The 922746-nt window shown below is 48.1% G+C and carries 820 protein-coding genes, 5 tRNA genes, 1 other RNA gene, 14 pseudogenes, 5 riboswitches and 3 other annotated features (2 of these 848 cut by a window edge); of the genes and pseudogenes, 598 read left to right on the top strand and 242 right to left on the bottom strand.

Features of this window, described 5'->3' with window-relative positions:
- From AC0VZ8_RS27310 to AC0VZ8_RS27300, 3 genes are all read left to right on the top strand, one after another.
- On the top strand, positions 1-1859 hold the 3' portion of the coding sequence (locus AC0VZ8_RS27310; RefSeq protein ID WP_475485055.1) for an ATP-binding protein. The gene continues 415 nt to the left of window position 1, outside the view; 1859 of the gene's 2274 nt are visible here — the last part of the coding sequence; its start codon lies off the left edge, out of view; its stop codon occupies positions 1857-1859.
- Between the two features lie 1349 nt (positions 1860-3208).
- Positions 3209-4129 carry an AEC family transporter gene (locus tag AC0VZ8_RS27305; RefSeq protein WP_475487773.1) on the top strand — a complete coding sequence of 307 codons (921 nt, stop codon included), beginning with the start codon at positions 3209-3211 and terminating at the stop codon, positions 4127-4129.
- Positions 4130-4245: 116 nt separating this feature from the next.
- Positions 4246-4410 (top strand): hypothetical protein, encoded by a 165-nt coding sequence (locus AC0VZ8_RS27300; protein ID WP_164817510.1) that lies wholly within the window; start codon positions 4246-4248, stop codon positions 4408-4410.
- Between the two features lie 136 nt (positions 4411-4546).
- On the opposite strand, the gene AC0VZ8_RS27295 is transcribed toward AC0VZ8_RS27300, so the two are convergent.
- Positions 4547-5587: an LCP family protein gene (locus AC0VZ8_RS27295; RefSeq protein ID WP_475485054.1), complete on the bottom strand. Its 1041-nt coding sequence runs from the start codon at positions 5585-5587 to the stop codon at positions 4547-4549.
- A gap of 279 nt (positions 5588-5866) precedes the next feature.
- Between AC0VZ8_RS27295 and AC0VZ8_RS27290 the strand changes: the two genes are divergently transcribed.
- Both AC0VZ8_RS27290 and AC0VZ8_RS27285 read left to right on the top strand, forming a co-directional pair.
- Positions 5867-6310: an Rrf2 family transcriptional regulator gene (locus AC0VZ8_RS27290; protein ID WP_475485053.1), complete on the top strand. Its 444-nt coding sequence runs from the start codon at positions 5867-5869 to the stop codon at positions 6308-6310.
- A 219-nt stretch (positions 6311-6529) separates the two neighbouring features.
- Positions 6530-7384: a VOC family protein gene (locus AC0VZ8_RS27285; protein ID WP_475485052.1), complete on the top strand. Its 855-nt coding sequence runs from the start codon at positions 6530-6532 to the stop codon at positions 7382-7384.
- 77 nt (positions 7385-7461) lie between these two features.
- Here AC0VZ8_RS27285 and AC0VZ8_RS27280 read toward each other — a convergent pair whose 3' ends face one another.
- Positions 7462-7974: a hypothetical protein gene (locus AC0VZ8_RS27280; protein ID WP_475485051.1), complete on the bottom strand. Its 513-nt coding sequence runs from the start codon at positions 7972-7974 to the stop codon at positions 7462-7464.
- A gap of 302 nt (positions 7975-8276) precedes the next feature.
- Between AC0VZ8_RS27280 and AC0VZ8_RS27275 the strand changes: the two genes are divergently transcribed.
- Positions 8277-8882, top strand: a complete 606-nt coding sequence (locus tag AC0VZ8_RS27275) for a helix-turn-helix domain-containing protein (protein ID WP_475485050.1) — start codon at positions 8277-8279, stop codon at positions 8880-8882.
- Positions 8883-8906: 24 nt separating this feature from the next.
- The gene (locus tag AC0VZ8_RS27270; RefSeq protein ID WP_475485049.1) at positions 8907-9713 is read left to right on the top strand and encodes an MBL fold metallo-hydrolase; all 807 of its coding nucleotides are present in this window, start codon (positions 8907-8909) and stop codon (positions 9711-9713) included.
- Between the two features lie 96 nt (positions 9714-9809).
- Here AC0VZ8_RS27270 and AC0VZ8_RS27265 read toward each other — a convergent pair whose 3' ends face one another.
- Positions 9810-10064, bottom strand: a complete 255-nt coding sequence (locus tag AC0VZ8_RS27265; protein WP_475487806.1) for a hypothetical protein — start codon at positions 10062-10064, stop codon at positions 9810-9812.
- A gap of 182 nt (positions 10065-10246) precedes the next feature.
- Here AC0VZ8_RS27265 and AC0VZ8_RS27260 point away from each other — a divergent pair, with 182 nt between their 5' ends.
- On the top strand, positions 10247-10828 hold the full coding sequence (locus tag AC0VZ8_RS27260; RefSeq protein ID WP_475485048.1) for a sensor domain-containing protein: 582 nt from the start codon (positions 10247-10249) through the stop codon (positions 10826-10828).
- 55 nt (positions 10829-10883) lie between these two features.
- On the top strand, positions 10884-12719 hold the full coding sequence (locus AC0VZ8_RS27255; protein ID WP_475485047.1) for a response regulator: 1836 nt from the start codon (positions 10884-10886) through the stop codon (positions 12717-12719).
- Between the two features lie 75 nt (positions 12720-12794).
- On the opposite strand, the gene speD is transcribed toward AC0VZ8_RS27255, so the two are convergent.
- The 4 genes from speD to AC0VZ8_RS27235 all read right to left on the bottom strand — a co-directional run bounded on the left by speD (position 12795) and on the right by AC0VZ8_RS27235 (position 15668).
- Positions 12795-13610: an adenosylmethionine decarboxylase gene (gene speD, locus AC0VZ8_RS27250; RefSeq protein WP_260069356.1), complete on the bottom strand. Its 816-nt coding sequence runs from the start codon at positions 13608-13610 to the stop codon at positions 12795-12797.
- A 323-nt stretch (positions 13611-13933) separates the two neighbouring features.
- On the bottom strand, positions 13934-14296 hold the full coding sequence (locus tag AC0VZ8_RS27245; protein WP_475485046.1) for a VOC family protein: 363 nt from the start codon (positions 14294-14296) through the stop codon (positions 13934-13936).
- Between the two features lie 32 nt (positions 14297-14328).
- The gene (locus AC0VZ8_RS27240; protein ID WP_475485045.1) at positions 14329-14790 is read right to left on the bottom strand and encodes an SRPBCC family protein; all 462 of its coding nucleotides are present in this window, start codon (positions 14788-14790) and stop codon (positions 14329-14331) included.
- 104 nt (positions 14791-14894) lie between these two features.
- Positions 14895-15668: an AraC family transcriptional regulator gene (locus AC0VZ8_RS27235; protein ID WP_475485044.1), complete on the bottom strand. Its 774-nt coding sequence runs from the start codon at positions 15666-15668 to the stop codon at positions 14895-14897.
- A 187-nt stretch (positions 15669-15855) separates the two neighbouring features.
- On the opposite strand from AC0VZ8_RS27235, the gene recQ reads away from it, so the two are divergent.
- From recQ to AC0VZ8_RS27220, 3 genes are all read left to right on the top strand, one after another.
- Positions 15856-17739, top strand: a complete 1884-nt coding sequence (gene recQ, locus AC0VZ8_RS27230; protein WP_475485043.1) for a DNA helicase RecQ — start codon at positions 15856-15858, stop codon at positions 17737-17739.
- 104 nt (positions 17740-17843) lie between these two features.
- Entirely contained in the window at positions 17844-19619 is a 1776-nt protein-coding gene (locus AC0VZ8_RS27225) for a B12-binding domain-containing radical SAM protein (RefSeq protein ID WP_475485042.1), read from the top strand.
- Between the two features lie 233 nt (positions 19620-19852).
- The gene (locus tag AC0VZ8_RS27220) at positions 19853-20029 is read left to right on the top strand and encodes a hypothetical protein (protein WP_475485041.1); all 177 of its coding nucleotides are present in this window, start codon (positions 19853-19855) and stop codon (positions 20027-20029) included.
- A 192-nt stretch (positions 20030-20221) separates the two neighbouring features.
- Here the strand turns inward: AC0VZ8_RS27220 and AC0VZ8_RS27215 are convergent, their stop codons facing one another.
- The 4 genes from AC0VZ8_RS27215 to mnmL all read right to left on the bottom strand — a co-directional run bounded on the left by AC0VZ8_RS27215 (position 20222) and on the right by mnmL (position 23833).
- Complete coding sequence (locus AC0VZ8_RS27215) at positions 20222-21190, bottom strand: lysophospholipase (RefSeq protein WP_475485040.1); 969 nt, start codon at positions 21188-21190, stop codon at positions 20222-20224.
- 57 nt (positions 21191-21247) lie between these two features.
- The gene (locus AC0VZ8_RS27210; protein ID WP_194544342.1) at positions 21248-22216 is read right to left on the bottom strand and encodes a type I phosphomannose isomerase catalytic subunit; all 969 of its coding nucleotides are present in this window, start codon (positions 22214-22216) and stop codon (positions 21248-21250) included.
- Positions 22217-22289: 73 nt separating this feature from the next.
- Positions 22290-22880, bottom strand: a complete 591-nt coding sequence (mnmM, locus tag AC0VZ8_RS27205; RefSeq protein WP_475485039.1) for a tRNA 5-(aminomethyl)-2-thiouridylate-methyltransferase MnmM — start codon at positions 22878-22880, stop codon at positions 22290-22292.
- Positions 22880-23833: a tRNA modification radical SAM protein MnmL/YtqA gene (mnmL, locus tag AC0VZ8_RS27200; protein WP_475485038.1), complete on the bottom strand. Its 954-nt coding sequence runs from the start codon at positions 23831-23833 to the stop codon at positions 22880-22882. Before mnmL ends, mnmM begins: the two co-directional genes overlap by 1 nt.
- A 305-nt stretch (positions 23834-24138) precedes the next feature.
- On the opposite strand from mnmL, the gene AC0VZ8_RS27195 reads away from it, so the two are divergent.
- Together AC0VZ8_RS27195 and trmB are read left to right on the top strand one after the other, a co-directional pair.
- Positions 24139-24321 carry a hypothetical protein gene (locus AC0VZ8_RS27195; RefSeq protein ID WP_427494871.1) on the top strand — a complete coding sequence of 61 codons (183 nt, stop codon included), beginning with the start codon at positions 24139-24141 and terminating at the stop codon, positions 24319-24321.
- A gap of 190 nt (positions 24322-24511) precedes the next feature.
- Positions 24512-25225, top strand: a complete 714-nt coding sequence (gene trmB / locus AC0VZ8_RS27190) for a tRNA (guanosine(46)-N7)-methyltransferase TrmB (protein ID WP_194544340.1) — start codon at positions 24512-24514, stop codon at positions 25223-25225.
- 117 nt (positions 25226-25342) lie between these two features.
- On the opposite strand, the gene AC0VZ8_RS27185 is transcribed toward trmB, so the two are convergent.
- A complete protein-coding gene (locus AC0VZ8_RS27185; RefSeq protein ID WP_475485037.1) occupies positions 25343-26470 on the bottom strand; it encodes an MGDG synthase family glycosyltransferase in 1128 nt (375 codons plus the stop codon).
- Positions 26471-27136: 666 nt separating this feature from the next.
- Here AC0VZ8_RS27185 and AC0VZ8_RS27180 point away from each other — a divergent pair.
- The 5 genes from AC0VZ8_RS27180 (at position 27137) to AC0VZ8_RS27160 (ending at position 30318) form a co-directional block, all read left to right on the top strand.
- Complete coding sequence (locus tag AC0VZ8_RS27180; protein WP_475485036.1) at positions 27137-28375, top strand: glycosyltransferase family 2 protein; 1239 nt, start codon at positions 27137-27139, stop codon at positions 28373-28375.
- A 280-nt stretch (positions 28376-28655) separates the two neighbouring features.
- Entirely contained in the window at positions 28656-29150 is a 495-nt protein-coding gene (infC, locus tag AC0VZ8_RS27175) for a translation initiation factor IF-3 (protein ID WP_071222668.1), read from the top strand.
- Between the two features lie 26 nt (positions 29151-29176).
- On the top strand, positions 29177-29377 hold the full coding sequence (gene rpmI, locus AC0VZ8_RS27170) for a 50S ribosomal protein L35 (protein WP_007127239.1): 201 nt from the start codon (positions 29177-29179) through the stop codon (positions 29375-29377).
- A 30-nt stretch (positions 29378-29407) separates the two neighbouring features.
- Positions 29408-29767 carry a 50S ribosomal protein L20 gene (rplT, locus tag AC0VZ8_RS27165; protein WP_071222669.1) on the top strand — a complete coding sequence of 120 codons (360 nt, stop codon included), beginning with the start codon at positions 29408-29410 and terminating at the stop codon, positions 29765-29767.
- 206 nt (positions 29768-29973) lie between these two features.
- Positions 29974-30318: a hypothetical protein gene (locus tag AC0VZ8_RS27160; protein WP_475485035.1), complete on the top strand. Its 345-nt coding sequence runs from the start codon at positions 29974-29976 to the stop codon at positions 30316-30318.
- Here AC0VZ8_RS27160 and AC0VZ8_RS27155 read toward each other — a convergent pair whose 3' ends face one another.
- Positions 30319-30768, bottom strand: coding sequence for a GNAT family N-acetyltransferase (locus AC0VZ8_RS27155; protein WP_475485034.1), 450 nt, complete (start codon positions 30766-30768; stop codon positions 30319-30321).
- 598 nt (positions 30769-31366) lie between these two features.
- On the opposite strand from AC0VZ8_RS27155, the gene ilvB (AC0VZ8_RS27150) reads away from it, so the two are divergent.
- The 4 genes from ilvB (AC0VZ8_RS27150) to AC0VZ8_RS27135 all read left to right on the top strand — a co-directional run bounded on the left by ilvB (AC0VZ8_RS27150) (position 31367) and on the right by AC0VZ8_RS27135 (position 36458).
- Positions 31367-33109 carry a biosynthetic-type acetolactate synthase large subunit gene (gene ilvB / locus AC0VZ8_RS27150; protein ID WP_475485033.1) on the top strand — a complete coding sequence of 581 codons (1743 nt, stop codon included), beginning with the start codon at positions 31367-31369 and terminating at the stop codon, positions 33107-33109.
- 1 nt (position 33110) lies between these two features.
- Positions 33111-33596 (top strand): acetolactate synthase small subunit, encoded by a 486-nt coding sequence (gene ilvN, locus AC0VZ8_RS27145; RefSeq protein WP_071222673.1) that lies wholly within the window; start codon positions 33111-33113, stop codon positions 33594-33596.
- A 164-nt stretch (positions 33597-33760) separates the two neighbouring features.
- Positions 33761-34753 carry a ketol-acid reductoisomerase gene (gene ilvC, locus AC0VZ8_RS27140; protein ID WP_009589347.1) on the top strand — a complete coding sequence of 331 codons (993 nt, stop codon included), beginning with the start codon at positions 33761-33763 and terminating at the stop codon, positions 34751-34753.
- 166 nt (positions 34754-34919) lie between these two features.
- Positions 34920-36458, top strand: coding sequence for a 2-isopropylmalate synthase (locus tag AC0VZ8_RS27135; protein ID WP_194544334.1), 1539 nt, complete (start codon positions 34920-34922; stop codon positions 36456-36458).
- A 248-nt stretch (positions 36459-36706) separates the two neighbouring features.
- Here AC0VZ8_RS27135 and AC0VZ8_RS27130 read toward each other — a convergent pair whose 3' ends face one another.
- The gene (locus AC0VZ8_RS27130) at positions 36707-37687 is read right to left on the bottom strand and encodes an aldo/keto reductase (protein ID WP_475485032.1); all 981 of its coding nucleotides are present in this window, start codon (positions 37685-37687) and stop codon (positions 36707-36709) included.
- A gap of 1025 nt (positions 37688-38712) precedes the next feature.
- Here AC0VZ8_RS27130 and leuB point away from each other — a divergent pair.
- The 12 genes from leuB to AC0VZ8_RS27070 all read left to right on the top strand — a co-directional run bounded on the left by leuB (position 38713) and on the right by AC0VZ8_RS27070 (position 54370).
- Positions 38713-39789, top strand: coding sequence for a 3-isopropylmalate dehydrogenase (gene leuB / locus AC0VZ8_RS27125; RefSeq protein ID WP_475485031.1), 1077 nt, complete (start codon positions 38713-38715; stop codon positions 39787-39789).
- A gap of 174 nt (positions 39790-39963) precedes the next feature.
- A complete protein-coding gene (locus AC0VZ8_RS27120; protein ID WP_009593058.1) occupies positions 39964-40503 on the top strand; it encodes a peroxiredoxin in 540 nt (179 codons plus the stop codon).
- Between the two features lie 290 nt (positions 40504-40793).
- On the top strand, positions 40794-41201 hold the full coding sequence (locus AC0VZ8_RS27115) for a hypothetical protein (RefSeq protein WP_015737147.1): 408 nt from the start codon (positions 40794-40796) through the stop codon (positions 41199-41201).
- Between the two features lie 331 nt (positions 41202-41532).
- Entirely contained in the window at positions 41533-42657 is a 1125-nt protein-coding gene (locus tag AC0VZ8_RS27110; protein ID WP_475485030.1) for an ATP-binding protein, read from the top strand.
- Positions 42658-42741: 84 nt separating this feature from the next.
- A complete protein-coding gene (locus AC0VZ8_RS27105) occupies positions 42742-44256 on the top strand; it encodes a leucyl aminopeptidase (RefSeq protein WP_260069366.1) in 1515 nt (504 codons plus the stop codon).
- A gap of 140 nt (positions 44257-44396) precedes the next feature.
- On the top strand, positions 44397-45359 hold the full coding sequence (locus AC0VZ8_RS27100; protein WP_071222679.1) for an aldolase catalytic domain-containing protein: 963 nt from the start codon (positions 44397-44399) through the stop codon (positions 45357-45359).
- Positions 45360-45536: 177 nt separating this feature from the next.
- Positions 45537-45610: transfer RNA gene (locus AC0VZ8_RS27095), tRNA-Pro, on the top strand.
- 77 nt (positions 45611-45687) lie between these two features.
- Positions 45688-45758, top strand: a tRNA-Gly gene (locus AC0VZ8_RS27090).
- Between the two features lie 604 nt (positions 45759-46362).
- The gene (gene abc-f, locus AC0VZ8_RS27085; protein WP_475487772.1) at positions 46363-48198 is read left to right on the top strand and encodes a ribosomal protection-like ABC-F family protein; all 1836 of its coding nucleotides are present in this window, start codon (positions 46363-46365) and stop codon (positions 48196-48198) included.
- A gap of 108 nt (positions 48199-48306) precedes the next feature.
- Positions 48307-48582, top strand: a binding site (T-box leader).
- Positions 48583-48665: 83 nt separating this feature from the next.
- The gene (pheS, locus tag AC0VZ8_RS27080; protein ID WP_071222682.1) at positions 48666-49700 is read left to right on the top strand and encodes a phenylalanine--tRNA ligase subunit alpha; all 1035 of its coding nucleotides are present in this window, start codon (positions 48666-48668) and stop codon (positions 49698-49700) included.
- A 28-nt stretch (positions 49701-49728) separates the two neighbouring features.
- Positions 49729-52179 (top strand): phenylalanine--tRNA ligase subunit beta, encoded by a 2451-nt coding sequence (gene pheT, locus AC0VZ8_RS27075; protein ID WP_475485029.1) that lies wholly within the window; start codon positions 49729-49731, stop codon positions 52177-52179.
- A gap of 259 nt (positions 52180-52438) precedes the next feature.
- Positions 52439-54370 (top strand): hypothetical protein, encoded by a 1932-nt coding sequence (locus AC0VZ8_RS27070; protein WP_475485028.1) that lies wholly within the window; start codon positions 52439-52441, stop codon positions 54368-54370.
- Positions 54371-54460: 90 nt separating this feature from the next.
- Here the strand turns inward: AC0VZ8_RS27070 and AC0VZ8_RS27065 are convergent, their stop codons facing one another.
- Both AC0VZ8_RS27065 and AC0VZ8_RS27060 read right to left on the bottom strand, forming a co-directional pair.
- Positions 54461-54847 (bottom strand): cupredoxin domain-containing protein, encoded by a 387-nt coding sequence (locus AC0VZ8_RS27065; RefSeq protein ID WP_216530609.1) that lies wholly within the window; start codon positions 54845-54847, stop codon positions 54461-54463.
- Between the two features lie 302 nt (positions 54848-55149).
- Positions 55150-55506: a phage holin family protein gene (locus tag AC0VZ8_RS27060; protein ID WP_071222686.1), complete on the bottom strand. Its 357-nt coding sequence runs from the start codon at positions 55504-55506 to the stop codon at positions 55150-55152.
- A 156-nt stretch (positions 55507-55662) separates the two neighbouring features.
- Between AC0VZ8_RS27060 and AC0VZ8_RS27055 the strand changes: the two genes are divergently transcribed.
- From AC0VZ8_RS27055 to AC0VZ8_RS27040, 4 genes are all read left to right on the top strand, one after another.
- Complete coding sequence (locus tag AC0VZ8_RS27055; RefSeq protein WP_071222687.1) at positions 55663-58032, top strand: endonuclease MutS2; 2370 nt, start codon at positions 55663-55665, stop codon at positions 58030-58032.
- 120 nt (positions 58033-58152) lie between these two features.
- Positions 58153-58572, top strand: coding sequence for a DUF350 domain-containing protein (locus AC0VZ8_RS27050; protein WP_071222688.1), 420 nt, complete (start codon positions 58153-58155; stop codon positions 58570-58572).
- A 160-nt stretch (positions 58573-58732) separates the two neighbouring features.
- A complete protein-coding gene (locus AC0VZ8_RS27045) occupies positions 58733-59290 on the top strand; it encodes a hypothetical protein (RefSeq protein WP_475485027.1) in 558 nt (185 codons plus the stop codon).
- A 144-nt stretch (positions 59291-59434) separates the two neighbouring features.
- Entirely contained in the window at positions 59435-60637 is a 1203-nt protein-coding gene (locus tag AC0VZ8_RS27040; RefSeq protein ID WP_071222690.1) for an MFS transporter, read from the top strand.
- 142 nt (positions 60638-60779) lie between these two features.
- Here AC0VZ8_RS27040 and AC0VZ8_RS27035 read toward each other — a convergent pair whose 3' ends face one another.
- A complete protein-coding gene (locus AC0VZ8_RS27035; protein ID WP_475485026.1) occupies positions 60780-62015 on the bottom strand; it encodes an NAD(P)/FAD-dependent oxidoreductase in 1236 nt (411 codons plus the stop codon).
- Positions 62016-62145: 130 nt separating this feature from the next.
- Here AC0VZ8_RS27035 and AC0VZ8_RS27030 point away from each other — a divergent pair, with 130 nt between their 5' ends.
- From AC0VZ8_RS27030 to AC0VZ8_RS26965, 14 genes are all read left to right on the top strand, one after another.
- On the top strand, positions 62146-62382 hold the full coding sequence (locus AC0VZ8_RS27030) for a hypothetical protein (RefSeq protein WP_071222691.1): 237 nt from the start codon (positions 62146-62148) through the stop codon (positions 62380-62382).
- Positions 62383-62430: 48 nt separating this feature from the next.
- Complete coding sequence (locus AC0VZ8_RS27025; RefSeq protein ID WP_475485025.1) at positions 62431-62826, top strand: spore coat protein; 396 nt, start codon at positions 62431-62433, stop codon at positions 62824-62826.
- 176 nt (positions 62827-63002) lie between these two features.
- Positions 63003-63503 (top strand): Lrp/AsnC family transcriptional regulator, encoded by a 501-nt coding sequence (locus AC0VZ8_RS27020; protein ID WP_071222693.1) that lies wholly within the window; start codon positions 63003-63005, stop codon positions 63501-63503.
- Between the two features lie 14 nt (positions 63504-63517).
- Positions 63518-64723, top strand: a complete 1206-nt coding sequence (locus tag AC0VZ8_RS27015; protein WP_071222694.1) for an aminotransferase class I/II-fold pyridoxal phosphate-dependent enzyme — start codon at positions 63518-63520, stop codon at positions 64721-64723.
- 118 nt (positions 64724-64841) lie between these two features.
- Positions 64842-65105: an aspartyl-phosphate phosphatase Spo0E family protein gene (locus AC0VZ8_RS27010; RefSeq protein WP_009590300.1), complete on the top strand. Its 264-nt coding sequence runs from the start codon at positions 64842-64844 to the stop codon at positions 65103-65105.
- 346 nt (positions 65106-65451) lie between these two features.
- Entirely contained in the window at positions 65452-66012 is a 561-nt protein-coding gene (locus tag AC0VZ8_RS27005; protein WP_071222697.1) for a cob(I)yrinic acid a,c-diamide adenosyltransferase, read from the top strand.
- Between the two features lie 3 nt (positions 66013-66015).
- On the top strand, positions 66016-67023 hold the full coding sequence (locus AC0VZ8_RS27000) for an RluA family pseudouridine synthase (protein WP_475485024.1): 1008 nt from the start codon (positions 66016-66018) through the stop codon (positions 67021-67023).
- A gap of 37 nt (positions 67024-67060) precedes the next feature.
- A complete protein-coding gene (locus AC0VZ8_RS26995; RefSeq protein ID WP_475485023.1) occupies positions 67061-67423 on the top strand; it encodes an arsenate reductase family protein in 363 nt (120 codons plus the stop codon).
- A complete protein-coding gene (locus tag AC0VZ8_RS26990; protein ID WP_475485022.1) occupies positions 67411-67593 on the top strand; it encodes a hypothetical protein in 183 nt (60 codons plus the stop codon). Before AC0VZ8_RS26995 ends, AC0VZ8_RS26990 begins: the two co-directional genes overlap by 13 nt.
- A gap of 205 nt (positions 67594-67798) precedes the next feature.
- Positions 67799-68695 (top strand): 5'-3' exonuclease, encoded by an 897-nt coding sequence (locus tag AC0VZ8_RS26985; protein ID WP_201259430.1) that lies wholly within the window; start codon positions 67799-67801, stop codon positions 68693-68695.
- A 38-nt stretch (positions 68696-68733) separates the two neighbouring features.
- Complete coding sequence (modA, locus tag AC0VZ8_RS26980; protein ID WP_475485021.1) at positions 68734-69540, top strand: molybdate ABC transporter substrate-binding protein; 807 nt, start codon at positions 68734-68736, stop codon at positions 69538-69540.
- On the top strand, positions 69537-70220 hold the full coding sequence (gene modB, locus AC0VZ8_RS26975) for a molybdate ABC transporter permease subunit (protein WP_260068152.1): 684 nt from the start codon (positions 69537-69539) through the stop codon (positions 70218-70220). Before modA ends, modB begins: the two co-directional genes overlap by 4 nt.
- Before the next feature lie 94 nt (positions 70221-70314).
- Positions 70315-71211, top strand: coding sequence for an ROK family protein (locus AC0VZ8_RS26970; protein ID WP_475485020.1), 897 nt, complete (start codon positions 70315-70317; stop codon positions 71209-71211).
- Between the two features lie 184 nt (positions 71212-71395).
- A complete protein-coding gene (locus AC0VZ8_RS26965) occupies positions 71396-72421 on the top strand; it encodes an HRDC domain-containing protein (protein WP_475485019.1) in 1026 nt (341 codons plus the stop codon).
- A 68-nt stretch (positions 72422-72489) separates the two neighbouring features.
- Here AC0VZ8_RS26965 and corA read toward each other — a convergent pair whose 3' ends face one another.
- Entirely contained in the window at positions 72490-73425 is a 936-nt protein-coding gene (gene corA, locus AC0VZ8_RS26960; RefSeq protein ID WP_071222708.1) for a magnesium/cobalt transporter CorA, read from the bottom strand.
- A 440-nt stretch (positions 73426-73865) separates the two neighbouring features.
- Positions 73866-73995, top strand: a riboswitch (SAM riboswitch).
- A gap of 134 nt (positions 73996-74129) precedes the next feature.
- On the opposite strand from corA, the gene metA reads away from it, so the two are divergent.
- From metA to glnA, 22 genes are all read left to right on the top strand, one after another.
- Entirely contained in the window at positions 74130-75047 is a 918-nt protein-coding gene (gene metA / locus AC0VZ8_RS26955) for a homoserine O-acetyltransferase MetA (protein WP_071222710.1), read from the top strand.
- A gap of 24 nt (positions 75048-75071) precedes the next feature.
- Positions 75072-76256, top strand: a complete 1185-nt coding sequence (locus tag AC0VZ8_RS26950) for a PLP-dependent transferase (protein ID WP_475485018.1) — start codon at positions 75072-75074, stop codon at positions 76254-76256.
- On the top strand, positions 76253-77473 hold the full coding sequence (locus tag AC0VZ8_RS26945) for an aminotransferase class I/II-fold pyridoxal phosphate-dependent enzyme (protein ID WP_475485017.1): 1221 nt from the start codon (positions 76253-76255) through the stop codon (positions 77471-77473). The genes AC0VZ8_RS26950 and AC0VZ8_RS26945 overlap by 4 nt, the downstream gene beginning before the upstream one ends.
- A gap of 167 nt (positions 77474-77640) precedes the next feature.
- The gene (mqnC, locus tag AC0VZ8_RS26940; protein ID WP_015737124.1) at positions 77641-78774 is read left to right on the top strand and encodes a cyclic dehypoxanthinyl futalosine synthase; all 1134 of its coding nucleotides are present in this window, start codon (positions 77641-77643) and stop codon (positions 78772-78774) included.
- 210 nt (positions 78775-78984) lie between these two features.
- Positions 78985-79890 carry a putative sporulation protein YtxC gene (locus AC0VZ8_RS26935; protein ID WP_475485016.1) on the top strand — a complete coding sequence of 302 codons (906 nt, stop codon included), beginning with the start codon at positions 78985-78987 and terminating at the stop codon, positions 79888-79890.
- Positions 79891-80354: 464 nt separating this feature from the next.
- A complete protein-coding gene (thrS, locus tag AC0VZ8_RS26930) occupies positions 80355-82292 on the top strand; it encodes a threonine--tRNA ligase (RefSeq protein ID WP_194544311.1) in 1938 nt (645 codons plus the stop codon).
- Positions 82293-82621: 329 nt separating this feature from the next.
- Positions 82622-83143: a 3D domain-containing protein gene (locus AC0VZ8_RS26925; protein WP_374198228.1), complete on the top strand. Its 522-nt coding sequence runs from the start codon at positions 82622-82624 to the stop codon at positions 83141-83143.
- Between the two features lie 131 nt (positions 83144-83274).
- Positions 83275-83475, top strand: a complete 201-nt coding sequence (locus tag AC0VZ8_RS26920; protein ID WP_071222739.1) for a hypothetical protein — start codon at positions 83275-83277, stop codon at positions 83473-83475.
- Positions 83476-83673: 198 nt separating this feature from the next.
- The gene (gene liaF, locus AC0VZ8_RS26915; protein WP_475485014.1) at positions 83674-84789 is read left to right on the top strand and encodes a cell wall-active antibiotics response protein LiaF; all 1116 of its coding nucleotides are present in this window, start codon (positions 83674-83676) and stop codon (positions 84787-84789) included.
- A 5-nt stretch (positions 84790-84794) separates the two neighbouring features.
- Positions 84795-85877, top strand: a complete 1083-nt coding sequence (locus AC0VZ8_RS26910; RefSeq protein ID WP_071217856.1) for a sensor histidine kinase — start codon at positions 84795-84797, stop codon at positions 85875-85877.
- 18 nt (positions 85878-85895) lie between these two features.
- On the top strand, positions 85896-86549 hold the full coding sequence (locus AC0VZ8_RS26905) for a response regulator (protein WP_071217857.1): 654 nt from the start codon (positions 85896-85898) through the stop codon (positions 86547-86549).
- Between the two features lie 160 nt (positions 86550-86709).
- Positions 86710-88344, top strand: coding sequence for a S1C family serine protease (locus AC0VZ8_RS26900; protein WP_475485013.1), 1635 nt, complete (start codon positions 86710-86712; stop codon positions 88342-88344).
- 129 nt (positions 88345-88473) lie between these two features.
- The gene (locus tag AC0VZ8_RS26895; protein WP_475485012.1) at positions 88474-89160 is read left to right on the top strand and encodes a response regulator transcription factor; all 687 of its coding nucleotides are present in this window, start codon (positions 88474-88476) and stop codon (positions 89158-89160) included.
- Between the two features lies 1 nt (position 89161).
- Entirely contained in the window at positions 89162-90616 is a 1455-nt protein-coding gene (locus tag AC0VZ8_RS26890; protein ID WP_475485011.1) for a sensor histidine kinase, read from the top strand.
- Between the two features lie 52 nt (positions 90617-90668).
- Positions 90669-91619: a 4-hydroxy-3-methylbut-2-enyl diphosphate reductase gene (locus AC0VZ8_RS26885; RefSeq protein ID WP_216530872.1), complete on the top strand. Its 951-nt coding sequence runs from the start codon at positions 90669-90671 to the stop codon at positions 91617-91619.
- A gap of 494 nt (positions 91620-92113) precedes the next feature.
- A complete protein-coding gene (locus tag AC0VZ8_RS26880; RefSeq protein WP_475485010.1) occupies positions 92114-93070 on the top strand; it encodes an ABC transporter permease in 957 nt (318 codons plus the stop codon).
- Between the two features lie 31 nt (positions 93071-93101).
- Positions 93102-93998, top strand: coding sequence for a carbohydrate ABC transporter permease (locus AC0VZ8_RS26875; protein WP_475485009.1), 897 nt, complete (start codon positions 93102-93104; stop codon positions 93996-93998).
- 85 nt (positions 93999-94083) lie between these two features.
- Positions 94084-95751 carry an extracellular solute-binding protein gene (locus AC0VZ8_RS26870; protein ID WP_260068142.1) on the top strand — a complete coding sequence of 556 codons (1668 nt, stop codon included), beginning with the start codon at positions 94084-94086 and terminating at the stop codon, positions 95749-95751.
- Positions 95752-95822: 71 nt separating this feature from the next.
- A complete protein-coding gene (locus AC0VZ8_RS26865; protein WP_071217864.1) occupies positions 95823-97397 on the top strand; it encodes a response regulator in 1575 nt (524 codons plus the stop codon).
- 93 nt (positions 97398-97490) lie between these two features.
- Positions 97491-99224, top strand: a complete 1734-nt coding sequence (locus AC0VZ8_RS26860) for a sensor histidine kinase (RefSeq protein ID WP_216530870.1) — start codon at positions 97491-97493, stop codon at positions 99222-99224.
- A gap of 171 nt (positions 99225-99395) precedes the next feature.
- Positions 99396-100451, top strand: a complete 1056-nt coding sequence (gene aroF / locus AC0VZ8_RS26855; RefSeq protein WP_260068141.1) for a 3-deoxy-7-phosphoheptulonate synthase — start codon at positions 99396-99398, stop codon at positions 100449-100451.
- A 293-nt stretch (positions 100452-100744) separates the two neighbouring features.
- A complete protein-coding gene (gene glnA, locus AC0VZ8_RS26850; protein WP_113057606.1) occupies positions 100745-102169 on the top strand; it encodes a type I glutamate--ammonia ligase in 1425 nt (474 codons plus the stop codon).
- Between the two features lie 183 nt (positions 102170-102352).
- Here the strand turns inward: glnA and AC0VZ8_RS26845 are convergent, their stop codons facing one another.
- Positions 102353-103390 carry a LacI family DNA-binding transcriptional regulator gene (locus AC0VZ8_RS26845; protein ID WP_475485008.1) on the bottom strand — a complete coding sequence of 346 codons (1038 nt, stop codon included), beginning with the start codon at positions 103388-103390 and terminating at the stop codon, positions 102353-102355.
- 576 nt (positions 103391-103966) lie between these two features.
- Between AC0VZ8_RS26845 and AC0VZ8_RS26840 the strand changes: the two genes are divergently transcribed.
- The 8 genes from AC0VZ8_RS26840 (at position 103967) to AC0VZ8_RS26805 (ending at position 113095) form a co-directional block, all read left to right on the top strand.
- Entirely contained in the window at positions 103967-105307 is a 1341-nt protein-coding gene (locus tag AC0VZ8_RS26840; RefSeq protein ID WP_475485007.1) for an ABC transporter substrate-binding protein, read from the top strand.
- Between the two features lie 107 nt (positions 105308-105414).
- Complete coding sequence (locus tag AC0VZ8_RS26835) at positions 105415-106308, top strand: carbohydrate ABC transporter permease (protein WP_071217869.1); 894 nt, start codon at positions 105415-105417, stop codon at positions 106306-106308.
- On the top strand, positions 106308-107144 hold the full coding sequence (locus AC0VZ8_RS26830; protein ID WP_475485006.1) for a carbohydrate ABC transporter permease: 837 nt from the start codon (positions 106308-106310) through the stop codon (positions 107142-107144). Before AC0VZ8_RS26835 ends, AC0VZ8_RS26830 begins: the two co-directional genes overlap by 1 nt.
- A 26-nt stretch (positions 107145-107170) precedes the next feature.
- Entirely contained in the window at positions 107171-109897 is a 2727-nt protein-coding gene (locus tag AC0VZ8_RS26825) for a GH36-type glycosyl hydrolase domain-containing protein (protein WP_475485005.1), read from the top strand.
- A 78-nt stretch (positions 109898-109975) separates the two neighbouring features.
- A complete protein-coding gene (locus tag AC0VZ8_RS26820) occupies positions 109976-110860 on the top strand; it encodes a hypothetical protein (protein ID WP_475485004.1) in 885 nt (294 codons plus the stop codon).
- Positions 110861-110961: 101 nt separating this feature from the next.
- On the top strand, positions 110962-112050 hold the full coding sequence (serC, locus tag AC0VZ8_RS26815) for a 3-phosphoserine/phosphohydroxythreonine transaminase (protein ID WP_475485003.1): 1089 nt from the start codon (positions 110962-110964) through the stop codon (positions 112048-112050).
- A 130-nt stretch (positions 112051-112180) separates the two neighbouring features.
- Entirely contained in the window at positions 112181-112645 is a 465-nt protein-coding gene (gene trmL, locus AC0VZ8_RS26810) for a tRNA (uridine(34)/cytosine(34)/5-carboxymethylaminomethyluridine(34)-2'-O)-methyltransferase TrmL (protein WP_113057600.1), read from the top strand.
- Between the two features lie 195 nt (positions 112646-112840).
- Positions 112841-113095 carry an AbrB/MazE/SpoVT family DNA-binding domain-containing protein gene (locus AC0VZ8_RS26805; RefSeq protein WP_009595823.1) on the top strand — a complete coding sequence of 85 codons (255 nt, stop codon included), beginning with the start codon at positions 112841-112843 and terminating at the stop codon, positions 113093-113095.
- Between the two features lie 281 nt (positions 113096-113376).
- On the opposite strand, the gene AC0VZ8_RS26800 is transcribed toward AC0VZ8_RS26805, so the two are convergent.
- Both AC0VZ8_RS26800 and AC0VZ8_RS26795 read right to left on the bottom strand, forming a co-directional pair.
- Positions 113377-114462, bottom strand: a complete 1086-nt coding sequence (locus AC0VZ8_RS26800; protein ID WP_475485002.1) for a phosphodiester glycosidase family protein — start codon at positions 114460-114462, stop codon at positions 113377-113379.
- A complete protein-coding gene (locus tag AC0VZ8_RS26795; RefSeq protein ID WP_071218139.1) occupies positions 114459-114866 on the bottom strand; it encodes a hypothetical protein in 408 nt (135 codons plus the stop codon). Before AC0VZ8_RS26795 ends, AC0VZ8_RS26800 begins: the two co-directional genes overlap by 4 nt.
- A 381-nt stretch (positions 114867-115247) precedes the next feature.
- On the opposite strand from AC0VZ8_RS26795, the gene AC0VZ8_RS26790 reads away from it, so the two are divergent.
- Together AC0VZ8_RS26790 and AC0VZ8_RS26785 are read left to right on the top strand one after the other, a co-directional pair.
- On the top strand, positions 115248-115904 hold the full coding sequence (locus AC0VZ8_RS26790; protein WP_076324451.1) for a DNA-binding response regulator: 657 nt from the start codon (positions 115248-115250) through the stop codon (positions 115902-115904).
- A gap of 109 nt (positions 115905-116013) precedes the next feature.
- The gene (locus AC0VZ8_RS26785; RefSeq protein ID WP_475485001.1) at positions 116014-117228 is read left to right on the top strand and encodes an aminotransferase-like domain-containing protein; all 1215 of its coding nucleotides are present in this window, start codon (positions 116014-116016) and stop codon (positions 117226-117228) included.
- 137 nt (positions 117229-117365) lie between these two features.
- Here the strand turns inward: AC0VZ8_RS26785 and AC0VZ8_RS26780 are convergent, their stop codons facing one another.
- A complete protein-coding gene (locus AC0VZ8_RS26780) occupies positions 117366-118139 on the bottom strand; it encodes a DUF2161 family putative PD-(D/E)XK-type phosphodiesterase (protein WP_475485000.1) in 774 nt (257 codons plus the stop codon).
- 266 nt (positions 118140-118405) lie between these two features.
- Between AC0VZ8_RS26780 and AC0VZ8_RS26775 the strand changes: the two genes are divergently transcribed.
- Both AC0VZ8_RS26775 and AC0VZ8_RS26770 read left to right on the top strand, forming a co-directional pair.
- On the top strand, positions 118406-120301 hold the full coding sequence (locus tag AC0VZ8_RS26775) for a PrkA family serine protein kinase (RefSeq protein ID WP_475484999.1): 1896 nt from the start codon (positions 118406-118408) through the stop codon (positions 120299-120301).
- A 212-nt stretch (positions 120302-120513) separates the two neighbouring features.
- A complete protein-coding gene (locus tag AC0VZ8_RS26770) occupies positions 120514-121575 on the top strand; it encodes a protoglobin domain-containing protein (protein ID WP_475484998.1) in 1062 nt (353 codons plus the stop codon).
- Between the two features lie 125 nt (positions 121576-121700).
- Here AC0VZ8_RS26770 and AC0VZ8_RS26765 read toward each other — a convergent pair whose 3' ends face one another.
- A complete protein-coding gene (locus tag AC0VZ8_RS26765) occupies positions 121701-123092 on the bottom strand; it encodes a SpoVR family protein (protein ID WP_475484997.1) in 1392 nt (463 codons plus the stop codon).
- 272 nt (positions 123093-123364) lie between these two features.
- Between AC0VZ8_RS26765 and AC0VZ8_RS26760 the strand changes: the two genes are divergently transcribed.
- Positions 123365-125161, top strand: a complete 1797-nt coding sequence (locus AC0VZ8_RS26760; protein ID WP_475484996.1) for a S9 family peptidase — start codon at positions 123365-123367, stop codon at positions 125159-125161.
- A gap of 66 nt (positions 125162-125227) precedes the next feature.
- Here AC0VZ8_RS26760 and AC0VZ8_RS26755 read toward each other — a convergent pair whose 3' ends face one another.
- Both AC0VZ8_RS26755 and AC0VZ8_RS26750 read right to left on the bottom strand, forming a co-directional pair.
- A complete protein-coding gene (locus AC0VZ8_RS26755; protein WP_475487771.1) occupies positions 125228-125530 on the bottom strand; it encodes a cation transporter dimerization domain-containing protein in 303 nt (100 codons plus the stop codon).
- 48 nt (positions 125531-125578) lie between these two features.
- Positions 125579-126258, bottom strand: a pseudogene (locus AC0VZ8_RS26750) (cation diffusion facilitator family transporter); the annotation flags it as partial.
- A gap of 270 nt (positions 126259-126528) precedes the next feature.
- On the opposite strand from AC0VZ8_RS26750, the gene AC0VZ8_RS26745 reads away from it, so the two are divergent.
- The 4 genes from AC0VZ8_RS26745 (at position 126529) to glpX (ending at position 129397) form a co-directional block, all read left to right on the top strand.
- Positions 126529-126702: a GapA-binding peptide SR1P gene (locus tag AC0VZ8_RS26745; RefSeq protein ID WP_074961774.1), complete on the top strand. Its 174-nt coding sequence runs from the start codon at positions 126529-126531 to the stop codon at positions 126700-126702.
- A gap of 193 nt (positions 126703-126895) precedes the next feature.
- The gene (locus tag AC0VZ8_RS26740; protein ID WP_009595798.1) at positions 126896-127558 is read left to right on the top strand and encodes a helix-turn-helix transcriptional regulator; all 663 of its coding nucleotides are present in this window, start codon (positions 126896-126898) and stop codon (positions 127556-127558) included.
- Positions 127559-127571: 13 nt separating this feature from the next.
- Positions 127572-128378, top strand: coding sequence for a pyruvate, water dikinase regulatory protein (locus AC0VZ8_RS26735; RefSeq protein WP_100538911.1), 807 nt, complete (start codon positions 127572-127574; stop codon positions 128376-128378).
- 41 nt (positions 128379-128419) lie between these two features.
- On the top strand, positions 128420-129397 hold the full coding sequence (gene glpX, locus AC0VZ8_RS26730) for a class II fructose-bisphosphatase (protein WP_475484995.1): 978 nt from the start codon (positions 128420-128422) through the stop codon (positions 129395-129397).
- A 98-nt stretch (positions 129398-129495) separates the two neighbouring features.
- On the opposite strand, the gene AC0VZ8_RS26725 is transcribed toward glpX, so the two are convergent.
- Positions 129496-129999 carry a hypothetical protein gene (locus AC0VZ8_RS26725; RefSeq protein ID WP_427494932.1) on the bottom strand — a complete coding sequence of 168 codons (504 nt, stop codon included), beginning with the start codon at positions 129997-129999 and terminating at the stop codon, positions 129496-129498.
- 242 nt (positions 130000-130241) lie between these two features.
- The gene (locus tag AC0VZ8_RS26720; protein ID WP_475484994.1) at positions 130242-131099 is read right to left on the bottom strand and encodes a DegV family protein; all 858 of its coding nucleotides are present in this window, start codon (positions 131097-131099) and stop codon (positions 130242-130244) included.
- 172 nt (positions 131100-131271) lie between these two features.
- On the opposite strand from AC0VZ8_RS26720, the gene AC0VZ8_RS26715 reads away from it, so the two are divergent.
- On the top strand, positions 131272-132165 hold the full coding sequence (locus AC0VZ8_RS26715) for a hypothetical protein (RefSeq protein ID WP_475484993.1): 894 nt from the start codon (positions 131272-131274) through the stop codon (positions 132163-132165).
- 81 nt (positions 132166-132246) lie between these two features.
- Here the strand turns inward: AC0VZ8_RS26715 and AC0VZ8_RS26710 are convergent, their stop codons facing one another.
- Complete coding sequence (locus AC0VZ8_RS26710) at positions 132247-133164, bottom strand: J domain-containing protein (protein ID WP_475484992.1); 918 nt, start codon at positions 133162-133164, stop codon at positions 132247-132249.
- A gap of 271 nt (positions 133165-133435) precedes the next feature.
- On the opposite strand from AC0VZ8_RS26710, the gene AC0VZ8_RS26705 reads away from it, so the two are divergent.
- The 5 genes from AC0VZ8_RS26705 to AC0VZ8_RS26685 all read left to right on the top strand — a co-directional run bounded on the left by AC0VZ8_RS26705 (position 133436) and on the right by AC0VZ8_RS26685 (position 138868).
- Positions 133436-134185, top strand: coding sequence for a DeoR/GlpR family DNA-binding transcription regulator (locus tag AC0VZ8_RS26705; protein ID WP_475484991.1), 750 nt, complete (start codon positions 133436-133438; stop codon positions 134183-134185).
- A complete protein-coding gene (pfkB, locus tag AC0VZ8_RS26700) occupies positions 134185-135096 on the top strand; it encodes a 1-phosphofructokinase (RefSeq protein ID WP_475487770.1) in 912 nt (303 codons plus the stop codon). Before AC0VZ8_RS26705 ends, pfkB begins: the two co-directional genes overlap by 1 nt.
- A gap of 76 nt (positions 135097-135172) precedes the next feature.
- Positions 135173-137140 (top strand): PTS fructose transporter subunit IIABC, encoded by a 1968-nt coding sequence (locus AC0VZ8_RS26695; protein WP_475484990.1) that lies wholly within the window; start codon positions 135173-135175, stop codon positions 137138-137140.
- 148 nt (positions 137141-137288) lie between these two features.
- On the top strand, positions 137289-138140 hold the full coding sequence (locus tag AC0VZ8_RS26690; protein ID WP_475484989.1) for an MBL fold metallo-hydrolase: 852 nt from the start codon (positions 137289-137291) through the stop codon (positions 138138-138140).
- Between the two features lie 122 nt (positions 138141-138262).
- Positions 138263-138868, top strand: coding sequence for a YitT family protein (locus AC0VZ8_RS26685; RefSeq protein WP_475484988.1), 606 nt, complete (start codon positions 138263-138265; stop codon positions 138866-138868).
- Positions 138869-138925: 57 nt separating this feature from the next.
- Here AC0VZ8_RS26685 and AC0VZ8_RS26680 read toward each other — a convergent pair whose 3' ends face one another.
- The 3 genes from AC0VZ8_RS26680 to AC0VZ8_RS26670 form a co-directional block, all read right to left on the bottom strand.
- On the bottom strand, positions 138926-139594 hold the full coding sequence (locus AC0VZ8_RS26680) for a bifunctional 2-keto-4-hydroxyglutarate aldolase/2-keto-3-deoxy-6-phosphogluconate aldolase (protein WP_475484987.1): 669 nt from the start codon (positions 139592-139594) through the stop codon (positions 138926-138928).
- Between the two features lie 61 nt (positions 139595-139655).
- Positions 139656-140618 (bottom strand): sugar kinase, encoded by a 963-nt coding sequence (locus AC0VZ8_RS26675; protein WP_475484986.1) that lies wholly within the window; start codon positions 140616-140618, stop codon positions 139656-139658.
- 159 nt (positions 140619-140777) lie between these two features.
- The gene (locus AC0VZ8_RS26670; protein WP_053491912.1) at positions 140778-140984 is read right to left on the bottom strand and encodes a DUF1657 domain-containing protein; all 207 of its coding nucleotides are present in this window, start codon (positions 140982-140984) and stop codon (positions 140778-140780) included.
- A gap of 161 nt (positions 140985-141145) precedes the next feature.
- Between AC0VZ8_RS26670 and AC0VZ8_RS26665 the strand changes: the two genes are divergently transcribed.
- Positions 141146-142006: a DUF421 domain-containing protein gene (locus AC0VZ8_RS26665; RefSeq protein ID WP_475484985.1), complete on the top strand. Its 861-nt coding sequence runs from the start codon at positions 141146-141148 to the stop codon at positions 142004-142006.
- 170 nt (positions 142007-142176) lie between these two features.
- Here AC0VZ8_RS26665 and AC0VZ8_RS26660 read toward each other — a convergent pair whose 3' ends face one another.
- The 5 genes from AC0VZ8_RS26660 to AC0VZ8_RS26640 form a co-directional block, all read right to left on the bottom strand.
- A complete protein-coding gene (locus tag AC0VZ8_RS26660) occupies positions 142177-142233 on the bottom strand; it encodes a hypothetical protein (RefSeq protein WP_411553898.1) in 57 nt (18 codons plus the stop codon).
- Between the two features lie 254 nt (positions 142234-142487).
- Positions 142488-143603 (bottom strand): GerAB/ArcD/ProY family transporter, encoded by a 1116-nt coding sequence (locus tag AC0VZ8_RS26655; RefSeq protein WP_475484984.1) that lies wholly within the window; start codon positions 143601-143603, stop codon positions 142488-142490.
- A 69-nt stretch (positions 143604-143672) separates the two neighbouring features.
- Entirely contained in the window at positions 143673-143876 is a 204-nt protein-coding gene (locus AC0VZ8_RS26650; RefSeq protein ID WP_071217897.1) for a hypothetical protein, read from the bottom strand.
- 12 nt (positions 143877-143888) lie between these two features.
- Positions 143889-145064 (bottom strand): Ger(x)C family spore germination protein, encoded by a 1176-nt coding sequence (locus AC0VZ8_RS26645; protein WP_475484983.1) that lies wholly within the window; start codon positions 145062-145064, stop codon positions 143889-143891.
- Positions 145064-146524, bottom strand: a complete 1461-nt coding sequence (locus tag AC0VZ8_RS26640; RefSeq protein ID WP_260068118.1) for a spore germination protein — start codon at positions 146522-146524, stop codon at positions 145064-145066. The genes AC0VZ8_RS26645 and AC0VZ8_RS26640 overlap by 1 nt, the downstream gene beginning before the upstream one ends.
- Before the next feature lie 267 nt (positions 146525-146791).
- On the opposite strand from AC0VZ8_RS26640, the gene AC0VZ8_RS26635 reads away from it, so the two are divergent.
- A protein-coding gene (locus tag AC0VZ8_RS26635; protein ID WP_475484437.1) for an IS3 family transposase occupies positions 146792-147942 on the top strand; the annotation gives its coding sequence in 2 pieces (ribosomal slippage) (positions 146792-147053 and positions 147053-147942; 1152 coding nt in all).
- A gap of 78 nt (positions 147943-148020) precedes the next feature.
- On the opposite strand, the gene AC0VZ8_RS26630 is transcribed toward AC0VZ8_RS26635, so the two are convergent.
- Positions 148021-148548 (bottom strand): DUF2062 domain-containing protein, encoded by a 528-nt coding sequence (locus AC0VZ8_RS26630; protein ID WP_216530561.1) that lies wholly within the window; start codon positions 148546-148548, stop codon positions 148021-148023.
- Positions 148549-148779: 231 nt separating this feature from the next.
- Here AC0VZ8_RS26630 and AC0VZ8_RS26625 point away from each other — a divergent pair, with 231 nt between their 5' ends.
- The 10 genes and pseudogenes from AC0VZ8_RS26625 to AC0VZ8_RS26580 all read left to right on the top strand — a co-directional run bounded on the left by AC0VZ8_RS26625 (position 148780) and on the right by AC0VZ8_RS26580 (position 157009).
- Positions 148780-149148 carry a PadR family transcriptional regulator gene (locus tag AC0VZ8_RS26625; protein ID WP_071217901.1) on the top strand — a complete coding sequence of 123 codons (369 nt, stop codon included), beginning with the start codon at positions 148780-148782 and terminating at the stop codon, positions 149146-149148.
- Positions 149132-149812, top strand: coding sequence for a permease prefix domain 1-containing protein (locus tag AC0VZ8_RS26620; RefSeq protein WP_071217902.1), 681 nt, complete (start codon positions 149132-149134; stop codon positions 149810-149812). The genes AC0VZ8_RS26625 and AC0VZ8_RS26620 overlap by 17 nt, the downstream gene beginning before the upstream one ends.
- Positions 149809-150381 carry a DUF4825 domain-containing protein gene (locus AC0VZ8_RS26615; protein WP_475484982.1) on the top strand — a complete coding sequence of 191 codons (573 nt, stop codon included), beginning with the start codon at positions 149809-149811 and terminating at the stop codon, positions 150379-150381. Before AC0VZ8_RS26620 ends, AC0VZ8_RS26615 begins: the two co-directional genes overlap by 4 nt.
- A 42-nt stretch (positions 150382-150423) precedes the next feature.
- The gene (locus tag AC0VZ8_RS26610; protein WP_475484981.1) at positions 150424-151746 is read left to right on the top strand and encodes an LLM class flavin-dependent oxidoreductase; all 1323 of its coding nucleotides are present in this window, start codon (positions 150424-150426) and stop codon (positions 151744-151746) included.
- Positions 151747-151912: 166 nt separating this feature from the next.
- A complete protein-coding gene (locus tag AC0VZ8_RS26605) occupies positions 151913-152893 on the top strand; it encodes an aldo/keto reductase (RefSeq protein WP_475484980.1) in 981 nt (326 codons plus the stop codon).
- Positions 152894-152958: 65 nt separating this feature from the next.
- Positions 152959-153213: pseudogene (locus AC0VZ8_RS26600) on the top strand (sulfurtransferase); the annotation flags it as partial.
- 133 nt (positions 153214-153346) lie between these two features.
- Positions 153347-154126, top strand: a complete 780-nt coding sequence (locus AC0VZ8_RS26595) for a helix-turn-helix transcriptional regulator (RefSeq protein ID WP_475487769.1) — start codon at positions 153347-153349, stop codon at positions 154124-154126.
- Positions 154127-154317: 191 nt separating this feature from the next.
- A complete protein-coding gene (locus tag AC0VZ8_RS26590) occupies positions 154318-155187 on the top strand; it encodes a phytanoyl-CoA dioxygenase family protein (protein ID WP_475484979.1) in 870 nt (289 codons plus the stop codon).
- A 200-nt stretch (positions 155188-155387) separates the two neighbouring features.
- On the top strand, positions 155388-156236 hold the full coding sequence (locus AC0VZ8_RS26585) for an AraC family transcriptional regulator (protein WP_475487768.1): 849 nt from the start codon (positions 155388-155390) through the stop codon (positions 156234-156236).
- Between the two features lie 254 nt (positions 156237-156490).
- Positions 156491-157009, top strand: coding sequence for a DinB family protein (locus AC0VZ8_RS26580; RefSeq protein WP_475484978.1), 519 nt, complete (start codon positions 156491-156493; stop codon positions 157007-157009).
- A gap of 83 nt (positions 157010-157092) precedes the next feature.
- Here AC0VZ8_RS26580 and AC0VZ8_RS26575 read toward each other — a convergent pair whose 3' ends face one another.
- Positions 157093-158121, bottom strand: a complete 1029-nt coding sequence (locus tag AC0VZ8_RS26575) for a LacI family DNA-binding transcriptional regulator (protein ID WP_475484977.1) — start codon at positions 158119-158121, stop codon at positions 157093-157095.
- A gap of 325 nt (positions 158122-158446) precedes the next feature.
- On the opposite strand from AC0VZ8_RS26575, the gene AC0VZ8_RS26570 reads away from it, so the two are divergent.
- Positions 158447-159496, top strand: a complete 1050-nt coding sequence (locus AC0VZ8_RS26570) for a 2,3-butanediol dehydrogenase (protein WP_475484976.1) — start codon at positions 158447-158449, stop codon at positions 159494-159496.
- A 219-nt stretch (positions 159497-159715) separates the two neighbouring features.
- On the opposite strand, the gene AC0VZ8_RS26565 is transcribed toward AC0VZ8_RS26570, so the two are convergent.
- A complete protein-coding gene (locus AC0VZ8_RS26565; protein WP_260068097.1) occupies positions 159716-160720 on the bottom strand; it encodes a FecCD family ABC transporter permease in 1005 nt (334 codons plus the stop codon).
- Positions 160721-160722: 2 nt separating this feature from the next.
- Positions 160723-161763, bottom strand: a complete 1041-nt coding sequence (locus AC0VZ8_RS26560) for a FecCD family ABC transporter permease (RefSeq protein WP_475487767.1) — start codon at positions 161761-161763, stop codon at positions 160723-160725.
- A 151-nt stretch (positions 161764-161914) separates the two neighbouring features.
- Between AC0VZ8_RS26560 and AC0VZ8_RS26555 the strand changes: the two genes are divergently transcribed.
- From AC0VZ8_RS26555 to AC0VZ8_RS26545, 3 genes are all read left to right on the top strand, one after another.
- Positions 161915-162931 carry an iron-hydroxamate ABC transporter substrate-binding protein gene (locus AC0VZ8_RS26555; protein WP_475484975.1) on the top strand — a complete coding sequence of 339 codons (1017 nt, stop codon included), beginning with the start codon at positions 161915-161917 and terminating at the stop codon, positions 162929-162931.
- Positions 162932-162987: 56 nt separating this feature from the next.
- On the top strand, positions 162988-163782 hold the full coding sequence (locus AC0VZ8_RS26550; RefSeq protein ID WP_475484974.1) for an RNA polymerase sigma factor: 795 nt from the start codon (positions 162988-162990) through the stop codon (positions 163780-163782).
- 94 nt (positions 163783-163876) lie between these two features.
- Positions 163877-164251: a VOC family protein gene (locus tag AC0VZ8_RS26545; RefSeq protein ID WP_071217928.1), complete on the top strand. Its 375-nt coding sequence runs from the start codon at positions 163877-163879 to the stop codon at positions 164249-164251.
- Positions 164252-164401: 150 nt separating this feature from the next.
- Here the strand turns inward: AC0VZ8_RS26545 and AC0VZ8_RS26540 are convergent, their stop codons facing one another.
- On the bottom strand, positions 164402-164545 hold the full coding sequence (locus tag AC0VZ8_RS26540) for a hypothetical protein (protein WP_009595787.1): 144 nt from the start codon (positions 164543-164545) through the stop codon (positions 164402-164404).
- Positions 164546-164796: 251 nt separating this feature from the next.
- Between AC0VZ8_RS26540 and AC0VZ8_RS26535 the strand changes: the two genes are divergently transcribed.
- A complete protein-coding gene (locus AC0VZ8_RS26535) occupies positions 164797-165561 on the top strand; it encodes an exodeoxyribonuclease III (RefSeq protein ID WP_475484973.1) in 765 nt (254 codons plus the stop codon).
- Between the two features lie 96 nt (positions 165562-165657).
- On the opposite strand, the gene AC0VZ8_RS26530 is transcribed toward AC0VZ8_RS26535, so the two are convergent.
- Entirely contained in the window at positions 165658-166557 is a 900-nt protein-coding gene (locus AC0VZ8_RS26530; RefSeq protein WP_071217930.1) for a LysR family transcriptional regulator, read from the bottom strand.
- A gap of 144 nt (positions 166558-166701) precedes the next feature.
- Between AC0VZ8_RS26530 and AC0VZ8_RS26525 the strand changes: the two genes are divergently transcribed.
- Both AC0VZ8_RS26525 and fabV read left to right on the top strand, forming a co-directional pair.
- Positions 166702-167451 (top strand): SDR family NAD(P)-dependent oxidoreductase, encoded by a 750-nt coding sequence (locus AC0VZ8_RS26525; RefSeq protein WP_071217931.1) that lies wholly within the window; start codon positions 166702-166704, stop codon positions 167449-167451.
- A gap of 224 nt (positions 167452-167675) precedes the next feature.
- Positions 167676-168866 carry an enoyl-ACP reductase FabV gene (gene fabV, locus AC0VZ8_RS26520; RefSeq protein ID WP_475484972.1) on the top strand — a complete coding sequence of 397 codons (1191 nt, stop codon included), beginning with the start codon at positions 167676-167678 and terminating at the stop codon, positions 168864-168866.
- A gap of 118 nt (positions 168867-168984) precedes the next feature.
- Here fabV and AC0VZ8_RS26515 read toward each other — a convergent pair whose 3' ends face one another.
- Positions 168985-169677: an HTH domain-containing protein gene (locus AC0VZ8_RS26515; protein ID WP_475484971.1), complete on the bottom strand. Its 693-nt coding sequence runs from the start codon at positions 169675-169677 to the stop codon at positions 168985-168987.
- 94 nt (positions 169678-169771) lie between these two features.
- On the opposite strand from AC0VZ8_RS26515, the gene AC0VZ8_RS26510 reads away from it, so the two are divergent.
- Complete coding sequence (locus AC0VZ8_RS26510) at positions 169772-170263, top strand: GyrI-like domain-containing protein (protein ID WP_475484970.1); 492 nt, start codon at positions 169772-169774, stop codon at positions 170261-170263.
- A gap of 135 nt (positions 170264-170398) precedes the next feature.
- On the opposite strand, the gene AC0VZ8_RS26505 is transcribed toward AC0VZ8_RS26510, so the two are convergent.
- Positions 170399-171253, bottom strand: a complete 855-nt coding sequence (locus AC0VZ8_RS26505; RefSeq protein ID WP_475484969.1) for an AraC family transcriptional regulator — start codon at positions 171251-171253, stop codon at positions 170399-170401.
- A gap of 152 nt (positions 171254-171405) precedes the next feature.
- Positions 171406-172503: a DUF3626 domain-containing protein gene (locus AC0VZ8_RS26500; RefSeq protein WP_475484968.1), complete on the bottom strand. Its 1098-nt coding sequence runs from the start codon at positions 172501-172503 to the stop codon at positions 171406-171408.
- Between the two features lie 226 nt (positions 172504-172729).
- Between AC0VZ8_RS26500 and AC0VZ8_RS26495 the strand changes: the two genes are divergently transcribed.
- Both AC0VZ8_RS26495 and AC0VZ8_RS26490 read left to right on the top strand, forming a co-directional pair.
- Complete coding sequence (locus tag AC0VZ8_RS26495) at positions 172730-173491, top strand: SDR family NAD(P)-dependent oxidoreductase (RefSeq protein ID WP_071217937.1); 762 nt, start codon at positions 172730-172732, stop codon at positions 173489-173491.
- A gap of 51 nt (positions 173492-173542) precedes the next feature.
- Positions 173543-173992, top strand: a complete 450-nt coding sequence (locus AC0VZ8_RS26490; RefSeq protein WP_475484967.1) for a YdeI/OmpD-associated family protein — start codon at positions 173543-173545, stop codon at positions 173990-173992.
- A gap of 181 nt (positions 173993-174173) precedes the next feature.
- On the opposite strand, the gene AC0VZ8_RS26485 is transcribed toward AC0VZ8_RS26490, so the two are convergent.
- Positions 174174-174905: an MORN repeat-containing protein gene (locus AC0VZ8_RS26485; protein WP_475484966.1), complete on the bottom strand. Its 732-nt coding sequence runs from the start codon at positions 174903-174905 to the stop codon at positions 174174-174176.
- A 173-nt stretch (positions 174906-175078) separates the two neighbouring features.
- On the opposite strand from AC0VZ8_RS26485, the pseudogene AC0VZ8_RS26480 reads away from it, so the two are divergent.
- Positions 175079-176141, top strand: a pseudogene (locus AC0VZ8_RS26480) (suppressor of fused domain protein).
- 150 nt (positions 176142-176291) lie between these two features.
- On the top strand, positions 176292-177275 hold the full coding sequence (locus AC0VZ8_RS26475; protein ID WP_071217940.1) for a diaminopimelate dehydrogenase: 984 nt from the start codon (positions 176292-176294) through the stop codon (positions 177273-177275).
- A 49-nt stretch (positions 177276-177324) separates the two neighbouring features.
- Here the strand turns inward: AC0VZ8_RS26475 and gdhA are convergent, their stop codons facing one another.
- Both gdhA and AC0VZ8_RS26465 read right to left on the bottom strand, forming a co-directional pair.
- Positions 177325-178704, bottom strand: a complete 1380-nt coding sequence (gene gdhA / locus AC0VZ8_RS26470) for an NADP-specific glutamate dehydrogenase (protein WP_071217941.1) — start codon at positions 178702-178704, stop codon at positions 177325-177327.
- A gap of 517 nt (positions 178705-179221) precedes the next feature.
- The gene (locus AC0VZ8_RS26465) at positions 179222-180058 is read right to left on the bottom strand and encodes a YitT family protein (RefSeq protein WP_071217942.1); all 837 of its coding nucleotides are present in this window, start codon (positions 180056-180058) and stop codon (positions 179222-179224) included.
- Between the two features lie 319 nt (positions 180059-180377).
- Between AC0VZ8_RS26465 and AC0VZ8_RS26460 the strand changes: the two genes are divergently transcribed.
- The gene (locus AC0VZ8_RS26460) at positions 180378-181142 is read left to right on the top strand and encodes an SDR family oxidoreductase (protein ID WP_475484965.1); all 765 of its coding nucleotides are present in this window, start codon (positions 180378-180380) and stop codon (positions 181140-181142) included.
- Positions 181143-181277: 135 nt separating this feature from the next.
- Positions 181278-181814 (top strand): SMI1/KNR4 family protein, encoded by a 537-nt coding sequence (locus tag AC0VZ8_RS26455; protein WP_475484964.1) that lies wholly within the window; start codon positions 181278-181280, stop codon positions 181812-181814.
- 173 nt (positions 181815-181987) lie between these two features.
- Here AC0VZ8_RS26455 and AC0VZ8_RS26450 read toward each other — a convergent pair whose 3' ends face one another.
- Positions 181988-182326, bottom strand: coding sequence for a VOC family protein (locus tag AC0VZ8_RS26450; RefSeq protein WP_475484963.1), 339 nt, complete (start codon positions 182324-182326; stop codon positions 181988-181990).
- A gap of 338 nt (positions 182327-182664) precedes the next feature.
- Between AC0VZ8_RS26450 and AC0VZ8_RS26445 the strand changes: the two genes are divergently transcribed.
- Complete coding sequence (locus AC0VZ8_RS26445; protein WP_071217947.1) at positions 182665-183846, top strand: multidrug effflux MFS transporter; 1182 nt, start codon at positions 182665-182667, stop codon at positions 183844-183846.
- A 463-nt stretch (positions 183847-184309) separates the two neighbouring features.
- Positions 184310-184633: a hypothetical protein gene (locus tag AC0VZ8_RS26440; RefSeq protein ID WP_475484962.1), complete on the top strand. Its 324-nt coding sequence runs from the start codon at positions 184310-184312 to the stop codon at positions 184631-184633.
- Positions 184634-184743: 110 nt separating this feature from the next.
- Here AC0VZ8_RS26440 and AC0VZ8_RS26435 read toward each other — a convergent pair whose 3' ends face one another.
- Positions 184744-184884 (bottom strand): hypothetical protein, encoded by a 141-nt coding sequence (locus AC0VZ8_RS26435; protein ID WP_235612957.1) that lies wholly within the window; start codon positions 184882-184884, stop codon positions 184744-184746.
- A gap of 88 nt (positions 184885-184972) precedes the next feature.
- Between AC0VZ8_RS26435 and AC0VZ8_RS26430 the strand changes: the two genes are divergently transcribed.
- Positions 184973-185218, top strand: coding sequence for a hypothetical protein (locus tag AC0VZ8_RS26430; protein WP_475484961.1), 246 nt, complete (start codon positions 184973-184975; stop codon positions 185216-185218).
- Positions 185219-185266: 48 nt separating this feature from the next.
- On the opposite strand, the pseudogene AC0VZ8_RS26425 reads toward AC0VZ8_RS26430, so the two are convergent.
- Positions 185267-185414: pseudogene (locus AC0VZ8_RS26425) on the bottom strand (sulfurtransferase); the annotation flags it as partial.
- Between the two features lie 77 nt (positions 185415-185491).
- Complete coding sequence (locus tag AC0VZ8_RS26420; protein WP_475484960.1) at positions 185492-185845, bottom strand: DoxX family protein; 354 nt, start codon at positions 185843-185845, stop codon at positions 185492-185494.
- Between the two features lie 141 nt (positions 185846-185986).
- On the opposite strand from AC0VZ8_RS26420, the gene AC0VZ8_RS26415 reads away from it, so the two are divergent.
- Complete coding sequence (locus AC0VZ8_RS26415) at positions 185987-186370, top strand: winged helix-turn-helix transcriptional regulator (protein WP_475484959.1); 384 nt, start codon at positions 185987-185989, stop codon at positions 186368-186370.
- A gap of 86 nt (positions 186371-186456) precedes the next feature.
- On the opposite strand, the gene AC0VZ8_RS26410 is transcribed toward AC0VZ8_RS26415, so the two are convergent.
- The 5 genes from AC0VZ8_RS26410 to AC0VZ8_RS26390 all read right to left on the bottom strand — a co-directional run bounded on the left by AC0VZ8_RS26410 (position 186457) and on the right by AC0VZ8_RS26390 (position 191884).
- Entirely contained in the window at positions 186457-187296 is an 840-nt protein-coding gene (locus AC0VZ8_RS26410; RefSeq protein WP_475484958.1) for a sulfurtransferase, read from the bottom strand.
- Positions 187297-187463: 167 nt separating this feature from the next.
- Entirely contained in the window at positions 187464-189677 is a 2214-nt protein-coding gene (locus AC0VZ8_RS26405) for an acyltransferase family protein (RefSeq protein WP_475484957.1), read from the bottom strand.
- Positions 189661-189798: a hypothetical protein gene (locus tag AC0VZ8_RS26400; RefSeq protein WP_201259340.1), complete on the bottom strand. Its 138-nt coding sequence runs from the start codon at positions 189796-189798 to the stop codon at positions 189661-189663. The genes AC0VZ8_RS26405 and AC0VZ8_RS26400 overlap by 17 nt, the downstream gene beginning before the upstream one ends.
- A gap of 336 nt (positions 189799-190134) precedes the next feature.
- Positions 190135-191295 carry a sporulation protein YhbH gene (gene yhbH / locus AC0VZ8_RS26395; protein WP_113057531.1) on the bottom strand — a complete coding sequence of 387 codons (1161 nt, stop codon included), beginning with the start codon at positions 191293-191295 and terminating at the stop codon, positions 190135-190137.
- Positions 191296-191461: 166 nt separating this feature from the next.
- Positions 191462-191884 carry a hypothetical protein gene (locus AC0VZ8_RS26390; protein ID WP_233355059.1) on the bottom strand — a complete coding sequence of 141 codons (423 nt, stop codon included), beginning with the start codon at positions 191882-191884 and terminating at the stop codon, positions 191462-191464.
- Positions 191885-192095: 211 nt separating this feature from the next.
- Between AC0VZ8_RS26390 and AC0VZ8_RS26385 the strand changes: the two genes are divergently transcribed.
- The gene (locus AC0VZ8_RS26385; protein WP_071218021.1) at positions 192096-192476 is read left to right on the top strand and encodes a DUF423 domain-containing protein; all 381 of its coding nucleotides are present in this window, start codon (positions 192096-192098) and stop codon (positions 192474-192476) included.
- A gap of 83 nt (positions 192477-192559) precedes the next feature.
- Here the strand turns inward: AC0VZ8_RS26385 and AC0VZ8_RS26380 are convergent, their stop codons facing one another.
- Positions 192560-193099 (bottom strand): hypothetical protein, encoded by a 540-nt coding sequence (locus AC0VZ8_RS26380; RefSeq protein WP_235612961.1) that lies wholly within the window; start codon positions 193097-193099, stop codon positions 192560-192562.
- Between the two features lie 233 nt (positions 193100-193332).
- On the opposite strand from AC0VZ8_RS26380, the gene AC0VZ8_RS26375 reads away from it, so the two are divergent.
- Positions 193333-193635: a YunC family protein gene (locus AC0VZ8_RS26375; RefSeq protein ID WP_113057527.1), complete on the top strand. Its 303-nt coding sequence runs from the start codon at positions 193333-193335 to the stop codon at positions 193633-193635.
- A 174-nt stretch (positions 193636-193809) separates the two neighbouring features.
- Here the strand turns inward: AC0VZ8_RS26375 and mtnA are convergent, their stop codons facing one another.
- Complete coding sequence (gene mtnA / locus AC0VZ8_RS26370; protein ID WP_220684112.1) at positions 193810-194889, bottom strand: S-methyl-5-thioribose-1-phosphate isomerase; 1080 nt, start codon at positions 194887-194889, stop codon at positions 193810-193812.
- Positions 194886-196109, bottom strand: coding sequence for an S-methyl-5-thioribose kinase (gene mtnK, locus AC0VZ8_RS26365; RefSeq protein ID WP_475484956.1), 1224 nt, complete (start codon positions 196107-196109; stop codon positions 194886-194888). The genes mtnA and mtnK overlap by 4 nt, the downstream gene beginning before the upstream one ends.
- Before the next feature lie 308 nt (positions 196110-196417).
- Here mtnK and AC0VZ8_RS26360 point away from each other — a divergent pair, with 308 nt between their 5' ends.
- The 6 genes from AC0VZ8_RS26360 to sufB all read left to right on the top strand — a co-directional run bounded on the left by AC0VZ8_RS26360 (position 196418) and on the right by sufB (position 202507).
- Entirely contained in the window at positions 196418-196894 is a 477-nt protein-coding gene (locus AC0VZ8_RS26360) for a Dps family protein (protein ID WP_475484955.1), read from the top strand.
- 446 nt (positions 196895-197340) lie between these two features.
- A complete protein-coding gene (sufC, locus tag AC0VZ8_RS26355) occupies positions 197341-198123 on the top strand; it encodes a Fe-S cluster assembly ATPase SufC (RefSeq protein ID WP_216530513.1) in 783 nt (260 codons plus the stop codon).
- A 22-nt stretch (positions 198124-198145) separates the two neighbouring features.
- Positions 198146-199450, top strand: coding sequence for a Fe-S cluster assembly protein SufD (gene sufD, locus AC0VZ8_RS26350; protein WP_071218028.1), 1305 nt, complete (start codon positions 198146-198148; stop codon positions 199448-199450).
- Entirely contained in the window at positions 199447-200667 is a 1221-nt protein-coding gene (locus AC0VZ8_RS26345) for a cysteine desulfurase (RefSeq protein WP_071218029.1), read from the top strand. Before sufD ends, AC0VZ8_RS26345 begins: the two co-directional genes overlap by 4 nt.
- On the top strand, positions 200657-201076 hold the full coding sequence (gene sufU, locus AC0VZ8_RS26340) for a Fe-S cluster assembly sulfur transfer protein SufU (protein ID WP_071218030.1): 420 nt from the start codon (positions 200657-200659) through the stop codon (positions 201074-201076). The genes AC0VZ8_RS26345 and sufU overlap by 11 nt, the downstream gene beginning before the upstream one ends.
- 33 nt (positions 201077-201109) lie before the next feature.
- The gene (sufB, locus tag AC0VZ8_RS26335; RefSeq protein WP_071218031.1) at positions 201110-202507 is read left to right on the top strand and encodes a Fe-S cluster assembly protein SufB; all 1398 of its coding nucleotides are present in this window, start codon (positions 201110-201112) and stop codon (positions 202505-202507) included.
- 272 nt (positions 202508-202779) lie between these two features.
- Here the strand turns inward: sufB and AC0VZ8_RS26330 are convergent, their stop codons facing one another.
- Both AC0VZ8_RS26330 and moaD read right to left on the bottom strand, forming a co-directional pair.
- Complete coding sequence (locus AC0VZ8_RS26330) at positions 202780-203826, bottom strand: HD-GYP domain-containing protein (RefSeq protein ID WP_475484954.1); 1047 nt, start codon at positions 203824-203826, stop codon at positions 202780-202782.
- A gap of 87 nt (positions 203827-203913) precedes the next feature.
- Positions 203914-204651 carry a molybdopterin converting factor subunit 1 gene (gene moaD, locus AC0VZ8_RS26325; protein ID WP_071218033.1) on the bottom strand — a complete coding sequence of 246 codons (738 nt, stop codon included), beginning with the start codon at positions 204649-204651 and terminating at the stop codon, positions 203914-203916.
- A 113-nt stretch (positions 204652-204764) separates the two neighbouring features.
- Between moaD and AC0VZ8_RS26320 the strand changes: the two genes are divergently transcribed.
- The 10 genes from AC0VZ8_RS26320 to AC0VZ8_RS26275 all read left to right on the top strand — a co-directional run bounded on the left by AC0VZ8_RS26320 (position 204765) and on the right by AC0VZ8_RS26275 (position 215596).
- Positions 204765-206198, top strand: coding sequence for a bifunctional metallophosphatase/5'-nucleotidase (locus AC0VZ8_RS26320; RefSeq protein ID WP_475484953.1), 1434 nt, complete (start codon positions 204765-204767; stop codon positions 206196-206198).
- A 69-nt stretch (positions 206199-206267) separates the two neighbouring features.
- Positions 206268-207095: an undecaprenyl-diphosphate phosphatase gene (locus tag AC0VZ8_RS26315; RefSeq protein WP_475484952.1), complete on the top strand. Its 828-nt coding sequence runs from the start codon at positions 206268-206270 to the stop codon at positions 207093-207095.
- Positions 207096-207203: 108 nt separating this feature from the next.
- Positions 207204-208289, top strand: a complete 1086-nt coding sequence (locus AC0VZ8_RS26310) for an HD-GYP domain-containing protein (RefSeq protein WP_475484951.1) — start codon at positions 207204-207206, stop codon at positions 208287-208289.
- Positions 208290-208318: 29 nt separating this feature from the next.
- Positions 208319-210580 (top strand): MMPL family transporter, encoded by a 2262-nt coding sequence (locus AC0VZ8_RS26305; protein ID WP_475484950.1) that lies wholly within the window; start codon positions 208319-208321, stop codon positions 210578-210580.
- Between the two features lie 139 nt (positions 210581-210719).
- Complete coding sequence (gene yfkAB / locus AC0VZ8_RS26300; protein WP_071218038.1) at positions 210720-211859, top strand: radical SAM/CxCxxxxC motif protein YfkAB; 1140 nt, start codon at positions 210720-210722, stop codon at positions 211857-211859.
- A 25-nt stretch (positions 211860-211884) separates the two neighbouring features.
- On the top strand, positions 211885-213210 hold the full coding sequence (locus AC0VZ8_RS26295; RefSeq protein WP_071218039.1) for a hemolysin family protein: 1326 nt from the start codon (positions 211885-211887) through the stop codon (positions 213208-213210).
- Positions 213211-213244: 34 nt separating this feature from the next.
- A complete protein-coding gene (gene ytvI / locus AC0VZ8_RS26290; protein WP_071218040.1) occupies positions 213245-214276 on the top strand; it encodes a sporulation integral membrane protein YtvI in 1032 nt (343 codons plus the stop codon).
- Between the two features lie 150 nt (positions 214277-214426).
- On the top strand, positions 214427-214648 hold the full coding sequence (locus AC0VZ8_RS26285) for a spore coat associated protein CotJA (protein ID WP_074961779.1): 222 nt from the start codon (positions 214427-214429) through the stop codon (positions 214646-214648).
- A 6-nt stretch (positions 214649-214654) separates the two neighbouring features.
- Positions 214655-214930 carry a spore coat protein CotJB gene (locus AC0VZ8_RS26280; protein ID WP_071218041.1) on the top strand — a complete coding sequence of 92 codons (276 nt, stop codon included), beginning with the start codon at positions 214655-214657 and terminating at the stop codon, positions 214928-214930.
- 96 nt (positions 214931-215026) lie between these two features.
- A complete protein-coding gene (locus AC0VZ8_RS26275; RefSeq protein ID WP_071218042.1) occupies positions 215027-215596 on the top strand; it encodes a manganese catalase family protein in 570 nt (189 codons plus the stop codon).
- A 103-nt stretch (positions 215597-215699) separates the two neighbouring features.
- Here the strand turns inward: AC0VZ8_RS26275 and AC0VZ8_RS26270 are convergent, their stop codons facing one another.
- Together AC0VZ8_RS26270 and AC0VZ8_RS26265 are read right to left on the bottom strand one after the other, a co-directional pair.
- The gene (locus AC0VZ8_RS26270; RefSeq protein WP_071218043.1) at positions 215700-217073 is read right to left on the bottom strand and encodes a sensor histidine kinase; all 1374 of its coding nucleotides are present in this window, start codon (positions 217071-217073) and stop codon (positions 215700-215702) included.
- On the bottom strand, positions 217070-217756 hold the full coding sequence (locus AC0VZ8_RS26265) for a response regulator (protein ID WP_216530503.1): 687 nt from the start codon (positions 217754-217756) through the stop codon (positions 217070-217072). Before AC0VZ8_RS26265 ends, AC0VZ8_RS26270 begins: the two co-directional genes overlap by 4 nt.
- Before the next feature lie 181 nt (positions 217757-217937).
- Here AC0VZ8_RS26265 and AC0VZ8_RS26260 point away from each other — a divergent pair, with 181 nt between their 5' ends.
- Together AC0VZ8_RS26260 and AC0VZ8_RS26255 are read left to right on the top strand one after the other, a co-directional pair.
- Complete coding sequence (locus tag AC0VZ8_RS26260; protein ID WP_194544210.1) at positions 217938-218330, top strand: DUF6220 domain-containing protein; 393 nt, start codon at positions 217938-217940, stop codon at positions 218328-218330.
- Positions 218331-218337: 7 nt separating this feature from the next.
- A complete protein-coding gene (locus AC0VZ8_RS26255) occupies positions 218338-218544 on the top strand; it encodes a DUF5957 family protein (protein ID WP_071218045.1) in 207 nt (68 codons plus the stop codon).
- 15 nt (positions 218545-218559) lie between these two features.
- Here AC0VZ8_RS26255 and AC0VZ8_RS26250 read toward each other — a convergent pair whose 3' ends face one another.
- Positions 218560-218838 (bottom strand): hypothetical protein, encoded by a 279-nt coding sequence (locus AC0VZ8_RS26250; RefSeq protein WP_475484949.1) that lies wholly within the window; start codon positions 218836-218838, stop codon positions 218560-218562.
- Between the two features lie 188 nt (positions 218839-219026).
- On the opposite strand from AC0VZ8_RS26250, the gene AC0VZ8_RS26245 reads away from it, so the two are divergent.
- Complete coding sequence (locus AC0VZ8_RS26245) at positions 219027-219713, top strand: HAD family hydrolase (protein ID WP_071218047.1); 687 nt, start codon at positions 219027-219029, stop codon at positions 219711-219713.
- A 107-nt stretch (positions 219714-219820) separates the two neighbouring features.
- Here the strand turns inward: AC0VZ8_RS26245 and AC0VZ8_RS26240 are convergent, their stop codons facing one another.
- From AC0VZ8_RS26240 to AC0VZ8_RS26215, 6 genes are read right to left on the bottom strand one after another with little or no spacing between them, the layout of a single operon-like run.
- Positions 219821-220936 carry a YheC/YheD family endospore coat-associated protein gene (locus AC0VZ8_RS26240; RefSeq protein ID WP_260068069.1) on the bottom strand — a complete coding sequence of 372 codons (1116 nt, stop codon included), beginning with the start codon at positions 220934-220936 and terminating at the stop codon, positions 219821-219823.
- Complete coding sequence (locus AC0VZ8_RS26235) at positions 220918-221457, bottom strand: GNAT family N-acetyltransferase (protein WP_475484948.1); 540 nt, start codon at positions 221455-221457, stop codon at positions 220918-220920. Before AC0VZ8_RS26235 ends, AC0VZ8_RS26240 begins: the two co-directional genes overlap by 19 nt.
- Positions 221458-221510: 53 nt before the next feature.
- A complete protein-coding gene (locus AC0VZ8_RS26230) occupies positions 221511-222617 on the bottom strand; it encodes a YheC/YheD family endospore coat-associated protein (protein WP_071218050.1) in 1107 nt (368 codons plus the stop codon).
- Positions 222614-223987, bottom strand: a complete 1374-nt coding sequence (locus tag AC0VZ8_RS26225; RefSeq protein WP_475484947.1) for a YheC/YheD family endospore coat-associated protein — start codon at positions 223985-223987, stop codon at positions 222614-222616. The genes AC0VZ8_RS26230 and AC0VZ8_RS26225 overlap by 4 nt, the downstream gene beginning before the upstream one ends.
- Complete coding sequence (locus AC0VZ8_RS26220) at positions 223984-225120, bottom strand: YheC/YheD family endospore coat-associated protein (RefSeq protein WP_071218052.1); 1137 nt, start codon at positions 225118-225120, stop codon at positions 223984-223986. Before AC0VZ8_RS26220 ends, AC0VZ8_RS26225 begins: the two co-directional genes overlap by 4 nt.
- Positions 225121-225134: 14 nt before the next feature.
- The gene (locus AC0VZ8_RS26215; protein WP_475484946.1) at positions 225135-226529 is read right to left on the bottom strand and encodes a YheC/YheD family endospore coat-associated protein; all 1395 of its coding nucleotides are present in this window, start codon (positions 226527-226529) and stop codon (positions 225135-225137) included.
- A 137-nt stretch (positions 226530-226666) separates the two neighbouring features.
- Here AC0VZ8_RS26215 and AC0VZ8_RS26210 point away from each other — a divergent pair, with 137 nt between their 5' ends.
- From AC0VZ8_RS26210 to AC0VZ8_RS26195, 4 genes are all read left to right on the top strand, one after another.
- Entirely contained in the window at positions 226667-227833 is a 1167-nt protein-coding gene (locus tag AC0VZ8_RS26210) for a DUF445 domain-containing protein (protein ID WP_475484945.1), read from the top strand.
- Between the two features lie 80 nt (positions 227834-227913).
- A complete protein-coding gene (locus tag AC0VZ8_RS26205) occupies positions 227914-228261 on the top strand; it encodes a YlbF/YmcA family competence regulator (RefSeq protein ID WP_071218055.1) in 348 nt (115 codons plus the stop codon).
- A gap of 137 nt (positions 228262-228398) precedes the next feature.
- Complete coding sequence (locus AC0VZ8_RS26200; protein ID WP_475484944.1) at positions 228399-228686, top strand: hypothetical protein; 288 nt, start codon at positions 228399-228401, stop codon at positions 228684-228686.
- A gap of 177 nt (positions 228687-228863) precedes the next feature.
- A complete protein-coding gene (locus AC0VZ8_RS26195) occupies positions 228864-230198 on the top strand; it encodes a DRTGG domain-containing protein (RefSeq protein ID WP_475484943.1) in 1335 nt (444 codons plus the stop codon).
- Positions 230199-230279: 81 nt separating this feature from the next.
- Here AC0VZ8_RS26195 and AC0VZ8_RS26190 read toward each other — a convergent pair whose 3' ends face one another.
- The 3 genes from AC0VZ8_RS26190 to AC0VZ8_RS26180 form a co-directional block, all read right to left on the bottom strand.
- Complete coding sequence (locus AC0VZ8_RS26190; RefSeq protein ID WP_475484942.1) at positions 230280-230591, bottom strand: YtpI family protein; 312 nt, start codon at positions 230589-230591, stop codon at positions 230280-230282.
- A 148-nt stretch (positions 230592-230739) separates the two neighbouring features.
- Complete coding sequence (locus AC0VZ8_RS26185; protein WP_071218059.1) at positions 230740-231243, bottom strand: sporulation membrane protein YtrI; 504 nt, start codon at positions 231241-231243, stop codon at positions 230740-230742.
- Between the two features lie 3 nt (positions 231244-231246).
- Positions 231247-231573, bottom strand: coding sequence for a YtrH family sporulation protein (locus AC0VZ8_RS26180; protein WP_071218060.1), 327 nt, complete (start codon positions 231571-231573; stop codon positions 231247-231249).
- Between the two features lie 185 nt (positions 231574-231758).
- Between AC0VZ8_RS26180 and AC0VZ8_RS26175 the strand changes: the two genes are divergently transcribed.
- From AC0VZ8_RS26175 to AC0VZ8_RS26140, 8 genes are all read left to right on the top strand, one after another.
- Positions 231759-235487: a DNA polymerase III subunit alpha gene (locus AC0VZ8_RS26175; RefSeq protein ID WP_475484941.1), complete on the top strand. Its 3729-nt coding sequence runs from the start codon at positions 231759-231761 to the stop codon at positions 235485-235487.
- A 146-nt stretch (positions 235488-235633) separates the two neighbouring features.
- Positions 235634-236128, top strand: a complete 495-nt coding sequence (locus AC0VZ8_RS26170; protein ID WP_475484940.1) for a phosphatidylglycerophosphatase A family protein — start codon at positions 235634-235636, stop codon at positions 236126-236128.
- A 156-nt stretch (positions 236129-236284) separates the two neighbouring features.
- On the top strand, positions 236285-236473 hold the full coding sequence (locus AC0VZ8_RS26165) for a hypothetical protein (protein WP_006212044.1): 189 nt from the start codon (positions 236285-236287) through the stop codon (positions 236471-236473).
- Positions 236474-236565: 92 nt separating this feature from the next.
- Positions 236566-237459 carry an acetyl-CoA carboxylase, carboxyltransferase subunit beta gene (gene accD, locus AC0VZ8_RS26160; RefSeq protein WP_071218063.1) on the top strand — a complete coding sequence of 298 codons (894 nt, stop codon included), beginning with the start codon at positions 236566-236568 and terminating at the stop codon, positions 237457-237459.
- Complete coding sequence (locus AC0VZ8_RS26155; RefSeq protein WP_071218064.1) at positions 237459-238442, top strand: acetyl-CoA carboxylase carboxyltransferase subunit alpha; 984 nt, start codon at positions 237459-237461, stop codon at positions 238440-238442. Before accD ends, AC0VZ8_RS26155 begins: the two co-directional genes overlap by 1 nt.
- Positions 238443-238562: 120 nt before the next feature.
- Complete coding sequence (gene pyk / locus AC0VZ8_RS26150) at positions 238563-239990, top strand: pyruvate kinase (protein ID WP_071218065.1); 1428 nt, start codon at positions 238563-238565, stop codon at positions 239988-239990.
- Between the two features lie 103 nt (positions 239991-240093).
- The gene (locus AC0VZ8_RS26145; RefSeq protein WP_339294707.1) at positions 240094-240603 is read left to right on the top strand and encodes an acyl-CoA thioesterase; all 510 of its coding nucleotides are present in this window, start codon (positions 240094-240096) and stop codon (positions 240601-240603) included.
- A 4-nt stretch (positions 240604-240607) separates the two neighbouring features.
- Positions 240608-241000: an FxsA family protein gene (locus tag AC0VZ8_RS26140; RefSeq protein ID WP_071218067.1), complete on the top strand. Its 393-nt coding sequence runs from the start codon at positions 240608-240610 to the stop codon at positions 240998-241000.
- Between the two features lie 165 nt (positions 241001-241165).
- Here AC0VZ8_RS26140 and ytvI (AC0VZ8_RS26135) read toward each other — a convergent pair whose 3' ends face one another.
- Entirely contained in the window at positions 241166-242284 is a 1119-nt protein-coding gene (gene ytvI / locus AC0VZ8_RS26135) for a sporulation integral membrane protein YtvI (protein WP_071218068.1), read from the bottom strand.
- A 376-nt stretch (positions 242285-242660) separates the two neighbouring features.
- Between ytvI (AC0VZ8_RS26135) and citZ the strand changes: the two genes are divergently transcribed.
- The 5 genes from citZ to AC0VZ8_RS26110 all read left to right on the top strand — a co-directional run bounded on the left by citZ (position 242661) and on the right by AC0VZ8_RS26110 (position 247896).
- Positions 242661-243773, top strand: a complete 1113-nt coding sequence (gene citZ, locus AC0VZ8_RS26130; RefSeq protein ID WP_071218069.1) for a citrate synthase — start codon at positions 242661-242663, stop codon at positions 243771-243773.
- Positions 243774-243916: 143 nt separating this feature from the next.
- A complete protein-coding gene (gene icd / locus AC0VZ8_RS26125; protein ID WP_260068059.1) occupies positions 243917-245209 on the top strand; it encodes an NADP-dependent isocitrate dehydrogenase in 1293 nt (430 codons plus the stop codon).
- Positions 245210-245223: 14 nt separating this feature from the next.
- Positions 245224-246165, top strand: a complete 942-nt coding sequence (mdh, locus tag AC0VZ8_RS26120) for a malate dehydrogenase (RefSeq protein WP_113057492.1) — start codon at positions 245224-245226, stop codon at positions 246163-246165.
- A 152-nt stretch (positions 246166-246317) separates the two neighbouring features.
- Positions 246318-246743: a hypothetical protein gene (locus AC0VZ8_RS26115; protein ID WP_009595065.1), complete on the top strand. Its 426-nt coding sequence runs from the start codon at positions 246318-246320 to the stop codon at positions 246741-246743.
- Positions 246744-247029: 286 nt separating this feature from the next.
- Positions 247030-247896: an SDR family oxidoreductase gene (locus tag AC0VZ8_RS26110; protein WP_426199248.1), complete on the top strand. Its 867-nt coding sequence runs from the start codon at positions 247030-247032 to the stop codon at positions 247894-247896.
- A gap of 108 nt (positions 247897-248004) precedes the next feature.
- On the opposite strand, the gene AC0VZ8_RS26105 is transcribed toward AC0VZ8_RS26110, so the two are convergent.
- On the bottom strand, positions 248005-248379 hold the full coding sequence (locus AC0VZ8_RS26105) for a hypothetical protein (RefSeq protein WP_071218073.1): 375 nt from the start codon (positions 248377-248379) through the stop codon (positions 248005-248007).
- Positions 248380-248599: 220 nt separating this feature from the next.
- Here AC0VZ8_RS26105 and AC0VZ8_RS26100 point away from each other — a divergent pair, with 220 nt between their 5' ends.
- From AC0VZ8_RS26100 to AC0VZ8_RS26030, 15 genes are all read left to right on the top strand, one after another.
- Positions 248600-250153, top strand: coding sequence for a fumarate hydratase (locus tag AC0VZ8_RS26100; protein ID WP_475484939.1), 1554 nt, complete (start codon positions 248600-248602; stop codon positions 250151-250153).
- A 163-nt stretch (positions 250154-250316) separates the two neighbouring features.
- Positions 250317-251288: a bile acid:sodium symporter family protein gene (locus AC0VZ8_RS26095; protein WP_475484938.1), complete on the top strand. Its 972-nt coding sequence runs from the start codon at positions 250317-250319 to the stop codon at positions 251286-251288.
- Between the two features lie 25 nt (positions 251289-251313).
- Entirely contained in the window at positions 251314-253128 is a 1815-nt protein-coding gene (gene pnpS / locus AC0VZ8_RS26090; RefSeq protein ID WP_260068056.1) for a two-component system histidine kinase PnpS, read from the top strand.
- Between the two features lie 70 nt (positions 253129-253198).
- Entirely contained in the window at positions 253199-253930 is a 732-nt protein-coding gene (locus AC0VZ8_RS26085) for a response regulator transcription factor (protein ID WP_071218077.1), read from the top strand.
- Between the two features lie 175 nt (positions 253931-254105).
- Positions 254106-255296, top strand: a complete 1191-nt coding sequence (locus tag AC0VZ8_RS26080) for a methyl-accepting chemotaxis protein (protein WP_071218078.1) — start codon at positions 254106-254108, stop codon at positions 255294-255296.
- A 128-nt stretch (positions 255297-255424) separates the two neighbouring features.
- The gene (locus AC0VZ8_RS26075; protein ID WP_071218079.1) at positions 255425-256429 is read left to right on the top strand and encodes a PstS family phosphate ABC transporter substrate-binding protein; all 1005 of its coding nucleotides are present in this window, start codon (positions 255425-255427) and stop codon (positions 256427-256429) included.
- Between the two features lie 59 nt (positions 256430-256488).
- On the top strand, positions 256489-257421 hold the full coding sequence (gene pstC, locus AC0VZ8_RS26070; RefSeq protein WP_071218080.1) for a phosphate ABC transporter permease subunit PstC: 933 nt from the start codon (positions 256489-256491) through the stop codon (positions 257419-257421).
- Positions 257422-258297 (top strand): phosphate ABC transporter permease PstA, encoded by an 876-nt coding sequence (gene pstA, locus AC0VZ8_RS26065; protein WP_071218081.1) that lies wholly within the window; start codon positions 257422-257424, stop codon positions 258295-258297.
- A gap of 49 nt (positions 258298-258346) precedes the next feature.
- Positions 258347-259102, top strand: a complete 756-nt coding sequence (gene pstB, locus AC0VZ8_RS26060; protein ID WP_009594645.1) for a phosphate ABC transporter ATP-binding protein PstB — start codon at positions 258347-258349, stop codon at positions 259100-259102.
- A gap of 53 nt (positions 259103-259155) precedes the next feature.
- Positions 259156-259815: a phosphate signaling complex protein PhoU gene (gene phoU, locus AC0VZ8_RS26055; protein WP_260068054.1), complete on the top strand. Its 660-nt coding sequence runs from the start codon at positions 259156-259158 to the stop codon at positions 259813-259815.
- A gap of 268 nt (positions 259816-260083) precedes the next feature.
- Positions 260084-262744: a DNA polymerase I gene (gene polA / locus AC0VZ8_RS26050; RefSeq protein WP_475484937.1), complete on the top strand. Its 2661-nt coding sequence runs from the start codon at positions 260084-260086 to the stop codon at positions 262742-262744.
- 145 nt (positions 262745-262889) lie between these two features.
- Complete coding sequence (mutM, locus tag AC0VZ8_RS26045) at positions 262890-263723, top strand: DNA-formamidopyrimidine glycosylase (protein WP_475484936.1); 834 nt, start codon at positions 262890-262892, stop codon at positions 263721-263723.
- Between the two features lie 122 nt (positions 263724-263845).
- Complete coding sequence (locus tag AC0VZ8_RS26040) at positions 263846-264586, top strand: MntP/YtaF family protein (RefSeq protein ID WP_475484935.1); 741 nt, start codon at positions 263846-263848, stop codon at positions 264584-264586.
- 9 nt (positions 264587-264595) lie between these two features.
- Positions 264596-265195, top strand: a complete 600-nt coding sequence (gene coaE, locus AC0VZ8_RS26035) for a dephospho-CoA kinase (RefSeq protein ID WP_475484934.1) — start codon at positions 264596-264598, stop codon at positions 265193-265195.
- Positions 265192-265758 (top strand): lytic transglycosylase domain-containing protein, encoded by a 567-nt coding sequence (locus AC0VZ8_RS26030; RefSeq protein ID WP_071218087.1) that lies wholly within the window; start codon positions 265192-265194, stop codon positions 265756-265758. Before coaE ends, AC0VZ8_RS26030 begins: the two co-directional genes overlap by 4 nt.
- 67 nt (positions 265759-265825) lie before the next feature.
- On the opposite strand, the gene AC0VZ8_RS26025 is transcribed toward AC0VZ8_RS26030, so the two are convergent.
- Positions 265826-266053 (bottom strand): alpha/beta-type small acid-soluble spore protein, encoded by a 228-nt coding sequence (locus AC0VZ8_RS26025; protein WP_053492022.1) that lies wholly within the window; start codon positions 266051-266053, stop codon positions 265826-265828.
- A gap of 148 nt (positions 266054-266201) precedes the next feature.
- Here AC0VZ8_RS26025 and nrdR point away from each other — a divergent pair, with 148 nt between their 5' ends.
- From nrdR to AC0VZ8_RS25975, 10 genes are all read left to right on the top strand, one after another.
- Positions 266202-266675, top strand: a complete 474-nt coding sequence (gene nrdR, locus AC0VZ8_RS26020) for a transcriptional regulator NrdR (RefSeq protein WP_071218088.1) — start codon at positions 266202-266204, stop codon at positions 266673-266675.
- Between the two features lie 992 nt (positions 266676-267667).
- Positions 267668-268306, top strand: coding sequence for a hypothetical protein (locus tag AC0VZ8_RS26015; RefSeq protein ID WP_475484933.1), 639 nt, complete (start codon positions 267668-267670; stop codon positions 268304-268306).
- A gap of 148 nt (positions 268307-268454) precedes the next feature.
- A complete protein-coding gene (locus AC0VZ8_RS26010) occupies positions 268455-268637 on the top strand; it encodes a hypothetical protein (RefSeq protein WP_475484932.1) in 183 nt (60 codons plus the stop codon).
- Between the two features lie 44 nt (positions 268638-268681).
- On the top strand, positions 268682-269377 hold the full coding sequence (locus AC0VZ8_RS26005) for a helix-turn-helix domain-containing protein (protein ID WP_475484931.1): 696 nt from the start codon (positions 268682-268684) through the stop codon (positions 269375-269377).
- A gap of 2 nt (positions 269378-269379) precedes the next feature.
- Positions 269380-270285 (top strand): DUF3102 domain-containing protein, encoded by a 906-nt coding sequence (locus tag AC0VZ8_RS26000; protein WP_475484930.1) that lies wholly within the window; start codon positions 269380-269382, stop codon positions 270283-270285.
- A gap of 31 nt (positions 270286-270316) precedes the next feature.
- Positions 270317-271054: a hypothetical protein gene (locus tag AC0VZ8_RS25995; RefSeq protein ID WP_475484929.1), complete on the top strand. Its 738-nt coding sequence runs from the start codon at positions 270317-270319 to the stop codon at positions 271052-271054.
- 89 nt (positions 271055-271143) lie between these two features.
- Positions 271144-271788 (top strand): hypothetical protein, encoded by a 645-nt coding sequence (locus tag AC0VZ8_RS25990; protein ID WP_475484928.1) that lies wholly within the window; start codon positions 271144-271146, stop codon positions 271786-271788.
- 300 nt (positions 271789-272088) lie between these two features.
- Positions 272089-274650, top strand: coding sequence for an RNA dependent RNA polymerase (locus AC0VZ8_RS25985; RefSeq protein ID WP_475484927.1), 2562 nt, complete (start codon positions 272089-272091; stop codon positions 274648-274650).
- Between the two features lie 638 nt (positions 274651-275288).
- On the top strand, positions 275289-275996 hold the full coding sequence (locus tag AC0VZ8_RS25980; RefSeq protein ID WP_475484926.1) for a hypothetical protein: 708 nt from the start codon (positions 275289-275291) through the stop codon (positions 275994-275996).
- 696 nt (positions 275997-276692) lie between these two features.
- Positions 276693-277400 carry an ORF6N domain-containing protein gene (locus tag AC0VZ8_RS25975; RefSeq protein WP_475484925.1) on the top strand — a complete coding sequence of 236 codons (708 nt, stop codon included), beginning with the start codon at positions 276693-276695 and terminating at the stop codon, positions 277398-277400.
- 281 nt (positions 277401-277681) lie between these two features.
- On the opposite strand, the gene AC0VZ8_RS25970 is transcribed toward AC0VZ8_RS25975, so the two are convergent.
- Positions 277682-277939 (bottom strand): helix-turn-helix domain-containing protein, encoded by a 258-nt coding sequence (locus AC0VZ8_RS25970; protein ID WP_475484924.1) that lies wholly within the window; start codon positions 277937-277939, stop codon positions 277682-277684.
- A gap of 192 nt (positions 277940-278131) precedes the next feature.
- On the opposite strand from AC0VZ8_RS25970, the gene AC0VZ8_RS25965 reads away from it, so the two are divergent.
- The 23 genes from AC0VZ8_RS25965 (at position 278132) to AC0VZ8_RS25855 (ending at position 306170) form a co-directional block, all read left to right on the top strand.
- Positions 278132-278560, top strand: a complete 429-nt coding sequence (locus AC0VZ8_RS25965) for a hypothetical protein (protein ID WP_475484923.1) — start codon at positions 278132-278134, stop codon at positions 278558-278560.
- A gap of 83 nt (positions 278561-278643) precedes the next feature.
- Entirely contained in the window at positions 278644-279084 is a 441-nt protein-coding gene (locus AC0VZ8_RS25960) for a hypothetical protein (protein WP_475484922.1), read from the top strand.
- An 11-nt stretch (positions 279085-279095) separates the two neighbouring features.
- Entirely contained in the window at positions 279096-279455 is a 360-nt protein-coding gene (locus AC0VZ8_RS25955; RefSeq protein WP_475484921.1) for a hypothetical protein, read from the top strand.
- 1715 nt (positions 279456-281170) lie between these two features.
- The gene (locus tag AC0VZ8_RS25950) at positions 281171-282397 is read left to right on the top strand and encodes a hypothetical protein (RefSeq protein ID WP_475484920.1); all 1227 of its coding nucleotides are present in this window, start codon (positions 281171-281173) and stop codon (positions 282395-282397) included.
- A 169-nt stretch (positions 282398-282566) separates the two neighbouring features.
- The gene (locus AC0VZ8_RS25945) at positions 282567-283604 is read left to right on the top strand and encodes a hypothetical protein (protein ID WP_475484919.1); all 1038 of its coding nucleotides are present in this window, start codon (positions 282567-282569) and stop codon (positions 283602-283604) included.
- Complete coding sequence (locus tag AC0VZ8_RS25940; protein ID WP_475484918.1) at positions 283601-285421, top strand: terminase; 1821 nt, start codon at positions 283601-283603, stop codon at positions 285419-285421. Before AC0VZ8_RS25945 ends, AC0VZ8_RS25940 begins: the two co-directional genes overlap by 4 nt.
- Before the next feature lie 12 nt (positions 285422-285433).
- On the top strand, positions 285434-286930 hold the full coding sequence (locus tag AC0VZ8_RS25935; RefSeq protein ID WP_475484917.1) for a hypothetical protein: 1497 nt from the start codon (positions 285434-285436) through the stop codon (positions 286928-286930).
- 12 nt (positions 286931-286942) lie between these two features.
- Positions 286943-288496, top strand: coding sequence for a hypothetical protein (locus AC0VZ8_RS25930; protein ID WP_475484916.1), 1554 nt, complete (start codon positions 286943-286945; stop codon positions 288494-288496).
- A 62-nt stretch (positions 288497-288558) separates the two neighbouring features.
- On the top strand, positions 288559-289023 hold the full coding sequence (locus AC0VZ8_RS25925; protein WP_475484915.1) for a hypothetical protein: 465 nt from the start codon (positions 288559-288561) through the stop codon (positions 289021-289023).
- 37 nt (positions 289024-289060) lie between these two features.
- Positions 289061-290044, top strand: coding sequence for a hypothetical protein (locus AC0VZ8_RS25920; protein WP_475484914.1), 984 nt, complete (start codon positions 289061-289063; stop codon positions 290042-290044).
- Between the two features lie 72 nt (positions 290045-290116).
- A complete protein-coding gene (locus AC0VZ8_RS25915) occupies positions 290117-290638 on the top strand; it encodes a hypothetical protein (RefSeq protein WP_475484913.1) in 522 nt (173 codons plus the stop codon).
- A 14-nt stretch (positions 290639-290652) separates the two neighbouring features.
- Positions 290653-291066: a hypothetical protein gene (locus tag AC0VZ8_RS25910; RefSeq protein ID WP_475484912.1), complete on the top strand. Its 414-nt coding sequence runs from the start codon at positions 290653-290655 to the stop codon at positions 291064-291066.
- Positions 291063-292250: an Ig-like domain-containing protein gene (locus tag AC0VZ8_RS25905; RefSeq protein WP_475484911.1), complete on the top strand. Its 1188-nt coding sequence runs from the start codon at positions 291063-291065 to the stop codon at positions 292248-292250. The genes AC0VZ8_RS25910 and AC0VZ8_RS25905 overlap by 4 nt, the downstream gene beginning before the upstream one ends.
- Before the next feature lie 12 nt (positions 292251-292262).
- Complete coding sequence (locus AC0VZ8_RS25900; protein WP_475484910.1) at positions 292263-292736, top strand: hypothetical protein; 474 nt, start codon at positions 292263-292265, stop codon at positions 292734-292736.
- Positions 292737-293468 (top strand): hypothetical protein, encoded by a 732-nt coding sequence (locus tag AC0VZ8_RS25895; RefSeq protein WP_475484909.1) that lies wholly within the window; start codon positions 292737-292739, stop codon positions 293466-293468.
- Between the two features lie 50 nt (positions 293469-293518).
- Positions 293519-294271 carry a hypothetical protein gene (locus tag AC0VZ8_RS25890; protein ID WP_475484908.1) on the top strand — a complete coding sequence of 251 codons (753 nt, stop codon included), beginning with the start codon at positions 293519-293521 and terminating at the stop codon, positions 294269-294271.
- A 129-nt stretch (positions 294272-294400) separates the two neighbouring features.
- On the top strand, positions 294401-294928 hold the full coding sequence (locus AC0VZ8_RS25885) for a hypothetical protein (RefSeq protein WP_475484907.1): 528 nt from the start codon (positions 294401-294403) through the stop codon (positions 294926-294928).
- Complete coding sequence (locus AC0VZ8_RS25880) at positions 294867-295319, top strand: hypothetical protein (RefSeq protein WP_475484906.1); 453 nt, start codon at positions 294867-294869, stop codon at positions 295317-295319. Before AC0VZ8_RS25885 ends, AC0VZ8_RS25880 begins: the two co-directional genes overlap by 62 nt.
- Positions 295320-295343: 24 nt before the next feature.
- Positions 295344-295538 (top strand): hypothetical protein, encoded by a 195-nt coding sequence (locus AC0VZ8_RS25875; protein ID WP_475484905.1) that lies wholly within the window; start codon positions 295344-295346, stop codon positions 295536-295538.
- Between the two features lie 178 nt (positions 295539-295716).
- A complete protein-coding gene (locus AC0VZ8_RS25870; protein ID WP_475484904.1) occupies positions 295717-297372 on the top strand; it encodes a phage tail tape measure protein in 1656 nt (551 codons plus the stop codon).
- Positions 297373-297661: 289 nt separating this feature from the next.
- Entirely contained in the window at positions 297662-302602 is a 4941-nt protein-coding gene (locus tag AC0VZ8_RS25865; RefSeq protein ID WP_475484903.1) for a transglycosylase SLT domain-containing protein, read from the top strand.
- Positions 302603-302643: 41 nt separating this feature from the next.
- Positions 302644-303423, top strand: a complete 780-nt coding sequence (locus AC0VZ8_RS25860) for a hypothetical protein (RefSeq protein WP_475484902.1) — start codon at positions 302644-302646, stop codon at positions 303421-303423.
- Positions 303424-303434: 11 nt separating this feature from the next.
- Complete coding sequence (locus tag AC0VZ8_RS25855; RefSeq protein ID WP_475484901.1) at positions 303435-306170, top strand: phage tail protein; 2736 nt, start codon at positions 303435-303437, stop codon at positions 306168-306170.
- A gap of 12 nt (positions 306171-306182) precedes the next feature.
- Here the strand turns inward: AC0VZ8_RS25855 and AC0VZ8_RS25850 are convergent, their stop codons facing one another.
- Complete coding sequence (locus tag AC0VZ8_RS25850) at positions 306183-306926, bottom strand: stalk domain-containing protein (RefSeq protein ID WP_475484899.1); 744 nt, start codon at positions 306924-306926, stop codon at positions 306183-306185.
- A 40-nt stretch (positions 306927-306966) separates the two neighbouring features.
- Here AC0VZ8_RS25850 and AC0VZ8_RS25845 point away from each other — a divergent pair, with 40 nt between their 5' ends.
- The 13 genes from AC0VZ8_RS25845 to AC0VZ8_RS25785 all read left to right on the top strand — a co-directional run bounded on the left by AC0VZ8_RS25845 (position 306967) and on the right by AC0VZ8_RS25785 (position 318882).
- Positions 306967-307278: a hypothetical protein gene (locus tag AC0VZ8_RS25845; RefSeq protein WP_475484898.1), complete on the top strand. Its 312-nt coding sequence runs from the start codon at positions 306967-306969 to the stop codon at positions 307276-307278.
- 279 nt (positions 307279-307557) lie between these two features.
- Positions 307558-307722, top strand: coding sequence for a hypothetical protein (locus AC0VZ8_RS25840; RefSeq protein WP_475484897.1), 165 nt, complete (start codon positions 307558-307560; stop codon positions 307720-307722).
- 8 nt (positions 307723-307730) lie between these two features.
- Positions 307731-308093 (top strand): type II toxin-antitoxin system PemK/MazF family toxin, encoded by a 363-nt coding sequence (locus tag AC0VZ8_RS25835; protein WP_475484896.1) that lies wholly within the window; start codon positions 307731-307733, stop codon positions 308091-308093.
- A gap of 65 nt (positions 308094-308158) precedes the next feature.
- Entirely contained in the window at positions 308159-312886 is a 4728-nt protein-coding gene (locus tag AC0VZ8_RS25830; protein WP_475484895.1) for a hypothetical protein, read from the top strand.
- 14 nt (positions 312887-312900) lie between these two features.
- Positions 312901-313647 (top strand): S1 family peptidase, encoded by a 747-nt coding sequence (locus tag AC0VZ8_RS25825; protein WP_475484894.1) that lies wholly within the window; start codon positions 312901-312903, stop codon positions 313645-313647.
- A gap of 157 nt (positions 313648-313804) precedes the next feature.
- A complete protein-coding gene (locus AC0VZ8_RS25820) occupies positions 313805-314254 on the top strand; it encodes a phage holin family protein (RefSeq protein ID WP_475484893.1) in 450 nt (149 codons plus the stop codon).
- Between the two features lie 76 nt (positions 314255-314330).
- Complete coding sequence (locus AC0VZ8_RS25815) at positions 314331-315356, top strand: coiled-coil domain-containing protein (protein ID WP_475484892.1); 1026 nt, start codon at positions 314331-314333, stop codon at positions 315354-315356.
- Positions 315357-315386: 30 nt separating this feature from the next.
- The gene (locus AC0VZ8_RS25810) at positions 315387-315779 is read left to right on the top strand and encodes a hypothetical protein (RefSeq protein ID WP_475484891.1); all 393 of its coding nucleotides are present in this window, start codon (positions 315387-315389) and stop codon (positions 315777-315779) included.
- Positions 315780-316029: 250 nt separating this feature from the next.
- Positions 316030-316425: a type II toxin-antitoxin system PemK/MazF family toxin gene (locus AC0VZ8_RS25805; RefSeq protein WP_475484890.1), complete on the top strand. Its 396-nt coding sequence runs from the start codon at positions 316030-316032 to the stop codon at positions 316423-316425.
- Between the two features lie 70 nt (positions 316426-316495).
- Positions 316496-317005, top strand: coding sequence for a hypothetical protein (locus AC0VZ8_RS25800; RefSeq protein WP_475484889.1), 510 nt, complete (start codon positions 316496-316498; stop codon positions 317003-317005).
- A gap of 317 nt (positions 317006-317322) precedes the next feature.
- Complete coding sequence (locus tag AC0VZ8_RS25795) at positions 317323-317715, top strand: hypothetical protein (protein ID WP_475484888.1); 393 nt, start codon at positions 317323-317325, stop codon at positions 317713-317715.
- Complete coding sequence (locus tag AC0VZ8_RS25790; RefSeq protein ID WP_475484887.1) at positions 317712-318074, top strand: hypothetical protein; 363 nt, start codon at positions 317712-317714, stop codon at positions 318072-318074. The genes AC0VZ8_RS25795 and AC0VZ8_RS25790 overlap by 4 nt, the downstream gene beginning before the upstream one ends.
- A gap of 4 nt (positions 318075-318078) precedes the next feature.
- A complete protein-coding gene (locus AC0VZ8_RS25785) occupies positions 318079-318882 on the top strand; it encodes a Rha family transcriptional regulator (RefSeq protein ID WP_475484886.1) in 804 nt (267 codons plus the stop codon).
- Between the two features lie 276 nt (positions 318883-319158).
- Here the strand turns inward: AC0VZ8_RS25785 and AC0VZ8_RS25780 are convergent.
- Positions 319159-319230, bottom strand: a tRNA-Ala gene (locus AC0VZ8_RS25780).
- 125 nt (positions 319231-319355) lie between these two features.
- Here AC0VZ8_RS25780 and AC0VZ8_RS25775 point away from each other — a divergent pair.
- Positions 319356-321038: a recombinase family protein gene (locus AC0VZ8_RS25775; protein WP_475484885.1), complete on the top strand. Its 1683-nt coding sequence runs from the start codon at positions 319356-319358 to the stop codon at positions 321036-321038.
- Positions 321039-321643: 605 nt separating this feature from the next.
- Here the strand turns inward: AC0VZ8_RS25775 and AC0VZ8_RS25770 are convergent.
- Positions 321644-322537 (bottom strand): IS3 family transposase, encoded by an 894-nt coding sequence (locus tag AC0VZ8_RS25770; RefSeq protein WP_475484884.1) that lies wholly within the window; start codon positions 322535-322537, stop codon positions 321644-321646.
- Positions 322474-322818, bottom strand: a complete 345-nt coding sequence (locus tag AC0VZ8_RS25765; RefSeq protein WP_475484883.1) for a transposase — start codon at positions 322816-322818, stop codon at positions 322474-322476. Before AC0VZ8_RS25765 ends, AC0VZ8_RS25770 begins: the two co-directional genes overlap by 64 nt.
- 301 nt (positions 322819-323119) lie before the next feature.
- Between AC0VZ8_RS25765 and AC0VZ8_RS25760 the strand changes: the two genes are divergently transcribed.
- The 3 genes from AC0VZ8_RS25760 (at position 323120) to AC0VZ8_RS25750 (ending at position 326785) form a co-directional block, all read left to right on the top strand.
- Positions 323120-323581, top strand: a complete 462-nt coding sequence (locus tag AC0VZ8_RS25760; protein WP_475484882.1) for a hypothetical protein — start codon at positions 323120-323122, stop codon at positions 323579-323581.
- A 472-nt stretch (positions 323582-324053) separates the two neighbouring features.
- Complete coding sequence (locus AC0VZ8_RS25755) at positions 324054-324332, top strand: hypothetical protein (RefSeq protein WP_475484881.1); 279 nt, start codon at positions 324054-324056, stop codon at positions 324330-324332.
- 1333 nt (positions 324333-325665) lie between these two features.
- Positions 325666-325764: riboswitch (purine riboswitch) on the top strand.
- 64 nt (positions 325765-325828) lie between these two features.
- Positions 325829-326785 (top strand): EamA family transporter, encoded by a 957-nt coding sequence (locus AC0VZ8_RS25750; RefSeq protein ID WP_475484880.1) that lies wholly within the window; start codon positions 325829-325831, stop codon positions 326783-326785.
- A gap of 115 nt (positions 326786-326900) precedes the next feature.
- On the opposite strand, the gene AC0VZ8_RS25745 is transcribed toward AC0VZ8_RS25750, so the two are convergent.
- Together AC0VZ8_RS25745 and AC0VZ8_RS25740 are read right to left on the bottom strand one after the other, a co-directional pair.
- Positions 326901-327653, bottom strand: coding sequence for a response regulator transcription factor (locus AC0VZ8_RS25745; RefSeq protein ID WP_475484879.1), 753 nt, complete (start codon positions 327651-327653; stop codon positions 326901-326903).
- Positions 327650-329389, bottom strand: coding sequence for a cache domain-containing sensor histidine kinase (locus AC0VZ8_RS25740; protein ID WP_475484878.1), 1740 nt, complete (start codon positions 329387-329389; stop codon positions 327650-327652). The genes AC0VZ8_RS25745 and AC0VZ8_RS25740 overlap by 4 nt, the downstream gene beginning before the upstream one ends.
- Before the next feature lie 216 nt (positions 329390-329605).
- Here AC0VZ8_RS25740 and AC0VZ8_RS25735 point away from each other — a divergent pair, with 216 nt between their 5' ends.
- From AC0VZ8_RS25735 to AC0VZ8_RS25685, 11 genes and pseudogenes are all read left to right on the top strand, one after another.
- Complete coding sequence (locus AC0VZ8_RS25735) at positions 329606-330682, top strand: BMP family ABC transporter substrate-binding protein (RefSeq protein ID WP_475484877.1); 1077 nt, start codon at positions 329606-329608, stop codon at positions 330680-330682.
- Between the two features lie 62 nt (positions 330683-330744).
- Entirely contained in the window at positions 330745-331572 is an 828-nt protein-coding gene (locus AC0VZ8_RS25730) for a purine-nucleoside phosphorylase (RefSeq protein WP_475487766.1), read from the top strand.
- Between the two features lie 355 nt (positions 331573-331927).
- A complete protein-coding gene (locus tag AC0VZ8_RS25725) occupies positions 331928-332878 on the top strand; it encodes a BMP family lipoprotein (RefSeq protein ID WP_475487765.1) in 951 nt (316 codons plus the stop codon).
- 42 nt (positions 332879-332920) lie between these two features.
- Positions 332921-334468: an ABC transporter ATP-binding protein gene (locus tag AC0VZ8_RS25720; RefSeq protein ID WP_475484876.1), complete on the top strand. Its 1548-nt coding sequence runs from the start codon at positions 332921-332923 to the stop codon at positions 334466-334468.
- Positions 334465-335541: an ABC transporter permease gene (locus AC0VZ8_RS25715; RefSeq protein WP_475484875.1), complete on the top strand. Its 1077-nt coding sequence runs from the start codon at positions 334465-334467 to the stop codon at positions 335539-335541. The genes AC0VZ8_RS25720 and AC0VZ8_RS25715 overlap by 4 nt, the downstream gene beginning before the upstream one ends.
- 28 nt (positions 335542-335569) lie before the next feature.
- Positions 335570-336502, top strand: coding sequence for an ABC transporter permease (locus tag AC0VZ8_RS25710; RefSeq protein ID WP_475487764.1), 933 nt, complete (start codon positions 335570-335572; stop codon positions 336500-336502).
- Positions 336503-336570: 68 nt separating this feature from the next.
- Complete coding sequence (locus AC0VZ8_RS25705; protein WP_475484874.1) at positions 336571-338358, top strand: alkaline phosphatase; 1788 nt, start codon at positions 336571-336573, stop codon at positions 338356-338358.
- Between the two features lie 142 nt (positions 338359-338500).
- A complete protein-coding gene (locus tag AC0VZ8_RS25700) occupies positions 338501-340366 on the top strand; it encodes a bifunctional metallophosphatase/5'-nucleotidase (protein WP_475487763.1) in 1866 nt (621 codons plus the stop codon).
- A 71-nt stretch (positions 340367-340437) separates the two neighbouring features.
- On the top strand, positions 340438-342609 hold the full coding sequence (locus AC0VZ8_RS25695; protein ID WP_475484873.1) for a bifunctional 2',3'-cyclic-nucleotide 2'-phosphodiesterase/3'-nucleotidase: 2172 nt from the start codon (positions 340438-340440) through the stop codon (positions 342607-342609).
- Positions 342610-342849 carry a hypothetical protein gene (locus tag AC0VZ8_RS25690; protein WP_475484872.1) on the top strand — a complete coding sequence of 80 codons (240 nt, stop codon included), beginning with the start codon at positions 342610-342612 and terminating at the stop codon, positions 342847-342849. It abuts the gene before it with no gap.
- 108 nt (positions 342850-342957) lie between these two features.
- Positions 342958-343152: pseudogene (locus AC0VZ8_RS25685) on the top strand (helix-turn-helix domain-containing protein); the annotation flags it as partial.
- A 959-nt stretch (positions 343153-344111) separates the two neighbouring features.
- Here the strand turns inward: AC0VZ8_RS25685 and AC0VZ8_RS25680 are convergent.
- Positions 344112-345274, bottom strand: a protein-coding gene (locus AC0VZ8_RS25680; RefSeq protein ID WP_475484871.1) for an IS3 family transposase whose coding sequence is annotated in 2 segments (ribosomal slippage) — positions 344112-345010 and positions 345010-345274 — 1164 coding nt in all. Because the reading frame shifts where the segments join, the coding sequence is not laid out codon by codon here.
- 188 nt (positions 345275-345462) lie between these two features.
- On the opposite strand from AC0VZ8_RS25680, the gene AC0VZ8_RS25675 reads away from it, so the two are divergent.
- Positions 345463-346817, top strand: a protein-coding gene (locus tag AC0VZ8_RS25675) for an IS3 family transposase (protein ID WP_475484870.1) whose coding sequence is annotated in 2 segments (ribosomal slippage) — positions 345463-345916 and positions 345916-346817 — 1356 coding nt in all. Because the reading frame shifts where the segments join, the coding sequence is not laid out codon by codon here.
- Between the two features lie 509 nt (positions 346818-347326).
- Here AC0VZ8_RS25675 and AC0VZ8_RS25670 read toward each other — a convergent pair.
- Together AC0VZ8_RS25670 and AC0VZ8_RS25665 are read right to left on the bottom strand one after the other, a co-directional pair.
- Positions 347327-348973 carry an RNA polymerase sigma factor gene (locus AC0VZ8_RS25670; protein WP_475484869.1) on the bottom strand — a complete coding sequence of 549 codons (1647 nt, stop codon included), beginning with the start codon at positions 348971-348973 and terminating at the stop codon, positions 347327-347329.
- Between the two features lie 731 nt (positions 348974-349704).
- A complete protein-coding gene (locus AC0VZ8_RS25665) occupies positions 349705-350280 on the bottom strand; it encodes a TetR/AcrR family transcriptional regulator (protein WP_475484868.1) in 576 nt (191 codons plus the stop codon).
- 135 nt (positions 350281-350415) lie between these two features.
- Here AC0VZ8_RS25665 and AC0VZ8_RS25660 point away from each other — a divergent pair, with 135 nt between their 5' ends.
- The 7 genes from AC0VZ8_RS25660 (at position 350416) to AC0VZ8_RS25630 (ending at position 357118) form a co-directional block, all read left to right on the top strand.
- Entirely contained in the window at positions 350416-351237 is an 822-nt protein-coding gene (locus AC0VZ8_RS25660; protein ID WP_475484867.1) for an SDR family oxidoreductase, read from the top strand.
- Between the two features lie 34 nt (positions 351238-351271).
- Positions 351272-352219, top strand: a complete 948-nt coding sequence (locus tag AC0VZ8_RS25655) for an alpha/beta hydrolase (RefSeq protein ID WP_475484866.1) — start codon at positions 351272-351274, stop codon at positions 352217-352219.
- Between the two features lie 38 nt (positions 352220-352257).
- Positions 352258-353412, top strand: a complete 1155-nt coding sequence (locus AC0VZ8_RS25650) for a YhgE/Pip domain-containing protein (protein ID WP_475484865.1) — start codon at positions 352258-352260, stop codon at positions 353410-353412.
- A 336-nt stretch (positions 353413-353748) separates the two neighbouring features.
- A complete protein-coding gene (locus AC0VZ8_RS25645) occupies positions 353749-354390 on the top strand; it encodes a DEAD/DEAH box helicase family protein (protein WP_036663021.1) in 642 nt (213 codons plus the stop codon).
- 189 nt (positions 354391-354579) lie between these two features.
- Entirely contained in the window at positions 354580-355527 is a 948-nt protein-coding gene (locus AC0VZ8_RS25640; RefSeq protein ID WP_475484864.1) for an aminoglycoside phosphotransferase family protein, read from the top strand.
- Positions 355528-355752: 225 nt separating this feature from the next.
- A complete protein-coding gene (locus AC0VZ8_RS25635) occupies positions 355753-356493 on the top strand; it encodes an AAA family ATPase (RefSeq protein WP_475487762.1) in 741 nt (246 codons plus the stop codon).
- Positions 356494-356548: 55 nt separating this feature from the next.
- The gene (locus AC0VZ8_RS25630; RefSeq protein ID WP_475484863.1) at positions 356549-357118 is read left to right on the top strand and encodes a GNAT family N-acetyltransferase; all 570 of its coding nucleotides are present in this window, start codon (positions 356549-356551) and stop codon (positions 357116-357118) included.
- 210 nt (positions 357119-357328) lie between these two features.
- Here the strand turns inward: AC0VZ8_RS25630 and AC0VZ8_RS25625 are convergent, their stop codons facing one another.
- Positions 357329-358567 carry an RNA polymerase sigma factor gene (locus tag AC0VZ8_RS25625; RefSeq protein WP_475484862.1) on the bottom strand — a complete coding sequence of 413 codons (1239 nt, stop codon included), beginning with the start codon at positions 358565-358567 and terminating at the stop codon, positions 357329-357331.
- 394 nt (positions 358568-358961) lie between these two features.
- Between AC0VZ8_RS25625 and AC0VZ8_RS25620 the strand changes: the two genes are divergently transcribed.
- From AC0VZ8_RS25620 to AC0VZ8_RS25580, 9 genes are all read left to right on the top strand, one after another.
- Entirely contained in the window at positions 358962-359396 is a 435-nt protein-coding gene (locus AC0VZ8_RS25620; RefSeq protein WP_051449297.1) for a GNAT family N-acetyltransferase, read from the top strand.
- Between the two features lie 307 nt (positions 359397-359703).
- Positions 359704-360819, top strand: coding sequence for an aminopeptidase (locus tag AC0VZ8_RS25615; protein WP_475484861.1), 1116 nt, complete (start codon positions 359704-359706; stop codon positions 360817-360819).
- A 677-nt stretch (positions 360820-361496) separates the two neighbouring features.
- Entirely contained in the window at positions 361497-362570 is a 1074-nt protein-coding gene (locus tag AC0VZ8_RS25610; RefSeq protein ID WP_475487761.1) for an undecaprenyldiphospho-muramoylpentapeptide beta-N-acetylglucosaminyltransferase, read from the top strand.
- Positions 362571-362914: 344 nt separating this feature from the next.
- Positions 362915-363469 (top strand): 2'-5' RNA ligase family protein, encoded by a 555-nt coding sequence (locus AC0VZ8_RS25605; protein WP_475484860.1) that lies wholly within the window; start codon positions 362915-362917, stop codon positions 363467-363469.
- 362 nt (positions 363470-363831) lie between these two features.
- Positions 363832-364407 carry a GNAT family N-acetyltransferase gene (locus tag AC0VZ8_RS25600; RefSeq protein WP_475484859.1) on the top strand — a complete coding sequence of 192 codons (576 nt, stop codon included), beginning with the start codon at positions 363832-363834 and terminating at the stop codon, positions 364405-364407.
- A 459-nt stretch (positions 364408-364866) separates the two neighbouring features.
- Positions 364867-365544: a class I SAM-dependent methyltransferase gene (locus AC0VZ8_RS25595; protein WP_475484858.1), complete on the top strand. Its 678-nt coding sequence runs from the start codon at positions 364867-364869 to the stop codon at positions 365542-365544.
- Between the two features lie 316 nt (positions 365545-365860).
- Positions 365861-366880, top strand: coding sequence for a serine hydrolase domain-containing protein (locus tag AC0VZ8_RS25590; RefSeq protein ID WP_475484857.1), 1020 nt, complete (start codon positions 365861-365863; stop codon positions 366878-366880).
- Positions 366881-366919: 39 nt separating this feature from the next.
- Positions 366920-367321, top strand: coding sequence for an HIT family protein (locus tag AC0VZ8_RS25585; protein ID WP_475484856.1), 402 nt, complete (start codon positions 366920-366922; stop codon positions 367319-367321).
- A gap of 199 nt (positions 367322-367520) precedes the next feature.
- Positions 367521-367889: an NUDIX domain-containing protein gene (locus tag AC0VZ8_RS25580; protein WP_475484855.1), complete on the top strand. Its 369-nt coding sequence runs from the start codon at positions 367521-367523 to the stop codon at positions 367887-367889.
- Between the two features lie 192 nt (positions 367890-368081).
- Here the strand turns inward: AC0VZ8_RS25580 and AC0VZ8_RS25575 are convergent, their stop codons facing one another.
- Positions 368082-369203, bottom strand: a complete 1122-nt coding sequence (locus AC0VZ8_RS25575) for a site-specific integrase (RefSeq protein ID WP_475484854.1) — start codon at positions 369201-369203, stop codon at positions 368082-368084.
- A 979-nt stretch (positions 369204-370182) separates the two neighbouring features.
- On the opposite strand from AC0VZ8_RS25575, the gene AC0VZ8_RS25570 reads away from it, so the two are divergent.
- The 15 genes and pseudogenes from AC0VZ8_RS25570 to AC0VZ8_RS25500 all read left to right on the top strand — a co-directional run.
- Entirely contained in the window at positions 370183-370824 is a 642-nt protein-coding gene (locus AC0VZ8_RS25570; RefSeq protein WP_475484853.1) for a dTMP kinase, read from the top strand.
- 42 nt (positions 370825-370866) lie between these two features.
- Positions 370867-372702, top strand: coding sequence for an ABC transporter ATP-binding protein (locus tag AC0VZ8_RS25565; RefSeq protein ID WP_475484852.1), 1836 nt, complete (start codon positions 370867-370869; stop codon positions 372700-372702).
- 29 nt (positions 372703-372731) lie between these two features.
- Positions 372732-374600 (top strand): ABC transporter ATP-binding protein, encoded by a 1869-nt coding sequence (locus tag AC0VZ8_RS25560; protein WP_475484851.1) that lies wholly within the window; start codon positions 372732-372734, stop codon positions 374598-374600.
- 31 nt (positions 374601-374631) lie between these two features.
- Positions 374632-376233, top strand: coding sequence for a nucleotidyltransferase family protein (locus AC0VZ8_RS25555; RefSeq protein WP_475484850.1), 1602 nt, complete (start codon positions 374632-374634; stop codon positions 376231-376233).
- Positions 376234-376395: 162 nt separating this feature from the next.
- Positions 376396-377280, top strand: coding sequence for a hypothetical protein (locus AC0VZ8_RS25550; RefSeq protein WP_475484849.1), 885 nt, complete (start codon positions 376396-376398; stop codon positions 377278-377280).
- A gap of 15 nt (positions 377281-377295) precedes the next feature.
- Positions 377296-378291 (top strand): hypothetical protein, encoded by a 996-nt coding sequence (locus tag AC0VZ8_RS25545; RefSeq protein ID WP_475484848.1) that lies wholly within the window; start codon positions 377296-377298, stop codon positions 378289-378291.
- A 21-nt stretch (positions 378292-378312) separates the two neighbouring features.
- Positions 378313-379110, top strand: coding sequence for an inositol monophosphatase family protein (locus AC0VZ8_RS25540; RefSeq protein WP_475484847.1), 798 nt, complete (start codon positions 378313-378315; stop codon positions 379108-379110).
- Between the two features lie 26 nt (positions 379111-379136).
- Positions 379137-380135: a Gfo/Idh/MocA family protein gene (locus tag AC0VZ8_RS25535; RefSeq protein ID WP_475484846.1), complete on the top strand. Its 999-nt coding sequence runs from the start codon at positions 379137-379139 to the stop codon at positions 380133-380135.
- Positions 380136-380227: 92 nt separating this feature from the next.
- The gene (locus tag AC0VZ8_RS25530; protein ID WP_475484845.1) at positions 380228-381337 is read left to right on the top strand and encodes an inositol-3-phosphate synthase; all 1110 of its coding nucleotides are present in this window, start codon (positions 380228-380230) and stop codon (positions 381335-381337) included.
- 66 nt (positions 381338-381403) lie between these two features.
- Positions 381404-382003: a hypothetical protein gene (locus AC0VZ8_RS25525; protein ID WP_475484844.1), complete on the top strand. Its 600-nt coding sequence runs from the start codon at positions 381404-381406 to the stop codon at positions 382001-382003.
- A 38-nt stretch (positions 382004-382041) separates the two neighbouring features.
- Complete coding sequence (locus AC0VZ8_RS25520; RefSeq protein ID WP_475484843.1) at positions 382042-382617, top strand: DJ-1/PfpI family protein; 576 nt, start codon at positions 382042-382044, stop codon at positions 382615-382617.
- A 30-nt stretch (positions 382618-382647) separates the two neighbouring features.
- Positions 382648-383373 carry an SDR family NAD(P)-dependent oxidoreductase gene (locus AC0VZ8_RS25515; protein WP_475484842.1) on the top strand — a complete coding sequence of 242 codons (726 nt, stop codon included), beginning with the start codon at positions 382648-382650 and terminating at the stop codon, positions 383371-383373.
- Positions 383374-383376: 3 nt separating this feature from the next.
- Positions 383377-383769 (top strand): RidA family protein, encoded by a 393-nt coding sequence (locus AC0VZ8_RS25510; RefSeq protein ID WP_475484841.1) that lies wholly within the window; start codon positions 383377-383379, stop codon positions 383767-383769.
- Positions 383747-384634, top strand: a complete 888-nt coding sequence (locus AC0VZ8_RS25505; protein ID WP_475484840.1) for a carbohydrate kinase family protein — start codon at positions 383747-383749, stop codon at positions 384632-384634. The genes AC0VZ8_RS25510 and AC0VZ8_RS25505 overlap by 23 nt, the downstream gene beginning before the upstream one ends.
- A gap of 57 nt (positions 384635-384691) precedes the next feature.
- Positions 384692-384900, top strand: a pseudogene (locus AC0VZ8_RS25500) (IS256 family transposase); the annotation flags it as partial.
- 561 nt (positions 384901-385461) lie between these two features.
- On the opposite strand, the gene AC0VZ8_RS25495 reads toward AC0VZ8_RS25500, so the two are convergent.
- From AC0VZ8_RS25495 to AC0VZ8_RS25475, 5 genes are all read right to left on the bottom strand, one after another.
- The gene (locus AC0VZ8_RS25495; RefSeq protein ID WP_475484839.1) at positions 385462-385794 is read right to left on the bottom strand and encodes a helix-turn-helix domain-containing protein; all 333 of its coding nucleotides are present in this window, start codon (positions 385792-385794) and stop codon (positions 385462-385464) included.
- A gap of 215 nt (positions 385795-386009) precedes the next feature.
- A complete protein-coding gene (locus AC0VZ8_RS25490; protein ID WP_475484838.1) occupies positions 386010-386942 on the bottom strand; it encodes a tyrosine-type recombinase/integrase in 933 nt (310 codons plus the stop codon).
- A 17-nt stretch (positions 386943-386959) separates the two neighbouring features.
- Positions 386960-388066, bottom strand: a complete 1107-nt coding sequence (locus AC0VZ8_RS25485; protein WP_475484837.1) for a tyrosine-type recombinase/integrase — start codon at positions 388064-388066, stop codon at positions 386960-386962.
- Complete coding sequence (locus tag AC0VZ8_RS25480; RefSeq protein ID WP_475484836.1) at positions 388053-389600, bottom strand: tyrosine-type recombinase/integrase; 1548 nt, start codon at positions 389598-389600, stop codon at positions 388053-388055. The genes AC0VZ8_RS25485 and AC0VZ8_RS25480 overlap by 14 nt, the downstream gene beginning before the upstream one ends.
- Before the next feature lie 131 nt (positions 389601-389731).
- Complete coding sequence (locus tag AC0VZ8_RS25475; RefSeq protein WP_475484835.1) at positions 389732-390541, bottom strand: hypothetical protein; 810 nt, start codon at positions 390539-390541, stop codon at positions 389732-389734.
- A 474-nt stretch (positions 390542-391015) separates the two neighbouring features.
- On the opposite strand from AC0VZ8_RS25475, the gene AC0VZ8_RS25470 reads away from it, so the two are divergent.
- Positions 391016-391192: a helix-turn-helix domain-containing protein gene (locus AC0VZ8_RS25470; RefSeq protein WP_475484834.1), complete on the top strand. Its 177-nt coding sequence runs from the start codon at positions 391016-391018 to the stop codon at positions 391190-391192.
- 556 nt (positions 391193-391748) lie between these two features.
- Here the strand turns inward: AC0VZ8_RS25470 and AC0VZ8_RS25465 are convergent.
- Positions 391749-392075 (bottom strand): helix-turn-helix domain-containing protein, encoded by a 327-nt coding sequence (locus tag AC0VZ8_RS25465; protein WP_475484833.1) that lies wholly within the window; start codon positions 392073-392075, stop codon positions 391749-391751.
- A 160-nt stretch (positions 392076-392235) separates the two neighbouring features.
- Between AC0VZ8_RS25465 and AC0VZ8_RS25460 the strand changes: the two genes are divergently transcribed.
- The 3 genes from AC0VZ8_RS25460 (at position 392236) to AC0VZ8_RS25450 (ending at position 396646) form a co-directional block, all read left to right on the top strand.
- Complete coding sequence (locus tag AC0VZ8_RS25460; RefSeq protein WP_475484832.1) at positions 392236-392559, top strand: hypothetical protein; 324 nt, start codon at positions 392236-392238, stop codon at positions 392557-392559.
- Positions 392560-393470: 911 nt separating this feature from the next.
- Positions 393471-395234 (top strand): ATP-dependent nuclease, encoded by a 1764-nt coding sequence (locus AC0VZ8_RS25455; protein ID WP_475484831.1) that lies wholly within the window; start codon positions 393471-393473, stop codon positions 395232-395234.
- Positions 395234-396646: a UvrD-helicase domain-containing protein gene (locus AC0VZ8_RS25450; protein ID WP_475484830.1), complete on the top strand. Its 1413-nt coding sequence runs from the start codon at positions 395234-395236 to the stop codon at positions 396644-396646. Before AC0VZ8_RS25455 ends, AC0VZ8_RS25450 begins: the two co-directional genes overlap by 1 nt.
- A gap of 714 nt (positions 396647-397360) precedes the next feature.
- Here the strand turns inward: AC0VZ8_RS25450 and AC0VZ8_RS25445 are convergent.
- The 3 genes from AC0VZ8_RS25445 to AC0VZ8_RS25435 form a co-directional block, all read right to left on the bottom strand.
- Positions 397361-398245, bottom strand: a complete 885-nt coding sequence (locus AC0VZ8_RS25445; protein WP_475484829.1) for a YhgE/Pip domain-containing protein — start codon at positions 398243-398245, stop codon at positions 397361-397363.
- A gap of 42 nt (positions 398246-398287) precedes the next feature.
- Positions 398288-398542 carry a YhgE/Pip domain-containing protein gene (locus tag AC0VZ8_RS25440; protein ID WP_475484828.1) on the bottom strand — a complete coding sequence of 85 codons (255 nt, stop codon included), beginning with the start codon at positions 398540-398542 and terminating at the stop codon, positions 398288-398290.
- Positions 398543-398800: 258 nt separating this feature from the next.
- A complete protein-coding gene (locus AC0VZ8_RS25435; protein WP_475484827.1) occupies positions 398801-399580 on the bottom strand; it encodes a nuclear transport factor 2 family protein in 780 nt (259 codons plus the stop codon).
- Between the two features lie 193 nt (positions 399581-399773).
- Here AC0VZ8_RS25435 and AC0VZ8_RS25430 point away from each other — a divergent pair, with 193 nt between their 5' ends.
- The 4 genes from AC0VZ8_RS25430 to AC0VZ8_RS25415 all read left to right on the top strand — a co-directional run bounded on the left by AC0VZ8_RS25430 (position 399774) and on the right by AC0VZ8_RS25415 (position 403301).
- Positions 399774-400379: a TetR/AcrR family transcriptional regulator gene (locus AC0VZ8_RS25430; protein WP_475484826.1), complete on the top strand. Its 606-nt coding sequence runs from the start codon at positions 399774-399776 to the stop codon at positions 400377-400379.
- A gap of 117 nt (positions 400380-400496) precedes the next feature.
- Positions 400497-400778: an ArsR/SmtB family transcription factor gene (locus tag AC0VZ8_RS25425; RefSeq protein ID WP_071218110.1), complete on the top strand. Its 282-nt coding sequence runs from the start codon at positions 400497-400499 to the stop codon at positions 400776-400778.
- Between the two features lie 151 nt (positions 400779-400929).
- Positions 400930-401997, top strand: coding sequence for an LLM class flavin-dependent oxidoreductase (locus AC0VZ8_RS25420; RefSeq protein WP_475484825.1), 1068 nt, complete (start codon positions 400930-400932; stop codon positions 401995-401997).
- A gap of 128 nt (positions 401998-402125) precedes the next feature.
- The gene (locus tag AC0VZ8_RS25415) at positions 402126-403301 is read left to right on the top strand and encodes an MFS transporter (protein WP_475484824.1); all 1176 of its coding nucleotides are present in this window, start codon (positions 402126-402128) and stop codon (positions 403299-403301) included.
- Between the two features lie 352 nt (positions 403302-403653).
- Here the strand turns inward: AC0VZ8_RS25415 and AC0VZ8_RS25410 are convergent.
- The 5 genes and pseudogenes from AC0VZ8_RS25410 to AC0VZ8_RS25390 form a co-directional block, all read right to left on the bottom strand.
- Positions 403654-405151 (bottom strand): annotated as a pseudogene (locus tag AC0VZ8_RS25410) (monooxygenase).
- Positions 405152-405175: 24 nt separating this feature from the next.
- Positions 405176-405577 carry a RidA family protein gene (locus tag AC0VZ8_RS25405; RefSeq protein WP_071218114.1) on the bottom strand — a complete coding sequence of 134 codons (402 nt, stop codon included), beginning with the start codon at positions 405575-405577 and terminating at the stop codon, positions 405176-405178.
- Positions 405578-405808: 231 nt separating this feature from the next.
- Positions 405809-406117, bottom strand: a complete 309-nt coding sequence (locus AC0VZ8_RS25400; protein ID WP_475484823.1) for a hypothetical protein — start codon at positions 406115-406117, stop codon at positions 405809-405811.
- Between the two features lie 49 nt (positions 406118-406166).
- Positions 406167-406388, bottom strand: a complete 222-nt coding sequence (locus AC0VZ8_RS25395; RefSeq protein ID WP_311200692.1) for an SDR family NAD(P)-dependent oxidoreductase — start codon at positions 406386-406388, stop codon at positions 406167-406169.
- Positions 406389-406429: 41 nt separating this feature from the next.
- Positions 406430-406732 carry a Dabb family protein gene (locus tag AC0VZ8_RS25390; RefSeq protein WP_475484822.1) on the bottom strand — a complete coding sequence of 101 codons (303 nt, stop codon included), beginning with the start codon at positions 406730-406732 and terminating at the stop codon, positions 406430-406432.
- Positions 406733-407070: 338 nt separating this feature from the next.
- Between AC0VZ8_RS25390 and AC0VZ8_RS25385 the strand changes: the two genes are divergently transcribed.
- Together AC0VZ8_RS25385 and ilvB (AC0VZ8_RS25380) are read left to right on the top strand one after the other, a co-directional pair.
- The gene (locus AC0VZ8_RS25385) at positions 407071-407949 is read left to right on the top strand and encodes a helix-turn-helix transcriptional regulator (protein WP_475484821.1); all 879 of its coding nucleotides are present in this window, start codon (positions 407071-407073) and stop codon (positions 407947-407949) included.
- Between the two features lie 783 nt (positions 407950-408732).
- Positions 408733-410463: a biosynthetic-type acetolactate synthase large subunit gene (gene ilvB, locus AC0VZ8_RS25380; protein WP_475484820.1), complete on the top strand. Its 1731-nt coding sequence runs from the start codon at positions 408733-408735 to the stop codon at positions 410461-410463.
- 245 nt (positions 410464-410708) lie between these two features.
- Here ilvB (AC0VZ8_RS25380) and AC0VZ8_RS25375 read toward each other — a convergent pair whose 3' ends face one another.
- Positions 410709-411347 carry a TetR/AcrR family transcriptional regulator gene (locus AC0VZ8_RS25375; RefSeq protein ID WP_475484819.1) on the bottom strand — a complete coding sequence of 213 codons (639 nt, stop codon included), beginning with the start codon at positions 411345-411347 and terminating at the stop codon, positions 410709-410711.
- A 182-nt stretch (positions 411348-411529) separates the two neighbouring features.
- Here AC0VZ8_RS25375 and AC0VZ8_RS25370 point away from each other — a divergent pair, with 182 nt between their 5' ends.
- The 7 genes from AC0VZ8_RS25370 to AC0VZ8_RS25340 all read left to right on the top strand — a co-directional run bounded on the left by AC0VZ8_RS25370 (position 411530) and on the right by AC0VZ8_RS25340 (position 419215).
- On the top strand, positions 411530-412288 hold the full coding sequence (locus tag AC0VZ8_RS25370; RefSeq protein ID WP_475484818.1) for an SDR family oxidoreductase: 759 nt from the start codon (positions 411530-411532) through the stop codon (positions 412286-412288).
- A gap of 177 nt (positions 412289-412465) precedes the next feature.
- Entirely contained in the window at positions 412466-413416 is a 951-nt protein-coding gene (locus AC0VZ8_RS25365) for an NADP-dependent oxidoreductase (RefSeq protein WP_475484817.1), read from the top strand.
- A gap of 45 nt (positions 413417-413461) precedes the next feature.
- Positions 413462-414331, top strand: a complete 870-nt coding sequence (locus tag AC0VZ8_RS25360; protein ID WP_475484816.1) for an SDR family NAD(P)-dependent oxidoreductase — start codon at positions 413462-413464, stop codon at positions 414329-414331.
- A 571-nt stretch (positions 414332-414902) separates the two neighbouring features.
- Positions 414903-416126 carry a stalk domain-containing protein gene (locus AC0VZ8_RS25355; protein ID WP_475484815.1) on the top strand — a complete coding sequence of 408 codons (1224 nt, stop codon included), beginning with the start codon at positions 414903-414905 and terminating at the stop codon, positions 416124-416126.
- Between the two features lie 339 nt (positions 416127-416465).
- Complete coding sequence (locus AC0VZ8_RS25350) at positions 416466-418442, top strand: M20/M25/M40 family metallo-hydrolase (protein WP_475484814.1); 1977 nt, start codon at positions 416466-416468, stop codon at positions 418440-418442.
- A 3-nt stretch (positions 418443-418445) separates the two neighbouring features.
- Entirely contained in the window at positions 418446-418727 is a 282-nt protein-coding gene (locus AC0VZ8_RS25345; RefSeq protein ID WP_475484813.1) for a hypothetical protein, read from the top strand.
- Between the two features lie 92 nt (positions 418728-418819).
- Complete coding sequence (locus tag AC0VZ8_RS25340; RefSeq protein WP_475484812.1) at positions 418820-419215, top strand: protein-tyrosine phosphatase family protein; 396 nt, start codon at positions 418820-418822, stop codon at positions 419213-419215.
- 9 nt (positions 419216-419224) lie between these two features.
- Here AC0VZ8_RS25340 and AC0VZ8_RS25335 read toward each other — a convergent pair whose 3' ends face one another.
- Positions 419225-420085: a helix-turn-helix domain-containing protein gene (locus AC0VZ8_RS25335; RefSeq protein WP_475484811.1), complete on the bottom strand. Its 861-nt coding sequence runs from the start codon at positions 420083-420085 to the stop codon at positions 419225-419227.
- A gap of 153 nt (positions 420086-420238) precedes the next feature.
- On the opposite strand from AC0VZ8_RS25335, the gene AC0VZ8_RS25330 reads away from it, so the two are divergent.
- From AC0VZ8_RS25330 to AC0VZ8_RS25300, 7 genes are all read left to right on the top strand, one after another.
- Positions 420239-421069, top strand: a complete 831-nt coding sequence (locus tag AC0VZ8_RS25330; RefSeq protein WP_475484810.1) for an amidohydrolase family protein — start codon at positions 420239-420241, stop codon at positions 421067-421069.
- 89 nt (positions 421070-421158) lie between these two features.
- Positions 421159-422124, top strand: coding sequence for an aldo/keto reductase (locus tag AC0VZ8_RS25325; RefSeq protein WP_475484809.1), 966 nt, complete (start codon positions 421159-421161; stop codon positions 422122-422124).
- Positions 422124-423143 (top strand): zinc-binding alcohol dehydrogenase family protein, encoded by a 1020-nt coding sequence (locus tag AC0VZ8_RS25320; protein ID WP_475484808.1) that lies wholly within the window; start codon positions 422124-422126, stop codon positions 423141-423143. Before AC0VZ8_RS25325 ends, AC0VZ8_RS25320 begins: the two co-directional genes overlap by 1 nt.
- A 30-nt stretch (positions 423144-423173) precedes the next feature.
- The gene (locus AC0VZ8_RS25315) at positions 423174-425444 is read left to right on the top strand and encodes a glycoside hydrolase family 95 protein (RefSeq protein ID WP_475484807.1); all 2271 of its coding nucleotides are present in this window, start codon (positions 423174-423176) and stop codon (positions 425442-425444) included.
- A gap of 422 nt (positions 425445-425866) precedes the next feature.
- Positions 425867-427129, top strand: coding sequence for a M20/M25/M40 family metallo-hydrolase (locus AC0VZ8_RS25310; protein ID WP_475484806.1), 1263 nt, complete (start codon positions 425867-425869; stop codon positions 427127-427129).
- Positions 427130-427153: 24 nt separating this feature from the next.
- On the top strand, positions 427154-427951 hold the full coding sequence (locus AC0VZ8_RS25305; protein ID WP_475484805.1) for a DUF3100 domain-containing protein: 798 nt from the start codon (positions 427154-427156) through the stop codon (positions 427949-427951).
- The gene (locus AC0VZ8_RS25300) at positions 427948-428430 is read left to right on the top strand and encodes a hypothetical protein (protein WP_113057461.1); all 483 of its coding nucleotides are present in this window, start codon (positions 427948-427950) and stop codon (positions 428428-428430) included. Before AC0VZ8_RS25305 ends, AC0VZ8_RS25300 begins: the two co-directional genes overlap by 4 nt.
- A gap of 179 nt (positions 428431-428609) precedes the next feature.
- Here AC0VZ8_RS25300 and AC0VZ8_RS25295 read toward each other — a convergent pair whose 3' ends face one another.
- Positions 428610-429041 (bottom strand): N-acetyltransferase, encoded by a 432-nt coding sequence (locus tag AC0VZ8_RS25295; RefSeq protein ID WP_475484804.1) that lies wholly within the window; start codon positions 429039-429041, stop codon positions 428610-428612.
- A gap of 165 nt (positions 429042-429206) precedes the next feature.
- On the opposite strand from AC0VZ8_RS25295, the gene AC0VZ8_RS25290 reads away from it, so the two are divergent.
- The 18 genes from AC0VZ8_RS25290 (at position 429207) to AC0VZ8_RS25205 (ending at position 451492) form a co-directional block, all read left to right on the top strand.
- Positions 429207-429365 carry a hypothetical protein gene (locus AC0VZ8_RS25290; protein WP_162487664.1) on the top strand — a complete coding sequence of 53 codons (159 nt, stop codon included), beginning with the start codon at positions 429207-429209 and terminating at the stop codon, positions 429363-429365.
- Positions 429328-430077: an ATP-binding cassette domain-containing protein gene (locus tag AC0VZ8_RS25285; protein ID WP_260068672.1), complete on the top strand. Its 750-nt coding sequence runs from the start codon at positions 429328-429330 to the stop codon at positions 430075-430077. Before AC0VZ8_RS25290 ends, AC0VZ8_RS25285 begins: the two co-directional genes overlap by 38 nt.
- On the top strand, positions 430074-431297 hold the full coding sequence (locus AC0VZ8_RS25280; protein ID WP_475484803.1) for a hypothetical protein: 1224 nt from the start codon (positions 430074-430076) through the stop codon (positions 431295-431297). Before AC0VZ8_RS25285 ends, AC0VZ8_RS25280 begins: the two co-directional genes overlap by 4 nt.
- Entirely contained in the window at positions 431290-431670 is a 381-nt protein-coding gene (locus tag AC0VZ8_RS25275) for a DUF2178 domain-containing protein (protein WP_260068674.1), read from the top strand. The genes AC0VZ8_RS25280 and AC0VZ8_RS25275 overlap by 8 nt, the downstream gene beginning before the upstream one ends.
- A 10-nt stretch (positions 431671-431680) precedes the next feature.
- Entirely contained in the window at positions 431681-431881 is a 201-nt protein-coding gene (locus AC0VZ8_RS25270; protein WP_216530440.1) for a helix-turn-helix transcriptional regulator, read from the top strand.
- A gap of 355 nt (positions 431882-432236) precedes the next feature.
- Complete coding sequence (locus tag AC0VZ8_RS25265; protein WP_475484802.1) at positions 432237-433445, top strand: outer membrane protein assembly factor BamB family protein; 1209 nt, start codon at positions 432237-432239, stop codon at positions 433443-433445.
- A 216-nt stretch (positions 433446-433661) separates the two neighbouring features.
- Positions 433662-435233, top strand: coding sequence for a response regulator transcription factor (locus tag AC0VZ8_RS25260; protein ID WP_475484801.1), 1572 nt, complete (start codon positions 433662-433664; stop codon positions 435231-435233).
- Positions 435230-437020 carry a cache domain-containing sensor histidine kinase gene (locus tag AC0VZ8_RS25255; protein ID WP_475484800.1) on the top strand — a complete coding sequence of 597 codons (1791 nt, stop codon included), beginning with the start codon at positions 435230-435232 and terminating at the stop codon, positions 437018-437020. The genes AC0VZ8_RS25260 and AC0VZ8_RS25255 overlap by 4 nt, the downstream gene beginning before the upstream one ends.
- A gap of 186 nt (positions 437021-437206) precedes the next feature.
- Complete coding sequence (locus AC0VZ8_RS25250) at positions 437207-438520, top strand: ABC transporter substrate-binding protein (RefSeq protein ID WP_475484799.1); 1314 nt, start codon at positions 437207-437209, stop codon at positions 438518-438520.
- 241 nt (positions 438521-438761) lie between these two features.
- Positions 438762-439577, top strand: a complete 816-nt coding sequence (locus AC0VZ8_RS25245) for a carbohydrate ABC transporter permease (RefSeq protein ID WP_475487760.1) — start codon at positions 438762-438764, stop codon at positions 439575-439577.
- On the top strand, positions 439574-440395 hold the full coding sequence (locus tag AC0VZ8_RS25240; protein ID WP_071223358.1) for a carbohydrate ABC transporter permease: 822 nt from the start codon (positions 439574-439576) through the stop codon (positions 440393-440395). Before AC0VZ8_RS25245 ends, AC0VZ8_RS25240 begins: the two co-directional genes overlap by 4 nt.
- A gap of 22 nt (positions 440396-440417) precedes the next feature.
- Positions 440418-443531 carry a beta-galactosidase, LacZ type gene (lacZ, locus tag AC0VZ8_RS25235; RefSeq protein ID WP_475484798.1) on the top strand — a complete coding sequence of 1038 codons (3114 nt, stop codon included), beginning with the start codon at positions 440418-440420 and terminating at the stop codon, positions 443529-443531.
- 323 nt (positions 443532-443854) lie between these two features.
- Positions 443855-446644 carry an OmpL47-type beta-barrel domain-containing protein gene (locus tag AC0VZ8_RS25230; protein WP_475484797.1) on the top strand — a complete coding sequence of 930 codons (2790 nt, stop codon included), beginning with the start codon at positions 443855-443857 and terminating at the stop codon, positions 446642-446644.
- 62 nt (positions 446645-446706) lie between these two features.
- Positions 446707-448977, top strand: coding sequence for a dockerin type I domain-containing protein (locus AC0VZ8_RS25225; protein WP_475484796.1), 2271 nt, complete (start codon positions 446707-446709; stop codon positions 448975-448977).
- 299 nt (positions 448978-449276) lie between these two features.
- On the top strand, positions 449277-449660 hold the full coding sequence (locus AC0VZ8_RS25220; protein ID WP_426204717.1) for a GntR family transcriptional regulator: 384 nt from the start codon (positions 449277-449279) through the stop codon (positions 449658-449660).
- Positions 449657-450523 carry an ABC transporter ATP-binding protein gene (locus AC0VZ8_RS25215; protein ID WP_475484795.1) on the top strand — a complete coding sequence of 289 codons (867 nt, stop codon included), beginning with the start codon at positions 449657-449659 and terminating at the stop codon, positions 450521-450523. Before AC0VZ8_RS25220 ends, AC0VZ8_RS25215 begins: the two co-directional genes overlap by 4 nt.
- Positions 450516-451142 (top strand): ABC-2 transporter permease, encoded by a 627-nt coding sequence (locus AC0VZ8_RS25210; RefSeq protein ID WP_475484794.1) that lies wholly within the window; start codon positions 450516-450518, stop codon positions 451140-451142. Before AC0VZ8_RS25215 ends, AC0VZ8_RS25210 begins: the two co-directional genes overlap by 8 nt.
- A 56-nt stretch (positions 451143-451198) precedes the next feature.
- The gene (locus tag AC0VZ8_RS25205) at positions 451199-451492 is read left to right on the top strand and encodes a YfzA family protein (RefSeq protein WP_260068683.1); all 294 of its coding nucleotides are present in this window, start codon (positions 451199-451201) and stop codon (positions 451490-451492) included.
- A 10-nt stretch (positions 451493-451502) separates the two neighbouring features.
- Here the strand turns inward: AC0VZ8_RS25205 and AC0VZ8_RS25200 are convergent.
- Positions 451503-451716 (bottom strand): annotated as a pseudogene (locus AC0VZ8_RS25200) (ABC transporter ATP-binding protein); the annotation flags it as partial.
- Between the two features lie 145 nt (positions 451717-451861).
- On the opposite strand from AC0VZ8_RS25200, the gene AC0VZ8_RS25195 reads away from it, so the two are divergent.
- The 3 genes from AC0VZ8_RS25195 (at position 451862) to AC0VZ8_RS25185 (ending at position 453643) form a co-directional block, all read left to right on the top strand.
- Complete coding sequence (locus AC0VZ8_RS25195; protein WP_475484793.1) at positions 451862-452293, top strand: DnaJ family domain-containing protein; 432 nt, start codon at positions 451862-451864, stop codon at positions 452291-452293.
- Positions 452294-452485: 192 nt separating this feature from the next.
- Positions 452486-453127: a TetR/AcrR family transcriptional regulator gene (locus tag AC0VZ8_RS25190; protein ID WP_475484792.1), complete on the top strand. Its 642-nt coding sequence runs from the start codon at positions 452486-452488 to the stop codon at positions 453125-453127.
- 6 nt (positions 453128-453133) lie between these two features.
- On the top strand, positions 453134-453643 hold the full coding sequence (locus tag AC0VZ8_RS25185) for a DUF4188 domain-containing protein (RefSeq protein ID WP_220684187.1): 510 nt from the start codon (positions 453134-453136) through the stop codon (positions 453641-453643).
- Between the two features lie 54 nt (positions 453644-453697).
- Here the strand turns inward: AC0VZ8_RS25185 and AC0VZ8_RS25180 are convergent, their stop codons facing one another.
- From AC0VZ8_RS25180 to AC0VZ8_RS25145, 8 genes are all read right to left on the bottom strand, one after another.
- On the bottom strand, positions 453698-455218 hold the full coding sequence (locus tag AC0VZ8_RS25180) for an ABC transporter substrate-binding protein (protein ID WP_475484791.1): 1521 nt from the start codon (positions 455216-455218) through the stop codon (positions 453698-453700).
- Between the two features lie 31 nt (positions 455219-455249).
- Positions 455250-455411 carry a helix-turn-helix domain-containing protein gene (locus AC0VZ8_RS25175; RefSeq protein ID WP_475487759.1) on the bottom strand — a complete coding sequence of 54 codons (162 nt, stop codon included), beginning with the start codon at positions 455409-455411 and terminating at the stop codon, positions 455250-455252.
- Positions 455412-455442: 31 nt separating this feature from the next.
- On the bottom strand, positions 455443-456009 hold the full coding sequence (locus AC0VZ8_RS25170; protein ID WP_475484790.1) for a response regulator: 567 nt from the start codon (positions 456007-456009) through the stop codon (positions 455443-455445).
- A complete protein-coding gene (locus AC0VZ8_RS25165; protein WP_475484789.1) occupies positions 455984-457747 on the bottom strand; it encodes a sensor histidine kinase in 1764 nt (587 codons plus the stop codon). The genes AC0VZ8_RS25170 and AC0VZ8_RS25165 overlap by 26 nt, the downstream gene beginning before the upstream one ends.
- Before the next feature lie 139 nt (positions 457748-457886).
- Positions 457887-459383, bottom strand: coding sequence for an ABC transporter substrate-binding protein (locus AC0VZ8_RS25160; RefSeq protein ID WP_475484788.1), 1497 nt, complete (start codon positions 459381-459383; stop codon positions 457887-457889).
- 89 nt (positions 459384-459472) lie between these two features.
- Entirely contained in the window at positions 459473-460402 is a 930-nt protein-coding gene (locus AC0VZ8_RS25155) for a carbohydrate ABC transporter permease (RefSeq protein ID WP_475484787.1), read from the bottom strand.
- Between the two features lie 12 nt (positions 460403-460414).
- Positions 460415-461368, bottom strand: coding sequence for an ABC transporter permease (locus AC0VZ8_RS25150; protein ID WP_426204695.1), 954 nt, complete (start codon positions 461366-461368; stop codon positions 460415-460417).
- A gap of 276 nt (positions 461369-461644) precedes the next feature.
- Entirely contained in the window at positions 461645-462610 is a 966-nt protein-coding gene (locus tag AC0VZ8_RS25145; protein WP_475484786.1) for an SDR family NAD(P)-dependent oxidoreductase, read from the bottom strand.
- Between the two features lie 143 nt (positions 462611-462753).
- On the opposite strand from AC0VZ8_RS25145, the gene AC0VZ8_RS25140 reads away from it, so the two are divergent.
- Positions 462754-463308, top strand: coding sequence for a TetR/AcrR family transcriptional regulator (locus AC0VZ8_RS25140; protein ID WP_475484785.1), 555 nt, complete (start codon positions 462754-462756; stop codon positions 463306-463308).
- A gap of 108 nt (positions 463309-463416) precedes the next feature.
- On the opposite strand, the gene AC0VZ8_RS25135 is transcribed toward AC0VZ8_RS25140, so the two are convergent.
- The gene (locus tag AC0VZ8_RS25135) at positions 463417-463758 is read right to left on the bottom strand and encodes a YolD-like family protein (protein ID WP_127593246.1); all 342 of its coding nucleotides are present in this window, start codon (positions 463756-463758) and stop codon (positions 463417-463419) included.
- Positions 463755-464162, bottom strand: coding sequence for a DinB/UmuC family translesion DNA polymerase (locus tag AC0VZ8_RS25130; RefSeq protein WP_339219146.1), 408 nt, complete (start codon positions 464160-464162; stop codon positions 463755-463757). Before AC0VZ8_RS25130 ends, AC0VZ8_RS25135 begins: the two co-directional genes overlap by 4 nt.
- A gap of 227 nt (positions 464163-464389) precedes the next feature.
- On the opposite strand from AC0VZ8_RS25130, the gene AC0VZ8_RS25125 reads away from it, so the two are divergent.
- The 5 genes from AC0VZ8_RS25125 (at position 464390) to AC0VZ8_RS25105 (ending at position 471163) form a co-directional block, all read left to right on the top strand.
- A complete protein-coding gene (locus AC0VZ8_RS25125) occupies positions 464390-465649 on the top strand; it encodes a site-specific integrase (RefSeq protein ID WP_006212418.1) in 1260 nt (419 codons plus the stop codon).
- Between the two features lie 19 nt (positions 465650-465668).
- Entirely contained in the window at positions 465669-468176 is a 2508-nt protein-coding gene (locus AC0VZ8_RS25120) for a helix-turn-helix domain-containing protein (protein ID WP_063477672.1), read from the top strand.
- Entirely contained in the window at positions 468176-469807 is a 1632-nt protein-coding gene (locus AC0VZ8_RS25115; protein ID WP_063477316.1) for a site-specific integrase, read from the top strand. The genes AC0VZ8_RS25120 and AC0VZ8_RS25115 overlap by 1 nt, the downstream gene beginning before the upstream one ends.
- Complete coding sequence (locus tag AC0VZ8_RS25110; protein ID WP_475484784.1) at positions 469804-470394, top strand: hypothetical protein; 591 nt, start codon at positions 469804-469806, stop codon at positions 470392-470394. Before AC0VZ8_RS25115 ends, AC0VZ8_RS25110 begins: the two co-directional genes overlap by 4 nt.
- Positions 470395-470707: 313 nt before the next feature.
- Positions 470708-471163, top strand: coding sequence for a DUF4367 domain-containing protein (locus AC0VZ8_RS25105; protein WP_036642935.1), 456 nt, complete (start codon positions 470708-470710; stop codon positions 471161-471163).
- Positions 471164-471219: 56 nt separating this feature from the next.
- On the opposite strand, the gene AC0VZ8_RS25100 is transcribed toward AC0VZ8_RS25105, so the two are convergent.
- The 6 genes and pseudogenes from AC0VZ8_RS25100 to AC0VZ8_RS25075 all read right to left on the bottom strand — a co-directional run bounded on the left by AC0VZ8_RS25100 (position 471220) and on the right by AC0VZ8_RS25075 (position 475794).
- On the bottom strand, positions 471220-471741 hold the full coding sequence (locus AC0VZ8_RS25100) for a hypothetical protein (RefSeq protein ID WP_063477318.1): 522 nt from the start codon (positions 471739-471741) through the stop codon (positions 471220-471222).
- Positions 471742-471892: 151 nt separating this feature from the next.
- Entirely contained in the window at positions 471893-472237 is a 345-nt protein-coding gene (locus tag AC0VZ8_RS25095) for a YolD-like family protein (RefSeq protein WP_006212426.1), read from the bottom strand.
- Positions 472234-473505 carry a DNA polymerase IV gene (locus tag AC0VZ8_RS25090; protein WP_475484783.1) on the bottom strand — a complete coding sequence of 424 codons (1272 nt, stop codon included), beginning with the start codon at positions 473503-473505 and terminating at the stop codon, positions 472234-472236. The genes AC0VZ8_RS25095 and AC0VZ8_RS25090 overlap by 4 nt, the downstream gene beginning before the upstream one ends.
- A 210-nt stretch (positions 473506-473715) precedes the next feature.
- A pseudogene (locus tag AC0VZ8_RS25085) lies at positions 473716-474561 on the bottom strand (DNA polymerase IV); the annotation flags it as partial.
- Positions 474562-474581: 20 nt separating this feature from the next.
- Positions 474582-474968 (bottom strand): YhjD family protein, encoded by a 387-nt coding sequence (locus AC0VZ8_RS25080; protein ID WP_475484782.1) that lies wholly within the window; start codon positions 474966-474968, stop codon positions 474582-474584.
- A 97-nt stretch (positions 474969-475065) separates the two neighbouring features.
- Positions 475066-475794, bottom strand: coding sequence for a 2-phosphosulfolactate phosphatase (locus tag AC0VZ8_RS25075; RefSeq protein WP_475484781.1), 729 nt, complete (start codon positions 475792-475794; stop codon positions 475066-475068).
- Positions 475795-475991: 197 nt separating this feature from the next.
- Here AC0VZ8_RS25075 and AC0VZ8_RS25070 point away from each other — a divergent pair, with 197 nt between their 5' ends.
- The 5 genes from AC0VZ8_RS25070 (at position 475992) to AC0VZ8_RS25050 (ending at position 480590) form a co-directional block, all read left to right on the top strand.
- Positions 475992-477302, top strand: a complete 1311-nt coding sequence (locus AC0VZ8_RS25070) for an MFS transporter (RefSeq protein WP_260068694.1) — start codon at positions 475992-475994, stop codon at positions 477300-477302.
- 111 nt (positions 477303-477413) lie between these two features.
- Positions 477414-478280: a phosphosulfolactate synthase gene (gene comA / locus AC0VZ8_RS25065; RefSeq protein ID WP_071223336.1), complete on the top strand. Its 867-nt coding sequence runs from the start codon at positions 477414-477416 to the stop codon at positions 478278-478280.
- Between the two features lie 191 nt (positions 478281-478471).
- On the top strand, positions 478472-479116 hold the full coding sequence (locus tag AC0VZ8_RS25060; protein ID WP_475487758.1) for a YitT family protein: 645 nt from the start codon (positions 478472-478474) through the stop codon (positions 479114-479116).
- A gap of 145 nt (positions 479117-479261) precedes the next feature.
- Positions 479262-479357, top strand: a riboswitch (cyclic di-GMP riboswitch).
- A 148-nt stretch (positions 479358-479505) separates the two neighbouring features.
- Positions 479506-480234 (top strand): helix-turn-helix transcriptional regulator, encoded by a 729-nt coding sequence (locus AC0VZ8_RS25055; protein WP_162487663.1) that lies wholly within the window; start codon positions 479506-479508, stop codon positions 480232-480234.
- A gap of 164 nt (positions 480235-480398) precedes the next feature.
- The gene (locus AC0VZ8_RS25050) at positions 480399-480590 is read left to right on the top strand and encodes a Spo0E family sporulation regulatory protein-aspartic acid phosphatase (RefSeq protein ID WP_071223335.1); all 192 of its coding nucleotides are present in this window, start codon (positions 480399-480401) and stop codon (positions 480588-480590) included.
- Between the two features lie 322 nt (positions 480591-480912).
- Here the strand turns inward: AC0VZ8_RS25050 and AC0VZ8_RS25045 are convergent, their stop codons facing one another.
- The 7 genes from AC0VZ8_RS25045 to AC0VZ8_RS25015 form a co-directional block, all read right to left on the bottom strand.
- Complete coding sequence (locus tag AC0VZ8_RS25045; protein WP_475484780.1) at positions 480913-483294, bottom strand: ABC transporter permease; 2382 nt, start codon at positions 483292-483294, stop codon at positions 480913-480915.
- A gap of 6 nt (positions 483295-483300) precedes the next feature.
- The gene (locus tag AC0VZ8_RS25040; protein ID WP_260068696.1) at positions 483301-484065 is read right to left on the bottom strand and encodes an ABC transporter ATP-binding protein; all 765 of its coding nucleotides are present in this window, start codon (positions 484063-484065) and stop codon (positions 483301-483303) included.
- A 95-nt stretch (positions 484066-484160) separates the two neighbouring features.
- Positions 484161-485606 (bottom strand): HAMP domain-containing sensor histidine kinase, encoded by a 1446-nt coding sequence (locus AC0VZ8_RS25035; RefSeq protein ID WP_475484779.1) that lies wholly within the window; start codon positions 485604-485606, stop codon positions 484161-484163.
- 5 nt (positions 485607-485611) lie between these two features.
- Positions 485612-486319 carry a response regulator transcription factor gene (locus AC0VZ8_RS25030; protein ID WP_071223330.1) on the bottom strand — a complete coding sequence of 236 codons (708 nt, stop codon included), beginning with the start codon at positions 486317-486319 and terminating at the stop codon, positions 485612-485614.
- A 258-nt stretch (positions 486320-486577) separates the two neighbouring features.
- Positions 486578-487531, bottom strand: coding sequence for a DUF4832 domain-containing protein (locus AC0VZ8_RS25025; protein WP_475484778.1), 954 nt, complete (start codon positions 487529-487531; stop codon positions 486578-486580).
- The gene (locus AC0VZ8_RS25020; RefSeq protein ID WP_475484777.1) at positions 487506-488564 is read right to left on the bottom strand and encodes a hypothetical protein; all 1059 of its coding nucleotides are present in this window, start codon (positions 488562-488564) and stop codon (positions 487506-487508) included. The genes AC0VZ8_RS25025 and AC0VZ8_RS25020 overlap by 26 nt, the downstream gene beginning before the upstream one ends.
- Before the next feature lie 215 nt (positions 488565-488779).
- A complete protein-coding gene (locus tag AC0VZ8_RS25015; RefSeq protein WP_475484776.1) occupies positions 488780-489802 on the bottom strand; it encodes a LacI family DNA-binding transcriptional regulator in 1023 nt (340 codons plus the stop codon).
- 356 nt (positions 489803-490158) lie between these two features.
- Between AC0VZ8_RS25015 and AC0VZ8_RS25010 the strand changes: the two genes are divergently transcribed.
- The 31 genes from AC0VZ8_RS25010 (at position 490159) to AC0VZ8_RS24860 (ending at position 531548) form a co-directional block, all read left to right on the top strand.
- Positions 490159-491523, top strand: coding sequence for a DUF4832 domain-containing protein (locus tag AC0VZ8_RS25010; protein ID WP_260068700.1), 1365 nt, complete (start codon positions 490159-490161; stop codon positions 491521-491523).
- Positions 491501-492826 carry an acyltransferase domain-containing protein gene (locus AC0VZ8_RS25005; RefSeq protein ID WP_475484775.1) on the top strand — a complete coding sequence of 442 codons (1326 nt, stop codon included), beginning with the start codon at positions 491501-491503 and terminating at the stop codon, positions 492824-492826. The genes AC0VZ8_RS25010 and AC0VZ8_RS25005 overlap by 23 nt, the downstream gene beginning before the upstream one ends.
- Positions 492807-493898 carry a DUF4832 domain-containing protein gene (locus AC0VZ8_RS25000; RefSeq protein WP_475484774.1) on the top strand — a complete coding sequence of 364 codons (1092 nt, stop codon included), beginning with the start codon at positions 492807-492809 and terminating at the stop codon, positions 493896-493898. The genes AC0VZ8_RS25005 and AC0VZ8_RS25000 overlap by 20 nt, the downstream gene beginning before the upstream one ends.
- A gap of 47 nt (positions 493899-493945) precedes the next feature.
- On the top strand, positions 493946-495211 hold the full coding sequence (locus AC0VZ8_RS24995; protein WP_475484773.1) for a Gfo/Idh/MocA family protein: 1266 nt from the start codon (positions 493946-493948) through the stop codon (positions 495209-495211).
- A gap of 32 nt (positions 495212-495243) precedes the next feature.
- On the top strand, positions 495244-496170 hold the full coding sequence (locus AC0VZ8_RS24990) for an ABC transporter permease (protein WP_113061348.1): 927 nt from the start codon (positions 495244-495246) through the stop codon (positions 496168-496170).
- Positions 496170-497066, top strand: a complete 897-nt coding sequence (locus tag AC0VZ8_RS24985) for a carbohydrate ABC transporter permease (protein WP_071223322.1) — start codon at positions 496170-496172, stop codon at positions 497064-497066. The genes AC0VZ8_RS24990 and AC0VZ8_RS24985 overlap by 1 nt, the downstream gene beginning before the upstream one ends.
- Before the next feature lie 70 nt (positions 497067-497136).
- Positions 497137-498594 carry an ABC transporter substrate-binding protein gene (locus tag AC0VZ8_RS24980; RefSeq protein ID WP_475484772.1) on the top strand — a complete coding sequence of 486 codons (1458 nt, stop codon included), beginning with the start codon at positions 497137-497139 and terminating at the stop codon, positions 498592-498594.
- Between the two features lie 267 nt (positions 498595-498861).
- On the top strand, positions 498862-499830 hold the full coding sequence (locus tag AC0VZ8_RS24975; protein WP_475484771.1) for a LacI family DNA-binding transcriptional regulator: 969 nt from the start codon (positions 498862-498864) through the stop codon (positions 499828-499830).
- Between the two features lie 177 nt (positions 499831-500007).
- On the top strand, positions 500008-500964 hold the full coding sequence (locus tag AC0VZ8_RS24970) for an ABC transporter permease (RefSeq protein WP_036663522.1): 957 nt from the start codon (positions 500008-500010) through the stop codon (positions 500962-500964).
- Between the two features lie 12 nt (positions 500965-500976).
- Positions 500977-501873 (top strand): carbohydrate ABC transporter permease, encoded by an 897-nt coding sequence (locus AC0VZ8_RS24965; protein ID WP_036663520.1) that lies wholly within the window; start codon positions 500977-500979, stop codon positions 501871-501873.
- Between the two features lie 126 nt (positions 501874-501999).
- Positions 502000-503616: an ABC transporter substrate-binding protein gene (locus AC0VZ8_RS24960; RefSeq protein ID WP_475484770.1), complete on the top strand. Its 1617-nt coding sequence runs from the start codon at positions 502000-502002 to the stop codon at positions 503614-503616.
- A gap of 28 nt (positions 503617-503644) precedes the next feature.
- Positions 503645-506110: a PfkB family carbohydrate kinase gene (locus AC0VZ8_RS24955; protein ID WP_475484769.1), complete on the top strand. Its 2466-nt coding sequence runs from the start codon at positions 503645-503647 to the stop codon at positions 506108-506110.
- The gene (locus AC0VZ8_RS24950; protein WP_475484768.1) at positions 506107-508386 is read left to right on the top strand and encodes a GH32 C-terminal domain-containing protein; all 2280 of its coding nucleotides are present in this window, start codon (positions 506107-506109) and stop codon (positions 508384-508386) included. Before AC0VZ8_RS24955 ends, AC0VZ8_RS24950 begins: the two co-directional genes overlap by 4 nt.
- A gap of 81 nt (positions 508387-508467) precedes the next feature.
- Positions 508468-510123, top strand: a complete 1656-nt coding sequence (locus AC0VZ8_RS24945) for a glycoside hydrolase family 172 protein (protein ID WP_475484767.1) — start codon at positions 508468-508470, stop codon at positions 510121-510123.
- A 2-nt stretch (positions 510124-510125) separates the two neighbouring features.
- Complete coding sequence (locus AC0VZ8_RS24940; RefSeq protein ID WP_475484766.1) at positions 510126-511550, top strand: GH32 C-terminal domain-containing protein; 1425 nt, start codon at positions 510126-510128, stop codon at positions 511548-511550.
- A 230-nt stretch (positions 511551-511780) separates the two neighbouring features.
- Positions 511781-512440 carry a TetR/AcrR family transcriptional regulator gene (locus tag AC0VZ8_RS24935; RefSeq protein WP_475484765.1) on the top strand — a complete coding sequence of 220 codons (660 nt, stop codon included), beginning with the start codon at positions 511781-511783 and terminating at the stop codon, positions 512438-512440.
- Positions 512441-512442: 2 nt separating this feature from the next.
- Entirely contained in the window at positions 512443-512811 is a 369-nt protein-coding gene (locus AC0VZ8_RS24930; RefSeq protein ID WP_475484764.1) for a DUF4180 domain-containing protein, read from the top strand.
- 61 nt (positions 512812-512872) lie between these two features.
- A complete protein-coding gene (locus AC0VZ8_RS24925) occupies positions 512873-513523 on the top strand; it encodes a formylglycine-generating enzyme family protein (RefSeq protein WP_475487757.1) in 651 nt (216 codons plus the stop codon).
- A 315-nt stretch (positions 513524-513838) separates the two neighbouring features.
- Positions 513839-514792: a glycoside hydrolase family 43 protein gene (locus AC0VZ8_RS24920; RefSeq protein WP_475484763.1), complete on the top strand. Its 954-nt coding sequence runs from the start codon at positions 513839-513841 to the stop codon at positions 514790-514792.
- A 608-nt stretch (positions 514793-515400) separates the two neighbouring features.
- Positions 515401-517134: an extracellular solute-binding protein gene (locus AC0VZ8_RS24915; RefSeq protein WP_475484762.1), complete on the top strand. Its 1734-nt coding sequence runs from the start codon at positions 515401-515403 to the stop codon at positions 517132-517134.
- 29 nt (positions 517135-517163) lie between these two features.
- A complete protein-coding gene (locus AC0VZ8_RS24910) occupies positions 517164-518135 on the top strand; it encodes an ABC transporter permease (protein ID WP_475484761.1) in 972 nt (323 codons plus the stop codon).
- A 15-nt stretch (positions 518136-518150) separates the two neighbouring features.
- The gene (locus AC0VZ8_RS24905; protein ID WP_475484760.1) at positions 518151-519086 is read left to right on the top strand and encodes a carbohydrate ABC transporter permease; all 936 of its coding nucleotides are present in this window, start codon (positions 518151-518153) and stop codon (positions 519084-519086) included.
- Positions 519087-519135: 49 nt separating this feature from the next.
- Complete coding sequence (locus tag AC0VZ8_RS24900) at positions 519136-520914, top strand: glycoside hydrolase family 2 protein (RefSeq protein WP_475484759.1); 1779 nt, start codon at positions 519136-519138, stop codon at positions 520912-520914.
- Positions 520915-520925: 11 nt separating this feature from the next.
- On the top strand, positions 520926-521930 hold the full coding sequence (locus AC0VZ8_RS24895) for an aldose 1-epimerase (protein ID WP_071223307.1): 1005 nt from the start codon (positions 520926-520928) through the stop codon (positions 521928-521930).
- Positions 521931-521997: 67 nt separating this feature from the next.
- Positions 521998-523740, top strand: a complete 1743-nt coding sequence (locus AC0VZ8_RS24890) for a glycoside hydrolase family 2 protein (protein ID WP_475484758.1) — start codon at positions 521998-522000, stop codon at positions 523738-523740.
- An 89-nt stretch (positions 523741-523829) separates the two neighbouring features.
- Positions 523830-525227: a family 43 glycosylhydrolase gene (locus AC0VZ8_RS24885; protein ID WP_475484757.1), complete on the top strand. Its 1398-nt coding sequence runs from the start codon at positions 523830-523832 to the stop codon at positions 525225-525227.
- A 242-nt stretch (positions 525228-525469) separates the two neighbouring features.
- A complete protein-coding gene (locus AC0VZ8_RS24880; protein ID WP_071223304.1) occupies positions 525470-526417 on the top strand; it encodes an ArsR/SmtB family transcription factor in 948 nt (315 codons plus the stop codon).
- Positions 526418-526713: 296 nt separating this feature from the next.
- Positions 526714-527745 (top strand): tetracycline efflux ABC transporter Tet(58) subunit A, encoded by a 1032-nt coding sequence (gene tetA(58), locus AC0VZ8_RS24875; RefSeq protein WP_475484756.1) that lies wholly within the window; start codon positions 526714-526716, stop codon positions 527743-527745.
- A complete protein-coding gene (tetB(58), locus tag AC0VZ8_RS24870; RefSeq protein ID WP_475484755.1) occupies positions 527742-528557 on the top strand; it encodes a tetracycline efflux ABC transporter Tet(58) subunit B in 816 nt (271 codons plus the stop codon). The genes tetA(58) and tetB(58) overlap by 4 nt, the downstream gene beginning before the upstream one ends.
- A 118-nt stretch (positions 528558-528675) precedes the next feature.
- Positions 528676-528906 (top strand) — a binding site (T-box leader).
- Positions 528907-528996: 90 nt separating this feature from the next.
- Positions 528997-530256 (top strand): tyrosine--tRNA ligase, encoded by a 1260-nt coding sequence (gene tyrS / locus AC0VZ8_RS24865; protein WP_100538678.1) that lies wholly within the window; start codon positions 528997-528999, stop codon positions 530254-530256.
- 206 nt (positions 530257-530462) lie between these two features.
- Positions 530463-531548 carry an NAD(P)H-dependent flavin oxidoreductase gene (locus tag AC0VZ8_RS24860; protein WP_475487756.1) on the top strand — a complete coding sequence of 362 codons (1086 nt, stop codon included), beginning with the start codon at positions 530463-530465 and terminating at the stop codon, positions 531546-531548.
- Between the two features lie 104 nt (positions 531549-531652).
- Here AC0VZ8_RS24860 and AC0VZ8_RS24855 read toward each other — a convergent pair whose 3' ends face one another.
- Together AC0VZ8_RS24855 and AC0VZ8_RS24850 are read right to left on the bottom strand one after the other, a co-directional pair.
- On the bottom strand, positions 531653-532723 hold the full coding sequence (locus AC0VZ8_RS24855; RefSeq protein ID WP_475484754.1) for a hypothetical protein: 1071 nt from the start codon (positions 532721-532723) through the stop codon (positions 531653-531655).
- Positions 532724-532885: 162 nt separating this feature from the next.
- On the bottom strand, positions 532886-533758 hold the full coding sequence (locus tag AC0VZ8_RS24850) for a helix-turn-helix transcriptional regulator (RefSeq protein ID WP_475484753.1): 873 nt from the start codon (positions 533756-533758) through the stop codon (positions 532886-532888).
- Positions 533759-533969: 211 nt separating this feature from the next.
- Here AC0VZ8_RS24850 and AC0VZ8_RS24845 point away from each other — a divergent pair, with 211 nt between their 5' ends.
- The 6 genes from AC0VZ8_RS24845 to AC0VZ8_RS24820 all read left to right on the top strand — a co-directional run bounded on the left by AC0VZ8_RS24845 (position 533970) and on the right by AC0VZ8_RS24820 (position 542045).
- A complete protein-coding gene (locus AC0VZ8_RS24845) occupies positions 533970-536843 on the top strand; it encodes a winged helix-turn-helix domain-containing protein (RefSeq protein WP_475487755.1) in 2874 nt (957 codons plus the stop codon).
- Positions 536844-537008: 165 nt separating this feature from the next.
- Positions 537009-537932, top strand: coding sequence for an NAD(P)-dependent alcohol dehydrogenase (locus AC0VZ8_RS24840; RefSeq protein ID WP_475484752.1), 924 nt, complete (start codon positions 537009-537011; stop codon positions 537930-537932).
- A gap of 297 nt (positions 537933-538229) precedes the next feature.
- Positions 538230-539198, top strand: coding sequence for a helix-turn-helix transcriptional regulator (locus AC0VZ8_RS24835; protein ID WP_475484751.1), 969 nt, complete (start codon positions 538230-538232; stop codon positions 539196-539198).
- An 80-nt stretch (positions 539199-539278) separates the two neighbouring features.
- Entirely contained in the window at positions 539279-539890 is a 612-nt protein-coding gene (locus AC0VZ8_RS24830) for an SRPBCC family protein (protein WP_475484750.1), read from the top strand.
- Between the two features lie 821 nt (positions 539891-540711).
- Positions 540712-541143, top strand: coding sequence for an HTH domain-containing protein (locus tag AC0VZ8_RS24825; protein WP_007127449.1), 432 nt, complete (start codon positions 540712-540714; stop codon positions 541141-541143).
- Positions 541140-542045, top strand: coding sequence for an IS3 family transposase (locus AC0VZ8_RS24820; RefSeq protein WP_341035036.1), 906 nt, complete (start codon positions 541140-541142; stop codon positions 542043-542045). Before AC0VZ8_RS24825 ends, AC0VZ8_RS24820 begins: the two co-directional genes overlap by 4 nt.
- A gap of 816 nt (positions 542046-542861) precedes the next feature.
- Here AC0VZ8_RS24820 and AC0VZ8_RS24815 read toward each other — a convergent pair.
- Positions 542862-543509 carry a transcriptional regulator gene (locus AC0VZ8_RS24815; RefSeq protein ID WP_475484749.1) on the bottom strand — a complete coding sequence of 216 codons (648 nt, stop codon included), beginning with the start codon at positions 543507-543509 and terminating at the stop codon, positions 542862-542864.
- A gap of 440 nt (positions 543510-543949) precedes the next feature.
- Between AC0VZ8_RS24815 and AC0VZ8_RS24810 the strand changes: the two genes are divergently transcribed.
- The 4 genes from AC0VZ8_RS24810 (at position 543950) to AC0VZ8_RS24795 (ending at position 548678) form a co-directional block, all read left to right on the top strand.
- A complete protein-coding gene (locus AC0VZ8_RS24810; RefSeq protein ID WP_260068725.1) occupies positions 543950-544132 on the top strand; it encodes a GapA-binding peptide SR1P in 183 nt (60 codons plus the stop codon).
- Between the two features lie 389 nt (positions 544133-544521).
- Positions 544522-545376 (top strand): NAD-dependent epimerase/dehydratase family protein, encoded by an 855-nt coding sequence (locus AC0VZ8_RS24805; protein ID WP_475484748.1) that lies wholly within the window; start codon positions 544522-544524, stop codon positions 545374-545376.
- A gap of 390 nt (positions 545377-545766) precedes the next feature.
- The gene (locus AC0VZ8_RS24800) at positions 545767-547068 is read left to right on the top strand and encodes a DUF1963 domain-containing protein (protein ID WP_475484747.1); all 1302 of its coding nucleotides are present in this window, start codon (positions 545767-545769) and stop codon (positions 547066-547068) included.
- Positions 547069-547196: 128 nt separating this feature from the next.
- Positions 547197-548678: a stalk domain-containing protein gene (locus AC0VZ8_RS24795; RefSeq protein WP_475484746.1), complete on the top strand. Its 1482-nt coding sequence runs from the start codon at positions 547197-547199 to the stop codon at positions 548676-548678.
- A gap of 182 nt (positions 548679-548860) precedes the next feature.
- On the opposite strand, the gene AC0VZ8_RS24790 is transcribed toward AC0VZ8_RS24795, so the two are convergent.
- Positions 548861-550030 (bottom strand): MFS transporter, encoded by a 1170-nt coding sequence (locus tag AC0VZ8_RS24790; RefSeq protein ID WP_475487754.1) that lies wholly within the window; start codon positions 550028-550030, stop codon positions 548861-548863.
- A 378-nt stretch (positions 550031-550408) separates the two neighbouring features.
- Here AC0VZ8_RS24790 and AC0VZ8_RS24785 point away from each other — a divergent pair, with 378 nt between their 5' ends.
- The 4 genes from AC0VZ8_RS24785 to AC0VZ8_RS24770 all read left to right on the top strand — a co-directional run bounded on the left by AC0VZ8_RS24785 (position 550409) and on the right by AC0VZ8_RS24770 (position 552774).
- Positions 550409-550990 (top strand): TetR/AcrR family transcriptional regulator, encoded by a 582-nt coding sequence (locus AC0VZ8_RS24785; RefSeq protein WP_475484745.1) that lies wholly within the window; start codon positions 550409-550411, stop codon positions 550988-550990.
- Positions 550991-551136: 146 nt separating this feature from the next.
- Positions 551137-551640, top strand: coding sequence for a GNAT family N-acetyltransferase (locus AC0VZ8_RS24780; RefSeq protein ID WP_475484744.1), 504 nt, complete (start codon positions 551137-551139; stop codon positions 551638-551640).
- Positions 551641-551867: 227 nt separating this feature from the next.
- Positions 551868-552152, top strand: a complete 285-nt coding sequence (locus AC0VZ8_RS24775; protein ID WP_015736836.1) for an autorepressor SdpR family transcription factor — start codon at positions 551868-551870, stop codon at positions 552150-552152.
- The gene (locus AC0VZ8_RS24770; RefSeq protein ID WP_475484743.1) at positions 552136-552774 is read left to right on the top strand and encodes an SdpI family protein; all 639 of its coding nucleotides are present in this window, start codon (positions 552136-552138) and stop codon (positions 552772-552774) included. The genes AC0VZ8_RS24775 and AC0VZ8_RS24770 overlap by 17 nt, the downstream gene beginning before the upstream one ends.
- Before the next feature lie 127 nt (positions 552775-552901).
- Here the strand turns inward: AC0VZ8_RS24770 and AC0VZ8_RS24765 are convergent, their stop codons facing one another.
- The 3 genes from AC0VZ8_RS24765 to AC0VZ8_RS24755 form a co-directional block, all read right to left on the bottom strand.
- Positions 552902-553570, bottom strand: a complete 669-nt coding sequence (locus tag AC0VZ8_RS24765) for a hypothetical protein (protein WP_475484742.1) — start codon at positions 553568-553570, stop codon at positions 552902-552904.
- Positions 553571-553812: 242 nt separating this feature from the next.
- On the bottom strand, positions 553813-554796 hold the full coding sequence (locus tag AC0VZ8_RS24760; protein WP_475484741.1) for a glycoside hydrolase family 43 protein: 984 nt from the start codon (positions 554794-554796) through the stop codon (positions 553813-553815).
- Positions 554797-554921: 125 nt separating this feature from the next.
- On the bottom strand, positions 554922-555554 hold the full coding sequence (locus AC0VZ8_RS24755; RefSeq protein WP_475484740.1) for a nitroreductase family protein: 633 nt from the start codon (positions 555552-555554) through the stop codon (positions 554922-554924).
- 178 nt (positions 555555-555732) lie between these two features.
- Here AC0VZ8_RS24755 and AC0VZ8_RS24750 point away from each other — a divergent pair, with 178 nt between their 5' ends.
- Entirely contained in the window at positions 555733-557079 is a 1347-nt protein-coding gene (locus AC0VZ8_RS24750; RefSeq protein ID WP_475484739.1) for an aminotransferase-like domain-containing protein, read from the top strand.
- Between the two features lie 34 nt (positions 557080-557113).
- On the top strand, positions 557114-557488 hold the full coding sequence (locus AC0VZ8_RS24745; RefSeq protein ID WP_475484738.1) for a winged helix-turn-helix transcriptional regulator: 375 nt from the start codon (positions 557114-557116) through the stop codon (positions 557486-557488).
- A gap of 68 nt (positions 557489-557556) precedes the next feature.
- Here the strand turns inward: AC0VZ8_RS24745 and AC0VZ8_RS24740 are convergent, their stop codons facing one another.
- Together AC0VZ8_RS24740 and mgtE are read right to left on the bottom strand one after the other, a co-directional pair.
- Positions 557557-558633, bottom strand: coding sequence for an SDR family oxidoreductase (locus AC0VZ8_RS24740; protein ID WP_475484737.1), 1077 nt, complete (start codon positions 558631-558633; stop codon positions 557557-557559).
- A gap of 267 nt (positions 558634-558900) precedes the next feature.
- On the bottom strand, positions 558901-560256 hold the full coding sequence (gene mgtE / locus AC0VZ8_RS24735) for a magnesium transporter (RefSeq protein WP_475484736.1): 1356 nt from the start codon (positions 560254-560256) through the stop codon (positions 558901-558903).
- Between the two features lie 206 nt (positions 560257-560462).
- On the opposite strand from mgtE, the gene AC0VZ8_RS24730 reads away from it, so the two are divergent.
- The gene (locus AC0VZ8_RS24730; RefSeq protein ID WP_475484735.1) at positions 560463-561383 is read left to right on the top strand and encodes an aldo/keto reductase; all 921 of its coding nucleotides are present in this window, start codon (positions 560463-560465) and stop codon (positions 561381-561383) included.
- Positions 561384-561452: 69 nt separating this feature from the next.
- Here AC0VZ8_RS24730 and AC0VZ8_RS24725 read toward each other — a convergent pair whose 3' ends face one another.
- Positions 561453-562436, bottom strand: a complete 984-nt coding sequence (locus AC0VZ8_RS24725) for an NAD(P)-dependent oxidoreductase (protein ID WP_475484734.1) — start codon at positions 562434-562436, stop codon at positions 561453-561455.
- Positions 562437-562621: 185 nt separating this feature from the next.
- Here AC0VZ8_RS24725 and AC0VZ8_RS24720 point away from each other — a divergent pair, with 185 nt between their 5' ends.
- On the top strand, positions 562622-563578 hold the full coding sequence (locus tag AC0VZ8_RS24720; RefSeq protein WP_071223279.1) for a 3'-5' exoribonuclease YhaM family protein: 957 nt from the start codon (positions 562622-562624) through the stop codon (positions 563576-563578).
- 110 nt (positions 563579-563688) lie between these two features.
- On the opposite strand, the gene AC0VZ8_RS24715 is transcribed toward AC0VZ8_RS24720, so the two are convergent.
- Both AC0VZ8_RS24715 and AC0VZ8_RS24710 read right to left on the bottom strand, forming a co-directional pair.
- Positions 563689-565152 (bottom strand): sensor histidine kinase, encoded by a 1464-nt coding sequence (locus AC0VZ8_RS24715; protein WP_260068740.1) that lies wholly within the window; start codon positions 565150-565152, stop codon positions 563689-563691.
- Positions 565149-565838 carry a response regulator transcription factor gene (locus AC0VZ8_RS24710; protein ID WP_260068741.1) on the bottom strand — a complete coding sequence of 230 codons (690 nt, stop codon included), beginning with the start codon at positions 565836-565838 and terminating at the stop codon, positions 565149-565151. Before AC0VZ8_RS24710 ends, AC0VZ8_RS24715 begins: the two co-directional genes overlap by 4 nt.
- 352 nt (positions 565839-566190) lie before the next feature.
- On the opposite strand from AC0VZ8_RS24710, the gene AC0VZ8_RS24705 reads away from it, so the two are divergent.
- From AC0VZ8_RS24705 to AC0VZ8_RS24690, 4 genes are all read left to right on the top strand, one after another.
- Entirely contained in the window at positions 566191-567399 is a 1209-nt protein-coding gene (locus tag AC0VZ8_RS24705; protein WP_475484733.1) for a DUF418 domain-containing protein, read from the top strand.
- A gap of 428 nt (positions 567400-567827) precedes the next feature.
- The gene (locus tag AC0VZ8_RS24700) at positions 567828-568898 is read left to right on the top strand and encodes a bifunctional 3-deoxy-7-phosphoheptulonate synthase/chorismate mutase (RefSeq protein ID WP_475484732.1); all 1071 of its coding nucleotides are present in this window, start codon (positions 567828-567830) and stop codon (positions 568896-568898) included.
- Positions 568899-568978: 80 nt separating this feature from the next.
- Positions 568979-569210, top strand: a binding site (T-box leader).
- 103 nt (positions 569211-569313) lie between these two features.
- Positions 569314-570876: a 2-isopropylmalate synthase gene (locus tag AC0VZ8_RS24695; protein WP_475484731.1), complete on the top strand. Its 1563-nt coding sequence runs from the start codon at positions 569314-569316 to the stop codon at positions 570874-570876.
- Between the two features lie 448 nt (positions 570877-571324).
- Complete coding sequence (locus tag AC0VZ8_RS24690) at positions 571325-572488, top strand: MFS transporter (protein WP_475484730.1); 1164 nt, start codon at positions 571325-571327, stop codon at positions 572486-572488.
- A gap of 55 nt (positions 572489-572543) precedes the next feature.
- Here AC0VZ8_RS24690 and AC0VZ8_RS24685 read toward each other — a convergent pair whose 3' ends face one another.
- Positions 572544-573356, bottom strand: coding sequence for an SDR family oxidoreductase (locus AC0VZ8_RS24685; RefSeq protein ID WP_475484729.1), 813 nt, complete (start codon positions 573354-573356; stop codon positions 572544-572546).
- Between the two features lie 250 nt (positions 573357-573606).
- Between AC0VZ8_RS24685 and AC0VZ8_RS24680 the strand changes: the two are divergent.
- The 17 genes and pseudogenes from AC0VZ8_RS24680 to AC0VZ8_RS24600 all read left to right on the top strand — a co-directional run bounded on the left by AC0VZ8_RS24680 (position 573607) and on the right by AC0VZ8_RS24600 (position 595218).
- Positions 573607-575179, top strand: a pseudogene (locus AC0VZ8_RS24680) (extracellular solute-binding protein).
- A 29-nt stretch (positions 575180-575208) separates the two neighbouring features.
- Positions 575209-576420, top strand: coding sequence for a glucuronate isomerase (locus tag AC0VZ8_RS24675; protein WP_475484727.1), 1212 nt, complete (start codon positions 575209-575211; stop codon positions 576418-576420).
- 45 nt (positions 576421-576465) lie between these two features.
- A complete protein-coding gene (locus AC0VZ8_RS24670) occupies positions 576466-576768 on the top strand; it encodes an ArsR/SmtB family transcription factor (protein ID WP_071223382.1) in 303 nt (100 codons plus the stop codon).
- A 149-nt stretch (positions 576769-576917) separates the two neighbouring features.
- Positions 576918-578102 (top strand): MFS transporter, encoded by a 1185-nt coding sequence (locus AC0VZ8_RS24665; protein WP_071223269.1) that lies wholly within the window; start codon positions 576918-576920, stop codon positions 578100-578102.
- Positions 578103-578306: 204 nt separating this feature from the next.
- The gene (locus AC0VZ8_RS24660; protein WP_260068749.1) at positions 578307-579350 is read left to right on the top strand and encodes a LacI family DNA-binding transcriptional regulator; all 1044 of its coding nucleotides are present in this window, start codon (positions 578307-578309) and stop codon (positions 579348-579350) included.
- Positions 579351-580070: 720 nt separating this feature from the next.
- Complete coding sequence (locus AC0VZ8_RS24655) at positions 580071-581030, top strand: ABC transporter permease (RefSeq protein ID WP_475484726.1); 960 nt, start codon at positions 580071-580073, stop codon at positions 581028-581030.
- Positions 581031-581049: 19 nt separating this feature from the next.
- The gene (locus AC0VZ8_RS24650) at positions 581050-581934 is read left to right on the top strand and encodes a carbohydrate ABC transporter permease (RefSeq protein WP_071223266.1); all 885 of its coding nucleotides are present in this window, start codon (positions 581050-581052) and stop codon (positions 581932-581934) included.
- Positions 581935-581982: 48 nt separating this feature from the next.
- On the top strand, positions 581983-583605 hold the full coding sequence (locus AC0VZ8_RS24645) for an extracellular solute-binding protein (protein WP_260068750.1): 1623 nt from the start codon (positions 581983-581985) through the stop codon (positions 583603-583605).
- 34 nt (positions 583606-583639) lie between these two features.
- Positions 583640-584911 carry a Gfo/Idh/MocA family protein gene (locus AC0VZ8_RS24640; RefSeq protein ID WP_260068751.1) on the top strand — a complete coding sequence of 424 codons (1272 nt, stop codon included), beginning with the start codon at positions 583640-583642 and terminating at the stop codon, positions 584909-584911.
- 72 nt (positions 584912-584983) lie between these two features.
- Positions 584984-585172, top strand: a complete 189-nt coding sequence (locus AC0VZ8_RS24635; protein WP_260068752.1) for a hypothetical protein — start codon at positions 584984-584986, stop codon at positions 585170-585172.
- 267 nt (positions 585173-585439) lie between these two features.
- The gene (locus tag AC0VZ8_RS24630) at positions 585440-586330 is read left to right on the top strand and encodes a helix-turn-helix transcriptional regulator (RefSeq protein ID WP_260068753.1); all 891 of its coding nucleotides are present in this window, start codon (positions 585440-585442) and stop codon (positions 586328-586330) included.
- A gap of 81 nt (positions 586331-586411) precedes the next feature.
- Entirely contained in the window at positions 586412-587230 is an 819-nt protein-coding gene (locus tag AC0VZ8_RS24625) for an NAD(P)H-binding protein (protein WP_475484725.1), read from the top strand.
- Between the two features lie 60 nt (positions 587231-587290).
- Positions 587291-588241: an ATP-binding cassette domain-containing protein gene (locus tag AC0VZ8_RS24620; RefSeq protein WP_475484724.1), complete on the top strand. Its 951-nt coding sequence runs from the start codon at positions 587291-587293 to the stop codon at positions 588239-588241.
- Complete coding sequence (locus AC0VZ8_RS24615) at positions 588238-589071, top strand: ABC transporter permease (RefSeq protein WP_475484723.1); 834 nt, start codon at positions 588238-588240, stop codon at positions 589069-589071. The genes AC0VZ8_RS24620 and AC0VZ8_RS24615 overlap by 4 nt, the downstream gene beginning before the upstream one ends.
- Positions 589072-589272: 201 nt before the next feature.
- Positions 589273-591330 carry a HelD family protein gene (locus AC0VZ8_RS24610; protein WP_475484722.1) on the top strand — a complete coding sequence of 686 codons (2058 nt, stop codon included), beginning with the start codon at positions 589273-589275 and terminating at the stop codon, positions 591328-591330.
- A gap of 278 nt (positions 591331-591608) precedes the next feature.
- Positions 591609-593384, top strand: a complete 1776-nt coding sequence (locus AC0VZ8_RS24605) for an ABC transporter ATP-binding protein (protein WP_475484721.1) — start codon at positions 591609-591611, stop codon at positions 593382-593384.
- The gene (locus AC0VZ8_RS24600) at positions 593368-595218 is read left to right on the top strand and encodes an ABC transporter ATP-binding protein (protein ID WP_475484720.1); all 1851 of its coding nucleotides are present in this window, start codon (positions 593368-593370) and stop codon (positions 595216-595218) included. The genes AC0VZ8_RS24605 and AC0VZ8_RS24600 overlap by 17 nt, the downstream gene beginning before the upstream one ends.
- A gap of 87 nt (positions 595219-595305) precedes the next feature.
- Here AC0VZ8_RS24600 and AC0VZ8_RS24595 read toward each other — a convergent pair whose 3' ends face one another.
- Positions 595306-596175 (bottom strand): LysR family transcriptional regulator, encoded by an 870-nt coding sequence (locus AC0VZ8_RS24595; RefSeq protein WP_475484719.1) that lies wholly within the window; start codon positions 596173-596175, stop codon positions 595306-595308.
- Between the two features lie 125 nt (positions 596176-596300).
- On the opposite strand from AC0VZ8_RS24595, the gene AC0VZ8_RS24590 reads away from it, so the two are divergent.
- Positions 596301-596987, top strand: coding sequence for an ankyrin repeat domain-containing protein (locus tag AC0VZ8_RS24590; RefSeq protein ID WP_475484718.1), 687 nt, complete (start codon positions 596301-596303; stop codon positions 596985-596987).
- A gap of 32 nt (positions 596988-597019) precedes the next feature.
- Entirely contained in the window at positions 597020-598246 is a 1227-nt protein-coding gene (locus tag AC0VZ8_RS24585; RefSeq protein WP_475484717.1) for an amidohydrolase, read from the top strand.
- Positions 598247-598319: 73 nt separating this feature from the next.
- On the opposite strand, the gene AC0VZ8_RS24580 is transcribed toward AC0VZ8_RS24585, so the two are convergent.
- From AC0VZ8_RS24580 to AC0VZ8_RS24570, 3 genes are all read right to left on the bottom strand, one after another.
- The gene (locus AC0VZ8_RS24580; protein WP_475484716.1) at positions 598320-599207 is read right to left on the bottom strand and encodes a DUF2268 domain-containing putative Zn-dependent protease; all 888 of its coding nucleotides are present in this window, start codon (positions 599205-599207) and stop codon (positions 598320-598322) included.
- Positions 599208-599293: 86 nt separating this feature from the next.
- Positions 599294-599980, bottom strand: a complete 687-nt coding sequence (locus AC0VZ8_RS24575; RefSeq protein ID WP_071223252.1) for a G1 family glutamic endopeptidase — start codon at positions 599978-599980, stop codon at positions 599294-599296.
- Between the two features lie 111 nt (positions 599981-600091).
- The gene (locus AC0VZ8_RS24570) at positions 600092-600952 is read right to left on the bottom strand and encodes an Hsp33 family molecular chaperone HslO (protein ID WP_260066375.1); all 861 of its coding nucleotides are present in this window, start codon (positions 600950-600952) and stop codon (positions 600092-600094) included.
- 146 nt (positions 600953-601098) lie between these two features.
- Between AC0VZ8_RS24570 and AC0VZ8_RS24565 the strand changes: the two genes are divergently transcribed.
- The gene (locus AC0VZ8_RS24565; RefSeq protein ID WP_074961972.1) at positions 601099-601854 is read left to right on the top strand and encodes a MerR family transcriptional regulator; all 756 of its coding nucleotides are present in this window, start codon (positions 601099-601101) and stop codon (positions 601852-601854) included.
- A gap of 199 nt (positions 601855-602053) precedes the next feature.
- Here AC0VZ8_RS24565 and AC0VZ8_RS24560 read toward each other — a convergent pair whose 3' ends face one another.
- Positions 602054-602539: an anthrone oxygenase family protein gene (locus AC0VZ8_RS24560; protein WP_475484715.1), complete on the bottom strand. Its 486-nt coding sequence runs from the start codon at positions 602537-602539 to the stop codon at positions 602054-602056.
- A 323-nt stretch (positions 602540-602862) separates the two neighbouring features.
- Here AC0VZ8_RS24560 and AC0VZ8_RS24555 point away from each other — a divergent pair, with 323 nt between their 5' ends.
- From AC0VZ8_RS24555 to AC0VZ8_RS24545, 3 genes are all read left to right on the top strand, one after another.
- A complete protein-coding gene (locus tag AC0VZ8_RS24555; RefSeq protein ID WP_071223248.1) occupies positions 602863-604263 on the top strand; it encodes an ABC transporter substrate-binding protein in 1401 nt (466 codons plus the stop codon).
- 101 nt (positions 604264-604364) lie between these two features.
- Positions 604365-605255: a carbohydrate ABC transporter permease gene (locus AC0VZ8_RS24550; protein WP_475484714.1), complete on the top strand. Its 891-nt coding sequence runs from the start codon at positions 604365-604367 to the stop codon at positions 605253-605255.
- A gap of 16 nt (positions 605256-605271) precedes the next feature.
- A complete protein-coding gene (locus AC0VZ8_RS24545) occupies positions 605272-606105 on the top strand; it encodes a carbohydrate ABC transporter permease (protein ID WP_475484713.1) in 834 nt (277 codons plus the stop codon).
- Positions 606106-606209: 104 nt separating this feature from the next.
- On the opposite strand, the gene AC0VZ8_RS24540 is transcribed toward AC0VZ8_RS24545, so the two are convergent.
- On the bottom strand, positions 606210-607139 hold the full coding sequence (locus AC0VZ8_RS24540; RefSeq protein ID WP_071223246.1) for an AraC family transcriptional regulator: 930 nt from the start codon (positions 607137-607139) through the stop codon (positions 606210-606212).
- A 199-nt stretch (positions 607140-607338) separates the two neighbouring features.
- Between AC0VZ8_RS24540 and AC0VZ8_RS24535 the strand changes: the two genes are divergently transcribed.
- The 4 genes from AC0VZ8_RS24535 (at position 607339) to AC0VZ8_RS24520 (ending at position 609968) form a co-directional block, all read left to right on the top strand.
- Positions 607339-607602 (top strand): Atu4866 domain-containing protein, encoded by a 264-nt coding sequence (locus AC0VZ8_RS24535; RefSeq protein ID WP_071223245.1) that lies wholly within the window; start codon positions 607339-607341, stop codon positions 607600-607602.
- Positions 607603-607667: 65 nt separating this feature from the next.
- The gene (locus AC0VZ8_RS24530) at positions 607668-608405 is read left to right on the top strand and encodes an SDR family oxidoreductase (protein WP_475484712.1); all 738 of its coding nucleotides are present in this window, start codon (positions 607668-607670) and stop codon (positions 608403-608405) included.
- 260 nt (positions 608406-608665) lie between these two features.
- Complete coding sequence (locus AC0VZ8_RS24525; protein WP_475484711.1) at positions 608666-609025, top strand: VOC family protein; 360 nt, start codon at positions 608666-608668, stop codon at positions 609023-609025.
- Between the two features lie 145 nt (positions 609026-609170).
- Positions 609171-609968 carry a TetR/AcrR family transcriptional regulator gene (locus AC0VZ8_RS24520; RefSeq protein WP_475484710.1) on the top strand — a complete coding sequence of 266 codons (798 nt, stop codon included), beginning with the start codon at positions 609171-609173 and terminating at the stop codon, positions 609966-609968.
- Between the two features lie 246 nt (positions 609969-610214).
- Here AC0VZ8_RS24520 and AC0VZ8_RS24515 read toward each other — a convergent pair whose 3' ends face one another.
- The 3 genes from AC0VZ8_RS24515 to AC0VZ8_RS24505 form a co-directional block, all read right to left on the bottom strand.
- Positions 610215-611003 (bottom strand): ABC transporter permease, encoded by a 789-nt coding sequence (locus AC0VZ8_RS24515; protein WP_475484709.1) that lies wholly within the window; start codon positions 611001-611003, stop codon positions 610215-610217.
- Entirely contained in the window at positions 611003-611887 is an 885-nt protein-coding gene (locus AC0VZ8_RS24510) for an ATP-binding cassette domain-containing protein (RefSeq protein ID WP_071223240.1), read from the bottom strand. Before AC0VZ8_RS24510 ends, AC0VZ8_RS24515 begins: the two co-directional genes overlap by 1 nt.
- A gap of 230 nt (positions 611888-612117) precedes the next feature.
- Complete coding sequence (locus AC0VZ8_RS24505) at positions 612118-613467, bottom strand: alpha-L-fucosidase (RefSeq protein WP_071223239.1); 1350 nt, start codon at positions 613465-613467, stop codon at positions 612118-612120.
- 119 nt (positions 613468-613586) lie between these two features.
- Here AC0VZ8_RS24505 and AC0VZ8_RS24500 point away from each other — a divergent pair, with 119 nt between their 5' ends.
- Positions 613587-614414 carry an AraC family transcriptional regulator gene (locus AC0VZ8_RS24500; RefSeq protein WP_216530313.1) on the top strand — a complete coding sequence of 276 codons (828 nt, stop codon included), beginning with the start codon at positions 613587-613589 and terminating at the stop codon, positions 614412-614414.
- A gap of 63 nt (positions 614415-614477) precedes the next feature.
- Here the strand turns inward: AC0VZ8_RS24500 and AC0VZ8_RS24495 are convergent, their stop codons facing one another.
- From AC0VZ8_RS24495 to AC0VZ8_RS24485, 3 genes are all read right to left on the bottom strand, one after another.
- Positions 614478-614780, bottom strand: a complete 303-nt coding sequence (locus tag AC0VZ8_RS24495) for a putative quinol monooxygenase (RefSeq protein ID WP_071223237.1) — start codon at positions 614778-614780, stop codon at positions 614478-614480.
- 5 nt (positions 614781-614785) lie between these two features.
- Entirely contained in the window at positions 614786-615778 is a 993-nt protein-coding gene (locus AC0VZ8_RS24490) for a helix-turn-helix transcriptional regulator (RefSeq protein ID WP_475484708.1), read from the bottom strand.
- A 65-nt stretch (positions 615779-615843) separates the two neighbouring features.
- The gene (locus AC0VZ8_RS24485; protein ID WP_475484707.1) at positions 615844-616341 is read right to left on the bottom strand and encodes a DinB family protein; all 498 of its coding nucleotides are present in this window, start codon (positions 616339-616341) and stop codon (positions 615844-615846) included.
- Positions 616342-616550: 209 nt separating this feature from the next.
- On the opposite strand from AC0VZ8_RS24485, the gene AC0VZ8_RS24480 reads away from it, so the two are divergent.
- Both AC0VZ8_RS24480 and AC0VZ8_RS24475 read left to right on the top strand, forming a co-directional pair.
- On the top strand, positions 616551-617471 hold the full coding sequence (locus AC0VZ8_RS24480; RefSeq protein WP_475484706.1) for an aminoglycoside phosphotransferase family protein: 921 nt from the start codon (positions 616551-616553) through the stop codon (positions 617469-617471).
- Between the two features lie 87 nt (positions 617472-617558).
- Positions 617559-617930 (top strand): hypothetical protein, encoded by a 372-nt coding sequence (locus AC0VZ8_RS24475; RefSeq protein WP_071223233.1) that lies wholly within the window; start codon positions 617559-617561, stop codon positions 617928-617930.
- A 206-nt stretch (positions 617931-618136) separates the two neighbouring features.
- Here the strand turns inward: AC0VZ8_RS24475 and AC0VZ8_RS24470 are convergent, their stop codons facing one another.
- The 3 genes from AC0VZ8_RS24470 to AC0VZ8_RS24460 all read right to left on the bottom strand — a co-directional run bounded on the left by AC0VZ8_RS24470 (position 618137) and on the right by AC0VZ8_RS24460 (position 622775).
- Positions 618137-619276: a zinc-dependent alcohol dehydrogenase gene (locus AC0VZ8_RS24470; protein WP_071223232.1), complete on the bottom strand. Its 1140-nt coding sequence runs from the start codon at positions 619274-619276 to the stop codon at positions 618137-618139.
- A gap of 1112 nt (positions 619277-620388) precedes the next feature.
- Entirely contained in the window at positions 620389-621750 is a 1362-nt protein-coding gene (locus tag AC0VZ8_RS24465; RefSeq protein WP_475484705.1) for a dipeptidase, read from the bottom strand.
- A gap of 59 nt (positions 621751-621809) precedes the next feature.
- Positions 621810-622775 (bottom strand): LysR family transcriptional regulator, encoded by a 966-nt coding sequence (locus tag AC0VZ8_RS24460; protein WP_475484704.1) that lies wholly within the window; start codon positions 622773-622775, stop codon positions 621810-621812.
- 162 nt (positions 622776-622937) lie between these two features.
- Between AC0VZ8_RS24460 and AC0VZ8_RS24455 the strand changes: the two genes are divergently transcribed.
- The 4 genes from AC0VZ8_RS24455 to AC0VZ8_RS24440 are packed head-to-tail and all read left to right on the top strand — an operon-like array spanning position 622938 to position 627542.
- On the top strand, positions 622938-624062 hold the full coding sequence (locus AC0VZ8_RS24455) for an extracellular solute-binding protein (RefSeq protein ID WP_475484703.1): 1125 nt from the start codon (positions 622938-622940) through the stop codon (positions 624060-624062).
- A 10-nt stretch (positions 624063-624072) separates the two neighbouring features.
- A complete protein-coding gene (locus AC0VZ8_RS24450) occupies positions 624073-625782 on the top strand; it encodes an ABC transporter permease (RefSeq protein ID WP_475484702.1) in 1710 nt (569 codons plus the stop codon).
- A 27-nt stretch (positions 625783-625809) separates the two neighbouring features.
- On the top strand, positions 625810-626892 hold the full coding sequence (locus AC0VZ8_RS24445) for an ABC transporter ATP-binding protein (protein WP_071223228.1): 1083 nt from the start codon (positions 625810-625812) through the stop codon (positions 626890-626892).
- Positions 626889-627542: a metallophosphoesterase gene (locus tag AC0VZ8_RS24440; RefSeq protein WP_071223227.1), complete on the top strand. Its 654-nt coding sequence runs from the start codon at positions 626889-626891 to the stop codon at positions 627540-627542. Before AC0VZ8_RS24445 ends, AC0VZ8_RS24440 begins: the two co-directional genes overlap by 4 nt.
- A 94-nt stretch (positions 627543-627636) precedes the next feature.
- Here AC0VZ8_RS24440 and AC0VZ8_RS24435 read toward each other — a convergent pair whose 3' ends face one another.
- Together AC0VZ8_RS24435 and AC0VZ8_RS24430 are read right to left on the bottom strand one after the other, a co-directional pair.
- Positions 627637-628548 carry a cupin domain-containing protein gene (locus AC0VZ8_RS24435; RefSeq protein ID WP_475484701.1) on the bottom strand — a complete coding sequence of 304 codons (912 nt, stop codon included), beginning with the start codon at positions 628546-628548 and terminating at the stop codon, positions 627637-627639.
- A 157-nt stretch (positions 628549-628705) separates the two neighbouring features.
- A complete protein-coding gene (locus AC0VZ8_RS24430; protein WP_071223379.1) occupies positions 628706-629875 on the bottom strand; it encodes an MFS transporter in 1170 nt (389 codons plus the stop codon).
- 200 nt (positions 629876-630075) lie between these two features.
- Here AC0VZ8_RS24430 and AC0VZ8_RS24425 point away from each other — a divergent pair, with 200 nt between their 5' ends.
- The 5 genes and pseudogenes from AC0VZ8_RS24425 to AC0VZ8_RS24405 all read left to right on the top strand — a co-directional run bounded on the left by AC0VZ8_RS24425 (position 630076) and on the right by AC0VZ8_RS24405 (position 636640).
- Positions 630076-630420, top strand: coding sequence for a winged helix-turn-helix transcriptional regulator (locus AC0VZ8_RS24425; RefSeq protein WP_475484700.1), 345 nt, complete (start codon positions 630076-630078; stop codon positions 630418-630420).
- A 146-nt stretch (positions 630421-630566) separates the two neighbouring features.
- Positions 630567-632840 carry a helix-turn-helix domain-containing protein gene (locus AC0VZ8_RS24420; protein ID WP_475484699.1) on the top strand — a complete coding sequence of 758 codons (2274 nt, stop codon included), beginning with the start codon at positions 630567-630569 and terminating at the stop codon, positions 632838-632840.
- 331 nt (positions 632841-633171) lie between these two features.
- Complete coding sequence (locus tag AC0VZ8_RS24415; RefSeq protein ID WP_475484698.1) at positions 633172-634788, top strand: ABC transporter substrate-binding protein; 1617 nt, start codon at positions 633172-633174, stop codon at positions 634786-634788.
- A gap of 10 nt (positions 634789-634798) precedes the next feature.
- Positions 634799-635710 (top strand): ABC transporter permease, encoded by a 912-nt coding sequence (locus AC0VZ8_RS24410; RefSeq protein WP_475484697.1) that lies wholly within the window; start codon positions 634799-634801, stop codon positions 635708-635710.
- Positions 635710-636640: pseudogene (locus AC0VZ8_RS24405) on the top strand (carbohydrate ABC transporter permease). Before AC0VZ8_RS24410 ends, AC0VZ8_RS24405 begins: the two are co-directional and overlap by 1 nt.
- Before the next feature lie 194 nt (positions 636641-636834).
- Here AC0VZ8_RS24405 and AC0VZ8_RS24400 read toward each other — a convergent pair.
- The gene (locus tag AC0VZ8_RS24400; RefSeq protein ID WP_071223220.1) at positions 636835-637191 is read right to left on the bottom strand and encodes a VOC family protein; all 357 of its coding nucleotides are present in this window, start codon (positions 637189-637191) and stop codon (positions 636835-636837) included.
- A gap of 191 nt (positions 637192-637382) precedes the next feature.
- On the opposite strand from AC0VZ8_RS24400, the gene AC0VZ8_RS24395 reads away from it, so the two are divergent.
- The gene (locus AC0VZ8_RS24395) at positions 637383-637898 is read left to right on the top strand and encodes a TetR/AcrR family transcriptional regulator (RefSeq protein WP_071223219.1); all 516 of its coding nucleotides are present in this window, start codon (positions 637383-637385) and stop codon (positions 637896-637898) included.
- Positions 637899-637953: 55 nt separating this feature from the next.
- Here the strand turns inward: AC0VZ8_RS24395 and AC0VZ8_RS24390 are convergent, their stop codons facing one another.
- Positions 637954-638841 (bottom strand): LysR family transcriptional regulator, encoded by an 888-nt coding sequence (locus AC0VZ8_RS24390; RefSeq protein WP_475484696.1) that lies wholly within the window; start codon positions 638839-638841, stop codon positions 637954-637956.
- A gap of 130 nt (positions 638842-638971) precedes the next feature.
- On the opposite strand from AC0VZ8_RS24390, the gene AC0VZ8_RS24385 reads away from it, so the two are divergent.
- Positions 638972-639652 carry an O-methyltransferase gene (locus tag AC0VZ8_RS24385; protein ID WP_475484695.1) on the top strand — a complete coding sequence of 227 codons (681 nt, stop codon included), beginning with the start codon at positions 638972-638974 and terminating at the stop codon, positions 639650-639652.
- A gap of 163 nt (positions 639653-639815) precedes the next feature.
- Here AC0VZ8_RS24385 and AC0VZ8_RS24380 read toward each other — a convergent pair whose 3' ends face one another.
- The 6 genes from AC0VZ8_RS24380 to AC0VZ8_RS24355 form a co-directional block, all read right to left on the bottom strand.
- A complete protein-coding gene (locus tag AC0VZ8_RS24380; RefSeq protein WP_475484694.1) occupies positions 639816-642950 on the bottom strand; it encodes a hybrid sensor histidine kinase/response regulator in 3135 nt (1044 codons plus the stop codon).
- A gap of 267 nt (positions 642951-643217) precedes the next feature.
- On the bottom strand, positions 643218-646385 hold the full coding sequence (locus AC0VZ8_RS24375) for an MMPL family transporter (RefSeq protein ID WP_475484693.1): 3168 nt from the start codon (positions 646383-646385) through the stop codon (positions 643218-643220).
- A complete protein-coding gene (locus AC0VZ8_RS24370; protein WP_475484692.1) occupies positions 646382-646834 on the bottom strand; it encodes a MarR family winged helix-turn-helix transcriptional regulator in 453 nt (150 codons plus the stop codon). The genes AC0VZ8_RS24375 and AC0VZ8_RS24370 overlap by 4 nt, the downstream gene beginning before the upstream one ends.
- A gap of 187 nt (positions 646835-647021) precedes the next feature.
- Positions 647022-648215: an oxalate decarboxylase family bicupin gene (locus tag AC0VZ8_RS24365; RefSeq protein WP_475484691.1), complete on the bottom strand. Its 1194-nt coding sequence runs from the start codon at positions 648213-648215 to the stop codon at positions 647022-647024.
- A 211-nt stretch (positions 648216-648426) separates the two neighbouring features.
- The gene (locus AC0VZ8_RS24360; protein ID WP_475484690.1) at positions 648427-648981 is read right to left on the bottom strand and encodes an HXXEE domain-containing protein; all 555 of its coding nucleotides are present in this window, start codon (positions 648979-648981) and stop codon (positions 648427-648429) included.
- A 158-nt stretch (positions 648982-649139) separates the two neighbouring features.
- Complete coding sequence (locus tag AC0VZ8_RS24355; RefSeq protein WP_475484689.1) at positions 649140-649739, bottom strand: TetR/AcrR family transcriptional regulator; 600 nt, start codon at positions 649737-649739, stop codon at positions 649140-649142.
- Positions 649740-650057: 318 nt separating this feature from the next.
- Between AC0VZ8_RS24355 and AC0VZ8_RS24350 the strand changes: the two genes are divergently transcribed.
- From AC0VZ8_RS24350 to AC0VZ8_RS24325, 6 genes are all read left to right on the top strand, one after another.
- Positions 650058-650990 (top strand): carbohydrate ABC transporter permease, encoded by a 933-nt coding sequence (locus AC0VZ8_RS24350; protein ID WP_475484688.1) that lies wholly within the window; start codon positions 650058-650060, stop codon positions 650988-650990.
- Positions 650987-651811: a carbohydrate ABC transporter permease gene (locus AC0VZ8_RS24345; RefSeq protein WP_475484687.1), complete on the top strand. Its 825-nt coding sequence runs from the start codon at positions 650987-650989 to the stop codon at positions 651809-651811. Before AC0VZ8_RS24350 ends, AC0VZ8_RS24345 begins: the two co-directional genes overlap by 4 nt.
- Positions 651812-651884: 73 nt before the next feature.
- The gene (locus AC0VZ8_RS24340) at positions 651885-653240 is read left to right on the top strand and encodes an ABC transporter substrate-binding protein (RefSeq protein WP_475484686.1); all 1356 of its coding nucleotides are present in this window, start codon (positions 651885-651887) and stop codon (positions 653238-653240) included.
- A 424-nt stretch (positions 653241-653664) separates the two neighbouring features.
- A complete protein-coding gene (locus AC0VZ8_RS24335) occupies positions 653665-654834 on the top strand; it encodes a sugar diacid recognition domain-containing protein (RefSeq protein ID WP_475484685.1) in 1170 nt (389 codons plus the stop codon).
- A 145-nt stretch (positions 654835-654979) separates the two neighbouring features.
- The gene (locus AC0VZ8_RS24330; RefSeq protein WP_475484684.1) at positions 654980-656248 is read left to right on the top strand and encodes a GntP family permease; all 1269 of its coding nucleotides are present in this window, start codon (positions 654980-654982) and stop codon (positions 656246-656248) included.
- Positions 656249-656308: 60 nt separating this feature from the next.
- Positions 656309-657451 carry a glycerate kinase gene (locus AC0VZ8_RS24325; protein ID WP_475484683.1) on the top strand — a complete coding sequence of 381 codons (1143 nt, stop codon included), beginning with the start codon at positions 656309-656311 and terminating at the stop codon, positions 657449-657451.
- Between the two features lie 446 nt (positions 657452-657897).
- Here AC0VZ8_RS24325 and AC0VZ8_RS24320 read toward each other — a convergent pair whose 3' ends face one another.
- On the bottom strand, positions 657898-658773 hold the full coding sequence (locus tag AC0VZ8_RS24320) for a LysR family transcriptional regulator (protein WP_475484682.1): 876 nt from the start codon (positions 658771-658773) through the stop codon (positions 657898-657900).
- Between the two features lie 132 nt (positions 658774-658905).
- Between AC0VZ8_RS24320 and AC0VZ8_RS24315 the strand changes: the two genes are divergently transcribed.
- The 3 genes from AC0VZ8_RS24315 to AC0VZ8_RS24305 all read left to right on the top strand — a co-directional run bounded on the left by AC0VZ8_RS24315 (position 658906) and on the right by AC0VZ8_RS24305 (position 660952).
- Positions 658906-659826 (top strand): NADP-dependent oxidoreductase, encoded by a 921-nt coding sequence (locus AC0VZ8_RS24315; RefSeq protein ID WP_260066404.1) that lies wholly within the window; start codon positions 658906-658908, stop codon positions 659824-659826.
- Positions 659827-660057: 231 nt separating this feature from the next.
- Positions 660058-660225 (top strand): hypothetical protein, encoded by a 168-nt coding sequence (locus AC0VZ8_RS24310; RefSeq protein WP_475484681.1) that lies wholly within the window; start codon positions 660058-660060, stop codon positions 660223-660225.
- Positions 660167-660952, top strand: a complete 786-nt coding sequence (locus AC0VZ8_RS24305; protein WP_475484680.1) for a DUF4097 family beta strand repeat-containing protein — start codon at positions 660167-660169, stop codon at positions 660950-660952. The genes AC0VZ8_RS24310 and AC0VZ8_RS24305 overlap by 59 nt, the downstream gene beginning before the upstream one ends.
- Positions 660953-661148: 196 nt before the next feature.
- On the opposite strand, the gene AC0VZ8_RS24300 is transcribed toward AC0VZ8_RS24305, so the two are convergent.
- The 3 genes from AC0VZ8_RS24300 to AC0VZ8_RS24290 form a co-directional block, all read right to left on the bottom strand.
- Positions 661149-661850, bottom strand: a complete 702-nt coding sequence (locus AC0VZ8_RS24300) for a MerR family transcriptional regulator (RefSeq protein ID WP_071223195.1) — start codon at positions 661848-661850, stop codon at positions 661149-661151.
- A 123-nt stretch (positions 661851-661973) separates the two neighbouring features.
- On the bottom strand, positions 661974-662846 hold the full coding sequence (locus AC0VZ8_RS24295; protein ID WP_475484679.1) for an alpha/beta fold hydrolase: 873 nt from the start codon (positions 662844-662846) through the stop codon (positions 661974-661976).
- Between the two features lie 206 nt (positions 662847-663052).
- On the bottom strand, positions 663053-663679 hold the full coding sequence (locus AC0VZ8_RS24290) for a CGNR zinc finger domain-containing protein (protein WP_260066316.1): 627 nt from the start codon (positions 663677-663679) through the stop codon (positions 663053-663055).
- Positions 663680-664002: 323 nt separating this feature from the next.
- Here AC0VZ8_RS24290 and uvrA point away from each other — a divergent pair, with 323 nt between their 5' ends.
- From uvrA to AC0VZ8_RS24275, 3 genes are all read left to right on the top strand, one after another.
- The gene (gene uvrA / locus AC0VZ8_RS24285) at positions 664003-666504 is read left to right on the top strand and encodes an excinuclease ABC subunit UvrA (protein WP_475484678.1); all 2502 of its coding nucleotides are present in this window, start codon (positions 664003-664005) and stop codon (positions 666502-666504) included.
- A gap of 29 nt (positions 666505-666533) precedes the next feature.
- The gene (locus tag AC0VZ8_RS24280; RefSeq protein WP_475484677.1) at positions 666534-668300 is read left to right on the top strand and encodes an ABC transporter ATP-binding protein; all 1767 of its coding nucleotides are present in this window, start codon (positions 666534-666536) and stop codon (positions 668298-668300) included.
- A gap of 175 nt (positions 668301-668475) precedes the next feature.
- Positions 668476-668865 (top strand): tautomerase family protein, encoded by a 390-nt coding sequence (locus tag AC0VZ8_RS24275; RefSeq protein WP_475484676.1) that lies wholly within the window; start codon positions 668476-668478, stop codon positions 668863-668865.
- 84 nt (positions 668866-668949) lie between these two features.
- Here the strand turns inward: AC0VZ8_RS24275 and AC0VZ8_RS24270 are convergent, their stop codons facing one another.
- Positions 668950-670485, bottom strand: coding sequence for a methyl-accepting chemotaxis protein (locus tag AC0VZ8_RS24270; protein WP_475484675.1), 1536 nt, complete (start codon positions 670483-670485; stop codon positions 668950-668952).
- 184 nt (positions 670486-670669) lie between these two features.
- Between AC0VZ8_RS24270 and AC0VZ8_RS24265 the strand changes: the two genes are divergently transcribed.
- Complete coding sequence (locus tag AC0VZ8_RS24265; protein ID WP_475484674.1) at positions 670670-671572, top strand: LysR family transcriptional regulator; 903 nt, start codon at positions 670670-670672, stop codon at positions 671570-671572.
- 197 nt (positions 671573-671769) lie between these two features.
- On the opposite strand, the gene AC0VZ8_RS24260 is transcribed toward AC0VZ8_RS24265, so the two are convergent.
- The gene (locus AC0VZ8_RS24260; RefSeq protein WP_071223187.1) at positions 671770-672603 is read right to left on the bottom strand and encodes a helix-turn-helix transcriptional regulator; all 834 of its coding nucleotides are present in this window, start codon (positions 672601-672603) and stop codon (positions 671770-671772) included.
- 198 nt (positions 672604-672801) lie between these two features.
- Here AC0VZ8_RS24260 and AC0VZ8_RS24255 point away from each other — a divergent pair, with 198 nt between their 5' ends.
- The 11 genes from AC0VZ8_RS24255 to AC0VZ8_RS24205 all read left to right on the top strand — a co-directional run bounded on the left by AC0VZ8_RS24255 (position 672802) and on the right by AC0VZ8_RS24205 (position 690922).
- Entirely contained in the window at positions 672802-675306 is a 2505-nt protein-coding gene (locus tag AC0VZ8_RS24255) for a M60 family metallopeptidase (RefSeq protein ID WP_475484673.1), read from the top strand.
- Between the two features lie 171 nt (positions 675307-675477).
- Positions 675478-676668 carry a glycine C-acetyltransferase gene (locus AC0VZ8_RS24250; RefSeq protein ID WP_071223185.1) on the top strand — a complete coding sequence of 397 codons (1191 nt, stop codon included), beginning with the start codon at positions 675478-675480 and terminating at the stop codon, positions 676666-676668.
- Between the two features lie 16 nt (positions 676669-676684).
- On the top strand, positions 676685-677653 hold the full coding sequence (locus AC0VZ8_RS24245; RefSeq protein WP_260066302.1) for an NAD-dependent epimerase/dehydratase family protein: 969 nt from the start codon (positions 676685-676687) through the stop codon (positions 677651-677653).
- A 33-nt stretch (positions 677654-677686) separates the two neighbouring features.
- Positions 677687-678256, top strand: a complete 570-nt coding sequence (locus tag AC0VZ8_RS24240; protein ID WP_036660138.1) for a helix-turn-helix domain-containing protein — start codon at positions 677687-677689, stop codon at positions 678254-678256.
- Positions 678257-678422: 166 nt separating this feature from the next.
- Positions 678423-681797 (top strand): M60 family metallopeptidase, encoded by a 3375-nt coding sequence (locus AC0VZ8_RS24235; RefSeq protein WP_475484672.1) that lies wholly within the window; start codon positions 678423-678425, stop codon positions 681795-681797.
- Between the two features lie 161 nt (positions 681798-681958).
- Positions 681959-683566: an extracellular solute-binding protein gene (locus AC0VZ8_RS24230; protein WP_475484671.1), complete on the top strand. Its 1608-nt coding sequence runs from the start codon at positions 681959-681961 to the stop codon at positions 683564-683566.
- Positions 683567-683650: 84 nt separating this feature from the next.
- Positions 683651-684598: an ABC transporter permease gene (locus AC0VZ8_RS24225; RefSeq protein WP_475484670.1), complete on the top strand. Its 948-nt coding sequence runs from the start codon at positions 683651-683653 to the stop codon at positions 684596-684598.
- Positions 684599-684612: 14 nt separating this feature from the next.
- Complete coding sequence (locus AC0VZ8_RS24220; protein ID WP_475484669.1) at positions 684613-685491, top strand: carbohydrate ABC transporter permease; 879 nt, start codon at positions 684613-684615, stop codon at positions 685489-685491.
- A gap of 10 nt (positions 685492-685501) precedes the next feature.
- Positions 685502-687202 carry an alpha-L-fucosidase gene (locus tag AC0VZ8_RS24215; RefSeq protein ID WP_475484668.1) on the top strand — a complete coding sequence of 567 codons (1701 nt, stop codon included), beginning with the start codon at positions 685502-685504 and terminating at the stop codon, positions 687200-687202.
- 144 nt (positions 687203-687346) lie between these two features.
- Complete coding sequence (locus AC0VZ8_RS24210; protein ID WP_475484667.1) at positions 687347-689716, top strand: helix-turn-helix domain-containing protein; 2370 nt, start codon at positions 687347-687349, stop codon at positions 689714-689716.
- 33 nt (positions 689717-689749) lie between these two features.
- Positions 689750-690922, top strand: coding sequence for a glycoside hydrolase family 88 protein (locus AC0VZ8_RS24205; protein ID WP_475484666.1), 1173 nt, complete (start codon positions 689750-689752; stop codon positions 690920-690922).
- A gap of 194 nt (positions 690923-691116) precedes the next feature.
- On the opposite strand, the gene AC0VZ8_RS24200 is transcribed toward AC0VZ8_RS24205, so the two are convergent.
- From AC0VZ8_RS24200 to AC0VZ8_RS24180, 5 genes are all read right to left on the bottom strand, one after another.
- Entirely contained in the window at positions 691117-692406 is a 1290-nt protein-coding gene (locus tag AC0VZ8_RS24200; protein WP_475484665.1) for an ABC transporter substrate-binding protein, read from the bottom strand.
- Positions 692407-692568: 162 nt separating this feature from the next.
- Entirely contained in the window at positions 692569-694188 is a 1620-nt protein-coding gene (locus AC0VZ8_RS24195; RefSeq protein WP_475484664.1) for a response regulator transcription factor, read from the bottom strand.
- The gene (locus tag AC0VZ8_RS24190; RefSeq protein WP_475484663.1) at positions 694163-695950 is read right to left on the bottom strand and encodes a cache domain-containing sensor histidine kinase; all 1788 of its coding nucleotides are present in this window, start codon (positions 695948-695950) and stop codon (positions 694163-694165) included. The genes AC0VZ8_RS24195 and AC0VZ8_RS24190 overlap by 26 nt, the downstream gene beginning before the upstream one ends.
- A gap of 165 nt (positions 695951-696115) precedes the next feature.
- Positions 696116-696952 carry a carbohydrate ABC transporter permease gene (locus AC0VZ8_RS24185; RefSeq protein WP_260066289.1) on the bottom strand — a complete coding sequence of 279 codons (837 nt, stop codon included), beginning with the start codon at positions 696950-696952 and terminating at the stop codon, positions 696116-696118.
- Positions 696949-697914: a carbohydrate ABC transporter permease gene (locus tag AC0VZ8_RS24180; protein ID WP_475484662.1), complete on the bottom strand. Its 966-nt coding sequence runs from the start codon at positions 697912-697914 to the stop codon at positions 696949-696951. The genes AC0VZ8_RS24185 and AC0VZ8_RS24180 overlap by 4 nt, the downstream gene beginning before the upstream one ends.
- Before the next feature lie 232 nt (positions 697915-698146).
- Between AC0VZ8_RS24180 and AC0VZ8_RS24175 the strand changes: the two genes are divergently transcribed.
- The 11 genes from AC0VZ8_RS24175 to AC0VZ8_RS24125 all read left to right on the top strand — a co-directional run bounded on the left by AC0VZ8_RS24175 (position 698147) and on the right by AC0VZ8_RS24125 (position 714117).
- On the top strand, positions 698147-698914 hold the full coding sequence (locus tag AC0VZ8_RS24175) for a hypothetical protein (protein ID WP_475484661.1): 768 nt from the start codon (positions 698147-698149) through the stop codon (positions 698912-698914).
- 167 nt (positions 698915-699081) lie between these two features.
- Positions 699082-699163, top strand: a riboswitch (ZMP/ZTP riboswitch).
- A gap of 60 nt (positions 699164-699223) precedes the next feature.
- Positions 699224-699835, top strand: a complete 612-nt coding sequence (locus tag AC0VZ8_RS24170; RefSeq protein ID WP_071223170.1) for a DJ-1/PfpI family protein — start codon at positions 699224-699226, stop codon at positions 699833-699835.
- A 315-nt stretch (positions 699836-700150) separates the two neighbouring features.
- Positions 700151-702397, top strand: a complete 2247-nt coding sequence (locus AC0VZ8_RS24165; protein WP_475484660.1) for a helix-turn-helix domain-containing protein — start codon at positions 700151-700153, stop codon at positions 702395-702397.
- Between the two features lie 301 nt (positions 702398-702698).
- Entirely contained in the window at positions 702699-703670 is a 972-nt protein-coding gene (locus AC0VZ8_RS24160) for an ABC transporter permease (RefSeq protein WP_397376679.1), read from the top strand.
- Positions 703671-703680: 10 nt separating this feature from the next.
- Positions 703681-704577: a carbohydrate ABC transporter permease gene (locus AC0VZ8_RS24155; RefSeq protein ID WP_071223167.1), complete on the top strand. Its 897-nt coding sequence runs from the start codon at positions 703681-703683 to the stop codon at positions 704575-704577.
- A gap of 137 nt (positions 704578-704714) precedes the next feature.
- On the top strand, positions 704715-706343 hold the full coding sequence (locus tag AC0VZ8_RS24150) for an ABC transporter substrate-binding protein (protein WP_260066279.1): 1629 nt from the start codon (positions 704715-704717) through the stop codon (positions 706341-706343).
- A 20-nt stretch (positions 706344-706363) separates the two neighbouring features.
- Positions 706364-707791 carry an alpha-L-fucosidase gene (locus AC0VZ8_RS24145; RefSeq protein ID WP_475484659.1) on the top strand — a complete coding sequence of 476 codons (1428 nt, stop codon included), beginning with the start codon at positions 706364-706366 and terminating at the stop codon, positions 707789-707791.
- Between the two features lie 173 nt (positions 707792-707964).
- Positions 707965-709629: a DUF4091 domain-containing protein gene (locus AC0VZ8_RS24140; RefSeq protein WP_475484658.1), complete on the top strand. Its 1665-nt coding sequence runs from the start codon at positions 707965-707967 to the stop codon at positions 709627-709629.
- A 374-nt stretch (positions 709630-710003) separates the two neighbouring features.
- Complete coding sequence (locus tag AC0VZ8_RS24135; protein ID WP_475484657.1) at positions 710004-711458, top strand: aminotransferase-like domain-containing protein; 1455 nt, start codon at positions 710004-710006, stop codon at positions 711456-711458.
- A 529-nt stretch (positions 711459-711987) separates the two neighbouring features.
- Positions 711988-712905, top strand: a complete 918-nt coding sequence (locus AC0VZ8_RS24130; RefSeq protein WP_475484656.1) for a D-alanine--D-alanine ligase — start codon at positions 711988-711990, stop codon at positions 712903-712905.
- Between the two features lie 6 nt (positions 712906-712911).
- Positions 712912-714117 carry an aminotransferase class I/II-fold pyridoxal phosphate-dependent enzyme gene (locus tag AC0VZ8_RS24125; protein WP_071223160.1) on the top strand — a complete coding sequence of 402 codons (1206 nt, stop codon included), beginning with the start codon at positions 712912-712914 and terminating at the stop codon, positions 714115-714117.
- On the opposite strand, the gene AC0VZ8_RS24120 is transcribed toward AC0VZ8_RS24125, so the two are convergent.
- The gene (locus AC0VZ8_RS24120) at positions 714103-715008 is read right to left on the bottom strand and encodes a helix-turn-helix transcriptional regulator (RefSeq protein WP_071223159.1); all 906 of its coding nucleotides are present in this window, start codon (positions 715006-715008) and stop codon (positions 714103-714105) included. The genes AC0VZ8_RS24125 and AC0VZ8_RS24120 overlap by 15 nt on opposite strands.
- 219 nt (positions 715009-715227) lie before the next feature.
- Between AC0VZ8_RS24120 and AC0VZ8_RS24115 the strand changes: the two genes are divergently transcribed.
- Together AC0VZ8_RS24115 and AC0VZ8_RS24110 are read left to right on the top strand one after the other, a co-directional pair.
- Positions 715228-716115, top strand: a complete 888-nt coding sequence (locus tag AC0VZ8_RS24115) for a sugar phosphate isomerase/epimerase family protein (protein WP_260066272.1) — start codon at positions 715228-715230, stop codon at positions 716113-716115.
- Between the two features lie 24 nt (positions 716116-716139).
- Positions 716140-717171 carry a Gfo/Idh/MocA family protein gene (locus AC0VZ8_RS24110; RefSeq protein WP_071223157.1) on the top strand — a complete coding sequence of 344 codons (1032 nt, stop codon included), beginning with the start codon at positions 716140-716142 and terminating at the stop codon, positions 717169-717171.
- A gap of 146 nt (positions 717172-717317) precedes the next feature.
- On the opposite strand, the gene AC0VZ8_RS24105 is transcribed toward AC0VZ8_RS24110, so the two are convergent.
- Genes AC0VZ8_RS24105 through AC0VZ8_RS24095 form a run of 3 tightly spaced genes read right to left on the bottom strand, consistent with a single transcriptional unit; the run spans position 717318 to position 720176 of the window.
- Positions 717318-718214, bottom strand: coding sequence for a sugar phosphate isomerase/epimerase family protein (locus AC0VZ8_RS24105; RefSeq protein WP_194543927.1), 897 nt, complete (start codon positions 718212-718214; stop codon positions 717318-717320).
- 49 nt (positions 718215-718263) lie between these two features.
- On the bottom strand, positions 718264-719121 hold the full coding sequence (locus AC0VZ8_RS24100) for a sugar phosphate isomerase/epimerase family protein (RefSeq protein WP_113060682.1): 858 nt from the start codon (positions 719119-719121) through the stop codon (positions 718264-718266).
- The gene (locus AC0VZ8_RS24095) at positions 719118-720176 is read right to left on the bottom strand and encodes a Gfo/Idh/MocA family protein (RefSeq protein ID WP_071223154.1); all 1059 of its coding nucleotides are present in this window, start codon (positions 720174-720176) and stop codon (positions 719118-719120) included. The genes AC0VZ8_RS24100 and AC0VZ8_RS24095 overlap by 4 nt, the downstream gene beginning before the upstream one ends.
- Positions 720177-720302: 126 nt before the next feature.
- Here AC0VZ8_RS24095 and AC0VZ8_RS24090 point away from each other — a divergent pair, with 126 nt between their 5' ends.
- From AC0VZ8_RS24090 to AC0VZ8_RS24070, 5 genes and pseudogenes are all read left to right on the top strand, one after another.
- On the top strand, positions 720303-721160 hold the full coding sequence (locus tag AC0VZ8_RS24090) for an AraC family transcriptional regulator (RefSeq protein WP_260066266.1): 858 nt from the start codon (positions 720303-720305) through the stop codon (positions 721158-721160).
- A gap of 227 nt (positions 721161-721387) precedes the next feature.
- A pseudogene (locus tag AC0VZ8_RS24085) lies at positions 721388-723152 on the top strand (glycerol-3-phosphate dehydrogenase/oxidase).
- A 333-nt stretch (positions 723153-723485) separates the two neighbouring features.
- The gene (locus AC0VZ8_RS24080; RefSeq protein ID WP_260066263.1) at positions 723486-724298 is read left to right on the top strand and encodes an HAD-IIA family hydrolase; all 813 of its coding nucleotides are present in this window, start codon (positions 723486-723488) and stop codon (positions 724296-724298) included.
- Positions 724299-724365: 67 nt separating this feature from the next.
- On the top strand, positions 724366-724971 hold the full coding sequence (locus tag AC0VZ8_RS24075; RefSeq protein ID WP_071223375.1) for a glycerol-3-phosphate responsive antiterminator: 606 nt from the start codon (positions 724366-724368) through the stop codon (positions 724969-724971).
- Between the two features lie 43 nt (positions 724972-725014).
- Complete coding sequence (locus tag AC0VZ8_RS24070; RefSeq protein WP_071223150.1) at positions 725015-725728, top strand: MgtC/SapB family protein; 714 nt, start codon at positions 725015-725017, stop codon at positions 725726-725728.
- A 232-nt stretch (positions 725729-725960) separates the two neighbouring features.
- Here AC0VZ8_RS24070 and AC0VZ8_RS24065 read toward each other — a convergent pair whose 3' ends face one another.
- Entirely contained in the window at positions 725961-726185 is a 225-nt protein-coding gene (locus AC0VZ8_RS24065) for a hypothetical protein (protein ID WP_071223149.1), read from the bottom strand.
- Between the two features lie 147 nt (positions 726186-726332).
- Between AC0VZ8_RS24065 and AC0VZ8_RS24060 the strand changes: the two genes are divergently transcribed.
- Genes AC0VZ8_RS24060 through AC0VZ8_RS24050 form a run of 3 tightly spaced genes read left to right on the top strand, consistent with a single transcriptional unit; the run spans position 726333 to position 730387 of the window.
- Complete coding sequence (locus tag AC0VZ8_RS24060; protein ID WP_475484655.1) at positions 726333-728015, top strand: spore germination protein; 1683 nt, start codon at positions 726333-726335, stop codon at positions 728013-728015.
- 21 nt (positions 728016-728036) lie between these two features.
- Positions 728037-729251, top strand: a complete 1215-nt coding sequence (locus AC0VZ8_RS24055; RefSeq protein ID WP_260066262.1) for a Ger(x)C family spore germination protein — start codon at positions 728037-728039, stop codon at positions 729249-729251.
- Positions 729252-729265: 14 nt separating this feature from the next.
- A complete protein-coding gene (locus AC0VZ8_RS24050; protein ID WP_475484654.1) occupies positions 729266-730387 on the top strand; it encodes a GerAB/ArcD/ProY family transporter in 1122 nt (373 codons plus the stop codon).
- On the opposite strand, the gene AC0VZ8_RS24045 is transcribed toward AC0VZ8_RS24050, so the two are convergent.
- Entirely contained in the window at positions 730382-730642 is a 261-nt protein-coding gene (locus AC0VZ8_RS24045) for a YczF family membrane protein (RefSeq protein ID WP_071223145.1), read from the bottom strand. The genes AC0VZ8_RS24050 and AC0VZ8_RS24045 overlap by 6 nt on opposite strands.
- 252 nt (positions 730643-730894) lie before the next feature.
- Between AC0VZ8_RS24045 and AC0VZ8_RS24040 the strand changes: the two genes are divergently transcribed.
- From AC0VZ8_RS24040 to AC0VZ8_RS24030, 3 genes are all read left to right on the top strand, one after another.
- Positions 730895-731875: a copper amine oxidase N-terminal domain-containing protein gene (locus AC0VZ8_RS24040; protein ID WP_475484653.1), complete on the top strand. Its 981-nt coding sequence runs from the start codon at positions 730895-730897 to the stop codon at positions 731873-731875.
- A gap of 137 nt (positions 731876-732012) precedes the next feature.
- Positions 732013-732096, top strand: a tRNA-Leu gene (locus tag AC0VZ8_RS24035).
- Positions 732097-732296: 200 nt separating this feature from the next.
- Complete coding sequence (locus AC0VZ8_RS24030; protein WP_475484652.1) at positions 732297-733022, top strand: WD40/YVTN/BNR-like repeat-containing protein; 726 nt, start codon at positions 732297-732299, stop codon at positions 733020-733022.
- Positions 733023-733134: 112 nt separating this feature from the next.
- Here the strand turns inward: AC0VZ8_RS24030 and AC0VZ8_RS24025 are convergent, their stop codons facing one another.
- Both AC0VZ8_RS24025 and AC0VZ8_RS24020 read right to left on the bottom strand, forming a co-directional pair.
- The gene (locus AC0VZ8_RS24025) at positions 733135-733326 is read right to left on the bottom strand and encodes a hypothetical protein (protein ID WP_475484651.1); all 192 of its coding nucleotides are present in this window, start codon (positions 733324-733326) and stop codon (positions 733135-733137) included.
- Between the two features lie 168 nt (positions 733327-733494).
- On the bottom strand, positions 733495-734091 hold the full coding sequence (locus tag AC0VZ8_RS24020) for a helix-turn-helix domain-containing protein (protein WP_071223142.1): 597 nt from the start codon (positions 734089-734091) through the stop codon (positions 733495-733497).
- A 289-nt stretch (positions 734092-734380) separates the two neighbouring features.
- Positions 734381-734480: riboswitch (purine riboswitch) on the top strand.
- 77 nt (positions 734481-734557) lie between these two features.
- On the opposite strand from AC0VZ8_RS24020, the gene AC0VZ8_RS24015 reads away from it, so the two are divergent.
- From AC0VZ8_RS24015 to AC0VZ8_RS23995, 5 genes are all read left to right on the top strand, one after another.
- Complete coding sequence (locus tag AC0VZ8_RS24015) at positions 734558-735994, top strand: NAD(P)/FAD-dependent oxidoreductase (RefSeq protein ID WP_475487753.1); 1437 nt, start codon at positions 734558-734560, stop codon at positions 735992-735994.
- A gap of 196 nt (positions 735995-736190) precedes the next feature.
- Positions 736191-736478 (top strand): Dabb family protein, encoded by a 288-nt coding sequence (locus AC0VZ8_RS24010; protein WP_071223373.1) that lies wholly within the window; start codon positions 736191-736193, stop codon positions 736476-736478.
- A gap of 43 nt (positions 736479-736521) precedes the next feature.
- Positions 736522-736944 (top strand): DUF86 domain-containing protein, encoded by a 423-nt coding sequence (locus AC0VZ8_RS24005; protein ID WP_475484650.1) that lies wholly within the window; start codon positions 736522-736524, stop codon positions 736942-736944.
- 271 nt (positions 736945-737215) lie between these two features.
- A complete protein-coding gene (locus AC0VZ8_RS24000) occupies positions 737216-737668 on the top strand; it encodes a DUF948 domain-containing protein (RefSeq protein WP_260066248.1) in 453 nt (150 codons plus the stop codon).
- A 15-nt stretch (positions 737669-737683) separates the two neighbouring features.
- Positions 737684-738046, top strand: a complete 363-nt coding sequence (locus AC0VZ8_RS23995) for a YtxH domain-containing protein (protein WP_071223138.1) — start codon at positions 737684-737686, stop codon at positions 738044-738046.
- A 117-nt stretch (positions 738047-738163) separates the two neighbouring features.
- On the opposite strand, the gene AC0VZ8_RS23990 is transcribed toward AC0VZ8_RS23995, so the two are convergent.
- The gene (locus AC0VZ8_RS23990; RefSeq protein ID WP_475487752.1) at positions 738164-739231 is read right to left on the bottom strand and encodes a nitric oxide synthase oxygenase; all 1068 of its coding nucleotides are present in this window, start codon (positions 739229-739231) and stop codon (positions 738164-738166) included.
- 261 nt (positions 739232-739492) lie between these two features.
- Here AC0VZ8_RS23990 and racE point away from each other — a divergent pair, with 261 nt between their 5' ends.
- The 9 genes from racE (at position 739493) to AC0VZ8_RS23945 (ending at position 745761) form a co-directional block, all read left to right on the top strand.
- The gene (gene racE, locus AC0VZ8_RS23985; RefSeq protein WP_194543909.1) at positions 739493-740299 is read left to right on the top strand and encodes a glutamate racemase; all 807 of its coding nucleotides are present in this window, start codon (positions 739493-739495) and stop codon (positions 740297-740299) included.
- 230 nt (positions 740300-740529) lie between these two features.
- Positions 740530-741732, top strand: coding sequence for a M14 family metallopeptidase (locus AC0VZ8_RS23980; protein WP_475484649.1), 1203 nt, complete (start codon positions 740530-740532; stop codon positions 741730-741732).
- Between the two features lie 194 nt (positions 741733-741926).
- Positions 741927-742202, top strand: coding sequence for a hypothetical protein (locus tag AC0VZ8_RS23975; protein ID WP_475484648.1), 276 nt, complete (start codon positions 741927-741929; stop codon positions 742200-742202).
- A 104-nt stretch (positions 742203-742306) separates the two neighbouring features.
- The gene (locus tag AC0VZ8_RS23970; RefSeq protein WP_071223134.1) at positions 742307-742609 is read left to right on the top strand and encodes a heme biosynthesis protein HemY; all 303 of its coding nucleotides are present in this window, start codon (positions 742307-742309) and stop codon (positions 742607-742609) included.
- A 30-nt stretch (positions 742610-742639) separates the two neighbouring features.
- Positions 742640-742861, top strand: a complete 222-nt coding sequence (locus tag AC0VZ8_RS23965; protein WP_071223133.1) for a YuzB family protein — start codon at positions 742640-742642, stop codon at positions 742859-742861.
- Between the two features lie 133 nt (positions 742862-742994).
- Entirely contained in the window at positions 742995-743261 is a 267-nt protein-coding gene (locus tag AC0VZ8_RS23960; protein WP_475484647.1) for a hypothetical protein, read from the top strand.
- Between the two features lie 120 nt (positions 743262-743381).
- Entirely contained in the window at positions 743382-743744 is a 363-nt protein-coding gene (locus AC0VZ8_RS23955; protein WP_194543905.1) for a PadR family transcriptional regulator, read from the top strand.
- Positions 743744-744304, top strand: a complete 561-nt coding sequence (locus tag AC0VZ8_RS23950) for a hypothetical protein (RefSeq protein ID WP_475484646.1) — start codon at positions 743744-743746, stop codon at positions 744302-744304. Before AC0VZ8_RS23955 ends, AC0VZ8_RS23950 begins: the two co-directional genes overlap by 1 nt.
- Positions 744301-745761 carry a serine hydrolase domain-containing protein gene (locus AC0VZ8_RS23945; protein ID WP_475484645.1) on the top strand — a complete coding sequence of 487 codons (1461 nt, stop codon included), beginning with the start codon at positions 744301-744303 and terminating at the stop codon, positions 745759-745761. Before AC0VZ8_RS23950 ends, AC0VZ8_RS23945 begins: the two co-directional genes overlap by 4 nt.
- A gap of 178 nt (positions 745762-745939) precedes the next feature.
- Here the strand turns inward: AC0VZ8_RS23945 and AC0VZ8_RS23940 are convergent, their stop codons facing one another.
- Together AC0VZ8_RS23940 and AC0VZ8_RS23935 are read right to left on the bottom strand one after the other, a co-directional pair.
- Positions 745940-747925 (bottom strand): LTA synthase family protein, encoded by a 1986-nt coding sequence (locus AC0VZ8_RS23940; RefSeq protein ID WP_475484644.1) that lies wholly within the window; start codon positions 747923-747925, stop codon positions 745940-745942.
- Between the two features lie 122 nt (positions 747926-748047).
- On the bottom strand, positions 748048-749196 hold the full coding sequence (locus AC0VZ8_RS23935; RefSeq protein WP_475484643.1) for a THUMP domain-containing class I SAM-dependent RNA methyltransferase: 1149 nt from the start codon (positions 749194-749196) through the stop codon (positions 748048-748050).
- A gap of 161 nt (positions 749197-749357) precedes the next feature.
- Here AC0VZ8_RS23935 and AC0VZ8_RS23930 point away from each other — a divergent pair, with 161 nt between their 5' ends.
- Positions 749358-749990 (top strand): O-methyltransferase, encoded by a 633-nt coding sequence (locus AC0VZ8_RS23930; protein WP_475484642.1) that lies wholly within the window; start codon positions 749358-749360, stop codon positions 749988-749990.
- Positions 749991-750109: 119 nt separating this feature from the next.
- Here AC0VZ8_RS23930 and AC0VZ8_RS23925 read toward each other — a convergent pair whose 3' ends face one another.
- Entirely contained in the window at positions 750110-751321 is a 1212-nt protein-coding gene (locus AC0VZ8_RS23925) for an MFS transporter (protein ID WP_098748046.1), read from the bottom strand.
- 237 nt (positions 751322-751558) lie between these two features.
- Here AC0VZ8_RS23925 and hemE point away from each other — a divergent pair, with 237 nt between their 5' ends.
- The 7 genes from hemE to taeA all read left to right on the top strand — a co-directional run bounded on the left by hemE (position 751559) and on the right by taeA (position 759353).
- Entirely contained in the window at positions 751559-752617 is a 1059-nt protein-coding gene (gene hemE / locus AC0VZ8_RS23920) for a uroporphyrinogen decarboxylase (RefSeq protein WP_071223124.1), read from the top strand.
- Positions 752618-752652: 35 nt separating this feature from the next.
- Positions 752653-753594 (top strand): ferrochelatase, encoded by a 942-nt coding sequence (gene hemH, locus AC0VZ8_RS23915; RefSeq protein WP_260066231.1) that lies wholly within the window; start codon positions 752653-752655, stop codon positions 753592-753594.
- Positions 753595-753736: 142 nt separating this feature from the next.
- Positions 753737-755062 carry a CapA family protein gene (locus AC0VZ8_RS23910; RefSeq protein WP_260066229.1) on the top strand — a complete coding sequence of 442 codons (1326 nt, stop codon included), beginning with the start codon at positions 753737-753739 and terminating at the stop codon, positions 755060-755062.
- 33 nt (positions 755063-755095) lie between these two features.
- Positions 755096-755869: a glycerophosphodiester phosphodiesterase gene (locus tag AC0VZ8_RS23905; protein WP_475484641.1), complete on the top strand. Its 774-nt coding sequence runs from the start codon at positions 755096-755098 to the stop codon at positions 755867-755869.
- A 4-nt stretch (positions 755870-755873) separates the two neighbouring features.
- The gene (locus tag AC0VZ8_RS23900) at positions 755874-756497 is read left to right on the top strand and encodes a fumarylacetoacetate hydrolase family protein (RefSeq protein WP_260066227.1); all 624 of its coding nucleotides are present in this window, start codon (positions 755874-755876) and stop codon (positions 756495-756497) included.
- A 36-nt stretch (positions 756498-756533) separates the two neighbouring features.
- A complete protein-coding gene (locus AC0VZ8_RS23895) occupies positions 756534-757340 on the top strand; it encodes a DUF92 domain-containing protein (RefSeq protein WP_260066225.1) in 807 nt (268 codons plus the stop codon).
- Between the two features lie 66 nt (positions 757341-757406).
- Positions 757407-759353: an ABC-F type ribosomal protection protein TaeA gene (gene taeA / locus AC0VZ8_RS23890; protein ID WP_260066223.1), complete on the top strand. Its 1947-nt coding sequence runs from the start codon at positions 757407-757409 to the stop codon at positions 759351-759353.
- Between the two features lie 177 nt (positions 759354-759530).
- Here taeA and AC0VZ8_RS23885 read toward each other — a convergent pair whose 3' ends face one another.
- The 5 genes from AC0VZ8_RS23885 to AC0VZ8_RS23865 all read right to left on the bottom strand — a co-directional run bounded on the left by AC0VZ8_RS23885 (position 759531) and on the right by AC0VZ8_RS23865 (position 763452).
- Positions 759531-760565 carry a M42 family metallopeptidase gene (locus tag AC0VZ8_RS23885; RefSeq protein WP_475484640.1) on the bottom strand — a complete coding sequence of 345 codons (1035 nt, stop codon included), beginning with the start codon at positions 760563-760565 and terminating at the stop codon, positions 759531-759533.
- 39 nt (positions 760566-760604) lie between these two features.
- Positions 760605-760931, bottom strand: a complete 327-nt coding sequence (locus AC0VZ8_RS23880; protein ID WP_071223116.1) for a LapA family protein — start codon at positions 760929-760931, stop codon at positions 760605-760607.
- A gap of 108 nt (positions 760932-761039) precedes the next feature.
- Positions 761040-762830: an oligoendopeptidase F gene (gene pepF / locus AC0VZ8_RS23875; protein ID WP_071223371.1), complete on the bottom strand. Its 1791-nt coding sequence runs from the start codon at positions 762828-762830 to the stop codon at positions 761040-761042.
- Positions 762831-763032: 202 nt separating this feature from the next.
- Complete coding sequence (locus tag AC0VZ8_RS23870; protein WP_071223115.1) at positions 763033-763215, bottom strand: hypothetical protein; 183 nt, start codon at positions 763213-763215, stop codon at positions 763033-763035.
- Between the two features lie 3 nt (positions 763216-763218).
- Complete coding sequence (locus tag AC0VZ8_RS23865; RefSeq protein ID WP_071223114.1) at positions 763219-763452, bottom strand: hypothetical protein; 234 nt, start codon at positions 763450-763452, stop codon at positions 763219-763221.
- A 195-nt stretch (positions 763453-763647) separates the two neighbouring features.
- On the opposite strand from AC0VZ8_RS23865, the gene AC0VZ8_RS23860 reads away from it, so the two are divergent.
- The gene (locus AC0VZ8_RS23860; RefSeq protein ID WP_006211711.1) at positions 763648-763845 is read left to right on the top strand and encodes a cold shock domain-containing protein; all 198 of its coding nucleotides are present in this window, start codon (positions 763648-763650) and stop codon (positions 763843-763845) included.
- A gap of 92 nt (positions 763846-763937) precedes the next feature.
- On the opposite strand, the gene AC0VZ8_RS23855 is transcribed toward AC0VZ8_RS23860, so the two are convergent.
- Positions 763938-765128: an MFS transporter gene (locus AC0VZ8_RS23855; protein WP_475484639.1), complete on the bottom strand. Its 1191-nt coding sequence runs from the start codon at positions 765126-765128 to the stop codon at positions 763938-763940.
- Between the two features lie 243 nt (positions 765129-765371).
- Here AC0VZ8_RS23855 and AC0VZ8_RS23850 point away from each other — a divergent pair, with 243 nt between their 5' ends.
- Entirely contained in the window at positions 765372-766454 is a 1083-nt protein-coding gene (locus AC0VZ8_RS23850; RefSeq protein WP_475484638.1) for a tetraprenyl-beta-curcumene synthase family protein, read from the top strand.
- 21 nt (positions 766455-766475) lie between these two features.
- On the top strand, positions 766476-767447 hold the full coding sequence (pfkA, locus tag AC0VZ8_RS23845) for a 6-phosphofructokinase (protein WP_071223112.1): 972 nt from the start codon (positions 766476-766478) through the stop codon (positions 767445-767447).
- Positions 767448-767601: 154 nt separating this feature from the next.
- On the opposite strand, the gene AC0VZ8_RS23840 is transcribed toward pfkA, so the two are convergent.
- From AC0VZ8_RS23840 to AC0VZ8_RS23825, 4 genes are all read right to left on the bottom strand, one after another.
- Positions 767602-768999, bottom strand: a complete 1398-nt coding sequence (locus AC0VZ8_RS23840; RefSeq protein WP_475484637.1) for an MATE family efflux transporter — start codon at positions 768997-768999, stop codon at positions 767602-767604.
- Between the two features lie 268 nt (positions 769000-769267).
- Complete coding sequence (locus AC0VZ8_RS23835; protein ID WP_216530202.1) at positions 769268-770455, bottom strand: putative glycoside hydrolase; 1188 nt, start codon at positions 770453-770455, stop codon at positions 769268-769270.
- Between the two features lie 379 nt (positions 770456-770834).
- Positions 770835-771029: a hypothetical protein gene (locus tag AC0VZ8_RS23830; protein WP_071223110.1), complete on the bottom strand. Its 195-nt coding sequence runs from the start codon at positions 771027-771029 to the stop codon at positions 770835-770837.
- A 172-nt stretch (positions 771030-771201) separates the two neighbouring features.
- Entirely contained in the window at positions 771202-772023 is an 822-nt protein-coding gene (locus AC0VZ8_RS23825; protein WP_071223109.1) for a YitT family protein, read from the bottom strand.
- A 286-nt stretch (positions 772024-772309) separates the two neighbouring features.
- Between AC0VZ8_RS23825 and cshA the strand changes: the two genes are divergently transcribed.
- Positions 772310-773917 (top strand): degradosome RNA helicase CshA, encoded by a 1608-nt coding sequence (gene cshA, locus AC0VZ8_RS23820; protein WP_475484636.1) that lies wholly within the window; start codon positions 772310-772312, stop codon positions 773915-773917.
- A 190-nt stretch (positions 773918-774107) separates the two neighbouring features.
- Here the strand turns inward: cshA and AC0VZ8_RS23815 are convergent, their stop codons facing one another.
- Positions 774108-774209 (bottom strand): hypothetical protein, encoded by a 102-nt coding sequence (locus AC0VZ8_RS23815; protein WP_015736696.1) that lies wholly within the window; start codon positions 774207-774209, stop codon positions 774108-774110.
- A 188-nt stretch (positions 774210-774397) separates the two neighbouring features.
- Here AC0VZ8_RS23815 and AC0VZ8_RS23810 point away from each other — a divergent pair, with 188 nt between their 5' ends.
- The 3 genes from AC0VZ8_RS23810 (at position 774398) to AC0VZ8_RS23800 (ending at position 775975) form a co-directional block, all read left to right on the top strand.
- Positions 774398-775201 (top strand): YesL family protein, encoded by an 804-nt coding sequence (locus AC0VZ8_RS23810; RefSeq protein ID WP_113060342.1) that lies wholly within the window; start codon positions 774398-774400, stop codon positions 775199-775201.
- Positions 775202-775245: 44 nt separating this feature from the next.
- A non-coding RNA gene (ssrS, locus tag AC0VZ8_RS23805) (6S RNA) lies at positions 775246-775437 on the top strand.
- Positions 775438-775582: 145 nt separating this feature from the next.
- Positions 775583-775975 (top strand): DUF1499 domain-containing protein, encoded by a 393-nt coding sequence (locus tag AC0VZ8_RS23800; protein WP_006211699.1) that lies wholly within the window; start codon positions 775583-775585, stop codon positions 775973-775975.
- 72 nt (positions 775976-776047) lie between these two features.
- On the opposite strand, the gene tpx is transcribed toward AC0VZ8_RS23800, so the two are convergent.
- Positions 776048-776566 (bottom strand): thiol peroxidase, encoded by a 519-nt coding sequence (gene tpx, locus AC0VZ8_RS23795; RefSeq protein ID WP_071223106.1) that lies wholly within the window; start codon positions 776564-776566, stop codon positions 776048-776050.
- Between the two features lie 121 nt (positions 776567-776687).
- Between tpx and AC0VZ8_RS23790 the strand changes: the two genes are divergently transcribed.
- Both AC0VZ8_RS23790 and gltC read left to right on the top strand, forming a co-directional pair.
- Positions 776688-777302 carry a rhomboid family intramembrane serine protease gene (locus AC0VZ8_RS23790; protein ID WP_194543885.1) on the top strand — a complete coding sequence of 205 codons (615 nt, stop codon included), beginning with the start codon at positions 776688-776690 and terminating at the stop codon, positions 777300-777302.
- 90 nt (positions 777303-777392) lie between these two features.
- Positions 777393-778313, top strand: coding sequence for a glutamate biosynthesis transcriptional regulator GltC (gltC, locus tag AC0VZ8_RS23785; protein ID WP_071223104.1), 921 nt, complete (start codon positions 777393-777395; stop codon positions 778311-778313).
- A 126-nt stretch (positions 778314-778439) separates the two neighbouring features.
- Here gltC and AC0VZ8_RS23780 read toward each other — a convergent pair whose 3' ends face one another.
- Both AC0VZ8_RS23780 and AC0VZ8_RS23775 read right to left on the bottom strand, forming a co-directional pair.
- The gene (locus AC0VZ8_RS23780; protein ID WP_009594846.1) at positions 778440-779120 is read right to left on the bottom strand and encodes a zinc metallopeptidase; all 681 of its coding nucleotides are present in this window, start codon (positions 779118-779120) and stop codon (positions 778440-778442) included.
- Positions 779121-779162: 42 nt separating this feature from the next.
- Entirely contained in the window at positions 779163-779612 is a 450-nt protein-coding gene (locus AC0VZ8_RS23775) for a MerR family transcriptional regulator (protein WP_071223103.1), read from the bottom strand.
- 314 nt (positions 779613-779926) lie between these two features.
- On the opposite strand from AC0VZ8_RS23775, the gene AC0VZ8_RS23770 reads away from it, so the two are divergent.
- The 3 genes from AC0VZ8_RS23770 to AC0VZ8_RS23760 are packed head-to-tail and all read left to right on the top strand — an operon-like array spanning position 779927 to position 783231.
- Positions 779927-781366 (top strand): ammonium transporter, encoded by a 1440-nt coding sequence (locus tag AC0VZ8_RS23770; protein ID WP_260066203.1) that lies wholly within the window; start codon positions 779927-779929, stop codon positions 781364-781366.
- Positions 781367-781414: 48 nt separating this feature from the next.
- The gene (locus tag AC0VZ8_RS23765; protein ID WP_475484635.1) at positions 781415-782494 is read left to right on the top strand and encodes a DUF294 nucleotidyltransferase-like domain-containing protein; all 1080 of its coding nucleotides are present in this window, start codon (positions 781415-781417) and stop codon (positions 782492-782494) included.
- The gene (locus tag AC0VZ8_RS23760) at positions 782491-783231 is read left to right on the top strand and encodes an exonuclease domain-containing protein (protein ID WP_475484634.1); all 741 of its coding nucleotides are present in this window, start codon (positions 782491-782493) and stop codon (positions 783229-783231) included. The genes AC0VZ8_RS23765 and AC0VZ8_RS23760 overlap by 4 nt, the downstream gene beginning before the upstream one ends.
- Before the next feature lie 31 nt (positions 783232-783262).
- On the opposite strand, the gene AC0VZ8_RS23755 is transcribed toward AC0VZ8_RS23760, so the two are convergent.
- Positions 783263-783796: a M67 family metallopeptidase gene (locus AC0VZ8_RS23755; protein ID WP_475484633.1), complete on the bottom strand. Its 534-nt coding sequence runs from the start codon at positions 783794-783796 to the stop codon at positions 783263-783265.
- Positions 783797-783903: 107 nt separating this feature from the next.
- Between AC0VZ8_RS23755 and AC0VZ8_RS23750 the strand changes: the two genes are divergently transcribed.
- Positions 783904-784455: a TlpA family protein disulfide reductase gene (locus AC0VZ8_RS23750; protein WP_475484632.1), complete on the top strand. Its 552-nt coding sequence runs from the start codon at positions 783904-783906 to the stop codon at positions 784453-784455.
- Between the two features lie 92 nt (positions 784456-784547).
- On the opposite strand, the gene cimA is transcribed toward AC0VZ8_RS23750, so the two are convergent.
- Positions 784548-786164 carry a citramalate synthase gene (gene cimA, locus AC0VZ8_RS23745; RefSeq protein ID WP_475484631.1) on the bottom strand — a complete coding sequence of 539 codons (1617 nt, stop codon included), beginning with the start codon at positions 786162-786164 and terminating at the stop codon, positions 784548-784550.
- Positions 786165-786494: 330 nt separating this feature from the next.
- Here cimA and AC0VZ8_RS23740 point away from each other — a divergent pair, with 330 nt between their 5' ends.
- From AC0VZ8_RS23740 to AC0VZ8_RS23730, 3 genes are all read left to right on the top strand, one after another.
- Positions 786495-787826 carry a DNA polymerase IV gene (locus tag AC0VZ8_RS23740; protein WP_475484630.1) on the top strand — a complete coding sequence of 444 codons (1332 nt, stop codon included), beginning with the start codon at positions 786495-786497 and terminating at the stop codon, positions 787824-787826.
- A gap of 187 nt (positions 787827-788013) precedes the next feature.
- Positions 788014-788253, top strand: coding sequence for a ferredoxin (locus tag AC0VZ8_RS23735; protein ID WP_009594795.1), 240 nt, complete (start codon positions 788014-788016; stop codon positions 788251-788253).
- Positions 788254-788419: 166 nt separating this feature from the next.
- Complete coding sequence (locus AC0VZ8_RS23730) at positions 788420-789832, top strand: L,D-transpeptidase (RefSeq protein ID WP_475484629.1); 1413 nt, start codon at positions 788420-788422, stop codon at positions 789830-789832.
- Here the strand turns inward: AC0VZ8_RS23730 and AC0VZ8_RS23725 are convergent.
- Positions 789829-789966 (bottom strand): hypothetical protein, encoded by a 138-nt coding sequence (locus AC0VZ8_RS23725; protein WP_475484628.1) that lies wholly within the window; start codon positions 789964-789966, stop codon positions 789829-789831. The genes AC0VZ8_RS23730 and AC0VZ8_RS23725 overlap by 4 nt on opposite strands.
- Positions 789967-790162: 196 nt before the next feature.
- Here AC0VZ8_RS23725 and AC0VZ8_RS23720 point away from each other — a divergent pair, with 196 nt between their 5' ends.
- The 3 genes from AC0VZ8_RS23720 to AC0VZ8_RS23710 are packed head-to-tail and all read left to right on the top strand — an operon-like array spanning position 790163 to position 792528.
- Positions 790163-791257, top strand: a complete 1095-nt coding sequence (locus tag AC0VZ8_RS23720; RefSeq protein ID WP_201259441.1) for a quinone-dependent dihydroorotate dehydrogenase — start codon at positions 790163-790165, stop codon at positions 791255-791257.
- Between the two features lie 25 nt (positions 791258-791282).
- Positions 791283-792095, top strand: a complete 813-nt coding sequence (gene yjbM, locus AC0VZ8_RS23715; protein ID WP_071223094.1) for a GTP diphosphokinase — start codon at positions 791283-791285, stop codon at positions 792093-792095.
- Positions 792085-792528, top strand: a complete 444-nt coding sequence (locus AC0VZ8_RS23710; protein WP_475484627.1) for a DUF309 domain-containing protein — start codon at positions 792085-792087, stop codon at positions 792526-792528. Before yjbM ends, AC0VZ8_RS23710 begins: the two co-directional genes overlap by 11 nt.
- A gap of 135 nt (positions 792529-792663) precedes the next feature.
- Here AC0VZ8_RS23710 and AC0VZ8_RS23705 read toward each other — a convergent pair whose 3' ends face one another.
- Entirely contained in the window at positions 792664-793119 is a 456-nt protein-coding gene (locus tag AC0VZ8_RS23705; protein WP_475484626.1) for a PCYCGC motif-containing (lipo)protein, read from the bottom strand.
- Positions 793116-793643, bottom strand: coding sequence for a thioredoxin family protein (locus AC0VZ8_RS23700; protein ID WP_071223091.1), 528 nt, complete (start codon positions 793641-793643; stop codon positions 793116-793118). The genes AC0VZ8_RS23705 and AC0VZ8_RS23700 overlap by 4 nt, the downstream gene beginning before the upstream one ends.
- A 159-nt stretch (positions 793644-793802) precedes the next feature.
- Here AC0VZ8_RS23700 and AC0VZ8_RS23695 point away from each other — a divergent pair, with 159 nt between their 5' ends.
- From AC0VZ8_RS23695 to AC0VZ8_RS23640, 12 genes are all read left to right on the top strand, one after another.
- Positions 793803-795407: an RsmB/NOP family class I SAM-dependent RNA methyltransferase gene (locus AC0VZ8_RS23695; protein WP_475484625.1), complete on the top strand. Its 1605-nt coding sequence runs from the start codon at positions 793803-793805 to the stop codon at positions 795405-795407.
- Positions 795404-796156, top strand: a complete 753-nt coding sequence (locus AC0VZ8_RS23690) for a pseudouridine synthase (RefSeq protein ID WP_475484624.1) — start codon at positions 795404-795406, stop codon at positions 796154-796156. The genes AC0VZ8_RS23695 and AC0VZ8_RS23690 overlap by 4 nt, the downstream gene beginning before the upstream one ends.
- 38 nt (positions 796157-796194) lie before the next feature.
- On the top strand, positions 796195-796995 hold the full coding sequence (locus AC0VZ8_RS23685) for a Cof-type HAD-IIB family hydrolase (protein ID WP_475484623.1): 801 nt from the start codon (positions 796195-796197) through the stop codon (positions 796993-796995).
- Between the two features lie 261 nt (positions 796996-797256).
- The gene (locus tag AC0VZ8_RS23680) at positions 797257-798471 is read left to right on the top strand and encodes a helix-turn-helix domain-containing protein (RefSeq protein WP_475484622.1); all 1215 of its coding nucleotides are present in this window, start codon (positions 797257-797259) and stop codon (positions 798469-798471) included.
- A gap of 48 nt (positions 798472-798519) precedes the next feature.
- Complete coding sequence (locus AC0VZ8_RS23675; RefSeq protein WP_475484621.1) at positions 798520-799590, top strand: ABC transporter substrate-binding protein; 1071 nt, start codon at positions 798520-798522, stop codon at positions 799588-799590.
- Positions 799591-799603: 13 nt separating this feature from the next.
- Positions 799604-800479: an alpha/beta hydrolase gene (locus AC0VZ8_RS23670; RefSeq protein ID WP_475484620.1), complete on the top strand. Its 876-nt coding sequence runs from the start codon at positions 799604-799606 to the stop codon at positions 800477-800479.
- Complete coding sequence (locus AC0VZ8_RS23665; protein WP_475484619.1) at positions 800460-801245, top strand: 2,3-dihydro-2,3-dihydroxybenzoate dehydrogenase; 786 nt, start codon at positions 800460-800462, stop codon at positions 801243-801245. Before AC0VZ8_RS23670 ends, AC0VZ8_RS23665 begins: the two co-directional genes overlap by 20 nt.
- 69 nt (positions 801246-801314) lie before the next feature.
- Positions 801315-802559: an isochorismate synthase DhbC gene (gene dhbC, locus AC0VZ8_RS23660; protein ID WP_475484618.1), complete on the top strand. Its 1245-nt coding sequence runs from the start codon at positions 801315-801317 to the stop codon at positions 802557-802559.
- A gap of 3 nt (positions 802560-802562) precedes the next feature.
- Positions 802563-804215, top strand: coding sequence for a (2,3-dihydroxybenzoyl)adenylate synthase (locus AC0VZ8_RS23655; protein ID WP_475484617.1), 1653 nt, complete (start codon positions 802563-802565; stop codon positions 804213-804215).
- A 20-nt stretch (positions 804216-804235) separates the two neighbouring features.
- Entirely contained in the window at positions 804236-805213 is a 978-nt protein-coding gene (locus AC0VZ8_RS23650; protein ID WP_475487751.1) for an isochorismatase family protein, read from the top strand.
- Positions 805214-805225: 12 nt separating this feature from the next.
- A complete protein-coding gene (locus AC0VZ8_RS23645; RefSeq protein ID WP_475484616.1) occupies positions 805226-812458 on the top strand; it encodes an amino acid adenylation domain-containing protein in 7233 nt (2410 codons plus the stop codon).
- Positions 812442-812669, top strand: a complete 228-nt coding sequence (locus AC0VZ8_RS23640) for an MbtH family protein (RefSeq protein WP_260066170.1) — start codon at positions 812442-812444, stop codon at positions 812667-812669. The genes AC0VZ8_RS23645 and AC0VZ8_RS23640 overlap by 17 nt, the downstream gene beginning before the upstream one ends.
- A gap of 353 nt (positions 812670-813022) precedes the next feature.
- Here the strand turns inward: AC0VZ8_RS23640 and AC0VZ8_RS23635 are convergent, their stop codons facing one another.
- Positions 813023-814354 (bottom strand): RsmF rRNA methyltransferase first C-terminal domain-containing protein, encoded by a 1332-nt coding sequence (locus AC0VZ8_RS23635; RefSeq protein WP_475484615.1) that lies wholly within the window; start codon positions 814352-814354, stop codon positions 813023-813025.
- A gap of 251 nt (positions 814355-814605) precedes the next feature.
- Complete coding sequence (locus AC0VZ8_RS23630) at positions 814606-815769, bottom strand: GGDEF domain-containing protein (protein ID WP_475484614.1); 1164 nt, start codon at positions 815767-815769, stop codon at positions 814606-814608.
- A 109-nt stretch (positions 815770-815878) separates the two neighbouring features.
- Between AC0VZ8_RS23630 and AC0VZ8_RS23625 the strand changes: the two genes are divergently transcribed.
- Genes AC0VZ8_RS23625 through AC0VZ8_RS23615 form a run of 3 tightly spaced genes read left to right on the top strand, consistent with a single transcriptional unit; the run spans position 815879 to position 821541 of the window.
- Positions 815879-817015, top strand: coding sequence for a glycosyltransferase family 4 protein (locus AC0VZ8_RS23625; protein WP_475484613.1), 1137 nt, complete (start codon positions 815879-815881; stop codon positions 817013-817015).
- Between the two features lie 9 nt (positions 817016-817024).
- Positions 817025-818332 carry a metallophosphoesterase family protein gene (locus tag AC0VZ8_RS23620; protein ID WP_475484612.1) on the top strand — a complete coding sequence of 436 codons (1308 nt, stop codon included), beginning with the start codon at positions 817025-817027 and terminating at the stop codon, positions 818330-818332.
- Positions 818329-821541: an AAA family ATPase gene (locus tag AC0VZ8_RS23615; protein WP_475484611.1), complete on the top strand. Its 3213-nt coding sequence runs from the start codon at positions 818329-818331 to the stop codon at positions 821539-821541. The genes AC0VZ8_RS23620 and AC0VZ8_RS23615 overlap by 4 nt, the downstream gene beginning before the upstream one ends.
- Positions 821542-821589: 48 nt before the next feature.
- Here AC0VZ8_RS23615 and AC0VZ8_RS23610 read toward each other — a convergent pair whose 3' ends face one another.
- Positions 821590-822636, bottom strand: coding sequence for a YkvI family membrane protein (locus tag AC0VZ8_RS23610; protein WP_475484610.1), 1047 nt, complete (start codon positions 822634-822636; stop codon positions 821590-821592).
- Between the two features lie 249 nt (positions 822637-822885).
- Here AC0VZ8_RS23610 and AC0VZ8_RS23605 point away from each other — a divergent pair, with 249 nt between their 5' ends.
- The 4 genes from AC0VZ8_RS23605 (at position 822886) to AC0VZ8_RS23590 (ending at position 824739) form a co-directional block, all read left to right on the top strand.
- Positions 822886-823455, top strand: a complete 570-nt coding sequence (locus tag AC0VZ8_RS23605; RefSeq protein WP_071221737.1) for a xanthine phosphoribosyltransferase — start codon at positions 822886-822888, stop codon at positions 823453-823455.
- A gap of 218 nt (positions 823456-823673) precedes the next feature.
- Entirely contained in the window at positions 823674-824003 is a 330-nt protein-coding gene (locus AC0VZ8_RS23600; protein WP_071221736.1) for a hypothetical protein, read from the top strand.
- Between the two features lie 117 nt (positions 824004-824120).
- On the top strand, positions 824121-824339 hold the full coding sequence (locus AC0VZ8_RS23595; protein WP_071221735.1) for a hypothetical protein: 219 nt from the start codon (positions 824121-824123) through the stop codon (positions 824337-824339).
- Between the two features lie 70 nt (positions 824340-824409).
- Positions 824410-824739 (top strand): carboxymuconolactone decarboxylase family protein, encoded by a 330-nt coding sequence (locus AC0VZ8_RS23590; RefSeq protein ID WP_071221734.1) that lies wholly within the window; start codon positions 824410-824412, stop codon positions 824737-824739.
- 82 nt (positions 824740-824821) lie between these two features.
- Here AC0VZ8_RS23590 and AC0VZ8_RS23585 read toward each other — a convergent pair whose 3' ends face one another.
- Positions 824822-825241, bottom strand: a complete 420-nt coding sequence (locus tag AC0VZ8_RS23585; protein WP_475484609.1) for a YhjD family protein — start codon at positions 825239-825241, stop codon at positions 824822-824824.
- A gap of 181 nt (positions 825242-825422) precedes the next feature.
- Here AC0VZ8_RS23585 and AC0VZ8_RS23580 point away from each other — a divergent pair.
- Both AC0VZ8_RS23580 and AC0VZ8_RS23575 read left to right on the top strand, forming a co-directional pair.
- A tRNA-Leu gene (locus tag AC0VZ8_RS23580) sits at positions 825423-825506 on the top strand.
- 326 nt (positions 825507-825832) lie between these two features.
- Positions 825833-826720, top strand: a complete 888-nt coding sequence (locus tag AC0VZ8_RS23575; RefSeq protein WP_475487750.1) for a divergent polysaccharide deacetylase family protein — start codon at positions 825833-825835, stop codon at positions 826718-826720.
- 221 nt (positions 826721-826941) lie between these two features.
- Here the strand turns inward: AC0VZ8_RS23575 and AC0VZ8_RS23570 are convergent, their stop codons facing one another.
- Both AC0VZ8_RS23570 and AC0VZ8_RS23565 read right to left on the bottom strand, forming a co-directional pair.
- Positions 826942-829182 (bottom strand): methyl-accepting chemotaxis protein, encoded by a 2241-nt coding sequence (locus tag AC0VZ8_RS23570; protein ID WP_475484608.1) that lies wholly within the window; start codon positions 829180-829182, stop codon positions 826942-826944.
- Between the two features lie 202 nt (positions 829183-829384).
- Positions 829385-830188 carry an N-acetylmuramoyl-L-alanine amidase gene (locus tag AC0VZ8_RS23565; RefSeq protein ID WP_475484607.1) on the bottom strand — a complete coding sequence of 268 codons (804 nt, stop codon included), beginning with the start codon at positions 830186-830188 and terminating at the stop codon, positions 829385-829387.
- Positions 830189-830339: 151 nt separating this feature from the next.
- Between AC0VZ8_RS23565 and AC0VZ8_RS23560 the strand changes: the two genes are divergently transcribed.
- Positions 830340-830540, top strand: coding sequence for a YqzE family protein (locus AC0VZ8_RS23560; RefSeq protein ID WP_071221747.1), 201 nt, complete (start codon positions 830340-830342; stop codon positions 830538-830540).
- 201 nt (positions 830541-830741) lie between these two features.
- Here the strand turns inward: AC0VZ8_RS23560 and AC0VZ8_RS23555 are convergent, their stop codons facing one another.
- From AC0VZ8_RS23555 to AC0VZ8_RS23545, 3 genes are all read right to left on the bottom strand, one after another.
- A complete protein-coding gene (locus tag AC0VZ8_RS23555) occupies positions 830742-831878 on the bottom strand; it encodes a hypothetical protein (RefSeq protein WP_475484606.1) in 1137 nt (378 codons plus the stop codon).
- A gap of 144 nt (positions 831879-832022) precedes the next feature.
- Positions 832023-832985: a YqhG family protein gene (locus tag AC0VZ8_RS23550; RefSeq protein ID WP_475484605.1), complete on the bottom strand. Its 963-nt coding sequence runs from the start codon at positions 832983-832985 to the stop codon at positions 832023-832025.
- A gap of 1 nt (position 832986) precedes the next feature.
- Entirely contained in the window at positions 832987-834744 is a 1758-nt protein-coding gene (locus tag AC0VZ8_RS23545) for a DEAD/DEAH box helicase (RefSeq protein ID WP_475484604.1), read from the bottom strand.
- A 421-nt stretch (positions 834745-835165) separates the two neighbouring features.
- Here AC0VZ8_RS23545 and AC0VZ8_RS23540 point away from each other — a divergent pair, with 421 nt between their 5' ends.
- Entirely contained in the window at positions 835166-837811 is a 2646-nt protein-coding gene (locus tag AC0VZ8_RS23540) for an adenosylcobalamin-dependent ribonucleoside-diphosphate reductase (protein ID WP_475487749.1), read from the top strand.
- A gap of 1964 nt (positions 837812-839775) precedes the next feature.
- On the opposite strand, the gene AC0VZ8_RS23535 is transcribed toward AC0VZ8_RS23540, so the two are convergent.
- The 6 genes from AC0VZ8_RS23535 to AC0VZ8_RS23510 form a co-directional block, all read right to left on the bottom strand.
- Positions 839776-840837, bottom strand: coding sequence for a BtaManbiosPhlase (locus tag AC0VZ8_RS23535; protein WP_260066148.1), 1062 nt, complete (start codon positions 840835-840837; stop codon positions 839776-839778).
- Positions 840838-840925: 88 nt separating this feature from the next.
- Positions 840926-841870, bottom strand: a complete 945-nt coding sequence (locus tag AC0VZ8_RS23530) for an MTP-1 family protein (RefSeq protein ID WP_475484603.1) — start codon at positions 841868-841870, stop codon at positions 840926-840928.
- Between the two features lie 42 nt (positions 841871-841912).
- Positions 841913-843553, bottom strand: a complete 1641-nt coding sequence (locus tag AC0VZ8_RS23525; protein ID WP_475484602.1) for an alpha-glucosidase — start codon at positions 843551-843553, stop codon at positions 841913-841915.
- 138 nt (positions 843554-843691) lie between these two features.
- The gene (locus tag AC0VZ8_RS23520; RefSeq protein WP_071221723.1) at positions 843692-844531 is read right to left on the bottom strand and encodes a carbohydrate ABC transporter permease; all 840 of its coding nucleotides are present in this window, start codon (positions 844529-844531) and stop codon (positions 843692-843694) included.
- Complete coding sequence (locus AC0VZ8_RS23515; protein WP_475487748.1) at positions 844518-845396, bottom strand: carbohydrate ABC transporter permease; 879 nt, start codon at positions 845394-845396, stop codon at positions 844518-844520. The genes AC0VZ8_RS23520 and AC0VZ8_RS23515 overlap by 14 nt, the downstream gene beginning before the upstream one ends.
- 2 nt (positions 845397-845398) lie before the next feature.
- Positions 845399-846676: an ABC transporter substrate-binding protein gene (locus AC0VZ8_RS23510; RefSeq protein ID WP_475484601.1), complete on the bottom strand. Its 1278-nt coding sequence runs from the start codon at positions 846674-846676 to the stop codon at positions 845399-845401.
- A gap of 351 nt (positions 846677-847027) precedes the next feature.
- Here AC0VZ8_RS23510 and AC0VZ8_RS23505 point away from each other — a divergent pair, with 351 nt between their 5' ends.
- Together AC0VZ8_RS23505 and AC0VZ8_RS23500 are read left to right on the top strand one after the other, a co-directional pair.
- The gene (locus tag AC0VZ8_RS23505) at positions 847028-848059 is read left to right on the top strand and encodes a LacI family DNA-binding transcriptional regulator (RefSeq protein ID WP_260066143.1); all 1032 of its coding nucleotides are present in this window, start codon (positions 847028-847030) and stop codon (positions 848057-848059) included.
- Between the two features lie 36 nt (positions 848060-848095).
- A complete protein-coding gene (locus AC0VZ8_RS23500) occupies positions 848096-849823 on the top strand; it encodes a phospho-sugar mutase (RefSeq protein WP_475484600.1) in 1728 nt (575 codons plus the stop codon).
- A gap of 205 nt (positions 849824-850028) precedes the next feature.
- Here AC0VZ8_RS23500 and AC0VZ8_RS23495 read toward each other — a convergent pair.
- A pseudogene (locus AC0VZ8_RS23495) lies at positions 850029-850136 on the bottom strand (helix-turn-helix domain-containing protein); the annotation flags it as partial.
- Between the two features lie 1359 nt (positions 850137-851495).
- Here AC0VZ8_RS23495 and AC0VZ8_RS23490 point away from each other — a divergent pair.
- Together AC0VZ8_RS23490 and AC0VZ8_RS23485 are read left to right on the top strand one after the other, a co-directional pair.
- Positions 851496-852023 carry a P-loop nucleotide/nucleoside kinase family protein gene (locus AC0VZ8_RS23490; RefSeq protein ID WP_475484599.1) on the top strand — a complete coding sequence of 176 codons (528 nt, stop codon included), beginning with the start codon at positions 851496-851498 and terminating at the stop codon, positions 852021-852023.
- A gap of 158 nt (positions 852024-852181) precedes the next feature.
- Positions 852182-852799 carry an alpha/beta hydrolase gene (locus tag AC0VZ8_RS23485; RefSeq protein ID WP_475484598.1) on the top strand — a complete coding sequence of 206 codons (618 nt, stop codon included), beginning with the start codon at positions 852182-852184 and terminating at the stop codon, positions 852797-852799.
- A 64-nt stretch (positions 852800-852863) separates the two neighbouring features.
- On the opposite strand, the gene AC0VZ8_RS23480 is transcribed toward AC0VZ8_RS23485, so the two are convergent.
- The 4 genes from AC0VZ8_RS23480 to AC0VZ8_RS23465 are packed head-to-tail and all read right to left on the bottom strand — an operon-like array spanning position 852864 to position 856355.
- A complete protein-coding gene (locus tag AC0VZ8_RS23480) occupies positions 852864-853562 on the bottom strand; it encodes an ABC transporter permease (RefSeq protein WP_071221713.1) in 699 nt (232 codons plus the stop codon).
- Between the two features lie 12 nt (positions 853563-853574).
- On the bottom strand, positions 853575-854477 hold the full coding sequence (locus tag AC0VZ8_RS23475) for a glycine betaine ABC transporter substrate-binding protein (RefSeq protein ID WP_475487747.1): 903 nt from the start codon (positions 854475-854477) through the stop codon (positions 853575-853577).
- A 47-nt stretch (positions 854478-854524) separates the two neighbouring features.
- On the bottom strand, positions 854525-855190 hold the full coding sequence (locus tag AC0VZ8_RS23470) for an ABC transporter permease (protein ID WP_475484597.1): 666 nt from the start codon (positions 855188-855190) through the stop codon (positions 854525-854527).
- 1 nt (position 855191) lies between these two features.
- Complete coding sequence (locus tag AC0VZ8_RS23465) at positions 855192-856355, bottom strand: ABC transporter ATP-binding protein (RefSeq protein ID WP_475484596.1); 1164 nt, start codon at positions 856353-856355, stop codon at positions 855192-855194.
- A gap of 852 nt (positions 856356-857207) precedes the next feature.
- Between AC0VZ8_RS23465 and AC0VZ8_RS23460 the strand changes: the two genes are divergently transcribed.
- The 18 genes from AC0VZ8_RS23460 to AC0VZ8_RS23375 all read left to right on the top strand — a co-directional run bounded on the left by AC0VZ8_RS23460 (position 857208) and on the right by AC0VZ8_RS23375 (position 870007).
- Positions 857208-857759, top strand: coding sequence for a hypothetical protein (locus AC0VZ8_RS23460; protein WP_475484595.1), 552 nt, complete (start codon positions 857208-857210; stop codon positions 857757-857759).
- 103 nt (positions 857760-857862) lie between these two features.
- Positions 857863-858237 carry a VOC family protein gene (locus tag AC0VZ8_RS23455; RefSeq protein WP_475484594.1) on the top strand — a complete coding sequence of 125 codons (375 nt, stop codon included), beginning with the start codon at positions 857863-857865 and terminating at the stop codon, positions 858235-858237.
- Positions 858238-858429: 192 nt separating this feature from the next.
- Positions 858430-859032, top strand: coding sequence for an HAD family hydrolase (locus AC0VZ8_RS23450; RefSeq protein WP_475484593.1), 603 nt, complete (start codon positions 858430-858432; stop codon positions 859030-859032).
- Positions 859033-859092: 60 nt separating this feature from the next.
- Positions 859093-859398, top strand: a complete 306-nt coding sequence (locus AC0VZ8_RS23445; protein WP_475487746.1) for a DUF4275 family protein — start codon at positions 859093-859095, stop codon at positions 859396-859398.
- Positions 859399-859453: 55 nt separating this feature from the next.
- Entirely contained in the window at positions 859454-859924 is a 471-nt protein-coding gene (locus AC0VZ8_RS23440; protein ID WP_475484592.1) for a hypothetical protein, read from the top strand.
- A 282-nt stretch (positions 859925-860206) separates the two neighbouring features.
- Positions 860207-861376 (top strand): alanyl-tRNA editing protein, encoded by a 1170-nt coding sequence (locus tag AC0VZ8_RS23435; RefSeq protein ID WP_475484591.1) that lies wholly within the window; start codon positions 860207-860209, stop codon positions 861374-861376.
- Between the two features lie 270 nt (positions 861377-861646).
- On the top strand, positions 861647-862252 hold the full coding sequence (locus tag AC0VZ8_RS23430) for a hypothetical protein (RefSeq protein WP_475484590.1): 606 nt from the start codon (positions 861647-861649) through the stop codon (positions 862250-862252).
- An 85-nt stretch (positions 862253-862337) separates the two neighbouring features.
- Positions 862338-862859 (top strand): GNAT family N-acetyltransferase, encoded by a 522-nt coding sequence (locus tag AC0VZ8_RS23425; protein WP_162487622.1) that lies wholly within the window; start codon positions 862338-862340, stop codon positions 862857-862859.
- Positions 862860-862875: 16 nt separating this feature from the next.
- Positions 862876-863769 (top strand): carbon-nitrogen hydrolase family protein, encoded by an 894-nt coding sequence (locus AC0VZ8_RS23420; RefSeq protein ID WP_475484589.1) that lies wholly within the window; start codon positions 862876-862878, stop codon positions 863767-863769.
- 61 nt (positions 863770-863830) lie between these two features.
- Positions 863831-864235, top strand: a complete 405-nt coding sequence (locus tag AC0VZ8_RS23415; protein WP_475484588.1) for a GNAT family N-acetyltransferase — start codon at positions 863831-863833, stop codon at positions 864233-864235.
- An 89-nt stretch (positions 864236-864324) separates the two neighbouring features.
- Positions 864325-865140: a GNAT family N-acetyltransferase gene (locus AC0VZ8_RS23410; RefSeq protein ID WP_475484587.1), complete on the top strand. Its 816-nt coding sequence runs from the start codon at positions 864325-864327 to the stop codon at positions 865138-865140.
- 69 nt (positions 865141-865209) lie between these two features.
- Positions 865210-865920 (top strand): alpha/beta fold hydrolase, encoded by a 711-nt coding sequence (locus AC0VZ8_RS23405; RefSeq protein ID WP_475484586.1) that lies wholly within the window; start codon positions 865210-865212, stop codon positions 865918-865920.
- A gap of 164 nt (positions 865921-866084) precedes the next feature.
- Complete coding sequence (locus AC0VZ8_RS23400) at positions 866085-866630, top strand: GrpB family protein (RefSeq protein WP_475484585.1); 546 nt, start codon at positions 866085-866087, stop codon at positions 866628-866630.
- A 51-nt stretch (positions 866631-866681) separates the two neighbouring features.
- Positions 866682-867170 (top strand): GNAT family N-acetyltransferase, encoded by a 489-nt coding sequence (locus AC0VZ8_RS23395; protein WP_475484584.1) that lies wholly within the window; start codon positions 866682-866684, stop codon positions 867168-867170.
- Positions 867171-867411: 241 nt separating this feature from the next.
- Positions 867412-867882, top strand: coding sequence for a GNAT family N-acetyltransferase (locus AC0VZ8_RS23390; RefSeq protein ID WP_071221869.1), 471 nt, complete (start codon positions 867412-867414; stop codon positions 867880-867882).
- Positions 867883-868001: 119 nt separating this feature from the next.
- On the top strand, positions 868002-868460 hold the full coding sequence (locus AC0VZ8_RS23385; RefSeq protein WP_475484583.1) for a GyrI-like domain-containing protein: 459 nt from the start codon (positions 868002-868004) through the stop codon (positions 868458-868460).
- A gap of 277 nt (positions 868461-868737) precedes the next feature.
- Positions 868738-869385, top strand: a complete 648-nt coding sequence (locus AC0VZ8_RS23380; protein ID WP_475484582.1) for a FusB/FusC family EF-G-binding protein — start codon at positions 868738-868740, stop codon at positions 869383-869385.
- A 97-nt stretch (positions 869386-869482) separates the two neighbouring features.
- The gene (locus AC0VZ8_RS23375; protein WP_475484581.1) at positions 869483-870007 is read left to right on the top strand and encodes a GNAT family N-acetyltransferase; all 525 of its coding nucleotides are present in this window, start codon (positions 869483-869485) and stop codon (positions 870005-870007) included.
- Positions 870008-870155: 148 nt separating this feature from the next.
- On the opposite strand, the gene AC0VZ8_RS23370 is transcribed toward AC0VZ8_RS23375, so the two are convergent.
- The 3 genes from AC0VZ8_RS23370 to AC0VZ8_RS23360 all read right to left on the bottom strand — a co-directional run bounded on the left by AC0VZ8_RS23370 (position 870156) and on the right by AC0VZ8_RS23360 (position 872242).
- The gene (locus AC0VZ8_RS23370; RefSeq protein WP_475484579.1) at positions 870156-870914 is read right to left on the bottom strand and encodes a prolipoprotein diacylglyceryl transferase; all 759 of its coding nucleotides are present in this window, start codon (positions 870912-870914) and stop codon (positions 870156-870158) included.
- Between the two features lie 99 nt (positions 870915-871013).
- Positions 871014-871814 carry a M56 family metallopeptidase gene (locus AC0VZ8_RS23365; protein ID WP_475484578.1) on the bottom strand — a complete coding sequence of 267 codons (801 nt, stop codon included), beginning with the start codon at positions 871812-871814 and terminating at the stop codon, positions 871014-871016.
- The gene (locus AC0VZ8_RS23360; RefSeq protein WP_426197999.1) at positions 871811-872242 is read right to left on the bottom strand and encodes a BlaI/MecI/CopY family transcriptional regulator; all 432 of its coding nucleotides are present in this window, start codon (positions 872240-872242) and stop codon (positions 871811-871813) included. Before AC0VZ8_RS23360 ends, AC0VZ8_RS23365 begins: the two co-directional genes overlap by 4 nt.
- A gap of 363 nt (positions 872243-872605) precedes the next feature.
- Here AC0VZ8_RS23360 and AC0VZ8_RS23355 point away from each other — a divergent pair, with 363 nt between their 5' ends.
- From AC0VZ8_RS23355 to AC0VZ8_RS23330, 6 genes are all read left to right on the top strand, one after another.
- The gene (locus AC0VZ8_RS23355) at positions 872606-872887 is read left to right on the top strand and encodes an alpha/beta fold hydrolase (protein WP_475484577.1); all 282 of its coding nucleotides are present in this window, start codon (positions 872606-872608) and stop codon (positions 872885-872887) included.
- Positions 872888-872944: 57 nt separating this feature from the next.
- Complete coding sequence (locus AC0VZ8_RS23350) at positions 872945-873640, top strand: alpha/beta fold hydrolase (protein WP_475484576.1); 696 nt, start codon at positions 872945-872947, stop codon at positions 873638-873640.
- 593 nt (positions 873641-874233) lie between these two features.
- Positions 874234-874782, top strand: a complete 549-nt coding sequence (locus tag AC0VZ8_RS23345; RefSeq protein WP_475484575.1) for an HAD-IIIA family hydrolase — start codon at positions 874234-874236, stop codon at positions 874780-874782.
- A 14-nt stretch (positions 874783-874796) separates the two neighbouring features.
- On the top strand, positions 874797-875099 hold the full coding sequence (locus tag AC0VZ8_RS23340) for a hypothetical protein (RefSeq protein WP_475484574.1): 303 nt from the start codon (positions 874797-874799) through the stop codon (positions 875097-875099).
- On the top strand, positions 875080-875490 hold the full coding sequence (locus AC0VZ8_RS23335) for a DinB family protein (RefSeq protein ID WP_475484573.1): 411 nt from the start codon (positions 875080-875082) through the stop codon (positions 875488-875490). Before AC0VZ8_RS23340 ends, AC0VZ8_RS23335 begins: the two co-directional genes overlap by 20 nt.
- A gap of 45 nt (positions 875491-875535) precedes the next feature.
- Positions 875536-876075 carry a DinB family protein gene (locus AC0VZ8_RS23330; protein WP_475484572.1) on the top strand — a complete coding sequence of 180 codons (540 nt, stop codon included), beginning with the start codon at positions 875536-875538 and terminating at the stop codon, positions 876073-876075.
- 749 nt (positions 876076-876824) lie between these two features.
- On the opposite strand, the gene AC0VZ8_RS23325 is transcribed toward AC0VZ8_RS23330, so the two are convergent.
- Complete coding sequence (locus tag AC0VZ8_RS23325) at positions 876825-877427, bottom strand: TetR/AcrR family transcriptional regulator (protein WP_260066102.1); 603 nt, start codon at positions 877425-877427, stop codon at positions 876825-876827.
- Positions 877428-877622: 195 nt separating this feature from the next.
- Here AC0VZ8_RS23325 and AC0VZ8_RS23320 point away from each other — a divergent pair, with 195 nt between their 5' ends.
- The 3 genes from AC0VZ8_RS23320 to AC0VZ8_RS23310 all read left to right on the top strand — a co-directional run bounded on the left by AC0VZ8_RS23320 (position 877623) and on the right by AC0VZ8_RS23310 (position 880196).
- Positions 877623-878360, top strand: a complete 738-nt coding sequence (locus AC0VZ8_RS23320; RefSeq protein ID WP_260066101.1) for an SDR family NAD(P)-dependent oxidoreductase — start codon at positions 877623-877625, stop codon at positions 878358-878360.
- Between the two features lie 54 nt (positions 878361-878414).
- Positions 878415-879188, top strand: coding sequence for an SDR family NAD(P)-dependent oxidoreductase (locus tag AC0VZ8_RS23315; RefSeq protein ID WP_475484571.1), 774 nt, complete (start codon positions 878415-878417; stop codon positions 879186-879188).
- A gap of 219 nt (positions 879189-879407) precedes the next feature.
- Positions 879408-880196: a TrbC/VirB2 family protein gene (locus AC0VZ8_RS23310; RefSeq protein ID WP_475484570.1), complete on the top strand. Its 789-nt coding sequence runs from the start codon at positions 879408-879410 to the stop codon at positions 880194-880196.
- Between the two features lie 123 nt (positions 880197-880319).
- Here AC0VZ8_RS23310 and AC0VZ8_RS23305 read toward each other — a convergent pair whose 3' ends face one another.
- From AC0VZ8_RS23305 to AC0VZ8_RS23295, 3 genes and pseudogenes are all read right to left on the bottom strand, one after another.
- Entirely contained in the window at positions 880320-881189 is an 870-nt protein-coding gene (locus tag AC0VZ8_RS23305) for a DUF4097 family beta strand repeat-containing protein (protein ID WP_475484569.1), read from the bottom strand.
- Between the two features lie 33 nt (positions 881190-881222).
- Positions 881223-881921, bottom strand: a complete 699-nt coding sequence (locus AC0VZ8_RS23300) for an ABC transporter permease (RefSeq protein WP_475484568.1) — start codon at positions 881919-881921, stop codon at positions 881223-881225.
- Positions 881917-882645: pseudogene (locus AC0VZ8_RS23295) on the bottom strand (ABC transporter ATP-binding protein); the annotation flags it as partial. The gene AC0VZ8_RS23300 and the pseudogene AC0VZ8_RS23295, both read right to left, overlap by 5 nt.
- Before the next feature lie 179 nt (positions 882646-882824).
- On the opposite strand from AC0VZ8_RS23295, the gene AC0VZ8_RS23290 reads away from it, so the two are divergent.
- The 10 genes from AC0VZ8_RS23290 (at position 882825) to AC0VZ8_RS23245 (ending at position 890588) form a co-directional block, all read left to right on the top strand.
- On the top strand, positions 882825-883544 hold the full coding sequence (locus tag AC0VZ8_RS23290; RefSeq protein ID WP_475484567.1) for a response regulator transcription factor: 720 nt from the start codon (positions 882825-882827) through the stop codon (positions 883542-883544).
- Positions 883535-884644 (top strand): sensor histidine kinase, encoded by a 1110-nt coding sequence (locus AC0VZ8_RS23285; RefSeq protein WP_475484566.1) that lies wholly within the window; start codon positions 883535-883537, stop codon positions 884642-884644. The genes AC0VZ8_RS23290 and AC0VZ8_RS23285 overlap by 10 nt, the downstream gene beginning before the upstream one ends.
- Positions 884641-885195, top strand: coding sequence for a GNAT family N-acetyltransferase (locus AC0VZ8_RS23280; protein ID WP_475484565.1), 555 nt, complete (start codon positions 884641-884643; stop codon positions 885193-885195). Before AC0VZ8_RS23285 ends, AC0VZ8_RS23280 begins: the two co-directional genes overlap by 4 nt.
- Before the next feature lie 109 nt (positions 885196-885304).
- Complete coding sequence (locus AC0VZ8_RS23275) at positions 885305-885952, top strand: TetR/AcrR family transcriptional regulator (protein WP_071221812.1); 648 nt, start codon at positions 885305-885307, stop codon at positions 885950-885952.
- Positions 885945-886121 (top strand): hypothetical protein, encoded by a 177-nt coding sequence (locus AC0VZ8_RS23270; protein ID WP_162487620.1) that lies wholly within the window; start codon positions 885945-885947, stop codon positions 886119-886121. The genes AC0VZ8_RS23275 and AC0VZ8_RS23270 overlap by 8 nt, the downstream gene beginning before the upstream one ends.
- A complete protein-coding gene (locus tag AC0VZ8_RS23265) occupies positions 886096-888414 on the top strand; it encodes an ABC transporter permease (RefSeq protein ID WP_475484564.1) in 2319 nt (772 codons plus the stop codon). The genes AC0VZ8_RS23270 and AC0VZ8_RS23265 overlap by 26 nt, the downstream gene beginning before the upstream one ends.
- Positions 888415-888418: 4 nt before the next feature.
- Entirely contained in the window at positions 888419-889177 is a 759-nt protein-coding gene (locus tag AC0VZ8_RS23260) for an ABC transporter ATP-binding protein (protein WP_475484563.1), read from the top strand.
- A gap of 140 nt (positions 889178-889317) precedes the next feature.
- The gene (locus AC0VZ8_RS23255; RefSeq protein ID WP_194543810.1) at positions 889318-889458 is read left to right on the top strand and encodes an NUDIX hydrolase; all 141 of its coding nucleotides are present in this window, start codon (positions 889318-889320) and stop codon (positions 889456-889458) included.
- On the top strand, positions 889442-890008 hold the full coding sequence (locus tag AC0VZ8_RS23250) for a nucleoside-triphosphatase (RefSeq protein ID WP_475484562.1): 567 nt from the start codon (positions 889442-889444) through the stop codon (positions 890006-890008). The genes AC0VZ8_RS23255 and AC0VZ8_RS23250 overlap by 17 nt, the downstream gene beginning before the upstream one ends.
- 1 nt (position 890009) lies before the next feature.
- Complete coding sequence (locus AC0VZ8_RS23245; protein ID WP_475484561.1) at positions 890010-890588, top strand: GNAT family N-acetyltransferase; 579 nt, start codon at positions 890010-890012, stop codon at positions 890586-890588.
- Positions 890589-890674: 86 nt separating this feature from the next.
- On the opposite strand, the gene AC0VZ8_RS23240 is transcribed toward AC0VZ8_RS23245, so the two are convergent.
- Positions 890675-891721, bottom strand: coding sequence for a PocR ligand-binding domain-containing protein (locus AC0VZ8_RS23240; protein ID WP_475484560.1), 1047 nt, complete (start codon positions 891719-891721; stop codon positions 890675-890677).
- 204 nt (positions 891722-891925) lie between these two features.
- Here AC0VZ8_RS23240 and AC0VZ8_RS23235 point away from each other — a divergent pair, with 204 nt between their 5' ends.
- The 4 genes from AC0VZ8_RS23235 (at position 891926) to rarD (ending at position 896169) form a co-directional block, all read left to right on the top strand.
- Positions 891926-893062 (top strand): glycerol dehydrogenase, encoded by a 1137-nt coding sequence (locus AC0VZ8_RS23235; RefSeq protein ID WP_475484559.1) that lies wholly within the window; start codon positions 891926-891928, stop codon positions 893060-893062.
- A gap of 1 nt (position 893063) precedes the next feature.
- Complete coding sequence (gene dhaK, locus AC0VZ8_RS23230; RefSeq protein ID WP_475484558.1) at positions 893064-894824, top strand: dihydroxyacetone kinase subunit DhaK; 1761 nt, start codon at positions 893064-893066, stop codon at positions 894822-894824.
- Between the two features lie 300 nt (positions 894825-895124).
- A complete protein-coding gene (locus AC0VZ8_RS23225) occupies positions 895125-895265 on the top strand; it encodes a DUF2992 family protein (RefSeq protein WP_475487745.1) in 141 nt (46 codons plus the stop codon).
- Between the two features lie 163 nt (positions 895266-895428).
- On the top strand, positions 895429-896169 hold the full coding sequence (rarD, locus tag AC0VZ8_RS23220; RefSeq protein ID WP_475484557.1) for an EamA family transporter RarD: 741 nt from the start codon (positions 895429-895431) through the stop codon (positions 896167-896169).
- Positions 896170-896749: 580 nt separating this feature from the next.
- Here rarD and AC0VZ8_RS23215 read toward each other — a convergent pair.
- A complete protein-coding gene (locus tag AC0VZ8_RS23215; RefSeq protein ID WP_475484556.1) occupies positions 896750-897205 on the bottom strand; it encodes a hypothetical protein in 456 nt (151 codons plus the stop codon).
- 389 nt (positions 897206-897594) lie between these two features.
- Here AC0VZ8_RS23215 and AC0VZ8_RS23210 point away from each other — a divergent pair, with 389 nt between their 5' ends.
- The 6 genes from AC0VZ8_RS23210 to AC0VZ8_RS23185 all read left to right on the top strand — a co-directional run bounded on the left by AC0VZ8_RS23210 (position 897595) and on the right by AC0VZ8_RS23185 (position 904133).
- Positions 897595-898545 carry a LacI family DNA-binding transcriptional regulator gene (locus tag AC0VZ8_RS23210; RefSeq protein ID WP_475484555.1) on the top strand — a complete coding sequence of 317 codons (951 nt, stop codon included), beginning with the start codon at positions 897595-897597 and terminating at the stop codon, positions 898543-898545.
- A 75-nt stretch (positions 898546-898620) separates the two neighbouring features.
- Entirely contained in the window at positions 898621-898929 is a 309-nt protein-coding gene (locus tag AC0VZ8_RS23205; protein ID WP_260066076.1) for a hypothetical protein, read from the top strand.
- 539 nt (positions 898930-899468) lie between these two features.
- Positions 899469-900458 carry an ABC transporter permease gene (locus tag AC0VZ8_RS23200; protein WP_475484554.1) on the top strand — a complete coding sequence of 330 codons (990 nt, stop codon included), beginning with the start codon at positions 899469-899471 and terminating at the stop codon, positions 900456-900458.
- Between the two features lie 16 nt (positions 900459-900474).
- Positions 900475-901386 carry a carbohydrate ABC transporter permease gene (locus AC0VZ8_RS23195; protein WP_475484553.1) on the top strand — a complete coding sequence of 304 codons (912 nt, stop codon included), beginning with the start codon at positions 900475-900477 and terminating at the stop codon, positions 901384-901386.
- A gap of 52 nt (positions 901387-901438) precedes the next feature.
- Positions 901439-903055 carry an extracellular solute-binding protein gene (locus AC0VZ8_RS23190; protein WP_475484552.1) on the top strand — a complete coding sequence of 539 codons (1617 nt, stop codon included), beginning with the start codon at positions 901439-901441 and terminating at the stop codon, positions 903053-903055.
- 61 nt (positions 903056-903116) lie between these two features.
- Entirely contained in the window at positions 903117-904133 is a 1017-nt protein-coding gene (locus AC0VZ8_RS23185) for a glycoside hydrolase family 130 protein (RefSeq protein ID WP_475484551.1), read from the top strand.
- Between the two features lie 68 nt (positions 904134-904201).
- On the opposite strand, the gene AC0VZ8_RS23180 is transcribed toward AC0VZ8_RS23185, so the two are convergent.
- On the bottom strand, positions 904202-906532 hold the full coding sequence (locus AC0VZ8_RS23180; RefSeq protein WP_475484550.1) for a helix-turn-helix domain-containing protein: 2331 nt from the start codon (positions 906530-906532) through the stop codon (positions 904202-904204).
- Positions 906533-906794: 262 nt separating this feature from the next.
- On the opposite strand from AC0VZ8_RS23180, the gene AC0VZ8_RS23175 reads away from it, so the two are divergent.
- The 4 genes from AC0VZ8_RS23175 to AC0VZ8_RS23160 all read left to right on the top strand — a co-directional run bounded on the left by AC0VZ8_RS23175 (position 906795) and on the right by AC0VZ8_RS23160 (position 909583).
- The gene (locus AC0VZ8_RS23175) at positions 906795-907589 is read left to right on the top strand and encodes a hypothetical protein (RefSeq protein ID WP_475484549.1); all 795 of its coding nucleotides are present in this window, start codon (positions 906795-906797) and stop codon (positions 907587-907589) included.
- A 65-nt stretch (positions 907590-907654) separates the two neighbouring features.
- Positions 907655-908644, top strand: a complete 990-nt coding sequence (locus AC0VZ8_RS23170) for a serine hydrolase domain-containing protein (protein WP_475484548.1) — start codon at positions 907655-907657, stop codon at positions 908642-908644.
- Positions 908645-908730: 86 nt separating this feature from the next.
- On the top strand, positions 908731-909132 hold the full coding sequence (locus tag AC0VZ8_RS23165; protein WP_071219835.1) for a zinc ribbon domain-containing protein: 402 nt from the start codon (positions 908731-908733) through the stop codon (positions 909130-909132).
- Between the two features lie 46 nt (positions 909133-909178).
- Positions 909179-909583 carry an NUDIX hydrolase gene (locus tag AC0VZ8_RS23160; RefSeq protein ID WP_260066072.1) on the top strand — a complete coding sequence of 135 codons (405 nt, stop codon included), beginning with the start codon at positions 909179-909181 and terminating at the stop codon, positions 909581-909583.
- Between the two features lie 233 nt (positions 909584-909816).
- Here AC0VZ8_RS23160 and AC0VZ8_RS23155 read toward each other — a convergent pair whose 3' ends face one another.
- A complete protein-coding gene (locus tag AC0VZ8_RS23155) occupies positions 909817-910695 on the bottom strand; it encodes a carbohydrate ABC transporter permease (protein ID WP_119847215.1) in 879 nt (292 codons plus the stop codon).
- 37 nt (positions 910696-910732) lie between these two features.
- Entirely contained in the window at positions 910733-911659 is a 927-nt protein-coding gene (locus AC0VZ8_RS23150) for an ABC transporter permease (RefSeq protein WP_475484547.1), read from the bottom strand.
- 459 nt (positions 911660-912118) lie between these two features.
- Here AC0VZ8_RS23150 and AC0VZ8_RS23145 point away from each other — a divergent pair, with 459 nt between their 5' ends.
- The 7 genes from AC0VZ8_RS23145 to AC0VZ8_RS23115 all read left to right on the top strand — a co-directional run.
- A complete protein-coding gene (locus AC0VZ8_RS23145; protein ID WP_475484546.1) occupies positions 912119-914404 on the top strand; it encodes a helix-turn-helix domain-containing protein in 2286 nt (761 codons plus the stop codon).
- Between the two features lie 125 nt (positions 914405-914529).
- Positions 914530-916047 (top strand): extracellular solute-binding protein, encoded by a 1518-nt coding sequence (locus tag AC0VZ8_RS23140; protein WP_475484545.1) that lies wholly within the window; start codon positions 914530-914532, stop codon positions 916045-916047.
- Between the two features lie 365 nt (positions 916048-916412).
- A complete protein-coding gene (locus tag AC0VZ8_RS23135; protein ID WP_475484544.1) occupies positions 916413-917786 on the top strand; it encodes an alpha-L-fucosidase in 1374 nt (457 codons plus the stop codon).
- A 3-nt stretch (positions 917787-917789) separates the two neighbouring features.
- Complete coding sequence (locus tag AC0VZ8_RS23130) at positions 917790-920906, top strand: glycoside hydrolase 5 family protein (protein WP_475484543.1); 3117 nt, start codon at positions 917790-917792, stop codon at positions 920904-920906.
- A gap of 40 nt (positions 920907-920946) precedes the next feature.
- Entirely contained in the window at positions 920947-921573 is a 627-nt protein-coding gene (locus AC0VZ8_RS23125) for a fibronectin type III-like domain-contianing protein (protein ID WP_475484542.1), read from the top strand.
- Positions 921574-921777: 204 nt separating this feature from the next.
- Positions 921778-922254, top strand: coding sequence for a DinB family protein (locus tag AC0VZ8_RS23120; protein ID WP_475484541.1), 477 nt, complete (start codon positions 921778-921780; stop codon positions 922252-922254).
- 136 nt (positions 922255-922390) lie between these two features.
- Positions 922391-922746 carry the 5' portion of a hypothetical protein gene (locus AC0VZ8_RS23115; RefSeq protein WP_475484540.1) on the top strand. Its footprint extends 70 nt past the window's final position, so only the first 356 of its 426 coding nucleotides appear in the window; the start codon lies at positions 922391-922393; its stop codon lies off the right edge, out of view.

Genomic DNA, 922746 nt, shown 5'->3' with positions numbered 1-922746 from the left:
AGGCAGAGGAGCTGCAGCGGGCAGACAAGAAAAAGGATGAATTTCTGGCAAATACGTCCCATGAACTGCGAAATCCGCTGCATGGCATGATTAATATGGCGCAAACGCTGCTGGAACGCAAAGGGAGTACACTTCAGCAAGAGGATCGCAATCACCTGGAGCTGATTACCGGCATTGGTAAGCGGATGTCGCTGCTGTTGGATGACTTGCTGGATGTTTCGTTATTGAAGGACAAGCGGATCCGGCTGGATGTACAGAGCATCCATCTCGGTTCGGCTGCACAAGGCGCGCTGGATATGCTCCGTCCGATGGCGGAGGGCAAGCGAATCGAGCTCGTATGCGAGATCGAGGATTCCTTTCCCAAGGTATGGGCAGATGAAAGCCGGTTGGTTCAGATTTTATTCAATCTGATTCACAATGCAATCAAATATACGGAGCCAGGCCGAATCGCGGTGACTGCCGATGTTGTTAATGGAAGGGCCTGCGTCCACGTTCTTGATACGGGGATGGGGATGGACGAAGAGACAGTAAGGCGGATATTCCTTCCTTACGAGCAGGGAGACTCCAGCTTTGCCTCAGCGGGAGGCGGCTTGGGGCTTGGACTCAGCATTTGCAAGCAGCTGGTTGAGCTGCATGGCGGGGAACTCTCCGTGTCATCCGCTCCGGCGCAGGGAAGTTCCTTTACGTTTACGCTGAAAGTGGACGATATGATGAGGCAGGAGAATACGGATAAACAGGAGTTTATTGCCGGCTCCTTGGCTACAAATTCAGAGAAAGAGAAGGAGAGGCTATCTAACATGTCAGATAAGCACGAACAGGATGATGCCGAATCCGAGGCTAAGAAGCGTTCTCGTCAAACCGATGGCAGGCTGCTCATCGTAGATGACGATCCGGTTAACCTAAACGTTATCCGTCATTTGCTTGAAAACGAAGGGTATCAGATCGTGACCGTTACCCGGGCTCAGGAAGCCCTTCATTTATTGGAGCAGGGAGAATGGGATCTCATCATATCTGATGTGATGATGCCCCAAATGTCAGGGTATGAATTGTCCAGGACGATTCGGCAGAGGTATATGATATCGGAGCTTCCAATTCTGTTGCTGACTGCAAGAAATCGCCCTGAAGATATTCATATGGGCTTTATTTCCGGAGCTAACGATTATTTGATAAAACCGGTGGATCATCTGGAATTAAAAACAAGGGTACGCGCGCTGCTGGAGCTGAAGCGCTCCATTAAGGAAAGGCTGCATATGGAGGCGGCTTGGCTCCAGGCTCAAATTCAGCCGCATTTTCTGCACAATACTTTAAATTCGATTGCGTCTCTTAGTGAGATTGACCCTTCTCGGATGGTTGCGCTGATTGGAGAATTCAGCCACTATCTGAGAGCCAGCTATGATATCAGCAACTTGGAGCGTTTTATCCCGCTGGAGCAGGAGCTTGGCTTGGTTCGCTCATATCTGTATATCGAAGGGGAGCGGTTTGGGGAACGCCTGCGTGTCCGTTGGCATATTTCCGAGGAAGTCGCTGTTCAGCAGTGGAAGCTTCCCCCTTTGACCATGCAGACGATTGTGGAGAATGCTGTCGTTCACGGGGTATTGGCTCGAACCCAGGGAGGGACCGTAACGATTCGCATCGTAAGTGAAGCTGAATCCGCCAAAGTCATTATTGCGGATGATGGTGCCGGGATGGATCCCGAGAAGCTCCGCTTGATGCTGGGGAGTGGGCAGCGTACCGGCAAAGGAGTCGGCCTTATGAACACGGATCGGCGTTTGAAGCAAGTCTATGGGCAAGGACTCATGATTGACAGCACAAGGGGCAGAGGAACCACGGTGTCGTTTGTCATCAGGAAGATGGCATAATGAGAGCCTAAGCCTATTAAACCTATAGTCTTTGAATCTTGGACGAATGCTTGAGGTATGGGTTAGGATGTAGAGAGAATGATCCAGGTACATTATTTTTAGGGAAGATACGGAGACGAAGTTAGTTGATGGCAAACAATAATGCTGAACGTAACCGAATTCCCGGTCTTGAATCCGGATCACCGCCGCTCTTTGTCACCTATAAATATCGCCATTTTCCCGAAAGAGGGGGAAATGACAATACCGATTCAATAATATAAACATCGGACAATCGATGGGCGATATGCGCTGATGATGTGCAATATGCACGGATGATGGCAATATGTGCTGATGATGTGTAATATGCACGGATGATGTGAGATATGCGCTGATAATGTGCAATATGCACTAATGATGGCGATATGCACGGATGATGTGCAATATGCGCTGAAAGATGTGCGATATGTGCTGATGATGTGTAATATGCACGGATGATGTGAGATATGCGCTGATGATGTGCAATATGCACTAATGATGGCGATATGCACGGATGATGTGCAATATGCACGGATGGCGTGCAATACGCGCTGATGATGTGCAATATGCACGGATGATGTGCGATATGCACTGTTGATGGCAATATGCACTAATGATGGCAGTATGCACTAATGATGGCAATATGCACTAATGATGGCAATAAGCACTAATGATGGCAATGTGCGCTGATGATGTGCAATATGCACGGATGATGTGAGATATGCACTAATGAAGGCAATGTGCGCTGATGATGTGCAATATGCGCGGAGAGATGCGGACAGGAGGTCCGCTATTTGCCAACAATAGTGCCAAATTTAATGCTTTGCGGACACAGAATCCGTTATTCTCGGCTTTTTCCTGTTTTTTTCGGTGATATGCCGGCAATAGCGGAACGAGTGTCCGCTTAATCTTAATTTTAGTACCTTTGTTTGCAAATAGCGGAATCACGGTCCGCACGGAGCCGCACTAATGACTGTACACCGTTCGCGGCGCCCCCTGTGCTCACGCACCGAGCGCGGCGCCCCCTGTGCTCACGCACCGAGCGCGCTGTCCCCTGTGCGCACGGCGTGGTCCGGGGCATGCTTCCGATGCTGTCGTCGACCTTATGACAAAGAAGCCATCACTTGAAGCAACGTAAAGATCAACGTAAAGGTAAAGATCGACGAAAAGGTCGGGTGGATCATCAGATTCTGGCGATTGTAAATCCGTCAGAGGATCGCCAGTTTTCCAAAGTGCTAATAATCGATGATTTATGGCTCAACCAACGGGATATGTTAGTTGAAAAGACAACAGCGGCGGACCAAGAATTTTTACTTTGCATAAAGGTGGACCTCATGATCTCTTCTTTCTTAGCTACGATTTATGGCGTATTCCTACCCATATCGCTGCCCGTCATCGGCGGAGCACTGCTCAAGCGATTCAAGGGCATTGAAACCAAGGGTCTTTCGGCCCTGTCTTTATATGTGCTGAGCCCGGCTCTGATCTTCGAAACGCTGGAGAAGGCTTCGATTACCTCGAATGAGGTCACGGTAACGGTTGCGTTTTGTTTGTTGAATGTGATCGCGCTATGGGCGCTGAGTGCCTTGGCCGGCAAAATGCTGGGCTTGTCCCAGACAGAGAAATCGGGGCTCGCCTTGACCACTATTTTTACCAACAGCGTGAATTACGGGCTTCCCCTCGTCCTGCTTGCCTTCGGGCAAGCAGGGCTGGATAAAGCTTCTGTGTATGTCATTGTGCAGATTATCATTATGAATACATTAGGGGTGTACCTGGCAGCGAGATCTCATTTTTCGGCCGCAAAGGCGATCAAATCGGTGTTTACGCTCCCCTCGGTCTACGCGGCGGCATTCGCCGTGCTCTTCCGGTTGACGGACTTCCAGCTTCCGGAAGGGTTGAATACCGGCGTTACCATGCTGTCCGCGGCTTATGCGCCGCTCGCTCTAGTCATACTGGGAGCCCAGATGGTCGGGGTTCGGGATGGCGGAGCTTCTGCCGTCTCCAAGCGCGGATTCTGGTCGGGCATGGCGATGCGAATGCTGGTGGGCCCATTGGTGGCTTGGGGATTGCTCGTGATTTTATCCATTGAGGGAACCTTGTTTGCGGTCATCCTGATTTTGTCGGCGATGCCAGCAGCCGTGAACGCGGTAATCCTTGCTGAACAATACGATGCCGCGCCCAAGCTGGTATCCAGGTGCATACTGTGGACCACGCTGGCTTCCTTTATCGTTCTGCCTGCCATGATCGGCTTTCTCTAGGCTTGCCATCTCCCGACCTGAAGCTTGGTTCAATCTCCAGACGTGTGTGTAAAGAGTAGTAAGCGTCAAGAAATAACCATCATCTGCAACTAAAGAATCGGATGGAGGTGGAGACTATGAGCAGGCAGCGTGACCGAGACGTGGAGATCGAGACCCGCAATATCGAGGAGCGGAATGACTCCAGCAGGGTAGCATCTACGTTAATTAAGTATGTGGCTTATCTGATTATCTTCTTTGGATTTTTGTATTTCCTTATCAAATACGTATTTCCGATGTTCTAGAAGGAGCAGATGGTATTCGTTAAAAAGCCTCCCTTTCGTGATACGCGAAAGAGAGGTTTTTTTATCATGGATCGGCATTTTTTCATAGCAAGCTTTACCTTAGTCAGGCGATTCATCCATCCTCGTGTGATCAGATTTACTTCGCAGCTGGGATCATCAAATCTTCCAGCTTGGTCTCTTCATCAGACCAGTTGGCAAGCAGTTCTTGAATATACCGGATGTCCGAATCGTCCGGATCATAGAAGTAATCGCCGCGGATCACTAGATCTTTTCCCTTTAGCATGTAATTCTCAAATGTCGGTGGAGAGTCATTAAAAAATAGGTTTTCGGCCAGCTTGAGAATGAAATCGGAGTTTAAGTCCATCGTGAGATTACTGCCTCCGATACGAATCAGCTCCGGGATTTTGGTTATATTTTTCAATTCAAATACCCGATCCATTAAGGAACTGAGGAATATGCGCTGGCGCATGGTGCGGTTGAAATCCGAATCTTCCCGGTACCTGACATAATTTAATGCATCTGTGCCATCGTAAATCGGCTTGTTCGGCTCGATCCGCAATTTGATATGACGGACGCTCTTGTTCTCGATGACTTTATCGATGGGGAGTTTAATCCCATCCAATGCATTGACGATATCCGTTAATCCGTGGAAATTGATGGCTGCATAATAATCGACAGGGTGCTGAAACAAATGCTCAACCGTATCCATGGCCATTTTCGCGCCGCCGTGGGCGTAAGCCGAGTTGATTCGGGAGGTGACTCCCCTGCCGATGACTTCGGTGTAGGTATCTCTCGGAATGGAGACAAGTAATATTTTATTAAGGTCAGGTCGGATGACAGAGAAGATGATGGTATCGGAACGGGCAGGCTCGTCCTCTCGTTGATCAACGCCCAGAAGCAAAACCGAGAATGGCTTCGTTGCCTCCGCAATAGGCTCGGGCGAATCAGAAGGACCAACAGGTTTGTAGGACTTGTCCAGTGTATGTTTGATATCTTTCGCGAAAAAAGCCTGAAACGCTATCCAGGACAATTCTTTTCTGAAAATATAGCCTAGTCCGCCTAAGAGAATCAGTATAGATAAGGATATTCCTATCCATTTTTTGAGTTTGAGACGGCGTTTGGGCTTTCGAGGACGTCTGATAGTATACGTTTCATTTCGATGTTGGCTGGGATCCATGGATTTCCTCCTTGAATGTTTTGGATCATGCAGGGATGCCTGGATTATGTTTGAATAGGTTGATTTTACCAATACGTGTTGTGATAATTATAGTGAAAAGCTCGGGAAAATCAACATAAAATTACATTATATCCCATAAAGATTTGAAATTTGTATATCAAATGCCTGATTTTGGATTAAGAGGCGGCGGCTTCACCGTTGACTTTAAGGGTTAATGTAACTATGATGGTTACATGATATGATAGTCATCTGAAGATTTGGTTCGTCAGGAGGGGTCACATGAACATAAGCAGCCGATTTGCAGTGGCCATTCATATTCTCTCCGTGCTGGAGATGAATAAGGCTGGCGTCAGCACCTCAGATTATATCGCGGAGAGTGTGAACACGAATCCTGTGGTTATCCGGCGTATCGTAGGCATGCTGAGCAAAGCGGGCCTGGTGGAGGTTAAGCCTGGCGTAGCGGGAGCGAAGCTGGCAAAGCATCCGTCCGAGATTACGCTGCTGGATATTTATCATGCCGTACATGTCGTGCAGGAGGATTCCTTGTTTGGCATTCATGAGAATTCGGACAAAAAATGTCCTGTTGGCAAACATATTCAAACGGCGATTGTCCCGGTTTTTTCTGCCGCCCAGAAGGCCATGGAGAACACGCTGCATGAGGTGAATTTGGAAGAGATTGTCCGGAAAATTTATAGCTCTGCGAATGGAACATCAAGTGAATAAGCCAAAATCACACGCTCAATCCTTATGTAGGATGGGCGTTTTCTTTGGTTAACCATTGGTGACTCTTCAATTCGCTTGTAAATTACTGGGTTTGACAACAAGGATGTCCTGTAACTATAATGATTACAAGCAAGATGTAACTGATTTGATTACAAGTTAAACCTGACGTTGACCTGAATATATGGAATGAACGAACAACAACATTCAAGGAGTGAGAATATGACAGCTATTATACATCCATCCACAAAGCTTGGCCCGGTCTCTCTGCGGATCAGTAATCTGGCACAATCTGTACGCTTTTATACAGAAGTCGTCGGGTTGAAAATGCTTCGCCAGCATGGCCGTGTTGCCGAATTGACGGCAGACGGCAAACAGCCGCTGCTGATTATAGAGGAAATTCAAGATCTGGTGAGACCGCAGACCCGGACGGCAGGTCTGTACCATTTTGCAATTCTGGTTCCGAATCGGGAATCGCTCGGGCTTGCGCTTGCCAATCTGATCGCGCATAACATTTCTGTCGGTCAAGGCGATCATCTGGTCAGCGAAGCATTGTACATTAATGATCCGGACGGAAACGGCATCGAGATTTATGCCGACCGACCAAGGGATACCTGGAAGCGTGATGCCAACGGGGAATATGTGATGACTACCGACCCTGTCGATGTAGAAGGACTGCTGGCTCTCTCCAAGGACAAGGAATGGTATGGACTCCCTGAAGAGACGGTTATCGGGCATGTGCATTTCCACGTGTCCAACCTGCATGATGCCCGCGTATTTTATTGCGATGTTCTGGGGTTTGAGCTGACAGCCCATTATGGCGGAGCTGCGTTGTTTATATCTGCGGGAGGGTACCATCACCATATCGGGCTCAATGTGTGGGCAGGAATCGGTGTACCGAACACACCACGGAGCGCCGCGGGGATGGAAGATTATACGATTGAGCTTCCGAGCCATGAGGAGCTTGAAGCGGTAACCGGCCGTATCCGCGAGGCGGGACTGCGCTTGGAGCAGCACGATGGCGTCTGGGCCGTTCAAGATCCTTCGGATATCTGGATCCGGTTGGTTGTTGCTTAATATAATATAAGTTGAAAAGCCTGTCCGCGATGATCGCGGGCAGGCTTTTTTTATGAGAAATCTCGGTTATCTTTAAGTTATATCGGGTCTAATTCTCCCAGCGTACGAAGCATGAACTCCAAGATATTCGGGATATCTCCCATCTGTTCCTCGTTGATCCTACGGGGAAAGCGAAGCTCGATCGTGTTGTGAAGCGGCACCGGATCGCTGTAGGTGTATCGTATCGTTTGCAGCGGAGGAAGCTCCGGATTCCATATCTCCTTTATGATCTGGGCAATAGCCGGACACGCTATGGAAGCATCAGAGATATGTTTATAAAAGCGGAGCTTCAGCTCGCAGGCTGGCTGACCTTCCGGAATTTCCAAGATCTCAGCGGCCAAATCCCGGAGTCCGGTCTCCAGGCAAATTTCGGCTGAAGTTGTGGATGACGCTGCCAGCTCGAACCGGAGGTTGAAGCTTCGGGATAACGTGGCCATATCCAAAAGATCCTTCCGATCGGTAACACGAATGATTTCATCGAGGTTGTCGAGATCATAGACCGCGTTTTCGATACCAACCTTTAAATTTTCAAATATTGTCGGGTCAAACATGAGGCACATCCTTTGAACGTCATAATGTCGTACATACGATTGTGGATAATATATCACAATTCAACTGCTTAAGGGGAGCATGCTAAATGTATAAGACGGGATCTCTGCGTGATTTCCTTCGTTTTATAACAGTATTGCCAAAATGGTATCATCGTTGACTCGCAATCGGCTCCAATCTGGTATAGCCGAAAAATCGTAGGGGCAGCAAGATTGACCTACGGATAAAGATCATGATAGGATGAAACACAAAGTACAGTAAAATAAATTTTACCGGTAAAATGTATGGAGGTGTTAAAGATAAAATGACTGGTGTTTATAGAATTAAAACGCATGAACAGCTCAAAGCGATTGCCGACCCCCTGCGTACCAAAATACTGATGAATCTCGTGAAAGATGCCTACACCGGACAGCAGCTAGCCGAGGTATTGGACATTACGCGGAACAATATTTACTTTCATCTGAAGGAGCTGGAGAAGCACGGCATCATTCACGTGGTCCGGAAGGAAGAGAAGAACGGTATCGTGCAGAAATACTATCGCGCCGTCGCAAGCCGTTTCATACCGGAGGATCATTTGCTGCCGAGCCTGGATTTGGTGGAAACGTCCAGACAGGTATTTATGGAGACACTCGATGTTACCCGGACAAAAATCGAAAGCGCGCCGGCTTCTTCTTTTGCTTTGGACAGCACGAGCGAACACTATCGGAAAAACATTGCAGGGACCTACCGTTTTCATGCAACAAAGGAGAGCTTCCATGCTTTTGTAGATGAGTTCAAGCAGCTCATGAATAAACACTTCACGATGGAGACGGCCGAAACAGGCCATACGCCCGTGTCCACGGAAGAGAAAAATTACTATATGTCGTTGATCGCATTTCAAGATGATCAGGAGGATATCACCATTCGATAATCCTTGATGGGGGAGTCATTACATATGGAGAATTATCAACATAACGTCGTTATCGATGATGCATGGTTTACCGTATCGCAGCTGGATGAGACCACGTTCGCGATCAGTGAATACGGACATTGGGAGAAGGTGCATTCGTTTCTGTTGATCGGAAGTGAGCGTGCCGCACTGATTGATACGGGACTTGGCATCGACAACATGAGGCGGATGACCGATCAGCTGACGGATTTACCTGTTGTGGTGCTAACCACGCATGTTCACGCGGATCATATCGGCAGTCACGGGCAGTACGGAGAGATTTATGTGCACGAGGCTGAGGAGGACTGGCTCGTCAGCGGGATTAAGAAGCTGTCCATTGAACAAATCCGTAAGGACATTTCGCGCGATATCACGAGGCCGGTACCGGCTTCCTTCGATCCGGCAACCTATACCCCTTACCAGGGGCAGCCGACCGGTATTCTAAGGGATCGAGATGTCATCGAGCTTGGCGAGCGGAGTCTGGTTATTTACCACACGCCGGGCCATTCGCCTGGACATATCGCGGTATTTGATGTACACCGGGGGTACTTGTTCACAGGGGATTTATTGTATGATGAGACGCCGGTATATGCTTTTTATCCGACGACAAGTCCGCAGGATCTCGTAAACTCGCTGGAGCGGATCGCGAATCTCGATGGTGTAAAGCGCATTTATGGTTCTCACAATACACTTGGACTGGATCCGGCATGGCTGGTCGTGGTCAAAGAGGCGGTTCAAGAGCTGCGGGAGAAAGACCTTGTCCGATTTGGAACGGGCATTCACCGATTCAACGGATTTTCGGTTCAATTTTAGCACCGTTATCCGGTTACTTCTTTGGCAACACAAGCGCCATGGGAAGAAATGAAAAGCCTTGCACCGAGGGGTGCAGGGCTTTTCCACTTCCCTCATTTATTTCGAGGCTAGCGGAAGGGCGTAGTAGTTAAAAGACTTGTCCAGCAGAGCAGAGGCCTCTTGACGAAGCAGCAACTGCTTGGAACGGAAATGGACGGGGCCCGTCTTTTTGGATACGGGTGTCCGGATCAACGACTCCACTTCCGTGCCGAGGCTCTGGGGATAAGAGGCCCACTTCCCATTATTGTGACAGCCGTTAAAGCTCCCGTCGATACAAGAACCAATGCCGTTCTCAACTTGTGATTGTTCCATTTCATCGATATCATACTCCTTCAGTGAGTGATTAGATAAGGCTCGTCTCCATACTTTATTCTGGCAGTCATTTCTTTGATATGGAGTGTCATATGACATTTTGACACTGTTGCACATGACAACGGGGACAGTAGGATACAGGAATATCAAGGTCATGAAGACCTGAAAGGAGTCTAAAATCTATGAGGAAATGGCTGAGGGAGTACCTGCTGAACTTTTGTTTTTTGATGCTGACTTTTGGAACCGGGGTGTTTTATTTTTGTTACTATCTTGTGGGTCTTTTTTTTGGCTTCGGCATGAGTTTCACCCTGATCGGGATACCGATTCTTACCTTTGTTATGCGAACGTCCCGGACCTTCATGAATTATGATCGGATCCAGACGAAGTTCTATACGGACATAACGATCGAGCCTGTCATGAAGAGAACATCATCCGGCTCCTTCTGGAGTCAGGCTAAGGTGGAACTGGTGGACATCCGAAATTGGAAAGCCGTATCGGTACTCATGCTGAAGTTTATCGTTGGCATCGTTAGTTTGTTCAGTGCCGTTATATTCTTTATCGTTCCCATTCTATGGATATTGGCCCCATGTATCAGTTCTTTTGCGGATATCAACGTAGGGCCTATTCGCATCGATACCTTGCCCAAATCCCTGCTTATGATGGGAGTCGGCGTTCTGTTTACTTATGCAGGGTCATGGGCCGCTAAGGGAGCGGCGAGATGGAGCGGCAGGTACACGCAGTGGATGTTTTCGGTTTGGAGGTAGACACACTGTGGGGGCCGTGTCATATTAGGAAGGAACCGCCAAGGAACTGCAGGGAGTGAAAGCTTTGTTTGATATAGTGAAACAATGGAAGTGGTACGACTGGGCCATGCTCTTTATTCGCATGATGGGCTGCATCTCCCTGATCATAAAGTTTGTGGAGCTCCGGAACCAGTTTACCGTATCGTTATGGCTCGTTGTCATGTGGGAAATGGCAGCTTTCTCGATACCCTGGCTGTGTCTGCTTCTAAACCATAAAGCATATTTGATAACGGAGTTCCTGTTATCGGGGGGAATCGCCGTTTATTTAACTTTCTTATTCCCGGAGGCTTACTTGTCGTTTATCATTCCGGCTTTTCTGATGGCAGCGAACAGCTATGGAACTACATACAGATGGACAGGCCCCCTTGCGGCTATCTTGGTTCCAATGCTGATCAAGCTGTACGCCCCATCAACGGATTTGATGCTGATGATGGAGCATGTCGCTTTTGCGTTTGCGTTAGGATTTGCCTTTCATCTGTTAATGGCCAACTATCGCCAGAACGAAATCATTCGAACACACAATACGATTTTGGAGCAATATTTGTCCCAGGTCGAGCGGGTCACGCTGCTGGAAGAACGGGAACGCGTGTCCAAGGAGCTGCATGATACGATGGGCCATACGTATACGGCGGTCATTATGGGCTTGGAAACGCTGCGTTCCACGGAAACCAATGCGGCAGCTCAGCGTAAGCTGTCCAATCTCCTGGAACTGACACGGAGAAGCCTGGATGAGGTCAGAGGGTATTTGCATGAGCTGGACTCACCGCAAGAACAGCTTCCCCTGGTGCAGTCACTGAGACAGGTAACGGAGGATTTTGAGCGCGACACCGGGGTAAAAGCAGGATTTAGAGTGCTTGGTGAAGAGTATCCGGTATCCCGGCAGGTGAAAATGACCTTCTATCGTTGTCTCCAGGAGTCTTTAACCAACAGTGTTCGTCACGGTAATGCGACGAGGATTGGTGCCGTGCTTCAATTCGAATTGCAGCAAACCCGGCTTGAAATTCTGGATAACGGCAGTGGAACCGTGCAAGTCCAGGAAGGTTTCGGTTTAAGTGCCATGAAGGAAAGGGCCTATCGCCTTCAAGGCCAAGTCACGGTTTATTCAACTCCCGACGAAGGAACCGTTGTGACCTGCAGCTTGCCTAGAATCTTGGAGCCTGCGGATGAAATCATCAGAATTTTATTGGTGGATAATGAACCTTTTATCAGGGAGAGTCTCGGCATCATTCTGGAGTCGGAGAAGGACCTTGAAGTGGTAGGACGTGCGGAACATGGGGAGTTTGCCTTGGACATGTGTGAGAAGCTTAACCCCCATCTGGTGCTGATGGATCTGGAAATGCCCGTGATGGATGGGATTACAGCGACGCGATTGATCAAACAACGTTGGCCGTCAGTGAAGGTTATCATATTCACTTCATTTGAGCAGAGGGCCAAAGCTGCCGAAGCGATGCGAGGCGGAGCGGACGGTTATTTACTGAAGTCGATGGAGCCGCGTGAACTTGCTGAGAACATTCGCACCGTGTATCGAGGCGGAACTTTGATGAATCCGGCGATTTCGGCGAAACTCTTCGATGGGGAAGCGGGCGATTTCATGAAGGAAGAGGGTGGCGCTGCATCCGTAATTGAAGCCGATACGGCGTTGTCTCCAACGCTGAAGTTATACGATCTGACACCAAGGGAGATGGAGATTCTGAAGTATCTCTCCCAAGGCATGCGGTACAAGGCGATTGCGATGAGATTGTATCTCTCAGACGGGACCGTACGGAATTATGCCTCAACCTTGTATGCCAAGCTGGGCGTCCGCAACCGGGACGAAGCGATAGAAATTGCAAATCAGGCCGGGCTCCTATGAGCCCGGCCTGATTTCTGATTTTTGCATATTCCTGCATCAAATCCGTTTGATGGCAGCGTATCGGAGTGCATACCATCAGTAACTGCGGTCCATGTTTTTACCGTAATAAATTTCGTCCATCTCCAGTTTGATGCGCTCGGTGATTTCCTGCTGCTCGGCTTCGGATAGCTTATCCTTCGTGTAACCGAACAGATAGTTGTCCAGATCAAACTGCTTCAGCTTACACTTGGTGTGGAAGATGTTCTCCTTGTATACGTTAACGTCAATCATATCGAACAGCTCCTTGGCCTCGTCCGGAATGTAGTTTTGAATGGAGCTGATCTCATGGTCGATAAACAGCTTGTGCCCGTGAATATCCCGCGTGAAGCCTCGAATTTTATAGTCGATCGTCATAATATCCGTATCAAAGGAGTGGATCAGGTAATTTAGGGCTTTCAGGGGTGAAATCTCCCCGCAGGTTGACACGTCGATATCGGCCCGGAAGGTGCTGATTCCCTCATCGGGATGGAATTCCGGATACGTATGGACGGTAATATGGCTCTTGTCGAGCTGAAGGTTTACATTCTCCGGCAGCGGCCCCGGCGATTCGTCATAGGATTCCTCCGGAACCTCTACGACAGGGCCCTCGGATACAAGCACCGTTACGCTGGCGCCTTGCGGGATATAATCCTGCTTGGCAATGTTCAGGACATGCGCTCCGATGATTTCGGCCACATGGCTTAATATTTTTGTTAGCCGATCCGCGTTATACTGCTCATCAATATATTCAAGGTACGCCTCTCGTTCTTCCCGGGTTTTCGTATAGCAGACATCGTACATATTAAAGCTGAGCGATTTCGTTAGGTTATTGAACCCGTGCAGGGTAACGCGTTGTTCTGGTGTCATATCCATATGAATTTCCCCTTGTGTCGTTAATATATCAGTTCGAGTACCTATTATTTCCGAAACCAGCGATTCCTAATCTGCCCATGCCTCGCCTTCGGAATTAACATTAATATGTTCTTACCCGGATCGGGTTTAACATTAACAGAGGGTCAAGGATGATAGAGACAAGTATCGGCTGCTCCAAACTCAAAACTCAAAAAAGGCCAACCGGTAATCCCCGGCTGACCTCAAGACGAGAAGGACACCTGCTACATGCAGCATATCCTTTGAGCGTGTATATGGACTTCACTTCGTATTGCCGATACCATGGTCCTTCTCAAACGGCATGATTACTCCGTAAATTCCAGCAGTTCAATTACATTCCCAAAAGGGTCCCGGATTGCGCTGTATAGACCGGGAGGGCACGGCTGCGGTGTATCAAAGATGACCTCTACACCCTGCGATTTGTAGTTCGCAATCGCCGCGCTTACATCAGCCGTCTCAAGTCCGATAATAACCTGAGCTTCATGCGGGTAATCGGTTTTCGTACGACGGTCGCATTTTTGCAGAACAAGGGAAACGTCTTCATGTTTCAAACTGATGATCTGATCATTATACACCTTGGAAATTTCGAATCCCAGAATATCACAATAAAATCGCGTCGCTTGATCCATATCACTTACATTAATCGATAGAACACAAAGATTGGGCATAGTTCCTCTTCTCCTCTAATCCATGGGTTGTCTTACTGGCAGCATAGAATGCCTTCACCGGATTCGATGCTGGATTTTAAGCTGGCGAGCATGCCCTTCCATGCATCCACATGCCATTCCCGGGCTTGCAGTGACGCTTCGGTATCCTTCCAGCCCGTATGCTCTAAGGTAATTCTCGTGCCGCCGTCCTGTTCAGGTCTAAAAGACACCTTGACCTGAGTTAATTCCCCCTGATTCATCGTTTCCGCAAAGGGATCGGGTCCTTTCCACTCAAAAACCAGGGTATGCGGCTCATCATATTGCAAAATGGTACAGCCCGCGGTGCACATCGATTCACGATTAGCGGGGTTAAAATAAAGCTCGAATTTCCCGCCCGCCTTCGGTTCAATTTCCGCAGCCGGCGCAAACCACTCGGTTATCCTCGCAGACTCCGTCCATGCTCGCCAGAGGAGCTGCACGTCGGCCTGAATTATGGTTTCTTGAATAATGGTCATGTCTATTCCTCCAAACATATCGTGCTCATTGTTCCGTTAATAACGCTTCCAGCAATTCCATTATAAAGGGACATGCGATTCAAAAATTCTTCTACCTTGCGCTGTTATTTCCGATCCTTCTCGAACAAGAGCAGAGGTAGATTAACAACAATCGGCGGGTCGTAGGGCAGAGGCTCGCGCAAGGTGATGTTTACGGCCAGATCGGTTTCTTCGTCGATATGGACAGGCTCCTCCCGCTTGCCGCGCAAGGATTTGCTCAGCAGAAAATAATCCCGGGGATTGAGGCTCCAGGGAATGCCCGCTGCCAGCACATAATACGTTCCGGTTGGTATGCCGGTTAAAGTACAGGTCCGGTTCTTGAGGTTGACCGCCGTACCGGACACGGGCTTCTGATCAGGCACGGGTCTTGGGAACAGACCAACGTAAATCATGCCGCGGAACGCCTCCGGAGCTTCGATCCGGCAATGAATCCGGGGCAGAGCATGTCTTTCTTCCTCTGCCCAGGTTAATGGCTTGTGCTCATATTGATTCACATAACGATGCAGAGACTCCGTGGTGGTGCGGAACTTTTTTGGAGACAGGCCGACAAATTGCTTAAAGCGGGTATTGAAGGTGCCGGGACTTGCCAAACCGATGCGCATTCCGATTTTTACGAGCAGGGAAGGACTTTGAAGGAGCTCGATTTTGCCGGATTCAACCCGGAGCGCGGACAGGTATTGCCTGAGCGATATGCCGGTTACTCGCTTGAATACTCTGGAGAAATGGTAGGGACTGTATCCCGCAAGATCGGCGAGCTGCTCGGTCGTCATGGGCTCGTCCAGATGCTCCTTCATATATTGAATGGTTTGATTTACGGCTTCCGTATGTGCGTCATTCATTAGGATCACCAACTTCAATTTTTGGGCTCTACATGATAGCATGCCTTTTTCCACATTTATGAAGTTCTCTTCGTCGAATGCAATTTCCTTCTACGATTCGGTTGCCCATTCATGGAAAGGCCGTTAAACTTAAAGGATACAGGCTTTTCGAAACGGAAAACCAAGGAGAATTAAGGAGTTTTTATCCATGAATGTGGAAACAAATGATAGAGAATCGATGAATATGGATACAGCGCGGGATTATCTGCAGAAATATTACGGCTATCCTGATTTTCGGGAGGGCCAGAAAAAAATCGTCGGCAGTCTACTGGCGGGTCAAGATACGCTCGGGATTATGCCGACGGGCGGAGGCAAATCGATCTGTTATCAGATCCCGGCGCTCCTGTGTCCGGGTCTCACGTTGGTTGTATCGCCTTTGATTTCCTTGATGAAGGATCAGGTGGATGCCCTTACGACAGCGGGTGTGGCCGCTGCCTATATCAACAGCACGCTCAGCGGCAAGGAAGTGAACGATCGCATACGTGCGGCCAAGCGCGGAGAATTGAAGCTGTTATATGTCGCCCCGGAACGGCTTGAACTGGATTGGTTCCGGGAGGAGATGGCAGGTCTTGACATTTCGATTGTGGCTGTCGATGAAGCTCACTGCGTATCCCAGTGGGGGCATGATTTCCGGACCAGCTATCTCTCGGTGGCTCCTTTTGTTAAAGGGCTCCCGAACCGTCCGATTGTGGCGGCCTTTACGGCCACGGCCACGCCAGAAGTTATGGAAGACATGCAGCGTCTGCTTCGACTGGAACAGCCGCAGGTGTTCGTGACGGGCCTTGGACGCGACAATCTGGAGATGTCGGTGCTTCGCGGTGAGAACAAGCGGGAGTTCGTTCTGGACTATGCGGCATCGCATACCCACCAGCCAGGAATCATCTATGCCGCCACTCGCAAAGAGGTCGATGATTTATGCCAGCGCCTTCAAGCTAAGGGGCTTCTAGCCGGTCGATACCATGCCGGCATGAGTGACGCGGAGCGAGCGGAGAGCCAAGAGGCCTTCCTCTATGACGATATTCGCGTTATTGTAGCAACGAACGCATTTGGCATGGGGATCGATAAATCCAACGTCCGTTATGTCATTCATTACAATATGCCGAAAAATATGGAGTCCTACGTGCAGGAAGCAGGTCGTGCCGGACGGGATGGCGAGCCCAGCCAGTGTATACTGCTGTTCAGCGCCCAGGACATCATGACCCAGAAATTCCTGATTGAACAGAATCCCCAGGAGGGCGAGCGCAAGCAGAACGACTACCGGAAGCTGCAGCAGATGATCGATTACTGCTACACCACAAGGTGCCTGCGCAGCGCGATGCTGGATTATTTCGGGGAAGAGCATGAGGATAAGCCCTGCGGTACGTGCAGCTCCTGCACGGATGACCGGGAACTTGTCGATATCACGGTGGATGCGCAGAAAATTTTCTCATGCATCCACCGGATGCGCGAACGCTTTGGTGTGTCCACGGTCGCCTCCGTGCTGAAGGGCTCTCGGGCGAAAAAAGTGCTGGAGTACGGCTTTGACCGTCTTCCGACCTATGGCGTGATGTCGAATCGGACCGAGAAGGAGATATCCGAGACGATCAATGTGCTCATCTCGGAAGGGTTCCTGGCGCTGACGGAAGGCCAATACCCTGTCGTGAAACTGCAGAGCGAGGCCGCCGATGTGTTAAAAGGCCAGCGCGAAGTGATGCAGCGCGTTCCGCGTCCTTCCAAAGCCGCAGGCAGCCAGCGAAGCGGCAGCCGCCGCGATTATTCGCCGTCAGCCGTCAACGAGACGGTGTTCGAGCAGCTGCGTTTGATTCGGCGTGAGCTGGCAAGCAAAGAGCATGTGCCGTCCTACATCATTTTTAATGACGCAACCTTGCGCGAAATGAGTGTGGTTTGCCCGCAGAGCGAGGATGAGATGCTGAATGTCAAAGGGGTCGGTGAGGTGAAATTCCGTAAATACGGCCGTCCGTTCCTGGAATTCTTCCTGAATGGTCAGAGTGCGTCGAATGACGGGGACGATCTGTTTGACTATGAAGAATAGGCTTGCATGACAGGCGGAAATCATGGCTTTTTTCCGTTCCATCACTCAGAATAAACCGTTCGGTTAATAAATTTACATTATGTAGAAAGAAAGTGGACCCTATCATGAAAGTCATACTATCAACCTTGAATGCCAAGTACATTCATACCTCCTTGGCCATTCGCTGCCTGAAGGCATACAGCGAGAAGGATTTCGATATCGAACTGACGGAGTACACGATCAAGGACCCTGTGATGAATATCGTCTCCGACCTGTTCCAGCGCAAGCCGGATGTGATCGGATTCTCCTGTTATATATGGAATATTGAAGAAACGATTAAAGTGATCGATATCGTGAAGAAGATTATGCCGGAGGTCACGATCATATTGGGCGGACCTGAAGTATCCTACGATACGGAGTATTGGATGAAACGGCTGCACAATGTCGACTTTATCGTCATGGGTGAAGGCGAGGAGACCTTCCACCATTTGCTGCAAACGATTGAAGGGGACCGGAAGTATCATTTCGTTTATGGCGTGGCTTACCGCAAACAGGACGAAGTCATTGTGAATCCCGGAAGACCGAAGAGCATTCTGGCGGAGCTGCCTTCCCCGCATCGTTTTCCGGAGGATATCCCGCATCTCGGGAAGCGGGTTGTCTATTTTGAGACCAGCCGGGGCTGTCCCTTCAGCTGCCAGTTCTGCCTGTCGAGCATTGAGGTGGGGGTTCGCTACTACGACATTGAACGGACTAAGGCGGATATTCTCTACCTAATCGAGAACGGAGCGAAATTGATCAAGTTCGTAGACCGCACCTTTAACATTAAGAGGGATTACGCGCTTGAAATGTTCGAGTTTCTGATTGAGAACCATGGCGGCTGCGTATTCCAGTTTGAGATCACGGCGGATATTATGCGTCCCGAGGTGCTGGATTATTTGGCGAAAAATGCGCCTCCCGGCATTTTCCGGTTTGAAATCGGGGTGCAGTCGACCAACGATCCGACAAACGAGCTGGTGAAGCGTCGCCAGAATTTCACCAAGCTGTCGCGCACGGTGAACATGATCAAGGACAGCCGCAAAATCGATCAGCATTTGGATTTGATCGCAGGTCTTCCGGAAGAGGATTACGATACATTCCGCAAAACGTTTAACGACGTATTTGCACTTGGACCGGAAGAGTTGCAGTTAGGCTTCCTGAAGATGCTCCGCGGAACCGGGCTGCGGATCGATGCGGACAAGTATAATTACACCTACATGGATCATGCTCCGTATGAGATCCTCGGCAGCGACGTGCTTCCCTTCTCGGATATCGTCCGATTGAAGAGACTGGAGGATGTGCTGGAGAAGTATTGGAATGCGCACCGGATGGATCACACCCTGAATTATTTGATGAAGCATGAGTTTACGTCGCCGTTTGATTTCTTCCAAGAGTTTGGAGACTACTGGGAAGGACAGGGCTGGCAAAAAATCGGCCATCAGCTCGAGGACCTGTTTACGCGTTTAACGGCTTTCCTTGAAGATCGGAAGACCCCGCATATGGACGTTGTCTCCGGTCTCATGAAGTTCGATTATTTCCTGGGCCATAAGTATAAGCCTCGGAAAATATGGTGGGATCATACCCAGGATAAAGCGCAATGGACCGCCAATGTCCGCAAAATCGTAGAGGAGCCTGCGGCCCTGTCCGACGGTTTTGCCGATCTGGGGATCACGGAGCGCGATCTGCAGAAACATGCGATGATCGAGGTGCTGCCATTTAACCTCAGCGATGCCATCCAGGGTGGCACTGGACTCCCGGACAGCTCGGACCATGCAACGATGCTGTTGGTGTTGTATCAGCAGAACGAAACAGGACAGCCGCAGTACTACACGATGCCTGTGGAGTTAGCGAAGCAGGCAAAGTAGAGTTAGCGAAGGACAACTCCTTACCGGAACTTGATGTGAGCGACTTGCCGTTTTGGCGAGATAACTTTCTTCTAAGGATCATGGATCGGTAGGGACTCATAGGGACTGATTGGATTGAAGCTGTGATCACGCCCCCTTTCGTATCATTAATGGACTGTAACCTGGGCGTCCCGGAATAAAACACCCTGAGGATCGGTATTCTAATCGCATCAACCGATGAGGAGGGGATGTTTATGAACGGGAAACAGATGGGGCGGGAACAGCATCCGCAGGATGAGCCCACCATTGCGCCGGGTATGGAAACCAATGATGATCTGCGCGAAGAGGCTACGGAGGATGAAGTAGAGCATGGCGAGTACACCGAGGTCACGCAGCTGATCATCGATCGCACGCCGAACGAGGAAGAGTAAGGGGCTGGGCTTTCTGTTAAGTAGGTTTACTTACTTGACGAATAGCTTGTCGAATTAAAAAGGGTTTACATTTACTAAGGAATTTTATGTTAAGGATGGATATGCACAGCGTCACAACAGATAAGGGGGTGTCCCAAAAGGTCCATTAACCTTTTGGGACACCCCCTTATTAATTCGTCCTGCATCATTCTTTTACATACGCGTTTCGATTCTCGTGGCGTCTCTAGTCCCATGCGATTCCGAGGTGTGCCGTTCTAGCCAGTCGAGAACATGTGCCGCTACTTCATCCCGGTTGATTTCATGCAGCATTTCGTGGCGGCCGCCGGGATACAAACGGTATTCAAGATCCTGGATGCCATGTTTCCGGTACATTTCGATCAACCGCCGTACGCCTTTACCGCGGTGTCCGACCGGATCATCCTCGCCCGAGAAAATGTAGACCGGCTTATCCTTAAGAAGGCATTCCATCAATTGAGGTTTATGGATCTGGGATAGCAGCTTGAAGAAATCACGGAAGAAACGAGCGCTGCATACCTGACCGCAGTAGGGGTCGTTGATATACTTATCCACTTCCGTTTCATCCCGGGATAACCAATCGAATGGAGTGCGAATAGGGCCGAAACCTTTGTTGTAAGGGCCGAACACGATGGCGTTCAGCATCAGACTCCGGTGCGTGTTTCCTTGAAGGCGCATTTGTGCCGCTGCCAGATTCAAACCGAACGCCAGCAGTCCCTGTGGACCATTGGTGCCGGACAGAATGAATCCGTCGAATAATTCGCCGTTCGAACACATGATCTTTTGGGTCAAAAAAGACCCCATGCTGTGACCCATCAAGTAATGTGGAACACTAGCATGGCGCTTTTTAAGCTCGGAAGCAAGAAGCAGCAGGTCTTCAATCATCCCTTCGAATCCGTCTTCCCCGGCATCGCCGAGAAGTGTAAGGCCGGACGTTTGTCCATGACCCCGATGGTCGTTGCAGTACACAGCGTAACCGTGTGCTGTAAGCAACTCGGCAAGCTCCTCGTATCGTATGCCGGTTTCGCACATGCCATGCGCAATTTGCACGATGGCACGAACGGGTTGGTCCGGCTCCGGCAGCCATTGATATACAAAAACATGCATGCCCTGCGTATTCAGCATCGTAAACGTGTCGGTTTGCATTTCAGGCCTAACACCTCCACAAAAACGAATGGTTTATTTCAATACTTTATACCCTGTTTATGGAAGATATGAACGAAGAACCGTAGATTGCCCGTCCAGCGTATATGCACCCAGGTTAGCTGGCAGCAGGAAGCATTGTCCGGACGTATACTCAATGGAGCCGTTATCCCAGCTGAGGGTTCCTTGACCATCGCATACCACGACGATCGTGAAGCTTTCCGCGGAAGTGGACAAGGACCAGGCACCGTTAACAACGCCTTTCTCGACAACAAAATAGGGAGATTTGGCAAGCTCAAGCCATTCTCCAGGCGCGGTTCCTTCCGTGCTCATCGTGGTCGCGCCGGATCCTTCATAGGCCGTCACATTCAAGGAGTCCTCGATATGAAGCTCGCGCGGCTTACCGTCAAGGCCTGGTCGATTATAATCGAAAATCCGGTAGGTTGTATCCGAATTTTGCTGAATTTCCGCCACTACAACGCCAGCACATAGGGCGTGCACCGTACCGGCAGGTATGTAGAACGTGTCTCCGGCTTTTACGGACACTTCTTGCAGCTGGTCCATAACCGTGCCGTTTTCCATGGCCTCTTTCAACGTCTCGCGGCTAACGCCTTCCTTCAGACCGTATATGATTTTGGCGTCCGGCTTCGCATCCAGCACATACCACATTTCTGTCTTGCCCAGCTCGCCTTTCGGAAGCCCCTCATAGTCATCGGTCGGATGCACCTGAACGGAGAGGTTGTCATTGCAGTCAAGCAGCTTGATCAGCAGGGGGAAACGTCCGTTAACCTCGGAGAATCCTTTGCTGCCAAACCACTCCCGTCCAAATTGCTCCCGAACCTGATCCAGGCCGCGACCGGCAAGTTCACCGTTCACAATGCTGGTCGTGCCGTTCGGGTGGTCGGCGATCATCCAGCCTTCTCCGATATGTCCTTCAGGAATATCCAGGCCGAATTGCTCCAGGGCACGGCCACCCCACACACGCTCTTTAAATTCGGGTTGGAACAATAATGGATATGGTTTTGTCATAGTAATCATCTACCTTTCATCATGTTTGGAATATTCTATGGATGTAAGTGCGGGACCTCTCCTAGAACTTATATCATATCGGCTTCTTCCGTTCCAGTGCAATGAGATATGGCGCTTCGGAACGCTGAAGACCACGATACAATATCGTTTGCACTTTGTGCTGGGGCAATTCCGCCGCCCAGGCCTGCACGGCGTCCGCTTCGGCATCGCCGCCTTTATGGCCCGGGTACAGCACGATGGTGATAATGCCGCCGGGACGGAGCAGCTCGATGGCTGCTTCCAGAGCCGTGAGTGTGCTGGCGGTTTCCGTCATGATCCGTTTATCTGATGAATCTGCCGGAAGGTAACCGAGATTGAACATGATCGCACCCATACGGCCATGCTCGCACTCAGGTACGCATTCTCCCATATGGGCATGGCTCTGATGGTGAAGGGTAACCTCCGCAAGGGTGCCGGGCGGTTCCTTGTCCAGCCGATCACGAGTCAGCTGCAGCGCCTGTTCCTGAATATCAAAAGCGTACACCTTGCCCTTTGATCCTGTGCATTTGGCTAGATACAGCGTATCGGCCCCGGTTCCCGCCGTCGCATCCAGCGCAATGTCTCCAGGCCGCAGCCTTTCGGACACCAGCTTGTGAGCAAAACTCAAAACCGAGAGGAAGCCCATCAGGATCCCCCCCACAATTTACCCTGCCATGTATCCCGGCGCTTGAGCTCGGCGTCAATGCCGTTAAGCACTTCCCACTTCTTGAGACTCCACGTCGGCCCGATCAAGAGATCCCGTGGAGCGTCTCCCGTCAGACGGTGGACGATCATTTCGGGAGGTAAAAATTCCAGGCTATCTACGATAAGGCTGATATATTCGTCCTGTTCCAGGAACCGCAGCAGCCCCGCCTCATATTGCTTCACCATCGGCGTCTTGCGCATAAGGTGCAGCAGATGGATCTTGATTCCCTGCACATCCATCTTGGAGACCGCGCGGCCGGTGGCGAGCATCATCTCATGGTCCTCTTGCGGAAGACCATAAATGATGTGTGTGCAGACACGGATGTTATGCTTGCGCAGCTTTTCGACCGCTTCCAGATAACATTCGGTATCATGGGCCCGGTTGATCAGCTCGGAGGTGGAATCATGGATCGTTTGCAGGCCCATTTCCACCCAGAGATAGGTTCGCTCATTCAGCTCGGCCAGGTATTCCACGACGTCGTCAGGCAAGCAATCCGGGCGTGTAGCGATCGATAAACCGACAACGCCCGGCTGCTGCAGAATGACTTCATAGAACTCCCGAAGCTCCTCTACTGGAGCATAAGTGTTGGTATAGGCTTGGAAATAACCGATGTATTTGGCGCTCGGCCACTTCTGGTGCTGCCGGTCCCGGATGGTGTTGAACTGGGTAACAAGATCGTCCCGCCGTCGTCCGGCAAAATCACCGGAGCCGCGGGCGCTGCAGAAGGTGCACCCGCCCTTGGCAATCGTGCCGTCGCGGTTCGGGCACGTAAAGCCCGCATCCAGCATAACCTTGAATACTTTTTCCTGGAATTGGCTGCGCATCTCGTAATTCCATGTATGAAATCGTTTGTCGCCCCATAATGTTGGGGCGGGTCTAAGTGATGTACTCATGTGTGCTCCTTTATAGCCGCATAAGATGAATAGAGACAGGTATAGCCGTGCCTCAAAGTATACATGTTTTACTTAACTTATACTTAAGCAGATATGTCCATTGTAACAAAAAATAAAACTTTGCGTTATATACAGGTCTTCAAGCCTAATTAAGATGTTGTTACTTGAATGAATTGCATATAATTGGTATATTTAAAGTAGAAAAATAAAAATATGATTCAAGCAATTTTGGCATGGGTATATATCGGATAGGATTCATATTTGTGTGACGTCATGGATACAATAATACCGTGAGGTGATTACGAATGAATTCATCGACAGTAAAGAATGACAGTAGAGACAAAATCGCTGTGGAGCTTACCCCGAACGAAGCTTTAGCCCTTACCGGCGTGGAGTTTAACTCCAACCAGGACGTGAAGGCTTCGGCACGCCGCAAGATTCGGGCCGCCTTTGAGAAGACGTTTGATTTTACGTCGAATGAAAGGTAGACTATTCACAGTTTAACCATCGCGGAACCCCAATTCCAAATATAAGAAAGAGGAACCTAAAGCCTTTGCGTTAAGCAGAGTATAGGTTCCTTTTTCTATGGGGCCTTTACTTTTGGGATTAACTTCGTCACAATAAATGCAGTATCGGGTTATCATTCTAAATTTACTTGGAAAGTTTCGGAGGTATGACATGCGTTTACGCGGAAGAAAAGGTATACGGGAAAATCTGGAGCAGCAGGAAGACCTGGTCGTTTTGGACCCCGGTCAATATAGAGGGAAATGGGCTTCATTATTTGGCAATGACCTCCCGATCCATGTCGAATTCGGCATGGGCAAAGGTCAATTTATAAGCCAGATGAGTTACAAACATCAGAATGTGAATTTTATCGGGGTGGACATGTACGACGAGCTGATTCGCCGCGCAAGCGAAAAGGGACGCAATGTCTGGGCTCAGGATGGTGTCGATACCCCGCCGAATTTGAAGCTGGCACTGTTTAATATCGAGAACGTCGAGCAGGTTTTTGAACCCGGCGAGATCGAACGTTTATATTTAAACTTCAGCGATCCGTGGCCAAAATCCAAGCATGCCCGCCGTCGTTTGACGCATCCGCGTTTTTTGGACAAGTATTCCCAAATCCTGAACGAGCGTGGGGAGATTCATTTCAAGACCGATTCGGTTACGCTTTTTGAATTCTCTCTGAATGCATTTGCCGATTATGGTTTGCAAATGACGAATATTTCGCTGGATCTGCATCGGGACGGACTGAACGAAGAACACGTGATGACCGAATACGAGACGAAATTTGTCGGTCAAGGTATGCAGATACATCGCTGCGAGGCCATCGTTGGCAAGGAAGCACTTGCTTCCTACCATAAGAATCGTCTTGAAAAATACGGTAAATAACGTCTATATGGTAGAGTTCCTTCAATGATAGCGCTTGCATCTATTATAATAGTAGGAAAACTATCAATTCGATAACGTGTTTGCGGAAAACCGCGCAAAAAAAGGTGTGCTCCCTCTTTAGGAGTACACCTTTTCGTTTTCGAGCATGTCGATGATGCTGCGTGCGCTTTGCATCGGATGGAATCGCTCGATGTCTCGCAAATTTTGCGCCCGTTGCTGTTGAATCATATCGTATTGATGAAGCAGTTTATTCATCCAGTTGCCAATAACCTCCAGCGAGTGGATAGGCTCGCCCAATCCTTGCGCGGTGAAGTATTGGCAGTTCTCTTCTTCCTGCCCCGGAAGAGGCTGATGAAACAGCATCGGGATTCCTTTGGCCAAGCCTTCGGTGCATGTCATCCCGCCAGGCTTCGTAACGAGCAGATCCGACACCTCCATCAGCTTGTCGATCTCGCGCGTAAAGCCCAAAATCCGGATGTTCGGATGCTGGAACCGGGGGTTGTTCTCCATCTCCTCGCGTCCCTTGTCGTTATTGCCGAGGCAAAATATGATCTGGACTTCGTCGCGCCATCGGGTCAGAAATTCATGCACCACTTCGTCGTTCATAATGCCCCAGCCTCCGCCCATTACAAGCACGGTAGGCATATCGGACAGTTTAAATCGTTCCCTGATTTCCTTTTTGCTCGGATGCGTCCAGAAGTCGGGATGGATCGGAATGCCGGTAACCTGAATTTTAGCTTGGGACACCCCGCGATTGAGCAGCTTTCGCCTCACCTCCGGCGTGGACACGAAATATCGGTCAACCTCTGGACTGATCCATGTATCGTGAGCATCATAATCGGTAATAACGGTACACAGAGGCACATCGATGCCCAGTCGTTTCAAACGCGAGATGACCGCGCTTGGTATAAAATGGGTACACACAATGATGTCGGGTTTGAGCTGTCTAACCACGTTTTTGGTGCTTGTATAGAACATTCGGTGAAGTGCTAAAGCCGTAAAGCGGTTAAAGGACTTTTGATGGCGATACATGTACCCGACCAATCTCGGGCGAGTTGTAATCGTCTTTCTGTAGGCCGAAATGATTAGTGGAGCGATTTTAGGGTTCAAGAAGCTCCCGAGCTCGAGAACTTTGGTCTGAACGCTAGGCGATAACTGGCGCAGGCTGCTGGAGAGTGCATGAGCAGCCTGTGTATGGCCTGCACCGAACCCTTCAGATAACAGCAAGACTCTTTTTTTAGCCACTACTTTTCACCCGTTCTGCAGCGTTATTCTTTAACTTTAACATATCGACTTTGGGAAAAGAAATCAACCATTCTCCACTTGTGTTTCAGGGACTTTGGTCCCGGAAACGGAAACTTTATTCGGCAAGCTTCTCGCTGGCGCCTTGCTACTTAAGGAGTTAGTCAGCTGCGCGCATTTTGTAGAAAATCAGGGTCCGTGGTCTTTTGACTTGAGTATGAGATGCCGCTACAATGATTCAAACGGACATCAAAAAGTTTATTAGAGAAAGAGCATTGAAAAACGAAAACTTTTTGGGTGTCTGTTGCGTTTATTTATTGGCGGACAAGTCGAAAAAGAAAAAATAGGCGGCCAAGAGAAATAAAAAGCAAGGAAACGGATGAAAATAAGAACTAAAGCCGTTTGAAACGAAGCCTGCTGGCAAACGACATTGCAAGCTGAGCTCTTTTACGAAGTTTTTCCGTAAATTAGAGCATTCCACGGTTTTGACAAAAGATTAAAAAGTGTGGAAAATCGTGTATGACGTGCGAAGTTGCCCCGCGGCACCGAGGCTACTAGAAGGACAGACACAAGTCACAGGGTCATAGCAACAACAAAAAAAAGCGAAAAACTTAGAGAGAAAAAAATAACAAACATTCTCGGGTTATAAAAAGGGGGTAACGGAGAATCATGACAGACGCCATCTTTATCGCGCTCCAACTATTCTTGGCCGCGGTGGGTGTGTACCAGTTCGTATTCTCTTTGTTTGGTCTGGTCAAAAGAAAAAAGAAACAACAGTTTGAACCCAATAAATCATTTGCAGTGTTAGTTGCTGCGCACAACGAAGAACAGGTTGTCGGTGCATTAATGGAGAACCTGAAACAGCTTGATTATCCGAAACATCTGTACGACGTATTTGTCATCTGCGACAATTGTACAGATCGTACTGCAGAGATCGTCCGTGCCCACGGGATGAACGCATGCGTGCGTACGAATCAGAATCTGCGGGGCAAAGGTTATGCCATCGAGTGGATGCTGAAAGAGCTCTGGGCAATGCCGCGCCAGTATGATGCGGTTGTCATGTTTGACGCGGATAATCTGGCCGCTCCGAATTTCTTGAACGAAATGAACAATGATCTCTGCTCTGGAGCAAGAGTTATCCAGGGATATATCGATACCAAGAATCCTGAGGATTCCTGGATCACTGCCTCTTACGGGGTGTCTTACTGGTATATCAACCGCTTGTGGCAGCTTTCCCGCAGCAATCTCAACATGGCGAACTTCCTCGGCGGTACAGGAATGTGCTTTGAGACCAATCTCTTGAAGGAGATCGGCTGGGGCGCAACCAGTCTGGTTGAGGACTTGGAGTTCACGATGCGCAGCGTTATGCGCGGCGTGTATCCGAAGTTCAACTATGACGCGAAGGTATTTGACGAAAAGCCGCTTACGTTTAAAGCTTCCGCCAGACAACGTCTGCGCTGGATGCAGGGTCACTTTACGGTTGCCCGCCGTTATTTCTTCCCGCTGCTGTGGCGTGCCATTAAAGAACGCAGCCTCGTGAAGCTGGACTTGGCATTGTACGGAGTCAACGTTTACATCGTACTGCTGACTTTCTTGTTGACGGCCATCATCTGGGTTGACAGCTCATTCTTCGATGGTCCGAATATCGCGAACCTGTACGGTTATTTACCGCTCTGGCTTAGTTTTACAGCGATCGCGGCGAATGTGTTCACGTTCATGATCGCGATGGTTTTGGAGAAGGTGAAATACAAGAAGGTGTATTTGTATCTGGTGCTGTTTCCGATTTACCTGCTGTCGTGGTACCCTATCACGGTATATGCGTTCTTCACGCAGAACAACAAGCAGTGGAGTCATACGGAGCATACCCGGGTTGTACGCCTTGAAGAAGTTCAAAGCAAACAAGGCTAATCCAATATTTATATTCCATCTGTGTTGACAGAAGATAGGATGACCTGTTATACTATCGTAGTCTGTTAAACAGAATATCTGATTGCAAGCAGAAGCGCCGCTTCTCACCTGACCGACATGTGTTGGCTGGTTTGATCACGAAATCAATGAATGGATTTAACTTCATTTGTGAGATGAGTATCAAATAGGGATGTCGGTGATTAACCCGTCATCCCTTTATTTTTTTTGCAAACAGGAACAACAAGTAATTTGGAGGTGGAGGACTATCAGTAAGGAACATATGATCAATGACGAGATTCGGGCCAAGGAAGTACGTTTGGTTGGTGCCGAAGGTGAGCAAATCGGGATCAAGCCGATTCGTGAAGCACTGCAAATGGCAATTGATCTCAATCTGGATCTGGTGAACGTGGCCCCTCAGGCGAAACCGCCGGTATGCCGCATCATGGACTACGGTAAATTCCGCTATGAGCAGCAGAAGAAAGAGAAGGAAGCACGTAAGAACCAGAAAATTGTGGATATCAAAGAAGTATGGTTCCGAGCCAACATTGAGGAGCATGATTATCAAACCAAGCTTCGCAATGTCGTTAAGTTTTTGAAAGACGGCGATAAAGTGAAATGCTCCGTGCGTTTCCGTGGTCGTGAAATCACCCATGCTAACATTGGTCAGAAGATTTTGGAGCGCGTGAAGGTGGAAGTGGCGGATCTCTGCGTCATTGAACGTCAACCGAAATTGGAAGGCCGCAGCATGATTATGATCTTGGCTCCAAAAGCCTAAGAGAAATTAGAGGAGGAAGTACTACAATGCCTAAAATGAAAACACATAGCAGCCTGAAAGGCCGCTTCAAGATTACTGGTACTGGTAAAGTTAAACGTTATAAAGCTTACAAAAACCATTTGCTTTCCCACAAATCCAAGCGTGCGAAGCGCGTATTGTCCAATAGCCCAGTTATGGCGCCTGGAGATGTTAAACGTTTGAAGCAAGGTCTGGCTAACTTGAAATAGTAAACAACAATTATTGGGAGGTCTTTTGATATGGCACGAGTTAAAGGCGGATTTGTCGTTCGTCGTCGACATAAAAAAGTATTGAAGCTTGCGAAAGGTTATTTCGGTTCCAAACACCGCATTTTTAAAACAGCGAACGAGCAGGTAATGAAATCCCTCGTTTATGCATACCGGGATCGTCGTACAACGAAACGTAATTTCCGTAAATTGTGGATCGTTCGTATCAACGCGGCTGCTCGTCAAAACGGTCTGTCTTACAGCAAATTGATGCATGGTCTGAAGCTTGCTGGCGTGGACATTAACCGTAAAATGCTGGCTGATCTGGCTGTTAATGATCTGAACGCGTTCAATTCTTTGGCTACTGTAGCTAAAGAAAAAGTGAACGCTTAATTATACGTGTATGAAGAAACCGCCGTAATATTACGGCGGTTTTTTTAAATTTTCCACTCCTGTCCGTCATACATAAGAATCGTAAGCGCTGAATGCTGAGCAGGACGAGCTTTTTTACCTATCTTTAACGATCGTAAGGGCCATGAAACAAGCAAGGGAACTCCTTCCGGAATAAATTGAATGTATATTACCTGAGGAGGGATCTTATGCACAAGCCTGTCAGCAAGGCAAAAGTGAAATCATATGTGGGCAAACAGATCGTAGCGTATAAGAAGGACGGGACGATGGTGACAGGCAAGCTGGTACGCGTTTCCGGCAACCGCCTTTTTGTAGAACCGGCAACCAAGGGGAAAAAGGTGAGAACCAAGGCGATTCTTCCGCTCGCATTGTTTGACCTTCTTGCCATTGGGACGGCACCTTATGCGTTCGGTGGAGGCTATGGTGGCGGATTCGGTGGATATCCGGGAGGCTACCCAGGGGGATACGGCGGCGGATTCGGACCGGGGTATGGCGCGTTTGGGCCAGGCTTTGGGCCAGGTTTCTTCTGGTAATTAGAGGAACCAAACCTTCTCTAGCTCATAACAGCGGCTCGGTTCGATGATTCTTGTAACCGTGTAGCCGAGCTTTCGGTAAAAGTTAAGGCCGGTCTGGTTTCCAATATCCACCATGACCTTGGCGCGTTTGCATCCGCGGGATACAGCGAAACGTTCGGCATGCTCCATCAATCGGACACCCCACCGTCTTCGCTGTGCGGTGGATGTGACGGCCAGCATATCGATATACAGCAGTTCGCCGTGCATCATAAAATGGATAAAGGCAATGATTTTATCGTTATCCTGAGGCGAAGCAACAAGGGTCACGCCGCGTCGTAATCGAGAGGGAATATCCTTGCGGATGATGTCCAACTCTTTTTTTGTCATATGGGAAAGCGGGACGAGTTGGGACTCAATGAGTTGTAGAATCATCGGATCATCCTGCTCCGGTTTTCGATAGCGGATCATCGTGTTGTTTCCTCCCTTCACCGCTATTAAGGATAGCTCCATTTATCATATGTAGCAGGGTTTAAGAGCGTGTTTTGCATCAAGGGAGCGAGGGGATTGTTCCAATTGTGAATGAAAACCTTTCATCGGAAGTAAAATAAATGTGTTGACTTCTGGAATGAATGAATCATATAATGTTTCTAAACATTTTAACGAATATATCCAATCGGCAATGATGAGGACGAAGTTTAAAGGGCTCTTTTGCTCAGAGAGTGGATGGATCAGCTGAAACCACCACCAAAACCCCTTTTATACGAGCTCACCTCGGAGCTGTTTCCCTGAAAGATGCTACGCTATGACTTTATCGCATTAAGTCGTAACAGCGTTTATTAGGGGGAATCGTCTTAGTCCACGTTACGGACTGCAGATATTGAAGAGCTGTGTTCATTATGTTCTTCATACCTGCTGAGGCTTTACACTGCGAAGTGTAGGGCAAACATGGGTGGTACCACGGAAGCTAAACCTTTCGTCCCTCACACGGAGATACTCCGGGTGTGGCGACGGAAGGTTTTTTTGTTGCTTGAAGGAAGAGTGCCAATATTTGAGAGGAGGATGACTGATGAGCGCGCAAACTCCAGAAGTGCGGTCTACAGAACAATTACGAGAGAAATGGTTGAAGCCTGAAGTGATTACCGGATCGGAAATCTTGCTTCGGAGTCTTCTGCTCGAAGGTGTCGAATGCGTCTTCGGGTATCCGGGCGGAGCGGTCCTGTACATCTACGATGCCATGTATGGTTTTGAGGACTTCAATCACGTCTTGACCCGTCATGAACAAGGCGCCATTCATGCAGCTGACGGTTACGCTCGCGCAAGCGGCAAAGTCGGTGTGTGCATAGCGACTTCAGGACCGGGGGCAACGAACCTTGTGACCGGTATCGCAACAGCTTATATGGATTCCGTTCCACTCGTTGTGATAACCGGTAACGTTGCAACAACCCTGATCGGTACGGACGCTTTCCAGGAAGCGGACATTACGGGCATCACGATGCCGATTACGAAACACAGCTATCTGGTAAGAGATGTAAAGGATCTGCCAAGGGTGATTCACGAAGCCTTCCATATCGCTTCAACCGGCCGGAAAGGTCCGGTACTGATCGATATTCCGAAGGATGTATCCGCCGCAACGACGCTGTTCCAGCCGGAAGAACGAATTCAACTGAGAGGATATAATCCTCGGACGGTACCTAACAAACTTCAGCTGGATAAATTAGCCCGCGCGATTGAGGAAGCCGAGCGTCCTATGATCCTTGCCGGCGGCGGCGTGATTTACTCCGGAGCTCATGAAGGGCTGTACGAATTCGTGAATAAATCCGGGATTCCGATCACGACAACGCTTCTCGGTCTGGGTGCCTTCCCAAGCGGCCATGAGTTGTGGACGGGAATGCCGGGTATGCACGGAACCTACACATCAAACCATGGTATTCAGCAGTCGGACCTGCTGATCAATATCGGGGCAAGATTCGATGACAGGGTTACAGGCAAGCTCGATGGTTTCGCGCCACATGCGAAAATCGTTCATATCGATATCGACCCGGCTGAGATCGGCAAGAACGTGCCAACCGATATCCCGATTGTCGGAGACGTGAAGACCGTGCTTGAGATGCTGAATCCGCTCGTTCCGTACGCAGCGAAAGCAGATGCGTGGAGAGACCAGATCAGCAAATGGAAAGCCGAATACCCATTCCGTTACGTCGATTCAGATACGGTGCTGAAGCCGCAATGGGTTATCGAAATGCTGAACGATACGACAAAGGGTGAAGCGATTGTAACGACTGACGTTGGCCAGCACCAAATGTGGGCCGCTCAGTATTACAAGTTCAACCAGCCGCGTTCCTGGATCACCTCCGGCGGTCTCGGCACGATGGGCTTCGGATTCCCGTCCGCGATTGGTGCCCAGATGGCGCATCCGGATCGCCTGGTCATTTCGATCAACGGGGATGGCGGCATGCAGATGTGTTCGCAAGAACTTGCCATCTGTGCCATCAACAACATTCCGGTAAAAATCGTTGTCATCAACAACCAGGTGCTCGGTATGGTACGTCAATGGCAGGAGCTCATTTACGATAACCGTTACAGCCACATCGATCTGGCAGGCAGCCCTGATTTCGTCAAGCTGGCTGAAGCCTACGGTGTCAAAGGACTTCGTGCTACCACGAAAGAAGAAGCACAGCGTGCTTGGGCCGAAGCGATGGAAACACCGGGACCCGTCCTCGTTGAATTCGTTGTAGAGAAAGGCGAGAACGTGTATCCGATGGTGACGCAAGGGTCGACAATCGATCAAATGCTGATGGGGGATGCGTAAGATGAGTACAAAACATACCATTGCCGTACTAGTGAACGACCAGCCGGGTGTCCTGCAGCGCGTATCCGGGTTATTCGGACGCAGGGGCTTTAACATCGAGAGCATTACCGTGGGGCAGTCGGAGGAATCCGGCTTGTCCCGGATGGTTATCGTAACCACCGGTGATGAAACGACGCTGGAGCAGGTGGAGAAGCAGCTTTACAAGCTGATCGATGTTATTAAAGTCATTAACCTGAGCTCGAAACCGATGGTAGCCAGGGAACTCGCCCTGATCAAAGTAAAAGCCGAGCCATCGGCCAGACCGGAAATTATGGGCGTTGTCGAGACATTCCGCGCATCCGTCGTGGATATCGGCACAGCCAACCTGATGGTTCAGGTGGTTGGCGATACCGTCAAAATCGATGCCATGATCGAGCTGCTTAAGCCGTATGGCATCCAGGAGCTTTCCCGTACCGGGGTTACCGCGATGATTCGCGGTAACGCGTAATGATTTTACGTTTTTCTTTTATCCGGATGACAAAGTTATTGCAATATAAGCGTTAGACACCTGCATGGCATGAGCGGGTGTCTCAGCAGATCGGGAAAGGGACGGTCTATTGAGATACCCGCTCATCATGAAGGGTCTTTAAAATCAAAGGAGGACTTATACAAATGGCAATTACTACTTATTATGAACAAGATGCAGAACTCAGCGTGTTAAAAGACAAAACAATCGCGGTTATCGGTTATGGAAGCCAAGGTCATGCTCAAGCGCAAAACCTGCGCGACAGCGGACTTCAGGTTGTCATTGGTCTTCGTGAAGGCAAGTCGTTCGACAAAGCGAAAAACGATGGTTTCGAAGTGCTTCCTGTAGCCGAAGCTGTTAGCCGTGCAGATGTAGTACAAATCCTGATGCCGGACGAAACGCAAGCAGCGGTGTACAAGAACGATATCGAGCCAAACCTGAAAAAAGGCGCGGCACTGATGTTCTCTCATGGTTTCAACGTTCATTTTGGTCAGATCGTAGCTCCTAAAGACAACGACGTCCTTCTGGTTGCGCCTAAATCCCCAGGACACATGGTTCGCCGTACGTATGTTGAAGGCTTTGGCGTACCTGGATTGATTGCAATCGAGAAAGATGCAACTGGACAAGCCAAGGCGATCGGTCTTGCTTATGCAAAAGGTATCGGTTGTACTCGTGCAGGCGTTATCGAAACTTCCTTCCGCGAAGAAACCGAAACGGACTTGTTCGGTGAGCAAGCGGTATTGTGCGGCGGTGTATCCGCATTGGTTAAAGCCGGTTTCGAAACGTTGACTGAAGCTGGATATGCGCCGGAAATGGCATACTTCGAGTGCCTGCATGAACTGAAACTGATCGTAGACATGATCTATGAAGGTGGTCTTGCAAGCATGCGCGACTCCATCAGTAACACAGCGGAGTACGGCGACTATGTAACAGGCCCTCGTGTGGTAACCGAAGATACGAAGAAAGCAATGAAAGAAGTCCTTTCCGATATTCAACAAGGTAAATTCGCTCGCGACTTTATCCTTGAGAACCAATCGGGCCGTGCTTTCCTGACAGCTACCCGCCGCAACGAGTCCGAGCATCCGATCGAAGTGGTTGGTGCGGAACTTCGCGAAATGATGCATTGGATCAAAAAATAAGAATATATAGAATTCATAAGAATTCTTCCGGGTATGGAGCAGTCAACCATGAGATGATGGTGCTGCTGCATGGGACCCGTTAGATTAAAGCAGCCGGCGGCAGGGGATTAAGTCAACCTGCCGCCGGATGTTTACGTCAAGCGATAAACTTCAAGGAGGTGCCGACATGCGAAAGATTTATATCTTTGATACAACGCTGAGAGATGGAGAGCAGTCTCCTGGCGTGAATTTGAACACTCGGGAAAAGGTGGAAATCGCCCTTCAACTCGAAAAGTTGAAAATCGACCGCATGGAAGCAGGGTTTCCAGCGGCGTCACCTGGTGACCTTGCTGCCGTGAACGCAGTGGCACGAGCGGTTAAAGACGTCACGGTCATTGGATTGTCACGTTCCAGAGAGAGTGATATCGATGCGGTTCGCGAAGCGCTTCAGGGAGCACAGGATCCATGCATACACGTATTCCTGGCGACTTCCCCGATTCACCGCAAGTTCAAGCTGCGGATGGAGAAGCAGCAGGTGCTGGAAACGGCGCAGGCTTCGATCCGTTACGCAAAGAAATACTTTTCCAAAGTGGAGTTTTCCCTGGAGGATGCCGGCCGGACGGAGCTGGATTTTATGGCCGAGGTCGTTGGCATGGCTGTACGGGAAGGCGCCAATGTCGTTAATATTCCGGATACCGTGGGTTATTTGAATCCTTCGGAGTACGGGGCTATATTCAAATACTTGAAGGAAAATGTTCCGGATATCGAGAAGGTGCAGCTGAGCGCGCACTGCCATAACGATCTGGGCATGGCGACGGCCAATACCCTTGCCGCCATTCTGAACGGGGCCGATCAGATCGAAGGAACGATCAACGGAATCGGTGAACGTGCAGGCAATACCGCCATTGAGGAAATTGCGATGGCGCTGGAGACGCGTTCCGAGTTTTTCGGAGCGAAGACGGGGCTGGCACTAACGGAAATCGCCCGCACGAGCCGCCTTGTGAGCAAGCTGACCGGTATGGTCGTGCCAGGCAACAAAGCGATAGTCGGCGCGAACGCGTTCGCTCATGAATCCGGCATTCATCAGGACGGCATGCTGAAAGAGAAGACGACTTACGAAATTATGACGCCGGAGTCTATCGGGCTCAAAGAAAGCAAGCTGGTGTTAGGCAAACACTCTGGCCGTCATGCTTTCCGGGAGAAGCTACTGGATTTGGGCTATGAGCTGAGCGAAGAACAGGTAAATGACGCATTCGCCAAGTTCAAGGTGCTCGCCGACAAGAAGAAGGAAGTATCCGATGAGGATCTGCTGGCTCTGCTGGAAGAGAAACTGATCGATACGCCGGAAGTGTTCAAGCTGGAAACGATCTTTGTTGCTTACGGCAACGAATCCACACCGACGGCGAGGGTTCGTATTGCGACTGCGGAGCAAACGATTGAGGAAGAGGCCGAGGGCAACGGTTCCGTCGACGCGATCTATAACGCGATCGACAAGGTGACCGGCGAAGAGGTTACGCTTGCGGATTATTCCATCAAATCGGTAACGCACGGCAAGGATGCTCAAGGTGAAGTGCATGTCGTGCTGTCGCAAAACGACGTGGCTGCGCAAGGCCGCGGCTTGAGCACCGACATTCTGGAAGCAAGTGCAAGAGCTTACGTGGATGCGGTTAACGTCCTGATCGAGAAACGCAAAACGTTTAGCCGGCGTGAGCGCGCTACGCTGTAATCCATACTTAGAGTACATGGTAGCTCTGATCGCATCGTTTTGGGCTGCATGAGATATCCAAAAGAAAAAGAGGGGCCGCTGTTAAAGCGGCTCCTCTTTTATTTATCTTATGATGCTGTTGGCCGGCCATGAATGCTGGTATCAAAAACTAGCACCGAGCCTTTAACTCTCATGCGAGTGTGCCGATACCGTCTTGATGCAGCTGATCAACGAGATAAGACAGCGTTTCGTTCGGTGTTATCCTTATTTTACCAGGCATAGGCCTGCGGAGCGGCTCCGCCCGGACCCGGGAAAATTTCATCCAGACGCTTCATTACGGATTCATCGAGTTTAATCTCAAGCGAGCGCAGGGAGCTTTCGAATTGCTCCAGCGTGCGCGGTCCGATAATCGGTCCCGTAACCGCCGGGTTCTTAAGCACCCAGGCAAGGGCGACGTTATCCTGCGGTTCGCCGAGCTCCTGGCAGAGTGAGGCGAACTGTTCCAGCTGCGAACGGTGTTTCTCCACGCGCTCCGCATTGCCGCCACTGCGAGAGCCTTCGATTTTCTTAAGCGCATTGCGTCCCAGCAGTCCGCCGTCCAGCGGGCTCCATGGAATGACGCCGAGCCCAAGCTGCTGCGAAGCGGGAAGCACTTCGAGTTCCGGCAATCGGCAGGTCAGGCTGTATTTATGCTGTTCGGAAACGAGGCCGAGGAAATGACGGCTCTGGGCTGCGGCTTGCGCAACCGCAATCTGCCAGCCTGCAAAATTGCTGGATCCGACATACCCGATTTTTCCTTGATGAACCGCAACCTCAAATGCGCCCCACAGCTCGTCCCAGGTGACGGAAGGATCGACGTGATGCATTTGGTACAGCTCGATATGGTCAGTCTGCAGACGCTTTAGCGACGCTTCGAGATGACGGCGAAGTTTATAGCTCGACAGCCCGGCTTCATTGTTGGGACCATCCAGAGGATCGCTCATGGAGCCGTAGAATTTGGTAGCCAAAACGACTTTCTCGCGGCGGCCCCCGCCTTGGCTAAACCAGCGTCCGATAATGGTTTCGGTCAGTCCGGAGTTCTCGCCCCAGCCGTAGACATTGGCCGTGTCGAAGAAATTGACGCCGGCGTCAAGCGCAGCATCCATGATGCGGAAGGCTTCTTTTTCATCCGTAGCAGGACCAAAATTCATCGTCCCCAAACACAGACGACTTACTTTCATACCGGATTTACCTAGAGCAGTGTACTGCATAATCGATGATCACTCCTTGGTCGTTTAGGGTATAAGACAAATTCACCCCTATTGTAGCGTATTGGAAGAAAAATGTAACTAACGGCGTTGGGAAACGTTAATATGGTTGCACTGCTAATCCGTTCGGCTTCAAAGCAGCGGAGAGGACGAATCGATTCCGGAAAAGCGGAGCGTTCGCCTTTGGAGCCGAATTTCAACCGAAACATTACAATCAAAGAAATTCGGCGACAACAGCGATTGGAGGAACGATACGTAGTCGGAGCCTCCCGCATTAAGTCTCCGAAGTCTCGTAAAAGCAGTTCTCGCATAAAGCACCTAATGGCGTGGGGGAACGTTAATTTTAAAGAAGCAAGAAGCAGGGGCAAGGAGTAGGATCAAGGATGAAGGAGTAGGGGGAAGAAGTAAGAAGTGAGTAATAACATGTGTAGGAGCAAAACACACAGCAAAAAGAAAGCCCAGGAGTAACGAAGTCTTTCAAGATGTTACCTTGAAGAGCCGCCCCATGCTTATGCATAGGGCGGCTCTTCAACTCCCACCACCCTTGTGGTCAGGGAGATGAGCTCTTCTACAGTGACCTCCCAATTCATTAGCTTCGAAGCAGCGAAGAGGACGAATCGATTCCAGAAAAGCGAAGCGGTCGCCTTTGGAGCCGAATTTCAACCGCAACATTACAATCAAAGAAATTCGGCGACAACAGCGATTGGAGGAACGATACGTACTCGGAGCCTTCCCTCATTAATTCTTCGAAGTCTCGCAAAAACCGCTCTCGCATAAAGCCGCCCCCGATAAAGCACCCACGAATTAAGCCTCACTCGCTAAGTCGCTCTCGACGATATCACCTCTTCGATGCTTCTGGAAAACTCTTCGGCGCTGCCTTCTCCCTGATCACATTCCCCTTACTTATAGGCAAAACGAATTAAGTTCATAGTTTCTATATCTTGGTCAATCAAGGGGGAAGTATGTTACAACATTAACTAGATGATTAAATACGACCAGTGTATATATAAATGAAGGAGTGACGAAGAATGGCAGAAACGAAGAAAATCGCAGTAATCGCCGGAGACGGCATCGGTCCTGAGGTAGTGGCTGAAGCGGAGAAGATCATTAAACGTACCGAAGAGGTGTTCGGATATTCATTTACGACGGAACATGCATTGTTTGGCGGCATTGCCATTGACGAGAAAGGGACGCCGCTGCCAGAAGAAACGTTGAAAGTATGTAAGAGCGCCGATGCTGTATTGCTTGGTGCGGTAGGCGGACCGAAATGGGACAACAATTCGAAGGAGCTTCGCCCGGAAACCGGATTGCTTGGCATCCGTAAAGAGCTTGGCCTGTTCTCCAACCTGCGTCCGGCTGTCATTTTCGATTGCTTGAAGGATGCGTCCACATTGAAGCCTGAAGTTCTGGAAGGCACTGACTTGATGGTCGTTCGTGAGCTGACAGGAGGCATATACTTCGGCGAGAAATTCAGACGCGAAGGTGCTGGTGGCGAAGAAGCTGTAGATACTTGCGTATACAATACGGCTGAGGTAGAGCGAATCGTCCATCAAGCCTTCGAGATTGCACAGAAGCGCCGGAAGAAGCTGGCTTCCGTCGATAAAGCGAACGTGCTGGAAACGTCCCGCTTGTGGCGCGAAACGGTAAACCGCATCGCTCCTGAATATCCGGACGTGGAGCTGGAGCATGTGCTGGTAGACAATTGCGCGATGCAGCTTCTGCGTCGCCCGTCCAGCTTTGACGTGATCGTAACCGAGAACATGTTCGGCGACATCCTAAGCGATGAAGCAGCCATGCTGACAGGTTCCATCGGCATGCTGGCATCCGCATCCATGGGCGAGGGTGCTTTCGGCCTGTACGAGCCGGTACACGGTTCGGCACCGGACATTGCCGGCCAAGGCTTGGCAAACCCGATCGCAACGATTCTGTCCGTAGCGCTGATGTACCGCCTCACGTTCGGCTACGAGAATGCGGCAGACGCAATTGAACGCGCAGTTGCCGAGGTGCTTGATGCCGGACATCGTACAGCAGACATTGCTGTGGATAAGAGCAAAGCGCTCAGTACGACAGAAATGGGCGATTTGATCGCTGCGGCTATCCGTTAATAGAGGAAGCATTCGTTCAAAGAAAATCCTTATTTATAATAATTATAATAAAGTAACGTCTACAATCTTGACTTTGATTAGCCTCAATGATAACATTTCTATTAAATGTTCATAGGAACATAGCATGTAGGAAATACACGTATTTTCTTACATATGTTAAGGAGGAATTCAATCATGGCAGAACGTTTGGTTGGTAAAGCGGCTCCTGATTTTACAATGGAAACTGTATCAGGAGACGGTAAAGATTTTGGTAAAGTAAGCCTGTCCGACTACCGCGGCAAATGGCTCGTATTCTTCTTCTATCCGCTTGATTTCACTTTTGTATGCCCAACTGAAATCACGGCTCTCAGCGATGCTTATGATCAATTCAAAGCATTGGATACTGAAATTCTGGGTGTAAGTGTTGACTCTATCCACAGCCACAAAGCTTGGATCAACACTGCTAAAGAAGCTAACGGTCTGGGAGCATTGAACTTCCCGCTGGCTTCCGACATCACCAAAAACGTAGCAAGAGACTACGGTGTTCTGATCGAAGAAGAAGGCGTTGCTCTGCGCGGCTTGTACATCATCGATCCAGAAGGCGAATTGAAATATCAAGTTGTTAACCATAACGACGTAGGCCGCAGTGTAGAAGAAACGCTTCGTGTTCTTCAAGCACTTCAATCCGGCGGATTGTGCGCTATGAACTGGAAACCAGGCGACAGCAACCTGTAATTCCATTTCGTTAAAGTTAAGGCAACCCTCATTATCTGACATTATGTGCAGGTAGTGGGGGTTTTTTCACCTCTGATTTTAATGGATGAAATAGGGGAAGACTCTTGTTTAGAGAACCGCTCTTGCGTTGATATATAATTTAAATTTAAATATATAGGCTTACGGACTTATGTTTAGGGAATCGTGCCTAAAATTTTAATCGAGGTTCTTTTCATGAAGGAATTAGCGGGAGTGAAAGCGAATACAATATTTTGAAACGGTTGAGAATCCACAAAAGGAGGGTGAACGATATGAGTTTTTGCTGTGGGGCTAGTATGATGGGTACAAAGGGTACACTGAAGCATTATCGCACTCAAGTACATAATGTTCCCCTGCTGTCTTGTCCGGTCTGCCATCGCGTGGAGGTACATCATCGGGTTGAGAATGAGTATGAAATATTAGCTGAATATGCCCATGGTGACGGAGCATCCCAGGTGGATTTTCAGGATTATGTGATGGAAGATGAGGATGCGATTTTTGAGAATGTTGTCAACCGGGAGTCGGAGGATCCGCTAACGGTGGTTCAGAGTCAGATTGATATGTCGTTAGATCTCCTGGTGGTTGCCAAATGGATGGAGGATGAGAAGTGGCAGGGCGAACTGAAAAGACGGCTTGCCGTGATGAGTCAGCGCAGGCTCCGGCTCCAGAAGCAGCCTTAATCCAGGAATTAATAAAGCCTCGTGAGTACCCGGGGCTTTTTTAATGTTTCAAATCATACAAAAGGGGGTAATGTTTATATTAGTTGTTTGTTGTTTGGAATTAGGTGTTAGATACACTACATAAGCAGAAATACATAAGCACGATGTATGGTATTTTTATGCAATTTCCCATTTTTCGACAGGATTTCTGATTGACGTTTCTTTGTCTCGATGACTATCATGGAAGGAAGCAGATTCGGGCTGCTTCTGATTCAAAGGCGGACAAGCTGATGTTTGCAAGGTTTTTTGTCGGTTTGGTGAGTTCAACTTTTCATGAAAAGGGGGAGCCATCTTGTTGAGTCAAATCCGTGAATCTGAGCTGCAGGCAATTCGTTCATTTCATTCCAGCCAGCTTATTAGGAACAAGTATGAGAACATACTGGAGAATCTCGACAGCGGGATCATCCTCTTTGATAGTGACGGTGTGTTAGCATTTGTTAATGTACAGATGGCAAAATTGTTAGGTGTATCCCGTAAATCGCTGACTGGCTGTACGCTGACCCAACTATTGCGACATCCCCAGCTCTCCAGATTTAAGAAGAGAAAAATACTTCGCATTTTTCGGGAAACGGTATTCCACCGCAAGAGATTTCATGAATTGGTTGATGAATATGGCCGATCGTGGCTGATCACAATGACTTATGGGGACCAGATGGAAGGCGATTTTCTGATCAGCGTGAAGGATGTCTCCGACTTCAAACGAATTGAGCAAACCGCTTATCAGAACGATAAGCTGGCCATGCTGGGAAAAATCTCGGCCTCCATTGCCCATGAGATACGCAACCCGCTCACCTCCATCCGTGGCTTCATCCAACTGCTTCGTCCGCATCTCGTAAGTTTAGGTAAGGACGAGTATGCCAGAATTATACTTACGGAGATCGATCGTGCGAATGATATTATATATGAATTTCTAAATTCCTCCAAACCCTCGGCTCCAGAAACCAAGATTGTGTCCGTATCCTCTTTATTGAAGGAAGTTGTTCTGCTAACTGAAAGTGAAGCCTTAATGAAGGGATGCCAGATTAATCTGCATACCGATAAGACCCCGCCTGCGTTTATATACGTGGATGTGAAGCAGATCAAACAGGTGATTCTGAATATTATTAAAAATGCCCTGGATGCGATTAATGAGCATCACGATGAGAACATCACCGGCGTGATTGATATTTCAGCCCGCGATACGGGGAAACATATCAACATCTGCATATCGGATAACGGCGGCGGCATGGATCAGAATACACTGAACCACCTGTTCAACCCGTTCTTCACAACGAAGGAGAGTGGAACGGGGCTCGGATTATCCGTAAGTTACAGTATCATCAGAAACCATGGCGGTTCGATTGCCGTGGATAGCCAGGTTGGTGCCGGAACGGAGTTTGTGATTACTTTTCCCAAGCTGGACGTTCCGGAAGTCTAAGTTTGTACAATACGTGCCTGAAATGAATACGAGAGCAGCTGTTCCGATGGAATGGCTTTTTCTTTTTTAGGAGGAGATGAACGCATGAAGTGGACATTAAAGGGCAGTTTATCATCCGGGCAAGTGCATACCGATGCCATCATGGTTCCCGTTACGAAAAAACAAGCGGCGGAAGGCGGCATTTCCGAGTCCTGGGATCCACTGCTCAAACAGTTGGTCGAGAATCGGTTATTTGATGGCACTCCGAATCGGTCATTCGTATGGCCCGAGAGCATCGAAGGCGGAGCACGCTTGTTAATATGGCTGGGCCGTCCCGAAGGAATTCTGACATCCGAGCAGCTGCGGCTGCTTGCAGCACAGGCAGTTAAAGCAGCCGGGAGATCGGGTGTACGCAGTGCCGCCATTCAAATTCCAAATACGATGGTTAACTTTACCGCCGAACAGACTCCGCAAGATGCTGCTCAGGCTTTAACTGAAGGGTTTATCCTCGGAAGCTATCGGAAGCCGCATTATAAGCGTGATGCTTCCGAGCCAACGAATTTAGAAGAAATCCTCTATTATATAGAAGGCGATATGGATTCAGAATTTGAAGCAGGGTGGACGAAGGGAATGTCATTAGGCGCAGCGATTGGAGAAGCAACCTGCCTGGCACGAGACCTGACGAATCTGCCCGGCAATATGCTGCTGCCGGAAGACCTGGCCCAGAAGGCGCTTCAGTTGGCGAAACGGTATGGCTTCGAAGCCCAGGTACTGGACGAGGACGCCATAGACGAGAAGGGTATGGGCGGCCTCCTGGCCGTAGGCAAAGGCAGCATCCATCCACCGCGCATGATCGCGATCCGTTATCAGGGACGGGAGACGTGGGAGGATGTTGTCGGACTTGTTGGCAAGGGGGTTACATTTGATACCGGTGGCGTATCGCTGAAGAGGGCATCTGGAATGGAGGATATGATCAGTGATATGGGCGGGGCAGCTACCGTATTGGGCGTTATGGAAGCGTTAGGACGGATTCGCCCCAGAGTAAATGTAGTGATGGTGATTCCGACAGCGGAGAATGTGATGAGCGGTAGTGCCTTTAAACCCGGCGATATCGTCACGACACTGAGCGGTCGCACCATCGAAGTATTGAATACGGATGCCGAGGGCCGTATCGTACTTGCGGACGGAATTACCTATGCCAAGCAGCTTGGAGCTTCGCGTTTGATTGACGTAGCTACATTGACGGGGTCCGTCGTTTCGGCTCTTGGGGATATCGCCACTGGGGCCGTAACCAATGATGAGACTTTTTTGCAGGAGCTTATTGCCTCCTCCCGTAGGGCCGGCGAAAAAATATGGCCGCTGCCATCCTATCCGGAGTTCTGGGATAAATTGAAGAGTGAGGTGGCGGATTTGCGAAATCAAACGGGCCGAGAAGGCGGGACGATAACGGGCGGTCTTTTTGTGGGGACATTTGCAGATGGGCTGCCTTGGGTGCATTTTGACATAGCAGGTACGGCATACCTATCCAAGGAGAGGGGCGTGGATCCCAAAGGGGCAACCGGCGTGCTCGTCCGCACCATCACCGACTGGATACTCAAGCAGGCCCAGGTCGCCAATTGAAGCGTTTGTTATGAATTGAAGAGACAGCGGCCGTCCCGTACCCTTTGAATAACGTCCGTCCTTCGGACGTTTTTGCTTTACTTTTCAACCGGCATTCAAGTATGATGAAGAGAAAAATTGCCGAGAGGAGTTTAGCTTAGATGATTAAGAGTAGTCAGACAAAGATTGTAGACTGTACCATTCGCGATGGCGGACTGGTAAATAACTGGGATTTTAGTGTAGAATTCGTACAAAATTTATATGCGGGCCTAAATGAGGCTGGCGTGGACTATATGGAAATCGGCTATAAAAATTCGCCTAAACTGCTGAAAGGCGCTGATCAGGCGGGCCCTTGGCGTTTTCTGGATGATGAATTCCTCAGAGAAGTCATTCCTCATAAAGGTAAAACCAAACTGTCCGCGCTTGTAGATATCGGCCGTGTGGATGAAGACGATATTTTGCCGCGCGAGGAAAGCTTGCTGGATCTCATCCGTGTCGCTTGCTACATTAAAGACGTGGATAAGGCGCTTGCGCTGGTACAGACCTTCCATGATCGTGGTTACGAGACTACGCTCAACATTATGGCCCTCTCCAACGTAATGGAGAACGAACTGCTGGAAGCTTTTGAGCTGATCAGGGAGAGCGTCGTGGATGTTGTATATATCGTCGATTCTTACGGAAGCCTTGATCATAAAGATATGGAATACCTTGTGAATAAGTTCAAGACACATCTGCCGAACAAACGTCTGGGCGTTCATACCCATAACAACATGCAGCTGGCGTTCTCCAACACGCTGGTCGCTGCAGATCTTGGCGTTGAGCTTCTGGATGCATCCGTATACGGGATGGGACGTGCGGCCGGCAACTGTCCGACCGAGCTTCTGGTTACCCATCTGAAAGGCACCAAGTATGAGCTGCGTCCGGTACTGGATATTATCGAGCGCTACATGATTCCACTTCGTGAAAAAGAAGAGTGGGGTTATATCATGCCTTACATGATTACAGGCACCCTGGATGAACATCCACGCTCCGCCATGGCCCTCCGTGCTTCGGACGATAAAGACAAAATTGTGGATTTTTATGATAAATTGACGACACCGGAAGTGACTTTCGACAAAAAATAGGCAAGGTGCTTTTGTAGCCCTGCTCGTATCAGGTCAAGGTAATCAGCATCTTTCCCTCCTTGGAAGGATGCTGTTTGCTTTTTATATCGCGATTCATTTTCCATAAAATACATGTTGAAATTACGCGTTCGGCATGGTATATTTATTTTTGTCTTCAAAAGACAGCACCTTTATTATCGGGACGTAGCTCAGCTTGGTAGAGCACCTGGTTTGGGACCAGGGGGTCGCATGTTCAAATCGTGTCGTCCCGATTCGCTTAAGATTTAGGACCTCACAGAAGTAATCGGGATATGCACCGAGTCATAGCGTCACTTTTGTAGGTATATATGCGGGTGTAGTTCAATGGTAGAACTCCAGCCTTCCAAGCTGGTAGCGTGGGTTCGATTCCCATCACCCGCTTACGTTAGAACCGGAAACCCTTGGTGACAAGGGTTTTTTTGTTTGCTTTTTTTCGAATTGTAGATGGGACCCGATAAACAGGCGATAGCAGGAATTCGAATATGTAGAAGTTCCGCTAATCAACCCTTTTACTTCTTAAGAATATCTGTTATAATGGCCATAATTTCATTCCAAGAATGCGAGGTAACCTAGTCCAATGAAGTAAGACACCCTTTTCTCTAAAAACAACTGCATGTGGTTTGCAGGCGTTTCTCTACGGCGGTAGAGGGAGAGATTTGGTGTGTCTGAACAATGTGACTGGGGTACCTCTTTTTGCTATGTCGAAAGTGGTACTCTTGTGCAAAACAATCACATATACGGAACGGATTGCAGCTTTCGCTGACAGCGGAGGGTATAGAGCCTAACATCTCCATACCGTCAGGGCTGGCCTGGAATGAACAGCCGAAGGAAGTGTGCTGTGGCGCGCGTTCGTCCCGTTACTCAGATCAGAACAAATCCTCTCTCATGATATCCGCCGCAGGCCATCGCTTGCGGTTTTTTAGTTTTTTCCAAAGAGAGAGGATGAGGCGATATGACCATGATTCTAAAAGCGAAAGATATAAGTATGGAGCTCCAAGGGAGACCGTTGTTTGAAGGTATTCAGCTGGAGGTGGCAGAAGGAGAGCGGATTGCGCTGTACGGGCGCAACGGCACCGGCAAAACCACGCTCCTCTCGATTCTGGCCGGCGAGCTCGAACCTGCCTCAGGCGTTGTGGAGACGATTCTCCCACGAGAGCGTTGGGGCTGGCTCAGGCAGCAGGATGAGCCGGACGAAATCGATCGGAGTGCCATCGATACGGTGCGCAGCCGCAGTAACCCTTCGTTATGGCAGCTGAAGCTTCAGATTGCCGGCGTCGAGAAGCAGATGAATGGCGGCAGCGCTGCTGAGTTGGAATCACTGCTTGAGCAATATGGCAATCTGCTGGAGCGTTACGAGTCCCAGAACGGTTTCCAGTGGGAGACCGAGGTGGAGAAAGCGATGACGATGCTGGGCATCGGTCCGGAGGTATGGCCTGTGTCCTACCGTGAGCTGAGCGGAGGCCAGAAGACGAAGGTCATGCTGTCAGGGCTCCTTGTATCGGCACCGAAATTTTTACTGCTCGACGAACCCACGAACCATCTGGACAGTGAGAGCTTGGTCTGGCTGGAGCAGTGGCTGGTATCATCCTACAAAGGCACCGTGTTGTTTGTATCCCATGACAGGGAGTTCATCGACCGGGTAGCAACCTCTGTATGTGAGCTGACCTCGGAGGAACTCCGGCGTTACCGGGGAGGATATACGGATTACCGCCGCGAAAAGGAACGGGAGCTGCGCGAGCAGGAGACGCTTTACCGGAAGCAGGAGCTGGCCCGCAAAGCGCTGGAGGAATCGATCCGAAGATATGAGGAATGGTTCCATAAAGCGCATAACGCGGCCGGGGACGTGAATGACGTCAAGATCACCGCCAGCTTTTACAAGGCCAAGGCCAAGAAGAACATCTCAAGATATCATGCCAAGGAGAAAGCGCTGGAACGCCTGGAAGCAGAGCGTGTGGATAAACCGCGAAACGGTCCCAAGCTGAACATGGAGCTGGAAGGGGAGGCTTTCGGCGGTCGTACCCTCGTTCAAGTGAAGGATATCTGTTTTGGATATGGAGATCAACCGCTTTTTAATAAGCTCACCTTCTATCTGAACCGCGGCGACCGTTTGGCCGTAAGAGGCCCTAACGGGAGCGGGAAAACGACACTGCTTAAGCTGCTTCTGGGCGAAATCGAACCGCATGAAGGCCGGATTACCCGTAATCCTTCCGTCAAGATTGGTTATTTCTCACAGGAGCTTGAGGGGCTGGAACCCGAAACCACGCTGCTGGACAGTCTGCTTGTCATTCCGGGAATGACGGAGAGCCGTGCGCGTACTTTGCTGGGCTCGTTCCTCTTCAGACGGGACGATGTGTTTAAGAAGATGGGGCAGCTGAGTATGGGAGAGAAGTGCAGAACGGCTTTTCTCAAGCTGTACTTCAGCGGTGCGCATCTGCTTGTGTTGGATGAACCCTCGAATTACCTGGATGTGGATACCCGCGAGGTAATTGAACAAGTGCTCGTGAGTTTTCCGGGTGCGATTGCGCTCGTATCCCATGACCGGTATCTTGTGCGTAAAATCGCGAACCGACTGCTTACGCTGACGCCCAGGGAAGATCCGGTTTGGTTCGAGGGAAGTATGGACGAGGAGGAAGAGCAGGCCTCGCGGACCGGCGTGATCAAGGGAGATACGGAGAAGGACAACCGGCGGATGGGGCTCGAATACCGGATTCAGGAATTACTGGGCTTGTCAGCCGAAGATCTTGAACCCGGGGACGAGGGGAGCTGGCTTGCTGAGATTAGGGAGCTTCGGGCTGAGCTGGCTAGGCTTCAGTCGGAATAAGATCAGGGATCGCGATTAAAATCAGCCGGATGGGGCTAAAATGGGGAAATGAAACTTGCCATATCCCGAAAGGTTGCATATAATAAACCCTATATATTTGCATATGTAACAAATGCGTTGATGGAGAAAAGTAGTCAGTGCCTCTTTACAGGGAAGGGATACCGTAGATTGAGAGTGTCCCTCAAAGAATCAGGCTGGTGAAGTTCGCTCCGGAGCAGTTCCTTGAACACGGCATGCTGCCGGTCAGTAGGGGATAACGGGTCCGATTCGTTACGTCGGTCAAGTGAGCATGATGAGGCATACTCGGGGCTAAGGCTTTTACCGCCTTGGTTAGGGTATGAAACATGTTAACAAGGGTGGTACCACGGTCTCTTCGTCCCTTTTCGGGAGGAGAGGCCTTTTTTGTTTTCAGTCTTTTTTTGTTTTCAGTACGAAGATGGAGTTTACAAAGGGGTGTGCGAATAGCCATGAAGGAAAAATTAGAAGCATTAAAGCAGGAAGCATTGGCTCAATTGCAGGATGTTACCGATCCGCAGCAGCTGAATGATTTGCGGGTGAAATACCTTGGCAAAAAAGGGGCCTTGACGGAAATCCTGCGCGGAATGGGAGCGCTGAGCGCAGAAGAGCGTCCTGTTATCGGCCAGGTGGCCAATGACGTTCGGGGCGCGATTGAGGAAGTCATCTCCGGCAAGCAGGAAGCATTCCTGCAGCAGGAAACCGAAGAGCGCCTGCGTGCAGAGAAGGTGGACGTAACCCTTCCGGGCCGCAAGCTCAGCCAAGGCGCTGTTCATCCATTGAGCAAGGTGATCCAGGATATCGAGGATATTTTTATCGGGATGGGTTACCAGGTAGCAGAAGGACCCGAGGTGGAAACGGACTACTTCAACTTCGAAGCGCTAAATCTGCCGAAGAATCACCCGGCACGTGACATGCAGGATTCCTTCTATTTGACGGAAGATCTGCTGATGCGTACTCAGACATCCCCGGTGCAAGCCCGGACCATGCTGTCGATGCAAGGTAAAGCGCCTGTCAAAATCATCTGCCCGGGACGCGTATTCCGCCGGGATGACGATGACGCGACGCATTCGTTCCAGTTCCACCAAATCGAGGGCCTGGTCATCGGCGAGAACATTCGGATGAGTGATCTGAAAGGAACGCTGCTGCAATTCGTGCAGGAGATGTTTGGCGATAACACGCAGATCCGTCTGCGTCCAAGCTTCTTCCCGTTCACGGAGCCGAGCGCGGAAGTGGACGTATCCTGTGTAAGATGCGGCGGCAGCGGCTGCCGCGTATGCAAGCAAACAGGCTGGCTTGAAATTTTAGGCTGCGGCATGGTTCATCCGAAGGTACTTGAAATGGGCGGTTATGACCCTGAGAAGTACAGCGGTTTTGCTTTCGGTATGGGGGTTGAGCGGATTGCGATGCTGAAATACGGCGTGGATGACATCCGTCACTTCTTCAACAACGATACAGCATTCTTGAATCAGTTCACGCGGATCTAATTTTACGATAAAGGGAAGTGAATAGACAATGAGAGTTTCAACCGATTGGTTGTCCGATTATATTTCGCTCGAAGGCGTAACCTCAGAGGATTTGGCGAGCCGCATTACTTCGGCTGGTATTGAAATCGATGTGATCGAGAAACGGAATCAAGGCATTAATAAAGTGGTCGTCGGCTACGTTAAGAGCAAGGAGAAGCATCCTGATGCAGACAAGCTGAATGTATGTATCGTGGATGCGGGTCAGGAGGAAGATCTCCAGATCGTGTGCGGAGCCAAAAATGTGGATGCGGGCCAGAAGGTGCCGGTGGCGCTTGTGGGCGCGAAGCTCCCTGGCGGTATGGATATCAAGAAGGCCAAGCTGCGCGGCGTGCTCTCCCAAGGCATGATCTGCTCGGCGAAGGAACTGGGCATGAATGACAAACTGCTGCCTAAAGAGCTGCAGGAAGGGATTCTGGTACTTCCGACGGATACGGAAATCGGCAAACCGATTGTGGATGTGCTGGGTCTGAACGATGAAATTTTGGAACTGGATCTGACACCGAACCGCTCCGACTGTCTCAGCATGCTGGGAGCCGCTTACGAAGTGAGCGCCATACTGGGGCGTGAGCTAAGTCTTCCGAATCCGGAAAAGGAAATGCTGGAGGTTCAAGATGCAGCGGCCGATCATATCTCGGTTACGATTGGCGCTGACGAACAGTGCAGCCATTATGCGGCACGCTACATTACCGGTGTAAAGATCGGTCCTTCTCCGCTGTGGATGCAGAACCGCTTGATGGCGGCAGGCGTGCGCCCGATCAGTAATATCGTGGACATTACGAACTATGTGATGCTGGAATATGGCCAGCCGCTGCATGCTTTTGATGCTGATCAGCTGAAGGATGGCGCGGTTCACGTGCGTATGGCTGAAGCTGGCGAAACGATGGTGACGCTGGACGGCACGGAGCGTCGTCTGGAGCCGCATATGCTGGTGATTACAGCTGGCGGCAAGCCAGTGGCCTTGGCTGGCGTTATGGGCGGCCTGGAATCCGAAGTAACGGACAGCACGGTGAATATTTTCTTGGAATCGGCGAAGTTTGATGGCGGAACCGTCCGCAAAACATCCCGTCAGCTCGGACTGCGTTCAGAGGCAAGCTCCCGCTTCGAGAAGGAAGTGGATCCCGCCGCAGTCATTCCTGCACTGAACCGTGCAGCGGCACTGATGGCGAAATATGCCGGCGGCGCTGTTCATCAGGGAATCGTCGAAGCAGGCAGTGCGGACTCCGAGCCTACCGTGATTACTTTATCGCTGGAGAAGCTCAATCGCTATCTGGGAACGGATCTGTCCCTGCTTGAGGTAAAAACGATCTTTGCCCGGTTGCATTTCCCTTGCGGAGATGCGGGCCAAGGATTAGTGGATGTGCAAGTGCCGTCCCGTCGCGGCGATATCGTGCTTGACGTAGACCTCATTGAAGAGGTGGCCCGTCTGTATGGATATGACAATATCCCGACAACGGCCATAGAAGGTCCGACGACACCGGGTTCATTGACGATCGCTCAGGCCATCCGCCGCTCGCTTCGCCATTTGCTGACGCATAGCGGATTCCAGGAGGTTCTGGGTTATTCCTTCATCCATCCGGAGCAAGCCGAAATGTTCACATCCCTGTCGTCAGATGGCACGGCGGTTAAGCTGGCCATGCCAATGAGCGAGGACCGCAGCGTCCTTCGTACCAGCTTGCTCCCACAGCTGCTGGATATCGCGGTGTACAACCATAACCGCAAGCAGCCGGACCTGGCCCTGTTTGAAATAGGGAACCTGTTCCATACACATGAGAAGACGTTGACGAAGCAGCCGCTGGAGCGTCCGGTTCTTGGTTTGTTGCTGTCGGGACGCAAAGGCAGCAAGCAATGGAATGTCCAGCCGGCCAAAGTGGATTTCTTCGATTTGAAGGGTGCGCTCGAAACGGTGCTCGACTATCTTGGAATTCGCGCGGAAGATATCACTTACGAGGCTAACGGACCGGTTGGCTTCCATCCGGGACGTTCCGCTTCCGTGTATGCGGGTCAAGGCGAGAATAAGCAGCTGCTAGGCGTACTTGGACAAATTCATCCGAAGACACAGCAGGAGCTGGATTTGGAAGATACTTATGCCGCTGAGATTCTGCTTGAGCCGCTGTATGATCTGACCAACGCCCGCGTCGTTTACCGCGATTTGCCTAGATTTCCGGGCATGGAACGAGATCTTGCCATCGTCGTGAATGAGGAGGTTGAAGCCGGCTCCCTGATTCAAGTGATCAAGGAGAATGCAGGTGAGCTTCTGCAGCAGATTCAGGTGTTTGACGTCTTCACGGGCAGCAAGCTTGGAGAGGGCAAGAAGAGTGTTGCCATCTCCATGACGTACCGTCATCAGGAACGAACCCTGACCGATGAAGAGGTTGCCGGCGTCACGGAAAAAGCGGTTGCTGCCCTTCAGCAAACTTTTGGCGCAGAATTAAGAAAATAGCAGGAATTGTGAACGCCCGCATCGAATCCATTACATCAGGGATTCGATGCGGGCTTTTTTGCTCTAAATTGAACTGGGATTTGCATCAGGACGCCCGCAGGGTACATAATTATAAGCACAAAACTGTGTTATCATATACCAAACTTCGGTCTGTTTTCTTGAGGTTCGTCTACAGATGTTATCTCATATATAATGAATGTAGAGAATAGACCATTTCAGACATCATAGAATCTACACATAATAGAAGGAGGGCACAATTTTGACTACATCGGACCGTAAAAGCGTTACCGTAGACATCTACGGAACTTCCTATAAACTCGTTGGCAGTAGCAGTGATTATACCAGACAGGTAGCGAATTATGTAGATGACCGCATGCGTACCATATCCAAGGCGCACTCTCGATTGGATACCCCGCGCATTGCCGTCCTAGCTGCAGTACATATGGCTGAAGAAGCTTTGCAGAAGCTGGAGTTTCAGAATGAGGCCAAGCAGATGACGGCCGAGCGGAATGAACTGCGCACGGAGCTTGCCAAGGTGCAAGGACTTCAAATCGAGCAGCAGGAGAGACATCGTCAGCAACTGGAGCAGCTCGAGGGCAAGCTGGCGGAGCAGACAACGCTGGCTGAGGAATACAGGAAGTCCAAGGAGAATCTAACCGCGGAGTCAGAGCGTACGAAGGAATTGCTCCAGAAGGAATCGGACCGCGTGGCGGAACTGCTGAAGGAGAAGCAGCAGCTTGAGGTGCGTCTTAAGGAGCAGCGTGAGAAGCTGGAGAGCGGCCATAAGCAGTCTATTGAAGATATGAAGCGCCGCTATGAAGGGCAAATTTCGCAGCTGACGCTCACTCATAAGCAGGCCATCGAGAAGCTGGAACAGAGTCAACGGACTTCTGCGAAGCAGGCCGAAGAGAAGCTGGCTGAACAATTGAAGAAACAGGAGAGTACCTATAAACAAGAGGCGCTCCTGAAGGAGCAGCAGCACTCGAAGACCGTGCAGGATCTGGAGCAGAAGTATGCGAAAAACGTGCAGGATCTGGAACAAAAGCATACGAGGACCGTCCAGGATCTGGAGAAGCAGCTTGCCGAGCAGCGAACGCGTGGTGGTCAGCTCCAATCACGTTTGTCGTCCGCGGAGAAGGAACTGGGTATTGTAAAAGCGGAATCGGACAAGCTGAAGGAAGCGCTCCAATCGTCCAGGCAGCAAGCCGAAGCCTCTTCGCAGGAATTGCGTTCCTTCCGTACGAAGGTGGAGGGGCTGACGAAGGAGCTCGAAGGACTGAAGCAGGAATCCGCCAAGTCGGAGGAAGAGCGCCGTCGTCTGCAGAAACTTGTGGTGGATGCGAATCAGACCTCCCGCAAGCAGCAGGAAGAGCTGCAGCGTCTAAGCAGCGAGCTTCAATCCTGGCGTACGCTGGCTGATCAGCGCAAAGAGGAAACCGGCGAGCTGGAGATGCGAATTGTCGAGCTTATGGAAGCGAACGAGAGCCTGGAAGAAGGAATGAAGGGACTTCAGGATGAAATCCAGGTCATGAAGGACGAAGCTGACCGGAGCATGTCCGAGCGCCGAAGTGCCCAAGAGGAATTGAAGGAACTGCAGCTTCGCCATGAAGAATTGGAGAAGCTCACGAAGGAAGCGGGAACCCGAGAGGAAGAGACCAGCAAACTGTACGCCATGCTGGAAGAAGAATACGATACGGTGTCGAATCAGCTGGATGAGCTTCGCAAGAAGGCAGCTGCCAGTGAACAGCGCGCACGTGAACTCGCCGAGCAGCTGAGAGATTCGGAGGAACGCGCCGTTCAGTGGCAGGAGCAATACCAGCAATGGATGGCGGAACGGGAGCAGCTTGCCAAGGACAGCGAGAAGCTGGCCGCCGAGCGCGATGAGTGGAAACGAACCAAGCTTGCTCTCGAAGAAGAGCTCCAGACCTGGCAGCAGGAAATCGCATCCGCACGCCAAGCCTGTGAGCGTCTGGAAGACGAGAAGAATGAAGCGGCGCAGCAGTATTCCGATTTAGGTGAACAGTATGAGCTGGTTATGCACCAGTATCGTCTGCTCCAGGCAGAACAGGAATTGAAGGCGGAGCAATCTGCGCAGCTTGAAGAAGAACACCGTAAGCTGAAGGAAGAGTATGCGAAGCTCCAAGTTGAATATAATGAGTGGATCGAGTTGATTGAGCAGGATCAGCGTTAGGCCATGGCGAAGAATTGAACCTGAAAAAACCTCCGGATTAGACAGAGGATACTCTGGCGATCCGGAGGTTTATTTTCGTGAGCAGGTCTACTATTCTTCGACGATAAGTTTGGAGATCATTTTGCTGTGACCCGCTCCACACATAATGGAACACGAAACTTCGAATTCTCCCGCCTCATCCGGCGTAACGACAGTGGAGTTGTTTTTACGGTCCAGCTGCAGGCCAAGTGCAGGAATCATAACGCCGTGGTTGCCGTCTTCGTTCTCGTAAGTGATCTTGACGGGCACCCCTTTCTTGAGACGATATTCCTCTTGGTCGAATTGAAAATTGGTGCCCTTAATGACGAGTTCAGCTTCCGGTGCTACGCCAGTATCCGAGATCCCGGAACCTCCTTGGGACTCTTTCTGGTCTCCGCCGCAGGCAGCCAATACAAAAAGGAGCATACATGAAACAAGTAAAGCTATGCCTTTTTTCACTATAACCTCTCCTGACTATGAAATAATTGTGAAATATAATTTCCAATCTTTATGATAGCGCAGAAAAAGAGTGGATGCACATATGTGTTATGAAAAATTGGTGAACGTGAACGGTTTCAAACGATGATATGGATTTCCTTTATAATATAGGGGAAGATGGAAATAAAAGAATGGAGCTTTACCCAAAATGAAAACCCCCTGCGCAAATTGCAACAGAGGGTTAATGTGGAGTAATGCAGCTGCCGATCGGTTCGTTCAGTTAGAGGGTTCCAGAGGAATCCTCTAACTGAAGCGGGGTGCTTCTATTTGCGGGTTTTGCCTGCTTCAAAAGGGGTGGAAATCGGAATGAACAGATCGATGATCCCGATGACCAATGCAGCAAGCAAGGCGCCCAATACGGAGACGCTAACGCCTCCAACGATGAATTGGGCAAGGTAAATCACGAGTGCGCTCACTAGGAAGCCCACGATGCCACGTCCAAAAGGCGTGACTTTTTTGCCGAAGATGCCCTCAATAGCCCAACCAATCAGGGCGATAACGAGTGCAAGCAACAGGGCGCTTCCGAATCCGCCGACGGTGAATTGGGGGACAATCCATCCGACAACCATAAGAACGAGCGCGGCAACGATAAATCGAACAACGTGCCCGAGAAATTGCATGGTACCTGCCTCCTTAGAATAAGACTGGAATGTTACGCAGAATTTATTTTGTTCAATAGGACCGTCGGTTATGTGTGGAAGGATTTTGGATTCCTTGGCGAATTCCCATCACTTTCGATATAATATATGCATTGATTGAGAGGAGTTGTGAACTTCTTGAATGACAAGATTTTGCAAACTTTAGAATACCGGAAAATTTTAAATACATTAATACAATACACGCAAACCTCTATGGGAAGTGCAAGAGCTGAAAAGTTAATGCCTGAAACCGACCTGGAGGCTGTAAAGGATCTGCTTGCGGCTACCGATCAGGCCTACACCGTAGACAGGCTCAAGGGCAATCCGTCTTTCCGCGGGATTACCGATATCAATGATGCTTTGAAGCGGGCCAGAATCGGAGGGACGCTCAGTCCCCATGAATTGCTGGCTACATCGAATACGATTCATGGATCACGCCGAATCAAGCGGTTTATTGCGGCGATTCATGAGGACGAGAAGATTGAGATCCTCTATAATCTGAGTGATCTTATTTCGGAGCAAAAGCCCCTAGAAGACGCCATTCGGCTGTGTATTGATGATGCTGCTGAGGTCCTTGACTCCGCAAGCGCTGAGCTTTCCCAGATCCGGCGGGAGCTGAGGGGCGGAGAAGTTCGCATTCGCGAGAAACTGGAGTCCATGATTCGATCGCAATCCGTGGCGAAGATGCTGCAGGACCAGTTAATTACGATACGCGGCGACCGTTTTGTCATCCCCGTTAAAGCGGAATATCGCTCGCATTTTGGCGGTATCGTGCACGACCAGTCCGGGTCAGGCGCGACGCTGTTTATTGAGCCGGAATCCATCGTAGCCATGAACAACAAGCTGCGCGAGACGCGAATGCGGGAAGAGCGGGAGATCGAAGTGATTTTGCAGAAGCTGACCGCCCAGGTCGGCGAACAGGCTGAGCTGCTGTCACTTGACTTGGATCTGATCGGCCAGCTCGACTTTATTTTTGCCAAGGCTCGTTTGGCCCATGTCATGAAGGCTTCACTGCCAAGAATGAATGACAGAGGCTATATTAAGCTGCGTAAAGGCCGACATCCGCTGATTCCAGCGGATCAGGTTGTGCCGCTTGATGTGGAATTGGGCAATTCCTATACATCCATCATCGTCACGGGTCCGAATACCGGCGGTAAGACGGTTACGCTCAAAACGATCGGGTTATTAAACCTGATGGCGATGTCAGGACTCTTTATTCCAGCCGAAGAAGGCAGCCAGATGTGCGTGTTTGATGCAATTTACGCGGACATTGGTGATGAGCAAAGCATTGAGCAGAGCCTCAGTACCTTCTCCAGCCATATGACGAACATCATCCGAATATTAAGCCAGATGACGCCGAAGAGTCTGGTGCTGCTTGATGAGGTTGGAGCAGGAACCGACCCTGCGGAGGGTTCAGCCCTGGCGATTTCCATCCTGGAGCATATCCACCGCATGGGCTGCCGCATGATTGCGACGACGCACTATTCTGAATTGAAGGCTTATGCATATGAACGCAAAGGCGTGATCAACGCCAGCATGGAGTTCGATATCAATACCCTAAGCCCGACCTACCGGCTGCTGGTAGGCGTACCTGGACGCAGTAATGCGTTTGCCATTGCAGAACGTTTGGGATTGCCGGTATCCATTCTGGAATTTGCCCGTGGCGAAGTTAAGGAAGAGGATCAACGGGTGGAGCATATGATTGCATCCCTCGAAGAGAACCGTCACACCGCGGAAGTAGAGCGTGAGAAGGCGGAGCAGGTTCGGAAGGAAATGGAGGACCTGCGTCTTCGTCACCAGCATGAGCTTCAGAAGCTGGAAGAGCAGAAGGACAAGCTGGTTGATAAAGCTCGTGCAGAGGCGAGACAGATCGTGGACAAGGCTCGGAATGAGGCCGAGGAAATCATCGCGGATCTGCGTAAGATTGCCCAAGAAGAAGGGGCTTCCGTTAAGGAGCATAAGCTGATTGCTGCCAGAAAGCGTTTGGATGATGCCGAACCGCAGCAAGGCAAGAAGACGGCTGGCCAGCGTACTGCGAAGCAGCAGCGTAGCATTGAGCCTGGAGACGAGGTTCGGGTATACAGCCTGAATCAGAAAGGGCATGTCGTGGAAATGGCCGGCTCGAAGGAGGCGGTTGTTCAGCTCGGTATCATGAAGATGAAGGTATCGCTGGATGATTTGGAGCTGCTGTCGAATCCGGCAGCAAACGCTAAACAGGCGCCGAAACAGCATGCGACTGTCTTGAAACGGACTCGCGATACCAACATCCGGAATGAGCTGGATTTAAGAGGCGCAAATCTGGAAGAAGCGCTGATTGAGGTGGATCGGTTCATTGATGAGGCATTTCTGGGGAACTTGGGTCAGATTTACATCATTCATGGCAAAGGCACCGGGATCTTGCGAACCGGAATTCAGGATTATTTGCGCAAGCACAAGCATGTTAAGAGTCATCGTTTAGGTAATTACGGCGAAGGCGGCAATGGCGTCACCATTGCCGAGCTGAAGTAAGGAAAGTAAGAAATCAGGAACCGTTTTCTCCTTCAATCGTATAACATATCATCATAAGGTTTAGAACGACGGGATGCGAAAGGTGCCGCATCCCGTTTATATCAGGGAGGAAATAAGGTAATGACGGAAGCGATTGATCATTTGCTGACCCATCCACTCGGGGTGCTCGTAGGCTATTTCTCGGTTGCGATACTTGCACTTATTGTTTACTTGTATTGCTTTGAATTGGTTACCAAGTACAATTGCTGGGATGAAATACGCAAAGGAAATGTTGCCGCGGCCATGGCGACCGGCGGGAAGATCTTTGGCATCTGTAACGTGATGCGGTACAGCATAACGGCCAATACGTCCATTTATGGCATGATTAAATGGTCGTTCTTCGGGTTTATACTGCTTTTATTGGCTTATTGGTTGCTTGAGTTCTTGACGCCTGTGTTTTCGGTCGATGAAGAGATTAGCAAGGATAATCGAGCAGTGGGCTTGATCGTACTTCTTATCACCGTATCTTTATCTTACATTATTGGAGCGAGCATCATTTAAGGGCTTCGGGAGGAAAAGGACGATGAAATATTTACCGCGGATATTGTTTGCGGCTGCCTTGATTTTTTTTGTGGCGGGTATTGTATACTTGATGTCTCAATAAAAATAAAGTGAACAGGGCCATCCATGGCCGTTTGAATAAGAAAGGGATGAATGATCGATGGAACCGACGGTTTGCCCATGGTGCCAAAGTGAGATTGTGTGGGATGAAGAGATAGGTCCCGAAGATACTTGTCCTCATTGTGCGAACGAGCTGAAAGGCTACCGCACATTGAATATCGCATTGGATGACGAGGAAACACAAGACGATCCGGAGGAATATGAAGAGGATTATGAGGCTTCCGATGAGGAAGTGGTTGATCTTCAACGTATTTGGGGATCCGACCAGGAATCGCTGTCCTCGCTTCGAACCGTGGATAAGTACGGGGAGGATCACGACCTATTTGCATTTGAGGAGACCGTAGAGGGGATTCTGGACCAGCAAGAGGAAGTTCCCGAGTGCTTGCATTGCCGGGAGTATATGCTTCATGCCGGAACGCAGCACGTGAGCGGGGAAGGCTTCCAGCCGGTTAACGCAGCTTTGATTCAAGGCCCTATCCTTCAGCCGCCATATGATTTGAACGTATATGTGTGCCCTGGATGCTTCCATGTACAGTATAATCTGGCAGAGAATGACCGGCTTCGGATGATCAAGAGCTTTATCCATAAAAAGGAATAGCGTTTACGGAAAGGCGCTGTGTGCCGATCCGTGCGAACTTAAGGAAACAGCTATCGGCGGTTTCCTTTTTTTTGTTCATGAAGTGGGGATGAGAGGGGTAAAATACCTTGGACTTCAAGTGTGAGGGCGAGGGAGGAACTGTATATGAAGTTGACAAAGGACCCCCAGGCTATACTTCTGTTATCCGTTCATGGGTTGTTTATCTTATCGAGTGCATTGTCGGGTACGTTCCTCAACGTATACCTATGGAAAAGCCGCCAGGATTATACGATGCTCGGTTGGTTCACGATTGCTCAGCAGGTGGCATTGGGCTTGACGTTCTGGGCCGCCGGCAAATGGGTGAAGGAGCATAACAAAATGAATGCGCTTCGCCTGGGAATTGCGGTGTCCGGCCTGTTTTATTTATGCGTTCTGTGGGCAGGGCGGGACGCCGTCCATTATATTTGGCCGCTCGGCTTGCTGTTCGGCGTGTCATTAGGATTATTCTGGTTAGCCTTTAATGTGGTCTATTTTGAGGTTTCGAGCGCGGAGAATCGGGACTGGTTTAATGGCTGGATCGGACTCCTGGGCTCCATCACGGGGATTATCGGTCCGTGGCTGGCGGGCTGGATCATCACGATGATGCGTGGGGATCAAGGCTATCGTTTTATTTTTACCGTATCGATGGTCATCTTCGCCGTGACGGTGGTGCTGAGCTTTTTTCTGCGAAAAAGGCCGGTCCAAAGCGGCTATCATTGGCTGGAGGGGTTGAGCCGGCTCAAGGAGGGCGGCGTATGGAAATACGCGGTATTCGGCTTGGCCGTTCAGGGAATCAGGGAAGGTGTATTTTCCTTCCTTATTACGCTCCTTGTTTTTGTGGCAACGGATCAGGAGTCGAAGCTGGGGCAGTTTGCATTGATTACTTCGGCGGTTTCGCTGGTCAGCTACTGGGCCTGCGGGAAGTGGTTCAAGCCCAAATTCCGTAAAACCGGCATGCTGGTAGGTTCCATATTGATGCTGCTGGTCATTTTACCGCTGCTGGTTGCGGTCAACTATACGACGCTGCTGGTGCTGGGAATCGGGACGTCGCTGTTCATTCCGCTGTACATGATGCCGGCTATATCCGCCAGCTTTGATCTTATGGGAGTAAATCAGGAAAACGTGGAGAAGCGGGTGGAACTGGTCGTGCTGCGGGAGCTCAGTTTAACCATAGGCCGAATTACGGGCCTGCTTGTGTTCATTCTTGTCCTGTCATTTAGACAGGACACGTTAACGGTGACGTTGCTGCTGTTGTTCCTGGGGGCATCCCCTATCGGATCGTGGCTGTTTATACGTAAGCTGTTCCCGTCCAAAGGTCAAGTCACCTAAAGCTAATGACATCCCTCGGGTCAAAAGAATTCCGCTAGTTAAACAAACGGTTTGCTGAACGACTGTGAGAGCGCAATCCGTACACACGCAAAGAAGGTATCTCCAAGGTTGCATGGCCTGCTTGGAGATACCTTCTATTATTTTATGACGTCTTAAGGTCCATTGGCCGTGTCAGGGAGAACCATTTCAGTTCTTCGGGCTCACGTCCTGCTATCGTCTCGCCCAGCAGATCCGCAGCGATCATGCTGTATACGGTCCCGTTTCCGCCATACACCTCGATAAAGTAGCTGTGCGGATATTTCGGGTGCCTGCCGATCAGCGGGATGCCGTCTTTGGTTGTGGCAAATACGCCGGCCCAACTGCAAGCGATCTTCAAATCCGTCATATGGGGGAACAACTGATGAATTTCATTTAACAATCTCCGGCTTCTTGGTTCAGCGTACTCCTCTGGTTTGCCAGAAGGAGGCAGCGGCTCATCCAGCCCCCCGGCTATGATTCGCTGATCCGGCGTTGTCCGGAAATAGAGATAAGGGCGATTTGTTTCCCATATGAATGCGCGCTCATACCATGAAGACAGATCGGATACCGGCTCCGTCAGGATGGCATAGGTGTTGAGCAGCTCCGCTTGATAATCAGGCTTCCATTCCTGGGTGCTATACCCGGTGGCCCAGATGATGTTCTTGGCCAGAACGCTTCCTTTATCGGTTAAGACGGTGACATCACTATCGGTATACCGTGTTTCTTTGACTTCGCTATTTTCGTAAACTCGCAGCCCATGCTCGCTGGCATCCTGGAGAAGATTATGCCCGAAACGGTAGGGATCGACTTCGGCATCGCCGCGGGCATAGATGGCCGCTTCTTTTGAGAACGGGAAGTTAGCCTTCACATGCTCGCGGCCCCAGTATTCGACATCGAAGCCCTTCCGTTTGAGCAGGTCATACTCATGCCGAATCATGCCGACATCTTGAGGGGTACTGGCATAGTAGAGGCTGCTTCGCGTGATCAGGCCGGAATCCCTGGACAGATGATTTGCGATTTCGGTGATCCGGCGTACCGCATGTCTGCACATCATGTAGAAGGAGGAAGCCCGTTGTTCACCAAATTGTTGGATCAGATCAGATAGAGGGCAGTCGTTAGAAAATTGCAACAGCCCCGAATTGGCGGATGTGCTGCCTTCGCACACGCGTTTTTTCTCCAGTAGGACGGTGTCCACGCCTTGCATGGTCAGCACGTAGGCCATCAGCGCGCCGCTTATACCGCCGCCGACTATGAGCACATCACAGCTGAGCTGTTCTGATAGACTGGGGTATTTTTTTACAGGTTCAGTGTTTAAATATTTCCAGGGCGTTATTCCGCCGGTCAGTAAAATGTCCCTCACCCCTCATTGTCACATCGTTATTAGTTTGGACGTTCCTTTCGTTTTTAATGACATCTCACGACATAGATTTTTATATAGGTGGCATACTAGCTCCTGTGCAACCTAAATGGAAAGGGGAACAAACACAAAGATGACACCTAATCAGCAATTACAGCCTCTGACCTCAAAAGAACTGGACTATATTGCGGATTGCATCTCCAACGAAACCATGCTGGCCAAGCATTGTGCCGCGACAGCAGCAGCCAGTCAGAATCCAGCCATCCAGCAGGCGCTGCTGGGATTCGTAAAACGCCATGAGCAGCATCTGGACACCTTGGTTAACGCTCTGCAAATTCACAGCAATATCGCGCCGACGCAGCCTCAATAAGAGGAGATGTATAGACCAGGAAGCAAAATTGTTAAGGAGGAACGACTTATGGTAACCCCTAATGGATCTTCATACCTGCCCGAAGAGGATATGCTTAGCCCTATTCTGGGAGAGCTGAAACGTGCCGTTCGAGAGTATACGACAGCCACGACGGAAGCCTCTTGCCCTGAGGTGCGCCAAATGTTTACAGATTTGACTGCGGATACACTGAGACTGCAAGGCGAGTTTTTTAATATGATGAAGCAGCAGAATATGTATACCGCGCCTCGGCATGCATTGAAATACAATGTGGACAAGCAGCATAAGCAAGCGCAGCAGTCGCTGCAAAAAACTCGGGAAACCATTAATCAAAAAACTTCCGGCATGGGCGCGTTCGCGCATCACCCGAATGTAGCGCCGCATGCCACCAATGTAGCGCCTGCTTCTAATAATGTAACCCAATGATCCCATGGTTAACTCAATCTATGAGCCGATGACCCCCGCAGCCATTGCTGCCGGCATGCATCGGTATTTTTTTTTGCACATCCCGTGTAAGTTATTGTAATATAAGTATTAATCTCTGTTCCGATATATCATGCTATAAGAACGGTTATTCGGAATAAGTGCTGGAGGATACGTATATGGAAGAGCTTAGCGAATTGAAACTAAAGGTGCTTGATCTGCTGAAAGAAGACGCGAGAAGATCGCCGGCTCTGCTCTCTACTCTACTCGGTGTAGATGAGGAAGAAGTAAAGACCTCCATTGCTGAGCTTGAACGAGATCACGTCATTGTTAAGTATGCGACCGTAGTCAACTGGGGCAAGGTGGAAGACGAGAAGGTTACGGCGCTGATCGAGGTTCAAATTACACCTGAGCGCGGAAGAGGCTTTGAAGGAATTGCGGAACGGATTTATTTATTCCCGCAGGTGAAGTCGGTCTATCTTATGTCTGGCGCCTACGACTTGCTTGTTGAAGTGGAAGGCGGAAACTTGCGTGAGGTGGCCAACTTTGTTTCGGAGAAACTGTCACCTATCGATTCTGTACTATCGACCAAAACGAATTTTATTTTGAAAAAATATAAACAAGACGGGATTATCTTTGAAGAACGTCAAGAAGACAATCGTCTCCTGATCTCGCCGTAAAGGAAGCGTGTGCTATGATTGTGAACGAACAGCAGCTTGCAGAAAATAACAGGAAATCGATGAGCTCCTATTTGGCGCCCAGGGTCAGGGACATTCAACCCTCTGGAATCCGTAAGTTTTTTGATCTCGTCAGTGGAAATAAAGATATTATCACACTTGGTGTCGGTGAGCCTGATTTCGTAACGCCGTGGCATGTACGAGAAGCCTGCGTATATTCATTGGAGCGCGGGTTTACAGGATATACGTCCAATGCCGGTATGCCGGAACTGCGGGAGGCGATCGCGGAATATTTGAACGACAGTTTCCACGTGACCTATAATCCTGCCAATGAAATGATCGTAACCGTAGGCGGCAGTGAAGCGATTGATCTGGCGCTGCGTGCCTTGATTGTTCCCGGAGATGAAATTTTGATTCCCGAGCCGTGTTACATTTCATACTCGCCGATTGCTTCAATCGGTGGCGGGGTGCCCGTTGGTATTGAAACGACGGCAGAGCATCATTTCAAACTGACGGCCGAGGCGCTCGAAGCGCAAATCACCCCCAAATCAAAGATCCTGATCCTGTGTTACCCAAGCAATCCAACAGGAGCGATCATGACCTATGAGGATTGGCTGCCCATTGCGGAAGTAGTGGAAAAACACGATCTGATTGTGATCTCCGATGAAATCTATGCTGAGCTCACATATGAAGGCAAGCACGTCAGCTTTGCCTCGATGCCAGGCATGATGGACCGCACCATTCTGGTGAGCGGCTTCTCGAAGGCATTTGCTATGACAGGTTGGCGTATGGGGTATGTGTGTGCTCATTCGGATCTGATCGGCGCCATGCTGAAAATCCACCAGTATACGGTTATGTGTGCACCCGCAATGGGGCAAGTCGCCGCGCTCGAAGCATTGCGTAACGGCATGGGGGAAAAGGACCGAATGGTTGAATCCTATAACCAGCGGCGCAGACTCGTGGTTCAAGGGCTGCGCGAGATCGGTTTGGATTGCCACGAGCCACAGGGAGCGTTCTACGCGTTCCCAAGCATCAAGCGAACGGGACTCGGATCGGATGAATTTGCCCAGCGCTTGCTGACCGAGGCGAAAGTGGCTGCCGTACCGGGCACCGCATTCGGTCTTGGCGGGGAAGGATTCATTCGCTGCTCATATGCTACATCCATTGCCCAACTGAATGAGGCCTTGGAGAGAATGGGCAATTTTGTGGAAAAAATAAAGTAGGCAAGGAAATCGTTGAACTTTTTCCTTGAATTAACAAAAAAATTACTTTCCATTGGCAAAATATATGTTATAATTTTATTTTGGGGGCAGAATTTTACTTTCCAAGGAGGGATCACCAGTGTTTTGTGATTATGAATTGTCAAACTACCGTGGTGACTATACGGCTGAAGACAATAATCACGGTAAATGGTCAATTAAATCAGCCAAATCCACTCCTCAGGAAATTACCTTGGAAGACGAAATTCATATGCTTCGCCGAAAGATGGAACAAATTTTTTTGGAAGAGCAGTCCTTCACGTCGGAGATTGTCATCGAGATCAGCAGCTTGCTGGACTTGAAGATTAACGAATATATGAAGGCCCATCCCAAAAAGAAACTATAAAATACGATCTGATTGAATATTACAAGGCTGTTCCTGGGGCTAGATGCCTTACGGATCAGCCTTGTTTGCGTCTAAAGATTCCCTCTGATGAAAAAAAATGTCCCGGAATCATGATGGGCCTGGGCTTATTCCGCCGCAGAGGGACCCTGATCCGAAATTATGCTATAGTGGAGCATAATAAGAAAAACGTCTATCGACGTACTTTCTCAGAAGACAGACCGCGGTTAAAGGAAGTTTTTCTTGCGATTATAGAATTGCTCAGCTTCGCTGAAACTATAAATTCTATAATCTTAAAATATATGGTGTTCATGAATAAGGATCGGACGATGAAATGGAGGATAATGTGATGAAGGTATATACAAGAACGGGAGATGCAGGGGAAACTTCAATTATTGGCGGTCGTGTGCCCAAGGATGACCCGCGCATAGAAGCGTATGGCACAATTGACGAATTGAACAGCTTTGTCGGTCAGGCCGTGTTTTTGGCCAAGGAAGCCGACTTTGAGGAACTGCATCTTCAGCTCGTTCGAATCCAGCATGAACTGTTCGATTGCGGCTCGGATCTGGCCTATGCGAGACCTCGAGAGGATAAACTCAAGGTAAGCGCCGAGCTTGTGGACAATCTGGAGGTATGGCTGGATGCTTTCGAGGAGAAGAACCCTCCGCTTGAGCGTTTCATCTTGCCAGGCGGAAGCGCGTTGTCTTCGCTGCTTCATGTATGTCGGACCGTATGCCGTCGCGCCGAGAGGTTGACCGTTTCGCTGCAGCGAACCACGGAAATCAATCCGGAGGTCCGCCGCTATTTGAACCGTTTGTCCGACTATTTCTTCGTGACTGCACGGGCAGCCAATGTGCACGCCGGGATTCCGGATGTCGAATATGAGCGAAGCGGAAAGGTGTTTCGGTAATTCATGAGTTTGTATTATCCGCCTATCAGTTATGTCGTGTCCCCACAGGAAGACGGCATGCAACTTAAGACCATTTTGCAAAAACGGATGGGGGTATCCCGTAAGTTGCTGTCGCGCCTCAAGTTGACTGAGCAGGGCATCATGCTGAACGGGGCCCGTGTATACATTAGCGTTAACGTGCATGCCGGAGATCTGATCGAAATCCGGATGGAGCAGGAACGATCGGACGATATGCTGCCCCAGCCGATGAACCTTCATATTCTGTACGAGGATGAACATCTGCTTGTCCTGAACAAGCCGGCGGGGATCATTGTCCATCCGACGCACGGGCATTATACGGACACGCTGGCGAACGGCGTCGTTCACTATTGGCAGGAGAAGGGCTGGAAATACCGGTTCAGAGCGGTTCACAGGCTGGACCAGGAGACTTCCGGCGTGTTGGTGATTGCGAAGAATGCATATATTCACCAGCATGTTTCCGAACAAATGATAGCCGGCACGGTTGACAAGAGGTATGTAGCATTTGTTCATGGCAAGCCTGCTTTGCCCTCGGGCGATATTGACGGTCCGATTGATCGGGACCCGTTAGAGCCCCACCGCCGCATCGTAACTCCCGAAGGATATCCTTCGCTAACGCGGTATAAGGTATCCGAAACCTACCCTTACGCATCCTTGGTGGAATTAAAGCTGGAAACGGGCCGTACCCATCAAATTCGGGTGCATATGCTTAGCATCGGTTGTCCATTGATTGGAGATCAGATGTACAGGTATCCGGTTTACAGCGATCGGGAGTTACGATCAGACGGGGCGGATTCGGACTTTGCTGCCGGTCCAGCAGGCCTGGAAGCCGCAACGATCATGAGGCTGGACCACTTTATGGGCCGGCAGGCGCTGCATGCAGCGAGCCTGACGCTAATTCACCCGATTGAGGGGAGCACGATGACATTCACAGCCCCGCTTCCTGAGGATATGAACGCACTGAGAAACATGCTCGCGGATGAGGCGACTTAAGTAGGTTCAAAACAACACAAGAAGGAGAACGTATCGAATGAGCAAACTGAAAGTATATCAATATCCGAAATGCGGGACATGCCGCAACGCGGTCAAATGGCTGCAGAACGAAGGACATGAGCTGGAACTTCAAAATATTTTTGAACAACCGCCACAGAAGGAAGAACTAGCCGACCTTATCGACAAGAGCGGTCTGGAGCTTAAGAAATTTTTCAATACGAGCGGCGAGGTCTACAAGGAAATGAATCTGAAGGACAAGCTGCCTGGGCTCTCCGATGAAGAGAAAATTGAACTGTTGTCGTCCAACGGGAGATTAATTAAGCGTCCGATCGTGACGGACGGCAGTAAAGTGACCGTCGGCTTTAAAGCGGAACAATATCAGGAGTCATGGCAGAAGTAGAATGGATTTTTCGCGGAAGCGACGACAGGCTCAATAGAGGCTGGTTACAAGAGCTGATGCACCCCGATGTTGAAGAAGATGATCCGGCATGTACACATTCTCCTGCTGAAGAAGGTAGAGCATCCCAAGGTCTTTCGACCGCCGGGATGCTCTTTTGTTTAAAGAGATAAGAAAGTATAAACATCCGAGGCTTAGCATCCTCGTAAGAAAAGCTTCCGCTAAATGCGGTCGATAGAATAAACGTTTTCTTATGGACAGCCAAAGATAGGAAATTCAAAGAAATACCTTATGACAAGCCCAAGTCTATATAGGGATATGGTATAATGACAAGGTATATTTAAGGTAATATCAGAGAAGTTAAAGTTAGGAGCGATCATGACTGTGATACCCAATCAACAACCATCCTTAATGCTTGTAGACGGGATGGCTTTATTATTTCGTGCTTATTATGCAACCGCGTCAAGCGGCTATATCCGTCGAACCAAAGCGGGAGTGCCGACCAACGCGATTTACGGCTTCCTGCGGTATATGTGGGATGCTATCGATAAATTTCAGCCTACCCATGTGGCGTGCTGCTGGGATATGGGATCAAAAACATTTCGAACAGAGCAGTTCGCGTCGTATAAAGGCAATCGTCCGGAAGCCCCGGATGATCTGGTTCCGCAGTTTTCGTTGGTGCGCGATGTGACGGAATGTCTGGGAATTCCGAACCTGGGCGTCGTGGGCTATGAGGCCGATGATTGCATCGGCACGCTGGCCAGACGGTACGGGGACAGCATGAATGTAAAGATTCTGTCGGGGGACCACGATCTGCTTCAGCTCGTAAACGATTCGACTTCCGTCATTATTATGAAAAAGGGACACGGCAATTATATGCACTATACCCCGGAAACGTTGTACGCGGAAAAAGGACTTTCTCCAAGACAGGTTATCGATGTGAAAGGCCTGATGGGAGATACGAGCGATAATTATCCGGGCGTTCGCGGGATTGGCGAGAAAACGGCAGTCAAGTTGATTCAGGAGTATGAATCGGTGGAAGGCATTCTTGCGAATCTTGATTCACTGACCAAAGGGGTCCGCACCAAGATCGAGGCGGATCTGGAAATGCTGCATCTGTCCCGGGCTTTGGCCGAAATCCATTGCGAGGTTCCCATGGAGTGCGAATTGGATCTGTGCCGCTTAAGCGTGGATCACGAACGTGCATTAACCAAACTGGAGGAGCTTGAGATGAAGAGCCTCGGTCATCTTTTTGGGGTGGCGGTGGTTTCCTAGTCATGCGGAGACGGTTTAATTTCGGAAGAAAATCAATCTTGACCGGATTACTGCTCGGGGCATTGCTGCTTCTTGTATCGGCATGCGCCTCCGACCAGACTCCTTCAACCGATACCTCTAAACAGCCCTCGGGGGCCGAGAAGAAGGTGGAAGTTATGGTTTCGGCAGCAGCAAGCCTCAAATCCAGTCTGGAAGAGACCGGACGACGATTTGAAGCGGAGTTTCCGAATGTTACGCTGCGTTATAATTTCGGCGGTTCGGGCTCTCTTGGACAACAGCTTGAGCAAGGGGCCCCCGTAGACTTGTTTATATCCGCGGCAACGGAGCCGATGGATCGATTGGTCGAGAAGGGGATCGTGCAATCCGATGCGGTTCAGTTGATGTTTCGAAATGCATTGGTGCTGATTGAGCCTGTCGGCAAACAGAACGTAAAGCAATTACGGGATCTATTAAAACCCGAGATGCGCGTTCTGGCTATCGGGCAGCCGGATACGGTACCGGCCGGAGAATATGCCAAGGAGGCTCTTCAGAATGAAGGCCTTTGGGATGATGTGGAATCCAAGGCGGTGTATGCCAAGGACGTGACGCAGGTTCTGGCTTATGTAGAGTCGGGGAATGCGGACGCCGGTTTTGTGTACAAAACCGATCTGAAGAGTTCCACCAAGGCAATGCTTGCGCTTGAGGTCGATCCGGACAAGCACCAACCAATCGAATATCCTGCAGCGGTTCCCGGTAATGCCAAGCATCCGCAGGAGGCTGAGGCGCTTCTTGAATTTATGCGGAAGCCCGAGATCAGGGATATCTTCGCGGAGGCTGGATTTGAGGTAGCGGAGGCGTCGCCGTGACCACGACCGAAATGTTCTGGATGCCGGTATGGTTGTCGATAAAAACATCACTGCTGTCCAGCATCATAGCATTTATACTGGGATCAGCAGCAGCGCGCTGGATGTCCCGGCGCTCGTTTGTCGGCAAGACGGCGGTAGAAACGCTGCTGATGCTTCCGCTCGTGCTTCCGCCTACGGTGGTTGGCTTTCTTCTGCTTGTCATGCTGGGCAGAAACAGCTGGATAGGTTCAGCTGCTGAATGGCTGTTTGCCAGACCCATCATTTTTAGTTGGGGAGCCGCGGTCATAGCGGCTATTGTGGTCTCGTTTCCGCTTGTGTATCAGAGCATGCGGGTGGGCTTTGAGTCCGTGGACCCGGAGCTTGAGGATTCGGCGCGATCGGCTGGCGCCGGTGAATGGCAGGTCCTTCGCTGGATTACGCTGCCGCTTGTTCGCAGGGCGGGAATTTCGGCGTTCATACTGGCCTTTGCCAGAGGTTTAGGGGAATTTGGGGCAACCTGGATGGTTGCAGGCAATATACCGGGCGTTACGCAAACGCTGCCCACGGCGATTTACGTTGCGGTAAGCAATGGCGAAAGCGGGCTGGCGTGGGCGTGGACGGCGGTCATTATTTTGTTCTCATGGCTGTTACTGGCCGCGTCAGGAACGGGCAGAAGCAGAGAAAGAGGCGGGCAGACTTGACGGGAGCACAATGTTTACATATGCTTCGAATAGAGCTTGTTAGCAACTATATAGAGAACAAGGCACAGCACATCGTGGAGAGGATGGAAGAAGCATGAGTTTACTTGGAGCAATTGAAGCAGGAGGAACCAAGTTCGTTTGCGGCGTGGGTAAGGAGGATGGTACGGTTGTGGAGCGAGTGAGCTTCCCGACAACAACCCCTGAAGAAACCATGGCAAATGTCTTTAACTTTTTTGCTGATAAGGATATAGAGTCGATCGGAGTCGGTTCTTTCGGGCCGATTGATCCGGTGAAGGGCAGCCCGACTTATGGCTGCATTACAACGACACCGAAGCCGCATTGGAGCAATTACAATATTGTCAAAGCTTTGGAAGAGCGTTTTAATGTTCCGATTGGGTTTGATACCGATGTAAACGGAGCAGCTCTTGGAGAATATACATGGGGCGCTGCCCAGGGACTGGATAGCTGTCTGTATATCACCATCGGAACGGGAGTAGGAGCAGGCGCCGTGGTAGCTGGTGAATTGATCCACGGATTGTCTCATCCGGAGATGGGGCATATTTATGTGCGCCGCCATCCGGAAGACCAATATGAAGGGACCTGTCCTTATCATGCAGACTGTCTGGAGGGGCTTGCAGCCGGACCGTCTCTTGGCAAACGTTGGGGAGTTCCCGGTGTGGAATTGACGCCGGATCATCCGGCTTGGGAGATGGAGGCTTATTATCTGGCACAAGCGCTGATGAATTATGTCCTCATTCTGTCCCCTCAGCGAATCGTGATGGGCGGAGGCGTTATGAAGCAGGAGCAGCTGTTCCCGCTGATCCGCACGAAGCTTCAGGAGCTGCTTGCCGGATATGTACAGCATCCAAGCCTTCATGACGGGATTGATCAATTCATCGTTCCGCCGATGCTCGGCGATAATGCGGGTCTCTGCGGTGCATTGGCGTTGGCCAAGCTGGCAGTAAATGAGGCCAAGAGCGTTCAAGCTTAACTTCTATTCTTATATAGAGTGAGCAAAAATGGGTTTCATTCTATTACAGATTATGGTATTATGAATTCAACAGTATAACGTATGGAACGGGAAGCACCTTTCTTTGTCGCTGCGGCGGAGGAGAGGTGCTTTTTTGCGTTGTTCCATCGTTGTGCTGAATGCGTAAACGGGAGGTATTCGAGGGATGCAAATTGTATTCATGAATCAGATGAGCGGAGCGGATGAGTCAGGTCACCTCCGTTCTGCTCAAGTCTGGATCGGTGAGGAAGAGGGAGGATGGCGGCTCGGTTGGCGGAACATGGAACCGGACGGCGAAGTATCCGATGATGAGTGGTATGAAGGAAGTTCGTGGAATGAGTTATTATGCGTGTACCGACATCAATTAGCGAAGAAGCTTGGAGAGGGGTTCCGGCCGCTTGTGGAGGGGGTCTTCCATGAACCGGGAGAGACTGGAGGAAAGAATCTTGGTGTGCAGAAGCTGCAGTGCTACAGTGAGCTGTATGGCTCGGAGGAGCTGTACACGGAGCTGTGTGCCTGGCGCAGAAGAAAGGCGGCCTCCGGAAGAAAAGCACCTTATTTCATTGCCAGCAATCGGGTGCTGCGCATGATTAGCGCCTTCATCCCCCAGAATGAGGAAGAGCTGCTGCAGCTTCCGGGAATCGGGATCAGCAAGTCTTCAGAGCATGGGGCGGAGTGGCTGGAGATCACGACGAAAATCGAGCGAACCACAACCTTTCCACTGGATTGGGTTGATAAGCAGCTGCAGGAAGAGGTGTTCTTGTCCTGGCTGTATAAGCAGAAGGAGCAGCGATACAAGCAAGAGCTGGACCGCTTCCGAATTCGCCGTACGATGCTGCTTGGCATAGCCGAGGGAGCTTCGCTGACCGAGCTGGAAGAACGCACTTCGTTAACTCGTCGAGATTTGGTTGAGGAATTGGAAGGTCTTGAGAAGGAAGGTTATGATACGGAGCAGCTGCTGGAGGTTGAGCTGAATACGATGACGGCTACAGAGCAGGCGACGGTATGGAAGGCTTTTGAGGAGCTGGGCGATACATTTCTTAAACCCGTATTACAACGGGTATATGGAGAAGGACAAGCCCACAATGGAGAGGTAGAAGAGATTGGCGGAACGGAGAAGCTGTATGAGCGGCTGCGCCTGATACGGATTCGCTTCCGGCGAGAAGAACCTGGTAAAGCGAACGCAGGCTAAACCGCACGAACGAAATCAGGACGGATTCCTTAGTGGTAAGGAGTTCCGTCCTGATTCTGTCGGTATTTTTATATCCAGTCTTTCTTACGGAACAGATAAAACATGAGAGCACCGGCAGAAATCATGACGCCTATAACTACATAATAAGAATATTCCCAGTGAAGCTCAGGCATATTGTCAAAGTTCATGCCGTAAATGCCCGTAATCAGCGTCAGTGGAATGAAGATCGTTGTAATGGCGGTAAACACGCGCATGATTTCATTGGCCCGATTAGCGATACTGGATTGGTAAGCCTCTCGAAGGTTCCCCATGAGATCCCGGTAGGTCTCGAAGGTTTCGGAAATTTTCACGGCATTTTCATAGATATCGCTGAAATATTTTTGCAGCTGGTCATCGATCAGCCGGAGATCTTTTTTGTTCAGCGTATTGATAACTTCCTTCTGCGGTCCAAGCACCTTTTTCAACCAAAGAATCTCGCTTCGCAGACCGATGATCTCGCTGAGGTGGGATTTTTTGGTATGCATCAGAATGTCTTCCTCCAGCTTTTCAATCCGCGCCTCGATGCGGTCCCCGACGGAGAAATAGTTGTCCGTCACAAGGTCGATCAAGAGATAGAGGAAGCGGTCAGGCGTGCTGACTTCATCCTCCCAGAGAAGCGGTTTAACGGTGCGAAGCTCGTGGATCTTTTGCTTGGTCACCGTAATAATAAAATGTCTGCCCAGGAAAACATTCAATGCCCGAAGGAAAATCTCTTCGTCGTCAAACCGGATGCTGTTCACGACGATAAAATAGTGGTTCTCGTATATTTCAATTTTGGGACGCTGCTCCTCTTCGCTGAGGCAATCCTCAACCGCAAGATCATGCAGGGAGAAGAGGGGCTGCAGTTCGGCTAAATCATCCACGTCCGCATCCAGCCAGTAGAAGCCGCTGGCCGGAGGTGTCAGCGTCATTTCGATGTCATCAATAGGGGTAAATACGCCCGAATCGACCAACCGGATTTTCATCTGATATCACTCCTTTGTCAAATACAAGCTGCTTGGTTAAGCAGTAAAGGCACAGGATATCAGCCCACCGGTATACGGGCATAATCAAGGAAGGTTAGAATACGATAAAAAGCGCATGAAAAATAACGCCGCCCTCTGCCGGTAAGCTGATCTTAATCCTATGCGGTTGTGCGTCTTGTGCATCCAGTTTCTGGCTCGGGTCACCGTCCATCTTCCATGTCACCTCTTTCATACTCGGTTTTAAACAGCACTTGTCTAGTATAACGCCGGGTGTAGGACCTTTCAAGTTGAAATCCGGTGCAGCCAAGGGCCATGGTACAGGGTATGGAAACCTTCGGTGAAGTGTGACGGACTTTATGAAAAGGTTCTTGACGAAAAATTGGGAATGATTTAAAGTAAGTATCAATTACGAACAATTTAAGACAACTGAATAAAGCGAAATCTTATCAAGAGCAGGTGGAGGGACTAGCCCTATGAAACCCGGCAACCGGCGGCAACATCGCACGGTGCTAATTCTTGCAGGAGATACGACGCTTCTTTGAAGCCGTTGTATAGTCTGACAGATGAGAGAGGCGCATTGTGATACGTATATGATGACCTTTCTCTACTTTGAGAAAGGTCTTCTTGCGTTTATACAGTCTAACGCTCTTTCTCACAGCTTTTTTATGGATGTATCATTTCATATTTCGAAGGAGTGAGCCACGATGCCGATTAAAATTCCGGATGCCTTGCCGGCAAAGGAAGTTCTGGCTGGAGAAAACATTTTTGTCATGGATGAGAGTCACGCATTTCATCAGGATATCCGCCCATTGCGGATCGCTATTCTGAACCTGATGCCAACCAAGGAAACGACGGAGACCCAGCTGCTGCGATTGATCGGTAACTCCCCGCTCCAGGTGGATGTTGTCCTTCTTCACCCGAGTTCGCACGTTTCGAAGAATACGTCGGCTGAGCATCTGAAATCATTTTACAAAACCTTTGAAGAAGTGAAGAACCGTCGTTTTGACGGCATGATCATTACAGGAGCTCCGGTCGAGCAGTTGGAGTTTGAAGAAGTGAATTACTGGGATGAGCTTACTGAAATTTTTGAATGGACCAAGACGCATGTGACCTCCACGCTCCATATCTGCTGGGCATCGCAAGCCGGACTTTATTATCATTACGGCGTGCCGAAATACAGCCTTGAGGAAAAATGCTTCGGCGTATTTCCACATACGATCAATGAAACATGTACCAAGCTGCTCCGCGGATTTGACGAAATGTTCTTTGTTCCGCATTCCCGTCATACGGAAGTTCGGCGCGAAGACATTACAGGCATTGACGATTTGGTCATCCTGTCCGAGTCCGAGGAAGCAGGCATTTATTTGGTATCAAGCCGGGATGGAAAGCAGATTTTTGCCACAGGGCATTCCGAGTATGATGCGGACTCTCTGAAGTGGGAGTATGACCGGGACGTTGCCAAGGGCATGGACATCGAACTGCCGCGCAACTATTACCCGAATAATGATCCCACAAGGACGCCTCCGTCCATATGGCGGGCGCATGCAAACTTATTATTTACTAATTGGCTCAATTACTATGTATATCAGGAAACGCCATACGATATTGGTCCGCAAATATAGCCGTATACGGGAGGAGAGTTTGTGATGGAGAAGAAACCTTTGAATATAGAGAGCCGGCTGGCACAGATCGGCTCGGTGCAAGAACCGGTAACCGGAGCCGTGAATTTTCCGATTTATCAGGCTACCGCATACCGCCATCCCAAATTAGGCCAGAGCACGGGGTTTGACTACGCCCGTACGAAAAATCCGACCCGGTCGGTACTGGAGGACGCCTGCGCCGAGCTGGAATCCGGCGATGCCGGCTTTGCTTGCAGCTCGGGCATGGCTGCCCTTCAGACGATTTTTGCTTTGTTCGGTCAAGGGGACCATCTGATTGTATCGCTGGATCTGTATGGTGGCACGTATAGGCTGCTGGAGCGGATTATGTCCAAGTTCGGCGTTACGGCTACGTACGTGGATACGAATGACCTGGATGCGCTGGAAGGGGCAAGAAGGCCCAACACGAAGGCTGTATTTATCGAAACGCCGACCAATCCGCTGATGATGATTACGGATATCGAAGCCGTCTGTACATGGGCAAGGCACCATCAACTGATCAGCATTGTGGATAATACGCTGCTTACTCCGTATTTCCAAAGACCCATCGAGCTCGGGGCGGATATCGTTATACATAGCGCCACCAAGTATTTGGGAGGACACAACGATGTGCTGGCGGGGATCATCGTAACGAAGGGCAAGGAACTATCGGAGGAGATGGCTTTCCTTCATAACTCCATCGGCGCGGTTTTAAGCCCGACGGATTCCTATCAGCTGATGAGAGGAATGAAGACGCTTGCGCTGCGCATGGATCGGCACGAGACGAATGCAACCGCAGTGGCAACGTTTTTGACAACTCACCCGGCGATCGGCGAGGTGTATTATCCTGCCCTGCCGGACCATCCGGGACATGACATCCAGAATCGTCAATCCAGCGGCAACACGGGCATCTTCTCCTTCAAGGTGAAGGACGCCCGCTATGTGGAGCCCGTGTTGCGGCACATTAAGCTGATTGCGTTCGCAGAAAGCCTGGGGGGCGTCGAGTCCCTGATGACATACCCTGCCGTCCAGACCCATGCGGACATCCCGCTTGAGATTCGGGAAGCGATCGGCGTGGATGACCGCTTGCTCCGGTTCTCGGTCGGCATCGAGCATGCGGATGACCTGATCGCGGATTTGGATGCTGCACTGAACGCAGCCATGGCTGAATTGGAAGGGAGCACGGGAGAATGAGCATCGATAAAGGTCCATCCGGCTTGGAAACGCAAACCAAGCAGTTATCTGCTAAACGGGGACACGAAGAAGAACTCCGTTTCGAGACGAAACTATTGCATTTCGGCGGGGAAATCGACCGGGCAACCGGTGCCTCAAGCGTTCCGATCTATCAAGCCTCGACGTTTCATCATGAAGACATCTTTAACCCGCCGCAACACGATTACAGCCGTTCCGGCAATCCGACGAGGCAGGCGCTGGAGGATTATATCGCCCTCTTGGAGGGAGGCGTACGCGGTTTTGCTTATGCTTCCGGAATGGCAGCGATCTCCAGCTCGTTCATGCTGCTCAGTTCGGGGGATCACATGATCGTGACGGAGGATGTGTACGGCGGAACCTACCGCCTGCTTACCAGCATTTTAAGCCGTATGGGCATCGAGAGCACCTTCGTGGACATGACCGATCTGGATCAGGTGAAGGCCGCCCTCAAACCGAATACGAAAGCCGTCTATATGGAAACCCCTTCGAACCCGACCCTGAAAATTACCGACATTGGTGCGGTGACGGATTGGGCGAAGGAGCATGGCCTGCTTACCCTGCTGGATAATACGTTCATGACGCCGTTTTACCAGCGTCCGATTGAGTTCGGCGTGGATATCGTCATCCATAGCGCGACCAAATTCCTTGGCGGGCATAGCGATGTGCTGGCAGGTCTCGCGGTAGCTAGAACCCAGGAGCTGGGAGATCAACTGAAGCAGCTGCAAAATGGTTTGGGCACGGTGCTTGGGGTCCAGGATTCCTGGCTCCTTATGCGCGGCATGAAAACGCTCAGCACACGTATGGCACACTCCGAGCAAAGTGCAGCCAAGCTGGCGGCCTGGCTGCAAGGGAGAAGCGACATTGAGCAAGTGTACTACCCTGGCCTCTTGAATCATCCGGGACGTGAGGTCCATGAGAAGCAATCGAGCGGTTATGGCGCGGTCATCTCCTTTGACGTCGGCTCAGGCGAACGCGCCAAGCAGGTGCTGAACCATGTGAAGCTGCCGCTGGTAGCGGTCAGCCTCGGAGCCGTGGAGAGCATCCTGTCGTATCCGGCAATGATGTCGCATGCAGCCATGGGCGAGAAGGTACGGCATGAACGCGGAATTACGGATGGCTTGCTCCGTTTTTCGGTCGGACTCGAGGATGTGGACGATCTGATTGCTGATCTGGATCGGGCTTTTGCTGCCAGTTACTAATGGTTTGCGTGAGAGCAAGGAACGTTATTTAAAGATTTGCCAAATCATAGAATTCGGCATCCTGTCACGGACGGGATGTCGTTTTTAATGCCGGATTGTGGTAGGATGAGATAGAAAAAGTTTTGCTGGTGATTTGTTATTTTGCTCTAAGTAGGGAGGCTGCAAGAATGAGTGCGGTAAACCGTATATTGGATAAAGCTTTACGCGGTGAGCGTTTGAACCTGGAAGATACCGTAACGCTTTTTGAAAGTGATGAGATTGAGAAAATTGGTCATGCGGCGGATGTGATGACAAAGCGTCTGCATCCGGATCCTATCACGACATTTGTTATCGGCCGGAATATCAATTACACAAACATATGTGATGTATTCTGCCGTTTTTGCGCTTTTTATCGCAGACCCGGCTCTTCCGAGGGCTATGTACTGCCCGATGAAACAATCTTCCAGAAGATTCAGGAGACCGAGGATGTGAACGGTACTGAGATTCTGATGCAGGGCGGCGTCAATCCGGATTTGCCTTTCAATTATTATACCGACCTGCTACGCAACATTAAGAAGCGGTTTCCTAACATCACGATGCATTCCTTCTCCCCGGCGGAAATTATGAAAATGGTGGAGATCTCCGGGCTTACGCTCGAAGAGGTGATGCGCGAGCTTCACAGCGCGGGTCTGGACTCATTGCCTGGCGGCGGCGCCGAGATTTTGGATGATCGTATCCGCAAAAAGGTCAGTCGTCTGAAAGGCACATGGCGCCAGTGGATGGATGTCATGCAAACGGCCCATAAAGTCGGCATGAACACGACGGCTACCATGGTGATCGGTCTGGGCGAAACGATGGAAGAGCGTGCGTTACATATGCTTCGCGTACGTGATGCGCAGGATGAATGCATTCAGAACGGATATGATTCCAAAGGCTTCCTGGCCTTCATTCCATTTACGTTCCAGCCGGACAATACGAACCTTAAGCGCGAGCGTGAAACGCCGGAGGCGTACTTGAAGACGGTAGCCATCGGTCGCTTGGCGATCGATAACGTTCCGAATCTGCAGTCGTCCTGGGTAACGATGGGACCTGAAATCGGCAAGCTGTCACTCAGCTACGGCTGTAATGACTTTGGCAGCACGATGATGGAGGAGAACGTGGTTTCTTCCGCAGGAGCCGTCTATAAGGTCAATATTGAATCGATTATTCAATTGATCCGGGAGACCGGCAACATTCCGGCTCAACGCAACACCCGGTATGATATTCTGCGCGTGTTCGAAGATAACAGCACCGTTGAGCGCGACTTCGTCATGCAGAACTAATTCTATACTTCATGAAGATCCGCAAGGCGGGCCGAGCAACTCGGTCCGCCTTTTTAATTTACATCAGAGAGATGTGCGTTGATGGTCATATTTAGGATGTGGCCGTTAATCAGATATTTTCCGGACTTGCTTGTTTTTCCAAGCAGGAGTTCCGTATATCCCCGACCGGGTCCCCATATACTGAAAAGGGAACTCGAAAGGAGTGATTCCATGGAACTGTTCAGCATTTCTGTCGGTACACGGACGGAAGACGAGAAAAAGGCGTTTCACCGTATATTGTCAGACAAGCAGAAAGAGCTACATAAACAATGCAAGCAGCTGAAATTCGCATTCAGCGCTTCGGATGACCGCGTGATTTGGACGTGCTCCGGCAAGCTTCCGTTGTCCTCATGGACCGCATCGGCCGACACGCTGCGCCGGCTCACTGCCGAAGCAGTCACTGCTTATATTATGGAAGAGAAAGAGCAGGAGATTGCTGCACGGTTAATGTTCTCGGAATTCGAGTTTGATGATGAGGAAGAAGCGGGGCGGATTCTGCAGTGGTTTTTGATGCTCCTGCAAAAAGAGGAAGGCCCGTCCGGGGACTTCTGGCAGAGCCGCAGACGCAAGCTGTCGGAAGGCATATATCAATGCCTGAACGAGGCACCTGAGCTTAATCTGGATGGTTTTATGACCTTCCGGCTTCAGTCCTATGAACAGGAGCTCCGCGAGATGGCGGAGTATGCTGTGGATGAATTTATGCTCGATCAGCAGTACGAGGAGTTCGTCAGCCTGCTGAAATATTTTGTTTATTTTCAGGAGCCCAAAATGCCGCTGGTTCATGTCATTCATAAGGGGGAGGAAGAGTTCTTGCTGCTGGATGGCAATCTTCGCCCGATTGAACGCCCTCGGGATGAAGGACTCGTTATGGAAAGGCTGGACCAGGATATGGAGATTGAAGATATGGTGGTCAGTACGCTGATTTCGGTATCTCCGGCCCGCATGATTATCCACACGAGGCAGCCTGAGCTTCCCGTCATCGTGACATTGGCCCACATCTTTGATAACCGCGCCGAAGTATGCTGCAGCTGTCCCGAATGCAGCGCGCTTCTCGGTAGCGGACGAATGATGACTTGACGCATCGAAGCGGTCAGGATTATAATTACTGATAAATTCACGTAAAAGCTCTGACAAAGACATGAATCAATTTTGGATTTGACCGCTCAGAGAGAGGAAACCTCGGCTGCAATTTCCTCCGGTTCACCATTGATTTACCCCTTTGTAGCTGTGTCGTCGAACCCGCACGTCATGATGAATGCGGATGAGTAGGCTTCACCGGTTCATGACCGTTACTCAATGCTGATGAAGGATCTTAATCGTTTATGTACCCGGTACATAAGGTGATGGAGAGATCGAATTAGGGTGGAACCACGGGTATAACACTCGTCCCTTCGCGGGACGGGTGTTTTTTGCATGTTCCGGTATCTTTCGTTGAAGTCCAGGCGGCACCTCAGCGGTCCATGCCTGTCTTCGCGGGGAGACTAACGCGTCCTTCATATATGGAAGAAACGTGAAATTCTTTTTCTTGGGAGGAATACAAGGTGGCTATTAGCATTAAATTGCCTGACGGCTCCGTACGGGAGTATGAGGCGGGCAGCAGTATTGAGGATGTGGCTGCTTCAATCAGCAGCGGACTTAGAAAGAATGCGGTCGCGGGAAAAATGGACGGGATCGTCGTGGATCTTTCGACACCGCTTCAGGACGGAGCTTTGATCGAGATCGTAACGCAGGATACGCCCGAAGGGCTTGAAGTGATGCGTCATAGTACAGCTCATTTGCTGGCTCAAGCGACCAAGCGTTTGTATGGAGCGAAAGAAGTAAAGCTGGGCGTGGGTCCGGTCATTGAGGACGGCTTCTACTATGACATGGATCTGGAAGAGCCTTTGAATCCGGAGGACCTGCAAAAGATCGAGAAGGAAATGGAACGCATTATCGGCGAGAATCTTCCGATTGTCCGCAAGGAAGTAAGCCGTGCGGAAGCGCTGCGCATCTTCGGCGAGCTCGGGGATCCGTACAAGCTGGAACTGATCAATGCCCTGCCTGAGGACAGCGTTATTACGATCTATGAGCAAGGCGAGTTCTTTGATCTCTGTCGTGGACCTCATGTCCCTTCAACCGGCAAGATCAAAGTATTCAAGCTCATGAACGTGGCGGGCGCATACTGGCGCGGCGACAGCAAGAACAAAATGCTTCAGCGCGTTTACGGTACGGCGTTTGTGAAAAAAGCGCAGCTCGATGAGCATCTTCATCTGCTGGAAGAAGCCAAGAAGCGTGATCATCGTAAGCTGGGCAAGGAATTGCAAATGTTTACGTTCTCTCAGCTTGTAGGACAAGGCCTGCCGATCTGGCTGCCAAACGGCGCGAAATTGCGCCGTACCCTGGAGCGTTATATCGTGGACATGGAAGAGCGGCTCGGGTACCAGCACGTGTACACGCCTGTGCTCGGAAACGTGGAGCTGTACAAAACCTCCGGTCACTGGGAGCACTATCAGGAAGATATGTTCCCGAAAATGGAGATGGACAACGAAGAGCTTGTTCTTCGTCCGATGAACTGTCCTCACCATATGATGGTTTATAAGAGCGATATGCACAGCTACCGGGATTTGCCGATCCGTATTGCTGAGCTTGGCATGCAGCACCGCTATGAAATGTCCGGTGCACTGACCGGCTTGCATCGGGTGCGCGCGATGACGTTGAACGACTCGCATATTTTCTGCCGTCCGGATCAGATCAAGGAAGAGTTTGCACGTGTCATTCAGCTGATCATGACGGTCTACAAGGACTTTGGCATCCATGATTACCGCTTCCGTCTTTCTTACCGGGATCCGCAGGATACCGAGAAGTATTTCCAGAATGATGAAATGTGGGAAATGTCCCAGCGCATGCTGCGCGAAGTCGTCGAAAGCCTGGATATGCCGTTCTATGAGGCCGAAGGCGAAGCTGCCTTCTACGGTCCGAAGCTCGACGTTCAGATCCGTACGGCTCTAGGCAAGGAAGAGACGCTGTCAACCGTTCAGCTCGACTTCCTGCTGCCTGAGCGCTTTGAACTGGAATATGTCGGCGACGATGGCCAGAAGCATCGTCCGGTCGTGATCCACCGCGGTATTCTGGGCACCATGGAACGCTTCACTGCGTTCTTGCTTGAGAATTTTGCGGGTGCGCTGCCGCTGTGGCTGTCACCGGTGCAGGTGAAAGTCATTCCGGTCTCCAATGCCTTTGAGGATTATGCCAAGGAAGTGGCCGAGAAGCTTCAATTCGCCGGTATCTCCGTAGAGCCGGATCTTCGCAACGAGAAGCTGGGCTACAAGATTCGGGAAGCGCAGCTCGAGAAGATTCCTTACATGTTCATCGTTGGCGAGAACGAGAAAAATGCGGGCGCGGTTTCCGTTCGCAAACGCGGCGAAGGGGATATTGGTGCCCAGCCGCTCGACGAGATCATCCTCAAGCTTCGTGAAGAAATTAACACCCACGTCGTTTAAGTTTAGCTATAAGGTTAAGTAACGTAGGGACATGCAAACCTCTGCCATCACGTATATTCTTTTTGGGAAGTGGGAACCCTCGCTAGTAAGGGGGAGGTACTCACATGATCCAATGGAAAAAATGGCAGAGGTTTTTTGCTGGTTTTATTTTATCAGCCGTCTTGTTCAGTGCAGGTTCTTCAATAGTAGATGCCCATAATCTGATTCTAAGCGAATCCTATGATTCAACAGACTTAAGAAATGTGTATGATCCGTCCGGGGAATTTCAAGGCTCCGATTACGTGGAAATGTCTCGCTTCTATGCGCTTCGAGTAGCAGGTTTTAGCGATATGAATAGATACTTGGATGTTCCGGATACGGGGCCTAAGGCCAGCGTGCCTGGCAAGAAACGCGAATCCATGCCCGTGCTTGCGCCTAGGGAGGACCAGGTGCTGCATACGGTGAAGGTAACCGCTACGGGCTATACGGCAGGTTATGAATCGACCGGGAAGAAACCCGGGCATCCTCAATATGGAATTACCTATTCCGGGGTGAAGGTGAAGCGGGATCGAAATACGCTATCAACGATTGCCGCGGATCCGGATGTATTTCCGCTTGGCAGTATTCTCTATATACCGGGCTATGGTTATGGAATCGTAGCGGATATCGGATCAGCGATCAAAGGGCAAAAAATCGATCTTTATTTCTCCACAACCAAACAAGTGTTTAAGGAGTGGGGGAAGAAGGACGTCGAGGTACAGGTCATTAAAACCGGGAGCGGCAAATGCACGGAGGAAATGCTCAGAACCCTGGATAACGCGATCGAGACCTATCGTTTCCTGCCGGCATCCGTTTTGGAAGAAGCCATTTAGGGTGATTTTGGCGCGTAGATTGGCAGTAAACATTTAAGAATAATGCCTCCCTGTTCATCACATACTACTTTTCGGGGGCCAAACCCCTGAAGAGGATGATGGTATTGCATATGAACAGGGAGGTGAATACTGTGGCTAAAAAGAACAAGGTACAAGAAAACTTTAAAACGCCGAATGAAAAGTTTAACGCTGAGTTTGCTGAAGATACCAGCATAGCCAGCAACCCAAAAGGGAATTCCAAAGTTCAAGAGAACTACAAAAAACCGAACGAGAAGTTTGATGCTGAGTTTGGCGAACTGAACACACCAGGGGACCATTCTGCAAACCGTTAAGGTGTAGATGCCAGCGCCCGTTCGTGCAAAAATAAGACCTCCGCTTTAGCGGGGGTCTTTTATTATGGCTCTCCTCCCATTTTTATCCATGGACTCAGTCTCTAGACCGAGATCAACTTCATTCCACCGCCGCTAACCTGTTCATCGCAATATGTTGTACACTGTAGTTAAGAAAAAATAGAACTGGAAGGCAAGGGGATGACCATGAGTAGAAAAGGATGGAGCCAGCTTAGCAACGGATTGCTGCTCATCGGTATTGGTGTGGTGTTTCTTCTAAATCAGCTTGATATGATACATGTGGACCTTGGTTATATATTCTCGACTTTTTGGCCGGTGTTCATCATCTGGTTCGGGCTGCAAAGCTTAATTTATGCCCGTGGAGGAGCACTATGGGGCTCCGTTGTGCCGATCATTATCGGGTCGTATTTTCTTGGAAGAAACCTGGATTTGATTGACTTCTCGTTTGGCGATCTGATCAAATATGCGATTCCCATTATGCTGATTGGGTTTGGATTGCAGGTCATTTTCAAACCGAAACCTCATACGCCGCCGCCATCACCGCCAAGTCCGGATGACTTCAGCTCGCATCGTAGCGACGATTACGACATTCCCGATCCGCCTGAAGCGCGTCCGCTGGATTCTTCCCTGGATGAAGAATTCGAACGGAGATTTGGCAAGCCAGACAAGGCTGACAAGTCTGAGGATATCCTGCCCGATCACGAACCAGGATCACCGGATTTTCATGAGCAGGGCAAGGGTTACCGCTGGCAGGGACAGCAGCAGGAGCGCCCGCGCCAGGAGCATCAGGATCGCAGCAAGTTCAGAGTTCATGTGGATTTTGACGATAACGGCAAAAGCTACGGCAACGGATCGGATTATAAGGATGAACAGCACCAACATCAACACCACCATCATCAATCTTGGCACAGCCATGATGCGGTGAACAAGTCCTCTTTTATCGGGGACGTGCATATGGGAAAAGATTATTTTCAGCTGAAGCCGACAAATATCTCCCAGTTCATCGGTGATACGGTGCTGGATCTGACCAAAGCTCAAATCCCTTACGGAGAAACGAAAATCAACATCTCGGCGTTTATCGGGGATGTCAAGGTATTTGTTCCTAATGATTCGGATGTCGGCATTCATGTCACGACCAACTCCTTCATTGGCGATATGAAGGTGCTGGAGGAAAGCCGCAGCGGCTTTATGAGCAATGCCGGACTGGAAAGCCCGCATTACAGGGAAGCCGGTAAGAAAATACGCATCACCGTCAGCGTATTTATCGGTGATGTCAAAGTGAATAGGGTAGGGTAACCGTTATGATGGGAATATTGAAAAATACCAAATGGGTGATACTGTTTTACTTTCTGTTGATTGGAGCCGGGGTTGCTGTTTTCCTGTATACAGCAAACCAATCCGGCTACATACATATTGAAGATAACCGGCTGTGGGTGTATTACACGGTCGGTGTACTTCTGTTTACGGGGATTGCGGGATACATCGCGGGGCAGCGCATTCAGCGGCCGCTGGACCTGCTCCATCTGAACATGCTGCAGGTTGCCAAAGGAAATCTGAACGTGCGGCTGCCGGCTATGGAAGACGGTTCTTTTGCCAGAGTATATGATGAGTTTAACGGTATGACGGAAGCGCTGGAGAAGAAGATGAAGCTGCTGCAGCGCCTAGGCGAGCAGGATGTCATTGAGAAAGAGATCGCCGCGGAAGCCGCGGTGCTTGAGGAACGACGCCGGATGGCAAGGGATTTGCATGATACGGTCAGTCAGCAGTTGTTCGCGATTCATATGTCGGCTTCATCGCTTCCGGCGGTTCTGAAGAGAAACCCGGAGCACGGCGATAAAGTGCTCGGTCAGTTGATTGAGATGTCTCATGTGGCACAGAAGCAGATGCGGGCGCTGATTGCACAGCTTCGGCCTGTTGAACTGGAAGGAAGAACCCTGGAGGAGGCACTCGAACGGTGGTTTCCGGATTACTGCCGCCAAAATGGCCTGAAGGGCATGAAGGATGTGGAACTTTACGGCGGGGTATCCGATGCAATTGAGCATCAGCTGTTCCTGATTATCCAGGAAGCCGTAGCCAACATTGTGAAACATGCCGGTGCAAGCCTTGTCAGCATGTCGCTTCGTGAGGATCAGAAACGCGTTATTTTAAGCATCAGCGACGACGGGATTGGGTTTGACGAGGTGGCAGGCAAGCAGGGCTCATACGGGCTGTCCACGATGCGTGAGCGAGCCGAAAAGCTTGGTGGCCAGGTCGATATCATAAGCAAAAAGGGTGCTGGAACAACAGTTCGCGTAAACATTCCGCTATTTGAGGCAGAGGGCAATCAGGGACCGGCTGCGGAAGAGAGCAAGGAACAGGAAGAGCTGGCTGAGCCAGTGGAGTAGAGAGGGGACAACATCATTATGGGTACGATTCGGATATTGCTGGCGGATGATCATGATATGGTTCGTATGGGATTAAAAACGTATTTGTCGTTGGATCCGGGATTTGAAGTGATCGGAGAGGCAGCTAACGGCCAAGAGGTTGTTGATATGTTAAGAAATGGAGATGAGGCAGATCGGCCTGATCTCATTCTTATGGATCTGATGATGCCGGTGATGAACGGGGCAGAGACCACGCGTGCGGTCATGTCCGAGTTCCCGGACCAGAAGATTGTGATTCTGACCAGCTTTCTTGAAGATGAGCTTGTGGTTGAGTGCATTGAGGCGGGGGCTGTCAGTTATGTACTGAAAACCGTTTCGGCTGACGAACTCATCTACGCTCTTCAGGGAGCGTTCAGGGGCATGCCGGTCATGACCAAAGACGTGTCGGAAGCACTTACCCGCGGGATCCGCCGACATATGGTGAACGGCGATGATTCGGGGCTTACCGAGCGCGAGAAGGAAGTGCTGCTGCTCATTGCCGAGGGCAAGAGCAACAAAGAGATCGGCGAAGAGCTGCATATCAGCATTAAAACGGTTAAAACCCATGTCAGCAATCTGCTGATGAAGTGTGAGCTGGAAGACCGCACGCAATTGGCGATTTATGCCCATCGGAAGGGATGGGTCAAAATATAGCGATTCCATTCGAATTTAGATTCCCTTGACGCCGCCCGTCTTTCTTTTTATCTGCCTTTTAATTGTTTTTAAGGTACTATTAAGGTTTATAGTACACAATAAGAACAGTTAATCAATTAAACCACTTGGAAGCAAGTGATTTTAAATAGGAGGTAGACCTATGGACGACCAAAGAAAGCGCTACGGGTATCCGGATGATGAGGGAATGAACAATGAGTCGAATAACAATGAAGCACCGAGACGTGAGGAAGCATCCACGAAGAATTCGTCTTATTACTATTCTTACGGACCGTTTCAGTCCATACCCAATGAACGCGATGATCAGCAGACAGAGCGACCATATCACAGCCGGGAATCGCAGGAAGTGGAGGTTACCGCTCCGCAGCCGGTTAAACCGGTTCCATCCTCCGGTTTCTCACAGTCACATTCCTCCGGAAGTCAAGGGGGCGGCGGCTCTATGGATTCGATGAAAAGAAACAAAGAATGGAATTACAGCCAGAAGCCTAAAAATTCCGTGAAGACGGTGCTGTTGTCCTTCTTGGCTGGAGTCCTTGTTATTTCAAGCCTGATGTTTGCCGCGGACCGAACGAATCTGTTTACGCCGGATGCGGCGTATTCATCGGAGCCAGCCCAAGAAACTTCAGCTAGCGTTGATGATAACGGCGGAGCTACTACGGCATCGGCCATGATTCCTTCGGGTCAAGGAGATGTATCGGCTGTTGTGGATCAGGCGAGTCCAGCCGTCGTGCTGATCGAGACGCTTGTAAACAGCAGCAATCGTCAAAGCACGAATCCGAACATGAATGATCCGTTCTGGTACTTCTTTGGCGGCGGACAATCGAGCCAGGGAGGAAATGGCGGAAACGGTGGAAGCAGTAACAACGGAGGTCAGGAATCCCAGCTTCAGCCTTCAGGCATCGGCTCGGGCTTCATCTTTGAGAAGTCGGGATACATTTTGACGAATGAGCATGTGATCCATGGCGCAGATGTGATCCAAGTGACGGTTCAGGGTACCAAAAAGCCTTATGAAGCGAAGCTGCTCGGTTCCAGCTATGAGCTCGATTTGGCCGTTCTGAAAATCGAAGGGGCCGATTTTCCATCGGTGCAACTAGGGGACTCCAACTCGCTGAAGGTTGGTGAATGGCTTGTTGCCATCGGTAACCCGCACGGTTTTGAGCATACGGTAACCGCAGGCGTACTTAGCTCGAAGGAACGCGAGATCGATATTCAAGGGACGAATGGCGAAGCTGAACGGAATTACGAGCATCTTCTGCAAACCGATGCTTCAATTAATCCGGGTAACTCCGGTGGACCGCTTCTCAATCTGAAGGGCGAGGTTATCGGGATGAACGTAGCCGTCAGCGCGGAAGCGCAAGGGATCGGGTTTGCGATTCCCTCCAGCACGATCAAGGAAGTTGTGGAATACCTGAAGAACAATGAGGAAGTGCCGAAAGAGCCGGTTCCGTTTATCGGGGCAAGCCTTGGAACAGTCACTCCACAAATTGCCCAATCCCTGGGTACCGACGTAACGGAAGGATCTTACGTTGACAGCGTTGTATTCCGTTCGCCGGCTTATGAAGCGGACCTGCGTCAATATGACATCATTGTGGGCGTGGACGGGACGAAATATCCGACCTCGAAGGATTTGACTGAATTCATACAATCGAAGAAAGTCGGAGACAAAATTACGCTGAATGTGGTTCGTAACGGCAAGAAGATTGATTTGCCGCTGACAATCGGGGACCGTAATAAGTTTGATCTATCCCAACAGCAGCAACAACAGCAGCAACCGTAACCCTGGATAGGCGTGACAACAAGCGGAAGGGACCGTTCCCTTCCGCTTGTCTTGTCCTTGAGACGACCGATATAATGGGATTGTAACGTCGTACTAAATTTAACGCTAGAAGATAGAGGAGATGCCGCTATGCGATCCCGGATATTAATTGTAGATGATGATGACAAGATTATTTCGATGCTGCGCAGGGGGCTTGCGTTTGAGGGCTATGACGTCCTGACCGCATCCAACGGAGCGGAAGGTTTAAAAGTAATTTTGAGTGAGGACCCGGACGTTGTCGTTCTGGATGTCATGATGCCTCAGGTCGATGGATTTGAAGCGCTGCGCAGACTCCGGGAAGGCGGAAGCACGACACCGGTGCTGATGCTGACGGCGAAGGATGAAGTGGAGAATCGGGTGAAGGGATTGGATACCGGAGCGGATGATTACTTAGTCAAACCCTTCGCGCTGGAGGAGCTGCTTGCCCGAGTACGGGCCTTGCTGCGCCGCAAAACCGGGGACGATAGCTCTAACCACCGACTGACCTTCGAGGATCTCGTGATGGATACCGATGCGAGGGAAGTCATTCGCAGCGGGCAAAGACTGGAGCTCACCGCCAAGGAATTTGAGCTGCTGCACCTGTTTATGCAAAATCCGAAGCGGGTGCTGTCCCGCGATTTGATCATGGATAAAATATGGGGCTATGACTACAGCGGGGAGTCCAATGTGCTGGAGGTTTACATCGCCATGCTCCGGCAAAAGACCGAGGAACATGGAGGTAAACGGCTGATCCAGACGATCCGCGGAGCCGGCTATATTTTAAGAGGAGATAACTAGCATGTCCATTCGGTTAAGACTGACAGCATGGTATACCGGCATTTTATTTGTGACACTGCTGATTTTCAGCTCGGCGGTGTATGGCTTTGTCCATTTGTATACGTATGAGGAGTTAAAACAGCGGATTGCACAGCAAGCTAATAAAATTGGTTTTACGCAAGGGGCGGTGGAAGTTCTGCCTAATAGATCCTCCGCTATCAGCTTGGAGGAGGCAGATCTCTATGTGCAGACCTATACATTTTACAATGGTAAATTATGGCAGTCCCAGAATATGGCGTTCAGCGGTATCGAATTTGACGTTCCTTCTGTAGAGAAAGCTTTAAATTCAACTAAACATGCGTTTAAGCGTGTTACTGTGAACGGTAATACATTCTTGGTATTCGAAAACCAGGTTGTAGAAACAAACTCAGGGAAATTGTTCGGCTGGATACAAGTCGGAGCAAATACGCGAACCATTGATCAAACCCTGGACCGACTTCAATCCATCCTCATCATGGGGTCCGCAGCAACCCTAGTCATTGCTTCAACTTTAGGCTTGTTCCTCGCCCGGAAATCCATGAAACCGATCGGCAAGGTCACGGAGGCGGCGGAGCAGATCCAGAAGGGAACCGACCTCAGCGTACGAATCGAATACGATGGGCCAGAGGACGAGATCGGGCAATTAATCGGCACGTTTAACGGCATGCTTGAGAGGACGGAGGGCTTTTACAAAGAGCTTGAAGATGCCTATGCGGCCCAGCGCCGGTTTGTATCGGATGCTTCCCATGAACTCCGAACGCCGCTGACCACCATCCGGGGAAATGTGGATCTCCTCCAGAAGATGTGGACGGAAGCCCCTGGTGAGAGAGCGAATATGGACGAAGAAACGATCAAGCAAATCTCGTTTGAAGCTGTGGGAGATATATCCGATGAAGCGAAGCGGATGAGCCGGCTGGTGAACGATATGTTATCTCTGGCACGGGCTGATACCGGCCAGACCTTTGAGCTGGATCCGGTGCCGCTCCAGCCTTTGGTAGAGGAGGTCGCACGGCGCGCTCATTTCCTCGAGAAAACCGCTGAGTGGCATGTCGGAGAGCTGTCTGTCCTAAACGGTGTTTATGTAGAAGGTAATAAGGACTACTTGCAGCAGATGCTGTTCATCTTTATTGAGAATGCATTCAAGTATACGCCGGAGGGTGAAGTCAGCCTGGATGTCGTCCTGTACAAGGGTCAGGTTGGGCTGCGAATTTCGGATACGGGGATCGGCATGGATAAGGATGAGGTTCCGTTTATATTCGAGCGTTTCTATCGCGCGGATCAGTCCAGAGGCATCACGAGCGGGACCGGTCTTGGCTTATCCATCGCCAAATGGATTATTGATGAGCACAAGGGCTCTGTCGAGGTTGTTACCCGAAGAGGAGAAGGCAGCACCTTTATCGTCTGGCTGCCCGTCGTCTTTGCTCCTCCGCTGGAATAGGTTATAATAGACTGGATACTTTACGTATGACAACGGAAAGCAGGTGAGGATCATCGAAGTCTTGAAAATATCACCGAGAGGTTACTGTTACGGTGTCGTTGACGCTATGGTCTTGGCACGTCAGGCGGCCCAGAATCTGGATCTTCCTCGGCCTATTTATATATTGGGCATGATTGTGCATAACAGTCATGTCACGCAATCCTTTGAGGATGAAGGCATCATTACCCTGGACGGTCCGAACCGGATGGAAATCCTGAGCCAGGTGGAGAGCGGGACCGTCATTTTTACCGCACACGGGGTCTCTCCCGAAGTACGCAAGCTTGCGAGAGATAAAGGGTTAACCACGCTCGACGCAACATGTCCGGATGTTACGAAGACCCATGATTTGATCCGGGAGAAGGCAGCGGACGGGTATGAGATCATTTATATCGGGAAGAAGGGACATCCCGAGCCGGAAGGCGCGATCGGGATTGCACCGGATCACGTGCATCTGATCGAGAAGGAAGAAGAGATCGAACAGCTTCAGGTCAATTCGTCCCGAATCATCATTACGAACCAGACGACGATGAGTCAATGGGACATCAAGCATATTATGAAGAGTCTGCTCGATAAATTCCCGGGAGCGGAGATTCATAATGAAATCTGCCTTGCAACACAAGTTCGGCAGGAGGCGGTAGCCGAGCAAGCGGGCCAGGCGGATTTGGTCATCGTGGTCGGGGATCCGCGCAGCAATAACTCAAACCGTCTTGCACAGGTATCCGAAGAGATAGCCGGCGTACCGGCTCACCGCATTGGCGATGTGACGGAGCTTAAACGAGAATGGCTTGAAGGCGTAGGCAAAGTGGCTGTGACATCAGGGGCATCAACACCGACCCCGATTACCAAGGAAGTCATCGCCTATTTGGAACAGTATGAACATGATCAGCCGGAAACCTGGGAGATCAAGCGCACGGTGAATATGAATAAATTGCTTCCGCCTGTACGGGTGAAGAGCAAGTCATAAGAATTTTAATACAACGGTTGCGTTCAATCGCAACCGTTGTATTTTTGTTCATCTCGGTGTGTCCTTAATATGATCCAGTCATCGTCATAGTTGATGGCCATATGCTTGGAATTGTGTATTCTGCCGTTAATAATTGATTAGTATCATTTTTCATGATCGCTCGGCTAAATGTTGATAGAGCTTATGATACTTCCCCTTGTAGTGAATGGTGGAACAACTGTTCATATGAAATGAACTTGACCCTATTGACGCAAGGGGATTTTCTATGTCCGGGATTAAGACGCCAGGATGGAAATAGACTGCCTGCCCCGTTAAAGGAGCTCTTTTGGGGTTTCTCATAACTCCGTAAATATCCCATAAGCTGTAAGCGTTTTAATTTTCGATTGAATAATATCATTTTTCGTTGAATAGGCAAATGTTTATATGGAATAGTTTATTCTACAATGTTAGACATCAGGCAAACTTCATGGCATAGAACACACGGGGGGTTGGACATGGCGCAAATATCCGTAGAACAGGATACTGTTCCAAAACGGAAGAGAGACAATGGATTTATTCGCTTTTTTAAACAGTGGGATATTCAGTTAATGGTACTTCCCGCTCTCGCACTCATTTTTGTTTTCAGTTATATACCGATGTACGGTATTCTGATGTCGTTTCAGGATTTTAATATCTTCAAAGGCATGGGAGACAGCCCTTGGGTTGGGATGAAGCATTTCCGGATGTTCTTTGAGTCTCCAGAGTTTATGAACGTGATGCGAAACACCATCGTTATCAGCTTACTCAAGTTTTTGATCGGCTTTCCAGCTCCGATCCTGCTTGCGCTGATGCTTAATGAAGTCCGCCATATGTTCTTCAAACGATTGGTGCAGACCGTCAGTTATCTGCCCCATTTCTTATCTTGGGTTATCGTATCAGGGTTTGTGGTTTCCATGCTGTCTACCGATAATGGAAGTGTAAACATTCTATTAGAAAAAATGAACTTGATTAAAGAACCTATTAACTTTCTATCCATTCCTGAATACTTCTGGGGGATATTGGTGACCACAGGGCTCTGGAAGGAAATTGGGTTTTCCTCCATCGTTTACTTGGCGGCTGTAGCGGGTGTAGATCCCCATATGTACGAGGCCGCGGATATGGATGGAGCGAGCAAATTCAGACAGATCTTTACGATTACATTACCGTCCATCATGCCTGTCGTTATCATCTTTATGATTCTGGCAATAGGTAACCTGCTCAATGCAGGATTTGAGGATATTTTACTCTTGGCTAAGAACCCTGTTTTAAGAGAGGTATCAGATGTAATTGATACTTATGTTTACCGAATTGGTATTGAAAACTCCCGGTTCTCTTATGCAACGGCTGTAGGCTTGTTCAAAGCGGTAATCAGCGTGATGCTTCTGACCATTGCCAACGTGGTAGCACGCAGATCAGGTAACAGTCTATGGTAAACGAACATGGTGATGAAGGGAGCGGTTAGACTTGGTGCGTTTAGGATTCGGTGATCGTTTCATGATGATCATGATTTATATCTTTCTAACATTTTTGGCCTTTGTGACGTTTTATCCTTTTTGGAACGCTCTTGTGGTTTCTTTTAACTCAGGAGCCGATACATCGCTTGGGGGAGTCACATTTTGGCCGAGGGATTTTACTTTGGAAAACTACGGCATCGTATTTCAGGATAAACGCCTGCTGAATGGCTTCGGAATATCGGTAGCCCGAACGATCGTGGGAACCATAACTTCGATTCTAGTGACCTCCATCTTCGCTTATGGTATGACCAAACGCGAACTGATGGGTCGTAAATATTACATGATTATGTGTGTAGTCACCATGTATTTCGGTGGTGGTTTGATACCAAGCTTCATGCTGATTCGTGGTCTGGGCTTGATGGATTCGTTCTGGGTATTCATTATTCCCGGTTTGGTAAGTGTATGGAACATGATCATTTTCCGTACCTTCTTTGCAGGGTTGCCTAATGGCTTGGAAGAGTCGGCAAAAATTGACGGGGCGGGCAACTGGGGAATATTCTTCAAGATTATCCTGCCGCTATCAGGTCCGGTTATTGCAACATTGTCTTTGTTCACGGCAGTATCACATTGGAATGAATGGTTCTTACCGAGTATTTACATCAATAAAGAAGAACTGCTGCCCATTCAGACCATATTGCGTCAAATACTGAATTCCAACATTATGTCTGAACAGATGAGCAATTTGGACTCGGCATCTCAGGCCGCTTTATCTCGAATGCAGAGTGTGACCACGAAATCTTTGTCCATGGCCACAATGATTGTCGCTACGGTTCCGATCATCATGGTATACCCTTTTGTACAGAAGCATTTTGTTAAGGGAGTACTGGTGGGATCGTTGAAAGAGTAGCACATGTATGGCAAGCAATCCTGTTGTTTGAAGCTTAGCTTTAGACATAAATATCAAGGGGAATTATGAAAGGGGAAATTAGAGAATGAGGCTCAGAAAAAAATCTTTGGCCACATCGGTTACTGCGTTGTTAGCAGCGGCTTTAATGCTGTCAGCATGCAGCGGTGGTACTAAGACAGCTAACCCGACTCCTAGCGACAATGGAACCACAACACCGCCAACAGAAGCAGCATCAGACAAGTTTGTACTGGGTGAGCAACCGCTTGATTTTAGCTTTTATGGTCACTATGACTGGTACACGATGCCAACATGGGGAGAAGATGCCGCAACGAAATGGATTAAAGAGAATAAAAAAGTCGATGTAAAAGCGGTTAACTCCCAAGGTAATGCTCAACAAAAATTCAACACGATGATTGCTTCCGACGAGCTTCCTGATGTGATTTGGTTGGAGCGGGGATCGGATGTTGAAAAATTGAGAGAGAACGGCATGCTCGTACCTTATGATGACTACTTGGATAAATATCCGAACTTGAAGGAATGGTTGGGTGAGGCGGGAATCAACATGCTTCGTTCCCCTGACGGCAAGCTGTATCAATTCCCTAACTGGTACACCAGCCAGCCGAACGGTAATGCTGGTTATGTAGTCAACAGTAAAATTTATAAAGAGCTTGGCGAGCCTAAGCTGGAAACAACGGACGATTTGACTAAATACCTGGAAGCTGTCAAGGCGAAATACGGAAACGCTGTAGTTCCTTATGAACCAGGTATTGAAGGACAAGGGATTGATGTGTTGTACTCTGCTTTCAAAGAGAATGCAATGACACGTTGGATTACCATTCGTGGTGTGCCTAACGGAGATAAATTGACTTCGATCTTTACGGATCCAACATATCGCGAATCGATGCAATATGCAGCGAAGCTGTTCCGTGATAAACTGATTTCTCAAGATGCATTGACTCAAACCGCTGATCAAATCAAGGAAAAAGTAATGACAGGCCGCGTTGCTGTATATGCAGCTTCCAGCCCGACTGAAAATGCAATGAACGCACATGCGGAACTCGTTGCCAAAGATCCGGAAGCCGGTTATTTCATGATCTGGCCGATTCATAAGGAAGGTCTGGACAAGAATAAAATCTTCCCGGGAACCTATACTCAACTGGGTTGGAACGTAAGCGTTATTACGAAAGCTGCAAAAAATCCTGAAGCGATCTTTGCTTTCCTGGACTGGTATACAGGTCCTGAAGGTCAAACACTGTTAATGTGGGGACCGGAAGGCGGATATTGGGATGGATATGAAGAAGATGGTATAACGCCTAAGTTTACTGAGAAATATGTTACGGATGCTGCGGGTCTTGGCAAGTTGCAAGCGGAAACAACAAACCTCCAGTGGAACGGAAACACGGTATTTATTGATACAGCAAAAGCGAAATACGAAAGCACATTGCCAGAAGAAGAGCGTAACTGGTCAACTCGTTGGCAGTATGAAATAACTTGGAAAACTCAAGCAAATGCAACGGAATTCATCAATCTTGATCCGGCCCCAGAAAGCGAAGAAGGTATTATCCGTCAGCGTGTAGAAGATATCTACACAGAAGCTAGAGCGAAGGCGCTGTTTGCGAAGGACGATGCTGAAGTACTGGCTGTTTTGGACAAAGCAGAAGCGGATGCTCAAGCAGCTGGATACGATAAACTTCTTGCATTCAAAACAACGAAATGGCAAGAAAACTTGGCTCAAATGAAGGGTCAAAAGTAGAATAACGTAAACCGAAAGGGTATGCTGCATCTGCAGCATACCCTTATCGAAATTTAGGGGAGAGGATACCCATCTATAAAGTGCTGCTGGCTGACGATGAAATATTGGACCTAGAGGGCATGAGGAGCTTTATTCCATGGGAGAGTCTTGGAATGACCGTGGTTGATTCGGTCAATAACGGATTTGCAGCATGGGAAGTCCTGCAACGAGAGGATATCGACATTCTAGTGACGGATGTACGCATGCCCAATATGACTGGTATTGAATTAGCGCAAAAAGCGCTGAAGATACATGATGAATTGCAGGTTATTTTCGTGAGTGGTTACCAGGATTTCAGTTATGTTAAACAGGCAATCGCATTAAACGCTTGTAATTACGTGCTGAAGCCCATGGAGGACCAAGAGTTGATTGAAGAGTTGACCAAAGTTCGGATTGAGCTGGACAGGCTCCATGACCGCAAGGAAACAGAACGGGCTTATCAACTGATGGTACCGATTCTCAAAAATCAGTACCTGCTGCAAATTCTCCAGAAGCCTTATGACGGTGCCATGCTGGGTATTATTAAGCGGGAATACCAACTTCATGAGATGAACTGGCCCGTGCGAGTAATATTGCTTGAAGTGGATGATGTCAGCTCCTGGCGGAGCAATCATTACGAGGTCGAGAATCCGAGTGGATTAAATGAGCAGTACTTCACGAGTTTGCATAAGCAGCTGGAGAGTTGCGGATTCAGGCATATATGCAAGGTGACAGATCAGCGGATGGCAGTACTCATGGATACGACAAAAGACAAGGAAGAGGTTCAGTCATTACTGACGGCGCTAGGCCAAGAGTATCCCCTTACCGTGACCGTAGGTGAGGGAGGGACTGCGAATCGGCTTGAAGAACTTCATCCGTCCTACGTTATGGCAGAGGGTGCCCTTGACTATAAAATGTTTCGTGGAAAAGGGAAATGGATACTTTATAACGAAGTGCCGACAGAGGACCGGGAGGACGCCAAAAGCCTCGATATCAGGCTGGACTCTTTATTTACCGCTATGACGAATTATGAGATCGTCAAAATCCACGATGAAATCGAAGCCATACAACTGCTAGCATCCAATATCCGCTCCAAATTTACGGTTCGAAATCTTGGAGTATACATTATATTGAAGTTGGACGCGCATTTGCATACGATGCATGAAGACCTGTTTCGGATGCTGGGAATCGAACTGAAAAACCTCGATGTACTCTTGCAATTTGAAACGATGGACGATATTTTCTCGTGGTTAAGAATGAAAGTCTTTGAGATATCGGAGCAATTGAAATTTCGCAAATCGTCCAAGAATGGACGCCTTGTTGAGGAGATTATTGATAATATACGAGAGCGGGTTCACGAGAATATTACGCTCCGGGATATGGCGAACCGTTTTTCCTTTTCTCCAAACTATCTAGGTGTTCTGTTTAAGGAAGAAACCGGTTATAATTTTAGTGATTATGTGATCAAGATTCGTATGGAGCGAGCCAGAGATCTATTAGTCAGCACGAAACTTAAAATATATGAAGTGGCTTCTCAAACAGGTTACCAGTATTTGCCCTATTTTAGTCGTCAATTCAAAGAGATGTATGGAATGACACCATTGGAGTATAGGCGTAAACACTCTTAACATACTACTATACCGCTTGTAATGAGGTTGTGATTAGGTTTGGCGGGGAAATTCGAGCGTATCCGGGTCAAGATACCATTTGGCTTCAAATTAATGATTTCTTACTGTGTATTCATCATAATACCGGTATTGCTTGTAGGAAATATCGCGAACCAGGTATTTATCAAATCGATTAGAGAACAAACGTATAATAACATTCAGGGTACCCTGCACCAAATGAGTGATAATATTTCGTATAAAATGGAAGACATCGTCCGCGTTTCCGATATGCTCTACTTTGATTCGTCCTTTAATAACCGACTGCGTTATTCAGAAAGTACATGGGTAAGTTACGATACGATGGTTAATGTCCTGATTCCGAAGTTGGAAACGGCGATTAACACAGCGAACTCCAAGATTTGGCTGTCTATTTATTTACGGAATGAAGAGTTAAGGGAAATTTATAATAATTATAGTTACTCTGATCCGCTTGAATCCAACACGCGTTTATTTGATATATATCAGTATGAGCGTCTGGTGGATAAGACCTGGTACAAGCTCTACCCCCAAGAGGAAAACTATGGATCGACGCTGGAATGGAAGCAGGTTGAAAATGATGCGGGCAACGGTCGCATTTCACTTTTGCGCAGGCTGATCGACATCAGTTCTATACAGCTGCAGGAGATTGGATTCGTGCGAATCAATGTCAGTCTAGAAGATATGTTCGAAAGCATGGATTATAACAAAATTGGTGATGGGACAGCGTTATATTTGTCGGATTCGCAAGGTAGAGTCATTCTTTCTTCAGGCGGGGTACAGACAACCGTATTTAAGGAGAACGAGCTGCGCAATAATGGAGACTTGCTTATTCGTAAGCCGATTCCCGTGCTCGGCTGGAATCTTATCGCTGTCGTTCCTGCAGAAATCGTGGAGAAAGATACGGTGAAAATCCGGAACCTCACCCTGCTTATTTGCCTCATTTGCATTGCTATATTTTTTATAGTCAGCATCGTGATATCCAAGTACTTCAGCTTACGCGTATCCAAGATCGTCTCTGTTCTGGATTCTTTTCAGGAAGGTGCATTTCATAAACGGGCTCAGTTCAAGGGAAATGATGAGTTTACACATATCGCTTCAGCCCTGAATGATATGGGCAGCAATATCGGCAAGCTGATTAATGAGGTGTATCTGGCCGACCTTCAGAAAAAACAAGCGGAACTGGAGTCGCTGCATGCGCAGATTAATCCGCATTTCCTATACAACACCCTATCCTCCATCAGCCGTCTGGCGCGGTTTGGGATGCTGGATAAGCTGCAGCGCATGGTGATGGACTTAGCGAAGTTTTATCGCCTGTCTCTTAATGATGGCCGGAATATCATCTCTGTGAAGAATGAGTTGGAACAGGCTCAGGCATATGTGGATATTCAAAAGATTAAATACGACGAACGCATGCAGGTTACTTATGATTTTGAGCCGGAAGTGGTCCGGTATGAAACCGTGAAACTGATTTTGCAGCCTTTTATCGAGAATGTGCTGGAGCATGCCTGGACCGGGGATTATATACATGTTCGAATTACCGCCAGAGTGCTGGAAGATGTTCTGGAATTTAAAATTATCGATAATGGCGTCGGGTTCCCGCCCGGCAGAGTTCTGGACAATACAGGCGGACAGGATCTAACCAATGCCGGATACGGCATTCGGAATGTGGATCAACGAATCAAACTTCACTATGGCAGCGAATACGGGGTTACATTATTCAGCCGTGCCGGTATTGGGACGACGGTAAGAATTGTGATCCCCCTCGTGAAGCGAACCGTAGCGGAAGGACGCAGCAAAACATTGATGTAACAGATGATTTATATCTCCCGATCGTTCAGGCTTCAAGAATGGGCTTGACGAGGGGAGATATTTTTTGTATATTTACTTTATCGGTTAAAAGCATAAAAGCTTAAAAGCGAACAAGCGCGAAAGTGACTATCCAACAATAAAATGGAATATATTCAGAAAGAAGGTTTTATTATGATCGTTATTACATCCAATCAAATATCAGAGGAACAAGTTCAGTATATTGTAAGCGAGATTGAGAAGGAAGGACTCCAGGCTCATGTATCCAAGGGAGCGGATCGTACCGTGATCGGGCTGATCGGCAGCGTAAACCCGAAGCTTGCGGAGCATCTTCGCCAAATGAAGGGCGTAGAGAATGTAGTTAAAATCTCCAAGTCCTACAAGCTTGCGAGTCGTGATTTCCATCCGGATGATACCGTCATTGATATTAAAGGCACCAAGATTGGCGGCGGCAATCTGGTCGTTATGGGTGGTCCATGCGCCGTGGAATCGCCGCAGCAGATTGACGAGATTGCACAGCTTGTCAAAGCAGCAGGAGGACAAGTGCTTAGAGGTGGCGCATTTAAGCCTCGTACCGGTCCATACAGCTTCCAGGGTGTCGGAGTGGAAGGCCTGATTATGATGGCCGAAGCCGGGCAAAAACATGGATTGCTGACGATTACGGAGGTTATGACACCCGAATACGTGGATATATGTGCGGAGTATGCCGATATCCTGCAAGTGGGTACCCGCAATATGCAAAATTTCGATCTGCTTCGGAAATTGGGCACCTGCGGCAAGCCGGTTTTGCTGAAAAGAGGTTTCAGTGCAACCTATGATGAATTCCTGAATGCAGCAGAATACATTCTTGCCGGCGGCAATCCGAATGTCATGCTCTGTGAACGTGGAATCCGAACATTCGAAACTTACACCCGCAATACGCTGGATTTATCTGCCATCCCCGTTTTACAAGGGTTGAGTCATCTTCCGGTCATCTCTGATCCGAGTCATGGAACGGGAAGACGCGAGCTAGTGGAACCGATGTCCAAGGCATCCGTGGCGGCGGGGGCAGACGGCCTTATTATTGAGATGCATACAGATCCGGATAATTCCATGACAGGTGACGGGGTTCAATCCCTGTTCCCGGATCAATTCGCCGCACTGCTTAAAGACTTGGAGCAGCTGGCCCCACTGGTAGGCAAAAGCTTTGCGACTGCCAAAGCGCCTGCTTCTGAATTTGCGCGCGTATAGCATTTGATTAGTAACGCTTGCAACCACGGGGATGCGTTAAGAACCTAGTCAAGGTTCACCATTTCTTAAATCTAATTGAGAAGACACCTGCAAAGAGCTTGCAGGTGTCTTTTTTCTGAGTTTACATTAACTGGTTTTCTATGTCATATAAGTTAACATTGTTTTCAAAAATACCTTACATAGGTATTGACGTCAGGTTATCTCCCGGCATATAATGACGAAAAGAAATCGAAAGATTATGAACATTGTTAAGCTGTTTAAGTCTTAATGTTCGGAAATTGGGAGGAAGAGACATGTCGGTAGAGAAAGTATTGCAAACCATTAAAGAGAACAATATTGAGTGGGTCGATTTTCGTTTTGTAGACTTGTCGGGACGGGTTCATCATATTAGCTTGCCGGCTTCAGAAGTAGACGAAGAAACATTCGTGAACGGGGTAGCATTTGATGGATCTTCTATTCCAGGATTCCGCGGCATTGAAGAATCGGATATGGTTATGATGCCTGATCCGGAGTCTTGCTATATCGATCCGTTTACAGCACATCCTACGCTTAACATTATGAGCAACATCTATACTCCGGAAGGGGATGCTTACGAGCGTGACCCGCGCGGGATCGCAGCTCGTGCCGAGCAATACCTTCAGGAGGCAGGTATCGGAACAGCGGCATTCTTTGCACCGGAATCCGAGTTCTTCCTGTTTGATGAAGTTCGCTATGAAAGCTCCATGAACAGCTCCAGCTATTTCGTAGACTCCGAGGAAGCGCATTGGAATACGAACCGTAAGGAAGAAGGCGGCAACCTTGGCTTCAAAGTTGGCGTTAAGGGCGGATATGTTCCAGTAGCGCCTGTGGATACGCAGCAAGACATCCGCAGCGAAATGTGTCGTTTGCTTGATGAAGCAGGACTTCGCGTTGAGCGTCACCACCATGAAGTAGCAACTGCCGGCCAAGCGGAAATCAACTTCCGCTTCGATACATTGAAAAAAACAGCTGACAATTTGTTGATCTATAAATATATCGTGCATAACACAGCGCGCCAATATGGCAAAACCGCTACGTTCATGCCGAAGCCATTGTTTGGGGATAACGGAAGCGGCATGCATGTTCACCAATCCATTTTCGATGGCGACACCCCATTGTTCTACGAGAAAGGCGCTTATGCGAACCTGAGCGAAACAGCGATCCACTATATCGGCGGTATTCTGTACCATGCGCCTGCATTGATCGCTTTGACGAATCCGAGCACCAACTCCTTCAAACGTCTGGTACCAGGCTATGAAGCGCCGGTTAACCTCGTATTCTCGAAGGGCAACCGTTCTGCCGCAGTGCGGATTCCGGTTGCAGCGGTAACACCTAAAGGCTGCCGCATCGAGTTCCGTACACCGGATTCCACGGCGAACCCTTACCTTGCATTCTCCGCTATGCTGATGGCTGGCTTGGACGGTATCAAGCGCAAAATCGATCCAACCGCACTCGGATATGGACCATTCGATAAAAACATCTATGAATTGTCTGACGCCGAGAAGAAAGAAATCCGCAGCGTACCGGGTTCCCTGGATGAAGCTTTGGATGCACTTCAAGCAGACTATGAATTCTTGACAGAAGGCGGCGTATTTACGCAAGAATTCCTCGAGAACTTCATCGAGTTCAAGCGTGCCGAGGCCAAAGCGGTTAATATCCGCGTTCATCCGCACGAGTACTCCTTGTACTACGATCTGTAATAAACAACGTTAAAAAGCCCCGGGCATGATGCCCGGGGCTTTTTTTTGTACACATATAAGTCTCGCTAGGTTTAGGTTTTAGGTGCGGATTACCATGCCAAATGAGATCAAGGGCTATTTTCAAAGGCATGCATTACTAGCGCTGCTCTTAGCTAAAACATACCCGTCACTAAAGCTTTACTCTCAAAAGTAACCATAGTTATGCGTATTGCTTCCGCAAGATTCACGGACGATGAGCTCAGGCTCGACGACGAAGGAGCTCACGGGTGATTGCTTATGGATAAGGTCGTAGAGCATGAGCGCTGCCAGGCGGCCGATTTTCTCTTTATTTTGCCGAATCGTCGTTAGTTTGGGTGTTGTATATTTGCACGCTTCAATATCGTCGCAACCGATGATCGATACATCGTCAGGGACATTCAGGCCATGTTCCTGAAGCGCTTGGATGGCTCCAATCGCGATCTGGTCGGAGGCTGCAAAGATCGCGCGGGGGAGAGAACCCGCTTGAATCAGCCGTGTCATGGCTTTATATCCGCTTGCCTCATGAAAATCTTCACCGTTCAGGAACCATTCCGTACGGGCCGGCAGTCCGAAGCTTTCCATGGCGTTACGATAACCGGCCTCACGCATGTTGGAGATTTCAGACTCCTTGCTGCCTCCGATAAACCCCAAGTCTCTGAGGCCTTGAAGATAGAAATGCTCCACGACCTTCGAGGACATTTTGTAATTATCCGACATGATATGCCCCGACATTTCGCCGAACAGTTCTATATCAACCCCGATACACGGAATGTCGCTCTCATCAAGCTCCTTAATGGAGGGCTCGATTTCCTCGCCGGATATAATGACACAGCCATCCACCTGATAATGACGGCATCGGCCGAGGTAGTCGGCGTCATCCCCTTGGAATTTCTCATTCGAAAAAAACAGCAGATCGTAACCGAGCACCCCCATTTGCTTCTTAAAGGAATTGAGAACTTCAACAAAAAAAGGATGGGTAAAATCGACATTCAGCTTTCCCGCAAATATGATGCCGATTAAATTGGATTTTTTGGTTGCTAATGTTTTCGCGGAGTTCGAAGGGGTGTATCCCGTCTCTTTCATAATTTCCAACACCCGTGCTTTGGTTTCCTCGGACACGTCACTGTAGTTATTGATAATCTTGGAGACGGTGGATACGGATACCCCGGCCATTTTAGCGATTGTTTTAATGTTTAACGCCATGCGAAACGCCCCTTATTCTGTTTATGATGTCACTTCATAATTTTCGTAAGTTTTCGTTAATCATGATTGCCAATGATCTGTATGTGTAAGGTTAAGGAGAGAAAGAGCCGTTCTATACGTGTTTTCTGCTCGAAACATGTTGTTTAAGAACACGATTCTATATGATCCGATGGAGTGATAACGGAAAATATATCGATGGAGCCTACCATTGTGATCAGTATTAACCAATCTGGTTGCAACGTATACAGCACATATCCGAAACTGTTTCGTAAATTAGTGTATCTGCTTTACCTAGGTAAGTCAATGAAGAGAATAGCTGTGATGCTAGTGATAGAAAGGAATTATACTGAAATATGTTCAATAATGAAATATTGCGACAAAGAGAAAAAAAGCTTTGACAAACAAAAAATTATGAGTAATAATAGGCCTTGCGAAACCGCTTTCGGTATATTTCGCTAAATTACGAAAATTCATAATGAATGTTTCGTAACATCAAGATGGTACTGGACGAGAAATAGCGAAAATGATGAATCCGGTTTCATAATGAATTGCACTTTAATTTCAGGGGGTAAAGAAATGATTAAGAAATTATCAGCAATACTTTTGGCGGGTGCTCTGACTTTCTCGCTAGCGGCTTGCGGAAGCAGCGATTCGGCCGATAAAGGCACACCTGCGAAAGGTGATAAAAAGGTCATCAAAATTTTACACTGGAAACAAGATAACATCAATAAAGCGGTTGAAGAGATTAACAAGAAATTTGAAGAGAAATATCCCGAGTATAAGATCGAGTATACCACTACGGGTCCCGATGACGAATACAAGCAGGCGCAAAGAGCGAGAATTACCGCTAATGACGTCGACGTTTTGGCTGATTTATCGGGTATGAGACTCTCCCCGCAGGAATGGACACCGGGTGCGAAAGTGCCTGATTGGCAGCAGTGGATCGATACAGGCTTGATCGCCGATTTGTCCGACCAAGCCTTCGTTAAGAATTATAACGCTAACGATATCGAAAAAGCCGGAACTTATAAAGATAAAGTGTATGCAATCCCAACGGGCAAGGTTGCGATGTCCGGCCTGTTCTACAATAAGGAAATCTTCGAACAGAACGGATTGAGCGTGCCGAAAACATGGTCGGAGTTCATCAAGCTGAACGATGACCTGAAAGCCAAAGGCATTACCCCGATTGTTGTTGCAGGTAAAGACGTATGGCCATTGAAACTTCCTGTTTTCGCCCTGCAAGCTAAAATTCTGGGCGGCGGAGATCAGCAGAAATGGATTGAAGGCGTTTGGAAAGGCGAGACGGCTTACAACGATGAAGAGGCCATCGAAGTATTGGAAAAAATGAAGACGCTTCAAGACAATTACATGATTGACGGATTCATGGGGATTGATTACGCAACAGCGCCTTCCTATTTTGCCACAGGAAAAGCAGCGATGCTGGCTGATGGCTCTTGGGACGCTCCAACCGTCGCAGCAGCGAATCCGGAGCTGAAATTCGGTTACTTCCCGCTTCCGGCTACGGAAGATGCAGCCAAGAATTCCTCCTTTGTCGGCAAGTATGACGTAACCTGGTATGCTGCCGAGAAGGGACCGAACAAGGAAGGGGCTCTAAAATGGCTTGAGTTCTTCTCCGAGCCGGAAAATTACACGACCTTCGTGAAAGCTGCCGGCTTCATCCCGACACAGGATAACATTCAGACGGAGAGCGACTTTATTGACAATGAACTGACTCCATATCTCGGAGAGTTCGAATTGGCGTACGAAATCATGATGATTAACCGTCAAAATATCGGCGAGCATCTGGCTGCAGAAGGCGTTCATACGGAATTCCTGGCACCGGGCGGCCCATACAAAACAGCAAAAGAGCTGGCTGACATTCAACAAAAAGAATGGGAAGCTGCCGCTCCAAAATAAAGCTTCTTCTATTATAAAGAGACCTATATAGAATGAACCATACTGTAGTCGGGGTCTGTGCAGCAGGCCCCGACATTTATTGAAATGGGATTTGCGAGGTGAGAGAGATGTATCCATTTGGAAAAGGGTTTAACCGATTCATCCCCTTATTGCTGCTGCTGATACCGATGGCGCTTTACATCGTGTTTTATTTTGGACCATCGATCCTGACGGTCATCTATTCCTTTACCGATGTCAAGAACCTCCCGGGCAGCACGTACCAATTTGTCGGGCTGGATAATTATAAGGAATTATTTTTCTCGGGGAACTCAGGAGAGCGGTGGCGTTCCATCGTAAACACCCTGATCTTTATGTTCGTTGTTACGATCGTGCAGAACGGGGTCGCTCTGTTTATCGCCGTCATCATTAACCAGCGCCTGAAAGGCGATTACTTCTATCGTGCCGTATTCTTCCTGCCAGTGGTTCTGGGCGTAGCTGTCGTCGCCCTGATCTGGGGAATGATGTTCGATCCGTTAAACGGACCGGTCAATCGCCTCTACGACGCGCTCTTTGGCTATCAGGACATGTTCTTCGGAAGCTTCACTCATGCGTTCGGCTATATTATTTTCGTCCAGATTTGGATGTACATGGGCTATTCCATGCTGATCTTTCTGGCCGGGCTCCAATCGGTCCCTAAAGATTTATACGAGGCGGGGCATATTGACGGCACCAACAAGTGGCAGTCCTTCCGTCATATTACCTTCCCCTTGATCGCACCGTCCTTCACGGTGAACATGCTGTTATCCATCATTGGCGCCATGTCGACCTTTGATATCATTTTGGCGACAACGGACGGTCGCTTCAATACAAGGACGATGGCGTATGACGTGTACAAAGAGACATTCCGGGGAAGTTTGGAAATGGGCCTTCCTTCAGCGTTATCCGTTGTTCAGTTCCTGATTATTCTCCTCTTTGTTGTGGTGGCGGTCAGACAGACGCGTAAGAGAGAGGTGGAGTATTGATGCGAAATTCCAAAACCACGCAAATTCTTTCTTACGCCGTCGTAGGTTTGCTGCTGATTCTATATGTCGTTCCGCTGCTGCTTGTATTCAATGTATCGCTCAAATCCTTCAACGAGTATCTGCTCAACCCGATCGGGATCGTTCAGAACATGGAATGGAGCAATTATACGCAAGCATGGTCTGAAGGCAATTTCGCCGGTTATTTTGCGAACAGCTTGATATATACGGTAGCGGCGACGCTGCTGACCATCATCGTGTCGTTGTTTGCGGCGTTTCCGGTCGCACGCGGATATGTGATGTGGAGCGGATTTATTTATATGTTCTTTTTGCTGTCCCAGTTTCTTCCGAATCCGATGGTTGCCCAGTATAAACTCATGCTGTCCTTCAAGGAGAGCGTTTCGTTCTTCGGCTATGATACCAAGCTTGGTTATATATTGCTGAAAACGACGGGAACGGGCGTTGTGTTCATGATGTTTGTCGGCTACATCAAGTCGATTAGCCGCGATTTGGATGAGGCCGCAGGAATGGATGGTTCCGGTTATGTCCGTTACCTGTTCCAGATCATTCTGCCGCTGATGAAGCCGGTTATCGCAACGGGCGTCATTCTGACCGCGATCGGAATCTGGAATGATTTTGTCGGCCCGATCATGTATCTCCCGAGTCCGTCCAATTATCCCATTACGTTCGGCCTGAAGGAATTCAGGGGGCAATACGGGAATAACTGGCCGCTGCTTGCATGCGGAATTACGATCGTAGCCGCACCGTTGATCATTCTGTACACGTTCATACAGAAATATCTGGTGGACGGGGCGCTGGCGGGAGCCGTCAAATCCTAAAGGCATAGAGGGGAAGAAATCGCGATATGAAATCAACAGGATGGAAGTTTGAGGGGAGCCAGGGTGTCTTTAAGATAAGTCATCCCGAACATCATAATTATTTATATTTTCCTTTAGTGAATGAGGCCGGCATGATGTCGGCCGTCACGCCGAATCTTCACGGTGAAATGACCAGCAGCCATAATACGTTTTTCATGCCGCCCGTTTCGGTGGAGGATCTTCACAATTCCAAGTCCGCGCGTAACTTTTGGGTGCATGTTGACGGGCATGGCGCATGGTCCGTAACCGGCAATTCAGCCAAGCAGAATGCAAGCCGGTTCATGAACGAGGAAGAAGAAAGCCAGTTGGAAGCCGGGTTTTTATGGCATAAGCTGACGCGGATTAACGGAGAGGCCGGACTGCAAGCGGAAGTAACGAGTTTCGTTCCGGTAACGGATGACCCAATCGAATTAATGAAAGTGAAGCTGACCAACGTAGGCGAGCAGACGCTAAAACTAACCCCTACCGCGGCGATTCCGCTGTATGGCCGTTCGGCAGACGACCTGCGGGACCATCGCCACGTGACATCCCTTCTTCACCGGATCTTTGTCCATCGTAAAGGGATTGAAGTACAGCCCGCTCTCTCATTTGACGAGCGGGGTCACCGTATCAATCATGTATCCTACAGTGTGCTGGGTGCGGAAGCGGACGGTGCGGAGCCGATCGGTTATTTTCCGGTGCTTGAAGAATTTATTGGGGAAGGCGGCGCGCTCGATTGGCCAGAGGCGGTCATTGCCAATAAGCAAGCGGTGGCGCAAGCAGGAGACTCCTTGGAGGGTTACGAGGCCGTTGGAGGCCTGCGGTTTGCGGGGGTGCAACTGCAGCCTGGTGAATCGAAGGCTTATGTTATGGCGATGGTCATTTCGGAGGGGCGCGCCGAGATTGGAAGACTTGCCGAAACGTATTTATCGGAGAAACGTTTTGATGAGCTGCTTGCGCAGAATGAAGCCTATTGGAATGATAAACTGAATACCGTATCCTTCCAGACCGGTGACCAGCAGCAGGACCTGTGGATGAAATGGGTAACCTTGCAGCCGATATTGAGGCGTCTATATGGCAATTCATTCCTTCCTTATCATGACTATGGCCGTGGGGGACGTGGATGGCGTGACCTATGGCAGGACTGCCTGGCATTGATGATCATGGAACCGTCCGAGGTACGGTATCTGCTGCTTAATAATTACGCGGGTGTACGGATTGACGGAAGCAATGCAACGATTATCGGGACGAAGCCCGGTGAGTTCATCGCTGACCGGAACAACATACCGCGCGTGTGGATGGATCACGGCGCTTGGCCATTCATGACCACGCTGCTTTATATGGATCAGAGCGGGGATTTGGATTTCCTGATGCAGCCGCAGACCTATTTCCGCGATGTATTCGTGAAACGCTGCCAGAAGAAGGACATCGGATGGCTGCCTGAGCACGGGAATCAACTCTTAACCGTGGACGGTAAGGTATATGAAGGTACGATACTGGAGCATATGCTGCTGCAGAATCTGGTTCCGTTCTTTAATGTAGGGGAGCACAATAACATCAAGCTTGAGGGGGCAGATTGGAATGATGGTCTTGACCTTGCCCCGGACCGAGGCGAGAGCGTAGCCTTTACTGCGTTCTATGCAAGCAATTTGATGCAGCTTGGCGATCTGCTGCTGGCATGGCGGGACAGCGAAGGCGTGGAGTCCATTGAAATAGCAGAGGAAATGGCCGTGCTGCTCGATTCGCTAACGGCTCCCGTCTCATACGATGATGTGCAGCAGAAGCTGGGGCTGCTTGATCAGTATTATGAGTCCGTTAAAGTCTCCGTGACCGGAAACAAACGAAAGTTTAGCGTGGCGGATGTTGTGCAGGACTTGAAACAGAAAGCCGACTGGATCATCCGGCATTTGCGCGACAAAGAATGGATGACGAGCGAAGAAGGATATTCGTGGTTTAACGGTTACTACAATAACGATGGAGAGCGCGTGGAAGGCGACCATCCCCTTGGCGTCCGGATGACGCTCACTGGTCAGGTCTTTGCTATTATGGGCGGAATAGCGGACAATGAACAGGTAGGGCAAATAACGAAGGCGGTTGATCGGTATTTAAAAGATCCGTGCATCGGCTACCGTCTGAATTCGAACTTTGGCGAGATTCAGCAAAACCTCGGGAGGGCTTTCGGGTTCGCTTTCGGCCATAAAGAGAATGGGGCCATGTTCAGTCATATGAGCGTCATGTACGCTAACGCTCTCTATAAGAGAGGTTTTGTCCGAGAGGGATACGAGGTATTGCAATCGATTTACGATTTAAGCAATGACTTTGAACGCAGCCGCATGTATCCGGGTATTCCCGAGTACATCAACGAGAAGGGGAGAGGGATGTATCCCTATCTTACCGGGTCGGCAAGCTGGCTTTTGCTCACCATGCTGACCGAGGTTTTTGGAGTGAAAGGAAATCTGGGACATCTGCTCCTGGAGCCGAAGCTCAGACCTTCGCAATTCGGAGCCGACGGTACTGCTGCTGTGCATACGCGGTTTGCGGGTAAAGTGCTTCAGATTGTATACAGCAATCCGAAGCGGCTGGATTACGGAAGCTATACGATTCAATCGGTTACACTGAACGGCGAGAAGGTCCAGCTGCGCAGTCAGAAGCAGGGGGCTGCCGAATTGGATCGCAGCTTGCTGTCCGCGTTATCCGATGACGAGTGTCAACGGATTCTTGTCGAGCTTGCCTGACACACGAGCATACAATATTTCGGAAGCCCTGGCAGGCAATTCGGCCGGGGCTTCTTCATCATGAATGGAGCGATTGTTTTGGGACATCAATTAGCAAACGGACAATTGGAAGTTGATATTGCGGAAATCGGCCGTTATCAAGGCACGCGTTTTGACCGGACCGGTTTCATTACCCAGGTCAAATTAACCAAGAGCGGTCACACATTCTGCGTACACGAGTTTGCGGAGGGTTTTAACGCTCAGGGCGGGTCTGGATTGTGCAACGAGTTTGGACTGCATGAGGGGATGGGGTATGCAGAGGCCGAAATAGGAGAAGGGTTCCCTAAATTAGGGGTGGGGATTCTTAAACGGGTCAGCGAGGACCCGTATCACTTTCAGTATACGTATCCGGTGGAACCTTTCGATATTGATATGACTTCGGATGACGTAAGTCTCACCTATACGATTCATCCCAGGAACGTCAAGGGGTATGCGGCAAAACTCGTTAAGAAAATCTCGATTCAGGACACGGCCTTAACGATAGACTATGAGCTCTGCAATGAAGGAAGCCAGAGGATCGATACGGAGGAGTATATTCATAATTTCATAGGGATTAACGAGGAGCTGGTAGGACCAGCGTATAAACTGAAGTTACCGGTCCCTGTCCGTTTTACGGAGGTCGAATCGGATTATACATCGGATCTGTTATCCGTTCAGGATTGCGAGATAGGCTGGAACGCCAGACCGAGCAAGCCTTTTTACGGAAGAATACAAGGCTTTAACGGCAGCGAGTTTCCTTATTCATGGGAGCTAACGCACACTGCCAGCAGGGCGGGAGTAAGGGAGATCAGTGATTTTCCGGTCGCGTATATGGCTCTGTGGGGGGTGGGCCATGTCATCTCGCCGGAAGTGTTTATTCAACTGAGCCTGGCTCCCGGAGAAAAGAGAACCTGGAGCAGAAAGTATCAATTCTTCTGTTGGTAGCCGGACAATTTAATGTGAATAATTACACTTGAAGGTCTATGGGATTGTTGCTATGATTAGCGTTAATTAGCATTCATAGTAGAGAAAGGGTGGAGAGTCTTTTGAGCAAGAGAGCATACAATTTTAACGCAGGACCTGCTGCATTGCCGCTTGAAGTATTGGAGCGCGCCCAGGCCGAATTCGTCAATTACGGAGATACCGGCATGTCGATCATGGAAATGTCGCATCGCGGTGCTGTGTATGAAGCTGTGCATAACGAAGCGCAGGAGCGCCTGCTGTCCCTGCTGGGGAATCCATCCGGCTACAAGGTGTTGTTCATCCAGGGCGGTGCAAGCACACAATTTGCGATGATTCCGATGAACTTCCTGGGACAAGGCCAGGTTGCGAACTATGTAATGACGGGAAGCTGGTCTGACAAGGCGATTAAAGAAGCCAAACTGATCGGCGAAACTCATGTGGCGGCCTCTTCCGAGGAGAGCAAGTACATGGCTCTGCCTAGCCTTAAGGACATCCAACTGTCGGATCATGCAGCTTATCTCCACCTTACGTCCAATGAAACGATTGAGGGCACGCAGTTTAAGGAATTCCCGGATACCGGCTCGGTGCCGCTTATCTGTGATATGTCGAGCGATATTCTCAGCCGCCCGTTCGATATGAACCAATTCGCCATGGTTTATGCGGGTGCCCAGAAGAACCTGGGGCCATCCGGCGTTGCGGTTGTGATCGTTAGAGAGGATATGATTACAGATTCTCCTAAACATCTGCCTACTATGCTCCGTTACAATACGTATTTGAAAAATAACTCGCTGTACAATACGCCGCCGTCATTCGGCATCTATATGATCAACGAAGTGCTGAAGTGGATTGAGGAGAAGGGTGGCCTGCAAGGCGTTCAAGAGATGAACCGCAAGAAAGCCGCACTCATCTACGATGCCATCGATCACAGCGAAGGCTTCTACCGCGGCTGCGTGAATGCAGAGGTGCGTTCCGATATGAACATTACCTTCCGTCTTGCCTCCGAAGAGCTGGAGAAGGAATTCGTGAAGGCTTCGGAGCAAGCAGGCTTTGTCGGCTTGAAAGGTCATCGCAGCGTCGGCGGTTTGCGGGCTTCGGTCTATAATGCCGTTCCGTACGAGAGCGCTCAGGCGCTCGTAGAATTCATGCAGCAGTTTAAGAACAGTCACAGCTAATAGCATATAAGATTACACCATGATAACCTTCCGCCGATTTACGTGGAAGGTTATTTCTGGATACCCCGGGAAATCGGGAAGGAATCGGTTATAATAAAAATAAAACAGAAGAAAAGGTGGACTTATCAACATGGCATTACACATCGTACTAGTCGAACCGGAAATTCCAGCCAATACGGGCAATATCGCCAGAACTTGCGCCGCAACCGGCACACATCTGCACCTGGTCCGTCCGCTCGGCTTCAATACAGATGACAAAACCTTGAAACGGGCCGGGCTGGATTACTGGTATGCCGTACATATTGAATATCATGATTCCTTTGAGGAGCTGCAGGCACTTTATCCGGAAGGACGCTATTTCTACGCCACGACGAAGGCAACTAAGCGTTATATGGACATTGATTATCAAGACGGGGATTTTTTGGTGTTTGGCAAAGAAACCAAGGGATTGCCGCCGGAGCTGCTAGCCGCGAATAGCGAGCATTGTATTCGCATGCCGATGACCGATAAGGTGCGTTCTTTGAATTTATCCAACTCTGCAGCCATTATGGTATATGAAGCACTGCGTCAATTGGATTTCCCGGGTATGGAATAATTTTTGATAAACTTTGAGTTTTTTGGGTAATATCATCCAGTATACCTAGATGATATTGAAAAAAACTAAGAAATTCTTAATTTCCAGCAGGATTCGACAACTTTTTATCGAACTATTATACTAGGCCCTTGTTATCAGTTCTGAACTGTGGTGTCAGAAATCACTTGTTGAAAATGAAAGAGGTGTACAATCGTTATGAAACCTGCTGGTGTTGTTCGTAAAGTGGATCAGCTGGGAAGAATCGTTCTGCCTAAGTCTCTACGCAAGAGATATCAAATGAACGAGGGGGATCCCGTAGAAATTCTTGTACAGGGGGACCATATCATATTGGAGCGCTATCGTCCGAAATGCGTCTTCTGTGGTTCTATGGACGGAGTAAGCGAGTTTAAAGAACGCTATATCTGTTCACAATGCATGTCCGAAATGCAGCAGCTTCCGAAACATGCCTAGGACCTTAAAATGAATCACCTTTTGCGCATCGCTAATGAGCGGTGCCTTTTTTGTCCCTCAAAAAATAAAACTCCCCCGATATACGAGGGAGACGCCTTACAGGCCTTTGGTTTTATCATCATTGTATGCCGCGGTCCAAATGCCAACCATGTAAAGGGCGAATACGAGCATGACGATCCAAAATGTTAATGAGAACGACATTCTTGCCACCTCCTGCTAAGCTAACCTTATTATAACCACCTTGAGCCAAAAAATAAACGAGAATATGAGGGCCGATTCTATCATTTGAAAAATAAGAAGTGCGTAGGTACCGGACGCAGACTTCCGTCCGATGGTTTGTTCACGACGCGGCCGTTTAGGATTAGGGATGCGGACCCGCCCCCATCCAGATTATAAGCATCGATCACGCCCAGCTTTTTAAGCTTGTTTTGCAGCTCTTGCAGCGTGGCTCCCGATTTGCCCTTCTCATCATATCCTTCGGTAACCAGGATGAGCAGCTGATCGTCCTTATAGTTGCCGATGACGGTACGCGGTGCCCGGCCGGGGGTCGTTCTCCATTTCTCGGGAATTGTCGTTTTGCTGCCGTTTTGGAGCAGCACGGGGACAAAGGTAGCACCGAACATGGGATCGAGCCGGTCAAGCTCGCTCTGGCTGTAGAACTTGCCACCGATCAGCTTGCCGGATTTGCTCATGCCGACAAAGGCAAGATCCTTGAAGCTCGGTTGAAACCCCGAGACGTATTTGCCATCATAATAGGTCGTGCTCAGTGGATGTCTGCCCCCGTTCCCGTCAGCGTATCCACCGGCATTAATTCCCGCGACCGCACCATGCCGGCTTACGGCGCGCATGGTGGTTTCGACGGACCCGGGTCTGCCGCTTTCGCTGCCAAGCGACATCTTCATCGCGGAAGGATCCTTCAGTTTGACCTTCATCGCATAGCCGTGATAGGTGCCCGGATTGATCTTGTACAACTCGATTCGAATCCGGTCACTGTTGACCGTTTCAATAGGGACACCCAATTTGGTTGTGATCCGTCGATTATAGATTTGCTCCGGGCGCGCGGCTTGTGCTTCCGCTGTTTGCAGAATGGTTCCTACCGTGGCGGTCGTTTGCCGATAGAGCTTGGCCGTTTTTTCAATGGAGGATATCGTCTGTTCCGCATAGACAGCGGCTTGATCCAAATCCTGTTTGATCACGGCGGACTGTTCCGATATGCTGCCGGATGGTATGTACTCGGCGGTGTCGTGCGACAGGCGCGGCGGTTCCGTAATGAACCACATACATAGCAGCATTCCGATAAAAGGTGCAATGGCCAGCATAAACGTACGGTTTAACTGCTTGGGACGGATATACTTCAGTGTTCTCACTTCAGCAGCTCCATCTTGCGTTCCAGCTCTTTCAGCTGTTTCTCAACTTGGCTTAGTTGACTGTACAGCTTGTTGCTGTTGTCCGTTTTGCCGCTAGCCTGATCCTTGGTAAAGGTCAGCAGCTCATTAAACGACTGAACCTTGCTCTGCATCTCGTCCATTTCCTGAACCAGCTCGTTAAACCTTTGGTCGTACTCTGCTTTGAATGACGCCATTTCCTGGCGCGTATCCTGCTGCAGCTGCACCACAACTTGCTCCTTCAAGTGATTGCTATATAGGTAGGCTGCGGTGGTACCCAGCCCGATGAGAACAATCCAAAATACCCAGAACCATTTGGTAGATGGCCCCTTTTGCTGCACTTCCTCACGGGATTTATAGGGGGTATTGTGTTCCTGCTCCAACATTGGCATTTCATCACCCCTCAAAAACTATCATTTTTTCCAAATTTCATTCTAACATGTCAGAATTACTTTCGCAAAGACGAACCAATAGCACTTGTTTTTATGAAAAATAGATTGCCTAGAAAGATAGAGTGGGATACAATCTGTATAGATTTGATTATCAAATAGGATACATATAAGACATTCGCCATGCATACCGTCAAAGGCCCTGCGCCTATAGGATTAATTAACCTAATTTCTATACGTATAACGGCTCTAAATTGCGTCTATCCATATCTGCAAACAACGAAGATTCGCAATACCGGATATGTAAGAAATTGACGGCGCTTACTTAATAGAGATACTAGAGATTCAAGTTTGTTGATACAGGAGGTCTATTAGAAAATGAATCAGGTTTGGCGGGTAGTTATCGTCGGCAGTCAACCTACAAGCATGCTGGGAACAAAATTGATCTTGGAAGAGCAGCAGGATCTGCTCGTTGAGGGAATGACATCCTCGGATTCAGAAGGGCTTCGCATGGTCGGGGATTTGCTTCCTGACTTGGTACTATTGGATTATCATTTGTCGGAACATACCTCGGAAGCCGTATTGGAGCAGATGAAGCAGCTGTCCCCGAAGACCCATGTCGTCATTATGACCGACAATGATGGCCTTCCTTTGCTGCAATCCTTGATCAGCCGCGGGGCAAGCGGCCTATTGTCCAAGCAGGCATCCACATTTCAGCTCATACATATGATTACCGGACTCCGGGAAGGCGTTGCCTCGCTGCCGCTCGATTGGGTAAGGCAAGGCATCTGGCCGTTAACGGCCTCTGCAATGAACGAAGGCGGACTCCAGCTCTCCGAGACGGAGGCTTTTATAATGGAACGGATTGTCCAGGGCATTACATACGACAAAATCGCCATGGAAATTCAGGTGAGCCGCCGCTCGATTGACAATTACCTTCGTAAAATCTATGTGAAACTCGGGGTATCCACCCGTGCACAGGCGATCGAGAAGTATGCGCTGTATACCCGTCAAGGCAGGCAAATATATGCCTAATGCAGGATTAAGGTATAATATATACATATCAGGAATACCTTTTAGAGGTTGTTAAGAGGCTCCTGAATACAAAACCGAGGTTTTGATAACGGTTAGAGGAGGGACTTCCATGCAGTATTCCTTTGCTTCCCGTGCACAGACCCTTTTGTCATCCCCGCTGCGCGATATCAGGGAACTTGCGAAGCGGGATTCTTTTATTTCCTTGGCAGAAGAGCTGCCGGCCGAAGAGTTATTTCCTTTGCATTCACTCGCTGAAGCGGCGACCTCGGTGCTCTCCGAGGACCCGCTCGCCTTGCAGTACGGTGAGGCAGAAGGCTATGGACCGCTGCGCGAGTGGCTGAGCGAGGACTTTTCCCGCCGTAAAGGCCTGAGCGTCCAGCCGCAGCATATTCTGCTGACCACGGGCACGCAGCAGGCCATCGATTTGCTGGTCAGGGTGTATGTGGACCCGGGCGATCCGGTGCTGGTGGAGAACCCCACCTCACCGGGACTGCTCCAGGTGCTGCGTCTTCAAGGTGCGGTCATCGTGCCTGTGGAGGGAGATCAAGACGGGATGCTGCCGGAGCACCTGGAGGCCATGATCCGGCAGCACAAGCCGAAGCTGCTCATGGCTGCGCCCAATTTTACCAATCCGACAGGCGTGATGTGGAGCTTGGAGCGGCGTCAGCAGGTGCTGGAGCTGTGTGTCTCGCATGGACTTCTTATCGTGGAGGATGATTCTTACGGCGATCTTTATTTTGCGGACGCCAAGAATCCGAAGCCCCGAATTCCTTCCATCTTCTCACTTGAAGAGCCGCAGGGAGGACATGTCTTGTATGTGGGCTCGTTCAGTAAAACGGTAGCGCCGGCGCTGCGTACGGGATGGGCTGCCGGGAACCGGCGCTTGATTGAGATGATGACGGCCGTGAAGCAGATGGCCGACTGGCAATCCAGCATGCTGAACCAGCGGATGCTGCACCATCTGCTGGAATCGAAGCATTTCAAGCTGGAGGACCATATCTGCATGCTCAATCGGGAATACGCAACGAGGCTCAAGCTGATGGTGGAGCTGCTGAAACGCAGCGCGTGGAAGGATTCGAAGTATGCGGTGCCTCCCGGGGGGATGTTTCTCTGGGTACAGCTGCCTCCGGGCTTGAATGGGGATGCGCTCTTAAGAGCCGCTCTATTAAAAGGAGCCGCTTTCCTGCCAGGCTCGATGTGCTCGGCGGCAGATCGTACCCGTGAGTGTATCCGGCTGAATTTTACGCATCCGGGGCGGGATGAACTGCTGCTCGGCATGAATCTCATCAGCGAAGCCGTGATGGAATTTACAGCCCGGAATTAGACATGGAAGGCTTCTTTATGCGAATCGTGTATAACATAGCAAAGCTGCTGATTGAACCTGATTTCAGGTTCGGAATAGAATCAGCAGCTTTTTTTCATGGGCGAATATGTACTTGTTCAAGGGTCTGCATCCGGAGTTTATGATTTCAATACGGAAGCATAGTCTGCCAGAGCCTGTACGCCGGCCGGTGTCAGCACGTAGCGTCCGCGGCTCACCCGGCGGAACCAGCCGTAGTAATTGCGCTGCAGAATGTCAGCCGCCGATCCCACGCCGCTCCGATCGCGAACGGCCGCGGGAGAAATACCGGGCAGCACCGCTGGTGTAACTTCTTGAAGCTCATGCCCCTCCTGCAGTTCGCGCGAGCTTCGCTGCTCCACTTCCGCCGCATTCATGGCAGCAGCAACGCGCAGTGTCTTCTCGCGGTAAGCGGTAACCAGCTTCGCTCTCGTCACCCCGCCCGTATTGTAATCGCCGCTGCGCTCACGAAATTCATACAGCAAGCGTTCCTTGCGCCTGATGGCGGTCCGTCCCTTCTGTACGGCTATCTCCGGCTCACAGAGCACCTCGACGAAGGGCGCTTTAGTTTTGTAGAAGGTGACCGTAATGAGTCCTAGTCCCAAACGTCCGCAGAGCCCCGTCAGTTCCGCCCAGCGCTGATTGACGGCTCCTTTCTTCGCCCGGCTCTTCTCGACGGCAAGGTAAACGTACGGAGTTAGCTTCAACCGCTCGATGCCCTGGAGCAGAAGGGCCAGATTGAATGTTTTTTTCAGCTCCACAATCAGCGGTTCATCGGCGCCCTCTTTCATGCCGACAAGGTCACAATTGCGTACTTCACCCTTCACTTCATAACCGTTTAGTTCAAAAAAGGCCTTCAGGGGAGCGTACAGCTCGGCTTCATGCTTTATCGCCATGATGACTCTCCTTTTATTCGAAAGATGCTTTAATGTCAAGTTAATGTAATTTCAGTATAGCATGGGGACGGCTCGCATGGCGTACCCGAGTGTAGAATGGACCGGTGGTTAGATAAATTTGCATGCGCATGACTTCGAAAATAAGGTCAACTATTCCAAGCAAGTCGCATAGGTATGTAATACACTTTTTCGAAAATGGAATGTTTTCTAATGACGCTGTGGAATGGAAGCCAATCCCCATAAACAGACTCATAGGAGGTAGCGAAATGGATATTTTCGAACGCATAGCATCGTATCGGGCAGAAGGCGACCGTTTGGCGTGGAGCGGCACATTCAGGGAATACATTGAAATACTTAAGAAGGATCCCTCTCCAGCCATGACGGCACATGCCCGTGTATATGACATGATCGAATCCTACGGTTTCGAAGAGAGCGGGGGCCAGAAAAAATATAAGTTTTTTGAACAGGAAATCTTCGGTCTCGACCGGGCTGTTGAGAAACTCGTTGAGGAATATTTCCATTCCGCGGCCCGCAGGCTGGATGTGCGCAAACGCATACTGCTGCTTATGGGGCCTGTCAGCGGCGGGAAATCCACGCTGGTCACGCTGCTGAAGCACGGCCTGGAGAAGCATTCCCGTACCGATCGGGGAGCCGTATACGCGATCTCCGGCTGCCCGATGCAGGAAGAGCCGCTGCATCTGATTCCGCTGGAGCTCAGACCGGAAATCGAGAAGGAGCTTGGCGTCCGAATCGAGGGCAACTTGTGCCCGGCCTGCCAGCTTCGCCTCAAGACCGAATACGGCGGAGATATCGAACAGGTGGAAGTCGAGCGGGTATTAATCTCCGAGGAGAACCGCGTCGGCATCGGTACATTCAGTCCGTCCGATCCCAAGTCGCAGGATATTGCCGATTTAACCGGCAGCATCGATTTTTCCACCATTACGGAATACGGCTCGGAATCGGATCCGCGGGCCTATCGTTTTGACGGTGAGTTAAACAAGGCGAACCGCGGTCTGATGGAATTCCAGGAGATGCTGAAATGCGATGAAAAATTTCTGTGGAATTTGCTCTCCCTGACCCAGGAAGGGAACTTTAAGGCGGGCCGGTTCGCGCTGATAAGCGCGGATGAGCTGATCGTGGCTCACACCAACGAATCCGAGTACAAAGCATTTATTGCCAATAAGAAAAACGAGGCGCTGCAATCCCGGATGATTGTCATGCCGATTCCGTATAACCTGCGAGTCAGCGACGAGGAGAAGATCTACTCGAAGCTGATCGGCCAAAGCGATATGAAGCATATCCATATCGCGCCGCACGCGCTTCGTTCTGCCGCGATATTCTCCGTCTTGACGCGTCTGAAGGAAACGAAGAAGCAGGGCATGGATCTGATCAAGAAGATGCGCATGTACGACGGGGTAGAAGTTGAAGGATATAAAGAAGCGGACCTGAAGGAGATGCAGAATGAATATCTGGAAGAAGGCATGTCCGGGATTGATCCGCGGTATGTCATTAACCGGATATCCAGTGCTTTGATTAAGCAGGATCTTCAGTGCATTAACGCGCTGGATATGCTGCGGGCGATCAAGGATGGGCTGGATCAGCATGCCTCGATTGCCAAGGAGGAGCGGGAGCGCTATCTGAATTTTATTGCTGCCGCACGCAAGGAGTATGATGATCTGGCGAAGAAGGAAGTTCAGAAGGCCTTTGTGTATTCCTTTGAGGAGTCTGCCAAGACGCTGTTCGAGAATTATTTGGATAACATCGAAGCATTCTGCAACTGGACGAAAATCCGCGATCCGTTAACCGATGAGGAGATGGATCCGGACGAAAGACTGATGCGTTCGATCGAGGAGCAGATCGGCGTCTCGGAAAACGCAAAGAAGGCTTTCCGGGAGGAGATCATGATTCGCATCTCGGCTTATTCCCGAAAGGGCAAAAAGTTCGAATATCACAATCATGAGCGCCTGCGCGAGGCGATTGAGAAGAAGCTGTTCACCGACCTGAAGGATATCGTCAAGATTACAACCTCGACGAAAACGCCGGATGCCGTGCAGTTAAAACGGATCAACGAGGTGAGCTCCAGACTGATCGAGGAGCATGGGTATTGCCCGGTATGCGCGAACGAGCTGCTGCGTTATGTAGGCAGTCTGTTGAACCGGTAATATCGGATAGAATAACGGAATGTCATGAGAAACCACCTGTAAAGATAGGGTGGTTTCTCATGCTTTGGGATGAAATGGCCGGTTGATCAGTGCAAATATACACACAATTAGGACTTTGGCATTATGTCCGTATGGTAAATATAGTCTATAATGGACCCTAAGTACTTGAACCTGTGATATGGATCACGCTATTTAGGAGTGGAGTTATCGAAATGATTGATGTTTCCCCGAAAAGACGCCAACAGTTGGAGTATATCGGATTGGATGAACAAGGGCTGGAGCTGCTGGCCATTCATCGCGACGTGTTTGCGAAGGTGGTTGAAGAAGTCGTTAACCGGTTTTACGCGCAGATCGGGACGCAGCCGCAGCTGATGCAGATTATCGAGCGCACCTCGACGGTGGAACGGCTTAAGGAGACCCAGCGGGTATACTGGATGTCCCTTGCGGCAGGAAGAGTGGATGAAACTTATATTGCCGAACGGATTAAGATCGGACAAGTTCACTCTAGAATCGGCTTGAAAACGGATTATTACCTTGGAAGCTACATGGTTTATCTGGATATCGCTACCGATTTACTGAAGCAAATCGTACCGGATCAGTGGATCCAAGTGGTGCATGCCCTGAGCAAGATGTTTAATCTGGATTCCCAGCTCGTTCTGGAAGCTTACGAAATGAAAGAGAAAGAGAAAATCAACAATTTGGTATCGGATCAACAAAGAATGTTGGAAGCGATTACAAACGCGGTTCAAGAATTGACGGCCATGATCGTGGAGCTGGATCAAAGCGCGGCGTTAATGGCAGACAATGCGATCAAAACAGCGGAAGCACAGGATAAAGCGCATACGCTGACTTCCGAGCTGGGCGAAGAAATTCTGCATATTGAGCAGATGGGAAGTTTGATCAGGGAAATCTCGGATCAGAGCCACTTGCTCGGTCTGAATGCGGCGATTGAGGCTGCTCATGCCGGGGAATTAGGCAGAGGCTTCGAGGTGGTTGCCGGGGAAGTTCGAAAGCTGGCCACCCATTCCAAGAAGGCGATGGACGAGATTCAGGACAAGGTCAGCGGCATTATCCGCAAGCTGGGGCTTGTGGAGCAGGAATCAGAGAAAACATCCTTGAACGCACGAAATCAGGCGGCAAGCTCGCAGGAATTGGCTGCTTTTGTGAAAATGATGGAAAAGCTGGCCGATGATTTGGAATCACTTCAGCATGAATATGATGTTCAGAAGCACGATGTCCAAGAGGGAGCCATATCCCAGAAGGTAAGTGTATAACAGGGATCCAAGAAGCGAACGGATTAAGGATATCCCTAAACAACAGCAGCACCCGTGCATGGAGGAATCCCCCAGCGCGGGTGCTGCTGCTCTATGGCCCATCATGCCCTTCAAGCGCTGCGTTGTTAAATAAATCGCCGATGGAGCTTCTTGCCGTCGTAGGAGAACAGGATCGGTTTGCCCTCGATCATGCTGTGCAGATGCACGGGTTTGCCCCAGAGCCGGTAAACATAGGGGATGGTGCGCTCCATATACTTCAGGTCAAGCTCTATGCCCTCGTACAGATGCTTGATCATCAGCTCACCGGAGCGAAGATGATCGCCATCGGTTACCACGAGAAACGGCGAGCCGCCGTTTACGCGGGAGACGACCAGCTGGTCGCGGATATTTTCCCACGCCTTATCGGTGATTTTCCACTCCGGTCCTTTTTTCTCGAAGACATAGAGGTCCAGGTCCTCCACGAGTTCCTTCGTTAAATAATTGCGCAGGAAGGAAATATCGGAGTCGTATTCGCGCACATCAAACATCTTCTCCCGATCCCAGCGGCGTTCGATATCCTCGAAGATTTTCAGACCCAGGTAGTAGGGATTCAGGCTGTGGCGCGACGGCTGCACGACCGAGGCGTTGAGCTTGGCGAATTCCACCGTTTCCTCGCTGGTCAGGTCCATCTCCCGCAGAATGCGCTGATGCCAGTACGAAGCCCAGCCCTCGTTCATGATTTTGGTTTCCATCTGCGGCCAGAAGTACAGCATTTCCTCCCGCAGCATACTCATAATGTCCCGCTGCCAATCCTCCAGAATATCGGAGTGCTCCTGAATGAACCACATGATGTCTTTCTCCGGCTCGGGCGGGAAGCGTTTGGGTGCTGCCGGTGATTTATCGGCTTTGTCTTCGCCGTCATCATCCATATCCCACAAATCATCGTACCGGCCAGGAGGCTTTTGCCGTTTGGCTTCCTCCTTACGCTCCAGCACCCGCCGTGCATTGTACCGCTGCTTATCGAGTTTATCCGGTCTTATGATATGCGGATCCACATGCTCTTGAATCGCCAGTACAGCGTCGATAAACTGCTCCACCGCCTCCGTGCCGTGCTCAATCTCGTAACGGGAGATGCGTTCGGCAGTAGCCGACATGCTTTCAACCATATTACGATTGGAGACGGAGAAACGGGCGTTGTTTTTAAAGAAATCGCAGTGTGCAAGGACATGGGCCACAATGAGTTTATTTTGAATCAGGGAGTTGCCATCCAGAAGAAACGCATAACATGGATTGGAGTTGATCACGAGCTCGTAGATTTTGCTAAGGCCGAAGTCGTACTGCATCTTCATTTTATTGAAGGTTTTTCCTAAGCTCCAGTGGCTGAACCGGGTAGGCATGCCGTATGCGCCGAAAGTATATATGATGTCTGCCGGGCAGATCTCATATCGCATAGGGTAAAAATCAAGGCCAAAGCCTGTAGCGATCTCGGTAATCTCTGCAATGGAACGTTCCAGTTCCGCGATCTCGTCTTGGTGCACGAGAATCCCCCCTTCGTTATTAAAAACATGGTTCTTATCATTTATATGGAATCTTGCTGCAGATATGCGGGCTGACGAGGGGATGCCGGGAATATGTACGGGCTTCTGCGAAAAAAGAGTCCCGTCTCGTTCCTCAGACGTAGCGAGCTGCCAGACCACGTAACGATGCTCCTCGGAAAACTTTGCGTTATAATGGGATTAATCCAGCGGTTTGGCAGACTTCTCCATTTATTAACCGCTGGATAATAAGATGAGGTCAGGGAGGCAAATGAATGATCGAATTTCCTAAACCCGATGTGGAGCAATTTTTTCAAACTTATGGCATTCGTACCTTTGGAATTAGCGCAGACGAGTCACGGCTCGTGTTCAGCAGCAGCCTGAACGGAAAGTTCAATTTATGGGCCATGGAGTTAGAAGGGGAGACGTCCTACCCTTATCCGCTTACATACAATGACCAGATCGCAAGCTTTATCAAGCTGGACCCGGAAGGGCGACATATCTTAACGGCGTTTGACCGTGACGGGAATGAGAACTATCAGTTTCATGCGCTTCGCTGGAACGGCGGCGAGCCGATGCCCTTGTTCGAAGGGGCCGATGCGGATGACAAACATTATTTCGTGCATCTGTCGGAGGATGGCAAGCGATTGTATTACGTCACATCGAAGGGGAATCCGTCCTTCCTCAATTCGCGCGTATATCATCTGGACACCAAGGAGGATCATTTGCTGCATGAAGGCGAGGTGACGTCGACCGAAATGTGTGCCGTGAGCCCCGACGAGAAAACTATCGCATATACGAAAATGTATGCCAACACCTACTATGTCAGTTACGTGAAGCGTGAAGGCGGCGAGCCGCTCTGCTTGACACCTTCCCCTGATCAGGTTCACATCTCGGGTGATGTGCTGTTCGCCAGCAATGACCAGGTCATTTTCGCAACGGATTACGAATCGGAATTTTCATATGTAGCCACTTACGACATTCCTCAGCAGAAGTTTGAACCTCTGTGCCGCATCGACCGGGAGAGCATCCAGCTCTTGCGCTACCATAAGGATTCACGGACTCTCTATATCGTCACGGAAAAAGGGGTGGAGGATCGACTGTATGCCTATTCGCTCGACAGCGGGGCGTTAACCGCCATTCCTCTTCCATCGGATATTGTGGAGCAGTTGAACGTGACAAAGTCCGGCAATCTGTACCTGCTTGCCCGCGGCGCCGTGAAGCCGCTTAACATTTACCGGTATGCGGATGGCGCATGGAGCATGATCACGAAGAATGTCCTGACTGGATTAACCGACGAGGACATGGTGACACCGGAGGTTGTGACGTATCCTTCTTTTGACGGCATGGAGATCGAAGCGCTCCTGTTCCGAGCCAAAGACCATGTGGCGAACGGTTATACGGTTTTTTGGCCGCATGGCGGCCCGCAAGCCTCGGAACGCAAGCAGTTCCGTTCCATGTTCCAGTATATTCTGGCCAAAGGTTATCACATCTTCTGTCCGAACTTCCGGGGAAGCACGGGTTACGGCAGCTCCTTCGTGAAATTGGTGGAGCAGGATTGGGGCGAGGGACCGCGAAAGGACTGTTTGGCAGGCATGGATTGGCTGTTTGAGCAAGGCATTTCGAACCGTGAGAAGCTCTTCGTGATGGGTGGAAGCTACGGCGGTTATATGACTCTGCTGCTGGCAGGACGTAATCCGGAGTATTTCAAAGCGGCCATTGATATTGTCGGGGTCAGTAACCTGTTTACCTTCTACAATTCGGTACCCGAACACTGGAAGCCGATTATGGAACGCTGGATAGGCGATCCGGAACGGGATAAAGAACGTTTTATCAAGGATTCGCCGATTGCGTACCTGGATGATATGGTGAACCCGATGCTGATCATCCAAGGGGCTAACGATCCGCGTGTCGTCAAAGAGGAATCTGACCAAATCGTCGAAGCCTTGAGGGCGAAGGGACGTGATGTGGAGTATCTCGTGTTCGAAGACGAGGGGCACGGCATTACGAAGAAGGCCAACGAAAAAATCGCTTATGCGCGGATGGTCGAATTCCTGAAGCGCAATCAGTAAGAGGCCGTATGAAAAAAGAGGCGTACCCAAGGTCCATTCGGACTCTGAGGTACGCCTCTTTCCCTGTTAGTTATCTATAGTCTCGCTCGGATTCCAGAGCTTGATTCCATCGTCCTCCAGGATGCCTAAGGTTACATCCGAAATGTTCGGATCCTGGGTCAGCAGGGCGTTGATTCTCATTTTGGAATGGCCGGCCTCGGCCAGGGTCATCCCTTTCTTCAGTTCAATGTAGGCCTCCACATGATAGTTGCGGCCTTCTTGCAGAATGCGAAGACGATTGATGTCGCGGACATCCGGATCGCCGAGAATGATCTGGGAGATCTTATCTTCCACTTCATTCGGAGCGGCGACCCCGATTAAGCCGACCATATTGTCATATCCGACCTTAAAGGCTACGCCTACCATCAGACAGCCGATCAGGATCGTGGCGATTCCGTCCAGGATGAGGAAATTGAAGAAATGCGCGAACACAATGGCGATCAGCGCGAAGAGGGCGCCAAGCGTAGCCACGATGTCTTCATAGAACACAAGCCGTGTAGGCGGGGCAGCACGGCCGGCATTTTTGAAAGCGGCGGGCAGCAGGGCAAATCCGGATGCTTGAACACGGGTTTCCTTCATAATCTCTTTCATGGCTTTCATCAGGATGGAGCCATCAATGATAACGGCAATGGCCAGCACAATGAAATTAAGCCAGAAATTCGTGGCTTCTTCCGGATGCTTTAACAGCTTGAAGCCTTTCAGTATCGTTTCGTAGGCCATGATGGTAACCACGATCACCGCAACCATGCAGACCAGATTATGACTCTGCCGAATCCGGTGGGGAACTTCTTGGTCGGCTTCCGCTCGGCCAGCACACTGCCTACGAATACAAACCCCTGGTTTACGGCATCGGCCACCGAGTGCATGGCGGATGCAAACATCGTACCGCTGCCGCTAACGGACGCCGCAATCCCCTTGATTATGGCCAATCCCGTGTTGCCCAGTGCTGCAATGGCGGATGAGGTGTTTCCTTTCTTAATGAGCTGCCATGTGTTCTTCAATCCAAACCCTCCGTCATAATGTCGATTTCGATTTAAATCCGAAGTATATATTATCATATGATGCCAAATTAAGGGTATCCCCTATCCTGGCGTGAAGCATGATGTCATACATATTACTTAACATGTTTTTTATTACATTAATCATTATTTACTCATATCTTCATTTCTTACCCAATACATTAAGAATATAGTGGAAAATAAAGGGATGTATGTAGTGAACACGGTTGGTAAGTGGTCTTTAGCAGGATGTGGCGAATCGAGTTACCGCTTGATGACAAAGTGAAAACTGCCTTGCAGCAAAGTGAAAAAACATAAGGAGGAAATGTTATGAAAGCGTTAACAAGTCCAGAGGCAGCGAAAGGCAAGGCGAATGAGGAATGGGGCCTGATTATATGCTCCAGATGTGATGAAATGGTGGACACGATTCCAACCGACGGAGTGAAGATCATTTATGGATATTGCGGAAAAGGGGAATGCAAAGGCACAGACCCTCAAAATTAATGGATAATCGTGAGAGGAATGTAAACAAAGCATGCTTATGGGGAGGAAACTTCCTGAAGCATGCTTTTTTAGTGGATTTATAATCTTTTTTGATAGGGTATAAAAAAATGATTGATACCTAATTATGCCTTTTTGGACGAAAATATGTTGCATATATATTATTTATGACGTATTATATCGGCAAGTAGAGGAAATGCACGCAGGAGGGATCACTATCGAACTGACGACAAGGCAGCAGGATATCGTCGATATCGTAAAAAAACATGCACCCATTACAGGAGATCAGATTGCGGAAATGCTGAATGTCAGCCGAGCCACCCTTCGTACCGATTTATCCAAACTGGTGGTTCTGGATTATATTGATGCCAAGCCAAAGGTGGGGTACTTTCTGGGAAAGCGGGGAACGCGCGACCGGGAGGAGAAGTTCCGCCTTCTCAAAATGAAGGTTGGCGATCTGCACGGCGTTCCGGTTATTGTGCGTGAGACCACGACGATTCATGAAGCCGTTGTATCCTTGTTTCTGGAGAACGTGGGGAATCTGATCGTTACCGATGCCGATGGTCATCTGGCCGGGATTGTGTCCCGCAAGGATCTGCTTAAGGTAACGCTTGGCAACCCGACGGCATCCTCCATGCCGGTAAGCCTGATCATGACCCGCCGGGCTAACGTGACAACCGTGCAGCCGGAAGATACGGTGCTGGATGCCGCCCGGAAAATCATCAACCATCAAATCGATAGCCTGCCGGTTGTCGTTCCGTCCACTACGGGAAATCCGGGGGAACACTGGAAGGTTGTCGGTCGGATCACAAAAACGAATATTATCAAAATGCTGCTCGACATGGTAGCCGAGGAATAATGGGAGGAATCGGATGAATCAGGCATTAACTCATTTCATAGCAATCTGTTCGGACTCCATCGGGGAGACGGCTGAAGCGGTCGTGCAAGCTACCCTGCGCCAATTCGAGCTTCCGAATACAGAGATTAAACGTTATATGAACGTTCGCGACGAGGATGAATTGACCGAATTGATGGAGGAGGTGGCGCGGCGCGGAGGCTTTGTGGCCTACACGCTTGTGCAGCCGGAGCTTCGCGAGGTCATGCGGGAGGAAGCCGTGCGGCTCAACATTCGTACGGTGGATATTATGGGGCCGATGATGCAGGCCTTTGCCGATACGTTCAATGACTACCCTAAACGCCTGCCGGGGCTGCTCCATCGCCTGGACGACAGCTATTTCCGGAGGGTTGATGCGATGGAATTCGCTGTCCAATATGACGATGGCAAGGACGTTAGCGCTATTTTGAAGGCAGACATCATATTGCTGGGCGTATCTCGGATCTCCAAGACGCCGCTATCGATGTTTCTCGCTCATAAAGGCTACAAAACGGTCAATTTCCCGATCGTGCCGGAGATGTCGCCGCCGTCGCAGCTCCGAGAAGTCACGAACGGAACAATCATCGGGCTTACGATCGAGCCGGAGCATCTTCTCAAAATCCGCAGCGAGCGCTTAAAGGTCATGGGACTGCCGCATCAGGTGCAGTATGCAGCCCTTGAGCGGATACAAGAGGAACTGGATTATGCCCTGTCGCTGTATGCGGAGCTTGGATGCCCCGTCATTGATGTTACCGATAAGGCGATTGAGGAATCCGCAGGACTGATTATGAATTATCTGAAATAAGGTGCATCGGTAAGGAAAAAAGCTGAAGGAGGGATTCATTCATGGAGAGTTCATTAGCATTGGAGCTTGTAAGAGTGACGGAGGAAGCGGCGCTGCAATCCGCCCGGTGGACAGGAAGAGGGGACAAGAACAGTGCTGATGAAGCCGCGACGGTTGCCATGCGCAAGCATTTTGATTCCGCAGCGATGGATGGTGTCGTTGTCATAGGGGAAGGCGAGATGGATGAAGCGCCCATGCTGTATATTGGGGAGCGCGTAGGGAACCGCAAAGGTCCGAAGATGGACGTGGCCGTGGATCCGCTCGAAGGAACGGAAACGGTGGCCAGCGGGCTGAACAACGCGTTATCCGTAATCGCCGCAGCTCCCCGAGGCACCCTTCTGCATGCGCCCGATATCTATATGCATAAGCTCGCGGTTGGACCCGAGCTTGCGGGCAAGCTGAGTTTGAATGATCCGATTGAGGTCACCCTTCGAAAAGCATCGGAGATCTTATCCAAGCCGCTGTCGGAGATGACGGTATCCATTCTCGATCGCGAGCGACACAGCGCGATGATCAAAGCTTTGCGAGAGTCCGGGGTAAGAATCAAGCTGCTGAGCCACGGGGATGTCATGGGAGCGATCGAGACCTGCACGGACAGCGAGGTCGATCTCTATGTGGGCTCAGGTGGAGCTCCGGAAGGCGTTCTTGCTGCCGCTGCTTTGAAATGCCTGGGCGGAGAAATCCAGGGACGGCTCATACCGGAGTCACCGGAGGATTTCATCAGATGCCAGGACATGGGGTTGAAGCATCCCGAGCAGCTGCTGACGATGGAGGATATGGTAGGCGGCGAAGGCGTATTATTCGTGGCTACGGGCGTGACGGCTGGCGATTTCCTGCGCGGCGTAAAGTTTATGCCGGGACAGCGGGCCGAAACGCATTCCGTCATGATGTACTCCGGCACTAGAACCGTCCGTTATATCCGGAGCGTTCATCATCTGTTTCAAAGCAGTGAAACTTTAGCTGCCGCTGCATCTTCTTAATGCATAAGCAGGGTATCCATAATATAAAGGCACTCCAAAGGTTAGCTTACCTTCGGAGTGCCTTTATGCGTTGTTAGCGGTTTGGCGCCGCCGGATGCTTAACTGTGTCTCTTCCGTCCGAGCATCAGCCAAGCTCCGCCAAGCACAAGCAGCACGGCGATGACAGGCTGCACGACAGACAGGTAATTCAGTACGGGTCCGATTGAGAATACCACGAAGAACAGCAGCGACAATACGGTCAGAATGTTAATCGGGATGAGCAGCCACTTGTTACGTGATCCGAACCAGTAGAACTCGAACAGTCCTGCCGCAACGGCCAGAATAAAGCCGGGCCACATGGAACCCCAAGAGTCAAACAAGGAAGCGATTTGGCTGACAATACCGGCTGTGAGCAGAATGCCGCCCGGTATCAACAGTCCGATACCCTGTCGTCCAACCAGCGAGAAGTACATCCAGTGAAAAAACAGGCCTAACGGGATCACGAACAGCGTAGGCCAGAATGTGGCGAAGATGGAACCGGCGCCTACTGTTCCGCCTTGGTTTAAGAGCAAGTATGCGCCGAGCAGGATGAGCAGCGGTGCCAAGATTGTACGTTTCGTCATACAAACTTCGTTCCTTTCCATTTGTAGATTGATTAATCCCAGAATACCATGCAATGGATGGGGATGTCCTCGGTCCTACGGGGAATGTTTCACCTAGACTTTAGTCTAGGATGGCATGTTTAGCCAATAGGCAGCCCGTTTAATAAGGTCACAAGCGCCCGGTAGGCAAGCCTGAATAAAGAAAAAACAGTCCTGCAGCAAAAGGGTTTCATAGCAGGACTGTTTTTTCCCATTAAAGGATATTATGAAGGCTTCTTGGTATACATGAGTCCAACGGTTTGAGGACCGCAGTGGCTGCATATGACGCAGCCCGCCGTGGAAATGCTAACCTGCCGTGCGCCTGTTTTCTCCTGCAGTTGCTTCTGCAGGAAGCGGGCTTCCTCCTCGGCCATGGTATGTACAACAACGATCAGATCATTGTCCATCTTATCCACTTGAGCCAGCGCATTCTGGATCATCTGATCCAGTGCCTTCTCTTTTTTGCCGCGTACCTTGTAAGCGGGGATCATGCCGCCGTCCACGACTTTGATAACCGGACGGATTTTCAGCAGGCTGCCGATGATGTTTTGCATGCCCGAACAGCGTCCGCCTTTATACAAGTAATCCAGCGTATCGACAACGAATTCGCATTCCACTTCATTCACGGTGCGGCTTAATAGCTCCACAATTTGCGGTATGAATGAACCTTCATTGGCTGCGTGAACAGCCTTCATGACAAGCAGGCCGATACCGGAGGAAAGATTGCGTGAATCAAACACGGTAACCCGGCCCTCGGGCAGCTCACCTGCGGCGATCAACGCATTTTGATAGGTGGAAGAAAGCTCTGATGAAATGCTAAGGAACAGGATATCCTCGCCTTGCTCAATGGATGGCGTGAAGGCCGCAATAAAGTCGGACGGAGAAGGTGCCGCTGTTTTGGGCAGGCTGCCGATCTGATCAACTTTGGCGTATAGCTGTTCCGGCGTGATGTCGACTCCGTCGCGCAAGGATTGTTCTCCGAATACGACGTAGAGCGGAACGATGCCGATATTATATTCTTCTATCCATGAAGGTGGTAAGTCGCAAGTACTGTCAGCAAAAATTCTAATTTTACCAGACATGAACATCTCCCTTTATCAACTAATTGAATCTTGTATTACTAGAATACCTTGTTTGATGAGAAAAGGGAATGCTCTTGTCGTTTTGGGTCGAGAGCTGAGCATACTCCAAAAAAGGCTGTAATGTTGCAACATATTCCATAAGTTCCCCGTTAATTCTAATGGAGGTGGTTTTATGGCTAAGCGTAAGCATTTAAGCAAAATGATCGCATTAACGACCGCTGCATTGCTGCTGATGGCAATAACGGCATGTGGAGGTGAAAACCCAACTTCTCAGCCGCCGGCTAATCCGAATCCCATAGTGGATGATGATGTCAAAGAACCGGCTGAACCCGTCGAAGAGCCGAAAGTCGAGATCAAGCAGGGAACCGGTACTTATGTAGGTCAAATCGATAACAATTCCGTCGAAATTGAAACAGCAGAGGGCCCTACCGCGTTCCGGCTGGGCGAAGGCATGGACCAAGTCATATCCAAGCTTCAGGGAGATGAGTCCGTCTCGTATGAGTATTGGGAGCAGCCCATTGAGGGCGAAGAAGAATTGAAACAGCTGATCCTCACCAAGCTGACGGTGGAAGAGGGAGGCGGGGGCACGGGTTCAGAGAACGCGCAGCTGCCTGCAACCAAAGATTTTGAACTTGAGCTGGAGGGCATGAAAGAGACCAAAACAGCTAAACTGGCCCAGGGTGACGGCTACGCCCTGTATATTTTTGATATCTTTTCCTTTGATGCAAAGACCAACAAGCTGACCATGAATGTGGATCAAGATTATTATGTTGAGATCACGAAGCTGCCTTCGGATTATAACGAGGATGAACTCAGGCTGGAAGCGAAGAAGGAGCTTGCCGAGGCCGGTAAGGTTCGCGAAGCTGGCGACAATGAGAAGCATAAGGTCATGGAGGATGCATCCGTGTATATGATAGGCGAAGGTGAGAGCCTGACCAAAATGTACATTGTGGATGAGATTGACGGACAGGGTTATATCTTCCGCGTCAATAACCCTCACCGCGAACCTTCCGAAGGATTTGCTACGCATGCTTTTACATCCTTGAGCTCGATTATGAATCAATAATGCTCGCAAAAACAGCCTCTGCTGTTTGGCCATAAGGCTAAGCAGCGAGGCTGTTTTGTTATTCATAGCGGATGGATGCATTCATTGTTGCTTGGAGGTCTCCAAATATTGCTTAATAAAGCGCAGTGCATTTGCGTCACGTTCCGTGCCTTCACGAATGCCCGCAAACATTTCTTTCTTAAGGACAGGCAGTTGTTCGCCGAGCGGGCTGCCCATAATATCCACGGCATACACATGCTCCGAACCGTCCTCCTCATTTTTCCCCTTTACCAGCATCTCCGGCGTGAGCAGTTCCTTCAGCTCGCCTTCAACCTCCGCTTCGAGGGGGCGCACCATCCCTTGATTGCCAACCCAATCAAAGGCGGTCTGATCCATAATGTACAGGTCCGGGCGCTCTGTGGACAGTACAAGCAGTGCCTTTTGCAGCATGGCTGCGTCCTGCGGATTGTTGGAATCCAGAGGCGGTACATAGTTAATGTTAACGGTTACGCGTTTCCAATCGGGGAATTGAGCCAGAATTGCATCCTCGATGGGTTTGAGGTCCTGTCCACCATCCTGATTCATATAGGATCCGAGGAACATGACTTCCAGATCAACCGGGGGCAGATTGGCCAACCGTTCTTTCTCGGCCTGATGGTTGAAAATACTGATCACGATATAAATGAGGACGCCGAGTAGAGCAATACCGCCGAGCACATGAAATTTATAATAACGGAAGAAATGATCGGTTTTCTCCGCTGTCCCGGCAAACCTTTTATATTTGCCGTACCGTTTCTGATTCATCTCTTCCAAAGCTTTACGGTTCTCTTCTTCAAGGATGAATTTATAGGCTTTGGTGATGTCGGCAAACTCGGCTTCGATCTCCTCCGCCCGGTCCGGCTCCCGCCTTTGATGTGAGCGGGTTTGGCGCATGAGCAGCGTGTACCGGTCGTCGAGCTGTTCCTTGGTTGCATCCTCCGGCAGACCCATTCGCTCATAGGCTTCTTTCAATTGGTCCATTCATGTCACCTCTTCTATACTGTGAGAGTTTCCTATTTACCAGTATATAGCGTAGAGGCGGCAGGTTACAAACGTTTATATGATGTTTCGACACTTGCCGGCTTGATAATGGGTAAACTGTCATGAACAAGGAAGAAACGCGAAAATGGATATCAAGGCGATATGGTAAATGATTCATCGTCTGCCTGAATGATTATGAATGATTTTGAAAGTTTTAGATTGTTTTTTGATATGTTTATGTTACTATATGCTTTGAGGGGGAATTCACATTATGCTGACGGAAGAAAGATACCGAATCATTTTAGAGCGCTTGCAAGAGCGGGGCGTCGTGAAGGTGCAGGAATTGGTTGAACTCCTTGAAGCTTCGGAATCAACGGTACGGCGTGATTTGATCGACCTTGAAGAACGTCAATTATTAAAGCGCATTCATGGCGGAGCTGCGTTGCCGAGCCCAAAGATACAGGAACCTGGAATTGAGGAAAAAACGTTCAAAAACATTCAACAGAAAAATACCGTTGCCCGGTTAGCGGCAGCACAGGTAGAGGATGGAGAAAGTATTTACCTCGATGCGGGAACGACCACGCTGGCGATGATACCGTTCATCGACGCGAAGGACGTTACGGTGGTAACGAACGGTTTATCCCATATTGAAGCGCTGGTAAGCAAACGAATCAAAAGTTATCTACTGGGCGGCATGATGAAAATTCATACCAAAGCCGTCATCGGAAGCATAGCGCTTCAAAATATGGACAACTTCCGCTTTGACCGCTGCTTTCTCGGCACGAACGGTGTGGATGTAGAGATGGGCTACACCACGCCCGATCCGGAAGAAGCCTTGATTAAGCGGCGAGCCCACCAGCTGTCCGCCTCGAGTTATGTTCTTGCGGATTCAAGCAAAATAGGTGAGGTGTCCTTTGCCAAATTGCTGGATCTGAACGATGCGACGCTGATTACGGAGTCCTTATCGGAATCCTGGAAGAAGGCTATTTCACAGAAAACCAAAATAATTGAGGGATCATGATGATATATACGGTAACACTGAATCCTTCCATCGATTTCATCGTGGAAGTTGAGCATATCGAACTCGGCGGTTTGAACAGAATGACCCGGGACATGAAGTTTCCGGGCGGTAAAGGAATTAATGTATCGCGGGTGTTGAACCAGCTTGGAGCCGATAATACGGCCATTGGTTTCCTGGGCGGATTCACCGGTCGTTATATAGACGAGATGCTGGGCAAGGAAGGAATCCGCACCGATTTCGTGAATATCGCGGACGATACCCGCATCAACGTCAAGCTCAAGCATGGCGACGAGACCGAGATTAACGGCCTGGGTCCTATCATCCGCGAAGAAGAAACGAATGAATTGCTTCATAAGCTGTCACAGCTTCAAGCAGGGGACATTGTTGTGTTGTCCGGCAGCGTTCCGCCTTCGCTGGGACCTGACTTTTATGGTCTTCTTATCGAAGCGTGCCGGAAGTGCGGCGCCGAATTCGTGATGGACACCACTGGAGAGGCGCTGATGAAGGCTTTGGCCTGGAAGCCGCTCCTCGTAAAGCCGAATCATCACGAACTGGCCGAATTATTCGGCGTTGTTATCAATTCAAGCGAAAAGCTTGTGGAGTACGGCCGAAAGCTGCTCGAGGAAGGGGCGCAGCATGTTCTTATCTCCATGGCCGGCGAAGGGGCGCTGTTCATCACGGCAGATCGGGTATATCACGCCAATGTACCCTCAGGTACAGTTCGTAATTCCGTCGGTGCCGGCGATTCGATGATTGCCGGATTCGTCGGCACGCTTGCGATGGGCAAGGATCCGATCGAGGCATTCCGGACAGGGGTCGCCTCGGGTAGCGCGACGGCGTTCTCGGACGATTTGGCTGTGCGGGAAACGATTGATCGACTTCTTCCGCAGGTTAGGATCACGGAGTGGTAAGCCGCTTTATTACGCGGTTATGATGCGGCCTGCTATGGGCAGTCATCACGAGGATATCAAGGGAGTGTGAACCAGCATGAAAATTACGGATTTAATGATACAAGAAACGATGATCATGGACCTGAAGGCGGTCACGAAGGAAGCAGCCATTGATGAACTGATCGCAAGCCTGACTGCAAGCAGGCGGATCAACGATCCGGTATTGTTCAAAGAGATGATTCTGAAGCGTGAAGCCGAATCCAGTACGGGGATCGGGGGCGGCATCGCGATGCCGCACGCGAAGACGAAAGCGGTTAATGAACCGACCGTCGTGTTTGCCAAGAGCAGTCAGGGCGTGGATTTCGAAGCGCTGGACGGAGAGGCGGCGTATGTGTTTTTTATGATCGCAGCTCCGGAAGGAGCCGGAAATACCCATCTCCGCACGCTTGCCGCGCTATCGCGGCTGCTGATCGATACCGAATTTATCGCACAATTGATGAATACGAAGACGCCCGGGGAAGTAACGGCGTTATTTGATTCGAAACAGGCAGTAGAAGAAGCTGCCAAGGCGGAGAAGGAAGCGGCCAAGAGAAGGGAAGCGGCAAAAAAGGAATCGCAGAAGGCGCCGGAATCCGATGTCACTTCCGAATCTGACCCCATGAAGGTTCCTGACGGAACCTCGGATGCTTTTGTTGTTGCCGTAACGGCGTGTCCAACCGGTATTGCCCATACGTTTATGGCTGAAGATGCCTTGAAGAAGAAAGCCCAGGAAATGGGCGTCGAGATCCGGGTGGAGACCAATGGCTCGGAGGGTGCGCAGAACGTGTTGACGGAAGAGGAAATCCGCAGGGCGGCAGGCGTCATCATTGCCGCCGACAAAAACGTGGAAATGGCCCGCTTTAACGGAAAGCCCGTGCTCCAGCGTCCGGTCAGCGACGGTATCCGCAAATCGGAGGAGCTGATTCGCAAAGCGGTGAACGGTGATGCCCCTATCTACCGGAGCGAAGGCGGCGGTGAGTCGCAGGCGAAGGACGCGGAGAAGGGCAGCATAGGCACGAAAGTGTATAAGGACCTGATGAATGGTATTTCGCATATGCTGCCATTCGTCGTGGGAGGCGGTATTCTTCTGGCCATCTCCTTCCTGATCGAGCAGCTTGCTGGTGACAATCATCCCCTCTTCCAGCTGCTGCAGACGATTGGCGGGGGAGACGGCGCCTTCCACTTCCTCATTCCGGTTCTGGCGGGATTCATTGCGCTGAGCATAGGTGATCGTCCGGCATTGATGCCCGGTATGGTCGGAGGGTTAATGGCCCTGAATTCTAATTCGGGGTTTCTTGGCGGGCTAGCGGCAGGTTTCTTGGCGGGTTATGTGGTGATCCTGCTGCGCAAAGTCTTTGCCGGTCTGCCCAAAGCGCTTGATGGGTTAAAGCCGATTCTGCTGTACCCGGTTGTCGGCCTCCTTGTCACCGGAACGATCATGTTCTACCTGTTTGATCCGTTCTTCAGCTGGATCAATCTCGGCCTGATTGATATTCTGAACAATCTGGGTACTGGAAACGCGGTGATTCTCGGTCTTATTCTGGGCGGGATGATGTCGATCGACATGGGCGGACCCTTCAATAAAGCGGCTTATGCATTTGCGATCGGCGTCTTTACATCCAGCGGCAATACGAACGGAGCCATGATGGCCGCGGTTATGGCCGGCGGTATGGTTCCTCCGCTTGCCATTGCGCTGGCGACGACATTTTTCAAGCATAAGTTTACGGAACAGGAACGAAAGTCCGGCGTAACCAACTACGTGATGGGTCTTTCCTTCATAACGGAGGGGGCGATCCCGTTCGCCGCTGCGGATCCGCTGCGCGTGCTGACATCTTGTATCCTCGGCTCGGCGGTTGCCGGCGGGTTGACGCAGCTGTGGAGCATCAACGTCCCTGCTCCTCACGGGGGGATTTTTGTTGCCGCTCTGGCCAACCATGCGCTTCTGTTCTTGCTGGCCGTTCTGATTGGCGCGGTGATATCAGGCCTGCTGCTTGGTCTGTGGAAGAAGCCGCTTGAGCGTAAATAGATTCATACAGATGAGACAATACGAGTTTGGGGTGGGCGTTTCTGCTTACTTCGGACTCGTTTTTTTCATAGTCGGTTGGATCATTTTCTGCAGATGAACGCATGTTATAATCTAGTCATGATCGAAAATGGAAGGAGAGAGAATAGAGATGATGGAACAGAACAGCAAGGGTCGAGGTCCCGAGGAGCTTATCGAAGAAATCAACCGGACATCTACAGCCGAAGGGATGGCGGCGATATGGTTTCTGGGGCAGGAGAGCGTTGTCCTTAAAGGCGGGGAGGTTGTCATCTATATCGATCCTTATATGTCCGATGATCTGGAACGCAAAGCGGGATTCAAGCGCGCATTTCCTGCACCGCTCAAACCGGAGCATATCACGAATGCAAACATGGTGCTGATTACTCATGAGCATGACGATCATATGGATCTGGGAACGATTGCGGTCATAGCCAAACAGAATCCGGAGACAGTTTTTGTCGCACCGGCTTGCTGTCATGAAGTGATGAGAGAGGCTGGAGTCGAGCCGGAGCGTTTGTACGCGGCGATGTGCGATGAATGGCAGCAGTTTGAGGGCTTCCGATTGATGGCGATTCCGGCTGCCCATGAAACTTTGGATGAGCATGAACAGTTTGGGCACCGATATGTTGGATATTTGGTGGATATCCAGGGTGTGTTGATCTACCATGCGGGAGATACTGTCGTTTATCCAGGTTTGGTTGAAAGGTTACAAGCGCATGCGATTGATATCGGGATGGTGCCGATCAACGGGGGAGATGCCTTCCGCCGGAAAGACGGAATCGTTGGAAATATGGGCTTCCGGGAGGCAGCGGAGCTTGCCGCAGCATCGGGATTCGATCTGACCATTCCCATGCACTATGATATTTTCCCTTGGAATGGAGAGAAGCCGGGGTATTTTGTGGATTATTGTTATGAGAACTATCCCTATATGAAGACTAAGGTGATGGCACGGACCGAGCGTTTGATTTATGTAAAAGATTAATAGCGAAAGGCATCCGAATCGAGCCCGGTGGAATTTTTTTCAAATGCGGGACAGCAAGTCCGCAATTTTTCGAAATGGCAAGCATATAAATGAGACATGCCCTTATAAATGGAGATGGGGAAATGGTGTCATTTCGAAAACATGTCATTATCGTGATCGGCAGTTTTCTGATCGCGATGGGGACCAATTTTTTTCTTGTCCCGCATAAAGTTTTGGATGGTGGAGTTATCGGCATCGCTCTGATAGCTAACTATGTGTTTGATCTACATATCGGATTCGTCATCATTTTGTGCAGCATTCCCATGTTTATCGCAGCCTGGATATTAAATCGCGAAATTTTTTACAATAGTCTGTCAGGCATGCTGATATCTTCATTTATCATCGATTTGCTTTCACCTCTGCAACCGGGTTTTTTGCGGTTTTTTGCCCCAAATGTCATCCTGAGCGCGCCCCTGGGCGGGGCTTTGATCGGAGCCGGACTTGGATTTATGCTAAGACACAATGCAAGCACGGGCGGAACGGATCTGCTGGCGCATTTCCTGGCTAAATATTTGCCGCTAAATGTAGGCGTCATTATTTTGCTGATGGATGCCGTGATCATTGGTTTCGGAGGTATCCTGCTGTCGGGAAGCACCTTCATGTATTCTGTTCTGACGATCGTAGCGGGCGGCTTTACGACAGGAATGTTCACTCAGAAGCGTTGGTTCAAAAAGAGACGGATTAAATAAACAGACAAGCCTATCAAGTCGAATCTTGATAGGCTTGTCTGTTCCGTACAGCATTTTTTATCTTTGCGATTGAGCTTCCTTAAAGGCGTTGATATAAGCGCGTGCCTTTTCTGTAATCAGATTGAAGTCACCGCTCTTCAATGCGTCCTTGGTCAGATCCGATCCGATTCCGACCGCAAATGCGCCGGCCTGGATCCATTCATGCAGATTGTCCAGATTTACGCCGCCGGTTGGCATGATGTTGGCCTGCGGGAGCGGACCCTTCAGAGATGGAATGACGGATGGAGAGTACAGATTCCCCGGGAAGAGCTTAATGACATCGACGCCAAGCTCAAGAGCGGCAACGATATCATGAACGGTTACGGCGCCCGGCATAACCGGGATACGGTAACGATTGCTGAGCATAATGGTATCGCGGTCGAAGCCCGGCGAGACTACAAACTCGGCACCGGCAAGAATGGTGATTCGAGCTGTTTCAGCATCGAGAACCGTGCCAGCGCCAATGATGGCATAGTTATCCGCTTGCGGATCTTTAGAGGAGTACATTTTGGCCAGCGTCGTAATGGCTTCGGTAGCGAACGGTACGGTCATGGTTACTTCGATAACCTTGATACCGCCTTCAATCGCACGTTTGGCAATCTCCACAACCTCTTCGGGGGAATCTCCGCGAAGGACAGCAACGACTCCCGCATGATGAATTTGTTCGATTAGTCTTAGCTTTTTCATGTTACACACTCCTTCTCGTCTATGAATGGATTAGAAAGACGGCTCGTTCAAAGAACAGGGATTAACGCTCGATATGAGCAGCATTTCCGCGCCGCTGTTGTACCTCTTCCCAGGTCGGAAGTGCTTCCCAATCACCGGGCGCTTGGATCACCAGCGAACCGGTTAAGCCGCCCAGCGAGAGAGCCTCTTCGGGTGTCCAGCCCTTGGCGATACCGGCAAGGAAACCAGCACAGAAGCCGTCGCCTGCTCCCACGGTGTCCACCACTTGATCCACCTGTTCAAAGGGAAGGGAATAGGTGTGGCTCTTGTGGACAATGACATTGCTCCCATTGAAACTTTTGATAACGGACATTCCGGGAAGCTGTCGCAGACGATCCAGGATCGCCTGCTCGTCCTCTGTTTCGAACAGCAGCTTGCATTCATCATAACCCGGAAGAAAATAATCACAGGCTTCCGCAAGCTCCAGCAATACAGGGCGAGCTTCCTCGATATTCCATAGCTTTAGCCTCAGGTTAGGGTCAAAGCTGATCAGGACGCCATGCGCTTTGCATACGGAAATGACATGCCGTATCGTCTCCAGGCAGCTGCTGCTTAGAGCTGCGGTGATGCCTGTAAAATGAAGGATGCGGGCATTGGCTATGTATTCGGAGTCTACATGGTCCGGCGTCATTTGACTGGCGGCGGAGCCTTTGCGGTAGTAATAGACGGAGGATTGACCGCGAACGTTTTGTCGCAGCATAAGACCGGTCGGTGCAACATCCGTTTGTCTGGCGGCGGAAATGTCGACGCCTTCTCCTCGAAGCGTTTTCAAAATACCGGTTCCAATCGGATCGTTGCCGAGTTGACCGAACCATCCGCTGCTGCAGCCAAGCCTGGAAAGTCCGATGGCGAGATTGCTTTCGGCACCGCCGAAGGATTGTGCCATGCTTCCTCCTTGTCCTATGCCCCGTGTGCCTTCCGGATATAATAATCCCATCGATTCACCGAACGTGATGACATCGATAGGACGCGTTTCATTCTTCATCGAATCTACCCCCTTGAATTCAGTCGCCATTATTACCACTTTACCCTGATGGGGAGGATAACTCAATAATAAATAACACAATATAAAGTACCTCCTATCAAGGGAAGATAGGAGGTAGGCATGGGCTTACATATGATGGAGCAAACTAAAAACAAATGTTTAGAAACCTTTATACTGAGGCTCTTCCTGTTCAAGCTGCTGAACCCGCTGGGCCACTTGGTCCACGACTTGCTGTGTTTGTTGAGCTGCAGCCGTAAACAAATCCTTGGCATTTTGATCTTGCGTGGACAGTGCAAATTGCTCAAGGCTGGCCTGAGCGCTTTTTAAGGATGAGAGACATGTTTTAACATCGGAAGCTACGGTCATTGGTTTTTATCACTCCTTTCATGCGTAATAATGTACGCATTTTGCAGAAGAACATGCATGGAGCATGCTTTGGGAAATAATGGTGTGATTTCTAAAGGGATATTTGACAATAATCTAAAGTGTGATTATCTAGTCAAGACATTAAATGAGGAGGCTTTATTGTGGCCGAGTGGTTGGAAATTGTACTTAGAACCTTATGTGCTGTGGTTGTGTTGTTTCTGATGACGAAACTGCTGGGTAAGCGGCAGGTTACGCAGCTATCTTTTTTTGAATATTTAACGGGGATTACGATCGGCAGCTTGGCCGCCTACATCTCCTTGGATCTTGATGCGAACTGGTATTTGGGATTAGTAGCGCTGGGCGTATGGGTAGCCTGTTCATTACTTATTGAATTCCTGACAATCAAGAGCAAGAAGGCAAGGGACTTTATCGATTTTAAGTCGACCGTGCTCATTAAAGACGGCAAGATATTAGAAGATAATTTAAAGAAAGAAAAACTGTCTGCCGATGAGTTAATGCAGCAGCTGCGGAAAAGAGACGTGTTTCAGGTCGCTGACGTCGAATTTGCCATTATGGAGTCTAGCGGGGAAATTAATGTTCTGCTGACGCGTGAGAATCTGCCTCTAACTCCTAAAGATCTTGGTGTCCAGGTAGCGCCGGAAAAGCCCGGACAGGTTGTCATCATGGATGGTGAAGTCATGGATGAACCGCTGCGCGTCGCAGGCTTCAATCATGGGTGGTTGGTGGAAGAACTAGACAAGCAGGGTGCTAAGATCAAGGATGTATTTCTTGCCCAGGTAGACACTTATGGACAATTAACCGTCGATTTGTATGATGATCAGATTCAGGTTCCCCAAAATGAGGAGCGGAAACTGCTCTATGCGAATTTGAAAAAGTGTCAGGCGGATTTGGAGTTATTCAGCCTCAGTACAAAGAGTAAGAAGGCAAAAAAAATGTATGAAGAAAGCTCCAAACAAATCGAGAAGATTATAGACGAGGTAAAGCCAATCCTAAATACTTAATTCGGGAGCCACCGAGTCATAATTCCGTAAAAATCGGAATAGGATATTTTTGTGTATTACAAAAGGAGCCGGTTGCCGCCGACTCCCCGCACAGCAGATCATCACCTGCAAGGTGGATATTTGCTTGCAACCAGACGTAAGAAATAGATTCATCTGTACAAGGGACGGGTCTATTTCTTATTATGGAAGGCAAGGATCGAGACGACCAGAGTGGCGAACGATATCATTAAAGCCAAAGCTTCATTCACGCCCATGCCTATCACCTCCTGCTGCCACCCTTGCCAGCTGGTCTACTGTACTATATAATATGCCAATTGCTTACAATAAAAGAACCTTTTTGTAGGAAGCGCTTTCATAAAATGTTGATTTTTTGACGAGATTAATAAGTATAACTTCAAATAGGTTGATCGAGAGGCTAAGAGAGCGGCAAATGCAGCTCTCTTATTTTGTTTTCATTAGGATATCGATACAGTTTCAAGATTCAAGCGGGTTTATGATTGGCTTTAGGTTTTTGTTTACGCTTGGGTTTGCGTTTGCGGAACAGGGAGGCAATCCAATAGAAGAAAGGGATGAACTCCATAAGAATAAAGAACATCGCCATCCCGAAGGAATTGAAGTCCTGGAGAAAGAGGATCGGATTTTGCGAATACTGATATGCAATCACGATAGCCGTTCCCCCAATGATGGCGATCAGCGGCCCATCCATTTGCTTCAGGTGAAGCAATTTGGCAAGACATCTTACACTTACATGGATGAGAAAGGCGCTGTGGAAAAACATCGAACTGCTCCATAATCCAATGATAAGCGGATCAGAATTGCCGAGGAACCCACTGGCTGCACGCATTAATTCAACAAGCGGATATTGCATCTCCCGCCCTAAATAAGGACCGAAATTCAGTAAAGCCGAAGCCCATTGAAGCAATATGCCTATAGTCACCAATATCCCTGCTGTGGCGAGGTTTCGAAACGATTTCCGATTGAATTGGATATAGGGAGCGAGAAAGAGAAAGACGATCCATTCCGCGAAGAATGAAAAACAGAACAGGGCATCCTTAACTGCCGACTCATAATTGTGATGCCTGACCAACGCAATCATCATATCAAAATGGGCTTCCTTGAAGAAAAACATGTTCATGGACACGATCGCAAGGACAATGACGAGAAACAGCCCGTCCGAAATATAAATCATCGTCTCCATGCCCCATCTGGCGGTGATCATAACAACCAGACCCACGATCAGGAGCACGAACCATTGAGGAGACTCCCGCATGTAATTGGTGTCGAAGAATAAGGTGAAGCTTTCGATATCCATTCCTATGTAATTGATCGACCAGAAGAAAACCAAAGCGACGACTGGGATATGAATCCATTTGCTGACAAGTTTACTGCCGAAGTCGATCCAGGGTTTCTGAGTATCCCACAGGGCGAGTTTTACCGTAAACCACAGGAAGATCAAACTTATCGCATAGCCTCCGAGAATCGCAGCCCATCCTAAATAAGCAGAGTTCCACAATAAGGGACTGATCAGAAATCCGGTAGGTATGGCGTTAAGGTAGACAAATCCGAAACGGAACAGCTGCCAGGGAGTATTGCGCATGTTGGGTTCGTACATCCTTTCCGTTATTGATTTTAGCCCTCTGTAAAAGTACGCCGATAGGTGTTTACATTATATGTTTTCAAGCCAACCGAACAGCAGCATAATCAGATGGTTGGGGGTCAGCCGCTCGTAAGAATACAAGGCGAATAAATTCCAGACGGTAAACGCAAGAATTAGAAGGAGAACCGTCCATTTTTCACGAGGTGCTTTTGCCTTTTTCTTCGCGAAATACCATTCCACCAAGGAGTATACGAGGAACAGAAGAGCGAGCATGGGCATGCCTCCTTATTTGGGATTCATTTTAAGCACTGACCCGAAGTTTCGAACTTTGATGTCGGTAACCACCTGAATCTCAACTTCGTTTTTGTAATAATCGGGCCAGTTGGCACTAACCTCGTGCCAATGATCCGGATAGTTCCAATCGACCAGCATGCCAAGCTGCAGGATGTCTGCTCCTGTTTGTTGCGATGTACGAAGAGCCTTCCTTAAATGTCCGGCGATTTGATCATTGAGCTCACGCTCGATGAGCTCTTTCACCTGAAGGGTATCAAGCTGCTTCTGCTTTTGTTTATATATGACATCACCCGTTCCGTATAGTTTTACCGTAAATACCGGATGGCCCGAAACCATGCGAACGGACTTCTTGGAGCTTGATGTGATGATAAACACGCTTGCCTTCTCTCCTTCTTTCCATGAAACGGTATACAGAGGACCCTTTACTTCGTTTACTGCCCAACTGACAGCAAGCGACTCCTTCATCGGGAGTGTGGCCACGAGTTTATGATGAAGGAAAAGCGCCGTGCCCTGAATGCCTGCCCAGGGTTTCAGTTTCTCTTGTTCGGCCACCATAGGCTTCAAGCCTGCTGACAAATAGTTCAAAGCATAACCCTGATTGCCCGATTCGGCGTAGAGGCAGTCCTTTAAGTTTGTTGTGATCATGTTGTGTTGGTCCGCAAAACGGATGAGTACCTCCGAGGGCATCTGCTCAAAGATTGGCGTCAGCTCCGCCACTTTTTTGGCGTCTCCGGGCGCGACCATTAAATAAGTACTCAGGTTGGTTGTCGGCTCTCGCTGCAGCCAGTCCGTAAGCTCCTCTAATCCCGCCTCAGCGTAGCTTTTACCGACGACAACGACCTTGGTGTGACTGAAGTCAAAACGTCTGGAAAGATCCCGTTGAATCAGGTGCAGGGCATCCTGCACGGTACCGGATGACTTGGTTACCATCGCATAAGGGTCGCCACCGCCTTTGCCGCCTGCTTGGCTTCCAGACGTGAGCCGATTTGGCAGGGGAGCACTGATCGTAACTTCTACGGTGTCTTCTTGCTGACCTTTATTCACATACATGGCAAATACAAAGGTTGATTCATTGATTTCAACCTTGGTCATCGTGAAACCGCAACCTGTCAACAGAGTCAGGGGAAGCACTAATTTGAATACGTTAAACAATTTGAGTAGAGGCATTATGGCTTTCTTCTCCTTAAATTGTTGGATGACGCATAGGTCTTAGGCCGTTTCTTCATCAGCATGGATGGCGCTCGCAAGAAGGTATCCTTCCATTCCGATAACACAAGCGGTGCAATGGGCTGTAAATATGGCGTATTAAACGACTTTAGGGAAGCCAAATGGCCATACACAAGGAAGGCAGCCGCAAATACGCCAATGAGACCGAGTGTCCCCCCGAGAATGAGAATGGGGAATCGCAGCAGGCGGAACGCAAGCCCGAGCTCGAAGTGCGGAATGATGTAAGAAGCGATACCGGTTATGGACACCACGATGACCATCGGGTTGGACACCACACCGGCTTCTACTGCTGCCTGACCAATGACGATGGCGCCGATAATGGATATGGTCTGCCCGACGGGCTTCGGGATCCGGGTGCCGGCTTCCCGCAACGCTTCGAAGGTCAGCTCCATGATCAGCGCCTCCATTAAAGCGGAGAACGGAATATTTTCTCGCGATGCCGCAAGGGTGATCAGCAGATCGGTTGGTATAATGGATGGTTGAAACGTGGTGATCGCCACATATAACGAAGGCATTAGTAATGAAATAACCGCGAACACGAACCGGACGATCCGAATCCAGCTGGAGGAGAAGAAGCTGTGATAATAATCCTCGGACGATTGCAGCAGGGAAAATAAAGTGACGGGCACGATAAGTGCCGACGGCGTTCCATCCTGCATGATGCCGACCCTGCCTTCAAGCAAAGAAGCGGCTACGGAATCCGGTCGCTCCGTGTATTGGAACTGTGGAAAAGGGGATTTCACGCCCTCCTTCATTTGTTCGGACAAGGTGCTGATCCCGAAGGTGCCATCGATGGATATGCTATTCAGCCGACTGTCCACTTGAGCGACAACTTCGGGTTTGCATAAGCCGTCGATATACACCATATATACGGCGGTCTTGGAATAGTCACCAATCTGATAACGCACAGTTTTGAGATCCGTATGCTTGATTTTGTGCCGGAGCAGCGATAAATTCGTGCCAATGTCTTCGATAAAGGCTTCCTGCGGCCCGTTCACCACCAGCTCGTTCTGGGATTCCGATACCGCCCGTTTCTGATACAATGCGATGTCGAATAGATAAGCCTCTGCCAACTGCTCCACAACCACTACGGCTGTGCCTTCGACAATCATATTAGCGATATAATCCGCCGAGGAAGAGCGCTGAAATGGAACCGACAGTATATCACCGCGATCCATACGGTCAATGAAGTCGTTAAAATTATGCTGAATCAACGCGGCTTCCTTAATCAGCGGTTTAACGATATGTTCGTGCAGGGTGCTGATATCTACGATGGATTCAATGTAGATAACGCTGCAGGTAGATCCATGAATACGTAAGGATTGATAGATGACGTCCTCGCAATTCGCCAGCCGTTCTTTAACAGGGTCAAGCAGTATGTGCTGCGCCTTCGGTTTCATTTTCGTTCTCTCCCTCCTTTGCCGGTACGTAGTAAAGGCTCATCCTTTTTAGAATGCCGTAATTTTAGCAACTTATACCGGATTTTCCAGAGAAACCGGTCAGGGACTGAAGAAGAGTTGAGATCCGGCAGGGACAGAACAACTTAATTCTGAAAAATAAAAAAGCGCCTGGGATGAGGGTTGGTATTATCCCCTGATGGTAGACAGTGAAAAAAGAGGACATGTTACAATGAACTCAAACACTGGATACCGGAGGGGATTTTTGTTATGCCAGCGAAGAAAGGTCAAACTTTTAATCGATATAGTGAAGAAACGAAGAAAGAGGCCGTTCGTTTGCGAGTGGAAGAAGGTTGGGCGTACAGCCGGATTATGGAGAAGTTTGGAATTAAAAGTGAGAGCCAGATTATCACATGGGTACGTAAAAGCCAGAACGGAGAGAGTTTTGAGGATTACCGGGGACGCTGGACGAAGAAGCATTTTAGCAGTGCAGAAGAAGAAAATGCTTATCTGAAAGCGCAGGTAGAATATCTAAAAAAGCTCAATCCGAACTTACACGGGGAGGGAAGCTGGATTTCGAAGCCCGGTGCCAGTCCATTCAAGAAATAAGCAAATGGGCTCCCGTGGTTTGGCTGTGTAGGATCGCTGAAATTTCACGTGCAGGTTACTACAAATGGAAAAAGAACGCTATCCTTAGAGAGAAACGAGCAGACCGGGATGCGGATCTGAAAGCACACATATTGGGCATTCATCGGCTTCGTCCTTATTTCGGTTACAAACGTATGCGAACTGCTTTAGGAAAAGAAGGCTTGGTGGTGAATCACAAAAAGGTGCGTCGCTTGATGAGAGAACTTCATATTCGCTCCGTGATTCGCAAGAAGCGTCCCTTTGCTGGCCGGAAACCGTCAGTCCTGTTTCGTAATGTCTTGAATCGAGAATTTAGGGCTACGGCTCCTGAGCAGAAGCTGGTGACGGATATTACGTATGTCCGGATTGGACATGAGTTTGCTTATCTCTCGGTGGTGATGGATCTGTATAACAACGAGATTGTGGCCTGGGAACTCTCCGAACGAAATGACTTAAAACTCGTTACAGACACGGTGAAGAAACTGAAATGTGGACCTACCTTGCTCCATTCGGACCAAGGGTTTCAATATACAACACAAAGCTATGCCAAGTTGCTTGAAGAGAAGAAGCTAACAGGAAGCCATTCCAGGCGTGGGAACTGCTATGACAATGCTTGTATTGAGTCGTTCTTCTCCCACTTAAAGACGGAGAAGTTGTATTTGGAGAAGCCTCAGAATCTGGAGCAAGCCAGGAGCCAAATCACGGAGTACATTTTGTTTTACAACAAGGAACGTTTCCAAAACAAACTGGGCGACCTCTCCCCGATTGAGTTTCGGGAGAAAGTCGCCGCTTAATAAAATTTCTCTTTTTTTATTGTCTACTTGACGGGGCTATGACCAGGTTCCAGGCGCTTTTCAATGTGAGTTTTTTAATTAAGACTTCGATTTACCTCTTCGAACGGATTCTTTGATTTTGTGAAGCAAGGGTCTGCGGTAAAAGGAGAGCAAGATGCGCAGTAAAATATAGAGGATCAATGTAGAGAGGATGCTATTGATGAGGGCACCGACAAGAAAGTTGACGCCCATATCGCCTAATCTGCCAAAATGGTTCGTCTCAATCCTATAATCCGTCTCAGGGACAGGTACCGAGAGAGCATCTTCGATTTCAAAGGTTTTGGGAAATGTGGTGAACAGATGCACAAATACTCCGATTCTATAGTTTAAATAGAACAGGATCGGCCACAAGACGGAGCCTGCCGAAGCTGCAAGGAAGGCGGAAGGGATGTTAGCCCGAACCATGCGAGCGAGCAGCGGAGCCAGCAGCAGATCAATGCCGAAGGTTGGATACCAGCAAGGGAAGAAGCCAACGGCAAAACCGAGCGCAATTCGATGATCGCTATTTTGCATGCGGAGAGTCCGGAGAATATAGTATTTCAGTCGTCGAATGTATTTATGAAGCAAAACCGTCTCCTCCTGCACGTACTAAAAACAATAATGAAGCGATTGGAACCCCATATCGAATCGTAGGGATTCTATTTATAGTAGTAAGAACTTTCAAGAATTATATAGCAGTGCTTGTAAAGCGTCAATCGATGAAAGAAGAAAATGATGTGCGTGAAGTATTACTTTGACATGCATAGTAATATGCGTTATATTATTCCCATTCCTATTCTGTTAAGGAGGTCCGGGGATTTGATTGAATCCTTACATAACAGCGATTTGATACGTGGAAATATTGATACCTTTATTTTGCGTGTGTTATCGGACGGAGATAATTACGGTTATCAGATCATTAAAGAAATCTCGCTGCGAAGCGGGAATCGATTTGAGCTGAAGGAGCCTACATTGTATTCCAGTCTGAGAAGGTTAGAGAAACAGGGACTGATCCTATCCTATTGGGGCGAAGAAACCCAGGGCGGAAGGCGCAAATATTACACCCTCAGCCAGGAGGGACAGGGGCGCTTGCGGCACAATCAGGAGGAGTGGAAGGCTGCGCGCGAGATTATTGATGTTCTGATCGGAAACGGAAAGGAGCTGACAGACAATGACCAACAGGCATGACTTAGAGATCTTTGTGGACCGTCTATTTGCGAATCAACGCAAAACCAAGGAAGTGGTAGAGCTGAAGAATGAGGTTCTCAGTAATTTGGAGGCTCGGGTTACGGATTATATGGAGAATGGGATGGAATATCAATCGGCCATCAGTCTGGCCATCGATAACATCGAAGATATTGAAGCCCTCATTGATGATAATCAAAAAGTTTACAGCTACCGTTTCCGCTATGAACTGGTTCAGAGCGCGCTTATTTATTCCTTGCTGGCGTGGATCGTCACGATCCCGGCCCGATTTTTGCCAAGCGGTATAGGGGTGAACACCCTTCTGCTATGTCTCGTTGTCTTATCCGGTGCGGTGTATCTTTCCATGTCACGGCATCTGAAACGGTATGAGAAGCAGACAGCTGTGATCAACGCAGGCAAATTGGCCAAATGGAGCAAAGGGGCATGGTGGCTGTGGTCGATATTTATCGTAGTTGTATCGATGTACTCTTTCCTGATTCAATATGGCAGCGATCTATGGTTTGGGCGAGAATTGCGGATCGATGGGCCCTATTCGTTCTACGTGACCGTCATGCGATATGCCATCCCGATGACGTCGGTCATCATTCCGCTGCTTGTCCAAAAAGCTTGTAAATTAACTCTTCAACTTGAGGTGAATGAACCATGAGCAAAAAAAATGGGCTGATCGTTATACTGCTGCTTATCGGCGTAGTGGGTATGGCTGCACTGGAGGGTTTCATCAAGCCCAAGGCAGACGAACAGGCCGTTCAATATGAAGCGGAGCAGAATGATCCGTTGACGCATGATATCCGGAATTCGTTAAGCTTTGCGAGCCCGTATATGGGGAATGCCGGGAACCTGATCAATTTGAATGCATCGCTTCCCATGCGTGACATCGAACGTACATTTCAGCTGTACCCGGAGGAATTGACGGCCGAGATCCGATTCCAGGCCAGGGCCGGCGATCTGCAAGAGGAAAAGCTGAAGCAGCTGCTGGTCTATAATTCCACTGCTAATTTTGCCATGATTGATAATTTGGAGAAACTGATATTCGCCTTTGAAGACCAAACCTTCACCATCCGGCGGGATGAGGTGGAGTCGTGGTTTGGCAATCAGGTCACACTTGCTTCACTTCGGGATGCCGGGACATGGGAGAAGGAGGTTCAATCCCGTCTTGATGATATGAAGTTTGTCGGTGATTACGTAGAGAACCTGGTTGAGCGTAAGTTTCTGTAGAGGTGAAGCTTTAGAAGAGATAAAGCGAAGGGGAGTATAGAGATGGGTGCGGAGCGACGCCAATTAAGTCTGGGTGCTTTTCTAATGAATTACGGCCATCATATTGCCGCTTGGCGGCATCCTGGTTCGGCGGGGATCGGAGCCGTGGATTACGATTTCTATAGGCGCTGCGCTCAAGCAGCCGAACGCGGGAAATTCGATATGGTATTCCTTGCGGACAACAACTCGATTCCGTTGATCGAGGATTTGCGGACGAATGTCAGCTTTCTTCAGCCTGAAGCGCTGACCATGCTCAGCAGTCTGGCCGGCGTCACGGCGTATGTTGGATTAGCTGGCACGGCATCTACCACATTCAACGAGCCCTACGCATTGGCAAGGCGCCTGTCCACGCTGGATCATATCAGTGGCGGCAGAGCCGCGTGGAATGTGGTGACCTCTACGAAGGATGCCGAGGCGCGCAATTTCGGCTCGGTGGAATTAATGGAGCACGGAAAGCGGTATGAACGGGCGGAGGAGTTTCTGCGGGCTGTGATGGCATGTTGGGACAGCTGGGAGGATGATGCCCTTGTGTTGGATCGGCAGAGAGCTGTTTTTGCGGATACCACCCGGATTCATCGGGTTCATCATGAAGGAGCATTTTTCAGGGTGGAAGGCCCATTGAACATGCCCAGATCTCCGCAAGGCAGGCCCGTTATCATTGAAGCTGGAACCTCGGCAGCGGGAAGGAGGCTGGCCGCTCAAACAGCCGATGTTGTGTTCACGGCCTGTGAGAGTAAAGAAGATGCGATAAGGTATTACCGCGAGTTTAAGGAGTTGCTTAAGGAGTATGGACGGGAAGGGGGAGAGGTGAAGGTTCTCCCGGGATTGCTGATCTTCCTCGGAGAGAGCGAAGCCGAGGCTTTGGCGTATCACCGGGCATTCAGCGAGCTGATCTTGCCAGAAGCAGGGGTAAAATATCTATCTCAATTGCTGAATGCGGATTTGACTGAATATCCGGTAGACGGTCCGCTACCTGATCTGCCGAGGGAAGGGAACAGCAGCCGGGCGATTATGATTATGGATATGGCCGCGAAATCAGGCATGAGCATTCTGGAGCTTGGCAGGCATTACGCGGTCGCCAGAGGTCATATGACGATGATCGGAACCCCGCAGCAGATTGCCGATCGGATCGAGGATTGGTTTCGAAGCGGGGCTTGCGACGGATTCAACATTATGGCCCCATTGCTTCCGAGTGGTCTCGAACAGTTTGTGGATAGCGTAGTGCCGCTGCTCCAGCAGCGCGGACTGTTTCGCGAGGACTATACAGGCAGAACGTTACGGGACCACCTTGGTCTCAACCGGCCGGAAACCCAACATGAAAAATAATTGACGACAAAATTAGACGGTGCAATAATCCTACTTAACATATCGGAAAAAATAGGATTTATGCATATTCTACCGGACAGCCGGAGATGCATCCTTGGATCAACTAGTGATCCGAGGTGTGTCTTCGGCTGTCTTTTTTATGAATCTTATGAGGAGGCTGCAATGTATGAAGTATAGACCACTGGGCAGAGCGGGAGTTCAAGTGTCGGAGGTGAGTCTCGGGACCATGGCTTTCGGGCGTTGGATCGATGAGAGGGCTTCGGCCGCCGTATTGGATGTGGCGCTTGCTTCTGGAATCAATCTGATCGACACGGCTGACGTATACGGCACGGGTATGGATAACGGGAACGTAAATCAGCTTGGGGAGTCGGAAGAAATTTTGGGCAGGCTGCTGAAGGAGCGAAGACAGGACATTCTCCTGGCTACGAAGCTGCATAACCGGATCGGACCCGGCATCAATGACCAAGGCCAAAGCCGCTATCATATTTATCGCGCGCTGGAGAACAGCCTTGTCCGGCTCCAAACGGATTATATCGATCTTTATCAAGTGCACCGGTTTGATGAGTTTACCCCGCTGGAAGAGACGCTGGAGGCGCTCACGGATCTTGTGCGACAAGGCAAAGTCCGCTATATCGGCTGCTCGAACTACGCGGCCTGGCAGCTGGCCAAAGCTCATGGCATCAGTGCGCTCCATGGTCTTCGCAGGTTCGAAAGCGTACAGCCGGAATACAGTCTCATTACAAGAGATATCGAACGTGAATTAATTCCCTTTGCCCAGTCCGAGCGCGTTGGGGTTATCGTGTACAGCCCTCTGGGCCGGGGTATATTGTCCGGGAAGTACCGGGCGGGGGAAGCTCCCCCATCGGACTCGCGCCTGGCTGCAGGCGAACAGAGACTGCAATTGCTGCTGAACCAGAGGCATGCGCTCTCTATTGTAGAAGCGATCCGGCCGCTGGCTGAGCACCGGGGATGGACGCTTCCGCAGTTCGCCCTGAACTGGGTGCTTAGTCGCCCGGGCATCACGTCAGCCATTGTCGGAGCATCCAGGCCGGAGCATATCGCGGATACATTGAAGCATTCGGATGAGCGGCTGACAGAGGAAGAACTGCAGGAAATTGATCGTTTATCGGCTGAAATCCGTGGATAAAGCAGATATAGCGAAATACCTATACGGCACGATAATGATCAATCGTAACCAAGGAGAAGCATTGGGGGGCGGTGCACGCCTATTGGAAGGATGGGGTTGATGAAGACGGGACGCTGAAGGGAGCTGAGCGGCAGCGTGAGCGTTTTGCGGGAATAGATCCAGATCATGAAGTGATTGTGTATTGCGGCTCCGGGCTGTCCGCATGCCCGAACGTGCTGGCTTTGCGAGAAGCGGGATACCGCAATGTGAAGCTGTATGCAGGCAGCTGGAGCGACTGGATCAGCTATAAGGATCATGAGATTGCCGCAGGTGAAGCTTGATCATGCTGAGTTTACCTGATTAAAGGTGCATCTCGCAGATCTCCCTCGACTTGACGTAAGGTTTATCGACGGTATAGTTGAAATCATAATCGTTCGTAAATCAACATGCGGCAAGGGGGAAACACCGACCTTGATGGAATGTAAAAGTTTTATTGGCGCGCATGATGAACATTGGGAAGACGACGGCCTGAGGAGCCATCAGGAACTGGAGATCACGCTGATCATGGAAGGAAGCGGCCGCTTTTGCGCGCACGGCAGGGAAGCGAGAGTAGAGCCCGGGAACGTGGTTCTCATACCGTCCGAAGTGCCCCATTCGTTCCACGCTTTGTCCCCCATACGCTTCGGCGTGCTTTTGGTCGACGGCATTACGCCCGAGGTGAGAGAGCTGTTCGACAGGCTCATTCAGGATGACCGCACTCGTATTATTGCCTTATCCCATCTGGATCGGGACCGTTATGAACGGTTGTTTCGCGAATGGCTGAGGATCCATTCGTCCCCGTTGAAAGACCCGCTTCGGAATTATCTGGTTTGGGTGGAGCTGCTGCTATTATTTCTGAGCGAACACTCCCATTCGGATCATCAAGCGTTGTCCATCTCGTTTATCGGCGACTACATCCGTCAGCATATCCGGGATCCTGTGCATGTCTCTACCCTGGCAGAAATGGCGGGACTGTCCGAGGACGGGTTTCGCAAACAGTTTGCCAAAATATACGGCATGACCCCGAAGCAGTACCAGCAGCAATGCCGGCTTGCGGAAGCGAAGTGGCTCCTAAGCTCCTCCGATAAAGACCTCCAGACGCTTGCTGAATCGGTCGGCTTCTCCCAGCTTCACTCGTTCTCGCTCTGGTTCAAAAAAATGGAGGGCTGCCCCCCATCGGAGTGGAGAAACCGGCAGCGCCTATATCATCACTAACGTGCTTACGATAGGCCACCGCGGATGCAGACGGGTTTTGCGTAAATTTAGTTCGGTTTTCGGTAACGACTTCCTCTTCCGAATCCTCTAGGATAAGGAGACTAGAAGCGTGGATGTTTTCGTTTCAGGTTGATCCTGACGGATTAGAAAGGGGAGGTTCGCTATGAAGGTAACCATCGGAACAAAGGGAATTGGAGTGGGAAGGTAAATACCTCACGGAATTAAGTGACTGCAATGACATTTTGGAGGATACAGAAGCACTGCGAAACCGGCTGCAGGAGGATGGATATCTCCTGATTCGCGGATTCCATAAGCGGGAACAGGTCTTGAACGCAAGAATGGAGTTTTTGCGCAAGCTGGAGGCTATGGGCAGGCTTGATCCCCATGCCTTTGTCGAAGACGGCGTCATCGGATCGGAGAATAAGGGGGGGATGTGGGGCGGCGGCACCGAGCAATTGCAGCCGGATTTCCCCCAGTTTTTGGACGTTGTCAATTCGCCGGCGGTGCTGGACTTTTTTGGACGATTGCTGGGCGGACCCGCGATGACATACGACTACAAGTGGCCGCGCGCCGTCGCCCACGGAGGAAATACCGGCGCTCATTACGATGTTGTGTATATGGGCAGAGGCACGAAAGATCTGTACACCATGTGGACGCCCTTTGGGGACATCCCTCTTGAGATGGGAACGTTGGCGATGTGCCTAGGCTCCCAGCATTTTACGAAAATCAAGCAGACCTACGGGGAAATGGACGTTGATCGCGACAATATCGCTACGGGCTGGTTCTCCGAGGATCCCGTCGAGATTGTGGACCGTTACGGCGGGCAATGGGCGACGACCGCTTTTGAAGCCGGCGACGCCATTATATTCGGAATGTATATGATGCACACTTCGCTGAATAACAGCACCAACCGTTACCGTATCAGCGCGGATACCCGCTATCAGCTTGCATCCGAACCGGTGGATGAGCGATGGATCGGCCGCAAACCCAAAGGGCATTATGCTTGGGGACGCACACCCCAGAAGTCAGTTGCTGAAGCGCGCAAGGAATGGGGAGTATAAGCGATCGAATGGCTTAAACTCGGATTGCGAGTGGAGTACAACGCAAAAAGAACGCAAAGCTCGTCGACCAGATCACTGGAGGCATGGCCATGAAGCCGTGCCTCTTTGTTGTTTTTATGCGGTGAAGGCAGGCGTATCATGCCAGGGTTCCAAGGTAGCAGGAAACATTTTTTGTGAGGGAGGGATATCGTGTGAAGGAAATGGTCTTCGAATATGCCGATATGAAGTACTCCATACCTTCGGATATGGAAAAAGGGGGTGGAATCAGGATTCTGCGTACAGGCCGGAACCGGGTCAAACCCCACTATCTCGTAGGCCCTAAAGTATCCGAAAATTATGCGCTGCATTTTGTTCTGAACGGAATGGTTTCACTGGCTTACGGGGACGAGGAGGTTACGCTGTCGGCAGGGGATGTCTTTTGCCTGTTTCCTCATACGAGGTACAGCTACTGGGAGCCGAACGGCCATCTCGAACCGGCGCTGCGCATGCAGTGGGTCGTTTTGGATGGAGGATTGACCGACATGGCTTTGAGCCGGATCGGGCTGCATGCGTGCAAGCCATATGTGCGTAACGCGATGAAGGGTGAGCTGCAGGCGGTGCTGGATCAAATGAACAGGTGCGTTGACAACGAAACCGTCGGAAACGAGTTTGCACGACAGAAATGGTTATACCGTCTGTTTGAGCTGCTGGCGGGTGCCGCGGTCCAAAAAGGGAGTAAATCGAACTGGCTTGAGCAAAGCGTCTATTATATGGATTCCCATTACATGGAGGGGATCACCGTTACGGATGTGGTCGAGCATGCCGGCGTACACCGGACGCATCTGTACTGTGAATTCATTCGAGTGTACGGCATCAGTCCAAGCCATTATCTCATGAAGCTGCGGATGGAGCGGGCTGCGGTGCTGCTGACCGACACCGATGTATCCGTCACGGAGGCGGCTTTTTCGCTGGGATACTCCAACCTCCACACGTTCTCGAGAGCATTCGCTAAATATCACCGCACGTCGCCTACCTCGTATCGGCTGCAGCATGTGCCAGTTCCGACTTAGGTGAACGCAAAAAAGGCATGCCGATCAAGGCTGTGACAGGGTGTAGCAAGGAACCTGCTGAGGCCTTTTTTTGTTAGAACCATATGATGATTCCAGCTTATTTGGCTGCATTTATGCTAGAATGGGATCAGGTTAAATTCAGGAGGCGTTCGAGATGAAAACAACTATCGTTCACGGGCAAACTTATATGGGGATTAGCGCATAATTGCCCTTAAACTGCGTGCTTCCCCGCCTATGAAAAGGGGAACAACGATTTGAAAACATGGATATTGCAGCAGTATGATTACCACGTATGGGCAAATCGCAAGGTTTGCGAATATTTGCAGGGACTTTCGGAAGACGTATACCGCAAGGAGATTGTCAGCGTCTTTCCATCCATTTATGACACGATGGTGCACATCTATGTCATTGATTCCGGCTGGCTGTCGTTCTTTAACGCGGGCGGAGTTACGGAGATGTCGCCTGCGTACTTGGAGAATCTGAAGGATTCGATCGATCGGCTGGTTGCGGAAACGGAAGGTAAGCGAATCGAAGAATTAGGACAGCTAATGGACGATCTGGCGGCGCGATTCCGGCAGTTCATCGAGCTGCATGAGAATCTGGAAACCGTCTATCCGTCCGGCGACTTCAAAGCCAGCTGCCTGAATTATATTCAGCATATGATCAACCACGGGACATATCACCGGGGGAACGTGACCGCGATGCTCCGGCAAATCGGCCATCCGGGAACGCCCACCGACTACGGCTATTACTTGTATACCTTAAGTCACTAAGCGTCTAATATTCCTATTAAGAGCTGCAAAAAGAGCCTGGAACTTCGCGTTCCAGGCTTTCTTTATGGTCTCGGTTGCTGCTCCTAGTCGGTTGTTGCGTTTCGTATAACGGACACGCTGGATTCCCTGACGATGAGCCTCGGTTCGAATTGGACGCGTTCGTATTGGCCGGACTTTTGCTCGCGAAGCCGCTTGAGCAGCAATTCCGTAGCCAGCCGGGCTACTTCATCGCCCATGATAGACACCGAACTGATCTGAGGCGTCGTGACGGTGGTCCATACATTGTTATCGATGCCGACGACGGCCACGTCAGAGGGGACCCGGACCTTCAGCTCTTTAAAACGGTTGACGATGCCGATGGCAACCATATCGTTTACAGCATAGATGGCGTCAGGCATATGCTTCAGGCCATAAAAATAGTCCGCCGCACGAACCCCCGTTTCAAACGAGAAATCCTCCCCGAAATAGACAAGAGACGGATCGACTTGCGTTAGCGACTGCTCATATGCCCAATACCGCTCTTCGATTTTATCTTTGGGCGCACCCGCGTAGGCAATGCGGGTCCGACCGATTTTCAGCAGATGTTCCATGACAAGCCTGCCCTCCTGGCGTGCCAGGCCGACGATATCAGCTTTATACTCATCTCCCAGCTGTTTCCCGTAATTAATGATTGAGACGGGGAGGCTGGATTTGTTGATCAGGTCGCCCAGCGTTTTCGGATAAGCCAGCGGCATGATAATCAAGCCGTCTACGTGCAGCTTCTTGATATCTCTCACGATTTCAAGCTCGTTTCGGGCATTCCCGGCCGTATTGATCTGAACGACCCGATACCCGTGCTGCTTGGCGGTCTGTTCCACCGACCAGGCGATTTCCGGGATGATCGCATTTCGGATGTCAGGCACGGCCAAGGCGATTTGATTCGTCTGCCGAACCTTCAGGCTTTGAGCCGATGTATCCGGACTAAATCCGATTTCTTCGATCACCTGCATGATCCGTGCTTTCGTTTTCGGACTGATCCCCTTGCTGTCGTTGATGGCTCGGGACACGGTTGCAATGCCAACGCCCGCTTGTTTGGCGACATCTTCAATCGTCACTTTTTTGGGATTCACCATATTCAAAAAGTCCTCTCTATATCGGAAACGTTTCCTGTTATTAATCTGATTCTAAATCCTGATGGAGTAATATCTATATTATAACATTAAGAATACCTTCAATTCATGGAACACCTCGCTAAGAAAAGAGGTGCGGCGGAAGAGGACGCATAAATAGCTGCAACTCCTTAAAAAAGTCGATGAACCCTGATCACCAGTTGTCCATGACTTTTTATACATTCTGGTCCATCGTGTTTGACAGATTGTCAAAACTGTGACATATTTGATTTCGGAAACGTTTCCTATTTTGTATTTATTTTTTCGAACCTATAAGGAGATGAAGACAATGCAAGCATTGCGCTGGCATGGAGTAAAGGATCTGCGTTTGGAGACCATTGCGGAGCCGCAAGTTACGAGTGGAAAAGTGAAAATCAAGGTTGAATGGTGCGGGATTTGTGGTAGCGATCTCCACGAATACGTAGCCGGGCCTATATTTATACCTGAGAATACGCCTCACACCCTTACTGGAGAACAGGCTCCGGTGGTTATGGGCCATGAGTTTTCCGGCCAGGTGGTAGAGGTTGGCGAAGGCGTTACGAAATTCAAGGCTGGTGACCGCGTGGTTGTTGAGCCTGTATTTGCATGCGGAAAATGCGCAGCATGCAAACAAGGAAAATACAATCTGTGCGACGAAATGGGTTTTTTTGGCCTTGCCGGCGGTGGCGGCGGATTCTCCGAATATGTCGCCGCGGATGAGCATATGGTTCATAAAATTCCGGATAGCGTCTCCTATGAACAAGGGGCTTTGGTAGAGCCTTCGGCAGTTGCTTTGTATGCCGTACGCCAAAGCCAGCTGAAGGCAGGGGATCGGGCAGTTGTATTCGGTGCGGGGCCGATCGGTCTGCTCGTTATCGAGGCATTGAAGGCAGCAGGGGCGTCCGAGATTTACGCCGTGGAGCTGTCGGCTGAGCGTAAACAAAAGGCTGAAGAATTGGGTGCCATCGTGATTGATCCGAAGGCTTACGATGTGGTTAAGGAACTTCATCGCCGTACCGGCAGCGGGGTAGATGTTGCATTTGAAGTGACGGGTGTTCCGCCCGTGCTGAATCAAGCGATCAACTCTACGAAGATTGGCGGACAGATTATGATTGTCAGCATATTCGAAACTTCAGCTCCCATCGTGCCAAACGATGTTGTGATGAAGGAACGGAATATTACCGGAATCATCGGTTATCGCGACGTATTCCCGGCTGTCATTAGCCTGATGGAAAAAGGGTTCTTCCCGGCGGATAAGCTGGTCACCCAGCGGATCAAACTGGATGAGGTTATTGAACGGGGCTTTGAGGCTCTCCTCAAAGAGAAGAACCAGGTGAAGATCCTGGTGCGTGCTCACTAATAAAGCCGCTGCGTGACGCAGTTGCACAGCTTATGAAAGACCGCGTAATGCGGTCTTTTTGTTTTGCGGAATAAAAAGGTTGCCTCCGAGCTGAGTCAGAGCAGTGCATAGCACTCGCTGATGTACGCCAATCAATCTTTAGCACATGATACAAAACAACGGCGATTACCTCCGAATGGATTCGGGAGGTGATCGCCGTCTTTTTTTAAACTCATTCAATTAATCCTTGATCAGCAAATAAATAAAGTAGGGAGCTCCGAGGCAGGAGACAACCAATCCAACCGGAATTTCGGAAGGGGCCATCAAGTTCTTGCCGATCATATCGGCCACAAGCAACACCAGCGAGCCCAGCAGCGCGGAGACCGGCAGCATTCCCTGATGACGGGGACCCACAAGCTTACGCGCCAGATGCGGAGCAACCAGTCCAAGAAACGCGATGCCGCCGCCTACGGCCACGCAGGCGCCAGCCAGGGCAACGGAGATGAACAGCAGCGTTCTTCGCTCGCGTTCTACCGTGGCCCCAAGTCCCGCTGCCGTGTGGTCCCCAAGGTTCAGCACATTCAAATGTTGCGATTTATACACCGCCCAGGGAATCAGCAGAAGGATCCACGGAAGGATCGCAACGACATATTCCCAGCTTGCGCCCCAAATGCTTCCGGACAGCCAGATGGTAGCCTGCATGAAATTGTTAGGGTCCATCATGAGCTGGAACACGATAATAAGCGCGCCGAAAGCCGCGTTAATGCCAATCCCCACAAGCACCAGCCGGATCGGCGTTACGCCTTGCTTCCAGGCCAGCGAATAGATGAGAAAGGCGGCAAGAAATGCACCGAATAGGGCGGCAAAAGGCATGATATAGACAGACCATATGCCGGAGCTGAACGAGCTGCCTTGGAAATAAAAGATATACAGCACAACGGCCAGTCCTGCTCCGGAATTAATGCCTAGGATGCCCGGGTCTGCCAGCGCGTTCCGCGAAACACTCTGCAGAATAGCACCGGAGACGGCGATTCCCGCACCGATCAGGATGGCAATGACCATGCGGGGTAAACGAAAGTGCATCAGAACGGTATAATTTTGCTCAGATCCCGTCCCGTTGAATGCTTTGATGACCTCAGCGAGCGGGATTTTCATCGTTCCCATATTCAGGCTGAACAGAAACACGGCTAATATGGCCAGCAGCAGGATCATCGACACGGACATGATTTTTCGCGTTGTATTCATCGCTACAGCCCCCTCCCTTCCCGACGTGCAAGATAGAGGAAGAAAGGAACGCCGATCATGGCCGTAATTGCGCCAACAGGCGTCTCGAACGGAGGGTTGATCATCCGCGCGCCCACATCGGCAAACACCAGCAGAAGTGCTCCCATGACAGCGGAGCAAGGGATGATCAGCCGATAGTCGGGACCTACGATGAAGCGAACAATATGCGGGATGACAAGCCCCACGAATCCGATCGTTCCGCCCACAGCGACCGCTGCGCCCGTGAGGAGCAGCACAACGAGCGTGCCAAGGAACTTCACGGTTCCTGTTTTTTGGCCAATCCCGGTAGCGACCTCTTCGCCCAGGCTCATGACGGTAATGGATCTGCTGAGCGCGAGTGCAATGAGCAGCCCAATGATGGCGACAGGGATCAGAAGCTGCACGTTCACCCACTGCACGCCCGACACGCCTCCGGCATACCAGAAGCTGATATCCTTGGCAACGTTAAAGCGGATGGCAATGGCCGAGGAAATCGAGCTCAGGAGCGCGGTTACGGCAGATCCGGCCAGAGCCAGCTTGACGGGCGTCAGGCCCCGTTTGGATAACGAGCCGATGAGAAGCACGAGTCCGGCCCCAAGGCCCGCACCGGCAAAAGATAGCAGCATGAGCACGGTGTTGGATGGCGACTCCATAAAGGCAAACCCAATCGACATCATGAAAGTGGCACCTGCGGTGACTCCCATAATGGAAGGGGAAGCAAGCGCGTTTCTTGTCATGCCTTGCATGATGGCTCCGGAAACCGCCAGGGAACCGCCGATCAATGCAGCTGCCAGGGCCCTCGGCATGCGCAGTCTCTGGATAATCTGGTGCGAGGTGGAATGGGCATCGAAGCGGACAAACGCTTCCCATATGGTGGACAATTTAATGTTCGAAGCGCCATAGATAATGGAGGATGCCATAGCGGCAGCCAGCAGACCAAGCCCCAGCAGAATGACGGCCGCGGCTGTCTTGGGGCGGTAAATGGATTTTGCGGTTGATTTGTTAATGGGCTGATTTGCTTGCATAGTCACCTAAACCTTCGTGTTGATAAAAAAATAAAAATGAAAGTATTGTAATTGAGAATGAATTTCATTATCATGGTTATTATTATATCACTTCATCCCAAGATTGCTAGTGATCTAAGCAGAAAAAATATACATAAAGGGGACCTGATTAATGAGTCGGTTCAAGAAAAAAATATGGATAATCGCAGGACTCTTGGCAGCTTTCACGCTGCTTGCAGCTTGTGGAAATAGCAAGGACGCAGCCGGGAACGAGCCAACGGAGGCGCAAACGCCAAACGAGCAGAGCGGCGGCACCGAAGCCAAGCCAAGTGAAGGTGGCGCAGAGACCAAGACGGAACGGACACTGAAAGACGCCATGGGCCATGAGGTGAAAATTCCAGCCGAGCCGAAACGGGTCATCGCTTCTTACTTGGAGGATAACCTGGTGGCGCTAGGGATTACCCCGATCGCGCAGTGGTCGGTCAAAGGCGGAAGCGTCCAGGATTATCTGCAGGATTCATTGAAGGATGTGCCTACGATTGAGCATGATCTTCCCTTTGAAGCGGTAGCGAGCTTCCAGCCGGATTTATTGATCATGGACTCGGCTTCCATGGTAGAAGGCAACAAGTACAGTCAATACGAGAAGATTGCTCCAACCTACGTCATCGGCAATGAGGTCAATAACGATTGGCGCGAAGAGCTGAAGAAAGTGGGGGAAATCTTTGGCATGGAAGAGGAAGCGCAAGCGGCGCTCGATCAATACGAGCAGAAGGCAAAGGAGGCCAAGGAGAAAATCCAGCAATCGATCGGCGGTGAATCTGCTGCAGCGATTTGGCTTGTCGGCGGTAAATTGTTCGTCGTTAGCGAGACATTGTCCAGTGGAGCCGTTATGTATGGCGACTTGGGACTTACGGTACCGGACGTGGTGAAGGAAATTTCGGCATCGGCTACAGGCAACTGGTCCTCCATTTCCCTGGAGAAATTGGCCGAGCTCGACGCGGATCATCTGTTCTTTATTAACAGCGACGGCGAAGGGGCTGAAGTGCTCCAAGATCCGCTCTGGGCGAATATTCCGGCCGTTAAGAACGGCAACATCTATGAATATGGAAAAGATACAAGCTGGCTGTATACCGGTACGATAGCCAACGGCCAGATCATTGATAACGTGCTGGAGAGTTTGGTGAAATAAACGCTGTCAGATCGAGCCAATCAGCCGTCTTCCCACATTAGTGGGGAGGCGGTTTTTTGTATGGGTGCGTATATGGAACAGGAACGGCGGAAACATTCAGCAGGAAAACGTGGGCACTCGCAGAACTAGTTAGCGAGGTGGGAATGATGATGCCGAAGTATATGCCGGACTTATCCAATGTGCAGGCGAAGCTGCACCGATACTGTATGCGAATCTCAGGAGATCCATGGGAAGCGGAGGATCTGCTGCAGGATGTCATGATAAAGGTGATGCGAGCCGTTGAAACCGATCCTGGAAAACATCTGTCCAATGCCTATTTATATCGCATCGCAAGCAACGCGTGGAAGGACCGACTGAAGAAGGATAAGCCCGGAATGAGGGTTTCCGAGGATGCGTTAGGAGATAGGGCGGCCGAGGATGACGGCTTGTCCACCAGAGAGCTCTTGGAGGCCTTAGCGGACCGGTTGTCTCCACGGGCGATGGTTATTTTGCTGCTGATGGACGTTTTTGATTTCACGGCCAGGGAGACGGCTGATTTTCTCTTCATGTCGGAAGGGACGGTTCAGGTGTCGCTCGGACGTGCGCGAACCAGGCTGAAGAAGCTGCATCGCTTGCAGCAAACAGGCATGGAACCTAAGCTGCAAGAGAAATCCCGGGCAGGCACAGCGGCAGGACTGGATTTGGATGGGCTTGTGGAGGCCTTTCGGAAAAGGGATCCCAAAGCCATTTGTACCTCGTATCTCCAATTGACGAAGCTGCGAATAAGAATAAGCAAATTGAGCCGGGTTGGCGGAGCCCTTACATTTTATATGGAAGATCCGGATGGAAACGTATGGAAACTTACGGAATAAAACATTATATTTGGACGCTGTTTGGTTTTAGCCCGAAATTTCGTTACTTATGTGTCAGCAGCTATATAAGCAAATCAAAGAGGAGGAAGGTTTTTTGAAAAAATCCCTTTTGTACGGCGTTGGCATCTTTGTACCGGTCAGTGATCTGAAGCGTTCGACGGCGTGGTATACGGATATGCTCGGGTTTGAAGTGATCCATACGGATGAACCGAATGCGGTGGTCATGCGAATGAATGATGAGAAGGTTTCCTTCTGCCTCGTGCGGTCCTATGAAGTGAAGCAGCCGGTTTTTCCCAGAAATGATTATGGCGTGGGGCAATATTTCAACCTGCATACCACGAATGTAAGTGAAATTCATCAACGATTGGTTGCCAAGGGAGCCGACGTGACGGAAATTGAGGATTTTGGCGGGTTCAAGGGCTTCTCCCTGACGGACCCAGACGGCAACCGCTGCGGAGTGACGGAGTAACGACAGCGAGAAGCAGAATGGCTATAACCGACGGGCATCGTGTTTGCCCAGACGATCGATTAGGAAAAACACCCATTCATCGACTTGGCATGGATGGGTGTTTTTGCTGCGGTGATTATCGAATGTGCATCAACAGTCGTATCAAATCCGTTATTCCTGATCCCGACAGTGCTCCTCGGCCGCCGAAGTAAACTCTTCCTCATTCTCGGAAGCAAGTTTATCACCGTATTGGTCCAATCGTTCAGGGCTGCTGGAAGGACCGTCGTTCTTAGGTTTGCTGTTTCTGCCTGTCATGCTGTGTTCCCTCCTTATGTGGGGTTCTCATCGATTGCGAACGTACGAATGATCGTACTTTGCGAACGTTTATGTTGTTCCTGATTTGGCTCGGGATTATGCACGCAGGGTCTCATCTTCCGTTTATGAAGTTATGATGAAAGCGCTCGTAGCTGCTTGTTCGTTTCAGCCGTGAATGATACCATAATAGAATTTAGAAGATTCATAGATTCAACACGCTTAAACGATATGGATACCACGGAGGTTGCGATATGAAGCTAGTGTCATGGAACGTCAATGGATTGCGGGCCTGCGTAACGAAGGGATTTATGGATTATTTTCAGCAGGTGGATGCCGATATATTTTGCGTGCAGGAAACGAAACTGCAAGCGGGGCAGATCGAGCTCGATTTAGGGCCGGAATATCAACAATATTGGAACTATGCGGAGAAGAAGGGGTACTCGGGAACGGCGGTATTTACGAAAATCGCCCCATTGTCCGTTCGCTATGGTCTGGAGGAAGACAGCGAGCCCGAGGGCAGAGTGATCACGCTGGAGTTTGAGGACTTCTATCTCGTAAACGTGTATACGCCGAATGCGAAGCGCGACCTGAGCAGACTGGATTATCGGCTGGAGTGGGAGGAGCGGTTCCGTGCTTACTTGCTTCAGCTTGACGAACGTAAACCCGTGATCGTATGCGGCGACTTGAATGTGGCGCATCAGGAAATCGATTTGAAAAATGCCAAGTCTAATCATGGCAATTCCGGCTTCACCCTGGAGGAGCGCGGCAAAATGACCGATCTGCTGGCAGCGGGCTTCATCGATTCCTTCCGCCACTTCTACCCGGACCGTACGGACGTATACAGCTGGTGGTCTTATATGGCCAAGGTAAGGGAGCGGAATATCGGCTGGCGCATCGATTATTTTCTGGCGTCTGCCCGTTTAACCGAGAAGCTGAAGGATGCCGAGATCGACTGCCATGTGATGGGAAGCGATCATTGCCCGGTGAGTTTGACGCTCAGCGAGTCATTGCGTTAAAATTCAGATTTTAAAAAAAGCCAACCGAAGAGCAGGGGACTGGATAACAGCCTTGCCTACGCCGGTTGGCTTTTATATTGAAAGCAAAGGCTCCGTTCACCCAATCTGATGCTTCAGCTTGTCCAGAAAGATCGAGGCCGGCTTCGACAGATGGTGTGTTCCGGGCTGTACCCATCCGAATGAAGAAGCAGTGTGGCCGGGGGGCATCTCCAGCTCCAGCGTTACGATGTTTCCCGAAGGTACGGGTGTGAAGCTGGAGAAGGACAAATCGACCCCCACCGTGACCGCTACATTTTCTTCGACGACCTTCTGTATGACCCTTGTCTGGTTGGTTGAGAAGAGCAGATCCATTTCCCCGTACTGCTCCTCGAATACATCCATCAGCTTGAACAGACTGTCATCCTTGTAGAGAACCAAGGGATATTTACGCAGTTCTTCGGGCGTGATCGATTGCCGCATGGCAAGTGGAGATTGACGGCTTACCCCCACCACGAATTTGCTCTCCAGCAGCTTGCCGAAGTGAAGTCCGCGGTGTTGATGAATGGTGGAATCATCCACAAAAATCAAACCGATATCCGCATGATTTTGTTTGATATCCTCAATAATATCAAGTGTCGCTTTTTCCGTAATTTCGAGTTTGATCTGGGGGAAGTCCTTTTTGAACTGGATAATGGCATCGATGGACAGCGTTAAGGGGACCGGAACCGTAGCAATCCGCAAAGATCCGCTCAGCAGGTTGGAATATCCTTCGGCTTCTGATTTCAGCTCCTGGAATTGTTCCAAAATGGCATAGGCTTTCTGGAGGATTCGCTGGCCCTCGGCTGTGGGTACGGCACCAAGCCGCGATCGGGTGAACAAGGAGAAGCCGAACTCGGCTTCCAGGCTGGACACTGCTTGGCTGACGGCGGAAAGGGTAACGTTGCAATTCTGGGCTGCTTTGGTTAACGATCCTGTCTTGGCTGTCTCCACGATATATTCCAGTTGTTCAAGATTCATATGACCCCATCCTTAATCTATAGTTAAGTAATATTAATTAGGTTTAAATTTACTTAAATATAACGCAGCGTTACAATGAACACAAGGACATGGACACACAATGTTCAAACAATAACGCTATTATACCCTAGGAGGTCATTGATAATGTCAGAACAACGTGTAGCGGTAATTACCGGCGGAGCGAGCGGAATCGGTCGTCAGGTCTCCCTTAAATTTGCAAGAAAAGGCGATCGTGTCGTCGTTGCCGATTATAATGAGGCAGCTGGTCAAGAGACGGTCGATTTGATCAAAAAAGAAGGCGGCGAAGCCACTTTCGTTCAAGTCGATGTTTCCAAACAAGAAAGCGTCGAGGCGCTTGTGGATAGAGCGGTTGAGCTTTACGGCCGCATCGATGTCATGCACAACAATGCAGGTATTGGCGGGGCTGGACCGGTCCTCGAGCAGAATATGGATCTCTATCATCGCACCATTAACGTGAATCAGCACGGGGTGGCTTACGGTATTATCGCAGCAGGCAGAAAGATGAAAGAGCTTGGCATTAAAGGCGTGATCATCAATACAGCATCCGTATTCGGATTCCTGGCTTCACCGGGAACGTTTGCTTATCACGCTACAAAAGGCGCCGTCATCATGATGAGCAAATCCGCTGCGCTTGAACTGGCACCATATGGCATTCGCGTCGTTGCCGTTGCTCCTGGAGCAGTGGATACACCGATTATCCAAGGTTATAAGGATTCCGGGATGCTGGATTCCATGAGAGCCAAAGTCATGGGCGGTGAATTAACACAGCCTGAGGTTGTTGCGGATACCGTGTATCTCGTGTCACTGGATGAAGCCGCTGCGATTACAGGCAGCGTGGTCATGGCTGACCAAGGTTACGCTTCATTTAAATAATGTAACGGTCACATAATGGATTGCTAATTATCAATATACGCTAATAAAAACCTCTCTTTTGAATGGATGCTGGCTGCAGCCAGCATGATTTGAAGGAGAGGTTTTCTAGGTTTTCCTGTCAAAAGATTTCCTCTCTCCGCAAAAAACAGTTAAAATAGAAAGGAAATTTAAAAGACCATACATATGGTGTCAGACGACGATTACTGGAAGAGAGGTATATAAATATGATCATTAAACCTAGAACACGCGGATTTATTTGCACAACATCCCATCCTGTAGGCTGCGAAGCCCAGGTGCAGGAGCAGATTGATTATGTGTTACAACAGCCTGGCATCGAGGGCCCGCGCAATGTGCTGGTTATCGGCGCTTCCACCGGGTACGGCTTGTCGGCCAGAATTGCTGCCGCATTCGGCTCCCGGGCAAATACGGTAGGCGTGTATCGTCCCAGCCAGGCAACCGAGAAGCGGACTGCTTCGGCAGGCTGGTATAATTCGGTCGCATTCGAGAAGGCAGCGGAGGCTGCAAGCTTAAAATCGTTCAGCGTGACAGGAGATGCTTTCACGCAAGAGACCAAAGCCAAGACGGTTGAGCTTATCCGCAAAGAGCTGGGACAGGTTGATCTCGTGGTGTACAGTGTTGCCTCGGCGCGCCGTACGCTGCCTGACACGGGTGAGACGGTCAGCTCCGTATTGAAGCCGATCGGACCGGCCTATACCAACAAGACGGTAAACTTCCATACGGGTGAAGTGACGGAGGTAACGATTGAGCCGGCCACGGAAGAGGAAGTGAAGAACACCGTAGAGGTGATGGGCGGCGACGATTGGGAATTATGGATGAATGAGCTGGCGGAAGGCGGCGTATTGGCTCCTGATGTGACCACGATTGCGTTCTCCTACATCGGCTCGGAGATTACCAAAGCCATCTACCGGGATGGATCCATTGGACAAGCCAAGGATCACCTGGAGGCAACCGCGCTGAAATTGAACGAGAAGCTTGCTGCCGGAGGCGGGCGAGCTTATGTAACGGTCAGCAAAGCGTTAGTGACCCAATCCAGCTCGGCGATCCCGGTCGTTCCGCTGTACGTATCGGCGCTGTACAAAGTGATGAAGGAGAAGGGGCTTCACGAAGGCTGCATCGAGCAGATCTATCGTCTATTCTCCGACCGCCTCTATAAAGGGCAAGAAACGCCGGTGGATGAGAAGGGTCGCATCCGTATCGACGATTGGGAGCTTCGCGAGGATGTACAGGCCGAGGTAGCCGAATTGTGGAGCAAGGTAACAAGCGAAAATATTGAAGAATTGACTGACCTTGCCGGTTACCGCCGCGAGTTCTTCCAACTGTTCGGCTTTGAAACCGATGGCGTGGATTACGATGCGGATGTTAATCCAGTCGTCGATAATCCGAAAGCCATTTAATAAGTACAAGCGAGAGTCCAGGATCATATCCAGGACTCTCTTTTTTATATCATCAAGGCCGAATTCTTTATTCTCATATTGTTCCGTGACAAATGTGTTTGGGAAGCCTCTGATTCATTCAGGTTATAGGTATGTAGATTTGGGCCTTAGAGGCATGTACCGAGGTTCTCAGCTCCAAGCTGTAGAGCGACGGGTTTGGCGTAAGGGCACGTTGTTTCAACTGCTGGATAACATAGGCATAGGACTGGTCGGTATCCTCCCGGTCGGAATGCCCCTCATGGATGTACATGGCATATTCCTGTGTCGGCAGGGTTAAACCCACCATCCGCTCCGGCGTATCACGAATCGTCGTTACCTCGATTCCGGCTACATAGTGATAGATCTGCTGTCGATTCAAAACAGCGGCAATATACAAGGGCTTCGACGTTTTCTTGCGGATATATGGAATTTCCTCCATACGGTCCTGGAGTTCCTGCCAGAGCTTTGGCTTGAGGGCTTGGGACATATAATAGGCCGTAAAAGGAAGCTTCATCTCCAGACCGACGATCAGCGTTTGCGGTTTGATGATCCGCTGAATAGATTCATTCGTCTGTGCGGATCGTTCTCGCTTTTGCCGCGATGTCAGAATGGAGTAGCCGCCGTTTTTCCCCTCATTGGCGTATAAAGGGACACCTAAACGAGACAGCTCATGAAGATAGCGGAGCATCGTACGGTACGATACCGAGAATTCTTCGGCTAATTCGCCAACAGTGAAGTTTTGCCGTTCATACACCCGCTGCATGACCTTAAGGATGCGTTCGGTTTTGGGCATGTTATCGCTCCTGTGATTTTTTTATACTGTGACAGTTTCTGGCATAGTTCAAGTATATAATGAAACCAAATACAGGATAAAGGAGCATTTACTGATGACAATCGATCAACGAAACGAAGCAGCGGTTACGACTAAGGAAGCTTTTCAGGCGATAGGATTGAAGTGGGAAGGCACATTTGCCGAGGCGGGTGCAGGCGGGATACGTGCAGTGCATCGGTTGATGCAAGAACGGCTCGCGGAGATACCCTATGCCTTGCATACCGACACGCTGCTGGGGCTATCTTATCACGCTCTTCCCGGTGGTGACGGATTTATTCACTACGCGGTCGTGGAAGTGGAACGGATCGACGAAGTGCCGGAGGGGATGGTTACGATATCCGTTCCCGCATTAACCTATGCCACTTGTACTCATCGGAAAGAGCAGCGCATCGATCAGTCCTATAACAATATCTATGCCTGGATCAAAGAACAAGGTTACTCGGAATATAACCCGGACCATTTAACGCATTTCGAAAAATATCCGATGAGTCAGGATCCCTATGCGGATGACCCCGAATTTATCATCATGATTCCTGTTCAAATATGAGAACAGGAAAGTCCTCGAAGGATTGGGGACGCTGGGCTTGTTTCATATAGGCGGGGAAAAATGATGGAGTGCTCACCGCACGATATAGATCTTCGTAGCGGTGAGCAAAAAATACGTCGTTACTGCGGAGTTGTATTAAGCCTTTCTAATCACGGGAATCCATAACTCGTTCTTATACTCGTCCGGAGGAAGATAGCATTCGATGGCGGGAAGCGGCGCGAGATCATAAGTTTGGGATGGTATCCACTCCGTATAAAGACGTTTCCACATCTCTGCAATGCCGCTTGGATCTCCTTCCAGCTCGAATACGGCCCAAGTGGCGGCAGGGAAATGTCGCTGTACCATCGGTTCCTGAGGCGTATCCGTGGATACGACGGACATGATGTAGTCAAAATCCTCATTCTTCCCATAGTCACCGTCTGCACAAACACCGAGTATTCCGCGGATCGGATGGTCCTGCACACGATAGTTCCATAGTTTCTCGAAAATGCCCTTCTCCTGCCCCTCCATCCAGAGGCGGGGAACGTCTTCATAAGCACGCTGCGTGCTTACCTGCTCCTTGAAACCGACAACGGAAAACTCCTTCATTTCTTCGATTCTGTAATTCATTTCGGCAGCCCCTCGCATTGAGAATTGAAAGGAGATGCGGGGATAGGCCTTCAGTTTGGTGCCGGTCTGGCGTGCAGCCGTCGGCGTTGTGCCATGCATGTTCTGGAACGCACGCGCGAACGCCTCCGGGGAATCATAACCATATTTAAGCGCCAGATCAATTACTTTGATATCGCTGTTTTGAAGCTCGTAAGCGGCCAGTGTCAGCCGGCGTCTCCGTATGTATTCGGACAGCGACACATCCGTAATGAACGGAAACATGCGTTGAAAATGATAAACGGAGCAGCATGCGATCTGAGCAGCTTCAGCGTAATCGATCTCCTCGGTTATGTGCTCTTCTATATAGCCTATGGCCTCATTCATCCGCTTTACCCAATCCATCCGGTCATCATCCTTTCTAAGATCAATATATAAGAAGCTGCGTTTGCTAGGCCTAGCCGTTGCTGAACGGATTCCGCTAGCCCGGTTATCTAAATCAAACCATCATTCCAATGCAGCTACTAGGCAAAAAATACAGCTTAGCGGTTTGGCGTCTACGGATACGAATGTCCATACTTTACGAGCACATGCCACAGCTGTTTGAGATGCTGGAAGGTTTCATCATATGTTCCCCAATCGCTCCATTCGCTTGAATCATGGTGCAGTTGGGCAGCCGCTTTGCCGATAATGGCTGCATCCAGCATGCCCAGCGAGCCTCCAAACCGTTGATCGATCCGCTTGGCGAGCGGCGGCATGGCGGGTCCCCGAAAATCATCCGGAACATCCCGTACAGCAAGGCAGAAGCCGGGATGCCAGGACAAGGTGAGGTTATACCGTTCACATAAAGCATGAAGCAAATGTCCAATTGGGGTGTTCCTATAGGAAGGATCGGCTACCAGGGCCTCCACATCGCTGGACAAGTCGATGACGCCATGGATCTGCGCTTCAATATAATCATCCAAGGAACGACCGACAGGCACGGAAGAACCGATATACGATGAAGGCAGATGAAGAAGCCGTTCCAGCATGGATGGAATGTCCACATTCGGGGAACCCAGGGCCGAGCCAGTGGACTCAACTTGATGCAAGAGTGCAGCGAGAATGGAATCCCACCGACGGAGCGTGCCTACATACTCGGGACCTGCATGACTGTCTCCGAACGTGAAGGTACAGCGGTTCAATACGTTAGGGGACAGCACCAACAAACAGGAGCCAAAGCGGGGAGACGCACCATCGGCATAATTCATAAGATTAAGTCCTCCGTATTTCGGCCGCTCGTCGTTACGCACACCGGGCTGCTGGTAGGCTCCGCCAAACAGGAGCCGTTCCCATTGGTCGCGGTCACCGCCCGGATAAGCGGTCTTGCTTCCATTGGTCACGCTCGTGGTGAACTGGTTATGATATATGCCTTCTGCCAAGAGGGATTCGATGACAGCGTGTCCGGCGGGCAGTATCCGATCCGGATGGAAATTCAACGTGACGCGGGCAGATTTTTCGATATGGGTTAACAGTGAGCCGACCGTTACGGAATCTTTTCCATGCTTCCGCAAGATGTGCTCCGTCATTTTCAAGGCGGCCCTTCGCTGGCCCGCCGCTGTTGATTCGACATGAAGAATCGCTTGTTGCTGCGCTTCAGATAACTGTTCGTTCATACTTGGATTTCCTCCATACTCTCCATACTAAACAACGATCGCATTGATCCTCATCATTTCTAGTCCACGGGCTGTGATTCCTCTATTGCTGCTGCAAATGAACGTATTCTTAGTACTTAACGGGATGAATTTATAGAGAAGGGGGACGGGCAAAGATTGCTGCTGACCAGCCATCATGCTTTAATGAAACTAACATGAATGGATATAAGAGATGGAGGTATTATATATGCAGCCTAATTTCAGCATACAGGATAAGATCGCAATTGTGACGGGGGCCAGCAAAGGCATCGGTTATGGACTAGCCCAAGCGTTGGCAGCGGCAGGGGCCAAGGTTGCCGTCATGGCACGAAGCACGGACCTGCTCCATCCATTGGTTGAGGAAATCTCTCAGGCAGGAGGTCAGGCCAAGGCCTATGAGCTGGACGTCCGGAATGTGGAGCAGATCCGATCTGTATTTGGTCAGGTAGCCAAGGATTTCGGCCGGCTCGATATCGTGGTCAATAACGCGGGTCTGGGAGAGGGGGTGCTGGCGGAAGACATCACGGAGGATTATTGGGATGAGATGATGGACGTGAATTTGAAGGGCGTATTTTTCTGCTGTCAGGCCGCTGGCCGTATCATGCTTGAGCAGGGGGTCGGAAAAATCATTAACGTCAGCTCCCAGGTGAGTGTCGTTGGGATTACGGAAGGGGCAGCCTATTGCGCCTCCAAAGGCGGCGTAAATCAGCTGACGAAGGTGCTGGCGCTGGAGTGGTCCAGCCGTGGCGTGAACATTAATGCCGTCGGCCCTACGTTCATCCATACGCCGGGAACAGCCGAGCGTTTGGACTCCCCTGATTTTCGTGACGGCGTCCTGGCACGGATCCCGGCAGGGCGGATCGGCACCATAGGCGATGTGGCCGGAGCCGTTATTTATCTCGCCTCCCCGGCAGCTGATCTCGTTACTGGCACTTTGCTGCTTGTGGATGGCGGCTGGACGGCACAATAAAGCTGCGTTGGTGTAGATGTAACCCATGATTTTTAACTGGAGGATACAGAAATGGAATTTCGAACGAAAATAGTGCTAGGCAGTAAGACGGCAACAGGGTTTCAGGTGCCGGATGAAGTGGTGGAAGGCCTCGGTTCCGGCAAAAAACCCCAAGTTACGGTCACCATCGGCAAGCATACCTATCGCAGTACCATCGCCCCTATGGGAGGCGTATTCATGCTGCCGCTTAGCGCAGAGAACCGGCAAGCAGCGGGAGTTGCGGCGGGTGACGAAGTGACCGTTCAGATTGAGCTTGATACCGAGCCGCGCGAGATCACGGTACCCGATGATTTTTCCGCGACTCTGGATCAAAACCCGGTGGCACGACAATACTTCGATGGTTTGTCCTACAGTAATAAACGCCGCTTGGTGCTGTCGATCGAGGGGGCCAAGACGATGGAAACCCGGCAGCGGCGAATCGATAAGACCATCACGATGCTGAACGAGGGACGCTCACAGTAGAGATATTGCCGAATTAATGGGGGATATCATTCTGGTCGAGATGCCGGATCATTATACGTTGCAGTTTGCCCTCAAGGGTCCTGCGTCATAGATATTCATGATTAATATCCTTTGTTAATAGAAGAACCCGGTCTTGCTATTGGCAAGTTACCGGGTTCTTTGACGGTTGTATGGGGCTGGGTTATTTTAACGGAACCTGCTTGGACAATGCTTCAAATTGTTCCAGGTGAGGATTCACTTTGCTTTGAATGCTCTTGAAATAACGAATCGCGGCGTCATTTTTACGCTGTTCAGCCGCCGAGTTGGCAGGGAAGATCGAAGATTTTTTGTTGATGTTGCCGTTTTTGTAATGAACGCTGAACATCTTTCCGGCGGCCCAGGCTTGCTTCATGTTTTGATTGAAACCCATGATTTCGAGCGCTTCCTTGCCTTTCTTGTAGGTAAAGCTGTAGTCGGGATCCGCGACGGCATGAATGACATCGTATCCGCTTTGGAAGACGCCTGCCTGGAATGTCCCTTTCTGGATCTGATTCCATCGAACGGACCCGTCAGGCAATGTCACCTTATGCGTCAGGATGCCTTCGCCATCCATTTTGTCGTTGTTCCAGCGGCCGGTGTATACCACCTTATGCGATTCACCGTCTTCTTGGTATTCGTTAATGTACTTACCGTTTCCGGTGCGCTTCCCGTTAATGAATTCGCCGGAATATTGTTTGCCATTTCCCCACTTGATCGTTCCGCGACCATTGGGCTGGCCGTTGGCTGCTTCACCGTAATAGGATGTCCGTTCGGAGATCTGTATCCATTCCTTGCCGGAGGCCGCATCGACGGAAACCGGCAGCGAGGCTAATGAAGAGGCCATAAGCGAAGCTGAAAGTGTTAAGGTTACGGATAATGCCGTTATTTTTTTCATGAACATGTAGGCTCCTTTGTTGAGATGGTTCTATTATATACTTCGCTGGTTACTTCTTCATTCCTCTATACGTCCTATATAATGAAGCGGAAGAGGATGGTGACTTGAATGATTGGGCCTACTCGGATATGGTTATATTTTTGGATGCACAGGATAACGGGAGGGAACAGGATATGACACATGAAGAAAACGCCGCAGGCTGGGACGCAATTGACGAGCAGCTGTTGAAGCTGTACGGGGAGCAGGAGCCGAAACATTACGGAGCCCTAATTCCTTATGCTCTTGGAGGACCCGATCCGCTGAATGGAATCAGCGCTTATACGTCGAATGCCCCTTTTCCCCATTGGCATATGGTCACTTATGGCTTTAGCGAGCTGTATGACAAGGAGTCGGACAATCCGGAGGAGAGCGGTTACGGATTCGAATTGACGTTCAGGCTGGCTAAGCGGGAGGACGAGGAAGAGCCGCCGGCGTGGGCGCTAAATCTGCTTCAGAACATGGGGAGATACGTGTTTAACAGCGGGAATGTTTTTCGCTCGGGGGATTATTTGGATGCCAATGGGCCGATCTGCCTGGGAGCCGATACGCAATTGACCGCACTCGCCTTCACCCTGGATCCCGAGCTGCCGGGGATGGATACGCCGAATGGTCGGGTAGAATTCCTGCAGATGGTTGGCATCACACGTGAAGAGCTCGAGGCGATGCAGACATGGAATACGCTTGGCGTATTACAAGCTTGTGCGGAGTATATGCCGCAGTACATAACGGATCTGGATCGGGATTCGCTGCTGAAGGTGCCTTCGATTTTGGAAGCCGTTGATCGGGGGAGAAAACAAGAGGGCTCGAACACCGGATTTCTCTACGTGAGCCAGCTGGCTTTTGAACCGGGGAAGAAGGGCTGGTTAAGTAAAACCCCGGCTACCTTACAAATAGGCGCCAAGCAGGCCGAAATTATCGGGAAGCTGCTGCAGGGCCGAATTCTGAAAGATAACAAACTGAGCCTTGTAGGCTCGGATGTTCGGGTCGTATTTGAGCCGGGGGAAGAGAGCCGCTGGACTGCAGAGGATGGAGATGTTACCCTTGTTTTGGACGATCGGACCGCGGGTGAATTTTCAAGCCGATTGCTGCCGCAGGTCAGCACCTTCGAGCTTTTCTGGCTTGCAAGGAATTCGGATTGAAGTCCTGAAGACGGAAATCAAGGATCAAGAAGGAAATGTTGTACAAGTTATCGGATAGTACGGTGGAAAATAAGAATAACACAGATAGAAACAATTTCCTGTCCATATAAAATAGTTTACAATTTGAGTGATGTCTATATACTTATACTTTAAAGCGGTACATAAACATCTTGCTACAGGAAATGGTTCTGACAAAGGGAGGATTACATTGAAAACATCTATTAAAGTAGGGATCGTAGGTTATGGAAATTTGGGCAAAGGCGTACAGAAAGCCATCGGGCAAAATCCGGATCTGGAGCTGGTAGCCATCTTCACGCGCAGAGACCCGCAGCAAATGCCGGCCAATTCCGGTGCTCGCTTCGAGCATATATCAGCGGCAGAGCAATATATCGGCAAGATTGACGTTATGATTCTGTGCGGCGGTTCGGCTACGGATTTGCCTGAGCAAACACCGCAGCTTGCCAGCATGTTCAATACGGTAGACAGCTTTGACACACACGCGAAAATCCCTGAGTTTTTCGAGGAAGTCAACAAAGCGGCGATGGGCGGAGGCCATGTCAGCGTCATTTCGACAGGCTGGGATCCGGGCTTGTTCTCCATGAATCGTCTGCTTGCCGAAGCGATTTTGCCGGAAGGTAAGGATTATACCTTCTGGGGCAAAGGCGTGAGCCAGGGCCACTCGGATGCCATCCGTCGTGTTCCCGGGGTAAAGGCGGGCGTTCAATACACGGTTCCAGTAGAAGAGGTTATCAACCAAATCCGTTCTGGTGAAACACCGGAGCTTGCCACACGCGAGAAGCACCGGAGAGATTGCTTCGTCGTAGCGGAAGAAGGCGCGGACCAAGAGCAAATCCGTCAAACGATTGTGTCGATGCCTAACTATTTTTCCGATTACGATACAACCGTAACTTTCATTACGCAAGAAGAGCTTGAAGCTGAGCATGCAGGCATGCCTCATGGCGGATTTGTCATTCGCAGCGGCGTAACCGGAAGCGGTAATAAACAAATTGTTGAATTTGGCCTGAAGCTTGACAGCAATCCGGAATTTACGGCCAGTGTGCTGGTATCTTATGCAAGAGCTGCCCATCGTTTGAGCAGAGAGGGACAGCAAGGCGCCAAGACGGTGTTTGATATCCCGCTGGGATACTTATCTCCAAAATCGGCTGAAGAGCTCCGCAGCGAGCTTCTATAAGCTGCAAAAAGCCCTGCCGCATATGCGGCAGGGCTTTTTTTGTTCTTATTTATACGATACCTTGTGCGATCATGGCATCAGCTACTTTAATAAAACCTGCGATGTTGGCACCAGCCACAAGATTGCCGGCTACGCCATATTCTTCTGCAGCATCTACGGCACTGCTGTAGATGTTTTTCATGATCTGATGGAGCTTTGCATCCACCTCTTCAAAGGTCCATGACATTCTCATGCTGTTCTGGCTCATCTCCAGCGCGGATACGGCAACCCCGCCTGCATTGGCGGCTTTAGCCGGTCCGAACAGCACGCCGCTGCTGATGAACTGCTCAATCGCTTCCAGCGTGGAAGGCATATTGGCTCCCTCACCGATGGCTTTTACGCCGTTCATGATGAGTGTCTTCGCTGCTTCTTCATCCAGCTCGTTCTGCGTGGCGCATGGAAGCGCGATGTCGCATGGAATGTTCCAGATGCCCGTGCAGCCTTCGGTATACTCGGCATGCGGGTGAATCTTGACGTATTCGCTGATCCGCAGGCGATCCCGTTCCTTGAGCAGTTTGACGGTCTCGAGGTTAATTCCGTCCGGATCATACAGGTATCCGTTGGAATCACTGCAGGCGATGACGTGCGCACCGAGCTGCTGTGCTTTTTCAATCGCATAGATGGAGACGTTGCCCGAGCCGGACACCACGACGCGGCTGTCTTTGAAGCTAAGGCCCTGCGAAGCCAGCATCTCCTGTACGAAGTAGACGCAGCCGTAACCGGTTGCTTCCGTACGTGCCAGGCTTCCGCCATAGATGACGCCTTTGCCTGTCAGCACGCCGGCCTCATGTCCTCCGCGGATACGCTTGTATTGGCCGAACATATAACCGATCTCGCGAGCGCCGACACCGATATCGCCGGCAGGCACATCGGAATCAGGTCCGATATGGCGGTAGAGCTCGGTCATGAAGCTCTGGGTAAAACGCATGACTTCCTGATCGGATTTGCCTTTTGGATCGAAATCCGAGCCGCCCTTGCCGCCGCCGATGGGCTGGCCTGTGAGCGCATTTTTGAAGATTTGTTCAAAGCCAAGGAATTTGACGATGCCGGCATAAACCGAAGGATGGAACCGGATGCCGCCTTTGTACGGACCCAGCGCGCTGTTAAACTGGACGCGGAACCCGCGGTTTACTTGGGTTTTGCCTTGATCATCCACCCATGGTATACGGAAGGTGATCATTCGTTCAGGCTCGACAAGGCGTTCCAGAATACCGTGTTCCCGATATTTCGGATGCTGGGCTAAAACAGGGACGAGGGAATCGACAAATTCCCGGACGGCTTGATGAAATTCTTTCTCGTGCGGATCCCGGGCCACCACTTGGTTATAGATGGATTCCACATAGTCTTTCGCGGCATTAAGGGGTGAAGAAACAGAAATATTCGTAGTCACTTTTGCGATGCACTCCTTCAAATCGTTAAAGTAGAATTGCGTGATAAATCGTCGGTTTTGCTGGAAAAGAAAGCCTGTCTCGGACAATTTGTACTAAAACATTAAAAGTTTGCACTCAGCATTTTTAAGTTAAAAAGAATTTTATAGAATCTTGCCTCGTATTACCAATAAAATGTTTTTTGCAAACTCATTAAATATTTCTATAAAGTTGTCATTTGGTGTAAGTTAATAAGCCATAACCCCATGTTTCGTGTAGCGAAAATGCAAAAAATGATCCGAATTTGTCATGGAAAAATACAAATAAAAGGAACTTTGCCTTCAATTTTTTCGGCATGTTTCACGTCTGACTATATGGAAAAATTGGAATGTAATTACAGCGATTAAAGGCATGAAAAAGCTTTTTGCAGCGATGTTTATTTTGGCAATAAGTGCCTTGACGGCATAATAAAAAAAGATCGAAACATGCCCAAACGGCTGTTTCGATCTTCTTCTTATTCATATAAGGATAAGTCCGGCTTTATTTCGAAATATCGATAAATCCTTCGCCAAACACGTCGCGTACGTCGTGAATCGTGACAAAGGCATTTTTATCCTCCGCACGGACGATTTTTTTGAGCATGGAAACTTCCTGTTTACTGATGACGATGTAGAGCACATCTTTGGTCTGACCGGTGTAATATCCATAACCCCGAAGTACGGTCACCCCGCGGTCCATAATCTCCGTAACCCGAATCGCGATGCGGTCATGATGAGTCGAGATGATGGTAACGGCCTTTTTGGGATTCAAGCCCTCGATAATGAACTCCATCGCCTTGGTGCCAATATAGAGGATGACCACGGTGAACATCACCTTCTCGATCCCGATTACAAAGACGGACAGTCCGGCCACGATCAGGTCAAAGAACAGCAGGGCATAACTGATATTCCAATCCCAATATTTATTAGCCAGACGGGCCAATATCACCGTACCTGCCGTAGTGCCGCCAACCCGGACGATAAGTCCAATCCCGACGCCGGCAAACAGTCCGGCGAAGATGGCATTGATCACCGGCTCATCTGAAGCGATGTGCCAGTTCTCCGTCAAGTGCAGGAACAGGGAGTGAAAGGCAACAACGATAATGGTATAGACGGTCGTTTTTTTATCCAGAAGCTTATAGCCGACAATCAGCAAAATTCCGTTAATCACTATGCCGACCAGCGCCGGGGACCATTTCAGCACATAAAACAGAATAATCGATATCCCGGTGACGCCGCCTTCGCCAAAATCGTTGGGAATGACGAATAAATTGACGGCCAGCGCAAAAATAAATGCCCCGATAAGCAGCATGATCATATCAAACGCTCTTTTTTTCATACGATATACCTCCATGACTTTCAACAAGCTCACAAAAAAAGCGACTAAAGGAAAAAATCATCCTTTAATCGCTTTATGCAAACACAGGTTGCGCAGCTCTTTTGATACTCTCATTATAATAATCATTACATGGAATGTAAATGATTTTAATTCACTGAGCGTAGGTGACGACGGAAATGCCTGCGTTGTAGCCTCCCCTTGCAGGCGGGGCATTTTTTATGGGGTTTATCGAGAGGAAGGCGAGAATAGGAGCGCAACATTTCGAAATGGGGTCTGTGATAAAACTAAAAGTGAAAGAAGAAGAGGGGATGATGAGAACATGAATACATTGAATGGGAAAGTTGCTATGGTTACGGGCTCCAGCCGAGGCATCGGACGTGCCATCGCGATACGATTGGCGAAGGAAGGAGCGTTGGTAGCCGTTCATTATGGCAAGAACCATGAGGCGGCGGAAGAGGTCGTCAGCGAGATAACACGGGCTGGCGGAGAAGCTTTCTTGGTAGGGGCAGATCTCGCCTCCTCGGATGGAATAAGTGCTCTGTACGCGGCGCTGGATGAGACATTGAAAGCACGAACAGGTAATACGTATTTTGATATTCTGGTTAACAACGCAGGGATCGGCTTAGTGGAAACCATCGAGGAGACCACGGAGGAGAGCTTTGATGAAGTGATGCGAATGAACGTGAAGTCGCCATTCTTCATGATTCAGCAGGCTCTACCACGTCTTCGGGACGATGGGCGCATTATCAATTTATCTTCTGCAGTAACGCGAATTTCCTTGCCCAATATTCCGGCGTATACGATGACGAAGGGTGCCATTAATGCGCTGACCCTCTCTCTGTCGAGCCAGCTGGGTTCCCGCGGAATTACGATCAATGCGATCCAGCCCGGATTCGTTGCTACCGACATGAATGCTGCCATGCTTCAGGACCCGGCCTCATTCCAATTCGGAGCCGGTTATTCGATCTTCGGAAGATGGGGTGAGCCTGGGGATATCGCGGACATAGCTGCGTTTCTGGCATCTCCGGACAGCCGCTGGATCACCGGTCAATGCATCGATGCCAGTGGAGGTTCCCATCTGTGACCTCGGTCTTAGCCGCAAATCCATGAACATGGAAAGAGCCTCATTCCGGCGGCATGATTCCTTTTTCCGGTATTTCCTCTATAATGTTTGAAGAAGTTACAAGGCAGGAAGTACCAGGATGGAGGAAGGCCAAGGATGTGGAATATCGATTTTGAGCAGGCGTACGACAAACGCGTGGGTGCCACCGAAGAACAAATGGCCCGTTTTGTTAAGGAGTGGAATGCGGAGCTGTCTGCGGCAGAAATGGAGGACATCAAGGGAAGACAAGTGAATCCTTTTCACAAAACGTCTCCCTTTTACGACCAATATACGCCGCTCGATCCTGCAGGTTGGAAGCTGCCTCAGCGAAGTTTTCCCGCTAGCTATTTGGACTTGTTGAAGTACTCCAACGGTGGAGAGTTTCAACAGGGAGAACGTCTTTTTCAGTTCTTTGGCACGGATGATCTGAGGGAGATGAACCTGGCTTACGAGCTGCCGGAGTATATGCCGAACGCGGTATCGTTTGCCATGGATGGAAGCGGAAATCATTATATGTTCGATATGAGGGAAGAGCCGACAAACGGTGAATACCCGATTCTGTTCGCGCATTCAGGCAGCTTGGGTTATGAGGAGTGCGAACAGGTTGCGAATTCTTTGCCGGCGTTATGCACGGAGAAGTGGGAGCTGTATTGAGAAGGATAGGAATGCAAGCAGGGAAACCCAGGGTCCAATTGGGGGAAGGAGGAAGCGTAGGATTACTCTTATTGGCAGGGTTAGCATATCTTGAAGGAGAAGGGCCCGCGCGTAATGTGCGGGCTCTTCTATTTTGCGCTCAGCAGTCGTTCACGTACCATGTAACTATGTCATTAGGCCAGTACTTCGACAGTAAAACCGCCCGGAGCTTTAACGTAGAAGGTCCATCCGTGCGCTCTTTGAGGCGCTGTGACATCAAAGCCGTCATCGCTTAGACGCTGATGGATCTCATCTACCTTTGCTTCGCTTTCCTGTATAAAGCCGATATGAAACGTCTTGGGATAGTTGACCTCGGTACCCCGCATTAAGGTCAGCACCATCCCCTGATCGTCAAACAGTGCTGCAAACGACTGGCCACGCTCGCCTCCAATTTTGAGTCCGAAATAGGTTTGCAAAAATTCCTTTGCCGCGGTTACATCGGTGACGGTGAGGTTAAGATGGTTCAGTATCATAGCGTACACACTTCCTTTCCGGAGAATAAGTGATTCTTGATTCAAGCGTAGCACATGAATGCAAGTGGAGGGCTTACGCCGGTTTAGGCCCGGAACGGGTGACAAAACCCGTCACATAAGTTGAATGTTTCAGATAAGACTTCGTACAAGCAAGAATAGGGAAACGTATTTTGACAGTGATTCTGCTATAATAATCGGTAGATATCCCCCCTTATTCAGAAAAAAAGGTGAATTTTCATGCTTTCATTTACTAGACTAACCAAATGCAAACCCCCGATCCCGTAGTTTCTTTGCCAGCCAACTAGAGATTTTTTGAAATGATAAGGGGGATGTTAGCTGTGCAAAGAAAAATCTCAAATCCATCCATATGGCTATTGATTGTCCTTGTGGGTTTCCCGCAAATTAGTGAAACGATATATACACCATCATTACCGGATATTGCCCATCAATTGGGAGCAAGCAATAATGCAATCCAACTGACGCTCAGCATTTACTTTCTGGGCTTTGCCTTCGGCGTGTTTTGCTGGGGAAGGCTTTCGGATTCCATCGGACGTCGCCCTGCTATGCTGTGGGGCATCCTGGTTTATGGAATAGGCAGCTTGGGCTGCTATCTGTCCGGTTCGGCCGAATGGTTATTGGTGTGCCGATTCATTCAGGCCTTTGGTGCCAGCACCGGTTCGGTTGTCACCCAAACCATCTTACGTGAGAGCATCGATGGAGCGAAGCGTCATGCGGTGTTTGCCCAGATATCGGCTGCGCTTGCGTTTACGCCTGCTATTGGGCCGCTCATTGGCGGCTGGGTGGATCAATCTCTTGGCTTCCGAGCGGTGTTCTTGACGCTGGTTTTAATGAGTGCCGCCATTCTGGCGTATACCTGGGCTTCTCTGCCTGAAACCAGAGTAAAGGCTACCTTGAAGATTAATACTCTCTCCGTAGCCAAGCGTCTGGTCACTGACCGCAGAATATGGGGGTTCGGTTTTCTCATTGGAGCCACCAACGGCATATTGTTCAGTTACTATGCGGAGGCCCCGTTTATTTTTATTGATTTTTTTCAGATGAGTCCCGGCGGATTCGGTTTCTTCGGTATCTTTGTTGCGATGTCATCCATCCTGGGTGCGATGCTGTCGAAGAAACTGCTGACCAGGCTCCAGGCTGAGCGCATTATCGTGATTGGCACGATCATTACGATGCTGGGGGCCCTTTCCCATACCGTTCTTGCTGTTAGCGGAATTAACGCCACCCTAATGCATATGGTGTTGATGGTAGCGTGCATTTTTATTCTTCTGCTCGGTATCGGAATGGCGATTCCGAATTGCCTTAGTCTGGCGTTGAACCAATATGGAGATGTGCTCGGAACGGCAGGAGCGATCTTCGGATTGGGTTATTACATTGTCGTCAGCCTGATTACCAGCGGCATGAGCCTTCTTCACAATGGCTCGTTAATCACAATGCCCTTGTATTTTCTTGGGCTTGGGGTTGTCATGGTTTGCGTGAGCAAGAAGTTGCTGGATATACGCTAAGATAGTCCGGTATCTTGTTCAAGTTTCATATAGGATTGAAAAGAAGCTGTCCCCTTCCTAGCAGGAGGGGCAGCTTCTTCTTGTTCCACTGGATTAATAGAGCGGCGGTGGTACGCCTACCGATAAAAGATGCCCCGCAGGAGTGGAATATTTATCCATGGTTTGATGCCATTTTTTATGGGCATAAATCCTGGTGCCTAATTGTCATATGACATTTTGAAGTGACTTGGCATTGTGGGTGACGAAATGACACTTGTTGATATGACAAGCCATTTGCCATACTCGGTTCAGCCAGTTGTTATAAGGCAAATACATTTTGAGGAGAGACCCTGTATGAATAAAAAGATTCGCACCATCGCGGTTCTGTTATTATCCGCTATGGGAACGACCGCTATTATCCCACCTAGCAGCCGGACAGCTGCCGCAACAATGTCCACGACTAATGCACCAGGCTTTGAAAGTCATGAACGGGAAGTCTTCCCATATCTTTGATCCAAAAGGAACGATGACTCAAGGCGAATTCTCAGAAGTGCTGCTTCGCGCCCATGGGTGGCATAAACAGCCTTACATGATTGAACTCAATAAGAAGCAGATGAAAGCCGGACTGCCTAATTATCAGCCTAATTCTCCGATCACTAGACAAATGGCGGCGGTGATGATCCAAAACCTGAAGCAGGTAGAGCCTGGAACGAAGGTTAAACTGAGTGGCACAACGGATGCCTGGGCAGTTGAAGCCATCAAAGCGCTTATTTCTCAAGGGGATCATGGACCCGGATACCAAGGTTAAATCTGATGGCTCCATGAACTTCCGTTCAAAAGAACTTTTGAAACGTCAAGAGGCTAGTGCCTTGTTGGATCAAGCATTTAATTACTATACTTTACCGATTAGTCATTAATTTACCTGACTCGACTATAAACATGCTGAGACTGTCCTCCGTCCGAAACCTGACGAATTTCGATGCCCTGGCGGCATTGGATCACTTGGCCTTCCTCCATTTGTCGCTGCCGAAAGTCGAGCGCCTGTGCGATTTCTCTCATATAAAATCTTCGGCAGCTCGAACTGGATTACATGAAATCCCTGCAGGTGATGGACAACCTGTGGACCGCGGACCGGTTGGAGGTTCTAATGCTGAAGGAGATTCCTACAAGGATCAAGGCAGAAGTATTCGATGGCTTAACAAGAATGGAGTGCCTGCGCCAGATAGACTTCCGGTTTATCGATACCGGCAAAGGCCGAATTGCAGAACTCCGCAAGCGAATGGCGGAAGTAGGCAAAGAGTATCTTCTCTATGAGAATATCCCTGAGAAGAAGCGGATACGCTCGATGGCTCTTGAGCATCTGTCGGAAATTTTGATTAAGGAATGCAGGTGATCAACAAAATAATGGAAAGCCCGCTATGGTAGCGGGCTTTTTGCGATTTCAATCTTTGTATTCCTCTCCGCTCGCCACCCGGTTCTCGTCAAATGAGATCCAATCGCTCCATCTTCCGAAATATAGCTTCACGTTGGTATATCCAGCTTCCTACAGTGCAATCACGTTTGGGCAGGCGAAAGACGCCGGAGCCACATTAGACCATGAGTGCCACGTTCTATGTCCAATCCAATGCAGCCAGGCCGCGAGCATCAGATCGGTCCTTCGGTTCCTTTATAGTCTTCCAATTGCCACGATCAACGCCAGAACAACAAAAAAGATATTCACGCCGATCTCCCGGTACTCTTTTCGCCAAATATGAAACATCATCCCGAGCAGTGCGACCGCAGCCAAAGCCATCGCGGCGATCGGCGTAAGCACCGGAGCTATGTTCAGCGCCCACGGCAAAACAAGGCCCAGCGCTCCGAGTAGTTCTACGATTCCGATCAGAACAACTAGAGTTTTCGGTACATCCTTTACCCAGGACCATGTTTTTTTTGACGATTCGATACGAACGGTTTTCATCCATCCCGAATATACGAAGCCTGCCGCCAATATGATTTGTACGATCCATAACGTCACATTCATCTTTTCTTTTCCCCTCACTTGTTCGATTTCGATATCTGCCTCTATACTAAAGTGAGTAAGCCCAATCAGGAAGTAGGCACTTAAACCTAACCAGGTAACCAAAAGTAAACCCTTGGCATGATCAGAAAGTGAGGAATAAGAATGACGGTGTATTGCAAATTCGGAACCGCGCTGGAAATCCTCACGGGCAAATGGAAATCATTGATTCTTCTACGCCTGCTGAGCAACGGTACAATGCGGTTCAGTGAATTACAAAAAGCCATTCCGGATATTTCGAAAAAGATGCTGGCCCAGCAGTTGAAAGAACTGGAATATCACGATATTGTGCATCGCGAAGTGTATGCGCAAATTCCGCCAAAGGTCGAATACTCGATTACAGAGTACGGACAGCTCATGAAGCCCGTGCTCCAGACAATGAGCGACTGGGGGGCCGGGCATGTGCAGCATATGCAGAAGCTGTACGGCGAAGAAGACGAAGCAGAGGCAAAACCGTCCGACCTTCGGAAAATCGATTCCTTGCGGTAAACGTTTCAGTATTAAGGGCACGCTAAAAAAGCCCGCAAAGATCGCGGGCGTTTCCTTTTTTTAAGTATACAAATAAAAACGAACGCTTAACCCTCTTCCCCTGTAGCTACCGGATTCTCCTCATAGCTGATCCAATCGCTCCAGCTGCCCGCATACAGCTTCACATTGCCATAACCGGCTTCCTCCAGGGCAAGCACGTTCGGACAAGCGGTGACGCCGGAGCCGCAGTATACGATAATCTCGGCATCCTGCGGAATGTCGGAAAAATGCTTGCGAAGCGCGCCTGCATCCTTCCAATGTCCGGAGTCGTCCAGGACGCCCTTCCAGAAGTAGTTCACCGCACCCGGAATATGTCCGGCTTTGGCGTCCAACGGTTCCTCGGCTCCGGCATATCTGCGCGGTTCGCGTGAATCGATGAGGGTTTTGTTACCATGCTGCGAAGCCGCGCGCACCTCATCTACGAGGACGAGTTTATCGGGCTTAAGGTTGATGTCATAGGGTACCGGAATGACGATCGGCTGTTCATCCGTTACCGGATACGAAGCGTTCTTCCAAGCCGTAAAGCCTTCACCCAACACATAAGCCTGTTCATGCCCGGTGTATTTCAGCAGCCACCATAGACGGCTGGCCATGGCTCCGCCCTGGTCGTCGTAGATGACAACACGGCTGCTCTTCTGAATGCCGGACTGGCCGAGACGCTTTGCAAGCTGATCCATGTCCGGTAGAGGATGGCGTCCGCCATGTTGGGTGATAGGGGAGGAGAGGTCCTTCTCCAGGTCGAGGTAAACGGCACGCGGAATATGCGATTCCTCGTAAGCGGCTCGGCCGCTTTCCGGTTTCCCGAGGGCAAAACGGCAGTCGACGATGACCAGATTCGGTTCATAGAGTCTCGCCAGCAGCCATTTCATTGACACGATATTGTTCATATACCAGGACACCGCCTTCTATTAAGAAATAATGAGATTAAGTAACCGAATTATATCATATTGCTGCTTCCGATTACGTATATAACTAAAAAGTCGACCTGTCTCATAGAAGGATGAGATCAGGTCGACGATATGAGAAAATAATGGCAAGAATCAGGATAAACGCTTTATTTCTTGATAGCTTGAAGCAGCATGGATGTGTAAGCCTCGGCGCCTTCCGGCTCCAGATGGACACCGTCAGACCGGAAGTATTCCGGATGATCCTTACTGGCTGAATACCAATCCACCAGCGTAACTTTCGGGTTCTGGGCAGCTGCTTTTGCCAGCATGCCGTTCACATTCTGTTCCCAATCACGCGGAACCCGTGTGTTGATAAGCAGAATTTGCTTAGCTGAATCCAGAGGACGCAGAAGAGAATCCAGATCCTTTTTCGAGAAAGCGCCGTTGGTTCCCAGCCCGATGATGATAATGCCGCCATCTATCCAATTCTGGGTCTTCATGGCAGGGATCAGGTCATCGGCCTGACGCATTTGGCGGCCTATCTCTGCATCGATGTGAATGCCGGGCAGCGATTTCTCGAGATAAGGGGATACCCCGAGCATGACCGAATCCCCAATGGCCGTGACGGTGGACTGGGATACCGGAGGATTTTGAGGCTTATTCGTTGGCTGCGTTTGATTGCTCTTTCCGCCTGTCGTTTCGCTTCCCGAGTCCTTGGATTGATCCGGTTTATCGGCCTTCTCCTCACCAGGTTTACCCGCTTTATCTTCATTCGGTTGATCCGGGATTGTTTTTTCGGAATCAGCCTTATCCGGGTCTTCGCTCCCTGTGTCGGTGTTCTTGTCTTCGTTGTCAGCGTCAGTTCCAGCAGGAGGGTCCGGCTCTTCGTTTCCGACTGTATCTTCATCGCCAGAATGCGTCGCTTCGTTCGGAAGCGGCATTTCATCCGTTTCTTTAGCAGGGTCCGGCTTCTTAATAACACCAGGCTGCTTCGCATCGGTAGGCGGAGGGGAGATGTTCCCGTCGTCAGTGCCTGCAGGAAGCGGCGTTTGTCCTTGCGGTGGCTCCATCGCCCCGGACTCGCCGCCTTGTTTCTGATCCGGCTCCTCCGGGGCAGGATCATCAAGGTTCAGCATGGCAGCGATATCGCCTACCGTTCTCGCAGAAGATACGCTGCTCATCATCCCTGAGCAAAAAATACCGATTAGAATGAGCGAGCTTAGCGACACGACCCAGCCTCTTAATGAAATCGAAGCCGGACGGCGGCGAATGGAGCGGGCTTTAAACCACACTTTCTTCAGTCCGCCATGGCGTATCGGTTCTTCAACATACTTCCAGGATAGGGCGGCCAGCAGAACGCTTGCCGCGATTTGCAGTGCAACCTGAGGCAGACTCAGATTGCCTGTGCCGGATGCAGGTGAGGTCAGGATCATCACCGGGTAATGCCATAAGTAAATGCCATAGGATCGAACGCCAATCCACAGCAGGGGCTTCCAGCTTAACAAGCGGCTGATCGAAGCTGCAGGATGCGCCAACACCGCAACGAGGACGGCGGCGGCCAGAGAGAAGAGGAACATGCCCCCTTGATACAGGAACGAATCGTACCGGTCCACCCGCCACATCATGAACAGTATGATGAGCATTGCCACTGCGCCTGTTAGGTTGAGTCTGCGCCGGGCAGCCCTTGAAACATGGGTGGACAGCTTCCAACTGGGCCATACGATAGCAAGCCCTGCTCCGATGAGCAGACCAAACGCCCGGGTATCCGTTCCATAGTAGACCCGGCTAGGATCATCTCCCGGTTGATAGATCACTGCCATGGCGAGAGCTGAAATCGCGGCTCCGGCAGCAATGAAAGTGAACAGCTGTCCCCTGCGGGGGAATAGCTTGAGTACGGCTAACATGATTAGGGGCCACAGCAAGTAGAACTGTTCTTCCACGGCAAGCGACCAGAAATGCCCCAGTGGAGACGGCGGGCCAAATGATTCGAAATAAGATTGCTGCTGAAAAATAAACTGCCAGTTGCTTATGTATGTAACCGCACCGAGCACCTCACTCCGAAGCGTAGCCAGCCGAGATCGGTCAAATAGCGTAACCCACACCACCAGGATGAACAGCATGAGCAGCATGGCCGGCAGGAGACGTCGGAACCTTCGGATCCAGAAATCTTTCAGATCGATCCGGCGATGATGATGCCATTGCGATGCCAGAATATCCGTAATGAGATAGCCGGACAGTACGAAGAATAAACTGACTCCGAGAAAACCACCGCCTGCAAAACCGAAATTCCAGTGGTATCCCATCACTCCGATCAAAGCGAGGGCCCTCAGCCCATCAAGACCGGGCATGTAGCGTGAATGTGGCTTATCTGATGCCGGCACGGGAGATCACTCCTTTCGAAGGATCTGCGCTTACGCCGCCCTGGAACAGCCGCTGCGATAATATGTAGGACATATTCTCAAACGTCTGGGTGCTGAATAGTGAATGTGTCATTTGGAACATGGTAAACCTTCCCTTTCCTTTATAGGAGGATATCTTAAATTAAGGAGACGCTTATCGAATCCTGTAATATCCTGCAACACGATGTCATAGCTAATACTATCATTCCAGGAAAAACAGAAGGTGACAAAAAAGTGAAGCTACGGCTACATTATGATGTCAATAATAAAACAGATTTTTCATTTGAAAGGATAAGTCTACACATCTCGTTATCCATGATTCGGTAACCAATTGTTAGCTGTATCGCAATAGGCCATAAGAAAGAGGAGGTCCCTGCCTCCTCCAACATCAGGATGATTCGCCATCCATGATTTCCCTTTTATTAATGTAGAATATGGGTCAGATCGCCGCTCCCTGCCGTTTACGAAAAAAGGTTTTGAGTGCCTCGTACACTTCCCCTTTGTCTTTAATGACATGATACATGAATTGGTCCAGCTTGATATTCTTATAAGCCGACATCAGCGTGCTGCTGCGATTGTATTGATTGACCTCGCCATAACCGAACATATTGCTGACCTTCAGCAGTTCGCCGATGAGTTTGACGCAGCGTTCATTGTCGGATGTGAGGTTATCGCCGTCGGAGAAGTGGAAGGGATAAATGTTGTATTTGGAAGGGGGATAACGGTGATGAATGATATCAAGCGCCTTCTGATAAGCGGATGAACATATGGTTCCGCCGCTTTCACCCCGTGTGAAGAACTCTTCTTCGGTCACTTCTTTTGCCTCGGTATGGTGGGCGATAAACACGATTTCGACTTTCTCGTACTGCTTGCGAAGGAAGCGGGTCATCCAGAAGAAAAAGCTGCGCGCGCAGTATTTCTCGAAGGAGCCCATGGATCCGGACGTATCCATCATGGCGATAATGACCGCATTGGATTCCGGGATGACGGTGTCGTCCCAGGTCTTGTAACGCAAGTCGTCCGGACTGATTCCGTGGATGCCGGGTTTGCCGTCTCTTGCATTGCGGCGCAAATTCTCCAAGATGGTGCGTTTCTTGTCAATGTTGGACATGATGCCTTTTTTGCGGATGTCGTTGAAGACGATGGACTCTGTCTCGATCTGCTCTTTATCCTTGGGCTGCAGCAGCGGGAGCTCCAGTTCCTCAAACAGCATATTCTCCAGTTCTTCCAGGCTGACCTCGGTTTCCACGATGTCCTGCCCTGCCTGATCGCCGGCCGATTCTCCCTTACCGGGCTGGGCTGACGAAGGGTCGCGTCCAAGGACGTCCCCAACCTGACTGTCACCGTCGCCCTGACCGACATGCTTTTGCTTTTGATAGTTATAGATGAAACGGTATTCGTCAAGGCTGCGGATCGGAACTTTGATGATCTGCTTTCCGTCGGACAGAATAATGTTTTCCTCGGTAATAAGGTCGGGCAGGTTGCGTTTGATGACTTCACGAATTTTATGCTGATGACGTACCTGATCCTGATAGCCCTTGCGGTGCAGCGACCAGTCTTCACGGGATACGACAAACGACAGGGCGTCTTCATTTTGCATGGACAGTCACCTCCCAAGTATTGCCTTGACACGGTTGCCGTCTTTTTGGCTGTAGTAATTCATTATATTCGGGAGAAAGAGCGATATGTGAGTATCAATCCGGGTTTGTCATGAAAAAGACACTTAACCCGAGATGAATCAGGCAAGTGTCTTGAAGTGGTACTCCTTAAGCATTTAATACGAATAAGAAAAGAGCTCCGATGGTGATGATGACTACGCCGTTCACGATGGTGGCAATCACGGCGACAGCACGCTTGCGTGTTTTGGATAAGCAGCCTACAACGCCAAGCACCAAGCCGGTGATATTGATGATCATCACGATGATGAACACGGCCGCCAGCGTGGTCATCGCTTCCAGCGTTTCCTGAGTCGGCTCAAGGAGCGGTCCGTTCTCCGTCATGTATGGCTCAATCATCGTGGTGCCGAGCGCGCCGAGCAGAATATACCCGAGCAGCGTCACGATCGACAAGATGAATGAGGCGATGCCGAAGCGGGAGTTTTTTCTATCCTCGGGTGGAATAAAGGTGGTTTTGGGTCGCTTAGGTGAACCTTGGTCCTCGGATGGGGAGGCAGGTGATTGTTGATCCATGTACATAATCGCTCCTAACATAAGAATTCATTCTCTAATGGGTTCGTGTGGTCTTCAATAAAAAGACATCCTTATTAATCTTTCACAAAATGGCCCTGAAATCAAGTCCAAAGCGTCTCACATGCCGGTGGAAAAGCTTCCTTGAATCCGTTACACTTAATTTGATTACATAAGGACACGGGTGTCCGCTGAAAAAAGGGGTTGAAGAGGCATGAGTCGTAGATTCATCGCATGGGGTTCGATCCTGATGGCATTATCTGTCGCTATCGGGGCATTCGGCGCCCATATGCTGGAGGATAAGATTACGCCGGACGAACTTGCCATTTATGAGACCGGAGTCCATTATCATATGATTCACGGACTTGCGGTGCTGATTACGGGGATTGTGGCGAAGGTTCTTGGCGAATCCCGGAAGCTGTTCTGGGCAGGGACTTTATTCATTGCGGGAACCGTCATATTTTCCGGAAGTCTCTACGTGTTAAGTTTATCGGGCTTGAAGTGGCTCGGTGCGATTACGCCGATCGGCGGTGTATCCTTTATCGTGGGCTGGCTGATGCTGATGTCTTCGGCGTTGTCCCGAAAAAATGCTTGATATTAAAAAAAACGGCTTCACCGATCCCTTCTTATGGGGCGGCGAAGCCGTTTTTTGATGAATACCGTGGACTTAATACCGACTCAGCTGACGCTGAACTCATCAATTTCATTGAGCTTGAAGGTATACACCTGTTTCTCATCGACATGATAGACGTTGACCAGGAAATTGCTTTCATCATAGTTGAGAATTCGGCAGGGAAGACTTGTCTGCTTACCGTGGCGGTTGGTTGTCAGGCGAACAAGGCGATTGTCCTTACTGTATACTTTTATCCATTCAAAGGGATCACTTCCGGTGAGTGGAGTTTGGACAGGAGGAGCGCTTGCAGCGATCTTTTTTTCCGGCGAGGAAGCCGCAGGTGGCGCAGGTTTCTCTATCTGAGAAGCGGCAGAAGCCATCTTCCCGGAGGCTTTGCTAATAACGGAATCTTTCTTGGCTTGAACCAAGGTGTTGATAATTTCTCCAAGTTCCATTCCGGACTTAACCCGGAAATCGACGACTTCAGCCTTGTCGTTCAGCATTTCCAGCAAATATTGCAAAGCCAGTGCGTTGGAGGAACTCTTGACCAGAATATCAACGTTGAATAAAAAGCCGTTATCGTCGGTGGCAGGAATTGTGTTCATAGCTTTTATTATTCACCAGCTTTCACATTGTTTCTACTGAATCAAATATACCATAATTTTCGAATATTCATAGTCCTAATGTCATGCATATTTCATCTTTATTCTAATGACTTACGAGTCATTCGCACCATTACGTGTGGGCTGGAATGCATAATATGAGAGACATTCGCACCATGTCGGTTCCAAAAGAATAAACATAATTCTAAGCCGACGTGAGGGGAGGTTTGTTGATATTGGTGACTTTACTGCCGATCGATATTGAAGGACATACCGTTATGGGCGTCGAAGTAAAGCTTCCGAAAACAACGCTGCTGGCCGTATACACTTCCCGCGGCTATATTATGTGCGGTGCACTCGATGTGGGCCTTCTTAACGAAAAGCTTGCTGACCGCAAGATTATCGCAGGAAGAGCCGTAGGGGTTCGCACATTGGAGCAGCTGCTGGAGGCGCCGCTGGAATCGGTAACCCTGGAGGCAGAGAAGTGGGGCATTCATCCTGGCTTGGCCGGCAAGGATGCGATCCTGCGCATGTTATGAGTCATGTATGCCTTCTGTTCCAAGAGTGATTCCTGTGCGGATCGCTCTTTTTTTGGAGATAACAAGGTTTAGACTTCAGATGCACTAAAATGCAAACCGTAAAAAAACGGACAATTCGGCTGGGGGCCGGTTGTCCGTTTTATGATGCCATAAAACATTTGGCGGATATAGCGGTTATTCGAACAAGCTTTTTAAGCTCTCATGATAAGGAGCTTGCACGACGCCTTTTTCCGTAATGATGGCTGTCACATATTCATTCGGCGTAATGTCGAAGGCAGGGTTGTACACTTTTACGCCTTGCGGAGCTGTGCGCTTGCCGAAACCTTCCGTGATCTCTTCGGCAGGACGTTCCTCAATCGGAATATCGGCGCCTGTCTTCGTATTCAGATCAATTGTGGACAGCGGGCAAGCTACGTAGAAAGGAATGCCGTGAGCTTTAGCAAGTACCGCTACTCCGTACGTTCCAATCTTGTTTGCGACATCGCCGTTTGCGGCAACGCGATCCGTACCGACGATAACCGCTTGGATCCAGCCTTTGGACATAACCATGGCGGCCATGTTATCCGCCAGCAGTGTAACGTCAATCCCCGCCTGCTGCAGTTCAAAAGCAGTTAAACGCGCGCCTTGCAGGACAGGTCTTGTCTCATCCGCGAACACCTTGATGTTCAGGCCCTGCTCATGAGCCAGATACATCGGCGCCAGGGCGGTACCGTATTTGGCAGTTGCCAATCCGCCCGCGTTGCAGTGGGTGAGCACGCCCATGCCGTCCTGGAAGAACGGCAGCGCGTTTTCACCAATGCGGCGGCATACATCCTCATCCTCGGCACGAATGGCTTCGGCTTCGGCGAGCAGCGCCGCGTTCAGTCCGGCTGTATCGAGATCCGAAGCTGCCAGCTTCTCAGCCGCAAGCTTGATACGGTCCAGCGCCCAGAACAGATTGACGGCTGTCGGTCTGGACGTTGCGAGATAAGCGCAAGTTTTTGCGACTTGTTGCAGCCATCCCTCGTTATCGTCGGCTTCAACCTGCATGCCGCCAAGGACTGCGCCGAATGCTGCCGCGATGCCGATAGCCGGCGCGCCGCGGACTTTCATGGAGTGAATGCCTTCCCAGACTTCCTCCGGTGTGAAGAGCTGAAGATAGACAATCTCTTCCGGGAGCAATCGCTGGTCCAGCAGGACCAGATGGTCTCCCCCCCAATAAACGGAGCTTAGCGGCTCATAGGTGCTGGCATTGCCGGTAGTCATACCGCTCATATCGATACCTCGTTTCCTTTAGTTGCTTGCGTAATCAAAGTTAAAATGTCTTCAAATGACTTGATGCTGCGATGATGTCGCACGAGATTTTTGCCGATGGCCAGCGCTTTGCGCTGCGCAGCTTCTCTGGCTTGATCATCGGCTATGGTGTCGATGTCCGCAACATGGGACAATCCGACGATGCGCCGAATCATTTTGCAGCCCGCGAATCCTGCAGTATCCTTCAAAATCTGTGATACATAGTGGTCCTGATAGCCTGGCGTGCGGGACATCTCGTCCAAGAGATCATCATTCCACAGCGCGCGGAAGTTGTTCTCGAAGTGGGTCCAGACGTCGCTTGCCATCTCGAGGAGTCTGGCTTCCCGGGCAGCCAGCGTATGCTCGTCCCGACTCCAGCCCGGCTGTGACGCATAGTTTAGCAGCAGGTTGCCGATGACCGCACCGATATCGAATCCCATCGGACCGAAATAAGCGAATTCCGGGTCGATTACCTTGGTGGATTCCGGCGTGACGAAGATGCTGCCTGTATGCAGATCCCCGTGCAGAAGAGCCTGTGCGTGAGTCAGAAACTTCTCCCGAAGCAGCGCGACCTCAAAGTGAAGCGGCAGGTCGGCGCGTAGGGCTTCCGCTTCATCAGCTATGCTCTGCGCATAATTGTTATTGGCGGATTCGCGGTATGGATCTTCGAAGATTAAGTCTTCGGTGATTTTGCATAAATCCGGATTGACAAAGCGGCCGGCAAGTTCCTTCTTCTTCTGTTGATTCATCCCGAGATCCGACGTGTAGAACAACGTTCTGGCCAGGAAGCGGCCGATATGCTCTGCGAACTTCGGATAGTCATTGCCCTCAATCAGGCCTTTGCGCATGATGGTATACTCGCTCAGGTCTTCCATTACGGTGTAGGCGAGCTCATCCGAATAACCGTATACTTCGGGCACAAGGTCGGGGCAAATGGAGTACTCCGTCTCCAGCGCCAGTCGTTCGATGCGGGCCCGGTCGAGAGACAGCGGCCAAGATTCGCCTACAACTTTTGCATAAGGAACAGCTTGCTTGATAATGATACTATCAGCCGTATTTTTGGCGGTGACATGAAACACCAGATTGAGATTGCCGTCGCCGATTTCGCGGCATTCGAGCTGGGCATGGTCCGGGAACCGGCCCGGTATACTTTTAGCTAATTGTATAGCTTCTTCCGCGTTCAGCGGATGATATGCAGACATGGATGGTCACCCCCAAATAGAATAGAAGAAAAACAAAGCCAACTTTTTTGCTTGGTATTACCTAGTATAACGTTTTTTCGCGAATTTTGTATAATTTTTTGGCAAGACGAAAGGTTTGCGAAACTGATTCGCTTCGTAGTCCTAAGGGTAAACTACAAATAGACGCCCAAGCACAGGATGTACTCATATATTAATGAAGGATTAGCATTAGCAGATGGTACCAGTTACAATGGGTATACACCGCTCTGCCGAATGTTCCTTTGACGCAGTACAGGGTGCATTTCATATAGAAAAGGAAGGGATTAACCATGGCAAAAACTACATCTGGCAAAGCTGCAGGAAAAACGAAGAACGCAAGTCTGGAGCAATTGTTGAATCAACAGGTTGCGAACTTTAACGTGCTCTATGTCAAACTTCACAATTATCACTGGTATGTAACCGGAGAGCAATTCTACTCCCTTCATGTTAAATTCGAAGAATTGTATGATGAAGTTACGCTTAAAATGGATGAGGTTGCGGAGCGCTTGCTGTCGATTAAAGGCAAACCGGCTGCAACGATGAAAGAATATTTGGAACTTGCGACCGTCCAGGAGGCTTCAGGCAACGAGGATACCCGCGGCATGGTACAAGCCTTGATTGAAGACTTTGCAACCATATCCGAGGAGCTGGCGGAAGGCATCGAAATGGCCGAGGAAGCCGGCGATGCGCCAACAGCGGACATGTTCACCGGATTTAAGGCTGACCTTGAGAAGCACATGTGGATGCTGCGTTCGTTCCTTGGATAAAGCGTGAATACAACAGAATGCTGCCTGTTCTTCCCTTGTATTTGCAAGAGCTGAGGGTGCCGGTTATCGTGCCGTGCGCCCGTAGAGCTCATGATGTTGACCTGGGCACCGTCTGTCAACGCGCGATAACGCCGGTGCCGGATGCCGTAATAGACTCTCGGGAGCAACCGCAAATATGGTGGGGAACAGGGTGAACGAAACAGGCTTGACCGGGCTATCGGTCATGCCTGTTTTTTAATTGTTACGGTTGTCCGAATGTTGTCTGCAAAACGCTTGTCCGGTTGAAATACGTCATATTTTATTATAAAATGGCTTGAGAATCATTGATAATCAGTTTAGAATGATTATAAATAAATAATTATTTTTTGTTTTATGAAATCAGGGCGTCCAATCCTGTTATCATATAGGACAACAATACACTACCTATTCAACGGAGGGAATCTAATATGTCAACCAAGTTTGTCATTGAAGGATTGAAAGCAGCAATCGAAGGCAAGGAGATCCTTAAAGGTATCAACCTTGAGATGAAGGGCGGAGAAGTTCATGCCATCATGGGACCAAACGGTACAGGCAAAAGTACTTTGGCTTCCGCTTTAATGGGTCATCCTAAATATGAAGTTACAGAAGGCAAAGTATTGCTTAACGATGAAGACGTGCTGGAGATGGAAGTTGACGAGCGCGCACGCGCAGGTCTGTTCCTGGCCATGCAATATCCGAGCGAAATCGCCGGCGTTACGAACTCCGACTTCCTGCGCAGTTCCATCAATGCACGCCGCGGTGAAGGCAACGAGATTTCCCTGATCAAGTTCATTCGTCAAATGGAAGGCAAAATGAAGGAGCTCGAGATGAATCCCGAGTTCGCTCACCGTTACCTGAACGAAGGTTTCTCCGGTGGTGAGAAGAAACGTAACGAAATTCTGCAAATGATGATGCTGGACCCGAAACTTGTCGTGCTTGACGAAATCGACTCCGGTCTGGATATCGATGCTTTGAGAATTGTAGCGAACGGTGTAAATGCCATGAAATCCGAAGAACGCGGTTTCTTGATTATTACCCACTATCAACGTTTGCTTAACTATATCACTCCAGATTATGTTCACGTGATGATGCAAGGACGCATCGTAAAATCCGGTGGTCCTGAATTGGCAGAGCGCCTGGAGGCAGAAGGTTATGACTGGATTAAGGAAGAGCTGGGCATTACTGATGAAACTGTAGGTCAAGACGCGTAAATAGACGGGAGGAGGAAACGATATGACTACACAAACCATTCTTCCGGTCAACGCTGAGGCTCTGAAGGCATTGTCCGAAAGTAAACAGGAACCGGCCTGGCTGACAGACAGCCGTCTGGCTTCCCTGGAACTGGCTGGCCAGTTGGAACTGCCCAAGCTGGAGAAACAACGCATCGAGCGCTGGAACATCCAAAGCTATGGTGAATATAAAGAGAGCAATAAACTTGCTTCCCTTGACGAACTGCCTGAACAGGTAGCCAAACTTGTTGAAGGTTCAAGAGAAGGCGGTCTGGTTATCCAACGCAATTCGGGAACCGTATATGTGAGTCTGGCTCCGGAACTGGCTGCCAAAGGCGTCATTTTCACCGATTTGGAAACAGCGGTTAAAGAACACGAGGATTTGGTTAAGCCTTATCTGCACCAAGCGCTTAAGAATGACGGGCATGCGATGGCTGCTCTGCATGCTGCGGTATGGAACGGCGGGGTATTCCTCTATGTTCCTAAAAATGTGGAGGTTGATGTTCCGCTTCAAGCCGTTATGCTGACAGACGATGCCGAAGCGACATTTGCACCGCATGTGCTGGTAGTAGCCGAAGCAAACAGTCAGATCACTTATGTAGACAACTACATTTCGGATTCCCTGGCTGCGCCGGTGACCCATAACGGAGCGGTGGAAGTCTTCGTTAAAAACGGAGCGAAGGTGCGTTATGCTTCCGTTCACCAGTTGGCTGTCGAAGCAACCGATGTTACATTCCGTCGTGCGGTGCTGGACAATGACGCTTCGATTGAGTGGATTGTTGGCGAGATGAACGATGGCGATACAGCTAGCGATACCATGAGTATTCTGAAGGGCAACGGTTCGACATCCGATGCGAAAGTCATCGCGGTCGGCTCCGGCTCCCAGAAGATCAACTACACCACGCAAGCGAAGCATTTCGGCAAGAGCTCGGCGTCCCAGATGATCACCCGTGCAGTCATGCGCGAAGAGGCACAAGCCATCATCAACGGCATTACCAAGATTGAGAAGGGTGCAACGAAGGCGGACGGACAACAGACCGAACGCGTGCTGATGCTTAGCCCGAAAGCCCGCGGCGACGCGAACCCGATTCTGTTGATTGACGAGGATGATGTAACAGCCGGCCACGCAGCATCCGTAGGACAAGTGAATCAGGAGCAAATTTACTACCTGATGTCCCGTGGTATCTCGCGTCCCGTGGCGGAATCCTTGATTATTTACGGCTTCTTGGCTCCGGTTGTCAGCGAAATTCCGCTTGAGGGACTTCGTGACCAACTGCAGGGGCTCGTTGAAAGGAAGCTGGGACAATGATCGCCTCTGTCCGTGAGCAATTTCCCATTCTTCATCAGGAGATCAACGGACATCCGCTGGTATATCTCGACAATGCCGCGACATCACAAAAGCCGCAGGTGGTCATAGATGCTATCAAGCGGTACTACGAGTGGGAGAACTCCAATGTGCACCGCGGGGTTCATACACTCGGCAGCCGTGCTACCGATGCTTATGAAGGAGCCAGGGAGAAGGTTGCCCGTTTCATTAATGCCGAGAGTTCGGAACAGATTATTTTCACCCGTGGTACGACGACGGCCCTAAATCTGGTAGCATCGTCCTACGCGCGCTCCGTTTGCGGTCCCGGGGATGAAATCGTCCTGACGGAAATGGAGCATCACAGTAATCTCATACCGTGGCAGCAGGCGGCTATTGCCGTTGGCGCTACGCTGAAATATATCCCTCTGCAGCCTGACGGCACGATCCGTGTCGAAGATGTCGAGGCACTTGTTACCGAACGGACCAAGGTTGTAGCCATCGCTTACGTATCCAACGTCATGGGCGTTGTGCATCCCGTGAAACAAATTGCGGAAATCGCACACCGCCACGGTGCCGTCATAGTAGTTGACGGTGCGCAAAGCACACCGCATATGAAGGTGGACGTCCAGGACCTGGATTGCGATTTTTACGCTTTGTCCGGCCATAAGATGTGTGCTCCAACAGGTATCGGCGCATTATACGGCAAGAAGGCGCTGCTGGAATCAATGGAGCCGATCGAATTCGGCGGAGAAATGATCAATGATGTTGGATTGTACGAATCAAACTGGAAGGAGCTCCCTTGGAAGTTCGAGGGGGGTACCCCTATCATTGCAGGGGCTGTCGGTTTGGGCGCTGCCATCGATTTCCTGGAGGAAATCGGAATGGACGCCATCGAACAGCATGAGACGCAGCTTGCGGCCTACGCCATGAACCGCATCTCCGAGATCGACGGGATTACCATTTACGGTCCTCGTGAACGTAAAGTGGGCCTTGTTACCTTTAATCTCGGCGACGTTCACCCGCATGACGTGGCAACGGTGCTGGATGCACAGGGGGTTGCGATTCGTGCAGGACATCATTGCTGTCAACCGCTTATGCGTTGGTTAAAAGTATCCTCTACGGCACGCGCGAGCTTTTATCTGTATAATACAGAAGAGGACGTTGATCGATTAGTTAGCGCCTTAATCCAGACAAAGGAGTATTTTGGCGATGCAACTTGACGATTTATACAGACGTGTCATCATGGATCATTATAAGAACCCCCGCAATCGTGGTAAATTTGAAGAAGATGCGGTAACCATCGATTTGAACAATCCGACTTGCGGAGATCGCATTTCCTTGCAGCTTAAGGTAGAGAACGGCGTGGTAGCCGATGCCAAATATACGGGGGAAGGCTGCTCCATCAGCATGTCTTCCGCTTCGATGATGACGGACGCCGTAAAAGGCAGAACGCTGGATGAAGCGATCAGCCTGGCAGACCGCTTCTCCTCCCTTATGAAAGGCGAGGCCGTAGATTTTGAAGAGTACGAGGATATTGAAGCCCTATCCGGTGTCAACAAGTTTCCTGCACGCATTAAATGCGCAACACTTGCGTGGAACGCACTCCGAAAAGGAATAGACGCGAAGTAAGCGAATGAATAGATCGATAGGGAGGTAAGTTAAATGGCTAAAAAAGCACCAGAAATTGAAGAGTATAAATATGGTTTCCGTGACGAGCACAAAGCTATTTTTCAAACCGGCAAAGGTTTGACGCGTGAAGTTGTTATGGAAATTTCCAAAATCAAGAACGAGCCGGAATGGATGCTGGAATTCCGTTTGAAAGCACTGGAGCAGTTCGAGAAAATGCCAATGCCTCGCTGGGGCGGCGATCTCGATGAGTTGGACTTCAACGATATCCAGTACTATGTAAGACCTTCCGACAAGCAAGGCAAGACTTGGGAGGAAGTACCTACCGAGATCAAGGAAACCTTTGATAAATTGGGTATCCCGGAAGCAGAGCAGAAGTTCCTGGCGGGTGTATCCGCACAGTACGAATCCGAAGTTGTATACCATAACATGCAAAAGGATCTTGAGGATCAAGGCGTTATCTTTATGGATACCGATACGGCTCTTAGAGAGCATCCGGAGATCTTGAAAGAGTATTTTGCAACGGTTGTGCCTCCAACGGATAACAAATTCGCTGCGCTGAACAGTGCCGTGTGGTCTGGCGGAAGCTTCATCTATGTTCCAAAAGGCGTGAAATGTGAAATTCCGCTGCAAGCGTATTTCCGTATCAACTCCGAGAACATGGGTCAATTCGAACGTACGCTGATCATTGCGGACGAGGACAGCTTTGTGCACTACGTAGAAGGATGTACGGCTCCGATCTACAGCACGAACTCGCTTCATAGTGCGGTAGTAGAGATCATCTGTAAAAAGAATGCGCGCGTTCGCTATACAACCATTCAGAACTGGGCGCCAAACATCTACAACCTCGTGACCAAGCGTGCCGTTGCTGAAGAGAACGCCACGATGGAATGGGTGGACGGCAACATCGGTTCCAAGCTCACAATGAAGTATCCTGCCGTTATCCTGAAGGGTCGCGGTGCAAAAGGGATGGTATTGTCCATCGCTGTAGCAGGCAAAGGCCAGCATCAGGATGCAGGAGCCAAAATGATTCACTTGGCGCCGGACACGACTTCTACGATCGTATCCAAGTCCATTAGTAAGCATGGCGGTAAAGTAACATACCGTGGACTGGCTTCCTTCGGCCGGAATGCAGAAGGCGCGAAAGCCAACATCCAGTGCGATACACTCATCCTCGATAATGAATCGACGTCTGATACGATTCCTTACAATGAGATCAAGAATGACAACATTACGCTGGAGCATGAAGCGACCGTATCCAAGGTGTCCGAGGAACAATTGTTCTATCTCATGAGTCGTGGCCTTAGCGAGTCTGAAGCTACGCAAATGATCGTTATGGGCTTCATCGAGCCATTCACCAAAGAACTCCCAATGGAATATGCCGTTGAGATGAATCGACTCATCAAATTCGAGATGGAAGGTTCCATCGGCTAAATATTTCTTATGTACAAGGGGGCAAATCACTCGGGCACGAGTGGTTTGCCTCTTTTTTTTAATGCTGGGGATGTCTGGATTGTTTATATTATGTTGATTCAATGTGACTTATATAGTTGCGTGAGCCCGTCTTGAGAGGATCCGCCTTTTATTTTGCCAGAAATCAAGAGTGAGGGGATGTGAGAAATGTCACAAAAGCGCGCGAAAAACCGCCAACATACAGTCTGACGGTTATATGGACTATTTATAAGGGGCCTTAGCCGAAACCCCGGTTACAGAAGAATCTCCTGGATCTCGGTATTATACTCCTTGGAGAGGTCGATGAATCGATCCTCGGTCTTCACAAGCGGACGGAAGTAATCCGAAGGATTGTTCATGACGATGATGCCGGATTCGCCAGTCGTCAGCAGTACCTTCTTACCGATAAAGTTCGGCAGCATCTGCTGGATGAAGGCATGCGTCGGCTTGCCGTTCAGCTTCCCGAAGCTAAGACTATACAGCTCCCGAAGTACGGTTAACAGCTGCTGCTTGGATTGATAGACCCGGTTCGTTGTCATCGCGCTATATACATCTGCTACAGCGCAAATGTGAGAGTATGGATGAATCTGGTCTGCACGGAGCGCTCGTGGATAACCGGAAGCGTCGTCCCGTTCATGATGCTGGAGCGCGACCATAGCGGTGACCTTATCATCCATGGATTCAGAGATCATCTCGTAACCATAAATGGTGTGCAGCTTTACTTCTTTATATTCTTGAGAAGTCAGTTTCCCTGGCTTGTCCAATATATCTCTAGGAATTTTGCTTTTGCCGATATCATGGAGATAGCCGGCTTTGCCGATTTCATAAGCTTCCTTGTCGGAGTAACCCATCCAATCCGCGATGTAGTACGATAACATTCCAACTTGAATGGAGTGTCTGTAGGTATAATCGTCTTTACCATTAAACAGCAATAGCAGGGAGACAACATCCGTATGCTCGTTCAGTGAGTCGACTAAGGGCATGAAAACATCGTCCACAACGGACTCATTGAATTTACCGGATTGTGACGCTTCCGTAAATAAGGTAGAGCACCCGTCAAATGCAAGATTGAAATGAGGTTTAACCTTGTTGTATGAATCTGAAATTTCAGACGAAGAATCGAGGGATACAGACAGTGCGCGTGGCTTTATTTCTATGTAATCGATACCGTGCTGCAGTAGCTTGGATATATCCTCTAAACGAAGGGTAACTCCTTTTTGTAGAACATGAACGCCGTTTGTGTTGTAAGCATCATGCTGCATTTGATCACCGGGTATCAGGTCCGTGACATGTACTCTCAAATCATTGCACCTCTTGCCCTTATATAAGTAAAAAGATCAAAACTATCTTAGCAAGAAAATTATGGTTTTACAATGTGTAATCATGACTTATTGCCTAACGGTTGGGTCCCATGGTCCGGTCTGCGGGCCTCTCCACTCTGAACCATTGTCCCAGATCTCCTTCTTCCAGATTGGAACGGATCGTTTCAGTTGTTCGATGGCATAACGGCTGGCCTCATAACATGCATTCCGATGCGGGGAGGATACAGCGATCACAACACTGGTTTCTCCAATTCCGACCGTACCGATACGGTGGGAAATCGCACATTGCGTACCGGGCCATTGTCGAAAGATGTCCGCGCATATTTGCTGCATTTCTTTAAGTGCCATCGGGATGTATGCTTCATACTCCAGCGTAACCGTTCGCATCTGGCCGGTCATCTCTCGCGTTGTACCTACAAAGGATAGCGTTGCTCCATGATTATCGTCATGAACTTTGGCAATGGTTGCCTCTACGGACAGGGGGTCGTAGGATATCGTGCATTTCCCATCTGCCGAGGACCTGGATCCGGAGTCCTGCGGGGTTGTACCGTCACCACCGGACACAGGCGGAATTAGAGCTACCTCGTCGCCGCTCTGAATAAGCTGTTCCGAGGGCGCATACTCTTGATTGACCGCGACGAAAGCCGTGGAAATCTGAGATTGGGCATCAGGATAAGCCTTACTAAGCAGCAGCTTTAATTCCCCGGCAGTAAGGGGCAAGCCAGGTACGCTGAATGTAAGCGTAGCTGTGCCGATTCGATCAGCTAATCCTGCAAATAGTAATATAGAAATGGTTGTTGACAATCTTCATCACCTCGTAATTCTTATGGGCTACAATATACCATATTCTTCGCTAAAATGTTATGCTTGTAAGACCGGAAATTATCGAATAACGAACTTGGGGAGGGGGCCGCCAAATGGGGTTAGGAAGCAACAAACAGAAGCTGACGATATTGTATACCAACGATATACATAGCCATTTTGAGATGATGAGCAGTGTGGCGGCACTTATTTCCCGGGAAAAGGCGGCTGCCGGTGATGGGGCAATCGTACTGGATATCGGTGATCATATGGACCGGGCATCGGTGGAAACCGAAGGCACTATGGGCCAAGCCAATGTGGATGTCATTAATTTGACAGGATACGACGCCATTACGATTGGCAATAACGAAGGGCTCACCATTTCATATGATGTTCTGGAGAGTGTATACGCCGGACTGCAGTGTCCCGTTGTGTGCTGCAACATTAGTGAGACTAAGAGTGGTAATCCTCCTCGATGGATGAAGCCGCATGTGATCCTGGAACGAGAAGGCATTCGAATCGGGCTTACCGGCGCAACGGCTGCTTTTGCAGGTTTTTATCAATTGTTAGGCTGGGAAGCCGGAGATCCGGTGCAGGCTATTGCTGAGCAAGTGCGAGCGCTTCAGGGCCAGTGTGATATCATAATCGTTTTATCCCATTTAGGACTAACGATTGATAAAAGATTAGCAGAAAGTGTTGAGGGGATTGATGTTATTCTTGGCGGTCACACCCATCATATACTCGAGGAGCCCCTGATGATTGGAAAGACAGCCGTGTGCGGTGCAGGCAAGTTCGGACAATACGTAGGTCGCCTCGTCATGCAGCGCAGTCATGCTGAAGATCGCTTTACCTGTATAGAGGGAAGTTTGCTCCCCGTGGATAAAAACTTGATGGAACCCATCGTAGAGCAGGCGATCATGAGGCACCATGAGCTGGCAAGGGAGAAATTAACGGAGGCCGTTGCCGTTAATGATCGTAGTCTGCCCATTCACTATGAGGAGGAGTCGCCGTTTGCAAACCTGCTGGCTCAGGCGGTGCTGCAGCACACGGATGCGGATTTTGCCATCGTAAACTCGGGACAGCTGCTCGGGCCGCTGCCGGAGGGCGAGATCAGCACAGGTATGCTGCACGGTCTGTGCCCGTCACCGATTAACCCCTGCATCGTGAAGCTGCGCGGAGAACATATCTATCAGGCACTTGAGGAGAGTTTGCTTCAGGAGTTCAGCGGAAAGAAGATAATGGGCTTTGGTTTCCGCGGTTATATATTAGGCGGCCTGGCAGTCGATGGGTTGAAAATTCACTATGACAAGAACGGAGAGCCTTACCGAAAGATCACGCACATCTCCATGAAGGGGCAACCGCTAGAGCCGCAGCGGGAATATAAGGTGGGGACACTCGACATGTTCACTTTTAAAATCGGATACGAGTCGTTGTCACTTGGTAAGGATACGGTATATATGCTGCCGGAGTTTATTAGAGACCTGCTGCGAAGTGAGCTATCGAGGCCCGGTTCGCTTGAAGAGTCCATGATTTCACGCTGGATATCCTGACAATCCCGACTAACTTCCTTTGGCCGAGCATACATATGAGGAGGACAAAGGTAAGGGAGGGGAAGGACCATGGATTTTATCACATCCATTATACTGGGGATCGTGGAAGGACTAACCGAATTCATTCCGGTGTCTTCCACAGGTCATATGATCTTGACGGCCAAGGTGCTCGGTTACGACGATCAAACTCCGATCATGAAGACGTTTGAGGTTGTCATTCAGCTTGGCGCCATTATGGCGATCGCGATCGTTTACTGGAATCGAATTTTGAACCTGCTCGGCTGGAGCCGAAGTGAACCGCTGACCAAGAAAGAGCCTCGAAAAAAAAAATTGAATCTGATTCATATATTTTTGGGAATTGCTCCGGCCCTGCTGGTTGCATTTTTCGCGAGGGATTTTATCAAGAGCCTGTTCCATGCGCAGACAGTGCTGTTTGCACTTGTTGCCGGCGGTATTTTTATGATTTTTGCAGAATGGTACAATAAGCATAAAGTTCAAGTGACATCGCATGATTTGGATGATTTGACATACAAGCAGGCCCTTCAGATTGGCGTCTACCAGATCATATCCGTATTATGGCCGGGCTTTTCCCGCTCGGGCTCCACCATCTCCGGAGGAATGCTTAGCGGGGTGAGCTATAAGGCATCGGCCGATTTCTCGTTCATTATTGCAATTCCCATTATGTGTGCTGCATCCGGATATGAATTGCTGGATTCTTACCGATATTTTACTTTAGATACGATCGGCGTATTTCTTGCCGGATTTATCGTTTCGTTTGTTGTTGCTTATTTTGTCGTCTTGGCCTTCATGAAGCTCATACAGAAGATAAGGCTTACTCATTTTGCGATCTACCGTTTTGTTCTCGCTGCCGTTTTTTGGCTGTTTATCATGCATTAAGCAGGAGTAGACACAAGGAGGAGATCCGGCTTCTTCGTATCGTGATCCACTGAAGACTGGACGCTATATCCCACACAAGTTTGAGAATAGCAGAGGAAGTGACGGATTTTGCGTCTTATACCTATCAACGCGTTGAGGCCGGGAATGGTTCTTGGTAAGAGAATATATAATAGTGACGGTTTAATTCTGCTTGCCGAAGGCGTGGAGCTGACGACAGGACTGATTCGCCGTCTGGGCACGTTGGAAATCGGGTATGTCTATATCGAGGAGCCGATGACAGAGGATATCGTGGTTCCGGAGTTGCTGACCGAGGAGACCCGGCTGCAGGCGATCCAGTCGATACGGACGAGCTTCAAGACCCTGGAGAGCCAGGCTGCTCTGAAGGGAAGCTTCCTTCATTTAGGCAAAACGTTCTCCGGCATGATGGAGTCTATTATGGATGAAATATCGGATCATGACGAGGGCATGGTTCTCCTGACGGATATGAATACGAACGATTACAACCTGTATCGTCATTCGCTTAACGTCTGTCTATATTCAACGGTTCTTGGGGTGTCTTACGGCTATAATCGGGAGGATCTGAAGGTGCTGGGCTTGGGGGCATTGCTTCACGATATCGGCAAGACGAGGATATCCCAGAAGCTGCTGAATCATCCAGGACGGCTGAGCGAAGAAGAATTTCGCGAGGTCCAGAAGCATACCGAGATCGGCTTCAAAATATTGAAAGACGAACCGAACATTCCGTTGTTATCGGCGCATTGCGCCCTGTCGCATCATGAACGCCTGGATGGCAGCGGTTATCCCAGAGCCTTGAAGGGATCTGAGATTCATGAATACGCCAAATGGATCGCGATTACGGATTCTTACGATGCGATGACAACGCAGCGGGTGTACAAGCCTGCCTTATTGCCGCATGAAGCGGTAGAGGTGATGTATGCAGGCTCGGGAACACTATATGAACAGTCATTCCTGGCCATGTTTCGGGATCGGGTAGCGATATATCCTCCAGGGATCACCGTGAAATTGCATACGGGTGAGAGTGGAGTGGTATCCAAAATTCACGCACATGTGCCGCATCGACCTGTTGTCCGCGTATTAACCGATGCCGAAGGCACCCCGCTATCTGCACCTTATGAATTGGATTTGTCTGAAACACTGGCCATTATGATCGCTGGTATCGGGCGAGCACCATAGATCAAACTTACACTTAAGGAGGTAGACTCGTGAGACGTAACAGCCATACAACATTGCTGCATACATGGGGGCGACAGATATACCGCTACCGTAAAGCCATTGTTGTAACCTGGCTTCTTTTGTTTTGCGGGCTGCTTCCGTTTGCATTCAAGCTGCCGTCCATTCTGCAGCACAACGGGTTTACGCCGAAGGATAGTCCGGCCCAGATCGGGATTGAGAAGCTGGAAGAGGGACTAGGATTGTCGGCAGCTTCGCTGGATATTGTCGTAGTGAGCCAGCACGATGAGAATTTGACGGCAGGCACGGCACAGCGGCGAATATTGACGGAGCTTGAGCCTTTGCGAGCCCGTCCCTATGTCAGGGATATTTATATGAATATGGCAGCTCATAAGGCAGGCCAGGATCATATCGTATCCGTGACGGTGCTGCTGGATCTGGATTCCACGGAAGCCTTGAAGCAGTTTGAAGAGATTCGAGACTCGGTTCCGGGCATCACGGGAGCGGATACTTACATAACAGGGAATACCGCCATCTTCGCCGATATGAACCAAGCCGTCAAAAGCGATATCATCCATGCTGAGATGATAGGCATTCCCGCAGCTCTGCTCATTCTGGCGGTCGTATTCGGAACGTTGACTGCCGCGATCCTGCCATTGTTAGCCGGTGTTGCCAGCGTGGTGGTCACGATGGGAATCCTGTATTTCGTTGCTTTGGCCGACGGCTCGATCAGCAATTTCCTACCGAATGTCGTAACGATGCTGGGCCTGGCCGTGGGCATCGATTATGCGTTGCTGGTCGTAAGCCGATTCAAAGAAGAGATGCGGACACGGAGCGGAGATGTGGGCACTGCCCTGGCTGTCACTTGCGCAACCGCCGGCAAAGCGGTGATGTTCTCCGGGGCAGCCGTGTTGATCGGTTTTGTGGCGATGAGTTTCATAGATCTGCCGATCTTCCGTTCCTTCAGCATAGGCGGCATTACCGTGGTGCTGTTATCAGTGTTGGCCGGTAATACGCTTCTTCCCGCATTATTGGGAATATTGGGTCCGCGTATAGAAACGCTTCCTCTATTCCCTGCCGCTTACCGGACGCTTCGGGCACGGCAGACCTCCGGTTTGTGGAGAAGGCTCTCCAAATTTGTCATGGCGCATCCTGTGACCATCTCTATCGCAGCGATCGGTTTACTATTGGTGGCGATTTATCCGGTTCGGGACATGAATATCGCCATCCCCGCAGCCGAAGTGCTTCCCCCCGCCTATGAATCCCGATATGGATACGACCTGCTCACACAGGCTTATGATAAGCGTGAATTGAATTCGATCGTTGTAGCAGTCGAGCTTCCGGCCTCTTATGAGGATTCGCGCAGCATCGAGCTAATGAAGGCATATACGGATGAAATCAGGATGATGCCGGGTGTGAAGCAGGTAGAGAGTTATCTGAGCATCGGCAGAGGTTCGGTGGAGGAAGCCTCGAAATATTTGTCCCGCGAAGATATCCGCCAGCAGCTGGAGCAGCATCGTTTTGTTAGGGGAAATTTCGCAGCCGTCGCCGTGATCCCGGAGTATGGCGAATCCCATGCATTGACTATGCAGCTCGTCCGAGCGTTACGGACGATGGATACGAATGAGCTGACGACCTATGTCACCGGAAGCCCCGCATATAAACTGGACATCATGGAAGCCATCCATCAGAATATCTCCTACGTTCTGGTCTTTGTATTTGTAGTTACCTATGTCATTCTCCTATTGGCGTTTCGATCGGTCGTGCTCCCTTTAAAAGCAAGCATAATGAATATGCTCAGCCTCGGAGCCGGACTCGGTATCGTGGTATGGGTGTTTCAAGAGGGGATTGGCGCGCAGTGGCTGGGTGTATCCTCCACGGGATCCATCTTTGCGCTTTTGCCGATCCTGATATTCTGCGTGGTGTTCGGCATATCGATGGATTATGAAGTCATGATGCTCTCGCGAATCATGGAGAATTACGAACGGACGGGAGATAACGAATTCAGCACAGCCGAAGGCTTGGAGAGTACGGGCGGGCTGATTACAAGCGCAGCCCTGATTCTGGCTGTCGTCGTAGGTGCCTTTGTATTTACGGATAATGAAGTGATGAAAGCGATCGGTTTAGGCCTGACTGCAGCCATTCTGCTGGATGCCACCGTGATTCGGGTGCTGCTTGTGCCTGCGTTTATGAAGATGATGGGCAGAGCGAATTGGTGGAGTCCAAGATGGATGTTTCCGGCCCATAAGCTTACTTCCAAGGAAGGCCCAGACCAACATGGGGACAGTGGATGATTTCCCAGCCGAATCAAACAGAGGCCTTCTGTTCGGGTATGTTATAATCATATAATGGACATTATCAAAACCGTAGAGTACATATAGCGTAAGTTGTACTGAATGAATCGGTAATTCAAAGAAATAAGGTGAGTGAACCATGAGTAATACAGCACAGCCATTTCCATCAGCCGTAAGGCCCATTTCGCCGAGTTATGATCCGTGGGATCCGATAACTTCACTGCGCGAGCATGGTCGTCATGTGCTGACCAGTGTGGAAATGACAGTGACGCATCTTTGTAATATGCGCTGTGAACATTGCGCTGTCGGTGATATGCTTGTCATGAAGGAAGCGCCGATGCTGCCCCTTGATACGATGCTGAAGCGATTGGACGAGGTAGAGCATCTGCAGACGATCAGTCTGACGGGCGGTGAACCGGCATTTCTTGGTAAGACGGTGGATAACGTGATTGTTCCCTTGCTGAAGTATGCCAAGGAAAGGGGCATCCGGACCCAGATTAACTCCAATCTGACGCTCGATATAAGTCGGTATGAGAAAATGCTCCCTTATCTGGACGTTATGCATATCTCATTCAATTATTTGAACGGGGACGACTTCTATGAAGTCGGGTTTGCGAATAGTGCACGTCCCGTCTCCAAGGAAACGGCATACAAAATGTACGATACAATGCTGGTCAATTCGGAGAAACTGAGTGCAGCAGGGATGTACATATCCGCTGAATCGATGATTAACTACCGGACGCATACGAAACTCAGCGGCATCCACAAGCTGATCAAGGATATGGGCTGCAAGCGGCACGAGGTTCACCCGATGTATGCCTCAAACTTTGCTTCCGCTCTGCCCGTATTGTCCTTGGACGACACGAAAGCAGCCATCCACCATTTGCTGGATGTCCGGGATCGGGACATGTGGATGCTGTTCGGAACACTGCCCTTCTATGCCTGCAGCTCCGATGATGATGACCAGGAGATCATTCGCCGCCTGCGGCAAGAACCGAACGTAACGGTCCGGAATGATCCGGATGGCCGTAACCGGGTGAATGTGAATTTATTCTCGGGCGACGTGTATGTAACGGATTTTGCTGATATCCCGGCTTTTGGTAATATTAAGGAACAGAAGCTTGACGATATTTTTAACGAATGGACAACAGGACACCCGTTGAACCAGACGGTTAACTGTCACTGCGATGCAGTGAGCTGCTGTGGGCCGAACCTGTTGGTGGCCGACATGTACTACCGGGGTGTGGATTTCAAGTCAAGGCAAGCAAAGACAAACTAGAACCCTAGAAAGAAGGCGTGTCATCATGGCGGAGGAATTTGAGGTCGGGAAACTGATTTTGAATTTGCTCTTGGTTTTCCTGCTCGTTTTGTTGAACGGCGTGTTTGTAGCGGCAGAATTTTCACTGGTAAAAATGCGTCAATCCCGGTTGACCCAGCTCGTTAGCGAAGGGAACCGGCTGGCAGGCATTGCCCTGAAAGTAAACCAGAAGCTGGATGCCTATTTGTCCGCAACCCAGCTTGGGATTACATTAACTTCCCTGGGTCTTGGCTGGATTGGGGAGCCTGCCATTTCAGATTTGCTGGTGGCCCCTATTATGCATAGCATTGGATTTACGGATGAGCGATTGATCGGCACAATATCGGTGGCGGTGGGCTTCTGTATTATCACTTTCCTGCATATTGTGTTAGGGGAGCTTGCACCGAAATCGTTGGCTATTCAGCGGACGGAGGGCACGGCTTTGATTCTGTCGGCGCCGCTGCTTTGGTTTTACCGTATTTTTCTGCCGGTGATCTGGGTCCTGAATGCTTCCGCTAATCGGATTCTGAAGATGGTTGGCATCGAGCCGGCAAGCGAGGCCGAAGCGGCCCACTCCGAGGAAGAGATTCGGATTCTGATGAACGAGAGCGCAAAGAGCGGTGTCATTGACGAGAACGAGATGAAATTAATGGACAACCTGTTCGATTTTTCTGACTTGAGAGCCAGAGAAATTATGCTGCCAAGGACGGACATGGACGTTCTTTTCACCAATTATACCTTGGAAGAGAATCTTCGGATCGTCAATGAGACGAAGCACTCCCGTTACCCGGTCGCAACGGACAACAAAGATCGCATCATCGGATTTGTCCACATTACCGATCTCTTGCTGGCGGAGCCTGAGAAGCAGCGTGATCTGGCTTCCTTGATGAGACCGATTATGGACGTATCGGAATCAACGGAAATCAGCGAGGTGCTGCGGAAGATGCAGGCAAGACATGAGCAGCTTGCGCTCGTGGTGGACGAATATGGGGGGACGGCAGGCATTCTCACAGCCGAGAAGATTTTGGAGGAGATTGTTGGGGACCTGTACGATGAATTTGAAGATGAGCGGCCTGAAATTGAAGTGTATGATGAGTACTTTTCAGTGGACGGGCGGATGCTCATTGAAGAAGTGAATGATTTGACCGGTTTAATGATTGAAGAGCATAACGTGGATTCCATCGGCGGTTGGTTGTTCAAAGAGCTTGAAGGGAACCCGGTGGTCGGGAAGAAAACCACCTTTGACGGGGTGGTCTTTGAGGTAGAGGAGTCTACACGGTTGCGTGTAACTCGCGTCATGATTCATCAGAAGCTCGAGAGCAGCTTCATTTAGAACTAGCAAGACTCTATTTGTTAGGAAGTGGATTATGTCGATTAAGCAGCTGATCTTTATCGGTCTCAGTCTCCTGTTGCTGTACGGAATGTTTACGGTTGGAGCTCCGTTCTTGCTGGCCATCGTGATTGCTATTGCATTGGAGCCGTTAAATCGGCTCTTAATGAAAAGACTTCGCATGAACCGCATTGCGGCCGCAACGGTGACAAGCACGCTATTCCTCCTGTTGATGCTGCTCCTGGCTTATTTGATCGGTCTGCAGGTGTTTAACCAGCTGGTCGAATATTGGAGCCGGGCTCCGCAATATTTTGAAGGGGCCAACGAATTCCTTCAGCATACGATAATACAAGCGCAAGACATGCTGAACGGCATTTCGCCGGGTCTTGCCGACAGTCTTACCGAATTCATGTCGAATATTTCTTCCTATATACGGTCGCTTGTCAATTCAGTATCATCAACATTTTTGTCCTTTGCCAAAACGCTGCCGAACCTGTTCGTCACGTTCATTGTATTCTGCGTAGCGGTATACTTGTTCGCTTTCAGCCTCGATACGATGCGTGAGAAAGTGTTGTCGCTGTTTGATGAGACATCACAGTCGCAGGTGAACGAGGTGCTGATCAGCCTGAAAAAATCAATTTTCGGCTTTTTGCGGGCACAGCTGATCCTCAGCCTGTTTACGTACGTGATTACGCTGCTCGGCCTACTGGTATTAGGCGTTAACTATCCGCTTGCCATCGCTTTGCTTGTCACCATTGTCGACATTCTGCCGATTCTGGGCGTAGGTTCCGTTTTGATACCATGGTCCATCTACCTGCTCGCGGTAGGCGATATTTTTACAGGAGTCGGCTTGATCTTCATGTTCATTCTGATTACCGTGATCCGCCGCGTGCTGGAACCGAAGGTCATAGGGGATGCTGTCGGCATCGGCGCATTGCCTGCCCTGGTCAGCATGTATATCGGATTTAAACTGGTTGGCGTGATCGGATTTTTTATCGGTCCCCTTGTCGTTATTATCTATTCCGCTATGCGTAAAGCGGGCTTGTTCCAAATCAAAATCAAATTTTGAGGACAACTCCATGAAGACCCTTTTCCCGGAAATATTCCAGGGAAGAGGGTTTTTTTGTCATTTTGGAGTTCATTTTCTGGGCGGAAGACATATGTTAAATACGAAGAGTCCTTGATAACGACGGATCGTAACGATAAGGAGGAAATCCCTTTGAAGGAAAATCCAGAGGTGCGTGTATACCCGGTGTTTCATTCGCCATTTGATCCATGCCCGCCTAAGCTTTACAGATCGTATGTGGTACCTGTTAACCAGTATGTCGTGTTTCAACCGCCGGGTCTGCCCCAGTTTAGCCCTGCTGAGGCGCTAAGGCACGGAACGTTATGGCCATCCTTGTATAGCCCGTATACTTCGCGAAAATTTAAAGGAGAGTGATATGCCGTGAATGAAGCCAGACCCCAGGTTGGAGATCTGAAGTATTACGAAATGCTGGAGCAGCTTCAGGCATTGGATTTTGTCCTGGTGGAGCTGAATCTGTTCTTGGACACTCATCCGAATGATCTCAAGAGCATCGAGCAGTTCAATAAACTGACGCAGGAGAGAACGGTGCTAGCGAAGCAATTTCAAGAGCTGTATGGGCCGCTGCAAAATTTTGGCCGTGCTTATTCCAAGTATCCGTTTGAATGGGCCGAGGGTCCTTGGCCTTGGCAGGTTTAACAATGACGGTATGGCAAGGGGGCTGCGGCTTTTTTTCACCTTATGCATGCAGCCCTCATGAAGAGGAAAAGCGAGAACAAGGAGGCGGAAGAGCCCATGTGGGTATATGAAAAAAAACTTCAGTATCCGGTGCGCGTCAGTAAATGTGATCCGAGAATGGCAAGATTTCTGATGGAGCAGTATGGAGGCGCCGACGGCGAACTGGCTGCTGCACTGCGTTATTTGAACCAGCGGTATACGATTCCGGACAAAGTGATCGGATTGCTCAACGATATCGGAACCGAGGAATTTGCACACCTCGAAATGATTGCCGCGATGGTGTACAAATTGACGAAGGATGCCAGCGTAGCGGAGCTGGAGGCTGCCGGGTTGGGAGCGCACTACGCCAACCATGACAATGCGCTGTATTATGAGAATGCGGCCGGGGTCCCTTGGACGGCAACCTATATTCAAGCCAAGGGCGATCCGATTGCGGATTTGTATGAGGACATTGCGGCGGAAGAGAAGGCACGCGCTACATATCAATGGCTCATCGACATGACGGATGATGTGGACCTGCAGGACAGTCTCAAATTTTTGCGGGAACGTGAAATTATCCACTCCATCCGCTTCAGGGAAGCCGTAGAGATCATCAAGGAAGATCGGGCAACGAAAAAAATATTCTAGGGAGAGGGTATCGTTTCGACATCCGAATGTATAAACAATGACAGGCCCGGTCGATATCTGTCCGGGCCTGTCTGTTTATTTTAGATAGGATTTAGGGGGGCCGCTATATCCCGTGCGGCTGCTCCGAGTCATGATTATGATAGGGGAGCCGGACCGTAAATGTAGCTCCTTGCCCCTGCTGGCTCTGTGCCTGAATCGTGCCGCCATGCGATACGATAAATTCCTTGGCAATCGCCAGACCCAGTCCCATACCGCCTTGATGCCGCGCACGTGCTCCGTCCGTACGGTAGAAGCGGTCAAAGAGATAGGGAAGATGCTCCTCCTCAATCCCTGGACCTGTATCCCGAATATCAATCCGAAGCATGCCGGAAGCGGGCTCCTCTTGGATCGTGGTGTGGACAAGCCCGTTTTGAGGTGTATACCGAACCGCGTTGATGAAGAGATTCAAAAACACCTGTGTGATTCGGCTTGGATCCACAGGAACGGAAGTGTGCTCTGTAGCGCTCGTCAAACGCAGGGTCAAGTTCTTGGCATCGGCATCTGGCTCGATGCGTTCCTGTATCTGACCCAGAAGATCCAGCATATCCGTGGGTTTCCGAACCAGCGGGAGCTGCTTCGCTTCGGCCAGAGATAGTTGATGAAGGTCGCCCACGAGACGGGTTAAGCGAATCAACTCATCCTGGATGGGAAGCAATAGTTCCGGCTGGATCGGCTGCCTGCTCTGCTGAAGCAGATCCAGCTTGCCTCTTACGATCGTCAGCGGTGTTCGAAGCTCATGGGCGACATCAGCCACCAGATTGCGGCGGACCATCTCGGACTGCTCGAGCCTGGAAGACATGCCGTTGAAAGCAACCGCGACCCTCCCGTATTCATCCTCGGAGGTAACGGGAGCCTGAACACCATACTCGCCCTGACCGAGTCGTTCGATAGCCGGGACGAGTTTGCGCAGGGGGGCAGTGAGCCTCCGCGATATCCAGTAGGCCGCCCCGAGGGAAAGCAGGACGAAGAGGATGGTGCCTCCTCCCAGCAAAATGATGATCGATGTGGGCGTGCCGACCCGAAGCTTGGTCAGGTTTGCCACATCCGTATCATAATAATACAGCTCCGCGACCGGTTCGCCTTCAACATGCAATGTCCGCTTTACCCCGAGGCGTTTGATCTGCTTCTCCACAGCCTCCCCCTCATGCAAGAGGGTCTTTTGTTCCCCGGATGTCAGAAGGATGCTTTCCAGGCGGTCGGCTGAACGGGGACTGTCCGCTAACCACGCCTGATCCTGAACGGCACGGAAAGTATGCCCATTCTTCACGTAGTAACCGAGCAGCCGCTCCTGTAGCTGATCCAGCTCTTCTTCGCGCGAGGTTTGCAGCATGGCATCCATGGAATCGCGGATGACGACATAAGTAAGAAGAACGAAGACGGTGCTGAAACCGATAATGAACGATGAGAGGACGATGAATATTTTGCGGCCCACGCTCATGGCTGCTGCTCAAACCGGTAACCGAATCCATACACCGTTTTGACAAAAACGGGCTCGGCCGGGTCATCTTCGATTTTTTTGCGGATTCGGCTGATATGGGCGTCTGCGGTCCGTTCATCATTGTGAATATCATCCTCCATGGCCGCCTGAAGCAGCTGCAGGCGGCTGTAAACCACGCCAGGCCTGGAAGCAAGGGTCAGGAGGAGTTTGAACTCGGTAGGTGTAAGCTGGATTTCCCGGCCGCGTTTCCATACCCGGCATTGGTTTTCCGAGATCATCAACTCGCCGCGCTTCAGCATTTCTTCGGTAACCGTTTCGCCTTCTATTCTGCGAAGGACCGACCGGATACGCGCGGCCAGCTCCCGGAGGGAGAAAGGTTTGGTCATGTAATCGTCTGCCCCTACCTCCAGCCCGATCAGCTTATCGGTTTCCTCAACCCGGGCGGTAACCATAATGATGCCGACACGGCTTGATTTTCTGAGCTCCCGGCATACTTCAATGCCGCTTAGTTCCGGCAGCATCCAATCCAATACGACCAGCGACGGTTTAAAGTCCCTCACTTTGGCCAAAGCCTCCGTGCCTGTCGCAGCGGTAATGATGTGAAATCCTTCCTGCCGGAGGAACGGCTCCATAAACTCAATGACTTTTCGTTCATCGTCCACAAGAAGCAAGGTATGTGCCATGCAAGGATCCTGCCTTTCCATTTGATTCGATAGGTTCAGCCGTAAATCCCCCCCATTATATACGGTTTCCAGCCGCAATTGGAAAATTTCACGGAATCCGCAAGCCATCATCACAAGATCGCAACATTTCGGTGATAGGATGATTTCGTAAAGATATTTGAATCAAGAGAGGGGTGTCGACATGACGCAACAAGCTGTAGGAAAAACACCGCTGGTCGTATGGATATCGTTAGGGCTGGCATGGATATTTGTTGTTTGTATTGCCATTCAGACGCTGTTTGCCGGCATGGCGCTGTTTGACGATGGATCGATGTGGAGAAGCCATACCCTGTTTGTCCATTTTTTTGAAATCGTGCCGGTCCTCATGCTGATATTTGGTATTGCAGGCAAACTGCCCGCCCCGTACAAATGGAAATCGCTGGTTCTGTTGTTATTGGTCTTCAGCCAATACCTCACCGCCAACCTGCCTGGCGCCGGGGCCTTGCATCCGGTCATCGCCATCGGATTGTTCTGGCTTGCGGTGGATACGGCGCGTGGTGTCCTGCCGTCCGATCGACGGGAACAGAAGGGGTAGCACGAACATGAGAAGCCTTGCCGCGGTGGTTATGGCTTTAATTGGAGGTTTTGCGGGCGGGGTCGTTCTGAATGCAGCGATTGCCGTTATGTCGCACATCATATATGGAGGAGACGAGAGCGGGTTGAAGGGTCTCAAGTACCTGCCGTTTGTTACCTCGGCATGGTACGCCGCTACTTTAATGATCTGGCGGCGCCCGGAATATAAACCATAGCGCTTCGTTCCGCCTTTACCCTTCAACCGCCAGCGATACCCAAACGAACAGGATATAGAATAGAATGGGAGTCATCACTCCCATGGACAGCAGCAGCCATACAAGCGGCGTCCGGATCATATCCTTAACAATTATGATCGGGCTGCGGACATATCGCCCCTTCTTTAGGCGGTACACCATCCGCTTGAGAATCGCAGCTTGTTCATGGGGCTCATAGCGGCTCAGCTCTGCGATCAGCTCGACTTCCAGCTGCTTGATTGACGGTGCAGGTTCAGACTCCCTTGTTCCAGGCATGTAAATCCTCCTCTCGTTAGTACGCGTTATATGTATAACAACGATAAAGCTCCCTCGGTTATGCATATTTTATGTACAGAAGATCAAAAGTAATGAGGAATTGGGGTTTGCAGATGTGATATGGTTCCTATATGATGAGGAAAGATTAGACTAGAATCAGATTATATGGAGCGAAGGGAAGGACCAAATTGGAAAATACTGCAACGTTGATCAAGCCGGAAGCGATGATATTTGACATGGATGGAACGCTGTTTCAGACGGAGACCCTGCTGCTGCCCGCCTATCACAAATTGTTCGACATTTTGCGTGAAGAGGGGCACTATGAAGGAGAAACGCCGGATGAGGAGCTCATGCTTGGATGTCTGGGAATGCTGCTCGAAGACATTTGGAAGATTGTCATACCGAATGGAACGCCGGCAGCCCATCGACGTGCAGACGAGCTGCTGCTGCAGCTTGAGCTCGAAGGCTTAAGCAATGAAGCAGCCGTATTGTATCCCGAGGTGAAGGAGACGCTGGAGGAGCTTCATCGGCGGGGCGTCCGATTATTTGTTGCCAGCAACGGCCTGGAGCATTATGTGAAAGGCATAGCTGAAGCGAGAGGGATCATGTCGCTCTTTGAAGGAGTCTACAGTGCCGGAGAGCATGGAACGGCTTCCAAGGTGGATTTGGTTAGGCTGCTGCTGGATGAACACGATATCCGGGACGCCTGGATGGTAGGGGACCGGTCATCGGATGTGGAGGCGGGCAAAGAGAACGGACAAACCGTCATTGGCTGCCGCTATGCAGGCTTTGGCGGGGAGCAGGAGCTTAAGGGATCAGATGTCGTTATTCATTCTTTTTCACACCTGCTGAGGCTTCATGATCAAGCCGAATAGATAGATAGGAGTCGCAAAGGCTGTTTCCAAGGGTAGCAAGCAACCCTCTTGGAAACAGCCTTTGCGCGTTTTTTGGATTCTTTAATACGGTTTTCTTACGATCTAACTTAAGCATTTTTTGCGGATTTTTTCTGACTGTACACCCACAGTGCATATTCTAAGGGCTTCACCATCGATTCACGGTAGGCAGCCATATCGCCGATTTGAGAGAAGACTTCCCTTGATGGCTTCGGATTCACCTCGAGAAGAAGAACTCTTCCGGTTTTATCCACGGCCAGATCCAGGGCAATCTCGCACAAGCCTCCATACTGTCCGTCAAGAAATTGGGCCACATCCACACCGAGGGAGTCGGCTTCCTCGCGGATGCTGGCGCGCTTTGCCGGATCTGCGATCCATTTGCTTAACAATTCTTCCATCATGGTCGCACGCCCGCCGCCATGCAGGTTGGAGGTCACGCTTTTCGGCGCTCCGACGCGTCCCACGCAGCCGGTCACCTGCCATTGACCGGATCCATTTTTCTGTACGAGCATCCGGTAATCATGCACTCTTCCATCCGGCAGCTCCAGCTGGATCCCCTCTTGAACCAGATATCGATCTCTATTGCCCCAGCCCGACAGATATTGCGCCAAATGGCCTGAAGGCATTCGCTTCGGTCTGATGATGCTCCGGTTGGAATTGCGTCCCCGGATTTCATACGTGCCCGCAACACCAGGTACCTTCGTAATCCGCAGAATTCCGCGTCCGCCCGTTCCGTTAATCGGTTTAAAATAGACGGTAGGATGAACGTTGAGCATCCGGTGGATGTCGCTTGTGCTGGTCACGATCCGAGTATCCGGCAGATGGGGACGGAAGCGTTTCTTGGTGGATAATACTTGATGAATCGTCCATTTGTTGCGTAAAGGTCTGTTCAGAAACAGTAAATGCCGATAGCGTGAACGAAAGCGCAGCAGCTGTTGAAAGCGAGGGCTCTTTTGAATGCGGCAGCGATCAAAGATCATATTGGGGAACGAGCGCCATCTGCGGCCCCATCTCCGGCGATCCGGATCGTATTCCATGGCGTTGATCAGGCCTTGCGTACTGTTAACGTCAGCAGGGGTGAAGACGTAAACGTCAAGCCCCATCGCTTTTCCTTCCCTGATCATATGCTCGTAGATATGCCGCTCCTCCAGCGTTTTCCGTTCATCCAAGTATAACGTCATAATACCTAAGACGGGTTTTGACACAGAAGTTCACCTTCTTGAACAGAGTCAGCACGAGATGCTGAAGAACTGTGGAATGGGTGCAGGGGAAGGGTTCCGCTCATAACGAGTGTAGGTTTGCCCGTCGGACCTTGCTCAAGCGCTATGGCCTGAAGCCCTGCATGAAAGCACATTTGCAAACTTGGCGAATGATCGGCGGCCACTTTGCATCGCAGCCGCCCGAATTTGGATAATTGTGAGCGGATCAGGGAAGAACCGATATGCCGGTTGCGGTATAGAGGGTGCACAGCAACCATGCAGGCACCTTCCCCATAATCCGCCGCAAAGCACATCCCCACAGGTATGCGGCCGACATCACTTCGAACCGTAGCTGCCACAATCGAGGTGCCGGGCTGCAGCAGCTCGTCATAGGATAGCAAGGCCAGACGCTGGTAACCTTCGCCGGTTAGACGTTTGTTGCTGTACCGCCGGAAGAAATCGCTGCATTGCTGTCTGGCATGCGGCCATTCTTCCGGGCTTGAGAGAGATAGACATGAAATTTCCACATGATCCCCTCCTTTCATGTCTTCCTTAACCGTTGCTCTGGCTGATGCAGGGGCTATCTTTGATTGATCAGATATTCGGAATATTGAAAAATCCGCTCCAGTGACTTTTTCCGGATCGCGGGTTCGTCAAATTTCATGGGTCTTGAATTGGCTTCGAAGAACCAAAGAACGCCTTCGCTATCAATTCCGAGGTCCATGGACATTTCGCCATGGATCTGACCAGAGCTCTTTTCAATCTGCCGTGCCATATGCACGGCTGCTTTTTTAACCTCGCTAAGGATGGCGTCGGACCGTTCCTGACCGAACACCATCGGCAGCAGCTTCTCCGGATCCTCAATCGTTCCTCCGCGAGGAACATGTGTGGTGATGCTTTTGGCGCCTGCCATTCGAGCTCCAATTCCTGTAACTGCCCAGGAGCCGTACTCGTTCTTTTGCACAAGTATGCGGAGGTCGAAGGCGCGACCGTGGACCTGGGCCAGCTCGATTCCTTGCTGGATCAGGTATGAGCTTCCTTTAGTCTCCTGATAAACCCGGTTCCAAAGCCGCTCTAAGGAGGCAGCTTTGTAGGTGGTGCTGTTTTTGTTGTTCTGTATCTGTATGCGGTAGGGCAGCGATTTGTTTTTCTGATACCGTACCCTCATGATCCCTTGCCCGGCTTTGCCGTCCTCGGGTTTAAGATACAGGTAGGGCTTCCGCTTCATCATCTCATATAGAGTAGGGTAACCCTTTAAACGCTTTGTCAAAGGTGCCCACTTTTTGGTTAATCGTGATTTGTTCAGCCAAGCAAACAGCCGCCATTTATTGAAGAAGTGTGGATTGTAGATATCGATATGGGGATGTTTTTGGCATTCCTTGATTTTGCGTCGAACCCAGGGAAGGGCTTCATCCTCTCGGTAAGGGATCCGGTTATATATAACCTGGGGCAGAGGGCATAGCCTCTGCTCCCAGGAATGGTCGCCGTTCAGGATATAGCCTTTGACAGTACCTGTATCAAGCTTCAGATCACGTACAGTGACGACATAGACCAGAAAGCCCATATCCTTCCCTGTCTTGATGATTTCCTGAAAGTTTTGCCGGTTGCCCCTGAACATCGTATGCGAATCGTGCATGGTCAGGATGGCTACAACCGGTCTTCCATCACTCTCCACTCGGTTGTTCACGAGTCATTCCCCCTGTGGAAGCCGCTGAGATACATACTGTGTTCAAAAATATGCTCCACCGATGCTTTTCCTTCCCCTTTAAGAGAAGGGTGGTTGAATATCGATCGGCCCGGCTTTGAATTCGCTTCAAACATCCATATCCTCTCGTTATCATCTATTCCTATATCGAACCCGATTTCTCCTAACAGATGCGGATGATGATTCTCGATCGCCTCCGACATCGCGATGGCGGCGTCCTTGGCACGCTCCAGCACCTCTCGAGCTTTGGAGCCGAAGGCCCGGCTGAGCGCCTGCTCCGGCGTCATCAAGGAGCCCCCGTTCTTGATATGCGTTGTGACGCTGCCCCGGCCGGCTTTTTTGGCACCGATACCAACCACGGACCACCGGTTTTTGCTGTTCTTATGCATATGGAATCTGAAGTCGATAGGGCAGCCATCGATTTCAATGAGGCGGATTCCTTGCTGGATAACATAGTTACGCAGCTTGGAGCCGTGCTTGGCCTGAAGCATACGCATCAGACTGTTAAAGCTTGGGAACTTGAGAAGGGTGTTACCCCCGTTTCCGTGATATCGCGCAAAGTATCCTTTTTTGGGAAGATAGGTTAACCGGTAAATCCCGAGGCCTAAGCTTCCGGCTGAGGGCTTATAATATACAAAGTTATGGCGCTCCATCATATCCTTAATCCGCTCGGGACTAGGATTGTTATGCGTTTCCGGCAAATATTTGCCTGCCTGCACGTCGCCGTCCAGCTGGGAGTACACATCGGATTTATTGAAGAAGGCCCAGTTGAAAAATTTAATGTTGCGCTTCAGAAACCGATCTCTCAGTTGATTGGTAAAAGGGGAGAAGTCGGTTTTTCGGCTAGGCAGGCGATTATAGACGACATTTGGGAGCGGAACGGTTTTGCGGACAAAACCGCCGCCGGAACCGAGCATATAGGCATGAACTGTTTCGCGCTGCCAATTGATATCCCGGGGGGCAAAGGCATATACAAACATTTTTTTGTTGCCCTCACGAAGAAGCTGTCGAATATACGAGGTTCGGGCTCCAAAGGGGCTGGATGGATTATGAGGTCCGTCGGAGAGAACCCCAACCACGGGCCCCAGCTCGATCTCTCCTTCACGGGGGGAATGGATATAGACAGGGCCCTGTCTCGGAACGTGGATACCGTTTCGGACACCGTTGCTTAAATAGATGTGTTTCCCCGATCGATCGATCGGTTTTACAGCAGCCGAAACCGTGTTGGTACCGATGCGTAGCTTAATCGATTTCCTGCTTGATAGCCCCAGGCTCTTCAGAAGCGAACCGGATAAAAAGACGACTTTTTCGGGCTGCTGCGAGAAATGAATATTTCCGAAATTCAAACTCATGTATTTACCCTCCTAAGTTGTCGAAGCAATAAATAACGGGCGTATTGAATCGGATGTTCGACGGACAGCCGGGCTGCGTGACCATCTCCCGTTAGTGTAAATGCGCGGCGGCCCGGTTTGGAGTTAACCTCCAGGATCCAGACCCGTCCCTTTGTATCCACGCCAAAATCGATTCCCAGCTCGCCAAGTCGGCCGAATCCTTCTTCGAGCAGGGATGGAAGCTGAGCGGACAGATCTCGGATGGTCTGAATGATCTTCATGGCCTTTTCTTCTCCGAAATCGGTCGTTAGATAGGGAAGGGCCGGATATGCGGTGCCTCCCCCGTGAAGGTTCGAGGTCAGTCCTTGGCTTACGCCTTGCCGTGCAGCGATTCCTGTGATGGACCATCTGCCGCGGTTATTCTTTTGAACCAATGACCGAATATCAAACGGATCTCCGTTGCGGTTATGAAGCTCCAGGTAGGGTTGAATGATAAACCGGCGTCGACCGGTAAAACGGCTCACCCATTCGTTCATCTCTTGTGCGGGAATAGTCTGCTGGAACATGCGATTGCTCCGGTCCCTTCCTTGCAGTCTGACACGCTGTTGATCTGTCAAAGCGAGGTACAAAGTATGCCGACCCTGAGAGCCTCCGCTAGGCTTCATGAAAAGTCTGCTGTCAAAAGCCAGCAGTGCCCTGCTCAGTGATTCGGCTCCCGTATAACTTAAGGTTGCCGGCAGATATGGCCTTAAGGCGGAGGAGCGCTTTAATAGTTGATGCACTTTCTGCTTGCCGGGCAGACCGCGTGCCCACAGTCTTACGCCCTGCTGCAGCATTCGGTTCAGATACGCCCCGGCGGCAGCCGTTTCCTCACCGTTTCGGTGCAGACATCGGTCATAGATGACATCTGGAGGAGGAAAGGTGCCGAAACTCCAGCCTTTTTCTGGATTGAATTGATATCCTTGTATCCTATCTATGGAGCTTTCAACACCAGAAGCAGAAGAGGCATCATCCGGACAAAAAACAAATACCTGCATGCCGAGTCCCTTGGCCTTCGAGCTAAGTTCACGGAGGAATTCCTTCTCTGCGAAGGGAGGGAAGCCCGGTTTGCGGCATACCATGACACCCAGGGTGCCTATCTTGTTTGACGACATAATGTTCTCCTTCTTTAGAACCCTGTCAAGTATTGACAGTACTGAACGAGCCGCACGGCTGACGGTCTTACTTTGGAGTCGGCATTCAGCGGTGCATTTTCACCTTTGGACGGCTTGGAGTTGACCTCCAGGAGCCAAATGCGGCCAGCCGTATCAATTGCCAAGTCAATGCCGAGCTCCCCGAAATGATAGGGAATGGCAGCCTCCAGTCCATGAGCAATATCGAGCGCCGCTTGATTCATTCGGGCGGGGGCCGTTTGTCTGGAGGTTAACGGGATACTGCTCATGGCAAGCGCGTCTTTGACGGAAGATAGCGTACCGCCTCTGGCAAGATTGGAAACAAAGTGGTTTCCGCCGGCAATACGGGCCACGACCAAAGTCACTGCCCACTTTCCATTCTTGTCTTTATGAACAAGCGCGCGAAAATCAACGTTTCGCCGGTTGATGCGGATCAAATCCAGCCCTTGCTGAATTTGATAACGCGTTTTTTTTATTTTCCCAGATAAGCTGCTGAACAGCTTTGGAAGTGAGGAGTAGGTATTCTTCTTGCTTCCTTCAAGAGAGGTGGTCATCGTTTGATATTTGCCGTTCTCTTGGCGGGATATCCGGATGATCCCTTTTCCCAGACTACCCCGCACCGGTTTCAGGAAGACCGTCCGATAAGTGGCGCACATTTTTTTGAGCGTCGGATAACCGCTGAGCAAATAGGATTCGGGCAAATATTTCTGCAGTTTCACATCAGGCCCGAGTGCCTCGAAGACATCCGATTTATCGAGAAATTTCTCGTTAAAGATTTGGGTGCCGAATCGCGATTTTACTTCTCTCATAAAATGCTGTACGCTAGGACTATTCTCCAGTTTGCGGGTAGACAGCCGGTTATTAATGACGTCCGGAGCTGGAACGCTGAGCTTTTTCCATCCCGCGTCATAAGCAATGGCTTCAAGTGTTGACGGGTTCGAACCGATCATGTCAGGTGTGAAAAAATATACATATGCGCCCTGTTTTTTGGCCGCGTTGACCATTTCCAGGCAGAAAGCTGAGATTGATCCGAAAGGTTTATCAGGTTCATCCGGTTGATATCGGCTGACCATGATCCCGATAAGCGGACCGAGCTTCAGCGTTCTTTCCGTTGGATAATATTTGACATTCATGACGGTTCGAGGAAGAAGTCCCGAATGGCTGAATACCGAAGGGTTTAAGGCCAGCGAGTTCGATTTTCCTCCTGAGATAACGCGGACTTCCTGCTTGAAGGAGCCAAAGGCAAGCTGTACCTTTGAATCTGTCGGGATACGGAGCTGTCTGATGAGCCGGTCACCAAGCTTGATATCGTTATCCGAAAGCTGGGCTGAGCGGATTAATTGAGTCGATATCTTGGATTTGGTGTTGGATTTGATCTTGGATTTGCGCATGATGGATCTCCTTCCGACAACAACTGGATACTTAAGTGAACAGACAAAAGACTTCATCTGATCATTGCATGTAATGCATCATATGAGGACATATATCCCTTGGTGATTGTACTGCTCGGGAAAAAGGAGTGCTGAAAATGCAGAACTGGCTGTTTATTTTGGTGAACGTGTGTGTTGCTGCTTTTGTTGGCGGCATAACGAACCACTTTGCAATAAAAATGCTGTTTCATCCCCGTGAAGAAAAAATCATCCTGGGCCGCCGCGTACCCTTCACGCCAGGGCTCATTCCAAAGCGCAAGGACGAAATAGCCGAGTCGTTGGGACGTGTGGTCTCGGATTACCTGGTGACAAGCGAGGGATTGCAGGAGCTTATTCGAAAGCCGGTGTTTCGGGGTAAGATAGAGGACAGCCTCTATCGGAAGCTGGAGGAATGGAGCCAGTCGGAGCTGAGCTTCGGAGACTTGGCGCTAAAGGTATGGAGCTCCGAACAGTGGGAGCAATTGAAGGTCCGTGCCGAACAATCGGCCCGCCAGTTCACAGCCCGGGGTGCCGCAGCAGTATGGCACGGATACGGATTGGAGGCAAAACCGCTGAAGGAGCTTGTTCCCGGTTGGTCCGAGGAAACGATTCAGGGCTGGAGCGGGGCTGCCGCCGATATTGTGCTGAAGGAGCTGAGGAGCACGCTGTTGTCCGCGAAGGGGCAGCTTATGCTATCGGATGTGGCTTCTTCACTCATCGATAAGGCAGGCGGATTTCTGGGGACGATGGCTTCGATCTTTGTGGATGAGGATAAGCTGATCCAGAAGCTGACGCCCATGCTGATTCAGCAGCTGGAGAGTGAGAAGGTCCGCAAGACCATCACGGATATTATCTCAGGAAAGCTGTCGTATTACGGTGAAATGCCGCTCGGGAATTTCATCGAACATGCCGCTGGTGAGCCGGGCCTCGCTTGGGTCTCCCGCACATTGGATGACAAGCTTCCTTGGTCCAAGTGGATTAAGCAAATCGAGTCTCTTCGCGTAGGCGAGCTGATTGGACCGCGAATGCCTGCCATCGAAGCAGCTCTGCCTGGACTGCTCGATAAGGGGCTGGGCTTCCTTGAGCGAAGTATCCCGGCGGCCATGAAGGCTGTAAACTTACCGCAGCTCGTTCAGGAGCAGGTGGAGAAGTTCCCGATTGAGCGGCTGGAAGAGATCATCCTGAGTGTGTCCGGCCGCGAATTCAGGGCCATCACCTGGCTTGGGGTGCTGCTGGGCGGAGTGATCGGATTGTTCCAATCCATGCTGACCATACTGTGGAGATAAGAATTTTGATGGAGTAAGGATTAAGGCGAGAGGCGAATTCAAATACGGCGTTTAAGCCGAGCATATTGGAGGAATTACGAATGAACATTTATGACAAGGCACATGATTTGGCAAAAGCGATGAAGGAAAGCAAGGAAGTAGAAGAAATTACCTCTGCTATGAAACTCGTGGATGCAGATCCGGAGAGCAGACGCATGCTGGATGATTTCCGGCAGCGCCAGATGGAACTTCAACAGCGCATGATGTCGGGCGATATGCCGGCACAGGACGAAATGGAGAAGATGGAGAAGCAGTTTGAGGTGCTGAGCCTGAACCTGAACATCCGCCGTTTGTTCGACGCTGAGCGCCGTCTGAGTGTCATAATCGAAGATGTAAACAAGATTATATCGGATAGTCTTCAGCATCTGTATGGTCCAGCCCAACCATAGACGTTCCCTTTTTAGGGCTGCGGACAATAAACTTCAACACAAATTAGGTACATTTTTAAAAACTTGTCTCATAAATTGCGCAAGCTCCTCATAGAGTAGAAATATAGATTTCAGAGAGTAGAGGAGCTGCGTTTACAATGAAAAAAAAGAAGAACAAGTTTAAGCACACGGCATATTTATTGGTTGCACTCGGCATGCTGATATATGCCCTTCCCAGCATTTCGTTCTCCGGAGGGTTCTCATGGGTTTCGCTGTTCGGTGCAGTCTGGGCTGGATTTGCCCTGCTCGTCATCGGTTCGCATCTCTATTATCTGATTGGTGTAGATGAAGCGAAACAGAAAGCTCTTGATGAGGTCCGCAAGGAAAAAATGCGTCAGTGGGAGCTGATATGGCCTGAGGAACAGAAGAGCCAGGAAGCGAATTAAGCGTTGGATCACAGCGAGAGCTGTGACGAACAAAAACCTCCCTTTAAGGGATACGGTTGGATCGCCCATCCGTTAACCTTCAGGGGAGGTTTTTTGTGTCTGACGGGTATGGGAGCTTCATAGGACGTGATATAATAGATACAGTATGGTACAGATAGTGTTCTGGGGGTGTAACAGTTGGACGTTCGAGATGATACGATTACCAAACACGAGCAATTGGTTCAGCATATTGAAAGTTTGAAGGTTGGAAGCAAAATTTCGGTGCGGCGGTTAGCCAAAGAGATGGGCGTCAGCGAGGGAACCGCTTATCGGGCGGTAAAGGAAGCGGAAAGCCTGGGCATCGTGGTCACGAAGGAACGGATCGGCACGGTTCGTGTGGAACGGAAGCCGCGTAACATATCCGAGCAGCTTACGTTTGCCGATGTCGTTGAAATTGTGGAAGGGCATGTGCTTGGCGGTGCGGAAGGGCTTAATAAAAGCCTGCATAAATACGTGATTGGCGCCATGAAGGTGGAGGCGATGATTCGATATATCGATGCCGGAAGCCTCATGATTGTCGGTAACCGCGAAGATGCCCATTCCCTGGCACTCGAGCAGGGGGCGGGCGTGTTGATTACGGGCGGTTTCGGAACCAGCCGGGAAGTGAAACAGCTGGCAGACCAGCTGCATCTGCCCATTATATCGTCCAGGCATGACACGTTTACCGTCGCCTCCATGATTAACCGCGCCATTTTTGACCGATTAATCAAGAAGAAAATTATGCTGGTGGAGGATATCGCTCATGATAAGCCGAAGAATCACCAGTTGAAAAACTCCGTCACCGTTCAGGAATTCAAACGGATTTCACAGGCGACCGGGCAAATCCGGTATCCGGTAACAGACGAATGGAACCGGGTCATCGGCATCGTCGGGGTTCGGGATGTGGAAGGGCTCACCGAAACTCAGCCGATCGAGAAAGCGATGACCCGCAATCCGGTAACGGCAAGCATGAAAACGTCGCTCGCATCTGCGGCGCAGATTATGATGTGGGAAGGGATCGATTTTCTTCCGATTGTGGATCGGAACCGCAAGCTGCTTGCAACGGTTACTCGTAAAGAAGTGTTAGGAGCACTGCGGGATGCGCGAAACCAGCCTCAGCTTGGCGAGACGTTTGATCAGCTGATCTGGAATGGGATTGCAGAGGATCGGGATGAGGAAGGACGTTTGTTCTTTCACGGTTTTATCACGCCCCAAATGGCTTCAGAACTTGGAACGATTTCGCAAGGGGTGCTCACGACCGTCATGAGCCAAGCTGCGGTTAAAGCGGCCAAGGATATTAGCGGCTGGGATCATGTACTGGATCATCTGTCGACGTATTTTATCCGGCCCGTGCAGATCGAGGATCCGATCGTCATTATGCCAAAATTGCTGGAGATCAGCCGCCGTACCTGCAAGATGGAGATCGAGATCCAGCATCAGACAAACCTGATTGCAAAAGCGGTCATGACGATGCAGGCGATCGATCACGGCTAACGTTAAACTCCGGACAAATAAAGGGGCATCCTGCAGGTCTTCATGGACCTTGCGGGATGCCCCTGTTCCGTTCAGTTTAACTTAGCTGGCCGTCCTCGAATTCTTCATTCTGCTGTAATAGGTGCGGCTTCTTATGCCGGCAAATATATTAAATGCGCCAAGCACCAAGAACACGGCTTCTACAATGACAGCCGGCGTGGAGCCGCTGAACAGAAACATGCAGACCAGCGATAGGGAAACCAGCATAATGCCCATACAGAGGTTCATCATGGACATATAGATGCCGCGGTCAGCGGGATCGGCTACACGCCGGGCGCGAATGCTATAGAGCGCCGCCGCGACCACGGACAGAACGAGAATGATGTACAGGACATAGTGGATGACAGTTATCATGAATGGAAGGCTCCTTCATATTCGGTAACATGCTCGCAATGTGGCTAAAGGGATGTGTTCATGTGCTGCTTCGTGATCTAAAGTATGACTTTTTGAACAATCTCTAAAAGCATGTTAGATTCGATCATTTACAATAGTATGTATTGTATCATGATCCGGTTGACTTTGCATCCACATGATCAACGCTAACCCAGATTTGCAGCACGCCTTCCATGACGAGCATAGTCTTGATTTGGACCTTGTAATCTTTCTCGCGGACCGTATAGATTTTGTCGCTGAGGAGTGAGCGCGTCAGCTTGCTGTCTGCGTCGATATCAAACACGTTGCGGCCGCGAAGGGCTGCCAGATCATCGCTCATAAGCCTGACGAGCTCTTTGATGATGACGGGATCCAGCGGCAATTTGTCGTTTTGTTCGCTGCGGATCTTGATTTCCTTGATGACCGTGGATTGTTTATTGTATTTTTTTAACGAATCGATATCTTCTTCATATTGCGTTATTTTGAGCTGCTGCTCCTGATTCGTTAACCATAATTTATTGTAGGCTGCATGATAAACCGAATTGTAGACGATGCTGCCGACAACCATCCCCAGCACGAAGATGGATGCGACCTGATAGAAGGGGCGGAAGCGGTGGGCTGGAGGTACGCGCATCATTCAGCTCCGGCTGAAGCACACCCATTTGACCAGCTCGCTGCCCATATGTGCTCCAAGAAATGCAAAACCCAGATATAAAACCTGCTTGATGGCAGGGGATAAATTCCCGTCAAGCACGTTGCTTTCAATGACTCGCATTGGATCAATGGTGCCCCCGATCGCGGCCGCAAGCGCCCATATCTTAATCCGGTCGGCCACTTCAACCATGGTCAGGGTCGGGGGCTGCAAGGACAGCACGGCGCCCACGCCTCCTACCATGGCTCCCCCCAGCACGATGCCGAAGGCTATAAAAAAGTCCAGGATCGCTTTGGATAAAAAAACGCTCATGCCCTCATGTCTCCTTTCTACTCTCTACTCTCGGTGGATGTTATGGCAAACGCCTGTCCACGTATTCCCTAGTTTCATTCTATGGGCGGGCCTAGCGTGATTATGATAAAATGGTATAAAGACTTTTTCAGATATTTCTGGATGGATTTCAAATATACATGTACCGGCGAAAGGAAGGCGTTACGATGAGCTCTTTCGTGCATTTGCACGTGCATAGTGATTACAGTTTGCTCGATGGAGCGGCACGTATCGGTGACCTGGTGCGGGAAGCGGCGGCGCTTGGCATGAAATCGCTGGCCCTGACGGATCATGGCGTGATGTATGGTGCCATTCCGTTCTATAAAGCCTGCCTGGCGCAAGGCATCAAACCGATTATCGGCTGCGAGGCCTATATCACGGCAGGCTCCCGCAAGGAGCGGGGAAGCCGCAAGGATCAGCCGATCTATCATTTGATTCTGCTTGCCAAGAATGAGACCGGCTATCGCAATTTGATGAAGCTGTGCTCGATCGGGCATTTGGAGGGGTACCATTACAGACCCCGAATCGATATGGAGGCGCTGGCCGCCCATCATGAAGGCATCATATGTCTCAGCGCTTGCTTGGGCGGCGAGGTTCCCCAGCATCTGCTTCATGGACGCGAAGCGGAAGCGAAAGCTGCCGCGCTTCGTTATCAGGCGATTTTTGGAGAAGATTACTATCTGGAGCTGCAGGATCACGGAATTCCGGAGCAGAAGCGCGTGAATCCCCAGCTGATTCAGCTAAGCCGCGAGACCGGCATTCCGCTGGTAGCGACCAACGATGTGCATTATCTGACCGAGAGCGATGCCGAGGTTCAGGACGTCCTGATCTGCATCGGCACGGGAAAGACGGTTGAAGATGAAGACAGGCTGCAGATCCAGACGAACCAGCTCTATTTGAAGAGCGGCAGCGACATGGAGCGATTGTACCCCCATGTGCCTGAAGCTATATTGAATACGGCTAAGATTGCGGACCAATGCAATCTGGAGCTGGAATTCGGCAAATCGATTTTGCCGGAATACAGCTCGCTCCCGGAAGGGAGGAATGCAGCCGAATACTTGCGGGAGCTCTGCTTGAACGGTCTGCAAGAGCGTTACGGGAATACGGAGAGGTGGCAGGATGAAGCAGAGCGCAGCGAGCTGGAGCAGCGACTGAACTATGAGCTTGGCGTCATCGAGAACATGGGCTTTAGCGATTATTTCCTGATCGTATGGGACTTTATCGCCTACGCCCACCGGCAAGGCATCGCGGTTGGACCGGGCCGGGGTTCATCGGCGGGCAGCCTGGTGGCCTACACTCTTCAGATTACGAATGTGGACCCGATGAAATATAAATTGTTGTTTGAACGCTTCCTGAATCCGGAGCGGATTACGATGCCGGATATTGATATCGACTTCAGTGACGAGCGCCGGGAAGAGGTCATTGATTATGTGGTGGATAAATACGGGAAAGAGCATGTCGCCCAGATTATTACGTTCGGTACGATGGCGGCAAGGGCGGCCGTCCGTGATGTTGGACGTGCGCTGAATGTGCCGTTCGGGGATGTGGACAAGGCGGCCAAGCTGATCCCTAACCATCTGGGCATCAGCATCGCGGGAGCGATGGAGCAAAGCCCGCAGCTGAAGGAGCAGTACGAGACGAAGCCGAAGGTGCGCGAGCTGATCGATATGGCGATGAAGGTTGAGGGCATGCCCCGTCATGCTTCGACCCATGCAGCAGGCATTGTCATTTCCCGCGATCCGCTGACGGATGCGGTTCCGCTGCAGGAAGGCAGCGAGAAGACGGCGCTGACGCAGTATTCCATGGAGAATCTGGAGAGCGTGGGCCTGCTCAAGATGGATTTTTTGGGTCTGCGGACGTTGTCCATCATAGAGCGCACGCTGAGATGGATTCAAGAATTGACGGGCAGAACACTCGATTTCGAACAAGTGCCGGATGACGATCATCTGACGTATGAGATGCTGGGGCGCGGCGATACCACGGGGGTATTTCAGCTCGAATCCGCGGGCATCCGGCGGGTGCTGAAGGATCTGAAACCTTCGGTGTTTGAGGATATCGTATCCGTGAATGCCTTGTACCGTCCGGGTCCCATGGAGTTTATTCCGAAGTTCATTCAAGCCAAGCACGGCCGGATCGAGCCGGAGTATCCCCATTCGGACCTGATCCCGATACTAGGCGATACGTACGGCATTATCGTCTATCAGGAGCAGATCATGCAGATCGCTTCGACGATGGCCGGCTTCTCGCTCGGGGAAGCGGATTTGCTGCGAAGAGCGGTGTCGAAGAAGAAGCGCGAAGTATTGGATCGGGAGCGGAGCCATTTCGTTTCGGGCAGTCTCAAGCTCGGTTATAGCGAGGATGAAGCCAACCGCGTGTACGATATGATCGTCCGGTTCGCGAACTACGGATTTCCCCGTGCGCATGCCGCCGCTTACGGCGTGCTGGCCTTCCAGACGGCTTATCTTAAGGCGCACTATCCGGTTCCGTTCATGGCTTCCATGCTGACGGCCGTCATGGGCAGCCACCGGAAGGTAGCCGAATATGTGCTGGAGGCACGGCGCCTCGACATCGAGGTCATGCCGCCGGACGTCAACGAAAGCGGAACGTATTTCACGCCGGTCATGAGCGGTTCTGCTGCCGAGGGCGGTGATGATGAAGGCCAACGTCCGGCCGGAGGCGGAATCCGATTCGGGCTAGCCGCGATCAAGAACGTAGGCACGCAGGCGGTGGAGAACATCGTCGAGATTCGGCGCGAAAAGCCGTTCGAAAGCCTGCTCGATTTTTGCCGCCGGGTAGACCTCCGCGTATGCAACAAGCGCGTGATCGAGTCGCTTATCCAGGCAGGGGCTTTCGATTCCTTGCAGGGACACCGTTCCCAGCTGGTTGCCATGCTGGACGAAACGGTCGAAGCGGCCGTGAAGTGGAGAAAGGAACGGGATGATCTTCAGATTCAGCTCTTCGACTTCGTGGAAACCACGAATTGGGACATCGAATATCCGGACATCCCGCCGTATACCGCAAGTCAGCAGCTCGAATTCGAACGCGAGCTGCTGGGCATGTATTTGTCCGGCCATCCGCTGGACGGCTTCGAAGATACGCTGACGGAGTCCGGAGCTGATCGGTTAATGGATCTCCATGAAGCGGAAGATGAGTCAATGGCAACGGTTGCCGGGATGGTGGTTACACTGAAGACCATTACGACGAAACAGGGAAAGGCGATGGCCTTCATGGAGTGCGAGGATCAAATTGAGCGCTGTGAGGTCGTTCTTTTTCCTGAAGTATGGAAGCGAAGCGCGCATCTGATTGAAAAAGGCGCGCTGCTGGCGATCCGGGCGAAGGTTCAACTGCAGGACGAAGGCTTCAAGCTGCTGGCCGAAGAAATCGCGCCGCTTGAGCCGCAAACCTTGAGTCAACTGGTTCACCGGAGCAAGGTTCGGGGAACAGCGGGCGGCAGAGGAAGATCCGGCGGAGATAATAACGGCCGTAGTGGTAAATCGGGTGCAGCCGGCATCCAGCCGGTTTTGGCCGGTAATCCATCGGCAGTCCCGACTCCGGAGCCGCTTGCCGCCCGGAGTGGACAGGATTCGATCTCTATTCGAAACGAAGCGTCGGGTAACAGCCTATCGCCCGAGAAGGAATCTCGTACCGTCGTATCGAATCATAAGGCTGAGCAGCGTGTGTTTGTGAAAATAACGGCCGATGCGGAGCAATCGGAGCTGCTGGTGAAGCTGAAAGAGCTCCTGCAGCAGCATCCGGGGCATGTGCCAACGGTGCTGTTTTATGAGCGGAGCCAGAAGGTGCTTGCGCTTAGCGAAGCCTATCGAATCAAGCCTTCCACAGAGCTTTTTGCCGAAATGGAAAGCATGCTGGGCAAGGACACCGTTAAAGTGAAGTAACATGAAAATTTAAGAACGTTTCGCATCCCTCCCGCATACAATTAGGACACTACAGGTAATGTTGGCCGAGTACTAGCATGAAGAAGGCTCTTTCATGATAGAGAAGGATTGAAAGAGCGCGGCCAAAGACGCGGGGGGGATTTGTGATGTCAATGGACTTGGCAGAAAGCATGCTCATCCGCAGAGGAGTCAGCGTAAGCTCCATCGCGGATATTGTATTGAAGCTTCAACAGCGTTATCATCCGAAGTTAACCATCGAGCAGTGTGAAGAAAGCGTACGGGCCGTGCTCGGCAAGCGCGAAGTGCAGTATACACTGTATACAGGCATTGCGCTGGATGAGCTGGCCGAGAAGAGACTGCTGCCGGAGCCGCTGCAATCGATTATGGAGCAAGACGAACCGCTTTACGGAGTGGATGAGACCATGGCGCTCGGCGTCACGAGCATTTATGGCATGATAGGACTGACCAGTTTCGGCTACCTGGATAAAGAAAAAATTGGCGTGATTGAGATATTAAATGAAAAAACGGACGGGATTCATGTGTTTCTGGATGATCTCGTTGCAGGCATCGCCGCTGCCGCTTCCTCGCGCATCGCGCATAACAATCCTGATGCGGCGCATTATACCGCGGGTTCTGACTGATTTGCGCGAGCGGTGTCGAATCGCTGCCTGAGGGTATAGATTTGGCTTTCAGCCCCCTGCTCTCTTTGTTGAGGTAAAAACTGAAGTATGTTATCATTATCCATTATATCGGCTCAGGATATGCCTGTGGGACGAGATTAGGGGGATCTGAAAGGCATGTGGACGGTAATCTATATTGCGCCAACTGCAAAGGTGGCGGAAATGATCAAGACCAGGCTAACGGAAGAAGGTTTTTTGGTTCAAAGCCGTCCTGTGAATCTTTCCAAACAGCAGTTTGAGATTTTGGTACCCTCCGGAGAGCTTGAGGAAGTACAGGAAGTGTTGAATTCGATATTGCACCCCTAGTTTCATCTGGGTTACATAGCGAAGCTTAGCGTACGGATCGGCGATGTGCTATTGCAGCGGCCATTCAAATTTACGGCTGGAGAGGTGTAGTTGTGTTTAAAGACTTGTTTCAGAAAAAAAGAAAATACGCAACGATCCCATCGGAACGACTTGGGACGGCAGGGCAGCCTCAGGAAGGCGAACGCCCGAAACGGGAAATTCCGGAAGGTCTGATGAATAAGTGTGCTAAGTGCGGCACCATTCAATACAGCAAAGAGCTTGAGAAGAATTTGAAAGTGTGTCAGGAATGCGGACATCATATGCGCCTGAACGCGGTAGAACGGATTGCCATGACGCTGGATGAGACAGGCTTTGAAGAGTTTGATGCGGATATGATCTCGGTGGATCCGCTCAAGTTTCCGGGATATGCGGCCAAGCTCGAGCAGCAGAAGATGAAATCCGGTCTTCATGATGCGGTTATTACTGGTCAAGGGTCGATTCTCGGCCAGCCTGTTGTGGTAGCCGTCATGAGTTTTGATTTCTTCACGGGAAGCATGGGCTCCGTCGTCGGGGAAAAAATCACCCGAGCGATCGAGTTTGCGACGGACAAGCGTTTACCGCTCATTATTTTCTCCACCTCCGGCGGCGCCCGGATGCAGGAGAGCATTCTTAGTTTGATGCAGATGGCCAAAACAAGCGCAGCCCTGTCCAGGTTTAACGAGCTCGGCGGGCTCTATATTTCAGTGATAACGGATCCGACGACCGGCGGTGTATCCGCCAGCTTTGCGACGCTTGGCGATATTAATATTGCCGAGCCGGGAGCCGTATTCGGTTTTGCGGGCCGTATCGTTATTGAACAGACCATTCGCCAGAAGCTGCCGGATGATTTCCAGACAGCGGAGTTCAACTTGGCGCATGGTCAGCTTGACATGGTTATTCATCGGAAAGATATGCGCTCCATGCTTGGTAAGCTGCTGGAGATGCATACCGTGAAAGGGGGATTCTGATGTCAGGCGAATTGCCTTTTGAAATGCCACTTGCCGAAATGCGCAAGAAGATCGATGAATTGAAACAATTCGGACAGGAAAAAGGGATCGATTTCACGGATGAAATCGCCCGCCTGGAAGAACGATATAGTCGCTTGGAGGAAGAAATCTATTCTTCGATTTCGCCTTCCCAGAAAATGCATCTGGCCCGTCATCAGCAGCGACCGACGTCGCTTGATTTGATCCAGCTGATCTTTACGGATTTTATCGAGCTGCATGGAGATCGTCTCTACGGGGACGATCTTGCCGTTGTCGGCGGCTTGGCCAAACTTGACGGTGTTCCCGTCACGGTGCTCGGTCAGCAGCGCGGTAAGGATACGAAGGACAATATCGCGCGATTCTTCGGAAGTCCGCATCCGGAAGGCTTCCGTAAAGCCCTGCGGCTTATGCAGCAGGCGAACAAGTTCAAGCGTCCTATTATCACGTTTATTGATACAAAAGGCGCATATCCGGGTAATACAGCAGAAGAAAGAGGTCAGTCCGAGGCGATTGCCCGTAATCTACGGGAAATGTCGTCCCTTGGGGTGCCTATTGTTTGTGTGGTCATCGGCGAAGGTGGAAGCGGCGGTGCTCTTGCGATGGCTGTAGGCAATCGTGTCCTGATGCTTGAGCATGCGATCTACTCTGCCATTTCACCGAACGGCGCCGCATCCATTCTGTGGAAGGACGCATCCAAAGCGGATCAGGCTGCGGAAGCCATGAAGATCACCGCTAAGGACCTGCTCGAGATGGAAGTCATTGAGGAAATTATACCGGAGCCTAAGGGCGGTGCGCACCGAAACTATGAAGAGACAGCCGCCGCGATTCAAAGCGCACTGATCAGCCAGCTGAAAGAACTATCCGTTATGGATGCCTGCGAGCTGAAGGAAGACCGGTACCGCAAATTCCGCAAGATCGGCGAATTCGATTTTGCGAAGGCGGAACAGGAAGACGTGATTATGTAAAAGTTCTGATGAGTATGTGACGATATGACAAAGTTCCTATACAAATTAGACTTTTTGTAGTAGATTTAGTTGTTGGAAAAAGAGATATAGAGAACCCTTGAATAAACGGAGGAAACCCAAATGCGCAAAACAAAAATTGTATGTACCATCGGTCCTTCCAGTGAATCGTTGGAAAACACCAAGAAGCTCATTATGGCCGGCATGAACGTGGCTCGTCTGAACTTCTCTCACGGCGACTTCGAGGAGCATGGCAACCGGATCAAGAACATCCGCCAAGCTTGCGAGGAGTTGAACAAAACGGTAGCGATCCTGCTTGACACCAAAGGACCGGAAATCCGTACAGGTAAACTTGAAGTGGAACCGATTGAGCTTGTACAAGATGAATATATCACCCTTACTACCGAGGAAATCCTTGGTGATAAGAATCGTTTGTCCATTACTTATAAAGAGTTGCCGCAAGATGTTCAAGTCGGATCCACGATCTTGATCGATGACGGTCTGATCGGTCTGACCGTGGTGGAGATTCAAGGCACCGAAATCAGATGCCGCATCGTCAATGGCGGAACCATTAAGAGCAAAAAAGGTGTGAACGTACCGGGAGTCGCGATTTCTCTCCCAGGCATTACGGAAAAAGACGCCAACGATATCATTTTCGGGATCGAACAGGGCATCGATTTTATTGCCGCTTCCTTCGTTCGTAAAGCAAGTGACGTGCTGGAAATTCGCGAATTGCTGAAGAAGCATAATGGCGAGCACATCCAAATCATCTCCAAAATCGAGAACCAGCAGGGCGTTGACAACCTGGATGAAATCCTCGAAGTATCCGACGGCTTGATGGTAGCCCGTGGCGACCTGGGCGTAGAGATTCCGGCAGAGGAAGTTCCATTGGTTCAAAAACGCATGATCGAAAAATGTAACCTGGCTGGAAAACCGGTCATTACGGCTACGCAAATGCTGGATTCCATGCAGCGCAACCCACGTCCTACCCGTGCGGAAGCAAGTGACGTTGCCAATGCGATTTTTGACGGTACCGATGCCATCATGCTGTCCGGCGAAACGGCTGCAGGTAAATACCCTGTAGAATCCGTATTGACTATGTCCCGTATCGCAGAGAAAGCGGAATCCGCGCTGAACTACCGTGAAATGTTCTTGAAGCAGCGTATTGCTCAAGATACCAGCGTTACCGAAGCAATCAGCCAATCCGTTGCGATCTCGGCACTTGACCTGAATGCCAAAGCCATCATTTCGTCCACGGAATCCGGTCAAACGGCTCGCATGGTATCCAAATACCGTCCAGAGGCTCCTATCGTCGCCGTCACGACTCAAGACAGAACATTGAGACGTTTGGCACTGACTTGGGGCGTAACGCCGGTTAAAGGCGAACAGGCTTCTTCTACGGACGAGATGTTTGATTACGCGCTGCAAGGCGGCGTGAAGTCCGGACTCGTGAAAGAAGGCGATCTTGTTGTCATTACAGCAGGCGTGCCACTGGGCCGTTCCGGTTCGACCAACCTCCTGAAAGTGGATCAAATTCCACAGGAGAAGTAATTCAACCGTCAAGAATCCGTTGGATTCTGAATATAGCAGCATATAAGCAATGGACGATGATTCTGTCGACCATTGCTTTTTGCATAGATAAGGGGTGATATTGATGCCTAAACCATCCGTACCGACACTAAGCCGCTGGTTCTGGACGTCATTTCGGGTGCGTTACCAGGAAAGCGATCAAATGGGTGTCGTATACCACGCGAATTATTTAAACTGGTTCGAGATCGGGCGTACCCAAATGATCCGTGAAATGGGATTTACGTATCGCGGAATGGAAGAAGAAGGTGTCCTCCTCCCGGTGGTTGATCTTGATATCAAGTACCGCCAGCCTGCGAGGTATGATGATCTTGTAACGGTATTTACCAGAATGACTGCTTTCTCCCCGCTTCGAATACACTATGAATATGAGGTCCGGTTGCTGAGCGAACAGGAGCAGGCAGATTTGGAGGCGATGGATCTGTCTCCCGAATCCGAGCTTCCCGGTGCCTTGTTAACGGCCGGCGCGACCCGTCATGTATGGCTGAATAGAGAGTGGAAGCCCGCCCGACTGGATAAATGCGCGCCAAAGCTGTATGATGCATTGAGGGACACCCTTTGGGGGAGGAAGGAGTAGCTTCATGTTCAAATGGTTGCTGGCAGCGATGATCTTCGTGCCTGCTATTGAAATATTCGGCTTTCAGTTTGTTGCGGATCGCGTGGGCGGCATGAATACCTTGCTATTGACACTGCTGACCTCTGCGGTTGGCGTGGCCATGATGAGGTTCGAAGGTCGCAAAGCGATGGAAGATGCCAAGCAGAGAATGAACTCAGGCATGGTTCCGGGTGCTTCCATGGCCGATGGCCTATGTATATTTGCGGGTGGAGTGCTACTTATTCTGCCGGGCTTTGTAACTGACATGATCGGATTTACGCTGATATTTCCGCTGACTCGCCCGCTGTATCGGATATTGCTGTTGAAATGGATGAAGAAAAATATGAAAAACGGCAAGATTACGATCTTTCGCAGATAATACAAGCAGAATCACCCATAAGACCGGCCCATCATGGGCCGGTCTATTTATTTATGGAGCACGAGGAAATAACAGAAATCGGTAATGATCATGAAGTACCTTATCAATCCTATGATAATCCCATCACTATACCTCTATGACGAGTCAAACTTGTTCGTCTTACTGCTATCTGAATCTGCCTCCGATAATATAATTCCTTAGGTCCTTGAATACGTGGGCCCGGTGAAAGGCATCCAGGATGACAAGCGACACTGGACCTATAATCAGTCCCAGAATGCCGAACAGCTTGAGCCCGACGAACATGCCCAGCAGGGCGGCGAGCGGGTCCAGTCCCACACTGCTGGCGAGCACCTTGGGCTCCATAATCTGTCTGACGATCAGGATGATGCTGTACAGGACGGTTAGTCCGATGCCAAGCGTCAGGTCGCCCGACATAAAGGCATACAGCGACCAGGGGATCAGGACGATGCCGACGCCCAAGTAGGGGAGAAGATCCACCAAGCCGATCAGAAGACCGATGGAGAAGGCGGAATCGACCCCGAGCGCATAAAGCGTGATCATGACGATCAGGGCCGTGATGGAGATGAGAATCAGCTGTGCCCTCGCGAATCCGAATAACGCTTTTTTTAGATCCGTGAAAATATAGATCATGGGTTTGCGAATGACGTCGGGCAGGATGCGGATAAGTGCGCGATTATGGCGCTCCCAGCTGTTGCTGAGAAAGAACGTGGACAGTAAAACAACAATGAGAATCGTGCCCAAGTTGGGCAGGTAATAAATAATTTGCAGAATTCCGTTAAAAATACCGGTAACGAGGTCGGTCACGGCCGTGCCAATCGTTTGCGTCGTTCGGGTAATGTTCTGATTGATGGTATCGTGATAATTCGGGTTGTTCTGATAGAACCGGCTAATCTCATTGATAATATTCTGGAAGCTATCATTCTGGGTCCAGGCGGTCAGCCATTCCATCCAGGCATCAATATGAAGATTGAAGGACTGGGACAAGATGATCAGCTCCTTGACCAGTCTCGTGACAGCTGCCGTGAGAATCAGCAGGGCCGCTCCGAAATACAGCAGCAGGGACAACATGACAGCGAGCCACCGCGGCAGCTTCAAACTCCGCTGAAGCAGGCGGACGCAAGGATTCATGGCATAAGCGATGATCCAGGCCAGAAGGAAGGGGTAAAGCAGCGGCAGCAGTACATATATCAAATAGGCAATCACGAAGATGGAGGACAGCACCCACACTCCCCGGCCAAAACGCTTGAGCATCAATCGTTCCAAACAATCACACTCCTTTGCAGCACTTCAGGGACGAGCAGAAACGCTCATTCCTATACGTATGCAAGGAGATTCAATATAAGGATAAAGAGTTGGAAAACGCTTGTCTTCATGATTCGACAATGAGAATTATCACAGGTATAATGGAATTGTAAGTGATTTCAAAAAAATGTTTATGGTGTCGATAAAACAATTTGATGCGGCGAATGTCGCTGCTCATGTTCACATATCAGACAAAATCCAGTATGATATGAGAAGGTTTGTGACTAGGACCATAGCAATTTTTTTCGCGTTTTTCTTTTTTATCCGACTTCATGAAAATGTTTTCATGAATGTCAAAATAGTTCAGTTTATCCCGATCATAAAGGAGAGATGTTGCATGACAGCTACCAAGGGTTTGGAAGGCATTGTAGCTACCACCTCCGCGATTAGTTCGATCGTCGATGGCGTTCTGACTTACCGTGGATATGATATTGACGATCTCGCAGAACATGCAAGTTTTGAAGAGGTAGCCTATCTGCTCTGGTTCGGAAAGCTTCCGAATGCCGAAGAGCTTAAGTCCCTTCAACAAGATTTGAGCGACTATGCTGCCATTCCGGATGAGCTTATCCAGCAGATCAAATTGTATCCGAAGGATACCAATACGATGGCTGCGCTTCGCTCGGCTGTATCCGCGCTTGCTCTGTATGACGCCGAAGGCGACGATATGAGCCGTGAATCGAATGAGAAGAAAGCGGTTAAACTTCAAGCTCAGCTTCCAACGATCATTGCTGCCATCGCCCGTGTTCGTCAGGGCAAAGAGCCGGTGGCTCCGAAAGCCGGCGTCTCCATCGCGGAGAATTTCCTGTATATGCTCAGAGGCGAAGATCCTGATCAGACTTCAATCAAGGCTCTGGACCAGGCACTGGTTTTGCACGCGGATCACGAGCTTAACGCATCCACGTTTGCTGCTCGTGTAACCGTAGCCACGCTGTCCGACATATATTCCGGTGTTACTTCCGCTATTGGCGCGCTTAAAGGTCCTCTGCACGGCGGCGCGAATGAAGCCGTCATGAAGATGCTGAACGAAGTCGGTTCGATTGATCGGGCCCAGGCTTACATTCAGGAGAAGCTGGACAACCGTGAAAAAATAATGGGCTTTGGACACCGCGTATACAAAAACGGCGATCCGCGCGCGAAGCATCTCCAAAAAATGTCGCGCGAGCTTGGTGAAATGAAAGGCGACACCACGCTGTACGACATGTCGGTGCTGATCGACGAAACGGTTACCAACCAAAAAGGGCTGAAGCCGAACGTTGATTTCTATTCCGCATCGGTCTATACGCAGCTCGGCATCGAGCATGAACTGTTTACGCCGATTTTTGCCATCAGCCGTGTATCCGGATGGACCGCGCATATTCTTGAGCAGTATGAAGGCAACCGTATCATCCGCCCGCGCGCAGAGTATACAGGGATGACTGACCAAAAATATGTGCCGATAGAACTTCGCTAAGTGGCTGGCAATCATGTACAATAGGCTAGAGAACCGCTTAAACGTGAGTGAATCGCGGGTGGCGGGTTTCTCTGTGCCTATTCACGCGAGCATTTTGGAAATGGCAGAGACAAGAACCATATTCGAAGGAGGAACTCATACTCATGAAATTGGAAAAATTCGCATTACCAACTGAAGGCGAGAAAATCACGATTGATAACGGAACCCTGCAGGTGCCTAACAACCCTGTCATTCCTTTTATTGAAGGCGACGGCACAGGCCGTGACATCTGGAAAGCTTCCAAGCGTGTCCTGGATGCAGCAGTAGAAAAAGCATATAACGGTTCCAAGAAAATTGCCTGGTATGAAGTATTTGCCGGTGAGAAGGCATACAATACATACGGTGAATGGCTCCCGAACGATACGCTTGAAGCGATTCGCGAGTACATCGTTGCTATCAAAGGACCACTTACAACGCCAATCGGCGGCGGTATCCGTTCCCTGAACGTTGCTCTTCGCCAAGAGCTGGACCTGTACACTTGCCTGCGCCCTGTTCGTTACTTCAACGGCGTACCGTCTCCGGTAAAACGCCCTGAGTTGGTTGACATGGTTATTTTCCGTGAGAACACGGAAGACATCTACGCAGGTATTGAGTATAAAGAAGGCTCCGAAGAAGTGAAGAAAATGATCAAGTTCCTTCAAGACGAAATGGGCGCCAACAAAATCCGCTTCCCTGAAACGTCCGGTATCGGGATCAAGCCTGTATCCTCTGAAGGTTCCAAGCGTCTTGTACGTGCAGCGGTTGAGTATGCGATCAAGCATGGCCGCAAATCCGTGACACTGGTTCACAAAGGCAACATCATGAAATTTACAGAAGGCGCCTTCAAAAACTGGGGTTACGAAGTGGCTGAAGCTGAATTCGGCGATAAAGTGTTCACTTGGGCACAATACGATATCATCAAGGAGAAAGACGGCGTAGATGCAGCTAATGCGGCTCAAAAAGCGGCTGAAGAAGCTGGCAAAATCATCGTTAAAGATGCGATTGCCGACATCGCGCTGCAGCAAGTTCTGACTCGTCCAACCGACTTTGATGTCATTGCGACGTTGAACCTGAACGGGGACTACCTGTCTGACGCGTTGGCTGCACAAGTTGGGGGTATCGGTATCGCTCCGGGTGCTAACATCAACTATGTAACAGGACATGCAATTTTCGAAGCGACTCATGGTACCGCTCCGAAATATGCAGACAAAGACGTAGTAAACCCTGGTTCCGTTATCCTCTCCGGCGTTATGCTGCTTGAGCACCTCGGATGGCAGGAAGCGGCTGACCTGATCTACAAAGGCATGGAAACGTCCATCAACAACAAAACCGTAACGTATGACTTCGCCCGCCTGATGGATGGCGCTACGGAAGTGAAATGCTCCGAGTTCGCAGACGAAATCATTAAAAACCTGTAAGGAGGAGATTCATCGTGGCAATTACTCGTAAAAAGATTACGGTAGTAGGTGCTGGCTTCACAGGTGCGACTACCGCCCTGATGCTTGCTCAAAAAGAATTGGGTGATGTGGTGCTGCTGGATATCCCGCAGCTTGAGAACCCGACAAAAGGTAAAGCGCTGGATATGCTCGAAGCAAGTCCCGTTCAAGGATTTGACAGCAACATAGTCGGTACATCCAACTATGAAGATGCAGCTAATTCCGATATCGTAATCATTACAGCAGGTGTAGCCCGCAAGCCGGGCATGAGCCGCGATGACCTCGTGAATACCAATGCAGGGATCGTGAAATCCGTATGCGAGAATGTGAAGAGTCACGCACCGAACGCCACGGTCATCATTCTGAGCAACCCGGTGGATGCCATGACCTATGTGGCATACAACACACTCGGATTTCCCAAGAACCGCGTCATCGGCCAATCCGGCGTACTGGATACGGCCCGCTATTGCACCTTCATCGCGCAAGAGCTGAACGTATCCGTTGAGGATGTCCGCGGATTCGTACTTGGCGGCCATGGCGACGACATGGTTCCGCTCGTTCGCTACTCCAGCGTGGGGGGCATTCCGATCGACACGCTGATTCCGGCTGAGCGCATTGAAGCGATTGTGCAGCGTACCCGGGTTGGCGGCGGCGAAATCGTGAACCTGCTGGGTAACGGCAGCGCATACTATGCGCCGGCTGCTTCCCTCGTACAAATGACGGAAGCGATTCTGAAGGACAAAAAACGAATCATTCCGGTTATTGCTCTTCTGGAGGGCGAGTACGGTTATGACAATCTGTTCATGGGCGTACCGGCCATTCTGGGCGGAGACGGCATTGAGCGAATTTTCGAGCTGGAGCTGACGGCCGAAGAGAAAGCGGCGCTCGATAAGTCTGCGGAATCCGTACGTAATGTAACCTCGGTCGTGACCCTGTAATTGAATCAGGATTCACAAAATCGTCTAATAATGCAATCCCGTCCCGTGATTCGGGGCGGGATTGCTTTTCTTTGGATGATCTCTCCAGTATAATAAGAGACGATGAACTTAATGTAATAAAAATCACACTAACGACTTTGGAGGAATTGTTTATGTGGAACGTGACATTTTTTCTGCATATGGTCGGTACGGCGGCGCTAGGATTTTACTTGATTCTGCCGTTTGTTGTTGGCGGTATTCAGAAGCTGTCCCTCGGCGCTCAAGAAGGAGCCGTTAATACGATTCGAGTAGCGAACCGTTTTGCTCAGTACGGCTTGGTTATTCAGTTGTTGACTGGCGGATACATGATGTCCCAAGGCGAGTATTCGGTTCCTTGGATGATCATTGTAACGGTATTGCTGCTGGCGATGTTTGCTATTGGAGGCATCATGAGCAAGCCATTGAAGAATGCGCTTGCAGGGATCCGCGAGAAGCGTGAAGTGAAGGAAGAAACAAGCAAGCTGGGTACGCTTAGCGCACTTCTTGCCTTGCTGCTCTTGGTTATGATCTTCTTCATGGTATTCAACCATATCATCTAAGAATAGCTACATACGAAAGAGAAGTCGTTCCGTTTATCGGGCGGCTTTTTTTTGACATTATAGAATTGTTAAATGACCGGGGCGTGCCAAGGATCTGAACGGACTTCGGAGCAAGGCCCCGCATTGGGGACTTTTTTGTTGGGCGAAAAGAGCTTCACTTTCGTTTGATCTCGTACAATCTGGGTAAAAACAATAGCGAAGGGCTTTTTATGAGAATAAGAAGCCGCGTCGAACGCATCCTATGAGAGGTAGTTTGAGATACTGACCTGAAAGGAGAAATGTTCATATGCCACAAGATCAACCGAAACAAACCTTGCCGCCCCAGCATCAGGATCACAGACCCGGAACCGAATCGGAGATGCACCCGAAGCCGGAGTTTGAGAGTAACGAATACAAAGCAGCCGGTAAGCTAAAAGGAAAGGTAGCGCTGATTACCGGAGGCGACAGCGGTATCGGTCGTGCGGTTGCGGTCTACTATGCCAAGGAAGGCGCGGACGTATCCATTGTGTACCTGAATGAGCATAAGGATGCGGAAGAGACCAAACGACAGGTGGAGCAGGAAGGCCGAAAATGTCTGTTGATCGCCGGTGACGTCGGCGATGATGCTTTTTGCCGCGACGCGGTTACCGAAACCGTGGAGAAGCTCGGAAGACTCGATATTCTCGTTAACAACGCAGCCGAACAGCATCCGCAGAAGAAGATTGAGGATATTACCAAAGAACAATTGGAGCGGACCTTCCGTACGAATATATTCGGGATGTTCTACCTGACGCAGGCGGCGATGCCGCATCTGTCCAAGGGCAGCTCGATTATTAATACGACCTCCATCACGGCTTACCGGGGAAGCCCGCAGCTGCTGGATTATGCATCGACGAAGGGGGCCATCGTTGCCTTTACACGCTCGTTATCGATGAATGTGGTCGGTCAAGGGATCCGGGTAAATGCCGTTGCCCCGGGACCGATCTGGACGCCGCTGATTCCTTCAACATTCCCGCCGGATCAGGTGGCCGAGTTTGGGGCGACCCAGCCGATGAAACGTCCGGGTCAACCGGAAGAGCTGGCACCAGCCTATGTATATCTGGCCTCAACGGACTCTTCCTATGTGAGTGGTCAAGTCATTCACGTGAATGGCGGCGAAGTAATTAATGGGTAAAGCCCTTTGAGGGAACAACAGGGTCATCCTTGCACGAAAAAAACAGCGGACATCCGGGACTTCAGCCCGAATGTCCGCTGTTTCAATATGGGGGCAGCTTGCGCAGAATCAGATGCTTCTAAAACCGGAAGGCAGCACGCCGGCATCCCGGATCGCTCTGATCTGGGCGAGCGTCAAACGGCGGTTGGTGCTGATGATGGATTCAGGTTCTTCATCGCCGCCGATGATATCGCCAAGATCAGCGATGTTGGTGTTTCCGCGGAATACTCTGAATGCGCCTCGGAAATTCGGCTCCGAGAACAGGACCAGGGTGGCATTGGAGCTGGTCGAGAAGAATCTCAAGCTTTCAATGTCGCCGAAGGTACGCTCGAGATTACGGATGCCTACATTGCCGCGCACGATAAACCGGCGTCCATTGTAGAACTCGTCTCTAAACAGGGCAAGCCTTGGAAAGACCACCTGAGAGATTGAGGCTTTCATCATAGCAATCACCTCCTTTTCTTAACCAATATATGCGAGATTTATAGAGGGGGTATGGTCGATAAAAGGGGGAGTATCAACACATTTTCTCTACTCTTTCATTTTTTGAAGTAAACCCTTTCATGTGCGAAATGATATGATATGATAACAATATTGGCAGTTTATAATGATTCTTATTTTGCTATCATGTCTGGGTTATGAAAGAGAGGAGTTTACCAACGTTATGAAATTATTTGAAGAGAGTATGTATCGACTGATTGTAGAAACCTCCACGAATTTGCCCGGAGATGTGCGAAGAGCAGTCAACCGCGGCCGAGCATCTGAGGATGCGGCAACGCGAGCGGGGCTGGCCCTGGCAACGATCGCTCAAAATATTGAGATGGCCGAGCAGGAAGTATCGCCGATCTGCCAGGATACCGGCATGCCAACATTCATCGTACATACACCAGTGGGTGCGAACCAAATCGAGATGAAGAAGGCGATTTACTCTGCGGTGATTCGCGCCACGAAGGATGGCAAGCTGCGTCCAAACTCGGTGGATTCGTTGACTGGCGCTAACAGCGGGGATAATCTCGGCCCTGGCACGCCTGTCATCCATTTCGAGCAGTGGGAGCAGGATAAGGTGGACGTCCGTCTCATCCTGAAAGGGGGCGGCTGCGAGAACAAAAACATTCAGTACAGTCTTCCTGCAGAGCTTGAAGGGCTCGGGAAAGCGGGCCGTGATTTGGACGGGATCCGCAAATGCATCATGCATGCCGTGTACCAAGCTCAAGGCCAAGGCTGCAGCGCTGGATTTATCGGAGTAGGCATCGGCGGCGACCGGACGACAGGTTATGAGCTTGCGAAACATCAGCTGTTCCGTCATGTCGAAGATGTGAACCCTAATGAAGATTTGGCGAAGCTCGAAGATTACATATTGGAAAATGCAAATAAGCTCGGGATCGGCACGATGGGCTTTGGCGGAGAAGTCACGCTGCTCGGCTGCAAAATCGGTGCGATGAACCGTCTGCCGGCAAGCTTTTTTGTATCGGTTGCTTATAACTGCTGGGCGTTCCGCCGTCAGGGCGTAATGGTTGAGCCGGAAACGGGAGACATCACGGAATGGCTGTATGAAGCAGGCAGTCAGGTGCAGATGAACGCCAATTCCGAAACGGCTGTTTCCCAAGCCGAAGACTCCGGTCCAAGTGAGCCCAAGGGCCGCGAAGTGGTGCTGCAGACGCCAATCAGCGAGGAGCAAATTCGTTCCCTGCGCGTTGGGGATGTGGTGGTGATCCGAGGCGAGATGCATACCGGACGGGATGCGCTTCATAAATATCTGATGGATCACGATGCTCCTATCGACCTGAACGGGTCCGTCATTTACCACTGCGGTCCGGTTATGATGCAGGATGAAGAGGGATGGCATGTCAAGGCGGCAGGTCCGACAACGAGCATTCGAGAAGAACCTTACCAGGGCGATATTTTGAAAAAATTCGGCATTCGCGCGGTCATCGGAAAGGGCGGCATGGGTCCCAAGACGCTTCAAGCCCTGCAGGAGCATGGCGGCGTATATCTGAATGCGATTGGCGGGGCCGCCCAGTATTATGCGAGATGCATCAAAAAAGTAAACGGCGTGGATTTCATGGAGTTTGGCATTCCGGAAGCGATGTGGCATTTGGAGGTTGACGGCTTTGCCGCGATCGTCACGATGGATTCGCACGGAAACAGCCTGCATGCCGACGTGAGCAAGGATTCGGCAGAGAAGCTGGCCATGTTTAAAGAGCCGGTGTTCTCCTAATCCGGAGCATCTGAAGAAGCATCGATTGGCCACCATGTGCCGGTCGATGCTTTTTTGTTGAATACGGGAATGGAGCCCTTATTTCGAATTTTCGTTGCGGTTTTCGGACACTCCGGTTTATGATGAAAGTCAAATACGTCAATTCAGTCATTGGAGGAAACAGGTGAGAAGTTTTGGACTAGCCTTTGCATCTTGGTTTGAAAAGTACACCTTTCTCTTGATTCCAGGCTCGCTGGTGCTAGGCTGGCTGCTCTCGGATGTTTTGGTGGACTTTGTTCACTGGATTCCTTATCTATTCGGTTATATTACACTGGTGATGGCACTAGGCTGTGGGATCCGTCATCTGCAAGGGGTTCTGAAGCGCCCCTTTGCTGTTATATTAACGCTCTTTCTAGCCCATGCGGCTGCTCCGGTGCTTGCCTATGGACTGGGCTCGGCCGTGTTTGGTGCGCATTCGGATTATACGATTGGCTTGCTGCTGTTCGCGATCATTCCGCTGGGGATATCCTCGGTGATGTGGGTCGGAAGCTCAGGCGGCAGCGTTCCGTTCATCCTGGCGGTAGTTGTGCTGGATACTATACTCAGTCCCTTAGTCGTACCGGCTCTGATGGAGATGTTTATCGGGGATGCACTGGTTACATGGAATGCGTCTGAACTGATTCTCGATTTGCTGACCATGGTGGTATTACCCACTCTGATCGGGGTGATGCTGTATGAAGGTTCCAAAGGACGGGTCAAGGACTGGTCGGCTCCTGTAGCTCAGCCCATATCGAAGCTGTTTTTTATGCTCGTGGTGATGCTGAACGCGGCAGCCATCGCTCCCCATGCAGCAGGCATGAAGGAGGAGATGCTGGTAGTAATCCCGGTTGTCGTTACGCTGATTGTGATCTGCTATTTGCTTGGCTACTTTGGCTCCTATGCGATGCTCGGACCGACACAGGAAATGCAAATTACATTTACATACGCGTCCGGAATGCGTAATATATCACTCGGGATGGTGTTGGCTACAACGTATTTCTCACCCCAGGCTTCCATCCCGGTGGTGCTTGGCATTATGTTCCAGCAGCCGGCGGCAACCATCATTCATGCGTTATTCCAACGAAGACGCACACGGGCGGTAAGTTATCCAAAATGATCACGCGGCAGAAAGAGGAGAGACCATGAGGCAGTATCGCAATCGTTTGACTCTGATTATGCTTACTTTAATTGGGTTATCTATGCTCGCGGCAGGACTGGCTATGGTGACGGTGTTCAAGCAGTCCCACATTCAGCTGCTGGAGGACAATATGGTCCGGGAGATTCGGCTTCTGCAGACCATGATGGAGTTTCCGGATACGGACAGCGCGGATGCTCTTTCGTATTATACCGAAAGATCCTTGCAGCTTGAAGAACTGTCTGATGCGAGAGTGACCTTTATATTGAAGGATGGTAAGGTTATCGGGGATTCGGAGAGTGATCCGTTAACCATGGATAACCACGCTTATCGTGAAGAGATGCTTCAAGCGGTAAAAGCGGGGCGCGGGAGTACCATTCGTCGGAGCGATACGCTTGAGCAGGACATGCTGTACGTCGCACTTCCGGTCAAGGCCGGAGAGAATTTCGACGGATTCGTCCGATTGTCCGTCAGTCTCAAGGAAGTGGACCAGGGAGTCAAACAAGGCTGGACCGTGATGGGGATCGGCCTGCTGGTGCTATTCCTGATAGCTGCCTTGGTGAGTTATCGTGTCGCCAAGGGCTTGACCTCGCCGCTTGAGAAAATCACGCGCGTAGCCAGACGGATATCGCGTCTTGAATATGATGCGAGGGTAAAGATTCACCGTAAAGACGAGATCGGTCAATTGGCGCACGCCATTAACGGAATGGCCGACAGCCTGCAAACCCAGCTGCGGACGATACGGGACAATGAAGATTTGCTGCAAAGCGTTCTAAACAATATGACAGGCGGTATTGTCATGGTGAGCGGGGCAGGCCAGATCATTCTTGTGAACCGTGCTGCCGAGAGAATGCTCGGCATTAATGCCGAAGTGATAACAGGCAAATCGTACCGTGAGCTTAAGCAGCATTATGAATTGACCAAACTGATGGAGGAAGGCCTTGAGAGCAAGGAGGACTTCCATGAGGAGCGCAACATTTATTATCCGGTGGAATCGATCATCCGCCTGGATGGGGTTGCGATGATGCAGGAGGAAGAGCAGGAGTCTTATCGCGGGATGCTGTTCCTGCTGCAGGATGTAAGTGATATCCGCAGACTTGAACGCATGCGGAGCGAATTCGTGGCCAACGTATCTCACGAGCTGAAGACTCCGCTCGCTGCGGTGAAAGGGTTTGCTGAAACGCTGCTTGGCGGCGGGGTGACCGATGAGAAGACATCGCGCTCCTTCCTCCAGATTATCTATGACGAATCCGAACGGCTAAACCGGCTGATCGGTGACATTCTGGAGCTGTCCAAGATCGAATCCAAGCGGATTCAGATGGATTACTCGCCGATTCATTTGTCGGCATTCTTTGATACAATATCCGAAATGATGCGCACCGTGGCGGAGAAGAAGCGGATCAGCCTGGAGCTTGACATCCCTGAAGAGCTGTTTATGGAGGGGGACGAGGACAAGCTCCGCCAGATTTTTATGAATCTGCTCTCGAATGCGATCAATTACACGCAAGAAGGCGGACGAGTAAAATTAACCGCTCGTGAAAAGCATAGTAACAGGAACGCCGAGGATATTGTGGAGTTCGTTGTTAAGGATTCCGGGATTGGCATTCCGAAGAAAGATCTTCCCCGTATATTTGAACGTTTCTACCGGGTGGATAAAGCGCGTTCACGCGGATCAGGCGGAACGGGGCTTGGACTGTCGATCGTGAAGCATCTGGTGGATCTTCATCACGGTACCATCAAGGTGGAGAGCGAGCTGGGAATCGGGAGCTCCTTCATCATTGAGCTTCCGATCCTGCAGGAAACGCACGATACAGGAAGTTAACACTCCGTTAACATTCTGTTGATATACTTGCATAAGCAGTCCAATTATCAAGATAAGGGCGGGGGTAACATTGACGCAACGCATGCTTGTTATTGAAGATGAGCCGACACTATCGCGGCTGTTGTCCTACAATCTGACGCAGGAAGGTTTTCAAGTCGAGGTAGAGGAACACGGTACCGCAGGTTACGAGAAAGCGTCGAATCATGAATATGATCTGATCCTGCTGGATGTCATGCTGCCTGGCATGAACGGCTTTCAGATTTTAGAGAAGCTCCGAAGTAACGGAATTACCACGCCGATCATTATTCTGACCGCGAAGAACGCCGAAGAGGAAGTTGTTCAAGGTTTGAAGATGGGGGCGGATGACTATATTACCAAGCCATTTGGTGTATCTGAGCTGCTGGCCCGTGTATCAGCCGTCATGCGCCGGGTTTCCGGTCATGCCGATGAAGCAAAGACGACAGACCACCAGGGAAACGTCATTTCGCTTGGAGAATTGGAAATCTATCCTGAGAAATACGAGGTCCGGCTTGGCGGTCAGAGCATTAATCTCCGGCCGAAAGAATTTGAGGTGCTGCTCTACCTGGCCAAAAAACCGGGCGTTGTGTTAACGAGGGATGATCTGATGAACGTGGTCTGGGGCTTCGATTATATCGGCGGTCAGCGAACCGTGGACGTTCATGTGAGTTCCCTGCGCAAGAAGCTTGAGCTCGATCCTGAATCTGTACACATTGACTCCATTCGCGGGGTTGGTTATAAACTTGTAGTGAATCCGAAAAAAGGCTCCCATCATTCCGTTTGAAATGATGAGGAGTCTTTTTTTTGGGTCTTTGGTCAGATCCTGACATGTCTAATGTCTCATTTCCGCGCAATTATCCTTCCGCAGTTTACACTCCCTTAATCATTCGAGTATATTCCCATAATACTTGTCCGGTAAGATGCGTCTAAAGGACCAGATGAAGAAGGGGTGAAGGCGCATGACACTGCTTCAAACCAAACCAAATCAGACAGAGAGAATGAAGATGGAGGTAGAGCCGGTACTTGATGGACAAGCAGCAAGCGAGCCTGAAGCAGGCGCATTATATCGGCAATACATAAGAAGGGTCCCTGTTATAACAAAATCTGAATCCTGCCTCGATGTGCTGAATGTGTTTGCGAAGGATCAGCGTATCCCGTGTGTTATTTATTGCGATGAGGCAGATACACCAGCAGGACTGATTATGCGGGATGTGTTTTATCAGCGAATGATGGGCAGGTTTGCCGTGGATCTGTATTATTCCAAGCCCGCCTACCAGTTTGCGGACCATCAACCGACGCGTGTCGATATATTCGAGAAGGTCGGAACGCTGCTGGAATTGTCCCTGCAGCGCCCGGATTCCAAATTTTACGATTGTGTCCTGATCACGGATGAAGGACGACTGCTAGGCGTGCTCACCGTCCGGGATCTGATGAGTCTGTCCAGTATGCTCCAAGCGGAAGCGGAAGAGAAGCGGGAACTTATCCTGCAGGAAAGCTACCGGCATACCCGGAACATTCAATCTTCTTTAACCGAGGTCCGAACGGCAGCAGCGAGAACAAACTCGGAATGTATACGGATGAGGGAGTGGTCACAAACGGGGAAGGAGAAACTGGATCTTGTCCGAACCTCGTACCTTGGTCTTGTAGAGGATATGACGAAGCGTGAAGGCCAGGCCTCCGAACTCGCAGCCGATGCCGGCCGCATATTTTCCATCACCGGCATGATTACCGAGCTTGCGAACCAAAGCAGTCTGCTTGCCATGAATGCCTCAATTGAAGCAGCACATGCCGGAGAGCATGGGCGTGGATTTCAAGTGGTTGCGGCAGAGGTACAATCGCTAGCAAAACAAACGCGCAAGCTGTCAGGGGATATATCGCAGCTGCTCGAGCAAATCCAGCGGCTGGCAGCAGATACAGCCAAGGGGGCTGTATCGTCGCTGAAGGAAATCCAATCCTGCGAGGGGTATGTAACGGAAGGTGCCCAAATGTTTAATGAAATGGACAACGCCGTTCAAGAGGTTCAGAAGTCCGGTAATCAGGTTTATCAACTGGCCGAGGAAACCGTGAAGCGAGTGGAGCAGGTCAAGGATGAGCTTGCGGGAATGAACACCGGTGAAGCTTCGATCGTGGAAGAAAGGTCGAATCTATAACTCTACTATGATTAAAATATTTTACACTGCGTTTACATTTCTCAGAAACTGCTATTACATTCCGGGATTATTATCAATATTGTAAGTAGGAAGTAGAGACAACAACCATTTTGAAGGAGTGGATTCGTTTGTTTAAAAGAAGGGGTCGTAAACCAGCAGGTATTCTCGTACTGGTATTGATGCTGAGCACGCTTTTGGCGGCATGCGGCGGAGGAACAACTTCCGGCGGTGCTTCAGGAGAAAATACAGACAACGGTTCAGCACAGCAAAATGAAGGAAGCACCACAACAGCTTTGTCGGGAACGATTGAAATTGACGGTTCCAGTACATTGCATCCGTTAACTGAAGCCATTGCTGAAGAGTTCGGCGCAGCAAACCCGGATGTCCGCATTCCGATTGGAACAGGCGGAACAGGTGGCGGTTTCAAACGCTTCAATAATGGAGAGATTCCAATTTCCAATGCATCCCGTCCTATTAAAGACAGTGAAGCTGAAGAAGCAAAATCCAAGGGCATTACCTATCATGAGGTTCTGGTAGCTTATGACGGACTATCCGTTGTTGTTAACCCGAGCAATGAATTCGTAGATAAATTAACGGTAGATGAGCTGAAGAAAATTTACGAGCCGAACAGCACTGTAAAAACATGGGCTGACGTTCGCGAAGGATGGCCGGCAGAGGAAATCAAAATTTACTCTCCTGGTACAGACCACGGAACATTCGACTACTTCACAGAAGCGATTAACGGTGAAGCGCAAGCAAGCAGAAACGATAGCCAAATCACGTTCAGTGCCGATACAAACGCAGTCGTACAAGGGGTTGCTGGCGACAAGAACTCCATCGGATACTTCGGATTCTCCTTCTATGAAGAGAACCAAGACAAATTGAAGCTGGTTCCGATCGATAACGGTACGGCTACAGTAGCTCCAAGCATGGAAACGATCAAGGATAACAGTTATGCTCCATTGTCCCGTCCGCTGCTGCTCTATGTAAACGATAAGGAGCTTGAGCGTCCGGAAGTGAATGCGTTCATGAACTTCTACCTTGATAATGCCGCTAGTCTTGCTGGCGAAGTTGGTTTCGTACCGCTTCAAGATGAACAGTATCAAGAAGAAAAAGACAAGTTGGCAAAATAATTAAAGACTTCATGCCCGAAGGGAATCCTTCGGGCAACCCATAGAAAGGGAAGAGGAGAATGAACAAAACTTCACCCGTGGCGGCAAACACTAAAAGCATGACATTCCGTCGAAGCAAAACACGCCTCTCAGACAAAATCGTTCCAATCCTGCTCGGCTTGTGTGCCATGCTTTCGGTGTTTACCACCATCGGTATTGTATATACGCTTCTACAGGAATCCGTGATCTTCTTCAAAGAAGTGCCGGTATGGTCCTTCTTGACTGGAACGACATGGAGTCCAATTCTCCCTCCAAAAGAATTCGGCGTGCTGCCCTTGCTGGGCGGCACATTGCTGATTACAGGCATTGCGATCATTTTCGCAGTGCCTATCGGCTTGGCATGCGCTATTTATCTCAATGAATACGCTCCTGCCCGGGTTCGGGGGGTTGTAAAGCCAGTGCTTGAAGTGTTGGCTGGTGTACCAACGATTGTTTACGGATATTTTGCGCTTGAAACGGTAACACCATTCCTTCAAAAGATTTTTCCCGACATGGGGATATTCAATGCGCTTAGTGCGGGTCTCGTGGTCGGCATCATGGTCCTGCCGATGATTTCGTCTTTAAGTGAAGACGCGATGCGTGCGGTGCCTAAGAGCCTTCGTCACGGGGCATACGCGCTGGGTGCTACCCGATTTGAGGTTGCACTGAAAATTGTACTGCCTGCCGCTTTATCGGGGGTTGTATCGTCCTTCGTATTGGCATTCTCGCGCGCGATTGGCGAGACGATGATCGTTACGGTGGCTGCAGGTGCTACGCCGCAGCTGACACTGAATCCGCTGGAAAGCATTCAGACGATGACTTCTTATATTGTTCAGGTAAGCATGGGAGACGTTCCGCGAGGAACGATTGAATACGGCACGATTTTTGCGGTAGGTCTGACCTTGTTTGTCATCACCTTCTTGCTTAATATATTGGCGCAGTGGGTCGCTCGCCGCTTCAGGGAGGAATACTAGATGAAACAATTGAATCTGGGGGATAGCAAAGGAATCAACCGGAGACGTCTGGGTGACCAAACGCTGCATATGATATTCCTGGCTTGTACCAGTATCGGTATTCTAGCCTTGATGGCTTTGATTGTTACGATCGTGATGGATGGCGTTCACAGACTTTCACCCGATCTGTTCACGAACTTTCCGTCACGTATCGCGGATAAAGCAGGCCTGAAATCGCCGATTGTCGGCACGATTTATTTGCTCCTGCTCATGGCCCCGCTGTCTTTTGTATTAGGCGTGGGCGCGGCAATCTTTCTTGAAGAGTATGCGGGCCGCAGCCGCTGGGTTCGGCTGATCCAGCTGAATATCAGTACGCTTGCAGGGGTTCCTTCTATTATATATGGTATCCTGGGACTGGCGATTTTCGTGCGCGGCATGAATCTTGGCCGCAGCCTGTTGTCCGGGGTATTAACGATGACGCTGCTGGTGCTGCCAATTATTATCGTTGCCGCTCAGGAGGCGCTTCGCGCCGTGCCTAAGAACAGGCGCGATGCTTCTTATGCGCTGGGCGCAACGAAATGGCAAACAGTATCCAGCGCCGTGCTGCCATCAGCGATTCCTGGAATTATGACCGGGGTTATCCTGGCCTTGTCTCGTGCGATCGGCGAAACCGCACCGCTGATCATGATTGGTGCTTTAACGTACGTGGCCTTCTTGCCGGAAAATCTGCTCGATTCGTTTACTGTCATGCCGATCCAGATCTTTAACTGGGTATCAAGACCAAGTGAGGCTTTCCATGAGCTGGCGGCTTCGGGTATTATTCTGTTGCTCATCATGCTGTTCATCATGAACATTGCAGCCGTGTGGATCCGGAACAAGTATTCGAAGAACATCTAAGAGACGCATAAAGCAGATCTAATCGTGAAAAAGGAGACATGAATAAGATATGGAATCCATCATACAGATTAAGAAATTAAACCTTTACTACGACACGTACCATGCGCTTAAAAACGTGGATCTGGACATTCCGGAGAAAACGGTGACGGCGTTCATCGGACCGTCGGGCTGCGGTAAGTCTACGCTGTTGCGCACGCTGAATCGCATGAATGACATGATTCCTTCCACTCGGATTGAAGGCAGCGTGCAAATCGGAGGAACCGAAATCTACAGCGAGGAAGTCCACGTTGAAGCCTTGCGCAAGCAGGTAGGGATGGTATTCCAGCAGCCGAATCCGTTTCCTAAATCAATTTATGACAACATCGCCTACGGGCCGCGACTCCACGGTATCCGCAATAAAGCGGAGCTGGACCAAATCGTGGAACAGAGCTTGAAACAAGCCGTGCTGTGGGATGAAGTCAAGGATTATCTCAAGCGGTCCGCGCTGAGCTTGTCCGGCGGCCAACAGCAGCGTCTATGCATTGCCCGGGCACTTGCCGTACAACCGGATATCCTGCTGATGGACGAAGCAACTTCCGCGCTGGATCCGATCTCGACCCTAAAAATCGAAGAGCTGGTGCAGGAGCTGAAGAGCAAATACACCATCGTCATGGTTACGCACAACATGCATCAGGCAGCACGCGTATCCGGGCAGACAGTATTTTTCCTGAATGGCGAAGTGGTTGAATCCGCAAACACCGATACGCTGTTCTCGACGCCGTCGGACGCACGTACCGAGGATTATATCTCGGGCCGTTTCGGTTAAGCCATTATCACGACAATGATCTTTCTTAAAAGTAGATAGGAGGAGCATCACACATGATCCGGAGAATTGAGTTTGATCAGCAGCTTGATGAGCTGAGAAGTTTGCTGCAGGATATGGGCAAGCATATGGAGGAGGCACTGGCAAACAGCGTGGAGTCCCTGCAGACCTTGGATGCGGAGAAAGCGCAGGCGGTTATCAAGAACGATGTGCAGTTAAACAACATGGAAGAGCAAATCATGGACATCGGCTCCCGCCTAATCGTGACCCAGCAGCCTGTGGCAAAAGATTTGCGCCGGATTTTAGTTGCTTTCCGGATTGCAAGCGATTTGGAGCGTATGGGTGACTTGGCGCGGGATGTCGCTAAAGTGACGATCCGTCTGCAAGGCCAGAAGCTGATCAAGCCACTGGTGGATCTTCCGCGGATGTCGGATTTGGTGCGCGCGATGGTTTCGGAATCCATCGAATCCTATCTGACGGAAAATACGGATCTGGCTTATAAAATGGCCCAGGACGATGATCAGGTCGATCATTTGTACAGCGTGATTTTGCAGGACCTGTATGCGCATCTGACCTCCGATCCGGATTCGGCCAATCAGGCGATGCTGCTGATCATGGTGGGACGTTACATCGAACGGATCGCCGACCATGCAACCAACATTGGCGAGAGCACGGTGTACCTCGTAACGGGTCATCGTCCCGACCTCAATCAATAGCATAATGATAAGTCAAACGCTGGCGAAAGCTGGCGTTTTTTTTGCGAGCATTTAGAAAACTCCAGCGAAGCGAGACTATTCTTTAATCGCATTTATATGTTTTGGGGCCCCCGCAAAGTATTTGGAATAAGCATCTAAGCACAGGCTCCACTTTGTGGGGTTATTTTGCGTAAATCACGAATTCACCGTTAATCGAACGGATTGTTCGGAATTGGCGGTAACCTATGTTATCATGTGGAAAGGAAGTAATATTGGTGCGAGGTGTTCTATGGACAAGCTGATTTTAATTGATGGAAATAATATCATTTACCGGGCATTCTTCGCGATGCCGCCGCTGACCAATGCCAGCGGACAGCAGACGAATGCGGTTTACGGCTTTACGACGATGCTGCTTCGCTTGATTGAGGAACACAAACCGACCCATATGATGGTCGCATTCGATGCAGGCAAGGAAACGTTCCGGCATGCGGATTTTCAGGATTACAAGGGTGGCCGCCAGAAAACGCCTCCCGAGCTCTCCGGACAATTCCCGCTGCTGAAAGAGCTGTTGAAAGGCCTTGGCGTCTCCCAATTTGAAATCGGCGGATATGAGGCCGATGACATTATCGGGACCATTACCCGTCAGGCTGACGAAGCTGGTCGGAAGGTGATGGTTGTATCCGGGGATAAGGATATGCTGCAGCTGGCTTCGGAGCATACCACGATCGCCATGGTCCGCAAGGGCGTTACCGACATCGAGTATTACGGACCGGAACAGATTAAGGAGCGATATGACCTGACGCCTGATCAGATTATCGACCTTAAGGGACTGATGGGCGATGCTTCCGATAACATCCCCGGCGTTCCAGGAGTGGGTGAGAAGACGGCTCTGAAGCTGCTTCATGAATTTGGATCCGTTGAAGCCGTGGTGTCACGCACCGACGAGCTGAAAGGCAAGATGAAAGAGAAAATCGAAGAGCATGCGGATTCCGCCATACTCAGCAAGAAGCTGGCTACGATCTTTCGCGAAGTTCCGCTGGAGCAGTCGCTGGATGACATGGCGTTTACAGGGTTGAATGAAGAGACGGCAGGGCCCGCACTGGCGAAGCTGGAGTTTAAATCGCTCATTGAACGGTTAAACCTGAGCACAAGCGGAGTGGGCGGGGATGCGGCTGAGTCGAAGCCCGAAGCGAAGATTGAAGTGACCCTTGTAGACACGAAGGGGCTTAAGGAGGTTGCGGATAACCTGGCCCACGTCACTATACTCCATGTAGAGACGCATGGGGACAATCCCCATCATGCCGAGGTGATCGGGCTCGCACTCGCTACGGAGGAACGGCAGTACTTCATTCCGTTTGAGGTTCTGAAGTCGGAAAAAGCCGAGCCTGTTCGTGCTTGGCTTGCCGATGGCGGGATCCCTAAACGCGGATATGATCTGCACCGCATTGATCTGGCCCTCCACTGGCAGGGCATTGCTTTTGCCGGCGCGGCATTTGACGTTCATCTGGCTGCCTACCTGCTGGACCCGACCGAATCGAATCAAAGTTTTAGCGGTCTGGCCTCCAAATACGGGCTTGCGTATCTTCAAGCCGATGAGGATGTATTCGGTAAAGGGGCAAAGTACAAGGTTCCCGATATGGAGAAGCTCAGCGAGCACATGGCCAGAAAATGCCTGGCTGTATCCGAACTGGTTCCCGTTCAGGAGAAGGAGCTGGCTGCCAATGAAATGCTGCCGCTGTTCCATGAGCTGGAGATGCCGCTGTCCCGCATTCTGGCCGATATGGAGAAGCAGGGAATTGCCGTGAATGCGGAGGATTTGAAGGAGCTGGGTCGAGAGTTTGAAGGACAGATCGAGAAGCTAGTTTATGAGATATATGAGATCGCCGGAACGGAATTCAATCTTAATTCGCCTAAACAGCTGGGTGAGATTCTGTTTGTGAAGCTGGAGCTTCCGGTCATCAAGAAGACCAAAACCGGTTATTCCACCGATGCCGAGGTGCTCGAGAAGCTGGCGCCTTATCACGATATTGTCCGCTTGATTCTGAAGTACCGTACCTTGGCCAAGCTGCAATCCACTTATGTGGAAGGTCTTCTGAAGGAGATTTCGTCACAAACGGGCAAAGTGCACACGTACTATCGTCAGACGATTGCCGCGACGGGTCGTCTGAGCAGCCAATATCCGAATTTGCAGAACATTCCGATCCGTCTGGAGGAGGGCCGCAAGCTGCGCAAGGTTTTCGTTCCGTCCGAGCCGGGCTGGAGCATTTTGGCGGCGGACTACTCCCAGATCGAGCTGCGCGTGCTTGCGCATATCTCAGATGATGAACGGCTGAAGGAAGCCTTCGTCCACGATATGGATATCCACACGAAGACCGCGATGGACGTGTTCGGAGTCGGCGTGGATGAGGTGGACTCCAATATGCGCCGATCCGCCAAGGCGGTTAACTTCGGCATTGTGTATGGAATCAGCGACTATGGCTTGTCCCAGAACCTGAATATTACCCGGAAGGAAGCTGCGGCCTTCATTGACCAGTATTTCGAGGTGTTCCAGGGCGTCCGGCGTTATATGGACGTGATCGTCAAGCAGGCGAAGCAAGACGGCTATGTGAAGACATTGCTTGAACGCAGACGCTACCTGCCGGAGATTAACGCCAGCAACTTCAACCTGCGGTCTTTTGCCGAGCGGACAGCAATGAATACGCCGATTCAGGGAACCGCGGCGGACATTATCAAGCTGGCCATGGTCCATATGGACAAGGCGCTGCATGATCGTCAATTGAAGAGCCGCATGCTGCTTCAGGTGCACGATGAATTGGTGTTCGAGGTGCCGGAGGATGAGCTGGAGATCATGAAGGAATTGGTACCGGAAGTGATGAGTCAGGCACTGAAGCTGTCGGTACCGCTGAAATCGGAAGTCAGCTATGGCGAGAACTGGTACGAAGCGAAGTAAAGTTATACAATATGTTAGCCGATAGAGAATCGTTTATAGGGATCATGGCGTGAAGAGGGGCGCATTATGCACCATACCTTTCCACAAAACCATGGTCCCGCTCTGTCCTAACTTCCGGTATAATGGGAGATGAGGTGAAGACATTATGCCGGAATTGCCGGAAGTAGAAACGGTGAAACGAACACTTAACCAATTGATTAAAGGTAAGCATATAGATCATGTATCCGTACATCTGCCGCGGATTATTCAGCGTCCTGATGATATTGAGGCATTTGCGTTTATGTTGAAGGATCATACCGTGGAAGGTGTAGAGCGCCGCGGGAAATTTTTAAGGATATTGCTGGACGGACTGGTCCTCGTCTCGCATCTTCGGATGGAAGGGCGTTACGGGTTGTACTCTGCCGAGGAGCCGGTGGAGAAGCACACCCATGTTATACTCCATTTCTCGGACGGGACGGAGCTGCGTTATAAGGACGTACGCCAATTCGGAACGATGCATCTCTTTGCAACGGGGGAAGAGTTTCAGCATGCTCCTCTTGCCAAGCTGGGGTATGAGCCGCTGGATGACACGTTTACGTTCGAAACTTTCAAGGAAATCATCGGCAGCAAAAAAACGAAGATTAAAGCGGTGCTGCTGAATCAGGCATATGTGGTCGGCATCGGCAATATATATGTCGATGAGGCATTGTTTCGAGCCAAGATTCATCCGGAGCGTAACGCCAACAGCCTGAAGGATGCCGAGCTCAAGCGATTGTATCATGCCATTGTGGATACACTGTCCGAAGCCGTAGAAGCGGGTGGTTCCTCCATTAAATCCTATGTCAATGGACAGGGTGAAATGGGGATGTTCCAGCATAGTCATCAGATTTACGGACGGAAGGACAAGCCGTGTCATACATGCGGTGGACCGATTCATAAGATCGTGGTTGGCGGACGGGGGACCCACTTCTGCCCGAAGTGTCAGCCGGTTAAGAAGTAATCCAATAGGCGTGCACCTATTCCTATCCCTACACATATAATGTGGAACATATGTGGAGCGCATGGAGCTGCTCTTCTTCATGAATGAGCCGTTTGATGTGGAGCTTACGAGGAGGGAAAAGGGTGCTCAGTCATATTTTCTCGTCTGCGCTGCTGGCCATGGCATTAAGCCTGGACGGATTCGGTGCGGGGGTTACATACGGTCTGCGCAAAACAAGGATACCGCTGCTGTCTGTATTAATCATCTCGCTATGTTCCGGCTTGGTGCTTGGCGCCTCCATGCAGGCGGGCGCGCTGTTACAGCGGTTCTTATCCCCATCCGTGGCGTCCGTGATCGGAGCCGCCATTTTGATTCTGCTGGGCTTATGGTCTCTATATCAGCAAGTTCGCAGAAAAAACGAGTCAGATGTGCAGCCGGTTTCCAGTAAGGATATTTCGAAGTCCCTTATGGAAACGAAGGCATCTGACCATCAAGTGAAATCAAGACGTGAGGTTAACACGGCAGGTCAAGTGCATCTTCAGCGGGCGGTATTCTCTCTTGAGATTCCGAAGGTCGGGGTTGTCATTCAAATTCTCCGCAGTCCCTCGAAGGCGGATCTGGACGACTCCGGCAGCATTTCCCCGTGGGAGGCGATGTGGCTCGGGATCGCGTTATCGCTCGATGCGTTCGGCGCAGGGCTTGGCGCTGCCATGCTGGGCTTCTCACCGTTAGGTACCGCGGCTGTTGTTTCCTTGTTTAGCGGGATATTTCTGGTGCTGGGCATGAGGGTTGGTTTACGTTTTGCATCCAAGGGCGGCATGCGTTTTATCTCTTATTTGCCTGCTTTTTTGTTAATCGTCATGGGTATAATGAAGCTGTTATGAGGTGAAGTCATGAATATCGGTTTAACCGGAGGAATTGCAACTGGCAAGAGCACCGTGTCCTCCATGTTGACCATGAAGGGAGCACTTCTCGTCGATGCGGATCTCATCGCCCGGGAAGTTATGCTCCCGGGTCATCCGGTGCTGGGTAAAGTGACCGAACATTTTGGACAAGCGATCCTGTTTGAGGACGGTACGTTGAATCGAAAAAAACTCGGGGAAGTGATTTTCCATCATCCCGAGCAGAGAACGGTATTGAATGAGATCACGCATCCGGCGATACGGCAGGAAATCCGAGAACGGACGGAAGCGTATGAGCGGCAGTATCCCGACCGGCTGGTCGTAGCGGATATTCCGCTGCTGCTTGAGGCCAAGGAGCATTATTCTTATCTTGACCAGATCGCTGTTGTTTATGTACCGCGAGAGCTGCAGCTTGAGCGTCTGATGGTACGCGATGATCTTAACAGGGAAGCGGCAGAAGCGCGTTTAAACAGTCAGATGGATATCGAGGAGAAGAAGCGTCTGGCGGATATCCTCATCGATAACAGCGGAACAGTGGCCGAAACACAGCAGCAGGTGGACAACCTGTGGGGCAGGTTGGTTAGTCTATGAAGTGGCTCCGTAAAAAAAGAGTGCTGCTTCTGCTGTTTGTCTCTTTTGTAGCGCTTCTGTATCTGAGCTCGAACTGGATGACCTTGCTGTATCCGATTCATTATAAAGATGAAATACGGAAGCATGCCGCATACTATGAGGTCGATCCGTTCCTGGTGGCATCCATCATTCGTGTGGAAACGAACTTCAAGCCGGGTAAGGAGTCCAAGAAAGGCGCGCTGGGCATTATGCAGCTGATGCCGGATACGGCGAATTGGGCGATGGAAATGGCCAAGCTGCCATCGGTAAACCTGCTGAACGTAAAGAATGAAGTGGATGCGAATATCCAGCTGGGCACCTGGTATATTCAGAACCTGCACAAGGAAATGGACGGCAACCCGATTGCCGCCATCGCCGCCTATAATGCAGGCCCCGGGAACGTCAAGAATTGGATCAACAAGGGCATGTGGGATGGAACCTATGAGAATGTGAAGAGTATTCCCATCGGGGAAACCCGCCACTATGTACAGCGCGTGATTTATTATTATAATCAATATACGGATGTGTATAAGGACGGCTTTTAACGAAAAAAGAGCGCTGGACAGGCTCTTACATGAGCCGTCCAACACTCCTTTTTTAAGGAAGAATCAATTATTGACCGGAGAATTGACCAGCCAATTGTTGCTCGGCCAGGGTTACAAGACGCTTTGTGATGTATCCCCCGATCGAACCGTTCTCGTAGGAAGTCATGTTACCTTGGTATCCGTCTTGTGGAATGGAGATACCAAGTTCTTGAGCTACCTCGTACTTCAATTGCTCAAGAGCAGCGTTTGCGCGAGGAACAACCAGGTTGTTGGAGTTGTTGTTGCTTTGTGCCATGTTAAGTTCACCTCCTTGGGTTGGTAAAAGTATTATGTCTCGGGTTTCGCATTTTCATAACATAAAAGAAAAAAGTTTTGCTGGTAAATTTTTCATTATCGCCATTGAGGCTAAAATACGCTGAAACAAAGGAAGTGAAGATGACTTTATGAAGTGTCCATATTGCAGTTATGCCGGAACGAAAGTGCTGGATTCCAGGCCTGCCAACGAGAATAAATCCATCCGCCGCCGCAGGGAATGCGAACAGTGCAGCAAGAGATTCACAACCTTTGAGATGGTGGAGGAAACGCCGCTGATTGTTGTGAAGAAGGATGGAAGCCGCGAAGAATTCAGCCGGGAGAAGGTACTCCGCGGTTTGATCCGAGCATGCGAGAAGCGCCCGGTATCCGTGGACCAGCTGGATATGATCGTATCGGATGTCGAGAAGGCACTGCGCAATACCGCAGCAGCAGAGGTGGAGAGCCGCCAGATCGGGGAGCTTCTGATGGAACGGCTGTATCCGGTCGATGAGGTAGCGTACGTCCGGTTTGCGTCCGTGTATCGGCAGTTCAAGGATATCAATATGTTTATGAAGGAACTGAAAAGCCTGCTGTCCAAGGATACGGACGGTCAGGAGCTGTAAGAGCGCCAGGGTTCTGCGTGATCCAGGTGCTCTTCCGGTGCTCTCAAGGAGCCCATCCTCATCATCGATAAGTGACATTATATAGAGAAGTAAAAGGGATACAGCACGTCATCAAAAAATGTGAAAAACCTGTTGACATGCCTGCTGATTTTTTATATGATATAGAAGTCGCTTACGGGGCCTTAGCTCAGCTGGGAGTCCACGTATGTTAAAAGTACTACCATCACATGTATCAACTAAATATTAACACTTAATAAAAAGAACCATTAACGAACTATATTACATAAATAGATGGTTAATGGTTCTTTTTTTAGTTTTTAATACTCTCTTGGTAAATTTATTCAGTGGTACGAATAATCCAAATTGTAAGAATATTTAACAGTAATTTTTCAGTTACCGTCAGGTTGAGGGCTACTGAAAGGGTGTGTGTTCAATACATTCCCTTGTGGGTTATCGGATTCGGCGTATCTGCCGTATCCAAATTGTTGTATATATTTCTAACCTTTTGATTCAGAAGGCTAGAGCCGTGTCACTTGGTGCCATGACGTATTAACGATACTGTTTACTATGAGGTGTGTCGAGCATACTCCATAAAGAATAAGACTTTTCCGAGAAATCTCGGAAAACCTCAAAGGCAACCATTAATACAGTTAAATGTCCATAATGTTCGTGTTTTAAATGTAGGATTTTTTTCTATTTAGACTATATCTATGTTGACAAAAATGTCCATATTGAGAATACGAACATTATACATATAAAGCTGTTAAACATTACAATTTTATTGCTTGGCGATTTCGCCAATCTCAGGCCATATATATTTCTGTATTAACCAGTTTGGTTAATACAGAAATAATTCGGATATCGCGATTTTACGACATCCGAATTATACATTGAATAATACAATCAGTTATTCAATTTTCCCTGAACAGGTATCTCTGATTTTATGGTATAATTCTCCTATATAACTAATTAAGCAAGATGGAGGTCTTCATGTGAAAATCGTAGTCGGTAGTGCCATCATGGCCCTAGGTTCCCTTTTTGGGATCTACGCTGATTCAAAATTTTTTTATCTAATTCCTGTTGGTATAATCTGGTTGATTATTGTTATAGCATCAGATGTCAATAAGCATAAGGAAAAACTAAAAGGTATTTCGGATAGACAATACAAGATCGAAAACTACTCACCAACTCAGCAATTTACCTCAAATAATAAAGTCATCTCCATAGATGAAAATTCAAATAAACTTGCCATTTCAGATGAACAGAATGATTATGTAATTGATTTCTCTGATATCATCGAATCCGAAATTGTTGAAAATGAATCTTCAATAACTAAGACATCGCGGTCTTCTCAATTGGGTGGAGCACTCGTTGGTGGGGTGTTGGCTGGTGGTGTTGGAGCGGTTGTTGGAGGTCTTTCAGGTTCCAAGAGAAGCGAAACTGCAGTTAATAGGATTACCTTGAAAATTGTAGTCAACAATCTTCAACAACCTAATCATAATATCGATTTCCTTAATAGCAGCATTGCATTAAAATCCGATAACCCAACACTAATCAATGCGAGGGAAACTGCTGATCATTGTTATGGTATAATCAGTGTAATCATTAAAAGACAGTCATCAGCTGTTTAGGCTTGGTGGATAAATTGCAGATGTAGGTAGTAAATCTGCAATTTAGTAATTCAATAAAATAAAAATATAAAAATATCTTTACATTCCAATCATCATCATATATACTGTGAATATGAGGTACAAAACTTAAAGGAAAGGAGTGATGAATATGACGACTCAAGAACGTGTAATGAAGCTGATTGAAGATAGAGGAGTTAAGAAAGGTTTTCTTTCGAACAAAATTGGAGTTAACCAGCCGTACTTTTCTAATTTTCTTAGGGGACAAGTGGAATTGAAAGAAGATAAAATTGAAGCATTGAATAAGTTGATTGATTCGTACTATCCATATTAATGAAATAAACATAAACAAATACATATAAATGGAGGAATTAAGAAATGGGAAGCATTGAATCATTATTCATCGGTGAACAGGCAAAGAATTTAAGGGAAGCAGCAGGACTGACATTAGATCATATCGCAACATCACACAAACTAACCAGTGCCGATTTGAAAGCTTTCGAAAATGGGGAACTTTATTCATCAGAAGTCATAAACAGTCTCTATCAAATGTACTTTCAAGCAATTGAATCTCACTATGCAAAACAGGAAAAATCGTTCTTGAAGTTCATTGAGGAATACTGTCAAAAAAATGACCTCGACTACACAGCATTACTCAAATCTTATTATGACTCTATTGCTAATGTAGCTGTAAATAATTCGACTAAAGAAGAGGTAGTTGATAATTTAGGTACATATATATTCGCGGCTAATACATACAAAGATTTGTGTTTAAAATCTAATAAATCAACTAATCTCTTACTTGAAAGAATCAACCAACTGATGAGAAAGACAGAAGAAATGCATAATCGTTATTTAGAAACACACAGCGATTACACAAGAAATTCGAGCAAGGCCGAAATATTGATTCAACTTATCTCTGCAAGTGAGTATAAAGAGGATGTTTTAGAAGGTATTCGGGAAAACATGGGACTCGAAAGAGAAGACGACTTTCCAGAGCATGAGGAAGAAGCATACAAGGAGTTACTTCATGATATTGAAACGTATTGGGATTTTTTAAATAAGGGAGAATAAAAATGGATAAGAGTATGGCATTATCAGCTGATTTACAAGTAATTACAGCTGAGATTAATAGTTACAAACAGATCGCGGGGCAATCGGTATTTGAGATTGGGAAGCGACTGAAGCATGTGAAAGAAAATGACCTTGCGAACGGAGAGTTTAAGCAATGGGCTAAAAACAATTGCGACTTCGATCCTTCGACTGCATCCAGACTCATCCAGGCTTACGAACAGTTTGGAGATGCGATGTCGCATCTAACGACAGGAAAGATCTTCGAAATGCTCTCACTACCCGAAGTAATTGATCGCTATGAGTTCATCGAACAGGAACATGTGGTTCCTTCCACTGGAGAGTCCAAGAAGGTTGATGATATGACAGTCAAGGAACTTAGAGAGGTTAAGAAGGCTTTAAAAGAAAAAGAAGAACAAATAAAGGCTCTTGAAAGGGATATTGAGTCTCAAAATGAAGCAATAGAGTCCCTCAGAAATAAGCCTCCACAAATTATACGTCAAGAAGTTGAAAAGGAAGTTATCCCAGAAAATGTTAAGAATGAACTGGAACAATATAAGAACATAAAAACAAGGCTCAAAGACATCGAGACTGAACGTGACAGATATATTAATCAGGCTAGAGATCTGGAAGAAAAGCTTAGAGAAAATCAAACCGATTACGGTGATATGTCACCAGAAAGTAAGCTATTTTTGAAGAAGAGGTCTAGTATTCAAAATCTTGTATATGAGCTAGTGGATAGTATTAAATTTTTATCAATCACGCCTCCAAGAGATTTGAGTGATATGTACACATCTGATGCGATTGCGATGTTTGACACCTTGATAAAAGCTGCAGGCGATGCCAGAGACTCTTTTATTAACAAAAATCATAAATTCATTGATGCTGATTTCACTGTCATAGACCAATAATCAACTAAAAAAAGGGAGAATAAAAAATTATATGAGTAATTTAAATAATATTTATCAAGAATCAAAGGATTATCATGAACTAATTGTAAGACGTGACGAAATGGATAATAGCATTAAAAAGGGTCAGTTTGAGAAAATACTTGAGGAAAGTGCAGCACTCGTTTTTGCATTTCAAGGTGACAGAGATATATTTAAGTTCTCGGGTATCCCCCGATGCGGTAAACTCGCTGTTAATAAGATTTCTGAGAAAATTACAGAGATACTATCAAAGACTAAACTAGACAGAATGTCATTGTTGAATTTATATGACATTACTTTAGAGGTTCATCTTGCTACCGAACATTTTCCTTCTGTTCAAAGCATCATTAAAACCGATCAAGATAGAGATGAATACATCAAAACTCTTTCTTATTTCGTGGCTAGACATATTCTTATACATAAGTATCGTTTGAATAGAATTACCAATAGTGACATGAAAACAATTGTTGGAGATTACCTGGATATTAGAAACGCAAATAACGGCATATACATTGGAATGCATCAGATTTCAAATAAATTGATCGAAGGGGATTTAAATCCTAGACAAGCAATGTTTAAACTTGAGGAAATTATGTGGGAGCGAAGAACCAACCTTGCAAAAAAAGCAATCGCTTATAACGGTGGTTACCTTTATAATCAATCAATGTTGATGGGTTTAAACGAGAACGAAAACGAAATCCTCAAATTTAATTATCGCTACAAAAAGAAGAAACTTAAAAAAGTTAATTAAAATAAACATAAACAAACAGAGTAAAAATACATATCAATATGAGCTGTCTCATTACAGGCAGCTTCTACCCATATATAAGGAGGTACGACTTGTCAGGAATCAAATGGATACATATCAAGAATGACGCTGTACGAGACGGTAATATCAATCCCAGGGACTTTTGTGTGTTGCTGGCACTCAAATTGTTTTCATATGACGGAGAGAGCGAGAAGGATTCATTTCAGATAGATAACCGATTGCTTAGGTATTGGACTAATATCAATGATAATGTAACTTTGAAAAAATCGTTTAAAAATTTGTACACTCACGGCTATATCAAAAACGAAATAACAACACTAATCCAAAATAGGCCAACATTGGTCGAGCTAAACATGAATAAAATTAAAGCGGAAAAAGGCTTCACTAGAGTGCCTATTAAGTTATTGGAAATGCTAAGGGATAATGAAATCACTCATGCAGGTGTAAGGCTGATTTATTATTACGAGAGTATGATTTCAAGGTCGGATTCACGTAAGGACTTTTGTTATCCTTCAGAAGTCCGCATCTGTAGTGAGACAGGAATAAAGTCACCTAAAACAGTTAGTAGTCATAATGAACTGCTTAAGAAGCTGAAACTGATTAAGATAACTAACCATCGACTCGAAAGTCATGGATACTCAATTGACGGAGATCATCACAACTCAAGATTTAATAATCATTATGAAGTAAGATTAGATCCTCTAATTAATATGTAAATGTTGCAATATAAATTTCTACAGGTAATTTATCGAACAACTACTGAAAAACATCGATGAACGATAGGTAATTTATCTAAGAACTACAGGTAATATATCGACGACAGATTACCCACTAAGAAGTATATATAAAAGTAAACTATAAAACCATATATAAAATCAGTATCTAAGAGCAGGTTGGCGGCGTTGCCTTAACCTTCTCTTCCGTTGATGATTTTGCTTCGCTTAGTTTGTTGAAATTAAATTTTGAAATTGGAGGTTTTAGAGATTAGTTTAGATAAACAGGTAATGTTGTATTCGGTGGACACAGCTGCATTTTATACAGATGATGAATTTGAATTGCAAGAAAAAATGTATCAACTGAATCGAGAAATTAAAAAGTTGAAAACTGATAGAAGTGAGTACATGTCTGAGTCTGATGAATATAAAGAACTTTCTGGCAAGTTGAAGGAAATGAATAAAGAATATAAATTAATTAAACATTCTCTGCAATCATTGATTCTCTCCAATTCCTCGACAAGAAGACTAAGATCTGATGCGGTAGCCGATAAAAACATTATCTCGGTGTTTGATTCTGTACTAACACGCACATTAAGAAATAAGATAAATGAACTGACAATGGATATTGTAGTAGTTCAAACCTATTTCTTTGAAGTCCTAGATAATCTGATTACTTATGGTTTTGAGTATAATGGTGACAAATACATATGTTTGACAGCAAGTGCTGGACAAATTCGAACAAAGAAGACGGTGTTCATTAAAGAAAAATTATTTGAACGTCACAAAAACAGTTTGATGTGTGGTCTCACTTTAGAGAAGATTAACGAACTTGGTGGAGTTAATATAAATAAATACTTAGCGTATCTAGCACTCTGTAATAGTGCTACTGATGAATGGACTGACTTTAATATTGACCGAGTAATTGTTGTGGATGATTTCGAATCTAATGTACGAGGTACGGTCGATTATATCGACAGCGAAACATTTGAAATTACACGACAAGAGATGGATATACCTATTGAACATACAGATGGCTGTGGAATGATTTTACCAAGGAAATCAAAACGTGCAATGATGGTTCGTCTTCCCTGGGTCAAGGGATTACTTATTCCGTTCCCTTATGATAAGTTCGTCCGTGAGCAAAACAAACTTAAAGAAAGGTCAACTCCATACGGAAAAGTAAAGGATATCTACGGTAAAGAATACGACTTAATCAAAGACAAGATTGAAGTGATATTCACAAAAAGTCAATTTAAAATGTGGAAGTATTATCAATCATGGGATGAATACAAAACCTTGTATAAGAAATTTAACTGCCATGCAGGCAAATGTAATGAAGAAGAAGACAGATTGAAAAATGCAAAACTAAATTATCAAATGCTACAGACGCTTACTGACATGACTGACGATGAATTAATTGAACTAAGCGCTAAAACTGTTAAGAAGATTAGAGATATTGGATCAAACAAAGAGGTAATGCTTGAAGTACTTGGTGTGGGGGAATGGAATACTAAAAAGAATCACTTTCAACAAGCATTAGAACTATATCCTGAACTACTGAAAGATACATATAGCAAGGAAACATTGAAACAGGCAAAAAAGGCAATCACCACTAAGGCACGTGGAGGTAAACTGTACATTAACGGAAAGTACACTTTTATAAGCCCAGATCTTTACGCTTTCTGCGAACGTCTTATACTTGGTATAGAAAACCCAAAAGGTCTACTTGAGAATGGAGAAGTGTATTGTTCTCTTTACAATAATGGTGACAAATTAGATTGCTTGAGAAGTCCACATCTCTTCAGAGAACATGCAATACGAAGAAACAAAGTAAATGAAGATATGAAGCGTTGGTTTGTAAGTAAAAGTGTTTATACTAGCTGCCATGATCCAATCAGTAAAATTCTACAGTTTGATGTTGATGGGGATCGGGCCTTAGTCTGTAGAGATGAAAAACTTGTAGAGATTGCTGAAAGGAATATGCAGAATATCGTTCCTTTGTATTATGTAATGGGCAAGGCTAAGCCGGAAATAGTAAATAACCAAAGCATATATAAAGGATTAGAGTCGGCTTACAAGGGTGGTAACATTGGTGTTGTAAGTAACGATATATCTAAGATGTGGAATAGTGAAGAAATCAACCTGGACATGATCAAGATAATGGTGCTTTACAATAACTTTGTCATTGATTATGCAAAGACACTTTTTAAGCCAGAGTTACCAAGCGAAATTAACAAAATAAAAAAGAAATACACTAAAAACAAATTACCTCACTTCTTTGTATATGCAAAAGATAAGACAGAGGACAAAGTAGAGCCGGTAAATAACAGTGTTGTAAACAAACTCAAAGAAATAATACCAAAAGTGAAACTGAATTTTAACGCTGCTAATATAGGTGACTTTGATTACAAAGTGTTAATGAGTAGGAAGCTGGTAAAGGACAACGGCTTGAAACAAATCATTATAGATGAGTACACCAAGCATGATTTGAAGAAACACAAAATTGAATTCGTTCAAACAAAAGATGATTGGACTGGAGATAATCATTATATCTTTCACAAAATAAGGAATGAGTTATTAGAAGTTGGAAAAGATTTATCATACATAGTTGACGTTTTAGTAGAATATCTCTACAAACATAAAAACAGCGATCATAAAACAACACTTTGGTCTTGTTTTGGGGACATTATTGTTGAGAACATCAAAAAGAATCTTAAAGATGGAGAAGTTCAGTGTCAGTTATGTGGAAAGAGGACGCCGTTAAAGGGAAAGTACACGAAATACTGTGATAGTTGCCGTGAAGATACAAAGAGAATTCAAATTAGAGAGCGTGTAAAGAAGCATAGATCAAAAAAAGTGTAACCATTTTAATAACGCCAAAACCCTTATATATCAAGGGAAATCAAGCTTTTAAGAGAGATTAATAAAATTAAAATAAGCAAAATATCAATAGAATAAAGGGTTTATCAATATTTTCAATAATGGTCTTTTAGGGAGTAAGATTCAGACTAATGTACAAAGTGAGAAAGATATTATCTTGTTCCCCATAAAAAAAGACGTATTTTGGTCAAAAAACTCCACACTTTTATTTTGAGAATAGAAAAAATTCCATATATTATATGGGTTTTTTAACTGCCCCGAAGGTATCCATATGATAGGGGTATGATTCCTATATTCAGTTTGATGACAAATAAATGCGTCTTATAACATCTGTGCCTACAATGTGACACTTGAATAACAATGTAATACATACCTGGCCTGCTGTGAAGCAGCCCACTGCTGAAACAGTGCAGTCATCTTTGGTTCATTTTTAAAACGTGGCTACAGCGTGACCACAATGGACCACACCTCAGCCTATGATGTGGTAGGCAAAACTTATTTTCGGAATTACTGAAGTCTGGGTACGTTGTGAAACGCCCCATAGTTACAAAGAGGACGGGGATTTAAACTCCTAGTCCTCCTCATACAAACAATAACTATGAAAAGGATGGATGTAGAAAGTGAAATTGGTTAAACAAAAAAAGTTTGGTAATTTAGTAATGGATTTTTACATGAATGAAGACAATGATATTTTTGCTACGCGTGAGCAAATTGGTAGTGCATTAATGTATGATGATCCAATTAGAGCGATATCTAAAATTCACAGCAGACACGAAGATAGATTTGTGAATAAATCAGTAGTGGTCAAACTGACCACCACTGACAAGAAGGCATATGACACAACACTTTATAATGCACGTGGTATTACAGAGATTTGTCGATGGGCAAGAACAGAAAAATCAGATGATTTCTTTGATTGGGTTACAGATGCAATAGAAGATATCCGTAGAAATGGTGTATATGTATCGGAAGATGCAACACATGAACAGCTAAAATTTAACGTTGATGGTTTCATTGCTAATCTTGACACCTGTAATGTTACCCAACTCTATGACCATATCGAGAAATTCCTCGCCTTCCACCGTGAGAAGAAAACGCGTTTTCTTTATGAGCGTAAAAATGTGAAGCGACATAAAAACAAGAAGTACAAGGATCACATTGACAGCATGGAAGAACTTCGTGACCGATTAGTTACATACTTGAACGTTAAGATTGATACATATAACAATTCTAACCAGGCAGGATTAGCACAAGAGTATGTACGAATTAGAGGAATGGTTGAATGGAAGGTTGAGAACATGCGTTATCGTTCTGCAGCGTGTAAATAATACATAGATGAGAAAAAGTGTAACCATTTTAATAACGCCAAAACCCTTATATATCAAGGGAAATCAAGCTTTTAAGAGAGATTAATAAAATTAAAATAAGCAAAATATCAATAGAATAAAGGGTTTATCAATATTTTCAATAATGGTCTTTTAGGGAGTAAGATTCAGACTAATGTACAAAGTGAGAAAGATATTATCTTGTTCCCCATAAAAAAAGACGTATTTTGGTCAAAAAACTCCACACTTTTATTTTGGAATAGTTAAAAATTCCATATAAAATAAGGGATTTTTCACAGCCTGAAAGGTCTCCATATGATAGGGGTATGATTCCTATATTCAGTTTAATGACAAATGAATACGTCTTAATAACATCTATGTAACGATTTAAACACTATATGAACAATGTAATACATACCTGGCCTGCTGTGAAGCAGCCCACTGCTGAAATAGTGCAGTCATCTTTGGTTCATTTTTAGAACGTGGCTACACTGAGGCCACAATGGGCCACGCTTCAGCCTATGATGTGGTAGGCAAACTTAATTTACGGAATTACTGAAATCTGGGCACGTTGTGAAACGCCCCATAGTTAAGATTAGCAGAGCTGAGATGATGTAAGGAAGGGGAGCCGCCTTTAATGGTTGAAGGCTCCTCTTTGCTTGCACAATAAATTAACTATGAAAAGGATGGATGTAGAAAGTGATTAAAGTGGATCAATTGGAAACAATCGAGTACAAAGGTGTTCGTGTATTACTGACCAGCCAATTGGCTAAAGTTTACAAAACTGAAGCCCAAATTCTTACCAATAATTTTAATAGAAACAAAACCAGATATACCGAAGGGAAGCACTATATCTCACTAACAGGTCAAGAGAAACGAGACTTTCTCAACCAACATCAAAATGATTTAGGTTCAAAAAAAGCATTAACGCTCTACCTTTGGACTGAAAGGGGTGCAAGGATGCATGCAAAATCACTTAACACAGATCCAGCATGGGAAGCCTATGAATCATTGGTTGATGATTACTACGATGTAAAAGAGCAGCTTGATGAGCTTACTGAGATTGCTAAGAGAAATGGCTTCGCTACCTTTGCTCAATTTAATGAGAACCGTTTTAGTGTGGGAAGAACAATCAAGACGTTTCGAGATTGTGCACCAAGGGAACTTATTGGGATTGCAGAAGATTTTAGAGATTATGTAGGCCAATTAGATGCTGGAACACGTATCAATCGTTGTAACTCTGCAATTAAGGGGTTAGAGGAAAGATACAATAAAAGTGGATATTCAGAAGCGTATCGAATCATTGCTGATGTGATGAGGATTCAACATACAACTAAAATACGCAGCCAAGCACAACAGCATAGACGTGAGAAAGAACGAATGGTAAAGGAAGTCAACAATACATAGATGAGAAAAGTAACAATAGATCAATATGGAGTGGTTGTGAAGGTTGAGAAACCAGAACATCCAGTGAATAAAAAGTAATTCTAATTTGGACAGTGTTTAGGATTTATTCCTAGACATGATCGAGGTTAGAAAACGGAAAACAAAAAGGCCAGCAACAAAAAAGGCTGGCTGTTATAGGAGTTTTGAGTTTTATGGATAATGGGTGCATTAAAAATGAATTGGGAAAACGAATAGGCAGAACTGAGTATTTTTTCAATAAAGTAAACATAATTAAATTGATGTTAATTGATTTCGATTGTGAGATACGGGGAATCATAAGTCAATACGTCAGTGATTGTATACCTTTTCGGAATTTTGCGATCTATTGCAACCTGGTTTAATGCATTAATGATTTTATCTAAAGTTTCTAAATCAACACGCTTTGCTTTTCCTTTAGTGAAATCATTGACTGTATTTGGTCTTAGATCGGCAATTGTTGCTAATTTATTCATTGATATGCCTAACTGATATAAGGTTTCATCCAGTACTATTTTAATCATTTATATGATAATTCCTTTCATTGATATTATTTATCTTCAATTATACACGAGAAAAAAGAGCCGATAAACACATATATAATAAGTAGATAAAAATTATATCGGGAAATAGATAAAAAAGTGTTGACTATAACTATTAACCGATATATACTTTAACCATAAGCGATAAACAAACGGTTAAAGGAGACGATACATATGAAAACAAACCAAGTTAAAATTCAAGAGGTAATCAATCATTGCGAAATCAGTCCAAAGGCAATCAACGTAATTGCACAGTTGAAATTCTTCCTGCAAAACGATGAGGATTACACTAAGTTTGTAGATGAATATGAGAAACGCAGCTTGATTGACAGTGACAAGCCTGGATCGGTAATTCTTGAGTTAGCCCGTGAGATTGGATCATATCACTATGATAACGTAACACTGGATGAGTTAGCAATGATGGATGAGAAGACAGCACTAGAAAAGTTGTTCGTAGAGCCTGTAAACATCGGAATGCTGGCAAGAGTAAAGGAACATGCAGTGAAGGCAGGAGAGACGTTTGTAGACGGTCTGAAGCGCTTGTATGAGTACAAGGTAAGCAATCCTAAACATAGCATCATGACATCATTATTATATGTGTAATTGGTTCGTGTAACAGTGTGTTGTAACTATGAAACAGCGTACTAGAACTATTGATTTACAATCCATAGTGAAGGAATGATACCATGTTAACCCTGTCTACAATACAAGAACACCATTTCCTGAAAAACTTTATGAACGAATTTAATAAACCATCAATCCGAAAAGCTTTAAATGAAATGACAAAACAAGATAACGAAGTAATCGAAGATTATAACAATATATATAATGAACTTCTTAATGGGCACTATGACATGAAATATGATGAAATGACCTCATTTAGTATTGTTGAAGACTTAAACAAAAATCACTATTCTTTCTATCGCAATGATGAACTAATTACAACTGGGTCAATTCTTTGGATGATTAGAACCCTATATTGGTTCATGGACTCAATTACTTTGATTGATAATGATAAAAATGAATTGCAAAAAATACTTGAATATGAAACCGGATTGGATAGTTTAGTAATTGAAAATATGACATGGGATAGTCTAATTGATTTGACAATTTCCGTTGGGCTGTAGGAGGTATGAACATGAATCAATATCTAAATGATTATGAATTACTCAGTGAGGAACATAAGCAGCTATACACCCAAGATGAGTACATTGCTATGCGTCAAATGACTGAGCGTCATTTCAATACATTTAATAAAAATAAAGAATTGTTGGGTCGATTATCTAATAATGATTTTCTGAAGGAATATCCAATGTATCAATTGGTTGTGGACGTACTGAACGGAATCAATAAGGATATGGATAGTGTAGACGAATACACGGGAAACTTCATTAATCAATTAGAAATGGATCTGTTTAAAATGACGGATGTCCAGGAAGTAATTGAGCGTAAAGGAAAGCTTGAGTTTAGATTAATTAGTGCGGAAGAGATGGAATAGAAGGGAGTCAATAAGATGTATAGGACAGGTAAACTTATGGATGGTAAATTGTACTTGAAAACGCGTAAGGGTAACTGGGTAAACATTAGATACTATTTAGACAACATAAGTTAATTGAATATAAGCATATTATAAAGAGGATCATCTTTTTAAACAAAGGTGAATGATCCTCTTTTAGTGCGTTTATACATTATAAAAGAAAAGCCTAAGCAGTAATACTAACTGTCTACATAGTGAAACAATAAAGCCCTTAGGCAGTATCCTAGGGCTCATGGAATCATGTTCAATAAATCGAATTCGCTTAGTTATGTTTTCTGTGTCTAATCAGTCCAATAACGCATGTTATGATGGTAAGTATGCTTAGCAGCTTGACTGCAATATTAAAGCCTGTTGAAAAGTCCAGGAATGATAAGATGATTGGTGGAATCAGTAACAGTATATACATCCATTGTTTGCTCATATCTATACCTCCTTTGTTATTAGGTAAAACAGTTGTCAGTTGTCGAGTTGTTGTTGATTATAGTCAACGGCAAAGTTATAATATTGTTAGGGTGTAGGGAACCAAATTTCGATTCCCTACGGTGTTGGCCTAGTGCCTTGAGTGTTTGTCCTTTCGTGGAGGATAGACACTCTTTTCAATTTGTGATTGTTCATGCTGTAGACGTTCGGCCTGTTCCTTCCTTCTTAGTCGCTTCTCGTCAGTTATGAACTTGGTGAGTGCTAAGAGTAATGAGAGGAAGGAGATTAGAAGTGCAATGTAAGGTATGTATTGTGTCATGGATTCACCTCCTTACTAGGTGATTACCCTTACAAGTAATATTATAAACTAAACATAATTAAATTACAATAAAAACAGAAAAATAAAATACAAATATTTATTTAATTGGATATGGATTGTAGGCGTGATTTTAGGTTGTAAGATGGATGTAGTAGGAAAGTACATATATAGCGTAAATAAGGCATGATAAGGCGTAGGTTAGATGTGGTGATGTATGGACTATGGATGTATGTAGGTAGGGTGGTCAAGATAAGGCAGATAGAGTGAATGACGTATATAAGTCTTACATACTTAAATAAGTAAGTATAATGATGCAGATGGATACGTATTAAAGTGATGATAATAGCGTAAATAAGTGTTGACGAAATCGCGGCCTGTTACTATACGATTTACATGGGACACAATGCGTCCCATAGGACAGAGAACAATATTCTTGCCTAGAATCCAGTATAAAAGCAACATTTTTTTACAATTATCTGATGGGTAAGCAATGCCAGGTTTAATGGTCATGCTTGGTTTCTAAATGATATACAATACATCTTATATACCATCTATAAAGGGTATGGGGGGGTAGAAAAAAGTATAAAATCTGGCAAACTGCCAAAATTTGCGCTAGCACTTCCATCTACACACCCACCTTATTTATCTATTTCATTCATCACCTTAACCTGTCCATTTCCTCTAATTTTGGCCTGTTTTCTATCGTATTTTGCATCGTCCTATTGCCCAGAATCCCTCTATTTATAAGCGTTTTTCCGTCATTATTTAATCGATAATTATCATTAAATTTATCAATTTCATATTAAAAACAATAAAAAAGCCTTATCTTATAGGGGTTTATCGATACAAATGTATCAAAATGACCAAAATCCTTATAAAATAAGGCTTTTTATAATTTCACGATACAAATTTACTTCATTAACAAGGGAGAAGATTAATGAATATCAAGGATTCAAGATTTACACGTAAACCAGATGAGTCAGTCGATGAATATAAGTACCGTATCTGTAGCAATAAAGAAGAATATGACCTGGATACTTGGCAAGATGTTGCTGATGTTCTAAATACTGAACTTGATCTCACCAATTCAGAATCTGTATACCGTAAATGGTTTAGGAACTTTGACAGTGGTGTTGAGCATGGTATTAAGAAGTATGCCAACAATGAGGCAGTTCAAGAAATGAAGGATGCAGCATTGGATATTAAAAAGGAACGTATTAAGCTGCAGACTGAGAAACTTGAATATAACAAATCTATACGTATTGATGCACGTAACGAGTTGCTGGAAGAGAAGATTCTAAACGCAATTACTAATCGTCCATCTATTCAAGTACCAGAAATCACTATCAAGAAAAATAATGTCAAACGTGACTATCTATTTCCTATTGCTGACATTCATTATGCAGCTAAGTTTGAACTTCGTGGTTGGATGGATGAGATTCTAAATGAGTACAACCCACAAATTGCACAGAAGCGTCTATGGAATATCCTTGAACAGTTTGTTGAACGCAATGATCAAGATAAAATTAATCATGTTCATCTATATAATCTAGGGGACAGTTTAGATGGTATTCTTCGTATGAGTCAGTTGCAATGGATTCAAATGGGGAATGTTGATTCGGCAATTGAATTTGCTGATTTCATTAGCAATTGGATTAATGAACTCTCTAAATATGCTTCAGTGGACTATTATTCTGTCGTTGGTAATCATACAGAACTTAGAATCCTTAATGGTCAACGTGGAGATTTTCCACATGAGAACATGGAGAAAGTAGTCAGCCATATCATAAGTTGCAATCTTAATAATAATAAAAACGTAAATATACATAACTGTAAGTCGATGGCTTATAACAATATTCTAGGAACGAAAGTATTAGCAGTCCATGGACACGAAGAAAAGAATCTTGAGCGAAGCTTAATGGAATATTCGAGAATTTATAATCATCCAGTAGATCTTATGCTTAGTGGACATTATCACCATGCTCACGAAAAGACAATTGGTTTTAATGGCATGATTGATACTGAATTTGTACAAGTTCCTAGTGTAGTTGGAATAGATGACTTTAGTTTGAAAATTAAGAAGGTAGCGAACCCTGCTGCTCACCTAATGGTAATCGAAGAGGGTAAGGGTAGAGTAACTACTCATAAACTTAAAGTTAAATAATCAAATAAGAAGAACGCAAGCAGACAAAATTACTTGTCTGTTTATTTGTTTTTATTTGTTGAGAAGGAATCGGCTGTTTAAGCTGGTTTAAAAATGGGCCTCTCCCTCCCACATCCTTCTCTTCATTTTTATCTTCAATTATGGGAGTTACAAATAGGAAGGTGAATATATGACGGGGAGAGCAGTAGAAAACAAGAAGAAGTGTACAAGCTGCAATAACTATCTGAGATTTGATTTGTTTTATAAGTCCTATAATAAACTGGACTCAGACGGATACATAAGAGTATGTAAAGAATGCCTTAAAAATCAAATAGATTACAATAATATTCAGACAATTAAAGACGCACTAATGAATATTAACCGTCCTTTTATCCATGACTTATGGATGTCTTCTGGTGAAGAATCTGTTGCTAAAAGTAGTGATCATTTCGGACTGTACATGAAGACCTTAGCACTTAAAGATTTTAAATTTCTGACCTGGAAGGATAGTAATGAGAACGGCACAAAGGAGCAAATTGAATCATTAACAACGCAGACAGAGGTTGCCGATATTTCAAACGAATTAGATCGAACTAATAAAGAAGATGTAATAAGAATGGTTGGTTATGATCCATTCGAATTTGAAAATGAATCAGATAAACGACATCTTTATAATAAACTAGTTGATTTTCTTGATGACAGTACCTTAGAAGATAGTTTTAAATTGCCAGCGGTAATTGAAATTGTTAAGACATTCAATCAGCTTGACAAAATCAATAGTGCATTATCACTTGCAACTTCGAATATAGCTTCAGTAACTGATAATGCTGGTGGAATTAAATCACTCATTGACTCTAAAGAGAAGATGCTTAAGTCAGTGTTGGCATTGGCGAAAGACAATGGGATATCTGTTAATCACAACAATAATAAAAGTAAGGGCTCAGGCACACTAAGCGGAGTTATTAAGCTATTACAAGAAAAAGGCTTTGAAGAAGCTGAGGTAAACGTATTTAACATTGAGACATGTGAAGGCATGAGGCAAGTTGCTGACATCAGTAATCAAAGTATCATTAAACAATTACAATTCGATGAAAATGATTACACGTCAATGATCATAGAACAAAGGGAAATGCTTCAACAATTAGAGCAAAGTAATGAAAAGCTTAATGAAGAGATCAGAATTCTTCGTAAAGAGTTGTTGAAATCAAAAGAAGGTGAGACATCATGAAAAATAACATGTCTCAACGCAAAATTGATGGATACTTAAAACTAGCTGAAATTGTCAACTGGGGAAGACAATACCCCGTTAGATTTGTTGAAAGATTTTTTGGTATGGAGCTATTGGATTATCAGAAGTATGTTTTCTTGCAAAGTTGGACTACCCCTTTTGTACTTTGGTGTATGGGACGGAATGCGGGGAAAACGACCCTTGGGTCACCTTTTATTATGGCGAAATCCTTGCTTATCCCTAATTTTGAAGCATATATTCTAGCTGGTGTAGGTTCTCAGTCTCAGGAAATGTTTATGAAGATTGAGAAAATAGCTAAACGTGAGATTGCTTCTTTTACTGGACTTACTGACATTTTTTATAACGAGACAGTAAAGAGTGCAGCAAACACAGACGGTTTTACTCATAACCCAGCTTCATTCCAGTACAAGTTGTACAACAACAGTATTGTTAGGTCATTGAATGGTTCTTTTGACAACAATCGTTCGAAAAGAAGTAATTTAAACTTCTATGATGAGAGCGGCTTTGCTCCTGATGAACTGTTTACAACTTCCGAGCCATTTACTGCCCAAAACAGTGATTTTCGTCTTGGTGGGGAAGTAGATGTTACTATGCTACCGAGGGAATTCCCTAATCAGTTGATATATGCTTCTTCTGCATCCTCTACAGATACTTATTTTTATCGTAAATATAGAGACTTTGCTAAAAAAATGTATTTGGGTGATAAGCGATACTTTGTTGCTGACATCAGTTCTGATGTTGTTATCAATGCTACATATAACGGTAAACTCTATCCTGTTTCACTATTGACTCAAGAAACTGTTGATTCAGCAATGCGAGACAATAAGGAAAAGGCAATGCGGGAATACAAGAATATTTTCACAACAGAAGGATCAGACCAACAAATAATTAAGAGGGCGGCAATAATCAGGAATTCTGAAATAAAGATACCTGTATTAGCTAATGATGGGAAGAAAAGATTCGCCATAGCCATTGACCCTGCTCGACAACATGACAACTCTATTTGTACACCTGCAGAAATCATCTATGATGACAATGTTGGATATAAAATGATCATCTCAAACTCAGTATGTTTCACAGATATCGCAAAGAAAAAAAAGACTCCAATGAAGACACCTGATCAGATCAATCATTTTAAGCAGATATTACTTGATTATAATGGTCCACAAGCAGCCGACTATGAAAACATTGATGCTGTGATGATTGATGCAGGTGCTGGTGGAGCTGGCATTTCAGCATGGGCCGATGGACTCCTATCTGATTGGACAGATTCCAAAAATGTAAAACACAAAGGTCTTATTGATAAAAACCATGATGAATATAGTGTCCATGCTCATAAATATCCTAATGCTGCAAATATTCTAAAATTGCTATCGCCACAAAAATACAAACGCGAAATGTTTGAAGCTTTGATTGAGATGATGAATCTTGATTTGATTACTTTTACTGAAACATATGACAATAAAGGAATCCTCAATATTATGGGTGAGGATGGGAACTCAAAACAGCATAAGTTGTCATTTGATGAAGAGTTAGCTCTCGTAAACGTAGATATTGCAAAAGAAGAATTAGTGAGTATTTACGAATTTAAGAGCACTAACGGAAATGTTAGGTATGATCTTCCTCCAGACAAACAAAGTAAGATTGGCGATGACAGAGCATACACGATTGCTATGTTGGCATGGCATTTAAGGAATTTAAGGCGTGAAAATATAACGAGCAAGAAGCCTAACATTATAGACAACCCTAATGAGTATTTTCTCATGCGAAAACCAAGTATTTACCATAAGCGGTAAGGAGGTGAAAATTTGACCGAAGTCATATCTCAACAACAAATTGATGAGCAGCAAATGAAAAACCAAATGATTGAGACTTTTAAGAGTATCGCTCTCATTAATCTTAATACAGAGACAGCATCTAATCGTGTTATTGGAAACTACACCAAAGAGGATATCAAAAAATATCTAAATGGTATGTCTAATGTAGAGAATCAAAAGAAACTGAGGAATATCAGTAGACAATTGTACTATACGTCTTCTCAATATAGACGATTGATTAATTACTATGCTACTTTGTTTAATCTTGACTATGTAGTTGAGGGATATGGAACAAATCCTGAAAAGTTAGATATTGATAAATATAAAGAAACATACTACAACAATGTTGATTATGTTGAAAAGATGAATATCAAACATGAATTCACGAAAGCAAGACTCGTTGCATATAGAGATGGTATTTTCTACGGTTTTGCAAGAGTTACTAAGAATGGATTTTACATTCAAGAACTAAACCCTGATTATTGCAGACTTTCTTTCGTAGATCCTTCAACTGGATTGTTGGGCTATTCTTTTGATTTCTCTTCGATCAACAAAACAACTAATAAGATTGAAATGTATCCAGAAGAATTTCAGAAGATTTATCGTAAAATACAGTCTGGTAAAAATGAGCCCAAGCTTCAAAAAATTCAGTCACCATTTGCAATATGTGTTAAATCTAACTTAGATGCACATTCTATCCCTCCATTTGTTTCGCTGTTTGAAGGATTGTTGGACATTGCAGATTTCAAAGCCTTAAACAAAAACAACGAAGAGATTGGGAACTATAAACTACTGTTTCAAAAGATTCCGATGAGGACAGATAAGGATGCTTCTGTTAACTCATTCTTGATTGATAAGGACTTTGCCCAGGTATTTCATGACAATATCGAATCAAACCTACCACCACAAGTTGGTTTAATGACTTCCCCTATGGATATTGAAGCGATAAACTTTGATCGGGATGCTGTTGACAAAAACAAGGTTGGTGAAGCGACTAGTCAATATTGGAAAGAAGCTGGTGTATCAGAGTTATTGTTTGGTTCAAGCGCGAATTCTAGCACAGGACTAAAATCGTCAATTATAGTTGACGAATCTGATGCTTTCTTTTTAGTCAAAGATATTGAGAGATGGATTAATGAACATTTAAAACAAACACAATCAGCAGAATATAAGTTTAGAGTAAGAATTCTTAAAACTACTGAGCATAACGCGAACAGTTATCGAGAGGCAAGGCTAAAGGAAGCTCAATTCGGTATGCCTGTTAAGAATGAAATTATGGCGACCATTGGGTCACAGCCTAGTGCAATTTATTTAAATGCTTTCTTAGAAAATGAAGTGCTTCAATTGACAGACAAACTCGTACCACTCAGATCCTCACACACCGGAGATGCAACTACTAATGAAGGTGGAGCACCCGAAAAAGACGAATCAGATCTTTCTGATAAAGGAATGCAAACAAAAAACTTAGATAGCAATGATTCACAGTAAGGAGGTGATTAAGTGGATAATATCATAAAGTTTAATGTCAAACTAACAGACATTGAAGCAATCAATCCCCTCTTTTCCAAGTGCAAGATTAGAGTTTTGTATGCAGGATTAAATAGGAATAATAACTATATTTCTAAAGAAGCAGTAATGAATGCAATTCCTTCAATTTATAATGTTCCAATCATCGGAGAGTATTTTACAGATGTAGATAACTTTGGTGGTCATGGTGGCGAAATTGACGTTTCAGGGGATAGACCTAAATGGGTTAATACAACCTTTCCTTATGGCCTGATACCCGAAAGTGCAGAAATATACTGGGAAACAGTAACCGAAGATACCGGAGAAGTGAATGATTATCTTGTTGTAGATAATGCCTTCCTTTGGACAGGTCGATATCCAGAAGCTAGAATGCTCATTGGACAGGAATTCAATCAATCAATGGAGATTGATGTCCAAAAGGGAAATTATACAACAATCGATGGTCAAAAGACTTATGAGATTCAAAAATTTGTCTTCTCTGCTCTATGCATTCTTGGTATCAGTAAGGAAAGTGATCCAAACGGACATGTAGAGCCTTGCTTCGAAAGTTCATCTATTGTTGCTTATGAGTTAGATAAAGATAAGTTTAAATTCGAATTTAATCAAATGGTAAGTGAATTAAAGTTCTCTTTTAAAAAATCAACCTCTTTTGAGGATGATGTAAATAAACATAATTATCATCGAGGAGGGAAAAGGGTGGATGAAATCCTTGAAATGCTTGCTCAATACAGTTTAACTATTGATGATCTGCGAGCAAAGGGAATCAATCACGAAGACTTCTCTTTAGAGGAATTAGAAGCGCAAGTTAAAACAAAATTTGCATTGACTGGCTCTCAACTCTTCGAAGAGGTTGCTCGTGAAATTAATACATTTGGAATGGTAGATTTTTATGGTTACGAGTTTCCGAGATATGCTCTTGTAGACGTGGATACCGAAAATAATAAGGTAGTCACTCAAGATTATGAGAATTGGTATCTGGTGGGCTTTGATTATTCTCTATCTGGAGACAAAGTTAATATTACTAAAGAGTCTGCTAAAAGATTTAAAGTTAACTACGCTCCAATGGAATTAGAATCTGAAGCAAATTTCTCTACTGAGTTTTTCAAAAAGTTTACGGACGACATTCAAACCAAGACAACAGAAAAAGTCACTTCTGAATATGAGTTAAAACTGACTGAAAAAGATAGTGAAATTTCTCGTCAAACACAAAAATACAATGAATTGAATGAGCAGTTTACTCAAGTTTCAGAGCAGTATTCAGCTAAACTCAATGAAGAGCGCGAAACTAAAGAAACAGAACTATTCACCTCATTCTCTTCTGAGCTTACCGAAGAAGAAATGAAAGAAGTTAAAGAGAAAAAGTCTGAATATTCGCTTGATGAACTTCAAGATAAACTATTTGCACTAGTTGGCAAAAAGAAGGCGAAATTTAGTTTTGAGAAACAACCTGCAGTTATCGACTTAAATACAGATGAAACAAAACAAAAGAAATCCGGTAAATCGTATGATGTTCTATTTAATAACTAAATTAATTCAACACACCAAAAGTGTGTTTTTATTTTGCTTAAATTCTAAGGAGGATTATATTAATGGCTATTCGCACAGATAAATTGCAAGCTACTTATGCAGGCAATATCGAGAGTGTTGTATTTGACAAAGATGTACAAAACGGTGAAATTGGTGTACTAGGTTCACACGTGGGAAGAGAAACAGTTCAGGCGTCTGCTCCTACTGATGTTACAAAAGAAGAAATTTTGATTGTAGCTTCCCCTGAAGTTGTATACGAAAAAGAAAAAAATCTTCTCGACTTCGTTAATAAGGCTGGAAAACCGGCTCGTGCCTATCATCATACGGAAGGAGACATCATCACAGTTACTGATGACGTGATTGATGGAACCTCTGTTGTTAATCAATATCTGGTCCCAGAAAACGGAAAGACAAAGCTGGTTCCGGCTGCTGACTTATCTGGTGGAACCCGTTTTGCTGCCCAAGTAATTGAAAAAGGCAGACTCTATGGACAACCTGCAACAGCGTTTAAAGTTCTAACTGTTTAATAAATATATTTAAAATACTAGGAGGATACACATTATTATGGAACGTAATATTCTTATTGATCTGGCTACAGACCTTGCAAAAGGTTCTGTTGCTAATTATTCCACAGAAGAGGCAAACGAAAAGTTGCGTGAGGCTCTTAACAAACTAACTGGAACTGATGGAAAGTTTAACGCTAAAAAGTTCCGTAGAAATAAAAATGAAGTTTTTGAGATTATTGAGGAAGTAGTAGATTTGCGTGTTGAAGAAGGAATCAAAAATCAATTTGATCAGTTTGTTGATTATCGTAGCGTAGCATTCGGTGACAAACTTCAGTTCCGTCCTGAAACCGATGAGTTGTTTGAAGTAGCAAAAATTGCTGGTGGTACAAATAACCTTCGTCGTCAACGGATTCATCAACATGAAACCTATCAAATCGATACTGAGTGGAATGGAGTTAAGATTTATGAAGAACTCGAACGTTTCCTTGCTGGTCGGGTTGATTGGGTTGAATTGATTAATAGAGTAGAGCGTTCATTCCAGAACGAAATTACGAATGATATTTTCACGGCTGTTAAAGCAGCTTACAATGGCCTGACTTCTCCATACAAAGTTACTGGTGCTTTTGATGCCGATGAATTCAATGAGCTTGTAGAGCATATTCGTGCTAAAACAGGTATGACACCAATGGTTATTGGTACTCGTCTTGCTGTTCAAAAAGCAGTTCCTCAGTATGTTTCCGATGACATGAAGAAAGAACGCAATCAAAACGGATACTTTAAAATGGTTGATGGTATCACTTTCGGTATTATTCCTCAAGCACACAAAATTGGTACTGATGAGTTTGCTATTGACAATAACTTCTTGCTCATTCTTCCGAATGGTAATGAAAAAATTGTGAAATTCGTTATGGAAGGCGAATCTATGATTAAAGAGGTTCTTGGTCAAACAAATGCAGACGACACTCAGGAGTACACTCTTCGTAAGAAGTATGGTGTAGGCGTTGAGCGCGCTTCTAATTACGGAGTTTATATTCTCGTATAAGTTAATTAAAGAAACATAAGAAGAAGGGTTTATTGCTCTTCTTCTTTACTACTTTGAAGGGAGATTACGTTTTTGGCTAAATCAATGAGCAATAATAAAAAGAAAACAGACAAAGAAGAAACAAAGCAACCAGAAAGAAAAGTTAGAAAAAAGCTAGATGAAAATATGCTAGTTCCTATTGTTAGTAATGTTGATGGAACATTGATTTATAAGGGTGGACGTTCAGGTCAAGTATGGAAATTCAGTCAATATGGTGACGAAGATGTAATGGAGCTTAGTGAACTTCGTGCCATGCTCTCTTCCAATCGTGCATTTCTTGAAAAGGGTTGGATTAAAGTATTAGATGATGAAGTTGTTGAATATCTCAATCTTCAGCGCTTTCAGAAGAATGCAATCGATCGTGATGACATTGAGTACATGTTTACGCTTGATGTAGATCAAATTAATCAGACTATTGCAGATGCGTCTGTAAATGCAAAAGTGCTAATGTATGAGATGGCTAAGGATAAATATCTTACGGGTAAACTAAGAGATATTCATATTATCAATGCGATTGAAGAAGGTTTAGGACAAAAACTAGACCCTAATAAATAGTTGGGGTGTTGCTAGTGACTACTTTTGATGAAGTTTATGACGTGTTCTTAAGTCAAATTTCTGACCCAGTTTTTATGGATCAGGATAGTAATGATGAGTTAAAGTATCGATATTTGCTTAATAGTATTCCTAGATTCAGAAAGTGTAAGAGCGATCTATCGAATCGAGATACAAACGGGTTCATGGAAGATTTAACCGATGAAGACCTGCTAATCTTGGGAACTTTGATGGTTGTAGAATATCTAAACCCTCTAATCATCTCCATTGAAAACCTTAAACAGTTCATGTCTACAAAAGATTTTTCTATGACCTCACAAGCTGCTCATTTAAGACAATTACTCGATTTAAGAGAAATTAAGAGGAGCGAAGTCAACAAGTTAATATTAGATTACACCTATAATAATGGTGATTTAAGGAAACTTCGATGAGTTATAAAGATAAGTATCTTAGACGTGACACTTTTTATGGGGATAGTATTAGAAATATTAGAATCCATGAAACAAAGAATAAATTATCTGAACTTATGTACGATTCTCCTAATTATTTCAATGTAACTAAGTACGATTCTAATAAGACTATTGATGTTATCATCACCGATGATAGTGATAACCAAGAAATGAAAGCTTTTGTTGCAAAAATAGACGAGGATCTATTTGTGGGAGATTCATTCTTCTGGAATGGTCAATATTGGATGGTTTCTCATTACGATGAAATTGGAGAAATCTATAAGAGTGGAAAGTTACGACTTGCTGTATCGAGCCTCAAATGGCAAAACCCCAATGGTGAACTTCTTGAATATCCATTTATCTTCAACTCCGATAATCTATCTAACTTTGGAGTCGATGAGGGCAAGGTTATTTCCCTTCTCAATGACAGAAGGAACATTGCTATCCATTCATCCATTGAAAGCAAGGAGATTAAAGTTGGGCAGAGGTTTATATTCGATGATGCTGCCTGGAAGGTTGTCTCCATAAATCGGTTAAATCCTTTGATAGAAATAATCTTAGAGTCGGATATTATTGACACAGTAAAAGACAATATGGATCTTCGAATAGCTGATTATGTAAAGCCAAATTACTCTATCTTAGTGAATCCATCCAGTGTATCAATGAATGTCTCAGACACTCTGATGCTTGATGTTAAGGTGTTAAACAATGGAACAGAGATTGTATCACCAGATTTAACTTATATCTCGTCTGATAATGATGTATGCAGTGTTGACACTAGTGGAGTGATTGAAGCAATAAATGAGGGTACTGCAGTAATTGCTGTTGTCTACAAGAATGTCAGTATAAATATCGATGTAACAGTATCACAAGTTCCAGTTAACAATTACTCAGTCATCATTGCAGGTGATAGCACAGTATACAGAGCAAGAACTAAAGTGTATTCGTGTACATTTTATGATAATGGATCGCCTATTGATATGAGTGGAGCGTTTAGATTGACAGATGTAAATGGCAATCCGACCTCAGCAGCTACAATAACACAGCAATCCAACAATACTTGTACTGTGCGAGGAGACGCATTAGGAACTGTTATTCTTCATGTTTCCGATCCAACTGGAATAATTAAAGCCGAGAAATCATTACAAATCAAATCTGCATTATAAGGAGGGAGGCGATTGTCAAGATTACAAAACTTAGGTGATGATAAAACAACCATCATGTACCGACTCGCTGATTCAGCCGACCTTTGCAAAGCCCTATATTATAATGAACCTAATTTTCTTGAGCAACCGGATATAGAGGACACAGGTGATTTGTTTTATAACAACATCTTCCCCTTTAGTCGTATACCTGCATTGTCTGAAACGGGTAAAACCTACATCACTATGGCGTTCAGGGACTTTAAGAAGGTAAACAACGGCTTCAAAAGTGGATTTGTTTACCTCCATGCGTTCACACATGCCAATTTAATTAGAACCGATCATGGTTTCCTTAGATATGACTTCATTATCTCTGAAATTGATAGACTAATGAATGATCAACGAGGTATCGGGATAGGAAAAGCAGAATTCTACAAAATGGATGAGTACTATGTGAATGAACAATACATGGGAATGTATGTGGCCTATAAACTCTGGGAGTTTAACTAAATGAACATCAATGTTAACGATGTTCAACTAAAGACAATAGCCAACATACCATATGTTTACTGTGGAATTACTATTCAACCCAAGACGATTAACGAGATTGCGGAATCATATGATAAGTTTAACGAAAATTTGAGTTTGATTTCACTTACAGTTAAGGATATTCTGCCGAAGTTAAGCGAGACAGATCATTATGGGTATTTGCTGGATCAATCTATAGTAGAGGCTTTGTTAGTTACTCAGAACCATGACTTTCTCATGTATTATCTCTCAGCATTCGAATACTTCATTGACACCAACATTGAACTTGTTACTGATGGATCTGCTTTGAAAATCAATGATGCTCTATTTGAATATAGTGAGTTAGAATGTATTTCTGTCATATTAAAGATACAGAATTGTGTAGTTAATAGAGACGATGATGACTTTAATCCATTGAATGAAAGAGCAAGAAAGCTAAGAGAGAAAATACTAGAAAGACAAAAGAAACTAAAGAAGATAAAGGGTTCGGATAATAATAATCAATTAACCTTCCAGGATTTGATATCAATTTTGGCATCAAATGGAAATGGGATTAGCATATTCAATATTTTTTCATTGAATTATTATCAATTTAATGATCAGTTCAATCGAATGAAGATGATTGATGAATATAATGTCAACATACAAGCGCTGCTTCATGGTGCTGATTCCAAAAACATCGAATTAAAACATTGGATTTCTAAGATGAGTTAAATAACTCGTCTTTTTTTTAATTTAAATATTATATTTGGAGGAATTTATTTATGCGTTATGGCTCTAGAGAGATTATGGATGTAGTTTTGAAAGATCCGGTTACACTGGAACCAAAGGTTTACCTTGAATCACTGACTACAAGTTCTATGGAGATTGCTGGTGCAACCGTATATGCTCGTGGTGGTAAAGGTCATCCAAAATTGATTGGATGGGATTCTGAGAAAGACATCACAATGAACATGGAAGATGCTTTGATTTCAAAAGAATCTCTTGGTGTCCTCACTGGTTCTCAGTTTACTGCTGGTGTAAAGAAAGTACATAAGAAAGAAGTGCTGACTGTAGTCGATGATGCAGGTGATTTGATTGTAACATTGTCCAAGCCAGCAGCTACTGGAAAACCAGCATTCTTCTTCAAAACTAAAGATGGTACTTCTATTGGTGAAAAGTTGACTCCAACTGTTACTGGAAGTGAGGCTGTATTCGCTGCTCCAAGCGGTGTTGTTGCTGGAGACCTTATTATTGCTGATTATTACTATGATTCCACTGCTACTGCTAAAAGTATGACTATTTCCGCTGACGTTTTCCCAGGTACATATCTCCTTGAAGGTACAACAATGTGGAGAACCGAGCAGGGATATGATGTGGAAGCTCTTTACACAATTCCAAAATTGAAAATCCTGCCTGGTTTTACTATCGGTATGGCTTCAAGTGGAGATCCTCAGCCATTTACATTCAATGCAGAGGTACTGAAAGATTCCAAGTCCACAGCAATGGTTATTATTGACGTTCTAGAAGAAGATTAAAAATAAATATATAGAGACAGGTATTAATTACTTGTCTCTATATTAATTTTCAATAAGACATTTTATAGAGCAAGCTTTATAAAAGTATGCTGTTACAAATGTCTTAAATAATATAAGGGAGATATTAAAATGACAAAAAAATTATCCATTGCAGCAATTAACAAGGCTAATAAGTCACTTGATAACAAGAAAAAGATCACCATTTTAGATGAATACGAAGTCACCATTAATCTGAACTTCAGAGACTCCGAAGTAGACAAGGTAGTGTTTGACTATTTAACACTGTTTGAGGATGCAAGTAAGAACGGGAATATTGATGAAGATTTTATTCGTGGTACAGGTGCAATTTTACATACATTGATTCTGCGTGAGTTCTCAGATGTCCCCATGATTCCAGCAAGCAGAAATTTGAAAGAGATTATTAAAGTAGCCACAGTACTCTATGATACTGGAATTATGGGTGAAGTAATCGCAGCGTTTAATGAAACAGAAATCAAGAAAGTATATTCAAAACTAGAAACGAATAGTAAACGAGTCGGTGAGATTCTTGGTGAATATGCACTCTCTTCGACTTTAGCTGAAGGAGATAGTCAAAATGACAACAGTCAAGAATATGAAGGAATTGGAGCAAGTACTTCAACGGAGGTTCTTCAGTAAAGCTCTTCAGCAGAATGTGGCTCCCACAGTAAAACGTGTAATGAAAGAAAGTATTGAAGATGAAGTGTATAGCGTCTATGAACCTGTTCCGGTTGAGTTCGGAGGGTACGAAAGACAACGTGAAAACGGTGGGTTGCTTGACGAGAACAATATGGAAGTAACGATGTTGAATGACAACACTCTGTCTGTTGAAAACATTAGATCTGACAATGGCAAGAATGTCGCTGAGACGGTTCTTACGGGTCAAGGTTATGATTTTGATTTTCCTTATAATGGTGTTCCTCGTGACTTCATTGAAGCAACCAGGGAAGAACTAAGAAATACTAATGAACATGTCGGTTCAATGTATCAAGGATTGAAGAGAATTGGACTAGACGTAAAAGTGAAGTGATTAATTTGTAGGAGGAATGTATAAATGAAGGCTAAAATTTATGGATTCGAGGTTGAGGGCACACCTGATGAGATTGTCGAGTTCAAAAGTAAACTAGATAGCCAATTCAAACAGCCCAACCAGATTACATACACATTTTCGCCTGTTTTGACAGGTGACCCACCCTCCAATCCGTTAGATTGGAATAAGATTACTTGTTCTACGAATTCAATGTATTAATAAAACAAATCCTTTTATTAATTCTTTCCCCTCCCCATTTCAATAGTTCTTGAAATAGATCGCATCAACTATGGTGCGGTCTTTTTTGTGAATTAACACAACAACAAAAAACACAAAACTATTCAGAAGCGATGTTGTATCGCTTCTTTTTTATTATCTAAAAGGAAGTGAATATAACATGTCAGAAAAATTAGCTATACTCATATCAGCAGAGTTAAATATGGGTTCTAGTGTCAAGTCAATTAATGATCAACTAAAAATTCTAGCTAAACACCCTTCTCTTCAGAAACTCAACATCAAAATCAACGTTGACGAAAGCTTCGTTAAATCGATCAATAAGTTTATCGACTCAGCCAGCAAGCTCAATGTTGCCTTGGCTACACAAAACAAAGTGGTTCAAGAGACAATTACGGAACACCGGAAACTTGATGGAAGTATAGAGAAAACAACGCAACAGATTCTCAAAAATGGCGAAGTAATCAATCGGACTAAAACCGTTCATGATGCGAATAAGAAGCTAATACAATCTGAGTCAAGTGCATATGAAAGCCAGCGTAAGACCATTAAACAACTTGAAAGAGAATTGTCTGATTACACCTTAACTAAACAGAAAGCCAGCAAGAACTCAGCTGGGCAAATAACTGGGTATAACAGATTCTATAAAAATGACGATGGCGACATGCTTAATGTCCGCGTTGACCAAGATGGGTATGTTAAAAAGTATGATGAGATTAATGACTTTCTGAAACGACAAAAAGAAGCTGTTGCTCAAGAACAAGCAATCAATAAACAGCGAGAACAAATCGCAAAAGAGGAATACAACACTCGAAAAGCATTACAGGATAGAACCGAAAAAGAACAAGCTGCTCACTATAAGCAATTAGAGGCGCTTGATAAGGCTCACTACCAAGCATTAAAAACTGATAGGGAGCGTAAAGAAGCTCTAGATAAAACGCATTATCTTGCCTTACAACAAAACGCAAAGCGAGAGCAACAATACCAAAAGACCTTAGCAGATACTGAAACGAAAATTGCAGACATTAAACGTAGATATAGTAAAGACTCTAGTGTTAGTAATGGACTAGCGGGCATTGAGAGTCAACTTGGTCAATTAAAGTCAGCTGGCAGTGTTGGTGATTTTAAATCAAGATTTGAACAACTCAACACCCAATTAAAACAGGTTGCCGCAAATGCTAAAACTGCAACAAGTCATACAATTGGTTTTGGCGAAGCGATGAAAACGGCAATGTCTAGATTTCCGATCTGGATGGCAGCTGCCACGGCCTTCTACGCGCCGCTCAGAGCAATGCAAAATGGTATTCAATATATTTATGACTTAGATACCGCAATGACCAATTTGCAAAAGGTAACAGATAATACGGCATCTGAATACCGTCAATTCATCCAAGATGCACAAAGTATAGGCGATGCAATTGGTGGCTTAACGTTAGATGTGGTCAAATCGACAACCGAATGGGCACGACTTGGATATACGATTCAAGAAGCAAAGGCACTAGCAAAAGAAACGCTGGTCTATCAAAATGTTGGTGACATCGAATCAGCAGAAAAAGCATCTCAAGCTCTAATTGCCACAATCAAAGGTTTTGGTGTTGAAGTAGATACCCAAGGTAAGAACATAGCAAAAGTCGTTGATATTTATAACGAAGTTGGTAACAAGTTTGCAATTAGTTCACAGGGCATCGGTGAAGCAATGAGACGTTCTGCGGCAAGTTTAAGTGGGGCTGGAAATACAATCGAACAATCAGTTGCCATGATTACAGCCGCGAATACGACTATTCAAGATCCTGCAAGAGTAGGTAATGCATTAATTTAGTGCCCTTATACAGTAATGTATATTGAATAACCCAGAATATGCGGGAAGTTCCTTAGAGCCTTAATTACTAAACCATATTAGAAATGATATGGTGGCAAAGAGTAATGTCTTTGGTAAAGTAAAAATATTAAGGATTGGATGATCCGCAGACACAGCCCTTAAATGGGAAGGTCTCAACGACTGCCAATGGGTGTCCTTGTTAAAGGATAGTGGTACAGTCTAAACCCTAAACAAATATGTCGAAAGACAGGGTATCATTGTAAAAACAATTTCTATGCGTATTAGAGGTGTGAGTGAGGAAGGTGAGGATCTTTCCGATCTCATCCCTACGCTTGAGGCTAAATTTGCTTCTGTTGGCCTAACGCTTAAAAAGAATGACAACACGTTTAAGAGTACATATGAAATATTTGAAGACTTGGCATCAGTTTGGGATCGTCTTTCTGATTTCCAACAAGCTGAATTTGTAGAATTGGTAGCTGGTAAACACCAAGGTAACATTGCTGCATCAATGATTGCCAACTGGAAAGATGCTCAAGATTCATTAGAGGCTGGTCTAAACTCCTTTGGTAGTGCCGCAAGAGAAAATGAGATATATCTGGAATCCATGCAAGGTAAGATTACGAAGTTTAAGAATGCAGTAAATGCGTTTTGGAGTGATGGTATTGAATCTGATTTTCTTAAATCTCTAATCGACTCGGGTACTGCTTTGATAAAAATACTTGGTAATCTTGGAACGACAATGATTTTACTAACGGGAATATTTTTAGCTTTTGGGCACCAAGCAATCGCTAAATTTGTTGTCGGATTGGCTACTGCTACTAAAGGACTGTTTACGTTAAGAACTGCCGCAACTGGGGCAACAGTGGCAATGAAGGGATTGCAACTGGCATTCGGCTGGATAGGTATTGCTACAGCATTAGGTACTTCACTCTATATGCTATTCAATAAAACCAAAGAGTCAGTGGATGAGGCCACTGAAAGTTACAACACACTAAAAGAAAGTATTACTGATACCTCAGATAACATTTCACAACTGGAAAGTTTGAATGAGGAATACAAATCGGGCAATAAGACGCAAGAAGAACTACTTGAGATTCGTGAAAAAATGAAAGAAATAATGCCTTCAATCATTAGTCATTATGACGATGAAGGAAAGGCAGTTTATAAAACTGGACAGGAAATTGACGGATTAATCCAGAAAGAAAAAGACTTACTAAAATCTAGACAAAACAACGCTGCATTGATGGCATCTGATGTTTTAACTGAACCCACACAGAAAATTGTAGATGCTAAAGCGAATATTGATAAATCTAGATTGGAATTTCAGTTTGCAGAGGCATCAAAGGTTGCTGCTGAATACGTTGGCGGCTTCCTAGAAGATAATAAAATCACAGTAGACCAAATTTTTGACTTAACAGATACAAGTAAACTAGATAAATTTCAAAGTGATATCGAAAAGATATTTTCCGACCGTGGTTTAAGTCAAAACGATGCTAATAAGTTCTTTTCTGCAATTAATCAGACTGATTCAGATTTCACAAAATTCACTGAACTGATTAATGCTAACTTTGCAAAAATAGATGAAATTATATCAGTTAACAATGCTAAGATTAACGAAGCAAAATTAGAGTATGTATCTACTTTTGGCGACATAAACCAAGGTGTAATGAACGCTTTTTCTAGTGATGACCAAAATCTAAAGAGTATTCTCGATAAAACTGCTGAAGAATATATAAACTCTGTAGACATTACGAAAAACAGCAAAGAATTAATCATCTCTAACTACAGGAAACTGTCCAAAGATATTGCTAATGCTATTTCAAAAGATAATCTGGATCTCTCAAAGATGTTTGCCACTGGCGATTTTACAAACCTTTCTAATACCCTATCTTATCTTGAAAAGCAGTTCCCGCAACTTGATTCCGTCATAACTAATTTTTCAAATAGCGTAAAAGAGTCTAGTAAAGCAACTGGTGAACTGGCTGCAAATGTTTTAACCTTAAAATCTCAATTGGATAATGTCGCCAAGTCGAAAACTAACATAGAATTACTCAACAAGGCGCAAAAAGAATTAAAAGACACGAATCATGTATCGATTGATACAATGATCGACTTAATAGAAATTTACGATGACTACATTAATGTATCTAACCTAAGTAAGGAACAAATTCTAGAATACATTGAAACGAAAAAACAAGAAGAAATAGCTGTAGTTAGCGTAGAAAAGGCTAAAGCCAAAGCCTTTATTGATACTGCTCGTGCTGGATTGCTTGCGATGAAAGCTGCAAATTCTGTAAGTATTGTTCCTATTCCAGAAGCAACTTTTCTACTTGCTGAAGAAGCAATCAATCAACTTGAAAACCGTTTAGGTTTACTAGATGCAGCTACTCAAGATCTCATTTACACTTCTAAAGAAAATGAGCGCGAACAAGATAAGAGTAACGACACTTTTTCTGAAACGAATGAGATCCTAACAGAGACGCAAAAACGACTTCGTGCAATCCAAACGGAACTTGATAAGCTTAACAATAAAAGAAGTAAAATCAGAAAGGGTTCTGCAGAGTATCGTAAATCACTGATGGAAGAGATTTCTCTTCTCAAGGAACAGAAGAAACTGTACGAGGATGGAGTCAAGAATCCAGAGAAACTGGTTTCCACAAAGGTTACCACTACCTCAAAGAGTGCTAGTACTTCGGGTTATACAGGTACAGTCACCTCCTCATCCCCCACCAATGTGTCTGGTAACTATGCGTCAATAATTAACCACTATGCTTCACAATATGGTGTAGATCCAAAACTTATTGCGGCTATCATTCAAACCGAGAGTGGATTTAATTCCAATGCTGTCTCTTCTGCAGGAGCTCAAGGCTTAATGCAGTTAATGCCAGGCACAGCAAAAGGATTAGGTGTTAAAAATAGTTTTGACCCTGAGCAAAATATCAAAGGTGGAACATCTCATTTTGCTCGTTTGGTTAAAAAGTATAATGGTGACATTGAGCTCGCTCTATATGCTTACAATGCGGGTGAAGGCAATGTTGATAAATGGATAAAGAGCGGACAAATTAATAACATTCCATTTAAAGAAACAAGAAACTATGCCCCTAAAGTTCTGGCTAACTATAATGCAGTAGGTGGTACAGTAACTGCTACAACTACCTCCTCTTCTTCTACTGTTCCTTCTGTTTCTTCGAGTAGTACAGCGAAAAACAAAATTACACTTCCATCAAAAAGCGAACTCGAAGAAGCTAAGAATAATGCTATTAATACCGTCAGCACTCTAGAAAGCACTATCTACAATAAGGTAATTGATTTTATTAATGATGTTGTTGTGGAGTCCAACAACAAAATTGAAAAATTCGAAAATAGTATAAACAGATCTGAGAATAAGCAATCAAAATACTCTGAGACATCAAAAGAATGGCGTAAAGAAGAAATGTCTCAGATTAGTTATCTCACTAAACAACAAGATGAGTTACATAATCAAAACGAACGATTAAAACAACTAGTTAAGGAAAAGCAAATAACTTCGGGCGAATTTGATAAGCTGATGGAACAAAATAGCCTGAAGTGGCTTGAGATACAGGAACAGAAACAACAAAAAACCTTTGAATTATTTTCAAGTTCTCTGAATGAGATTGATGAACAGATCGCGTCATATGGTGATAAGATTGCATTTTCAAATGCGAAACTAACTAGTATGACCGAAGGAACTGAAAAGTACAATAAAGAATTGTTAAGTCAGATTCCCTTGTTAAAAGAACAGCAGAAACTCGCTTCAAAGGAAGCCGATTTAATTCGCGAACAGTTGAAAAAAGAAAAGTTAACTATTGTCCAGAAGAAAGAACTAAGTGAACGGCTAAATCAATTGTCCACTGATTGGTGGGACTACCAGGCAGCTATAAAAGATGTCAACGAGACAATCACAAGAGAACGTGAGTCAGCTGCAGATAAAGTAATTGATAATTACAAACGAATGCTTGAGAAAGAAAAGGAACTCGCTCTCAAAGCATACCAAGAGCAGACTGATGCAGAGAATAAGCGCCATGAACAAAGAGTTAACAACTTAAATGAAGAGTTGAAACTTTTCGAGGACGTTATTGCTGCTCAATTGGAGTCGCTGGATCGACAGTATTCGGAAGATGATTATAACACTGAATTAAATACAAAATTGAAAGAACAGCAACAATTACAAGATGATATTAATAAATTGGCTTTAGATGATTCTATTGAGGGAAGAGCTAGAAAGAAAGAACTTGAAGATCAACTATCTGCTAAAGAAGATGAAATATTTAAATTTAGACAAGATCGTGAACGTGAACTGCGCAAGCAAAATCTTAACGATCAACTTGAAGCAAAGCGTGACCAATTGGAGCAAGAAAAGAATGCTGTTGAAAAGAATCATGAAGAGAACCTAAAAACGATTGATGACGAGAAGAAAGCAAAAGAACAGTACTATAACGACATTCTTGAGGATGAAGAAAAATACTATCTCATGAAACAGAATCTCATGAGTGAAGATTCTTCAATTGTTCAGGGGGAACTGGATAAGATCAAAGGAGAGTATGCAAGCTTCTTCGATTTTCTGCAAAAACAGGCTTTTGAAACAAGTAAAGCAATGCAGAACATTAATTATGGTTTCAGCCAAGATTTTAAGAATGTAGAAGAATTCCCACCTTCTGTTGGTAATAATCAAAAAGAAGTTGCATGGAGCGATTATCTGAATAACAAAAAACGAGCAGAGGATTTAACACGAGAAGTAATTCAGCTTCAACGTGGGAAGAATCCCGATGCTAAAGCAATCAAATCTAAACAGGATGAAATTGCTTCATTAAGTAGTAAAAACAATGCATATCGTACTCAATATGGGTTCCCAGATGGACGTTATGATGAACTTAAAGGTATGGTTATGTCTGCTGAAACAGGTGGAATGACTCCTGCTTGGGGCAAGAGCGGTAAATTCCTACTTGCTCATGAGAAGGAATTAATCCTTAACAAAACCGATACAGCCAATCTAATTACTGCAGTTGATATTGCTCGTAGCATGGCAAATAAACTGAAGAATGTAGCTGCTAATTTGCTCATGCCTAAATCAAGTACACCTGCGATGGCTGGAGTTACAGAAATTTATATGCCTATTCATATCGAAAAGCTTAATGGTAATGAGGCAGGAGCTAATAGTTTCTTTACTACTATTAAAACTAAATTAAACAATCTTGGAGGAGAGCGGTAATAAACGCTCTTCTTCTTTTTATTGTGAGGTGAATATATGAAATGACAATTGCAGAAAGCCTCTATTTTGTGTATGACGGTATTCGAAGTGATGAAATGGGATTATTGAATGTTAATATGCAGTCTGGAATGCAGGAAGAAATGTTCATGCCTGAACAAAGCATCAAAGAGGTTTCAATAAGAGGACTAGATAACCCCTACTTTATCGAGGTTGAACGAAGACCTTTTACATTGAATCTTACTTTTGCTTTTGAGGATACATTTGATGATGACAAAATACAGACGGTTGAGAATTGGTTAGGAAACCAATCATTCTATAAACCTCTATACTTCTCGGACAATATTGAGAAATGGTACTACGTGATCTATACAGGTGAAACCAAATTGCTTCATAACAGTTTAAAGCAAGGATATGTACAGATTCAAATGAGAAGTATTGGCCCATATACTTATTCTCCTGTTTATGAGTCTGATTGGTACGATTGCTCGAATAACTCATCGGATGGAACAGAGATCATAATAGAAAACAAGAGGAATTTGGTGTGCAAGCCAGTAGTTCACATTGCCAAAGTTGGCAACGGTGAGATATCAATTCGAAATGATTCCAACCGAGGGAGTACATTTAGACTTATCAATCTCTTTAATAATGAAACTATAGTAATTGATTCAAATAAAGAAGACATCACCTCTGATATCCCATTAACATTCCACTTTGATGATGCATTTGGAGAGTATCCTACACTAGTATCTGGATTGAATTTTCTTCGGATTTTCGGAAATTGCAATTTAAAGTTCAGTTATCAGTACATAAATAACGGTTAGGAGAAACGATATTGATAGAAACAGAATTTAAAAATGCTATTCAAAAGCCCAAATATTATCTCTGTAAGCCTGACCTAAAACGAACGACTATTGCAAGATTATATGAGGTTGATAATGATAAACGTAAATTAAGTCGTGGAAACAATAGCGAGCTCAGTTTTACACTTGGACTGTATACAACCGATTTTAACAAGCGTAAACGAAATAAACATGTTGACATGGTGAAAGAAAAATACCTCATTCGTTTTGAACAAGGTATTGAAAAAGAATACTATATCATTGACAGTATTATGAAGTCCATGTCAGACAGCGACACGGTTAATATTAGTTGCTTTGGATTGGGATACGAACTAAGAGATAAGCTTATAAAGGATTATAGTGTTGTTTCCCACACACTGACTCAAATTGTTCATGATTTGCTTATCAACACAATCTGGAATATTGGGTATGTAGATCCTCAGTTTGAACTTAAGTATCGCTCATTCGACTTTAATGGAACTGTATTGGGTGGCATCAACGAAGCCGCATCATCATTCCAGGCATTAATTGTTTGGGATACTGTTAATCGTACCATTAATTTCTACGATCCTGAACAATATGGTGTTAACAAAGGGTTCAAAACTAAGTATGGCAAACTGATGAAGAGTGTTTCACAAGAGTTGAATACTGATGAGTTTTGTACACGACTTAAATTGTTTGGCAAAGATGGGATGTCTATTCAGGATGTCAACCCTTTAGGTTCAAACTTCATTCAAGACTTTTCCTATTTTATGTATCCATTTCAACAAGACTCGAATGGCAATGTTATCAGTCATAGTGACTATATGTCAGATGAATTATGTAAGGGATTAATACGATACAACCAATTATCAGAGCAGCATCAGACATCGTACAAAAACCTACTCAATCAAAAGACTACACTGCAGGAGCAACTTGCTGTTAAGGTTAATGAATTAAGTCAGCTTAAGAATGAACTGGATATTATTGAGGATAATCTAGCAACGGCAAATGCTACAGGTCAACCAACACAAGATTTAATCAATCAGAAGAATGTAAAACTATCTGCAATAAACTCTAAACAACAAGAAGTCGATTCAATAAACTCGCAATTAAAAACAGTTGATAATCAAATTGTGAGTCTTGGTAATCTTCTGAAAATAGAAAACAATCTTACTGCCAATGAAATCAAAGAGTTGAATCAGTTTATCATTGAAAAAGAAGCAGTAGAGACAAATATTTCTGACCCACAAGAACTTTTAGACTATGGCAAGAAAGAGTTTGAAAAGATCAGACAGCCAAAGATTATAGTTCAGATTGGATTAGTTAATTTCTATGAAATACTAACTGAACAGCACAATGTTGGTAAGTTAAATGTTGGTGATATTGTAACAGCTGAACACGATGAATTAGGGATACATGTAAAAGCTCATGTCTCAGATATTGCCTTTAATTACAAGGAATCAACTATTGATGTCACAGTTACCAATGCTGAAGACCTCCTAACAGATGAAGAACGCTTTATTAAGCAATTATATAAGACAATAAGCTCTTCTAATACTGTAGATATGAGTAAATATAAATGGAACGATGCAAAGGCTACTGTTGACGATGTTACAACCATTATCAATAATACTTGGAACGCTGTTAAAAGGGATATTATTGCAGGAGTCAATGAAGATGTAGAGATTTCTCGAAAAGGGATTATTATTCGAGATCCTAATCAGCCCAATAAGATTCTTATCATGCAACATGGTCAACTCGCCTTATCATCTGATGGAGGTAATACATGGAAGACAGCTGTTACTTCTGATGGTGTAATCGCTGAAAGAATAATCGGAAAATTACTACTGGGTAATAAACTATTGATTTCTGATGATCTGGGTACATTTACAATTGAAGGTAATCTGTTAACCATCAGAGATAAAAATCAAAAGGTTCGTGTTAGACTTGGCGAGTACAAAACCAACGTATACGGCTTAGAGATGATCGGTGACAATGGCAAAACAATCATAGATCAAAATGGCATACTTTCAACTGATACTGTGCAAGAAGCAGATAATGTAGATTCTACGCATCCTTTAAAACTTAAGTTTTATATTGATGACGATGTGATCCGCATAGATAAGGTCAAATTGAGTTTCTCTTTAGAGAGATTTAGAGCGTACAGCAGGGGGGCGGCTTATGGTGGTGGAGGCACAACTACATCATCGAGTGGTGGAGGCACGTCTACCAGCACCTACAGTGGCGGTGGAAGTACTGCAACGTCTCAAAGCGGTGGTTATTATAGTGATACCACTGGAACTGAGTACTGGGATAGCGGAAGTTCACACAACCATGGTATTGGAGAAGGGACCCGTTTGGCCACTTATCCCGTTTCTGGAGCAGGTTACGTTACTTGGGTTCCATCAGGTCAACATCGTCATTCTTTTTACGTTCCAAATCATGTCCATGACGTACTAATTCCGTCTCATACACATGACTTCTATATAGCACCTCATAGTCACTACGTTGACATTCCTTCGCATACACATGCTATAGACTATGGAATTTATGAAAGTACTTACGCTTCAGGGGTGCAAGTTATTATTGATGGCGTGATGAGAGATAGTACAGGGTATAGTTCTGACCGGAATTTAGATATAACTCAATGGATTACCACTCCAGGCTGGCACACCATTGAACTATCTTCATCACAGTTAGGTCGAATAAATGCATCTATTTATATTAAATCTTTTGTGGGAGCTTAACTACATAAGCTATTACAGTGATTCCCACGCCCCGATAGGATGTTTAAAGTATTTACTATCACTTGCAGGCGTATATGATACAGATGATATTTCATATTGGAAAGGGATATGTAAAAAACCCTCCGTACTATCTCCCTTATAAAGAGTGTGCTGATTGCTTATTTCGAATATCCTGCTATAATCATTTACCTCTTGCTCAAACTTACTGTCTTTTAATGTAAAGGCGAAGAGGCCAGTTGGTCTAATCGGAGATTCACTATTATTTGTTAACTTATAAAAAATCTTGGTTCCCTTAGGATAGACAATGGTATTTATGATTTCCTCTCTATCCATATATTCAACTTTCTCAATCGTCATGGTAATCCCATCTTTAGTAATTGATTCGCCAAGATTTACAGTCTTCACTTCCTCTTTCACATCTTCTGGTCTTGGGTATCCAGGTACATCCTGCATTGGTTGACCAATTGATTGATCTTTATCTGCTATCGGACTCACAATATTAATCGTATCAGTCTTTTTGTCATAACTTACACTTAAACCAAGCGCTCTACCTATTTCACCTACAGGTAAATAGTTAAGATTGTTATAAGTTAAAGGTTGTGTGTTCAACTTAACCTTTTCACCGTCCACTGATACATTTACAGTACCATTAATCTTCGCAGTTATTGTCTTTACTGTAGCAGCAATTACTGGTGTTGAACTGGCGATTGTTACTCCAAGTACGACACCGGATAACAAATACAAATATTTCTTCATGTTATTTCCTCCTCTTAATAGAAAGCGTGGTTATTTAATAATGGATTTAGAAACTATATTATTAGATTGGGTAAAAAGTAATTTTGGAGAAACATTTATCAATGATAAAAATGATATTCAGTTCTCTTTCCCTTTAAATCTTCAAACAGATGAATTTAAAATTGGTCTCCTCTCATTCGCTGGCGATGATGTTAATGAGACTCATAAGCATTATTTTATTGGGATAGAACGCTCAGATAATACCAAAGATATCTTAGGCAATATTTCTTATCCCAAAGAATCAAGTGATACTATGATAAATGATTACCTTGTCGGTATGTTCTCCTTGATTAAGCAAAGTACATCTGTTTGATACTTACTATGTATATCGGTAATTATACCTTAATTTGATTAGTGTTCTCCACCATTTTCCAAACAACTCTTACAATGATTTTACCTATCAATCAAAATAACTGTAAACTCCTACCTTTTCGTTTCATGTGTCACATGATACAATAAGGACGCTTGATCTTCGAAGTTCTAATTTGGGTAACTGAAGTATAGAGTTAATAATTAGTGTCAATGCTTTATACATTTACCAAATTAGTTCGGAGGTGTGTGTAAAATGTGTGAGAATAAGGAGGATAAGCATATGGCAACTGCTCTTAGCAAAAAGTATGCTCACCTTAAAGAAAAACTCGATTCAATCAGCCAGAATGCTCCTGTTCGTACAGGAAAAGAAGGCATGATTGAACTTGACCCCAACAATAAACATCATGTTGAATGGTATGAAAAAGATCATTACAAAGGTGAGTGACAGTTGTTGTGAGTGAGGAGAATCCAGAGATATCCGAAATATGGACTGCGCGAGTTTATTATAAAGGAAAAAGTGGTCAAAGTAAGGCTAGGCCAGTGCTTGTTATCAATATCAATGAAACTTCTGGTCAATACACAATTCAAGAAATTACAAGTGTCGAACCGCAAGAACCACCTACTTACTACGATGGATTTAAGCAGATTATCGAAAAATGGAAAGAATCAGGACTTGATGAAAAGTCATATGTGAAATGCTCACCGACAAATACACACAATGTCGATAGGATTCGACTAAGAGGGTATGTTGGAGTAACCGATGAGGACGACTTTGAAACAATAATCAATAAGATAATAGAATCAAGAAACAGATGAAGTCACCTAGTTGGTGGCTTTTTATTTTGAACTTTTATAAGTAAAAATACATAAGGAGGTATTCAATGTCATCGTTCGATTATAAACGTAGCACAATCACAAAATATCGTGCAGGAACAGCGAATGATCCTTACATTGATATAACAGAAACAAAGAAAGTTATTAATAACATTATTCAACTTGATGAAATCCCCGTTTCATTCAATAAAGTAAGAATAAATAATATGTATGAATCTCCTAACACTTACACAGGCGACCTAACCGAAAACGAATATAGAGTAGATTATACTGAGGGCATCCTTCACTTCCACCCTTCTGCCGAAGGTAAGACTTTAACATGTATCTACAAGGGACGGGGCAATCATTACGTTAGTTCAGCAAGAATATGGACTAAAGAGCAAGATGGTGAAGTAGTAGAGACACTTGAAGACATTATTAATACTGGCACCGATGCAATAAAAAATATTGAAGAATTAACAGGTCTGATGAAGCAGACCGAGGATGTCATTGTTAGTGCAAATACAGCCGCCTCGAACGCTCAAACAAAGGCCAATCTAGCTGACACTAAAGCGACTTACGCAAAAACGCAAGGCGACTATGCTAAGGCTCAGGGTGACGCTGCTAAAACAGCAACTACAAATGCTAATACGGCCACAACAAATGCCAACACAGCAACTACAAATGCAAATAAAGCAAGAGACAATGCTGATACCAAGGCAGCTTTAGCCGACTCCAAAGCTACTTTTGCACAAACTCAGGGAGACTATGCTAAGAGTGTCGGTGATTCACTGGTACATAAGGGTGACTACTCCGCAACAACTGCATATATAGTAAGAAACATTGTCTACTTTAATGGATCTACATACATGTGTATAGCGGATTCGACAGGCAACGCCCCAACCAATGCAACATATTGGAAAAAAATCACCAATATGAAATGGCAAGGAACGTATTCCTCCTCTGTCCGCTATGATTTTGGTGACGTTGTTACTGATTCAGTTAAGCAAAGTATTTATATGTGTATCGCTGATAATACCCTTAATAAGCCTCTAACCTCTACAGCAAACTGGGCCACAATGGTTAGTGTTGCGGACGCAATCTCTTCTGCTAATGCAGCTACAGCTAACGCCAATACAGCAAGAGACAATGCTAACACAGCCACTACTGCAGCCAACGAAGCCGCCACTAATGCAAACACAAAAGCAACAAATGCCCAAGCGCAAGCAGATTATGCAAAAACGCAAGGCGACTATGCTAAGTCTCAAGGTGAAATGGCTACTGATCGTGCTCTCAGTCTCGTCAATAGAGGAACATATAATGCATCAACTGCCTACAAACCCCTTAACATTGTGGTCTACAATGGTGCTGTATATCAAAATATTAAGGAATCTACTGGAATTGCTCCAACAAATACAACTTACTGGATGCTTATGTTGCAAACAACAGCGTCTGTCACTTGGGATTCTGTAGCTGGTAAACCAAATGTAGAGACAGTTGAAGGGGCGCAGGAAAAAGCCAACACAGCTGAAGCCAACGCCAAAGCATACACGGATGGAAAACTGAACGAGGTTACGATCACTACCGCCCTGAAGCCTGGTACGAGCGTCATTACAACAGACCAGGCGGCTGTTCCTGCGTTTAAACTTTGGGGGAATACGTTGTTCAATTTGCTCGGAGCTGTTGGTAACTTTGAAACTGATAGCGACAACGATGGAGTGCCGGACGGCGTAACTGTTCTTGGGAGTGTCGATCTAGTCACAACAGGTGCCAGATACGGTAATAGAGCAATTCGAATTAACGCGGTCACTGGGGATACTAACGTAAACTCCCGACGAGTTTTCTTTACTAATAAGGTGACTCTTAGAGCTGGGAAAAAGTACGTAGCAGTTGTCGATGTTTCGACTGATGGATCCTCACTAGCAAGGGTTAGGTTTGTAGTGAATGGGGAGGTCTATGGAGGAGGCACAGTAGACACTTCAGAGAATAAAACTCACGTATCGAAAGTCGCTCCAGATGTGGATGTCGAGGTAACTCTGTACCTATACAACAGGAGCGCATTGGGATCTACTGGCTGGGTCCAATTTGACGGTGCCGGAGTCTACGAAGTATCAGACGAGTTGTATAACCGTATCGGCGTAGACATCACGGAAGACAACATCCGCGAGTACCTGCCGCATGTGGATGGTAGGCAGCACGTTAACGGCGTGGTGATCACGAAGCTAGGGGAAAACTTAATACCTGGTGAACCTTATGACTATAACGAGGGAAGTGGTTCAGCGGGTAAACCGAATGCGTGGATTGATGGGAAACTAGCTATTTATAGCGGATCTACAAATGTTAACGGTCGAGGCATATGGGTTGATGTTGTGCCGGGGCAGACGTACAAATTAAGCCTAAAGGGAGTACGGACTGGCGATAACAGAACACCAAGAGTACTCATTGGTTACTCTTCGACAACTGTCGAGGTTCGGGATACAAGCATCACTTTGCCAAGTCATTCCATTACCACAATAACATTTACGCCTACACAGAACCGCATCCTTATTAAGTTCCTTATTATGGGAGCCTCATCGACTTCTGACCCGGCCTACGTATACGACATGATGCTTGTTGCTGGTGACGCTGTACCAGCTTCATATGTCCCCGCCGATCCTCAGCGCCTGATTCTTCCGGTAACACTCGCATCTGTCGGTAACGTACGCGATGAGGTGACGGTAAAGGGCAACGAGGCACAGTTGACACGTAGAATTGAGCGAAACGTTCCTGTAGTAGCCGATAGTTCGACTAGACTTGTAGTCGGAAGTCCAAAAGTGGGGCATAAATTAGTTACAAATAGCTTATCTCCCATTGCGGTTCTTAATGACTCGGTGCGACTCGTTGATTGGAAGGGTTTTGAATACAGACGTAAAGCTAGTGCTACTGAAGCAGGTAATGTCTATGCTACAGGTTCTGGAGCAACGCTCGGATTTACTGTTTCCAACACTGAATCTGGATGGGTGGATGAGGTTAACCCAACTGACAATGCTGCCAAAGCGTTATTAAATGGTTGGAAAGCAGTGGGCAATAACGGTACAGCGTACACCAGTTGGGTATCGCTACTAACGGGAGCAGTACCATCCACGAATACAGAGGCGTATGTGGCAGCGAACAAGGCTCCAGGATGGACGGCCTATGCTTCGGTGGATTACGTGCTGGCAACACCTGAAGTAAAGACGGTACAGGCAGAGGGTGGCATCACACTTCATCCGGGCGGCAATCAAATTACGGTCGAGACAGGGATTATACAACGGGAGAGAGCGAAGTTATATCTGTACAATGGGAAGTATTATATCAATGCTGATCCTTCGTCTAAATTAAGCAAACGCACTCTAATAGTATTGACGGTCTACAAAGGTTCCGAAGTGGATACAAAATGGGTGAGCTTGAATCATTCTGGCGACAAAATAGCAACTTACGGGAATATGCAAGTGTCCAGCAACCAAGCTGACGTTGATCCTAACGCGAACTACTACGTCACATACATTCCGCTGGACAAATACACTTTAACGGCGAATGTTACACAGATCGAAGCGCAGTATGCACGCGGCCTAAGCGGCGCTCTCTCTGAGCTAGCAAAGGCAGCTGCGGACGGTTACGAAACGGACAGTCGGCAAGATTTCGCTTTGATGTATATCCAAGCATTAGCAGAAAATCTGCGTGTTGACGTGGGTGTGTTGTCCGGCTTGCTGACCTCCAATAAATCAAGCCTGGTTAGTGCAATCAATGAAACTTTTACGCTTGGAGTTGAGCAGAAAAACAACGTGGTTGCCGCGCTCAATTCCATAGGGGTTACGGCATCCACGAGTGAAACATGGGCGCAGCTTATTCCGAAGATAGCGGCAGTTATCCGAGCAACAGGTGACGCAAACCCAGCAGATGTGTTAAGTGGAAAGAAGTTCAGTAATATGACCGGGAATGAACGTACAGGCACTATGGCGAACCGTGGGGCAGTTGTGATAACTCCAGGTAAGACAGATCAAGTTATTCAGGCAGGATATCACAATGGATCAGGTAAGGTCGCAGGTGTTCCTGTACCTGCGGATAAGGTGCTTAACGATACAACGATTGCTGGTACAACGGGCGCGATGCCGAATCTCACGGGTGTACGGACAGCGACAGGGGTAGCAAAGTTGGATGACGGTGCGCTAGCCGTATATCCGGAAAAGGGTTACCAAAAAGGGGGCCCAGGTGACGGTGAGATTAAAGTAACAACAGTCCAATTGCAGACTGCTGAGGGAAATCTTCATCCTGGAAACCTACCTAAAGACACAGCCATCTTTGGTGTCCAAGGAATTCTGGAAAGAATGACGACAGCCGAGAAACAAAGCATTGCAATCAATATTACAAATAAAGGCGTGCAGGCCGATGTGAATGATCCGCCAGCCGTTTTGGCTTCAAAGATAAGTCAGATACCCACAAGTAAGAGATATGCAACTGGAACAGTTCCGTCTGGTGAGGCTCGATTAGATTTTATTCGAGGAGATGGTGCTATTACCTCTGCTCATTACGTGGAAGTTATTTTTGCAATAGGGTTTATTCCTTCTACAATAATTGTTTTCCCTCCAGGGTCAGCTTCTGTAAAAATGACTTCATTTACCTCCCTATACACCTACAATGGTTATCCAGTTTATTTTTCCTCGCATAATTTAAATACCACAAGATTAGATGGTAGTGTTTCTTATGTAAATAACAGTGGTTTTAGACTGGCTGTTGGTGCCCCGTCAACTGAATATACTTGGATCGCCTATTCCTAATAGAAAGGAGCTTCATGAACATTAGAAATAAATTTCGGAAAATATCCCCATATCTATTTTTATCACTAATTTTAATCTTACTTTGTATTGGTAATCCCAATTTTATTCATGCATATGGGTATAATAAAGATATAAAGAATCAAGATTTCATTAATAGAATAGAAGAGACAAAAAAACGTACTATTAAAATTTATATTTCTAAAGGTTACATTACATGGTTAGCTGGGTCAGGATGGATATCTAATAATGGATATTTTATTACGAGCAAGCATGTGCTTGACGCAGGAGATAGAGTTCACGCTGTCCAGTTAAACGACATTTATTCATCTAAAATCTACAATATTGAGGTAGTTTATCTCGACTCTTCTACTGACATTGCTGTTTTAAAACCATCAATACTCGACAGCGATAAGATTAGAGAGATGAAGAAAATAGGGTACTTTAAACTTGCTGAAATGGAGCCAAGTGTAGGCGAGTTTGTCTTGTCAACAGGGTATCCTTCGAAGTTTAAGGGGCTACTGTCATACACGGAAGGCAAAGTTATTGAACACAATTTTTATGTAAACTGGGATAATGGTACTAACTGGTTTAATACATCTATGTTAATTGAAAGCCTTCCAGGTAATAGCGGTGGTCCAATCGTTAATACCAAAGGAGAAATCGTTGGGATGATGAGAGGGTACTCTTTGGATGATAGCACAGTGGGTTTTGGAGTTCGATTAGATGATTTAAAAGAACATCTTGAACCCTTTATAATGTAAATATAATAAAAGAGGCATTTCATCAACTTTTCATGCACAAAAAAGCCTTATTTTATAAGGGTTTTAGAAATCGAGAAATTATAAAAAATATAGAATTCCATTAAAGGGCTCTTCATAATTGAAGAGTCCTTTTATTTTGACTATTGGAGGCAATTCAGTGTATGAATCTACACTTTTCAAGTTTTTAACCTATACCGTAGGCGGTTCTATCATTACATTTTTATTTGGCGGTTGGAATCAGTCGCTGACTGCTCTTGCTATCTTTGTGGTTGTGGATTATGTGACGGGTATTGCTGCTGCATATTATGAAGGCAGAAAAAATCCCCATGATAAAACTAAGGGACTGAATTCCAATAAGGGTTTCTGGGGGATATTCAAAAAATTCTTAATGTTCATAGTCATAGCCCTACTATTCCAAGTAGATAAGCTATTGGGACTTAATGGTCATTTGAGTTTAATGGTTGGCGCAACTTGGTTCTATCTGGGAAATGAGTTGATTAGTGTTGCTGAGAATCTCGCTAGATTGGATGTTCCCTTGCCTGCTCAAATTAAAACTGCAATTACAGCATTGAAAAGCAAAGGCGAAGATAAATCTAACCAAAAATAAAAGGATGATATTTTCTTAAAAGCCCCTTCTAGAAGCAATTGCGAACGTATCATCCCACAAAAAGAGTATAACATGCATGATGAATGACAGATATAGTTATTTAGTCTCCTCCACCCTTCTCTCTAAGAAAGGAGTTAAAATGCAAAAACAAGGACAGTTCATACTTCTCAATCGTCATGAGTTTTATGAATGGTTAAACAAACAAGCTTTCACACGCAAAGTCACTCTCATCCAAAATCATCACACATGGGCTCCTAACTACACATCGTTCAATGGCAAAAATCACTTTGCTCGATTAGAAGCAATGAAGAATTTTCATGTAAAGTCCAATGGTTGGTCTGATATAGGACAGAATATCACTACGTTCCCTGATGGTTTAGTTGCTATCTGTAGACCATTTAACACGACTCCTGCTGGCATAAAGGGAGCAAATACAGGCGCTCTGTGTCTCGAACACTTGGCAAACTTTGATATTAACGGAGATAAGATGACCGAGGAACACAAGAAGACCATTGCTTTCATTAATGCAGCCCTGTGTGAAAAGTTCAAGCTTCCTGTAACCACAGAACATATTGTATATCATGCCTGGTATAATTCTTCAGGTGTTAAGGTTTACAACTTTGTAAATGGTGCTAAACTACCTGGACTTTCAGCAAAAACATGTCCTGGCACAGCCTTCCTTAAGGGTAATACGGTCATTGACGCACAGAGAAACCTTATTCCTCTTGTCAAAGAAGCATATAACAATCTTAATAAAAAGGATGATGAACCTATGACTCCAGCTGAGAAACAGGAATTCGAAAAACTACAGCAGACAGTTACAAATTTAAAGAACGAACTAAATGCTTTGGTTAAAAGTAAAAATGTACTCAAGAAAGGTGCTCAAGAGCAAGGTGCATCAATTAAGAATGTAAAAGAACGTGTAGAGTCTATGGAAAACAAACATGTAATGAATATCCCCTCCTATGCAAAGGAAGCCGTAGAAGCTCTCACAAAACTCAAGGATCAGTGTGGCAAACCAGTTATTAACACTCCTGAAGGTCGGAGTGCCGACTTCTACTCGCTTGTGACTGTTCTGTATCGTGCTGGTCTATTTAACTAAATATAAAAATATCAAAGGAGAATGTTCATAATGAATGATCTATATGTTATCTTGATTGTGCTTGCAGCAGTAGTTGCAGGTTTATTTGTCGTACCTGTATTGAAAAAGCGTAATATCATCAACAAAGAAACGATGGAGCAAGTGTCTGATACATTTGACTTTGTTCGTTTGGTTCTTGATGTGGTCAATGTAAAAGGACTCGATAAGAACAAAGCCAACTTCGCTCTTGATGTTGCTGACATTGCCGCAAACCACATTGTGCAGCTATATGAGGCTAACGATAAAGTTGATAAATTGACACTTACTTTAGAGGTCACTGATACCATTCTAGAGAAATACGGCGTAAAACCAAGTGTTCAAGAGAAGGAATTGATTCGAATTATCGTAGAGCAAAGTATTGAATACGCTGAGAAAATAGTATGAATAGACGAACAGAAAAATAGGGAATCTCATTAAATTAAATGGGGTTCCCTATTTTTTTTCGTTTTTCATATTACAACTGGCAATGTTTGTCAAGGCCAATTCAAAGGTAATGAACTGGAATTGACTAAAACAAAAAACTATGAAAAGAACACATGTTCCGCTTGTATTTAATTATATTTGCTTTATAATAATCTTAGTTGGTTATTATATTAGCAGATAATAAATAATAGGTTAGGGAGATGAATTACATATGACTATGGTCGCTGAAAGAAAAGGGGTTGAGGCGAAAGCAGTTAAAAGATTTGAGATTTGGGTAGCTGATCTAGGTAGACGTGATGGTAGTGAGCAAGGGGGAGTGCGTCCGGTCGTTATTATTCAAAATGATGTCGGGAACAAATATTCACCTACTGTTCTAGTTGCGCCTATGACAACAAGTAAAACTAAAAAGAGAATGCCTACCCATGTAAACCTTAAAGCCTCTGAGGTGGGACTTGAAGATGATAGTACTGTCCTGGTTGAACAAATGATTACTATTGATAAGAACAAGTTAGATTTCAAAGCATGTGAACTGCCAAACTTTTTGGCTTGGGAAATCGAACGCGCCTATCTTATTCAGGGCGGAATTGATATCCGACGAATTAAATAAAAATAATTAAGTATTGACAAATAAAAATGATTAGAATACGATGGTATTAAAATAATAGGGGGTTGGGGAATTGAAAGGAGCATTGGAGAAAGTGCAAAGCATTGAGGAAGCAGAGTTTGTTTTATTTGATACATTACCGGATATTATAAAAAACAAACTTGGGGTTATCTCAGGTAAATTATACGAAGTCTTAATAGATGAAAGTGATCAATTTTATACTCTTACTGATACAGGAATGAAGTTATATGAAATTGGGTTATATGGGAAGGTGAGTTACTTAAAAAACGTGGGATTTACCAGAAAAATTAAAGAGGTTGAGGATAGGGTTTGGTTTAAAGATAGCGTAGTTCGAAACAAACAGATTAGAAAACAATTAGAAGTATTGGATATTGGCTTGCCATCTTCTTTAGTTAATGAAGCGTATAGGATAAATGGAGTTTCAATGATTTCTCTAGATGTTCAGTTTGCCGAATTAGGGATTGAACTTGAGAAAGATGATTGTCATTATCTGATAAAACCTTTAATTGAAAAAAGACGAAACGAAATTATTGAAGAACGATTGAAATTGATCTTCAATTAAATAAACATAAACAAATAAATGTAATTATGGAGGTTAATATGAGAGTAGAATATTACAAATGCGACATTTGTCTTAAGAGGCTTTCTAAAGATGAGGGAATGCTGCCTATTTCAGTCCCCAAGCAAATTAGTTTAAAGCAGAACAGAATTATTAGAAAGGAAGTCCATGTATGCGAACAATGCTACAAACCAGGCCATTATTCAATGGTAAATGAATACGAAAAGAAACTAAAAATCCACATTGATGAATTCTTTAGCAATAACAAATTTTACTTATAGTTCTATCTTAATTACATAATAAGGGAGAATGATAGTGTTATGGATTTTGTAACAAATTTCAAGGCATGGTACAAGAAAAATGAGGGTGCCTATGCCCTAAAAAGACAAATCATTAACGACAAACTGAAAGTAGGAGTCGGCGGTGTAGAGTGGCTATTTTTAAATTTGGAGCCAAAGGCGCACAAATATGAAGTCTTACAATGGTGGATTGAAGATGAACATGAAAAAGGCAATCAAGATTTTGAAGAAATAATGGTCGATTCGTTAATCATGAATTCTGATGAATACTACGCTAAGCATCAAAGTAATTGGTGGATGGCAGTAGACTTAACTTTACATTACTTATATGGATTAAAGAAGAATAACTATGAAAGATACTTTGAGTTCCTCAATAGTCTAGATAATAAGATGAAGATTGGAGAAAATCAATGACCAACGGAATAAAAGAATCCGCTATTGTGATCAATCTTGAACAAGAAATCATTCAAGACAAATTAGCGCAAGGAGTAAATGGCGTTGAATGGCTAGTGCTGAACTACGTAGAAAATAAACTGGTGAGTTCAAAACTAAAGGAGTACTTTGATTACTACAGACTGTACGGATTTAATGATATCGAACAAGTAATGTTAGATGCTCTTTCTATGAACGGTATTAATTTTGAAAAGAAGTATGATTTTAATTGGGGCATAGCGGTCATGTACACTCTTGCACTTTTGTACAGCCTCAATAAATTTAGTTATAACCGCTATTTTGATTTTCTAATTAAACTAAAGAACCAAAAGGGAGAATGATATATTGAAGAATAATAAATTGCAATTAGTATTTGAAAAAGATGGAAAACTGCTTACAGACAGCCTGATGTTGGCACAAGAGTTTGAAAAAGAGCATGACAAGGTAATGAGAGATATCAAGACACAAATCAGCAAACTAATAGAAGCTGGAGAAGAAGAATTCTCAACCGCCAACTTTGGCGGGTCAGAATATACCAGTGAAAGAGGAAAGAAGTATTTAAAGTATTATCTAACCGAAGAAGCGTATACTCTTATTGCTATGTCTTATACTACCCCAAAGGCAATGAAAGCAAAGGTGAGGTTTATTGAAGAGTTTAAACGGATGAAAGTAGAATTACAAAATAAAAACACAAAATTACTTCCTAATACATATAAAGAAGCACTCTTAGCCCTCGTTGAACAAGTTGAAATCACAGAGAAACTTGAAGAGGAGAAAAAACTCCTTAAATCGGAAGTTGACCATAAAGAGAATGTCATTATTGGCTTGGTTGATGAGATTTCACTAGCTGAAAAAAGACAAGTTCTAGTCCAGGTTGTACGCAAAGGTGGTGTAAATAGAGTACAGGGTCGATGGAATGAACTGTATAAGCAATTTGGGTTGAAATTTCATAAAAATCTTAACTATCAATATAATAAATACACAAACAATAAGAGTAACAAACCAAAAGTAAAGAATAAGCTTGAATACATAGATAAGGTAATGAATAAGCTGCCGGAGTTGTACGAGATTGCATGCAAACTTTATGAGAACGATGTGAAGCAGCTAGTACAGGAAATGTATGGGTTGAATAACGGTGTAACGGAATGAGTATTGTAAAAGAAGGTAAGCAGCAATCATACATATTAGGATCTACAGTGACGATAGGGGAAGAACTCTATGAGATATCGAGTATAGAAGAGAGTGGTAAAATAAATGGATTAAAGAGATACAATAAGCGAACAAAGATGTGGGTGAATGTAAGATTTTCAAATAACATAGAAGACACAGATCAATTCGACAAAGAAATCGCAAAGTTGCTTAGTAGTCAGAAATATTACATTTATAAATAAACAAAAGAAGACCCTTAGGGTCTTCTTTATATTATGGAGCGTAGGGGGGTCGAACCCCTGACCTCTTCGCTGCCAGCGAAGCGTTCTCCCACTGAACTAACGCCCCTCAGTATTTCTCACAAGAAATAGAATAGCATACAGAAGCTGATGTAGTCAAGTTTTTGTTTTACATAATTAAATACAACGAGTATAATTATGGTAGTACATATGAATGATGAGGGGGTTATATTTATGGCACTGATAAAGAGAGTGGCTTGTTTATATCGAGTATCCACAAAGGGGCAGTTAGATGGGAATGACATTCCTCTGCAACAAAGAGCATGTAGGGGATTTATAGATAATAATGATGGGTGGAAATTAGTAAAGGAATACACAGAGAAAGGTGTATCAGGGTTTAAAGTCTCGGCCTCCAATCGTGATGTGATTCAACAGGCAAGAGAGGATGCGGAAAATGGGTTATTTGATATTCTATTGGTGTTCATGTTTGATCGACTTGGACGAAAAGATGACGAAACACCCCAAGTTCTAGAGTGGTTTGTAAAAAAAGGAATTGAAATGTGGTCGGTTATTGAGGGTCAACAAAAAATCGAACAACACGGCGACAGGCTTATGAACTATTTAAGATTCTGGCAATCTAGTGGTGAAAGTCGAAAAACTTCTCAACGGGTTGATGAAAAGCATACACAAATGGCAGAAGACGGAATTTACCGCGGTGGGACAGCTCCTTTTGGATATAAATTAGAAAGATCGGGTGTATACAATAAAAAAGGAAAAGAACTAATGAAGCTGGTTCTTGATGAAGAAAGAGTATCAATAGTAAAACAGATATTCTATCTTTCTAAAGAAGAAGGATATGGAAGTAATAGAATAGCAAAATATTTAAATGAAAAAGGGATTAAAACAGCTACTGGTTCAAAATGGAATACTGGGTCTATTAATTTTATTTTGAGAAATCCTGTGTACAAGGGATATCCTGCATATGGAAAAAGAAAGTCTGAAGAAGGAGAGTTTACAACACAAGACAGAGCAGATTGGGTTATGCCAGAAAAACAAATTACTTCACTGGTAATCATTGATGAAGAATATTTTGATTCTGTGCAAACACTTAGGTCGAATAGATCTCCTGAAAGTGTAAAAAAAGATGAATATGTACGCTTAAACACCACCAAAAGCCCACTTTTACTGGTTGGCATTATTAAATGTGGGCATTGTGGCTCTCCGATGACAACAACATATTGTCAAAAAACTTATAAATTGGTTGACGGAACGGTAAAGAAGTGGAAAAAACCAAAATACCGATGCAGCGGGAAAGCTTTAGCGAAAATTGATTGTGATGGGCAAACTTTGTATTCAAATAATAAAATTGAGGATACGGTACAAGAAGAAGTAGGGGTTTACTTACAACAATTAAAAAAGATAAACTATGAAGATTATGCTAAGGATTTTAATCAGGAACAATATGACCTCATGCAAAGAGAACTAACTCAAAAAAATAAAGATCTTGAAAAAGAATATTCTGAGATTGATACATTGAAAAAAGAAATACCGAAAAGCATATTAGGTCAGAGTCCATTTAAGCCAGAACTTTTGAATGAACTTATTCAAGAAAAGGAAAAGGTAATTGAGACAATGACCTCTGAGATAAATAGGCTTTATGCTGAGACCAATAATAAGAAGGTTGAAATAAATGCTTTAAAGGAATTGGCTGGTGATATCAGTGTCTGGACAGAAAAATACAAAGAAGCATCCCATGAGAAAAAGAAGGTAATGCTTAGAGCTATAATTGAAGAGATTATGGTATTCAGGGACCGCATTGATATTTCATTTAAATTAGATGTTGCACAGTTTCTATCTGACACGGGAAATGGTAGTGTTTCTGAACTACGCGGGAGAGCGCATCGCTGGCAGCGATGAGGTCAGGGGTTCGATCCCCCTAGGCTCCATACGAAGAAAACCCTTGATAATCAAGGGTTTTTTCCTTTTTTAGAGCGAATATAAAATACATATTTATTGGAATTGGGGACGAATTGGGGACGAAATTAAATATGTTTTCCATTAGAGCCAAGTCAGACGGGGAGGGTTTTAGTTTCGCTGGAATGTGACACCAAAAATAGTGGACGTATGAAGCGGCGGGGTATGGCTTGGCTTCTTTAATAAGCTTCAGTGCAACGAAAAAACGAAAAGGTATGTCCTCGTGGCCACTGGGAAACAGCGAACAGTTATTCATCCAGTCAAATTGCGGTAACAACGGCGGATCATGCATCAGACTCATATATAAAATAAGAGTATGGCAATCGACTCAAGCTGATCATCGAGCATTCCATCATCCTAACGACAACTCGTGGAGAAGCGGCTGCGATGATGTACAGACTTTAAATCGTTAATCCCACGTGCGTTCGACAATGCAAGCAGCTCCTTATGCATCAAGTAGAAGGGGCTGCTTTTTTAGGTTGTCTATTGACAGGGTAATTTCTAAATTGAACTTAACCCTGTCAAGTAGACAGCCTTAAAAAGCAGCCTTAAGCAACCTTAGTTCGGTACTCAATTGGACTAAGGTTGTTTAGTTTTTGTTGAAAACGTTCGTGGTTGTAAAAATGGATATATTGTTCAATCGCCATAATAAGCTCTTCCTCGGTCGAGAATGTGTCGAGTCGAAAACATTCCGACTTGAGGTGTCCAAAGAAGCTCACGATACAGGCGTTGTCCCAACAGTTTCCCTTACGTGACATACTCGCTTTCATTTTCTTGCGCTTCAACAAGGCATGGTAATCCTTGTGGGTATACTGAAAGCCTTGGTCGCTGTGGAGCAGTAAGTTGGCTACTTTGCGTTTATGTACAGCTGCTTGTACGGTTTCCAGCACAAGCTTTAAATTGTTGTGGCGTCCGATCCGAAAGGCAACCACCTCGTTGTTGTACAGGTCAAAAATAACCGACAGGTACAGAAATCGAGAGCCGATTGGCAGATAGGTCACAGCGGTGACCCACTTCGTATTAGGTGCCGTGGCGTGGAAATCCCGATTCAGCACATTAGTTGAGGTAATTCCGGCCTCCCGACGGCCAAAGTATGGCTTCCTTCGTCTAATCCGAGCACGAATCCCCAGTTCTTTCATCAGTCGGTACACACGCTTATGGTTGACGTTCAAGCCCAAGGTTTTCTTTAGCCAGACACGAACCCGTGGGTATCCGTAAATGCCCTTTAGCTGGGTATGGCACTCTAGAATCTTCTCTTTCAGAGCCTGTTCTTCGATCTGCTTGGGCGTTGGATTATTCTTTCTGGCTGCCCATTTGTAGTAACTACTTCGAGCGATACCTGTCAGTTCACACAGCAAGGTCACGGGGTAGTTACTGGTTAGCGCTTCGATGGCTTGGTAGGTTTGACGTCGCTTTGCTCTTGCCCCCTTTGCAGTTCCCATAGCTTTTTTAGCAAGGCATTTTCCGCTCGCAGCCCCAGGACTTCTTCCTCCAAGGTCTTGGCCTTCTTCGGTCTCCCATTCTTCGAACCCCTCGAGGTGCCTCTCTTTTCCTTGAGCCCCTCAATTCCTTCTCGCTCGTAGTGAGCCACCCATCTTCGAACCATCCTATCGTCGATGCCCAAGGTCTTGGCTACCGTTTTGTAGCCAAGACCTTCCTCCAGGAACATTGCAACAGCCTTGCGCTTGAATTCGATGTCATATGTCTTTCGTATTTCGCCCATGAAAAAAATCCCCTCCAAGTAGACTTTAATGCGCTTTTTACACACTGTCTACTCAAAGGGGATAATATCAATTTAGCGGCTTTTTTGTTTTATCGGTACAAGTTCTTGTCCCGATTTGAGGACAAGAACTTGTACCGATTGCCGTAAAGGACAAGAATATGAGTCGATTACCGATTAGATAAGTATCTAACTAGGTTTCCATGCAATTTCATTAAGCTTACGGGCAAATTCACCTGAATGTTGACTAAGAGCAACCTATTCAAGGAAGTATTCGTCTGATTATAACGAGGAGGTGGTATTAATGACGAAAATGAATAGCTTCATCATAATGCTAGTTTTAGTAGTGTGCATGATTTTTGCAGGCTGTACAAAGGCAAATACTGAGTCAGAACCAATACACACTGAACCATCAGCCACGAATACTTCTACAAATGAACTATCAGAGTCAAACAGTAATACAAATCAATCTGATTTAGTCGGTTCCGTTAAGGTAGAAAACATAGGTTCCGATACTAAAATAACTTATACTTTCAAAAATCAAAGCGAAAAAAAGGTGACTGTTATTGGCGGAGCAAGATATAAGCTGTTAAAAGACAACAAAGTAGTAGACGAAGGTTGGGTTCCAATAAAAGATTATATAGATTTGGAGTCTGGTCAGGAGTATACAGATTTAAAGACATTTTTGAAATTGGAGCCCGGCTCATACAGAATACATGTGGATTGGAACAAAACCATTTTATCTGCTGAATTTGTTCGAGACTAAAATTCGTTAAGCTAACTAGAAATGTTAGTTTAACATCTAAATTTAGGTGGATTGCAAAGGTACAGATATTGAAGTACCCTTCGGTCACATTCCAATCTGTGGTGATGACGTCTGTAACAGGATGTGATGGTGTTCTTCTCCTTAAGTTAGAGAGTTCGGAAGCGAATGTTCGCAGTCGCATTTCAGAATCAGGCATTGCAAAGCACAACGAGGAAGTCGCCATTCTATACGTCAAGGATGAGAAGATGGTCCAGCATTGGGAGCATTGGGTGGCGGTTGCTGATGCGCTCACTCTCAGACAACAAGTCGGTGCTATCCGAGACTTTTCGGTAGCACGAATAATGCAAACGATGTGTTTGGGTTAATCGAACGGGAAAAGAGCAATTTCAGTAAAAAAGAATTGTGTTAAAAAAATATTCAATGGTGCAATACTCTCTCCTGAGTTTAAATAAGAAATGGGGGGATGTTAGTTATGGTGGGCATTGTTAAATTGCTTAATATGGACACAAATGCCATTGCTTTAAAAACAACATTAAATCAGTACTCAATTATCGAGGCAACGGATTTAAACATGATTGAACTTGGAGATGTCTTCTTGGGAGAAATAGAGTCTTTAGGTGCTGAGACATTATTTAATATTACAAAAAATTGTATGTTAGACGTGGTTATACATAGAATATGTGTTGATCACATTGTTGCTGTTAAAGTTCTTAACTGCAACACTCATTACTACCATAAGGAAGAACTATAAGCTGTTTAAACGTGTTTTATTGAATACAAACAAGATAGTCGAAAAACGGTAGGAGTGGTCACAGCGTTAACATGTCCCCCTGTTTGTTGTGTTCCATGAACAAGAAACCAACATGATTGAATTTGGACCTTATGAATAATGTGGATATTTAAGACGTATATATTATAACTCCACTCTTGTATTTGAAATTGATTTCTTCTCAAGACTCCCGTGACTGCAGCGGATAAAGAGTGGATCGCAGGGGTAGCCGCTTCCCAACTAAAGCGGCCTTTAAACAAGAGAAGATCCATTTTTTTTTTAAGCTTGCTAAAATGGGGCTTGTAATATTAGAGCAAGTACTACCTTTAAGGAGACAAACTATTATCTTCTATTTTTTATTGGTCAAATCATCCTAAGCAGTTTAATTAAAATCGCTAATCAATTCTTGAGCCTCCTTATCACTAATCTTCATCTTAAACCCTACATGGCCTTGCTGACCAGCCTATTGTCATAAAGCCTGATAGGCCATTTAATTTTATTCTTTAATTTGCTTTGTTATGATTTCTGCAATTGTAATCATTTCGTCTACGTTTAAAGCAAAGCTGCTCATTTCAAAATAAACATCACCATTTACCCAACCGAGAACCCACCCACGCTGTTTACTTATCCAAGGGGATCAGCCCGGACGGAGGAGTCAACCTCCCGAAGGGCTTTTATTTAGGCTTAGCCAGTTGAGTGCGTGAAACGCGCGAAACAAAAACCACCCGCTATGCTGGTGGAGGGAACGAGGGTTTGACCAATAAGACCATCCCGATAGAATTGAGATGGTCAGGCTCGACGAAAGGAATGGTCAAATATGGAACACTTTAGCAACAATAGGAGCAAACGTCGTCCTGTAAATCCTTTAACATTTTTTGTAGCAAGCTAGCGATCCTTCTGTTCAACCCTATGCCGGGACATGCTTGCGTGCAGTTACGCGCAACCTGGCAAGCTTAAACAAACTGAAGGGGTGGAAGTCGTGGTACGGCGACCTCTACACACCGAAAAACTTGGCGTTGACACTGATAGCTTTCTATTTGATCATGTTTAGCCCGCTACTGATTGAACTGAGATCGTTGAGCTTGCAACTAAGGCCTGGGCACAAACGAGTCTCGGTTTGTGAAACAACGAGAAGAGCCTTGTGGAGAGAGCCTTAGAAACGAAAGATTAGTTCTCTATTCGAAAGAACAAGACGCCTTAAACGGACTGTGGGTATCAATTAACCCCCCTCTTTAGAAATAAAATAGGGTTGGTAATCATTCTAAACTCAATAAACTATCTATTGACAAATGCAAAATCACCTTGTATTATTCATTTTGTTGTTAATTAACTCATTCGTATAACCTCACGATACTTGGGTGAGGGTTTCTACAGGAAGCCTAACTTCCTAACTACGAATATAGGATTACCTATCGGTGATTCTGTATTCCTGGTTAGGAAGTTTTTTGTTTTTTGAGAGAGAAGGGGAGGGTCTAGAAATGAAATATTTATTATCAGTATTAATCGGAGCGATCAGTTACGGCATCTTATCCACCATCGTCGTAATCGCGTATGGGGAGGGTTATGTTCTCGGTGAAGTGGTGGGCAGCCAGCTGTTTATAGGCTTTATACTGGCATGGGGATTGGTGCTCTTTACGAAATGGCGTGAAAGGCGCAAAATAAAGTCGAATGCAGGGAACGCTGCTTATACTGCTTCACCGAAGCTAACTTGGAAGCAAAGATTGTTTTTGATGGCGGCGGGAACACCTACAGCCATCACTGGGCTTTTATATTATGAGTCGCTTCGATATATTTCGAATTCGCTGGCCATTGTTTTGCTTTTCCAATTCACGTGGATAGGGGTACTCATCCACGCCATAAGTCAGCGTAAACGGCCGAATGGCACAGTACTTCTCACGCTCGTGATCTTGTTTGGAGGAACATTGCTTGCGACCGGAATCGTAGAAGAGGGTCTTGCGAATTTTAATTGGGTCGGTGTAGGATTAGGACTGCTCTCGGCCGTTAGTTATTCTTTATTTATATTGTTTAGCGGTAAGGCAGTGCCATCGGTTCATCCGGCTTATCGCAGCGGTTGGATGATTACCGGAGGAATGCTTCTAGTGTTTATCTTATTCCCGCCGCACTTTCTAATTAATGGACTACTATGGAGTGACCTGCTCCTATTCGGATTTCTGCTTGGTTTCTTCGGTGCTTTTCTCCCTCCTGTTCTGTATGCGATAGGGGTTCCGCATATCGGGGAAGGGATGACAAGCATTCTCGGGGCCTCCGAGCTACCTGTGGCGGTCATGCTATCTTCCATCGTCTTGCATGAACATGTCAGCATACTCCAATGGATGGGCGTATTATTGGTAATGCTTGGGATTGCGTTTCCCGAGTTGTTCAAATGGAGAAGAGAGCGAATGGCCCGATATTCCGTTACCGGACTAGACGCATAACGAAGAACGTAAGTCCTTTGAGGGACTTACGTTTAGATTGTAGAGAAAACCCTGTCCTTTTTCGTAAGGATTAGGGTTTCTTTTCATTTACGGCTGCATTGAATTGAAGATGAATTTATTCTGAATCAACTAATTTATTTTGCCTGAATTCGTTTGGAGTTATTCCATATGTTTTTTGAAAGACCTTCGAAAAATATTTTGAATCGAGATAGCCAATTTTTTCACACACTTCGTAGATCTTCAGCTTGGAGTCCGTCAACAATTCGCAAGCTTTCTCCATTCGTGTTTGGGTCAAGTAGGTAGTGAAAAGCATGCCGCTTTCGTTTTTGAAAATCTGACCGAAATAGTGTGGAGTGAGTTTTACATAGTCCGCTACATCGGAAAGTGAAATAGGCTTGTTCAAATGGCTTTGAACGTAGTGCTTTGCTTTTATGACAATCGATTCATGATGAGTTCGCGGCAGCAATGGTTCGGATGGGATCGGGACGGAATGGTACTCTTTAATAATTTCATCAACGATTTCAAGCAGCTCATCCGTGTCGATTGGTTTTAAAACGTAACCTCTGGCCTTATATTTCAATGCTTGCCTTGCATATGAGAAATCCTCATATCCGCTGATCATAATTACCTTCGTATCGGGCAATTCCTCGTAAATATATTGCAGGAGCTGGAGCCCGTTTATATCAGGCATTCGAATGTCCGTGATGACCAAATCGACGGATTCCTCTTGTAAAAATCGGATCGCATCGTATCCGTTATATGCCGTGCCAACAATGGAGATATTGCGATCCGACCATTCCTCCATCATACTTAAACTTTCTGCTATGATCCATTCATCGTCAACAATGAACATTCTGATATTTCTCATGGAAGTTCCCTCCTTGGCAATTTAAACGTCACGGTCGTCCCCTCACTATGTTCGCTCTCGATGTGAATTCCGAAACTCTCTCCATAATTTAGAAGTAGACGTGACTGTACGTTAAATAAACCGACCTTGTTTCCGTGTTTCGCTAATTTTACGGCGTGATGTGCCAAATCATGTTGTAAGGCTTGAATAACATCGCTCGACATCCCGATCCCATGGTCACGAATGCTGATATAGATGACATCCTCTTGTATCCAACCTTTGATTTCAATGCTGCTGTCCGGTTTCTCCGCACAGATTCCATGAATAATTGCATTTTCTATAACAGGTTGCAGAATCCACTTGATCGTGTACAGATTATAAATCTGCGGATCAATCTCGATGGAATAGTTGAATTTATTTTTGGTTCGATACTTATGAATCTCAAGATAATGCCTAACGTAGTCGAGCTCCTTAGAAAATGGAATCATGTCATCAAATGTGCTGATACTCATACGAAGAAGTTTGCCTAATAGAACGATCATTCGACTGATTTCCCGTTGTCTGTTTTTGCGTGCGAGTGAGTTGATAGATTCGAGCGTATTGTACAGAAAATGGGGATTTATTTGAGATTGAAGTGCTGTAACTTCAGCCTGGCGTTTCTGGTTCTGTTCCTCGTAGACCTGTTGGATAAGATCGTGTATCCGATACACCATCGTGTTGAATCCCTTTCCGAGAGCACCGATTTCATCCCTACTTTCGAAGGGGTAATGGACATCGAAGTCTCCTCTGCCGACCTTTACCATGAGCCTTCGAAGATGAAGAATCGGTTTAGAGATACGACGGGAGATTATTAGTGATGCGGCCTGGCAAACCAAGATGCTGACCAGCGTGATCGTTAACGTAATATTTCTAGTGGTGCTAATGGGCTTGTAAAGTTCGGACTTTAAGAAGTATGCCGTAAAATGCCATCCAGTTAATTTATCGTAACGATGAATAAGGAAATAGTTTTTTTGGAGAAAATCATACTCGGGAGAAGCATACGTCCCAGCGGGATACGGGTATAGAAGTTGATCTTCCCGATCCGTAATAATGACCCCAGAAGCATTATCGTTATAGATATTCCCAAGTATGAAAATATTTTTAAGCAGGCCGCGAAGTACACGAATATCAAAATCAATGATAACGGTTCCAAAGTTTTGCGAATTCCCATCATGAATTTGCCGAATAACGGAAAACACTTGTTGATTAGGTTCTTGAAGACTATAGGGACGGTCATGCATGATCGATACTGAAATTTTGTCGGTGTTGGATTCGGTTTCTGCTTGTGAGTGAAACCAGTCGGCATCTTGGAGCTGCTGGATCTGGGAGCTTGGTTCATACCCGAAAGCGTGAACAACGCCATGACGATTCACGATGGTTATACCTATATTTTCAGGACGAATTGCTTGTGCTGATGAGATTAACTGGTCTAATTCGGCATATTGAGATGATTTCGAAGCAACTTCCCGCCTTCTGAGAAAATCGGACATTGCCGGATGTGAACCCATAACATCACCCATGCGCTGAATATCCGAAATAAATAACGATAACGACTCCAATTTTTGATCTAATATGTTTAAGGTTTCTCGCTCGAGCTTTACGCTGAGCTCTTCCTTAGCATTAGTATAGGTGAACCAATGAGTAAGCAAGAGCGGGATAATGGAAATCAAAAAGAACGACATCAGTAGTTTAGAGAAAATCGAATTCAAAACCTTCATCGAAACACTCCCTTGAATGATGAGTGGGTAATTAATAAATTAACAATCGATAGGATTAAAAGCAATCCCCGAAAAGATGGATCCCACGATTTTTACACCATCACCCACAATTTTTCTCACTACATTATCCCTTTGATCCGTGAGATATTATTAATATAATCGCTGGTTAAAGATAAAGAAAAGTGAATATTAAAACCTTAACGAGGGGGATTACGCATGGGTCGACTGATAAGTGGGTTATGTATGGCACTAGTCCTATGCACTTTGATCTTATCGGGTTGCGGCGGTTTGAAGGGCAACGAGCCAGATACATCGCAGGAGGAGAAGATAAAGAAAGAGACATCAATCAAGGTAGTTCATTATGTAAGCGGTAACCTTGGGGATAAGAGCTTCTTTGACTCAGCAGAACGAGGATTGAGCAAAAGTGGTATGGTATACGGATTTGAAACCTCAACGATAGTAGGAGGCAAAGAATCCTCAGCTTGGGAACCTGATTTGGAAGAGCTGGCTGCATCTGAGAAATACGATATTATCCTCGTAGGGACGTTCCCGCTGACTGAAACGGTAAAACGACTTGCCCTACGATTCCCGGAACAGAAATTCATTTTCTACGATGGTTCAGTTGGAGAGGCACCTAACGTATACTCAATGCTCTACTCGCAAAGTGAAGGTTCGTTTCTAGCGGGGGCATTCGCGGCCATGGTGACGAGCGACAGTTCACTAAAAGGTACGAATTCAGACAAAGTCATCGGATTTATTGGAGGATTGAATGACGACCTTATCAACGACTTCAAATTTGGATATGAACAAGGAGCGGCTTATATTGATCCGGAAGTGAAAGTCGTAGCTCAATACGTTGGTGACTACTCAAACGAAAAGAAAGCGGAGGAATTAGCAAGTGGACAGTTCCGCGAAGAAAAGGTGGATATTATTTACAATGTTGCAGGAGGTGCAGGGCTGGGTACCCTGAGGGCAGGCAGCGAAGCGGGGAAATATACGATTGGGGTAGATAGTAACCAAAATCCCCTGTATCCGGGAAGCGTGCTAACCTCGATGCTGAAAAATGTTGATGAATCCGTTTTCCGGGCACTTAGTTTGGTTCGCGGCGGCAAACTCCCATATGGGGAAACGGAAATATTAGGCGTTGACGATGGGGCGGTTGGGATAGCCCGTGACCAATTATACGAGACATATGTTCCTCAAGACATTCGAGACAAAATGAAAGACATTGAAGGTGAGATAGCTACAGAAAAGATAAGAGTCAAGTCTTTATTGCCGAATGATCAACAATAGGGACATTGCAGAGATACGGAACGAGCCTTTAAAAAATAATGGAAATAGAAGGTGTAGAAAATATGCATATCTATCGAGAACGTGTAGAACAGGCTACTGATTTCTTACGCAGTAAAATAACAAAAATCCCCAAAATAGGCATTATATTAGGATCTGGCCTTGGGGTGTTGGCGAATCGACTGGAGTTGCCAACACGAATCCAATACAGTGATATCCCGCATTTTCCTACTTCGACGGTTGAGGGCCATGCAGGGCAGATTGTGAGCGGGGTGTTGCAGGGAGTTGACGTGATAGTGATGCAGGGGAGATTTCATTATTACGAAGGTTATGCTATGCAAGAGGTCACATTCCCGATTCGAGTCATGAAAGAACTCGGGCTGTCCACACTTATTGTCACCAATGCTGCGGGAGGGATTCATGAAGGCTTTGCGCCTGGAGACCTGATGGTTATCACAGACCATATCAACCTGATGGGACAATCTCCCCTCATAGGGTCAAACGATATCGATTGGGGCCCTCGTTTTCCAGATATGACGAATGCTTATAGTATTCTACTGCAAGGAATCGCGAAGAGGACGGCCTTATCGCTTGGGATTCGTTTGCAAGAAGGAGTATACGCGGGTATGTCGGGTCCAGCCTACGAGACGCCGGCAGAAATTCGAATGTTAAGGGTGTTAGGTGCTGATGCAGTGGGAATGTCCACTGTGCCTGAGGTGATCGTCGCACGCCATATGGGGATAGCGGTTCTTGGATTGTCCTGCATTACCAATATGGCAGCGGGAATCACAAACCAGCCGTTAACGCATGATGAAGTTGTAAAAACCTCGGAACAAGCGAAGACCCACTTCACGGTTTTAATTGAGTCCATCTTACAAAATATACATCCATAGGAGCGGGCTAAAGAGACCAAAATCCTTGTCTATCTTCCATTCAATGAAGGGGGTGGTAGTACCACAGTGAAGAAATTGGAGTTCGGATGTATCGTAGTAAAAGTTTGCGATGCATGACGAAAAAGGCCTTAGGAACTCCTCAATGGCAAGTTGTAAGGTCACCGGCGCGAAACAAAGCCAACGTTCTAGCTCCTCTCGTAAAAGGATTTGGAATGACTCGTTCAAACAGTAGAAATCAAAATCAGGGGGAAACACAATGAACCGCTCGATTCGAAAACAAAGATTTAAATGGGTAACCTATGTCTCTGCCGCCACAATGATGCTTGCAATCCTACTATCCGGATGTGGTAAGTCAATGACACCAGAAAGTTCCGGCAAACCTACGGATGAAGGTAATAGTGGAGTTAAGATCGGTATGGTAACGGATACTGGGGGGGTAAACGATAACTCCTTTAATCAAAGTTCATGGGAAGGTTTGCAGAAACTGAGCAAAGAGACAGGTGTCGATGTTAAATATCTTCAAAGTAAGTCGGATTCGGATTATCTGCCGAATTTAAATCAATTCGCCAAGCAAGGCTTTGACTTGACATGGGGTATTGGTTATATCATTGCAGACTCTATGAAAATATCTGCCGAGCAGAACAAAGATTCAAAGTTTGCGATCATTGATAATGTTGTTGAGATGCCTAATATTCAATCCGTTACGTTTTCAGAGCATGAAGGTTCCTTTCTTGTAGGAGTGGTCGCAGGTCTTACTACGAAATCAAATAAAATCGGTTTTATTGGCGGTTTGGAAATACCGGTTATCAAACGGTTTGAGGTTGGTTTCAGAGCCGGCGTGGCTGCTGTTAACCCGGATGCAAAAGTTAACGTAAATTACACGGGTGCTTTTGATAAACCAGATCTCGGGAAGGCTGCGGCAGCAACATTGTATGATGATGGTGTTGATATTATATTCCATGCATCAGGCTCAACGGGAAATGGTGCATTCAATGAAACGAAAGATCGGGTTAAAAATGGCCAAAAAGTGTGGATGATCGGAGTGGATAAAGACCAATCCCTAATCTTCGGAGATGATGTTACCCTCACTTCGATGGTAAAACGTGTAGATGAGGCTGTGCAACTAGTCTCCAAATCAATGATTGAAGGTAAGTTTGAAGGCGGAAAAACGCTGGTATTGGGTTTGAAGGATAATGGGGTAGGTTTACCTGAAGAAAACCCGAATCTATCAAAAGAGGTATTAGATAAGGTTGAAGAATTCAAACAAAAAATCATTAATGGTGAGATTAAGGTTCCGATGCAATAGGACTGTTATCGTAACAGATTTTCATAGAAACTGGGTGATTGAATGCAGCAGGTGACGACTGCAGTAGATATGCGAAATATTACGAAGCGCTTTCCTGGGATTACAGTAAACAATGGCATTAATTTAAGTTTGCTTAAAGGCGAGGTTCACGCAATTTTGGGGGAAAATGGCGCCGGTAAATCAACGCTGATGAATATCTTGTTCGGATTGTATCATCCGGACGAGGGTGAAATTTTAATCAATGAAAAGCCTGCGATCATTGATAGTCCGAATACAGCGATCCGACTTGGCATTGGCATGGTGCACCAGCATTTTAAGCTGGTACAACCATTTACGGTGACTGAAAATATTATTCTCGGCAGCGAGCCTCGCAAGAAGCTTTCGATTTCTTATCGGGAAGCGACCCGTAGGGTGGAGAACTTATCGAGTCAATATGGTCTGAATGTCGATCCGAATGCGAAAATTGAAGATATTTCCGTAGGCATGCAACAGCGCGTTGAAATATTGAAAACGCTTTATCGCGGGGCGGATATTCTGGTCTTTGATGAACCGACAGCGGTTTTGACGCCTAATGAAATCGAAGAATTGCTGCAGATTATGCGAAATTTGGTCGGTCAAGGGAAGTCCATTATTCTGATTACTCATAAGTTAAAAGAGATTATGGAGATAGCCGATCGCGTAACCGTCATCCGAAGAGGCAAAGTGATCGATTGTGTTAAGAAATCGGAAACTTCCGCTTCGCAGCTAGCTGAAATGATGGTAGGCCGCAACGTTTCCTTGGACATGGATAAGAAGCCGCAATTACCGGGAGGCACTGTTCTTCAGGTGGATCGGCTCGTGGTGAAGGGGCGTCAAGGAATTCCAGCGGTGAAAGGAATCAGTTTTTCAGTACGTGAAGGAGAAGTAGTCGGTATTGCTGGAGTAGACGGGAACGGACAAAGCGAACTGATTCAGGCTCTAACGGGTCTTCGGAAGTCGGAAAGCGGACACGTTCATATGTTAGGGAAAGACATTACGAATGCTACGCCAAGGAAGATCTCGGAACAAGGGATGGGTCATATTCCGGAAGATCGGCATAAGCATGGGCTTGTACTTGATTTTTCCCTTCGTGAAAATATGGCTTTGAAGTCATACTATAAACCCCGGTTTAAGCGTTACGGTTTTCTCGATTACAAGTCGATCGATCAGCACACGAAAGAGCTGATGGAACAATTCGATGTCAGGAGCCCGGATATATACACGCAAACAAGAGCGTTATCGGGAGGCAACCAACAGAAGGCGATCATTGCGAGGGAGATCGACAAAGCCCCAGAATTGTTAATCGCCGCACAGCCAACGCGCGGTTTGGATGTCGGAGCCATTGAATACATTCATAAGCGTATCGTGGAACAGCGAAATAAGGGGAAGGCGGTCCTTCTCATATCTTATGAATTGGACGAAATATTGAGTCTGTCCGATCGGGTCCTCGTTATCTTCGACGGAAAAATAGTGGGGGAAACCAGACCGGAGGAAACGAATGATAAAGAACTTGGTTTGCGCATGGCAGGCAGCGGGAAAGACCAAGAATCGGAGAGGAGTTATGCAGGATGAATGACTGGAAACGATGGTTCATCAAAGATACCGCAGCGATTCCGTTATTGGCCATTATTTTCGGTCTGTTATTCGGTGCAATCATAATGCTGTTAGGGGGATTTAATCCAGTCGAAGCCTATTCCTATCTGTTCAGAAATGTTTTCGGCAGCCCTTATGATTTCGGCGAGACGATACGTCAAATAACACCGCTCATCTTCACCGGATTGTCCGTTGCTTTTGCCTTTCGAACGGGGTTATTCAATATCGGAGCGGAAGGACAGTTTGTCATGGGAATGACAGGTGCAACGATCATTGGTGTTACGATGGAAGCGCCCTGGTTTATTCATGCGCCCCTGGCCTTGCTCACAGGTGCTCTGTTGGCGGGGTTATGGGGAGGGTTTGCTGGATTTCTAAAAGCCAGATGGGGGATTAATGAGGTTATTACAACCATTATGTTGAACTGGATCGCCTTATATCTATCCAATTTTATAGTGAGGGTCTTTTTACTTGAACCCGGTCAACAACGGTCCTTCATGATCCACGATTCCGCGAAGGTTAGCGTGGGTTGGCTGTCCCAAATGTTTGGCGATGCTCGGGTGCATTGGGGAATCTTTCTGGCATTGCTTGCGGCCATCCTCTTCTATTCGTTTCTTTGGAAAACCGGGCAGGGGCTTGAATTGCGCGCTGTCGGTCACAATGCTCATGCTGCGGAATATGCCGGGATGAACGTAAAAAGAAATGTAACGAAAGCGATGTTTATTGGTGGGGTTTTCGCAGGCCTGGGTGGAGCTTTTGAAGTCTTAGGCGTATTTCATTATCAGGTCATCGCATCGTCATCTGCGGGACTAGGTTTCGATGGAATAGCGGTTGCATTGCTAGGTGGCAATCATCCTCTAGGTGTGGTCCTTGCAGCTGGTTTATTCGGCTCCCTTACTTATGGTTCGGCAGGGATGAGTTTTGGCGCAAATGTGCCTCCTGAGATCATCCGTATCATCATCGGATCGGTTATCTTCTTTGTTGCATCGTCGGGTATCATTCGCAGGGCGCTTCGAACTTTTTCCGGTGAGCGTAAGCAGAAGGAGGTAATCTAGGGTGGAAATCATTGTGACGATAAGCGAAATGTTCAATTCTACGCTAGTTTTTTCGACTGCCTTGATCTTCGCGGCGTTGGGAGGATTAATCTCCGAGAGATCCGGTGTCATCAATATCGGGTTAGAGGGTTTAATGATTGCCGGAGCATTTGCTTCTGCCGTGGTTGTTATTTTCGCAGAGGATGCAAATCTTGGTGGAATGTCGCCATGGCTTGGACTTCTTGCGGGGTTACTGTTCGGGACTGTATTTTCTTTAATCCATGCGGTGGCAGCCATCACCTTCCGGGCAAATCAAGTCGTAACCGGCGTCGTTATCAATTTTCTCGCGCTCGGTACAACGGTGTATTTGGTCAAGCTGATTTTCGGAACGGGTGAAACCAGGACGATCAATCATGTCTTCACCAAGATACACGTCCCTGTATTATCGGATATTCCCATAATGGGTAAAGCGCTGTTCGTTGCATATCCAACGACGTATATTGCACTCCTGCTCGTAGGTATTGTCTACTATGTCATGTTCAAGACACCTATCGGATTAAGGCTCCGGGCAGTAGGCGAACATCCGGGCGCAGTAGACTCGATCGGAGTCAACGTAAACCGCCTTCGATATATTGCAGTTATGCTTAGCGGTGCGTTTGCAGGACTTGGCGGAGCCACGATTACTTTAACGACCACAAGCAATTTTGCACATAACTCGATATCCGGGCAAGGCTTTATTGCTCTAGCAGCTCTGATTTTCGGCAAGTGGAATCCGGTTGGCGCCATGTTTGCAGCCATGTTCTTTGGAATCGCACAAGCACTCAAAAATCAAATTCAACTATTCCCGTTTTCGGATCAAATTCCTACGGAGTTCATTTTCATGTTCCCCTACATCTTGACCATTCTAGTATTAATCGGTGCCGTGGGAAGGGCTAATCCGCCTTCAGCACTAGGGGAAGTATATTATCCAGGGAAAAGGTGATCTTGAATTGAATTCAGATCTAAATGGTAACGGTTTCATATAATAATAGAGGAGAGATTCAATTAAAAATGCGAAGAAAAATTGCCGTTTCATGGATTGCATTAGTAGCTGCGTTGACGCTAACGGGATCTGCCTTTGCCTCGCCCAATGCAGTTATACAGGGTTATGAGCACGGGGAGTTGGCACTTGACCGCAATGTTTCTTTGGCGGAAGCCATTGCTTTCATAGCCAGAGCGAAAGGTGTGGCAGTTGATCGGAATATGGCGAAGAACACCGTACAACCTATGGTCCCCTCAAATCCAGAATCTGCTGCTGGTGAATTGGTCCCAGCCCGCGAAACAGCAAAATTATTAGGGATTAAAATATCATACAGCTTGAGCACCAAGACGGTTACGCTCATGCAAGGATCATCAAAAGTCGAATATGCATTGAACTCGGACATGGCAGTAATAAACGGTACCAACTCTACGGTGAAAGCAGCTCTCAAGAACAATAAACTTTGGCTTCCTTCATCAATTTTTCAAGTGTTTAGCCCGCCCGTACAGTCAGCCGAACAAGCAGGACCGAAAGTAAAGTCTACCCCGAAGAATGTGATTGTCATGGTGGGAGATGGAATGGGCATTGGGCAGATTGAAGTAGCCCGTCTTCTGGAGTACGGCAAGGAAGGGCGCTTATTTATCGAAAGTTTACCGAATGTAGCCTTATTGCATACCTATTCAGCGAACAACATTGTAACAGATTCGGCTGCAGCCGGTACGGCCCTCGCGACAGGAGTTAAGACCAACAACGAAATGATAGGAATGAAACCGGACGGTACGCCGGTGGATAGTGTTCTCGATGTGTTTAAGAAGTCTGGCAAGAAAGTGGGTATCATATCCACCAATACGGTAACCGATGCGACGCCTGCTGCTTACTCCGCGAGCGCTTCTGACCGTGCTGGTCAGGAAGATATCGCCAGACAAATCTTAGACAGCGAGATAGATGTTATCCTTGGCGGCGGGGCGAAATACTTCAGTCCAGATAAGCAAGAAGGCGTTAATTTGGTGAATAAGTTCAAAGAGAAGGGCTATAGTTATGTAACGAATAAGGCCGAGTTAGCGAGTAATAAAAGCGACAAACTGCTTGGCCTGTTTCATGATTCTTATATGAACTATAAGTCTGATCGCGATGATTTGAAGAGCCAGGAGCCGACACTCACGGAGATGACGATGACAGCGATTAAGGCGCTTAGTAAAGAACAGGAGGGTTTCTTCTTGATGTCCGAGGGTGCTCGAATTGACCACGCTTCTCATGCGGCGGATATTACCAGCGTCTGGAAAGAAACAATCGAGTTCGACAATGCAGTCAAGGCTGCGGTGGAATGGGCCAGGAAAGACGGGGAGACGCTTGTACTCGTACTTGCAGATCACGAGACGATGGGTATTTCCGCAACAGAGCCGATGGATATCGATGGGTTAAAGAAGATTCAAGTTTCGGCAGAGTTTATGGCCGCGCAATTGAAAATGGATAAGGCAACTGGAGCTTCGACGCCGTCAAGCGTCAAAGAAGTCTTCAAGAAGTACGCTAATATTTCCCTGACGGATGAAGAAGTGGCGAGCTTTAACCAGCACATCAAGGATAAAGAGGGGAAAGCATACCCGCAGCATAAGGTAGCTTGGGAGATCGGCAGCATGATCGCCCAACGCAATCATGTTGGAGTGGTAAGCCGCGAGGTACGCAGATTAAGCGATACTGGCGGGCATACAGGTAATATGGTGCCAGTCTTTGCTTTCGGACCCGGTGCAGACAAATTCGAAGGGGTCCTCGACAATATTGATATCCCGCGTTTGATTCTTGAAGTTTCTAATATGGGGTAATAGCGTACAAGCGAAATCGTGAGAAAAATAAAAGACATTGAGGGTGGGATACCACAGATAAAATAGAAAAGGTGAACTTGAATTCGAATTGAAATGGTAACGGTTTCATAGAAATGATGATAGAGGAGAGATTCGATTGAAAATGCGAAGAAGAATTGCCGTTTCATGGATTGCGTTTGTAGCTACGTTGACGCTAGCGGGATCTGCCTTTGCCTCGCCCAATGCGGTGAAACACGCAGACTGGTTGGCTGATAAAGGCATTGTACAGGGTTATGAGCACGGGGAGGTGGCACTTGACCGCAATGTTTCTTTGGCGGAGGCCATTGCTTTTATAGCCAGAGCGAAAGGTGTGGCAGTCGATCGTCAGCCAGGAGGTTGGTCAAGCGGATATTTGCATTGGGCTAATGCGCAAGGAGCCATCACGAAATCCGAATTGAAGATTGGAAACAAGATTCCAAATTCGGCGGAGCTGCAACGCATGGCGGGAAAATTCGGATTAAAGATAACGCTCCCGGCATCCGGGGAAGTGACCCGGGGAGACTTCCTTCAAGCATTGGGTGACGCAGTGACCACGCATGTGACTATTGCCCACACGAACGATGTACATGGACATATCCAGGAGGACAAGTTCAACAAAGAGTTCGGTTATGCCAAAATGGCAACTTTAATCAAGAACTGGCGCAAGGAGAACCCTAATTTTTTTCTGCTAGATGCGGGGGATACCTTCCAAGGCACGATTTATGCCAATCAGTTTCAAGGGGAAGCGTTATTGCCGATCTTAAATGCGCTGCAATATGACGTAATGGCGGCAGGAAATCACGAGTTTGACTTTGGTTATGAACAGTTATTGAGACTACGTGACAGCTTGGACTATCCTATGATTAACGCCAACGTATTTAAAGCGGACGGAACTAACTTGCTGATTCCAACTTTCACGATCAATATCGGGGAAAAGAAATTCGCCTTCCTTGGTTTGGTTACAGAAGAAACACCCATCGTGACGCATCCCAAAAACGTGGTCGGCCTTACCTTTAAAGATCCCGTTGATATCGCAAAAGATCTGGTTCCAAAGTTAAAGCAGGACGCGGATCACGTGATTGTCGTATCGCACGTAGGGATCGAGGTCGATCGTGAGATCGCTCGAAACGTGAAAGGTGTAGATCTGATCATCGGAGGTCATTCCCATACGCCAGTGAGAACCCCTGAGAAAGTGAATGGAACCTATATTGTGCAGGACTGGGAATACGGCAAGTCGCTTGGACGCGTCGATCTCACCTATTTCCGCGATGAGTTAGTTCAATTCAGCGGAGGATTGCTCGAATATGACGAGAATGTTCAGGCAGATCCTAAAGTCGAAAAATTGGTTCAAGACGTATTGAAAAAAGTGGATGAATCCATGAATGTGGTCATTGCCAAAACGGAGGCGGATCTTGTCGGTGACAGAGAATTCATCCGTGCTGGCGAAACGAATCTTGGCAATTATATTACGGATGCCATGCTTGCCAAAACGAAGAGCTTTAAAGGCCATGAGGCGGATGTTGCGATCATGAACGGTGGAGGAATCCGTGCAGGTAAAGCGAAAGGCGATATTACGAAAAAAGACCTGTATACCATGCTGCCATTCCCCAATACATTAGTCGTTGTTGAGGTGACGGGGAACGATATCACGAAGGCGTTGGAAAACGGAATCAGAGGGGTGGAGAAGTCGGATGATCTCCCCGGCAGTTTCCCGCAAGTCAGCGGCTTGTCTTTCACCTATGATTCAAGTAAGCCGGAGGGGTCCCGCGTCTTGGAAGTCAAGGTTGGCGGGAAACCGCTCAACCCGTTGGCGGCTTATAAAGTGGCTACGAATGATTTCTTGGCAGTCGGAGGGGACGGATATCAATCTTTGCAAAAGGCGGATGTCTTCAATAGCGGATTAACACTTTATGACGTTATCGAAGAACGTTTGATTCAAGATAAATCCATCCATCCTAAAACGGAAGGCCGCATTATTTCAGCGAAATAACGAGGAGGTGCCTCTTTTTATGAATTGATCGTAAAAGGGGGCACTGCATTCATCTAATGGGAGGTTATATATTGAAAACGGCCAATCGATTTCGCAAGCTCCGCTTTGTTGTTTCTATCGGTTTAATAGTGTCGGTGTCTTTATCCGCTCTTCCCGTCCATGCCGCTGAACCGGAGATCGTAAATCTACGATTGATCGAAACGACGGATATTCACGCCAATTACGTGAATTATGACTATTATCAAGACCGGGAGACGAATGAGTTCGGCTTGATCAAAACGGCAGAATTAATCAAGCAGGCTAGAGGAGAGGTGAAAAACAGCCTGTTATTCGACAATGGTGATCTGATTCAAGGTACGCCGCTGGCCGATTATGTAGCGAAAGTCGACGTGCTGCAGGACGGGGAAACCCATCCGGCGTACAAAGTGATGAACTTAATCGATTATGATGCCGGCAATATCGGGAATCACGAGTTCAATTATGGACTAGAGTTTCTTCAAACCTCGTTAAAAGGAGCCAAGTTTCCGTACGTCAACTCCAATGTATACATCGACGATAAGGACAATAACCCATCAAACGACAAGAACTTTTTTACACCTTACGTCATATTGGATCGTACGATTGAAGACGAGAATGGAGTCAAGCACCCGATGAAGGTAGGCGTGATTGGCTTTGTCCCCCCTCAGATCATGCAGTGGGACAAAGCCAATTTGCTAGGTAAAGTCATTACAAAAGACATCATCGAGACGGCTAACCATTTTGTACCCGTAATGAAAGCTGAAGGGGCCGACATCATTGTCGCGATTCCTCACTCCGGGATAGGCTCGACTACAAGCGGATACATGGAGGAAGACGCAACATACGATCTAAGTAAGGTAGAAGGAATCGACGCAATCATGTTCGGTCATTCTCACGGCGTGTTTCCAAGCGATGAATATGCGGAAATCGAAGGAGTGGACATCGAGAAGGGAACGATTAACGGCGTCGCTGCCGTCATGCCTGGTTTCTGGGGAAATCACGTGGGAATCATTGATTTGAAGCTTGAAAAAAGAAACGGCAAGTGGGTTGTCGCTGATAAACGGTCAGAAGCCAGAGCCGTCGTGGACGAAGAGGGCAATCCACTAGCCGGGCGTGACGAAGACTTGTTTCATGCGGTGGAAAGCGATCATGAGGCCACGCTGAAATATATTCGCGGTCCCGTTGGAAAGACGAAGGCGCCAATCACCAGTTACTTCTCACAGGTCCAAGACGATCCTTCGATTCAAATTGTCAATAATGCTCAAAGATGGTACGTGGAAAAGCACATTCAAGGTACAGAATATGATGGAATCCCCGTACTATCGGCAGGAGCGCCTTTCAAGGCGGGCACCCGTGGTGAGGTAACCTACTACACCGATATCCCGTCCGGTACGATCGCGATTAAAAACGTTGCAGATCTTTATTTATATCCGAATACGTTAAATGCCGTATTGGTAAACGGAGCGCAACTCAAGGAATGGCTGGAAAAGTCTGCCGGGCAATTCCACCAAATCGATCCCTCAAGCACGAAGGAACAGCCGCTCGTAAATATGGATTACCGTTCGTATAACTTCGATGTTATCGATGGAGTCGAGTATCAAATCGATGTTTCCCAACCTGTCAAATATGACAAAGAAGGGAAAGTATCAAACGATAAAACGAGTCGTATCTTGAATCTGACGTACAACGGCAAGCCGATTAAGCCTGAGCAGAAGTTTATAGTAGCCACGAATAATTACCGAGCTAATGGGGGAGGCAAATTTCCCGGATTAGATGGAAACAATATCATTATCGCTTCTCCGGATGAAAATCGTCAAATTATTATCGATTACATCCGCGAGCAAGGAACGATCAACCCATCCGCAGATGGAAACTGGTCATTTGCCCCGATTTCAGGAAAGGCCAAGGTGACATTCGAGACGTCGCCAACGGCTCGAAGTTATTTGAAAAACCTGACGGGTATAACCTATCTGGAAACATTGGAATCCGGTTTTGCCAAATATCAAATCGACTTGTCCAGAAAAAGTCCGGATGTCGCAAAAAGCAAGGACAACGACAAGGATATCATTTATGTCGTAAAAGCCGGGGACACCCTTTCTCAAATTGGGAAGCGATACGGAATGGCCTGGCACCGTCTGGCTCAATACAATAAACTTGATAACCCTCACCTTATCCGGGTAGGTCAGCTGATCCGAATTCCGAAAACGGGTATTTGGGGCTCCTAAATGAAAATATACAACGTGGATAATGTGGATGGATTCTTTAGCGTGCTGGACAATTGCAACGGAGTCGTGGAACTGATCACTCCCGATGGGGACCGGCTCAATCTAAAATCAAAGTTGTGCCAATACGTTGCCCTAAGCAAATTCCTAAAGGAAGCGAAATTAAAAGATATTGAAATCGTGGCTTACGACCCAGAGGATGCTCAATTACTGTTTCACTTTCTGATGGAAGGTAAGATTTGAATTTGTCCATCAAAAATGGTGGAATCGTTCCTGCATGGTGAGTTTGAAGGTAGTTTTAAGAAATGAAACGTTATTAAATTGAAAAGCTATTTGATAGGGGGAGCGCCAATGGATCAAGTCAAAACTCAAAAAATGATAGAAGCCGCGAAAATGTATTATTATATGGATTATAGCCAGCAGGATATTGCCGAAAAGCTCGGAATAACCAGGCCCACTGTGTCGCGTTACTTGCAGCAAGCAAAAGAAAACGGCTATGTACGGATCCGAATTATTGACCCTTCTGAAGGTACCCAGAAATTAGCTTATTAATATATTAATAATTTTGCTTGGTACAAATCGGATATTAAGGTGAAGGGATGATTAAACGAATCAACTAGCTTTCAATAGTTGGTTCGTTTTCTTTTTAGAATCGGGATTCTATATAATAGAAGAACAATGGGATGATATTTGATAATGTTTATGTAAGATCCCATTAATATCCTGTAAGGAGTCAGTGCTTATCATATAAAGTTGTCTCCAGTAGAAATCATCGAGATATCTGGAGATTTTAACAATCCCGGTATGTGGATTTATTTGACTAGACCAGTTCGATACGTTCTCCCATAAACTCTTCGTATAGCGTAATAGCGTAAATCGGTATGTGCCTCCAATCAGGCTCTTATACGAATAATTGCTGAAGAAAAGAAAATGAGGCCGTTTCTCAATAAAATGCTTCTCGCTAGATGAGCCCTCGCCAAACTAAACTAATTGAACTCATTCGGGTCAAAACGGTGTTTGAGAGACAACGATCCCGGCTATATATTTTTGATCTCATCTTCCAAATGACCTCACCCATCTTTCTCTTCGTAAAAGGCAGCTGATCTCATGCCGGCTGCCTTTCAATGTCAATACTGATCAAATATTAAACTTAACGCACAGAGTATCTTCTCTATTTCAGGCTCATTATGCATCGGTTCATAATTAAAAAAGAATATCCACCTTTAGTGGACAAGTCAGATAGTTTATAAGAAAAGCGCGTCGTGAGAAATGGCTACCTTGATTTATGTACATCGTGCGCACTGCTCCCGTGCGCACGATGCGTGGTTCGGGGCATGCTTGGATGGCTGGTCGGCCATATTCTAGTTTCCTTATTGAGGCAAGCACGCCAATTGTGACACAATCCATAAACAAATAGGGATGTCGAGGGACAAGAACATGGTCCCATTGAAGTCGCTATTTTGGTCATAACCCTGTCAAGTAGACAGTACAAAAAAAGACATGATTTAAGCTGCGGCCGTTTCCCGGTATTCTACCGGAGAACGGTCGTTTAATTTTTTCTGGAATCGGTTCTGGTTATAGAACAGAATGTATTCGCTCACTTGCTGTTCAACCTCCGCCTTGTTCGCTGCCTCATTCAAGTATATTTTCTCGGTCTTTAAATGAGAGAAGAAAGACTCGATACAGGCATTGTCCAGGCAATTTCCTCGCCTAGAGTGACTGCCTAGCATGCCGAGTTGTTTCAGTTTACGGTTAAATGGTTTTGACGTGTATTGAAATCCTTGATCCGAGTGTAGGATTACCCCACTCACATCCACGTGCTGACGGAGTCTATCCAGCGTTTCATGAACCAAAGCGAGGTCATTTCGTTCCGAAAGATGCCAAGCTACAATCTCGTTATTGTACAAATCCTGAATCACAGACAGGTACACAAATTGTTCTCCAGCACGAATATAGGTAATATCTGTGACCAGTTTCGTTCGTGGCGTGTCCGCTTTAAACTGGCGCTGAAGCCGATTCGGATTCACCACAGAAGCTTGTTTTCCAAAGAATCGACGCTTCTTTCGAATGACAGAACAGATTCCTAATTGTTTCATTAATCGGTACACCTTTTTGTGGTTGACCCTAATGCCTTCCCTCCGTAAAGCTACCGTCATTCGAAGATAACCAAAGTAGGGATGCATGCGATGGATGGCAAGCAGATGCGATTCCAATTCATGCTGCTTTTGTCTGCGTTCTTTTGCCGCGTGCAAGCTTTTTCTCCACTTGTAATAGCCTGAACGGGAAACCGCGGCTAACTTCAAGAGCCAACTAAGACGATGGCGTACTCGCAAGTCCTCTATGATCTGAAATCTAGCAGCTTTACTCGTCACTCCTTGTGTAGATTTGGATACTGCTTTTTTAAATATTCAATCTCCGCTCGCAAGTATGCCATCTCTTCTTCCATACTGGAAAACTTCGTTCTGGGGCGTCCCCGTTTGGATGTGGCAGGTTCTAGGCTCATTCCACGTTTCGTTCTCGCCGCCCATACTTGTACTTGAGATTTATTTTGAATACCCAAACGTTTCGCTACTTCACGAATACTCATATGTTCTTCGTTGACCAGCCGGGCCGCCTCCAATTTTAATTCCAAGGAGTACCGCCGGTAAGTTTGTCCTTTTTTAGCCATGAAAAAATCCCCTTCGTTAGGCAAGATTAAGTCCATCTTAACAGATGTCTTTTTTCTCTTAGTCTACTAAAAGGGGATAATACCATTTTAGCGGCTTTTTTATTTTGCTGTAACAAAAAAGCTGATGTCGTTGATGTACTGCACCCCAATTGTTAGACACATCTAACAGTTGGAGGTGCAGTTTTTTTATGACTAAATTTACTAAGGATAGCAAATTGGCATTAATTCAAGGGTATGACTCTGATCTTCTATCTCAGACAGAATACGCAAATCAAATGGGCGTAACCAAGTCTCAATTCCAATATTGGTTGAAGCTCTATGAGATGCATGGTGAGACTGCCTTTACTAACGGCTATACAAATTATCCGGCAAGCTTTAAACTGGACGTACTCAATCATATGGCTCAATCAGACGCTTCTCTCATGGATACCGCTGCTTTGTTTAAGCTTCCGGACTTCTCCATGTTGTATTCCTGGCAGAAAAAGATGGAGACAGGCGGTTTAGAAGCCCTTGAGCCAACAAAGAAAGGGCGTCCATCCATGAAGAAAAATTCCAATTCGTCTACCAGACGATCCGTAGTTCAAGGGTCTGTCGAAGCACTCGAAGAACGTATCAAACAGCTTGAAATGGAAAATGAGTATCTAAAAAAGTTGAATGCCTTAGTTCGAAACAAGGAAAAATCACCAAACAAGACAAAGCACAAGCCGTCTGGCAACTAAGGCATAAATATCCGGTGAAGGCACTCGTACAGCTGGCTGGTATCCCGCGCAGCACCTATTACAACCTTATAAAGCGTATGAACCAACCCGATCCGAATGCCGAGTTGGGGGCTGAAATCCAGTCCATTTACGTGGAACATGATGGACGTTACGGATATCGCCGTATTCGTGATGAACTGGCAGTCCGTGGGTGGAAAGTTAACCACAAAAAGGTTCAGAGGCTCATGAAGAAGATGGGCCTTCAATGCCTGGTTCGCATGAAAAAGTATAAGTCATATAAAGGGACCGTCGGCAAGATTGCACCGAATCATCTGGACCGCCAGTTCACGGCTGGGGCGCCAAATGAGAAATGGGTGACGGACATTACGGAGTTTAAGTTATTTGGAGAAAAGCTGTATCTATCGCCCATTTTGGACTTATTCAACGGGGAAATTATCACCTATACCATGGGTTCACGACCAACCTATTCTCTAGTATCCGAGATGCTGGATGCAGGACTGAAGCGTCTGCCGGAAGAACACCAACTTCTCCTTCATTCAGATCAAGGATGGCATTACCAAATGAAGCCGTATCGCCATGCGCTTAAGTCGAGAGGTATTCTCCAAAGCATGTCACGAAAAGGGAATTGTTACGACAATGCCGTCATAGAGAATTTCTTCGGCATTCTCAAGTCGGAGTTTCTGTACTACAAAGAGTTTGAAAGTGTGGAACATTTTAAGGAAGAACTGAAAAAATATATTGAATACTACAATACCAAACGGTTAAAGGCAAAATTAAAAATGAGTCCGGTACAGTACCGAACTCATTTTGAGAAAGCTGCCTAATGAAATAACCGTGTCTAACTTTGTCGGAGGACAGAAACATTGTCCCATGGAAAGTCGCTATTTTAGCGGTTTTTTTGTTATATCGGTACAAGTTCTTGTCCCGAGCCAAGGACAAGAACTTGTACCGATTGCCGTAAAGGACAAGAACATGGTCCGATTACCGATTAGATAAGTATCTAATTATGTTTCCATGCAATTTCATTAAGCTAACGGGCAGTTTTGCTGAATAGATCTGCTGAGTATGTGGAGCATCTGGCCTCTCACGGTTGGTTACGGACAAGAAAGATTAAAAATCGTAAGGTAAAGGAGAAATCCGGCGGATACGATTGCGATCAAAAACTACCCATGACGCCCATGCGTCATGGGTAGTTTTTAATCATTTTCATACGTTCAGGAGGGGTCGTGGTGAAATAGCGATGTCCTAATCACTTCGTTGGACAGACAGAGTTTTGTGTAAAAATGGCCACCGCCCGGGAACGGCCATTCTTCGTATACATTTCCGAACCGACTTACTTGACCGGCCCCATCCAGGTTGAAATCGTCTTCTGCTGGTGCGGCAACGGCGGTTTCAACTTCCCGTTATCGATCAAATGCTTCAAAATATAAGCGACAAGCCGGCCTCCGCCGGTGTTGCCTCTCACCATGTAAGCAAGCTGCGGCTCCAAATGCTTTGGCTGATTTTGCAGGAACAGCTTGAGCATTTTATCGTAGAGCTTGCCGACAGCAGGCGCATACAGAGCGGACAAATCCGGCATTGCCTTGTTCAACCGATCCAACGTTTGGGGAGAGTCGATCCAAACCGCATTGAACTTGTACCCCTCCTCCGTCTTGCGGATGTACCCCTTCTCCAGCAGGAACGAATATTGCTCGCTGTTCTCTTCGTTGTCGGGCAGTTCCCCTTGTTGGAACGCATTACAAATCTCGACATTCCGGTATTCCAGGAAACGCCAATCCACCTGGCGGTTGCTCCAGTACGTATTGAATTGCCACAAGTATAAGGGAGTGTCTTCGACGTAGCGGAGCGACGGACCGAAGGTGACGTAACTACTCAAATCAAAACCCGGATCGGCATTGCGGCTCCGGTTCAACGCCGCATAGGCAATATACTGACCTCCGTCCTTTCGCATTGGTGCGACCGCATCGAAGTTGTCGCCCGCCGGCATGCTCCGCCAAGATTGCTCCTCGACGTTCTTGGGCAGCAAGGTCCAGAGCAGGAAGTTATAGTCGCCGTCCGGAACGTACACTCCGCTATCCTCGACTTGCCGGCGAACTTCCATTAACGCGTCGAAATGAACATCGGCCACTTCGGCGGCGCAATCTTGCCAGAATTGATGACCGGCTACGACCAACTCGAAGAGGTCCCAGACGATGGTATTGCTTTGATATTTGCCGGGAGAGGTTTGGATGAGAAAATTGTAATCGGCCAGGTGCCGGACTTCGCCTTCCAGCAAAGACGGCGGCATTCCGAGCTCCTCCGCGATTTGATGTACGGTACGCGCCTTGTGATAAGCCGCGTAAACGATATTTTGCGCCAAGGCGCGTCCAAGAAAATCGTTGGTTTCGCCCAGTCTGCCGGCCGAACCGGAATGGCCCATTTCCCCCATGCTGACCGGATTGACACTTAAAGTTCCTGTTGCACGCATACGTTTCATCCCTTTCCGTAACTCCTTTTTGGCCTCGCTCAAATGCCACTTCACCGTGTTGACAGGAATGTTCAGAGCAATCGCGATATCGCCGATTTTAAGCTCGTCGTAGTAATGCATGACCACGATCCGGCGATGGATGTCGGACAGAAACGCGACTTCTCGGCGCAGCTCGCGGTAAGCTTCGGTTACCAGCAGCCGGTCAAGCGGCTCCCGGGAAGGGGCGGCCGACAGTTCGGACATGCCGTTGATTTCGATCGCTTGGGGAGCGTGCGCACGCTTTTTCAACCAATTCACCCAAGTGTATCGGGCAACCGTCCAGACGTAAGCCTCAAGGCATCTAATATCCCGCACCCCGGAGAAGGATTTCAACAACTGCAGCATAATCTCCTGAGCCAGATCCTCCGCCTCGGCCCGCTGCTTGACCCGGTTTAACGCAAAACCGAAAATCGGTTTGACATAGCTCCGAATCGCTTCCGCCGCTTCTTTTCCGTTCTTCCCAATTGAATCCATTTTTTCCTCCATAGTTGCATCTGTAATTCCTGACAATTAAATAGTGTGCCAGGCGAAATAAAGGTTGGGATATTTTCAAAAAAATTTGGACGTCCTACCGGATCACTCATACATGTATAATTACAAACATCATGAATAGGTCATTTGAATGGTTAAAGAGACGTTATGAACTTTTTGTTAAGTATATTGGAAAAGAATTAAACAAGTTGAAGATTACTTTAGATGTAAAGGTCTCACTTTTAGTATATAAAGATACTTTTTTTCGTTCAACTATGGGAGGATACAAACTAGGAGCACGAGCCGAAGTTCTTCTTCGGGTACTTGGGGTACTCCCTCGTTCCGTAGTTAACCAGAAGTGGTCTCGATTAATTATTCAAATGCATAATAGAGGTTCATAAAACTAACGGGACACGTTAGTCTAAAAAAGTAAGGAGCAGTTAGCCGATTGGCAGCTGCTCCTTTTCGTTATAACAGGCAAAGAATTCAATATTAAATGCGGTTATTTCGATCCTCCTGTTTTTGAGAAGAGTTTTCTTTTAGTCTTGCGTATCAACATAACAGCTTCTAAAGCGACCCCGGTTAATATTCCGATCACACAAACTACAGAAAGTCTGATTATCGGTAAAAATAATAAACCGGTCTTACACTATGTTATCCGGACTTATTCAGTGTGATCTCTCGAGTCGTTAACCAGCCCTTATCATTAGGCATGGTGGGGACTGTTGGTTATCTCATCGTTTGATTGGCTTATCCCGTACTTGCGGCAGCGAAAACAATGCGATATTGGTGAGCCGCAATGCGACTTCGGTGGTTGAGCCTTTGAGCCCTTGGTTCAGCCAGCTTCCAATGAAGCCGATTGTGCCGTAAGCGAGAAAAAATGCTAAGGTCTCATCTTGAAAAACGGTTTTTAGACGTGTGCAGAGCAGTTCCGAAAGCTGGATGACGAATGACGAATCTCGGTAACGATCGCGATAGAAATGATTGTAGTGCCGTATATGCTCCAATAGCTCAATTGTGATGGGAAGGGGACTTTGGTTGTCACTTACTTCCTTTAATTGCTCATCGAACTCCTGATTCCACTCGCCATCAAATATTTCTTTCAGTTCGCTTACAATTTCGTGGGTCACTTTGTCAAGCAAATCGAATTTGTCTTGAAAATGCAAATAGAAGGTTGAGCGACTGATGCCTGCTTTCCGAACTATGGCATTGACGGTGATTTTTTCGAAGGTAGATGCGACAAGTAGGGCCATAAACGCTTCCGTAATGAGCCAGCGAGCGGATATCGTATAATCATTGATTGTTTTCATGATCCCTTTCCTTTGCTTGTAAAAATGGACATTTCGTATCGAATTGTCGTTTGAAGCGACCAATAGATATGTCTATGCTTAATTTATGTCATAGCTATAACTATTCTACTCAATCTTCACTGGGAGGTAAAACTGATGGATAAAGTATTTGTGATTACGGGTGGAAATGGTTGTATGGGCAAAGCAATTGCACATCGAATGGGCAAGCAAGGACGTCTCTTGCTTGCCGATGTCAACGAGGAACATTTCGAGCAGACGATTAGCGAACTGGCCGCTGCCGGCATTGAGGATGTGACCTCGTACAAGGTGGATATTACGAACGAACGGCAGGTTAGCGAACTGGCATCGCTGGCAAGAGAACTCGGCCAGTTAGGCGCAATCATTCACACTGCAGGTCTGTCGCCGACGATGGCGGATTCGCGAAAAATACTGGAAGTAAATGCAATAGGGACCGGACTGATCTTGCAAACGTTCCTACCTTTGTCCGAACCAGGCAGTGTAGCCATTGCCGTGGCTTCCATGGCAGCTCATGCAGTGCCGAGAAATGAGGCATACAATCATGTACTGATTGATCCGCTTGCTTCAAATTTTCTGGAACAGATGGAGAAGTTTACGGAGGGCAACTCTGGGATCGCTTACGCGCTCTCCAAACTAGGTATGGTCTTAATGGTCGAGGATCAAGCTTGGGCGTGGGGTCAGAAGGGTGCGCGCATCGTATCGGTATCGCCGGGTAATATTAATACGCCTATGGGCAGACAAGAAGCTTCTAAGCAAGAAATGAAGAAGGTGCTGTTCGCCAATACACCGCTAAGTAGAGAAGGAGAAACGGATGAAATTGCTTCCGCTGTCCAATTCTTATGTAGTAACGAAGCTTCCTATATAACCGGGATGGATCTTCTGGTTGATGGCGGAACGACAGCTGGAATGCGCCGGCTTGCACGATTAAACAACAACTGAGTGATCCTTATGAAAACAAGAAGGAGTGATGAATATGCCATTTCAATTAGATCGTGAACTCGAAGCTACTTTGGCTGCGATGGCAGAGAGCGTAAGTCAGTCTCAAGCGCCCAAGCGTGGAGACTGGAAAGCACTTCGCGAAGCGGCCAACGCAGGACGCGCGATGATGGCTTCTCTCGCCCCGCCGTTTCCTGAAATCGAGAAAAAATCGTACAAGCTAACGACCAAGGACGGGGCTTCTATCGAGCTGCGCTGGTACAGCATAAAAGATTCCAATCCCGGTTCTGCCGTCGTATTCGTACATGGCGGCGGAATGATCGCCGGTACGCTTGATGGGAACGACGCTACAGTTTCTAAGTATGTAATGTTGAGCGGTGTTCCATTCTTAGCTGTAGATTATAGGCTTGCGCCTGAATATCAGGGTACTACGCTTGCAGAAGACGCATACGCTGCGCTGCAGTGGTTAGTCGAACATGCAGCGGGGTTTGGCGTTGACACGGCGCGTATCGCCATCATGGGCGAAAGCGGAGGAGGAGGCGTCGCCGCAGGCGCGGCTATTCTTGCACGGGATCATGGCGTAACACTTGCCAAGCAGATTCTCATTTACCCTATGCTTGACGACCGCAATATCGAACCGGATGCAGAGCTCGTTCCTTTTGCAGGGTGGACCTATGACAATAATTACACTGGATGGCATGCAGTGCTCGGGGACGATTTGGCTGGAAAACAAGTGTCACCGATCGCCGCTCCAGCACGGAACACGAATTATAAAGGACTAGCTTCAGCTTATATTGAAGTGGGCGAGCTTGATATTTTTCGGGATGAAAGCGTTGAATATGCGAGCCAGCTCTGGCGGGCTGGAATCTCGACCGAGCTCCATGTTCATCAAGGCGTACCTCATGGATTTGAGCTGGTTATGCCCACCTCACAGGTAGCACAGCGCTCGACAGCAGACCGCGTGAGAGCGCTCAAGTCCATTTGACAGATTAAGAAATTTCAACCTTAGTGGAGGTATTAGCAGTGAAACAGTTTTTTAAGAACAAGGCGGTTATCTCGGGAATATTCATGATGGTGTTCTATCAAATATTAATGATCAGCATATTTATGTGGGGCTATAGCTCGGTTCCGAAAAATATGAGCGATCTGTCGGTAGCGATCGTCAATGAGGATGAGAAATCGGGAACACAGCTTGTTTCGCAGCTTAAGGAAAACTTGCCATTTAAGCTCGTAACCGATGTAACGCTCGAGGATGCCCAGGAGGAGCTTGAGAATCGAAATCTCCATCTGCTCATTCATATCCCGCAAGATTTCACGACCAAGATGACGGCCGAGAGCGAGCAGGCTAAACTGGACTTTTATATCAACCAATCGAATGCGCAGACGATCACAAGCGGCATGCAAAGCGTCATCAATCAAATCTCTGATCAATTCGCTACCCAGACGCAAACGCAAAGTTTTATTCAAATCCTGCAGAATTACCAGATGACGGAAGAGCAAGCCAAGCAGACAGTTCACAGTATAATGAATAAAGTCGTACCGAACATCGTGTCGACGAATACGCTCCCTCAGGGAATGCATAACCAGATGGCTCCGATGTTCTTATCCATGGCTTCTTATGTGGGGGCAATGATCTTCTCGATGATGAGTGTTGGAGCACTGAATCAGCTAAAAGGAAAGCTGGGTAAAGCGAAGTCCTTCATGTATCTGCAAGGTGTAAATATCATGCTTTCGCTGATCGTACCATTAATCGGAGTTTCCATTTATCATACGGTCCAGGGGTATGGAACTGAGGCTTACTTCAAGATCTGGATGATCCATGCACTAGAGATGTTCACCGCAATTGAATTTACAAGCCTATTTTTCTTCATTGCAGGTCAAGCGGGCATGTTGCTCAATTTGCCGCTCGTCTTGATTCAAAGCATTGCTTGCGGCGCTGCGATCCCGCAGGAAATGATGCCGGGATTCTTCAAATTCATGAGTTATATTTCGCCGATGTACTACAGCGTGCATTTGGATTACAATGTACTATTTGGCGGCGGAAACACAGCTCACTATGTAATCGGTCTGGCATTTATCGCTTCCGCAGCGTTCGTTATTAATTCGGTCATTCACGGACTCAAGCCGATACGAGCAAATGATGCGGACAGTGAAGCCGTTCCTTCGATGATGATGTAGGCAAGGGTTAGCATAAACAAGGACGAGTTTTTGGACTACTCATCATGATTAAACCAGAAAGTCGGTAATCTTCACATTAGAGCCAGTGTTTTTAGGATTAAACTAGCGGGAAACGTTAGTTCAACAAAAGCAAGGAGCAGCTTACCGGTTTGGCAGCTGCTCCTTTTTCGTTAAGCTAACGGGCAGTTTAGTTGGAATGCAAGAGGAATTAATAACCAAACAGTCGAATGTTATTAGTATGCTTTGGAAAGGAGGATTTAATATGTACTTTCGCTGTTATAGAAGCCGATAAGAATCCGCCAACTTCCTCAAAATTAAAATTTGAGGAGGGTAAATATGAAGGTTAATGATAATTATCTGAAAGAACAATTAAAGCATGTGTATTGGTTAAATGGTGGTTGTTGCGCGGGCAAGACCACAATGACAAAGAAATTTGCTGAGGAGTTAGGATTTCAAACGCTAGAGGATAATGTCTTAAAATATAGACCATTCACTAGCCCTGTTGAATACCCTGCCCTTCAATATCCTCATCCTGGTTTGGACTGGGACAAATGGTTTAATAAACCCAATGATGAACATTGTGAATGGCTTTTTCAAATTATCGAAGAAATGATGGAGTTTTTTGTTATCGATTTGTTGAAAATGCCTACCGATACACCAATCATAATAGATTTAGGAATAATGCCCGAGCAAATATTACCCTTTATTCCTAAAGAAAGAATGATTTGTCTCTATACGTCTGATGAAGAAATAGAACGGCTATATTTCTTCAGGGAAGACCATAAGATGATTTTGGATGTTATTAACCTTACAGCTAAACCAGCGGAAACAATCAAAAACGGCAACAAAAATATGGTAAAGTTTTCTCGTGACATTAGAAATGCCTGTGTTAAAAATGGAATCAAGACCATTAAAAGAACAACTAGCTTAAGTGTTGAAGAACAATTCAGACTAGTTCGTGAACATTTTGGATTATAAGTTGAAACAACCAGTAGTGTAGGTATCATGTGCAGGCTGCCCAATAGGCAGCCTGTTGCGCTAACAGGAAACGATAGTTTAATAAAGAAGAGAAGGCAGCTGGTCAGAGTGATCAGTTGCCTTTCTAAGTTAAAAGGCAGGATAGTTGAGTATTGGAAAAGAATAATCATATAGATTTGGAGGGATACAGTGAACGAGGACTGGAAGAAGGAACGTGGAATATCTTATTTTAAACAGGACGAAACCGAGAAAATCATCAGTCGTTTTGGAGAAAGCTTTTATGAAAAGGTATTACGCGATATCGTAACATACACCGAAAAGTGGAAATTGTATGATTTTGAATTTGTACATTCATATTCTGCTAATTGCGTTTTTAAATGCCGTTCTGAGCTTTTTGGAAATACAGTCTTAAAAATAGGTAAGCCAAGTAAAGAAGTAATAACTGAGTACAATACTCTTTGTGAATATAACGGCAGACGATTGTGCAAAGTTTATGAGTCTGACGTAAAGAACGGTATTATCCTTGAAGAATGCATACAGCCTGGTGATTCATTGTTCCACGGAAATCCGTATGAAGAACGAATATCTATATTTTGTTCACTTTTTAACGGATTACATATCGCCCCAATTAGAACCGCTCAATTTCCTACTTTTATAGAATGGGTGGATAAGAGCGTGAACTATCTAAGCAAGCGAGAGGACTGCATGGAACTATTCAAACACATAGAAAAAGCAAAAGAAATATGTTTGTCGGTTTCTGCTCTATATCCTCGTAAGATGCTGCTTCATGGTGACCTGCATCATGGAAATATTATTTTGAACCATAATGGGGGATACACCATAATTGACCCTAAAGGAGTAATTGGTGACCCTATATTTGATATATCACGTTTTATATTAAATGAGTTCAGCGATACATTATCACCAGAGAAGTATCAAGAAATTGAAGAGTTATTATGTGACTTAGCTAAGCAACTTGATATTCCGAGCAAAATACTTAAGCTCTGTCTCTATGTGGAAACTGCAATATGGCTATGTGACGATTTGGAGAAAGGCTCATCACTTGAAGAATGTGCTTTCCTTGTTGACAATGTTATTCATGCAGAAGCATTGATACAGATACATCATGAATCATGATTTCTGTTGAAATCAAAGCTTATTACGCTAACGGGAAACGTTAGTTCAATAAAAGACAAGTAGGCAGCCGTTAACGAGATCGGCTGCCTTTGTTAAACTAACGGGCAGGATAGTTTCGGTATGTGGTATTATTTGATTGATGGAGTAAACTAAAGGGTGAGACATGAGTCAGCGTTGGCCAACAAAGGAAAGGATAACGATTAAAGGCTTAAAAGGGAGTGAACTATATTGAATGTACAGCATTCCTATTTACGACAAATTCAGCTCAAGAGGCACCAAGTACCCGCTTATAATCGTTACCCCTTTGATTTGGCGGTCATTCGAAGCCTAAATACTCTTGATTTCCACCCCAAGGTAACCTATATCGTAGGTGAAAATGGGATGGGCAAATCAACACTGATGGAGTCCATTGCTGTCGCATGGGGATTTAACCCGGAGGGTGGGACGATCAACTTTTCCTTCTCAACCCAGGCTACTCACTCCAGCTTATATGAATATATACAATTGATCAGAGGTCCGCGACGCCCGAGGGATGGCTTCTTCTTCCGGGCAGAAAGTTATTATAATTTAGCCACGACGATCGATGAGTTGGACAGCCAACCTTCATTCGGTCGCCCTATTAAAGATTCGTACGGTGGCAAGTCCTTGCATGAGCAATCGCACGGAGAGTCGTTCTTTTCCACTTTCATTCATCGATTCGGGGAGAATGGATTATATATACTTGATGAGCCTGAGGCTGCATTGTCTCCCCTTCGCCAAATGGCGATGCTGACACGAATCCATGAACTTGTTTTGCAAAACTCTCAATTTATTATTGCGACCCATTCCCCAATCCTTATGGCATATCCAGATTCGATTATTTACAATCTAAAGCCGAATGGTATCGAGGTCCAAGTATTGGAAGAAACCGACCATTTTATGATTATGAAAGAGTTTGTGAATAACAAGGATAGGATATGGAAATAAATGGTAAATCTTGCGAGTTTCTAGTTCGAAATTCTACATATTGAGGAGATAAATTGTGCTGATACATAAAGGAACAGTTCCGATAAAAACGAAACGGCTGGTTTTACGTAAGTTTATAATGAACGATAAACATGCGGTATACCAAAACATGACAAGTGATGCTCAAATGACAAAATATTTGTCGTGGGAAACTCACGAATCGCTGGAAGATACGGCTGAAATGCTTACCAAATGGATATCAGGATACGAAAATCCCGAGTTTTACCGTTGGGCGATTGAGTTTGAAGATGAAGTGATAGGTTCAGTTCATTTGCTTGATATATCAAATAAGTCATGTCGTTGCGACTTGGGCTATTATATCGGTTCAAAATGGTGGAATATCGGTATTGTAACGGAAACCGCTTGTGAAGTCATGAGATTTGCATTTGAAGAACTAGGCATGCACAAAATAGTAGCATGGCACCATGCAGACAATGCTGCATCTGGACATGTTATGAAAAAGCTTGGAATGGTTCTAGAAGGGACACTTAGGAAAGATACACTACTTAAGAATGGAACTTTTAGCGATGTAAAAACATACGGGATATTACTTGAAGATTGGAATAATAGGAAGTCGTTAAGCTAACGGGAAACGATAGTTGAATAAAGAAGAGAAGGCAGCTGGTCAGAGCGATCAATTGTCTCTTTAAGCTAACGGGCAGGATAGTTTAATGATAGGGGCTATAAGGCGGTACTAGATAGAACAATGTATAGTGTACAGTTGAGCTAAGGGAGACCATAACAAAACCACCTTTTAGAAGGTGGTTTTGTTATGGTCAAATATCATTATTAAAGTTTAACATAGCCTAGATTTTAAATATTGCACCCACATCGCGTGCAGCTCAGCTTCCGATACCTGAAATGCGCCATGAAAATCAGTGGCATCGCGTATGAATTTGTTAAGCTCATCAGAACTGTAAGAATGGAGGAGAAATTCAACGATCAAATACGAGAATCCATATCCCCCCATCCTCTCGAATTCCCACGTATCGTTAGTTAATGCTTGAAAGCTAGGGACAGCCTCATTTCGAATCGATTCGGAGGTGCTATACTTGATATATTCTTGCGACATTTGTTTGGCTTCATGTCCGCCAAGCCCATGAGTAAGCCATTTCGGTGCCAACGGATTAATATCATTCACTAACCACATCGTAAACAAACTTATCGTGTGTCGTAGTACCGATTGGTACGTATGTTCAGGGCCTGGGTTCAGTGGGGATACGATTCTTATTTTGTTGTGTTCGTAGGTACCCATGAACCAGTTAGGCGCATCCGGTTCGCCTACTGCTTGGTGAAAAGTGGACAGATCAGGATAGATTTCGATAGTGATTTTCTGAGATGGTCGATGACGATAGGTTGTTAGAATTCGCTCTACATTGGATTTCAATTCCTCGAATAAGTCATGGTATACCTTATTCATACCATCATTCTTGGTGGAAGCCTCGTTCTTATCCACAATCGATATCAATTCTTTGATAGACATGATTGTAATGTCACCCCATTCTTTTAATGCTATTTTTAGTTTGTTTAATGCGCGGTAGAGTCTGTTCTTAACCGCGCTTTCAGGCATCCCGATGATTTTGGATATGTCTAATAGAGTGCAGTCGACGAAAAACCGCAATGATATGATTTGCTGATCTAACTCATTCAATTGGGCTAATGCAGCACTAATATCAAGACGGATATCAACATCTTTAACGATATCGAGGGAAATGGATTGGGACTGAAAATCGATAACTTCGTGCACTATTTCTTTATTTCGTGATCTTTTACGATACTCGTTTTTCACGATATTCTGCGCGATTTTGAATAGCCAAGTAAATATACTGGAGTTATGCTTAAACAAGTGAAAGTTTTCCATTGCTTTTAAAAAAGCTTGTTGCGTTAAGTCATCAGCAACTGCTGAATTTGTTTTTACTGCGATATATTTTCGAATTCTCTCCTGATATTGATTATAAATTTCTTCGAAATGCTGGATGTGTTCCTGCTCCTCCGGAAGAACAGGGATTTTCGTTTTGTCTTGAGCTCTTGACACCAGTAGTACCTCCTCCTGAACTTACAATTAATTAGACACCGAAGGGAGGTAAAAAGCCACATCATTTTTAAAAATAAAATTTTCATGACGCCATCCTTCATCAAACGGATAAATGATAACAAGACCAGCGAGAGACAAAACGGAAGCAATGAAAAGGTCACAGGAGTTAATGATGGAATTTGAAGAACAAGATTAGGGAGTGAATGCACTAACGGAGATACTTTAGCTAAATTACGATACAGCGGAAGCGGCCAACGGTTGCAGTTTTCTCAACCAACGGGCAGGATAGTTTAATAAACTTACGAATACTCTACATATGGAATTATTTAAGAAGTTCGTAGATAAGACGTTATCGGAAATCCTTGCAAGATTATAAACCATAGGAGCTGAAGGCGTGGACATAAAAGTCAGAATGGCAAAAAAAGATGACGCATTTGAGTTGTCTGAATTGTTCGTTGAGTTTATTGGAACGAGATCTAACATTGAAAAGATCCAATATCAGTTAGACCTATTACATAAGCAACCAAACTACTATGTTGCAGTAGCATGTTTAGAGGAAAAGGTAGTTGGAACAGCCATGGGAATTGTTTGTCCAGATATTGTAGGTGAGTGTCAGCCATACTTGCTTGTAGAAAATGTAGTTGTTTCATCTGTGTACCAGGGAAGTGGAATTGGTAAGAAACTCATGAATGCACTCGAGGATTTTGCTATGGAAAACCTATGCTCTTATATAATCTTAGCTTCTAGTAAAAATCGTGAACAAGCCCATAGATTTTATGAATCAATTGGATATGAGGGTACTAAGCGTGGATTTATTAAACGAATCTGATTTGTTAAATATTAAAGTGCTCTCAGCAATTTCGAAGATGGTAAGGACATCTGATAACAACGTATTCACGTATCAGTCTCCCGAGGTGGAAGCAGGGAGCATACTCAGGGACAACCCTGCACTGGCTAAGTCTTCGACCCAATAGGCCGATCATTGCGCTCGATCGACCGGCTGCTTAAGCCAGTGAGGGTTCGTGAATGCCCTAACGTTAGACGAAATTATTGTATGATAAACCTCTACATGTATCCAAATACTATCAGAAATAATATGAACAATAAACATAATGAATTTATGAAGGAGACTAACAATGAAAGATCCTAGAATTGAACAACTCGCTAAAAATCTTATTCAATATTCGGTGAAGCTACAACGTGGGGAAAAAATATTAATTGAGGTTGATGGTTTGGAAATTCCCTTGGCCAAAGAATTGGTAAGACAAGCTTATCTCGTCGGTGGAGTTCCATTTCTATTAATAAATAATCATGAGATCTTAAGAGAGATATTAATCGGCTGTACTGAGGAACAATTAAAAGCAATGGCATCTTACGACCTAAATCGAGTAAACGATATGCAAGCCTATATACTTATTAGAGCTGGGGAGAATATGAGTGAATTAAGTGGTATATCTCCTGAAAAAATGGCGTTGTACAGGAAGTATTACTCTCAACCGATCAATGGCAAACGATACAACAATACAAAGTGGTGTATTCTTCGTTATCCGAATCATGCCATGGCACAGCAAGCGAACATGTCAACGGAGGATTTTGAGGATTTATATTTTAATGTGTGCAATCTGGACTATTCAAAAATGGATAGAGCTATGGATAATCTAATTGAGTTAATGGAGCAAACAGACAAAGTTAAAATTATAGGAGAAGGAACTGAACTAACATTTTCGATTAAAGGCATGCCTTGTTTTAAAGATGCAGGAATTATGAACCTTCCAGATGGTGAAGTTTATACGATGCCAGTTAAGGATTCAGTCAACGGAGTTATCTCGTATAATACACCTTCTTTAAAAGAGGGATTCACTTACGAGAACATTCGTTTTGAAATTAAGGACGGCAAAATTATACATGCTACCGGAAATGATTCAGAAAGAATTAATAAATTATTGAATACGGATCAAGGATCGAGGTATTTTGGTGAATTTGGAATTGGTCTTAATCCATATATTGAGAATGTTATGAAAGATACTTTATTTGATGAAAAAATATGGGGAAGCTTTCACTTTACACCTGGATGTGTTCCAGTTAGTTCACCTGGAAATGAAAATTGGTCCGAGCTTCACTGGGATATTGTTAATATCCAAAGGCCTGAATATGGCGGTGGAGAGATATGGTTTGATGATATATTAATCCGCAAAGATGGAATGTTTATACCTGATATTTTAAAAGGATTAAACCCTGAAAACTTAAAGTGATTATGACTTCATATTTACATCCTTTAAAAATATTGGATTTGAAATCATGAGTTTGGAGGAGAAATACTGGTGTTGAAAGATTTCTATGCACTTTACCAATGAATAAGATCATATAAGAGATGATTCAGGAAGCCAGGGACTTCAAATAACACAATAATCACGTTTCGGGCAGAAAGGAAAAATAGATATTGATGACAGTAATAACACAGCTACAAGGACAATTGTCAAAGAATATTTCAAATTTAATACAAGTTGTGAAATTATTAAAATTAGCGGAATGGAAGCACGGTTTATCCCTGGGTCGAACAACACGATTGGCGGATTTATACGATGGGTACAAGATGGTACTTATATTGAGAAGGATAGCACCCAATTGTGCAAGAAGGATATGATTGAGGTAGCCAAATCGGGAAAATGAAATATTGAACTAACGGGAAACGTTAGTTCAATACAAGACAAGAAGGCAGCCGTTAACGATATCGGCTGCCTTTGTTCAACTAACGGGCAGGATAGTTTAAATAACCAATAAAATATTAAGATAAGAGCAAGTGGACTGGTAGCCGATAAATGTGATCGGCTGCTTATAGGTTCAATTGACGTGCGAGTTAACAACACTTGAGATATTTAGAAAGTACATCGAGTATAATGAACTAAAACAACATCGGTGGGTGGTTAAAATAAAAAAAGTAATTTTTACTGGCGGTGGATCTGCAGGACATGTAACTGTCAATATTGCTTTGATTCCTGAATTTATCCGTTCAGGCTGGGTAGCCGAATATATTGGTTCAGTGGATGGTATTGAAAGGCAACTAATCACATCTAACTTTAATGTGAAATACCATTCAATCTCTACAGGGAAGCTACGACGGTATCTAGATTGGAAGAACGTAAAGGACCCATTTAAAGTGGTGAAAGGAATTTTCCAAGCATACCAACTTCTAAAAAAGCTGCAGCCAGATATTGTGTTTTCTAAAGGCGGTTTTGTTTCTGTGCCAGTTGTCATTGGTGCATGGTTGAACAAGATTCCAGTTATCATACATGAATCTGATTTAACTCCAGGCTTAGCCAACAAGCTCGCAAGTCCGTTTGCTAGTCTGATATGCACTACTTTTCCTGAAACAGCTTCTGCCTTTAAGGATCGTAAATGTCATTATGTAGGACCCGTTCTTAGAGAAGAATTAACAAAGGGAAATGCGGAACGTGGACGGGCATTCGTGGGGTTTTCCAACAATAAAAAGCCTACAATACTAATAATGGGAGGGAGTTTAGGATCACGGAAAATCAATCATGTAATTAGAGAATCTTTAACACAATTAACAAAAAGATTTCGAATCATTCATATTTGTGGAAAAGGACATCTTGATTCTTCAATTTCAAATTCTGAGTACCGCGAATATGAGTATATAAATGAAGAATTACCAGACATATTAGCCATGTGCGATATTGTAATCTCGCGAGCTGGTTCTAATTCCATTTTCGAGTTTTTATCTTTAAAGAAACCAATGATTTTGATTCCTTTAACTAAGGAACAAAGTAGAGGAGATCAACTTCTAAATGCAGGTTCTTTTGAAAGCAAGGGTTACTGTAAAGTGCTACATGAAGAACAATTGAACAGTGATAGCTTGATTGCTAGTATTAATGATTTATCAGAAAGACAGGAACAGTATATTGAAAATATGAGTTCTTTCGAACGTAATGATGCTGTAAATCTTATCTACAATCTTCTTATTGAAACTGCGAAGAAGACCTAAATTATAAATAAGAGATTTCTATAATAGCTTAAATGCGTTCAACTAACGGGGAAGGTTAGTTCAATACAAGACAAGAAGGCAGCCGTTAACGAGATCGACTGCCTTTGTTCAACTAACGGGCAGTTTAACACTAAAGGAGAACTTGGAAAATACTCTCTAAAAACATAAATGTTCGGAAAGTTGATGATCGAAATGAATAGAATGCTCCGAGAAAAATACATATTATTGGTTCCATTGGGAAGAAAACAACTTTAGCAGAAACTTATCTGTGAATTTGGAATATTCACATTACGAATTGGATAATGGTTTATGGAAGCGAAGTAAACCAATAAAGGGGTGTAGAAATGGAGTTTTTCATAGGAATCGTTCCACCTGAAGATTACAAAGAACAAATTTCGGTATTTCGTAATAAATGGGCTAAGACATTTCGAAATCGATGGGATAATAACGGCTTTAGGGATCCTGTGGAGCCCCATATTACTGTTAAAGCCAAAAGTGGACTTACGGAGGATATGAATTGGCTTGAAAAAATAAGAGACACTTGTACTTCATTTCCAATCTTTCAGTTAACTTTGTCTGAACCAGCAACATTCGGAACAGCGGTTACATTCCTTAGCGTTGAATCGAAAGAGATATATAATCTGCATAAGAACTTGGTAGATGCGGTTTCCACACCGCCCGAACTTATTGAAAGGCATATAGAGTTGGATCACTTCATTCCACATTTGACTTTGGGTCAAACTAAATGGGGCATGAATGAAGCAGAAATTATAGAAATGAAATTGGCTGCGAGAGAAGCATTATCTCCTTTTCCAAGCTTCGATGTAACATTCGTGCGGGTATTTGATATCAAAACAAACACACCTTTTGAAGATATCAAACTTGCCAAGTTGTTCTAATCTGATCGTTGTACAAACGAGGAACGATAGCTCATTAAAAACAAGAAGGCAGCCGATCAACGTGGATCGGCTGCTTTTGTTCAACTAACGGGCAGTTTAGTTAAACGATTCTTTGTATTTTTCATTGAATATATTCTTAGATTTTGCTAAAATTTATCAGGATATATTTAGAAGGGGGATTAACACTATGCCAGTAACTTTGTAATGGTTGATATATATATGTATTTTTCACTATTACAAGGGTACAGAGCACAGTGTGGGTTTAATCACATGATGTGGTGAATCCTTGTGGTTTCTACATTTTTGTGATATGCCTTCTCATTACCGCTTTGTATTCCTTCTATACAATAGGAGGATATTTAATGAGCAATTCACAAGATATAAGTAAAAACATCTTTACAATTGAGTGTAGGGATATAATTTTGAGGGAGTATCAGGTGGAGGATTTAGACGAACTACAGAACATTACCTGGCAACCTCATTTTTATGAATTTTTAATTGATTGGAATGTATCCAAGGAGCAACGGGAAGATTGGATCAAGAATTATGAATTACCAGATAACGAACGATTTTTAAGTGCAGTATCAAAAGATGGAGATATTGGAGAAATACGTTTGCGGTTGGGTATAATATCCAAAGATTCTGGTCAGTTTATCGGTGTTTGCGGTACAGGAATATTAGATAAAGTATCACCGCCCAATAGAGAGATTTTTTATGGGATCTCAAACGAACACAGAAATAAGGGTTACTCTACTCAAGCAGCAAAAGGATTAATCAAGTTTTTGTTTGATAATACCAACGTTGAGGAACTCATTGCTATAGCTCAAATACGTAACCTTCCATCGAATAAAGTGATACAAAAATGTGGTTTTGAATTTCAAAACGAAATTGAGATGAATAATAAGAAATACAATTATTACAAACTTAGAAAGAACTAGTTGTAAATTAGGAAACTAAGGGGTCCATATGGTGTCCCCTTAGTTGTGCTAACAAGTAACTAGTTCAATAGGCAATCCTAATTCGCGATGATGATATTTGCTCTCCAAATGAATTTGAAAATCAATTCATTAAAACTAACGGGAAACGATAAGTCAATAAAAACAAGAAGGCAGCAGATCAATGTGATCGGCTGCTTTTGTTCAACTAACGGGCAGGATAACGCAGCACCGGTAGAGAACGTATTAACATACAAGAAGTAATGTACTTCGCATAACACCATATTCACGCTGTGGCCTGACGCCCTAGGGCCGGCAGAAGGAAGTGAGGAAACCGAACAACCCTGTACTGGCTATGTCCGTCGGACCCGCGCTTGCGAGCTTATGCCAGTGAGGGTTCCTGAATACAAAGACGTTATAGGAAATGGCTGCAACCATAAATAAACCTTTGGAGGTAATTCAATGAGTGTAGAATGGTACGACATGATCGCCAAGAGAAATGGCGGATATAAAGGAGGATATATTTCTACTACTGAAGGAACGTCAGCCGAAGAAGTATTTGAACAACGGCTTGTTGAGATGTTACCTAGATTTCACTCAGTAATGGATGCAGGTTGTGGTCATGGTGAATTTACTCTTAAAATGTCCGAGCATGCGAAAAAAATTATTGGATTTGATAATTCCACTGAGTTGTTAAAAATTGCTTTGGGGTTACTGGAGGCAAGTAATACTAATAATGTTGAATTTGTTTTTGCTACCACAAAAGAAGAAATGCCTTTTTCGGATGGTGAATTTGATTTGATTTATGATCGACGAGGGCCAACTTCAATTATTAATCATAGCAGAATTTTAAAATCTGGTGGAACAATATTTGGAATTCATAACAGTGTAGATAAAGTTGAAGATTATCTACATCAAAACAGATTCCAAAATATTGAAATCGAAAAATATAATGAAGCAATTACATATATCCCAAATAGTATTGAATTTGCCAAGTTCTTATCCTGTATACCGGGAAATCCAGACTTTACTCTTCCAGAATATGAAGAAGAATTGGAACGGAAGATTGGTGAGAACACGGTAAATGGAAAAATCGCCGTTAAGGAACTGAAATATATATGGAAAGCTATTAAACCTTAGTGCAAGTATCTCGACGTCGGGTGACAAAAACATAGTAACATTAGAAGCCGCTGATTATGCGGCTTTATATATTTATATTATCAAGTTCTTCTCAAAACACAATAACGTAAGTAAATGAGTAAATCAATATACGTCAAAACTGGGTTTCCATGCAAATTCATTAAGCTAACGGGCAGGTAGTTGAATAAACAGGTAGCAGCTGAATACGCTCCTCTTTTAAAGCTAAGGGTAGATTCCTTGATAAATCCTTCCAAAAATTAAGCGAAATCATTATCATTATATACGAACGAATATTCTGTGAAATGAGGTGTAGCAAATGGATTACTTTAATGATTTGAATCAATATACAAATGAAATTAAAGATCGCATTGCTGCTTCGGCTGCTGCAATATGCGTTATGAAAGACAACAAAATCCTTCATGAGTGGTATTCTGGATATCATCATTTCCATAAGGGTGCCAGAAAGGTGGACGTGTTTTCTCAATTTAATGTTTATTCAACAAGGGTTACATATGTAGGTCTAGCAGCTGCTATCGCTATACATGATGGCGCAATAAAAAGTTTCGATGAGCCAATAAGTAATTATTTAATGACTTATGATAGTAGCATTCTAAATAACACAACAATTAGACATTTAGTTACAAGGACAACGGGTTTGCAATTTCAAGGAGACAGTGCACTACGTAGATTTGAAGCAGGTACGTCTTTTGAAGGAAAAAGACCTGAAATACTAGCAGCAATTATCAAGAATGCAACCGGAAAAACTGTAGCTGAACTAATAAACAAGCGAGTGTTTGAACCGTTGGGTATAACGGAGACCGAGTGGAGAACAGCAGGTAAAGAATCTTTAGTTTGTGATATAAATGATCCTAATAGCTACCCCACTTTAAGACTTGAATCAGATGAAGGTAGTGATCGTAATCTTTATGTAAGCACAAGGGATCTTGCTTTATGGGGAAATTTCCACTTAAATAAGGGATATTTTCAAGGTCAACAAATCCTTCCCAAAGAGTTGTTTGATAACCTCACTTCTGTCTTAACTCCTTCTTCGTTACCATCCCATTTACCAAGGCTAGGATCATTCTGGTGGATACAAGACAAGAATGTAAAAAACTCTGAAATGGGCTCGGACCTTCCTGAAGGGAGTTATCAAATTCTTGGAGCTTCAGGATGTTCATGTACTGTTATACCTAAGCTTAAAGCAGTGGTGGTGAGAATGACAAATAGTCTTTGGACTTTTGGAGGGGAAAATGGATTTGATTATATTTCAGATATCCAAAGGTTCGGTAACCTTGCTTGTTCCGCTTTAAATCAATACTCGAATGTCACTCAATGATAAATGTTCTGTTACTGGGGTAGGGAGGAGAGATTGTTAATGGAAGACTGTATATTCTGCAAAATCGTAAAAGGTAAAGCTAACTCTTGGAAGGTTTATGAAAATGAGTCCGTTTATGCTTTTCTCGATATAAATCCCGTAAATGAATATCATACTTTAATTATTCCAAAAAGGCATTATGAGAACATTTTTGACACACCTGAAGATGAATTGATAAAAGTAATGTCAGTTGTTAAAAAGATAACTATGTTATATAACACAAAGTTAGGAATCAAAAATGTCCAGATAATCAACAGCTCAGGACCCGAGGCACAACAAGATGTGTTTCACACCCATTTCCATATTGTCCCTAGGAGACATGGTGACAATCAAGATGTTAAATGGACGACTCACCGAGAATGGCGAGGAAAATTTGATGATTTGTTAATGGCGTTAAGATAGCATTTAACACTTGGCTATTGTCGGATCATCCACAGCCTTATTGCGCTAACGGGAAACGTTAGTTCAATAAAAGACAAGTAGGCAGCCGTTAACGAGATCGGCTGCCTTTGTTCAACTAACGGGCTGGATAGTAGAGGAGGAGGTTAGCCGGCAAGTATCGAAGTAGATAGACCAAAAGGAGTTGTTAAAGCGATGTCACGTGGAAGCTGATGAATATATCAATCCAGAAATCTCATGTTTACGCGAAATTTCAGAGGAGACAGGCATAGCAGTAGGACAAGTAGATAACCTAAGGTTACGATACATACTTATTCGACAAAAAGGAGAGGAAATAAATCAGCACTACATATTTTTTGGTGAATCAAGTACAAGAAACATAGTTCAGTGTGAGGAAGGTGAGCTGCATTGGATAAGTTATCAGGAGATAATGAATCTAAACATGCCTACGATCCTAAAGCTAATGTTAAATCATTATTCAAATAATCTTGAATGTCAACAAATATGGACAGGTACCTTATCATCGGATGAGGATAAAGAGTATATTGTATGGGCACGTTTACTACGCTAACGGGAAACGTTAGTTTTATAACTTTTGGGGGTCACTTCATGACATCGGCTTTTTTGTATAAAGACATATGTACAAAATCAGATTTTGTGTAAAACTTTTTTTGAAAATTCAAGTTTTCACAAATACTCTGTCGTTTTTTTCGGTGTGTCACTTCTAGGGGTTAATAACATATTTAAAGTATCCGCCGCAATTTTATCTGCAGATTGTAAAGCATGGCCATATATATTCATGGTTGTACGGATATCTGCATGACCGAGCCGGCTTGCTATCGTCTTGGCATGACACCCCTTGATTAATAAGTAAAGTTGCTGAAGTATGCCGCAGATCATGAAATCGAATAGGCTTCAAATTGTTTCGTTTCAGGAAGCGTCGAAACCATGTACCAGGTACTGTATGGTAATAAGGCTTTCCGTTCCAAGACGAGAAGACAAAGAAATGGTCGGGATGACCTTCCCATTTATCTGCTAGATTTTTCTTTGAGGAAATTGTTTGTTTTTGATACTCTATCAAGTCTCTAATTAAGGCTTCCGGTATGGAAACCTTTCGAACGGAGCTCTTAGTTTTTGGCGGTTTTATGATGTTTTCTCCATTAACGTAACTTAAAGATTGATTGACTTCAATGATTCCTTCTTCAAGATTAATGTGATCCCACTCTAAAGCAAGTAACTCTCCACGTCTTAAACCCGTTGTTAGGGCAAGAGATATCATAATTCTCCAATGCTGGGCTTCATTGTGAAGTGCTTTTAATAATTCTGAAACTTCTGCCTCAGTGTATACCTCAACCCGCGACGAAGATATTTTAGGTCTTTTAACCGAGGACACTGGGTTACTCTTGATAATTTTCCACTCCACAGCCCTCTCAAAAATATCCTTCAAAATTCTATGAATAAAGCGGATAGATGTTGAGGAAAGTCCACCTGATTTGCCATCCTTACGAGAGCCATCTTGCTCTAGAGACTTAAGAAAACTGACGACATGTAATGGTTTGATTTCATCTAGGCGCTTGCTCCTAAAAGTAGGTTCAATATGATTTTTTAGCATATGCGAATAACTCTCAAGTGTTTTTGCTTCTAGATGTTTAGTGGCATATTTTTGATGCCATTCATCAACAAAATTGGAGAAAGTCATTTTTTCCGGAGCGATGTACTCACCAGCTTCAACTTCCACTTGGAATTTTGCTAGTTCTTTCTCAGCTTCTCTCCTACCAGAAACTTTGATTGTTTTGGTGCGTTTTACTCTTTTACCATCAGTATTGTACCCAGCTTCGACAATTAATCGATATGAATTCTTACTACGCTTTTCTATACTAGCCACTTATAATTCCTCCTATAGTAACTATATAGAAAAGTATTGCCAAAATTTCATTATTGAATACTATTTGAAGATAGTGTCATATAGAATAAAGTAGAGTCCCTTCTTGGTGGATAGTGAACAGTGACCCGTGTAGTGGACAGTTATTAGAAACCCCCTTTTGCTTAGCTAGCAAGAAGGTGATCCATGAATTCGTCGAGGCGTCTGAAGAACTCGTAGTTTTACGGAGTAGTTAAAAAGATGAAGCAGAAGCTTCATTTCCCAGTAATAGGGGATGAGGTCATCGGCAGCTGCTCGTAGCTGACGGCCTTCTTCATGAGCCCGCCATCTGTAATTGCCACTCCGACTTACAGCCGCAAGTTGACAAAGATACCGCGTCATCCGTTTGATCCCATGGGCTCTGAGATTTTCTTCAAGGCGGGATTTGACTAAGACCCCTTGGGCGTAAAAACCAAAAACCAGTTTAATGTTGGCGTGAAATTTACACCTAATAGGGTGCTGCCGGACTTCTTCAAGAGCGGCGAGGTAAAAAACTTGGGACGAAGAACGGCTAAAAAGGGATCAGCCGAAGAAGAATTAGAGCGTGCCAAAGCAAAGTCACGGGTCACTTTTTTCAAAGTGTCCTTTTTGTGGGTCACAGTTTATAGGTAACACCGAGGATTCTTTTTTGTGATTTGGACAAACTTTTAAACTTGGTGCGTAACTATAGCTCACAAACTTGGGAAAGTTTAAGTTTTTGTAGATGATCGCTTCTAGATTGGTGTTGCTGTAGTACGTGAAGTATATAGATTGACAAATCTATATACTTAATATAAAGTTAAATTATTAATAAATTGGCAGAGACAATGAGAGCCACCTAATTATTAGGAGGTTTCGTTGTCTCTTTTTGTGTTGATGTAATGTCTTCTTTAATCTCTGGAATAGAAAAAGCTTACAAGGGATTATTCTTATTCGGTTTATTATCTGGAGGGGAGAGTTACGGGTGCTAATAGCTGTCGAAGGTATTCATGGAAGTGGTAAAAGTACGCAACTAAAATTAATAAGAGAATGGATAGAAAAAGAATTAGATATTGAGACTGTTACAACTGAATGGAATTCATATCCGGGACTTCAAGAATTTAACGATAACTTAAAATCTGAATTGTTATTTAACCCAAAGTCTTTTTCTCTTATTCATGCTCTAGATTTTATTCTTAGATATGAGCAAGTCATACTGCCAAATTTAAAAAAAGGAAACTTAGTATTATCAGATAGGTACATATTCACCTCATATGTAAGAGATAGTCTTAGAGGAATCGAAAGACCCCTTTTAGATAGTATCTATGAAAATGTTATTAGGCCTGATCTTGTTTTCTTCTTTGATGTGTCACCTAAATTGACAGTTGATAGGATGAATAGAATAAATAGAACAAGGTCGCACTATGCTTTGGGACTAGATTTAGGCTACAACAAGGATATAACAATGAATTTTCATGAATATCAAGAACAGCAGAAAAATCGGTATTTAGAAATATTCCAACGGTATTACCCTGATGTAAAGATAATTAATGGCGATCTATCAATTGAAGAGCAGTTCTATTTAGTTAGGATTACGTTAGAAGAATTTAAAAATAAGCTTAATTAATTGTAGGACCTGAATAGTCTATCTTAAGGAGTTATGTGAAAAGTGCATACTAAAAATCAATCAGATGTTAAAAATAAAATACTAGCAGCCAAGTGGGGGCTGAGTCTAGCCTGGAAAATAGATAAGAAGATGTTTCTCTTGTGGACGGCTTTAAGTGTGTTGCTAGCAACTTTACCAGCGATTGCGCTTTTCTATAATCGGAACATCATAGGTAACTTATCTTCCTATATTTCCAGTGGAAGCGGAACATTTACTTCAATTGTATCTGACATTGTGATACTTGGTTTAATTCTTATGATTTCTGGTTTATCAGTACGACTTAATGATGACCTTTTGTACATGGTAATGTACGATTCCTACTATTTGGGTTTGGAAGAAGTTATGATGGATAGCGCTCAACAAATTGAACTAACAGAATTGGTGAAGAAAGAAGTGTCGGATGAATATTACGCTGCCATATCTAGATGTGGCTCCCTTACAGACCTTGCAAGTTCTGGTTGTTCCCTACTTGGTAGGCTTACATCAATTATTTCTCTGTTAGTTGTTGCGTTTGGCATCTCTAAATTCATATTCTTTGTAACTTGCGGATTTATTGTAATGATATTTTATTTGAATTCAAGGTTCTCTTCAAAAGTTCGAGTAGTATGGAAGGAGCAAAGAGAAAAACTGCGAAGGGCTGATTATTTCGAGAAACTAAGCCAGGTAGGGGATACTGCTAAGGAAACGAGAATATTTAATAGCTTAGAACGAATCAAAAAGGGTTGGGAAAGTGCCTACCATGAAATTGAGAAGAGTGAAGTAGACAGAGCGTCGGGCATTGCTCAACTAACATTCTTTAGTAAAGTAGGGTTCTATCTATTTATGACTCTCATGATATTATATTCAATACTTCAAGTTGCAAATAATAGAATTGGACCGGAAATATTATTAATGATTTATATTCTTTGTCTTAACATTTCCGATGCTATCTCTTCAGTGCCCAAATCCTTTCAGCAGTTAGACTACGGCTTGTATGGTCTTGATATTCAACGGCGTTTTTTTGAAAGCGCTACAAAGATTGATGGGAATAATAATAATTCTAAGGCAGACTCTCCAATGGATCATGAATATTGCTTTGAGCTGAAAAACGTAACATTCGGGTATCCTTCGAAAGAACCGATTCTCAAAAATATTGATTTAAAAATTCGTAATGGCGAAACTGTTGCTTTAGTGGGGAGCAATGGAAGTGGTAAAACCACACTTACCAAGATTCTTCTGGGTCTATATATTCCTAATTCAGGGGAAGTAAGATTTATGGGCAGGATTCACTCTGACTATCGTGAAGGCTTCATCACTGAAAATATAGGTGTTTTTTTTCAGGATTATTATCTATTTCATCTAACACTTGGTGAAAATGTGGGATTAGGTAACATAAAAGAAATACATAATGAGCAAATGATAAATAATGCAACAAAAAAAGGAGGAGCCGCAAGTATTGTTCATAAATTTAAGAAGGGTATGAATCAACTTATCGGAAAGCAAGTATATAAAGAGGGGGCTCTTCTGTCAGGTGGGGAAGGTCAAAGACTTGCAGTTTCTCGCACTCATATGAGTGATAAAAAAATTATGATTTTCGACGAGCCTGCTTCAATGCTTGATCCAATAGCAGAAATGGAGCAGTTTTTTCAAATCAAACAAAAAGTTAAGGAGGGAATGACCTCCATCTTAGTATCTCATAGAATTGGTTTTGCGCGTTTAGCCGACCGGATATTAGTTCTAGATAATGGTAGGATTGTTGAAGATGGTACTCATGAAGAACTAATGAATCTTAAGGGAAGTTATGAAAAGTTATTTAGAGCTCAAGCAGAATGGTATGAAACGGATTCGAAGGCTAATTAAAATGGAAATGGCATGGGAGGTCCAGAAGTTTGAAACAGAAGAATAAATGGAATGAAGTGTCTATCCGGAAAATAATGGTAATTGTTTCAAGAGCATTAAAAGTAAGCTATCGTACAAAAAGCAGAATGTCTCTTTTAGTAAGTGTTTTAGGATTCATAATGGCATTTCTACCATTATGGATATCAGGTACACTTAGAAAATTCACTGATGAAATACAGTTTATATCTGAAGGTCAAAACGGAATAGTAGATGCTTTACTTATTTTCACCATTCTAATTGGATTATATTTACTACAAGCAGGTTATACCGCTGCACAGGAATATTTCTTAGAAGTAGACAAACAACGAACGACAAAATATATAAAAAGCACAATTATATCATGTACAAGTCAAGTCGAATATAAATACATAGAAAATGAAGGGGATTTCCGTGACAAGTTAGCATTTGCTGAAATGTTTGGTGGTTCCCAAGTGGCTACTAGTATGCAGCAGGTTACTATCATTCTTCAAAATTTGCTTGCAATAACTTGTATCTCATTTGCACTTATTAATGTTAATGTTTGGATTGTTATTGCTTTAGTAGTAACTTGTATTCCTTCTGTTTTGTTATCAATCAAGCAAAAAGACGAGGATTACAAAAATAAAACAAAAAGCATGAGAGAAGGCGCCATGTCTGTACATCTCTTTTATATGGCATCCGGTGCGAATGAAAATTGCAAGTCATTGAATGATGTAAGATTTTACGGTATTTATCCATGGATCAAAGAGAAGTGGCTTAAAGTATCACAAGGTTATATAAAACAAAAAAATGAAATAACTCGTAAATATTTACTTTATAACTCTTTTGCTGACATATTACGAAATTGTGTGTACATAGGGATACTCTTAATAGTCGCGAAAGAAATATATGATAATCCACTTTTAGGACTTGGGTTGTTTATGTTAGTTTACACTCTATCTTCACAGTTCCAAATTTCATTGACTAAAGTTTTTGTAGGTAGTGCTCAATTTTTGGGGGACATAAAATTCATGCGTGATTTTTTTGAATTACAAGATACACCTAAAGAGGAGTTGGAAGAGAACCCGAAAATCATCGAAAATGCTGATATTGTGTTTGATAACGTAAGCTTTACATATCCGAACTCTACAGATCAGGTTTTAAAAAAAATAAATGTATCTATTAAACAAGGTGAAAAAATTGCGATTGTTGGAGCGAATGGATCAGGCAAATCCACTTTCATAAATCTTTTATGTGGAATGCATAATCCAACTACAGGTGAAGTTATTATTGGTGGGCTTAATGTTAAAGATTATCTTTTATCTATACGTAATGCAATATCTGTTGTGTTTCAAAATTTCGGGAGATATGAAGCATCAATACGTGACAACATCACTATAGCAGATAAAGAACGCAACGCATCGGATGAAGAGCTACTTGAAATAGTAAAAAAAGCTAATGCACTCACATTATTGGAAAGTCAGTCAAATGGGTTGGACGAGATATTAGGGACATTTAGTGAGACAGGCAACAACCTTTCTGGTGGACAATGGCAAAAATTAGCACTAACTAGGGCGATTTATCGTAACAATGCAAGAATTATGATACTCGATGAGCCGACTGCAGCTTTGGATCCTGTAGCAGAAGCTGAGCTTTATAGTGATTTTACAGATTTAACTTCAGATAAAACCACGATCTTGATATCCCATCGTATGGGTATTACAGCAGTAGTAGATAGAATATTGGTTTTTGCACATGGAGAGATAGTCGAAGATGGAACTCATGAACAGCTTCTGAGTAAAGGAGGTGAGTACGCTAAAATGTATGAATCTCAGGCACAATGGTACGGAAACAAGATTGCATTTAGAGAGGTTAGCTCGGTAAATGAAGTCACTGTCTAAAAATAACATTTTATTTAAGGAGACTATGGCTATGAGTTTGTCTAGGACAGAAACATTATTCTTAAACCTTGTCAGAGAAGATTTCACTGATAAAGGAAAAAATTTTGGCGATATAGACTGGGAGTTTTTATTCGATTTAGCGTGCAGAAATAGGCTCTTCCCGCTTGTATATCAAGCAATCAAGATGTATATTCCTGAGTCTCACAAAGAATTATTTCATAATGAGAGTGTAAGATTAATATCAAAAATTGATCGACTAGTTCATGAATTGAAGCGGCTGGATGAATTCTCTAAAGAAGAGAGGATTAGATTTGTTTTAGTTAAAGGATTAGTTCTCTCAAAAGTTATATATGAAGATATATATTTACGACAAATCAATGATATCGATATTCTTGTGGAAGAAGACGATACCTTAAGGATGGATTACATATTACGTAAAATGAACTACATACAACCATATGAAAACATTGATAATGATCAAGAACCATTAAAACTATTACCATATCCAATTATGAGGCTTAAACACACGAATCATTTCTTTGAATATTATAATTTCCGGGATGAAATCGTTAGTAAAATTGAATTACATAAAAGACTGTATTTTGTCAATGACGAAAATATCCTTGACTTCATTTGGAACACACAAAGGATAAACATTGCAGGGCATGAATACAATTCATTTAATAATGAGTTTTTAATATTATTTATGTTTTTGAATGCGTACCAAAACTCGGAAACTCTTTATAGCGCTCAAGGTACGACTATTATTAGAGACTATGTTGATCTTTATCGTTATCTAGTAACTAAAGCTATTAAAGTAGAATGGTCTATGATAAAGAAACTTGCAAAAAAGTATAGAGTTGAGAACCATATCTCTTTAGTATTACATAATTTATTCGTCATATACCAAACAGAAGATGTTGATAGGCTATTAAAAAGCTGGAAGAAAGATATAGATCTTGCCGATGATGATAAGTCAATCAATTGGGAGTCAAACTTGATCCATAGAATCTTTCATGAAGAGAATAGAAAAGCTGAAATTAAGAAAATACAGAAAATAAATGCTTTCTCTCATGAACAAGATATATTACACATTTCTTCAGATAACAAGATGGAGGGGTTTGGGGAAGTAGAAAACTATATCCATTATGAAAATAGATACAATATTGATATTAGATATTTTATAACTTATACGAATACTGCATTGAAGATATATTTATATATTCCTCACTCAATGTACACGAATATTGAGAACTATCTTTTCCAGATAAGTGTTTACAATAGTGATCTTGAAAATGAAATTCTCTATTCGATTTTAGAAGTGTTGACAGAAGATAAGATGTTAACTGCTAAAAGTTTAAATACTCCTATTCTAAGAGATGCAAATGTACTAAGAAAACAATCGAGGGGTGAGTTTCAATCATGTTCAATTACAACATTAGAAACCGGAGCAATAATTGCCGCAGAGCTGCCATTTAGTTTTATGAAGATTGATGAGACATCTAAAAAAGCTGATAAAGCGATTTTCGCTTATAGATTTAACCTTTTTAAATTTATGTATAAGGATACATATCATCTGGTAAATGATGATCCACAAGAGCATTATACTTCTAGAATCCTTATATTAAATTGATTCAGAAATAATTACTAAATTTATATTTTGCAAAAGCGTTAATGTTCTACCTTCGACCGATTTCTTCATTGATTCAATTTTGAAAGTTGTTGAAACTGACGAATTGGACCGTTTGGGCCGTTTTTAACATAAGCCTGCTCCATATCTTTAGGGGGTGATCATTTGCTTTCCTTACACGAGGATAAACTAAAACTTTATGAAGCTGATCCGTATTTTAGGGATTCCATCGATGATATTCATCATTATTTTGATAAGTCTGTTTTTGATCAGCTTCATCATGTAGCACCTGTTATTTTTAGGCCTGATTCCATTGTGACGAGACATTACTTTACAGTCGTCGAGCAAATAATGGAGAAAGGCTATGTGCCTATTTATATAACTCCGTTTGAGTACTGTAGATTTAAAGTAAGAGAGTGTTGGAAATATCAGTTAAACATTGCCTCACGAGACAGGATCGATGTTATGGATATGATTTTAACAGGCTTCACCAGCCTTTATGTGTTGTTCTACAAGGAATCTTCCAAAGAAGCAGTCTCCGCTACCAACGAATTGAGCCGGTATAAGGGTCCTAGTTTACCAAAAGAAAGGAAAATTGGACAGCTGCGTTATTCTGCTGAAAGCGCTCAAGTGTCCGTGTTGACTTATATTCATGTCTCGGACGAACCGTCTGACATAATCCGTGAGATAGGTGCATTTTTCGATAGAGAGCAGCGTGTGAAGATTTACAAAACTATGTTGAATCCGTTGGCTATTGAAATCGAAACGGAGTTCATGAGGGTGGCCGAGCTGTATGAGCTGCATTCGCTTAAATATGAGGAGGTACGTAAAAAAGCGGAGCAAGTAGCATTGGACCAAAAAAATGGTGAGGAACTTTTGTTGAAGTTTGTTCAATTGGAGAATAGGGGGATTTCATGGCGTGAAGTGAAAATGCTAATGGAAGAGAAATATCCTTCTTTTACTTATTGGGATATTGTGAGTGTTTGTGCCAAATATGCAGAAACTCATTTCCGGGATCGAGATCCAATTGTCAGAGATGAAATCGGATGAAGAAAGGAACGCGCTATGGAACAAGAGCTTAATAGGATTAAAGAAGGGCTGATTAAAAAGGTTTATAGACTAGGACCGGTATACATTGCGATGTATGTGCCTCATAAAGATTATGCTGCTCTTCATTATTTGTGTGATGAGGTAGAGGAGGGGACGGAAGGCGATTACGAGCTAGTTATGTGTGATTTGCGTGATGTGCCATCAATAAAAGGTGAGGACTACGTACATTTTGCAGATCAATCGTTCAGAGCTGATAGATTCAAATCCGGCTTTTATTTGACACATCATTATGGCGAGCGTGTTTGGAAAATAACAAGAGGAAAAATTCATATCGCTATAGGTGAGAATATTAGCAAATTATTTTGGTCGTTTTATATAAAATTTTTTCTAAGTCATTATGCCGTCCAACATCAATCTCTTCATCTAAAGGCTGCCGCGGTAGCCGATCGCGACAATAATATATCCTTAATTGTTGGAAGAGGGAGTGGCGGTAAGTCAGTTTTGCTTAACAAATTAATTACAGGCGGATATAGGTTTATGTCCAATACGCATAGTCTTATTACCGGTAATAAAGTGTATGGGATTAGTACCGCAATTCGTTTTCGGAATGATCCTTATTTCAGTAGTTATATTACGAGTGGTTTGGCAAAAAAACATATTGAACAAGGAGAGTATATCATTTCGCCAAACTTGATTTACAAAAACTTTTCCATCGAGGGTAATTTGAAAAATATAATTATTGCTAATTACGGATCAGGTAATGCAGGGATTTTTGAAGTCGCCCCAAGCTACTCCTTGTCTGTGTTATGGAATTTCTCCTATCCATTGCATACCTATGCGATGAAAGATGATTATTTGGAAATGGCCGGTGGAAATTTGTCGGATTTCAATCGTATTTATTGCGAAGATTTCAGAAGGGTCTCAGATCTTGCTAATTGCAAAAATACGATTTATTGCAATTTCAATATTGACGATGAAAAGCAATATAACGATTTGTTGAGAATTATGTAAAAAAGGAGAGTATACCCGTCTGTGGAAGCGATAAGAAAAGAGGCTGTACGTATTGCATTGTTGGCAGGAAAAAAGATTAAGGAATTACGTGATCGCAAGCAGTTCAATGAGAGCATTAAAAATGGATACGAGTTTGTAACGACTGCAGATTTAATCTCCAACGAGCTTATCAAATCGGAAATTGCTAAGGCATTCCCCGGTCACCAATTCCTTTCTGAGGAAGAAAGAGTGTGCGGGATTTCAATACAAGAGCCGACTTGGATCGTGGATCCGATTGACGGAACCGTAGGATATGCAAACGACCACTATCAGGTTGCCGTTTCGATCGCATTTGCAGTCGACAATAAAGTACGGGTAGGCGTTGTGTACAACCCTTTTCTTGAGGAGTTGTTTTATGCAGTAGAGAATTTAGGGGCGTTCCTGAATGATAAACCGATTAACGCAAAGGCTGTCAATTCCTTAAAGCAATGTGTAATCGGTACTGGATTCCCTCATAAAAGAGAAGATTTGCTTGAAATGATGGCCATTCTACATCGATTGTTATCTCAGATCAGGGACATACGGAGACTCGGTTCTCCGGCGCTTGATATCTGCTGGGTTGCATGTGGGAGACTGCAGGGATTTTATGAGGAGCGATTAAAGCCATGGGATATTGCTGCAGCAAGGCTTATTGCAATTGAGGCAGGAGCCAAGGCAGGTTTTTATAGTTCTAAGTTCGATCCTGAAATTATTGATTGTCTCAATGGTCATTATTTTATGGTATCAAGCCCGGGGGTTTTTGATGAATTTCGCAAGATGCTCCAACCGGCAAACAAATAATAAGTAGAGCAAAGGAGGGTTAGTAAATGCACAAAATAAAAGCAGGAGTTATTGGAACTGGCTTTGGTGAAGTACATTTGGAGTTGTTAAGCCAAATCGATGGGGTAGATATTCAATGGCTAGGATTTCAAAGTAATAGAAAGAAAGCCGAACAACTTGCAAGCAGGTACCATATTCCAAACATCACGTCTGATTATAAGGAAATAACGAGATCTTCCGTTGATTTCATCGTGGTTGTTACACCTGTATATACTCATTTAGATATGATTCAAGAAGCTATGGTAACTGGAAAACATGTTATAACCGATAAACCACTTGCGTTAAATCTTCGCCAGTGTGAAGAACTAGTACGGCTTGAAAAGCAGTATCCCATCAAGAGTATGATTTTCTTTCAGTGGCGGTTTAATAATCTTTTGCGCACCTTGAGAACGATGTTGGATGAAAAAGCTATCGGCAATATTTACTTTTTTGATACAGCCTTCTACACGGAATTTATGGCTGACGAGAATATTCCTTATTTATGGAGACATAACGAGGATTTGGGAGGGTCTGGTGTTCTCTCAGATATGGGGGTTCATTTAATTGACCTATTGTATTGGTTGACCAACGGTGAGACAGTGATTGAACATTCGGTTCTCAAAACAGTCTACCCGATCAGAAAAATAGAAACTGGCAAAGTTAGAGCAACTACAGAGGACTTTGCGAAAGTTCAGTTCAGTTTACAGATGCCAGATCAGAAAGATACTGCTGTAGGTGCGATGACAGTTTGTCGTACATCTCATGGGGTTAACATGATTACATTTATGATATTGGGTACGAAGGGTTCGATCCACCTTACTCTTAATCCTATTACAGGCGATGGGGATCTTCTTTTAAATAATAAGAAAATAGCATCCAAGTATCAACTGGACGAGAATCCATATCATTACTGGATACGCTATATGCAGGGCGAACAAGTGGAATTGCCTTTGTTTGAAGATGGGTTGAAAAGTCAGAAAGTGATCAATGAAATAAAAGAAAAGTAAATACTTATTCTTTGCTTTTATCTGTATTTATCGAGATATTTAACATTGTTTTTATAATGTCAAATATATAAACCAAAAAGGAGCTGTTTTGAATGAACAAAGATAAAATTAAATTGGCAATTGTAGGTGTGGGTAACAATATTTCTGCTCTGGTTCAAGGTGTGTATTTGTACCAAAAAAAGTATGAAGATGTGAATGATGGAAGTCTTGATTTACCAGGTGTATCGTTGGAGCAAATTGGCGGTATGAAGGTCACTGATATCGAATTTGTTGCCGCCATCGATGTAAACGAGAGCAAGGTTAATCAGGATCTATCCAAAGCTATTTTTGCCACTCCGAATAACTATCCTAAACTGGAGGTAGAGCTCCCTGAATTGGATGTACCAGTGTTTCCAGGCGTGATATTGGACGGAATTCCGGATCATCTGAAGGATGACTGCAAAGGGATCCAAGAAAATGAGGAATCGGATAAGCACAAAATCATTTCGTATTTAAAAGAAACAGGTGCAGAAGTATTGCTCTACTCACTCCCGACCAACAGTCAGCAATGTGCCAACTTTTATGCAGAGTGTGCACTGGAGGCCGGAGTCGGTTTCGTCAACTGTACACCTGATATCATAGGGCGAAACGAGAATTTTGTTAATGCCTTTAAGGAAAAGGGGATTCCGCTCTTGGGCGACGATCTTGCTAGCCAGATTGGATCGAGTATTCTGCAACGAGAAATTCTGCAACTGCTTACAAGAAGAGGAATTAATCTTACTGAAGCCTATCAAATTAATGTAGGTGGTAACACAGATTTCAAAAACTTAAAGATAAACGGGCATTTGAAGAACGAATCCAAGAAAAATGCACTTTCCAGCGAAAATATCAACACCGATCTGATCGAGGTTATCCCTTCGGCAGGGGTGTTGACACAACTGAAGGATCATAAAATTTGCTACATGAGCATCCATGGACAAGGTTGGGGGGGGACACCGATTACGATTGACCTCAAATTGGACGTTCAGGACTCGAGCAATGCCGCAGGCGTTATTATCGATCTTGTTCGCATTGCAGGCGTTGCAAAAAGAAATCAAATGGGAGGCTTTATCGACTGTGCCGCTTATTTCCTTAAATCTCCTTCGAGGAATAAAGGTAAAGGTAGCATTACCGAAGTGAAAGAATGGGAAGAGACAATCCTGCAGCCTGTCACAATTTCATAGATATAGATAATTTAAACTTTATTTGATGCTGGCTATCCGATTGGAAAGCCAGCACAAGGAGGAGCAATGATCCAAAGAGAAGAGTTAAGCAATAGAAAACGCGTAAGTTTGGACGTACTCAACCGTTTCAAGGTTTACAACAGAACTGGTGTGGTCGAATTCAACTATTACAATCTGTTGGGTGAACAAGGCAGAACGAGGCTGCGCACCTCTTTAAGAGGTGCGGGTGGCTCTAATTGGAGTCCTACTGACTACAGACCGATTGTAGAATATGCTAACGCATGCATGTTTCAGGAGAATAGTCATCTGGATTATGCATTTATTGTTGAAGGCGAATCTGATTGTTGGGTACTAAACCAACATTCTTTGCTCGGAATCGGAATCCCCGGAGCCGAGAATGTTGAATGCCTGATTGGAAGCCGTTTGAATAAGTTTAGCACTCTTTATTTAGTCCAAGAGAACAACAATAACAGTCAAACATACCCCGGTGGAACGGGGAAATTCATCCATGATCTTGTAAAGGTACTGAAAAACACAGGGTACCAAAATACGGTTTCGATTGCGAAGCTTCCAAATGAATTTGAAGATATCAGCCATATTCATTTGGAGCGCAGTGATTTCTGTGCAGTAATGAATGATGTAATCTTAAATGCTCGCAACGTTTAACAACAGGGTGACCGATTACTTGTGAAGAGGGATGAAAAATGAAGATTGCATTTGTCTTGGGAACAGGTGTCGATGATATAGATTTTATGAATGTCAACTCATTACTTGACAAATGTAAATCCTATATGCCCATTGAAATTCATCATCTGGGTGGAAGTAGTGCAGCCTATACCAAAAGCGGTTTTGAAATACGCACATTAACGGTTGGAACTGGGCATACAGATTACAACGCTATTGTGGTGCCTGGAGCTTCAAGCTATGAAGCGCTTGTCGGGAAGCCTGAGGTGAAAGGTTTTTTTGTAGGAAACATCGAAAATGGCTCACATGTATACTCGATCTGTTCCGGCACGAAACTGCTTTGCGAATTGAATTTAATTGAGGACTTTACGATATCCGTTCATCAACAGAAAGAGCTGGAGTACGCCAAGTATAAGGTAAAGCTTTCCCATGAGATCGTGAGAGACCGGTGGTTAACGACAGTATCGGCTGATGCAGCATTTAGTTACTTGAAATCGATTGAGTGCTTCTATCAAATCTTGCATGATAATTTTCCCCGTCTGTATGAAACGATCGTGAGAAGGGTAGAGTTGGCATCTACGCGGCTTTCTCCCTAACGAGTTTAACTATAGGAGGCAATACTGGTTGTGCATACAATTACTAAAAAAGAATATATCGTCATTACAGGAGCAGGCAAGGGGATCGGCAGAGAGGTTGCTTCTCACTTATATGCGAAGGGGCACCATATTATAGCAGTTTCGAGAAGCGCGGATAGTTTGGATGAACTGGAGAAACAAGTCAGCCAATTTAAAGATCATTCCTTTATAAAAATTCAGTGCGATGTTTCAAACCATTCGGAGCTTTTGAGCAAAGTGAACGAGCTGCCTGAGCAAGAAATCAAAATCCGAGCATTAATTATTAATGCCGGATGGGGAGAGTGGTATTCAGCGACTTCGACTCCTATCGATGAATGGCAGGGAATGATCAATAGTAATCTTAACGGTGCGTTCATTTCACTTCAGGCTTTCTACAGTCGCTTCAACAGAACGGATAATTTCCAGGTAATCGCCTTATCAAGTGATTCGGCCTATCATGCATACAGCAATCGTGCAGCGTATTGCACATCCAAAGCGGGACTTTCAATGTTCATAGATTGCGTTAGAGAAGAATTAAGAGCACAAAAATATCGTGTGACTGAGCTTGTCCCGAGCAGGGTAGATACTAACTTTCGAAATAAAACCCCTGGATCGAGAAAAGATAGTTTGAAGCCAGGGGATATCGCGTCCGTCATCGAGTGGCTGTTGGGAGTTGACAATGAAATCGAAATTAGAAAGTTAGAATTATCGTCAATCAATTCAACATTCGGGAGATGACCTATGATAAAAATTGTAAATCCAGAGCAGCATACAAGAGAGATCGGAAATTATTCGGCTTCCACTTCCGTTGCAGTTGGAAGCGGAAAGTTTGTTTTTATCAGCGGCCAAGTACCCTCCGATAGGGCCGGCTGTACAATGGGCACAACGATGCGTGAGCAGACGGAGTATGTGTTTCAAAATCTTATAAAAGTATTGGCGGCGAATGGGGGCAATTTGCACGATCTGGCAAGTATTACGATATTTTTGAAAGACCTTCAACTTTTTCATGAATTTAATGAAGTAAGGAACAAGTATTTTTTGGACCATAAACCGGCAAGCACGCTAGTCGAAGTTTCTTCATTAGCAATCGATGAACATATGGTGGAGATTAATGGAATTGCATTTATCCGATAAAAAAACATTGGTGCTCGGCTCATTGAACATGGATCATAACTTTTATATCAGTCATGATCCGGTAAATGATCTGACTTATGTCCCTCGCAATATTATAAAGACAGCAGGAGGTCACGGTGGCAATTGCGCAGTTGCTATTGCAAGGGCAGGTGGACCAGTAGGATTGCTTTCGTGTGTAGGGAATGATGAAATCGGGCAGTTCTTGCTGAATGATCTTAAATTCGAGCATGTTAATACTGATTTCGTCATTCAAAAGGATGGACCATCAGGGACGGTCTATATTCCGATTTTCAATAATAATTACAAATATATGATCATGGATAGGGGAGCCAATGATTTCATCAGCAAGACGGATATCGACTTTGAGCTTCTAAACCGTGAATATTCCTCTTTGATCCTTTTTGATCAGGAAAGAGAGATTTCGTTAGAGACCATGGAGAGATTTAATCGGCATAATAAGCTGGTTTTTGTCGTGCTCTGCCCAGCATCGAAGTTGATTTTGAGTGACTTTAAAGAAGTGGGATATCCTGATTTTATTATCGTTAACAGCGAAGAAGCAAAACTGTATCCAATCGATGAGTTGTCAGCACACACAAATATCATTGTGACACTAGGGAGTAATGGAGTCAGAGCGATTATTCGAGGCAAGGCACCTATTCGGATTGAGGGGATTAAGACGAATGTGTGCGATACGGTTGGGGCTGGAGACTGTTTCGTCGGATTACTGAATTTATTTCTATTGCAAGGCATTAAATTATCGTTAGCCTTGCAACTGGCCAATAAAGGGGCAGCCATTTCTACAACTGCAGCTGGAGCTAGAGATGGTCTACCGGACCTTCAGCGCATTCTCCAAAACATGACATAATCAGTCAAACCATTTGGCGATCTCCGCTGCCTTAATGCATCTAAGAACAAATGTAACAAGTGTTATACCAAAGAAGTCCCATTGTGGGAGGAGTAGTTGTCGACGCTATTAACCCTTTACCGATACCTGGTCTGATTAAGGAAGATGGCATCTACACCTCAAACCTGAACTAATGCATGAACAAAGAAATTCGAAAACGTCTCAAGCCCATGAATAGTTTGATCAACATATTCGCAATTGAGAAGATTGTCTATTTGCATACAATTACCTCGACACAAGGTGATAATGATATAAAAGCGCGGGGTGACCTGCCCCCTAAGAGGGTCGGTTATTCGTTTGTTACAGCTCACGTTCTTTGTCGGTGAAACAATCACCGTCAATGACGTGAGCGTTTGCATGTCAGGCGAGTCACGTAGATGGGAAGCGTAACGCCAATCTTCTGAGAAGTGAGAATACGGCGAGTTACCCCGCCGTTCCGTTGCCGGTCCTTGTCCACCAGGACTCGACCAATATGTTCTTCTTCTATAATCTCCAGGCCTTTTCTTTCTGCATCAAAGAGCACTTGTCCGTATATCGTGAACCAGATGAATTCCAGAGGCTTGTACGATTTTGTTAATTGGTTTTACGAGCATCGCATCCAAGGAACATTAGGGTATTTGATACTCGTACAGGCCATGCAGATCATAAAAAAGTTGTTTGATTTACTGTTAATAATCCTGATTTGGAAAAATATGCTTCCAAACTTTCGGTAGCTTCACTAATAGCAATATTAAATACATTCCGAGATTAATTAGTATAGATAAAACTCTACTTATTAGATGATTCCTTTAATAAAAGGCTTCTTTTAAAAGCATATGTACAATTTGTAATTCAGACGTATTACGAGATAAAAGCATCAAGGTTATTTTATCTAATGTTTCTGATTTCAATTTATCAATAGAACTATATTGATCTTCCTCTAACAGTTGCGAAGGCTTTACATCTAATGCATCGGCAATTTTAGTAATTGTTTCTAGAGTAATATTTATATCCCCACGTTCAATTCTTCCTATATAGGATTGATCAATTTGAAGAATTTCTCCTAATTCCTCTTGGGTCAATTTTCTTGCTTTACGGTACAACCTAATTTTCTTTCCTACTTGGTAATATATATTTGACATATTTGCCACCTCTACAATAAGAGTAGGCAAGTTGATGAAGGTAATGAAGAATAATCAACTACATAATACCAATTGAAAATAGGTGTTATATATTAAATTGCCTGGAACATAAATAATGCCCTTTTTATCTCCGAATGGAAACGAAAGGGCTGAAAAATCTGCTTTCCCGCTACTTAGACCTTGGCCAATGGAAAAACGCCGTTAATCGAATCACTTTACTTAATAGCCAATTTAAGCAATGCCGCCGATAGTTCCTCTAATGGTGGAATATATCGCAAGGTTGTTGAAAGAATTTTATGACCAAGTTGTTGTTGAATTTCAACAATGTGCATTCCACTTTTCTGCATTAAGTACCCAGCAGTTCGTCGAAGGTCGTGTGGGGTGATGCGACGTATGCCAGCATTTATACATAGCTCTGTCAATTTTTCACGTAGTTTTTGGTCAGAAAGTATCCTGGTTTCATTAAAAAACAATGTATTGTTGCCATTATGTATCCACTCCTTATAACATGGATGCCCCATATAGCGGTTTAATTCTAATGCTAGAGCCTCAGTAATGCTAGTGGATCGTGCGTCTCCCTTTTGCCCCTTGTCGAGGAGTACCATTCTATTGTCTACATTAACATTATAGTATGGGAGAAGTCGTATTTCTGAATTTCGAACTCCTGTAACCAGCATAAACCAGATCATTACAAAATCTTGTCGGAAGAAAGGATCTTTTTTCATTGCTGCATAGAGTAATGCAAGGCACTCCTCCACTGATAAAGCCGTATTTATAATTGGCCGACTGTAATACGGATTAGGGTAGTTCTCCATCGGATTATGTGAAATCAGCTCCATTTCGTACAAAAAAAGAAAAAAATTTTTAAGTGAACTGATCGCGTTATATAAAACCCCTTTTGTCGCTCGATACTCATTGATAAGATATAACACAAACTTATCAATAAAGTTTTCTTGTATAGGAAGAAACTGGTTGGGATACTGTCGGCTTGCATGAAATCGATCGAAATCCAAATCACCTTCAAAACCTTGTGATATTAAAAATTGGTCGAATTTCTTTAGTTCTTTGATTACATGCTTCTTGGATGTTAGCTCGACATATTCATGCCAAAACAAGTAATATTTCGATTGAAATAAAATACTATCCATTAATAACCTACGTCCTTTCAAAAGAAGTCACTGATTTTTAGATTTCCGAGAGGGTGTTTATTAATTACCTTGACTAACATTTCATCAAATAACTTCAGGTAAACCAGGGTAGAACTTAGCCATTGATGTCCTAAAAGTTCTTTGATGTCATAGATACTAACCCCAGACTCTAACAAGTAAAGAGCATAGGAGTGGCGGATCGAGTGTACCGAAAGATGATACGGCTTCTTCTCTTCAGTAGGTATTAATGTTGACTCTTGGATTAGACCTTGAAACATTTTTTGAATGGTACTGTCGTGAAGTGGGGTCACGCCTCTATCATCCGAGAAAATATACCTTTGCTGATAATCAGATGTATCTTTTAGCGAGCGATAACGAAAACTAATATATTTGGATAACACCTCCAAGGAGAAATTTGTTATCTTTCGTGCGACCTTATTTTCCTTATCGCCTTTCTCATAAACCCAAATTTCTTGATGCAGCGGATCAATATCGCCAATTTGAAGAGTACATAACGCATTTAAACGAATTCCAGTGCCGAGAAATGTCCATATTATTGTAAAGTTACGAAAGGATTCTCGTCCCAAACAGGCAAGGTTTACCAGCTCCTCAATTTGTTCTTTCTTAAAGGCTCGAGGACGTTTGTTTTTATCCACTTGAACACTCAATGTCCTCTTTAGATTATCAATTTTTTCATCGTAGTAATGCTCAAAGGTTTCCCGCAAAAAACTTCGCAGAAACGCAGACTTTTTGCTTTTCGTATTCCTTTTTTTGACGGGATTCAGATATTCTTTTAAAAACAGGGAGGTAGAGACTTCACGAAGTGTCACATTCATCCCTTTACTCTTTTGGCAATAAGCAAGAAACAAATTCATCTCGTAACGGTATACTTGTTGAGATGATTCCTTTAGGGTAATAAATGGTTCACTACTGTAGTAATAGGCTATAGCATCCGTGAGGAGCGCGGCTTCATTAATCTGTTTTCTATTTGGCTCATTAAGTTCGAGCCAGTCGACTTGGCGAAGTGCTTGCTGGACCTGGCTGGTCCCGTATTTTTCTGCAATATGTTCCAATTCGTCCTTAAGAGAAAATTCTTGTAAATATTCTTCATTATATAGGGGCATGCTGGTTCCTCCCATTAATATCATATGTTAATTTGTTTACTTCTTTGCTTAAACGTCGCTTGTGCTGAGAGGTATGTAAATACAGACTGACCGTGTCCGATCGTACGACCCTGGTTAATTCTTTTATTAGCTGTGGAAGGGGGGCAGTCTCTGCTAATCGTGTAACAAAGATGTGTCGAAACAAATGGAGGCCACCCGGAAAATCCCACCCCGCTATGAGCGCATACAGATGGAAATTGCTAAGTGATCGGCTGTAAAAACTCTTGGTTTTATCCCCAAATAAGAAATCTCCATTTGTTTGTTCCAATCGTAATTTTGTAACTAGTTGGTACAACTCTCCTACTAGGGGGAGAACATGTTCCTTACCACCTTTAGAGTGGATGCAGATAGTTTTGCAACCTAGGTTGATGTCTTTCCAAGCTATTTTGCCAACTTCATTAGATCTAAGCCCAAGGTCTAACATTAGACGAAAAGAAATGGATTCAAGCAAAGGCGTATCAGAATAAATCTTAACGACTTGTAGAAACCGATGAATTTCAATATCAGTTGGGATCTGGCGTTCTTTGTATCGAGGTGCTTTAATAGATTTCAATCTTACTGCTGGATTTGGAAAGCCAAAAGTTTCTTTTAAAAATTGAAAAAAGTCTTTGACTACGTAAATGCACTCACTAATAGTTATTTGGCTATATCGGCCATTTTGAAGTTGTTTTAACAGGTGAGATCTAAACTCTATTAAGTGCATTTCCTTAATTCTTAGAAATGGAATGTTCTCAGGTGTAAAATCCCGGAAATCATCCATTTGTTTGCAAAGCCATGGAAGTAACATATTTAAAAAACCAAGCTTTCTCTTCTGAGTGTTTATGCTAATCCCCTTTTTTCTTTGTGAATGCAGATATTTCAGAATTTTGGGATGTAAGGATCTTTTAATTGCCGATACAGCTTGGGAGGGAGTGATCGAAACTTGCTTGGGAAATTCCTTATTTAAGTATCCAATTATCTCAACAAAAAAGGTCTGTTCTTTCTTAGTATTTTCGTATGCTGTTTTTAGATACTCGTAACAATTGGGGTCTAGAAAATGGTTTGAGCCAAGTTCTTCTATTAATACACAGTGAAAACTCGCAACTTTTTGCATGAATTCGGAAACTTCCTTATAATACTGATAGAATCTACTGGCATCCGTATTTAGTTTTTTAGCTAGGAATGTCAGTAGGGGAGGGCATATGGTACTAGAGATTTTATTTTCCCAAATCCAACGATTGATCCCTTTCCTTCCAAGGTGAACGAACTCTGGTGCTGGTTCGCTTTGTCTAATATTGGCGGTTTCGAGCATGGATTCCACCTTCTTTCTATCGATCTGTCTAATATCATGATCGTCTGAAAGTTCGTGAAAAATACGCTCGTTAAGAAGATTTTTTTCGGCAAAAGAAGCATTCTGCCGAAAAAAATCTTTTGTTTTTTCCTGGGAGGGTTCCAACTGTGCAAGGGGCTGTTTAGTCAATTCTTTGCTCAATTGTTTGTTTTTTTCTTTGTCCATTTTAACTTTCTCCTTTACTTTGAATGATCAATTTGTTATTAGCTTGGACAAATAATTTTATGTCCCGATACATTCTTACTTGAATAAGAAAAACCACCATCCAAGTTGGAAGGTGGTTTGACACAAGTACATTAGATTTCATGGAATTCTGCAAGATCCCAGCTATCTATTTCCATTAAAATTTGCTGATATTTCTGATGCCTTCCGGGTTTGGGTCCCATAACCCATAAGGATCTCCCTGATCGGAATGGTGTGTAAGTTGTCACTAAATGAGTTGCAAACGGAAAGGCGTTGCGGATGTCTCTCTTTGTGGCTTTATGAAGAGAGGGCTCGTTGGGTAAATGGAATTCGAAATATTCCATTTCTGGATATGTTGTAACCCAGCGTCCTGTCGTAAGGGGAGTAGCCTGTTCAAGCAGGCGCTGAGCATCTGTGATTAAGTAACCCAATATATTGCGACCAACTCTATCCTTTTCTTCATAAAGTGCTTCAATGCTGATCCTTTTTGCAGACCCGTTGAGGAAATATTCTGTATACGATTCAAACGAATACTCGACGGGTTCTTTTTCAGTGATAATTTGCCACGGCACATTACACATGATTGCAAGAACGAATGTGTTGAAATTATCCGGTTTCAATGTCTCGTTGATCAAAGCAAATCCAGTTTTTGTAGAACCAGATACATTGTGTGAAATCTGTTCCTGCGTTATTTTATAAGCTTGCGTGCAGAGTTGACGTCTAAATAGGGGATCCGGATCCATTAATAATTGCTCCCATAGGCTGCGGTCGCTCTGAATAACCAACATATCTTTATAATTCAATGACCTTAAATAACGTTTTAATACACCTTTTATTTGTGAATCGTTGCTTTTTATATATTTTTGTGCTTTCTGTATTGGTTCGGCCCTGAAAAGCGAGTATAAGTCACGGTTATTACTCAAAATTGATCACCCAACATAATGCTACATCGTTAATTGATCTTCAATAAAAGTTCTTACTTGGGTAAGATTTATTATTGAAAGTCGGACCCTGGTAATAATGAATACAGACAAATATAAAACCAACCTCCCAGATAATTGGAGGGCCCAAGGCCGAGTGAGATTTCGGACCTTGTTAAACCTAATCGCACACATTTACGTCTTGAAGAGAGCTTGTTGATCGTGGGTTCGTCTTCAAAACAAAAAGCACTTCACATTCGTAAATGTAAAGTGCATCTTAGATTATTCCCAATATGAAAGGATAACGATCTACTTAATCCCAAAAGGTGTAAAAGGAAAAAGGACAGACTTATAGTAGGACTTTAATTCCTCATTAAAAATCACTGCAAGCCATGCCTGCCATTACAAAAAATTTTACAATAACCTCAAAAATAATGCAATTTATTAACTATTAACAATAGTCGGAGGTGAAACAGATTGAAGAAAGTTTTAAGTGTTAGCGAATTAGCTAGCTACTTGCAAGTATCTACAGATACCATCTATACGATGGTACGTGAAAAACAGATTCCCCATATTCGGGTACGCAGAAGAATTTTATTTAACACTGAGTTGATTGAAGAATGGATGAGAAGTAAAGCTCAAGTTACAATTTAGCGAATTTTCAAACAGCAGGAAAAGTCCCTGCACAGGGCCTTTTCCTGCTGTTTTTGGTTCAGAATTGATATAATTATCTGTAGAGAAAAGCAAGTAGAGAGGAGAATCCTTTTGGAGAAGGAAATAAACGGACTAATAGAACATTTTGAACGAAACATAGCCGAGTTACAACAAGAGTTACAATTGAAACCCGATAATGAATTCTTAAAGGGAAAGATCGCCGGCATCAAGAATGCACTCATAATTTGCCGTATGTACAACAGGCCCGAAGATGGTTCTCAAATAGATATAATCATAGATACTCCCTGTAAATAAGAAGCGTGAGTTAATTTATAATCAAATGCAGCTACTTAAGGAACAGGATAGTGAGGCAATAAATCAAACCAATCAAAGACCTTCAGAAGAGTGTCAACTTTGACACTGACCGGGATGTTTACCTTACGCTAAGAGATGCTGATTCATATACGTAATTTACCTGTGTCAATGGCGGTATAATTCAGAAATTAACTCTACGTAGACAATAAAACAACGGGGCCTTTAATGGCCCCGTTTGTTATTATAAAAACTCTCTGATTATTGTCTTTACTTTTTTTAAATCAGATTGATCTAGTTTCAACATTAATTCCAAAGTTTCTTGAACCAATGATTCCTTATCAATCATTGTAATTTCTTTACTATATGAGAAAAAATCATAAATTTGCACATCGAGAGCTGTTGCAACCTTTTGTAGATTTAATAAAGTAATATTCTTTTCACCGCGCTCAAGACCACCGATGTATGAGAAGTGTAATCCAGCTTTTTCCCCCAGAAATTCTTGAGACCATCCTTTTTGTTTACGTATATCTCGAATCTTTGCTCCGACCAATTTCAAAATGGAAGACATATTCCACACCTCTTAATAGAAGTGTAGTCAAATGAGTACTTTTAAGACATATGTTTAAAAATATCAATTTTAATTTCGATGTTTATAAGTATCAATTTAGGGGTGGTTGACAATAATGGTACTACAGAGCTTCTTAAATTAATCAAAGGAGAGAAGAAGTATGACTAATGAGAAAGTTAGGACCGGGTTGGCTTTAGTAACCGCTAAAGGGTTGGTATTTAAAGATAATATTTATACAAATTCTCAAATGATAAAATATCAATGGTTTGAGCATGCTGCAAAATTTGGCGAGTGGGAGTGCCCAATTGGATACATCGAATCTAGTCCAGAATACATTGTGCTGTTTAATCATGAACAGATGGAGGTGGCAACCAGTATTGAAATAAATGGAACGCTCCAAGATGAAGCAATACTACAAGCGTATTATGAGGGAATCAATAATTTGAAAATGAGACTTCAAACCATACGGGAGTCTAGAAATTAAATCGTGATATGGGGTCTCGAGAGAGAGGAAGAAGAAGGATCGTGTCCTGCCAGTCAATCTGGATAGCGGAGCGCAAATTTATATAGTCCCGGTCCATGTGGCCCAATGAGGTCGGTATCATAGGCGCGGGGGCCATGCTGATCCTGAGCAATGATATAACCTTGAATCCAATATTTGATATTTGCTTTAAGTTCGGAACTCAAAACTGACAGTATTGTCAAAAGTTATCTATGAAAAAATTTGTCCAATTTATATTTGAGGCAGCCCGAAAATTATAGCAATTCGGATATGATACAAATCAAGTCCTAACTAAGGGATTTTTTTATGAAAAAGACCATCCTTCGAAGAAGAAAAGCAGTGTCGAGAGACAACAGCTTTTCTTCTTTTGATTGTCCGACAACTGCCGATCAAAAAGGAAAACGATATAATTACGTGAAATTCCATTTTGCAGTAATTATATTAGATAACCAGTGGCTCCAAATTGAGCATTGCATCGTAAATAATTTATTTATTAAGAAATATTCTTAACGCTACATAGGGTACTGAAATAGTTCGGATAGAAAGCCTAGAAATCTCTCAAGACATAAACGTGCAATTTAATGCTTTGAATAGCTTATGAGATTTTTGAATTTATTGGACAAGAATATGATAACGCCGTAGCAGTTATAATTAAACATTTTATGGGGATGGTATGAATCAGGCTTCCAGACCGATGAGAAGAAATGACTAAAGAGCAGCGATTAGAATGACACGGCGATCCTTCCTTTCTAAGGAAGTTGAGCACTAATTTATTTGAAGCATCCGCCAGTCTACAGATAGAGGTATTGAAAGGTTTCAACAAAACATATTGATTTTCAGAATGAGTAAGTATTAAAATTAATAGCAATTGAAAAATATGGTATTTGGAAAGGTTGAATAATAAATTGATAATTTCAAGGTTAAGTATTCAAAATTATAGAAATCTAAAAAATATAAACATAGAATTAAATAAACTGAGCATATTTATTGGGGAGAATAATAGCGGTAAAAGCAATTTGCTGAAGGCTATTACATTGCCATTTCCCAATGATGAAGTTGGAAATACTAACAAAAATTTAGGGTGGTTTGATATAAATAAAGATGCTAGAGAATTGTATTTTAATTTTATTAGTGAACATATAAATGAGTTTATAGAAGATAAGATTGAATTAGAAGATTTCGTGAAAAGTATACCTTCAGTAATAGTGGAAATGAACTTTATCGCCGATGGAGCAGATGAGTATTATATTCGTAGATGGATAAATTCTATAGACTGTGATCCCCCATTGTACGCTATTAGATATCAATACAGTGTTGCTAATCCAAAAGAGTTATTTAATAATATTGTTAGTATTTTGAAAGTGAATAATAATATTGAAAATATAAAAATGAACTTATTGCCTATTGAATTATATAAATATTCGATAATTGTACCATCAACCGGTGAGCAAGTAACATTTAATGAATTAGTAAATTTTAAATATAACTCTTTAGCAGCTGAAAGGGATGATTTTTCAAATAAAAATACTCAACTAGGTTCGAAAGCATTAGTTAATCTTTTACATAATAAGCTTAGTGAGATTCAAAAAGTTGAAGTTGAAAAATCATATGAACTTTTTTTCTCAGAATTAAAAAGAATCAGCAAGTTAGAAAGCATCTTTAACTGGCAAGAACATTCAGACATTGAAAACGCAAAAGAATTTTTTAATGAGATCACACTACTTCCAAATATGCCCAGTATGAATTCGTTACTTAATAATGTTCGTCTTGGATTTGGAGATGATTATCTAAATACTCAAGGCCTAGGGTATCGGAATTTGATTTATTTATTAGTTATGATGAATTCATTAGAAATCAAATCAGATATTGCCTTAAATATACTAACTATTGAAGAACCAGAGGCTCATTTATGCGTTAGTAATGAACATTTACTTGCTAGTTTTATAAAATCTGTAGTTAGTTCTAGTAATCATGCTCAATTGTTTATATCCACGCATAGTTCTGAATTTTTAAATAAATTAGAATTGGATAACGTTGTAGTTGTAAGTAATGGGGATGCATTTTCCTTGAAATCTGTTATGCAACCAGAACAATTAAATTACTTAGCTAAGAAACCTAATCTTGATTTTTTAAAATTTTTATTTTCAAGAAAATGCATATTAGTTGAAGGCCCAAGTGAGGAAATGTTAATAAGATCCTATTTGAGTTCGCAGAGCAATATCCTAAATGATATCGAAGTTATTTCGTTGCATAAAGGATTTACTAAAATGTTAGATATTTGGCTTAGGGTTAATAAAGATACTCCAAATAAAATCGGGATTATTAGGGATTTTGATTATCAGAAAAAAGCTCAAAAAGACCATGAAATATATAATGAATTTAATAATATCCTTGTAACAACTACTACAGAATACACACTTGAACCTGAATTTGTTAAAACAAGCGGTAATTTCGAGATTTTAAAATCATATTTTATTACAAATCACGATTGGACAGAAATAGATACACCGGAGTCTTTATCTAACAAATGGAGAAATTCTAAAGCAGATACGATGTTAAAATTTTGTCAGGATTTTGGAAAGGATGATCTAAAAGATATAGAATTACCGCAACATATTAATAAAGTCATTAAGTTTCTCCAAAGTGGTGAAAAATAATGGATATTATTGTTGCAGGAGCGGGTGCAGGTAAGACAAGTTCTATGGCAAGAATGGTGTTGGATAGATACAAAGGTGTCACGGATGGAAAAATTATTTATGTTATTGCATATACTAATGCAGCGAAAGATAGTATAAGAAAGAAGATAGTTGAACTCCATGGTAGTATACCGAACCAAGTATTTATTGAAACATCTCATGCCTTTTTAATAAGAGAAATTATTTTTCCATTCAATCATCTTCTTTTTGACCAGCAATTTATTCAAGTATCTCAATACAAACTATCAGATAACCCAAGATATAAAGCCATTAAAATTAAAGATCTTGAAGCTAATAAGATAATTCATGTCGAAAAAGTTACAGAGAGGGCAAAATGGATTGTATGTAAGAAAACTCGCGACAAAAAAATAACTAGAGAAAAACGTGAAAAAATACTTGGGATAATATCTAGGTATTTAGATTCGGTATTTATAGATGAAGCTCAAGATATAGATGAGCATTTCGCAGAAATTATTAAGATGCTAGATAGCAAGGGAATTAAAATGTATCTTGTAGGAGACCCAAAACAAGATCTTAGAGGAAGAAGTATATTTAAAGAGATTGTTTATACTTATAAGCACCGTACTGAATTTATAGCTAATAACCATAGATGTCCTATACTCCATGTTAATCTTGCTAATCAATATATATTAGAAGAAGAAAGACAAATTCCTCAAACATCAGAGCTAGGTTTGGTGAGCTTTGAGTTCGAGAGTCAGGTGTCTAAAGATGATTTCATTAATCCAAATAACTGGGATTATGTATATATCTATAAAAAGAACGAGAGATTCCAAACGCATGTTTATGATGAGGGAAAGGAACAGAACATCAATTATGAACTAAAATTATTAGTTGGAAAATCAAAGGTCAAAAAACATGAAGTGGATAAAACTGTTTATTTATTGAACAAGATTATTTTTGATACTTTAGATCAAACCAACAGTAATATTCCGATATTTAAAATTGTCGAGAAGCATCTAGATATTAAATTAGAACCACAAGATATGGGCAAACTCGGTGGGGCGCTAAATTTATTAAGAGAAGTGCCTACAGGTGGGGAAATATTAGTAAATTCAATTGATAGTATTAAAGGTTTAGAAGGTGATAGATGCTTATTTGTACTCACCACAGACCTTGCAGCTTATCTTTTTAAAGAAAAAAGCGATCAAAATAAGATGCTGAACTACCTATACGTTGCTTTGACTAGAGCAAAAAAAGAAATTGTGTTCCTTATAACACTCGAAGTTGAAAGTAAGTACGGTAAAGATGCTTTAATTGAGAAATTCACTGAAATATCTGTAGACAGATTTATGGGCACAACAACTATAACCGTAGTCTCTGATAAAGAAGCAGAACTCGTACTACATTCTTGAGGCTCTAAATTCCATCGGAAGTATAATTGTTTTTTGAGGCGAGACATCTAACGATAGGGAAATGCTCTCATCCATAACATTATCTAATACGGAATTACCGATTACAATCCGATGAGATCGGTCAAATCGGTGAAGAAACCCTGGGACAAACAAACTAAAGGGTTTCTTTTTGTTGTTATTTTAGAATTTTCTATAACTTCTCCGTGATCTTAACATCCATATATTTACACCACCAAGATCCCTTGCTTTTCAAAAAAAACATGTCACGGTAACCAAGTTTATGATATAGGCGCTGACCGTTACTGCTCATGCTTCCGGACAGCAGATGGGGACGAATTGGGGACGAACTTTGTCCCCAACCATCATAATGTATCTGATTAGATCCTTTAGTAAACTGTGAAAACCCAGACAGGACAAGGTGTACCGGTTTTAGTCGGAACACATCGGAAAGCCGTTCTATCGCTGGCAGCGATGAGGTCAGGGGTTCGATCCCCCTAGGCTCCATACAAAGAAAACCCTTGATGGTATATCATCAAGGGTTTTTGCTTTTTTTATAACTTTTTAATACTTCCCAGAAATGGTCTTGGGGACGAATATTGAGCATAATAAAGATGGGTAAAAAGGGATTACATTTAACGCACATTTAACGCAATTAATTATTACATGAGCTTAAAAAAGGAAGTACAATGCATCGTTGATTGTTCTTACTTTATTTTAATCGCTTGTAACAGAAGTAGGAGCGGCATCTGTCGCTCGACCGAACCTAAATCCGGAAGAGAGCAGCAAGACCAAAAATCCAACGGCGACGCCCCACAAAATCAAGGCGTTTGAGTGAGCTGCGTCCAGTCCGCCGAAGTACATTACTTCGCGTAGCCCTCCTGCCGCGAACCGCAGTGGCGTCCACGAATAGATCCAATCTCGCGTCGTCTGCGACAAGAACTCCGGAGCCATGTTCAGGAGCGGCACGGAGAAGAACATCAGCAGTACGAGCAGCGGCATTGCACGGAATCCGATCCAATTCAGCAAGGAAGATTGCAACAAGAAGAACGCCGATCCAGCCAACCATAAGAACAACCACGTCTCCCCCGCGTTCGCCAGTTCCATGCCGTACCACGACGAAGCCATCCATATGGTGAAGCACGAGGCTATGCCGACGATCGCAAGCCCCCCGATAGCTTGCAGCGCGCTGACTGTCCATCTCCTTGAGCCCGCGGCGACCGCCTTCTGGGCAGCCAGGAGCAAGACGACTCCGGTCACCATGCTGCCGATCCATATAATCTGGGTCAACAAACCCGGCGCATTCCCCGCCGCATTATTCACTCCCGGTGGATGCACGACTTCCTCCTGAACGTTTACCGGTGTCATTAAAGCTTTAGCCGTTTCAACCGGAATTTGCTCCGTTTGCTGTCCGATCTGCCCAAGCAGCTGCTGCAACAGTTCTCCGTTGATCATTTTCATCGCTTGTCCCATTGCCTGTCCTACGACCATCGAAGCTTGGGTGTTCATACCCTCGTTGGAGATGATCTTTACATTTGGGTGAATCGGCGAGTGAGTTGCTAACGAGAGTAAACCGCTGCTCAGATCCGCCGGAATCACCATCGCTCCGTAATATTCGCGTTTATCCAGTCCTTCCCGAGCCTTTTACTCGGAATCCACGACATGCCAGACGAACGGCATTGCCGGGCTCGACAGCAACTTTTCCCGGATCACTTCCCCTACCGCAAACGTTCCTCCAGTCGGCAGCTCTGCCGGCTGGTCAAGGATAACGAGGGCCACCGGGACCTCCTTTGGCTTCGATCCAAGCACCGATCCCATCATCGCTACCCCGAATACGGTCAACACGATCAGGACGAGCACCATTCCCAGCCACATCATTTTTTGTTTCAGCATTTTCACGATCCACTACTCCTTGTCTCTTTATAACGAACATATGGTTGATTATCAACTGCGATGTTCATATGTGAAAGGTCCACCATATAATATGGCTGCATTACACGGTCACTTCATGGCAATGAACAAAAATAGCGTTGCTGCAGCAACGCTTCTGTTTCCATTTGATTACAAAAATGATCACTCAAGTACATTCGTGAATCGAAAGACAGCACCGCACTTAAATTTCGGCGATGTCTTTCTTGCGATTCAGCTACACAAACTTCAAAATCTACTGTTCGAATTTTTTCGTTTTTCTGCCGGCAAGATGGCCTCGATTACGTCCCAATGCTCAGCGATCTTTTCATCCTCTACGCGGAACAAATCGTAGAAAGCGGTATGCTGACCATCAAACAGACCTTCACTCATTGTAAGAACAAAATCGCCTTGACCGATAACTTGATGGACATGAGTATATTGAAACTCAACATTTTTCTCCTTCAGAGCCTGCAAAGCAGTGTGAAGACCTGAAAGGCCATCTGCAATATGCGGACTATGCTGAATGTAGTGATCTCCATCAAAGTAAGAGGCAAGCAAGTCAGGGTTCTTCCCAAGCAAGATGTTCTCAACATAGCTTCTGACAAATGCTTTGTTGGCATCCGTCTTGTCGATATCCTTAATCGTAACCGGTCCGTCGATCATCGTATGATTGCTTGGTGTCTTCTCCACCATCTCTTGCAAATTGTCCCAATGCTCGACGATTAGTCCATTCTCAAAACGGAAGATATCAAATACGATTTTAGGACCGTGAAAATGATATACAGAATGAAGAGCCACATAATTTCCGTCGACTATAGTACGCTTAACGCTTACCTTAGTACCGATGTCCTTTAAATGATCAAGTGCTCCAAGCATGGATTCACGGCCATCGAGTAAGGCCTGGTTGTGCTGAATATATTGATCTGGATGAACGTAAGCCGTAATCGCTTCGGGGTTGCCGCTCTCAAAACTTTCCAGTACGGCGACTGCCTTACGAACAAGCTCATGTTGATGATTGGATGTCATTGGAATATCCTCCTTGGATTTTTTTGGTCATTAGATAAATAATGAACATGACGTTGTTTATTTATCTCTTGCTCATTATAATAGGGGCTAATATAACGCTCAATATTCAATATTTTTAGTTATGATGGATAACAGACAACTCATAAAACTTTGTCGCTTAACGACCTAAATAAATGTAGGGGGAACGAAAACAATGAACAAGAAAACCGACCTAAGAATACTGCGCACGAAACAATCGATTCGAAAGGCGTTTTATGAGCTTATTCAGGAAAAGGGATATGAATCCATAACGATCCAGGATATTGCCGATCGGGCTATGATCAATCGAAACACATTTTATCTCCACTACCAAAACAAGCCTGATTTATTAGATACATGTATGAATGAATTGTTGAGCGACCTAAAGGATGCGGTCGTTCTTTGTCCCATCAGCATGAATCCTTTCAGTATTTCTCTACTCGAGACAGTCATGCAAACTGTACTGGAGCATATTTCTCTAAATTTGACCTTTTATCATTCCATGTTAATAGATGAGAATAGAATCTATCAGTTTCAAGCGAAAATGGAAAATATCATTAAAGATAAATTAATTGAGGGGTGGAAACCTGCTCAGGGAAACTCCCCATTAGCGATATCCAAGGAATTGCTGATCGAATACCTCGGTTCGTCTTTCATGGGGATTGTAATTTGGTGGATTAAAAACGATAAACCCCTTCCTGCAGATGAAGTTTCATCTCAGTTTAGTAGAATCGTTGCCTACGGGCATTTAAGAGCTGCCGGCATCGCCGTCGAGGAATAAAATTAGCGAAGTAGAAGGAGCAGGGTTCAGATCTGCCCTTTACATTTGAATGACATGGTGCTAAACTTGATTTCGATAGTTATAGAACTGCAGAAGATATGCGGGGAGGTGGATACAGTGGGAGAAAATCAAGAAGATATCGGGCAAGCGGTTAAAGTGTATAAAGCTTTGGGGGAACCAACCCGGTTGAAAATCGCTTTACTGCTCGCGAAAGAGAGCGATTTATGCTTCACCGCCGTCGGTGAAAGGCTTGAATCGGTTGCAGGCTCGACGCTATCGCATCATTTAAAGCAATTGACGGACTCTGGCTTGATTGATTCTCGCAAGAATGGATCGTTTATTCACTATAACGTCAATCGAGAAATAGCGGAAAAATTTGCGCCCTTTTTGTTGGCGTAATTTTTTCGGAAATCAATTCTATAAGTTTAGAACTATAGAATTGATTGAGGCTTATACTTAAATGGATTTTAGCGAACGAGTCGATTTGGAATGATTATTCAACAGTTTTTTACTAATCCCCCTATTCCATATTAAGAAGGAGAGAATAACTATGAGCGGTCAAACGAATACGATGGAGATTGGAATGAGCACCTTCCTTCATGCAAATCCCGGAAATGGCGGTGTCTCGCATGCCCAGAGGCTGCGCCAGGCGATCGAAGAAATCCAATTGGCAGATCAGGTCGGCCTTGACGTCTATGCCATCGGCGAGCATCATCGCATCGAATATACAAGCTCGTCGCCAGCTGTCATTCTGGCAGCAGCTGCAGCTACAACGAAGCGGATCCGGCTCTCGAGCGCAGTGACGGTGCTATCTTCGGACGATCCTGTGCGGGTATATCAGGACTTTGCTACGTTGGACGGTCTGTCGAACGGGCGAGCGGAGATCATGGCCGGACGGGGATCGTTCATTGAATCGTTCCCGCTATTCGGCTATGACCTGAAAGATTACGAGGAATTGTATGAAGAGAAACTGGAACTGCTGTTGAAGATTCGCGCTTCCGAAAAGGTGACCTGGCGTGGCGGTCTTCGCCCGGCGATTGACAACATGGGCGTCTATCCTCGTGCACAGCAGGAGCCTTTGCCTGTCTGGATCGGTACGGGCGGCAATCCGGAATCAGCTGTTCGGGCCGGCTTGCTGGGACTTCCTATTGCCTTCTCAATCCTGGGAGGGGAGCCGCAAAGATTCGCACCCTTAGTGGAGCTTTATAAAGAAGCCGCCGTGAAAGCTGGTCACGACCCGAATAAGCTGCAAATTGCTACACATTCGCATGGCTTTATTTCGAATACGGCACAAGAGGCAGCTAAGCGGTATTACCCTGTCATGGCTGGCCAAATGAACCACATTGGACGGGAACGAGGCTGGTCTACCTATACACGTGACTCGTACGATTCAGCCCGCAGCCTTCACGGCGCTCTTTACGTCGGAGATCCCGAATATGTCGCAGAAAAAATCGTGCTGCTGCATAAGAATCTTGGCTTGACTCGCTTCATGATGTACAACGATTTCAGTTCGCTGCCGCATCGCGATTTGCTGCAGACGATTGAGCTTCTAGGGACCAAAGTAGCGCCGATTGTCCGTAAGGAGCTGGCACGTCAGACATCTGGCCATAACGCTTAAAGCAGACCACGAACGCTTGGAACGAGGAGGCTTGATTGGGCCGAGAAGTGAAGTCGGCGAATTGAGCATTTTTTTTAAATATGATTTCTAAAGATTTAGATCTGTTGAAATGAAAAGAGGAGAAATAGATGAGAAATTCATGGAAAATTTATATTTTAGCCATTGTCAGCTTTTTAGTTGGAACTTCAGAGTTCGTGATTGCCGGCATCTTGGATATGCTTGCAAGTGATATTGGAGTGTCGGTAGCGGCGGCCGGACAGTTGATTACGGTCTACTCGCTTGCTTATGCCATCGGCACCCCGATCCTAATTGCGCTCACGGCAAAAATGGATCGAAGAAAGCTTATGCTGTCGGCTTTGGGATTATTTTTCGTAGGGAACTTGATCACGGTCACAACTACAGGCTACGGCATGCTGCTTGGAGCAAGAATTATCTTGGCGATCAGCACGGGGGTATTTATGGTCGTCGCCCTGACGGTTGCCGCTAAAATATCTCATCCAGGAAAACAGGGCAGCGCAATCGCCACGGTTCTAGTGGGCTTTAATCTCGCACTTATTTTAGGGGTACCGCTTGGGAGAATCATTGCGGGCTCACATGATTGGAAAATCATCTTCACAGGAGTCGGAGCCCTGAGCTTGATCGCGATGCTGGTCCTTTTGCTGGCGATTCCGAGATCGGAAGGAGAGGCTCCCGTTCCTATTCGGGAACAGCTTGCCTTATTAAAAAGCCCCCGAATCACTGTCGCGCTTTCCATCAGTTTTTTCTGGATATTGGGCTATACGATGCTGTACACCTATATAACGCCGTTTCTTCTGGACATTACGGGGATGAGCGAAAGGATGGTAAACATCGGGTTGTTTGCGTTTGGGCTGGCCAGTCTCATAGGGTCCCAAGTTGGCGGTTACGGTGCAGATAAATGGGGTATCCCCCGTACGATGATTGGAGGCTTGCTCTTTCACTCGGGAATATTATTATTACTGACGGCGTTCTCCCACTCGCCCATGATCGTGTTGCCTTTGCTTATGTTATGGTCCTTTTTCGCTTGGTCGACGGGGCCGGTTCAACAAGTTTATTTAATCGGCATGGCTCCTCAGGCTTCGGGAATCATCCTGAGTTTGAATAATTCTATTGTGCAGTTGGGCATGGCTGTGGGGGCTGTAATCGGAGGCATTGTTGTAGAAAACATCTCGCTAGCATCCGTTGGTTTGCTTGGCGGAGCTTTCGTTGCCATTGGACTCATCCCGGCTATAATTTCATTATCCATGCGTCGCCGATCTGCAGCTGCGGAACGAAATGGAGCGTAACCGGCAATGCGGATGTTTGAAAACCAAGCTTCTATATAAGTTGAACAAATAATATCAGATCAGGTCACCGATTTCTTCGGTGGCCTGCTGTGCATGTTGTTTGATTATAGCTTCTGGACCGGGTGCGTTAAGTTAAACCGTATCACAAATAGTGGTAAAGCGCCTGGATCAAGGCTGTGATGATGCGTTCTGCAGAATTGGGTTGGAAGAGGGATTTAAGGAATCAAGTTTTATCCCAACCTGAAGATAAGAACTTGATTCCATTGTCATAAAGGACGGCGCTTGTTCAATCATCTACAGACCTTGCCTTAGCTGGGTAAGGGGAAGGCAGTTACACACCTCAAACGAATTACTAAACCGTAATGTTTCCGCACCAGCGAGTGATTCCTTCATTTATGGTTTGCATTGGATTCGGATCGGATAGAGGAATCGCCCAGGCAATATGTCCATCCGGCCGAATAAGCGCCGTGTGGACGTCGTTCCAATCCGCGTCAGCCTCAGCCAAAGAGGCATGCACAACTTGAAGATGGCTATACGTTTCCCATTGGCCGCTATTCTGTTCATTAGAATGGAAATGCAACAGAAGAAAAGTACCTTTGTGCAGGAGCGGATAGGCGTTAATCAATTGCCCGTCTTTCAGCTTTAAGCTGAGATCCTTGAACCGTTTCCCATTTAAAGGATGGGAAGGCGCTTCGGCGTCAGGTGCATAGTGTACATCCATTGCGGAAATTTGTGCAGCGATTTGATAATTAGCCTCCGGTATTTGAATCAGATTAGCCAACATGCTTCGCAGTTCCGTGATGGGAGGAGTCACGTCCAGAAGCAGGGTTTGGACCTCGGTATTCCGGAGTAAGGCCGTATTCCATGGGAAACGTTCGGTATGATAACTGTCCAATAGCCAGTCCGGAGCCCAGCCTTTGATTGCTCCTGCAAGCTTCCAGCCTAAGTTCATCGCTTCTTGTAAGCCGACGTTCATTCCCTGTCCACCAGCCGGAAAATGAATGTGCGCCGAATCTCCGGCCAAAAACAATCGACCATTCCGATAGCGTCCCGCTTGCCGCGTCGCATTTCCGAAACGGGACATCCATTTCACATCGTTCAATCCCAAGTCGCTGCCGGTCGTACGGATGAGCGATGAACGAAACTCTTCCAATGTAACCTTCTCATCCTTAGAGATGTTACGTCTCTCCATATCGATCATCAAGACTCGGTAGATATGATCATTGATTGGCATGATGCTGACCAATCCTTTTTCTGTAATCCGGGATATGACACTCATAGGAGCCAATTCAGATAGAACGGCATCCCCCAGAATAGCCGTGAAGGTCGCATCTGTACCTTCAAATGATATGTTTGCATGCTTGCGAACCAAACTTCTAGCTCCATCCGTACCTACCACATAAGCTGATCTTAACGTTGTTTCTCCATGAGGTCCCGCGATCTTAACGTCAACCCCATCCTCATCCTGGTGCACAGATAGAGCCTCAACCTCTCTCCAGACCTCTGCGCCAAGGCTAAGCGCCCATTCCTCCAGCACCTTCTCCGTCTCACTCTGCGGTAAAAAGAGGGTGTGATTGGAAGAATAATCCAACACCGAGAAATCCAAGGGGGTTTCTAATCCGGCAAAATGTCCTCTCGAAAGTAAGCGGCCTTGACTGATTAATTGTGATTTCACTCCACGCATATCTAATATTTCAAGGGTTCGTGGATGGACGGTAAGCGCACGTGAATATGGAGTTTGTCTCTTTTAATCGTTCAATGACGCAGACCTTTACACCGGCTAATGCCAATTCCCCAGCCAATATCATGCCGACAGGTCCGCCACCGATAAGGATGACTTCATATATCATATAAATAACCTCTTTTCTTAAACATTATGGGAAGATCACGATAGCGTCTATTTCGATAAGCCATTCAGGATCGGCTAGTGCTTGAACGCCTATATAGGTACTTGCTGTCTTCGGCCAGTTAGGGCCAAACACATAAAATCCCCCGTCAAAAATAATCGAAATCAATTCCGGGTTGTGGTTTACCACAAAAATATTCATTTTTGCAATGTACAATGGATCTGCTTGCACGGCTTCCAATGCATACTTAAGATTGGTGAACACTTGAATCGCTTGCGCGTAATAGTCCCCTGAACCGACCAATGCTCCTGTTTCATCTACAGAAACCTGACCTGAGATGAAGGCCAGTTTGGAGGCAGTAGTTACCACGACATGAGAAATTACAGATGTAACCTTATCCGTCAATGTCTTCGGATTCACGATTTCCATTGGCAGGTATGCACCTCCTTCATTAATTATTGTTTCGTTAGAATCTTTTTTATTGCTTGTTAAAAAGGGTATGATAAAAATTATATATAATATTGTTTCATATGAAACAATATTATTGTACTCAGTCACTCTTTATCCTGTCAACCCCAATCTTAATATGAGCATGCCTTTTTGTTTCTTATGAAACAATCTATGATATAATAAACAAATAAGTCGAGGGAGTCAGCATAATCATGGATACTGCCAGTAAAGAACAAAACCGCCATTCATGGATTTTTCGTTCAGTTTCTTGAGCAAAAAGAGCAATATGAAGTCCGAATAACTGCCACATACCTGGAGGATATCCGGAAGCATATTGAATCGGAATTCAGCTTGAATATGACGGAACTGCACATCATTGCGTGCATCGGAGAGCAGGAGCCGATCAATGTCACTTCCATCGCGGAAAGGATAAATTTGGAGGTGCAGTTCAAGTGAGTGTAAATACGCCGCGTTTTTTAATCCAAGAAGCAATCCGGCCAAAGGTACCTTCAAGGTCAAGAAAAAGCCGCTCGTTTCCCGACAGGGGAACTGAGCAACATGATGCAGGTCAGGGAACGACCGCGGTTCGGCTGATATCGGCCTGAATTGCTGCGGCTTCTCCGCCATTCCTTTGAATATTCTGTACAACTTCTGCCGCCTGATCTGCACGATTCGCAAAATTGATAACCACCTTAGCGCCATGATTCGCTAAATACTCGGCAATGGTTCTGCCGATTCCTCTGGATGCTCCAGTGACCAAGGCAACTTTGCCGGCAAGCTTCTTATCCATTTCAGCAATCTCTCCTTTCTAATGTGTTATAAAGGGGGACATTAAGCAAACGGGTAATCCATAACGACGATTCCTTCAACAAACGGGCCGATGGATTGCAATAAACTTTGATGCAGGGGATGCTGAATATAATCCCGGCAAGCCTGTTGATCCTCAAAAGTGACACGGATCCCCAGCGTAAACCCCTGCATATGCTCTATTTCCTCCGTAACATTAATCCCGACGCTAAGTTCCACGATCCCCGGAATGTTCCTTTTAAAGTCATGCGCGCGTTTTATTGCACTTTCTTTTGCTTCAATAGAAACATCGGGCTTGAATTTCAATAGCACGATATGCTCAAACATTTTATTCCCTCCAAGGTTTCTGTTTATTTTCGACTTTGGAGCTGCTTCAATTGGGAGAGCTCCTTCTTCCATTTCATTGAATATAACCGGCTAACTTCAGATTGTATGAATCTTTGCGAATGCTTCCGACTATGGCGGCTACTTTCATTTTCATCACCTCAATGATAGGGTCTGAATGGAGTTGAACAGGGGCCGATCATCACTGTCTATCCATTCTTGCTATTCCTCCTAAGGAGGACATAAACTAGTCTAAATGGACCCGAAGAGGCTAGGAAGAGATCTAGTTATCGTAGGATTGGGAATCCTACGTTCATGAATGGGTAGGAGGCATGGAGACCATGGCAAACAGATTGGACCGTTATGAGGAATTGTCCCGTTTTTTGCGTTCACGCCGTGAACGAATAACCCCAGAGCAAGCAGGTTTACCGGATTCCGGACGCAGACGAACACCCGGACTTCGCCGCAGCGAGGCAGCTCTGCTGGCAGACGTGGGATTGGATTGGTACACCTATTTGGAACAAGGGCGTCATATCAACGTATCCGCTGAGGTCCTTGATCGAATAGCGAAAGTGCTTCGGTTAGATGAATCGGAACGCAGGCATCTGTACCATCTTGCCCGTAAGCAATTTCCCTTGGCCGGTACGGAGCAACCCTCTAGGGTAACACCGGAACTTCAACGTTTTTTGGATAGCCAGAACCCTTCCCCTGCGAATGTCATGGATGCGCGCATGAACATCATTGCCTGGAATGAGGCCTACTGCGCATTAAATGGGAATCTCACGGTTATGTCGGATAGGGAGCGGAATTTGGTCTGGATGACGTTTACTTCTCCCCGTTTCCGCTATGTAAAGGGAGATCAATGGGAACTGCATGCTCGGCGAATCGTTGCTAATTTCCATGCCGGGTATGCACGTCACGTCGACGATCCTTGGTGGTCCGAGCAGTTCGAGGCGCTTTCACAGGCTAGCAGGGAGTTTCGAGAATTTTGGGATTCTCACGAGGTTCTCGATGCTATTGATGCTCCTAAGACGCTGCATTGTCCGAATCTCGGGATCTTGAATTTTGATCTTGTTTCGTTTCATTACTTGAACGATTCTAATTTGACCGTTTCCATTCATGTTCCTCATCCAGATGGCACGGTGGATAAGATGCAGCAACTGTTAATTGATTATCAGAGCCAGCATTCAGAGCAGCTTGAATCTTCTCCAAGAGTTTAGTATAGGAGGGCAATCATGAATGGGTTAAACTTAACGGGTACAAGAGCTCATAATCATAAAGCAGCTTAGTATCAATTCGGTTTGAAAAAAAATCGAGTCTGTGCTATTATCAGAAAAATCCAAATATAGCGAAGAAGAGAAGGCTATGCAATAGCGTTTATGTCCAGAGAGCAGAGGGATTGCTGAAACCTCCGTCGTAATGCATGTATAGTGTCGTCTCGGAGCTGTTGACTGAACGTAGCAGGCGTGATTTCATGCCCGCAAGTAGGATCAACCGGCTTGGCATCCGTTAACATGCTGCAGGTAAAGCATCGGCTTTACCTCATGAGACTGCAATTGCGAAATTGCAGTAAACCTGGGTGGTACCGCGAACATTCCCCTTTCGTCCCAAGGCTTCAAGCAGCTGCTTCGAGCCTTGGGAAGGAAGGGGTTATTTGTTTCATACCAGCAGGCGATGAAGAGAAAGCCGACAATGGCGCTTATGCCCAGAGAGCAGAGGAAACGCTGAAACCTTTGCCTTAACCCCTTGTATGGTGTCGTCTCGGAGCTGTTAACCGAAAGCGGCTGGTCTCATTCCATGCCCGAAAGTAGGCTTAACCGAAATGGTGCTCGTTAACGCGCCGCAGGTAAGGCATCGGCCTTACCTCATGAGGCTGCATTCGTGAGAAGGCAGCAAACTTGGGTGGTACCGCGAAAAAATCCCCTTTCGTCCCTGTATGAGCTGACTGCTGTCAGCTTGCTTAGGAGGAGAGGGGATTTTATTTTAACTAAGGAGGCTGCCCAATGGAACAGCAATTAGGAATGACGAATGAAACAACGACGCCATCAGAGGAATATATCACCGGTTCGGAGGTGCTTTTGCGAGGCTTGCTGCAGGAAGGCGTAGAGTGCGTATTCGGCTATCCGGGAGGAAATGTGCTCTATATTTACGACGCGATGGTACATCAGCCTGACTTCAAGCATATCTTGACCCGGCACGAACAAGGCGCGATTCACGCGGCGGACGGCTATGCTAGGTCGACGGGGAAGGTTGGGGTATGTATCGCGACATCCGGTCCAGGAGCAACAAATCTGGTGACCGGCATCGCAACCGCCTATATGGATTCGGTGCCGCTGGTGGTCATAACGGGGAACGTATCTACAACTGTCATGGGCACGGATGCTTTTCAGGAAGCGGACATTATTAGTATCACGATGCCGATTACGAAGCACAGCTACATGGTTCGCGATGTACTCGACCTTCCTCGCATCATTCATGAAGCGTTCTACATTGCAAATACGGGCCGCAAAGGTCCTGTCTTGATCGATATTCCAAAAGACGTGACCAACCAGCGGATGGCATATTGTCCAGCGGACACGGTTCAGTTGCGCGGATACCATGGAGCCCCGGAGCCGAATCCGGCAGAAATAGATGCGCTGCTTCAGGCGATTGCAGAAGCGCGCAAGCCGGTTATTATCGCAGGCGGCGGCGTTGTCTATTCGAACTCCTCCCAGGAGCTGATCAAATTCGTCCACACTACCCGGATTCCGGTCGCGACGACCCTGCTCGGGCTCGGCGGGTTTCCGAGCGATGACGAGATGTGGCTGGGCATGCTCGGACATCATGGCGTATATGCGGCGAATATGGCAGTGCAGAATGCGGATCTCATTATTTCGATCGGCTCGCGTTTCGATGACCGGGTTACGATGAAACTGGACGGATTTGCGCCTCAGGCCAAACGAATCGCCCATATCGATATTGATCCGGCGGAAATCGGCAAGAACGTCAAGACAGATCTCGCGTGCATCGGCGATATTAAAAACGTGCTGGCTTATGCGAACACGAAAGCGCAAGCAGCCCAGACGGGCGCCTGGATCGAGCAGCTTCAAGAGTATAAGGTGCAGCATCCGCTTCGGTATACCGATTCGGATACTGTCATTAAACCGCAATATGTGCTCGAGATGATTAGCGAGACGACGCAAGGAGATGCGATCATCACCACCGATGTAGGCCAGCACCAAATGTGGACCGCGCAGTTTTACCGCTTTAAGCATCCTCGCTCACTCATCACGTCGGGCGGTCTTGGCACGATGGGCTTTGGCTTCCCGGCTGCGATCGGTGCTAAAGTCGGCAATCCAGATCGCCTCGTCGTCTCGATCAACGGCGACGGGGGCATGCAGATGTGCGCGCAGGAGATGGCGATCTGCGCGATTCATCAGATTCCGGTCAAGATCGTGGTCCTGAACAACCAGGTGCTCGGCATGGTTAAGCAGCAGCAGGAATTGATGTACGAACGACGCTACAGCCAGATTGATCTGTCCGGCAGTCCGGACTTCGTCAAGCTTGCGGAAGCATACGGAATCAAGGGATTAAGGGCAACGAACAAGGCTGAAGCCTCCAAGGTCTGGCTTGAGGCGCTGCAGACGACAGGACCTGTGCTCGTCGAGTTCGTCATCCCGACCAATGAGAACGTGTACCCAATGGTGCTTGCCGGTACGCCGCTGGACCAAATGATTCTAGGGTACGACGAATAATTGCGCTGAAGAGAGTCGTACGCTTCAGATCCCGCTCCCGCGGTGCTGAGGCATGGAACGCGGCGGGGATTTGGCCGGTCCAGCTCCGAAAGTACGAAGTACAAATTCTGTTGAAGATATGTGCTATTCATTAAGTTAACGGGGATGATAGTTCGGAAACAAACTACGGCAGCCGGCAAGACGATCGGCTGCCGTTTCCGTTGAAGTAATGTAGTCCACAACGGAATCGGATATGGACGCTTTACTTATGAAATGCCTTGCAAAATATGAACGATCTTCATTTCAATATTGGAATTGTCTATGATTTTCAGATATTCAGGTTTTAACAATTGATACTGCTTCATGTAGTAGAAATCCATTATCGCTTGTTTCAAGGTGATATCATACTGAATCGTAAATGACGGCTCGATAAAGCGTCGCAGCACAGCGTCATCTTGAACCATAAACATCACGGCATTCAATCTGTTGAAAATCTGTTGCTCCATACCGGATTCAAAAAAAGTTTGTAAGCTTTTATTCCGATTTTGTAGGGCAACGGACAGATTCTCAAAATGGTGCGGATAAAATTCCTTCAGGTCTTGCAAGAACAAATCAGAGATATACACGGCACACATCAAAGATTGTAAAAATGTTAATTGAAAACGATCCAAAAAAGAGACGGAATCGTCTTTGACAACGGTGTCGGCCTTCTTCGAATAATCAATGTAATAATCCACGACTTGTTCGATGATGTCGTCTTTGGAGGAAAAATGCTTATAGAGTGTCACTTTGCTGATATCCATATATTTTGCGAGATCGTCGACTTTCAGTTGGCTGAACTTTGTTTTTCTTATAACGGGTTTTATTTTTTCTACATATGTCTCTACACTCACGGCTTTTCTCACGGATAAGTGCCTCCCTTTAATGCCTCTCGAACTTATTATAACAAATTTGCTGCCTTTCATGTATTAAATTAATTAAATGAACAAAATTAATAAAATAAGTTTACTTATTAAATCTATTGCTATATAATCGGTCCTGTACCTAATCATCCGAATACGGATTATACAAAGGGAGGACGATTCAAATGGAACCATTCAGTAAAGGCAAATTCTCTGATAAAAAGGTCGTGATCACGGGAGGCAGCAGCGGAATTGGCCTTGCGACGGCGAAGTTGCTAGTGGATGAAGGCGCACGCGTTCTGATTACTGGACGTACTCAGGCGACGCTGGATGCCGCTCGTGAACAACTCGGCAACAACGCAATCGCGGTCTTAAGCGATGCCGCCTCATTGAAGGATATCTCCGCATTAGCCGATCGAGTGAAGGCTGAATTTGGAACAGTTGATGCCCTGTTCGTTAACGCTGGTGTTACGGGGTTTGTCCCTTTCGAGGCAATGACCGAAGAAAAATACGACGAGATACTTACAATCAATGCCAAAGGACCGTATTTTACCGTGCAGAAACTCGCTCCGTTGCTAGGTTCAGGTAGCGGGGTAGTCCTTACCACCTCAATCGTAAACGTAGTGGGTCTTCCAATGCTCAGTGCTTACGCAGCTAGTAAGGCGGCGCTGCGCTCCATGACTCGAGGTCTGGCGCGCGAGTTATTACCTCGAAAAATTCGCGTCAACGCAGTCAGCCCCGGCGTCATTGACACAGGTATCATGGAAAAGTCAATGCCGGAAGAAGCTGCCGAGCAGACAAAGGCACAGATGAGACAGCAGATCCCAATGCTGCGTTTAGGCGATCCAGTTGAGGTAGCCAAAGCTGTTGCATTCCTAGCATTTGAGGCCACCTATACCACCGGGGCTGAGTTTCCTGTCGATGGAGGCGGCTCCCAGATCTAAGCTCCTCCGTTCGCACACCTGACTATTAAAGCGAGGGCAGGGGGGCATAGCTTCAGTTCATGACACCCTGCCTTCTAGTGAACTTTATCGTATAGGATTTCGTTGCTTTTCCTTGGAAGACCGTTCGAAATTACAGAGAACATGATTTTATCAGAGCAAAATGGAGGGGACATCACAATGGAGAATACCATGCGGACAATCCGGTTCCACGAATACGGGGAACCAACTGATGTCTTGTGCTTGGAGGAGGTGGCGATCCCAGAGCCAGGGCCGGGACGCATTCGCGTGAGAGTACGCGCTTGCGGCTTAAATCCGGTTGACTGGGTGACGTGCCAAGGCCACTTTGCCGGTCAACTGCCCTTGCCTCGCGGAATCGGGTTGGACGTGGCAGGTATTGTAGACGCAATCGGAGAGGGCGTAACCGATGTTGCCATCGGCGATTCCGTTCTGGGTGCGGCAGATTTCATGAATGGATCGAGCGCCGGTGCGTCCGACCGAGCGATTATGTACTACTGGTTCCGCATGCCGGCCGGACTCGACTTTGTTCAAGCTGCAGCGTTGCCAATGGCAGTCGAAACCGCTTACCGAGGCATTGATACTCTTGGGGTGAAATCGGGTCTGATCGTACTCGTGCACGGAGCCGGCACCACGGTAGGGTTCGCCGCCGTTCAAATTGCCCTCATGCGCGGTGCCCGCGTGATCGCAACCGCTGGTCCCACCTACGCCGACAAGCTCCGCTCAATGGGGGCGTTGGTGACCTCGTACGGTGTTGGAATGGTCGAACGAGTGACCGAACTGGCAAAGCAGCCGGTTGATCTCGCCCTGGATACCGCGCCAATCAGCGGTTCATTGAAAGATTTGGTCCAAATCGTCAACGGGCATCCCCAGCATGTCCTAACCGTCAGCGATTTCGCCGCAGCCGCTGAACTTGGCGTTCGCACCAGCTATGGAGAACTGCATACCGCACGTTATGACGTTGTCGGCGACTTTGCTGGGTACGCAGCGGACGGCAAGTTCACGATTCCGGTCGCGAAGACTTTCGAACTCGACGATTGGCGTTCAGCTGTCGAAATCAGCCAGAGCGGGAGTGCCCACGGCAAACTGATCCTCCTGCCCGACTCCGACTGATGAGCACATGTAACCGATAAAATTCTAAATGAAGGAGGATATGCATTGAGTAAGAACCAACGAGAACATATTGCAGTGATTACAGGCGCAAGTAACGGGATCGGGTTGGCATTGACCCGGAAAATGCTGTCGGAGAACTGGCAGGTGGTTACTTTGAATCGGTCGGATTTTCCGGCGGACGATAGATTCCTCCAAAATCATCTCAAGGACGGACGGCTCCGAGCCTATAAAGTGAAGGATCTCACCGATTATGGCAGCTTGAGACACGCTTTGGAAGAAATAAAAAGCAAGGAACAGAGGATCGATATTTTGTTTAACAACGCCGGAGGAGGCTTAAGTGAGCTGCGCTATTCGAAACAAGGCCGCGAATTGCATTATGAATTGTTGACGGTCGTTCCTTTTATTATTCTGATGGAATTGAAGGAGCTGTTGAAGAACGGCAGCTTAAAAACGGTGATAAACACTTCGTCGCAGGTGTTTAGATTTACGAAGGAGTTTACGATCGAAAAATTGGAGCATCCCAAAACCTTCCGCAAAATGTATGGACCATATGCCACTTCAAAGCTGGCTCTTTCGTTGTGGACCCAAGCCGTCGCACCGCAGCTTGCAAAGGAAGGCATCAAGATCCGCAGCGTTGATCCGGGTATTAACAACACGCTAAGAAAAGGAAAAGATTCCGGACTGACCGCAGGGTTTGAACTGTTTATGAAGTTTTTTTCCTCTCCGCCTACTCATGGAGCCAACCTATTATATGAGGGAGCTCAGGGCAAAAACAGCAATGAGACCGGCGTGTTTCTGTTCAAAGATCGGATTGCGGACTTGAAATTTACAGAACATGCGCAGCGTGTGCTGGAAAAAGTATCCGATATATATAGCCATGAATTTCTTGAAAGGAATGTTCAAGGTAATGGCTGAGTTCCAGAAGATTGTTGCTTTCAAGGCCATCTTCTGAAGTTCGTTCTCACATTAGGCTGGTACGAGTCTATCCAGTTGTTTTTATGGACTACTGGATCGTTCGTATGGTGGAAAGTACTTTGGTTCGCGTAAGCGCCGACAGCGAGGTTGCTCCATCAATGAAATGGTGCTATGTGACATAGTGAATCAAATACTTCGTAGTCATATCGTGGAAGAAGGCTTTGAATCGATCGAGATTGCGTTCACGTTTTGGGTGTCATACGGGGGCAGTCATTTTGTTTATGAGCTCAGTCAGTTTTTACTGGTTGAGCTTTTCGTTTATTTGCCCAACATGAGCCCTCTCTAGAGTTTTCAAGTTCCGATTAAACAAGACTAAACCTAAAGATATCTTTTCCTTGCAGACTTTACGCATGATTTTTCCCCACTATCATCCGCCTCAGCAATTAAATCTGCATATCTTTTCCCTTACTGATCTCTTGTTACCAATTATTACATCCCGTATAATCTCATTATGTGACAACGCGTGCACAGTAAGGAGAAGAACAATATCAAAAAGATGAGGAAATCACCCATGAGAAAATTGCTAGTATGCACGTTAGCTATCATGCTAAGTTTAGCTGCGTTCACCCCCGCTATTTACGCTTCTGAAGTCCGAATATCTGTGGATGGGCGTGATGTACAATTCCCGGATGAGCACCCCTACGTCGATCGGAGATCCAATACGATGGTTCCACTTGCTTTTGTATCCGACAAGCTCGGAGCTGCTACGAAATGGGACGGAAGTTCAAAACAAATTACGATCTCACTTAACCGTGACACGATTATTTTGGTAATTGGCGATAATCATGCACTGGTGAATGGAAAAAGAGTAGATTTCGAGGGGGCGGCGGCGCTCAAAAACGGCCGCACGATGGTTCCGGTGCGTTTTATTAGTGAAGTATTGCATGCAAATGTGGAGTGGCAGCCCGCGCGCAATCTGGTGAGCATTATGACCTCCGTGGCCAATGTTCCGAAAGGAACATGGATATGGGACAGTCACATCATCAAACAGGATCAAGAGAAAATGATAAGCTTCGCCAAAATGAAGGGTGTGACATCTATTTACCTTCAGGTGGATAGAGATATCGATCCAGCGATATATGAGGGCTTTATTCGAAAAGCCAAAAGCGAAGGAATTCAAGTGGAAGCACTTGAGGGGCGGCCCGAATGGGTCTATAAGTCTAAGCAGGAGGATATTCGAAATTTCATCGCGTGGGTTAAAACCTATAATTTCGCTGTTGGCCCGGAAGGAAGCTTTACGGGACTGCATTTCGATATTGAACCTTATGCGCTAAGCGAATGGACAAAGCACAACAAGGCGATTCTTGAAAGCTGGATGGACAATATGAGACTGATCGAAAAAGAAACGAAAGGCAGCGGCTTGAAAATTTCGATGGACGTTCCGTACTGGCTTAATACGATTCATGTACCCGGGAAGAATTACAGCATGAGCGCATGGATGCTGGAGAAGTTCGATTGCCTCGTCATCATGAATTATCGGAATCATGCGTTAGGCAATAATGGAATCGTGGAAAATGCGCAGGTCATGCTGAGAGAAGCCTCCACGCTCAAGAAGAAAATTGTTGTTGCTGTTGAAACGGTCAAAAGCACAGAGGGTCCTCGGGTCTCATTCTATTCCATAAGTAATAAAGTGATGGAAAAGGAGCTTCAGTCCGCCCATAATCAATTGGCGCACTACGCAAGCTATGCCGGCTTTGCCATTCACGATTTCAAAAGCTGGCAGGACATGAAATAAGAAGCTGCTTCTGTTCATAAGGGACATATTTCCGCTTAGCTGCGGGTAATCAACCAGATCATCAATCTCATCATAGCGAACAACCTAGGCGCAAGGTGCAAACGCGGCCATTGAAGCCAAATAGCGATTGAATGAAGGCAGCCCATTAGGGTTGTCTTTTTTTTTCGATCTCGTTCGGAATTAGAACCTTCCTTATTGGCAAAGGGAGGACAGTGCGTAATTTTTTCTAAATAACCTACCTTACCGTATAGTAAGGTAACTGTAAGATAAACCATTGGTTTGTCTTTTTCTTTTTCATTATGATACTTACAACCATGTAACCATAAGGAGGGATTAATCATGACTAATAATCAAAATTTTAAAGCCATTACGATCATATCATTTATATTTTTGTTTGCCTTTATCAGCCTGTATACCATTGTTCCACCCAGTCCAGATAAGAAGGCGGACATCTCGAAAAATTTCTCAGCAGATCGTGCTGTCCAACATTTAAACCACATAGCAAAGACAGCTCATCCAAGCGGATCAGCAGAAAATGAAAAAGTAAGAAATTATCTTGTTGAACAACTAAAATTAATGGGATTGAGACCAGAAATCGAACACTCCAATCATGCTTCTCTATACCCCAAAATGTTGACTGGCGGAGATATGTACAACGTGATTGGTAAACTTGAAGGTACCAGCAGTGATCATGCAATGATGATGTCTGCACACTATGACTCTGTTCAACAAGGACCAGGAGCTAGTGATGATGGAAGCGGAGTAGCTGCTCTATTAGAAACCATACGTGTATTAAAATCAGGTCCTCCTTTGAAAAATGATATCTATTTTGTGTTTACAGATGGCGAAGAGCAAGGATTAATGGGAGCAAAGGAATTTTGGACGAAATCAAATCATAAACAAAAAATGGATCTCATCATTAATTTCGAGGCAAGAGGAACAAGTGGTCCGTCTATCATGTTCCAAACCAGTGATCAAAACGGTTGGATGGTAAAAGAATTTGCCAAAGCAGCCCCCAATCCTGTTACTTCATCCTTACTAGGAAATCTGTTTGAAATCATGCCAAACGACTCGGATTTAACGGTTTCCAATGAAAATAAAATACCCGGATTGAATTTTGCTTATGGTGATGGATGGACCGGATACCATACACCACATGATGATGTCAAACACCTAGATATACGTTCGTTAGAGCACCAAGGGCAAAACGCCTTAGCCATGGCTAGGCACTTCGGTCAATTGGAATTACATGATATTAAGAAAGAGAATGCCGTTTATTTTAACTTTTTTGGGGTAGTCATTTCCTACTCTTACTACTGGGTCTATCCCCTTACAGGGCTGATTGTACTTTTATTTGCAATGGTTACGATCTTTGCAGTAAAGAAAAAGTGCGCCACTTTCAAAGGGTTAGGAATCAGTTTGCTAGCTATCCTGTTAACTGTCATTTCTTCGATCATCGCAACGGTACTGATTTGGATGGGGGTAAACGCACTTTGGGCTGAAAAAATGACTTTATTTAGTGGTGCAGTATATGACAGTCTTTATTATCAGTGGGCATTTCTGTTAATCACGGCATCTATCTGTTTCCTTATCTGGAGGAAATTACGCACCGTAAATGAATGGGAAATGACATTGTCGGCGATCTTTCTTGGTGTCATATTTCTCATTTTGTTAACACAATTTCTGCCTGGTGCCAGCTATCTGTTTGCTTGGCCATTGCTTGTATCACTACTGATACTTGGGTGGGTGGTATGGAAGAATAAAATGGATAAAATAAATACCAATACATGGGTGTTATCCCTTATATCCTTCTTACCCATAGTACTGTTCGTCCCACTGCTCAAGTTGCTTTTCACCTTTTTTCCGGTCAGTCTTGTACCTTATCTCATGTTACTTTTTGTTTGGCTCTTAGCTTTGTTATTCATGCAATGTAAACAGCTATTCCAACTAGGACGATGGGTACCTTATACCCTGATAGGAATCGCGGTAGTAATATTATCGATTAGTTTTTTCAGAGCTAACCCAAGTGCAGATCGACCTATAGATAGTAACCTATTCTATGTCGTGGACCAGGATAAAAAACAAGCACAGTGGGTTACAACCCAACCACCAGATGATTGGACGAAGAAATATATAGCTACAACGAATATATCCAATATAAAATCTATTTTACCGTTTAACTATGATAAAAAAGCATGGGTAGGAAATGCACCCGTACGAAACTATCAAATGCCACCAATAAAGCTAGTAAAGACAGAGGAAAAACAAGGGAATAAGATGATTCATTTTCGATTTTCAGGTGGAATAGATGTGTAAAACATGTATCTGTCTATTCCTGGTGGTCGCGTTCAAAAAATAAAAGTTGGTGAAGAATCCTTTACCATACCTAAATCAATGGACACTTTTTATTACAAACAAGCAGGTATTCCAAAACAAGGTTTGGATGTCATTGTAGAGGTTAAAGGGAATCAACCCGTAGCGTTTACTTTTGGTTCTGAACAACATCCTGATCCAGAAATTCGCTCCAAACGTCCACCTCATCTAATGACAAGTGGACTGTTTGATGAAAGTATTTTGGTGATCAAACGGGTCACTTATTGATCCTTAAGAAGAAGTTATCCTGATTCTTGAGATAAATGATACCTTAGGAGAGTGACATTATGAATGATACATGGAACCCCGAATCGCAAGGTGTGCTGCGCCTCCCTTCAGGTCGACTCGTCCGCGGCCGAGCACTAAGACGTCCACTTCCCCCAGGGCTTCAACCCACTTTTGCACTCTACCTGCTCGGGCGAGAACCAGCGCCGGTTACCTGGGAAAGCCGCTGGATTCTTTGGCCGGACTTCTGGCTGCCCAAACACAAGGCTGCAGCCGCTGACGCGCTTCGCGAAGCATGGACTCGGGCTGAAGTTGAACGGGTCGAAATCGCCTGTGGGGGAGGGATTGGACGAACGGGGACTGCACTAGCCTGTCTTGCTGTGATTGATGGAGTACCCCATCATAAAGCTGTCGACTATGTCCGGGAGCACTACACTCCACGTGCTGTTGAGACGCCTTGGCAGCGCCGCTTCGTCTCTCGTTTCAAATAGGGAGTTATTTTAGCTTCGGTTTCTGTACTGGCCGGGCGTCTCTCCTGTTAACGATTTGAATACTCTGTAAAAATGAGCAGGTGTCTCATATCCGCATTTCTCTGCGATCACATTCACATTCTCGTCGGAAAACAATAGAAGTTCCTTGGCTTTAATGATACGTTTGGTGTTGACGTAGCCTATAACGTTCAGTGAAGTTAACTGCCGGAATACTCTGGAGAAATGAGAAGGCGACACGCAGGCTTCCCTTGCAAGGTCAGTTAGATGAATCTCTCGCTCGGGATGCTCGTCAATCCGCTTTAGAGCCCGCAATATCCAGGAGGGGCCAATCCGCGGGCTTTCGTGCTGGGTTATTTCATCGGTCAGGAGATGACGATTAATTTGCAGAAGTAACTGGCCGATCGTCAGCAGCACGGCTTCACGGTATCCCGTTTCCTGGTTCGCGAACTCGTCCGCGATTTGCTTGATTGCCATTTCGGCGGCAATTCGCAGTGATCCCGCCAGTCCAATCTTGAACTGCTTTTTTTTGCGGGCGATTTCATAGCATTGAAGCGGAAAGTATCCATCGCCGAGCGAAGGCCCGGCAATGAGAGTCGGTGCAAAGAAAATCGCCGATGAGACGATTGGGTCTTCTAGGTCCGGTAGAGAATGATGGATCGTGTTGCCGGGGATAACGAACAGATCGCCGGCGCTTTTTTGGTACCAGCAATTGTCAATGAAAAAGATCCCTTGGCCGCTGTGCACATAAACGAGTTCATAATGATCATGCAGATGATTGGGGAGTTCATTGTCCGGGTACTTTATTGTCTTATACACAATTTCAAACGGAAACAGCGGATCTCCGGCAAATGATTTACGGTAGGGCTGCATGGATGGAGACCTCCTTTTCGGCGCTTGGTCATATCAAAAAAGGATATAAAAATGCCTGTTCTAGACATTACAATATCATAAAACGGAATATACAATAAGGGTATTCAAACTAAGGATATCAAAGATATTTAGATAACGAGGTGCTTGTTTAAGTTGAGAATCGATGCCCATCAGCATTACTGGTCTATCGCACGAGGGGATTACGGATGGATTACGCCGGAGATCCCGAAGCTTTACCGCGATTTTTTGCCAGCCGATCTGGAGCCGCATTTACGCGTCCATGGGCTGGATGGTACGATCCTGGTTCAAGCCGCCCCGACTGTCTCGGAAACAGACTTTATGCTGAGGCTGGCTGAACAGACGCCTTCCATACTTGGCGTCGTAGGCTGGCTCGATCTGTTCGACCCGAACCACCGACTGCATTACGAGAGATTCAGCCGCCACCCGAAATTTGCAGGCTTTCGTATCATGATCCAGGACATGCCCGACGCAGCGCGAATTTTGGAGCCAGCATTTGTGAAAGCGCTTAAAGGCTACTCCCAGGATGATGTTTCGATCGATCTGTTGATCGTATCCGGGCAACTCCCCCCAGTACTGGAGCTGCTGAGGCAGGTTCCAAACCTGAGGGGCGTCATTGATCATATCGGAAAGCCGTCGATCCGAAGCGATGAATGGGAGTCATGGGCAGAGGCAATGAGCCAGGCTGCTGCGTTTCCAGGCATCCACTGCAAAATCTCAGGGATGGTGACGGAAGCCGATCATGAAAGCTGGGATTACGTAGAGTTCGCTCCTTATGTCCAGCACATTCTGGAGATATTTGGCCCAGACAGAGTCATGTTTGGCAGCGATTGGCCAGTCTGCCTGCTTGCTGCCGGGTACGACGAGGTCATAGAGATTGTTCGGCGGGCTCTACCGAAGTCTTGGGGAGAAGAGGAACAGTCGCGGTTGTTCGGAGTCAATGCGAAAGAGTTCTACAAGCTTTGAGCGTTTAGAACCTGAGCTCACAGTGCTGGTAATCGGCCAAAAAGTCTGGAAAAAGAATCGCCAATATGCATGGATGGAGGGAAACCAAAATGAAGTTTCGAAAATTGGGTCGCACGGGACTCGAGGTGTCGGTCCTCAGCTTCGGCGCCTCTTCGCTCGGATCGGTCTTCCGCGAAACGTCAGACCGCGAGAGCATTAAAACAGTGCATGCTGCCCTTGATGCAGGCATCAACTATATTGATGTTTCGCCTTACTATGGATTGACCAAGGCGGAGTCCGTACTCGGCCAGGCGATCAAGGAGCTTCCGCGGGATCGTTTCCTGCTATCGAGCAAAGCAGGACGATATGGTGAGAATACATTTGATTTTTCTGCGAAACGAATTTTTGACAGCGTTGAAGATAGCCTGAGGCGGCTGAACACGGATTATCTCGATATTCTTTTTTTGCATGATATTGAATTCGTGCCGTCCGGCATCATTCTAGAGGAAGCTGTGCCTGCACTGTTCAAGCTGAAGGAGCAGGGGAAGATCCGTTTTACAGGCGTTAGCGGACTTCCGCTGAAACTATTCGAGCAGATCCTTCCGCAGATTGAAGTGGACGCGATCCTGTCTTATTGCCACTATTCTCTCAACGATACCACACTGCTTGATCTGATTCCGCTGCTAGAGGAACGCAGCATCGGCCTGGTCAATGCTTCACCGCTTTCCATGGGGCTGCTGAGCACCCGAGAAACCGCTGACTGGCACCCGGCCGATCCCGAGCTCAAAGCTGCCTGCAGGAAGGCGGCCGAACACTGTGCCTCCCGCGGATACGATATCGCCCAGTTGGCCGTGCAGTTCTCGACCGCTAACGAACGTATTCCGACGACGCTGGTGAGCACGGCTAATCCGGAAAACATCGTCAAGAACGCAAGGTGGGTCGAAGAGCCGATGGACCAGGAGCTGCTGGGTGAAGTGTCGGACATTCTCGCTTCGGTCCATAATCGGACCTGGGCGAGCGGACTGCCTGAGTATAATGGCAGTCCACGGACGGAAGCGAAAGAGGGGCGGGCGTAGTGAAAGGGGTTGTCTGCGAAGAAGCCGGAAGGCTGGTTTATCGAGAGGATTTACCCGAGCCAGTTAGGGGCGAAGGAGAGGCGATTGTTGCGATTCGGCGCATCGGCATCTGTGGCACGGACCTGCACGCATACCAGGGAAACCAGCCTTATTTTACTTACCCTCGCATCCTCGGGCATGAGCTCTCCGGGGTGATTGAAGAGATTGGCGATAATCCGGAAGGGCTAAGAGTGGGCGATCAGGTCAGTATGATTCCGTACCTGCACTGCGGCCATTGCGGCGCCTGCCTAAGCGGCAAAACGAACTGCTGCCGCAGCATGCGCGTGCTGGGCGTGCACCTGGATGGCGGCATGCGCGAGCGGATTTCTGTTCCCGTCTCCCATCTATTCCGGATGGAAGGGCTGTCACTGGATCAGGCGGCTCTACTCGAGCCTCTGGCGATCGGCGCGCATGCCCTCCGCCGATCGGGTCTACATCCCGGCGTGCGTGCACTCGTAATTGGAGCCGGGCCAATCGGACTTGGTGTCATGGCGATGGCGGCAGCTTCCGGTTCCGAGGTGGCCGCGATGGACGTGAATGCAGACCGTCTTGCCTTCGCCAAATCCTGGGCCAAATCAGTACATACCGTTCTTGCGACGGAAAGTCTGAAGGATCGCCTTCTCGAATGGAACGATGGAGAACTGCCGTCCGTGGTCATCGACGCGACAGGTAACCTGCGTTCGATGACGGATGCATTCGGGCTGGTCGGTCACGGCGGCTCGCTTGTTTACGTCGGACTCGTGAATGGCGATATTACGTTTAACGATCCTGAGTTTCACGCACGGGAACTAACGCTCCTAAGCAGTCGTAACGCTACACGGGAAGATTTCAGACGCGTAGCCGAGGCGGTGAAGAGCTCCAAATTGGATCTAAACGCCTATATTACGCACCGTTGTACGCTCGATCGGATGACAGAGCAGTTCGACGCCTGGCTGAAGCCGGAATCCTGCGTGGTCAAAGCCATTGTAGAGATCAACTAAAACCAGTTTTTTAGAGGAGGAGAGATAAGAATGGACAACCGGTTACAGGAGCACCGCTTGTGGTATTCAAAGCCCGCGAAGGAATGGAACGAAGCGCTGCCGGTAGGCAACGGACGGCTGGGGGCGATGGTCTTCGGGGGAGTTTCGGCGGAGCGTTTACAGCTCAACGAGGACTCCCTATGGTACGGAGGCCCACGAGACCGGAACAATCCGGACGCGCTACCCAATTTGACAGAGCTGCGGAAACTGATCCTGGAGGGGCGTCTGAAGGAAGCGGAGGAGCTGGCCTCGCTAGCCCTTCCCGGACTTCCGGAAACGCAGCGCCACTACCTTCCGCTAGGCGATCTTCTCCTGATGTTTAAGGGTCAGGATGAGCCCTGCATGGAGTACAGCCGGGAGCTGGATCTTGAACGCGGAACCGTCACGGTGCGTTACCGGATCGGAGATATCATGTATACACGTGAAGTTTTGTCTAGCTATCCCGATCAAGCGCTGGTCATCCGACTATCAGCCGATAAAATCGGCGCGATTTCGTTCAAGGCTCGTTTTAATCGCGGTCGATGGAGGTACTTGGAGAAGACCGAGAAATGGGGCGAAGACGGACTGGTCATGACAGGACATAGCGGCGGGGAGGGCGGAAGCACTTTTTGCGCCGCTTTGAAGGCGGTTAGCAACGGAGGCGCCGCCCAGACGATCGGTGAGCATCTTGTAATCGAGAACGCCGATTCCGTAACATTGTTCCTTGCTGCGGCAACGACCTTCCGCCAAACGGACCCCTCCGCACACTGCAGGTCGCATCTGAATGGCCTGCTGAATCAATCTTACTCAGAGCTGCTGGAGCGGCATCTTGCCGATTACCAGTCACTTTATGGCCGTACGAATCTGTCGCTGCCGGGAAGTGTCGAGCTGGCCGGGTTGCCTACCGACGAGCGGCTGGATCGCGTAAAGCGGGGCGAAGCGGATCATGGCCTGGTCGCCCTGTATTTTCATTACGGCCGGTATCTGCTTATTGCGTCCAGCCGACCCGGTTCACTACCAGCGAACCTGCAGGGCATCTGGAACGACAGTTTCACGCCGCCGTGGGACAGTAAATTTACGATCAATATCAACACTCAGATGAACTACTGGCCCGCAGAGCTTTGCAACCTGGCGGAATGTCACGAGCCGCTGTTCGATCTCATCGAACGCATGCGGGAGCCGGGCAGGGTAACCGCACAAGTGATGTACGGGTGCCGCGGCTTTACGGCCCACCATAACACCGATATCTGGGCGGATACGGCGCCGCAGGATACGTATTTGCCGGCTTCATTCTGGCCAATGGGTGCGGCCTGGCTCTGTCTTCATTTATGGGAACATTACCGATTCGGGCGTGATCTCACTTTCCTTGATAGAGCATACGATACGATGAAGGAAGCTGCACTCTTTCTGCTCGATTATCTGGTCGAAGACGAGCAGGGAAGGCTCATTACTTGCCCATCCGTCTCGCCCGAAAATCGATATATTCTTTCAAGTGGGGAAGCGGGTGTGTTATGTGCAGGCGCGTCCATGGATTTTCAGATTATTGGCGCGCTGTTCGGCGCCTGCATCGAGGGCGCGAAGCTGCTTGGGAAGGATGAGACTTTCAAGGACGAACTGGAGACTGCCCTGAAACGGCTGCCGCAGCCGAAGATCGGCAAATACGGACAAATCCAGGAGTGGATGGAGGACTACGAAGAGGAGGAGCCGGGTCATCGCCATATTTCTCATCTGTTCGCCCTGTATCCTGGCGATGCGTTCACGACCGAGCGCACGCCTAATCTAGCCGAAGCCGCACGGACCACACTGACGCGCAGACTGTCTTCCGGTGGGGGTCATACCGGCTGGAGTCGGGCCTGGATCATCAATTTCTGGGCCAGACTCCAGGACGGGATGCTCGCATACGACAACGTGATGGCACTGCTGCAACATTCTACGATGACCAACCTGTTTGACAATCATCCTCCGTTCCAGATTGACGGAAACTTCGGCGGAACTGCCGGTATCGCGGAAATGCTGTTGCAAAGCCATGCCGGCATCATTCGGTTGCTGCCAGCGATTCCGGACGTATGGAGCGAAGGCGAGGTTAAGGGGCTGCGCGCACGCGGCGGATTCACGTTCAGCTTCAAGTGGGCAGAATCGAAGATTTCAGAAGTCATCGTAGAATGCACAGTGTCTGGGACATGCGAGATCGAGGCTCCCGGCTTCGCTCCCGTCTCCTTTATCGCGGAGGCGGGTAAGACGTATACGTTCGAAGGAAATGTAATGATAAATCATAAGCAATGAACATATGGATTGGGAGTCCTTCTTGGAACGGCGGCAGAAAGTAAATGTCACCAAGACTTCGCTATCTGAAGATTGAGGCCAGCGGTTCTATCCTCCAAGGCTCCATAATAAGAAAACCCTTGATGGTATATCATCAAGGGTTTTTGGTTCCTGAGCTGTGATAAAACGTACCATGTTTACTTTTCTTACATCGAAGCTAAAACCAGATATTTTTGGCGCTTTACAGAAAAATAGGTTTAATTTTTTCGTAATGGCAAAAAATAGGCTTTGAATTCCAGACCATCTTCATCATTGTGCGGGAAGGGCGAGTTATATCAAATTATAATTACCTCTATAGAAAAATAATATAACGTGATTTTTATTGACATAATGAAGAGAATTAAAATAACATAAGAATTATTTTCATCAAGAAGGAGGCAGCTATGAGCTTTAAAGAACAGTACGAAGAAATTGCAGGCGTTGGACGGACCATATTCGATAACCCCGAACTTGGCTACAAGGAATTTAAGACCCATCAAACAGTGACCGAATTTTTGAAGAAGGTAAATCCGGATATTGAGCTGCAATCATTCAGTACGACCGGGCTTCGGACAACCCTCGGCAGCGGCAAGCCGCTGAATATTGCTTTTATTGCGGAATTGGACGCCGTTTACGCTCCAACGCATTGGCGATCGGATAAGAAGACGGGAGCGGCACACAATTGCGGTCATTATACGCAGGTGGCGATCGCACTGGCTCTGTACAAACATTATGTTGAATCAAAGGCGTACGAAGCCCTTGATTATAGTTTAACGTTTATTTTTATTCCGGCTGAGGAGTATTTGGATCTCGCCTATAGGGACGAACTGCTTGCCAGCGGTAAGATTTCCTATTACGGAGGGAAACCCGAAGCGATGAAACTCGGCGTGTTCGACGATATCGACATCGGGTTATGCGTGCACGCCATGGGTGGTGAGTTTGCAGAGCGCACGATCGAAATCAACTGCGACCTGGCTGGATTTCTATACAAGCATTATACGTTTACCGGAAAAGCAACCCATGCGGGTTTCGATCCTTTCTCCGCCAAAAATGCCTACAGCATGTCAACCCTGTTCAATGTGGCGTTAGGGCTCAGCAGGCAGCAAATGAAGGACAGTGAGAAGGTTCGCATGAATCCGATAGTTCTGGACTCCGACATGTCGACAAACGTCATTCCCAACCGGATTACGGTGGGCAGCGATCTGCGCACCCAGTCGGTCGACTATATGAAGGAAGCGGCCTCCAAGATGGACGATGCGGCCAAGGGCAGCGCGCTTGCCCTACAAGGCGAAGTCGAGATTAAGACGCAGATGGGATATTTGCCGTTCGTTCAGGACCGGTATTTGTCCGAATTCGTGCTAGAGGCGTTCCAGGATAACGAGGAGATCGCGCGTATTTGGAACAATAACGCCATCAGCGCGGCAGGAGATATCGGCGATCTGGCCTTCATGATGCCTTGCATTCAAATCGGCTACAGTGGTTTTACGGGGACGATCCACGGCGACGATTTCAAGGATATCGATCCCGAGTTTATCTATGAAGTGTTCCCGAGATTTTTAACCCAGGTGCTGGAGCGAATGAGCGGACGTATTGATCGATCGAAGCTGTACCGTCGTACATTTGCCGAATACGAGCAGCTCCTTGCATCGATAGTTAGCTCCAACTAAGAACAGAAAAGAGGACATCATGGCATGAAGATAAAACTACAGTATCTCTATTTGCTTGCATTCGTGCTCATTGTAATCGCGGTTGCCGAATTTATCGGCATTCAGTCGATCCAGGTGGGCTCCGTAAAAATCAGCCTGCTCCCGCTCGTATTCGCCATTTTGATCACGATGGTGCTCGGTTTGTCGATATTCCGGAAAGGTTTTATGAAGAAAGTTTACAGTAAGGAGAACGTCGGTTTCTCCAGCAAGTATCTGATCTTCATTATGCTGCCGCTTATGGCGAGATACGGCGCCGACGTTGCGCCTAGATTAGAAGAAATTTTAAAAGTTGGCTGGGTATTCATCATTCAGGAAATCGGCAACCTGGGTACGATTCTGCTCGGACTTCCCATCGCCATCCTGCTCGGTCTGAGAAGGGAAGCCATCGGCGCTACGCTTGGACTTGGGAGGGAAGGGGAACTCGCTTACATATCCGAGAAATATACGCTTGACTCCGACGAAGGCCGCGGGGTGCTGTCCCTCTATATTATAGGTACCCTGTTCGGCACGCTGTTTTTCAGCATTCTTGCGCCGATCATGCTTGCTGCCGGCTTCTCGATCGAAGCGTTGGCCATGTCCTCCGGCGTCGGCTCCGCCAGTATGATGACAGGCTCTTCTTCCGCGCTAGTCGCGCATTCTCCTGAGATGACGGAGACCATTAACGGATACGCTGCTGCGAGCCAGCTGCTTACCAGCTTCCTCGGAACGTATACGATGGTATTTCTCGCGGTGCCGCTGCAGCGGTTCATGTACAAATTAATGGTCAGAGGTGATAAGAAATGAGCACCGGTTTGAATAAATACGCAAAATACGCCCTCGTCCTGCTGCTTAGCGTCGGTCTTATTTTATTTACGGAGCAAATGAAGTTCATCAAAAACGGCGAAGGCCATATTACGTTAGGGACGATAGCCGGCTTGGCCGTGCTGTGGCTTTTTTCCTTCATTGGCGTTCTGATCTCGTCCCTCATGAAAAAGACTCCGGTGAAATTCTTGCAGGACTTCCCGGTTCTTGGCTGGGTATCGATCGTTTCGCTTATCTGCTGCCTGATTTCGGATGTGTTCGTGGATGCCATCGCCAACGTCAACTTCTTGTCCATTACGACCCCGATCTTGGCGTTTGCCGGCATTTCCGTTGCCGACAGGCTGGTTGATCTTCGCAAAACCTCGTGGCGCGTCGCCATTGTTGCGGTTTTCGTGTTCACGGGAACGTACGTGGGAAGTGCATTATTATCAGAGTTTGGCCTCTATTTGTCCGGTAAGTAAAAGAATCTATTCACGGCGTTAAGTCTGAACCTTGCAAGCTTGCTCCTCCTTTAATGTGACCTCACCTATAAATTCGCTCTGAAGACACCAAAAGGTTCAGTAAAAAATACAGGCAGAAGGTGACCGGACAAATTCCGGTCACCTTCTGCCTGTTTGAATATGAAGGCGCATGTTGCCATTTATCGTTCTTCCCAGGTCATGACGAATTCCGCCTGACCGGTATCCTCGTCGATGGTTTCTTCAACGACGGCAAAGCCGTTCCGGGAATAAAAACGAAATGCGTTCCCGTTCTCTTTATATACCTTGAGCTCGAGTTTGGGGCTGCGATCCTTCACGAATTGAAGAAGAGCCCGGCCATAACCTTTGCCCTGATCGCGAGGGTGAACGAACAAAGCGGCCAAGGCATGCTGAACGGTCGATATAAAGCCTACCGTGGTGCCCGCTTCCTCTAGGACATAGGTATCGGCCATTGGCAAATACACGTTTCGCATGTCCTTTTGCTTGGATTCCCAGTATTCGGGTGAAATGAAATGGTGGGCCTCCTTCGAGGCGGCCAGCCAAATGTCAATGAGGCTGTCCATATCTTTGTCGGTCATCAATCGAATTTGCATCGTATTCACTCCAGTTTATAAAGTTTAGTCACGGATATACGTCCCGTATTGTAAAAGTTTACCTGACGCATGTCAATTCGTGATCCCATTTGACCCTTGGATCATAAGGTGATATATTTATCACGTAAAGTTACAAATATATCACTATTGAAAGAGGCGTTTGCGATGAAAATCATTCTCCGATTCGCGATGGGACTGCTCTGGATCGGCATTGGCATTCAGAGACTTGTCCAACAGTCGTACCCGCTGGCTCTATTATTTTTGGCAGGAGGCGTTCTTTTTGTTTATGCAGGCTGGAAACGTTGGAATGTCGGCAAGCAATGAGGGGGTGGAGCGGCGGCATTTATTAAGCATGAAGGGATTAGCTGCTTGGTACCGTGCGGAAACAGACGCCGTCATCTCCAATCTTAATTTGGAGATTGGCCCTAATCAGATCATAGGTTTGGTGGGATTGAACGGGGCCGGCAAGAGCACGCTGCTCCATGTCCTGAGCGGCATTCACCGGCATTATTCGCTGGAGCGGCTGCAGTGGAAGAACGAGGAAACTTCGCTGACAAGCCCTGCATTTAAACGTAATCGATATACCGTGTTCTCGGAGGACGAGTCGTTTGAGTATTTCACGTTCGAGGAGTATGTACGGCATGTGTTTCAATCCTACGGACAAGAGGTCCGTCACGATATCTTGGACGAGCTCGTTGCAGGATTCCATTTTCAGAATTACCGGAACGCATACTTGGGCCAATTATCGATGGGCAGCAGGAGGAAAGCCTACCTGATCACGGGATTTGCATTGCGCCCGGAGCTGCTGCTGTTGGATGAGCCGGTCAACGGATTGGATTTCGAAAGCACGGAATTTCTGTATCAAAAGATGAACGAGTACAGGAAACATGGGACGATCTTGTTTTCTTCTCACGTTCTGGAGAGTTTATGTCTAACATCAGACAGCATCATCATTTTGGAAGCCGGATCGATCCGTCATACCTTTTTGCAGGGAGACATGGATCCCGAGTTTATTAGAGGGGTACTGAACAAGTGATCTCGACATTTCATGGATTCGCCAAAAAATTCCTGGGCTCAAGCTACGACCGTTTGTGGAAGCATGCCGCAGCCCTGCTTGTTTTATATGCGGCGATGAGCAGCCTGGATATCGATTACCACGTATCCTTAAATGTATTCATGACGGCCATCTCCGTATTTACGTTTGGCATGGTAGTAAGAACCTTATCGTCGGATGATAACCGGAGGAAGCTGAAGGGGGCGTTCATGCTTCCATTCAGGCCAAGCATGTTCTACGCAGCTTATTTTCTTGCGATAGCACTATATACCTTGGTCACCAAGACTTCGTACATTCTCGTTTTTTACATCTCGGTTTCTCTCTTTACGGGTATGCATGCGCTGGCATTTCTGCTGAACTTCCTGAATGCGGGGGTGACCGCCTTCGTGGTATTTGCCCTGCTGAACAGGGGGAACAGGGTTCCGGCCTGTCTCTTGATGCTTCTCCAAGCGGCACTCTGTCTGCTCCCTGAGCCCTTCTTTCGTTTGACGGGACTGCTGATCAGCACCATCCTCCAAGGGTTCGTGCTGCATCGGACGGATTCTTACCGATTCTATAAGGACTCGAGGATGAAGGATAGTCATTCAACTCCGGTTCGAAGTTCTTCGTTCTTGCGGTATATTGTGCGCTACCTGTTATCCCATAAAAGCTATTTATACAATACGTTCGCATTATGTATCTTTGCGGGTTTCATGGCGTATATGCTGGAGCAGATGCATCTTGACTCGTACCTGCCGCTGGGATTCGCGGTTCTATCCTTTAACACGCCGATCGGTATCCTGCTGTCGAGTAATCGCGGGCTTCACCGGAAAATCCAAATGCTGCCCGGCCAGCTTGAACGTATAGTCGTTCCGTATGGGCTGTTTATACTGGCAGTAAACTTATTCATATATGCGATCTACTTAGCATGCTGGCAACTGTTTCATGGATCGTTGGAAATCATGTATTATGTACTTAGTGTGTTATTTGCCGCCCAATGCGCCATTTCGACCGTTTGGCTCGAATGGAAACATCCCGTTTTCCGTTGGAAGGTGGAGAGCGACTTATGGCATCATCCCCGCAAATATGCCGTTCCGCTCATCATGTGTTTATTGGCGGTCACGGTGATAAGCATGGAGTCGGCTGTGTATATGATCGCTCTGCTGGTAGGGACAGAGATGGTTTTGATTTTTAACCGCAGGAGAGGAATCAGGAATGTATAAGGGACAGAAGAAGCGTTACGTACGAATCGGTAAGCACGGATGGCTGCTTGGTTTGTTGGGGTTTAACGGCCTTCAGTATTTCAAGACCCATGATCCTTCATTTTTGTTTTACTTTAGTTTTTTCGGCTTTTTCAGTTTCTATTTCCATGGGAAGCTGGCGGAGGAAATGCCGGATGAGCGGTATTACATAAATGCTCAGAAGGCGCGGTCCATCACCATGTGGGTGCCTGCCGTATGTTTGTTTATCATCGGAATCGGCAGCATGCTTCCCTTCGGAACAAGAGAATTCATGATCATCGTGAGCGCAGCGGGTTGGGCAGCTACGTTTCTGACGTATTCCATAACTTTTTATTATCTGGATAAATATTGTTAGGTGGATGCCCATGGAACCATTCAAATGCAATTTAAAAAAGTACAGGCAGTTAGCGGAGATGACCCAGGACGAGTTGGCGGGAAAGGTCGGGGTTCGCAGAGAGACCATCATCCGTCTGGAGGCGGGGAAATATAATCCCTCTCTAAAGCTGGCAATCGATATTTCGCGGGCGGTGGGAGCGCCCATTGAGGAGCTGTTTATATTCGACTAAACCACGATGATGCATTTAATGGGTCCTAGCTATCCAACGAATGCGTCATTTCTTATACCTGCATAAAAACTAAATAGTTCTTGAAAAAACTAATTGGTCATACTACAATAACATTTGATCCCAGTCAGAAAGAGAAAGCATGATTCCGTTTTCACACGGACTCTCAACATGGTATTGATCCTCCGAATCAATACCCCGTTGAGTTGGAGCAGTCATTTCATAGATTCGTTGAACGGCTGATGTTTGGATATTTTAATATATTTATATATTTTTTGGGTATTTTAGTATTTTTATGCAACTTTACCTTAATCTTAACGTTTAATATGTATATTCAGTCATAGGAGGAATAACATCCATGTATACCATTCAAAAGAAAACCGTCGCTCGACTCGTCACAACAGGTATGGCCGTAGCTCTTCTCGCATCGCCAATCTCTTCCATGCTGCCAGGGCCGGGGCATGTCGCATCTGCGACGTCTACTGTGGAAAAGTCTTCCCATAGCCTGAAGCCGATTTGGACGAAGACGTTGGGAGATCCGAGCAAAATTAACCCTCAGACGACATTAATTAAGAACAACTTATACTATACCGTTGGGAAGAAATATATTGCTTTTGACGCGTTGGCAGGCAAAACCCGATGGACCTATCCAGCCGCCGCCGTCTCACAGACCGTAACGGATGGCCAATCGGTATGGTTTACGGATGCGACAGGCCGTTTAATTAAGCTCAATGCTGCAACCGGCAAGCTGCAATGGAAGGTTAAAACACAATCCCAGCCAGGAAAGAAAGAGAGCTATGTGAACCTCAGCTTGCATGCAGCCGATGGTGTGATCTATGTCGGTGATGCGTATGGGCTGACGGCGTACAACGCATCGAGCGGAAAGGTTAAGTGGAAATTAAAGGGCAGCGCTCATGGGTACAAACTGCTTCAAACGGGAAAAATCCTTGTCGCAACCACGATGATCGACGGCGCATTGACCACGAGCGGGTTACAGGGAGTCGATGCCCAGAACGGCAAAGTAAAATGGACACAGACCGACGGTGACCATCAGGACATTCTCTTCTCGAATGACAAGTCGTTTTATACGCGCGACGTAACCGAAGGCATCGATGCCGGATATGCAGCGAACATCGATGAAATTAATCTGACCAACGGAAAAATTATGACTACCCGATCCTATATACCCGTGGATTTCGTGGAAGATCAAAGTGCATCCGATGTCGTATCCGATGGGGAATATTTCTATGTCATTGAAAAGTATGATGAAACTCAAAAGAAAGCTGTAGTCTCCCGATTCCCGGCGGATAGTCGCTCCAAAACCGAGCCGGATCAGACCTATGCATTTGACGCGGGAGTGGCCGAATGGTCCCTCGGGGATGCGGGCATCGCCTATGTAAGACTGGAAAACGGTAAGCTATTAACGCTCGATACAAACAGCGGACGTACGCTGGCCTCCGTTCAATACAAAGGCACTCCATTGCCGACGCTTATCGGCCAAAACGTGCTGGTCGTTCAGCATGGTGGGCAGATCAGCGGCGTCAATAAAGCTGCTGCCTCCCAGTAACGCAAGTCGAATATCAAATCTGGGCGTAGTTAAATACTTAAAACAGAAAGTCGACCTAAATGGGTCGACTTTTTGGTATGCCGTATCGTACGTTGCAGTGTATGATATTTGTATGCCATAATCTTTGAGTTAATTAGATCATGTCGTTGAAATGAAGGTTGGCTAAGACATATCCGGCAAATCGTAAACGGTTACAAGGCTGCAAGGGGGGCAGGTATGAAACCATTATTCAAGATCATGATTGTGGATGACGAAATGCTTGTCAGGCAGGGGATTAAGCACCTGCTCAATTGGGAACAGGAAGGATACCAAATCGTCGGTGAGGCTTCTAACGGTCTGGAAGCACTGAATTTGATGGATGAGGTGAATCCCCACGTCATTCTTACAGATATCGTAATGCCTGTCATGGGCGGGGAGAAACTGGTCAAGATTGTTAAGGAGAAGTATCCTCACATCGAAGTCATCGTGCTCAGCAGTTTCAGTGAGTACGATTACGTCCGGTCTACTTTTCAGAGTGGTGTAGCGGACTATATCCTGAAGCCAAAGCTGGAAGCAGATTATCTATTATCCATCCTAAATAAGACTACGGCCAAAATGGTCGCCATGAAGCCGGCTGATGATCATAGTGGGGATCAAGGGGAAGGGCAGATCCTGCAAGCCATCGAGAAACTTATGACCGGATATGAGCCTGCGCTGGATCCCGTGTTGCTGGATTCGAAATTCCCTTATGGACAGTATTTGTTTTTTGGAGCGGATATGAAGCACATGAAAGATTCCGGTGACAAATGGAGTTTCGGAAACGAAATGGAACGAGGGCTTCAGCAGCTTGCTTTGTCCGAGATCGTGTATATACGGTTAAAGTTTATCAACGATACGGCACTTTTTCTGCTCAATGTGAATCCCGTGCGGTGGGACGAGCTTGTTATTGAACTCCGGCATTTGATCTCCAAATTGGCACATGATGTGAGAGAGACGCATTTTGTTATCAGCCAGAGCTTCACCGACTTTAAAAGTCTTGGCGAGATTTATAATGATAATTATCTGAAACTCATGCGATACGGCTTCTTCCTGAAGGATCGGACCTTGATTGAACCAAATCATTTGCCTGGCCTTCCGGAAGCGAAGCTCGAATATGACATGGGTGATTTCATGGAACAGTTGAAACGCAAGCAGTACCAGAAGGCATTCACCGGCTTTTTGGAATACGTCCACCTGCGCTCGATGGATTATCGTACCGATCCTTTCGAATTCAAATCGTCGTTGGGGAATTTCATATTTAACGTGGCGACCACGCTTGGGAAAATGAAAGTGGAGACCGGAAGCCTGGAGAATGCCAAATACGACTATTTCCGCAAAATAGATGAAGCCAGGTATGCCGGAGAGGCTATCGCCGTTGTTGAAGCTTTTATTCAGGAAGCGGAGCGTGCGATAGGGGAGACGAATACGTCGGTTAATCCCAATATGGACCGGCTGCTCGAATATATTCGGGACCATTACGCCGATCCCATCACACTCACTGGAGTCGCCAGGCAGTTTCACTTCAACGCTTCGTATCTGTCGAGTTATTTCGCTGCATATAATGGAGAAGGTTTCAGTGAGTACCTCAATAAAATTCGGTTGGAAAAAGCCATGGAGCTGCTCATGACAACGGAACATACGATTTCCGAAATCAGCGCCAGCGTGGGTTATTCGGATCAGAGCTACTTCACCAAGGTGTTCAAGAAGCAGACAGGCATCTCCCCGAGCCGGTTTCGGAGACAAGACGTGCGGGAGATACGGGAATCATGATTGGACAAGCCATAAACAAGCTTAGAAAACAGGGCTTATTCCTTAAGCTGTTTCTCGTGACCCTCATCAGCATCGTTACCGTATCACTTCTGACGCTGTCCATTACCATCAGCATGTCGGAAAAATTATTTCTGCAGACATTCAGCATCACGAACGGCAAGCTGTTAAACCAGATGAAGTCAAACCTGGAGTCCTATAATAACGCTATAGCAACCGGTGCCACCATGATCGCCCAGAATGCGGCAATCCGCAGTTATTTATCGGGCGGAGAGACGGAGGCCGTGGCGCTTGCGATGAAAACATATCAGATGACAGAGGGCATGAAGTCGGTCCAGTCTAACTTTAGTGCTTACGATGTTGGCATCATGATCGTTGGAGCGAATGGGAGAAGTTATTCCACAGATCCTTGGTATTGGTCTATCTCGGCCAAGGAACTGAAGGATCACCCGATTACAAAAGCGACTATGGCACACCCTGCGCAAATCTTATACCAGCTTTATCGCGGCGAGGATCATAGCGCAGACGCAAAGGAGCCCATGCTCGTCGCTTCCAAAGCTCTCTTTGATCAGTCGACCGGGAGAATGTATGGCACGCTTTACGTGGTCATTCGCGACCGGAATTTTAAACCCTTCTATGCGAATTTTACAAGCGAAGGCAATGACGTTGTGCTGTTGAACGAGGAAGGGGTTATTGTATCCAGCAACAGGACCGAGTTGATCGGGATGGGGGATGAGGGGCTGCTTCAAGAAGTCGTAACGGATCAGGGCGAGGGAGAGGACGATCCATCTGCCTATGTGATGGGGAACGAACGAATTGTGTTCTCGGAATACTTGCCGGAATTCGAGTTTTATTTGGTCAATATGATCGACAAGAAAGCCGTGACCGGACAGATGGTGAACGCTAAAGCAGTCACCTTGACAATCATGTCCATCGTTGCGATATCACTTGTCATTGTTTTTCTGATCACCCGGCGAATGACGCAGTCGCTCCGTGTGCTCGTCGAACAGATGTCGAATATTCCGACAAGCGGATTCGATCATCATGTAGATGTTGCCAATAGCAGTTATGAAGTCAAGGAATTAGGGAACGCCTATAATTATATGCTTGATGAGCTGCACGATTATGTGGATCGATTGATGGAAACCCAGAAGCAGCAGCGAAATGCGGAGCTGGCCGCGCTCCAAATGCAAATCAATCCACATTTTTTATACAATACGCTGGCTTCAATCAAATTTCTGGTGCAGCAGGGCAACAAGGAAAAAGCTGCGGGTACGATCAACGCGCTTATATCGCTCCTGCAAAATACAGTCAGCGATATTCATTCCACCATACCTGTGCGGCAGGAGCTGGAGACACTGAAGCATTATGTGTATATTAATCACGTACGTTACGGTCAGAAAATCCGCGTTCATTACTTTGTGGAGCCGGATAGCCTGGATTATCATATGCCCAAACTCATTCTTCAGCCTTTTATTGAAAATGCATTCTTTCACGCATTCAACATCAAGGGAGAGGGAACAATTCTGATCCTGATTGCGGTTCAGGAGGACCAGCTTGTATGTGAAGTTGTAGATGACGGGGACGGAATGAATCTGGAGCAGAACCCGGCGGAGGAAGAATCGCTGCCTGCACCGATGAGCAAACGCCAATTGTTCTCCGGCATTGGGATACGCAATGTGGATGACCGAATTAAGTTGATGTACGGCGAGAAATACGGGATCCACATTACAAGCAAACGCAGTGAAGGAACAAAAATCATCATTACGCTACCATTGACCCAAAGCTAAAGATATTACAAGAACCTAAAGATTGTACCAGAGCCGGTATGAAAGCGAAAAACAGGATCCAATAATAGCACCAAAGCTAACAAAGATAGTGCCAATGAAAACGAATACAAAATGATAAGATGGATGCGTAGCAGAGAAAACGCTTCCATCTTTTATTATTTTCAGACTTAAAAGGGGGTTAACACATTGAAAAAATTAATGAGCTTACTGCTGGCCGGAGTTGTCCTCTTGTCGGCATGTTCCTCGGGCGGCGGTACGGAAGGCGGGTCGGGCAGTAACGGCAGCTCTGGCGGTGAAGGCAGTGCCGCTCCAAAAGAAATTACGGTATGGGCTTGGGACCCGGCATTTAACATTGCCGCCATGAATGTAGCTAAAGAAGCCTATGCCCAAGTGAATCCGGACGTCACGATTCATGTGGTAGAGAATGCGCAGGCCGATATCGTTCAAAAGCTGAACACCGGGTTGAACTCCGGTTCCACGAAAGGCTTGCCTAACATCGTGCTCATTGAGGATTACCGTGCGCAGAGCTTCTTGCAAGCGTATCCGGATTCCTTCTACGAATTGACGGACATCGTGAAAGTGGATGACTTCGCGGACTATAAGATTGGCCCGACCAGCGTAGATGGCAAGCAGTACGGCGTTCCATTTGATTCCGGCGTGACGGGAATGTACGTGCGAACGGATTATCTCGAGCAGGCAGGCTACAGTCTGGATGACCTGCAGGACATCGACTGGAAGCAGTACATCGAGATTGGCAAAGCCGTCAAAGAGAAAACCGGCAAAAGCATGATTACGCTCGATCCTAACGATCTTGGACTCATCCGCATGATGATCCAATCGGCGGGGGCATGGTATACGGCGGAAGATGGTCAAACTCCGACGATTGCAGACAATGCTGCGTTGAAAGAAGCCTTTGAATTGTACAAAGAAATGATGGATTCCGGCATCGTGAAGGTGAACTCGGACTGGAGCCAATTTGTTGGAGCATTCAACAGCGGTGAAGTGGCTACCGTACCGACCGGTAACTGGATTACACCTTCGATCAAAGCCGAAGCTTCCCAATCCGGTAAATGGGCGGTAGCTCCGCTTCCTAAGCTTGCGGCAACAGAGGGGTCCGTCCATGCATCGAACCTAGGGGGCAGCTCCTGGTATGTCATGAATGTTGATGGCAAAGAAGCAGCTGCGGAGTTCCTCGCGAAGACGTTTGCTTCCGATGCTGAGCTGTATCAGACGTTGAACACAAAAGTGGGGGTCATCGGCACCCTGAAAGCCGCGGCAAGCGGGGAAGCTTACGCTGCAGCGGACGAGTATTTCCAGGGCCAAAAAGTCGTATCGGACTTTGCCGCTTGGACCGAACAAATTCCTAACGTGAACTATGGCATGAACACTTACGCCATCGAGGACATTATGGTCGTTGCCATGCAGGCGTATCTCGGCGGTAAAGATGTGGAAACCGTTCTGAAAGATGCCCAGACGCAAGCCGATACGCAAATCCGTTAAAACACACTCAGGCAGTACAACAAATGCCCTTGCTCCTTCTTCTCCTGTAAAGTGGACATCTGCTGAAGGAAGGGGAGCGAGGGTTTTATTATTTCTATCCATATGAAATGGGATCAACAGAAGGGTGTGGAGTGGTATGAATACAGAAAAAGCCAGGCTGAGCCCGCATATTCACAAGGGTCTCAACAGTCAAAGGCGGATACGTCTGACAGGCTGGTTCTTTGTTCTTGTGCCGGTTGTCATGATTAGTATTTTTTATTTCTATCCGATGGTTCAAGCATTAATCCTATCCTTCAAATCAGGCAGGGGCAGCAATCTCCAGTTTGTCGGTATAGACAACTATATTCGTCTGTTCAGCGATACCACCTTCCTTACGGCCGTCAAGAACACATTTATTTACTTACTCATTCAGGTTCCGGTCATGCTGGTGCTGGCGCTCTTTATCGCTGTGCTGCTCAATGACGATAGACTGAAGTTCAAAGGTTTTTTCAGAACGGCTATTTTCCTGCCAACGGTAACCTCGCTTGTCGCGTACTCCGTCGTCTTTAAGTACATGTTCGGCGCCGATGGCATCGTCAATAAATTTCTGGTGAATCTTCATGTCATCCAGGAACCGATTCAATGGATCACTGACCCGTTCTGGGCCAAAGTTACGATTATCATCGCGATCACCTGGCGTTTTACAGGCTATAATATGATTTTCTATTTATCATCACTTCAAAATATCGATAAATCCGTGTATGAAGCTGCACGCATCGATGGTGCAAATGCCTTCACGCAGTTTTTCAAAATTACGATTCCGCTTCTGAAGCCGATCATTTTGTTTACGACCATAACATCGACCATTGGAACGCTCCAGTTGTTTGACGAGGTGGTTAACATCACCAAGGGCGGCCCCGGAAACGCAACCATGTCGATATCGCAATATATTTACAATCTTTCCTTCGAATACACGCCGGACTTTGGATACGCTGCTACCGTTTCCTACTCGATCGTACTCATGGTGGTCATATTGACGATGATCCAGAACAAAGTTGGAGGTGACAAGAGATCATGAAAACCAAACGCGTGTTGACTTACCTGTTTCTAATTATCGCTGCCCTGATCTCCATCTTTCCGTTTATCTGGATGGTTGTCAGTGCCACCAATCCGTCCGTGGACGTAACGAAAGGGACGCTGCTGCCGGGTTCGCACCTGGTCAAGAATATCAACAATCTGTTCAGCTCCGTGGACATGTGGCAAGCTCTCTGGAATTCCGCAAAAATCTCGGTGGTGACTACCGTGCTTTCACTGCTGGTTGCCTCAGCCGCTGGTTATGGCTTTGAGATGTACCGCAGCCGCGGCAAAGATATCGTATTTAATATTCTGCTAGCCTCAATGATGATTCCGTTCGCGGCGATCATGGTGCCTTTATTTCAGATGTTTGCCAAAGTATCGGGGGTTGTACCCTTTCTAGGCATTGATACGGCAGGGGCTGTCATTCTGCCGACATTCACGACGGCGTTCCTCATCTTCTTCTTCCGTCAAAGCACCAAAATGTTTCCCAAGGATATGATGGAAGCCGGTCGCATCGATGGTCTGTCGGAGCTGGGCCTATTCTTCCGCATCTATATGCCGACGATGAAATCGACCTATGCAGCCGCAGCGATTATTACTTTCTTGAACAGCTGGAACAACTATCTGTGGCCGCTGATCGTGCTGCAGTCGCCGGAGAATATGACCGTGCCGCTGCTGATATCGAACCTGGGATCAGGCTATGCTCCAGACTACGGTTTGATCATGTCCGCCATCGTCATTACGACGCTGCCGACGGCGCTTGTGTTCTTTATGATGCAGAAACAATTTGTTGCTGGGATGACAGGTTCAGTGAAATAAAGTTGAAAATGGAGGAAAACAGATGAAACAGCAGGTTGAACGAGGAGTCGCGCCAAGTCTTGCCTGGTTGTCCGACCCCGGTGTATTTGCGGTAGGCCGGATGCCCGCGCACTCCGATCATCGGTATTACGAATCGATGCTGGAAGCCGAACAGCTTGGAGAGATGCCTTGGCGCCGCAGTCTGAATGGGAGCTGGAAGTTTAGTTACGCCCGTAATGCCAAGGAACGCCAAGCGGATTTTTATAAAACGGAAGAATCCTGCAGAGGATGGGATGATATTGAGGTTCCGGGACATATCCAGCTTCAGGGTTATGGGCAGCCGCAGTACGTGAACACGATGTATCCATGGGACGGTCAGGAGTTTCTTAGACCCCCGATGATCTCAGAGGACCACAATCCCGTGGGCAGCTATGTGAAAGTTTTCAACGTTCCTGCCGGCTGGCAGCAGCGTCCGCTGTATATCTCTTTTCAGGGAGTTGAATCGGCTTTCTATGTATGGCTGAACGGGGAGTTTGTCGGTTACAGCGAAGACAGCTTTACGCCGAGCGATTTCGACCTCACGCCGTACTTGACGGAAGGCGAGAATAAGCTGGCTGTCGAGGTCTATCAACGCAGCACCGGAAGCTGGCTGGAGGATCAGGATTTTTGGCGTTTTTCCGGTATTTTTCGCGATGTGTATCTGTACACGGTACCTGACGTTCATGTGCAGGATCTGCATGTTCAAACCGATTTGGATGAAACGTATGAAAGTGGAACGCTGAGGGTTACCATGCAGCTAAGGGGAAAGCCGGCTTCGAAAGTAGCCCTAGAGCTCAAGGATGCAGCAGGAAATTCAGTGGTCCTGGGGGAGACCCATGCTTCCGGGGAAACGGCATCGATTGCGTTAGCTGCAGGTAAGGTCAAGCGGTGGAGCGCAGAAGAGCCTAATTTATATACATTGTACGTATCCGTCTATGACGCATCCGGAAACCTTGTGGAGGTGGTGCCGCAAAAGATAGGTTTTCGCAAATTCGAGATGATTGACAAGGTGATGCATTTGAACGGCAAGCGCATTGTGTTCAAAGGCGTCAACCGGCACGAATTCAATTCCCGCCGCGGACGCAGCATTACGAAAGAGGATATGCTGTGGGATATCAAGACATTGAAGCAGGCGAATATCAACGCCGTACGGACGTCGCATTATCCGAATCAGACGATGTGGTACGAGCTGTGTGATGAGTACGGCGTGTACGTCATCGACGAGATGAATCTGGAGACGCATGGTTCATGGCAGAAAATGGGAGCCGTTGAGCCATCCTGGAACATACCGGGCAGCAGGCCGGAATGGCAGGATATCGTGTTGGACCGTGCCATTTCCATGATCGAGAGGGACAAGAATCACCCATCGATTTTGATTTGGTCTTGCGGCAATGAGTCTTACGCCGGAGAAGTCATTCGGAACGTCGCGAACTTGTTCCGGGAGAGGGACCCTAGCCGGCTGGTCCATTACGAAGGAGTGTTCCATAACCGGGAATATGACGATGCGAGCGATATGGAGAGCCGCATGTATGCAAAACCGGCGGATATTGAGCAGTATCTGCAAAACGATCCTTCCAAGCCCTATATCAGCTGCGAGTACATGCATGCCATGGGCAATTCCGTCGGCGGATTGCATAAATACACGGAGCTGGAGCAGAAATATCCGATGTATCAAGGCGGCTTCATCTGGGATTTCATGGATCAAGTTATCGTGAAACATGATCGTTTCGGCAAGCCTTTTATGGCTTATGGAGGGGATTTTGATGATCGTTCAACCGATTACAACTTCTCCGGCAACGGCATCGTCTATGCGAATCGGACATGGTCCCCCAAAATGCAGGAAGTGAAGTTCCTGTATCAGAACGTTAAGCTGACCCCGGATCGTTATGGCGTCACGATTAGAAACGAGAATTTATTCGTGGGCTTGGATGCTTATGAAGTTATATATTGCGTGAATGTAGAGGGAAGGAAAATCTACAGCGGAGCGGTATCCACCCAGGTTGATCCCGGCGAAGAGCGATATGTAAAGCTGGAACTGCCTGAGGTGGGGCTTCCGATTGGTGAATATGCGTTAGACGTTTCACTCGTGCTCAAGAAGGATTCGTTGTGGGCGAAAGCCGGTTATGAAATGGCTTTTGGACAGTTTGTTTTCCGAGTGGAGAACGCGCTCGCTGTTGACGCTCCTGGCAATACGTCAGCGTCGGCGGCGGAACGCCTGCAACCAGGTTCAGGGGGTTCGCATGATACGCCTGCGAATGATTTCCGTGTAGTTGAAGGGGATGTAAACATCGGCGTTCATGGGCGTGATTTCTCCGTCATGTTCTCAAAGCAGTCAGGAACCCTCATATCCGTCAAGTATGCGGGACGGGAGATGATCTCTTCGCCGCCCGCTCCGCTCTTCTGGAGAGCGATGACGGATAACGATAAAGGGGCCGGACTGCCGTTTGATTCTGCGCTTTGGTATGCTGCTAGCCTGACTCGGAGAATGTTAAGCTGCGAGCTTACGGAAGACTCGGATCACGCGACCGTGACCTATGTGTATAAACTGAGCGTGTCCGAGGAAGTAAGGGTCCGCGTATCTTATACGGTGTTCACCGATGGAAGCATTCAAGTAAAGTCGGGGTACCAAGGTGCACCGGAATTGCCGAAGCTGCCGATCTTTGCTCTTACCTTCAAAGTACCGGCGGACTACGACAACCTGGATTGGTATGCGAACGGGCCGGAAGAGAATTATATCGACCGTGCATTTGGAGCTAAATTGTGTCGCTTCCGGAATCGTGCGGCGGATCAAGTTTCAGCATACTTGGTACCGCAGGAATCGGGCAATCGTACAGGCGTGCGGGAGGTATCCATAACCAGCGATCAAGGTCATGGCATCACGATTGAGGCACCATCGGCAGCACCGGTAGAATCCAATATATCGCCGTATACCGCATTTGAGCTGGAGAACGCGACGCATCATTATGAGCTGCCGAACGTTCACCATACCGTTGTTACCATTGCCGGGCGGCAAATGGGGGTTGGGGGTGACGACAGCTGGGGGGCTCCGGTTCATGACGAGTATCAGATCGATCCTTCGACGGACATGTCCTTTGAATTTACCATTCGCAGAGCTTAATGCGGGCTTCGATAACCGTTGCCACAATATTGCCGAAATCCTTATTTAAGGGTTTCGGTTTTTTTGATTTCTCCACTTCTTTTGTATTTTCCACCACTTTTGAATCCTCCGTACCTGAGTGATGTTTAAGGATTCATCAAATCTACTTGGAGAAAATCAAAATCTCTGAAAATGAGACATTTACGGAACCCTTGAGTATTTTTACAATGATGAGCATGTACGAAATGGAGTCCATACCCGTTTCGTCCTGTAGGTTAATTGAGGGGAGGGGCAATCGTTTGTTCCAAACGCTAGGCTAAACCATATTCGAAAGGGGAAGTTTGATGAAATTAAATATCGTGCCGTTCAAAACCCAGTTGATCATACTTACGATAACCCTATTAGGATTGTCTTCGCTGCAACCAGTGCCTGTAGAAGCTCAATCGTCAATCAACAAACAATTCGGGGACCCTGTTTCCGTGGGAGCTCCTATTCAGCAGATTGCCATTTTTGAAAGCGCTTATGGTCAAGAGGATGGTCGTGACGTCATGTATACCACGGTGAATGGAAAGCCGGCCATGTTAAACGTTATTGACCTCGTGGACAACAAACTGCTCCGGACGATCCCGCTTCCGGATGCCGACAGCTCCTGGGCTAAGACCATTGCTCCAGACGGAACGCTATATATAGCAGGTCAATCCAAAGTTTACCGATATTCGCCCCAGACCAAAGAACTTGATGATTTGGGACCCGCGATTCCAGGCGAAACCTCTATCTGGGGATTAGTCACGGATGAGCAAGGGAATGTATACGGCGGGACGTATCCCAACGCCAAGGTGTTTAAATTCGATCCCAAAACGAATTCGTTCACGAATTACGGAACCATGGTAGAAGGCCAAGGGTATGTTCGTTCTATTGCCTATGCGGATGGTATCGTTTATGCAGGTATCGGCACGGTAGGCCATATCGTCAAGCTCGACCCGGTTACCGGGGACAAGACAGAACTGCCGATTCGGGACGTACCGGGCGTAAGCAGTCTCCCGTTTGTGTATGGCCTGGATGCCAGGGGGGATTACCTTTTCGCTTACTTAAACGGCAATGGAACAACCGCATTGATTATATACGATATGGCGAGGGGCGTCTGGCTGGATGAGGTATACAGCGGATACGGCGGCCTTGATGTGTCGCCCGAACGCGAAGGAAAAGTGTATTTCGTCCAAAATCGGAAGGTTCAAGCTTTTGACATGACGACGCGGCAGGTCACGGATACGGGGATTGCTTATGGAACGGGTTTCCGCTCTACCGGCTGGGTCCGTTTTCCGGATGATCCGGAGCTTCCCGGCGAGACTTTAGTGACGATCCAATTCGGAGGGAAGACGGCACTGTTCAACTTCGAGTCCGGCATTCATAAGACGCTGCCTGCGGTTGCCGAAGGGCAACCTACACTTATTCAGGCTCTGGAGAAAGGACCGGGCGGCAAAATCTATACAAGCGGCATGACCTCCGCATTGGGAGGCGTGTTCGATCCCGTTACGCGCACCCATTCGACGTATCCGATGGGCCAAGCCGAAAGCATCGGCTCGCTTGGGAATGACGTATACTTTGGCATTTATCCCAAAGCGGAGATTCGCAAGCTGGATACAACGCTTCCCGTTCAAACGGATCCGAACAAGCCGAACCTCAATCCGGAATCCTTATTCTACATGGAGGAAGACCAAGATCGTCCTTATGTCCAGACTACGGGCGGAGGCAAAATCTACTTTGGGACCATACCGTATTACGGAGAATTGGGCGGAGCGCTCGTTGCGTACGACCCGGCCTCCGAAACGTTTGATGTTCATCGCCATGTCGTGCGGAACCAGAGCATTGTGGGATTGGCTTATCGGGATGGCAAGATTTACGGCTCGACCAGCATAAGAGGCGGTCTGGGCATCGATCCAACCGAGTCGGAAGCAAAAATGTTTGTGTGGGATGCCGTTAGCGGCGAAAAGCTTAGCGAATTCACGCCTGATATTCCGGGCGCCGATAAATCCCCGATCATGATCAGCGGGCTGACCTTCGATCAAGACGGACTCCTCTGGGCAGCAGCAGACGGCATTTTGTTTGCGGTGGACCCCGCCACGCAGGAGGTCGTTAAAAGCAAGGTCATTTATCCGGGTGTCACGGACTACGGGATGTGGAGGCCGATCCATCTCAGATGGGGGAACGATGGCCTGCTCTATACCGACCTCTACGGTCAGCTGACCATATTGAATCCCGACACGCTGGAGCATAAAGAACTGGGAATCAAATCGGCACTCTTTACCTTGGGGGATGACGGAAACATCTATTATGCGCAAGAAACACGAATGTACATGATTCCCGTCTCCGATGCTGAAGAAGAGGATACCCAGGCCCCAACGACAGAACCTGCGACCAATCCGGAGAAGCCTGATGGAAAGGATGGATGGTTCATTAGCCCTGTAACGGTTACGCTGTCGGCTTATGATGAAGGAGCCGGGATTGAATCCACTTTATACTCCTGGGATGAAGGAGCAAGCTGGACCAGCTACGATGGTTCGCCATTGCATGTGCGTGAGGATGGACGTCACGTGCTTACTTATCGGTCCATTGACAAAGCTGGCAACGAGGAGGCACCGCGTAAGCTTCAGCTGCATGTGGACCGCGAGGGACCCGTAATCCGCTGGAAATCGGACATACCTGAAGAAATCAGCACTGCGGATGATTTGAAGCTGGACTTCGAACTTCAGGACGAATGGTCGGGTGCCGATACGGACGGAACCGTCATCACTCTGGACGGAGAGCGGGTAGAGCATCCTTCAGCCCTCCCGTTATTCAGACTCCCTCTGGGCGAGCACACGCTTACGATACGAGCAGTCGATTTGGCAGGAAACGAATCCGTTCAAGAGATGAATTTCCAGATCGTCACTAGTTTCGAGAGTCTGGAAGAGCTTGTGTATCGATTCGCTGAACAGGGATGGATCGATAATCCTGGTATTGCGAACAGCCTTGCTGCGAAGGCCACAACAGGGAATATCTCCGCATTTATCAATCAAGTCCACGCCCAAACGGGGAAGCATATTTCATCTGAAGCTGCAGCCTATTTGATTCGGGATGCATCGGCACTTCAGTAACATCTATCAAGTTAGGGTTATACGGTTGAAATATCTTCTATTGAAAAGGAAGGTGCGGAAATTTGAAGCGTATCCAAGTGAAGATGGGTTTATTGATGATGCTATCGTGTGCTTGCATGACAACCATCCTCCCGGCTAAACCGATAAATGCACAAGCATGGATGGATGCAGGTTTATCGAATCCCGTACGGTTGGAGGATAAAGTGTATGGGGAGCCGGAACGATTGGCCCAACCCATTCGGGGAATCAGCATCTATGACGGAGCCGTCGGGGAACAGGATGGCAGAAAGGTTATGTTTACAACGGTAAAAGGCTCTCCTGCCCAGTTCAATGTCGTAGACATGGCCACGAATAAGGTGATCTATAGATCGATCTTGCAGGGCGGGGGCGGAGATGCCTGGCACCATGAAGTCACACCGGACGGAAAGCATGTGTATGTGACATCACATAGAACGCTCTGGCTGTATTCAACCGAGACCAAAGAGATCAACCTGGTTCACGACTTTGTTGACGAAGGCCCGTGGTCACTTGTTACCGATAGCAAAGGTAATGCCTATATCGGTACTTATCCCGGCGGTAAGGTATTTAAATACGATCTCGGTCTGGGGACCGTTACGGAAGATTACGGCAGAATGCTTGGAAACCAGCCGCAAGAATACGTAAGATCAATCGCACTGGATGAAGAAGGAGGACATATATATGCCGGTACGGCACACGGTCAAATCATCAAACTGGATTTAGCGACCGGAAGCAAAACGAATATAGCGCAGCCGCTGATGGATCAACAGGAAACCGGCTTTGTGTACGATATGAATCTGGTTGACAACCGCTATATATTCGCCCGATATTCCGAATCCAAAAATATGTATGTCTATGATCTCGAGTCTTCCAGTTGGCTGGACGTTGTGTTATCCAATGTGACCGGTCTGCATGTTACGGATTCTTATGAAAGCAAAGTCTACTTCATTGCGGACAGCACGTTAAAATATTACAACTTGGCAACGGGTGAGATCGGCTCCACCGGCATGGCCTATGGCAGCGGGCTTAGAGGTGCCGATTGGGTCGAAATCGATCAGCATGAGAATCCGGATCTGATCGGCATGAATCTGGTTACCATGCAATTTGGCGGGGGAATCGTTTATTTCAACGTTACGCAGAACAAGATGACGGCTACGCGCCCGGTCGTTGAAGGCACGCCGCTGAATATTCACGTCATTGAAAAAGGCTCGGATAATCAGTTGTTTATGAGCACATTGGGCGCAGGTACAGGGGCTGTCTATGATCCGGACCAGAACCAGGTGACTTCGATTTCCCTCGGCCAGGCCGACAGCATGGTGTATCACGACAATGCCATGTATATGGGGGTGTATCCCAAAGCTTATGTTCATAAATATGACCAAACCAGAGCGCCGGGTAACGGCAATCCCTCCCAATTCCTGCAGGTGGATCCTGAGGCACATCAGGATCGTTTAATCGAAGCGGCATCCGGCGGCGGACGTATCTATTTTGGGAGTGTATCCGCATATGGGGTTAACGGAGGAGCCGTTACGATCATTGATCCAAGCGCATATGCCGAGAACAAGACAGGCGTGAAGGTTATACGAAACGTTGTTCAAGATCAAAGTGTGGTAGGTCTTGCTTATAAAGACGGTATAATCTTCGGTTCAACGAATATTAACAACGGCCTCGGAAGCAACCCGACGGCTGAGGAAGCCAAAATGTTTACCATGAATGCCTTGACCGGAGAAAAATTAGCGGAATGGTCACCACAGATCGAAGGTATAGATAAACCTGAATTTATCGGCCGACTGACAGTTGGACCCCATGATGGGCTGATTTGGGGAGCCGTTAACGGTACCATTTTCGCGATGGACCCGGATCATAAGGAAATTGTGAAGAGTAAGCAAGTTCACACGGGATCGTTCAATTACGGTGCATGGTCTTCCGTTCCGCTGAAATGGGATGCCGACGGTATACTGTATGCGCTCTTCGGCTCCAAGCTCATTGCGATTGATCCGGTTACCCTGGAGTATCGAGAGGTGATAAGTGCTTATAGCTTTACGATAGACGATGACGGATATCTGTATTATTCGGACGGCACGGACCGCACCTACTTGTCCCGAATTCATATTGGAACGAAAGTAACGATCCCCGAAGACGTGGACGGAAACGGAACCGTAGATCATCATGATATCAGGCTGGTAGCAAGGCATATAGGAAAAGAACCGGTAGGCGATTTGCAGAAGCTGGACGTGAACCAGGATGGAAAAATAAATGCAGAAGATGTTAAAAGAGTTACAGCTAAAATGAATGAGGACCGAAAACAAAAGTAACCGATCAAAATTTGTTCGTAATACCAAGATCCTCAATGTCATCCCTAGTGTTCATGCACGGTTTAAACTTAAAGCAGCCGCTCCTGGCACAAGGGGCGGCTGCTTTAGTCATATCCCATAATGGCCTGTCGGAAACAAGAATATATCCCATACGAAGTCGCGTAATCCGCGGCTTTTTATGTTAACAATCGAAGTGGACGAGAATCACTACCCAGACGGGTGAATTGACATCAGAGGGAATAGTGTATATATTATATATATACGGTATGCACTCAATTAACAGCAGTGGGGTGAACGGCATAAAAATCATATTATCCAACGCATCGAACGATCCGATTTACATACAGATTATGAACCAGATTAGACAGAGTATCCTGAGTGGAGAATTGCGCGCAGGCGACAGTCTCCCTTCTATAAGGCAGCTTGCTAAGGATTTGCAGGTTAGTGTTATTACGACTAAGCGTGCCTATGAAGAATTGGAGAACGAAAAGCTAATCGACTCGGTCGTAGGCAAGGGTTGCTTCGTATCAGGGGCAAATAAAGATTTTATCAGGGAGCAGCGCATGAAGCGATTAGAAGAGAAAATGATCAATATCATTCGAGAAAGCAAGGAATTAAACATGAGTCAACAAGATGTAATCGATCATCTGACTTTACTGTTCGAGGAGGAACAAACACCATGAATGCAATCGAATTACGAAATTTAACGAAAACATACCCTCTTTTCAAAGTCGATCATGTATCTCTGGATGTGAAACAAGGCTACATTACCGGACTCATTGGTCCGAATGGTGTTGGTAAAAGCACCTTAATCAAGATGATGCTCGGCATGGTACGTCCCGATTCCGGCAGTGTAAAAATACTCGGCCTGGATATGCCTCAACATGAAGTCGACATTAAACAGCGCATCGGCATCGTCTCGGATGATTGCTTCTATTATGAGCATCTTACCATTCGTGATACGAAGAGAATGATCGCCCCTTTTTACACCCATTGGAATGAAAAGAAATTTAACCGCTACCTCGAACAATTCGAATTGTCCCCTAAGAAGAAGGTTGAAGATTTATCTAAGGGAATGAAGATTAAACTCGCCCTTGCCGTTGCCTTATCCCATGAGGCTGAGCTCCTGGTCATGGATGAGCCGACATCGGGACTTGATCCTGTGTTCAGAAGGGAAATGCTCGATCTGCTTGCGGATATGATGCAGGACGAAAAAAATACGATTATCTTCTCGACACATATTACGACGGATTTGGACCGTATTGCTGACTACATTACTTTCGTCAATGACGGAAAACTTGTATTCAATGAAGCGAAAGATGATGTGCTTGAGAGATACGCGATCGTGAAGGGCGATATGCAACTGATTGATTCGGATATTCGAAAGGAATTTATCGGGATTCGTGAGACGACGCTTGGGTTTGAGGGCTTGGTAGATAATAGACGCAAGGCCGCGCAGCTGTTCAGCAATAATGCTATTTTAGAAAAACCATCCTTAGAAGACATCATGTATTTCACTGCCAAGGGAGGAAGAGTTCATGCTTAATTTGCTTCGTAAAGATTTCATCGCTTTAAAAAGCTCACTGTGGACGATTCTTCTCTATCTCGCCGTTTTCAGCATCGCTTTTATACCAAAAAGTGAAATGTCTATCTATTTTGTAGGAATCTATACGGCTTTCGGCTCCATTATCCTAGCTACGATGATCGATATCAAAAACCATAACCATAAATTTCTGGTCACGCTGCCGATTAGCCGCAAACATATCGTGCTGGCCAAATACATAACAGCCATCGTGTATACACTGTTTGGAGTCATTGCTTCATACGGGATTCACCGGATCATTGATCTTTCATTCCCACAGCTTGACAAGCCGGACTATACGGTGATGTCCTTATTGGTTTCCGTAGGAATGCTGCTTGTTCTCATCTCTATCTATATGCCTCTTTTTTACGCACTTAGCAAAAAAGGAGCCGGAATTATCAATGCCGTATTCATGATCTCCTTAATTATCCTGGCACAACCTGCAGCGGTGCTGATGAATAGGGTGAGCGAGAAAGGCCTCATAAACGATCAAACATTACTTTTGATTCTAATCGGTATCGTCGTTGTATTCATTGCCTCCTATTTCTTAACGATAAGCCTGTTTAAGAGGAAAGACTTATAAGAGTCCCCGCGGATGCATGATGAAGTAATAAATGATAAAAAAGGAGAGCGCATCCATTGAAAGATACACAACATAAAGCTGGTTCTTCCCGGATAAAAAGCTGGATGTATTTCTTAGGGGGACTTATTGTATTACAAATACTGTTTATCGCTTTTGATAATGCCTTGTGGACCCCATTCAAAGTTAAAGAAGGGTCATTATTTGCCGATTTTTCTGAATCGAAGTTATTTACGGAATGGTTCACACCTTATAAAACCCAAGAACATAACTTATTCACTGCCATTTTTACCGTTACATTACTCCCGGCAGCTTTAATAGGTGCAGTAAAAGACCTTGTTTCTAGAAAATGAATCCACTACATCATAGAACATGATATCGTCCTTTGGGTATCACATGGGGTGAAGCCTGACACGGGGTCTTCGATTACCGAGCAATCAAGCCCGAATATGTCTTTGATCATGGTGCTCGTAATGACTTGCGAGGGAGCCCCCTCAGCCACAAGCAATCCGTTATGAAGCGCAATATGATCCGCATAACGAGCGGACAGGTTGATATCATGAAGAACCATGACAATCCAAAATGATCTGCGGTATACGCTGAAACGAACTGTTAATTTTAGAAATGGTATGTTATATTTTGGATAATTCAAGGGGGGATCTTCGACATTTCATCGAAGGAAAGAATGTATTTCCCTGATATGTAAGACGGAGGTGACCAAAATGGAACGGAATGATGATCCAAAAAATTCAGCTCTTGCTTCTGAAGAAGATCATAGCGAAGAAAAGGAACGACGTCCCATGTCGACCAGCAGCGGGCTTCTGGAATCGGCCATCGACAAATTTGCCAGAGAAGGCGGCTTTGACGATTCGCCGTTGAAGGGAAAGCCGATTAAGATCGAAGACGGGGATGTTCTAACCGGGATTATGAAGAACGCGAATTACCAGCCCGCATGGGTCGAGCTGAGAAAAGAAATCGCTGCCGACATCAAGCGGCTTTTGGAGCGTCCGGAGTCGACTGCGATTCCAGAGACAGAGTTTGAGGCCATTAATCAAAAGATTATAAAGTACAACCGAATGGTTCCGAATCCACAGCTGCAAAAAGGGCTCCTGTCCGAAGTCAATTTGCACGCAGCCTACGATAAATGGGAGTAGCTAGTTACCTCAAATGTATTTCCTCCCTGTCAACGTTGATATTTTTATCCGGGCCTTGAAAGTATGCCGTACCCCTGCATCAGTGTCGCTGATGTTAGGGGTGTTTTGTCTGTCTGTTTGGCGGTATTGACAAAATAAATTAACTCGTGTTAATTTATTTACATGAGTTAATTTAATGGAGGTACAATCACGATGGATTCGGATATCTCATTACGGGAGTTAAAGAAAGCCAAGAACAAAATCGCATTGTATGAAGCGGGAATATCCCTGATGAGGGACCGGATGTTCAGCCAGGTCATGGTGGAGGACATTTGCAAGCGCGCAGAAATATCCAAGGTTACTTTTTTTAAGTTCTATCAACGCAAAGAGGATCTGCTGATTTATTTTATGCGGGTATGGCTGACCGAGCGGATCATCGAGATCGACGCAGAAGGGAAGAAAGGGTTTCAGGCTTTTCGGCATCTGTTGTCCCAAGTAGCCCAGGAGCATCACGTAAGACCAGGCATGATGCCGAGCCTGATCTCCTTTCTTGCGGAGCAGAACATGCAGCCCTGCATGCCGGAGCTTAGCCCTGCGGAAGTATCGCTGCTTTTTCCCCGTCACGAGGAAGCGGGAAGCCAATCGCCTAACATGTATGCGTTGTTCCAGCAGTTCATGAAGGAAGAAGAGCAAGTCGGAAGGCTCAACAAAGATATTACCTTGGAGCAAGCCGTGCAGATCTGTTTCACCATTTTTTATGGCGCGTTTCTGACGGCTCAATTGTACAATTCAACGGATATTGGCCGCTTTTATGAAACGCATCTGGGTGTGCTTGAAGTAAAGGAAGGGGAGTGAGCAAGCATGGGTAAAGTGATTCCAGGTCGATATACCGCACACATGGACGGTTCCTTCGTTGTATTCGTGATCGGGTTTCGGATTAACAAATGGTGGGCGGTGCATAAGTGGCTGCCTGTCATGAACGCCATGTCCCCGATGCTTCAGGAGCTGTACCGGAACAAGGAGGAGCTCGGGTTCATGGACGGTACCTATCATTTTTCAGGGCGGGGACTTACACTTATTCAATATTGGAGAAGCTTTGAACACCTGGAGCATTATGCCCGTCACGGAGCCAATCACCTGAAGGCATGGCGGGATTTCAACCGCAAAGTTGGAACGGGAGGGGACGTAGGGATTTTCCACGAAACCTATCTTGTCCAGGAAGGACAGCATGAATGCCTGTACAACAACATGCCGAGGTTCGGTTTGGCCAAAGCCGGAGCCCACGTCCCCGCGACGGGGCGCAGGGAAACGGCAAGCCGGCGGCTTGGCCGCGAGGGAGAACCCGCTGTGCCCACACCTCCAAATCCGTAGTCCAGAATCAATGGCTGTTCTCCCTCCGTTCAGCGAAGCAAAAGCTGCCAGCACTCATCTCATTTCCCGCCAAGCATCCAGCTGCTTCTGTACTTCCTGCCGCACGTCGTCTATGCCTGCCTGCTTCAGCTCCGCGTTAAACTTGGGGAGGATCGTATCCACATCGACGGAGCCTGTCATGAGGCTCGGATAATATTTATGCCAGACCATCTCGATGTTATCGGTTTGGGCGGTCAGCTTGGATAGATCGGGCGTAAAGCCGAGCACGGTGGACTTGACGACGCCAGCGTTGTACTTGCGGAATTGATCCCACTTGTCGAGGGGATCCGGGTTATCGCCGCCCATGGTTTTCAGGATAAACCAATTTCCCTGCGTGTATTGTACACCTGAATAGCGGCTTGCAGGCGCATCCGGGAGCGGGTCGCCATGGCTGTCCTTGTCCGTATTTGGAACGACTTGCCCCTGTTCGTCCAGCGTGTAGTGCACGCCTTCAATTCCATAGTTGAATAAGTTTCGTATTTCGGGGTCCGTATTGAGTAAATTCAAAAATTTAATACACTCTACGGGATGTTTGGTGTTGGCATTCACGGCCATGATGCCTCCCCGAACGGATTCCGTCGTGACGGTGCTTGGGGTTACGGGATGGGCTACAATCTTGTAGCCGCGATCCTTACTCCAAGTCGTCTCCGAGAGCGGACCGCCGCCTGAAGATTTCCAGAACACTTTGGCCCCGCGTTTAAGTCCTCCGGGCTCTCGCAGCGCGGCATCCTCATTAATGAAGCCCTCCTTGTAGTAACGCCGCAACGTATCCAGCACCTGCCGCGCTTCCCTGGTTTCGAAGATATTCACCACCTGAGCGCTCGGGTCCAGTGATTTGATCATCAAGGGCAATTTATGGTTCATAATATATTCGTATCCATGGAGAGTGAAGAAATTGTGGGAATCCCGATCCAGTTCCATGGGGATGTAGGCCGGCTCTTCCCGATGAATCATCCTAAGCAGCGGCTCAAGCGATTCCAGTGTATTGTATTTGGTAATGTCGATATTATATTTATTCACGATGGAAGCGGGGTACATCCAGTGATCAAGCACGGCTAACTCTTTATTGGTCGGCACACCGTAAATGCTGCCATCGTTCATCCGTACCCCCTGCCAAAAGGTTGGGTCAATGGCATCGTACATTTCCTTGCCCAGGCCGGCAAGGTAGTCATCCAGCTTCAGCCAGGCGCCGCGCATAGCGGTAGTTGCATACTCAGGTGCAAAGGCAATATCAAACGGGCTGCCGGCGGATATGAGTGTGTTCAGCCGATCCTCATACTCCTGCCAGCTTACCTTGACATAGGTGATCGTCACACCGATTTTACGAGCCATGATTTCATTGATTTTATCATTTACGAGCTGCAGATCCTTGTCAGGCTCTCCGATCGTATAATAGACCAGATTTACCGTGTCCCCATCATAGGTTTCGCTGTTGTATCCGGGCTGTCGGAAGCAGCCGGTTGTAAATGATGTCAGCAGCATTATGAGACTGATGATCATGAAGATGCGCTTGGGCCTTGGGTGCTTTAACATCATCGATATCCTCCTTTTTTCGCCGCGTTCGCTGTTACCCTTTTCCTCGCAGTTCTGAAGGAGATTTTCGGAAAAAGCTGTGAAAATGCGTATAGAAATAGTTGAGATTGTTGTAGCCGACGGAAAAGGCGATGTAGGAAATCTTCTCATCTGTTGATTGAATTCGTTCTTGTGCAAGAAGCATTCGGTAGGCCATGAGGTATTCGGAAAACTTCATGTTGGTTTCTTTAAGAAACAATTGTCCAAGGTAGGTGCTGTATCTGGAAACGCTCCGCTACGGATTTCAACGTGATATTCTGAGCATACTCTGTCCTGATCATCAGCAGGATGCGGTTGACCAGCTTGGATAAGCTGCCATAGCTTACACCAAGCACCGGATCCTGGTTCAAGCTTTCACCGTTCCTGTTACCTATCGAACCGCCCAGATCCTCGACGATGATCTTCTCAATCACTTGCTGCAGCTTGGTGCGTTCCACAGGCTTGAGCAGATAGTCTTTGACACCACACCGAATGGCTTCCTGGGCATATGTAAATTCACTATAGCCGCTCATAATGATATATTTCGTAGGAATTTGAAATTCGTTCAGCCTGCGGATCGCTTCGTATCCAAGCTCCTTGCCAATGCAAACATCGAATATGGCGACATCCGGCAGCAGGTCGACCACCTTGGACATGGCTTCCTCCGTGGATTCGCAGGTTTCGATTCGGCCAAATCCGTATTGCTTCCAATCCAGGATTCGCTTCATTCCCTCCAAAATCTGAGGTTCGTCATCCACAATCATCAGTTTGTACATGTTCAATCACCTCTTTTGAAATCCGCACGGATATGCTGACTCCAGCTTCCTCATTATTCGCAATCTCGATCGAAAAGCCGCTCCCGTAGAAAAAGTGAAGGCGCGTATATACGTTGCGCAGCCCGATACTATGGGAAGAAGGTTCATCATGATTAGACATTGTGCTTCGAACGGTACGTAAACGCTCCGGAGGAATACCGCGTCCATTGTCCACGAATTCCAGTACGTAACCATCTTCGGCTTCATAGCCGTTAACGACATACAAATTAAACTCATGATTCGCGTTAAAACCGTGGATAAAAAAATTCTCAGCCAAAGGCTGCATCCAGAATTTCACGGTAGGGATATGCAGTAGCGCCGGCTCTACATTCACTTGATAATAAAAACGCTCGGGATACTTAAACTCCATAATCTCCAAGTATTTCTGCAGCAATTCCAGCTCGCTCGCAATCGAAATGATATTTCCCTTTTTGACGATATCACGATAAAGCGTCCCCAGCGTTGCAATGGCGTCAGCGGTGTCCCTGTCCTGATTGACAAGAGCAGTGGAGCGGATCACCTCCAATGTATTGTATAAAAAATGAGGGTTGATTTGATGTTGAAGCGCTTTCATTTCCGTTTCCTGCTGTTTGATCTTTAACAGATATTCGTTGCGGATATGCTTATCCAGCTGCTGAATCATATCGTCCAATTCCCGGGCGATCATGCCGTATTCATTTCGACGGTAACGGGCAGGGCGGTTAGGCGTGAAATTGGCCATCTTCACACGTCCAATCGATTGAATGATGCGGCGCAGGAAGAGGGCATCATCCCGCATATTGTATGCAATGAGCAGAAGCACGCTGACCATGGCCGTCAATATGATCATAAAGATGGTGATCAGCATCCCGGCATGCTGACGGATGAGCATGGATAAATCGATGATGCTGACGAATTTGAAATTAAACTTGGTGGATGGAAAGGAGACAAAAAAGATATGCTTCAAAACACCTTTCGAAATAATGCCGTGACTGCGTCCTTTCGCCGCGGCTAGTCGGGATAACTCCTCCAGGTCCCGGTCCTGTTCGTTCCCGATCAGATATATTTCACCGGAAGGGCTGACTGCAGCGGCATTACCCAATCGGAAGCTTTGAACGGATTTAAAGATCTGTTCACTGCTGACCAAGAAGCGCAGCTCACCGAATTCCTGGGAACCTGACGTTGGATCCGACAGTTTCTTGCGATATACGAACCCCTTCATCAGGGTATCGCGAAAAGTTTCATCCGTATTCGGAAGCCCGAAGGTAAAGCTTGCAATTCCGTTATCATTAAAACGGACGACATTGCCATGCTTATCGGTATGCGTGCTTATCTGCGTGATTTCGCCCTGCGCCCAGCTGTACAGATAGGTTTTTACATCCTCCGGAAAAGAAACCAGCGGCTGTGAGAATTGGCTGTTCTGCAGCCTGCGGGTTAAGTATCCCTCAGCGCTGCTGCTTAAAAAGCTGCGAGCATCATCCATCAGAGCGGGATTGGAATACATTCGCTGCATGTAAGCCTCGATGCGGTCGGCATCATACTGCAGCTCATTCTCTACACGCGAGAAGGCATTAGCCGCCTCGATGCGGGCATTGCCAACCCATTGATTCAACAGCATGGCACAGGTCAGCGTACCCAGCGTAAGTCCGATGGCCACGACGAAGATGACATAGGCAATAAACTTGTGACGATAAATTTTGATTTGCAAAAAAGAGCCCATATGACACCTCGATTGCAGCAGGTCGTTGAAACAGATGTTGCCATATCTCAATTTAACACGATTTACGCAAAGCTTCATAGATCTAAGGAAAAAGCACCCCTTAAGAGAGCCTCATTAAGGGATGCGCCTGATTGTAATCTTACTTGAAGTAATTGTTGATTTGCTCTTGGGCGGCTTGCATAATCGTGTCCATGCCGGCTGACTTTAATTCAGCGGTGACCTTCGGTATCACTTTCTCCGGATCGGATGCGCCCGTGATCAGCTCATATTTGTATTTATCCCATACGGCTTGGCAATTCGCCACTTCGGTCTGAAGATCGGTGATGTCCAGCGCAAAGCCGAGGATCGTAGAGGAGGTGGCTGCATCGTTCAGCTTTTTAACCTGTTCCCATTGATCTTCAGGGGCGCCCTTGGTCACCGCCAAATTGAAGAATGTGCCTTGCGTGTAGGCAGCCAGCGGCCAAGTATCGGATGTACGCTCAATCACCTTTTCGCCATCGACGTTGTTGTAATCGACGCCTAATTCGCCGAATGCCAGCATATTGCGAAGTTTAGGATCGGTATTCACTAATTCAAGGTATTTCAATGCTTCCTTCTTATACTTGGAATTCGCTGAAATCGCGTTTAGCGAGCCTTGGATCGTACTGGTGGTATAGATCGGCCCATAATGCTGAACCATATTATATTTTTCAATGGCGTCATTGATTTGCCAGCTGACCTCGGCTCCCGGGAATGCCTGGGCTGCAAAGAACGGTCTGCCTTTGTCGTTCTCCGTCTTTGTCGGAGCATCCGGGTTGATGATGCCATCCTGATACCACTGGTGCAGGAGCTTCAGATTGGCCATGACATCCGGCTGCTCCAGCACGGAGACAACCGTACGCGATGCATCGTCCGCTTTTACGCCGATGGGAGGGAAGCCTAGCGTTAAATCGTCATATTCGTTAAAGAAACCGTTCAAGCCTTCGCCTTGCGTCATTGGCAGCGGATAGAAGCTTTTGCCTTCGCCGGCCTTCATGTCACGAAGCGGCTTATCCAGATCCTGCAATGTTTTGATATTGTTGATGTCGATATTGTACTTTTGCACATACTTGTCATCGAATACCCAGTACTGCGTCAGCGCGGAATCCTTGTACGTCGGAACGGAATAATATTTGCCGCCGATCTTTGTGCCTTCCCATACCTTTTCGGGAATCAATTTGTACAAGTCCGGCGTTTCGCTCTGAACCAGATCCGTAATATCGGCAAACGCGCCCATTGCTACTTGCTTGCTGTATTTACCGCTGTTCGTGAACATGATGTCGAAGGGCTCGCCGGTATTCACGATGGTGTTCATTTTGGTGTCCCATTCGCCCCAGCTGGCTACCTTGATGTCGACCTTCACGCCAATCTTCTCGGCCGTATAGGCATTCATGGCATCGACCGCCTTGCTGAAATTGTTCGGTACTTGGCCGCCGATGGTCCACCAGGTTAGCGTCGGAATATCCTTGCTTGTCGTTTCGGAGTCTTTGGATGTGTCCGGCGTCGCTTGGGATCCGTCTGTTGTGGAAGCAGGCTTTGAGCCGCCGCAGGCTGCCAAAGCGGTCAACATAAGCGTCAGCACGCACAGCGTAGAGATGAACTTTAATGCTCTTTTCATTTCATTTCCCCCTTTTTGAAGTTGAATTACCTGAATGTTGTAATGCGGATATTTATCATAAACCAAGCTTGTCTTGGCTTATTTCGTCATTAGCCCTTCACGGCGCCGACCGTCAATCCGGAAATAAAATACTTCTGGAAGAAAGGGTAGGCGAATGCTACAGGCAGCACGATGAGAATGGCGACCGCCATGCGGGCGGATTCCTTCGGCATCGTTGCGACGAGCATGGCGTAGCTAACGCCCATACTCGCGGCATTCTTGGCAAGTGCATCGACATTGCTCATTAAGCTGTTGAGCAGCGCTTGCAGGGAATACAGGTTCTGGTTGTCGATATACAGCATCGATTGAAACCAGTCATTCCAGTAAGCAAAGCAGAGAAACAATCCGATGGTGGCGATGACGGGCAGCGAGATCGGCATAATGATCGAGAAGAAGATTCGCAGCTGGCTCGCGCCGTCGATTTCGGCTGATTCGATCAGCCCGTCGGGAATCGTGCTTTTAAAAAAGGTTTTACATATGATGACGTTGAACGATGAAACGGCGAGCGGGAGAATAAGCGCCCAAATGCTATCTTTCAGTCCTAGTAAATTCGTGTTAATGAAGTAGCTGGATACCAAGCCGCCGTTGAATACCATCGGGATGAATACCACCCAGGTGAGAAAGCCCCTCAGCTTGTAGTTGGGGCGAGAGAGAACGTAACCCATGGAGGCGGTCAGCAATACGCCGAGCACGGTACCGATCACGGTAACGAGGGCGGATACACCGAGGGCCCGCAGAATCATCGTTCCCTGCTTGATGATGTAAACGTAAGCCTCGGCCGACAAAGCAACCGGCAGCAGATGATATCCGGTCTCACGGATGGACTCCTCACTGGAGAAGGAGATGGACAGAACAACGATTACAGGTATGACGCAGAGCAGGGCCAGCATAATAAATACCAGGTTGAAGAACAGGTTGACGGCTTTGTTTGTACGGTTAAACTTCTCAAGGCCCGTCTCGTAATTGGTTTTTGGTGTCATCGTCTTGCCTCCTTACATCATCGCGCTATCGGGATCGATTCGACGAACAATCCAGTTAGCGATCAGAATCGTAGCGCATCCCAGAACAGACTGTACGAATGCGGCTGCGGATGCCATCCCTACGGTGGCGGTTTTCAATTGTTTATACACCATGACATCGATGGTGGTCGCCACGTTGAACAGCGAATTGGAGTCTCGCGTGACCTGATAGAACAAACCGAAATCGGTGTAAAATATGCGCCCTACGGCCAGGATGAACATCATGACGATCACCAGCTTGAGCATGGGCAATGTAATGAATCTCGTCTGCTGCCAAATCGAAGCGCCATCAATAACAGCTGCTTCATAATAGGTGCTGTCGATGCTCGTGATGGTTGCCAAATAAATGACCATACCATAGCCCAGGCCCTTCCACACATTTAAGAGAATCAAGAAGAATGGCCAATATTGCGGCTCCATATACCAGTTAATAGGATCGCTGCCCATACTGACGAGCATTTGATTGACAATTCCTTTGTCGAAGCTTAAGAATGCCCAGCCTACCGCAGATACGACCACCCAGGATAGGAAATAGGGGAGGAACATCATTGTCTGATAGACTTTGCTCGCTTTGCGGCTGTGGAGCAGTCCGATCATAATCGCGAATAGAACGGGCAGAACAATCCCTAGAACGATAAACACAATGTTGTATCCAATGGTGTTGCGGATAATGATCCAGGCGTCATTCGATTTGAACAAGAATTCGAAGTTTTTGAAGCCTACCCATGGACTGTTAAACACATTGCTCAAAAATCCGCCGCTAATCCTGAAATTTTTAAAGGCGATAATGATCCCGAACATCGGTAAGAAACTAAACAGGATGTACCAAATCGTGGTCGGCAGCGCCAAGAGGGTTAGCTCCGTATCCTGCTTGTGCCAGCGTATTCGTAAGCGCTTTCGTTTTTTGGGTTCGGCTTGTGAGCTCATGTCTGTCACTCCTTACGGTGTTATCTCGCTTGTCGTGCACTTGTTAGTTTTATTGTATAAGAGGAAGATTCGATGCTTCCAGATAACAAACTTGATACTATAGTCAACAAACGTTAGATTTGAAAGATTCGTTTGACAAAGGATTGCCAGAACATGGTTTCGAATTCCATTAATTCTAGGTGGTCTCAATCGCTGATTGGAGGGACAACAAAACCTCTGAGCTGCTCAGAGGTTTTGTTTGGTTTCAATTCCATTCAGTTAGACCTTCTATAAGGCTTAAAACCCTGTTTCTAAAATCGTCTCCGTTTGATTCAAATTGGTCAACGCTACACTAGCCTCCCATAACTGTTTCCTATTTTCATTGTTATAAGAAAGTTCGGAGGATTTTATTTGTTTCGTACCTTCAAAATATTTCCCTGTCGTTTGGTTGAACTTGCTATCGGTTACTAGAGCAGCCAAAGCTTTCCCGGACTGACGCACCGTATTCACGTTAGGGTAAAATAGCGTTAAAACAGGCATAAGATAGTTCCAAACAAATCTCATAATCGGCGTATAGCTTTGAGCAAGGCCCGTGCCTGGCATCATTCCCGGATCGAAAGCATTTACGGTAATATTTTTTTGGGTTTGCTGCTTTATTCGATTGGCCAACTCGTAGGTGAAATATAAATTACATAACTTTGAAGTCGTGTAGCGCCGTCTGCCAATGAGAGATATAGCTCCGCTCGAGCTCGCCTGGTCAGGATAGGCCAAAATTTGGGGGTCTACAAAATCAGGTGCAGGCATTCCTGTCTTTTTCAATGGATCATGGGTTCCGCTGCTGACTAACACGATTCTGCCGGACTGCGTTATTTGTCCAAGCAGCATATTAGCCAGGAGAAAATGTCCAAGATGATTTACGCCAAAGGTAGCTTCAAACCCATCTTTCGTATAATGCGTTTTATCGATAAACTGTACGCCTGCATTGCATACAAGTGCATATAAAGGCGGATAATCCATTTGTGTAAACTTGCTTATAAAACCCCTTATGGATGCCAAAGATGAAAGATCGAGCTCCAAAAAGGATATGTTTTTATTATTGGTTTCTTGAATTAACGCATCTACTGCTTGATTGGCTTTAGCAGCGTCGCGGCAGGCGATCACCACATGATAACTATTGTCATGCCTAGCTATTATCTTAGCGCATTCATATCCTAAACCAGAGTTCCCGCCTGTTACGATCACCGTTTGTTTCTGTGGACTCATTCCTAACCACGCTCCTATTTTGGTATTTCATACGTTGACAGTGTCAACATACGGTGATTATATACCTGCAAAGTTGACACTGTCAACAGCGTTGGTGTAAAATTTAAGACATGAAATTACAATCCATATCTTAAGAGGATATTATGAACGATACCAAACAAAAGCTGATTCATATCACCAGACAAATGATTGATCGACAAGGCATTGATGCTGTCAGCATGCGCGAGCTTGGTAAAGAAATGAACTTGTCCCGCAGTGCCATGTACAGACATTTCAAAAATAAGGAAGACTTGCTGGCGGCTGTTGCGATTGAAAATTTTGAGATGCTGACCAGCACGATTCGAAAAACAATGGAAAGCATAAACGATTCGCGAAAACTTATGTATGCTATTTTGTGTACGTATTTTGAATTTGGTATTAACCATCAGGAGCATTACCGCTTGATGTTTCGAAAGCAATGGGATAAGGAGTTGTATCCTGATCTTTATCATTCTGCTTTTGAGATATTTAAGCTTGTAGAAAATTGTTTAGAAAAGGCAGAAAACATTCGGAAATCCCCAACCGAATCAACCGCCATCATGTATGCGTTCATTCATGGCTTGGTTGAATTGAATTCAGCCCAGCATACGGAATCGGAAAAGGGACTGGATCAGCCAACCCATCTTCTCGATTCTTTTCTCGATCTGATTTTTATATAGGAGAGCAAGCATCGCGTTTAAACCAATGTACAATAACATAAAATACCTCTGATCGAAATCAGAGGTATTTTATGTGTGTTCATCTCACTCTGGGTTTAGCTTTATAAATCATGATCCTGCTGAAATGATCTCGTCAATTTTAATCCAACGTGATTCCTCTTCGGCCATGGATAGTTTGATCTCCCGTCTAAACGTGTGGATCAGCACGACAATTCCTGTCAATTCCGTGTCCTCATATTCATCGAATAGCCTTACGGTAATCATACGGTGTTCATGAAATGACTCGGCGAGCGCCCCCTCGATTAATTCCATTTCTTGCGGATCCAGCGTCGGCCGGCCTTTCCGGCCTTCTTCCAGCTGCCTGCGAATGATGGTTTCTTTGTGTTCCGGCAGCATCATCCGACTGGATTCCCACAGACCATTGCCCTCAAGCTTTTTTCGTGTTGTCATTTATAGTGTCCTCCTATCTTGGCTGATCGATCCAGCGCTTGGCCTGCGTCCGTTTTGGATACGGCTCGGATCACAATCGAATTCCCGTATTTATTTTTCAAGGCATCGGTCACCCGTTCAAGTGCCATCGACCGCTCCCGTCCGGTATCAAACAATGACAATTGGTATTCCGTATCCGGGGAAAACTGTGACAAGCTAATACCGACCCGCCGAATCGGCAGGCCGTCCCAATACGTTTCAAGCAGCCGGCATGCCCAGCGGTAAACCTGATTCGTAATATTCGATGGATCCTCCATCTTCATCTGTCGGCTAAATCCCGTAGGGCGGTCAAAGTCTGCCCCCATACAACCGACCGACACCACATGCCCCATAAAACCAAGACCGCGGCATCGCTGGCAAACCAACTCCGTCAGCTCCAGCAGTATCTATAAAATTTTGAGCATATTTTGTTGTGTGCATTAATAATTAGCATAAACCTTGATTTATCAAGGCTTTATACTAATTTGAGGACCTTTTCTTTATGAGCATTATTGATTGCTTAACACGATAACAATGATATGGTAACATATTAAATATTTCGAATTCATGAATGAGCATAATTATTTACTGAATTAGATGTGGGGGTGTTTAAATGAGCCTGAATAGTTCAATCTTGCCTTTTTCAAGAAAGATTGATGAGTTACGTTTTAGTGTACAAAGTGTTGGAATTGAGTTTTGGAAAAGGTATCGAGATAGCGAACCTGTCCTTAATAAGCATGCTGTAATTGTTTTGCAAAACAAAATGAATGGTAGACTATGCATCCATCCTCTTACAGAGTTTATTTTTCACTACTGGAAATATAGAGCGTATAATTCTCAAAGGCTCCATGCTAATTACCTTTGCTCTTTTTTAAATTACATACTTATTGATAATCAGCAAAAATATAAGCTTTCTTCTTTAAAAGAACTTCGTTTTTCTCATGGAACTGACTATTTGAACGAACTAACGAAAAAAGACAAATCAAGAATGACACTTAGAAAGGCGGAAAGAACCTTAACCTTATTCTTTGAGTTCTTGGCGAAGAAAAAACTGTTGGTTCATGTTAACGAAAGTTCCTTTAAAAAAAGGCTCCTGTACGGAAAATCAAACCAAAAATATACGGTCTCCCCATTTAAAGGAGTGATAATGCCGAGAAATAAGCAAGGCCATATAGCTCATGATTTGCCTGAACAATATATTTTACCTTTTATTGAGCTGGCTGTGAAAACCGCGAATCCCATTGCCTTGGGAATTTATATGCAGTGTTTCGGAGGAATTAGACAAGGAGAGCTTGTGAACATTCGAAAATCCGATGTAAATTCTATCGGCTCTTATGGAGAATTCGGTTTAGTAGTTCGCCTAGAACAAAAAACCTTGCGAATGGATATTAAAGATAGTGCTGGTTCAAGTGGTGTAAAAAAACCAAGAAGACAAATCGTATTCCCAATTCAAGATTGGTTGCAGATGCTGTATCGTAATCACATTGAAAATTATCCTCCTATGGATGGATCTGATGCGTTATTTGTAAATCGGGATGGGAAAGCCATGTCAGGACAAAGTTACAGGGCCTACTTCAGTAAATTAAAAAAAGAATTTTTGAAGCAACTGAGGAAATCGTCTAATCCAGATGATCTGATTTATGCAGTCAAACTGGAAGAATATAAATGGTCCACTCATCTAGGCAGAGGCATATTTACAAATCTCCTAGCCGAAGAAGCTGATAATCCATACGATATTGCTTTGCCAAGAGGAGACTCCAATCTTGCATCATCTCTTGTGTATCAAGGAAACACGGAACGAATGAGAAAGAAACTTGAGAACCGGATGCAACATTTATATAAAGATTACCTACCAAAATTAATAAAAAATTGATTATTGGAGTAGAAGAAACATGTCTTATTTAAGTCCTGCTGAAACTGCAGAAAAATTAGGAATAGGCTATAGAAGCCTACTACGCTTGGTGAAAAACGGCGCGTTTACAGGAGCAATAAAAGTATTGGGTTCGTGGCAAATCCCTCTGAAGTCTGTGGAGGATTACAAGGCATTATTAAACATGCCCGATGAATATTTGACTATTGCCGAGATCGCTGAACGACTTAATCTTTCCGAGCTTTGGGTTGGCAGACTTATTAAGAGAGGAACATTTGCTGGGGCAAAGAAACATAGAGGTTCTTGGATAGTGCCTTCCATGTCTGTGCAGGAATATATTCAGTCGTCCTCTTCTCCCGAAGGATTCCTCTCCTTCCCGGAAGCAGCTGAATATTTATCCGTAAGTGAATCATGGATCAGAAAATTAGTATTAAGAAACATTTTATCGGGTGTCGAAGTCATCAATGGTGTTCGTTACATTCGAATAGAATGTGTGGACGAATATTTATTATCGATTTCACCACCTGAAGGATATCTTTCCGCGGATCAAGCTGCACAAGTATTATCACTGAGTAAAGCAAATATTAGCTCATTAGCTAATGAAGGTGCATTCACGGGTGCAAAAAAACAAAAAATTCCCTATCATCACGCGGGATGGATTATTCCTATTGAGTCCATAAATCAGTTTAAGGAATCGCAATCTTTTTTAAGTGATTATGTACCTCCTACTGATATTGCCGCAAGTTTGGGTGTTAGTAAAAAATGGGTATCAGAGTTGATTCGGGAGGGAGTAATTCCTGGAGGTATAAAACATAACAATGAGTGGATGGTACCTTCTGATGAGTCCATTAAACATATTGAAAAGGAAAGAAATAGAAAACAAGAATTAGCGGAACTATCGGGACCAATTGATTTATTTGAATACAGGTTGGCTGAACTGGAAGTGCCTGATACGTTGCAAAAAACAGTAGATCTCTATCGTGAATTTGTTATCTTAAAAATTAATAGCAGCCACGGTAACAGCAAAACAATCCACAATAAGGCTCTGGAGTATATCAGCACATTAAAGCGTTTATTCCGTCTACTAAAGACTGAAGTATTCTTGATGAATGCAGAACAATTAGAAACTATCTTTCGAAATCCTGGAATGGGAATTCGGGATAAAAGCACTTTCATTTATTTTTTGGAATATTGCACAGGTAAAGGGCTATGTTCATTCTCGAAAAGTTATGCTATCACTTCCCTTCCTATAGAAGAAAGAGAGATGTACAGTCCGGAACAATTTTTAGCTTATTACAGTTATGTTAGGGATGTCGACCTTCACATTGAGCAGGCCATCCAAAGTAGGGATTACGCTGTAACATGGTTATATGTCTTAATGCATGTCATTGATGCGTGGAGACCATCAGACATTATTAAGCTGCCGAATATTGAGCTGGAGGTCTGCAATTTACAGACTTTTGATCAACTAAGGGAAACGAAACTGTCAAAGGAGCAAGCGCAAGCTGTCATCAACCATCTGTATAAACGGGTAGAACGAATGTATATTAGCAAAACTGGTGCCCTGGGGCATTTCCTCGTTAATCAGGACATGATTGTTCCCACGGCTACCGTTCTTGTGATCACAGAAATCCATCGTAGAATGCAAGGAGATCAACAACTACTCAGACTGGGCCAAAGAAGATTCGTCCACTTTGAAAAAGAAACGTATATCCGATTATTTTTCGATAAGCGGCCGGATCTTGTTGATTTCCAAAGTCGAAAAATGAATAGAACTCTCTTGACCTATTTCTTTTATAGTGTCGTAGAGGGGAAAGGAAGTGCGGATATCGCGTACGAACTGTCTCAACGAATGAGGGGGCATACCGATAAAAACTCGACTGCAACCTATATTCAAGCAGTAAACAAAGATGGTTCAATTGAACGGGTAAGTTTAAACTTGTTTAACCGAGGGCACTTTGGATGGCTGTACCATCATCTCATTCGTCTATCTATGCCAAACGCGCCTCAGTTAGAGGTAGAGCAAAGTACCGCACTGATCGAACAGTTTCGAAAAGAACTTTCTCCTTATCAATTGGAACAACTTGGCCAATTCTTAGTACGCCAGCAACAAAGTAAACATTCATTGGCTTTGCAACTATCGAATCTTACTGAAACAGAGCTGATGACTTTGTTGCATAAAATCTATAAAGGTGAGATGCCAGCCAAACTGCAGCATGTTCAATGCTTGACCTTCCCAAGTTGCACTTCACCAACGGCAACGACTTGCTTACATTGTGAGAACGCAATACCGAAGATATATATTCTAATTTCTATTCATCATGAACTTGATCGATTGATCGTATCGATTAAAAATACCAAGTATCCTGCCGTTCGGGTCAGGGACCGCAAGTTTTTGTTTCAAATTCTAGATCTTTTAAGTCAGGCGATACAGCAATTCGGCAAAACCTATGTTCAGACTTTTATCGATCTTAACAATTTAAAGGAAAAGATGATTGCTATTCAAAATTTAATTAGTGAGGAAGTTTAATGGCTAAATTCCACGCTGCATTACACAGAAGAAGAACCCTAGAGGAATTAAGCGATAGACAAATTTTAGAAAGTATTGAGTCTGTCACCTTTAGTTTAGAAGAACTTCACGATTACAAGGATATGTTCAGAGAATTGGAACGCAAAGGGCTTATTGTAACAGGCGATTTTGAAGACTTCTTGTGGTCGGCTAAAGGGGAATCCAGTAATTTTCTTTTTCAGTTTGATTGTGAAATCTATGGTGAAATCAATCAAGCTTTGAAATGCTATTCTGTCCAAAAAATGTATAACGGCATTACTACGCAAACCGTTCGCCAAAATATAGGACAAATAAAAGAGGCTATACGAATTACCCGAGGTTTTCGATTAGACCATCTCAAACATTTAGAAGATACGTTAAATCATTTCGGAGACCATAAACAGTTTGCCATGGCTACCAGTATAAAGGAGTTTCTGATTTTTTATAATCATCCTCATACTGAGTTGTATTGCGACTTATGTGCTAATTATAATGCGAAAGTCTCCAATGTACGTGAATTACCTAATTTTCATGATATCTTGCTTTTCGATGTTGCTTTGGATGACTATTTTATAACATGTACTTCAGACGAAGAAAAATTGCAATATTATCCGATTTTTTTATGGTGGAGGATTACTCGGATTATTCCCATGCGCCCCGTCGAATTTTACTCTTTAAGCAGGGACTGCACAATGAAGGATGATGAGGATAGATATTGGATGATTGTACCTCGAAGAAAGAATTTATCCAGCCGTCCAGGAAAGCTAGCGGTCACGGATACTATCCAAGTGAATCGGGAAGTGTTCGAATTAATTGAGGACTATAAACGACTTACATTAGCTTATGCAACTGAATCTTCCTACTTGATATCGTATAAAGCTTATCGAAAGTACGTTAAATTAAAATCAAAGGAAATAACGCGAGAAAAGATAGGAGCTTCCCAATTTATTAATATGATTGATCGATTTTATGATGAAATCGTTACTGCGAAGTATGGCGACTTGGAAAGAATAAAGCCTGGCGATACCAGACATTTTGCCTTCTGCAATATGATGTTGCAAGGGTTTAATATGTTAACTATTGCTCGCATGGGTGGACATAGTCAATTAGAAACCCAATTACATTATCATAAACATTTGGATCACTTCGCTCAATCTTTTGTCCATCACGCGGCGCAGATGCTTCGAATGAAACGTGTGAACTTATGGAGATCAAATTGGGATGTTGCGACTCAGGGCATAATTGCTAAAAGTAGAATTTATCAAATAAGTGATTTCCAAGAGACGCACAAAGTGGAACATGGCTTTTGTACGGATCACCCATCTCGCTGTCAGGTTGGGGATTGCCGGTTTTGTGAATTTTATTTTTTCTCACCAGAAGACAAACAAAAGGGATTAGCCTGGTTGAAAGATTGTTCTGATGCTCTTGAAAGCAGATTAAAGGAACAATTGGAACTCATACGATATGTCACAAAATCCACAAATTACGATTGTGCTACGTTGACATATCAGCATACTAGTCAAGAAAGGCTATCCTCAGCGAGTAATGAACTGCGAAGATTGATGGATCAAAAGGCGATGGTCGATTCTTATTTGCTGGAGGACGAATTATGAAAAAAGGTGCGCCACAAAAATATACGGATAAGCAATTAAGAGACATCTTGTTAAAATATATATCAAAAAATCCTGGGAAGAAGATTAACCCTTCTATTTTGGAAAGAGAGACTGGGGTAAACCGCTTTGTATGGAAAAGAAGAATGTCCGAACAAATCGCAATGATTAACGAGCCCATGCAGCTGGAAAATACAGAAACTGAAACTTCACTTCCCTTACCTAATGTTGTGGAACTTGTCGAAACATACTGGAATAATAAATCAGGCTTGATTAGCGCGTTATCTCATTTCAATCAGATGCTAAATGCTTTGCATCAAAAAGCGAAGGAGTCAGATACAATCCTCAAGCAAAATCAAGACTTAGCCGCTAACTTGTCTATAAAGGAAAAGCAGATTAAAATGCTTGAGAACGAAATTAAATTACTCAGACAACAGTACCTTGAAGTTGCTGTTAAAAGTACTTATAAAACCTTCCAGGATGAAGAGGCACTAGAAAAAATCATATCCATCACTAAAAATAAAAAATCAGAAGATCGTGCCTTAAATGCTGATATTGTAAAAATGTATCCAGAGCTATTTGATAATTGATGGTGGGAAGATGCGCTAGGCTTGCGTCTCGATTTGAGTAAAAAAATCGGATTAATCCTTAGCTGAACAACTAAGCTTTAAGGAACTCTCATATAGCTCGGACAAAGATGAACTAAAATAATTTGTTGTGAATAAAAAGAGTGGTAAAGTGCTGCGTTCTAATTCCAAATCCATCTCTCTGAAAACAAAAGGCTATTACGGTTAGAGAATGCCGACAATTACTTGCCAAAGTATAGTGATACTTAAAATCCCTCCACATAAAAAAAGCTTTAATTGTAATACTAAAGATAAACTTAACTTTTTCGGAGGTATTATGAAGAAGCTTTTGATTTGTATTTTGCTTGCTTTCACAGTTCATCCTGTTGTCCATGCTGAACCTGTTCACGATAAGAAGCCTGAGGTTGGTTATGGCTATGATGCACCATTAAGAATAAAAAAACCAATACATCCTGAAGTGCCTAAGAGTTGGAGACTTGAAACAAAAAAATTTGAAAACAGCATTTTATTAGCTTATTTTGACTCTGATGATAATGATTTAATTATGACCATATTTGAAGAAAATCGAAGATCAATGGTCCCTGTAGCTCAGTCAGAACAAACGGTAATCAATAATACTACCTATTCTTTTTACCCCTGGAAAAGCAAACAACGCGGATGGGTTCTTAGATGGGTTAAGGGCGATGTTTATTTTGAAATGAGTAGCTTCACACTAAACGTAGATGAAATGATTACAATTGCAGAAACCATAACAAAGCAAGTTAAAGAATAAAAAAAGAACTGCAGCCTCACGGGTTGCAGTTCTTTTTTAATATACTGAGTATTTTTTTAAAACTGTGACACGTTCCCGTCGACGCCGAGATAGAAGCCCCCCTGCATAAGGTTGTTAGTGTGTGATTCTATAATAACTTGATAATTCTTATAGCTAACAACCGGTACCAAAATCGGCGGTTTATTTCTGAGGTCTTGGTCTGTCATGTAGGTTTTTGAATATATTGTATTTCCATCTACATCAGCTACACGCAGAGTGAAATATGCTGGGTTTCCTGAATTAACACCATAAACTCTAAGGTTTCTGATCTCCATACTATGGTTAGAGTTAGGTTTTACTAAAGCTCCATGTATAGCACCGCTATATTGGTATAGGCCACCGAAAGGTCCATATTCTTGAAAAACTTGCGTTTCAAAATCTCCGCCTGAATTACTTTCCTCGCTAACGTTGCTCCCAGTAGAGGATTGGCTTAGAGAGGCATCTTCGGAAGAGATTGTTGGATCAGCAAAAGCAGAACCAGTTAACATTGCAGATAAAATAATACATGATACCAAAGAAATTTTAAATTTACTTTTCATGATTAATCAACCTCTTTTCCCAATTTTTAGGCCTTCATATATATAAACGCTAAATAGATTAATAAGTTAGCAGAATCCTAATTTTTTTTGGAATCTTTTAATCAATATAAAAAGAAACGCTATCAGCTATATGCCGATAAGCGTTCCTTTTTCAAAATGTGCTTGCAGAAGTAATATCATCTACTTTTATCCAATTCCATTCACCCTCAGAGATAGACAGTTTGATCTCTCGTCTGAACGTATGGATTAGTACGACAATACCGGTTAACTCCCTTTCTTCATACTCAACAAACATCCTTACTGTAACAGTGCGGTGCTCATGAAAAGATTCGGCCAACGCCTTCTCGATTAACTCCATTTCTTGGGGATCAAGCGTGGGCCGAGCCTCCCTGCCCTCTTCTAATTGCCGGCGAATGATTGTTTCTTTATGTTCAGGAAGCATCATGCGACTAGACTCCCACAGCCCATTACCCTCCAGCTTTTTGCGTATTGTCATTTATAGTGTCCTCCTATCTTAGCTGATCGATCGAGCGCTTGGCCCGCTGCTGTTTTTGAGACTGCTCGGATTACAATTGCATTACCGTATTTGAGTTTTAATGCGTCGGTTGTCCGTTCAAGTGCCATCTGTCTCTCCCGGTCAGTATCAAACAGCGATAACTGATATTCATTGTCGGGGGTGAGCTGAGTCAAACTAACGCCTATCCGCCGGATCGGTAAGCCATCCCAATAAGTTTCAAGCAATCGGCGTGCCCAATGATAAACCTGATTGGTGATGTTGGATGGATCCTCCATCTTCATTTGTCTTGAAAATCCCGTTGGCCGATCGAAGTCAGCTCCCATACACCCCACCGACACAACATGCCCCATGAACCCTAGTGCCCGGCAGCGCTGACAGACCAACTCTGTTAGCTCGAGCAATGGAGTTAAGATGTGGTCAAACTCCCGATAATCAAAAGGGAGGGTCATCATATGGCCTACTGACTTTGGTGCAACCTGGTGTGTGCCTGATCGCACTGGGCTATCGTCGATTCCGTTTGCGATGCGCCAATACATTTCCGCCTGGATGTCGGAGTTCTTGCCAAACTTCCGCCGCATCATCTGCTTCAGCTTTACAAGAGGTGTCTGAGCTACACTTCCAATATTCAGGAGTCCCATAGCATTGAAATGTCGGGTCATACGACTGCCGGCCATAAACATGTCGCTGACGGGACGTTTCCACAACGTCTCGGGCAGCATCTCTTTGGTGAGGGTATATATGCCGGATGGATTCTTTTTGGCGTAATTGTCACATGCAGTCTTTGCAAGGATTTTGGTTTCGGCAATCCCGAAGCGAGTATAAACGCCTGTCGCAGCTTGTACATGAGCCTGAATGATCCGGGCCATTTCTTTTGGTGTATCCGCAAACAGATGCATCGAGCCGGTCACATCTAGAAATTGTTCGTCAATGCTGTACGGCTCGACCAGATCTGTGTAGCTCTTGTAAATGTCCGTGATCAGCATAGACACATCGATGTATCGTTGCATCCTCGGCTTAATAACAACAAGATCCGGGCATTTTGCCACTGCCTCCCCAAGGCGCTCTGCGGTAGTAATCCCCTTTGACTTGGCAATAGGGCAAGCTGCCAGCACAATTCCTGAACGACGTTCCGGATCCCCAGCAACCACCAAAGGCCGATCCTTGTACTCAGGATGTTTGGCCTTTTCTACACTCGCATAAAAGGATTGGCAGTCAACGAGCATGACCACACGTTTAGATGATTTCAACACATATCCCTCCTTCTTTTAATCCAAGGACGCGTATGTCATAGAATCAAACTCCGACCATCTATGTTTGTCAATAGAACACGTCCTTCATTCGACTAAAAATGAGCATAAATAGATAGAATTATGCTCATTTTTTATTTGTGCTCTATATCAAACAACTTGAAAAATATTATTCCTCCAAAGAATTAAAAGATTAGACCCTTTATGCACACATGTTTTTATATAGATACCCAATAGTACGACCTTGATTTCTTCCAGCTTGGTATAATCGCGAGGGAGGGTCATCATGTGTCCAACCGATTTAGGGTCAACCTGGTGCGTGCCTGGCCTTACCGGGCTATCATCGATTCCGTTGGCAATTCGCCAGTACATCTCGGCTGAAATATCGGAATTTTTACCGAATTTACGGCGCATCATCTGCTTCAATTTAGCAAGAGGCGTCTGAGCCACGCTGCCGATCGTGGGCAGCCCCATGACGTTAAAGTGGCGGGTCATCTTGCTGCCGGCCATAAACATGCAGCTGACGGGCAGTTTCCACAGGGTATCCGGAAGCGAGTCCTTGGACAACGTGTAGATGCCGGACGGATTTTTCTTGGCATAGTTATCACAGGCGGTTTTAGCCAGGATTTTGGTTTCGCCGATGCCGAAGCGAGCGTACACACCCGTGGCATCCATGATATGACGCTGAATGGTTCTGGCTAACTCATCCGGTGTGCCGAACAGATGCAGCGAACCGGTAACGTCTAAAAATTGCTCGTCGATACTGTAAGGCTCAACTAAATCGGTATAACTCTTGTATATCTCCGTGATTTGCATCGAGACGTCAATATACTTCTGCATTCTGGGTTTGATGACGACAAGGTCGGGACACTTGGATAGTGCCTCTCCTAATCGCTCTGCTGTCGTTATTCCTTTTGCTTTAGCGAGCGGACAAGCAGCCAACACGATGCCTGAACGTCTTTCCGGATCCCCTGCAACGACCAACGGGCGGTTTTGATACTCGGGGTGGTCTGCTTTCTCAACAGATGCATAAAAGGACTGGCAATCCCCTAACATGATTACTCGGTTAGATGATTTCACAGCGTACTCCCCTTATCTGCGATTATTAGCCCCAGGTAGGTGTACGATCTCTGCTCGATCTCTGCCTCAATTAGCCCCCACAGTATGGACAGCTTGTGATGATACCCTCTGCAGATGAATTCAACCTCAATGCCAAGCTTTGTTTTTCGATCCTCGTACACCTTAATGGCGTATTCGCGCATTTTTCTGCGAGCCTGGGCTAAATCGGATAATGCGGCTGCCTGCAAATGGTCGATCATCGCATTCGTTAGCTCCGGGGTCTTTAAATCTGCTCTGCATAGAATCGAACGGTCATGCTCTAACACATCAAGTAAAAGGGGTAATAAAATATAATCCTTCACCAGTTGGGTCTCATCTGGTTTCAACCCAATACTCAACATCATTAACCACCTCATTGACGGGAACGTTTGTTTGTATTATATGCGAACATTCGTTCTTTTATCAATGTAAATTATACCCTTATGATGACGAATCAGAAACTCACAGGCAGTACCCATCATAATCAGTGATTGAAGCCCCCACCTGGAACCTTTCAATCAACGGATGGTTTTTGTTCAGATTCACTTTCATTACAAAATCGGAAGGGATCTCTTGGATGCAAAACGAAATATCCTCCTGTAAAAATTCCGGTCTTTCAATATCGTAAAATTTCCCGGCCGCTTCTGACTTTCGAATTCGCTCAATGGTTTGTTCGGCAGATATACGATTAGTGCCTTGGAGAATTTCCGATATATATTGTGCGCAGGCCAGATCATCATCCCCTGACGGATGCGAAGCAATTACATTAATCATCATGTCATCGTCTTTTAATAAGTTCCTCTTTATAAACTCTGCGGTTGTTCTTGCATTTGTGAACCCGGTAACGAATAGATGCTCGGTGCTCAATGCGTTTAGGGTGGCTGTAACTCCATTGGTTGTCTTTTGGATCAGAAATTTCTCCCGAAGATCGAAGTCATGTAAACGCGCAGGCGAATTATCCAGCTCAAACCCCGGAATCGGCAGACCCTGTATCTCTCCCGCCAATAAAAAGTCAGGATAGATTTTCTTTAGACGCAAGGCATCGTCCAGAGTTCCTGCCAGAATGATACCCTGAACCCCATGGATAAAGGCGTAGTGCGCTACGGTAAAAGCCCTTATAACATCAATTACAATATTGATGTGTGATGCGTCCAAGGTGTGATGGTGTCCTTGAATAATCTGTATTGGCATGTCGTATCCCCTTTTACCCGGCATAATGGGCTATTTTAGTAACAGTATATTTGCCCAAACCCAAGGAGTGCTCAAATCCTCTGATGGATTCAGCAGCAGTGATGGAATATTAAATCCGGATGTGGTGATAATTAGGAAGCATGGAAATAAAGAAAATGTTCTGTTCTACACGAACTTCAAGTCCGAGGAGCGATACCATGGAGAAGACCAAAAAGCGAAAACTGAATATCAGCTTTCATAGCGATATCGACCTGCAGACCGACTCCGAGGAGACACAAGACAGCGAATCCGCCGGAAAATCAAAAACTTCTACCGGCTCAAAGGGTCAAGTGTGGGAATTTATCGCACTGGCAACGATCCCGATCGTGCTCGTTTTTGGCAATTCCATGCTAGTTCCGGGGCTTCCTGAAATGCAAAGGGAACTGGGTATCAGTAAATTCCAAAGCAGCTTGATCATCACGATTTTCTCCTTGGCAGCAGGCTTGTTTATTCCGATTATTGGTTATTTGTCCGATCGATTTGGACGCAAAGTTATTATTATACCCGCCCTGATCATATATGGAGGTGCCGGTATTCTGGCAGGATTCGGTGCCATTTGGAACTCTTTTGGGGTGATTATTACAGCGAGGGCGATTCAGGGGCTAGCGGCTGCCGGAACAGCACCGATTGCCATGGCGCTCGTCGGCGATTTATACGATGGCGGGACAGAGAGCAAGGCACTGGGCTTAATCGAAGCCTCCAATGGCGCCGGCAAGGTACTCAGCCCGATCATCGGCTCCTTGCTTATGCTGATCGTATGGTATGCTTCCTTCTTTGCATTTCCCGTGTTCTGTGCACTATCGTTGCTGGCCGTCATTTTTATGATCAAGGAATCAAAACAACATTCAAAGCAAGAACTAAGGAAGTACCTCGGAAAAATCGGGGACATCTTTAAAGAAAAAGGCCGCTGGCTCATCACTGCTTTTTTTGCCGGTTCGCTGGGGCTATTCATTTTGTTTGGCATACTGTTTTATCTATCCAACATTCTTGAAGACAAGCCTTATAACATTGACGGGGTCGTGAAGGGCTTGATTTTGGCCATTCCATTGCTTGGGATGGTTATCACTTCCTATACGACGGGAAGCTTGATCAAGAAGAATGGCCTGTTGATTCGTTGGCTGATGAATATCGGGCTGATTGCCATGACCCTGTCTCTGGCAGCTACACTTTTCTTTTTTAAGAACATTTACGTGTTTATCGGGCTGCTGACAGTCAGCTGTATCGGAACCGGAATGCTTCTTCCTTGCTTGAATACGATGATCACCGGTGCTGTTGAGAAAAGTGAGCGAGGGATGATTACGTCCCTTTACAATAGCTTGCGATTTTTGGGAGTTGCAGCAGGGCCGCCCTTGTTCGGATGGATGATGGATAAATCGGATCAGGTTGTTTTTATAACCGTGTCTTCACTATCTTTGGTTACTCTAGGTTTGGTGTTCTTTTTGATTAAGCCGCCGCGGCAGATCGGATGACCGGACAAATCCCTATGACAAAAGATGGGCACCTGTCAATGGGTATGAGCATATTATGCCAATGTCATTGGATTAAACGACTAAATCAAAAAGAATTGAGGAGATCCTAGAATGAACAGTTCCCTGCGAACAGTTTGGCCCATGGAGATATGTGATCCGAGCGGGCTGCGCGAAAATCCCGAACACGGCAAAAAAGACCACGACACCTACGGGGTCATGGAACGCGGGATGACGATGGTAATTGATAAAGGCCTGGGTAGAAACATGTTCTCAGATGTGATCGAAACAGCCTCGGATTACATCGATTGTGTCAAATTCGGTTTTGGGACGGCTCCGCTGTATAAAACGGAAATGCTGCTATACAAGATCAATCTAGCCAAACAACATGGAATCACGGTCATGCCCGGCGGGACCTTGCTTGAGACAGCCGTGCAGCAAGATGTCGTCCCCGCATTTTTTAATACCGTTTGCCGTCTTGGATTTAACGCTATAGAAGTATCTGACGGCACGATTGAGATGTCTCGAAAAAAACGAACGGAACTCATTCGGGAAGGTAAACAACGCGGACTTCGGGTTTATACGGAGTATGGTAAAAAACAATCCGGTTCCCACATCGACGCCGAAATGCTAGCGTATACAATGGAAGCGGATTTAGACGTAGGCGCGGAGTTTATCATCGTTGAAGCGCGCGAGTCTGGACTAGGCATCGGTATTTACGATAAGCATGGCGAGTGTCAGGAAGAAATGATAAATAATATCATCGACAACGTGTCGGATGCAAGAAAGCTGATTTGGGAGGCACCTCTTAAGCAGCAGCAAGCGATGCTTCTCCGCAAATTTGGATCTCACGTACATTTGGGAAATATCCAACCCACCGAAGTGCTTTCCCTTGAAACGATGCGCCGGGGTCTTCGTCAAGATACGTTTGAACTCGGGGTGAGAGAGAAACAAACCGATGGATTTTGTTACGTAATTTAAACATAGACCAAACCACAAGAGAATGTTAAATACTAGAGGGCTGCCTATGGATATCTCCAGAGTCAGCCTATACATATTTTCGTTAAAAAGTTCTATCCCGGTATCCCCTCCAGAGAACAAGCATACACTTAAAAAAGCAGGACTAGCTTGTTACTCTAATCTATGAAGGATGATTCCGTGTGAACTTACAGATCCTACCCGGGCGGAAGAGCCCCTTTTTCTATCGTCATGCTTCCAAGAAACTTTTCTACATTACCGCCGGCTCCATCATTCAAGGTTTTGCTATGGCCATGTTCTTGTTTCCTCACGCCATTCCTTCGGGGGGAGGAGCTGGAATCGCGGTGCTTCTGAACCATGCGTTCGAGATCCCGATGAGTCTCGGACTGTGGCTCGCTAATTTTATTTTCCTTGCCTTTACAGTCCCTTATCTTGATGGTGTCAGTGCCTTCGGGACCATATTTGTTATAACAGTGACGTCCGTTTCCGTTAATTTCTTCGAGGTGTTCCTAGAACCCCCGTTCGGCAACGTATGGATCGATCTTCTATTCGGCTCGGTTATTCTCGGAACAGGTGTCGCCATCCTCATAAAGCAGAGGGTATCGAATGGGGGAATCGGTTATGTTGCCTTAGCCATTTATAAGTATAAAAGAATCAACCCGGGCACCTCATTGTTCTGGATGAATGGAATCATATTCGCTTTCGCTGCCTATGCGATCGATTGGAAAATTATTATCCTTGCAGTTGTATGCCAGTGGATATCGACCCGGATCATTAACTGGATTCACCAGTTCCCTCCCCCGAAATCGGTCTATCAACCCGCTTGGCGCAAAAAGTGATTATGTATACGTGTAAGAGTGATTGACAAATATAACAAAAATATGGAAATTTGGGTCGTACGACCTATATTAAATGAAAAACAATGTAAGTTATAGTTTGAATAAGTCATAACATGTTTGGATATTCGACAAATTCATACTCTTCGTACGACAATAGCAAACCCGCTGAAAAGCGGCGACGCAAAGCTACAGGGGCTAATGTGGATCTTGCTTCAGACCGCGATGCCAGCCAGCTGCCGAATACGACGGAAGCCTCCGTCCTATTTTGCTATGGTTCATAATGGATGGTTTTTTTTATTTTTTGCTGTGAGCTGTCGAATGCAGCAGCGATGAATAGTAGATCGATTTCATTATTTAACGCTTATTCTTACAAGGGAAGAAGGGAAATAATGGGTCAAAGAACACTGGTAGAAGTAAACAATCATTTTCCTAATATCCTCAGTATGACTGAAATAAAACAAAGGTTGATTGAACGGAAAGAAATTCTTTATTTGCTGCAAGAGGAAACCAGGAATATGAACAATTTGCTGTCCATACCTTATTTATTTGTTATAACAGATACGGATGGTGCCGTTATCGATTATTGCGGAACAGGTTCTTTAAGAAGTTTCCTCGAGAGGAATAATATAAAAAATGGGACCTCGTTGGCAATGAAAGACGCAGGAAGCAACGCTATTTCATTATCTATGGAACAACAAGCGCTTTCTGTCGTAATTGGGGCCGAGCATTGTAATCGCGTGTTTTCAGAATTGGCGTGTGTTTGTACTCCCCTTCGAATAAAAAATGTGATCATAGGCTACCTTGGTCTTAGTTTTCATTATTTGCACGAAGTTACATTTGCCATACCGCTCATTGAACACCTGGCCAAGAATATTGAAGAAAAATTACCTCAAAAGGATCCCGTTCTGCAAAGGGAGCTGATCTATTCTCACTTTCACCAATATGAATTAACGAATCGCGAGAAAGAAATAGCCTATGGGTGGCTTGAGAATAAAAATGTCCCTGAAATTGCTGATATTTATGGTATTAGCCAAAGCACGGTTCGTACTTTTATTAAAAAGATCTATGCAAAAACGAGAGTCAACCACAAAGGAGCATTTCTTAAAAAATTTACATAACCGTCATAAAACTTGTCTTAAAATAAAGATTACCCAATTATGGGTATTTTTTTTGTTACCGTCGAAATTTATAATGATAAGTAAGTTATATATACTGATTCGCGTTATCGATAACTGTGGCAACTGTCATCAATCACTTGTTACGACGGGGGTGGGTGAACAAGGTGATTTCTATCGAGAGTGAACTCAAACAAGTATCGAAAAAACTCGAACTTCTCCGAAGAGAACTTGAGCGAGTGGCCAGCAGTTTCGAATTGGTGCATCAAGATGTTGTCGCAATTTCACAGTCGTTGGATAAGCTGATTATTCGTTACATGGAATTAAAAAACCAAGAGGAATATATTAAAAAAAAGTAGATCTTCTTCATATTTGAATCAAGGCACAGAAGATACCTTCTGTGCCTTATGTGTTTCCAGCGTTCAAGAAAAATCGAGAGTCAGTAACCAAGGTGGGTAAAATAACAAATCCTCTTCCGCATAACGAAAGAGATCACAAGCCCAAATTTTGGTCAATGACCATAGAAGATATCTATTTAGGCGGTGAAACAAATGCCATCGCAAATATTATCAAGTGGAAAGAACAAATACGATGTGAATTAAAATAAGAAGATTTATTAAGGCAAGAAGTAAAAAGATGACCTCCGACATTCGGAGGTCATCTTCTGTTCATGGACGGCCTTCATGAATCCATGACCAGCACGCGAAGGGAGGTGCGGCGGAGGATTCGCGAAGCCAGCCAGCAGCCGCTGATGGCGATAACAAGCGCGATCAGAGTCAGCCCAATGACGAGCGGCCATTCCATGATAAGCGGCAGCTTGACAATCCCATAGGCAGAGAGCAGACCGCGCAGCACGGCCGGCAATGCGTAGACGCCGCAAGCGATGCCAGCCAGCGCACCGAGCGCAGCCAGTCCGGCAATGCCGCTTGTCAAGGCACGACGAATGTCGGTTGCGGTCAGGCCGAGCGAGGCATAAATGCCATATGTTTTCGTTTCCTTACGAATATGCAGCCGGCAAGTTGTATAAACAATAAGACAAGTGACAGCCATGAACAGTAGGGCCAGCATACTCATCGGAATGAGCAAAACCGCCGCAGCTTCTTTGAATACGGAATCGAGCAGCACTTCCTGCTTCAGCGCTTGAATGGAAGGGCTGTAACGTTCGTTCAACTGCTGCACAAACGCATCGCTGTCCGTATTGTCCTTTAGTTGAATAAACCCGGCGTCTGGATTCAACTGCTCGACAAGATCCGATGTGACCCTGGCGACATTCGACATATTGGAAATGGACTGAAAAGTGCCGGTGATCAGCAATGGATGCGGTTCGCCTTCAATGTAGATCGTGAGTACGTCGCCGATGCCTTTTTGCAATTTACGGGCAATATTGATTCCGATAGAAATTTCATTAGGGAGTGCAGGATTACGGCCTGCAAGCGAGGCAAATCCGATCTCGTCCATGCTGCCTTCTACGACCGTCAAAGGGAGACTGAATGTCTGTTGAGGCTTGTCATCCACTTCGGCCATGGCGATGACGCCGGTGGCTGATCCGGACCAGTTCAGACTGTGAACCCGAGGGTCGCTTTGGATATAAGATTGCATTTCCGCCCGATCCATACCTTCCGCATGGATAACCATAATCGCGATATCTGCATCGTCATAACCCCACTGGGCCGACGTTTCACTGATGCGATAGATGCTGGTCACCAGCACGGCGCCAAAGACGAGCACAGCCACTGTGATGCTCATCAACAGAAAGATCAGCGCTGCGCTTTTTTTGTTGCCGCTCACATGCTTCCAGCCGATAACCGTGGGTACGGACCATCGGTCCAGCAGTTTTTTGCGGGCGCCATGCCGATGGATACGACTATGTGAAGACTCCGACATGCCGTAACGGATCGCTTGAATGGGCTCGATATGGCGTGTCTTGGAAGCATAAACAAGGACGCATAGAAGGATAATGAGCAGCAGGCCGCAGCCAGTCCAGATCGCAACGTCTGCCGCTTGAACGGGAACAGGAGCTGTGTCGGATTTGAGGAAAGACAGGGAATTCTGGATGATGACATCTGAAAGGAAGTGGCTTGCAATCAGTGCCGGGACCAAGGCGACAATCGTCATTAAACCGTACTGCAGCAAGTAGGTGCCGATGATGCGTTCGGAGGTCATGCCAATCGATTTGAGAATGCCGATCGTGCGGTAATTGGCAAGGATTGTGTCCGTGATCGTAAAGCCGATTGTGAGCAAGGCGACGAGGATCATGACCAGTCCGAGGAAACTCATCACAAAGCCGATCACCTTGTTCATGATAAAATAAAAGGCCGACAATTCGGCAAACGAAACGCGTTCCTCTAAAAACGGCGAACCGAGCGCCTGCTCAAAGCGCTGCCAGTATTCCTCGCTTTGTTCAGGATACGCATAGCGAAGCGACAACATGTATTGCTCCTGAGTGGACAAGCTACCCATGGTTGACCGATAGTCGGCTTCGTTCATCCAGATGCGGGCAGTGGTCGAGAAAGGACCGCCATGGGATATGTCAATGACAATCGCACCGATCGTGAATTGTGCCGGTGCAGACCCTGAGGTGAATAGCAATTCATCGCCGATATGCATGTTGTATTTGTAGGCAAGCGAGGTGGGTATCCAGATTTCGCCGACTTCCGGAACCGTCAGATGCTCAGGGCCTGTACCGGGAAGAGGATTGTTGACCCCATGCGGCATCGGCGGGGTATTGATCATATACAGATAAAGATTGGGCAATTCTTCCCCGTTAAAGACCAGTCCGGTCCATGGCTTGTAAGGGATTAAGCTGGACGTGTTTACGCCTTCTTGGCTGGACCACCAGTCGGCTACCAACTGTTCGTCATGCAGCCCACGGGTCATATTTATGACTTCGTGCGCACCATGAGCAGCCGTATGGCGATCATTGAATACATTTTCCGTATTCATCAAGACCGTGAATGCGGTGCTGACGAGTAGAGCGGATAGGGCAATAAGCAATGCGATCAGCGTGTTTTGCAATTTTCTTTTGCGCAGGTTGCCCCAGCAGAGTGTTAATATGGCTCGCATCCCAGACTACCTCCTCCCGGTGACATAAGCGAAGATCATCGCTTCCCGCTCGGAGGCCTGTTCCGGACTGTAGGGCCCCATATCCAGCGTGCCACCGATCTTGCCGTCGCGAATGTAGATAAGGCGATTGCCCCGGCAGGCTGCCTTCATGTCGTGGGTGACCATGACAATCGATTGACCGTCCGCATGCATCCGGCTCAATATATCAAGCACCGTAACGCCTTGCTCGAAGTTCAGACTGCCGGTAGGTTCATCAGCGAAAATGATGTCCGGGTTATTGATGAGCGCCCTGGCGATTGCCGCCCGCTGCTGCTGCCCTCCGGATACTTGGGAAGGCAACCGGCTGCTCTGTTTATCGAGGGAGAGATTGACCATCAAGTCATTTGCCCGTTGCCGTACTTGTTCCTTGTCCTGATTTGCGATATATCCAGGGAGGGCAATGTTATCGAACAGCGACAGATCGGGTACAAGGTTGCTGTTTTGATAGATAAAACCGATCCGATTCGCCCGAAAGCGTGCAAGCTCCTTGGCTGAAAATTGATCAAAGCGCTGTCCCTGCAGACAGACTTCTCCGGTTGTCACTTCATCAAGTCCGCTGAGCAAGTACAGCAAGGTGGACTTTCCCGACCCCGAGTCCCCCATGATGACCGTAAAATCTCCCGCGTAAATCGACAGATCGACATTCCGAATGGCATGATACTGCTCCTTGCCGGTGGTGTATGTTTTACATAAATTTGCAGCTTGCAGCATGATGGTTTTGCTTGAAGGCATATTCTGATCTCCTCTCTTATCTTCCCATGCCACCAAATTATAGAGAACGATTCTTGCACAGTTGTTATCAAATTATAAATAAAGTATGACAGGGGTCAGCTGAGGGGCAGAGTCAAGTAGAAAGTCGTTCCCTGCTGCTGTTGGCTGTGAAAAGAGATCGTGCCGCCATGCGCTTCCATAATATACTTGCAAATCGACAACCCAAGTCCGACCCCGTGGCGCTCGGTCGGTTGGATGGCCGTTCGTTGTGAAACGCTGCCTTGGTAGTACCGATCAAAAATAAAAGGCATATCCTGCGGGGAAATTCCGCTCCCTGTATCGGAGACGATGATCTGCAGGCAGGATGTTTCCGAGTGTTCTTCAACAGCGAGTCGAATCGTATCCCCGGGCTCCGTATGCTTCAGTGCGTTCGTGACGAGATTGGACAGAACTTGCTCGATCCGTATGGCATCGATAACGACAAGCACGTTGGGAATAGCAGAGGGTTCTTGGCAGTGTACGCCCATCGTACGGATATAATGAGCCATCGCCCGCAAGATCGGCTCCAGCGTTGGAGCACTGTATTGCTCAATCGGATGTACGGCAATCTGCTCCAGATCACGCAGCGCGTGCAGCAGCAAATCGTCTACGAGCACGGTCATCTTGCTCGTATTCGCATGCACCACCTCAAGGTATGCCATCACACTCGGCAGATCCGGGCATATACCTTCCCGAATTGCATCGATATAGGCTTTGATCGTTGCCAGCGGAGTTTTTAAGTCATGAGACAGATTGGAAATCAGCTCTTTGTGCGACTGGCTGTGCGCGGCTTGCTGCATATGCAAATTACGAATCTCTTCACGCATGAGATCAAATACGGCATAGAGCTCCCCGACCTCGTTATCGCTGGTCCATTCGGCACGCTGCTCGTAGTTGCCTTTCAATATAGCTTCGGCATAAGGCTTGAGCCCGGCAACAGGCTGAACCCAATCACGCTGCACCCGACGTCCGATGGAGAAGAATAAATAAAGCAGCGTCAAGAGTGCCAGAGATAGCATGATCCATGGCACATAGATAAAGGAGTCGGAGGGGGGCATTACTGCAGTCACGACAGATGCAGGCACAGCAAACTGAGCGTAGCCCACAAAGCTCTTGCTGCCGGCGTCCAGCAGCGGAAAAGCGAGATGATAATAGGGCGGTTCGCCGTCAGAAATACGCAGCGTGTAGTCGAGTTCAAAGCGCGGATCAATATGGCGCACGGATGAATCATCGCTGTCATAGATCATCGTTCCGTCAGGAAATACAACCTTGAGGCCGATCCCTGTCTCTTGACTCCAGCTGGTTAATTGCCGCCGAATCGGAGCATCGGCCAGCAGCAAGTCAGCATGCTCATTCTCCAGGCTATGGACAACCGTATTTGTCAGCACGCGAATTGGGTTGACAATGGATGACGAAGCGGGTTGGTTTGAGGGCCAAGCGAGCCAGACGACGGATAGCAAAATAACCATAACAGATAGGCAGGCTGCCCAGAGCCTTCTTGTATGCCACGATTTCCAGTACATGGGGGCTACGCCGTCTCATCGGGGTTGAATTTATAACCGACGCCCCAAACCGTTTTGATATAGGAGGAGTTGATCTCGGCCCTCTCCAGCTTCTCGCGGAGCCGCCTAATGTAGACCGTGATGGTATTATCCTCGACATATGCTGAATACCCCCAGACCTGATCCAGCAGCTGCGACTTGGTAAACACTTGATTCGGGTTGGATGCCAGGAAGTAAAGCAGATCAAATTCTTTAGCGGATAACGAAATTTCCTGCTGTCCGACCATGACTTTGCGGGCATTTTTATCAATCGATAGAGCGCCGAATTGCAGTCGCTGCTGCGGGGATGCCTGGAGTTTCGGGTCTGCAATTCTGCGCAAATGTGCCTGAACGCGGGCGACCAGTTCACTGAGCGAGAAAGGCTTGGTCATATAATCATCGGCGCCGAAACCAAGGGCAAGCACTTTGTCCGTATCGCTGCTGCGGGCACTTAAAATAAGAATGGGCGCAGCCGTCAACGTACGGAGCTTGCGGCATACTTCAATTCCGTCAGCATCAGGCAATGTCAGATCGAGAATGATAAAATCCGGCTGCCGGTTGCGGACTTCCTGCAATCCGTCGCTGGCATTTTCCGTGATGAATGTGCTGAATCCCTGAACACGCAAATAATCATTCACAATGCGCGAGATATCCTGTTCATCTTCAATGATCAGTACTGTTTTAGGAGAATTCATGAAATAGTCGCCCCTGTTCCGTATGCTTAAATAGTGAGTCCATTATAGCATGGGCCGGAATGAAGCATAGGGAAAATAAGGGGAACCTTACCAATTGAAAGGCTTGGTGTGAAGTGTAGTCATATCAGGAACACGGTTACCTGAACTGTGGAGCGCGCAGCCAGAGAGTGGTTTTATTGGAAACTGAGACGAACAACAGCTATCGGGAATATCCCGATAGCTGTTTTCATCGTTTCGGATATCAGTCTGCCGCTTTCGTTATTTTGTCCATGTACCGATCTTATAAGCTCCGTCTGATAGACGTTCCGTATTAGCAAAATCAACCCCAGGTTGGTGGTTTGTAGACGGATCAAGAATAGCGATTGCCAGCTCATAGGTTCCGTTTGCCAGCGTGTTGGTGGAGATAGAGCCTGAGACCGTATGCAAGCCGGTTCTCCAGGTTGTTACGTCTGCGGTTGTCGTTTGACGCGCCACGATGTTCCCGCCGCTGCGCAGCTGGATTTCAACAGGCCAGTTGAACGGGAAGTGCTGAACCCCCTTATTTTCCACAGCGATGGATACATCTAATGAGTCTCCGGTATTCACGTTCGGATATGCCGCCTTCTTCACGACAAAGTGATAGCCCATTCGTTTCTTCAGTGTATCCATATTGCCCTGCAAAGGATTGCCCAGCGCCAAGGAAGCCGGAGCATTCGGTCCCAGCCAGCTCGGTTTGCTGAGCTCGGTCTGCCGCAGTGTCTCATTGAAGCCGCTGCCAGTTGTAAGTGCAGCATTCATGCCATAGGCACCGCCGTAAAATTCACCGCCAGATACGCGCGTGTCCCAGAAGTTGGCATGGTTTGGCTGCTGCTGGCCGATATCATCCCAATAACCGTTCTGTGTGCCGGTGTACCATCCCCATTCGGAATCGAAGCTCGGCTGATCGCCGAACATATCATTATACATTCCAAGAACCAGACCCTTGTTATTATTCTTGGCCAATTCCACGCTTCGTCTGATCAAGAGCTGCGTATGATCCTCCTGATCGGCAAATGCATCGATATAATGCTGAATGTACTGATTGGATATTTCGTTCGGAGGAAATGCGCCCGTATAGTTGCTTTCCCCGTTCGGTCCGATGTAAGGCCAGGTGTGGAATTCCGCCCAATGGCCAAGCGAACCGATTTGTACAAAAGCAATCGGGCTGTCAGCCGTGTTCGTAATGCTCCGCAATCGCCTCAATGGCAAGCTTATGTCTGGCGATCAGATACTCGGAACTGTAATTGGGTGAGAAGCCCGTGTTGTTGCCGGCTCCCATGCCTCCGGTTGCATCCTGGTAGGCCTTGCCTGGAGATTGTCCCAGACTTACCATGTCATGATAGAGCCAGTCAGGTATATCCCGGTGAGGCACGCCGGAAGGACTGTCCAGAATAACGCGAAGGACTACCTTGACTCCGCGGCTTTGCCAATAGTCGAAATGGTTGGACGCTTCAATCGCATTGAAATCATAGTTGCCTTTGGTTGGCTCTAACTCCTTCCAGGTGACACCGGCATACACGAGACGGTGGTCCTGAGGGTAATGGGTAGATTTCGCTGAAGGTGCCCAGCCCTTAAACGGGTTATTAAGCGGATCATCCAGCTCGCTTGGGTAAAATTCGATCCGGTCTTCTCCGGGATTACCTGCCTTAAGCGTATAAACGGGAAGGGACTGGTTCTGCGCTGGCAGTCGGTTTATATCCGAGTTGTTATCCAGATATCCGATGTTCACACTGCTGCCTGTTGCAAGTCCAAGCGTAGCGAGAGGGAGTGCAGCTTCAATGGTCGATGAGGTACGTACATATTGAGAAGAAGGAAGAGTCGAAGACAAATTCCAATTCCAGGTGGTTCCATTTCCTGCATAGCGATATAGCGATTGATTCTCGAGGAGCCATTCAATACCGGACGCACCCCATCCGAAGGCTTGATATCCGGTCGAAGTTTTCCCGTCCGTATTCAGCCAGAAGCTCCCCATGTTGGTGCTAAGGCCGGCGCCTTCCACAAGCAGATACAGATTGCTGTCATCGTGGGCAGCCTTTAGGACGCCAGCTGTTCCCGAATTCGTGGAAATAACCGGAATCCCTTCCCAGTCGCCCGGATTACCATCGATAACGATGGAGGCTGCTTCCGCAGTCGAAATAAAGAGGGGAGAAGGGAATAAGGCAATAAGAATGGCCGTCATCGTAAAAACAGTAAGCGTCAACTTCATTTTGATACCCCATGCTTTCATGTCAAACCTCCTCACAAAATGATGGATGTCATAAAGCCCGCAAATCCAAACTTCTTTATTAACGGTAGAAATCATTCTACCTAATCTGAAGCTTTCACCCCCTTTCCAATTGAAGTTCCCGCATCCACCATGAAAAAAAGAGCACCGTGTCGGGTGCTTCTTGTGCAGTGGGTCTATGGGCAAAGAACATATTCATCTCGTCTTTGTTGCAGTCATTAAGTAGAACTGCGTACGATCAAGCGGGTAGGCAAAATCACTTTCTTAGGCAGCAGTTGATTTCCATTTATTCTGTCGATCAGGTTGTCGACGGCAACCATGCCGATTTCTTTTGTCGGTACGTCGATCGTTGATAGGGGGGGATTGGAATATTTGGATACCTCAATATTAGATAAGCCTATGACGGCTACTTCATTAGGAACGGAAATGCCGTTGTTATACAAGCCATTGAGGGCGGCCATAGCCATTAGATCGCTGCCTGCAAAGAAGGCGGTCGGGCAATTTTTGGTTTTGCATAAATGATTTATTTGTTCAATGCAGACCGCTTCATCCCACATGCAATCAATAACCCACTCGGGATTCACCGACATTCCGGCAGCATGCATGCTGGCGTAGTAGCCTCGGTAACGGCGGCTGTCTTTCAGGTTATTCGTTAATCCGCTTCCCCCGATGTATCCAATCCGGGTGTGACCTTTGTCAATGAGATGGTTGACGGCCATCGAAGCGACATTGTAATGATCATAGCCCACATTATCGATATCCCCGCGTTCGGTATCAATCCCCACGATATAAGGAACCTGCTTGCGTATATACTCATAGGTTTCACCGTTCAACGATTCCATAAGAATCAGGCCGGTAATCGGTTCGCTGAATGTATGGAATAAAATCTTGCTGTCATTCAGTTCAATTCCAGTCCGAATAAAGGAAATGTTATATCCCGCACTCAGCAATCGCTCTTCCACGCCGGATAAAATCGACATGAAATAAGGATCGTTGTATTTATCCTTTGTAACGCTTAGTACACACCCGATTTTGATGTGCGACTTGCTGTCGGAATGATCCGTGGTTACAACTTTCCGCTTGGGACTTGAAGTGATTTTATAGTTGAGCTGCGTAACCGCCTGCCACACCCGTTCCCGGGTTTCGTCCGTAATTTTATATTTCGTATCATTGTTTAACACTCTGGATACGGTGGCGGTAGATACATTTGCTAATTTAGCAACATCCCGAATGGTACTCATAAATAAACACATTCTCCTTTTTAGTTACGAATAGTCACCATTTAGAGTTTATAGGAATGTTACATGGTAAACAATGATGGACTTGATAAATGTCTTGTTGCGTAATTTGTTGCGTGATAACGTTACGTTATTCAAGTGTATCTATATTCACGATTAAAATCAATCATAACATGTTTCTGTCGTGCTGTGTTACTACAAATTTTAAAAAAAAACCAAAATTATTATTGCAAGGATACGCAGGGATGATATAACATGAAATCACGAAATATCACAAGTTTTACGTCGTTTTGTTACGTTATATTAACGTAACAAAACGAGGGTGTTTGTTTATCAGGCGGCGGGGGGTTGATTAGAACATGAACAAAGCAGTAACGGTTTACCCCATGATGTTAGAAGACATCCTAAACAACCCGGGCATAGGTTTTACGGCAGCACCAGGGTTAATGGGAGACCTGGATCGGATCTGCGACAATCGAGGGGAAGAGCACAAGAAATATAAGTTCACGGAAGACAGCAGAACGTACAATCATCCCGACAGCAAAGTGTATTTCTGCAGCGTGCGCTGGCGGGATCTGGAAGTTCGCCAAGGAGAGTACAGGTGGGAGGTTCTTGAGGAGAGGCTGGACTACGCCAAATCGATAGGCTGTACGGCCGTGGTTCGCTGTTCCCCATACGCGTTAAGCGAAGAGGATGATATACCCGCCTGGTATCGTGCGGAACATCCGGAGGAGCCGGACTTTCCGTTCTGGAGAGTAGATCCTGAGACAACACCCTATGTGTTGTATTGGTCTGACTTTATCAAAGCGTTTGCCGCACGGTTTGACGGACATCCGGTCATAAGCTCGGTTGATTTGACGATTGTAGGGGCCTGGGGAGAAGGCGGCGGAACGGAGTTTTTAAAGCCGGAGGCCATTAAACACATTACAGATGCCTACCTGGATGGGTTTAAGATAACCCCTCTCCAAGCATTGCTGCATGATGCCTTGTCGATCAGCATCATGAAGGAGCGCAAAGCCAAAGTGGGCTTTCGCGTCGATTGCTTGGGTGATATGGGCGGCTTTCATGGAAATGAGTGGTCACATATGACGGATTTCTATCCCCAGAATATTCAGAATTTCAAGATGGGCGATGCCTGGGAGAAGGCTCCGGTTCTATTTGAAGCATGCTGGCACATGAATGATTGGTATCTTCAGGGCTGGGATATGGATTATATCATTCAAGAAACGCTGAAGTGGCATATTTCATCCTTTAACAATAAAGGAACGGTAGTCCCCGAACCGTGGAAAGAGAAGGTCAAGGCTTGGCTGAACAAGATGGGATACCGCTTTGAATTGAGAAAGTTCACGTACGATTCGTTGGTGAAGACGGGCGGTCAGCTAAAAATCAGTGCATTGTGGGCTAATGTAGGAGTAGCGCCGATTTATAATCCTTATCCGCTGGTTGTGAGGCTTACTGGCCAAGATCAAACCTATACGCTGCGCAGCAGAGAGGATATTAGGGAGTGGCTGCCGGACGAAGATATTGTGTGGGAAGAGGGTTTCGGTTTACCCGGTAATATGTCCGAAGGCGAATATCAGTTGGAGATAGGCATCGAAACCGGGGTTAAGGAAATCGGGAATATCCAGCTGGCCATCGAGGGGAACAAGGACGGTTATTACCCGATGGGCAAGTTAACAGTTGAACGGGGGAGACAAGGAAATGGAGAGTCTGTTGAAGTTTAACGAGTGTATCGCAATCTGCAACTTTGATTACCTGCCAGAAGGGTTGGAAGCTAAATATGATCGATATAAACCGGATGGCAAGCCCCATCTTATCCCGCGGGAGTTCTTGTCCGGAATCTTTGAGCAGTATCAAATTCCTGAACCTATCCGCCAATGGCTCGTTCATGGGGTTGAGGCGATAGAAAAGGATGACGTACTATTTCATTTTACCCAATTCTTAGTAGAGGATATGTGCACTTTGCGCAATCGCTGTGATGAGACCCATTATACGAATATGACGCCAGGATGCATGGCGCAATACGGAGAATTATACTCCTTTCTTTTGCTGCTGGCCTGCGTTGTTCCTTCCATGAGCATGCTGGAGGCGCGTGCCATACCTAAAGCTTACTACGAGCAGATCCCTCAACAGCCCCTGAAGCTTCAATTGGAAAAACTGGTGCTCCGCGGCGATGCCAAGGTTCATGATTTTCCATGGGTGATGAATTTTTATACCTGCTCCATCTTTCTGTTAGACCGGTTTTATTTTATCCCCTACCGATTTGAGGATCCTTTCACCATGTTCCGTCATGTGAACACGCAGGAGGTCATTGCGCTTCGGCACGCAGGCGAAGAATTTCGCAGCGATGGACAACGGAACGGAATCAATGATGTATATGATCTTCAAGGAAACTTCACCTCAGAATGGCACGAGAATGCCGAGTTTGTCATCGCTAATCGGATAAATCCCATGGGATTCGTTGAAAGAGAAACGACGCCGATCCTGAAGAAGGAATGGGAGACGGTACTTCAAACAGGGGATACGCTGTTAGCGCTCCACATTCCATCCGGCCCCGGGTACACGCCGGACAGGTTGAAGAATTCCATGGAGATGGCTGCTGCATTCTATGACCAGTACTTTCCGGAGTTACCCATCAAAGGCTTCTGGAGCTCAAGCTGGCTTTATGATACCAGGCTGTCGCTTATCCTGGATCATGAAAGAAGCAATATTGTCCTCGTTCAACGACAATTCTATAATTATCCGACCATGGAAGGGGACGGCATGCTGCGTTATGAAGCCTTTGGGGACAGGAAGGCAGACCCGGCCCGAAACCCAGGCGAATATACAACCTCCCTGCAAAAAGCAGCAGCGGCATATATGGAGACGGGAGCCCGTTTTAACACATTAAGCATGGTTGTATTGCGGGAGGATATCGACAAGATTGGCAGCCGGCCGTACATAACCGACGCAGACATCGAGCAATTCCATCGCACCGTTGACAGCCATTTGCAAGGGAGAGAAGAGGATGGGGAAATACTCGCTTGAAAATTACGAGAAGTATAAAACCGTAAAAATCCGACCGCAACCCTTATTGAACCGGGAGTTTGATGCAAGCCAAGGTCCATTCGAATACGTCTCCTTTTTCTGGAGAGCGCTTGAGCCGGTTCGAGGAGAATACAGGCTTGAAGCGATCAAAGAAGCACTGCGTACGGCCCATAATCCCATTCTTGTCCTGGTACCGGAATTGCCGATCTGGGTTCAGGGTTACGAACCTGATTGTTTTGCGGCCTTGGTCCGAAAAATCGGGAGTTATATCGACTCCGACAGACGCTTAACAGCCGTTCTGATATCAACCTTAGCTGACAGTAAGGAAGAATGGAACGCTTATGTGGAGTCGTTTGAGACGCAGACGCTGCTAGCCGAACTGCAGAATGACAGATTGATTCAACATGTAAGAGACCGCGGCCGCGGATTTGGCCTGCTGGTGAAGTGCGGTGAGGAGAATTGGATCGAATGCTGTGAGGCTTTTGCCATACATAGGCTGCAGAAGGTATGGAAGCGTTACCAGGTGGTCCTTGATGTGACCGATAACGTTTGCGGTCCTCATACCAGACGCGAGGCATATCGCTGGCACGCCGCCCTCTCCAATCTGAATATAGGACTTGGATATCATCTAACTTTACGCAGACTGACGTATCCGGAAACGGTATATAGTCGTGGAAGCTTGCCGCTGCGTTTCTGGTTCGTCAACGAGGGCAGCTCGAGAATATACCGGGAGTTTCAGTTATGGGTGCAGTTACAGCAGGGGGAGGTTTCCTATGAATATCCTCTGCACGCCGCCACGCATTCCTGGTTAACCGGGGACCTTGTCCATAATGAGATGGTCCCCTTGAAGGATATGTTACCGGGAGAATATAAGCTGAGTATAGCACTCTTTTTCGAAGACCGGTCGTATATCCCGCTGCATATACAGAACCCGCAGCAGGATGGATATTATGAGGCAGGCATGATCCAAGTCGAAATATCCGATGAGGATCCGCTTAGGAATATTTGGGATGACTATGATCCGGAAGGATATTATCCCTTGGAAGATCCCGTGATTCCGGAACAGGAATAGATGTTTCGAACAAGATGGTTAGGACAAATACGAGTTTGCTGGAGGTTATGGATTTGAAGTTAGCATTAATCGGCGCAGGACAAAGAGGCATGATCTACGCAAGGCATGCATACCCAAGCGAGGACATCGTTGCGGTCGTTGAACCGGATGACAGCAGAAGAAAGGCGGCAGCGGACGAGTTTCAGATTCCTTTGGAGAAACAATTTGAATCCGTAGATGAATTTTATCGGCTCGGCAAAATTTGCGATGCCGTCATTGTTTCTTCCATGGACCGCGATCATTACGGGCAAACGATGAGAGCGCTTGATCTTGGGTATGATATTTTGCTGGAAAAGCCCATTTCGCCAAGTCCGGAAGAAAGCTTGAGAATACAACGAAAAGCCAATGAAACAGGCCGGAAAGTGATTGTATGCCATGTCCTCAGATATACGAACTTCTTTGCGGAAATCAAGAAAATCATCGATAGCCAAGAGCTCGGCAAGATCGTGACCATACAGCACAACGAGAACATCGGCAATTTCCATATGGCACACTCCTTTGTACGAGGCAACTGGAGGAGAAGCGATCTGGCCAGTCCAATTATCATGCAGAAGTCCTGCCATGACATGGATATTCTGGCCTGGCTGGTGGATAGTCAAGCGAAACGGATCTCTTCCTATGGCAGCCTGACTTATTTTAAGGCGGAGAATGCACCGGCAGGCAGTGCGGAACGATGCCTCGACTGTGAGGTAGCAGCGAACTGCCGATTCGATGCCAGAAAAGCCTATTTGCCTATAAGGGGCCAGTGGCCCGCTACCGTCATTTCGGCGGATCAGAGCGAAGAGGGACTGCTCCAAGCGCTCGCAACGAGTCCTTACGGACGCTGTGTTTATCGGCTCGACAATGATGTGTGCGACCATCAGGTCACCGTGATCGAGTTCAAGAACGGAGTAACGGCAACGTTTAATTTAAGCGGATTCACCAACAAAATGTACCGTACGCTCAAAATCATGTGCGAGCACGGGGAGATTCGAGGCGACGATAACATGAACATTATCGAAGTCACCCGCTTTAACTCCAATATGGCAGAATCCGTTCAGCAAACCGTCATTCGGCCAGCAACGGTGAGCGGGGGACATAACGGCGGCGATACCGGTCTGATGAACGACTTTTTGGAGAATTTGGGGAATGCCGACTTCAGCAGCAGATCCTCTATCGACATGTCCGTCGAAAGCCATATCATGGCCTATGCCGCGGAAGAGGCGAGAATTACTGGTACCGTGATCGATCTGGATCAGCTTAAGGAGAGGCTGCAGCAGAGCATTTTGGCATAATCGTTTAATCACATTGCAAAGGTAGTGATGGAATGGGTTCCGTGGTTAAGGGGTTTCTATATGAAATAACGAAAAACAGAATACTATATCTGATGTGCGTGCCTGCTCTGATCGTGCTGATCATGTTCTCCTATATCCCGTTTGCCGGAATATGGATGGCATTTACCGATTTTAATGTGGTTGATGGCATCTTCGGCAGTGAATTTGTGGGTCTGGACAATTTCAAATACTTTTTCTCGGAAAACAGCATGGGATGGAAGGTTACCTATAACACGCTGTACATCAACTTTTTTGGTCTCATCTTAGGCATTATCATACCAGTCAGCATAGCCATTCTGATCAACGAAATCCGGCATAAAACCTACAAAAAGGTCGCTCAGAGCATGATGTTTTTTCCCTATTTCATCTCGTGGGTCGTCGTTGGGGCGATACTGTATGGGATCTTCTCTACCGATGTGGGCGTTGCCAATCATATTCTGGAGTTCTTCGGAGCAGAGCCGATCAGATGGTACTCGGAGCCGAAATATTGGAAATGGATCATCATTCTGTCGAGCGTCTGGAAATGGAGCGGGTACAGTTCCATTATCTATATGGCGGCGATGTCCAATTTTGATGGAAGCTTATACGAAGCGGCCAAGGTGGATGGCGCTAACAAATTGCAGCGGATATTTTACTTGACCGTGCCTATGCTGAAGCCGACGATCATCGTTTTGAGCTTGCTGAGCGTCGGACGAATCTTCTACGGGGACTTTGGGATGATTTACGGTATTGTCGGCAACAACCCGGTCCTGGCTGAAGAAGTCACGGTTATCGATACTTATGTTTACCAGTCGATGCGTACGCTGGGCTTTTCTTACTCTACGGCAATCGGGTTATTTCAGTCCTTGATGGGATTGATTCTGATTACGGCTGCAAACCAATCGGCTAAGAAAATAAATGACGGAGAGGGTCTATTTTGATGAAACAAAAGAATAGATTGCTTGGCGATCAATTGGTGATAGCCTTTGCCTATGGTTTCATTGGCTTATTCGCGCTCGTGTGTCTGTATCCCCTTGTTTTAACCTTAAGCGTGTCCTTTTCTTCGGAACAGGCCGTTGCAAGAAACGGGTATTCGATCATCCCACTAAGCCCCAGCTTGGATACCTATAAATATATCTTTGTTAATAGTGGAATGAAATTACTCAAATCCTATGGCGTGACCCTGCTTGTAACGACCGTGGGGACGATGGGGGCGCTGCTGATTACCAGCATGATTGCCTTTTCCCTATCGATTAAAAAGCTGAAATACCGTAACGTACTCGCCTTCATTAGCAATTTTACGATTATTTTCTCGGCTGGCCTCATTCCGTGGTACATGGTCAGTGTCAATTATTATGGACTGAAAAACAGCATTCTGGCTTTGATCCTGCCGTCTATATTCAGCGTATGGAACATGTTTCTGATGCGAACGTACTTTGCAAGCATCTCTCCATCTTTATATGAAGCGGCCGAGATGGACGGTGCCAATTATTTTACGATCTATGTAAAAATCGCTCTTCCATTAAGCAAGACCGCACTGTTGACCGTTGGATTAATGTATGCGCTTCAATATTGGAATGATTGGTGGCATGCTCTGATTTTTATTAATGATCGCGATTTATTTCCGCTCCAGTATTTCCTCTACAACATCTTGTCGAACGTCAATGCGATAAGCTCCGGACGAATTCCATCAGGGGCATCAGGCAACATTACACTGCCTGCGGAGACCGTGAAGATGGCCATTACGGTCATTACGATCGGCCCGATCATTTTCCTCTACCCTTACATTCAAAAATACTTCGTGCACGGGATTATGGCTGGTGCCGTCAAAGAATAGACGCCTGCATGGTTACTGGCCGATATCGGCTTTTAACATAGATAAACTATTTTATTAGGGAGGGTCTTTCATGAAAGCAAGGACAATGCTGGTCTTGTTGGTCTTATTGATGGCGTCCGTTTCGGTTATGACAGGATGCAGCGACAAAAAAGAGGGGGCAGCCAAGCTCGAAACCGTCACGATTCTGTATCCGGGGGAGCGAAGCGATCGCATGAGCGAATTTCTGGACAACGAGTTTGCCGAGAAGATGGCAGCCGATCTTGGTTTGAAGGTCGAAGTTACATTTGTGCCGTGGGCCCAGTATTGGGAACAAAAAGATATCATGCTGGCCGCAAATGAACCGATCGATTTATATTGGGATGGCCTCCCGGACCTCTCTACCATCGTCAACAAGAAACAAGCGATGGTATTGGATGATTTAATCGAGGAATATGGCCAGGATATGCTAAAGGTCCTGCCGATGGAGCAGCTTCAGGGGGCAACGATCGATGGGAAGATTCATGGCATTCCATCCGCTTATGCACCTTCCTCCGCCATGTACCAGCTGGTGGCCGTTCGTCAGGATATCCTCGAAGCGGTAGGGATGACGGACTTGAAGACAGCAGACGACTTAAAGGAATTCGCAACAAGGGCGAAAGGGAAATTTCCTGAAATGAAGGGACCCGCCGATATTATCTTTAAACCATTGACCCGATATTTTACCGATGAACAATATAACTGGATCGCCGTAGAAGATTTGGTCGTATTCGGGGAAGAGAGTAAAAAAGCATACAGCTACTATGAAACGGAAGCGTTCCAGGAAGTCGCGAAGTTTAATAACTCCATGTATGATGCAGGGTTGTATACAGAGGATTTGACCATCAAATATAACGAGAGAGACTCCCGCATGCAGACAGGCTTATACTTATGGGTTGAAGGATCTTTGGGCAAGGAAATGGAAATCGTTGATGCCATCAAAGCCAATGCGCCGGATGCCGAGGTGAAGACGTATCTGTTAGCCGAGGATAAACCGCGTTATGTGACAGCCGCAGGCGGAGAAGTGTTGGGCATACCTGTCAATGCTCCTAATCCGGAAGGCGCCATGAAGTTCGTGAACTGGATTTATAAATCCCAGGAGAATTATCTGTTTGCTCTCTATGGCGTCGATGGCAAGGATTACGAGATTGTGGATGGAAGAATCAATAAGCTCACCGCTAGCGAATTCTTCTATGAATGGATGTTTAGAAACCAAAATTACCAATTGTTCGGGCCGAGTGTGGCGCAAGAGTCCATCGATAAGTACAAGAGCTGGGATGAGACGGCTATCCGATCCGATTCATTGGGCTTCCGGTTTAACAATGAAAAGGTCAAGTTAATCGAGACGGCCCTGAAAGAAGTCGCAGGCAAGGATTTAGCCGCTATACGTTCCGGTTTCGTCGATTTTGAGACGGAGTACCCCAAAGCCATCGAGAAGCTGAAAGCGGCGGGCATTGATGACTATGTCGCTGAGATCCAGCGTCAGCTGGATGAGTTTTTGGCGGGGAAGTAACAGGATTGTGAACCGCTATCCGGAACCTTCGAGCCTTAGGAGTCCCGGAGTAGGCGGATGTAGAAATGCTACCCGGAACCTATATGAGAGCGGCAGGGTTTAATTTGACCCTGTCGCTCTAGTTTTTTTAACTTAATCAACATGTTAAGAATATTGCTAATGTTCCCCCTGTAAGAGTGACGACAGCGTTTCCAAAAAAGATATTGAAACGTTTCCAATTTGATGCTATGATGATTTCCATAAAAGAGAGAATAAGTGGGGGGTTAGATGTCTAGTATTAAAGATGTTGCCAATTTAGCTGGCGTAGCTGTGGGAACTGTGTCCCGCGTCATTAATAATTCGGGCGCCGTTAAACCCGCAACACGTAGAAAAGTCGAGCAGGCCATACAAGAGTTGAATTATATTCCTAATGAGATTGCCCGAAATTTTAAAATGCGGAAGTCCAAGATGGTAGCCTTGCTGCTCCCGAGTATCTGGCATCCCTTTTTCTCCGAACTGGCTTATTATATTGAAGATGAGTTGGATCGGGAAGGTTTTAAGCTCATGCTGTGCAATAGCGGCGGCAAACCTGAAAAAGAATTGTATTATCTTGATATGCTTCAGCAAAACAAAGTGGCGGGTATTGTCGGCATTACGTACAACGATATTGAAAATTACGTTAGCAATGACATTCCGATTGTCAGTATCGACAGGCATTTCAACAAGAAAATCACATGCGTCACTTCGGATAATTATGAAGGTGGGCGTCTGGCGCTAAGAGAACTTGTCAAAGCTGGGTCCCGAAAGCCTGCCTTTTTGGGGAGTGTCACTTCCGTTTTCAGTGAAACCATGAATCGGAAAGAAGGCTTCATTCAGGAGGCCAGAACAATGGGAGTCGATTATGTTATATACGAGAAGACAGACCCCGTTGTGGACGACGATGCCTATTATGGTGAGTTTCTTAATGAGTATCGGGATGTGGACGGCATTTTTGCCATTACGGATATGTTCGCCGCCAAGTATATCGAAAGAGCAGGTAGGCGGGGCATTCGCGTTCCGGAGGATGTAAAGGTCATTGGATATGACGGGATTCAGGACCATCCGTATTTCCATCCGATATTGTCAACGATCAGACAGCCTGTAGAGGAGATGGCACGTACGACGATCAGGCTGCTCTTCCAAAAGATCGATGGCGAAACATTGGATCAAGAAGTTTATCGTCTTCCGGTCATGTTCAGGCAAGGTGAAACGACTTGATTGTTTCCGTAGAATAAAATGCCGTACCTTATGAATTAGTATTGGAAAAACATCAGCTGCCACGGCTGTTTCACTGGTGGGCTCACCGGGTGACGTTTTTCTCATACAAAATTGGAAACGTTTCAATTAAATTGGAAACGTTTCAATATCATACAATCATTTACGAAGAAAGGGAGTATGACGGTGATTTCACGAGATTCCGGGGGACAACAACCCCTGATCAAAGAAAATCGTAAAACTTGGAGTCGAGTCAAGCGAAACTATGAGCTGTATTTGTTCCTGCTGCCGATTATTCTGGTTTACCTCCTGTTCAAGTACTATCCGATGTACGGAGTACAAATTGCATTTAAGGATTTTTCACCGAGCCAGGGCATTTGGGGCAGTGAATGGGTGGGTTTCCAACATTTTATTGATTTTTTTAATTCTTATAACTTCTGGACCATCATGAAAAATACGCTAACACTCAGTTTTCTATCGCTTGTATTTAGCTTCCCGGCTCCAATTATTATCGCAATCATGCTGAATCAGATGCTGGGCAAACGATACAAGAAATTTATCCAGACCGTCATTTATGCACCGCACTTTATTTCTACCGTTGTGCTCGTCGGTATGCTCCATGTTTTTTTATCGCCAAACAGCGGACTCGTGAACCTCATCATTACCTGGTTCGGTGGTGAACCCATTCTATTCATGGCTGACGAAGGATGGTTTCGTCCATTGTACATTTTGTCAGGCATATGGCAAGAGACCGGCTTCGCCACGATTATTTACCTGGCTGCGCTTGCCGGGGTCAATCCGGAACTGCATGAAGCCGCGATTATGGATGGAGCAAGTAAATGGAAGCGAGTATGGTACGTGGACATTCCCTCGATCTTGCCAACCATTGTCATTCTGCTGATTCTCGCACTCGGAAACGTCATGAGCATCGGTTTCGAGAAAGCATTTCTAATGCAAAGCGATCTGAACTACGCGACTTCCAATATTATTCCGACCTATGTATACGAATTGGGGATTCAGAAGGCTCAGTACAGCTTTTCTACGGCAGTCGGACTGTTTAACTCCGTCATCAATATCATCCTGATTGTCACCGTCAACCGGGTCGCCAAAAAATTAACGGAAACCAGTCTTTGGTAGGGGGGATTCACTTTGAACCAGTTATTGAAGAGAAAAAGCAGAGGAGACGCATGGTTCGACGCCATCAACTATTTCTTCTTGACCGTAGTAATGCTGATCGTATTATTTCCGCTGTATTTTGTGCTGATTGCTTCATTCAGTGATCCCAATCTCATCTATTCGGGGGAAGTATGGTTATTTCCTAAGGGCTTCACGCTCGACGGCTATGAACGAATATTCAATGACTCCTCCATTTGGATCGGGTATGCCAACTCCTTGCTATACGCGGGTATTGGAACCTTGATCGGAGTAGCAGTCACCGTGTTTGCTGCGTACCCGTTAGCCCGTAAGGATCTGGTTGGAAGACCTGTTATCATGTGGTTTTTATTAATCACCATGTTTTTTAGCGGCGGGTTGATCCCTACGTATTTGTTAATCAAGGATCTTCACATGCTGAACACGATCTGGGCACTTGTGATCCCCGGCGCCGGCGGCATCATGAATGTCATTATAGTAAGGACTTTTTTTCAGTCCTCCATCCCGGATGAAATGTGGGAAGCCGCTTCGATCGACGGTTGTTCCAACACCCGATTTTTCTGGAGCATTGTATTACCTTTATCCAAGTCCATAATAGCCGTTATGGTGCTGTATCATGTCGTCGGTTTCTGGAACGGTTTCTTTGACGCTCTGATCTATTTGAACGATGAAAGTAAATATCCGCTGCAACTCGTGCTGCGCAACATTCTCGTTCAGAATCAGGTGAACTCCGGCATGATGGTGGACGTGGAGTCCTATGCCGCGAAGATGCGAGTTACGGAGCTGATTAAATACGGTGTCATCATCGTATCCAGTCTGCCGCTGCTGATTCTCTATCCTTTCTTGCAGAAGTACTTTGTCAAAGGCGTAATGATCGGCTCCATCAAGGGATGATGTGATCATGGTACTTGAAAGGGGGGATGTGCAGCAAAATCGATCTATCTGCATCCAGACCGCTCCAGTAGAAGAACAAAGAAAATTATCTAGTTTGTGCCACGATCTAAAGGGAGGTTATGTACGATGAAATCTATATTTAAAAAAGCGGGAATTCTTATGCTGGCCGGAGCGTTTGTGCTGAGTGGATGTTCAGGGGGCAGCAAAGACCAGTCAGAAAATCCCGATCAGGCTGCGAATTTCAACAAAACGGGTCTTCCCATTGTGAATGAACAGGTATCGTTAAGGATGGTATCCCCGAAAGCCGCATTGGCGCCGGAGTATACGGAAATGGAAATTTTCAAGCGATTGGAAGCGGAAACGAACGTCAAGATCGAGTGGGAGAACATTCCGGACACCGACTTTGCAGAGAAGAAAAATTTGCTGCTGGCCAGCGGCAACTTACCGGATGCTTTTTACGGAGCCGGATTTTCCGATTACGAGCTGGTTAATTACGGTGAAGATGGTACCATCCTCCCACTGGAAGATTTAATTGATCAATATGCGCCTAATCTGAAAGCGCTCTTAGATCGCCGGCCTGACATCAAGTCCTCAATCACGGCACCGGACGGGCATATTTACGGGCTGCCTTCGTGGGAAGAGAACAACCTTGGAACGAATCCCTTCTTTCACGTTATCAATAAAAAGTGGCTCGACAACCTAGGGCTGAAAATGCCGCAGACTCTGGATGAATATACGGAAGCACTAGTTGCCTTTAAAACGCAGGATCCAAACGGCAACGGCAAGGCCGATGAAATTCCGTTGAGCTTTATGCACATGCAGTGGTGTATGGATATTGCTGGCATATTCGGAGCTTTCGGACTTCCGGATAACATGGAACATCGAATCGTACGCGACGGAAAAGTGATCTTTACCGCTACGCAGCCTGAATATAAGGAAGCGTTGAAATATTTCCATGAAAAATGGTATAAGCAGGGCTTGATTGACCCTGAGTCGTTCACCCAGGACGCCGCTCAGTATCTGGCTAAAGGGAAAACAACAATAGAAACACTCGGCTCCTATATCTGGTGGGAAGTCGATGAGGTGGTCGGACCGGAGCGAAGTGAGGATTATGCTTTGCTGTCTCCGCTCAAAGGACCGAATGGGGATCAATTAATCGGTCGCGGCAACGGTGGCGGCCCAGGACGCGGAGCTTTCGTGATTACAAAAGAGAACAAGAATCCGGAGATTACAATGCGTTGGATCGATCAGCAGTATGAGCCATATATGGCTGCTCAAATCCACTGGGGTCCGCTGGATATCGTATTCGAGAAGGACGAGAATGGGAAATTAGTGAACCTGCCGCTTCCTGAGGGTACTTCCGCAGGCGAATTCCGTCAAAAAGTGGCTCCGGGCGCAGGCGGACCTGGCGTCATTACGATCGAAGATTTGGGAAAAGTAGTTGATCTGGAACCTAGAGCCCAGCAGCGCGTCAAAGACTTAGAGAAATATTATGATCCTTATATGGAAAAGGAAAACTATCCGAGTATCTTCTTTGAGCCTGAAGAACTGGACAAAATTAATAGAATTGAGCCCGAATTGATTAAGTATGTCAATACCCAACGAGGAAAATACATTGTTGATGGCGGTGTGGATGAACAGTGGGACAGCTATGTGAAGACGCTGGAGAAAATGGGTTTGAACGAGTTGATGGAAATCTATCAAAATGGGCTGGATCGTTATAATGCAAATCTAAATAGATAAATAATCAAACGACAGGTGGGGAGAAACTGTGCTTGATGTAATAGCCATTGGGGAACTATTGATAGACTTTACTCCGGCAGGGCGATCAGACGGGGGCAACGAGCAGTTAGAATGCAATCCCGGAGGGGCTCCAGCTAACGTTGCAGCCGCACTAGCCCGTTTAGGAGCCAAATCTGCTTTAGTCAGCAAGGTTGGTAAGGATCACTTCGGTTCGTTGCTGCAAGGCGCGTTGCTTAGCTGCGGGGTCGACGTTAGCGCGCTTTCGTTTACGGATGAAGCAAAAACAACGCTGGCATTTGTCCATTTGGATGACAGCGGAGACCGATCGTTCAGCTTCTACAGGCAGCCGGGAGTGGATACTTTGTTACGCTCGGAGGATGTCCCATTTGACAGGATTAGGAACTGCCAGGTGCTGCACTATGGTTCATTGTCGATGACCCATGAGCCGGCACGCACAGCAACAAGAGCGGCAGTCGTTAAGGCCCAGGAGGCTGGAGTTCTGCTTTCATTCGATCCAAACATCCGGTTTGCGTTATGGGAGAGTAAGGAGGAAGCGAGGCAGAACATCCTGTGGGGCATGAAGCATGCAGACATTTTGAAAATATCAGAAGAAGAGCTTTGCTTTATTACGGGTATAACCGATGTTGAAAAGGGCTCACTTATGTTACAGCAACAATTCGGCATCGCCTTCATTGTCGTTACGATAGGTGAACAAGGCTGCTATTACCGGTTGGCTGCTCATGAAGGTTATGTCCCGGGTTTCCAAGTGAATACCATCGATACGACGGGGGCCGGCGACGCTTTTCTAGGCTGTTTGCTATATAAAATACTGGAATGCGATATTTCTTTAAATAAACTAGAAAAACAGCAAATCATCAGCATGTTGACTTTTGCCAATGCTGGCGGAGCATTAGTGACAACACGGAAAGGGGCACTTCAATCAATGCCGACGATAGATGAAATCAATAAGATCATGGAGTCAAATAAACAGATGGATGAGAGATTTAGACCGGGAATTCATTTTTCGCCTCCATCCCATTGGATGAACGATCCGAACGGATTAGTCTATTATGAGGGAGAATATCATCTGTTTTATCAGCACCATCCCTTTAGTAATAAATGGGGGCCGATGCACTGGGGTCATGCCATAAGTCAGGATCTGATTCACTGGCAGCATGAGCCTATCGCTCTGTTCCCAGACGAGCACGGAGCCATATTCTCCGGCTGCTGTGTAGTTGACTTTAATAACAGCAGCGGACTGTTCGCGGGCACCCATGGACTGATTGCGATTTTTACTCATGCGGACACAAGTCCAGAAACCGGACAGCCTCGCCAGCGGCAAAGCCTAGCTTACAGCAGCGATAAAGGAAGAACCTGGCACAAGTATGAGGGAAACCCGGTTCTTGCCGAGCCTGATTTGGTAGACTTTCGGGACCCGAAAGTGTTCTGGCATGCACAAAGTGAGCGGTGGGTAATGACCATTGTCGCCGGGGACCATGTTCGGTTTTATGGATCAGAAAACTTGCGTGATTGGTCGCTTACAGGGGAATTCGGCCATGAGGTAGGCTCGCATGATGGTGTTTGGGAGTGCCCGGATCTGTTTGAATTGCCGATCGATAACAGTGGGCGTTCTAAATGGGTGCTTATCATCAGCATTGGGGATAACCCCTCCTGTCCGGAAGGATCACGAACGCAATATTTTATCGGAGAGTTTGACGGTAATAATTTCATTAACGACAATTCGGCTGATCATATCATGTGGCTGGACTATGGTCGGGACAACTATGCAGGGGTCACCTGGTCGGATATACCTGAGCAAGACGGACGGCGCGTGATCATCGGATGGATGAGCAACTGGAAATATGCCAACGAGACGCCTACCGGTGCCTGGAGAGGCGCAATGACGCTGCCGCGGGCTTTGTCATTGACCCATCGGGATGAGAACATCGTTCTAACCCAAATGCCCGTCCGGGAAATCAAGCAACTACGGAAAGAGTCGAAGAACTGGAATATGCTCACGGTTGCACCTGAGTCACCTTACTTGCTGAAGACGAAGGATGACTTGCTGGAAATCGAAGCGGACATCGATATTCAATCCGCTGGCGAGGTTTATATCAGCATGCAATCGTCCGGGCAGAGCGAAACGATCATTGGTTATGACCCTGATCGCCAATGGCTATTCATCGACCGTTCCCAATCGGGCATGACGGACTTTCATCCGTCGTTTGCGTGCAAGCATGGCGCCGGATTGGTTCCGAAAAATGGGAGAATCAAGCTGCATATCTGGCTTGATCGCAATGCGGTTGAAGTGTATGCGAATGAAGGTCTGGTTGTTCTGACGGATCAAATTTTCCCGGATGCCCCGATTAATGAGCTTTCAATAAGTACGAAATCAGGGCAGGTTTTGCTGAACTCGCTCCATGTCCATGCGCTTCAGTCTATTCACGCTTCCAATAACAACTTAAAACAGACATCAGGGAGGGATGAAGCGTGAGTCAAACATCCGACAATCAGGGGCTGATGATGTATTGGCCCTTCGATGAAGGAATCGGAGCCAATGCCGTGGAGAATTTATCTCAAGTACGGGATGATATTCAGTACGTATGGAATCAAGCCGAGTTTACGGAATCCAGCAATCCGCAGTGGAGACCGGGAGTCATGGGAAACGGGCTGCTGTTCGATGGTTACTCGACATACATTGCCCATCGGTTTAAAGAGGGAGATGAGAACCGAGCGGCAGAATATCAATCAGCATTGAGTATAGGAGTATGGGTGGCTCCCCGTTCCTATGAATGGGGATTTGATGGTAAGCTGTCAGCTATCGTGAACCGCTACAACATGGATCGTCAGCAGGGTTATCTGTTGGGCATGTTCCGTCATGGCTCCTGGTCCTTCCAAGTCGGGTTGGAAGGAGGAGACTGGAAGGAGCTTTGGTCGCCTGACGGTCTTGAACTGCCCAAAAACAAATGGTCTTATGTAAATGCTGTGTTTGATGGGCAGCAAGGGGAAATGAAATTGTACTTAAACGGCAGCAAAATCGCTTCGGCTGAGCTGCCTCGTCATTCCCGTTTGGCCGAAGCGGTAGACACGGAACTGCTTATTGGCAAAAATAATCACAGCAGCCAATGGGCGGGCGTGTTTAGTCTTCACATGTTCAGCGGTATCATAGATGAACTCAAGATTTATAATCGTGCTTTGAGTTCGGAGGAGATTGCCGAATCTTATCGGCAAGTGTTGAATGATGCCTGCGGGGGAGCTCATCCGCAATTAGCGTATGATGAGATCAAATTGGATCGGACGCCTTTGCTTCTGGATCGGCACAGACCGCAGTATCATGCCAGCCCGCCGGCGCATTGGATGAACGAGCCCCACGCTCCAATCTATTTTGATGGCCAATATCATCTATTCTATCAGCATAACCCTCTTGGACCATTTTTTTATCACATTCATTGGGGTCATTGGGTAAGCGAGGACCTGGTGCATTGGCGTGATCTTCCAGTGGCATTAGCCCCTGAAAAGGATCAGCTTGCACCAGATGGGATTTGGTCGGGAAGCGCGACCTATGATGAAGACGGCCTGCCTGTCTTGTTCTTTACGGCGGGTAATGACAGTGCTTCGCCGAATCAGAGCGTGGCGCTTGCACGAAGTACTTATTCCCAGGATGGAGATCCGGAACTGGTTCATTGGGTCAAGCATCCGGTGCCGTTGATTGTACAGAAGAAGGGCATGGGCGTATACGGGGATTTCCGGGATCCGTTCGTGTGGAAGGACGAAAACGGATGGTTTGCTTTGGTCGGGTCCGGGATCGAAGGCGAAGGTGGAGCAGCTCTGGCTTTTGCGTCTCAGGATATGCTGAATTGGACATACAAAGGGCCATTGTTTAAAGCCGATATTCAGAAGTTTCCTTATCTTGGACCCATCTGGGAGCTTCCCGTGCTTCTTCCCCTTGGCAGCGACAAGCAGGGAGTGGATAAGCATCTTTTACTGGTTAGCCCTGTGGGACAGGGAGCGGATGTCGAAGTATTCTATTGGATCGGGCAGCTTGACAAGCAAAATCTATCATTTACTCCGGATCAAGAGGAACCGCAATTGATTGACCTTGGTGATTTCCATTTTACCGGTCCGAGCGGAATGGTTGATCCAAAGACCGGCAGAAAAATCATATTTACGATAGCCCAAGGCGACCGGACGCTTGAACTGGAATATCAGTCGGGTTGGGCTCATAACGCCGGTTTGCCGCTAAGCGTGTATTTGAGGGAGGATGGACGGTTGGGGATTGAGCCGATACAGGAGCTTCAATCGCTGCGCGGCTCGAAACGGCTATCACTCCGGGATAAATCATTGGCTGAGGCTAATGACCTGCTTCAGGATGTTCAAGGCGATATGCTTGAGATCCAATTGGAAATAGATCCGGCCAGTGCCAAACGATTCGGGATCAAGATCCGGCGAACACCGGATGGAGAAGAAGAGACCCTTCTGTATTATGATATGAACCAATCCACGTTCTCTGTCGACCGAACAAAAACCACGCTTCACCCGGGAGAAAAGTGCGGAGGAATTCAGGGCGGCAATGTGGAGCTCTTAGGGGAGAATCTAAAGCTTCATATTTATTTGGACCGCTCCATGGTTGAAGCTTATGTTAATGGATTGAAAAGCCTGACGACCCGGGTGTATCCGAGCCGTAAGAGTGCTCAGGGACTTGAGATTTGGGGAGATGGGGATCTAGTGGTTAAATCATTGGATATATGGGATATGCAGGCCATTTGGTAATGTGAGCGCTTAGGCGCTCCTTACCATTTGGGTAAAGGGACTGATGACCAAGAAAACGTGCAGGTACAAAGGAGAGACTACATGAATCAAACTGAGCAGGTTTATACGTATAAAGACCTTGTAAAGAGATTATATGATCTTGAATCGCTTGCTGTACCGCCGCAGGCTGGTGAGAAATCGGGCTGTTTTTCAAGCTTTGACCGGAGCTCCATTTATAATGCCGAGACAGGCTTATACGAGAATTGGGGAGCTAATGATGACGGTGGAGGCTTCATTCGTAAGGAAGGAGACAGCATCGTCGCCATGGAACTGGATGGTCCCGGCGTCATCTGGAGATTCTGGTCCGCGCTTCCCGAGGATGGACATATCCGGATTTATATTGATCATGCCGATACCCCCGTGATCGATCAGCCCTTCCGGGATTATTTTGAAAAATTCAATCAGGAAGGGCCGCCATCCAATTTTCCGAATCTGTCGCCAACATTGTCTCGCGGAAGAAACTGCTTTATTCCCATCCCATTTCAAAAACACTGCAAGGTGTTGCTGGATAAAGGTTGGGGTGCTTATTATCACATAACGTACACCACCTTCCCTGCCGGGGTCCAACTTCCGGCCTTTAACGGGAGCTTCGACAAGGAGTCTGCTATTGCACTGGCTGAAGCAGACCGGATTTTACAGCAAAGAGGAACGTTCTCGTTTATGAAAACTGAAGGGTTCTCTACTGAGAGCATTACGGTATCCGTCCCAGCAGGCGGCAAAGCGTTGCTTTTGGATAAACAGGGGGCAGGTGCTATATCCATGATCCGACTGAGGACAGACATTGGACCCAAAAGCGAAGAACAGCAGCGTATCATGGCTAGGCAATTGGCTATCTCGATGAAATGGGACAATGAAGAAACCCCTTCCGTATGGGCTCCGCTGGGCGATTTTTTTGGGGGCGCGCCCGGGATCAAGCCGTACCGCTCTCTGCCCCTCGGCATGAATGAACATGAAATGTACAGTTATTGGTACTTGCCATTCTCGGAAGGGGCTAGGATTGAAATTGAAAATGACGGGACGGAGGCATGCGAGATTTCGGCTGAGATTTGGTATACTCCTATATCCAAGTCTCATGCGGAGAACCTCCTGCGTTTTCATTCCAAATGGCATCGGGATGATTATCTGGATTTGGATACGGAGCGCTTCAAGGGAGACGGAGATCGCTGGCCGGATTGGCCTCTGCTGCTGACGAAAGGCCGGGGAAGGTTCTGCGGCGTTCATCTGCATGTGTACAATACCTGGGAGAAGCCGGATGAGGAAGCCGAAACCTGGTGGTACGGACTTTGGGATCGAAAAACGATCGACTGGTGGTGGGGAGAAGGAGACGAGAAGTTTTTTGTGGATGGCGAATCCTTTCCGTCGACGTTCGGAACGGGCAGCGAGGATTATATTGGCTATGCCTGGGCGGCCGAGCCGCCTTTCCCGATGTTTGACAGTGCTTTCGCCAGCCAGCCGTTCATCGAATTGGATGCGAACGGACATACCTCAGTCAACCGATTTCATATTTGCGACAATGTTCCCTTCATGAACTCCTTTGAGGGATTTATTGAGAAATACAAGGGGAATCATTGGAACGCCAATAACCAATGTGTGTATGCCGCCACCGTTTATTGGTATCAGGAGCGGGGCACAAGCGATGCGTACATGCCCGTTTCCTTGGGTGCACGATTAAGCCACTTAAACCATCGGGAGGGATGAGAATGAAGGAATTTTTCTATCGACCGGAGAACGCCTGGGTAGGGGATGTAATTCCCTATTATGAAGACGGGGAGTTTAAGCTGTTCTATCTGCACGGTTGGCGGGATAATTATCGAGAGGGCCTTGATCACGGCTGGTATCTTATTGGAACGAAGGATTTCGTGAACTATCGGGAAGAAGGGGCCTGTAAGATCGAAGGCGGCACCGGTCACATTTTGAAAGTGGACGGCATCTATCATATGTTTTACTGCATATTTCCACCGGGCAAGCAGCTGGTCTGTCATGCGATCAGCAGAGACTTAAAGACCTGGGAACCCATTCCCGAGGATACTTTTGCAGCTGACGACTGCATCTATGAGCTTTCCGATTGGCGCGATCCCTTCGTGTTCTGGAATGAAGAAGAAGGTCAATATTGGATGCTGCTTTCGGCGATGGCGAAAGGGCCGACCAATCGGAAAGGATGCACCGCGCTGCTGTCATCCAAGGATCTGAAAACTTGGGAATATCGCGAGCCTCTGTACGCGCCAAATCTGCACGTGGGAGCACACGAATGCCCCGATTTGTTCCGGATCGGGGATTGGTGGTATTTGATCTACTCTTCTTATACGGGAAGATTTGCAACATTTTATCGAATGAGCCGTAGCCTGAATGGCCCTTGGATTACTCCAAAGGAAGATACATTCGACGGACGAGCCTTCTATGCGGCGAAATCCGTTTCAGACGGTGAGAAGCGCTATCTGTTTGGATGGAACCCAACAAAAAACGACGATTTATTTGGTTGGAATCCACCGAACTCCCGAGGCAAGGATTACAATACTTGGGATTGGGGCGGGAACCTGATCGTGCATGAAATCGTGCAACGTCCTGATGGCACCCTTAGTGTCAAAGTGCCTGAAACAGTCGATGCTGCATTTAAAGAACCGGTGCCCGTGAGTTTTAACCGCGTTGAGGGAGCGTGGATCGATTCAGATCGCTCGCTCTCCTGCGAGACACCGTATGGGTTTGCTGGCTGCACGACCCGGGAGGATCTCCCAGATCAATGCAAGATATCCGCGCGTGTTTCATTCTCCGAGCATACACAAGGACTTGGGTTCATGCTGCGAACAGAAGACTTCTTGGATACGGCCTATTATGTCACGCTCGAACCGCAACGAAATCGCCTTACCTTCCGGGGGGCGATTATGCAGTCGGAAGAGGGAGGGAAAACGTTCCCTTGTGAGGTGGAGCTGGAACGACCGATTCAGCTTTTACCCGACCAGGCCTATGAAATCAAGGTATTCATGGACGGTTCTATTTGCGAAATTTACTTAAATGATGAAGTTGCGATGAGTGCGAGAATGTACAATATCCCTCGGGGCAAGCTTGGTTTGTTTGTCAGTCAGGGCAGTGCTCAATTCAGCGATGTAAAAATCAAGACCAGAGGATAAGATTCCCTAATGAAACAACCAAAAGAAAACCCCAGTCTTTGAAAAAGACCGGGGTTTTTGCATTGGATGCATTCATAATCTACAGGATTACAAGTGGATTGGTGAGAAACGGTTGCTTCACCAAATCGCATTTGGGAGAAATTTGACAATATGTGCTACTTTTGTGTACACTCTTTTTATTCCGACTGTTCAGTATAAATAAAATCAACAAAGATACAGGTGAAGAAATCATGCCCAAATTAGGAATGGGACCGAAGCGCAGGGCAGAGGTCATTAATGCCACGTTAACCTGCATTAGCATGTATGGAATTGACGGCATGACGCTGGATAAGGTGGCTGATCATGCAAACTGTTCCAAAGGAGTTGTCACATATTATTTCAAGAATAAGGATCAACTGACGATCGAAGCCTTCAAATCGTTCTTGGCGTACTATGGACTGAAGATCGAATCAGGCATTGAGCATACGATGACACCGGGAGAAATGATGGATCTTACCCTGAAGTTTATACTTCCCCCGCTCAGCGATGACGCGGATCGTACGATTAATGTGTCGCAGCTGGACGGGGTCGACAAGATGTATATTCCGCTTGCGGATCAAGCCAAGCTCTTTGTCCAGTTTTACTCAAAGGCCATGCTGGATCGCAATTTGCAGGAAGTTGTATCGAAGAGCTACGAGACGGATCTCCAAGGCATCGCTAAGATCATGGATTATGGTAATCGGGCGGGACAGATGTCCGTTGAGGATCCACACAGTGCTGCCTATGGTGTGCTGGCGATGGCTATAGGTCTGAGTTTTTTTCGAGTTGCTAGCGTTCCGCCAGCCAACGGCGACGACAATCGGTACATATGTGAGGATTATGTAAGAAGACTTACCAAAACAGGAGGGTGACTATGAATATAGAGAAGATTGAAACCGATGGAGGAACGATAGCGGTCGTTAGCAGTAATGAAATATTAATTGAGGATGTTCAGTCTGCATTGGATCTTATGGCAACCGTGCAATATGAAACGGGCAGCCATCGTATGGTAATGAATCAATCGATATTCAGTGAAGCTTTCTTCGATTTGAAGACCCGCCTTGCAGGCGAAATCCTTCAGAAGTATATCAATTATCATGTGAAGGTGGCGATCATCGGTGATTTTTCTGTGTACCCGAGCCAAAGCTTGCAAGATTTCATATATGAATGCAATAAGGGGAACGACTTCTTTTTCTTGCAGACTGAACAGCAAGGGATTGAACGGTTAAGCAGGGTGAACTAAGAGATGAAAACCGGGAGGAAGATCATTGTTAGCACCTGGATTTAATCCAAATGAATATCCGATGGTGAGCATTCCGGCAGGCGAAATTCAATTAAGGGACGACCGTATCCAATCTTCTTGGGCGGTTGAAGTGAACGCTTTTCAGCTTGCGCCGGTTCCCGTTACGAAGGCGTTATATTTCTCGCTTATGCCACAGTCAACCGGATTTGTTGAGGTCATGCAGGCTCCGGTCGTGGATGTATCATGGAATGATGCGATTGAATTCTGTAATGTGCTATCTCGACACTCAGGTCTGGACGAATGTTATTCGGTCACGAAGGATGGTGAGTGTGTTATATGTACCTGGGAGGCGGATGGATACCGCCTTCCGACGGAAGCGGAATGGCAATATGCGTGCAGAGCCGGGAGTGATGGCTATCGTTACGGAGAGCTCGATGACATCGCTTGGTATGAAGGGAATTCCGGGGGAGCCCTGCATGAGGTAGGCACAAAGCATCCGAATGCCTGGGGCCTTTACGATATGCTCGGAAATGTGTGGGAGTGGTGCTGGGATGTATACGATCCGGTTGTATACGGCTCGTACAGAGTATTCCGCGGCGGAAGCTGGGCGGAAGAGGCCAGGGGCTGCGGGGCGACATGCCGTCGCCGAAGCCATCCGACGTTTCGGATTGAGGATCTTGGGTTTCGTTTGGCAAGATCGATTTCACGATAAAGCTGATCCTTCGGGACCAGCTTTTTTTTGATCGTGCAGCACCTAGCGAATTTCCAATAAACGCATCGAAACGCCGTCAATTTTCTCCAGATGGTAATTGATGATAGACCATCCATACTTCACTATAACTAAACATGTCATATAATATAACGCGATGAATATTCGTGAAATTGCGTATAGACAAGGCTGGAAGACATCAGTAAGATTGGGTTTAACTTTTCACGGGAGGTGTGGGGAGCTAAAGGGAGTCAAGGGTTGAATTGCCGGAGTGTTGATCAAAAACCAGGAAATTCAAGGGATAAGGGGGATAAGAAGATGGTGCATGGACCAACATTCAACAATCCGATCGTAGAGCAAGCAGCCGATCCTTGGGTATGGAAGCATACGGACGGCTATTACTACTTTATGTCGACGAGACGCGGATATCTGGAGCTGACGCAATCCGCTACCTTAACTGGCCTTGCGGAGGGCCGCAAGAAAACGATCTGGACTCCGGAAGCCGGCGGACGTCATAGTCATAACCTGTGGGCGCCGGAAATTCATTATGTGGACAACAAATGGTACATTTATTTCACGGCAAATGATGGGGGAGGCGACGAGTCGCGCCAAATATGCGTGCTGGAGAACGGGGAGCCTGATCCGATGGAAGGCGAGTGGGAATGGAAAGGTGCGCTGCCGACTCCCGTCCCCGGCCTGGATGGTACGGTTATGTCCATAGGGGATCAGCTTTATTTCCTGTATGCCGGGTACGGTCACTTCCCGGATTATGGGTCTGCTATATACATCATGCGCATGACAAACCCTTGGACATTGACGGGAGATCATGTATTGCTTACTGCCCCGACCCTATCCTGGGAAAAACAAGGCGGAATGGCCATTAACGAAGGACCTGTCGTCCTTCAGCGAAACGGCCGCATCTTCCTGGTATACTCGGCCAGCACCACCTGGTCTGAGGATTATGCGCTGGGGATGCTCACGATGGATGAAACTGCGGATCCGATGGACCCGCTTTCCTGGACTAAGTCCATGGAGCCTGTATTTTGCAAAAGCGTGGAAAACGGGGTGTATGCTACCGGCCATAACAGCTTCACGCAATCTCCGGATGGCAAGGAGGACTGGATTGTCTACCATGCGCTTCCAGCGCCTGGAGTAGATACGGTCTTGCGATCAACCCGCATCCAGAAATTCGGCTGGAAGCCGGATGGAACTCCGGATTTCGGCGTACCCGCTGGCGAGTCTGAGGCTCTGGCCAAACCGTCCGGTGAATAATGTATGCGGATTCATAACAAGATCCAAGAGTAGATGATAGTGGCAAGGGGCGGTAAATGCTGCAAGGGTGTAAGTGAATATTCATAGAATTCGATAAACCCCCATTCATTACAGATTATCTGTAATGAATGGGGGTTTATTACGAATGAGAGTAAAACGTGTAAGACACACATATCCATAACGAAAATCGTGGGTTTAAAACGGCGATTCCTTTTTACATAAGGGTTATAAGTCTATGGATTGTTTCCAATATCCGAAATTAAAAGTCCGGATTTTAAAAAATGAATAAATTAAGTTACGGAATTTGTGTATGAAAGCGTTGACAGAATGATGTTATAAACTTATACTTCGGTTAAAGATACAGGATAATTGTATTAAATGAGTGTGTAGGGGTTGGCAATGCCGTCAATTACCATGTGAAAAAGGGGATCCATTGGAATGACCATGAGGAAGATTTGCATTTCAGACTGGGGGTGCTTAGACACTGCGAAGATGAAGGATGATAGATAGCAAGTTTTAAACAGGCACCTCTGAAAAACTACGGAATATAGATCCTCTGCGCTAATGCGGAGGGTGCTCGTAATTATTCATATCATGGGAGGTTAAGCATGAACAGAACGATGAAGCGTTATTTCACTCTGTTATTCATATCCATATTGATCATTTCGACGGTAACCGCTTGCAGCGGCAAGGCAAGTGACGAGCCAGACAATACCGTAACCCAAGAGGAAAGCGCAGAGAAGAACGAGGTGACATTCGAAGATATCAGCGGGGACATACGGGGCAATAAAGCACCGACACAGGAACAAATCGATGAAGTCAACGGCACACTCAATGATACATACCTCGGTGATGTATTTGACGAAGTCATTCCTAGCGATTATTCTGCTTATCCCGTCAAAGGCGATGTGGTGCTGGATGTATGGATGCCTGCCAACTCCAACATCCCGGATATGAATAATCACTTGGTTCAGAAGCAGGTGGAGAAGCTGACCGGCATTAAGGTGAACTTCATTACGCCTCCCGTCGGACAGGAAGCGGATGCTTTTACCTTGATGATCTCCTCCGGCGAGCTGCCGGACATCATCATTGATCCGGGGCGTTATCCGGGAGGTTTCGAAGCGGGGGTAAACGATGGCGCTTACCTCGATCTGACCGACCTGATGGAAAAGCACGCTCCGAATTATTCGGCATGGCGGAACTCGGACGAAACGAGAAGAAAAACGACCGTGACCGACGATGGCAGGCTGCTGGGCTTCTACGGCATCGCGCCGTACTCCGAATGGACCTGGTTCGGCATGCTAATTAAGCAGGAAGCGCTGGACAAGACAGGACTTCCAGTCCCGACGACGATAGACGAATGGTATGAATTCCTGAAAAAAAGCAAGGAAGTCGGATACAAGGCGCCGCTGAATTACGGCTCGACGTACGGCCAAATTTTTACCGGCATCATTAATGGCGCATATGGCGTCTGGGACTGGACCTTCTTGGATGAAAACGGCAAGGTCGCATGGGGCCCGGCACAGCCGAAAGCCAAGGAATATCTCGCGACCATGCAGCAGTGGAACAAGGAAGGCTTGCTGAATCGGGACTGGGCCACCGCCGATTTCAATCAACGGATGGCAAGCGCGATTTCCGACGATACGGCCGTCATGATGGATTCCCCTGACACGATGTGGAGCTATTGGAAAGTGCAGAACGATATTGATTTCGTGGGGGCGCTGAATCCTGTTCTGAATGAAGGGGATAAATCCGCAACCACCTATAAAAACTTCAAAAGAACGGGAACCAGTGCGGCCATTACCACCCAGAGCGAAAATGTTGAAGCCGCGATGGCGTGGCTGGATTTCAACTATTCCAAAAAAGGCTGGGAGCTCATCAACTTCGGCGAGTACGGTACCGTGCATCTGGTGGATGAGCAAGGAATGCCTTATTATCCGGAAAACAGTTACATGTACAATGATCCGGAAGGCCAGCCGGTCGATGTTACGCTTTGGAAATACCGCTGGCACAGTTGGCCGAATATCCGCGACGAGCATCACGCCAACCCGTTGATTACGGCGAAAGGAAGCTATTCTGGAGATATTCGCAAGGACTGGACGGAGAACATGGATACCAGCATGGCGATGCCGCCGATCACGTTTACGAAAGAAGAAGCCTCGCGTGAGGCCGAGCTTGGAAACCAGTTATCCACGCTGCGCGGAGAATACTTTGCGAAGATCATCATGGGTGAATTGCCGATCGATGCTTACGATAAATTTTTGAAGGAAGCGCAAAGCATGGGACTGGACGAATTCTTGAGTCTCCATCAGGCGGCCCTGGATCGGTATAACCAACGATAGTTTCCATATTAAGAACAGGTGGTTGATTCATGGAGATATTACAGAAAAACAAGGAACTAGGCCATGTTCGGACGCCCTCGGAGCCCAAGAATACCAAACGGTTGATTCAAAAAGATCTCAGAAAGAATTGGTTCGTTTATCTGATGGCCCTTCCCGTCGTGGCGTGGTTCTTGATCTTCTGCTACGGGCCGATGTGGGGCGTCATGATCGCATTCAAGGATTTCAAGCCTTTGCTGGGCTTTGCGGACAGTGATTGGGTGGGCTTCAAGCATTTCATCGATTTTTTCTCCGGACCCTATTTTTGGAGAGTCGTCAAGAATACGCTCCTGCTGAATGTGTGGGGCATCGTCTTTGGATTTACGGCACCGATCATCCTGGCCTTGCTGCTGAATGAAGTTCGTTCTTCCAAGTTTAAGCGGACCGTTCAAACCATTACGTATATGCCGCATTTTATTTCACTGGTGGTTGTATGCGGGATCATTCACATCTTTACGGCCAATGAAGGGGTCGTTACGCAGCTGCTTTCGTTTATAACGGGCAAAGACTACTCGTCCCTTCTCGGGTACTCGGATTTGTTCCGCCCGATTTATACCTTTTCCGGAATCTGGCAGAGCATCGGATGGGACAGCATCATTTACCTGGCTGCGATGAGCTCCATCGATCCTTCATTATATGAAGCGGCCGATATCGACGGGGTCGGCAGGGTGAAGAAAATGTGGTACATTACGCTGCCTCAGATCAGTCCGGTCATCATCATCCTGTTTATCTTTGCGATCGGCGGATTGATGGCTTCCGGCTACGAGAAAATTATCCTGCTCTACAATCCTTTGATCTATGATACGGCGGATGTCATAGCCTCCTATGTTTACCGAAGGGGCTTGAGGGAAGCAAGCCTGAGTTATTCCACAGCCGTCGGATTAATAAGCTCCATCGTGAACTTCGGGCTGTTATGGATGACAAATACCATCGTGAAGCGCAGATCTGAATCCAGCTTATGGTAAGAGAGAGGGAAGGTTATGGAGGATATCAAGCAATTCAAAGTGAAACGAAGAAGGAAGCATAAAAGCATAGGGGACCGCGTGTTCGACTTTACGAACTACACGGTTTTGACGGCATTGACCTTGGTGTGTTTTTATCCCATATTGCATATCTTGTTTGCCTCCGTCAGCGATCCCAGCGCCTTGATGGCACATAAAGGGGTGTTGTTAAAGCCGCTGGGATTCACGCTCGACGGTTACAAGCTGGTGTTTAAAGACAACAGCCTGCTGAAGGGGTACATGAATACGATCATTTATGTTGGATTGGGCACCTTGGTCAATATGGTCATGACGATACTGGGGGCATACGTGCTCTCCAGACGGGACTTGTATTTCAAGAATTTTATCATGGTTCTGATTACGATCACGATGTTCTTTGGCGGAGGGCTGATACCCTGGTTCCTGTTAATGAAGGACATCGGCTTGTACAACAATCTGTGGGCGATGATTCTGCCGACCGCTTTAAGCACTTGGAACATCATCATTCTAAGAACCGGCTTCCAATCGATTCCGAGAGAGCTGGAAGAAGCGGCATTGATTGACGGCGCAAGCCAGGCCAACATTCTGATCACGGTGATCCTGCCGCTGTCGAAAGCCACGCTGGCCGTTATCTTCCTGTATTATCTGGTCGGGAATTGGAACTCCTGGTTTAACGCGATGGTCCTGCTGAAGGACAGGGAATTGTTCCCGTTACAGCTGTTAATGAAGGAAATCCTGGTTGCCAATGATTCGACGGCCACCACGATCGGCAGCGCGGGCGGAGTCGTAATTAACAGCGCCCAGAGTTCGACCGCGTTCCGGGAGCTGGTTAAATATTGCGCGATCGTGGTTTCGACGGTGCCTATATTAATGGTGTATCCGTTCCTGCAAAAGTATTTCGTGAAAGGCGTTTATGTGGGTTCGATTAAAGGCTAGATCTTCAACTGTATAGATAGAGATTGAATCATTAGGAGTGAGTTGCATCTTGACGACAGAAGTTAGCAAGACACAAACGATTCGCAATGAATATCCGAGACCCCAGTTTCAGCGCAAAGAGTGGTTAACCCTCAATGGCGAATGGGATTTCAGTTTTGATGATGAAGCCATCGGCGAGGATGCAGGGTGGCATCGGGTGGAAGCGAAGGCTACCTTCACGCGGAAAATCAACGTGCCCTTTACGTTCCAAAGCAAGCTGAGCGGCATCGGTGACCCTTCCTTTCATGATGTGGTATGGTACCGCAGAACGTTCGACGTGCCGCAGGACTGGAACGGGAAGCGGATTGTGCTTCATTTCGGAGCCGTGGATTATTTGGCCAAAGTGTGGGTAAACGGGCATTTAGTGGCGATGCATGAAGGCGGGCATACGCCGTTCCAGGCGGACATTACGGCCGCGCTCGGGGAAGGAAGCAACACGATCGTGCTGCGGGCGGAGGATTTCAGCCGCGACGTCACCCTGCCGCGAGGCAAACAATACTGGCTTGAGCATTCGGCAAGCATTTTCTATACCCGTACGACCGGCATCTGGCAGAGCGTGTGGCTGGAGCCGGTATCCCCGGTGCATCTGAGCAAAATAAGGATGACACCCGACATTGACCGGAACGAAATTCGCATTCGGACCCTCCTTGAGGGTTACAAGTCGATGGAGAATCTCAAGCTGCAGATCACCGTATCGTATAAGGGTGAACGGGTTGCCGAAGATCAATATGCAATCCGAGACGGGGAGCAGCTGCGCACCATAGGTTTGAGTGATTTTACGGATCATGGTCTGGGACGTCTGTGGAGCCCTGAGCATCCGAACCTGTATACCATCGAATTCCGCCTTGTTCAGGATGAGAACGTCGTCGATCAAGTATCCAGCTATTTCGGGATGCGGAAGGTATCGATCGAGAACGGCAAGCTATGCCTGAATAACCGTCCGTATTTTCAAAGGCTCGTGCTGGATCAAGGGTATTTCCCTGAGGGAATCCTAACGGCGCCGTCGGACGAGGCTTTGAAGCGCGATGTGGAGCTGGCGAAGGAAATGGGATTCAACGGCGTGAGAAAGCACCAGAAGACGGAGGACCCCAGGTTTCTGTACTGGTGCGACAAGCTCGGCCTGCTGTTATGGAGCGAGGCGGCCAACGCATATGAATATTCCGAGTCGTATGTTCGCCGCTTCACAGCGGAATGGCAGGAGATCATCGAACGGGACTATAACCATCCTTGCATCATAACCTGGGTTCCGCTCAATGAGAGCTGGGGAGTTCCGAATGTTCAGCTGGATAAGCGTCAGCAGCAGCATGGGCTTGCGATGTATCATTTAACGAAGTCTTTGGACGATAGCAGGCCGGTTGTTTATAACGATGGATGGGAGCATATGACCACGGACTTGGTCACCATTCACGACTATGAGAGCCGCCAGGAAGTGCTGGAAGAACGGTATGCATCAGCCGCGTCGGCGGTGGAAGCCATGCCGGCCAACCGGAGGATATTCGTTGGCGGTGCTTCCTATGAAGGCCAACCCATTCTGGTGTCGGAGTTTGGCGGCATTGCCTTCAAGAAGAGCGATTGGGAAGGCTGGGGATATTCCGGAGCCGAGAACGAGGAGGACTTCCTGATCCGGCTTAAGGCCGTAGTGGATCCAATGTTCTCTTCCCCGGTGATCCAGGGATACTGCTACACGCAGCTGACGGATGTCGAGCAGGAGATCAACGGCTTGCTGACGTATGACCGCAAGCCCAAGGCGCCGCTTGAAACCATACGCAGCATCATGACAGGGCAATAGGAGGTGGAGAAATGGACGGGACGAATGCTTATGAAGGAGTATACCATAACGAGAAAGCAGTTTATTTAAGAGCCGGGAGTTATGAGGCTATCATGCTTCCGGATATCGGCGGGAATTTGATATCGTTCCGGGATCTCGATAAGGGCTGCCGGTTTCTGCATGAACCGACACTTGACGAAATGCCGGCGTTCAAAGCAAGGCCGATGATTCATGGCATTCCGGTGTTGTTTCCCCCGAACCGGTATCAAGATGGCCGGTTCCGTTGGAACGGCAAAGTCCATCAGCTGCCGGTGAATGAAGAGGCAACCGGTCATCATCTGCATGGATTTCTGTACAATATTCCATGGGAGGTCGATGAATACGGGCATTCCGGGCAGGAGGCTTATGTGACCGTGTCTGTCCGCGTGGATGAACGGCATCCGGTATTCCGGAACTTCCCGTTCCGTTTCCATATTCAGCTTCGGTACGGCTTAAGCCGGCAGGGGTTATCCCAGCGGGTAACGATCACCAATACAGGCCAAGAAGCCATGCCGTGTCTGCTGGCGTTTCATACGTCCGTTAATGCGCCATTTACCGAGGGAGGCGACGCCCGGGATTACCGTTTAAAGCTGACCGTCGGGAAGCGATGGGAGCTGGATGGTCGAATGCTGCCCACCGGCTCCCACCAGGAGCTGTCGGCGAACGAGCAAGCCATGCAAGGAGCAGGTGTTTATCCTTTCTTTGAAAGGATGGACAATCATTATACCGCCGAGCCCCAAAACGGAAGAAACCGGATGGAGCTTACCGATGGGGCGAAGAAACTGAGGCTGGTCTATGACGTAGGCACCTCCTATAAGCAATGGATGATCTGGAACAACGAAGCGACCGAGGGTTTCTTTTGCCCTGAGCCGCAGATCAATCTGGTCAATGCACCCAATATGGACTTGGAAGCTGAAGAGATCGGATGTTTCAGCCTTGAACCGAATGAAATCTGGGAAGAGACCAGCAGGCTGTATGTGAAGGAAAGCCAAGGCTAAAAGCCGCAGGTGACAGTCGGCAGAAAGATAAATGCCGACAAATTAAACATATAAGAAGGAGTTAAACATGACTGAATTAACACTGCCGCGTCCGGAGTACCCCCGTCCGCAATGGGTAAGACCCGACTGGATCAATCTGAACGGTTCTTGGCAATTCGAAATCGATCATGGGAAAAGCGGGAAGGAGCGCGGATTCCATGAGCCGGGACATGATCTGTCCGGAACGATCACCGTTCCTTTCTGCCCCGAAAGCAAGCTGTCCGGTGTTGAATATAAGGATTTCATGGCAGCCGTATGGTATAAGCGGGATTTTACCGTGCCTGAAGCATGGGAAGGCAGCATCCTGCTTCACTTCGGGGCTGTGGATTACGAGGCGGAAGTATGGGTTAACGGTGTATCCGTAGGATCGCATCGCGGGGGATATACGCCCTTTAGCTTGGATATCACCTCGCATGTGATACCGGGCAAGAACGTAATTACCGTCTGTGCGGAGGATGACGTCCGTTCCGGACGCCAGCCGCGCGGGAAACAAAGCGGACGCTTCCACTCGCATGGCTGCGATTATACCCGTACGACGGGGATTTGGCAGACGGTATGGCTGGAGCAAGTGCCGCAGGTCTATATGTCCGACATGAAGCTGGTGGGTGACCCGGATAATGGCTGTGCCCACCTCGAGATTAAGATCAACGGGAACGCAGCAGGTCATAAACTGACCGCATCCGCCCTGTATGAAGGGAAAGCGGTAGGGAATGCGAGTGCCGTCGTATCCGGGCCGTACGTCAAACTTACCATTCCATTATCGGAGGTTCACTTGTGGGAGGTGGGTCAGGCCAGGCTGTACGATCTGGAATTATCCCTGCAAGGACAGGATCAGGTGTGCGACACCGTCCAATCCTATTTTGGGCTCCGAACCGTCATGCTGGACGGAATGGCCTTCCGCATCAACGGCAAATCCGTATTTCAACGACTTGTGCTGGATCAAGGCTTCTATCCGGATGGGGTCTACACCGCGCCAAGCGATGAGGATCTCCGCAAAGATATCGAAATTTCGATGGGACTCGGCTTTAACGGCGCAAGGCTTCACGAGAAGATGTTCGAACCGCGCTTTCTGTATTGGGCTGACCGGTTAGGGTATCTGGTATGGGGAGAGCATGCGAATTGGGGGCTTGACATTACCACGGCGGAGGGGTTGTCCCATTTTCTGCCGGAATGGCTCGAAGGGATGGAGCGCGATTTCAATCATCCGGCCCTCATCGGCTGGTGTCCTTTCAACGAGACGTGGGACCGGGACGGCTCCAAGCAAAATAACGACGTACTGCGCATTGTATACGAGGTTACGAAGAAAATGGACCCGACGCGTCCTGTGATTGATACGAGCGGCAACTTCCATGTCGTGACGGATATTTTCGATATCCATGATTACGACCAGAACCCGGAGACGTTCAAGCAGCGATATGAGCCGATGAAGAACGGTGGAGAGGTGTACAATAGCTTCCCGAATCGGCAGAAGTATGAAGGCCAGCCTTACTTCATCAGCGAATATGGCGGCATATGGTGGAATCCGGACCAAAAAGACGAGAAGTCTTGGGGTTACGGCGACAGGCCGACATCCGAAGAGGCGTTTCTAACGCGTTATGCGGGCTTAACGAATGCGCTGCTGGATCATCCGATGATGTTCGGTTTTTGTTATACCCAGCTGTACGACGTGGAGCAGGAAGTGAACGGATTGTATACCTATGACAGACGTCCAAAATTCGATCCCGACGTGATTCGCCGCATCAATTCCCGTAAGGCCGCGATTGAAGACTGAGCCGTTATCATGACCGTTATCGAAGTAGGCGGTGTTTCATTTCTGCATGGTGTATGATTGCATATTATCCGAAAGGAACGTGACGAAGGATGAAGGTGAATTACCGGAATAAATTATTGCTCACGATATGCGCATTCCTTATTCTTCCTATGGGTCAGGCGACACATGCGGCTACGCTTCAAAATAACTTCTACAACGTGGTCATGCAGGAGGGCGCGGATCCATGGGTATATAAACACACCGACGGCTTTTACTACTTCACAAAAACGACCGGCGGAAATGTGACCATATGGAAGTCCGCACAGCTTACGACCATTGATGCAGCTCCGACGAGGGTCGTGGAAACGGGCTGCTGCAGCATCTGGGCTCCGGAATTGCATTACATCAATGGCGCCTGGTATATCTACTATGCCAAGGATGACGGGGATAACGTCAACCACCGCATGTATGTCATGGAGAACACGTCGGCGGACCCGACGCAGGGAACCTGGCAGTACAAAGGTCAGATTACGGACCCGACGAACAAATGGGCCATTGACGGCACGGTGCTGCAAACAGGCGGTCAGCTGTATTTTATATGGTCCGGCTGGGAAGGCGACACCAATGTCCGGCAGAATTTGTATATCGCCCGCATGAGCAATCCCTGGACGATCGATTCGAATCGCGTTGAAATCGCAAGGCCAACCCACAGCTGGGAAACGAACCATTCCCCGCACGTAAACGAAGGGCCTCAGGTGATTGTGCGAAACGGTCTCATCAATCTGGTATACTCGGCAAGCGGGAGCTGGACGAACGACTATTGCCTGGGCCTCATCACGGCCAGCGCAACCAGCGATCTGCTGAATCCGGCATCATGGAGCAAACGCAGCCAGCCTATATTCAAGTCCGGTAACGGTTTGTACGGACCGGGTCATCATTCGTTCACCAAGTCGCCCGACGGTACGGAGGACTGGATACTCTATCATGTCGCCAAATACAATAATGCCGGGTGGAACCGCGAGGTTCGAATGCAGAAATTCACGTGGCATGCCGACAACACGCCAAATCTCGGCGTCCCGGTGAATCCGAATGCCCCGATAACATTGCCTTCCGGCGAAGCAGCGCATATCCGTTACGAAGGTGAGGAAGGGACATTCGGCGGTATCGCCTATGCATCTCAGAGCCCTAACGGCTCGGGAGGCATGAAGGCCGGGCATATCGATACGCCGGAGAGTTATGTGGAATTCACGGTTCATGCCGCGTCGGCAGGCGAATACATTCTGCTCGCCCGCACGGCGAACGGGACAGCCGGGGGGAATTGGTCCCATCTCATGCTCAGCGTAAATGCCGGTACGGCGAGCAAGTTCCATATCACGAATAAAGGATGGGAGAACTGGGGACTGTCCACGGCGCGGATTCAGTTGAAGGCCGGCGTGAACACGATACGTTTTTCAAAAGGTGAGGGATACGGAGAAATCGACTTTATTGACATCAAGCCTGCGAATTAGGACACAGCCGATGGCATAGTGGGCCGATAAATAAAGAGTTGTTAGCTTGATCATGGATGGCTTCCGGTTCTCCCGGAGGCCATTTCTGGCTATGAAAGTCATGGTTTGCTATGTCCGGCTATATGATGCCGTATGGCAAGAGGCAGTAAAATGGCTGGTGTAAGCCTTTCCAGTGTGATTGTTTTTCATTTCATTAAGAAGTAAAATTATTGTAATGAATATGTTTAAAGGAGAGCAGATTTGTGCTGGAACTTGGTTTTAACGACCCGGAAAGATTGGTCACGGTAGCCCATGCCTTGTCAACACGTTCTCGGGTTGATATTCTAAGGCTCTTGAATTCCAAGAACTTGAATATCATTGAAATCGCCGAGAAGCTCAAACTCCCCGTTTCGACGGTAGCGAGCAATATCAAAGTGTTGGAAGCGGCTGAGTTAATTAATACGGAATTGCTTCCGGCGTCACGTGGGGCCATGAAGGTCTGCAGCCGGAATTATGATGATATTCATATTGCGTTGAATTTGAGGAATTCGGTACCCAAAGGAGTAACGCATGTCTATGAAGTAGAGATGCCGATTGGCCATTACAGCGATTGCGAAGTATCGCCGACATGCGGAATGGCGAATGCCGACGGATATATCATAAAGGAAGACGAGCCGGCGAGCTTTTACCATCCCAAGCATGTTAATGCCCAGATCATCTGGCTGCGCAAGGGATATTTGGAATATTTGATGCCGATGGATATTCCGGCCGGAGCCCGCATCGAATCGCTTGAATTGTCCATGGAGATGTGTTCCGAGGCGCCCAATTATGATCATAACTGGCCTTCGAATATTTCCGTGTGGGTCAATGGCGTTGAAATCGGTATGTGGACAAGCCCCGGGGATTTCGGAGATCGGCGCGGCAAGCTGAACCCGAATTGGTGGTATGATTGGGCAACGCAGTACGGGTTTCTCAAGACTTGGCGGGTCGATCATGAGAAGACGACGCTGGATATGGAGAAAGTGTCGGGTGTTACATTGGCTGAGCTGAATCTTTCCGAGAGTCCCAAATTGCGGCTGCGTATCGGCATTAAGCCCGATGCCGTCAATCAAGGAGGGCTGAATCTGTTCGGTCGCCAGTTTGGAGATCACGAACAGAATATCATCATGCAGTTGAAATATACGATGGATCAGGATGGGGAAGACCTTTAATCACGCTTGTATAAGTGGCCGAAGGCTTAGCTGTTGACGAAGAAGATGCGAGTCAGCGGCAGATTGTTGGCGGAGAGGTTTCCCGTTTAGATAAAGAATAAAGTGGCAGTGCAGAAGGTGTTTCTGTGCTGTCGCTTTTTTTTGTTTACCGTCAGAAGCATTCGGAGTAACACGCGAATTCTTATCGAATGGGGATCATTTTCATAAAGAGCCCATTCTTTTCCCGGTTTACATTCCGTTTAAATAGGGGTGCTACGATTCAATCATCATCCATTAGCGAAGAGGAGGAAATCATAATGGAGCATGCATACAAAAAGAAATTAGAACCAAAACCTGGCGACTTGGCCGTTGAGGCTTACGGACTGGTCAAAACATTCGGCGATAACCGCGCCGTGGATGGCGTGGATCTGAGCGTGCGTACCGGAACAATCTACGGTGTGCTTGGCCCGAATGGGGCAGGCAAGACAACCACCATCCGGATGCTGGCGACCTTGCTAAGACCGGATGCGGGTTCGGCCCGAATCTTCGGACATGACGTGCAGGCGGAATCGCAGATTGTCCGTCAGTTGATCGGGGTAACCGGCCAATACGCGTCGGTGGACGAATCGCTCAGCGCTACGGAGAATCTGATTATATTCTCCCGTTTGCTTGGTTTGGGGCGTAAGGAGGCAAGGCGCAAGGCGGAAGAGCTGCTCGAGGAATTCGGTTTGTCGGAAGCCGCGAAGCGGCCGCTAAAAAATTTCTCCGGCGGCATGCGGAGAAGGCTGGATCTGGCGGCAAGCCTGATTGCCCAGCCGCCGCTCATCTTCCTGGATGAGCCGACGACGGGGCTGGATCCAAGGACGCGTTCCCAGATGTGGGATACGATCCGCCGATTGGTGAATACCGGTTCAACGGTATTGCTGACCACGCAGTATCTCGAGGAGGCGGACCAGCTGGCAGACCGCATCGCCGTTATCGATTACGGCCGGGTTGTGGCCGAGGGTACGGCCGATGAATTGAAGATGTCGGTAGGCACTTCCTCGCTGCATTTGACTGTCGAGGATTCGGTTGACATGGATCGCGCCCGCCATACCGTGGAACAAGTGTTAGGCGTCCATGCCAATGTATCGCCGGAAGCCGGAAAGATCACGGCGCCGATGGCTAATGCGGGTCTTGTTACAGACCTGTTGATTGAGCTGCGAACGGCAGGAATCGGCTTGTCCGAGATGAGCGTGCAGAAGCCGACCCTGGATGAGGTATTCCTGACGATCACAGGCCACGGCGTGAAGGAAGACGCTGCCCAAGAGTCTTATGAATCCAATGATCGGGAGGTGGCACGGGTATGAGCAGCACCATGATTCAGCCTGGGACGGAACGTCAGCTTAAGAACCGCACGAGTTTGGGTCAGACGATTCGAAATTCGTTGACGATGGCCTACCGCGGGCTGCTGAAGCTCCGGCGCACGCCCGAGCAGTTGTTTGACGTCACGTTCCAGCCCATTATTTTTACGCTGATGTTCACCTATATTTTTGGGGGCGCCATCTCCGGTGACGTGGCGAGTTATTTGCCCGTCATCATTCCCGGCATCCTCGTCCAGACCGTCATTACGACCTCCGTCGTCACAGGCGTTCAGCTGCGCGAGGATATGGATAAAGGCGTATTCGACCGATTCAAATCGCTGCCGATTGCGCGCATCGCACCGCTGGCTGGTGCCCTGCTGGCAGACACGATTCGGTATACCATTGCGACAGTGCTTACCTTTACGATGGGATATATTATGGGGTACCGGCCCGAGGACGGCTTGGGTTATGTTGCGCTTGCGGGGTTGGTCGTCATTTTGTGCTCATGGGCCATTAGCTGGATCTTTGCTTTTTGCGGCGTGATTGCAAGATCCGCCTCCGGCGTGCAGGGGATATCGATGATCGTGCTGTTTCCGCTCACGTTTCTCTCCAACGCGTTCGTGCCGGTGGATACGATGCCGGGCTGGCTGCAGTGGTTCGTCAATATGAATCCGATCTCGCATCTTGTGACTGCCGTTCGGGATCTCACCAACGCTGGCACCGTGGGCTGGGATCTCACGATATCCTTGGTTGGCGCCGCGGTTATCGTGGCCATCTTTGCTCCCATTACGGTTCGTGCTTACATGCGCCGCACTTGATACCAAGGGGGCTCGCCTAATGGCGTTTACCCATGCTGCCGGGGAAAGTAGAACTTCCGTCCGAAACGCAGGTTGACATTGATTTATGAATTCACTATACTGTCTGTAATCTTATAAGCGACATACGTTGAAAGAGCCCAGTAGCAGCTTGGTCCCTGTTCTAGAAAGCCGGGGGATGATGGAACCCGGTACACACCAAGGCGGCGAATTACACTCTGGAGTATCTCGGGTAATGCCGAGCGGAAACGACGAACGATATCTCGTCTAATGAGCGGCATGAATGACGCGCGGCAGCGTGCAGATCATTCGTGCAATCAGGGTGGTAACACGGTTAACAATCGTCCCTATGTCTATACAGACAAGGGGCGATTTTTTGTTTTTCAACGAGTTGGACGTTTCGTTATAAGGAAATTACTGAACTAAAAGGAGTGTTAACACTGTGAATATTATCGACGAACTGGAATGGCGCGATGCGATCAACCAACAGACGGATGCCGAAGGCCTCCGGGAGCTTACGAATGAAAAATCCATCTCGCTGTACTGCGGCGTGGACCCAACGGGCGACAGCATGCATATCGGTCACCTGATTCCCTTCATCATGCTCAAACGCTTCCAGCTTGCCGGCCATCGTCCGGTCATTCTGATCGGGGGCGCGACAGGCACCATCGGGGATCCAAGCGGGCGTCAAACCGAGCGTTCCCTGCAGACGCTGGAGCAGGTTCAGGCTAACGTTGACGCGCTGACCGGACAAATGAAAAAGCTCTTCGTAACCGAGGGTGACAATCAAATCCGCATGGTTAACAACTACGACTGGACGCATAAAATCAACATTATCGAATTCCTGCGCGATTACGGCAAGAACTTCAGCATTAACTCGATGCTGGCGAAGGATGTGGTTGCGAGCCGGCTTGACAGCGGGATTTCGTTTACGGAATTCTCATACCAAATCCTGCAGTCGGTCGACTACCTGCATCTGTACCAGCATGAGGACGTGCAGCTGCAAATCGGCGGATCGGACCAATGGGGCAACATTACAAGCGGCCTGGATCTGATCCGGAAGAAGGAAGGACCCGAAGCAAAAGCATTCGGCCTGACCATACCGCTCATGCTGAAGGCCGACGGCACGAAATTCGGCAAAACGGCCGGCGGCGCGATTTGGCTCGACCCGAACAAAACAACACCGTTCGAGTTCTACCAGTTCTGGGCGAACACCGACGACCGCGACGTTGTGAAATACCTGAAGTACTTCACCTTCTTGACCAAAGAGCAAATTGACGAATTGGCCGAAAAGGTGCAGAGCGAGCCGCATAAACGCGAAGCGCAAAAAATGCTGGCTGAAGAAATGACGAGATTTGTGCACGGCGAAGAGATGCTGGAGCAGGCCAAGCGCATTACGGCGGCTTTGTTCAGCGGCGATATTAAATCCCTTACGGCCGATGAGATCGAGCAGGGATTTAAGGAGATGCCGACATTTGAAGCTACGCCGGAAACGAAGAATATCGTGGACTGGCTCGTGGATCTGGGCATCGAGCCTTCCAAGCGGCAAGCTCGTGAGGATATTACCAAAGGCGCCATCTCGATGAACGGCGAGCGTATCAGCGACGTCGGTCACGAGGTGACAGCCGACCAAGCGATCGGCGGCCGCTTTATCATCATTCGCAAAGGCAAGAAAAACTACAGCTTGGTGAAAATGTCCTAGAAGACGGTATAACCATCGGGGGAACGGTCTCCCCGGACGAAAATACCCATAAAAAGCCGCTAAACACGTTTCATGTGCTTAGCGGCTTTCATATTACCAGGTTATCCAGAATCTTTTGGTTGGCCTATTGGCGTTTTTCTTTTATTTGAAAGTTTCTCTCATTTAATAGGATAATATCTGTAGTGTTAAAGGAGGTAGATGATATCATAAACATTCAACTGCAGACCGAGCTGTGCGAGCTGTTCCAAATCCGTTATCCGCTCTTGCAGGCAGGGATGGCCGGGGGACCGACAACAGTAGAACTGGTCGCCGCCGTATCCAACGCAGGCGGACTCGGCACGTTGGGTGCAGCTTATATGGAGCCGGCTGCCATTCGCGACAGCATTCAGGAAATCCGCAAGCGGACGGATCAGCCTTTTGCCGTCAACCTTTTTGTGCCCGGTGCCCGGGATCGTCATGAGCGAATCGGAGAGGTTCAACAGGAGTTAAACCGGATGCGGGATGATCTTGGCATTCCCCATGCGGGCAAGGACCGCGTAGCAACCCCGGATTGGTTCGAGCAGCAATTCGCGGTTCTGATCGAAGAAAAGGTGCCTGTCATCAGTACGGCATTCGGGATTCTGGATGAGCCTCATATGCAGCAAGCAAAAGCGGCTAGGCTTCGGGTTGTTGCGATGGCTACCACAGTCCGCGAAGCCATGCTGGCTGAGCAGGCAGGGTGTAATGCCGTCGTTGCCCAAGGCAGCGAAGCGGGCGGACACCGTGGAACGTTTGATATTTCGGAGCACCCGATGGGGGCCCAGATCGGAACGTTTGCCTTGGTACCGCAAATCGTGGATCACGTCAAGATCCCCGTTATTGCCGCCGGAGGCGTGATGGATGGACGGGGACTCGCAGCTTCGCTTGTTCTTGGAGCCCAAGGCGTTCAGATGGGGACGCGATTCCTGACCGCGGTCGAATCGGGTGCGCATGAGGTTTACAAGCAAGCGCTGCTTCAGAGTACGGAAGAGAGCACGGTGATCACCAAAGCGTTCTCGGGACGGCCTGCAAGGGGAATCCGCAATGCATTCATCCGGCAATGGGACGAGAGCGGCATAGAGCCGCTGCCTTTTCCTACGCAGAATACGGTGACCCGCGACATCCGAAATGTGGCTAATCGACAAGATAATCCGGAGTATATGTCATTGTGGGCGGGGCAAGGCACCAGAGGCCTTACTTCGGGACAAACGGCAGCGGATATTGTGGCCGAGACGATCCGGGAAGCGTTGTTGATCTGCCCATTTTCTTCGTAAATCCGATCATTGGAGATGAGAGAGGATTATGTTATTCGCTTAGGAAAACATGAAGCAGCAGGCCACCTGAAGAAAACCCATAAGGTGGCCTGCATATCTTTGTGCTAGAAGCTGTAAGTATCTCCGCCTTCGCCGCTCCACGTCATCTCCACGAAGGAGGACGGATTGGAAGAAGTCGCTGTTTTGGAGCCGGAAGCGTAGAGTCCTCCGGCAACACCGGTCATGGTATAGTCGGTATACAATTTGTTCGAAGTATAGTTCGTGTAAATCATCCCTCCCGAAATATTCGATGCGGTTACGTTCTTAAGCTCCAGATTGCTTCCGTAGGACACCCCGTCCGAGGCCGTGGTTTTGCTTGTTCTGAACGCTTGGCCCGTGGCCGCATTGTTTTTGACGGTGGTGTTGATGATCTGTACGTCATTGGCCCGCATGAATATTCCGTTGTTGCCCACGGTCGACTCTGGCACCGTGTTCTGAAAGTCAACCGTGCTGCCGATCACTTTGATATGATGCGTCCCCTCTTTAAAATCAAAGCCGTCGTTTTTGGTCTGTATGGCGCTGCAATTCAGGAACGTAATATATCCGCTTCGATCCGGATTCGGCAGTGTGGTCCAGTTCTGATCGGCATCCCCCACATAGAAGCCCTCGCCGAACTTCCCGCCTTGCCCCGCGCTATGGGCGGTACTGTTCGAGACAAGCCAGTACTGGCTGTTTTTCCGAATCTTGAACGCTTCTGCCGTCGTATTTTTGACCGTTACATTGGTAACGTAGCCGTGAGAGGCTTCAATTAGCAGGCCTTTGTTTGATTTGGAGTTGGAGTTGATCGTCACATTCTCCAGCTTATAATAGCTGTTCTTGATATGGAAAGCCGCATTGCCTGCCGATGCGGTGAAATGAAAGGTGGCTCCGCTGCCCGTGCCGCGAATCGTAATGTAATTGCCTGACGATCCGTTCCGGGAGGTTGCAATGGTTCCATCCGACACCGAGTAGGTCCCGGATACTTCAATGATGTCACCGGGATTCGCGCTGGCTAGGTAGCTCCGCAGCGTCGCGACGTCACCGGCCGGGACCGTTTTGGTTGCCGCCATTACAATATGACCAGGGTAGAATGCAAATACAAGCATGAAGCAAAATAAGGATACGATGCCAAACTTCATGGATGGCTTGATCATCATGAAACCTCCTCGCTATTTTGGACACGATTCCCGTACTGTCGCATGAATTGCCTTACAAATCTTCTGTGCGAAACACATCACCTCACTTAACAAGGATCAGAATCATTGTTTAAGCGCTCTAATTATAATCCAATCCCCATACCACATTGCTGCTTGAAAATATCATATTTTCGTCTGCATTCGATACTGAAGAGGCGTCAAACCGTACTTTTTTTTGAACATGGCGATAAAATACGAGGGGTAGTTGAATCCGGTCTGTTTACTGACGTCTTCGATTGTTAGAGACGGCAAGCCAAGAAGCGTTCTGGCTTCTTCCAAGCGCTTGTTGTTCGTATATTCGATGATGGTCATGCCCATCTGCTCTTTGAACAGCTTGGACAAATAACTGGGAGAGAAATGAAGCTCCGCAGCCATTTCGTTAATCGTGAAGGATAGATGATAGTGCTTGCCGATCCACCTTACCATGGCGCCGACAGGCTCGATCGAAGCAGCGGGAGCAGGATACTTGAAACCCCCGCTACGATCCGGCGGGTAAATATGGCTATTGAAGTAGGTGAAGAAATGAAATAAAAACAAGGCAACTACTTCCTTCTGAGCCTTGGGCGGAACGCTGGCCAGCATTTCATGCAATTGCAGAAACTGATTTTCTAAATATATGGAATCCTTGGACGACAGATGAAACACCTGATTGGACCACGGATGATCCAGCAATTGTGAAACCGCGGTTGTCAGCTGCGGGAGTGCGGTGAGGAAACGCTCGATGACGGAGGCTTTGATTTTCAGCAGGCTGCGAATGTAATTCGGCGGTACGATGACTTTAATATGGTGAATTTGAAAAGGTTTAATCAACACCAAAGTGCCGGGCTTCAGCGAGTACGTTTGATTATCGACGATATATCTTCCGGCGCCTTCGTGAATGTACAGAATCTCCAACCCTTCATGATAATGAAAATATTCCACCGGCTCGGTATGTACGCTTCGATAGTTGAACAGATACAGATTGTCACGCCAGGGAATTGAATGGTGAATTTTCATCTGAAACCTCCTTTTGCATGATTGATGGGTTCAATTACAGGGCTTCCAGCATTTCGGATACATCGTATGCCACACCCTGCAAATCATGCTTCTGTGTTTGACTGCAGCAAGCGAATATCGCGGACAAGAGGGAAAACCGGTTGGCTGTCGAACACTTTATCATAATATATATGTTGAAAAATGCTGCAATGACGGCATAACGGGGGTTATGATGTCCACGCCTATTTTGTCTACAAAATTGTATATACCTTCTCCCCGATCGAGGGCTGTTCTTCGCCTCCGCCTAATCGAGCGTTTGAACGAGGGGCTGCGTCTGCAGCGCAAGCTCACTATGATTTCCGCCTCTGCAGGCTGCGGTAAAACTACGCTGCTCAGCCAATGGATCAAAGACTCCCCGCTGCCCGTCGCCTGGCTGTCTTTGGAGGAGAAGGATCGTGAGCCAGCAAGATTCCTGGCTTATCTTGTGGCCGCCCTGCAAACCGTCGGGGTTGAAATCGGAGAGGGCATTATGAGCAAACTCCAAGCGCCGTCCCCTCTTCCTCTGCCGCTCGAAGGTATCGTCACGGCCATCCTTAACCACATAGCGGCCCTGCCGAATCGGTTCATTCTGGTTCTTGACGATTACCACGTGTTGGATTCCAAAGCGATAGACAGCGCTCTTGATTTTCTCATCGAGCACATGCCGCCGCAGATGCATGTAGTTATCGCCAGCCGCCAGGATCTCGCTCTGCCCTTGGCCCGGCTGCGTGTCCGGGACCAGTTGACGGAAGTGCGGACATCAGACTTGCGCTTCACATCCGATGAAGCCTCTGAATTTCTGCGCCGCTCCATGGGACTGGATTTGTCAGCGGAGGATGCAGCGCTCCTCGAATCGCGCACGGAGGGCTGGATTGCCGGCCTGCAATTAGCGGCGCTGTCTTTGCAGGGCCATCATGACGCTGCCACCTTTATCCGATCCTTCGGCGGCAAGCACCGTGACGTACTGGACTACCTGGTTGAAGAAGCACTGCAGCAGCAGCCCGAGGATATTCAGGATTTTTTGCTAAACACCTCCATTCTTGAGCAGTTGTGTGGTCCATTGTGTGACTACGTTCTTCGGAGCGAAGTTCGTGATTCTCGGCTGAGCGCCATCTCCGGGCAAGAAACCTTGGAGTACCTGGAGCGCGTCAACCTGTTCATTGTTCCGCTGGACAAGGAGAGGCGCTGGTACCGATATCACCATCTGTTCTCGGATGCGCTTCGGCAGCGTCTGACCCGAACGGGTGCTTCTGCGGTTGGCGGTGAGAGGGACGTGTCCGAATTGCATCGTCGTGCCAGCGAATGGCATGAACGTCAAGATCTTCTGCTGGAAGCTTTCCAGCATGCGATTGCCGCTTCGGATGTGGATCGCGCCGCACGCCTTATTGAAGGGAAGGGGACACCTTTGATCTTCCGTGGAGCAATAGGCCCTGTGCTCCATTGGCTGGATTCCTTGCCTAAGGAGGAGATGGATGCAAGGCCCGCGCTACATGTCATGCATGCTTCTGCGATGTTAATGGTCGGTCAAATGACCGGTATCGAACCTAAACTTCAAGCCGCCGAAACCTATCTGCAAGCTGCGGAGGACGATTATACCCGGGATCTTATAGGGCATATCGCCTCCATACGTGCCACGCTTGCTGTCAGTCAACATCAGACGGAAACCATCATGGCGGAATCGCGCCGGGCCTTGGAATTTTTGAGTCCGCATAATCTGCCCGTGCGCACAGCGACGATATGGACGCTGGGGTATGCCTACCAGCTGCAGGGGGAGCGTGCCGCGGCTGGCAAGGCGTATCAGGAAGCCGTGATCATCAGTCAGAAGATTGGGCACATCACGATCAACATGATGGCGACGCTCGGACTCGGAATGATTCAGGAAGCGGAGAATCAGTTATATGTTGCGGCCGAGACGTATCGGCGTGTTCTGGATTTGGCGGGCGATCCTCCACTGCCGGCAGCATGCGAAGCACATCTGGGCCTAGCCCGAATATGCAGCGAGTGGAATGATCTGGATGCCGCGGAACAGCATGGGCAGCAGGCCCTCCACTTGGCCGGGCAGTTCGAGCATATCGACAGGGGCGTGGCCTGCGAGGTGTTGCTCGCAAGGCTGAAGCTTACACGGGGAGCGATGAGCGAAGCGGCTGCCATGTTAGCCAAGGCGGATCACTTCGCTCGTCAGCATCATTTCACGCATCAGCTGCCCCATATTGCCGAGGCACAGGTGCTTGCCCTGCTGCGGCAAGGGGATGTCAGTTCAGCGTTGCAGCTTGCCCAGAGGTTTGAGCTCAAGTTAAGCCTAGCCAGAGCGCTGCTGTCACAGGGGGATACGGCGAAGGCGCTGGTCATCCTCGAACAACTGCGGACGGATATGGAGGTTAAGGAATGGGTGAACGAACAGCTTAAGGTGATGGTACTGCAGGCTTTGGCCCTTCACGCCCATGGGGAGAAACGGAGAGCGGCCCAGGTTATTGCGGATGTGCTGGAGATGGGCGAGCCGGGCGGCTTCATCCGGATGTTTATCGATGAAGGGGAGCCGATGCGGGAATTGATCAACGCAGCAGCTTTGAGCAAACCGAGGCAGAAGATAGATAAGCAGAAACACTGGCCATTAAGCGAAGCTGTAAGCAAATCGAAGCAGAAGCTGTTAAGTGAAGCTGTAAACAAATCGAAGCAGAAGCTGTTAAGGGAAGCTGTAGACAAACCCAAGCAGCTGTCCTTAAGAGGAGCTGTAGACAAGCCGGAGCAGAAGCTGTTATGGCCCATCCATGACTATCTGGAGCGACTGCTGCATGCATTTGAGGCTGAAGGACTGGAACGTGGAGTCACATCCGTATTCGTTCCTGGGTTTGTTCAGCCTGCGGATTCTCTGATTGAGCCGCTAAGCCGGCGGGAAATGGAGGTTCTGCGTCTCATTGCCGAAGGGCTATCGAATCGTCAGATTAGCGAGAGGCTTTTTGTTACGCTCAGCACCGTGAAAGGGCATAACCGGATGATTTTCGATAAACTCCAGGCCACGCGCCGTACCGAAGCTGTAGCGCGAGCGCGAGAGCTGGGTTTACTATAAGGTGACAATCGTAGCATAAATATTCATCCATAGCGATCTCCCTTCCAATACCGCAATCCATGAGAGAACCATACTGCTGTCCATAAGAAAACCATACTTAAGTATCTATGTCCCGGTACCTGACGGCAGATATACTGATTGCAAATGCCAGTTTGGAGGAAACCCATGAAAGCAATGGTATGCACCGCTTATGGAGCACCGGATGTTTTACAGCTGCAAGAGGTAGAGAAGCCGATCCCAAAGGATCGCGAAATTCGGATCAAAATTTATGCAACCACCGTCAATTCGGGGGATTGCCGCGTGCGGGGATTTCGCAGTCCTCTTTTGTACAGGATTCCCATGCGGCTGGTGCTGGGTCTGAGAAAGCCAAGACAACCGATACTCGGGGTAGAGCTGGCGGGGGAAGTCGAAGCGATTGGCAGGGATGTTACGCAATTCAAGGCAGGCGATCAGGTCTTGGCATTCAGGGGAATGCGATTCGGTACGTATGCCCAATATATCTGCATGCGTGAAGATGCGTTATTGCTGTTAAAGCCCGATCATGTGACTTATGACGATGCCGCCGCCGTATCTTTCGGAGGAACGACGGCCCTGCATTTTCTTAGAAAAGGGAATATCCGGCAGGGACACAAGGTTCTGATTTACGGAGCGTCCGGTGCGGTTGGGACGTTAGCCGTACAGCTTGCTAAGCAACATTATGGAGCAGAGGTAACCGGCGTTTGCAGTGCCGTGAATATGGGGCTGGTGAGGTCGCTCGGAGCCGATCGGGTCCTTGATTATACAAAAGAGGACATTACGACGACCGGAGATCGATACGACATCATTCTGGACGCGGTCGGTAAACTGCCAAAATCCAAATGCAAGCATTTGCTCACCCCGGGCGGGAGCTATGTAACCGTTGAAGGGCAGGGGGTAGCCAAGGTGCTGATGGAGGATCTGAGATTGCTAGCGGAGCTGCTGGGAACGGGAAAGATCAAGCCGGTTATCGACAGAAGGTATGCATTGGAGCAAATGGCCGAGGCGCACCGGTACGTGGATGAAGGACGCAAGAGGGGCAGCGTTGTCATCACGGTGGACCATGATCATTGAGGAAAAGTCATCATTCACCGTAGGGCATGATTATGACAGCTGATGAAGCAAGGAATCATTCAAGGATATAGACAGACATTCAAGCATGCCACGGACCACTCACCGTCGGTAGCAGTGCCACACGATGTAATCATTGACTAGCCGATCCTTCAGAGGGTCGGCTTTTCTCTTCGGAACGTGGAGGATCGGTGATTACCATCCGGATTAAGCAGGAAGAAATCTCTAAACCTTCTACTAGGAAGTGATATATAATGTGATGACATATAAGAATTCCAAGGGAAGGGCTGCTGCATAACGATGTCTAAAGCCGATAATATGCTGGCGATGATATGGCTTCTGAAATCGCGAAGAAGAATGACCGCTAAACAACTATCGGAGGAGCTGGGTGTACATATCCGGACGGTTTACCGGTGCATTGACGCGCTTTGTATGTCCGGCGTGCCTGTCGTATCCGAGATTGGGCGCGATGGAGGCTACTCCATTCCGGAGCATATCAAGCTGGAGCCGCTGTTTTTTGAGGCCGATGAGCAAAAGGCGCTTCTTCATGCCGCCGCATTCGCACGGGAAGCGGGTTATCCATCCGAAGAGCCGCTTAATCGAGCCGTTTCCAAAATAAAACGATATACGAATCCGGAACAGCTGGAGCGTTTGGAGCGCCACGAAAGCAGTATTGAGGCCATCCATCCTCCTACAGCTTCTTCGCTTACCAGGATACTGCATGAGATCGAGGCGGGGATCGACCGGCAATCCAGCCTCGAGATCGACTACGCCACAGGCTATGACGGTATAACACAACCACGTATCCTGGATCCTTACGGACTCGTCCATTGGAAAAGCAAATGGTACGCGGTGGGCCATTGCCATCTGCGCGGTGAAATTCGCTGCTTCCGCGTCGACCGTATGCGCGATATCCGGCATACCGACAACGCGTTTGACCGTCCGGCGTCGTTTTCCCCGCGGGAATACGTATTGGACAGCTTGTTATCGGGGCAAGGTTCCGAATCCAATCCTCATTTGGTTTCCGTACATATCCAAGGCCTCCCTCAAGCTTTGGACGATTTATGCGCGCATTGGCTGCTCAGTCAAGCCCTCGTCGAACGTACGGCGGAGCATGCGGTGTTCAGGCTGGATGAGCATATGTTATACACGCAAGTTGCCTACTACCTATTGTCATTTGGCGGGAAGATTCGAATCATCGGGCCAGAGGAACTGAAATCAGGCATGATCGACATTGCGGAGTCCCTCTTGAAATATTATCAATCCTGAAGATAAACACTGACCTTCTTTGTCAGTGTTTGTATTATATAATGAACTCCAACAGATAGCGTCAGGGAGGAGAGAGCTCGATGGCAGGCACGATTTTTAAACAAGAAGTGATGAAAGCAACCGAACGTTCGTGGGAGGAATGGATTGTGGCCCTTGGGCAGGAAGTGGGCCCGCTCTGGTCACATGAGCAGATCCGAAACCATATCGTTGAGCAGCATCAGGTATCCGGGGAATGGGGCGAGTGGATCGCCGTCATGTATGAGCAGGTCATGGGGCGGGTGCCCGTCGGCTTATCCAAAGATGCCGGGGTGCAGATCGGGGTCAGAAAGACGATGGCCGCGACAAAAGAGAGGGTTTGGGATTTCCTCATGTCTTCCGAGGGACTGTCATTATGGATCGGGGATGTTCCTTCTCTGGAGCTGCAGGTCGGGCATGAGTATGAATCGAAGGAAGGCGTGTCCGGCAAAATTACGGTGGTCGTACCCTACCATAAGCTGCGCTTGACTTGGAAACGCAAGGAGTGGGACAACCCGTCCCGGCTGCAAATCTATGTGTTGTCCACGAAGACTGGAAAAACAACCATCGCGATTCACCAGGAGATGCTCGATGATGTTTATATGAGAGAGATCATGAGGCGTTATTGGGATGAGATGCTGACGACGCTGCAAAACCGGGTGATGGTGCCGAACTGAACGGATTCTGTTATATGGGACTTAGGGTTTATCAACTGGATTGAATTGACTACTCCAACGTTATGAGGACAGAGGTTCGCTATTACGTCTCGTAGGGTGGGTTTAGGGTAATATGAGGACAGAGATTCCGCTATTACGTCTCGAAGGGTGGGTTTAGGGTAATATGAGGACAGAGGTTCCGCTATTACGTCTGGACGGGTGGGTTTAGGGTAATATGAGGACAGAGGTTCCGCTATTACGTCTGGACGGGTGGGTTTAGGGTAATATGAGGACAGAGGTTCCGCTATTACGTCTGAATGGGTAGATTTTGGACAATATGAGGACACCAGATCCGCTATTGCATAGAGAATGGCGATAATTTGTGGTTTTTTAAGTAAATAGCGGATTCTGAGTCCGGAAGAACGGGAAAAGTGGCTGTTTTTTTCGGAATAACGGATCTGGTGTCCACTAGTTTGTTTATTCGTCTCTTGGATATCTGCATGACTGATGCATGTACCCGTCAGGTACTGTGTTACAAGTTGAATTGAAAGAAGAGCAGAGTAGATGTTTTTTATGATGCGTGGTCTCGTGGTTAGCTACTGCAACGTTATGAGGACAGAGGTTCCGCTATTACGTCTGAATGGGTAGATTTTGGACAATATGAGGACACCAGATCCGCTATTGCATAGAGAATGGCGATAATTCGTGGTTTTTTAAGTAAATAGCGGATTCTGAGTCCGGAAGTATGAACTGTGACCCATAAGATGGACACTTTGAAAAAAGTGACTTCTTGTGGGTCATTTGTGTTTTAATCAAGGTATGTGACGAGGAGTGATACGAGAATGGGGAAGTTGAAACGGGTGCTCTTTACCGAGGAGCAAATGAGGAAGCTGGAGGAGAATCCAAACGTACACCATGTGACCGAGGCGGCCATTACATACACACCTGCATTCAAGCTGGAGGCGCTGAAAGCCTACAAGCAGGGGCAGACACCTTCAGAAATCTTTATTCGTGCCGGCTTCGACCTGGACGTTATTGGTCATAAGAAGCCCAAGGACAGCTTAAAACGGTGGCGTGAAACCTTCGAACTGTACGGTGAGGAAGGTTTGGCTACAGAGCGGCGCGGTAAGGGCAGTACAGGGCGCAAGCCAACTGGTCAGTTGTCAGCCGAAGAAGAATTGAAACGGGCTAAGGCCCAGATCAAACTGCTTGAAGCTCAAGTGGACATGCTAAAAAAGCTCGAAGCGCTCGATCGGCAGAAGAAGAAACGCTGACGCCCTCCGAGCGCTATGAGATCATAAATCGCACCATTCGGGCATATGGCCTGAAACGAATGACACGCTATCTATGCGAGCTCGTGGAAGTAAGTCCAAGCGGCTATTACAGGTGGCTGGGGACGGAAGAAGATCGTCAACTTCGTGCTGCCGCCGACGAGCAGGACATCCTTCTCATCAAGCAGCACTTTGACGCGCTCCGCGGCAAAGCAGGTGCGCTTGTGATTAAGATGCGGCTGGAACAGATAAGCGGCGTTGTCATGAACCACAAGAAGATTCGCCGGCTTATGAAAAAGGCAGGCTTGGTAGCCGTAATCCGTCAGGCGAACCCCTACCGCAAGATGGCTAAGGCAACTCAAGAGCACAAGACGTGTCCGAACCTGCTGGAGCGAAAGTTTGACCAAGGCGAACCTGAGAAAGTGTTTCTCACTGACATCACTTATTTGCGCTATGGAAGCGGACACTGGGCATACCTTTCCTGCGTGAAGGACGGGGCGACCAGGCAGATCCTTGCCGACAGCGTGGCAGCAACACTCGAGCTTCCAATTGTCGAGCGGACGCTACAGCGTCTTTTAGAGCGATTAGATGGAAACATTCATCCAGAAGCGATTCTGCACTCCGACCAAGGGATGCACTACACGCATCCTAAAACCCGTCTTCTCATTGCTAAGGCAGGATTTAAGCAGTCGATGTCGCGCAAAGGCAATTGCTGGGACAACGCCCCGATGGAATCATTCTTCGGTCACTTGAAAGACGACGTTGATTTTAGCGATTGCCAAACTATTGATGAAGTGAGGGTGCGAGTGAAGGAGTACATAAGCTACTACAACTCAGAACGATACCAGTGGACATTAAAAAAGATGACCCCCGATGAATTCAGAGGTCATCTGCTTGCTAGCTAAGCTCTAGGCGGTTTATTTCAAACTGTCCACAAATCGGGTCACAGTTCAGTACGGGAAGAGTGGCTGTTTTTTTCGGAATAACGGATCTGGTGTCCACTAGTTTGTTTATTCGTCTCTTGGATATCTGCATGACTGATGCATGTACCCGTCAGGTACTGTGTTACAAGTTGACTTTAGAGATGAGCGGAGTTTAGAGATGTTTTTGATGAGGCGTGGTCTCGTGGTTAGCTACTGCAACGTTATGAGGACAGAGGTTCCGCTATTACGTCTGAATGGGTAGATTTTGGACAATATGAGGACACCAGATCCGCTATTACATAAAGAATGGCGATAATTTGTGGTTTTTAAAGTAAATAGCGGATTCTGAGTCCGGAAGAACGGGAAAAGTGGCCGTTTTTTTCGGAATAACGGATCTGGTGTCCAATTAGTTTGTTTATTCGTCTCTTGGGTATCGGCAATAACTGATGCGTGCTCCCGTCAGGTACTGTGTTACAAGTTGACTTTAGAGATGAGCGGAGTTTAGAGATGTTTTTGATGAGGCGTGGTCCTCGCGTTTGGCTACTGCGATGTTATGAGGACAGAGGTTCCGCTATTACGTCTGAATGGGTAGATTTTGGACAATATGAGGACACCAGATCCGCTATTGCATAGAGAATGGCGATAATTCGTGGTTTTTTAAGTAAATAGCGGATTCTGAGTCCGGAAGAACGGGAAAAGTGGCTGTTTTTTTCGGAATAACGGATCTGGTGTCCACTAGTTTGTTTATTCGTCTCTTGGATATCTGCATGACTGATGCATGCACCGTCAGGTACTGTGTTACAAGCGGAGTTTATAGGTACGGGCTCGTTGTTCACCGCTTGCTATGTCCAGTATCTGAAGCTCGACCAGTTTATGCAATAAGCGTCGGGTATGCCGGTCACTCACCCTAAGATGATTAGCGAGTTCTAATGGGGTTATCGGGCGCAGCAATCGCCGCGCAAATCGGACAGCTTCTGCCTCAAGCCAACTTAAGGAAGCAGGTACATCTGACGCCACAAATCTGCCAACGAAGGATAAAATGAGCTGCTGGCATTGTTTTGGCTCTTCGACGATGGAGGGGTAGGCAATGGGAAGGAATGTCCAACCATCCAGTGCCAGTAAGCAGTGACGGCGGCATAAATCCTTAAACCTTCTTACGTCCAAATCGCGGGCATGCGGGCCGTATCCTTGGATTTCGATGCCTCCTCTCGCACCACCGGGCATGTAGGCAAGGTCTAAATAACGATAACCATTGCTGAAATCTCGTACTTCCCATTCAGGATGCAAGTCATTGAAATTACCGATCGCGGGAAACCACACCGAGCGCAGAAACTCGACGGTACCGTGGCCTAACCCTTTATGAAGGATTTCGAGCCTGCGGGAGTTCTTTTCATTCAAAATATTCGTGTGTATCCAGAGCTCATATTGTTGATCAAACCGTGACATGTTCAATTTTCCTCCTTAGTATTAAGATGGAATGCGATTGCGCGCTAAAAAATAAAAAAAGCCGCTCCATACAATGCAACCCCAATCCTTCCATTGGGGCACTTTGCATAGAAGCGGCGTGTTCTTCACGTCCTTATGATGGCTAGTATAACTCGTGTTTTACGGGTTTTGCAACCAGCTATGTGTGACAGCGATATAGTTCTTCCAATTGATTAAAAAAGCATGTGATTGCGTGATCTTCGCAAGTTCAGGCCATGAAGCGCTTCAGTTATTAAATGGAGCGATTTTTATGTTGTCTCTATAAATATGACGTCATATATAACGATATTTAACAAATTTATGAATATATATTGTGTATTATTTAATTATAATGTACATTAATCACATGAAGTAATTATAAAAAAACATAACAATCTGATACTGGAGAGGATGAGTGAAGCATGAACACTTCCGTTAAAAAGTTGGAAATGGGCGTCATCTTGTGCAGGCATTGCAGCGCTGAAGTCGATACGGTGGATACGAATCGAATCGCTACCTTCTATGGCGTGTGTGATCAGCCGGAGTGCCGGCAGCTGCACAGCCACATGCAAGTATCAGTTAGTGATGTAACAGACGAAGAGTAATGATAGAAGAAGGCTGTTCCCGCAAAAACGCACCACTTGATGTGGTGCGTTTTTGTGTTGAATGAAGAGTGCTTATTGCTGCGTGCTCTGTCGTGCTTGTAATACTACGATAATGTTGTGCATTTATCAAAAGGCGGGTGCTATATCCATGCTTGTCCCAATGTGTCTTGTCGTGCTTGCCAAACTACGATGCTCGGTCACGTTTGTCAAAAATGCGAGCGTCCTATACTCTTTTCAACTGCGGGATAACCTCTCAATCGAATGAAATGGCATGGTTGACTTGATGAAAAGTGGTACTTATAGCTGCCCATCCGTCATGCTAAGATGAAACTGCCAATATCCCATTTTTGATGGGTGGGACATATGCAGCGGAATGGAGGTTGTCATTTATGAAAATATTCGTAGCGGGCTCTACCGGCGTTATCGGCCAGCGCTTACTTCCCAGACTGGTGCAAGCTGGCCATGAAGTTATAGGCATGATCCACGACCCTCAGCGGAAAGGGTTGATTGAATCATGGGGAGCCAAGGGGATCGTTGCGGATGCCTTTGATCGGGAAGGGATCATAGCCTCGATTGGGGAAGTGCGGCCGGATGTCATTATCCATCAGCTCACTTCGTTAAGCCAATGGAATCTGGAGGATAATGCGAGGATTCGGATGGAGGGCACCCGTCATCTGGTAGAAGCCGCGCAGATCCACAGCGTTAAACGCATGATTGCCCAGAGCATTGCCTGGGCCTATGAACCCGGGGATTATCCCGCCACCGAGAACGTCCCTCTGGATGTCCAGGCGCCTGCGCCGCGCAAGTCTACGATAGACGGTATCATCTCGCTGGAACATGACGTTGCACAACTGCCGAACCACGTCATTCTAAGGTACGGAATGTTCTACGGTCCCGGCACGTGGTACGATGCCAACGGGGTGATGGCGGAAAAGGTACGAACTCGAGCTCTTCCAGCAACGGATGGCGTTATGTCATTTCTCCATGTCGAGGATGCGGCGAATGCCGTACTGCAGGCATTGGACTGGCCGACGGGTCCGGTCAATATCGTAGATGACGAGCCTGCTGCCGGAACGTCGTGGCTGCCGGTGTATGCTGAGGCGCTGCACGCGCCTGCTCCAGCATATCAAGCGGGGAGCAAGCGCGGCGAACGCGGCGCTTCGAATGCCAAAGCCCGGAAGGAGTACGGCTGGGAGCCGCTACATCCCACGTGGCGAACAGGGTTCGCGCAATCGCTAAGGTGAGCTAGCTTAGCGATGTGCCAACCGGTTCCGCCGTTAAGAGTACATACACAAGGAGTATTCACAACGCACACTGTATATGGAGGGATAACAATGTAGAGTAAGTCCTGGACCACACACCGTCCGCTCAGGGAGCAGTGCTCACGATTCCATGGAGACGTTAGAAGATTTTCAATCATCATGCTCCTAATATGCCGATACCCCATAGCCTGCCGGTCGGGGTCTATAAGAGAGCTCCTTGTTGATATGGGAATGAAAAGAAAGCTATAGTTAATAGTGGAGATTCATGGCCAAGAGGAATTAGGAGCCGGGATCCAGCTGAGGTGGGCTTACCATAGAATAGGAGCCGGGATCCAGCTGGATGGACTTACCATAGAAAAAGGAGGGGCAAGCATGACAGAACGGCTGCCATGCCGAAGCGAAGGATGTACGGCAACGATATTACCGGCAACCGCGGCCAAGACTGGCGGTTATTGCATGCCGTGCAAGCAAGAAATGGAGCGTAAGGAACGGCAGCGTTACATAGAACAAAATCGGAGAGATATCGACTTATACGAAGGGATTACAGATCCTGTAGAGATCCTTAAGATCATGCATGCCCCGCTGAAGCGGGATCCTTTGATTCGATATATTCCCTATCCTCTGAAAAGAGAAGAGGTATATTCGGCGTTATCTCCAGGCGAGGCCGAACGCATGCTGACCATGGCTTTTGATCTGCTGGAATCGGGCGATGAGGACACTTGCCAAGAGATTCTTGTGTCCCTGGTCTGCTATCAGAACAAGTCGCTTGAATCCTGTATCCCGACTTTGATGGAGCGCGGTATCTATTACCCCGGCATTTTGTTCAAAGATGCCTCCGCCCGTAGCCGCGGCGAGCTGCTTCAACAAGTGGAACAGGACAAGGATAACCGCAACCATCTGCTGCTCGCCCTGGCTTGGATCGGGGATGATCAGGTCGTGCACCAATTTCAAGAATGGAGGACCGTGCCTCCATCATGGGCGGAGGAATTATACGTCCCGCCTGAAGCTTATGCGCATGAGGGGGGCTGGGAGCTTACGGAGAAAGGAAGTAAGCGCCGGCTATTCTACCATGACAGCTACGCCATAGCGAAAATAGTGCCATCAGAAAGCAACTATGCAGCAGAACCTGAACCCGTTGAATTTTTGAAGGAGAATTCCGCTCTCTGTCCATGGTGCGGAAGCGGTCTGACCACCTTGACGGATCTGGACATCAGTCAACCGAAGCTTCATTTCTTGGGGTTGACCGGAGAGAGGCTGCGGGTGTGCACCTGTGTGAAATGCAGCTGTTACAATACGATCTATATGGATGTGGATTTCCACGGAAAATCCGAATGGAGCCAAGCTAATATTAAACCGGAATATCTACCGGAGCCTGATTCCGAGGAGGATGATAGAAGCTATGCGGCGGCGGGGAAGTCCTTACGGCTTGCGGACCATCCTCGCAACAGCTATTATGCGGCCTATTGGACGCTCGGTCCGGCGGTTTCGCAAATCGGCGGCTACCCGGCTTGGATACAGGACGCCGTATATCCGTCCTGCTCCTGCTGTTCCCAAAGCATGATATTCATCGGGCAGCTGGATTGGGAACAGATCGAGGAGTATGGAGAAGGCATTTATTATATGTTCCTGTGCTCAGACTGCCAGGTGACGGCAACCTTGTTTCAGCAGACATAGGCTTGAATCCGGCAACCCTAAGTATTACGGATTTCAGCAAGCAAAACGGGAAGTATACTATTTTTTCCATACTATCTTTTGTATGGTATTATATACCATTATAAAGATCGAGAATGGAGGCCTCATACGTGAAGGTATTGAATCGTAGAGTAGCTTATATGTTAGTGACGATATTGTTAGCAGTCAATTGTATGGCAATGGACAGTGTGGGAGCTGTCGAAGCTGTGCATGGAGATTCACCGCATACACCGGTAAGCGTGGCTGGCGGCAGCGGACATGGTGTTGCGGCATGGAGCGACGGCTCCGTGACTGCCTGGGGTTATAACAAGTCAGGTCAAGTAGGTGACGGGACTAGCATTCATCAATTGGTGCCAAAGCAAGTCGCGGGTTTAACTGATATTGTTCAGGTGGCGGCAGGGGACAATTCTTCATTTGCCTTGGACAAGAACGGGGACGTGTGGGCCTGGGGCGATTATTACTCTCCTTATATTAACGGGGATCCGTTGTTACCTTTCCAAAAACGGGGAGGGCTGATCAAGCTGGAAGGACTTAAGGATGTAGCCAGCTTGGCTATTTCAAACCATGGTTCTGTCGCATTGCATAAGGATGGGTCTGCAACGATATGGAATCCGACGTTTGATCCGAATGATCATTTAAAGATGACGGTAAAGTACTTTCCAATCAAGGGAGTCATAAATGCAAAAACAATAGTGGTTGCCGGACATGAGGCGCTGATTCTCGGTGATGACGGCAGCGTTAATATGTTAACGGTATATAACAGCTTCTACGATCGGTACCGGCTGGAACGCGAGTTCCGTGAGATTAAACCGCTGGTTACTTCCTCCATTACCGGAATCGCTGCCAACTGGTCCGAAGTGTTCCTGCTCCATGAGAACGGGACGGTGCTGCGGTGGAATGGAAATACGAAGGAGCAAGTACCGGTTGCGGTGAAGGGGCTTAAAGATATCGAAGAGATAAGAACGGGTTTCAACCGTTTGTACATGCTTAAAAATGACGGCACGGTCTGGCAGTGGAATTATAAGGACCCGACGGCGAAGCCTTTTCAAGTGAAAGGTTTGACAGGTATAAAGGCGCTTTGGGGAAGCAATGGATATTCAGGTTATGCAACCAATCAGGAAGGTAAGCTGCTGGCTTGGGGAGAAGAGAAATATCAAGGCAACGGCTCGCCTAACGAGAACGATGGGAATCCAGTCATGGTACAGCCTCCTCTGTCCTGGACGACAAACGGACAATCGGTTAGCTTCTACGGTTCTTCCGCTATTGTGAAAGGCAAGCTGTATGTACCGTATACTAGCGTTTTTGAAGCCCTCGGGATCAAAGTGAAGCGCGGACAGTCGAATCCGGATCCGAAACACGGAAATCATCGATTTCCAGTATGGTCTTTCTCTTATGGCGGGAATACCGTGTCCATTAAATCCAGTGATCCCGCCGTTGTATTGGTGAACGGGAAGGTGACGCGAGAAGATGCCAGCATTCCATTCCTGGCTAATTCGAGCATGTTTCCATTGGAGTTGATCACGACAAAGCTTGGCATTCCGATGTCCTGGAATAAGACGACAGGCGAAGTGATCCTGGGGAAAACACCATAAGAATATGTTGAAGGCACGCCCATACGGCGTGTCTTTTGTTATTCTGAGGAACGCCATTCTTAACGCTAAATAGAGAGTTTCCAAAATGATTGACGTATGGGCCGGCAAGGCTGCTACTGTTCGTGGATATTCTAAAAGATCGCCACCCTGTGGGGGCGATCTATTGTAGTTTGAATTTATTGTCAATGGGCACCTTTATCGCCTTTGGTCACAGCCCAAAATATAAGAGCAACAGCGCTGACGGAGGCTCCAAGCACACAAACTCCATGCCAACCATACTGTGCATAGATATGGGTCGAAGCAATGGAACCGGCGGCACTTCCGATGGAATAAAAAATCATATACCCGGCAACCATGCGACTGCGCGCCTGCGGGCGCAATGCAAAAATCATACTCTGATTCGTGACATGCACGGCCTGTACCGCCAAGTCCAACAGAATAATACCAATGACTAAGGCAAACAGGGACCGTTCTGTATAGCTGATCGGCAGCCATGACAGCAATAGCAGGGACAATGCAATTCCGGTCGTTCTTTGTCCGTAACCTCGATCGGCTAGCTTACCGGCTTTTGCTGCAGCCAATGCACCCACGACGCCTACGAGACCAAACGCCCCGATGGCAGAGTGCGAAAGGGATAGTGGGGGCGCGCTAAGAGGCAGCACTAATGGCGTCCACAAAATGCTGAAAGCTATAAAAATCAGCATAGCCAAAACAGCGCGGACACGTAGTAGACGTTCTTGAAGGAACAACACCAGTACCGACTTCAGCAGTTGAGAATAGGAAAGAGTTTTTACCTTACGCTCAACATTTGGAAGTGTCATATATAAGGCGTAAACCATGAGCAGCATCAACGCGGCAGAAAATAGATAAACCGAACGCCATCCTGCAAGATCCTTCAAAACTCCGGAAATGGTTCGCGCAAGAAGGATCCCGATCACAATTCCGCTGGTTACCATACCTACGGCTCGCCCTCGTTCAGCAGGAGCAGCTACGGTCGCCACGAACGCCACAATCGTCTGCGTTACTACGGCAAGCAATCCGACCAAAGCCAAACCTGCGAAGAGCATCGCGCCGGATGAAGCAGTTCCAACGATAACGAGAGCCGCCATGGAGACCGCCATTTGCCCGATAATTAATCGGCGCTGGTTCAGTAAATCCCCCAGAGGCACCAGCAGCAGCAGTCCCAATGCATAAAAGATCTGTGTGACGGTAATCAGAATTCCAATGACGGCATAGTCCATGTTGAACTCGTACGACAGCTCATCGAGCAGCGGCTGAGCGAAGTAGATATTGGCAACGGACATACCGCAAGCAATCGCAAACAATAAGGTAACGTATCGAGTCAGAGGCATACGATTACCGGATTCGGCCGTGGTCACCGTCCCTTTTGATGCATTCGCCGCTGTTTCATCATGGACTGCTTTTTGTGCTATCATCTCTTCCATTGTGTGCACCAACCCTTTCGAATTTTATATGTACTGATCGGTATGATAAATCGCCTGATAAATATATCCTATCCTTACGATCCATGTCAACGGGTTTATTTCAAGCATAAAGGTGACAACGGATTTTTTAATATAAATCTGCAATATACAGAAAAATGGTGTTTGACAAAAGCAGCCGCACATCATAAACTTAATTATACCGATTGGTAATGAAAAAGGGCTCTTTGCTCCCTTTGTGATCATGAAGTTTTCCTTAAAATCAAATGTAACGAGAGGTAATTCAATATGGGACGAGTCCGCGAATTTGATGAAGAGAAAGTATTAGATGCAGCGATGCAGTTATTTTGGGAGAAGGGGTATGAGGCTACCTCATTAAGCGATTTGACTTCCAGAATGGGCATTCAGCGGCCCAGTATATACTCAGCCTTTGGAGACAAGAAGGAGCTGTTCGAAACAGCTCTGCGCAAATACACCATGTTACATGCTTCCGAGGCGCGGACCAGGCTGCAAAACCATCGATCGGTCAGGGAGGCGTTTCGGGCGTTTTTTGAAAATGTGGTTGATGAGGAATATTCCGAAAGCCGCAGCCGAGGGTGCTTTTGCATCAATACGATGGTCGAGCTTGCGCCTCATGATGAGAAATTTGAAATTCTGACAAGGGAGCATCAGATGTACCTGGCGGTCATATTTCAAGAAACCATTGAACGAGGCATACAATCGGGCGAGCTTGCGAGCGGCACAGACGCGAAAGCTTTATCCCAAGCGCTGATCGTATCGCTGATTGGGTTGACCGTCATGTTGAAATCCCGTCCGGAGCGCTCATTCGTAATGAATACAATAGAGGTGACTCTTACATTGCTTAAATAAAAGGGTATCTGTAATGGAACCTTTAAAGGTATTATCCCACCCAAGTAATTCGTGGGATGACGTTGAGTTTCATGTTTACATGTTGTTGCAGCCGTCCAAGCATAGTAAAATGTTCTAAAAAAACAATAGTAGGTGCATCGATGAATATGAACATACGGACAGGACGAATAGAGGAGCTTCAAGAAATCATGGCTTTGATAGCCCGCTGTGTTGCGGTCATGCAGGCTGGAGGCAGCGATCAATGGGATGATCAGTATCCGAACCGAGAGGTCATTGGTGAGGATTTGCAGCGAGGAACGTTGTTTGCAGCTGAGGGCGAAGGCCGCATCTTAGGGATCATCGTTCTTGACGAATCGCAGGATGAGCAGTATGAGACCATTAACTGGAAGCAGTTGAAAGGGCCTCATTTAATGATGCATCGGCTTGCTGTCGATCCGGAAGCCCAAGGACAGGGAGTTGCGCGAAAACTGATAGCCTTCTCCGAAGAATATGCCGTGCGAGAGGGTTACACGAGTCTACGATTGGATACCTATGCCAAGAACACGGCTGCGCTCAAGCTGTATCAAGGCTTAGGTTATGACCTGCGGGGAGAAGTGAATTTCCCAGGGAGAGCGGCAAGCTTTCCGGTATTTGAGAAGGTGCTTGGATAAACAGGCCGTGAAGCAAGCCTGCTATGGATCAGCGCGTAATGCGGGTCCGTGGCGGGCTTTTGTTTTTTATAGGAAAACTACGATTACTATCATGGCTATGGGGCTTGTCGGGATGCTCATTTTACCTTCTATTTAGATTTTTTTCAAAATAGGTATTGCAATTCGGCACAGGAATAAGAGATAATGTATTTAGATGAAATTCTAAATAGAAATATGGGTGATGCACATTGGGGTTTCCGGAAACATTCAAAGCGTTATCTGATCCGGTGAGACGGGACATCCTGGTTATGCTCAAGCGCGGCAAAATGTCAGCCGGAGAGATCGGGCAGCATTTCGATATGACCGGGGCAACCATTTCGTATCATCTGTCGCAGCTGAAGAAGGCCGGTCTTATATTTGAAACGAAATATAAAAATTATATTTACTATGAGATCAACGTGTCCGTCTTCGAAGAAATCATGCTGTGGTTTTCACAATTTAACGGGGGGAAACAAGATGAGGAAAAAGAATAGTTCGATGCTGGTTATAACAACGCTGATATGCTTGCTGCCGATTATTTTATCGATGACGCTGTACAGCCAATTGCCTGAGCAGGTGGCAGTTCACTGGGACGCGGCGGGCAATCCGGATAATTATGTGTCCAAGGCGGTTGCGGCGTTTGTGCTTCCGTTGATTACGGCGGTTATTAACGTCATTGTCAATATAGGGCTTAACAACGATCCTAAGAAAATGAACGCCGCCCCGGTTTTAAGAACGATGGGTCTATGGCTGATCCCCGCGTTGTCTCTCATTCTCATGCCGGTCACGCTGTTCAAGGCCATAGGGGCCGAGCTGCCGATCCAGACGATTGCGCCGGCTATCGTGGGCATGCTTCTCGTGGTCATCGGCAATTATTTGCCGAAGAGCAAACAGAACTATACGGTTGGCATTAAGCTGCCTTGGACGCTGAATAGCCAGGATAATTGGAATAAAACGCATCGTTTTGCGGGGTATTTATGGATGGCAGGCGGAGCATTCATGATCCTGACGGCATTTCTGAAGGCGAGCCTCGCCGTCGCCATAGTCCCCGTCATTATACTGATTGTGGCGGCTCCAGCGATTTACTCATTCTCTTTGTTTAAAAAGGGCGTGTAATGGGCGGGATTGCAGCACATGAACGATGCGAACTGCCAAACAAGCTGACTCCATGAACGATGGGTCAGCTTGTTTATTTTACGGCAGAGCGCGAGCCCATCCGTTCGGGAGGCCTTCTCCATAGCAGTTATAGACACTGCGCTGCATAAGGATGAAGCTCATATTTCACGACATGTTTGCCTTGCGATCCGGTGACGGGAATCAGCAGTCCTTTGTTGCAAAGAGAATGAAGGAAGCGAAGGGCCGTCCGATGATTCAGGCGCAGATGTGTCTTCACATCGATCGGGCGGAGGGGCCGTGCAAGCATGCATGCAAATCGGATAATTTCACGTTCTGTTACCGAAGATATGCTTGTTGAATGTGGTTCTGACAGATATCGGTTTATAACCATTCGCAGGAGTGCTTTACACAGCTCCGGGCGGTGAGTCACATCATCGCAAGCAAATGAAATCACCTGATACCCCATGGCGAATAAAAAGGTTTCCCGATTCAGATCGTTACAATATTTCTGCCGGTCCATCTCGGTTGTATACGTGCTGAATGGTTTAACCTCGATGATTAGTCTCAGATGTGGGGTGATGAAAGCAAAGCTGCAGTAATAGGACCGTCCGCGCCAATCCAACACCTCGAATTGAGGATGTAGATCGCGGAAATCACCACGCAGCGGCCACCATACATTTTGGCAGAATAAGGCCCCGGCCTCGTCATGTCCTCGTTCCAGACGGACCCTTCGTTCTCCGGTTCTGTTCCTCAGATGGAAATGCATAAAAATCCCATGTGCCTTTTCAAAATCCATTCGACCGCCTACCTCCTAAATAAAAAAAGAACGTCCCGGCCTCACTCCGTGTTAGGAATGCGCTGGGACGTTCTTCGTCTCTTACCACTCATTATAATCAATATGTGATCATTTAACCACAGGATATCATAAAAATGGCAGCCATAACCTTATATCCCTAAACAACGACAGCGTAGGAGCGGTACACAAAATGAAAAGAAAAAGCCGGACTCCACATCTTGGAATCCAGCCTTTCTCTTGCCTTATTTGTCGTACGGGTCAATCGTCTGAATGGTGCCGTCCTCATTGTAGGTCAGCTCGGTAAACTTGACGCTGCGTTTATTGTCCGCTCCGCCGGAAAGGGAGCTGTCATGGTAGAAGAGGTACCATTTATCCTGGAACTGAACGATGGAGTGATGGGTCGTCCAGCCGATTACGGGAGTTAGAATCGTGCCTTTGAACTCGAAAGGCCCCGTTGGACTTTGACTCGTGCCGTAGACGATTTTGTGCGTTGAGCCGGTGGAATAAGAAAGATAGTAGGTTCCGTTGTATTTATGGACCCAAGGTCCTTCAAAATATCTTCGCTCTTCATCCCCTGCAACAATCGGGTTGCCTTTGTCATCCACGATGGATATTTCTTGGGGCGCCTCCTTAAAAGTAAGCATGTCGTCGCTCAGCTCAGCGACCCGCGGTCCGATGGCAGGCGCGTCTGCGGCAGGCCCTTCCGCATCCGGAATGTGCGATCCGGTCTGCCATTGTTCCAGCTGTCCGCCCCAGAGGCCGCCGAAGTAAATATAGGCACGGTTGTCGTCATCCACGAATACGGCGGGGTCGATGCTGTAGCTGCCCGGGATGTAATGAGGCTCCGGTTTAAAGGGGCCGTAAGGAGACGAGCTTGTCGCTACGCCAAGACGGAAAATATCGTCATGATCCCTGGCAGGGAAGTATAAATAGTAAGTGTCGTTCTTGAAGGCAGCATCCGGTGCCCACATTTGCTTCTTGGCCCATGGCACATCCTTCACATGAAGAGCTTCGCCATGGTCCACGCAGGGAGCATTCACATTCTCCATCGAGAGAACATGGTAGTCTTCCATGTCATACTGGTCGCCGTTATCATTGGACGTGTTCTCATGATCCAGGTCATGGGATGGATAAATATAAATTTTACCCTCGAATACGTGGGCGGATGGGTCTGCAGTATAGATATGGGTTACGATCGGTTCGTTAGGCTGTACGGGCTTGTTCATTACGGTTCCTCCTTGGATCATCACTTTGTAAGCGCTTGTATTCATTTTATCAGACGTGTTCCTCTCCAAAAACCTAATAAAATTAGGTTTTTCACCTAAAAATATTAGATCTTTTTGGATTGCCATTAGAAGTGATTCCAAAAGACCGTCTCTTCTAGGGGTAAACGGGTTGAAGGATGAGCCGGTACGGACTTCTTACCGATCGCAACCAGCATAACGGGAATCAAATGGCGCGGAACCCCGAATGCTTCAATAAAGAGGCTTGAGTTGTATCCGCCCATCGGGCATGAATCAAGACCGCGCGCCTTAGCAGCCAGCATGAGCTGCATGGCGGCCATGGAGGCGCTCCGTATCGCTTCTTCCCGGACAAGTTCAGGCGCATTGGTGTAGGAATTCATTATTTGCCGGACCAGATTCGTTTTGACCTCCTCTGGCATGAATCCTGCCTGAACCGCTTGGTCATATATCGCTTCAGCATGTTGATGGGCCTGCAGGTTTCCCAATACCGCGATGATAGCGGAGGCTTCAACGATTTGCTTTTGTCCATATGCGATGGGTAACAGTTTGTCTTTGGTGACCTTGTCTGTAATGGCAAGATACGTCCAATGCTGCAGATTCCAGGCGGAAGGTGCGGTACTCGCAATCTCTAGCATTTCTTTAATCTCTTCATGGCTGAGGTTGTGTTGGGGGTCAAAATGTTTTACCGCTTGACGTTCACGTACGGTAGTTAAAAAATCGGCATGCGAAATGGATGGCATATGAATCAGCTCCCTATCGTAGTTATCTTCATTCTTAAGGCCGGGAAGGTGTTCCCAACGCAGCGAACGGTTACTTGAATATAGGATAATGATGTGTTCGAAACCAATCCCTATTTTGACAACTGTACCGATACAGTGGTGAGATCCTGTATAATAAGAGTCGCGAGGGGGCGGGATCATGAAAAAATATTTATCCATTCTTACCGATATGGAATCGAAAATTCAGGAAGGCCAATATCGTTCAGGACAGAAGCTGCCTTCCGTTCGAAGTGCGGCACAATCCTACGGGTGCAGCATTAGTACGGTGATTCGTGCTTATACTGAGCTTGAGAAACGGCACGCCATTTATTCGGTTTCGCAAAGCGGTTATTATGTAGTCCAGAAAGATGGGGATTCGAATAACATGGATAAGAGTTTGATTGATTTTGCCTCGGCTTCTCCGGACGTGAACGTATTCCCGTATCTGGATTTTCAGCATTGCCTGAACAAGGCGATTGATACCTATAAATATGAGCTGTTTACCTATGGTGATCCGCAAGGAATGGAGAAACTGCGCCGCACCCTGGTCTCCCATTTGGCAGGAGCTCAAGTGTTCACCTCCGCGGAGAGGATTATGATTACGGCAGGCGCCCAGCAGGCGCTTGAGATTTTGACAAAAATGCCGTTTCCCGGCGGAAAGTCCGTCATTCTGGTCGAACAGCCCAGCTACAATAATTATTTGCAGCTGTTGGAGAGTGAAGGAGTGCCCGTTATCGGAATCACCCGCACTGCAGCGGGGATTGACCTGCAGGCTCTGGAGGAGCAATTTCGATCCGGACATATTAAATTTTTCTATACGATGTCGAGATACCATAATCCGCTGGGCAACTCCTACAGCGCAGAGCAGAGAAAGGCCATTGCTAATCTGGCGGCGAAATATGACGTTTATATCGTGGAAGACGATTATATGGCTGATCTAGGCGAGGAACGGGGATATGATCCCATCTATGCCTACAACCGAACATCGCATGTGGTGTATTTGAAGAGCTTCTCGAAGATTATTTTCCCCGGTTTACGCCTGGGAGCCGTCGTCCTGCCGGAACGTTTGCTCGATACGTTCCGCGCTTTTAAAAGTTATGGGGATACGTCGCTGCTGTCCCAAGCGGCGCTTGAAATTTATATTAGCAACGGAATGTATGAACGGCATAAACAGAAGATTTACAGCCAGTATGAAACTCGAATGCAAGCCCTGAATGCGGCTGTGCAGCGATACGAGGGAGCCGGATGGATTGAAGCCGTACCTGGCGACGGCGGCATATATAAGCTGTTTAAGCTGCCGCAGACCGTTAACCTGGAGCGGTTGATCAGGCGGCTGAAAGAGCGGAACATTCATGTGGTGTCCGGCAAGCTGTTTTATCTATCTGACAACCTTATGCGCGAGAAGTTTATACGTATCAGCATTTCCAGAGCACGATTGGATCAGATTGAGGAAGGGGTTCGTGTTATAGTGGAAGAAGTAAAGCGGGAGGTCGGAAGTCACTGGTAATGCCATATCGTGGAACGAAGGAGCGAGGCTTTTCATGGAGTATAAGGAAAAAGTGTACAACACCGCGGTCGAAGCTACGCTTGAGGTCATTGGCGGAAAGTGGAAACCTGTCATTCTCTTTCATCTTACTTTCGGTAAAAGACGAAATAGCGAATTTTTAAGCCTGATTCCCCAGATCACGCAAAAAATGCTGACACAGCATCTGCGGGAGCTGGAGGAGGAGGGCATTATCGTACGAAAAACGTACAATCAGGTTCCACCCAAGGTGGAGTATGAACTGAGCGAGTATGGCTGGAGCTTGAAGGAAATTCTCCATTTAATGTGCCGATGGGGCGATATTCATATCGAGCGAAAATATGGCGAGTCCGCAACCGTTCTGGAAAAACCGGTGCTTGAGGAAACGCATTAACATGCAGGAAAAGAGCCGGCTATACACCCGTATAGCCGGCTCTACTTGTGCTATTCGAAAACAGAAACTTATGGAATGACCTTACGCCGCCGGAGCTCGTCAAAGATATTCATGAACATGGCCTCCGTATCGACATACTCATGAAATCCGAAGCGGCGGGCCTTCGAACCGTCTGCAAAGAAATCGTAATCCCATGAGAACACAAAATCACCGAACTTCCAGGAGGAAACCTCTTGATACGTGTGATCCGCAAGTCCATGCTTCTCAACCATACGATTCCAGACCGGCTCTTTATCTGCCATGACAACTTCCAGATTCATCTGTAGAGGCGGTGCGGTTTCCATCTCAAAATACTGCGCAATCTTCGGCCATAACTCGTTCCAACGGAACAGGTCCCCATTCGTGATGTTGAATGCTTGATTGGCGCATCGTTCATCGGTTGCGGCCCATACTGTAGCCTTCGCGAGCAGATCGGCATCGGTCATCTCCAGCAGGCTGTGATAGGCCCCCGGCTTACCTGGAAAACGCAGAGGTATGCCGAGCTCTTTCGAAATCGAGGCATAGACGGCAATGACCATCGCCAGATTCATCGGATTTCCAAGGGCGAAGCCGCTGACTACGGATGGACGCAAGGCTGACCAGGTCCAGGTTTTGCCTTGCTGCCGCTCCTCAAGAAAGTTCTGCTGATCGATATTGAATTCTGGCGGCATATGGTTTGCATCCGTCTCCCGTGCTGGCGTTTTGAATGGACCGAGATGAGCACCGTATACCTTGTAGCCCTGCATTAGGCTGACATGCTGCAGGTTGGCAGCAATGGGCTCAATAGCTTCCACAACATGAACGAGCATTGCCAGATTCGGGGCAACGAGCTCGGCCCAAGTTGGCCGGTCCTGATAGGCGGCATAGAAGATGTGAGTTACTTCCGATAAGTGACTTAATTTGGCGACCGTATCCTCGCGATCAAGTAAATCGGCCGATAGATAGCTTATACGTTTCGTGGATTCGCCGCCTCGGCGCGATACGCCGACGATATTCCAATCGGGAAGCGTCGCAAGGTATTCGATGAGGTTGCGGCCGATCACCCCGTTGGCCCCTACAACCAATGCCGTCTTTTGCGAATGATGTGAACGTTGATCTGTATTCATATATTCATCTCCTAACGTCTTGTTCTTGATTAATGTCATTTTGCACGTTAGGGTTCGGCTTGAGAAGTACGCACTTTGAAGTGACCTAGTCACTTTTTGGTAATGTTTAAGTAAGGCAACCCTTTTTTGCTAAGGAAATATGATAAACTCACCATATAATTAGGACAACAACGTGCAACCTGTATGCTTATATCAAAAGCGGCATAATGCGGCTAGGTGCACACACGATTTGGCCCGTAAACCAAAAAAGAAGTAGCTCATGCTCGGCTAAATGTAAGAAAGAAACAGGGTGGCGATACCAAAGTAGATGACAAGCGACAGGATATCGTTAATGGTTGTAATCAGTGGACCGGAGGCCACAGCCGGATCGATCTTGAATTTGAACAGAATGAGGGGGATGATGGTGCCGGCCATCGTGCCCACGATGAGTGTTGCAATCAGCGAGCTTCCGACCACAAGCCCCAGATAAAGATTGCCCTGCCAGAAGTAGGCGATCAAGGATATCAGGATCCCGCATGTGACCCCGATCATCAAGCCGACCTTCAGTTCTCTCGCTAACAGCCGGTACACCAGCGACTTGGTCATTTCTTTCGTAGTCAGGCCGCGTACAATAACAGCTAGCGACTGCGTGCCGGTGTTGCCGGTCATTCCGGCAATCATGGGCATGAAGAAGGCCAGCGCCACAACCTGTGCCAGCGTCTCTTCAAATCGGGAAATGATCGTTCCCGAGATCAGACCGATGAATAAGAGCAGGACCAGCCAAGGTAATCTTCGAAAGGCGGCAACGGTTGCTTTGGTGTTGAAGTCAATGGATTTGCCCCCGGTGGCGTTCATTTTCCGAATGTCCTCATCGGCTTCCTTGATGACGACGTCGAGAATATCGTCAACCGTAATGATGCCTACAAGTTTGTTATCGTGTTCAACGACGGGGATGGCGACCAAATCGTATTTTTGGATCATCTGCGCGACTTCCTCCTGATCGGCATCCACAGGTACGGACAGTACCCGGCTGTGCATGATATCGACCATATATTCATCCGGTTCGGCCAAGATAAGACCACGGTAGGACACCACGCCCATCAGCTTCTTGTCTTGGTCAATGACGTACAGATAGTTGATCGTTTCGGAAATGGAGACGTAGGTTTTCAGCTTCTGGACGACCTCTGATACGGTGTAATGCTGGGGAATCCACACATAACGATTGGTCATGATTCGTCCCGCAGTTTCCGCCGGGTATTTCATCAGGTTCAGGACAAATTGGGATTCCTCGTCCCGCATTCCCTTGAGGAATTCGTCTTTCTGCTCAGGCGACAGCTCATCAAGCAGAATGGCGAGGTCGTCGTTATCCATCAAGTCCAGGATGATGGCTGTTTTTTCTTTGCCCAGCTTGCCCAAAACTTCGATCTGCTGGTCATGCTCCATTTCCTGAATCATATCGGCCAGCTGTTCCTCGTTCAGAAACTGCAGAAATCGGGTTTGGTCCGTATCGCTGAGGTGGCTATGTATTCTGGCCAGGTCATAAGGAAGAAATTCATCGATCATTCGCTGAAAGTCATTGGGTGTTTTTGCTTTCAGACTCTCTATAATGTCCGGCATCCATTGCTCCAGTGTCCGGGTATTCACGCCGACAATCCTCCTTTCTGATTCCGTTCTATGATAACGAAATGATTACATATTATAGGGTTCACCATAACGACTTATTATTAAACAATCCGAGTGGATGAAAATAAGGGTGATGGACGAGAAAAAAGAGACCACAGCATGAGTTGCAAACGGTTGCAATATCACATAAGATATAGGCGCAGAAATCTAAGAGTAGGGGTGAGTATATGAAATACAGACGTCTTGGAAAAACCGATCTGAAAGTATCGGTAGTCGGTGTGGGAACCTGGCAGTTTGGCGGTGATTGGGGGAAGGATTTCAACCAAAAGGAAGTCGACGCCATCTTAACGCATGCGAAGGAGCTCGGCGTTAATCTGCTCGATACAGCCGAATGTTATGGTCCTCATCATATGTCTGAGAATTTCATCGGTGATTTCTTGTCGCGCGACCGCCGCGAGGATTGGGTCATTGCCTCGAAGTTTGGTCATCGATGGCATGAGCAATGGGAGAACGCTTGGGATGCGAAGCAGATCCGAATTCAGCTGGAAGAGTCACTTAAAGCGCTCCGTACCGATTACATCGACCTGTATCAATTCCATTCCGGCTCGGATGAAGTGTTCAACAATGATGACATGTGGACGATGCTGGACAAGCAGGTTCAGGCGGGAACGATCCGCAATCTGGGCATATCTATCGGAAGCAACAGAAATATCTATCAAACCAACAAGGCTGCGGAGGTGAATGCCAAAGCCATTCAGGTCGTGTATAACCGTCTGGACCAAGCTCCGGAGGAAGAGGTCCTCCCTTCATGTTTGAAGCAGGATCTTGGCGTATTGGCGCGAGTTCCGCTTGCGAGCGGGTACTTAAGCGGAAAGTACAAGCCGGGAACGGTGTTCAGCGACAATGTGCGCAAGAATCGTGACCAGGACGAGATCAATGCCAAGCTGAAGCTTGTGGAAGAGATCAAGCAGAACGAAGTGCCGGAGGGCGTGAATATGGCCGAGTGGGCCCTGGCCTGGTGCTTAAAGCATCCGGCTGTCAGCTGTGTCATTCCCGGCTGCAAGAGCGTGGAGCAGGTGGAGACGAATGCGAGAGCCGTTGAGCTGGATCTGGTCCAAGACGATCATCCGGGAGCGTGGAAACCTTAGTACAGCCCAGACTCGAGTGCAAATTGGGCTATGTTAGAAAAAGCACCTGTAGAGGTGCTTTTTCTTGTATCATCCACATCCGGCCTGCAAACCGGCAACCATCCGCTTTGCAGGCCGGAATCGAAATTTAGAAATGACTCGTAGAAGCACGGATGGCTCAATGACATGATCCGCGGGCTTCATGAACGTTTCAATCAGACTGGTAAAGCTGTCTCCGCCACGGCCGTTGGCCAACCCCCGTTTAAAGATCTCCAGCACGGCTTCTGGCAGTGAAGTGTCAATTCCTGCGTCATGTGTGGTATGGACGATATGCTCAACGCTGGCAGCGCCCATGGCAAGCCGATCCACGTCACCCGGATATTCTCCTACATCGATGCGCGGCGTATAGAACTCGATGAATTGCGGCAGCGATGCCATCGTGCTGATCGCATGAGACTTCAATTGCTCGGCTGTGATGCCGTTAGCTTTGCCTACTGCAACAGCGTGCAAATAACTGAGCATCCCCGTCCAGAACATATCCATTCCGATCTGATAATATAGCGCGGCGAGCCCAGGATCTTCACCCCGATAATCCGTGCTCGTCAGCACTTCAAGCAACTCCTTTTGTGACTCGAAGACATCCAAGGGTCCGCTGTAAAAGGTGAACGACTCCGGCTTGCCGATTCCCGACGGAGGAACCTGCACACCGCCTGTGAGATGCGAAGCGCCATGTCCGGCCAGCCATTTGGCTGCTTCCCGGGCTTTCTCCGGGGTATCCGAGCTTAGATTAACGAATACCTTGCCCGCGAGAATGTCGGAGTCGTTTTCAAGAATAGCGTACATCGCATTGTAATCCGTAAGACTGAGAATGACTACCTCGCTTGCATTCAAGGCTTCCTTGACTGTGGACGCTCTGATCGCTCCCTGATCAATAAGCTCATTGGCTTTACTGGCTGTGCGATTCCACAATGTGACCTCGTAACCGTGATTCAGTAACGTGCGTGCCATGGCTTGACCCATCGGTCCCAGGCCTATGATCGTCACTGATGATTGACTTTGCGTATTGTTTTTCATTTTGAATTATAGCTCCTCTCAATAAGTCTAACCCCATGCTAAACGATGACACTGGTGTCAAAGTCAACAGCTGAAGTTTGGCTAATGATTCTGTGATTTTGCAGAGCGAATATTCCAGTGTAATAGACTCATTGCACGGGACTTTGTTATAGTTAACTTAACGGGATTTTTTGGGGAGGAACCAGATGAAACCTATTAATAAACTTAGCGTTCAAGATGATTTTGTTGGATTTTACTTGCTGAAGGAATTAAATATGAGACAGACCAACGGCACGCCTCCGAAAGATTATTTTGACATTATTCTCTCGGATGCGAGCGGCCAGATCTCGGCCAAATACTGGGATGTGACCATTCAGGATAAAGAAACGTTCCTGCCGATGCAATTAGTCAAAATCCGGGGAACCGTGCTGAGCTACCGGGATCAGCCTCAAGTCAAAATCAGCCGAATCCGTAAAGCAACGGATGAGGACGGCGTTTCCTTAACCGATTTTGTAAGGGCTGCGCCAATCCGTCCCGTGGATCTGCTACACACGATCAAACTTACGATGAATGAGATTACGGAACCGCAGGTACGAAGCATTGTGCAGTATTGTGTGTCGAAGGTGGAAGAGAAGCTGATGCATTATCCGGCTGCCAAAACCTATCATCATGCCTATTTTGCCGGACTTGCCTATCATATTGTCCGCATGCTGGAGATTGGCGATTTCATCTGCAAGCAGCGGCCGTTTCTGAATCCGGACTTAATTAGGGCGGGCATTATCCTTCATGATATCGCAAAGCCGGAAGAGATGATCGCTCAGATGGGCATTGTTACGGACTACAGCAATCAGGGAAAATTGATCGGACATATCGCCCTGGCATCCAATTGGATCGTGGAAGCGGCCATACAGAACGACATCGCGCTGGATTCCGAAGTGGTACTGGGACTACAGCATCTCGTACTTTCCCACCATAACCTGGGAGAGTGGGGGAGCCCGGTTCAGCCGCAGACGGCTGAAGCCGTCGCGCTGCATCATATCGATCTGCTGGATGCCAAGCTGCAGATGGTAGAGGATGCCCTGGATACGACACTTGAAACGGAGCCGTGGACACCGATGATCCGCGGACTCGACAATAAGGCGATTTATCGACTGAAGGTATAAGGATTGCTTGAATACGACTAAGAAAAGAGAGTGCCTTTCATACAATGAGTTGAGGCATGCTTCGATCCATTGGATCATGGAGGATGCCTCTTCGTTATGCTTGGAAAAGTTTAGGGTTCTTGGCTCGATATCGGTATGGTAAAGCGCACCGTCGCCCCGCGAGGCGGGGTGTTCTCGGCAGAAATATGCCCTCCATGATGCTGAATGAGAAGTTTGGCGATATACAGCCCCAAACCGGAATGGCCTTTTTGTCTGGAGGATTGATGATCCCCTTGATAAAACTGCTTAAATACCTGCTGCAGATCCTGCTGCTGCCCAAAGCCTGCTCCATTATCCGTAACAGCCATCATCACCTGCTCCTCGGTGATTTCGATCCGCCATAGAATCTGTCCGGCTTCAGGAGTATATCGAATGCTGTTCGAAACGAGATTATCCAGTACCTGCATGATGCGATAGGGATCCAAGAGGACGGGCTTTTTGTTCAATCGATTATCGTTGATCTCTGTATGGAAGGTTATGTTGTGATTGCCGCATAAAGCGGCATATTCCATGGTTTTATCATCTGCCAGTTCTTCAAGATCCACGGGAAGCGGCTGAAGCCGAAAAGAGACCTTCTCAATTTCCGCGATGGTGTTCATATCCTGAAGGAGCTTCGAAGCACGTGTCGTGTTGCGTTTGATGACTTGCAGATATTGCGATCGTTTGGCTTCGTACGATTCCCCGTTCATCTGCTCCAAGCCCTCAACATGTCCTTGAATAATCGTAAGCGGTGTTCGAAGATCGTGAGCGAGAGCCGCAAACATGGTGCTTCTATCCTGCTCCAATCTCCATTCCCGCTCGATGGATTGCTCCAGCTCTTGACGCATGTCCTCAAAAGCATGTGTAAGCCGGTTAACTTCCGTTATTGACGATGTCCCTGTCATCGAAAAGTGTAAATTTCGCTCTTTAATCTGCTCGGCTCCTTGCAGAAGCCGCTGCAGCGGAGTGCTGATCTGTCGGCTGAATCGCCTTCCGAATATTAGCGTGAACAAGATGATGTACAGAAAAGGCGTCAGAACAAAGATGAGGGACCCGATGGTTACCAAGGGATTCAGCTCCGGATTGGATGCCGTCACCTTCAGGTTATATCCAAGCAGAAGAGCCCCTGCAAGATTTCCGTCACTGGAGACAACCGGAGTGTATTTCACGACTTGATTCATGCTTCTATGCGTCTGGTTCAAGCGTGCCAGTATTTTCTGCCGGCTAAGTGATTCGTTGAGAGGAAGATCACCATATAGGGGTTCGCCAGTAAGGGACACTACCAGGTAGGACATGCCCTGCGAGGGAATCACCTTTTCCAGTTCGGCTTGTCCCTGCTTGCTCATGACAGAATCGCCCCGGGCTTCGGCGTACTCCGAAATTACAGGGATCTGAGCTTCATAATGATTGGCCGGGAACGCGATGTCATGGTTGAACAAGTATCCAAGCAGCATCGCGAGCAGTCCCCAGGTTACAAGCGTAGCCAGCAAGCTGCAGGCCAGGATCGACGCGAAATGGCGGGCGAACGTGTTTTTGATGGAACGCTGTTTCATCATTTGGGATCCCACTTGTAGCCAATGCCCCATACGGTTTGAATATAGCTGCGGTCCTGTGCGTGGGCGGCCAGCTTGGCCCGTATTTTCTTAATATGCTCGGTGATGGTAGAGTCGTCCCCTTCAGCGTCAAATCCCCATAACTTCTCGTAAATCTGCTCTCTGGAAAAGACCTGCCCCTGATGCATCGCCAGCAGTTCTAAGATCTGATACTCCTTATTCGTAAGAGCGAGGTTGTGCCCGTTGCAGGTAACGGCATGTCCCTTGCAATCGATCGTCAGGGCTGGGAAGCGCAGGAAACCCTGTTCTTTGTGGGTGCGGATTCTCTGTTCTCGCCGCAGATGGGCATGGATACGGGCTTTTAATTCAGCAAGGCTAAAGGGCTTGAGCAAATAATCGTCCCCGCCGGCAGCCAGCCCTCGAATTCGGTCCACTTCACTTTGGCATGCACTCAAGAACACAATGGGACACTGCGTCCTTTCCCTAAGCTGCTCGCATACCGCAATGCCGTTCATATCAGGCATCATTACATCGAGTATGATCAGGGACGGCTGCTGTTTGCTCTGGATTAACGCCTCCTGTCCACTTCCGGCAGTCAGTACGTGATAGCCTTCAAGCTCCAGCGCGTCTTGTATAAAAGAGATGATTTCTTCTTCATCATCCACTAATAGGATCGTTTCGTTTGCCATATCTATTACATCCTCCGAGAACTAGCTATTTAAAAAGGTCTATCTAGTTAGTGTACACGTCATTTCTAAAGAATGAATAAAGAAAATCTAACGACTTAAAGTTAGTAGCAGTATCCATACTTCAACGGAGCAGGCGGAATCGTTCTGGAGAAGCGGAAGCGGTCGCCTTTGCCCCCGGATTTCAACCATTCTTAAATGCATAGATAGGAATCTGGGGGCAACAGCGATCGGAAGAATGATCCGCATGCGCAGTGATGCTTAAGCTGCTGTATACTTACAGGTCAATTTGAGTATCTTTATCCTTTCTTTATGATTGTACCTTAACCTGAAGGCACAATGATAAGGAGGTACGATGATGGCAACGAATTCACAGCCAAGAATAAGGCTCATTGACAGCTTGAGGGGATTTGCACTATTAGGCATTTTTTTGGTGAACATTACGTTTTTTACGACATCGCTGCAAACCATTTCGTTCGGGGTTGAATTATGGTCAGGCTGGTACAATGAAGTCCTGATGCTGCTGCGCGGAATTGTAGTTGACGGCAAATTCATATTGATTTTCTCTTTCCTGTTTGGTTTTGGCATGGTGATGTTACAGGAGAGCAGTCAGGCAAAAGGACGAAGCTTTAACCGCATCTATACTCGAAGGTTGACGGCTTTGCTTCTAGTCGGTCTGATCCATGGAATTCTGATTTGGTACGGAGACGTTCTGACCCACTATGCACTCATGGGTTTTCTGCTGATGCTGTTTCAACGCTGCAAGCCGAGAACGCTGCTGGTCTGGTCGCTATCCCTGCTGCTGCTCGTTCCCGTCCTGCTGACGGGAGCAAGTCTGCTGAGCCCTTCGGCTGGCCAGGTCTTTGAGCCGTTTAGCCAAGCGGATGCGCATCAGATAGGAATCTATTTCCAGGAGCGGGATGCAGCCATATACGGAGAGGGGACGACGGCCCAGATCATCGCTCAGCGGCTGAATGATTACATCGGCTCCATTTTGAATATGGTGGTCTTCTACCCCCAAGTATTAGGGATGTTCCTGATGGGTGCCTACTTCTGCAAGCGTCGTATTTTGCATGAGGTCCAGAAGAACCGGAAAGGGATCGTCCGATTGGTGGTCATTGGAAGTAGTTTGGGTCTTGTCCTTCAACTCGTGATGTCGCTGGCGGATGGACTTCCATCCTGGGGCGAGGCGGTCGTTTTATTCGTTGGGGCACCACTCTTGACCCTGGGCTATATCGGTGCGCTTGCACTTTTATACCAGAATAAAACGTGGCAAAAGGTGCTGGATTTATTTTCTTATCCCGGAAAAATGGCCTTCACCAACTATTTGCTTCAATCGATCCTTTGCGGATTGATCTTTTACAGCTACGGATTGGGGTGGTATGGAAAGATCGAACCGATCTGGCAGATGGTGATGGTTGTCGTCATTTTTGCTCTGCAAGCAGCCTTCAGCAGGGTCTGGTTGAAGCGGCTTCCGATGGGACCATTCGAATATATCTGGCGCCTGTTTACGTATTGGGGAAATCCCGTGCAACAAGGGCAGAAGGTGAATGTTCGTCACTGACATGAAGCACGCTCTATTAAACTTCACTGCATCAAAGCACCCAAGCTTTAAATAAAACTCTTGCAATTTTAATTCGGGGTGTAATACAATGCTTCTTAATTAACCAACACGATATGTTATAACAAGCGATGATGGAAAGAGTAAGCGAAAGAACGTTCCTGACAGGAAAGGGCAGCCACCGACTGAGAGCGCCCGGGCGAAGGTTCTCCGCTGAAGTTCATTCCGGAGCTGGTATGCTGATAATCTGCATGTTGCGTGCAGAGGGGTAGGCTTACCCGTAACCCTTGCGTTAAGAGGTTCAAGTGAGATGTGTTTGCTTTTTTTTGGCATATCTAATAAGGGTGGTACCACGACTCCTCGTCCCTTTTCGGGCGGGGGGTCTTTTTGTTTTTATAAACCAGAAAAAAAAGGTGAGGGAGAGATTTCAGATGAGTCAAGGACGTTTGGAACAATTAAGATCGGAGCTCGATTCCGTTAATCTTCAACTGCTGGAGCTGTTGTCGGAGCGGGCACGAATTGCCCAGGAGATCGGTCAGGAGAAGCAAAAGCAGGGAGTTCCTGATTTTGATCCGGTACGCGAGAAAAAAATGCTGGATACTCTGGTGGAGCATAACCAAGGTCCTTTCGATAATGAAACGGTGCGTCATTTATTTAAACAGATTTTCCAGGCATCCTTGAAGCTGCAGCAAGTCGATCACAAGAAGCATTTGCTGGTGAGCCGGAAGAAGAAGCAGGAAGATACACTGATTCAGCTGGGCTATACGGTGATTGGCGGCGGCACGCCGGTAATGATCGCAGGGCCATGCTCCGTTGAGAGTTATGAGCAAGTACGCCAGGTTGCGGCTGCCCTTAAGGAAGCGGGCATAACCGTCATGCGCGGCGGCGCGTTCAAACCGAGAACATCGCCTTACGATTTTCAGGGCCTGGGCATTGAGGGCCTGAAAATTCTGAAGGAAGTGGCGTCCGAGTTCGGCCTTAAGACGATCAGCGAAATTGTGGATCCTGCGCATATCGAGCTTGCGTGCGAATACATTGACGTCATTCAGATCGGTGCGCGGAACATGCAGAACTTTGAGCTGTTAAAAGCGGCGGGGGATGTTCGGACGCCGGTGCTGTTGAAACGCGGACTTGCGGCTACGATCGATGAGTTCGTGCACGCTGCGGAATACATCGTGTCCCGCGGCAATATGCATGTGATGCTGATTGAACGCGGCATTCGGACGTACGAGAAGGCGACGAGAAACACCCTGGACATCTCGGCGGTACCGATTCTGAAACAGGAAACGCATCTTCCGGTGCTGGTGGACGTGACGCATTCCACGGGCCGTAAGGACATCCTGGCCCCTTGTGCCAGAGCGGCTCTCGCTGCAGGTGCGGACGGCGTGATGGTAGAGGTTCATCCCGATCCGGCTACGGCGTTGTCCGATGCGGCGCAGCAGCTGAATATTCCGGAATTCCATGATTTCCTAGCGAATGTGAAGAAGTCCGGATTGCTGTAAAAAAGCATTCTTTTGCTTCTGGAAGATAAAGGGTTGACAAAACGCTTCTCTTTCCTTAAGATAGTTATCAAAATTCATATCGAAATGTTTTGATTAGAAATAGTAAAAGCGAAATGACTTTTCAGAGAGCCGTTGGCAGGTGTGAAACGGTAATGTCGTTCCCTTTGAACTCGTCTATGAACAGCTGCCTGATATCATGTAGGGTTAGCCGGAGTTCCACCGTTACAGGGATAGATGGTGATGGCCATCGAAGAAGATCATTTTGCATAAAATGAATTAGAGTGGTACCGCGGGTTCAACCCCGCCTCTATACGTAGAGGCGGGGTTTTTTTGTTGGTTAAATTCCGGGTTTAACCAACCCCGCTTGATATAAATGAATGAAAATGGACGATCGATGATCGAGGAGGAATATCAAATGGAACGCAATATTATCGTATTGGACACAACCTTGCGCGACGGAGAGCAGGTTCCGGGCGCCAAACTGAACGTACAGCAAAAAATCGAGTTTGCGCAGCAGCTAAAGCGGCTGAACGTCGATATTATCGAGGCTGGTTTTCCCGCGTCTTCGGCAGGGGATTTTCAAGCGGTTCAGGAAATCGCCCGAACCGTAGGCGATAGCGTCTCCATTACTGCGCTTGCACGCGCGGTGAAGGGCGATATCGATGCCGTATATGAGAGCATAAAGCTTGCGCAAAATCCGCTGATTCATATCGTGCTTGGCACCTCGAACATTCATGTGGAGAAGAAATTCAACCGCTCCAAGGATGCGGTGCTCCAGATGGGCGTTGATGCGGTGAAGTACGCCAAAACACTGCTGCCTCATGTCCAGTATTCGACGGAGGATGCATCCAGGTCCGATTTTGAATATCTGTGGTCAACGATCGAAGCCGTCGTGAAGGCCGGAGCAACGATGATTAACGTACCGGATACGGTCGGTTATGCGGTTCCGGATGAGTTCGGCGAATTGATTCGCAAAATCAATGAACGCCTGAAGAATCTGAACGACCAGGTTATTCTCAGCGTTCACTGTCATAACGATCTCGGGCTTGCTACGGCGAACACGCTCAGCGCAGTGAGAAATGGTGCCCAGAAAGTAGAATGCACGATCAATGGTTTAGGGGAGCGCGCAGGCAATACATCGCTGGAAGAAGTGGTCATGGGACTCAAAGTCCGGGAGAATCACTTTAAGGCCTCCACCAATATCCGGCTCAAGGAGCTGATTAGAACCTCCCGGCTGCTGACGCATTTGACGGGCCTGGATGTGCAGGTGAACAAGGCGATTACGGGTGAGAATGCATTCGCGCACTCATCCGGCATTCACCAGGACGGCCTGCTGAAGGATAAACAGGTTTATGAGATTATGTCGCCGGAGGATGTCGGCGCTGACAGTATGGAGCTGATCCTGACGGCGCGGTCCGGAAGGCATGCGTTCAAGAATGCGGTGGAGAAGCTGGGCTTCGAGACAGGCGAAGGCGAAGATTTTGAAGCGTTGTTCGCGAAATTCCTGCAGCTGGCCGATGCCAAGAAGGAAGTATATGACCATGACGTTTTTTATCTGGTGACCCAGCACCGTACCCATGAAGAAGTCAGCAGTCATCTGTATGAGCTGGATTCGTTCCAGGTCGTGACCAATGATCTGTATCCGACGGCAACCGTGAAGCTGAGAAAAGGCAGCGAGACGTTCAGGGACAGCATGGTGGGGGATGGCCCGATCGATGCGCTGTACAGCGCCATGAAAGCGTTGGTCGGTTTGGACGTACAGTTGAAGGATTACAAAATCAATAGTCTGTCCAGGGGAAAAGAAGCCATCGGCCGGGTGAATATCCGAATCGAATATCAAGGCAAAACCTATTCCGGGCGCGCGATGGATACGGATATCATTAAGGCAAGCGCGTTGGCTTTTCTTAACGGGATTAACGCGGTATTGCTTGATGCCGGCCAGGATGTGCAGGTGCAAGCGCCGGTGGATGCACGATAATTCATGTTATGAGACGGTTGCGTTCACCAAAGGCCAAGTCATAACGGTAACGTAAAGCTGGTGCGGAGGGTGGATACCTCACGTCTACTTCTAATGTAGAGGTGGGGTATGCTGCCGCCCGTAACAGATGAATTTTAAAAGCATACTTATTGACCGATCGTTACAAAATATATATAATGAGCTGGAAACTATAGGAGAGAGGAGCCGATGATGGTGCGAAGATCATGGAGGGATACGTCCTTGCAGCGAAATGGCATGTTCATTCATGCCGAAATGTAGAGTGGGCGAGGTGTTTTATTTTTTTTGTATAGTTTTGTACTATCCGGTAAAATAGTTGGTTGTACGCGAAGTTAGCATCTTATTCGAGCGCTTACGGGATTCATTGATCCTATTTTTGTACCGATGATTACAGAAGTTTTGAAATAATAAAAGACAGGAGTGGTTTCTTTTGCCTTTATCGATTTATATATTAGGACTTATGATTTTCTCGATGACAACCTCCGAGTTTATGGTAGCAGGCATTATGCCTTCGCTTTCGGCAGAATTCGGCGTTTCGGTTGCAGCCATCGGATATCTCATTACCGCTTATGCCGCCGGCATGATTATAGGAGGACCGCTGCTGACGGTAGGGCTGTTGAAGGTGCCGCGCAAACAGGCCTTTATGATATTGGCTGCCATTTTTCTTGTCGGTCAGACGCTCGGCGCTGTCGCGACCACATATGAAGTGATGATGGCTGCCAGGGTGATCACGGGTATCTCCTCTGCAGCGGCGTTTGGCGTCTCGCTTGCGATTAGCTTTTCCCTCGTCGGTCCGGAATCGCGTGGAAGGGCGGCGTCGATCGTCCTCGGCGGTTTAATGGTTGCAACGGCGATCGGACTTCCGCTGGCGATGTGGATCGAGCAGCTATTTGGCTGGCGTGCCAGCTTCTGGGCTGTTGTGGTTCTGGTATTGGCATCGGGCTTGGTGGGGCTGTTTACGATCCCATCCTTGCCCAGAACGGAATCGGCCGGCATTCGTGGAGAGTTTGTCGCCTTCAAGAATCGCCATCTATGGGCTGCATATGCCACAAGCATGCTGATTATCGGAGCTACCTTTGCCGCATTCAGTTATTTCTCGCCGATCTTAACCGATCTTACCGGCTTTGGCGCTCAGGCGGTTCCGATCCTGCTTGGCGTTTACGGTGTGGCAACGGTGCTTGGCAACATGGTCACCGGCAGACTGGCGGATCATTATATGATGCAGATCCTTACGATTGGGTTGGTCGCTCTAGCGGCGGCTTTAGTGGTATTCGGACTGTTTGTGCACAGCCAGGTGATCGCTATGATTGCGGTTGTGATCGTAGGTTTAGCGGGTGTGCCCATGAACCCGGCCATGGCGACCCGGGTCACCCGGGTTGCCGATACGGGGTCGCTTGTTACGACGGTGCATGGGTCCGTGATCAGCCTTGGCGTTGTCGTTGGTTCCTCCGTTGGAGGGATGGCGATGGATGCGGGATTTGGCTTGGCATCGCCTCTGTGGGTAGGGGCGTTCTTGGCTGTTCTCGGTTTGCTGTCCTTACTGCCAGCCGTGCGAGGTAGGGGGATAGCACAGCCTCTGTCTTCCGAACTATGACGGATTACCTGAAACCACCAGCTCCGAATAAAAGGGAGCTGGTGGTTTCTATTTTTCAGCTGAACTGCTGCGTGATCCCCGCCATAAACTCCTCCTCCGAGGCTTTGCTTCGCAAATCCATCAAGAAATGAGCATCTGCTCCGGATAAATAGCGGAAACGGGAGGATGTATCTGTAGCCGCTTCGTAAATGGTTTCCGCAATTAACTCCGGTGTGGAGACGTTGGTTTCAAAGCTGGCCATTTGTTTTTGCAGCACCGTTTCTGAATAGGTTGCATAAGCATTCAGCGAAGGGTCTGACAGCAGGTCCAATGAACGTCCGGTAAAGTCTGTTGCAACGTTTCCGGGCTCTACAACTTTCACCTTAATATTTTGTGCAACCAGCTCATAGAACAAGGACTCCGAGAACCCTTCGATGGCCCACTTGCTCGCATGGTACAAGGACAGAAGAGGAAAGGCTACTCTGCCGCCAACGGATGAAACATTGATGATCGTTCCCTCGCCGTTCATTCTGAAATGGGGGAGTATAGCCTGGGTTGTCTGGAGGACACCAAATACGTTGACATCAAACTGTTTTCTTACCTGTTCATCGGTTGCGGCTTCAAATGCGCCAATGGCTGCGTAGCCTGCATTGTTCAGCAGCACATCGATTTTACCGAATTGCCGAATCCCTTCAGCGATGGATGTTTCGATGGTTTCCTTACGTACAACATCCAGTTTTGTGACCAGCATACGCTCTCGCTGAATGAAATCCATTTCCTTCTCAGGCGAACGCATGGTTGCGATGACGTTCCATCCTCGCTCCCAAAAATACTGTGCGGTTCCTCTTCCGATTCCTGAGGATGTCCCTGTAATTAAAATGGTCTTCATGGTCTTATTCCTCCTCTATTCTCACTTGCAAGGAGAGTATATAACGAACCCTGAACAAAGTAAACTAATTTTATTAAATTAGTAAATTAAATATAATTCAAATGGTTATTAAGCACCATGTCTCCTTGAACGGCCAGCATAGGAAAACACATGCGATCAGAAGAAAGTACATGTTAATGCAAGGGAATTGGATGTTATCATGAAAGCGCTTTAGATTTTCAGGTGAGAATTATGGAAGGAAGCGATATGGATGAGAAGAAAATGGAGTTTGGTTTTGATGAGTGCGCTAATCGCCGTAATGGCGGTCGGCTGTAATGGTGCCAAGGAAGCGGATGGAGGAACCTCCGGTTCATCAAGCGCTGCCGCTGATGGCAAGCTGTCTTTCACGATGTCCATGGCAACCAGCGGAAACAAACATTGCCGAGCGTTCGAAGGATGTAAATGAAGAGAGATGGGTGAAGGAGCTTGAGAAGCTGACCAATACGGATATTGAACTGACGATGCTTCCGCTGAAGGACTTCGATAGCAAAATGACTTTAATGTTTGCCTCCAATGATATTCCTGACGTCGTTCAGAACGTGGGAGGGGCTACAAGCAAGGGAATGTCCGGTTCCGTAGAAGCAGGCGTATTTATGCCGCTTGACGATTTGCTGAAGGAGCATGCTCCGAACTTGATGAAGAGTGTGCCGAAGGAAGCCTGGCAGGAGACAAGCTATGACGGCAAAATTTACGGAATACCGGCATGGCTGTCCAACCCGTCCCGGAGAGGGCTGTATATCCGGACCGATCTGCTGGAGAAGACAGGGCTTCCTGCTCCAAAGACGGTGGATGAATTTTTGGACGTGATGCGTGCGATGAAAAAGGAAGGCGTGGAGTTCCCGTATCAAATGCGGGAGAACTTTAAATATGCGGACACGATTCTGGGAGCGTTCGACGTGCTGCCATCACAGTACGAACTCCAGAACGGGGAGGTCGTTCCCAAGTTCTTCGATGTGGAAAATATGACGAAGGCGCTTGAGACCTATAAGACCATGTACGATGAAGGTCTGATTCCTAAGGATTTTGCGACCCTGACCTCGAGTGATTATGGCAAAAACATTGAGAGCGGTAAATCCGGCATGTGGTCAGCCAATGCCCAGCTTCTCTCAGGATTCCGCGGTAAGCTGAAAAATGCCGTGCCAGACGCCAAGGTCGATATCATTGCTTCGCCGCGCGGTCCGGAGAACACAGGAGGCCATCTGCTGTATTCAAGCATCAATACATCCTACTATATTAACAGCAAGGTATCAGAAGAGAAGGCCATCGGCATTATCAAGTTTTTTGACTGGATGCTGACGCCGGAGGCAGAGACATATTTCTCGTTCGGCATTGAAGGCGAAACGTTCACCCGGGAAAACGGCGCGATCAAGTTTACGCCTCCATCCACGCCGGAAGCGATGGATGAAGACGGTTTCCGCAGCATGTTCTGGTTCGTCCACGATATGGTATACAACAAGGCAAAGGAAGAGCTTACCGAGGACGGACAGGATATGATCAAGTTCATGGATACGGTGGTCTTCAAGGAAGGTCTAGGGTCGATCCGCTTCTCCCCGGCATTGGACGCTTACTCCAAATATTCGGATACCGCGCCGCAAGGCGATGACGTGGGGCCAAAGCTCGTTCTTGATCATATGATCAAGATGATTTATGGCAGAGAGCCGATCTCGGATTGGCCGAAAGTGATTGAGGAATACAAGAAGAAGGGCGGCCTTGAGATCATTAAGGAAGCCACGGACCGTTACAACGAAGGGAAGGGCATTGTCGTCTCGGAAAACCGGAAATAACCGATTCATGAAGAGAAGGAGATGTTCATATGAGCTTGCATGATATGAGCGGCAAACAAGCCGTATTCTTCGAGCGAATCATGGGGCTGCCGGTCTTCGATACCCATACTCACCTTATCGGTGACCGGCTCGGTGCAAGGGACTTTTGGGAAATCGCCCATTACTTCTGGTTTTACCGAGAGCTCCAAGCTGGGGGATACCCGGATGAAGCGGATAAATTACCGGAGGCGGAGCGAATTGCCGCTTTTCTAAAAGCCTATCAATCAACGAGAAGCACGCTGATGAACTGGGTATTCACCTCGATTATGCGTGAATTATACGGAGTCACCATCAAGGATGAACATTCGGTGCGGGAAGCTATGGCTCGCGTACGGCACGCATCCGCCGAAGAGGGCTGGGCACAGCAAACGGCAGACCGGATGAATATCCGCCGGTTTGTCGTGAATCATCCGGAGCATGCAACGTTTCAAGGCATGCGGGATGATGCTGTATTGATCCCCCGGATTGACGGAGTGCTGAGTTCATGGGTTGACCGCATCGTGCAATCTAATGATCCTGCCAGGACTTTACTTGATGTGAGAGGCGAGATTGATCTGCTGCTTGACGGATTTCGCGAAGCCGGCCTCCCGGGCATCATGACAACGCTGCCGCGGTATGAGTCGAGTTCGCACATCCGTAAGGAGATTGGGCCGGCAAGCGGGCGAGACGACATTCTGATGGAGCTGCTGCACGTCATATGTGGTGCTGCGGATCGGAATGGCCTGCTCGTTCAACTGTTTCTCGGAGTAGAGAGATCATGGTGCAGCACAGCGTTCCCTGCTAATGATACAGAGCGGATTCTTAAGCTGACGGCTTTGTTTGAGTCGTACCGATGTGAATTTGAGCTTGTGCTTGCATCGGAGCTGAACAACCTCGATGCCGTGCAGGCGGCCTGGAATTTCCCGAACGTTCATGTCGGCGGCATGTGGTGGTTCAACTTCCGGGCGAGCACCTACCGGGACAGCATGCAGTACCGTCTGGAGGCACTCCCGGCAAGCAAGAGCTCGATTATCGTCTCGGATGCCCGATGCATGGAATGGAGTTACGGCAAGATTTTGCTTGTGAAGAAGCTGGCTGCCGAGTTTCTGTGGGAGCGGGTCCTATCTGGCTGGATCGACGAAGAGACGGCGCTGGATACGGCAAACGAATGGTTCTACGCGAGTGCCGTGAAACGCTATGGCATTCGTACGGAGGATCAGTAAGGGAAATGGGTTGACATATCGATAAATCCCGATATAATGATACGTATGAAACCAATCGAAGTTTTTAAAGCGCTGTCCAATGAATCAAGGCTTGAAATATTGCAGTGGCTCAAGGAACCGGAACAACATTTTACACCCCACGAAGGGATTGATATGAGGAAAGTCGGGGTATGCGTAACCCAGGTGACCGAGAAATTGAATATGACGCAGTCCACCGCATCGCAATATTTATCGATTCTGCATCGGGCGGGTTTGATCAAGACGGAGCGGCTTGGGAAATTTACGTATTATACGCGGGATGAAGAGGCTATCCGGGAAATTGGAGAGTATTTAAAGCAGGAGATTTAGAGCAGGTACTGAATGATTCCTTCAGAAAAAAGGAATATTCAGTCTTGTCTCGCACTACACATCTAGATATTGCGATATGTCTTTTTATTGGTTTAACATATCGACAAATCGTGATATATAAATATTATTAAAGGAGTGGAAATACAATCATGACGGGTGCTTGGAAAATTTATTTTTTGGCGATCGTTAGTTTTTTAGTAGGAACATCGGAGTATATTATATCGGGAGTTTTGGATAAAATTGCGGATTCGTTAGGAATTACGATAACCGCAGCCGGTCAGCTGATCACGATTTTCTCATTGGTCTATGCGATCTTGACCCCCGTTCTTATGGCACTGACCGCTAGAATGGAGAGACGGAAGCTGTTGGTTTATTCATTGGGTATTTTTGTGATCGCGAATCTATTGTCGTTTGCCCTTCCGGGGTATATTCCGTTTGTAATTGCGCGCGTTATTATGGCGATGGGCGCAGGAATGGTCGTTGTAACTGCACTCGGGATTGCCGCCAAAATCGCGCCGCCGGGTAAACAGGCGAGTTCGATCGCTACGGTTGTCATGGGCTTCACGGCTTCCCTGATTATCGGCGTCCCTCTCGGCCGTGTCGTAGCTGCTGATTTTGGATGGAAATCAGTGTTCGGTTTCATTGCCATTCTGGGGGTTGTTTCCATGATCGTGCTGTATAAGGCGATTCCCCACACCAAAGGAGATGCTCCCGTACCGCTGCTCCAGCAATTCGCGCTGCTCAAAAAGCCTAAAGTGGCACTCGGTTTGGCGATCACCTTCTTCTGGCTGGGCGGGTATTCTATTGCCTATACGTACCTGTCTCCTTACCTTCTTCATGTTAGCGGTCTGAACGAAGGTCTGATTAGTGCGGCGCTGTTTGCCTTTGGCATTGCCAGCCTTATTGGCTCCAAGTTCGGCGGATTCAGTACGGATCGATGGGGAGTGCCGCTTACATTAACAGGGGGCATGATTCTGCATATTCTCGCGTTAATCGTTCTGACTTTTACTCAAGCAGCCGTATCGGCCATCCCCGTATTTGCAATTCTTGTTATATGGTCGTTATCCGCCTGGTCTTCCGGTCCGACACAGCAGTATAATCTCGTCCAGCTGGAGCCGAATTCATCGGGGGTCATGCTAGGCCTGAACCAATCCGTGATGCAGCTCGCCATGGCTGCTGGCGCAGGCATCGGAGGATTTGCCGTTGAGCAATGGTCCTTGTCATCCATCACCTGGATCGGTGCCGGGGGCGTTGCCATAGCCATGGTAGTGTCGTTTGTACTTTTCCGTTTAGGAAAGCGGGAGAGCATGGGGCGCGCGCCATTGGAAGCTTAATGAATAACCACTGATGACGCAGTGCTGTTGGATAGCTTAAAATGCACCATTTCATACTTTCGTAAACGAAAGAATCCATGAGACATCTCCTTTCTTCTCAGCGATCAGAGTCATCAATTTGACGCCCCAAAACCAGAAAGTTTATGCTATGATCAATGGATGGCGGAAAATTTGGTTCCAAATTTTGCGAAGGAGGAGATGCGATTGGCTAAGCTCAAAGATATTGCCGAACGGGTCGGGGTATCCATATCTACGGTTTCGCGTGCCATCAGCAATGATGCAAGCCGTCCGGTCAGCGAGGATACCAAGCAGAAAATCCGGCAGGCGGCGCTTGATCTTGGTTATAAACTGCCAGAGTCATCCCAAAGGGTACATGATAACGGCATAGCCGATAAGCGGGTTGTCTGCGTCGTTCCCCAAAACCTGATGGACGACCACCCGTATTTCTCAACGGTTCTTGCCGGTTTCCATAAAAAAATGGAGGAGCTCGGACAGCCCCCGGCGATCGTTCGTACATGCGAGGAAGTCGCCGATGCGGACAAAATACGCCTCATGCTGAGGGAGACAGGAGCTCAGGGGATTGTAGCCGTCAGTTGGTATGACAAGGAGCTGTTTGAACTGATACAGCAGGCCGGCGTTGCCATCATGGGAGTGAGTTTGAATGATGAGCGGCTGACCGTACCGGTTGTAGACTGTGACCGGATTTCATCCGCGAGGGCAGCCGTAAGCCACCTGATTGACCAGGGACACACGCGAATCGCCTATATCGGGGGGCCTGCGTATTCCAAGCAGATGGAGAGCGAAGAACGGTATGTTGGATATAAATTCGCTATGCTGGAAGCCAACCTGGAGGTGCGCGAGGAGTGGCTGATGAATACCGGATGGAATGTGGATCGAAGCTTCAGCAAGCTGTCCGAGCTGCTCGGAGGCCTTCCCAAAGAGCAATGGCCAACGGCTGTTTTTTGTGCCAGCGACATGCTGGCCATTCCGGCGATGCGTGCCGTTGTCGAGAATCAAGGCAGAATCCCGGAAGATATCGCGATCGTGGGGATGGATAACATTGATGTGGCCCAGTATACAACGCCCCCGTTAAGCTCTGTCTCCGTGCCGAAGTACGAAATCGGCAGGGTAGCTGCCAAATCAATCGTGGATTATTTGGACGGGCATTTCAAGGTGGCAACCAAAATATTGCTGCCATGCTCATTGATTGTTCGGGAGTCTTCAAGTTTCACCAGAACATACATTTAACTAACATATTGTGTGTGATTAGTTAACATAAAATATGAAATAAAGGTTATTGAACAGCTGTCGGGTTGAAATCCGATAGCTGTTTTTTGTGGTTTTTCATCCAAACATTGAGGTTTTTGGGCCAAAATAGTCCAAAAAAGTATTTGACAATGCCATATTGCTATATTATCATGAGTGAAAATCAACCAAATGTTTGGAATGATGTTTCTGGGCTTGGTAACTGCTAAACGATTCTTCGCATAACTTCACTCTAGTCATCGATTTCGTTTTCATACCTTGTATTATAAAGGTTTTGATAATAGAGAGAATTCCTCCCATTCATGAAACAGGCCCTTCGCATGGTGCCTTTTATGTACCAGTATGGGTCCAAATTTAGTCCGTAATTATCCAAAAACATATCCAAAAACACTCCGAGAAAATAAAATAACACCCGCCTGCTCGGGTCTTATTTATAAATTGATTTGGCGTTACTATACCTAACATATAGTGAGCTGGAATAACCTTATTCGACAATCGGATAGCTTGAGGCGGTGGTAGCTTAGTCATATGACGGATTGCATAGCAAAGGAGGGAAATCATAAACGAGTACTTTTCAAGCTCGATGCATGTAAAGGAACTGATCCGCTGGTTGAGCGGATACCCATGTTTTAATGGCAAGTCAGAATCGCTTTGCTGGTGAAACGAGGTTAATCCAATCCCATACATACGAGGTGATGCTCATTGGCTAATACGCCCCTGCACTCCGCAGCAACCGTGGTTCCCGAAACGAAACGTAAGCGCTTACTGTGGAATCGCGTCTTACGCAATTGGCAGCTTTATGCCCTGATTTCACCAGTCATCGCCTATTACATCCTGTTCCAGTATGTTCCGATGTACGGCATCCAGATCGCCTTTAAGGATTTTATAGCAACGCAGGGGATATGGGGCAGTCCGTGGGTCGGCTTTGAGCACTTCGATCGCTTTTTCAACAGTTATTATTTCTGGCGCCTGATCAAGAACACGCTGGGCATCGGTTTATACAGTCTTGCCGTCGGTTTTCCGATCCCGATTATTCTGGCTTTGCTCATGAACGAGGTTCGGGCTGAACGGTTCAAGAAATTCGTGCAGACCATCACATATGCGCCTCACTTTCTCTCTACCGTGGTTGTTGTCGGGATGATGATGATTTTTCTGTCGCCCCGTTACGGCATCATCAATCATTTTATTGAAATGTTCGGCGGTCAGCCGATCAATTTCATGACTGAACCCTCTTGGTTTAAATCTCTTTACGTTCTGTCGGATGTATGGCAGACCATGGGCTGGAGCTCCATTATTTATTTGGCTGCCCTTGCCGGCATTGACAACCAGCTGCACGAAGCGGCTCGCGTCGATGGTGCAACCAGGCTTCAGCGCATATGGCATATTAACATCCCTGGCATCATGCCAACGATCATCATTCTCTTGATCCTCAATATGGGCAGCATTATGGGTATCGGGTTCGAAAAGGTGCTTCTGATGCAAAACAACCTGAATATGGAGAGCTCCGACATTATAGCCACCTACGTCTACCGAATGGGAATCCAGAATGCCGAGTACAGTTTCTCCGCTGCCATCGGATTGTTCAATTCCATCATCAATTTTATCCTGCTGGTAGTCGTGAACTTTATTTCGAAGCGCGTGAGCGAGACCAGCCTTTGGTAAAGAGGGGAGGGAAAGAACCATGCAAATTGAAACCAGAGGGGACCGCATTTTTAATGTTATCAACTATACGATTCTGATCCTGGTCACCATCATTGTCATGTATCCGCTGGTTTTTGTGCTCAGCGCATCGTTTAGCGACCCGCAGGCGGTTCTTAGGGGCGAGATGCTGCTGTGGCCCAAGGGCGTTAACCTGAATTCCTACGTGAAAATTTTTCAGAACAAGGATATCATCAGCGGCTTTTCCAACACGCTGGTATATACGTCGCTTGGCACGTTCATTAATCTCACGATGACCATCCTTGCCGCCTATCCGCTGTCCCGGAAGGATTTTGTCGGGCGAAATGCGATCATGGCGCTGCTGGTCTTCACGATGTTTTTCAGCGGAGGACTCATTCCTACGTATTTGCTGATCAAGAACCTCGGCATGCTGAATACGCTCTGGGTCATGATTATCCCGAATGCCGTATCCATCTGGAACATCATCATTATGCGCACCTTCTTTCAGCAGTCCATACCCGGCGAGCTGCAGGAGGCCGCGACGATTGATGGTTGCTCGAACATAAAAATCCTGACACGGATTATACTGCCGCTGTCCATGCCGATTATCGCAGTGACCATATTGTTCTATGCGGTCGGTCATTGGAATGCGTTCTTCAATGCACTTCTGTATTTATCGGATAAAGATAAATTTCCGCTGCAGCTCATCCTGCGCGAAATTTTGATTCAGGGACAAACGAACGATATGGTCAAAATGTCGACCGAATCGGCGATCAAGCAGCAAAGGGAAGTGGAGGGCATTAAGTACGCGGTGCTGGTCGTGGCGAATATTCCGGTGCTGGCCCTCTATCCGTTCCTGCAGCGATATTTTGTCAAAGGCGTGATGATTGGGGCCATCAAAGGATAATTCCTTGCATGGAAATATGGATGGAACATGAAAAGGGGAGGATTACGGATGAAGCTGAAGCAATGGGGAAGTCTTCTGTTGACCTGCATGTTGTCGTTATCGCTGGCGGTGGGCTGCAGCTCGAAAGGCTCGGGAGGAACGGCTCAATCGGACCCTTCGAGTGAAGGGAAATCCGCGATAAATGAAACGGGTTTTCCGATTGTCGACGACAAGATGACAGTGACCGGGTTTGCCGGAAAGTTCTTTGCCAACGCCGACTGGAACAACATCAGGCTGTGGCAGGAATATGAGAAAATGACCAATATTCAGGTGCAGTGGGACACGGTGCACAAAGACAATTTGGCGGAAAAACGGAACTTGCTGCTGGCCGGCGGCGATTATCCGGAAATGTTCTATGCTTCCGCATTTCCAAGGACAGACCTGCTGAAATACGGCAAGCAGGGTGCTTTTATTCCGCTGAATGACCTGATTGATCAACACGCGCCGAATTTTAAAGCCCTCATGGAAAAGTATCCGGTTATCGAGAAGGGGATTACAATGCCGGACGGCAACATTTATGGGCTGCCGACGATATACGATCCGGAATTCCGGTCCGTGTTGTACGGAACGCCGTGGGTGAAGTCGGAGTGGCTGACCAAGCTTGGCCTTCAAGAGCCGCAGACGCTGGATGAATTCTACGATATGTTGAAGGCATTCAAAGAGAAGGATCCGAACGGCAACGGCCAGAAGGACGAATATGCCTGGGGCGGCGTGGGGACTGCCGGCATCGTCAACTATTTGCGCGGCTCGTTCGGTCTCAATTATCACGGAACTTCGAACATTAACGTGGATACCGATCCGGCGAGCGGAAAAGTCCGGTTCATTCCGACGGATCCAAGATACAAGGAACTGCTTCAATTCGTGAACAAGCTGTACAAGGACGGCCTGCTGGAGCAGGATATCATGTCCGTGAAGAGCACGGAAGTGGACGCGAAAGGCGTTGAAGGCCTACTCGGCGTTGTTGATAACGTGGATCCGGTCGCCATCTACAACCAGGAGGGTTATGTGGGGCTGCCGGTATTGAAGGGGCCGCACGGCGATCAGATGTTCAGCGCCACGGGCTCTCCGCTGGGGAACATCGGGATGTTTGTCCTTACCGATAAAGCGAAGAATCCGGCCGCGCTGATCCGCTGGATGGATTACTTCTACAGCGACGAAGGCATCCGCATGTTCTTCATGGGCTGGAAAGACGAAACGTATAAGGAAGATGCAGAAGGCAATGTGGATTACGTGGACGACATCAAGAACAATCCGGAAGGTCTCAATCTGGACCAGGCGGTAGGGCAGTATCTGATATGGCCCGGCGGATATTATCCGGGCTTCGTGACCCAGAAGTATTTCAAGGGAGCGGAAGGCCTGCCGACTTCTGTAGAGAACGCAAAAAAAGCCGAGCCGTACGTCATCCCTCAAGACAAGGTCTGGCCGCCGTTTAATTTTACGGCCGATGAGCAGTCCGAGCTTACCGGTATCCAAACCGACATTCACACGTACGTGGATGAAATGCGGGATAAATTCATAGCAGGGAACGAGTCCTTTGATAACTGGGACCAATATGTTGCTAACCTGCAAAAAATGGGCTCGGAGCGCTATCTGGCTATTTACCAGTCCGCGGCAGATCGATATACCAAATAAACACGTGTACAGAACCTAAAAGGAGCGACATGTTATGACACAATTGAAAGCCATATTGATTGGGGCCGGCGCGCGCGGTGCCGGGGGTTATGCCCCCTATGCCCTGGATTACCCGCATGAGTTGACCTTCGTGGCCGTGGCCGAGGCCGATCCGGCGCGGCGCATCCGATTTGCCGAAAGGTTCGGAATTCCTCCGGAACAGTGTTATGAATCATGGGAGCCGCTGCTGGCGGAGCCGAAGCTTGCCGATATCGCCGTCATTTGCACGCAGGATCGCATGCATTATGGCCCAACCATGCAAGCGCTGGAGAAACAGTATCATGTGCTTCTGGAGAAACCAATGTCCCCGGAACCGAAGGAGTGTCTTGAGATGGAGCAGGCGGCCATTCGCAACAACAGGCTGCTGACCATATGCCATGTTCTGAGATATACCCCTTTTTGGAGTACCATCAAACGCCTGATTCAGGAAGGGACCATCGGTGAGGTGGCTTCGGTCCAGCTGAACGAGAATGTGGGATACTGGCATATCGCGCACAGCTTTGTGCGGGGGAACTGGAATCATTCCGATAAGGCCAGCCCGATGATACTGGCTAAATCCTGTCATGATATGGATGTGCTGTCGTGGCTGATGGATCGGCCTTGCACGCAGGTCACTTCGTTTGGCTCCCTGATGCATTTCCGGGAGGAGCAGGCCCCCGAAGGTTCGGCCGACCGCTGCCTCGATTGCCAGGTAGAAGCGACCTGTCCATATTCGGCCCCCCGGTTTTACTTGAGCGATCAGTACAAGGGATGGGCGGGGCATTTCACCCAGGAGCTGACCAAGCCGAACATCATTCAGGGGCTTCGCGATACGGACTATGGCCGCTGCGTATATCGGAGCGATAACAATGTGGTCGATCATCAGGTCGTCAACATGGAGTTTGAAGGCGGCGCCACCGCAATGTTCAGCATGTGCGGGTTTACGTATGAACAGGAGCGCAGAATTCAGATCATGGGCACCCGCGGAGAGCTTCGGGGAGAGGAAGGCAAGATTACGGTTTATGATTTCCTGTCCGGGCAGAAAACGGAGATTACGATTCCTTCGCAGTCGAGCGGACATGGCGGGGGCGACAGCGGAATTGTGGCGAGCTTCCTGAAGGAGGTTCGGAGCTATAACGGGCAGGAGAGCCTGACGTCGGCCAGTGCCTCCGTGCGGAGCCATCTGATTGCGTTCGCAGCGGAGAAATCGAGGCTGAATCACGGCCAATCCATCAATTTGAACGAATATGCGCGGGAATTGATGGCGGAAGAGAATACGGTGAAATAAAAGAAATTATATTAAAAATACATCATATGAAAAATTCACAATAGATAGTTTCTTACAGGAGATCCGATCACCATGGATGAGCGTGATGTGATCGAACTGCTTCGGTATGCTCCATATACGAAGGCGGTTGCGGTCCATATGGAAGCGATCAACCACTGCCTTGTGACAAGAGAGGAGCTGTCCGGTCGTCTGGCAGCGGAAGGACTGCGCACCCATATCGAAATTCCGCAGGATGGCGAATGGGTCGAATGGAACGCTTAATACGCCAACAGCTGGCATAACAGCGGAAACAGCTAGCTGTCAGCGGATGGTTTCAGTAGCAGTTAGACAGTTTGAACTGATATAATCTATGCAGGAAGCTCCGTGACACGGAGCTTTTTTTGTTATCCCACCTTATTTACTCTTTTCCTAAAAAATAATCCCATTCCATCAAGAACGAGATGTAATCCTGACATACTAGATGTCAGGATTCATGCTTTATCATTCGATTCAGAAGTCAAAAAGTATGAAACGCGAGGAGTGTTACCGATGAAACTCGACCGGCTGCTAGGCATTACGATGGAATTGTTGACCAAACAAAGAGTGACGGCCACGGCGCTTGCCGCCCGGTATGAAGTCTCGGTTCGTACGATCTACCGCGATGTGGACCTCATTAATCAGGCTGGCATTCCGGTTGCTTCCTATCCCGGTGCGGATGGCGGCTTTGAATTGATGAACGGGTTCTATCTGACGAGGCAGCACTTCTCCGTTGACGATTTTTTGGCGATCTACAATCTTTTGAAGGGCGTCGAAGGGACTGTGAAGGGGAGATACACTTCCATCCTGAATAAGCTTGGAACCCTGCAGCCTGCCCTGTTGAACGGAGGATGTCATGAACAAATTCTATTCGATATGAGCACGTCGGAGTATGAGCGGGCATGGGTACGACCCATTCTAAATGCCATTGAACGCTCGAACCTGATGACCCTTCACTATACGAGTACATCCGGCAGCCGCTCGGAGCGGCAAGTGGAGCCTCTGCAGCTGTACTGGGAACAAGGCGTGTGGTATTTGGAGGCCTACTGCTTGTTAAAGCGGGGGAAACGAATCTTCAGAGTATCGCGCATATCCAGTCTTGAAATATCCACCGACACGTTCATCCCAAGAGGAAACCTGGTGCGGGAGGATCAGGAGGCGGTGCAGGGCATACAGGCTCATCTCCGTTTCGATTCATCCGCCGGACCGAGGGTGACCGAGCAATTTCCGGAGGCTTTCATCTCCGGGGAGGGATTCCTAGATGTCCGAACGGTGTTCTATACCAAAGCCTATGCCATCTCGGTGATTTTAAGCTACAGTGCAAAGGTGGAGATCATCTCTCCGCCGGAATTGAAGGACGAACTGCTGCAGGAGCTGGAGGAAATCCGTAAACGTTATGAATGATGGATCAAGAACAATGAACAATGAACAATGAACAGGGAATGAACATGAACCATTAAATAGAACTCAAGGAGGAAGTTTCATATGACCATTTTGGTAACAGGAGCTACAGGAACTGTTGGAAAACATATCGTGCAGCAGCTTGTGCAGCGAGGCATAGAAGTGAGAGCGATATCACGCAATCCACAGCAAGCGAACCTGCCGGAGGGTGTGCAGGTGGTTGCCGGGAATCTCAACGACCCGGATAGCCTGATCCCCGCCATGCAAGGCGTGAGGGCCATGCATTTGATCATTTCCAGTGATGAGGCATACGGGACCCTGCAGACGGATCCGCGGATTATTGAGCTTGCCGAGAAGGCTGGCATACAGCGGGTAACGGTATTGGTGGGCTATGAAGAAGGGCCTGTGGAAGCTGCACTTCGAGACAGCGGAATGGAGTGGACCTTGCTCAAGCCATGCGAGTTTATGGCGAATATTCTGGTGGATTGGCAGGAATCGATCCGCCACGAAGGAGTCGTTCGTGAGCCGTTCGGCCATGCGCTGAGTGCGAGAATCCACGAAGCCGACATCGCTCGCGTTGCCGTCGCCGCACTTCTTGAGGAAGGTCACCATGGACAAGAATATTTCCTTACGGGACCGGAAGCCCTCTCGCGATTCGAAGCGGTTCGGATTATAAGCGAGGTAACAGGCAGGGACATCCGCTTTGTGGAACTGACCGAGGAACAGGCGAGAGATCAATGGAGAGAGCAAGGCTATGACGAGGAGTCGATTGAATTTTTTGTGCAAATGGGAAAAAATCCACCCGAGATCGGTTATACGGTATTACCGACGGTAGCGCAGGTCACAGGGCGGCCGGCAGCCACGCTTGCTGATTGGGTCCGTGATCATAAGGACGATTTTTAAGTGCAAGCAGCATGGCAATCTAGAGGTCGATTTGTATAGGAAGAGGAGGAGTTGTGAAACTTGCCTTACGCCATTGAAACGAAAGAGCTTCGCAAATCTTATAACGGCATTGGGGTCGTTCAAGGAATGGATCTGCGAGTGGAGCAAGGAGAGCTGTTTGCCTTGTTAGGTCCGAACGGTGCCGGAAAAACAACCACCATTCATATGTTATCCACCCTGGTTAAGCCGGATGGGGGATTCGCATGCGTGGCCGGGTATGATGTCGTAAGCAATGCCCGGCACGTTCGAAGAAAGATCAGTCTGACAGGCCAGTTTGCAGCACTGGATGAGGGACTCTCCGGTCTTCAGAATTTAATGTTGATTTCAAGGCTTTACGGTTATTCGGCGAAATCGGCTCGATCCGTAAGCGAGGAGCTGATCGAATCCTTTGGACTCAGCGAAGCAAAGGACCGCGCGGTGTTGCATTACTCTGGCGGGATGCGGAGGCGGCTGGATATTGCCGCCAGTATCGTTACGAAACCCGACGTTATTTTTCTGGATGAGCCGACAACGGGCCTCGATCCGCAAAGCCGCATTCAAGTGTGGGAGGTTGTAAGGTCGCTTTTGAAACGGGGCACCACCGTGCTGCTGACGACGCAATATCTGGAAGAAGCCGATCAGTTGGCGGACCGGATTGCCGTGATGGATAAGGGGAGCCTGATTGCGGAAGGGACGCCCCGGCAATTGAAGGCTTCCGTTGGCAACAGAACGTTAACCATCCAATTCAACGAGCCGGCCGATCAGCGCAAGCTGGGTACTTTGTTAAATGAGGAACACGCGTTGACCGTATTGCAGGACGATCATCCCTTGGTACATAAAATTCCGGTGAAGGATGCAAGAGCTGCTAATCAGGCCCTTCATTCACTGATGAAGAACGGGTTAGCTATTGAATATTTCGCCTTAAGCGAACCGAGTCTGGATGAGGTCTTTCTGTCACTGACCCGCGCGAAGTCGAAGGGAGGCACGCCATGACTGTAAGCCATCATACAGCGAATAAGGACGGTGTGCTGCCTGTTCGCCAAGCCGATACCGATCCTCCCCACGCCCTGACGGCGATCCGAATTTTTATGTGGAGAACTTGGCAGCATACGAAGCACAACGGGTTTGGTCTGGTGATGGACGCGGTTCTGTCGCCGGTTCTGCTGCTGCTTATATTTAGTTACTTGTTCGGCGGCGCTATGGCCGGGTCAACCGGGGCTTATATTCAATTCCTATTGCCCGGCATTCTGATCCTGACGGTCGTGCCCATGACGGTGTATAGCGGAACCACGATATGCTCGGATATTACCAAAGGGGTACATAATCGTTTTCGAACGCTGCCCTTTTGGCAGCCGGCCTCGGTGCTAGGCTCCATCCTGACGGATGGTGTGCGCTATACAATCGGCGTAATCGTGGCCCTGGGCACGGGGCTTGTACTGGGCTTCCGGCCCGAGGGCAGCGTCATCCAAATGGCACTTGCCATTGCCTTCATCCTGTTCTTTGCATTCGGTGTCAGCTGGATATTTGCCCTGATCGGCGTCGTGGCCAAACGGCCGGAGACGGTATCGGGGTCGAGCATGATCGCGATATACCCGCTGCTGTTCGCCAGCAACATTCTGGTGGATTCGTCGACGATGCCGAAATGGACGGGTATTCTGATCGACCTGAATCCGATCAGCATGGCGGCAGCCACGGTCAGGGGACTGATGAACGGCACGGCAACCATGCCTGTGATCATGACAGGAATCGGGGTCTGCGTGGTGATTATCGCTATTTTCGTTCCACTTACGCTGTATCTGTACCAAACCAAAAACGAGCGGTAAGAGGCATAAAAAAACCAGGCTTGCATGAGCATGCAGCCTGGTTTTTTATCTATGTAAGACATTATGGTTGATGTAAATCGTATAGGTGTTTTTGGACCCACGATAAATACACAATACTACAACGGAAAGTATAAGTCTATATTTTTTTCGGGAAACCCCTATACTTAAAGCTATTCTTTAGCAAAGAGGGGGAGGTTCCTAATGCTGAATCCAAGCGAAAGCGCAGAGCGGGAATATCTAGAGTTTGTAGTAAAGGAGCTTCATCGGGCATCGAAGGAATTAGAGGGGAAGGTGTCTGATTCTTACAGGGATATCATTGAAGCCAAGAAGTACCTGTGGGTCAACATGGCCCAATTGGATGCGGCGGAACGGGCGGCCAACCGGGTCGATATTTCCTTGTCCATTGATACGGGTGAGAAGACGGCGGCCAGGCTGCAGAAGATGCGCAAGCTACTCACGTCGCCGTATTTTGGCAGGGTGGATTTCCGTTCGAATGAACCGGAAGAAGAAGGTGCCTACTATATTGGCATCCATTCCTTCACGAATCCGGAGAGTCAGGGGCATCTCATTTATGATTGGCGCTCGCCGGTAGCAAGCTTGTTCTATGATTACAATGTCGGTCCTGCGTCGTATGAAGCGCCCATGGGCAGGATGCAAGGCGAAATTACCGTAAAAAGGCAGTACAAAATCAAAGACGGTCAAATGGAATATATGATTGAGAGCTCCATGAACATCAATGACGACGTCCTGCAGAAGGAGCTCAGCAGCACGTCGGACGAGAAGATGAAGAATATTGTGGCTACCATCCAGCAGGAGCAAAATGCCATCATACGAAACGAAACCGCGAATGAGCTGATCATACAGGGGGCGGCAGGTTCAGGCAAAACCTCCGTGGCTCTGCACAGGGTAGCATTTCTGTTGTACCGCCATAAGGAGACGTTGACTTCCAGCAATGTGCTCATTATATCTCCCCATAAAGTGTTTTCTGATTATATATCCAACGTTCTGCCAGAGCTTGGCGAAGAGAAAATCATGGAGGTAACGATGGAGGAGCTTGCTGCCAAAGAGCTGGGGGGATTATGTCAGTTTCAGACCTTCTTCGAACAGGTGAACGAAATCGTGAGCGCCGATGACGAACAGGCCATTGAACGGATCCGGTATAAGGCCAGCATGCACTTCGTACATGAGCTGGAGGCTTATATGAAATATGCCGGTGAGCATTTCTTCCTGGCTGCGGATATTCAGCTGAAAGACGTATGTATTTCGGCTTCGGAGATCAGGGACTGTTATCTTGGCACCATGATCACGCCGATCAGGCAGCGATTGGAGAAGACTGCTTCCATCCTGTCAGGCCGGGTTCGTACAGAGGATGGAGAGAGACTGACTGCGGCAGAAGCCAAAAAAGTCAAAACCTCAATCAAGAACATGTTCAAATTTCAAAATGTGCTCAGCATGTACAAGGAATTTTTCTCATATAGGAACAAACCGGACATGTTTGTCATGAACGGAAGGAAAACGATTGAGTATGCGGACGTATTTCCGCTGCTGTATCTCAAAATGCATTTGGAAGGAAACACGTCATACGATATGGTGAAGCATCTGCTGGTCGATGAAATGCAGGATTATACACCGATTCAATACGTCGTGCTATCGAAATGGTTTTCGTGCAAAAAAACGATTCTTGGGGACAGCAACCAGTCGGTCAACGTATATACGTCCACTTCACTGCATGATATCAAGAGCGTATTTCCGCATGCCGATACAATAGAGCTGTTAAAAAGCTATCGTTCCACGCTGGAAATTATGGGACTCGCGAAGCGAATTCATCCGGGCAGCACCATGATTCCCGTGGAACGGCATGGAGAAGAGCCGCAGGTGATCCGGTGTCGTGACGTCCGGGAGGAGCTGGCGTTCATTCAAGAGCGTAGCCGTCACTTTTTAGATTCCGGGATGCAGACGATGGGGATCATATGCAAAACGTCTTCAGAGGCACGGCAGGTGTATGAGTCCATCAGAGGGCTTCAGGGCAGCGTGAATCTGCTCGATTTTAGCAGCGAACGCTTTGAGGAGGGAATTACGATCACCTTCGCCCATATGGCCAAGGGTCTGGAATTCGATCAGGTTATCGTTCCTTTTGCGGACGCCGAAAACTATCGTTCCGAGATGGATCGAAGCTTACTCTATATTGCTTGTACCCGTGCTATGCATAAGCTTTCGCTGACCTATTCGGGCGAGCCGGCTCCTTGGTTGGCGGTGTGAGCGTGAGCCGAAAATCAGGATAGCGCCATCCATAGGAACACCTTTTAAAAAAGTCGCGACGAATGGTTGCGGCTTTTTTCTTTGGATGATTGGATTGAAATGATATCGGCTGCTGTTACTCAGTATGTCTGAATTTGTATAAATCATATGGCCGTTCGGGAAGGAGGACTGATTTATTTCTAGAACCTATTAATATGGGAGTATCACAGCAAACGTATGGAAGGAGGAACGTAACGGGCTAATCAATCCAATAACGGGACAGGAAGTGATATGGGACATTGGACTCTCATCGAATACTTGGAGATTTTTTCAGGAAGACGTGGCCGTTTTATGTATTGTCGGTTTGCTGCCATTTGGTTGCTAACATCATCCACGTGAACTTCCCAAGGGTGCTGGGAAATTTTACGGATGAACTGAAGGATGGTTTATTGTCTGTCGACGGTATCGTGCAGTACAGCTGGACGCTGCTGGGTATCGGTGTCGGCTTCGCCGTCATCGGCGGGATCGGTCAGTTTCTGGTGATGTACACGGGGCGGTATTTCGAATTTATGAACCGCCGCCGATTGTTTGTCCATTTTACGGGGCTTAGTGAGCGATTTTATTCCAAGAATGGCGTTGGCAAGCTGCTAAGTTATTTTATGAATGACGTGACGACGGTAAGGGAAGCGATCTCCATGGGGATCAATCAGACGGTAAACTCCTCCATCCTGCTGGTCTCCACAATCGTTATGCTGCTGATCACGAACGTACCGCTGTATCTGGTAGCTGCGAGCATCGCGCCTTTGCTGCTGATTCCGGTCATTGTCGTTTGGCTCGGACCGATTATCAGGAGAAGGTCACTGCAGGTACAGGAAGCGCTGGGTGTGATGACGGAATCGGCGGAGGAGCAGTTTGGCGGGATCCGTGTCACCAAGAAGTTCGCGGTGGAAGACACGATGAAGCGGCGTTTTGGGACGACGGTGGACCGCATCCGGGACAAGCAGCTGCGGCTGGTACGCGTATCATCGCTTTTTCAATCGATCATTCCGTTTCTGGGCGCTACCTCACTCATTATCGCCCTCTTATTCGGCGGTTACCTGACCATTCTGGGACGGATTACGGTCGGAAACTTTGTCGCATTGACGCTTTACATTCGTATGCTGATGAATCCGCTGCAGCAGATCGGCAATGTCATTAATGTCGTTCAGCGCGCGAGGGCTTCGCTTGACCGATTAAACGACCTGCTTGGCAAGCAGGCAGACATTAAGGAACTGCCTGGCGCCAAGGAGCTGAATCAGGAGAACCCGGGCATTGAAGTGCGTGATTTATCCTTCTCTTACGAGGATGCGGATGGTCAAGAGGAGGGGGCCAGACAGGTTCTGCGGGGCATTCAATTGGATGTTCCGCCCGGATCGACGCTGGGCATCATTGGCCGCACGGGAAGCGGCAAGACTACGCTTATGAAGCTGCTGCTGCGTACCTTCGACCCGCCTCCGGGGAAAGTGCTGATCGGGGGTGTGGATATTCGGAAGCTTACATTAAAAAGCCTGCGCGAAGGGATCGCCTATGTTCCCCAGGACGGCTTCCTGTTCAGCTCGACCATCCGCGAGAATATTGCCTTCTATAAACGGGACACGGAGCCGGCTGTCGTCGAGGAAGCGGCGCGAAAAGCACGGGTCTACGACAACATTGTGGAGTTTCCGGATAAGTTCGAGACCCGCCTTGGGGAGCGCGGCATTACGCTGTCCGGAGGACAGCGGCAGCGGACCAGCCTTGCACGGGGAATAATCAAGGATGCACCTATCCTCATTCTGGATGACAGCGTAAGCGCCGTCGACGCGGTGACGGAGACGGAAATCATGGAGACGATTCGGGATATCCGCGCTGGGAAGACTACGATCATCATTGCCCACCGGATCAGTGCATTGAAACATGCCGATGAGATCATCGTCCTGGATCAGGGAGAGATGGTTCAGCGGGGTACGCATGAAGAACTGCTGTCGAAGGACGGACTGTACCGGACGCTGCATGACATTCAGGAAGAGGGGATGAAGTTTCATGGCACAGGCCATTAACAATTGGCAGCTGGACCAGAAGGCGGATCTGAATGCCCCTCAGTCCAAGCCCAAGTATATTTCCACATTCCGTGCTTTATCGGGTTATATGAAGGAATACAAGCTGATTTTTGCCGGGTTTATCGGCTGCACCTTGATTGCCATCTCGGCAGAGCTGCTGCAGCCGTATCTGATGAAAATCGCAATCGATGATAATCTGATGGTCGGCAAGAACGATTTTCGGGGCCTGATGCTCATATGCGCTATCTATTTTTTGTTATCGCTGCTCAGCATGGTGTTTACCTATTTGCAAAATAATTTGCTGCAGAAGGCGGGGCAGAGCATTGTAGCGAGCATTCGCAAACGGCTGTTTGCCCATATATCCAAGCTGTCGATGTCTTATTTCGATAAAGTGCCGAGCGGCAGCTTGATTACGCATGTGTCCAGTGATACCGAAGCGATCAATCAGTTTTTTAACCAGGTGCTGCTCAGCCTGTTCCGCGACGGCTTCACCTTGATCTTCATTCTGGTCTTGATGTTCCAGCTGGATGTCACGCTGACCTTATACTGCTTGATCCTGCTGCCGATCATTGCAGGGATTGCCATTGCGTTCCGGCGTTATATGCGTCACACCTATCAGATGGCCAGAACGCGGTTATCCCGGCTGGTGGCCTTTGTGGCCGAGAATCTATCGGGCATGAATCTGATCCAAGTGTTCCATCAGCAGAAGGAGCAGGAGAAGCAGTTTGAGGAACGGAACGACTCTTACTTCAAAGCGAACATTCGGGAGATCCGGACGAATGTGCTGTTTAACCGCTCCTACGAAATATTGAACAACCTGGCGATTGCGTTCGTGACGTGGCTCGGCGGACAAGCAGTCCTGGGAACGACGCTGGAGTTCGGCGTGCTGTATGCCTTCATAACGTATATTCGTTTATTCTTTCAGCCGATCAACACGATCACCCAGCAGTGGAATACGCTGCAATCGGCAACGGTGGCGATTAACCGGATATGGGGTCTCCTGGCGATTCAGCCTGAGGTTACGGATCAACGCAAGCCGGTGGCCATCGAGAAAGCAAGTGTCGAGGGACGCATTGACTTTGATCGGATCACGTTCGGTTACGAAGGCGGGGCACCGGTCATTCAGGACCTGGATCTCCATATCAACCCTGGAGAGATGATCGGGATTGTCGGTACCACCGGCGCGGGAAAAAGCTCGCTTATCAGTCTCCTGTGCCGTTTCTATGATGTAAATGAAGGAAGCATTCGAATTGATGGAATCGACATCAGGGAGCTGGCACAGTCCGATCTGCACCGGATGGTAGGCCTTGTTCAGCAGGAGCCGTATCTCTACTCCGGGACGGTGCTGGACAATGTACGGCTGTTCGACGAGACCATCTCGAGGGAACGGGTGATCGAGGCTTGCCGCTTTATCGGTGCGGATTCGATCATCATGAGGATGAGGGAAGGCTATGACACCCGGTTGTCGGAGCGCGGCAGCGGCTTGTCCGCCGGCGAACGGCAGCTGATCTCCTTCGCCCGAATCATTGTGTTCCAGCCCAAGATTCTCATTCTAGACGAAGCGACCGCCAATCTGGATTCGCATACGGAGCAGCTGATCCAGAACGCCCTTCAACTTGTGGCCGAGGGGCGAACGACCCTTGTCATTGCCCATCGCTTATCTACGATCATGGGGGCGGACCGGATTTTGGTCATGAGCAAAGGCCGGATCGTGGAGCAAGGCACGCATCAGGAACTGCTGAACTCCCATGGGTATTATGAAGAGCTGTATCTTCACTCCCAAGGACAGAAGCAGGAGCACGAGGCTGCCGGTTCATTGTATCGTACAAGATAACCGCATTAATTTCTTGCCGGAGGGCAGAGCTTTCATTAGCCCTGTCCTCTTTTTGATTGAGCGGCCGGTTATAGAAGCAGTAAGCAGTTATAGGGCACTTGTCAACAAGTCAATGAAGTTCAGAGCCGTTCTGGAGACGTGATGATCCCTCAGCCAGATCAAGGCTGTGGAAGCCGCTGCCGGAGTGTCCTTGATTTTGAAGGCATGAACAGATGCTGGCAGGTGCTGCTTGACCAGCGTTTCGGGAACGATCGCCACGCCAAAACCTGAAGCGACCAAGCGCAGCAGCAGCGAAATGTCGGAGCATTCGGCTGCAATGTTCGGCTGGAGTTTCTGTTCCGAGAAAGCCATCTGGATCGTATAATATACGCCCAATCCTTCCGTGCTTGGCAGTATGAGCGGATACTGCGCAATAAGAGAGAGGGTTATCTCCTGTTCGATGGATGCCTCAGAGGTGAGCATATAAAAGGGCTCCGTCTGTAGATGAAGGATCGAGAAATCATCCAATTCAAGCGGCAGGCGGACGATCGCTAGTTCGAGCGACCGGTTTCTTACGAGCTCACAGAGCTGATACGACTCGTTCTGCTGAATTTTATACGAGACTTGGGGATATCTTGCCTTGAACTCATGCAGCCATGACGGCAGTTCTACCGAAGATAATGTATTGATGCCAAGACTCAGCGTGCCCTTATCGCCGTTTCCGACCTCTATAACCTCGGCTTTGGCCTCTTCCATGAGCTGTGTCATCTGGAGCGCATATTTATACAGCGCTTTACCCGATTCGGTGATTTCAAGCCGCTTTCCTCGGCGATATACCAAGACGGACCCGAGCTCTTCCTCCATCGCTTTCAGCTGCTGACTGAGGGGCGGCTGGGATATATGAAGCCGGTTGGCGGCAAGCGAGATCGTACCCTCCTCCACGATGGCAATAAAATACCGGAGCTGTCTGATGTCCATAGGTTGAAAGCATCCTCCTTGTATATGAAAAACCTTAGTGAATTCAATTTTATAAGTATTTTTCATATGGTTCTGTCTCATGTTAGCATACCAATATACACGATAGAAAGAGGAGGGAGCATCGAGTGCTGCGTTTATCAGCGATTCTATTGATCCTTTTCCTGTCGGCCTGTCAATCCAATCCGGAGAAAGAAGAGGTGCAGAATATGAATCGTGAACTCATTGAATATGCCGAGCAAGGCAATACGGAGCAAGTACGACAGCTTCTTCAATCCGGCGCAGACATCAATGCGACGGATGAGCAGGGAAGAACAGCCGTGATGGCTGCGACCTATCACAATCATGTCGGAACGGTTGAGGCCTTGATCCAGGCAGGCGCTGATATCAATATTCGGGATCACCAACGGAATAACGTATTTTTGTATGCCGGTGCAGAAGGAATGATGGAAATTTTGCGGCTCGCGATCGAAGCCGATGCCGATGTGACGTTGACGAACCGTTATGGCGGGACGGCTCTCATTCCGGCCTCCGACCGCGGACATGTAGAGATTGTTCAAGAGCTGCTGACCCGGACCGACGTCGATGTGAACCATATAAATCATTTGAACTGGACCGCACTGCTGGAGGCCGTCATTCTCGGTGACGGCAGTGAGAAATATCAGCACATCGTTAAGCTGCTGCTGGATCATGGGGCGGATGCCCGGATTCCCGACGGGAATGGCGTAACTCCCCTGCAGCATGCCAGGGAGCGGGGATATCAAGAGATCGAGCGCATCTTATTGGACGCTGTAAACGAAGGGCAAGGCAAATAGAGGCAGGTATAAGCGAGAAGGGGATGAACGCTATGAACGAACAGAGCACTGCATATTGGCTGCTGAATGTCCGTCTGGAAACAGGTTACCGCTACGAGGATGATGTCGTGATCGGAACCGAAACGGGACTCTTTCATGTAAAAATAGAAAATGGGGCTTTCTCAGAGATCCGACCTGCGGAGGCTTTGCCTGATACGTTACTGCCGACACGGGATATGCAGGGGGATCTAATGCTCCCATCATTTAGAGATATGCATATCCACCTGGACAAAACCTATTATGGAGGCCCATGGAAGGCACCGAGCCGTCCGGCTCACGGAATCTTCAGCCGAATCGAGGAGGAAGAGAGGCTGCTTCCGGAGCTGCTGCCTACTGCCAAGGAAAGAGCGGAGGGACTGCTGGATCTGCTCCTGCGCTACGGGTCTACCCATATCCGCTCCCATTGCAATGTGGATCCTGTTGTCGGCTTGAGAAATTTAGAGGCCACCTTGCAGGCGGTTGAAGGATACAGGGAAAAAGCTTTTGTCGAGATTGTAGCATTTCCACAGCATGGCTTGCTTCGCAGCCAGTCCGTCTCTTTGGTCAGGGATGCGCTCCGGAACGGAGCAGCGCTTGTTGGTGGTTTGGATCCCACAACAGTGGATGAAAATATGGAAAAATCACTGAACACCGTGATGGAGCTGGCCGTTGAAGCCAACGCCGGCATTGACCTGCACCTGCATGAGTCGTCGCATGTAGGGCTGAATACCTTTAAGCGCGTAGCTGACCTTACGGAAGAGGCGGGTTGGAACGGGAGGGTTACGCTCAGCCATGCGCTGGCTTTCGCGGACGTCTCACCAAGCGAAGTGGATGAGGTGGCGATTCGGTTGGCGGATCTGGGCATTTCGGTCACCTCTTCCGTACCGCTTGGCCGAACCATTCCGATTCCGCAGCTGCACCGCCGCGGCGTAGACATCTCGCTTGGGCAAGACAGCATTATGGACCATTGGTCCCCGTTCGGCAAAGGGGATAATCTGGACAAAGCGGGCACCCTGGCCGAACGCTTCCATATGTACGATGAGCGTTCGCTCGGACAGGCTCTCGGGTTTATTACGGGAGGGGTGACGCCGTTGGATCAGGACGGCCGCTATGCCTGGCCCAACGTCGGGGATGCGGCGGACGCGGTGATCGTAAAAGCCAGCTGCTCGGCCGAAGCCGTTGCCAGGCGGTCACGCCGCCGGGCCGTCCTGTTTAAGGGAAAACCGGTTTACGAATCATGATAAAAAAGCAGCCGCTGCTTGCCGGAGTTTTCCGGCGTGCAGCGGCTGTTGTTCGTTCATGGGCTTTGGGTTGTTATTCCCTGAAGTAGGGGGAATCCGCAATGATTTCCCTCCAGGGAATATAAGTCGCCTCGACCGCGGATTTACCGCTCTGTCTTAAATAATCGGTTACGATCCGGTAGCCGATGGAATACCCCGCATAGGGTGGAATGCCCATTTTCGTAAAGCCGTAAAGATCCCCTTCCAAATCCCCGAACATGTAACCTCGTATCTCATTGAACCCAGTTACCTGCAGCGCTTCCCGATAACGCGGCAGAAGCTCGCTGTGCTGATCTTCATTCAGGGCATGAACCCAGGGTCCCAAGAGATCCTCTCCGTACATTTCGGCGGCAAAAGCTTCAGCGAGTCCTTCCAGCACTAGGTATTGAGCGACCGTTGTCTCGGCACTCCATGGCTCATAAGAGAGCCTCACGTTATGATGGAATTCATGTGCCGTAATGGCTGCGAGCCTCGGCAGATTATAATCGTTCGGCCACACAACCACCATGATTTGTCCCGGTGTTCCCCCTGAACCTGTATATCCGGGATGCGGGCCGAACCGCTCAGGATCACCCAGCGCCAGAGTGAAGAGCAAATCTCCCAGCTCAATGCCGTGAGCTTGCGGCTTTAATGCGGGATATGCCTTCATCACGGCTTCCTTGCATCGGCTCCAGGAACTCGCTTGTTCCAAACGAGACAAAGCCTGGAGCGCCTCCTCCGGATGATCGGCCGAGCGAAATAATCCCAGCAGCTGCGTCATATCGTAATCGTCCTGTCCTTGAGGCATACGCTTGCGTATCGTGTCCATAAACGGCTGAAGCGGCTGATTCACAAGCTGCTCATATGCGGCGATCCGCAGCTCAGGCTCAGATTCCAGAGCCTGCTGTTGATGGGTTAGTGTATCGATGGCGATCAATTGCATACTGATATCCTCCTCTTATCGAAGCAATAGCTGCTTCGTATAATGTTGAGGATAATCCTTTACGCTGCGTGAAGGTCAAGTCTCTATTATGAATAAATACTTTTGACAACGAACCGGTCTCCTGCCCTGTTCGGATCGGAGGGAATGGAGGTAACCTTTAAATTCTGGAGCATGATGCCCCCGTTATCAGCAGTCAGCTTTGGACTTTTCCCATTGACCCGGCAGCAGGAGAAGACGACAGGAGATAATCGTGCCATTGTTGCAAGAGCCCCATTGACCTGTGGCGCTTCAACGATCCATTCCGCCGAGGTCTGCGGACCATTGTATCGTTGTAATGTTCGAAAGGTCCAGTTCCGGGATTCGTTTCGAAGGCAGATCAACCAGTTCGAACCACTGCGCTTGCTGATGCTGGCATGCATCCGGTCACCCGGCAGAATCGGCAGCGGAATGATCGTAACCGAGGCCGGGAGGATCTCCCACCATGCATAATAGTAAGCCTTACCGTCTATGAATTCATGACCTGTTCCGGTCTGTATCAGATTGCTGTTGCCGAAGCCGTCTATTCCAATCCATGCAGACGAATAGGTCGCCGCACGGCTTGGACGAACAAACGGCACATTCCATTTGGCGGAGATCTGTTTGTAAGCACCTTTTTTTCCTTTGAGGCTGTATCCGCTCCAATTGCTTGAAATCCATCCGATGTTACGACGCGGCTTGGCTGAAGTGTCAAGTTGGCAAGTGTGATTCCACTTATCTATCGTGAGAATCCCCATATCTCCACCGCCTTTACTAGATTGATAGTATATCTAATGAAGAATTGGTAGAGTTGGCATGGGTTTTCTGTTAGAAAGTTTGTTTAGATCTTGGTGTACCGATGAAGAGAGCTAGAGGAGTCCGGCAATTTCATGGGGCTCGAAATCGTATTTGTTGCCGCAAATATGGCAGACAAGTTCAATCGGTTCTGCTTTCATAACAGCGTACTTCAAATCTTTCTTTTCTAGTGAATGAAGTATGGGGTATAACACTTCTTTTGAACAGCCACAGAAATGTTGAATCGGGATGCTCCCGACAATCTCTATGTCTTTGAAAATCTTGCCGGGTATCTCCATGAGACTGTTGGATTTATCCGCCAAAATGTACTGATGCATTCTGACCTCCTTTTTTATCTGCTGAATCCGATGCGGGGGGCAGCCGGGAAGAAGTTGAACCATGATACCTCTACTTAAATCAATTTCATCGTTTTCATTAAATTGGATATAACTGTAGAAATCGGTGGATGTTTGTTCGCTTTGTTGATAGTAATGTGACAAGTCATCTATGATGTTACGATAAGGCATATCCGTAATTCCGGTGAACAAGCTGTTCATGCCTAAGTCCTTCGTAATATGAATGCTGCCCTTATCACCGACTATTTTTTTAAGATGTCCATGATTCAGCTGATCCAGGGTTATGTGTACCAGTTCATCACTGAGGTATCCCCGCACATTCCCCATGCTGTCTACATCAGCAAAGATTTTATGACACGCATTACTAAACTTGATTTTTAAGCTTAATCTTTGATTGTCTTTTAATGTTCCTATAATCAGACAAGCGGAGGTTATGGTTTGTCCCCATGCTGTTTTGAGTAGTTTGTGCATTGACGGGGGATGGCACATATCGTTAAGAAGTTCTGTATTCTCCACAAACAAAATGCGCACTTGATGATTGTAAGCTAAAGATTGTAGTACGAAGTTTCCATTCTGCATTTTATCCTATAGTCCTTTCTGATGGTATTTACTGTTGAAAATGTACTTGGATCGTATTATTTGCAGTATAATTCCTGACGTAGCGTCAGGTGCAAGGGGGAACAAAGCTTCTTATATTATGATTGAGTCGAGTCGTACAACTATTCTTGGGAGGGGATCTTATCCGTAAGCGAAATTGGAAAGTCGGTGAACTTGCGAAGCGTACAGGGATAACCGTTCGAACGCTGCACCATTATGATCAAATCGGGCTATTTTCCCCCTCGGAAAATACGGAAGCGGGTCACCGTCTCTATACCGAAGCCGACGTAGCTAAACTGCATCAAATCATGACCTTGAAGCAGTTAGGATTCTCATTGGAGGATATCAAATTAACCCTGAGTGAATCGGGGCATTCTCTTAGAGATATGATGGATATTCAGCTCGCTCAATTGAACGATCAAATCGAAATTTTGACGGAGCTGCGTAGTCGAATCGAGGGAATCGATAAGTTGTTCCTATCTGGAGAACACGTGTCTAGTGAGCGTTTAATGATGGCGATTCTGTTGATGAGGATGACGGAGAGTAGGCATTTTAAAGCACCGCAATCCGAAGAGATGAAGAAATGGTTCAGCCTGATGAAAGAAAACGAACTGGAGGAATTGCAGGCTGAAGGGGCTCGGCTTCTTTCCGAATTTCGAAGGTTATATGAGAAGGGCATGGCACCTCATGAGGACGAGGTGAGGGCATTGGCGAAGATATGGAGAGAAATGATGTCGTCATGGGTTCATATAAATGAAGAGTTTATTCATTCAGCAGAGCAGTACTATGCGGAGTATCCGGATGATGCACTATCCTATGGGATGGACGGGGAATTGTACAGTTTTATCAAACAAGCGGTGGACATTATAACAACGGATGCATGAGTTTCGCTTGACGGAACGAAGGTGGAAGTGGGTTCATTCAGTTACCTCCAATCGGCCGTGGAAGAGAACGATGATGTTGCCGTGAACATTCATGATGAAGCGACAGGCGCAAGTTTTGAATCGGCATTTAATAACATGTGGAACGATGGGGAGGCATTCAAGGTTATGGATTATAGCCGCCCCATTCCCGTGATCCCTCTTAAGGGAGATGCCGTAAGGCAAAAACAAACAGGATCATCGCCCCTAAAGAGGTGATGGTTCGTACATGATTCCATGGCATCCAGCGTTTCAGGTAGTGGTTCCATACCTCAACTGCGGCATTGCTTCCCGGATCAACGGCGGCCAGTGCGTCATTGAGCGGGACGTTGAACGCCATCGTTATGATGAATCCCGCTAAATAGAGCAGGCTGGCGGCAAGCAAATACAACGAGCCGGGTTCCCCCCAGCGCATGATGGATACGACCGCAAGCACGATACTGGTTAACGCAGTGCCTGTAAACAATGTTCCGAACAAAGGATTGAGAATGGTTGCATTGATGGACTGCATGGCATGGATCCCCTGTTCATTGGGAATTCGGGCTAGCGCTGTCATTATAAAAGACGAAAAAGCGAAGAATAGCCCGGCTATGAGTCCCGATCCGGTTACCGAGAATAAAGCCAACAAAAAAATTAAGCGCTCACTCATGGATAGTAAACCTCCAGTGTCATAGGTTATTACTGGTATGGTTCCAGTATATTCATTTAATTGTTTGTACATACAAATATAATTGGATTTCCAGCAAAAGTAAAGACCTAAATATGCAGAACATTATAATCAATCAATAGACTCTGAATGATCTATTAATATTTTCTATTTCTGGTAATTAGTTCATCACGTCGCCCGTTATGAGAAAAAAAGTTCAGAATATCCGCACTATTTTCAAAATAGAGTTATATATACGCTCTCGTAAGCGTATACAGAACTTGGATAATATATCAAATGTGCTGCAGCCAAAAGGAGGGAGTAGTATGAAGTCAGGCAAGAGGGGTTTTTGGCTAGTAACGACGGCTTTATTAAGCGTTTCTTTGTTATTCGGTTGTACCGGGGGTAAGGGAGCACCAGCCGATACCGGCGATCCGGAGCCGGGAAAGGATGGAGAGACGGCCAAGAAAATCATTACTGTAACGTTTCGGGATGACGGGATCGGCGAGAACGGAGCGTTCTATAAATGGCTCAAGGAAGTTTCGGCCAGCTACCCTGACAAAAGCGTAGAGATAAAGCCGACACCGATTCAGGCCTCGGAAGGCGATTATTTTGCCAAGGTGGCCTTGGCGCTCAAGTCAAAAGATACGGCGCCGGATATCGTGACAGAGGATACCTTTATCCTGAATTCTGATGCAAGCGCAGGTTATCTCGAACCGCTTGACGATAAATTGGCCGGATGGGAAGACTGGGGCAACGGTTCCTTCATCGAAGCGATGAAGAAGGGGGTTACTGCCAGCGATGGCAAGGTTTATGGCGTACCGTACAATACGGACTCCAGGGGCCTCTGGTACAATAAGGACATTTTCAAACAGGCAGGTCTTCCGGAGGATTGGCAGCCTAAGAACTGGGAGGAGGTCTTAAGCGCTGCGCGTACGATCAAGGAGAAGGCGCCTGACGTTGTGCCGATCTGGATGAACATGGGCAAGGCTACAGGCGAAGCTACCTCCATGCAAACCTATGAAATGCTGCTCTACGGAACTGGAGAAAGGCTGTATGACGATGCCAGCGGCAAATGGATTACAAAAAGCCAGGGTATTCTGGATGCGCTGACTTTTGTGGAGACGGTCAATAAAGAGAAGCTCGGACCACCGCTCTCCAAAGTATTGAACGGTCAGGCAGGCAACACGGCTTCCCGCGAATACCTGCCGCAAGGCAAGCTGGCGATTTCACTGGATGGATCCTGGATCACGGGCAACTATATGGAATCGGGCGCAGCACCATGGCCTGAATACAAAGATGTGCTCGGCTTCGCGCCGATGCCGACCAGCCAAGGGCAGGACCCTGGATCGATTACGTTAGCCGGTGGGTGGGCGCTGTCGATTCCAAGCAACTCCAAGAACAAAGACGAGGCTTGGGAATTTATCAAGTATGCGCTAAACAAGGAAAATACGCAGAAGCTTGTCATGTCCTCAGGGAATATCACGGTCCGTGCCGATGTTGCCAAGGATCCGGAATATACGAAAATGCCGTTTAACGAAATCGCGACCGAATACCTGCAGAACGCAGAGTTCAGACCGGCCCAGGAGAAGTATCCGGAAGTGTCGACGCAGATTCAGACCATGGTGGAATCCGTAGCAACCGGAACATCGCCTGCAGATGCCATGAATAAATATGCGCAGGACGTCACCCGCATTGTCGGAGCGGATCATATCTTGGAGAAATAATCGGCTATACGTACAGAACCGGCTTGCTCAAGCGCTCCATGTATCGCGGAGGCTTGGGCAAGCGGTGTTTCAGATCATCTGCACGAAAAGGAGAACGAACCATGAGCAGTCTGTCCGTAGACGTTTACCCGAAACGAAGAAAAACGTATACCTGGCTCTTTTTTTTGCTTCCTTCAATCGCGATTATGCTCGTGTTTTTTATATATCCCATTTTGTTAACGTTCTTCTATTCCTTCACCAACCTGGCGTTAACCGGTGAAGCGGCGAGGGAGCTTAAGTTTATCGGCCTTGACAACTATACCCGGATGTTCCAGGACCCCACGGTTCGGATCAGTATATGGAACACGCTGGTTTTCCTCATCGGCTCGGCTGTGATCGGGCAGCAGGTGCTGGGATTTCTGATCGCGCTGCTGATGAAGCAGAGAAACAAAACGTTTCGGCGAGTGATTGGAACGATTGTGCTTGCAGGATGGGTGACGCCCGAGATTGTATGTGCTCTTTGCTTGTACAGTTTCTTCGGCGATGAAGGCACGCTGAATGCGATCATCACTTTTTTTGGATTTTCGGAAGTGACCTGGCTGTTTACCGTCCCGATGCTGACCATCATTCTTGCGAACATTTGGCACGGCACCGCCTTCTCGATGCTGGTATTTCAAGCAGCGCTGGATGATGTGCCTAACGAAATAGAGGAAGCGGCGGTGGTGGATGGAGCCTCCAAGTGGAAAATCTTCACACGCATCATTATCCCTTACATTAAAAGCACCATCACAACCAACATGATGCTGGTTACGCTGCAGACGCTTGGGGTGTTCGGACTCATCTATGCGATGACCGGGGGCGGTCCGGGCAATTCGACGACGACCCTGCCGATCTTCATGTACAATCAGGCATTTGTGAACTATCAATTAGGCTATGGAACCGCCATTTCGCTGCTGCTGCTGATGATCGGGATTGTGTTAAGCCTGCTGTATATCAGGTCGATGAAAGAGTAACCAGAGGTGAGATCATATGAATGCCAAACAACGTAAATTAATCTATCGAATTCTGCCGTACGCGATCCTAACGGGGATCGGTATTTGCTTTGTGCTGCCGCTGCTCTGGGTGCTCGTGGCTTCCGTCGATCCGAATGCGATGCAATCGCTCAAGATGCCTAGCAGGGTTACCAGTGCAAACTATGTAGAGGTGATGACCAGCAGCGAGAACCAGCGTGCATATCTGATTGGTCTGGTGATGTCGCTTGGCCAAGCCGTATTGGTTGTTCTTCTGGCGCTGCTCGCAGCTTATCCGCTATCCCGGTATCAGATGAAATATAAAAAGCCCTTTATGCTGACCATTTTGTTTATGACATCGCTCCCGATTACGGCTGTAATGGTGCCTGTGTACCAGCTGTTCCTGGGGCTCAAGCTGTATGACAATATTTTTGGCGTCATCTTGTTTTATGTCGCGTCGTCCATGCCGTACGGGATATGGATGATGAAGAACTTCATGGATTCCGTGCCGAGCGATCTGGAAGAAGCCGCCTGGGTGGATGGCGCTTCGGTGTTTACAGGAATGCGCAAGGTGGTGGCGCCGCTGATGGTTCCGGGTATTTGTACGGTCGCGATATTTACCTTCTCGGGCAGCTGGGGCAATTTCTTCGTTCCGTATATCCTGCTGCAGTCGCCGGAGAAGTTCCCGGCTTCCCTGAAGCTCTATCAGTTCTTCGGGCAGTATGGCATGGTCGATTACGGCAGCCTGGCCGCCTTCTCGGTGCTGTACGCCATTCCGGCAATCATCATGTATATTCTCTCCCAGCAGTTCATGTCCAAGGGTTTCGGGCTGCAGGGCGGAACGAAGGGATAGGGAAAATAACAGAATACAGGGCATGGGATGCCCAAAATAGAAAAACGGCAGCCATGCCGTTTTTTTGTGTTTGGCGAAATCGTTCCGTGAGCTGTCTGTTCCAATCAGGCCTGGACCTGCCTAGGGCCGAGGTCCAATGACTCGCGCAGACGCTTGATATCCCGGATCGGAGGCAAACCGAACATGCGGGCATATTCCCTGTTGAACTGAGTGGGACTTTCATAGCCGACCTGAAAGCCTACATCTGCAGCTTCGGATGTTTCCAAGAGCAGAAGTCGGCGCGCCTCTTGCAATCGGATTTGTTTTTGATATTGCAGCGGGCTCATGGCGGTGATTTCCTTAAAGTGATGATGAAGCGAAGAAGGACTCATATTGACGGCAGCGGACAGATCAGCGATGTGAAGGGGCTGATTATAATCCCGCTCTATCAACTGGGCAGCTGCCGCGATTCGCTGCGCATGACTGCCGCTGACGGCAAATTGTTTCAGGGATTGGCCTTGTTCCTCTTGAAGGATTCGATAAACAATTTCCTTCGTGACCAGGGGAGCAAGGACGGAAATATCCTCCGGCGTATCCAGAAGGCGCACGAGGCGGACGACGGCATCCAGGAGAGCCTGATTCATCGAGCTGACAAAGAGGGCTTTTGTGGAGTCGGTTTTCTTAGGAAGGGTCTCTTGGCAGGATGGAATGAGGTCGAAGATCAGATGTCGATCCAAATCCAGTCTAAGGCACAGGTAGGGCAGCTCCGGTGATGCCTGAATCACTTGGCCGGATATGGGCAATTGCAGCGAGACGACAAGATAACTGTACGAGTCATAAAAATAGCTTTCTTGTGCCAGCATGATTAATTTTCTCCCTTGAGCTACGATGCACAGTGCGGGCTCGTGAATGGTGTGGATCAATTCCGTCCCGTCGGTTGCCCGTATTAAAGATAGATTGGGTATAGGCGTAGTATGGGTACCGTCCGTACCCGTGTATTTTTCGATGTAACCTGCAAGTTCGTTCTGCAGATTGCTTCCTCCATGATCTAACATCTTGGTTCGGCGAGCCTCCTCCGATGGTATTTAATTTAATCTTAATAAGGTTTGCAGGAATAGGCAAGAATCGTGGTGGATTCGGCTACCGGATAAATACTCCATGCAGGCATAATTAGAGTATCCTCGATGGTTGAAGGCAGGACGGTTATACATGAAACTCAAGAGGATCAGATAAGAGTAATGAGGAGGTATTAGAATGGATCCAGCTCTTAAAGCGAATGAGGTTCAGCATCCCTATATAGGCATGTGGGTGACCAAGGACGGATACATTCGCCACGAACTGCTGCCAAACGGTCGTTATGATGAAGCACGGGGTCGGCGGAAAAGCGCTTATCAAGGCCGCTATTTCATTCAAGGCGATCACATCGAATATGTGGATGATACTGGTTTCACGGCAGACGGCGATTTTCGGGACGGCGTTCTCTATCATGCAGGGATGGTATTGGTCCGGGAAAACTAACCATGTGTTTATTGCAGAAGACGGCTTGGCTTGGAAGTACAGAACAGGATCAGGAGGAGAGCTGTATGTCTAACGTAAAAGGAAAAGTCGTGGCCATTACAGGCGCGAGCAGCGGGATCGGCGAAGCGGCAGCCCGGTTGCTGGCTCATCATGGTGCCCATGTGGTTCTTGGGGCAAGAAGAACGGACAGGCTGGAGAAGCTTGCTTCCGCTTTGAATGGGGAAGGCGGCTCAGCTGTTTACCAATCGCTGAATGTGGCTCATCTCGATCAAATGGAATCCTTCATCGACTTGGCGGTGAGCCGATTCGGGCGGATTGATGTCATGCTCAACAATGCTGGGGTCATGCCTCTGTCACCCTTGGAGGCCTTGAAGGTGGACGAGTGGAACCGGATGATCGATGTGAACATCCGCGGCGTCCTCCATGGCATTGCGGCAGGGCTGCCGGTGATGCAGAAGCAGGATTTTGGTCAATTTATCAATATCGCTTCCATCGGGGCATACGAAGTATCGCCAACCGCAGCCGTTTACTGTGCCACCAAGCATGCGGTTCGGGCAATCTCGGAGGGCCTGCGCCAGGAGGTCGGAAGCGGTATACGGGTCACGCAAATATCGCCGGGGGTAACGGAGTCGGAGCTGGCCGACAGTATCTCCGATGATACGGCCAGACAGGTCATGAAGGAATATCGAAGAATATCCATTCCGGCGACTTCGATTGCGCAAGCGATTTTATATGCTATCGAGCAGCCGCCGGAAGTCGATGTGAATGAAATCATCATCAGGCCGACCGCAAGTTCCGCATAACTCAAGGATACATTCATGACAATAACAACCCTCTATGGGAGCGTTGGTCCATGTTACCGAAAAAGCAAAGGTCTGAGCACAAGCCTTGGGCTTCTGCATGGAGGATAACAACTGCATTGAGAGTTAACGAACAGCTGTTGAGTAAACCTCAACAGCTTTTTTTGTTGGAAGGATTTGCTATACTTAGTCGTGTAGTTACATGAGGCGTATATAACGTAGATGCAATGATATTTTTAGCATGATGAATGGAGGAGAACAAGTTGGGAGTTAAACGCATTGTCGCGAATGTCGCAACGAAGGATGTCGCCGCAGCCAAGACGTTTTATCAAGATGTGCTGGGTCTGGATATGTTAATGGATCATGGCTGGATTGCCACTTATGGCTCGCAGGAGAGGATGAGCATACAGATCAGCTTTGCTTCCGAGGGAGGCAGCGGCACGCCCGTCCCGGATCTGTCGATCGAAGTGGATGAGCTAGAGGCTGTGCTGGATGCGATGAGGCGGGCAGGCTTTTCCATTGAATATGGACCCGTTGATGAGCCTTGGGGAGTAAGACGCTTTTTTGTCCGCGATCCGTTCGGGAAGCTGGTCAACATTTTGATGCATCTGTCACATGATTGACTATACGTGGGTCAAGTCGGTATCCTCGCACTGATGCTTATATGCTACCCAGTACAAAAGGATGAGCATATATGATATACTGTTTATAATATAAACAATTAGCAGTTGGCATCAGAAGCTAGGTTGCAGAAAGGATACACTGTTTATGTCAAACGATGAGAGTATGGATCCAGATATTGGATCCAAGCTGCCCAGAGGGGCGGCTCTAAGCTGGGGATTGGTAAAGCCGCCGCAGCGGGGACCGAAACGGGAGATGAGCCTGTCGCAGATTGTGGACACGGCTATCGATATCGCCGATAAAGAAGGGCTTTCCGCTGTCTCCATGAATCGAATCGCGTCCACCTTGGGTTTTACCGCCATGTCGCTGTACCGGTACATTTCCAGTAAGGACGACCTTTTGCTGCTGATGCAGAACACCGCGTGCGATATTCCCATTCCGCCGGAAGATTCTGCTGACTGGCGCGAGAATATGCGGGTCTACGTCAAATCGACGATGCAGGTATTCCGGGATCACCCCTGGTTTGGAGACATTCCGATTACGGGTATTCCCATTACGCCGAACAATCTGCGATTTATCGATTGGGGTCTGCGGTTCATGACGGATCTCCCGCTGAATGATTATGAGCGGATGTCTTTGATTCTCTTGTTAAGCAATTACGCTAGATCAAGCGGCATGATGCAGCGGGATATGGACCGCGCCATACAGGCAGGCTCCACCCCGGAACAGTTCAGTGGAATTGATTATACGGCAGCGCTGAAACAGCTTATGAAGCCGGATCGGTTTCCGTTCCTGTATCCGGTTGTGATGTCGGGGGTCTACACGGAAGACAACGAGGAAGTGAATCCGATTGGTAATGACATTGATTTCGGGTTAGAACGCATTCTGGACGGCATTGATCATTATCTCCAGACCAAGACACAGCCGGGACAGTCGGACAAGTAATGATAAAGTAAAAAAACCGACCCTCGCATGAGGATCGGTTTTTTTGCTAATTGATTAAGTCTAAATCGGGCGTTTTATCAAAGTCGGTTTGGTTGATATCGTTCCCGGACGGACATGACAGCCGCTGGAAGGGGGATGAAGTTCCTTATGTCGCTCTTAAAAACGCAAACTATACCGTGTGTACTACTCCCTGTATGCGGTGTGTGATCTCTGGCATGCCTGAATGGTTATCGCGGCTAAGCATATTTAACGTCGTCCAGCTTTTCTCTTAAAGGTCCACATGCCCCATACTATAGAGCCGACAAGGATAAACAGACACCATCCTATTGCCAAGCCGATGTGATCCTGAATAGACCCACCCGTCAGCAACCCGCGAATGGACTCGATGACCGGCGTAATCGGCTGGTTGCTTGCGACCCCTTGCAGCCATGTCGGCATCGTTTCGGTAGGAACGAAGGCACTGGAGAGGTAGGGGAGGAAGAGCAGGGCGAATCCATAGCTGCCGGCCGCTGCGGGGCTGCCTGCAACGAGGCCGATGGCGGCATAGAGCCAAGTGAAGGCGAAGATGAAGAGCGCGATCAATCCGATAGCAAGAATCCACTCCAGAAGTCCCGCCGAAGGCCTGAATCCGACGAGCAGGGCCACAGCGATAACGACGAATGTCGCCAGCATGTTTCGGGCAAGGCTGGCTACCACATGTCCTGTAATGACACTGATGCTTTGAATGGGCATGGTGCGGAAGCGGTCAATGATGCCATTGGTCATATCCTGGGAGACATCGACGGCCGTGCTGGACGATCCGAAGCCGGCGCATAGCAGTATAATTCCCGGCACCACGTAGTCAACATACTGTCCGCTGGGATCGAGTGCTCCGCCAAACACATAGGTGAACAGCAGCATCAACATAATCGGCAGCATCATGGCCGTAATCATTGCCTCCGCGTTTCGGATGCTGTGACGTAAGCTGCGACCGATAAAGACGGTTTGGGTGACCGCTAAGGTCGTTGTTTTTGAGTTCGAAGCTGTTTCTCTCATTATACGATTTCCTCCAATTTCTTGTCGGTTAGCGACAGGAATACATCATCCATATTTGGTCTGTGAAGACTTACACGCGTCTCGCTCGGAAGCAGGCGAGTGAATTCTTGAAGCGTCTGCGCGACATCCCTAATGCTGCCATTTGTCGGAATCCTGTGAATCACCTCGTCGTGTACGTTGCGGAGCTCCAGCATCTCACCTCCGACCCGGGTCTTCAGTTCAGCCGGGCTCCCTTCAGCAACGATTCGTCCGCTATCCAGGACCGCAATCCGGTCCGCAAGCTGATCGGCTTCTTCCAAATACTGCGTGGTCAGCAGTATGGTGATGCCCTGACTCTTCAATTGCAGGATGATATCCCACAGGGTACGGCGGCTGCGTGTGTCCAGTCCCGTGGTCGGTTCATCCAGAAACAGAACGGGACGCGGCACGGTAAGGCTGATCGCAAGATCAAGCCGTCTTTTCATTCCGCCCGAATATGTCTTCACGCGCTTGGCTGCAGCAGCAACGAGATCGAATTGTTCGAGCAGTTCGGCGGTTCGCAGGCGTGCTTCCGCTGCGGATAAACCCGACAGCCTGCATATCATCCGCAGGTTCTCTTCCGCAGTCAATACTTCGTCGACGGCAGCAAACTGGCCGGTCAGACTGATGGACTTCTGGACATCCTGCTTGCCCTGTCCGAGATCATATCCGTTGATCCGCACACTGCCTGCATCGGGTGTCACCAAGGTCGATAGGATATTGATTAAGGTTGTTTTGCCGGCACCGTTGGGACCGAGAAGGGCAAATACGCTTCCTGCCTGCACGTTCAGGTTGATCCCGTCCAGGACGGTTTGATGTCCAAAGCTTTTACGCAATTGATGAATCTCAACAGCATGGTTACTCATGTTAGGTTCAACTCCTTGAATTTAATTGTATATATAATAAACAGTTTAATTGATAATTAGTATATTGTATAAACAGTTATCTTGCAATATGTTTTTTTAAGTTTGGACGCTGCGTGAGGCTACAGGGATGATGGAGCTTCTGGGTATAAAAAAAGAGCCTGGCGCGATGTAACAAAACATCGTGTCAGGCTCTATTCAGAATGTAAGCCAGGGTATAGGCCAGCTTGGCGCTATGAACGATCCGATTCGTCATGAAGCTCCAGTTCAATGACGGTATTGCGTTTGTCGGGTAGCGGATACGTGAAGTGTTCAGGCCGCGCGAAATTCACAAATGCGTCTTCGGTGAATTCCGCTGCGCTCCATGGGCGGCTGAGGAACAATTCGTATCCGTCAGCGAGCAGACGGGCCTTCTTTACCTTGTCGGCCATACCGATGAGATTAATCGGTCCGATGGACTCCTCAAAGACGTGGGCATACAGCTTATTGCCTTTTTGGGTGTACCGCCCCCAATCCGGCTTCGGATAATCGGCGGCAGCGCAGCCATAGATACTGTCGCCGTTCTTGCTCATCCAGTCACCGATTTCCTCCAGCACGTCGAGGCTCTCCTTAGGAATGACGCCTCTCGCGTCGGGTCCGACATTCAGCAGCATGTTGCCGTTCTTGCTGACACATTCCACCAGCTTGCGGATGATCGTGGTTGCCGATTTGTAATTGCGGTCAGCGGCTGCATAGCCCCAGTTGTTATTCAGCGTGATGCAGGCTTCCCATGGGATCGGGGCACCAGTCTGATCCACGACGCCGTGCGGCGGAATGATCTGTTCAGGCGAAGCGAAATCTCCGCTGTAAACGGAAGGATCGGTAGTGTAGATGCTGCCCCCGCTCTCGCCGCTGCCTTCAAGCCGGTTATCGATAAGAATATGCGGCTGGAGTTCGCGGATCATCTTCATCAGCTCGGTAGCGCGCCACACCTCGCCGCGCATGTTATCATAAGAGAAGTCAAACCACATGATATCGAGTTTGCCGTAGCCTGTCAGCAGCTCCCGCACCTGCCCATGCATGTAATCCAGGTATCGGTCGAAGTTTTTCGGATCGCGCTTGAAGGCTTCGTTCGCCCGCATCGGGTGAATGCGGTCCCCATAGGCCGGATAGTCCTCATGGTACCAGTCAATCAGTGAGAAGTAGAGGCCAACTTTAAGGCCTTCTTCACGGAATGCTTCCAGAAACTCCTGTACGAGGTCCCGACCGGCTTTGGTATTCGTTGACTTATATTCGGTCAGCTTGCTGTCGAACAAACAGAATCCGTCATGGTGCTTGGCCGTCAGCACCGCATACTTCATGCCTGCTTTCTTGGCCGCTTTGGCCCACTCCCGAGGATTATAGTCAACGGGATCAAATTCATCGAAATAGGTCTGGTAGTCTTCGATGCTCATCTGTTCCGTGCTTCGGAGCCATTCGCCTCTGGCCGGAATGGAGTAGAGCCCCCAGTGGATGAACATGCCGAAACGGTCGTTCTGGAACCATTGCACGCGCTGGTTTCGATCGTGGATGACTTGATTGGTTGGAGTGGTAGTCGTTGTCATGGATTCAAACCTCCGATTCTTGGAATTGTCGAGTTTGATTTTAACAAGAATGTGTTAGTATGAATAGATAATTACTTAACTCTGACGGGTATTATAATAACTTTAGAGGATAATCGAAGATGAAGAATGAACGTAATGAACATGAAGCCATTCAGCAGATGCTCCTGAACATGCAGGTTCAGATCTGGGAGGCCGAAAGAACGCAGTGCTGGCCGGAGTGGAAGGAATTCGACTACACCGTGTCTTACAACAAGCTCTATTTTATCCTGGATGGTGAAGGCTGGGTAAAGATCGGCGATGAGGAGCTGTATCCCGTTCCGGGTCAATTGGTTCTGATGCCGGCACGGACCAGGCAATCCTACTCCGTCATCAGCGGCCGTCCCTACCTTAAATACTGGTCGCACTTCTCGGCGACCGTAGGCGATTCTGACGTGTTTTCCTGGTTGAACGTTCCATATTGTTATGATTTATCGGGCAATGCGGAGATTCCGTCATTATTCCAGCAGCTGGTGGAAGCGCACCGTACTGGTACCATAGCTGCGCGGTTAAAGGAAAAGTCGGTGATGCTGGACATCCTGTCCCGCGTGTTCGAGCACCAGCAGCCGCAGATTCATACGGACAAAATGGAAGATATGGGCAGGCTCCACAAAGTGCAGCAGTACATTAAGAATCACCTGCATGAGGAGATTACGCTGGAGCAGATGGCGGGGACGCTGCATTTGCATCCGAATTATTTTATTAAGTACTTCAAACGGCATTTTGGGATCACGCCGCAGAAATATCTAAGCCTCAAGCGGATGGAGCAGGCCAAACTCATGCTAAGAACGACCCCTCTAAGCATCAAAGAAATTGCGGACGCCACCGGCTTTGAATCAGCGAACTATTTCTCGAAAACGTTTCGTAAAGAGGTTGGTTACAGCCCCTCGGAATATCGGAACAATATATAGCAAAAAAGAGGCTGTCCCTGAAATCGATTCGGGGATAGCCTCTTTTCTTCTGATCAGGTTTGCCTAAAAACCTTTTCCTCCAAGCGGCTTAAGCTTGAGCGGCTCTGCGCCGGCGATCAGCGGGCGCCCGCGCTGCAGTAGCTCGGACGTATCGGCTCCCTGCAACGAAGCGGCATGTGCGTCTTGGCTGCTCCACAATTCCGTGACCCATACGGCATTCGGATCGCTGTCCGAAACGTTGACGATATAGAGTTCACAGTCTTCGTTATCGCTAAGCATCGCTGCTGCTTCGAGCAGGATCTCCGCAAGTTCATCCCGTTTGCCGGGATGGGCAATCAGTTTTCCGTACATCGCAAACTTCTCCATCGGGTTCACCCTTCCTTTTTGGTCATGTCGCTTAACATGCGTTCGTAATGGAGCGCCATGCTTGTCGTGATCTCTGACAGTTTCAGCACGAGAGAAGCGGGCTCCAGAATGGTTAAAGCCTTGCCGTAAGGGAGAAGAAAATAGGGAACATAGGACATCAGCGAAGATGTATCCAGTTGGAAATGAGCTTCTCCATCACGGCGCTTCACAAGAGTATGTCCAAATAACCAATGCTGGCTTAATTCATTCAGAACATGCTCATGGCCTTGGATGACGACATGGATCAGCGGTTCATGGCTGCCTGAATCGGGCAGAAGACTGCCAAGCAGTACATCCTTGGCCGAAAAGTCAGCGGGCCGTTCAAATGCATGTTCTGTCAGCTCCAGCCCGATGATCCGATCCACGCGAAAATTGCGAATCTCTTGGCGCAGATGGCAGAAGCCGGCAGCATACCATTGACCCTTCCAATGGATGATGCCGTAGGGGTCGAAGTTTCGGGCAACGCGCTCGCCCTCCCTGCCCTTCGAATACGACATCTTCAAGGTTTGTCCTTGCGTTGCGGCATTCTCCAGCGTCTGCAGCAACGGCTGAAGCCCGGTATGGACAGGAGGCTGCAGAACCGAGATGCCGCTGCTGTGCCGTTCGATCTGATGAAGCTGCTCCTCATTTGTATAAAGCTTCAGCTTGCCGATTGCCCGCTCCAGCACGTCCGTATACGGATAGCCGGTTTCTTTGGCGAAGATCGAAGCGTGCACTAATGCCTTCTGCTCTTCGGCGTCAAACATCAGCGGGGATTCCGCAAACTGCCCGAGGATCCGAAAGCCGCCGTTCGGCCCGGAATCGGCAATGATGGGCGCGCCGGTGGCGCATAACGAATCGATGCAGCGGTACACCGTTCGGACATGGATTTCCAGCTCATCGGCGATTTGCTGCGCGGTCATCTTCTTGCCCGAGCGGAGCATCCACAGGATCGATAGCATATTATCCGCTTTGGACATCTAGATGCGCTCCTTCCAGATGGGATGATCTCGAAATGTTTACTTTTAAGTAGATTGTATCTTTTCTACACGAGCGGGTCCATGCCCTTGTCGATCCAGGAATCGTAGGTCGGACCGTAGAGCTCGGGAATCCGCAGCCCGGCTTGTCTCATCAGCACCGTCATCTGTCCGCGGTGATGCGCTTGATGAACCAGGGTAAAATGCAGGAATGCCGCATTTGTCCAAGGCTCTCCGTCGAATTCGCGGGTAGCGCGAAGTTCCTCCTCGCTCCACTGCGACTGCACCGAATCCAGAAAGGCATGCCCGATCCGGCGGTAGCTGTCCTGAATCTCGGCGGCCGAATGGGGGATTTCCTGCTCGCGGGACGGGCCCTCAAACTGCAAACCGAGCATGGTCATGTACTGAATCGACATCACCAAATGCCAGGCCAGCTGTCCGAGCGTGCGATGGTGCTCCGTCATAGCGGTTTTGAGCGATTCGTCGGTTAAAGCGTTCATGACTTGTTCGGTGATATGCGCCTCTTTTAACCATTGAGTCTTAAAATCCTCTAAGCTCATGTTCATGTGTAATCCTCGCTTTGGTTTAGGATGTGTACTGCAAGTCGAGTATATTACACCATTCCTGACAGTTACGGTCAGTGATTATGGGCGATACGAATTTAATTATTCCAGTGATTAGCCGAATATTGATATGCATGGTCTACAGAACCTTCTTCATTTATAATGTATGAGATTTAAAGCTCGTGCAAGGTATCGAATATAGGGGGTACAGCATGCAGGAAACGCTTCGTGAAATCCCGGGAGCTCAAGAATGGATTGTCATTCAAGCAATTGACAAGGGCTGGTCGGCAGATCGTAAATATTATGTTCAGGATACGCTAGGCAAGGAGTGGCTCCTCCGGCTATCCGACATCTCTCAATACGAGAGGAAGCGATGGGAGTTTGAAACGGTAAAAAAGCTGGATCCTATCGAAATGCGTATGTCCCGTCCGATTGATTTTGGTGTATGCCATGATGGCAGCCAAGTGTTTTCCCTGTTCACATGGGTTCCGGGAGAAGATGCCAGGGACGCCATTCCATTGCTGGATTCTGAGGAGCAGTACCGGCTGGGCGTTCAGGCAGGCCAATATTTGAGTGAGATGCATCGCATTCCGGCTGAGAGCGGCTTTGATACGTGGGCGGTTTATTATAATTCCAAGATGGATAGGTACATCAAAAATTATGAGAACTGCGGCATCCGGCTCGCAGGTGCGGAGAACATCATTCGTTATATGGAGGAGCACCGATATTTGCTTGATGAGCGGCCCCGTTCTTTTCAGCATGGAGATTATCATGTCGGTAATATGGTGGTTACGCCTGAAGGCGAGCTGGGCATCATCGATTTCAACCGGGCGGATTCCGGTGATCCTTGGGAGGAGTTTAACCGGATTACGTGGGATGCTGAGATTAGCCCGTGGTTTGCTTCCGGTCGTATTCACGGATATTTCCAGGGTGGAGAGGTACCGGATTCATTCTTCAGATTAATGGCGCTTTATATCGCGAGTAATCAGATTTCCTCGATACACTGGGCGATTCCATTCGGTGAGCAGGAAGTGGGGGTTATGCTGAATCAGGCTCAAAAGGTACTGAACTGGTATGAGGGGTTCGAGACGCATATACCCAATTGGTATAAACCGATGCCGGGGTCATCTTAGCCTATCATTGACAGTTTAGCAATCTAGAAGAATTTATTGAAGCCGCAGCATGATACGATATAAAAAAACAGATGGAGGTTTGTACTCATGTCATCAGCGGATATTCGGTTTGTCGGCGGAAACAATATTGCCCTTAAAATTCCGAAGTACAAGTATGAGGAAACCGTGCATTTTTACAAAGAGGTTTTGCAGCTGCCTTATTTGGGCTTCAAAGATGGTTCACACCTCTTTCAGCACGGCCCGAACAATTTATGGCTGGATTGCATGACTCACTATGCTCAGCAGGATGTCTGGTTAGAGGTCACTACAGATCATCCCGAGGCGGCCGCTTCATATTTGAGAGAGCATCAGGTGGATCGCAGGGATGAGGTGGAGGTTTACGAGAACTCGCAGGGCTACTGGATATCCGATCCATGTGGGACGATCATTCGGGTGAATCCCAGAAAAGCGAGTGAATAGACAAGCCTAACCGGCGCATGGTTAGCCGTTGACAACGCGCATCCCTTGAGACGTGAGGTTATGTCGAAGCGTCCTACCACGTATTCGGTAAAATTTAATGCTCACTCAAGAATTCCGTGAACCGGGACACAAAAAACCAAGCATCTCCTATCCAAGATAAAGGTTGTGACAGGGGGTGCTTGGTTTATCTTTTTGCTGAGATTCCGCTACGGCTTGAGAACCACCTTGGTGCAGTCTTCTTCATGATCGTTAAATATCCGATAGGCATCGCTTGCTTGTTCCAGTGGAAGCCGGTGGGATACAATCTCGGTCGGATCGAATTCCCCGGCGGTGATCTTCTTGAACAGCTCCGGCATATAATGGATAACGGGGGCTTGACCCATGGTAAGGGTAATGTTCCGTTCAAAAATATGGCCGAGCGGGAACATATTGTACAATGAACCGTATACGCCGGTCAGCTGTATCGTGCCGTATTTGCGAACGGCATCGATGGCAATATCGATGGCGCTTAACGTTCCGCCCTGGAGCTTCAGCTTTTGACCGATGGCTTCCATGGTTGACTTCTTGCCGTCCATGCCAACACAGTCGATCACAACATCCGTGCCGCCCTTGGTGATTTCGCGGATGTATGCGCCCATATCATCATAGTCTTCAAAATTGTAGATCTCCACGTTGTTCATCCGCTTTGCTTTTAGCAGCCGGTAAGGGAGACGATCCACAGCGATTACCCGTTTGGCCCCCTTCATCCAGGCGAATTTCTGGGTCATCAGACCGATCGGTCCACAGCCGAGCACCGTCACGGTATCGCCCGGCTTCACGCCGGCATTCTCCACGCTCCAATAGGCAGTAGGCAGAACGTCGGACAAGAACAGAAGCGCCTCATCCTCCAGCTCGCATGACTCGGGAATGACAAACGGCATAAAGTTCCCGTACGGCACGCGCAAATATTCAGCTTGTCCGCCAGGGTAGTTGCCGTAGCGTTCGGTGTAACCCAAGAACCCTCCGGCATGGACATCCGGGTTGCGATTGGAATTGTCGCATTGACTCTCCATATCATGATTACAATAGTAGCAGTGGCCGCAAGAAACATTGAACGGAAGAACGACGCGGTCGCCTTTTTTCACGCGGGTTACGTTGGCACCGACCTCTTCTACGATCCCCATGGGCTCATGGCCGATCACGAAATCTTTAGCCGCGGGCATAGCTCCTAGGTATATATGAAGATCGGAACCGCAAATGGCTGTAGAGGTGATGCGGACGATAATATCATCCTGGGTCCGAATGGATGGATCCTCTACGTGTTTGACCTGAATGTCTTTTGCGCCTTGAAATGTGACTGCTCTCATATGTTCCCTCCTTATGCGGTGTACAGAAGTTCTCTTTTTTTAATACCCGATATCCAATTGTATTAACATCCCCACCGCTATTCATGCATATGCGCTGATACGCGCAAAAACATAGTTTGTGGAAGAAAGACCAATGCGTATAATTACTCCTGATGGTCGGTAGGGGCACGCGTATGAGCGAACCGGCTGCGCGAACCTCGATGACAAACGTGAAAAAGTGAACCGGCTGCACAAACCTCGATGACAAATGTAGCAAACGTGATAAAGGGGATAAACGTGATAAACGTGATAAACGTGATAAACGTGATAACATGACAAATGGGATTCACCGGACACAGGATACGTTATTTGCTCTGAAAAGAGCTAAACTAAGATACTTGCGGACATGAGATCCGTTATTTGCATAAAAAGTCCGCTTTTCCGCAGCAAAAAGGTTAAATAACGGACTTGGTGTCCGTTAGGATAAGAGAATCGCCTGAAATATGGCCAATAACGGATCTGTAGTCCGTTGGAAGCCGTCTGTTGGTGATGGGTTCACCTGTTTGGTGATAGCCGCCGTCATGGTGATAATATCTGCTTGTTTGGTGATAGCCGCCGACTGTTAGTGATGGATCCGCATGTTTTGGGGAGAGCAGCCGTATGTAGCTGATGAAACCTGTTTGTTTGGTGATATCAGCTGAATGTTAGGGATGGATTAGTTTGTTTGGAGATGGCAGCAGCAAGTTGTGTGATGGAATTCACTTGTTTGGGATAGCAGCTCACATTGGTGATAGAAGCAGTAAATTAGTAATTGGATCTGCATGTTTACGTGATCGTAGCCGCTGTTAGTGATAGAAGCCAGCTGTTAGGGATGAAATCCGCATGTTTTGGTGATAGCAACCGTCTGTTGGTGATAGCAGCCACTTGCCCCGGCATACCAACCATTTTTGTGAGACATCCCATGGTCGATTTCTTCGATAAAACGAAGCCGCAGGTCAATGATCGGGTATATAGATGGCGTAAAAGCTTTTCAAAAACAAAAGAACGCGTATTGGCAGGGGTTCGATGATCCCGCCATACGCATTCTTTTTTTAGATTGTTATTTTACTCTTCGAACTGTTGGCGTCAAAAGTTTACACGAGCTTCAAATACTCAACGATCGTCAGCAAGCCTTTATCGAAATTCTCCAAATTAAAATGCTCGTTCGGGGCATGCAGATTCTCGTCCGGCAAGCCAAAGCCCATCATGACGGCAGGAGCGTTCAGTGTGCTGGACAGCTTCTCCACGATCGGGATGGACCCGCCATCCTTCGTAAAGAGGGCACGCGTGCCGTAGACATGCTCGAACGCGTCCGCGGCTTTTTGCAGCATCGGATGGGACGGATCGATGTTGAAAGCGAATGCTTTTTCCTTCGGTTTAAACGTAATCTTCGAACCGACCGGAGTGTGGGCATGCAAGTGTGCTTCAATCGCGTCGAGGACCGCTTGCGGATCCTGGTCGGCCACCAGGCGGCATGTAATTTTGGCATGGGCTTCCTTCGGAATGACCGTCTTGCTGCCTTCACCCTGGAATCCGCCGTATACGCCGTTCAGCTCAAGGGTCGGACGCGCTCCTACGCGTTCAACGAAGGAGAACCCTTCCTCACCATACAGGGAATCGAGGCCGAGATCCTGCTTCAGCTTATCCTCGTCGAATTCCTGCTTGGCAAATTCTTCGCGCATTTCCGGGGATAACTCCAGCACCCCGTCATAGAAGTCTTTTACAGCGACCCGGCCTTGCTCGTCATGAAGCGAAGAGAGCAAGGACACCATCGCATGCAGGGCGTTAGGTACGCCGCCGCCATATGTACCGGAATGAAGGTCGGTATTGGCCGTTTCCAGCGACAACTCCAGGGAGCACAATCCGCGAAGGCCCGTGGAGATGGCCGGTTTGCCAGGTGCGAGCAGTGATGTATCCGAGATCACGATGGCGTCCGCAGCCAGCTTGTCCTTGTTGTTGTCAAGATAGAGCGGGAGGTTCGGGCTGGACACCTCTTCTTCGCCTTCAATGCAGAACTTGATGTTGACCGGAAGCTCCTTCTCTTGCTTCAAAATAGCTTCGACGGCTTTGACATGCAGGAAGAGTTGGCCTTTGTCGTCCGTTGCTCCGCGTGCATACAATTTGCCGTTGCGGATAGCCGGCTCAAAGGGCGGGGTTTCCCACAGATGAAGCGGGTCTACGGGCTGTACGTCATAGTGACCGTAAACGAGCACGGTCGGTTTGCCTTCGGCATGCAGATAGTCTGCCGTAATAATAGGATGTCCAGCCGTTTGATGAACTTCCACATGGTCAAGGCCTGCCTCGGTCAGCTTGCCTGCGAGCCACTCGGCAGCCTTTGCCACATCGCCTTTGTGCTCGGACAAAGCCGAAATGCTCGGAATGGACAACCATTCCTTCAACTCATTCAGATGGGTTTCGCGGTGTTCGGCGAAATACGCTTTATAATCAACGCTCATGTTATAGGGATCCTCCTTCAATATACATTGGCATTCGATACATGCCGTACCTTACTATTCTAACCGTTTTTTGAAGAATACGAAATATAACGGGATTGATCTTGAAATTTGTCATGACTCTCATCCGGTCGTTGAATTGCAAAATTGTCCAAAAGGTTTCTCCAGAACATCCGCAGCGCCGGACTGATCAGCTTATTGCGGTGGCGAACGGCATAAATCTGACGTTCGGGCAGCCAGGACGGAATAGGTCGTGATTGGAGTTTCCCCTCTGCCAGTTCTTCTTGTATGGCAGCTTCTGCGATCATGCCATACCCCAGACGGTGCCGAACGGCTGCTTTCAGTGCTTCGGTCCCCGAAATTTCCAAGGAAATTTGAAGTTGGATACACTGTTTGTCTGCCCAGCGGTCAATAAGCTGTCTGCTGATGGAGCCAGGTTCATGTGAAACGAAAGGATGTTCGACCAGATCGCCCGGGATTAAATCTCTTACGCTTGCAAAGGGATGATCCGGAGCGAATATAAGCACCAGATCATCATGGATCAGCGGCTGTACGATGAATTCCGGCTCATTCACTTGCGTGTTCGATATGATGCCTACATCGAGTTCGTATTTTTTGACTTTATCGAGAATATAGGCAGCCGGTCGGACATCCAACAGGATGGACAACCCCGGATAATTGAGTTTCAACTGTTGCAGCAGCGGCGGCAACAGGTAGGTAGCGGGAGTATGGGTACTGCCGATGGCGAGTACTCCTGCAGCGGTTCCGCGGAAGATATCCATGGTCGATGAGGCTTCCTCAGACAGGGAATGAATCTGCGATGCGTAATGATAAAAGGCTTGACCGGCTTCCGTAAGCTTGATGACATGATAGGACTTGGTGTGAAACAGGGCAAGGCCAAGCTCTTCCTGCAGCTTGTTTAAATGGAAGGTCACGGTTGGCTGGGTGATGCCCAGCTTCTGAGCCACAAGGTACAGCTTCCTCAGCTCCACGGTAAGCACAAATACTTTTAATTGCTGTAAGTTCATGTTGCTTTCCTCTCTTTCCATATCATCATAGATCATATTAATCTTATCTAATATTTGATAGATATTATTTAACTCTTTGTTAACGCAGGGATAATTTTTATATGAATCTATGGCGTTATGCTGAAATGGAACCAAGAAGAAAATCAGAAACAGGAGGGTGACATGAACAAAAAAAGAGGCTTTCAACATAGGATATTCATTGCTTTAACTGTGCTCATGTGCTTATTGTCGGCTTGCGCGCAATCGGATGGACAGCAAACGGTAAGATCCAAGGAAACGACCGGACCGATTACGGGCGGAAGTGGAAGTGCTGCCGGTCAGTCGGACTTGTCCTTGACCAGAGACGACGCAGAGGATACCGGGGAAACCATCTACTTATACGGAAATGATTTTGTGGATTACATCGCTCCGAAGTTTACAGAAGAGACGGGTTTCAAATTGGAAGCCGTGCATTACGGAGGAGGGGAGGCATTAGCCAAAATAGAGGCTGAACAAGGAAATCCGCAATGGGACGTTCTAATGATGGATGGGCACGGTTCGGTCCGCAACTTGGCAGATCGCGATTTCCTGCTGACAGACTGGGAGCCTGAGAATCTGGGGAATCTGTCCGAAAGCGGAAGGAGTTATGTGCCCGAAGATTTATCATACTTCCCAGTCGGCATACATGCGGCTGGCGTCATCGCTTATAACACAACGCTGGTAACGCCGGAGAAGGCACCGACGACATGGGAGCAATTTTTTGCTTATGACGGCCCTGTGGGTCATGCAGATCCGGCTGTCGCAGCGCCTGCCTATCCGCTCGTATCCGCATTTTTTGAGCAATGGGGTGTCGAGACAGCAGAGCAGAAATACGAGCAGCGCTTCAAAGCGGGACTTCATGTGTACCCCAAGAATGGTCCTGTCGGGAAGGCGTTGTTAAGCGGAGAAATCGAGGTTGCGGCCCTTCAAGAACACAATGCTTATGAACTGAAGCTTGCCGGTGAGCCAATTGAGGTGATATGGCCGAGCGAGGGTGCGCCAGGCAGCTTGCGGGTTGTAGCGATCAGCAAACATACCAAGAACCCGGCAGCAGCCAAGGCATTTGTGGAATATATGCTAAAACCCGAGACACAGCAGATGTTAACGAATCTGGATTCAACCGACAGTTTCTTTACGCCACTTGCTGAAGGTGTGATGGCACGAAGTGAGCGTGAACCGAATGGGGCCTTTATGCTGCCTTCTGCTAAGTGGGCGTCGGAACATGAAGTTGAGATCAAAACCTGGTTTGCGGACCAAAATGTAAGGTAGGTAGGGCCACATGAATACTTCTGAAGCTCGCTATGGAGGCGGGGTAACCCTCCTCCTGTTCATTTTGATTTTTTTGCCGCTGCTCGCCGTCCTCATCAACGTCATCTTTCCCGGGTTATTCTTCGGACAGGTCAAGTCCAGCAGCTTGGGCTTGATCGGAGAAATATGGAATCGGCCGTTGTGGAAACAGTCTCTCTTGAATTCGGTCACATTGGCGCTGGGTACGGCAACGATCGGTACGATCATTGGCGGCGTGCTTGCTACCATTCGGGCAAGGTGGGACTTTACAGCGGCTAAATTGCTGGATATGACGGCTTGGGTATTGTTAATAGCCCCATCCTTCATGATAGCGCAGGGCTGGGTTTTGTTTGCCGGCTCGGATGGACTGGCTCATCAGTGGCTGGGGCTGACGTGGGTTACCTCGTTTATTTTTCAACCTGCCGGACTTGTGTTTGTCATGTCCCTAAGCAAATTTCCGTTAGCTTATTTGGCTATTACGGCAGCATCGGAGTGGAATATAAGGCAGTTCGGTTATGCAGCCAGGCTGAACGGCGCGAGGCCATTCACCGTGTGGAGAACCGTCGAAATGCCATTGGCTCTGCCTTCCTATGTGGCTGGCTGGACCCTGGTGTTTATGGATACTATCGGAGATTTCGGACTGCCCGCCGCCTTGGCGACCGTATATAAATTTCCGACGTTGACATACTCGATATACTCGGCGATCTATCAGTCTCCGGTACGCTTTGATATGGCCGGGGTGCTGGCATTCTACCTCGTCTTGATTCTGGTCCTTGCGATGACCTTGCTCATGGTGACCCTGGGCAAATCCAGATTCGACTTTCTGAATGCAAGAGCCGTCCAGATCGAAAAGGTTAGACCGCGCAAAGCCTGGTTGTACAATTTGCTGATTACGATCTTTCTTTTCTTGAGCCTCGGGATTCCGATTGGAACCAGCGCGGCGGTATCTCTCCTGAAACAAGCGGGCGGAGGCCTATCTTCGGGTAATTTTACCCTCGACCATTACCGTGATTTATTCTCGGGACAAGCCGGGGATCACAGGCTGCTCGGTTATCTTGAAGGAATGTATCATTCTCTTATCATTGCTGCCGCAGCCGCTTTATTCAGCATGCTGATCGGGTTTGTTGTTGCTTATATGCTGACATTTACGGAGTCTCGGCTAAAACCCTTGCTTCAGTTGTTCTCCATCATATCCCTGGCGGTCCCCGGCGTTGTGCTCGGGATTGGCTATATTTTCATATGGAACCAGAAATGGCTGGAGCCTTTAGGACTCCATTTATACGGAACCCCCTCGTTGCTTGTGATTGCAGGGATAGCCGGTGCCATCCCCTACGCAGTCAGGGTCCAGCTGGGGGCATTCGGCAATTTGTCCGGCACGATGCTGAAGGCGGCAGCCATTCAAGGGGCAAGCGTGTTCGAACGGATGCGGGATATCGTATTGCCCTTGGCACGCCAGTCACTTTTGATTGCAACCTTGGCCTCGTTTGGAACCAGCGTGTTCGATTTGGCCCTGGCTTCCATGCTGAAACCGGCTAATTATTCGTTGATGCCGCTGGTCATCGACCGGGCCTTTGAATTCTCGCGCTATGGTTATGCAACGGCAGCTACTGTCGTTAGCTGCGGAGCAGTTGTACTGATGATCATTTTGCTGCAAGCAGCAGGGCGTCTGGGTTTCAGATGGCTGGATCGCAATAAATCGTGATCAAATTTGGAAGGGATTGAGCGTGGAATGATCTTAAAGGTAAAGGGTGTATCGAAATCATTCGGCTCGCAGCAAGTCTTGAAGCCGATCACGTTTGAGGTCGGGGAGGGAGAACGCATATGCATACTCGGCCCATCGGGCTGTGGGAAATCTACGCTGCTGCAGATGATTGCCGGACTTCAGCGTATTGATACCGGCGAGGTGGAGATGGCTGGAGCCGTCGTTGAACGGGGGAAACATTATGTTCCACCGGAAAACCGGCCTGTTAATATGGTGTTTCAAGATTATGCCCTCTGGCCGCATATGACCGTTAAACAGAACATGGAGTACGGGATGAGACGCCGGAAGGTAAATGGGCATGACAGATCGAATACATTGGATCGACTCCAATCGCTTCTGAAGCTGGGGGGCTTACTGGACCGTCTGCCGGCCCAGCTGTCTGGCGGTCAGCAGCAGCGAGTAGGCATAGCGAGAGCGTTGGCAACAGAACCGAAGCTGTTATTAATGGATGAACCGTTGTCTAATCTGGATGTTAAGCTTAGAACGGATATGCGCGGTGAGTTGGCCAGATTGCTCGGCGAATTATCCATTGCTACTCTGTATGTGACGCATGATCGCATGGAGGCATTTACGGTGGCGGATCGGATTTTGATTTTAAGGGACGGAACGATAGATCAATTGGGAGCACCGAGGGAGTTGTTTGAGCGGCCTGCAAGCCCTTGGGTTGCACAGCTTATGGGATACCATAACCGATTGGATGCCAGACTGAGCGAGAATGGACGTCCTGCTGCTATCATTTCCGGGAGTCCGATTGCGGGAAATCTGATGGGTGCGGATCATGGAGACGGTCGGGCTATCATCATGATTCATCCGGAATCGATCGAAATTTGCAGCAGTGACGAAGCTCTGCAAGAAGGGAACTTGCTGAAGGTGACCGTGATGCAGACAATCTATGAAGGGAACAGATGGAGAGTCATCGCAGAAACGGCAGATCAGCAGCCGATTCATCTATTTCATCATTGCAGCGTAGATGCGGGAAGCGAATGGAGAATACGGTTGTTACCGGAACAAACGATGATTTATGCAGAAAGCAGCATGCTGGCTACATGAGTCAAGTGTATGCGATATCGGACATTCACGGTTACGGTTCCCTGCTGGAAACTCTATTGAAGCACGTCCATTATCAGCCAGAGGTGGATCGTCTATTTTTGCTGGGGGATTATGTGAATAAGGGACCCGATTCAGCCGGGACTCTTGACTATGTGAAGGAGCTGTGTGATTCGGGTGCCGTTGCGCTTCAGGGAAATAACGAACGCAAATGGTTGCATCAATTGCCGGCACACGCAGGTTTCGCAGCTCCCCAATGGTTACAATATCAACAATTCATAGCAGCCATGCCGTTATGGACCGAATACAACGAATACTTGTTTGTGCATGCAGGCATTCGGCCTGATATACCGCTTCATGCGCAGAAACCGGAAGAATTGACAGAGATTCGTGAACCGTTTCATCAATCGCCTCGTTATATGGATAAAACGATTGTTTTCGGGCATACGTCCACTTTTCGTCTAGGTGTACCGCCAGACCAGCTCTGGTATGGCGATGGCAAGCTGGGGATCGATACAGGCGCCGGGCACGGATATTATTTAAGCCTGGTAAATTTGACAGCGGGCATTCAATGGTACATGTCGGTTACAAGACCAGAGAAGATTACGTACCGGAAGCTGAAAATAACGGGAGGACCGGTTCTTCCTAAATAATATATTTCCATATAAAAAAGAGATAGGCAGCATCACTGGCCAATAGTGATGCTGCCTATTTCACTCGAAAGACCTATTATCACCAGAGGATTGATTAGAATTGGTCCCAGCCATTTCCAATTAACTGGCGCTGCAAAAATGGCAGCTGACGCTGCTGTTGAATGAACTGCTGACGCTGCTGTTCTTGTAATTGCTTTTGCGAACGGAATTGCTCTTGTAAATGAGGTGGTGACAACGGCGGTTCAGCAGCATATGCTCCATGCTGGGGTTGATCCTGAGCCTCAAATTGCTGCTGGAACAACTGTTGCTGTTGTTGCCGCTGAAATTGCAGCTGCTGTTGCTGGAATTGCTGTTGCTGCTGTTGAAGAAGCTCATAGTCCCGATTACCAGAGTTTTCTTGATGGTAATAGTGCTGATTATGATGTGACGCAGGCTGTTGATGCTTCATCTGCCCTTGCACTTGCCCCTGCTGCGGGCAGTTTTTGGGCGGACCGATGATAACCGTATCGGTAATCGGTGCCAGGGTGTCTTTGACTTTGTCTTCATCCAGGCAGTACGTGTGCGCGAGCACGCTGGCTGGCGTCAATCGCAAGAGATCGGAGCCTGCAATGAATTCAGGCACCGGTGCGTCAAAGACCGCGATCAGGTGCGTGTTGTCAACCGTCGCCATTTCATAATGCCACCAGCCTTGCGGGACTAAGGCTACTTGACCGGGCGTTACCTTGAAGTTCAGCAGCTCCTTCGTGAACGGATTGACCATGGAGACGATGGCTGCGCCTGAGATGACATACACCAGCTCGGATGCATTCTGGTGGATATGCGGCTCCACCACATTGCCTGTGCTGAGGTGAATATCCAGCAGGGAGGCGTTCCCAAGCGTGTTCAATTCTTTTACGGAGAGTGAATAGATGAAATTCTGATTGTCTTTCTTGAATGTTTGATTGTTTCTCAGATCATAAGTATAGCGAACAGATGGAGAGGTGAAATCCATATAAGAGACTGCCACTGTGATTCCTGCCCTTCATAATGTAATAGGCGTTTGACCCATAAAATACGGTATTCCCGTAGGTAAGCATACGTGAGCCCATTTTTGGAACCAGCAGCATGCAAGCCACCCTTGGCAGGGTGGCTTGGGCAAATTTCATATGGTGGAGCAGGTGAGGTCAGACCGACTTCAGAACCAGCGTCTTCCGCCCTGCTGAGAAGCTGACCAGTCCTGCGGCCAGGCCAAGCGCGAGCACGAATCCACCGAGCCATGGGTGATACTGAAGCGTGGATGTCGTATTGACCATGAAGCCTCCTGCACCCGCGCCTGCGGCTAACCCGAGATGGACAATGGAGGTGTTTAAGCTGAGGATCAGATTGGAAGAGCCCGGTGCTTGCTGGATAAAATAACTCTGAACGGCCGGACCCGCCGCAAACATGGACAGCACCATGATTCCCATCAGCACGAGTCCTATGAACGATTGACCGGCGAGCAGCGGAAGAAGCGCGAATACCGCGATATGAATGAGCGTGCTGAGCGTAATCACTTTCGCAGGGCCAAACCGGTCGACCCCATATCCGCCGAGCCTCGAGCCGATCGCTCCAAAAAGTCCAAAGCCAAGCATTATGATACTGATTCCTGATGGCGCGATATGGAAAATATCCTGGATAAATGGCGTAACATACGTAAACAGTACCGAGTTGCCGGATTCCCGGAAGAACGTAAGCAGCAGCGCGCTCACGATTAAGACACTTCCCAGCACTTTGAATTGCTGGTAAAAGGGAACAGGAGCGTCTCCTTCAACGTCCGGCAGGAGTCTAGTAAGGACAAAAGTGACCAACAGACTGAGCAGAGCCAACAGCAGAAAGATCGATTGCCAGTTCAGCAGATTCGTGATCCATATTCCGATCGGAACGCCCAGCACCATAGCGCTGCTAAAACCAAGGACGATGGTACCGATGGCACGGCCTAACTTATCCGGGGGTACCAGCTTGGCTGCTGTGCCCATTGCGGCTACGAGATACACCCCTGAGCTTACCCCCAGGATGACCCGGGAGCCCATGAGCATCCAGACTTCGGTGCTGAAATAGGAAACGAGACTGCCGGCAATGAACAGCAGAAGAGAGCCGAGCAGCACTCTTTTACGGTTGAATCGAGCGGTGAGCGAGACCAGAAACGGGGTTCCGATCGCAAAAGCAAGCGAATACGCGGTAATCAGCTGGCCGGCAAAGGCCAAAGAAATATGAAGATCGTCTGCGATCGCATACAGAATACCCGAGACGACCAGTTCCGAGGTGGCAGTAAGAAAAACCCCAAGCGCCAATAAATATATCGTAAATCGATTCATATCCATTTCATCCCTTCGTTAGAAGATCAATACCCTCTGCGATCATGGCTAGCACATGCCGCAATCGGGTTGGTATAACTTGAAATCTCTTTGTGTTTGTATTATAAGTAAGACGCATATATTATGTAAGAAGGCAAAGTATTTGGATATTATCCAATCATTTTGACTAACTTACGATTAGTTAGCGATGGGGTGAGATCGTGGAACCTGTTAGAGTAGAGCTGCAGGAAACGCCGGCGTTCAATCATATCTGTTCAGTGCTGCAAATTCTCGGAGCCAAATGGGCGTTTCTAGTCATTGCGCAATTAGCCCAAGGACCGAAACGGTTTAATCAGCTTCACCGGGATGCAGCCATCATCAAGACGCAATCCTTAACGGATGTGCTGCGGCATTTGGAAGGCAGCGGGATCGTAAGACGCGAGGTATTTCCTACCGTTCCGGTCTCCGTGGAATATTCATTGACCGACAAGGGATTGGACTTCCTGGATTCTTTGAAGGAGATGGAGAAGTGGGCCGAAAAATGGGGAGTGGAACAATCCTCATGACTGCTGCAACAACTATAGTACACATATCAAAAAACTCATTTCCGATGATGTGCAACAGGAAATGAGTTTTCTTTTTTTTGAAAATTACGTATTCTTATAGATAACATTTTCAGATTTGGTTCGAAGGATAGGGAGGTGGTCACCGATTGCGAATCCATAAGATTAACCTGCTGACAAAATTGTTGATTTCCTATTTGCTTGTGCTGATGTTTCCCGTGATCGTCATCCTGTTCTATTACTATCCTTATTCGGCAGAAGTGGTGAAAGAGAAGGAAATGGACTGGAATGCGCATATTACGGAGCAGTTCATGACATCGATGGATACGTTTACAAGGTATGTGTACAATTTACCGTTTGAGCTGGTGCAGAACCGGGAGTTCAAGATGTATAAGGCGGAGGAAAGCGACTACCAGCGGGTGCTTATTGCCAATGAGATGAAAAAATACAATGCAACCGATGCGTTTATTTACAACACCTTGCTGTATGTGAAGAACATCGGTTATTTGTTTTCCAAAACTGGAAGCGCATACAGACTGGACGACCTCTCCATTCCGGGTGTGGGTTACTATTATGAAAACTGGGCCCACGAAGATATGATCCAGACTCTGAATGATCTTCAATCTCCTGTCGTGAGGCCTGTGGAGAATGTGGTCGTGCCCGGCAATAACCGGGTCCGAATGCTGACCTTCGTGCAGCCGCTGCCGGTAGGGGGCTCGAATTCCCCCGGGGCCGTCATGATCATGGTCAGGGAGGATACGATTGTCCGGATGATGAAATCCGTTTCGGAAACCTACAGCGGCGATTTTTTTGTGTTAGACGGCCAGGGAAGGCGATTGGTATCCTCCAATGATACGTCATACCAATCTTCCGATGATTTCAAGAATCTTGTGCATCGCTTAGGGGAAGAGTCAGTTTCCTCTTCGGGTATTCATACCATCAGCGGATCGGACTATCTGGTATCGTCCTCGGTATCGGATAAGAATGGCTGGAAATACGTAAGTTTGCTGGCGGTATCTAAGTCCCTGCAGGGCATTCGGACGATTCAGCTGAATACGGCTATCCTGGTCGGGCTGATTCTGCTGCTTGAAGTGTTCATCATCTATGTATCCATCCGGAAGAACTACCAGCCGATCCGCCGTCTGGTTGATCTCGCCGTACATGTGTTTGAACCACTGGAGCGAAAACCGATGAACGAGATTGATACGATTAAGTATACGTTGGAGGAGCTTTCGCAGGCTAACAGCAAGCTGGACGAGCATGTGAGGGGATCTTTGCCGATTATGCGGGACAACCTGCTGTTTGAGCTGGTGAGTGGGCATATTCCTGACTGGGAGAACTTTGAACAGGAAGCCCGCAGGGTCGGCATCCGGTTTCATCATGATAACTACACGGTTGCCGTGTTGTGCTGCGAAGCGGATGGAGCAGGGCTGGACAAGATATTGGCTTGCTGCCGGGATTACGAGGGACTGCTGCCTGATGATGCCCAAGGCTACTTCTTCAAGAGCATCTATCAGCAGGAATTGATCCTGGTGTGCTCCCATACAGCCGATTTCCCTATCAAATCCTGCGTAGAGCGGCTTCAGGATGAAATATTGGAGCGTACGGGCCAACAAACCGCGATTGGCATCGGCAAGTCTAGCGCAGCCCAATTGCCGGTGGACCTCCATCTCTCCTACCTGCAGGCGCTCCGCACAGCGGAGTTTCTTCGCATCCGGAAGAACGGGACCGTGCTGATCTTTGATAACCTCGAGATCCCCCAAACCGGAGCCGTCTCCTATTTTGCCGAAATCCTGCAATCCCTCGAGCTTGCGATCCTTAAGAATGACGCGGCCATGCTGGCCTCTTTGGCGGAGCGAATGATCGGTTACTTAAGCAGTGACAGCCTGCCGCCGCATATGATACGGAGCGTGTATCTCAATACGGTTACCGTCATCTTCAACGGCCTCCAGCGGTTCCGTCATGACGACCAGAGCCTGCTTCGGCTCACCGAGGCGGCATTTAACCACCGTTATACGCTGGAGCAGATGATCGGGATTATCAGGGAGAGTTATGCCAAGCTGTGCGAGATGATCAGCGAAACGCTCCCCGTGTCCCGTACGGCAACGCAGGAAGAGATTCTGTCCCTCATAGCGGAGAAAGGAATGGATCCAAACTGCTCGCTGCAGATGATGGCCGATTATTTTGATATGTCGGTCTCCAACTTCAGCCATCACTTTAAGAAAACGATGGGGCAAAATTTCAAAGAGTATATCGATCAGCTTCGCATCCAAAAATCCATTCAGCTTCTACGGGACAGCGAGGAGACCCTCGAATCCATTTCCCAACAGGTCGGATACACCAACACCTCGAGTTTTATCCGTTCCTTCAAAAAGATGGTGGGTACGACCCCCGGACAATATCGAAATACGCATAAAGCATAAAACGAAGACCGCTGATGCTGGACAAGGCAGCTTACAGCGGTCTTTTGTCAAACCTTTTCGTTGTAAGCTTCTTGTCCAGGCGCTTTCGTGAAGCTGAGCAGCTTCATTTTTTGAACATATACAATATTTGAATTCGTTGTAGCGATCCTGATTGGTTGCGCTTTCACCTGTTTGATTATAAGCGCTTTCAAAAAATGAAGATGCTTAAAAAACTGTCCGTTTACGGGGCCCTTCCCCTCCGTTTAGAGTGAAATATGTCCCAAGGCAAGGCCAATACATGGCCGCATACCCCCATGGACCAGACCAACAAACGAAACCAGGAGGTAGTGGAATGAAGAAAAGGGTAAACGTTTTCATCTCGCTCGTCGCCATCACAGCCATGTTGTTAACAGGATGCAGCGGGGCCGGAGGTGACACGAACGAGTCAGCCGAAACACCCGGGGATCAAACAGGCAAAAAAGTAAAGCTCACCGCCATCATTACCAAGCATCCGCTCACGAAGCCGCTGGCTGAAATGGAATGGCTGCAAAAGGTCGAGGAGACGGCGGGCGTGGACATCGAATGGCAGGAGATTACCGCGGATTGGGGACAGAAGAAAGGGACGATGCTGGCCAGCGGCGATATTCCGGATCTGTTCATCGGTCCGAACGTCATTACGGATGCGGACTTTGCGCAATTCCAGGGTTTATTCCAGGATCTGTCCGGCATGCTGGATCAGGCTCCCAACGTACAGAACATGTTTAATGAAAAACCGGATACGAAAGTGATTGCCACGCAGTCGGACGGCAAAATCTACGGTCTCCCGAAATATCAGCGGTTCTGGCCCGCTACCGCCAGCAGGCAGTTCATTAACCAGCAGTGGTTGGATCAACTGGGCCTGAGCATGCCGACCACATGGGATGAGCTGTATGAAGTCCTGGTGGCCTTCAAAGAGAAGGACGCCAACGGGAACGGCGATCCGAATGACGAGATTCCGATGGATTGGCCGGGAGGCATCGGCGGATATTTTAACCCGGCTGTGCTCCTGGGCAGCATGGGCATTACGCTGACGGACGGCAGCGGACAGGGCTATTTTGTGGAAGACGGTCAAGTGAAGAACTTCCTGACGGATGAACGGTACAAAACGATGGTTGTGTTTCTGAACAAATTGTACAAGGCGGGGTTGATTAACCCGGAAGTGTTCACACATGATTATACGAAATTTCAATCCATCGCCCGCGGGGAAGGGGATACGGCCAAGGTCGGCTTTACCTGGGGATGGGTGGCGTCCGACCGGTTCGGCGAGCAGCTGGCACCGCAGTATGCTTCTATGCCGCCGATGAAGGTGTCGGTAGATTATGCAGGGAAGCTGTCCTGGAGCTACGATCATTACTCCCTGAATTATGGCACCAACCATATCGTCATGTCCGCCAAGACCAAGAACAAGGAAGCGGCCATGAAATTCATCAACGAACTTTATGCGCCCGAGGTGGGCATGCAGGTGCTGTTCGGATCCCTCGGACCGAATATTAAAGATAACGGAGACGGTACATATGCCGTTCTGCCTCCGGCCGATGCCAAGATGGATCCGGGCACATGGAAATGGACCTCGACGATGGCGGACCACGGCGCATTTTATATCCCCGATACCTTAGAGCTGACGCTTGGCACCGATATGCAGGAGGTGCTGGGTCAATCGGAGCCGCTGGAGGCGGCCTTGGACGTGGATCCCGATAAGGACGTGTTCCCCGGCATGTTCATCAAGTATTCCACCATGGACAATAACGCCATGAGCCTGAACAACACGAATGTGATGAATCTTGCGGAATCCAGCTTTGCCAAATGGGTGACCAAGGGCGGCGTGGAAGCTGAATGGGACACGTACATCAAGGAAAGCGAGAAGGCAGGCCTGAAGCAGAATCTAGAGATTATGCAAAAATATTACGACGAGTACATGAATCAAAACTAGGAGGGAGGATATGGAATCCCGTAAAAGACAGAACACCTTCAGACGAGATTATCAGCTGTGGATTATGATTTTTCCGGCTATTATCGTCATCCTGCTGTTTAACTATATCCCGATGTACGGCATCCAGCTTGCTTTTCGGGACTACGATTTCAGCAAAGGCTTGACCGGCGGCGAGTGGCGAGGGCTTGCTTACTTTCAGCAATTCATCGACAGTTACCTGTTCACGGATCTAATGCGGAACACGTTTCTGATCAGTCTGGCCACGATTGTGCTTGGCTTTCCGGCTCCAATCATATTGGCCCTCATCCTTAACCAGATCCGCAGAAAAAGAATGAAGCAGCTGATGCAGACTACCGTATACCTGCCCCATTTCATATCCATTATCGTGCTGGTCGGCATGCTGAATGTTCTGCTATCTTCCGAAACCGGAGTTGTCGGTCACTTCATGAAGGCGGTGGGGCTGGGACATATCAATCTATTGGCCTCCACCTCGACCTTTATTCCGGTTTATGTGCTCTCCGACATCTGGCAGCACTGCGGCTGGAACAGCATTATCTATCTTGCAGCCTTGTCCACCGTGGATCCCCAGTTGTATGATGCCGCCAAAATCGATGGGGCCAGCCGATGGCAGACGATCCGGTTTGTCAACATTCCTGCCCTCATTCCGACCATCATCATCCTGTTTATCCTCAGCATGGGGAATATCCTCGGGACCGGCTTCGAGAAAATATTTCTGATGCAGAATTCGCTGAACCTTCCCGTCTCGGAGGTCATTGCCACCTACGTCTATAAAATCGGGATCATCTCCAATCAATTCAGCTTGGCTTCGGCCATCGGTTTGTTTAACACGCTCATCAATTTCGTATTCTTGTATGCGATGAACACGATCTCGAAGAGAATGTCGGAAACGAGCCTATTCTAATGATCGGGGAAGGAGAAACGGTTGTGGAACATGAACATACGAGAACACGTTTAAACGGTAAGGAGTTAGCGTTTAAGATCACATTGGGTTTTCTGTGCAGTATCATTTTTCTGCTGATCGCCTATCCGCTGTACTTTATCATCATTGCATCGTTCAGCGACTCAACGCTCGTATCGACGGGGAAGGTCCTGTTTATCCCCAAAAATATCAGTTTTTTTCGGTTACCAGGAGATTTTCAAAGATATGCGGATTTGGACCGGATATCGGAATACGCTGTTTTATACGGTGTTCGGGACCTTGGTTAACATGCTGTTCACGCTTCCGGCAGCTTATGTGCTATCCAGAAAGGAATTCCGCGCCAGACGGCTCATTATGTTTGTTTTCGTGATCACGATGTTTTTCAACGGCGGGCTGATTCCCACCTATTTGCTGATGAAGGGACTTAGTCTGACGAACACCATTTGGGTGTTTATTCTCCCCTTCTCCGTGAATGTGTTTTATTTGATCATTGCGCGGACCTTTTTTGAGAACTCACTGCCGCAGGAGCTGCATGAGGCGGCTGTCATGGACGGCTGCTCCCATTTTACCTTTTTCTTTAAAGTGGCCTTGCCGCTGTCCAAAGCGTTGGTATCCGTCATCGGACTCTATTATTTGGTGGGGCACTGGAATGATTTCTTCACCGCGCTGATCTATATCCGGGACACGAAGCTTCAGCCGCTGCAAATCGTTCTGCGGGATATTCTGCTGTCAAACCAGGTGTTCTCGAGCGGTGCCGGAACAGGAGGGGATGCAGGGGGGTATGCGCAGCGATATGCCGACCAGATCAAGTACGGGGTCATTATTGTATCGACGCTTCCGATTCTGCTCATTTATCCGTTTATGCAAAAATATTTCGAGAAAGGCGTCATGATCGGCTCCATTAAAGGTTAACACGTTCGGTAAATTTACTAATCAAGCTTCAGAGGAGTAGACAAAGAATAGGGACAGTCCCGAAAGATCCAGGATCTGGCGGGACGTCCCTATTTGTATGTTCTTGTTGTTACTACAGGATATGAAGCCGATGGATATTGGCGTTTGCCGCCGTCACACGCAAGAGGGCAGGGGTGTCAGCGGCGCAAATGGGATCAGGATTCATGGAGGCTTTCATCCGTAAAGTAGATTCCGTTGCCGGAATCATCCTTGGCACTCAACCAGAGGCCGTCCGGAGTTTCACCCGGTTCGCCGATAAATTGCAGCTTGCCGGGATTGTTCTCGTATATTTCCCGAACAGATGGCACGAGAAAAACAGGTCCGGCGGCATCCGGGCCTCCTTCCGAGACTTGTTCAACCATCAATTCAACGTCGGTACCGGGAAGCTTGAAGGCGACCGTGTAATCTCCTTCGCGCCATGATTCTTCCAAACCGAGCGTGTCGCGATAGAGGGTCTTGCCTGTCTTGATATCTTTGACCGGAACAAAATAAAAAATAACGTTTCCTTCCATGTTCTCACCTCGAAATAAAATATAGTTTCGTGATGCAAGATAATTGGGTTATATTTAACATAACCGAGTTATGTTGTATAATCAAGCTGTTTTTTTGAAATGGCTATTCACAGTTATCAAGATTATATCTCTTAAAGTGCTGCTATGTTAGAATTTAGATATCTTTACATGAACGTTTCGGAGGGAGTTACATGAGTCATATACCTATACCGGGTACCACGCAGCACAAACTCATACAGGCAGGATTGAAGCGTTTTGCCGAGATGGGATACCACAAAGCGGAAGTTGACGACATTGCTGCCGATGCCGGAGTGACCGTGGGAGCTCTTTATCATCATTACAAATCCAAAAAGAAGTTTTACGGCTTGCTTCGGGATGACGTAATACTTCGAATATTGGATCGCATGGAAGCTGTTGCCGATGCAGCCCCTCCCGATCAGCGCCTGAAATCGGCTCTCCTGACCGCTTACGACAGCATGATTCGCCTTAAAACGGGACGATTGCTGTCTGAGCCAGATCCCCGTAAAGGAGACAATCCCGTTGCCCGTTATCTCGGTCAACTGGCCGCAGCATCAGGAGAAGAGGCTGGCGAAGAATTGGGCATCATTCTGGCGGAGGCATTGCGTGCCGCGTTTGCGCAAGTCGTGGAACATGACGGCAGTGAGGCTGCCATGAGGTCGGTACTAAACAGATTATTAACGTCATGAATAGAATGATTTGGTTATCCTTCACATTAATATGGTAATGGAATGTTACGGTAACTTATGACTGATTCCGGATCATATCCACGAAGTTCATGGCGGCAGCGGATAACGGTTCATGCTTGCGGGTGCAGACCGCTATAATATTTTGAAGCTCGATTCCATCAACATAGACCCGGCTCAGTTCGCCGCGTTCCACATACTCCCGTACGACGAGTGAGGACACAAAGTTTGCACCGTATCCGGCAATGACGGCCATAATCGCTTCGTGCAGACCATTGAATTGCAGCGTGATCCGCGGGCGAGGCGCGCTATGGGTACGGCATAAGGCAAATAAACGTTCCCGCGTTGAACTGCCTTCCTCCCGCATAACAAAAGGCTCTCTCATCATCTCTTCCAGGGAGATGCGCTGATTGGCATAGCGGTGATCGGGGGATACGACAAACCATAACTCATCCCGGAACAGCTCCTCGATCTGTATCGTATTCGGAGATTCCTCTGGCAGTCCGCCGTATATCGCAAGGTCGACATTCATATGTAACAGCTGCTTAAGCGCATCGCTTGAATTCGTGGTGGTTATGCTCATTTCTACTTCTTCGTACCGCTGCTTGTATTTCGCAAGCCAGGCCGGCAGGAGAAAATGGGAAGGAAGATAGGTAGCCGCCATGCAGATCTGTCCCCTCGAACCGCTGCGGTAATCCAGGCAGAACTGTTCAATCTGCTGCTCGACGGAGAAGAGTCTTTTGGCAAGCGGAACGAGCTCGGCTCCGGCTGCCGTCAATCCGATGCCCCTGCCCTGCGGCTTGAACAGAGTAAGGGAGAGTTCCTTCTCGAATTTTTTAATCTGGGCTGTGATGGCGGGTTGGCTTATATTCAACAATTCAGCAGCACGGGTAACACTGCCCGTTGTGGCGATAACATGAAAGAGCCGTAATGCATGTAAATTCATGAGTGCCGCACTCCTATCCATTCATATATTTAAGTTATATAAGTCCTTTAAATATATATTATATCTATAACAATAAATCACATACAATGATTTTGTAAGATCCATATGGAGAATGAGGGAGGAAGCGGGCATGAAAAAGAAGGATGATGCAGCTGCGACTTGGGATAAAGTAGACGATTACATCACAGAACATTTGATTCCTTATGATGAGGTTCTGGAGAGGGTCTTAGCTGCAAATCGGGAGGCCGGATTGCCGGAGATTGATGTATCTAAGGCTCAAGGGAAGCTGCTGAACCTTATCGTTCAGATCAAGGGTGCAAAACGAATTTTGGAGATCGGTACGCTGGGAGGTTACAGTACGATCTGGATGGCCAGAGCGATTGGGGATGGGGGGCGGCTGATTTCTCTGGAGCTCGATCCGCATCATGCCGAGATTGCCAAATCCAATGTGGCGTTGGCCGGACTGGAGGATAGGGTGGAAATCCGGGTAGGCGATGCTGTGCTGCAGCTTGAGGAGCTGGCCAAGGAGAAGGTGGAGCCGTTCGATCTAATCTTCATTGATGCCGATAAACCCAACAATCCGAATTATTTGAAGTGGGCGTTACAGTTCTCACGGCCGGGTACGATCATTATTAGCGATAATGTGATCCGGAATGGAGAAGTGATCGATCATCACAGCACAGACCCTCGGGTGCACGGTATCCGCAAATTCATGGATATGCTGTCCGCCCACTCCGCGATTTCCGGCACGGCGATCCAAACAGTGGGAAGTAAGGGATATGATGGGTTTTATATCGGAGTTGTATCGTGAGCTGCTAGACTGGAGCATCGTTCCATTTACGGCGATCTGTATCGGGTTAATGGCAGAAGGAATAAGAACAGGCAGCAATCAGATCCGTCTGTATTGGAAAAAAAGGAGGGTGTCCCAAGATCTTAGATCTGGCGGGATACCCTCCTATTACGGTTAAGAAACGCTATTGCTCCGAATCGGGAATGACAAAAGATACGCTTGTCCCTTCACGGGCCTCGCTTTGAATGGAAAGACCGCTCCCATACGTCTGAATCAATCTGCGATTCGTATTGTACAGGCCAATTCCTCTTTTGTCCTCTCGCGGAGCATCCAGCAACCCCTGTACCTTCTCTCTGCTCATTCCCATGCCGTTATCCTTGACCTGAATCAGCGTGGAAAGCTCCTGACGTTCAATACGAATGTGTACGGTTCCGCCCTTAGCGATTTGCATAATACCGTGCTGTACGGCATTCTCAACCAGAGGCTGAATCGTCAATGGAGGAAGCATGAGGTGAATGTCTTGATCCACGTTCCATATGACATGGAGCCTGTTGCCATGTCGCTCCTTCTCAACATACAAATATGCGCGTACAAGTTCGAGTTCTTCCGATAGTGAGACGAATTTGCCGGAGTTTTGATATTGAAAACTGATTTGCAGGTATGAACTAAAGGCCTCGTTAAGTTTTCGCATTCTTTCCACATCAATTTCACTCAATGCGTGGATTGAATTCAAGGTGTTGAACAAAAAATGCGGGTGGATTTGAGCTTGCAGGTAGGCGGCCTCCATGCGAAGACGCTCGTTCACGGACTGCTTTAACGTAATCAATGACTGGATACGGTATTTAAGCTCCATCGGATCCACTGGTTTCGTGACATAATCGTTGGCACCCGCCCGAAACCCCGCATACATGTCGGAGGGCTCGCTTCGCGCCGTCAACAGAAGGACAGGGAGTTCGGAAGGGGAATAACGTTCTCTTATCTTCCGCGTCAGCTCGTAACCAGAAATCTGCGGCATCATCACGTCTGCGATTACCAGATCCCATGGTTTCGTTCCGAGCAATTCCAGCGCTTCCCCGGCCGATGTTGCTAATTGCAGGTGGTAAGGTTCAGTCATCAATATATTTGCAAGCACTCTCAAATTCACAAAATTATCGTCAACGGCTAAAATGTTCATCTGCTCTTCCACTAACGGGACTTCTGCGGTTAGAAGCGGCTGGTCATTCAGGTCGTTCCGGCTTGCCGCCATTTCTTCATAGGCCTCGAGCCGAACAGCCGATAGGTTCGGGGCCATCTCTACGTCAGTCGAATCCGCCAAAGGAAGCGTGAATGTGAACGTCGAACCCTTTCCGATTTCGGAGTGAACCGTCATCCACCCGCCATGAAGCTCCACCAATTCTCTGCTGATGCTAAGGCCCAAACCTATGCCGTTGGTGTCGCCGTATCCGGGATCGCCTTGTTCGTATGGCAGAAATACCCGCTGCTGTGTTTCCTGATCCATTCCCGTTCCCGTATCCGTTATCTCGATGAACATTTGCCCGTTCTTGGCGTTGGCCGTTACGGCAATGATTCCTTCCTCGGTATGTTTGATGGCATTATGCAATAAATTCATAAGAATTTGCACCAGCCTCTTTTCATCAGCCATAACGAGAGGGAGGGCTTCGGATGTGTCTATATCCATTTTCAACTGCACGGCTTTTCCTTCGAGCAAATACTTCAGAATATCGATAACGCCATTTACGATAGAGGGAAGGGATAGCGGCTCGGCATGCAGTACGATTCGCTTCTCCCTCAGCCTTACGGCGTCCAGTAGATCATTCAGCAAATGCGACATCTGGCGTCCAACCTTAACAAGGAGCTTCATATCCTCCGCGCTTCGATTGTCCATATTTTGCTGTTCCCTGTCTGAGACGCTCTGGGCGATACTCATGATTCCGTGCAGCGGCGTTCGCAGCTCATGTGACGTCTGGGCCAGAAACCGGTCTTTCATTTTGTCCGCTTTCTGCAATTCGCGGTTGAGCTTGCTGATTTTATCGACGTTGCGGAAATAACGCTTAAACCAATAGGCAGAGAAACCGATGATGGCCGCGATGACATCAACGGGGTAATACACTTTTGGAAGTTCCTGATATTTCATGAGTGCTCCCCAAATAACACTGGAGAAAACGCCGCTGGCTGCCAAGAGCAGAAAGATCGCGTCATCCCGGCTTGCAGCCACCATTCGCCCGAACATATAGATCGAGATGATGATCGGCAATATATAAAAAACGGTAAAAACCCTATACTCCACTGTCCAGAAAACAAGCGAAGCAGGAGCGATAGCAATAAATCCGGAATATAAAAGCAGGGAAACGCCATAAGTGGTAAACCATCGGCTGCGGGTCTTGATGGTGAAACTTCTGGTCATCTTCAATATGAAAAAAGATAGCCAGGAATAAGACAATATGGAGATTTTAAGATCCCAATCGTAATTGATGGACAGCCATTTCAGCAGTAAATCGTCATCTGACACTACAATCGTCACAGATGCGGTGAGAAGCAGCAGAAAAAAATCAAGAAGCGTCCATTCCCGCGGATTGAATAAGAACAGGATGCAGGAATACAGACTGTGAAGGATGAGCACAACGAATGTAATGAGCTGAAGATCGATGGAAAGTCCGCGTTCATCATGAATGGCTTGGCTGGATCCCAGCTTGATGGAACTTACAATTCCGCCTTGGCGTGGATGCTCATGGTTGGCCACGCGTATAATCAAATCGATCTCTTTCGTGTGTTTAGCGGGAGCGTAATCGACAACGAAGGGACTTCGAGCCGGTGAATAGTTGTCTTTGGCGTCCTCTCCGGTGTTGCCCATCTCTCCCATCTTAAGGCCGTTTATCTCGACGCTCGCCGAAGCCTGAATCTGTTGGATCCAGAACGACAGGGGGGCGGTTAAGGATGGATCGACCAGAATACGAAGGCGATAGGTTCCGGTACCATAGGCAGATCCGGATTCCTTCGTTTGGCTCCCCCGCCAATTTCCCGGAACCTGCACATATCGATGCTGCGGATTGGTTTCCTCCAGCTCTTGTTTTGTGGCAAGCATGTCAGGATAGAACTCCCATTCTCCATCCAATGTTATGGATTTGGAATGTATGAGGTCCCAGCTGCGTAAGTCGAGCACCCCTTGGGAGGCTTTCGGATGGTGAGGAGGAACGAAGGCCTCGATCCAATACCACCGAAGGCTGAGGAGCACGGACAGAAAAACAGCAACGGCCAATATATACTGAAGAATCTTTTTAGTTTGAATGCGATAGGTATGGTTTGCAGATCGTGTTGGCACGGTTCACGTTCCCTTTTAGGTTTGGTATGGTTTGAAATCCGAGAATTCTTCTTCTTAATATACGAGAAAATGTGTCGATCGTATAGCTATTCCCCAACAAAAAGCGTTCGTTCGGTTCTTTGGTAGCAGTCCCAGGTACTCACGGATAAGGTTTCCGTTCACTTTTATTGAAATGGCATAGAAAATAACCGCCCTTTTACCTGTCATCGATCAGGAAAAAGGCGGCTCATGTGGTTATTGTTCAGGTTTGGATCTTCCTTGTACTGGCTACATTCCTACGTCATGTCCGGAAGTGCTCTTTGCGCCCTGCTCCTTGGGGGTGAACGGCCACCAGTTAGCCCGGCCGAAGATACGGACCATCACCGGTACGAAGAATGGGAGGAACAGGAGTGCGTAGAGCACCAGTCCGACCAGGACAACCGTTGCGATCTGCATCATGGACAATACGCCGGACGGATACATCGCCGCAAAGGTACCGCCAAGAATGACTACAGCGGACAGAATCACAGTACCCATGTTGCGCATGGCATGCAGAATGGCATCCTGAACATTCCAGGACTTGTTCTCGTTGAAACGCGCCATGAGGAAGATGCTGTAATCCACTCCAAGCGCAATCAGCATGACAAAGCTGAAGAACGGCGTGGCCCAGGTAATGCCGGAATACCCGAAGCCGTGAACGAAGATCATCTCCGTAACGCCGACAGCGGTAAAGTATGTGATGACCAGTGAAACAATCAGATAGATCGGCATCACGATGGAGCGCAGCAGCACGACCAGGATAATGAAGATTCCGCTCAGCATGAGAATCACGGTTCGCGTGTAGTCTTCATTCGATATGTTCTGCAAATCGTTGTTCGTGCTGGTAATGCCGCTGATGGCAACCTCGGCATTCTCCAATTTCGTATCTTTTACTGCGCGATCTACAGCGGATTGAATCTGTTCAACGCTGCCCAGCGCTTCCTCGCTGTACGGATTGGTTGCCAGAACCACATCCAGCGTCATTACTTTCCGGTCATCGCTCAAGTAGGTATCGAATACCGTCTGGAATTCTTCGTTCTCCAGGGCTTCCTGCGGAATGAAGAACCCGCTGAGCTCTTCATCCTGAAGATCCTGGATCTGCTGCAGATAATCCTGAGCGGAGTGCAATCCGTCCGAAATTTGTTTCAGTCCGTCTGCGCTGGCGTTCAGTCCTTCCGTCAGTTCCCCAATCTGGCCGGTAAGATCGCCAAAGCCGTCGGCAAGCTGCTTCTGTCCGCCCTGCAGCTGGTCTAACCCGCCTGTAATGGAAGGGATTTGGCTCACGATCTGTCCTTGCCCGTTAGCTGCCTGCGAAAGGCCGGATTGAAGCTCGGCGATACCGGCCACAAGCTGCTGTAGACCGTTGGCAAGCGCCGTTTGTCCGGCGGCTGCCTTAGCGTAGCCTGCGTTTGCTTCCGATAAGCCGGCTGACGCACCTTTAAGCTGCTCGGAGATTTGTCCTAACCCTGCCGCCAGCTCGGCTGTGCCTGCGGCCGTTTGCGTAACGGTGCCTTTGATGGTCTGATAGTCGGCATCCTGAATGAGTTCCGGGTGGCTGCTCTCCAGTCCCGTGAAGGAGCCTTCAAGTCCACTCAGTGCAGCCGCAACGCCGCCCAGCTGTTCTTTAAGTCCGGCAACGCCGCCTTCAAGAGCTGCTAATCCGGTATCAAGCTGTTTATAACCTTGGAGTAGCTGGGCATGAGCTGCAGCTAACTCCTTCGCGCTTTTCGCAGCCTGGGCAAGCCCTGCTTTGAGTTCGCCTGCGCCTGCGCTGCCGCTCTGGATTCCTTTTTGAATGGCGCTGAGGCCCTGGCCAAGCTCCGTGATGCCGTCCTTGAGGTCGGCGGTTCCCTTGGTCAGCTCCTTGGCTCCCGCCGCGGCTTCATTCAGCTTCGGCGTATTCTCGCTGAGCTGCTTGCCTGCTTCGGATAGTCCATTCTGAATCTGGGTCAGTCCGTCTTTGGACTCTCCCAATCCTTCATTTAACGTTTTCACTTGAGTGGGAATGAGGAAATCGTTGATTTGCTCGCCGGTTGGACGGGAGAGCCCGCGTACGCTGGACACGCCATCCACCTTTTCCACTTCCCGGCTGATTTTTTCAGCGAGTCCCATGTATTCCGCCGTATCCATCCGGTCATCGTTCTTGATCACGATGGTGGATGGCAGCGATTGTCCGGGGCCGAAGCTGTCCGAAATAATGTTAAAGCCCTTGACCGAAGCGTAGCTTGGCCCGATTTCCTCCAGGCTGTTAAACGACAGCTTGCCGCTGTACGTAGCCAGGAAAGGGGCCACGATAACGGCTACGACAAGCAATGCAGCCCAAGGGCGCTTAAGTGAGAAGGAACCTGCCGCTCCCCAAAGCTTGTTTTCGCTATGCTCCAGCTTGCCGCGCGACGGCCAGAATAGCTTCTTGCCCAGCACCGCCATGAAGAACGGAACGACGGTAACCAAGGCCAGGAGCATAACGGCGATGCCGATGGCAACCGCAACCGCGGATTTGTACAGAATGAATTTGGATAACCCGATGGCTGCAAAGCCGACAAATACGGCAAGCCCGGAATAGATCACGGTGCCGCCTGCTTTTCGGTAAGTCTCGATGATCGCCGTCTTGGTATCCTCCGACGTGGTGAGTTCTTCCTTAAACCGGCTGATCAGCAGGATACAGTAGTCGGTGCCAATCCCGAACATGACGGCCACCATAAAGATCTGAGTGAAAGTCGATATCGGGAAGTTGAACTGGTCCACGAGAAAAGAAACGACCGACTGCGACACGATATAACTGAGCCCTACGGTCAACAGCGGGACGAACGGTGCCACGAAGGAGCGGAATACAACGAACAGAATGAGGAGAATAAAGACAACTGTAATGTATTCCGTTTTCTTCAGGCCTTCCTCGGAGCTGACGATGGTATCTTCATTAATGAGGCCTTCGCTTGTCAGGTAATGATCGGCTTGAACGCCTTCCAGCACCTGATTAACCTTCTGGGGCAGCTCTTTCACGGCTTCCTGGCCGCCGCTGACCTGAAGCGCGACCATGATGGTCTTGCCGTCTTTTGCAATCAGCGTGTCTTCCAGCTCCGTTTGTGTGAACGGTTCATTGATAGAATCGATATGGAGACTTTCTTTATTATCGTTTAAAGCTTGAACGCCCTCCCGGATGCTCTCCTTATCCGATTCGCTTAACCCATCGGGTTTATTGAAGACGAGCGCAACCTGATGCAGGGTTTCCCCGCTCACGCCGCCGGAGGCTTCCTTGAGAATTTCCGCCGCGCGCGAAGAGGTATAACCGTCCGGTACGGATAATTGCCCTTTCTCCCGCACCAGATCCGACATGGACGGCGCGAACAAAAACAGCATAACTGCGGCAGCCAGCCACAAAACGATAATGGCCCATCTTGCTTTCAGTATGGCTTTCAATTCTTTCTCCCCCCTGATTCAAACATCAATTGCCCGAGTTTCTCGAACATCGAGATAAACATTTCGATATCTTTTTCTTCAAAATGCTGCAGGTAAGGGGAGACGATCTCCCTCATCTGTTCCTGGGCAGATTCAAAAATCGTATGTCCGTATTCCGTCAATGTCAGATACACCAGCCTGCGATCTGCTTCGTCCCGAGTTCTGTCGATAATGCCGGCATCCACGAGACGGTTGACGATAGCCGTAACCGAGCTTTTGCCAACCGCGAGCGCTTCCGCCAGATAGGATGAAGTACAGTGATCCGTGCCGTTGACCAAGCGTACCACTTGAAACTGGTCACTGGTCAGATCCTCGCCGAGCTGCTCTCGAATCTGGGCGTTGATCCGCCTCGATACAAGCAGATAGACATCGACATACCGGTCGATCCACTGCTTTGCCTTGTCGTTCAATGATAGTTCTCCTCTCGAATAGTTCACGTATGAAATAGTTTCATTAATGAACTATATGGCAGAAGGAAAGAAAAGTCAACATCCGCATGACGGCACATAACAGACCGCCTTGGAAGAAAATCCTCTGGGCAGGTCTGTATGACGTTAATACAACAGATCAATGTCTTCGACGCGGGGAGGCTGGAACTTACCTCGGGTAATACGAATATCCCGGGTATTTCACGACGGGCCACTTTTCTTTGCGCAAAGCATCGGTGACTTCGTTCCCGACTTTCAGGTTATCCTGGACCAGATCCCGAGGGGTCAAAGCCATCCATTGATTCAAGGAGATATCCTCGAACCGGTCGCTTCTGAACATCTCCAGAAACCACAGGGTTTCCGTACCCGTGTTCTGTATGTAGTGGCCGAAGGCAAAGGGGACATATCCCACATCACCGGCTCTGTAATCGAAGGTCCGCGCTGCTCCATTCCCAGCAAACACGGTCATTCGTCCTTGTCCGGCCAGGTAATACTGCCATTCATCCTGATTCGGATGCCAATGAAGCTCCCTCATGGCGCCCGGTTTGATCTCAACGAGCGCGGCAGCAACGGTTTTGGAGATCGGAAAATTCCCTGAGTCCACGATTCTTACACTTCCCCCGGGGGTTAGAATCGGTTCTTGCGCCAGCAGCCGATGCTTGAAACTCAGCGGCACTTTCCCGTAAGGAGACTGGACCTCTTGGTTTTCGAGCGAACCTGGCACCTGATCCTGAAAAATATAAACCTGTTCCTTCGGGATATGGCTAAACGCGTTCTCCGGAACGCCGAAGTTGGCGGACAGCACATCCTTTGGCGTGTGGGCAAACCAGTCGGAGATCGATAGGGTATTCAGGTCTGAGAAGTGGCCGTCATCGAAAACCAGCAGGAATTCACAGCCTTCCTCGAGTCCCTGGATCGAGTGGGGGAGACCGGCGGGAAAATACCATAGATCGCCAGGCCCCACATCCGCGATGAAATTTCTGCCGCTTGCATCCATGGCCGTAATTCGGGCGCTGCCCCAGATCATGTAGGCCCACTCCGCTTGCTGATGCCAATGAAGCTCCCGGACGCCGCCGGGCGTAAGGCTCATATTCACGCCGGCCAGCGTGGTTGCAATCGGGAGGTCACGTACCGTAATTTCCCGTGACCAGCCGCCATGATTTAGCTGCATATGCGTGTCGGAGAACGACATTTTCAGATTGGGCATCAAGCCCGCATCCGTGGCCGGGGGCACAAGCATGTCGGGATTCTCGATATCCCTCATCACATCCCGCGGGCCATAGTCCGGCCCGCCTGCTCCGTCGCTGCGTATCGGCTGGGGTACGCGGTTGTCATTTCCTCTGTTCCGGTTCTGATCCTCCATGAATCGATATCTCCCTCTCTAGTTTTTTTGCGTAACATATCCGGTTAAACGGCTATCCATAATGGTTATGAGCCATCGCTTGGCTAATATGTTGAGGAAAGCGAGACCTGTTAAAGACGATTATCGCAAGGACATGTAATCCTTTTAATCATAAAAAACCTGATACGGATGGGTCCGATCAAGTTTTTTGTGGGCTTATGGATGGAACACCCTATATGTCTTGGCGAAAGGGCGCAATACGTGTTCCAAGCGTCAGACCCGTCCATACCAGCAGCAAGGTGATCGGCAGGGCGATGATGGTTCCGAGGGTGAGAGAAGTCATATCTATGATGTCTGCATGGAGGAGGCGATAGAGCGCATAAATCCCGTAAGGAATTTCAAGGAGGGCGGCTGTAATGACACCCGGGGTGTATGCCGAGAGGGCGATCGACGCTCCCACATGCTTCACGCCATCCAGCAGGAACACCGTGACAAAACCCGCGAACAGCGCGTTGAATGGACTGCCTATGTCGAAGTTAAGAGCCGTAAGGAGCGTTACGCCGGTGAGAATAAAGCCGATCAGCAGGACGGCAAAGGTGAATTGCAGGGTGATATTTTTATCCCACGGAGTGGAGACGGGCGAGATTTTGGATAGCACAGGGTTATACTTGTTCTTCCTGAGCCACCGTTCCATCGTGGCAATCTCTTCTCCATCGTGAATGAAAAATACAACCGGCAGCAGCCACAATATCATGACGAAACTCCAATCTGGCATGAATGACAGCATGATCTTCATTTCTCCCTTCAATCTAACAATGTTTTCGATATCTATATAAACTGAGTGTACACTCAATTTCAAAGGATAAAAGAAGCTGATGCAGAGGTGCTGTTTCTGTTCTGCGATCAGCTTTTCTATTCAATCCTTCCTGAGATGAAATCGGCGACTTAGAATTCTTCAGTCAAACCATGCATCAGCAGCCGAACAAGCTCGCGAATATACGATTCGTCCCCGAGCGGGAGCGTTTCCTGTCCGAAGCGGGTATGGAGCAAACAATAGACCAGAATGGAGGAGGTCATCATCATCATCGCGGTCTGAACCGTATGTTCTGGTTGATGCTTCGATCCCGCCGCCTGTTTGAATATGCTGCTGCCTGCTGTCCCAATACCCCCGATCAGCTGTGATACCTCATTCGATACCTCGGCATCCTTTATGAGTTCCGGTGACCAAATGAGCATTAGATAATCCATGTTTGTCCTGAGGAACCCAAGATACGCCAACCCGAATTGAAACAGGGCCTCCTTCGCAGGCAGCTTCGACAGTTCCCCCGCCTCCTCCTGAAGCTGTGTAACAAAGGAAAAATTGTTCACAAGGTAGAGCAGCAGCTTCCGCTTATCTCCGAAGTGGTAGAAGATCAACCCTTCGGCAACGCCGCTTTCGGCGGCAATCTCTTTGGTTGTCGTCGCATGATATCCCTGCTGGGAGAACAGCTTCAGAGCAGCGTTCAATATCCGTTCCTTCTTGGCATTTCGATTGGTTGCAGGCATAGGCAGATGGCTTCCTTTATCATGTAATGTCGAATCTTAGAAAACTGAGTGTTTACTCAATATTACAATCATTTCCCAAGTATTGTCAACTTTCGAAATATCAAGGCATGGAATGTTCTAAATGTTCATTGTTATTGATAATAATGAAGGGAGGATGGTTAAGAGCATCTGCCTATGTGATGGAGAAGAGGAGAATCACATCAATTGCTTGTCTGTTTTTCGGCATGCAGTTTATGTGTTTTTTTGTTCTCTTTTTTGCGAATCCTTGCGTCTTTTCGAATGGCAAAGCAGAAATTTTCGAAGAAAGGGGAATGTCGGTTGTCAAGTAATGAAAGCGTTTTACATGGCAAGAAACCTAAAAGCGCCGCTGTAAGAAAAAGGCTCTGGGGTGAGCATGCTTTAGCTTATGGATTTCTGGCACCCTCCATCATCTTGTTTATGATGTTCTTGTTCTACCCGATGCTGAAATCGGTTTATCTCAGCATGACGATAACGGATCCGCGGGGCCAGGTTGTTGAATTTGTATGGTTGGAGAATTTTATCAGGCTTCTATCAACTGATTCATTCTATAAGAATCTTGGCGTAACGCTGATGTTTATTTTGTTTACCGTGCCCACCTCATTGATCTGGTCGCTGTTTCTTGCCGCCATTACCCACAACAAGCTGCGAGGGATGAAGGTGTTTCAGTTTGTTTTCTCACTGCCGATTGTCATTTCCGTCGGGACCGGCTCGATTATATGGTTTCTGTTGTTTCATCCTACGGCGGGCATGCTGAACTATTTTCTAAGCTTCGTTCATCTGGGGCCGATCCCTTGGTTAACCGATCCTTCCTGGGCTCTGATCTCGATCTCAATCATGACGATCTGGATGAACATGGGGTTTCTGTTTATTGTGCTGTCCAGCGGTTTACAGGGAGTTCCGGAGGAAATATACGAAAGCGCCAAAATGGACGGCTCCGGGCCGATCCGCACCTTTATCCAAATCGTACTGCCGCTGCTGTCACCCACGATTTTCTTTGCTTTGATTGTATCGGTTATCGGTGCATTTCAAGCCTTCGGACAAATTCACATTCTGACCAAGGGTGGCCCGATCAACTCTACCAATGTCATGGTTTACTCCATTTATCAGGATGCCTTCGTCAATTTCCGGTTTGGCATCGGCAGCGCACAGGCACTGATCCTGTTTGCGATTATTCTGCTCCTTACGCTGCTGCAGTTTAAAGTTTTGGAGAAGAAGGTGCATTACCAATGACCCTGCGCGGAATCACGTCCCTGTTCACCTACCTGCTGCTTATCCTCCTGTCCTTGATTGTGTTATATCCGCTCATCTTTACGGTGTTCTCATCTTTTATGACTGAGAAGGAGGTAGCTAATTTTCCACCACCGTTGTTCCCGTCGAGCTTCTATCTGGGCAACTTTTCGGAGGCCATCTCCGGCTTCCCGATCATTCGCTTCATTCTGAACAGCTTCATCGTCTCGACGGCCATCATGATCAGCCAGGTTATTACATCGAGTCTGGCCGCATACGCGTTTGCATTTTTGAATTTTAAGGGCAAGGCACTGCTGTTCGGACTCTTTTTGTCAACGATGATGATTCCTTGGGAAGTCACAATTATTCCGAATTATCTGACCATTAAGGCTTGGGGCTGGATGGACAGCTACCAGGGATTGATCGTGCCGTTTATGGCAGGAGCTTTTGGCGTGTTTTTGCTGCGCCAGTTTTTTCTGCAGCTCCCGCGTGAGCTGTTTGATGCGGCCAAAATCGACGGGTGCGGTCATATCCGCAGTTATCTGTCCATGGTGCTGCCGCTGTCCCGGTCTTCCATTGCCACCTTGGCGGTGTATACCTTCCTTACGCACTGGAATCACTTTTTGTGGCCGCTTTTGATCACGAACCAGGCCTCGATGCGAACCGTGCAGATCGGGGTGGCTATGCTGCAGCATGCGGAGGTGATGTCATGGAACCTGATTCTGGCCGGCGTGACCATCGTGCTGCTCCCTTCCTTTGTGCTGCTGGCTTTTGGCGTTAAACAATTGGTGCGCGGAATCACCGCTGGCGCGTTGAAAGGTTAGTGCGGTGGTTGACCTGTCGTATGCAGGTTTATCATAGGAAACATTTTACGAACGAAAGGGGAAGGAATCACGGATGAGAAGAACGAGGTTGGTAAGTATCTTGTTAGCTGCGATCATGCTGCTTAGTGCATGTAACATTAACATGGGCGAGGAGCCTGAAAAGGGGACGGATCCCGTACCAAAGACGGATGCCGGCACTCAAAAAGTGGTGTTCTGGCATGCGATGGGAGGAGCGACAACCAAGGTGGTTGATCAATTAGTCGCCAACTTTAACGCTTCGCAGGACAAGGTGCAGGTAGAGGCGGTGTATCAGGGAACCTATGATGACCTGTTAAGTAAACTGAAGGCGTCGATGGGTTCGAATGAGGGACCGTCCGTGGTCCAGATGTACGAGATCGGCAGCCGGTTTATGATCGATTCCAAGCTAATTACAACCATGCAGGAGTTCATTGATGCGGATCAGTGGGATGTGTCACAGCTGGAGCCTAACATCAGCGGGTATTATACATTTGATGATAAGCTGTACTCCATGCCTTTTAACTCTTCTAATCCGATACTGTATTACAATAAAGACCTGTTTAAGGATGCAGGGCTCGACCCGGAAAGTCCGCCCAAAACGTTTGAAGAACTGAAAGTCGCGGCAGACACCATATCGAAAAAAGGGAAGGCGGTAGGAGCGAATTTTGCTATATACGGCTGGTTTATGGAGCAGTTGTTTGCTAATCAGGGGGCGGAGTATGTAAACAACGGCAACGGCCGGGACGATCTGGCGACCGAGTCGCTCGTCAATACCGAGCCTGGCGTAAAGGTGCTGACTTGGTGGAAGGATCTGATCGACTCCAAGGCAGCCAATAACCTGGGACGTAAAACCGATGATTCCAAGAAGGCTTTTTCGGCCGGTCAGGTCGCCATGATTCTGGACTCAACCGCAGCCTTGAAGGGACTTGTGGATAGCGCGGAAGGCAAGTTTGAAGTAGGCACAGGCTTCCTTCCGAAGCCGGAAGGAGCGGGAGAAGGTGGTGTTATCGTGGGCGGTGCAAGCCTGTGGATGATGAACAGTCGTCCTGAAGCAGAGCAAAAAGCCGCATGGGAGTTCATTAAATTCCTAACCTCTCCATCGGAACAGGCTTACTGGCATATCAATACCGGGTACTTCCCGATTACCACGAAGGCGTATGAAGAAGAAAGCGTAAAGGAGAACCTGAAGAAATTCCCGCAATTCCAGACGGCTATTGATCAGCTGCACCAGACGAAGCTGGTTAAAGCGACCCAAGGTGCTGTGATGGGCGTATTTCCCGAGGCAAGACAGATTGTGGAAGGTGCGATTGAAGAGGTGCTGAACAACAAAAAGTCACCGCAGCAGGCACTGGATGACGCAGCGAAAGAAATTACGACCAAAATCCAGGATTATAACCGTACCGTGAAGTAGCATGGATGGGGAGCCTCAAACTCAGGAGAGACAGGGAGTAACAAGCCGATCCATCAGGATCGGCTTGTTGGTTCGCAGCATGAAATGCTCAGCCAACAAACGATTCACCGGCAGTCCTCAACCGCAAGCGACGGAATCATGATTACCCGCGTTCTCTTGAGGCTATACTGGTGGTGTTTGAGTTTACAAAAGAAACGCGAAAGCGTATACTCAGACAAAATAACCGTTAATTATAGTACCTCACCGAATAACAGCCACTTCGTGAGGAAATATTCCCTTCCTCGTGTTAACACTCACATTTAGGGCGTATATAACGTTATTCGAAGCTGAATGCCCCTATCCCGGCAAGAATGCGATTCATCGCGCTTATCGGATGGAGGGCGTTTTTTCATATTGTGGCGTACATAGATAGGGGATAGACAAGATGAGCAGATTGACGAAGGAATTGGCGCAAGAAATTGTAACGCGGACGATGCAAGTGATCCATTATAACGTGAACGTCATGGATGAAAGGGGGCGGATTATCGGTTCTGGCGACCGCTCGCGCTTATATCAGAAGCATGAAGGGGCGCTCATTGCGATTGAGAGGAAGGGTCGCTTCGAGATTGACGAGGAAAGCGCCCGCAAGCTGCAAGGGGTGCTGCCCGGAACGAACCTGGCCATTCACTTCCAGGGCGAAGTGGTTGGGGTCATCGGCATTACCGGCGATCCGAACGAGGTGACCAAGTACGGCGAGCTGGTGAAAATGACGGCGGAAATGTATTTGGAGCAAGCAGATCTGCTGGAAAAAGCCCAATGGGATAAGCGGATGAAGGAGGATTTCCTTCTGTCCGTCATTCATGCGGACGGCAAGGATCATGCCATGCTGCGCCTCCAGGCGGAACGGATTGGCTTTCATCCGGATAAGGCGCGGGTTGCATGCATTATGGAGCTGACCGGTGCGCAGGACGCGAATTCGTTGTCTACGCTCAAGCAGGTGGTCGAAATATTGGAGGGTCGGCCCGCCATCGACCTGATCGCCATTCACAATACGCGCCAAATCGTGTTGTATAAGCCCCATCTCCATCCGCGGGAGCCGAACGCCGACATATGCGAAGGCATCCGCCACATTCGCAGGCTGCTGGAAGAGAAGCGGATTGCGCCGCTCCGCATTGCGGTTGGCAAGGCGTATTCCGGCATCGACGGCTTAATCGCCTCTTACCGTTCCGCGCAAGATACGATGCGGGCAGGCAAGGCGATATTCCCGGAGCAGACGGTATACTACGGCGAAGATATGCCGAATGAGACCGTGGCAGCGAACGTTATGCCCTCGTGGGTGGCGGAAGAGCTGAAGCGGCTATGGTGGCGATTCGCGCAGGAGGATAAGAGCGGGGAACTGCAGCAGACACTGGAGGCCTATTATGATGAGAACGGCGAGCAGCAGCGCATCGCCGAGCGGCTGTCGATTCACCGGAATACGCTTCGCTACCGGCTGCAGCGCATTCATGAGGCGACCGGCAAAGACCCGAGGCATTTTCGCGATTTATATACGCTGATGACGGCCCGCTGGCTAAGCGCGCTGGAAGAGAGGAAGCCGGAGAGCGACGGCGTCTGAAGGAACAGGCATGATTTGTGCATTTGAACAAAAAACATGTTATATAAAGCGCTTTATTTCATTTTTATGCATGATGAAGCGCTTTCAGGTTACAGGTACAGTAATAGTATAACGAATGGAGACAACACATTAGGGGGTCTTGACTATGGACGTATCTGTAACTGTGCTTGGTGCTTTGACGGCATTGGTTGTAGCGATTGTGCTTATATTGCGTAAAGTCCCTCCGGCCTATGGCATGATGATTGGGGCACTTGCCGGGGGAATCGTCGGCGGAATCGGGCTGGTTGATTCGGTGAATTTGATGATGGATGGAGCGAAGGGCATGATTCCGGCCGTGCTGCGCATCCTGGCAGCCGGCGTGCTTGCCGGCGTCCTGATTGAATCGGGCGGCGCGAAGACGATTGCTGAAACGTTGGTCCGCAAGTTCGGCGAGACGCGTGCGCTGTTTGCGCTGGCGTTCGCGACGATGGTACTGACGGCGGTCGGCGTATTTATCGACGTCGCGGTCATTACGGTGGCGCCGATTGCGATCGCGATTGCGCAGCGGGCAGACTTGTCCCGCATGGCGATATTGCTCGCCATGATCGGCGGCGGGAAGGCCGGCAACATTATGTCGCCGAATCCGAACGCCATCGCGGCAGCAGACGCATTCCATATTCCACTGACATCGATGATGATGGCAGGAATCATACCGGCTGTCCTTGGGCTTTTTGCCACTTATCTGATCGCGAAGCGCCTGTCCAAAAAAGGAACGAAGATTACGGGCCAGGAAAGCGTAGACGACGGCGCTCAGCAGCTTCCGAGCTTCTTGGCGGCGATGATGGCTCCGATCACGGCGATTGTGCTGTTGGCGCTGCGCCCGCTGGCCGGCATCGTGATCGATCCGGTGATCGCGCTTCCGGTCGGTGGCCTCGTTGGGGCTTTGTGCATGGGCCGCATCAAGCAGATCAATCAATTTGCGGTATCGGGCTTGGGCAAAATGTCGGGCGTGGCTATCATGCTGCTCGGCACGGGGACGTTGGCCGGCATTATATCGAATTCGCAATTGAAGGATGTCATCATCGACAGTCTGGCCTCCTCCGGCTTGCCGGCTTACTTGCTTGCGCCGATAAGCGGCGCGTTCATGTCCTTGGCCACCGCTTCGACAACAGCAGGTACCGCGGTCGCCAGCTCGGTGTTCGGCTCGACGATTATGGGGCTTGGGGTTGCTTCCCTGGGCGCTGCGGCGATGATTCACGCCGGGGCGACCGTCTTCGACCATATGCCGCACGGCAGCTTCTTCCACGCAACGGGCGGAAGCGTCAATATGGCGATGAAGGAGCGGCTGCGTCTTATTCCGTATGAGACCGCAATCGGTCTCGTCCTGGCCGTCGTATCAACATTGGTGTTCGGCGTGTTCGGCTGGTTCTTGTAATCTGCGGCAAAATGATGATTCAGACAGTTGGTCCAGACTGATGGAGAGGGAGTGGAGAGAATGAAGGTTGTAATTGCTCCAGACTCATTTAAAGAGAGTTTATCCGCATTAGAGGCATGTCATGCCATAGAGAAGGGAATGCGCGCCGTGTATCCCGAAGCGGATATCGTCAATGTGCCGATGGCTGACGGCGGGGAGGGCACGGTGCAGTCCTTGGTGGATGCGACAGGTGGACGATTGGTTCACACCGAAGTGACGGGACCGCTTGGCACCCCCGTGACCGCGTTCTACGGCATACTTGGTGACGGGAAGACCGCGATTATCGAGATGGCGGCTGCCTCGGGACTGGCGCTTGTGCCGCCGGAGCAGCGCAATCCGCTCGCGACGACGACGCGCGGCACCGGCGAGCTTATTACGTCGGCGCTGAACGAAGGCGTCAGCACGATTATTCTCGGCTTGGGCGGCAGCGCCACGAACGACGGCGGCGCTGGCATGGCGCAGGCGATCGGGGTGCGGCTGCTTGACGCCGAGGGCTCGGAAATAGGCCATGGCGGCGGAGAGTTGCATCGCATTGCCCGCATCGATACGGGCGGAGCCGATCCGCGGCTGAAGCAGGTTGCCTTCGTGGCCGCGTGCGATGTGGACAACCCGCTGACCGGCGAGCGCGGCGCCTCGGCCGTATTTGGCCCCCAAAAAGGCGCCGATCCGGCCATGGTACAGCAGCTTGACGGCAATCTCGCCCATTATGCGGCGATGATTAAGGCATGCTTGGGCCGCGACGTGGCCCGGATTCCCGGCGCTGGCGCAGCCGGAGGGCTTGGCGCCGGTATGCTCGCATTTTTGGCCGCTGAGTTGAAGCGGGGCGTGGATATTGTTATCGAAGCGACGGGGCTGGCTTCGCATGTGAAGGATGCGGATCTCGTCATTACGGGAGAAGGCCGCATCGACGGCCAGACGATTTACGGCAAAACGCCGATGGGCGTGGCCAAGACGGCCAAGCGGTATCGAGTGCCGGTCATCGGCATCGCGGGCTCGCTTGCGGACGGGCATGAAGCGGTGCTTGAGCATGGCATCGATATGGTGTTCACGATCGTGCCCGGCGTATGCAGCCTGGACGATGCAATAAGCCAAGCCGCCGCCAATATGGAGCGTACCGTGCGCAATATGGCGATGACGTTAAAATGCGGTAGCAAGTTGGCTTGAATAAGATGATAATTAGAGACGATGGAATTCGAGTATAGGATTAGATAGGCAATCCTGTTGCTAAGGGGCGACCCATAAGCAAGTCTGCTTACTCGATGAGACGGCTCAATGGATGAAAAAATATCAAAAAATGGCGGTTCCAGGGAGGTCAGTCCTGTACCGCCATTTCTGTCTTTGACGTAATCCTCCTGGGCAAGAAACTGAAGCACGCTCAAGAAGATTTTCTCCAGTGAGTATCTGCACGGCGTAGCGGAGAGGACAAATCGATTCCGGACAAGCGTCAGCGCTCGCCTTTGCCTCACATTTCATCCTTGTTCAAACCATTCCAAGAAGTGTGGGGGCAACAGCAATGGGAGAAACGATTGGTAGACGGAGCGTCTTCTAACAGCAAGAAGAGGGCCTCCGGCAAGATTTAAGATCTTTTGGGACAGCCCCTTGCGGTCGTCTTACCGTGATTCTGCGTAATATTCCACGAGAAAATCACGGAAAGAAATCGCGGCCTTGGACAAGTACCTGGATTCCAGCCATGCTATTTGGAATATGCGGCGGGCCTGAGGCTCGTCAATGCTCAGCTTCGTCAGCTTTAATTCCTCGCCGCTTCTGCATTCCCCGATTAAAGCCACGCCAAATCCGGAACGTACCAGTTCGGCTATGGTTCCGGGGTCCTCCACCTCGCAGACGACCTTCGGCAGAAAACCGGCTTGTTTGCAAAACTCATTATTCATCTTCTGATACGGATGACCTTCTTTATAACCGACAAACGATTCACCTGCAGCCTCGCTTAAGTGAATTTGATTTTTTTCGGCTAAGCGGTGGGTGAGGGGGACGGCCAAGAACACCTCTTCGACGAGTAAAGGCAAGCTGCGTATATCCGGGTGCCGGATGGGCATGGAGGTGAGAAAGAAATCAACCTCGTTATGTTCAATCGTCTGAACCATATCCTCCATCGAAGACTGGATGATATGAAAGTTGACCTTCGGATGTTTGCTTAGAAACAATCTTAAGGGCTCGCGGAGCTGCTCCATGTTGGATAAGGCCAAATGAATACGCCCATGCTCCAGTCCCGCCAGATCCTCGACTTCACGCCGTCCCTCCTCCAGCAGCTGCAGGGCTGCTTTGGCTTTGGCCAAAAATGCTTTGCCATACGGATTGAGGCGGATCTGCCGGCCTTGGCGTTCGAATAACGGAGCGCCAAGATCCTCCTCAAGTCTGGCAATGGTCTTGCTGAGCGCCGGCTGAGCAATATGGAGCTCCTCTGCGGCTTTGGTCATATGTTCAAGTCTTGCTACGGTTACAAAATACTTCAGCTGTAACATTTCCATTCCGGTTCACCGTCCTCGCTTATATACTCCAGTATATGTATACATAGACATTTTTGTATTTTTTATTATCTATCGATGATTATAGAATGATCTCAGAAACAAGATCAAGAGATTCATGAAAGGATGATCGATATGAAAGCCGTGGCGTTTAGTACGATTGGACCGCCGGATGTCCTGCATGTCATGGAATTTGAAGATCCTCAGGCCGGTAACGGTCAGATCAGAGTTAAAATCAAGGCAGCTGGCGTACAGCCAGCCGACTGCGGGATAAGGGGAAGCGGCTGGGCGCCCCCTAATGTGACATTGCGGATGCCGCAAATTCTGGGCAATGAGTTCGCCGGAACGATAGATCAGGTAGGTGAGGGGGTCAGAGGCTTTGAGGTTGGTGAGGACGTCATTGGCTGGTCTTTACTCGCCTGCTACGCGGAGTATGTCGTGGTTGACGCAGATCAAGTGGTTCGTAAACCGGATTCGATGCCGTGGGAAGAAGCGGGCGTGCTGACTGCATCGGGGCAAACTGCCCATACGGCCCTTCAGGCGTTAGGAATCGGTGAAGGCGATACCGTCCTGATTCATGCGGCAGCAGGTGGCGTCGGTTCTTTCGCCGTCCAGCTCGCTCGTGCCTGGGGAGCCCGGGTCATCGGAACGGCAAGCGAGCGAAATCATGATTATCTTCGTTCACTGGGTGCTGTTCCTGTTGTTTATGGTCCAGGCCTTGTAGACCGGGTCAAAGCCGCCGCCCCAGAGGGAGTCAGTGCCGCGCTGGATGCCGCTGGCGAAGAAGCGCTGCTGGCCTCGTTGGAGCTTGTCGGCGACCGGAGCCGCATCGGCACGATTGTAGCCTTCGATCGGGTAGAAGAGCTGGGGGTTCTCGCGATCCGCAGTCAGCGATCCAAGGATCGATTGGCCGAACTGGTTCAGTTATATGAACAAGGCAAACTGCAGATCCATGTGTTCCGGGCGTTTTCGCTGAGCGAAGCAGCAGAAGCTCATCGCACTGTGGAGTCCGGCCACGTTCGGGGGAAGGTCGTGCTGCGGATAGACCAGCCATGAGATGAAAGTCATCGCCTTTGTCCCCGAATTTCAGCCGTTACAAAACAACAATCGACATTTGGGGGCAGCGGCGATGGGAGGGTGATTCGAATGCCGCAGCGTCATACAAAAGACGGAGGAGACGTCCCAGACTAAGGTCCAGGTAGAAACTGGTCCGTGGCAGCGTGTTAACTTTTTCCTTCACGATATAATGAACATATACATAAAGAGGGAATGGACGTGGAGGAATTTATGAAGAAACAGAGTATGATGGCAGTGAAAATCTCATCGCTGTTGATATTTGCTGTCCTGGTAGGATGCGATGCCGCTAATAATGCGGAGGAAGCAGTAAAGCGGGAGCTTGATCAATTGGCACAAGTCGGGAATTTTGGCCGGCGATTCAGCGCTAGCTATCAGTGATCAAGTAAAGCGGGAAGGGAAAGAGTTTGAGTTGACGACGGCTCAGGAAGCAGGGACAGCCGAGGGATTGGCCATCGATCATGCGGTAGGCAATATTGAGCTCATCGCTGTACCCGGTAATGAGATCAAAGTAAAAACCACCGTGTGGTTTAACGAAAGCTTCTTCAAGAATGACAACATTCGTACCAAGGTTACGGAGCAGGCCGCTACTTCTTTTACGCTCAAGGACGACATCCTGGAATTAAGAACGCACCCTAGGGAGGACTCCAGCAAGAGTTTATGGGATTGGTCGCAGAAGCAATTTGGCGACTCCGGATTCATGATAGATTATGTAATCGAAGTTCCGGAAGACATGCAGAATATCCGCATCAAGAATGATGTAGGGAAGATTCGGGTGAACGAATTGAAGGGGGCTTTTGAACTCCAGTTGGGAGCCGGGGAAATTCAGCTGGCCAAAACGGAAATCACGGGCAATTCCAAGATCGTATCCGAGGCGGGCAGCGTGAAACTGGATCTTGAGCAGATCGATAAGGACAGCATGCTGACGGCCAACACATCGGCAGGCAGCATCACGGCCACGTTTGCGCCGTTCATGAAATACACGCTGGATACTGAAACCGAGCTTGGACAGATTACTGGAGCAAGCCGGGGGCAGAGCGACGTAAACGGCGGGGGAGCGAAAATATCCCTGACGACCTCTGTAGGTTCCATTAAAGTTAATCCATAAGCGGGCACATGTTAGCTATGAGCACGTGCCAAATTTCATAACGAGACGCGCTCTATAGTATTCGGGGTTACTCTACGAGTCCCCCTAGTACATAGGGGTATCAAGGATCAATAAACATAAAAAAACAATCATGGATGTAGTTCATCCTTGATTGTTTTTTTGTATGTTAAACAACAGTGTACAAAGGGAGTGGGATTTACATTAATTTCAGCACTTGGCACAGCTGATACAGATAGTGCACGCCGCGTATTTGGTTATGGTTGCGATAGTTGAGGTATACAAGCGTGTCCTTGAGCACGCGTCTGGCATTATCAACTTGATGATGCTCGAGTTCATGCAGTACGTCTTTGATGACTTCCAGCGGGTAATTGGCTGAGCGAAGAATTCGAATGATCATGATCTGGCGGATCTGCGCGCCCTCGAACTTCCGATAGCCGTTTTCCCGATCCCGAGGCAGAATCAGGACGCCTTCCTTCTCCCAGTGGCGGATAGCCGAGGTCGGAACGCCGGTTTCGGCCGCAACCTCCCCGATAGTCAGCTCTCTTTTCCGCCCACGGGCATCGACAACGTCAAGCTGCTCGGTTTCCAGAATGCGGATGGTCCGCTCCGCGAGGACTTTATCCTGCTGCAGATTGGCCTGCACCTCGTTTACAATCCAGAGCGCTTCATCCAGCTCTTTCTCCTGCAGCTTGATCATTACTTGCTTTGTAACGTCTACACCGAAGCCGGGAAACATGGCTCTTATGCATTCGAAGTATGCGGCATGCTCCTCCGTATACACCCGGTATCCGTTCGGGGCACGCTTTGCGGGAGGGACAATGCCCCATTTTTCATAATGCTTGAGCGCACTTGTGGTAATCCCCAGTTTCTTGGCTATATCAATCGGTCTGATACCCATGACGGTCCCCCTTACCTCATGCAAGGATCTGTTTGAATACTTTTTTCTGGGGGATTGTATCATGAAGAACAGCCCAATGAAAAGCCTGCCGGGAAATTAGCTTATATCATTGTCAAGCTCATATTATGAAGATTGACGTTCCAAGAATGCCCGGATGTAATCAATGATTTCTGGTCCATGTGACTCCAACGCAAAATGCCCGGCATCCTTCAGGATGTGAAGCTCGGCATCGGGCAGATCGCGCAGATACGGATGGGCCCCGTTCTCAGGGAAGATATGGTCGCCTTGCCCCCACACGATCAGGGTCGGCGGCTGCGCATCGCGGAAATACTGCTGCCAAGCCGGATATAAGGGAGGATTTGATCCGTAATCCAGAAACAAATCCAGTTGTATTTCCTGGTTCCCGGACCGATCCAGCAGCGCTTGATCCAGCGTGTAGGTGTCGGGGCTAATGAGGGACGTATCACGGACGCCATGGGTATATTGCCATTTTGTTGCCTCGATGCTGGTTAACCAGCGCAAGGCCTCTCGTTTATCCGGATTCGCGGGATCTTCCCAGTACGCTTTAATGGGATTCCAGAATTCCTCGAGCCCCTCCTCATAGGCATTCCCATTCTGTATGATCAGCCCCCGAACACGCTCGGGATGGCGTGCTGCAATCCGGAATCCAACGGGTGCGCCGTAATCCATAAGGTAGACGTAGAAGCTCTGGATATTTAATTGGGCGAGCAATTCCTCGATGAGCTGACTGAAATGGTCAAAGCTGTACTGGAATTGATCATGGTCAGGCGCACTGCTGTAACCAAAACCAGGATAATCCGGTGCAATCACGTGGTACTGATCGGCAAGAGCCGGGATCAATTGACGATACATTTGACTGGAAGTCGGGAAACCATGCAGCAGCAGGACAACAGGCGAGCCGGGAGCCCCCGCTTCACGGTAAAAAATATCCAAACATTCGATTTGAGCCGTGCGATACTGGATTTTATGATTCATCTGATAAATGCCTCCTTGAATTATCTACGAATTTTTATGATGCAATTGTTATGTAGAGCCTTTTGACTGGTCGTAATGATAAGAAGAAAAACACCACCTTATTTTGTTTATTAACCATCTAAATGCGATTAAGGGAATTATACACTCTGATTATTAACCTGTAAATCGTTATTTTGGGTATTAAAAAAGAATCTTAGATGATTTATCTAAGATTCCTTCGTTTGCTGCTGTTTCTGACGCTCCAGATAGGCAGCGACCTTCATGCGGTTCCCGCATGTTTTTGGGCTGCACCAGCGCCTTGTGCTATTTTTGCTATTGTCGTAAAAGCGAAGCACGCACGCCGGATTTTCGCATTTTTTCACCAATTTCAGGTCATGGGTAGTTAAAAAATCAACGGCAGATGCGGCGACCGGGGTCAACAGATCCAGCGGCTTGCGAAAAAGCATCCGGCTTTTGCGGCTGTACGCGTTCCCTTCTGCCACAAGTGTTGTGCGAAGGATTTGCTCCTTCAGCAGCCCATTGACATACTGCAGGCTAGCTTCCTTTGAGGTCTCGTTCACGCTGCCCGGCTGAATCAGATTAAAGAGATGGTCGCGGAGCAGCCGGGCGGCTTCCACGATTCCGGCTTCCTCCTCGGCGCCGTTATATACCGCCTTGCGCAGGTTGCGCTCAACCTCGGACAGCAGGTTCGCCTTCACCATCCAATCCAATAAAGAATCGAATGTATCAAGCAAATCCAGGGGTTGTCCATCAACCGCAATCTTGGTATTCACGAAATCCAGCATCGGATGGTTACCAATAAAATAAAATTCGGGTGCGATTTTTTTCGGCATGGTTACCGCTCTCCTCAAAACATACGATAAGTATTATTTGTAGCCCATTATATAGTCAATGCTGTGTTTATACAAATGAAACAGCATCAAACGTTATACATAAACCTTAAAGCTCCGTGACGGCTTTTGATCTCGAAAACGGCGATAGATCAACCTTTTTCCGTTTGGGATTTTGTACTTGCATCAATGTTGTAAGATGGGTTTGTAAATTGAAGGATTGGAGCCAGGCTTCCAAAACGAAAGAGTAAGCTTGCGAAGCGAGTTTTATTGCGAGGTTTCTCAATGAAGCTAAGCTCCACAAAACTTTTAGGAGGTTGGGATATATGGAAGGAACGATTAAGATTCGCGGTGCCCGGGAGAACAATCTGAAGAATGTCTCGCTTGAAATCCCGAAGTACAAACTGGTTGTCATGACAGGTCCGTCCGGCTCGGGCAAGTCCACGCTCGCGATGGATACGCTGCAGCGGGAGTGCCAGCGGCAGTACATGGAATCCATGGGCATGGTGTCGGACTCGGTCAGCAAGCCGAAGGTGGATTCGATTGAAGGACTATCCCCGTCAATCAGCGTGGGACAGCACATTACGAACCGGAACCCGAGATCCACCATCGGAACGGTGACGGATATCTACACGCTGCTTCGAATTCTGTTTTCTAAGCTTGGTGAACGTACTTGTCCGTCGTGCGGCGATACGGTGATACCTCATGTGGAGGGAGAAGCCTATCACGGTCTGGCTGAGGAGGAAGAGATCAGCGATTCTCACGAGACGGTTCGTTGTAGGCGATGCGGCCATGGTCTCGAAAAATTGACAATGTCGCATTTTTCCTTTAACAAGCCGGAAGGCGCATGCGAAACGTGCAGCGGACTCGGTCAAACGGTGAGTCTGAACATGGAAGCCGTGTTTCGTCCGGAATTAAGCTTAAGGGACGGCGGGGTGGCAACGTGGTACAGCGCTCTTACCGATTATAACACCAGCATTCTGAAAGCGGCAGCCAAGTATTACGGGTTCGCATTCGATGAGTTCATGCCGCTTCGGGACTATGACGAGGTTCAGCGTGATCTCCTGTATTTCGGCGTAGAGAGCGAGCAGTTCAACCGGCATTTTCCTGACGTCAAACCGCCGAAGTCCGTAGGACAAGGCAAGTACGAGGGGGTAGTCACCGGGATATGGAGAAGGTACCGGGAGAAGGGAAGCGAGTCCGGTGAAGCGTCCCTGTTTCATGAGCACCTCTGTCCGGATTGTCACGGAACGAAGCTGAAGGAAGACAGCCGCCGCGTCCGGGTGGATGGAGTCTCCATTAACGAAGTCAACGCCTGGTCGATCGGGGAAGCCTTAAATTGGATGGAGGCGCTGCTGAGGAAGCTGACGGAGGACCAATTAACGATTGTGGAACCGCTCATTCATGATTCCGTTGTCAGACTAAAACGCATTATGGATGTCGGGCTGGGTTACATGTCCATGGAGAGGCAGGTCGTCACGATGTCAGGCGGAGAAGCCCAGAGGCTTCGACTCGCATCGATTCTGGGATCAGGCCTGACAGGGGTGCTGTACATTTTGGACGAACCGACAACGGGACTGCATCCCAAAGATACCAGGGGACTGATCCAGGTTCTGAAACAACTGAGGGATCTAGGCAACACGGTGCTCGTCATCGAGCATGACGAAGAAGTGATGCGGGCCGCTGACCATATCATTGATATCGGACCAGGTGCGGGAACGATGGGCGGTACGGTTGTCGGTCAAGGAACGCTGGAGGAGCTTATCCTTAATCCCACGTCCGTGACCGGATCCTACTTCCGGGAGAACACGATGCTTACGGCTCCGAACCGGCGCAGGGCTGGAAACGGAAGCCTGCTGACGATCGAGGATGCACATTTAAGAAATCTGAAACATATCACGACCTCTTTCCCGCTCGGCTGTCTCATATCGGTGACAGGCGTATCGGGATCTGGTAAATCCACGCTTTTGTTTGATCTTCTGGCGGAATCCGGAAGCGATCAATCAACTCCAAACGGCTGCAAGGCCATCACGGGTTGGGAATCGGTAGGGCAGCTGATTACGGTTGACCAATCACCGGTATCCCGAATGCAGCGCTCCAACATTGCTACGTATACCGATGTTTACACCCATATCAGAAACTGGTACGCCAGCTTGCCGGAAGCCAAGGAGAGTCAATTGACGGCCAAGCACTTTTCCTTTAATACACAAGGCGGGCGCTGCGAGACATGCCAAGGACTTGGCGTTGTGTCAGTGCATATGCACTTCCTTCCGGAGCTGGAGGTACGTTGTCCGGATTGTAAGGGCAAGCGGTTTAAGGAAGAGGTTCTGCGCGTGACCTATAACGGTTACACCATCTCCGACATTTTGGATATGACGATTGAGGAAAGTCTGTCGATTCTGGAGGATCGGCCGAAAATCATGGAATTGACCCGGCTGCTCTGCGATGTCGGGCTTGGGTATTTGAAGTGGGGGCAATCGGTGAGCACCTTATCCGGCGGTGAGGGACAGCGGATTAAATTGGCCAAGGAGCTGAGCAAAAAGACCAAAAACCACACGCTGTATTTGCTGGATGAGCCTTCAACCGGGCTTCACCCTGGTGATGTCCGGCAGCTGCTCGTCCTGTTGAACCGCTTGGTGGACGCGGGAAACACCGTGATTTTGGTTGAACACAATTTGGACCTGATCTGGCATTCGGATTGGCTCATCGATATCGGGCCTGGCGGAGGAGCTGCCGGCGGGTCTGTGGTGGCGACAGGAACGCCTGAGGAAGTAGCGGCTGTGGAAGCCTCGTTCACCGGCCGTTTTATCAAAGAAATCTATATGTGACGTATTGACGTTGAAGGGAGGGATTCAAAGTGGAGCAAACCGTTGTAGAAGAGAAAGGCAAGGTAACGAAGACAACGATCCGATATTTTATCAAGCTGCTGCGTTCTTCGGGTATTCCGAAGCTGGTGCTATTGCTGGCCATCATGCTGAGTTTGGTTGGTGCGGTGACGGGACTGGTCGTCCCGCTCATCACCGGCCAATTAATCGACAATTTTGCTGCAGATTCATTTAATATTCGCACGGTCGGCTTTCTGGCCGTTCTGTTCCTGCTGGAAGCCGTGGCGAGCGGACTTTCCTATTATATGCTTGCCTATGTCGGAAACCAGACGGTGAACAAAATTCGTAAACGGCTCTGGACCAAGGTGCTGGCACTGCCGGTTCCGTTCTTTGACAAGCACCGCTCGGCAGAAACGATGAGCCGGGTGACCAACGATACGAATGAAGTAAAAACCCTGATCACGGATCATTTGATTGCCTTTTGCTCGAATCTATTGACCGTTTTGGGGGCCGTTGCAATCTTGTTTTACTTGGATTGGCGGATGACCCTCATCATCCTGATTGCCGTTCCGGTAGGGTTCGGCATATTAATGCCCATCGGCGGAAAGATGTACAAAATCTCCATCAGCATGTATGGACAGCTGGCCCAGCTGTCCGCCATGCTGACCCAGGTGATCGGTGAGATCAGGCTGGTGAAAGCCTCCAATGCAGAGCGGAGGGAGGAGAAAAGCGGGTATGACGATATGGACAGCCTGTACCGATTCGGCATGAAGGAAGCCAAAATCAACTCGGTCCTGATTCCGTTGATGTCGATGGTCATGGTCGTCCTGCTGGTGGTCATCATCGGATACGGCGGCGTTCGCGTCTCTTCCGGCGCTCTTAGCGCAGGCGAGCTGGTATCGTTTATCCTGCTGCTGTTCCAGATCATGTTTCCTTTCAGCCAGTTTGCCACATTCTATTCCCAGCTTCAGAAGGTGATGGCGGCCACCGAGAGATTGCGGCTGATCCTCGAATATGAGCCGGAGAGTGACAATCGTGCGGTGCGTACTGCACCGAATGGGCATCGGGACGTTGAATTTAAAGAGGTGACGTTTGCTTATCATGAAGGCGAGACCATTCTGTCCGAGGTATCCTTTTCGATTCCTGCCAAGAAGGTCACCCCTCTGGTAGGTCCCAGCGGCAGCGGCAAAACCACGGTGTTCTCCTTGATTGAGCGGTTCTACGCGCCATCCGGCGGGGAGATTTACTTTGGCTCCGAAGCGATCCGTGATTATACTCTGGAGTCCTGGCGGCGAAAGCTAGGGTATGTGTCCCAGGACAGCCCGCTGATGACCGGAACGATCCGGGATAATATCGTCTATGGACGGGAGGAGCCGGTGTCTGACGAGGAAATTGCAGAAGCGGCGAGACTGGCCTATGCGGAGGGATTTATCGAGGCACTGCCGCGAGGATATGACACGGAAGTTGGGGAGCGAGGCATCCAGTTGTCCGGGGGTCAGCGACAACGTGTAGCGATTGCAAGGGCTTTGCTGCGGAAACCGGACATCCTGCTTCTGGATGAAGCGACGGCAAGCCTGGACAGCGACTCCGAGCACGAAGTGCAGAAGGCGCTGAACAATCTAATGGTGGAACGAACGACCGTGGTCATTGCCCACCGGTTATCTACCGTGGTCGAGGCGGATCAGATTATTGTCCTGGAGAAGGGGCACATTACGGGAAGCGGGACGCATGAAGAATTGATTCGAAGCCATCCGTCTTACGTGGAGTGGGCGAAGAAGCAGTTCCAGACCGGGGAATAGGGGACACATGGGGGATTGAACCGGGGAACAACAGTGATCGGCACAATGTTTCGCATACCTAGTTCAACATGTGTTATTAGGATAAGAGGTTTTGTTTCGATCAAGGTCGAATAAAAATAATTAGGTAGAGTAACCTTGGCATAGATGAGTAGGGTGGAGAGGAGATGAGCAGAGCATGGCGCAAATCAAAATATATGGCGTCCGGGAGCGGCTGAATCCGGTGAAGGAGCAGCTGTCGGAAGTGATACATTCATGCGTGGTAGACGTTTTTCAACTTCCGGCGGATAAGAAATTCCATCGTTTTTTCCCCATGAGTCGCGAGGATTTCTTCTTCCCTGACGGGAGAACGGATCGCTACACGGTGATCGAGATCAGCATATTTGAAGGCCGGACCTTGGAGGCCAAGAAACAGCTGATTCGATTGTTATTCGAACGGATCGAGCACTCGCTGCATATCTCTTCCCAGGATGTGGAAATTACGATATTCGAAACGCCGCAGCACAACTGGGGAATTCGGGGGCTTCCCGGCGATGAACTGGCTTTAGGGTATAAGGTGAATATTTAGAGCATCAAGGAAGCTCGAAGTGCAGGGACAGTCCATGCGACTGTCCCTGTTTTTTCATTTGGAGCATGCAGGCATTCCCCAATTTCACTCCTTCAATCGCTCTATAATAAGATTTAAATCGGCAACCAGCTTGGTCATGATGTCGGCTGCATCCGATACTTGCTTAATGGATTCAAAATGTCCCCCGAACGCTTCGACGATTTCATGAGTATGATCCGCCGTTTCACTTGTAAACCGGGTCATTTCTTGTATGGACTGATTCATTTGGTCGGAGCCTGTATTCAACTGCTGTGTGGATACGGAGATTTCTTGCATTTGGAGTGCTACCTGCTTGACGGCATGATAGATTACTTCGAATGAAGCCTTCGCCTGATCGATAACCTGCAGCCCGGTGTTCATATTGTGATCCACTTGGCCGATGCTGCCTAACAGATCAGCGGTTTCTCTATGTATAGTCCGGATAAGCTCCGTGATTTCCTCAACGGAGGAGGAGGATTGCTCGGCGAGCTTACGGATTTCACTCGCTACAACCGCGAACCCTCTACCCGCCTCGCCGGCTCTTGCCGACTCGATGGAAGCATTCAATGCCAGCAAATTGGTCTGGCTTGCAATACCTTGAACCACCTGCAATATATGTCCGATCCGGGCAATATGGTGGTTTAACGCATTTACCGCCTCTTGCGATCTAGTGACGGATTGACCGGTATTCCGGATCTCGGATACGATATTACCGATCATATGACTGCCGAACTCTGCCTGTCTGGCGGATTCTTCGGATGCAGCTGCCGCTTCTGTTGCCGAAGCTGCCACATGCCGGATTCCTACGGCAATATCGCCAATGGCGGCGGTATTCATGTTCATAACATGTAACTGATGATGTGCTCCGGCGGCTACTTGCTGAACAACTCCGCCGAGATGCTTACTGATCTCTGTGCTCTGTCCCGATTGACTGCTTAGCTGCAGTGCCGTGTCATTCAATTGGAGGGAGGTCTGCGACAATTTCGACGTGATCTCTTCAATGATCGCGGCACGCTGTTGATGCTGCTCCTCTTTGAGTAATGTTTCGATCTTCAATGTGCTGATAATTTGCCAACTGGTTGCTGCCGATGTGAAGATCAAGAATAAGGCATGTATGATCAGCATGGTGAGTGAGTAACTGGTTGTTCCGAACACCAGTTCAGGAATGACCAGATAGCCAAGCAGATGGTGTACGGCAAAAATAGCTGTCATCAAAACGATGAGTCTTATATTTTTATAATAGGATAATGCAGCAACAACCATAAAGATGGAAAAGTGAAATTCGACGTGCCCGCCTGCGCCGGCAATCATCGAAATGCTTCCCAGCGTTAGGATGAGCGTATGTAGATACGGAATGATCGGATGATCTGAACGTCGTGCATACACGGCTAGGGATATGGCTAACAAAACAACAGGAACAGCCAGCAGCGCGTACAGTGCGGGGCCGAACTGACTTTCCATCTCGGTAGAAGTGAGTATTCCATGTGTTGTCATGGTGTGATCAAATACATGAAATTTCCGAGCGAGCAGGTGTACAATGCCGGCAATAACGATGACGGCCAGTGAGACTGAATTCATAAGTTTGATTTTTTGTTTCAGCATAAAGAATTTATCGAGCTCCTTATCTTTCGACATCGTGGTTTGAAAATTCCGATACAGCCTACCTATTTGACATGAGTTAAATTTTTCCTTCAAATGGAGATGTGTATTTTTAAAATATAAAAAATTGTTCTATACCCGTTATTTATCGGCATCTCGATTCAAAATTATAGAGGAGGCGTCTGCTTTGACCTTACAGCAGTTAAAATATGCAATTGAGGTAGCCAATCGGGGTTCGATGAATGAGGCGGCCAAACGATTATTTATTTCCCAGCCCAGTCTGTCCAACGCGATTAAGGATCTGGAAGAGGAGCTACATATTACGATATTCGAGCGGACGAACAAAGGGATATCACTTTCGAAGGAGGGGGCGGAGTTTCTGGGATATGCTCGGCAGGTGGTGGAGCAGGCAGAGCTCCTGGAGGGGCGTTATCTGAACGCAAAGCCTTCTCCGCAGCATTTTTCGGTATCCACACAGCATTATGCATTTGCGGTGAATGCATTTGTGAACCTCGTTCAAGAATACGGACAAGATGAATACGAATTGGCGCTGCGTGAGACGAAGACCTACGAAATCATCCAAGACGTCAAAACCCTGCGCAGCGAGATCGGCATCCTGTACCTCAATGAATTCAATGCCAAGGTGATCAACAAGCTGCTGAAGGATGCAGGACTGCAGTTTACCAGCTTGTTTACGGCGAGGCCGCATATTTTTATCAGCATCAAAAATCCGCTGGCCAAGCAGTCCATTGTGACCATTGACGAGCTTCAGAATTATCCGTATTTATCCTTCGAGCAGGGGGAATACAATTCGTTCCACTTCTCGGAGGAAATCCTCAGCACGCTGTCTCACAAAAAAAGCATCCGGGTCAATGACCGTGCGACTCTGTTCAATCTGCTGATTGGTCTGAACGGTTATACCATTTCGACCGGGGTGCTGAGCGCCGACCTGAACGGGAACGAGATTATTCCGGTTCCGCTCGCCTGCGATGAGACGATTAACGTCGGATGGATCAGTCATAAGAATGCGACTCTGTCCAAGCTTGCGACAGCTTATGTCGAGGCGCTGCATGAGGCGATTGCCACTTGATTTTGATGGGGAAATGGTGAAGGGATTCCCGGAGGATCTCATTATTACGACTCACGTATGCCGCGGCAACTATCATTCAACATGGGCATCATCCGGCGGATGCGGACGATTTGGAATTGATATCAAATAATCGCTCTTCATGTATCCCCTTGGGAGGTATCGGAAAAGGATTCCGATAACCCTCTCAGGGGATTTTATTAGCGGTTGGACATGATCTGGTTGCGAAATTCTCCCGGCGACATGTTGGTGAATTGCCTGAACACCCGGCATAAGTAATGGACCTCCATTCCCACCTTTCTCCCGATTTCCTCCAGGGTCAAATCCGTGGTCATCAATAGACCCTTTGTTTTCTCGATCCTGACTTTAATAATATACTGCACAGGTGTCATCTTCATTTTGGATTTGAAGAAGCGGATGAAATAGTTGGGATTATAATGGATAAGTCCCGCCAATTGTTCCACGCTGACGTTATCGTTGATATGCTCCTCAATATACTGGAATACCGTGTTCAGCTTCTGCATATCGGGCAGCATGGACAGCGAGAGTTGACGATCGGGAACGATGTCAAGATAATGCCGGACAAGCTTCATCAATATTTCGTTCCTTTGCAGCGGGGCGGTCCAAGCGCTGCTCCCATAGGCATCGATCAATTCCTTGAATAACTGCTCCATATATGCCTCGTCCGGCACATCCAGCACGTGGGGAAGATGAATTAGCTGAAACAAGTTCAGCGTGTCCACCTTGGCGGTAAAATGGCACCAGAACTTCCTGTAGGTGTTGTCGCCCACGACAGAGATGGAATGAAGCGATCCAGCTGGCATGAGAACGATTTGCCCGGGGGAGGGATGATATTCTTGGTCGTCGATCTTAATCCAGCCCTCCCCTTCCCGTATAAAATATAGGGCGTTATAGGACGGTCTCATATTAAAAAAGCGCCAGTTCTGGGACACTTTATCAACCTTGGCAATGGATAAGCGAAGATTCGCGTTAGCCAGGTAATTTTGAATCAACTTCAGGTAGTTTATATCCATTGGCTGCCCCCTACCGGTTGTGTATTTTGGATACATTGATGTGTTTTTTATGCATTTCAAATCCGAGTGGTATTCATTAAGCTAAATGAGAAATCCCATTCAATGACATATCAAGGGGGAGGTAATGACATCGAAGCTTAGGACTGATCTGCTATTCGATCAGGATATCAAAGGAAATCGAGGAGGAATCGTTAAGGAATGAAGATGATGAAACGGATTAAGAATTTCGCAGTAATCGGGTCCGCGGTATTATTAATGACCGCATCCATTGCAGCTGCCGAACCTGCGAAGATCAGTAAACGGACGGTAAAAGATCCTGCAATGGCAAATGCTACCGGACCGACCGAACTTCAATCATCCGGATTGGCTGATGCTCCCTGGTCGGCCGGAACGCCGTTAGACGTGCTTAAGAACGATTTCAGCATATTTTATAAGGATTTGCAAGCGATTCCATATTTCGCTGGCGGCGGCGTTGCTGCAGTAGGGGATGCCGCATTCAATATCAACGTGCCCGATGATTATATTCCATCCATCTCGGCAGCCCGTTATGGCAAAGGGCGTATCGTTGTTGCCGGGAGCAAGGCGTATTTCAATCTGTCCGAGTCGGCGGGTGATGCTGCGGGTAAGCTGGCCCGGAATATTTTATGGTGGTTGACGGACGATGCCTCTACAAATCAAGGCCAAGGCAATGACCGTACCAATCGCTATGAAGATGCATTAGAGCAGCCGGGAAAGAAGATTAGACTGATAACGACCTCCGACGAGCTCATGGTTAATCCGGATTTGCCTATTGAGCTTGTGAAAATCGACAGCTGGGATTCCGTAAACCTGAATCCGCAAAAATATGCGGTAGCCCATGTAGACCAGACGATGAAGGATAAGGATCTCGAAGCGCTGGGTCAATATTTACGGTTAGGGGGCGGCATCATCGTGGCGGATAACCTGAGCGGTGTTGAGGGAATAACGCGCGATACTCCCGAGGAAACCGTGCTTCAGGTCGGCAATTTGAGGGGAGCTAGGCTCAGCCGCGTTTTTGCGATTCAAAAGCTGCTTAACCGTGCTGGGCTGACGCTGATGAACAGAGGCTCGGAGTCCACTGTGGGCGAATCGGCATTGACCTATGACCAAGCCGACGCTCATCATATCAAGACACGGCTCGCGCAAGGCAAGGAAGTGGAAGAGGGGACGCTCACTTATGATCAAATCGAGATCGGTCCGCCGGGTACACCCGCGAATAAAAAGCAGGAGCGGCTCTACCATATACTAAACGAGACAATCGAAACGTTAACCAGCGAATCCCCGCTGTATGCTTGGGCAGAATCGGAGGCCGAAAGTCTTCCGCCTGCCGTGTTCCCGATTCAAAAATTCCAGCAGCCCTATACGAATGCGCTGCATAACTTCCGCTTTAGTCATTTTACCTTGGATCCCGCCAACGAGAAATCTCCTTATGCCGACGCATTTCCGGGAATGGTCGGAGAGGAAGCGACCATCGTCAATGACCGGGAAATCGAGGTCGACTTTGATTTTCCCAATACGATGTACACACACGCTCTTCCGTCCAAAAACTGGATCAGCACCGGATTGTATGCGCCCCCCGGCAAAGTCATTACGCTTGAAGTACCGGAAGGCGTTGAGCATTTAACGGTTCAAATTGGTTCGCATGACGACGATTTGAGGGGATCCGGCAAGTGGGCACGTGTTCCGCTTATCGTAAACCACCTGAAGCTGACACCGGGCATCCATCAAGTGAACAGCCCGTATGGCGGTTTCATCTATCTCATTCCGCTAAAGGCGAAGGAGAATTTCCGGGCAACCGTCAAAATCAGCGGTGCGGCGGAAGCCCCGTATTATGTACTCGGCAAGACTACACTCGAGGAGTGGGAGCGGATTCGCACGGGACCGGTTGCCGTTCCTTTTGCCGAGTTTCAGGGAGAACGTATTATCCTGACGGTTCCCTCGGATTTGATCCGCCAAGTGACCGACCCGGAGGAATTGATGCGGACCTGGGATGAAATCTACGACAGTTATGATGAACTGGTTGGACTTGATCCGGACAGGGCGATGCCTCATACTGCCCATCAATTGAACCGCCGTTACGTCGCTGACGGACAGATCTCTTCCGGGGCGATGCATGCGGGATATCCCATCATGATGCCGTTCAGTTATGCGGCCAACCTGCTGGATGTCGATTATATAACAACAAATGCTTGGGGCTTCTGGCATGAACTTGGGCACGAATACCAGCAGCGGACATGGACGTGGGGCGATGTCGGGGAAGTTACCGTAAACCTGTTCTCTCTATATACCCAAGAGAAGTACGGCAATACCTCCGAACTGCTGAAAGTCGGGAATGACGGCAAAGATTACTACGATCGGGGGATCGCATTCGTAGAGAACAATGACCCGGCTAAAAAATACGGCCAAATCGGCAATTATGAAAGACTGGTGATGTTCAAGCAGCTTCAGCTTGCTTACGGCTGGGAATTCTATACCCGGATATTCGAGAGTTACCGCGAATTATCTCGCGACGAAATTCAAGGCACGGTGGATACTTTTGCCGTCATAGCTTCTCTAACGGCGGGGGAGGACCTGACTGAATTTTTCGACAAATGGGCAATAGGTCTGACGGAAGACGGAAAAGGAAGGATTGCCTCATTGAATTTGCCTGAACCGCAAACCGAAATATGGACGTTAAGAGAGTAAACATGAAAAAGCCAGGTTTCCTCCGGTTGAGGAAGGCTGGCTTCTTTATGTTTGTTATGCAATATAACATATTTTTGTACATGATATTGCATACAAGTGGCTTTTTGCATACAATGGAATGGTAAATGATATGTACGTTAAGATACTTCGGATCCACGGGAGGAATTTCATATGTCCAGTCAATCGTTAAGCGCTTTCTTACAGGATAATCTAACAGAACTCAAGCAGCAAGGACTCTATAATACGATCCAGCCTCTTGAAAGTCCGAATGGTCCGCTTATTACCATTCAGGGTCGTGAATTCGTGAATTTATCTTCCAACAACTATCTCGGACTGGCGAATGATGAGCGATTAAAAGAAGCGGCCATCCGGGCTACGACCGATTTCGGAACCGGAAGCGGAGCCGTTCGCTCCATTAATGGAACGCTCATGCTTCATGTTGAGCTTGAGGAAAAGCTTGCGCAGTTCAAGGGAACCGAAGCGGTGCTGACGTATCAGTCCGGTTTCAATTGCAATATGGCGGCGATCTCGGCGGTGATGGGTGCCGGGGATGCGATTTTGTCGGATGAGCTGAACCATGCGTCCATTATTGACGGCTGCCGATTGACCAAGGCGAAGGTTATCCGTTTTAACCATTCGGACATGGACGATTTGCGTTTGAAAGCGCAAGAAGCGAGAGAATCCGGTTTATATAACAAAATTATGGTCATTACCGACGGCGTGTTCTCGATGGACGGCGATATTGCGAAGCTTCCCGAAATCGTGGAGATCGCCGAGACCTATGATCTGATCACTTATGTGGACGATGCGCATGGCTCAGGCGTTCTTGGCGGCGGAGCAGGCACCGTGAAGCATTTTGGATTGTCGGAGCGAGTGGATATCCAGATCGGCACGCTGTCCAAAGCAGTTGGCGTTGTCGGCGGGTATGTTGCCGGATCACGGGATCTGGTCGATTGGCTTAAGGTCCGCAGCCGTCCGTTCCTGTTCTCCACGGCGCTCCCTCCAGGTACCGTAGCCGCTTGCATTACCGCTATCGACATCCTGCAGAACAGCAAAGATCTGCAAATGAAGCTGTGGGAGAACACCCGTTATCTGCAGGAAGGCCTTAAGCGTCTTGGCTATTCCGTCGGCCGAACGGAAACGCCGATTACGCCTTGCATTATTGGAGATGAAGCAACCACCCAGAAATTCAGCACCAGATTGTATGAAGAAGGCGTGTATGCCAAATCGATCGTATTCCCTACGGTGCCAAAAGGCACGGGAAGAGTTCGGAACATGCCTACCGCCATGCATACGAAGGAGATGCTGGATCGCGCACTTTCCGCATATGAAACCATCGGACGCGAACTGGGTCTGATCTAATAAGGGGGCACAAGTGATGAAACGAATTATGGTAACCGGTGCGCTCGGGCAGATTGGCTCAGACCTGGTGGCGAAATTGCGGCAAGTTTATGGCGAAGAAGCTGTTCTTGCAACGGACATTCGCCAAATCCATCATGAGACGGTGCAATCAGGACCGTTCCGAATACTGGATGTAACCGACCACCAAGCTTTCCATGAAGCAGCTAAAGAACACCGCGCGGATACGATTATCCATCTTGCAGCCCTGTTGTCCGCCAAGGCGGAATCCAATCCCGCACTGGCGTGGAACCTGAACATGGGCGGTTTGTTAAGCGGGCTCGAGACGGCACGGGCATTATCCTGCCAGTTCTTTACACCGAGCTCTATCGCAGCATTCGGGGCGGACACCCCGAAAAGAGCAACGCCGCAAGATACGCTGCAGCGCCCGTTAACGATGTATGGTGTCAGCAAGGTCTCCGGCGAGCTGTTGTGTGACTACTATTACCATAAATTCGGAGTGGATACCCGCGGATTGCGCTTTCCAGGCCTGATCTCCCACTCTGCCCCTCCGGGCGGGGGAACGACGGATTATGCGGTTGAGATGTATGTAGACGCTATTCGCAGCGGCAGCTATACTTCCTACATTGATAAAGGGACCTACCTTGACATGATGTACATGCCGGATGCGATCTCCGCTATCATTGCATTGATGGAAGCAGATCCGGCTAAGCTGAAGCACCGTAATGCCTTTAATGTTACGGCGATGAGCGTCGACCCTGAGGGGATTGCGGCCAGCATCCGCCGCCATATACCGGATTTCAGCCTCGACTATAACGTGGATCCTGTCCGTCAAGCGATTGCGAACGAATGGCCGGATTCTATCGATGCAACTGCGGCACGCGAAGAATGGGGATTTGATGTACAATATGATTTGAACCATATGACCGATGATATGGTGTCAAAGCTTATGGAGAAGCCGCAAGCGGATCAGAGCAAGATCAGTTAACGGCTTAGTTTCAGAAGGAGGATATGGTTACACTTGGAACCCATTCATAAAAAAGTAGGGAGAAATCTGCAAGCTATCCGCAAATCACGGGGTCTCAGCCTCGATAACGTAGCCGAGTTGACCGGTGTAAGCAAAGCCATGCTGGGACAGATCGAGCGGGGGGATTCCAACCCGACGATTTCGGTATTGTGGCGCATCGTCAGCGGCCTCGGCATTTCATTCACCACGCTCATCGAAGAGGCGGAAACCGAAGTGACCGTGGTATCCCCGGAGGACGTGGAGCCTTTTCACGAGGCCGAAGGCGCTTACCGGGTATACCCTTTGTTCTCCTACAACCTGCGCACCAAATTCGAGTCCTATATGGTCATCATGGATCCCGGCTGTGACCATGGTTCAGAAGCGCATAATGATGGCGTGGAGGAATATATTTTTGTGCATCAGGGAGAGCTGGAGCTGTGGCGCGAAGACGAAAGCTACACCGTCCCTGCCGGAAGCTCTGTGCATTTCTCGGCTAATCGGCCTCATCGGTACGTTAACCCTGGGAATGAAACCACGAAATTTTACACGATTATATTCTATGCGGATGCCGCAGCCAGAGGATGATCTTGATAAACAGCTTCACGTATTGATTACCGTCAACCAAATATTAAAGAAAGTTAGTGCCGCCCGGAAAAAATACAGTCCGATCTTAAATATCGACTGTATGGTGTTCCGGGCGGCTGTTTTATATTTAGGACGCAGGGAAAAAGGAAATTGGAGGGAGGGGGAAGTGAAACGGAAGCAGTTCGTTTCTCGTTGCTATTACGAAATCATCGGCAAAGGAGTTGAGCGGTTGATGGGTTTCCACACTAAAAAGTGGTTGAAGCTGTTATTGGCGGTTGCTTGCACGCTTGCAGTCGTTCCGCCGTCAGGGAAGACACTGATGGCGGCGGATGGAATGACGGAGCAGGCTGACGTTCATGTATTAGGCACGAATACCGTAGCGAGCATGGCAACCCAGCATGATCTTGATGTAATTTATAAGGATTTGTCCGGTTATCCGACGGTATCGGCCACCTATAACGGCGGTGTCGCGGCCATCGGAGATCAAGCCTTCGTTCTGGCGGTCAACCCGGACACGACGCCGATACTTGCAGCGGCTCGCTACGGAAAGGGCAAAGTCGTTGTTGCAGGCGATGACTCCTATTTCAAATTCACCTCCGATATTACCGATGAGCGGAAGACGGTGGCACGCAACATCCTCCTGTGGTTAACGGAGGATTCCGAGACGTTGACTTATCAGGAGGCGTTGGAAGGCAAGGGGCGATTGCCCATGTTGTCGGCAACGTGGAAGAATTATATCATCGAAACCGATGTGCCGATCGATCTGGTTCGGTTGGACCAATTCACGGAGGAGCATCTGGATCCGTCCCGTTACCCCGTAGCTTATATTGACGGGACGCTGGAGGATAGCGAGGTCGATGCCGTCGAGCATTACGTCGCGCAAGGAGGTCATGTCGTTGTCCCCTTAAAAGGATGGGTGATGGAGCAATATCCGCACGTCTTCCTTGGGAATGAATATCAGGGCCGTTCGGGCAGGCTCAGTGAAGATTTTCCGGTGCAGCGCCTATTGAACCGGATGGGTCTTGGTCTGATGAACAATACGGCGTCGACTCGAACGGAAACCTTGCCCACATTGACACCGGAGCAATCCGCCAATTACCATTCGCTAAAGCTGCTGGAGCAGGCCGAGGCGATTGAGGCTGGAACGCTGTCACCGGATCAGGTGAACGTCGGACGGCCTGGCGCCGGCGCTGACAAGAAGCTGCAAGTCATCGCTTCGGTGACCGGCGGAACCGTCAGCAGCATCTCCCCGCAAAGTCCGCTATATGCTGTGATCGAGCAGGATGCCAGCGACTTAGAGTCCCAACTTACGTTTCCGCTCGACCGTTCCAAAGCGCCCTATACCAGCGCATTGTTAGCTTTTCAATTGGGACGGATCGGCAATGACCTGACGGCCCCCAAATCCCCTTATGCCGATCAATTTCCCGGAACCGTTCCGGGGGACGCGCCGCGAGTGTCGGGACAATCCGTTCACGTGAATTTTGATTATTCAACCTTTGACTATTTACGCCAAGGGACGGTTCCGAAGAATTGGATCAGCACGGGGTTATACGCACCGGCCGGAGAATGGGTAACGATTCATGTTCCTGAAGGCACCCAAAATTTAGATGTGCAGGTAGGGGCTCACACGGATAATTTGACAAGTAAAACGGAATGGGAACGACCTCCTGTCATCACACAGCGGAAGCCGCTCCTTCCGGGCGAGAACCGGATCCGCAGCCCTTATGGCGGCCTGATTTACCTGATTCCGACCAAGCCGCAGCCGGGCGTTGCGAAGGATATTGAAATCAGCGGCGGAGTTCGCGCTCCGTATTATATCCTTGGTGAGACCTCTTCGACTGAATGGGAAGATACGATTCGGCATCATCCCGCTCCATGGGCAGAGCTTCAAGGGCGCAGAGTGATCCTGACGCTTCCGTCCGAGTATATCAGGCAGCTTGGAGATCCACAGCAATTAGTGGAGAAGTGGGACGCGATCGTGGACTACACCGAGGAAGTCGCGGGGCTTTCCCCGAATCAACCACTGCCGCATAAGAGTATCGACCTTCCATTCCGTTACGTTGCGGATCGTCAGATCAGTGCGGGTTATATGCATGCCGGCTATCCGATCATGTTCCACATCGATCCTTCAGCGGGCCACGCCGTGGACATATCCCGAGTAACCCAGGGAGGCTGGGGCTTCTGGCACGAGACCGGCCACGAATATCAGCAAGGAGCCTGGAACTGGAACGTGACAGGTGAAATCACGGTTAATATTTACTCCCTATACATCCAAGAGAAATTCGGCAACAGCAGCAACTTATTGATTCGCAACGCCGATGGGAAAGATTTCTATGATTTAGCATTTGATTATATCGAAAGCGATATACCGAACAAGTCGTTCGGCAGCTCGGGCCAGCTGGATCTTTTCGGCTATCTCGTAATGTTCCGCCAGCTTTCCCTGGCTTACGGATGGGACTTTTATGCTGAGCTTCATCAGGCCTACCGGGAGCTGCCGGCAACGGAACTGCCCGCGACGAATCAAGAGGAGATCGATACGTTTGTGGTCATGGCATCCACAATCGCAGGCGAGAACCTGACGGAGTTTTTTGACAAATGGGCACTGCCGTATTCCAAAGAAGAGGTTCGTTCCCGCGTGGACGCCCTGAATCTGCCGATGCCTACGCAGGAGCTGTGGCGGCTGCGGGAGACGCATACGCTGAGTGCTCCACCCGAGATCAAGGCCGACACGGGAACCGAATGGAACCGTGAATCGGTGAAGGTCACCGTTACCATGACAGCGGAAGCTGAAGCGGCGGGCATGCGAAGCCAGTATAAGATCGGATCCGAAGGCAAATGGACGGATTACACGGCACCTATCCTCGTGGAAGCGGAAGGCGAGACCATCGTATATGCCCGCGCGGCCGCTATGTCGGGTGTGAGAAGCGATGAAGCTTCCAAGACGGTGAAGATCGACCGGACGGGGCCGGCAATCACGACAAACGTGACCCAGTCCGTATACCAAACCGAGCGTTTCACCATGTCACCTCACATCACGGACGCATTAAGCGGCGTATCCGCCATCATCGTGGAACTGGATGACAAGGAAGCTGCGGAAACGCTGGTTATAGAGCCGTTAACGCTGACTGCCGGTCCGCACATCCTTCGCATAACGGCAGAAGATGCAGCCGGGAATATCACGGTTCGCGAATACTCATTCGAGGTTGCTGTCGATCTGGAACAGCTCGACGATATCGTAAGAGCAGGGGAAGAGAAGGGCTGGATCGATAACCATGGCATCACCCGAAGCTTATTAGCCAAAATCGCGGATCTCCAGCAGCAGGCGGCGGGAAGCGAAGCAGCTGAAGATGCGCTGACTTCGCTGGAGCACGCCATTAAGGCGCAGCAGGGCAAGCATATCAATGATTCCGGCTTCGCAGAGCTTCTTCTTGGAGACATTGACTACATCCGAAGCCGCAGCTCGGCTTTCCTAGCAGCTTACATGGATAAAAGGGCGGCCGTTGCGGCCGCCCTTCCTTTCTGTATTGGCCATCCATCATGAAATAAGTCAGTCCGAGATTAAATATAGACAATGTACTGCCTTTAAAATATATTGCACAATTAGAAAACACGGCAGTGTTCAATCGCCAAAATGTTCAGTAAGGTGGTGCTTAACAACCAGAAGTTCATACAACAAGCAAATGAAAAGGGAGGCAAATGATAATGAAGGTCAACAGGCTTAAAGTATTCTGGATTGTTTTGCTTGCCGCCACCATGGCCATATCAGCGGTAGGCTGCGGCGGCCCTGCCAAGGAACAACCGGAGGCATCGAAGGACACGGAAACTCCTCCGGTTCTATCGGAACTGACGTATTGGGTGCAAATCGTTAGCCAGGTGTCCGCTACGATGAAGAGTTACAACGAAATCGAGGCTTATAAGGAGCTGGAGAGGATCACCGGGGTGAAAGTGGATTTTCAGCATCCTCCGCAGGGCCAGCAGGCGACGGAGCAGTTCAATCTGATGATGACCTCGGATAAACTCCCGGACGTGATCGAATATTCATGGGCCGGTTATCCGGGGGGACCGGAGAAGGCGATCAAGGACGGTAAAATCATCAAACTCAATGATTTGATCGACCAATATGCCCCGAACTTTAAAAAGGTGCTCGAGGAGCATCCGGAGTGGAAGAAGGAAATTACGACCGATGACGGCAGCATCTATGTGTTCCCGTTTCTGCGCACTGACGACAAGCTTAAGGTATTTCTCGGACCGACGATCCGGCAGGATTGGCTTGATAAGCTGGGGTTATCGATGCCGACCACGGTTGATGAATGGTACAACGTGTTGAAGGCTTTTAAGGAGCAAGATCCGAACGGCAATGGCAAGGCGGATGAGATTCCCCTGTATCTGACGAAAGGAGATGTCGATACAACGACCGCTTTTCTCGGGGCATGGGGTATTAATGCCGGGTTTTACCAAGAGGAGGGTCAGGTTAAATACGGCCCGACGGACCCGAGGTTTAAGGAGTTCTTGACGCTCATGAACCAGTGGTACAAGGAAGGCTTGCTGGATCAAGACTTTGCGACGACCGATGAGAAAATGCTGGAGGCGAAAATTACGGGCGGGCAGATCGGATCAGCGATTCTATACACCGGCAGCGGGATTGGCAAGTATGGAACGCTCATGAAGGATAAAGATCCGAACTTCAGACTGGTGGCAGCCCCCTACCCTGTGATGAACAAGGGCGACAAGCAAATCTGGGGATATAAGGACCATGCGTTTAACGGAATCGGGGCAGCGGTTACCACCAGCAACAAAAACCCGATTGAAACGGTGAAGTGGCTGGATTACGGCTATTCCGAGGAAGGCACCCTGTTGTTTAACTTCGGAAAAGAGGGCGTCAGCTATGCGATGGAGGACGGCAAGCCGATATTTAAGCCCGAAGTATTGAAGGACCCTTCCGGACTGCCGGTGATTCAGTCCATGTCAAAGCACAACCGCGCAACCTTCAGCGGGCCGTTCATGCTTGATATTCGGTTCGATCAACAATACACGACCGAGCCGGATCAGCTGGAGTCCAAGATCATCTGGGCAGAGCCGACCATGGAAAAGAAAATGCCGCGCACGACGCCGACCCAATCCGAGAGCAGCCGCTACGCTTCCATCATGACGGATATCAACACGTACAAGGACGAGATGTACTTGAAGTTCGTCATGGGCGCCGAGCCGTTGGATCAGTTTGACAAGTATGTGAAAACCATTGAATCCATGGGTCTTGCCGAAGCTCTGGAAATACAGCAGAAAGCCTTGGAGCGTTACGGTAAGCGGTAAACGGTAAACGTCCTGAAGCGGCGGAAACATGCAGACTCCGCCGCTCTTGGCGCCATATAAATTGATTTGGAGGGAGGGATTCGATTGTCAGCAACCCAGGAGTATCCCTTCGAGCATCGCAAAGGGAAATGGACAACGATTGCGAACGATTTGAAACGGAACAAATACGTCTACCTACTGGCGCTTCCCGTCATTCTATACTATGCCGTCTTCCACTATGGACCGATGTACGGCCTGTTGATGGCTTTCAAAGATTTCAGCATTGCCGATGGTATTTGGGGAAGCGAGTGGATCGGATTTGAGCATTTCCGCAATTTTTTTAACAGCTATTATTTCGAACGCCTTCTGCGCAATACCGTTCTGATCAATATTTATGAGCTCATCTTCGCGTTTCCGGCACCGATTATCCTTGCCCTGCTGCTGAACGAAATCCGCAGCCGGCTGTTTAAGCGTACGGTTCAGACGATATCGTATTTGCCGCATTTCGTATCCATCGTCGTGGTAACCGGGATCATGTTCGATTTTCTCGCAAGAGATGGCTTGGTGAATCAGATTCTGGGCTTTTTCGGCATCGAATCGATTCCGTTCATGAGCGAGGCCAGCTGGTTCCGTACGATATATGTCGGCTCCGGCATTTGGCAAGGCGTAGGCTGGGGTTCGATCATTTATCTTGCTGCCATCGCCACCATTGATCCGACCCTGTACGAGGCGGCCAAGATGGACGGTGCAGGCCGCTGGAAACAGATGCTGCACATTACGCTGCCGGGCATGCTGCCGACAATCATCATCATTTTCATTCTCAATATGGGCTCCATGCTTAGCGTTGGCAGCGAAAAAGTATTGCTGATGTACAGCCCGCTTACTTATGAAACGGCAGACGTGATCTCGACCTTTATCTACAGGAGAGGGGTTCTGGAGACGGATTACGGCTTCACGACCGCCGTTGGATTATTCAATGCGGTAGTCAGCTTTATCCTGCTTGTACTCGCGAACTCAATCAGCAAGCGGGTCAGCGAACATAAACTGTGGTAGAGAGGAGGTCGTCCATGGCTAACAAACGATCCGCTGGAGAGATAACCTTCGTCTGTCTGAATGCGTTGATCCTGACGGGCCTCTGCTTCGTCACCTTATATCCGTTCGTGTATGTTGCCTTCGCTTCGTTCAGCGATCCCGCTTCATTGGCCCAGCACCGGGGGCTGCTGTTCGCGCCGCTTGATATTAACTTCGAAGCCTATAAGGCGGTGTTTAACAATCCGATGATTACGACGGGATATCGGAACACGCTGATCTACGTCGTGGCAGGAACGGCCATCAATCTGGTGGCCACGGCGATCGGCGCATATGTGCTGTCCCGCAGAAATTTGTTCTTCAAAAATGTCCTGATGATGCTGATCGTCATCACCATGTTTTTCGGCGGCGGGCTGATTCCGACTTATCTGCTGATCAATAACCTGGGGATGCTGAACACGATCTGGGCGATGCTGATCCCCGGGATGATCGGGACGTTCAATATGATCATTATGCGGACTGCCTTTCAGTCCGTTCCGATAAGTCTTGAGGAATCGGCGAAAATCGACGGGGCGAACGACCTGATCATTCTGTTCCGGATCATTATTCCGCTGTCCATGCCCGTTATCGCCGTCATGATTCTGTGGTATGCCGTGGGACACTGGAATTCATATTTCGGGGCGCTCATCTATCTGAGGGATCGGGAGCTATTCCCGCTTCAGCTCGTGCTCCGGGAAATTCTCATAACCAATACGACCGACAGCATGATGACGGAGGCCTCGGGAGACCGGATGGCGATCGCGGACACCATTAAATATGCAACGATTATCGTTTCCACATTGCCGATACTGCTTCTGTATCCGTTTTTGCAAAAATATTTCGTCAAAGGCGTTTTGATCGGCGCCATTAAGGAATAGGAGGAGAACGATGGCTGACTCATTAGATATCGTAACGCAAAGCAAGAGCCGGATGCAGTGGTGGAAGGATGCCAAATTCGGCATGTTCATCCACTGGGGGGTATATTCGCTGCTCGGCAAAGGGGAGTGGGTCATGTATGCCAACAAAATTCCGGTAAAGGAATATGAAAAACTCGCCAAGGAATTTAATCCGACGCAGTTTGATGCCAAGGCTTGGGTCAATTGCGCGAAAAGGGCAGGCATGAAATATATCGTCATCACAGCCAAACATCACGATGGCTTCGCCATGTATCATTCACGGACGGACCCGTTCAATATCATGGATGCTTCTCCATTCGGCCGGGATCCGTTGAAGGAATTATCCGAGGCTTGCAGGGAGGAAGGAATCCGGCTCTGCTTCTACTATTCCCATGTCATTGATTGGCATCATCCGCATGCTCTTCACGATACGTTTAACAATCTATGGGACTATGAGCTGGAGAAGAAGGCGTTCTTTCGTTACTGGAACCATAAAGCGAAGGGACAAGTGCGTGAGCTGCTGACGGAATATGGTCCGGTCGGGCTGCTCTGGTTCGATACATCCGGGGGATTGTCGAAGAAGGAGAGCGAAGCGATGGTAAACATGATCCGCGAGCTTCAACCCGATTGCCTGATTAACAGCAGGGTAAGCCATTGGCCTGATTTCGGTGACTATCAATCCAAGGGTGACAACGAAATCCCGATGCAAGGCGAGGAAACGCGGGAATGGGAGACGCCGATGACCTTAAATCAATCGTGGGGGTACAGCACCAAGGATCAAGTGTGGAAATCCACGGATGCTCTGATCCGAAAGTTGGTGCATATCGTAAGCAAGGGAGGGAACCTGCTGCTCAATGTCGGCCCAACGGATACAGGCTTAATTCCGGAAAAATCCGCTCTACGCTTGGAGGAAGTCGGTGAATGGCTTGCGCGAAATGGAGAGGCGGTCTACGGCACAAGCGCAAGCACGTTCCCTTATGAGCTGGAATGGGGAGCGGTTACGGTGAAAGGGAATACGCTCTTCCTGCATGTGTACAATCGCTATTGGCCTGCGGAAGAATTGGTATTGAACGGTGTAAGAAATACGGTTAGCAAAGCATATCTGCTCACGGATCCCAGCACATGTCTTCCTGTGCACCAGAGCTATTGGCCGGAAACGGACCATCACGAGATGCGGATCCGCTTGCCTGAACTTCCGCCAGAAGACCATGTATCGGTTATTGCATTGGAACTCGAGGGAAGGATCGATGTAGATCAGGGTTTTATCCAACAGGCGAACGGCGCTGTTAAGTTGGATCTTGTACTGTCGGAAATAACGACAGGCAACGGGATGAACGAGGCCCGGTGGACCTTCAAGGCAGCGTCGTCCGGCATATATGAAGTCTACCTCGTCAATTTCAAGAAATCCGATGCCGTTTGGGAACAGGAATATGATCATGAAGTCACCGTACGGGCAGCAGGACAGACGATTGCTTATATTCCCCGAGAGGATAAAGTCGTCAGCGACTCCATTTCTTGTCAGCATCCGTACACCGAGATACATTCAACGATCGGGCGGATCGTAATAGAGAATCCGGGCACGTATGCGTTGACCTTATCGAGCAAGCTTGCGAAGCCGAAACCTTTTGGACCGGAAATTTGGCAGGCAGCTGCCGTGAAGCTTCGTTCCGTGCGATTAGTTCAGGTGCTTTAAATACCCCGCTGTTCCCAAAATGAAAACATTCCTTATCACGGGGGCTTCTCTCTTGGGTGACCGAATGGATTAAAGGGTTTGCTGGTCCGTTCGGCGAAGGATTCAAGAAATAGGTTTCCATACATTTTCTTGGAGGAATGCGACATGATCTCGATACCCGGCCTTCTTCCCGGCAAGCGAAAGAGCAGCCGGGGACGCGTCTTGAAAACCATGATCGTTTCGTATATGCTCATCCTTTTGTTGCCTATGACCGTGGGGCTTTTTCTATATGGACGGGTGGAAAACGTGATGGAAAACAATGCGGAACGATCAAATTCGGCGATGCTGGAGCAGCTGCGGCTTTCCGTGGACAGCAAGCTTAAAGAAGTGGATATTTTGGCTAAGCAAATCATGTTTAACTCTAAACTAACTTATTTGCTGAATCTTGATCGGCACGATCAAGGAGGGGCGTACCGCCAGGTAGAATTCGTCCGCGATTACTTAAATCGCTATCAATCTTTTGTAAGCGGATTCGTAAGAGACTACTATGTTCATCTGCAGGCCGGAGACGTCATCCTGAAGCCTGGATTGCGGACGGATGCCAGAACCTTTTACGAGAAGTATTACCGGTTTGAGCATATGGACTTTGAATCATGGAAGCGTACGATGCTTGGCAGCTACCACAACAAGGCATTCCTGCCCTCCGATGTGCTGCTGCAGAACCCGAACCAAGGAAATGGCAACCCGGCGGATGTGATTACCTATGCGCAATCCCTTCCGCTTCATGACGTGTCCAATATCCGCGGAACGCTGGTTATTATGATCGATGGACAGCAGCTTCAAGAGATGTTCCGCCAAATCGAGTCCGCCAACGACAGCGAGATTTATATCCTCGATAAGGAACGGGGCGTGATTGCAAGCTCGTCGGACTCGGGGCTGTCCGCGCAGGTGACGGAAAGACTGGCCGGTCCGTCGGGATTGTTCAAGACAGCATTAAATGGCACGGACAGCATGGTAACCTTTACGGAATCCAAGGAGGCCGGCTGGCAATATGTGTCCGTCATGCCGATGGGCAGTGTCATGGAACGAGTAGCACAACTGAAGAGAATGGCGCTGACGGTGTTTGTCGTATCGCTTGTCGCAGGAGCGGCTATTGCTTGTTGGTTTGCATACCGACAATACAGTCCCGTCAAACGGGTGGTGGATGCCATTCTTCAAGGAAAGCCGATTCAGGATAAGCCGGCCGCGAACGAATATGATTTCATATTGCAAACGATCGAAGGCTCGCTCGTTGAGCAGCGGCATCTGAGGGAGCGACTGTTCAGGCAGACGCCCGTCATCCGCGCTGATTTTCTGTCAAGGCTCATTCGGGGGTACATCGATCCGGATCATGCGGGGGATCAAGGGGGTCCGACATTAGCGACCATGGGCATCCGCTTCGAGTCCGACAAGTTTGCCGTAATCATTGTTCAAGCCGTGGATATTACAAGGCTGTCGCCGGAGCCATCCGAGCAAGGTTGGACGCAAATTCGGTTTATTATCTCGAATATCGGCACGGATATCGCAAATTCGGGTCACCAGGGATTCGCCGTCGATATGGAACGCGACCGGGTAGCGATCCTGGTTAATTTCCATCCGATTGAGGAGGCGGAAGCCGAGCTCTTTCTTCATGAGATTGCAGAGCGATTGCTCCGGGTACTGGAGGACCGTTTCCATATTTCCGTGACGATTGCCGTCAGCAGCGTACACACAGGAAACGGAACGATCGGCAGCGCTTATCTCGAAGCCATGGCCGCCCTGGATTACCGTATGTTTAGCGGAAGAAATTCGATCATTCACTTCGGGCATGTTCGCGACATCAAGCATCATTATTACTATCCGATCGAATTCGAGACGCAGCTTGTCAACCATGTGAGAGGCGGCGATACGGAAAATGTCGCTAAGCTGTTGGACAATATTTATACGATGAACTTTAAATCGGCGGGGATGACCCCGGAACTGGGAAGATGCTTGTTCTTCAATATCATTAGCACCTTTCTGAAAATACTGAACTTGACGAACACGGATCATGAAAGCCTGCTGGGCCCGAGCTTTGATCCCGTAAAACACATATTCGGTTGTTCCACAAGTGATGAAATGCAGGCCGAGACCAAGCGGTTATATGACAAACTGACCTGTCTCTTTCATACGGAGCATAGCGATCACAGCATCCAGCTGCAGCAGGATATGATGGCATTCATCGACAGGAATTTAACCGATTATAATTTAGGACTTGGCATGATTGCCGACCATTTCGGCATGACGCCGCAGTATATCTCGAGTTTCTTCAAAAAGATGAATCGATGCAATATCACCGATTATATTACCCGTGCGAGGATTGAGAAGGCGAAGACATTGATGGAGCAATCGGAACTGACCAATGCGCAGTTGGCCCAACTGGTCGGCTATACCAATGATGTTGTGTTCATCCGGGCATTCAAGAAATTGGAGGGGGTGACCCCTGGCAAATATCGGGTGAGCGCAAGCGGGCAGTAACGCTTAAACGAGGAGAGGAGTGGCCAATTAGCCATGGAAGCGATCCGGGAACCTTTAAAATACGGCGAGGCAACGATATGGACGCGGCAAAGGACCGAAGCCGCCATCGAATTCGTGCTGGATAAGATCGATGAGAATTTAGACACATTTTCGGACCATTTTCCATCTCCTGCAAGCCGCAATCATATTTATGAGCCAATCGGCAATACGGAATGGACATCGTCCTTCTGGACCGGAATGCTGTGGCTTGCTTATGAGGTCACGGGGGAAACGAAGTACCGGTCGATAGCGGAGCTTCAGCTCCACAGCTATAAGGAGCGCGTGGAGCAGCGCATCGCCACGGAGACGCATGATCTGGGATTTTTGTATTCCCTGTCCTGCGTTGCCGCTTATAAGCTGACCGGGAATGAAGAAGCGAGACGGATTGCCTTGGCCGCAGCGGACCTGCTGATGGAGCGGTATTTCGAGAAAGCCGGGATCATTCAGGCTTGGGGCAAGCTAGACAGGCCGTCACAGCGCGGCCGAATGATCATCGACTGCTGCATGAATTTGCCTTTGCTCTATTGGGCGACGGAGGAAACCCGCAAACCGGAGTATCGGCGCGCCGCCATAAGCCATGCACAGCAATCCGCTCGATATTTGATCCGCGAGGATTCCTCAACGTATCACACGTATTATATGGATGTCGAGAGCGGAGAACCAAGGTTTGGGCAAACGTCCCAAGGATATGCGGATCATTCGTGCTGGTCCCGCGGTCAGGCCTGGGCCATTTACGGTATGCCGCTCAGTTATGCCTATACGAGGGAAGAAACACGGCTGCATGATGCCGAGCGAGTCACGAATTACTATTTGAATCGGCTGCCGGAGGATGATGTGTGCTATTGGGATTTGATATTCACCGAAGGGCAGGAAGAGAGGGACAGCTCGGCAGCCGCCATATCGGTATGCGGAATGCTGGAGCTGGCCAAGCATGTACCGCTCTCGCATCCGCAGCGCCGTACATACGAGAACGCGGCACTGCGCATCCTGGCGTCTTTAAGCGATGGATATACGACGGCAACGCTCCCTGAATCCAACGGCATTCTGCAGCATGCGGTCTACGGAAAGCCGCTTGGCAACGGCATCGACGAATGCTGCATTTGGGGGGACTATTTCTATTTCGAGGCGTTGGTGAGGGTCTTTAAAGATTGGGATATGTACTGGTGAATGACGTGAGTCCATATTCAAAAGACAGTTATACAGGCAGAACGAATTGCAGACGATTTTTTGCGAGATGCTGCTCAGATTTGTAAAAATAAAAACGAGAAAAAAGCACCCGATTCCTTCAGGTGCTTTTTGGCGTGCCACCGCTTCGATGACGGTTTCTATCCAAAATTATAGCAGCAGCTTTTCGGCATGGATTACTCCAGGCTTTTGCTCAATTTGACAATCTGGTCCCAGCCCTCGTCGATGCTGAGTTTACCGAACATGATCGACTGCGTGATGTTGTCGTACTCCTTCGTGAAGTTGGCCCAGCCGCCCTTATTCCCGGGGCCGGGGTCAAACGCGGCGCCGTCCTTGGACACCTCGTTGATTAGTCTCAGGGAGCTTTTATCGACGTCCGTAAATTTGGGCTGGAGCGCATCGGCTACGGTTTTGTTGACAGGAATCCCCCGCGAAGTGCCCAAAATTTCTCCGGCTTCCTCGCTGTTGACAAACCAGTCGATGAATTTCTTTGCTTCCTCTTTATATTGGCTGTTGGGGCTGACGCTCCAGTACATGGAGGCTTTCAGCCAGCCGCCCGCCTGCGTTCCCCTCGGCTGGGTCGTTAACGCCATCACGCCGGGCTTTAACGCATCCGTTCCGCCGAATTCCGCGGCATGCGCGCCCCGAAGCAGAATCTTTTCCTGGATAAGCAGGTCCATTTGCGCGTCCTGCGCTTTATCCGATACGGTTACGTCAGGCGGTGTCACGAGGTTGTCCTTGCGCAGCTCCGCCCACTTGTTCATCCAATCCTTCCAGGTAGCCTCGTCATAATGGAACTTTCCGTCCTTGCTCATGGAGAATCCTTTGCCCATGCTCAGCTGATACGACATGTAGAACGCGCCGTCCGCGGTGAGGTCCCGCGTGAGGTACTGGTCCTTAGCCAACTTCGGCTTCAGGTCACGCGCCATGGCGAAAAATTCGTCCCATGTCTTCGGCGGCTGAACGCCGAGGCTGTCCATCATCGTCTTGTTATACACCATGCCCCAGGCGTTGTTGCCGAGCGGCATCGCGTACAGTTTGTCCTGGTAGGTGCCTGTTTCGAGCAGCGCCTTATCGATATGGTCCACCGGGCTGGAGGAGAGATCCTCCAGCCGTCCGCTGGACGCCCAATCGTTGAACCAGGCGGCATCCATTTGAAAAATATCCGGCGTGTTTTTCCCGGCAGACTGAGTCGACAGCTTGTCTTGATACCCGTCGAACGACTGATACTCCGGCTCGAATGTGATGCCCGGGTTCTTTTTTGAGTACAAATCAAGCGCTTTCAAAGTTGCGTCATGCCGTGCCTGCGAGCCCCACCACATGATTCGGAGCGTGATGGATTTGCCGTCTCCCGACTCCGCGGATCCGGCTTCTTCCTTCTTGATCCCGCTGCAAGCGGAGAGAACCAGGGACAGTGACAGCACGGCAGCAGCGCCGGCGGCGAGACGGTGCCATGATTTTCTCATTGGATGAACCTCCTTAAGTAACTGATCTTCTTCTTCCTTTAACGTACCAAGTCCAGGGCACTACTCGTAGGGGACAAAATAACAAATCGTTTCAGTATTTTACGATTATCGAATAAAGGGGGGCGAGATGCTCAGGCGCCAAGAATAAAGCGGACCGGCGGATTAGGCTTTGTGGAACTCGGTGGGACTCCGCCCGGTATGCTTTTTGAACAGTGTGGTGAAGTACGGAACATTCCGGTAACCGACCCGCTCGGCGATTTCAGCGATCAGCAGTTTTTTCTCGAGAACCATGCTCTTGGCTCTTTCCATGCGCACCCTAGTCAGATAATCGCCAAAGGTTTCACCTGTAAACTGGCGGAATAAGGTGCTGAGATAGTTTTTGGAGATATACACCTGGTCGGCCACATCCTGAAGATGGATGTTCTCGGCGTAATGCTCATGAATGTATTGGATGATATAATCGACCGTTTCCTTATGCTTGAGGTTTTCATTGGGCGTGTAACGCGAACAGATTCGTTTCACTTTTTCCGCTACCCATGCTTTCCACTGCTGGGCATCTTCCATTTGTCCGAGCTCCTTGGTCAAGTCCGTCACAGGCAGCTCATCGTCAAGCCGAATGCCGGACTCGTACAGGGTAAAGGAGAGGATGGCGAACAGCTGGGTTCCGATGGCGGCAAGCTCATCGGGCTGGAGCTGAGCCGCGCCGCCGTCTTTGCGGAAGAAGTCGTCCAGCGCCAGCAGCGCCCTGGGCTCATCGAAGGTGCGCACGGCGTCGGTCATCTCCTGGAAAAATCGCACCGGCCGTACGTTCCGCGGCGCTGTACGCCGGAAGCCGCCTTCGCTATATACGTAGACACAGGGATGGGCGACATTCGGTTCGTGCCGCTCGGCGAGTGCTTGAAACGCTTCTTCGGTGGAGTCGGAGATGGCAAGCCAGTCGTCCTTGCGAAGACCGGCACCGATGTGCAGCTTGACCTTGAGGAATCGATGCACGGACGAAATGATTCGCCCTGCCAGCGCCAGAACTTCCGAGCGGAACGCCTCTGTCGGCCAGGTGAGGGGCTTATACAGCAGTAGTGCCATGTGGTGACTGTGCAGCTCCAGGAAATAGCTGCGCAGCCCATCCTGCCCGGCCAGCTCTTCCACCGTATTGCCCACGGCGAAACGGAACAGGTGCCAGTCCCGGACGGAGATGCCTTCCATGCGTCCCTGGCGCTTGATTTCTAAGGCCAGCATCATGAATTGGGCATTCTTCCAGCCCAGCCGCTCCAGCATACGGGAGGGATCCGTCAGCGGGGAGGAGGTCCCTCCGATGAGGATGGATTTGCCCCATTCCCTTTCCAGATACGGCTCATACTCCATGAGTTGGTTTTGAAGCTCCCGCTCTCTGTTTTCCAGCGCACGGCGTTCCGCAAGCTCGCGGGTAACACGCTGCAGCACCTCGCGGATCGTGGTTGGTGAGGCCGGCTTGGGCAAATAATCGTCAACCTGAAGCCGAAGCGCCTTACGAGCGTAATCAAAATCCGAGTACCCGCTTAAAATGATGATTTTGCCGGCATACTGCTGCTTACGGAGCTGTTCGATCATGTCGAGACCGTTCATCACCGGCATGTAAATATCCGTGATGACGATGTCGGGTTGGCTTGTTTCAATCAGCCGAAGTCCTTCTTCACCATCCATGGCCTCCAAGACGAGCCGAACTCCGAGCTGCTCCCAGGGAATCAGCCGGGACATACCGCCGAGCACTTGGCGATCGTCATCCACGATAGCGATGGTCCACATGGTTTCCTCCCCCTTCCTGATCCCACTGCTGATTTAGCCTTGGCAAATAGATCTCCGCTTCGGTGCCTGGCGGATCGGTACGGTTTCGAAGCGAAACGCCAAAGGGCGGACCGAAATAAACCTGAATGCGCTCCGTCACGTTGCGGATGCCATATCCGCCCGTCGGATGGCGTTTGCGCGTTTTCCAGTCGGCACTCAGCCCGATGCCGTCGTCCCGAATCCGAATCCGGATGCCTCGGTCCTCTTCCGCGCAAGTCAGATGGATCCGGCCCTGGCGTTTGCCATGAAAACCGTGCATAACGGCATTTTCCACAAAGGGCTGCAGGGTCAGTTTCGGAATCATCAGCTGCCGCAAATCCTCCGGGCAATCGAAGTGCCATACCAATCCTTCACCCCACTTGAACTGCTGGATTTTCAGATAGCATTCAACGTGCAGAAGCTCTTCCTGAATCGAAATCATGGATTCGCCGCCCGACAGCCCGATGCGGAACATCTGCCCCATCAGCTCGAGTACGTGGCTGATCTTCTCCTGGCCGGCTTCAAGCGCCATCCAGTTCAGCTGGTCCAGGGTATTGTAGAGAAAATGGGGGTTAATCATCGCTTGAAGCGCCTTGATCTCCGCTTCGCGCTGCGCTTTATAGTGCTGCTCCAGCGACGCATACAGCGTTTCGATCCGCTCGGTGAGCTTGCGGTAGCCGCTGAACAGACTGCCGAATTCGTTGCGGTATTCCGTCGGCAGCGGCTGCCCGCGTTTCCCGGGATTGAACGCCTGCATCAGCTGAACCAGCTTCCGAATCGGCCGTGTGAAATTTCGGGAAAGGAACAACGTGAAGAACAGGGACAGCAATATGGCGGCGGCTCCAACCACGGCCATCGTCCACGCGAGGCGGACACTCCCGCTGGTGATTTCCTTCCAGGGCGTAAGCTCCACCAGCATCCAGCTGCCCGGGGACGTCCGTGACCACACGGTGAGCATGTCCTTCTCCGGGAGCGAGCCGGCGGCGGCCAACAACTGATGCGCATGGCCGGCGTCCCCGCTGACCCGCTCCAGGATGGCGTTGATTTCCCCGGGGGGCGGAGCAATCCGGGTGTGCATGATCATCCGGCCGCCGGAGTCGAGCAGCAGTCGACTGGCCGAGGAGTTGTCTTCCGTCAGAATTTCCTGCAAAAATTTAACCCGAACATTGATGATCAAAATTCCCCGGTTTACGCCGTCCAGCGTGGTGATTTTCCGGACGAAGCTGATCACCTGCTGCTTTCCCTGCGGCGAACCGACCTCGCGCTGGCCGATCCAGAGAAAATCGGATTTGTCGACGGCCGGATACCAGCTCTCCCCGCTGGCCGAGGCGAGCGGGAGGTATTGAATGTTGGCGTTGGGATCAACCTGAAGCGGATCTTTCATATAAATCTGAAAGGAAAACATGGAGCGCGAGCTGTTCAGCATCGGCGCCAAATAACCCCGGTTCAGCTCGTCGCTGGCTTTCTTGCGTGCATAATAATCTCCTTTCATCGTTATATAGTTGACCAGAGGGGAGTTGATGGACACGGCCAGCGAGGTTTGCTCCACAGCGCTCATCTGGTCGGTAAGCTGCTTGTTAAGCTGCTGCAGCACCGCCTGCTGGTACATGGATGCGCTGTCCGCTTGCTCATCTGCCGAAAATCGATAGCTGACAATCATCATAATCGTGATGAGAACCGCGATAAAACCGGCAAAGCTGAAGAAAAAAACGTAATCGATGCGGAACGTGCGAAACGGATTCATGCGTTTTTCCCTCCCCTTGGAAGCCATGAGGACTCTGCATTCACGCTGCTGCCTCAATGTCCATGTTGGTTGGCGGAAGCCGGATGCTTGAACCTCTCCGTCTTGACCGCTGCCTGAAGAAGAGCTGAAAGAACACGGCACAGTATCCGTTTACCGCTCTGAAACTTAACCTTTCAGCCCGGTTGTGGCGATCCCTTCCACGAAATGCTTTTGCGCCAGAAAGAAAATGATCACCGGCGGGAGCACGGAGAGCAGGGATACGGCAAGCAGCTGCCCCCACGGAACGGCCGACTGGGAGTCGATGAACATCCTGAGCGCGAGCGGGACAGTATACTTGTCCACGGTATTCAGATAAATCAGCGGCCCAAAGTATTCGTCCCAGCCCCAAATAAACGAGAAGATCGTAACGGTGATGAGCGCCGGCAGGGTCAGCGGCATGATGATGCGCAGATAAATGCCGAACCAGGAGCAGCCGTCGATTTTTGCTGACTCATCGAGCTCCCGCGGAATGCCGCGGATGAATTGGACAATCAGGAAAATAAAGAAGGCTCCGCCCATGGCTGACGGGACGATCAGCGGCAGATAGGTATTGATCCAGTCGAAGGAATGGAACATCGTATACTGCGGGATGAGCGTGACCTGTCCCGGAAGCATCAGGGTCATGAGCAGGATGGAAAACCATAACCCCTTCAGCGGGAAGGTCAGCCTGGCGAAGCCGAAAGCCACCAGGCTGGCTGAAATGACATGAATGATTGTGGTCGCCACGTTGAGCTTGAGGCTGTTCATAAAGAAGCGAGTAAATGTATACTTGGGCAGTGCCATCCAGCCTTCCGTATAATTTTGCCACAACCATACTTTAGGGAACAGGGTGGGTAGACTGATTTCCGGTGTTGATTTGAAGGAGGCTCCGATCCACCAAAGCACGGGATAAAACATCACGAAACAGAATGCAATCATCACCATATGGACCAGCCAGTTTTGTTTATTATGTGAACCTGTCATTTGCGGCCCTCCGTTTCGGTTTCGTAGAAGACCCAGTATTTGGACGCGACAAAATTAAGCGCCGTGGCGATGCCGATAATAACGAGCAATATCCAGGCCAGGGCCGAGGCGTAGCCCATCTGCAGGGATCCAAAGGCTTTATTGTACAGGAACAGGGCAAACATCTCGGTTGAATTGACCGGTCCTCCATTCGTGACAACAAAAGCCGATGTGAACATCTGGAATGCGTTGATGATGCCCATGATCAGATTAAACAGGATGACCGGGGACAACATGGGCAGGGTAATCCGGATGAACTTGCGGAGCGGCGAGGCCCCGTCCACGGAGGCGGCCTCATACAGCTCACTTGGGATTTGCTTGAGACCGGCAAGGAAAATAATCATCGATGAACCGAACTGCCAGGCCGTCAGCAGTACTAAGGTGCCGAGGGCGGTAGAAGGGGTCCCGATCCAATTTTTGGGGGCGATTCCGACCCAAATCACGAGCTCATTAATGAAGCCGTTCAGGCCGAAAATATTGCGCCACAGCACGGCCACCGCCAAGCTCCCGCCGATCAGAGAGGGCAGGTAAATGATCGTCCGGTAGAAGGATATGCCCCGGATGTTCCGGTTCAGCAGCAGGGCTACAGCCAGCGCCACCAGCAGTTTCAGCGGCACGGAAGCGATCACGTACAGAAATGTCACCTTCAGCGAATTGAAGAAGAGCCGGTCGTGAGCGATATCCTGGTAGTTCTCAAGTCCGATCCAGCGGGCCGGCTCCAGCAGCGAATACTCGGTGAAGGATAAATAGAAGGACTGGATAATGGGCCACAGCTGTAAAATAAGAAAGCCCAGCAGCCAGGGAGCGATGAACAGGTAGCCGGCTAACGGAGCATTCCAGCGCCCTTTGAGTGTTTTGGCAACCGCTTTCATATTCTTGTCCAGCTTGACCTTGCCCACCGGCTGTGCCGTTTGTGCATTCATGATTAATCACCTCTCGCCTATTGATAGCTTCCATTGTATCCTGATGAAAATCAGGCCTGTAGGCGAAAGATGTACAAATTCTTTCATTATTGAATGATTAATAAGTAAGTTCAGGAGAAAGTGAATACATGCCCGATTACAAGGTTGCCTAAGGTCAATCCATCTTGGCATCCCATTAAAGCAAACGGGCAGTTTAGTGGAATATATTATCCATTTATGGGTGATGAATTCCATGCTAAACTATTCTTTTGAATGTTTTACGCTACCAGGACAATTAAATGTTTCAGAAAGGAAGTCCCCTTTGCCCAAGCACATAAAGATCTACGTACTAATACTTATTATTTTCATATTAATAAACGCTGCGATGTACAAACATTTGGAAAACCAATCATCTGTAAAATACAATGACCTCTATTCACTGTATCAGCAGAAGAACGACTCGGCATTTGTCTATTTAGTAAAGCACGCTTCTGAAATGAATCCGCTTGCTGACACTTTAATGGCAATTAGTGAGTCGAAGGAAAATGAAGATCCTGCTAAGATTCGGCAATTGATCGATAAGGCGAAGATCCAAGCGGAAGAAATCGATGAGCAACTGTTAACAATCATTGAATTTAGCGATACCTTCAGAAACAATGCTGTTCCTCAGCTTTCAGTTAATAATACGGCAATGACAACGAATATGCAGCAGGATATGTTTTATCTTGCAACTCAGGCAAGGACATGGCCACCGTTATACCATATAAGCTATTTGTATTGGAAGTCTAATCCTAAAACAATAGACGCCAAGACTAGAGAAACCTTGCGCTCATTGGCGACTGAGCTCCGCGCGTTAAACGAAACGATTACGTCGATTAAGGATGACGCACATCACATGTTTTTCCAAGATCAAATAGAGTCACATAAAGCGGAGATACTACGGCAGTTGAAACCACACCTTGAAAGAATGAAAAAGATCCAAGAGGATTTTACAGGACATAATTCTCTCCAAGAGGACTAAGGATCGTCAACGGTTATGTTTTGATTACTGGCAGGCATGGTTTTCCCAACTAACGGGAGAAGTAGGTCAATTTACAAGGAGCAGTTTGCTGCGGCAGGTGCTCCTTCTTTACTTTAATCCATATATTTACAATGTGAACAAAGATCATGTATATTAAGTATTAAATATCTGGTATGTGTGACTGGCGTAAAAGTGGATTGAACCACGAGGAAGCACATATTTTATATGCCGTACGCCTGGGCAAAGTGTTTGATCTTTTGATCAAGCGCTTTATTTATTTTTCAAGGAATGAAAGGACTGGTAGCGGCGATGAAAATAGCGTTTGTGTTATTCGATGGAATGACAAGCATGGACTTAGCTGGATTTTATGAAGCAGTGACCTGGCTAGCGATCCTGAAAGCGAAGGAAAACGTATCATGGACGTTTTGTGCAGACAGGCCGGAGATCACGGATGACCGGGGGCTTAAAATGAAGTCCGATGCGGTGTTGCCTAATTTAGGTGAATTTGATTTAGTGTTTTTCCCTGGGGGCTTATCAACCAGAACGCTTCGATTTGATGAGGATTTCATGAGCTGGGTTCGGACAGCGGAGCTTGTACCGTATAAGATTTCTATTTGTACTGGGGCTTTGCTAATGGGCGCAGCTGGTTTCCTGAATGGGAAAAGGGCTACTACCAACTCATCAGCATATGATTTACTGGCTCCTTATTGTGCGGAAGTGATTTCTGCTCGTGTTGTGCGTGATGGTAATACGGTAACTGGTGCGGGGGTTACGGCTTCCATCGACTTGGGGCTATACTTGGTCGAAATGTTGACGACCAAGGAGACAGTTCTTCAAGTTCAGCAGAAGATGGAGTATCCATATTATAAAGCAGGTAACTTAAGAGACGTGTATATGCACTATTCTTCAAAAGGAGGATAAGATGATTGTTCGTGTTCTTCAAGCGCATGTCAGCCGGCTGTGCACTTGTTAAAAATCTATAAGAGGAGTACAAATAGTCTTTTCAAGATTATGTAACATAAAATCAAATAGTTTTTTGAATTTGTTAACTCCCTTCATTGCTTTCAAATCACATATGTTTAATGACCACGTCCATGCTATGGAAGTCGTGATGCTTTAGACTTGTTTTTCTTCCGCTCTTTAAAAAAGTGTTGGTAAACTCCGCTCATTCTTCTATGATGAAATTACTTCAAATCGACGATGAGATAAGGAATTATTCGCTTTAGGGGGATGCCTATGGGAAGAAAAGCGTGGTTTTACCGTCAGCTTTTATCGTATATGCCGGTCTTCTTTATCGTGATTTCATTTGTGTTTTTTGTCTTTTTCCAGATGCTCGGGGAACAGTCTCGGCAAGGTGCGATTCAGGCCAATGAGACGATGATTCATCAGGCGATGCGTTCGGTGGACAACTCGCTGAAGGCCATCGATCAGATGCTCGTGCAGGAATTGTTGTTCAACCCCGATATGTCGGGATTTTTCAATCATGATGATCAGGACAACGTCTATTTGAACATGCAGGCGGTGAAGGCCATGAAGCAGTTCAAGGTGTCCAATCCGCTTGTGGATTCCATGGTGCTCGTGCGGACCCAGGATGAGTTCGTGTTGAGTACTTCGTCCTCGTTCAACTTGCAGGATTATGCGGATTATGACTTTCTCAAGCCTTATTTGGACCAGGTCAATAGTGAAGCAAAGTGGAGTGCGATGCGGAATTTCCGGGAGTTCAGCTTCAACAGCATGCAGCATGTGGTAACCCTGGTGCGAGATGCACCCTTCGTTACCCATGGGAAAGGCGTTATTGCCGTTAATATCAAGGTGGACGCCATACAAAACATGATTCAGGGCATGGTAAATCCCGATGTTAGTTTCATTCATATGAAGGATACGCAAGGGCAGTCCATGCTCCCCGGTACCTCCATGGCAGAGAGTGGGGAGCTTGTCTCCAAGGCGATTTCGCCTTATACCGGGTGGGTATATGAGGGAGGTCTTACCCAAGGCAGAGTGGTCGGTATCGTCAGCCAGCTGTACAATATCTGGTTTATCGTTGGCTTGCTCATGTGCGTTGCCGGGGTCGTCTGGATCGTAGTGGTTACGCGCCGAAACTATAAGCCGATTGAAGCCATCGTGTCCCGGATTCATAACTATTCACAGTCTAAAACGAGCGCGCTGATCCATAACAGCAAACAGGATGAGTTCGCATTTATCGAATCGGCACTCGAAAGTATGCTGGAACAGGCGAGCAGCTTTCAACAGCAGCATCGGGAGGATTTGCTGCTGCGCAGAGCGTATCTGTTCCAGCAGCTGATGGAGGGGCAGTACCCGTCCCATATGGAGCAGTGGAATGAGCAGCGGGACGTCATGGGACTGCCGGACTTGTCCGAATCACAGATCGTCAATGTCATCGAAATCGATAAATATCCATTGTTCTGCGAGCAGTACCCGCAGCAGGACCAGTATTTGATCAAATTTGCCCTCAAAAGTGTCGTTCAAGAAATTGCAGCCGGGCAGGAAACGAGTGCTTGGACAGAATGGATATCCACTTCGAAGCTGGGCGTGATGACGATGGCGGACGACCAGGACGCAGCACAGCATGTGGTCACGCTGCTTGAGCAGACCCGCCAGTGGGTGGAGCAGCATCTGAAGCTGACCATAACCGTTGGTATGGGGGAGAAAACAGAGCGATATACGGATATCCCGGACTCCTATGATCAGGCACGCACCGCATTGAAATACAAAATGATCCTCGGTGAGAACCGAATCATTCATTACACCCAAGTATCCGGGGAGGAGCGGGGCCATGCCTTTGATTTCTTGAACCTGATCCGTTCGATGGCTCAATCCTTCCGGCTCGGCAACAGGGATTGGCAGGAGAAATACAATGCCCTCATCCTTAACATTGGACAAAACATGCTGGACCGGGACGGCGTGGTGAACCTGGTGGATTACATGATGTACTCGCTCGGACGTGAGATGTCGTGCATGGCAAAAGAATTTCAGGATTTGTGGCTGACAGAGGGGCAGCCTGCGTTACGGAACGCGCTTCAATCATCCGATACATTGGAGCAGCTGGAACAGGAGTTCGGGGAGGCTTTATCCGCTCTGTACGACAGTATGCTCGCTCTCATGGAGGGCCGGAATCATGCGGACACGATTCAGAAGGTGCGCTTGTTTATGGAGCAGAACTCGAGCAATCCGGATCTGTCTCTCAATTATTTAAGCGAACGCTTCAATATGAACTGGAAGACGCTGAGCAAGCTGTTCCGGGAGGAGACCGGCCAGAAATTCGTGGATTATTTAATTGAGCTGCGGATGAACCATGCCCGGAAGCTGCTCGAGGAGACCATGCTGCCTGTACAAGATATCGCGACCGAAGTTGGGTATTCCAATGCCATCTCGTTTGGCCGGATGTTTAAAAAGCTGATGGGGATGTCACCGGGGGATTACCGTGAGCAGGCTGCTTATAAGCAGCAGAATTACGGGAACTAACGATCCTTCTAACTGCTTCATGCGTACTGAATCAAGTAGAGAATCCTTCTGACCAGGTCATGCATATATAACCAAGCAAAAGAGTCCTGCGGATGAACCGTCCCGCGGGCTTTTTGCTGTAAACGGAGATAGGTTTAGCCACGGAAAAAGGTTTATTCGCCCTTACGGCCTGTCGGACCTTAAGTTCCACTGTTCGCGGAAATACGTTGATTCGGAGAATCTTGTTTATTGATCGGATGGCGTTGTCGGCCCTAGACTTGGGATCAACACAAAGCGAAGGAGGGTGACCCAAGTGGCTCGTATGAGCAGCGCAATCCCAGTACCTGCAGATGCACAGGCGCCAACGAATTTACCGCCAAACAAGCCCATGAACCGAACGAGGAAGAAGCTGATGAAGCACTGGCAATTCTATCTGCTCGTGTTCTTCCCGTTAGTCTACATCATCCTCTTCAAATACGTTCCGATGTTCGGCGTCTTGATTGCATTCAAGGAATACAACGTCGTACAGGGGATATTCGGCAGTCCCTGGGTAGGGTTCGATTATTTCAAGCAATTGTTCGATGCTCCGTTCTTCTGGCAGTATGTCCGCAACACGCTCGAGATTTCCCTGTACGGCCTGCTGGTCGGTTTCCCGGCCCCCATTCTGTTAGCGTTGGCACTGAATGAAATCCGAAACGGCCGCTTCAAGAAAACCGTCCAGATGGTGACATACGCGCCGTACTTTATATCAACGGTGGTCATCGTCTCGATTCTGATCGTGAACCTCTCGCCCAACACGGGGCTGATGAGCAATCTATTCCGGGCACTGGGGCTTGAGACCGTTGATTTCCTTGGCGTGCCGGAACTGTTTAAGTCAATCTATGTCTGGTCCGATGTGTGGCAGTTCACCGGTTACGGTGCCATCATCTATATTGCGGCCTTGGCGGGAGTCAACCCGGATCTGTACGAGGCGGCAAGAGTGGACGGGGCAACCCGGCTTCAAAAGATCATTAATATCGATATTCCCAGCTTGTTTCCGGTCATCGTCATTTTGCTCATATTGAACCTGGGCAATCTGATGAGTCTAGGCTTTGAGAAAATTTATCTCATGCAAAACCCGCTCAATCAGAACACGTCCGAAGTCATCTCTACCTATGTGTACAAGGTCGGCCTGCTCGGAGCCAACTTCAGCTTCTCCGCCGCCATCGGCCTGTTCAATTCCGTTATCAATTTCATACTGTTGGTCATCGTCAATTACGTATCCCGAAAAGTTTCATCCACAAGTCTATGGTAGGAGGTAGCGCATGAGCAGATCAACCGTACGGGAGTCCGCTGCAGACCGGATTTTCCTTGGTATCGTGTATTTGTTTCTGTCTGTCGTACTGATCGTCATCCTGTTTCCGCTGCTGCATATTGTAAGCGCATCCTTTAGCTCTCCGGGCGCAGTGTCCTCGGGCAAAGTGTGGCTGTGGCCGGTGGATGTGACCCTGATCGGCTACAAAGCGGTATTCCAAAATTCCAACATTCTGATCGGGTTTGGCAACTCGCTGTTCTATGCCGTTGTCGGCACGATCGTGAATGTCGCATTCACCGTGATGCTTGCCTATCCACTCGCCCGCAAAACGTTTTACGTTCGCAACATCATCATGATGCTGCTGGTGTTCACGATGTTTTTTGACGGCGGGCTCATTCCGAACTATCTTCTTGTGAAGTCGCTCGGCATGCTCGATACGCGTTGGGCCATGATTATACCGGGGGCGTTAGCCGTGTTTCAGGTCATCATCGCCAGAACCTTTTTTCAGACAACGATTCCGGATGAATTGGCCGAAGCGGCCGAGATGGACGGGAGCAGCGATATTACCTTTTTCCTTAAAATCGTCCTTCCGCTATCGAAGCCGATTCTGGCCGTGCTCGCACTCATGTATGCCGTTGGCCATTGGAACTCCTATTTTAACGCCTTGATTTATTTGAAGGACAGCAGCCTGTTTCCGCTTCAGATCTTCCTGAGGGATATTCTGATCCTGAATTCCGTCAGCGCCGAAATGGTGACGAACGTCAACGAACTGCTGGTCCGTGAAGGGCTGAAGGATTTGCTGAAGTATTCGCTGATCGTGGTGGCAAGCGCCCCGGTATTGATCATTTACCCGTTTGTGCAGAAGTATTTTGTCAAAGGCGTAATGATCGGTTCTTTAAAAGGGTGATTCTTATTCCGTGAAGGAGGTGATGCCGGCACTATAGAATAGGTAATTCCGATGATCGGACACATAGGGGGTATATGCAAAATTACAGCTCGTCATGCGAAGTACGGGCAAGCATTTCATATTAGGGAGGAATTCATTTGAAAAGGTTCACTGGAATAGGTTTAAGTCTGGTTCTCGTGGCAGTGCTGGTTCTATCCGCTTGCGGCAAGACGAGTGAAACAGGAACTGAAGGACCGGCAAGCCCTCCGGGGTCAGAGGGACCCGTTGAACTGTCGGTATTTGCTCCCCAGTCCGCCGGCATCGAGAGTCTCGATGTCAATCCATTCTCCAAGCATATTGAAGAGAAGCTGGGGATTACGTTCAAATGGAATACGACGCCCGACGCGGTATTTAACGATAAGAAACTGCTGATGCTGGCAAGCGGTGACTATCCGGCGCTCATTATGAATGCCGGCATATCCAAGGCGGATCAGATCAAGTACGGTATGCAGGGGGCCTTTATTCCCTTGAATGATTTAATCGACCAGCATGCACCTAACATAAAAAAAGCGATGGAGGAAGTCTCCTATTTAAAATCGGCGATGACCGCGCCGGACGGAAATATATACGCGCTTCCGAAGGTGAACGAGTGCCTGCACTGCACGTATGGCCAGCGGATGTGGATCAATACGACCTGGCTTGAGAAGTTAGGTCTAGAGATGCCAACCACGACCGATGAATTTTATCAAGTGCTGAAAGCCTTTAAAGAGCAGGACCCGAACGGGAACGGCAAGGCCGACGAAATTCCGATGACTACTTCTCTTGATGTGTGGGGAGGAGGAGTTGATGCCTTTTTGATGAATGCTTTTATATATAACAATGGCACGACCTATCTAAGCGTGAAGGATGGCAAGGTGATTCTGTCCGCGGCTGAGTCCGAATGGAAGGAAGGCTTGAAATATCTCAGCAAGCTGTACAGTGAAGGACTGATTGACAAAGGAGCGTTTACGCAAAACGGCGATGCCGTCAAGCAGCTCGGGAACAAAGCGGACAATGTGGTCGGCGCCGTTGGTTATGCGCTGATCAGCAGCGTGCTGGAGCCGACCGACGCGAAGCCCCGTCATAAGGAATACGATGTTGTTCCGCCGCTGAAAGGACCGAACGGCGTGCAGCTTGCAGGTTATAGCGTCGGAGCAGGAGACGGATCGTTTGTCATTACGAACAAAGCGACGGAGGAGCAGCGGATCGCGGCCATTAAGCTGGCGGATTACCTGTTCTCCGAAGAAGGCACCGTGATGACTTCCTGGGGTTTTGAAGGAGATGGATGGCGGAAGGCGGAGTCCGGCGCGCTTGATTACAACGGCGAGCCGGCTGCATATGAAGCGCTGAAACGGGATGTGCCAGAGGGATCGCTTGACGTAACCTGGTGGCAGCTCGGCACGATGCTGATGGTGAATTCCCTCCGCGAATCCTTTGTCGCTCCGGAAGATCCGCTCGGAAACGGAGCCTACGAATATCGCTTGTGGCTGGCTGCGAAGAAATACGAGCCTTTTGCCCAACCGGAGCTTGTGTACCCGACGGATGTGTTCATCGATCCGAAAGACGCAACCTTTATCGCGCAGATTCAGAAGACGATTCAGGATTACGTGAAATCGAATCTGGCCCAATTCGTTACCGGCAGCAAGGATATCGAGAAGGACTGGGATGCCTATGTCAGCGGATTTAAAGGATTGCAGCTGGATAAGTATCTGGAGATTCATCAGAAAGCATTAGACAACCAAGGATAGAGGTATAGGAGGTTTATCGCTTGCACAATTTCATTGAATACGCGGCCAATATTAAGCCCTCGGAACGTCAATTAGCCGTCCAGGAGATGGAGTTCTACGCCTTCTTTCATTTTACCATCAATACGTTCACGGATATGGAATGGGGCACGGGAAAAGAAGATCCGGCCCTGTTCAATCCGGAGCAGTTGGATGCGGATCAGTGGGTGCGCGCTTGTGTCAGTGCCGGTATGCGCGGCTTGATCCTGACCTGTAAGCATCATGACGGGTTCTGTTTATGGCCGAGTCAGTATACGGAGCATTCCGTGAAGAGCAGCCCGTGGCGAAACGGACACGGGGATGTGGTGAAGGAGGTTGCCGATGCCTGCAGGAGAGGGGGAATCAAGTTCGGCATCTACTTGTCCCCCTGGGACCGGCATGAACCGTCGTATGGGGATTCGCCGCGGTACAATCAATTTTTTCTGAATCAGCTAAGAGAGCTCCTGACCGGCTACGGCGAGATATTCAGCGTCTGGTTTGACGGCGCCTGTGGTGAAGGTCCGAATGGCAAGCGTCAGGAATACGATTGGGAGTCGTACTACGCCCTGATTCGGGAACTGCAGCCGAATGCCGCCATCTCGGTATGCGGACCGGACATTCGCTGGTGCGGGAATGAAGCGGGGCATTGCAGGGAGTCGGAGTGGAGCATCGTTCCGGCGTCGCTGCGTCAGAATGAAGCGATCCAGGAAAAGTCGCAGCAAACCGATGACCGGGAGTTTGCGCGCCGCTATGAATCGAGCGAAGAGGATCTCGGCAGCCGGAGCGTCATTCAGGGCGAGAAGGAGCTGGTATGGTATCCGGCCGAAGTCAATACCTCGATCCGTCCCGGCTGGTTCTACCATGCGTCCGAAGACGATAAAGTCCGATCGCTGGAAGAATTGCTGCATATTTATTACGGCTCGGTTGGCGGCAATGCCACCTTTCTGCTCAATATTCCGCCGGATCCCCGCGGACTTGTTCATGAGAACGATCTGCAGCGTCTGCAGGAACTGGGTGACGCCATTCGAAATACATTTGAAACCAATCTGGCTGCTGATGCGGATGTTACGGCATCCGAGACGAAGGCGGGGCTGGAGGCTCGATTTGTTGTCGATGGCAGAAAGGATACGTATTGGAGCCCTGAGGAGGGCACGGAATACGCCGTAATTGAGCTGGACCTTGGGCGGGCGATCGATTTTGATCATATCGTATTGGCTGAATACCGGTACGGGCAGCGGATCGAGCGATTCGAGCTTGAATATATGGAAAACGGGAACTGGCACACGATTCAATCCGGGACGGTAATCGGGCGCAAACGCATCTGCCGCTTTCCCGCTGTACGGGCTCAATATATCCGGCTTACCATTTTGGAATCGAGATGGTGTCCGCGTCTGTCCGGCTTTGAAGTATATCGGAGTTCGACGGATTGGTGAAAGAATTCTAACATTCGGCGGAATTTCGGTATGGTGCGATAATAAGGCGGCCATCGCAAAAGGGCAGTGGCTCCTTTTGTTCGAAAACGCAAAATTTACCTTCCGTTCCATCCAGATTAGTGTAAGATGTACGTGAAAGTATCCCATTTCATTGTAGAGAGGATGTAACCTGCATGAGCCATTCCGTATCATTTGAGACCCGGCTGTTAAGCTCTTTGTCCAAAGTATTTGCCGATGAAGAACTGTCCCAGGCCTCGTATGACAGAGGGTCTTCGTTTGGCAATGAGACGTACTCGTTTCAAGTTGCATACCGTTCCAATCGTTTGTTAAAAAACATCCGGGTTCACCTGCAATCATCATTGAGTGATCGTATTACCATCCGTTCTGTAGGCCTGGTTCCATCGGAGCTGCCTACGTATCATGATCATGATGAGTTTATCTTAAGAGCTGCCCCCGGGCTGTATCCGGACCCGTTGCTGCCTCTCGCATCAGAGCCTGTTGTAACCGGATGCCCGAACCAGTGGAGAAGTCTGTGGTTTACGGTACAACCTGAGGGTGAGATCAAGGGCGGTACATATGAAATCCGGATCCGTTTTGAAGCGGAATCGGGCGAGTCGCTTGGAGAAGAGGTGTTCACGCTCGAAGTGATACCGGCAACCTTGCCGGACCAGACGCTGATTCATACGGAATGGTTCCATGCCGATTGTTTGGCGAACTACTACGAGGTGGAGATATTTAGTGAACGGCACTGGGCGTTGATCGGTCAGTTTATGCAGACCGCCGCTCAGAATGGCATCAATATGATCCTGACCCCATTGTTTACGCCTCCGCTGGATACGGAAGTGGGGGGAGAACGGCCAACGGTGCAGCTGGTTGACGTCGCCGTAACCTCGGATGGAGCGTATACGTTTGGTTTTGATAAGCTGGACCGCTGGGCAGACCTGTGTGATTCTAATGGGATTCAGTACCTGGAATTTTCTCATCTTTTCACCCAGTGGGGAGCCGGGCATGCGCCGAAGATTATCGCTAATGTGAACGGAAAGCCCGAGAAGCTGTTCGGATGGGAGACGGATGCGACAGGAGAACAGTATCATGCCTTCATCAGACAATTCATACCGGCCCTGACCGGCTGGATTGAAGGCCGGGGACTTAAGCAGCGCTGCTATTTCCATGTTTCCGATGAGCCGTCCGTGTCCCATCTGGAGGCTTACGGTCATGCAAGCCGGCTGATGAACGAGCTGCTGCCGGATTACCCGATCATTGACGCGCTCTCCGATATTTCGTTTTATGAGGAAGGGCTTGTGAAGCGCCCGATTCCTGCAAGCAACCACATCGAGCCTTTCTTGGATCAGGAGGTAACGCCGCTGTGGACCTATTATTGCTGTTCCCAGTACAAGGATGTGTCCAACCGATTCTTCAATCTGCCCTCGGCAAGAAACCGGATCATCGGGATTCAGTTGTATAAGTTTAACATCGAGGGATTTCTCCACTGGGGATATAACTTTTGGAACTCGCAATACTCGAAGCGCGCCATTGACCCGTTCAAGGTGACGGATGCGGATTGCGGTTTTCCTTCCGGAGATGCTTTCGTGGTATATCCAGGCGAGGAAGGACCGATCGAATCCATTCGGCTGAAAGTATTCCAGGAAGCGCTTCAGGATTTGAGAGCGCTTCAGCTGCTGGAGACGCAGATCGGCAGGGAGGCTGTGCTCCAGGCGCTGGAGGAAGGGCTTGACGAGCCGATCACCTTTAAGACGTATCCGAGGGAGCAGGAGTGGCTGCTCTCGAAGCGGCAGTGGATCAACGATAAGATCAAGGAAAGTTTGGTTGTGAAGTAACCGCACCGGCGCTTACGACATATAAAGCCTATTCATCATGGTCAATCAGACCGCATAAATTCTGTGCAAAAACGGCCCCATCTTCCTTTGAGAAGGTGGGACCGTTTTGATTTGCATCACGATTTGTTTTTCTTACCAGATGAATACCAAGAATGTTCTTTCTTGCTTGTGCATGATCCCGTATGGTTCCATGATAAAGAGAAAGTGCATGTATTCAGGTATACCGGCGCAAAGGGCAGTCCGATCCTAGAGATGACATGACCGGGGTTCTGCCAAGGTTATCGGCAAACCACGCCCGAGGCGAAAGAGGCCTGCTGTGGTTCTAGTGGTGCCGCCGAAATTATGCCATCATTAGAGCAAGGGGGAAATGAACGATGTATTTGGATTTCAAGTTGGCGAATGACCGCCCGGCGTATATTCAAGTCAAGGATTACATGAAGCGCTTGATGACAACCGGGGCGCTGCAAGCCGATCAGAAGCTCCCCTCCACGCGTGAGCTAAGCGCGCTGTTTCGAGTGGGCCGTAATACGGTGCTGAGCGCATACTCGGATTTGGAGGACGAAGGCTATATCTATGCGGTTAAAGGGCAAGGGCACTTTGTTGTCCCTTCGATCAGCGGAGCACCCATGCAGCCCGATGGCAAACGGCTGGATTGGGGGCCTCGCCTGAATGAATACGCCAAGCTTGCGGAAGCCAATGATCTGATGAAACACGGCATCCGCGCTGAGAAGGGCTCTATATCTTTTACCAGCATCGCCCCCGATGAGAAGCTGTTCGATCTGCCAAATGTCAAGCGCGCATTTTTGGACCGAATGTCGCTTGAAGGTGATGTACTTCTTAACTACGGTTACGCCAAGGGTTATAAACCCCTTATCGATTACCTCCTCCGTTATATGGAGAACAAGGGCGTGAATATTCAAGGTAAGGATATGCTGATCACCAGTGGTTTTACGGAAGGCTTAAGTCTGGTGCTATCCGCCCTGAACAAAGGGCATGGCCGCATTCTGTGCGAGAATCCCACCCATCATACAGCCATAAAAAATTTTAAAATGCACGGGTATGCCATTACCGGCGTCGAGATGGAGCCAGACGGCATCAGCCTGACAGGGCTTGCACGCGAGCTGTCGGAGCGGACGTACGACATGGTCTACCTTGTGCCTTCCTATCATAATCCTACAGGAATCGTCATGTCTCACCAGAAGAGGCTGGAAGCGCTCCGGCTGCTGAATGAGTTCGAAACTCCCGTTATTGAAGATGGTTTCAACGAAGAGCTGCGCTATTCGGGCTCACATATCGCGCCTCTTGTTGCATGTGCAGGCGGCGAGAACAACAGCGTGATCTATTTAGGCAGCTTCTCCAAGATTCTGTTTCCCGGCTTGCGAGTCGGATGGGTGCTGGCCGACAAGACCTTGATTCATTATTTGGAAAGCGTAAAGCGCGCCCGGAGCATTCATACGTCGACCCTGGATCAGTCCCTGCTCTTTCAATATTTGTACAACGGCAACTTCGAGAAATATTTAAAGAGAGCGAAGGCCGAGTACAAGCGAAAATATGAGCTTGCTATCCGCTGCTGCGAGGAATGGCTCCCGATGGAGCGGTTGTCCGGTGACGGCGGGCTTCACCTGTTCGTTGAATTCGGTCCCGGCTTCCGGACCCGGGAGCTGCTGGAAGCCTGCTCAGCCCAGGGCGTGGTATTCACGCCGGGCGACATTTTCTTTACCGATGGCGGCGGCCATCACACCATGCGTCTTGGATTCTCCCGCGTCTCCGACGCGAACATTGAGAAGGGGATCCGCATCATCGGCGAGGCTGCGAGGAAGCTGATGTAAACGGGCTGCAACAGAGATCGAAGAATCATCCGCATGCGGAGTGATGATTAACATACAAAGAATACTTCTCCGAGAAATCGTGGGCCTGCAACGGAGAAGGCGGAATTATTCTGTAGAAGCGAAGCGTTCTCCTTTGACGTCAGATTTCAACAAATGAATATTCAAATCAGCAGAAATCTGATGGCAACAGAGATCGGAAGAATAATCCGCATGCGGAGTGATGATCAGCTTGCAGGGAAAGCTGGTTTGTGGAAAAGATCTTTGACTTCAACGGAGAAGGCGGAATTATTCTGTAGAAGCGAAGCGTTCTCCTTTGCCTTCGGATTTCAACAACGAATTTTCAAATCAGTGGAAATCTGAGGGCAACAGAGATCGGAAGAATAATCCGCATGCGGAGTGATGATCAGCTTACAGGGAAGTTGGTCTGAGAAAAAGATCGCTGGTTGCACGGAGAAGTCGGAAGAATCATCCGCAAGCGGAGTGATGCATAGGCAAACAGCTTGAAGAAATTATTTAGGAGGTCTACATCATGAAAGTTGGCGTCATCATGGGAGGCGTATCATCCGAGCGGGAAGTTTCGCTCATGACCGGCAAAGAGATGATCGCGCATCTGGATAAAAACCGCTACGAGGTTTATCCGATCGAGATTAACGATAAACGCGAGCTGATCAGCAAAACCGAAGGCATCGATATGGCTTTACTTGCCCTGCACGGGCAATACGGTGAAGACGGGACGGTGCAAGGCACACTCGACTCCCTGGGCATTCCGTATACTGGCAGCGGCGTTCTTTCCAGCAGCGTCTGCATGGATAAAGATTTGAGCAAGAAGCTGCTGCGGTACGAGGGATTGACTACAGCCGATTGGATCATGGTCAGCAGTATGGAGGAGTTGGCCGCCGCTGACGTGGAGGGACTCGGTTATCCTGTCGTGGTGAAGCCGAACGCAGGCGGGTCCAGTGTTGGTACTCGGATCGTGCGTGATACGGCTGCCCTTGCCTCCGCCGTAGAAGAGGCATTGCGATGGGACCGCTTCGTGATGATCGAGCAAATGGTCGAGGGAGAAGAGATCACTTGCCCGGTTTTGAACGGTGAGATGCTCCCGATTGTGTCCATCAAGCCGAACTCCGAATTTTTCGATTATACATCCAAATACGAAGAGGGCGAAGCGGATGAGCAAGTGATTGAGCTTCCCGCCGAACTTCAGCAGCGGGTGCGCACGGCTGCGCTTCAATGCTACAAGGCGCTGAAGTGCAGCGTGTATGCCCGGATCGATATCATCCTGAAGGAAGAGATTCCGTATATTTTGGAGGTTAACACGCTCCCGGGTTTAACGAAGAACAGTTTGCTGCCCAGAAGCGCGGAAGCGGCGGGCTATTCGTTCAGCGCACTTTTGGATGCCATCATTGAAACTTCATTATCGGAACGAAAAAGCGAAGGCAAGGAGTAGAAGCATATGAATACAACGAGCAGCTTTCTAACATCAACGGTGCAAGTCATGCCGCCTTCCGGCATCCGGCAATTTTTTAATGCGGCCGAAGCGGACGATGACGTCATTTCTCTCGGTGTGGGGGAACCGGATTTTGTGACGCCTGCATGTGCGATTGAGGCCTGTAAACGAGCTCTGGATCATGGCCGCACGATGTATACGCCGAATGAAGGGCTGATGGAGCTAAGGGAAGAGATTGCGAAATATCTGGATACCGGATTCCAGCTGCAATATGAACCGTCGAGGGAGATACTGGTCACGGTTGGCGGCAGCGAAGCGATTGATCTTACGCTGCGGGCGCTCATTTCGCCGGGGGATGAAATTATTATTCCCGTGCCGGGATATGTCGCTTATGCTCCTCTTGTGCAATTGAACGGGGGAACTGTTGTTGAACTGGAGCTTTCCGCAGAACATAAGTTCAAATTGACTGCGGATGCCCTGCAGAAGTTGATTACCCCCCGGACGAAAGCAATCGTTGTTAACTTTCCAAGCAATCCGACAGGCGCTGTGATGACCTACGAGGATTGGCTGCCGATCGCCCGCCTTGCGGTTACGCACAATTTGGTGGTGATTTCAGACGAGATGTATGCCGAGCTTACCTACGGCCGCACGCATACCAGCATTGCTTCGCTGCCTCGGATGCGGGAGCGCACCATCGTCATCGGCGGATTTTCCAAAGCCTTTGCCATGACGGGCTGGCGGGTCGGTTACCTCTGCGGCGATTCCCGCCTGGTGAGCGCCATGGTCAAGATTCATCAGTATACCGCGCTCTGCGCGCCCATCATGGGGCAGATTGCGGCTCTCGAATGTTTAAGAAATGGACTCGGGGATCGGGATGTGATGAAGCAGGCTTATGATGAACGCAGAAGGATGTTTGTGCAGGGTCTGACCGATATCGGCCTAAGCTGCCGCGATCCTCAGGGTGCTTTCTACGCATTCCCCAGCATAACCGGAACGGGTCTGGGCTCCCAGCAGTTTGCGGAGCGATTGCTTCGAGAGGCAAAGGTGGCCGTTGTTCCCGGTCATGTGTTTGGCGCCGGGGGCGAAGGCTTTATTCGCTGCTCGTATGCCGCTTCGCCCGATCAATTGAGCGAAGCGCTCGATCGAATGGATCGCTGGCTTAGGACGCATGCAGGTGCTGACCATGGCCTGCACACCTTACAGAATTCTTGAGAGCTTGCGGTAATCGGTAGCGGTAATCCCCTCCAGTCTGCGGAAGATTCGGCTAAAATAATGAATATCCGGGTATCCGACCCCTTCGCCAACCGCTTCGATCGAGATATCGGATTCCCGGAGAAGCCGGCGCGCTTCGCGGTGGCGAACGGATTGCACAAATTCACTTGGCGGCATCCCCGCAAAGCGTTTAAACAATTTGGCGGTATGATCCGGGCTTAACATTAAATGCTCCGCAATCACTTTGTTGCTCCAGTCTTTGGCTGGAGTTCTTTCGATTTGAGACATCAGTTCAATCAGTTTGGCATCGTGCGGTGACGTTTCCGTCAAGGCCTGGGAAGGATGCGTCCGAAGCAGTTGAACCAGCACATCCAGCATCAGCCCTTTGCAGGCAAGCTCATAGCCGGAGGGACGCAGGGTGAACTCCTCCACGATTCGTTCCATCATCTGAACGCAAGGCAGCGGGGGGGTGTATATGACACGGGAAGAGAGCGGGGGAAAAGCGGAGGAAACCGCTTCATGCGCGAATTTATCCGTATCCAGCACGGCTTCATTCACGATCATATCCGCTTCGGTCTGTATGTCCAGCTCATCAAAGAAATCAAAATGAATCCCCAAAAATCGCGCGTCAGGATGGGAGACCACCTCATTCTGGTGGTAAACACCGGACGGCAGGAAGATCAGTTGACCGGCTTCGATGCGATAGCGGTTCCCGTACATCGTTGTAGCGGCTTCCCCTTGGTATACATAGAGCAGTTCAAAATCGTATAACCTGCGCTGCGGGAGTGATCCCGTCGCCATGCGTTGAAACTGCGCATAGTGAATGCAGGGTGACCATTCGCGAAAAGGCGCTTCGCGTTTTATCGGAAAATTGAGGTCCATCTCGCTCATCGTAAACTCACTCCAAAATGTTATTAAGAGATAATAAATAGAACGGAATAGTCCAAATAATCACTTTTCTATCTAAATCATTTGGTGGAATATTTATTTATTATATAAGTATTATTACATCCAAATGGTTTATTTACAACTTGACGGAAAAAGTCAAATGATGCGTTTCTGAAAACGAGTGTTACAACATCAACCTATTGATTCTAGGAGGGATTCACGATGAAGAAAGGGATTAATATCTGGTCGTTCCCGGGAGATGCTTCCATCTCCGACTGCATCCGATTGGCAAAGGAAGCCGGGTTTGAAGGAATCGAATTGTCATTAAACCAAACAGGAGAGCTCGGCCTTCAGGCTGGCGATAAAGAGGTACAGGCCATAACGGAACAGTTGAAAGAGGCCGATCTGGATATCGCGGGTTTGGCAACAGGTTTGTATTGGGAATATCCGATGACCAGTAATGACCAGGCTGTCCGTGAGAAGGCCATGGATATTTGCAAGAAGCAGCTGGAGCTCGCGTCCGCTTTCGGAGTGGATGCCATCCTTGTGATTCCGGGGGCGGTCGGTGTCGATTTTGTTCCTGGTTCAGCAGTCATCGATTACGAATATGCCTACGAGCGGGCTCAAGAATCCATTCGTAAGCTGGTTCCTTACGCGGAAAGCGCAGGCGTTGCCATCGCGATCGAGAATGTATGGAATAAATTCCTGCTGTCGCCGCTGGAATTGCGGACCTTCATCGACGAGATCGGTTCCGATTATGTCGGCTCCTATTTCGACGTAGGCAATGTTGTGCATAACGGTTATCCGGAGCACTGGATTCGGATTTTGGGTGAGCGGATCAAAAAAGTCCATTTCAAAGATTACCGCAGACAGGCAGGCGGATTGCACGGATTTGTCGACCTGTTGGCAGGAGACGTTAATTATCCGGCCGTTGTTGAAGCGCTGCGCTTGATCGGCTATGACAACTATGTTACGGCAGAGATGATCCCGGCGTATACCCACTACTCGGAGCAGATCATATTTAATACATCCAATGCAATGGATGCGATTCTTGGACGTACGCCAACTTTGCGCAAGCCGGATGCCCGCCAGCATCAAGGCCAATCATAACAAGGGATAACGGAGGGAAGAAGGATGCTGAAAATCGGAATATTGGGATTTGGTTTTATGGGACGCATGCATTTCGACAATTATGTTCGACTAGCCGAAGAGGGTGCGGACATCCAGCTGGTGGCGATTTGCGATTTGCGCATCGATGAGCTTAAGGACAGCAAAGCCAACGGCAATATGGCGACCGAGCGTGATGTATACGACCTGGAGCCCTATCATCTGTATGACCATGTGGACAAAATGCTGGAGCATGAAGAGCTGGATATTGTGGATGTATGCCTGCCGACTTATTTGCATGCGGACATGTCCTGCATGCTGTTGGAGCGGGGGATTCACGTCATGTGTGAGAAACCTGTCGCAGGCAGCTCCGAGGAAGCCTGGCGTATGGTAAAAACAGCGGAGCGCACAGGAAAAACGCTCATGATCGGACAATGCCTCCGTTTCTGGCCGGCTTATGAATATTTAAAAGAATGCGTAGAGGACGGTCGTTATGGAAGCATCGTTGCAGGCGAATTCTTCCGGGGATCGGAGCCGCCTCAAGGCTGGTTCCTGGAAGGAGACAAGAGCGGTGGCTGTATCACGGACATGCATGTGCATGACGTCGATATGATTCATTGGCTTATGGGCAAACCGGAGCGCGTATCGACTTTCGCCAAAACGATTATTAAAGGAAGCTCGTACGATATCGTATCCACCCACTACAGTTTCCCGGATGGCAAAGTGATTAACGCGCATGCGGATTGGACGCTGCACGGCGAACACGGTTTTTATATGGGTTACCGTGTGAATTTGGAAGAGGCTACGCTAGTGTTCGAGAATAATGAACTGAAGGTGTATCCTGAAGACGCCCCAGGCTTTACGGCTGAGCTGTCCGATGATTCCGGCTATTATCGTGAGCTCCGGTATTTCATTGAGCACGTTGCGCAAGGAGAGCCGGTCACGGTATGTACGCCAGAGAGCGCTGCCGGTTCGCTGGAAATTATTGAAGCCGAGATTCGTTCCGCAAAAGCGAACGGCGCTCTGGAGACGGTATCTGGGAAACAAGTGGTATCTTAAATTTATTCACTGAGTAGGACAATATAAAACGAGGCCAATCAGGTTATTCCCTGATTGGCCTTGTTTAGTTCATGAGTTCACTGCATCCTATTCAAGCAATAGCATTGACATCCTGTAGCAAGAACACTGAATGAATCGTGTACATGTTAAGCTCTGAATGTTTTCAAGAAGTCCACGGCAAGCTTGATATCCGCTTCCGGATTGGCTTTCACTTCACGTTCGATGGTCAGATACCCCGTATAGCCAATATCCTTGAGAGCTTGCAGGTAAGCATTCCAGTTCACGCCGCCTTCGCCAAGCGGCACTTCACGGAACTTCTCGCCCGATTCCGCCATATCGGCAATTTTGTCATGGTCAAGGGCAGGTGCCTCGTATCCGAAATCGCCGTATACATCACGAGGGTCGATATAGTCAGCCAGCTTGATTCCGTCCTTCGCGTGTGTATGAACGATATAATCCTTCAGGTTGTACACACCCTGAACCGGATCGTCTCCAGTGACCATGACCATATTGGCTGGATCAAAGTTAACGGACACACCGTTGGAACCCAGACCATCCAGGAATGATTTCAAATGAGCCGAAGGCTCCGGACCTGTCTCGATGGCAAAGAATGCGTCCATGGACTTCGCGAATGTGCTAAGCTCCAGGCAAGCTTTGTGCATCGTTTCATATACGCGGCTGTTATGATCTTGCGGCACGATACCGATATGCGTGGTGATGATATTGGTTCCCAGCTCCAAGCCGAGCTCCATGATTCGTTTGGATTTCTCGATTTTAGCCGCATTCTCAGCAGGGTCCTGGAAGCCGTGTCCGCCAAGGTCACCCACGAGGGCGGAGATTTCAAGTCCCAGTGAATCGATGTAATCCTTCAATTCTTTTCGCGCCGAGGCAGAGAGGTTGGCCGGATCCATTTCGCCATGAACGGCATAGATCTGTACGCCGTCTGCACCGACTTCTCGGGCTTTAAGAAGACCGTCTCTTACTCCAACCCGAAAGCTGTCAACAATAACGCCAATTTTGTTAGGCATGATAGGCTTCGACATCCTAATATCCCCCTTATATCATCCTTGTGTCATCCATCGTCCGTATAACTTAAACCTCATTCCAGGTTTTACGGAGATATTCCAATCCAAACTTAGCTCCCGTACGGCAATCTTCCATCCCTTCGAATTCAATCGAGATGTAGCCGTCATAACCGGATTCCTTCACGATGCGAACGACTTCCGGCATATCGATATCGCCTTGGCCGACAATCGCGCCACGCAGCCAGTTGCCGCTGGAGGTGTTAAACCAACCGGATCCAGGCGCGCGGTGAGCCGGGCGATAATAGAAGTCCTTGAAGTGAACCATCGATGCCAAGCCGATGTTGTTCTTGACAGCCACAGTCGAAACCTCATCTGCACAGAGGAAGTTTCCAATGTCCAGGGTTGTTTTGAAGTTAGGGTGATTAACGGTCTGAACGAGCGCTTTGACGCGGTCGCTATGTTGAATGAAATACCCGTGGTTCTCCACGCTTGTTGTAATGCCGCGTTCTGCCGCGTAATCCGCTATGATACGGCATGCATTGGCCAGGCGGGGAAGTTCCTCCAGGAAATGCGTGATGGACAAGTCCTTGGAAGAGCCTACGTCATGGCGCATCAGCTTAACGCCAAGCGCGGCCGCAATGTCCACTTCGCCTTTAACTCTTTCAATCTCCGCTTCATATGCAGCATCATCCAATTCCGCAAAATTGGCGCCGATGGCATAGTTGGAGATCTCAAGCCCTTTGGAAGCGGCATGGGATTTAATTGTATCGATCAACTCCGGCGTTTCCTTCAGGTTAAAGCCGAGCGGAACGATTTCGATATGCTCTCCGCCGATTTCTGCAACGTAGTCGATGACATCAGTAATGGTCATTTCGCCTTTATTCATGGCCTGGTACAGGCTGTATGAGCTTATTCCAAGTTTCATAAGAGAACCTCAACCCCTTTTTCGGCGGATTCATAGATCCCGCACAGAATCTTCATGATCTCAACGCCGTCTTCCACCGGGCTGAGAGGTGACGTGCCGTTCTCGATGCTGGAAATGAAATGATCAACTTCGCTTTGGAAAGCTGCGTTGAAATCGAATCCTTTGTTGTCCGTTTGAGGCTGGATGTTGATGATGGTATCGTGTTTCTCCGTTACGATGACCACTTCTGGATCAATCTCGAATCCGCCCTTGTCTCCATACAATTTAACGGATTGCAGATTCTCCTTCGAGTGCAGCGTGAAGCTGACGTCCACCAGCAAAGAGGCGCCGTTTTCAAAACGGATCATCGCATTCGCCATATCCTCAACCGTGTTCTTCTCCGCGTCATAGTCAGCCGCTTTGTAGAAGGAGAGGTTGCGAACATTAGAGCGATTCCCCAGCTTTCGGTATGTATTGGCGCTGACGGAAACCGGTTTTGGACGACCCATCATGTACCAACACAGATCAATGACATGCACCCCGATATCGATGAGAGGTCCGCCGCCGGAACGTTCAATGTCAGAGAACCAGCCGCCTGGATTGCCGAGACGACGAACGGAGGAAGCCTTCGCGAAGTAGATCTCCCCGAATTCACCCTTGTCTGCAAACTCGCGGAGCATCTGAGCGTTAGGGTCGTAACGTCTTACGAAGCCGACCTGAAGCAGTTTGCCGGAAGATTTAACAGCTTCCTGTACTTGAAGCGCTTCCTCAACGGTACGGCAGAGAGGTTTCTCAACCAGGACGTGTTTGCCCGCATTCAGTGCCGCAATGCTGATTTCGGCATGCGTATTGTTCCAGGTACAGATGCTTACTGCATCGATTTCCGGATCAGCCAGAAGTTCGTTATAATTGGTGTAGACTTTGGTAGCACCGTATTTTTCAGCTGCACGCTGTGCTCTTTCTTCATTTAAATCGCACACGGCGAGCAAATTCGCGTTCGCATGTTTCTCATAGGATTGCAAATGCATAGCAGAGATCGATCCCGTGCCAATGACGCCAACATTAATAGATTTCATGAGTTCACTCCTCTGAATTTACTGCATTACACTTTCGTATTATAATGCTTTTAGAGGAAGACACCATGATAAACCGTGCTGTTTGTTTGTACAATTGTGCTGTCTTACTGGAAGGAGATCAGAGCATTGGACAAAACACTGCGAGAACCGATGACGATGCCGGATCCTCAGTTTCCGATTAAGGTTCATCGTTGCGAGTTTGATGGCCGGGGACAGGTATTATTTAATCATCACTGGCATGAGCATCTTGAAATTCTATATTTTGTTTCGGGGGAAGCGACGCTGGAATGCGGCTCGTCCACCTTTACCGCCAAGGAAGGCGATATGATCGTCATTAACCGGAATGAACTGCATTACGGCCTCAGCCAGTCGGACCATTTGTTTTATTATGCGCTAATCGCGGACTTCTCGCTGCTGCAGAGCCATTCCCTGGATGCGCCCGAGATGAAATTCATCACGCCGATCACCCAGAACCGGCTGATCTTCGAGAACCGAATCAGCGGGGATGATGCGCTAGCCTCCATGCTGTCTATCATTCATGAGCTGGAACAGCAGGAATTCGGTTATGAGCTGGCCGTCAAATCAGAGCTGTATCGGCTGCTTACGCTGCTTGTTCGAGGTTATGTAGCGACGGTTCTTACCCTGGATGAGTACGTAGAGCGGATGAAGAATGTGGAGCGGTTTGCCCCGATATTCAAGTATATCGAAGAGCATTACCGGGAGGATTTATCAGTGGAGCTCCTATCCGGCATGGCGGGTCTCAGCCGCTTTCATTTCAGCCGGCTGTTCAAGGAGATCAGCGGCCGGACCGTGACGGAGTATGTGAATGAGACGAGGCTCAACCGGGCGGATTATCTCCTTCGCGAGAGTCCGCTTACCGTATCCGAAATCGCGGCTGCGACCGGGTTTAATGATATTTATTATTTCAGTCGAACCTTTAAGAAATATAAAAGCATGGCTCCATCGGCTTTACGGAAAAAGTGAGAATCGGCTTTAACGGTTCTGAATAGGCTCCATGTAGACATAAGTATAAAAGCAACCTATAATGAATAATCATATTTATTGCATAAAGTGGCGGAGATAACGGAGAACCCTTTTGCTTAAATGCGTACTGTATTTGGTATGCATTTTTAGCAGAAGCGGTTCTTTTTTTGAAATTTTCTTATGATGGAATAGGTTCCTTATTTTAAATTCAGAGAGGAGAATGACAGGTGGACACAAGCTTATCCGCCAAGATGCGGACCCAATATTTGCAGGACATGTCGGCAAAAAAGCTGGATGTGCTGGTGATTGGCGGGGGTATCACGGGTGCGGGAATTGCTTGGGACGCCAGCTGCAGAGGGATGAGCGTCGGATTGGTGGAAATGAATGATTTTGCTTCGGGAACGAGCAGTAGATCAACGAAGCTGATTCATGGCGGTCTTCGGTATCTGAAGCAAGGAGAGATCGGCTTGGTACGTGAGGTGGGTTCTGAACGGGCACTGCTTCACCGGAGCGCTCCGCATCTGGTGGAGCCTATTCCCATGCTGCTCCCAATTTATAAAAAAGGCACTTATGGTTATCTTGCCAGCGCGATCGGATTGTATCTGTACGACTGGCTGGCAGGAGTCAAACGCAGCGAACGGCGCAAGATGTTCCGGCGCGAGAGAACCTTGACCCTTGAACCGCTCTTTCGAAAGGAGGGATTGAGAGGTTCCGGTTATTATTATGAATACCGAACTGATGATGCTCGATTAACGGTGGAAGTGATGAAGTCTGCAAGGGCCAAGGGAGCGCTCATCGCGAATTATGCCAAAGCCCAGGAATTCATGTATCGAGGAGGAAAAGTAGTAGGAGCTCAAGTAGAAGACCAAGTGAGTGGAAAGACCTATACGATAAACGCCAAAAAGATCATCAATGCCGCCGGGCCATGGGTGGATCAGGTCAGGCTCAAGGATAATTCGCTCAAGGGAAAGCGCCTGCTCTTAACAAAAGGCGTTCATCTGGTGGTGGATCATGCCAAGCTTCCCATACGGCAGGCTGCTTATTTCGATGTCCCGGGTGGCCGAATGATTTTTGTCATTCCAAGAGAGGGCAAGACCTACATCGGAACGACTGATACCGTTTATGAGGGGGCGATTGAGACGCCTGGTATTACCGAGGAGGATCGGCGATATCTGATCGATGCGGTGAATCATGCTTTCCCGGAGTCAAGGCTGGGACCGGACGATATCGAATCCGGATGGTCGGGCTTACGGCCGCTCGTCCGTGAGGAAGGAAAGGGTCCTTCGGAAATATCGAGAAAAGATGAGATGTTTATATCCGATTCCGGTTTGATCACCATTGCGGGCGGAAAAGCTGACCGGATTTCGGAAAATGGCCGAAAAGGTAGTGAATCTTGCAGCCAGACAGCTTCAAGACGCCGACGGCACCATCTATCCTCCTTGTACGACGGATCGGGTTCCCATCAGTGGGGGCGACCTGAACGGCTTTACCTATGAGGAGGTTCAGAAGAAGTTGATCAAGCAGGGTGAATCCCTTGGTATCAGGCCTGAACACATTCTGAGCCTCATGAACAGGTACGGCTCCAATACGATGGAGCTGATGAACCGGGTCGCTGCCTCTTCGCAGGAAGCGGAAACGACCGAACTTCGATTGTTACGTGCGGAAATCGAGTATTCCATGGAATATGAGATGACGATGACCGCAGTCGATTTTCTGTTAAGAAGAACGGGCTGGTTATTATTCGACCGGCAAAAAACCGAGCGGACCATTGCTCCCGTCATGAGGCTGATGCGTGAATATTTAGAGTGGAATCAAGAGGAAGTCGACAGGCAATGGGAGCTGCTGCAGGATCAATTGCAATTGGCATGGGGCGTGGCGGAAGGCAGCAGGATAGAACGGTTTACGGATCTGCCGGATCGGGAAGACGTCGCAGGATCGCGTTCCGACCAGGAAGCCGGGCATTCCTCCGTCGTGTCGGCGATGAATCGATAGGGATCTTATTTATCAGGATCATCTTGTCAAATGTAAAATGTGGATGTAGTATAACCATATAAAGTTATAGAGCTGGGCAGAGATGATGAGAAGCCCTTTGCATAACGAGAACTTTCATTTGTGATGAATGAAGGCTTTTTCAATGCAAAGTGCTTCTCATTTTTTTGTATCCGCATGGAACCGCTTGTCCAAGGACTAAAGGGGATGACACCGTCATATGTATACTTTACGGATGGGGACTGTGGGTCCATAACAGAACTGATCTGGCCAGAACATGTCCAATTTACGTATACGGGCAAAATTACAGATTGAACATGCAGAGGAGAACGAAACATGGATCATTATTCAGGGTATATTTTTGATTTGGACGGTACGATTTATCTTGGGGCTGAGGCCATTGATGGTGCGGTGGAAACCATTCATTATTTGCAGGGACTGGGTAAGAAACTATTGTTTTTGACCAACAAAACGATAGATTCCAGGGAAAACTATTTGAAGAAATTAAGGAAGCTTGGCATCCAAGTTGAGCTGAACAACATATTGAACCCTGCGCTCGTTACGATTCATTATCTTCAGAAGCATCATCCGGGCGCAAACGTGTATGTCATTGGCGAGGATATATTGAAGAATGAGCTGCTGGACAATGGAATACGATTCGCCTCAGCGCCGGAGGAAACCGACGTTGTGGTTGTATCGTGGGACCGGGATTTTCACTACCGCCATCTTGATTTTGCATATCAGGCGATTAAACGGGGTGCGGATGTGATTGCCACCCACCCGGATCGAACATGTCCGATGCCTGGCGGCGATGTCCCGGATTGCGGCGGCATGATCGGTGCCATCGAAGGCACCGCCGGCATTACAATCACGACCGTCATGGGCAAGCCCTCCGTCTTGACGGCATTAACAGCTCTTGATATTTTGGGAGTGAAGGCCGAAGATTGTCTGATGTCAGGGGATCGGCTGGAGACGGATATCAAGATGGGAAATCAGGCAGGGATGAGTACGGCGATGGTGCTGACCGGCGTATCGAGCAGGGACGATCTGATGGACAGCAGCGTGAAGCCCACCTATGTATTGAATTCGGTCTACGATATTTATCTCAGCGGTACTGCCGTGAAGCAGGCAGATGAAGCAAAGTCATGAGCATGAACAAAAATATGCCGGGGCAACGGGAGAATTGGAGATGTTGCGGCGGCAACGAGGTGAAGACATGAAAACCAGTGTTGAAGGTGCACAACGAATTTCGTATTGCTTGAAGCGTAAGCCCATTATTACTTCATTAATGAATGCCGATGAACTCCCTGCTGTGCTGGCGACTGAATCGAATATCGTGTTTATTCTCAAAACCGATATTTTTATCATCGAATCGATCGTTGAACAGATTCGGGAGGCGGGCAAGCTCTCGTTTGTGCATTTTGATCTGATTGAAGGGATCGGTAAAGACAAAACGGGGGTTAAGTATTTAGCTGAAAAGGTGGGCATTGACGGTATTGTCACGACAAAAAACACGGCGATTGTAGAAGCGAAGAAACTGGGGTTGTTGACGGTCCAGCGTCTGTTTGTATTCGATTCCGTTTCGCTGGACAACGGGATCAAGATGATTAAGGCCTCCAATCCGGATGCCATTGAAGTGCTGCCGGGCATGGTGTGTCAGCGGATCATGGAACGGATTCGTGCAGAAGTGGACGTGCCCGTCATCGCTGGAGGACTCATGATCGATTTGGAGGATTTTGATACGGCTTTGAAGAGCGGTGTAATTGGCATATCCACCTCCAGCAAAGAGCTATGGCGCTGGCAGGATGAACATATGGTATAGCGAAGAGCCGCCTTACATGACAAAGAGGGGTGGAGATTAGGGAATGGATGTGTTTCAACTGGATACGCAAACCATGCTGATGCGGCTGCTGTTCGCTGCATTGCTTGGCGGTTTAATCGGTTGGGAGCGGGAACGCAGAAATAAGCAGGCCGGTTTAAAAACCCATCTCTTGGTGGCTGTCGGATCAACGCTGATTATGCTGACTTCCATTTACGGTTTTGATTCTGCACTGATTAATCATCCCAATGCGAGGTTTGATCCTGCCCGGCTGGCGGCACAAGTTGTAAGCGGTATCGGTTTCCTTGGTGCCGGGGCTATATTGCGGCGTTCCAATCATATCATCTCAGGTCTTACCACGGCGGCAACTCTTTGGGTGGCGGCTGCAATCGGTTTAAGTGTGGGCTCCGGTTTTTACTGGCCGGCGATCATAACGACGGCGATCGTTCTGGTCAGCACGCTGGTGTTAAATAAATTGGAATCGAAATTTCTTTTTATCAAAAAGTCAGGCAGCTTGAAGATCATCATTGAGGCCGGAGACCGTCCGGTTCATGTGAGTACCATTACCGAATTGCTGCAAAAGGCCAATATGACGGTGGAAGGCATGATCGTGAATAATGACACGACGGAAGACGATTCGACCAAGGTGACGATGGAATTCCGGGTGTATTCTTTTAACAGCAAGGGAATTAACGGATTATTCGAGCAGTTGTGGCAGGTAGAGGGCATTAAGCAGGTTCGCATGAACTGGCGGGATTAAGGGCTTCTTGTATGGATTGATGAGCAAAAATGTTACATGATCAGCTCCTATGATTGGACCCAGCATGCTGTACAGGGCTGAGCCCGGGTGGACCCGGGCTCAGCTTTTTTATGTATGTTTTCTATGGGGGCGGCAGTTGTATTCAAGGACGAGCTTCCTAAGGCCTGTACTCGAGGACTGTCAAAAGCCGAGATGCTTCTGGCAATCAGGAATTGGGCCGCGTAATAAGTGGTCATAATCCAGACGTTCGAATAGCGGATATCGGCAACAGTCCCGATAACAGAAGATAGTGAACTTTAGAGGCATGGGGCGGGAATTGCCGATAGGCAAACAGGATGATGAGCCACATCGGAATGAGTTTGAACAGGAGTTTCACGAGCAAGGGCTCGGACGGAATGAAGAATATATAAAGCAGACTCATGATCAGGATGATCAATGGCAGCACGTATCGTTTCAACTATAAACCTCCCCACATAATGTAATCTTCATGTTTAGACAATTCTTCTTACAGCGTCCCAATCCCTCTTTCTAATCTTTCGCATGAAAAAGGAATGTAAAGCAAATAATGGAGTTAACTTGAGCTTTGAAGGATGGGGGTACCGACATGATACGCTACCGATCTCGAAACCGTCGCCCGATTCCCGCAAAGAAATCAGAGGAGCAGGCGGTGTCCTCGAAGTCAGGGTCATCCGTGATTTCCGGCCATATACAAGAGCTGCTCGATCGCATACGGACCGAGTCCGGAGACAGCCCGGATATTGTCACCCGGCGTTTGAAGCTGGGCGGTGAGCCTGAGGAGAACTGTGCCATTGTATATTTGAACGGACTCAGCGATCCTGAGATGGTCAACAATTTCGTAATGGATTCTCTTCTGCGTTTAACCCCTGATTTATATAAGGGTGAAGAGCCTGATGCCTTCCTGGACAACATTATGAAGGATGGGCTGTCGATGGGCGAATCCAAAATAATGACCGAATGGAACGACATGATGCTGGCCATTCTGTCAGGGGACACGGTCATCCTGCTGGAAGGTGCTGAGAAAGCCATCGTAGCCGGCACGCAGGGCGGAGAATGGAGATCCGTTACCGAGCCGACCTCCCAGCTTGTAGTTCGCGGACCCAAGGATAGCTTCGTGGAGTCCATCGCTACCAACATATCCCTGATCCGGCGGAGGCTAAAATCCCCCGATCTCTGGCTGGAGACCATGAAAATCGGATCCGTAACCCATACCCACGTAGCTCTTATGTATGTGAAGGGAAAAGCAGATCCCGGGATCGTAAAGGAGATTAAAGAACGGCTGAATGATATCGAGATTGAAGGGATACTGGAATCGGCTTATATCGAAGAATTTATTCAGGATAAAACGGTAACCCCTTTTCCCACGATCTATAATACGGAGCGTCCTGATGATGCCGCCAGTAAATTGCTGGAAGGCAGGATCATCGTCCTGGTAGATGGTACCCCCTTCGTCCTGGTCCTTCCAACGGTATTTGTTCACTTTTTCCAATCCCCCGAAGATTATGCACAGCGATTTGATATTGCGATTGTGATGCGGATTGTCCGTTATCTCAGTTTTATTATTCTGATCCTGGGCCCATCGGTTTATATAGCCCTCACCACCTTTCATTACGAAATGGTGCCGACCTTATTGCTAATCAGTTTGGTTGCTCAACGGGAAGGGGTGCCGTTTCCCGCCTTTGTCGAAGCGATGCTGATGGAAATCGTATTTGAGATTCTGCGTGAGGCCGGGGTGAGGATGCCCAGAGCCATCGGGCAGACCGTCTCGGTTGTTGGTGCTTTGATCCTGGGACAGGCAGTCGTTGAAGCCGGCCTGATTACGCCAGCGATGGTCATTGTCGTGGCTTTAACCGGTATTGCAAGCTTTGCCATACCGGCCTATAACCTATCCATCGCCGGACGCTTGATACGGTTCGCTTTTATGGTGCTGGCCGGCTTGTTCGGATTTTACGGGTTGACGCTGGGATTAATCATCCTTGTTGCCCATATGAATAGTCTCCGTTCGTTCGGAGTTCCCTATTTATCGCCGATCAGTCCTTTTCGATTGCGGAATCAAAAAGACGCTGTCATCCGAATGCCTTTCAAATCGCTCCAAGCGGAAGCCTTGTCCGCATCTCATTCGGGCAGTAATCGAGGTACAGGGGAAGCTGCATCGCAGGAAGCCGGGAATCCATCATCCGGTTTACACAATCGGAATGCCGGAAGGGATAACAGTGATACGGGGGACCAGAAGACGGCTGTTCCGGCCATTGAGTCCAATCGTAATTAACGTTAGGGGTGTAGCCGGAAAATGTTCAGATACAGATGGTTGATTAGCATTCTCCTGTGCTGCTGCCTGAGCACGATAACAGGCTGCTGGGATGCGACTGAATTGAATAAGCGGGCCATTGTCGCCGGTATCGGCATTGACTGGAAGGAAGAAGAGCAGCAATATATGATTTCCTTCCAGACCATCATCGCGGATGAAATATCCGGCAAAACAGGCAGGGGAGCGACACCTACATCCATATACAAGTCATCCGGAAAAACGATCGTTGAAGCGATGCGTAATACGTCCCGTAAATTGCCGCGTATCCTGTCGCTAGCCCACACGGGGTTGATCGTCATATCCGACGAAGTGGCCAGAAACGGAATTATCGATCTATTCGATTATTTGGATCGTGATTCCGATATTCGATTAACAACCGAAATAATGGTTGCCGCGGAAGGACAAAAGGCAGAAGACGTGGTTGCCGTACTGACGCCTATCGGAAAGATTACGGCTTTTGCGCTTGTACAGAAGATTGAGTTAACCTCAAGGCAGTTAAGCGAGAACTTCCGTGTTGAGGTAGACGATGTCATTCGGGATCTGCTCGTTCCCGGCGGCGGGCCTGTCATTAACGGCGTCATGATCGAAGGAGATGAGCAGCAAGCCGTAAAGAAATCCAATCTCGAAAGCTCGAAGAGTGCAGGCCTGGGTGTTATTTCCAATCTGGCTATTTTTAAAGGAGACAAACTTAAAGATTGGATGACCAGGGAAGAGAGCAAGGGAACCGTGTGGATCAAGGATAAAATGCATACAACGCCATTAAATATAAGTCTTGAACATGGACAAGGCGAAATTGCATTGGATGTCATGCGATCGAAGACCCGGCTGGAAGTGAAATTTAAAGAACCGCTTCAACCCGTTATCCACATATTCGTTGAGCCTAATTTCTCGATCCGGGAAGTGATAAGCGACATCGACCTGCGGAATCCGGAATCGATGAGAACGCTTGAAGCAGCTGCTAACCAAGAGGTGGGTCGTATTCTGAAATCAGCCGTGAAGAAGTGTCAGAAAGCGAATAGTGATATCCTCGGATTCGGTCAAACGGTAGAACGCGCCAGACCAGAAGCCTGGCACAAAATGAAGGGTCGGTGGGATGTGATCTTTCCGCAGTTGGAAGTGGAATATCATGTGAAATCCGTTGTGCGTAACTCTCAGATGAGAGATCGCTCCTTTAAATACAACATGAACAACCAGTAAAGGGGAGCTTAAAGGTGAAGGTGAAAATCAGTCCGCTGCAGTTCTTCTCGCTGCTGGTTCTATTTCAGTTCGGAACGACGCTTGTCGTGAACATGGGACTGCAGGCCGGTAAGGATTCCTGGATTGGGCTACTGATTGGCATGGTGATCGGAACGATGATGTATTCGCTGAATGTTTATTTGTACACCATGTTTCCTGATCATCTGCCGACGGTTTATTATCGAATATTGCTTGGGAAATATTTAGGGGGATTGTTGGGAGTATCATACTGCGTGTTTTACCTGTATACAGGCTCCAGAGATATCGTAGATGGAGGGTTGCTGGTAATGGCTTCGGCAGCCCTTAAGGAGACCCCGCTTCTCATTGTCAATTTGATCATGGTGATGACCGTCGCTTTTGTGCTGCATCAAGGATTGGAGGTGCTTGGGCGCACCGCTTTGATTTTCTTGGCGATTGTTCTGCTGATCGGCGTATTCAGCGCTCTGGTTATCGTATTTTCCGCAATCGTGGAAGTCCATCGCTTGCTTCCTGTTCTGGGTAATGGCGTACAACCCATCATTCAATCCGTAGTGAAAAAAAATATGCACTTCCCGTTTGGGGAGCTGATTGTTGCTACAGTTCTCCTTCCACATCTGAGCCGGCAGAAGAGCGGGATCAAGGCGGGGTATTGGGCTATTTTATTCAGCGGAACGATGCTGGCGCTAACCTCTGCCGTTACCATTTCCGTCCTTGGCGAGAACATTGTGGAGCGTTCGGTTTTTCCTTTGCTGACGATGGTCGGAAAAGCCAATATTTCGGAGTTCATTGAACGGACGGAAATTTTGATCGTGATGGTTCTGATTATTGGTGTGTTTTTTAAAATAAGTCTGTATTATTATGCCGCATTGATCTCTGCATCCGAGCTGTTCAACATTCCCTATCAAAAATTGATCTATCCATTCGCTTTAATCATGCTCGGGAACTCGATGATTCTTGCCCGTTCGTATAGCGAGCATCTCATGAAAGGAAGCCAGCATCTATATATGGTTCTCCCTATATTTTCAATCGCTGTCCCCTTGGTGCTTGTTGTGATCGGTTTGATTCGCAGAGCAAGCTCCAAAGGAAAGACAAAGTCCGACTCTAGCTCCGGTTCATGAACCATGTCCCGCGTTTCCAGGACTTTGGCTTGAATCACGGGGCTTTTTATTTTTGAATGCTCGGTAACAATCAGGAAGGAGCAGTAGGCATAGCAGCACCGTAACCGTCAGCTTCTCTACGATGGAGAATAGAGTGAACTGCCAGTTGATCATGAAGTTGTACCATGGGAACCCGAACAGACAATCTGTAAGCACGGTATAAGACAGGCAGAGAGTACCTAACAGCAGGGTGATCGCATATTTTTTGATATACATCGTTACTTCCTCGCATTTCCTATTGTTTATGACTTGCCAATCCATGACAACGTTGTATTAGTATGAAGGGTTTATTGAATAAACATACAAAGAAGAGTTATATCCAATCGAACCAAGCGTTGAAAAGGGGCGAATATGAACCGACAGGAACAGAAGTTTAGCAAAATGCCGTTTATGGATGGGCCTAAGGGTTATAGATCTTTTATAATGGAAATGGATCGTGAACTTTAGCTTAGGGAGGGAGAGCTGGTGATGAAGAAACGTCAAGGCGTGAGAAGGCTGCTGGCCGGTATCATGACGGCAGTGATAGGGATAACCGGTTGCATGTCATATGGAGGAGAAGTTTGGGCTGTGGACACATCCTCAGGCAGACCTATCGAAGTTCGAGTGAATGGAGGTCGGCTTCTGCTGGAATCGCCTCCCTTTATTCATAACGACAGGGTGATGGTGCCTTTCCGCGGCATTTCAAGAGCGATGGGAGCCGAAGTTCGCTGGGATCAAGCCAAGCAGACGGCCATTGTGAGTAATGGTAAACATACGACAAGCTACACTGTGGGGCAGAATCACGCCATCAAGGACAGCAAAGCTGTAACTCTGGATGCCCCGCCACTGCTCAAGGATGGACGTGTTTATATCCCGCTTCGCTTCTCGGCAGAGGGTCTTGGGGGCAAGGTTGTCTGGAATAACCAGGCTAAAGAAGCTATGATCTATCCGCTGCTCACACCGAAGGAGGCAGAAACTGCCCTGTCCAAGAAGAGTAATCAGGCAATAACACTTTTGAAAAACAAGGATTTTGAGAAGCTTGCCGAGCTAGCTCATCCCGATGGGATTACCTTTTCCCCTTATGCGCATGTTGATCGGCAGAAGGATGTCACACTTAGCAAGCAGCAGCTGAGGAAGGGATTTAACCACGACACCTTATACCGCTGGGGCGAGTATGATGGCAGCGGAGAACCGATCTCCATGAATTTTGAGAGCTATTATCATAAATTCGTTTATACCCTTGATTTTGCCGCAGCGCCATGGATCGGTTACAACCAATCCAAGAGCGAAGGAAATACGGTGAATAATGCAAGCAGCCAGTATAAGGGAGCTGTCATCGTCGAGTATTATTACGAAGGAGTTCATCCTGATTATGCGGGGATGGATTGGGAAAGCCTCCGGCTTGTATTTGAACCACATGGAGAGGAGTGGGTGTTGTCTGGCGTGATACATGATCAATGGACGATCTGAAAATAGACTTGTTCTGTCGAAACCATTATGAAGTTTGATGGTTTCGACAATTTTTTTAAAAAAATGCTTGCTTTTTAACTTTGAGCATTATATACTCTTAATTACGGTGATCAACTCGATCACGAATTACATAACATGCGGTCGTGGCGGAATTGGCAGACGCGCACGGTTCAGGTCCGTGTGGGCTAACCCCCGTGGAGGTTCGAGTCCTCTCGACCGCATCTATGAAGCAAAGCTGTTTTTCAAGTGAAATTTAACTTGAAGAACAGCTTTTTTCGTTCCTCTTCATGTGGTAATCGCGTTATACTAAACTGGAGGAACCGTTCATCTTTAGGGTGAATTCAATGGAGTGGATTTATAATATTTGGCCTGTTAGCAGAAGTTACTGGCGGGTTATTTTGAATACAAGGGGTGTGATCCTGTGATAAAACCTCGAAAAGGGCTGGGCTTTATTTTGTTGATACTCGTTGCTGTGAGTTTATCTGTTGGATGTCAACCATCGGATAAGGGGAATGTCGCTGAGCGATCGGTGGAATCTTCGAAGGAGGATACCCGGAAGGCAGAGCCCTCTACCGGCACAGAAGAATCTTTAGGTGGAGGGGATCACGCGGCAGGAAGCGGTGCCGTCGCAGAACAGGATGATACGGACGTTGCTCCAGACAATCAGGCCGCTGAACCCGATGTGGATTTAGCGGATGTGACGGCGGTCCGGCTCATTAATCATAGCTCGGGCTGGATCGGCGGAGAAGGCTGGATAGCTTTTAGTGATAACGGTGGCACGGAATGGGAGGTTCAGGCTCAGCCAAAAGGCACCGTACGCCAAATCTTTGCGCTAAATGGCAAGCAGGCTTGGACTGTGATGGAGAATAACGATCTGTACCGCACAACGGATGGCGGTGAGACATGGATTCGGATTGGAAGCACGCCGAATGCCGGATTTCTCCATTTCATCTCGCCTGAAACAGGATTCAGCGGGCAAGCTAAAACCGAGGATGGGGGCCAAACCTGGAGCAGCCTGGATATACCGGATACGACCGCCAGCAGTCCTGTCACTGGAGCTATCACCGATGAAGCTACCAGAGCTCCCAAGAACGAAAAGGATGCGTCAGGATCGCTGTATGTTGTTAACACGAAACCCCATAACTGATTCATAACAAAGAAGACCGAGGCTCTCCGGTCTTCTTTTTCTGGTTATGCCTCCAATCTCAGCAAGAAAGAGGCAGAACGATGAACATCATATCGTTCATTTAGGGAGCTCTTTAAGGTAGCTCTTTAAATATTACTCGTGAGCCCAGCCATAGACCAGCGGCAACTCCGAATAAGCCGAAGAGGGCCACCAGAACGATCAGATTAAAGGAGTGCCAACCAAGCAGGAATCCAATACCGCTTCCCATGGTTGTTCCGGTGAGCAATCCCAGTGCAGCGCCAATCTGCTTATGACGTAACATCATACTCACTCACCTCAATTGTTGGATGATGCGAACGGAATGTTACTTGTATTCCCTGATCGTCTGGAAATATGCCATAACAGAAAATATGCCCGGCTTAGCCGGATCGACCCGGCAAGCTGAGCATTGGTTGGAATCATAAGTATGGTTACGTTATAACAGCAGTTTTAATTATGAATTTTGCTTTAATGCGCAATCTGCGAATAGAACAGATTTAGGGATCCGGAAGAACTGTTCTGCTTTTTCCTGGAACGCTGCGGATGGTACGGTACCCTGGTGCAGCCATTTGCGGAATGTGCCGGGATGTACGCCGATCCAGCGGCTAACATCGCTTACCGACAAGTCATGAACCATGCACAGGCCAGTCAGAATCCGATTGCTGACGGGTGAGCGTGTCAGGGTGCGTTTCATGAAGCGGGAAGGTGCCGGCTGGCAGATTAAAGGTGACTTGTCCAGCAGTTCCTCCCTGAAGAGAATGTGACGGGGATAACCCAAATAGTCGCAGGCCTTCTCCAGGTTGTTTTTTCCGGGAACGCGCCCCTCATATACCCATGCGCTGACACTACGGGAGGATACTCCCAGTTCCTCGGCCAATTGCGACAATTTGATATCGTTGGCCATAAGTACGGCTAGTAGGACGCGGTTGCGAATTTGGCAGCGGGTCGGCCGGCGAAAGCGCTTGACTCGCACACCTTTCCCCAAATATTTACGATTGATCAGGGACCACGCCTCAATGGAGTGTTTTTCTTGCTGCAGTTGTGTAGGCATAATTCCTCCGATTTTTTTAACACAATACTACAATATTCGACACTCACTTTTCAATAGCCAATTCTAAAACAATTGTTTCCATTTCGTTGTTACCTGATTTATAAGTCGGACGTATTGGTCCGATAGACCTACTCGTTTAAATGATTATTATAAAGCATTGTTCGTTTTTTGGTGGATATTACAGGTGTGATTGGCGTTTACATCGGGATTTTATAGAGTTAAACACGAACAATTGATGAAATACCACTTGACTCATTCGTGAATTCGTTTTATATTAACAATGGTTGATGAAGAAAAAAAGATGCTTATTCGTATATCCCTGAAAATAAGGTTCAGGGGTTTCTACAAGGGACCTTAAATTCCTGACTACGAATAGGATGCGCAAGCATACCTATTCGGAGCAGGACTTTTTTGTGCCCGAATAGCGGTGTGCACAAAGCGACAGTCAAACACACAGGGGGATATGATGAGCAAATATGATGTTATCGTTGTTGGTGCCGGTCCGGCCGGTATTTTCGCTTGTTATGAACTGACGTTAAAGTCACCAGGCAGCAAGGTGCTATTAGTTGACAAGGGACATGATATTTACCGGAGAAGCTGCCCGATCCTGGAGGAGAAGATTAAGCTCTGTCCACCGGCAGTAGGACGTAAGGAATTTGCCGGTTGTTTGCCGGCTTGCTCGATTACAGCCGGATTTGGCGGGGCAGGAGCATACAGCGACGGCAAATTCAACATAACCACGGAGTTTGGCGGCTGGATGACCGATTATTTGCCAGGCTCCAAAGTCATGGAGCTCATCCAATATGTGGACGCCATCAATCTGGAGCACGGAGCAACACCTGCCATTACGGATCCGACAACAAATGCGATCCGGGATATTGAACATCGTGGATACGCAGCGGGCCTGAAGCTGCTTCGCGCTCAGGTAAGACATCTTGGAACCGAGCAGAATTTGGAGATACTGAAGTCGATATATGAATATTTGAAGACAAGAATTGATATGGCTTTTCGGGCGGAGGTCGAGGACATTGTCACCGTCAAAGAAGACGGAGCCCATCGCGTTACCGGCATCGCAATGAAAGGCGGGGAGGTCCATGAGGCGAATTTGGTGATGGTCGCCCCTGGCCGTGACGGCTCTGCCTGGTTGACCAGTGTATTGAAAAAACGCAGATTGAAAATGCATAATAACCAGGTGGACGTGGGCGTTCGGGTTGAAACCTCGGATGTGGTCATGCGCGAGATCAATGAGCATTTGTATGAAGGCAAATTCATCTTTAACACCTCGGTGGGAACCCGGGTGCGTACGTTCTGCAGCAATCCTTCCGGTCATGTTGTGGTTGAGAACCATAGCGGGGTTATGGCAGCCAATGGCCATTCTTATAAAGATCCGGCATTGGGATCGGCCAATACGAACTTTGCGCTGCTCGTATCCCATAAGTTTACGGAGCCGTTTGACAAGCCTAACGAATATGCGCGTGAAATATGCAAGCGGGCTAACGATCTATCCAGCGGCGGGGTTATTGTGCAGAAATACGGGGACGTGCTCCGCGGCCGGAGATCCACCGAGGGCCGAATTCGCGAAGGGTTTCTGGAGCCGACGCTGAAGGAAGCCGTTCCAGGTGATCTTGGCTTGGTGCTGCCGTACAACACCATGAAAAGCCTGATCGAGATGGTCGAAGCGCTTGATCAAGTCACGCCGGGAATCGCGTCGGAGCACACGCTGTTCTACGGGGTGGAGGCCAAGTTCTACTCCGCCAGACCGAAGCTGACGGAGTCCTTCGAGACGGAAATTAAGGGACTTTATTGTGGCGGGGATGGTGCGGGCATTACCAGGGGGCTTGCTCAGGCAGGAGCCGCCGGCGTCTGGATTGCCCAGAACATGCTGAACCAATTAAGTTCGTGATTCAGCGTCATTCCCTTAAATAGAGTGTTGATTTCAGGAGCACGCTCTGGTGTAAGCCAGACGCTGCTCCTATTTGATCAGATCTGGCGCTGCCGATATGTCCGATATGTTGGTGGGAGCGATTTCTTTTTCCGGACGAACGGGGTATGATAGATACGAAAGATTTACATACATGCTAGAGATGGAGGAACGGACGATGATTAAACATATTGTTTTTTTCAAATTGAAGGACTCATCCGCAGAGAATATTGAGAAGACGGTGCAGGTGCTGCGCGATATGGATGGCAAGATTCCGATGCTTAGATCCCTTGAGGCGGGCGCAGATGTAGTTCGCTCGGAGCGCTCATATGACTTGGCTTTGATCGTTGAAGTGGACAATCTTGAAGATTTGCAAGCATATGCCGTTCATCCTGTTCACCAGGAAGTGATCCAGTACATCAATACGGTGAAAGATCATACGCTTAGCGTTGATTTTGAAGTGTAGGCATTGATATAGACTTACAACAACGGGTTGGAGGAGATTTGCGGTGTATTATGTAAATCAAGAACAAATTGAACGGCGGCTGAGCGCGATTCCTGAAATTGCGGAAGGGTTGCGTGCTTCGGCACTATCATGGGACGGAGGCCTGGTGCTGGGGTTGGTTCAGGAGCGTGCGCTTCATCTGGCGATCGAAGTCGTGACGGATGTCGGCAGCTACTTGATTGACGGATTTATTATGCGGGATGCCAGCAGTTATGAAGATATCATGGATATTAATCATGAGGAAAAGGTGTTCCCCGAAGAGGTTCATAAGGTGCTGCTGGAGCTGGTCCGATTGCGCAAACCGCTCGTGCAGGACTACTATGATTGGGACAGGCATACGCTTCATTCTTTGACCCCGATTCTGCCTGATGTTCTGGAGAAATTTGCGGGAAATGTCCGTGAGTATTTAAAGAACGAGATGTACTAATGGTTATTTAGTTTCACAAAGAAATATCCCATGATGCCATGGGCTCTTCCATACACACGATCCTTAACAGGCCTTCAGGGAATCCCTGAACGGTCTGTTTTTTGTTGGTGTTATCTCAAGCGCTTGCATGTTCCGAAATTGCAGGGTAACTCGTGGTTCTGCTGTGCTGGAATAAAAAAATCGCCGATGTTGTGTCAAGACAAGCCCATGCTGCTTATAATGCATCAAGCGACTAGGCATTCGCCCGGTCGGACGAAAGGAGGAGTTCCCCATGACAGAATGGAGTGCGCTGGCTGCTGCCATCGGTATCGTTCTGATCGCGGTTGCGGCGGTGATCATGATGGTGTCGGTTAAAAGGCTGATCGGGCGGGCCGAGACCATGCTGGGCCGGCTTGAGGAAGACAGTGCCCGATTGACACAGGAAGCCTCGCAAGTGCTGGTGCAGGCATCCGTCTCGCTAGAGATGATACAGCGTCAGCTGGCGGCAGGCGAAGCTTTTGCCGCTTCCATGTCCGATGCTGCGTCAGCGGTAGCCAAGACGGCCGATGCGGTTCATGCTGTAGGGAAAAAAGCTTCCATAACCGCCATTGAGCATCTGGAACGTGCTCGCCTCGATAATGAACGGCAGATCGGGGAGATGTTCCGGTGGGTTGATGCCGGAATGACGCTTTGGCATTCATGGAACAAGTACACCTCCAAATCCGGCGAAGGGCAAGCCAAATAGAAGGAGAGATGGAATATGAAAGAGAAGAGCAAAGGACTCCTCTGGGGAGTATTGATCGGCAGTGTTGCAGGTTCTGTTACCGCACTTCTTCTGGCTCCAAAATCCGGCAAAGAGCTTCGGGATGACATTGCCGACGGCGCCCGCGGCATCGGCACCAAGGTGCAGGAGGCAGCAGAGAAGGTAGGAGAGCAGGGCGTTAACCTGATCGGCATCATGACGGATCGGGCGGAGAACGTGATCTCCGACATTCAGTCCTGGCGCAACCGGCAAGAAAGCTGGCTGGCGGATGAGGAAATTGCGCAGGTTTCCTCGTTTGACGAGGACTTTGAAGAAGATGCCTATGTTCCCTCTGCTGCGGAAGTGAAGGTCAACGACTAATTCAGGATCAGATCTTCAGCACTCATTTACGAGGATAAGGATTACGCCAAAATACATGAAAGCCGGGGCGGCAAACAGCCCCGGCTTTGCTGTGTATAACTACTCGAAAGATAAAGACTACTTTTCCTTGTTCCTGTAATGAAAATTCGGCGAGCGGATGTCGTTATGATAAAAGTTGTGGAAAATATGTGTTGTAACGGGCGAGACCGGAGGAATCAGCCAACTCCAATCCCCTGTGAGCTCCCGCCCGGCCTGCTGTTCCCGCTGTTCAAACAAACCGAACTGGGATGCTGCTGAATGATGGTCCACGATGCTAACGCCAGCTTTTTTATAGGAATAGAGGACGGCAGCATTGAGCTCGACCAATGCGCGATCTCTCCATAAGGTCGTTTCGCTGGAAGTATCCTGCCCCATCAGCTTGGCGATAAGCGGAAGCTTGTTGTAGCGCCCTTCGTCTGCAAGGTTACGGGCTCCGATCTCGGTTCCCATATACCAGCCGTTGAACGGTGCGGCCGTATACATAATGCCGCCGATTTCAAGCAGCATGTCCGAGATGAGAGGCACCCCATACCATTTTATTCCCTTCGCTTTCAGTGCAGGAAGTTTGGGATGCTCCAAGGGGACCTCCAGCACGTGGGATTTCGGTATCGGAAGCCATTCCGGAGGCTCATTCCCCTGCTGCACAACCAGCGGCAGCACATCATAGTCGGTCAAGTCTCCCCGCCATCCCAGATCCATGCATGCCTTCGTGAAGGAGAGGGAAGCCGGGTCGCCAACCGTCCCGTCCGGCGTTTCGTAACCCGCATACCGAATCAATTGGTGGTTTTTGATCATCAATGGGGCCTCCCCTGGACGTGCTGCCCTGAAAATCGTAATCATAGGCATGATTTTTCCGCCATTGGTGGCACTCTCGATATGATGAAGGAGTGCTGAGAAAATGTCAGAGGTCTCGGTTAAGTGCCTGGCATCGACTACCTTTAGGCGATCCCAAAACAGTCTGCCGATACAGCGGTTGCTGTTTCTCCAAGCCATTTTGGCCCCATGCGTCAGTTCCTCAAGCGTATGCTCATATGTACCTGTCAGCTTGATCTGTGAGCGGATGTCCATGAGCCGGGCCTCGGCTTCTTCTGGGGTACGGTTTAATTCTGCATAACAAAGCTCGATAAACTGCTTCGCAGCTTCCATAAGGTCGATATGATGTATGTTGTCCTTCACGTAAAATTCTCCTTTACTGTACGCGCGCTTACTATAGTATAAACTACCTGCGGTCAGCGACTGGCGCAAGAGTCCTACAATTGATTGAACAAATTACCAGCCGTCTATTGCAGCAGCGATTTTGTTGAAGATAGGGGGGAATTGGGGTAAGATTTAAGGTACATTTCGATCCGAAATGACATATGGTATCACTGTAAACCATGAATATGACAAGAAGGAAGCGGTGGGTTCGTGCAGCAAGCAATCGCAATACTAGACTCGGGTGTCGGCGGGCTGACTGTCGCTAAAGAAGTGATGAGACAGCTCCCGAGAGAGAAAATTATTTACTTCGGAGATACAGCCCGCGCACCCTACGGACCCCGTACGCCGGAAGAAGTCCGTTTATTTACGGAGCAAATTGTAGATTATTTAATTCAGTATGATCCTAAAATGATTGTGATCGCCTGTAATACGGCTACGGCGGCGGCGCTTGATTATATTTCGTCCAAAGTGCCTGTACCCGTCATCGGTGTCATTCACCCAGGGGCGCGTGCCGCCATAAGTGCAACGAAGACCGGTAACGTCGGCGTGATCGGTACAGTCGGAACCATTGGCAGCGGAGCATATACAGCGGCTCTGAAACAGCTCTCGCCTTACGTCGAGGTGGAAAGCCAAGCCTGTCCCGAACTGGTGCCGCTCGTCGAACACGGATTGTTCCGATCCAAGGATGCTTTGCAGGTGGTGCAAGAATCCTTGAGAGGCATCAAGGATACCTCCATTGATTGTCTGATCCTGGGTTGTACTCACTATCCGTTCCTGATGAATACGATTCAAACGGTCATGGGGCCGTCAGTGAAACTGATCAGCTCCGCCGATGAAACAGCTCGCGAGGTCAGCACGATTCTGTACGATAAAGGCCAGCTTGCGAGCAGCATGGAGAGCCCGGTGCATCAATTCTTCTGTACTGGAGATCCGGTTATTTTTCAGAGCATCGCAACCGAATGGCTCGGAGATCATATCAAGCGGACACCTGTTGTCTGGCAAATTACAAGGCTATAATTCACCATTCATACTAAGAGCTAATCCAGAATGAATAAGAGCAGAAAACGCAGGCAGGACAAGGGATAAGACCTTGTCCTGCCTTTATTATTTTCAGTGCCAAGTTTAGAAAAGGAGCGGGATATGGCGCGGTTTTCGATCTTTTGCATCATACATGTTGGACAACCGGCTGCTCATATACATGGAATGGACGCTAATTGAAGCGGCTTTGCCGCGGAAAGGAATCCATTATGCAGCAATATGTCGTACAGAAAGGCGATACGCTAAGACGCGTGGCTGCCAGATATAGTCTGGCGTATGAACAGCTGATTACGGCGAATCCATGGGCGGCACAGCAGCCGTATCTCCAGCAGGGGCAAATGCTCTATCTTCCTGCATCGCTGCGCCGAAGGTATGTCATCCAGGAACATGATACCTTTGATAGTATTGCCAATACGTTCCGGTTTCGGAAGGAAGCCTTGGAAGAACTGAATCCCGGATTATCGGCTCATCATCTGCCGCAGGGGAAAACGATCGTTCTGCCGGGCACCACGCCTAGGCGTATGATACGATTAACCGGCGAATACGGACCGGGGGATCTGGAACGCGATATACAAGAGATGCAGCTGCGTTACCCTGTTATCGAGTGGAGTGTCATCGGCCGAAGCGTGCTCGGCAAACCGCTATATGCGGCCAAAATCGGTAAAGGCCCTAAGAACCTGCATATTAATGCAGCACTCCATGCCAATGAATGGATCACAACCCCGTGTCTGATGAGATTCATGGAGGAGTACGGCAGGGCATTATCGCAAGAGTCACCGGTTTATTTTCAGGAGCCGGATGCCTGGTACCGGAACTATACATTATGGGTTGTGCCGATGGCAAACCCGGACGGGGTAGAGCTCGTACAAGAAGGAGTCACTCCTTCGCATCCCTATTATGAACGTCTGCTCGAGTGGAATGGCGGACGCGAGGATTTTCGGCGCTGGAAGGCTAATATAAACGGCGTGGATTTGGGTGACCAGTTCCCTGCACATTGGCATGAGGAAGTTGCGCGAAGGGGGAAAATCTGTCCATCCCCGCAGGATTATGCGGGGACTAAGCCGCTAAGTGAGCCGGAAGCCGAAGCTGTCTATCAGCATACACTATCGATATCTCCGGAACGGGCCATTTCCCTTCACAGCCAAGGGCGGGAAATCTATTGGAATTACAGGGACTATGAGCCTCCGGAAAGTGAGGATATGGCCAGAAGATTAGGTCAGGCGGGCGGTTACAGGCCAGTGAAGCTGCAGGGCAGTGATGCGGGATACAAGGATTGGTTCATTCAGCATTACCGAAAACCGGGCTTTACCGTGGAGATTGGTTATGGGGTGAATCCGCTGCCGCTTGAGGATTTCGAGGATCTGTGCGTCGAGGTGGGATCCATTCTAGCTGCGTTTATGTCTTTGGAATAGCATAGTTTGAAACGAAAAGCTTCTATTCCACGTATAATAATAGAAGATGTCGGCCGCTGCTTTTATGGATCACAAGGCAGCGGCCTCTTTTCATGCTTTTTGCTGCCGTCCCCGGAATACGTGTTGCCGGGATTTCTTAGAGATTTGTTAATTGGGTAATATATAGACATGCTGCCTGGAATGGAGGGAACAACATGAAGTGGAGAAGATTATGGTCGCTTCGGCGCTGGTCGCACGTATTCCAGCGGATATTCGGTTATTTAACCTCTTCCCGGGTTTCACTCGGGGACAAGCTGTTATTTCTGGTTCCGGTTGTGCTGTACTGGGTGCTGCCGGACTTTATGCCTTTGCTGCCGATCGACGATATCGGAGTCACGATGCTGCTGATGAATTGGTTCGTATCCCGCGTCGAGCGGAAATATCCAGGTGTGCTCGGTGAAGATCAAAGCCCCGCCAAGCGCGTACGGTAAACGAGCTTTTCGGACGTAAATATACGGACAGGACCCTTGCGAAAAAACCGGCAGGGGTCTACAATAACATATTGAATGAAACATCCGTGAGGAGATGAATATACGTGAAATGTAAAATAACCCGTAATGCCGCTAAGGTGTTAAAGAGAGAGCTGGACAAGGAAGAGAACAAGGACAAGAAAATTCGCGTACTGGTAACCCATGCGCATGGCGATCATGCCCACTACGGTCTGGATCTGGATACGCCGAAGGAAAATGATGTCGTCGTATCCACAGATAAAGAGATCGACGTCATTTTGGAAGCGGGACAACCTTTCCTGGACGGCGTCAAAATCGACTATCTTTATTTTCCTCAGGAAGGCTTTGTGATTACGAATCCGTCCCAGGGCAATCACGGCGACCACTAGGTTACTTCAGAATAAAGAAGGTAATGTACAATGGCTAATGATATTCGCGTCTGCGAGAAGTGCAGACATACGAAGTTAAAGACAATAATCCCGAAAATTAAGAAAATGGTACCGGATGCCGACATTAAGATCGGCTGCAAATCCTATTGCGGTCCTTGCGGCAAACGCGCCTTCATGTATATCAATGGCCGTTATGTCAGCGCGCCTACAGAGGATGAAGTGCTGGCAAAGGCGCTGCCGTTTGTGAAATAACAAACAACTGGCTGTTTGTTACTTCAGAATCGAAGTTTCGCGGAAAATTCCCATTCTTCGGGTATAGTTCCTGGCTCAGCCATCCATGCTAAGAGGGCAGCAGGAACAACAACTTTAGAAGGGAGCATCCGTCATGAACAGTCACGATTCCAGTCTTCATTCCAACAGTCCCAGCAACAGTGCGCTAGATTCCGTGGAGAAGCTGCACCGTGCCGTATCCTCGGCAATGTCCCACCCGACGGAACAGCTGATTCAGCAAGCGGAGAATTCGTTATCCCATACGGAGCAAGCGGTCGCCCAAGTGATGGAGCAGGGGAACCCAAACGCCGTGGAATTGGCGGAAGAGTTGTTAGGCGAAGAGAAGGAACGTCTGTCCAAGCTTCGTTCAGCTAAAAAGTAGTTTAGGATCCTGTGCAGTCCGTTCAATAGCTTTCGAGCTAATGAACGGGCTTTTTTTAATTTATATACGCATTTGAATTATATACTTGATTCCGATATATAATTCTGTTAAATTGTTGTCATGGATAGAACAAGTTTAATAAAAGGACATTTGGAGATGTGCGTATTGGCCATTCTGAGTCATGGCAAGAGTTATGGTTACGAGATCATGAAGGAGCTGGAGAAACACCGACTGAAATTGAAGGGAGTAGGAAGCATCTATCCCATCCTGTCCAAGCTGAAAGATCAGGGTTGGGTGACGGATACGAGGGAGCTTAGCGAGAGCGGCAAAGCCAGAGTATATTACGAAATAACGCCAAGCGGGGATTTGTTTCTGGATAAGAAAATCCAGGAGTGGCAGGAGCTGCAGCAGGATATTCGATCATTGCTTTCATCGAATGTGCAGCGAATGGCAGATGGCGTGGAACAGGAGAGCCAGAGATAATGACATTATCCTATGAAGAAGAACAATTTATTGCGGACGTTCGCTGCGAGTTGATACGGTACGAAATGACGTCAAACCAGGTGGAAGCCGTTGTCGAACAGATCCGGGAACATCTGGAGGCAAGCCGGGAGCACGGGGAGTATGGTCTTGAAGATCTGGGCTCTCCCGATACGTATGTCAGGGATTATGCAGAGGTGCAGGGTTTGGTTAGAGTGCAAGACGCCATGGACCTCGAGTCTGTTCCTGAAGAACCACCGGGACAGCGCAGCGGGCGGCTGGGTGTATGGGACTTTCTGAAATATCCGCTGGTTTTTGCGGCCGTCTATATCATATGTCAGCTGTTCTTTTCCTTCGCATTAACGACGGCATGGGTGAAGGGGTATGAGATAACCGGCTTCAATCTGCTGTACCGTATATCCGATCAGACGTGGTGGAATATGATGTTGATCGTATTCAGCCTTTCGATTTCGGCGCTCGTTACAATTCTGGCCCATGTCTTCGGTAAAAGAAGAAAACATAGAGATCTCCTCCCTTTTAAAGAAGGAGGAAACGTATTATGAGAAAGAAGTGGACGTATGTCGTATTAATCGTACTGGCTTTCGTGCTTCCGACATGGGGGAACGTTGTTGAAGCGGAAGAACTCATGGCTGATAAAGTTAACCTCTACATGAAAGCGGCGATGGAGGAATATCAAATTCCGGGTCTTTCCGTTGCCATCGTGCAGGATGGGGACATAGTGTTTACGAACAGTTATGGTGTTACAGCAGAGGGCAGTACGGTTAGCTCCAAAACTCCATTTTTACTCGGATCCCTCTCCAAATCCATGACGGCGTTAGGGATTGTCCAGCTTATGGATTCGGGCCAGGTCGATTTGGATGAATCCGTTGGGACCTATCTGCCGTGGTTTGCAGCCGAAGCGTCTTCTGAGGTGTCGTCAATAACGATAAGGCAATTGCTGGCTCAGACGAGCGGATATAGTACATATACGGGCTTGGCGTATTCCGATGTGGGTGCGAAGGATATTTCTGCCCTGAAAGAGATTGTGAGCGATCTCTCCAACGCGAAGCTTAGCAGACCACCAGGAGAACAACATCAATACAGCAACGCCAATTACATGATCCTGGGAGCTGTTCTGGAGGAGGTGTCGGGTCAATCTTATGCCGATTATATGGGGCAGCATGTGTTTGGCCCGCTGGGCATGAGTGCGGCTGCAGCAGATAAGGAGCGGGCGGTTCAAACCGGGTTTGAACATGGGTATCAATCTTGGTTCGGCTATCCGCGAGTGAGCAGCGTCCCCTATGACAATAGCGGTGCTTCTTATGGTTATATCTCGGCGAGTATCGACGATATGGCGCGGTATCTCCAATTTTTGCTCCAAGATAATGACATGTTGCTTAGTCGCGAATATAAGGAGCTGCTCCTATCACCTTTAGTTCAGCATCGACCAGATCGTGCCTATGGTTTTGGCTGGAGGATAAGCGAGACGGAACAAGGCGAGAGGCTGGTATGGCACTCCGGATCAACACCGGAAGCCCGGGCGGAAATCTTCTTCATCCCTGAACAGGGCGTAGGGGCCGTTATTTTAACCAACAAGGACCACATTCTGGAGGAAGCCAGATTGATTCAGGTCTCCAAGGATTTGAGAGGGATATTAGACGGACAGGACCCGAAACCGCCTTCCGCTGGAATCCATCCGGTGATTTGGGGATTGGCGGTAACTTTGATCATTCTGCTCGCTATCATGATATGGATGCTGCTAAGAATGCATAAACGCAGCTTGAAGTTATATCTCACGCTTCCGCTGAGTTTGGTTCTCTTTGCGATGTCAGCTGGCATCATTCCGCTCTTCACGCGCCTGACAAGCTCCCCTTGGAATTCCATACGACTCTTTGCACCGGACATTGCCTATATGACGCTGGGGATTGCAGCTAGTCTGGCATTGATGGCGCTTGTGTTGATGTACGGAACGCTTGTCAGCCGTAGGAAACATCTTGAGTCGATTACCCGGCGCGCTTGATATGAAATGCAATCAGTAAAAAGATGGTCCCCCCATAAATACAGCTTGGTGTGTGTTCGGACATTGCCTAGCCCCAAAAAACAAACCAGGCCGATGAGCGAGATCAGCCTGGTTTGTTTCGTTTAGCAGCCTCAGTCAACAGCGATGAGAGGCTAAAATATTATAACGTTAGGCGCGGTTATCGAGTATTCACTTCACCTTCTGCTTTAAATAACTTCAGCAGGTCATACGTGATCACTTGATCGGAAATCCGCAGCTGCTTCTGTGTCTCATCATATCCGTCACGGCATGCCTGGATGTCAGTTGGCTGACGTGTCGTCAGATCATAACAGGTTCCACCTTCAAGCCCGGCCGTCTCGGTGGGCAGATAGAACACCTTCTCATCGGAAAAAGCGCCGCTGCGCAGCGGAATCAGACGCGGTTCATCATCAAACAGATGGCTGCCGATCCAGTAATATGGCTCATCCGATACACCGAGAAGATGAAGAATACTTGGTGTCACGTTCATCATGCCGGCGGCCTCCGGGTAAACTCCGGCATGCCCTCCGTCTGGCAGGCGGATGAGGAGGGGAACCTGGTTCATGATTTGCTCCATGTCGAGTGCGTTCAGGTCTCGTCCCAGGAATTTCTCATAGTCCGCTTTTTCCTTGATCGAATTGTCGTGATCCCCATAGATAAGCAATATGGTGTTATCCCACAACCCTTGTTGTTTCATCTGCTCGACGAACTGGCCAAATGCTTCGTCGACATAGTGGATCGACTGCAGATAGTTTCCGAATATCGAGCCTTCGAAAGCCCCCGTATCCAGCTTCGCAGCATCCTTGGGGACATAATACGGATGATGGCTCGTTAACGTAATGAGGAAGGAATAGAAGGGCTGTTTGATGCCTTTCATCTCATCCAGCGATTGCGCGAAGAACGCTTTGTCGCTTAATGACCATCCCTGCACATCGTTCATTTCAAAATCCTTCTTGCTGTAAAAACGGTCGTAATTCATTTCCCGGTACATCGTGGTACGGTTCCAGAAGCTGCTGTCATAGGCATGGAATACGTTTGCTCCATAACCCTGTTCTTTCAGAATCTCCGGAAGGGTATCGTACTCGCGGTCAGCATATCGCGTGAATACGGAACCTGTGGGGAGCGGAAGCAAGGAGCTGTGCGTGACAAAATCCGCATCGGACGTTCGCCCTTGACCGGTTTGATGATAGAAATTGCTGAAATACATACTGTCCTTCATCAATCGGTTGAAGTTAGGGGTAATTTCCTGACCCTCGATCGACTGGCCGATGACAAAATTCATTAAGGCCTCCGTCTGAATCATGATGACATTGCTGCCTTTATACTTGCCGAACAAGGCGCCCGTACCGGACGGCTCCATACGCTTGGCATCAAACCATGCCTTGACCTGGTTGACCTCATCCTCTGCCAGCTTGGGCTGCCCCACGAGATGATCTCGTCCATAACGGTAGATATCATATCCGTGAAAGCCGATCAGTCCCGTCACATTATACAGCGTAATATTCCACCAATTGCCTTCAAAAAGGCCTACGGCCCATGTATTGGACGCTTTCTTGATAGGAACGAAAGTCATGATCATGCCCAGGATGAACACGAGCGTGCCTGTAACCCACCGGCGAATGATCCGGTTCCGCCGATGCTGGCGATATTCTCCCGGGAGTGCATGGGTTTCCAAGGTGGTTCTCCGTTTGCGGAATACCACCACGGCAGTAAACGGGACAATAATAAGCCAATCGATAAAAAAGAACAGATCGTACGCATGTATCAGGGAACGTATGCTATCCCCGAGGGAACCGACTTGTCCAGCCTGCATAAGGACCGGCACGGTTATGAAATCATCGAAATAGCGGTAATAGATCAAATCCGCGTACAGGATCCCTGTCCATAAGAGATTTAATAAAGTTAAAGCTGCAAGCCGGCCTCTTGGCGGAAGCCACAAGGTCCAGAAGGAGATCAGCAGGAGCGAGCCGACAGCGATCACATAGTCTGCCTGATCCAGCTTCATGTTGGTAATATGGAGATGATGATCAAGCATGATCAGCTTGTACATCATGAGGATAAGGAATAATAAATATGCGGTGTAGCGGTAATGCAGCCCTTTGGAGACCCGGCTTCGGATATCGCTCCATGATGGGGATGAGAGCACGTGGGTATCCTCCTTTTTTTTGAAAAACATCCTTTAATCGCAGTCTTCTTATTATAGCTTGGCCCGGATGACCGAGCAAAAAACGCCGCCCAAGGGCGGCGTTTGCAAGAAGCGTCATTTCGTTATTCCGCCGATTTGTTACGCGGCGGCAAGGGGCCCAGGTATTGATAATACTGACATTCGATCCGGCCATTGAACAGCTTGCGGCGCTTATCCGCCTTGCGGCCGAAGTAATGCTCAAACTGCTTGGTCGGGCTGAGCGCGAAGAAGGACCAGGTCGGAAGTGAATGCGTTACGGATCCGAGCTGGCGAATGAGACGCTCAACCTCCTCTTTCTCGCTTAACCGCTCGCCATATGGCGGATTGGTGATGATACAGCCGAATTCGCCCTCAGGGATGGCTTTGGCTGCAGGGAGAACCCTAAAGTCGATTTCGCCGGCAAGTCCCGCACTTTTGGCGGCGGCCTTGGCTACTTCGATCGCTTTCGGGTCGATATCGCTTCCGGCGATATGCAGCGGAATATCGTCCTTCACAGCGTCAAAAGCTTCCTCGCGCGCATCCTCCCAGAGGTTGTCCCCAATAATATCCCAATGCTCGGACGGGAACGAGCGGCGCAGGCCGGGCGCAATATTCCAGGCCATCATCGCGGCTTCGATCAGAATGGTGCCCGAACCGCAGCACGGGTCATACAGCGGACGATGCGGACCCCAGCGGCTTAATTGCAGCAGAGCGGAAGCCATGGTTTCCTTCAGCGGAGCTTCCGTAACCAGCTTGCGGTAGCCGCGTTTATGAAGGGCTGGTCCTGTGGTATCAAGGGTCAGTATGGCTCGATCCTTCAAGAGGGAAACCTCGACTACATATCGGGGGCCGTCCTCGGGGAACCATTCCGTACGGTGCGAGAGCTTCAGCTTCTCCACGATTGCTTTTTTCACGATGCCCTGACAGGCGGGAACGCTGCTAAGCTGCGATTTATGGGAACGTCCTTCCACAGGAAATTGGCCATCCGCCGGAATCCAATCTTCCCATGGAAGAGCTTTTGTTCCTTCAAAGAGCTCATCGAAGGTAAAGGCGTTAAACTCACCCATCTTGACGAGAATACGGTCCGACGTCCGGAGCCACAGATTGCAGCGGCAAATATCGATCAGGTCACCTGTAAAGGTAACTCTGCCATTTTCTACTTCCATGTCGGTATACCCGAGCTCTTTCAACTCGCGGGCAACGACGGCTTCCAGCCCCATCGGGGCCGTCGCGATCAATTGTAATCGAGGCATTAACGATGTCAACTCCATTTAACATGTGTACGGCGATAGTCGCCGCCGGTTCAATCTATATAGTATAGGCGATTGCATTGACTAAGACAATTATCATATGATAGTTCTCGTTAGGTTTAACGGGAACAGCGTATCTTATCAAGATAAAGGAGGCGGCTTCATTGCTTACCACCCCTGATGATTATGTTAATCAATTATACCCTGAAGATGAAGAACTTCAGTTTGTGATAGAGGCCATCCGCAAGCAGGGGATGCCGGAGGTTTCGGTGGCACCGGCATATGGCCGACTGCTGACCATGCTGGTACAGACTGCCGGCGCCAGGAATATTCTCGAAATCGGCGCCCTTGGCGGCTATAGCGGAATCTGTCTGTGCCGAGGACTTCCTGCGGACGGCAAGCTCACCTCACTCGAGCTGAAGGAAGAATATGCAGAGCTTGCAGGCAGGCATCTGGAGAAGGCTGGATTCAAGGATCAGGTAGAGTACCGGATCGGTCCGGCTGCGGACAGTTTGGCAGCGTTGAAGCAGGAAGGACGAACATTCGACTTTTTCTTTATTGATGCCGATAAGGAGAACTATCCCCTATACTTGGATTATGCTTTGGAGCTAGCGAATCCGGGTGCCCTTATTGCCGGGGATAACTGTTTCTTGCGCGGCAGAACGCTGAACTCGGAGAAGAACGGTCCTTCGGTTCAAGCGGTACGCCGATTTAATGAAGTCATTGCGACGGACAAGAGGCTGGTCAGCACGCTGCTGCCTGCTTATGACGGGCTGATCCTGGCACGCGTTAAATGATGAAACCATAAGCCGATCATAACAAGGGGCTGTCCTCGGGTCGATGCAGACCACGGGACAGCCCCTTGTTGTTTGGATTGGGAGACAAGCTCCAGCTGTAGATGACAGACTCCGGGGGATCAACGATATTTGGGCGAAGGCTTTTGCGAGAACAGTTTTCTTCTCACCCACATCATATTGATGATCAGCAGACAGCCGGAAGTAATAAACAATCCTTCGATGCCGATGAAGCCGGATAAGAATCCGCCGATAACCGCCCCCAGCATGTTGCCAAGCGCGAGCGAGCTTGTATTGAAGCCGAAGGAGCGGCTTTCCATGCCGTCCGGCGTATAAGAGCGAATCAGTGCGTTGACGCTTGGCAGCAGACCGCCCATGAAGACGCCCATCATGAACCGTACGATAATCAACTGCCATACCGATTGAACAAAAGCTTGCGGGATCAGCGTGAGTCCCGTACCGATCAAGGCATAGGTCAAGATGCGGTGCGCGCCGACCTTGTCGCTGAGCTTGCCGAGAATCGGGGAGGCGATCATGTTCGACAGCCCCGTTACCGCCACAACGAACCCGGCCCATATCGCAATATCCACCGCGGTCCCATGAAGTTTCTGAACGTACAGCGGAAGCAGCGCCATGGGACTGATCATGGCGAATTGCAGCAGGAACGTGACGGCGAATAACGCCGGCAGCTGCGGAATGTGGCTCAGCTCCTTGAGCCCGGCAATAACCGAAGGCTGGGGCGCCTTGGCCGCCTGCTCGCGGTTGAAATTTTCCTTGACGAGGAACAAGGCAAGCATCGAAGCGGCAAAAATCAATCCGCCCGTGATATAGAAGATTGGCCGGAATCCGACCCAGCTTGCCATGAGTCCGCCGATCAACGGACCGAGAATTGTGCCTGCAACTTGTCCGGACTGCATGATGCCCATCGCAAATCCCATTCGATTCTTTGGCGTTGTGCCCGATACGAGCGAGATCGCCGCAGGGTTAAATCCCGATATGGTACCGTTCAGCAGCCGCAGAACCAGCAGATGCCATGGATGAGTAGCAAAGCCCATGCACGCAATGACCAGCGCCATGCCGAAGCCGGAGCGCAGCAGCATGATTTTGCGTCCGTATTTGTCTGCGACCTTTCCCCAGATCGGTTGAAAAATGAATGATGTCAGGAAGTTGGCGGCGAATATTAATCCTGCCCATAGTCCTATTTCCCGATCTCCCACGACATTCAGGTCTTGCGCCAGATATAACGTCAGGAACGGGGTGATCATGGTCATCCCGGAGTTGACCAAAAACTGTCCGAACCAAAGCACAATGAGATTGATTTTCCAATTGGTCAATGTGCCCTTCACTTCCTTTCTAAGCTGTCGAGCCCGAAATAGCCGGGCGAATTGTGGAACTATCCTAAAAATGCCGTTCTTTCAGTATAACATATTTAAAAAGTGCCAAATGCTAACAATGTCATAAGATTGTCATGCGATTTTCATAGGATGTCCATGTAAGACGGTTGTTACTTACTTTTAAAAAGGGCATAATGAAATTTAGGAAACTTTATACACATTGATGGGGGCCTAATCATGACCTATAACGATCAATTCATTCGCGCTTGCCGCAAGCAGGAAGTGAACCACGTTCCTGTATGGTACATGCGTCAAGCGGGACGCTACGACCCGGAGTACCGAAAGATTAAAGAAAAGTACTCCTTACTGGAAATATGCAGTCAACCGGAGCTGGCGGCAGAGGTAACCTTGATGCCCGTACGGAAGCTTGGTGTGGACGCGGCTATTTTATATTCCGATATTATGAATCCCGTTGCCTCGATCGGGGTAGACTTCGATATTGTGAAAAATATCGGCCCGGTGATTGATAATCCGATCCGATCTGCGGCGGATGTAGAGAAACTGCGCCCGATCGATGTCGAGGGGGATCTTGGACATGTGTTGGAGACCATCCGGATCCTGGATAAGGAGCTGGAAGTGCCGCTAATCACGTTTGCGGGCGCTCCATTCACGATTGCCAGCTATCTCATCGAAGGCAGACCATCCAAAAATTATCTTCGCACGAAAGAGCTCATGTACAGTGAGCCGAAGGTATGGTTCTCGCTGATGGACAAGCTCGGGGATATGGTGATCGCTTATCTGCGCGCCCACGTCGCTAACGGCGGGAAAGCGTTTCAATTGTTTGACAGCTGGGTGGGGGCTTTGTCTCCACAGGATTTCCAAACGTATGTCCTTCCAACCATTAAGCGTATTTTTGCAGAGCTTCAGGACCTGAGTGTTCCGAAAATTTATTTTCCAGGCGTGAGCTCAGGTGAGCTGCTGCCTACGCTTACCGATCTGAGAACGGATGTCATCGGTCTCGATTGGAGAGTGTCCATTGCAGAAGGACGCCGCCGTTTAGAGCATAAGTATGCTGTTCAGGGCAATCTGGACCCGACCATACTGACCGGACCGATGCCGGTCATCCAGCAGTATGCGAAGGAGATTATCGATCAGGGGATTCAGGAGCCTGGCTTTGTGTTTAATCTAGGGCACGGTTTATTCCCGGAGGCTTCGCTGGAGAAACTGCGTGAGTTGACATCGTATATTCACGAATACTCCGCTCAGGCACTGCAGGCAGGTGCACAACGCTCTTAAATGTTGAATATTTTATTAGTCAGAGGTGAGATGGTATGAAGAACAAGATTGGCGTGTTGGTTATGTCCTACGGCACACCGGAGAGCATGGAAGGAATCGAGAGTTATTATACCCATATCCGTCGCGGGAATAAGCCGTCGGAGGAGCAGCTTAAGGAGCTTACTGACCGCTATGAGGCGATTGTGGGAGGTGTGTTTCCACTCCGGGAGAATACGGACCGACAGGTACGCACGCTGCAGGATACATTGAATGCGGATCCTCGCGCGATCGATCTTGAGTTTGTATGCTATCAGGGACTGAAGCACGCTGCTCCATACATCGAAGATGGTGTTGAGCAAATGGTGCGGGACGGCATTAAGGAAGCGGTCGGCATTGTGCTGGCTCCTCATTACTCCACGATGAGCATCGGATCCTACGTGAAGCGCGCTCAAGCCAAAGCGGATGAGTTGGGACTTCAGATCTCGTTTGTGGAAAGCTATCACAAACATCCGAAACTGATCGAGGCCTTTGCGGACCGGGTGTCCGCCAAGCTGAACCAGTTCGAGGAAGCAGGGGCTGACCGTGACAGCGTGAGAGTGCTGTTTAGTGCTCACAGCCTCCCGGAACGCATCTTGTCCATCGGAGATCCTTATCAGGATCAGCTTCTTGAGACATCCAAAGCCGTAGCCGAACAGGCAGGCGTCAAGCAGTGGCAGTTCACATGGCAAAGCGCTGGCCGGACGGCGGAGCCTTGGCTCGGTCCGGACATACTTGATACGCTGCAAACGCTGAATAAAGAAGAGCAGGTCGAGGATGTGCTGGTTGCGCCGGTCGGTTTTGTCTCGGATCATCTTGAGGTTCTGTACGATCTGGATATTGAAGCCAAAAGCATTGCCAAGGAAATGGATATGCGGCTTGAGCGCATCGACTCCTTGAACAGCGATCCGCTATACATGGAAGCGCTCAGCGATTCCGTGATCACCTTGATCGGTCTGTAAATCCGTTATTACCGGAAATTCGAATAGAATGCTTAGATATGGAACTCCCCGGTGACGGGGGGTTCTATTCTTTATAGGGAAGCTGGTATAATGGGGGGAGCGACTTATTACGCGAGCTTATCAGTGAATAAAGGAGTGACCTATGCATCTGTCACGATCAGAGAAAAGCAAGGCCGAGAAAAAGGCCCGTAAGCAGCGAACCGGTCAGGTTTGGATCATACTTAACTTATGTCTGATTTTTATGATCGCTGCTTTGCTTGTCTATCATTTTAAATTTAAGGAAGATCCTGTTCAGCAAACGGCTTATCCGCCCGGTATGCCGGAGTTTGGCATGGAAGGGGAGCAGGCGGGTAACCCGGGTTCCGGACAACCAGCTGACAGCGAGGGGACGGATTCGATGCCTCCGAGGACGACGGAGACGATGGAGACCGGCGAGCCCCCAGATTCCGATATGACCGAGCCTGAAGGCAGCGCAGCAGATGATCCTGCCGATTCCGCTCTTGCAAAGCGGGTGGTCATGCATTTTGCCGGGGATACCTTGTTCTCGGGCAAAGTGGAGGATGCGCTGAAGAATCACGGGTACGATTATCCATACAAGCATCTGGGTACTGCATTCCATGAGGATGATCTGACCGTACTTAACCTGGAAACGCCGGTTACGACCGGAGGCGTTGGCGCCGCCAATAAGAAATTCGTATTCAAGTCCTCACCGGACGTATTGCCGGCTCTCCGAGATGCCGGGGTAGAGGCCGTAAATCTGGCTAACAATCATATCCTAGATCAAGGACAAGAAGGACTTCTGGATACCTTGAAGCATTTAAAGGATCATGATATCCGTTATGTGGGAGCAGGACGGAATGAGAAGGAGGCCTTCGCGGCCCAGTATTTCGAGCTTCAGGGCATGACGGTTGCCTTGCTTGGATTCAGCCGTGTGCTTCCGGAGACGACCTGGTACGCGCTGGAGAACAGGCCGGGGGTGGCCGGGGCATATGACCATGTGCTGCCCAAGGCGGTTGAAGCGATCAACGCGGCGCGTTCCAAGGCCGATCTGGTGGTCGTGGTTGCCCATTGGGGAGAGGAGCTTCATAAAACGCCAAATGTTCACCAGATTAATCTGTCACGTGCGTTTATTGACGGTGGAGCCGACCTGATTATCGGTGGGCATCCCCATGTGCTGCAGGGATTGGAGCAGTACAAGGGCAAGTGGATTGCTTACAGTACCGGTAATTTCATATTTACCAAATCGTCGAATGAGGATACGTGGAAAACAGCCGTATTCCAGGCATCATGCAGTAAGCAAGGAGACTGTGACTTGAAGCTGACGCCTTACCGTACGGAGATCGGACAGGTCATTCCTCTCGAAGGCAAAGAAGCTAAGGCTTTGCTGAAAGAGGTGGAGAGGCGATCTGTCGGCGGCGTCAAAATAGCGCTCGATGGTAAAGTTATCGCTGGCAAGGCAGTGGAATAATTCTTTAAATCCTTACATCAAGGAGGTCCCACCATGAACAATTTATGTGTGGCTCACCGGGGGTTCTCCGGTAAAGCACCTGAAAATACGCGCGCAGCCATTCAGATGGCGATGGATGAGCCCTTCGTGCATTGGATGGAAATTGATGTGCAATTGACTCAGGACGGGGTCCCTGTCGTGATACATGACTATAGCGTGGACCGGACCACGACCGGAAAAGGCAAGGTGAAGGATCTGACCTGGCAGCAAATCCGGAGGATGGACGCCGGAGAATGGAAGGGACGCCAATTCAGGGGAGAGCAGGTTCCTTCACTGGATGAAGTCCTGCAGCTTGTCAAAGGACGATTGAAACTTAATATCGAACTTAAAACGAGCGGAGACATGTATCCCGGCCTGGAAAAAGCCGTTCTGGAGCGGATTCATGCCCACCGGATGCTGCAGGACGTGGTGCTAACTTCTTTTGAGCCGAAAGCCTTGATGAAGGCCAAGGAATTGGAACCTGACGTAAAAACCGGACTTATTATCGATGCGCATCCCCGCAATTTGCTGGCGCGCTTGAAGCAAATGAAATGTTCCTTTTTATCGATCGGCTATTCCCACCTGGATGCGGCCTTTGCGTCCGATCTGGTGAAGAACGGCATTACGCCCATGGCCTGGACGGTGGATGATGCGAAGAGCATGAGATCGCTCGCGCGAATGAATCCCGCCATCATGATCTGTACGAACCGCCCCGATACATGGGGGCAGATTTTTATCCATAAAATTGCACCCAAAGTTCCATTCTGGCGAAGAAAATGGAGGTTTTAATGTTATGTGTGCCCTAGTGAATAACGTTTATTGTGTAGGTCGTAATTATCAATTGCATGCGGCGGAGCTTGGCAATGCCGTGCCGGAAGAGCCGATGATTTTCCTTAAACCCTCGCATGCCGTCGTTCCATTGGATGGCAGCGTGCTGAAGCTGCCGATGGACCGCGGCAGTCTTCATTTTGAAGGCGAGCTAGTTATACAGCTCGCGGAGGATTACGCGCCAGGCAAGACCGTTGACGAGCTTGTAAAAACGATGGCCCTTGGCATCGACTTCACGCTGCGTGACGTACAGTCGGTCATTAAAGAGAAGGGACATCCTTGGACGGCCGCAAAAGCGTTTAAATCTTCCGCACCGCTTACGCCATCCATTGCGTTTCCCGGGACCGCGAAGCTGGCGGATATCGATTTTACCGTAAGGCAGAACGGCGAAGAAGTACAGCGCGGGAATGTGAAGGATATGATCTTCTCCCTTCAGCGTATTATCGATTACATCGGCGAGCATTATGGCCTTGGCCAAGGTGATTTAATCTTCACGGGTACGCCGGCTGGCGTAGGACCGACGGAATCCGGCGACGTGTTCGAATTGTTCTGGGGAGATGTCCGTCTGGGCCGCTGCGAAATCGGGTAAACGGATATATGCTTTAACACATGGGAGGGGTCACAGATGGATTGGCTGATCGGAGCGGCAGGTGCCCTAATCGTGGCAGGAGCCGCGTACAGGAAACGATCACTATCGGAATCCGGAGCCGCAGCCGCTATTCTGATGGGTACCATATATTACGGAGCAGGGAACGTGTTTTGGTTCGGAACCCTGCTTCTTTTTTTCATTACATCCACACTGTTATCCCGGTACGGGAAGCAGCGGAAGGCAGACCTCGAGAAATCCTATGCCAAGACAGGGCGTCGGGATGCGGGCCAGGTCTTCGCCAATGGCGGCATCGGCATGGTGCTGTGTCTGTTAAACGTATGGATTCCGTCCGATCTGTGGGTATTCCTGTTTATAGGCGTTATGGCTACGGTAACGGCGGATACCTGGGCCACGGAGTTAGGCAGCCTTAGCCGGAAGCCCCCGCGTTCCGTGCTGAACGGCAAGGTGCTGACCGCCGGGGAATCCGGCGGCGTGTCCTGGGTCGGCTCCACGGCAGCAGCGGCAGGGAGTTTACTGATTGGGGCAGGCGGATGGCTGCTTGCCGGATGGAGCGGCATGGATGCAGAGCTGTTGCCGTATGTTCTGGCAGCCCTCGCCGGCGGACTGGTTGGAGCCTTTGCCGATTCGTACCTCGGAGCGACATTACAAGTGATGTATCGCTGCCGTGTGTGCGGCAAATCGGTGGAAGTGTCGCATCATTGTGGTGAAGATACCGTGCGTACGCGCGGCGCTGCGTGGATGTCCAACGATGCAGTCAATCTGGTCAGTTCGCTTCTCGGCGGAGCGGCAGCTTATGGGATTGCCGTGCTGATTGCGTTATAATGTATCCATCTTACCGATGAAACAAACGATCAACGAAATCTATAGATGTAAGTAGGGATCATAACAATGAATATTTTGACCGTCGAACAGGTAACAAAAAGCTATGGAGACAAAATTCTGTTTCAAGATGCATCCTTCGGAATGGAGGATCAGGATAAAATCGGCATTATCGGCGTGAATGGCACGGGGAAATCCACATTTCTGCGGGTCATCGCGGGGCTCGAACCGCCCGACTCCGGTAAAATATCGATGGGCAATCGCATCCGGGTTCGTTACCTCGCGCAGAATCCGGAGTTTGATCCGGACAAAACCGTCCTGCAGCAGGTGTTTGAGGGCGATCTTCCGGAGATGAAGGCCGTGCGGGAATACACTGAAACGATGGAACTGCTGGAGCTGCATCCAAGTCATGAGGAGCTCCAGCAGAAACTGCTGAAGCTCAATCAGACGCTGGATACGCTGCAGGCATGGCAGCTTGAAAGCGATGCGAAAACCATCCTGTCCAAGCTGGGGATTCGGAATTATGAAGCGAAGATGGGGACGCTGTCGGGCGGCCAGCGTAAGCGGGTGGCATTAGCCGCCGCCTTGATTCAGCCTTCCGACTTGCTTATTTTGGACGAGCCGACCAACCACATTGACAATGAATCCGTTGCCTGGCTGGAGCAGTATTTGCAGAAGCGCCGCGGCGCGCTGCTCATGATTACGCATGACCGGTATTTTCTGGACCGGGTGGCCAATGTTATGCTGGAGCTGGATCACGGACGGCTGTTTCGATATGAGGCGAATTACAGCCGTTTTCTGGAGCTGAAGGCAGAACGCGAGGAGCGTGAAGCCGCTTCCGAGCAAAAGCGCCAAAATTTGCTGCGGAGCGAGCTTGCCTGGATCCGCAGAGGGGCCAAGGCCCGCACGACCAAGCAGAAGGCGAGGATTGAACGTTTCGAGAAACTCAAGGATCAGGAGATGGTACACAGCTCCGGTGAACTGGACGTTTCGGTCGCTTCCACCCGCTTGGGACGCAAAATTCTGGAGATTGAAGGTCTCCGGATGAAGATCGACGACAAAACGTTAATTCAGGACCTTTCCTATATCGCCGTTCCCGAGGATCGGATAGGTATCGTAGGCCCGAATGGCAGCGGCAAATCCACACTGCTCAATCTGATTGCCGGGCGGATTCAGCCGGGTGGCGGGGAAGTCGTGCTCGGACCGACGGTCAAGCTCGGTTATTTCACGCAGGAGCATCAGGAGATGGACGGCAGTCAGCGCGTGATTGAGTATATCAAGGATGAGGCCGAGGTTGTCCGCACGGCGGACGGTTCGGCGATTACCGCAGCCCAGATGCTGGAACGCTTTCTGTTCCCGCCCGCGCTGCAGTGGACGCCGATTGCGAAGCTGTCCGGAGGCGAGAAGCGCCGCTTGTATCTGCTGCGGGTGCTGATGAGCGCACCGAATGTGCTGCTGCTTGATGAACCGACCAATGATTTGGATATCCAGACATTGTCCGTCCTGGAGCAGTATTTGGATGAGTTCCCGGGCGTCTGTATCGTGGTATCCCATGATCGCTTTTTCCTGGATCGAACCGTGGACAAGATTATGGCCTTTGAGGGCGACGGTCAGATTCGTGTCCATGTGGGCTCTTACAGCGAATATGCGGAATGGATGCAGCGTCACGGCGGTGAAGCTGCCGGGAGCAAGGCGGAAGCATCCATAGCCAAATCTGCTTCGGGGAGCAGCGATGGCACGGACAGCGATTCAGCTAAAGAAGCGCCGCGTGAGCGCTTGAAATTCAGTTACAAAGAACAACGGGAGTTTGAGCAGATTGACGGGCTCATCGAGGATACCGAGAGCAAGCTCGTTTCGATTCAATCCGAGATGGAGACCGCCGGCAGCGACGCAGCCAGGCTTCAGGAGCTGATGAAGGCTCAGGAGGAAACGGAGCGTGAACTGGAGCATCTGATGGAACGCTGGACCTATCTGAACGAGCTCGCGGAGAAGATTGAACAGAGCAAGAAATCGTAAGGATTCACGCGATCCATAAATAAAGGGGCGTCCCCAGGCATAATGCCTTGGCGGGACGCCCCTTTGTTAGTATAAGGCCAGCGTGGCTGAACCATTTTGATCATACAGCAACAACATCTTCTAAAGAGAGGATGGTTTTTTGTGAAAGAACGCGAACAGACGTTGTTTATAAAATGATCAACTGACGTAGGCCGCCAGCAGCTTTACGGTGTTAAGAACGGCTTGTTTATGCGTTCTTTCCATTGCATGGGATGCATGGACGCCGGGACCGATCAGCGCGGCCTTGATGTTGCTGCCCGCGGAAAGCGCTGCAGAAGCGTCAGAGCCGTAATGAGGGTAGACATCCACCGCATACGCAATGCCTTCGCTTTCGGCCAACTGGATCAAACGGCTGGTCATGTTATAGTCATAGGGACCGGATGAATCCTTCGCGCAGATGGATACATCGGTTTCCTTGCAGCTCAGGTCATCGCCGATGCAGCCCATATCGACCGCAATCATCTCATTGATGTCGGCAGGAATGTAAGCCGCGCCATGTCCCACTTCTTCATAGTTCGAGATGAGAAGCTTCACATTATGTTTAGGTTTCCAGTTATCCCGCTTCATGCTTTCGAGCAAGCCGAAGAGGGCAGCGACGCTGGCTTTGTCATCCAGATGGCGCGATTTGATGTAACCGCTTGGCGTAATGACCGCACGGGCATCAAAGGAAACAAAATCTCCAACCCCGATGCCGAGTTTCTTCACATCATCGGCCGACTCCACCATTTCGTCGATCCGGACCTCCATATGGGCTTCCTGGCGCTTGAAATCGCGTGCATCGCTGTATACGTGGACAGAAGGATGCGTGGACAGGATCGTGCCCGTATATTTCTTGCCGCTGCGGGTATGGATGATGCAGTATTCATTCTCAATGCTGTTCATCATGTATCCGCCAACGGAGGTAAGACGGAGCGTGCCCTCTGATTTCACGGCACGAACCATCGCGCCAAGCGTGTCCACATGGGCGCTCAGACCAACCGTACGGCTGCCGTCTTGTCCGGGAACGGACAGAATGGCGCCGCCTTTTTCATTCCATTCGAGCGAAACATCAAGCGTTGCGGCTTCCTGTTCGATCCGCTTCATGATGTCATGGGTATATCCGGTTGGGCTCGGTGTATCGAGCAGTTCTTTTAGCAGGTTCAGCACGTAAGTTTCATTCGGTTGTATCGCCATTAATTGTTCAGCCTCCTTGGTTCAATCGAACAGCCTTCCCTATTCAGCGGGGGCGTCCTTCTGTTCTTTCTTGCTTTCCTCTTCCGCAGCTTGTACTTCAGGGGTGTATCCCGTTACTTCACGGATATGTATAAGTTGCTCGGCTAACGAACGGATCTCCTTCTGCATTTGATATTGACGGTAAATGCCGAACGTGCCGACAATGAGTCCCCCGATCAGCGAGCACCCGATAATCAGCAGAATCAGCGGTACATTGACTGTGCCGAATAATAAATTCACTGCGACCGGTTTGACATTGATGACGGCGAATACAGCCGTAATCAGGGCAAACAATAAGGCTGCGATTAGCGACCATTGAATTTTCATGGGGAACACCTCCTTCCTCCAAACAGTATAAAATCCCTTGCCTGTAAAGGGCAAGGGATTTTATTCCACTGGTCAATTGAGATACGCTCATACTGCCATAGCGGCTGTTTATTTCGTCAATTGCTCCATTTGGCTGATGATGTCTTCAAACACGCTCATCGCTTCACGAATCGGCTCCGGCGAGGACATATCCACGCCGGCCTTCTTGAGAATGTTAATGGAGTAATCACTGCCGCCGCTCTTCAGGAAGCCGAGGTAACGGTCAACGGCAGGCTGGCCTTCCTCAAGGATTTGCTTGGAGAAGCTGGTCGCAGCCGAGAAGCCGGTCGCATATTTGTAAACATAGAAGCTGTTGTAGAAATGAGGAATTCGCGCCCATTCCATTCCGATCTCCTTATCTACCTGCATGCCTTTACCGTGATATTTCACGTTCAGCTCATAATAGATGTCGGATAGATCCTGAGGAGTCAGGGATTCGCCGCCCTCCGCGCGTTCGTGCACAATCTTCTCGAACTCGGCAAACATCGTTTGACGGAATACCGTGGTCCGGAATTGATCGGCATAGTAGGTGAGCAGGTACATTTTCTGCTTCGGATCCTTGGCGTTTTTCAGCAGGTAATCCATCAGCAACGCTTCGTTCGTGGTAGATGCCACTTCAGCCAGGAAGATGGTGTACTGGGCGTCACGGTATTTCAGAGCGTTGTCGGAATAGTAAGAGTGAAGCGCATGACCCATCTCGTGTGCAAGGGTAAACATGCTGTTCAGGTTATCTTTATGGTTCAGCAGCACATATGGGTGGGTGCCGTAAGCGCCCCAGCTGTATGCGCCAGTCCGTTTGTTCTCGTTCTCATATACATCGATCCAGCCGTTGTCATATCCCGCCTGCAGGCTGCTCAGATAATCTTCGCCAAGCGGCGTCAAGCCTTCCTTGGTCATTTGCTTCGCTTCTTCGTAAGTGATATCCCACTTATACTCTTCAACGAGCGGTGCGAACAAATCGTACATGTGAAGCTCATCCACGCCCAGAAGCTTCTTGCGGAGCTCCATGTAGCGGTGGAGGAGCGGCAGGCTCTCGTGAATGGTGTCGATCAGGTTGGTATAGACTTCCTTCGGAATGTTATCGCCATAGAGCGCCATTTCCAGAACGGAAGGGTACTTGCGCACGCGGGAATAGAAAATATTTTTGTTTACATTGGCATTCAGCGTAGCCGCAATCGTGTTCTTCTGCTTGCCATAGGTTTCGTACACGGCTTTGAAAGCACGCTCGCGAACTTCGCGGTTCGGACTCTCCAGGAATTGAATATAGTTGCCGTGCGTGAGCTCGACTTCCTTGCCGTCCTCGTTTTTGATTTTCGGGAATTTCATGTCCGCATTGTTCAGCATGCCGAAAATGGTCTGCGGCGCAGAGGAGAGGTTGCCGACCTGAGCGAGCAGCGCTTCTTCGGTCTTGGACAGAACATGAGCCTTCTCCCGTTTCATTTCGGAAAGCGTAAACTTGAATTCCTTGAGGGTAGGATCTTCAATCAGTTTGTCAAGCTCCGTTTCGGACAAGGACAGAATTTCCGGCGTGATGAAGGAGAGGGCTTCTCCAGCTTCGACATTCAATTTTTTGGCTTTGGCAGATAACGCCTGATATGTAGGGTTTGCTGTATCCTCATCATGATGCATATGAGCATATACGTATAAACGTTCGGCATGATATGAGATTTCGTCCTCAAGTTCGAAGCATTCCTTAATGGAAGCCGCGTTGGTTAACTTGCCTTGATAATCGGCTGTGCGTTTCAAAAGATTCTTCAGCTCCGCATAGCTCGCATCCCATGCCTTCTGATCAGCGAATAAATCTTCAAGCTTCCATTGATGCTCTTTAGGGACATCAGCGCGTTTTAACAATTGTTCCATGGAAATCCTCCTTGAATGATAGGTATTAGTTGGAGTCCGGGTTCCGTCAGATAAGACTTCGTTGCGGGCAGTCGATAGAGCGATCAGGCTGATTGCAATCGTAATGGAGAGCACCTTGGCGCCTCTCATGGCATCATACCTCCTCGAATTGAAGCATCCGAGCGATAGTATGCCGCGTACCCGCCACTTTCATCCTATAAATTTACGAGGAACCCAGATTCAAGAAACTGTATACAATAAGGTAAAAGGCAAACAAGATGAAGGCGACGGCAATCAGGGCCATCCCCTTCCTCAGTCCCGGCGGTATCTTATCCCGGTACATGATCATGATGGCACCGAGACTGAACGCGAGAATAATGAAGATGACAATATTCGTATAATCCATTCGTTACACCTGCTTAAAAGCAGCCATCATTTCTCTCCACTCATCTTCCCGGCCTTCAAAATCTGCTTTGGGAAAACGGTTTTGAGCCCAGTGCATCAAGGCTGGACGACTCAGAAAGGTATGGGTCTCTTCACCCCACTGGTCAGAAATTTCGCGGAGAACGATGTACCGGCCCTGAACTTCAACCGTCATCATGTTCCACTTGTCTTTTTTGTATATTTCATGTTTTTTAATCATATGCATTCTCCGTTTGCTACTTAGGCTTTTGGGTAAATGATAACGCACAGGCGGGCGTAAAAGCAAATAATCTTCTGTTAAATAGTGGCTCAAAAAAAGCCCCTTAGGGCGAATTGACGGATTGCATTGTCAGAAAACATGGGATATAATATGGATATTCGCCATAGATGGCGGTATTTTTAGGAGGTTGTTCATTTGAAAGGTACAGTTAAATGGTTTAACGCAGAAAAAGGTTACGGCTTCATTTCCGTTGAAGGTGGCGAGGATGTATTCGTACACTTCTCCGCAATTCAAGAAGAAGGCTTCAAGAGTTTGGAAGAAGGTCAAGCGGTTGAGTTCGACATCACTGAAGGTAACCGTGGTCCTCAAGCAGCCAACGTAACAAAACTGTAAGTTAGCTCCCAATACGGAGATCTTATAGAATTACCAAGGCATGAAGCACAGTTCTCGGTTTAGAGAACTGTGCTTTTTTGTATTCCGATGGGTCAAGCGCTGATTCCGCCGACATTCATATCCTCCGGCTTGGCAAAAAGGTGCCTGTAAAGAAAACCGAGACCGGCGATAAAGGCCAGGAGGGCTGCGAGCTGGTAGAAGGCCGGTCTTCCCGCCGCTTCGAACAGCAAACCGCCGAAGGCCCCGCTGAGAAGTCCTGAAACGCTTGACCAGAAGATAATGAATAGAGCCATGCCGGTCGCTCGGTACTGCCAAGGAATGATCCTTGTAATATAGCGCACGGCGGTTACATAGAACACGCCAAAGGTAATGCTGTGAAGCGATTGAACCGCAAGCACGGACAACGGGTCAGCCGCAAGGGCCATGAGCAGGAAACGGAGCGCGAACATCAGGCTTGCAAAAGTCAGCAGAGGCAGCTCCTTCATCTTGTCGCCATACTTGCTCAGCAGGAAGAAAATCGGGATCTCGCTGGCAGCTGAGACCATCAAGGACCAGCCGATGAGTCCTTCGCCCGCTCCCAGCTCGGATAAGGTAAGCGTAAGAAAGGCTTCATTCATCCGGTGGGCGATGGCAAGACAGAAGGTGCAGCCGAAGAACCACAATATTTCTTTGGAACGCAATATTTTGAGAAGGGCTGCCAGCTCGACAGGCTCCGACTTGGCTGCAACTCCGTCGCGGAGAAGAAACGAGCAGAGCAGCGTGACCACGCCGATGCCGATGCCGATAGCTAATGTGGCCGACGCACCCGCGGCACTGATGGCATATCCAATGGCAAGCGCGAAGAACGCGTAGCCGAGTGAGCCGAATACGCGAATAACGGTAAAGCTGCGTCCGTACCTCTGTGCCGTTTGGATGGCCATCGTATCCGCCAGCGGATAGACCGGATAGTAGAAAAAATAAAATAAACTGATCGTGATTAATACTACGCCGAAGCTTGCAACCTGCCATAAAACAAGCATCGTGACAAGCTGTCCGATAATGAGAATGTTCATGATGCGTTTGATGGTCCGGTATTTGTCACTGGTGTAACTCCAAATCATATTGGAGAACATGGATATAAGCGGGCCGATGGCATACAGATAACCGATCTGCGCGCTGCTGAAGCCGATTTCTTTGAAATATAGCGGAAAATAGGAAATGACAAGGGCTGTCGTGCCAAATATCGTAAACATAAAGGCGCGCAGCCAGTTCTGATCCGGTCTGGGCGTAGCGGGAAGTTTCATGCTGGGGATCTCCGTTCTTTTCACGAACCCGGCGTAGATAACGTTATTCGTGAGGTTCATGGTCTGTTATTCAGCTCCGACTAGTATATAACATATCGCAGATTGGAGATAGATGGATTATAAGATGCGTTTACTGCCATAGGTCGTCAATGATTTGTGTTATTTGTGCAAAATGAACGATCATATTATAATAGGTTTGATTTGGATAGGTATAAAAAGACAACCATGTGGAGGCAGAGTTCATTGAATAATCAAGAGCTAAGCCGTAAGGTTCCGCGCAGTCCGGTCGGGCTGATGAGCCGGGTGTACAAATTCATACTCCCGGAAGTGCGGATCGAATTGGAGATGTGGCGCCGGGAGGCTGAGCAAATTCCGGATGAGGAGCTACGAAAGCAGGCACTGGCCAGTATAGATACCAAAAGATTTCACTGCCAGGGCGGCGCGGTGTATGCCGCAGCCAATCTGCCGGAGAAGCATATCCTCATTCCATTGATTGTAGCTTACCAGACAATTAGCGATTATCTCGATAATTTATGTGACCGTAGTACTTCGCTGGACCCAGCGGATTTCAGACAGCTCCATCAGTCGATGCTGGATGCCGTTTCGCCTGAGACTGAGCCGGCCGATTATTACGCCCTCCGGACCGAAAGGGAGGATGGAGGTTACCTTCTCCGTCTTGTGCAGAAATGCCGGGATTGTATCGGTCAATTATCAGGATATGAAGCGGCAAAGCCCTACATAAGGGATTTGGCTGGGCTGTATACCGATTTGCAGGTATACAAGCACATCCATCCGGATAAGAGGGAAGCGGCATTGCTTGAATGGTGGTCCCAGCATGCCCACCGGACACCGCATCTGCGGTGGAACGAGTTTGCGGCAGCAACGGGATCAACCTTGGGCGTGTTCATGCTATTCTTGGCTGCAACCGATCCGTTTCTGGATGACGAGGATGCTTCGTCCATTCATGCGTCTTATTTTCCGAATGTATGCAGTCTCCACATTATGCTGGATTATCTTATTGATCAAGACGAAGACAGGCTGGGCGGCGATCTGAACTTTTGTAATTATTACGAAGATGCCGATACGATGCTGAACCGGATAGCTTCCATTGTTGAGTGGGCCCGGAAGGATGTCAGAACAATTCCCTCGACCCCTTTTCATCGTATGATCATTGAGGGGTTACTGGCGTTATATTTATCCGATCCAAAAGTCAGCGAGCAGCAACTGGTTCGCTCTGTATCCAAGCGTTTGATGAAGAAGAGTCCGATGACCCGGATTTTTTTCTACGTCAACAGCCGATGGATTCGCAAGCATAAGCATGAGTGACATTGAAGGAGGAAAAGAAACATGGCAGAGGTTAAAAAAATTGCAGTTCTTACAAGTGGTGGCGATTCCCAAGGGATGAACGCGGCGCTTCGCGCGGTTGTGCGCAGCGGTCTGTATTATGGTCTTGAAGTATATGGAATTCAGCGTGGTTACCAAGGACTTCTGGAGAACGACATCGTCAAAATGGATCTTCGCAGCGTAGGGGATATTATTCAGCGCGGAGGCACAATCCTTCGTTCCGCCCGCTGTGAAGAGTTCAAGACGGCGGAAGGACAGCAGAAGGGTGCCGACATTCTGAATCAGCACGGCATCGACGGCTTGGTCGTTATCGGAGGGGACGGCTCTTACCACGGGGCGAACAAGCTCAGCAAACTCGGAATCAAAACCATGGGCCTTCCGGGCACGATTGATAACGATATTTCCTATACGGACTATACAATCGGCTTTGACACAGCCGTGAGCGTCGTTGTAGACGCCGTTAATAAATTACGCGACACGATGTCTTCCCATGCGCGCTCGTCCGTTGTAGAGGTTATGGGACGCCACTGCGGCGACATTGCGCTCCATGCGGGCCTTGCTTCAGGCGCAGAGACCATTCTGGTGCCGGAAGTGGAGTACAACCTTGATGAAGTGGCAAACCGTTTGCGCGAGAATTTCGCAAAAGGCAAGCGTCACAGCATCATCATCGTAGCGGAAGGCGTCGGACGCGGCGAGGACATCGTATGTGATCTTAAAGAGTGCCACGCCTCGATCGACGCACGGGTAACGGTGCTCGGACATATCCAGCGTGGTGGAGCTCCAACTCCGTTTGACCGCAACCTGGCAAGCCGTCTTGGCGATTTTGCGGTTCGCAGTCTGATTGACGGCCAATCCGATAAAGGATGCGGCATCATTAAGGGCGAGCTGGTCCTCACGGATATTGACAAGGTCGTTAACACGAAGAAAGAATTTAACCGTGAGCTTTACGACCTGGCATTGCGGTTGTCTCAATAAAATCAGCAGACGTCATCAAAAAGACCGTCTCTCATTGCAGAATGCATTCTGCATGGAGACGGTCTTTTTGTAGCGGTAAAGAAATCAGAAGCTTCAGCGGCTTGCCAGCCATATTTCGCAAGAAAAACTCCCGCAGAATACGGTGTCTCTTCTCTTAGAGGCTCTTCGACTGACGATAGGATGCGGATCGGGATGGAGCATGCACCTGACGTGAGAACTTGCGTTGAACTTTGACCAGACGCATAAGCATCAGGGCAGCGCCGACGGCAAGGCCCGTGATTAACCCGATCCAGTAGCCGAAGGCTTGCCAATCGGTGTAGTTGGCGAGCACATAACCTACGGGCAGACCAATCACCCAAAACGACAGAAAAGCGAGCATGAAGGCGACATTAACGTCTTTATAGCCCCGCAGCGCTCCTTGGGTTGGCGTGGCGATCGCGTCCGAGATCTGAAAGAAGATCGCAAACAGCAGAAACTGCTGGATCAGCGCCACGACGGCAGGCTCGTTGGAATATAATCCGGCAACCTGGCGGCCGGCCATAAACAGGATGACAGCCGTGATCAGCGACAGGATAACGGCTGTGTTGATGCCGAGTTTCGCGTACTTCCAGGCATCCTTCATCCGTCCCGAGCCGGCCTCGAAGCCTACAAGGATGGTCAGACTCATGCATATGCTTAATGGCAGCATATACAGTGTTGTAGCGAAATTCAGGGCCGCTTGGTGAGCGGCAATCGTTGCCGTATCAAAGCTGCTCATAAGCAGCGTCACCGCAGCGAAGACGGCGGTCTCCAGAAAGATGGAGAACCCGATCGGCACGCCGATTTTTAATAGGCTTTTCCATGCGCTCAATGAAACTCCCTGAAGCTGCCTGAAGATGCCGAATGAAGAGAACGGGTGGCTGTTATGGATGATCAAAATGGCGATGATGAGCACGGTCCAGTATGTAATCGCGGAAGCGATACCGGCGCCCACGCCCCCCATTCTTGGAAAGCCCCAGAATCCATAAATGAACAGCGCATTCAGGCCTACGTTCACCGGCAGGGTAATCAGCGTGATCACCATGGAAATTTTAGTTTGCCCGAGCGCATCAATAAAACTGCGCAGTACGGTATAAGAGAACAGCGGAATGATGCCGATCGAGATGGCGGCGAGAAACTGGGAGGCAATCCGCCGAACTTCCGGCTCCAGGCTCATAGCTCCGAGAATGCTCGGTACAACGGCATACCCGATCGCAAGGACGACGATGGCAAGTAAGATGGACAGCCAGAGCGCCTGGTTCACTTGGTAAGCGATCTTTTTTTCCACTCGCCCGCCAACGAGCTGCGAAACGATGGGGGTGATCCCCATTAGAATTCCGCTAAGGCCGGTTTGGACCGGGATCCAGATGCTTGTCGCGATTGCTACGCCTGCCAGGTCGACTGAGCTGAATTTTCCGGACATGTTGGTGTCGAAAAAAGTAATGGCCGATAAGGCTAGCTGCGTAATTAAGATGGGGATAAGAATGATTGCAAATTGCTTCAGCTTTCCCCGTGTTGTCGTGGTCGGTTGCATGTGCGATGTGCCTTTCTTATTGTAGTTTTCGGACGGTGCCCCCATATTGTAGGGTTCTGCTATGGTTGGGGACAATAACTGGCTTATTGAGCGGCGACCCAAAACTCAACCAATCGTTGAATTGGAGTGCGTCAATTTGACAGATTAAGGGGCAAGCCAGCCCTACCCATCATCATAGCATCTGCTGTCAAGAGAGTTCACCGAACTGCTTGAACGCAGAAAGGGCCGGCCATGTTGATGGCCGACCCTTTGCGAATGGATAATTGAATTATTTATGAGTGACGCCTTCCGTATACCGGTTTGAAGCATTCCAGAGTAAATATTCATCGACGTTTGTATCTTTGAGGGCGCGAATCTGCTCTTCGATTTCCTTTTTGCCGTACTTGGCATAATTACCGCTTCCGAGCCAGCTCGCGGTAAAGTCCTGAATCCATGGCCGGATGATCGGCTTCTGCTCTCCCAGCTCCTCGAGCTTCTTGTGGGTATCTTCCATGGATCCCTTGATGGTCTGGTAAGGAGCCTTGTCCGGTACAGGAGAGCCGAACCAGCCTGCCGTGTAATGGCTTGGGTATACCATCGGACTGATGATATCGACGTTTTTGGAAATTTTGACGAAGTCCTGCCCGATGCCTTCTGCTGCAGGCACCGAGGCCGCATAGCCGAAGATGTCAACGGATACGCGGATGCCAAGCGGCGCGAGTTCTTCCCGGGCATACTGCACAAAATCGGATACCACGTCCACGCGCGATTGATCCGTTTTGGTGTACTTCAGGGAATCGGCGCGTTTCTCAAAGCCCTCCGGAAAACGGACATAATCAAACTGGATTTCCTTGAACCCGAGTTTGGCAGCTTCCTTGGCGATCTCGATGTTGTAATCCCATACCTCTTTGCTGTACGGGTTAACGAAGCTGTCGCCCCCGCCATTGGTCCACACGCTGCCGTCTCCTTTACGGAAGGAAAGCTCCGGGTTTTTCTTGGCAAGAATGGTATCCTTGAACACGACAACTCGGGCGATCGGATAAATATCGTGTTTCTCCAGCCGCTTCATCAGCTGTTTGATATCTTTGATAAAAGGCTGGGATTTACCGAGTTCCTTCAGCTTCGGATTATCGGTTTTGTACGTTATGTATCCTTCATCGTCCTTGATGTCAATGACCATGGCATTGAGTTCGGTCTTGTCCATAAGATCCACGAGCTGATTCATTCTGGAGCCGCCTGCGCTATAAGCCGTTACATAAATGCCTTTGACTTTGGGAGCGTCAATCTGCGGATCGATTTCCGTCGTGTTTGGCTTGATGCCGGATTGGCCCTGGCCTTGATTGTTCTTTTGGTGCATGCCCTGAATCACGGCGGTATTTAACGATGCCTGAAGTTTGGCGGTAAGATTGTTGTCTTGCGGACTGGAACCGCCGAAGCCCGCGGACGCCAAGATGAATAAAGCCAAGATGATATTCATAATTACTCTCTCCCTTGTGTACATTCACATCATGATTATAAAGGAACGGATGCCTTCAAAAAGAACAGGATTGTTACAATCGACAATAAATTGGAAACGGCGGGTGAGCGTACTTAGTTCATTAAACGGGTCAAGGGCGTTTTAAACGCTAAATATCGACATTTATGGCAGGTGGCCGTGAACAACGTGTGAACTTGGGGAGTGACTAGCATCGGAGTATAATACCCGAAAGAAGGCGGATAGCGTTTACATTGTAACTGGTGGAAATGACGTGCTTATAGAATTTACATTTATCCATAAAAAAATGCCGTTACTCACCGGTGAATTTTACCGGAGAATAACGGCACTTGTCGTGCGATATTCACGTGTTGCATAAAAATTAATGAAGCGGCGTTTGGTTCTGATGCTCGCAAATGCTGAACTGAATAATTTCAAGAGCGTCCTCCTGCTCCAGAATACTCAGCCCGTCCCTAAGAACGATCATGGAATTCAGTTCGTTCTGTCTAAAGAACGATAACATTTCCGGGAACCACTTCATGACGATTTGTGACAATTTTACCGTTTCCATTTCCATAAAAATCACCCTTTCCTTCCAAATTGGTTAGGCAGGACGTTCTTTTGTAAAACGGAAAAACAATTAAAATTGGGCCAAAGCGATGCCCGGGAAACAGATCTCATGAATATTGTAGGAACCGCGCACAAATATTATACCACAAATTTACCTTACCCTGACAGGTGGTAAATATTTAGTTCTTGCGGAATTGCCCCATGACAGCCGTGGTTTCCACGATATTAACAAAGGCCAGTGGATCTGTCTCTGTAATAATCTGTTTTAGCTCAGCCAGCTCATATCGCGTCGTGACGGTCATAAGCATATCCTTTTCTTTATGACTGAAGGCCCCCTCGGTTTTGATCTTGGTGATGCCGCGGGGGCGCTTAAGCAGCTTCTCCAGCAGGGCTTCCGTCTGGTTCGTTACGATAAAGACGGTAACCTTGATATGACTGACGTGGAGCATATCGACCATTTTTCCGGCAATATAGATGGAGGCCATGGAGGCAAGGGCCAGGTTCCAGTCGTTTTCCAAATAAGCAACCGCCATAATGACGATGGCGTTCAGCGTCACGAGTACACTTCCTACGGGGAAGTCCCGATATTTCGTAACGAGGGAGCCGATAATATCAAAGCCCCCGGTGGAACCGCCAACCCGAAAGGAGAGACCGGTACCGAATCCGACAAGCACGCCGCCGAACACCGAGGACAGCAGCATGTCGGTTGCAACCGGGGTGACCGGAATGAGCTCTAGGAACAGGGTAGTCACAATAACCGAGAGAACGCTGAGACCAACGAACCTTTTGCCGAGCTTGAACCAACCGGTGATAAGAATCGGGATATTGAGCACAAAATACATGACGCTGATATTAAGCGGCGTAAAGTAGCCGATAATTAGGGCCACGCCGGAAACGCCTCCGCTGAGCAGATGATGGGGAATCAGAAACAAATTAAATCCGCCGGCGATAATGATGCCGCCGAACACGATCGAGAAATAGGTCCATAGACGCTTCAACATAGGAATCACCTCCCGGTTATTATGACTTCTTTAAGCTTGCTGGTATTCCAGAAATGTTTTGTGATATAATGTATTGGATATTCTTGAGTAGTCCGTTACATTGATAACTTTGCAAGCTTATCAGGATGATTATACATTAACCAGTCATCATACTGGTGATAAGAGAAATATACCGGTTCACCTCGTGCAGAAAATCCTGCTGGCCGGGAAAGCCTATAAACGTTACCACTACTTAAGAATACAGAGAAGAAAGTGGAAGTCCACAGATAGAAGGAGTATGAACCTATTGAAAAATTTCGCAGATTTTGGCTTGGAGCCGCGCGTGCTGCAAGCAATTACTGAACTTGGCTTTGAGGAAGCCACACCGATCCAATCCCAATCCATTCCGATTGCTCTTACCGGCAAGGATATGATTGGACAAGCACAGACGGGTACTGGTAAGACAGCAGCATTCGGCCTTCCTCTTATCCACAAAATCGCCAAGGAAGAGGAGCGTATCGTCGCTCTGATTATGACACCGACCCGTGAACTTGCCATCCAGGTTGCTGAAGAAATCGGTAAACTGTCCCGTTTTAAAGGAATCCGTTCCTTGGCTATTTATGGTGGACAGGATATCGGGCGTCAGATCCGCGCTTTGAAAAAGAAGCCTCAGATTATTATCGGCACACCAGGTCGTCTACTTGACCACATCAACAGAAAAACCATCCGACTTGACGATGTCCAAACCGTTGTATTGGATGAAGCGGATGAAATGCTGGACATGGGCTTCATGGAAGACATCCAGTCGATCCTGAAGCTTGTTCCTGAAGAACGTCAAACCTTGCTGTTCTCCGCAACTATGCCGGCTAACATTCAGAAGCTGGCATCCCAGTTCCTTAAGGAACCTGAGCATGTATCCGTTATTCCTAAGCACGTTAGTGCACCTCTGATCGATCAAGCATATATCGAAGTTCCTGAACGTCAAAAATTCGAAGCATTGAGCCGCCTTCTGGATATGGAGTCACCTGAGCTAGCGATCGTCTTTGGACGTACCAAGCGCCGGGTTGACGAATTGGCAGAAGCATTGCAAAAACGCGGGTACTCGGCAGATGGTCTTCATGGCGACTTGTCCCAGCACCAACGCGATACCGTTATGCGTAAATTCCGTGACGGAAGCATCGATGTCCTCGTGGCAACCGATGTGGCAGCACGCGGTCTCGACGTATCCGGCGTTACCCATGTTGTAAACTTTGACTTGCCGCAAGATCCGGAAAGTTATGTACACCGTATCGGACGTACAGGCCGTGCGGGTAAGGAAGGTACGGCTTGGTCCTTCGTGACACCGCGTGAAATGGATCATCTGTATTTCATCGAGCGTGTGACTCGTCACCGTATTCCACGCAAGCCGTTGCCAACGATTGCGGAAGCGATTGAAGGCAAACAGCGTATCATCGCTGAGCGAGTGCTTGAAATCATTGAGCAGGGTGAATTGACCGAATACAAAGGTCTTGCGATTCAATTGCTGGAGCAGTACGATTCCGTACAGCTGCTGGCAGCTGCAATGAAAATCCTGACAGGCGACAAGAAGGAAGCATCCGATATTCATCTGACGCCTGAAGATCCGATCCGTGCTAAACGCCGGAAGCCGGACATCCGCAATGGTCGCAAGCCAAGCGGTGGCTATGGCGGCCGCAGCAGCGGCGGCGGATATCGCCGTGATGGCGGTAGCGGCAGCGGTGGTGGTGGTAACCGTGGCGGCTACTCCAAAGGCGGATACAACCGTGATGGTGGCGGCAGCAGTTATGGCAACCGCGAGGGCGGTGGCTACAACCGTGACCGCAACAATAGCGGTGACCGTAAACCTCGTTCCTACAGCGGCGGCGAGCGTCGTCCTAACCGGGGCGGAGACGAATAATATATACGCGTAATTTCTTTTGATTGAAGAAGCCAAATATAAAAGACGAAGCAGCTGCCCACGCCAGGTGGAGCCGCGCTTCGTCTTTTATTCATGTTTAAAGAAGATGCACCCAGGGTGCATCCCCTTTAAACTCGCAGTTTTAGAGCAATACCAGCTGATCTGTTTCACTCAATGATTCAAAGAGACATTAGATGTAGAATGTGCTGAGAATAATGACAAGGAGAATGAACAGAACCAGCACAATACCAACATTATTTCCGTAGCCGTAACCGCCGCCTTCACAAGACATATATAATCCCTCCTCTTTAAATTTGGAAAATCAAGCTTGTTGAACGGATTACGTGATATCGTATGGAGAAACAGGGGCGCTGGTTTGGATAAACGCCCAGTATCGTATAAATTAGGCTCTGGCAATGCATGTACAAAATAAGGTATATTAATAGATACATGCATGATTTGAGTGAGGAGGAAACGGATTTGGAAATGAAAGGAGCCATGGGTGGCTTATACAAGCTCACCGAGTGGATTACCCGTATTGCTTTTTCGAACATTTTGTGGGTTATTTGTACATCGCCTTTCCTGTTTATCGTTCTAACCAAATTCCTGATGGCCGTTCAGACACCGGATGCGCATAATGAGCAGCTGCTGTCGAACTGGGTTCTGGGGATATTATCACCGTTTGTTTTGTTTCCGGCTACGGCGGCTTTATTTACCGTTGTACGTAAATGGGTAATGGGCAATCCGGACGTGTCCGTATTTAAAACGTTCTTCAAGGGTTATAAGGAAAATTACAAGCAGAGCATGATCGGCGGCATTTTTTATACGCTGCTGTTCGTGATTATGTACGTGGATTACACGGTTTATATGACGCAGCTAGATGGTTTCCAGCTTGTCGGCATTGTGATGCTCGTGCTGCTTATCGTGCTGTTTGTCTCCCTGTTTAATTTCTTCTCCATGACCGTTCATTATGAGATGAAAACGACGCAGCTGCTGAAAAATGCGGTGCTGCTGACATTGATTCGTCCGTTCCGCGTATTTTCGACTTTGATCGGAAGCGCTGTCTTGGCGTATATCGGCACGCAGATGCCGGTGCTGTTCGTGTTCTTCCTGTTCTGCCTGATGGCATTGTTCGCATTCTTTAATTTCTATGCCACCTTCACCAAAATGCAGGAACAGCAGGAGAAGATGAAGAAAGCGGAGGAAGAGGAGTCCGAAACCGAACAAGCTCTTCTGGAAAGCATGGAATCTGCCAAAAAGGGAGAGAACGGATCGAAACCTTAATAACGCGAGGTTTACTTTTCCGGCAAAACCCCCTATAATAAGACTACATCCTGCGATGTTCGTTTCGGTTTTCCGTTGTTTTGAACCAATGACGATGTCTAGGGAGATCTATACGTAATCGTGGCTGAAATGCCCTGTCTATATGACAAGGGGAATTCATAAGCGGTTCTGCGGTCACCCACCTGCTAATGCAGGTTCGAAGACAATGTTTACCGGACGGCATAGGCGGGTTTCGTTAAATCAATGAATGGGCACCTCTTTCATTTCGAATTCGAAGTGAAAGAGGTGCCTTTTTGCTATATATAAAGGTTTGCTGAAAGCATAAACAATGTTAAACTAGAGTATGGAAAGGAACGGTCATTTATAAAGGAGGAACGGTCTTTGTCATTAAAACGAGTTCTAATTGGTATCGTGCGCAGCTATGACGGCACAAGCGACCGTGCTAAAGATCCCAAGCTGAAGACGCGTTATTACAATCTTTCAAAAGAAAAGTGTTTTGAAGAGGTTTCCTCGACACTGAAAAAAATTCCGGGTTACAAAGTTCTGCATGAGGTTAAATCCGTGGGAGAAATCACGCTCGAGAAAAGAACCTCGTTTGGACGTACACTGGACATTACCGTATCCGTGCTCGGCATCAGTCCGGTTCGCAGCGCAGTTGATATGTATTCGGCGTCCCGCGGTTCCTTAGGGGATCTGGGAGCGAACTACCGGGTTATCTTGAACCTGTACGCTGTTCTGGATAAAAAACTGAGCAAGTATAAAGTGGATGCTTAGTAGAATAAGAAAAAGCGGGAGAGCTGCTCTCCCGCTTTTTAAAAGTGTGCAGTGTATGTAGCCTTTGGCGTATTACCGCAAAGATTTGACTGCATCGATCGCGGCTTCGTAATTCGGGTGCTCCGTCATCTCACCAAGGTATTCAACATAGGTGATGGTATCGTTAGTATCCACGACGAAGATCGAACGCATGTCGAGTTGGAATTCCTTGATGAGCACGCCATACGCTTCACCGAAAGAACGCGATTTATAGTCGGAGAGCGTAATGACCCGGTCAACGCCTGCAGCTCCGCACCAACGGGCTTGGGCGAACGGAAGGTCGGCACTGATCGTAAGGATCACCACATCATCGCCCAGACCAGCAGCTTCTTCATTGAAACGGCGCGTCTGTGCATCGCATACCCCGGTGTCGAGGGAAGGAACGACGCTGATCAGCTTGATTTTACCGGCATAATCCTTAAGAGATACGTCTTCGAGCAGGTTTTTGCTCACTGTAAAATCCGGCGCGGCATCACCAGCCTTGAGCTGTGGTCCGATGAGTGTAATAGGATTGCCTTTGAAAGTGGCAGCTCCTGAACGTTCTTGAGCCATGAGAAATCTCCTCCTTGGATATCAAAGTTTGGTGATCAGGTTCATGGTACATTATAATCTTTTTAAAAAGGGTATGTCCACTAGGGGCGTCCCTGGCCTGGTTTAGGATGAGGAGGATGCTATGATATTCGTACGTTATGAAAATTGGAAAAGTTATTTGCGTTATTATCCCGTTACATCGCTGCTGCTTGTCATTAACCTGGTGATGTTCGTGATCACATCCTTAGACGGCGGTTCCAGAAATCCGGTTACGCTGCTGAAATATGGGGCTTTATCGGATTTGCCGCAATTCGTTGACCAGGCATGGAGATACTTTACGGCGATGTTTCTGCATAACGGGTTTGATCATGTATTGTTCAACGGCTTCGCACTGCTGGTATTTGTTCCCCCGCTGGAGAGAATCATGGGGAGCTGGAAGTTTGCCATTCTGTATCTGCTCAGCGGTGTTCTCGGTAATGTAATCGGATTGGCTTATTATGAGCGCATGGAGGACTATACCTTCCTTGTAGGCGCCTCAGGAGCCATTTACGGAGCTTATGGCGCTTATCTGTACATCGCCCTGTTCCAGCGGCATGTCATTGATGAGTCGTCTCGCAAGACGCTGTTCACCCTGCTTATTCTGGGGATACTGTTCTCGTTTACCCCAGGGGTCAGCCTTGTAGCGCATGTCGGCGGATTGGTAGGCGGATTTTTCCTCTACGGTCTCATGATTCGATTATTTAAACGTCGAACATAATCGGACCTTAGAGGGTCTGTTATAATAGAATTGGATGATTTGATAAAGTCTTCAAGTCTTCTAGGGAATAAGAATGGAGCGATAAAAGGCGTGGAATTACGACAGTTGCAATACTTTGTAAAGGTTGCGCAAAAGGAACACGTTACCCAAGCGGCAGAAGAGCTTCATGTGGCTCAGTCAGCCGTCAGCCGTCAAATACATCAGTTGGAAGAAGAGCTTGGTGTTAATTTGTTCATGCAAAAAGGCCGGAATCTGCAGTTAACCCCGGTAGGCCAGCTTTTTTGCAAACGGGTGGAGAGCATTATGAAGGACTTGGACCGTGCGGTCGTCGAGATACATGAATTTCTGGACCCGGAACAGGGAGAGATCCGCATCGGATTCCCACACAGCCTGGGCATCCATTTGATTCCGTCCATTGTGGCTGAATTCCGAAAGAAATATCCGAACGTGAAGTTCCGGTTCAAGCAGGGGATGTTCCCGACACTGATCCGGGACGTGGTTGGAGCTGAAGTGGATCTGGCATTTGTGTCGCCATTTCCGGATCGTCATGATCAAGTGGATGGAGATATCGTTTTGACAGAGGAGCTGTTTGCGATCCTGCCGCCGAATCACCCGCTTGCGGGGGAGCAGTCCATCAAGCTGGAGCAGTTGAAAGAGGAGCGCTTTGTGCTGTTCAGCAAAGGCTACTCCTTGCGTCCAATTGTGTGGCATGCCTGTCTTGAAGCAGGGTTCACGCCGAAGATTGCTTTTGAAGGCGAGGAAACGGATACGATCCGCGGGCTGGTTGCGGCCGGTATGGGGGTCAGCCTGCTTCCTGAAATGGCGCTATTCCAGACGAATCCTCTGCAGCCGGCACGCGTCCGGATCTCGGAGCCGAAGGTAACGCGTTCCATCGGTCTGATCCACCGCGCGGACGAGAAGCTGCCACCGGTTGCTCAGGCATTCCGTGCGTTTCTGCTTCAATATTTTGGTATTGATCCGTCGCCGAAAAAGGAAGGGAAAGCGGACTGACGCATCAACTCCCTAACCTGGCTTCATTAATCAAAAATAACATATATCAGATATAAAAAAGAGGGCTTTCCTTCTCCACCGATCCAGGTAGAGAGGAAAGCCCTTTGTTGTTGTGTTTTTGTTGGGTTATTCCCGGTTGCTCGTAAAGATCATGATATAGCGGATCAACTCGAGCAGAGAGATCAAAGCTGCAGCGACATAGGTCAAGGCCGCGGCGTTCAATACTTTAGCAACTCCACGTTCTTCGTCATTGGCGATATAGCCTTCTTGAACCATCAGCTGACGAGCACGGTTACTTGCGTTAAACTCGACCGGCAAGGTGACGAGCTGGAAGGCAACGGCGCAAGAGAAGAAGATGATGCCGAGACCGACCAGGTTCATGGCTTGGAACAGGAATCCGGCAATCAAGAGAAACGGTGCGATACCCGATGCGAAGTTTACGACCGGGAACATTTTGTGACGGGCTACAAGCATCGGATAGTGCTCGGCATGCTGGATCGCATGGCCAACCTCGTGACAAGCAACAGAGACAGCCGAGATCGTGCGTTCATAATAAACGGGCTCCGACAAACGCACAACGCGTTTGGTCGGATCATAGTGGTCGGAGAGTGTGCCTGGCACCGGTTCAATCGGCACATCGTGGAGTCCGTTGGCATCCAGCATATGCCGGGCAGCATCGTAACCTGTCATGCCGGTGCTGTTCTCGACCTTAGCCCATTTGTTAAACGTGCCTTTGACCCGGAACTGGGCCCATAGCGAGAATATAAAAGCGATAATAATGAGAATAAACATCCAGTCAGAATACATGTATCATACCCCCATACAAAGTTGTTATTTGGTTCTTCACCATTACATCGAAGTGAACTGGTTCAGCAAGATTTGTAGCGACTCGATGCAAGCAGCCCCTTTAGGAAGAATGTTAGCGAGTACTTCCCGGGCTTGACTTGGCTTTAATTCACTCAGTAGCGGGTTGAGTTCCTTCACATCCCGTTCCAGCTGTTTCATCTGTATTTCGAGCTTGGTTAGCTTCTCCGTCATTTCGGAATCATCGGGAACCGACTTCCAGCGATCCAGTCTCTCCTTAATCTCATCGAGAGTATATTTCTCTTGCTTTAACTGATTAATACGTTCGAGAGTGCTTAAGGTTTCAGAACTGTACAACCGGTAGTTTTTTAACGTCCGTTTTTCAGGGGAGATCAAACCCAGCTTCGTATAATAGTCAATGGTTCTTTCGCTGATTCCGGCAACTTTGGCCAGTTCACCGATCCGGAAAAGGTTTCCGCTCGTGATCCCCATCATTCATCACCTCACAAGCTTTCATTGAATTGGAAATTAATGAATGCATTTATATTTTCATTTTAATAGAAATATGATACATGATCATGAACCATACAGTCAAACGTCATAGTTGTGACAAAAATCTTGAAGCCTAGTCTTTTTAATCGATACAGGATGTTTGAGGGTTTGCACTGTATGCACTTAATGTTAGATTATATTACACAAACTTCGTTTTTTATGAAAATAACCGTTGCAGATTTTGGTTAACCCCCCTATAATGACAATATGAATTCAAGATCATGTTATATTAGTTTACATTAAGGGGAGTGTAAAACATGGGAAAAAGATGGCTAGGTTTAATGGCGGGAGTAATCGCATTGCTTGCATTCCCGGCGAGTGCATTCGCCGCTGATGGGGGAGCCACGAACGTTGAATTAACGGCTGGTTTGAACTCCGTGTTCGTATTCTTGGCAGCATTGCTCGTATTCTTCATGCAAGCAGGGTTCGCACTGCTGGAAGCCGGATCTGTCCGTATGAAGAATGCAGGCCACGTTGCAGGCAAAACATTCCTGACCTTCGGCATTTCGATCGTTGCCTTCTGGGCACTAGGGTTTGGCCTGGCATTCGGCAACGGGAACAGTTTTTTCGGATTTGAAGGTTTTTTCTTAAGTGGCGACAATGCGGCTGGCTCTTTTGATTCCTTGTCCGCTTACGATGTGCCGACAACCATTATGTTTTTGTTCCATTTATCCTTTGCGGCCGTATCCTTGGCCATCGCTTGCGGTGGTATGGCAGAACGGGCAAAGCTCAGCGTCTATATCGTCTTTGGATTGCTGTTCACCATCGTGATTTATCCGATTGTTGCTCATTGGGTATGGGGCGGCGGCTGGCTCGGAGCGCTGGGTATGCAGGACTTTGCCGGATCGACGGTCGTTCACTTGACAGGTGCTACAGCCGCGCTCGTGGCTACCGTTCTTCTGAAGCCACGGCTTGGCAAATATAATAAGGACGGGAAGCCTAACAGCATTCCGGGTCACAACCAGGTATTATCGGTGCTGGGCGTATTCATCATCTGGATCGGTTGGTTCGGATTTAATCCAGGCAGCACCATCTCCGCACTCACGGACGGCTTCTTCGGATTTGTGGCTTTAAATACGAATATCGCGGCTGCGGCAGGTGCGCTAGCGGCATTGCTGATCTCTTGGGCGGTTCTTGGCAAAGCAGATATTCCTAGCATGCTGAACGGTATTCTTGCTGCTTTTGTGGCCATCACGGGGGCCTGTGCATTCGTGGAACCTTGGGCGGCTGTTGTTATCGGTGCAGTAGCCGGTACGATTACCTTCTTTACGGCACAGTGGTTTGACCGCAAAGGCATTGATGATCCTGTATATGCATTCTCCGTACATGGTATTGCCGGTATGTGGGGGGCTGTATCCACCGGTTTGTTCGCAGCACCGAGACTGGTTGAAATTACAGGCGTAGGCAAAGAAGGTTTGTTCTACGGCGGGGGCTTCGGTCAGCTTGGCGTTCAGCTATTGGGCCTGATCGGTACGTTTGCATTCGTTCTCGTGATCTCATTCATTATTCTGTACCTCATGAAAATTACGATGGGTATCCGTGTAACGGAGGAAGAAGAATTAGTGGGTCTAGATATGAGCGAACATGGAACTTACGGATATCCGGAGCAAATGAAACTTCTGGCGGAATCGGAAGGGAAAGTACCAGAGTTTCGTTCCGGAGGCAAAGGGGTACCTGGAAGCGATACGGCGTTATAAATATAAAACTCTAAATGGTTATTGAGTATGTAATAAGGAGGCCGCGGCATGAAACCTCTGAAATCCGTAAATCTGTTTCCGGTATTCTCGGAAATTCAGACAGCAGCAACAGCCCAGCAATTACGAGATGAACGGATCGTTTGTCAGAACCATCTGATCGAGATGCGTCATGACATGGAGCTGAGAGAGTGGATCGCATCCGTCAATATGATGCACGATCTGATTGGACAGCGTGCCGCGGCAATCTGTGAGCAGGACATGTGGGAGGCTGGCTTGGGCCGGCCTCCTGCGCGTTATGCGTTTGTTGCATTTGGCAGCAGCGGAAGGCAGGAAGCTACGCTGTGGAGCGATCAGGACAACGGTTTGATCATTGGCGATGAGCTGGAGGAGGAACAGCTTCCCTTCTTTCGGGAATATGGCCTTCGACTGGCGAACTTGCTGGAGTATGCAGGCTATCCCAAATGTTCGGGAAAAGTGATGTGTTCCGAACCTTTATGGAGTAAAAAGCTTGGCGATTGGAAAAATCAGATTAGCGAATGGTGTGGAGACCAGCAGTGGGAGCCGATTCGCAATTTTATCATCGCTTCGGATCTCCGTCATATAGCGGGAGATGGCGAGCTAACGGAGGCATGGGCCGACCATTTCCGGAGCTCCGTCGAGCTGAACCCGAACATCGGCAACGCCGTGCTGCGCAACACGGTCAAGCACAAGGCAACGCTGAATGTCATGGGGCGAATTGTAACGGAGCGGTTTGGTGAGCATGCCGGTGAATTTGACGTAAAGTATGGCGTTTATATTCCACTTGTAAACAGTATTCGCACGATGGCGCTCCAAAGAGGTATCATCGAAACCTCGACGCAAAAGCGTATGGAAAAGGTGATGCTGCTTGAGGGCGGCAACTTGCTGCTGGAAAGCGTGCAGCGTGCTTTCTTGACGGCGCTTCGGCTGAGAAATAACACGCCCCATCGGCTGGAGAACGGGCTGATCACGAGCAGCGGGTATATCCCGCAGGAGCAGCTCAAGAACAAAACCATGCAGTACGAGCTTCGCGATACGCTTGGTGTGGTCAGACGGATACACCGTTCATTGCAGCGAGAGCACCGTTTTGCGGAGAGGAGGAACCCATGACTGAACCGGGACAATCGAACGGGGGCTTCTGGAGATCCCTCCGTTCGGGTAACTTTAATTCTGCCATTGCCTCTATGCGCGGGGCGCAGACGGCGCAGCAGCTGGCGTTCATCCGATCCCAGATGAAGGATAACCGGAGGCCGGAGGTTCTGGGTACCCCGTTGGACGAGCTGGAGGTTGTTGTGTTTGATCTGGAGTCGACGGGGTTCAATCACCAGCACGGTGATGAAATTTTGTCATTCGGTGCAATCAAGGTCATCGGCGAGCAAGTGATCGAGAACGAAACCTTTCATATGATTGTTAACAGCGGTGCTCCTGTTCCCCCATTCATTGCTGAGCTGACAGGAATTACGCAGCATATGGTTGATGCAGCCCCGCCCTTAATGGAGGGGCTGCATGATTTTATGGCTTTTATAGGAGGCAGGGTGCTTGTTGCCCATGCCGCTGCGCATGACCGCGGATTCCTGAACGCAGCCTTGTGGAAGACGTCAAAGGTTCGATTAACCCATCGGCTCCTTGATACGATGATGCTCGCGCAGAGATTATATCCTGAGCAGAAGGACTACAGTCTGGATGAGCTGCTGCGGAGCAGCGGCATTCCCGTGGAGGGCCGGCATCATGCTCTGTCCGACGCGCGAATGACTGCCCGGTTGTGGGCGAATTATATGAAAGAAATTCAGGCGCGCGGCCATGCAACCACGCTTGGAGATTTGTATGTCTATCTAAGCGAGACGTAACCGCGAATAAGATGGTTGCCGCGATAGCTTATTATTCTGTTATGATCTTGCAAGGAATCGGGGCGAGGGAATAGAATTCCGATCCCGGCCGCACCCAGGAATGTGTCGGCAGATTGCTGAATAATTCTGAGGTCTCTTGTCCTCGAATAATTTTGTAAGTATGAAGCTGTAATGGTTTCGAATCGGGAGCGTTTGGAGCTGAAGGAGATCCGATGGCATACACCTGGAGCAATCCGCCGAAGGACTGAAGCTGTAGCAGATCCTCGCCGGACGGCTCAGGGAATGTATCCGGGTGACTGTGAAACAATCCGACAATTCCTTTTTCAGTTAACACCAAGCGGGTCCATTGAACAGGGTCCAGATGAAAAGAATGCAGCGGGAACTCCGCTGTATTTTTTATGGGAATAAATTGCGTAACGGTTACCGATCGCCTTGCTGCGCTGGAGTGCCCGATAAGGACGCCACAAGCTTCCTGTGGCAGACAATCATACGTATAGTCCGATATATGCTGTTGTACGGCCGCGTGCAGCAGAAGCTGCTCCAGGGCCATGTCAGACGGGTTCATCTTTTTCCCTCCCGGGCTATATTTTAGAGTGGATCACGTGTTTGAAAGATCAGGGTTTCAGGGTACAATAGGGACTATAACTAAGTTTAGCAAAGGAACCTATACCTATGAAACGAAACATCATCATCCTCGTTCTGCTGGTTGTAGCGGCAGGCGCTGTAATCTATAACCAAGCCGGCGACAATATCCAGGCTGTCTTTACGCAGGAGAAGCCGCTCCCGACGGAGACAGGCGCCAAAGCCGGATTGCTTGCCCCAACCTTCACCTTGAAGGGGATGGACGACAAGACTTATGCCGGAGGCGGAGCGCGCGATAAAGCGATGGTTGTCAATTTTTGGGCATCCTGGTGTGAGCCGTGCAAGCAAGAAGCCCCGGAGCTCGATAAGCTGGCGGAGGAATATGCAGATGAGCTGGAAATCTACGGCGTGAACGTGTCCAAATATGACAATGAGAAGAAAGCTCGTCAATTCGTTAAGGATTTTGAACTCCGGTATCCAATCCTTCTCGATCCGAAAGGAGAAGTGTTCGAGGAGCTGTATAAAGGTCAGGTCTTCCCGACAAATGTGCTGATTGATCGAAACGGCGTGATTCAGGAAATCATTCTTGGCGCTCCGGATCCCAAGGATCTCCGCAAAAAGGTAGCTAAGTTGTTGAATTAATTGTGAAGCGAAGAGCGGCTGAAACACCAAAAAAAGCGCGGCCTCCATGTGCATACATGGCGGATACGCGCTTTTTATATTGGACGGCAGCCTTAGTGATTAACCAACCCTTGCCTTGCCGCGGACTCATGCACCTGCTCCGGTGAGATTTGACCGAGCAGCGCATATCGCATACTGTCGACCAGCGCTTCCCAGCTCGCCTCAATGACGTTGCTGGAAACCCCGACGGTGTTCCAGGAGTTCTCGAAGTTCTTGGACTCGATGAGCACCCGTACTTTGGCTGCCGTCGCATCCTTGTCATCCAGCACCCGTACCTTATAGTCAGCAAGATGCATTTCCTTGAGTGTCGGGAAGTATTGGACCAGCGCTTTACGGAGCGCGTTGTCAAGCGCATTGACCGGGCCGTTGCCTTCCGCTGCGGTGTAGATGCTCTCACCGGCAACGTTGACTTTGACAAAGGCTTCGGAAACAACCGGCTGGCCGGCTGATTTCTCTACGAGCATTTTGAAGGATTCGAAAGTAAACAGTTCCTTAAACTCTCCGTTCGCTTCTCGAAGCAGCAGCTCCAGGGAAGCGTCCGCCCCCTCGAATTGATACCCTTCATGCTCAAGATCCTTGATCTTTCCGATAATATGCTTGGATTGTTCACTAGCCGGATCAAAGTTAAGACCCATGTCTTGCGCCTTCGATACGATGTTGCTCTGTCCTGCAAGCTCGGATACCAGCACGCGCTGCTTGTTTCCGACTTTCTCCGGTTCGATATGCTCGTACGTTCTGGAATCGCGCAGGATCGCCGAAACATGGATGCCTCCCTTGTGGGCAAAGGCAGCGTTACCGACATACGGCTGGTTGACCGGCATATTGACGTTGGCGATTTCACTGATATACCGTGCGGTATTCGTCAGCGTGCGGAGGTTATCGTCTCCGATGCACTCGTATCCCAGCTTCAGCTGCAGATTCGGGATGATGGAGCACAGGTTGGCATTCCCGCAGCGTTCCCCGTAACCGTTCATCGTTCCTTGCACATGCTGGACACCAGCCTGTACGGCACTTAGCGTGTTGGCAACGGCAAGTTCGCAATCGTTATGGGTGTGAATGCCGAGCGGAGCGCCTGGTAGTGGACCCGCTAAGGATGTCACGATGCTCGAGATCTCGTGCGGAAGACTGCCGCCGTTCGTATCGCACATGACAAGCCAATCAGCACCTGCCTCCCGAGCCTTGGACAATACGGCAACTGCGTATTCGGGATTGTTCTTATATCCGTCAAAAAAGTGCTCGGCATCAAAAATCACTTCGAGGCCCTTTTGCTTCAGGAAGGCGATGGAATCATAGATCATGGCCAGATTCTCTTCCAGTGTCGTCTGAAGCGCGGTATGGACGTGGAAATCCCATGACTTCCCGACCAAAGTGGCCGCAGAAACGCCGGATTCCAGAATTCGAAGCAGATTGGCATCCTGATCGGCGATGGAGCCTTTGCGGCGAGTACTGCCAAAAGCGGTTACTTTTGAGGTTAAGCCGAGATCCTGGACTCTTTTGAAAAATTCGATGTCCTTGCTGTTGCTTCCCGGGATACCGCCTTCAATATAATGAACACCAAGAGCATCGAGTTTCTTGGCGATTTTGACCTTGTCGTCCGCCGACAAGCTGATTCCTTCGCCTTGGGTTCCGTCGCGAAGTGTCGTATCAAAGATGGAAATGGACTTAGACATGATGTCCTCCTTTGGGTGTCCGGGATTGGACCGCATTGTTTATAATTTTGTATTATAACATTTCTTTGCGGGAAAGTAACAGAGTAAAAAACAAACTTTACCCCGCGGGGCTTATTCTTGACCCGTGTTAAGGGGAGCGGTATGCTGGAGGCGTTAGGCTGGCAGGTTATGCGTTCATGATCCTGCATAACAAGACGTTAGGGGCACACGAGGCTCTAAACAAGTTATAATGGAACACATAGAAAATGAAAGAATCATTAACCCAAACTGCCGAAGAGACCCGGGGCATTATATTAGGAAGAACCGTATCATAGAAAGAAGGAATTCTGCGTGGGACATATCGACAATTATTATCCGGCCAGCGGCCGCGTTATACTACATGTGGATATGAATGCTTTTTACTGTTCGGTACACGAAGCGGAGGAGCCGGAGCTTTACCGGGGGAAGCCCACAGCTGTCGCAGGCAGCATCGAGCTGCGAAAAGGCGTCATTGTTACTTGCTCCTATGCGGCACGATCCCTCGGGATACGCACAGGAATGAACGTGAGACAGGCGCTGCGGATTTACCCGGACCTGATGATCATCCAGCCGGATTTTCATCTGTACCGCAAGTATTCCAATGCATTTATGAATATAGCTTATGCTTATACGCCGCTGCTGGAAGCGACTTCGATTGACGAATGTTACCTGGACATCACGGGATCGAAGCAGTTCGGCACCCCCTTGGATATCGCCCGCGAAATTCAGGCGCGTATTCGCGAGGAGCTGTCGCTGCCTTGCTCCGTCGGCATTGCTCCCAATAAGTTGCTGGCCAAGATGGCATCTGACATGAAGAAGCCCAATGGGCTGTCTGTGCTGCGGATACGGGATGTCCCGCAGGTGCTCTGGAACAGACCTTGTGCAGAGCTGTTCGGCATCGGGAGCAAGACAGCCGATAAGCTGCGCAAGCTGAATATCCATACGATCGGACAGCTGGCCGCCGCCGATGAAGGCCTGCTGACATCGACTTTTGGCGTGATGGGGTCATGGATGAAACGGGCAGCCAGCGGCATCGACCATGCACCTGTCGTTGCAGGGCGGGAACAGAGCAAATCGATCGGACACACGACCACGCTTCCGCAGGATGTTACATCGGCGGAGGAGGCGAGAAGGGTGCTGCTGAATTTGAGCGATCAGGTAGCGCGCCGGCTCCGCAGAAAGGGTCTAATGACCGGCGGCATACAGATCACGCTGCGTACACCGGATATGAAGACCATCACCAGGTCGAAGCATCTTGCCATTCCGACGGAAAATACCGAGGATATTTACCGGGAAGCGTGCGAGTTGTATCACCGGCACTGGAAACAGGACAAGCCGCTCCGTCTGCTTGGCGTTACGCTCCAGCAGCTTGCCCCTAAGGAGGAGTCCGCCATTCAGCTGGATTTGTTCGATTACGAGAAACAGCCGAAGAAAGAATCGCTGACCCGGGTTATGGACGAGCTGCGCAATAAATTCGGGGAAAGTGCGGTGCTGACCGCCGGCATGCTGGGTGATGATCCGTCGTCTTTAATCCGTAATCATAAGCGGAGAGGAACATCTTTACAGATGGATTTTGTAAGGGATCTCGGGAACGATAATAAAAATGCCGATCAGCCGATCTCGCAGGATCCGGACCGGGATTAATCGTTTTAATTGCTGGTTGAAGATACTCCATATCCTTTGAGCACACCTGAATTTTGTCGGAAAATATGAGGAAATTTATTTGTATTCCTAAAAAAATTGTATTAATATATGTAGATGGTGGCGGGAGACCGTCAGCTTATACTATGTTTATAGAGATGTTTATAGATATACAGGAGGAAGAGAGACTATGGCGAAGTTTACTTGGGTAGATAAAGATACCTGCATCGCTTGCGGAGCATGCGGAGCAACGGCACCCGACATTTATGATTACGACGACGAAGGCCTGGCAGAAGTCATTTTTGACGGAGACAACAACCGCGGGGTAACCGAAATTCCGGAAGATATGCATGACGATATGCTGGATGCCTGCGACGGCTGTCCGACAGATTCAATTCGGATTGCAGACGAGCCGTTTAACGCAGAATAACCATTACCGCTCGAGCCCTGATATTCCATCTTGAACTTATACCGACGCCCTCTGCCCGACAAAGGCAGGGGGCGTTTTTTCGTATCCACGATTCATACATAATTGGAGCGTATATTCCGATATACAGGATAATAGAGGTAAAAATGTCATAAAAGGAGGCTCCCGAATGAACAATTCGCTGTACCTCAAAAGGTATGTGGAGACGCATCCTGATAATAAAATGGCCTGGTATCTGCTCGGCAAGGAATATGAGCAGGCTGGCGAACAGGGCAAGGCAAATTACTGCTATAACAAGGCGGAGGGGGTCTATGAAGCCTTCGAGCTTAGCCAGGTTCCGTCCGATATATGGAAAAATTACGAACAGCGCTTATTGGAGATGGAGAAGGACAAGGACCGCAGGCGAAAAAGAACCCGGCGTTTGCTTGCTGCGCTGGTGTTGTTGCTGCTCGTATTTCTTCCTCCGGCCCAGGCGCCGGGCTCCGTTCCCGGGGATTATGCATCCGATGGGTTCCCGCCGAATGAACCGGTATCCGCCTCGGTCGCTAACAACGAGAAGCGGGATTCGCGTAAAGAACCGCTGTACATCGCCGTTGCTTCCGGCAAGGGGAAGGATTCCGCCGGCACACTGTCCTCATTGCTCCGGCATCCTCAGGAATTGCCGAATTGGATGGTTGCACTGGGGACGAAGCCTTCGGGCAAGTGGCAGTTATGGAGCAAGGACATGGAGCGTTTATACGGATTGCATCGGGATGCAAAGGGCGCCATTGCGATCCAGCCATATGAAGGAGCGGTATTGGAGTGTGAATGCGAGCCTGCGGATAGTTCGCAGCTTAAGCGAAGCGCGGGGCAATGGGCGGATCTGCAAGTCGAAACGGCCGTACTGCAGGAAGCGGCCAACCAGTATAAGGCTCGGCATGGACGCCTGCCTGAAAGCCTGAATGAATTGACGCAGCCGTATCCGAACAATTGGCTGTCCGGCCGATCGAAAGCGATGGAGGAGATGTTCGGAGTTTTAATGAAGCATATGTCCCATAGAGCAGGCGGCCATGAGGACCAGCCGGGGCAGCTGCCGTCGGGGAACGATCCGGAAGATACGGGATACTGGGGGACATCGCCGAACGGGGATCCTTTTTTTGAGCAGCCGCTTCAGGTCATCATCGACCGGAAACATCATCGGCTTGCCGTTGTCAGCGGGACCGTCATGCTGCGCAACTATGCGGTCGGGCTCGGGGGAGCGAAAACGCCGCTGGGCGATTTTCGTATCAATGACAAGGTTGTGAATCCGAACGGGACCACGAAGGGCCCCTATGGAACGCGGGGAATGCAGCTGTCCGATACGTTGTATGCCATACACGGCACGCTAGACGTGGACAGTATCGAAGCGAATGAATCCGAGGGCTGTATCCGTATGCTTAAGGAGGATGTCGAGGAACTGTTTGATCTGGTTCCGATGGGAACCGTTGTGAAAATTCGGGAAGGGGTTCTGCCCGAGGGCCTGTGGACGCCGAAAGATCGTTTCAAGCTCAAGCTTGCCCAGGGGCAGACCAACCCGGGCAAGGTGTATCACTGGCTGGATTAAGGCTGGGCGATCACTATCAGAACAATAATCAGGATAATAAGAAGAGCGATGCCGGAGCTTATCCATAGTATGGCCTTCTTGTTGACCATTTCTTTTTTCTGCTGCAAGGTCGGAGGTTTACGTTTGGCTGACATGTGCTTCCCCTCTTTCTCTCATGATCGTGAAAATGATTTGTACAATCTTCCTTTATTGTAAGGCGTTTGTCCCGAAATTGCCATATCGCTTTCTCGCCGGGATGATCGCCCGGTTTATGCTGAAGAACTTTCTTTTTGAGGCAGAAACGGATAAACTGAAGGATAGAGAAATAACTGGATGAGAGGAAGAGTGGATGTGCTGTACCGCAACATAGGCAAACCTATATTTTTCAAACTCGATCCCGAGAAAGCTCACCACCTTGTGGTTGGCGGCCTTGGACGTGCCTCCGGCGTGGTTGGCGCAGACGCTGTCATGCGAGGGATGTACGGTGTTAGCGAAACACCGGATTTGGCAGTAGACCTGTTCGGGCTTCATTTCCCGACACCGGTCGGACTTGCCGCCGGATTGGATAAAAACGCTCAGGCCGTCAAAGGATTTTCCTCCATCGGCTTCGGATTTATGGAAGTAGGCACGGTGACCCCGAAGGGGCAACCGGGCAATGAACAGCCGCGATTGTTCCGGCTTCCTCCTGACGAGGCACTCATCAATCGGATGGGCTTCAACAACGAAGGGGCCGAGGCAATGGCAAAAAGGCTGTCCGCCCTCAAGGAACGCCGCATCCCGGTTGCCGTCAACATCGGGAAGAACAAGGCGACTCCGAACGAGAAAGCCAACGGTGATTACGAAGCTTGCATTCAAGCTTTATTTCCGTATGGCGACTTTTTTGTTGTCAACATCAGCTCCCCGAACACGCCGGACTTGCGCAGCCTTCAGCATGGGAGCGAATTGTCATCCCTGCTGGAAGCCGTGAAGAACGAAATGTCCCGCCAAGCCAAAATTCATGGAGGCGAGAAGGCCGTTCTGGTGAAGATTGCGCCGGATGTGAGCGATGAGGAACTGGAATTCATGGTGGATACGATCAGCGCAAGCGGCGTTTCCGGCATTATCGCCACGAATACGACGCTTTCGCGGGATGGATTGACGCACAGCAACGCCAAAGAGACCGGCGGCCTAAGCGGTAAACCGCTGCGTAACCGTTCGACGGAGATTGTATCCCGGATATACAAGCAGACCGGCGGTGCCCTTCCGATTATCGGGTCTGGCGGGATTTTCACGGCAAGTGATGCTTATGACAAAATACGCGCAGGCGCAAGCCTGGTGGAAATTTATACAGCACTTATCTATGAAGGGCCTGAGGTGAACCGCAAGCTTCATTCCGGTCTCCGGGAGCTGCTTGCACGGGATGGCTTCAGCCATATTTCCGAAGCCGTCGGCGCTAATCATCGGTAAAGGGGTAAAGACAGGAGGCAAGGCGATGGACGTTAGAGACTGGGGAACATTTTTGCTTCCGTATGAGCAGACCGTTGAGGAATTAAAGGTTAAATTCAAGACGATGCGTTCCGAACTGAAAAAAAGAGAGGAATACGCACCGATCGAATTCGTAACGGGTCGCGTCAAACGGATCTCGAGCATACTGGACAAGGCGAAACGCCTCGATGTGCCGATGGACGAGTTGGAAACCGGGATTGAGGATATCGCAGGCATTCGGATTATGTGTCAGTTCGTGGAGGATATCCGGCGGGTAGCCGAATACATCCGGGCACGGAAAGACCTGACCGTATTATATGAGAAGGATTACATTACCAATTTCAAAGAGAGCGGCTATCGGAGCTTTCATATGATTATCGAGTATCCGGTGCAAACGGCTCTGGGGCAAAAGAAAGTGCTTGCCGAAATTCAGATCCGCACGCTGGCCATGAATTTCTGGGCTACGATTGAGCATTCGCTTAGCTACAAGTACCGGGAAAGTCTGCCGGATGACATCCGGGCGCGGCTGAAGAAAGCCGGAGAAGCGGCAAATACGCTGGATACGGAAATGTCGAGCATCCGGGAGGATATATTGGAGGCGCAGCGGCAGTTCGAGGATGATTCCAATATTACGACACAGGTGCTGAACGCGATTCACAAGCTGTATTTCTTTCATCTGGTCAATGAGGCGATTGCTTTTCAGAGCCGGTTTAACGCGCTATTTCAGGATCATGACATGGATGCGATGAAGGTGCTTCTGGACGAGGTGAAGGAGATGCTGGCCGAAGCCAAGAAGAAAGTAAACGAGCATGAGTTATGAACCGCTGTATGTCGCTTACCTCGTTTACTTTAACCGGGATCAAGACTACTTCGAATGCCATGAGGTGCTAGAGGAACTGTGGCTTGCGCGGGATCGCGATCCAAGGTATAAGGGGCTTCTGCAAGTAGCTGTCGGGCTTTTCCATTTCCGGAACAATAACGTTAGAGGAGCATACAAAATGTTCATCAGCGCTGTATCGCGCCTCGAGCGTTATCCTGGCGATGAACTGGGAATCTCGATGGGGAAGCTGGTGAGCGAAGTTCGGGAATACGCCGAGCAGTTATCTTCGTATGACGTTCATCCGTTTCCCTATAGGGATTTGACGATCGAAATTGGGGATACTGAGCTTAAGCAGGCAGTTCAGATGGCATCGGAGCGCATCCAGCCGAACATTCCGCAGCGGCGAAAGCCGGAGCGGGCACATTCCAAGTAATTGTGGGAACAAGTGAAAAAAAGAGCTGCCTGTCTGTAGAGTAATCTACTTTTGGGCAGCTCTTTTTTTAAAAGATTATAGAATGAATAAGCTTTCAGCGAAGCGTAAGTAATTCTGCATTCGCATATTTCAGGATCAGGATTCGGTACCTTTATATTTGTTATCGATGAACTCCTTGATTTCCTCGACGGATTTTCCTTCGTCATGAAGCCGTTTGGCATCCTGCAGCTCGGTCAGGCAGATGCCGCATTGGGCGCCATGGTCCGTCCATTTGACTTCGCCGTCCTTATTCTCGGCGATGAAGCAGCGATGGAGGGAATCATGATAGCCGGTCTCCTCGTCCATGCAGCCGCAATAACATTTGATTTCCTTGATAATGTCCTCAAGTTCGCCGACCGCAGCATAAGTTGCTTGCGTATTGTCGGTATAATTGGACAGAAACTCCGGCATCACCGTCAGGCTGGCCGTTGTCTCGTATCGTTCGGAATCGGCGCCGTGCTGATGCCCGGCAGCGGATTCTTTACCGCCGCAGGCGGTCAGCAGCATGCCCGAGATGACAAAGGTAAAGAGGATGGCGCGAGTGCGGTTCATTTCGTCACGCTCCCCTTGTATTTATCCAGGAATTGCTTGAAGTCATCGATGGAGTAGCCTTCACTGGAACCTTCCGGTTTCAATCCGCCGACCATGCGTTCTTTCTCTGCGCCGTTCTCGAAGTAGACCAGCGTCGGGGTGAACTCAATGTTGTATTCTCTCCAGCCTTCCTGGTATTCGCGAAGGTTGTACTGGTGCATCGTAATTCCGGCATCATCCGCCAAAGGCATCAGTTCCGGGGTCGTCGCACGACAGTGCGGACAGTCGGATGCAAAGAAGTACACAAAGAAGTTCTCTTTGTTGTCGACCTTGCTCTTCAGCTGATCCGGCAAAATGATTTGCTGGTAGTTCGGATCATTAAGGAGCTCCTGCGTAGCCGGGTTCAGGCTGGAGACCTTCTTACCGCCGTACAATTCGCTTGCTTCTCCTTGACCGTTCAAGAAAACGAGTGCAGCAATCAATAAGACGAAAACTCCGCCGAAGGCGTATAATGCGGTGTATTTATTCTTTTTTTTGCGGTTCATGGGTCCACCCCCTAATGATTAATAATAAATAAGGACTTGTCCTTTTTAATGTAGTTTATTATACAATATTAAAAGTCGAAGCGGAACATGCGAATGTCTGCTTCAGCACAGTGAAAATATACTTCAAACGATACGATACAGAACAGGTAGGTACCTTGTATGGCATTACGACTGCCCTCGCCGTTTCTGGCGAAGATGAAATCGCTGCTTGGCAAAAACTATGACAATTTTATGAAGTCTTACGAACTAGTTCCGAATGCCGGCATTCGGGTGAATACGCTGAAGATCAGCAGAGAGGAATTCATGAAGTTGTCCCCCTTTGACCTTGCGCCCATCCCCTGGTGCTCCACCGGTTACTATACTCAGGCCGGGGAGCGTCCGGGACGGCATCCTTACTATCATGCGGGGTTATATTACATCCAGGAGCCTAGCGCGATGGCTCCGGTCGAACTGCTTGGCGTAACGTCGGGGGATTTGGTGCTGGACCTGTGCGCGGCTCCCGGCGGCAAATCTACGCAGATTGCGGCGAAGCTGAATGGGCAGGGGGTGCTCGTCAGCAATGATCTGCATCCGGATCGCACCAAAGCACTCGCCAAGAATCTGGAGATGTACGGCGTTCGGAATGCGGTGGTGCTGAATGAGGACCCGGATCGGATTGCCGGGGCTTTTCCCGAATTTTTCACGAAAATATTGATTGATGCTCCCTGTTCCGGCGAAGGGATGTTTCGCAAGGACGAGTCCATGCTGAAGTACTGGGACGAATCGTCTCCGCTCAAGTTTGCGGATATGCAGCGGGACATCCTGAAATCGGCGGCAGCCATGCTCCGCTCGGGAGGCCGGCTGGTGTACTCCACCTGTACCTTCTCGCCGGAGGAGAATGAAGGGATGATTGCCGAGTTTCTGAGCGAACATCCGGATTTTCGCGTCGTCCCGGTGGAGCATTCGGAATTCTTTTCCCCGGGAGAAACGGACTGGATGGCGGGTGAAGGGAACGTGAAGGACGATTTGCTTAAGCAGCTTGCCGGTACTGCTCGATTATGGCCGCATAAGGTCAGAGGCGAAGGGCATTTCATGGCCGTGCTTCAGCGGGACGGCGAGCTGGATAAACGTGAAGTTGAACGGGAACAAGCTCCATTATTCAATTCGGGCACCATGGCCAACGAGTCGCTTGCTATTTCCTCCCGAGCGGAGCATCCCCGAGAGCGTCAAGGAAAAGCGGCTTTCAAGGAGGAGCGCCCGGGTAAACCGGGGAAATACGGTAAAGATGCAACGCGACATCAGGCATCCCGCCGTAGCGTAAAAGATTCTCAATCGGGTCCGGTTTCGATCAATTTGTTTCAAGCCTTTATCCGCGAGCAGATGGATTTGAAGCTGACCGGATATCCTGTAACCTACGGGAACCATGTGTATGTATCACCCCTGCCGGAAGAGCGTCTGAAGCAGCTCAAAGTAATTCGGCCCGGATGGTACATGGGACAGTTGAAGAATGAACGGTTTGTACCTGGACATCCCTTGGCTACAGCGCTGCAAGCGGATGAGGCTGTTAGATATGTCAGCCTGTCCTCCGAGGACGGAGAAGCGGTCCGGTATTTGAAAGGGGAAACCTTGTCGATTCCGGAAGAGCGCGTGATCCGTCGATCGGGTGCTGAAGCGAAGGGTTATGTGTTAGTGTGTATAGACGGATATTCAGCCGGTTGGGCCAAATGGCAGACAGGAATATTGAAGAATGAGTATCCGGCAGGGTGGAGGTGGACATCGATATGAGTGCTAAAGGCAGAACAACGCTAAGATTGGACAAGGTGCTATCCAATCTTGGATTCGGCTCACGGGCCGAATTGAAGAAAAAGGCCAAACAAGGGAGCATCGTGGTCAACGGAACGGTGATGAAGGACCCCGGTAAACATGTTGATCCTTATACGGATATCATCGAGTTTGAGGGGGAGACCGTGCAATACAGGGAATTCATATATCTCATGCTGCACAAACCGCCGGGCGTCATTTCGGCGACAGAGGATCTTCGTGACCGAACGGTGCTGGATCTCCTGGATGAGGAATATCTGATCTTCGAGCCGTTTCCGGTGGGCCGATTGGATAAGGATACGGAGGGGTTGCTGCTGCTTACGAATGACGGTAAATTGGCCCACGAGCTGCTGTCGCCACGGAAGCATATCCCGAAAACCTATGAAGCGATGGTAGCGGGCAGGGTGGACGATGAGGACGTGCGATTGTTTGCTGCGGGAGTTACCTTAGATGACGGGTACGTGACCTTACCCGGAGAGCTGGTGATCCATTCCCATGAGGAACGAGGCGACGGAGTCCAGTTGTCCCGCATCTCGCTGACGATCCATGAAGGGAAATTTCATCAGGTCAAGCGGATGTTTGAGGCGGTTGGCAAAAAAGTCGTGTATCTCAAAAGAGTCAGCATGGGCGAACTCCGTTTGGATGAAAATCTCGAGATCGGAGCGTACCGGGAGCTGACCGAGCATGAACTGTCTTTGATCGGAAGGGCATGAATACGATAGAGAAATAGAGACTAAAGGATGGATGGAGAATGGCATATAAATTGGTAGCACTTGATGTGGATGGAACGCTGCTGAATGATGATCATGAAATCACGGAGAAAACGAGGAACACCGTGATGGAAGCAGCAAAACAAGGCGTGGAAATTGTACTGTGCACAGGCAGAGGACCGCTGAATTCGATTCCTTTTATGAAAAGCATGGGTTTAGGCGGTTATGTCATCAGTCATAATGGTGCGGCAACGGTAGAAGTGGAGACCCATAACATCGTGCATCAGTTCGGCATGGACCCGCTCCAGCTTGAGCCTTTCATGAAATACTGCCGTGAGCACGGGGTGCATTTTGATGTGAACACCGCCTTTGAGATGTATGTGGACCAGGTGGAGGAACTTGCCGGTCCTGTTCGTTCGATGTACGAGAACTATTTGATGCTGCCAAGCAACCTGCCGTCATGGGAGGAGCTGTCAGACCCGGTCGTCAAATTTACGGTCTTCGGTGAATCCGCCGATATCGACCGTGTCTATGCGAATTGGAGTCAGTGGACTCTTCCCTTCAACATGCTGCGAAGCGGAGAATACTTCATCGATCTCATGCAAAGCCAAGCATCCAAGGGGAGTGCGCTTCAGCAGCTGGCTGCAAGAAGAGGTTATGAGCCGGACGAGGTGCTTGCCATCGGCAATTATTTCAACGATATTACGATGCTGACCTACGCCGGAATGGGGATTGCGATGGATAACTCTCCGGTCGAGGTCAAGGCTGCAGCCAATGCGGTGACAACCTCGAATAACGAGGACGGCGTACACGAGGCATTGGTGAAATACTGCTTGTCATAAATCGATTTTTTATACATGAGAACCCGCCACAGGACACTTGGCAAAAGTGCCTGATGACGGGTTTTTTGCGTGGATTGAAGCTTGTTAACAGATTTCGCGCAGAGCATGGGGGTAAGCATTTCCTTCCAAATTTGGATTGACACGATGGAAACGGCATGCTATTTTTATCAGTGAAAATGATAATCATTATCAATTAATTAAGGCTGATCAACATGCCTGCATAGCCTGCAACTCGTTTTATTGTAAAAAAGGAGGCAATTCATGAGTGTGGAAGAAGAGCTGAAAATAGATAGCCTATCGGATTCGGAACGTAACGGGAGAACCAGCCTGGTTGAGATTAAGGAGTATATAGATTGCCATTATAAAGAGACGATAACCATTGGCCAATTAGCCAGAATGGCTAATATTTGTCCCAAGTATTTTGTGGATTTATTTAAAAAGACATTCGGCCAATCCACAATCGATTACTTGACCCATGTGCGTATGAATCATGCCAAGCGATATTTGGCCGAATCCGACGAACGGCTTCGTGAAATCGCACAGCGAGTCGGTTACAAAGACGAGTTCTATTTCAGCCGTATTTTTAAAAAGAAGGTGGGCATGTCGCCGTCCGAATATGCCCGAAATTCAAGGCAGCTAATCGCGGCCTGTTCCTCCTCTATTATCGGGCAGTTGGCAGCACTGAATGTTATTCCTGCGGCTGCGCCTCTTGATGCGAAGTGGACCCCGTATTATTACAATGCGTATCATTCGGAGATCAAGTCCCGCTTGAAGCTGACGTCTCCTTATCCGGACAGCCGCTTCGAGGAGAATATCGAGCAGTTGTTCCGTGCAAAGCCTGACGTTATTATTGGCATGGACCATCTCGATCCGGAGGAAATCACCAAGCTGGAGCATATTGCCCCTACCTTGATTGTTCCTTCTCAGGCAGGGTGGAGGAAGCAGCTGGAGTGTATTGCAACGTTTCTGAATAAAGAAGAACAGGCACAATCCTGGATAGAACAGTATGAACGAAGGGTGCAGTTCGCACGCTCCCGAATGCGGCAAGTCGTGGGAAGCGAGCGTGTCGTAGCGCTGCGAATATATGGACAAAGCTTGTATGCATATGGTAACCGGGGACTCGAGGAGGTGCTGTATCAGGATCTGCAGCTCAAGGAAGCCGGCGGTCTGGATACCACGCATAATCAACAGATTACGCTGGAAGATTTGCAACAGCTCAATCCGGACCGCATCCTGATCGCGGTATGCCCTGAAGCCATATCACGCCGCTTTTGGCTTGCACTTCAGCATTCTGCGAAATGGCAGACACTCCGAGCTGTTACTCGAGGCAGCGTCTACATGATCTCGTCCGATCCGTGGTTCGAATATTCCGCGCTTGCCGTGATGAGAATGCTGGATGAGGCATTGCTGTTGTTTACAGGAGATAGTCCAAACGGAGTTCTGGATAAAAGCCATGGTGAATCGTTTGCCACGTAATATATACTCGACTTAATTGAGAATCATTATCACAGGAGGAGATACATTATGGCAGAACGTTTTAATAGGGGAAAAAGAAGTTGGAAGATCAAAATATCAGCACTTGCGTGCTGTGCCATCGTCATAGGCTTGTTGTCAGGCTGTGGAGAGAAGGTGGATTCCGAAGCGGCGGGCGGCGATCAGCCGGCAGCGAAGACCGCGGCGGTGGAGACGTCCGGTAAGGCAGGGAGCAGTCAAGCGTCGACGGAGGAACCAGGGACGAACCGGGAGAAGATGCCCGCGATGAAGGAGCGAACGGTAACGGATGAGCTTGGGCATGAAGTGAAGATACCGGCAGACGTGAAAAAGGTGTTCGCACCGAACATGGAGGATTCTTTACTGAAGCTCGGCGTGAAGCCTGTTGCGCAATGGGCGAACGGCAAGATGGGACACACCTATTTGCAGCAGGAGCTGGACGGCGTCCCCCTGATAGATTTTTCAGGAGGCTTACCTTCACCGGAAGCTCTGATGTCCTACGAGCCGGATCTTATCGTGCTCCACACCGAAACCTATGCCGCGGACGGTACATATGAGAAATACGCCAAAATCGCGCCAACGTACGTGTTCAAAAATGCATCCGGGAATGTCGAGAAGTCGCTGACCACCTTGGGGGATCTGCTTGGGAAAGCGCCCGAGGCGGAGACCGCCTTAAAAGATTACCAGCAAAAAGCAAGTGAAGCGAAGGCTAAGCTGAGTTCCGTGGTGGGGGACAAGAACGTTGCCATCATTCGTTTTGCACCTAGAGGCGTCAGTTTGATGGGCGGAAATTATCTCTGCGGCTTTGTGATCCATCAGGACCTGGGACTGGGCAAATCCAAGCTGGTCGAGAACGAGAATGCAGCTAACATCTCGCTGGAGATACTGCCGCAGCTGGATGCGGACTATATTTTTGTCATTAACGCCTATGATCAGGGAACGGAGCGTTTAAAGGAAATGACGGAAAGCCCGATTTGGAAGGGCATGCCGGCCGTCAAGAACGGGCAGGTCTATGAAGCGAATAACGAATACTGGCTGGGAAGCGGCCTGATCGCCTACGAGAAAATCGTGGATGATGTCGTTCGCTCCATTACGCGTCCATAGTGGGAGGCACGACATGAGCAATCATACGCCTTCCGCTGATATGATGCGGCGCAGTGTGGAGCTGCCCCATGCGGAGCATTGGGTGATGCGCTCGAGGGCAGGGAAGCGCCGCTATCGAATCATAGCCGCACAGCCGATGGGGCAGGCTCCGCCGTCAGGATATCCGGTCATCTATCTGTTAGACGGCAACAGCGTGTTTCACACGATGGTCGAAACGCTGCGCCTGCAGTGCCACAGACCGGACAAAACAGGGATACTGCCGGCGGTCGTAGTCGGTATCGGTTACGAGACGGAGGGGCAGTATGCTCCGGACCGGTTCTATGATTACACGCCCTACCCCAACACGAACTTCAAGAACAGGTTGGATAGCGCCTCCGTCCCGGAACAGGGCGGAGCGGCTGAATTCCTGCAATTCATTGAGGAGGAACTGAAACCGCAGATCGAGAGCGAATTTAACGTCGACCGCCGTCGTCAGACGATATTCGGCCATTCCCTTGGCGGGCTGTTCACGCTCTATGCCATGTTCAGCAAACCGCAGGCATTCTCGTGTTATATCGCGGGCAGCCCTTCTATTCATTGGAATCAGGAATATTTACAAGAGCTGGAGCAGCGCTTTGTCGAACGCGTCAAGGAAGAGCCTTGCCATGTCCGACTGCTGCTTGGCGCAGGAGAGCACGAGAGGTCCCATGTCACCGGCAATTGCATCAGCGCATCCGAGCTCGCCGAACGTCTGGCTGCTGTGTCTGCGTATGGCATCCGAGCCGAATTCAAACAGTTTGAGGATGAGGGACATCTTTCCGTGCTGCCTGTCCTCATTAGCCGAGGGTTACGATTTGCACTTTTTCCTCAAGATGAAGGAGGGGATCACCTTGGAGATAACAGGTATTAGCGGGAAAGTAGCCCTCGTGACTGGTGCCGCCCAAGGAATAGGCGAAGCGGTGGCACGAGCCCTCGCCCGGCAGGGGGCTGTCGTTGCGGCATGCGATCAGAAGGAAGCCGAGTTGATCCGCCTTGCGGCCGATCTATGCAGCTCAGGTGTACAAGCTGCGGCTTACAGGACGAATGTCAGCTGCAGTGCCGAGGTTGAAGAGATGATCGAGCGGATTGAGAAGGAGCTCGGTCCGATCGACATTCTCGTTAACGTTGCCGGAGTGCTGCGGATCGGTGGAGTTGAGTCGCTTCGCGACGAGGATTGGCAGGAGCATTTCAACGTCAACACCAACGGCGTATTCTATACGTCACGCTCCGTCGTAAGGCGGATGGCGAGCCGTAATTCCGGAGCTATCGTGACTGTGAGCTCGAATGCCTCCAAAGTTCCGCGGGCCCGGATGTCGGCTTATGCGGCCTCCAAGGCAGCGTCTACGATGTTCACGAAGTGTTTGGGGCTGGAATATGCCCGTCATCACATCCGCTGCAATGTGGTTTCCCCAGGTTCTACGGACACCGGGATGCAGCGCTTGCTATGGAAGGATGATCAGGGCGCAGAGCCCATCATCGCAGGGTCCCTGGATGATTACCGTGTCGGCATACCGCTGGGTCGAATCGCGCTTCCTTCCGATATTGCGGATGCCGTCGTATTTCTCGTATCCGATCGTGCCCGGCACATGACCATGCAGGATGTATGCGTGGATGGCGGTGCGACGTTGGGCTGCTGAGGCTTCGCGCGTTTTATTCTTTTTACTAATTCGATAAATGGTAGGCTCATAAGCAGAGAGGAGACTGAAATGTTGCACTATGAAACTCCAACCGCAGCCGAGGCTGCGCAACTTATGGAACAATACCGGGTCTGTTCGTCCTTCTTCTTCTCATCCCAGCGCAAGACGTTGTTAACGCATGGCGAGTATTCAAGACTTTCGGTTCCTTCAGGGAACGATTATAGATCATTGTCGGAACGCGTTAAGGAACTGCTGGATCGCGCCAAGCAATCGGGTCGGCCGAACGCCGTTGTTGTAGGCGCTATCCCTTTTGACATATTGAAACCGGCGAGCCTGTTTATTCCGCTCTCGGTTCAGTGGCATGATTCCCTTCTATTCTCTACAGGACAAGCCCCGGAATCGCCTCGAATTTCCAGCTATCACGTACTGTCCGTTCCCGAACCGGAGGCGTTCCAGGAAGGCGTGAACCGGCTGCTGGAGCTCATTTCTCAAAAGAAACTCCATAAAGCGGTGCTTTCCCGAACACTGGATATCACGCTTCCTCATGCATTATCCATTCCTCATATATTGAATCACTTAGCTTACCATCACTCCCATGGATATACATTTGCCGTTCCATTGGCACCTGAATTGTCCCACACTTCAAGTCCGGATGCCGTTGCATCCACAAGGACGCTGTTTGGCGCAAGCCCCGAGCTGCTAATTACGAAGAAGGGGCTGCGCATTAAAGGAAATCCGTTGGCAGGCTCTGCGGGGCGAAGCGCCGATCCCGTTGAAGATCAGCGGCGGGCGACAGCGCTGCTGTCATCCGCCAAGGACCGATATGAGCATGCCATCGTGATTGATGCAGTGGCGTTGGCTTTGCAGCCATATTGCAGCAAGCTGGAGGTTCCTGCCGAACCTTCCCTCATCCACACGAATGCCATGTGGCATCTGTCTACCGAAATCAACGGCATCCTGAAGGATGATTCGGTAACGTCGTTGGATCTTGCCCTGGCGATGCACCCGACACCGGCGATCTGCGGCACGCCGACCGATGCGGCCAGGGATGCCATACAAGCGATCGAGCCGTTCGATCGCGGCTTCTATTCGGGGGCCGTCGGTTGGTCGGATGCTAACGGAGACGGCGAGTGGGCCGTAACGATTCGCTGCGCGGAAACAGAAGGAACCTTATTGCGGGTGTTTGCGGGAGCCGGAATCGTGTCAGGCTCCATTGCGGAAGCCGAACTGGCCGAGACGTCGGCCAAATTCCGTACGATTCTGGCAGCCATGGGCTTGAACGAACAACAGACATCGATTTTAAGGGAGGAATAAGGAATGTTGGCAGGTTGTAAGGCTTGGCCGGAGGAGTTTGCAACCCGTTATCGGGAGGAAGGATGCTGGCAGGGCGAAACGTTTGGAGCGCTCCTGCGGAAGCGTGCGGCGGAACATGGGGATCGGATTGCCATCGTGAGCGGCAATCAGCATACAAGCTATGCCGAGCTGGACAACCGGGTGGACCGCTTGGCAGCGGGATTTCTTAAGCTTGGAATCAAGGCGCGGGAACGGGTTATCGTTCAGCTTCCGAATATCGCGCCATTTTTCGATACGATATTTGCGCTGTTCCGCATCGGGGCCATTCCCGTCTTCGCCCTGCCTGTTCACCGCCGGAGCGAAATCGTATATCTATGCGGCTTCAGCGAAGCGGCCGCTTATATTATTCCGGATCAGGATTCGGGATATGATTATCGGAACTTAGCAGCTCAAGTCCAGGCATCGGTTCCTTCGCTGCGCCATGTCATCGTTGCGGGCGGCCCGGCCTCGGGGGCATTTCTGTCCCTGGATGACCTGTATCTCGATGATGCGGAAAGTCCTTCTCGCCGTTTAGACGAGGAAGGCCCCGATCCCGGCGAGGTCGCGTTCCTGCAGCTGTCCGGCGGGACGACCGGACTGCCGAAGCTCATTCCGCGCACGCATGACGACTATATTTACAGCTTGCGTTTGAGCGCCGAAATCTGCTCGCTGGATAAGGATAGCGTTTATTTGGCGGTACTGCCCGCTGCCCATAACTTTCCGCTTAGCTCGCCGGGCGTGCTGGGGACGCTGTATGCGGGAGGGAAAGTCGTCCTTGCCCGGTCCGCGAGTCCGGAGGTGGCGTTTCCGCTGATCGCCTCCGAGGGTGTAACCATGACGGCGGTCGTTCCGCCCCTGGCCTTAATCTGGATTGAGGCTGCACAGTCCCGTTCGGATGACCTGTCGAATCTGCAGGTGCTGCAGGTAGGCGGGGCCAAGTTCAGCGCAGAGGCAGCCAAGCGGGTAAAAACGGTGCTGGGATGTACGCTGCAGCAAGTATACGGGATGGCGGAAGGCTTGGTGAATTATACCCGGCTGGATGACCCGGAGGATATAACGGTGCATACGCAAGGGCGTCCGATGTCTCCGTATGACGAAGTGCGGCTGGTCGATGAGGATGACGTGGAGGTGGCTCCCGGTGAAGTCGGTGAATTGCTGACGCGGGGACCCTATACGATTCGCGGCTACTATAAAGCGGACAAGCATAACGAAAAAGCTTTTACCACAGACGGTTTCTATCGAACGGGGGATCTGGCGAGCATGACGCCTTCAGGATATCTGGTAATCGAAGGCCGTTCGAAGGATCAGATAAACCGCGGGGGCGACAAGATTGCGGCCGAGGAGGTCGAGAATCATCTGCTTGCCCATCCGAGCGTTCACGACGCAGCTGTAGTCGCCATGCTGGACGAGTATCTGGGCGAGCGGACCTGTGCCTTCGTTATTGTCCATGATGCTGCGGTCAGCGGCAATGAGCTGAAGGCATTTCTTAGAAATAGAGGGCTCGCTGCGTACAAAATCCCGGATCGGGTGGAGTTTATGGATTCCTTCCCGCACACGGGTGTCGGTAAGGTAAGCAAAAAGAGTCTGCGTGAACTAGCGTTACAGAATCATGACGTTCGGGTGAATATGTCCAATTAACCTAGAAATGAGGAGATATGATGGCACTTCCAAAAATTTTACCTTATCCCATGCCAGGGGAGGCGGATCTGCCCAAGAATAAGGTGGCATGGACGGCAGATCCGAACCGGGCCGTGCTGCTCATCCACGATATGCAGCAATATTTCATCGATGCGTTCACTCCGGATCAATCGCCTGTCGTGGAGCTGATCACCCATATTCAGAAGCTTCGGTCTTGTTGCGCCGAGCTTGGCATTCCCGTTATCTATTCGGCACAGCCTGGCGGACAAGCACCGGAGCAGCGCGGTCTGCTGCAGGATTTCTGGGGATCCGGCATCAATGACGGTCCTTATCAGAAAAGGTTCGTGGATGCGGTGGCGCCGGACGAACGGGATCTGCTGTTAACCAAATGGAGATACAGCGCCTTCCAGAAAACCAATTTGCATGAGATGATGCGCGAGTTAGGCCGCGACCAATTGATGATCTGCGGGATATACGCCCATATTGGCTGTTTGCTGACCGCAACCGAAGCTTTTATGAAAGACATTCAGCCATTCTTCATTGCAGATGCCCTTGCCGATTTCTCGGAAGAGAAGCATCGCCTGGCACTGACTTATGCTGCCGAACGCTGCGCTGTTACGCTGACCACGGAACGTTTGGTTGCTTCGTTAACTCAAGAGCAGCGTTCTGTCTCGGAGCATTCTAAAGCTCAGGGCGGAGAGGGGAATACGGGGAGTTCTGCAAAGATCCAACCGCTGCTGACGCTGCAAACGCTGCGAGAGAACGTAGCGGATTTGCTGCAGGAGCAGCCGTCAAATATTGGTGAAGATGACCATCTGATTGAGTACTGGGGGCTGGATTCCATTCGGATCATGAGTTTGGCCGAGCGTTTACGGCGCGAAGGCATCGACATCAGCTTTGTGGAAATGGCAGAGCTGCCTACATTGGCGGGCTGGTGGGGATTGCTGTCAAATAGGCTAAGCTTGTCGCGGCCTAATTATGATTATTATACGGTGTAAGGAGGGATGGATATGTTTGAGCGGGAGAAGGAGCGCTGGTCACTGTCCGGAGCGCAGCTGGGGATATGGTACGCCCAGCAGCTTGACCCGGTCAACCCGATATTCAACACGGCGGAATGCATTGAAATACAAGGACCTGTAGATCCGATTCTGTTCGAGAGGGCTTTACGTCAAGTGGTCGGGGAGGCTGAAGCATTGCATGTTCGCTTCGGCGAAGATATGGACGGTCCTTGGCAGTCGATTGATCCATCTCCGGATTGGCAGCTTCATGTGGTGGATGTCAGCGGAAAGGAGGATCCGTTTCATGCCGCCCAAAGCTGGATGGTGCATGACCTTGATCAAGCCGTGGATCTAAGCCAAGGGCCGTTGTTTACGGAGGCGCTGTTCAAGATTTCCGCCGATCGCTACTATTGGTATCAACGCATTCATCATATCGTAATCGATGGGTTCGGCGTATCGCTTCTGCTGCAGAAAGTCTCGCAAGTCTACACGGGATTGGCGGGCGGAGAATCTTCAGGCACAGGCGAGTTCGGCAGGTTTCGCACGATCCTGGAAGAAGATACGTCATACCGCATGTCGCAGCAGCTCGACTCGGATCGCGAATTCTGGCTGCGGCGCTTTGCCGATGAGCCGGAGGTCGTCAGCTTAGGGGGGCAGGCACAGCGTTCGGCGCGAAGCTTCCTGCGCCGTTCGGTGCAGCTTCCTGGACCTTCGATCCATCGCATACAGGCGGCCGCGCAAGCATCAGGGACTAGCTGGCCGGACGTGATAGCGGCTGCAACGGCTCTATATATACATCGAATAACAGGCGCAGAGGATGTTGTGCTTGGATTGCCGGTGATGTGCCGCTTAGGTTCGGCCTCCATCCGTATTCCAGGGATGGTCATGAATGTGCTGCCGCTTCGAGTGCGCGTTAGGCCCGATATGAGTCTAATCCACCTGCTGCAGCAGGTCGCACGGGAGATTCGCGAGATCAAGCGGCATCAGCGCTACAGGCATCAGGATATCCGGCGCGATCTCAAGCTGCTTGCTGATAACCGCAGGTTATTTGGACCGCTCGTTAATGTGATGCCCTTTGCTTCGGAATTGAACTTTGGAGGCTGTGGCGGCATCGTCCGTAACCTGGCTTCCGGTCCGGTAGATGACCTGACCTTGAACGTATATGGAAGTTTGGATGGAAACGGGCTGAGAGTCGATATGGATGCCAATCCGTTGATCTATAGCCTGGAGGAGTTAGCTTCCCATTTACATCGCTATTTGTATTTGCTGGACAGTCTTGCCGAAACGGAGCCGGACCATCCTGTTGGAAGCGTGGCTTTCATCTTCCCGGAAGAACGCGACAAGGTGCTTTTTCAGTGGAATGATACGTCACGACCCTTACCGCAGTTAAGCATACCGGAATTATTCGAGGAGCAGGTGGCACGTACCCCGCAGGCGGAGGCGGTGGTATGCGAGGGATTAACCTTACGTTACGAAGAGCTGAACAGGCGAGCGAACCGCCTGGCCCGCCTGCTTATTGACTCCCATATAGGTCCTGAACGAATCGTTGCCCTTTCCCTGCCCCGTTCGGCGGACATGATCGTTGCGATCCTCGCCGTGCATAAGACAGGAGCGGCTTACTTGCCGTTAGATCCGGATTATCCGGACGAACGGATCGCCTATATGCTTGAAGATGCGAAGCCGGCGTGTTTGATAACGACACAGGATCTGGCTGGAAGCTTCGCAGCTGTCATGAAAGACAAGGACGTGGTTGTGCTGGATGCTCCGGCTACCCTCCAGCGATTGGAGCAGCAGGCGTTTCATAACCCTGTTGATGCTGATCGATTAAATCCGCTGCTGCCGCTTCACCCGTCCTACGTTATCTATACCTCCGGATCAACGGGCCGGCCCAAGGGCGTCCTGCTTACGTTCGAAGGACTTGCCAATCTGCTGTCGGATATGCGCGAGCGAATGGAGATAGGGGAGCGGGATCGCTGGCTGTCGGTTACCACGATGTCATTCGACATCTCGGTCATGGAAGTGCTGCTGCCGCTGGTCTGCGGCTCGACGCTCGACATCGTGATGCGGGATACCATTCTCGACGCAGCGGCTCTCATAGGCCGAATTCGAGAAACGGGGGCGACCATCATGCAGGCGACCCCGACGTTGTGGCAGTCCATTGTCGCTTGCCGTCCAGGAAAGTTTGAGCGTCTCAAAGTCATAACCGGCGGTGAGGCGCTCCCGGTGGGACTTAAGCTTGCGCTTCAAGATCTGAACTGCGAAGTGAATAACCAGTATGGACCGACGGAGACAACGATTTATTCGACAGCGGCCAAGCTCGATTATGAACGGGACAAGCCGTCCATTGGGGGGCCCGTCTGGAATACGAGGTTATATGTGCTTGATTCGTCACTGTCCCCGGTTCCGCCGGGCGTAACGGGCGAGCTGTACATTTCAGGCTCGGGTCTTGGCCGGGGGTATCTGGGAAGACCCGATTTGACAGCGGAACGGTTTGTAGCGGATCCGTTCGGTCCTCCCGGATCCCGGATGTATCGTACAGGCGATCTTGCCCGCTGGCTGGAGAACGGCTGGATTGATTATTTGGGGCGTGCCGATCATCAGATCAAGCTGCGCGGCTTCCGGATCGAGACGGGAGAGATTGAGTCCGTGCTTGTGGATCATCCGGAGGTGGAGCAGGCCTGCGTCATCATCCGCGAGGATCGGGCCGGTGATCGCCGTCTTGTTGCTTATATCGTAGCATCGCCATCTGCTTCAAATCTCATCAATACAGCAGAATTACGGGATTATGCCGCAGAGAAGCTGGCCGAGTACATGGTTCCGTCTGTCATCGTGGCACTCGACGCGCTGCCGTTAACGCCGAACAAGAAGGTGGATCGCAAGGCGCTGCCTGCGCCGGATCATCCGTTAACGGGCGGCCGTATGCCGCGGACACCGCAGGAGGAAATGCTCTGCACGATTTTTGCCGAGGTGCTTGGTTTATCGCGGGTTACCATTGATGATGATTTTTTTGCCCTCGGCGGCCATTCCCTGCTTGCCGGCAGGGTGATGGTACGAGTCAGGGAGGCCTTCGGCGTGGAGCTTAGCATAGGAAGTCTATTTGAAACAGCGACGGCCGCGAGTCTTGTCAAACGGCTTGATCATGCGCAAGAGGCCAGAGTGGCTGTACGTCCCGTGATAAGGACCGAGTATCCACCGTTGTCTTTTGCCCAGCAGCGGTTATGGTTTTTATATCGCCTGGAGGGTCCGAGCCCGACCTATAACATTCCGCTCGTGGCTCGCTTGTCAGGTGAGCTTGATCTGGCAGTGCTGCGGTTGGCGCTGGGTGATGTGGCCGCTCGTCATGAATCGCTGCGCACGGTTTACCCGGATCATGACGGGACTTCCTATCAGCACATCCTGGATGCCGAGGAGGCACGACCGGAACTGATCGTGACCGAAATCAGCGACTCGGCGCTGCCCGATCGATTGGCGGAAGCCGTCAGGCACCCATTCGAGCTTGCCACGGAAACCTCGCTGCGGGCAGAGTTGTTCAAACTGGGGAATGGAGAGTTTGTCCTGTTGTTGCTGCTGCATCATATAGCTGGCGACGGCTGGTCGCTTACCCCCCTGACACGCGACCTATCGGATGCCTATATGGCACGGCGCCTGGGGAGTGAGCCGGAATGGTCTCCGTTACCGGTCCAATATGCAGACTATGCCGTTTGGCAGGAGAAGCTTCTTGGCAGCAAAGGCGATAAGGGCAGTCTGATCGCCCGCCAGCTGGACTATTGGACCGAGGCACTTTGCGATTTACCGGAGCAATTGGAGCTGCCCACCGATTATCCGAGGCCGGCTGTTGCCAGCTATCAGGGCGGAAGCGTGTCGTTTCCGATTTCGCGTGAACTGCATCGGCGGCTGAATACACTCGCGCAGAGCAATCGGGCGTCTTTATTCATGGTGTTTCAGTCTGCGATGGCTGCGCTGTTTACGAAGCTGGGTGCAGGCACGGACATTCCGATCGGCAGTCCGGTCTCGGGCCGGAACGACGACAGCCTGGATCAATTGATTGGTTTCTTCATCAATACGCTTGTGTTTCGTGTCGACACGTCGGATGACCCGTCGTTCGACGAGCTGTTGCAGCGGGTGCGGGAGAGGAGCCTGGCGGCTTTCGAGCATCAGGATGTGCCGTTCGAGCGGCTTGTCGAGACATTGAATCCGCCGCGTTCCAGGTCTAGACACCCGCTCTTCCAAGTGATGCTCGTGCTGCAAAATACGCCGGAAACTTCGCTTGAACTGCCGGGAGTCAGTTCGAAACTGCAGCTGCAAAGCGTAGGTACCGCAAAGTTTGACTTAACCTTCGAGCTGACGGAGCGGCGGGATATGCACGGCGAACCTGACGGAGTTGACGGTATGATCGAATTTAGTACGGATTTGTTCGAGCGCAGAACGGCGGAAGCGATGGCGGAACGATATGTGCGCGTATTGGAGAGTGCTGCCAATGAACCAAGTAAAGCCATCAGTGAACTTGATATATTAATCGTTCATGAGCGTGAGGAAACCCATCGACAGTGGAGCGCTCCGCTGCCTCTTACCAACCAGGCAACCTTGCCTCAGCGGTTTGAGGAGCAGGTCATCCGTACGCCTCAAAGGAACGCGATTGTCCATGATGGTTTATCGCTTACTTATGGGGAGCTGAACGAGCGTGCCAATCGGCTTGCTCACTTGTTAATTGCCTCCGGCATCGGGACGGATCAGATCGTAGCGCTCGCCTTGCCGCGTTCGTTGGACATGGTCATCGGCATATTGGCTGTACTTAAGGCAGGGGCTGCTTACCTGCCGCTGGATCCGGAGTATCCGGAGGATCGGCTGGCTTACATGATGGAGAATGCTTGTCCGGTATGCGTCATTACGAGCGTTCAGGTGATGGATCAGCTGCCGAGCTTTGCACGCATAAAGCATGTTGTCATTGATGAACCTGAACAAGCTTTACGGGTGCAGCGCTATTCGCATGAGAATCCAAGCGACCATGAGCGTCATAGGCCGCTTATGCCGCTGAGTGCCGCGTATATCATCTATACTTCCGGGTCTACCGGCAAACCAAAGGGCGTGCTTATACCGCATCAGAATGTCATCCGATTGTTTGACACTACCACACATTGGTTTCAATTTGATGAGACTGATGTATGGACCTTATTCCACTCGTATGCCTTTGATTTCTCGGTATGGGAATTATGGGGGCCTCTCTTGTACGGCGGCCGACTTGTCATTGTTCCGCATACGACCAGCAGATCGCCGGACGACATGTTGAGCTTGCTGGTCCGGGAAGGCGTAACCGTGCTGAATCAGACTCCCTCGGCGTTCTACCCGTTGATTCAGGCGGATCGGGAACAGGCGGAACTGGGGCAGAAGTTATCGCTGAGGTATGTTGTGTTCGGCGGTGAAGCCTTGGAGCTCGGACGGCTCACGGATTGGTATGAGCGTCATGCTGACGATGCCCCGCGTCTGATCAACATGTATGGCATTACAGAGACGACCGTGCATGTCAGTTATATGGAATTAAACCGGAACCTTGCGCTGCCGGGAGCCGGCAGTCCGATCGGAGAAGCGATTCCGGACCTTAGGGTATATGTCCTGGATTCCAAGCTTCGGCCGGTTCCGTATGGCGTAATTGGAGAGATGTATGTCGCCGGTGCAGGACTTGCGCGGGGGTATTGGGGTCGTCCAGATCTGACCGCCGACCGGTTTGTGGCCGATCCGTATGGTCCGCCGGGGACGAGAATGTACCGAACCGGAGATCTGGCGAAGCGGCTGGCCGACGGTACACTGGATTATTTGGGGAGATCCGACCATCAGGTGAAAATACGCGGCTTCCGGATCGAACTCGGCGAGATCGAATCGGTCCTCACACGTCATGCCGATGTCGCTCAGGCCGCAGTCATCGTGCGCGAGGACCAGCCCGGAGACCGCCGGCTTGCGGCTTATGTTGTGAGCAAGCCAGGCAGCGATTTGTCTTCAGTCGCTGAGCTGCGCCGTTATGCGGCCTCAATGCTTCCGGATTACATGGTTCCCGGGGCGTTCGTACTGATGGACATGCTGCCGCTTACGCCTAACGGAAAGCTCGATCGCAAAGCGCTGCCGGCTCCAGATATAGGGCCCGATGCCGATGGACGCCATCCACGAACCCCGCAGGAAGAAGTGTTATGCGAGCTATTTGCGGAGATATTGGGAGTCAAACGGGTGGGTATCGATGACAGCTTCTTCGAGCTCGGCGGCCATTCGCTACTGGCTGTCCGGCTTATCAGCCGGGTTCGCGAAGCGCTCGGCAAAGAATTAAGCATAGCAGCTTTATTCGAAGCGCCTACGGTAGCGGGGCTTATCGATAAGGTTGAGATGGGCGGCGGACACAGCGCGCTGCAGGTCGTGCTTCCGCTTCGGGCGCATGGAGATCAAATACCGCTGTTCTGTGTGCATCCGGCAGGAGGATTAAGCTGGTGTTACGCCGGTTTAATGAAGCATCTTGGCATGGATTATCCGATTTACGGGTTACAGGCGAGGGGGATTGCGCAAGCAGAGGAGCTGCCGAAATCACTGGAAGAGATGACGAAAGACTATATCGACCATATTCGTTCTCTTCAACCACAAGGGCCATACCGGCTGCTCGGATGGTCTCTGGGTGGCAATGTCGCGCAGTCGATTGCGGTACAGCTGCAGGAGGCGGGTGAAGACATTGAATTGCTAGCCATACTGGATGCTTACCCAAGTCATTATTTGCCGATTAAGGAAACCCCCGATGAAGATGAGGCTTTAACCGCGCTGCTGGCGCTGGGAGGCTTCGACAGAGAGAGCATTGAAGCGGGTCTTGGAGACGCGCCGTTAACCATAGCGGCCGCCCTTGAATTGCTGCGGAATGAGAGCAGCGCGCTCTCGTCCCTTGAGGAAGAGACGATCATGAATCTGAAGACGACCTATGAGAATTCGGTACAGCTGTTGAAGGCTTACGTTCCGAAACGGTTTGAGGGAGACATGTTATTCTTCCATTCGACGATCATCCCCGATTGGTTCGATCCCATTGAACCGGAGATGTGGGAGCCTTACGTGGGCGGTAAGATCGAGCGGCACGATATCGAATGCCGGCATAAGGATTTATGCCAGCCGGGTCCACTGGATTATATCGGCAAGTGCATTTTAAGCAAGCTGGAGGCAGCTATAACCCGAGGGCGGATCACATCGGAGAGGAGGGAACTTATTCATGACCAATCCTTTTGAGCAAGTCGACGGCAAGTTTCTTGTGCTGGTAAACCATGAGGGGCAATACTCGCTCTGGCCGGGTTTCGCGGCTGTTCCGAACGGCTGGACACAGGCTTTTGGACTTAGCACGCGGGAGGAATGCGCAGCCTTTATCAACGAGAACTGGGTTGATCTGCGGCCGCGAAGCTTGTATGCCAACACCGTGCCGTCAGCAGAGCATAGACCATGAGCACCTGGCTGAACCCGAATAAGGTATTGTGGAAATCGTGTATGTGGCGGCGATGTTTGTTGTCGCTATGGACGCCACCGTGCTGAATGCTGCGCTTCAGACGATCAGCCTCGAACTTGGAGTGCCCCCTGCGGCTTCGGAACTGTAGGAAAACACTGTCGCCGCGTTAAAGATAAGGATGCAGCCTAAGTTGAGGAAAAAAGCATCCGGTTTTGATTAGGTGGATGAAGTAAGGGGCGTCTCTCTGTTTGTAATGCAGAGAGACGCCCCTTTTAATTACGCGTTTGAACTATGTTATACAGTATTCGGTTCGGATCGGCTTATCATTCATTATAAAACTGCGAATAGAAGCGTTACTTGGGGTTACGCAAACCTTTGGGCAAATGATTTTTGAGCTGTCCGCCGCTGGCCTTGCCCCACCCCAGAGGTAATCCATCCGTGGTGACCAACGTCCAGCCCCGGTATTCGGAAGGAATGGAGAGCACCTCTCCCCGCAAATAAGCAGCCGTCTCGGCTGAATCTGAAGGCAGATCCCAGCTGCGGGCAGCTTGGCCAGGATGCAAGGACATGGCAAGAGCATGGGCCGGTTCGATTCGATTCTTCTTCAGGTGAGCCAGATGCAGACCAGCGCGCGGCATCTTCAAGCCTTTCAGCTGCTTGTCATTCCATGCCCAGCTCTCGCTGACCGGAAGCCAGTACAGTTCCTCGCCGAACAATATCGGAGTGCCGAAGTCAAGCTCAAAGCCGGGTAGTTCCTGCTTTGCCCAGTCTTGAAAGTCGGCCAATGCCGAAAGCGCAGGTCCTGTTTTGCCGCCCCGGTTGGATTTGGCCGGGGATTTGCTGCTGACCGAAGAGTATGCTAGGTCTTCATTTAAAACTTCGGCAGCCGCCGATTTGACCAAGATGGCAACAAAATGCCCCTCCCCCCGTTCCAAGTGCGGCCACAATCGCTTCATTTCACGCAGCTCCATATCGGGATAATGCGAAAGAATACGCTCAATCATCTCTTCGTTCTCAGCCGTATTGAACGTACAGGTGGAGTAAGCCAAGGTTCCTCCCGGTTTGAGCATCCGGTACGCCTCCTGAACTATGACCCACTGCCGGGCAACGCACAGATCCACATGTTCAGGAGACCATTCTTCAATCGCTGCGGCATCCTTTCGAAACATGCCTTCACCGGAGCATGGCGCATCGAGCATGATCCGGTCAAAGCAGGCAACGAAACGGCGGGATAGCTGATCCGGTGCCGCACTCGTAACGACGGTATTCATTATTCCCATACGTTCCACGTTCTCGGCCAGAATCCGTGCCCGTTCGGGATGGATCTCATTGGAGACAAGCAGTCCCCGGCCCATCATTTTGGAGGCAATATGGCTTGTCTTGCCGCCGGGAGCTGCCGCAAGATCCAGGATGGTCTCTCCGGGCTGAGGATTCAACAGCTCGACTGCGGACATTGCCGAGGGCTCCTGAATATAATATAGTCCAGCGGCATGATAGGGGTGTTTGCCTGGACGCAGGCTTTCATCATAATAGTATCCGGTATCACACCAGGGCACGGGCGTCAGCTTGAATTGCCGGATGAGGTTTTTTACGCTGTCTGCGGCATGAACCGCTTTCAGCCGGTTAAGGCGCAGCCCGTGGGTGCGGGGCAAATCGTAAGCTGTCCCAAAAATCGCACGAGGCATCCCCGAGAATATCATTTATGCTGGCAACAAAGCCAACAGGTAATAGTTCCTTTCGCATTCGTTAGATTGCTCCTTCTTTAGAATAAGGTACATGCTGCAGTGTAAAGGCAAAAGAATCCTGGTTCAGCGTCATTTCTTCTCTGTCTTTAAGGAATCGGTCATTAGTTTATCATGATGCCGCAGGCGTAGTAAAGAAATGTCAAGCAAAAAAAAGACCGCCCACTTTATATCGTGAGCAGCCTGCGCCAGAGTCATCCGGCGGATTCCGTTGGTTCGGTCGATGAGGTTGTTAAGGACCGGTAATCGGATACCTTGTTTTTGCCGGTCGTTTTGGAATGATACATCGCTTTGTCGGCCTGTTTCATGAGTTCATCGCCGCGAACGCCTTTGCGCAGTACGCTGTAGCCGATACTGATCGTGACGATGCTCTCGCTTGCCACTCTGGCCCGGATGCTCTCGGCGACCTGTGCCGGTTTGACTTTGCGGTCAACCACCAGGGCCACCAACTCCTCGCCGCCATACCGGCCGGTAATCCCGATACCGTCAAGCTCTTCCTCCATAATGGCCGCGACCTGCTTCAGCACTTCATCGGCTCGGGCATGGCCTTGGGTATCATTCAGTTTCTTGAAATTGTCGATGTCGCAGAAGATAGTGGATATTTTCAATTCCTGCGAGGCGTAATGGTCCAGATACTTCATAAAATGCCTGCGGTTGTATAGTCCTGTTAATCCGTCCGTAATGGCAGACCGGTAGATGGACTGCATCAGCTCCACAATGCGTCTGAACAGGATGAAGAACACGATGCTGTAGAAGAGCACCGGCAGAGCGAGAGCGAGTCCCTGAAACGCAGGCGACAGGCCGCCGGAATAGGTATGGATAGATTGCAGAACTGCCGAGATGGCGTAGACGGCAAGTCCAATCGCATATTTGATCGGTTGTCCGATCCGCGGAGTGACTTGGGTATAAGCCAGGTAGAGCGCAGCGAGCTGAAAACCATCAAAATATATGCTTTGCCATATCGGGTCCAGGGTGTAAGGAAGAAATGAGGGAAGAATGAGCGGAAGCATAAGAAGTAGGGCTGACAACAAGGGAAGCCAATAATGCATGGTCTTGATCTTACGGTACAGCATGACAACCGAGACGTTCAGCAGGACAAACGAAAAAAGCTGAATGAAACGGAGGATGTCCGATTCCGGCGGAAAAACAGATTTTCCTGTCCAAGCCGAATGGATGTTCAAACTCTCGTATGTCATAATGAAGAAGAAGGCTGCCGCCATATATATGTAAGCATTCTTGCGTTGTTTGCTGTACATAAAGAGACACATGATCAGCATCATGAGTGCGATATAGGCTCCGCACACAGCAAATATGGTGGGTAGAGGAGAAGTGGACCAGTAGCTCAATTCATAGGACAAATCGATTCACTCCTGAGCAGAGATAGGTTTTTCGTTGCATGAAACATATGTTCTAATATATCATATCGAAAAAGAATCTGAAAAGAGATTTAGAGAAAGGGGGATCCCCATGAAACTTCTTCAAGCATTATTCTTCCCTCCTGAACAGCCAGGCGGCGTCTCGTCCATGATTCCTTATTTGCAGGAGCGTTTTCATTCATCCCGTTGGGAGATGGAGATGTTCTGGCTGCCCAAGCGGATCCGCAACAAAGGCCAGGAGGATCCGATATTCCACACTTTTGATTGGAAAGAGTTTGAAGGGAGTGCCGTAGTGGCCAAATACCTTCAAACCTACCGGGATTACCTGTGGTGGACACGTCTGCGTCTTCAAAAGCCTTATGATCTTATCCATAGCCATCATCCGATTGCAGGCATGTTGATGAAAGCGGTATTCCCAGAGGTTCCGCTCATCCAAACCGTGCATTCCAGTTACGAGCGTGAGCTCATCCTCAACGGAAGAATCAAAGAAGGTGGGCTGGAGCACAGATTCCTGGTCTCTTTATATAAGGAGCTTGAATATATCAGCGACCGTCTGTTGACGGTGTCGAACTCTTTCAAGGCTTACATGGCTCCGTACGTGAATGAACCCGAATCGATCGGGGTAATCCATAACGGATTTGACGATAAAAGGTTTAAGCCGGTGCCTCATGAAAATGCAGTGCCGCAGTTGATTACGGTATGCCGTCTGGTCCCTGCAAAAGGGTTGGACATTCTGCTCCAAGCCTGCGCGGAACTGAAGCGCAAAGGATATGATTATGTCCTTCATATTATCGGCGACGGGCCTTCCCGTCAGGAGCTTGAGGAGATGGCCAAAACACTCGGCATCTACCAGGAGACGATTTTTTACGGATATACGCTGCACCCCGAGGAGTTCATGCCGTTCTTTGATATCTTTGTCCTGCCCTCGAGAGCGGAGGCGTTCGGCTCGGTGTTCGCGGAAGCGGCGCTTAGCAGTCTTGCGCTGGTAGGTACCGATGTCGGCGGCATCGCGGAGCAGATCGAGGATGGAGTAAACGGCTTGCTTGTACCTCCGGAGGATCCGATAGCGCTCAGCGTTGCGCTCGAGAAGGTCATCAGTGATCCGCTCTATCGCTACGAGCTTGCCCGGACCGCTTCGGATAAGGCGAAGAATCAATATTCCCTGTCCCGATCCGTGAATGAACTGAAAAAAATGTATTTGAAATTTCAACCTAAGATAGAGAGTTAGGGATCGATTATGGCTTCTTTTCGATTTATGCATGCTGCGGATTTACATCTGGACAGTCCGTTTATCGGGATAAGCGGACTCGATGACACTCTGCGTTCGTACGTTCAGGAATCGACCTTCCGTGCGCTGGAAAGGCTCGTTCAGCTCGCCATCGACCAGCAGGTTGATTTTATTGTCATCAGCGGGGATATATACGACAGCTCCAACATCTCGCTGCGCGCGCAGCTTCGCTTCTTGGATTCCCTTAACCGTCTGGGAATGAAAGGGATTGCGGTATATGTGATCCATGGCAACCATGATCCACTCGACAGCACCAAGCTTAGCATCGCGCTGCCTCCCCATGTCCATGTGTTTGGGGCGGAGCCTGCAAGCGTAACGGCCGTTCGCCGCTCGGATCATCAAGAAGTGGCGGTCATTACGGGCATGTCGTATCCGACCTCGAAGGTAACCGATAATATTGCAATACGTTATCCTGCCCCGTCATCCAGGCTATACCATATCGGACTTCTGCACGCAAACGTGGATGGGGATCCCCAACACGAAACCTATGCACCTTGTACGAAAAGGGATTTAATCCAGTCCGGATTTCATTACTGGGCGCTCGGGCATATTCACTCCCGTCGAACCTTGCAGGAATCTCCTTATATTGTGTATCCGGGCAATATCCAGGGACGTCATGTCCGGGAGACGGGACCCAAGGGATGTTATATCGTCGATGTGGATGAGAGCTCCAACACGAAACTGAGCTTCCATGAGCTCGATTCCATGCGCTGGCACATCGTTGAAGCGCCTCTGGATTCTTGTCAGGACGTCGATGAATGGAGACGCTCACTGGAATCCATTCTCACCGAAATAAGCAGAGAGAACGCGGATGGGCTGAGCATGATCCGCGTTCGGATTACGGGCCGGGGTCCGGTTCATCGTCAGCTTGAAGGCGGATATGTGCTCGATGAGCTGCTGACCGATCTGCGGAGAAGAGAGGCCGCGAAGGGACAGACATGCGGCTATCGGGGATGCGTCTGGATCGAGAGCTTCTCGCTTCATTCCGGAGATGCGATCGATAGGCAGAGGCTGCTTGCGGAAGACAGCTTTGCAGGGGACTTGCTTCGTCTTGTTAGAGGGGAACAGGAACGGGTTCAAGATCCTGGCGGGGTTGTTGCCAAAAGCTTGGAGCCTCTGCTTGAGCATGCGGAAATCCGCTCCTTGCTGGACGAGATCAGTCCGGAGGAACTGCTGGAATGGGTTCGCAGAGCGGAGGAACTGACCTTAGGGTTGTTGCTGCGCGAACGTTCGCAAGGGGAAGGTGTCGGAACATGAGACTAGAGCGGATGAACATTCAAGGCTTTGGAGCTGTTCGGGACAAGAGCCTTGAGATAGATGCGCCTGTCACCGTGCTATATGGGCCGAATGAAGCGGGGAAGAGCAGCGTCCTGTATTTTATCCGAGCCATGCTGTACGGATTCCCTGGCAAGGGCTCGCCTGCAGAACGCGGAGAGCCTTCGGAGGAAGGCATTCACGGCGGCGAGCTGCGGTTTCTGGATAAGGAGGGAGTGCCTTGGGTGGTTCGGCGCTACAACCGGTCCAGAGAAGGGAATTCAGCCACCGGCAGGGGCGAGCGCGTACATATTCATAAACTAGCGGATAATGGAATTGTAATTGAGCTTGGACAACAGGAGCTGGAGCAATATGCTTTGGGCGGTGTGTCCAAGGATATGTTTCGTCAGCTGTTTGCCATCTCGTTAAGCGAGCTGCAGGAAATCCGCAGTTTGCAATCTGCCGAGATGAGCGGTTACCTGTTCCATGCCGGAATCGGCGGCGGGGCCAATATACTGGAAGCCGAGCGCAAGTTATCCCAGGAGATGGACAAGCTGTATAAGCCGCGCGGAAAGGTTCAGCATACCGCCAAGCTGCTGCAAGCCATCGAGCATTTAAGAACCCGGGTTTCGGAGAGCAAGACGTACGTTTCCCGTTATAACGAGACCGTTACATCCATTCTGGAAATACAGGAACGGTTGAATCTTCTGGAACAGGATCGCACCCGGGACGCCGAGGATCTGTTGCTCCTTCGAAAAGCGCAGGACATTCGTCCGGCTTGGCTGGAATGGCGTGAGGCCAGATTGGAATTAGAGGATCTGATGGACAGTGACAACTTTCCTCCGGATGGAATCCCCCGATACGAAAAGATGCAGGAGGAAGAGCGCCTTCTCCTCACCCAGTCGATTCGCGCCGAGCGGGCGATCGAGGATGCGGAGGATAAGCTGAGAGCGCTCCCTCTGAATGCGTTCATGGAGCAGTATGGCGAACAGATTGAGGAACTCTGGGCAAAACGCAGCCTGCACGAAGCCGCCAACCGGGAGCTTGCCGAGCTTACGACCGAATACAAATCTCAGGAGATCCGGCTGGAACAGCTGCTTCGGGATATCGACCCGGCATGGACACGGAAGGAGCTGCTGGCTCTGTCTTTATCCGCTTCAGAGCGCGAGGAGGTCCGGCGTATCAGTGCGGCCTTTGCCGGGTATGATCGCCGGATGGAGGCGCTGTTCATTGAACAGCGCGGGGCCCAGCGTTCTGCGGCGGCAGCCGAATCGGCGCTGCGGGAAGCCAGGCGGCAGCTGCGCGAGGAGATGGAGCGGGGACAAGAGGCATTTGCCATGATTAAGTCGGCAGCGCCCCAGGAGACCGCTGTGCTGTGGAATCAGCTGCAGCTGGAGATTGAGCGCTGGCGCGAACGGAGATTGACCCGGACTCAGCCTGAGCCTGCTTCCACGCGCCCATCGGGAAGAGGCAGTCTACCTGGGATGCACGCGGGTCTGCTGGCGGGAATGGCTGTTATGACATTCCTGTTGGTGGCCGTATTGTTATGGACGTCAACCTCGGAAGCTGCCGTGGTCTCAGGCATCGTGATGCTGCTCGGTATGGGTTATGTATTCTGGAGCGGTCAAAGAGGTCGGGAGGTTCATGGTGCAGCTTCGAATGAGACCCCTATTCAAGACGTGCAGGGAACGGAACATATAGATCAGCTCTATTCCAGTCTCGTCTCTGACCCATATGCGGCGGTAGCAGCGAGCACGATTCCGGGCAGTCGAAGGGACAAAAACGCTGCATTGGCTCGCGACCCCTTCATGGTGGAGGCTCAAATGCGCGAGCTTCGATCCGTGATGGAGGGCTGGCAAGCATGGCGGCAGCGGCTGGATCGACTGACATCCGATTGTGCGGGTGCTGAGGAGAAAGCTGCGCTGCAAGCGGCTGAATTACAAACGGTTCAGGGCGCTATTGATCAAGAAGAGAAGCGATATTTGGAGCTGGAGCGGCAGTGGGAGGATTGGCTTATGTCCCGATCACTCCCGCAGAGTCTATCGCCTGACGTTATGCTGGACGTGTTCGTCAAAGTGGAGCAGGGGCAGGAGCTGATCCGGCAGCAGAAATCGCTTGGACTGAAAATGGACGTGCTGTTAAAAGAGGCGGAGGATTATATCATCCAATGCCATGAGATCTTTGCGGCGGATCCCCAAGGTGACGTTAACGGCAACCGAATTCCAGCCGTTGCCGAGCTCGGTAACGTCTATTCCAGATGGAAGTCCTATCAAGAGGAATCGAGACAGAGGAATGTCCTTGCAGAGCGTATTCAAGAGCTGCGCAAGGAGGGGATTGCGATTGCAGATGAGCGGGAAGGGCTGCAGTTGCGCAAAGCAGCTCTGATTGCATCATCCCAATCGGCAGACGAAGAAACCTTTCTTCGTATGGGAGCTGCTGCGAAGCGTCGTGAGGAGCTTGTTCGCACGATCCGCCATCACGAAATTACCATGTTCAGCGGATGGGATGAAGGGGGGCAACGGCAGCTTGAACAGCTGCTGGAGCTGACGGATGCAGCGGAACTTGATGCTCAATGCATGAAGAAGGAGGAAGCCGTATCCGCTGCGCTCCACCTGCGGGACGAGCTCCAGGAACGGCGGGGGCGGCTGCTTCAGGAGAGAGAGTCGCTGGAAGCAGCGGGGAACGAGGATTTCGCCCTGCAGCAGCTGGAGGAGCAGCGCACCGCCCTGCGGGAATTAGTCTCGCAATATGCGGTACGTTCGATGGCTTCCGAATTTATCAAACGTACGCGCCGTATGTACGAGGAGGAGAAACAGCCGCAGGTGCTGCAGCTGGCTTCCCGCTATTTCTCCATGCTGACCGGCGGGATGTACAGCCGGATTGTCATGCGGATGGGAGATCAGAGCCTGCTGGCAGAGCGCCCGAGTGGTGAATTGGTGGAGAGCAGCCGGTTAAGCCGCGGTACGGCGGAGCAGTTATATCTGGCGATGCGGCTCGGTTTGATCCAATCGATGCCGCATGCATCGGGGGTGCCGTTATTGCTTGATGATCTGTTTGTTAATTTTGACGGCGAACGGCTCGGACATGCGCTCGAACTGTTTTCTGAATTATCGCAGGACCGGCAAGTCGTAATGATGACGTGTCATCGGCATGTAGCGGAGCAAACCATGAAACTCATACCGGGTGCGCGATTCATCACGATGCAGCCGTAAAAAGGGGCTTCCCAAAGGCAGGTTTACCTTACCTTTGGGATAGCCCCTTTATTTCCCCCTGAATTGGGGGGTTCCGAACAAAGTCAGTCGGAGCACCCAGAGCAGACACAGTCCCCCGAACATCGGGTAGAGGAGAGAGAGCAAGGAGCTGAAGCCGAACTGGCTGAAGAAATAACAGAACACCATGATACCAAGGGTAATCACTCTGGGCGACAGCGAGGTTCGCTGCTGAACCTGCAGGGTAATCCCGTAGATATTGGCCACGAAGGTGCTGAAAATTTCCAGGAAGATCAGAATGAGATAGATGATCTGCACGACCCAGCCCAGCTGGTTGGCGATGCTGCCCATCGGGATCTCGTATTGACTAATGCCGGGCATATGCGCGGACATCGCAAAATGCGCCGCCATCAGCATAAACCCTACGCCCGTACCTCCAATGATGCCTCCCCAGGTTACGGCACGCGCGCTTTTGGTCTGGCTGCCGAGCGGGACCAGCACCGGCATTGCCATTACCAGGTTAAAGGAGGTGTAGAGAAGGGGCGCCAGCCAAACCGAAGGCAGGGTATGGTCCGTAGTCAAGGTTAAGAATCGGGTGGCACCCGGTGTTTGAATCGTCTGAGAAATAATCGCAAGCGATAAGGTCAGCATCATGGGCACAACAAGACTGTTCATTGTCATGATGGACTGGATGCCTTTTCTGAGAATGAAATAGGTTCCGATCATCGTGACAAACAATCCGGTTTGATAGCTCAGATTCAGATGCTCCACAAAAACAGAGCCGGCGCCGGCAAGCATGATGCTGTTCACTCCGAGCAGAATGACAAACATAAAGAGGCTGATCCAGACGCCGGCTTTCTCTCCAAACAGGAATTTGTTCAGGTCCTCAAAGGATTTGGCCCCGATCCGCCTGGATATCGTCATGATTTTTGTGCCGAGCCAAATGAATATTCCTGTCGCTAGCAGAATGGTAAGTGTAGCCCAGTGTCCATATTGGGTAAAAAATTGAAGGATTTCACGTCCGGTTGCAAAGCCAGCGCCAACGATGGTTCCGATATATGTAAAGGCGATCTGTAAAACACGAACAGAATTACGCAAGCCCCGCATCCCCCTTGAAAGTTAATACGTTCTGCTTAGTACAAGGTATGCTTGGCTCAGCTGGGACATGACTCCTACCTGTCCAGGTCCTTACCGGAGGCATGTACATGATGATGGCCAGGCAAGGAGATCAATGTCAGGAATTCTGACGGGAACCGTACAGTTAAATGACGGAGTCACCGTTTGTACTTGCCGTACAGGGAGGAATATGTTACTTTTACGACAAAGGAATCGTGGGAGGTCTTTTGGATGGATTGGTTGAAAGAGCGGATCATCAAAGAAGGTGTCGTGTTGTCGGATCAAGTGCTGAAGCTGGATGCCCTGCTGACGCATCAAGTAGACCCGGCATTAATTATGGATATGGGCCGGGAATTTGCGGCTAGATTTAAAGAGAGCGGCGTGACCAAGGTCGTTACGCTGGAATCCTCCGGCATTTCTGTTGCATTTGCCGCGGCGCTTGAATTGGGAGTTCCGATGGTATTCGCCCGGCGCAAAAAAACGCTGCTCGCCGATCCAGACGCCTTGTGTGAGCGGGTTCCGTCTTTCACCAAGGGCATTGTCACGGACATTATGGTATCACGCCAATTTATCGGCGAAGAGGATAAACTGCTCTTCATTGATGACATTATCGCAAACGGTGACGCTGCAAGAGGCCTGATCAAGATTATTGAACGGGCAGGGGCAGAATTAATCGGGCTTGGCGTTGTGATTGAAAAGAGCTTCCAGGCCGGAGCGAGAACGCTGCGCGAACAGAATGTTCATGTGGAATCGCTGGTCACCATATCGTCGCTTGAGGACGGCAAGATTACGTTCAGCTAGGTTTAGGAATATACCAACCGCTTCATGGCATGTCAGGAGTAGAGCCGAAAGGCAGGACTTCCGACATGAACGTTTGTACCCTAGCCTCTGCCGTGCGTAATCGTGTAAATTCGTAGTCAATTTTAAGTGGATTTCAGCCTAAAATCACAACAAAATCTTTTCGCCTCCAAGATTTTCGCTTATAATAAAGAGGTAGGCAAGAGAGAGGAGGCAGCACCATGGGGAAACAACCTGTAACCGAGCCGTTTTTGATTGAGAAGCTGAATGAAGCAAAGGTACATTTTGAACGTGCTTTGGATTGTAAACATACGGAGTTTGATGATCTATATCCCTATATGATTGAACATCCTCAGTTTTTCTGGTACAAACGCTATGTTGCCTGGTCAGAACTGCTGACGATTGCCGGATTGTGTGAGGAGGTTTCCTTCGAATGGAAGGAACAGTTTACGCCTCAGCAGGTAGAATATATCGAGAAGCGTGTCATGTCTTCAACCGTTCTGGATTTTTGGTACGAGAAGAATGACAGTATCGAGCCGGCACAGCGTTAATGGGTATATAGGACATCTCTTAGTCGGGATGTTTGTCGATATCGCAACGCATTCAAAAGACCTAAATGATCTCATTTAGGTCTTTTTTTGCACAAAGTTTATGAAGGGGGTATGGTGATGATTAGCGATGAAAGACTCGATGAGCTGCGGCTCTCCGGCGAGTTGGTCCGGGTTGTACGGGACGGCTTGGAGACCAATGATATTATAGGCTTTGTTGTAGCCTGGGACCCGGAGCAGGTCATTATACGCCGCAGAAATCGGCGGGTCGTTAAACTGGATCGCCGTTACAGCTACCAGCTTAAAAAGGAACCAAGAGTAAGCCCGATCGAAGAGTAGGCATAGATCTCGAACACGTCGGACAACTTAACCTCGCATCAAATTTTTGTGGAAGAGGTGCTTTAGGTTTATGGAAATGTCCAATGACAAGGTCTCGGCTTACAAGAATGAAATTCTGAATTTGAAGCAGAGCATGCCGGAAATGGCAGAAGCGTATCATCAGTTCACCGGCGTTTGCTTTCAGGATGGCGAACTGGATGAGCGAACGAAGCAACTGATCGCGCTCGGAATCGGACTGTTTGCCAATAATGAGCTGTGTACCTTCTATCATATGGAAGAAGCCAGAGCGAAGGGAGCCTCGGATGCTCAGATTATGGAGGCAGTAGCCGTGGCGTCTGCCGCCAGTGCGGGACATGCCCTCTCGCAGGGATTGACCCGCGTGCAGCATAATCTTCATTGATTCACGTGTCAGCGATAACCGTCTCAACCGGAGCATTCATGTTCAGTGGGGAGACGGTTATTCTCTGTTTAAGGGCAGCGATTTAGCGGGCGTAAACAGCGGCAGGAGGATGGGTTTGCTCAGAGGACTCGGTCTCGGGCGAAACCAGCCCAAGATAGGCTCGCATGCGGTCCATCATCTCCTCACGGAAGGATGGCCATAGAATGTTCATCGAACCAATGTAACCCCGACATGCATATCGTGCCTGGATTCCATCCTGGTTTTGTCCAATATCATACACCTTGATCGCCCGCTTGGTGAATTCCTGCTTCACCTCACGAAGAAGCACAGCAGCACGCTTGGCGCCATTCCCCACAATCTCTACATACAATTGAGGGCTCTTGAAGACACCGCTCTCCTGAATGATTCGGCAATCCCTTTCAAACACCTTATGAATGAACATCAGCAGCAGGTAACTCTTGATCAATGCACGTTCTTCCGTCGTAACAGCCGGTATGGCCATCAACATCACCGCCTTTATATAGAAAATGGTTATTGAATGAGAACTTATGTTCTTATTTTAACCGAAAAACAGGTTTTTAATCAAGTTTAAAAAAAGTGTTGACTCATTTTGCGCAGCGTGATATTATATATCTTGTCGCCGCTGATAAGGACTTGTCTCCTAATAGCGATGAACATGATACGCGGTCGTGGCGGAATTGGCAGACGCGCACGGTTCAGGTCCGTGTGGGCTAACCCCCGTGGAGGTTCGAGTCCTCTCGACCGCATCCTTATAAAGAAGCTCGTAAACTTGCTTTTTAGCAGTTTACGAGCTTCTTTTGTGTTGAGATTTTAGATGGGGCGGGATGAAAGACTTTAACCAAAATAATGCGATGCCGTTGACAGCCAACGCCGACAAGGTCAAAATTACCGCGGAGCTGCGGAGAAAGCAGCTGCGAGTAAGAAAGCCGACGACCCAACGGTGGCGGGCAAGAAGTTTCTGTGCCTGGGCTGTGCTGTGCTGAATACAATCACTCTTACATATTTACATACCTTTTCTCAAACAATACGGTTAGGTGTGATTAGCATGAATATGAATGGAAGGGGAGTAACCATGCGGAAGGCATTCAAAAAATTGATTATCTTGCTATGTACGATATGGATGATCGTGGACGGAGCACAGATCGGATATGGCGCAGGGGTGGCCTCTACCCCTACTGCTGATCCTCCCAATCAGGAAACAGAAGAAATCCACGAAGAATCCGGACGCGGCAGGCCTGATCTGGAGGCGAAAGTTAATAAGCTGGCCGTCATCATTGATGATTTTGGCAATGATCAGAAAGGGACTCAGGAAATGCTGAGTCTTCCTGTTAAGATCACGGTGGCAGTGATGCCTTTTTTGCCGACAAGCGTGAAGGATGCCGAAGCTGCGCATCGGCAAGGGCATGACGTCATCATCCATATGCCCATGGAGCCGAAGCAAGGACGATCTTCCTGGCTCGGACCGGGTGCCATTCTAAGTTCACTAACCGATGAGGAGATTCGTGAACGGATGGAGGAGGCAATCGATTCGGTTCCTTATGCCGTTGGGATTAATAATCATATGGGCTCCAAGGTTACCGGGGATGAGCGGGTCATGTCGATTGTGCTTGATGTATGCAGGGAGAGAGGGTTGTTCTTTATCGACAGCAAGACAAACTACCATAGTGTGATTGGCAAACTGGCAGCGGAGAAGGGGATGCCGTCCATCGCCAACGATATATTCCTGGATGATGTTCATACCGTTCAGCACGTGAGCAAACAGCTTCTGACAGCGGTACAGCATGCGGAAGAGAGAACATCCTGCATTGCAATTGGCCATGTCGGCAAATATGGAATCCGAACGGCAGAAGCGCTGAAAGGAACCATTCCGAAACTGCAAGCCAAGGTGGAGTTTGTGGGTATCAGCGATCTGGTTAGGGAACGATCAAGCTGGCGGCCGAATCCGCTGCCTGCAAATTAGCGTTGGTTAGCAGAACCGAATTTCGCTGTCTGCGTATTAGTGTCAGCAGCAGAACCGGAGTCGGTTTCGCCATGCCGTGAGCAACCGGCGTTAAAAAGATTATCCGACAAAGGTCCGCCCCTATCTTGAACAGCATAAAAAATGAATAGCCTTCCAGTCAAGGATCCGGTGATTCCATCCCTGTATGGAAGGCTGTACATATGTGTGGAGGCAGTATTCATTTATCGAATGCGGGAATCGGTGAGCTTGAATTGTCCTACCAGTTGCTGCATGGATTTTGCAATAACTTCAACATTGCCCGAAGTGTATCGTACGCTTTCGATTTCCTGTGTAAGCTCCTGTACCTTGCTCTCCACATCCTTGGAAATCTTCCGATTCTCTTTGCTGACCGATGCAATTTTCTCCATAAGCTGAACTACTTCATCAACCGCCTGATGTTTACGAACGTCATCTTCGGCAGCGGCGGCGAGCAGCTCGGAGGCCGCGGAAACCAGCAGGTTTCCTTCTTGCACGACCTTGGTTCCTTCCTTCATTGATTGCACGGCTTGCTGGGCGTCTTTATAGATATGGCTGATAATTAGGTGAACCTCCTCCGTGGACTTTCTGGTCAGTTCGGACAGCTTCCGGATTTCGCTAGCTACCACGGCAAACCCTTGTCCGTGTTCTCCGACCCGTGCTGCCTCAATGGAAGCATTCAGGGCCAGTAAATGGGTTTGGGAGGATATTTGCTCGATGGCGTGCAGCACGCCGGTGACCTCTTGAACGGTACCCATGAAGGTGCGGATCGTCTGATTCGTTTCCTCGACCTTCGAGGAGATATGAGACATCTTGTCTCCGATACGAACCACTTCATGTTTGGCTACATCAATCTGTTCATTGGCTTGCCGTTCCAGCTGACGGAGGGTTCCCCGCATCTGTTCCGCGCTTTCCTTCACGGCATCGATATCCTTCAGCTGGCTGCGCATGCTGTGAATCATCTCGCTAATGTTGCCGCTGACACGCTGAGCGGAAGTCACGGTGACGGCAGTTGTGTCATTCATCACCTGCTGGCTGGCGGAAACATCGCCTGCGGTCAATTTCACCTGCATCATGATGCTTTCGAGGGAGTCGATCATATTGTTGATCCATTGGGCTAATTCGCGCGTTTCGTCCTGATCGAATGGGCGGGTATCCAGGCGCTGCGTCAGATCGCCGGTACCTTCGGCATTCATGCGGATAAATCGGCTCAGGCTTCGAAGTCGATCGGCAATACGCCCGATTTCTTTGCGGCCGATCAGGGAAGAGGCCAGAAGACCAGTGGCCACGCAGGCCAATCCTCCTACAATTGCGGCGAGTGCGGGCGACCCATAAGCAGCATTAACATAAACAATGAGAGCTATCAGCATACTGGACACAAAAGTGGATAGGCCATGGAGCTTAGCATGTCTAAAGCGGATGCTGCGAACGCGGTAGACCTCTTCCAAATCCCCTTCGCACATCATCCCCCAAACATCCGGACAATGGGGCAAACGGAACGTCAGGCCTTTGCCGATCACCGGAATGTGGCGGTAATCGGAATATCCCGGAAAGGCTACGAACAAATTGCTTCCGTTCGCAATGGTATTGGCTACTCCCGGGTGCAGCTGCCCCGTCGCCGGGTCGGTAAAGATGAGCTCAAGCTCGGTATGCTCTTTTACGGAAACGGTTCCCCAGTCGGTCGTAACGCCGTCCTTCAGGTTCTCGCCATGGGTAAAGGTTCGGTCTTCAAACCGGCTTCTGGATAGAGCGGTTCCGGGCGCAATGTGATGATTCATTTCGGGCTTGGCCATGAAAATATAGTTGTCGCCGGAATCAGGGTAAACGTGGCCGGATTCCCGCTGGATTAAATCTCCGATCACGTCATTCGGCACACGGCCGCAGAGGATGCCGACAAACGTATCTCCCGTGTAGATGGCATTCATGAACAGGAGCGTCATTTTGTCGTGAAAGGTAGAGGAACGCGGGCCGATAGTTAAGGTAGTGGGATCGGCATACGGTCCAAAGAGCAATTTGCCAGTGTTCGAACCGATAAGATGGGTGATCGCAGCGCCCAGTGTACTGCTAGCGTTATAGGTTGTTCCAATATGTGAGGGGTATGTAGAATATATGACTTCACCAGAGGAGTTCAATAAGAATAATTCCGTAAAGTCGGTAGCGCGCGAATATAAGGCAGAGAAGAGCTGCTCCTGATTCAACCGGGCGTTTGATGACAAAGGGCGAGAATGTTCGCTGCCGACTTGTGATTGATAGGAATTATCCTTGTTCAGCTGCTCCTTCAGTCGGTCCAGATGTCCCCAATACTCATGACTCCAAGAGAATAGCAGCTCTTTACGCGTTTCTGCAATACCTACGAATATGTCTTCAACATCGTTCTTCATATTACGATTCAGACGCCATGAAATCCAGAGCGGAAGTCCTTGGCGATAGCCAAGCCAGTCAAACATCGCAATCTCCCCCAATTTCCATTTGAGTAATCTATCTTTCTATATGTTAGTTATACTATCATAATATCCTGAAATTTCTATATTTTTTTTTCAATAAAATGATGCTTTTTCATCTTGATGTTAATTTAAATGACACAAAAGAAGGTTTGTAGACCTAATTATTGGAGTAGGCAGGCCTATATATGCAAAAAAAAGCCCCAAATTACAGGGCCGTTAAATAACTGATAATCCCGTCGGCAATGGCTTCAGCGATCTGCATTTGACCGTTGCGGCCGGTTAATAATTTCCGGTCCTCCATATTGCTGAGAAAGCCGGTTTCGACGATGACGGCGGGTACTTGGGTTTGATTCAGCAGATAGTATGGTTTACCTACCATGATGTGATTGTTGCTGCGGTAAACCAGATTCAGCTGCTCTTGGATGGTGTCCGCAAGCAGGGTGCTGCGTCCCTCGGATTGATGCAGCACGATGCCTCCGCGCTTGGACGAGTTCTTCCCCCAATTCACATGAATGCTGACCACCAGCTTGGTCGGGATCTCGCTGCTGAGCTGCTTGCGCTGCGACAGATCACGGCGATGCCTCGAGGAGCTTCGATGCCAACGATTGTCATCGCTAAGCGCGTAATCGGCATCGCGGTTCAGGACGGCACGATAGCCTTCCTTGCGCAGCAGCATGAACAGTCTCCGTGAAATGGCCAGATTAATATCTTTTTCGAGAATTTCACCATACGACGTTCCTCCGTCGATTCCGCCATGACCCACATCGATCAGAATGACATCATGGGCAAAAGGGTGCAGCTGCCTTAGTTCGGACTGGTCGATTTCCTGACCTGAAGAGTGGGTGGATTCGGGCGTTTCGGTCAGAAGCCGGGTTGTCGATATTGGACTTTTATGAACGGCATGCGCTGAACGCGTCATGGCTTGCTCCTTCACTGGATATGCTCCCACAACAGAACCCGGGAGTGCCAGTGTCAAGAGAAGCATCCATACAACGGCTGTCTTAATCATGATGGTTCCCTTCTTTCACGTAAAAATTTCGGCTTTTTTAGAATGTGCATGTGGCGGGAAAATCATGCTGTTCAAGTGCGAGCGTCTAGAAATGATTGAAATGGAGCAAACTGATACTGGGATGTGGATAAACCAAAAGGAGTTGATTCGTATGGCTAGCGGCGACGAATTGATCAAGTACATTACCGAGCGCGTGGTTCATTTTATAGATACGCCTAAGGACGTTCGGCGTCAGGCGAAGGTGAAGGAATCCTGGACCACAAGGTGGTTCGGCATGATTCCGTTCTCCATGTCGCTATGGAAAGAGGATGTAACCACCAAGCGCAAAAAAAAGGGACGAAGTAACAGCTGATGCATGTTCAACTCATGAAATCGCATTTTGCGCACCGTGTGCGCACGATGTCAGGGTCGAAGTGGGAACATGGCACTTGAAGGCTATAGTCTCTTCTGCGTGCTGAGTGCACACTTATAAACCGTTTTGAAATAAAGGACGCTGCCCATTAAGGGGCAGCGTCCTTTGTCAGTCATGGCATATGGCATGGGAAAATTCGTATTATTCCGGCTGGGCATAAAATTGCCCTTGTCCGATTAACCGGGATGCCGGCAGAAAACGGAGGGTGTCTGTATTCCGCAAGGGAACCGAAACATAAAGTGCAGCCGGGTTCTCCTGATTCTCGGAGGACCATCGATGCCAGCCCGTTAAGTTAAAAGGCGCGCCGTAGGCGGCATTGCCTTTTGCGGACTTAAATATCAGGGTGGAGTGCTCCTTAAGTAAATTCCGCAGATCGGCGCTGCTTCGGGCTGTGAGATTTCCAGTGGTCAGCCACAGCAGATTATCGTAAGGATCCACGGAGCCGCCCATTGCGATGGAGGGCGTTCCGGCAAACCAATGACTGGATTTGGATGAAGTCACGAGTCCTTTGGATGTTGCAGGCAGGGATACGGATACCAGCTTCGTCGTTGAATGCGTCTGCTGGGGCTCATCCGGTAGGGCTTCACTATTTAGTGCATTAAAATAAACCGGCTTCTTGCCGGGCAGCTGGACCTGCCAGACGGGGGACACGCCATACAGCTTGCGTACGGTGCTGCCTTGAGGCAATGACCCTCCGGCCTTCACAAGGCCTTCCGCAGTGAGCCGCTCTTTCAGCGGCGCTTGGCTGTAGGGAAGGGTCGAGCCGATCCCGTATTCACTCAGGATATATCCACCGTCTTCGCCTGCACTGATAATCATGTATCCTTGCGGCAGTCCTTCATCGGAAAGCGTGACTAACCAGCCGTGCGTGCCCGGACCGAGCGGGGTGAACTCGAGTGTTGCTTCGTCCCATGTCGTAAATGGCGCATGGGCCGATAATTGGGCGACAGTCTCCTCGGCAAAGTCCATCAAATTCCCAGGAACCTGAGCTACAGCTTTGTTCTGACTAACCCCTGAAACGCCTGATGTGTGATGATTCGCAGTAAACGGGGTGCCAGTCAGACTAAGGCTGTTCGCAGAATTGGAAACGTCGGCCTGGCTTGCTGCAGCCAAGCTTGCCTGCGGCTGGACCGTGCTGAACCAGAGGATAGTCGTTACAATGATGGAAACAGACAACATTCGATATCGGCTGTTATGCTTGTTATCGGCTGATTGGGGCTTGAAGTTCTTGCAATCCTTGACATCATGGTTATGATGTTTCATGTTCCAACGCTTCAAATCATTAACCGCCTTTCCTTGGCCCTACGCGCCGTGGATGTGTTGGAATCATCATATCGGACAAGCTCTGCAAAGGCTGTTGCAAGCTGTCGCGGCAGGAGAAGGGAGAATGGTTCTTTTTTTGCCTGCTTTTGTAGAGGAGCGTCATGATGACGCACCCACAGGCGAACACAGATGAAATAGACCGCAGGTTATGACGGACAAGCTCACTTTCGGCTCGTACTGCCATTGCATTTCGGACCGGCGGTTCTTATATTGCTCCTCGATGAGCGCTTTTTTCTCTTCATCCTGCTCCTTGAGCAGGTCCTCGTAATAGCTGTCGATCACCAACAGTTCATCTTCAAGACGTTCTCTTGCTTTTGTGGCCCAGTCATAGTCGAGCTTACTTAGCTTATCGATAAGATGGTTCTCCAGCGCATCTACGGCCTGCTGCAAGGTAAGAGCAGCGGGGCGGACGTGAACGCTTTCCGGCAAGCGGGGCGTCAGCTCGCGTCCATCCAGGATCGCCGGGAAGTCTTGGGCAATCGCACGGCTGGATAGCGAGATTCCGAGAAAAAACAATTCCTCCCGCTTCAGATCACAGCTGAACTCTACCTTGAAGCAGACGCCCAGCCACTGCTCATACGGCGTGGAACGGGCTCTTGGACGAGGCTCGGTATCGCGCTGCTGGAACAGATAGACGCATTTGCCTTCCTCTCGGGAAGCATTCCAAATTTGGGCCAGCCGGCTGCTGCCGTAGCCAATGTTCTCCCGCTGAATGCGGCCGGGACCGAGGATGGGCAGAACCGGAGCATTCCCGTAAAAGCGGGCCAGGAGCGGATCCTGCGTAGGCGAGGCAAGCTGCGCTTTGGCTTCGGCTTCCTTGCTTTTTGCAAGCCGTTCGTCGTATTTTTCCGGATCAAACACGAAATTGAACGATAACGTTTCGGCGGGAGCGCCGGTACGCTCCACGAAACCCCAGTAATACGGGCGGTTGGTGAGCATTTTGTCGGCTTGCGGAGACAGTTTCACGGTGACATGCTCAGGCGATTTTTCAATGACGGTGCATTCGGTGGCTTCCAAATAGGCCATGAAGTGCTGCTGCACCTCCTGCGGCGTCATGGTCATATTAGGCTTCTTCCTCTCTTAGATTATCTTCGACGGTGCTTCCCTGCTCGATATCCTGCTTGATATGGTGAATCGAGTCGCCCAATGTGCTGATGCGCTGGCGGATTTCATCATCGTTGCCGGACTCCAGCATGATTTTGTACAGGCTCTTCTCGATGGACTCCTTCTTCTCGAACCGCTCGAGAATGACATCCAGACCCCCGATGACCATCTCGAACATGTTGATCTTCTCGTGCAGCAGGTTCAGAATGTGCTCTTCAATGGTTCCTGACGTGGACAGGTTGTAGATCTTCACGTCATTGGTCTGGCCGAGACGATGCACGCGTCCGATCCGCTGCTCGACCCGCATGGGATTCCAGGGCAGATCGAAGTTGATCATATGGTGGCAGAATTGCAGATTGATGCCTTCGCCGCCGGCTTCCGTCGCGATCATGACCTGCGCCTTGCCGCGGAACAGATCCATCATCCAGTCCTTCTTGCCGCGGTTCATTCCGCCCCGGTACGGTACGGAGATGAGCCCATGATCGCGGAAATAATTAAGCAGGTATTCCTGCGTGGCGCGGTATTCCGTGAATACGATGACCTTCTCGTTCATTTGCTGGATCAGCTCGATGGTTTTTTCCGCCTTGGTGTTGGCTTTGATAGCCTTGATGAGATAGACGAGCTCCCAGATTTTATCGCGCAGCGGAGAGTCCTCGGGCAGCTTCTTGGACAGATTAACAAGAGTCACGAAAACGGCATCGCGGCTGCTGCACACTTCACGCTGGAGCGTAACAAGGGACAGCATACTGCTTAAATTTCCCCCTGCTGCCTGATACTGATCTTTGACGAAGGACGTGACGCCGTCGTATAATGACTGTTCTTCGGGCGAGAGGCTAAGCCCTACATTGCGGACGGATCGCTTGGTGAATTTCACTTCGCCTTCGCCGCGGCGGTTACGGATCATGACCTTGGACAGCTCATCCTTGAGCTGCTCCTGGTTCTTGGGTCTTCGTTTATCGACAACAAAATTAGCGGCAAACTGCCCTTGGCCTCCAAGCTGGCCCGGCTTCAGCAGGGTGATCAGATTGAAAAGCTCGCTGAGATCGTTCTGCACCGGCGTGGCCGTCAGCAAGAGGCAGTATTTTTTGCGCAGCTTTTGAATGAATTGATAGTTGGATGTTTTCTTGTTCTTGAGCTTGTGCGCCTCATCGATGATGAGCATGTCGTACTCCTCGTTCAGCAGAATCTCCTGATGCGGATCGCGCTTCGCCGTGTCCATGGAGGCGACAACGATATCATTGCCCCAGGAGTACGCTTTTTTCTGCGCAATCGCGGGAATGCCGAACTTGGAGTTCAGCTCGCGAACCCATTGCAGCACAAGGGAAGCGGGAACGAGAATCAACACTTTGGATACCAGGCCGCGCACGATGTATTCTTTTAAAATAAGGCCGGCTTCAATCGTTTTACCAAGCCCCACTTCATCGGCGAGAATGGCTCGGCCCGACATCTCGAACAATACGCGTCTGGCGGTATCGGTCTGATGGGGGAGCGGGGATAAGCCGCCTAGGTGCTTGAGGCATTGCAATTCTTCAAAGCTTGTAACGAGACGCGATTTCTCGCCCTCCACGGCAAGCTGGGCCAGACGATAGTCACCCCAAGGTCCGCCCTTGTCCAGTCGACCGGCGAGATCGTCAAACCAGGAACGGTCGATCTGCAATGGAACGGGAAGACGCGGGTCGAAAATCATGCCTGAGTCGGCAGATGGCTGATGAAACATGTCGATCTCCTCCTGTTGTGAAAGATTCCGGGCCAGCGGTGTATATGTAGTATGGACGAAAAAAGAAGTCTTCATAACCTTGCACGGATTCGGAAGGCGTGGAATAACCCAAAGGGCGCACGGCTGCTGGAATTGGATATTTTCATCCTTTTTTTTCATAGGGATGGGCGAAAAAGAGAGCGAGAGGAAGAAAGCGGAAGCTTGCGAGCGGGAGCTTGGATCTGTTGGCTTAATTTTCACATTATCGGCATAGTTAACCTATATATAGTGTAGTATAATGGATTGGTAGCACTATATATGGTGTATATAGTGGTTTTGAATGTTTGACCGGCTACATAACAGGTTATGTTGTTGGTGAGCGCATAACTGCGGAACTTTTTAATTTTATATTTTATATAGGAGGTAGTTGCTCTTGAGTACGATGCAGAATCAGCGGCTGGAAGGTTTAAGCGAGAAGATCTTTTTGGACCGGTATGCCTGGAAGGATGCGGACACCAACAACGCTAAGGTAGGCGATGTGGTGCTCGTTTTGACGAAAGATGATCCTAAATTTCCGACCAAGGAAGTTGGCGAAATCGTGAAGCGCGAAGGCCGCAAGGTCACGGTGAAGACACGGAAGGGCGAGCTTGTGGAATCGGATGTGGAGAAGCTGACGTTAACCATCGAGAAAACGCCGGAAGAAATGTGGGATCGACTCGCGGCTGCCATGTCATCGGTTGAGGCAACGCCTGAATTGCAGGAAGAGTGGCGCGGGAAGTTCCGCGAGATTCTGGATGATTGGAAGCTGGTGCCGGGCGGACGGATTGCGGCTGGAGCGGGTGCAAGCGATGAATTGACGCTGTTCAACTGCTACGTAATTCCTTCACCGAAGGACAGCCGGGGCGGCATCATGGAAACTCTGAGCGAGATGACCGAGATCATGGCACGCGGCGGCGGAGTCGGCATTAACTTGTCTTCCCTGCGTCCTCGGCGCGCGATCGTAAGAGGCGTGAACGGTTCCTCCAGCGGTGCGGTATCGTGGGGCGGATTGTTCAGTTATACGACGGGATTGATCGAGCAGGGCGGAAGCCGCCGGGGCGCGCTCATGCTGATGATTAATGATTGGCACCCGGACGTGGAGGATTTCATTACCGTAAAGCAGACGATGGGACAAGTTACGAATGCGAACCTGTCGGTATGCGTCAGCAATGATTTCATGAAGGCCGTGAAGGAAGATCTGGACTGGGAGCTGGTGTTCCCGGATACTACGGATCCTGACTATGATGAGCTGTGGGACGGCGATCTGGATAAATGGAAGAAAGCCGGACGCCGTATCATTCCATATAAAACAGTAAAAGCACGCGAGGTCTGGCACACGATTATCGAATCCGCATGGAAATCCGCAGAGCCGGGCGTCGTATTCATGGAATACTATAACCAGATGTCCAACAGCTGGTATTTCAACCCGATTATCTGTACGAACCCTTGCGGCGAGCAGGGACTTCCGGGCTGGGGCGTATGCAACCTGTCCGCGATGAACCTGTCGAAGTTCTATGATGAAGCGAACCATGACGTTGCCTGGGATGAGCTGGCTACAACGACACGGTACTCCGTGCGTTTCCTGGATAATGTCATTGACCGGACGCCGTACCATTTTGAAGAAAACGAATTGAACCAGAAAAAAGAGCGCCGCGTGGGTCTCGGAACGATGGGTCTGGCCGAGCTGATGATCAAGCTGAACATCCGTTACGGCAGTCCGGAATCGTTGGAGTTTCTGGATAAGCTGTATGGCTTCATCGCCCGCGAAGCGTATCTCGCTTCCGCCGATATTGCCGAAGAGAAGGGTTCGTTCCAGGCATTCGATGCCGAGTTGTACCTGCAAAGCGGCTTCATGAAAAATATGGCCGAGGTGTATCCGGAAGTTGCCGAAGCGGTGCGTGAAAAAGGCGCACGGAACGTTACCGTCATTACCCAAGCGCCAACGGGCAGCACGGGTACGATGGTCGGAACATCGACAGGCATCGAGCCGTATTTTGCCTTCAAATACTTCCGTCAGAGCCGACTCGGTTTCGACGAGCAGTTCGTGCCGATTGCCCAGGATTGGCTGGACAGCCATCCGGGCGAAGAGCTTCCGGATTATTACGTCACGGCGATGAGTCTCTCCGCCGAGGATCACATCCGGGTGCAGGCGGCAATTCAGCGCTGGGTGGACAGCTCGATCTCGAAGACGGCCAACTGTCCGTCGGACTTTACGGTTGAAGATACAAAACGACTGTATGAGCTGGCATTCGATTTGGGATGTAAGGGAGTAACGATCTACCGCGACGGCAGCCGTGACGTGCAGGTGCTGCAGACGGAGAAAAAAGAAGATAAGGCCGTCGAAGCGACCACAGCTTCTACTGCGGAAACAGCGCTTGAGCAAAGCGCGGCAGGCCAAGCCGCAGAGGATGCAACGAACGTGGAGCCGGCGGCTGCCAGCGTGGCCGTGACAGCCTCAGCGAGCAAGAGCGGGTTGGATAAGCAATACAAGAAGCGTCCGCAAGTGCTGCGCGGCGCAACCTATAAAATGAACACGCCGTTCGGCATGGCGTATATTACCATCAACGATCTGGACGGTATCCCTAGCGAAATCTTCCTGAACGTCGGCAAGGCCGGTTCGGATGTGTTCGCAATGGCGGAAGCCTTGGGCCGCGTCTGCTCCTTGTTCCTGCGTTACGGAGACCACGGCAATAAGGTGGAGCTGCTGATAAAGCACCTCAAGGGCATCGGCGGCACCGGCGCGATCGGCTTCGGCGCAAACCGCGTAGAATCCATCGCCGACGCTGTGGCGAAGGCGCTTGAGACGCACGTGGCGAACAACGCCGGGGTGGATCATGACCATGATCCGGCACCGGTCGCAGCCACGATGGCGCCTGTCGATGCAGGCGAGGCCGAGGCGACGGCAGCCGCAGGGTATGGCGGACACGGCTCCCACGCAGGCGGCAGCTCGATGTCGCTGGATCTGTGCCCATCCTGCGGCGGTGCATCCTTAATTAACATCGAGGGATGTAAGACTTGCGGGAACTGTGGGTATAGTAAGTGTTCGTGAGGAAGCCGTTAGAACAGGACATTAGCAGCAGGTGTGATATTTCATAATTTTTTGGATTTGTTTCAGAATAAATTAGATAGAAAATTCCAAAAATCCTTAGAAACGATTATTTATTCATTTAATATAATAATTATGCAGATAAGGCCAGACAACAGGTATTGTTGTTCTGGTCTTTTTGGTTAGGAGGATTATTTTGCTGAATAGACCTTATATTTATGAAGATGAATCAATTGAAGGCTACATAAATAGGGTAGCGGCACTAAATTATCGAACTGAGAACTTACTGAAGTTCCCTTAGACATATTAAAAAAATAACATATTACAAATTACAAGGTTATCCTTGGCAAAGAGAACTATCCCTGATTGGTTATGAAAAATCGGATCCAATATTGCCCGTATTGTATTAACAATCAGATTTATCATCGATATATATGGGGAGTTCTTCCTTTAAAAATCTGTTTGGAACACGAAGTTATTTTGATAGATCACTGTAAAAATGTAGTTCTACACCTTTAACCGTAAACTGAAACAACTCGGCATTCATTTAACTTGAAAGAGGCTTAGTTTTACACTAGGTCTATTTTGTTTTGTTTAATGTATTAATTCTTGTATTAACATCTCTTCTTATTCAAAAGTCACTAGTTGTTTATTACAAACAATTCGTTAAAGTGAGCTTGAAAAATGTCGGCAGCTCCCCGGTTGAGTTCCGAGAAGCAGTCGCAGCTTAAAGATATCTTTTTATTCGTGTCTAATTGACAGGGGTATGACCAATATAGCGACTACGAATAGGGCTACGTTCTTGTCCTTCGACATGTGTCAAAATTTCAACTGATCAAGCTGTCGGCAAGGCCATGCAAGCTCATTTTAGCAAGCTTTCAAAAGATGTATGGATCTTCGTTTGTTTTAAAGGATGTAGCGAAGAGGTTATTTATTTCGATACTTTTTTTCCAGAGATATATAATTTTCTTTGAGTACTTTGATTTCTTTTATCAATGACTTGTAAGAAGAATAAACAGATGATCCAATTATAATCAGAAGAACTCCTGAAATCGGAAGAATAAATCTTAAAGTGAAAATATTATAAAAATATATGTCCGGGGTGTCTGATCTTACTGATCTAGGAATAAAGAGAAGCAAACCTATGACAATGAGAAGAATTCCTGCTAAGAGAGAAATACAGTATAAAACTTTGTGTTTTTGTGATTCCAACTTTTGCTCACCCCTCCTGATAAAATAAGGCAGTTGAGAATAAAAGTCTCAACTGCTTGTGCTCTTAAAAAAATCAACCTTTATAATTAGATAAATAATAAAGTTCAGGACTAAAGCCTTTTAGAATAAGTACCTTCCCACTTAGAGTAGTTTACCGTCGTATTGTATCCTAATCCAATATGTCCTTTCAAATTGTTTAAGGATGTAGATGCCCGATGATAGAAAAATTAGAACTATTGGAGTACAAAGAACCATCTGCATAGCTTTGATTCAAGTTATAATGGCCAAACGATAAACAGAGAAGGCTGGATGCATAGTTCAATAGGTCGTTCGAGAGTGTTTGGAGATTATTTGAGAATCTGTTTTTACGGTGACCGTTGAGACATACTTCACTTAAATAAGGAAAGTGGAGAGACTCATTTATACTATGGATGATTGATATATTCATCCGTCAGCGGTAGTAGATTAGTCCGACGTTGGTCTGATCAACATGATTTCATGTCGGGGGAACAATCCCCATAGAAAGTCTCTAATTTATCGGTACAAGTTCTTGTTCCGAGCTTCGCCAGCTCCACCCACAGCTTCTGAATTTAGAATTCTGGCTAAGCCAATCCGGCATACAATTATAGCCTGATCGCGTTAATGCCAGCATGGTTATACCAAAAAACCAAGACCTGCTGGAGCAGGCCTTGGTTTGGGTGTGATTATCGTATTACGCTGTCACAATTAGCATTGCCTTTACGCAGGCAGAAATCTTATTCGTAGGTCAGGCTGTCCAGAATTTCCTTCACGCTCAGTTCAGCGCAAGCCATGGACGTATCGGCTACGCCATAATACATCTTCACGACATCGCCATCGACCAGTGCGCCGCAGGAGAAGACAACGTCTCCGAAGAATCCGTTCTTCTCATAATCTGCTTCCGGCTCCATGATCGGTTGACTGGAGCGGGCGATCACTTTGGATGGATCGTTCAGATCCAGCAGCAGGGCCCCCATGCAGTAGCGGTGATCCAGGGTTGCACCGTGGTAGAGCTCCAGCCAGCCTTTTTCCGTACGGAATGGAACGGCACCGCCGCCCATACGGCCGCTGTCCCACATGCCATCACGCAGACCCGCCAGATGTTTGTGATTGCCCCAGTATATAAGGTTATCGGATTCGGCAACCCACATTTCCGGATTTCCCGTGCTTTTCGTGGTTGGACGATGCAGCGCATAATATTTGCCGTTAATTTTCTCAGGGAAGATCAGAACGTCCTTGTTGTCAGGTCCGAAAATCATGCCGTGATGCGTGAAGTTCACAAAGTCTTGGGTGGACACCATCGACTCGCCGACACCGACAGGCGATACGGCCGAGAAGTAGATATAATACGTTTCGCCGATTTGCGTTACACGCGGATCCTCGATACCGAACGTTTCAAGTGACTGTGCCGGATAGACAAGCGGTTTATCATCGATGGTAAAGCGGTGCCCGTCCTTGCTCCGTGCTACACGAATATAGGACAGAGAGGTCAAGTATTCGAATGTAGCGCTTTGATTCACGTTGCGAATGACACGCGGGTCGGAGAAATCATAACGCGCATCATCGGTACGGAATTCAAGAATGTCCAGCTTCTGCGTGTCTGCATTGAAGACAGGTGCCTTGACAATCATCGGATCAGAGCTAATGGGGCGCTCCGCTACACGGAGAAGCAGCAGCACTTCACCGTTATATTCGGCTACGCCTGCGTTAAAAGCGCCAATCACTTCAAAACCGTCATGATACGGCTTCACGTCAGCCGGTGTAACCAGAGGATTCTCCTCATATCTGTATATATTCATGGTTGTTTACCCCTATCCAATAAGCATTTTTTTGTATATGCGAGCTTGTCACCGAACCTCAATGGGTAAGGCAGCGGGATCTTTTATCCTATTGCTCGAATTTGAGGAACGGATCTTCGATTGTCACACGATGCGCTTCCGCATCGCTAATCCCTGCGTAGAGATCCGCGGTTCCATCTGGCTTGCGAACCAATCCTCCGCTAAATACAACATCAGCCAGATCCGGACGTTTGGTTTCACCCGGCAGGAATTCGGCCCGTACGGCAATCAATTCCATATCACTAAATGCGCCTGTCTGTGGATCGAGCGCAAACACCATCGGATAATAGTGACGATCACCGGCTTCATCAAAGCTGGCCACATGGCCAAGCACGCCGACAAGTCCATTGTTCAAAATGTGCAGCTCATTAGCCCCGCCCCATTCCGCATCGATGAATTGATCAGCCAGGAGGGGAGCATCGTTAATGAGTTCTATCGTCACGTCGTCAAGCGATTTCACCCTGGTAAAACCAATCTTACCTCGGCCGCCTTTTTCGCCTTGAGGACGTGTGAACACGCCGATTTCGCCGCCGGCCAGCTCCGTGAGGCGTAAATCCTTCATCGCGTCGGGTCCCGTGAAGAAAGGGGAGAGATCATTCAGCGTTTTGCCTTTCCGGAATACGGTTCTCCACATCAGCGCATTCTCCATCGTAGGATGAGGGAAGATCTCAACGCCGCCTAGGACCAGTTCGCCTTGAATGAAGGTAAAGAACGGATCCTGAAGCGTAAAGACAGGCGCTCCTACTTTCGGTATCCAAGTGCCGTCCTGCTCCACGAAAAAGTGGATTTCGGAATGCTCGCTGTCCCGCGATTCTACCCGGCCTGCAATCACAGTGACTCCATCAATCTGGAAAGGGGCTGTGATATTATACACATCCTTGTCACCTACACCCGTAAACTGAAGTTTTACCGGGTTCTGAACGGTGGATTTCTTGTCTCGATATGCTTGCAACAGCGCTGCGCATGTTTGTACTGCTGATTTATTCAATGCCACGAAGATGATGCCTCCTTCTATATAAATAAAAGATAACTGCTCTTAGGAAACCCAGACAACCGCCGTGTGAGGGGGGACTTCGACTACAGACCCGCCGAGCGATAAGGGTTCTTTGCTTGCAGCAACCAACTCCAGCTTCTGGTCAGACCAATCGCTTAGGTCCAGATGGAGCGGCTCGCTCCCGAACTGGAGCACAACGACGGCTTCATCGCTGCTGAAGCGTTTGGTATACACGATTGCCGAACCCTTCAGTTGATCCAACTTGACGTAATCGCCCATGGAGAGGGCCGGGTACTGAATTCGGAGCTTAAGCAGTCTTTTATAAAAAGCAAACATGGAGTTCGTTTGCTGCTGCTGTGCTTCTGCATGGATCTGCTCATACCCGGGACCCATTCCGATCCAGGGCGCCTGATCCGAGAAACCGCCGTAACGATTTCCATTCCACTGCATAGGAGAACGGGAGTAGTCCCGGCTTTTGGTACGTGCTATGTTCAACGCTTCTTCTTCTGTGCGTCCATTCTTCAGCGCGACTTCATAATGACCAAGACCCTGAATATCCCGCATATCCTCGATCCGGTGCGCGATGTGATTTCTCATCCCGATCTCGTCGCCATAGTAGATAAATGGGATCCCCTTCGCCGTTAACATGAGGGCTGCCATCAGTTTGGCTCTCTGCTCCTCAAGCTCGGCATCGCCTTCGCCGAATCTGGAAATGTGGCGCGGCATATCATGGCTGCTGAAGAACAAGGTCGGCAATTGATCCGGCGCATGTTGTTCTTCCATTAATTTGATCTGTTTATATAGATCCGCAGGCAGGAACTGTTCCTGACTGCCCAGGTTAAAGTTGAACACTACATCGAGAAGGCCGCTGCCGCTGTAGCGGCGCAGGATGTCCATATCCTCGGAGCCTACCTCGCCTACCATGAAGATGCCATCCCGTTCATGCACGAAACGGCAGATTTCGCCGATCGCTTCAACAATCCCATCCTGGTTCTGATCATACAGGTGAATCTGATCGCCGTTCCCATCAACCGGGTTATCCTGGAATTGGCCGGAGACTTTAAGAAAATTGATCACATCCAGCCGGAAGCCGTCAATTCCCTTATCCAGCCAAAATCCCATGACGTCTTTCATTGCCTGACGGACTTCCGGGTTGGCCCAGTTCAGATCAACCTGTTCCTTGGCAAAGGCATGGTAGTAATACTGCTCTGTATCCGGATCCCACTCCCAGGCGCTTCCACCAAAGAAGGATTCCCAGTTATTCGGTATCCCTTGATCTGAAGGAGACTTCCAGATGTACCAGTCACGCTTCGGTGAAAGGGCAGAGGATTTGGATTCCTGAAACCAGGGATGGGCCGACGAGGTATGGTTCAGCACCAGATCTACAATGACCCGGATCCCTCGCTGGTGAGTTTCTTCTATAAACCGCTCGAAATCTGCCATTGTCCCGTAATCCGGATCTATGGCGTAATAATCCGAAATATCATAGCCGTTATCGATCTTGGGTGATTGATAGAAAGGAGTCAGCCAAATTCCGCCAATCCCGAGCTCCTTCAGATAATCCAGCTTGGATGTAATTCCGGGAAAATCACCAACGCCATCCCCGTTTCCATCACAGTAGCTTGGCATATAAATCTCGTAAAAGGCGGTTTTCCGCCACCATTTCATTTGAGTCCTATCCATACGTTTTTCCACTCCCGGATGAACGGCGTGTCCATCCCTTTTATTTAAGAAGAAGCCCGAATAGCAGGTTGTAAAGTACAGACCTCTTATACGAGCTTCCTGCAGCAAATCTGATGTGGTTTTGAAGCCATCCGTGATTTATTTGAGACTGAACTGCATCCCTTCCTTGAACTTCTTGCCGAAGATCGCGAACATAATAATAATCGGCACGGTGAGCAGGACGGATGCGGCATACAGCGGACCTGGATAACTGCCATACGGTCCGAACATCTGGGACAAGAGAACGTTGAGTGTCAGCATATTGTCACTGCGTACGATGAGCATATCCCATAAAAGTTCTGTCCAGCGTTCCATCAGCAAGAACAGGAAGATAACCGCGGTAATGGACTTGGACATCGGAATCATAATTTTGTACAGAATCTTGAAATCCGAAGCGCCGTCCAGTTTCGCGGCTTCAATAAATGCATCCGGAACGGCTTTAAAGAAGTTGGTGTACATGAAGATCGCCCACAAGCTGACGGCCTTCGGTATAATCATTGCCCAGTACGTATCAAACAGTCCGACCTTCTGGATAATGAGGAAGTTTGGAATCAGCAAAATGATCGCCGGAAAGAACATGTGGAACAACACAAAGTTATTCACGGTGTCGCGTCCACGGAATTTCAATTTGGACAATGCATAGGCAACCATAATACCGAACAACATCATCAGGAAAGTGGAACCGACGGAAACGATAACGCTGTTAAAGAATGAATTCATCCAAGGTCTGGCAATGCCGACCTCACCGCCGGAGAAGAGCCATTCATAGGATTTTAATGAGAATTTGCTTGGAACGAGCTGCCGGTCCACCTGTGACCAATCTGCAAAAGAGTTGAGTACCATGTACAAGTAGGGGTACACCATGACGAGAAGCAGAAGGGTTGCCAGTATATAGCGGCCCGTGAGTCGACCTTTACTGTTTTTCTTAGACCCAACCATTGCGTTTACCCCACCCTTCCAGCAGTTTTCGAATCACATAGATAGAGATAAAGGTAACGACAGAAGCCATAATGGCTATCGCTGAAGCATATCCAGCTTGCAGATTCGTAAATGCTTGATTGAAGATTTCCATCTGCCATGTATTCGTTGCAAAGTTCGGTCCGCCGCCTGTCAGCTGGTAAACCTCTGTGAAGATACCGAAAGTAACGCCGAACGAGAGAATCAATGTTGTATATAGAGCAGGGTACAAGAGAGGCAGTGTAATCTTCCAGAATCGTTGTCTGTCGGTTACTCCATCAATTGCAGCTGCTTCGTAGACTTCTTTATCAATACTTTCAAGGCCTGAGGTCAGGATCAGAGCATAGTAACCTGTGAATTTCCAAGCCAAGATCAAGCCGACAATAAACAGTGCCGAGAACGGCGTGCCCAGCCAGTCAATGTTAATTCCGAACGTTCCTCTTAGGAACTCATTGACCGGACTGTTATAAGATAGAAAACCTTGTACGATCAGGGACGCTACAACCCCTGAGGAAAGATAGGGCAGGAAGAACCCTATTAGGTACACGCTTTTAAACTTAGGCAATCCTTGTATGACAACAGCTACGGCAAGTGACATGGCCGTCACCAGAGGAACAAATAACATCATGAATTTGTAGGTAACCCAAAAGGCGGATTGAACCCCTGGTGCTGCCATGGCTTTTCGGAAATTATCCAGCCCTACAAAATCAAAATCGGGAGCGATGAGGTCCCAAGTCGTAAAAGAAAGGTACAAGGACCAAATCAGCGGCCCCAGGAAGAATACCAATCCGAAAATAATGTAGGGACTGGCAAATAGCCAGCCCAACTTATTATTTTGTTTATTAATCATTATTGAAGTTCACCTTCAATCGCTTTCTTCATATTATTCCAACCGGTTTGCGGATCGATTTCGCCGCGGATGACCTTATTAAATGCCTCTTGTCCGATAAAGGTTTGAAGCTCATTGAATTTAGGGTTATCCATCGCAGGAACCCCTTTGGACACCGCTTCTGCATATGGAGCCAGTTCCGGTTTTTCAGCGAGGATCTGCTTGAAGCCTTCCACTTCGTTCAGATCATCACGTGCTGGAGGCAGGTTGGTTTGCTTAAACCATTTCACGTCATTCTCCTCATTGGAATAAACCCATTTCAAGAATTCAGCAGCAGCCTGCTGTGAAGCTTCCGGTGCACCTGAGAAGATAACAAGGCCTTTTGCATCCGCATAGGTTTTTGCATCGGCCGGATCCATATGATCCGGAACCGGAGGCAGGGTCAGGGTGAAGTTCTCTCCATATTTAAGTTCAGGATATTTCGTTGCCCACATATCGAATGTCCAAGGACCGATATCGGTGAACACACCCGCACCGGTTTCAAATGGGTCGGTTGCATTTTGAGAAAGGATGCCGCCAGCTTTGTCATCTGCAACCAGCTTCGTTCCTTCGATGAATTTGTTGCCGTCTGATGCTGCGTTGTAGAGCAAGAAGAAGTCAAACCAGCGTTTCCAAGCTGTAGGGTCGGCAAGGTCAGCACCTTTGGCCCACATATACTTATCCGGATACTTCTCTTTCAGTTTCGCAGTTGCCTCCAGAACTTCGCTGTACGTTTGGGGAGGCTCATTGTATCCGATCTCTTTCAGGAAGTCTGTACGCCATCCGATAAGCATCGGGTTTGAATAGATCGGCAATACATATTGATGACCATCCGCGAATTCCCACGGCGCAATGGTTTCTGTCATGTTCCGGGATTTTACCATCTCTTCGAACTGCGGCAGTTCGTCGAGAGGCAGGAGCGCTTTGCTGTTTGACAGTTGAGCAGCAAATCCACGGTTAATATTTTCAGCTACTGTCGGTGCATTACCGCCTGCGATGGCAGCCTGAATGCTTGCTTCAGAGCTCGGTGATTCTTTAATCGCACTGACGTTAACCTTTACTTTCGGATTTACAGTTTCATATTCTTTGGCCATCTCCTGCCAGAATGCTTGCTGTGGCGGATTAGGCGCTGCCCAGAATTCTACGGTGGTTACACCGTCTGCGCTTTGTTCGCTGTTGTCGCCGTTACCACAAGCTGCAAGCACCGTTCCACCTACCAATGTAATTGCAAGAAGCAAAGAAATTCTCTTTTTCTTCATGTTGACCCATCCTCCCAAATGCAATATGTCCTCCAAAGAACAGAGGGTAACACCGCTGAGTTTGTAACGTTACAAAAAGATGATTACAAATTACTGAAAGCGTTATATTCACATTATTATTCAGGAATACCTGTTTGTCAACGCTTTTTAACCAAAAATACCATAAACAATTAATTCCTGTGAGACATATCACAAAATTGTGTCACTTTACATTTTTGCTTTGTAACGTTAAAATAATGTTAGTAATGTTTGATCTAAATCTTTCAAATCTCCATTGGTTTTCGGTATAGTATGATGTGAATCCATTACTTCTATACAACCATTCCTATATAAGAGAAAGGGTCGTTATCCTTGACTAAGTCGAAAATTACGATGCAGGATATCGCAGACCACCTGCAAATATCTAAAAATTCGGTTTCGCAAGCTCTATCAGGTAAAGGCGGTGTCAGTGAGGAAACGCGCAAGCTCATCACTCAAACTGCCGATGAGTTAGGCTATGTTTATACGGGAAATCGAAAGCGGTCCTCCGATCCGGAGGATATGACAGCGTCTACAGGCAGTATTGCTCTTGTAGCAACGGACTTTGCTTTTTCCTTGCGGGGGTTTTTCGGGGAGATTTACTTGACTATTGAACAGGAAGCACAAAAACGAGGCAAGAAGTTACTCATTCAGTCCATCTCCCAGCAGATGATGAAGGACGGTACGCTGCCTCCTTTTGCCCAACAAAAAGAAGTAGACGGTATTCTTATCCTCTCCCATCTGAGCACCGATTATATGAACAAACTGATTGATACTGGTATTCCTACCGTCCTTATCGATCATCATCATCCGGATGTACAGGCGGATGCCATTCTGACGAACAATCGGTTCAGCGCTTACCGTGTCGTTAAATATCTTCATGAGCTTGGGCATACCCAAATCGGTTTCGTCGGGAACACCTCATTCTCTCCAAGTTACTATGAACGCCTTGAAGGTTTCACCCTTGCTCATCATGAACTGGGCATCACGCTCCATCCGAAGTGGATTCTTAGCGATGCGCTGGAGGATCAAGAGTATATGGAAAAACGGATGCGGGATCTGGACGAACAGCCCACCGCATGGTTCTGTGTCAATGATGGCCTTGGTTTTATCGTGAACTCTATCATTTACAACCTGGGCTTCCAAATCCCTGCGGATATTTCGATTGTCAGCTTCGATAACGGACAGCTTTCCAGACTCGCAACTCCCAAAACCACCACGATGGCAGTGGATCTGGCCCTGTTCGGCAAAACAGCGATCAGACAGTTATTCTGGCGGATGGATCAACCGGAATCTCCCTATGTGGAGATTCTGCTGCCAACAACCCTGATCGAACGTGATTCAACCGCAGTCCCGCGTGATTAATTTAACTTTCTGAATAGATGGAGGCTAATGAACATCATGACTACACAAGCTCAAGCACAAGCAGTACGGGCTTACGAACAATGGCTGAACAGCCGAGTAGTTGACGAAGCATTCAAAGAGGAGCTTCGCAATATAGCAAACAATGAGAGTGAGCTTACAGATCGATTCTATAAGGAGCTGGAGTTTGGAACCGGGGGACTGCGCGGAGTCATCGGTGCCGGCAGCAACCGGATCAATATCTATACAATAGGTAAAGCGACGCAAGGACTCGCGGTGACCCTGAGAGAGCAGTACGAATCGCCTTCAGCGGTCATCGCTTACGATTCCAGACGCTTTTCACCGGAATTCGCCCTTGAAGCTGCCCTGGTCCTCGCGGGGAACGGTGTAAAAGCCTATGTTTTTGAATCTCTTCGTCCTACCCCTGAACTGTCCTTCGCTGTTCGGCATTTGAACGCAGAGGCAGGGATCGTGATCACCGCAAGCCATAATCCTCCGGAATATAATGGATATAAGGTATACGGCGCAGACGGTGGACAAATTACGCCGGGTATGGCAGCTCAAGTTATTGAAGCTATCGGTCAGGTTGCTTCTTTTGAAGAGATCCTGAAGCTGGATCGGGCAGAAGCGGAAGCAAACGGCTTGCTCGTATGGCTCGGCCAAGAAATGGATGATGCGTATACTCTGGCTGTTGCCGGTGTAAGCCAAAATCCCGATATCATTCGGGAAGCAAGCAATGACTACCGGATTGTATTCACGCCGCTGCATGGAACCGGCAATGTGCCTGTTCGTGCTGTACTCCATCAGCTTGGCTTTCAGCATGTCGATGTTGTCCCCGAGCAAGAGCTTCCGGATGCCGATTTTTCGACCGTGACATCACCCAACCCGGAAGAGCATGCTGCATTTGAGATTGCTATAGCTCAGGCCAAGTTGAGTGGAGCTGACCTCATCCTGGGTACCGATCCGGATGCGGACCGTATGGGAGCTGTCATTCAAGATGACCAAGGGGCGTATTTTATCCTTAGCGGCAACCAGTCCGGTGCCCTCATGGTTCATTACTTGCTCCAATCCATGAAGCAAAAAGGAACCCTTCCTATGAATGGCGCCATCATCAAAACGATTGTGACCAGTGAGCTGGGGGCTGCCATCGCTTCTGCGTATGGCATGACCGTGTTCAACACCCTGACCGGTTTCAAATATATCGGTGAGAAGATGACCCAGTTCGAGCATACCGGAGAGTTTGAATTTATTTTCGGATATGAGGAAAGCTACGGTTATCTTGCAGGCAGCTATGCGCGTGATAAGGACGCCGTCATTGCGGCCATGCTCATGGCGGAGGCAGGCGCATATTATAAGGCACAGGGCAAAACCTTGTATGAAGTGCTCCAGCATCTTTACACAACTTATGGCTATTTTGCAGAGAAGCTGGAGACAAGGACGCTCAAAGGCATTCAGGGCGTGCAGCTGATCGCAGGTATTATGAGCACTTGGCGTGAATCGGCACCAAGCGAAGTGGCAGGTATCGAACTCAGCAAAATAGAGGACTTCAGCCTGGGACTGTATGATCTGCCCCAAGAGAACGTGCTGAAATTCCATCTCGCTGACGGTAGCTGGTTCTGTCTCCGCCCATCCGGCACGGAGCCGAAGATCAAGATGTATTTTGCTGTCCAGGGGGGTACCTATGAGGATGCACAGTTGAAGATCTCTGCGCTTACCCGGGATGTAATGGCTCGAATAGATGCTTATATAGAAGATCATTCGTCATAATCCATAGAAAAAGACTGAACCAGGATGTTCGATTAAGAACGGGAAGGGTTCAGTCTGAGGTGAATGTGTCCGAACGGGCAATAAAATTAATGCTAATAGGGATAGCTTTTATGCTTCTCGTCTATTTATACAAGGTGAACCAGGTAGTAGGTTGTATGGAAACGAATCTTTTATTGTAATAATTGGTTTTTTTGATGACTTTAGCAGAATGATGCCGTCCTAATTCTTTTCCGATGGCTCGGTTTGACCATCCTAAGCGTAGCAAGATTTCTAGCTGACTGCGTTCGGTTATGTTAAGATGAGTGTAACCCATGAGATGATTCTCCTTGTGTGAATGGTGTGTGGTAACTTCATTCTACACGAATTGTTCCCGTGGGCTATTTCTATTTAGGTGTCGCACTTCATATTACAATCCGTCAAGTTTTCTTGTTTCTTGTAACCAAGACAACCAAGATAAAAAAGAAACGGAATTGGACATTCTAATTAATGGTATGCACGATTCAAGTCTAAAAATAGCAGAAAGTCATCCTTTGATAGATACAACTCACTTTGCTTACAATTATGATGAAAGTACGTTTTTACTGGGAGTGACCTTTAAAGAGAAGGAAGTTCCAACTGTTGATCAACAAGAATCATTTTTGAGGCATATTTATCTAATGCGGCAGAAGTAACAGAACTAAATGATTGGAAGGTTGCTCTTAAAGATTATAATGTTTCTTTTGAACAATTGCTTCCAGATAATAAAACGAAAGTTCTTGCAATAAAAAAAATGAACTCCGAAGTTATTGAAATTATAGAAAAATAATTAAATGCTTAGCGCTAGCTAGCAGATGACCTCTTGATTCGTAAGGCCACCGAAAAAGTCCTTAGTATGAAAAAGGTGCAACTCCTAAAGTTTTATTGAGGAGATTGTGCCTTTTTTCTGTATAATTAAGGTGTTAAATCAATTAGGTGAAAGCCGACCCCGTAAATTTCCTAAATAGCTGCACATTTCGCAATATGATTCCCAGCCCGTTTCCTACACCAATATAAGAACGTATGTTTTCTTTCCTGTATGATGCTATGGCGTATAGCTCGTTCATAGGAAAGTCTTTCTACCCCAAGAGGTTTCAAAGTTACAGCTGCTTACTTCCTCCAGGCATGGACTGTGACTTATAATAATCTACGGTGATAATTTAATTGTATATTTATGCATAATGGCTTTCCTTTGAACAAAAAAATTTTCTAACGAATTAGGGAATAAATGGATCAGGATATAATTGTGAACTTAAAAATCTAACGAATTCTGAAACAACAATAACAGAGAAAACATGATTTGCAGCCTTCGTTGTCTAATCATTTATGGAAATATCACATTTTTGATAAGAACAGGACATTAGCAGCAGGATGGTTTCTTGGATGAATTATTCTTATATATAAACAGCAAAGCCTGATTACTCAGGCTTTTTTGCTGTTTAATAAGGTTGAATTCTTCATATATAATGATTGGAACAAGTTTATAATATGGGAATAACCAACCCGGATACAACTGTGTTTTATTTACGGGTATCGGGAGTATCTGACGTACTCATCCGGTTTACGAATTTCTGTAATACGCTTATGATGGGAGTGTAATGGAGGCAAATCAAACTCATATTTCCATTCATCAAGGAGAGCCGAAAGGAGAATTTGGGTGCTTGAAAATCTTGAATTAGATAATCTGATCCATCAAGCAGATGTTTCAATTCCATTAGTAGTCATGATGTGTGGTGTGGCTGGATCAGGAAAAACAACATTGGCTCAACGGCTAGAGCAGAGGGGCTTTGCACGTCTCTCCATAGATGAAGAGATATGGTCTACACATGGTCGATACGGAATTGATTATCCAGTTGAAATGTATGAGCAACTTAAAGTTCAAGCCGAGTTAAAGCTGTATAAGGAACTAGTGAATCTGTTAAAGGAAAAGCGCAATGTGGTTATTGATTTCAGTTTCTGGCAACGTAAGAAACGAAATGATTATAAGAAGCTGATTGAAGATGGAGGAGGAGAGTGGAGGCTTATTTATTTGAAAGTTCATCCTAATGATTTGCGTGAACGACTTCGCATTCGGAGCCAGAGATTCGATGCTAATGCTGCATTTACAATAACCGAAGAAATATTATCTGCCTTTCTCAAAGGTTTTGAAGTACCTACTGGTGAAGGGGAAATTATCATCGAGTAAAAGAATAATCAATGTCAACTAGTGGTATTGAGGATTTAATGAAGGTATACGGACGCGGTGCCCTTCGGACCGGTTGCGTTTGCTTTCTTAAGCCTCTCTGGTTCGTAGGTATCCAAAGGTTATATAAATTCATTTAAAACCGGAAAGGATGGGAAACGATGAAATTTGAGATTTTAAATGTCCCCTCGTATTGGAAAACTGAAATGAAGCAAAAATATATTCAACTTTATGAGGAAAACAGCAAGTTGGTTGTTCTGTTTCCCGGGAAAAACTATCCTTGTGATAAACCAATTCTACATTTTGCTGGAACCTCCGCACTTCAAAGTGGTTTTGACTTAATGATATTAGAATATGGATATCAAGCTGCGAGAACGGATTTGGATGTTAATGAACTGCAAAGAGTAATAGAAGATAGCCACGAATCGGTTCAACGAATCATTAGCAAGTATAAACAAGTTGTTTTTATTAGTAAGAGCATAGGAACAATCGTTGCTGGAGAAGTTCATGGGAAACTCGAAATTCCAATCAAACATTTATTTTTGACACCAATTAAAGACACCATTCACTATATCAACAAATTCAATGGACTTGTGGTTTATGGAACAAAGGATGAAGTGTTTAGTAAGGAACTTGCAAACCAAATTAACATAGACAAAGCCAGAGAGGTCATTGAAATTCCTAATGCAAATCATGGTTTAGAGACCCAGAATGTTGAGGAAAGTATTGAGATATTAAGTAAGCTTGTAAGGATATATATGGAGTTTCTAAATAAGTAATCAGGGCATCCCGTAAGATCTTAGATCTTTTGGGATGCCCTTTAAAATGTACACTCTTCAATCCTCAGTTAATATTTTGCATTTTCGCAGGCGATGGAGCCGCACCTGACTTTCGTTTGGCTAGATCCATCTTACGCTGGAGCATGCCAAGCACAAGATCCGCAACGATTGCCAGCACGGCCGCAGGAATGGCACCTGCAAAGATACGGAGGGAATTATTGCTGTTCAGTCCGGCATAAATTTCCCGTCCCAGCCCGCCTCCTCCGACGAGGGGAGCAATCGTTACCACACCAATGGCGATGACGGCCGCAATACGCAGGCCTGACATGATATACGTCAGCGCAAGCGGGAAACGCACTTTCACGAGCATTTGGAAGGGGCTCATTCCGATTCCTTTTCCGGATTCAAGATAGCTTGGATCCACCTGTTTTAACCCAACATACGTATTCCGTGCGATTGGATTCAGGGAATACAGGAAGAGTCCCACCATGACCGTTGTCGTCCCGAGTCCCATCCATAACATGAGCACCACGAGCATGGCCAAGCTCGGTACCACCTGCAGGATATTGGTGATAAACAAAATGATTTTGGCTGCCCATTTGCTCTTAGAGCAGAGGATGCCAAGCGGCACTCCGACAATGAATGCCAGGCCCAGACCGATAACGACCATCGTAATATGCTGGATGAAATACTCCCAGAGCAACCCCTGATTTCGTGATATATACGACAAAAAGTCGGCAAATGTTAAATGTTCACTTTCCATGCTTACCCTCCTTTAGCTTTTCAAGAGGCCCTGCTCTTTCAAAAACGCGATTGCGACCTCCCGCTCGCTTTTCTTCTCAATGTCCACCTGATAATTAAGCGATATCATCGTATCTGCATCCAGATGACCGATTAAAGGCGCTATCGTATCCTGAATTTCAGGATGCTTCTTCAAAAGGTCCGAACGCAATACCGGACTTGCATCATATGGAGGGAAGAATTGCTGGTCATCCTGAAGCGTCTGCAATTGGTAGGCTTTCAGCCGGGAATCCGTTGAGTAGGCCAGCACGATATCCACCTGCTCATTGGCTACCGCACTGTATACCAGGCTAATTTCCATAGGGAAGACCTGACCGAATTTGATGTCATACTCTTTGGAGAATGCCGGATATCCATCCGTGCTTCTCTCGAGCCATGTCGTATCTACCCCAAGCTTCATGGTGTCCATGTCTTTTTTGACATCGGAGATTTTGGTGTACCCGTTGGCTTCGGCAAGATCCTTTCTTACCGTGAACGCGTAGGTGTTCTCAAAACCCAAAGGGTTCATCCAGGTGAACCCGAAGTGTTCCTGGAATCCATCCTGTGCTTCCTTCAAGACTTGATCGCGGTCTTTGGTGCCGCTGATCGGAAAATGGTTGTTGAAAATCTCACCGGTATATAGCGTCGCCATCTGAACGTCGTTTCGTTTCATCGCATTGATGACCAATGAACTGGATGCCAGATCCGGGATAACATCCACCTTCAGATCGGTTTGGTCTTCAATCAGCGCTTTATACATTTCGGCAATAATCTTGGTTTCGGTATAGGTTTGCGTCCCGATGGTAATGTCGCTTTGAATTCCGCATGCGGAGGTAAAAGCGGCAAGAGCCATCAGGCAGACTAACATCGGTATCCTCTTCAGCTTGTTCAGTTTCATCACGCCTTCCTTGTTCCGTCCGGCTCGCTGTTTACGGTTGAAGTTATTCATATCGCAGCGTCCCGGGTTTGATTCTGATGGTAGTGCTTGCTCAGCCAGCCCTCAAGCAGACCAAGCAGTCCGTCAGCTACAAGCGCCAACAGAATTGCACCGATGCCACCGATGAATATCATCTCGGGCTTATTGACACCAAGTCCAGATACAATAAGCTGGCCTAAACCGCCAGCACCAATCAGGGAAGCCAGTGTTGCCCAACTGATGATATACACGGTCGTAATGCGGACACCGGACATGATGTAAGGAAGCGATAAGGGAAGCTGAATCCGCAAAATCGTTTGGGCGGTGCTGTATCCCATCCCCCTGGCCGAATTGAGCACGCCTTTATCCACGGAGTGAAAACCGTCATAGGTATTCCGGAGGATGGGCATAAGGGAGTACAGAAACAGCGCAAGGATGGCTGGTTTCATGCCGATGCCGAGTAGCGGAATCAGAATAGCCAGAAGCGCCAGGCTCGGAACCGTCTGAAACAGGTTCGTAATGAAAAATACGATGCTGTTCATCCAGCCTACTCGGTTGTATACGAGCAGGATACCGATCGGCACGGCAACAACAGTCCCCAAAAGCACGGCAGAGAATGAGAGGACCAGATGCTCCTGCAATGCCCTTAGAATATCTGGATAACGATCCGTAATAAAACTCCAGAATGCGTTCATATCACTCATCCTCTCCGATCAGTACCGGAGGAACCATCGTAGGATAGACTTCGGCCAAATGTTTAACCACACTGCCTCTTGTGATTAATCCGAGGAAACGGTTATTGCTGTCTACGACAGGGAGGTTGCTGAGCTGATGACTGTCCATAATCTCAATAGCCTGTGGAAGCGTGCTTCCCGAAGCCACGGAAAAACGGACAGGATGCATAACGTCTGCCACGGTTTTGCCTTCTTCGCCGTATTGGTCGAGCACCCGGTAGATCGAAACTGCGCCTTGAAGCTGACGGTTACGGTCCACGATCAGCAGCGAATCGACTCGCTTCATTTCCATCATCTTGATGGCTTCAGCCAATCCCCGGCTCGGGAATGCCGTGACCGGATTCGTAATCATCACTTCATCCACAAGCGGAATTTCATAGGCGCTTTCATTTTCATTTTGCAGACGTTTTGAACCGATAAAGTCACGTACAAATTCGTTTGCGGGATGTCGTAAAATGGTGTCCGGTCTACCTGTTTGAATTACTTCGCCATCTTTCATCAAAACGATGGTATCCGCGATTTTAATAGCTTCATCCATATCATGGGTCACAAAAATAATGGTTTTATTGAGCTCCTGCTGAAGACGGATCAGCTCATCCTGAAGCTGCTCGCGGCTGATGGGATCCAGTGCGGAGAACGGCTCGTCCATCAGGATAATATCGGGTTCAGCTGCCAGCGCGCGCACTACGCCTACGCGCTGCTGTTGTCCGCCGCTTAGCTCGGATGGATAGCGTGTAGCATATATGGTGTGGTCTAGTCCGACCATGTCCAACAATTCATTTACTTTTTGATCTGTTTTGTCTTTATCCCACTTCTTCAGACGCGGAACCACGCCCGCGTTCTTGGAGATATTCATATGCGGAAATAAACCAACGCTTTGAATGACATAGCCGATATTGCGTCGAAGTTCAACCGGATTCAATCTCGAGATATCCTTACCGTCAATCAGAACTTTGCCCGAGGATGGCGTATTGAGCGCGTTGATCAGCTTCATGGTAGTCGATTTGCCGCAGCCGCTCGGTCCGATGAGGACGGTAATTTCTCCTTTTTTGAATTCCAGATTAATGTCTTTCAGCGCGTGAAAGCCATTATCGTAAACCTTGTTCACATGCTCCAGTACTATCATTCAATCGCCCCTTTGCAAGCAGTATCCATATTATGCGGAGCATTTGGCATATCATCCATCGGGGACCCCAAAAACTGTTGAGGGAAAAGCGCGGTGCCAGAGATATGAGAAGGCTTCAGCCTTGTTATGTAGAAATGGAAAATAGCTAAGCAAGTTAGCAATAAAAAAATCAAAATGGAATAGGATTAAGCGCATGATTAAGGGGTGGAGAAAGATCTAAGAGGGAAGCCCTGAGGGTACTAACAATTTAAGTTAAAAATCTTCGTTATGGCATTGACTTACATACCCAAAATTCCACCTTTATATGCAGTGTAGCTTTCCAAACTATGCAATCCCTTGTTACATCCATCCGAAGAAGTATTCCAAGCCTGTATGCCCCTGTTCGTATCGGGAAAATATGCGTTCTCATACATGAATCCCTGTTATACCTGCGCGAATCAAGCAGCAATGTCATTGTGTCACTGCTTCTCTCGGCCCAAATGGATATATGCAAAATACGTAAGCAAGCAACGATTCCCTTTTAAGTAGGACCGTATAACTGCTCATGCAATAATATGTTTAATTCTATTACCCAGCTAGCATTGGATTGAAACATGTATATGGAACGATATTGAATATGTGATACCTTGGGTCCAGAATCGTCCAAAGGATAGATAAATGATTGACTAGTGAGGAGCGATAGTTGATTTGAGAAGGAATAACATCATATAACAAAGTATTCAAACTATTGGACTACCGTCGCTAGGTTTCAGATGTATAATAATGGAAGGGATTGCCTGAACTTTAAATGAAACGTCTGAAAATAGTAATAATAAGCGATTGTACAAATCTGATATAGCAGGAGAGCCTTAGATGCCATTAAATTACAAAAGGCCAGAAACATTGGGAAAACTTGTTGAATTAGACCAGGAACTTCATCAATTACATGGGCAAACTGTCCATGATTACATAGGCTTTTATATAAGCTTTAATAATGATGATGACAGGTATGAATGCACACCAGAGGACGCTGTAGTTTTTGGCAGAACAGGAGTAGGTGGGGACCACTTCGCTTTTTACACGTTTAATCAATCTATAAAAGATTTAGAAGAGGCCCCGATTATTTTTATACAACCTATGTTTGAGAATGCAGTAAACTTGGTTGCGAGAAACCTTAGGGATTTTCTAGCTTTATTCATCACCCTTAAGGAAATTTATGTTCTAGAACGTTTTGAATATTATAAGAGCCAATCAGATTTTATCAAGGATTATAACGAGAATTATTTGAAGGACATAGATTCACGAGAGAGTGAACTTCAATTCTTTATTGAGGAATTAAGGGAGAAGGTTGTTGAAGGAATTACTGAAATTAATGATGCATACGCATACATTACGGATATAAGAAAAGATATTCAAATACCATAAAAGTTAAATAGAACAATTGATTTCCCAAGCGTGTATACTATAAAATGGAAACTGGAATTGAAACTAAGTTTCACATAATGAAACAATGGGGGGCTACAAAAGTATGTTATACAAATTCTCTGGAATTGACCACGTTCAATTAGCGGCTCCTGAAGGTTGCGAATCAGAAGCTCGAAGCTTTTTTGCTGGCATATTAGGTTGGGTCGAAATACCAAAGCCTGAGAATCTAAGGAAGCGTGGTGGTGTTTGGTTTCAGTGTGGAACGCATCAGGTACACATCGGAGTTCAAAAGGAATTTGTCCCCGCTACAAAAGCTCATCCTGCATTTCATGTCCAGAATATAGATTCATTGAGAGAATATTTACTTCAAAAGAGTATCCAAGTGATTGATGATGATGCACGGTCTGATGAGGGCGTACAACGTTTCTATCTTAACGACCCTTTTGGAAATCGCCTTGAGTTTTTGGAATGGCTCTAAAATAAAGATAGCAGGTCTTTTTAGACTTGCTTTTTTTCTAATCGGAGAGTGAACTTGGCCTATTGGGCCAGGAAGTAGGTCAAAACGAATACTGGGCGAGAGAACGAAAGGAAAGTAACGGATAGGTTAAATCGAGGCGTTAGTATAGCGATCTTATAAAGGGTCTATGTAACAAATAAGGGAGACGATTCAATGACTGCAAAGCCACAACTGGTATTAGATTTAGCCGGTGTATTAGTCAGTAATTTCTCATCTACGTTTTGGCTCCAATTATCTAAGGGTACCGAAATCTCGTTTCAAGACATCCGAGAACAATTTGATGAGATTCGAAAAGATCTATGGACTGGAAAGATCAAAGAAGATGATTTTTGGGAATGGATGAGTCTGCGAATGAAGCAAATTAACAAAGAGCAAGCCAGAGCGTTATTAATTCAATCACTGGAACCTCTTCCTGGATTAAATTATTTGGCGGAGTGGAGTGAAATTGCAGATATCCATATCTTAAGTAACCATTGTAAGGAATGGTTGGAATCGATTTTAGAAAGAGTAGAACCCTATACAAAGAGCATAACGATTTCAAATCAAGTGGGTTTAAGAAAACCAGATATACAGATATATCAACATGTCGGCAAACAATTTGAAGCAGGCCAAACGGTTGTTTATATTGATGATCAAGAAAAGAATCTGAAACCGGTTATCGAACTTGGATGGAAAACCCTGTTAGCGGATAAAGAGCATAAATGGATAGAAAAAGTTGAACCCATGATAGCAATGAGGAGGAGAACACTTGATTAGAAAAGAGATTCAATTAATTCTAGATAGCTTACCGGAAGAAGAAAGACATTTACATTAAACATTAGTGACGATATAAAAGAAAGCATTTATTACAATCAATATAAGTGGCATATTTTTAGTTATGAAATACAGGATTGTCTGAAACAACATGAAGCAAGAAATGCTTTTAATGCTGAAATTAAAGATGAATTATATGTTATGTACCAAAACTCTCCCCGTGTACTTCTATACAGTAATGCAAATGCAGTAGCCGCAGAGGATTTTGATTCTCAACAAGATATCTATGTATTTAATAAAAATTTTACTTGGACGAATGTAAATACACATGAAGACATGTGTGGGCCCTATTTTTATAAAGTGAAATAATTTCGTCGTGATGCATGAACCGTGCGAATATATAGATTTGGGAGGGATTCAGGGAGTGAATAGAAAATCATTTATCATGATTTCCGTCATCTTATGCTTGCTACTTAGCGTAGGTTGCAGTAATAACCATGAAGTTACTTCTGACGACATTGGCAAAATAAGTATAGAACTACAAGAACAAAAAGAAGAATCAAATGGAACCATGTTCACACTAAAGCTGCATAACAAATCCAGTCATATTATAGTCCAAAATAATGTATATTTAAGTTTCCCCATAAAACTTGAAAACGGTGTTAAAGGGAATGATTTTAAGATAGAAACTAGAAATAATAAGCTCAATATTGGCCCGGGAGAAGAATTACTTCTTACCGTATTTGCTCCGAAGGAAATGTATGAAGGAAATCATAATATTGACTTAGAAGATCCCCATATCGAGATTAAAGGTTTCTTTAATGAAGTAACCGAAAAAAATCATTTCAGTATGATTGGAGGGCATCGTACTATGGTTGGTTTTAATGGGGAGTGACTGATGATGAATCGAAGCATTTTAATAATAATGAAATCTGTAGCCCCGAGGATATGATTCCATTGGGGGCGCTATGATATTTATAGAAAATCAATCGAGTACATAATCTAGGACGGATTTTTATTGATCCAAACGATCAGAATCAAGGAATCGGTAAAAAGTAATGAAAGAAATTGAATCTGGTGGTGGCCCCATCATCTTCTAAATGTTTTTTTGTTATTCTATTATTAAGGTAGTGAGCATGATACTAAGTGAATTTTAGGGAACTGAGAGGAAATGAAGATGACAAAGAAGTTGTATTACGAATCCGCATATATCCGGGAGTGGGAGACACGAATCACACGGAAGCTGGAACGGGAGGACGGAACCTACCTGATCATGGAGGAGACGGCCTTTTATCCGCACGGTGGAGGGCAGCCTTGTGACCTGGGGTGGATCGATAAAATTCCTGTTCTTGATGTCGTTCAGGAGGAAGGCGAAATCCTGCATAAAGTCGAGCATTTGCCTGAGAAGGAAGAGGTTAGCTGCCGTTTGGATTGGGATAGAAGATTCGACCATATGCAGCATCATAGCGGCCAGCATCTCCTGTCTGCCATGTGTCTGGAGGTATGTCAGGCGGAAACACTCAGTTTCCACCTGGGTCAGGATTACGCTACGATTGATATCTCCCGATCTGAGCTGTCTCAGGCCCAACTGATGATGCTGGAACTGGAAGTTAACGATCAGGTTTACCTTAATCGAAAAGTAACGAATTATTTTGTGAGCCGGGAGCAGGCTGCTGCCTTGCCGCTGGTGAAGCAGCCAAAGGTAACCGATGATATCCGGATCGTAGAAATTGAAGGTATCGAATATAACGCTTGTGGGGGTACGCATGTCTCCGCAACAGGTGAGATCGGAATGATCAAACTGCTCAGAGCCGAGAAACAGAAAGGGCATTTGCGTATCTATTTTAAATGCGGCTATCGTGCATTGAATGAATTCAATGCGGGAATCGAGATTTTAAGCAGCCTATCTACCAGGTTCAATACCTCTAAGGAAGAGATTCTGGACCGGATTGCAAAATGGGATCATGAACAGAAGTTGCTCCAGGCTGAATTGAACGCCGTGAAGGCTGAGAATGATGTTTACCTGGCAGGAAAGCTATTGGCAGACCGTCAGGGCAGCCTGATCCAACACGTTTTTGCGGATAAGCCGCTGAAGGATATGCAGAACCTGGCGGCAAAGCTCACCGAAGAAGCTGACGTTATCGTGCTCTTCGTGTCCAACGCAGACCATAAGGTTGTCCTCGCTCAGGGAGGGAAGAGCAGTCTCGCCTGCGGTGCGTTCTTTAAACAGTATCTGGCTGATTATCGCGGTAAAGGCGGAGGCAGCGACAAGCTGGCACAGGCTGGTTTTGCCACCGGGGAGGAGGCCATGGCGTTTTACCATTTTGCGGCGCAGTCATTAAGTTAGTTTGAAGAAATGTAATGGTCTATAACTTGAAAGCATTTAAGCGAGTTTAGCGGCATGTTTTTTAAACCAAAGAGCGTAAAACAAACACTCTGGGCATCACGCCTCAGCCTAAGATAAGTATATCTAAGCTGGGGCGTTTCATTAATACACAGACCGGTAAGGGGAAAGCGCAATTATGAGTTCTAGTTCAAGGTATCTGGAGTCAATGACATCAGATAACATAGTATTCACGCATTGGATTTCTAACATTTATATCGAACAAGGAGAAAAATGATGAAACGTATGCCATTTGAACGTCCAACCGAGCATTATGATGAACATTTGATTCATGTTGATGAGCAAATCTGTGCATTGTTGAAACAGCGGAAGGAACTTTCAGGCAACAATCCAGGTTTTCCGCCATTTGAGTATATTTCACAATGGGCGACAACGTTTGAACTCTACGAGGATTATCTAAAAGCTATTTTTGGAACGTTTATGAGCGAAGAACATTATAAACCCATGGTTGATCCAACAGGGTTCAGAAAACATATTCCGGTTTTAAAATCAGTTGTAAAAGGAATGTTCTTTTATACGCTGAACTCAATAAGACAATACGCTAATGCAAGTGTAGTAACATTCAGCATGGATTGGGACATGACAACTGAGCAAACTTCAAGTTCATACAACCTTAGCCATTTTGAACTGTATGTTGGAGAACAATATGATTGTCGAATGACCAATGGCGGGGGTTCTTCAGGCCATGCATCCTATAACTATGTAATATCTCCGCCTTTACCTGATGATATTTCAGGAATAGAGTTCGTGTTCAAGGAATTTAGCAAACCCTTTAAAAATAATGAGACAGGTACTGAAATCGTCTTCAGAGTTGAATGATTTGAAGTATTAAAATGATGATGCAGGTATTTCGAAGAATTTCACGCTGCGTTTCGGGAACGAGGTCCAGAGAAGGAGATCAAACATGAAGGACATCATAAACATAAAGAGACTAACCACATTAGAAGAAGCTGAATTATTGGATCAAGAATTTGCTGAGCGTTATGGGTGGTATCGACAAGGAGATTATTATCATAAGTGTCTAAGTGAGAACAATACCAATAAACGAGTAACACTGATTGCATATTACAATGATTCGTTAGCAGGATGCTGTCATTTAATCTATGAGTCTCAGTATCCTTATTTTCTTGATAACAACATCCCTGAGATTAATGATTTGAACGTATTCCCTGAGCATAGAAGAAAGCATATAGCAAATAGCTTATTTGATGAATTAGAGCTGCTTGCCTCAAAGACCTCTACATACATAGGGCTAGGAGTAGGGCTGTACAGAGATTATGGAAATGCCCAAAGAATGTATACATCTCGTGGATATGTGATGGATGGCAGGGGGATGACCTATAAAAATGTTCAAGTAATACCAGGAGAATCAGTTATCGTTGATGATGATCTATTGATTTATTTAGTTAAGAATCTAAAGAGTTAATGTGAGGTGCAGAATAATGAAAACCTTTACAGTCGCAACCGTACAATATAATTGCAGTGAACCTGATCAAAAACTAAATACGGAAATTGGTTTAAGATACGTAAGAAAAGCCAAAGACCTTGGAGCAGATATTGTATTATTTCCTGAGTGTTGGATAACTGCATATGCTTTTCCCGACATTGTTGAAACCAAGCTTCCGGCAGAAGAGATAGAGAATCATCCTGATTTCAAAGCTTGGTATGAGGCGGCAATAGACGAAAATAATACAGCCTTAAAATCTTTTCAAGCAATTGCGGAAGAATTATCCATTGGTATTGTCATCACGGGTTTTACAAAAGGGGTAAAACGTCCTCAAAATTCAGCCTTTGTAATTGATCGGAACGGTGAAATTTTATTAAAGTACAGCAAAGTCCATACATGCGATTTTGATACTGAACGTATGCTGGAGCCTGGTACTGAATTTAAAGTATGTGATTTCGACGGTGTGAAGATTGGGGTCATGATTTGTTACGACAGAGAATACCCAGAAAGCGCAAGAGTATTGATGTTAAAAGGGGCAGAAATCATTCTGGTTCCCAATGATTGCGGGATCATGAAGCCTAGATTACAGGCACTGTCTACAAGAGCATATGAAAATATGGTTGGTATCGCGATGGCGAACCCTCCTGGTGAACATGCGGGATGTTCTTGTGCTTATAGCCCGATTATGTGGGATTCTGATGGGAAATCGGTCGATAACACCATTATGCTGGCAGATCATATGTCAGAGGGTATATTTATTGCTGAATTTGATCTGGATGAAATTCGTAAATATCGTAATACAGAAATGATGGGCAATACGTTTAGGAAAGTGAAAGCTTATAAAGATTTACTATCTGAAAAAGTAGAAGAGCCTTTTATACGAGAATAAACGGAATCATCAGACCAAAACATATTAGTGACTGGAAAATAAAATAAATGAGGGTTTAACTGTGGATCTGGAATATAGAATCAATGATAACTGTATTGTCAGCGAGGTTGAAGAAGTATTTATTCGATCAGGGATCAGGAGACCGGTAGGCGATTCAGATCGAATTCAGAGGATGATAGGTCATGCGGATGAGATTATAACGGTAAGAGAAGGAAGTAAACTGGTGGGATTTTTAAGGGCCATCACAGATTATTCATATTGCTGCTATATTTCAGATATTGCGGTGGATACGGAATATCAAGGATTAGGAATTGGCAAGGAACTAATCAGAATATTGAGGGACAAATTAGGAGAAGACGAAATTCAATTTGTACTAACTTCAGCACCGAAAGCCGTAGGATTTTATGAGAGGATCGGATTCGAAAGGGCAGATAAAGCTTTTGTAATAAGAAGAAAGAAGAATTGACGTTATGGATCAAAAATCCTCTCGGGTTCGTAATACAAGAAACTATACGCTCAATATAATCAATAAATCATAGAATCGGTGATATAACAATGATAACAGAACTTAATAAATCAGAGTTTTATAAGATAAGACATATTACGGATAAGTGTAAGAATATCGAGGTTAGGGCTGTGGTTAGCGGGAATAACCCGGGCGGGGTCTATGTAGATCATCCAACAGAACCCACAGCAGCATTAATTTGGATTGAAGGACAAAAGGGTTTTCAGATTGTTGGAGATGCTCAGAGTACAACATTTATAACAGAACTAGCAGAATACATGAGAAATCATATAGAACCTAAACTTCAGGAGCAAGATATAAATTGGGTCGAGATTGGTCTGGATCCTGATCCTTGGGATAAAACGATACAAAACATTTTTCAGGAGCGCCGCATTTCGAGTGATACTCAACATGTGTTCACATTAAGAGGGAAGCCACAACACATTGAATTTCAAGATAGCGTTGTAAATATTCAACCGATAAATCGTGAGTTATTGAAGTCAAGACGATTGGAAAACCGTTCGTTTTTAGAAAAGAAGATATTACGATTTTGGGATTCTACAGACTCTTTCTTAGAGCAAGGGTTCGGTTACTTTGTTGAGGATAATCACAATGTGGTGAGTTTATGTTTTTCAGCATTTGTTGTAGATAAAACGCATGCAATTGATATCGAAACGCTTGAAGAGCATAAAAGAAGAAATTATGGCGCTGCAGTAGCTCAGGCATTTGTACAGGAATGTCTTCAAAAAGGAATTCGTCCATACTGGGACTGTACTCCGGAGAATACAGGGTCTATTCGACTTGCAGAGAAAGTAGGAATGACCCCTGATTTTGACTACCAAATATCCTGGTATGGCTTATCCTAATGGCACTGGTACAAGGTCCAGTAGATGAGGGAGACGAAATATTCTAAATCGAAATGAAGGAGTCATTGAATGAAGCTTATTTCTCAAACCTCAATAACTAATGGTGTAAGCATTCACTACCTTGATTCTCATCCTGATTCAGACTTTTCGTTAACTCCACTTCTTATATGTCCTGGTCTCTCCGAAACAGCAGAAGAGTATCAAGATTTACTTGAATACCTAATGCCCAGAAGATGTATTGTATTATCTTTTCGAGGGAGAGGCCAAAGTGATACCCCGCTGACCGGTTATGATTTGAAAGACCATGTTGCAGATATTGAATCCGTAGTGAAAAGCACTGGGATAAACCATTTTCATTTATACGCCTTCTCAAGAGGTGTGTCTTACGCTTTGGAATATACCAGCTTACATCCTGAACAGGTTGACAAATTGATTATTTTGGACTATCCGCCTGAGCACAAAGCGATGCCCGTGGATTGGCCTAAAGAATATATTGAAAATTATTTAATACCCTTCAATCGTTTGTCTCATATCCGCCCGGAAGCGGTTAGGGGAATTCAACGTGAATCGGTACAAAGATCCATAAAGTTTAGTTCAGAAAAGCCCGTACTTGTTGTGAGAGGGCTATTGGAAGGCTCTTTGATATCTAGTGAGGAATTGGAAGAATATAAAGAACAATTTACTAATCTGCATATAGCTGAATTAGAGAATAGCGGACATGACTTTCGAAGCACAGAAAGATCAAAGCTATATAAAATGATAAAAGAATTTGTAGAATAATCAGGGGGAGAACTCCCTTATATTCACACTCATTGCTGTCATTAGGCTGCTCGGCCTACCTGAGACATTTCGAAGGATTCGAGCGAGTGGGATCCTACGAACAAGGTGAATACCGGAACCACGAAACCACTTCCTAAAGTGTTTAAACCTAAGGAGACAATTACATGGATGAGCAATGGCGAATAGCTGAGTATGATCCAGAGTGGCGAAACTTGTTCTTGGAGGTAGGATGGAACATACGAGAAGTTTTAGGGGACATAGCAGATCGGATAGACCACGTTGGATCTACATCGATTGTTGGACTAGATGCCAAACCAATTATTGATATTCAAATCTCAATTAGTAATTTTGAAGATGTGAATCAATATAAGAATAAATTAGAGTCTATAGCGTTTGTATTTCGTAAAGAAAATCCTGATAAGACTAAAAGGTATTTTCGAGAAATTCAGGGACATCGGAGAACACATATTCATGTAAGACAAACGGGGAGTTACTCAGAACAATTGACATTATTATTTAGAGATTATTTGAGAGAACATAAAGAGGATTGCTTAAGATATTCGGCAGAGAAGCACCGGTTAATGGGATTGTACCATCATGAAAGACATAAATATGTTGAAGGCAAAGGCCCGATTGTATGGGAGTTAATACAAAAGGCACATGTTTGGTCACAAGAAATAGGTTGGAAACCAGATAAACCGGATCTGTAGGCGAATCAATGAAACTTCAAAAAGGAGTAGGGTGATACAAAAGGAGACGTTATGGAAATCGAACTTATTCCTGTTTCAGTTCAAGAGAAAGAAACATTATCGAACATGTATCAATTTTATCATTATGATTTTAGTCAATACACTAATCAGAACTTAAATGATGATGGAAGATACGGGGTGAACATTGATTTCTATTGGGAAGGTGACCCTAGATGGAACCCGTATTTCATAGTATCGTCAGGAGCATTTCTAGGGTTCTTGGTTGTGCTGTTTGAGAATCTAGACACAGATCCAGACCCAACGCATGTAATTTATGATTTTATGATTTTGAAAAAATATAGAAGAAACGGGATCGGTCGCACCGCAGCTAAACAGGCATTTGGGTTATTCAATGCAAATTGGAAAGTAGCTCAAATGGAGAGTAATACAACTGCCATATCTTTTTGGAGAAACGTAATCAGTGAATATTCCAAGAATAATTACACAGAGAGATACAGGGAAGATTCAAAGAAGTACATACAAGAGTTCAGTACAAAGTAGTAACCCCAGCGGGTGGAGGTATGATGCAGGATCGCATTAAATGGAGGATTTTTATTGAAAAAGTTACGCCTGCGTCATCTTGTAATCCTAATATCAATCATCTTGATATGTGTAGTTGTTTATTTCTCAAGCCCGATCAGATTTCAGCAAATCATTAGCTCTACGGATCATGTTAAAAAAATATATTTTACTTATCATGTTTGAAAGATGAAGTGATGTTAATGAATTCGGAGGTGATTCCATGATCATTAGAATTGCGACAAAAGAAGATATAGATCAACTTATTCGGATGAGATGGGATTTTACGCTGGAAGACGATCTAGATGGAACATTAAAAAACGAAGCTTATAGTGACTTCTACGAGGAGTGTTATGATTTTTTGTGGAAGGCTATTCAAAGTGATATTTGGAGTATTTGGGTTGCTGAAGAAAACGGCATGATCGTGTCCAACATATACATAGAACTTATTCACAAGGTACCGAGACCAGGGAGAATCACACATCCATTTGCATATATGACGAATGTATATACAAAACCTGATTATCGAGGTAAAGGGATAGGAAGTAAATTAATATCAAAGATCAACGAATGGGCAAAAGAAAATAAATATGAATTTATTATCGTATGGCCTAGTGATGAAGGGGTTGATTTTTACAAGAAAAATGGATATCAGCACTGCAAAGAGCCAATGGAAAATATGTTATGTGAGTAAAACAGTCGATATGAGTTTTAGAAGGAAGGTAATTCAAGAAATGCATATACTGCATTTAACAACATTTTAATACATCCAGCCATTATAAAATAAATATTCAACGAAAGAGAGTGAGCTCTGTGAAGGTAGTCGAACTTCATGAAATGAGATTAGTCGGAATAAGAGTAGTATGTCCCGGTGACCAGTATGTCAAAGAGATCCCCAAGGCTTCGGTTGAACTTAAAAATAGATTGCAAGAGATTCGCGACGTTGTAAAACCGGTTAGACTTGTTGGTGCATTCATCGCTGAGGATGTATCGGGAGAGAAAGATGGTTATTGGGTTTGTGTTGAGGTACATAACATGAAACAAGTTCCTGAAGGGATGGCCTCTTTAGTCATTCCACAACAAAAATACGCAGTCCAACGACATCAGGGGCCTAATGATGAAATTAGAAATACATATGAAAATCTCCATTGCTGGATACTAGAAAATAACCATGAACGATTGCCGAGATCCTGGCATCTGGAGATTTCGGATGTATGGGGACATGGGGAAGTAAATCATATTGAAGCAGACTTGTATGACACCATTAAATAGATTTTAAGTTTGATATAAACAGTGTTCTGTTCCATCGGAATAAATTGCGCCAACTGGCACTTGCTGTTATAATTTTGCGTATGAAATGTGATTGGGGGTTATACCGATGGCAATGCTGAATTGCTCATTAGCTAGGAAGTCCTCATGCAAAGCCTGATCTGGGGCGATACTTTGCGTGGGGTGCGATAGATGAATTCGATCGCCCAACCTTAACTTTATCGTTTCTAATAACAGGCTTTGCACCTTCATTTTTAATAAAAATAAGGGGCTGAAAGCTATGAGTACACCATTTATTAGAAACCACCAGTTTAACGTGATTAAAAAACAATCGGATTTCCTTCTGAAAACATTGCGAACGATCGCGGATAGAAAAGTCCTGGAAACGGTCAGGTATCGTGCCGTAACGAGCGCTTTGGAAGCATTTCCGTCTCTAACAGAGGATCAGAAGCGGATGCTTGGAGAAATGTCGACCATCGAGAAGGCCGAGGATTTCCAGAGATATCTTAACGCGTTAGAACCCTATCTGGAGCCTTATCCGACGATTTCGCTGAATCAGATTCAGAAGCTATTTCCTAAAAATAAGAAACTGAAAGTTCCGGATCTGCAATCGATCGACTTTCGATATGTAACGTATTTGGGCTGGGTGGATATTGCCACAAACAAGTTATATATCGTATATCCGTTCGAAGGAAGATTCATCGGGATCGAGGGAAGAATTACGCCGACCAACAAAAAAGGGTACTGTCTGTTCTGCAACCGGCATCAAGAGCTTGCCTTGTTCTCGGTCAAGACCAAGCCGGCGGTTGCTTCACCGGATAATCTTTCGTTCATTGGCCAATACGTATGTCTGGATAGCCAAGCATGTAATCACAGCATTACCGATACAGGGGCACTTGAGAAGTTCATTCTCTCCGCCAGCAAGTAAACACAGGAACTAGAAGTAGGCTGCCTTTAAGGGCAGCCTATTTTGTACTATGTTTTCGTTTGAAAGACATAAAGGTCATGAAAGGACGTTGAAACCTATGAACGATGTAAGATTAGTTAAGCCTCAGCTAGAGCTTGAAGAAGAATATCTATCATTTTATCAAGAATGGAAAGAATCCGGTGAGAATATGGTTCCTTGGGTTATAAGTAAGGATCCAAGTGATTTTCAAGGGATGCTGAAGGAACTCTCTAATCAAGAGAAGGGCATTGGTGTAAAGGAAGGCTGGGTCTCAGATTCAACCTTTTGGTTGGTCGATAATCAACATAGAGTATTAGGTGCAGCTAATATTAGACATCAATTAACCGAATATTTATATAATGCTGGCGGACATATTGGCTATGGCATCCGCCCGTTAGAAAGATGGAAAGGCTATGCGACTAAACTATTGGAATTGTCCTTGATTGAGGCCAAGAAACTGGGGATAAACGATGTATTAGTTGTATGTGATGCCGGTAATGTGGGATCGGAAAGAACCATTATTAAGAACGGCGGGAGGCCGGATACAGACTACATAGAGGAAGATGGGAACGTAATTAAAAGATATTGGATTAAGAATACGTGATAGTAGCGAACAAGTCAGTTTCTACAAGCAAACCGGATATACTATCGGGGCTCAGCTTTTTTATGATGAAGGCTGAGCCCCCATGTATCGAACAATCTACTCTAAAGCAGGAAACACGATGTAGTAAAGGACTCAAGATGTGCGTATCTTATGTGGTCATCTTTTTTTGTGCCTTGGATAAGAATACGATGCAAGTGATCAAAACAACAGCCAATGCGATCCACTGCGAAGTAGCGAGAGTACCAAACTGGCCCCGGATGATATCGCCTCTGAAAAACTCGATAATAAATCTCCCTGAACTATAAAAAATGAGATATAGACCTGCTATTAGGCCGTTAGTTCTTTTTCTTCTTGCAATATAGATCAGTATGAAGAAAATTGAAAAGCTAAGAACGCTTTCTAATATTTGTGTAGGGATGAGTTTGACATCATTCGGGGCAAGCTCGGATTCGTGAAACGTTATGCCAAACCAACTGTCCGTTTCTTTTCCATGGCAACAACCGGCGAGCAGACAGCCGATTCTCCCGCATCCTTGGGCTAATGCAACGGAGGGCACAAATAGGTCAAGGTATTTTAGAAAGTTGAGCTTTTTCTTCTTACAATAGACATAACCAACCCCAATCCCCCCGATAATTCCTCCGTATACCACAAATCCTTCCGAAAAATTCAGAACCATTGAAGGATCGTGGATGATATTGTTCATTTGGGTTATCCAAAACAAAAGTTTAGCTCCGGCCAATCCGCCTAATAAGCTCCAGAACGTGAGAGAGGAGACATGGGATAGTTCTACTTGTCTAGAAGCTGCTCTATAAACAACAACCTTGTAAGCGATAAGGATTCCGATCGCAATCATTAATCCATATCCATAAATGGTCACGGGTCCGATCCTGATCAATTCGTTGTACATAATTTCATTCCCCCATAATAGATTCCCTGATAAGATCTTCTGTTTCTACATGATGCGATTGAACTACAGTGTGTAGTGTAATCATCCGAAAAAAAGGGACTACGAATCCCCGCCCAACATAAAGAGCAGTAAAATGGAACAGGATCTCAGAAATGGCTTCAGCAGGGCTAACGGAACATTCACCCCTCGGTCAGGCTCAAGAACCTGCATGACCCGGTATTGCAATGTCGTATCCGCAAAATGAACGGCTGCCTCATACCGTCGAAGCTTACCGAGTTTCGCTAATTTTAATAAGACACTGCCTAAATACAGCTCGGTGCCCATCTGCCGGATGGCGAATCGGTCAGCAAACAGCTCTTGCCACGTCTGATAGTAGCGAAGAATTGGTTTAACAATCGGCAAATATCCAAAGGCGTCTGCCAGCAAGGTTGAAAAGAATGTTTTTAATCCATCATAATTACGGCAGTGGTATCGTTCATGCAGTAAAATCGCCTTTACTTCCTTGTCATTAAACATCTCTAAAACCGTTGTGGATACGACAATTTTCGGTCGCAGCAGTCCAATCGTCAGAGCCACAAAGGCATTGTCCTGTACAACAATGATTTCCGTTCCCCAGCCGCGGTACTTGTAATTGAGGCGCTTGGTTAATTTATCGTGCCTGTTGGCACGGAAGTGCTTTAACCATTTTTGCGATAAAACCAATTGCCTCGTACTTCGCCAAATGATCTGAACAAGTGTATACGCAATGATCATGTCGATTAAGACGTAATTCAGAACGGGACCTTGAAATACTCCGCTTCGGACCTGGTAGGTAATGAACATTCCCATATGTACGATGACAACAGCTACGAATACGATCATCAGCGCGTAGGTACATCTTAGCCGTGTGGTGGGATTCATTGTTTTTTCCCGTGTTTGATATCGTTTAATTTACGCTCCAGCCTTGCGATCACCTCAGGATCGACATCATCCAGCGCATCGATCATGTGGTTCACGACCAAGCTCCCGTACTCTTGAATGAGTCCCTGCGACACTTCCTTTGTCTGTTCAGTGAGAAATTGCTCCCTCGACTGCAGCGGGCTAAACTTGGCTGCCCGTGTCCGGCCGGTTCCCGTCATGACCTTTGTCAGCAGGCCTTTATCCAGAAGACGATTCATGACGGTCATTACCGTATTGATCGAGATTGGACTCTCCTGATTCAGGATGGATTGCACTTCCTTGATACTGAGTGCTTCTGAGGACCAGAGAATATCCATAATTCGAGACTCCAGTGGTCCAAAAAATCGATTCAGGCCTTCACCTTCGATATTCATTTTCTTAATCTTCATTCCTATCTCACCTCATACTACATATCGTAGTATGGTTGTTGGACAATGTCAACTTCTTCCTGCCGACACTCGCATAGCTATTCCCCTTTGCTAGTCTGTGTTGTATTTTCTTGGTTGGGCATTGTTCTTGGTACTTGCAAAGTGTCGGGGACGAAAGGTTATTTGCCTTACAATCGAGAATAAGAGAACCACAGGAGATCTAATTCTATGACGACTCAACACTTTTGGGAATTGATAGCAAGATCAAAAAAGAAAGGTGCAGAACAGGTAGAATGGTTAACTTAAGAATTAGCCAAGAATTTTGTTCCGATCGGCCATTGGTCTGCAAAAGGAGTAATCGAAAATAGGAAGTGAGGAAGTGTTATGAAGTTATTGAGATCCAAGATTGACTTTGAAATTTCAGAGAAAGGGATAAGTATAATAGAAAATGTAGCAATTGGTGGAATTCATCAATATCTTTTAATACAATCAGAGAATATAAATAATCCTGTTTTACTTATTCTACATGGTGGCCCCGGTTTACCTATCCCTGGAACTTCGAGCCGCTCAAGAGACTACGTTATAGCAACGAATACGAAAGAATTGGTCAAGCATTATACCGTTGTATTTTGGGATCAAAGAGGTTCCGGAAAAACATTTAACTAGCAGGAGATAAGAGATTCATTAAATATAGATCAATTCGTATCAGATGCTAATGAAGTAGTGCAATTCTTAAAGATTAAATTCAATAAACAGAAAATATATGTCGCAGGATATTCTTGGGGAACTATTATTGGATTGCGTTTAGTTGATGAGAATCCAAGCGATTATTATGCTTATATTGGGATATCACAAATAATAAATTGGGTTCAGAATGATGTGTTGTGTTTAGAATGGACGCTAGATAAAGCAAAAAAACATGGAAATAACAAAGCGATTAAAGAACTGCAACAATGTGGTAATCCCCCCTACATAAAGAGTGTTAAACAATGGAGTACATTAAGAAAATGGATGGGCAGGTATAATTCGATGGTTTACTCTTATCAAGATGTAAAACATCCGGGGATGAAAATGGCGATGAGTATCATCTTGAGATCTCCAGATTACTCAATAATAGATATTTTTAATACAATTAGAGGATTTCAAAGGAGTTATACACAAACATTGATTGAGGATTTTGCAAAAATTGATTATAAAGGAACGATAAGGAAGTTGGAAGTACCTGTTTTTTTTATACATGGAAAAAAAGATGTTCATATATTTGGAGACTTAGTGGAGGATTATTTTAATGAACTGGAAGCGCCTGCAGGCAAACAAATCTTTTGGTTAGATAAATCATCTCATATGTTTCATCCAGAGGATGCTAAAGAAATTGAAAACATACTAATATCTATAGCAAGTCAAAATCATATATCCTAAGGTTACCAGTCAGCTAAGAGTTCGTTGAGATCAATTTCGGGTAACATGGGGTTATCAATGTGGTTGCAGCCAACATCGTTTCTTTCTCGAACCAATATGAATGGAGTGATAGTATGATGAAGCCACAGAAATCGAAAGTTGTATATTACCTCGTATGGTTAATTATAGGTGGTCTCTTAATCTATTTTGGAAACTCGATAAGTAGTTACTATTCTGAGGAAGCAAAGAAGACATTTCAAATAGAAAGTACGGTATGGATATTGGCAATCGTTCCGTTAATTTATGGTTTGCATCTAGCTTTTCTAGAAGGGTTACCAAAATCATTTAAACTTAATTGGCCGTTATTAGTACTTGTGTTTCTCCCTTGCTTCTTGCTGCTTATTTATCCCATATTGGTAATGTATATTAATAGCTTGGCGAATGTAACTATTTATAAACTCGCAACCCTGCCTCAAGCAAGTGCAGTATTTGGAATTGTTAGTGGGCTAACACTTATACGATCGATAACAACCAACAGGAAGTAGGTCAAAAAATTTGTATATGGTTCGAAGAGAGCCTGATATTTGATTATATATGGAAAGGAGCATAACCAATTGCTAGAACCCTCAAGACAGGCGGTTTTCATTGACAGAGACGGAACGCTTGGAGGAACCGATCGGGTTGTTTTGCCCGGTGATTTTGAGCTTTTTCCACAAGTGGAGAAATCGATTGATTCACTCAGAGCTGCAGGCATGCTGATTTGTTCATTTACGAATCAACCTGGAATAACTCGGGGCGAAGCAACAAAGGACGAATTCGAATCGGAATTATTAGGCTTTGGTTTTGACAAAATCTATCTTTGTGCTCATGAGCATGGAGCGGGTTGTCCATGTAGAAAGCCGTCCCCTGGAATGCTGTTGAAAGCCGCGGAAGAAAATAATCTGGATTTAAGGAAGTGCTTTGTCGTAGGAGATAGATGGACGGATATGCTTGCTGCCAAAGAAGCCGGTTGCAAGAGTGTGTTAGTGAAAACGGGAGCCGGCGCCAAGGAACTCGAAAAATTCAATAACAACGAGTACTTCGGCAAATGGAAAGAAGCGTATCCCGATTTTATCGCGACAGACTTTAATGAAGCCGTGACATGGATCTTAGGGGGCGGCTAGAAAAGGATGGTTCCATGGATTTGAGTCAAAGAAAACAGTGGAATGAAAATCACAAAAAGCTAACCCAGATCATTCTGGATCCGGCTAAGCATCAGAGTGCAGTTGAGTTATTCTTGCAGCAGCATCGCTTGTTACATTCATCAAGAATGAGCCATTCCCCCATTGCGACCCTTGAGGATGAATTAGTTAAAGATCTGCAAGAGGAAACATTCCGTCAATATCCAGTTACGGCTCCTGATACAAAGAATTCGATAATATGGCATATGTGGCATATGACGCGTATTGGAAGACATGACGATGAGCGTACTCGTAAATAACGATGTCCAAGTATTGCATTCAGGCCAGTGGAACAAGAAATTTCACATTGATGATGTTCATTCCGGAAATGAAATGACGGAAGCAGAAATCGCTAATTTGAGTGCGACTCTTGATGTTGATTCATTATTAGCTTATCGGATTGAAGTTGGGCGGAACACTCGTGAAGTCATATCCCGTTTATTGCCAGGCGACTTTAAGCAAAAAGTTGAAACGGCAAGAATCCAACAACTTAAAGTGCAGCATGCGGTTAAGGAAGAAGCATCGTGGTTGCTTGAATACTGGGGAAACAAAACGATTGCGGGATTAGTGCTCATGCCGGCGACAAGGCATATTTTTCTGCACTTGAATAAATCGATACGACTGAAACAAAAGATTCAAAAGTCCAAATAGTGAGGCTAAGATGCTATTTATTTTTACAAGAGAGGTTGTGCTGGGATGTTTTACGATTTGCAGGGCGAAGAGAATATGTCAACGATCGTGGGAATGTTATATGGCGCTGTCAAAGAGAACAGCCAAAGGCTAAAATCCATATCAGAGGGCATGTCGCAAGAGGAAATAGACTACAAAGGCCCTGGTAACCAATTCAATAGTGCCGCTCAATTAATAAAACATATCATGTACGTCGACCTGAATTGGGTTTATAGGATTAAAGGAGAGGCGCTTCCCCAGTCATTAACAGACGAATACGGCCCGATGATCGATGAACATAACAGGCTGCCAATGGTTACAGGGATGCCTCTGGATACGCTTATATCTAAATATGAAGTCGTATTAACTATGTTGAAAGAAACATGCACGCAATTAACGGATGCTGATCTGGATAACATTGTCACATTTGGTCACGAAAATGAAAAGAAAGCCACCATACGCTGGGGATTATGGCATATGGCCGACCATAACCGTTATCACCAAGCCCATATTAATCAACTTAGAAAGTGGTACGCTGAGCAAAGGAGAGACATGGATCATGAATAAAAGAATACGATCCATCCTCGTATTTTCCTTGAGTTTGCTATCGCTGCTTATTTCGTTAAAGTTATTTTGGAATATGGGTATTTTTGTGGATGAATACGGCTTGAGCCCAGACATTGTGAATGGCGGAGACTTCTGGCTTTGGATGAATTGGTTAAGATTAGGGTTACTGTTCTTCGTATGCGTTATATCTGGCGTTAGCATCTTAAAAAGCTTTGATGAATAAACCTGGTTTACGAATTGAATTAACAAAGGCGGCGCCCTATGCGGAGGACACGTGTAATGAAGAAATTGCACTTGTTAATAGTTATTATTGTTGTTTTAATTGTTTTAGGACTAATTTGGTATTATGCTAACTAGATGCTGAATCGTATAGCCGAGAATTTAAAAGTTATAAAGGAAGCTCCGATAGAGTGATTATGATGATTATCTTTTATCGGGATAGGGATGGGACTGTAGATAACTACTCGTTTGATATCACGGAGTCAGGAATCATTATTTGTAATAATAAACAATATCAGATAAAGGGGGATACAGAGGAGATTTTTGACAATCTTTATGAATGGATCAAAAATAAAGGGAGATACATCCCAAGTTAGTTATTATCACTTCCGCTTCTTCGGAGTAATAAAGTTCTTAGTTAAAAGCCAAGAAATGGAGAATATCCTGACAAGGTCTCAAGGCAAATATAACCCTATCACCGTAATCAAGTAGGCTACCCTCTAGGGCAGCCTATTTATATTCCGTACGCCTTACTCCCTCACATACTCCACCGAGTATATATGCGTCTTCGTTAAATCAATGACCTCTTTAATAAAATCCTCTTGGGATTCCCTGAAATCGTTTCGGATCCAGTTTAGAATCAGTCCGTGGAAGCCGTAGGCCGTGTACCTTTTAAAGTAATCCATATTAACCGGAGTATGGTTAATCGTTTCGAATATAAATCGTTCCTTGTATATTTTTACGATGGTTTGAGGGAATTCCGTGTGCAGTCCCGGCAAGGTATCCTCGTATTTAATCAACTCAAAAAAATCACGATGCTCATAAATGTAGGCAACGATATTGAAGGAGGGTGCACTGAGGTTTGCCGTGTATACTTTGTGTCCCGGGATGTAAGGCTTGCCCACCGATTCTTCCAGGCCACGTAGCATGGAAGCCAGCAAATCCTCGGCTAACTCGATTTTATCCTGGTAATGGACATAAAAGGTGCTGCGATTATAAGAAGCCTTATCCACGATGTCTTTCACCGTCACGGCATAATATCCCTTCTCTTTTACAAGTTGAATAAAGGCTGATTTCAGATGTTCTTTCGTACGATTTCTTCGCGCCGATGTCACGATTTGTTCATGATTCACGAAAAGAGCGCCTCCCAAAAAGACAGTTTTGTTCTAAGTGTTGACTAGATCGACACTTCATAACAGGTTAATGATTGTGAAATGTGAACAGAATAGTACAATTGAATTGTAGCAAAAATAGTACTAAATTTAATATCTTAAATTAGTTCCAATTAACATAGTACTATTTTAATCCATTATACGGGGGTATCCAAGATGGGAAAATTACAAAACAAAGTGGCTGTAATTACCGGTGGTGCATCCGGCATCGGTGCGGCAACAGCACGCCTCTTCATTGAAGAGGGAGCTAAGGTGGTGCTTGTTGATTTAAATGAGGAAAAAGGTAAGGCGTTTGAGGCCGAACTGAAAGCGAATCATCACGAGGCGCTGTTCGTCAAAGCGAATATAACAAGTGAGGAAGAAGTAGCGGGCATCTTTAAACAAGCGATTGACGCCTTCGGTAAAGTCGATGTTGTATTTAACAACGCAGGTATCGGGCGCGTTCATTCTTCGCATGATCTAGAGTACTCCGAGTGGCGCAACACCGTAAACGTGGACTTGGACGGCGTATTCCTGGTGGCACGCGAAGCTATCCGTGAAATGTTAAAAGCTGGCGGAGGTACGATCGTGAATACCGCATCCATGTACGGCTGGGTCGGCTCGCCTGGTTCCGCAGCCTATAATGCAGCTAAAGGCGGGGTCATTAACTTGACGCGTTCCCTGGCACTGGAGTATGCCGAGCACAATATCCGGATCAACGCACTATGCCCCGGCTTTATCGACACGCCGATCATTCCGGAGGAGAGCAAGCAAGCGTTGGCAGCGGCCACTCCGATGAAGCGACTGGGACAAGCTGAAGAAATGGCAAAGGCCGTTCTGTTTATGGCTTCGGACGACTCTTCGTTTATGACGGGGAATACCTTGACGGTTGACGGTGGATATACAGCCCAATAATGGGTGAGCTTAGACGTAGAGAGAATCATGACATCTTACTAGGAGGTATACACCATGAGCAAATTTGATGGAAAAGTGATTGTAATTACTGGCGCAGCAGGCGGGATCGGAACGGCAGCCGCGAAAAAGCTGGCGGAACAGGGTGCTAATCTTGCCCTGGTCGATTTGAATCTGGAAGCCGTTAAAAAAGTAATCTCCGATTTGGGTCTGGACGATTCCAGAGCGATTGCGCTGCAGGCCAATGTCGCCAAAGAAGAGGAAGTCAAAGCGTATGTGGATGCAACGGTCGAGAAATTCGGTAAAATCGACGGTTTTTTCAATAATGCGGGGATCGAAGGAATCACGGCCAATGTAGAGGATTATCCGACCGAAACCTTTGAAATGGTCTTCAATGTCAACGTGAAGGGTGCCTTCCTTGGATTGAAATACGTTGTTCCGGTAATGAAAAGCCAAGGGTATGGCAGCATCGTGAATACCTCTTCCGGTGCAGGTCTCATCGGTTCGCCCGGATTCGTTGGGTACAATAGCTCCAAGCATGCCGTGATCGGCATGACGAAGGTGGTAGCATTGGAAGCTGCTCCGTTCGGCGTCAGAGTGAATGCCGTAGCACCTGGGGTGATCAATACCCGCATGATGCGCCAAATTGAGAAAAATACCGTTCCTGAGGATGCAGAAGGTGCAAGAAAAGCATTCGGCTCTGCCGTTCCGATCGGAAGATACGGGGAAGCGGATGAGGTAGCCAATGTAGCCGTTTTCCTGCTGTCCGACGATGCCTCTTATGTAACGCAATCCATATATACCGTGGATGGCGGTCAAATCAACCAGTAAGGTTATGAAAAGATTTCTTTCCAGGTTCTTAGCCCGGTGTTATACGGGATGAGAACAAACGTTCTAGAAAATGATTGACATATAAAAAGATTGAATTTATACTATTATCAAATCGGAAGAAGTGCGGGAGAAGCACCTCGCAGGACAGGCTCTAAGGCCTTTCTTGTGGGGTGCTTTTTGCATTCTTTGAGGATAATTTGGATAAGGGAGATGATTGTATTGCTGAAACAAAGAAGAACGAAATGGCATATAAATGCTTTAGCCGTTCTAATCATTTGTTTCCTGCTTGTGGCTAGTCCAGCATACGCAGAGGCTTCAAATACGGGATGGGATGCTGCTTTAACAAGTATCGATCAATTGCATGACAGCCTTACCTCACTGGAGTTGGCCAATAAACAGGATAAGCAGTCAATACAGGCGCTGCGTAAGCAAAACAATGAAAAGCTTAAGGAAATTAATGCGAAAATAAAGCTTATTGATAAGGTAAAGCTCGATAAGTTAAAGGCAGAAGCAGACCAGTCTCAGAATAAATATGCTCCCTTGCTTGCGGAATATACGGATCTCGGCAAGAAATTGACAGAGGCGAGGAAGCGAAAAGATCGAAAATCTGTTCTTCTGTATGAACTTAAGCGAAATCGCATAAAGGATACTGCGAATGTGGCGCGACAGGAGATCAAATTGAAAAAGGATGTTTTTACCGCTGCGAAGAAGCAGGTTGCCGCAAAAGCTAAAATCGTTAAAGATGCGTTATTACCGGTGCAAATGTTAAAGAAACAAATCACAGCCGAGAACAAAAAAATAACGGACCTCAATAAAAATATTAATGAAGTAAATAAACGTTATAAAGCAGCTGTCAAGCAGGGAGACGCTGTGGACGCAGCTGCATATCTGAAACGGATCGTTGTTAGTACGAACCAAATTCATGCTTTACAGAAGAAAACATTGGAATGGGAGAGGAATATTCGTAGTCTACTTCATGCTGCAGAGAACAAGCTACCCAGCCAATGACATGCCATCTCGTATTATTATTGATGTTAAGGTCATCCTAATCCTCTATTGTCATCCACCCCGAGGAGCTCTCAGCTCTTAGGGGTTGACGACAAAATGATACTGCTGGCCGTTTGGACTGAACTATTTTACAACTATGATTCCGGAACGGCTGACAAGCTCCAATGTTTGGGCTGCATCCCCAATCGTGCCTTCCACTGATTGTTCCGTGCTCTGTTTTTCTTTGAAGGCCTCTAGACCAATGCTTATATCCGATGAATCGCTGGTTGCGGCAAGGTTTAACGAAGTAGGGGGCGTTATATAAGATACGGTGATATCTCCGGATTCTGTTTCTACGCACAGTCGTTTACCTTCATCGATCTCTTTGACGGTGACTTCCCCAGCTGTTGAGGTGATGTTCATCTCGGGGCTGGTCACACCGTTTAAATAACTGCCACCGCTGCCGGAAGTTACGGTTAATTCGTTTAGCGAGCTGTTTTTCAATTTGAGCTCTCCGTCTTTGGATGTAAACACACCTGTGTCAGCTGAAAGTCCTTCGATGGTTTCAGAGCCCGAATGGTTGGTGAACGCGATGTTTAGAGCCGATACATCCTTCATCTTGATGTCACCTGCATCATTATTCAATGTAATCGTATCGACTCCTTGGTCGGGAACAGAGATATAGATCGTCCCTTTTTTGCCAAAAGTGAACCCTGCCATAGCACCACCCTGGTCTTTCTGGGTAACGACAATTTTCCTCCCTTCCTGGTCAATCGTTACAGGGTCGCTCTTATTGTTCTGCCGCTTGCCTTCACAAGCGATGGTGATGTTGGGGGAATCTGAACGTTTGAATTCAATGTCCCAAGATTCGTTATTGATTTCAATTTCTTCGATGCGGCTAGCCTCATAGGAAGATTCATGGTTGTAACTTGTTGAATTCCCTACGCCTTGGCAGCCCATAACGAACCCGCCAACGGTAAGCAAAACAAGCGAAGTGGCTAGGATTTTTCTCAAGCTCAAGTCCTCCATTCTTGTACAGTGAAATTTTTAGGCTACATCGGTTCGATCTACTTTGTAAAAAGCAAGATAGCCGAGAATCAGGCCAAGCAGGCAGAGAACAATCGGGATGGCGATGAATTGGAACAAGCTGGCTGAGCTTCCTCCGTCGGACACCGTTGCGTTAATCAAGAAACCAATAATGACTGCCGAAGTAATCGTGGAAGGCACCGATTTTTTTCTCATGCCAAACGATAAAGGAATCAAGCTGATGCCGGCCATCATAAAGGCGTTCAGCGCTGTTGCCGGAACGGCGGCCATCATGGCATCAACGGCAATAGAAGCGTCAAATAAACCGATCATCGGATTCAAGAGGTACGTTAACAGATTAATCATGAACGTCGTTATGATAATACTGAAAAAACAGAACCCAAACACAATCGTTAATTTGGCTTGAATGATTTTTTTTCGCTGCAACGGGTAGGTGAACAATACTTGCATCATGCTGCTCTTGTATTCGTCAATCACTAAACGGGACAAAATAACGCTTGAGAAAATGATATAGGTGACTCGAACCAGGATATCCGATAACGACATGAAATCAGTGTAACTCATCGGTTCGTTCTCACTCTGAGAACCTAACGCCATCAACGTAACGGCGGCGAAAATCGCCACAATACAAACGGCTAAACCTTTGAAATAACCGGACAGGTTATTTTTCTGCCATTCCAGCTGTATAAGTTTAAGCATAGCGTTTGCCTCCATGAACGAGATTGATGAAATACTCTTCCAACGATCCTGCATGTCCTCTTCGAATGTCTTCCATCTTGACTTCATTTAATAATTTCCCTTGATGAATAATGCCAATCGTATCGGCGACCGATTCGATTTCGGATACGATATGACTCGAAATTAAAATGGTCGTTCCGTATCTCTCCTTTAAATGCAAGAAAAGCTCCCGCATTTCCTTAATCCCGATCGGGTCAAGTCCATTGATCGGTTCATCCAGAATGAGAATGTCCGGCTTCGTAACAATCGCGCGCGCAATCCCTAACCGCTGCTTCATGCCTAAAGAGAATTCATGAATTTTTTTCTTCCCCACACCGTGAAGACCAACGATCTCAAGCGCTTCCTTGATCGCAGTCTTATCGCGATAGTCCATGAATCTGCAATGAAACTCCAAATTTGCCTCTGCTGTCAGCCGGTCGTAAAACACGGGATATTCAATGATACTGCCGATTCTTTTTAAGTATTGAACCGACGTAGGCAGCACCAACTGATCGAATACTTGGATATCACCGGAAGACGGTTTGACCAGATTTAAGATCATTTTCATAATGGTTGTTTTACCGGCCCCATTCGGTCCTAAAAATCCGTAAATTTCTCCTCTGCGGATACTCATATTGACGTTTGAAATGGTTTCCGTGCCTTTAAATGCCTTGCTTACTTTATTGATTTGAATGGCGACTTCCACTTCTAATTTCCTCCCTTAATGATGTGCTACACTAAGCTTAGGGAATGAAAGTAAAAATAAAGTAAACGCTGTGGAAAAAACTCGTAACATTTTACATAGAGTAATCTCGTAACCTTTTAAATAGAGTAAGATAGAAAAGTGATACACAGGATAAAGTTTGAAGTGAGGGGAATATTGCAATGGAATCTGCATCCATACTAGCTGTCGATGATGAAATGGGTATTTTGAAGTTATTGGAGATCACGCTTCGCAAAGAGAACTTTACGCATATTGACACGGCATTATCGGGCAAAGGCGCGCTGCAGCGCATCAAAGAAAAGGCATATGATATGATTTTGCTCGATATTATGCTCCCGGATCTAAGCGGATTTGAGCTCTGTACGGAGATCCGGAAACATACGAATGCACCGATTATTTTTATTAGCGCGCGTTCCACTGACTTCGACAAATTAACGGGTTTAGGGATCGGCGGAGACGATTATATTACCAAGCCGTTTAATCCGATGGAGGTCATTGCCCGAATCAAGGCGATCCTTCGCCGGCAAAGGATTATGGAGAATGCACATCAACAAAACTCGGCGTACGATTACGGGTACTTCTCTTTTCATCCGGAATCGGCAACGTTAACCGTGAAGGGGCAACCTATAGATTGCACGGCAAAGGAGCTTGAACTGCTGCAGTTCTTTTGTAAACATCCGAATCATATCTTCACAACGGCTCAGCTGTACGAATTGGTATGGGGGAATGATGTGTACGGGGAAGAAAAAACGGTCACGATCCATATCTCCAAGCTGCGAAAAAAACTCGGCGATGATACCCGAAAACCCAAAATCATCGTGAATTTGCGGGGAATCGGGTATAAATTCATCCCCCCGACTGAGGCGCTGTCATGCGAATAAAAACTCGATTTACGATTCATTTGGCATTAGGGATTATCCTATGGATGCTTGGGACGGGCATCCTCCTCGTGATTATGCTTGAAGGCCTTTTTCCCTTGCTTGGTATCGATATCAGCATGGATAATGAAGGTCTTTTTGTAGGAGGGTTATTCGGGGCTAGTACGCTGCTGTGCATTGCGTTGTTCGGATGGTATTTTGGCGGCCCGATCGGATTTATCATGGCCTGGATTCATCGGCTCTCGCAGGACAACTACAAGCAACCTGCCGATTTGACCAAAATATATACCCGAAAAGGGAAGCTTCGCATGCGGTTCCGCCTGTATCAGGAGGTGCTTGAGCATCTTCAATCCTTGAGAGTCATCCTGCAAGCGAACGAAATCGAGAGAAGCCAAATCGAAGAAGCCAAGCAGGAATGGATTGCGGGGATTTCCCATGATTTGAAAACACCTTTAACCTATATCAAAGGCTACTCTGCGCTTTTATTGAATGAGCAGTACGAGTGGTCCAAGGAAGAAGTGATTTCGTTCATCCGGGAAATGGACGACAAAGGAAAGCACATGGAGGAATTGATTCAAGATTTAAGCCTTGTCACACAGCTCAATCGTGCCGACGGCACTTTCCCATTACAGAAGACGAATCAAGACATCGTCGAATTTACAAAAAGAGTGGTTGCCGATATTAGCAATAATCCGCAAGCGAGCAGCTATCACATGCATTTTCAAGCGGATTCGCCTGCCTTTTATGTTGATTTTGATTCGAAATTCATGCAGCGGATCCTGCAAAATATGATGATGAACGCCATCCTCCACAATCCTGAACATACGGATATATATGTACAGATTGCGGACACAGGAGAGCACGCCGCAATCCGCATCATGGACAATGGCGTAGGCATGCCGGCTCATATGGTGGAGCATCTATTCCAGCAATATTACCGGGGCACCACCACGGATTCTTCCTCCGAGGGCACGGGACTCGGAATGGCCATTGTCTATAAGCTTGTTCAGGCCCATAACGGCACCATTCATGTAAAGAGTGAGCCTTCACAAGGAACAACGTTCACGATTCGATTGCCGAAACAAAGGGGGAGCCATACGTGAAGAAACTGCCGACAATTCAATTAGAAAGATTAACATTACGGCCATTCCATGTAGATGATGCCAAAGTCGTTCAACAATTAGCAGGGGATCCATATATTGCGGAAACCACATTATATATCCCGCATCCGTATGAGGATGGGATGGCAGAACAATGGATCGAAACACATGCCCATAACTTTAATGAAGACCGATCACTGGAACTAGCTATCGTACATAAAGAAGAACAATATGTAATAGGCGCAATCTGTATTGGATGTACTCGGAAGTTTGATCATGGTGAACTTGCATATTGGATTGGGAGACCGTATAAGAACAATGGATATTGTACGGAAGCGGCTAAAGGAATCGTACGGTATGCGTTTGACGAAATGAAATTACACCGTATATTTGCCCGTTATCTGGGGAAAAATCCTGCATCGGGTAAAGTCATGGAAAAGTTAGGAATGAAATATGAAGGGCGATTAAGACAGCATGTTCGAAAATGGGATCAATACGAAGACCTTGTGTATTATGGCCTTTTAAGGGATGAATATATTTCAGAGAATAGGTGAGGGGGCACGCCTCCCCCACCTAGATTCACTTAACAACATCTTGACAATAACAGGAAACCTGTTATTCTATAACCGACAGTCAGTCGGTCGGTGGTGAGGAGGTGTAACGATGAGAGTTGTAAAAAAAGCGGAAGAACGAAGGAACGAAATCCTTGATGCAGCGGATGAGCTTTTTGCTCAGAAGGGCTTTGACGGTACAAGTACAAACGATATTCTCGAAAAGGTCGGGATTGCGCGGGGAACCTTGTATCATCACTTCAAGTCGAAAGAGGACATCATGGATGCGCTGATTGATCGGTATGCGGTCCACCTTTTGGATGGGGCACAGGAAATTGCCGAGGAAAAGAGCATACCCGTAGTGGAACGCATAATCCGCGTTGTGATGGCTCTGAACTTAAGCGGCGGAAGCAGCAAGGAAATTATGGAGCATATTCACAAACCGCAGAATGCGCTCATGCATCAAAAAATACAAAAGGTCATCATCAACGGCCTTCCGCCGATCCTGACGGGAATCATCCGCGAAGGCATTGAGCAGGGAATGTTCAGCACGCCGTTTCCGTATGAATGCATGGAAATGGTTGTAATCTATGCGAATACCGTTTTTGATGACGATATGATTACCTTGACGAATGAGGAGCGCGGTTCACGAATGCTGGCCTTTGTTTGCAACGTAGAAAGGCTGCTCGGTGCAGCAAGCGGGAGTCTTATGGACGTCATACAGATGTTTGGTGGAGGAGACGAAAGCAGCCATGAATAAACGGATAGTGTGGGGAATTTCATCGGCGGGCCTCGGCAGAGGGATGGCATTTCTCTATATTATCGCCGGGATACTGTTATGTGGGACTTCGGTCATTCTGTATAAGTTAAGGCGGTTAAAATGCGTGAAAGCAGAGGTGTTTTATGTACTCCAGAATAATCCGCAATGATCTTTTAAAAAACAAAGCCATTACGCTAACGACCATGATATTTGTCGCTGCGGCGGCTATGCTTGTTTCGCTTGCGGCGATCCTCGTCGTTAATCTCTCAGGTGCACTGAATACATTGATGACACAAGCCAAAACCCCGCATTTTATGCAGATGCATTCCGGTGAGATAGATTCTGCGCGGCTTTTTGCTTTTGCGGAGCAGCATCACAATGTGGATGACGTTCAAGTAATGGAGTTTCTCAATATGGATGGAACGCGGATACGATTAGGTGAGCATTCGCTTGCGAATAGTGTCCAGGATAACGGATTTAGCATGCAGAGCCAAAAATTCGATTATCTGCTTGATCTCGACGGTAACATCATTAAACCCGCCATCGGCGAGTTGTATGTTCCGGTAAGCTATATGAGGGATGGCACCACCAAGGTCGGTGATCAGGCGGTTATTAGCGGGAAGGAGTTTATCGTTGCAGGGTTCCTCCGGGATTCACAGATGAACTCCACGCTCTCCTCCTCCAAGAGATTTCTTGTACATGAACATGATTACGCGGAAATCAAGAGCCTTGGCAGTATGGAGTATCTGATTGAATTTAGATTAAAGGATCCATCCGAGATCGGTTCATTTGAAACGGCTTATGCCTCCGCAGGACTTGAAGCAAACGGACCCACCGTTACATATAAGCTTTTCAAAATGATGAACGCACTATCCGATGGGTTGATGATCGCGGTTATACTTCTTGTGAGCGCCCTTGTCGTGGCCATCGCATTGATGTGCATACGATTTACGCTCCTGGCGAAAATCGAAGACGACTACCGCGAGATAGGCGTGATGAAGGCAATTGGGCTGCGTGTTTCCGACATAAAGAAGATGTATCTCGCGAAATACGCAGCGATTGCGGCGGCGGGTTGTATGCTCGGTTTTGCACTGTCGTTTATGTTCAAAGGCATGCTTCTTGAAAATATACGGCTGTATATGGGAGAAAGTGAAAATTCCGCTTATGCTTTGTTGTTGGGAATTACCGGCATACTGCTTGTATTCCTTGCCATCATCGCCTATGTAAACACAGTGTTGAAACGTTTTCGGAACATATCCGCTGCAGAGGCTATACGCTTTGGTACTTCGCAGGACAAAAGCCCAGGCGCCAACCGTTATAGTCTAAGTGGAAACAGGCTGTTGAATACGAATGTTTTCCTTGGTATCAAAGACGTTCTCGCAAGGAAAAAGCTTTATGCTACAAGCCTAACGGTACTGGTGATTTCAGCATTTATCATGATGGTTCCACAGAATTTGTACAACACCATCTCCTCTACAAGCTTCACCCAATATATGGGGATCGGAAACTATGATCTACGTGCTGACATACAGCAGACCGATAACATTTCAGAAAAAACGGCTGAACTGCAAAATGAGATGAGCAGCGACCCCGCCATATCCAAGGTTGCCGTCCTTACAACAAAAGCATTTAACATCAAAACAGAAGACGGTTCTGAGGAAAACATAAAAATCGAACTCGGCGACCATTCCATATTCCCGATTGCTTATTCCATTGGCAGAGCACCCGCTGCAGAGGATGAAATTGCACTGTCGGCTATAAATGCCGATGAGCTGGGCAAGAAAGTCGGCGATGTCATTACACTGGTAATAGAGGGACAGGAGAAGGAACTGACGGTGAGCGGGATATATTCCGACATTACCAATGGCGGCAAAACCGCAAAGGCGGTATTCTCCGACAATTCGGCGGATATGATGTGGAGCATCATCTGTGCAGAACTTTCGGATATATCTCTTATCGGCGCTAAGATTTCAGACTACGCGGACAGGTTTGATTTTGCCAAGATTTCAGATATTGATGAATTTATTACGCAGACATTCGGCTCAACGATAAATGCTGTCAAGAAGGCCTCTGACGCTGCAATTGCTGTTGCGCTGATGATATCGGTACTGATTACCCTGATGTTTATAAAAATGCTTGTTGCGAAGGACAGATATTCCATTGCCGTTATGAAAGCCCTCGGTTTTACGAACTCGGACATAAAGGTGCAATATGCTTCGCGTTCGGTATTTGTTCTGATGGTCGGCATTGTTCTTGGAACGCTTCTGGCGAACACGCTCGGAGAAAGGCTTGCGGGTGCGGTTATCTCTTCGTTTGGAGCGTCAGCGTTTCATTTTGTGGTCAATCCGCTTTCGGCATATCTGTACAGCCCCCTTATGATGATAACCGCGGTACTTATCGCAACCATGATCGGCACTTCAGGCGCAGGACGTATCAAAATATCCGAAAATATAAAGGAGTAGGCAGATGAAAAAGATGATTATCGGTGAGGATATCGTCAAATCTTTCGGCGAGGGCGGCGAACAGCATAATGTTCTGGACGGGGTGTCCGCCTGTATACACGAGGGCGAGTTCGTAGCTGTTATGGGACCATCAGGCTCGGGCAAATCCACGCTAATGTTTGCACTGAGCGGGACGGATGGCGTGAATGGCGGAAAAGTCGTTTTTGAGGGCAAGGATTTATCGACACTTGGGGAGAATGAGCTTGCAGATCTACGCAGAACCCAAATGGGTTTTGTGTTCCAACAGCCGACGATGCTGAAAAATTTGAATATCCTCGACAATATCATTCTTCCTTCCATGCGGGATAACCGTAAAAACGCCGCGAACATTTCGGTGAAGGCGAGGGAGCTTATGAAAAGGATAGGCATCGCAGAGCTTGAAAAACGGAACATCACCCAGGTTTCGGGTGGTCAGCTTCAGCGTGCGGGAATATGCCGGGCACTGATGAACAACCCGCGAATTATCTTCGGCGACGAGCCAACGGGAGCGCTCAACTCCATTTCCGCTCAGGAAATCATGGACCTATTCTCGGAGATCAATGCAGACGGTACGGCGGTCATGCTTGTCACTCACGATGCACAAGTTGCGGCGCGGACGGAGCGCATTATGTTTATGCGCGATGGGAAAGTGGTCGGCGAACTCAAGCTTCCAAAGCTTGTGGGAACAGATATGGATGGCAGGGTCAAGAAAGTTATGCTGAAAATGCAGGAAATCGGAATATAAATCGATATCCATTTAAGCCGCAGGACTATCGCCCTTGGTTAGCGAATGTATAATTATGGAATCACTTGATTCGCACCATAATTTACGCTTGAGCATTCAATTGAGCGAAACATTAATCATGAAACGGATGGTATTATACGATGCATGATCAGTCTAAACATTTCGTTGCGGTTTCAGCACTTGTTAAGAATGAGGATGGACATGTTTTAATGGTTCGTACTCATGTTCGTTCGGATACGTGGGAAATGCCCGGAGGTTTCGTTGATGCTGGCGAGTCGTGACGGGGAACGCCTGGAGGCCAAGCGTGCATTTTTACTGACAGGGGAGCCTCGGATCGGTAAAACGACGATGATCAAACAACTGATCAACGCCATCGGTCCGGATCTTTGCGGTGGATTCTATACGGAGGAAATCACGAATTCGAGTGGTCGAATCGGTTTTAAGTGCGTATCCGTTTGTGGGGAAAGCGTCGAAATTGCACATGTAGAAAACCCAAGCAGCACTCGTATTGGAAGATACGGAATGGATGTAGAAGCATTCGAGGATTTTGCCGTGAAAATATTAGAGGACGCCTTGTCCTCCAAGAAAATCATCGTTATCGACGAAATTGGTTTTATGCAGATGTTATCTTCGTCTTTTCAAAAAATAGTACAAGCGAATATTTCAGGTTCCCGGATTGTTCTGGGGACCATTCCTCTGGAGAGCCATCCTGAAATAGACATCATCAAATATCGGAAGGAAGTCAGGATTCTAAGTATGAACGCATCCAATCGTAACACGATATCCGAAACTTTGTTAAAGGATATGATGAAAGCTGTGGAGGGTGAATAATATGCAGATCGAAGATGTCTTTTCGGATCTCCCTACGTTAGAAACAGACAGAACGATTTTAAGAAAACTGAGGAGCGAAGATGAAGAGGATATATTTCATTACGGATCGGATGAGGAGGTATCGAGATATACGGCTTGGCCGACGCATCAAACCATGGAAGATACCCGTCTCTACTTAATGAGGGTCCTGCATAAATACTGCCAGCATGCTGTGGCCCCTTGGGGAATCGTGGACAAAGAAACCGGAAAGGTCATTGGAACCTCAGGATTTATGGCTTGGGATGTCCGACATGCTAAAGCCGAATTGGGTTATGCCCTGTCCAAGGATTATTGGAATCGTGGTTACATGACCGAAGTGATCAGGACCATCATCTCTTTTGGATTTGAAAGAATGAAGCTGGTTAGAATCGAGGCAAGTTGTCTGCCGTCAAACCCAGGATCAGCCAGAGTGATGGAAAAGGCCGGCATGTCCTATGAAGGTTTATTAAGACAGACGATATTCGTAAAAGGGAACCACGAAGATCTGAAATTATACTCTATTGTTGTGGATGACTACCGGAATCAGAGCAACTCCCGTTAACGGGCTGGTTGAATAACCGCCATCGTAAGAACCCCCTTCGTTCATGAGCGAAGGGGGTTACTTGGAATGATCGGTAGGCAGAACGGTCACTTAGCTGATAGCCCCGCATACAAGTTCCGGTACACGGCCGGGGTGAGGTGCTCGAACTTTTTGAACGTTTTAATGAAATAGCCCGTATCGCAAAACCCTAAATCATCGCTCACTTGATGGATCGGCGAATCGGTGGATTCCAACAGCTGCTTGGCCCATTCAATCTTAAGCCTGGCAATGAAGACGGAGAAATTCTCACCTGTTTCCTTCGTAAAGATGCGGCTGAAATAGCTGGGACTGATATGGCAAAGCTTGGCCATCTCCTTCAGGCTGAAGTTCTCATGCTTATGCGCAAAAATATAGTCAAATGCGGGCTGAAGTACGGCATTCGACGAGACGAACCGCCCAGCGCCATTCTTCAATTTGGTATCGATCAGTGCTCCTGACAGCTCCTGCTGCATGGATTGGATGCTGCGGACCGCACGATCCGACTCCTTAAAAGCTTCCACGGAAGCTGGCGCATCCATCTGGGACGAGAGCACTTTTTTGTACAAATCAATCGTGGTATGCTTCTGAATCGCTTCCTCCACGATATAGGTGCTTAATTGCAGCAGCAGATCCACGCACTTCGTCACCTCGTCATAGGATAAGACGGGCAGTGCAACGTAATCCCCTTCGAGTTCCTTAAACTTCCGGTTTGACTCCACATTGGGCGGCCGAGATACGATCTGCTCCAGCATCGGAGCATCAGGTTCTCGGAGCTTGAGCTGTCCGGCCATAATCGCACCAAGATATTGGTTATCGATAATGATCGGGATGGCGATATCGATAATGTTGAAATGGCATAAATAGATATATGGTTTGTTTTGGCGAACCGCTTCAATGCCGGCTCGCGCGTCGCATTTTTGACAATATGAAGAGAGATGGGAATCCTGGCGAACGCCTTGGCAGAAAGGCTGACAGTGGCTGTGCTTGGTGACGGGAACGCCCTTGTAATCAACCGTAAGGATCGCCATTTTGGTCACGAGCGATAAAGAATCCTGCAGCTTCTCCCATTTCTCCAAATCAATGATTTCTTCTAAATCATATCGAGATTTGGACATGACAACATTCTCCTATGAAAAGTTATAGAAACTCTATTGAATATTATAGCGAATGGTTCCACTGAAGAACAAGATAATACAATTTTCCATGGGGATGACAAAAAAACACGATAAGAAAACGCTTTATTCTGACCTTATTGTTTCATGCTTCCCGAATAAGTACAACCTATAATAATTAATATAGTTTACGTAGGAGGAATGATCATGAGAAGAGCGTTTATCAGTCCGACAAAATATGTGCAGGGTGAGAACGAACTGTTGAATTTGGGTTATTTTGTAAAGACATTCGGAGATTCCGCCCTGCTGATTGCCCATCCCGATGATGTTGCACGGGTGAAAGACAAGTTGGAGTCAACAAAACAAAAATTTAATATAACGCTAGTTGAAGGCGGCTTCCGTGGAGAATGCTCACGGCAGGAGGTTGCCAGATTGCAAGCATTGGCCAAGGAGCATCAATGTGCTTGCACGATTGGCCTCGGCGGAGGCAAAGCGAGTGATACGGCAAAATGCGTGGCCGAAGGTGAAGCCCTGATCATTGTTCCGACGATTGCGGCAACCGATGCGCCGACAAGCCATTCTGCGGTCCTCTATACTCCGGAAGGCGAATTCGATGATTATGCTTATTTCAAACAAAGTCCTAGCGTTGTCATGATTGATACGACGGTTATTGCCAAAGCGCCGACTAGATTCCTAGTTGCTGGCATGGGGGATGCGCTCTCTACCTATTTCGAAGCAAGAGCAACGGCGCAATCGTATTCCAATGTCAATGCCGGTTTGCCGTGCGGCGTTCGCGAAGGCGTATGTGGTGAAGCCAAAGGGACAATTACCGCGCTGGGACTTGCCAAGCTATGCTATGAAACGCTGCTTGAGAACGGGTACAGAGCGAAACTGGCCTGCGATCAAAACATCGTGACGCCTGCGCTTGAGAATATCATCGAGACGAATATTCTGTTATCGGGACTAGGCTTCGAGAGCGGCGGTTTGGCAGCGACTCACGCGATTCACAATGGCTTGACGGCACTGGAAGGAACGCATCATTATTATCACGGCGAGAAGGTAGCCTTCAGTACGATTGCTCAATTGGTGCTTGAGAATGCAGACCGGAACGAAATGAAGGAAGTGCTGGACTTTTGTCTGTCGATCGGTCTTCCTGTATGCCTGGAAGATATCGGCGTCGAGCATGTGACCTACGAGGAACTGCTTGAAGTGGCCAAGAAGGCATGTATTGCCGAGGAATCCATCCACTCGATGCCATTCCCGATTTCGGAGGAAGCTGTAGCATCCGCGATTATGGCCGCTGACCAATTGGGCCGTCAATACAAATGGAGTAAGGAGATATAAGATGAAGAAAATCATGAACAAACCGGAAACCTTGGTTAGGGAAATGTGCAATGGGCTTGTGCTTGCGCATCCTGAGCTGGCGTTCAACCCTAAATTCAAGGTGATTTCCAAAAAGGAGATCGATCAAGATAAAGTTACGCTGATCAGCGGCGGCGGAAGCGGCCACGAACCGGCGCATGCCGGATTCGTTGGACAAGGCATGCTGGATGCGGCCGTGTGCGGCGATGTGTTTGCTTCCCCATCCCAAATCCAGGTGTATCAAGCGATCCGCAGCTCCGCGAGCAATAAGGGAACGCTGCTTATTATCAAAAATTACAGCGGCGACATCATGAACTTCAAAAATGCGGCCCACCTCGCGAGCGAGGACGGCATCCAAGTGGATTATGTGAAGGTCGACGATGACATTGCGGTTGAAGACAGTCTCTATACGGTAGGGCGAAGAGGGGTTGCCGGAACGGTGCTCGTTCATAAGGTAGCCGGAGCGGCTGCAGAAGCCGGGCTGTCCCTTCCGGAAGTGAAAGAAGCGGCGCAGCATGCGATTAACCATGTTCGCAGCATTGGCTTCGCGTATACCTCCTGCACTGTGCCCGCCAAGGGAACTCCGACGTTTCATATCGAGGATGACGAGATGGAGTATGGCGTCGGCATTCACGGCGAACCGGGAATCCGCAGGGAGAAATCGGTTTCTGCAGATGAGCTGGCGCAGCGGATGATCACGTCATTGCTGGACAACTTGCAGATGAATGATGCTCCAGAGCATGAAGTGGCCGTATTAATCAACGGGTTTGGCGGCACGCCGCTGCAGGAGCTGTATTTGCTGAACAATTCCGTCATGCGCGAATTGGCGTCCCGGAACAAGCGGGTATTCAAAGTATTCGTCGGCAACTATATGACCAGCATCGATATGGCAGGCGCATCGGTGACAATCATGAAGCTGGACGAAACGCTCAAGAAGTGGCTGTCTGCACCGTGCGATACGCCGGCACTGTCGGTCAAGGGACCTTTTGAACCTGTGATTTATACCGAGGTTGTTCACGAACAGAAGTCAGAGAACGTGGTATCGTATAAAAACAATACGGATCCTGCCGCAGCGATGGTAAAGAACAACCGGCTGACCTTGCAAAATATCATATATCTGATCGATCAAATGAGTGAGGTCATTATCGAGAACGAAGTACCGTTCTGCGAGCTCGACGCCCATGCCGGAGACGGCGATTTCGGCATGAGCGTTGCCAAGGGCTTCAAGCAGCTAAAAGCGGAATGGGACGATATTCTGACCCACCATCTTCGCGATATCGGCGATTTCCTCGACGCCTGCTCGATGATCATCATGGAGCATTGCGGCGGGGCTTCCGGACCGATCTGGGGATCCGCATTCAGGGCGGCGAGTAAATCTGCCGGTCAGAAGCAGGAATTGTCCGTTCAAGAGGTTGCCGATATGATGCAGGCCGTTGTCAAGGGAATTCAGGATACGGGCGAACGATCGTTCGGAAGAGGAGCCGTTGTTGGCGACAAGACATTGATCGATGCGCTCGTGCCTTTCGCGGATGCCTGGACGCAGAGTGCGGAGCAAGGCGTGGAGATGAAGCCGGCAGCGATGAAGGCGTCCGAAGCGGCGGTTCTCGGCGCTCAGAAGACGGCAGACATCGTTGCCCGAATGGGAAGAGCAGGCACCGTCGGCGAACGCAGCATCGGATACCCGGATGCGGGGGCGTATGCGCTCGGGGTTATTTTCACCGAGCTTGCTAAAGCGATGAAGTAATCTGGAACGTAGTTATGTTCCTGTCAGGTACGGTATACTTGTGTGGTGTCATTAATAATGAGAAAATTCCCAAAATTGATGAGGAGAACTATTCGGGCCGCGGAAACTAACGAGCCTAGTGGAACGGTTTAACAATTATGTAAAATGTGATATAACCTTAAAGGAGTGTAAAAACACAGATCGGTTGGTAGTCCGGTCGCACAGGGTTAGCTCTAGTGTCAGTGACCTTCCCCCCTCGGGATGTCCATCACTCCAGAATAAACAGAGGGGGAGTAAGTGTGAAGCTTACCGTATTGTTTGATGAAAATTGTAAGTATTGGTGTGATTGAGCAGGAAGAACAGGGACGTCTAAAAGCTTGTCGTCATATTTTTGGTAACGAGCCAAAGGAAGCAGGTCTTACAGACTTGCTTCTTTTTTTAATTATATTTTCTACAAGCTAAAGAATTGGATATAGTTCAATAAACTAACGGGAAACGATAGCTCAAAATACAACGGCAGCAAGATCGTAACTGCATGCTAACGGACCAATTATTTTCTTTACTTAATAGAGGATCGAGACGTATAATTCGTTCAGACATCGGAGTGAGAAGAGGAGAATTGATTATGAACAATGGGTTAGTCAACGCAATTATCGCGTATATCATGTGGGGGGTTCTCCCGCTTTATTGGAAGTTGTTTGACAATGTGCCGGCAGGCGAAATTCTGTCACATCGGGTTGTCTGGTCGTTCGTCTTCATGGGTATTCTCGTCGCCGTCCAGCGCCGCTGGGGTGACATGAAGCGAATTGCGGCTAGCCGCTCGCTCCTGCTGTCGGTCGCCGCCAGCGGACTGCTGATCGCTGCTAATTGGCTCATCTTCATCTGGGCCGTCAACAATGGCCATGTCGTCGAGACAAGTCTCGGCTATTATTTGAACCCGTTGCTGAACGTGCTGCTAGCGGTCGTCTTCCTTCGTGAGAAGCCAAACCGCGGCCAATGGCTCGCGATTGCTATCGCTGGTGCTGCGGTGCTCATCATCGCCATCGACTACTGGATCTATTTGGCCGCCGTGGGAAAGACGACGGCATGGACGCTGCCTCCGTCCATGTTCGTCGAACTGCTTCTTTCCGGCGTGGTAACGGCACTGCCGCTGCTCTTCTTTGCACGAGCGGCCGCCCGGATGGCGCTGTCCACGCTCGGCTTCGTACAATACATCGGGCCGACGATCATGCTGTTACTGAGCGTATTCGTGTTCAAGGAATCGGTCTCGTCGGTTTTGCTCGTCGGCTTCGCGCTCATCTGGACAGCGCTCGTCGTATACGCTGCGGCATCGGTTCGCAACACTAAACTCGCGAAGGCGAGCTAACGGCAAAGGCGCACGGTACCGTCATAACGGCCATTTCCGTCCGATGGGGCGGGAGATGGCCGTTTTCCGTTTGTGGTGTTATCCTGCATACCTGGGCACACTACGTTTGCCGTGACTAGATCTATATTGAATTAACATTATATAAGGGGTTAAGCTAACGGGAAAGGTTAGGTCAATCAAAAAGAAGAAGGCAATCGGTTTATTCTTAGACACCGATCAAAATGGAAGAATCGATTGTTCTGTATATAATCGGATGTGTAAGAACTTACTTATATAAGCAGGCCTACCAAGCGGTTTCTATGGTTCCAACCAACATTCGTTTTGTTGATACTGATCATCAAGCGGATTATATCGGTGGTGAAATTATCTGGGAGCCAGGTAAGGGGACGATGCCGTAGAATCTCCAACCACAGATGCTTATTTGATGGCGCAATACGCATATATTATTATTACAATTGTTAGATTTTTAAATTTTCATGATGGAATCTCAAAGTAAGATTATGTTTACCTTTTCGTACTATAAATAAGAAACAAGCTACCGATAAACGATAGTTTGTTTCCTTTTAAAAACCGTTTTCTATTATCGGAAATCATCCTTGTGTCCGCCAAATTGGAAACCGAATTGACCACTATAACCGCCTAAATGGCCACCGGCATCCAAGCCTAAACCATGTCCCCCACCAATATGCGCGCCGGTATAACCACCGATACCATATTTTCCACCAAGATATCCACCTGCATGAACTCCCATCCCATGACCACCACCGAGTTGGCCGCCAGCATGAACTCCTACTCCATATTCACCACCGAGATGGCTGCCAGCATGAGCTCCTATTCCATGGCCACTCCCGAGATGACCACCGACAAAAATGCCTGCTCCATAATCACCCCCAAGCTGGCCACCAGCATGAACACCAATGCCACTTCCGAAATAATTGCCATTAGGAGGATAAACGCCATAATATGGTGCAGGATACGGATAATAAGATGGTTGAGGGAATCGACTACATGAGCATAAATAGGGGTTAATTATCATTAATAAGCCTCCAATCTGATCGATGATTGTAGCTTATTCAGAACTTATAAATCATGATACTTGACCATTGCAATATAGTCTAAAATTCGGAATATAGGTTCGTGAGTTATCCAAACATTGTATAATAGTGGGACTGGACCGATAGTGGATAGCATAAATGGTCAAGAGATTAAAGGTGATTTTGTCTGAAACTAAAATTGAGGCCCATATGCGCCAAAAGCCGGTATTCGCAGTCGGAGATAAATGAGATATGTTGCTTTCAGCTGCAGAGTAGAAATAAATAAGTTCCTCATTAGTGTGATTACACTTGTGGGAAGCTTATTGTTGTTTTAGGCGCTGATTTGGTGTAAGACTAGAGTATGAAGTGTGAGATATAGGAGAAGGTGACAATGGCAAATATTAATGATATTGCAAAGCGGGCAGGAGTATCCGTATCAACAGTATCAAGGGTGCTGAATCAACATCCTTATGTATCTGAATCGAAGCGGGCAGCTGTGCAGCGTGTGATTGATGAAATGGACTATACGCCAAATCGCTCAGCTGTCGATTTAATTCGTAAGGAAACAAGAAGTATCGGTGTGATCATGCCGTACAACAACAATCAAGCCTTTGATCAACTGCTTCATGGTGTGCTTAATCGATCGGTCGAGCGTGATTATTCCGTGATGGTTCTGCCTACAAAGTACGATCCGGAAAAAGAGCTCAGCTGCTTAAATATGTTGAAAAATAAACAACTGGATGGAATCATCATTACCTCTCGCTCAAACACTTGGGATGCCATTGTGCCATATACCAAGTACGGGACGATCGTCGCATGCGAGTTTACGGATCATCCTGAGATTGGCTGTGCCTACATGGATCGGTATGCATCTTACGTAGACACGTTTCAATTGTTAAAGGATAAAAGGCATTCACGAGTCGCTTTTACGACAGCAAGAGGAGAAGAGAGTAATAGTACACAGCTAACGATAAAAGCGTATCAGTATATATTTGGCGATCTGCCGCCAGCATACCATATCAGGGATTGCTACAGCATGGATGACGGGGTAAGAGCGGCACGACAACTACTTAATATGGATCTTAGACCAACCGCTGTTTATGCGAACGGCGATGAGGTTGCGACAGGTATTTATCAGTATGCAAGGAGCATACAACTAGGGGTGCCAGAGGATCTGGCGATCATTGGCCAGGAGAATCAGCCTGTCGGGATTGGGTTACGCCTATCTACGGTTGATCATCAATTGGTGAAAGTCGGTGAACAAGCCTTTGATCTTACAATTAAGAAATCAAAGGATAAGGTAGAGATTCCTTATCACATCATTGTACGGCAATCGATATAATTATTGACTTACAATCGCTCCATGCATGGTATTTTTCAATGATCCAGCCCATCATTTTATATTTGGAGGATATTTATGAATCAACGTTTTCGGATTACAAGATCCATGAATGCAAACACTAGTAATCAAGAGATTTCATTGGAGGAATGCCAAGCTTATTTTTCATCCAAGGCGGATTTCACATATCAGACGGTGCTGACTGTTAAAGGGGAGGAGAGCACCATGTCTGTCGAAGGGGATTTCTTTATGTGGAAACATGGAGAGGCCCTTATTCCATTTAGACACTATATGGGGGAGTTGTACATAGCCGTCTCCCATCAAGAAATCGTACCCCTCATGATCGGAATTGCAGCTGATTTACGGGCAGATATCGTAGAAGGGTAAGGAATGAAAGTTGCCATATGACAAGATTTTTAAACTTAAAGGCCGCATTCTTGGTCATACCCCTGTCAAGTAGACAGAACTAAAAGAGAGCTTTAAGCAGCAACCGTTTCTCGGTATTCCACCGGGGAACGGTTGTTTCATTTTTTCTGAAATCGTTCTCGCCGTGTCGTATTGGCAGATGACTTTTTCCTCTTGTCTACTAGTCTAGCAGGGTAGGTACATGACGATTCCCCTCCTGGCTTGGACAGCTTGATGGAGCAAAATATGTAACATATGAAACCTGATAACAGGTTCATATGTTACACATTCTCAGCATCATACTTCAACAGGGATCGCGGAGATCCGGATGAAAAAATGATGATAGCAGCGGGATCGCGCCGGACAGACGGATGACAATGCACATCTTACACATTTACGATGTCATGCCGTCTTCTCTACACTTTGGAATGTAAGCGTTACCTGTTAACCACTGGAACGTGATGTACGTGAGTGAGCCAGATAACCTGACATGAATCGATATGTAAGAAAGGAGGGGAAGCATGAGGGGAAAAAGACTACTTGCTGTGATATCCGGAAGACGTTCCATCCATCGCGAAACGAAGCCGCCTAATCAAGGTGTCAACCATACGTCTCTCGGTAAAAGAATCAGGGTGAACTGGGAGCTTTATCTGTTCTTGGTGCCGGCCACACTGTATTTCCTTGTATTTCACTATGCGCCGATGTACGGTATCCAGATTGCCTTTAAGAACTTTATCCCTAGCAAAGGAATCATGGACAGTCCATGGGTAGGCTTCGATCATTTCGAGCGTTTCTTCAATTCCTACTATTTTTGGGATCTGCTCTGGAATACGTTCAGCCTCAGCTTCTACGAGCTGATAATCGGGTTTCCGCTACCGATCATCCTGGCGCTTGCTTTCAACGAAATCCGTACGGGTCCCTTCAAGAAAATGGTTCAGACCGTTACGTATGCGCCTCATTTTATATCCGTTGTGGTCATGGCGGGTATGATTATTACCTTCTTATCACCGTCCACAGGCATACTGGTCCAATTCATCAAATGGATGGGTTTCGACGCGCCGAACTTTCTGTCGGATCCGGCCTGGTTCAAGACCGTATACGTTCTGTCCGGGGTCTGGCAAAGCACCGGATGGGGGACCATTATCTATCTGGCTGCGCTGTCCGGTGTCGATCCCCAGCAGCATGAAGCCGCGATTGTGGACGGAGCCAGTCGTTTCAAACGATTGTTGCACATCAACCTGCCGGCCATACTCCCAACGATCACCATTTTGCTGATTCTGAACATTGGTAACATTCTTACGATTGGCTTCGAAAAAATACTGCTGCTGCAGAACTCCCTGAATATGGAGTCTTCCGATGTCATTTCAACTTATGTCTACCGGACCGGTCTGGTAGACGCGCAGTACAGCTTCTCGACAGCCGTTGGCCTGTTCAACTCCGTGATCAACGTTATTTTACTGGTAACAGTCAACCGGATTGCCAGACGCACCAGCGAGAACAGTCTATGGTAGAAAGGAGGGAAGTACAATGGTTTCCGCTATGAAGGAATCGAAGTGGGACAAAATTTTTCTGGGCAGCGTCTATATCTATTTATCCATCGCTCTGATTGTTGTTCTTTATCCGCTCATTTATATTCTCAGCGCATCGATCAGCAGCCCGCAGCAGGTGAATTCGGGTGCGATGTGGCTGTTTCCCAAGGAAATTACCTGGGCCGGATACCAGCTGGTCTTCGAAAACCCGAAGATTTGGAACGGATATCTGAACACGATCGTCTATACTGGGATAGGAACGCTGTTGAACCTGGCCGTGACACTGCCTGCAGCTTATGCGCTCAGCAGGTCGGATTTGGTCGGTCGTCAACTGTTCTTGGGATTTATCCTGTTTACGATGTTCTTTACCGGAGGGCTTGTGCCAACGTATCTCGTAGTCCGGAATTTGGGGCTGATCAACACGATGGGGGCGCTCATTCTTCCTGTAGCAGCATCGGTATGGAACATCATCGTTGCCCGGACGTTCTTCCAGACGACGATTCCCAAGGAACTGCAGGAAGCGGCATATATGGACGGCTGTACCAACCTGAAGCTGTTCGTCCGCATTATTCTGCCGCTGTCCGCGCCGATTATTGCAGTTATGGCTTTGTTTTACGGGGTCAGTCACTGGAACAGCTACTTTCCGGCTCTGATCTATCTCAACGATGAGAGCAAGTATCCTCTGCAAATGGTGCTGCGGCAGATTCTGGTACTTCAGGAAATGACGGCGGAGACGACCGGCGCCGCAATCAGCGGGGATGCCGCCAGGGCAATGAGTTCCAAAGCCGAAACCGCATCGCTGATCAAATACGGGGTGATCGTCGTATCGACGCTGCCGATTGTCGCTCTCTATCCTTTTTTACAACGATACTTTGTCCAAGGGGTTATGATTGGTTCTGTAAAAGGATGATGAAAGCGTTTTATATAATATGAGCTTGAGTATACAAAGGGAGGAAACATGGATGAAGATGACAAGCAAAACTTGGAAGCTGGTGCTGACGGGGATGACAGCCCTATCTCTGCTCGCCGGATGCGGTTCGGCCAGCGATACGAAATCTGCCGGAACAAAGTCAACGGAAGCAGCCGCCGTAAATAAGGAAGGCTTCCCGATTATGAATGAGCCGATTACGCTGACCATGATGGCACCTGATGTCGGCGTTCAGAACTGGAAGGATATGATCGTGCTGCAGCAGATGGAGGAAAAGACGGGAATTTCATTCCGATACTTGAACGCTCCGAAGGATAGTTTTGATACGAAGAAGAACCTCGTATTTGCCAGCGGCGATTACCCGGATGTCTTCTATGCTGCAGGCTTGACGGCGGCTGAACAGATGAACTATGGCGAGCAGGGAATTCTGATCCCGCTTGAGGAGCTCATCGAGGAATATGCTCCGAACTTCAAGGCGCTGATGGACGAAATTCCGGAGATCCGTAAATCCATTACAGCTCCGGATGGACATATCTATTCCTTGCCAGCGATCGATTTAAGCCAGCACTGGTATCGCAACCCGCTGTGGTACAACGGTGATTTCCTGGAGGCCCTGAATATCGACAAGCTTCCGGAGACGACCGAGGAGCTCTATAACTTCCTGAAGCGGGTTAAAGAAGAGGATCCGAACGGCAATGGAGTCGCCGATGAAATCCCGATCTCTTCCGTGTCGACAGCTACGACCAATGCTCGGGATATTCGTACTTGGCTGCTTGGCGCTTTCGGCATCTATGAAGACGAAATTTATGTAGACGATAAGGATGTTGTTCATTATACCCCGATAGAAGAGGGCTTCAGAGAGTATCTGGTCTATATGAACCGTCTATGGAAAGAGGATCTGCTTGACCACGAAAGCTATTCGCAAACCGCAGAACAGAAGAAGGCCAAGGCACAGAACAATCAGGTGGCCCTGTTCTCCGACTGGCATGCCTACATGACCAAAGGGGGAGAACCGTCCACCAAAGATCCGATGTTCGCTCCGGTAAAAAGCGATCTGGTAGACAAGCCGGCTATCGCCAAGAACAGAGGGATTACGACTGGGGCTTTTGCCATCACGGTTACCAATCCTGCCCCTGAAGCCTCGATGCGTTGGGTGGACTACCTTTATTCTTATGAAGGATCGCTCTTTTTCAACAAAGGACCAGAAGGCAAGCTGTGGGAGTACACGGATGAAGCCAACCGTGTGAAGCGCTATTTGCCTGTGCCGGACGGGATGGAGATGGAGGATTACTGTGCGACTTTGACGCCAAACTACGGCATTCCGGCTCCTACCATCAATACGGACGACATTAATAAAGGATTGAAGACCGACTTCGATCAGTGGGTTGAAAAGGAAACGAAGGAAAAGTTGCTTGACCGCGGAGCAAGACCGCCGTTCCCTGCCTTGTTCCTGACCGTTGAAGAGCAAACTGAGATCAACAGCCTGAACTCGGATCTGAGCACGTATGTACAGCAGATGGAGGCGAAATTCGTTACGGGAGCAGAACCATTGTCCAATTGGGATAACTACCTGAACACAATGAAGAAAATGGGTGCCGACCGGGTCGTTGAAATCTACCAAGGTGCATATGACCGCTGGAAGTCGAACTAAACACAAAATAATAGAGGGCTTGATAAATCCTGAATACCATACAAATGTGGAGGCCTAGCCTATGAAAATAACGAGACATCCAAACAATCCGATCGTCGTTCCGGGAAAATACGAATGGCGTAAAGTCACTGTATTCAATCCTGCGGTTATTATAGACAACGGCAAGTTTTACATGATCGAACGTACCGCAGGCTCCCTAACGCCTTGCAAGAATGTTTTGGGACTGCTGGAGAGTGAGGACGGAGTGAATTTTACGCACGTGACAGACGAGCCGATCGTGACGCCAGACATGCTGGGCTTCCCATATGGAAGCGTCCAGGACCCGCGGATTGTCAAAATAGACGGCACGTACTATTTAAACTATGCCCTTAGGCCGTGCGCCATGAGTTACTACCCGACAGGAGCGGGCATACCGGAGCGTTCGATTCCAAAATATCCTGACGGCTGGGGGGAGGAGGAAGGCCACTGGCTCACCCGCTCTTCGATTCTGAAATCGGACAATCTGATCGACTGGGAATTCGTTGCCGATACGACACCGCTCGACATCAATGACCGTGACAACATTTTGTTCCCTGAGAAGATTAACGGAAAGTATGTATTGCTGCGCCGTCCGGAAGAATACGTGGGTGCAGCTTACGGAACGGACAGCGCGGCGATATGGATTACGTACTCAGAGGATCTGGTTCATTGGGAAGAGCCGAAGCTTCTGGCCAAGGCTGAGAATCCGGCCTGGGAATCCAGGAAAATCGGGGGAGCAACGCCGCCTGTGCGAACCGATAAAGGCTGGTTGGTCCTTTACCATGGCGTTGATGATCAGGTCGTTTACCGTGTCGGGGCGATGCTACTTGACCTGAACAACCCTGAGAAGGTCATAGCAAGGACGAAGAATTTCATTATGGAACCGGAAACCTATTATGAGAAATTCGGTTATCAAATTCCGAATGTGGTGTTTCCGACAGGAAACGTGGTCAAAGACGGCCTGCTCTATATCTATTATGGTGTTACCGACACTGCAATTGCACTGGCTACCGTGCCGATTGAAGAGCTGGTAGAGCATATCTTGAACGAACCGCAGTGAGTGTAGCGTGAGAGAAGTAGAAGCATTCGGGCCCTTTCGAGATAAGATCTCGTAGAGGGCCCTCTTTTTTATATATCCAGACCGCTCGAGCAATGTTGTTTGCGGTACTGACCGGGCGTCAGCCCGGTTTCTTTCTTGAATTTGCGGATGAAATTGGGTGCATCCAGATAGCCCACCTGTTCGATGATTTCCTTCAGAGGAGCGCTTGTCGTCACAAGCAGCCGAATGACTTCTTCCATACGCCTCTTCCAAATATACTGTGAGAAGCTGATCCCGGTCTTTTCTTTAAAGCTGCGGCTTAAGTAAGAGGTAGAGACGGAAAATTTAAGAGCCACATGCTCCAGGCTGAGCGTATAGTCGGCAAACTGCTGATTTACATAATGTACGATATCATCGATCAGTTTTGGTGCTGCTTGCTCATGGTTCCGTTCAACCCTCTCGCAAACCTCCGTTGTGAGCGACAACAGCTTGTCCTCAAATTCCTCCAGCGTCTCAAACGACGTATAGTCCGAGATGTTGGTGAACGCTTCGTTCATTCCAACCTCAGAAGCGGACCGAAGCAGTGCGTTCAGCAGATCGAAGCAAATGCAGCGCAGCAGATGAATCTGCAGCGGTTCGCTCCGAATGGTCTCCATCATCTCGGCGATCATCTGCACAGCCACCGATTCGTTGCCTTGCTTAAGGCTTTGCTCCAGCTTGAGGAGCGACTTTCTTGGAAGCCACACGCCTTTGGCGACAGGATGATTCTGCTCTGCCAACTGGTCGAAATAGGTGATCCGGCTGCTGCCAACCATTCGGTGTTCGAGTGCGGTCGCGGCTTCAATGAAGGATTGGTTTAGCTGCCCCAAATCCCGGTAGGGCGTACCTACGCCCATGCTCGGATCGAGCCGAGTGTTCTCGGAGATCAATCCCTGGACCGCGCGAATAATCTGCTCCATTCGGAGCTTCAGCGAATCTTGACCAGGGTCAGGAAGCGATACGATCAGCGCGAATTGATTATCGGCTGAGAATTCAACGCCATGGATATTCGCATGAAGCCCTGTTGGTTCAACATGGCTGAGTAAAGCTTGCATCTGTTGACGATCATTCTGGATATCCTCGCCCTCATCGGTTTCTTCCCAAGACAGAATCACACAGAAATAAATGACTTGTTCCTGGGGAGATTCCAGCCCCGCTCCGGCGATCATTCGCTCGATTTCGGGATCATCCGGCTTGCCGTGTTTTAGTAGAAGCAGCATGCATTGATTGCGCACGAAGGGCTCCTGCATATCGATTCGGGTGCTGTAATCGTGAAGGGTCTGACGAATCCAATCCCATTCATTGCGCGTTTTGGGCTCTGGGGTATCGTTGACTCTGAGCTTGGCGAATTCCATCAAGTCCTTAATCGGGTGATATTGGCGTCTAGCCAGTACAAAAGCGGCGAGCACTCCGGTTATGACGGCGATGCCAAACACCAGCAGAATGAGCGTCTGGACATGAGCGACCCGGCTGAAGAACTGGTAGCTTGGCATGATGGTCATGTAGTTCCAGCTATTCTCCCCGGATTTGACGGATACGACGGAGTACTTGTCATTATTCAGGGAGAGATTGTGTATGCCCGCATCAAGCGCAGCCAATGACTCGAGGTTCTCTTGAGACAGGGTTACGCCATGATTGCTCGCCGTAAGCACTTCGTCATGTTGATTGAAAATGTAGCTGCTCCCGGTGAAATCGCTAAGAATGGAATCCATGACCCCGGTAAGATTGGATTCTTTCACCATATATACGACGCTCCCGTACGGATAAGGGGCATTGGGCTTAATAGGTACGATTACGGTCAGCATCGCCTCCTGCCTGGAGCCGTTGATCGTAACATTCTCGGCAGGTCGTATGAACATCTGATTCGTTTCGTTCAGAGCAATGATGATATCCTTCAGACTCCAGTTCTCATACCGGTAAAAGGAATCGAACGTAACGTTAACATTCGTCAGGCCGCGGTAAGAATAGATAACCGGGTCGTTATGATAGTATATGAAGATGTCTTCAATGATGCTGCTGTTTGCCTTATAGTTGGCCAAAGCTTGTATGGCTTCCACTCTGTAATAATCATCACGGACCATATAAGGGGTTAAGCGTCTGTCGTAAGCGATTCGGCCGGAAAGCTCTCGAAGCTCCGCGATCCGGGAGTCGATGGTCATTTTCACCTGGTTCAATTGATTGATGTTAGATTGTTCAATCTCGGTACGAAGCCCGCTGACAGCGCTATCATAAACAAATATCGTTACCCCCGTCAGGGGAATTAGAAAGATCAGAATATAAGACAGAACGTATTTTAAGAGCAGCTTCGACTTAAAATGATTCCAATTTATTCGGAAAGTGAAGGTGGATACGATGAATGATTTAAGCTTGTAAATGGTCATTTGGATGCATTCTCCATTGCATTCTTTTCATGTCATGCGAACATCCGATTTCATCAACAACGACAGGGTTATCTGAAACATTATATCATTATAATAATTATTCAGAGGAATATTTAAGAATAAATTCATCATCATGATTCATTACATGACATAACTCGTAGTTTCATCGTTTCAATGGCTTCAGTTAGTTACGCTCGTCTTCGCATTAGAGGGGGATTTTGTTATGATAGGGACAAGAAAATAATGGGAAGTGAGAGAAGCTGTGGACAAAAAGGCAAAAAAGGTTTTACTTCAAACGTTCTGGTCATCCAGCGGCTGGAAAAGCAGTTCTTTGCCGTTCGTTGGGGAGGACTTTGATTACGCAAAGAGCATGAAGCTGATGTTCGACCCCATCACCATCGGGCATGATGAGCTGATCCAGCGGCTTCATAGCTTACATAAGACGGTTACTAAAGAAAGGGCTGCTGTCGCATTTCTGCACAGCCTGTCCACGAGACAAGTGCATCTGCGAAGCGCGCTTTCCAGTTGGGCGCTGACATCGCGCCTGTCTCTTCATCAGTACGAAGGACGACGCTCGGCCATGCCGAATTACAGCAGCTGCGGAGATTGTAACCATGCCCGGCTGCAGTCCGACCGGGATTACGTGAATGCCGACCTGAACGTGCTGAATTTCGAACGGGTCAAATGGGGAGGCATCCGCTTGAATCAGCTGATCTACTGCTGGCTCGATATTGAGCTGTTGAGCCATGAGGATGGCCTGACGGTGGACGAGGAGGATATCGCCATTCTGAGGAAGCTGATTGCAGCCGTCGACGGATGTGCTGAAACAGAAAGCCCGCGTCATCTCGAAAAGCGGTTGAAGGATGTTCTGCCTTCAAGCAAGTATGAACGAGACGTGCTGATGGAAGTTCTGGGATATGCCGGCGTGCTGGTTCCGAAGGATACGCCCCGCACGCGTCCGAGAAGGGACGACGATTTCTTCTCGATGTCGGAGTGGCAGGGAAGCGACGGGTATTCCACTGAAGCGCTGCAGTTTTTTTTCGGCGAATATCTCTAGACCGCGCTGCATCATGATAGGTTACAGAATGCGTACCGGTTTAGGATTTTAAGGGGAGGGTTAGAATGGAGCAGCAATTAGAGGAACTGATTGATCGTTATCAACAAGACCATTATTTATCCGGGAACATCCACATTTCCAAAGAAGGCAAAACCTTATTCAGTAAATCCTACGGGCAAGCCAGCATTCAGCTTGGCGTCCCCAATAACAAGGATACGAAATTTCACATTGCCTCAGTCACCAAAATGTTCATTGCAGCTGCCACCCTCAAACTCTATGAACAAGGGCTGATTAGTCTTGATGATCATCCGGGTGCCTATGTTGACGCATTTAAGGCTCTCCATCCAAAGATCACGATCCATCATTTATTGAGCCATTCATCAGGGCTGCATGATATTTATGCCGTACCTGACCTTACATATGAGATGAGCAAATTAAGTGTGGAGAAGAAAGCGTTTATACCCTACCTCGTCGGACTCAAACAGAATTTCATTCCGGGTGAGCGTTGGGAATATAGCAGCACCGGGTTTATCATGCTGGGGTATATACTAGAGGCTGTGACGGAGATGAAGTATGAGGAAATTTTGAATTCCTGGTTCTTCTCGCCTTTGCACATGGGATCGACAGGGGTTGATTGTCCTCGTCAGATCAATTCAGGCAGAGCATACGGACACGCCTGGGAAAATAATCAGCTGATAAACGCTGACAATGACAGGCTTAGCACGGTTCAAGCTCCAGGCGAGCTGTACTCCACGGTCCAAGACCTGAATACGTGGTTTGAAGCCCTTTTCAAAGGTGAAATCCTTCAGCCGGAAACGATGGATAAAATGTTTGCACCGTACTATACGACAACATTTGACCCGAACTTAAACTATGGATATGGATGGTTCCTGGGGGCTGACTTTCGGTTAATTGCCGGAGGAACTCCGGGATTTAGATCCGAAATTTGGCACTATCCAGTTCAAGATCTACGGATCGTCATGCTATGGAATTATGAGAAAGTAAATTCGCACCAGTTGTTCCGAATGATTAAACCTCTATTGTTTCATACGTAAAACGAAGGAAACGACTACAAGATTAATCGGGAACCATGCAAGCATGTATTTGTTTTGGTCATTATCACTTTCGAGAGGAGCCTTACATGAGAAGCATCAAGCCAGGTCGGGGACCGTCGGCTATGGGCGCGGTTGGCAGTGCTGCAATTGGCGTATTTGGGATATTCTGGACGATTTCGGCAGCAAATATGGGAGCACCCGTCTTTTTTGTCCTGTTCGGGGTCATCTTTGTCGGTGTCGCGGTTGTGCAGGGGATTTTTCATCTTAAAAATGCTACGGGAGCTAACCGTATGTCCGTCTATGATATTACCGACGACGAACCGGATCCATTAGATCCTTACCTTCAAGCGAATGCAAGGCAAAGCGTCAACGAAGGTTTTAAACAGGATGGCGATTTCAATTTCTGCCCATATTGCGGGAGAGCCATCAAACATGAAACGTACCAATATTGTCCGAAGTGCGGTAATGACATTGGGGAGAGGCAGTAAGCTTGCTTGGATAATGCATATTAATGCCGAGATAGGAGGATGAATAATGGGCTTTCATGACACGTACAGATTCGGTGTGCATGCCATCATATCGAACGCCGACGGCAAGCTGCTCTTATTAAAACGGACCTATGGGAACAAAGGATGGAGTTTGCCCGGAGGCGGGGTCGACCCCGGCGAAACGATCCATGAAGCAATATTTCGCGAATGCCGCGAAGAACTGGGCCTCACCCTGCTGGATGCGGTCTTGACCGGATTTTATTATCACAGTCATATCAACGTGCAGGTCGGCATATTCCGCTGTTCGATCCCTCTTCATGAGGAAATTATCCTTAGCTCAGAGCATTCGGAGTATAAATGGGCCGAGTTGTCGGAGCTGAGCGACGTTCAGCGGTTAAGGGCCGAGGATGCATTGGCTTATCAAGGAGAAGTTAGAAGCCGGGCGTTTTAGCCCTCATCCTGTTCTTTTAAAGACCGGATTAACCTTACTGACCCGATGAACAACATCAGGGTTACGCTTGCGAACTCCATTGACGATGTTCCATCCGAAGCGGCAGAGGCTGCATCCTTAAAGACATCCAGCATATAAAAAAGAGGCTAACCGTGAGAGCGGTTAGCCTCTTTGATGTCAGTAAAACCTGATTACCTTCATGTCCTTAGACCTGGCATATGTGGATAATACCTTTACTCCTTCAAAGAGCCGATCAACAGCCCTTTTATGAAATACCGCTGCAGGAACGGATAGAACAGCACCACCGGCCCGATCGTCAGAATGGCGGTGGCCATCTTCACCGATTCTTGCGGCAGCGTCTGGGCGCCGAGGATGGCGCCGCTGCTCTGCATCTGCTGGATCATGCTGATCTCGGAGTTCAGCTTGAACAGCAGGTATTGAAGGGGATACAACTTCTCGTTGTCCACCAGCATGATGGCGTTGAACCAGTTGTTCCAGTAAGCAATGCCGTAGAACAGCGTAATCGTGGCCAGAACGGGCATGCAGAGCGGGAAGTAGATCCGGAACGCGATATAGAAATCGCTCGCGCCGTCGATCTTGGCCGCCTCCGTCAGGGAAGGCGGAATTTGGGACATATAGTTGCGTACAAGAAACAGGTTGAACGGGTTGAACACAAGGGACGGTATGATCAGAGCCCAGATGGTGTTGTTCATGCCGAGATTCAGGTTGATCAGATACCAGGGCACCAGGCCCGTGTTAAACACCATCGTAATGAAAAAGAACAATCCGAGCCCGTTGCGGTAACGGATGTGCTTGGCGGCCAGCGTATATCCGGCCATGGACGTGATGGTGACCGCAAGGATCGTGCCGACGACCGTTACGATGATCGAGATCATGTAACTCCGGTACAGCGGCGTGCTGCCGAACAGGAGCAGCTTGTAGGCATCCAGCGACAGCTCGCTCGGGAACAGCTGGTAGCCGAATTGCTTAATGCTGGCTTCGTCGGTAAAGGACACCATGAGCACAAGCAGCATCGGCAAGATGCAGAGAATGGAGATGATGCCGATCAGCGCGGCATTCACGGCGTCGAAAAATTTAGGTCTGGACGTCATCTAGGTTTCGCTCCCTTCCGAATGATTCCGGCTTGCTTTAGAACAAGGCATGGTCCGGATTCACCTTCTTCACGATTTTGTTGCTGCCCCATACGAGAATAAAGCCGACCACGGATTGATACAGTCCGACCGCCATGGCCTGTGCCGGATTCCCGATGGTGCGGAGGGAACGGAACACATACGTATCGATGACGTCAACCGTCGGATACAGCAGCCCGTTGTCCTTCACGATGGCATAGATCATGTCGAAGCTGCCGTACATGATTTTGCCCAAGGCCAGCAGGGTTAAGATGGATATGGTCGGCAGCATAAGCGGAATGGTGATGTGGCGGATGAGCTGCCACCGGGTAGCGCCGTCGATCCGGCCGGCTTCGTAATAACTGTCATCAATTCCCGTGATAGCCGCCAGATAGATGACGAGGTTCATCCCGAGGTCCTTCCAGACCGCCGCGGTCGTAAGAATCCACGTCCAGTATTGCGGAGAGGCGTACCAGTTGATGGGGTCGATATGAAAGAACGCCAGGATCCGGTTCAGGATACCGTAGTCAGTCGACAGCAAGCTGTAGATGATGTAGCTCACAATAACCCAGGACAAGAAATGCGGGAACAAAATCGTGGATTGGGTCACCCTCGAGAACCAGCGGCTGCGGAGCTCGTTGAACAGTATGGCCAGCGCCATGGCTGCGAGCGTGCCAACGATGATAAATAGAAAATTGAGCTTCAAGGTGTTGAAGGTGACCTCCCAAGCCCGGGGCGAAGAGAAGAAGAACTTGAAATTGTCAAAGCCGACCCAGGCGGAATTGAAGAGTCCCGTCTTGAAGTTGAACTTCTGAAACGCAATGAGCATGTACGGAAGCGTGAAATAACCGAAGACCAGCGTATAGATGGCAGCCGGTACGACGAGCAGGTAGGCGGATCCGTTCGAGCGGATTTCGCGCAGGAAGCCGAAACGGCTTTTTTTCATGAGTAGGCACGTCCTTTCGTAAGTGATGGGGGCTGCAAGCGTAGCAGTTCTGTTTCGAGTGTAAAGAGAGTTGCCGCGTGCAGTAAACTATGAAAATGGAGTTTGAGCGGATTGAAAGGGGGAACACCTGCTTTAAAAAACGGCAAAAACTTCGAATTTGAGTATTTCACAAAGCGTCGCCAGAATTGAATAATGACCAAAAAGACTTGGTATCATAAGGGTTTTGGCCGATGAATTCTATAATGAGAAGTTTGGGGAGGGAAATTAAGAATGCGTTTTCATATTGATGAATGCCCTGAGCAAATGTAAGATGAGAGTAAAATATGAAACCGTTCCAAGTGATCGGATCGTTAGGAAACACTATTAAATTAACATGTATATTACATATAATGTTAGTAATATTCATGCATGATAAGATCTCAGTTAACTATACAGACCGAATGATAAAGGAGGGAGAATATGATCCGGCAGCGATTATTCCGTTATGCGGTGTACCGAAATATGTTTCTCAGCTTTATTTTGCTTACGGCAGCCATGATTGCCCTCGTAACCGTCGTCCTGTACATGATGTTCTCCTGGAGCACCGCGAAGGAGGTAGGGAAAATATCCGAGTCGATGCTGAAGCAGAACAGCGCCGTATCCAGCGTCATCCGCGACCAGGTGTATAACGTGGGCAACCTACTGCTCAGCGACAAGGAGATCGTGAACGCCCTTTTGGACAAAGAGGCCGATCCGGTGAAACAGTATGGGGTATTCGGCACTCTTAACCGAGTCCAGTCCACATATCCCTTCATCCATTCGATCGGGATCTATAACGGCTTGAATAACACGTATCTGAATACGAAGGGGATTACCAAGGAGCAGGAGAAGGCGCTGTTGGAGGAGATCAACAGCAAGAATACATCTTATTTTCACCTGTTCCCTCGCAAGATCTCTACCACCACTTCCGCTTCGGCCAACCGGAGCGAAGACGTCCTTACTTTCGTTCTCCTTCCGAGCTATTATTCGCCGCTAAGCTCCAAAGGCGCAATCGTAATCAACATGAGCACCGACACCATCCAGGATCTGATCGGAGGTTACCGCAACGAAGCGGTGGATTCGCTGCACGTCATTGACGACAAGGGAACCATCATCACCCATTCGGATCGGTCCCGGTTCATGGAGAATATATCGCAGGAGTCCTATGTCCAGTCCATTCTGGAATCGGACGCGGAAAGCGGTTACTTCACTCGCTCCATCGACGGCCGCAAGAGCCTCGTTACCTACGTCAAATCCAAGGATATGAATTGGACGTATATCAGCGTAAGCCAATATCAAAATCTGCTGTTCAACATGCAGGCCCTCCGAACGTCGGCGCTGGTTCTCGCTTTGGCTTGTTTCGTCGTCAGCATGTTCTTGTCGATCTGGCTGACGCATCATGCGTACAACCCGATTCGTCACCTGCTGGAGAAAATGAGCACCATACCGAAAATGAAGGAAAACCGGCGGCAAATCAACGAATTTGCCATATTGGATACCACTTACGCCGAAATGACGGAGAAAATGAAGTCGATGGAGTCCGAGGCTTCCGTCGCTCGGCAGGCGCATGTGCTGCAGCTGCTGAAAGGCGGCGACGAGACGGCATTCCGCCGTTTGGCCCGCGATGGTAAGGCGCCCTATTTCTTGGCGGCCGTCCTTCTGCTCGACAGCTTAGACGGCTCGCCAGGGGGCGAGGACGAGGAGCTGCAGTCCTATACCTGCGCGGCCGCCGCCCAGGCGGCTCAGCAGATGCTGGAGCCGGAGGGAGCGAGCGTGGCAACGGTGGGGGATGGGACCATTGCGATCATTCTCCCCATGAAGCAGAGCCGGCTTCCGCTCCATGTATTGGGCATGCTGGAGGAGCTGCAGGGCGAGATGCTCCGCACGCTCCGCGTGTCCGTCACCGTCGGCATCGGAACGGCTGCGCAGACGTACGAGGAGCTCCGCGAATCGTTCGATTGCGCGCAGTCCTGCTTCCAGCAGCGCTTTTTCGCGGGAAAAGGCAGGATATTCCATAGCGATCCGGTCATCGCCGCGGAGTCGGAGCATTCCGAGGCGCAGTATCCGGACAAGCGGGAGAAGCGCATCATCGAGGCCATCAAGCTGCAGCAGCGGGATAAATTGGAGAAGGAAATCGATCAGTGGATCAAGGAAATACGCGATTACAACTACCATGAAGTCATGTTTTTCATCAACCAGTTCATCGGCGGCCTGTACAAGCAGCTCAATGTCCATACCGTGAAAAATCGGGAAAGCGCGGATCTCTTCCTCGACTTTACGCGGCGGATTACCCGCTTTCAGACGCTGCAGGAAACCGCGGATGCCCTGAAGGATCTTGCCCTTAGGCTCTGCAGCCTGTCCGAGGAATCGGGAGCGGTCCGGCATGCGGAGGTGGTGGATTTTATCCAGATGTACGTACGCAAGCATTATGCAAGGCCGGATATGTCGCTTGAGCAGGTGGCGGGCGAGGTGAAGCTGTCCCGCAGCTATGTCGGCAAGCTGTTCAAGGCGCATTGCGAGCTGTCGTTCAACGATTACCTGAATGCCGTTCGTCTGGAGAAGGCGCGGGAGCTTCTCGCAAGCACCGAGGAGTCCGTTCAATCGATCAGCGAGCAGGTGGGCATCCTGAATACGACCTATTTCTACACGCTGTTTAAAAAGCACTACCAGATCTCGCCGGCCCAGTTCCGCAGCCAGCATGCAATCGAGACGAAAAAGGCGCAGTGACGGGCAGATTCAGTGTTTTAAAATGGCGAAAACCATCATTTTGAAGTATACGTTTTCCCTAATGTCTCCTTAAGATAGGAATCGTACCGCATGACTAAACCAAATGAAGACAGGGGGACACATGCATGAAAAAAAGGAAAGCGCTAGCACTATGGTTGGCCGCCATATTCATGGTATCCGTGATCGCAGGCTGCTCCGGCGGAGGCGATGCCGACGGCGAGAACGGATCGGCGAGCGGCGAGAATGCCGGCGGGGACAAGCTGCCGGTACGGTATTTGCTTCCGGGCTCCGCGCCGCAGGATTTGGATGCGGCGGTCCAAGCGATCAACGAGAAGCTGGAGGCCGACGGTCTGAACCTTACCTACGAACCGACATACATCGCGTGGGATGTATGGGATCAGAAGACCAACCTCATGATGTCGACGGGCGAGGAATTCGAGCTGATCGCCATCATGCACGATACCAAAGGACCGACGGTGCTTGCGGGCAGCGGCGGTATCATTCCGATTGACGATCTGCTGGATCAGTATGGCAGCGAGCTGAAAGCCTCCATGCCGGACTGGATCTGGGAGTCGTCGAAAATCAACGGCAAGATCACGTACGTGCCGAACTTCTGGGCGGATACCGCTTATAACGATGGCATGTTCACGATACGCACCGATCTGCTCGAGAAAAACGGCCTGAAGCCACCAACATCGCCGGAAGAGCTGCTCGATGCGGCCGAGACGCTGCAGAAGAACTGGCCGCAGGACAACAAGAACGTATACATCAAGATGCTGGAGGAGCCTGCCTACTTCCTGCATACGACCTACGACACCTATCCGTTTACCGTGGCCGACAACATGATTTACATCGACCAGCAGGGGAACGTGAAGTCCTGGTTCGAAACCGAGGAGTTCAAAAAAGACGTGCTGTTCATGAACGAGGCTTACAAGCGCGGTCTGATCATGAGCGATTTGCTTACGACGCCGACGGAGGTCATTAACCAGGAAGAGCTGGCCGGTCGTTATCTGTACCGTCCGGGCGACGTCGGCTTAAGCGACGCCATTCGTCAGACGTTCCCGGACGCGAAGCTGGATATTTATTATTTGGCCGACCAGCCGAAATTCAGATCTTACGCGATCCGCAATTCCAACGGGATCTCTGCTACGTCTCCGCACCCAGAGGCCGGCATTCAATTTTTGAACTGGGTATACAGCAGTCAGGAAAACATGGATCTCGTTCAAAGCGGCGTGAAGGATGTGCATTGGAAGGATACCGGCAAGAATACCAAGGACTATCTGGCCAAGAACGAGAACGGTTCTCCGGCTTACGAGCTTCCGTACTGGCTGCTCGGCCACGTTGAGATGAACCGTTATCCAACGAATACGGATCCAGCGCGTCTGGAGCGCCGCACGTCGGTATCGGAAGACGCCGTGAACAGCATCACGATCGGCTTCACCTTCGATCCGACCAACGTTGCTTCGCAGTACGCCAACTGCATCGCCGAGCTGAAGACTAGTGTTTATCCGGTCATGCACGGGGTCGTGAAATACGAGGACGCCTACGATAAAATGCTGGCCGCAATGAAGTCCGCTGGTCTCGATGAGGTCGTTGATGAATACAAACGGCAATTTGATGAATGGAGAGCCGGTCAGTCGTAAATTCAGGCACACGAACACACTAAGAAATCATGGAACAGGGCAATCCTTTACCCGGTTTTATAACCGGGGAGGGGTTGCTTTTTTTCGTGCATCGTCATGGATTGTTCTGATAGGAGTACAGAGGGAATTCCAAGGGGAATTCAAGGGGATTCAAAAGTGATCAACTTTACCGTTTAGGACTTCAATTCTCCAATATTGGCCAAAATCAAAGTTTTATCTCAAAAGTAAAGTGTTCAAGACAGGGATTCTCGGGCTAGAGTAAAGGTCATAGGAAGCCTTGAGACTGCTCAAAGAGCAAGGAAGCGAAAGACTTATCAGGGCGTACCGCACGGCAAGAGCCGTGCGGAATAAGGAGGACGTAGTTCATGACCAAGCAAACACAAGCCATCCGGGAAGGCTGGCAATGGTTTACGGAAAGCCGGTACGGGATGTTTATTCATTTCGGGCCTTATGCCCAATACGGGCGCGGCGAGCAGGTTCTGTTTCGGGAGCACTTGGACCAGGCCGAATATGCACGGAAAGCTTGCGAGTGGAATCCGGTATTCTTTGACGCCGAGCTTTGGGCGTACACCGCGCGCAAGGCGGGGATGAGATATGCCTGCTTAACAACGCGACATCATGACGGATATTGCTTGTGGGATACGGCCACGACGGATTATTCCAGCGCGAAGCAGGCGCCAGGCAGGGATCTGGTGCGCGAATTTACCGATGCGTTCCGGTCCCAGGGACTTCGGGTCGGCTTATATTATTCCTGGATCGATTGGCGGATCCCGGCATATTTCGACGGACCGGAGAAGGATCCCGAGGGCTGGGAGACGATGAAGCAGTATTTGCATGCCCAAGTGGAAGAGCTGGTCACGAAATACGGACGCATCGATCATTTCTTTTTTGACGGGGTCTGGCCGCGAACCGCGGAGGACCTGGACAGCATCAAACTGGTGGAACGGATGAAGTCGATTCAGCCGGATATCCTGGTCAACAACCGTCTTGGGTTGTCCGAGGAGGAGAAGCTGCATGCGGACGGCGGCGGCGGCTCGGGCGATTCCGAGGTGCTGGGTGACTTCGGCTCGCCGGAGCATGTCATCGTCCCGGATCAGAAGCGGCTGTGGGAATCCAGCCAGGTCACCACGTGGAGGCTGTGGGGCTACACGAACGGTGAACGCTGGCGTCCGGCTGACGTCCTGCTAGACATGCTGTGCGAGTGCGCGGAAAAAGGGGGCACCGTGGGCGGCAATCTGCTGCTAAACGTCGGACCGCAGCCCGACGGACAGCTTCCGCCGGCCTTCGTCGAGCGGGCGCTGAAGATCGGAGAGTGGCTGGACGTTCACGGCGAGGCCATCTATGGCTCCGACGGCGGGAACCTCACGGAGTTCATCACCTACGGGCGGCAGACGATGAAAGACAACAAGCTGTATCTCATCATCCGCTTCTGGGATGGGAGGCCGGTGCTGAGGCTGGCGGATCTGGTTACGCCGGTATCCCGGGTTACGCTGCTGACAACGGGACAGGAGCTGTCGTTCCGACAGGAGGGCGACGTGCTGTGGATCGAAGGGCTTCCGCGGGAACGTCCGACGGAGCTGTTCCCGGTCATAAGCATTGAATGCGAGGAGCGGCCGCAGACCAATGAATGGGGAGTGAACCGCCTCTGGACCGGCGACCCTTCCCGGATCGCAGACTGGGCCCGAACGCGCGGAACATCCGTATACGTCGACGGCCAGCCGCGGACCAGAAAGGAGTAAGCGATGAGAACGCTGGTATTTTACGACGAGCACTTTCCTTACGATGGCGAACGTCCGTCTGCAGAGGCACTGGAACGATTGCGGGAATGGGCGGTGGTCGCAGGTTCCGCGGACGTGGCTGAGCGTCTGACGGAAGGCGGTTGGGACGCGCTGATGCATCTGCACGGGCCGTATTTTCCGAAAGCGGCTTGGGCGGCCATCGAAGGCCATCTGAAAGCTGGCGGCGGTCTGGTTCATGCCGGGGACGTGCCTTTCCGCAAGCCGGTTCGAGAGCTGAACGGAAGCTGGCATGCCGAACGCGAGCAGCTGGCTTATCATCAGCGAATGGATATCCATGATGCGCTGGTGGTTGACGTATCGCGCGTCCGGGAGCTGAAAGCCTCCGCCGAATACCCGATCCTGCAGGGGCGCGAGGAGCTGTTCGGCATCGAGCCCACCTGGGGCTTAACGCTGCACCCGACCAAAGCGAGCGACATCCCGGCCGAGATGGGGGCATGCGGTCCGATGGACGCCGTCATCTCGCCGCTGCTGATCGGCGTGGACCGTGATCGACGCGAGCGGTCCGCTCCGGTCGTCATGCTGGAGCAGCATAAGGGCGATTACGCCGGGGGCCGCTGGATTCTGATCAACCAGCAGCTGAGGGCATCGTTCTGGGAGACGAAAGGGATGGACATCCTGAAAGATCTGGCCGAATACGCGGGAACAGGCGTGACGGAGCTGTGGCTGAAGCCGAACTACGCCTCCTACGAGCCGGGCGAGCAGATGCGGTTGACGATCCAGCTGCAGTCGTTGTCCCGGACGTCCTCCCCGGCGCAAACCTGGCATTTTGCGGTGAGTCTTATCAAGGAAGACGACGGCGAGACCGTCTGGACCGGACACGTGAAGTCGGAAGCCGGCATGGAACAACGGGATCTGCAGCAGCTTCGCTTGTCCGTACCAGTACGGCTGGAAGCGGGCTTGTACCGGATCGTTTGCGAAGCCGAGTCCGAGTCAGGGGAACGCCGCACCTTGACCCAGGCGGTATGGGGCGTCGATCGTCCTCTGCTGCAGGCGGGAGAGCGGCTGGAATGCGGGCGCGATTACTTCCGCCGCGGCGGACGGACGGTTCCGATCGTTGGCATGACGTACATGACCTCCGACGTCGCGCGCAAATTCCTCCATCTGCCGAACGTGCAGCGTTGGGATGCGGATATGGCGGAGATGAAGCGGGCAGGGATCAACCTGATCCGGACGGGCATATGGACGGGGTACCGGATGATTATGTTTGCCGACGGCCATGCCGCCGAGGATGTCATGCGGGCGATCGATGCCTTTATCCTGACAGCCAAGCGGCATGAGCTGGAAGTGACGTTTACGTTCTTCTCGTTTGCGCCCGAAGCTTGGGAAGGCGTGAACCCCTACCTGGATCCGCGATCGGTGGAGGCGCAAAAGCGCTTCGTCGCCTCCATCGTCGGACGTCACAGGGGCACGACCAACGTGCATTGGGACCTGATCAACGAGCCCTCGCTGTTCGATCCGAAGCGAATCTTCGAGGGGCCTGTATCGATAGGGGACCGGTTCGAGCGGCAGGCCTGGTCCGAGTGGCTGCGGCAGCGCCACAGGGATGATCTGGCACAGCTTCAGGAGCGCTGGAACATGACGCCGGGCGAGCTGCTTTCATTCGAGTCGGCGCTTGCGCCGAGTCCGGACGACAAGCTGTTCAACAGCGTGCTTCAGCCGAATAAGTGGGGACCGTGGATCGATTTCACGCTGTTCACCATGGACATGCATAATCGGTGGGCGTCCGAGCTCATCGGCACCATTCGCCGCTCCGATCCCCGCCAGCTGGTAACGGTCGGGCAGGATGAGGGCATCTGCTCCCAGCGTCCGTCGCCTTCGTTCTATGGTCCCGCCGTCGATTACACGACGGTCCACTCCTGGTGGCAGAACGATCACCTGGCTTGGGACGGCATATTTACCAAAACGCCGGATAAGCCGAATCTGATCCAGGAGACCGGCATCATGCACGTGCAGCGTCCGGACGGCATCGCCAAGCGGACGGAGGAAGAGCTTCGAAACATCCTGGAACGGAAGTATGCGTATTCGTTTTCGACCGGGGGCGCGGGTGCCGTGCAGTGGATTTGGAATATTAACTACTTCATGGATAATGCCAACGAATCCAACATCGGGGCGCTTCGGGCGGACGGAACGCAGAAGCCGGAGGCCGATGTGTCCTATGACTTCGGCCGCTTCATGAAGGAAGCAGCCGGCCTGTTCGACGATGAACGTCAGCTGGAGGATATCGCCGTCGTTTACCCGTATTCGAATGATTTTTCCAGCCGCAAGCTGGCCTACGAAGCGACGACGCGGGCCATGCGCGCATTGACGTTCGGCATGAACGTCCATCCGCGGGGCATCGGCGAATATCAGCTGGGGGACCTGAAGCGCTATCCGGCCAAGCTGATCATCGTGCCGAGCGCGCATAATTTCGACGATGGCGCGTTTGCCCAGCTCCTCGACTTGGCAAGGGAAGGGAGCACGGTCTTGTGGACAGGCCCGCTTCGCACCGATGTGTATTGGGGGCCGGCACCGCATCGCCTTCAGCAGGAGATCGGCGACACCGTCCATGCTAACGTTCTTCGGGAAGAAACGCTGGAGCTGGCGGGAGCGCATTTCGCCGTTTCGTTTGGCGAGCGGAAGATTAACGCGCTGGCGGTGGATCGTCCGGCGGGCCGGTTGGATGGGACGCTAGCACCCGTCACGGTGATCTTGGGCTCGGGACAGTTCATCTGGTGCCCGCTCCCGGTCGAGATGAACGAGCGCTGGGAGCCGATCCAGGCTCTGTACGCGGAAGCTATCCGCTCCGCAGCCGTTTCGCCTGAGCTGGAATGGCTGAAGGGAGGCGAGCTTCCGGGCATCTACGGCCGCAAGCTGGCGTTCGGGCAAGGAAGCTTGTACGTCTTCGTCTCCGAGCATGGGGCAAGCGCAGAGGTCGAGGTAAAGGACACGGCAACCGGAAAGGTCTACGCTTTCGAATTGGAGCGGGAGCGGACCGTGATGTTTACGACCGATGCCGGGGGACAAGTGCAGACGGTTTACCGGCCGGAGGAGGTTCGCATCCGGCAGAGCCAACCATCTTGAGGCGTGCTCGCCCATTAACGGTTGGAAGAGGCTTTAGCCGTTGATCTGGTTCATCCAGGTGCGGTGCAGCCTTCTGCAGGAAATGCATAGTGGGAGGTTCTTCGGCCGATTGGTCTCTTACAATGCCAGACGGACCCGGGGCGAGCGTTACCTGGAGACGGATCTTGCGCCACGGTATCCGTTCGGCTTTGGCTTAAGCTATACGGAATTCCGTTACGGCCGTCTGACGGTAGAGCCGGCCGTCGTTCCCATAGGCGGCGAAGCGACGGTCCGGATTGACGTGACCAACGCGGGAGCATGGGACGGCGCGGAAGTCGTTCAGCTGTACGTCTCGGATCTGGCCGCTTCCGTTACCCGTCCCGAGAAGGCGCTGAAAGGGTTCCGCAAGGTGTTCCTGAAGGCCGGAGAGACGCAGGAAGTAACGTTCACCATCGGCAGCGAGCAGCTGGAATTGATCGGTCTTGACCTGAAGCCGGTAGTGGAGCCCGGTGAGTTCCGCATTCAGGTCGGTCCCGACTCGACGAGAGGAGAGATCGCAAGTTTGATGGTGAGAGTTAAGGGACGTATGGTCGCTGGGGTTGGGCTAAATAGCTTCCAGCCCAGCTCCTTCCACCGGATCCCTTTGGTCGCGCCGGATGACCAGCCGAAAGCTTTACCAACACGGTGAAAGATGGTGGGGTCGGCCGAGTGCTGAACGCGTTGAAAAAAGGATAACCGAATCTAGTGGAGAATACCCTTATACAAGGCCAGTTGCTGTGCTCATATCGGATGTAGAATCCGGGGGCTTTTTCGTCGGGATCGATGTTGTATCAGGATATCATATCGTGCATTTCGATCGACCGATAAAGGAATCAAGAGAGGAGAGAGCAGAATGAACGAAGCGTATCTTCAATTGTACGACTATCACATTTGGGCGAACGAAAGAGTATGGAATCATTTGCAATCCTTGCCGGAAGACTTATTTCTGCAGGAAGTGAATCTGGGCTTTAAATCCATCGCCGAAGTCTTCGGTCACCTTGCAGCTGCGGAGGAAGTTTGGTTTGCCCGGATCAAGGAAGAAAGTCCTCCGTCGCTTGCCGCGAGACCGTTCGCGAATTTGGAAGCAGCCTATCAATACATGAGCCGGCTCCAAACCGAGCACCATGAATATTTAGCGTCGGTTGGCGATATGGGGAAGGTTGTGACTTACCACAACACAGCGGGTGAGGCATTTCAGAATTCGATTTCGGAGATTCTCCAGCAGGTCGTAAATCATGGAACCTATCATAGAGGTAATATCACGACCATGCTTCGGCATTTGGGACATAAAGGGTTAATAACGGATTACATTGCCTTTTTAAGAGCGTAGCTTAAACGCACCACACATAGGGGACTTCCTTCTGTCATGATCTCATGAGCCGGGGAGTCCTTTTGCTATTTTTACCAAATGGAAATTAGGATGTAAAATAGAATGAGAATGCTAGGTTAACAAGAAGGATGGTGTTATGAAAATATACAAGCTGGATGAGCTGGAAGGTTCATGCTACATAGAGGTACTGCCGGGGCCTTACCGGGATCGGTGCTGGAACGAGGATTCGATCTATATGGATGAAGAGACTTTCGGTTACCTGGAAAGCGCCGTTAAAAAAGAATACGAACCGTACGGCCACTATGCTTTCAATGAAGTGGATGCAGAAATATGGATGCGGATCGTGAACAGGCTTGAAGAAACGCTGGTTTTTTTGAGAGGCCGTCCCCAAGCTGAGGAGTTGAAGGACCATATTGGCTTCATATTTACTTCGTCTGAAACGGATTTTATCGATGCCCTGGAAGAGAATATGGATCAATTAATCCGGCTCAT

The organism is Paenibacillus sp. QJM3NY_38 (assembly GCF_056173265.1).
This window is presented reverse-complemented; position numbering and strand designations above follow the sequence as displayed.

Coding starts and splice junctions, on each gene's coding strand:
- AC0VZ8_RS24340 (WP_475484686.1), top strand. CDS start 651,885: ATGAGAAGAACGAGGTTGGTAAGTATCTTGTTAGCTGCGATCATGCTG.
- AC0VZ8_RS24505 (WP_071223239.1), bottom strand. CDS start 613,467: ATGACAACGACTACCACTCCAACCAATCAAGTCATCCACGATCGAAAC.
- AC0VZ8_RS27130 (WP_475485032.1), bottom strand. CDS start 37,687: ATGCAGTACACTGCTCTAGGTAAATCCGGTATGAAAGTAAGTCGTCTG.
- AC0VZ8_RS26515 (WP_475484971.1), bottom strand. CDS start 169,677: ATGCCCAAAACCGAACGCATCCTTAAGGTCATGCAGCGGGTGTATGAA.
- AC0VZ8_RS24170 (WP_071223170.1), top strand. CDS start 699,224: ATGAAAATAGCGTTTGTGTTATTCGATGGAATGACAAGCATGGACTTA.
- AC0VZ8_RS26465 (WP_071217942.1), bottom strand. CDS start 180,058: ATGAAAAAAAGAGCGTTTGATATGATCATGCTGCTTATCGGGGCATTT.
- AC0VZ8_RS26260 (WP_194544210.1), top strand. CDS start 217,938: ATGACGCAACAAGCTGTAGGAAAAACACCGCTGGTCGTATGGATATCG.
- AC0VZ8_RS26455 (WP_475484964.1), top strand. CDS start 181,278: ATGTGGAATATCGATTTTGAGCAGGCGTACGACAAACGCGTGGGTGCC.
- AC0VZ8_RS24980 (WP_475484772.1), top strand. CDS start 497,137: ATGAAAGCAAGGACAATGCTGGTCTTGTTGGTCTTATTGATGGCGTCC.
- AC0VZ8_RS25305 (WP_475484805.1), top strand. CDS start 427,154: ATGAAGATAAAACTACAGTATCTCTATTTGCTTGCATTCGTGCTCATT.
- corA (WP_071222708.1), bottom strand. CDS start 73,425: ATGAAAATCCGGTTGGTCGATTCGGGCGTATTTACCCCTATTGATGAC.
- AC0VZ8_RS26610 (WP_475484981.1), top strand. CDS start 150,424: ATGGGTGCGGAGCGACGCCAATTAAGTCTGGGTGCTTTTCTAATGAAT.
- dhbC (WP_475484618.1), top strand. CDS start 801,315: ATGTTGCACTATGAAACTCCAACCGCAGCCGAGGCTGCGCAACTTATG.
- AC0VZ8_RS26965 (WP_475485019.1), top strand. CDS start 71,396: ATGCAAATTGTATTCATGAATCAGATGAGCGGAGCGGATGAGTCAGGT.
- AC0VZ8_RS25805 (WP_475484890.1), top strand. CDS start 316,030: ATGACTATGGTCGCTGAAAGAAAAGGGGTTGAGGCGAAAGCAGTTAAA.
- AC0VZ8_RS23585 (WP_475484609.1), bottom strand. CDS start 825,241: ATGGCCATACCGGCTGTTACGACGGAAGAACGTGCATTGATCAAGAGT.
- AC0VZ8_RS24720 (WP_071223279.1), top strand. CDS start 562,622: ATGAAACCTATTAATAAACTTAGCGTTCAAGATGATTTTGTTGGATTT.
- AC0VZ8_RS25010 (WP_260068700.1), top strand. CDS start 490,159: ATGAACAAAGCAGTAACGGTTTACCCCATGATGTTAGAAGACATCCTA.
- AC0VZ8_RS23265 (WP_475484564.1), top strand. CDS start 886,096: ATGTACTCCAGAATAATCCGCAATGATCTTTTAAAAAACAAAGCCATT.
- AC0VZ8_RS24640 (WP_260068751.1), top strand. CDS start 583,640: ATGACACAATTGAAAGCCATATTGATTGGGGCCGGCGCGCGCGGTGCC.
- AC0VZ8_RS24270 (WP_475484675.1), bottom strand. CDS start 670,485: ATGCTGAAACAAAAAATCAAACTTATGAATTCAGTCTCACTGGCCGTC.
- AC0VZ8_RS25080 (WP_475484782.1), bottom strand. CDS start 474,968: ATGATGTTGAGTATTGGGTTGAAACCAGATGAGACCCAACTGGTGAAG.
- AC0VZ8_RS23155 (WP_119847215.1), bottom strand. CDS start 910,695: ATGACGTCCAGACCTAAATTTTTCGACGCCGTGAATGCCGCGCTGATC.
- AC0VZ8_RS23905 (WP_475484641.1), top strand. CDS start 755,096: ATGAACAATTTATGTGTGGCTCACCGGGGGTTCTCCGGTAAAGCACCT.
- pheS (WP_071222682.1), top strand. CDS start 48,666: ATGAAGGAAAAATTAGAAGCATTAAAGCAGGAAGCATTGGCTCAATTG.
- pfkB (WP_475487770.1), top strand. CDS start 134,185: ATGATATATACGGTAACACTGAATCCTTCCATCGATTTCATCGTGGAA.
- AC0VZ8_RS25150 (WP_426204695.1), bottom strand. CDS start 461,368: ATGAGCTCACAAGCCGAACCCAAAAAACGAAAGCGCTTACGAATACGC.
- sufD (WP_071218028.1), top strand. CDS start 198,146: ATGACTACACAAACCATTCTTCCGGTCAACGCTGAGGCTCTGAAGGCA.
- AC0VZ8_RS24020 (WP_071223142.1), bottom strand. CDS start 734,091: ATGCCTACACAACTGCAGCAAGAAAAACACTCCATTGAGGCGTGGTCC.
- AC0VZ8_RS23575 (WP_475487750.1), top strand. CDS start 825,833: ATGCGGAAGGCATTCAAAAAATTGATTATCTTGCTATGTACGATATGG.
- AC0VZ8_RS24190 (WP_475484663.1), bottom strand. CDS start 695,950: ATGAATCCGTTTCGCACGTTCCGCATCGATTACGTTTTTTTCTTCAGC.
- AC0VZ8_RS23825 (WP_071223109.1), bottom strand. CDS start 772,023: ATGTTGAAGCGTCTATGGACCTATTTCTCGATCGTGTTCGGCGGCATC.
- AC0VZ8_RS23190 (WP_475484552.1), top strand. CDS start 901,439: ATGAAGATGACAAGCAAAACTTGGAAGCTGGTGCTGACGGGGATGACA.
- AC0VZ8_RS23790 (WP_194543885.1), top strand. CDS start 776,688: ATGATATTCGTACGTTATGAAAATTGGAAAAGTTATTTGCGTTATTAT.
- AC0VZ8_RS25035 (WP_475484779.1), bottom strand. CDS start 485,606: ATGTACTGGAAATCGTGGCATACAAGAAGGCTCTGGGCAGCCTGCCTA.
- AC0VZ8_RS26650 (WP_071217897.1), bottom strand. CDS start 143,876: ATGCTCGCTCTTCTGTTCCTCGTATACTCCTTGGTGGAATGGTATTTC.
- AC0VZ8_RS24500 (WP_216530313.1), top strand. CDS start 613,587: ATGAAGAATGAACGTAATGAACATGAAGCCATTCAGCAGATGCTCCTG.
- AC0VZ8_RS25315 (WP_475484807.1), top strand. CDS start 423,174: ATGGACAACCGGTTACAGGAGCACCGCTTGTGGTATTCAAAGCCCGCG.
- AC0VZ8_RS27295 (WP_475485054.1), bottom strand. CDS start 5,587: ATGGATCCCAGCCAACATCGAAATGAAACGTATACTATCAGACGTCCT.
- AC0VZ8_RS25125 (WP_006212418.1), top strand. CDS start 464,390: ATGAGCCTGAATAGTTCAATCTTGCCTTTTTCAAGAAAGATTGATGAG.
- AC0VZ8_RS24520 (WP_475484710.1), top strand. CDS start 609,171: ATGTCAAACGATGAGAGTATGGATCCAGATATTGGATCCAAGCTGCCC.
- AC0VZ8_RS24395 (WP_071223219.1), top strand. CDS start 637,383: ATGAGTCATATACCTATACCGGGTACCACGCAGCACAAACTCATACAG.
- AC0VZ8_RS25660 (WP_475484867.1), top strand. CDS start 350,416: ATGGATAAAGTATTTGTGATTACGGGTGGAAATGGTTGTATGGGCAAA.
- AC0VZ8_RS24485 (WP_475484707.1), bottom strand. CDS start 616,341: ATGAACATGAGCTTAGAGGATTTTAAGACTCAATGGTTAAAAGAGGCG.
- AC0VZ8_RS26675 (WP_475484986.1), bottom strand. CDS start 140,618: ATGAAGAATGAAACGCGTCCTATCGATGTCATCACGTTCGGTGAATCG.
- AC0VZ8_RS23300 (WP_475484568.1), bottom strand. CDS start 881,921: ATGCTTAAACTTATACAGCTGGAATGGCAGAAAAATAACCTGTCCGGT.
- AC0VZ8_RS23130 (WP_475484543.1), top strand. CDS start 917,790: ATGAGAACGCTGGTATTTTACGACGAGCACTTTCCTTACGATGGCGAA.
- AC0VZ8_RS26615 (WP_475484982.1), top strand. CDS start 149,809: ATGAGCAAAAAAAATGGGCTGATCGTTATACTGCTGCTTATCGGCGTA.
- AC0VZ8_RS27045 (WP_475485027.1), top strand. CDS start 58,733: ATGGAACCGACGGTTTGCCCATGGTGCCAAAGTGAGATTGTGTGGGAT.
- AC0VZ8_RS23315 (WP_475484571.1), top strand. CDS start 878,415: ATGAGCAAATTTGATGGAAAAGTGATTGTAATTACTGGCGCAGCAGGC.
- AC0VZ8_RS23635 (WP_475484615.1), bottom strand. CDS start 814,354: ATGCCTCGTGCGATTTTTGGGACAGCTTACGATTTGCCCCGCACCCAC.
- mtnA (WP_220684112.1), bottom strand. CDS start 194,889: ATGAGCGGTATGACTACCGGCAATGCCAGCACCTATGAGCCGCTAAGC.
- AC0VZ8_RS25945 (WP_475484919.1), top strand. CDS start 282,567: ATGACGGGGAGAGCAGTAGAAAACAAGAAGAAGTGTACAAGCTGCAAT.
- rplT (WP_071222669.1), top strand. CDS start 29,408: ATGGCACGAGTTAAAGGCGGATTTGTCGTTCGTCGTCGACATAAAAAA.
- AC0VZ8_RS26315 (WP_475484952.1), top strand. CDS start 206,268: ATGGATTTTATCACATCCATTATACTGGGGATCGTGGAAGGACTAACC.
- pfkA (WP_071223112.1), top strand. CDS start 766,476: ATGGCAGAGGTTAAAAAAATTGCAGTTCTTACAAGTGGTGGCGATTCC.
- AC0VZ8_RS24905 (WP_475484760.1), top strand. CDS start 518,151: ATGGAGGATATCAAGCAATTCAAAGTGAAACGAAGAAGGAAGCATAAA.
- AC0VZ8_RS26735 (WP_100538911.1), top strand. CDS start 127,572: ATGAATCAGGCATTAACTCATTTCATAGCAATCTGTTCGGACTCCATC.
- AC0VZ8_RS23770 (WP_260066203.1), top strand. CDS start 779,927: ATGGGAAAAAGATGGCTAGGTTTAATGGCGGGAGTAATCGCATTGCTT.
- AC0VZ8_RS27160 (WP_475485035.1), top strand. CDS start 29,974: ATGCACAAGCCTGTCAGCAAGGCAAAAGTGAAATCATATGTGGGCAAA.
- AC0VZ8_RS25005 (WP_475484775.1), top strand. CDS start 491,501: ATGGAGAGTCTGTTGAAGTTTAACGAGTGTATCGCAATCTGCAACTTT.
- AC0VZ8_RS26605 (WP_475484980.1), top strand. CDS start 151,913: ATGAAGTATAGACCACTGGGCAGAGCGGGAGTTCAAGTGTCGGAGGTG.
- AC0VZ8_RS23975 (WP_475484648.1), top strand. CDS start 741,927: ATGAAGTGGAGAAGATTATGGTCGCTTCGGCGCTGGTCGCACGTATTC.
- AC0VZ8_RS24080 (WP_260066263.1), top strand. CDS start 723,486: ATGGATCATTATTCAGGGTATATTTTTGATTTGGACGGTACGATTTAT.
- AC0VZ8_RS25590 (WP_475484857.1), top strand. CDS start 365,861: ATGGATTACTTTAATGATTTGAATCAATATACAAATGAAATTAAAGAT.
- AC0VZ8_RS26780 (WP_475485000.1), bottom strand. CDS start 118,139: ATGGCGATAAAGCATGAAGCCGAGCTGTACGCTCCCCTGAAGGCCTTT.
- AC0VZ8_RS23550 (WP_475484605.1), bottom strand. CDS start 832,985: ATGACCATGACGCCGCAGGAGGTGCAGCAGCACTTCATGGCCTATTTG.
- AC0VZ8_RS24410 (WP_475484697.1), top strand. CDS start 634,799: ATGGAATCCCGTAAAAGACAGAACACCTTCAGACGAGATTATCAGCTG.
- AC0VZ8_RS24120 (WP_071223159.1), bottom strand. CDS start 715,008: ATGAGCGAGATGGACCTCAATTTTCCGATAAAACGCGAAGCGCCTTTT.
- AC0VZ8_RS23225 (WP_475487745.1), top strand. CDS start 895,125: ATGAAAATTGTAAGTATTGGTGTGATTGAGCAGGAAGAACAGGGACGT.
- AC0VZ8_RS23535 (WP_260066148.1), bottom strand. CDS start 840,837: ATGAATATATACAGATATGAGGAGAATCCTCTGGTTACACCGGCTGAC.
- AC0VZ8_RS23835 (WP_216530202.1), bottom strand. CDS start 770,455: ATGAATATCATCTTGGCTTTATTCATCTTGGCGTCCGCGGGCTTCGGC.
- AC0VZ8_RS23675 (WP_475484621.1), top strand. CDS start 798,520: ATGGCAGAACGTTTTAATAGGGGAAAAAGAAGTTGGAAGATCAAAATA.
- AC0VZ8_RS25135 (WP_127593246.1), bottom strand. CDS start 463,758: ATGACAACACGAAAAAAGCTTGAGGGCAATGGTCTGTGGGAATCCAGT.
- AC0VZ8_RS25265 (WP_475484802.1), top strand. CDS start 432,237: ATGTATACCATTCAAAAGAAAACCGTCGCTCGACTCGTCACAACAGGT.
- AC0VZ8_RS26170 (WP_475484940.1), top strand. CDS start 235,634: ATGTCAATGGACTTGGCAGAAAGCATGCTCATCCGCAGAGGAGTCAGC.
- AC0VZ8_RS26790 (WP_076324451.1), top strand. CDS start 115,248: ATGAATCAGGTTTGGCGGGTAGTTATCGTCGGCAGTCAACCTACAAGC.
- AC0VZ8_RS23360 (WP_426197999.1), bottom strand. CDS start 872,242: ATGAAGATTAAGAAAATGAATATCGAAGGTGAAGGCCTGAATCGATTT.
- AC0VZ8_RS24290 (WP_260066316.1), bottom strand. CDS start 663,679: ATGCCGAAAAAAATCGCACCCGAATTTTATTTTATTGGTAACCATCCG.
- AC0VZ8_RS26840 (WP_475485007.1), top strand. CDS start 103,967: ATGATTAAGAAATTATCAGCAATACTTTTGGCGGGTGCTCTGACTTTC.
- AC0VZ8_RS26725 (WP_427494932.1), bottom strand. CDS start 129,999: ATGACGAAACGTACAATCTTGGCACCGCTGCTCATCCTGCTCGGCGCA.
- AC0VZ8_RS25870 (WP_475484904.1), top strand. CDS start 295,717: ATGTCAGAAAAATTAGCTATACTCATATCAGCAGAGTTAAATATGGGT.
- AC0VZ8_RS27235 (WP_475485044.1), bottom strand. CDS start 15,668: ATGAATGACGCACATACGGAAGCCGTAAATCAAACCATTCAATATATG.
- AC0VZ8_RS23880 (WP_071223116.1), bottom strand. CDS start 760,931: ATGAAAATTCAATGGTCGCTAATCGCAGCCTTATTGTTTGCCCTGATT.
- AC0VZ8_RS25510 (WP_475484841.1), top strand. CDS start 383,377: ATGATAAAAATTGTAAATCCAGAGCAGCATACAAGAGAGATCGGAAAT.
- AC0VZ8_RS25825 (WP_475484894.1), top strand. CDS start 312,901: ATGAACATTAGAAATAAATTTCGGAAAATATCCCCATATCTATTTTTA.
- AC0VZ8_RS25710 (WP_475487764.1), top strand. CDS start 335,570: ATGTTCAATTCTACGCTAGTTTTTTCGACTGCCTTGATCTTCGCGGCG.
- AC0VZ8_RS25325 (WP_475484809.1), top strand. CDS start 421,159: ATGAAGTTTCGAAAATTGGGTCGCACGGGACTCGAGGTGTCGGTCCTC.
- AC0VZ8_RS24455 (WP_475484703.1), top strand. CDS start 622,938: ATGAACAAAAAAAGAGGCTTTCAACATAGGATATTCATTGCTTTAACT.
- AC0VZ8_RS24825 (WP_007127449.1), top strand. CDS start 540,712: ATGGGGAAGTTGAAACGGGTGCTCTTTACCGAGGAGCAAATGAGGAAG.
- AC0VZ8_RS23600 (WP_071221736.1), top strand. CDS start 823,674: ATGGGGAAACAACCTGTAACCGAGCCGTTTTTGATTGAGAAGCTGAAT.
- AC0VZ8_RS23370 (WP_475484579.1), bottom strand. CDS start 870,914: ATGTACAACGAATTGATCAGGATCGGACCCGTGACCATTTATGGATAT.
- AC0VZ8_RS24160 (WP_397376679.1), top strand. CDS start 702,699: ATGAGCAGCGCAATCCCAGTACCTGCAGATGCACAGGCGCCAACGAAT.
- AC0VZ8_RS24205 (WP_475484666.1), top strand. CDS start 689,750: ATGGAAGCGATCCGGGAACCTTTAAAATACGGCGAGGCAACGATATGG.
- AC0VZ8_RS25905 (WP_475484911.1), top strand. CDS start 291,063: ATGAGTTATAAAGATAAGTATCTTAGACGTGACACTTTTTATGGGGAT.
- AC0VZ8_RS24415 (WP_475484698.1), top strand. CDS start 633,172: ATGAAGAAAAGGGTAAACGTTTTCATCTCGCTCGTCGCCATCACAGCC.
- sufU (WP_071218030.1), top strand. CDS start 200,657: ATGCAACTTGACGATTTATACAGACGTGTCATCATGGATCATTATAAG.
- AC0VZ8_RS23685 (WP_475484623.1), top strand. CDS start 796,195: ATGGCATATAAATTGGTAGCACTTGATGTGGATGGAACGCTGCTGAAT.
- AC0VZ8_RS23215 (WP_475484556.1), bottom strand. CDS start 897,205: ATGATAATTAACCCCTATTTATGCTCATGTAGTCGATTCCCTCAACCA.
- AC0VZ8_RS27290 (WP_475485053.1), top strand. CDS start 5,867: ATGAACATAAGCAGCCGATTTGCAGTGGCCATTCATATTCTCTCCGTG.
- AC0VZ8_RS25170 (WP_475484790.1), bottom strand. CDS start 456,009: ATGTACAAACTGATGATTGTGGATGACGAACCTCAGATTTTGGAGGGA.
- AC0VZ8_RS23690 (WP_475484624.1), top strand. CDS start 795,404: ATGAGTGCTAAAGGCAGAACAACGCTAAGATTGGACAAGGTGCTATCC.
- AC0VZ8_RS23775 (WP_071223103.1), bottom strand. CDS start 779,612: ATGATGGGGATCACGAGCGGAAACCTTTTCCGGATCGGTGAACTGGCC.
- AC0VZ8_RS24440 (WP_071223227.1), top strand. CDS start 626,889: ATGAGTCAAGTGTATGCGATATCGGACATTCACGGTTACGGTTCCCTG.
- AC0VZ8_RS26775 (WP_475484999.1), top strand. CDS start 118,406: ATGGATATTTTCGAACGCATAGCATCGTATCGGGCAGAAGGCGACCGT.
- AC0VZ8_RS24765 (WP_475484742.1), bottom strand. CDS start 553,570: ATGGATTTTGAAAAGGCACATGGGATTTTTATGCATTTCCATCTGAGG.
- AC0VZ8_RS25850 (WP_475484899.1), bottom strand. CDS start 306,926: ATGAAGAAATATTTGTATTTGTTATCCGGTGTCGTACTTGGAGTAACA.
- AC0VZ8_RS24740 (WP_475484737.1), bottom strand. CDS start 558,633: ATGAATACAGATCAACGTTCACATCATTCGCAAAAGACGGCATTGGTT.
- AC0VZ8_RS24705 (WP_475484733.1), top strand. CDS start 566,191: ATGATGGCAACGAATTCACAGCCAAGAATAAGGCTCATTGACAGCTTG.
- AC0VZ8_RS26720 (WP_475484994.1), bottom strand. CDS start 131,099: ATGTCTGGTAAAATTAGAATTTTTGCTGACAGTACTTGCGACTTACCA.
- AC0VZ8_RS24595 (WP_475484719.1), bottom strand. CDS start 596,175: ATGGACATCAGACAGCTCCGGTATTTTATTGCCATCGTGGAGGAGGGT.
- glpX (WP_475484995.1), top strand. CDS start 128,420: ATGGAGAGTTCATTAGCATTGGAGCTTGTAAGAGTGACGGAGGAAGCG.
- mnmL (WP_475485038.1), bottom strand. CDS start 23,833: ATGAGTACATCACTTAGACCCGCCCCAACATTATGGGGCGACAAACGA.
- AC0VZ8_RS24480 (WP_475484706.1), top strand. CDS start 616,551: ATGCAGGAAACGCTTCGTGAAATCCCGGGAGCTCAAGAATGGATTGTC.
- fabV (WP_475484972.1), top strand. CDS start 167,676: ATGATCATTAAACCTAGAACACGCGGATTTATTTGCACAACATCCCAT.
- AC0VZ8_RS24320 (WP_475484682.1), bottom strand. CDS start 658,773: ATGGAAATGTTACAGCTGAAGTATTTTGTAACCGTAGCAAGACTTGAA.
- AC0VZ8_RS25950 (WP_475484920.1), top strand. CDS start 281,171: ATGAATATCAAGGATTCAAGATTTACACGTAAACCAGATGAGTCAGTC.
- AC0VZ8_RS25725 (WP_475487765.1), top strand. CDS start 331,928: ATGACACCAGAAAGTTCCGGCAAACCTACGGATGAAGGTAATAGTGGA.
- AC0VZ8_RS26950 (WP_475485018.1), top strand. CDS start 75,072: ATGGAGAAGAAACCTTTGAATATAGAGAGCCGGCTGGCACAGATCGGC.
- AC0VZ8_RS24685 (WP_475484729.1), bottom strand. CDS start 573,356: ATGAAGACCATTTTAATTACAGGGACATCCTCAGGAATCGGAAGAGGA.
- AC0VZ8_RS26680 (WP_475484987.1), bottom strand. CDS start 139,594: ATGAAAAAGCTAAGACTAATCGAACAAATTCATCATGCGGGAGTCGTT.
- AC0VZ8_RS25525 (WP_475484844.1), top strand. CDS start 381,404: ATGATCCAAAGAGAAGAGTTAAGCAATAGAAAACGCGTAAGTTTGGAC.
- yhbH (WP_113057531.1), bottom strand. CDS start 191,295: ATGCAAAATGAAGACGCCCTGTCGTTTGTCGTATCCCGTGAAGACTGG.
- AC0VZ8_RS27265 (WP_475487806.1), bottom strand. CDS start 10,064: ATGGAACAATCACAAGTTGAGAACGGCATTGGTTCTTGTATCGACGGG.
- speD (WP_260069356.1), bottom strand. CDS start 13,610: ATGGATATGACACCAGAACAACGCGTTACCCTGCACGGGTTCAATAAC.
- AC0VZ8_RS25965 (WP_475484923.1), top strand. CDS start 278,132: ATGAAAACAAACCAAGTTAAAATTCAAGAGGTAATCAATCATTGCGAA.
- hemE (WP_071223124.1), top strand. CDS start 751,559: ATGACCTATAACGATCAATTCATTCGCGCTTGCCGCAAGCAGGAAGTG.
- AC0VZ8_RS25465 (WP_475484833.1), bottom strand. CDS start 392,075: ATGTCTTCCATTTTGAAATTGGTCGGAGCAAAGATTCGAGATATACGT.
- AC0VZ8_RS25485 (WP_475484837.1), bottom strand. CDS start 388,066: ATGCCCCTATATAATGAAGAATATTTACAAGAATTTTCTCTTAAGGAC.
- AC0VZ8_RS23180 (WP_475484550.1), bottom strand. CDS start 906,532: ATGACCATTTACAAGCTTAAATCATTCATCGTATCCACCTTCACTTTC.
- AC0VZ8_RS23700 (WP_071223091.1), bottom strand. CDS start 793,643: ATGAACCGCAAAAAAAAGAATAAATACACCGCATTATACGCCTTCGGC.
- AC0VZ8_RS27275 (WP_475485050.1), top strand. CDS start 8,277: ATGACTGGTGTTTATAGAATTAAAACGCATGAACAGCTCAAAGCGATT.
- AC0VZ8_RS23200 (WP_475484554.1), top strand. CDS start 899,469: ATGAGGGGAAAAAGACTACTTGCTGTGATATCCGGAAGACGTTCCATC.
- AC0VZ8_RS27115 (WP_015737147.1), top strand. CDS start 40,794: ATGAGTTTTTGCTGTGGGGCTAGTATGATGGGTACAAAGGGTACACTG.
- ilvB (WP_475485033.1), top strand. CDS start 31,367: ATGAGCGCGCAAACTCCAGAAGTGCGGTCTACAGAACAATTACGAGAG.
- AC0VZ8_RS24360 (WP_475484690.1), bottom strand. CDS start 648,981: ATGCTGTCATTCATGCCAGATTGGAGTTTCGTCATGATATTGTGGCTG.
- AC0VZ8_RS25435 (WP_475484827.1), bottom strand. CDS start 399,580: ATGACATCCAATCATCAACATGAGCTTGTTCGTAAGGCAGTCGCCGTA.
- citZ (WP_071218069.1), top strand. CDS start 242,661: ATGACAGCTACCAAGGGTTTGGAAGGCATTGTAGCTACCACCTCCGCG.
- AC0VZ8_RS25790 (WP_475484887.1), top strand. CDS start 317,712: ATGACCAACGGAATAAAAGAATCCGCTATTGTGATCAATCTTGAACAA.
- AC0VZ8_RS24975 (WP_475484771.1), top strand. CDS start 498,862: ATGTCTAGTATTAAAGATGTTGCCAATTTAGCTGGCGTAGCTGTGGGA.
- AC0VZ8_RS25240 (WP_071223358.1), top strand. CDS start 439,574: ATGAAAACCAAACGCGTGTTGACTTACCTGTTTCTAATTATCGCTGCC.
- ilvB (WP_475484820.1), top strand. CDS start 408,733: ATGGAACAGCAATTAGGAATGACGAATGAAACAACGACGCCATCAGAG.
- AC0VZ8_RS24580 (WP_475484716.1), bottom strand. CDS start 599,207: ATGCAATTGATCGCCATCGATACACTAACCCATCAACAGCAGGCTCTG.
- AC0VZ8_RS24330 (WP_475484684.1), top strand. CDS start 654,980: ATGGACGTATCTGTAACTGTGCTTGGTGCTTTGACGGCATTGGTTGTA.
- AC0VZ8_RS25040 (WP_260068696.1), bottom strand. CDS start 484,065: ATGCCTTCAAGCAAAACCATCATGCTGCAAGCTGCAAATTTATGTAAA.
- AC0VZ8_RS26530 (WP_071217930.1), bottom strand. CDS start 166,557: ATGAATCTTGAACAACTGGAATATATCGTGGAGACAGCCAAGACAGGA.
- AC0VZ8_RS24710 (WP_260068741.1), bottom strand. CDS start 565,838: ATGGCAAACGAAACGATCCTATTAGTGGATGATGAAGAAGAAATCATC.
- AC0VZ8_RS23435 (WP_475484591.1), top strand. CDS start 860,207: ATGACAAAGAAGTTGTATTACGAATCCGCATATATCCGGGAGTGGGAG.
- AC0VZ8_RS26995 (WP_475485023.1), top strand. CDS start 67,061: ATGAGCAAACTGAAAGTATATCAATATCCGAAATGCGGGACATGCCGC.
- AC0VZ8_RS26220 (WP_071218052.1), bottom strand. CDS start 225,120: ATGTCGTCAAACAAGATAGGCACCCTGGGTGTCATGGTATGCCGCAAA.
- AC0VZ8_RS24135 (WP_475484657.1), top strand. CDS start 710,004: ATGTATTTGGATTTCAAGTTGGCGAATGACCGCCCGGCGTATATTCAA.
- AC0VZ8_RS25070 (WP_260068694.1), top strand. CDS start 475,992: ATGGAGAAGACCAAAAAGCGAAAACTGAATATCAGCTTTCATAGCGAT.
- AC0VZ8_RS26740 (WP_009595798.1), top strand. CDS start 126,896: ATGCACGCAGGAGGGATCACTATCGAACTGACGACAAGGCAGCAGGAT.
- AC0VZ8_RS26145 (WP_339294707.1), top strand. CDS start 240,094: ATGCCTAAACCATCCGTACCGACACTAAGCCGCTGGTTCTGGACGTCA.
- AC0VZ8_RS25665 (WP_475484868.1), bottom strand. CDS start 350,280: ATGAAAACAATCAATGATTATACGATATCCGCTCGCTGGCTCATTACG.
- AC0VZ8_RS26000 (WP_475484930.1), top strand. CDS start 269,380: ATGGATAAGAGTATGGCATTATCAGCTGATTTACAAGTAATTACAGCT.
- AC0VZ8_RS24670 (WP_071223382.1), top strand. CDS start 576,466: ATGAAACCAATCGAAGTTTTTAAAGCGCTGTCCAATGAATCAAGGCTT.
- AC0VZ8_RS24230 (WP_475484671.1), top strand. CDS start 681,959: ATGAAGGTCAACAGGCTTAAAGTATTCTGGATTGTTTTGCTTGCCGCC.
- AC0VZ8_RS24105 (WP_194543927.1), bottom strand. CDS start 718,214: ATGTCGAAGCCTATCATGCCTAACAAAATTGGCGTTATTGTTGACAGC.
- AC0VZ8_RS26250 (WP_475484949.1), bottom strand. CDS start 218,838: ATGCCTGGAACAAGGGAGTCTGAACCTGCACCGTCAATCAAGCAGCTG.
- AC0VZ8_RS26945 (WP_475485017.1), top strand. CDS start 76,253: ATGAGCATCGATAAAGGTCCATCCGGCTTGGAAACGCAAACCAAGCAG.
- AC0VZ8_RS27060 (WP_071222686.1), bottom strand. CDS start 55,506: ATGCAATTTCTCGGGCACGTTGTTCGATTTATCGTTGCCGCGCTCGTT.
- AC0VZ8_RS26140 (WP_071218067.1), top strand. CDS start 240,608: ATGTTCAAATGGTTGCTGGCAGCGATGATCTTCGTGCCTGCTATTGAA.
- AC0VZ8_RS25120 (WP_063477672.1), top strand. CDS start 465,669: ATGTCTTATTTAAGTCCTGCTGAAACTGCAGAAAAATTAGGAATAGGC.
- AC0VZ8_RS24000 (WP_260066248.1), top strand. CDS start 737,216: ATGACAGAATGGAGTGCGCTGGCTGCTGCCATCGGTATCGTTCTGATC.
- AC0VZ8_RS25810 (WP_475484891.1), top strand. CDS start 315,387: ATGAATGATCTATATGTTATCTTGATTGTGCTTGCAGCAGTAGTTGCA.
- AC0VZ8_RS26295 (WP_071218039.1), top strand. CDS start 211,885: ATGGCGGAGGAATTTGAGGTCGGGAAACTGATTTTGAATTTGCTCTTG.
- AC0VZ8_RS27005 (WP_071222697.1), top strand. CDS start 65,452: ATGAAGGTATATACAAGAACGGGAGATGCAGGGGAAACTTCAATTATT.
- AC0VZ8_RS26825 (WP_475485005.1), top strand. CDS start 107,171: ATGAAATCAACAGGATGGAAGTTTGAGGGGAGCCAGGGTGTCTTTAAG.
- AC0VZ8_RS23950 (WP_475484646.1), top strand. CDS start 743,744: ATGACATTATCCTATGAAGAAGAACAATTTATTGCGGACGTTCGCTGC.
- AC0VZ8_RS27210 (WP_194544342.1), bottom strand. CDS start 22,216: ATGACAAAACCATATCCATTATTGTTCCAACCCGAATTTAAAGAGCGT.
- AC0VZ8_RS26495 (WP_071217937.1), top strand. CDS start 172,730: ATGCAGCCTAATTTCAGCATACAGGATAAGATCGCAATTGTGACGGGG.
- AC0VZ8_RS24495 (WP_071223237.1), bottom strand. CDS start 614,780: ATGGAGAAGTTTGCGATGTACGGAAAACTGATTGCCCATCCCGGCAAA.
- AC0VZ8_RS24260 (WP_071223187.1), bottom strand. CDS start 672,603: ATGGATATAAACTACCTGAAGTTGATTCAAAATTACCTGGCTAACGCG.
- AC0VZ8_RS26210 (WP_475484945.1), top strand. CDS start 226,667: ATGCAGAACTGGCTGTTTATTTTGGTGAACGTGTGTGTTGCTGCTTTT.
- AC0VZ8_RS24535 (WP_071223245.1), top strand. CDS start 607,339: ATGGATCCAGCTCTTAAAGCGAATGAGGTTCAGCATCCCTATATAGGC.
- glnA (WP_113057606.1), top strand. CDS start 100,745: ATGTCGGTAGAGAAAGTATTGCAAACCATTAAAGAGAACAATATTGAG.
- AC0VZ8_RS23160 (WP_260066072.1), top strand. CDS start 909,179: ATGGGCTTTCATGACACGTACAGATTCGGTGTGCATGCCATCATATCG.
- AC0VZ8_RS26155 (WP_071218064.1), top strand. CDS start 237,459: ATGTCAGGCGAATTGCCTTTTGAAATGCCACTTGCCGAAATGCGCAAG.
- mtnK (WP_475484956.1), bottom strand. CDS start 196,109: ATGTCTGCATATCATCCGCTGAACGCGGAAGAAGCTATACAATTAGCT.
- AC0VZ8_RS27180 (WP_475485036.1), top strand. CDS start 27,137: ATGACAGACGCCATCTTTATCGCGCTCCAACTATTCTTGGCCGCGGTG.
- AC0VZ8_RS27240 (WP_475485045.1), bottom strand. CDS start 14,790: ATGACCATTATTCAAGAAACCATAATTCAGGCCGACGTGCAGCTCCTC.
- AC0VZ8_RS23525 (WP_475484602.1), bottom strand. CDS start 843,553: ATGGATAGGACTCAAATGAAATGGTGGCGGAAAACCGCCTTTTACGAG.
- AC0VZ8_RS24925 (WP_475487757.1), top strand. CDS start 512,873: ATGGTGAGCATTCCGGCAGGCGAAATTCAATTAAGGGACGACCGTATC.
- AC0VZ8_RS23570 (WP_475484608.1), bottom strand. CDS start 829,182: ATGTTTGACTGGCTTGGCTATCGCCAAGGACTTCCGCTCTGGATTTCA.
- AC0VZ8_RS26565 (WP_260068097.1), bottom strand. CDS start 160,720: ATGAATACAACGCGAAAAATCATGTCCGTGTCGATGATCCTGCTGCTG.
- AC0VZ8_RS25700 (WP_475487763.1), top strand. CDS start 338,501: ATGCGAAGAAGAATTGCCGTTTCATGGATTGCGTTTGTAGCTACGTTG.
- AC0VZ8_RS23680 (WP_475484622.1), top strand. CDS start 797,257: ATGAGTGTGGAAGAAGAGCTGAAAATAGATAGCCTATCGGATTCGGAA.
- AC0VZ8_RS25520 (WP_475484843.1), top strand. CDS start 382,042: ATGAAGATTGCATTTGTCTTGGGAACAGGTGTCGATGATATAGATTTT.
- AC0VZ8_RS24630 (WP_260068753.1), top strand. CDS start 585,440: ATGAAACTCGACCGGCTGCTAGGCATTACGATGGAATTGTTGACCAAA.
- AC0VZ8_RS26535 (WP_475484973.1), top strand. CDS start 164,797: ATGAAGCTAGTGTCATGGAACGTCAATGGATTGCGGGCCTGCGTAACG.
- AC0VZ8_RS25195 (WP_475484793.1), top strand. CDS start 451,862: ATGGAACGGAATGATGATCCAAAAAATTCAGCTCTTGCTTCTGAAGAA.
- mutM (WP_475484936.1), top strand. CDS start 262,890: ATGCCGGAATTGCCGGAAGTAGAAACGGTGAAACGAACACTTAACCAA.
- AC0VZ8_RS26830 (WP_475485006.1), top strand. CDS start 106,308: ATGCGAAATTCCAAAACCACGCAAATTCTTTCTTACGCCGTCGTAGGT.
- AC0VZ8_RS26755 (WP_475487771.1), bottom strand. CDS start 125,530: ATGGTCGGCTTAATCGGGGTCGCCGCTCCGAATGAAGTGGAAGATAAG.
- AC0VZ8_RS26010 (WP_475484932.1), top strand. CDS start 268,455: ATGACGACTCAAGAACGTGTAATGAAGCTGATTGAAGATAGAGGAGTT.
- AC0VZ8_RS24970 (WP_036663522.1), top strand. CDS start 500,008: ATGACGGTGATTTCACGAGATTCCGGGGGACAACAACCCCTGATCAAA.
- AC0VZ8_RS23945 (WP_475484645.1), top strand. CDS start 744,301: ATGAGAAAGAAGTGGACGTATGTCGTATTAATCGTACTGGCTTTCGTG.
- AC0VZ8_RS24445 (WP_071223228.1), top strand. CDS start 625,810: ATGATCTTAAAGGTAAAGGGTGTATCGAAATCATTCGGCTCGCAGCAA.
- AC0VZ8_RS25545 (WP_475484848.1), top strand. CDS start 377,296: ATGGAACAAGAGCTTAATAGGATTAAAGAAGGGCTGATTAAAAAGGTT.
- AC0VZ8_RS23870 (WP_071223115.1), bottom strand. CDS start 763,215: ATGGATTATACGAATATTGTCATCTTCATTATTCTCGCGTTCAGTCTC.
- AC0VZ8_RS23330 (WP_475484572.1), top strand. CDS start 875,536: ATGTTTTACGATTTGCAGGGCGAAGAGAATATGTCAACGATCGTGGGA.
- AC0VZ8_RS24650 (WP_071223266.1), top strand. CDS start 581,050: ATGCAAATTGAAACCAGAGGGGACCGCATTTTTAATGTTATCAACTAT.
- AC0VZ8_RS25760 (WP_475484882.1), top strand. CDS start 323,120: ATGACGAAAATGAATAGCTTCATCATAATGCTAGTTTTAGTAGTGTGC.
- AC0VZ8_RS24215 (WP_475484668.1), top strand. CDS start 685,502: ATGGCTGACTCATTAGATATCGTAACGCAAAGCAAGAGCCGGATGCAG.
- trmL (WP_113057600.1), top strand. CDS start 112,181: ATGGCATTACACATCGTACTAGTCGAACCGGAAATTCCAGCCAATACG.
- AC0VZ8_RS26795 (WP_071218139.1), bottom strand. CDS start 114,866: ATGTTGGAGCAGGAACACAATACCCCCTATAAATCCCGTGAGGAAGTG.
- AC0VZ8_RS24725 (WP_475484734.1), bottom strand. CDS start 562,436: ATGAAAAACAATACGCAAAGTCAATCATCAGTGACGATCATAGGCCTG.
- AC0VZ8_RS25430 (WP_475484826.1), top strand. CDS start 399,774: ATGAACAAGAAAACCGACCTAAGAATACTGCGCACGAAACAATCGATT.
- AC0VZ8_RS26805 (WP_009595823.1), top strand. CDS start 112,841: ATGAAACCTGCTGGTGTTGTTCGTAAAGTGGATCAGCTGGGAAGAATC.
- AC0VZ8_RS26255 (WP_071218045.1), top strand. CDS start 218,338: ATGAGAAGCCTTGCCGCGGTGGTTATGGCTTTAATTGGAGGTTTTGCG.
- AC0VZ8_RS23615 (WP_475484611.1), top strand. CDS start 818,329: ATGAGACTAGAGCGGATGAACATTCAAGGCTTTGGAGCTGTTCGGGAC.
- AC0VZ8_RS23520 (WP_071221723.1), bottom strand. CDS start 844,531: ATGGTTGGGTCTAAGAAAAACAGTAAAGGTCGACTCACGGGCCGCTAT.
- nrdR (WP_071218088.1), top strand. CDS start 266,202: ATGAAGTGTCCATATTGCAGTTATGCCGGAACGAAAGTGCTGGATTCC.
- AC0VZ8_RS23830 (WP_071223110.1), bottom strand. CDS start 771,029: ATGGAAATGGAAACGGTAAAATTGTCACAAATCGTCATGAAGTGGTTC.
- pstB (WP_009594645.1), top strand. CDS start 258,347: ATGGAATCCATCATACAGATTAAGAAATTAAACCTTTACTACGACACG.
- AC0VZ8_RS24665 (WP_071223269.1), top strand. CDS start 576,918: ATGACGGGTGCTTGGAAAATTTATTTTTTGGCGATCGTTAGTTTTTTA.
- AC0VZ8_RS23240 (WP_475484560.1), bottom strand. CDS start 891,721: ATGTCCAAATCTCGATATGATTTAGAAGAAATCATTGATTTGGAGAAA.
- AC0VZ8_RS23235 (WP_475484559.1), top strand. CDS start 891,926: ATGAGAAGAGCGTTTATCAGTCCGACAAAATATGTGCAGGGTGAGAAC.
- AC0VZ8_RS23935 (WP_475484643.1), bottom strand. CDS start 749,196: ATGCCTCGATTACAATTGATCGCGACGGCCCCGATGGGGCTGGAAGCC.
- ilvC (WP_009589347.1), top strand. CDS start 33,761: ATGGCAATTACTACTTATTATGAACAAGATGCAGAACTCAGCGTGTTA.
- AC0VZ8_RS26575 (WP_475484977.1), bottom strand. CDS start 158,121: ATGGTGAATCCCAAAAAAGTGACGATTGAAGATGTCGCCAAACAAGCG.
- AC0VZ8_RS23250 (WP_475484562.1), top strand. CDS start 889,442: ATGCTGGCGAGTCGTGACGGGGAACGCCTGGAGGCCAAGCGTGCATTT.
- AC0VZ8_RS23400 (WP_475484585.1), top strand. CDS start 866,085: ATGGATGAGCAATGGCGAATAGCTGAGTATGATCCAGAGTGGCGAAAC.
- AC0VZ8_RS24940 (WP_475484766.1), top strand. CDS start 510,126: ATGAAGGAATTTTTCTATCGACCGGAGAACGCCTGGGTAGGGGATGTA.
- AC0VZ8_RS25045 (WP_475484780.1), bottom strand. CDS start 483,294: ATGCGAGCCATATTAACACTCTGCTGGGGCAACCTGCGCAAAAGAAAA.
- AC0VZ8_RS25795 (WP_475484888.1), top strand. CDS start 317,323: ATGGATTTTGTAACAAATTTCAAGGCATGGTACAAGAAAAATGAGGGT.
- AC0VZ8_RS24890 (WP_475484758.1), top strand. CDS start 521,998: ATGACTGAATTAACACTGCCGCGTCCGGAGTACCCCCGTCCGCAATGG.
- AC0VZ8_RS23655 (WP_475484617.1), top strand. CDS start 802,563: ATGTTGGCAGGTTGTAAGGCTTGGCCGGAGGAGTTTGCAACCCGTTAT.
- AC0VZ8_RS25140 (WP_475484785.1), top strand. CDS start 462,754: ATGAACGATACCAAACAAAAGCTGATTCATATCACCAGACAAATGATT.
- AC0VZ8_RS24985 (WP_071223322.1), top strand. CDS start 496,170: ATGAAACAAAAGAATAGATTGCTTGGCGATCAATTGGTGATAGCCTTT.
- AC0VZ8_RS25165 (WP_475484789.1), bottom strand. CDS start 457,747: ATGGGCTCTTTTTTGCAAATCAAAATTTATCGTCACAAGTTTATTGCC.
- AC0VZ8_RS25775 (WP_475484885.1), top strand. CDS start 319,356: ATGGCACTGATAAAGAGAGTGGCTTGTTTATATCGAGTATCCACAAAG.
- AC0VZ8_RS24465 (WP_475484705.1), bottom strand. CDS start 621,750: ATGAGCGTTGATTATAAAGCGTATTTCGCCGAACACCGCGAAACCCAT.
- AC0VZ8_RS24515 (WP_475484709.1), bottom strand. CDS start 611,003: ATGAGAGAAACAGCTTCGAACTCAAAAACAACGACCTTAGCGGTCACC.
- AC0VZ8_RS24300 (WP_071223195.1), bottom strand. CDS start 661,850: ATGGGTATCAGACCGATTGATATAGCCAAGAAACTGGGGATTACCACA.
- AC0VZ8_RS27155 (WP_475485034.1), bottom strand. CDS start 30,768: ATGATCCGCTATCGAAAACCGGAGCAGGATGATCCGATGATTCTACAA.
- AC0VZ8_RS23430 (WP_475484590.1), top strand. CDS start 861,647: ATGATGAAACGTATGCCATTTGAACGTCCAACCGAGCATTATGATGAA.
- AC0VZ8_RS26005 (WP_475484931.1), top strand. CDS start 268,682: ATGGGAAGCATTGAATCATTATTCATCGGTGAACAGGCAAAGAATTTA.
- AC0VZ8_RS25535 (WP_475484846.1), top strand. CDS start 379,137: ATGCACAAAATAAAAGCAGGAGTTATTGGAACTGGCTTTGGTGAAGTA.
- AC0VZ8_RS23955 (WP_194543905.1), top strand. CDS start 743,382: ATGGATAGAACAAGTTTAATAAAAGGACATTTGGAGATGTGCGTATTG.
- AC0VZ8_RS24815 (WP_475484749.1), bottom strand. CDS start 543,509: ATGTCACGGTTTGATCAACAATATGAGCTCTGGATACACACGAATATT.
- AC0VZ8_RS26715 (WP_475484993.1), top strand. CDS start 131,272: ATGGCTAAGCGTAAGCATTTAAGCAAAATGATCGCATTAACGACCGCT.
- AC0VZ8_RS24335 (WP_475484685.1), top strand. CDS start 653,665: ATGAGCAGATTGACGAAGGAATTGGCGCAAGAAATTGTAACGCGGACG.
- AC0VZ8_RS26435 (WP_235612957.1), bottom strand. CDS start 184,884: ATGAGAGAAATCGCACAGGCGCTCGACTTTCGGCAGCGACAAATGGAG.
- AC0VZ8_RS25740 (WP_475484878.1), bottom strand. CDS start 329,389: ATGAAGGTTTTGAATTCGATTTTCTCTAAACTACTGATGTCGTTCTTT.
- AC0VZ8_RS25350 (WP_475484814.1), top strand. CDS start 416,466: ATGACTAATAATCAAAATTTTAAAGCCATTACGATCATATCATTTATA.
- AC0VZ8_RS24920 (WP_475484763.1), top strand. CDS start 513,839: ATGGTGCATGGACCAACATTCAACAATCCGATCGTAGAGCAAGCAGCC.
- phoU (WP_260068054.1), top strand. CDS start 259,156: ATGATCCGGAGAATTGAGTTTGATCAGCAGCTTGATGAGCTGAGAAGT.
- AC0VZ8_RS25015 (WP_475484776.1), bottom strand. CDS start 489,802: ATGAGTACCATTCGGGATGTTGCTAAATTAGCAAATGTATCTACCGCC.
- AC0VZ8_RS26450 (WP_475484963.1), bottom strand. CDS start 182,326: ATGATACTGAACCATCTTAACCTCACCGTCACCGATGTAACCGCGGCA.
- AC0VZ8_RS25505 (WP_475484840.1), top strand. CDS start 383,747: ATGGAATTGCATTTATCCGATAAAAAAACATTGGTGCTCGGCTCATTG.
- AC0VZ8_RS27100 (WP_071222679.1), top strand. CDS start 44,397: ATGATTAAGAGTAGTCAGACAAAGATTGTAGACTGTACCATTCGCGAT.
- AC0VZ8_RS26190 (WP_475484942.1), bottom strand. CDS start 230,591: ATGATAACTGTCATCCACTATGTCCTGTACATCATTCTCGTTCTGTCC.
- AC0VZ8_RS23480 (WP_071221713.1), bottom strand. CDS start 853,562: ATGGAAAGTGAACATTTAACATTTGCCGACTTTTTGTCGTATATATCA.
- AC0VZ8_RS27135 (WP_194544334.1), top strand. CDS start 34,920: ATGCGAAAGATTTATATCTTTGATACAACGCTGAGAGATGGAGAGCAG.
- AC0VZ8_RS25145 (WP_475484786.1), bottom strand. CDS start 462,610: ATGAGTCCACAGAAACAAACGGTGATCGTAACAGGCGGGAACTCTGGT.
- AC0VZ8_RS26175 (WP_475484941.1), top strand. CDS start 231,759: ATGAGCTCTTTCGTGCATTTGCACGTGCATAGTGATTACAGTTTGCTC.
- AC0VZ8_RS24805 (WP_475484748.1), top strand. CDS start 544,522: ATGAAAATATTCGTAGCGGGCTCTACCGGCGTTATCGGCCAGCGCTTA.
- AC0VZ8_RS26100 (WP_475484939.1), top strand. CDS start 248,600: ATGAAATTATTTGAAGAGAGTATGTATCGACTGATTGTAGAAACCTCC.
- polA (WP_475484937.1), top strand. CDS start 260,084: ATGGACAAGCTGATTTTAATTGATGGAAATAATATCATTTACCGGGCA.
- AC0VZ8_RS26620 (WP_071217902.1), top strand. CDS start 149,132: ATGACCAACAGGCATGACTTAGAGATCTTTGTGGACCGTCTATTTGCG.
- abc-f (WP_475487772.1), top strand. CDS start 46,363: ATGGAGCTCCAAGGGAGACCGTTGTTTGAAGGTATTCAGCTGGAGGTG.
- AC0VZ8_RS24025 (WP_475484651.1), bottom strand. CDS start 733,326: ATGATGTTACGTCATAAGCAGATTGGCGCTGCACTGGGATTGCTCACC.
- AC0VZ8_RS24430 (WP_071223379.1), bottom strand. CDS start 629,875: ATGAATCGATTTACGATATATTTATTGGCGCTTGGGGTTTTTCTTACT.
- AC0VZ8_RS24220 (WP_475484669.1), top strand. CDS start 684,613: ATGGCTAACAAACGATCCGCTGGAGAGATAACCTTCGTCTGTCTGAAT.
- AC0VZ8_RS23465 (WP_475484596.1), bottom strand. CDS start 856,355: ATGATAGTACTGGAGCATGTGAACAAGGTTTACGATAATGGCTTTCAC.
- AC0VZ8_RS26030 (WP_071218087.1), top strand. CDS start 265,192: ATGAAGTGGCTCCGTAAAAAAAGAGTGCTGCTTCTGCTGTTTGTCTCT.
- AC0VZ8_RS24100 (WP_113060682.1), bottom strand. CDS start 719,121: ATGAAACTTGGAATAAGCTCATACAGCCTGTACCAGGCCATGAATAAA.
- ilvN (WP_071222673.1), top strand. CDS start 33,111: ATGAGTACAAAACATACCATTGCCGTACTAGTGAACGACCAGCCGGGT.
- AC0VZ8_RS26880 (WP_475485010.1), top strand. CDS start 92,114: ATGGCGCAAATATCCGTAGAACAGGATACTGTTCCAAAACGGAAGAGA.
- AC0VZ8_RS24490 (WP_475484708.1), bottom strand. CDS start 615,778: ATGTCCAAAGCGGATAATATGCTATCGATCCTGTGGATGCTCCGCTCG.
- AC0VZ8_RS26835 (WP_071217869.1), top strand. CDS start 105,415: ATGTATCCATTTGGAAAAGGGTTTAACCGATTCATCCCCTTATTGCTG.
- AC0VZ8_RS26490 (WP_475484967.1), top strand. CDS start 173,543: ATGGAATTTCGAACGAAAATAGTGCTAGGCAGTAAGACGGCAACAGGG.
- AC0VZ8_RS26905 (WP_071217857.1), top strand. CDS start 85,896: ATGGGTACGATTCGGATATTGCTGGCGGATGATCATGATATGGTTCGT.
- AC0VZ8_RS25690 (WP_475484872.1), top strand. CDS start 342,610: ATGAAAATATACAACGTGGATAATGTGGATGGATTCTTTAGCGTGCTG.
- AC0VZ8_RS24625 (WP_475484725.1), top strand. CDS start 586,412: ATGACCATTTTGGTAACAGGAGCTACAGGAACTGTTGGAAAACATATC.
- AC0VZ8_RS24840 (WP_475484752.1), top strand. CDS start 537,009: ATGAAAGCAATGGTATGCACCGCTTATGGAGCACCGGATGTTTTACAG.
- AC0VZ8_RS24400 (WP_071223220.1), bottom strand. CDS start 637,191: ATGGAAGGAAACGTTATTTTTTATTTTGTTCCGGTCAAAGATATCAAG.
- AC0VZ8_RS25180 (WP_475484791.1), bottom strand. CDS start 455,218: ATGATGTTAAAGCACCCAAGGCCCAAGCGCATCTTCATGATCATCAGT.
- AC0VZ8_RS27195 (WP_427494871.1), top strand. CDS start 24,139: ATGAATTCATCGACAGTAAAGAATGACAGTAGAGACAAAATCGCTGTG.
- AC0VZ8_RS26540 (WP_009595787.1), bottom strand. CDS start 164,545: ATGACAGGCAGAAACAGCAAACCTAAGAACGACGGTCCTTCCAGCAGC.
- AC0VZ8_RS25715 (WP_475484875.1), top strand. CDS start 334,465: ATGAATGACTGGAAACGATGGTTCATCAAAGATACCGCAGCGATTCCG.
- pepF (WP_071223371.1), bottom strand. CDS start 762,830: ATGGAACAATTGTTAAAACGCGCTGATGTCCCTAAAGAGCATCAATGG.
- AC0VZ8_RS25055 (WP_162487663.1), top strand. CDS start 479,506: ATGGGTCAAAGAACACTGGTAGAAGTAAACAATCATTTTCCTAATATC.
- AC0VZ8_RS26585 (WP_475487768.1), top strand. CDS start 155,388: ATGGTCTTCGAATATGCCGATATGAAGTACTCCATACCTTCGGATATG.
- rarD (WP_475484557.1), top strand. CDS start 895,429: ATGAACAATGGGTTAGTCAACGCAATTATCGCGTATATCATGTGGGGG.
- icd (WP_260068059.1), top strand. CDS start 243,917: ATGAAATTGGAAAAATTCGCATTACCAACTGAAGGCGAGAAAATCACG.
- AC0VZ8_RS26265 (WP_216530503.1), bottom strand. CDS start 217,756: ATGGCACATACCTTGCTTCTTGTGGACGATGAACGAAAAGTCATTGAG.
- AC0VZ8_RS26400 (WP_201259340.1), bottom strand. CDS start 189,798: ATGTTCCAAATGACACATTCACTATTCAGCACCCAGACGTTTGAGAAT.
- AC0VZ8_RS25735 (WP_475484877.1), top strand. CDS start 329,606: ATGGGTCGACTGATAAGTGGGTTATGTATGGCACTAGTCCTATGCACT.
- taeA (WP_260066223.1), top strand. CDS start 757,407: ATGAATATTTTGACCGTCGAACAGGTAACAAAAAGCTATGGAGACAAA.
- AC0VZ8_RS27260 (WP_475485048.1), top strand. CDS start 10,247: ATGAGGAAATGGCTGAGGGAGTACCTGCTGAACTTTTGTTTTTTGATG.
- AC0VZ8_RS25730 (WP_475487766.1), top strand. CDS start 330,745: ATGCATATCTATCGAGAACGTGTAGAACAGGCTACTGATTTCTTACGC.
- AC0VZ8_RS26080 (WP_071218078.1), top strand. CDS start 254,106: ATGACACTGCTTCAAACCAAACCAAATCAGACAGAGAGAATGAAGATG.
- AC0VZ8_RS26705 (WP_475484991.1), top strand. CDS start 133,436: ATGCTGACGGAAGAAAGATACCGAATCATTTTAGAGCGCTTGCAAGAG.
- AC0VZ8_RS23185 (WP_475484551.1), top strand. CDS start 903,117: ATGAAAATAACGAGACATCCAAACAATCCGATCGTCGTTCCGGGAAAA.
- AC0VZ8_RS26870 (WP_260068142.1), top strand. CDS start 94,084: ATGAGGCTCAGAAAAAAATCTTTGGCCACATCGGTTACTGCGTTGTTA.
- AC0VZ8_RS23605 (WP_071221737.1), top strand. CDS start 822,886: ATGGATTGGTTGAAAGAGCGGATCATCAAAGAAGGTGTCGTGTTGTCG.
- mnmM (WP_475485039.1), bottom strand. CDS start 22,880: ATGGGCTTCCTCTCGGTTTTGAGTTTTGCTCACAAGCTGGTGTCCGAA.
- AC0VZ8_RS25940 (WP_475484918.1), top strand. CDS start 283,601: ATGAAAAATAACATGTCTCAACGCAAAATTGATGGATACTTAAAACTA.
- AC0VZ8_RS24200 (WP_475484665.1), bottom strand. CDS start 692,406: ATGAGAAAATCATGGCACCGTCTCGCCGCCGGCGCTGCTGCCGTGCTG.
- AC0VZ8_RS23500 (WP_475484600.1), top strand. CDS start 848,096: ATGACTACACAAGCTCAAGCACAAGCAGTACGGGCTTACGAACAATGG.
- AC0VZ8_RS23485 (WP_475484598.1), top strand. CDS start 852,182: ATGAAATTTGAGATTTTAAATGTCCCCTCGTATTGGAAAACTGAAATG.
- AC0VZ8_RS24930 (WP_475484764.1), top strand. CDS start 512,443: ATGAATATAGAGAAGATTGAAACCGATGGAGGAACGATAGCGGTCGTT.
- AC0VZ8_RS26655 (WP_475484984.1), bottom strand. CDS start 143,603: ATGCGCAATACTCCCTGGCAGCTGTTCCGTTTCGGATTTGTCTACCTT.
- AC0VZ8_RS23725 (WP_475484628.1), bottom strand. CDS start 789,966: ATGTCAGCCAAACGTAAACCTCCGACCTTGCAGCAGAAAAAAGAAATG.
- AC0VZ8_RS26115 (WP_009595065.1), top strand. CDS start 246,318: ATGTGGAACGTGACATTTTTTCTGCATATGGTCGGTACGGCGGCGCTA.
- AC0VZ8_RS25670 (WP_475484869.1), bottom strand. CDS start 348,973: ATGGATTCAATTGGGAAGAACGGAAAAGAAGCGGCGGAAGCGATTCGG.
- AC0VZ8_RS25405 (WP_071218114.1), bottom strand. CDS start 405,577: ATGGAAATCGTGAATCCGAAGACATTGACGGATAAGGTTACATCTGTA.
- AC0VZ8_RS26460 (WP_475484965.1), top strand. CDS start 180,378: ATGAATACATTGAATGGGAAAGTTGCTATGGTTACGGGCTCCAGCCGA.
- AC0VZ8_RS26165 (WP_006212044.1), top strand. CDS start 236,285: ATGTGGACGGTAATCTATATTGCGCCAACTGCAAAGGTGGCGGAAATG.
- AC0VZ8_RS27285 (WP_475485052.1), top strand. CDS start 6,530: ATGACAGCTATTATACATCCATCCACAAAGCTTGGCCCGGTCTCTCTG.
- AC0VZ8_RS25600 (WP_475484859.1), top strand. CDS start 363,832: ATGAGCAATTCACAAGATATAAGTAAAAACATCTTTACAATTGAGTGT.
- AC0VZ8_RS25370 (WP_475484818.1), top strand. CDS start 411,530: ATGGAACCATTCAGTAAAGGCAAATTCTCTGATAAAAAGGTCGTGATC.
- liaF (WP_475485014.1), top strand. CDS start 83,674: ATGACCATGAGTAGAAAAGGATGGAGCCAGCTTAGCAACGGATTGCTG.
- AC0VZ8_RS27270 (WP_475485049.1), top strand. CDS start 8,907: ATGGAGAATTATCAACATAACGTCGTTATCGATGATGCATGGTTTACC.
- AC0VZ8_RS25555 (WP_475484850.1), top strand. CDS start 374,632: ATGAGTTTGTCTAGGACAGAAACATTATTCTTAAACCTTGTCAGAGAA.
- AC0VZ8_RS25460 (WP_475484832.1), top strand. CDS start 392,236: ATGACTAATGAGAAAGTTAGGACCGGGTTGGCTTTAGTAACCGCTAAA.
- AC0VZ8_RS25495 (WP_475484839.1), bottom strand. CDS start 385,794: ATGTCAAATATATATTACCAAGTAGGAAAGAAAATTAGGTTGTACCGT.
- AC0VZ8_RS23885 (WP_475484640.1), bottom strand. CDS start 760,565: ATGGCGATACAACCGAATGAAACTTACGTGCTGAACCTGCTAAAAGAA.
- sufC (WP_216530513.1), top strand. CDS start 197,341: ATGTCAACCAAGTTTGTCATTGAAGGATTGAAAGCAGCAATCGAAGGC.
- AC0VZ8_RS24275 (WP_475484676.1), top strand. CDS start 668,476: ATGGCGCAAATCAAAATATATGGCGTCCGGGAGCGGCTGAATCCGGTG.
- AC0VZ8_RS25075 (WP_475484781.1), bottom strand. CDS start 475,794: ATGCCAATACAGATTATTCAAGGACACCATCACACCTTGGACGCATCA.
- AC0VZ8_RS27000 (WP_475485024.1), top strand. CDS start 66,016: ATGAGTTTGTATTATCCGCCTATCAGTTATGTCGTGTCCCCACAGGAA.
- AC0VZ8_RS26505 (WP_475484969.1), bottom strand. CDS start 171,253: ATGGATTGGGTAAAGCGGATGAATGAGGCCATAGGCTATATAGAAGAG.
- AC0VZ8_RS24325 (WP_475484683.1), top strand. CDS start 656,309: ATGAAGGTTGTAATTGCTCCAGACTCATTTAAAGAGAGTTTATCCGCA.
- AC0VZ8_RS24885 (WP_475484757.1), top strand. CDS start 523,830: ATGAAGGTGAATTACCGGAATAAATTATTGCTCACGATATGCGCATTC.
- AC0VZ8_RS23420 (WP_475484589.1), top strand. CDS start 862,876: ATGAAAACCTTTACAGTCGCAACCGTACAATATAATTGCAGTGAACCT.
- AC0VZ8_RS24545 (WP_475484713.1), top strand. CDS start 605,272: ATGAATGCCAAACAACGTAAATTAATCTATCGAATTCTGCCGTACGCG.
- AC0VZ8_RS23165 (WP_071219835.1), top strand. CDS start 908,731: ATGAGAAGCATCAAGCCAGGTCGGGGACCGTCGGCTATGGGCGCGGTT.
- AC0VZ8_RS25210 (WP_475484794.1), top strand. CDS start 450,516: ATGCTTAATTTGCTTCGTAAAGATTTCATCGCTTTAAAAAGCTCACTG.
- AC0VZ8_RS26225 (WP_475484947.1), bottom strand. CDS start 223,987: ATGAGTTTGAATTTCGGAAATATTCATTTCTCGCAGCAGCCCGAAAAA.
- AC0VZ8_RS27020 (WP_071222693.1), top strand. CDS start 63,003: ATGGAAGAGCTTAGCGAATTGAAACTAAAGGTGCTTGATCTGCTGAAA.
- AC0VZ8_RS27105 (WP_260069366.1), top strand. CDS start 42,742: ATGAAGTGGACATTAAAGGGCAGTTTATCATCCGGGCAAGTGCATACC.
- AC0VZ8_RS23470 (WP_475484597.1), bottom strand. CDS start 855,190: ATGAACGCATTCTGGAGTTTTATTACGGATCGTTATCCAGATATTCTA.
- AC0VZ8_RS25830 (WP_475484895.1), top strand. CDS start 308,159: ATGTCATCGTTCGATTATAAACGTAGCACAATCACAAAATATCGTGCA.
- pstA (WP_071218081.1), top strand. CDS start 257,422: ATGAAACAATTGAATCTGGGGGATAGCAAAGGAATCAACCGGAGACGT.
- AC0VZ8_RS23735 (WP_009594795.1), top strand. CDS start 788,014: ATGGCGAAGTTTACTTGGGTAGATAAAGATACCTGCATCGCTTGCGGA.
- AC0VZ8_RS24385 (WP_475484695.1), top strand. CDS start 638,972: ATGAAAAAGAAGGATGATGCAGCTGCGACTTGGGATAAAGTAGACGAT.
- AC0VZ8_RS25755 (WP_475484881.1), top strand. CDS start 324,054: ATGGTGGGCATTGTTAAATTGCTTAATATGGACACAAATGCCATTGCT.
- AC0VZ8_RS24855 (WP_475484754.1), bottom strand. CDS start 532,723: ATGATGATCAAGCCATCCATGAAGTTTGGCATCGTATCCTTATTTTGC.
- AC0VZ8_RS24155 (WP_071223167.1), top strand. CDS start 703,681: ATGAGCAGATCAACCGTACGGGAGTCCGCTGCAGACCGGATTTTCCTT.
- AC0VZ8_RS27040 (WP_071222690.1), top strand. CDS start 59,435: ATGAAGTTGACAAAGGACCCCCAGGCTATACTTCTGTTATCCGTTCAT.
- comA (WP_071223336.1), top strand. CDS start 477,414: ATGAACAGTTCCCTGCGAACAGTTTGGCCCATGGAGATATGTGATCCG.
- AC0VZ8_RS24995 (WP_475484773.1), top strand. CDS start 493,946: ATGGATTTGAAGTTAGCATTAATCGGCGCAGGACAAAGAGGCATGATC.
- AC0VZ8_RS24315 (WP_260066404.1), top strand. CDS start 658,906: ATGAAAGCCGTGGCGTTTAGTACGATTGGACCGCCGGATGTCCTGCAT.
- AC0VZ8_RS24475 (WP_071223233.1), top strand. CDS start 617,559: ATGTCATCAGCGGATATTCGGTTTGTCGGCGGAAACAATATTGCCCTT.
- AC0VZ8_RS24695 (WP_475484731.1), top strand. CDS start 569,314: ATGGAACGCAATATTATCGTATTGGACACAACCTTGCGCGACGGAGAG.
- AC0VZ8_RS25020 (WP_475484777.1), bottom strand. CDS start 488,564: ATGAAAGCATGGGGTATCAAAATGAAGTTGACGCTTACTGTTTTTACG.
- AC0VZ8_RS26690 (WP_475484989.1), top strand. CDS start 137,289: ATGATGGAACAGAACAGCAAGGGTCGAGGTCCCGAGGAGCTTATCGAA.
- AC0VZ8_RS23840 (WP_475484637.1), bottom strand. CDS start 768,999: ATGCAACCGACCACGACAACACGGGGAAAGCTGAAGCAATTTGCAATC.
- leuB (WP_475485031.1), top strand. CDS start 38,713: ATGGCAGAAACGAAGAAAATCGCAGTAATCGCCGGAGACGGCATCGGT.
- AC0VZ8_RS24195 (WP_475484664.1), bottom strand. CDS start 694,188: ATGTGGACCATCGCTATCGTGGATGACGATCGCCAAGTGCTCGGCGGT.
- AC0VZ8_RS26890 (WP_475485011.1), top strand. CDS start 89,162: ATGTCCATTCGGTTAAGACTGACAGCATGGTATACCGGCATTTTATTT.
- AC0VZ8_RS25815 (WP_475484892.1), top strand. CDS start 314,331: ATGATGAATGACAGATATAGTTATTTAGTCTCCTCCACCCTTCTCTCT.
- AC0VZ8_RS23990 (WP_475487752.1), bottom strand. CDS start 739,231: ATGGAAGCTGCGAAGCAGTTTATCGAGCTTTGTTATGCAGAATTAAAC.
- AC0VZ8_RS24175 (WP_475484661.1), top strand. CDS start 698,147: ATGCTAAACTATTCTTTTGAATGTTTTACGCTACCAGGACAATTAAAT.
- yfkAB (WP_071218038.1), top strand. CDS start 210,720: ATGAGTAATACAGCACAGCCATTTCCATCAGCCGTAAGGCCCATTTCG.
- AC0VZ8_RS24460 (WP_475484704.1), bottom strand. CDS start 622,775: ATGAACTTACAGCAATTAAAAGTATTTGTGCTTACCGTGGAGCTGAGG.
- AC0VZ8_RS25160 (WP_475484788.1), bottom strand. CDS start 459,383: ATGAAAAGAGCATTAAAGTTCATCTCTACGCTGTGCGTGCTGACGCTT.
- AC0VZ8_RS26185 (WP_071218059.1), bottom strand. CDS start 231,243: ATGCGCGTACCTCCAGCCCACCGCTTCCGCCCCTTCTATCAGGTCGCA.
- AC0VZ8_RS26595 (WP_475487769.1), top strand. CDS start 153,347: ATGGAATGTAAAAGTTTTATTGGCGCGCATGATGAACATTGGGAAGAC.
- AC0VZ8_RS25450 (WP_475484830.1), top strand. CDS start 395,234: ATGGATATTATTGTTGCAGGAGCGGGTGCAGGTAAGACAAGTTCTATG.
- AC0VZ8_RS26380 (WP_235612961.1), bottom strand. CDS start 193,099: ATGAACACAATTCCTGCCACCGACGATAACGGCTTTTTATTCAACGTT.
- AC0VZ8_RS25765 (WP_475484883.1), bottom strand. CDS start 322,818: ATGGGCGAAATACGAAAGACATATGACATCGAATTCAAGCGCAAGGCT.
- AC0VZ8_RS25880 (WP_475484906.1), top strand. CDS start 294,867: ATGACAACAGTCAAGAATATGAAGGAATTGGAGCAAGTACTTCAACGG.
- AC0VZ8_RS23695 (WP_475484625.1), top strand. CDS start 793,803: ATGGCATTACGACTGCCCTCGCCGTTTCTGGCGAAGATGAAATCGCTG.
- AC0VZ8_RS24110 (WP_071223157.1), top strand. CDS start 716,140: ATGCTGAAAATCGGAATATTGGGATTTGGTTTTATGGGACGCATGCAT.
- AC0VZ8_RS24510 (WP_071223240.1), bottom strand. CDS start 611,887: ATGAGTAACCATGCTGTTGAGATTCATCAATTGCGTAAAAGCTTTGGA.
- AC0VZ8_RS23540 (WP_475487749.1), top strand. CDS start 835,166: ATGCAGAATCAGCGGCTGGAAGGTTTAAGCGAGAAGATCTTTTTGGAC.
- uvrA (WP_475484678.1), top strand. CDS start 664,003: ATGGAAGGAACGATTAAGATTCGCGGTGCCCGGGAGAACAATCTGAAG.
- AC0VZ8_RS25245 (WP_475487760.1), top strand. CDS start 438,762: ATGATTAGTATTTTTTATTTCTATCCGATGGTTCAAGCATTAATCCTA.
- AC0VZ8_RS26415 (WP_475484959.1), top strand. CDS start 185,987: ATGACGGTGTATTGCAAATTCGGAACCGCGCTGGAAATCCTCACGGGC.
- AC0VZ8_RS26895 (WP_475485012.1), top strand. CDS start 88,474: ATGCGATCCCGGATATTAATTGTAGATGATGATGACAAGATTATTTCG.
- AC0VZ8_RS24530 (WP_475484712.1), top strand. CDS start 607,668: ATGTCTAACGTAAAAGGAAAAGTCGTGGCCATTACAGGCGCGAGCAGC.
- AC0VZ8_RS25960 (WP_475484922.1), top strand. CDS start 278,644: ATGTTAACCCTGTCTACAATACAAGAACACCATTTCCTGAAAAACTTT.
- AC0VZ8_RS24895 (WP_071223307.1), top strand. CDS start 520,926: ATGGACGGGACGAATGCTTATGAAGGAGTATACCATAACGAGAAAGCA.
- aroF (WP_260068141.1), top strand. CDS start 99,396: ATGATCGTTATTACATCCAATCAAATATCAGAGGAACAAGTTCAGTAT.
- AC0VZ8_RS23455 (WP_475484594.1), top strand. CDS start 857,863: ATGTTATACAAATTCTCTGGAATTGACCACGTTCAATTAGCGGCTCCT.
- AC0VZ8_RS23710 (WP_475484627.1), top strand. CDS start 792,085: ATGAGTTATGAACCGCTGTATGTCGCTTACCTCGTTTACTTTAACCGG.
- tpx (WP_071223106.1), bottom strand. CDS start 776,566: ATGGCTCAAGAACGTTCAGGAGCTGCCACTTTCAAAGGCAATCCTATT.
- AC0VZ8_RS25390 (WP_475484822.1), bottom strand. CDS start 406,732: ATGTTTGAGCATATCGTGCTATTGAAATTCAAGCCCGATGTTTCTATT.
- AC0VZ8_RS26385 (WP_071218021.1), top strand. CDS start 192,096: ATGAGTCGTAGATTCATCGCATGGGGTTCGATCCTGATGGCATTATCT.
- AC0VZ8_RS26525 (WP_071217931.1), top strand. CDS start 166,702: ATGTCAGAACAACGTGTAGCGGTAATTACCGGCGGAGCGAGCGGAATC.
- AC0VZ8_RS24075 (WP_071223375.1), top strand. CDS start 724,366: ATGAAAACCAGTGTTGAAGGTGCACAACGAATTTCGTATTGCTTGAAG.
- AC0VZ8_RS23620 (WP_475484612.1), top strand. CDS start 817,025: ATGGCTTCTTTTCGATTTATGCATGCTGCGGATTTACATCTGGACAGT.
- AC0VZ8_RS24040 (WP_475484653.1), top strand. CDS start 730,895: ATGAAGAAACGTCAAGGCGTGAGAAGGCTGCTGGCCGGTATCATGACG.
- AC0VZ8_RS26410 (WP_475484958.1), bottom strand. CDS start 187,296: ATGAACAATATCGTGTCAATGAAATGGCTGCTGGCGAGACTCTATGAA.
- AC0VZ8_RS26910 (WP_071217856.1), top strand. CDS start 84,795: ATGATGGGAATATTGAAAAATACCAAATGGGTGATACTGTTTTACTTT.
- AC0VZ8_RS26205 (WP_071218055.1), top strand. CDS start 227,914: ATGAACATTTATGACAAGGCACATGATTTGGCAAAAGCGATGAAGGAA.
- AC0VZ8_RS26970 (WP_475485020.1), top strand. CDS start 70,315: ATGAGTTTACTTGGAGCAATTGAAGCAGGAGGAACCAAGTTCGTTTGC.
- AC0VZ8_RS24095 (WP_071223154.1), bottom strand. CDS start 720,176: ATGAAATCTATTAATGTTGGCGTCATTGGCACGGGATCGATCTCTGCT.
- AC0VZ8_RS23410 (WP_475484587.1), top strand. CDS start 864,325: ATGATAACAGAACTTAATAAATCAGAGTTTTATAAGATAAGACATATT.
- AC0VZ8_RS23335 (WP_475484573.1), top strand. CDS start 875,080: ATGAGCGTACTCGTAAATAACGATGTCCAAGTATTGCATTCAGGCCAG.
- pheT (WP_475485029.1), top strand. CDS start 49,729: ATGAGAGTTTCAACCGATTGGTTGTCCGATTATATTTCGCTCGAAGGC.
- AC0VZ8_RS25615 (WP_475484861.1), top strand. CDS start 359,704: ATGAAAGATCCTAGAATTGAACAACTCGCTAAAAATCTTATTCAATAT.
- AC0VZ8_RS23460 (WP_475484595.1), top strand. CDS start 857,208: ATGCCATTAAATTACAAAAGGCCAGAAACATTGGGAAAACTTGTTGAA.
- AC0VZ8_RS23255 (WP_194543810.1), top strand. CDS start 889,318: ATGCATGATCAGTCTAAACATTTCGTTGCGGTTTCAGCACTTGTTAAG.
- AC0VZ8_RS26345 (WP_071218029.1), top strand. CDS start 199,447: ATGATCGCCTCTGTCCGTGAGCAATTTCCCATTCTTCATCAGGAGATC.
- AC0VZ8_RS25355 (WP_475484815.1), top strand. CDS start 414,903: ATGAGAAAATTGCTAGTATGCACGTTAGCTATCATGCTAAGTTTAGCT.
- AC0VZ8_RS26510 (WP_475484970.1), top strand. CDS start 169,772: ATGACAATCGATCAACGAAACGAAGCAGCGGTTACGACTAAGGAAGCT.
- AC0VZ8_RS24470 (WP_071223232.1), bottom strand. CDS start 619,276: ATGAGAGCAGTCACATTTCAAGGCGCAAAAGACATTCAGGTCAAACAC.
- AC0VZ8_RS24345 (WP_475484687.1), top strand. CDS start 650,987: ATGACCCTGCGCGGAATCACGTCCCTGTTCACCTACCTGCTGCTTATC.
- AC0VZ8_RS25770 (WP_475484884.1), bottom strand. CDS start 322,537: ATGGGAACTGCAAAGGGGGCAAGAGCAAAGCGACGTCAAACCTACCAA.
- AC0VZ8_RS27305 (WP_475487773.1), top strand. CDS start 3,209: ATGATCTCTTCTTTCTTAGCTACGATTTATGGCGTATTCCTACCCATA.
- AC0VZ8_RS23960 (WP_475484647.1), top strand. CDS start 742,995: ATGAACAGTCACGATTCCAGTCTTCATTCCAACAGTCCCAGCAACAGT.
- AC0VZ8_RS24760 (WP_475484741.1), bottom strand. CDS start 554,796: ATGAACAAGCCCGTACAGCCTAACGAACCGATCGTAACCCATATCTAT.
- AC0VZ8_RS24180 (WP_475484662.1), bottom strand. CDS start 697,914: ATGAATGCACAAACGGCACAGCCGGTGGGCAAGGTCAAGCTGGACAAG.
- AC0VZ8_RS25310 (WP_475484806.1), top strand. CDS start 425,867: ATGAGCTTTAAAGAACAGTACGAAGAAATTGCAGGCGTTGGACGGACC.
- AC0VZ8_RS23625 (WP_475484613.1), top strand. CDS start 815,879: ATGAAACTTCTTCAAGCATTATTCTTCCCTCCTGAACAGCCAGGCGGC.
- AC0VZ8_RS23210 (WP_475484555.1), top strand. CDS start 897,595: ATGGCAAATATTAATGATATTGCAAAGCGGGCAGGAGTATCCGTATCA.
- AC0VZ8_RS24915 (WP_475484762.1), top strand. CDS start 515,401: ATGAACAGAACGATGAAGCGTTATTTCACTCTGTTATTCATATCCATA.
- AC0VZ8_RS25230 (WP_475484797.1), top strand. CDS start 443,855: ATGAAATTAAATATCGTGCCGTTCAAAACCCAGTTGATCATACTTACG.
- AC0VZ8_RS25275 (WP_260068674.1), top strand. CDS start 431,290: ATGTATAAGGGACAGAAGAAGCGTTACGTACGAATCGGTAAGCACGGA.
- AC0VZ8_RS26770 (WP_475484998.1), top strand. CDS start 120,514: ATGATTGATGTTTCCCCGAAAAGACGCCAACAGTTGGAGTATATCGGA.
- trmB (WP_194544340.1), top strand. CDS start 24,512: ATGCGTTTACGCGGAAGAAAAGGTATACGGGAAAATCTGGAGCAGCAG.
- AC0VZ8_RS23150 (WP_475484547.1), bottom strand. CDS start 911,659: ATGAAAAAAAGCCGTTTCGGCTTCCTGCGCGAAATCCGCTCGAACGGA.
- pnpS (WP_260068056.1), top strand. CDS start 251,314: ATGAGGCAGTATCGCAATCGTTTGACTCTGATTATGCTTACTTTAATT.
- AC0VZ8_RS25300 (WP_113057461.1), top strand. CDS start 427,948: ATGAGCACCGGTTTGAATAAATACGCAAAATACGCCCTCGTCCTGCTG.
- AC0VZ8_RS24935 (WP_475484765.1), top strand. CDS start 511,781: ATGCCCAAATTAGGAATGGGACCGAAGCGCAGGGCAGAGGTCATTAAT.
- AC0VZ8_RS24140 (WP_475484658.1), top strand. CDS start 707,965: ATGAGCCATTCCGTATCATTTGAGACCCGGCTGTTAAGCTCTTTGTCC.
- AC0VZ8_RS23120 (WP_475484541.1), top strand. CDS start 921,778: ATGAACGAAGCGTATCTTCAATTGTACGACTATCACATTTGGGCGAAC.
- AC0VZ8_RS23390 (WP_071221869.1), top strand. CDS start 867,412: ATGATCATTAGAATTGCGACAAAAGAAGATATAGATCAACTTATTCGG.
- AC0VZ8_RS25175 (WP_475487759.1), bottom strand. CDS start 455,411: ATGGCCTACCGAATGCTTCTTGCACAAGAACGAATTCAATCAACAGAT.
- AC0VZ8_RS24600 (WP_475484720.1), top strand. CDS start 593,368: ATGGCACAGGCCATTAACAATTGGCAGCTGGACCAGAAGGCGGATCTG.
- AC0VZ8_RS23910 (WP_260066229.1), top strand. CDS start 753,737: ATGCATCTGTCACGATCAGAGAAAAGCAAGGCCGAGAAAAAGGCCCGT.
- AC0VZ8_RS25890 (WP_475484908.1), top strand. CDS start 293,519: ATGCGTTATGGCTCTAGAGAGATTATGGATGTAGTTTTGAAAGATCCG.
- AC0VZ8_RS25480 (WP_475484836.1), bottom strand. CDS start 389,600: ATGGACAAAGAAAAAAACAAACAATTGAGCAAAGAATTGACTAAACAG.
- AC0VZ8_RS25645 (WP_036663021.1), top strand. CDS start 353,749: ATGAAGGTTAATGATAATTATCTGAAAGAACAATTAAAGCATGTGTAT.
- AC0VZ8_RS23355 (WP_475484577.1), top strand. CDS start 872,606: ATGAAGTTATTGAGATCCAAGATTGACTTTGAAATTTCAGAGAAAGGG.
- AC0VZ8_RS25290 (WP_162487664.1), top strand. CDS start 429,207: ATGAAAATCATTCTCCGATTCGCGATGGGACTGCTCTGGATCGGCATT.
- AC0VZ8_RS26570 (WP_475484976.1), top strand. CDS start 158,447: ATGCAAGCATTGCGCTGGCATGGAGTAAAGGATCTGCGTTTGGAGACC.
- AC0VZ8_RS23340 (WP_475484574.1), top strand. CDS start 874,797: ATGGATTTGAGTCAAAGAAAACAGTGGAATGAAAATCACAAAAAGCTA.
- AC0VZ8_RS25420 (WP_475484825.1), top strand. CDS start 400,930: ATGAGCGGTCAAACGAATACGATGGAGATTGGAATGAGCACCTTCCTT.
- AC0VZ8_RS25155 (WP_475484787.1), bottom strand. CDS start 460,402: ATGACACCAAAAACCAATTACGAGACGGGCCTTGAGAAGTTTAACCGT.
- AC0VZ8_RS26845 (WP_475485008.1), bottom strand. CDS start 103,390: ATGGCGTTAAACATTAAAACAATCGCTAAAATGGCCGGGGTATCCGTA.
- AC0VZ8_RS26860 (WP_216530870.1), top strand. CDS start 97,491: ATGATTTCTTACTGTGTATTCATCATAATACCGGTATTGCTTGTAGGA.
- AC0VZ8_RS25955 (WP_475484921.1), top strand. CDS start 279,096: ATGAATCAATATCTAAATGATTATGAATTACTCAGTGAGGAACATAAG.
- AC0VZ8_RS24060 (WP_475484655.1), top strand. CDS start 726,333: ATGATACGCTACCGATCTCGAAACCGTCGCCCGATTCCCGCAAAGAAA.
- AC0VZ8_RS24780 (WP_475484744.1), top strand. CDS start 551,137: ATGAACATACGGACAGGACGAATAGAGGAGCTTCAAGAAATCATGGCT.
- AC0VZ8_RS23900 (WP_260066227.1), top strand. CDS start 755,874: ATGTGTGCCCTAGTGAATAACGTTTATTGTGTAGGTCGTAATTATCAA.
- AC0VZ8_RS24295 (WP_475484679.1), bottom strand. CDS start 662,846: ATGAATCATAAAATCCAGTATCGCACGGCTCAAATCGAATGTTTGGAT.
- AC0VZ8_RS26275 (WP_071218042.1), top strand. CDS start 215,027: ATGTGGGTATATGAAAAAAAACTTCAGTATCCGGTGCGCGTCAGTAAA.
- AC0VZ8_RS23560 (WP_071221747.1), top strand. CDS start 830,340: ATGGCTAGCGGCGACGAATTGATCAAGTACATTACCGAGCGCGTGGTT.
- AC0VZ8_RS26670 (WP_053491912.1), bottom strand. CDS start 140,984: ATGACCGTAGCTTCCGATGTTAAAACATGTCTCTCATCCTTAAAAAGC.
- AC0VZ8_RS23320 (WP_260066101.1), top strand. CDS start 877,623: ATGGGAAAATTACAAAACAAAGTGGCTGTAATTACCGGTGGTGCATCC.
- AC0VZ8_RS24810 (WP_260068725.1), top strand. CDS start 543,950: ATGAACACTTCCGTTAAAAAGTTGGAAATGGGCGTCATCTTGTGCAGG.
- AC0VZ8_RS24015 (WP_475487753.1), top strand. CDS start 734,558: ATGAGCAAATATGATGTTATCGTTGTTGGTGCCGGTCCGGCCGGTATT.
- AC0VZ8_RS23475 (WP_475487747.1), bottom strand. CDS start 854,477: ATGAAACTGAACAAGCTGAAGAGGATACCGATGTTAGTCTGCCTGATG.
- AC0VZ8_RS25255 (WP_475484800.1), top strand. CDS start 435,230: ATGATTGGACAAGCCATAAACAAGCTTAGAAAACAGGGCTTATTCCTT.
- AC0VZ8_RS25285 (WP_260068672.1), top strand. CDS start 429,328: ATGCAGGCTGGAAACGTTGGAATGTCGGCAAGCAATGAGGGGGTGGAG.
- AC0VZ8_RS26760 (WP_475484996.1), top strand. CDS start 123,365: ATGATCGAATTTCCTAAACCCGATGTGGAGCAATTTTTTCAAACTTAT.
- AC0VZ8_RS25260 (WP_475484801.1), top strand. CDS start 433,662: ATGAAACCATTATTCAAGATCATGATTGTGGATGACGAAATGCTTGTC.
- AC0VZ8_RS25490 (WP_475484838.1), bottom strand. CDS start 386,942: ATGGATAGTATTTTATTTCAATCGAAATATTACTTGTTTTGGCATGAA.
- AC0VZ8_RS24125 (WP_071223160.1), top strand. CDS start 712,912: ATGAATACAACGAGCAGCTTTCTAACATCAACGGTGCAAGTCATGCCG.
- AC0VZ8_RS24785 (WP_475484745.1), top strand. CDS start 550,409: ATGGGACGAGTCCGCGAATTTGATGAAGAGAAAGTATTAGATGCAGCG.
- AC0VZ8_RS25595 (WP_475484858.1), top strand. CDS start 364,867: ATGAGTGTAGAATGGTACGACATGATCGCCAAGAGAAATGGCGGATAT.
- AC0VZ8_RS23750 (WP_475484632.1), top strand. CDS start 783,904: ATGAAACGAAACATCATCATCCTCGTTCTGCTGGTTGTAGCGGCAGGC.
- AC0VZ8_RS25705 (WP_475484874.1), top strand. CDS start 336,571: ATGCGAAGAAAAATTGCCGTTTCATGGATTGCATTAGTAGCTGCGTTG.
- cimA (WP_475484631.1), bottom strand. CDS start 786,164: ATGTCTAAGTCCATTTCCATCTTTGATACGACACTTCGCGACGGAACC.
- AC0VZ8_RS25860 (WP_475484902.1), top strand. CDS start 302,644: ATGACAATTGCAGAAAGCCTCTATTTTGTGTATGACGGTATTCGAAGT.
- AC0VZ8_RS24610 (WP_475484722.1), top strand. CDS start 589,273: ATGCTGAATCCAAGCGAAAGCGCAGAGCGGGAATATCTAGAGTTTGTA.
- AC0VZ8_RS26710 (WP_475484992.1), bottom strand. CDS start 133,164: ATGGACCAATTGAAAGAAGCCTATGAGCGAATGGGTCTGCCGGAGGAT.
- AC0VZ8_RS24645 (WP_260068750.1), top strand. CDS start 581,983: ATGAAGCTGAAGCAATGGGGAAGTCTTCTGTTGACCTGCATGTTGTCG.
- AC0VZ8_RS24745 (WP_475484738.1), top strand. CDS start 557,114: ATGGAGTATAAGGAAAAAGTGTACAACACCGCGGTCGAAGCTACGCTT.
- AC0VZ8_RS25215 (WP_475484795.1), top strand. CDS start 449,657: ATGAATGCAATCGAATTACGAAATTTAACGAAAACATACCCTCTTTTC.
- AC0VZ8_RS26935 (WP_475485016.1), top strand. CDS start 78,985: ATGGAACTGTTCAGCATTTCTGTCGGTACACGGACGGAAGACGAGAAA.
- AC0VZ8_RS23195 (WP_475484553.1), top strand. CDS start 900,475: ATGGTTTCCGCTATGAAGGAATCGAAGTGGGACAAAATTTTTCTGGGC.
- AC0VZ8_RS27120 (WP_009593058.1), top strand. CDS start 39,964: ATGGCAGAACGTTTGGTTGGTAAAGCGGCTCCTGATTTTACAATGGAA.
- AC0VZ8_RS24800 (WP_475484747.1), top strand. CDS start 545,767: ATGACAGAACGGCTGCCATGCCGAAGCGAAGGATGTACGGCAACGATA.
- AC0VZ8_RS27245 (WP_475485046.1), bottom strand. CDS start 14,296: ATGCCCAATCTTTGTGTTCTATCGATTAATGTAAGTGATATGGATCAA.
- AC0VZ8_RS25110 (WP_475484784.1), top strand. CDS start 469,804: ATGAAAAAAGGTGCGCCACAAAAATATACGGATAAGCAATTAAGAGAC.
- AC0VZ8_RS25335 (WP_475484811.1), bottom strand. CDS start 420,085: ATGCAGCCCTACCGTAAATCATTTGCCGGAGATCCGCTGTTTCCGTTT.
- AC0VZ8_RS25995 (WP_475484929.1), top strand. CDS start 270,317: ATGAGTAATTTAAATAATATTTATCAAGAATCAAAGGATTATCATGAA.
- AC0VZ8_RS23780 (WP_009594846.1), bottom strand. CDS start 779,120: ATGTATTCTGACTGGATGTTTATTCTCATTATTATCGCTTTTATATTC.
- coaE (WP_475484934.1), top strand. CDS start 264,596: ATGAATATCGGTTTAACCGGAGGAATTGCAACTGGCAAGAGCACCGTG.
- AC0VZ8_RS27280 (WP_475485051.1), bottom strand. CDS start 7,974: ATGTTTGACCCGACAATATTTGAAAATTTAAAGGTTGGTATCGAAAAC.
- AC0VZ8_RS24750 (WP_475484739.1), top strand. CDS start 555,733: ATGAAAAAATATTTATCCATTCTTACCGATATGGAATCGAAAATTCAG.
- AC0VZ8_RS24355 (WP_475484689.1), bottom strand. CDS start 649,739: ATGCCTGCAACCAATCGAAATGCCAAGAAGGAACGGATATTGAACGCT.
- AC0VZ8_RS24850 (WP_475484753.1), bottom strand. CDS start 533,758: ATGAAAATTCACCATTCAATTCCCTGGCGTGACAATCTGTATCTGTTC.
- AC0VZ8_RS24585 (WP_475484717.1), top strand. CDS start 597,020: ATGAACGAACAGAGCACTGCATATTGGCTGCTGAATGTCCGTCTGGAA.
- AC0VZ8_RS24790 (WP_475487754.1), bottom strand. CDS start 550,030: ATGCCTCTGACTCGATACGTTACCTTATTGTTTGCGATTGCTTGCGGT.
- AC0VZ8_RS24835 (WP_475484751.1), top strand. CDS start 538,230: ATGTCTAAAGCCGATAATATGCTGGCGATGATATGGCTTCTGAAATCG.
- AC0VZ8_RS23140 (WP_475484545.1), top strand. CDS start 914,530: ATGAAAAAAAGGAAAGCGCTAGCACTATGGTTGGCCGCCATATTCATG.
- AC0VZ8_RS26990 (WP_475485022.1), top strand. CDS start 67,411: ATGGCAGAAGTAGAATGGATTTTTCGCGGAAGCGACGACAGGCTCAAT.
- AC0VZ8_RS26900 (WP_475485013.1), top strand. CDS start 86,710: ATGGACGACCAAAGAAAGCGCTACGGGTATCCGGATGATGAGGGAATG.
- AC0VZ8_RS26200 (WP_475484944.1), top strand. CDS start 228,399: ATGAAAAAAAAGAAGAACAAGTTTAAGCACACGGCATATTTATTGGTT.
- AC0VZ8_RS26360 (WP_475484955.1), top strand. CDS start 196,418: ATGGCAAAAACTACATCTGGCAAAGCTGCAGGAAAAACGAAGAACGCA.
- AC0VZ8_RS25655 (WP_475484866.1), top strand. CDS start 351,272: ATGCCATTTCAATTAGATCGTGAACTCGAAGCTACTTTGGCTGCGATG.
- AC0VZ8_RS23755 (WP_475484633.1), bottom strand. CDS start 783,796: ATGAACCCGTCTGACATGGCCCTGGAGCAGCTTCTGCTGCACGCGGCC.
- AC0VZ8_RS25270 (WP_216530440.1), top strand. CDS start 431,681: ATGGAACCATTCAAATGCAATTTAAAAAAGTACAGGCAGTTAGCGGAG.
- AC0VZ8_RS23640 (WP_260066170.1), top strand. CDS start 812,442: ATGACCAATCCTTTTGAGCAAGTCGACGGCAAGTTTCTTGTGCTGGTA.
- AC0VZ8_RS25190 (WP_475484792.1), top strand. CDS start 452,486: ATGGATTCGGATATCTCATTACGGGAGTTAAAGAAAGCCAAGAACAAA.
- AC0VZ8_RS23565 (WP_475484607.1), bottom strand. CDS start 830,188: ATGATTAAGACAGCCGTTGTATGGATGCTTCTCTTGACACTGGCACTC.
- AC0VZ8_RS26420 (WP_475484960.1), bottom strand. CDS start 185,845: ATGAATGTGACGTTATGGATCGTACAAATCATATTGGCGGCAGGCTTC.
- AC0VZ8_RS24945 (WP_475484767.1), top strand. CDS start 508,468: ATGAATCAAACTGAGCAGGTTTATACGTATAAAGACCTTGTAAAGAGA.
- AC0VZ8_RS23760 (WP_475484634.1), top strand. CDS start 782,491: ATGACTGAACCGGGACAATCGAACGGGGGCTTCTGGAGATCCCTCCGT.
- AC0VZ8_RS25885 (WP_475484907.1), top strand. CDS start 294,401: ATGACAAAAAAATTATCCATTGCAGCAATTAACAAGGCTAATAAGTCA.
- AC0VZ8_RS24560 (WP_475484715.1), bottom strand. CDS start 602,539: ATGAGTGAGCGCTTAATTTTTTTGTTGGCTTTATTCTCGGTAACCGGA.
- AC0VZ8_RS23980 (WP_475484649.1), top strand. CDS start 740,530: ATGCAGCAATATGTCGTACAGAAAGGCGATACGCTAAGACGCGTGGCT.
- AC0VZ8_RS23260 (WP_475484563.1), top strand. CDS start 888,419: ATGAAAAAGATGATTATCGGTGAGGATATCGTCAAATCTTTCGGCGAG.
- AC0VZ8_RS24730 (WP_475484735.1), top strand. CDS start 560,463: ATGAAATACAGACGTCTTGGAAAAACCGATCTGAAAGTATCGGTAGTC.
- AC0VZ8_RS23765 (WP_475484635.1), top strand. CDS start 781,415: ATGAAACCTCTGAAATCCGTAAATCTGTTTCCGGTATTCTCGGAAATT.
- AC0VZ8_RS23855 (WP_475484639.1), bottom strand. CDS start 765,128: ATGAAACTTCCCGCTACGCCCAGACCGGATCAGAACTGGCTGCGCGCC.
- AC0VZ8_RS23650 (WP_475487751.1), top strand. CDS start 804,236: ATGGCACTTCCAAAAATTTTACCTTATCCCATGCCAGGGGAGGCGGAT.
- AC0VZ8_RS23365 (WP_475484578.1), bottom strand. CDS start 871,814: ATGAATCCCACCACACGGCTAAGATGTACCTACGCGCTGATGATCGTA.
- mqnC (WP_015737124.1), top strand. CDS start 77,641: ATGAGTGCGGTAAACCGTATATTGGATAAAGCTTTACGCGGTGAGCGT.
- AC0VZ8_RS26785 (WP_475485001.1), top strand. CDS start 116,014: ATGCAGTATTCCTTTGCTTCCCGTGCACAGACCCTTTTGTCATCCCCG.
- AC0VZ8_RS26560 (WP_475487767.1), bottom strand. CDS start 161,763: ATGCAAGCAAATCAGCCCATTAACAAATCAACCGCAAAATCCATTTAC.
- AC0VZ8_RS26555 (WP_475484975.1), top strand. CDS start 161,915: ATGAGTCGGTTCAAGAAAAAAATATGGATAATCGCAGGACTCTTGGCA.
- AC0VZ8_RS24130 (WP_475484656.1), top strand. CDS start 711,988: ATGAAAGTTGGCGTCATCATGGGAGGCGTATCATCCGAGCGGGAAGTT.
- AC0VZ8_RS24830 (WP_475484750.1), top strand. CDS start 539,279: ATGGCAGGCACGATTTTTAAACAAGAAGTGATGAAAGCAACCGAACGT.
- AC0VZ8_RS25530 (WP_475484845.1), top strand. CDS start 380,228: ATGAACAAAGATAAAATTAAATTGGCAATTGTAGGTGTGGGTAACAAT.
- AC0VZ8_RS23375 (WP_475484581.1), top strand. CDS start 869,483: ATGAACGATGTAAGATTAGTTAAGCCTCAGCTAGAGCTTGAAGAAGAA.
- AC0VZ8_RS23895 (WP_260066225.1), top strand. CDS start 756,534: ATGGATTGGCTGATCGGAGCGGCAGGTGCCCTAATCGTGGCAGGAGCC.
- AC0VZ8_RS24045 (WP_071223145.1), bottom strand. CDS start 730,642: ATGTATATCAAAAAATATGCGATCACCCTGCTGTTAGGTACTCTCTGC.
- AC0VZ8_RS25745 (WP_475484879.1), bottom strand. CDS start 327,653: ATGAGAAATATCAGAATGTTCATTGTTGACGATGAATGGATCATAGCA.
- AC0VZ8_RS23275 (WP_071221812.1), top strand. CDS start 885,305: ATGAGAGTTGTAAAAAAAGCGGAAGAACGAAGGAACGAAATCCTTGAT.
- AC0VZ8_RS26105 (WP_071218073.1), bottom strand. CDS start 248,379: ATGATGAAAGCCTCAATCTCTCAGGTGGTCTTTCCAAGGCTTGCCCTG.
- metA (WP_071222710.1), top strand. CDS start 74,130: ATGCCGATTAAAATTCCGGATGCCTTGCCGGCAAAGGAAGTTCTGGCT.
- AC0VZ8_RS26270 (WP_071218043.1), bottom strand. CDS start 217,073: ATGAGCGTGGGCCGCAAAATATTCATCGTCCTCTCATCGTTCATTATC.
- AC0VZ8_RS24960 (WP_475484770.1), top strand. CDS start 502,000: ATGAAATCTATATTTAAAAAAGCGGGAATTCTTATGCTGGCCGGAGCG.
- AC0VZ8_RS24555 (WP_071223248.1), top strand. CDS start 602,863: ATGAAGTCAGGCAAGAGGGGTTTTTGGCTAGTAACGACGGCTTTATTA.
- AC0VZ8_RS23995 (WP_071223138.1), top strand. CDS start 737,684: ATGAAAGAGAAGAGCAAAGGACTCCTCTGGGGAGTATTGATCGGCAGT.
- AC0VZ8_RS25000 (WP_475484774.1), top strand. CDS start 492,807: ATGGGGAAATACTCGCTTGAAAATTACGAGAAGTATAAAACCGTAAAA.
- AC0VZ8_RS27215 (WP_475485040.1), bottom strand. CDS start 21,190: ATGCAAACCGACACGTTTACGATGCTGAATACGCAGGGCATGCATGTT.
- AC0VZ8_RS24450 (WP_475484702.1), top strand. CDS start 624,073: ATGAATACTTCTGAAGCTCGCTATGGAGGCGGGGTAACCCTCCTCCTG.
- AC0VZ8_RS23510 (WP_475484601.1), bottom strand. CDS start 846,676: ATGAAGAAAAAGAGAATTTCTTTGCTTCTTGCAATTACATTGGTAGGT.
- AC0VZ8_RS26440 (WP_475484962.1), top strand. CDS start 184,310: ATGAACGGGAAGTCTTCCCATATCTTTGATCCAAAAGGAACGATGACT.
- rpmI (WP_007127239.1), top strand. CDS start 29,177: ATGCCTAAAATGAAAACACATAGCAGCCTGAAAGGCCGCTTCAAGATT.
- recQ (WP_475485043.1), top strand. CDS start 15,856: ATGAATGTGGAAACAAATGATAGAGAATCGATGAATATGGATACAGCG.
- AC0VZ8_RS25605 (WP_475484860.1), top strand. CDS start 362,915: ATGGAGTTTTTCATAGGAATCGTTCCACCTGAAGATTACAAAGAACAA.
- AC0VZ8_RS23545 (WP_475484604.1), bottom strand. CDS start 834,744: ATGTTTCATCAGCCATCTGCCGACTCAGGCATGATTTTCGACCCGCGT.
- AC0VZ8_RS23670 (WP_475484620.1), top strand. CDS start 799,604: ATGAGCAATCATACGCCTTCCGCTGATATGATGCGGCGCAGTGTGGAG.
- AC0VZ8_RS26745 (WP_074961774.1), top strand. CDS start 126,529: ATGAAAGCGTTAACAAGTCCAGAGGCAGCGAAAGGCAAGGCGAATGAG.
- AC0VZ8_RS27015 (WP_071222694.1), top strand. CDS start 63,518: ATGATTGTGAACGAACAGCAGCTTGCAGAAAATAACAGGAAATCGATG.
- AC0VZ8_RS23245 (WP_475484561.1), top strand. CDS start 890,010: ATGCAGATCGAAGATGTCTTTTCGGATCTCCCTACGTTAGAAACAGAC.
- AC0VZ8_RS26215 (WP_475484946.1), bottom strand. CDS start 226,529: ATGCGCAAATCCAAGATCAAATCCAACACCAAATCCAAGATATCGACT.
- AC0VZ8_RS24770 (WP_475484743.1), top strand. CDS start 552,136: ATGAGGAAAAAGAATAGTTCGATGCTGGTTATAACAACGCTGATATGC.
- AC0VZ8_RS23705 (WP_475484626.1), bottom strand. CDS start 793,119: ATGAACCGCACTCGCGCCATCCTCTTTACCTTTGTCATCTCGGGCATG.
- pyk (WP_071218065.1), top strand. CDS start 238,563: ATGCGCAAAACAAAAATTGTATGTACCATCGGTCCTTCCAGTGAATCG.
- AC0VZ8_RS23450 (WP_475484593.1), top strand. CDS start 858,430: ATGACTGCAAAGCCACAACTGGTATTAGATTTAGCCGGTGTATTAGTC.
- AC0VZ8_RS23590 (WP_071221734.1), top strand. CDS start 824,410: ATGGAAATGTCCAATGACAAGGTCTCGGCTTACAAGAATGAAATTCTG.
- AC0VZ8_RS23290 (WP_475484567.1), top strand. CDS start 882,825: ATGGAATCTGCATCCATACTAGCTGTCGATGATGAAATGGGTATTTTG.
- AC0VZ8_RS24675 (WP_475484727.1), top strand. CDS start 575,209: ATGAGCTTGCATGATATGAGCGGCAAACAAGCCGTATTCTTCGAGCGA.
- AC0VZ8_RS23380 (WP_475484582.1), top strand. CDS start 868,738: ATGAGTACACCATTTATTAGAAACCACCAGTTTAACGTGATTAAAAAA.
- AC0VZ8_RS26695 (WP_475484990.1), top strand. CDS start 135,173: ATGAAAATTACGGATTTAATGATACAAGAAACGATGATCATGGACCTG.
- AC0VZ8_RS25920 (WP_475484914.1), top strand. CDS start 289,061: ATGGAACGTAATATTCTTATTGATCTGGCTACAGACCTTGCAAAAGGT.
- AC0VZ8_RS23170 (WP_475484548.1), top strand. CDS start 907,655: ATGGAGCAGCAATTAGAGGAACTGATTGATCGTTATCAACAAGACCAT.
- AC0VZ8_RS27220 (WP_475485041.1), top strand. CDS start 19,853: ATGAACGGGAAACAGATGGGGCGGGAACAGCATCCGCAGGATGAGCCC.
- AC0VZ8_RS24055 (WP_260066262.1), top strand. CDS start 728,037: ATGTTCAGATACAGATGGTTGATTAGCATTCTCCTGTGCTGCTGCCTG.
- AC0VZ8_RS25585 (WP_475484856.1), top strand. CDS start 366,920: ATGGAAGACTGTATATTCTGCAAAATCGTAAAAGGTAAAGCTAACTCT.
- AC0VZ8_RS25750 (WP_475484880.1), top strand. CDS start 325,829: ATGAAATATTTATTATCAGTATTAATCGGAGCGATCAGTTACGGCATC.
- AC0VZ8_RS27030 (WP_071222691.1), top strand. CDS start 62,146: ATGACACCTAATCAGCAATTACAGCCTCTGACCTCAAAAGAACTGGAC.
- AC0VZ8_RS24210 (WP_475484667.1), top strand. CDS start 687,347: ATGATCTCGATACCCGGCCTTCTTCCCGGCAAGCGAAAGAGCAGCCGG.
- AC0VZ8_RS25105 (WP_036642935.1), top strand. CDS start 470,708: ATGAAGAAGCTTTTGATTTGTATTTTGCTTGCTTTCACAGTTCATCCT.
- AC0VZ8_RS27025 (WP_475485025.1), top strand. CDS start 62,431: ATGGTAACCCCTAATGGATCTTCATACCTGCCCGAAGAGGATATGCTT.
- AC0VZ8_RS24550 (WP_475484714.1), top strand. CDS start 604,365: ATGAGCAGTCTGTCCGTAGACGTTTACCCGAAACGAAGAAAAACGTAT.
- AC0VZ8_RS25445 (WP_475484829.1), bottom strand. CDS start 398,245: ATGGTGATTCCGGCGGATCTGAGCAGCGGTTTACTCTCGTTAGCAACT.
- infC (WP_071222668.1), top strand. CDS start 28,656: ATGATCAATGACGAGATTCGGGCCAAGGAAGTACGTTTGGTTGGTGCC.
- AC0VZ8_RS25895 (WP_475484909.1), top strand. CDS start 292,737: ATGAACATCAATGTTAACGATGTTCAACTAAAGACAATAGCCAACATA.
- lacZ (WP_475484798.1), top strand. CDS start 440,418: ATGAAACAGCAGGTTGAACGAGGAGTCGCGCCAAGTCTTGCCTGGTTG.
- AC0VZ8_RS23965 (WP_071223133.1), top strand. CDS start 742,640: ATGGCTAATGATATTCGCGTCTGCGAGAAGTGCAGACATACGAAGTTA.
- AC0VZ8_RS23285 (WP_475484566.1), top strand. CDS start 883,535: ATGCGAATAAAAACTCGATTTACGATTCATTTGGCATTAGGGATTATC.
- AC0VZ8_RS24115 (WP_260066272.1), top strand. CDS start 715,228: ATGAAGAAAGGGATTAATATCTGGTCGTTCCCGGGAGATGCTTCCATC.
- AC0VZ8_RS24310 (WP_475484681.1), top strand. CDS start 660,058: ATGAAGAAACAGAGTATGATGGCAGTGAAAATCTCATCGCTGTTGATA.
- AC0VZ8_RS26640 (WP_260068118.1), bottom strand. CDS start 146,524: ATGAAACCGAAGGCGCAGCACATACTGCTTGACCCTGTTAAAGAACGG.
- AC0VZ8_RS26500 (WP_475484968.1), bottom strand. CDS start 172,503: ATGAACGAACAGTTATCTGAAGCGCAGCAACAAGCGATTCTTCATGTC.
- AC0VZ8_RS25385 (WP_475484821.1), top strand. CDS start 407,071: ATGGCAAACAGATTGGACCGTTATGAGGAATTGTCCCGTTTTTTGCGT.
- AC0VZ8_RS23270 (WP_162487620.1), top strand. CDS start 885,945: ATGAATAAACGGATAGTGTGGGGAATTTCATCGGCGGGCCTCGGCAGA.
- AC0VZ8_RS25415 (WP_475484824.1), top strand. CDS start 402,126: ATGAGAAATTCATGGAAAATTTATATTTTAGCCATTGTCAGCTTTTTA.
- AC0VZ8_RS23730 (WP_475484629.1), top strand. CDS start 788,420: ATGAACAATTCGCTGTACCTCAAAAGGTATGTGGAGACGCATCCTGAT.
- sufB (WP_071218031.1), top strand. CDS start 201,110: ATGGCTAAAAAAGCACCAGAAATTGAAGAGTATAAATATGGTTTCCGT.
- AC0VZ8_RS23395 (WP_475484584.1), top strand. CDS start 866,682: ATGGAAATCGAACTTATTCCTGTTTCAGTTCAAGAGAAAGAAACATTA.
- AC0VZ8_RS25185 (WP_220684187.1), top strand. CDS start 453,134: ATGGGTAAAGTGATTCCAGGTCGATATACCGCACACATGGACGGTTCC.
- AC0VZ8_RS23595 (WP_071221735.1), top strand. CDS start 824,121: ATGATTAGCGATGAAAGACTCGATGAGCTGCGGCTCTCCGGCGAGTTG.
- pstC (WP_071218080.1), top strand. CDS start 256,489: ATGAACAAAACTTCACCCGTGGCGGCAAACACTAAAAGCATGACATTC.
- AC0VZ8_RS24390 (WP_475484696.1), bottom strand. CDS start 638,841: ATGAATTTACATGCATTACGGCTCTTTCATGTTATCGCCACAACGGGC.
- AC0VZ8_RS24250 (WP_071223185.1), top strand. CDS start 675,478: ATGTCCAGTCAATCGTTAAGCGCTTTCTTACAGGATAATCTAACAGAA.
- AC0VZ8_RS27050 (WP_071222688.1), top strand. CDS start 58,153: ATGACGGAAGCGATTGATCATTTGCTGACCCATCCACTCGGGGTGCTC.
- AC0VZ8_RS24715 (WP_260068740.1), bottom strand. CDS start 565,152: ATGATGAAACAGCGTTCCATCAAAAACACGTTCGCCCGCCATTTCGCG.
- AC0VZ8_RS24575 (WP_071223252.1), bottom strand. CDS start 599,980: ATGGGGATTCTCACGATAGATAAGTGGAATCACACTTGCCAACTTGAC.
- AC0VZ8_RS26025 (WP_053492022.1), bottom strand. CDS start 266,053: ATGGCACAAAGCAACAACAACTCCAACAACCTGGTTGTTCCTCGCGCA.
- AC0VZ8_RS26925 (WP_374198228.1), top strand. CDS start 82,622: ATGAATAGATACTTGGATGTTCCGGATACGGGGCCTAAGGCCAGCGTG.
- AC0VZ8_RS25925 (WP_475484915.1), top strand. CDS start 288,559: ATGGCTATTCGCACAGATAAATTGCAAGCTACTTATGCAGGCAATATC.
- AC0VZ8_RS26320 (WP_475484953.1), top strand. CDS start 204,765: ATGGGGTTAGGAAGCAACAAACAGAAGCTGACGATATTGTATACCAAC.
- AC0VZ8_RS25970 (WP_475484924.1), bottom strand. CDS start 277,939: ATGATTAAAATAGTACTGGATGAAACCTTATATCAGTTAGGCATATCA.
- AC0VZ8_RS26110 (WP_426199248.1), top strand. CDS start 247,030: ATGCCACAAGATCAACCGAAACAAACCTTGCCGCCCCAGCATCAGGAT.
- AC0VZ8_RS24245 (WP_260066302.1), top strand. CDS start 676,685: ATGAAACGAATTATGGTAACCGGTGCGCTCGGGCAGATTGGCTCAGAC.
- AC0VZ8_RS25395 (WP_311200692.1), bottom strand. CDS start 406,388: ATGGATAAGAAGCTTGCCGGCAAAGTTGCCTTGGTCACTGGAGCATCC.
- AC0VZ8_RS23135 (WP_475484544.1), top strand. CDS start 916,413: ATGACCAAGCAAACACAAGCCATCCGGGAAGGCTGGCAATGGTTTACG.
- AC0VZ8_RS24990 (WP_113061348.1), top strand. CDS start 495,244: ATGGGTTCCGTGGTTAAGGGGTTTCTATATGAAATAACGAAAAACAGA.
- AC0VZ8_RS24910 (WP_475484761.1), top strand. CDS start 517,164: ATGGAGATATTACAGAAAAACAAGGAACTAGGCCATGTTCGGACGCCC.
- AC0VZ8_RS24255 (WP_475484673.1), top strand. CDS start 672,802: ATGAAGATGATGAAACGGATTAAGAATTTCGCAGTAATCGGGTCCGCG.
- AC0VZ8_RS23865 (WP_071223114.1), bottom strand. CDS start 763,452: ATGATTAAAAAACATGAAATATACAAAAAAGACAAGTGGAACATGATG.
- AC0VZ8_RS25115 (WP_063477316.1), top strand. CDS start 468,176: ATGGCTAAATTCCACGCTGCATTACACAGAAGAAGAACCCTAGAGGAA.
- AC0VZ8_RS24700 (WP_475484732.1), top strand. CDS start 567,828: ATGAGTCAAGGACGTTTGGAACAATTAAGATCGGAGCTCGATTCCGTT.
- AC0VZ8_RS24615 (WP_475484723.1), top strand. CDS start 588,238: ATGACTGTAAGCCATCATACAGCGAATAAGGACGGTGTGCTGCCTGTT.
- AC0VZ8_RS25295 (WP_475484804.1), bottom strand. CDS start 429,041: ATGCAAATTCGATTGATGACCGACAAAGATATGGACAGCCTCATTGAC.
- AC0VZ8_RS25875 (WP_475484905.1), top strand. CDS start 295,344: ATGAAGGCTAAAATTTATGGATTCGAGGTTGAGGGCACACCTGATGAG.
- AC0VZ8_RS23645 (WP_475484616.1), top strand. CDS start 805,226: ATGTTTGAGCGGGAGAAGGAGCGCTGGTCACTGTCCGGAGCGCAGCTG.
- dhaK (WP_475484558.1), top strand. CDS start 893,064: ATGAAGAAAATCATGAACAAACCGGAAACCTTGGTTAGGGAAATGTGC.
- AC0VZ8_RS25365 (WP_475484817.1), top strand. CDS start 412,466: ATGGAGAATACCATGCGGACAATCCGGTTCCACGAATACGGGGAACCA.
- AC0VZ8_RS23145 (WP_475484546.1), top strand. CDS start 912,119: ATGATCCGGCAGCGATTATTCCGTTATGCGGTGTACCGAAATATGTTT.
- AC0VZ8_RS24570 (WP_260066375.1), bottom strand. CDS start 600,952: ATGCAGAATGGAAACTTCGTACTACAATCTTTAGCTTACAATCATCAA.
- AC0VZ8_RS26430 (WP_475484961.1), top strand. CDS start 184,973: ATGCTGAAGGAGATTCCTACAAGGATCAAGGCAGAAGTATTCGATGGC.
- AC0VZ8_RS23405 (WP_475484586.1), top strand. CDS start 865,210: ATGAAGCTTATTTCTCAAACCTCAATAACTAATGGTGTAAGCATTCAC.
- AC0VZ8_RS27225 (WP_475485042.1), top strand. CDS start 17,844: ATGAAAGTCATACTATCAACCTTGAATGCCAAGTACATTCATACCTCC.
- AC0VZ8_RS25345 (WP_475484813.1), top strand. CDS start 418,446: ATGTATCTGTCTATTCCTGGTGGTCGCGTTCAAAAAATAAAAGTTGGT.
- AC0VZ8_RS24365 (WP_475484691.1), bottom strand. CDS start 648,215: ATGGAGGATCAGAACCGGAACAGAGGAAATGACAACCGCGTACCCCAG.
- AC0VZ8_RS26180 (WP_071218060.1), bottom strand. CDS start 231,573: ATGAGCGTTTTTTTATCCAAAGCGATCCTGGACTTTTTTATAGCCTTC.
- AC0VZ8_RS26390 (WP_233355059.1), bottom strand. CDS start 191,884: ATGGATCAACAATCACCTGCCTCCCCATCCGAGGACCAAGGTTCACCT.
- AC0VZ8_RS24185 (WP_260066289.1), bottom strand. CDS start 696,952: ATGACAGGTTCACATAATAAACAAAACTGGCTGGTCCATATGGTGATG.
- AC0VZ8_RS27300 (WP_164817510.1), top strand. CDS start 4,246: ATGAGCAGGCAGCGTGACCGAGACGTGGAGATCGAGACCCGCAATATC.
- AC0VZ8_RS25030 (WP_071223330.1), bottom strand. CDS start 486,319: ATGAATTCTCCTAAAACAGTACTGATCATTGAAGATGAACAGGATATC.
- AC0VZ8_RS24635 (WP_260068752.1), top strand. CDS start 584,984: ATGGATGAGCGTGATGTGATCGAACTGCTTCGGTATGCTCCATATACG.
- AC0VZ8_RS26645 (WP_475484983.1), bottom strand. CDS start 145,064: ATGCCTCTACTCAAATTGTTTAACGTATTCAAATTAGTGCTTCCCCTG.
- ytvI (WP_071218040.1), top strand. CDS start 213,245: ATGTCGATTAAGCAGCTGATCTTTATCGGTCTCAGTCTCCTGTTGCTG.
- AC0VZ8_RS25720 (WP_475484876.1), top strand. CDS start 332,921: ATGCAGCAGGTGACGACTGCAGTAGATATGCGAAATATTACGAAGCGC.
- AC0VZ8_RS24755 (WP_475484740.1), bottom strand. CDS start 555,554: ATGCCATCCATTTCGCATGCCGATTTTTTAACTACCGTACGTGAACGT.
- AC0VZ8_RS24165 (WP_475484660.1), top strand. CDS start 700,151: ATGGGAAGAAAAGCGTGGTTTTACCGTCAGCTTTTATCGTATATGCCG.
- AC0VZ8_RS26685 (WP_475484988.1), top strand. CDS start 138,263: ATGGTGTCATTTCGAAAACATGTCATTATCGTGATCGGCAGTTTTCTG.
- AC0VZ8_RS24845 (WP_475487755.1), top strand. CDS start 533,970: ATGTCCACGCCTATTTTGTCTACAAAATTGTATATACCTTCTCCCCGA.
- AC0VZ8_RS23815 (WP_015736696.1), bottom strand. CDS start 774,209: ATGTCTTGTGAAGGCGGCGGTTACGGCTACGGAAATAATGTTGGTATT.
- AC0VZ8_RS25095 (WP_006212426.1), bottom strand. CDS start 472,237: ATGACAATACGCAAAAAGCTGGAGGGTAATGGGCTGTGGGAGTCTAGT.
- AC0VZ8_RS23425 (WP_162487622.1), top strand. CDS start 862,338: ATGAAGGACATCATAAACATAAAGAGACTAACCACATTAGAAGAAGCT.
- AC0VZ8_RS25840 (WP_475484897.1), top strand. CDS start 307,558: ATGGCAACTGCTCTTAGCAAAAAGTATGCTCACCTTAAAGAAAAACTC.
- AC0VZ8_RS26485 (WP_475484966.1), bottom strand. CDS start 174,905: ATGAAAAAAATAACGGCATTATCCGTAACCTTAACACTTTCAGCTTCG.
- hemH (WP_260066231.1), top strand. CDS start 752,653: ATGAAGAACAAGATTGGCGTGTTGGTTATGTCCTACGGCACACCGGAG.
- AC0VZ8_RS24540 (WP_071223246.1), bottom strand. CDS start 607,139: ATGTTAGATCATGGAGGAAGCAATCTGCAGAACGAACTTGCAGGTTAC.
- AC0VZ8_RS24010 (WP_071223373.1), top strand. CDS start 736,191: ATGATTAAACATATTGTTTTTTTCAAATTGAAGGACTCATCCGCAGAG.
- AC0VZ8_RS23205 (WP_260066076.1), top strand. CDS start 898,621: ATGAATCAACGTTTTCGGATTACAAGATCCATGAATGCAAACACTAGT.
- AC0VZ8_RS25845 (WP_475484898.1), top strand. CDS start 306,967: ATGGATTTAGAAACTATATTATTAGATTGGGTAAAAAGTAATTTTGGA.
- AC0VZ8_RS25100 (WP_063477318.1), bottom strand. CDS start 471,741: ATGAAAAGTAAATTTAAAATTTCTTTGGTATCATGTATTATTTTATCT.
- AC0VZ8_RS26985 (WP_201259430.1), top strand. CDS start 67,799: ATGACTGTGATACCCAATCAACAACCATCCTTAATGCTTGTAGACGGG.
- yjbM (WP_071223094.1), top strand. CDS start 791,283: ATGGACGTTAGAGACTGGGGAACATTTTTGCTTCCGTATGAGCAGACC.
- AC0VZ8_RS24070 (WP_071223150.1), top strand. CDS start 725,015: ATGGATGTGTTTCAACTGGATACGCAAACCATGCTGATGCGGCTGCTG.